Source organism: Bordetella petrii (assembly GCF_000067205.1).
Taxonomy (GTDB): Bacteria; Pseudomonadota; Gammaproteobacteria; order Burkholderiales; family Burkholderiaceae_B; genus Bordetella_A; species Bordetella_A petrii.
Map to the genome: position 1 here is coordinate 3,715,356 of NC_010170.1, position 912,150 is coordinate 4,627,505.

The following is a 912,150-nucleotide window of genomic DNA, read 5'->3' on the forward strand; positions in this document are numbered from 1 at the left end:
ACGGCTGGAACGGCGACCGTGACACGCGCGGCGACAGCAACTGGGTGCCGGCCGAGGAGGTCGAGCGCATCGAAGTGATTCGCGGCCCCGCCGCGGCCCGTTACGGCTCGGGCGCCATGGGCGGGGTGGTGAACATCATTACCAAGCAGCCCGCCGACAAGACCAGCGCTTCAGCCACGTATTACCTGAGCCAGCCGGAAGACAGCAAGGAAGGCAACACCAACCGAGTCAACATGCGTTTGTCCACGCCCATTACCGACACCCTGGGCATGCGCATCTACGCCAATTACAACAAGACCAATCCCGATGCGCGCGACATCAACGCCGGCCACGCCGAGGCATCGGCCAACGGCAACCCGGACACCGCGGGCCGCGAGGGGGTGATCAACCAGGACGTGAACGCGCTGTTCGCATGGCGTCCCGACACGCGCAACACCGTTGAACTCGAAATGGGTTTCAGCCGCCAGGGCAACCTGTTCGCCGGCGACACCATGAACAACAACAACAACGACTTCACGGACAGCCTGTACGGCAAGGAAACCAACGCGATGTACCGGCAGAACGTCGGCCTGACGCATCGCGGCAGCTATGGCTGGGGCACGTCGCGCGCCACGCTTTCGTACGATTACACGCGCAATTCACGCCAGCAGGAAGGCCTGGCGGGCGGCCCCGAAGGCGCGCCGCAGGACCTTGGCCGCGACACGGCGCGGCTGCGCGGCCTGCGCGCGGCCGGCGAGATCAACGTGCCGTTCAAGCTGGGCTGGCAGCAGGTGGCCACCGCCGGCGTGGAGTACCTGCACGAGTCGCTGGACGACCCCTCGGCCATGCGCCAGGAATATTCGGGCACCGGCGGCACCATCGGCGGCACCGCGGGCAGCGAGCGCCCTACCCGTACCAGCCAGGACAGCTATGCGCTGTTCATCGAAGACAATATCGAGGCCGGCCTGCGCACCACGCTGACGCCGGGGTTGCGGTTCGACCACAACAGCGAGTTCGGCAACAACTGGAGCCCAAGCCTGAACGCCTCGTACGCGGCCACCGATTCCTTGCGCCTGAAAGGCGGCATCGCGCGGGCCTACAAGGCCCCCAACCTGTACCAGTCCAACCCCAACTACCTGCTGTACAGCCGCGGCAACGGCTGCCTGCAATCGCAGACCAACTCGGGCGGCTGCTACCTGGTGGGCAACGAAGACCTGTCGCCTGAAACCAGCGTGAACAAGGAAATCGGCTTCGAGTACGACCCCGGCACCTGGCGCGCCAGCGCGGCCTACTTCCGCAACGACTACAAGAACAAGATCGTCGCCAGCACCGATTACGCCTATCGCCTGCCCAACGGCGCGCGCGTACTGCAATGGACCAACAGCGGCAAGGCGGTGGTGGAAGGCCTGGAAGGCAATCTGTTCATTCCGCTGACCCCGGCGCTGGACTGGAACACCAACTTTACCTACATGATCCAGTCCAAGGACAAGAGCACCGGCGAACCGCTGAGCGTGATTCCCGAATACACCATCAACAGCACGCTGGACTGGTTCTACACGCCGCAGTGGTCGTTCCAGGCCAACCTCACCTACTACGGCAAGCAGAAAGGCCCGTCGACCAACCCGCGCACCGGCGAAGACCTGCAGGGCGAAGGGCTGCAGACGATCAGCCCCTACGCGCTAGTGGGCCTGAGCGTGGGCTACGAGCCCAACAAGAACCTGCGCTTCCGTGTGGGCGTGAGCAACCTGTTCGACAAGAAGCTGTACCGCGAGGGCAATTCCAGCGACGCCGGCGCGGCGACCTACAACGAGCCGGGCCGCGCGTACTACGCCACCATGACGGTAGCGTACTGATGCGACGCGCCAACCTTCCGGCCGCGGCGGCGCTATGCGGCGCCCTGCTGGCGGCCGCGCCGAACGCGGGCGGACAGCCGGTGCTGGACGACGGCATGACGCCGGCCCAGGCGCGCGCCCGGCTGGGCCTGCTGGGCCTGGCCCGGCAGATCGTGCTGCCGCGCGAAAAAGACCTGCGCGACGTGCGCGTGGACATCATCGTGCCGACGGGGCCCGCGCCCGCTGGCGGGTGGCCGGTGCTGTATCTGCTGGACGGCAACGCCACCCTGCAGGCGCTGGCCGAGGCCGGCACTCGCCAGCCGGCGGTGCTGGTGGGCATTGGTTATGACATCGATGCCCGCCTGGATGTAGAGGCTCGCGCCTGGGATTACACACCGCGCCCGCCGCACGGCAGCCCCGCAGGCGGCCGCGACCCGCGCCAGGCCAGCCGCCGCAACGGCGGCGCCGATGCCTGGCTGGACCTCATCGAGCAGCGCGTCAAGCCGCTGGCGCGCGCGGCGGCGCCTATCGATACCGGCCGCCAGACGCTGTACGGGCATTCGTATGGCGGCCTGTTCGTGCTGCATGCGCTGCGCACCCGACCCCAGGCGTTCCAGCGCTACGTAGCGGCCAGTCCGTCGCTATGGTGGCATGCGCCCTACATGGCCGAACGCCTGCGAGACCTGGACGCGGCCGGCTGCTGCGCGGCCACGCCGCGGCAACTGTACTTATGGGTGGGCGACGCGGAACGCCCGCGCCGCGAACATGCCGGGGCGCGCCCCCAGGTTTCCAGCGCAGACGCCAATGCGCGGGCGTTGGCGGCGGAACTGGCCGGCAAGGCAGGACTGGAAGTGCATTACCGCAGCTTTCCCGGCCTGGGTCACGGCGCCATGCTGCCGGTGTCGGCGCGCGAAGCGGCGCGTATTGCCGCGCAGCGTTGATGTGGAGTGGATGGTGCAGAGGTGTTTGGCGCCCGCAGCGTCAGGCTTTTGCGGGAGGGCCTGGGACTTCCGGTGTCTGACACCCTGCGGGAGTCAGACACCTGGCTGCGTTCCTGGTCAGACACCTTGCCGGAATCTGGGCGGCGGCGGGATCAGCCGAAGCGGCCGGTGATGTAGTCTTCGGTTTCTTTGCGGCTGGGCTTGACGAAGATCTGGTCGGTTTCGCCGAACTCCATCAGCTCGCCCAGGTACATGTAGGCGGTGTAGTCCGAGCAGCGCGCCGCCTGCTGCATGTTGTGCGTGACGATGACGACGGTGTAGTCGTGCTTCAGTTCGGCGATGAGCTCTTCGATCTTGGCAGTGGAAATCGGGTCGAGCGCCGAGCACGGCTCGTCCAGCAGCAGCACTTCGGGTTTGATGGCCACGCCGCGCGCGATGCACAGGCGCTGCTGCTGGCCGCCCGACAGGCTGTTGCCGCTCTGGTGCAGCTTGTCTTTCACTTCGTTCCACAGCGCGGCCTTGGACAGCGCCCATTCCACGCGTTCGTCCATCTCGCCCTTGGACAGGCGCTCGAACAGGCGCACGCCGAACGCGATGTTGTCGTAGATGCTCATGGGAAACGGCGTGGGCTTCTGGAACACCATGCCGATCTTGGCGCGAATGAGTGAGATGTCGGTCTTCGAGGTCAGCAGGTTTTCGCCGTCGAGCATGATTTCGCCCTCGGCGCGCTGACCCGGGTACAGTTCGAACATGCGGTTGAAGGTGCGCAACAGCGTGGATTTCCCGCAGCCCGACGGGCCAATGAAAGCCGTGACCTTGTGCTCGCGGATCGACATGTTCACGTCGCGAATGGCGTGGAACTTGCCGTAGTAGAAATTCAGGCCCTTGACTTCGATCTTGGCCTTGGCGGGGACGGCTGCGGTGGCGGTGTTTTCCATTTGTCTTCCCGGGGCCGGCGCGCGCCGGCCCGCAATCACGATTTGCGGAACAGGTTGCGGGCCATGATGTTGATGCCCAGCACCAACAGGGTGATCAAGGCGGCGCCGGCCCAGGCCAGGTTGTTCCAGTCCTGGAACGGGCTGGCCGCGTATTGGTAGATGACCACTGGCAGGTTGGCCATGGGCTGGTTCATGTTCAACGACATGAACTGGTTCGACAGCGCCGTGAACAGCAGCGGCGCGGTTTCGCCCGAGATGCGGGCAATGGCCAGCAGGATGCCGGTGATAATGCCCGACCTGGCCGCGCGATAGCACACCATGGTGATCATGCGCCACTTGGGGCAGCCCAGGGCGGCCGTGGCTTCGCGCAGGCTGTTCGGCACCAGCAGCAGCATGTTGTCGGTGGTGCGCACCACGACCGGAATCACCAGGATGGCCAGCGCCAGCGAGCCGGCCCAGCCCGAGTAATGGCCCACCTGCGCCACGTACACGGCGTAGATGAACAGGCCAATGATGATCGACGGCGCCGACAGCAGCACGTCGTTCAGGAAGCGCGTGGCGGGCGCCAGCCAGCCGCGCTGGCCGTACTCGGCCAGATACGTGCCTGCAAGGATGCCCACCGGCGTGCCCACCAGCGTGCCCACGCCGGCCATCAGCAAGCTGCCGATAATGGCGTTGATCAGGCCTCCCTGTTGGCCGGGCGGCGGGGTGATTTCGGTGAACAGGGTCAGCGACAGCGCCGGGGCGCCCTTGACCAGCAGCGTCAGAATGATCCAGAACAGCCAGAACAGCCCGAACGCCAGCGCCGCCAGCGATATCGTCAACATGACCTTGTTGACCAGGTGGCGTCGGCGATAGATGCCGTTCTTCATGTTGAGTGCGGATTCAGCCATGTATTTTCCCCGGTGCTTGCTCAGGTCTTCTTGCCTTCGGCAGCGGACAGGCGCAGCAGCAGCACCTTCGAGCATGCCAGCACGACCGTGGTGATCAGGAACAGGATCAGGCCGAGTTCCAGCAACGCGGACTTCTGGATGCCGCCTGCTTCGTTGAATTCATTGGCCAGCGCGGAGGCAATGGAGTTGCCCGGCGAAAACAGCGAATCGGGCCAGCGGAAGGCGTTGCCGATAACGAACGTGACCGCCATGGTTTCGCCCAGGGCACGGCCCAGCCCCAGCATGATGCCGCCTATCACGCCTGACTTGGTGAAGGGCAGCACCACGCGCCACATGACTTCCCAGGTGGTGCTGCCGAGCCCGTACGCCGATTCTTTCAGCATGGGCGGCACCAGCTCGAAGACGTCGCGCATCACGGCGGCGATGAACGGGATGATCATGATGGACAGGATCAGGCCAGCCGTGAAGATGCCGATGCCAAAGGGCGGGCCGGCGAAAATGCCGCCGATCAGGGGCAGCGTTCCCAACGTGGCGATGAGCCCGGGCTGCACGTATTGCTGGAAAATCGGCACGAAGACGAACAGGCCCCACATGCCGTAGATGATGGACGGAATGGCGGCCAGCATCTCGACGGCGGTGCCCAGCGGGCGGCGCAGCCACGCGGGCGACAGTTCGGTCAGGAAAATGGCGATGCCGAACGACACAGGCACCGCGATGATCAGTGCAATAGCCGAGGTGAGCAGCGTGCCCACGATGGGCACCACGGCGCCGAAGCGCTGCTGGACCGGGTCCCAGTCGTTGGTCCAGAGGAACGACAGGCCATATGCGCTCAGGGTTTCGCGGCTACCGTAGATGAGCGACACCATGATGGCCGCCAGCAGGATGAACACCAGGAAGGCGAACAGCCGGGTCAAGTTCTTGAACAGCGCATCCATTAGCGCGTTTCTGCTTTGCTTCATAGGCGAGGGCGTGCCGGTGGTGACGGAATCCGTCTCGCGGGACGGTAGCAACACCGTATTATCCATTACCGCGCTCATGGATGGGCTTTCCTTGGAAGACGCTTCGAGGGGGCCGCGCCCGGGCGGCGCGGCCTGGCGCGCAAGGCCTGCCGGCCCCGCGCCCAGTTGACCGCAGGCTCTCGTTTACTTCCAGACCGGCTTGCCGTCGGCGCTCTTGATTTCGCCCCAGGCTGCGCGAATTTCGGCCGTGACCGAGTCGGGCAGCGGCACGTAGTCCAGCGCGGCGGCCGACTCGTTGCCGTTCTTGAAGGCCCAGTCGAAGAACTCCAGGACGGCGCGGCCTTGCTCGGGCTTGTCCTGCACCTTGTGCACCAGGATGAAGGTGGCGGCGGTGACGGGCCACGATTCGGCGCCCGGCTCGTTGGTCAGCACCACGCCCATGCCGGGCGCGCTCTTCCAGTCGGCGTTGGCGGCCGCCGCTGCAAAGGCCGACTGCTCGGGCTGAACGAACTTGCCGTCTTTGTTCTGCAATTGGGCCCAGGCCAGCTTGTTCTGCTTGGCGTAGGCGTATTCGACGTAGCCGATTGAGTTCTTCAGCTGGCCGACGTAGGCGGCCACGCCTTCGTTACCCTTGCCGCCCTGCCCGGTGGGCCACTTCACGGCCTTGCCCTCGCCGACCTTTTCCTTCCATTCGGGCGAGACTTTCGACAGGTAGTTGGTCCAGCCGAAGGTCGTGCCCGAGCCGTCGGAACGGTGCACCACGATGATGTCCGCCGAAGGCAGCTTGGCCTCGGGGTTCAGCGCCTTAATGGCGGCATCGTCCCACTTCTTGACCTTGCCCAGGAAAATGTCGGCCAACAAGGGGCCCGACAGCTTCAGCTGGCCCGGCTCGATGCCTTCGATGTTGACCACCGGCACGGTGCCGCCAATGACGGCCGGGAACTGCAGCAGGCCGTTCTTTTCCAGGTCGTCGGCCTTGAGGGGGTCGTCCGAGGCGCCGAAGTCGACCGTCTTGGCCTTGATTTGCTGCTGGCCGCCGCCCGAGCCGATCGACTGGTAGTTCACGGCGTTGTCGGTGGCAGCCTTGTAGTCGGACGCCCACTTGGCGTAGACCGGGTACGGGAACGAAGCGCCGGCGCCAGTAATGTTGGCGGCCTGGACGGCGAAAACGGCGCCGGCCAATGCGGCGCCGATGGTAATTTGCTTGAAGACACGGTTGAACATTCAGGTTCCTTCTGTGCTCGTTGAGGAAGTCGTGGCGGGCTGACTACGCCCGTCTGATCGCCGACGCAACGAATCTTAGAAGCGCAACATGACAAGACCGTGACAGTCACATACTCGACATACCTGCGCGACATACCTGTGCAACACCCATTTGCCGCACGCGCGGCGAGCCCGCCCGGGTCCCTACCCCAGGCGCTCCATCAGGAAATCGTGCAGGTTGAAGGGCGCGCGGCGGCTGCGCACCCGGGTGTAGGTGCCGTCGGGCTGCTGCTGCCAGGCCAGCTGGTTGTCGCGCAAGGCATAGGTGAACGCTTCGTCGACGACCCGTTTCTTGAGCGCCTTGTCGGTCACCGGGAACGCCACTTCGACCCGGCGGAAGAAATTGCGGTCCATCCAGTCGGCCGACGACAGGTAGACGGTTTCCTGGCCATCGGCGTAGAAATAGAACACGCGCGAATGCTCGAGGAAGCGCCCCACGATGGAGCGCACCCGGATATTGTCGGACAACCCTGGCACGCCGGCCCGCAGCGCGCACACCCCGCGCACCACGAGGTCGATTTTCACGCCCGCCTGGCTGGCCTTGTACAGCTCGGCGATGATCTGCTCTTCGAGCAGCGAGTTCATCTTGGCCATGATGCGGGCCTTGCGCCCGGCCTTGGCGGCGCGCGTTTCGGCCCGGATGAGGGCCATCATGGAGTCATGCAGGGTGAACGGCGACTGCAACAGCGACTTCAGACCGCGCCGCGCGCCCAGGCCGGTAAGCTGGGTGAAGACCTTGTCCATGTCTTCGCACAGGCGCGGATCGGCCGTGAGCAGTCCGAAATCGGTATACAGCCGGGCGGTGCGCGGGTGGTAGTTGCCGGTGCCCAGGTGGGCGTAGCGGCGCAGGCGACCCCTCTCGCGGCGCAGCACCAGGGCCATCTTGGCATGTGTTTTGTGGGCCACCACGCCGTACACCACATGGGCGCCCACCTCTTCGAGCCGGGCCGCCCAGTTGATGTTGGTCTGCTCGTCGAAGCGGGCCATCAGTTCCACCACCACCGTCACTTCTTTACCGGCGCGCGCGGCCGCCAGCAGGATCTGCATCAGCTCGGAATCTTCGCCGGTGCGGTAGATGGTCTGCTTGATGGCCATGACGTCCGGGTCGAGCGCGGCCGCCGTCAGGAAGTCGATGACGGGCTGGAACGACTGGTACGGATGGTGCAGCAGCCGGTCGGCCTCGGCCACGGCCGCGAATAGCTCGGCCGGCTTGTCGGCCACGCGGTCGAACGGCGGCGGCACCGAGCCGTGGTGCGGCGGAAAGACCAGGTCGGGGCGCGTGCCGGCGTTGCACAGCTGCATCAGGCGCGACAGGTTCACCGGGCCATTGACGCGGTAGGTGTCTTTGGCGGTAAGCGAGAACTCGCGCTGCAGGTAGGCTTCGAGGTCGGGCGGGGTCAGGCGGTCGATTTCCAGCCGCACCGCCGCGCCGAAGTTGCGCTGCGACAGCTCGCCCTGCAGGGCGTGGCGCAGGTTGGTGACTTCTTCTTCGTCGACGAACAGGTCGCTGTTGCGGGTAACCCGCCATTGATAGCAGCCCAGCATTTCCAGCCCGGAGAACAGCTCGCCCACGAACGCGCGCAGCAGCGAGGTCAGCAGCACATAGCCGTCGGGCTTGCCCGAGATCTCGGGCGGCATTTTGATCAGCCGCGGCAGGGCCCGCGGAGCCTGCACCACGGCGATGGAGGCCTGGCGGCCGAAGGCATCGGCGCCCGACAGCGCCACGATGAAGTTCAGGCTTTTGTTGTAGACGCGCGGGAACGGGTGGGCCGGGTCGAGGCCGATGGGAGTCAGCAGCGGCATGACGTCGCGGTTGAACACGTTGCGCGCCCACTGCTGCTGCTCGGCGTTCCATTCCGAGGCGTGGTGCAACGCGATGCCTTCGGCGTCCAGGCGCGGCAGGATGTCGTCGTTCAGCAGGGCGTACTGGCGGTCGACCAGGGCATGCACTTTTTCCTGCACGCGCTCGAAGGCTTCGGCCGGCGTACGGCCGTCGGGCCCCACCAGCGCGGGGTTCTGCCGTTGCTGCTCTTTGAGGCTGGAAATGCGGATTTCGAAGAATTCGTCCAGGTTGGAACTGACGATGCACACGTAGCGCAGGCGTTCCAGCAGCGGCACCTTGGGATTTTCCGCCATCGCCAGGACCCGTTCGTTGAATTTCAGCAGCGACAGCTCGCGATTCAGGAACGGAGGCTCAGCGGACGGACGAGTCGACATACTGGATCCCATGGAGAAGGGCAAAGCCCTGGTTTTACTGCAGTTGAATGACGATTCCATGACATTGCAGCGCAACCTGCTAGAGTACGCCAAATCCGGCTCGCGCGGAGGGACGGAACAGGCTGTCATATCGGTTATCTATAATCGGCCCACTCACAGCCTTACCGACATGCCGCATGGACCATCTTCTGGCCGCCGTAGACCTCGGCTCCAACAGCTTTCGCCTCTCGATCGGGCGGGTCGTCCAGCGGGAAGACGGCGCGCGGTCCATCTACCAGATCGACCGCCTGAAAGAAACCGTGCGGCTGGCGGCCGGGCTGGACCACGAAAAGCGGCTGGACGAGCCGGCGGTCGAGCGCGCCGTGGCGGTGCTGGAACGTTTCGGCGAACGGCTGCGCAGTTTTCACCCCAGCCGGGTGCGGGCGGTGGCCACCAACACCTTCCGGGTGGCCCGCAACACGCCCGAGTTCCTGCCCCGCGCCCAGGCCGCGCTGGGCTTTCCCATTGAAGTCATTGCCGGGCGCGAAGAGGCCCGGCTTATTTTTTCGGGGGTAGTGCATACGCTGCCGTGCTCGCCCAACCGGCGCCTGGTGATCGACATTGGCGGCGGCTCTACCGAAGTCATTATCGGCAAGGGTTTCGAACCGGGGTTGATGTCGTCGCTGTACATGGGATGCGTCAGCTACAGCCGGCAGTTCTTCCCCGACGGCTCGGTCGACGCCCACCAGATGAAGCAGGCCGAGCTGACGGCGCGGCGCGAGATCGAAGTCATTGCCAAGCAGTACCGCAAAACCGGCTGGAAAGAAGTCTATGGCTCGTCGGGCACCGCCAAGGCCCTGTATGCCATCCTGACGGAGTGCGGCTTTTCCGATCGAGGCATCACGCGGGCTGGTCTGAACCGGCTGAAAGACCGCATCATCCGCTCGGGCCGGGTCATTCCGGCGGAACTGCCCGGCATCAAGCTCGAGCGCGCCGACGTGCTGCCCGGCGGGCTGGCTATCATGAGCGCCCTGTTCGACGAGCTGGGCATCGAAGTCATGCACACCGGCGACGGCGCCCTGCGGCTGGGGGTGCTGTACGACCTGCTGGGCCGCGATGCGGCGCACGACAAGCGCGACGAGTCGGTGCGGCAATTCATGAAGCGCTATCACATCGACGCCAACCAGGCCCAGCGGGTACGCCAGGCGGCGCTGGCGCTGTTCGATTCGATCTACCCGCCCGACGATGGCCGCACCGAGCTGCGCAACGCGCTGGGCTGGGCCGCCGACCTGCACGAAGTGGGCCTGTCGATCGCCCACAACGCCTATCACAAGCATACGGCCTACGTGCTGGGCAACGCCGACATGCCGGGTTTCTCGCGCGCCGACCAGCAATTGCTGGCCTTGCTGGCGCTGGGCCACCAGGGCAAACTGGGCAAGCTGGAGTCGCTGGTGCGCGAACGTAGCCAATGGGTGGCCATCTTGTGCCTGCGGCTGGCGGTGCTGTTGCTGCGCCGCCGCGCCGATATCGCGCAAATGCCGCTGACGGTGTCGGTGCGCGGCGATTCGATCGTGGTGCGAATCAACCGGGCCTGGCTGACCAAGCACCCGCTCAGCGACTTCACCCTGCGCGCCGAAGAATCAGAATGGCGAAAAGTCGGTTTCTCGTTCGAGCTGCTTGAGTTCTAGCCGCAGCGGGCGGGTGGCCCGGCGAATCAGCCGGATGCGCCACCGTCGCAGCAGCCGGCGCATGTTCAGACCGTCTCGGCAGCCGTGGCGTCCAGACCGAAGTGACGCCGATAGCGGCCATCCATGTGCACCATGTCCAGCAGCACGGGGAAGTCGGCCGCATTGAAGTCCGGGTCCCAGGCGGGTTCGCCGCAGATGCGCGCGCCCAGCTTCAGGTAGCCCTTGATCAGCGGCGGCACGCGCGCCGGCAGCACGCTGTCGAGCCGTTCGACCGGATAGCGGTGCAGCGGCTTGATGCGCGGCAGGTCGGGATCTTGCAAGTGGCTGGCAACGTTGCGCCAGACCTCGGCCGCGGTCACGCCGTCGTCGCGCAGGCTGACGCTGGCGCAGCCGAGCATATAGCGGTAGCCGCCGCGGCGCATGAACTCGGCCAGGCCCGACCACAACAGCATGATGACCGCGCCGCCACGGTGATCGGCATGCGTGCACGAACGGCCCACCTCGACCAGCTGGGTGCGCAGCGCCCCCAGGCCGGACAGGTCGAACTCGGACTCGGAATAATAGCCGCCGGCTTCGCGCGCCTTTTCGGGGGTCAGGATGCGATACGTGCCGACCACGCGGCCGGTATCCAGTTCGCGCACCATCAGGTGCTCGCACCAGGGATCGTAGCGGTCTTGTTCGATGCCGTCGTGCGCATCGGGGAACACCGCCCCCATGTCTTCGGTGAAAACATGGTAGCGCAGCCGCTGGATCTGCTCGACTTCGTCGGGCGTGCGCGCCAGCCCCACCACCAGTATCCGCCCCGCGGAGCCAGTCCAGGGCTCGGCGGCGTTGCGCCGAGAATCGATGCGTGCTAACTCAAGCATTACGCGGGGCTCCTAGAATATGGCGACAGTGTGGAGACCGGATGTGTCAGAGCTTTGACGGAAATGTGACATGACCATGAAGTTTACGCCCAACCCGAACGCTTCAATTTACTTCCAATAAAGGCGGAATGAATCACCCTGCCCGGTTTGCCCAATAAAAAGGGCCGGGTCCTTGGCAGGCCCCAGCCCCTTTGCGCGGCATGTGGGCTCAGGCCAGGCTGGCAGCCAGCTTCTCGGCGCACGATGCGGCCAGGGCCGGCTCTTCGGCCTCGACCATCAGGCGCAGCTTGGGCTCGGTGCCCGAGGCGCGGATCAGCACCCGCCCCCGCCCTGCCAGCTCGGCCTCGACGGCCCGCGTGGCGGCGGCCAGGCCCGCGTGGGATTTCCAGTCGGTGCCCGGCGCGAGCGGCACATTGATCATTTTCTGGGGGTACATGCGCAGGTCGCCCAGCCAATCGGCCAGCGGCACGTTGCCGCGCCGCAGCGCGGTCAGCACCTGCAAGGCGGCGATGATGCCGTCACCGGTGGTGTGGCAATCGAGGCAGATCAGGTGCCCGGAGCTTTCACCACCGTACAGCCAGCCGCGGGCCTGCATTTGTTCCATGACATAGCGGTCGCCCACCTTGGCGCGCTCGAAGCCCACGCCCAGGCGCTGCATTTCGAGCTCGAACCCGTAGTTGGTCATCAGGGTGCCGACCACGCCGGCCACCGTGCCGCGGCTCATGCGTTCGCGCACGATGGCATACAGCAGTTCGTCGCCGTTGTAGATGCGGCCGTCGCCATCCACCATTTGCAGGCGGTCGGCGTCGCCATCCAGGGCAATGCCCAAATGAGCGCCGCGCTCGCGCACCGCCCGCGCCAGCGATTCGGGGTGCAGCGCGCCCACGCCCTCGTTGATGTTGAAGCCGTCGGGCGACACGCCGATGGCATGGACATCGGCGCCGAGCTCGCGGAACACGTGGGGCGCCACGTTGTAGGCCGCGCCATGGGCGGCGTCGACCACGATCTTGACACCGTTCAGGTCGAGGTCGTTGGGAAAGGTGCTTTTGCAGAACTCGATGTAGCGGCCCTGGGAGTCTTGCATGCGGCGCGCGCGCCCCAGCGCTTCGGAGCCCACGCAGCCCAGGGGCTCGTGCAGGGCGGCCTCGATTTCGGCCTCGACCTCGTCGGGCAGTTTCATGCCCTGGGCCGAGAAGAATTTGATGCCATTGTCCTGGTAAGGGTTGTGCGAAGCGCTGATGACAATGCCCGCCACCAGCCGCAGCGCGCGCGTCAGGTAGGCGACCGCCGGGGTGGGCACCGGCCCGGCCAGCAGCACGTCGATGCCCGCGGCCGACAAGCCGGCTTCCAGCGCGGATTCGAGCATATAGCCCGAAATGCGGGTGTCTTTGCCAATGACGACCTGCGGGCGGCTGCCGCCCCGCCCGCCATGCTGGCGGGCCAGTACGCGGCCGGCGGCGTAACCCAGGCGCAATGCGAAAGCGGCGTTGATGACCTCGCCGCCGACTTCGCCTCGGACTCCGTCGGTTCCGAAATACTTGCGTTGCGTCATGCTCGAATGGCTCCTTGTTCGGCTGCCTGCCAGACTTTCAAGGCGTCGATCGTGGCGGCCACGTCGTGCACGCGCACGATGGAAGCGCCACGCGCCACGCAAGCCAGCGCGCCAGCAATACTGCCGGCCAGGCGCTCGGTCACCGGCTTGCCGGTGGCGTCGCCGATCATGGTCTTGCGGGAAAGCCCGGTCAGCAAGGGATAGCTGGATACGCGCAAGCTGGACAGCCTGCGCAGCAGTTGGTAATTGTGGTCGGCCGTCTTGCCGAACCCGAAACCCGGGTCCAGCACGATGCGGCGCGGATCGACCCAGGCGGCGCGCAGGCGCTGCGCGCGCGCCCCCAGGAACACGCCGATCTCGCCCAGCAGGTCGGCGTACTCGGGGGCCTGCTGCATGGTGCCCGGCTCGCCTTTCATGTGCATGATGCACAGCCCGCAGCGCGACGACGCCACGGCCTCGATGGCGCCCGGCTGGCGAAACCCGTAGATGTCGTTGATCATGTCGGCGCCGGCGTCGAGCACGGCCTTCATGACGTCGGGCTTGAAGGTGTCGATGGACAGCGGCACGCCGCAATCGCGCAGTGCCTCGATGACGGGCAGCAGGCGCGCCAGCTCTTCGCCCGCAGGCACCGGCTGGGCGCCCGGCCGGGTAGATTCGGCGCCCAGGTCGAGAATATGCGCGCCTTCGTCGATGAGCTGCCGCGCATGGCGCACAGCCGAATCGGTATCGGCGTGCTGCCCGCCATCGGAAAACGAATCGGGCGTGATGTTGACGATACCCATCACGAGCGGGCGCTCAAGGTCGAACTCGAAGCGCCCGCACAGGAAGGTGTTGGCCATGAAGCAGGTCTGGCTAGACCGCCGCCGGGGTGCTGCCGCCCGTGGCCAGTCCGGTGGGCGGGGTATCGGCGCTGTCGGACGGGCCCTCCGGAGTCTTGGGCGGGCGCGGCGGCCGGCCCGAGACGATGTCGTTGATCTGGTCGGCGTCGATGGTTTCCCATTCGAGCAGGGCCTTGGTCATGGCCTCGACCATGTCGCGGTTGTCTTCCAGGATCTTGCGCGCCACGCCGTACTGCTCGTCGATGATCCGGCGGATTTCCCCGTCGACCTTCTGCATGGTGGCTTCGGACATGTGCGTGGTCTTGGTGACGCTGCGGCCCAGGAAGACCTCGCCTTCGTTCTCGGCATACACCATGGGGCCCAGCTCGCTGGTCATGCCATACCGGGTAACGATGTCGCGCGCGATGGCCGTGGCGCGCTCGAAGTCGTTCGAGGCCCCGGTGGTCATCTGGTTCATGAAGACTTCTTCGGCGATACGGCCGCCGAACAGCACCGCGATGGTGTTCAGCAGGCGCTCTTTGTCCATGCTGTAGCGGTCGTTTTCGGGCAGCTGCATGGTCACGCCCAGCGCACGGCCGCGCGGGATGATGGTGACCTTGTGCACCGGGTCGGTCTTGGGCAGCATCTTGGCGACGATGGCGTGGCCCGACTCGTGGTACGCGGTGTTCTTGCGCTCTTCTTCGGGCATGACGATCGAGCGGCGTTCTGCGCCCATGATGATCTTGTCTTTGGCCTTTTCGAAGTCGGACATGTCGACGGTGCGGCCATTGCGGCGCGCCGCGAACAGCGCGGCCTCGTTGACCAGGTTGGCCAGGTCGGCGCCCGAGAAGCCGGGGCAGCCGCGCGCCAGGATGGTGGCGTCGACGTTGGGCGACAGCGGCACCTTGCGCATATGCACGCGCAGAATCTGCTCGCGGCCGCGAATGTCGGGCAACGGCACCACGACCTGACGGTCGAAGCGGCCAGGGCGCAGCAGGGCCGGATCGAGCACGTCGGGGCGGTTGGTGGCGGCGATGACGATGACGCCCTGGCCGGACTCGAAGCCGTCCATTTCGACCAGCATCTGGTTCAGGGTTTGTTCGCGTTCGTCGTTGCCGCCGCCCAGGCCGGCGCCGCGCTGGCGGCCGACCGCGTCGATTTCATCGATGAAGATGATGCACGGAGCGTGTTTCTTGGCGTTCTCGAACATGTCGCGCACGCGCGCCGCACCCACGCCGACGAACATTTCGACGAAGTCGGAGCCCGAGATGCTGAAGAACGGCACCTTGGCCTCGCCGGCGATGGCCTTGGCCAGCAGCGTCTTGCCGGTACCGGGCGAGCCCACCATCAGCACGCCGCGCGGAATGCGGCCGCCCAGCTTCTGGAACTTGCTGGGGTCGCGCAGAAAATCGACCAGTTCCTGGACGTCTTCTTTGGCTTCGTCGCAGCCGGCCACGTCGGCGAAAGTGATCTGGTTGGTGTTTTCGTCGAGCATGCGCGCGCGCGACTTGCCGAAGCTGAATGCGCCGCCGCGCCCGCCCCCTTGCATCTGGCGCATGAAGAACACCCATACGCCGATCAGCAGCAGCATGGGGAACCACGAAACAAAGATGCTCATGAGCAGCGACGGCTCTTCGCGGGCCTTGCCCGAGACGTCGACACCGTACTTGAGCAGGTCGGACACCATCCAGAGGTCGCCCGGCGAGGTCAGCGTGTACGCGCGGCCGGTGTCGGGCGTGACGTACAGGACGTCGCCCTGCACGTCGACCTTGCGGATGCGCCCCGCCTTGGCGTCTTCCATGAACTGGGTGTAGCTGACGCCGTCCTGCGTCTGTGCGCGCCCGTCAAACTGCTTGAATACCGTGAACAGGACCAGCGCGATCACCATCCAGACCGCGACTTTAGAAAATGAATTGTTCAAGGTCGATCTCCTGCTTTCGATTCCGACCGGCGACCGCCCCGCGTATATGGCACAGTCACAAGTATGTCAATAGCTCATTCTACCCTGTCGGGGCAGATTCCGTCTGGGCGCCTGGCCGGCGCCTGATACACATTCGGACTGGTTGGGTAGGCAGGCCTCGACAGCGTGGGGTTGATCAGGCCGCGGCGGCGTGCCGCGGCGGGTCAGGACTTCAGGTCGCGCGCCACCAGGAAGGTTTCGGAGGACTTGTCCCGCGAGGCTTTCGGCTTGCGCTCGACCACCCGCTTGAAGCGCTGCTTGAAGGACTGCACGATCTGCGAAAATCCGCTGCCGTGGAAGGCCTTGACGATCAGCGCCCCATCGGGCTTGAGGTGATTGCAGGCGAAGTCCAGGGCCAGCTCGCAAACATGCTGGATGCGAGCCGAATCGGCGACACCGACCCCGGACAAGTTGGGGGCCATGTCGGAAATTACAAGACTTACCGGCTGGCCACCCACCATTTCTTGCAACTGTTGCAAAACCGCCTCGTCGCGGAAGTCGCCCTGGATGAATTCCACCCCGGCGACGGGCTCCATGGGCAGCAGATCCAGGGCAATGATGCGGCCATCGACCACCCCGCCGGGGCCGGCCAGGCGTTCGCGCGCCACCTGCGACCAGCTGCCGGGGGCCGACCCCAGGTCGACCACGATGTCGCCCCGGCGCATCAGTTTTTCGGTGTCGAGGATCTCGATCAGCTTGAAGGCGGCCCGGGCGCGGTAGCCCTTCTGTTGCGCCATCTTCACATAGGGATCGTTGATGTGCTGGTGAATCCAGTCTTTAGAGAATTTCTTCTTGGCCATTACCGTACAATTCCACGCATGCCTATATTAGAACTCACCTCACGCGAGCGCAGCGATTTGCGCTCGGCCGCCCACCCGCTGCGCCCGGTCGTCCTGATCGGCGACAACGGGCTGACCGACGCGGTCCTGAAAGAAATCGACCGCGCCCTGGCTTCCCATGGGCTGATCAAGGTGCGCGCCGGCGGCAGCGACCGCGACGAGCGTGAGGCCATGCTGGCCTCCATCTGCGATGCCCTGTCGTGCGCGCCGGTGCACCACCTGGGCAAAATGCTTATTTTGTTCCGTCCGCTGCCCGGCAATGTGGCCGAACCCGCCGAAGGCGCTACGGCCCGCCGCAAGCCGTCGGAACCGCACACGCCCAAGAAACTGGCCGCCGAAGGCAAGACTTTGGCCAAACCGCGCCGGGCGCCTGCCCGCAAGGCGGCCGCCGAGCCCGCCAAGCCGGCCCGCGGCAGCCTGAACCAGGCCGGCCGCCCCCTGCGCCCCACTACCAAGAAAACCGCGTCGGCGGCGCCGCATGGCATTCCGCGCCGCGCCGGCAGCGCGCTGAGCCTGCGCGCGGGCGCGCGCAGCGGCATTCAGCGTACCGCGGCCACCAGCCGCAGGGCCGCCAAGGCCACCAAGAAGTAAATTCCGCCGGACACATCGTGCAGCAGGCCCGGGTCTGCCCAGGCCGGCACTGCCTGCCCGGCGGCGGCCAGCTCCCGGGCATGGTTCATGAGGGCCATGAGGCCGAAATACCCCAGGCCGGTGCCCACCGCCATCAGCAGGACGGTGCGGCGCCCGGGGCCTTGCAACGCCTGGCCGTGCGCCAGGCGGTCGAGAATCAGCATAAATACCGCGCCCCCCAGCCCGCCCATGGCGAGCACCCGGAACAATGGGGCGACGACCTTGGCCGCGTCGGCGGCATCCAGCAAGGAAAACAAGGTGGGCGCGACGAGCGCGCCGATGCTCCATAGCGCACCGCACCACAGCGCCGCGATCAGGCGGACGAGGATACGGGCCAGGTTGGGCATCGTCGGTGTTCCCGGGGGGCGGCGGCGTCGGTTCAGATGTAACGGACGCCGAGCACTTCGTACTCGCGCACGCCCGACGGCGCCTTGACTTCAACGACGTCGCCTTCGGACTTGCCGATCAGGGCGCGCGCCACGGGGCTGGACACCGAGATCAGGTTGGACTTGATGTCGGCTTCGACGTCGCCCACGATCTGGTACGACAGGCGGTCGCCCGAATCGAGGTCTTCGATGTCGACCGTGGCGCCGAACACGGCGCGGCCGTCGGCGTCGAGCGCGGCGGGGTCGATGATGTGCGCATTGGAAAGCGTGCCCTCGAGCTCGGCAATGCGTCCTTCGATGAAGCCCTGGCGTTCGCGGGCGGCATCGTATTCGGCATTTTCCGACAGATCACCCTGGGCGCGAGCCTCGGCGATGGCGTTGATCACTGCAGGGCGCTCGACGGTTTTCAGCCGATGGAGCTCGGCTTGCAAGCGCTCGGCCCCGCGCGCGGTCAAAGGAATGGCAGACATGTCGTTTCCCAAACAAAAAGTAGAAAACGCCCCGAATGGAGCGTTTCGGTGAAAGATCGCAGCCAGGCTTGTGGCCTGCGCCGCCAGGGCGGAGCAAGCCGGTGCAACGTGCGGAGGGTCGAACAGGCGGGAACGAGGCAGGACCCGATGTTTCAGTGGTTCCCGACCATCCGCTCTGATCGGCCCTTGCCCGTGACAACGGCAAGGCTGCGACCAAAACAAAACCCCGGCTCGGGTCGGAACCGGGGCAAGCAAGACCCCATTGTGGTCAAAATCCGCGGGAATTGCAAGCCATTCAGGAACCTGTCATTTGATCGCAGTTGAGTGCAGTAAAACGCATGTTGGCGGCATGAGGGAAATGGGGACGCCTTTGGTCGCGGGTGCTTGAGCCGCCCCAGGGCCCCTTTGGGACGGGGGGCGGCGCACGTGCGTCGGGCTCGGGCGCATGCAGGCGCCCGAGGCCTGCTGCGCAGGCTGCCCCGCCGCCCAACGCGCCGCCCCCCGTCCCAAAGGGGCCCTGGGGCTGCGGCCGATGTAAGGCGGCAAGCCCAGATGGCGACGGCCGGCGTGCGGGGGCTTACACGACGCGGCGGCCGCTGTGTTGCAGGAGCGCGTACAGGATGATGGCGCCGAAGGTCGCGGTGCCGATGCCGCCCAGGGTGAAGTCGCCCAGCTTGATGGTGAAGTCGCCCGCGCCCAGCACCAGGGTGACGGCAGCCACGATGAGGTTGCGGTTGTTGCTGAAATCGACCTGGTTGACCACCCAGATGCGCGCGCCGGCCACGGCGATCAGCCCGAACACGACCACCGACATGCCGCCCAGCACCGGGGCGGGAATGGTCTGGATGAGGGCGCCGAACTTCGGCGAAAAGCCCAGCACGATGGCGATCAGGGCGGCCAGCACGAAGACCAGCGTGGAATAGATGCGCGTCACGGCCATGACGCCGATGTTCTCGGCATAAGTGGTGACGCCGGTGCCGCCCACGGCCCCCGACACCATGGTGGCCACGCCGTCGCCCACAAACGCCCGGCCCAGGTAGCGGTCGAGGTTCTGGCCGGTCATGGCGCTGACCGCCTTGATGTGGCCCAGGTTCTCGGCCACCAGGATGATGGCCACCGGCACGATCAGGCCCATGGCCTGGGTCTGGAATACCGGCGCGGTGAAGTGCGGCAGGCCGACCCACGCTGCCGCCGCGACGCCTGAGAAGTCGATGGGCTTGCCCAGCCCCAGCACGTTGGCGCAGAGCGCATAGATGACGCAGGCCAGCAGCAGGCCCACCAGAATCAGCAGGCGCTGCACAGTGCCGCGCGTGTATACGGCGATGCCGCCCACGCACAGGATGGTGACGATGGCCATGGCCGCGTCGAAGCCCGAGGCGCCCATGGCGCCCTTGGCGGCGATCGGGGCAAGGTTCAGGCCAATGACCGCCACCACCGCGCCCGTGACCACCGGCGGCATCAGCGCCTCGATCCAGTTGGCGCCGCCGCCGGCGCGCGCATTGGCGAACCACACCACCACGCCGATGAGCGCATAGGCCAGGCCGCAGGCGATGATAGCCCCCAGCGCCACGCCGATATTGGCGTTGGGGCCGGCGCCCGCATAACCCGTGACGGCGACCACGCCGCCGATGAAGGCAAAGCTGGAGCCCAGGTAGCTGGGCACGCGCCCGCCCACGAACAGGAAGAAGATCAGCGTGCCGATGCCCGACATCAGGATGGCGACGTTGGGGTCGAAGCCCATGATCAGGGGCGCCAGTACCGTCGACCCGAACATGGCGACCACGTGCTGGGCCCCCATGGCGACGTTCTTCGGCCAGGACAGGCGTTCGTCGGGCGCGATGACGGCGCCGGGCACGGTTTCGTCGGCCAGCTTCCAGCGCGGGAAATAAGAATCGGACATGGGGTTCCCCGGGGTATAGGACAGGAATTATGAGTAGCGCGGGCGCAAGTGTAGGGGCGGCAGGCCTGCCCGGCAATACGGTGTTGCCCCCCGCGCGCTCGATGGCGCCTGGATGATGGCGCGCATCAAAATTTCTGATTGGACGCGCGCGGCCCCCCCCGCTACCTTGTGCGGACAATTTCAAAACACTACGGAGACTCGTCATGCCCACGATGCGCACCGCCCTTGCCGCGGCGCTGCTGGCCGCCTGCGCGCCCGCCCTGGCCGGCACTGTCACAGTGATCACCTCCTTCCCCAAGGATCTGACCCAGGCCTATAAATCGGCCTTCGAGAAAGCCAACCCCGGAATCACGCTGGAGATCCTGAACAAGAACACCGTGTCCGGCATCGCGTATGTGCGCGAAACGCCCGAGGGCCGGCGGCCCGAGGTATTCTGGGCCAGCGCGCCCGACGCCTTCGAGGTGCTGGGCCGCGAAAAACTGCTGACTCCCGCGCCGGATGCCCTCAACCCGGAAGTTCCGGCCAAGATCGGCAACTACCCCATCAACGACCCGGGCGGTCTGTATATGGGCCAGGCGCTGGCGGGCTACGGCATCATGTACAACACGCGCTACCTGAAGGCCCACAAGCTGACGCCGCCAGTGGAATGGAAAGACCTGCTGGCCCCGCAATGGTTCGGCCACGTGGGCATGACGGCGCCGTCGCGCTCGGGCACCATGCACCTGACCGTCGAGACCATTCTGCAGGGTGAAGGCTGGGCCGACGGCTGGCACACGCTGCTGCGCATGGCGGGTAATTCCAGCCAGATGACCGAACGCTCGTTTGGCGTGCCCGACGGCGTGAACAACGGCCAGTTCGGCGCCGGGCCGGTCATCGACTTCTTTGGCCTGTCGAGCAAGTACTCGAAATTCCCGGTCGAATTCGTCTATCCGTCCGAAACCTCGGTGGTACCCGCCAATATTGCCCTGATCGCCGGCGCCAAGAACTCGGAAGAAGGCAAGAAGTTCATCGCCTTCACGCTCAGCGCGGCGGGCCAGGAACTGCTGCTGGAGCCCAAGATCTCGCGCCTGCCGGTGCTGCCGTACAAGGACCTGGCCGGGAAGATTCCCGAAGGCTATCCCGACCCGGCCGAGATCGCCAAGCGCAGCAAAGTGCATTTCGATCCCGAGCTGTCCCAGACGCGCTATTACGTCGTGCAGGCGCTGTTCGACCAGACCATTACGTTCCGCCTGGGCGAACTGCAGGCCGCCACCAAGGCGATCTACGAGGCCGAGCAAAAGCTGGGCGCCAAGGCGTCGTCAGGCCAGGCGGCCGAGCTGCTGGCGCAGGCCCGCAAGCTGGCCTGGACGCCGCTGGTCGATACTCAGGCCGCGGCCGACCCGGAGTTCCTCAAGGTCTTCACGCGCGACAAGAAAGACGCGTCTTCCAACAAGCAGATCACGCAACTGGAAGGCGAATGGAGCGGCAAAGCCAAGGCCAACTACGAGCAGGCGGCCAAGCTGGCCCGCCAAGCCGCGGCACTGTAGCCGCCGCGGCGTTCATTTCCACCACCACTGCCTCACATCCGCCCGCCGCCGGCGGGCGGGCTGCAAGCCCGCCGTGAGCGCAGACCTATGATGGAGTCTCGATGACGTTCGCGAGCCACTCGCGCCTGCCGGCCGGACCGCTGCTGGCGGCCCTGCTGGTGTTGGCCTTCCTGGCCCTGTTCCTGGCCGTGCCGGTGGGCACGGTGTTCTACAGCGCCTTCATCAATGCCGACGGCAGCTTCACGCTGGGGCATTTCGGCGCGTTCTTCGCCCAGCCCCTGATGCAGGAGGCATTCTTCAACAGCCTGTACGTGGCGGGCTGGTCGGCGCTGCTGGCGTCGCTGATCGCGGTGCCGCTGGCGTACTTCACGGTGCGCTTCGAGTTTCGCGGCGCGTTGCTGATCCAGACGCTGGGCGTGCTGCCGCTGATCATGCCGCCGTTCGTCGGCGCAGTGGCCATGCAGCTGATCTTCGGCCGGTCGGGCACGGTGAACCTGCTGCTGGACGACTGGTTCGGTTTCACCCTGCCGTTCATGGAAGGCCTGAACGGCGTCATTTTCGTCGAGTCGCTGCACTACTTTCCGTTCATCCTGATGAACCTGGTGGTGGCGCTGCGCAATATCGACGGCTCGATGGAAGAAGCCGCCTTCAACCTGGGTTCGCGCGGGTTCCGGCTGTTCCGCCGGGTGATCTTCCCGCTTGCCCTGCCCGGTTATGTGGCCGGCGCCTCGCTGGTGTTCGTGAAGGTTTTCGACGACCTGGGCACTCCGCTGGTGCTGGGCACCACCAACATGCTGGCCCCGCAGGCCTACCTGCGCATCACCCAGGTGGGCCTGGAAGACCCGCTGGGCTATGTAATTAGCGTGATCATGATCGGGTTCTCGATCCTGGCGCTATGGCTGTCGGCCCGCGTGCTCAAGGGCAAGGACTATTCCACCCTGCAGAAGGGCGGCAACTCGATCCACAAGCGCCGGCTCGGCCCGGGCGAAAGCGTGCTGGCTTACGGCTGGATCGCCCTGGTGCTGCTGCTGGTGCTGTCGCCGCACATCGGCGTGCTGCTGCTATCGCTGGCGACGGTCTGGAGCTACGCGCCACTGCCTGACGGCTACACCCTGGCGCACTATGCGGCGGTATTCACCGAATCGCACAGCATGATCACCAATACCTTGCTGTACTGCGGGCTGGCCGCCGGCGTGGACGTCATACTGGGCACGGCCATCGCCTACCTGATGCTGCGCACCCGCCTGCCTGGCCGCCAGTGGCTGGACTTCCTGGCATCCGCCGCCCTGGCCATACCCGGCATCGTGCTGGCCATCGGCCTGCTGCGCACGTTTCGCGGGGTCGAGTTCCCGCTGACGGACACGCTGATCACGTCGTCGTGGCTGCTGATCATGATTGCATATTCGGTGCGGCGCCTGCCTTATGCCCTGCGCTCTTGCGTGGCCGCGCTGCAGCAGATCAATGTGTCGTTGGAAGAAGCGGCGCAGTCGCTGGGCGCCAGCCGGCTGAGCACCATCCGGCGCGTGGTGGTGCCGCTGATGGCGGGCGGCATGCTGGCCGGTTTCGTCACCAGCTTCATCACGGCCGCCGTCGAGCTGTCGGCCACCATCATGCTGGTGACGCGCGACAGCCAGGCGCCCATGAGCTACGGCATTTACCTGTACATGCAGAGCGCCGCCGGGCGCGGCCCCGGCGCGGCGCTGGGCGTGCTGGCCGTGGCCGCGGTGGGTATTGGCACATATGTATCGCACCTGCTGGTCGAGCGCGCCTCGGCGCGCCAGCGGCCGGCGCGCAACGAGGAATCCGCATGAAGAAAGTCAGCGTCGAATGCCGCAATATCCGGCTGTCTTATGGCAGCACGGAAGTCCTGAAAGACGTCAACATCCAGATCGAGCCCGGCGAGTTCTTCGCCCTGCTGGGACCATCCGGCTCGGGGAAGTCCACCTTGCTGAGGCTGATCGCAGGCTTCAACCGGCACAGCCACGGGCAGTTGCTGGTCGACGGCAAGGACATCAGCGCCACGCCGCCCTGGGGACGCAATATCGGCATGGTGTTCCAGAACTACGCGCTGTGGCCGCACATGACGGTGTGGGACAACGTCGCCTTCGGGCTGGTCGAGCGCCGCATGGGCCGTGCCGAGATCCGCGCCAAGGTCGGGGCCGCGCTGGAGCTGGTCGGCCTGTCGCAGTATGCCAGGCGGCGTCCCAACCAGCTGTCGGGCGGCCAGCAGCAGCGCGTGGCGCTGGCTCGCACCATCGTCATCGAGCCGCAGGTGCTGCTGCTGGACGAGCCGCTGTCCAACCTGGACAAGAAGCTGCGGGTGCAAATGCGCCAGGATCTGCTCAGCCTGCAGCGGCGCCTGGGCATCACCACGATTTTCGTCACGCACGACCAGGAAGAAGCCATGACCACGGCGGACCGCATGGCGGTGCTGGACCACGGTGTGGTGCAGCAGATCGGCGCGCCCACCACCCTGTTCGACTTTCCGGTCAACCGCTTCGTGGCGAATTTCGTGGGCACCATGAATGTGCTGGAAGGCGCGGTGCGCGAGCGCAGCAGCAGCAGCCTGGTGCTGGCCGTGCCGGGCGTGGGCGACCTGCACCTGCCGCTGAGCAGCGACGCCCCGGAGGCCGACCGGCTGGCCGCCAGCTTCCGGCCGCACACGGTGCTGATCGACATGGCGGACGGGGTGGGCGATGCGCGCTATGTGTGGCTGCCGGGGGTGGTGGAAGCCAGCGAGTTCCTGGGCGAGTTCACCCGCTACCAGGTGCAGGTGGGCGACCAGCGCGTCACGGCCGACCAGTCGCATCTGGCGGGTTTGTCGCCATTTCCGGTGGGGGCGCCGGTTTCCATTGGGCTGGAACCCTCTCAGATACGTCTGCTGGCGGCATAATCTGCCGTCATGGAAATCTATCAGATCCGCGCCTTCGTCACGGTTGCCCGGCTGGGCAACCTGACCAAGGCCGCGGGCGCGCTGTCGCTGACGCAGCCGGCCGTCACCGCCCAGATCAAGGCGCTGGAACAAAGCCTGGGCGTGGCGCTGTTTGAACGCGCCGGCGGACGCCTGACGCTGGCCAAGGCCGGCGAAGCGCTGCTGCCCACTGCCGAGGCGCTGCTGACGCTGGGCGCGCAGTTCAAGGCCGAAGCCCAGCAATTGCAGGGCAGCCTGCATGGGGCGGTAGACCTGGGTGTGCCCAGCGAGCAGCCGGATTTCCTGCGCCTGGGCGAACTGGCCTCGGCGGTGCTGGAACATTTGCCGCTGGTCGAACTGAAGACCATTACTTTGCCGACCACGGCGCTGCATGACCAGGTAAGCAGCGGGCGGCTGCACGGCGCCCTGACCATCGCGGCCAACCCGCCGCGCGCGACGCACTGGATGCCGCTGCGCAGCGTGCGCTACCGGATTGCGCTGCCCTCGGCGCTGGCCAACGAGCTCAAGCGCGGCGGCTGGCGCGAAGTGTCGCAACTGCCATGGCTGGACGGCCCGGCCGGCTGCCACACGCATTTGCTGCTGCGCGACATGTTCGAGCGGCACGGCATGACGCCGCGCGTGGTGATGCAGCACGATGACCAGGCCAACCTGGATGCGCTGGTGCGCGCGGGCGCGGGTTGCGCGCTGCTGCGCGAAGAAACCGCCCTGGCCGGCGCGGCCAGCGGCGACTTCATCGTCTGGGGCCAGGCGCACGCGGACGCCACGCTGGGTTTCATGACGCCGCACGAACGCGCCAGCGAACCTGTGCTGGTCGCGTTAATCTCTCTCATGCAGAAAATCTGGAAATTCCGACGCCCGGCCGCCGATTCCCCGCCCCTTGATTGAATACACATGACTGAAATCTGGTTTATCCGCCACGGCGAAACTTCGTGGAACCGCGAGGGCCGCCTGCAGGGCTGGCAAGATATAGACCTCAATGCCGCCGGGCGTGAGCAGGCCGCGCAACTGGCGGCGCGCATCGGCGCCGCGGGGCAAGCGTTCGGCGCGCTGTACAGCAGCGACCTGCGGCGCGCCTATGCGACAGCCGAGCCGCTGTCGGCCGGGCTCGGCCTGCGGCTGCGCAGCGAACCCGGGTTGCGCGAGCGCAGTTACGGCGTCCTGGAAGGCCTGGATCTGGGCCGCATCGACGAGCTGGCGCCCGAAGCCGCGGCCGCCCGCAAGAGCCGCGATCCGCACCGCCCGCTAGAAGGCGGGGAGTCGCTGGGGCAGTTCCAGGCGCGCATCATCGCCACTGTCGACGACCTGGCGGCACGCCATTCGGGGGAATGCATTCTGGCCGTGACGCACGGCGGCGTGCTGGACATCATCTGGCGGCACGCATGCGGAGTCACGTTGGACGGCGAGCGCGCGGTGCCGCTGCTTAATGCCAGCATCAACCGCATCGGGGTCGAGGGACGGCGCTGGCAGGTGCTGGAATGGGGCGACGTGGGGCATCTGGATGCGGAGTCGGCCAGCGATGTGGTGCCTTGAAGTCTTGGGGGGCGGGTCCTAGGGGTCGTTTGGGTTGTATGGGGTTTTGGGTTGTATGGAGTGGTTTGGGTTCTTGAGACGCCTCTGTGTGCGGTGCGGGGCCGGGGCGGCCGAGTCGCTCGGCTCGGGCGCATCCAGGCGCCCTCGGCCTGCTGCGCAGCTACCTTCGCTCCAACCGGCCGCCCCGGCCCCGCACCGCACACAGAGGCTCGCAATGTCTACCCGCGTCGGTCCGGTCTGTGATGCGTGGATGGAATGTCGCTTAGGGACGCGGGTGGCCAACGATAGGCAACACCCTGTGGGCATGACGCTGCGGCGAGTTCCTGGCGTGTGCCGGGGGCCGCGGCGGCCAATTGGAGCGAGGGCAGCCTGCGCAGCAGGCCGAGGCGCCTGGATGCGCCCAGCCGAGCGACTTGGCCGCCGCGGCCCCCGGCACACGCCAGGAACGTCTGAACAGAGACGCCCGAGACACGCAAAAAACCTCGGCCCCGGAAAATACCGACCGTCTTCAACGACGCGGCTTGCGCGGCGCATTGCGGGCCGCCCGGTCGTAGATCGTGTTGGGCAGCAAGCGCATCAGGCGCGCCACGATGCCCATTTGCCACGGAATCACGGTATACGACACGCCCCGTTCGATCGCCACTTGCGCCCTGGCCGCGAAAGCATCGGCTTCCATCAGGAACGGCATCGAGTACGGATTATGTGCCGTCATCGCCGTCTTGATATAGCCCGGAGCGATGGTAACCACCCGGATGCCGGCGTGAGCCAATTCCAGCCGCAGGCTTTCGCAATAGCTGATGACCGCCGCCTTCGATGCGCTGTAGGCGCCGGCGCCCGGCAGCCCGCGGATGCCCGCCACGCTGGCGATGCCCACCAGCCGGCCGGCGCGCGCCTGTCGCATGGGCTCGATGAACGGCTCGAACGTTGCCACCGTGGCGAGCAGGTTCGTATCGACAATGGCCTTGAACACCTCGAAATCCTCGGTATGCTCGGTCAAGGTGCCGACACTGATGCCGGCGCTGGCCACTACCACGTCTACCCTGCCCCCGCTGCGCGCCAGAAAATCGCCCGCCGCGGCATGCAAGGCGGCGCGGTCGCATACGTCCACGGCATAGCAATGATGGTCGCCGGGCAGTTCGTCGGCCAGGGCGCGCAGCGCTTCGCCGCGGCGCGCCACCAACCCCAGCCGCGCGCCCGAGCGGGCGTAGCGCCAGGCCAGGGCGCGGCCCAGGCCGCTGGAAGCGCCAGTAATGAAAACAGAGGTCATGGCAATGTCATGAAACCGGCCGCCGGAACGGGCCGCAATGGCTTGCATGATAGAGCCTGGCGCCCGGCATGCAATAACAAAAAAATACGGACCCCGTGGGGTCCGTATTCGGGCGCCTAACCGGCACTGCGTTATTGCGCGGCCAGGCTGGCGTGCAGCTCCTGCAGCGGATACACCTGCAGGCCCAGGCCCTGCCGCAGGTACTGCATGCCCTCCACCGCGGCGCGCGCGCCGGCGATGGTGGTGAAGAACGTGACCCGGGCCGCCAGGGCCTGCGTGCGGATCGTGCGCGAGTCGGCGATGGCGTTGCGGCGCTCTTCGACCGTGTTGATGACCAGCGAGATCTCGCCGTTCTTGACCATGTCGACGATGTGCGGACGGCCTTCGGTGACTTTGTTCACCACCTGCACCGGAATGCCCGACGCTTCGATCTGGGTGGCGGTGCCGCGCGTGGCCACCAGCTTGAAGCCCAGGTTGTGCAGGCCGCGCGCCACCTCGACGGCACGGGTCTTGTCCTGGTCTTTCACGCTGATGAAGGCGGTGCCGTTCTCGGGCAGGCGCACGCCGGCCGCCAGCTGCGACTTGACGAAAGCTTCGCCGAAACTGGTGCCCACGCCCATGACTTCGCCGGTGGACTTCATTTCGGGCCCCAGGATGGTGTCCACGCCCGGGAACTTCACGAACGGGAACACGGCCTCTTTCACCGAGAAATACGGCGGCACCACTTCGCGGGTGACGCCCTGCTCGGCCAGGGTGCGGCCGGCCATGGCGCGCGCGGCGATCTTGGCCAATTGCAGGCCGGTGGCCTTGGACACGTAGGGCACCGTGCGCGAGGCGCGCGGATTGACTTCAAGCACGTAGACGTCGCCGCCCTGAATGGCGAACTGCACGTTCATCAGGCCATTGACGTTCAGCGCGCGCGCCATCATGGTGGTCTGGCGCTTGATTTCGGCGATGACCTCGGCCGACAGCGAGTACGGCGGCAGGCTGCAGGCCGAATCGCCCGAGTGCACGCCGGCCTGTTCGATGTGCTCCATGACGCCGCCGATGAATACGGTTTCGCCGTCGGCCAGGCAGTCGACGTCGACTTCGGTGGCGTTGTTCAGGAAGCGGTCGAGCAGCACGGGAGAATCGTTGCTGACCTTCACGGCTTCGCGCATGTAGCGTTCGAGATCTTGCTGCTCGTGCACGATTTCCATGGCGCGGCCGCCCAGCACGTAGCTGGGGCGCACCACCAGCGGGTAGCCGATGTCGGCGGCGTGGGCCAGGGCCTCGCCTTCGGTGCGCGCGGTGCGGTTGGGCGGCTGGCGCAGGCCGAGCTTGTTGAGCAGCTTCTGGAAGCGCTCGCGGTCTTCGGCCACGTCGATGGATTCGGGGCTGGTGCCGATGATGGGCACGCCGTTGGCTTCGAGCGCGCGGGCCAGTTTCAGCGGGGTCTGGCCGCCGTACTGGACGATCATGCCCACCGGGTTTTCCTTGTGCACGATTTCGAGCACGTCTTCGAGCGTGAGCGGCTCGAAGTACAGGCGGTCGGAGGTGTCGTAGTCGGTGGAGACGGTTTCCGGGTTGCAGTTGACCATGATGGTCTCGTAGCCGTCTTCGCGCAGCGCGAGCGCCGCGTGCACGCAGCAGTAGTCGAACTCGATGCCCTGGCCGATGCGGTTGGGCCCGCCGCCCAGCACGATGATTTTCTTGCGGTCGGTGGGTTGGGCTTCGCACTCGTCTTCGTACGTGGAGTACATGTAGGCGGTGCGGGTGGCGAATTCGGCGGCGCAAGTGTCAACACGCTTGTACACCGGGCGCACGTTGAGCTGGTGGCGCAGCTTGCGGATCTCGGACTCGGACGAATCGAGCAGGAAGGCCAGGCGGCGGTCGGAAAAACCCATGCGCTTTAACTGCCACAGCGTGGGGTAGTCGAGGTCGGCCAGGGTTTTCTGTTCGAGCGCCAGCTCGATGTCGACGATTTCCTTGATTTGCGACAGGAACCAGGGGTCGATGCGGGTGATGTTGTGGACTTCGTCCAGGGTGAAGCCCTGCGCGAAGGCATCGCCCACGTACCAGATGCGCTCGGGACCGGGCTCGCCCAGCTCGACCTGCAGCTTTTCGCGGTCGGTGGTTTTCTGGTTCAGGCCGTCGACGCCCACTTCGAGGCCGCGCAGGGCCTTCTGGAACGATTCTTTGAAGGTACGGCCGATGGCCATGACTTCGCCCACCGATTTCATCTGCGTGGTGAGGCGGGCATCGGCCTGCGGGAATTTCTCGAAGGCGAAGCGCGGCACCTTGGTGACCACGTAGTCGATGGACGGCTCGAACGAGGCCGGCGTGGCGCCGCCGGTGATTTCGTTGCGCAGTTCGTCGAGCGTGTAGCCCACCGCCAGGCGCGCCGCGACCTTGGCAATGGGAAAGCCCGTGGCCTTGGATGCGAGCGCCGACGAGCGCGACACGCGCGGGTTCATCTCGATGACGATCATGCGGCCGTTGTCGGGATTGACCGCGAACTGCACATTGGAGCCGCCGGTATCAACGCCGATTTCGCGCAGCACCGCGATGGAGGCGTTGCGCATGATCTGGTATTCCTTGTCAGTCAGCGTCTGGGCTGGCGCGACAGTGATGGAATCGCCGGTGTGCACCCCCATGGGGTCGAGGTTTTCGATGGAGCACACGATGATGCAGTTGTCGGCCTTGTCGCGCACGACTTCCATCTCGAATTCTTTCCAGCCCAGCAGCGATTCTTCGATGAGCAGTTCGCTGGTGGGCGAGGCTTCCAGGCCGCGCCGGCAGATGGTTTCGAATTCTTCGGCGTTGTAGGCGATGCCGCCGCCCGAACCGCCCATGGTGAAGCTGGGGCGGATAACGGCGGGAAAGCCCGAGGTGCCCGTTTCGGCGGCGATGCGGCGCTGCACTTCCCAGGCCTCGTCCATGCTGTGGGCGACGCCCGACTTGGCCGATTCGAGGCCGATGTCGGTCATGGCCTGCTTGAACTTCTGGCGGTCTTCAGCCTTTTCGATGGCCTGCTCGTTGGCGCCAATGAGCTCGACGTTGTGCTTGGCCAGCACGCCCTGGTGGGCGAGGTCGAGCGCGCAGTTCAATGCGGTTTGCCCGCCCATGGTGGGCAGCAGCGCGTCGGGCTTTTCGCGTTCGATGATTTTTTCGACCGCCTGCCAGGTAATGGGCTCGATGTAGGTGACATCGGCCGTTTCCGGGTCGGTCATGATGGTGGCCGGATTGCTGTTGACCAGGATGGTGCGGTAGCCCTCGGCCTTGAGCGCCTTGCACGCCTGCGCGCCGGAATAGTCGAACTCGCAGGCCTGCCCGATGATGATGGGGCCGGCGCCGATGATGAGGATGCTTTTTATGTCTGTACGCTTGGGCATGATGCGATGTTTATTTCTGGCCGGCCATCAGGCTGATGAATTTGTCGAACAGCACGATGATGTCGTGCGGCCCCGGGCTGGCTTCGGGATGGCCCTGGAAGCAGAATGCGGGGCGGTCGGTGAGTTCGAAGCCTTGCAGCGTGCCGTCGAACAGCGAAATGTGCGTGACCCGCGCGTTGGCCGGCAGCGAAGCCGCATCGACGCCGAAGCCGTGGTTCTGGCTGGTGATGAACACACGCTTGGAATCGACGTCTTGCACGGGGTGGTTGGCGCCGTGGTGGCCGGTTTTCATTTTGACGGTCTTGCCGCCAACCGCCAGGCCCATGATCTGGTGGCCCAGGCAGATGCCGAAGGTAGGCAGCTTGCGCTCGAGGAACACCTTCGTGGCCGCGATGGCGTAGTCGCAGGGCTCGGGGTCGCCCGGGCCGTTGGCCAGGAACACGCCGTCGGGGTTGAGCTTGAGCACGTCTTCGGCCGGGGTCTGGGCCGGCACCAGCGTGATGCGGCAACCGCGGTCGGCCATCAGGCGCAGGATGTTGTACTTGACGCCGAAGTCGTAGGCGACCACGTGAAAGCGGTCCTGGGCGGGCGCGCTGAAGCCCTTGCCCAGTTGCCAGGTGCCCTGCGACCAGTCTTGCGCGGCCTTGATGGACACGACCTTGGCGAGGTCGAGGCCGTTCATGCCGGCGTAGCCGCGCGCCAGTTCGACCGCGCGCTCGGCGTCGTCGCCCACCAGGATGCAGGCGCCCTGGGCGCCGCCATCGCGCAGGATGCGGGTGAGCTTGCGGGTGTCGACGTCGGCGATGGCGACCACGCCCTGCGCGGCCAGGTATTCGGGCAGCGATTGGGTGGCGCGGAAATTCGAGACGCGCGAGGGGCAGTCGCGCACCACCAGCCCCGAGGCCAGCACGCGCGCGGTTTCGACGTCTTCGGTGTTGACGCCGGTGTTGCCGATATGCGGATAGGTAAGCGTTACGATCTGGCCGTTATAGCTGGGATCGGTGAGGATTTCCTGGTAGCCGGTCATGGCGGTGTTGAACACCACCTCGGCGACCGTATGGCCTGGCGCGCCGATGGACACGCCCCGGAAAATGGTACCGTCCGCCAAAGCCAGAATTGCAGGAGGGAAGCGATTGGCGCCCTCGGGAAAAAGTTGCGGCAGCACAGTAAACCCCGGTTTCAGAATCGATGATCAAACCTTGGAATTATACCCTGGAAGGGCATTTTCCCTGGGGAACCGCGCCATATAAGGCTGGGCGCGGAGGTTTCCGTGTCAAAAACGGCTCCGGCGTAGTGATACCCTACCTTTTTCGCCAACTTTCGCCTTTGTTGATCTGTCCCCATGTCCAGCCAGCTTGAAGCCTTGCGCCGTCACACGACGGTCGTCGCCGACACCGGCGATTTTGAAGCCATGCGGGCGCTGCGCCCCACCGACGCCACCACCAACCCGTCGCTGATCCTGAAGGCGGTGCAGAAAGAGGCGTACCGGCCCCTGCTGCAGCAGGTGGTGCGCGACCATCGCGGCGCGCCCCTGGCCGAGCTTACCGACCGGCTGCTGGTGGCGTTCGGGCGCGAGATCCTGAATATCGTGCCGGGCCGGGTGTCTACCGAAGTGGACGCGCGCCTGTCGTTCGACACGCGCGCCACGGTCGAACGCGGCCGCGGCCTGATCGCCCTGTACGAAGCGGCCGGCATCCCGCGCGAGCGGGTGCTGATCAAGACCGCCTCGACCTGGGAAGGCATCCAGGCGGCCCGCCTGCTGCAGGCCGACGGCATCCGCTGCAACCTGACCCTGCTGTTCTCGCTGCCCCAGGCCGTGGCGTGCGCCGACGCCGGGGTGCAATTGATCTCGCCTTTCGTGGGGCGCATCTACGATTGGTACAAGAAGGCGGCTGGCGCCGACTGGGTGGAAGCCGAGCGCGCCGGCGCCAACGACCCCGGCGTGCAATCGGTGACCGAAATCTACCGCTACTACAAGCGGCACGGCATCACGACCGAAATCATGGGCGCCAGCTTCCGCAACAAGGGCCAGATTCTGGCGCTGGCGGGCTGCGACCTGCTGACCATCAGCCCGGAACTGTTGGCCGAACTGGATGGCGCGCAGGGCGACGTGCCCGTGCGCCTGACCCGCGACGACGAGGCGGGCGAAGTGCCGGCGCGCCGGCCGGCCGACGAGGTGTGGTTCCGCACCGAACTGAACGCCAACGCCATGGCCACCGAAAAGCTGGCCGAAGGCATCCGGCTGTTCTCGGCGGATGCGATCAAGCTCGATGCCTTGCTGGGCGGGGCGGCGGGTCGATAGCGGGGGGGTACGCAGGGCGCCTGGCACCGCAGGGTGCCGGACGGCGTGCTGTTGGGACGGCGTGCATGCACTTCGGTGTCTGGCACCTGCGGAGCCAGACACCTGTGCGACTCACACCGGCATGACTCACTCCCGCGCTATTTGCACCTGCGCTATTTGCACCTGCGCTATTTGCACCTGCGCTATTTGCACCTGCGCTATTTGCACCTGCGCCGTTTGCGCCTGCGCTAGCGCTCGTCGTGCCTCAGCGCTCGTCGTGCCTCAGCGCTCGTCGTGCGAATGCACCTGCAGCGCTTCCAGGAAGCGCGACACCATGTTGTAGGCGGCCACGGTGGCGGTGAGTTCGACCATAAGCTTGTCGCTGCCCACGGCCTGGCGGGCCGCGTCGAATACCGGCTGGGGCACCTGGACGTGGCGCGTCATGGCGTCGGTGTAGGCCAGCACGGCACGTTCGCCGGCGTTGAACTGGTCTGACGATTCCCATTGATCGAGCGCGTCGAGCTGCGCCTGGGTGATGCCCTCGCGCAAGGCGATGGGCGCGTGCTGGTCGGCCTCGTAGGGCGCGCCGTTGATCACGGCGACCCGCATGATGACCAGTTCGCGCAGGTCGCCGGGCAGCGTGCTGAGCTGGCGGATGGACGTCAGGTAGTTGAGCCAGCCGCCGGCCACGGCGGGGCTGTGCAGCAGCATCTGGTACAGGTGCAGCACGCTGCCGCGTTCGGCGACGATGCGCTCGACCAGCGGCTTGGCGTCAGGGTGGTTCAGATCGGCATAAGACAGGCGCGCCATGCGACAAACTCCGGGAAAGCGGCGGCCCGGGCGGGCCGCGGGGGTTCAGATTTTTTCGGTTTCGCCCGATTTGGGCTGCCATTTCATCAGGCGCTGCTCGCCCAGGCCCACGATGTAGTCGAGCAGCAGCGCGAAGGCGGTCAGCACTACGATGCCGGCGAACACCGTGTTGACGTCGAACGTGCCCTCGGCCTGCAGGATGAGGTAGCCGACGCCGCTGGCCGAGCCCAGGTACTCGCCCACCACCGCGCCCACAAAGGCCAGACCCACTGAGGTATGCAGGCTGGAAAACACCCAGCTGGTGGCCGACGGCAGGTACACGTGGCGCAGCAGCTGGCGCCGCCCCGCGCCCAGCATGCGGGCGTTGTCGAGCAGGGTCGGGCTGACTTCGCGCACGCCCTGGTACACGTTGAAGAACACAATGAAGAACACCAGCGTCACGGCCAGCGCGACCTTGGACCAGATGCCCAGGCCGAACCACATGCCGAAGATGGGCGCCAGAATGACGCGCGGCATGGAATTGGCCGCCTTGATGTAGGGGTCGAGAATGGCGCTGGCGGTATTCGACAGGCCCAGCCACAGGCCGAAGCCCAGGCCCGAAACGGTGCCGATGAAGAAGGCCAGTACGGTCTCGGCCAGGGTAACCCACAGGTGGCGGTAGATGTCGCCGTTGGTGATGAACCAGGCCCAGATGCGGCCCCATACTTCGAGCGGCTGGCCGAAGAAGAACGCGACCTGGGGATCGAGCGAGGCCACATACCAGATGACCAGGATGACCACCAGCAACAGCAGCTGCCAGAACCGCAGGCTGGCCGAACCGGGTTTGATGAGTTTCGACATATCAGATCCGAACCGTCTCAGGAGGCTGTTTTTTGCTGGGCATAGCCCTTGAGCACTTCTTCGCGCAGCACGCCCCAGATGGCCGCGTGCAATTCGACGAAGCGCGGATGGGTGCGCACTTCGGCGACGTCGCGCGGGCGCGGCAGGTCGATGGCGAATTCACCGATGGGATGAGTGCCCGGGCCGGCCGACAGCACCACTACCCGGTCGCTCATGGCAATGGCTTCGTCCAGGTCGTGCGTGATGAACAGCACGGCCTTGCGCTTGGCCATCCAGAGTTCGAGCACTTCGTTTTCCATCAGCTGGCGCGTCTGGATGTCGAGCGCCGAGAACGGCTCGTCCATGAGGATGATGTCGGGGTCGCGGATGAGCGTCTGCGCCAGCATGGCGCGCTTGCGCATGCCGCCCGACATCTGGTGCGGATACCGTTCTTCGAAGCCGCCCAGCCCCACGCGGCGCAGCCACTCGCGGCCGCGTTCCAGCGCCTCGGGACGCGCCACGCCGGCGAACTCCAGGCCGGCGATGACGTTCTCGAGCGCGCTGCGCCACGGCAGCAGCGCTTCGCCCTGGAACATGTAGCCGGCGCGGGTGTTGATGCCCGCCAGCGGCTGGCCGAACACTTTTACCTGCCCCGACGACGGCTGCAGCAGGCCGGCGCCCACGTTCAGCAGCGTGGACTTGCCGCAACCCGTGGGGCCGACCACCGAGACGAACTCGCCCGGCGCGATGGCCAGGCTGGTGTCCTGGACGGCGGTGTAGCGCTTGCCGCCGCCGTCGCGGGACACGAAGGTGCAGGTAATGCTATCGAGCGAAAGTGCTGCCTCAGCCATTGGGATACTTCTGGTTGGCACGGCGGGTGAACTCGTTGGTCCAGACCTTGGAGGTGTCGATCTTGGATGCGTCGAAACCCTTGACGTAGGCTGCCAGCGCCTTGGTGGCGGTGGCCGCGCCGTCTTCGGGGATGACGCCGTCGGGCGACAGGCCTTCCTTGCTCTTGGAGATGGCGGCCTTGTAGACGGCCGGATCACCCAGCAGGTATTGCGTGGGCACCGCGCTGGCGATTTCTTCGACGCTGGCTTTCTGGATCCATTTGTCGGCGCGCACGATGGCGTTGGTAAGCGCCTGGGCCGTGTTGGGGTTGGCGTCGAGGAAGTCCTGGGGCGCGTACAGGCTGCCGGCCGGCATGTTGCCGCCGAAGATTTCCTGGGTGTCTTTCAGGGTGCGGGTATCGACGATGATGTCGATGTCGCCCGGCATGGCCAGCATCGAGACCACCGGGTCGGTGTTGGAAATGGCGTCGATCTGGCCGCTGCGCAGCGCGGTGACCGCGCCGGCGCCGGCGCCCACGCCGATGAAGGACACGTCGCTGTCTTTCAGGCCATGCTTGGCCAGGAAGAAGCTGACAACCATGTTGGTGGACGAACCCGGCGCGGTGACGCCGATTTTCTTGCCTTTCAGGTCGGCCGGGCTCTTGTAGTCGGGCATGTTCTTCTTGGAAACGCCTACGCCGATCATGGGCGCGCGGCCCTGCAGCACGAAGGCGCGGTAAAACTGGCCCTTGGACTGCATGTGCAGGGTGTGTTCGAAGGCGCCCGAGACGACATCGGCGCTGCCGCCCACCACGGCCTGCAGCGCCTTGGAGCCGCCGGCGAAGTCGGCGATGCTGACATCCAGCCCTTCGTCTTTGAAAAAGCCCTTGACCTCGGCGATGGTCAGCGGCAGGTAATAGATGAGCGCCTTGCCGCCCACGGCGATCTGGACGTTTTTCTTTTCCAGTTTCTGGGCCCGCACGACGGCGGGCGCCATGCCCATCGCGCCGGCCGCGCCGGCCAGCTTGAGCAAATCACGACGAGTGACTGACATTTGGGGGTCTCCTTTGCCGCGCATGCGGCCTGTGTCTGGATTGCGGCCGGACAGGCCGTCATCTTGGCATTATTGAAGCATTGGCCGGCGGGTCAGGCGGGCGGCGGAATGCCGATTGCGCCGGCCTCGGCCAGTTCGGCGATCGCCGCAGCATCATACCCCAGCGTTTTCAGGACATCTTCAGTATGTTCCCCTAGGCGCGGGCCCAGCCAGCGGGTGCCGCCCGGGGTTTCGGACAGGCGCGGCACCACCGCCGGCAGCTTGACCGGGGTGCCGTCGGGAAACCGGTGCTGCTCGATCATGCCGCGCGCGATGAACTGCGGGTCGGCGAACATATCGGCCACGCTGTATATCTTGCCCACCGGCACGTCGGCCCGGCGCAGGGCTTCGAGCGCCTGGTCGATGCTGCGGGTGTCGCACCAGCGCTGGATGGCGCCATCGATTTCATCGGCCCGCCGGGCGCGCCCGTCATTGCGGGCCAGTTGCGGGTCATCGGCCAGGTCGTCGCGGCCGATGGCGCGCATCAGGCGGTTGAAGATAGCGTCGCCGTTGCCGGCGATGACCACGTTCTGGCCGTCGCGGGTGGTGTATGTGTTGGACGGCACGATGCCCGGCAGCGCGCCGCCCGTGCGCTCGCGCACCACGCCGGCCACGTCGTATTCGGGCACCAGGCTTTCCATCAGGTTGAACACCGATTCGTACAGGGCGACGTCGACCATCTGGCCCTGCCCGGCCACGCAATCGGCGCCCTGCTTGCCGTTCCAGCGCCCGCCCGTGGTGTCGCGATGCCGCAATGCCATCAGCGCGCCGATCACGGCGTGCAGCGCGGCGATCGAATCGCCGATGGAAATGCCCACGCGCACAGGGGGCCGGTCGGGGTGTCCGGACACGTAGCGCAGCCCGCCCATGGACTCGGCAATAGCACCGAAGCCCGGCGAGTCGCGCAGCGGTCCGGTCTGCCCGTAGCCGGACAGGCGCACCATGATGAGCGCAGGGTTGACCTCGCGCAGCTGTTCGTAGCCCAGGCCCCATTTCTCGAGGACGCCGGGGCGATAGTTCTCGACCACCACGTCGGCGTCCAGCGCCAGGCGGCGCGCGATGTCGCGCCCGCGCGGGTCTTTCAGGTTGAGCGCAATGGATTGCTTGTTGCGCGCCTGCACCGTCCACCACAGCGAATTGCCTTCGTGCAGGTGGCGCCAGCTGCGTATGGGGTCGCCGCCGCCCGTGCCGTCGGGGCCGTGCGGGGTTTCGACCTTGATGACGCTGGCGCCGAATTCGCCCAGCATGCGCGAGGCGAACGGGCCGGCGATCAGGGTGCCCAGTTCCAGGACTTTCACGCCCTTCAGCGCGGACATGGGGATCTCCTTGTGGCCGAAAGCTAGGCGGACTTGCGTTCCATCAGGGCCCAGGCGATGGTGCCGGCATCGACGTATTCGAGCTCGCTGCCGGCGGGAACGCCGCGCGCCAGGCGCGTGACCTTCAGCCCTTTGCCGGCCAGGACCTCGCCCAGGAAATGGGCCGTGGTTTCGCCTTCGGCGGTGAAATTGGTGGCCAGGATGACTTCCCGCACGACGCCGTCGGAAGCCCGTTCGAGCAGACGCTGGAAATCGAGCTCGCGCGGGCCGATGCCTTCGAGCGGGGCGACCCGGCCCATCAGCACATAGTACAGGCCGCGATAGCCGTGGCTGGCCTCGATCATGTTCTGGTCGGCCGGCGTCTCAACGACGCACAGCACCGACGGGTCGCGCTTGGGATTGGCGCAGGTGGCGCAGATGTCGTCTTCGGTAAAGCTGTTGCAGCGCGCGCAATGGCGCAGGTTCTGCACCGCGCCGGCCAGCGCCCGGCCCAGCATGTCGGCCCCTTGCAGGTCATGCTGCATCAGGTGGTACGCCATGCGGCGTGCCGAACGCACGCCCACGCCGGGCAGGCGGCGCAGCGCCTCGATCAGCGAGACGAGCGGTTCGGGTTCGGGCAGTTGGGGGTCCATCGCAGCGGCAGCCGGCGAATCAGAACGGCAGCTTCATGCCCGCGGGCAACGGCATGCCGGCCGTAACGCTGGCCATTTTTTCCTGGGATGTGCTTTCAACCTTGCGCAGCGCGTCGTTGAAGGCGGCCGCCACCAGGTCTTCGAGCATGTCTTTGTCGTCGGCCAGCAGGCTGGGGTCGATGGCAACGCGCTTGACGTCGTGGCGGCAGCTCATGGATACCTTGACCAGACCGCCGCCGGATTCGCCTTCGACGATGATCTCGGCCAGCGCGTCTTGCGCTTTTTTCATGTTTTCCTGCATCTGCTGCGCCTGGCGCATCAGACCGGCGAGTTGTCCTTTCATCATGATGGAAGCTTCCTTGAATGAAGTAGAAAATCGCGGAACCGTATTGGTGGCCCAGGGCCGTTCACGCAGAAGGGTCTACGGCGCGCACCGAGCCCGGGATAACCCGGCCGCCGAAATCGGTTGTCAGCGCCTGCACGAAGGGGTCGGCGGCCACGGCGTGTTCGGCGGCCTGCTGGCGCGCGGCCCGCTCGATCTGGGCCACGGCGTGGGCCGTGCCGTCGCCGGTGGCGCCCACTTCGATTTCCAGGCGCAGGCCCTGCCCGAAATGCTCGCACAGCACCGTTTGCAGGCGCACGCGGCTTTCGCTTTCGGCCAGGGTCTTGACAGCCACGCGCAGCACGACCGCGTCGCCATGCACGCCGGCCCATTCGCTCTGGCGCGCGAGTTCGGCGGCCAGGCCGGTGACGGGCAGGCGCGCGGCCAGCCCGGGCCAGTCGGCCGCCGACATGCTATCGAGCCGCGGCGCGGCCTGCCGGGCGCGGCGCGGCGCCGGCTGGGGCCTGGCCACGGGCGCCAATTCGGCAGCGGAAGCGCCGGTAGCCAGGGTTTCGAATTCGTCGTCGGGATCGGCGGTGAATTCCGCCGCGGGCACGTAGCCGCCCTGCGCCTCGTCGGGGATGTCTTCATCGACCCAGGCCGGCGGTTCGCCATCGGCATCCGGCGGCGGCGCCTTGGCTTGCGCGGCGGGCGGGGTAACGGCCAGCGCGGCGGCCGGCGGCGCCTTGGCGGCGGCTGCCGGTTCGGCCGCGGCCGGCGTGGCGGGCAGGTCTTCCCAGGGAGGCGTATCGGCAGCGGCGGGCTGGGCGGCTGGCGCGGATGAAACGGGTGCGGCGGGCGCCGCGCCCTGGGCCTGGGGCGCGGGGTTGGCTGTCTGGGCCACCGGCACGGCGGGAGCGGCCGGGGCAGCGCCGGAGGCGGCACCTGCGCGCGGCTGGACGGCAGCGGGCGGCGGCGGGGCAGCCGCGGCGGCTTGGGCAACGGGCGCAGCAGTGGCGGAGGCAACCGGCGCCGCAGCGGCAGGGGCAGCAGGTGACGCAGCGGTTGCGGCGACAGCCTCGGGCCGCGGCGTGGCGGCCGCCGGCGCCTGCAGCGCGGTGGCCGGGCCGGCCTGTCCGTTGAGCGCGAGCATGCGCAGGCAGGCCATGACAAAGCCGGCGTATTCGTCGGGCGCCAGGGAAAGCTCGCCACGGCTGTGCACGGCCACGGAATAGAACAATTGCACCGCGTCGGGGTGCAGCACGCCGGCCAGGCGCGAGATGTCGGCGGCCAGCGGATCGTCGGCCGGCGTGGCGCCCGGCACGCGCTGCTCGATGGCCACGCGCGACAGCAGCACCGCCAGGTCGGCCAACGCGCCGGCATACGACAGCCCGCGCGTGGAGAGTTCGTCGGCCACCGCCAGCACGCCGGTGGCGTCGCCGGCCGGCAGGGCTTCGAGCAGGCGCACCAGATGGCGCTGGTCGATGGTGCCCAGCATGCCGCGCACGGCGTCTTCGGTAAGGTTGCCGGCGCTGTAGGCAATGGCCTGGTCGGTCAGCGACAGCGCGTCGCGCATCGATCCGCCGGCCGCCTGGGCGATCAGGCGCAGGGCCGGCAGTTCGCAGGCCACGGCTTCGTCGCCCAGCACCGCCTGCAGGTGGCCGACGATGGCGTCGGGCGGCATCTGTTTCAGGTTGAACTGCAGGCAGCGCGACAGCACCGTAACCGGAATTTTCTGCGGATCGGTGGTGGCCAGGATGAATTTCACATGCGGCGGCGGCTCTTCGAGCGTCTTGAGCATGGCGTTGAACGCGTGCCCGGTCAGCATGTGGACTTCGTCGATCATGTAGACCTTGTAGCGGCCCGCCCCGGGCGCGTACACCGCCTGTTCGAGCAGTTGGGTCATTTCTTCGACGCCGCGGTTCGAGGCGGCGTCGAGCTCGAGGTAATCGACGAAGCGGCCGGCATCGATCTCGGTGCAGGCGCGGCACTGGCCGCAAGGCTTGGACGTGATGCCGGTTTCGCAGTTCAGCGACTTGGCCAGGATGCGCGACAAGGTGGTCTTGCCCACGCCGCGCGTGCCGGTGAACAACCAGGCATGGTGCAGGCGCTGGGAATCGAGCGCGTGCGTCAGCGCGCGCACCACGTGGTCCTGGCCTACCAGGGTATCGAACGAGCGCGGCCGCCACTTGCGGGCCAGTACCAGATAAGTCATGGACGGATTGTAGAGCCAGTTGCGCGCGGCCGGCGCGCCGGAAATGCAAAGGGGCGCCGCAACCAGGGCGCGAATTGCCATGAAACCACGGCAATTCGTTCCGATTACGGCGCCCCCTTGGGGAAACCGGTAGGCGAGCCTTACTCCGGCACTGATCCTAAACGACTATGGCTGCTTCGTTCCCGACCTGACCAGGTTCACCGCCGAACCATGCGAAGGGGCCCGCCAATCGAGATTCTAGCAGAGCGGGCGCGGGGCCGCCTGGCGGGGTCTCGATTGGCGGGCGGCGGCGCTATGCCGCGGGGGGCACGGACGGGATCGAATTCCTGCCCGGAACGAATCCGCATGATGGCCAGAGAGGCCCGCTAGATATCGATCCAGAGTTCGGCGCGCGGGAAGTACAGCGCGGCGCGCGCCGGCCGGCTGTCCAGCGCGGTGACCTGGGCGCAATAGCGGGCAAGCTGGTCGGCGTGGCGCTCGCGCATGCGGGCGGCGAAATGCGCCGGGGATTCGTCGGGATGCGGGCGCGCGGTCTTGTAGTCGACGATCAGCCAGCCGTCTTCGGTGCTGAGCGCCAGGTCGATGACCGACACGCGGCCGGCCGCGTCGATCAGCGGCCATTCGCGCCGGGCGGCCGACTGCGACAGCAGCCAGCGCCCGCGCTCGTGCGCCAGCGTGGCCAGCAGCGTGTCGAGCACGGCTTGCGCGGCTTCTGGAGCCTGCGCGGCCGGCAGGCCCGCGCGGGTCAACTGCTTTTGCATGACGGGCAGGTAGCCGCGCAGCGTGTCGGCCGGCCAGGCGGACAGGCCATCCTGGCCGATGCGGGCCAGCCAGGCATGCGCCAGCGTGCCGATAGCGGCATCGTGCGCGGTGTCGAGCTGCCAGGCGGGATGCTCGGCGCCCTGCCCCACGGCCGCTCCCACGGCGAAGCCGGGGCTGCCGATGGCGGCGCGCCGGGCGCGCAGCGTTTCGATGGCCTGGTCGGACAGGCGGCGCAGGGGCTCGCCGCGCAACTGCCCGTCGGTTTCGTCGGTGTCGGAGGCGTCGTCCTGCCAGTCGGGCGGCGGCATTTTCTGTTCGGCCGGCAGCCACTCCCACAAGCGTCCCAGCAGGCTGGCCGCGGGCGGCGCCTTGGGTTGCCCGGTGGCGCGATCGACGGCGACATTGCCCACCAGATGCAGGCGATGGCGCGCGCGCGTGGCCGCCACGTACAGCAAGCGGTCGGTTTCATAGGCGGCGCGCCGTTTTTCACGCAGGCCCAGATAGCGCGATATGGGGTCGGCCTCTTTGTCGGCGCGCGGCTTTACCGGGCCGAACAGCACGCGCTTGCCGCTCTGCTCGAAACTGACCAGCGGGGCGCGCTCGGCACGCGGCGATTTGTGCAGGCCGTACAGAATGACCGTGTCGAACTGCAGGCCCTTGGACTTATGCATGGTCATGATCTCGACCACGCTGCCGTCGCCGGCGCCGCCTTCGGGCGCGGCATACAGGCGCGCCAGCGCGGCGTCGAGCCGCGCGGGGTCGAGGCCGCCGTGCGGCGCCAGGCGTTCGACGAGCAGGAACAGGCTCTCGGCGTCTTCCGCGGCGCTGGGGCTGGCATACAGGCCCGCCCCGCCCAATCTGCGCCACAGCGATTCCAGCCACGCCGCCAGCGGCATGGCGCCGCTGGCATTGGCGGCATCCAGCAAAATGGGGGCGACGTGCGCCAGGCGCGCGTATTCGGCCTGCGGCAACATGCGCTGCGCGCGGCAGGGCTGCGCGGCGGGCGCATCCCACAGCGACAGGCTCTGCCCGGGCGCGGCGGCGTCCGGCGCGGAGGCCGGCCTGGCCTCCTGCGCGCGCAGCGCTTCGGCCAACAGCACCGGCACCGGGGTGGACAAGTCGTGGCCGAACAATGCGTGCAGGGAATGCAGCGTCAGCCCGCACCAGGGCGCCCGCAGCACAGACAGCCAAGCCATGCGATCGGCCGGATGCGACAGCGCGCGCAACAACTGCACCAGGTCGGACACCACATGGCGCTGCGCCAGCGGCACCAGGTCGACCGCGCGACAGCGTATGCCCGCCTGGGTCAAGCGGCGCACCAGCTGGCCCAGGTGACCGCGCGCGCGCACCAGGATGGCCACCGGATGGCGGCTGGCAGGGTCGCGTTCGTCCAATGCCTGGCGCACCAACTGCACCGTCAGGGCCTCGGCCGCGGCGTCGGCGGCGCCGGCGCCATCGGCGCTGAAGGCGGCGTGAAAACACACGGCCTGGCCGGGCAGCGCGGGGTTGAAAGCCGCCGAATCGGTGTAGGCGATGGCGCCGGCGGCCGCGTCGTTGCGCGGCGGCAGCAACCCGCGGAACGTGGCATTCACCCAGTCCACCACGCCGGCCTGGGAACGGAAGTTGTCGGTCAGTTGCAGGAATGTGGGCGAGATTTCCCCCACACCCTGTTCGGCGGCCTGCAGGAACAGCCCGACCTCGGCCTTGCGGAACCGGTAGATGGACTGCATGGGATCGCCCACCAGGAACAGCGTGCGGCCGTCGCCCGGCTGCCAGCCCGCGGTGAGTGTGGCCAGCAGGTGGATCTGCGCAAGGCTGGTGTCCTGGAATTCGTCGATCAGCAAATGGCGGATCGAGGCGTCCAGCTTGAGCAGCAGCTCGCCGGGGTCGTCGGCGCTGCCCAGGGCGTGGGCGGCGCGCTGCGCGATCTCGATGAAGTCCACTTCGCGCGTCTCGGCAAAGCGCAGGTGCAACTGGGCGACCGCCAGCTTGAGCGTCATGAGCTGCGCGCCAAGCACGCGCCACTGGGCGTCGCTGAATTCGGCAGGCGGCACTTTGTCGACCGCATCCAGCATCCAGATCCAGGCGGCCTTCGGGTCGGCCGCATCCAGCCACTGGGTGAAGGCCTCTTTATGCTCGCACTTGGGCGGGAATCCGAGTTTCTTGTTCACGCCGCGCGCACTGCGCAGCGCGCCAGCGGCCGTGAGCAGCAGATGGCGCACGGCTTTCCATTGATCGAGCCAGGCGGCGTCGGGCTCGAGCGGCGCGTGCCAGTCGCGCAGCGCGGCCAGCGCATGCGCCGTGCCGTCTTCATCGAGCGCGGCGGCCGCCATGCGTGCCGGCCACCGCAGGGTTTCGTCCCAACCCATCGGCATGGCGCGCGCCAGCGCCTGCAGGTCTTCGCCTATGGCTTCGGCCAGGGCGTCCTGCAAGGCTTCGCGGTCGCTGCCGCGCGCCAGCAGCGGCAGCCACTGGTCGCGCTGCCCGAGCATGGCGGCAAGGGCTTCGGCGGCCGCCTGAGTATCGACATCCAGGTGCGCCAACAGGATGCGCACGGCTTCGAAATCGTCGGCCAGGGCCAGCGTGGCGCGCGCCGCCGCATCGTAATGCGCCTGCGCGTCGTCGGCGATGTCGGGCATGCCGCCCAGCTCCGACAGCCATGGCATGCCACGCACCAGGCCGGCGCAGAACGAATCGATGGTGCGGATCGACAGGCGCGCCGGGTGCTGCAGCAGTTTCCAGCCCAGCGCGTCGTTGCGTTCCAGGGCGGCGCGCGCCAGTTGCCAGCTGCGTTGGCCGTGCTCGGTGGCGGGCATGGGGCCGCTACCGTCGCGCAGCTTGCCCAGCACGCGCGCGTGCATTTCCGATGCGGCCTTGCGGGTGAAAGTGATGGCCACGATTTCCTCGGGCCGGTTCACCGTGGCCAGCAGCGCCAGTATGCGGTCGGTAAGCAGTTCGGTCTTGCCGGAACCGGCCGGCGCCTGCACCAGGAACGAGGAGGCCGGGTCCAGCGCGCGGGCGCGCGCGGCGTGGTCGGAAGGCTGGCGGGCGGGTCCGGTCATGCCGCGTCGTCCTCGTCTTCAAGGTGCAGCCGCAGGAACGGCATGGCATCGCAATATTTCAGGTCGTCGCGCCGGTACGCCAGGTTGGCGGCGTAACCCGCCGCGTACTCGTCGGCCAGGTTCTCGACTGCCGTGCGCCAACGCAGCAGGATGTCGCGCCAGGCCAGCCCCTCGAAGCCCTTGGCGGCATCGGCGGCGGCGACCCCTTCCAGGCCCAGCTCGGTATCGGTGAGCCCGGCCGCGGCAACCTGGCGCGCATGAATCTGCGCCAGCACCAGCGCGGCCACGTCGGCGTCGGGCGTGTCGCCCGACAGCACGGCCGCGTAGAACGGCAGTTGCAGGTTTACGGGCCGCGCGCGCGCCCAATCGGACTCGGGGTTGCCCGGCGCCATGCCGGTCTTGTAGTCGAGGATCACGGCCCGGCCATCGGCCAGGCGGTCGAGGCGGTCGAGCCGCACGGTCAGGGCCAGCGGCCCGCGCGACCACTGATGGGTTTCTTCGACTTGCGCCACCTGGAAAGGCAGGCGCCGCGCTTCGAGATCTAGCCAGGCGGCCAGCACGGCGCGCGCGCGCTCGCATTCCAGCTCGCGCAGCGCGCGCGGATAGGCCCGCAGTTCTTCGTCGGCCGCTTCTTGCACCGCCTGCTCGACCAACCCGGGCAGGCGGCCTTGCGCCATGGCGTCATGCAGATGTTCCTGGTCGGGCAGCATGCGCCACACCAGTTCGAGCGCGCGATGCAGGAACTGCCCGCGCACGTTCTGGTTGGCGGCATCCGCGTAATCGGCCAGCGCCCTGGCGCCCAGCCGGTGGCGCACGAAGGCCCACAAGGGGTTGCGCGCCTGGGTATCCAGCACGTCGAGGCCGCCGGTGGCGCCGGCCCGGGGGCTGTCGGGCGCGGGCGCGGCCAGCGGCGGGCCGCGTTCGTCGTCGAGCACCTGCTGGGGCAGTACCTCGGCGGCGGCCGCCGCGGGCGCCTGCCATGCCATGGGCGGCACGTCGGCGATCAGGGGCGACGGCCGCAGTTCACGTTCGCCATCGAGATGGGCATGGCTGACCACCACTTCGGGCGCGCAGCGGCACAGCGCGGCATAGAGCGCTTCGGCCCATTGCCGTTCGCGCTCGGGCGTGGCGCGCGGCGCGCCGGCCTGGCGCAACACCGTCAGCGGCAAAAGCGGATTGGGTTGCGGGGTGGCGGGCAGCACGTCGTCAGTCAGGCCCAGTATCCATATGCCGTCCCAGTGTCCGCCTTCGGCCTCGAGCAAGCCCAGCACGTCGAGCCGCGCCAGCGGGTCGCGCTGCGGCTGGAACGACGACGCGGCGGCCGCGCTGGCCAGGAGGCGCACGGCAGCGCGCCCGTCCAGCAAGCCGGCGGCGGGCGCCAGGGCCGCGTAGCGGCCCAGCAGTTCGCCGAACGCGCCCATTACCTGGTAGCCCACGCTGTCCAGCGGACGTTCGCCAGGAAACCCCAGCGCCACCAGCGCCGCGCGGATCACCGGCATCCAGCGGTCGGTGGTGAGCCGGTCGCCGGCCTGTTGCCAGCGTTCGAGCGCGGCCGGCCAGGCGGCCGACAGGGCGGCGCCCTCGGCGAGGTCGCGTTGCCAGCGCGCCGCGTCGATGCGCGCGCGCGCCTGGCGGCGCCAGCGCGCATCGATAGCCGCCAGGCGCGCCAGGTCGCGGCGGTCGCCCGCGCAGTGGCCGGCCAGCAGGGCCGCGCCCAGCACCGGCGCATCGGCCGCGCCCGCCTGCGCCATGTCGGCTAGCGCGTGCAGCCATGCCAGCGCCGCGCGCACCGCCGGCCATTCGGTCAGCGGCCGGCCCACTGCCACGTTGAATGCGTGGCCCCCCGCGGCCAGGGCCTGGCCCACCACGCGCCGCGCGAAAGGCGATTCGGCCTGCAGTTGCGCCGACACGATGGCAAAGCGCCCGTCAGGCTGCTCGGCCAGCCGCTGCGCCGCCCAGGCGGCCGCGGCGCGCCATTCGGCGCCGCGATCATCGGCGCCATGCCGCAGCGGCGCGGCGGCTTCGCCCAGCGTGTCACCCAGCCACGCGAGGGTCGCGCCGCCTTGCTGGAAGGCGTCGAGCAGCGCGGCAAAGCGGGGCGAGATATCTGTGAAGCCGGCCAGCACCAGATGACGCGGCGCGGCCACTCCGCCTCGCTGCAAGGCGCGCAGCACGCGCGCGTAGCCCTGGTTGGCGTCTTCGGCGTCGATGGCGGCCAGGCGTTCGCGATAGCGGCGGCGCCAGCGCGAAAAGCCCCGGTATTCGTCGGTGTCGGCGCCATCGGGCACGCGCAGGCGCCATTCGTCCATCAGGGTGTCGGCGTCCATGGCCAGCGCAGCGGCCTGGGCGGTGTCGAGCAGCACGCGGCCAGCCTCTTCGGCGCCTATGGCGTCGGCCCAGACCATTTGCGTGGCAAAGGCATCGAGCCGGTGCGCGGGCAGCTCGGCCCCCGGCTCGAACGCCAGCTCGCCGCCCGCCTCGGCCAGCCAGGCCGCCAACGGCAGGACGCGCGGCAACTCGCTGACCTGCCGCTCGCGCCGTAATTGCGCCGCCAGGTCGAGCGTGAGGCGGCGCGCCAGCCGGTTGTTCACCGTGAGCACCAGCGTCTGGGCAGCCGGCAGCCGGCCGACCTGTTCCAGCGTGATGAGCGCGTTCGGGTCCACGGCCACGGGCATGCCCTCGCCTTTCAGAAGCCGCACAAGGCGGCCACGGTTTCCCAGTTGATGCGCAGTTCGGGCTGGGTATAGCCCAGGAACCCGAGCGCCAGCACGGCGGCCAGGGCGACGCCGCCCGCGATGCGCCAGAAAGTGCGGCGCGCCACGAGTCAGGCTCCCTGGGGCACGGGCTGTTCGAGCGGCTGCTCGCGCACCGGCAGGCACAGCAGCGCGGCGGCCACGGCCAGAGCCACGCCGATCCACCACATCAGGTCGTAATTGCCCGTGCTGGCGTACACATAGCCGCCCAGCCACACTCCGATGAAGCTGCCCACCTGGTGGCCCAGGAAGGCAATGCCCGACAGCGTGGCGGCATAGCGCAGCCCGTAGATCTGTCCGATGAGGCCCTGCGTGAGCGGCACGGTGCCCAGCCAGAACAGGCCCATCCAGGCGGCGAAGGCGTACAGCACCCAGGGCGACAGCGGTAGCGCCAGCAGCAACAGCATGCCGAAGGCGCGCAGGCCGTACACGCCCGCCAGCAGCAGCTTCTTGCTGTGGCGCCCACCCAGCTTGCCGGCGTAGAACGAGCCCAGCACATTGAACAGGCCGATCAGGGCAATGGCCGTGGCGCCGTGGCTGGCATTGAGTCCGCCGTCGACCACGAAGGCCGGCAGGTGCAGCGTAATGAACGCGGTATGGAAGCCGCAGACGAAATAGCTGCCGTACAGGAAATGGAATGAGGGATGCCGCATCGCCTGCCGCACCGCCGACGACAATGACTGGCCGCCGGCATGCGCACTGGGCTTGCCGCGCAGAAAATACGCCAGCGGCATGCCCGCCGCCACCAGCAGCGACAGCGCCCAGAGCGCGCCGGTCCAGTCAAGGCCCGTGATCAGCAGTTGCCCGGCCGGCACCACCAGGAATTGCCCCATCGACCCGCCGGCGCTGGCAATGCCCATTGCGGTGCTGCGGTAGGCCGCCGGCACCGAGCGCGCCACCACGGGCAGGATCACCGGGAAAGTGGTGCCTGCCTGGCCCAGCCCCACCAGCAGGCCGGCGGTCAGGTACAAGCTGAATTCGCCGGTGGCGAAGCGCGTGCCGATCATGCCGGCCATGTACAGCAGCGCGCCCAGCGCCACGGTGCGGCCCGAGCCGTAGCGGTCGGCGAGCATGCCCATCAGGATGCTGGCCGCGCCCCACACCAGGTTCTGCAAGGCGAACGCCATGGAAAACACGTCGCGCCCCCAGCCCTGGGCCAGACCCATGGGCTGCATGAACAGGCCGAAGGTGGCCCGCACGCCCATGGCGAGCAGCACGACCAGGGTGCCAAGCAGCACGGTACGCAAAGAAATGGATGGCGAGTCGGACATCTGGCCTGCCTGCGAGGGAATGGACGCCCCGGGCGCATAGCGGCGCGCCGGGGGGACGGAACAGCACATGATATACAAGTCTGCGGGGCGCCGATGCCCCTTGCGAGCCGATGCTAGAATTTCGCACTTGCAAAGCCCCGCCGCCGTGGCTGTCACGGCGCACAATGCACTTTGTCATCAGTGTGTTACAGCACTGGGGACTCGCCAGCCTGCACGCGTAGCGCTTCGAGGGCGTGCTTGCACCTCGCCGTAGTTAAATGGATATAACCGGCCCCTCCTAAGGGTCAATTGGTGGTTCGATTCCACCCGGCGAGGCCATTGCGCCCATTCCCCCGTCTGTTGCAATCGCGTGCTTGCCCAACAGTTGAAAAAGCTGTTTAAATTCTGCACGTAAGTCTATAATTCATCTCGTTTTTCCCGGCTCCGCTCAAGCCATCCCTGGCCGTTTTCCGGTCGCGCGTCTCTTTTGCCCTGCTCGTTCTATGGTTTTTCTCTGGAAACGCGCCCTCGCGGCTGCCCTGGTGCCCCTGGCGCTGACGCTGGGCACCCTGCTGCCGGGCGCGGCGCATGCAGCCAAGTCCACCGATCCCTGCAAGGCCAGCGCCAAATCGGCGGCGTGCAAGGCAGCCAAGGCCCAGGCGGCAAAAAAATCCACGGCCAAGGCCACCAGCAAAACCACCCGCAAGAAGTCCACGGCCAAGGCATCTGGCAAGGCCACGGCCAAGAAATCCGCTTCAACCAAAACCGCTTTAAAGAAAACCGCCTCGAAAAAGACGGCATCCAAGAAAAAAGCGGCATCCCGGACGCCCCGTACGGCACACAAGAGCAAGGCGCGACGCGCCAGCGCCGCAGCCCTGCCGCCGCCGGCCGCCTCGGTGCGCGCCGAGATCGAGGCGCTGCGCTCCAGCACTGCCTACGTGCAAGACCTGGAAACCTCGACGGTGCTGTTCGCCAAGAACGACAACGTGGTCCGGCCCATCGCCTCGATTTCCAAGCTGATGACGGCGCTGGTGGTGGTGGATGCCAACCAGCCCATGGACCAGATGCTGGAAATCACCGACGACGACGTCGACACCCTGAAGCACACCTCGTCGCGCCTGGTGGTGGGCACGCGCCTGAGCCGTGGCGACATGCTGCACCTGGCCCTGATGTCATCGGAAAACCGCGCGGCGCATGCGCTGGGCCGAAATTACCCGGGCGGGCTGCCTGCGTTTGTCGAGGCCATGAACCACAAGGCCCGCGCGCTGGGCATGACCAGCACGCACTTCATCGAACCCACCGGCCTGTCCAGCCAGAATGTGTCGTCGCCGCGCGACCTGGCGCGCCTGCTGCGCGCGGCCTCGCAACGCCCGCTGATCCACCGCTATTCCACCGACGACCAGTACGAAGTGGACGTTGCCAACCGCACGCAGGTGTTCCGCAACACCAACCTGCTGGTGCGCAAGCCCGATTGGGACATCAAGGTGTCCAAGACGGGTTACATCAATGAGGCGGGCGAGTGCCTGGTGATGCTGGCGCGCATCAATGGCCGCGACGTGGCCATGGTGCTGCTGGACTCGCAAGGCAAGCTGTCGCGCATCGGCGATGCGGTGCGCCTGCGGCGCATCCTGCAAAGCGACGTGGCGATGGCAATGCTGTAGGCGCGGGCCGCCCGCTCAGGCGGCCGCGCGGCGCGGCAGCGCGCCCCCATCGTGCAATTCGTTCGACAACCCCGCCAAGACCGCGCGGGAATCCAGTGATCGTATCGGCACCGTGGCATCGGTGGGAATGCGGCCATCGGCCTGCAGCAGTTCATAGCGCAGGCAGCACACCCGCAGGAACGACGTGAAATTCGCGGCCTCGCCGCGGTATTCGACCAGTTCGTCGTACAGGCGCTCGATCAGCTGATTGACGCGCATGCCGTCGCGGGCGGCGATTTCTTCCAGCACGGACCAGAACAGGCGCTCGAGCCGCACGCTGGTGGCTACCCCATGCAGGCGCAGCGAGCGGGTATCGGAAGTATAAGAATCGGGATGGGCGCGGATGAAGATTTCGCACATGGCGGCGGCTCCGGTTTAGCGAGCTTCACTGTACGGCCAACGCGGTGCCCGCGGCAAGGCGCCTTGGCAGGAGCCCGACATCCAGCGGGTGTATGGCTCCTGTGAAGCGAGCGCTCCGGCCCGTCAATGCGTGATGGTGGTACCCAGCACCTTGAGGAATTGCGCGAGCCAGGCCGGGTGGGCGGGCCAGGCGGGCGCGGTGACCAGGTTGCCGTCGGTGTGGGCCTGGTCCATGGCGACTTCGGCGTAGGTGCCGCCCGCCAGCCGGACTTCGGGCGCGCAGGCCGGGTAGGCCGAGCAGGTGCGGCCTTGCAGGATGCCCGCGGCCGCCAACAGTTGCGCGCCATGGCAGACCGCGGCAATAGGCTTGCCGGCGCGGTCGAACTGGCGCACGATTTCCAGCACCCGTTCGTTCAGGCGCAGGTATTCGGGCGCGCGCCCGCCCGGAATGACCAGGCCGTCGTAGGCGTCGGCCTCGACCTGTTCAAAGTCGTGGTTCAGCGCGAAATTGTGGCCGCGCTTTTCGCTGTAGGTCTGCGCGCCTTCGAAATCGTGGATGGCGGTGGCCACGCTGTCGCCGGCCTTCTTGCCGGGGCACACCGCGTGCACCGTATGCCCCACCGCCAGCAACGTCTGGAACGGCACCATGGTTTCGTAGTCTTCGGCGTAATCGCCCACCAGCATCAGCAGTTTCTTGGCCATGTCGGTCTCCTGGTTGTGATCGTTGAGCAAGCGCCGCGCGCCGGCGGCGGCAGGCTTGCAGCAAGCCGCAAGCCTGGGGCGCGGGGCGCGACACGCCGGCCCGCGCGCCTGCCTGACCATTGTGCGGCAGGCAGGCGCGCGGCGGGTAACAACGGAATACCTCGCCGGCGCGGCTGGCCGGATCAACGGCCGGCCTCCGCCACCGCGGGCACGCGGGGCTGCGCCGGCGCGCGAGGCCGGTCCAGCAGGCCCAGCACCACCTGCAGCGCCATGGACACCGCGCCGACAATGAACACCACATCGCCGAACGTGCGCACCCAGCGCAGGGTCTGCAGGATGTCCTGCTGCATGAAGGCCTCGCTGCGGGCGTACCACAGCCCTTGGCTGACGCTGGCGTGGAACTGGATGAACCCCACTGGCAACAGGCTCGTGAAGATCATCAGCACCAAGCCCAGGTTCAGCCCCCAGAACGCCGTTTTCATGAGGCCCGGCCGAAGCGCGTACTGCGGCCGCACGTAGCGCAGCACCAGCAGCGTGAAGCCCAGGGCCAGGAAGCCATAGACCCCGAAGAGCGCGGCATGGGCATGCACGGGCGTGGTGTTCAAGCCCTGGATGTAGTACAGCGAAATCGGCGGATTGATCATGAAGCCGAAGACCCCCGCGCCCAGCATGTTCCAGAAAGCCACCGCCACGAAGCACATGAGCGGCCACTTCAGGTTCGCCATCCAGGGCGCGCGCGCGCCAAGACGCCAGTTTTCCCAGGCCTCGTGGCCCAGCACGATGAGCGGCACCACCTCCAGCGCCGAGAAGCTCGCGCCCACCGCCATGACCGGCGTAGTGGTGCCCGCGAAATACAGGTGGTGGAACGTGCCCGGAATGCCGCCCAGCATGAAGAGCGACGCCGACGCGAGACTGGCGGTGGTGGCCATGCGGCGCGACACCAGGCCCAGCGTCGAGAAGATGAATGCCAGTCCGGTGGTGGCGAACACCTCGAAGAACCCTTCGACCCACAGGTGCACCACCCACCAGCGCCAGTACTCCATCACCGACAGGTTGGTGCGCTCGCCGTAGAACAGGCCAGCCCCGTAAAAGAGCCCGATGGCCACTACCGACGCGGTGAGCAGCGCCAGCAGGTTCTTGTCGGTGCCCGGCGTCTTGAGCGCGGGCGCGATGCCGCGCACCATCAGCACCAGCCAGAACGCGATGCCGGCGAACTTGCCGATCTGCCACAGGCGCCCGAGATCCACGTATTCGTAGCCCTGGTGCCCGAGCCAGAAGTTCCAATGCGCCGGCATGAGCTGTGCGATAGCCAGGTAGTTGCCGACAAACGAGCCGACCACGACCACGACCAGGGCCCAGAACAGAATGTCCACGCCCAGCTTCTGGTATTTGGGATCTTTGCCGCCGTTGATCAGCGGCGCCAGGAACAGTCCGGCGGCCAGGAAGCCCGTGGCTATCCAGAACAAGGCCGCCTGGATGTGCCAGGTGCGCATCAGCGCATACGGGAACCACTGGGAAACATCCACGCCGTAGAACTTCTGGCCTTCGACCGTGTAGTGCGCCGTGAAGCCGCCGATGAAGACCTGAAACACGAACAGCGCCACCACCAGGAAAAGATACTTGCCCAGCGACCGCTGCGATGGCGTCAGGGCGAAGGTGGTGAGCGGGTCGCGCGCGGCTGGCGCCGGCAGCGGCTCCTCGTGCTTGTGCAGGAACGCCCAGGCCCACACCAGGAAACCCACGCCCGCCAGCAGCACGATGACGCTGACGATCGACCAGATGATGTTTTCACTGCTGGGATGGTTGCCGATCAGTGGTTCGTGCGGCCAGTTGTTGGTGTAGGTCACCTCGTGGCCCGGCCGTTCGGTCGCGGCCGCCCAGGCCGTCCAGAAAAAGAACTGCGTCAGCGCGGTGCGGCGCTCGGCGCTGGGCAAGGTGTTCTCCTTCATGGCGAAGTGCTCGCGGCTTTTCTGAAGCTCGGGCGCGTCGGAGAACAGGCGCTGGTAGTACGCCGCCGTCTCGGCCATGGCTTGGGCGCGGCGCGGCGACACCGTCAGTACGCCGGTGTCGGGGTCGGCGCGGTTGGCGCGGTATTCCGCGCGCAGTTCTTCGCGCAGCCCGGCCTGGCGCGGCGTGTCCAGCGTGGCGTACGGCGCGCCATAGCGCGCCTGCGCGGCCAGATCCAGCCAGGCGGTCAATTCGCGGTGCAGCCAGTCGGCGGTCCAGTCGGGCGCCTGGTAGGCGCCGTGCCCCCAGATGGAACCGAGCTGCATGCCGCCGACTGACTGCCAGGCAGTCTGGCCGTCGAGTATGTCTTCCTGCGTGAACAGCGTGGCGCCGTCGGCGACGCGGACCTGCTGGGGTATGGGCGGCGCCTGCCGATAGACGTCGGCGCCGTAATAGCCCAGCAATGAGAAAGTCACCGCCAGCACGGCGATCAGGGTGAACCAGAGTTTGCGGTATGGGCCCATGAGAATGCTCGTTTGAATGTGGCGCGGAGTCAGGCGTCCTGCGGCACGGCGGCCTGGAACGCGTCTTCGAAGAGAATGTTGTTTTCGAGATGGATGTGCTCCATCAGGTCTGCACGGAAGGCGGCCAGCCCCAGGTACAAGGCCCGCCAGGTGTTGCACGCCGCGCGCGGCAAGGTGATGTCGTGCGTCAGCGCCGCCAGCGCCTGCAGGGCCTGCCCGTGGTCGTCGTGCTCCATGCGCATGACGGTGATGGGGCCTTCCGCCATCGCGGCGTGGCCGCGCGCCAGCAGCGGGAACAGCACCTGCTCTTCTTTGCGCATGTGGCTTTCGAGCTCCTGCTGCATGCCGCGCAACAAGTCGGCCAGCCCCACGGGGCAGTCCGCGCGGTCGCCATGCACCTGCTCGACCTTGCTGGACAGGCGGATCAGTTCGGGAAGTTGCTCGCGGTGCCGGTCGTGGTAGCGGACCAGAATGTGGTCGATAAGCTCCGCCGGACTCGACCGGGTCCAGTCGCGGCTGTCGCCGTCACCAGAGCCGAGGGCCAGCAGGCGGCCTTCGATCGCGGCCGGATCAAGCGCTTTCTGCTCGGCGGCCTGACGCAGACTCTGCTTGCCGCCGCAACAGAAGTCCAGGTTGTATTCGTGGAAAACTCGGGTGGCGCCCGGGATGGTGCGCGCCAACTGGCCAAGCGGCCGGTCTATCAGATCCATGAAGCACTCCTCTCGCGTATGGATACCGCTATTGATGCGAGAATCGTGCCAGGGAAATTTACCGTTATTTCAATAACTTATTTTTCAAAGGGTATTAAATACCTTGCCGAATCAAGGTTTTTAATACCCTTATAGGGTAAAAATAACCTTAATTCCGGATTGCAACTGTATTGCCCGGCAGCGCCATGCGGCAGGCAGGCAGGCCATCGGCAGGCCAGGATTGAAGGACGATTATTCCAGCGCCACCGACACGGGCCGCGCGTCCAGCAGGCTGACCAGCACCTTGGGGTCGATGCCGATCAGGTAGCCACGCCGCCCGCCATTGATGTACACGACGGGGTATTCCAGCACCTGGGCCTCGACCCACACCGGCATGCGCTTGCGCGTGCCGAACGGCGATGTGCCGCCGACCTGGTAGCCGGAATGCCGCTGCGCGACTTCAGGATGGCAGGGCGCGACCTTTTTCAGGCCGGCCTGGCGCGCCAGGTTCTTGGTGGAAACTTCGCGGTCGCCATGCATGACCACCACCAGCGGCCGCGCGGCCTCGTCTTCCATGATGAGCGTCTTGACCACCGCGTGCGGGTCCAGCCCCAGCTGGCGCGCGGCCTCGCCGGCGCCGCCGTGCTCGACGTAGTCGTACGTGTGTTCGGTATACGCCACCTTGTGCCGCTTCAGCATCTGGGTGGCGGGCGTTTCGGAAACGTGGCGGGCTTTGCTCATGGTTTTGCCGGGCGGGCCGCGTGGCGGCGATCGGAAAAGCCGGTAGTGTAGGCAGCGGCCGCCGGGCGCGCAACGCGGGTCAGGCGCGCGGATGGTGCGCGGCGTGCAGCGCCTTCAGGCGCTCGCGCGCCACGTGCGTGTAGATTTGCGTGGTGGAAATATCGGCGTGGCCCAACAGCATCTGCACCACGCGCAGGTCGGCGCCATGATTGAGCAGGTGCGTGGCGAAGGCGTGGCGCAGCACGTGCGGCGACAGCGGCGCGCGCACGCCGGACACCACGGCGTATTTCTTGATGAGCTGCCAGAACGCCTGGCGCGTCATGGGCTGCGCGCGGGCGGTAAGAAACAGCGCGTCGCTGACGCGCGCGCCGGCCAGGTCGGGCCGCGCCTCTTTCAGATAGCGGTCGATCCAGTGCGCGGCTTCGGCGCCCAGCGGCACCAGCCGGTCTTTGCCGCCCTTGCCCATCACGACGCGCACCACGCCCTCGTTCAGGCTGACCTCGAGCACCTTGATGTTCACCAGCTCGGACACGCGCAGGCCGGTGGCGTACAGAGTTTCGAGCATGGCCCGGTCGCGCAGGCCGCGCGCCGTGTTCAGGTCGGGCGCACGCAGCAGCGCGTCGACTTGCGCTTCGGACAGCGTCTTGGGCATGCGGGGCGGCTGTTTGGCCGCGCTGAGGGTCAGGCAGGGATCGTGCCCGGTGCGATGCTCGCGCAGCGCCCAGGCATAGAACCGTCGCAGCGCCGCCAGGCGGCGGTTGGCCGTGGTGGCCCGGCTGTCGGCGTGGCGCGCCGCGAACCAGGCTTCGATGTCCCCGGTGCCCGCGTCGCGCAGCAGGCTCGCCGTGGCGGCGCCGCCATGCTCGGCGGGAGTTTCCAGCCAGCGGGCAAAGGCGGAGAGGTCGCGCCGGTACGCCGCCAGCGTGTTGGCGGCCAGGCCGTCTTCGAGCCAGACGGCGTCGATGAAGGCATCGATGTCGGCTTGCGAGGCCAGGGGGTCGGCGCTAGGCATGCTTGGCGATGAGGAACAGGAGCGGCACGAGCGCTGATTCTACGGGCTATACAGACGACTTCAACCAGGCTTCGAACGTGCGCAGCGCTTCGGAACGCTCGTCGCGCTGCGGATAGCCGAAGTAATAGCCCTGCCCCACGGCCAGCACCTGGGGCACCGGCTGCACCAGCTCGCCCGCCTGCAGCGCGGGCTGGGCCAGGAAGTGCGGCACCAGCCCCACGCCCAGCCCGGCCTGCACAGCCGCCAGCATCATGGTGAACAGCTCGTAGCGCGGCCCGCCCGCCGCCTGCGGGCCGTAGGCCTGCCGGTTGGCGCCGTACCACTGGCGCCAGGCGTCGGGGCGCGAACTCAGGTGCAGGTGGGTCAGGCCCGCCAGCCCGTCTTCGGCGCGGCGCGGCAGGTGTGGCGCGCAGACCGGCACCAGTTCTTTTTCGGGAAACAGCAACACGCCCTGCGTGCCGGGCCAGATGCCGCTGGCGTGATACAGCGCCCCATCGAAAGGCTGGTCTTTGAACTGGAACGGCAGCGTGCGCACCGACAGGCTGACGGTAATGTCCGGATGCTGCCGCTGAAAGCCCGCCAGGCGCGGGATAAGCCAGGTGGTGGCCAGCGTGGGCAGCACCGCGATATGAATGCTGCGGCCCATGCCGGTGCGGCTGACCAGGCCAAAGGTGTCTTTTTCGATCTGGTCCAGGTGGTGGCGAATGCGGCCGGCATATTCGGCGCCATGCTCGGTCAGCACGATGCGGCGGCGCACCCGCGTGAACAGCTGCACGCCCAGGCGGGCCTCGAGGCTGGCCACCTGCCGGTATACGGCGCTGTGGGTCAGGGACAGCTCTTCGGCAGCGCGCGAGAAGCTGCCCAGGCGGGCCGACGCCTCGAAGGCCTGCAGGGCGCTGAGATTGGGGATGCCGTTTCTCATGGGAAGATAACGTTTATCTGCGGGGCGACGTGCCGGCAGGTCACTACATTGTGCAATTTTATCAATTGCATTGTGCAACACAGGAACATTATCCTCGACGGCTTGAATCCGGGCTGATTATGACGACTTCCACTTCCTCCACTCCCCGCCTGGGCGGGCACATCCTGGTCGACCAGCTGGCCGCCCACGGCGTCAAGCATGTGTTCTGCGTGCCGGGCGAAAGCTACCTGGCCGTGCTGGACGGCCTGCACGACGCGCAGATCGACGTGACCGTGTGCCGCCAGGAAGGCGGCGCCGCCATGATGGCCGACGCCCATGGCAAGCTGACCGGCGAGCCGGGCATCTGCATGGTCACGCGCGGCCCTGGCGCGGCCAACGCCCTGGCCGGCATCCACATCGCCAAGCAGGACTCGACCCCGCTGATCCTGTTCGTGGGCCAGATCGAGCGCGGCATGCGCGAGCGCGAAGCATTCCAGGAAATGGATTACCGCGCCGTATTCGGCACGCAGGCCAAGTGGGTCACCGAAATCGACCAGGTCGAGCGCATTCCCGAACTGGTGTCGCGCGCCTTCCACGTCGCAACCTCGGGCCGCCCCGGCCCCGTGGTGATCGCGCTGCCCGAAGACATGCTGACCGAGACCGCCACCGTGGCCGACGCGCCGCGCTACGAAGTCATCGACACGGCGCCCGCGGCCGGCCAGCTCGACGAACTGCAGCAGTTGCTGTCGCAGGCCAAGGCGCCCATGGCGATTCTGGGCGGCTCGCGCTGGAGCGCCGAAGCCGTGGCCCAGTTCGCCGATTTCGCGCAGCGTCTGGCGCTGCCCACGGCAGTGTCGTTCCGCCGCCAGATGCTGTTCCCGGCCGACCACCCGTGTTTCATCGGCGACGTGGGCCTGGGCATCAACCCGGCGCTGGCCAAGCGCGTGGCCGACGCCGACCTGATCCTGCTGGTGGGCGGCCGCATGTCGGAAAGCCCCAGCCAGGCCTACACGCTGCTGGACATCCCGGTGCCGCGCCAGAAGCTGGTGCACGTGCACCCCGACAGCGCTGAACTGGGCCGCGTGTACCGCGCCACGCTGGCCATCAACACGTCGCCGGCCGCCTTCGCGCGCGCGCTGGCCGAGGTGCAGGGCCCGGCCCAGCCCGCCTGGGCCGACAGCACGGCCGCGCTGCGCCAGTCGTACCTGGACTGGAGCGACCCGTCGCGCGTGCGCACGCCCGGGGCGCTGCAAATGGGCGAAGTCATGGCCTACCTGGAACGCACCCTGCCGGCCGACGCCATCATGACCAACGGCGCTGGCAACTACGCCACCTGGCTGCACCGCTTTCATCGCTTCACGCGCTACGGCACGCAGCTGGCGCCTACCTCGGGCTCGATGGGCTACGGCCTGCCTGCCGCCGTGGGCGCCAAGCGGGTGCAGCCCCAGAAAACCGTGGTGTGCTTCGCCGGCGACGGCTGCTTCATGATGCACGGCCAGGAGTTCGCCACCGCCGTGCAGTACGGCCTGCCCATCATCGTGGTGCTGATCGACAACGGCATGTACGGCACCATCCGCATGCACCAGGAAAAGCACTATCCGGGCCGCGTATCGGCCACGGCGCTGCAGAACCCCGATTTCGCCGCCTACGCGCAAGCCTTCGGCGGCCATGGCGAGCGGGTCGAAAGCACCGACCAGTTCGGGCCCGCTTTCGAGCGCGCGCTGGCCAGCGGCAAGCCGGCCATCCTGCACTGCCTGCTCGACCCTGAAACCATCACGCCGTCGACCACGCTGGAAAAAATCCGCGACGCGGCGCTGCAGGCCCGCCCGTAAGCGGGCGACGCGACGCTTACCTTATTTCTATTCTGCCCATATACCGGAGACCCGCCCATGTCCTCGAATCCTTCTTTCCACTGGCAAGACCCGCTGTTGCTCGACCAGCAGCTCACCGACGAAGAGCGCATGGTGCGCGACGCCGCCGCGGCCTACGCGCAAGACAAGCTGGCGCCGCGCGTGCTGAACGCCTTCCGCAACGAGCAGACCGACCCGAAGATCTTCGCCGAAATGGGCGAACTGGGCCTGCTGGGCGCCACCATTCCCACCGAATACGGCGGCGCCGGGCTGAACTACGTCAGCTACGGCCTGATCGCCCGCGAAGTCGAACGCATCGACTCGGGCTATCGCTCCATGATGAGCGTGCAGTCGTCGCTGGTGATGGTGCCCATTAATGAATTCGGCAGCGAAGCGCAAAAGCAGAAGTACCTGCCCAAGCTGGCCAGCGGCGAGTGGATCGGCTGCTTCGGCCTGACCGAGCCCAACCACGGCTCCGACCCCAACGGCATGGAAACCCGCGCAGTGCTGACCGGCAGCGGCTACAAGCTGTCGGGCAACAAGATGTGGATCACCAACTCGCCCATCGCCGACGTGTTCGTGGTGTGGGCCAAGTGCGTGGGCGGCGACTACGACGGCAAGATCCGCGGCTTCATCCTGGAAAAGGGCATGAAGGGCCTGTCGGCTCCGGCCATCCACGGCAAGGTCGGCCTGCGCGCTTCGATTACCGGCGAAATCGTCATGGACGAAGTCGAAGTCTCGGCCGAGCAGATGTTGCCTGACGTGTCCGGCCTGCGCGGCCCGTTCACCTGCCTGAACTCGGCGCGCTACGGCATTGCCTGGGGTGCGCTGGGCGCGGCCGAAGCCTGCTGGCACACCGCGCGCCAGTACACGCTGGACCGCAAGCAATTCGGCCGCCCGTTGGCCGCCAACCAGCTCATCCAGAAAAAGCTGGCCGACATGCAGACCGAGATCACCCTGGGCCTGCAGGGCTGCCTGCGCCTGGGCCGCATGAAAGACGAAGGCACGGCCGCCGTGGAAATCACGTCGATCATGAAGCGTAATTCGTGCGGCAAGGCGCTGGACATCGCGCGCCTGGCGCGCGACATGCTGGGCGGCAACGGCATTTCCGACGAGTTCGGCGTGGCCCGCCACCTGGTGAACCTGGAAGTGGTCAACACCTACGAAGGCACGCACGACGTGCACGCCCTGATCCTGGGCCGCGCCCAGACGGGCATTCAGGCGTTCAGCTAAGCAGGCGCACAGCGGTCTGTCCCAGGTGTCTGGCTCCCGTCAGGGTGCCTGACACCGTGCATTTGAGACCGCCGCCAAAGACAGCCGCTAAACATGGCGGTGTCAGGCACCTGCGGAGCCCGACACCAGGGTGCGCCGGCACGCCCTGATCCTGCCGCGCCCAGACGGGCATTCAGGCGTTCAGCTAAGCAGGCGCATAGGCGGTCTATCCCAGGTGTCTGGCTCCCGTCAGGGTGCCTGACACCGTGCATTTGAGACCGCCGCCGAAGACAGCCGCCAAAGACAGCCGCTAAACATGGCGGTGTCGGGCACCTGCGGAGCCCGACACCAGGGTGCGCCGGCACGCTGATCCCGCCGCGCCCAGACGGGCATTCAGGCGTTCAGCTAAGCAGGCGCACAGCGGTCTGTCCCAGGTGTCTGGCTCCCGTCAGGGTGCCTGACACCGTGCATTTGAGACCGCCGCCAAAGACAGCCGCCAAAGACAGCCGCCAAACATGGCGGTGTCGGGCACCTGCGGAGCCTGACACCAGGGTGCGCCGGCACGCCCTGATCCTGCCGCGCCCAGACGGGCATTCAGGCGTTCAGCTAAGCAGGCGCATGGGCGGTCTGGCCCAGGTGTCTGGCTCCCGTCAGGGTGCCTGACACCGTGCATTTGAGACCGCCGCCAAAGACAGCCGCCGAAGACAGCCGCCAAACATGGCGGTGTCAGGCACCTGCGGAGCCCGACACTAGAATGCACGCCGGGCGCGGCGTGGCTAGCTGCCCTCGCCCAGGTCGAACAGGCTGGTGGCGTCGAGTTCCAGCACAGCTTCATCGTGCTGGTTCAGCACGATCCAGTTCCACGAAATGATGCCCAGGTCGGCACGCGAGGTCGAGCGGCGCACCGCCTGCACGCGCGCCTCCAGCCGCAGCGAGTCGCCCGGGCGCACCGGCACGCGCCAGCGCACCTCGCCCAGGCCGGGCGAACCGAACGATTCCGAATCGTGCAGGGCGGCGTCGACCGCCATGCGCATGGCCAGGGCACAGGTGTGCCAGCCGCTGGCGATCAACCCGCCCCAGCGCCCCTGCGCGGCGCGCTCGACGTCGGTGTGGAACCATTGCGGATCGTACTGGCGGGCAAAATGCAGCATCTCGGCTTCGGTCACGGTGACCGGGCCTGCGTGGATCAGCATGCCTTCCTTGAATTCTGCGAACTTCATGTCGGCTTCTCGAATGGAAACCGGCGTGCCAGGGCACGCCGGAGCATCTTGCCGCTGCGGGCCGCATGGCGGCGCCGGCGCCGGCTAGTAGGTTTCGAAATGCAGCCGCCCCTCGCGGCGCAACGCAGCATGCAGGATAGTCCAATCCTGGCCCGCTTGCACGACCACGTCGCGCAAGGCGTCCAGCACGCCTGACTCCATACCCTTCAGGCCGCACACATAAATACAGGTGTTGGGGTCGGCCAGCAGGTCCAGCACGTCGGCGGCGCGCTCGCGGATCAGGTCTTGCACGTAGCGGCGCGGCTGCGAGGCGTCACGCGACAGCGCCAGGTTGATGTCGATGAAGTCGCGCGGCAACTTCATCAGCGGGCCGAAGTACGGCAGCTCGCGCTGCGTGCGCGCGCCGAAGAACAGCATCAGCCGTCCGTTGGTGCCGCGCTCGATGCGGCGGCGGCAGCGCTCGGTCATGGCGCGCATGGGGGCCGAGCCGGTGCCGGTGCAGATCATCATCAGGTTGGCGCGCGCGTGATTGGGCATCAGGAACGTGTTGCCGAACGGCCCGATGACCTGCACGGTGTCGTTCTTCGCGAGGTCGCACAGATAGTTCGAGCAGACGCCGCGCGCCGGCTGGCCCTGGTGGTCTTCGGTGACGCGCTTCACGGTCAGCGACAGGTTGTTGTAGCCGGCCCGCTCGCCGTCGCGCGGACTGGCCAGCGAATATTGGCGGGCGTGGTGCGGGCGGCCCTGGGCATCGGTGCCCGGGGGCAGAATGCCGATGGACTGCCCTTCCAGCACCGGAAACGGTACGCTGCCGAATTCCAGCACGATATGGTGGATGTCGCTATCGGTATCCGCGTCGGTAACCCGGTAGTTGCCCACCACCGTGGCAAGAGCCGGCGTCTTGTGCGTGTACAGGTTCACATACGGATGCGCGGCCGACCACGGCGGGATGCTGGCGCCCGGCAGCTGCACCGCCGGCGCATCGGGGGCGCCGGCCGCGGGCATGGCCGCTTCGGTAGCGACGCCATCCGCCGCGCCGGCGCCATCGCTCTGCTGCAAGGGCTTTTCGCCGGGCAGCTCGTCCCAGCCAAATTGCTCTTGCACGCTATACGCTTCGGCGCGCAGCACCAGCCGCCAATTGTCGATCGAGCCGGTGGGGCACGGCGGCACACAGGCCATGCAGCCATTGCAGATGTCCGGGTCCACCACATAGTTGTTGCCGTCGTGCGTGATGGCGTCAATGGGGCAGGTTTCTTCGCACGTATTGCAACGGATGCAGATCTCGGGGTCGATCAGGTGCTGCTTGAGCACTTCGGGCGGCAAGGGGGCGTTCATTGCCGGGCTCCTGTTCCTTAGTTGAAGCGCACGTACTCGAAGTTCACCGGCTGGCGGTTCACGCCCATCACGGGCGGAGCGATCCAGTTGGCGAACTTGCCGGGTTCGGTCACGCGGCCCATCAGCGACGCCACGAAGGCGCGGTCTTGCGCTGTGGGTAGCCACTTGTCGCGGTGGGCCTGCCACTGCGATTCGCTGAGCACTTCGCCTTCGGGCGCAACGCGAATGCCGGCCAGCGTGCCGATCTGGCGGTTGAACGCCTTGTGCGGCACCGACAGGCGAAACGGCAGCCCGCTTTTCTCGATAACCTTGTTCCAGCGCCCCACTCCCGCCATGGAGTCGCGGATGAAATCGTCGCGCAGCACTTCGTTCAGCGCGTTGAGCATGGGCACTTCGATTTCGCGCAGCTTGCCGCCATCCACGCTCAACACGCGATAGGTGTCGTTCTTGAGCTGGTGGTCATCGGCGCGCTTGCCTTCTTCGTAGCGGCCCTTCAGGCCCGAGCTGTAGAAAATGGCCGCGTTGGACGATTGGTCGGCGCCGAACAGGTCGATGGTGACGCTGTAGTGGAAATTCAGGTAGCGCTGGATGGTGGGCAGGTCGATCACGCCGGCGGCCCGCACCGTGGCGGGGTCGTCGGTCTTGAGCTGCTTCATGACTTCGCAGGTGCGCTGGATGATGCGCGACACGCCCGACTCGCCCACGAACATGTGGTGGGCCTCTTCGGTCAGCATGAACTTGGTGGTGCGGGCCAGCGGGTCGAAGCCCGACTCGGCCAGCGCGCACAACTGGAACTTGCCGTCGCGGTCGGTGAAGTAGGTGAACATGTAGAACGCCAGCCAGTCCGGCGTTTTTTCATTGAAGGCGCCCAGGATGCGCGGGTTGTCGGCATCGCCCGAGCTGCGTTCAAGCAGCGCGTCCGCCTCTTCGCGGCCGTCGCGGCCGAAGTAGCGGTGCAGCAGGTACACCATGGCCCACAGATGGCGGCCTTCTTCGACGTTGATCTGGAACAGGTTGCGCAGGTCGTACTGCGACGGCGCGGTCATGCCCAGGTGACGCTGCTGCTCGATCGACGCGGGTTCGGTATCGCCCTGGGTGACGATGATGCGGCGCAGGTTGGCGCGGTGTTCGCCCGGCACGTCCTGCCACACGTCGCGGCCCAGGTTTTCACCGAAATGGATCTTGCGCTGGCCGTCCTGCGGGGCCAGGAAAATACCCCAGCGGTAGTCCGGCATTTTCACGTGGTCGAAATGCGCCCAGCCGTCAGGCTCGACGCTGACGGCGGTGCGCAGGTACACGTCGAAACCGTGCGAGCCGTCGGGCCCCATGTCCTGCCACCATTGCAGGTAGTTGGGCTGCCAGTGTTCCAGCGCGCGCTGCAGGGCGCGGTCGCCGGACAGGTTGACGTTGTTGGGGATCTTTTCGCTGTAGTTGATGCCTGACATGTCTGCTCTCTCGCTCTCTAAGTGGTGGACGGTGAGGTCTACACCCGGTTCCAGTCGAACGTGGCCTGCTCGCCCTTGCCGTACAGCTTCAGGGCGCCCTTTTCGCCCGCGGCGTTGGGGCGGTTGAATATCCAGTTCTGCCAGGCGGTCAGGCGGCCGAAGATGCGCGTTTCCATGGTTTCGCGGCCGCCGAAGCGCAAGTTGGCCTCCAGTCCGGTCAGCGCATCGGGCGACAGGGCGCGCCGCTCTTCCAGCGCCAGGCGCACTTCGTCGTCCCAGTCGATGCTGTCCGGCGCGAAAGTGACCAGGCCCAATTCCAGCGCGCGCGTGGCGGGCAGCAACTGGCCGGCCGCGGCGCGCACGGCTTCGAGCGGCAACGTTTCTTCGTAGAAGCGGCGTTGCAGCCGGCTTTGCCCGTTCACCAGCGGGTAGGCGCCGAAGTTGCGCTCGCCCACCACGATCTGCGCCGGCGCGTCGGCGTCTTCATCGTCCAGCATGTAGATGCGGTCGGCGGCCAGGGCCAGTTCGAACAGCGTGCCGGCAAAGCACGAACCCGGCTCGATCAGGGCGTAGATCGAGCGCGAGGTCACATCCAGGCGCGCCAGCGTGCGGCGCAGCATGCCGGCCGTCTCGCGCACGAACCAGTGGCCGGCGTGCTGCTGCAGGGCCGCGTCGGCGGCCAGCACGGCGGCGATGTCGCCTTCGGTCTTGAATACCCAGGTGCCCAGATCGGGCTCGTTGGTGCGCAGGCTGAGAATGGCGTCGTCGAGCTCGCGCGCCATCTGCAGCGGCCACCAGGCGGCGCCGGCCGCCACGATGGCGTCGATATCCTGCTCTACCGGGGCCTGCGGGCCGCGGATGGTCCAGGTGGCCAGGCGCGCGGCGCGGTCGTACGCCACGTCGACATAGCGGTACGACAGGCGGCTGTCGTTCTCGGCGCGCTCCAGCGGAGTCAGCGCCACCCCTTGCGCCTGGGCAGGACGGTCGCTGGCGGCGGCCAGCTCGGCCGCGCGCGCCAGCACGGCAGCTTCGAACCGGGCCGGCTTGGCCACCTCGTCGACCAGCCGCCAATCTTTGGCGCGCTGGCCGCGCACGCCTTCGACCAGGGTGCAGAAAATATCGGCATGGTCGTGGCGCACCTTGCGCTTGTCGGTGACGCGGGTCAGCCCGCCCGTGCCCGGCAGCACGCCCAGCAGCGGCACTTCGGGCAGCGCCACCGCGGAAGACCGGTCATCCACCAGGAAAATCTCGTCGCAGGCCAGCGCCAGCTCGTAGCCGCCCCCGGCGCAGGCGCCGTTGAGCGCGGCGATGAATTTCAGCCCGCTGTGGCGGCTGGAATCTTCAATGCCGTTGCGGGTTTCGTTCGTGAACTTGCAGAAGTTCACCTTCCAGGCATGCGAGGACAGGCCCAGCATGAAGATATTGGCGCCCGAACAGAAGATGCGGTCTTTCATGCTGGTGACCACCACCGTGCGCACCTCGGGGTGTTCAAAGCGGATGCGCTGCAGGGCATCGTGCAGCTCGATGTCCACGCCCAGGTCGTACGAGTTCAACTTGAGCTTGTAGCCGGGACGCAAGCCGCCGTCTTCGGCCACATCCATGGCCAGCGTGGCGATAGCGCCGTCGAATTTCAGCTTCCAATGCCGGTAGCGGGACGGTTCAGTCTGGAAATCCACGCGGGAGGGGCTGCTCATGATACGGTCTCCTGGCCTTGCGATATGAATAATACTGCATGTGATGAATTAAAGTGCAGATTAATGCACAAAAAAAAGCCCGTCAAGCGGAATATGCAGAAAAGTGCAGGCGGGCGGGCCGGCCCGCCCGCCTAACATTACAGCGGCAGCCCGCAGGCTTTGCGCACCCGCGTGCGCAGGCCGCCGAAACTTTCGGGCAGGCTGAGGCCGCTGGTTTCCCAGGTGAGGTCCGCCTTGGCGTAGAACGCTTCGCGCCCGGCCAGGATGCGCTTCAGGTCGGCCATGGCTTCGCTGTTTCCGGACATGGGCCGGAAATCGCCCTGCGCCATGACGCGCGCCATATGCTCATCGGGCGTGGCGCGCAGCCACACGGTGTAGCAGTGAGTCAGCAGCAGGTTCAACGTGGCCGGCTCGGACACCAGGCCGCCCGGGGTGGCCAGCACCATTTCGGGATAGATCTGCACGGCCTCTTCGAGGGCCCGGCGCTCGTAGCGCCGGTATGCGTTGGGGCCGTACAGGTTGTGGATTTCGAGGATGCTGCAGCCGGCCACCCGTTCGATTTCGCGATTGAGCTCGATGAACGGGTAGCCGAGATCGTCGGCCAGCATCTGCCCCAGCGTGGACTTGCCCGCGCCGCGCAGGCCGATCAGGGCCACCCGCTGGAAGCGGTTGGGGCGCTGCGCCCCGCCGCCCACGCCAAAGAGCTGGACCAGGGCTTCGCGCGCGCGCTGCAGGTCGGATTCGGTGCGGCCGCTGAGCAATTCGCGTATCAACAGCCAGTCGGGCGATTCGGTAGTGACGTCGCCCACCAGTTCGGCCAGGGCGCAGTTGAATGCCTTGGCAATCTGCAGCAGCACCAGGATCGAGGCATTGCCCACGCCGTGCTCCAGGTTGGCCAGGTGCCGCTCGGACACGCCGGTGGCCTGCGACAGGCTTTTACGGGTCATGCCGCGGATGGCGCGCAGGCGCCGCACGCGCTCACCCAGGGCGACCAGGAACGGCTCCCGGCGCGATTCCGGCGATTCCTTGTCTAGCGCTTGGTTCATTGCTGTTCGGACTCCGAGTAAACCCTGATTTTCGCGATTTTATGCACTATAGTGCTTGACCTTGAAAGTGTGAAGCACTATTTTTCTGTTCATAAGACCTGAAGTGCGTACACGCGACAGAAAAAAGCAATGTATTGCATGTACGCCCTCAGTGCGCCGACAGTGTAAAGGACGAGACCCGCATGACTACGCCTGCATCCTTCCACCATTTGATGCGCCGCATTACCGCCCCCATCGCCGGGCTGCCGCTCGATGCCGCCTTGCAAGAACGCCTTAATCGCCAGGCGGGGCCCGGCAGCGCGCTCTACCACGACGTGTTCGCCGCCTGCCGGCAGGGAGTAGCCGAGGGCTGGATGTGCGCCCGGGAAGGCGGCGGCATCCGCTACGGCCGGGTGATCAAGGCCGACGAGGGTCTGGACGGGTTTTCGGTGGACGTGGTGGATATGAACAGCCTGGCCGGCCCGCACCATGCGCACCCTCGGGGCGAAATCGACCTGATCATGCCGCTGGACGACGCCGCGCGCTTCGATGGCCACGGCGCGGGCTGGCTGGTGTACGGCCCGGACACCGCGCACTCGCCCACCGTAACGGGCGGCCAGGCGCTGGTGTTGTACTTGCTGCCGGAGGGCGCCATTGAGTTCACGCGCACTGAATCCATGCGCACTGAATCCATGCGCACTGAATCCACTCGTACTGATTCCATCCGTACATGACGCGCCAGGACGCCGACATGCTCGAACTCGTCAATTTCGTGGCCGGCCGCCGCGTGTCCGGCACCGGCCCCGGCACGGTGCTGCGCGACCCGCTTTCGGGCGAGCCGCTGGCCCGCGCGGACAGCACGGGGCTGGACCTGCCCGGCGCCTACGCATGGGCCCGCCAGCACGGCGGCGCGGCGCTGCGCGCCCTGTCGTACGCCGAACGGGCGGCACTGCTGGCGCGCGTGGCCGAGGTGCTGCAGGCCAACCGCGACAAGTACTACGAGATCGCGCTGCGCAATGCCGGCACTGTGCGCCAGGACTCGGCAATCGACATCGAGGGCGGCATCTATACCTTGTCTTATTACGCGAAGCTGGGCGCGAAGCTTGAGGGACAGGCGTTCCGCCCTGATGGCGAGCAGGTCTCGCTGGCGCGCGACGACGCCTATGCCGTGCGGCATATTGCCGTGCCGGCGCGCGGGCTGGCGCTGCTGATCAATGCGTTTAACTTTCCGTCGTGGGGGCTGTGGGAAAAAGCCGCGCCCGCGCTGCTCTCGGGCGTGCCTGTAGTGGCCAAGCCCGCCACGGCCACGGCCTGGCTGGCCCATGAAATGGTGGCCGACTTGCTGGCGGCCCAGGTATTGCCCGAAGGCGCGCTGAGCCTGGTGTGCGGCGCGTCCGCCGGCCTGCTGGATGCGCTGGCGCCGGGCGACGTGCTGTCGTTCACCGGGTCGGCGGATACCGCCGCCCTGCTGCGCGCCCATCCACGGGTGGCGCGCGATGCCCTGCGCATGAATGCCGAGACCGACAGCCTGAACTGCGCCCTGCTTGGGCCCGATGCGGCCGCGGGCGGCGCCGCGTTCGATGCGCTCGTGCACGAGGCGGTGCGCGAGATAACCGTTAAGTCGGGCCAGAAATGCACCGCCATTCGCCGCATCCTGGTGCCGCAAGCGGCCTATCAACGCATGGCCGACGCCATCGCCAGCCGATTGGCTGCCGTGACGGTGGGCAACCCGCGCAACGCCGACGTGCGCATGGGCTCGCTGGTTGGCCGCGCCCAGCACGACGACGTGCAGGCCGGCATCCAGGCGCTGCGCGCCGGCAGCCAGGTGCTGTTCGACGGCGGCCAGGTGCGCCTGCTGGACGCCGACCCCGCCGTGGCGGCCTGCGTGGCGCCCTGGCTGCTGGGCTCGCCCGACCCGGACAACCACCCCCTGGCGCACGACCGCGAAGTGTTCGGCCCCCTCGCCACCCTGATGCCCTACCGCGACGCCGCCCATGCCTATGCCCTGGCGCGGCGCGGACAGGGTTCGCTGGTGGCCTCGGTGTACAGCGACGACTCGGCGTTCCTCGCGCGCAGCGCGCTGGAGCTGGCCGACAGCCATGGCCGGGTACACCTGGTCAGCCCGGAGGCCGCCAGAACACATACCGGCCATGGCAACGTAATGCCCCAGTCGCTGCACGGCGGCCCCGGGCGCGCGGGCGGCGGCGAAGAACTGGGCGGCCTGCGCGCCCTGGCGCTGTACCACCGCCGCGCGGCCATCCAGGGCGCTCCCGCGCGACTGCGGGGGTTGGCCGACGCCGCCGGCGCCACCTGAGCCGGGCCTGCCCCGCACATACATAGAACAACGGAGAGAGACCATGTCCCCCTGCCCCACCGAGCTGAATTTCGCCAGCCATCTGGCCGCGCTGAATGCGCCGCGGGCCGCCAAGCTGGCCTACATCGACGACACGCGCCGCCTGACCTACGGCGAGCTGGCCGAACGGGTGGCCCGCTGCGCCGGCGCGCTGCGCCAGATGGGCCTGCGCCGCGAAGAACGCGTGTTGCTGCTGATGCATGACAGCGTCGACTGGCCGGTCACCTTCCTGGGCGCGTTGCATGCCGGCGTGGTGCCGGTGGCGATCAACACGCTGCTGACGCCGGACGATTACGCGTACATTGCCAGCCACAGCCGCGCGCGCGCCGCCATCGTATCCGGGACGCTGGTCGATACGCTGCAGGCGGCGCTGGCCAAGGGGCCGCACGAAATCGAGCACATCGTGGTGGCGCAGCCCGCGGGCCCCCTGCCCGCCCAGGCGCGGGAGTTCGATAGCCTGCTGGCCGGCGCGCCGCTGATGCCGGCGGTTCGCACCCTGGCCGACGAGATCGCCTTCTGGCTGTATTCGTCGGGCTCCACCGGCAAGCCCAAAGGCGTGGTGCACACCCATGGCAACCTGTGGCACACGGTAGAGCTGTATGCCAAGCCGGTGCTGGGCATACGCGAAGACGACGTGGTGTTCTCGGCCGCCAAGCTGTTCTTCGCCTACGGCCTGGGCAACGGCCTGAGCTTTCCGTTGTCGGTGGGCGCCACGGTGGTGGTAATGGGCGAGCGCCCCACGCCGCAGGCGGTGTTCAAGCGCCTGACCGAGCACCGGCCTTCGGTGTTCTACGGCGTGCCAACCCTGTACGCCAGCATGCTGGCCAGCCCCGACCTTCCGGCGCGCGAGCAGGTGGCGCTGCGGGTCTGTACCTCGGCCGGCGAAGCGCTGCCGCGCGACATCGGCGAACGCTTTACGCGCCATTTCGGCTGCGAGATCCTGGATGGCATCGGCTCGACCGAGATGCTGCACATTTTCCTGTCCAACCAGCCCGGCCAGCTGCGCTACGGCACCACCGGCAAGCCGGTGCCCGGCTACGAAGTGCAACTGCGCGACGACGAAGGCCGGCCGGTGCCGCCCAATGCAATCGGCGACCTCTACATCAAGGGGCCGAGCGCCGCGCTGATGTACTGGAACAACCGCGATAAAACGCGCCAGTGCTTCCAGGGCGAATGGCTGAAAAGCGGCGACAAATACCAGTGCGACGCCGACGGCTACTACACCTATGCCGGCCGCAGCGACGACATGATCAAGGTCAGCGGCCAGTACGTTTCGCCGGTGGAAGTGGAGAACGTGCTGATCCAGCACGAAGCGGTGCTGGAAGCCGCGGTGATAGGCGTGCCCGACCACGATGGCCTGGTCAAGACCAAGGCCTATGTGGTGTTGCGGCCGGGCTTCCAGCCCGATGCCGGCACCGGCGCGGCGCTGCAAAGCTACGTGAAGCAGCACCTGGCGCCGTTCAAGTACCCGCGCCAGATCAATTTCACCGACGAGCTGCCCAAGACCGCCACCGGCAAGATCCAGCGGTTCCGTCTGCGGCAGATGGAAGAAGCCTCGCTATGACGACCGCCATTTCCGCCGCCGTGCCCGCCTGGGCCGACCTGCGCGCGCTGGGCCGCGAGATGCGGCTGGAGTGCCAGTGGATCGCGCCCGACCGGCACAACGCGCCGCTGCTGGTGTTCCTGCACGAGGGCCTGGGTTCGGTCGCCATGTGGAAAGACTGGCCGCGGCGCGTCTGCGACGCGGCCGGCTGCCGCGGGCTGGTGTATTCGCGTTACGGCTATGGCCAGTCCACCGCGCGGCCGGCCGGCGAGAAATGGCCGGTGACCTTCATGCACGACCAGGCGCGCGAGGTGCTGCCCGCGCTCTTCGCCACGCTGGGCGTCGACGCCACGCGCGACCGCCCGGTGCTGTTCGGCCACAGCGACGGCGGCTCGATCGCCCTGCTGTACGCCGCCATGTATCCGCAGGCGGTGGCCGGCGTGGTGGCCGCGGCGCCGCACATACTCGTGGAAGACATTTCGGTCGCGAGCATCGGGCAGGCGCGCCGCGCCTACCTGGACACCGACCTGCCGGCGCGGCTGGGCCGTTATCACGCCGACGCCGACTCCGCGTTCTGGGGCTGGAACGATATCTGGCTGGACCCGGCATTCCGCGCCTGGGATATTCGCGACTATCTGCCGGACGTGCGGTGCCCGGTGCTGGCGTTGCAAGGGCTGGACGACGAATACGGCACGCTGGAACAGATACGCGGCATCCGCCGGGCCGCGCCGCAGACGCGCCTGCTCGAGATTCCCGACTGTGGCCATTCGCCGCACAAAGACCAGCCCGATGTCGTGATCGCGGCCGTCGCCGATTTCGTCGGCGGCCTGCACAAGCCAGGCTGAGCCACGCGCCAGCCGACAATAACCAGGAGACAGACCATGCACCACGTCCTGAACCGCGCCCTGCTCGCCGGCGCCCTGGCGCTCGCCGCGGGCACCGCCACAGCGGCCGACAAAATCAAAGTGGGTTTCATGCTGCCCTACAGCGGCACCTATGCCGCGCTGGGCGCCGCCATCGAGAACGGCTTCAAGCTGTATGTGGCGGAACAAGGCGGCAAGCTGGGCGGGCGCGAGCTGGAATACTTCAAGGTCGATGACGAATCCAACCCGGCCAAGGCCTCGGAAAACGCCAACCGCCTGATCAAGCGCGACCAGGTCGACGTGCTGGTGGGCACCGTGCATTCGGGCGTGGCCATGGCGCTGGCCAAGGCAGCCAAAGGCAGCGACACCACGCTGTTCGTCACCAACGCGGGGGCCGACGCCATCACCGGCCCGATGTGCGGGACAGGCATCTTCCGCACATCGTTCTCGAACTGGCAGCCGGGCTACGCCATGGGGCCGGTGGCAGCCGCCAAGGGCCATAAGACCGCCGTCACCATCACCTGGAAGTACGCGGCGGGCGAGGAACAGATGAAGGGATTCCACGAAGGCTTCGAGAAGGCGGGCGGCAAGATCGTGAAAGACCTGACCCTGCCCTTCCCGAACGTGGAGTTCCAGTCGCTGCTGACCGAGATCGCATCGCTCAAGCCCGACATGGTGTTCGCGTTTTTCGCGGGCGGCGGCGCTGTGAAATTCGTCCAGGACTACCATGCCTCGGGGCTGGGCAAGACCATTCCGCTGTACGGCACCGGCTTCCTGACCGACGGCACGTTGAAGGCGCAAGGCGACGCCGCGCAGGGTCTGCTGACCACGCTGCACTATGCCGACGGCCTGGGCACGCCGCGCGACCAGGCGTTCCGCGCCGCCTACAGCAAGGCCTACGACAACATGCAGCCCGACGTGTACGCCGTGCAAGGCTACGATGCGGCGCAACTGATGCAGGCGGGGCTGCAGGCCGTGCAGGGCAATATCGACGACAAGGCCAAGTTCCGCGCGGCCATGCGCGGCGCCACGATCGACAGCCCGCGCGGCAAGTTCACCCTGTCGGCCGCCGGCAACCCGGTGCAGGACATCTACCTGCGTCAGGTCGCGGGCCTGGAAAACAAGATGATCGAGGTGGCGGTGCCGAAGCTGGCCGACCCGGCGCGCGGCTGCAAGCTCTGACCCGCGCCGCCAGGACGCCGACATGGACGCGAGTATCTTCCTCATCCAGTGCCTGAACGCGCTGCAGCACGGTCTGCTGCTGTTCCTGGTAGCCAGCGGCCTGACGCTGATCTTCGGCATCATGGGCATCATCAACCTGGCCCATGGCAGCTTCTACATGATCGGCGCCTATATGGCCTTCGCGCTGGGGCCGCTGGTCGACAGGTGGGCGGCTGGCGGCTTCGCCGCCACGCTGCTGCTGTGCGTGCTGCTGGCGGCCCTGCTGGGCTATCTGCTGGAGGCCGCATTCTTCAGCTACCTGTACCGCCGCAACCACCTGCAGCAGGTGCTGATGACCTACGGGCTGATCCTCGTGTTCGAAGAAGTGCGCAGCCTGCTGGTGGGCAACGACGTGCACGGCGTGCCGATGCCCGCCTGGCTGTCGGGCACGATACCGCTGGGTGGCGTGATGACATATCCGGTCTACCGGCTGTTCATCTCGGCGGTGGGCATCGGCGTCGCGCTGCTGCTGTACTGGGTCATTACGCGCACCCGACTGGGCATGATGGTGCGCGCCGGCGCCAGCAACCGCGAGATGATCGGCTCGCTGGGCATCGACATCAACCGCCTGTACCGCATCGTGTTCGCGGCCGGCGTGGCGCTGGCCGCGCTGGCCGGCACGATTGCCGCGCCGGTGTCGTCGGTGTATCCCGGCATGGGGCATGGCGTGCTGATCGTGTGCTTCGTGGTGGTGGTGATAGGCGGCATCGGATCGATACGGGGCGCGTTCCTGGCGGCCATGCTGGTGGGCGCGGTCGAGACCTTCGGCCAGGTGCTGTTTCCGGCCGCGGCCGGCGTGCTGGTGTACCTGCTGATGGCCGCCATTCTGCTGTGCAAGCCCGAAGGGCTGTTCAAACAAGGCTAGCAAGGGAATGAAGCAAACAAGCAAACTGATTCCCCTGGCCGTGCTGCTGGCGCTGGCGGCGTTTCCGCTGCTGGGCGCCGACTACTACACCGGGCTGGCCGTCAAGCTCATGATCTATGCGATTTTCGCGCTGAGCCTGCAGTTGCTGGTGGGCGGCGCGGGGCTGGTCAGCCTGGGACACGCGGCCTACTTCGGCATCGGCGCCTATGCCGCGGCCCTGCTGTCGCCCGAGTCGGAAGCCGCCGGCCTGGCCTGGCTGCTGGGCGCGGCGGTGCTGGGCGCGGCCGCGTATGCGCTGGTGACCGGCGCCCTGGCGCTGCGCACGCGCGGCGTGTATTTCATCATGGTCACGCTGGCGTTCTCGCAGATGGCGTACTACGTGTTCCACGACACCGACCTGGGCGGCGGCAGCGACGGCATCTACCTGTACTTTCGCCCGCAGCTCTCGCTGGGCGGCTGGCAGCCGTTCGACCTGGACCAGCCCGGCGTCTACTACCTGTTCGTGCTGGCCTGCCTGGCCTTGACGTGGGGTTTCCTGGCCATGCTGGCGCGCTCGCCGTTCGGCGCGGCGCTGGCGGGCATACGCATCAACGAGCAGCGCATGCGCGCGGCCGGCTATTCCACCTTTCCGTACAAACTGGCCGCCTACGTGGTGGGCGCCGCGCTGGCCGGGCTGGCCGGCTTCCTGTACGCGCTGAAAGACGGCTTCGTGACGCCGGAACTGCTGGCCTGGGAGCAATCCGGCCTGGTGCTGCTGATGGTGATCCTGGGCGGCATGGGCCGGCTGGGCGGCGCCGTGCTGGGCGCGGCCGCGCTGATCCTGCTGCAGGAGCTGTTCCAGTCGCAGGCGATTTTCGGCGACTACGCCCAGCACTGGCACCTGCCGCTGGGCCTGTCCATCATCGCGCTGGTTGCGCTGCTGCCCGACGGGCTGGCCGGCCTGCCGGCCCAATGGCGCGCCCGCCGGCGCGCCGTGGCGCCACCCGCCGAAGCGCCGGAGGCCGCTCCCGCGCCCGCGCCGGCGCCCGCCATGCCCCTGCACGGAGAACCCCATGCCTGAAACCTTGTTGGCCGCGCGCGGCATCGTGCGCCGCTTCGGCGGCCTGGTCGCCGTCAATGATGTGTCGCTGGACCTGTACCGCGGCACCGTGCACGCGGTGATCGGCACCAACGGCGCCGGCAAGTCGACGCTCATCAACATACTGTCGGGCGAGCTGCAGGCCAGCGCCGGCCAGGTATTGCTGGAAGGCCGCGACATCACGGCCTGGCCGCAGCCGCAGCGCGCCCGCGGCGGGCTGGGCCGCAGCTACCAGCGCTCGACCATCTTCCCCACGCTGAGCGTGTACGAGAATTGCCGGCTGGCCGCCCAGGCGGGCCGCCAGCGCTTCTGGCACTGGTGGCGCGACGCCGCCGATTGCGCGCACAGCGCGGGCCAGGCGCGCGATGCGCTGGAGCGCACCGGCCTGGCCGCCAGCGCGGCCACGCTGGCTGGCCTGCTGCCGCACGGCCACAAGCGCCAGCTGGAAATCGCCATGTGCCTGGCCGGCCAGCCGCGCGTGCTGCTGCTGGACGAACCCCTGGCCGGCATGGGCCCGGAAGAAACCGAGCGCATCCTGGCCCTGCTGCAGGCCCTGAAGGCCGAGCATGCCATCCTGCTGGTAGAGCACGACATGGACGCGGTGTTCGGCAACGCCGACACGATCACCGTGATGGTCAACGGCAGCGCCATCGCCTGCGGCACGCCGGCGCAGATCCGCGCCAACCCGCAAGTTCAGGACGCCTACCTGGGAGAGGGCCCATGCACGCACTGATCGACGCCAGCGGCCTGCACAGCTATTACGGGGCCAGCCACGTGCTGCGCGGCGTGGACCTGCGCATCGCGCCCGGCGAGTCGGTGGGACTGGTGGGCCGCAATGGCATGGGCAAGACCACGCTGATCCGCACCTTGATGGGCCATGTGCGCAGCCGTCATGGCAGCCTGACCGTGGCCGGACGCGACTGCGCGCGCGCCCAGCCGCACGCCATCGCGCGCCTGGGCGTGGCCTACGTGCCCGAAGGGCGCGGCGTCTTTCCCAACCTGAGCGTGCGCGAGAACCTGCTGGTGGCCGCACGCCCCGGCACGCGCGGCCAGTCCGGCTGGACCTGCGAGCGCGTGCTGGCGACCTTCCCGCGCCTGGCGGAACGGCTGGACCACGGCGGGCAGCAGTTATCGGGCGGCGAACAGCAGATGCTGGCCATTGGCCGCGCCCTGACCACCAACCCCGACCTGCTGATCCTGGACGAGGCCACCGAGGGGCTGGCCCCGCTGATCGTGGCGGAAATCTGGAAAATCGTCGCCGCGATCCGCGCCACGGGCATATCGACCCTGATCGTCGACCGCAACTATCGCGCGGTGCTGGCGCACACCGACCGCTGCCTGGTCATGGAAAAAGGCCGCATCGTGCACCAGGGCGCCAGCCCGGCGCTGGCGGCCCGGCCCGAGCAACTGGCGCGTTACCTGGGGGTGTAGCCCGGGCTGCGGTATCCCGATATTCAATGCTTGCCGAAAGCGGCGAAGAAGGTGCGTACGGCCAGCTCGGCCCAGCGCTTTTTCTGGGCCTCGGACGGCCGTCGGTCGGGCAGCAGCACCCCTTCGAGCTGCGCCTGCCCGCGCACCAGGCTGAAGAACAGGCGGGCAGCTTCCTGCGGGCTGACATCGCCCAGGTGCAGTTCTTGATTCCGCACGCCCCGCTCCACGTGTTCGGCCACGATGCCGCAATACGCCTCGGGGCCATTTTCAAAAAAGGCGCGCGCCAATTCCGGAAAGCGCGGCGCCTCGGCCGCCGATACGCGGAACAACGCCAGGCCCTCGGGCGCAACGCCGAATTCCAGGTAGGCGTTGGCGAGTTCGGACAATACCGCATGGATGGCGCCGGGCACCGAGCGCAGGCTGCGCAACGTTGCCATGTGCTCAGCGCACTTGCCTTCTATTACCGCCTCGAACAGCGCCTGCTTGGTGGGGTAATAGGCATAGACGGTGGCCTTCGACACCCCGGCGGCCCGCTGGATCATATCGGTGGTGGCGGCCGAGAAACCATGGGTCAGGAACACTTCGCGGGCCGCGGTCAGCACGGCCAGCTGCTTGCCGGTGGGCTGTGCGGACGAATCCTGGCGTGCGCCGTAAGCTGGAGAATCGGAAATCGTGTTCATCTATACCGATCGGTTCAAAAAATGTTGACCATCGAGGTGAGGCGACGATATCATACTGTACCGATAAGTACAGTACAGTTTATTTGCCATGTCCTCCGTCAAGCTCCTGGCCGGCCGGGCCGTATTGCTAGGCATGCTCGCCGCGGCGGGCGGCTGCGCGGTCGGGCCGGACTTTGTCACGCCGGAGGCGGATTTGGCGCAGATGACGCTGCGGCCCAGAGAAGGACAGCCGCGCCAGGCCCTGTCGGCCGACCCGGTGCCGCGCGAGTGGTGGCACCTGCTGAACGATCCGGTACTCGATGCGCTGGTGGCGCGTGCATGGGACGGCAACCTGGATCTGCAAGCGGCGGCCGCCCGGGTCGAGCAAAGCCGCGCGCGAGCCGGCGTGGCGCTGGCCCAGCTGTTTCCGCGCGTGGACCTGGATGCCAGCCTGACCCGCGGGGCCATCAGCGAGAACGGGCCGATGGCGGCGCTCGGTGCTCCCACGTCGACTACCGATCTGTGGCGGGCCGGGTTCCAGGCCGATTGGGAAATCGACCTGTGGGGCCGCTTGCGGCGCCAGCGCGAGGGGGCGGTTGCCACGCTGCAAGCCACCCTGTACGAACAGCGCAGCGCGCAGGTGGCGCTATCGGCCGAAATCGCGCGGCAATATGTGGCGCTGCGCGGGGTGCAGACCCGGCTGGACATCGCGCGCCGCAACCAGGAGATCGCGGCGCACCTGCTGCGGCTGACCGAGACGCGCTTGCGCAACGGGGTGGCAACGCGCTTCGACCTGTCTTCCGCGCGTGCGCAGAAGGCCAGCATCGATGCTCTTATCCCGCCCCTGCGCGAGCAGCAGAACGTCTTGCTCAACGCACTGGCGCTGCTGGTGGGCCAGCCGCCGCGCAGCCTGGATGCGCAGTTATCGACGCCGCGTCCCCTGCCAGATGCGGCACTGGAACTGCCCGTGGGGCTGCCATCGGAACTGGCGCTGCGCCGGCCCGACATCCAGAGCGCCTCGGCGCGCCTGCACGCGGCCACGGCGGCCATCGGCGCGGCTCAGGCGGATTTCTATCCCCGCATTTCGCTGGCGGGCGGATTCGGAACCCGCGCGCTGCAGGCCAGCGACCTGGGGCTGTGGAGTTCGACCGAGTTTTCGATCGGCCCACGTATCTATCTGCCGATATTCCAGGGCGGGCGCCTGGTGCGCATGCTGGAGCTGAGCGAAGCGAAGCAGCGCGAGGCCGCGATTGCCTATCGCCAGACCGTGCTGCGGGCGTGGCACGAAGTCGACGACGCGCTCAACGCCATGGTGACCCAGCAGCAACGCCAGCAAGCCCTGCGGCAAGCCATGATGCAAAGCCGCGACGCACTGCGGGCAGCGCAATCGTCGTACAAACAGGGCGCTGCGGATTACGTGACGGTACTGGCGGCGCAGCGCGCCGTGCTGGAAAGCGAACTGCACCTCAGCAACGCGGCCACCGGCAGCGTGCTTGCGGTGGTCTACTTGTACAAAGCCCTGGGCGGCGGCTGGGCTCCGCCGCCACATGACGCCCCCAACCAGCAGGCGCTGCACGCGCCCGGGACGGCATCGTGAACGCGTCCACGGCGGCGCCGGCTGCCGGCCACGCCCAGCCAGCCCTGGACGCGCGGCTGGCCGCGGGCCTGCTCGGCATCTTCATCGCGGCCATGGCCGCGGGCATCAATAATCGCGTAGGCGCCCTGGCCCTGGCCGATATCCGCGGCGCGGGCGGTTTCGGCCTGGATGACGCATCGTGGATCACCACGGCCTACACCGCCGGCGAGCTGATCGCCATGCCGCTGGCGCCCTGGTTTGCCGTCACGCTGAGCCTGCGGCGCTTTCATCTGCAGATGCTGGCCGCGGGCGCGGCGATCGCCGGCGTGCTGCCCTTTGTGCATGACCTGCGCCTGCTGTTGCTGCTGCGCGGCCTGCAAGGCGTGGCCAGCGGCGCATTGATTCCGCTGCTGATGATGGCGGCGCTGCGCTTTTTCCCGCCGTCGATCCGGCTGTTTGCGCTGGCCCTGTACTCGATGACCGCCACCTTCGCGCCCAATGTCTCGACCTGGCTGACCGGGTTGTGGACCGACCAGTTGGTGGACCTGCGCATGGTGTACTGGCAAATCGTGCCCATCAATCTGTTGGCGGGCCTGCTGGTGGCTTGGGGCATTCCGCAAGACCGCCCCCTGCCGGAACGCTTTCGCCACGCCAACTGGCTGGGCATGGCTTTCGGCGGGGCGGGCTTGCTGCTGCTGGCCATTGGCATCGAACAGGGCAACCGGCTGGAATGGTTTACCTCGCCGCTGGTCTGCACCAGCCTGTCGGCCGGCAGCCTGCTGCTGGCATTCTATTTGTTCACCGAATGGCATCACCCGACGCCCTTCATCAAGCTGCAGCTGCTGAAACGCCGCAACTTGTGGCTGGGTTTCTCGTTGTTCCTGTGCCTGCTGGTGATCTTTCTGTCGGGTTCGCTGCTGCCCGCGACGCTGCTCGGCCATGCCTGGCATTACCGCGCGCTGCAAAGCGCCCCCATCGGCCTGATGATCGGCCTGCCGCAACTGGTGGTGGCGCCTGCCGTGGCGATGCTGCTGTACCAGAAGTGGGTCGATGCGCGCGCGGTAATGGCGGCAGGCATGGCCATCACCGCGGCGGCCTGCCTGCTGGGCGCGCAGGTCACCAACCAATGGATGTGGCCGGAGTTCGCGCTGGCCCAGGGACTGCAGGCCGTCGGGCAGCCGATGGCCATTGTCGCCATGCTGTTCCTGGCCACCAGCATGGTCGCTCCGCAAGAAGGCCCCTATGTGTCGGGCATCGTCAATCTGCTGCGGGCCTTGGGCGCGCCGCTGGGGTCGGCGCTGATCTCGCGCGTCATCGAGCTGCGCACGCGATTCCACGGCGAAATGCTGCTCGACCATGCCGCCCTGGCGCACGCGGCGCCCCCGGCCGACCTGGCCGCACGCATCGCGGGCGAGTCGGCCATTCTGTCGATCGCCGATGCCTATCTGCTGCTGGCGCTGCTGGCCCTGGCGCTCATCCCGCTGACGTATTTCTTCCAATTCATGCCCTCGCCGCGCGCGGCGGCGAGCCCTGCGCGATAAAGGCCTCATCATGGCACTGAGCAAGAAAACAAAACTGGCGGGCAGCGCGACCGTGATGGTTGCCGCGGTGGCGCTCGCCCTGATCTTCAACCGTCCGGAAAGCGCGGCGGCGACGCAGTCGACCGACGATGCGTACATCCGCGCCGAGATCACGTCCGTGGCGCCGGAAATCACCGGCCTGGTCGAGGCGGTGCTGGTCGAAGAAAACCAGCCGGTGCGCGCGGGCCAGTTGCTGGTGCAGATCGACGACCGCGAATACGTGCTGGCCGAACGCAATGCCGCCGCCGCGCTGGCGCATGCGCGCGCGGCGGCCGATGGCATTCATGCACAAATCGAGGTGCAACAGTCGGTGATCCGGCAGGCGCAGTCAACCATTGAAGCCGACCAGGCCACCCGGGAGCTGGCGCGGCTGGACTACAGCCGCTATAAAAGCCTGGCCGCCGACGGTTCCGGCACCGTGCAGGCGCGCCAGCAGGCAAAGGCCCGCCTGCAGGTGGAAAAGGCCCAGCAAACCAAAGACCAGGCCATCCTGCAGGCGCAGAAAGGGCGGCAGGCCGCCCTGCAGGCCGACCTGCTGCGCGCGCAGGCCGAGATCCGGCAGGCCGAGGCGGCGCTTGCGCAGGCGCGGCTGGATCTTTCCCGCACCCGGATCACGGCGCCGATCGCCGGCACAATCGGCCACAAGCGAGTGCGCGTGGGCAACTACGCGCGCACCGGCGACCCGCTGCTGACGCTGGTGCCGCTGACCGACATTTACATCGAAGCCAATTTCCGCGAAACGCAGCTGGCGCGCATGCGCCAGGGCCAGCCGGTGCGGGTGACCGTCGACGCCCTGCCGGGCCGCACGTTCACGGGCACGGTGCAAAGCCTGGGACCGGCCAGCGGCGTCAGCTACTCGGTAATCGCCCCGCACAACGCCACCGGCAATTTCACCAAGATCGTGCAGCGCCTGCCGGTGCGCATTGCGCTGGACCCCCAACAGGATGGCGCCGACCAGCTGCGCGTAGGCATGTCGGTTCAGCCCGAAGTCGACGTCAATGCGCGATAACGCCAGGCCCGTGATGAACCGCCCGCACATCTCGTTGCATGACATTTTTATATTCGTGGAAGTCGCCAAGCGGCGCGGCTTCACCGCCGCGGCCGAAGCGGTGGGCCTGCCGGTAGCCACGATCTCGCGCCGCGTGTCCACGCTGGAAGAACAGCTGGGGCTGAAGCTCTTCAACCGCTCGACGCGGCGCATTGAACTGACTGCGGCCGGTGCGCAGTACTTCAATGAATGCGCGGCCCACGTAGAAGGCGCGCTGCTTGCGCACGAAAAGGTCTACGACTATCTCGAACGCCCCGCCGGCGAGTTGCGCATTTCTGCGCCGCCAGGGCTGTCGGCGCTGCTGCCGGCCATGCTGCGCGAATTGCACCAGCAGTATCCGGATGTCTCGTATGACATCGAGCTCGGGTCCGCGCAGGCGGGCCTGCAACGTCCGGGCCTGGACCTGATGCTGAGGTTCGGCGCGTTGGAGGACTCTCCGCTGGTGCAGCGCGCCGTCACCCGGATCCGCTGGATACTGGTCGCCTCGCGCGGCTATCTGAAGCGCGCGGGCCGGCCCGTCGATCCCGGCTGCCTGGCGCGCCACCAGCGCATCGTGATCGGCTATGACGCGGTCTGGCAACTGCGCCGCGACGGCCGGACCTATCGCATCGAAAACGGCGCATACATCAAGACTAACGATGCCTGGCTGGGCGTGGACCTGGCCGCCAGCGGCCTGGGCATCGCATGCATGCCGTCGCATCGGCTCATGGCGCAGACCATGCGGGAGCAAGACCTGGAGCAGGTCTTGCCGGAATGGGAACTGCCCCCGATCACACTTTATGCGCTGTCCGATACGCGCACGATGTCGGCGCGCGCGCGCATTTTTCTGGATGCGCTGACCAGGCACCTGGACGCGCGGAGCATTCTCCCGGCTGAAACGGGCCGAACCAGGCACCTGGCGCCCGCAGGGTGCCAGGTGCCGTCTTGTTGAGACGCCCATTGCGCACTTCGGTGTCTGGCACCTTCGGAGCCAGACACCTGGCGATGACGAGCTGAACCAGGTATCTGGCAAAGGTCTCCGGACGCGCGGCGCGATGCGCCACCCGACATGGGATAGCCGCGGGCCAGCCTTAGATCAGGGCCTCGATCAGGTACGGCCCCTTGCGCGCCAGTCCCGCCTGCATAGCCTTGGTAAAGGCCTCGACCGAATCGACGCGCACGGCCTCGACGCCCATGCCGGCGGCCAGGCTGACCCAGTCCAGGCTGGGCTCTTGCAGATCGAGCATGCGCTTGGCATTGCGGCCGGGTTCCTGCACGCCCACGTTTTTCATTTCGCCGTGCAGCGTGGCGTACGAACGATTGGCCAGGATGATGGTCAGGCAGTCGAGCTGCTCGCGCGCCTGGGTCCAGAGCGCCTGCACCGTGTACATGCCGCTGCCGTCTGCCTGCAGCGTGATGACCTTGCGGTCGGGACAGGCAACGGCCGCGCCGGCGGCCAGCGGCAAGCCGATGCCGATGGCCCCGCCGGTCAGTTGCAGCCAGTCGTGCGGCGCCGAGGTGGCGCTGATGAGCGGAAATTCGCGCCCTTGCGTCACCGACTCGTCGCAGACGATGGCGTTTTCCGGCAGCAGGCGGGCGGTGATGATGTTGACCGCCGCGCCCGTCAGCGCGCCCGAACGCGGCATGTCGGCCGGCGCCGCAACGGGTAGCAGGCCCGGCGCGCCCGCGGCGATGCCCAGTTCGTCGGCCAGCCATTGCAGGGCCTGCAGCAGGTCTTGTTCGGCAGTGGCCAATACGATGGGCGCCTGCTCTTGCGGCGCCAGCAGGCTGGGCTTGCCCGGATACGCAAAGAACGCCACCGGCGCGCTGGCGCCCACCAAAATCAGCTGCCGCACGTCTTTCAGCAACGCCACGGCCTGGTCCACGGGATAAGGCACGCGCGTCACCGGCGTGCGGTTGATGCCGCGCTCGGTGCGGCGGTTGGACGTCGGCGACAACAGGCGCACACCGGTGGCCCGCGCGATGCGCCCGGCTACGGCCAGCGCCGGTTCGCGCAGCGCCATGCCGCCCAGCATCAAGGCCACGCCCTGCCCGGCGCGTATGGCCTGTGCCGCGGCGCGCACCGCGTCCTGGGTGGTTTGCGGCGGCGCGTCCAGCCGCGCCACGGGCGGGGCCGGAGTGTCGGCGGGCAACTCGCCCCAGGCCGCGTCGGCGGGCAGGATCAGCGTGGCGATGTTGCCCGGCGCCTGGCGCGCCACGCGCACCGCCTCGGCGGCGTCGGCCGCGAGATCGCTGGCGGCCTGGGTGCGGCGCACCCAATGCGACATGGGGCGCGCCACGCCTTCGACGTCGCTGGTCAGCGGGGCGTCGTATTGCACATGGTAGGTAGCGTGGTCGCCCACCACATTGACCATGGGCGTGCGCGCGCGCTTGGCGTTGTGCAGATTGGCCAGGCCGTTGCCCAGCCCCGGACCCAGGTGCAGCAGCGTGGCGGCCGGTTTGTCGGCCATGCGCGCGTAGCCGTCGGCCGCGCCGGTGACCACGCCTTCGAACAGCCCCAGCACGCAGCGCATGCGCGGTTTGCGATCCAGCGCCGCCACGAAGTGCATCTCGGACGTGCCCGGGTTGGCAAAGCAAACGTCCACATCGTTGGCAAGCAGGGTGTCGCAGAGGCTATCAGCGCCGTTCATAGGTGTTTCCGTCCAGCAGAGTTGCAAAAAGCGCGACCTGCGGCCGCGCGTCGGTAAGGCATCATAGAAATGGAACCCGTCAGCGGACAGGTCCACTCGGGGCCCCAAGGATAGAACCATTCGCGGCCGCGCGCCAATGCGGCGGCCGCGCTCACCGATCGGCGGCAGACCGCGGCGCGGCCAGGTACACCGCCAACATCGCCATCCCCACCACCACGCCCGCGGCGCTCACCAGCGCCCAGCCGCCGTGCGACCACGCAAACCCCGCCAGCGACGATCCGGCCGCGCTGCCCACGAAGAACACGCCCACGAACAGCCCGTTCATGCGGCCGCGCGCCTCGGGCCGCACCAGGTTCACGGCGCGCCGGCCCAGGGTCTGGTCGCCGGTGACGCCCGCGTCGAGCAGAATCGCGGCCATTGTCAGCGCCGCCAGCGCCGCGCCAACCGGCAACACCGCGCCGGTGCCCGGCCACGCGCCGCCGGCCCAGCCAGCCAGCAGCCACGACACCACCACCACGGCCTGCGCCGCGATGCTGGCGCGGCGGGTATGCCCGCGGTCGCCCGCGCGCCCGGCCAGCGGCGCGGTCACGACACCCACCGCCCCGCACAGGGCCAACGCCGCCACGGCCCGCGCTCCCAGGTGAAATGGCGCCTGCGCCAGCCGCAGCGAAATCGCGGTCCAGAACAGGCTGTAGGCCGCCATGCCCAATGCCGCGGTGGCCGCGCGCCAGCGCAGCACCGGCTCGTGGCGCAGCAACGCGGCCAGCGACGCGATCAGCGCCGGATAGGCGGGCCCGTCATGGGGACGGCGTTGCGGCAGCAGGCACAGCAGCGCCACACCAGTGGCCGCCATGCCGCCCGCGAACACCAGATACAGCGCACGCCAGCCCCAGGCATCGACCACCAGGTTCGACAACGGGCGCGACAACAGCACGCCCACCATCAGGCCACTCATCACGTTGCCCACCGTGGCGCCGCGCCGCTCGGGCGCCGCCATAAACGCAGCCATGGGCACCAGCATCTGGATCGCGCAGGTAGACGCCCCGCCGGCAAACACCGCGGCCATGAATACGGCGCCGCCCGGCGCGAAAGCGGCCGCCAGCATGCATAGCGCGCACACTGCCAGCGTGGCGCCGATCAGCCGGCGGTTCTCCAGGCGGTCAGCCAGCGGCACGAGCAGCACCAGGCCCAGCGCGTAGCCCAGCTGCGGCAGCATGGCCAGCACGCCCACGCTGTCCAGCCCCAGGCCGAGCGACGCCGCGATAACGGGCGCCACGGTCTGTACGGCAAACAGGTTCATCACCATCACCGCCACCGAGGTGGCGAACAGCAGGGTGCGGCCCGCGCCCAACCCGGCGGGCGCGGCACGAGGCGCGGCATGGCTGGGCAAACGGGATTCGACGACGGGCATGACAGCTCTCCACAGGCAGGAACACATTGGCCAGCCAGTCTAGGAAGCCTGTCTTATTGCGTCTATTGAAATATAATTTTCTTTATTATGCGTATTTGTTTAAATTGCCCATGAACACGCGCGACATCGAGGCCTTCGTGGCCGTGGTGGAAACCGGCAGCCTCAGCGCTGCATCGGGCCGCCTGCATTTGACGCAGCCGGGCGTGAGCCGGCGCCTGCGCAACCTGGAAGATCTGCTGGGGGTAGCGCTGGTCGATCGGCAATCCAAGCCGCTCAAGCCCAGCGCCGCCGGGCTGCGCGTCTACGAACTGGGCCGCGGGGTGCTGGCCGCGGTGGCGGCCCTGCGCCAGGGCGCGGCGCCCGACGCCGAGCCGCGCGGCGAATTCCGCGTGGGCGTGCCCCCTTTCCTGGCCGAGCCAGCGCTGGCCGAGCCGCTCGATGTACTGCGCGGGCGCTATCCCGGGTTGTCCGTGAACGTCACCGCGGCCTGGTCGCCCAGCCTGGTGCCCATGGTGGAAAACGGCGCGCTCGATGCCGCGGCCATCATGATGCCCGACACCGAAACGCTGCCTGCCCACCTGTGCGCCCTGCCGCTGGCGCGCTCGGCCGTGGTGATCGTGGCCTCGCCGTCCCTGGCGATCACGCGCGACGCCGCCGGCGTCGTGCCGCTCGAAGCCCTGGCCAGCCACCCCTGGGTACTCAACCAGGACGGCTGCGGTTTGCGCACCGCCATCCGCAAGACCTTCGAGGCCGCGGGGCTGCCGTTTCGCATTGCCGTCGAAGCCTATGGCGCCGAGCTGCAACTGTCGCTGGCCGCGCGCGGCGTGGGCATCGGCCTGGTTACGCCCGGCGCGCTGGCGCGCAGCCGCCATCGCGAAGCGTTGACCATTCTGAACGTGCCCGCTTTCACTACCGGGCTGCGCGCGGAGTTGATCCACCTGCCGACGCTGGGCCCGCTGGCCGCGCCAGTGACCCTGCTGCGCGACGAACTGATCCACGCACTGGGCGGCGCTCCAGGGCGCATATAGCCGGGCGAAGTTCAATCACCGAACAGAAAAACGGCGCCGGTTCTCGAAGGCCGCGACTAACTCGCGCATACTTTTCAGGCGATATCGTTCGCTCAACAAAACCAACCGGCAGATCCGGGAAACAGGCGCGATCCGCCGCCTGGCGTTCCGGCTCATGCCCAACAGGCGGAGACAAACCCATGCCCATTTCCTTTTCCCGATCCCTTGCCCGGCCGAGCCGCCGCACCGCCCTGGCCGCCCTGCTGGCAGCCGCCGTGGCCGGCATCGCCCTGCCCGGCGCGCGTGCCCAGGCCGCCGACGCCTGGCCCGACCGGCCCATCAAGGTCATCGTGCCCTACACCCCCGGCGGCGCCACCGACACCGTGACCCGCATCGTCATGGACAAGCTGTCGGCGCGGCTGGGCCAGAACATCATCATCGAAAACAAGCCCGGCGCCAACAGCACGCTGGGTTCGTCCCTCGCCGCCAAGGCCGACCCCGACGGCTACACCTTCCTGAGCATGTTGCCGGCGTACGTCATCAACACGCACCTGTACAAGCTGTCGTATTCGCCGTCACAGCTCGAACCGGTGGTGCATATGGCCGACCTGCCGCTGTTCCTGTTCGTGAGCAACGACCTGCCCGTGAAAACGCTGGGCGAGCTGGTCGAATACGGCCGCAAGCATCCCGACACGCTCACCTATGCCTCCAGCGGCACGGGCTCCAGCGCCCACCTGACCGGCGCCGACTTCGCGCTGCAAGCCAAGCTGAAAATGACGCACGTGGCCTATAAGGGCAGCGCCCCCATCCTGACCGACCTGCTGGCCGGCCGCGTGTCGATGGTGTTCGACCCGGTGCTGGTGCCCATGCAGTACGTCAAGCAAGGCAAGCTGAAGGTGCTGGCCTTCACCGGCAAGAAGCGCTGGCCCAACGAGCCCGACGTGCCCACCATGGAAGAAGCCGGCTTCCCGGGCTTCGTGACCGGCTCGTGGGCCGGGCTGCTGGCGCCCACCGGCACGCCCAAGCCCATCATCGAGCGTATGGCCAAGGAAATCAGCGAGATCGTGCACGAGCCCGACGTCACCAAGAAGTTCCTCGACGCCGGGTTCCTGCCCACCGGCAGCACGCCGGCTGAATTCGCCGAGCTGATGCGCAACGATTCCGATCGCTACGCGAACATCATCAAGGAAGCCCACATCACCGTGAATTGAGGCCACCCCGAAGCGCAGCGCGCGCGGCCCGGCAAGGGCGTGCGCGCTGCCAAACATCCATACCAGCGGGACGCGCACCATGATCGATAAATTCGTGGCCTCGACCGCCGAGGCCGTGGCGGGCATTCATGACGGCGCCACGTTGCTGGTCGGCGGGTTCGGCGGGGCTGGCATGCCCACCGACCTGATCGACGCGCTCATCGAGCAGGGCGCGCGCGAGCTCACGGTCGTCAACAACAATGCCGGCAACCACGAGACCGGCCTGGCGGCCCTGATCAAAGCCGGGCGCGTGCGCAAGATGATCTGTTCGTTTCCCAAGGCTTCGCATTCGTGGGTGTTCGACGACCTGTACCGGCGCGGCCGCATCGAACTCGAATGCGTGCCGCAGGGCACGATCGCCGAGCGGCTGCGCGCCGCCGGCGCCGGCCTGGGCGGCTTCTACACGCCCACGGCCTACGGCACGGAACTGGCCGCCGGCAAGGAAACCCGCGAGATCGACGGACGCCACTATGTGTTCGAAAAGCCCCTGCACGGCGACTTCGCACTGGTGCAGGCCGACCGCGCCGACCGCTGGGGCAACCTGACCTACCGCATGAGCGCGCGCAATTTCGGTCCGGTGATGTGCATGGCCGCGGCCACCACCATCGTGCAGGTGCGCCAGCGCGTCGAGCTCGGCGAACTGTCGCCCGAAGCCATCGTGACGCCGGGCATCTTCGTGCACCGGGTGGCGGTCGTGGCCGAACCCGCCTTTTCGAGCTGAACAGGCCATGAACACGACGCAGACTCTCCAGCCCCTGACCCGCGAACAACTGGCGCGGCGCGTGGCGCGCGACATTCCCGACGGCAGCTACGTGAACCTGGGCATCGGCATGCCGGTGCTGATCGCGGCCCACTTGCCGGCCGGCCGCGAGATCGTACTGCACAGCGAGAACGGCATTCTGGGCATGGGGCCGCCGCCGGCGCCCGAGGCCGCCGACCGCGACCTGATCAACGCCGGCAAGCAACCCGTCACGCTGCTGGCGGGCGGCGCATTTTTTCACCACGCCGATTCGTTCGCCATGATGCGCGGCGGTCATCTCGACATCTGCGTCATGGGCGGCATGCAGGTATCGGCGGCCGGCGACCTGGCCAACTGGTCGCTGGGCCGCGCCGGCGAGCCGCCCGCGGTGGGCGGCGCCATGGATCTGGCGGTGGGCGCGCGGCGCGTCTACATCATGATGGATCACAACGCCAAGGACGGCACGCCGAAAATCGTGCAGCGCTGCACCCTGCCCCTGACCGGCGCCGGCGTGGTCAGCCGCATCTACACCGACCTGGCCGTCATCGACGTCACGCCCGACGGGCTGGTGGTTCGCGATATGATCGACGGCCTCACTTTGCCAATGCTGCAGTCGCGCACCGGAGCGCCGCTGCGCGCCGCCTGATGCGCAACCCGCCTCCTCCGCCCGATTACGCCGCACCGCTGCCCGCCGACGAACATCCCGACCGGTTCCGCGGCGACCCCGACTTCATGCTGACGCTGTCGCGCGGGCTGCGCGTGATCCGCGCCTTCGGCGAGCGCCGCTACCCGCAGACCGCCGCCGATCTCAGCCGGCGCGCCGGCCTGCCGCGCGCCGTCACGCAGCGCTGCCTGCATACGCTGATCCGGCTGGGTTTCGCCGAGCAGCAGGGCCGGCATTATGTGCTGACGCCGCTGATACTCAGCCTGGGCCATGCGTATTTTTCGTCCACGCCGTTCGTGTCGCTGGCCCAGCCGGTGCTGGAAGAGCTGAGCGCGACGGTAAACGAGACCTGCGCGCTGGCCATCATGGAAGGCAACGAGGTGCTGTACCTGGCGCGTTCGGAAGTGCACCGCATCCTGGCCACCACGCTGGGCCTCGGTAGCCGCCTACCGGCCTACTGCACCACCATCGGACGCGTAATGCTGGCGCAACTGTCGCCGGCCGCGCTCGACCGTTATTTCGACACCGTAGAACTCGCGCCGTACACCGAATTCACCGAAACCTCGCCCGCGCGCCTGCGCGAAATCATCGCCAAAGTGCGCGAGCAGGGTTACGCGGTGGTAGACCAGGAACTGGACCTGAACGTGCGCGCCATCGGCGTGCCGGTGCGCGCGGCCAGCGGGCGGGCCTGCGGCGGCCTGAACGTCAGCGTCAAGTCGCCGCGCATACCGCTGGCGCGGTTTACCAGTGAATTCCTGGCGCCCATGCAGGCGGCCGCCGACAAGCTGGGGCAGTTTCTGGTGCTGTAGCGGCGCGCGCCGTCAGGTGCCCGGCAGGCCGCTGGTGTCCAGGGTAAAGGCCGCGGCGGCGCGCCCGATGCGGTCGTTCACCGCCCGCCAGGCATCGTCGGCCGGCGGCGCCTGCACCAGAATGCGCGCATAGCCGCCGCCGTCGAGATCGCGCAGCATGGTGTACAGCGCCTGGGCATAGCGGCCGGCGTCGTCGGGCACCTGGCGCCAGGCCACGCGCGCGTCCAGCTCCGCGGGCGCCGCGCCGAACGCCACGATGGCCACGCGCCCGGCGGGCAGGCCCCGCCCGCGCGCCGCGTCCATCAGGTGTTGCGTCGTCATCAATTCCAGCGGCGTGTGCGGCGCGTAATGCGCCTTCAGGGTGCCCGAGGCGCGCGGCGCGGCGGCATCTGGCATGGCCACCGGCATGTCCAGCACGGCCTCGATCTGCGCGGGCGTGACGTGGCCGGGGCGCAGCAGCACCGGCCCCACGCCCTGTTCGAGCCGCGACAGGTCGACGATGGTGGACTCGATGCCCACCTGCGCCGGCCCGCCATCCAGCACGGGCATGCCCTGCGCCACCTCTTGCGGAAACTCGCCGCGCACGTGCTCGGCCCGGGTGGGCGATACATGCCCGAACTTGTTGGCCGACGGCGCGGCCACGCCGCCATGGCCGCCCGGCTTGCCTGCCGCGAAGGCGCGCAGCAGCGCCTGCGCCACGGGGTGCGAAGGGCAGCGCAAGCCGATGCTGTCTTGCCCGCCGCTGACCGCCGCGCCGGCATGCGGCGCGCGCGGCAAAATGAGCGTCAGCGGGCCGGGCCAGAAGGCGTCGATCAGTTGGCGGGCCGCGGGAGAAATGTTGCGGACCCAGTAACCCAGGTCGGCGCCCGGCGCCACGTGCACGATCACCGGGTGGTTCGACGGCCGGCCCTTGGCGGCATAGATGCGCGCCACCGCTTCGGGGTTCTGCGCGTCGGCCCCCAGGCCGTATACGGTTTCGGTGGGAAACGCGACCAGCTCGCCGGCCAGCAGGCGCTCGGCTGCGCGGGCGATGGCCGCCGCGTCGGGCAAGGCGTGATCAGGCTGGGACATGGCAGCTTACTCGGGCGCGGCCATGCCCAGCGCCGCCGCGACGCGCGCGGCGTCGGCGCGGGCCTGTTGCAGCGTGTCGCCCACCACGGTGACGTGGCCCATCTTGCGGCCGCGCCGCGGCTCGTGCTTGCCGTACAGATGCAGCTTGGCCGAAGGCACGGCCAGCGCGGCCGCCCAGTCGGGCTCGCGCGCCGCCGTGGCGCCCGGTTCGAACCAGACGTCGCCCAGAATGTTCAGCATCACGGCCGGCGCCAGCAGCGCCGTGCTGCCCAGCGGCAGGCCGGCCATCGCGCGCGCCTGTTGCTCGAACTGGCTGGTGACACAGGCGTCGATGGTGTAGTGGCCGCTGTTATGCGGCCGGGGGGCGATCTCGTTGACCACCAGGCTGCCGTCGGTCAGCACGAAGAACTCCACGCACAGCACGCCGTGATAGCCCAGGCCGCTTGCGATGGCGCGCGCCGCCTCGGTGGCCTGCGCCTGCCGCCGCGCATGGGCGGCGTCGCCATCGCCGGCCGCCACCGTGGACACCGCGAGAATGCCGTCCCGGTGCAGGTTGCGCGCCACCGGGAACACCACGTCGGCGCCGTCGAAGCCGCGCGCCAGCACGACCGAGATTTCGTAGTCGAGCGGCATCAGGGCTTCAAGCACGCACGGCACGCCGCCGAAACCGTCGAAGGCGGCCAGCGCTTCGGCGCGCGTGCCCACGCGCGCCTGGCCCTTGCCGTCGTAACCCAGCCGGGCCACTTTCAGGATGCCGGGAAACAGCGCGTCGGGCGCGGCCTGCAGGTCTTGCGTCGTGCGAATGGCGGCATGCGGCGCCACTGGAATGCCCTGCGCGGCGATGAAGGTTTTTTCGGCAATGCGGTCTTGCACGATGGCCACCGCGTCGGCCGCCGGGCTGACCCGGCACTGCGCCGCAAGGGTTCGCAGGCTGTCGGCCGGCACGTTTTCGAATTCGGTGGTCACGGCGCGGCAAAGCTGCGCCAGCTGGGCCAGGCCGTCCGCGTCATCGTAGGCGGCCTGGATGTGGCGGTCGGCCACCATGGCGGCCGGGCCGTCGGCGGCGGGGTCGAGCACGGCGACCCGATAGCCCAGGCTTTGCGCGGCGTGGCAAAACATGCGGCCCAGTTGGCCGCCGCCCAGCAAGCCCAGCCAGCCGCCGGGCGCGATCGTGAAAGAATCAGTGGATGAAGTCATACGGATGGCGCGCCCGGTGCGGGCGCGTGGCTAGGTCAGGGCTGCGGGGGCACCACCATGTTGCGGGCCGTTTCGGTCTGGCGCGCGCGAAACGCCAGCAACTGGCGATGCAGGGCATCGTCGGTGGCGGCAAGCGTGGCGATGACGTGCAGCGCCGCGTTGGCCGCGCCTGCCTCGCCAATGGCGAAGGTGGCCACCGGCACGCCCTTGGGCATCTGCACGATGGACAGCAGCGAGTCTTCGCCGCGCAGGTAGCGCGAGGGCACGGGCACCCCGAACACCGGCACTTCGGTCAGGGCGGCCATCATGCCAGGCAGGTGGGCCGCGCCGCCCGCGCCGGCAATAATGCCGCGCAGGCCGCGCGCGCGCGCCGTGGCGCCGTAGTCGGCCATGTCTTGCGGCATGCGGTGGGCCGAGATGACGCGGGTTTCGTGCGGCACGCCGAATTCTTCCAGCATGGTCACGGCGTGTTTCATGATGTCCCAGTCGCTGGAGGAACCCATGATCACGCCCACCACGGGAGTGGCCGGCGCTAAGGCGGAGGAAGTCGTCGTCATGGCAAGATCGGCAAGGCAGAAGGCGGGCGGGCACCGGGCCGTGGCGCGGCGGGCGGGAAACCCGGTATTTTACCCGGCCTGGCCGCGCGGCGCGCCCGGCGCGCCCTGCAACCGCCCTGCAACCGCCCTGCAACCGCCTAAGAACCGCTGCCGGCCGGCGCCGCGGCGGGCGCCAGCAAGGCGCCCTCGCACTCGCCCAGCCCGCATTCCAGCGAGGTAGCGGCGACGTTGACCAGGATGGCCAGCAGGAACAGCCCCATGACGATCAGGGCGGGCAGCGCGACGGGTTTCTTCAGGGCGTTGTCGCCCCATTTGCGATCGGCCGCGAGCATCAGCACGCAAAACGCCAGCAGCGCGCAAAAGGCCAGGAAAGCCCAGGAATGGATGGACAGGCCGAACAGCGGCGGCCCGCTGGGCGGCTCGCCCGCGCTTGCCTGTGCCAGCAATTGGTTGCCGGCCGCCACCAGGCCGCCCAGCGAGGCGGCGATCACCATCGCATAGTGCAATGGCGAAGGGCCCAGGCGAATATTCAACAGCAGCCCCACCCCGGCCATGACGAAGGCCGCGCGCTGCAGCAGGCACAGCGGGCAAGGAGCGGCGTCGAACAGCAACTGCCAGGCGAATGCCACATACAGCAGAATGCTGATGCCCAGCAACGCCACGGTATTGATAATGCGCGAACCGCGCGCGGGGTTCAGCGAAAAGATCACGCTCATTCAGAGCGGCTACAGGGCCAGCAAGAGCGGCTCGGCCAGGTGCACGCGGGCGCCGGCCACAAAGATCAGCAGCGTGGCCAGCCACAGGGTGAAGCAGGGGCGGCGCTTGCCGAGCATGCCGAACCACACCGCCAGGGCGCTGGTCAGAAAGGGCATCATCATGATCATGGCGATCGATCCTCCGGAGGTCGATCGTTACGATACGAAATATTGCGTTGCGCTGGCGGGCAAACAAGCCGGGCAAAGCGCCCTACTTCGCGCGATTGGCGAAGCGACACCCGGCGTTTGGCAGGTGTCAGGCTCCCGTGGGCCGCCTGACACCCGAGGGTCAGGCCACCAGGCGGTCGAGCGCCTCGCGGTACTTCGCGGCGGTCTTTTGCAGGACTTCCTGCGGCAGGCGGGGAGCCGGCGGGGTCTTGTCCCAGTCTTGGGTTTCCAGCCAGTCGCGCACGAACTGCTTGTCGAACGACGGGGGGCTGATGCCCACGCGATAGCCGTCGGCCGGCCAGAAACGCGACGAGTCGGGGGTAAGCACTTCGTCCATCAGGTACAGGGTGCCGTCGTCATCCAGGCCGAACTCGAACTTGGTGTCGGCAATGATGATGCCCTTGGTGGCGGCGAACTGAGCCGCCTCGGTGTACAGGCGCAGGGTCACGTCGCGGATGCGCTCGGCCATCTCCTGGCCGACTTCCCTGACCACATGGGCGAAGTCGACATTTTCGTCGTGCATGCCGAATTCGGCCTTGGCCGCCGGCGTGAAAATCGGCTGGGGCAGCTTGCTGGCCTGCTGCAGGCCGGCCGGCAGCGCAATGCCGCAAACGGCGCCAGTGGCCTGGTAGTCTTTCCAGCCTGAGCCGATCAGGTAGCCGCGCGCCACGGCCTCGACCAGGATCGGCTTCAGGCGCTTGACCACCACGGCGCGGCCGCGCACCTGGTCGAGCTCGTCGGGCGCCACCACGTCTTCGGGCCGCACGCCGGTGGAATGGTTGGGCAAAATATGCGCCAGCTTGTTCAGCCAGAACTCGGTCAGCTCGGTCAGCACCTGGCCCTTGCCGGGGATCGGGTCGTCAAGAATCACGTCGAACGCGGAAATGCGGTCGGAAGCGACGATCAAGAGCTTGTCGTCGCCCACCGCGTACATGTCGCGCACTTTGCCGCGACCCAGTAGCGGCAGGGACTTGATGCTGGATTGGTGCAGGGCGGAAGTCACGAATCGGCCTATGGGAAAAATGAGCATAGATTACTGCAAATGTTCTTGCCCCGTCCCGCGGCTTCCCCTTGGGCGGGGGGCGGCGCCCGTGCGCCGGACTCGGGCGCAACCAGGCGCCCTCGGCCTGCTGCGCAGGCTGCCCCGCCGCCCAACGCGCCGCCCCCCGCCCAAGGGAAAGCCGCGGGACTACGGTGGCGTGACATTGGGCCGTTATCCCGCGCAATGCCTTCATTCAATGCAAGACGCTGCGAGCCAGGGCGTGCACCGGGGGGCCCAAAAACGCAATGAGCACTCAACGAACTTGAACAGCCCCCAAAAAACCCGCATCGTTTAGCCTACCCACATTTTCATCCAGGACCCCTCATGCCCCAAGAACCCGAGTTCACGCCACTGGCCGGCGGCTGCCAATGCGGCGCCATCCGTTATGCGATCACGGCCCAACCCATGGTGGCGGCAACCTGCCACTGCCGCGATTGCCAGTACGCAAGCGGCGGCGGGCCGGCGCATGCGCTGGTGGTGGCCTCTTCCGCGCTGCAAGTGCTGCAGGGCCGGGCGCATGAACACCGCTATCGGAACGATTCCGGAAACACCATCATGCGCAGCTTCTGCCGCGATTGCGGCACGCCACTGTTCGGAGGACCGGCAGATGCCAGCTATGCCATCGTGAAGGCCGGGTCGCTGGACGAGCCGGAGCGGTTCCGGGCCCGCATGGCGCTTTGGACAGATTCCGCGCCCTCGTGGCACCACATCGACACCACGATACCGTGCTTTGCACGCAACTCGCCGGGCTGAGGGGCCGGCCGCCCGGCGCCGCCCCGCGGGGCGGCGCTTGCCTGATCAGGCGGGGTTTACTGCACGACCTGGGTCAGCTTGCCGGCCGCGTATTGCTGGGCCATTTCGGTCAGCGGCAGCGGCTTGATCTTGCTGGCGTTGCCCGCAGTGCCGAACTGCGTGTAGCGCTGCACGCAAATGGCCTTGGCGGCGGCGCGCGCCGGCTTCAGGTATTCGCGCGGGTCGAACTTGCTGGGGTTTTCGGCGAAGAAGCGGCGAATGGCGCCGGTCATGGCCAGGCGGATGTCGGTATCGATGTTGACCTTGCGCACGCCGAACTTGATGGCTTCCTGGATTTCTTCCACGGGCACGCCGTAGGTTTCTTTCATGTCGCCGCCGAATTCGCGAATTTCGGCCAGCAGCTCTTGCGGCACGCTGGAGCTGCCGTGCATGACCAGGTGGGTATTGGGCAGGCGGGCGTGGATTTCCTTGATGCGCGAAATCGACAGGATGTCGCCGGTGGGCTTGCGAGTGAACTTGTAGGCGCCATGGCTGGTGCCGATGGCGATGGCCAGCGCGTCGAGCTGGGTCTTGCGCACGAAATCGGCGGCCTGCTCGGGGTCGGTGAGCAGTTGCTCGCGGGTCATGGTGCCTTCGGCGCCGTGGCCGTCTTCCTTGTCGCCCTTCATGGTTTCCAGCGAGCCCAGGCAGCCCAGTTCGCCTTCGACGGTGACGCCCAGCTTGTGGGCAATGTCGACCACCTTCTTGGTGACGTCGACGTTGTAGTCGTAGTCGGCGATGGTTTTGCCGTCTTCTTCCAGCGAACCGTCCATCATGACGCTGGAGAAGCCCAGATCGATGGCGCCCTGGCAGACCTTGGGCGACTGGCCGTGGTCTTGGTGCATGACCACGGGAATGTGCGGATAGGATTCCACCGCGGCCTGGATCAGGTACTTCAGGAACCCTTCGCCCGCGTATTTGCGCGCGCCGGCCGAGGCCTGCATGATCACCGGGCTGTCGGTCTCGGCGGCGGCTTCCATGATGGCCTGAACCTGTTCCAGGTTGTTGACGTTGAACGCGGGAATGCCGTAGCCGTGCTCGGCGGCGTGGTCGAGCAACTGGCGCATGGAAACTAGGGCCATGGGGTGGTCCTCCTGAATGGCAATGGAACGATTGGTTGAAGCCTTGCTGAATCAAGGGATTTTAGCTGGGATTGCGCCAACGCTCCCCGCCCGGGTGTCACGGGAGGTGTCAGGATGTCCCAGCCACGGCCGCCGTGGCCGCGCGCCGCGCCGTGGCGGCCGCTTTTTTCAGCCCTGGCCGACTGTAAACAACTCAACCAAGGGCCGGGAAATAGCCCCTGCCATCCTGCTTCAGTCGTTCACCTCGCAGCCCACCGGCTCGCCGTCATCGAATTCGACGTCGTAGGTGTGTTCGGCGTCCCAGGGCACGGTGAACCACATTTCGTAGCCGTCGCCGCTTTCGTCGAACAGCCACACGGCCCGCAGCACCGCGCAGCCGGCCATGGCCTCGGCGGTCTGCTCGGGCAGCCAGCGGGCCGGATCGATGCCCTGTTTCAGCCAGAGTTCGGGCGAATAGTGATCCAGCAGGAAATCGGCCGCCGCCAGGACCTGATCGTCGAGCCGCGCCAGCAGATCGCGCACCACGCGCGACGCCGACGGGTCGGGCGCCTGGCCGTCGGTCTGGATCATGACGTGGATAGGCGGGCGCCCCGGGCCGGCCGGGACGTTCTCGGCCGCCCACAGATCGGGGGCTTCGGGATCTTGCACGAAATTCAGCGCTGCCATGATGCGGGCCTCCGGCCATGACGCGCCGGCCCGTGGAACGGGCCGGCCAATATGGCCCATTTAAACAGAAGGCCGGCTGCCGGCGCCAGCCCGCGGCCGCAGCGCGGGGCCGCCGTACACCACGCGGCCGTGGTGCGAGGCGACCGCGCGCGGGCAATAGCGCGCTGCCACGTCGACCTGTTCAGCGAGGCAACCGCCTCATCGGCCAGGACCATGCGGACGGACGCCGTGCAACCGGACCGCCACAAACCGCGCCGCCCGCGCCGGTATATATTGAGGTTTCCTCTGTCCCCCGGAGCACGACATGCTGAGAGGATCCTGCCTGTGCAGCCGCGTGGCCTATGAGATTTCCGGCCCGTTGACCCAGGCGCTGAACTGCCATTGCGAAATGTGCCGCAAGGCCCATGGCGCGGCGTTCCGCACGCGCGCCACCGTCCAGGCGAAAGACTTCGCCTGGACGCGCGGTGAAAACGAGGTCACGTGGTACAGCTCGTCGCCCGGCAACTACCGCGGCTTCTGCAGCGCCTGCGGCACGCCACTGCTGTCGCGCTTTGACCAGAACCCCGCAGCCTACGGCCTGCCGCTGGGCGCCCTGGACGACAATCCCGGCATCAAGGCCACCTGCCACGTACACGTGGCCAGCAAGGCGCCCTGGCACGACATCACCGACGATCTGCCGCAGTACCCCGATGCGGGGCCCGGCCAGGAGTGAGCCTGTTGCGGCCGCTACGATAAGAAAGCCGCCGGACGCCGGAAAACAGGATGCGGGAAAACCCTGGTCAAATGGGCGTGATTGGAGTATTATCTTGAGTTGTTCCGTGCATAAGTTTTGATCTATAAGCACGGCTGCCCTACCCCGCTTCTTCCGGCGCCACCTGCGCCGCGACCAAGCCGCGCCTCGCGCGCTTATTGCCCCCAGCGGCGTGAGTACCCGCCTCGGGTTCCGCAAGGTTCCCTGGCCCGTGCCCCCGTACCAGCCGGGACGTTTACGTTCCACCGCTGGCCCAAGTCCGCTTGGGTTCCGCGCAAGCCGCCCCCAGGCGGTGCGTGCGCCATGCCATGGCGCGCGTGCGCATCGACCAAGGAGAGTCACATATGGCAAAAGAAGAACTGATCGAACTCGATGGCATCGTGGATGAAGTGCTGCCCGATAGCCGCTACCGCGTCACCCTGGACAACGGCATCGAAGTGGGCGCCTACGCCTCGGGCCGCATCCGCAAGCACCGCATCCGCATCCTGGCCGGCGACCGCGTCACCCTGGAAATGTCGCCCTACGACCTGACCAAAGGTCGCATCAACTTCCGCCACAAAGACGAGCGCGCGCCCCATACCTCGCGTCCGCCGCAACGCCGCCGCTAAGCGGCTAAGCGCCTCCTCGGGCCCGGCACGCCCCGCATGTCCCTTGCCATGGATACGTCCGAATCGCTCCAGGCCGCCGCCCAGCATGTGGCCCAGGCCCGGCGCGTGGTCGTACAAGGCGAACAGGGTCTGCAGCTGCTGCGGCAATCGCGCGCCGCCTTCATTCATAGCCTGCGCGCCACCGGCCTGACCTACGCCCAGGCCCGCATCAAATACGACAATTGCGTTGAAGAGCAACGCCGCCTGCACGAGGCGGCTGTGCACGACCTGCAATATGCCGAAAGGCGCTACCAGCGCCTGTCGTCTTCCACCCCGGTTTCCAGCGCCGACGCCTGACGGGCCCGCGGCCCGCCCCGCCGCTACGGCCGCGGCGGCGTGTCCAGGTCGGACAGGTGGTCTACATAGACCAGGCCCGCCCGCTCCAGCGCCGGGCGCATGCCATAAATATCCAGTCCCAGTTCGCCCGCCGCCAGGCGCGCGCGGTTGACGGCTTCTTTGCGCAGCCGCGTGTCGCAGGCATCGGCCACCGCCGCCGCCTGTACGCGCGGCACCACGCATACGCCGTCGTCGTCGGCGACGATCACGTCGCCTGCATGCACCAGCGCGCCGGCGCACACTACCGGCAGGTTCACCGAACCCGGCGTGGCCTTGATGGTGCCCTTGGCCGAGACGGCGCGCGACCATACCGGGAACGCCATGGCCGTCAGCGCCTGCACATCGCGGCAGCCCGCGTCGATGACCAGCCCGGCCACGCCGCGCGCGCGCAGCGAAGTCGCGAGCAATTCACCGAACATGCCGTCGCGGTTCTCGGCGCTGCAGGCCACCACCAGCACGTCGCCGGGCTGGCACAGCTCGGCCGCCACGTGCAGCATCCAATTGTCGCCGGGGTGCGCCAGCACCGTCACCGCGCTGCCGGCAATGGCCGCGCCCGCGTAAATGGGCCGCATGCCGGGTTGCAGCAGCCCCGCGCGGCCTTGCGCCTCGTGCGCGGTGGCCACGCCGGCCCGGCCCAGGCGCGCCACCACGCCGGCCTCGGCGCGCTCGATATGGCGCACCGCTATCTGGCGCGAAGGCACGACGCTCATGCCAGCTCCCCCGTCACTTGCGGGAACACCCGCTGGTAGGCCTCGGCGTAGCGGATCTTCGCATCCGAATTGCGCGAGGCCTGCACGCCGCGCTGCAGGGCCACGCGCGTGTAGTATTCCCACAGGTGCTCCTGCGCCGCCATCAGCTCGAAGGCCTGGCGCTTCTTGTCCCACACCTCGGTAATGTCCAGCAGCACCTGCGGCTTCCATTCGCATTGCTCGGGCTGGTGCGGTTCGAACAGGAACACGGGCGGCGCGCCCAGCACCGGCTCACCCGGCGCAGGGCCATGAGCCTGGGCGATGATGCGCGCCTCCTGCGCCACGTGCGTGGCCAAGGGGTGATCGAAGTTGTACGGGTCGCGCTGCGAATGCGTCAGCACGAAAGCCGGCCGCAACTCGCGGTAGATGTCCGCCAATTGGAACAGGGCCTCGTCCGATACGCGCAGCGGGTAGTCGCCCAGGTCCAGAAAGCGGATTTGCGCCCCCAGCACCTCGGCCGCGCGTTCGGCCTCGGCGCGGCGGTCCTGCTTGACGCGCTCCAGCGTCATGCCGGGCTGGCGCCACAGCTTGGCCGATTCGCCGCGTTCGCCGAACGACAGGCACACCACGGTCATCGTCCAGCCACGCTGCGCATACAGGGCAATGGCCCCGCCGGCACGCCAGACGAAATCGGCCGAATGGGCGCTGACCACCAGGCCGTGCTTCGATGTTTGCATTGCAGAGTCTCTCGCTAATCTGATGAAGGCGGCATCGCGCCGCCTTCCGGTTGTGCGCTCAATCGGCCTTGATGCCGGCCTGCTTGATCACCTTGCTCCATTTCGCGGTCTCGCCGGCCACGAACGTGCCGAACTGCGCGGCCGCGCCCGGCGTGGGCACCGCCCCCAGCTCGGACAGGCGCTTCTGCACCGCGGGGTCATTCAACGCCTTTTGCAAGGCGCCATTCAGGCGCCGCACCACCGGCTCGGGCAGGCCGCGCGGGCCGACCAGGCCCCACCACACCGTGGCCACCGCATGCGGCAGACCCAGCGAGGCCGTAGTGGGCACGCCGGGCAGCAGCGCCGCCGGCTGGGCATTCAGCACAGCCAGCGCGCGCAGCTTGCCGGCCTGGATGTGCGAAATCACCTCCAGCGGGTTGATCGACATGAAATCGATGCGCTGGCCCAGCAAGTCGGTAATGGCCGGCGCTCCGCCCTTGTACGGCACGTGCAGCGCGTCGAAGCCGCCTTCGGCCTTCAGCAGCTCGCTGGCCAGGTGACCGGAACTGCCGTTGCCGGCCGACGCATAGGTCAGCGTACCGGGATGCGCCTTGCCGTAGGCAATGAGGTCCTTCAAGCTCTTGGCGGGCGACGGCTGCGGCACCACCACAACCAGCGGCGCGTAGCCGATGCTGCCCACCGGAGTGAAGTCGTGGGCAGGATCGAAACTCAGCTTGGAAAACAGCGATGCATTGCTGGCCAGCGTATTGGATGCCGTCAGCAGCGTGTAGCCGTCGGGGTCGGCCTGCGCCACCGCGCCCATGCCGATGTTGGTGGCGGCGCCCGGACGGTTGTCGACAAGGATGGGCTGGCCCAGCGCCTCGCCCATTTTCTCGCCCACCAGCCGGGTCACGATGTCCACGCCGCCGCCGGCGGCATACGGCACCACGATGCGGATCGGGTGGGATGGAAAGTCGGCGGCGTGGGCGGCCGTGCCGGCCAGGGCGCCGGCCAGCCCCAGGGCGGCGGCCAGGCCGCGCCAGGCGCCGGTATAGGTTTTTTTCTGGCGGTCTCGTGCCATGCGGGTCTCCTGTGGGGGTCTCCTGTTGTGGTTTGAAGATGATGGCCCGCGCGATTAATATCGTCCAATACCGTTTTTGGCTTGTATTTATTTGAAAACCAAATAGCTATGGATTTCCGCCAACTCCGCTATTTTGTCGCGGTGGCCGAAGAGCTCAGCTTCAGCGGCGCCGCGCGCCGCCTGCATGTCAGCCAGCCGCCGCTCAGCCTGCAGATCAAGGCGCTGGAAGAAGAACTGGGCTCGGTGCTGCTGAACCGCAACAACCGCAAGGTAGAACTCACCGAGGCGGGCACGCTGTTCCTGGAACAGGCACGTCGTGCCCTGGCCTACCTGGAACGCGCCGGCGACGTGGTGCGCCAGGCCGCGCGCGGCGAAGCCGGCGAACTGCGCGTCTCGTTCACCGCATCGGTGCCCATGTTCGAGGCCTTTCCGCAGATCGTGCAGGCTTTCCGCGCGCGCCACCCGGGCGCGCGGGCCGACCTGATCCACCTGTCTACCGGACAGCAGTTGCGCGCGCTGGCCGACAAGAGCGTGGACATCGGCTTCCTGCGCCCGTCGCCCCTGTTCGAGCCGCCGGCCAACATTGCCGTGGCTCAGCTGTGGACCGACCGCCTGGTGGCGGTGCTGCCCGCCGGCCACGCCCTGGCGCGCCGGCCCGGGCCGCTGCCCATGGCCGCGCTGGCCGACGAGTCGTTCATTCTGTTTCCGCGCGGGCTGGGCTGCGGCCTGTTCGAGCATGTGACGGTGCTGGCCAGCCGCGCCGGTTTCGCCCCCCATGTGCGGCAAGAGGCCCGAGAAGGCGCCACCATCATCGGCCTGGTGGCGGCGGGCATGGGCATTTCGGTGCTGCCTGACACCTATATGAAAACCGGCATCCCGGGCGTGACGTACTGTGCGCTGGATACGCGCGACGCCGCCAGCCGCGTGCTGCTGGCCTACCGCGCCGACGATGCCGCGCCGCTGCTGCGGCGCTTTCGCGAGACCGCGCTTACGGGCGTTTGACCGCGCCGATGAAAATGGCCGGATCGACCCGCGTGGCGTTCAGGCTGACGTTCCAGTGCAGGTGCGGCCCGGTGGCGCGGCCGGTGCTGCCCACCTTGCCAACCACGGCGCCGCGCGCCACCTCGTCACCCACCTTCACGTCGATGGACGACAAGTGGCAGAACATGCTGATGAAGCCCTGCCCGTGGTCGACGAACACCGTGTTGCCATTGAAGAAATAGTTGCCCACCAGCACCACGCGACCCGCCGCCGGCGCCCTGACCGGCGTGCCCGCCGGCACGGCGAAGTCCAGCCCCGAATGCGGGTTGCGCTCTTGCCCGTTGAAAAAACGCCGCAGCCCGAACGGGCTGGACAGCCGTCCGCTGACGGGCGGATCGAGCATGACGTTGCTGGGAATGACGCCGTCGCGAAAGGCGGCGTAGGCGGCCAGTTGCAGATCGAGCTCGCGCTCGATGCGCTTGAGGTCGTCGGGGTCGGGCGTGACCTGCCGGCGGTTCTTCAGCTTGATGTGCTGTGCGGCGTATTCTTTGGAGCCTACCTGGAACGCCACCGGCGCGCCGCCTTGCACTTGCAGGGTGTGCCGGCCCGGCTTGGCATCCAGCGCGATGCCCACCACGGCGATCCATTGCCCGTCGCTGTCGCGCAGCACCATGACCCGGTGGCCGCCGTAGCTGGCCTGGGGCGCGCGCTCGGCCGTGCCCAGCGCCACGACCGCGACCCCGCCGGGCACCGGCACGTCGAGCTTGCGGCTGATATAGCCCTGCGCATGCGCGGCCGCGGCAACGGCACAGGCCGCGGCCAGCAAGACCAGCCGGCCGGCCACGCGACCCAGGCGCGGGCGCAGCGAAAGACGCGCTACATGCACAGGTTGGCCGCCTCGACCAGCGCGGTGCTGTAGCGCGGAATGCGCGTGGACAAGCGCACGTCGGTCTTGCCCTTCCAGGTGGTGGCGGTCAGCACGGCCTCGACGCCCATCGTGCCGGGCACCACCAGCTCGTAGCCGTTGCGCACGGTCTGGCGCTCGGCTGTCGTGCCGCTGCCCTGCCAGGCCGATTCGACGCAGGTGACGTACTGGTCGGCGCCGCGCGCCGTCGAGCCGAAGAACACGGGATCGCGCTCGCGTACGTCTTTGACGTTCGCACAACCAGCCAACGCGCCAGCCAGGGCCAGCGCCACGATGCATCGCAAATTCATGGAAGGGTTTCCCGGAAACAAACGAAGAGACCCGGCCAACTATAACGCACGGCGGCCTCAGGCCGCGGGCTTGCGCAGCGCCGACTTGGGACGGAAGGCCTTGACCACGGCTTCGTGTGTTTCGGCGTAGGGGCCGCCGATGAGGTCGATGCAGTAAGGCACGGCGGCGAACACGCCCTGCACCGTCACGGCGCCGTCGGCGTCGCGCAGCCCTTCGAGGGTTTCGCGGATGGCCTTGGGCTGGCCGGGCAGGTTGATGATCAGCGCCGCGTGGCTGGCGGTTTCGCGAATGACGGCCACCTGGCGCGACAGGATTGCGGTGGGTACGAACTTCAGGCTGACCTGCCGCATCTGTTCGCCGAAGCCGGGCATTTCCTTGGTGGCCACGGCCAGCGTGGCCTCGGGCGTTACGTCGCGGCGCGCCGGCCCGGTGCCGCCGGTGGTCAGCACCAGGTCGCAGCCGCAGGTGTCTACCAGCTCGACCAGCGCCGCGGAAATGGCCGCGGCTTCGTCAGGCACCAGCCGCTCGACGGCCTGCCACGACGACGACATGGCCGTGCCCAGCCAGTCGCGCAGCGCCGGCAGGCCCTGGTCTTGGTAGACGCCCGACGATGCGCGGTCGGAAATGGACACCAGGCCCACGATGAGGTCGTCGGGGTGGCGGCGGACAACGGGCTGCGATGAGGGGGACATGGCGGTAACTGGGGTGGAAAAAATTTGATGCTATCGCATTATGGGGGGGTGGGGATTGTCTTGGAGCGGTCACCCGCCGTTCTGCGAGCCGGGGGCGGCGCCCGTGCGCCGGGCTCCGGCGCATGCAGGCGCCCGAGGCCTGCTGCGCAGGCTGCCCCGCCGCCCAACGCGCCGCCCCCGGCACGCAGAACGGCACGTGACAGAGCTGGAATCAACGCCAGAAACCCGGTCGCAGCGTCCGGAAATGCCCCCCGGAATGGCATGGGCTCAAAAGGGGCAGGTCACAAATCTGCAATAATCCACCCTACCTCACACCGCCCACCCCCCGTCCTGCCCCCCTCATGTTCCATCTCTTCTCCGGCCTGGATTTCTGGATCGGCGCCAGCCTGGTCCTGGCCCTGGCTTTCGTCCTGGCCTTCGAATTCATCAACGGTTTTCATGACACCGCCAACGCGGTGGCCACTGTCATTTACACCAAGGCCATGCCGCCGCACCTGGCGGTGATGCTGTCGGGGGTGTTCAATTTCCTGGGCGTGCTGCTGGGCGGCGTGGGCGTCGCGTACGCCATCGTGCACCTGCTGCCGGTCGAGCTGCTGATCAACGTCGATACCGGGCAGGGGCTGGCCATGGTGTTCGCCATGCTGACGGCGGCCATTGCCTGGAACCTGGGCACCTGGTATTTCGGCATCCCGGCCTCCAGCTCGCACACCCTGATCGGCTCTATCCTGGGCGTGGGCCTGGCCAATGCGCTGCTGACCGACCTGCCGCTGGGCGAGGGCGTCAACTGGAACAAGGCCATCGACATCGGCCTGTCGCTGGTGGTCTCGCCCGTGGCGGGCTGTGTCGTGGCGGGTTGCCTGCTGCTGCTGTTCAAGCGCTGGTGGCCGGCCTCCAAGATGCACAAGACGCCGGAACAACGCCGCGAGATCGACTCGAAAAAACATCCGCCGTTCTGGAACCGCCTGGTGCTGGTGCTGTCGGCCATGGGCGTGAGCTTCGTGCACGGTTCGAACGACGGCCAGAAAGGCATCGGCCTGATCATGCTGGTGCTGATCGGCATCGTGCCCGCGCAATTCGTGCTGAACGAAAGCAGCACCACCTACCAGATCGACCGCACCCGCGATGCCGCCACGCACCTGTCGGCGTTCTACCATCGCAACCAGGCCACGCTGGACGACTACCTGGCGCTGTCCAAAAGCCGCGACAACGGCGCTGAACTGCCGAAGCACTTCCGCTGCCATCCCCAACTGACGCTGGCCACCATCGATGCCCTGCAGGCAGACCTGCGCGGCGTCACGCGCTACAGCGACCTGTCGCCCGCCAAGCGCGTCGACATCCGCCGCTATCTGCTGTGCCTGGACGACACGGCCAAGAAAGTGGCCACCCTGGATGGCCTGCAAGACCGCGACCGCGCCGACCTGAACCAGTTGCGCGCCGACCTGACCGCCACCACCGAATACGCGCCGCTGTGGGTGATCGTGGCCGTGGCCCTGGCGCTGGGCGCCGGCACCATGGTGGGCTGGCGCCGCGTGGTGCTGACCGTGGGCGAGAAAATCGGCAAGCAGGGCATGACCTACGCGCAGGGCATGTCGGCGCAGCTTACGGCCGTGGCCGCCATCGGCATGGCCAACGTGTTCAGCCTGCCCGTGTCCACCACGCACGTGCTGTCTTCAGGCGTGGCCGGCACCATGATCGCCAACAAAAGTGGCCTGCATCACGGCACCATCCGCACCATATTGCTGGCCTGGGTGCTGACGCTGCCGGCGTCGATGCTGCTGGCGGCCGGGTTGTTCTGGCTGGGCGTCAGCATTATCGGCTGACGCGGGCGGCCAGAGCCAGGCCAGGGGCGCGGCTGAGGCCGGCAGGGGTGTCAGCCGCCGGCGCCGCACAGCGCCAGCAGCGTCCCGTACACCGCCACCCCCACGATCACCGCCACACCCGCGTTTGCCATGCGGCGCGCGGCCAGCGCGGTGGCCAGCAAGCCGCCTGCATAGGGCAGCCACTGCGGCATGCCCTGCAATGCCATGACATCGGGCACGATTACCGCGACGGCAATGCTCGCCAGCAGCGCGGGCCCCAGGGCCGCCAGCGACGAGCCCTCGGCCAGGCGCCGCAGCAGCCGGCTGCGCGCCGACAGCACGAACGGCAGGGCGCGCGTCAGGTAGGTAATGGCCGCCATGGCAAAGACTGCTCCCCAGAACCCCAGGCCGCCGTCCATCATGCCGCCTCCGTGCGCGGCCGCGGGCAGGCGCAACCCGCGGCGGCCCCCGCCAGAATCGCCAGGGTGGTGTGGCCGGCCGCGGCGAACGCCGCCCCCACCGCCAGCGCGGCGATGACCGGCCCGCGCAGCGCGCGGGTGGTGCTTTGGCACACCAGCGCCAGGAACAGGGCCGGCAAAGCAAAGCGCATCGCCTGCGACAGCATCGGATAGTGGCGCTCCAGGCCGTCGCCCGCGTACACGCCCACGGCAGTGCCGGCGATCCAGGTCAGCCAGGCGCCCAGGCCCAGCAGCGTCATCCAGCGATTGCGATGCTCCGGCGCCACCTGCTCGATGCCGTTGAACGCGGTGGCGAATACTTCGTCGGTAAGCAGGAAGGCGATTTGCAGGCGTGCCCGCAACCGCTGCGGCAGCATGCGCGACAGCAGCGGCCCGTACAGCAGGTGCCGGGCATTCAGCAGGGAGCACAACGCCACCACCCACAGCCAGGGCGTGCCGGCCTTGATGGAGGCCAGCAGCAGGAACTGGCTGGCGCCGGCGTAGACCAGCGCCGAAATCAGCACCACCTGCAGTGGCGACAGGCCGGTGGCCAGGCCGGCGATGCCAAAGGTGACCGCTACGGGAAAATACCCGAGCATGACGGGCAGGCAGGCCCGCATGCCAGCCAGGCCAGCCCCGCCCGGCAAGGCCGGATGCGGCGCTGGGGGTGGATTGTTCATGAATGCTCCGTGCGTCGATACTATGGCCAGTTTACCCACGGCGCGCACGGCGCGGCATAATAACCAACGCTCTCTTGACTCTCACCGGGCCGCACCGGCGGCCGCAACCACGGAACCCCATTGTGCTGGACATCATCGACGCCGACTTCAACAACCCCGCCCACGGCGAGATGGTCGTGGCGCTGCTGGACGAATACGCGCGCGGCCCCATGGGCGGCGGCGAGGCCCTGTCCGACTACTCGCGCGCCAATCTGGCCGCCGAACTGGCGCGCCGCCCCACCGCGGGCGCGCTGGTGGCCCTGTACGACGGCATGCCGGCCGGCCTGGCCATCTACTTCGAAGGCTTCTCTTCCTTCGCCTGCAAGCCCTTGCTGAACCTGCACGATTTCATGGTTTCGGAACGCTACCGGCGCCTGGGCATCGCCCAGCGCCTGCTCGAAGCGCTGGAAGGCGTGGCCGCGCGCCGCGGCTGCTGCAAAATCACGCTCGAAGTACTGCAAGGCAACGAGCCGGCCAAGGCGCTGTATCGCAAAATCGGCTACCAGGGTTACGAGCTGGCGGGCGACACCGGGCAGGCCATGTTCTGGCAAAAGAAGCTGGCGGCCTGACGCTTTACCCGCCACCCGCCACCCCCACCCGCCCCACTCGCTACTCGCTAATCGCGCCATGCCCACCGTTGCCGACATCCGCCTGCTGGCCGACTACAACGCCTGGATGAACCAGCGCGTCTACCAGGCCGCCGCCCTGCCCGCTGCCAACGCCGCCGCGCCGCGCGGCGCGTTTTTCGGCTCGCTGCTGGGCACGCTGAACCACATCGCGGTGGGCGACATCCTGTGGCTCAAGCGCTTTGCCACGCATCCGGCCGGCTACACGGCGCTGGCCCCCGTCACCGCGCTACCCATGCCCGAAGGGCTGGACCGCCTGCTGCGCCCCGACCTGGCCGGCCTGCAGGCGCTGCGCCGCGAACTCGACCAGGCCATCGTCGCCTGGGCGGGGCAGCTGGCCGAACCCGACCTGGCCCATGTGCTGGCCTACACCAACTCCCGCGGCATTGCATCGCGGCGCGATTTCGGCGGCGTGATCCTGCATTTCTTCAATCACCAGACCCATCACCGCGGGCAGGCCACTACACTGCTCAGCCAGGCCGGCATCGACATCGGCGCCACCGACCTGCTACTGCGCGTGCCCGAACTGCCGGCCGCCGCCCCCAACAGCGAGTCTCCAGCATGAATCTGCGCGACATCCCCTTCGGCACCACCGATTGGCAAACGATCGAACCCACCGAACACCCGGGCGACACCGGCACGGCGTATTGGCGCACCTGCCAATTCGGCGACATCCGCGTGCGCATGGTCGAATACTCGGCCGGCTACCTGGCCGACCACTGGTGCAGCAAGGGCCATATTCTGCTATGCCTGGAAGGCGAGCTGCACACCGAACTCGAGGACGGCCGCCGTTTCGTGCTGACCCCGGGCATGAGCTACCAGGTGGCCGACCAGGCCGAACCGCACCGCTCGTCCACCGCCACCGGCGCGCGCCTGTTCATCGTCGACTGAGCATGACGCCGCGCGATTGCGGTACGCTGTAAGCTTGCACGCGGCGGCTGGCGCAGCCCGGCCGCCGGCCCAACACTGCCTGGAGCCCTGCCTTGCCCGCGCCCCTTGCTTCGCCGCTGACGCTTTATGTCGATGCGCTGCTGCTCAGCCCCTATGCCATGGCGGCCTATGTCGCGCTGGCCGAAAAAAGCCTGCCCGTCGAATTGCGGCTGGTCGACCTGCAGGCCGGCGAACAGCGCATGCAGCCCTACACCAGCCGAGCGCCCACGTGCCGCGTTCCGGCCCTTACCCACGACGCCTTTCACCTGACCGAATCCAGCGCCATCATCGAATACCTGGAAGATGTCTTCCCGGCCCCCGACTACCCCGCGCTGTATCCGCCGTCGCCGCAGCAGCGGGCGCGCGCGCGCCAGGTGCAGGCCTGGCTGCGCAGCGACCTCGCCGCGCTGCGCGCGGAGCGCCCGACCGAAGTCGTCTTCCATGGCGCGGCAGGCGCACCGCTCGGCGACGCCGCCCAGGCGGCCGCCGCCAAGCTGCTGCGCGTGGCGCAGACGCTGCTGCCCGACGGCCGCCCGCAGCTGTTCGATGCCTGGTGCATTGCCGACACCGAACTGGCCCTGATGCTGCGCCGGCTGGCTGGGCCGGGCGACGAGCTGCCCGATGCGCTGCGCGCCTACGCCGACGCGCAATGGCGGCGGCCCAGTGTGCAGACCTGGCTGCAGTTCAACCAAGACGCGCGCGCCTGATGCAACTGCTCGACCACGTATCCATCGCCGTGCCCGATCTCGATGTGGCGCGCCCGTTCTACGATGCCGTGCTGGCCGCCCTGGGCGCGGCCAAGGTGTACGACCGGCCTGACGGGCTGGGCTATGGCGAACGCTGCCGGCCCGCGGCCCCCGACCACACCTACCTGTCGGTGCTGCTGTCGGCGGCGCCCAATGCCGAGGCGCGGCGCCACTGGTGTTTCAAGGCCCAAAGCCGCGCCGCCGTCGATGCTTTCCACCGCGCCGCACTGCAGCACGGCGGCCGCGACGAAGGCGCGCCCGGCCTGCGCCCGGCCTACCATCCGCACTACTACGCCGCCTTCGTCGCCGACCCAGCCGGCAACCGGCTGGAAGCCGTGTGCCACCTGCCCCAGCCGGCCGCGGGCCCGCCCCGCGACGCCGACTGACACGGCGCCCCCTTGCTGGGGGCTTCGGGCGGAGCAGGTTCCGGTTGGATGTTGCAATGCAGCATTCAATGCGTTGTAATGGGCCATATCGCCTCTTCCAAACGCCCTCGTGCCCGCCCTCATGCGCGGCGGACACCCACCGGAGTCTGCCGTGGCCGTATCCGCCTCCCGCAGCGCCCAACCCGCCCTGCCTTCCAACCCCTGGGCCGCCGCCTGTGAATACGCCATCGATGCGATGCAGCGCGGCGTGCTGTATGCCGACGTCATGCGCCAGCGCGGCAACCAGTACCACAGCCACATGGCCAAGCGCGCGCCCAATGTGCTCAGCATGCAATCCGAGCTGGTGCTGGATGGCCGCGAATTCGCCCGCCCGGTCAACTACGGCCTGCTGCGCATCGTGCCACCCCCTGGCGTCGAAACAGACCCGCAGAAGCGCCCCTTTCTGGTCGTGGACCCGCGTGCCGGGCACGGGCCGGGCATCGGCGGCTTCAAGCCCGAAAGCGAGATCGGCGTGGCGGTGAACGCGGGCCACCCGTGCTATTTCGCGTCGTTCCTGCCCCAGCCCACCGTTACGCAAACCGTCGAAGACGTGATGCGCGCCGAGGCGCGTTTCCTGGAAGAAATCATCGCCCGCCATCCCGAATCCGAAGGCAAGCCGGTGGTGGTGGGCAATTGCCAGGCGGGCTGGCAGATCATGATGACGGCCGCCATGCGGCCCGAGCTGTTCGGCCCCATTATCGTGGCGGGCGCGCCGCTGTCGTACTGGGCCGGCTGGCGCGGCATGAACCCCATGCGCTATAGCGGCGGCCTGACGGGCGGCAGCTGGCTCACCGAGCTGGCCAGCGACCTCGGCCACGGCCGCTTCGATGGCGCCTGGCTGGTGCAGAACTTCGAAAACCTCAACCCCGCCAACACGCTCTGGAGCAAACAGTACCACCTGTACTCGAAGGTGGACACCGAGGCCGAGCGCTACCTGAGCTTCGAGAAGTGGTGGGGCGGCCATGTGTTCCTGAACGCGCCGGAAATCCAGTACATCGTCGACAACCTGTTCATCGGCAACCGCCTGGCCACCGCCGGGCTGGTCACCTCGGACGGCATCCGCATCGACCTGCGCAACATCCGCTCGCCCATCATCGTGTTCTGTTCCAAGGGCGACAACATTACGCCGCCGCCGCAAGCGCTGGGCTGGATACCCGACCTGTACCAGGACGACGCCGAAGTGGTGGCGCACAACCAGACCATCGTGTACGCGGTGCACGAAAGCATCGGCCACCTGGGCATTTTCGTGTCGGGCAGCGTGGCCCGCAAAGAGCACCATGAATTCACCGCCAACATCGATCTGATCGACGTGCTGCCCGCCGGCATCTACCAGGCCGAAATCGCCGACAAGACGCCCGACACGCCCAACGCCGACCTGACCGAGGGCGACTACGTGCTGTCGTTCGCGCGCCGCAAAGTCGATGACGTGCGGGCCATCGTGGCGCGCCGCGAAGACGATGACCGCCGCTTTGCCGCCGTGGCGCGCATTTCCGACATCAACCTGGGCCTGTACCGCAGCTTCGTGCAGCCCTGGGTGCGCGCCGCCGTCACGCCGCAATCGGCCGAATGGCTGCAGCGCATGCATCCGCTGCGCCTGCCCTACGAACTGATCTCGGACCGCAACCCCTGGGTAGCGCCCGTGACGCAGGTGGCCGAGCAGGCCCGCCAGCACCGCCAGCCGGCCGCGCCGGACAACCCCTATACGGTGCTGGAACGCATGGCCTCGAACGCCATCGAAGCCAGCCTGAACATCTGGCAGGAACTGCGCGACGCGGCTGGCGAGCAGCTGTTCATGAACATCTACGGCTCGCCGCTGGTGCAGAACTGGGCAGGCCTGGGCGCCAAGGTCGGGCCGCCCCGCAAGCACCCCGGCGTGTCGCCCGAGCACCGCCAGTTCATGGCCGGACGGGCCGACGAGCTGCGCGCGCAGATGGACCAGGGCGGCGTGCGCGAAGCCGCCATGCGCATGCTGGTGTACGTGGCCAACGCCGAGGGCGGCATCGATGCGCGCAGCTTCGCCATGCTGCGCAAGATGCGCGCCGATGCCGACTCGGGACTGGCGCTGCAAGAATTCAAGAATGTGGCGCGCGACCAGGCCCTGATGATGCGCCTGGACGGCCAGGCCGCGCTGCGGGCCATGCCGACGCTGCTGGCGCGCGCATCGGCCGCCGAGATCCGCGACGCGTTCGGCACGATGCGCCACGTCCTCGAAGCCACCGGCCCGCTGAACGAGCGGGCTCGCGGCCATCTGGAAGAAATGGAGCAGATATTCCGCAACGCGGCGCGAAAAGCGCTGGCGCGCGCGAAGAAGCCCGCTGCCGGTAAGGCAGCCCGTCGTCCCAAGGAGATTCCCGCATCATGATGACCCGCGCAGAAGTCACCGAACTTGTCGTGACCCAGAAGCTGAAGAAAGGCTTGAAGTGGACCGACATTGCCAAGACCCTGGGCCGCAGCAAAGAATGGACGGCAGCCGCGCTGCTGGGCCAGATGACGCTGACCGCCGAGCAGGCCCAGGCCGCCGGCCAGCTGCTCGACTTGCCTGAAGACGCCGTTCTGCAACTGCAGGTCACGCCGCTGAAAGGCTCGTTGCCGACCGCCGTGCCCACCGACCCGCTGATCTATCGCTTCTATGAATTGGTGAACGTATATGGCACGACCTTCAAGTCGTTGATCCACGAAGAGTTCGGCGACGGCATCATGAGCGCCATCGACTTCAAGATGGACCTGGCGCGCGAAAGCGACCCGGCCGGCGACCGGGTGCGCATTGTGATGAGCGGCAAGTTCCTGCCCTACAAGCAGTACTGAGCGCCGCGCGGGAACCCGCGCGGGCAGGCAGGCCGGGCAAGGCGCCGGCCTGCCGCGCCAGGCTTCAGCCGGCGCGCTCTTGCAGGATGGCGACCGCCGGCAGCGACTTGCCTTCCAGGAATTCCAGGAACGCCCCGCCGCCCGTCGAGATATAGCCCACCTTGTCGGCGATGCCGTACTTGGCGATGGCCGCCAGGGTGTCGCCGCCGCCCGCGATGGAAAACGCGGGAGAATCGGCGATGGCCTTGGCCAGCACCTCGGTGCCGTGCGAGAACGCCTCGAACTCGAACACGCCCACCGGGCCGTTCCAGACGATGGTGCCCGCCTTTGCCAGAATGCCGGCCAGCTGCTGCGCGGTTTGCGGACCGATGTCCAGGATGAGGTCATCGTCGGCCACCGCGTCGGCCGCCTTGACGGTGGCCTGGGCGTCGACGGAAAACGACTTGGCGCACACCACGTCGGTGGGAATGGGCACGTCGGCGCCGCGCGCCTTCATCATGTCGATCACGGCGCGGGCCTGGTCAACCTGGTCGGGCTCGGCCAGCGACTTGCCGATGGACAGCCCGGCCGCCAGCATGAAGGTGTTGGCAATGCCGCCGCCCACGACAAGTTGGTCGACCTTGTCAGCCAGCGACTGCAGGATGGACAGCTTGGTCGACACTTTCGAGCCGCCCACGATGGCCACCAGCGGGCGCTTGGGTTCGTGCAGAGCACGGCCCAGGGCCTGCAGCTCGGCCTCGAGCAGCGGGCCGGCGCAGGCAATGGGCGCGAATCGGGCCATGCCATGCGTGGTGGCCTCGGCGCGGTGCGCGGTGCCGAACGCGTCGTTGACGTAGATGTCGCACAACGCCGCCATCTTGCGCGACAGCGTTTCGTCGTTCTTTTTTTCGCCGGGGTTGACGCGGCAGTTTTCCAGCAGCACCACCTGGCCCGGGTCGACGTTGACGCCGTCGACCCAGTTTTTCACCAGCTGCACGGGCATGCCAAGCAATTGCGACAGGCGCTGGCCGACGCGGTCAAGCGAATCGGCGTCGGTCAGCGTGCCTTCGGTGGGCCGGCCCAGGTGCGAGGTAACCATGACGGCAGCCCCGCCGTCGAGCGCCAGGCGGATGCCCGGCACCGAGGCGCGGATGCGCGTGTCTTCGCTGATCTGGCCGGCGTCGTCGAACGGCACGTTCAGGTCGGCGCGAATGAACACGCGCTTGCCGTGCAGCGCGCCGGCCTTGGCCAGCGCGGACAGGGTGTTGACCTTGGCCATGCTGCTTACTTGGCCGACATCAGCGCGACGGTGGTGTCGAGCATGCGGTTCGAGAAGCCCCACTCGTTGTCGTACCAGGACGACACCTTGACCAGCTTGCCCGACACCTTGGTCAGCGTGGAATCGTAGGTGCTGGAGGCCGGGTTGTGGTTGAAGTCGACCGACACCAGGGGTTCGGTGTTGTAGTTCAGGATGCCCTTGAGCTCGCCTTCGGAAGCCGCCTTCAGGATGCTGTTGACCTCGTCGACCGAGGTTTCGCGCTTGGCCACGAACGACAGGTCGACGATGGACACGTTGATGGTGGGCACGCGGATGGCGAAGCCGTCGAGCTTGCCGTTCAGTTCAGGCAGCACCAGGCCCACCGCGGCGGCGGCGCCGGTCTTGGTGGGGATCATGCTCATGGTGGCCGAGCGGGCGCGGCGCAGGTCTTCGTGGTAGACGTCGGTGAGGACCTGGTCGTTGGTGTAGGCGTGCACCGTGGTCATCAGGCCGCTTTCGAGGCCCAGCTTGTCGTGCAGGGGCTTGACCAGGGGGGCCAGGCAGTTGGTGGTGCACGATGCGTTCGAGATGACCGTGTCGGATGCCTTCAGCACGCCGTGGTTGACGCCGTACACAACGGTGGCGTCGACATCTTTGCCGCCGGGAGCCGAAATAATGACTTTCTTGGCGCCGCCCTTCAGGTGCGCGCTGGCTTTTTCTTTCGAGGTGAAGAAGCCCGTGCATTCGAGCACCACGTCGACCTTCAGCTCGCCCCAGGGCAGCTCGGCCGGATTGCGGTTGGCCAGCACGCGGATCTTGTCGCCATTGACCACCATGTAGTCGCCATCGACTTCGACCGTGCCCGGGAACTTGCCGTGGGCGGTGTCGTAGCGCGTGAGGTGCGCGTTGGTCTTGGGATCGCCCAGATCGTTGATGGCCACGATTTCGATATCGTGCTTCTTGCCAGCTTCGTAGTGGGCGCGCAGGATGTTGCGGCCGATGCGACCGTACCCGTTGATGGCGACGCGAATAGTCATGACTAGAGCTCCTTTTACAAAACTTGCTTGACGGCCTCGGCCACCTTGTCGGCGGTCAGACCGAAGAACTTGAACAAAGCCCCCGCGGGCGCGGATTCGCCATAGCGGTCGATGCCGACCACGGCGCCTTCCAGGCCCACGTACTTATGCCACAGCGCGGTGGTGCCGGCCTCGACGGCCACGCGCGGCAGGCCCGGCGGCAGCACGGCGCGCTTCCAGTCGGCGTCCTGGCGGTCGAACACGTCGGTGCTGGGCATGGACACCACGCGCACCGCGATGCCCTGCCCGGCCAGTTGCTCTTGCGCGGCCAGCGCGATGGCGACTTCGGAGCCCGTGGCGATGATAACGGCGCGGGCATCGTCCGCGTCTCGCAGAACGTAACCACCGCGGACAATGGCCTTCAGGGTGTCGGCGTCGCGCGGCACGAACGGCAGGTTCTGGCGCGACAGCAGCAGCGCGGTGGGGCCGCCATCGTGCACGTCCATGCCGATGCTGGCCGGGCGCGACACGGCCGCGCCCCAGGCCACCGCGGTTTCGACGGTGTCGCACGGACGCCAGACCGACAGGTTGGGAATCAGGCGCAGGCTGGCGGCGTGCTCGATGGACTGGTGGGTGGGGCCGTCTTCGCCCAGGCCGATGGAATCGTGCGTGAACACGTGCACCACGCGCTGCTTCATGAGCGCCGCCATGCGCAGGGCGTTGCGGGAGTAGTCGGAGAACGTCAGGAAGGTGCCGCCGAACGGCAGGTAGCCGCCATGCAGGGCGACGCCGTTCATGATGGCGGCCATGCCGAATTCGCGCACGCCGTAGTTGATATGGCGGCCGAACTGGATGCCCTGCTCGCCGGCGCGCACGGGCGCCACGCCCTTCCAGTCGGTGTAGTTCGAGCCGGTGAGGTCGGCCGAGCCGCCCAGCAGCTCGGGCAGCAGCCCGGCCAGCGCGGTAATGGCGAACTGCGAGGCCTTGCGGGTGGCCACGGTTTCGGCCTTCTGGTCGGTGCCCTGAATGAACGCCTGCAGCTTCGCGGCGAAATCGGCCGGCAGCTCGCCCTTCATGCGGCGCGTGAACTCGGCCGCCTCGGCGGGATATTTTGCGGCGTAGGCGTCGAACGCGGCCTGCCAGGCCGCCTGGGCCTCGGCGCCGGTCTTGCGGGCATCCCAGCCTTCGCGCACGGCTTGCGGAATTTCGAACGGCGCGGCCATCCAGCCCAGCGCCGCGCGCGTGGCGGCGACTTCTTCGGCGCCCAGCGGGGCGCCGTGCACGTTATGGGTGCCGGCCATGGCGGGCGAGCCCTTGCCGATGATGGTGCGGCAGACGATGAGCGTGGGCTTTTCAGACTGCGCGCGGGCCTGCGCGATGGCGGCATCGACCGCCGCCACGTCATGGCCGTCGACCTCGCGGATGACGTTCCAGCCGTAGCCCTCGAAGCGCGTGGCGGTGTCTTCGCCGAACCAGTGCTCGACGTGGCCGTCGATGGAAATGCCGTTGTCGTCGTACAGCACCACCAGCTTGGACAGCTTGAGCGTGCCGGCCAGCGAGCAGGCTTCGTGCGAGATACCTTCCATCAGGCAGCCGTCGCCGGTGAAGGCGTAGGTGTAGTGATCGACGATGGGCAGGCCGGGCTTGTTGAACTCGGCGGCCAGCAGCGCTTCAGCCAGCGCCATGCCGACCGCGTTGGCCAGGCCTTGGCCCAGCGGGCCGGTGGTGGTCTCGACGCCCGGGGTGATGCCGACTTCGGGGTGGCCCGGGGTGCGCGAGTGCAACTGGCGGAATTGCTTGAGCTCGTCGATGGGCAGGTCGTAGCCGCTGAGATGCAGCAGCGCGTAGATGAGCATCGAGCCGTGGCCGTTCGACAGCACGAAACGGTCGCGGTTGGCCCAGGCCGGATCGGCCGGGTTGTGGCGCAGGTGGCCCAGCCACAGGGCCTGGGCGATTTCCGCCATGCCCATCGGCGCGCCGGGATGCCCCGAGTTGGCTTGTTGGACGGCGTCCATTGCAAGGACGCGGATGGCATCCGCCAGGGCTAGGGGTTGGGCGGTGGATTGGCTCATGCGGAAATGGCTCGTAGGCGCTGGCGGCCCAAAAAACGGGGCCAGTTAAGAGAGATTGGGAAGCTCATGATTTTAGCATCCGGGCCATGCCCGGGTCCTGCCATGGGCGGCGGGCGCCCCGGCCCGCCGGGCGGATGGTAGGCTACGCGCTTGACCGGTTCTCCGCGCCTTGCCGCGCCCTGCCCGCCCGCCATGTCCCTGCCGCGTTTTTTCTGCGACACACCGCTGTCTCCCGGCGTACGCCTGCCCCTGCCAACCGCCCTGGCGCACCACGCGGTGCGCGTGCTGCGCCTGCGCGCGGGCGCCGCCATCGTGCTGTTCAATGGCGGCGGCGGCGAATACCCGGCCACACTCGAAATCGAGGGCAAAGACGCCTGGGCCCGGCTGGGCGACTTCGATCCGCGCGACGCCGAGCTGGCCGGGCGCATCGTCCTGGTGCAGGGCCTGCCGTCCGGCGACAAGATGGACTGGGTCGTGGAAAAAGCCGTCGAGCTGGGCGCCAGCCGGGTCAGCCCGATCGCGGCGCAGCGCAGCGTGCTGCAGTTGTCGGGCGCGCGCCTGGAAAAACGCGTGGCGCACTGGGCCCGCATCGCCCAGGCCGCATCGGAACAATGCGGCCGCAACCGCCTGATGGCCGTGGATGCCCCGGCCACCCTGCGCGACTGGCTGGACCAGCCGGCCGACGGGCTGCGCCTGCTGTGCCACCCGGAAGCCGGGCAAGGCCTGGCCGACGCCCTGGCGGCGCAGCCGGGGCTGCGGCAGCTCAGCCTGCTGGTGGGGCCCGAAGGAGGCTGGTCGGACGCCGAACTGGCGCTGGCCGCCGAACGCGGCGTGCAGGCCGTGCGCTACGGGCCGCGCGTGCTGCGCACCGAAACCGCCGGGCTGGCGTTGATGGCGGCGGCAACGGCGCTGCTGGGGTGGTAAGAAGAGTGGCGCCAGATACCTGGCACCTGAAGAACTACCCTTCGCCGTAGGGCGCGGCGGCAACGCCGGGCTCGGGATCGGGGTGCTTGCCGGCGTGCTCGATCACAAACGAAAACACGCGGCCGTTCTCGCGCGCGAATTCGGCGGCGTCGGCGCACACGGTTTCGATCTGGGCGGCGTCTTCTTCCAGGGCCGGATCGCCCGAATGCAGCTTGTACAGCCACAGCACCACGCCGATTTTCTGGTCGAGCACGGTGTCGCACAGGCAATCGTAAAGGGCGTCGAGATTGCCGCCGAAATACTCGGGGAAATCTACCGCCTTGGCAATGGCGCGCAACACCGCCGAGCGGCTGCGCGCCCTGTCGCAATCGGCCACCAGCAACGCCAGGCCGAGCTCGTGCGCAGCCGCGACTACGGCTTCTTTTTGCAAGCCGTCGTGTTCGATCGCGCCGCCCCGGTTCAGCTGGCGCTGCAGCGTAGACTGGCCATTTCGCGTCATGCCTGGCCCTCCTTGAAAAAGCCAACCACTTCTTCGCTACGCCGCATCGTATCGGCATAACCTAGTTCGATCAATCGTCGGGTGTAGGCGCTTTCAAAAAGCAGGTACGACATCAGCGCGCCGCCCCCCGAGCGGTCTGGGTCGGACGATACACCGAGTACGCGAAAAAGGGTACGGGCTTCGACAGGCATTTCTTGCAGATAGTCGAGCGCAAGCAAATCCAGGGACTGACTGGGCGTCAGCGTCAGAACGTTCACCCGCCGGACGCCGGTGCCGTCGGCCGGGTCGTAGGTGGCGTGGCTGAGCAGGTCGTTGATGCGTTCCAGGCGCTCGATGTCCATCGACAAGCCGTCCAGGAAGATGCTGGACAGCACATGGCCGCCCACCTGCGCCAGCGAGGGATACGGTGGCTGCGACTCGCGCTTTTCGGGGTGAGTGTCGTCGCGATAGCCGGTGCCGATGACCAGCACCCGGTCGGCCCCCAGATGGATGGCCGGGCTGATGGGCGCCAGCTGCCGCATCGAGCCGTCGCCGCACCATTCGGTCTGCCCATGCACGTCCACCGCCTGTGCGGGAAACACGAACGGGATCGACGACGACGCCATCAGGTGCTCGACGCCGATGCGCGCCGGCACGGCCCGCCGCAGCGAGCGGCGCCATGGCTCGATGCTGTGGTTGGACTGGTAGAACGTCAGGTGCTCGCCGCTGGTGAACCCCGAGGCCGTGATGGCCAGCGACGACAACTGGCCGCGCTGCAGATTGCCCTGCAGGTGCCTGAAGTCGAGCACGCGGGTAAGCAGGTCGGCCAGCGGGCGGTTGTCCAGCAGCGACTGGGGCCGCTTGCGCGTGAGACCCGAGAACATCCAGCCCAGCGCCAGCAGGCCCAGCCAGCGCACGCCGGTCTTGAACAGCCCGGGCGCGTCGGCGCGGTACACCATGTCGGTGCCCAGCGACTCCCATAGCCGGCGGATGCGCCGCGCGGCCAGGTGCGGGCGGTCGGCGCGGCAGGCCAGGGCGGCGGCGTTGATGGCCCCGGCCGAGGTGCCGCAGATTATGGGAAAAGGATTATGGAAACCCGGCCGCTCGGCCGGGTCCAGGATGCGGAAAATGGCGCCCAGCACGCCCACCTGGTAGGCGGCGCGCGCGCCGCCGCCGGTCAGGACCAGCCCGGTGGCCGGGCCGCCCTGCCCCGCGGCAGGCGGGGCGCTACTTTGGGACGTTGGCATCGACGACGACCAGGGCGGTCATGTTGACGATGCGGCGGACGGTGGAGCTGGACGTCAGGATGTGTACCGGCGCATTGGCGCCCAGCAGGAACGGACCTACCGCCACATTGCCGCCGGCGGCGGTCTTGAGCAGGTTGTAGGCTATGTTGCCTGAGTCGACATTGGGGCAGACCAGCAGATTGGCCTCGCCCTTCAGGGTGGACGACGGCAGGATGCGCAGGCGCAGCGCCTCGTCGAGCGCGCAATCGCCGTGCATTTCGCCGTCGATTTCCAGCTCGGGCGCGGCCTGGCGAACCAGTTCCAGCGCTTCGCGCATCTTGGCGCCCGACGACGAGCTGCCGGTGCCGAAATTCGAGCGCGACAGCAGCGCGACCTTGGGCACCAGATTCAGGCGCGTCATTTCTTCGGCCGCGGCGATGGTGAACTCGGCGATCTGCTCGGCGGTGGGGTCGTCGTTGACGTGGGTGTCCACCAGCGCCACCATGCGCTCGTCGAGCAGCAACACGTTCATCGCGGCATACACCTTCGAGCCGGGCCGCCGGCCAATGACCTGATCAATAAAGCGCAGGTGTTCGGCGTACGAACTGACCGTGCCGCAGATCATGCCGTCGGCGTCGCCCAGGTGCACCATCATCGCGCCGATCAGGGTCAGACGGCGGCGCATTTCAACGCGCGCCATTTCCTTGGTGACGCCACTGCGGCACATCATTTCCCAGTACGTGGTCCAGTAGCGGTGGAAGCGCTCGTCGTACTCGGGGTTGGTGACTTCGACGTCTTCGCCCAGGCGCAGGCGCAGGCCGTATTTTTCGATACGGGCCGCCAGCACGGCCGGACGGCCCACCAGGATGGGCTTGGCCAGGCCTTCGTCGACCACCACCTGCACGGCGCGCAGCACGCGCTCGTCTTCGCCCTCGGTGAACACCACGCGCGCCTTGCCGCCGTCGCGCACGAAAGTCTTGGCGGCGGTGAACAGGGGCTTCATGAACGCGCCCGAGTGGTACACGAACTGCTGCAGTTGCTCAGTGTAGGCCTGCAGATCGGGCAGCGGCCGCGTGGCCACGCCGCCGTCCATGGCGGCCTTGGCCACCGCGGGCGCGATGCGGGTGATCAGGCGCGGGTCGAAGGGCTTGGGAATCAGGTATTCGGGCCCGAAGCTGATGTCATACGTGCCGTACGCCGCGGCCACGACTTCGCTCTGTTCTTCCTGGGCCAGCTTGGCAATGGCGTGGACCGCCGCCATTTCCATTTCGCGGGTGATGGTGGTGGCGCCCACATCGAGCGCCCCGCGGAAAATGTACGGGAAGCACAGGACGTTGTTGACCTGGTTCGGGTAGTCGGAACGGCCGGTGGCCATGACCACGTCGTCACGCACGGCATGCGCGTCTTCGGGCAGGATTTCGGGATTGGGGTTGGCCAGCGCCAGGATGACCGGGCGGGCGGCCATGGATGCCACCATTTCGGGCTTGAGCACGCCGCCGGCCGACAGGCCCAGGAACACGTCGGCGCCTTCAATCACCTCGGCCAGCGTGCGCTTGTCGGTTTTCTGGGCAAAACGCGCCTTGTCGGGGTCCATGAGCACGGTGCGGCCCTCGTACACCACGCCCTCGATGTCGGTGACCCAGATGTTTTCTACCGGCACGCCGAGGTCGACGATCAGGTCCAGGCAGGCCAGCGCCGCGGCGCCCGCGCCCGAGGTCACGACCTTGATTTTCTCGAGCGACTTGCCCACCACTTTCAGGCCGTTGATGAAGGCAGCCGACACACAGATGGCGGTGCCGTGCTGGTCGTCGTGGAACACCGGAATCTTCATGCGTTCGCGCAGCTTGCGTTCGACGATGAAGCACTCGGGCGCCTTGATGTCTTCGAGGTTGATGCCGCCAAACGTGGCTTCGAGGCCGGCGATGATTTCGACCAGCTTGTCGGGATCGGTTTCGTTGATCTCGATATCGAACACGTCCAGGCCGGCGAACTTCTTGAACAGCACGGCCTTGCCTTCCATGACCGGCTTGGAGGCCAGCGCGCCGATGTTGCCCAGGCCCAGCACGGCGGTGCCGTTGGTGATTACCCCCACCAGGTTGCCGCGCGCGGTGTAGCGCACCGCGTTGCCGGGATCCTTGACGATCTCTTCGCACGCCGCGGCCACGCCTGGCGAGTAGGCCAGCGCCAGGTCGCGCTGGTTGGACAGCTGCTTGGTCGGCGTGACAGAGATTTTGCCGGGACGGCCGGACTCGTGATATTCAAGCGCGGCTTTACGAAGATTGGCATCCATATGGCTGGGCTACTCGGGTAGGTACACGAAAGTGCAGGATTCTAGCTTAGCGAGGCGACTATCTTACTCCCGCCTTACTTACAATTCGCGGCGGCGCGCAGGCGGGCCGGTTGATTGAGCGGTCAAGGTATCCGTCGGGCAAACGCTTGGCTCCTTGCAGGGCTGGTGTCGGGTTCCGCGGGTCAGCTGCCGGCTCCGCGTGGATCAGGTGACTGGCTCCGCAGGTCAGCTGTCCGGCACCGCATAGACCAGGTGTCTGGCTCCGCAGGTCAGCTGTCCGGCACCGCATAGACCAGGTGTCTGGCTCCGCAGGTCAGCTGCCCGGCTCCGCGTGGATCAGGTGTCTGGCTCCGCAGGTGCCAGACACCGAAGCATGAAGCAGGGGCGTCAATCGCGCGGTGAAGTGAGGTGCTTCATAGCGCCCAGCGCAGAGTGCATTCTTGCCCCGTCCCGCGTTGTCCGGGCATGGGGAGGCAGCGCACGTGCGTCGGGCTCGGGCGCATGCAGGCGCCCGAGGCCTGCTGCGCAGGCTGCCCCGCCGCCCAACGCGCCGCCTCCCCATGCCCGGACAACGCGGGACTGCGTGCGTGTCAACGCGGGAGTCAACGCGGGAAACAAGACGGCGCTTGATCAGGGCTCCAGCGGCTGGGGACGGCCTTTCACGGCGCGTAGAGGTCCAGGGGGTCGAACGCATCTTTTACGCGCGCTGCCAGCCGGCGCGCGGCGGCAGCCAGTTCGGCAGGCATCGCGGCGAGGCGTGGTTCGGCGTCCGGCGTGGCGGCCACCTGTGCGCGCGGCTCCAGCAGGGCCCCTTCCACCCAGGCCAGCGCCCCGCCCTGCCCCAGCAGCAATTGCGCCAGATTCACATCGGCGGGCGGCTCGGGCAGCAAGGCGTCCAGCCGGAAGCGACACGGCCAAGCAAAATGCTGGCGGCAGGCGGCGGCGTCGGGCGAAGTCGACACCTGGAAGAGCGCCGGCACCAGCCGTTGCACCGTGGCCGAGCGCAGCGGGCGCAGGTCGGCCTGACCAAACGGCCCCAGGGTTTCGGCCGTGCCGTCGGACAGTAACACGTCGATCTCCAGCAGTCCGCTGGCGGCCGTGGCGCCCGGCAGCCAGGCCTGGGGGCCGGCCAGCCACGCGGCCAGGGTGGTGCCGGCTGGCGCATCGCGGAACTGTTCCAGCCCTGCATCCGCCAGCGTCTGCATCGTGCAGCCGGGCCCGGCAAGCCACTGGCCTGCCCGCGGGCCGGGCGCCAGGCTGTCCAGGCCGCAGGGGTCGACTTGCAGCACCGGACGGCCCGCCAGGCCTGCGGCATCGGCCCCGCCATCGAGCAGCAAGGCGACGCCATACTCTACGCACAGCGCGCGTGCGTGGCGTACGTCTTCAATGCGCGCCGGCACCAGGCGGGCCCGGCCCGCCGGGCCGGCTTCGAGTTCGTGCACCGGCCCCTGCGCCGCGCGTTCCAGGCGCTGCCGGAAAGTCTCCCACGGCGTGCGGGGCACGCGCCGGCCGAACAAAAATGCGCGCCGCGATGGCTGCATCTACAATTCCTTTTTCGTTTCGAGAACCATCATGCCGCGCCTTGCCTCACGCGCCCAGGACTTCCTGACCTTCCACGTCGTCGAACTCTTCAAAGAAGCGCAGGCGCTGCAGGCGGCGGGCCGGGACATCATCAGCCTGGGCATCGGCGAACCGGACTTTACCGCGCCCCCGCAGGTGGTGGAAGCGCTGGAGCGCGCGGCGCAGGCCGGGCTCAGCGGCTACAGCGCCCCGGCCGGGCTGACCGCGCTGCGCGAGGCCATCGCCCGATTCTACGCAACAGAATTCGGCGCCGCCGTCGATCCGTCGCGCGTCATCGTCACCGCCGGGGCCTCGGGCGCGTTGTCGCTGGCCTGCGCGGCGCTGGTCGATTCCGGCGCCGAGGTACTGATGCCCGACCCGTCCTACCCGGCCAACAGCAACTTCATCCTGGCCGCCGGCGGCCGTCCGCGTCTGATTCCCAGCAGCGCCGCGCAGCGCTTCCAGTTGTCGGCGCAAAACGTGCGCGACCACTGGACCGACGCCACCCGCGGCGTGCTGGTGGCATCGCCCAGCAACCCTACCGGCACCTGCATCGCGCGCGATGAGCTGGCCGCGCTGCTGCACGCGGTGCGCGAACGCCGGGGCTTCGCCATCGTCGACGAAATCTACCTGGGACTCAGCTACGAGGGCCAGCCGCGCTCGGCCCTGACGCTGGACGACGATGTCATCGTCATCAACAGCTTTTCCAAGTACTTTCACATGACCGGCTGGCGGCTGGGCTGGATGATCGTGCCGCAGCGGCTGGCCGGCCCCATCGAGAAAATGGCGGCCAGCCTGGCCATCTGCGCCCCCACCCTGGCGCAGCACGCCGCGCTGGCCTGCTTCGCGCCCGACACGCTGAAAATCTACGAGCACCGCCGTGACGCCTTCAAGCAGCGCCGCGACTACCTGCTGCCCGAATTCGAGCAGCTGGGCCTGCATGTGCCGGTCAAGCCGGACGGCGCGTTCTATATCTACGCCGACATCGCGGCGCTTGGCATGGACAGCGCCGCGCTGTCGCACCGGCTGCTGCACGAAGCCGGCGTGGCGGCCGTTCCCGGCCTGGACTTCGGCCCCGCGCATGGCCACCACACGCTGCGGGTGTCGTATGCGACCGGGCTGGATCGGCTGGAAGAAGCCGTTCGGAGAATGAAGGCGGTGTTGTAAGCCGCGGCCGGCGGCATGTGGTTCGTGCGCGGTTGCGCGGGGTTGCTGGGTTGCGCGCGCGGTGGGGGGGTTCTATTGACGTCGGTGGGGGGGCGTGAGCGCCTTGGCTTCACGGTGCCGTCCGGGCGCCCCGCGCGCCCGGGCCCGGCCCCGAGGCGCCGCGGCACTCACGCCCCCCCACGCCGACTCGTACCAAAGATCCGCTGTCGCGCCTGCGGGACCGACTGAGTTCTTGCATGCTTGGCCGCGGTTTTGCTGGTGGAGGAAAACATTGCGGGGCCGTCCATCGGCGCCGCCCTGCGCGGCGCCGATGGCCATTCAGGCAGCGTCATGCCGATGGCGATGACTTATGTCGCCCAGGGGTCACTTCACGCAGGTGCCTGACGCCGCTGTGTGCAACGGCTGTCTCCACAGCACGGTGTCAGGCACCCTCACGGGAGCCTGACACCTGGAATACCTGCAATACTCGGCATAAGCACCCATACATGGAATGCTCGGCATAAGTACCCATGCCTGGAATATTCGTACGCACTCTGGATTCCAAAGACGATGACTTACGTCGCCCAGGGGTCAGGCTCCGCAGGTGCCTGACCCCGCTGTGTGCAACGGCTGTCCCCACAGTACGGTGTCAGGCACCCTGACGGGAGCCTGACACCTGGAATACCTGCAATACTCGGCATACGCGCCCATACATGGAATGCTCGGCATACGCAGCCATGCCTGGACTACCCGGTATACGCACGCTAGCGAACCGAATGGCTATCCACGCCGCGCGGGGCGGCGTGGATAGCCGGCCCCGTACGGTTTTTTTCCTGTCAAACCACCGCGGCCAAGCACGCAAGAACTCCGCTGCCCCCGGCAGCATGGCGGTTGACTACGGGTTCGAGTCGGCGGGGTGTGCGGTGAGTGCCGCGGCGCCTCGGGGCCGGGCCCGGGCGCGCGAGGCGCCCGGAACGGCACCGTGAAGCCAAGGCGGTCACCGCACACCCCGCCGACGCCAGAAGAAAACCTACTCCCGCGCCAACGCAATCCCGGCAGCCAGCGCCAGCCGCCGGCGCTCAGCCTGCACTTTGGCCCCGTAGCCGCCGTCGCTGGGGCCGGTGGCGCCCACATAGCAGGCCAGGCCGCCCTCGACGGAGCCGCGGCGGTCGATGCAGTCGCGCAGGATGGTGGTGCCCACGCGGATATTGGCAATCGGGTCCAGCGGGTTGTTCATGCCATCGCCCAGCTTGTCGAATTTATCCTGGTGCACGCGCGTCATGACCTGCATCAGGCCTTGCGCGCCCACCGAACTTTCGGCAAACGGGTTGTAGCGGGATTCGATGGCAATCACCGCCAGCAATAGCAGCGGATCCAGCTCTTTTTCGCGCGCGACCTTGTACACCGTATTCACGAGCACGGCGGTCGCGTCGTAAGCCACGCGGTACTTACGCGAGATATAGTTGCGCAACGCTTCGATCTGCGGCCCCGACACGGTGCTGCGCGCCTTCCTCTTGGGTGGGGCGGGCGGCAGGTCGCTGCGCAGCGGGCCCAGAAAGCCGGTGGCATTGCTGGCCGGCGCAGCCGGAATCGCCATGGCTACCGCGGAAGGGGTGTCATAGGCGGGGTCGTAGCCCGAATCCGCAAACGGACCGGACGACACAGAGGTGGGCGCTAAGGCGGTCAACAAGGCTTTGTGCACCTGCAGTGCCTGGTCGCGCAAACCGGGCAGGGCGAAGCCCATGCTTACCGTGACGATCACCGCGATACCCAGGTAGGTACAGCAAATGCGCAGCCATTCGGCAAGATGGTGGTGCACTCCTTGGGCAGCCTGGCGAAACAGGCCTGCCACTGACGCATCGGGCATGGAGACCTCCTGCGTGGAAAAGAAGGTCTGGATGTTAACCTTTGTTCAACCCCAAAAATGTAACGAATTGACCGGGATCTGTAGTGAAATACCGCGACCTTAGAGACTTTTTGCAGCAATTGGAACTGCGTGGCGAGCTCAAACGCATTGCTACGCCTGTGTCGACACATCTTGAAATGACCGAGATTGCCGACCGCGTGCTGCGCGCGCAAGGCCCCGCCCTGCTGTTCGAGCATGCCGTCCACAATGGCGCGCGGGCCGCCATGCCGGTGCTGGCCAACCTGTTCGGCACACCGCGCCGCGTGGCCTGGGGCATGGGGGCCGACGAGGTCAGCGCGCTGCGCGACACCGGCGAACTGCTGGCCTCGCTGCGCGAGCCGGAGGCGCCGCGCGGCCTGCGCGACGCGCTGGGCAAGGTCGCCATGCTGAAGTCGGCGCTGTGGGACATGGCGCCGAAACGCGTGCGCGGCCCGGCCTGCCAGGAAATCGTCTGGGAAGGCGCCGACGTCGACCTGGCGCGACTGCCCATCCAGACCTGCTGGCCGGGCGACGTGGCGCCGCTGTTGACCTGGGGCCTGGTCATCACGCGCGGCCCCAACGCGCGCCGGCAGAACCTGGGCATCTACCGCCAGCAGCCCATCGCGCCGAACAAGCTGATCATGCGCTGGCTGTCGCACCGGGGCGGCGCGCTGGACTTCCGCGAACACGCGCGCGCGCATCCGGGCACGCCTTTCCCGGTGGCGGTGGCGCTGGGCGCCGACCCCGCCACCATTCTGGGGGCCGTGACCCCGGTGCCCGACAGCCTGTCCGAATACCAGTTCGCCGGCCTGTTGCGCGGCTCGCGCACCGAAGTCGGCCAGGCGTTGGGCAGCGACCTGTCGGTGCCCGCCTGGGCCGAGATCGTGCTGGAAGGCCACCTGCTGCCGGCGAACGACCCGCGCGCCGTGGCGCCGGTCGTGCCCGAGGGCGCGCCGCCGCCGCCGGACACCGGCTACGAAATGGCGCTGGAAGGGCCGTACGGCGATCACACTGGCTACTACAACGAGCAGGACTGGTTCCCCGTGTTCACGGTAGACCGCATCACCATGCGGCGCGATCCGGTGTACCACTCCACCTACACCGGCAAGCCGCCCGATGAGCCCGCCGTGCTCGGCGTGGCGCTGAACGAAGTGTTCGTGCCCCTGCTGCGCCGGCAACTGCCGGAAATTGTCGACTTCTACCTGCCGCCCGAAGGCTGCAGCTACCGGCTGGCGGTAGTGTCGATCCGCAAGCAGTATGCCGGCCATGCCAAGCGGGTGATGTTCGGCCTGTGGAGCGTGCTGCGCCAATTCATGTACACGAAGTTCATCGTGGTGGTCGACGACGACATCGACCCGCGCAACTGGAACGAGGTGGTGTGGGCCATTACCACCCGCATGGACCCGGTGCGCGACACGGTGCTGGTGGAACGCACGCCCATCGATTATCTGGATTTCGCCTCGCCGGTGTCGGGCCTGGGCGGCAAAATGGGCATGGACGCCACCAACAAGTGGCCGGGCGAAACCGACCGCGAATGGGGCCGCCCCATTGCCATGGACGACGCCGTCAAGCAGCGCGTGGATGCAATGTGGGGCGAACTGGGGTTGTGATCAGCGGGCGGGCGGCTCGGCGCGGGAATCGGCATCGGACGTGCCGCGCCAGGCCTTGTACACCTGCCAGCCCAGCAACGCGCCGCCGGCCAGGCGCAGCAGCCGCGACCGCTTGCCGCGCCCCATGATCAGGGCAGACACGGTGGAGCTGATGAACGGATAGCGGCGCGCCAGCGATACGCCCTGCCACAGCAGTTGCGATACATTGCCGCGCGCGAGCCCCGGCAGCCATCGCTTGAGCAGGTTGCGCGGCTCGAGCGAGCGGCTGGCCGAGGCGATGTCGTGCGCCAGCGACTCGCGTTCGATGGCCGCGCGGGCGCGCAGCAATTCGATGCGCACTGCCCGGTCGACGGCCTGCGAGCGTTTGTTGGACATGGGGTCAGCCCTCGTCGCGCTGGCGTTCGGCCAGGGCGTCTTGTTCGGCGCGGGCGGCATGCACGCTGTCGAGCAGGTCGGCATCGCGGCCCAGTTCTTCGAAGGTGGCCGCAAACGGCACAGGGCCGGACACCAGCTCGTGCCGCAGCAGCAGCAGCAAGCCGACGCCGATCACGGCGTACAGGGCCGCCAGCAGGCCCAGGGCCAGGTAGCGGTCTTCGGTGGGCCAGAACGCCACCGCGATGGTAACGGTGAACACCAGCACCGCCAGGGTCAGGAACAGCAAGGCGGCGAACGCCATGCCCAGCAACTTGATCAGCCGCGCCTTTTCTTCGGCGGCCTCCAAGGCGAACAATTCCAGGCGCGTACGCAGCAGCCCGACCAGGCTGCCTGCCACGCCGAATACGGATCTGCGCAAGCCCATGAGCAAAGAGCGGGCCGGCCGACGAGCGTCCGGCCCCGCGCCCTTAGCGGCGAGCGATCAGCAGGCCCAGCAGCAGGCCGGTCACGCCCGCGATGCCAATGGCTTGCCAGGGATTGTCGTGCACGTAGTCGTCGGTGGCGCGCGCCGCCTTGCGGCCGCGCTCCAGCACGGCATCTTGCGCGTCGTACAGCGCTTCGCGGGTGCGCTTGAGCGAGGCCATGGCGCGGTCGCGCAATTCGGTGGCCTTGTCGCCAGAACTGGAGGCCGCCTCGCGCAGCAGGTTTTCCGCATCATTCAGGCTGCTTTTGACGCTGTCGATGAGTTTTTCTTTGGCGACTTCCTCGGATCGTCGGGTGGTCATAAAGGCTCCTGTTGATGTGTCGGTGACGTATCCATCATACCAGTGGCGCAAGGCAAAATCGTAGCCGCGCTGCTACCGACTGCTACTTGATTTGCGTAATCTCCACCGCCGATTTCACGCCGGCCTGGTCGATGTCCTGGCGCATGACCAGGTTCACCGCCGGACAATACCAATCGGTGACGGTGGTGTTCATGCCGGGAATGGGAAGGGTGATGCCCTGGAAGGTCGCCAGCGTCGGATCGGTATTGCGCGTGTAATGAATGGGCCAGCATGACTGGCGGCCCAGCGCGGTATCCATCGACTGCTGCGCGCCCACGGTTTTTTCGCCGATGCGCACCACAGTGGCGGGTTGCCCGCCTACCGGGGCGTCTTTGCCGATGTTCAGCCGGTACGCCGCGCCCGGCATGCGCTGGCCCTGGGAAATCTTGCCGTCGTAGGCGAACAGCCCCAGCATGCGCAGGTCGAACTGGCCGTGGTTGTCGGGTTTTTCGCCCGCCTTGGCATAGCGCACAAACTCGGCCTTACCGTTCTTGATGGTCATCAGGTAGTCGAGCTTCGACTTGCCGGCCGGCAAGCCGGCATAGCTGAAGCTGGCGGTGCCCTGCACGCGCGCGCGGCAATTGGCCGAGTTGGTTTTCACGACCTCGGCAAAGCTCAGGTCGGCGCCCAGGCTGAGGTTGCCCGAGCCGGTCAATTGCACTGCCCCGCCGTCGTGCATGAAGCGTGCGTCGCACACGCCGGCCAGCGCCTGGGCCGACCAGCCGGCCGCGCCCGCCAGGAATAAACAAGATAAAAAGCGTGCCGCCACCCGGAACTCCTGAAACTCAAAAAAGCCATGCTTGGGGGCATGGCTTTTCGATACTACACCGGGCGGCCGACGGCCGGGCCACCTCGGACAACAGCCCGAACCAATGGATACATTGAAACATATTAACAATTGTTTAGTTTCATTTTGTATAACACTGCACCTGGCAGCCCAGATCCGCCCAAGTCCGTGACAGCGGCTACGCGCCCGCCGGGCTGGACGCGTGCAGCGCGACCAGGCGGCGCACTTCCGGCATGCAGGAGCCACAACCGGAACCGCAGCCCAGGCGGGCTTTCAGCTCCTCGGCATCGAGGCCCGCCTCGGCGCCGGCCCGGATGGCCTGATCACTGACGCCGACGCAGGCGCACACGGTGCGGCCACGCGGCGCGGCCTGCGAGCGCCCCATCAGCAGCATGGCCAGGCTGGCCGGCGCCTGCCCGCCCTCGGCCCACGCCAGCAACCCATCATGCGCGCGCACGTCGCCAGCCAGCAGGAAGGCGGCCGGTTCGCCGTCGGCCAGTCGCAGGCGCCGCAGCACCCCGCGCGAGGCGTCGTCGAAAGCCGCATCGGGGTGCTCCAGCCCCAGCGCCCGCGCCAGCGCATCCACCACATGCGGCGGCGGCGCCGAGTCGGCTGCCAGGCGCAGCCGCACGCCCGGCCCCGCCGCACAAGGCAGCAGCGCCGCGTATTCAAAGCGCCGCAGCCACGGCGCCAAGCTGGGGCGCAGCAGGGCCGCGTCGCCAGCCAGCCACCCCATGGCCTGCCATGGCAGGCGCGCCGGCGCCACAGCCACGGCGGCATGCTTGAGCTCGGGCTGGCGCGACACCGGATCGCGCGAGGGATTGGTCAGCGCATTCACCCCCAACCCCGCCATGTAGGCGCTGCCCCAATGCATGGGCAGAAAGGCATGGCCGGGCTTGAGCGTGTCGTCGGGCCGCACCGGCAGCACGATGGCCCCGCGCCGCGAGCGCACTCGCGCCAGGGTGCCCGGCGCGAGCTTCAGGCGTTCCAGGTCGAACGGGTGCAGCGACAGCCAGGGCTCTTCGACGTGGCGGGTCAGGGCCGGGGCCAGGCCGGTGCGCGCCAGGGTGTGCCAGTGGTCGCGCAGGCGGCCGGTGGTCAGGCGCAGCGGGTACGGCGCCGACACCGGTTCGGCCACAGGCGTATAGCCGGTGTCGTAAAAGCGCGCGCGGCCGTCGGCGGTGGCGAACCGCCCGTCGGCATACAAGCGAGGCGTGGCCGTGCCGGGCCGGTACGGCCATTGCACCGGCCCCTCGCGCTCCAGCAGGGCGTAGTCCACGGCGCTGTAATCCAGGTCGCGCCCGGCGGTCATGCGCGCGTGTTCGGCGAACACGGCGCTTTCGTCGGGATAATCGAACAGGGCCGCTTTTTCCGGCGCCACCAGCCGCGCCAGCCGGCGCGCCGCCTCGGCGGCCAGTTGCCAATCGGGCCGGGCATCGCCGGGCGGCTCGATGGCCGCGCGCACGCGGCTGATGCGGCGCTCGGAGTTCGTAGCCGTGCCCGACTTCTCGGGCCAGGTAGCGGCCGGCAGCACCAGGTCGGCATAAGCCAGCGTCTCGGTGCCGGCATAGGCCTCTTGCACGATGACGAATTCGGCCTTCTGCAAGGCGGCGCGCACCTTCGCCTGTTCGGGCAGCGACTGGGCCGGGTTGGTGGCGGCGATCCACAGAACCTTGATGCGGCCATCCAGCACGGCATCGAACATTTCCAGCGCCGGCTTGCCGGGCGCGGCGGGCAGGCTGTCCACGCCCCACAGTGCAGCCACTTCCTGGCGGTGCGCCGGCGTGCCCGGATCGCGGTGGCCGGGCAGCAATGTGGCCATGCCACCCGCTTCGCGCCCGCCCATGGCATTGGGCTGGCCGGTCAGCGAAAAAGGCCCCGCGCCCGGCCGGCCGATCTGCCCGGTAGCCAGGTGCAGGTTGATCAGCGCCCCGTTCTTGGCCGTGCCGCTGCTCGACTGATTCAGCCCCATGGTGTACAGCGACAGGGCGGCGCCCGCCTGGCCAAACCAGCGCGCCGCCTGCACGATGTCGGCCGCCGGCACGCCGCAGACATCCTGCGCCGCGCGCGGCGTGAACTCATGCACCCGCGCCTTCAAATCGGCAAAGCCCGCCGTGTGCGCCGCGATGTACGCGGGGTCGACCAGGTCTTCCCACACCATGACGTTCAGCATGGCGTGAAACAGCGCGACGTCGGTGCCGGGCACGATAGGCAGGTGCAGGTCGGCCAGCGCGGCGGTGTCCGTGCGGCGCGGGTCTACCACCACGATCTTCATCGCGGGGCGCGCCGCCTTGGCGGCTTCCAGCCGGCGGAACAGCACGGGATGCGCATAGGCCATGTTGGAACCGGCAATCAGCACGGTGTCGGCCAGTTCCAGGTCTTCGTAGCAGGCCGGCGGCGCATCGGCGCCCAGCGTCAGCTTATAGCCCGACACCGCGCTGGACATGCATAGCCGCGAATTGGTGTCGATATTGTTGGTGCCCACCAGCGCGCGCGCCAGCTTGTTGAAAACCGCGTAGTCCTCGGTGAGCAACTGGCCCGACAGATAAAACCCCACCGAGTCGGGACCATGCATGCCGATGGCGGCGGCCAGCCGGCCGGCGGCCAGGTCCAGCGCGTCGTTCAGGGCCACCGGCGCGCGTTCGCGGCCGCGCTCGGGGCGCCACTCGGCCCGCAGCACGCGCGCCGCGTCGTTGCGCACGGTGTCGGCCAGCGCCAGCCCCTTGCTGCACAGCTTGCCCCCATTGGACGGGTGGCCGGGGTCGCCCGCCACGGCCACCACGCGGCCGGCCCGCGCCGTCACGCGCACGCCGCAACCGGTGCCGCAATAACAACAGACCGACGCTACGGTTCGCTCGCGTTCCTCGCCCGGGATGACAACGGGTGCGGCCGCATCTCCGGCGGCGCTTCGAGGGTGGGTCTTCAACTTTCGTCCAGGCCCAGGTACACCGCGTCGCCGTCGACCTTTATCGGCAAGGTCTGCACGCAACCCTCGTCGGGCGCCTGGGCCTGGCCGCTGGCCAGATCCATCACCCAGCCATGCAGCGGGCAGGCCACCGAATGGCCGTGCACCAGGCCGGCCGACAGCGGGCCGCCCTTGTGCGGGCAGCGGTCGACCACGGCAAAGACCTTGTTATCGCTGGTGCGGAACACGGCGACGTTGTCCTGGCCCGGGCGCTGCACCACGCGCGCGCCCAGCGGCGGAATTTCGTCGATATGGCAGATGCTGTGCCATTGGCAGGTAGCGGCTTGCGACATCAGGGTCTCACACTGTCAGGGATTGGAATTCACGGGCGGCGGGCGCGGCTTCGCGGCGCTCCTGCCAGGGGTCGGCCTCGAACGACAGCGCGAATTTCAGGCGCGCATAGAGTTCGGCCCGGTTGGCCGCGTCGTCGACAACGCGAGCCTTGGCGTGCTCGAGTCCGACGCGCGCCAGGTAGTGCACCGTGCGCTCCAGGTAGAAGGCTTCTTCGCGGTACAGCTGCAGGAACGCGCCGCTGTACTCCAGCACTTCTTCCGCGGTTTTCACCTTGGCGAAGAACTGCGCCACTTCGGTCTTGATGCCGCCGTTGCCGCCCACATACAGCTCCCAGCCCGAGTCCACGGCGATGATGCCGATGTCCTTGATGCCGGATTCGGCGCAGTTGCGCGGGCAGCCCGAGACCGCCAGCTTGACCTTGTGCGGGCTCCACATGCCAAACAGGTCTTTTTCCAGCGCGATGCCCATGGCGGTGGAATCCTGTGTGCCGAAGCGGCAGTATTCGCTGCCCACGCAGGTCTTCACCGTGCGCAGGCTCTTGCCGTAGGCATGCCCCGAGGGCATGTCCAGGTCGGCCCACACCTTGGGAAGATCGTCTTTCTTCACGCCCAGCAGGTCGATGCGCTGGCCGCCAGTAACCTTCACCAGCGGAATAGCGTATTTGTCGGCCACGTCGGCGATGCGGCGCAGTTCCGACGGATTCGTCACGCCGCCCCACATGCGGGGCACCACCGAGTAGGTGCCGTCTTTCTGGATATTGGCGTGCATGCGTTCGTTGGCCAGGCGCGACTGGCCGTCGTCGCGCGCCTCGCCGGGCCAGGTGGACAGCAGGTAGTAGTTCAGCGCCGGACGGCAGGTGGCGCAGCCATCGGGCGTGCGCCACTCCATGAAATGCATGGCGTCGGGAATGGTGGTCAGGTGATGCTGGCGGATGGCCTTGCGCACTTCGCCATGCGTCAGGTCGGTGCAGCCGCACACGGCCTTCTCCGACTTGGGCTTGACGTCGGCCGCGCCCCCCACACAGTTGATCAGGATCTGCTCGACCAGCCCGGTGCACGAACCGCACGAGCTGGCAGCCTTGGTATGTTTCTTGATCTCGTCGACGGTGAACAGGCCTTTTTCGCGGATGGCCTTGACGATAGTGCCCTTGCACACGCCGTTGCAGCCGCAGACTTCGGCGCTGTCGGCCATGCCAATGGCACGGTTCTCGCCGGCGTGGCCGGTGTCGCCGCCGATGGCGCTTTCGCCGAACATCAACTGGTCGCGCAACTCGTCGATGCGCTTGCCTTCGCGAATCAGCCGGAAGTACCAGGCGCCGTCGGCCGTGTCGCCATACAGGCAGGCGCCGACCAGCTTGTCGTCTTTCAGCACCAGCTTCTTGTACACGCCGCCCACCGGATCGGCCAGGGTGATTTCTTCGGTGCCCTGCCCGCCCAGGAACTCGCCGGCCGAGAACACGTCGATGCCGGTCACCTTCAGCTTGGTCGAGGTGACGCTGCCTTCGTAGCGGCCGATGCCGTGCATGGCCAGGTGATTGGCCGCCACCTTGGCCTGTTCGAACAGCGGCGCCACCAGGCCGTAGGCCGTGCCGCGGTGGCTGACGCATTCGCCCACCGCATAGATCAGCGGATCATAGGTCTGCAGCGTGTCGCTGACCACCACGCCGCGATTGACGTACAGCCCGCAGCTTTCGGCCAGTTCGGTGTTGGGGCGGATACCCACCGCCATCACCACCAGGTCGGCCTCGACCTCTTCGCCGCCGGCAAAGCGCAGCGCGCGCACGCGGCCCTGCTCGTTGCCCAGCAGCGCCTCGGTCTGGCGCGGCATCAAGAACTTCAGGCCGCGCGCCTCCAGGCTACGCTGCAACAGCAACGCGGCCTGGGGGTCGAGCTGGCGGTCGAGCAGGCTCGAGCCCAGGTGCACCACCGACACGTCCATGCCACGCGCGGCCAGGCCGCTGGCGGCTTCCAGCCCCAGCAGGCCGCCGCCGATCACGACCGCGCGCTTGTGCGTGCGGGCGGCCTCGATCATCAGGTTCACGTCGCGGATATCGCGGAACGTGACCACGCCGTCCAGGTCATTGCCGGGCACCGGCAGAATGAACGGATTCGACCCGGTGGCCAGCAGCAGGCGGTCATACGGCACTTCGCTGCCGTCCTCGCCAATCACGATGCGGCGCGCGCGGTTGATGCGCTCTACCCGGCAATTCATGCGCAGGTCGATACCGTTCGAACGGTACCAGTCCACGTCGTTGAGCACGATGTCCTGCAGGGTCTGTTCCCCGGTCAGCACCGGCGACAGCAGAATGCGGTTGTAGTTGGGATAGGGCTCCGAGCCGAACACGGTGATGTCGTACATGTCCGGCGCCAGCTTGAGCAGTTCTTCCAGCGTGCGCACGCCGGCCATGCCATTGCCCACCATCACCAGCTTCAGTTTCTTTTCCATGATGCCTCTCGTCTTGCTTATCGTCCGCGCGCCAGCCGGCGGGGGCGGACGAAGCGGCCGGCAGCCGCCGTTGGCTACCGTTGTTCATCAAGCAAACATCATGCCAATTGCCGCCCCCGAGCATTCGCCATGCCGGCGCACCGGCGGCGATCCAACTTGGTGCGCGCCGCATTGCGCGGCGCACCATTTACGTGCCTTGCGCCCCGCCGATGGGCAGCCGCGCCCCGCGCGCCGGCCCGCGCGCCGGCGCCGCCGATGGCATGGATATTGCATATCCAGGGTTGAACAGGAGCCATCATGCTGAAGGTCATGCTACTGAGCGACAGGAACGACAACGCGGCGTGCTTGCGCCGCGCGCTGGCCGCGGCCGGCGTGCGGGTGGCCGCCGAGCGCACCGCGCAGGCAGGCCCGGACCTGGCCGGCGCCATCTCCCTGGCGGGCCCCGATGCGGTGCTGACCGACGCCAGCGCCGCCGCGCGCGGCACCCTGGAAGACATCTGCGCGGCCAGCGAGAGCAGCGCGCGCCCGGTCGTGGTGTTCGCCGAAGACGGCAGCCGCGCCGCCATGCGGGCCGCCCTGCAGGCCGGGGTCGCTGCTTATGTGGTGGGCCTTGTGCCGCCCGAGCGTATCCCGTCGCTGCTGGAGGTGGCCATCGAGCGCGGCGCCATCGAGCGGACCCGCCGCGTCGAACTGGCCGACGCGCGCCGGCGCCTGGCCGACCGGCAGATGGTCGAACAGGCCAAGGAGCTGCTCATGCAACGGGGCGGCCTGTCCGAAGAGCAGGCGCACCGCCTGTTGCGCCAGCGCGCCATGCAGAGCCAGCGCCGGCTGGGCGAAGTGGCGCGCGCCCTGATCCACGGCGCGCACGGAGCGCCCGGCGGGCGCGTCGCGCTGGTCGCGGAGAGCTCCTAATCACTTATCGCTATATCAATCCAATAAATCAAAAGTTGTAGGGATGTATTGGTGTCCCTATGATCGACTGACTACCGCGGGTTCGCCCGCCAGGCTGATTTTCATGAAGCTTTTTCCCCTATTTGCCGATCTGCAGGGCCGCCGCGTACTGGTCGTGGGCGGCGGCGAGATCGCCGCGCGCAAAGTGCAGTTGCTGCTCGAGGCTTCGGCCGACGTGCGCGTGGGCGCGCCCGCGCTGACGCCCGAACTGGCCCTGCTGGCCGCACAGGGACGCATCCATGCGCTGCAGGGCGAGTTCCGCCCCGACTGGCTCGACGACGCGTGGCTGGTCGTGGCCGCCACCGACGACCGCGCCGTCAACGCGGCGGTCTCGCAGGCCGCGCAGGCGCGCCGCATTTTCAGCAACGTGGTCGACGACGCCGAGCTGTCGTCGTTCCAGGTGCCGTCCATCGTCGACCGTTCACCGCTGGTGGTCGCCATCTCGTCTTCGGGGGTGGCGCCGGTGCTGGCGCGTCGGCTGCGCGAAAAAGTGGAGTCGCTGTTCGATCATTCGCTGGGCGCGCTGGCCGCCCTGGCCGCGCGCCACCGGCCGCGCATCCGCGAACGCCGACCCGACCTGAAACAACGCCGCAAGTTCTACGACTGGCTGCTCGACGGCCCCGTGGCCGCCCTGCTGCGCCAGCAACGGCCCGAAGAAGCCGAACGCCTGCTGGAAACCGCCTTGCAGGCGCCGCAAGACGATGGCGCCGGCAGCGTGGTGCTGGTGGGCGCGGGCCCCGGCGACCCGGGCCTGCTGACACTGAAGGCACTGCGGGCGCTGAACGAGGCCGATGTCATTTTGTACGACCGGCTGGTCAGCCCGGCGGTGCTGGCGCTGGCGCGGCGCGACGCCGACCGCGTGGCGGTAGGCAAGCGCCCCGGCGAAGACCACGACGCCACCCAGGCGCGCATCCATGCGCTGCTGGTCGAGCATGCGCGCGCCGGCCGCCGCGTGGTGCGCCTGAAAGGCGGCGACGCCTTCATCTTCGGGCGCGGCGGCGAAGAACTGGAATACCTGCGCGCCCATGGCGTGCGCTATGAAGTGGTGCCCGGCATCACGGCGGCACTGGCCTGCGCGGCCTACGCCGGCATTCCGCTGACGCACCGCGACCACGCGCAGTCGGTCCGCCTGGTCACCGCGCACTGCCGCGAAGACGAAGACACGCTCGACTGGGCCGGCCTGGCCCGCGAGCACCAGACGCTGGCCTTCTATATGGGCGTAGGGCAGTTGGAAACCCTGTCGGCGCGGTTGATCGCCCATGGCCGTTCGGGCGCCACGCCGTTTGCCCTGATCGAGAACGGCAGCCGGCCCGAACAGCGGGTGGTCAGCGGGCGCCTGGCCGACCTGGCCGCCGTGGCGCGCAGCCATGGCGTGCGCGCCCCGGCGCTGCTGATCGTGGGCGAGGTGGCCGGGCTGGCGCGCGAACTGCACTGGTTCGGCGCGCACCTGGAAGGCCAGCGCCCCGCCCCCGCCGCCCTGGCCGCCTGACCCACGAGCGGCCGGCCCGGCCGTTATTCGGCCTTTTGCTTGGTGCCGAAGATGCGGTCGCCGGCGTCGCCCAGGCCCGGCATGATGTAGCCGTTCTCGTTCAGGCCGTCGTCAATGGACGCCGTGTAGATATGCACGTCGGGATGCCGGTCGAGCACGGCCTTGATGCCCACCGGCGCGGCCACCAGCACCAGCGCGCGGATCTCGCGGCAGCCGGCGCGCTTGAGCATGTCGATGGTGGCCAGCATCGAGCCGCCCGTGGCCAGCATGGGGTCGACGATCAGCGCCAGCCGCTGGTCGAGTTCGCCCACCAGGCGCTCAAGGTAGGTATGCGCCTGCAGGGTTTCTTCGTTGCGGGCCACGCCCACCACGCTGACCTTGGCGCCCGGGATCAGGCTGAGCACGCCGTCGAGCATGCCGATGCCCGCGCGCAGGATGGGCACCACCGTGACTTTCTTGCCGGCGATTTTCTCGACCGTGACCGTGCCGCACCAGCCTTCGACCGTGGACTCGGCCAGCGGCAGGTCTTTGGACGCCTCGTAGGTCAGCAGCGCGCCGACTTCCTGGGAAAGTTCGCGAAAACTCTTGGTGCTGAGGTCGGCGCGGCGCATGATGCCGAGCTTGTGGCGGATCAGCGGATGGCGGATTTCGTGCACGGGCATGTGCGGGGGTCTCCAGACAAACAGGCGGCGCGCGTCGGCGCGCCAGACAGCGCAATCGTAAACCGTTTGCGGACGGCGCGGCTTACTGGCGGGCCAGCCAGGCGATCAGGGCGTCGTCGAAGGCCCGCACCGCCGCGGCGTTGGGGTCGTTGACCAGGCTGACCACCACGTAGCGCTTGCCACTAGCGCCCAGCACATACCCCGCCACCGCGCGCACGTCGCGCAGCGAGCCGGTTTTCAGGTGGGCCATGCCGGCGGTGTCGTCCCCTTTCAGGCGCCGCCGCATGGTGCCGTCGACACCGGCAATGGACAGCGACGACAGGAACTCGGGCATCAGGGGCGTGTGCCAGATCAGGGTCAGCATCGAGGCCAGGCTCTCGGCCGAGACGCGCGCGTCGCGCGACAGGCCGGCGCCATTATCCATAACCAGTTCGGGCATGTGCAGCCCCTGCCCGGCCAGCACGGCCTTGGCCACGGCTTCGCTGCTTTGGGTATTGGCCGGGCGGCGGCCGCGTTCGGCCCCCAGCGTCAGCAGCAGCGTGCGCGCCATGACATTGTTGCTGCGCTTGTTGATCTGGCGGATCGCCTCGCCCAGGGGCAGCGACTCATGCGTGGCGAGCACCACCGCGTCGGGAGGCACCATGCCGGAACGGATCTTGCCGGTGAAGGTGCCGCCCAGCTCGCGCCACAGCTGGCGGAACAGGGACTCGGCAAATTCGGGCTGCGACAGCGCCAGCCGGTACAGGCTGAATTCGCCGCACGAACCGGCCACCGTGCCGCCCAGGCGGATCGACACGCCCTGCTGGGTCAGCACGGGCTCGGTGGTCACCACGGGCGGCCCGGGACAGCGAATTTCGCTCCAGTCGACCTGGCCTTCGATGCGCAGCCCCGGCAGGGGCGGGTCGATGATGGGCACCCACTTGTGCGCGACGGGATCGGGCGAAAACAACAGCCGCAACGCGCCGAAGCCCACCATCAGGGCATCGGGGCTGGCGTTGTAGGCGCGGTCCGGGGCCCCGTCGAAGGCGCCCGGGTCGGTGGCCACCTGGCCGAATATGCTGCGGTCGATGACCAGGTCGCTGATTTTTTTCACGCCGCGCAGGCGCAGCTCGCGCAGCAGCTTCCACAGGTCTTGCACCAGCAGGTACGGATCGCCGCCGGCGCGCAGGTACAGCGGCCCCGGCAGCGCGCCATGCGCATCCGGCCGCGCGCCCGGCTCGGTAAGGAATTCGGTGCGCCACACATAATTGGGCCCCAGCTCGGACAGCGCCGACCAGGTGGTGACCAGCTTCATGACGGACGCGGGGTTGCGCGGCTCGTTGGCATTGATGGCCACCATGCGCCGCCCGCCCAGCTCTTGCACCACCAGCGACAGCGACGAGCCGGGCAGGCCCGAGGCCTTCCAGGCGCGCTCGAGCTCGTCGGGCAGGCCCTGCGCCTGGGCCGCCAGGGCCGCGCCCAGCAGCATGCCCGCCGCCAGCCATTGCTTGAATCGTCCGCCCCGCCTGTCCGCCCGTACCGCCATACCGCGCCCGCCACGCTGCTGTTGCCATCGAAGACGCAAGCATACCTAACCTGGCCGCCGCGCGGCGGCCGCTTACAATACCGCCCTGGCCGCGCCCTTCCGGCGCATTTCCCCCGCCCACTTGAACCACACCGCGTGTCCTCCCCGTCTTTTACGCTTTCCGACTTCGACTACGCCCTGCCCCCCGAGCTCATTGCCCAGACTCCCGCGGCACAGCGCGGCGGCAGCCGCCTGCTGCACCTGGACGGCGCCGGCGCCCCGCACGACCGCCGGTTTCCCGACCTGGCCGGGCTGCTGCGGGCGGGCGACCTGCTGGTGTTCAACGACACCCGCGTCATCAAGGCCCGCCTGACCGGCCACAAGGCCTCGGGCGGCAAGGTCGAGGTGCTGGTCGAACGCATCACCGAACCCGACCGCGCGCTGGCCCACGTGCGCGCCAGCAAGTCGCCCGGCCCCGGCACCACGCTGCGCCTGGCCGATGCCTTCGACGCCACCGTGCTGGGCCGCGCCGGCGAACTCTTCGACCTGCGCTTTCCGGCGCCCGTCCTCGACCTGCTCGACGCCCACGGCGCCACGCCCCTGCCGCCCTACATCACGCACGCGGCCGACGCCACCGACGAGGCCCGCTACCAGACGGTATATGCGCGCGAGCCCGGCGCCGTGGCCGCGCCCACGGCCGGGCTGCACTTCGACGAAGCCATGCTCGAACGGCTTGCCGCGCTGGGCGTAGAACGCGCCTTCGTCACCCTGCACGTGGGCGCCGGCACCTTCCAGCCGGTGCGGGTCGACAACCTGGCCGACCACGTCATGCATGCCGAGTGGTACACCGTGGGCCAGCCCGTGATCGACGCCATTGCCCGCGCGCGGACCCGCGGCGGGCGCGTGATCGCCGTCGGCACCACCAGCGTGCGCGCCCTGGAATCGGCCGCGGCCCAGAACCCGCACGGCCCGCAGGCGCCGCTGGCGCCGCTGCAGGGCGACACGCGGCTGTTCATTACCCCCGGCTACCGCTACCGGGTGGTGGACGCGCTGGTCACCAACTTCCACTTGCCGCAATCCACCCTGCTGATGCTGGTGTCGGCCCTGGCCGGCATGGAACCCATCCGCCGGGCCTACGCGCACGCCGTCGCCCAACGCTACCGTTTCTTCAGCTATGGCGACGCCATGTTCATCGAATCGCCCGCTTCCCACTCATGACCGGACTGAACTTCGAACTGCTGGCCACCGACGGCGCCGCGCGCCGCGGCCGAATCACGCTCAACCACGGCGTGGTCGAGACCCCCATATTCATGCCCGTCGGCACGTATGGCAGCGTCAAGGCCATGCTGCCGCACGAGCTGAAAGACATCGGCGCCCAGATCGTGCTGGGCAATACCTTCCACCTGTGGCTGCGCCCGGGCACCGACATTCTCGACCGACACGGCGGCCTGCACGGTTTCATGCAATGGGACAAGCCCATCCTGACCGACTCGGGCGGCTTCCAGGTGTTCAGCCTGCAGGGCATGCGCAAGATCACCGAAGAAGGCGTCAAGTTCGCCTCGCCCATCGACGGCGCCCGGCTGTTCCTGACGCCCGAAGAATCCATGCGCATCCAGCGCTCGCTGAATTCCGACATTGTCATGGTGTTCGACGAGTGCACCCCCTACCAGATCGACGGTCGCCCGGCCACGGCTGAAGAGGCTGCCCGCTCGATGCGCATGTCGCTGCGCTGGGCGCGCCGCTCGCGCGAAGAATTCGACCGCCTGGGCAACCCCAATGCGCTGTTCGGCATTGTGCAGGGCGGCATGTTCGAAGCGCTGCGCGACGAATCGCTGGCCGGCCTGGCCGACATTGGCTTCCACGGCTACGCCATCGGCGGCTTGTCGGTGGGCGAGCCCAAAGAAGACATGATGCGCATTCTGGCCCACGTGGCCCCGCGCCTGCCCACCCACGCGCCGCGCTACCTGATGGGCGTGGGCACCCCCGAAGACCTGGTCGAGGGGGTGGCGCGCGGGGTCGACATGTTCGACTGCGTCATGCCCACCCGCAACGCCCGCAACGGCTGGCTGTTCACGCGCTACGGCGACCTGAAGATCCGCAACGCCAAGTACCGCGACGACACCCGGCCGCTGGACCCGACCTGCTCGTGCCACACCTGCGCCCACTTCTCGCGCGCCTACCTGCACCACCTGCAGCGCGCCAACGAGATCACCGGGGCGCGGCTCAACACCCTGCACAACCTGCACTTCTACCTGGCCATCATGGGCGAGATGCGCGAGGCCATCGCGGCGGGCACTTTCGACGCCTGGCGGGCCCGGTTCGCGGCCGACCGTCAGCGCGGCATCGATTAGCGGCCGGTTTTTCGCCCGGGCTTCCTCCCTGGCATAACCTAGCTACAATAGTCGGCTTGCCCTGTCCAAGGCTCGCGCGGGGACGGGCGCAGAGAACATAACTTTCCAAACCTGTCCCGAACAAATTATTCAGGAGATTTTCATGTCCGTTACCGACACCGCCGGCCTCGTCCTGGCCCAGGCCGCCCCTGAAGGCGGCGCGCTGATGGGAATGCTGCCCATCGTGCTGATGTTCGTGATCCTCTATTTCCTGATGATCCGCCCGCAAATGAAGCGCCAGAAAGAACACCGCAACCTGGTGGCGAACCTCGCCAAGGGCGACGAAGTCATGACCGCCGGCGGCATGCTGGGCAAGGTCTCCAAGGTTACCGACACCTACATCACCGTGGAAGTCGCCCAACTGGCCGACAAGCCGGTCGAGGTGCTGATGCAGAAGACCTCGGTGTCGTCGGTCCTGCCCAAGGGAACCATCAAGGATCTGTAAGCGTCTTATCGGGCCCCCGCCTCGGGGGCCTTTTTCCGCTCCACCACGCATGAAAACTAGCCGCCAATGAACCGCTATCCCCTCTGGAAGTACATTACGGTGCTGGTCGCGGTCGTTATCGGCCTGCTTTACACCCTGCCCAATTTCTACGGCGAATCCCCCGCCGTCCAGGTTTCCAGCGCCAAGGCCACCATCAAGGTCGACAACGCCACGCTCGACCGGGTCCAGCAGATCCTGGCGGCCGGCAACATCCAGGCCACCAACGTCTACTACGAGCAGAACGGCACGCTGGGCACCATCCGCGCCCGCTTCCCGTCCACCGACGTGCAGCTGCAGGCGCGCGACCTGCTCGACAAATCGCTCAACACCGTCGCCGACGACCCGCAATACACTGTCGCCCTGAACCTGCTGCCCGCCTCGCCGCCCTGGATGCGCGCGCTGGGCTGGTTCGAACCCAAGCCCATGTATCTGGGCCTGGACCTGCGCGGCGGCGTGCACTTCCTGCTGCAGGTCGACATGCAGGGCGCCCTGACCGCCCGCTACGACTCGCTGGCGGCCGACGTGCGCACCACTCTGCGCGACGAAAAAGTCCCCAGCCGTGGGGTCGAGCGCGCCGGCACTTCGGTGCTGGCCACCTTCGCCAACACCGATGACCGCGACCGCGCCTACACCACGCTGCGCACCCGGCTGCCCGACCTGCAATTCACCGAAAGCGAAGATTCCGGCCACCCCGCGCTGGTCGGCATGCTGAGCCCGGCCGCCGTCACGCGCGTGCAAGACTCGGCCCTGAAGCAGAACATCAACACCCTGCACAACCGCATCAACGAGCTGGGCGTGGCCGAACCGGTCATCCAGCAGCAAGGCGCCGACCGCATCGTGGTCCAGTTGCCGGGCGTGCAGGACGTGGCCAAGGCCAAAGAGCTGCTGGGCCGCACCGCCACGCTTGAAATCCGCATGGTCGACGACTCTCCGGCCGCCCAGACGGCCCTGGCCGGCGGTACCGTGCCGTTCGGCCTGGAGCGCTACACCGACCGCGACGGCCGCCCCCTGCTGGTGCGCCGCCAGGTCATTCTGACCGGCGAAAACCTGCAAGACGCGCAGCCCGGCCGCGATTCGCAAACCCAGCAGGCGGCCGTGCACCTTACGCTCGACAGCAAGGGCGCGCGCATCTTCCGCGACGTCACCCGCGACAACGTCGGCAAGCGCATGGCCATCCTGCTGTTCGAGAACGGCAAGGGCGAAGTCGTCACCGCGCCGGTCATCCGCAGCGAAATCGCCGGCGGACAGGTGCAGATTTCGGGCAGCATGACCGCCGAAGAAGCCGCCGACACCGCGCTGCTGCTGCGCGCCGGCGCGCTGGCTGCGCCCATGTCCATCATCGAAGAGCGCACCATCGGCCCCAGCCTGGGCGCCGACAACATCGCCAAGGGATTCCATTCCACGCTGTACGGCTTCCTGGCCATCGCGGTGTTCATCATCCTGTACTACCACCTGTTCGGGGTGTTCTCCACCATCGGCCTGTCCATGAACGTGCTGCTGCTGCTGGCGCTGTTGTCCATGCTGCAGGCCACGCTGACACTGCCGGGCATTGCCGCCATCGCGCTGACGCTGGGCATGGCCATCGACTCGAACGTGCTCATCAACGAGCGCATCCGCGAAGAACTGCGCAATGGCGCCTCGCCGCAACAGGCCATCCACCATGGCTTCGAGCGCGCCTGGGGCACCATTCTCGACTCCAACCTCACCACGCTCATCGTCGGCCTGGCACTGCTGGCCTTCGGGTCGGGCCCCATCCGCGGCTTCGCCGTGGTGCACTGCCTGGGCATCGTCACCTCGATGTTCAGCTCGGTAGTGGGCGTGCGGGCGCTGGCCAACCTGTGGTACGGCCGCAAGAAGAAGCTTGCCCGGATTTCCATCGGCACCGTCTGGAAACCCAAGGAAAACTGACCCTGCCGGGCAGCCCGCCTGCCCGGCACCGATAAGAAGCAAGGCGAAACATGGAATTCTTCCGTATCCATCGCACCATACCGTTCATGCGCCACGCGCTGGTGCTGAACATCATCAGCCTGGTCACGTTCCTGGCGGCGGTGTTCTTCATCATCACGCGCGGCTTCCACCTGTCGATCGAATTCACGGGTGGCACGGTCATGGAAGTCAACTACGCGCAGACGGCGCAGCTCGACAGCGTGCGCAGCGCGGTGTCCAAGCTGGGCTACACCGACTTCCAGGTGCAGAACTTCGGCACCTCGCATGACGTCATGATCCGCCTGCCCCTCACCGAGGGCCAGACCTCGGCCGCGCAAAGCGATGCCGTCATGGGCGCGCTGAAGGCGGCCGACTCCACCGCGGAACTGCGCCGCGTCGAATTCGTGGGTCCGCAGGTCGGCCAGGAACTGCTGCACAACGGCCTGATGGCGCTGCTGTTCGTGGTGATCGGCATCATGGTCTACCTGGGCATGCGGTTCGAATGGAAGTTCGCCGTGGCGGGCGTCATCGCCAACCTGCACGACGTGGTCATCATCCTGGGCTTCTTCGCCTTCTTCCAGTGGGAATTCTCGCTGTCGGTACTGGCCGGGGTGCTGGCGGTGCTGGGCTACTCCGTGAACGAATCCGTGGTCATCATGGACCGGATCCGCGAGAACTTCCGCAAGCAGCGCAAGGCCAGCGTGCAGGAAATCATCAACAGCGCCATCACCCAGACCATCTCGCGCACCATCATCACCCACGGCTCGACCCAGATGATGGTGCTGGCCATGCTGTTCTTCGGTGGCCCGTCGCTGCACTACTTCGCCCTGGCGCTCACCATCGGGATCTGGTTCGGGATCTACTCATCCGTCTTCGTGGCCGCCGCCCTCGCCATGTGGATGGGCGTGAAGCGGGAAGACCTCGTCAAGCCGGTGAAGAAAGAAGGGGATGCGGAGGTTGTCTGAGGGGTAGCGCGCTTTTGTCGTCGAGGCGATAGCGCGCGTAGCCGCCCAGCCTGCTCCTTCCCAGGTTTCAGGCTCCCGCAGGGTGCCTGAAACCATTGCGCCGAGGCTGTTTCAGTCGTACGGTGTCAGGCACCCTGCGGGAGCCTGACACCTGAGCCACCCCCGTCATCTACTGGATAGCAAGGCTTGCGCATCATTCACGCCTGACGCCAACCGCCTGACCGCCCCCCATGACCTCTACTACCGTTCTCTCCGAAGCCGAGCTGCTGGATCTGGGCACGCGTGCCTTCATCGGCCTGGGCCTGCCCGCGGAAGACGCCGCCGACGTGGCGCGCGTGCTGGTGCAGGCTGACTTGTTCGGGCTCAGCACCCATGGCCTGAGCCGCATCGAATCGTATGGCGAACGCTTGCAGGTGGGCGGCATCCAGGCCCGCGCCCGCATTACGGTGCAAAGTCCCGCGCCGGCGCTGCGCCTGGTCGACGGCGACAACGGCGTGGGCCCCCTGGTTGGCATGCATGCGCTGCGCGCCGCCATGGAAGCGGCCAAGGATTGCGGCGTGGGCGTGGCCTTTGCCCGGCAAAGCAACCATTTCGGCCCCATCTCGCCATACGGGCTCATCGCCGCCCAGGCCGGTTTCGCCAGCATCATCGGCAGCAATGCCACCACCACCATCGCGCCCTGGGGCGGCAGCGATGCCCGGCTGGGCAACAGCCCGCTGGGCTTCGGCGTGCCCAATCCCGACGGCCCGCCGTTCCTGCTCGACATGGCCATGAGCGTGGTGGCGCGCGCCAAGATCCGCAACGCGCTCAAGCAAGGGGCCGCCATTCCCGACACCTGGGCCACCGACCGCCACGGCCGCCCCACCACCGACGCGGCCGCCGCGCTCGACGGCTTCCTCTTGCCAATCGGCGGACACAAGGGCTATGGCCTGGCGCTGCTGGTTGACCTGTTCGCCGGCCTGATGTCGAACGCCGCCTACCTGACACACGTGAAATCTTGGGTGGATGCGCCCGACCAGCCGCAGGACCTGGGGCATTTCTTCATCCTGATCGACACCACACGATTGGGATCGGCGGCCTGGCTGGCCCAGCGCATGGCCGATTTCGCCGCCATCCTGCACGCCAGCCCGCCCGCCGAGGCGGGCAAGCCCGTCATCGTGCCCGGCGAAATCGAGCTGGCCAACATGGCGCGCCAGCAGCGCGACGGTATCGCGCTAGACCCGGGCGTGCTGGCGTTGCTGCGGCGCCATGCCGCAATGGCATGATGCGCGCCTGTTCGGCGATACTCTGAAACGCACGTTCATCGACCTGCGCCGCGCCGGGCCCGCGCCCTCCCTGGCGCCTGAACCCTACCTGGACCCAGCATGACGACTCCCGCCCCCGACATCATCGCCGCCTTCACCCCCACCGGCCGGCTACGCGCCTCCATTAACCTGGGCAACCCCATCCTGGCCGGCCGCGACCCGGCCACGGGCGAGCCGGCCGGCGTGTCCATCGATCTGGCCCGCGCGTTCGCCCAGCGGCTTGGCGTCGAGCTGGAACTGGTGGTCTGGGACAGCGCCGGCAAGTCTGTCGACGCCGTAACGGCCGAGCAGGCCGACATCGGTTTCTTCGCCATCGACCCGTTGCGCGGCGCCGGCATCACGTTCACCGACGCCTATGTGCTGATCGAAGGCGCCTATCTGGTGCGCGATGGCTCGCCGCTGCGCGAACGCGAGGAAGTCGACCGCGCGGGCGTCAGCGTCATGGTGGGCAAAGGCAGCGCCTACGACCTGTACCTGACGCGCGAACTCAAGCATGCGCAGATCCTGCGCGCGCCTACCTCGCCTGCCGTGGTCGATACGTTCCTGGCCGAGAACGCCGACGTGGCGGCCGGCGTCAAACAGCAACTGGAAGCAGACATGGGCCGCATTCCCGGCCTGCGCATGCTGCCCGGCAGCTTCATGCAGATCCGCCAGGCCATGGGCGCCCCCAAAGGCCGCGGCCCGGCCGCCGCGGCAGCGCTCGCCGCCTTCGTCGAAGACATGAAGGCCAGCGGCTTTGTCGCCCAGGCCCTGCAGCGCCATCACATCCAGGGCGCCGCCGTCGCTCCCGCCGCCCGGTGACTGCGCGGCCGACAATGCGCTTGCTCGCCTCATCAGGCTCCCAGCGCTCCAGGTCGGCCTCCAGCGACTTCACGGCGCAATAAGCGTCGACGTACCGGCTTGCTCGCACAAGCGAAACGCCCCCGGTTTTCAAGGCCAGGGGCGTTTGTTATTTCACGGCGGCACCGGCACCGTCGCGACGCCGCCACCGCCACGGCGCGCGCAGCATCCACCGATAGCCCTCGCCCAGGATGTACGGCGCCAGGTAATGCGCCACCATGATGCCGATGAAGGCCGCCGCGGTGACGTCGGTCAGGAAGTGATCGCGGTTGATCACGCGGCTGATCGCCACGACGCCCGCCACCAGCAGCAGGGGCAAACGCCAGCGCGGCGCGATTTCGCCAATGACGGCCGCCACCGCGAACGCCGTCAGCGTGTGGCTGGACGGGAACGAATCGTACGGGTCGCCGGTGAACGGCACGCCCAGGCCATGCCAGCCTTGCTCCAGCAAGACTTCGGGCCGCGCGCGCGACACCACCTTCTTCAACACCAGCGTGATCAGGCCGCCCACGCTCATGGTGGCCAAAAGCAGCATGCTGTAGCGCGCCAGCCGCTCGAAGCCGGCCCGCACCGGGCAGGCCCAGCCGTACCGAATGCCAAACAACGAGGCCACGTACAGCAGCAGACCGGCCAGAATGTAGCCTTCGCTGTCGCCCAGGTCGCCGATCTGGTCGAAGACCTCGTTGACCTGCTCGGGCACGTGGCGCTCGATCGACTGCGTGAGGGGCACGTCTACCCAGCGGCTCATCATCAGCAGCGCCACGGCGAAGCACGCTGTCAGCGCCACGCTGCGGTACGGCCGGGGAGCAATGGGGGGCATCATGGACGGAACGGCTGGCAGGGAATCGGGGGACAAGCCGCGAGGGTGTGTCATGGGCGGAAGCGTGAATTAAGGGGACGAAGCGCCCCGCTCCCCGGGTGCAGGGCGCGATCGCGGCTGACATCGTATACGCCAAATGCGCCGCCACCAAGACTATGTTTGCATCCACGCGTTAAAATCCGCGTTTTCCCCTTATTCCTCTTCGCCCCCGGGATCTACACCCGTCACGGCGCACGCCATGCAAGAAACCTCTATCAAGCGCGCCGGCGCCTCCGCCGCCGCGTCCGCAGCGCCCGCTGCCACTGTGCCGGCCACCGCTTCGGCCTCCGCCCGCAAACTGTACATCCGCACGTTCGGCTGCCAGATGAACGAGTACGACTCGGACAAAATGGCCGACGTACTGCGCGGCGACCAGGGCCTCGAACTGACCGACAACCCCGAAGACGCCGACGTCATCCTGTTCAACACCTGTTCGGTGCGCGAGAAGGCCCAGGAAAAGGTCTTTTCCGACCTGGGCCGCGTGCAGCACCTGAAAAAACTCAACCCCGACCTCGTCATCGGGGTGGGCGGCTGCGTGGCCAGCCAGGAAGGCGAGGCCATCGTCAAGCGTGCGCCCTATGTCGACGTGGTGTTCGGCCCGCAAACGTTGCACCGCCTGCCCGAGCTCATCCGCCGCCGCCGCGCCTCGGGCGCCTCGCAGGTCGACATCAGCTTTCCCGAGATCGAGAAATTCGACGCCCTGCCCCCGCCGCGCATTGAAGGCGCCACGGCGTTCGTGTCCATCATGGAAGGCTGCAGCAAGTACTGCAGCTTCTGCGTGGTGCCGTACACGCGTGGCGAGGAAGTCTCGCGCCCGTTCGACGACGTGCTGGTCGAGGTCGCCGATCTGGCCGACCAGGGCGTGAAAGAAGTCACGCTGCTGGGGCAGAACGTCAATGCCTACCGCGGCCCCATGGGCGACACCGGCGAAATCGCCGATTTCGCCACCCTGCTCGAATACGTGCACGAAATCCCCGGCATTGAGCGCATCCGGTACACCACGTCGCACCCCAAGGAAATGACCCAGCGCATGGTCGACGCCTACGCCAACCTGCCCAAGCTGGTGTCGTTCCTGCACCTGCCGGTGCAGGCCGGCAGCGACCGCGTGCTGGCGGCCATGAAGCGCGGCTACACCACCCTGGAATTCAAGTCCGTGGTGCGGCGCCTGCGCGCCGCGCGTCCCGGGCTGACGCTGTCGTCCGATTTCATCGTGGGCTTTCCCGGCGAAACCGAAGAAGATTTCGACAAGACCATGAAGCTGATCGAAGACGTGGGTTTCGATACCTCGTTCTCGTTCATCTATTCGCGCCGCCCCGGCACGCCAGCGGCCGACCTGGTCGACGACACGCCGCAAGAAGTCAAGCTGCGCCGCCTGCAGCAGTTGCAGGCCCTCATCAACGCCCAGGCCGCCGCCATCGCCCAGGCCATGGTCGGCACCCGCCAGCGCCTGCTGGTCGAAGGCCCCTCGCGGCGCGATCCCAACGAACTCATGGGCCGCACCGAAAACAACCGCATCGTCAACTTCCCCGCCCCGGCGCGGCTGATCGGGCAGATGGTCGACGTGATCATCACCGACGCCTATCCCAATTCGCTGCGCGCCCGGGTGGCCGACGTCGACGGTCTCGCACAAGGCAACGCATGACCGCACCCCGCAGCCGTTCCCGCCGCAGCATGCCCACCATCGTCACCCTCGAGGGCGACAACACCCACTTGGCCAACCTGTGCGGCCCGCTGGACGAAAACCTGCGCCAGCTGGCCGACGGCATGGGCGTGACCCTGGCGCGGCGCGGCAGCCGCGTCACGCTGGAAGGCGAGCGCTCCGAACTGGCCGGCCGGGCCTTGCGGCGCTTTCACGAGCAGGCCGTGCACCGCGCCCTGTCGGTCGACGACATCCAGCTCGGGCTGGTCGAAATGGGCGTGGGTCGCAGCGAGGCCGCCCCGGCCGACGCGCGCGGCATCGACCCGGCCAGCCTGCCGGCGGCCGACGGCGAAGACGGCATCGTGCTGCGCACCCGGCGCAGCGACCTGCGCCCCCGCACGCCGCGCCAGCGCGACTACCTGAACAACATCCTCAAGCACGACATCACCTTCGGCATCGGTCCGGCCGGCACCGGCAAGACCTGGCTGGCGGTGGCCTGCGCCATCGACGCCATGGAACGCGACTCGGTGCAGCGCCTGGTGCTCACGCGGCCCGCCGTCGAGGCCGGCGAGCGCCTGGGCTTTCTGCCGGGCGACCTGGCGCAGAAGGTCGACCCCTACCTGCGGCCGCTCTACGACGCCCTGTACGACCTGATGGGCTTCGACAAAGTGCAGCGCCTGTTCGAAAAGCAGACCATCGAGATCGCGCCGCTGGCCTACATGCGCGGGCGCACCCTGAACCATGCCTTCGTGATCCTGGACGAAGCCCAGAACACCACGCCGGAACAGATGAAAATGTTCCTGACCCGCATCGGCTTCGGCAGCAAGGCCGTCATCACCGGCGACCCGTCGCAGGTCGACCTGCCGCGCGGCCAGCAAAGCGGGCTGGCGCACGCGGTGCGCGTGCTCGAAGACGTGCAGGGCATTGCCACCACGCGCTTCACCAGCCGCGACGTGGTGCGCCATCCGCTGGTGGCGCGCATCGTCGACGCCTACGACCGGGCCGCCGAAGATGAATCCTGAACTGTCGCTGTCGGTACAGTACGGCGTGGCCGAGCCGCGCCTGCCGCGCTGGCGGCTGCGGCGCTGGGCGCAGCGGGCGCTTGACGGCGCCGCGCGCGACGGCCTGGCCGAATGCGCGCGCGCCGAGCTCAGCCTGCGCCTGGTGGGGCAGGCCGAAGGCCGCCGCCTGAACCACGCCTATCGCGAACGCGACTACGCCACCAATGTGCTCACGTTCGAATACGGCACCGACCCGCTGGGCACCGCCCGCGGCGACATCGTCATCTGCGTGCCGGTGCTGGCGCGCGAGGCCCGCGAACAGGGCAAGACCCTGCTCGACCACGCCGCGCACCTGACCGTGCACGGCGTGCTGCATGCGCTGGGCTACGATCACATTAAGGCGCGCGACGCGCGCCGCATGGAAGCCCTGGAAACCGCCATTCTGACCGGCATGCGCATTGCCGATCCGTACGCCTGACCCGGCCCGCGCGGCGCCGTGGTAACAATTCGCAGCCGATATTCGGTTATGCTGGCCTCTTCACAACTTGTCCGTCCGGACGATGTCTGACCCCTACCCTGCCAACGACGCGAACACCAATCGCGCCCGGAAACCCACCAAATCCCTGCTAGACCGCATGCTGGCCCTCGTACGGCGCGAGCCCGAGGACCGCGAAGGCATCAAGGCCGTACTCGACGCCGCCCACGACCGCGCCCTGCTCGACGTCGAATCCTACGGCATGATCAAAGGCGCGCTCGCCATGTCCGAGCGCAGCGTCGCCGACATCATGGTGCCGCGCTCGCGCATGGACCTGCTCGACGTGTCGCAGCCGCTGCCGCAGCAGCTGGCGTTCATCATCGAGACCGCGCACTCGCGCTTTCCGGTCTACGAAGACGACCGCGACAACATCATCGGCATCCTGCTGGCCAAAGACCTGCTGCGCGGCATGCTTGAGCCCGGCATCGAACTGCGGTCGCTGATCCGCCCGGCCGTGTTCATTCCCGAAGCCAAGCGCCTGAACGTGCTGCTGCGCGACTTCCGCGCCAGCCACAACCACCTGGCCATCGTCATCGATGAGCACGGCGGCATTTCCGGGCTGGTCACCATGGAAGACGTGCTCGAACAGATCGTCGGCGACATCGAAGACGAATTCGACGACGACGACGAGCAAAGCATCTTCCCCGAAGGCGACAACCAATGGCGCCTGATGGCCAGCACCGAGATCAGCCACTTCAACGAGGCCTTTTCCACCGATCTGCCCGACGATGAATACGACAGCGTGGGCGGTTGGCTGGGCGGCCAGCTGGGCCGCATTCCGCGGCGCGGCGACAGCGCCGCGCACGGCGACCTGCTGATCGAAGTCATCCGCGCCGATGCGCGCCGCGCGCTGTGGCTGCGCGCCAAGCGCACGTCCGACGCGGCCAAGCCCGGATCCGACCCGGCCGCCTCCGGCTCATGAGCCGCGGCCGCATCCCGCGCTGGGCAGCCCTGGGCCTGCTGGCCGCGGGCGCGGCGCACGCCCTTGCTTTCGCTCCCGGCCCCCTGCCGTCCTGGGCCCTGGCGCCGGTGCAGATCATCGCGCTGGCCTGCGCCGCCCACGCCACCCTGCAGGCCCCCCGCCTGGGCCAGGCCCTGCTGCGCGGCTGGCTGTTCAATTTCGCCAGCTATTCGCTGGGGTTGTACTGGATCTTCATCAGCCTGCACCGCTATGGCGGCCTGGCCGCGCCGCTGGCGGTGGCCGGCGTGCTGGCGCTGTCGGGCTTCCTGGCGCTGTTTCCCGCCGCCGCGTGCATGCTGGCGCGCTGGCTGTGCCCGCCGCCCGCCCAGGGCGAACCCGACCCTTCCCCAACGCGCCGCCTGCTGGTGGCGGCCATGGCCTGGGCCGCCGCCTGGGCCCTGCTGGAATGGCTGCGCGCCACCGTGCTCACCGGCTTTCCGTGGCTGAACATCGGCTATGCCCACGTCGACAGCCCGCTGGCCGGCTGGGCCCCCGTGCTGGGCGTGCACGGCATGGCGCTGCTGGCGGCTTTCGCGGCCGCCGCGCTGGCGGGCCTGTGGCAAGCCGTGCGCGCCGGCGGCCCCGCCCGGCAGGTCGACGCGCGCCGCGCGCTGGCTTGCGCGCTGGCCCTGCTGCTCGTCGCGGCAGGCTGGCCGCTGCATGGCATTGCCTGGTCGCGGCCCACCGGCGCGCCACTGCAGGCGCGGCTGGTGCAAGGCAATGTCGAACAATCGCAGAAATTCGACCCTGCCCTGATGGAACTGGGCCTGCGCCGGCACCTGGAACTGGCCAGCCTGCCGGCCCCGCCGGCCGACCTGATCATCCTGCCCGAGACCGTGCTGCCGGTCTTCCAAGACCTGCTCGATCCGCGCGTATGGGAAGCCTGGCGCGCCGTCGCCGCGCGCAACCAGGCCACCGTCGCCATGGGCGTGCCGCTGCGCAGCCCCGGCGCCGACGGGCAAACCCGCTACACCAACAGCGTCATCGGCTTCGACGCCACCACGCCGCTGGCGCAATTGCGCAGCGGCGTCACCGCGCTGCGCTACGACAAGCGCCACCTGGTGCCCTGGGGCGAATATGTGCCGCCGGGCTTTCGCTGGTTCGTCGACATGCTCAGCATTCCCCTGGGCGATTTCGACCGCGGCGAGCGCCGCCAGGCGCCGTTCCACATCGGCGACCAGTACGTGGCCTTCAACATCTGCTACGAAGACCTGTTCGGCATCGAACTACTGCCCGCCCTGCAACCCGGCCCTAATGGCGAGCCGGGCGCCACCATCCTGGCCAACGTCAGCAACCTGGGATGGTTCGGCGACACCTGGGCGCTGCGCCAGCACCTGCAGATCGGGCGGCTGCGCACGCTGGAAACCGCCCGGCCGATGCTGGCCGCCACCAACACCGGCATCACCGCCGCCATCGACGCACGCGGCCGCGTCGCCGCGCAACTGCCCGCCCATCAGCCCGGCATTCTGCCGGTGTCGGTACAGGGCATGACGGGCCTCACGCCCTATGCGCGCTTCGGCGATACGCCCGTGCTGGCGCTGATCGCGCTGGCGCTGGTGGCCGCCGCGGCGCTGGGGCGGCGCAAACGTTAAGCGCATGCCGAGTGGTTTTTTTGCCTCGACTTGCACACCAAAAAAAACTCGTGCATAATCTCGTTTCTTCGCCAACGGCACTAAACAAAACCGGCAAGAACGGTGTCAAAAACACCGCTAACTGCAGGCATTGTTCAGGAAAACGGGGGTATAGCTCAGCTGGGAGAGCGCTTGCATGGCATGCAAGAGGTCAGCGGTTCGATCCCGCTTACCTCCACCAGTCCAAGGCGAAGCAGCAGTAAAGTAGTACGGCAAGTCCAAGTCCCCTTCGTCTAGAGGCCTAGGACATCACCCTTTCACGGTGAGTACAGGGGTTCGAATCCCCTAGGGGACGCCAGCTTTTCTGGCAAGCAGTACAAGTAGTACACCGCTGCGGAGCGGTAGTTCAGTTGGTTAGAATACCGGCCTGTCACGCCGGGGGTCGCGGGTTCGAGTCCCGTCCGCTCCGCCAAAGAATTCAAGAAAAAAAGCACTTACACCACGTAGGTGCTTTTTTTTTTCGTCCCAGCTTTGTTTATTTCTGCCGTTGCCTCGTCAGGCAGGATTGCCGAACTCTTGCGCGTATAGCTCGCGCACCCAGTCCACGAACACGCGCACCCTGGGCGACAGCTGGCGATGAAACGGATATAGCGCGCTGATGGGCAAGGTGGGGCACTGCCATTCGGGCAAGACCTGCACCAGCCGGCCGGCCTGCAAGGCCGGCTCGAGCCGGAAACGCGGCACCTGGATCAGCCCGCAGCCGGCCAGCGCCGCGCTGGTATAGCATTCCGCGTCGCTGACGGAGATCCAGCCGCTGGCCTTGAACTGCTGTACCGTTCCATCGACGATCACCGAAAACGGGTAGCGATGGCTGCTGCCGCGAGAGAAGAAACCCACCGCCTGGTGCTGCTCGAGGTCGCCCGGGTGCTGCGGTGTTCCGTGCCGCTTCAGGTATTCCGGGCTGGCGCAGATGATTTCCGGCAGATCCGCCAGTTTCCTGGCAACCAGGGACGAGTCGCGCGGCTGGCCTGCCCGCACCACGCAATCGATGCCTTCCTTGACCAGGTCGACCAGCCGGTCGCCGCTGCTGAGAATGACATCGATATTCGGATAGCGCTCTCGGAACTCGTTGATGTGCGGCAGCAGAATCATCGAGGCATGCACGCCGTGCACGTCGAGCCGCAGCGTGCCGTGCGGGTTGGCCACATGGGTGCTGAGCGATGCTTCGGCATCTTCGAGGTCGGCCAGGACGCGCCTGCTGCGCTCATAAAAGGCCTGGCCGTCCAGCGTGGGCTTTACCTGTCGCGTGGTGCGATCGAGCAGGCGCGTGCCCAGCCGGCTTTCCATCTGCTTAATTGCATGTGTGGCCGTCGCGCGAGGCAGGTTGAGCAGTTCGGCGGCTTCGGTAAAGCTGCCGAGCTCAACGATGCGATTGAACAGTTGCAATGCCAGAAAGCGGTCCATGGCGATTCGATAGGGTTAGCGCGGCGGCGGATGCCGCGCTGCAAGCATCATACTGATATACCGAGCCTCCGATCCACGGCCCAGGCTCCGCCGCCACGCGCCGCCATGTAAAGCGCCAGGCACAACATCAGCACCGGAAACTCGATGCCGCGGTCGATCCACGGCCAGGTGGGGCCCAGCACATAGCAGATGCCCGCCATCTGGACAGCGATGGCCAGGGCGACCGGGCGTGTCCAGAAGCCGACGGCCAGCATGATGCCGCCAAGCGTTTCGAGCAGCATGACGAGAAACGCCAGCTGGGGCGCGAAGGGCAGCCCCATGACATTCTGGATCAGGTTGATGGACCCGCCCATGGGGTCGGCCATGGAGCCGTGCGATGTGCCCAGGGCCTTGGGCAGGCCGTGGGTGACCATGATGATGCCAAACATCAGACGCAGCAGCCCGTACAAGACAGGCTCGGCCCGCGCGTATAGCGGCCCCAGCGCGGGGACCAGCAGGCGCTCGGAACCTGTGGCAGAGTTGCCGGCAGACTTTCCCGGGGGCTGGCAGATGTTCATATCGGTCGTCCTGAAGAAAGAGTGAAGGAAAGGGGGAAGTGAGCGCCTTGCGCAGCCGCCCGCGAAGCGGCGCGCTCAGGCGGCCGCCTTGGCGCGAATGCGCGCTTGCAGCGCGTGGGCAAGAAATGCGGCCGTTGCCCCCAGGGTTGCCGCCACGGCCAGCAAGGCGAATTTCGACACCGAGGGCGGCTGGTGGTACGCGAAGTACGCCACCAGGCCCAGGAAGAAGCCAAGCAAGTTGTTGAACACCGGCGCCTTCGCCAACGACAGGACCGCGCCGGTAATGACGAAGACCACCGCGCTTACGGCATACTCGCCCAGCAGGGGCGTCAGCACGGCCAAGGCGTGCGCGGCGCCCATGCCCAGCACGAGCCCGATCAATACGCAGGCCAGGTTGATCGCGCCCTGCTTCAAGTTGACCAGCCCTCGGGTAAAGAACGATATCCAGCCCACGAACATGGCCCAGACCGGCGCCTCGAGCAAGACTGCGCTGAACGTTGCCGCCGATGATGCGATCACGGCTTCGCCGACCACCACCTTCATATGAGTCAATGCGGGATTACGGACCATGGGTTTCTCCGTGGGAACAGGTTTTTCTTTCGCTCAGGCGAATCCGCCATTGGCGCGCAGCACCTGGGCGTTCACCCAATCGCCATCGGCGCCCAGCAAAAACGACACGACTCGGGCAATGTCTTCGGGTTGCCCCAGGCGTTCCAGCGGCACCATTTTTGCCAGTTGCTCGACCTGTTCCTCTGTCTTGCCCGCCAGGAACAGTTCGGTGGCCACCGGCCCCGGCGCCACGGCGTTGACCGTGATGTTCCGGCCGCGCACTTCGTTGGCGAGCACGCGCACCAGCCCTTCCACGCCGGCCTTGGACGCGATGTACGCGCCGTACTGGGGAAAAGACTTGGCGATCACGCTGCTCGACACCGCCACGATGCGCCCGCCGGCCTGCAGGTGCCGGGCGGCATGGCCCAGCACCAGGAAGGCGCCCCGCAGGTTGGTGGCGATGGTGCGGTCGAAGGCGTCGATGCTTTCGGGTGCAATCGGCGCCATCGGCATGATGCCGGCGCTGTGGACCACCGCCGTGATGGCTCCGCAAGCATCCAGGGCCGTGGCAAACAGACGCTGCACGTCTTCGACCTTGGCAACATCCGCCTGGATGGCCAAGGCCTGACCGCCCGCGGCATGGATGGCGGCAACGACTTCGTCGGCCTTGGCCGCGTTGCCCGAATAATTGACGACGACCTTGAAGCCGTCGGTGGCCAGCCGCAAGGCGATGGCGCGACCGATGCCCCGGGATGCCCCGGTGACGATCGCGGTGCGGGCGGAGGACGATGCGGCAGAAGTATTGCTGGTATTCATGATGGTTCCGGCGAGTAGTTCGAGTACATGGATGGCATGATTGCATCTGCCATCCGATCAATAAATGTCCGAAATTTGGCTTGTTAATTCAAAAATTCTCAACAATCAGGGCAGATCAAGCGCGAGCTGATTTACAAATTGATTCAAAAAACAGCGCGCTCGCGCTGCGCGAAGATATGGCCCGGTTAACGGCACTGTCGCCCCAAAAAGCATAAAAAACCGCACATCTTCGCAAAACAATCAGGCAATTACCCCTCTTTTTTCGTGGTTGCCTTTTTCCTGCCGGGGTTTCTACGATCCGCCGCTGCGGGCAGCCATGCCACATCGACTCAGCGGAGGATCGCCATGCACATCTCGACCATTCCCGTTTCCGACATCGCCAAACCCAACGCGCCTGCTGCCGGGGCCTGGCAGGCGGATGACGTCCTGGCGCTTTACGAGCTGCCGTTCATGGATCTGCTGTACCGCGCCCAGCAAGTCCACAGGCAGCATTTCGACGCCAGCGCGATCCAGCTCTCCAGCCTGCTGTCCATCAAGACCGGCGGCTGCCCGGAAGACTGCGCGTATTGCCCGCAGTCGGCGCACTACGACACGGGTCTGGCGGCCGACAAGCTGATGCCGCTGGAAGACGTGTTGCAAGCCGCCCGCGCCGCCCAGGCCGGCGGCGCGCAGCGTTTCTGCATGGGCGCGGCCTGGCGCAGCCCCAAGCCGCACCACCTGGACGAAGTCGCCGAGATGATCCGCGCGGTGAAGGCGCTGGGCCTGGAAACCTGCGTAACGCTGGGCATGCTGCGCGACGGGCAGGCCGAGCAGTTGAAAGAAGCCGGACTCGACTACTACAACCACAATCTCGACACCTCGCCCGAGTTCTACGGCAGCATCATCTCCACCCGCACCTACCAGGACCGCCTGGATACGCTGGCGCGCGTGCGCGATGCCGGACTTAACGTGTGCTGCGGGGGCATCGTCGGCATGGGCGAATCGCGCCGCGAGCGCGCGGGCCTGATCGCGCAGCTGGCCAGCCTGGACCCTTACCCCGAATCCGTGCCGATCAACAACCTGGTGCAGGTGGAAGGCACGCCGTTGGCCGGCACCGAAGCGCTGGACCCCTTCGAATTCGTGCGCACCATCGCGGTGGCCCGCATCGTCATGCCGCTGGCGCGGGTGCGCCTGTCGGCGGGCCGTGAAACCATGAGCGACACGCTGCAGGCGCTGTGTTTCCTGGCGGGCGCCAATTCGCTGTTCTGCGGCGACGTGCTGCTGACCACCGGCAACCCGCAAGTCGAGGCAGATCAACGCCTGCTGGAGCGCCTGGGCATGCACGCGGAAGGCGCCCTGCCCGCTCTGCCGCAGGCGACGCCGGCATGATCCCGCTGACTCCCGGCCTGCTGTACCTGCTGGCCAGCGTGGCATGCAGCGTCACCGTGGCGGTGCTGCTGAAACTGGCGCGCCGGCACGACATCGACGTGGCGCAGGCCATTGCCGCCAACTACGCGGTGACCGCGGCGCTCAGCTGGCTGATGCTGCAGCCGTCCGCCGTCCAGCTGCAGTCGGCCGGGCAGGCCTGGGGCCTGCTGCTGGCGCTGGGCGTGCTGCTGCCCAGCGGCTTCATGGCGATGGCGCAATCGGTGCGCCACGCCGGCATCGTGCGTAGCGACGCGGCGCAGCGGCTGTCGCTGTTCCTGCCTTTGCTGGCGGCCTTCCTGTTGTTCGGCGAGTCGATCACCGCGCGCAAGGCGGGCGCCATCGCGCTGGCCTTCACGGCATTGTTCTGCGTGCTGCGCCGGCGCGCGCCGGCCGGTAGCCAAGCCGGAGGCCGGAACGCCTGGCTGTGGCCGCTGGGGGTCTGGGCCGCCTATGGCGTGGTGGATATCCTGTTCAAGCAGGTAGCCAAGGCCGGCGCCGCGTTCTCGGGCGCGCTGCTGATCGCCTTCGCCCTGGCCGGCGTGTTCACGGCGGCCTGCCTGTTCTTGCGGCGCACCGCCTGGCAGCCGCGCCATTTGCTGGCCGGCGTGGCGCTGGGCGTGGCGAACTTCGGCAACATCGTCACCTACATCCGCGCGCACCAGGCTCTGCCAGACAACCCGGCGCTGGTGTTTTCGGCGATGAACATGGGGGTTATCGCGCTGGGCACGGTCGTGGGCGCGCTGGCCTTTCGCGAACCGCTCAGCCGCGTGAACCTGCTGGGGCTGGTGCTGGCGGTCGCGGCGATTCTGCTGATGATGCCCTGAAAACCGGCATCAAGTGCCGGTGCGCGCCGGCGATGCGGCGCCGCCGCCACTCGATGCGGCATCGCCGCCTTCGGGCGACGCTTCGCCGGACGCCTCGCCCGCCGTTGCACCGGACGCTGGTTCGGTACCTGGCTCGATCCGTTGTTCGGCCGTTTCGCCGCCCGCCTCGGCCGGGGGCTCGGGCGCCTGCACCACGCCCGGCTCGGGCGAGGCCATTTCCATGGTGACGTCCACCTCCGGGTCGACGCGCGGGTCCAGCGCGGCGGCGGCCGGGGAACTTTGCAGGTTGTCGGGCAGCGGCACGAAATGCACGGGCGCCTCGTCGACCTGGTGCGCCCCCGTCACGCGAGCCGGCCGCACCTGCCACACCAGGATCAGCGCGCATACCGACACGAACACGTAGTACATGCTGGGGCCGGCAACGGACATCAGCACGCCCGCCACCATGGGCCCCAGGCAGGCGCCCACGCCGTAGGTCATGAGCAGAATGGCGCTAAGCCCCACGCGCCGCTCGGGCTCGACGTGGTCGTTGGCGAACGCGGCGCCCAGCGGATACAGGGTGAACTGCAGTACGCCGAACACGCACGACATCAGCACCAGCAGCCAGAACGGCAGATCGAGCCAGCCCCACATCACCACCGGCAGCAGCGTCAGCAGGAAGGCGTTGAAGCGGATCAGGCCGGCGCGGTTGATGCGGTCGGACAGCCAGCCCATCGGCCACTGTGACAACAGCCCCGCCGTGACGCCGGCCGCCACGAACACCGCGGCCTGCGAGGTCGTCATGCCGAACTTGGCGGCGTAGACCGGCGCCAGGCCATAGAACGCGCCCGACAGGTTGCCCGCCACGAACAACACGGTCATGGACAACGGCACGCGCTGGAAGAAAAAACGCAGATCGAGCGGCGCGGGCAGCGGTGTGGGCGGGTGGGAACGCGCGGTAACGGCAATGGGCACCAGGCACAGCACCAGGCAGCCGGCCACCAGGATCAGGGGCTGCTGGTCCAGCGCGGCATAGGCGGTCAGCGCCAACTGGCCCAGCACCGTGCCCAGGCCGGACACCACCATATATACAGAGAACACGCGGCCGCGCTGGTGGTTTTCGGTTTGCTCGTTCAGCCAGCTTTCGATGACCATCAGTTCGGTCACCATGACCACACCGGCCACCAGGCGGAACAGCAGCCACACCGGCATGTAGTCGACCAGGATCTGGGCCAGGATCATGCTGGTGGAAATGGCGGCGCAGGCCACGAAGGCGCGAATGTGGCCCACGCGGATGATCAGCTTGTGGCCCATGCGGGCGCCGCAGACCAGCCCTAGGTAATAGCCGGCGATCAGCGCGCCGACCCAGATCTCGCTGACCGATTCGGCGGTCAGCCGCAGCCCCATGTACGTATTGAACAGGCCGGTGCCAATCAGCATCAGCAGTGTCGCCAGGTACAGCGACGAAAAGGAGGAAATCGTGGTTAGCATGGGAATGCACAGGGTGCCGCCGGGGCGGCGGCGCCGCGGGGCGCACGGTGCGCCTCGCGGTACATGACAACAATACGCTATATCTGCGACAACAGGGTGGCGGCGTCGCTGACTTCGAACTTGCCGGGCGCTTCGATGTTCAATTGCTTGACCACGCCGTCTTGCAGCAGGGCCGAATAGCGCTGCGAACGCACGCCCATGCCGCGCGCGTCCAGGTCCAGCTCCAGGCCCAGGGCGCGGGTCCAGTGGGCCGAGCCGTCGGCCAGCATGCGCACCTTGCCGGCGGTTTGCTGCTCGCGGCCCCAGGCGCCCATCACGAAGGCGTCGTTGACGGACACGCACCAGATTTCGTCCACGCCCTTGTCTTTCAGGGCCTGGGCCTGCTGGACATAGCCCGGCAGGTGCTTGGCGGAGCAGGTGGGCGTGAAGGCGCCGGGCACGGCGAACACGGCGATGGTCTTGCCCTTGACCAGGTCGGCCACCTGGAAATTGTTGGGGCCCAGCGAGCAGCCGCCGCTTTCGGTTTCAAAGAATTCGGTCAGGGTACCGTCGGGCACGCGATCGCCGACTTTGATGGTCATGGGTTCTCTCCAGGTACAGGCAAGTTCCGGACGGGAATCGCCCGGCAAACCGCCATCATAGTGCCACTCCGGCGCTTCGGGTAAGCAGCCCGACGCCGCCGCGTCGGCGGGAAAGAATCGTGCACAGACTGATACGACTCCACACCGGGCGGGCGCCCTGCGCGCGCGCCGGGCTTGCCATAATGGAAGCCATGCGCAATTTCCTGACCACCGCCATCGCACTGGCCGTGGGCGTGGCCGGCGCCGCCCCGGCCTGGGCCCAGGACCAGGCGGAATTCGACCAGTTAGTCGTCACCTCCGGCGCCACCAACGGCGCCGCGCAAGCCTGCGGCGCCTCGCCGCCCGACCTGGCGCGGCACCAGGCCACGGCGCGCTCCAACCTGCGGCGCTACGCCGACGAGTTCGGCTACCGCGTCGACCGCTACGACGCCCTGTTCGGGCAGGGCCGCCGCGAAGGCGAAAAAATGATGGTGGACATGCGCGAGTCGGGGGTGGACGGCTGCCCCGGCATGCTGGGCAGCTTCCAGCACGAGCGCGACATTGGCTACGACGAAATGAAGCAGGGCATCGCCGAAGTCACCGACGGCCTGCCCGAGCCGCGGGAAAAATAGCCGCCGGGCCGCACGCGCGGCCCGCGCTTACTTCAAGGCAAAATCCACGCGCGAAGGCGTTGCGTCGCCCTCGCCCGCGGCGCCGTCCAGGCTGGAAGCCACGATGAAAATACGGTCGGCCGGGCCGGTTTCCTGCAGCTTTTCGTAAACGGCCTGGGCTCGCGCATCGGCCAGCTTGCGCAGGTCGTCGTCGTTGATCGGCGCGGCCTCGCGCAGCAGGGCTTCCATCTGGTTGGCCGGCACCGACTTGGCGAAACCTATGAAATTGCGCGGCTTGTTCTCGATGTCGGTGTCGTCGTAAACCTCTTCGAGGTATTCGGCGCGCTCGGCCGCCGATACTTCGACGGTGGCCGGATCGGGATGCTTGCCGCGGCTGCCGGTATCGGCGGCCTTGGCCTTGCGGATCTGCAAATCGACCCACGCCTGGCGCAGGCCCTCGGCATCGGTGGCCGGATCGGCGCGCCCGATGATGTCCAGCTTCAGGCCTGGACGGTCGTTCAGCGCCTTGGCCAGCGTGGCGATGCGCTGGGCGGCGTCGGCGGCCAGAATGGCGCTGCCGGGCTCGAAGTTGATGTACGACAGTTCTTCGCCGCCGCCGAAGGCCGAAGCCAGCAGCGAAAACGGCGAGGTCACGGCCTTGACCACCAGGTTGACCAGCACCCGCACGATGATGCCGCCCACCGAGAACTGCGGGTCGTCCAGCGAGCCCGAGATAGGCAGGTTGATGTCGATATTGCCGCTGCTGTCTTTCAGCAGGGCCACCGCCAGCATCACGGGCAGCTTGGTGGCATCGGGGCTGTCGGTCTTTTCGCCGAAGGTGAGCTGGTTGAGCACCACGTGGTTGCTGGCCTGCAGGGCGCGGTCTTTCAGCTTGTATTCGAGGTCGAGCGAGAGCTTGCCGCGCTTGATGGGATAACCGACGTATTTGGACGAATAGGTGGTAAAGCGAGGCAGGTCGACACCCTTGGCCGAGGCCTTCAGGTCCAGCGACAGGAATTCGGCGAACGGCTGCACGCTGCCGCTGATCGACAGCGGCGCGGTGCCGTACACGCGGCCGGTGACCTTGACCTTGGCGGGCTTGGGGTTGCGCGACGACACGGCCGACAGGCCGCCCTCGATGCGCGACAGCTCGGCCGTGTAGTTCGGCTTGACGAAGCGGTCGGTGAAGGTCATGCGCCCGTTCTTCAGCGTGACGCTGGCCACGGAGATGTCGGGCAACTGGCCCGCGGTATCGGGCTGGCGCGCGGGGCGGCCGCGGGTCTGGGTGTCTTGCGTGATCGAGCCGCCGGCCTGGCCGGGTTCGGCGACCAGATCCATGACATTGAGCCGGCCTTCGGCGCTGAGCAGGATGCGGCCGTAAAAATCGTCCAGCGTGATGTCGCCCAGGTTGGCGGCGTACTTGTCGCCATCGACCGAGACCTGCATGCCGGCCAGGCCCAGGCGCTTCCATTTGAGGAAGTCGTCGCGATTGACGCGGTCGGCCAGGTCGAGGCCCGTGACGTCGACCGCGCCCTGCCAACGCGCCTTCATGGGAGCGCTGCCCGCCGCGGCCGAGAATGCCGCCTGCCCGCGCGCGCCCACCGCGACGGCGCGCACCGTGGCGTTCAGGCTGGACGCGACATACGGCGCCAACGATGCCAGATCCAGGTTCTGCAGGTCGACGCTGGTTTGCAGCGCCAGGGGCTGCGCCGTCAGCTGGCCTTGCAAGCCCAGCTGGCCGTCGCCCTGGATGCCGGACGCCTGCAGCGTGAACGGCGAAGGCTGGCTGTCGAGCGCCAGGCGGTCGGCCGCCACCGTCAGTTGCCCCAGCGCCAGGTTCACGGCCGGCTTGACCGATTCGTCGCGCGCGGCGAACCCGGAGAGATCCAGCTTGACCCCGGTGGCCGACACCTGGGTCGCGCCGCCTTGTTCGGCCAGTTTCACCTGGCCTTCCAGCCCCAGCCGGCCGTCCTGCAACTGAATGGGCGCCTGGCTGCGCACCGCGGCGGCGAACGGCGCCAGCCCCAGGTGGCCGACACGCAGGTCCAGGTCCAGGGCCAGGGGGCTGAGCTGCAGCGGGCCCTTGGCGCGAATCCAGCCGCCATCGGCCGGGTTGTCCATGTTGAGCCAGAGCAGGATGGGCTGGTCGGGCGGCTGCGGGAACTGCACGTTTTCCGCGGTGGCGGCCAGGCCGGCCAGGGTGTAGTCGAGCCCGGTGGGCGCATCGCGCAAGCGCAGCCCGGCGTCATTGATGTTGATGGCATCGACCGAAACCCGCCACCCGTCGGGCTCGGCCGGCGCGGGCGGCGTGGTCGCATTGGCCTGCGCCGCGCCATCGTCGGCGGGGCCGGGTTCGGCCGGATTCGCTTTAGAAGCCGGTGTCGCTTCGGCAGTTTTCGCTTCGGCAGTTTTCGCTTCGGCCGGCTTCACTTCAGCCGGCTTCACTTCAGCCGGTTTTGCATCCGCCGTCTCCGCCGCGGCTGGCGCCTTGTCCGCGCTGGCCGTGCCGGCGGGCTCGCCCGCGCCCAGCGCCTTGAGCTGGTCGATGACGTGCAGCCAATTGACGCGCTGGCTGGCGTCGCGCCGGGTTTGCGCCATGGGCGACCACAGCTCGACCTGGCCTATGGACAATTGGCGGGCGATGAGGTCGAGCGCGATGCGGCGCACGTTCAGCGTGCTCCATTGCAGCAGCGATTCGCCCGAGGTTTCGCGCAGGTCGAGCTGGCGCAGGCCCAGATCGCCCACGACCCGGATCGTGGGCGCGGCGTCGCGCGGCTGCTCGAACACCACGCGCAAGTCGGAATCGAGCAGGGCGCGCTCGACCTTGATGGGCAGCGGCATCGGCCAGGCGTCGGCCCAGTTTTCGAGCGCCAGCCCGGTGAATTTCACGTTCAGCGTCGAGGCCGGCACCTCGTCGAACGGACGCGCCACGCCATCGAGATCGAATGGGCTGCCGTTGATGCGCATGTGCACGCTGGGCTGCACGTCGATGTCGGTGGCGTAGCCGAAGGTGGAAATGAACGGCACGCCCAGCGCGATCTCGTCGACCTGCTGCTTGCGGCCCGTAACGCGATCGTCGAGGGTGATGGCGCCGTCTTCCAGCACCAGGTTGTTCAGCGAGAAGCGCGGCAGACCGCCGTCGTCGGGCTGTGCGGGCTCGGGCTGCGCGGCGGCCATGTCGGCCAGCTTCTGCTGGATGTCGGAAAAATTGAAGCGCGTGACGTCTTCGCGCACCAGCGCGATGCGCGGGCGCTCGACCCGCACCGAGTCGACCACCGGGGCGAACCAGAACAGCGACATCCAGGATGCGCTGACATCCAGTTGACCGATATCAACCAATGGGGAGTCTGCGCCCGGCTGCTCGATGGCGAGATCGTGGGCCCGGACGGTGAGCGTGAAGGGGTTGAAGCTGATGTCGCCGACCCGCACCGGCCTGCCCAGCAGGCCGGCCACGTCGTCGGTGAGCGCGCTGCGCAGCACCTTGGGCACTTGCCACGCGGCCACGCCGAACAAAATAAGAATGACAGCCACCGTGGCCAGAAGGATCTTTCCGAAACGCCGAGTGAATCTCAACCTGGGCATCCTGAAGGCCATGCGTGATCTCCTGGTACGGGCATGGGGATTATCGCGCCTGCGGCACAGCTCGTCTATCATAGGGTGCGGGCGCCGCCACAAAGGCCCAAACCGGCCCGTTCTTTCAATACTTAACATTTACCTGACCATGTCTTCGCCTTCTCCCGCCCTTAGTCACCTGGACGAATCCGGCCAGATCCGCATGGTCGACGTCGGCGCAAAATCCGCCAGCGACCGCATCGCCATCGCGCGCGGCGCGGTGCGCATGAACGCCCTCGCCTACGGCCTGCTGACCCAGCCCGGCCAAGGCAAGGGCGAAGTCCTTAACACGGCGCGCGTGGCCGCCGTGCTGGCCGCCAAGCGCTGCGCCGAGCTCATCCCGCTGTGCCACAGCCTGCCGCTGGCCTTCGTCGGGGTTGATTTCTCGCTCGACGACGCCACCCATACCGTCGAAGTGCGCGCTACCTGCCGCACCCACTACAAAACCGGCGTCGAAATGGAAGCCATGACCGCCGCCAGCGTGGCCGCGCTGACCATCTACGACATGTGCAAGGCGGCCGACAAAGGCATCGTCATTGAACAGATACGCCTTGAATACAAGGCAGGAGGCAAAAGCGGTGAGTGGCGCAACGATTAATCTGCTGTACTTCGCGCGCGTGGCCGAACTGGTGGGCACGCGCGGCGAAGCCTGGCCGCTGGCCGAGCCGACCACCGGCGCGCAACTGCTCGAAGCGCTGCAGGCCCGCTACCCGCAGCTCGCGCCGGCGGCGCGCCTGAAACTGGCCATCAACCAGACGCATGCCAAGCCGTCGGCGCCGATCCGGCCGGGCGACGAAGTGGCCATTTTCGAGCCGGTCACCGGAGGCTGAACGCCATGATCATCGTCCAGGAAGCCGACTTCGACAGCGCGGCCCTGCTGGCGCGCCTGCGCGAACAGGTCGGCGCCGAGGCCGGCGCCATCGTCACCTTCACCGGCTACGTCCGCGACTTCGCGCCCGGACAAGCCACTGAAACCCTTTACCTGGAACACTATCCGGGCATGTGCGAGCGCGAGCTGCACGACATCGCCGCCACGGCGCAGCAGCGCTGGAACCTTGCCGGCACCACCATTGCCCACCGCGTGGGCGCGCTGCAGCGCAATGCCCAGATCGTCTTCGTGGCGGCCGCCAGCGCGCACCGCGGCGACGCCTTTCGCGGCTGCGAATACATGATCGACGCCCTGAAAACCCGCGCGCCCTTCTGGAAACGCGAAACCCTGCAGGGCGGCCGCAGTTTCTGGGTCGAGCAGCGCGCGGCCGATCACGAGCGCACCCAGGCATGGGACGCGGGCGACGCCCCCAAGGAGCCGACATGAAGGCGCTCGACACCCCCATCCCGCTGGCCTGCGCCGTGCTCACCATCAGCGACACGCGCACCGCCGGCGACGACACATCCGGCAATTTGCTGGCCGAAAGCCTGGCCCAGGCCGGCCACAGCTGCGTGCGCCGCGACATCGTCAAAAGCAACCTGTACCAGATCCGCCGCGTGCTCAGCGACTGGATCGCCGACCCCGAGGTCCAGGTCATCCTCACTTCGGGCGGCACCGGCTACGGCCACAGCCACGGCGTGCCCGAAGCCGTGCTGCCGCTGTTCGACCGCGAAATCGCCGGCTTCGAAGCCCTGTTCCGGCAAGTGTCGTACGACGAAATCGGCAGCTCGTCGATCCAGTCGCGCGCCCTGGCGGGCATGGCCAACGGCACCCTGGTCTTCTGCCTGCCGGGCTCGAACGACGCCTGCCGCACGGCCTGGACGCGCATCCTGCGCGAACAGCTCGACAGCACGCACCGCCCCTGCAATTTCGCGACCCTGTTCCGCAAGGCTGCCACCGAATGAAAGACGAACTGCTCGACTTCGACCGCGCCCAGACGCTGCTGGCGCAGGCCGCCAAGCCGCTTGACCGCCTTCAACTGGTAACCCTGGCCGACGCGGTCGGGCGCGTGCTGGCTGTCGATATGTCGGCCACGCTCGATTTGCCGCCCGCCGACAACAGCGCCATGGACGGCTACGCGATCCGCTATGCCGATTACCAGCCCGACGTGGTGCTGCCCATCCAGCAGCGCAGCTACGCGGGCGACATGCCGCAACCTCAGTTGCCGGGCCAGGCCACGCGCCTGTTCACGGGCAGCCTGATCCCGGCGGGCGCCGACACCGTCGTCATCCAGGAAAACACGCGCGAGGCCGACGGCCAGGTACAAATACTGCAGGCGCCGGCCGCCGGGCAGTTCGTGCGCAAGCGCGGCATGGACACCACGGCCGGTCAGCCGCTGCTGGCTGCCGGCACCCTGCTAGAAGCCGCCCACATCGCGCTGCTGGCCTCGCAAGGGCTGACGCACGTGCAGGTGGTCGATCGCCTGCGCGTCGGCATTTTGACGACTGGCGACGAGCTCGTGCCCCCTGGCGCCGAGCGCGCGGCGCAGCAAATCTATAACTGCAACGGCCCCATGCTGGCGGCCCTGGTGCAAAAAACCGGCGCGCACGCCGTGCACGTGCTGCATGCGCGCGACAACGAGCCCGACCTGCGCGCCGCGGTGCGCACCATCCTGGCCGATTGCGACCTGCTGCTGAGCATCGGCGGCGTGTCGGTGGGCGAAAAAGACCTGGTCAAGCCGGTGCTGGAATCGCTGGGCGGCAAGCTGGCATTGTGGAAAGTGCGCATGAAGCCGGGCAAGCCGGTCGCGCTGGCGCACATCGATGGCAAGCCCGTGGTCTGCCTGCCGGGCAACCCGGTCTCGGTGTACGCGGTGTACGCCATGCTGGTGTCGCCCCTGGTGCGGCGCATGCAGGGGCGGGCCGTGCTGTTTCCGCCAGTGGGCGCGGCGCCGCTGCGCACCGAGCGCCCCCGCCAGGACAGCCGCGAAGAATTCCTGCGGGTGCAATGGCGCCAAGAGCCAGGCCAGGCGCCGGAACTGGTGCCCTATCCCAACCAGGATTCCTCCGTGATCAGCTCCATGCCCTGGGCCACCGGGCTGGCCCGCCTGCCAGCCGGCGTGCCCGTACAAGATGGCGACACCGTGCCTTACTACGACGTGGCGCACTGGCTGAGTTGACCCACCCCCGAAGCGCTGCGCGCTTCCGCATCGAGGGGGCGACGCTGGCGGACCGGCAAAACCGGCTCCGCGGCGTTCCCGGCCGGGCCGCGCCTGTCCACAGCGGTATCACATATCAGTGAATCAGGCCTGTGCGGTGGCAGGTTTCGAGCTGTAGCCGAGCTGGCGCGATATTGCCGCGGCGGCGTCCAGGACCAGCGGCACGTACTGCGTCATTTTTTCCGTGGTCAGGCGGTCCAGCGGACCGGAAATGCCCAGCGCCGCCACCGGCCGGTCGAGTCCGCTGAATATCGGGCTGGCGACACCGCCTATGCCGTCGCGCCATTCGCCGCGGTTGATGGCATAGCCTTGCCGGACGACTTCGGCCAGTTCTTGCCGCAGCGCGGCGTCGGTGGTGCGCGTCATGCGGGTATGCGAGCGCAGCAGGCTCTTGTAGTGCGCCAGGTAGTCGGCCTGCTGAAAGGCCAGCAGCGCCTTGCCGGTGGCCACCGCGTAGGCGGGCGCCCGCCCGCCTATCACCGAATAGGCCTGGATGGGCTGGGCGCTGTCGATTTTGTCGATATACACCACGTCCAGCCCGTCGAGCACCGAAAGATGCACGGTTTCGCCGGTTTGCAGCGCCAGCGCGCGCATGTGGGGCAGCGCCAGCGGACGCACGTCCATGTTCGACAGTTGCCGGGCGCCCAGTTCGAACATCTTGAGGGTGCAGCGGTAACCGCCCGTGTCCTGGTCGCGCGCGATATAGCCGGCGTGGGCCAGCGTCTGCAGCGTGCGGTGCGCGTTGCTGCGCGACAGCCCGCACAGCGCGGCGACCTCGTCCAGACCAGGCGCGCGGCCGTCATGCTTGCTGACGGTTTCCAGCACCATCAAGCCCTTGAGTAACGTTTTATCCATGAAGAAGCGCCGCCCGGTTTCACTACCCGCGCCATTGTATGCGGGCCACGGGCGGGGCGCGCCGCTACTTCAGGTTGGCGTTGTTGACCACATCTGCCCAGATGGCGATTTCGTCGCGCAGCGCCTGGTCGGTCTGCGACGGCGTGGTGGGCACGGCGGCCGCGCCCTGCCCGGCCATGGCCTTCTGCAACGACGGCGCGGCCGCGGCCTGCTTCATTGCCTCGGACAGGCGCTGCACGATGTCGCCGGGGGTGCCCTTGGGCACCAGCATCGCATAGCGCGTGCTGATGTCGTAGCCGTCGATGCCCTGCTCTTGCAGCGTGGGCACGTCCGGCAGCGAAGGCGCCCGCGTCTTGGTGGTAACGCCGATGAAGCGCAGTTTTTTGTTCCCCACCTGAGACATCAGCGTGGGCATGGTGTCGAACACCATGTCCACCTGCCCGCCCATGAGGTCGGCCAGCGCGGGGCCGCTGCCCTTGTAGGGCACGTGCAGCAGGTGCGTGCCGGTGGCGATCTGGAATTTTTCGCCGGTCATGTGCTGCGATGATCCGTAGCCGGCCGAGCCGTACGACAGCTTGCCGGGCTTGCTCTTGGCCAGCGCGATGAGCTCCTGGATGTTGTGGACCGGCAGGTCGGCGCGCACCACCACCGCCAGCGGCGTCGAGGTTGCCATCGACACGCCGTGAAACGCCTGCGGAAACTGGTACTGCTGCTTTTTCGAGGGCAGCAGCGAGTTGATGGCCAGGCTGCCCACCGCGCCCAGCAGCACCGTGTAGCCATCGGGCTTGGCGTTCACGACGAATTGCGCGCCGATCTCGCCAGCGGCGCCGGCTTTGTTTTCCACCACCACCGGCTGGCCCAGTATTCTGGACAACTGTTCAGCGTACACGCGCGCCGAAAAATCGGTGGCGCCGCCAGGCGGGTACGGCACGATCATATTGATAGGCGCGGCGGGCCAGGGGGCCGCCGATGCCACGGCGCAACCCACGACCAGCAGGGCGCCCACGATGCGGGATAGGAATGTTGCCATGGTTCTCTCCGGGTGAATGATCCCAAATAATGGGATGAAAATTCTATTATTTGATTTTTTATAGCCTCCCATATAACATTCCAGGCGTCAATCGAAATTCGAAAACGGGCCGCCCCGCGGCCTGCGGGAGTATTCATCCATGAAGCAGCAATCCACCCTGCAAGGGGTGCGGGTCATCGAAATCTGCAACGTCGCCGCCGGGCCCTTCTGCGGCATGCTGCTGGCGGACATGGGCGCCGATGTCGTCAAGATCGAACCTCCCGGCACGGGCGACACCCTGCGCAGCTGGGCCCCCATCACCGATGGCTATAGCGAAAACTTCGCCTCGCTCAACCGCAACAAGCGGTCGGTGACGCTGAACCTGAAAAACGAGGCCGACCAGCGCCTGGCCGCGCAGCTCATCGCCCAGGCCGACGTTCTTATCGAAAACAACCGCCCCGGCGTCATGGACCGGCTGGGCCTGGGCTACCAGGCCATGTCCCAGGCCAACCCCAAGCTGGTGTATTGCTCGATTTCCGCCTACGGACAAAGCGGGCCGCGCAGCCAGGAAGGCGGCTTCGACCTCACCCTGCAGGCCATGAGCGGCCTGATGAGCGTCACCGGCGAAACCGGCGGCGCGCCGGTCAAGTGCGGCGTGCCTGTCTGCGATTTCACAGCGGGGCTGTACGGCGCCTTTTCCGTCGTGGCCGCGCTGCGCAGCGCGCAGGCCAGCGGGCAAGGCACCCATGTCGATATCTCCATGCTGGGCGCCACGCTGGGCATCGCCGCGCTACAGACTTCGCAGTTCTTCGGCACGGGGGTCGATCCCGTCAAGCTGGGCTCGGCCCATCCGCGCAACGCGCCGTACCAGGTGTTCCGTTGCCAGGGCGGCTATTTCGGCATGGCGGCCGGCAACGATTCGCTGTGGAAGTCCGTCTGCGACGTTATCGGCCGTCCCGACCTGCACGCCGATGCGCGCTTTGCCAACACCGGGCTGCGCGCCGCCAACCAGGAGGCCTTGCGCGACATCCTGGAAGACATCTTCGCCGGCGCCGATGCGGCCACCTGGCTGCACAAGTTCCGCCAGGCCGGCGTGCCCTGCGCGCCCATCAACAACTATTCCGACGTGCTGGCCGATCCGCAGGTCGATCACATGCAATGGGTGCAAGACCTGACGCTGCCCAACGGCGCGCAAACCCGCACGTTCGCCTCGCCCATCCGCTTCGACGGCCATACGGCGCCGGTGTCGCGCCGCCCGCCCGCGCTGGGCGAACACAATGCCGAAATCCTGGCCGAGCTCTCGGTCCGCGCCCCGGAGTAACGCGCCATGTCCGAAGACGTGCTGGCCATCGACAAGCAGGCCCAGGCCTGGACCTTCACGCTGAACCGGCCCGACAAGCGCAACGCGCTGTCGGCCGGCCTGGTCGAGGCGCTGATCGAATCGCTCGACGCGGCCCATGCCCAGCACATTCCATTGCTGGTGTTCCAGGGCGCGGGCAAGAATTTCAGCGCCGGCTTCGATTTCACCGGCTATGAAGAGCAGAGCGAGGGCGACCTGTTGCTGCGCATGGTGCGCATCGAAACCCTGCTGCAGCGCGTGGCGGGTTCGCCCGCCCTGACCGTCGCGCTGGCGCATGGCCGCAACTTCGGCGCCGGGGTAGACCTGTTCGCGGCCTGCAAGCTGCGCTATTGCAGTCCCGACGCCGCTTTCCGCATGCCGGGCCTGAAGTTCGGCCTGGTGCTGGGCACCCGGCGCTTTCGCGACATCGTCGGCGCCGCGCAGGCGCTGTCGATATTGGGCGAAGCCCGCGCGTTCGACGCGAGGCAAGCCGAACATATGGGCTTCGTGACGCAGATCGCCGCGCAAACCGAATGGCCCGGCCTGCTGCGGCAGGCGGCCGATACCGCCACGGCGCTCGACCCCGCCACGCGCGCCGCGCTCTATGGCGTGCTGGACACCGGCAACAATGACGCCGACATGGCTGCGCTGGTGCGTTCGGCGGCGCGGCCCGGCTTGAAGGCGCGCATCCGGAAATACCTGGAAGACTAGCGCCTGCTCAAGGAGAAAGACATGACATCCGGCTTCAACCAGCAAGACAAGCAGTTATCGGTGCAGGAACTGGCTGCGCTGATCCCCGACGGCGCGTCGGTGGCGCTGGGCGGCAGCTTTCTGCATCGCGGCCCTTTCGCCTTCGTGCGCGAGCTGGTGCGGCAGAAAAAAACCGGCCTGGAAATCATCAAGCAGTCGCCTGGCTACGACATCGACCTGCTGTGCCGCGCGGGCGTGGCCACGCGCGCGCGCACCGGCATCGTGGCCATGGAAGGCAATTTCGGCCTGGCGCCCAATTACCGCAAGGCCATCGAGTCCGGCAAGCTGCAACTCGAAGAACACGCCTGCGCCACCCTGACAGCGGGCCTGCGGGCGGCGGCCTACGGCGTGCCGTTCCAGCCCTGCGCGGGCATAGAGGGCAGCCATCTTATCGACATCAACGGCTGGCATCGCCTGGACGACCCCTACGGCTCGGGCAAGCCGGTGTGGGTGATTCCGGCGGTGCAGCCCGATTTCGCGGTCATTCACGCCAACGAAATCGACAGCCGCGGCAACGTGCGCGTGCTCGGCACTTCGCACTGGGACCGCATCATGAGCCGCGCGGCGCGCAGCGTGCTGGTGGTGGCCGAACGCCAGGTGTCCGCCGAAGTGTTCGAAAAACAGCCGGAAGTCACGCTGATTCCATATTTCATGGTGCAGGCCTACGCCATCGCGCCGCATGGCGCCTGGCCGGGCTCGTGCTGGCCCCACTACGAAATCGACTACCCCGCCGTCCAAGCGTATCTCGAACCCGGCGCCGACGCCTTGCAGGCCCACCTCGATGCCGCCCCCGAAGTTTCGCAGGAGCATGCCGCATGAACACCAGCTGGTCGCCCTTTTCGTACATCGTCACCAACCTGGCACGCTTCATCCGCCCCAACGAAATCACCTTCAGCGGCGTGAACTCGACCCTGCCCATGCTGGCCTGCCTGATGGCCAAGCAGGCTTACGATTGGGACTACATCTACATCAACGTGGCGGGCGGCGTGGACCCGCGCCCGTCCAAGGTGCCCCTGTCCAGCTCCGACCCGGTGCTGGCCGAACACACGGCGTCGATCTTCGACAACGAAGACTTCTACGACCTGTGCTGCCGTGGCCGCATGGATCTCACCTTCCTGGGGGCCGCCCAGATCGACGGCGAGGGCAACGCCAACAACTCGTGCATCGGCGACTGGCATCATCCCAAGGTGCGGCTGCCGGGCGGCGGCGGCGGCGCGGTCATGCTGCCCACCGCGCGGCGCGCCTGCACCTGGCGCACCGAGCATTCCACCCGCACGTTCGTCGACAAGCTGCATTTCCGCACCTCGTGGGGCGGCTTCCACGGCGTGGTGACGCCCATCGCGGTGTTCGTGAAAAAAGACGACAGGCTGGCGCTGCAATCGTGGCACCCTGAAGCCAGCCTGCAAGAAGTGCAGGAACGCACGGGCTTCTCCTTCGAACACGAAGGCGCGACGCCCACCGCGCTGCCCACTGAACGCGAAATCCAGGCGCTGGCCGCGCTGGACCCGCAAGGCGTATTCGAACGCGATGCCGCCATTGCCCTGCGCTAGCGCCCCCACCCTGTTCGCCGCCTACGACGCGTTGTGGCGCTCGCCCGAATGGGCCGGGCGCTGCGCGCTGATCGACGCGCAAGGCAACACGCGCATCGGCTATCCGCAACTGCATGAAGCCGTGGCCAACATGGCCGGCCGTCTGCGCCAGGCCGGGGTCGCGCGCGGCGAGCGGGTCGCCATTGCCATGGAACGCTCGTTGCCCGCGGTCGTGGCATTACTGGGCGCAATGGCGGCGGGCGCGTGCCCGTGCCCGCTCGAACCCCGACTGACCCGGCAAGAAATCCTGGACCGGCTGGAGTCGGCCGGCATAGGCACGGTGCTCGCCGACGAGGCCAACCTGGACAATGTCTCGTCCATTGCCGGCGCCCGCGTCCTGCGGGCTGGCGCCCTGCCCGAAGCCCCGCCCTGCTGGGACGCAGGCATCGAGCCTGCCGACCCGGGGCTGTTGCTGTTCACCTCGGGCAGCACCGGCCGGCCCAAAGGCGTGCTGCTAAGCCACCGCGGCCTGTTGAACAACGCGCGCGGCGTGGTCGCGGCAACCGAACTGACGTCCGCCGACAAGCTGCTCCACGTCATGCCGCTGTACCACACCAATGGCCTGAACAACCAGATCTTCAGTCCGCTGCTGGCGGGGTCGACGGTGGCGCTGGGCCCGCGCTTTCGCGCGCAGGACATGCCGGCGCTGATGAGCCTGCACCGCCCCACCATCATCACCGGCGTGCCCACCATGTATTCGCGCATGCTCGACCACGCCTTCCCGCCCGACAGCCTGGCGGCCCTGCGCTTCGCGCGCTGCGGCTCGGCGCCCATCACGCAGGAACTGCACGCCAGAATCGAAGCGTTCCTGGGGCGCCCGCTGATCGTCTCGTATGGTCTGTCAGAAGCCACCTGCACATCCACGATGAACCCGCCCGGCAGGCGCAAAATCGGCTCCATCGGCCAGGCCCTGCCCGGCCAGCGCGTGCTGCTGCGTGACGCCCAGGGGCAAGAAATCACCCAACCCGGCGTCGACGGCGAAATCTGCATCGCGGGCGACAGCCTGATGCTGGGTTACCTGGGCACCCAGGGAAACGGAGTACTCGAAAAAGCGCCCGCCGAACTGCCTACGGGCGATCTCGGCCGCCGTGATGAAGACGGCTATTTCACCATCACCGGCCGGAAGAAAGACGTGATCATCCGCGGCGGCGAGAACATCTCGCCTACGCTGATCGAGCAGGCGATCAGCGCCAGCGCGCTGGTGCGCAGTTGCTGCGTGGTCGGCAGGCCCGATGCCGACCTGGGCGAAGTGCCGGTGGCTTTCGTGGTGACGGCCGCTGGCGTGAGCGCCAGCGAGGCCGACATCAAGGCCCTGGTGGCTGGCCGGCTGTCGCGCATCTACCAGCCGGCGGAGGTGATTTTCGTGGATGCTCTGCCCGAGAATTCGGTGGGCAAGGTGGACCGCAAGGCGCTGGCGCGTTCGTTCGCGGCCGATGCCACCGACGCCGCCTGACGCAGCCTGACGCGGCCTGGCATGGGCGGCCTCAGCCGCCGATGTAGCTCATTTCGACCTTGCGCTCGCCGGACGACGGCAGCGCCACGCCCTGGCCGCGCAATTCGGAATAGCGGTCGTCGCGCTGCGCCCAGATGCCGGCCACCGTGCCCAGGATGTGCTCGTCGTCGGCTCCGCCGCGCAGCAGCTCGCGCAGGTCGTGCCCGTGCGAAGCGAACAGGCACAGGAAGATTTTGCCTTCCGGCGACAGGCGCACGCGCGTACAGCCGCCGCAGAATGCATGGGTGACGCTGGAAATCACGCCGATCTCGCCGCCACCGTCGGCATAAGCCCAGCGCTCGGCCACCCTGCCCATGATTTCGGTATCGAGCGCTCGCAGCGGATGCGCCGCGCCGATCAGGTCGAGCACTTCGCGGCTGGGCACCACTTCTTGCAGGTTCCAGCCGTTGGTGGTGCCGACGTCCATGTATTCGATGAAGCGCAGCACGTGGCCGCTATGGCGAAACCGCCGGGCCATGGGCAGGATCTGGCAATCGTTCAGGCCGCGGCGCACCACCATGTTGATCTTGACTGGCGCCAGGCCGGCGTCGGCGGCGGCGTCGATGCCCCGCAGCACGTCGTCGGGCGTGAAGGTGCTGTCGCTCAGGCGCGCGAACATGGCGGCGTCGAGCGCGTCCAGGCTGACCGTGACGCGGGTCAGGCCGGCCGCTTTCAGCGCGGCCGCCTTGCGATGCAGTAGCGTGCCGTTGGTGGTGAGCGTAAGTTCGAGCGGCTGGCCAGCCGGCGTGCGCAGCTCGGCCAGCATGGCGATCAGGCTTTCGATGTTCTTGCGCAGCAGCGGCTCGCCGCCGGTCAGGCGGATTTTTTCGACTCCCAGCTGCGCGAACAGGCGCGCCAGGCGAGTGATTTCTTCGAACGAGAGCAGCGCCGACTGCGGCATGAACGCGTAGTTGCCATCGAACACTTCGCGCGGCATGCAGTAGGTGCAGCGAAAGTTGCAGCGATCGGTGACCGAGATGCGCAGGTCGCGCATCGGCCGCAGGCGCGTGTCGAGCGCGGCCTGTCCGGCGGGCGGCACGGGCCCTCGCGGCAGTTGCGCCGCGCGTTGCGCGCTACGGTCGGCCAGGAAAATCACTTTGCTCATCGGTACATCATATCGCGCAATAGCCGGGTTGGGGCGGGGTCAGCCGAAGGCTTCCTGCAGCGTCTGCAACCGGCCCGTGTCGGTCGCGTCGTAGCCTACCAGCTGGCGCACGTACGAAAGATATTCGTGGCCCCGCATGATGTCCAGCAGCTCTTGCATGGCGGGCGCGTCGAGCGAGGTGCGGCGGATGGCGAAAAAGTAGCGTTCGCGCACCAGCGGAATGAAGTCCAGTCCGAACCGCCAGGCCGCGGTCTCGACCCCGACGCCGGTGTCGGCCATGCCGCTCGCGATGTGCGCGGCGATCGCCATGTGCGTGAACTCGTTGGTCTCGTAACCCTGCACGTCGCCGATCGACACCCCGGCCTGTTCCAGCATCAGGCCCACCAGATAGCGGGTGCTGGACCCGATCTGCCGGTTCACGAAGCGCACGTCGGGCCGCGCCAGGTCGGCCATGCCGCGGATGCCCTTGGGGTTGCCGGGCACCACGAACAGGCCCGTATTACGCACCGCCAGGTGGATGAGCAGGTAGTCGTCGGGCGACAGCCATTGGGCGTAGCGCGCCATGATCGGCGCCTCGAACGCGCCGGTGGGCACCTGGAACCCGGCCAGGTCGCATTCGTGGCGCTCGAGCGAGGCCAGCGCCTCGATGGCCGTGCGATAGCGCAGCTCCAGCCCGGGCGGATGACTGCTCATGTGCTGCATCAGGGCCTCCACCGCGAAACCGTGGCTGGCATGCAGCCGCAGGTGCGGGATGGTTTCGGGCAGGAGCTTTTCCAGTTCTTCCTGCAATTCGGACGCCATGCTTTCCAGCGTGGGCATCAGGCGCGCCTCGATGCGGCGGTTGGCCCACAGCAGGCGCTGCGCGAAGGGCGACAACACCGTGCCCTGCCGGCGCCGGGTAATCAGCAGCTGCGTGCCGAACAGCGTCTCGAAACGCCGGAGCACGCCCCAGGCGTGCCGGTACGACAGCCCGCAGGCGCGGCAGGCGCCCGCGATATTGCCCGTGGCGTCGATGGCCGACAGCAGCGACAGCATGTCGTGCAGCGGCTGCTCGGGCTGCTCGGCGTTGCCCTCCAGCAGCCATTGCGGGCGCAGGCCTATGCGGAACTTATATGTCATTAATTTCTTATTGAACGGGGCAAAATTGGCGATTAGAGTACGGCCATCGAGCGAAGCCGGCCGCTTTTATATGTTTTTAACAGCATATTAGAGTTCACGCCAGCCCGCCATAACAACATCATGCCGGCCCCGCCATGCCCGGGGCCGCCACCAGGAGACTGCCATGCCTACTTCGCAGGCAAAGCAAAATCCAGCCGGCAGCGCCGGGGCCCGCGGCGGCGCCCTGGCCCTGTCGGCCGCGCGCCAGTCAGAATCCGCGGCGGTTGCCGCGGCCGCCCGCGCCGCCGAGCGCCTGCAAGGCCAGCCGGGCGCCCTGCTGCCGATTCTTCATGCGGTGCAGGACGAACTGGGCTGTATCCCGGCCGACGCGGTGCCAGCCATCGCCGAGGCCCTGAACCTGTCGCGCGCCGAAGTGCATGGCGTACTGACCTTCTACCCGCATTTTCGCACCGAGCCGGCCGGCCGGCACGTGCTGGAAGTGTGCCGCGCCGAATCGTGCCAGGCCATGGGCGGCGAACGCCTTGCCGAGCATGCGCGCGAGACGTTGGGTTGCGATTTCCACGGTACGTCCGCCGATGGGGCGGTCACGCTGGAGCCGGTCTATTGCCTGGGCCTGTGCGCGCAGTCGCCCGCCGTGATGCTCGACGGCCAGCCCCATGCGCGCGTCACGCCCGATAAGCTCGGCCGCCTGCTGAGCCGCGCCACGCAAAGCGACGAGGCCCAGCCATGAACGCCCCCGTCACGATCTACCTGCCGCGCGACGCCGCGGCCCTGGCCATGGATGCCGACGCCGTCGCCCGGGCCATCGAGCAAGAAGCCTCCCGTCGCGGCGCGGCGGTGCGCCTGGTGCGCAACGGTTCGCGCGGCCTGTTGTGGCTTGAACCGCTGGCCGAAGTGGCCACGCCGTCCGGCCGCGTCGCCTACGGCCCCGTGCAGCCCGACGACGTGCCCGGCCTGTTCGATGCCGGCTGGCTGCAGGGTTCACCGCATGCGCTGTGCCACGGCCCCACCGAAGACATCCCCTATCTGAAGAAGCAGCAACGCCTGACCTTCGCGCGGGTGGGCATCACCGACCCGCTGTCCATCGACGATTACGTGGCGCACGATGGCTTGCAAGGCCTGCGGCGCGCGCTCTGCCTGACGCCGCAGCAGATCGTCGACGAAGTGTCGGCCTCCGGCCTGCGCGGCCGGGGCGGCGCCGCGTTCCCCACCGGCATCAAGTGGAAAACCGTGCTGACCACGCCGGCCGAACAGAAGTACATCGTCTGCAACGCCGACGAAGGCGATTCGGGCACGTATTCCGACCGCCTGCTGATGGAAGGCGACCCGTATGTGCTGATCGAAGGCATGGCCATTGCCGGCCTGGCGGTCGGCGCCACCTACGGCTACATCTATGTGCGCTCGGAATACCCGCAGGCCATCGCCACCCTGAACGAAGCCATCGCCCGTGCGCGGCAAGCCGGATGGCTGGGCGACGACATCCAGGGCAGCGGCCGCCGCTTCGACCTCGAAGTGCGCAAGGGCGCCGGCGCCTATATCTGCGGCGAAGAAACCTCACTGCTGGAGAGCCTGGAAGGCAAGCGCGGCGTGGTGCGCGCCAAGCCGCCTCTACCTGCCATCGCGGGCCTGTTCGGCAAGCCCACGGTCATCAACAACGTCATTTCGCTGGCCTCGGTGCCCATCATCCTGGCGCGTGGGGCGGCCTACTACCGCGACTACGGCGTGGGACGCTCGCAGGGCACGCTGCCCTTCCAGCTGGCCGGCAACCTGAAGCATGGCGGCCTGGTCGAGGCCGCCTTCGGCCTGACGCTGCGCGAGCTGCTGTACGACTTCGGCGGCGGCAGCGCCTCGGGCCGGCCGCTGCGCGCGGTGCAGGTGGGCGGCCCGCTGGGCGCCTACCTGCCCGAGTCGCAATGGGATGTGCCGCTCGACTACGAAGCCTATGCCGCCATCTCGGCCATGGTGGGCCACGGCGGCATCGTGGCCTTCGACGACACCGTGGACATGGCCCGCATGGCGCGCTACGCCATGGAATTCTGCGCCGTCGAATCCTGTGGCAAGTGCACGCCCTGCCGCATCGGCGCGGTGCGCGGCGTCGAGACGCTGGACAAGATCGCCACGCGCGGCGCCCAGCACGAGCAGCAGGTGCACCTGCTGCGCGACCTGTGCGACACCATGCTGGGCGGATCGCTGTGTGCGCTGGGCGGCATGACGCCGTACCCGGTGCTGTCCGCGTTGAACCATTTCCCTGAAGACTTCGGGGTGGCCGCGCCAGCGGCCGCGCACCCGGCCTGACCAGAGCGAGACCCGCCATGCTCGAAACCGTCATCAAGCGCGACCGCGACCTGGGCACGCCCGCCCGCGTTTCCGAAAAGCTCGTCACCCTCACCATCGACGGCCAGGAGATCTCGGTGCCCGAAGGCACTTCGGTCATGCGCGCCGCGGCCGAGGCTGGCATCAATATTCCCAAACTGTGCGCCACCGACAGCCTGGAGGCCTTCGGCTCGTGCCGCCTGTGCCTGGTGCAGATCGACGGCCGGCGCGGCTATCCCGCGTCGTGCACCACGCCGGCCGAGAATGGCATGGTCGTGTACACCGAAACGCCCAAGCTGCACGAACTGCGGCGCGGCGTCATGGAACTGTATATTTCCGACCACCCGCTGGACTGCCTCACCTGCCCCGCCAATGGCGACTGCGAACTGCAAGACATGGCCGGCGTCGTGGGCTTGCGCGCCGTGCGCTACGGCTACGACGGCGCCAACCACCTGAACGACCAGACCGACGCGTCCAACCCGTATTTCTCGTACGACCCGTCCAAGTGCATCGTCTGCAACCGCTGCGTGCGGGCCTGCGAAGAAACCCAAGGCACGTTCGCGCTGACCATCTCGGGCAAGGGCTTCGATTCTCGGGTGGCGGCCGGGCAGAGCCAGCCTTTCCTCGACAGTGAATGCGTGTCGTGCGGAGCCTGCGTGCAGGCCTGTCCCACCTCGACCCTGCAGGAAAAGACGGTCATCATGATGGGTCAGGCCGAACACTCGGTGATCACCACCTGCGCCTATTGCGGCGTGGGCTGCGGCTTCAAGGCCGAAATGAAAGGCCAGGAAGTGGTGCGCATGACGCCCTGGAAAGACGGGCAGGCAAACCGCGGCCATGCGTGCGTGAAAGGCCGCTTCGCCTGGGGCTACGCCACGCACAAAGAGCGCGTGCTCAAGCCCATGATTCGCAAGCGCATCACCGACCCGTGGCGCGAAGTCTCGTGGCAAGAGGCCATCGACTACGCCGCGTCGGAGTTCCGCCGCATCCAGGCCGAACACGGGCGCGACTCCATCGGCGGCATTACGTCGTCGCGCTGCACCAACGAAGAAACCTGGCTGGTGCAAAAGCTGGTGCGCGCCGCGTTCGGCACCAACAACGTCGATACCTGCGCGCGGGTGTGCCACTCGCCCACCGGCTACGGCTTGAAGCAGACGCTGGGCGAATCGGCCGGCACGCAGACTTTCGATTCGGTCATGCACACCGACGTCATCATCCTGATGGGCGCCAACCCCAGCAGCGCCCACCCGGTGTTCGCCTCGCGCATGAAGCGCCGGCTGCGCCAGGGCGCGCGGCTGATCGTCATCGACCCGCGCCGCATCGAACTGGTCGACTCGCCGCACATCAAGGCCGACTATCACCTGCCGGTGCGCCCCGGCACCAACGTGGCGCTGCTGACCGCGCTGGCGCACGTCATCGTCACTGAAAACCTGGTTGACGAAGACTTCGTGGCCCGCCGCTGCGAGGACAAGGCTTTCGGCCAATGGCGCGATTTCGTGGCCCGCCCGGAAAACTCGCCCGAAGCCACCGCCGAAATCACCGGCGTGGCGGCCGAGCTGGTGCGCGGCGCGGCGCGCCTGTACGCCACCGGCGGCAATGGCTCCATCTACTACGGCCTGGGCGTCACCGAACACAGCCAGGGCTCCACGGCGGTGATGGCCATCGCCAACCTGGCCATGGCCACCGGCAACGTCGGACGCGAAGGCGTGGGCGTGAACCCCATGCGCGGCCAGAACAACGTGCAGGGTTCGTGCGACATGGGCTCGTTCCCCCACGAACTGCCGGGCTACCGGCACGTTTCCGATTCCACCGTGCGCGCGCAGTTCGAGGCCGACTGGGGCGTAACCCTGCAGCCCGAACCAGGCCTGCGCATTGCCAACATGTTCGACGCGGCCATGGCCGGCAGCTTCCGCGGCCTGTACTGCCAGGGCGAAGACATCGTCCAGTCCGATCCCGATACCCAGCACGTGGCCGCCGCGCTGGCCGCCATGGAATGCATCGTGGTGCAGGATCTCTTCCTGAGCGAAACCGCCAAGTACGCGCATGTGTTCCTGCCCGGCTCGTCGTTCCTGGAAAAAGACGGCACCTTCACCAACGCCGAGCGCCGCATTTCGCGCGTGCGCAAGGTAATGGAACCGCGCAACGGACTGTCCGACTGGGAAGTCACCGCCGCGCTGTCGAACGCGCTGGGCTATCCCATGAACTACCGCCATCCCAGCGAGATCATGGACGAGATCGCGCGCCTGACCCCGACGTTCTCCGGCGTGTCGTATGCCAAGCTCGACCGCATGGGCAGCCTGCAGTGGCCCTGCAACGACGCCGCGCCCGACGGCACGCCCATCATGCACATCGACGAATTCGTACGCGGCAAGGGGAAATTCATGATCACCAAGTATGTGCCCTCGGATGAACGCAGCACCCGCAAGTTCCCGCTCTTGCTGACCACGGGGCGGATCCTGTCGCAGTACAACGTCGGCGCCCAGACGCGCCGCACCCACAACGTGGCGTGGCACAGCGAAGACGTGCTCGAAATTCACCCGCAAGACGCCGAAGACCGCGGCGTCTCTGAAGGCGACTGGGTGGGCGTGCAAAGCCGCGCCGGCGAGACCGTGCTGCGCGCCACCATTACCGACCGCGTGCAACCGGGCGTGGTGTACACCACCTTCCACTTCCCCGAGTCCGGCGCCAATGTGGTCACCACCGACAGCTCCGACTGGGCCACCAACTGCCCCGAATACAAGGTGACGGCCGTGCAGGTGATGCGCGTGTCGCAGCCCTCCGAGTGGCAGCGGCAGTGGTCGCGTTTTTCAGAGGTGCAACAGAAACTGCTGCGCGAGCGTGCCCGCGAAACCGAGGCCACGCTCAGCGGCAAATAGGCTGGGAGCCAACTGCATGGACCGCCTGTACCATCCCGCGCCCAGCCGGACCGATTGCGCCGATGCCGCCGTACTGCGCGTGCGCGGCGGCATCGTCGGCGCGGCCACCCAGAGCGACCGGGTGGCCGAAGAAACGCCGGTGGCGCTGGAATACAACGGCATCAGCCACGCCACCATGCTGGCGTCGCCGGCCGACCTGGAAGACTACGCGCTGGGCTTTTCACTGACCGAGGGCATAGTCGAGCGGCCCGCCGACGTGCGCGGCATCGAGATCGTGCCGCAGTTCAACGGCATCGTGGTGCAGGTGGAAATATCCAGCGCCTGCGCGGCGCGCCTGAAGACGCGCCGCCGCGCCATGGCCGGGCGCACCGGCTGCGGCCTGTGCGGCGTGGAAACCTTGCCCGAGGTGCTGCGCCAGGTGCCCACCGTGGCCGACGCAGCGCCCGTGCCGCTGACCGCCGTGCTGCACGGCATGCGCGCCATGCGAGGCAGCCAGGCGCTGCACGACATTACCGGCGCCACGCACGCGGCGGCCTGGGCCGATGCCGAGGGCCGCGTGCAACTGGTGCGCGAAGACGTCGGACGCCACAACGCGCTGGACAAGCTGGTGGGCGCGCTGGCCCGCCAGGCGATCGATCCGCGCAGCGGCATGGTGCTGGTATCCAGCCGCGCCAGCTTCGAAATGGTGCAGAAGTGCGCCGCCGCCGGCATCGGCATCCTGGCGGCGGTTTCGGCGCCCACGGCGTTGGCGATCCGCGTGGCCCAGAACACCAACGTGGCGCTGCTGGGTTTTGTGCGCAACGCCGATGCCGCCATTTACTCCCATCCCGAACGCCTTCGCCTCCGACCCTGACACCATGGACATTGCCAACCTGATCCGCATGGCCAACCGCATCGGCGACTTCTTCGAAGCCCTGCCCGACCGCGAAGAAGCGCTGGAGGGCATCGCCAACCACATCCAGAAATCCTGGGAACCCCGCATGCGCACGGCGCTGCTGGATTTCCTGAGCCAGCATGCCGACGGGCGGGACGGCGACGTCCGGCTCCACGACATCGTGCTCGAAGCGGTGACGCTCAATCGCGCGCGCCTGACCCCCGCCCAAGCGGCCTGAAAACAACCACGACACCCCGACAACCATAGAGGCAGCCGCGGACGACCCGCAAGCGCCCATTTCCGGCCCTGCGCCGCCCTGAGAGGAGACACTATGAGCAACACCGCCACACTGGATTTGCCCGGCGCCAAGCCGGGATTCCTGGATAAAGAACGCACCATCGCGGGCCCCGGCTTCAACCGCTGGCTGGTGCCCCCCGCGGCCCTCGCCATCCACCTGTGCATTGGCATGGCCTACGGCTTCTCGGTTTTCTGGCTGCCCCTGTCCAAGTCCCTGGGCGCCGGCACGGCCACCTGCTCGGCCGACATGAGCATCCTGGCGGAGCTGTTCACCACCCAGTGCAACTGGCGCATTTCGACCATGGGCTGGATGTACACGCTGTTCTTCGTGCTGCTGGGTTGCTCGGCCGCGCTGTGGGGCGGCTGGCTGGAACGCGCCGGGCCGCGCAAGGCCGGCATCGTGGCCGCGCTATGCTGGTGCGGCGGCCTGGTGATCTCGGCAATGGGCATCCACGTGCACCAGATGTGGATGATGTGGCTGGGCTCGGGCGTCATCGGCGGCATCGGGCTGGGGCTGGGGTACATCTCGCCCGTCAGCACGCTGATCAAGTGGTTCCCCGACCGGCGCGGCATGGCCACCGGCATGGCCATCATGGGCTTCGGCGGCGGCGCCATGATCGGCGCGCCGCTGGCCGACATGCTGATGCGCCACTTCGCCACGCCTGAAGGCCTGGGCGTGTCGCAGGCCTTCCTGGCGCTGGCTATTATCTACATCGTCTTCATGGTGTCGGGCGCTCTTGGCTACCGCATCCCGCCCACCGGCTGGAAGCCCGAAGGCTGGACCGAACCGGTCAAGCACGCCAACAACACAATGATCACCAAGGGCCATGTGCACGTGAAGCGCGTATGGGGCATTCCGCAGTTCTGGCTGGTGTGGTGGGTGCTGTGCCTGAACGTGACCGCCGGCATCGGCATCATCGGCATGGCTTCGCCGCTGCTGCAGGAAGTGTTCGGCGGCACGCTGCTCGGACATCCCGAACTCGTCTACGGCCAGCTCGACAAGACCCAGCTGGCCGCCATCGCCGCCACCGCGGCGGGCTTCACCGGCCTGCTCAGCCTGTTCAACATCGGCGGGCGCTTCTTCTGGGCCAGCCTGTCCGACAAGCTGGGCCGCAAGATGACCTACTTCGTCTTCCTGGTGCTGGGCTTCGTGCTGTATTCGTCGGTGCCCTGGTCCGCGCACCTGGGCGCGCTGGCGCTGTTCGTGGGCGCGTTCTGCGTCATCATCTCGATGTACGGCGGCGGTTTTTCCACCGTGCCCGCCTACCTGGCCGACCTGTTCGGCACCCAGATGGTGGGCGCCATCCACGGCCGCATCCTGACGGCCTGGTCGGCCGCGGGGATCTTCGGGCCGGTGCTGGTGAACTACATCCGCGAATACCAGCTGTCCATCGGCGTGCCGCGCGCGCAGGTCTATGACATCACCATGTACATCCTGGCCGGGATGCTGGTGCTGGGCTTCCTGTGCAACCTGGCGATCCGCCCGGTGAACCCCAAGTACTTCATGAGCCCCGAAGAACTCGAGCGCGAAAAGGCCCTGGCCCACGAACGCGCCGTGGCCGCCGAAGTGCACGGCGAATCGACCTCCACCTTCAAGACCCCGCCGGCCCTGGTGATCGTCGCGTGGGCATGCGTGGGGATCCCGCTGGCCTGGGGCATCTGGACCACCATCGTCAAGACCGCGGTGTTGTTCTAGTGTTGTCCTAGCTTCTCTTGCAGGCTTGTCCTGCATCGCAGGCACCCGGGGGGCATCACGCCCCCCGCCGCATTTGCAAGGCGGCACCACCTCCCGCCCGAATCACACAGACCGGCCAGGTTCGAATTCACTCGTGGTAGTCCCGCGGAGCCCGGCCGACTGGCGGCGGCGCGTTGGGCGGCGGGGCAGCCTGCGCAGCAGGCCGAGGACGCGTGGTTGCGCCCGAGCCCGACGCACGGGCGCCGCCGCCAGTCGGCCGGGCTTCGCGGGACGGCGCAAGAACTCAACCCCGCCTCCCCCCAGCCCCCCAAACTGCTACATTGCACGCCATGCCCCCCCTCCCCACCGTCCACTGGACCGAATCCGGCCAGGCCCACCACGCCTTGTGGCGTTCAGAATCCGCCGCGCCACCGCCCGCCCGCATCCAGGCCGCCGATGACCGGATGCCGGCCGATGTGGCGTATCGGCTGATCTGCGAAGGCACGCACCTGCTGTGGCGTGGCGACTTCCAGAACGCCCGGCAGCTGCTGCAGGCGCTGGCGCGCCGCATCGACAAAAAATCCCGCAAGCCCGCGGCAAGCCCGCTAGACGCCTTCAACCGGCACCGGCAGGCCCAGTCGCAGCGCGCGCGCCTGCTGGGCAGCGTGCTGCTGCCCTTCGACGCCGACCATGCTATCCCCCTGCGCCGCGCTCCCGATGCCCGGCAGGCCTGCCTGCAAGCCTACGGCCCGGCGCCCGGCCCGTACCTGGCGTCGCTGCGCGAACTGCAGGGCGTCATCGGGGCGCACGAATGGCGCAAGAAAGGCGTGCCCATCGCTGCCCTGAACGACCGCATCCACCCGCACTATGGCGTGTTCTCGCCGGTGCGCGGCGAATACATCGACCTGGTGGCCCGCGCGCCTCTGCCCGGCGGGCAGCCCGCGCTGGCATACGACATCGGCACCGGCACCGGCGTGCTGGCGGCCGTACTGGCGCGGCGCGGCGTGCGGCGCATCGTCGCCACCGACCAGGACCCGCGCGCCCTTGCCTGCGCGCGCGAAAACCTGGCCCGCCTGGGCCTGCATGAATCCGTCGAACTGATGCAGGCCGACCTTTTCCCCGATGGCCGCGCCGATCTGGTCGTGTGCAACCCGCCCTGGCTGCCGGCGCGGCCCAGCGCCCCGGTCGAATACGCCATCTACGACCCCGACAGCCGCATGCTGCGCGGCTTCCTGCAAGGCCTGGCGGCGCACCTGGCGCCGGGCGGAGAAGGCTGGCTGATCATGTCCGACCTGGCCGAGCACCTGGGCCTGCGCGCCCCCGGCGAGCTGGCCGGGTGGATTACCGCCGCGGGCCTGCGCGTGGCGGGCCGCCTGGACGCGCGCCCCCTGCACCCGCGCGCGTCCGACCCCACCGATCCGCTGCACGCCGCGCGCGCCGCCGAAATCACCTCGTTGTGGCGGCTGGCCGCCGCCAGCTGAACTGCCGCATCCTCCAGCGGCGCGCCGCGGCGCGCGTCCTCAGGGCTGCCCGATGCCGGTCAGCCCCAGCAGCGCGCCGACCGCCAACATCCAGAGCGGATGGACGCGGGTGAACACGGTAACTGCGGCCGTCAGCGCCGTAATGACCCCCAGCATCCAGGTATGCACAGAGGCCTCGGTGATCAGCGCGGCGCTGGCCGCCATCAGGCCGGCCGTCATGGGAAAGATGCCCGCCTGCACCACGCGGCGCCACGGCTTGTCTTTGAAGCGCTCCCACAGGCCCAGGGCCACGGCGGTCAGGATCGACGACGGGCCGAACTTGGCGATCGAGGTGACCAGCGCGCCCTGCCAGCCGGCCACGTGCCAGCCCACCAGCGTCACCACCATCAGGTTCGGGCCGGGCGCGGCCTGGCTCAATGCGAACAGCGCGCTGAAATCCGCGTTGGACATCCATTGGTGCGCCTCCACCACCTGGCGCTGCATTTCGGGCAGGATGGTGTTGCCGCCGCCGAACGCCAGCAGCGACAACTGCGCGAAAATCACGAACAGCGAAACCAGCACGGCGCTCATCGGGCCAGCCTCCAGGTAACGAAGATGCTGATCGGCGTCAGCACCAGCATGGTCAGCAACAAGGGCAGGCGCAGCAGCGCGATACACACGAAACACGCCAGCGCCACGGCAATGGCAGCCCACTTGCCGCGCAGCGGCCGCGCGATTTTCACGGCCATCGAAATCAGCAAGCCGGCGGCCGCGGCGGCCAGCCCGGCAAACAAGTGCTGGATGCGCGGGTCATCGGCATAGCGCTGGTACACCACCCCCAGCGCGATCACGATCAGCGACGGCGCGGCAATCAGCCCCATGATGGCCGCGCAGGCTCCCGTGGGGCCGCGGAACTTCATGCCCAGCGCCACCGACATATTGATGATGTTGCCGCCGGGCAGGAACTGGCACAGGCCCAGCAGCTCGGTGAAATCGTCGGACGACAGCCAGCGGTTCTTCTCGACCACCATGTGCCGGGCCAGCGGCAGGGCGCCGCCGAAGGCGCTCAGGCCCAGCCAGAAAAAACCGGTGAATAAGGCCCATGAGGTGGGCGGCGGACGATCGGGCGTAGCGCGGGATTCGGACGGAAGCGAGGAATTCATGGCGGCCTGCCGTTAACAGGGTCGAAAGCCTACTCCTGCCCGCGCCGGACCGCAATTGGCCGGTGCGGACCAGCGGCCCACGCCAGGCGGTGCCGTAGAATGGCAGCTCTGCCGGCCACACGCGGCCGGCTCGCGCAGCATGTCCACACCCGCCTCCCGCCCGCCCGCTACATCCCTCTACCCCGTCCTGCTGCTGATGGTTGCCATGGTGTCCATGCAGGGCGGCGCCTCGCTGGCCAAGAGCCTGTTCCCGGCGGTGGGCGCACAAGGCACCGCCGCACTGCGGCTGTTGTTTTCGGCGCTGATGCTGCTGGCCTATTTCCGGCCCTGGCGCGTTCGCCTGCCCGCCTCGGGCTGGCGCGTGGTGCTGGCCTACGGCCTGTCGCTGGGCGCCATGAACCTGCTGTTCTACATGGCGCTGCGCACCATTCCGCTGGGCATGGCCGTGGCGCTGGAATTCACCGGGCCGCTCGCGGTGGCCCTGCTGTCGTCGCGCCGCCTGACCGATTTCGCCTGGATCGCGCTGGCCGCTGCCGGCCTGCTGCTGCTGGTGCCGCATGGCGCCGACATGCACACGCTCGACCCGGCCGGCATGGCATACGCCCTGGCTGCCGGCCTGTGCTGGGCGCTGTATATCGTGTCCGGACGCCGCGCCGGCACGCGCCACGGCACGCAAACTGTCGCCCTGGCCGCATCGGTGGCCGCGCTGGCCGTGTTGCCGTTCGGCCTGGCGCAAGCAGGGCCGGCCCTGTTCTCGCCCGCCTTGCTGCCGCTGGCGGTCGGCGTGGCCATCCTGTCCAGCTCACTGCCCTACGCCCTGGAAATCACCGTGCTGGCGCGCATGCCGGTGCGCGTGTTCGGCACCCTGCTCAGCCTGGAGCCGGTGTTCGCGGCCGTGTCGGGCCTGCTGTTCCTGGGCGAGATCCTGACACTGACGCAATGGGCCGCGGTGGCGGCCATCGTGGCCGCGTCGGCCGGCATCACCGCGGGCAGCGGCAAATCCGCCCCGCCGCGCGCGCGCAAGGCCCCGCGGCCTGGCCGGGCCTCGTGACGGCGGGGTTTATCATGATGCGGCGCGCGCGCCTCAGGGCGCGCTGTCTCATTGCAAAGGAAATCGCACATGACCACTGAAAAAGTCGCACTGATCACCGCCGGCGGCAGCGGCATGGGCGCCGCCGCGGCGCGCAAGCTGGCCGCCGACGGCTACCGCGTCGCCATCCTGTCGTCGTCGGGCAAGGGCGAGGCGCTGGCCAGCGAACTGCAGGGGCTGGGCGTCACGGGCTCGAACCTGGAGCCCGACGACATCGCCCGGCTGGTCGACGCCGCCATGCAGCGCTGGGGCCGTGTCGACGCCGTGGTCAACAGCGCCGGCCACGGCCCCAAGGGCAAGCTGCTGGACATCCCCGACGCCGACTGGCACCTGGGGATGGAGTACTACCTGCTGAACGTCGTGCGCATCACGCGGCTGGTCGCGCCCATCATGCGGCAGCAGCGCGGCGGCTCTATCGTCAACATTTCCACCTACGCCACCTTCGAGCCGGAAGCGCTGTTTCCCACTTCCGGCGTGTTCCGCGCCGGCCTGGCCGCGTTCACGAAGGTGTTCGCCGACGAGTACGCGGCCGACAACGTCCGCATGAACAACGTGCTGCCCGGTTTCATCGACAGCCTGCCCGAGAAAGACGACCGCCGCCAGCGCATTCCGATGGGCCGCTACGGCCGCGCCGACGAGGTGGCCGAGCTGATCGCCTTCCTGGCTTCCGACAAGTCGGGCTATATCACCGGGCAGAACATCCGCATCGACGGCGGCATCACCCGATCGGTCTAGTTTTTTTCAACGCCATCCATACTGCATGACCACGCTCTATACCCTTACCCGCGGCGACGCGCCGCTGGTCATCAACATCCCGCACGTGGGCACCTGGGTGCCCACCGAGCTGCGCCCTCTCATGACGGCCCAGGCGCTGGGCGTGCCCGATACCGACTGGCACGTCGACCGGCTGTACGATTTCGCGCGCGAGCGCGGCGTCACCGTGATGGCCGCCACGCACTCGCGCTATGTCATCGACCTGAACCGCGACCCCGAAGGCGCCGCCCTGTACCCCGGCGCGTCGAATACTGAACTGTGCCCCACCGGCCGCTTCGACGGCGGCCCGATCTGGAACGAAGGCACGGCCGGGAATGCGCTGCTCGACGTAGCGGCGCGGCGGCGCCAGTATTTCGACCCCTACCACGCGCAACTGGCGGCCGAGCTCAAGCGCGTGCATGACCGATACGGTTATGTGGTGCTGCTGGACGGCCATTCGATCATCTCGCGCTGCGCGCGGTTCTTCGAAGGCCGGCTGCCCGACCTGAACCTGGGCACGGCCGACGGCGCCAGCTGCGCGCCAGCGCTGCAAGACGCTGCCGCCGCCGCGCTAGCCAGCGCGCCCGGCTTCACTCATGTGGTCAACGGCCGTTTCAAGGGCGGCTGGATCACCCGTCACTACGGCCAACCGCAGCGCGGCTACCATGCGGTGCAGCTCGAAATGGCGCTGGAAGCCTACATGACCGAAGACGAACCCTTCAATTGGGACCCGCAGCGCGCCGAACCGCTGGGCGGCGTGCTACGCACCCTGGTGGATGCCCTGCTGGCCTGGAAGCCCTGATTTCCACGCCTGGCCCCCTGTCCGGCCAAGTGTCAGACGGCCTATCCGGTCAGGTGTCAGGCTCCCTATCCAGCCAGGTGTCAGGCTCCCTACCCAGCCAGGTGTCAGGCTCCCTACCCAGCCAGGTGTCAGGCTCCCGAAGGGTGCCTGACACCGTTCGATTGAGGCAACCTCTGCACGCCTCGGTGTCTGACACCTCCGGAGTCAGACACCTGAACAAAAGGCTCCGCAGCAGACGGCAGGCTTCCTTTTCGTCAGGCGTCAGTCTTCCTTTTTGCCAGGCGTCGGGCGGCCCTTTCCGGTCAGGTGTCAGGCTCCCGAAGGGTGCCTGACACCGTTCGATTGAGGCAGCCTCTGCGCGCCTCGGTGTCTGACACCTCCGGAGTCAGACACCTGAACAAAAGGCTCCGCAGCAGACGGCAGGCTTCCTTTTCGTAAGGCGTCAGTCTTCCTTTTCGCCAGGCGTCGGGCGGCCCTTTCCGGTCAGGTGTCAGGCTCCCGAAGGGTGCCTGACACCGTTCGATTGAGGCAGCCTCTGCACGCCTCGGTGTCTGACACCTCCGGAGTCAGACACCTGAACAAAAAGCTCCGCAGCAGACGGCAGGCTTCCTTTTCGCCAGGCGTCAGGCTTCCTTTTCGCCAGGCGTCAGGCTTCCTTTTTGTCAGGCGTCGGGCGGCCCTATCCGGTCAGGTGTCAGGCTCCCGAAGGGTGCCTGACACCGTTCGATTGAGGCAACCTCTGCACGTCTCGGTGTCTGACACCTCCGGAGTCAGACACCTGAACAAAAGGCTCCGCAGCAGACGGCAGGCTTCCCTTTCGCCAGGCGTCAGGCTTCCTTTTTGTCAGGCGTCGGGCGGCCCTTTCCGGTCAGGTGTCAGGCTCCCGAAGGGTGCCTGACACCGTTCGATTGAGGCAGCCTCTGCGCGCCTCGGTGTCTGACACCTCCGGAGTCAGACACCTGAACAAAAGGCTCCGCAGCAGACGGCAGGCTTCCTTTTCGTAAGGCGTCAGTCTTCCTTTTCGCCAGGCGTCGGGCGGCCCTTTCCGGTCAGGTGTCAGGCTCCCGAAGGGTGCCTGACACCGTTCGATTGAGGCAGCCTCTGCACGCCTCGGTGTCTGACACCTCCGGAGTCAGACACCTGAACAAAAAGCTCCGCAGCAGACGGCAGGCTTCCTTTTCGCCAGGCGTCAGTCTTCCTTTTCGCCAGGCGTCGGGCGGCCCTTTCCGGTCAGGTGTCAGGCTCCCGAAGGGTGCCTGACACCGTTCGATTGAGGCAGCCTCTGCACGCCTCGGTGTCTGACACCTCCGGAGTCAGACACCTGAACAAAAAGCTCCGCAGCAGACGGCAGGCTTCCTTTTCGCCAGGCGTCAGTCTTCCTTTTCGCCAGGCGTCGGGCGGCCCTTTCCGGTCAGGTGTCAGGCTCCCGAAGGGTGCCTGACACCGTTCGATTGAGGCAGCCTCTGCACGCCTCGGTGTCTGACACCTCCGGAGTCAGACACCTGAACAAAAAGCTCCGCAGCAGACGGCAGGCTTCCTTTTCGCCAGGCGTCAGTCTTCCTTTTCGCCAGGCGTCAGTCTTCCTTTTTGTCAGGCGTCGGGCGGCCCTTTCCGGTCAGGTGTCAGGCTCCCGAAGGGTGCCTGACACCGTTCGATTGAGGCAGCCTCTGCGCGCCTCGGCGTCAGACACCTGCGCACACCTGCTCAGAGCTCGGCAAACCGCGCCCACGTCAGCCGGCTGGCGCGGCGCCGAGTTGCCGATAGACTTCGGTCGAGATCCGCATCAGTTCGCCGCGCTCTACCTCACCCGACAGGGCGTACCCGAAGCTACCGTCCACCCAGTAAAACACCCGTACCGGCCCTTCCTGGGCAAACTGGAACGCCGTCTTGCCGCCTGCCGCCTCGCGCGTCACATACAGCGTCAGGCGCCGGCCTTCGGGCGAGGCATACATGAACTGAGCCACCGGCCCCTGCCCGCCCGGCAGCAGGCGCCCGCCCACCAGCGCGTAACCGGCCTGCGCCAGCGCCGGGGCCCGCACCGGCGCGCCCAGGCGCTTGGTCAGCCAGGTGACCAGCGCCTGCTCCTGGTCGGCGCCGATCTCGACCGGACGCCGCGCATCGGCGGCATACACGGCGTGGGCAATGGCGGCGCGGTGCGCAAATGCGGCCTCGCCGGCCGTCGCTGCCGCCACCCGCGCGGCGCTGGCCTGCCGGCGGTCAAGTTCGCCGCGCACCAGCCACGCGGCCGTGGCGCTGCACGCCGCCAGGGCCAGCGCCGCGGCCAGCGCGGGCCAGCGGCGCTGCGCGACAGGCGGCGCCAGCGGCAGGCGCAGCGGCAGGGGCTCGCTGGCCACCGGCGCCAACCACTCGCGCAGCAACCTGTTCTGCTCGCGCCAGGCCTGCACGCGTTCACGCGCCTCGGGATGCTGCTGCAGAAAGGCGGCGATCTCGGCGGCCCGCTCGTCGGACAGCTGGCGATCGACATAGGCGTGCAGGTCTGCCTCGGCAATCGGGGCGCCGCAGCCGGGGGCAAGGTGCGGGGTCTGGTCGTTCATGTCATTTGACCCGGTGCAGGTTGGGCGCGGTCGCCGGTCGCGCCTGCAACAGCGCGCCCAGGCGGTCGCGGGCGCGCGACAGGCGCGACATCACGGTGCCCACCGGCACGCCCAGAGCCAGCGCCGCCTCACGGTAGCTGAACTCTTCAACGCCCACCAGCAGAATCACCGCGCGCAGCTCGGGCGGCAACCGCAGCAGGCACCGATCCAGGTCGCGCACCTCCAGCGCGTCGGCTTGGGTGGCGCGCACGGGGATCTCGGGCAACTCGCCATCGGGCCGCGTTTCGGCCTGGCGGCGCTGCGCGCGCACGCCGTCGATGAACTGGTTATGCATGATGCCGAACATCCAGGCCCGCAGCTCGCCGCGCCGCTGCCAGCGCGAGTAGCGGCTCCAGGCCCGTTCCAGCGTGTCTTGCACCAGGTCGTCGGCGCGCTCGCGATCGCCCGTCAGCCCGCGGGCGTAGCGCCGCAGGCTGGGGATGCAGGCGACGATCTGCGCCTCGTCTTCGGCGCGCATGCGGCCGCCGGTTGAAGTCAGGGCTTGACCACGTGCCAGACGTTCTTGACGTTGTCGCCCACTTTATCGCCGGGCTTGGTGTCTTTCACGAACAGGTACAGCGGCTTGCCCTTGTAGGCCCATTGCCGGGCCCCGTCATCGCGGGTGATGATGCTGTAGTCGCCCTGCGGCTTGGCGTCGGCGGCGGCGGACAGGGGCGGCCAGGCCTTGGCGCACTGGTCGTTGCAGACGCTCTTGCCGGCGCTGTCGTTGTCGAAGGTGTACAGGGTCATGCCGGCCTGGTCGGCCAGCACGCCATCCTGCGTCTTGACGGGCGCCTGGGCGTGCGCGGCGGCGGCGAACAGGGCGCAGGCGGCCAGCATGGCGGCGCGGCGGGCGGTGACAATGCGGGTAGTCATGGTGGGCTCCTAAAGGGACACAGCGGGGACACAGCACAGATACAGCACTGCTACAGACGCCGCCGCCAGCCCGTTTATTCCATGGCCATGAAAAAAACCCCGCACCGCGCCACCTGGCAGCGGCCCGGCCACGGAAAAATCAGTCGCGGAAGTTCTGGTACTGCAGGGGCAGGTCGACGTCAGTCTTGCGCAACAGCGCGATGACTTCCTGGAGATCGTCGCGCTTCTTGCCGCTGATGCGCAGCTTGTCGCCGTTGATCTGGCTTTCGACCTTGAGCTTGGCCCCCTTGATGGCGGCGATCAGCTTCTTGGCGACAGGCTGCTCGATGCCCTGGCGCACGGTAACCTTCTGGCGCGCCCCGCCCAGGTTTTCGAGCGGGTCGGCCACCTCGAGACAGCGCACGTCTATGCCACGCGCCGACAACCGGCCGCGCAGGATGTCGAGCATCTGCTTGAGCTGGAAGGCGCTGGGCGCGACCTGGGTAACCACGAAGCCCTCGAGTTCGAACTTGGCATCGGTGCCCTTGAAGTCGAAACGGGTGGCGAGTTCGCGATTGGCCTGATCGACCGCGTTGCTGAGTTCGTGCTTGTCCACTTCGGAAACCACGTCGAAACTGGGCATGGCTGCAACCTATGAAAGAAATTGGATCAACAGCGGCCTCCCGCCGCCGGCGAAGAAATATTCCGGCAGTTTATGTCGTTTTGCGGCCGCCGGGCCAGGCGGCGATATGATGCGGGGCAAGGCGGCCTCTTGGCGCCGCGTTCACCGGGAAGGCCCATGTTCTACAGCATATTGAAGTTCGCGCACATCCTGGCCATTATCTTGTGGGTAGGCGGGATGATCTTCGCTTATTGTTTCCTGCGGCCGGCCGCCGCGGCGCTCGAGCCGCCCCAGGCCACCACCCCGCTGTTCCAGCACGCTTCAAAACATCCCAAAACGCAGAAAAATCAATGTCTTAGGCACAAAATGCTGCCCAAGACGTCTCACTGCGCATCGCTACATCCCGCATTTGTCTGTACCCCTGTCTGTACCCCACAATGGTTTCTCGAAAAACAACCTTTGGGGGTACAAGTCGTGGGTTTACTAAGCGAAACTCAGATCAAAGCGGCCAAGCCAGGCCAGAAAGAATACATGCTGAACGACGGGGACAATCTGTACCTGCGTGTACGAATCACCGGTAAAGCTTGGATTTACCGCTATATGAAGGACAGCAAACCCATAAAGCTCGGAATGGGGCCATACCCGGAAGTTACGCTCGCACAAGCTCGAACCAAGGCATATGAAGCTAATAGTCAGCGAGCCAATGGCTTAGACCCGAAGGAAGTCCGCGAACAACTGGCGGAACAGACACGTATCGCTCGTCTGCATACCTTCGAGCTATTGGCGCGCGCCTGGCACGCCAGTGCTAAGAAAGACAGGGAATGGTCGGAGGGTTATGCTCAGAAGGTCATACGACATCTGGAGATCCACATTTTCCCGTGGGTCGGACACAAACCGATCGAGATGATTCTTCCAACGGAAATAGTCCGATGCCTGCACCGTCCAAAAGATCGCGGTAACTTGGAAACTGCCCAGCGTGTGCGTGAGGCCGTTCAGCATGTCTACCAGTACGCTGTTGATGTCGGCGCTCTGGAGCCGAGCAAGAATTTCGTCAACAAGAACACCGGCGGCCTCCCCCCGCCACGCAGCCGGCATTTCGCAGCGATTACCGAACCTGCCCAGCTTGGGCAACTGCTCCGCGATATTCGCAGCTACCACGGCCAGTTCATCACGCGATGTGCACTGCGGCTTGCGCCCATGATGTTTCAGCGGCCAGGCCAGATCCGGCTCGCTGACTGGGAGGACATCAGTCTTGAAGTTGAACTATGGCGCTGCCCGCCCGAGAAAATGAAGATGCGCGAGTGGCAAAAAAGGGATAGCCGCACGCCGGCACACATCGTCCCGCTACCACGCCAAGCCTTGGAAATTCTGCGCGAGCTACACCCGTTGACTGGCCCCACGGGCCCCGTATTCCGTAGCATGTCACGACGCTCGGAGAAAAGCCGCTACATCAGCGACAACACGATTAACGCGGCGCTGCGCACCATGGGCTATGACACAAAGGAAGAAATCACCGGTCACGGCTTTCGCGCCACAGCACGCACGATGATCCGCGAACATCTGGGCTGGGAGCCCGACGTCATCGAACGCCATCTGGCGCACACTTCAGACGAAGAGCTCGGCAGCAGTTACGATCGCGCGGCCTTTATTGCCCAGCGCAAAGCGATGGTGCAGCAATGGGCCGACTTTCTGGATGAACTGGAAGTTGGGCAGATGCCTATGCCCGAGGACAACATACTGCAATTCATCCGTCATCGGCCACGCCCTGCGCTACGGGTTAGGGCATGACAGGACTCGGGCCATTGCTATCTATATTGACACCTCGGCCACACCTACAAGATCGCTAGTTGTATCCCCCCAAGGAGACTGTCTATGAATGAAGCTCTCTCCGAGGTCATCCGCATCCGGGTGACCCCGTCTCATGCTGCACGTCTGGGCGAGGCTGCCGCTCTGTCCGGGTTATCCCTCTCCAACTATATAAGGCGGCGACTGTCTGCCGACGACACGCTACAAGAAGAATTGACGCTGCTGCGCCAGATTGTGGCTGATCTGGGCCATCTGCACGAAACCCGCGTGGCTGCCGTCGAAACCGCTTATCTCGTGCGAGCCATGGCCAAGCCTGAACAGATCGCCATCGCTCAACAGAATCTGCAACGTCAACGCCGACCCTCCTAGGTCTTTTCCAAGGCCACCTGCCGCACCCCTTCCCCGGAGACCTCTTCATGCAAACCCTTTCCGCCCTGCGGGCTGGGGCGCTGGCGCTCGCCTGCGTCCTGGCTCCTGTCACTCATGCTGCCGGCACTGCTGACCTACTCACGGGCATCCCACGTCTGGCATGCGAAGCGACGCTCTGCCTGTCTTCCAGCTTGCGACCGGGCGAGTGCAGTCCATCCCTGGACCACTACTTCGACATCAGGAAGTACAACAAGCACGGCCTGGACTGGTCTGCTACCGTCTCAGCGAGACGTTCCTTTCTATCCCAGTGTCCCGCGTCCGGCGGCACAGGCATGTCTGAGCGTATTAACGCCATTTCACGCGGCGCTGGCAAATGTGATGCCGAATTCTTGAACCAAACCTATGCCGGTACGGCGTACAAATGGCGCAAGCGTGAATACGGCGGCGACAGCGGGCGAACCGTCTATGAGGTCCATCCGCTACCTACAGTCACACTCGACCAGCTACCCACCTATTGTGTCGTTTACAACAATCACGCCTGGACGTATGAGCTGTCTGTACGTTACGTTGGCAGACCAACCATGGGCGGGCACTGGGTCAAAGCTGAAAAGTACGAGGCCGCGCAAGCCAAATGGGATGCCGACCATAGCGGGTTATGGGCGAAAGGCTGGAACTTTTCCCTGACCGATCCCAGGCACCGGCACGGACACTGAAGGAGCCAGCCATGATCGCAGAACTTGCAGCGTTGGCCCTCACCTGCGCACCCAACATCCACCCAGTCACCCTGCATGCACTGATTCGTCATGAATCCCGAGTCCGGCAGTACGCCATCGGCGTCAACCGCAAGGGCCAGCACCTTCGACGGCAACCTCAAACCTTGATCGAAGCGAGCGCAGCTGCTGACCGCCTCATTGACCAGGGTATCGACTTCGATGCCGGGCTGGGGCAGATCAATGTTCGCAACTGGGCATGGTTGAACCTCGATAGCAAGACCGTCTTTGATCCGTGCCGCAACTTGGCCGCCGCCCAGACGGTACTGGCAGAGTGCTACGCCAGAGCATTACCCCAACAGACGGATCCGCAGCATGCCTTACGCGCCGCGCTGTCCTGCTACAACACCGGCAATTTCAAGCGTGGTTTCACCAATGGCTATGTCGGCAAAGTGCTGGCCCAAGCCAAGATCAAGGTTCCGGCCCTGGCACCGTTGAAAAACGAAATGACAGGGCCTGCGACAAAGGCCACGCCGGCAGAGCCAGCGCAGAAACCCGATCAAGGACCACCGGCTCAACCAGAAGGCGCACCGGACGGTTTCAGCGCCAACCCGGCAACCGACGGCTTTTCACAAACGCGTGATGGCGAACCAGAAAGCAGCGCTAACTCCGACGCCTGACGCACCCTTGGCCGACCTAGCCGCGCTTATTCCTTTTCTTACCAACCACCACCCCTGCGCCACTTGGTCCCTAGGGGCAGGAGTCTTTACATGTCTCTACTGAAACACTTCAAGAACGCTATGTCCTACCTGCGCATCATCAACAAACCGACTACAGCCGCACTGCTGCTTGGCATCCATCAAGTTGCATTTGCACAATCCATTGGCGGCCTTTCCCGAGCACAAACGACATTACAGACTCTCAGAGACAATCTGGATGTCATCCTGCCCATTGCAGCCATCATCATCGGCGTCATCATTTTTGTACTGTATTCCGCAGAGGTCATGCGTAAAGACGATGCCATCCGGTGGGGCATTGGCGTGCTGCTGGCTGGATCAGTGGCCGAGCTGGTTGTGTTGCTTTGGAAGTAAGCCATGGCAGCCAACACCTATCCGGTCTTTAGAGGACTGGGCCGCAAGGCCACCTTCATGGGCGTTCCCACCAAGCTATTACTGGGCGCCTTTACCTGCGTAGCCATAGTCGCCATGACGGCAGGCCTGGCCTGGTGGGGCTTGCTCTTCATCGTTATACCCACGCTTGCCATTCTCACCCGCGATGACGATAAAGCGTTGGATGTGCTGTGGCTCGAATTGAAAACGCGACGGCGCAATCGCAACCAACGCTTCTGGCAGGGCTCCAGTTACGCCCTGCAAGGCTACCACCGGCGTCGGCCCTGGCGCGCGCTCATCAAGTAAAGGATGTTTCCATGAATGCTGCTACCACCCTGGCCGTGGATGAACGGCGCGTCTCGCGTTATCTGCCCTATTCCCACCATGTCACCGACCAGATCATTGCCTGCGACAACCATGAATACCTGGCGGTCATCAAAGTAACAGGCCGCGCGCCGGATGCCTATGCACAAGATGAGCTGAAAGATTGGATCGAAGCGCTGCATAACGTACTACGCGGCCTACCCATGGGATCGCTGGGCCTGTACTCCCACATCGTGCGCCGCCGCGTCACGGAATATCCCGACAGCACCTTTAACCAGCCCTTTGCCTCCCGATTCGATGCCGCCTACCGTGCTACGTTCGATGCCTCGGGCCTCATGATCAACGACCTTTATCTGACGGTGCTCATCCACCCGGTACAGGATCCGATACTGGGCACGTTCGCCAGTCTGGAAAAAGCCGACGCGCAACACATTGCGCACTGGCAGGCCGAATCCATCGAACGCCTGAACGGCATCATACGTGCCTTGAGCGCGGGCCTGTACCGCTACGATCCGCAAACCCTGGGCATCGTAGATCGCAAGGGCTTCGCCTTCAGCGAAGCTGCCGAGTTCCTGGGATTTCTGCTTTCCGGCACACACCGGCCCGTACCAATCAGTCGGGAACGCTTGCGTGACACCCTGCCCTACGCCAGACCGATCTTTGGCCGTCATGGAGAGTTGGGGGAACTGCGTACCGTCGCCAGCTCTCGCATCTTCGGCATGATGGAGCTGCGCGACTACCCGGAAGCGACAAAACCGGGACACCTGGATCGGCTGCTGGGACTGCCCCACGAATTCGTGCTCACTCAATCGTGGGGCAGCCATACCGGAGCGGCAGCCAAAAAGCTGGTCAAGAAGCATCACAAGTTGCTGGTCGATTCCGGCGACGATTCGATCAGCCAGGTCACCCAACTGACTGAGGCCATGGACGATCTGACGTCAGCTCGCCTGGGCCTGGGCGATCATCACGCCACGATGCTGATTTATGGTGACACGGCTGAAGGGGTGCGTCAGGCCTTGGCCCAGACCGCCACGGCGCTGGCCGAAGAGGCAGTCGGCTTCCGGCCACTGGATCGAGCGCTGGAAGCCGGGTTCTGGGCGCAACTGCCCGGTAACTGGCACTGGCGGCCACGTCCGGTGCCCATCACCTCGCTCAACTTCCTGTGCTTTTCCAGCCTGCATAACCAGCTGACCGGCAAACCGGTCGGCAACCCCTGGGGGCCAGCGGTCACGCTGCTCAAAACCCAGACAGGTAGTCCGTTCTTCTTCAACTTTCATGCCTCTACTGAGGACTTGGACGAAACCGGAAAACGTCGTCCGGGCAACACCATGATCATTGGGATGACCGGCACGGGTAAAACCGTGCTGCAGGGAATGCTGCTTACCCAGGCGCAGAAGTTTGGCGCAACGTGTGTTGTCTGGGACAAGGATCAGGGCATGCAGGTGCTCATCATGGCGCTGGGGGGCCGCTACTTCAACATCCGACTTGGTGAAGCAACAGGCTGGAATCCGTTCCAGATGGAGCCCACCAAAGGCAACGTCGCCTTTATGGTCCGCCTGGTCGTATTTCTGGCCGAGCGCCGGGGCGAAGCAGTCACCACACGACAGCAGGCCGATATCACCCAGGCCGTGCAACAACTGACCACACTGATCGACCGGGAGGCCCGCACGCTATCGACCTTGAATACCTTGCTGCCCAACCCGTACAGCGACGATGAAACCACGAGCACCATCCATGCTCGCTTGGCCCCGTGGTGCCAGAGCGGTGAATACGGCTGGGTGTTCGATAACCCGGCCGATGAACTGAGTCTAGCCACCGACACGGGCAAACCCGCCATCTTCGGATTTGATCTGACCGAGCTGCTCGATGATGGCGCGGTACGGGGCGCAGCCACGATGTATCTGAAGCACCGCATTGATGCCCTGCACGACGGCCGGCGCATCATCAACCTATACGACGAATGCCAGCACCCATTAAAGGACAGACATTTTCAAGAAGATATGCAAGATGCCAGCCGCACCATCCGCAAGAAAAACGGCGTGCTGGCCTTCGCTACCCAGGAGCCAGGCGCCATCACGGAAAACCCGGTCGGCCCCTCTTTGGTCCAGCAGACAGCCACCTTGATTCTGCTGCCGAACCCCAGAGCCAAGGCCCGCGACTACATCGAGGGCTTCGGCCTGTCGCCTACTGAATTCGAACTGTTGAAGTCTTTGGGCGAGGCCAGCCGCAAGTTCCTTGTCAAGCAAGGTTCAAGCGTCACGGTCGCGCAACTGGACTTGTCCGGCTGCGAAGACGAACTGCTGGTGTTTTCCGGCAGTTCCGACATGGCTGCGATAGCCGAACAGGCAGTGGCCCAGGCCGGGCATGATCCAGTCGCTTGGTTGCCTGTGTACCTGGACCTCGTTAAACAAAGCCGCCAGACAACCGCGATCTCATAAGAAGGTAGCCTATGAAACAAGACACTCATGATCGGGAAAAGCAGCTAGCAGCGCATGAACATAACCAGCGCCAAGCACAGGCTCGCGACGATCTGCAGACAACGAAAGATCAGGACTTCTATGCCCGTTTGGGGCTTTCCGGCCCGGAAGCCGAAGCGAACACCCCAAGTGACGCTTTTGTCGTTTCCATCCACTGCGAACGCTGGACACTTTCAGATCTGGAAACAGGTGGAGTCAGTATCCACGACATCGAACTCGACCGCGTCACCTTCAATGCCGATGACTTGGTGCGCCATAGCCGGGATTACGGAATTTCCGAACCATCGAGCACCGATCCCAGCATGACCCCGAACATCTGGTTCCGTTCCACGTATCCGCGCGAAGATCGTGCTTACTTTGAGCAAGGTGTAGAAAAATATTACAGCCTACACATCCACGAAGTGAACGGCCACCCACCTGGCTCCGCCGAGTATCAACGGGTGGCTGACTTGGTCGGCGTCCGCTTTGATCAAGCCGTACTAAGGCAGGAGCACGAGCTCGAACAAGACGGGCCAGACCTATGCTCATGAATCCATTCAGCCTCCAACATATCCCTGCTCCGAATGACGACATGGGCGTACTTTGTCGGTACATCCTGAAACATAAACAAGCGCCCGACTGGCTTACAAAGGCTGGGCACGTCTGCAGCGTGACCGATGCCTGGGCGGCAGTCAAACGCAGCCCGGCCCACCTCAACAACCGTTCACCATAGGACACCCAATGAATCGACGACATTTCATCACTACTGTTAGCGCCGCTGCGCTGCTGACCATCGTAGCCGGATGCAAGACTGAACCAGATGGTGAAAAGTTTCTTGGGTATTGGAAGTCTGATAGCAAGTATGACCCTGATGCCATCCACATTACCCGAAATGGCGATAGCTTCCTCTTCACGCTCGTCACCAAGGACCCTTTTGGTGGCGGCTACCAAACCCACAAGCTACCCGGCAAGCTGGATGATTCAGACAACATTCTGGCTGTAGGTGATAAACGCGTTGCCTACGATGAAAGCGCTGACCTCATTGTGTCGGGCCAGATGAAAGCGCATCGCACGACCGAAGCCGATTACCAAGCCATTGCGAAGCAGGCCAGTACCAAACCCTGACCTTCGCGCCTGAAGGCGCATTCTCCGGAGTATTTTCCATGACACGCTGCAAGTCGTTTGCGGCGGGCATTGTCCTGTCCGCCGTTTTCTTAAACCCTGTCCAAGCTAGCGGCATCCCTACGGTCGATGCTGCCACCATTGCGCAGTTACAGGAGCAATTGCTCACTGCCAGAGACCAACTGAAGAATCTGACCGAACAGCTGGCCACCGCCAAAAGCCAACTCGCCGCATTCACACAATCCAGTGGTTTCGGAAATGTAGTCGGCAGTCCTGACATGCGTGACCAGTTGCGTTCAGCTCTGCCTTCGAATGCCCAAGGGCTACTTGATCGCTCAAACGGCTCAAGCCTGGATGGCGACGTTGGCCGCGTTACCGACTCGGTCATGGCCCCGGTAAATTTTGAAGCGGATCGTGCAGAACTTTCAAAGAAGGCGTTGAACATCGAAGCGACCGCCAAGGCCATGAGTCAACGAGCCTACGACTCCATGACCCAACGTCTGGCCAATGTGGATGCACTGCAAGACAAGATCAATCAGACGACTAACCCCAAAGAGATATCCGAGCTACAGGCTCGAATCCAGATTGAGCAGGCCAATATCTTGACCGAGCAAACTCGCATTCAGCTAGCCTCCCAACAACTGGAGGCAGAGCGTCACCTGCTACAAGCCAGAGCAGAACGGGTATATGGTGGCTGGTTTGGGGATAACGATACTGCTGGCGTAAAGGCCGGCTCCAATGAGTAAGGCCGTACCATGTCTGGCTCCACTCCTTCCGTAACCCCGCCTTCAGCCCCTAGCGACATTGCCCAATGGGTGATGACCCAAACCGAAAATACATTGAGCGATGCGGTTAACGGCCCAATGCAAGCGCTATTTGAAGCCCTAATGCCGGTCATCACGGTAGGGCTTACGATTCAATTTGTGGTCTACGCGTTTGCACTGATGCAGGGCCAGAGCAGCATGACCGTCACAGAGTTCTTTCGCAAGGCCATTCTTGTAGCCATTGTCGCAATGATTTTTGGTACGGGAGGCTTGTACCAAAACGAAATCGCCGAAACCATGATTGCGCTGCCCGACGATATTACGCAGATCGCCCTGAGTACCGGCAGCGTGGCCCAAGAGGTGGACAAGCTGCAGAACGAAACCGGCAAGGCATCAAACGCCATGATGGGCAAGGGCCAAGACGCCTGGTTCAACTTTCTACCATCTACCAAGGAAGTCTTGGTCAGTCTTCTTGCCACGATGGTACGTGTCAATGCTGCCGTGGTAGGCAGCATCATCATGGTGATAGTTGTGGTCTGCAAGGTCGGCATGGCGCTCGTCGTCGCCACGGGTCCCATTTTCATTGCAGCCACTCTGTTTGAACCCACCAAACCACTCTTCAACAGTTGGGTCTCTCAAGCATTGAATTTTATATTTCTGGCGCTATTGGCCGGCCTGATTTTCGGACTATTGCTGCAGATGAATATCCAGCTCATCCGAATGATTGCCGATCAAATCAATGGCGGAGCCAAGGATATTATCGGACTCTTCGGTGCCCAACTGCTTGTCGGCATCGCCAGCCTTGTCGTCATGGTCATGATCCCAGGCCTCGCCGCCGGCCTCTCCAACGGCTTCGGCGCTCAGCTCGGTGTGGGTACCGCGGCCAAAGGGGCGTTCTCAATGCTACGACTGCGCAGCATGCTGCGCCCGCGCGCCAAATAGGCAATCTGCTTGTCGGCCCACGCCGGGCCAATCAACCGACTTTCAATCCCGATCCTTCTGCCAGTCCGGCAGGACAGGAACCATTCCATGAAAAACCTCTTTGCCGCCCTCGCGCTGGCCGGGCTGCTGGCTGGCTGCGCCTTTCATGCGCCCCAGCCGCCGCAACCGGCCGATACGCCACGCGTGCCGGTCAATGCCACGCCGCCTCTTTTCAAAGGAGTTTGAATCGTGTCCGCATCACTTAAATCCGAAGACGTTGCCGCCTACCTGGAGCAGTCGCGCGGCCTGGAGCGCGATCACCTCGGCGAGCTCGTCAGCAGCCGTAAGCGTGCCTGGCAGGTAGCTATCGGTGCCGGCCTGATCGCTCTGGCCTCCGTCGCTGCCGTTGCGGGCCTCACCCCTTTGAAGCAGCCACCCGAAATGTATGTGGTCCGCGTCGATAGCGCCACCGGCTCCATCGAACATGTCAGCAGTCTGGGCCAGCCGCTCGAAGATTACGGCCAGCGCATCGCCAAGTATTTTCTGAACACTTACGTGCTGAACTGCGAGGGCTACAGTTGGCAGACGATACAGGAGCAATTCGACACGTGCGCGCTGCTGTCCTCTGCCCCCATCCAGACACAGTACGGCAAACGATTCGAAGGGCAGGACGCCGTTACGACACGCCTCGGTACCCAGGGCACAGTCGATGTGCAGGTTCATTCGATCACATTGGGTGCCAACCAGGCCGCCATCGTACGCTTTACCAAGACAGAGCGGGAAGTCTCCACGGGCAACATCACCAAGGCTCAGCACCTGATTGCCACCATGGCGTATCAGTACACCGACGTGCCGCTCACCGAAGAGGTCGCCCGCCTGAACCCGCTGGGCTTTCAGGTCATGCGCTATGACCTGGCTGCCGATCTGTCGCGCTGACACCGACAAGGATCTGAAGGAATTTTTATGTTTAAACATTTCCCCAGTCGGCAGGCGCTGGCGTTGTTTCTTTGCCTGGCCATCCCTGCCAGCGCCCTGGCGCTGGAGACCCCTCGTTCCTCGCGGCTCGACCACCGCGTACGCTATGTCAATTACAACGACGCCAATGTCATCCAGCTCAATGCCGTGATCGGCGTGGCCACCCATATCGTGCTGGAGCCCGGCGAAAAATACGTCTACCACGTCTTTGGTGATAGCCAAGCCTACGCGTTTACCTACAAGAACAATCATCTGTTCTTCAAACCCACGGCAGAAGACGCCAACACCAACCTTATCGTCGTCACTGACAGGCGCGATTACAGCTTCAGGCTCTCGTACAGCGACAACCGCAATTCTGCCGCCCTGTACAAACTCGTGGTCCGTTATCCAGAGGTTCAAGCCAGGCAACGAGCCCAGGCCGCACAAAAAGCTGCGATTGAGCGATCCTTACAAGCCGTCAGCGCGAACATGAACTGGCAGGCCTACACCCGCAGCGGCGACGCGGCCATCGCACCGGTACACGCCTGGGATGATGGCCGTCAGACTTGGCTGCAGTTTGCACCGCAAGCCGACATCCCGACCGTGTACCGCGTCACGCCAGACGGCCAGGAAGTCATCACCAATCACCACATGGCAGATGAACGCACCATGGTGCTGCATCGCACGTCTGCCTTATGGCACCTTCGCCTGGGCGACCAAGTGCTGGCGATTCACAACGACGCCTACGGCACCACACCCGTACCAGCACATACCGGGACGGCATCACCGGCAGTCAGACGCAGCATCAAGGGTAGTGCGAGCCCGCAATCGCCCGCTGCGGCACCTGTGCCCACCATCCGCATACGCGAAGCCACGCAAGAAAGGAATTCCCCATGACGGAAAAGGAACAAGACCAGGCACAAGCACAAGCCTCACAAGAGGGGAATCCTAAAGACGCTAATCTGGAGCGGGAAACACTGAATCTGGAAGCAACCGGGCGCAGCGCCCCACGCGGTGCCCGCGCATTTCTGTGGCTCACCATTCTGATCGCTGTGGCAGTGGCTGCCGGCGTGCTCATGAAGGTCTGGAGCCGCGAACCAGCGGCAAAAGCCGATAGCGGTCTGGAAGCCGATCAAAGCGGCATTACCAATCGCCTCAAAGCCCCCGAGGTAGAGCGTCCCGCGCCACCTCCAGCACTGCCGCCTCCGACGCCCGAACCAACGGTGGCGCCCAACTACAACGTCCCGTCACCCATGCCCGCAGCTCCGCCTCCCGTCGATGAGCTTACCCAGCGCCGGCTGGCCAGCCCGCTACAGGCGGGTGGCGCAGACGCAAGCGGCGCGACCCCAAGCCAGTCAAATGGCCCCCAAGGCCCTTATAGCGATGCTGGTCCCCTGGCCGACAAGCTGCGACCGCTGGAGCTGGCCCCATCGGTGGCCGGGCAACTGGGTGACCGCAACTTCCTGCTCACGCAAGGCACCATGATCGACTGCACCCTGCAGACCAAACTGGTCAGCACCCAGTCCGGGCTCCTGACGTGTCTGGCCACGCACGATGTCATGAGCGCCAACGGCAAGGTCAAGCTCATTGATGCCGGCACCAAGTTCACGGGCTATCAGTCTGGGGGCATACAGCAGGGCCAGGCGCGCGCCTTTGTGACATGGAACCGGCTGGAAACGCCTACCGGGGTCATCGTGAACCTAAGTTCCCCCGGCACCGGCCCGCTGGGCGAAGCGGGATTGGGCGGACATATCGACAACCACTTCTGGGAACGCTTTGGCAACGCCATCCTTCTTTCTCTGGTGGGCGACTTCGGTAACTGGGCATCCAATCAAGGGCAATCGGGCAGCAACAACATCCGCTTTGACAACACCGCCGAGGGTGGTCAGGAAGCGGTTGCAAAGATTCTGGAAAAGTCCCTGGACATTCCTCCCACCCTTTACAAGAACCAGGGCGAGCGTATCGGCATCATGGTCGCCCGTGATCTGGATTTCAGTCACGTCTATGAGCTTGAACCCATCCACTGAAGCGATCCCCTTTGATCGATCCATTGCGGTTCGCACCTTTCTGCGGCCTTTGTCCAAACATCAGGAGGATCCCAATGTCACTGAAATCGCCATCGTGCGAGCCGGTGAGCTTTACACCCGCACACGCGGTGCCTGGCAGCTTCACGAGTGCCCCCAGCTTTCCTACCCCCACCTGGAGGCCCTGGCCACGGCGCTGGCCGCGTACAACCACATGGCACGTAGCCCCATCCAATCTGTCGTCCTGCCCGATGGCGAGCGCGGCCAGATCGTATTGCCACCAGCCTGCATTGACGGCACGTTGGCTATCAACATCCGAAAGCACGCCCAAGTGGCCCTTTCATTGGAAGAGCTGCAGGCACAAGGCGCTTTTGAGGCCACTCACGACGCCACCGCCCAATACACGCCGGACGGGCTTTCGAAAACCGACCTGGAACTGATGGCCCTGAAGGACGGTGGTGACATTCCCGGATTCCTGCTCGCTGCCATTCAGGCTCGCAAGAACCTGGTCATCTCCGGCGCGACAGGTTCGGGCAAAACCACCTTTGCAAGATCGCTGATCGACCGGGTGCCCGTCGATGAACGCCTGGTCACCATCGAGGACGTGCATGAACTCATTCTGCCCCGACACAGAAACCGCATTCATCTGATGTATGGCGGCACACGCGGTCGAGTTTCAGCCACCGAAAGCCTGGCCGCCTGCATGCGCTTATCGCCAGACCGGATATTCCTTGCCGAGCTGCGCGGCCCTGAAACCTGGGATTACCTGGCGGCCTTGAATACCGGACATCCAGGATCCGTCACCACCACCCACGCCAACGGGGCAGCCGATGCCTTTGACCGCCTGGCGATGCTCATCAAGCAATCGCCCACGGGCGGCAACCTCGACCTGCCAACCATTCAGACATTTCTGCGCCAGACCGTAGATATCGTGCTGCATTTCGAGCGGTTTCGCCTGAAAGAACTCTGGTTTGAGCCCAGGCGACAAGCCATCGGCTGAACCGCAGCCAACAACGCCCTGAAGGGCATCCATTTCCATCACTGCGGCCGGGCATCGCTTTACTCGCTCGCATCTACCCCTGAACCCGTGTGAGGCGCTGCACACGATCCAGGCAGGCCTTGTATGGGCTCGCCTGGAGCTTTACCCATGACCTCATCCACCCGTGTGCCTTTTCACAAGGACAACAATCTGCTGCGCCTGTCAGCAGCCATGCAACGCGCTCAGCAAAAGGCCACGCAGGCCCTGGCCGCCGCAGCAGAAAGACAGGCCTCAACCCCAACGCCATTCATGTTGCCGGGCATCAATGAAACGGCGCGCGCCATCCCTAACTACATCGCCCGAAGCGCCATCTTTGCGCCGGTTCGCCGGGGCTGGCGCACCCTGCACGATGACACCGTGTTTCTGGAAGGCAGCAACATCCTGCTCAAAGGATCCGGCAAACAGTTAAGCGAAGACCACGCCGACATCTGGATGCACGCGATGTATCTGCAGACCACGGCTCTATTGGGCGAAGCGCCAACGATCAACCGGGCCGATTTCCTACGCGGCATGGGCAGGCCCACAGGGGGCAGCGCCTACGAATGGCTGCATGAAGGCATGAAAGACCTGGCTCGCTTCACATTGTGCATTGAGGCCCGCAGAAAGGATGGCTCAGTCAAATACAGCTATGGCAAACACCCGTCAACACGAGTTCTTGCCATGCTAGGCGGCTTCGATTACCACGAGCCTACCGGCAGCTATACCTTGTACGCCGATCCTCGTTGGGCGCAAATCTTCGGCAACCGAGAGTATGCCCTGGTGGACTGGACCAAGCGCCTGCAAATGCGCCATGACCTGTCCAAAAGCCTGCAGCGCCTGATCGGCACATCCGCCGACATCCAGCAAAAATATAGCCTGGACATTCTCAAGCAACGCGCCCAATACACCGGTCGCATGCGTGATTTTCGAACGAGCCTGGAGCGCAGCCTGACAGAACTGGAAGCGCTGCAAGTAATCGCAGAACCCCACATAGAAACCGCCACCCGGGGCCATGAACAAGCGGTCTGGACACGACTGGATCGCTAGATTCTCCATCGTCATAACATCGCGCCCGACTTCCAAAAACAGCCGATTCAAGGGTCTTTTCCGGGCTGTGGATAAGTGGTTTCTACCGTCGTCATAGCATCGCGCCTGCATCGTCATAAGATCGCGGCTTCTCGTCACAGCATCGCGCTTTATCGTCATAGCATCGCGCATCATTTCTGGAAAACCGCATAAACAGGCGCTTTCCAGCCGCCAAAACGCCTTCTACCTTATTTCTACCTTACTTCTACCAACGAGGCCTGTGAATAAGTCGGGCTATCCGCTTACCGAGCACGCGCCATCCTGTCTGCACAACTCCGACCGTCTTGAATCGTCACGCTGGGCATCCGCACAGCGGCTGCATCGGTCAGCAACGGAGCACATTCGCCCTTTCGGGCATCTCCTCTCTCATCCCTCATCACTGCCCTTCAAGGCACAGGGCAAAGGAAATTTCATGAGCACGACCATCGACACCCGCATGCTCAACATTGTTCAACGAGCCACTCACTACGGCATCGGCACCATGAGCCTGGGCGAAGCCCTGATCGCCGCTCTAGTGCTCGATCGCAGCGACTGGCTCCATGAACGAGGCTATAGCATCGCCGAAGCTCTGGATCGAATCGGCCCGGGCTGGGCGGCCCGCCTCCCCGAGGTGGCCAGGCAATTTCACACCAACGTGACCCAAGCCCGATCTCGATTTTCCTTCGAGATCGTTCCCCACCACTCCGAGACCGGCGGCTACACCCTGCGCCTGCTTGATGACGGCCAGGAAGTCGGCGGCGGACAGTTCTCTGCACAGGGTAAGTCGGTTCGATTCGCTGACGAGCAGTCCGCCTACGACGAAGCGTTGGCCGCAGGCTGTTCGTGGCTGGCAGGCCAAGGTCTTTCCCGAACGGTCGCACTGAGCGACCCCGTGTTCACCTCAACCCCTGGAAACCTATGAATGAATCTCCATCCATAACGCGCTACCGGGACACACTCGCATCCCTGGATCCTCGTATCAGCCTCGCTGCACAGTTGCGCGCGCTGTTTCCCTTGATCGAGGCTGAGCTGGCTGTCGGTGTTCCCCATGCTGCCGTGCTGGACGATCTGGCCGCCGCAGGCCTGAAGGTACAACGCAGCACCTACGCCATCACGTTGTACCGCTGGCGCAAGGCCCAGCGACCAGCAGCCAGCCAACCAGCCTCGACAATGAAACCGTCCTCATCTCCTCCGGCACTTGATGCTATCCAAGGCCGACCGCGCAACATCCAGACACCCGGCGATTTGCGCAAGATTCGCGACATGCAGATAGACCTGGAGGCTTTGCGCCGTGAAGGCCTGGCCAATCGTACACAGACTGCTGACAGCAACCCCACCAAAAGGAATAAACCATGAAAGTCGCCGTCCTGAACTACACCGGCTCCGTTGGCAAGACAGTTGCCGCCTCTCACCTTCTGGCGCCACGCATGAACAGCGCACAGATCTTTGCAGTGGAATCCACCAACGAAACGGGCGCCGACCTGGGCCTGAATGTCGATCAGCTACGCGGTGAACACTTTGGACGATTATTCCGCGATTTGCTCACCCGCGAAGATGCGATTGTCGATGTAGGCGCCAGCAACATCGAAGATTTTCTGACGCACATGATGCGCTATGAAGATGCTCACCAAGAAATGAACTACTTCGTACTGCCTGTCATCAATACCGGCAAGGCCCAGCGCGAAACCATCAAGACCGTGGCTGCACTAGCGGAACTGGGCGTTGATCCAGAGCGAGTACGAATCCTTTTCAATCGGGTCGATACCAGCGTGCAGGATGAGTTTCCCTCGATCCTGGCCTATGCCGCCAAAACAGGTGAAGTGCAGGCCAACCCTCAGGCCGCCATTTACGAAAACGAAGTCTTCGAGCTGCTCGCCGACCAACGCACCACGATTGCCGATGTATTGGCTGACCAGACTGACTACCGCGCATTGCTTCGGTCTGCCGATCCTGAAGACCATGTCCGCATTTCACAGTTGAGCAACCGGCACGCGCTGCGTGCCCTGGCCAAACCGGTTGACCGGCAAATGAATGCCGCCTTCAACGCCCTGTTTTCCTGAGCCCGGCCAGCATGGAATCACACTCGAACTCCAGTGGCGCTCGTACCAAGCTGGATTTGCTGTACCACGAGGTGCTGGGTGAAGTAGCCCGCCTCGTCGATAGACTGGAAAGCGCCACCCAAAACCTGGATGCGGTGCAAAAGCAGATGCAGACCATGGGCGAAGTTCAGCAAGTCCTGCCTCAGCAACTTGGCCGCCATCTCACCGCCACGATGGAAGCGGCAGCCAAACCCATCAATCAGCAGGCCCAGCACGCCATCCAGACCATGCTGAATGACACCGACAGCCGGCTGGATCAGTTGTCCCGGGATGCCGCCCAGTACGCCAGCATCGCCCACCGATCCGCACGACGTATGGCAATCATCGCCTTGGTCGTAGGCGGTACAGCAGGCATTCTGGGTGGCTTGCTGGCGGGCCTGGCCCTGGGCCAGATCCTGATCTCTTGAGGACCGGCACTTATGTCCACCTTGATCTCACCCATTACCCGGCGGCGCATTGCCGCCTTTTCTTTAGCCATCTTGCCCACCGCCGCCTGGATGGCCGCTGCCACGTGGGGCAGCCACATGCACTGGCGAGACTGGAACGCCCAAACGTTCTGGCACTTTATGATACTGACGCCGCAGTATCCAGTGCTCTACGGCGCACTGGGCATCGGTCTGGTCCTCGCCCTAGCGCTCATTCTGCTTATCGGGCGTACCACCAGAACTGAAGGATTTGAGGGCGCTGCCTACAAACGCTTTGTACGTGGCACGCGCACCACCTCTGCAAAAAGTCTAGCTCTCCAGTGCGAAGAAAGCGGCAAACAGCAAATCGACGTGGGGGGCATCCCCATGCCGACCGCCAATGAAAACCTGCACCTGCTCATCACCGGCGCGACGGGTTCCGGCAAATCGGTGCTGTTGCGCAACATGGCCGCTTCAGTGCTCAGGCGCTCAAGGCACACTATGAACAACCGTTTACTCGGCCAAATGCCAGAGCGCAACGATCGAATGATCGTGATCGATCCCAATGGCGACCTACTCAGCAAATTCTGGCAACCCAACGATGTGATCCTGAATCCATACGATGCGCGCAGCCAGGGCTGGTCGTTCTTCAATGAGGTTCGCGCCGATTACGACTGGAAGCGGCTGGCCCACTCTATGGTTCCCATGAGCCAGGACAAAAACGCAGAAGAATGGAATGATTTCGGTCGCTTGCTGCTACGCGAGACGGCCAAAAAGCTCCATCAATTGCAGGGCAACGAAGCCAGCATCATGGACTTGTTTCGCCTGTGCACCATTGAAGATCCCAAGGTCTTGAAGCAGTTTCTGGAAGGCACCCTGGCTGAATCCTTGTTTGTTGGTTCCAGCGAAGCCAGCAAAGCCCTTTCCTCCGCCCGCTTTGTGCTGTCAAACAAACTATCGGAACACACTGGGATGAAGCCGGGGAGATTCTCCATCCGGGATTGGTTGAGCAAGCCAAATGGCGGCAATCTGTACATCAACTGGCGCGAAGACATGATGAGTTCGATGAAGCCGCTAGTGTCCTCATGGGCTGACGTGTTCATCACTTCGATTCTGTCCATGCCGGAAAGCACACACCTCCGCTGGTGGCTGTTTATTGACGAACTGGCCAGCCTCGAGGCCTTGCCCTCACTGGAAGCAGGTTTAACCAAAGGCCGAAAAAGCGGTCTGCGCGTCGTGGCCGGCTTGCAAAGCACGTCCCAGCTGGAACACATCTACGGACGCACCATGGCCACCACTATCCGCGCCAGCTTCCGCAACTTGGCAGTCCTGGGTGGCTCCCGCACCGACCCGCAGACGGCAAAGGACATGAGCGAAAGTCTGGGAAAACACGAAGTCGAACGGCCCAAATACAGCATCAGTCGGAGTGTGGATCATCGGAACACATCGGACAACATGGATCGGACGACGGAAGACGTAGTGACCGCTGCGCAGATACAGGCACTGCCGCCGTTGGGGGGTTATGTCGCATTGGCAGGGGATTTTCCGATTGCGAGGGTGAGCTTGCCGTTCAGACAGTTTGGATCGTCAGCGATAGCGTTTCAAGAGTCGGGAAGAGTGCTGAATGCTGCTACTTCCACAACGACACCATCTAATGGCTAGACTAATCGATCACGATTAGTTGCCCGCCACTCATCCACATAATCTGTGGATAAGCTTGTGTAAACCCTTCCTCCTTACCTTCAAGAGCTAGCACTGGTACGAGTTAGTGCCCTGCTGGCCAATTTCTCGCCAACACCCTTGCCTGGAGCTCACATGATCTCGCACAGCCAGATCTATCGCGCCCGCGCGTCCCTTGCAACCCACTACTACGCCGATCAAGCCGATGATTACTTGAGCTTGCCCGCAAAAAATGGATCCCTTGCTGAGTGTGTAAAACTCACGCAAGGAGGGAGGAAAGATGGGTAATCCGAGAGCTCGATATACGCAGGAATTCATGCTGGAAGCCGTGCGCATGGTCCGCGGCGGCCAGAGCATGGCGGCGGTGGCGAAGATACTGGGCATCAGCCCGAAGACGCTGCACAACTGGGTGAAGGCCGATGCCGCTGGGAAGCTGAACGGCGCAGGCAAACAGGTTTCTCCAGAACAGATGGAGATTGCCCGGCTGCGCGCGGAGTTGGCACGCGTGAAGATGGAGCGCGACATATTGGGAAAAGCCACGGCGTACTTTGCGAAGGTGTCGGCATGAAGTACGCCTGGATCGAGCTTCACAGCCGACAATGGCCGGTGTCCCTGAGCTGCCAGGTGCTGGGTGTCAGCCCCAGCGGTTACCACGCGCGCAAGGTGCGGGATGTCGATACTGACCGACCGCGCCGACGCATCAGCAACGACGCTCTGCTGGTGCACATCAAGGCCGTGCACGCTGAATCCAAAGGCGAGTACGGCTGGCCGCGCGTGTGGAAGCAACTGCTGGTCCAGGGCATTCGCGTCAGCAAGGATCGTGTCCAGCGGCTCATGAAGCTGCACGGCATCAAGGCGAAGACCAAACGCCGGTTCAAGGTCACGACCGACAGCAAACACAGCCTGCCGGTCGCACCGGACCTGCTGCAACGAGACTTCTCTCCCGCGCGTCCCGACCAGGTCTGGACTACGGACATCACGTACATCTGGACGGACGAGGGTTGGCTGTTTCTGACCGTCATTCTCGACCTGTTCAGCCGTCAGGTGGTGGGCTGGTCGATGCAGCCGCACATGCGCACGGAGCTGGTGTCTGATGCGCTGCGTATGGCGTGGTTTCGCCGCCGTCCGCAAGCGGGCCTGATCCTCCACAGTGACCGTGGCAGCCAGTATTGCAGTCATGACTTCCAGGACCTGCTCAAGGGCTACGGCATGCGCAGTTCGATGAGCCGTCGAGGCAATTGCTGGGACAACGCACCGACCGAGAGCCTGTGGGGATCGCTCAAGCGTGCACGCATCCTCGGCCAGCGCTTTGCAACGCGTCGCGAAGCGATGGACGAGGTAATCGACTGGTTGAGCTTCTACAATCATTCGCGCTTGCACTCGACGTTGGGCTACGTCAGCCCGATGCAATTCGAGCGGGACTGGTACGCCGCCCAGAACCAACGGGTGGCATAATCTCGCTCAGTTAAGGGATCCGAAATTCGCGGGCAACGTCACACGCCTGGCTGGAGGTCGTGGCCGACACGGCGGCCGAGACCAAACACGCGGTGGCCGACATCATCAACGTGATGCTGGAGGAGCTGGTCCACCATCGCTACGAGCTGCCCGCCTTCTCGACGCTGGACCGGATGGCGTATCGAGCCCGGGAAAAGAGCAACAACCGGTATTTCTCCGCAATCACCAACCAGCTGACAGCCCATACCCGGACCTTGATCGACAGTTTGCTTAAAACCGCCACGGGCGAGTCGGTTTCTGCCTGGCAAATGCTCAAACGCGAACCCAAGCGGCCGACCAACAAGGAAACGCGCACCTACATCCAGCACATCCGGCGCTTGCAGTACCTGGTGGAGCAGCTTCCCAAGCCCGACGTGCCGGTGCCCAAGCTCAAACAGTTTCGCCACCTGGCGCGCGCCCTCAATGCGGCCGAGATGGCCGAACTCAAGCCGCAAAAGCGCTACGCCCTGGCGGTGATCTTCATCCGGGCGCAGCATGCCCAGTCCCTGGACGATGCCGCGGACCTGTTTATTCGCCTGATGCAGAACCTGGAAAACAATGCCAGGCAGAAATTGCTCTCGTTCCAGCAGGAGCGGGTCCAAAAAACCGACATGCTGGTTGGCCAGCTCAAAGACATCCTGGGCGCCTACCAGATGGAGGGCACCGACACGCAGCGTGTGGACGCCATCGGCACCACCCTGGTGGCCGACGTGGACGAGCTGCTCAACGAATGCGAACAGCACCTGGCCTATGCGGGCCGCAACCATCTGCCTTTCCTGCTGCAGCCCTACAAGATGGTCCGGGCCCAGTTGCTCAACTGCATCGGCATCGCCTCGCCCAAGGCCAGCAGCGAGGACCAGGTAGCGGAGCGGCTGATCGAGGCCCTTTACAAGCTGCGCGACAACCGTGCGGACATCGTGCCGCTGGACATGCTGGGCCTGACTGAAGACAAGGATTTCCGCTGGATGTCAGGCCAGTGGAAGCGGTTGGTGTTGGTCCGTCCATCCGGCAAGGGCCGGGCGGAGGCTGTCCACCGCCGGTATTTTGAACTGGCGGTCATGCATGCTGTCAAAGACGACCTGAAGTCGGGCGATCTCTTCATCAAGTACGGCGAGCGCTATGACGATTACCGCGAGCAGTTGGTCGATGACGAAACCTTTGAAAGAGAAGTGGGCGACTATGGCCAGGTCACCGGCATCGAGACAGATCCCGGCACCTTTGTGGCGATGCTCAAATCGGCGATGTCCCAGCGGGCCCACGACATCGACGCCACTTTCCCGGAAAACGCCCATGCCGAGATCGTCGACGGCCGCCTGATCCTGCGGAAACCGCCGCGCTCAGAAATCGTCGAGGCGGCCGCGCGGATCGACGCCCTGATCACCGAGCGAATGGAGGCGGCCAGCATCGTGGACGTCATGATCGACACCGAGCGCTGGTTGGACCTGCACAAGCTGTTCCGGCCACTCGCCGGGACCGACAGCCGCCTGGAGGATCTGCGCATGCGCGTCATCACGACGCTGTTTTGCTACGGCTGCAACCTGGGGCCCGTGCAGACCGCCAAATCGATCAAAGGTCTGAGCCGCCGGCAGATTTCCTGGCTGAACTTGAAATACGTCAGCGAGGACCTCCTGGACAAGGCCATTGTCAAGGTGATCAACGCCTACAACAAGTTTGAGCTGCCAGGCTACTGGGGCACGGGCAAACACGCGTCGGCGGACGGCACCAAGTGGAATCTTTACGAGCAAAACCTACTGTCCGAGCACCATATCCGCTATGGTGGGTACGGCGGTATCGGCTACTACCATGTATCGGACAAGTTCATCGCGCTGTTCAGCCATTTCATTTCCTGCGGCACCTATGAGGGCATCCACATCCTTGACGGGCTGATGACCAACGAATCGGACATTCGACCGGACACGATTCACGGGGACACCCAGGCCCAGAGTTACCCGGTCTTCGCGCTGGCGCACCTCCTGGGCATCCAGCTCATGCCGCGCATCCGGGGCATCCAAGACCTCAAATTCCATCGCCCGGAGCCGGGCAATGTTTACCGCAACATCAATGCGCTGTTCAGCGATGTGATCGACTGGCGGCTGATTGAGCTGCATTTGCCGGCGATGCTGCGGGTGGCGGTTTCCATCAAGACCGGCAAGATCACGCCGTCGGCGATCCTGCGCCGGCTCGGCACCTACAGTCGCAAGAACAAGCTGTATTTCGCGTTTGTAGAGCTTGGCAAGGTCATCCGGACCATGTTCCTGCTGAGCTACATCGGCGATGTCGGGCTGCGCAAGGTAATCCATGCCGAAACCAATAAGAGCGAGCAGTTCAACGGCTTTGCTCAGTGGTCATTTTTTGGGGGAGAAGGGATCATTGCGGAGAACATCCGGCACGAGCAGCGCAAGGTGATCAAGTACAACCACCTGGTGGCCAACATGATCATTCTGCACAACGTGGTGGGCATGACGAAGGTGCTGCAGGAGCTTCGCGACGAGGGGACCGAGATCACGCTGGAGATCCTGGGCGGCCTGGCGCCGTTCCGCACGGCGCACATCAACCGGTTTGGTGACTACACGCTGGATTTTCGGCGGAAGATTGGCCCCTTGAACTTCGATGCCACCATAATCCCAATGGAATCATAGACTTAGGGTCGTTTCTGCTGGGTTTTACATGAATCCCTGCCGACCCTCCACTACACACCGAGGACACAACTCAAGGAAGAGCCGCTGGCTCAGGAATTCGGACTGAGCCGCACGCCAGTGCGGGCCGCACTGAAACGTCTGGTGGCCGATGGCCTAGCCACCGCAGATGCGGGACAGGGCATTCAGGTCGCCCAATGGAGCGAGTGGGACATTGAGGAGACCTTTCAGCTGCGCATGCTGCTGGAGCCTTACGCGGCCAGCCTGGCTGCCACGCGGGGCGGCAATGCGCTGGTCACCAAGCTGCAAGCCAGCAACGAGATGATGGCTGCAGCCATCGCGGATAGAGGCGATACCTCGGTGGCGCGAATCCAGGAGTCCAACCGCGCCTTTCACCGAGCTTTGCTCGATGCCTCTGGCTCACCTCGACTGCGCGCGGTGCTGGAGACCATGATCGACATGCCCATCATCGTGCGATCCTTCTACCTAGCGACGCACAGCGAACTCGAACAAAGCCTGCACCACCACCAGGACCTTACCGTGGCCGCTCAAGCTCAAGACGGCGAACTGGCCCGACAGGTCATGCAACTGCATTTGCGTATGGCCTACCACCGGTTCATGCGACATCGCAACCTGATGCGCAAGAGCACCTAATCGAGGTGGCAACATTTGATCCCAAACCGAATCTGTGTTGCAGCACTCCTGGACACACACTGTGCACCCGCTGTCGAACAGCACGCGAAACAGGGCTTCACACGACCCTCACCACATGGCCACTCAGATAGGCAAGGTATGCGACTCTCGTAACAATTGAAACCTTCAAATGACCGAGAGCGCGGCTGCCAATGAAGCCCAAGGAATCGCTCGTGATGATCGCCGCAGCAGCGCCTGTGTGAGGGCAAGTCGTTGATTCCCGCCTGCTTACGATCTGTCGATGAAAGTTAGTGGGCATGCTTACTCACGGAGTTGTCACCGCTTCGCGCATAGTCACGAACTCTTCGGCCAGTGTCGGGTGGACACCAACGGTGCTGTCGAACACGGACTTGGTTGCCCCAGCCTTCATGGCGACTGCAAACCCTTGGACGATCTCACCCGCATCCGGCCCGACCATGTGCAATCCCACCACCCGGTCGCTTGCGTCGACCACCAGTTTGACCATTGCGCGCTCGGGCCTGCCAGATAGTGTGTGCTTCAGCGGCCTAAATTCGCTGCGATAAACGGTTACTTCTCCGAACATCTCGCGGGCCTGTGCTTCGCCATAGCCGACGGTCCCGATGTTGGGATGCGTGAAAACCACAGTAGGGATATGGTCATAGTTCATCTTGCGCCTGCCTTGCCCGAAAAGCTGGTCAGCGAACGCCATAGCTTCACCTAAGGCCACGGGCGTTAGCTGGACTCTCCCGGTCACATCGCCCAGTGCATAGACCGACGGCACTGAAGTGCGATAGTCGGCATCGACCACAATTGCTCCGTTATCGCGTAGCACGATGCCAACCGCCTCTAGTCCGAGTCCAGAAACATTGGGGACCCGGCCAGTCGCATAAAGAACCGTATCGGCCGACAAGTCGCTTCCATCTGCCAATTCCACTTCAAAGTCGCCGGCGGATTTAGCGATCGAGGCAACATGAACCCCCAGCCTGACGTCTACGCCCGATTTTCCCATTTCATCAGCGATGAACTCCCTGATGTCGTCGTCGAAGCCGCGTAGCAGTTGGGTGCCGCGGCACAACTGAGTGACTTGCGCGCCCATGCCATTAAATATTGACGCGAACTCGCACGCAATATAGCCGCCGCCAACTACTACTAGCCGCTGTGGAAACCGGTCTAGGTCGAACATGGCATCGGAAGTAACAGCATGCTCGCTCCCTGGCAAAGTGGGCACGCTCGGGGTACCGCCCGTCGCGATCAATATGTGGCGCGCCGTAAACATCCTGCCGCCTTGCTCGGTCTCGACCTGCACCGTGTGGTCATCGTACAGCGATGCCCTGCCACGGACGATCCGCACTCCTGCCCCCTCAAGCAAACCTTGATAGATCCCGTTAAGCCGCAGTATTTCCGCTGCTCGCCGCGATTTCAGGCGCTGCCAGTCAAGCAGTGGTGGTGCAGCGTCCCAGCCGAAACCGTGCGACTCCTTGAATGCATCCCCATAGTGGGCAGCGTAGCTGTAAAGCTTCTTAGGGATGCAGCCCACGTTCACACAGGTGCCGCCCAAGGCGCCAACCTCCGCCAGCCCGACTCTCGCATTCCGCTGCGCCGCCATCCTGGCAGCCCGGACGCCGCCAGAGCCCGCTCCGATGACAAACAGGTCGAATTCGTAATCTTGCTGCATCACGGCTCGATCCCTTCGACGGCCAGAACAGCTTTTACCGTCGGGCGAGACAGCACTTGCCTAGCCACTGCCGCGCACCGTGGAATGGGGGGCAATTTTTCTTTCAAGGGAACACGTAGGCTCCACAGAAAGAACACTGTGAGATAGCTATCACATAAAGTGAATGCATCGCTTACTAGGAATCTAGAAGGGCTGGCGCGATGCTCTGCCTCCTCGAGTGCCTCGGCCAAGGCGGTTATGCCATGCTCTCGTACGTTTTTGATGGCCTGCTCCGAATCACCTGCCACACGCTCGGCACGGAACATCGTGCGAAACGCAGGATGCACGGCGCTGGCAAGGAAAGCCATCCACTCCATGGCTTTGGCGCGATCGAGGGTTCCAGGCGCCGGCAGCAATACCCGATCAGGCACCGAATCGGCAACATGCGTCATGATGGCGGTCCCTTCGGTGATCACCTCGCCTGCTTCAAGAGCAAGAGCCGGCACCTTGCCCCACCGGTTGATACGCAGGTAGCCCGGCGTGCAGTTGTCACCGTTCTTCGTGTTGATTCGAACGGCCTGATATGGAAGTCCGGATTCGGCCAGCGCGATATGAGATGCCAGCGAACATGCGCCGGGGCTGTAAAAGAGGGTAAGCATACCCTCTTCAGTCTGTTTCATGTGAATGGGCTCCTTAGGCTTATGAATGGGGTGCAGCCGTCTACGACAGGCCGACCATGACTTGCTCTCGGAACGCCGGTCGACGCGCGACCGCGTCGTACCAACGCTTTAGGCCGGTGAATTCCTCGCGCACGATTGGCAGCGCGAACCAGCGGTACACGGACGGGCCGATGCAAATGTCCGCCAGCGTGAACGCGTCGCCCGCAAGGTAGTGTGTGTGGGCCAGCCTGGCATCGACAATCTGCATGGCAGCCGCGGATACGTCCCGGTGTCGCGCTATTTGCTCAGGTTGCTGCTGCTCTTTGGGCGTGCGCACGAGCGATTGGAATAGCGGTACCATGCCGCTGACTAGCGTGGTGAGCTGCCAGTCCATCCAGCGCTCGACTTCCGACCGCTCTGGCGCCGCAGCTGGATAGAGCGTCCCGGAGGTGGTATTGCACAGGTACCTCAGGATAGTGTTCGATTCCCACACCACGGTGTCGCGATCGATCAGCGTCGGCACCACCCCATTGGGATTTAGCTTCAGGTACGCACTCTCCTTGTTACCCCCGAACTTGCCACCGACATCGATGCGCTCCACAGGCACGCCCAGTTCGGCAGCACACCACATGACCTTTTGCACATTGTGCGAGCTCAGTCTGCCAAGAACCTTCATGCGGATCCCCTTGCCTGGGGAATGCTCATGCCGCGCACCACGGCCGGCCGAGCGTGTAGCTCTTCGAACCAGCGCTTCACGTTCGGAAAACTTTCCAAGGAGATGTCATGCAGTTCGAATCTGTCCACCCATGGGTAGACGGCGATATCGGCAATGCCGTAATTGCTACCGGCGACATAGTGGTGCGCCTCGAGTTGCCTGTCCAGCACACGGTAAAGACGATGGGTCTCTTTCGTGAATCGGTTGAGCGAGTAGGTCTCGCCTGACGCGAACCTTCGGAAGTGATGGGTCTGACCGAACATGGGCCCGATGCCGCCCATCTGGAACATGAGCCATTGAAACGCCAGGAAGCGCTGCGCCGCATCCATCGGCAGGAGCCTACCGGTCTTTTCCGCTAGGTAAATCAGAATAGCGCCCGATTCGAAAAGTACGAAGGGCCGCCCACCCGGCCCTTCACTGTCCTCGATCACGGGAATCTTGTTGTTCGGGTTTAGCTGGAGAAAGTCTGGCGCTAACTGCTCGTCCTTCGACAGGTCAACCGGAACGACTTCGTAGGCAAGTCCCAGCTCTTCCAACGCGATCGAGATCTTGCGGCCATTGGGCGTGGCCCATGTATATAGTTTGATCATAATGTAGACAGAATATATGACGATAATAGACAGGTAATCAGTCGTTGTCAATTGCAATAAACTTGGTGATTACCCTAAATATGGACTTGACACGCGCTTTTTTAGAAAGATAATATGTCTAAATTGAAGAAAGGTGAAGATGAAAAAGCCAGCCGAAATTGCCGAGGTCTGGAAGCCCGCCAAGCCAGACGCCACCATGGGCTCTCTGGCGGGGACTTTGGGCACTCTGCTGCGCACACCATTCGAGTCTCTGGCGGCGCGCGTCTATGCCGAGTTAGCCGTCAACTATCCCGATGTGCGCGAAGCACACGGCGCTGTGTTCCGCCCCTGCCACTGGCCGGCGCATCGGTGTCCGACCTAGCCCGGCGCGCGGGCATGGCCAAGCAAAGCATGGGCTATCTTGTGGATTCGCTTCTGGAGGTCGGCTACTTGGATGCCGCGCAGAGCGTGACTGATCGGCGGGCGAAGCTCGTGCGACTGTCCAACAAGGGCATGCAGATGCAGTCGCGGGCCATCGAGATCGGCTTGGCTATCGAAGCCGAGTGGGCCAGATGCATGGGCGAAGTTGAGATGGGTGCCTTACGGGCCTTACTCAAGGTGCTTGCCGAGTCAATTCCGGAAACCAATGGCGCGGGCGACTTGCCCGCGCAATCCCCCCTCACAAATACCAGTACGAAGAAGGAGATCGCGTAATGTACGTCGCCATTTTTTTTCAGGATCTGCCCGGCACGGCTGCCAAACGGCAGGCCGTCGTGTCCGAACACCGCAAATACATGGAGGCACATGCTTCACAGGTGCTGGCGGCGGGCGCCACGTTCACAGACGACGGCAAAGCTGTCAGAGGGGGCAGCTACGTTGTCTCCGTGGCCAGCCTTCAGGAGGCGCGTGACTTTGTCGACAACGATCCGTTCACCAAGGCAGGGCTGCGCGCGTTCGTCACGATCCAGCCTTGGATCAAGGCAGTGTTCGATGGTCAATTCAACATTCCGACTGACGACAGTCCCCTCTTCGCGAACTCGGTCGCGTGATCCCGGTGCCTCAGATGCTGAACTTCACCTATCAATCCCTCCCGGCCCGCGTCAGGTTCGGCCGTGGCACCATTGCCGAACTGGGGGGCGAACTGGAAAAACTCGGCTGCGACAAAGTCATTTTGGTCACCAGTGCGCCACAGTCCGAAGATGCGGACAGGCTACGTGAGCAGATTGGCGGTGCTTGCGCCGGCGTGTTCAAACGCGCTGCAATGCACACTCCGACGGATGTAACCCAGGAGGCGCTAGCCGAAGTGGTCCGGCTGGGCGCCGACGGTGTCGTCGCTATCGGCGGCGGTTCAGCAATTGGGCTGTCCAAAGCGATCGCGTTACATACGGATCTGCCCCAACTGGTGATTCCCACCACTTATGCGGGATCGGAAATGACGCCAATCATCGGCCAGACCGAAAATGGCGTGAAGACGACGCAGCGCACGCTTAAGGTTCTGCCCGAGGCCGTCATCTACGACGTGGACTTGACCTTTTCCCTACCTGTAGGCATGTCGGTCTCCAGCGGCATCAATGCGATGGCGCATGCAGTAGAGGCGCTCTATGCCACGGACACAAATCCAGTGGTAGCACAGATGGCCGAAGCCGGCATAGCCGCCCTATACCGTAGCCTGCCGGCGCTTCGCAGCGGCGCCAGCGATCCGGCGATACGTGGTGAAGCGCTCTACGGTTCATGGCTGAGCGCTATCTGCCTCGCGTCCACTTCAATGGGGCTACACCACAAGCTCTGTCACACGCTCGGCGGCGCGCTCAACCTTCCTCATGCGGAAACGCACACTATCGTCCTGCCGCACGCAATAGCCTATAACGCACCGAACGTGCGTGACGCCGTGGAGGCGATCAAGCGCGCCATGGGCGGCGGCGGCATTGCCGGTCGCATTTACGACATCGCCCTGGACAGCGGGGTTCCAGTCTCCTTGCGCGAGGTAGGGATGCGGGAATGCGATATCGAAAAGGTCACCGACCTGGTGATGTCCAGGCCGTACGCCAACCCGCGCCCGCTCGACGCCACGCTGATCCGCAGGTTGCTCGCCAATGCCTGGTCGGGGTTGCGGCCTGACCATTCGACTTACCTTTAATGAATTCCACAATCCCGCTGAATGAAATCATCGAGAGCATCGAGACACGCATCGTCGACGTTCCGCTCAAAAAGGTCCACAACCACTCGAGTGCATCCCACGCACACCAGTCCCTGGTCTTCCTGACGCTTCGTACGGCAAGCGGCGTTGTTGCTTATGGTGAGGGTGGAACACCGGCAGGCACCGCCTTTTGGGGCGGCGAGTCCAGCGAGACGATCAAGTGCGTGATCGACCGGTATTTAGCTCCGGCGCTTCGAGGAGTGAACCTGTTTGCGCATGAGCGCGTGCTCCAGGCCATGGACAAAGCCGCGGCAGGGAACCGCTTCGCCAAGGCGGCAGTAGATGTCGCGGTACACGATGCGGCCGGACGCCTGCTGGGCGTGCCAGTAAGCGCGCTGTATGGTGGGCAGGTGCGCGCTTCCATGCCGGTGTTGTGGGCACTGGTTTCCGGCAACGCAGACACTGATGCCGAAGAGGCCCCCCGCGTCAGAATACTTGTCGCCCCGATAGAATCGATGAACCGGGGGCGATGATGAGAAAACGAATTGGCAAAATACGGACAAGCATTCAAGGACAGAGCGGTTGCGCGGTTGCTGCCGCCGGAGAGCGCGGCGTTGGAAGACGTTGCACGTGAGGTTGGCGTGGGAGTGGGGACGCTGGAGCGCTGGCGCAGTGATGCGCTGTCCAGGCCCGCTCGCGAGCGGGCCTGGACAGCGGCGGCCCGATTCGACGCCGTGCTGACGACCGCTGCGATGGACGAGGCTGGCAAGAGCGCGTGGTGCCGCGAGAACGGCGTGTATCCACAGGAGCTGGCCACCTGGCGGCAAAGTGCCACGCAAGCATTGGCTAAGCCCGAAGAGGCGCGTGCCAGCCCACAGCAAACCCAGCAGGACCGGCGGCGCATCAAGGAACTCGAGCGCGAGCTGCTGCGCAAGGACCGTGCGTTGGCTGAGACGGCGGCCCTGCTGGTGCTATCAAAAAAAGTCGCGGCGATCTTCCGCACGGGCGAGGACGAATGATCGGCCTCGAAGATCGCCGGTCCCTGGCCCATGACATCGATACCGCGCACAAGGCCGGCGCACGGCTGCGTCTGGCCTGCGAGACGGCCGGCATCGATGTGCGCACCCTGCAGCGCTGGAATGCCTGCGAGGGCCTCGTCACGGGCGATGGCAGGCCCAATTCGGTACGCCCGCAACCCGCCCATGCGCTGAGCGCCGTCGAGCGTGCTGAAGTGCTTCGCGTGGCCAACGAGGCGCGCTTCGCCGATATGCCTCCTGCGCGCATCGTGCCAATGCTGGCCGACGAGGGCGTCTACATCGCCAGCGAATCCACCTTCGCCCGCGTGCTGCGCGAGCACGGGCAGAGCGCACACCGCGGCCGGGCCAAAGCGCCAAAGGCTGGCCGGCCGCCGACCACGCACATCGCTTGCGCACCACGGGAAGTCTGGTGCTGGGATATGACGTACTTGCCCGCCGAGGTCGTCGGTCAATGGTTTTACCTGTACCTGATCCTGGACCTTTACAGCCGCAAGATCGTCGGATGGGAGGTGCACGAGCGCGACGATGCCAGTCACGCTGCCCATCTGGTGCGGCGCACGGCGCTGGCCGAGGGCATCGCTACTCTGGCGGACAAGCCGGTGCTGCATGGAGACAACGGCTCCACGCTCAAGGCCACGACCGTGCTGGCCATGCTCCACTGGCTTGGCGTGAAGCCATCGTACTCACGCCCACGCGTCAGTGACGACAACGCCTATGCCGAGGCGCTGTTCCGCACGGCCAAGTACCGCCCGGAGTTCCCCGCCACGGGCTTCGCCGAGCTCAATGCTGCACGCGACTGGGCGAGCGACTTCGTGCATTGGTACAACTTTGACCACCGTCACAGCAGCATCCGCTACGTCAGCCCGGCGCAGCGCCATGACGGAGACGATCACGCGATCCTCGCCGCTCGTCACGAGGTGTATGTCCAGGCGCGGGAACGTAACCCGGCCCGCTGGTCAGGCTGCACGCGAGACTGGACGCCCATCGGTGCCGTCACGCTCAATCCGGAGCGCGAGTCAGTCGTCACGAAGGCCTCACACGCCACACTTAAACAGCCTTTGGCTGCATGACTGAGGCGACAAGTACCTTGACACGCGCCGGAGGCGGCACGTATGCTAGAAGCGCGACGCCACAAGACCTTCAAGATCAAGATGGGATTCGGAGGCGCCGAGACCGAAACGCGACGCGTCGTCCGGACGGCGCGAGCGATTCATCAGCTTGCTCCGGAAGCAATAGTGACTGTGGACCTGAACCAGGCTTGGGACATGACCACGTGCATGCGATTGCTGCCGCAAATGGACGATGCTGGCATCGCAATGGTCGAACAGCCTTTGCCCTTCTGGAACAAGGATGGGATGGCCGCGCTTTGCTCTCGTCTTCGGATGGCCGTGGTCGCGGACGAAGGCCTGTGGGACTTGCACGATGCCTACGCCGCCTTCAAGTCCGGGGCCACTGCACTGTACGGTGTGAAAATCGGCAAGGGTGGTGGCATTCGCCGCGCCTATAAGGCGGCTTCGGTCGCCGAAGCGGCCGGCATTCCCATCTACGGCGGCATGGCGCTGGAAAGCTCCATCGGGACTGCGGCGGCGCTGCAGCTGTTCAGCGCACTCCCGTTACTTTCCTGGGATTGCGAACTCATCGGTCCCCTGCTTTTGGCCGACGATCTCGCTGTGCAGCCAACGCAGTACCACAACTTCGAAGTCGTAGTTCCCCACGGCACGGGCCTGGGCGTCGAACCCGATCATGACAAAGTCAACTTTTACACACGCAAGACATGACGCATTTCAATTTCTCCGTCCCGACCACTCATGGCCTCATGGATGCCTACATTTCCTCTCAGCCGGGGCCCTCACGACCAGGGATCTTGCTTCTTCCGGAAATCTTTGGCATCAACGGCGCGATGCGCTTGGCGGCGGACCAGTTCGCGCGAGCAAACTTCACGGTGCTGGCACCTGACTTGTTCAGCCAGATCGAACCGCGGCTTGAACTCGGCTACACGGACCAGGATCGGAATCGAGCAATCGCGATTTGGCAAAAAATGGACGACGCCGTTGCGCTAACCGACAGCCGCGCTGCAATCAAGGCACTGGCCTCTGATCCGCGCTGCAATGGACAAGTTAGCGTTGTAGGCTTCTGCCTGGGCGGCAAGTACGCGCTGCAGCTGGCAGCCGAAGGCGGCGTGCGTTCCAGCGTCTCGTTCTATCCTGTACGCGTAACCGACTACCAGGACAGGCTTGCCGGGCTTTCCTGTCCGACGCAGGTACATGTCGGCGACGACGACGCCCATATCCCGCCCCCCGTGCAGAAATTGCTAGCCGAAAGGCTTTCGGGGAGCAAGATCCACGAATTTCACCTTTATCCGGGTGCCGGGCACGGCTTTTTCAACTCGGTACGCACCTTCGGCTATTCGCCGGGCGCCGCGGGGTCGGCATTCGAGCGTGCCGTAGACTTCCTGAATCGAAACAGTGGTGCCTGAATGACGGACAAGATTGCGGCTTTCGTCGCCAAAGCGGTGGGTCAGGTGGCCGCCGGATCGGTCATCACGAAGGGGGGTATCGGCATGGCCGAAATTCCCAATGAATTGCTGCAAGGCCATATGGACACCAATGCAAGGGAGCTGGCGGTACAACAACAACGCCGGCAACGACAACAGCGGCTTGGCTAGCTCTACTGGGGGCAATGTGCATGCGAAAGATGATCTGCAGCGTCGAGCGTCAGGCCGAAAGCCATACATTCGACGCGCCCTATTGGCATCGCGCCTTGGTCAAGTCATGCACTTACGCGCTCACTGGCCTAGTGTTTAATTGCAGTACAAAACGATATTATAATGATGCCAACATCATTTGACGCAAGGTGGCAGCATGGCGCGGGTGGCGGTGGCGTTGTCGTGTACGGCGCAAGTCATGGCGGAGCTTGAGAGGTTGTCTCGAAGCCGCAGCGGCGAGGTCCGCATGGCTGAGCGCGCCCGCATCGTGCTGGCTTGCCTGCGCGGCAAACGCAACGACGAGATCGCCGACGAAATGGGTTTGCGACCGAATACGGTTGGACAGTGGCGCCGCCGCTTTGCCCAGCGTGGTATCGCAGGGCTTCATGATGCGCCCAGGTCCGGCAAGCCACCCAAGTACGGCGTGGAGTTGCGCGACCGAATCCTGGCGCAGCTCGAGTTGCCGCCGCCCGAGGGCATGGCGAGTTGGGATGGTGGCTCGTTGGCGATGGCGCTGAGCGTGTCCGACGACGCGGTGTGGCGCGCGCTGCGCAAAGAAGGCATCCAGTTGCAGCGCCACCGATCATGGTGCGTGAGTACGGACCCAGAGTTCGCGGCCAAGGCCGCCGACGTGATCGGCCTGTACTTGAACCCGCCACAGAACGCCTTGGTGCTCAGCGTTGACGAGAAGCCGTCGATCCAGGCGCTGGAGCGCGCGCGAGGCTACGTGCAGACCAGCAGCGGCAAGATCGTCCAGGGCATGAAGAGCACCTACAAGCGCCACGGCACGGTCAACCTGTTCGCCGCGCTGGAGGTTGCCACGGGCATCATCCGCGGCAAGACCACCCAGACCAAGAAGCGGGCCGACTTTCAGGCCTTCATGGACGAGGTCGTTGCCGACCAACCCGCTGACCGGCAAATCCACGTCATCCTGGACAACTTGAGCACCCACAAGAAAAACGAGGACTGGCTCGCCGCGCATCCGAACGTCACCTTTCACTTCACGCCCACCAGCGCCAGCTGGCTCAACCAGGTTGAGATCTGGTTTGGCATCTTCCAGCGAAAAACGCTCAACAACGCGAGCTTCCAAAGCACCGAGCACCTCGTCGCCGCCATCCACGCGTTCACTGCCGCGTACAACGAGAACGCCGCACCTTTTGTCTGGCGCAAACGAGAAGTACGGGGCACTCAGCTTCGAAATACTATTGTCAATTTACGGAATTAAACACTAGGCGTGAAGTGGAGGGTCGTCATAGGGTTATCCCTGTAGCTGAAAATTCGAGCATGCATGCAAAATCGTCTCATTGAAAGAATAACGTTATTTATTGAAAGTGACGACATGCTGATTGAAAAAAGACGCTTACGTATGGAGGCAATAGTGCCCTGCGGCGCTCATTCATGCAACCACATTGCGGCGATCGGAGGCAGCGCGCTGCCTCCGGCCGACTGCTGGGTCGCACCGCACCTGGAGTCCCGCAGATGACGAATGCAAACGCAGAAGTCGGTCGCATGGTGCGAGCCGGCAGCATCGACACCAATCTTCATGACGTCGGCGCCGGCAAGCCGGTCCTGCTCGTTCATGGTTCAGGCCCTGGCGTGACCGCCTGGGCGAACTGGAGAACGGTCATGCCCGAGTTGTCCCGGCGCCGGCGCGTCATCGCACCGGACATGGTGGGCTTCGGCTTCACGGAGCGGCCGCAAGGGATTCGCTATGGCCTCGATACGTGGGTCGAGCATCTGGTCGGGATTCTTGACGCCATGGAACTCGACCGTGTCGATTTCGTGGGGAATTCGTTCGGAGGCGGCTTGTCTCTGGCCTTTGCCATCCGGTTTCCGCACCGGGTCCGCCGGCTGGTGCTGATGGGATCAGCGGGCGTGAGCTTCAAGCTCACCGATGGGCTGGACGCCGTGTGGGGCTATGAGCCGTCCGTGCCCAACATGCGCAAGGTCATGGACTACTTTGCCTACGACCGAAGCCTCGTTTCCGATGAGCTGGCGGAACTGCGCTACGGCGCGAGCATCAGGCCCGGCTTCCAGGAGGCCTTCGCGTCCATGTTCCCCGCCCCGCGGCAGCGATGGGTGGATGCGCTGGCCAGCACCGATCAGGACATCCGGGCGATCCGGCATGAAACGCTGATCTTGCATGGCCGTGACGACCGCGTGGTTCCCCTTGAAACGTCGTTGCGCCTGAACCAGCTGATCGAGCCCTCGCAGTTGCATGTCTTTGGAAGATGTGGCCATTGGGTGCAGATCGAGCAAAACCAAGGCTTCATCCGTTTGGTCAACGACTTCCTCGACACGGAGGACTGATCTCAAGACCGAAGCGCTCATTGATTTCGAAACCGCGCAATCACCCACCACCCACCCATCCACCACCATGAAACGTGAGGAGACAATGAATCACACCGACACCTCCCCTATCAAGCTGCGCAAGAACTGGAACGCCCGCGAGATGCAGGCGCTCTTTGACGAGCGCGCCGGACGTATCGACCCGCGTATCTATACCGATGAAGACCTGTACCAGATCGAACTGGAGCGCGTCTTCGGCAGGTCGTGGCTTCTGTTGGGGCATGAAACCCAGATCAAGAAACCGGGCGACTACACCACGAACTATATGGGCGAAGACCCCGTCTTGGTCGTGAGGCAGAAGGACGGCAGCATCGCTGTATTCCTGAACCAATGCCGCCACCGCGGCATGCGCATCTGCCGCTCGGATGCCGGCAACGCGAAGGCTTTCACGTGCAGCTACCACGGCTGGGCCTACGACACGGCGGGCAACCTGGTCAACGTCCCCTTCGAGGCTGAATCCTTCCCTTGCCTGGACAAGAAGGAATGGAGCCCCTTGAAGGCCCGGGTCGCGACCTACAAGGGCCTGATCTTCGCCAACTGGGACCACGACGCCCCGGATCTGGACACCTATCTGGGCGAGGCGAAGTTCTACATGGACCACATGCTCGACCGTACCGAGGCCGGCACCGAAGCCATCCCGGGTGTGCAGAAGTGGGTCATCCCCTGCAACTGGAAATTCGCCGCCGAACAGTTCTGCAGCGACGCGTACCACGCCTGCACGACCTCGCATCTGTCCGGCATCCTGGCCGGTCTGCCGGACGGCGTTGAGCTGGCCGATCACGCTCCGCCGACGGTCGGCAAGCAATACCGTGCGCCGTGGGGCGGACACGGAACCGGTTTCTTTATTGGAGCACCCAATCTCCTGCTCGCCATGATGGGGCCGAAGATCACCAGCTACTGGACCGAAGGCCCCGCCTCTGAAAAGGCGGCCCAGCGCCTGGGCAGCGTCGAACGCGGCTCCAAACTCATGGTCGAGCACATGACTGTGTTTCCCACGTGCTCCTTCCTTCTAGGCCCCAACACGGTTCGGACATGGCATCCACGCGGGCCGAACGAGGTGGAGGTGTGGGCGTTCACGGTGGTCGACGCCGATGCTCCCGACGACATCAAGGAAGAGTTCCGCCGCCAGACGCTGCGCACCTTCTCCGCTGGCGGGGTGTTCGAGCAGGACGACGGGGAGAACTGGGTCGAGATCCAGCACATCCTGCGCGGCCACAAGGCACGCAGCCGACCGTTCAACGCGGAGATGAGCATGGGCCAGACCATTGACGACGATCCGGTCTACCCCGGGCGCATCAGCAACAACGTCTTCAGCGATGAAGCGGCCCGCGGGATGTATGCCCAGTGGCTGCGGATGATGACCTCGTCTGACTGGGCCGCGCTGAACGCCACACGCTGAATCACGACACCTCACGCCGCAAAGTCGCGCTGGCCAGGAGCCGCGTCCGATTTCGGGCCGAGGCCGATTTAGCGACCCTTCTTCGATTTGAAATTATCAAGGAATGACCATGCTTGATTCCGTCAAGAGAGCCGACGTCTTTCTCCGTAAACCCGCGCCGGTGGCGCCCGAGCTGCAACACGAAATCGAGCAGTTCTACTACTGGGAAGCCAAGCTGCTCAACGATCGCCGCTTTGAGGAGTGGTTCGCCCTGCTGGCGGCTGACATCCACTACTTCATGCCGATCCGCACCACGCGGATCATGCGGGACGCACGCCTGGAGTACTCGGGCACCGGCGAGTACGCGCACTTCGACGACGATGCCGCGATGATGAAAGGCCGGCTGCGCAAGGTCACATCCGACGTGAGCTGGTCGGAGAACCCCGCTTCGCGCACCCGGCACCTCGTGAGCAACGTGATGATCGCCGACGGACCGGTAGAAGGCGAGTACGAGATTTCCAGCGCTTTCATCGTGTATCGCAATCGCCTGGAACGGCAACTCGACATCTTTGCCGGCGAACGTCGCGACACGTTGCGCCGCAACAAGACCGAGACCGGGTTCGAGATTGTCAATCGGACCATCCTGATCGACCAGAGCACCATCCTGGCGAACAACCTCAGCTTCTTCTTCTAGGGCGGGTCATGGCTTGGACGTACATCATGCGGCAGTCCGACCTGCCGCCAGGCGAGATGCAGCGCCATGAAGGCGGCCCCGAGCCGGTGATGGTCTGCAACGTCGACGGGGAGTTCTTCGCCGTGCAGGACACGTGCACGCATGGAAACTGGGCGCTATCGGATGGCTATCTGGACGGTGGCGTCGTCGAATGCACGCTGCATTTCGGCAAGTTCTGCGTTCGAACCGGAAAGGTGAAGGCGCTGCCAGCCTGCAAGCCGATCAAGGTGTTTCCCATCAAAGTGGAAGGCGGCGACGTGCATGTCGATCTTGACGCCGGCGAGGTGAAGTGATGGCGACGCATGTGGCGATCATCGGCAATGGTGTGGCGGGCTTTACGACCGCGCAAGCCCTGCGTGCTGAAGGCTTTGAGGGGCGGATCTCGCTGATCGGGAACGAACCGCATCTGCCCTATGACCGACCGTCTCTGTCCAAGGCCGTGCTCGGCGGCAGTCTTGAGCATCCGCCCGTATTGGCGGAAGCCGACTGGTACGGCGAGGCGCGCATCGACATGCTGTCCGGCCGAAGTGTCACCAACCTGAACGTGGACGCTCGAACGATCAGCCTAGACGATGGAAGCACGTTCGCTGCAGACGCCATAGTCATCGCCACGGGCAGCCGGGCACGAACGCTTGCGTTGCCTGGCAGCCAACTGACCGGCGTTGTCACGCTTCGCACCTACGACGACGTGCGGCCGCTGTGCCGTGGCTGGACGCCTGCAACGCGACTGGTGATCGCAGGCGGCGGATTGATCGGCTGCGAAGTCGCGACGACGGCGCGCAAGCTCGGCCTGGCGGTGACGATTCTGGAATCCGCCGACGAACTGCTGGTGCGTGTGCTGGGCCGGCGCATCGGCGCCTGGCTGCGCGGCCTGTTGACGGAACTCGGCGTACGGGTCGAGCTGGGAACAGGCGTGGCCGGCTTCTCTGGCGACGACCGGCTCGAAGAGGTACTGGCCAGCGATGGACGCCGCTTCGCCGCCGACAACGCGCTTGTCTGCATCGGCGCCGAGCCCGAGGATCAACTCGCGCGTCAGGCGGGCCTGTCCTGCGACCGGGGCGTCATTGTCGATGACCACGGCGCGACGCATGCCGAAGGGGTATTCGCAGTCGGCGATGCGGCCAGTTGGCCGCTGCGCGATGGCGGCAGGCGTTCGCTCGAAACCTACATGAACGCGCAGCGCCAGGCCGCCGCGGTGGCAGCGGCCATTCTGGGAAAGCATGGATCGGCGCCGCAGGTGCCCGTGTCCTGGACGGAGATCGCCGGGCATCGGATGCAGATGGCGGGCGATATCGAAGGGCCGGGCGAATTCGTCTTGCGCGGCACGCTGGGGGATGGCGCGGCGCTGCTGTTCCGGCTGCGGGACGGAAGGATTCAGGCCGTCGTCGCGGTCGACGCGCCGCGTGACTTCGCGATGGCGGCCCGATTGGTGGAAGCGCGTGCAGCCATCGAGCCGGCGCGGCTGGCAGATTTTTCAAACAGCATGCGCGATCTCGTGCGTGCACAACAAGGAGACTCAGCATGAAACTCAAAGGTGAAGTGGCATTGGTGACGGGCGGAGGCGCCGGACTGGGGCGAGCGATCGTCGATCGCTATGTCGCAGAGGGCGCCCGCGTCGCGGTGCTGGACAAGTCGGCAGCAGGCCTGGAGGAAATCAGGAAGCGCCACGGCGATGCCGTGGTCGGCATCGAGGGCGATGTTCGGTCGCTCGACAGCCATCGTGAAGCCGTGGCGCGCTGCGTCGAGACCTTCGGAAAGCTCGATTGCCTGATCGGCAACGCCGGCGTTTGGGACTACCTGACCCAACTGGCGGACATTCCCGACAACGGCATCTCGGAAGCCTTCGACGAAATGTTCGCGATCAACGTCAAAGGCTACATCCTGGCCGCCAAGGCCGCGTTGCCCGCGCTGTACAAGAGCAAAGGCAGCGCGATCTTCACCGTGTCGAACGCTGGCTTCTACCCTGGTGGCGGAGGCGTTCTCTACACCGCGGGCAAGCATGCCGTGATCGGCTTGGTCAAGCAGCTCGCGCATGAATGGGGGCCTCGCATCCGTGTCAACGGCATCGCCCCTGGAGGGATCCTCGGCAGCGACCTGCGCGGGCTCAAGACGCTGGGTCTGCAAGACCAAACCATTGCGACGATGCCACTGGCCGACATGCTGGGTCCTGTCCTTCCGACCGGGCGGGTGGCCACCGCCGAGGAATACGCCGGAGCCTACGTGTTCTTCGCCACGCGCGCGGATACCGTCCCGCTCACCGGCAGCGTGCTGAACTTCGACGGCGGCATGGGCGTGCGCGGCTTGTTCGAAGCCAGTCTCGGTGCACAGCTCGACAAGCATTTCGCTTGAATCTACGCGCAAGAGCAAGAAAAGATCTTCCGCGGCCCGACATGGAGCTTCCTTGGCCTAGAGGCCGAGATCCCGAACGTTGGTGATTTCAAGAGCACCTTCGTGGGCGACACGCCCGTGGTCATGACTCGTACAGAAGGCGGGCAGGTGGTCACCTGGGTGAACAAGTGCGCTCATCGCGGGGCGACGATATGCAGGTTGCAAAAAGGAAATGCGCTGAACCACACCTGCGTTTATCACCAATGGAACTACAACGCCGCAGGCGACCTGCAGGGAGTGCCTTTTCGTCGAGGCCATGGCGAGATGAAAGGCATGCCGAGCACATTCAAGACGGCAGACCATGGGCTGCGCCGGTTGCGCACTGAGGTCTATCGTGGACTTGTGTTTGCGACCTTCAGCGACACTGTCGAAAACCTGATTTCATACATCGGACCGGAGATGGTCGGGTATCTTGACCGCATTTTCCATAAGCCGATCGTCTTTCTAGGTACGTCTAGGTGCACGTCGCGTTCGAATTGGAAAATCTACCTCGAGAACGTAAAAGATCCATACCACGCAAGCTTGCTGCATACCTTCCTCACGACATTCAACATCTTTCGAATCGGAAACGACACCCGGTCGCTAGCCGAACAGCGCGGACTTCACAGCATGATGCTGGCTTTCAAGTCTACGGTAGGGGCTGAACAGTACACGGGTCAGAACATCAAGACGATGAATGACAAACTGCGACTCGAGGATCCCTCCATCTTGCGTCTGATACCTGAATACTCCGATGGTCCGTCAACGAACCACATTCAGACCATATTCCCGCAATTGGTCGTTCAACAAATCATGAATTCACTGGTGGCGAGGCAAATCATCCCCAAGAGTCCAAACGAATTCGAGTTGGTTTTCTTGTATTTCGGATATGAGGATGACACCCCCGAAATGCGTGAGTTGCGACTGATGCAGGCGAACCTGGCCGGCCCGGCAGGATACATATCGATGGAGGATACCGAGGCCGGTGAACTGGTGCAAGAGGGCGTGCAGGCTGAGCCTTGGGACTCTCATTCTTTCGTCGAGATGGCGATGGAAGCCCCGAATCAAGAGAACACGGCTATTTCCGAGGAAATGGTGCGCAGGTTCTGGCTGGCCTACGAAGCCCTAATGTCTGGCTTGCCGTTGGAGCGAAACAATGAGAATGAATGAACAACTCACACTGCGGCTCGTGGTCAGCGATTTTCTCGATCGATATGTCTCAGCTCTCGACCAAAACAGGTTGGAGAGTTGGGCCGACCTCTTCGCGGAAGACGCTCTGTACGAGATAGTTTCAAAGGAAAACTGCGATGCCGGCCTTCCTATTCCGTTGGTCAGATGCAAGGGCGCGCGTATGGTTCGGGATCGCGTCTTGTCACTGCGACACGCAAATATCTACGAGATGCCCGTATACCGGCATCTGCTTTCGGGGCTGCAGTGCGAAGTTGTTGATGGGACCGGCCCCATCGACTTTTCCGCCAGCTTCGTGGTCGTCAACACTACCCCTGTGGGTGAAACGTCAATATATCTGGCCGGTTGTTATAAGGCGCGGCTTTCACGCGTTGACGATGATCTCAGGATTGAGCGCATGACGGCAATCTACGACACCGCAAAGGTGCCGACCTTGCTCGCATTCCCGGTCTAGCCAGCCTCAGTGCGTGAAACAGAAGGCCAGTCCAGCCGTATGTTCGGTGATGCACCAACGTCGGCTCCCACAAATGAAGCCAACCTATTAATCGGATATCGCGTGGAAACATACTCAATGCCAGGTGCCGGGGTTTCGGTGCAAAAGGTAGCTAGAAGCGACGAAGTCAAGGTGGTCGTTGGCGCCTCCGCAGGGGCACTGCTGGAGTGGTATGACTTCTTCCTGTACGGCGCGCTTGCAGTAGTGTTCAGCCCCCACTTTTTTCCCGCGGAAAGTACGATGTCGGCGTATCTTGCCGCCCTGGGGACCTTTGGCGTTGGGTTTGTAGCTCGTCCTCTAGGTGCAATCATCTTTGGTCGCTTCGGAGACAAGATAGGGCGGAAGACGACCTTTCTGATCACGATCGTCATGATCGGATCTGCAACCGTGGGTATGGGCCTTCTCCCCACTTTCGCTTCAATCGGTTGGTGGGCGCCGATCTTGCTGACCCTTCTGCGCGTGATGCAGGGCTTGGCACTCGGGGGTGAGTACGGCGGTGCTGCAGCTTACGTTGCCGAATACTCGGAACCAAAGCGGCGCGGCCTCACCACGGGCTTTCTGCAAGCAACGGCTGCGTTAGCCTTTTTGCTTTCTCTCGCAGTGGTGATGCTTTCAAAGGTGTTTATCACACCATCCGATTTCGCTGATTGGGGCTGGCGGGTGCCATTTCTCAGCTCCATCGTGCTCTTGGCAGTCTCCGGCTACATACGCAACCGGCTCGCCGAATCTCCAGTTTTCCAACACATGAAGGCGGAGCGAAGGTTATCCAAATCCCCTTTGCGCGAAGCACTTCTCAACTGGGAAAATGTGCGGGTCATGCTGATCGTGCTCTTCGGAGCTCAGGCAGCCGCAGCGGCGATTTGGTACACGTGCAATTTTTACGTTCTATATTTTCTCACCACGACGCTCAAGATACCTGCTGGCGAAGCCTACAAGATCATCGCAACCATGTTGCTATTCAGCTTGCCGTTGTATGTGATCGCAGGCTGGCTTTCAGACAAGATTGGAAGAAAGTGGGTCATCCTTACGGGGTGCGGATTGGCGGTCTTGACAATCATGCCGTTGTTCGCTGCACTGGCTCAAGCAGTAAATCCCGCGCTTGTTTCGTTCCAGGAAAGTACGAAGATTCGATTGGTGGCAAAAAATTGTCGATCTGCCGTTTTTACGCCAACTAATTCTGACTGTGACCGCGCACGGGATTTCTTATTGAAGAACGGTCTGTCCTATACGTTGGAGCAAGGAGATCAAGGCGAGGGGCTCAAGGTGCACGTCGGCACACGCGAATTAACGGGATTCGACCCTAAGGTGCTATTGGCCGCGCTCATCGATTCAGGGTACCCCAGACAGACAGAACTGGGTCAGATCAATCGGCCTCGCATGTATGCACTACTTGCAATTCTGATGTTGTGGGGTGCCCTCGCCTACGGCCCGATGTCTGCACTGTATGTTGAGCTTTTCCCGGCCAGAATTCGATATACATCAATAAACATACCCTACAACATCGGCGCCGCGATCTTCGGCGGGCTTGCGCCGTTCATTGCCACCGCGATCTCCATAAAAACAGGCAATGTCTATGCAGGGCTTTGGTATCCCATCATCGTCGGCGGTATAGCCGTGGTCGTCGCGATGTTCTTCATGCGCGAGACAAAGGACGTCGATGTGAGCCTCTGACTGGCCAGGACGACAGCGCGTCGGCTATCCGCAGTGGGTAGCCCCCCCTATTCTGCTCCTTGTTCGCGTGCTAGTCTTGATGCAGGCACTAGATTCGGATGGCTGACAAAGGTCGCGCTATGGTTCTGAGTCCAATGGATATCTTTCGGGAAGGTAGCTTGGCGCTTCGTGCACATGGGGCGCGAGAAATACGCGACCACCTCACTGTTGCGCTAGCGCCCGCCGCTTCGCTAGAACCTCAAATAGCGGGCTCCTCCTTCGACTTTGAACATCGATGCGCCATACTTCCGCACTTTTCCGTGCACCGCATCCGATATGGCGCACCCGTTCTGATGGACATCCCGGGACTGCGAGATAAGTACATCCTGCAGGTGCTCCTATCCGGCCGATCAGACACCATCTACAAGAACAGTAATGTCGTCATGGAGTCGGGGATGGTGACCGCGCTAAACGTCGGCGAGCCCTTCACGAAGGTTCTGAGCCAAGACGCCGAGCAGTTGCTGTTTTGCTTTAACGCTTGCCAGGTGAACGCAATCGCAGCAAGCACTCTGTCCGATTTTGCGGGCAATCTACGTTTCTTTCCGTCTCCTCTCAGGATCGACAAGGCTCCCATGCTTTTCGATTTGATAAATGCCGTCTGCACGGCGATTGAGTCTCACGATCCGGTACTTGCGAGCTCGCGCACGTCCGAGCGGATGGCCGATCTGATGGTTGACCTGATGATTCGTTATCTTCCGGCCGAATCAGGTCGACGTTGCTTGGGCGCCGTGCCGTTCCATGTGCAAAAAGCGGAAGCCTTCATGCGCGAGAACTTTCGGGAAGCGATTACGCTGGCCGAGGTTGCGTCAGCCGCCGGAGTAACTAAGCGCTGCCTTTGTATAAATTTCAGGCGATTTCGAAATACGAGTCCTATGGCGTACCTGCGCCTCCACCGATTGACGCAGGCTAGAAAGATGCTCGAATCGACGCAAGCTCGCGCTTCCGTCACGGAGGTGGCTGGAGAATGCGCACTGCATCACCTGGGGCGTTTCTCTCAAGAGTACCGACTCGAGTTTGGGGAACTACCCTCGCAGACCATCGAGCGAGTCAATCGAGCCCACCTCAAGTGATCCGATAAGCTTGCTTGACGGTAGCTACGAATGCTTGCCATCAGAACTGCAACCTTTCTGACTCTTTTGCATCTGTGACGGCGGGCTGGGCGATGAAGGCTGGGCTACGAACTCGTAGCTTGCGACCGCAACGCGATCCCTGTCCAGCGTGACGATCGGACCTTGCGAACTCAAACGTGGTTGAGCGAATAACCATTTGCCTCAGTCCTTCGCGGATCGCCGCACGTGTTCCACGAACCTTGCCAGGATGGGCGGCTGTTTCTCCTTGCGGAAGGTGCAGCTGATGGGCACCTTGACCCGTGTCCCGACGATCCGCGCGAACGCGATATCCGGCCAACGGATCGCTGCGACAGACGCAGGGACGATGCTCGACGCCGCACCGGCCATGGTCAGGGCGAGCGCGGCCGTGGCGTCCTCCACGACTCGGGCGATGCGGGGCTCGATACCCGCGTGCTTGAACAGGCCGATCACCTCATCGGCGAAGCTCGGCCGGCCGCCGCGCGGAAACAGTGTGAGTTCCACCGCGCGCAGGTCCGCGAGCTTGCAGGTCTTGCCGAACTTCCCCGACTGGGAGCGGTGCACCGCGAGGTAGAGATCCTCTTGCGCGATGTTGACGATCTCGATCCCGGGATGCCGGGGAAAGAAGCGGCTGAAGCCCACGTGGATGGTCCCCGCGAGCAGGCCCTCCACCTGCTCGTCCTTGGTCATGTGCGTGAGGGATACCGTCGCCGTAGGCGTGGACGTAAGGAAAGCGCGCAGCAAAAGGGGCAGGCTGCGGTAGATGGGCGTTCCGAAATACGCCACGCTCAACTCGCCCACGTCGCCCCGCGCGGCGGCGCGGGAGCGATCACCCGAACGGCCTGCCAACTCCAGGATGCGGCGCGCATCCTCCAGGAAAGCGTGACCTGCGGCGGTGAGTTCGATCCCGCGGTGGCTTCGCTCCAGAAGCACGACGCCCAAGTCCGCTTCCAGGGCTTGCATCTGCCGCGTGATGGGGGGCTGTGAGACGTGCAGGCGCTTGGCTGCTGCAGCCATGTTCCCTGCTTCCGCGACGGCGATGAAATACTTGAGCTGCCGGAATTCCATGGCGCGCTTTCCGAGTTGGTGATGTGCCTATATTACGCAAACCGTAACGATGGCTGACTAATTTGGTATTGGACGGCATGGCCGGCGCTGCCTAGCATTCACTCGTCCCGCGTCAATCCGGACCGGGCAAACCGACAAAGGAGACCGGGATGAACGAACGAGTGAAGCAGGTTGCGTCCGCATTGGTGGATGCGATCCAGAAGACCCTCACGGAGCAACGCGTGACGGAAGAAGAGTGGCGCGCGGGCGTCGGCTACATGATGAAACTGGCCGAGGCCAAGGAAATGGCTCTCCTGCTGGACGCGTTCTTCAACCACACGATCGTCGACCTCAAAGCCCAGGCCACGCGCGGATCCACGCCCGCGATCCAGGGCCCGTATTTCCTGGAAGGCGCCCCGGTGGTCGCCGGCGCCCTGAAGACCTACGAGGATGACTCGCATCACCCGCTCGTGATCCGCGGCGCCGTGCGCACGGACGATGGCGCGCCAGCCGCGGGAGCCGTGATCGACGTGTGGCACTCCACGCCCGACGGCAAGTACAGCGGCTTTCATGACCAGATCCCGACCGACATGTACCGCGGCAAGGTCGTGGCCGATGCGCAGGGCAAGTACGCCGTGCGCACCACCATGCCCGCCCCGTACCAGATCCCGAACAAGGGACCGACCGGCGTGCTGCTTGAAATGATGGGAAGCCATACGTGGCGTCCCGCGCACGTGCACTTCAAGGTGCGCAAGGACGGGTTCGTGCCGCTGACCACGCAGTACTACTTCGAAGGCGGCGACTGGGTCGACAGCGACTGCTGCAAGGGTGTCGCACCGGACCTGGTCATGCCGGCAAAGACCGAGGGCGGCGCGCAGGTGATGGCCATCGACTTCGTCATCGAACGACCCCGGGAGCACGCATGAAGATCGAGGCCATCAGCACAACGATCGTCGACGTCCCGACACGTCGCCCGTTGCAGATGTCGTTCACCACGGTGCACAAGCAGAGCTATGTGATCGTCCAAGTGACGGCGGGAGGGCTCGTTGGCATCGGCGAAGGCGGAAGTGTCGGTGGGCCGACATGGGGTTCCGAATCGGCGGAGACCATCAAGGTCATCATCGACAATTACTTGGCGCCACTCCTGATCGGGAAAGATGCGTCCAACCTGAGCGAAGCAAGGGCTCTCATGGACCGCGCTGTCACGGGCAACCTGTCCGCGAAGGCCGCCATCGACATCGCGCTGCACGACCTGAAGGCGCGAGCGCTGAACCTGTCTATAGCGGACCTCATCGGCGGGACGATGAGGAAAAGCATCCCGATCGCATGGACGCTCGCGAGCGGCGATACCGCGCGGGACATCGACTCGGCCCTCGAAATGATCGAAGCACGGCGACACAACCGCTTCAAGGTGAAGCTGGGCGCGCGCACGCCGGCTCAGGATCTGGAGCACATCCGCAGCATCGTGAAGGCCGTGGGCGACAAAGCGTCCGTGCGCGTCGACGTCAACCAGGGATGGGATGAGCAGACCGCATCGATCTGGATTCCGCGACTCGAAGAAGCGGGTGTGGAACTGGTCGAGCAACCCGTGCCGAGAGCGAATTTCGGTGCGCTCAGGCGCCTCACGGAGCAAAACGGCGTGGCGATCCTCGCCGACGAGAGCCTCAGCTCGCTGTCGTCCGCGTTCGAACTGGCACGCGACCGCGCGGTGGATGCATTCTCCCTGAAGCTTTGCAACATGGGCGGCATCGCGAACACGCTGAAGGTGGCGGCAATTGCCGAAGCTGCGGGCATCTCCTCGTATGGTGGAACCATGCTCGACTCCACGGTCGGCACGGCCGCGGCGCTGCACGTCTACGCAACATTGCCCTCCCTGCCCTACGGGTGCGAGTTGATCGGCCCGTGGGTGCTCAGCGACCGTCTGACCCAGCAGGACCTTGAGATCAAGGACTTCGAAGTGCACCTGCCTGTTGGAAGCGGCCTCGGCGTGGACCTCGACCACGACAAGGTCCGGCACTACACGCGGGCGGCCTGAGATACCCGTCTCGCAACCCCCTCACCTGGCGAACATCGGCCGCCGGCGCGTCCTTGCGGGCATCGCGCTCGCGATGACGACGGGTTCAACCAGGGCACAACGGCCCGAAGCCTTTCCATCGCGTCCCATCACGTGGGTGGTTCCCTTCCCGCCGGGCGGAGCCGTCGATGCGATCGCGCGCATCATTTCGCGAAAGATGTCAGAGAGCATCGGGCAGCAGGTTGTGGTGGATAACCGCGCGGGTTCGGGCGGCATCATCGGCAGCGACCTCGTCGCGAAGGCCCCGTCTGACGGACACACCATTCTGATCAACTCCACGGGACTGGTGGTGGACCGGTTCTTCTATCCTCGCGTACCGTACCAGTCCGATCGCGACTTCGTTCCGGTGGTTCTCGCGGCGACGCTCCCCAGCGTTCTGGTCGTGCCGGCGGATTCGCGGTTTCGTGACATCACGCAGCTCCTGAAAGCGGCGCGCGAAAACCCCGGCAAGTTGTCCTTTGCTTCCGCGGGATTGGGCACGTCTATCCACCTTGCCTCCGCGCTCCTCGCGGCCAGGGCGAACGTGGAGCTGCTCCATGTCCCCTACCGGGGCAGCAGTCCAGCCGTTTCGGACCTGGTCGCGGGCCGCGTCGACATGATGATCGACTCAGTGACATCGCAGCGCCAGAACATCCTCGCCAAGCGCGTTCGCGCACTCGGGGTGACGAGCCTGGATCGCCATCCGCAACTGCCCGAAGTGCCGACCATCGCCGAGGCGGCGGGCCTTCCCGGGTTTGAAGTGCTCACATGGTGCGGGGTGTTCGCACCCAAAGGCACGCCTCGCTCCGTCGTGGAGCGGCTTAACGCCGAAATCAACAAGGCGATTGCTGCGCCGGACGTCGTCGAAGCACTTAAGCAGCTTGGGATCAAGACTGCCGGCGGCGCACCGGAAGTCCTTGCGGACCTATTCAAGTCCGAGACGGAGCGGTGGCAAAAGCTCATCGTCGAACACCGCCTCAATGCAAACCAGTGAAGTTGAAAGAGAGACAAGCACATGCTGACTGAAGGCTTATCTATCGATGCGAAAGGAGGCGGCCGCTTCGGCGCGCACCTGCAATTGCCGGCACGCGGGCGCGGCCCGGTGGTGATCGTTGCGCAGGAGATTTTTGGGGTCAACCCATTCATGACCGAAGTCTTGGCGTGGTTGGCATCAGAAGGTTTTGTGGGCCTCTGTCCTGATCTGTATTGGCGCCACGGACCAGGCATCGAGTTCGATCCGAACGACGAAGTACAACGTGCGCGCGCGCTCGGGATGTTCCGCGACTACAAGCTGGAAGATGGGGTGGCGGATTTGCGGGCCACAGTCGCCTACGCGGCTTCTCAGCCGTTTTGCGACGGCGGGGTCGCGGTGATCGGCTATTGCCTGGGCGGAGCGCTGGCCTACGAAGTTGCCGCAGAGGGATTCGCGCAATGCTGTGTCGGCTACTACGGCGTCGGCTTCGAGAAGCGTCTCGAACGCGCCCGACTTGTGAAGACACCATCAATGTTCCACATGGGCACGAACGACCATTTCGTGACCGCGGAGGCCAGACAACTCATCACGAATGCCTTTGAAGCGAATCCCGCGATTGCGCTGCATTGGTACGACGCCGGGCACTCGTTCGCGCGGGCTTCCAGCCCGAACTTCTCACCGGAGGCCACGAGGACGGCGAATGCACGCACGCTGGAAATGCTGAAGCGCATGAAGCCCATCGGGACAATTGGCCAATGAACTTCATCCACGACCCACTCACGCCTCGCGTCTTGTTCGGCGCGGGGCGCCTGCAGTCTCTGGGCGAAGAACTGAAGCTGCTCGGGATACGGCGCGTGCTGGTTATCTCCACCCCGGAGCAGCGTGAACTCGCCAACCAGGTCGCGGCCCTCATTCCCGGCAGCGTCGCCGGATTCTTCGACCGCGCGACGATGCACGTGCCGTCGCAAATCGTCGATCAGGCGGCTTCTGTCGCGCGAGAACTCGGCGTTGACAGCTATGTGGCCCCTGGCGGAGGTTCAACCATCGGCCTCGCGAAGATGCTCGCGCTCCACTCGTCATTGCCAATCGTGGCCATCCCCACGACGTATGCCGGAAGCGAGATGACATCCATCTATGGCGTCACCGAAAACGAATTGAAGAAGACCGGTCGGGATAGGCGCGTCCTCGCGCGCACGGTCATCTACGACCCGGAGCTGACATTCGGCCTGCCCACGGGCATCAGCGTGACAAGCGGTTTGAACGCGATCGCGCACGCGGTTGAGGGCCTTTACGCGCCGGAGGTGAACCCGATCCTCGCGATCATGGCCCAGCAAGGAATCGCGGCGTTGGCCAAATCAATTCCCACGATCCGTTCGGCTCCGACCGACCTTGAGGCCCGTTCGCAAGCGCAATACGGTGCATGGCTGTGCGGAAGTGTGCTCGGCAATGTCAGCATGGCCCTGCACCACAAGCTGTGCCATACGTTGGGGGGAACATTCAATCTGCCGCACGCTGAAACGCACACTGTCGTGCTGCCGCACGCGCTCGCCTACAACACGCCGGCCATCCCGCGTGCGAATGCATGGCTGCAGGAGGCACTCGCCACTCGCGAACCGGCGCAGGCACTGTTTGATCTCGCGAAGTCGAACGGCGCGCCGGTTTCACTGCAATCGATCGGGATGAAGGAAGCGGACTTGGACCGCGCCTGCGAGCTGGTGATGTCCGCGCAATACCCCAATCCGCGACCGCTCGAAAAGCATGCGATCGCGAATCTGCTGCGCAGGGCCTATCTAGGGGAGCCACCGCAACCCTGACCTTGCCGCAGGCCACCGTTCGGTGGCATATTGATTGCTTGGGAAAACAATGCGCCCCCGCCTATGTAGCTCGCGGCGCAAATGGAGACTGCCATGCACCAACAAGGTTCATCTTTCGACCTGTCGAATCTGCAGCGCAACTGCATTTTCCGATGCGAATCGCCGATGGAGTCGCACGAGAAGATCGCGCACGAATTGGCCGACCACGATTTGCGCTGGCGGCGGGGCGCCGTTGACACCGGCATGTACAAGGTCGGGGTTCACGCCTTGGAAATGTTCATGCTGCACTATGGCGCCGAAGTGGAGGTGCGGCCCCGCGTTCCCGAAGGGTTCGCGCTGGTCCATCTCTCGTTGAAAGGCGCGATCGACATCATCTCCGACGAGCAGCGCATCACGGTTTCGCCCGGCGAAGTCGCGTATCTCGCGCCGCGCAAGAATTTTCGGATGTTGTGGCAGCGCGGTGCACAGCAGCTGATTCTGAAGGTGCCCGACACCTTGCTGCGTTCCATTGTGGCCGAGGCGGGCGCGTGCCTGGACTTGCCGTCAACCATGAGATTGACGCCGGCAGCCGCCAGGCAATGGCACTTGTTCATGCAATCGCTGCTCAACATCGGTACCGCGCCAAATGAGTTGCGGCTCGATGAAGGATGGGTTGACCATTTCGAGAAGAACATCGCGTTCTTCCTGCTGAGCCAGAGGCCGTCGCAACAACGGCCGCGTGACGGAGTCGCCACTGCCTCGCCGCCAGTCCTTATTCGCTCTTCGTCCTGCACCGGTGGAACCTCGAGCGCCCTGGAGCGCCTGGAGGCGATGGAGCGTTACATCCGCAGGCACCTCTGTGCTCCGGTGGGCGTCATCGATCTCGCGCGGGCAGCGGGCGTGAGTGTTCGCACCCTCAACATCATTTGCCGGGAATATCGACGCGAGACGCCGATGCCGGGAATATCGACGCGAGACGCCGATGCAGGTTCTTCGCAACATTCGCCTCGACGCGGCTCGCAGCGCGCTGCTCCTCAACCAGAGCGTCAGCGTCACTCAGGCTGCTTTCGACTACGGGTTCGGCCACCTGGGCCGCTTTTCCGCCTACTACAAGGAGCGGTTTGGCGAGTTGCCCAGCTTGACCAGTTCGCAGATGCACTAAACGCCCAGGTAGCGGGTCCACAGCGCCCGATCGCGGTCCAGGGCCGACGAGCTTCCTTCCCAGACCACCTTGCCGCGCTCCACGATGAGGTGGCGGTCGGCAAGCTTCAGGAGCCGCTCGACGTACTTGTCCACGATGAGGATCGTCTGGCCCGCCTTCCTGAGCAGTTCCAGGCAGTGCCAGATCTCCTGGCGCAGGATCGGCGCGAGACCTTCGGTGGCCTCGTCGAGGATCAGCAAGCGAGGATTCGTCGACAGCGCACGGGCGATGGCCAGCATCTGCTGCTCTCCCCCCGACAGCTGGTTGCCGAAGTTGCGCGCCCGTGCTTTCAGGCGCGGAAACAATTCATAGAGCCTTGGAACGGTCCACGGTTCGGCCTGTTCATTGCGCACGCTGGCAAACGCAATGAGGTGTTCCTCCACCGTGAGATTCGGAAAGCAATGGCGCCCCTCGGGCACGATCGCCACGCCGAGTCGCGCGACCGCGTCCGCGCGCAAGGCTTGCGTCTCCCGCCCGTTGAATCGTATGGTGCCGCCTTTCAACGGCAACGCGCCGACAAGGCTCCTGATCGTCGTGGTCTTACCCATTCCATTGCGCCCGAGCAAGGTCACGACCTGGCCTCGCTGGATCTTGAGATCGATGCCGAAGAGGACATGGCTCGACCCATACGCCGCTTGCAGTCCACTTGCTTCCAGCAGATGAGAGTTCGACGCGGTCATGCTGCCACCTCCGAGCTTTCCTCGTTGCCGAGATAAACGGACTGAACGCGCGGGTCCCCTCTCACTTCATCGACCGACCCGCTCACCAACACCTTGCCGTACACGAGCACCGACATGCGGTCCGCGAGCGCGAACACCGCCTTCATGTCGTGCTCGATCAGAAGAATGGCCATGTCGCGCTTCAAGTCCCGGATAAGGTGTGTCATGCGTTCGCTATCCTCCGGCCCCATGCCCGCCATGGGTTCGTCGAGAAGCAGCAATTTTGGCCGTGACGCAAGCGCGAGCGCAACGTCCAGTTGCCTTTGCGCCGCGTGCGCAAGCGTGCCGGCAATTTTCGAAAGCGCCGCCTCCAACCCGACGCGCGCGGCCAGCTCGCACGCATTGTCTTCCAGCGCCTTGTCCTTCGCACGCGCGCGGATGAAGTCGAGGTGCCGGCCTTCGTGGCCTTGCACCGCCAGTAGCAAGTTGTCCAGCACCGTCATCTCGCGAAAGATGCTGGTGATCTGGAAGCATCGCGACAGTCCGGCTTGAATGCGCCTGTGCGTCGGCATCTGCGTGATGTCCTGGCCATCCAGCAGCACGCGCCCGGCATCCGGCGCCTTCAGCCCCGTGATGAGATCGATGAGCGTGCTCTTTCCGGCGCCATTCGGGCCGATCAGTGCATGAATCTCACCGTGGCGGACTTCCAGGGTGGCGTTGTCGGTCGCCACCAGCTCACCGTAACGCTTGACGAGTTTCTCGAGCCGGAAGAAGCTCATGGATTCTCTCCCCGCACTTCGACAGTAACGCCCGCATTTGGGCCGGTGGGACGAACGGGTGCACTGCGCCTGAGGCCAGCGGGCCACAAGCCAACGAGTCCCCTGGGGGCCAGAAAAACTATCGCCAGCAACAGCAAGCCAAGGGGAAGATGCCAGTAGCCGGTAAGTTGCTTGCAGACCTCTTCCAGCACGATCCAGGCGATGGCGCCGAGAGCGCCGCCCCAGCGCAGTCCCGCGCCGCCGATCACCACCATCACCAGGAGCACCGCGGACTGTGTCCAGTGCATCATGGACGGGCTGACGAAGTTGTTGTGGGCCGCGAGCAATGCGCCCGACAAACCCATGCATGCCCCGCTGATTACGAAGGCCGCCAGAAGCAGTCGCGAGACGGGATAGCCCAAAGCTCGCATGCGAGTCTCGTTGTCCCTGATTCCCATCAGCGCATGGCCGAATCGGGAGACGCTGCTCCGGTTGAGAAAGGCCATGACCAGCCCGAAGAGCAACAGCACGACCCAGTAAAAAGTGGCTTCATTGCCAAGCGGAATCGCATCGAAAATAACCGGCCGTGCCTGGAGCGTGTAGCCGTCGTCGCCCCCATAGGCGCGCAGCGAGACTGCGACGTAATACAGCATCTGCGCAAATGCCAGCGTGCTCATGATCAGGTAGACGCCTCTTGTTCGCAGCACCACGAGCCCGATAAGAAATGCGCAAAAGCCCGCTGCCACCATTGCCAGCGGCCAAAGGATCCAGGCCGAGCCCAGTCCCGCATCCGCCAGTGCCACGACGGTGTAAGCGCCGACACCGAGGAACCCGGCGTGGCCGAGTGCCGGCAGCCCACCGAAACCCAGAATGAAATTCAAGCTTGCGGCCGCGATGGCGAAGATCATCGCGCGCCGCACGAAACTCACGTAGAAGTCCAAGCCGAGTTCAGGCGCGACGAGGGGAAACACGGCCAAGAGAGCAAAGCCGATGGCGGCGCAGGCCGCGTTGCGAGTATTGAGGGTCGGCAGGGATTCATGTAAAACCCAGCAGAAACAGGCTTAAGTGCCTGTCCCCGTTGACTTTTTCGACTCTCTCTTCCCTGGACGACCGGCCTCTTCAACCGGGTTCGCAACCAAATTAGGGCCAGTCGCCGGCGTACTGAAGCGCTCAAGCATGCTGGCCACGACCTGCTCCTGGGTGAGCGTGAGCACGTAAATCGATGGGAATTCGGGGCGTTTTGAGCAGCTTGCGTGATGTAGCGGTGGGGGTCTCCCTCAGGCATCTTGCACAAACGACGCCCAAGGGAGAGTCTCGTGTCTGCCAAGAACCGAGACTTCCAGAGTGTGCCACGTGAGTGCCCGCGATCCCAACTTCTATCACCTGCTGTTACGTATCGATCAGGACTTCGCCGAACAGACCCGCGCGCAGCGTTGTCGCTGCGGTGGCGTACTCCATAGCGCCCGCTACCCGCGCAAGCCGCGCGGAATTTCATACGAAGCCCGCTGCCACTGCGAGTTCCGCTACAGCTTCTGCTGCGCCGACTGTCGCCGTCGTACCACGCCATTCTCGGTGCGCTTTCTCGGCCGGCGCGTCTACACCGCCGCAATCATGATTGTCGTCAGCGCCACGCGTGCGAGCGCCGGTACGGCCGCGGCAATGCGCCAGCTCGATGCGCTGGGCGTGCCACCCTCGACGATCGCGCGATGGCGGCACTGGTGGATGACCGGGTTTGTCGGCACACCGTTCTGGGCGCTCGGACGGGCGGCGTTCGTGCCGCCCGTCGAGACCGCACAGGTGCCGGCAAGCCTGCTCGAGCGCTTCGCTACCACGCAGCCTGCCGAGCCATTGCCATGCCTGCTGCGCTGGCTCTCACCGCTCACCAGCGGCAGCGCCGTGAGCACCCTGCGTGAGGGACGGTAACCGCCCGCAGAACTTGTCGCTCGCCCCCCTCGGACTGCGCCGGTAGTCTCGCCTCTCCCCCGAATCGCGGCGCGGTGCGCCGCATCCCTGGAGAGAGCATGACTGAACTTCACGATTTACCCCTGCGGGATCGTTGGGCGCGCCTGCGCTTTGCGGTTGTGGGCCCCTTGCTGGCAGCACCGCCTGAACCCGGGCAGGTGCGCGAACTCATCACCGCGCTGGCCGCCAAACGCTGGCGTCATCCCGTCACTGGCGACGATGTCCAGTTCGGCCGCTCCACCGTTGAGCGGTGGTTCTACCGGGCCCGCAAGGCGGCCCACGATCCGGTGGCGAGCCTGCGCGACCGCAAGCGCCCCAGCGGCGCCGGCGCAAGCCTGTCGCCTCAGGCGGTACAGGCGATTCGCGCGCAGTACCGGGAACATCCCGGCTGGACCTGCCAGTTGCACGTCGACAATCTCAAGGTCACGCTCGGCCCGGCGAACCTGCCGTCGTACACGACGGTGCGTCGTTATCTGCGTGCGCAGGGCCTGTCCCGTGAACGCAAGCCGCGTCATACCAGCGCCGGCGCGATGCTCGCACGCGATCGCCTCGAGAAGCTCGAGGTCCGCAGCTTCGAGGTCGAGCACGTCAACGCGCTCTGGCATCTCGATTTCCATCACGGCTCGCGCAAGCTGCTCACGCATGATGGCCAGTGGATCACGCCGATGCTGCTGTGCGTGCTCGATGACCGTTCGCGCGTCGTCTGTCACGCGCAATGGTTTCTCGATGAGACCGCACGTAGTCTGATCCATGGGCTCACCCAGGCGCTCCAGCGTCGTGGCCGGCCTCGCGCACTGATGACCGACAACGGCGCAGCAATGCTTGCCGAGGAGACGACCGCCGGCTTGCTCGCGCTCGGCGTGCTGCACCAGACGACCTTGCCATATTCGCCGTACCAGAACGCGAAGCAGGAAACGTTCTGGGCCCGCATCGAAGGGCGCGTGATGGCCATGCTCGAAGGCGAGCCCAATCTCACGCTCGAACTGCTCAATCAGGCCACCCACGCGTGGATCGAGCGCGAGTACCACCACGCGCATCATTCTGAGATCGGTGGCACGCCGCTCAAACGCTATCTGGCCGGCCCCGATGTGGGCCGCGAATGCCCGTCGAGTGACGCGCTGCGCGCCGCATTCCGTATCGACGTGACGCGCGCCCAGCGGCGCTCGGATGGCACCGTGAGTCTGGCCGGCACGCGCTTCGAGATTCCCTCGGCCTACCGGCACCTGCAGCGCGTGCACCTGCGCTATGCGCGCTGGGACCTGAGCGGCGTCGATCTCGTCGACGCCGGCAGCGGCGCCGTGCTGTGCCCGCTGCGGCCGCTGGACAAGGCCGCCAATGCTGATGGCCAGCGCAGGCGACTCGATGCCGTCAATGTCGAGCCGCCACCGGCCAGTGCGCCCGGCATCGCGCCGCTGCTACGCCAGATGCTGGCCGACCACGCCGCAACCGGGTTGCCGCCAGCCTGGATTCCCGCCAACTGGCAGGAGGAGGCATGAGCCAGCGTCTGCAAGCCCTCTACGGCCTGAAGTGGAACCCGTTCTCGCCGGAGCTTCCCCTCGAAGCGCTGTACGTGCCGCCGCGCGTCGAGAACTTCTGCTGGCGCATCGAGAACGCGCTCGTGCGCGAAGGCGGCTTCGCGATGATCCACGGCGAGCCGGGGACCGGCAAGAGCGTGGTCATGCGCGTGCTGGCCGAGAAGCTCGAGCGACTGACCGATCTGACAGTCGTCTCGATCAATCATCCGCAGAGCAACCTTGCCGACTTCTATCGCGAGATGGGCGACATCTTCGGTCTGGAACTCCGGCCGCACAACCGCTGGGGCGGCTTCAGGTCGCTGCGCGACCGGTGGATGTCGCACCTGCAAAGCACGCGCCGGCGCCCAATCCTGCTGATCGACGAAGCGCAGGAAATGGTAAGCGGTCCGTTGTCGGCGTCCTTCCCGCGCGATGAGTGATAGGCGATGCTGGTGTCCACTTCAACTTTCAAGTGGACACTACCCATGGCAGAGGACAGGAATCTGAAGGAGCGGCTGGTAAGGGGCTTTGAGCGTGATGGCAAGCGCCGTTGCTTTGATGAACAGGCCAAGCGTGAGTTGGTGCTGGCCTGTCTGCGATCAGGGGTGTCCGTCGCCGGGATGGCGCTGGAATACGGCCTGAACGCCAACCTGTTGCGTAAATGGATTCGTCAGTATCAAAGCGATGCTACCAGTGATGGGGCGCCGAACGGCGTGGCCAAGGCAATGCCGACGTTCATCCCGGTCGTTCAGCCGGGACATGCCGATGTTACGGCATGCGAGGCTCATGCGGCACCGGTTGCGCTCGCACGGCAGGCGCAACGCGTCGCGCTGCCGTCGCAACTGATTGCCGAACTGCCTAACGGTGTGAAGCTCATCCTTGAATGTGCCGGCGATGATTCAAGCCTGGTGATGACGATGATCGAGACGCTGGGAAGGTGCCATGTTCCGGTTCGACGCTGATCTGAAGGTTTACGTTCACCGCGATGCCGTCGATTTCCGCAAGGGCATTACGGGCCTTTCGACGATCGTGGAGCAGGCACTGGGACTCGATCCGTTCGCACGGGCGGTCTACGTGTTCCGCAACCGGCGTGCCGATCGCCTGAAGCTTCTGTTATGGGAGCGTAACGGGTTCTGGCTGATGCTGCGCCGCCTGGAGGCTGACCGCTTTGCCTGGCCGCGCAGCGAACCAGTACTGGAACTGAGCGTCGAGCAACTGCATTGGCTGCTGGAGGGCATTGATCTGACAGCGATGCGCAAGCACCCGGCGCGATACTATGCACGCGTGAGCTGAGGAGGATGTATCGCTGTCGCGCGAGCGCGGCGCGGGCACAACAATTTGCGCGGTGACGTAAACCTATTTCGCAGCGCAAGCCGGTATGGTTGTGGCATGAACCGCATTTTGATCACCGCCGAAGAACTCGCTGCCCTCATCGCCGAACGCGATGCGATGCTCGCCGAGCGCGACGCGCTGCGTGGCGAACTGCGGGTCACGAAGGTCGAGCGTGATTTGCTCAAGGAACAGCTGAAGGCATTCGAGCGACGGCTGTTCGGGGCGAAGAGCGAAGCACGCAGCGATGCCCAGCGGGACCTTTTCCTCAATGAAGCGGAAGCGCTGGCTCCGACGACCGCCACGTTACCCGCCCAGGAAGACGACACAGACAGTACGTCGGTGGCAGGCCACAAGCGCGGCAAGCCCGGGCGCAAGCCGCTGGACCCGGCATTGCCGCGCAAGGTGATCCGTTACGAGCTCGCTGAAGAAGAACGGGTGTGCCAGAACGACGGCAGTGTGCTCGTGGAGATCGGCGTCGAGGTCAGCGAGCAGCTCGACATCATTCCGCAGCAGGTGCAGGTGATCCGTCACGAGCGCGTGAAGTACGCGTGCCAGCAGTGCGACCAGGGCATGAAGGTGACGCCGGCGCGGGCGCGCATCATTCCCAAGGGTCTGTTCACCGAAGGGGCGCTGGCGTGGTTCGTCGTCTCGAAGTATATCGACGGCTTGCCGCTGTACCGGATTGCCGCGCTGCTGCGCCGCTTTGGCGGCGACATCTCGCGCAACACGCTGGCAGCAAGCGTAGTGCGCCTGGGACACTCGGTACAGCCCGTCATCAACCTGATGCGTGATGTGATGCTCGACAGCGAGATCGGGTTCGGCGACGAAACCACCGTGCAGGTTCTCAAGGAGCTAGGGCGCGCACCGCAGACAAAGAGTTACGTCTGGGTCCAGATGAACGGCAGTGGTCCACCTGTGCGCCTGTTTGCCTATGCGCCGGGGCGCTCCCAACAGCTTGGTGCGGACGTGTGGGCCGGCATGCGCCATGGCGCCGTGCTGATGACCGACGGGTACAAACCGTATGACACGATCGCGAAGGCTAATGCACTCGTGCATCTTGGTTGCTGGGCGCACTGCAGGAGGTATTTTGTGGAAGCCGAGGCGGCATTGCCCAAAGAGGCCCGTGGCAGCCATCAGCCGTCCACCCAGTTTATCTACCTGATCGGCAAGCTCTATGCGGCCGAATCGCATGCCGACAAGAAACCGCACTGGCGAGCGCGCCTGCGCCGCCGCTATAGCCGTGCGGTGCTCACGAAGATCAGGGCCCTGCTCGACGGGTACCTGGAAACAACCGCGCCCACAGGGCTGCTGGGCAAGGCCTTGAACTACACGACGGGACAATGGCCCAAGCTAATCCGCTACGTCGAGAATCCGGCATGGCCCGTTGACAATAATTTATGTGAGAACATGATCCGCCCGTTTGTCCTGGGAAGAAAGGCATGGCTTTTTTCGGACACCGTAGGAGGCGCAAAGGCCTCGGCAAACCTGTATTCACTCGTCCAGACCTGCGTCGCGAACCGCATCGATATCTATGCGTATCTTGTCGACCTGTTCAAGGCTCTGCCGCTCGCGAAGACCGCAGAGGATTACGAAGCTCTACTTCCATGGAAACTAGGCAAGCTCGTCTCAGAAAAAAATCGATAGGTCAAGTTGGCGGGCAGGACGTGCTTCACTGACCGCTTACAGGAAATGAGTCCCGGCGTGCTCAACGAACTGCGGCTCATGGCCAGCGCCCGCTTCGATTCGCAGCCCCTGCTGTGCGTGGTGCTCGCCGGCGACACGCGCCTGACCGACAAGCTGCGGCGCGACGAACTGCTGCCACTGGGCAGCCGTATCCGTTCCCGCCTGGGGACCGAGAAGGCTTCGGCCGACGACCTGCTGGCCTGCCTCGAACATCTGCTCGCCAGCGCCGGCGCCCCGCAGCTGATGACACCGCCGCTGCGCCACACGCTGTGCGAACACGCGCTGGGCAACTACCGCGTGCTCACCACGCTCGCCAACGAACTGCTCACCACCGCCGCGCAGCGGGAACTGTCCGAACTCGACGAGAAGCTGTACTTCGAGGTCTTTGCACCATCAACACAGTCCTCGCGCCGCACGCCAGCGCGTCAACCCAACGGAGCCCGATGACATGTCCCGTAAAGCATCACCTCACAAACCCAACGCCTCCCGGAGCTTGCCATTGCCCGAGCTCTCCGACGAGGCAGCCTACATGATGCAGTTCTTCATCGAAGACCTCTATCTGTGGTTCAGCCGCGCCTACGCCACCCAGATCCGCCGCTATCGCGAGCCCTGGTACCGCGGTCCGACACAGCCGCCACACCAGAGCATTGACGAGCCATTCTGAAACGACAACGGGAGCTTCATCGCTCCCGTTTTACTTCGTCCCTCGAACATCATTTATGTTGCTCATTGCCCCATCGATTTACGTGCTCACGCTCACCTGGGCCGTGACGGATGACCTGGCCGTCGCCAGCGCCAGTTCCAGCTGTTGTTTGGCGGAAAGCAGCTCGTCGACCTTGGCCTGCAACTGCTCTTTGGAAGTGCTGAGCTGCTGGACGGCCGCGTCCTGCTCAACCAGGCGCCGGCCCAATTCCTCGGAGCGCCTTTGCGCAAACCCCAGTTCATCCTTGAGCGGCCGCAGGCCTCGCACCTCTTCCTGAGCCTGGTGCAGATCGCCCTGGGCGCGCGACAAATCGCCCAGGAGGCGTGCGTTTTCCTGAAGGGTATGGACGGCTTCCTGCTGCTTGGTGGCCAAGGTCTCGTTCACGGTGCGCAACTCGGCCTGCAGGTACTGCACCTGCTGTTCGTGCTTGCGCTGGTCCTGGTCGCGCTGCTCCTTTGTGGATTCCCGGAAATGCTCCAGCGCCTGGCGCGCGTGCTTGTGCTTTTCTTCCAGGGATTGGCGATGGCGCTCTTCGGCCGCGAGGCGCTCCTGCAGGTCGGCCACCTGCTGGACGAGCTGAGTGTTTTCCAGGGTCTTGCGGCTCAGAGCTTCGCTGGTTTTGCCGTGAGCGTTTTTTTCGTCGGCCAGGGCCCGCTGGGTTTGCTCCAGCTGCTGGCGCGTGGCCAGCGCCTCGGATTTCAGGGCCGCGACGGCTTGCTGCTGTTGGCTCAGCTGCTCGGCGTGCTTGGCCTGCGCCGTGGTGACCCGCTCTTCCGCTTCTTCATTGACGCGGGCGGCTAGGCGACCCACCAGGTCGGGGTCTCCTCGTTTTCAGTGCAATAAGTGACGGTACGAAAAGCTAGCACTGGCGCGGAGGTGGTGTTGGTAGATCGTTGATTTCATTGACTTTCCTGTTCACTTTCAAATCTGCGATTCGTGGCGTCAAACCGTGGTCGGTTTCATCCATTGGTGCCAGTTATCGATGCATTTGGCCGCGAAGGCAGGATTTGGTCAGCATAGCGGTCAACCGGGAAGCGAAACACACCCCGCAAGTTGATGCTCTCCAGCCTGGTGGGCGCAATCTTCCCGATCAGTTCCGGTGGAATGACCTGGCGGCGGTTCGACCAGCGATCCAGGACCGCCTGCATCTGTGAGGTATTCCACGCCATCACGATGTTGGCCATCAGGCTCAACGCATCGGCCACAGCCTGCATTTCATCGACACGTTTGGCCTGCGCCGGGCTGATCCGGCCGGTATAAATGGCGCGCTTGAGGGCGTTAACAGCCTCGCCCCGATTGAGCACCCGGCGCAACTCGTTCCTGAAAGCGTCCTTGACAAAGTAGTCAGCCAAAAACGCCGTACGCAGCAACCGCCCCAATTGCACGCCAGCCTCATAGATTGGATCGCCCTGGGCGGCAGAACCGAACCGCGCAAGAGCTGCCACCGCACTGGCATGTCCGCTCATGACCGAGGCTGCCAGGTGCACCAGACTATCCCAATGCTTTTCGATCAAAGCGACGTCGACATTGGCTTCGCACACCGCAGCGATTTCTGCGGGCACTTTGGTGCCGCGTGGCACAAAGAGGTGGCGCTGTTTGAGTTCCTTCAACCGCGGGCAAAGATCAAAACCAAGCAAACGGGCATGTGACATGGCAAAGTCGGTGTAGCCATGGGTATCCACAGCAAGCTGGCTGGTCTCCAGCTTTTCTTGGCGGATGACACCTTCAATGGCCACGCCCGCCTGGCGCTCATTGAGCACAAAGGGCTGCGCATGGAAGATGCCCCACCGGTCTTTTACATGGGAGTAGATTCCAATGGAAGGTGTGTTGCGCCGAGGATCAAGCCGGGCTTGCCACACCCGTTTGGTGGTCTCCATGGTCATCATGTCAGAAGATGCCAAATCGGACCGCCCCCAGGTGGCGGCAATCGGGTGTCGCTGCATGAATTCCAGCACAGCCTGGCAGGCCTGGCTCAGACGCCGTTCGTCCCGCGCCCAGCGCATGGCCTGGCGAATGCTGGTGGCAGACAATTGCGGAATCATGCGCGCGCATTCGACCGCAGTCAGACTGGTGCCGTGGGCCATGATGCCGGCATAGACCATCAGCAGCTCGTCGGTAGAGCGCGGCTCACGTCCGAGCATGATCCAGCTAAAGCGCACCTGGGCGTCAACGGCCAGAATCACTTCCGGCAATTGAACCTCACCGATGCGGTGATCCAAAGCCGCGCGCAGCTTGGTCACTTCTGGGTCTTCGTCTGAGCTTGCCCGCAAAAAATGGATCCCTTGCTGAGTGTGTAAAACTCACGCAAGGAGGGAGGAAAGATGGGTAATCCGAGAGCTCGATATACGCAGGAATTCATGCTGGAAGCCGTGCGCATGGTCCGCGGCGGCCAGAGCATGGCGGCGGTGGCGAAGATACTGGGCATCAGCCCGAAGACGCTGCACAACTGGGTGAAGGCCGATGCCGCTGGGAAGCTGAACGGCGCAGGCAAACAGGTTTCTCCAGAACAGATGGAGATTGCCCGGCTGCGCGCGGAGTTGGCACGCGTGAAGATGGAGCGCGACATATTGGGAAAAGCCACGGCGTACTTTGCGAAGGTGTCGGCATGAAGTACGCCTGGATCGAGCTTCACAGCCGACAATGGCCGGTGTCCCTGAGCTGCCAGGTGCTGGGTGTCAGCCCCAGCGGTTACCACGCGCGCAAGGTGCGGGATGTCGATACTGACCGACCGCGCCGACGCATCAGCAACGACGCTCTGCTGGTGCACATCAAGGCCGTGCACGCTGAATCCAAAGGCGAGTACGGCTGGCCGCGCGTGTGGAAGCAACTGCTGGTCCAGGGCATTCGCGTCAGCAAGGATCGTGTCCAGCGGCTCATGAAGCTGCACGGCATCAAGGCGAAGACCAAACGCCGGTTCAAGGTCACGACCGACAGCAAACACAGCCTGCCGGTCGCACCGGACCTGCTGCAACGAGACTTCTCTCCCGCGCGTCCCGACCAGGTCTGGACTACGGACATCACGTACATCTGGACGGACGAGGGTTGGCTGTTTCTGACCGTCATTCTCGACCTGTTCAGCCGTCAGGTGGTGGGCTGGTCGATGCAGCCGCACATGCGCACGGAGCTGGTGTCTGATGCGCTGCGTATGGCGTGGTTTCGCCGCCGTCCGCAAGCGGGCCTGATCCTCCACAGTGACCGTGGCAGCCAGTATTGCAGTCATGACTTCCAGGACCTGCTCAAGGGCTACGGCATGCGCAGTTCGATGAGCCGTCGAGGCAATTGCTGGGACAACGCACCGACCGAGAGCCTGTGGGGATCGCTCAAGCGTGCACGCATCCTCGGCCAGCGCTTTGCAACGCGTCGCGAAGCGATGGACGAGGTAATCGACTGGTTGAGCTTCTACAATCATTCGCGCTTGCACTCGACGTTGGGCTACGTCAGCCCGATGCAATTCGAGCGGGACTGGTACGCCGCCCAGAACCAACGGGTGGCATAATCTCGCTCAGTTAAGGGATCCGAAATTCGCGGGCAACGTCAACTACAGCCGTGACGGCAACGCCGCCACGTGGCAAGGCGAAGGCGCTCGACGTCTGGGGGCCATCGGTGAAATCGATCCTCAACGCGTCAAAGCCATGCTGCAGGGCGATTTTGGCCGTGGCGTCGCAGCCGGCCGGTCAATCCGCAAAGATGCCAAAGCTCGCGCCGCCCTCGATTTGACCTTCGGCGCACCTAAAAGCATCACCCTGCAGGCCTTGATCGGTGGCGACGAACGCCTGATTCACGCCAATGATAAAGCGGTCGCCTCGGCTCTCGTCTATGTCGAACAGCACCTAACCATGGGCCGTCGCAAGGTAAACGGCAAGTCAAGGGTAGAACACACAGGCAATCTCATTATTGCCAAGTTCCGCCACGAAACCGCACGCCCCACCGAAGGCGCTGCCCCCGATCCTCATCTACACATCCACGCCCTACTGATGAATTTGACTCAGCGGGTCGACGGCAGTTGGGTGGCGTTGTCCAATGAAGAAATCTTCAAACTGCTGCGCGTGACAGACTCTATCTATCAGGCGGAACTGGAACGCAATGTCCGTGCGCTAGGGTACGCAGTTCGCCATGAAAAGAGCCATATTGAACTGGCCCATATCAGCCGTGAGCAGATCGAGTTTTTCAGTAAACGTAGCACCGGCATCGCCGCTGAACTATCTGCACGCGGCACCAGTCGTGAAGAAGCCCCTCACGCCCTGCGACAAGGCATCACCCTGGCCAACCGCCAGCAGAAGACTCAGGAACTCAGTCGAACGGACCTGCATCGACAATGGCGTGATGCCGCTGCAGGAATCAGGATGCAGTTTGACCACGCATGGCAACAAGCGGATATCCAGCCGACAAAGGAATTGGAGCATCGATCCGACCTAGTGGCGCAGGCCTCGCTGAACTGGGCGATCCAGCATCTGGCCGAAAGGGAATCTGTCATGCCTCTGGCGGATTTACTGCAAAACGCCGTTCGCCATGCCGGTGGCCATACGGATATCACAGCCATTCAGACGGCGATCCAGAGCCAAGTAGATTCCGGCACCCTGATCCGGGAAGCTCCGCACTACCGCAGCACCCAGGACATGCAGTCCCGTCCCATGGCACGCGAAGGCTGGGCCACAGAAGTCATACGCCTGCGCGGCTTGCCCCAGGACACCGCTCTGCAGCTGGTTGACCAAGCCATTGCCGAAGGACGTCTGTTGATGGAAAGTCCACGCTATGCAACCCGGAAGTCCTTCGAGGCCGAATCCAGAATACTCGCCGCCGAACAAGCCGGCCGCGGTGCCTGGCACGCCACCATTTCCGACGCCAGCGCCGAAAGCAATTTGGATACGCACTTGACACCGGGGCAGCGCGAGGCCGTTATGTTGATCGCAACCGACTCCGATCAGATCACCGGTATCCAAGGTCTGGCTGGTACTGGCAAATCCTTCGCGCTGCAAAACACTCAAATGATCCTACAGCGCCAGGGACACACCATGGCAGCCCTGGCTCCTTACGGGAACATGGTTCGCAATCTGCGCGAAGATGGCATACCGGCCAACACGATCGCATCGGTACTTTCTGCGTCTGACAAACGCCCCTTCATCGACACCCTAGGGCCAAAAACCATCGTAGTGATCGATGAGGCCGGGGTCGTGCCCGTGCGGCAGATGGACAAGCTGCTGGCTCTCATTCAACCAACAGGCGCTAAAGTAGTCTTGCTGGGCGACACCGCCCAAACCAAGGCAATTGAGGCAGGCCGCGCGTTTGCCATGCTGCAGGAAAGCGGCATGAAAACCGTATTGATGGCAGACATCCAGCGACAACGCTCAGAACGGCTGCGCCAAGCAGTGCAGCTGGCCGCCGAAGGCCAAGCCAGCCAATCCCTACCGCTCCTAGATCAGGTGCTTACCATTCCGGATCAGTTCAGTACTGACGAGCATGGCCACAAAAACCGGGACAGTTCCGCCCGATATGAAGCTATTGCCCAAGCCTATACGCGGCTTTCAGCGGCAGACCAAGCGGGCACCATCGTAGTGACTGGAACCAACGCGTCTCGCCTAGCCATCAATGAACGGACCCACGCCCTGCTCGGTCTGGAAGGAAAGGGGCACCGATGCCAGCTCCTGACTCGCCATGACACCACTCGTGCAGAACGCAGCGTAGCGCGGTATTACACCGTGGGAGACATCGTGGTTCCAGAAAGGGACTATCAGTGCGGGCTGAAACGCGGCGAAATGTATCGCGTAACCGGCAGTACACGCCATGACCGCCTTACCGTCGAATCGATCCAGTCCGACCAGTCGCCTACTCAAGCCATGGAAATCATCCCCAAAACCATGTCCAAGTTATCGGTCTACCACCTGAGCCGAGCAGAGCTGTCTGTGGGCGACCGTGTCCGCATTACTCGCAACGATGCCCATAATGACTTGGTCAACGGCCAACTGGCGAAGGTCGCGGCGATTGATGCAAGCAGCGTCACCATCGAAACCAATGGTCGGCACGTGCAGCTGCCTACAGATCGACCGCTAAACATGGACTATGCCTACGCTACCACCGTGCATAGCGCCCAAGGTCTGACCTGCGACCGAGTGATTTACAACGCCGAAAGCTTCAGCCGCACGACCTCCCAAGACACCTATTATGTGAGTATCTCGCGCGAACGACACGAGGCCATTGTATTTACCGACGATGCCAAGAAGCTGCCTGAAAGGGTGGATCGACTGACGTACAAAGGGCTGGCGCGTGACCTGCAGCCGATGGTATCTAAGCATCTGGGACATGGTCAGAACGAACTGGGGCCGCTTCCGCAACGTGTGGAATCCGAGCTGGAACTAGGATGACTCCCGTATTGGTAGTCGTATGGCAGCAACCCTGTATGTCCCTTGCTGCCTGTTTGCAGTCAGCACGCAGTTTCCACGCTGTCTGCACGCAGTCAAAGCACAGATGGAAAGCAGCTCGCATGCAGTCATCGTGTTGAGGGCGCAGAGCGGCCGCGCCGTCTACACATCACAAGGCCACGGTTGTGGCCAGATGTCTTTCCAATTAATCAATCTCTTGCGCATCTTTGTTGCCCTGTATGTCCTACACCAAGGCATACGTCCGTTTGGTCGCAAGCACTTGAAAAGCAAGCAGTTTCCTTACCCCGCACGGGGTGCGTCTTGTGTGGCACTTTTAAGGCCACAAATGAGCGACAGCGAATTTGGGGATTTATAAGTGCCTGCCAGATCGAAGAGCTGGCAACGTCCCACCTCAGGGACCCATCGAAGATGGGACTCCAACCATGCTCAGTTGATAGTCAAGAAGGGGTTCTGTCACAATAAAGCATGTGCAATCGCTATGTGACACCGAGCCAGGCCGAGATTGAAAGGTTTTGGCATATCGGAAACCGGAACCAGCCTCGATGGTGGGAAGCCGCCATTCATCCTCGTACCGTCGGCCCGTTTATCCGGGCACACGAAATCGGGCATGAGCTGGTAGTCGGCCAGTGGGCGCTTATCCCACACTTTGCCAAGTCGGCGAAGCTGTCATATCAGACGAATAATGCTCGTTCAGAAGAGCTGGCCAGCAAGGCAAGCTACCGCCAACCCTGGCAGCGTGGTCAGCGCTGCATTATTCCGGCGATGTCTTTTGACGAGCCTTGCTGGGAAACTGGCCGCAACGTGTGGTGGCAATTCCGACGGTCAGACGGTGCCCCTTGGGGCTTGGCTGGTCTTTGGAACATCTGGACCGATCCAGCAACGGGCGAAGTATTGGAAAGCTACACAATGCTTACGATCAACGCTGATGCACACCCCTTGATGAGTCGAATGCACAAACCAGATCCGAAGATACCAGCCAATGCCCAGGACAAACGCTCAGTCATTCCAATCGAAGTGAATGATGTCGATTGCTGGCTGGCAGGCTCGGTCGAAGAAGCCAGCAGTCTATTGCGCTTGGCACCGGAACATATTTTCGATGCCAAGCCTGTCGAGGTGCCTTCGTTGGGCGGTGCAAACGCCATCACCCAACAGGCGCTGTGGTAGCTACTCTGACATTTTTAACAATAGCTTTACGGTCTGAGACAATGTCAACCCGTCGTTCCAGGCTGACGCCAACACGTCATTACCCTGTACTTCCTGTGCTTCTATCATCGCCTGAGCATCTGACCATGTCATGTCGCCCTGCTCACTCAGCAAGTCATATACAGCGCTCTCCCAATCGGTTCGTGGTTCGGATGGCATTCCGCTCTCCCGTCTTCATTGTTGCCCCGGCTACAGCCGGGGCAGACCTTCTTACATACACAGCCAGCTGCGACCCGCCCCTGCTAGATTGAACGGTATATCATCCGCCACGACAGCGCCACCAGCCGTAGATGCAGGGGCTGCTGCCGCCTTACGGGCTGCAGGCTTAGCTGACGGGGCCTGGCCGTCTGCACCACGGCCCCCGAGCATCTGCATTTGCTCGGCTACGATCTCGGTACTGTAGCGGTCAGCGCCGGTTTCCTTATCCTGCCATTTCCTGGTTTTCAAGCGCCCTTCTATATAGACCGCACTACCTTGGCGCAAGTATTCTCCGGCGATTTCTGCCAAGCGGTTATAGAACACAATCCGATGCCATTCGGTTTCTTCTCGTTTCTCGCCTGTCGCCTTGTCTTTCCAGTTTGTCGATGTCGCAACGGAAATGGTGCAGATCCCGACTCCATCCGCGCTATAGCGGATCTCTGGATCACGGCCCAAGTTGCCGATAATGATGACTTTGTTGACTGATGCCATGTTATTGCTCCTGGTAGTGGTTCGGCGTGCTCGCCGACAAATGCCCCAGGCCGATAAAGCGGCCTGGGCTTCGGTTTAGTTATCTGTTGAGCCGTTCAAAATCTGCATGACGGCTTTTGCCTGCCAAATGGCGGCGTTGTTCAATTGACGCACCCACGCGCCACGGGTTGGGCTCCACCGAAAACCATGGCGTTTTAGAATTTCGCGAGTGCTTTTATCCGGCTTGCCTTCGAACATAAACATCACACGGTTCTCTTCCACGTCCTCGGCGTATGCATACCCCGTCCCCTGTATGCTGACCGGCGCACGCTCCTGGTCGGCCTGTAATTGTTTGATCCGCTGCCCAATGCGGCGAATGTTCGCGTTATTGTTGGTCAAGGTAAAAGACGGGAAGCCCGCACGCCCGGCATAGTCCGGCGCGATCAGCTTCTGTGCGCTTTCTTCCGAGTATCCAAGCTCAAGCAAAGCACGCCGTTGGCCCTCTGCATCGCCCTTATACTTACGGATCACCTGATTACTCTTTTTCATGCGTTCCTGATTTTCTGTCAGTTGCTCCACCTGGCGCATGAGTTTGCTTATTGCATCCGGGTCATCGCTGGAAACTCCCCCATCGCCTACTGCAGCCGCCTTCTGCACATAATGGTCAGCCTTCTTTTGCAGATCAAAGGCTTTGCCGTACGTGCTATGGATCCGCTGCCGGTAATTGCGGTCTCGGCCTTCGCTATGGTGGCCAACTAGGATCGGCTGTCCGAATGGAATCGCTTCACCCATTTGCTTTGCGCGGTCATAGGTGGTTGCCGCCTGTGCCTCGGCCTGCACTGCCCTGGCCTCTAGCCTGGCCTTACGATCTGCCTGCTTTGCTTCGTAGTGGTTCATGTCGCTTTCCTTCAAAAAGTGCGCAGTGGCGCGGTTGTGATGTCATTGCTGACCGGGCCTGAAGATTCTTGAGCCCGTTTGTAGGTTTTTGCTGCCGGGTTGTGTGTTGGTCCCATCGCGTTTTGCCGCCAGTCCTGTGAGTTCCATCGCCCTTGCCGTGCTGAATCAGGCAGTGACTAGCGGAAAGGGGGAAGATTTGTAAAAGTCGCGTAGCGGGTTTTATGAACACCCCCTTGAAGCGCCGGAACGTAGTGATACAGTCGGCGTTTTAGGGCGATGGAACTCTTAGGACCAGGCATGCTGTGTCACGACGCACAACCCGGCAGCAGCTCGCGCGGCGAGCCCCACCATCACCGAGCCGGTGATCTAAATTGAAGGTAGTTACTCAAGATGTATCCAGCTTGCGCCAGCAAGCCGCTATGCCCGTCCTGGTACACCGGGACGGGCTGCTTTTGTTGAGAAGGAAGAAAACGGAAACTACTTGTGCGGCAGCACAAGTCCAACCTGCGCCGCAGCGCGCGGCGTTTCGCTGTGCAGGCGGGCTCTCACCCGCCTTGCTCCAGGTTTACACCTGGCCTCGTTCCGCTAGCGAAGTGGTGTTCTGCCCGGTCACGATAATGTGATCCACCAAACGAACATCAACCAACGCCAAAGCATGTTTTAAGTGCCGCGTCAGTGCCAAATCGGCTTCGCTGGGTTCAGGTATACCGCTGGGATGGTTATGAGACATGATGATGGCAGCAGCATCTAGGCGAAGCGCCGTTTTTACGATTTCGCGCGGATATACGCTGGCCTGCGTCAGCGTGCCATGGCTCATTTCCATGTAACGGATCACCTTAAACTGGCTGTTCAAGTACAGTACAGCGGCGACCTCGTGTCCCATGCCCGATAGTTTGGCCTGAAAATAGTGTTTGACGGCGTTCGGGTTTCCCATGTCTGCCCGGTCACCGATCAAACTTTCAGCGGCGACCCTGGCGGCGGCCAATACGTGCGAATCGGTCGCGGCCTGATACCGACCCGAGGGGCTACGCACATAAAGCGTCTGCCCTGCGTTCATGTTGTCATAGCCCAAAGCTGCATTGTGGTTAACGTGTTCCATAGTCCTATCCCTTCAAAAACCGGTTTGTTTTCCTGCTGACCGGGGCCGAAGATTCCGAGCCTGATCGTAGGTTTTCGGCGTTCGCAGTAATACGGTTCCTGCGGGGTTGCCGCCGTTGCCGTGAGTTCGTCGCCTTGCCGTGCTGAACTGCTGGCCGGGGCTGATGAACAGGACCGTGGAATATATGGAGGGGACCCGCCTAGCGGGGAGGACGCCGTTTATGCCGCGAAAGCCAGGGCAGCGGGCACGGTTGGCGGTACAGTCGGTGTTTTGGGCGGCGCACTCATGGCAACGGGAACTGACGGCCCGATATGCACTGATTGCGAATGCTGGCCCGCGCGGCGAGCGCCACCATCGGCCAACGGCGATCTAATTGAGCCCGCGGGGTATCGCGCTGGGAAGCTGGTGGGCCTATTACGAGCTGGGCTGGGGTGGTTGGTGGTTCTGGGATCCTGTGGAGAACTCGTCATTTATTCCATGGCTGGTGGGCACGGCATTGATTCACTCCCTGGCTGTAACCGAAAAGCGCAACAGCTTCAAAAGCTGGACAGTGCTTCTTGCTATCAGCACCTTTTCACTTTCATTGTTTGGCGCCTTTCTGGTGCGTTCCGGCGTGCTCACGTCCGTACACGCTTTTGCCACCGATCCACGCCGGGGCGTATTCATCCTGATGCTTTTCACTGTGGTGACGGGTTCGTCATTGCTTTTGTTTGCACTACGTGCGCCCAAGGTCGGTATGGGAGGCCGGTTCGCGTTGATATCGCGCGAATCTTTCTTGTTGGTGAATAACATTCTGCTGACGGTAGCCGCCGGTGCCGTCGTTCTTGGGACCGTGTATCCCCTTGTTCTTGATGCGCTCGGACTAGGTAAGCTGTCTGTTGGACCACCCTACTTTAATTCGGTCTTCGTGCCTTTAATGATGCCGGCATTGCTGCTTATGGCTGTGGGTCCTATAGCCAACTGGAAGACAGCAAAAACAAGCGCTTTGATAAAGCAGCTGTATTCGCCCGCTTCGGTCGCACTGTTAGCCGGCGTGGGCGTGCCATTTCTGTTCGAGCACTGGACGGTGTCAGCAGCGTTGGGGGTGGCCTTGGCCTCCTGGATCGCTGCCGCAGTCATTATCGGCGTTGTTCAACGTATGCGAGCAACGCGCAGTGGTCTGCTGGCCCAGCCGCGTAGTTGGCTCGGCATGCATTTGGCACACTTGGGAATCGCCGTATTCGTCGCGGGAGTAACGCTGGTTACAAGCTATGAAACCGAACAGGACCTGCGCATGATGCCTGACAATACCGTGTCGGCAGGCGGCTACGAGCTGACGTTCAAGGGTGTCAGCAAGGTCCTGGGACCGAATTACGAGGCAGAGGTAGGTGAAGTTTTTCTTTCACGAAATGGGCAGTTTCTACGTTCCCTCCACCCCGAGAAGCGTGATTACTTCTCATCGGATATGCCGTTGACGGAAGCGGCGATTGACGCCAATGGCCTGCGGCATCTGTACGTTTCGTTAGGCGAGCCACTTGGCGACGGGGCCTGGAGCGTGCGTGTTTACTATAAGCCATTCGTTGACTGGATCTGGATCGGCAGCATTTTGATGGCTTTAGGCGGGCTATTAGCCATTAGTGATCGTCGTTATCGCCTTAAGCGTCGCCAACGAAGCGCTGCCTTGGCCGCTAAAGGAAGGGCATGAGGAGTCGCTTTGTATGGCCGTTGATCGGTTTCATTGTGCTGGTCGGCTTCCTGGCTTTTGGCTTGACCCTGAAGCCCAGTGAAGTACCTTCACCCTTAATCGACAAGCTCGCACCCGATTTCACGCTGCCAAGACTGGCAGCTCCCGAACACGCCTTCTCGCCCCGGTCCATGCAAGGCAAAGTATGGTTGTTGAATGTTTGGGCATCTTGGTGCTACCCCTGTCTTGAAGAACATCCCGTCATTACAGATCTGGCCACCACGCATGCTTTGCCTATCGTTGGCCTCAACTACAAAGACATCCCCGCAGACGCAATTTCGTGGTTAGAGCGCAATGGCAATGCCTTTGAGTCCGTCGTATCCGACCAGCAAGGAGCCGTGGGTATCGACTATGGCGTCTATGGCGTACCCGAAACGTACGTTATCGATAAAGAGGGTTTCATCCGCTACAAACATATCGGCGCACTCAGCTACAGCGAGGCACGCGACACCATCTTGCCCTTGGTACGGGAGCTTCAGAAATGATGCGGCTGTGGCTGTTACTGCTTTGTTCTGTTATTTCCCTTTCCGCCTGGAGTAATAGCGGCGCTACTGAAGAGCGCATGCTGGAAATAACCACGGAACTACGCTGCCTGGTGTGCCAAAACGAATCGATTGCTGCTTCACGCTCCGACTTCGCTGGGGACATACGAAAACTAATTCGCGGGCAGATCAAAGCGGGAAAAAGCGATGCGGAAATCGAGACCTACTTGGTCACAAGGTACGGCGATTTCATACTCTATCGGCCACCATTGAGAGCTACCACACTGTTACTGTGGTTTGGACCCATGCTGCTACTAGTTTTCGGATTCCTCATATTCGGCGTAACACTACGCCGACGAAAACGAAGTGCCGTCGACATATCGTTAAGTGACGAAGAACAAAAAATAGCAGAAGCCCTGTTGGGGCAGACCACCCATCATGGAAACCTCTCATGACTCTGATTTTTGTCGCTATTGCCGTAATGCTCGCAGCAGCAGTCACGCTGTGGCTGGGACGAACTCTTTGGCGCGGCCACACGTCTGAGTCCCAGATCGAACATCACGCAGTCAATGCAGCAGTACTTCGTGACCAGTTGGCTGAACTGGAGCAGGACGTCGTCAACCAAACGTTGTCTGTCCACGATTTCTCGGCCGCTAAGCAAGAAATACAGCAGCGTGTCCTGCATGAAGCAGTGCCCGGTTCGGTTCCGGTCCTGCGAGGTCGGGGCGACAAGCGCGCAGCAGTAGCGCTAATTGTCGTTCTGCCTTTGGCCACAATACTGTTGTACTTGTCTTTGGGTAATCCGGCCGCAACGCTTCCGCTACCGTCTCAAAGCGTTCCCATGATGACTCAGGCCGATATGAAGAACATGGTGGAATCGCTTGAGGCCCGCCTTGCCCAAAACGCAGATGAGCCTGCTGGCTGGCTTATGCTGGCCCGCTCTTATCGTTACTTTGGACAATACAAAGACGCAGTCGCCGCCTTCTCCAAGGCAGCGCCCATCATCCAGACAGATCCACTTGCTTTGACGGAGTACGCCGAGACGCTCGCTCGGAGTAGTGGAACGGGGTTCACCCGCGAGGCAATGCAACTATTGGAGCGTGCCCTTATCCTTGATCCCCGCGAACCATTTGCGCTTACGCTCGCAGGTACCGCTGCGCTCGAACGCGGCGACCGTCAAGTAGCCATTGAGTACTGGCGACAAGTGCTTGACCAGATCCCAGTTGGCTCGAAGGCTGCACAGATTGTCGCTGATGGCATTGAGCGGACACTGCAGGAAAACGGTAATGCTCGCATTCCATAAACACCAATGAGCCCTTATGGCTCCTATCGCCACGTGCCGAGAGCAAGTCTATCCCCGCTCCAGAACGGCAGTCGAAATTAGAAAGCTGATACTCACTCCTAATATTTCCCATCCGCGTTCAGCTGATCTGCCCAAGCCCGGCACGGCGCGCTGCATGCTGACGACTGGTAGGACGGTATCCCGTAACGAAAGGCCGTTGTCTTTACAACCTTTGCCTCTCGTGCTGTGCCGTTAGCTGTCACAGTGACCGAAGGTGTGTCAGTCATATGATTAATCGCGTCAGCAGGCCCGCATGGTACGAGAATGCCTGGAGCGCTTTGGCGAGGATACCCTCACGATGAAAGACACGGCCGGTAAAGCTACCGCCACTGCTCAGGGTTAAGCGGCATCTTCGTCTCGGACGAGGTCGTAAAGGCCGCGATGGCCAGCTATACCTTCGAGCATATGGAAATCGCCTCCTACAAGAGTCTCATTGCCGCGGCTGAACTCGCAGGCGATGCTGAGACAAAGCGGGTATGTGAGGCCATTCTCCCTCAGGAAGAAGCCATAGCTGAGTGGCTAAGCGAGCGAATCGCGACGATTACTCAGCAATTCGTGCGGCGTGACGCCGCGCCGGACACGACCGCCAAACATTGAACAGCTGCGAGTCCACTCAATTGTTGATTTGGTCCGTTCATTGAACCAACTCGCAGACAAACGTAGCGCAAGATCCAAAGCGACTCACGCCGTCCCGAAAATTGCGGACGGCGTCTTAATTAATCAGCTTTCTTTACTCAAGATGGCGATCACCCCGTTTGGCCTCAAGAATGGCACAGGCCATGTCCCCGAGCTTGCAGTCCGACTCTCGCAACGCACTTACCAGCTCGCTGCTGCCAATGCGCTGCGCTTTAAGTACGTGCTCAAACCATTTACCATTTCGCCCGAGAATGACGGGGGAGCCTTCAATGATCTGCTCAGCCTTCTTGCTGCGCGAGGGAATAAGTCACCACCACGTTCAGAAGAAGTAGCGTGGCGGCCAAAATTAAGCCCCCTGGAATGGATTCATCCCCGCCCGATAAAGAATTAGAGACGGACCCGCTAAGGAGTACAACAACAAGCAAGTCAAAGGGCGTGTATTGAGAAATGGTCCGTTTTCCACCCTCATCGCGCCGGCCTGCGCGGATGAAGTCTCCCGACAGTTGGGGTATCGGTGCGAGCGTTAGGACTGGAAAAGCGGCGCCATATGGCGATTCACGACAAGGCCGTAACGCACAGCACGCGCACGCTGCATGGCACGCGGAAGAATATGGCTTGCATAGAACACGCAGCTTGCGAATTTGTCGGCATGAAAATGGTCGTCCTTTCCTTCTGCGAGCGCTTCGGAACAAGCCAAAGCGGCGCGAGCCATATGCCAGCCGCATAGCAGTTCACCAGTCAACATCAGATAAGGAACGCTGCCGAGCAGCACCACATCATCTTCCTTGCCAGCTGTCTGTCGCAGGAAGTCCGTCGCCTCCTCCCACGCCTGCGCGCCCGCACGCAACTCGGTTGCCATGATGCGCAAGCCGTCCCGATATGCGGGATGCTCGGCTGCGGCAGCGTCCAGAGCCCCTCCGGCAGCATTCATTTGCCGCAACAGCTCATGTGACGTTGCCCGCGAATTTCGGATCCCTTAACTGAGCGAGATTATGCCACCCGTTGGTTCTGGGCGGCGTACCAGTCCCGCTCGAATTGCATCGGGCTGACGTAGCCCAACGTCGAGTGCAAGCGCGAATGATTGTAGAAGCTCAACCAGTCGATTACCTCGTCCATCGCTTCGCGACGCGTTGCAAAGCGCTGGCCGAGGATGCGTGCACGCTTGAGCGATCCCCACAGGCTCTCGGTCGGTGCGTTGTCCCAGCAATTGCCTCGACGGCTCATCGAACTGCGCATGCCGTAGCCCTTGAGCAGGTCCTGGAAGTCATGACTGCAATACTGGCTGCCACGGTCACTGTGGAGGATCAGGCCCGCTTGCGGACGGCGGCGAAACCACGCCATACGCAGCGCATCAGACACCAGCTCCGTGCGCATGTGCGGCTGCATCGACCAGCCCACCACCTGACGGCTGAACAGGTCGAGAATGACGGTCAGAAACAGCCAACCCTCGTCCGTCCAGATGTACGTGATGTCCGTAGTCCAGACCTGGTCGGGACGCGCGGGAGAGAAGTCTCGTTGCAGCAGGTCCGGTGCGACCGGCAGGCTGTGTTTGCTGTCGGTCGTGACCTTGAACCGGCGTTTGGTCTTCGCCTTGATGCCGTGCAGCTTCATGAGCCGCTGGACACGATCCTTGCTGACGCGAATGCCCTGGACCAGCAGTTGCTTCCACACGCGCGGCCAGCCGTACTCGCCTTTGGATTCAGCGTGCACGGCCTTGATGTGCACCAGCAGAGCGTCGTTGCTGATGCGTCGGCGCGGTCGGTCAGTATCGACATCCCGCACCTTGCGCGCGTGGTAACCGCTGGGGCTGACACCCAGCACCTGGCAGCTCAGGGACACCGGCCATTGTCGGCTGTGAAGCTCGATCCAGGCGTACTTCATGCCGACACCTTCGCAAAGTACGCCGTGGCTTTTCCCAATATGTCGCGCTCCATCTTCACGCGTGCCAACTCCGCGCGCAGCCGGGCAATCTCCATCTGTTCTGGAGAAACCTGTTTGCCTGCGCCGTTCAGCTTCCCAGCGGCATCGGCCTTCACCCAGTTGTGCAGCGTCTTCGGGCTGATGCCCAGTATCTTCGCCACCGCCGCCATGCTCTGGCCGCCGCGGACCATGCGCACGGCTTCCAGCATGAATTCCTGCGTATATCGAGCTCTCGGATTACCCATCTTTCCTCCCTCCTTGCGTGAGTTTTACACACTCAGCAAGGGATCCATTTTTTGCGGGCAAGCTCATGTGAGGCCATTCTCCCTCAGGAAGAAGCCATAGCTGAGTGGCTAAGCGAGCGAATCGCGACGATTACTCAGCAATTCGTGCGGCGTGACGCCGCGCCGGACACGACCGCCAAACATTGAACAGCTGCGAGTCCACTCAATTGTTGATTTGGTCCGTTCATTGAACCAACTCGCAGACAAACGTAGCGCAAGATCCAAAGCGACTCACGCCGTCCCGAAAATTGCGGACGGCGTCTTAATTAATCAGCTTTCTTTACTCAAGATGGCGATCACCCCGTTTGGCCTCAAGAATGGCACAGGCCATGTCCCCGAGCTTGCAGTCCGACTCTCGCAACGCACTTACCAGCTCGCTGCTGCCAATGCGCTGCGCTTTAAGTACGTGCTCAAACCATTTACCATTTCGCCCGAGAATGACGGGGGAGCCTTCAATGATCTGCTCAGCCTTCTTGCTGCGCGAGGGAATAAGTCACCACCACGTTCAGAAGAAGTAGCGTGGCGGCCAAAATTAAGCCCCCTGGAATGGATTCATCCCCGCCCGATAAAGAATTAGAGACGGACCCGCTAAGGAGTACAACAACAAGCAAGTCAAAGGGCGTGTATTGAGAAATGGTCCGTTTTCCACCCTCATCGCGCCGGCCTGCGCGGATGAAGTCTCCCGACAGTTGGGGTATCGGTGCGAGCGTTAGGACTGGAAAAGCGGCGCCATATGGCGATTCACGACAAGGCCGTAACGCACAGCACGCGCACGCTGCATGGCACGCGGAAGAATATGGCTTGCATAGAACACGCAGCTTGCGAATTTGTCGGCATGAAAATGGTCGTCCTTTCCTTCTGCGAGCGCTTCGGAACAAGCCAAAGCGGCGCGAGCCATATGCCAGCCGCATAGCAGTTCACCAGTCAACATCAGATAAGGAACGCTGCCGAGCAGCACCACATCATCTTCCTTGCCAGCTGTCTGTCGCAGGAAGTCCGTCGCCTCCTCCCACGCCTGCGCGCCCGCACGCAACTCGGTTGCCATGATGCGCAAGCCGTCCCGATATGCGGGATGCTCGGCTGCGGCAGCGTCCAGAGCCCCTCCGGCAGCATTCATTTGCCGCAACAGCTCATGCACAACGAATGCCGCATGCCGAAGGACTTTTCGTCCCACAAGGTCATTCGCCTGAATGGCGGTCGTGCCTTCATAGATGGGAAGGATACGGGCATCGCGATAATACTGGGCAGCGCCAGATTCTTCTATGAAACCCATCCCGCCATGGACCTGTATACCAAGGGAGGTTACTTCCAGCGAGGTCTCGGTGCAATATCCCTTGAGAACCGGAATCAGAAACTCGAAAAACGCCTCGTGCCGTGCACGCATGTCCGCATCGGGATGATGCACGGAAAGATCCTGGTGGGCTGCAGTCGCGTAAGCCAGCGCGCGCATGCTTTCCGTCAAGGATTTCATGGTCATCAACATACGCTGCACATCGGGATGATGGGCAATGGGCTGCGAGCCCCCGCTGCGCCCCTTGCCCTGCAAGCGCTCTTTCGCATATCCCAAGGCAAGCTGAAACGCCCGATCGGAAATCGCCACCCCTTGCAGACCGACGCTGAACCTGGCGGAATTCATCACGATGAACATGTTGGCCAAGCCATGGCCAGCCTCTCCGATCAGATGCCCGACCGCTCCTTGTCCCACTTCGCCTTTGCCGTCTCCGAAAAGTAGCATCGCCGTAGGGCTACCATGAATGCCAAGTTTATGCTCCAGCGACGCGCACCACACATCGTTGCGCGGCCCCAGCGTACCGTCTTGAGCGACCAAATACTTGGGGACGACGAACAGGCTCAGGCCGGAAATGCCGGCTGCCGCACCTTGAACGCGCGCCAGGACGAGATGAACGATGTTTTCAGCGAAGTCGTGCTCGCCGTAGGTGATGAATATCTTCTGGCCGAAAAGACGGTAACTTCCATCGTCCTGCGGAACCGCGCGCGTTGCGATTTGCGAAAGATCGGAACCGGCTTGCGACTCTGTCAGATTCATTGCTCCGGTCCATCGACCTTCGAGAAGATGCGGCAGATAGAGCGCCCTCTGCTCTGCGCCTGCCACTCGGCTCAATGCGTCGATCACCCCGTCCGTCAGCATCGGACACAACGCAAAGGACATGTTGGACGCATGCAGGCTTTCGTTTACGGCCGCGCTCAGCAATCTCGGAAGGCCCTGGCCGCCGTCATCGGGCGCATGCGGCAGGCTTTGCCAACTGCCTTCGACGAACTTCGCGTAGGCAGCGCGAAAGCCGGGCGAGGTGCGTACGCTGCCGTCGTTCCATTTCGCAGGAGTGCGGTCTCCGATAGCATTCAGCGGCGCGAGTACCTCTTCGACAAAGCGCGCGTTTTCATCAAGTACGGCATCAATCAGTTCTTCGTCGGCCTCGTTGAAATCTGGTGAGGAGAGAACCTCGCCCAGGCCCGCCAGAGATTTCATTGCAAAGCGGATTTCTTGAAGTGGAACACGATAAGTCATTGATTCTGCATCCATGAAAGATTGTCAAATCTGATAGCGGCAAGCAGTGGAAAACGGAGGCAAGCCCGTGAACGAATCGAGACGTTCTCGAAAACATAGCGTGCGGACACGTCCCGACCGCAGGTCGGAAGCCTGCGGCGCATGCGATGCTTTGCTCGTTTCCCTTGAAAGAAAGCTGTCGTCAGCCGGTAATCAAGGAATTCGACAAACCAATATCTAAACACCGCGCACCGAAAACGTTCTCGCTTACAGTAAGTAAAAGGCGGACATAGGCCTCTTCATTTTCCTGGAAGCGATCACTCGGACCGGATATGGAAATGGCGATGGGAACGATCCCCAGCATGCCCGAAACGGCAAACGCGTCCGCGCCAGGCTCGCCCTCACCGCGTGTTTCGTACCAGCCTCGCCGCCTACCGCATTCGACGCTGGCAAGTAACTGTTCAATATCAACCACTGTCGTATCGGTTAGTTTGCGCAAGGGGCGCGCGCCCAGCATATCAGCCGCCTGGTCGACCGGCAGCATGCCCAGCAGAGCCTTGCCCATTGCTGAGGCATGCAAGGCTACCCGCTGGCCCACTGCCAATACATAGCGCAGCATATGCCGACCGTCCTTTACAGCAACCACCTTGACCGCCGCCCCGTCTACACATCCAACGTATGCCGTCTCCCCCGTCCTTTCAGCCAGAAAATCCAGCGCATCCTGAGTGCCGACGATGATGGGATCTTCAGCACCGATATGCTCGGCGACGGTCATCAGCCTGCCGGAAGGGTAATAACGGCGCGTCTGCTTGCAGCGGACCAAATAGCCCAGATGATGCAAGGTATACACGAGATCAAGACAGCTACTGTCCGGTAGGTTGAGAAGCTTGGCCAGTTCCGAATTCGAAAGTTCGCGCTTTTCACGCGCGAACGTTTCAAAGACGGCCAATGCACGAGCTGCGGCACTGACAAGAGTCGGCATTGACTATTACCTCGGAAATGGTGATGACAAGGCCGCTATTGTACTGAGCGTTAACGCTGGGGAGCAATATTGCGCTCGTCCTGCGCCAGCACCACGTCCCAGATCTTCTGCCCGACGGGATTATTTTTTTCTTCGTACAGATGGGCGACCAACCCCCCGGCACGCCCGACCAGCATCAGGCCGCGCGCAATCATCGGATCCAACTTCATGTCGCAAATGATGGAGCCAACCGCCCCCACGGCGTTCATGGGCAGTTTTTTCTGGCGGTCGAGCAAAAGCGCCTTCTGCACGGCTTCCATCAGTTTCCAGTGCTTACTGAAATAGCCTAGTTCCTGGGAAAGGCGGCGCAACGTCGGCACGCGGGGATCGCCGTCGATATGGATGGGATGGCCCAGCCCATAGACGAACTGCTTCTTCTCGCGGCTGCTCTGTATCACGCGACGGGCGCACGCCAGGAAGGCATCATCGTCTGCATCCTCGTCCAGATCGGCGGCTGCGCCACCCAGCATCTCCGCGCAATTCTGCGTGGTTCCCAGGAAAACACTGCCCGCGCCCAGCAGGCCTGCGGCCACAGCCGCCTGCGGCGCCTCGGGGGCACCGAGATAAGTCAGGCGCGCACTCATTGCACTGGGCGTCAGACCGTGGTCGCAGGCCGTCACGAGAATGTGATTGATCATCGTTTTTTCATTCTGGCTTGGGCGCTTGCCGAAGATCGTGAACATCATCATGTCGACGAAGTCCATTTTCCCCAGGAGATCCTGCGCCAGGTTCTCACCCCGCACAGTAATGGCTTCAGGAGTGGTGTATCCAATTTCAGTCTTGAGTTCGATCTTTTTCATGATGCCTTGTCCTTCAATAATTTTGCGAATCAGCGGGCTGGCGCGCCACCAGCATCTTGACCATGCAGATGCATACGGTTTCGCCGTGCTGGTTGATGCCTTGCCTTTCGAATTCGATGATGCCGCGATCGGCGCTCGACGTTTCCTTGCGGTCCGCCACGACGATTCTGACGCTGATCGTATCGCCGATGAAAGCCGGCTTGGGAAAGCGGAAATTAACCTCCAGCAGCCCCAGTATCGAGGGTTCAAGAAACTGATTCATCACGGTCCGCGTCGTCAGCCCGGACATGATCGAACCCACCAGTAGACCATGGGCAATGCGCTGCTTGAACGGCGTGTTTTCGGCATAGACATCGTCGGTATGCAGGCGGTTATAGTCGCCGCTCAGACCCGCAAAAGCACCTACGTCAGCCGCCGTGATGGTGCGGCCTGCCGTCTCGAATACCATGCCCGGCTCAAGGTCTTCCCAGAAATACCGGAAGGATGCGAGATCCGTCGGTGAGATTTCGCTTGCGATCATTGTTTTTTCTCCATGGCGTTGATGGCCGACAAGCCCAGCAGTTCGCGCCCGACGATCAGGGTCTGGACTTCCGCCGTCCCCTCGGGGATGACGCCGCCGCTGGTATCTCGGAAGATTCTTTCCAGCCCATATTCCGTTGAATAGCCCAGGCCGCCATGGACGGCAATGGCAGTGCGCGCCACGTTGTGCGCCGCTTCCGCCGCATGCAGTTTCGCGATCGAACATTCAACGCGCGCAGGCTTGCCTGCCTTGACGGCAGCCGCAGCCTTGTAGGCCAGGCCGCGCGCCGACTCGACCTGGATGAGCATGTCCACGATATGCTTCTGTATCAACTGGAATTCACCGATCGGTCGCCCAAACTGCTTGCGCGTCTTTGCATATTCAACCGACATGTCCAGCGCAGCCTGGGCCGCGCCGACCGCACCCATGGCAATATTCAAGCGTCCGTGATTCAAACCCTTGAGCATTTCTTTCAAGGCGGTGCCTTCAGTACCCAACAGGGCGCTCTTGGGCACTTTCACATCCGCAAAAGTCAGTTCAGACGTGCCGGAGGCCCGCAACACCATCTTGTCCACCAACCGGGAATCGAAGGGGGTTTCAGCACGATCGATGACAAAAATCGACGACTTGCCATCACAACTCGGGCTGAAAGTCCTGGCAAGCACGATTGCATAATCGGCATAGTGGCCGTTGGTGATCCACAGCTTGCTGCCGTTCAACAAATAATGGTCGCCCTTGTCCTCTGCCTTGAACTCGATACCGCCTACGTCAGAGCCATGGTTGGGCTCGCTGATCGCAATGCATGAGGCCTTGCGCGATTCCAGTACGTCAGCCATGTATTTGGCTTTCTGCTGCTCGGTGCCATGCTCGCTAAGCAAGCGCAGGAAGATACTGGTGATGTTGATGATGGTACGCAGCGAACCCCAATGGTAGCCGGCTTCCTCCATCATCATGCCCCAATTGATGGAATCCAGATCGTAGCCGCCATCTGCCTCCGGCAACTGGCCGCCAATATAGCCGAATTGCGCCAGACCCTGAAGCACATCCAGCGGGATACGCTTCTCTTGCTCGCACAGCGCAATGCGGGGAACAATCTCAGCGACCATATATCGACGAATACTGTCACGCAGGGCGATCTGATCGGAATCGAATTCAAAATTCATGCTTGTCTCGATGATTATTTACGAAAGAGTCAGTTAACGCGGTTCAGGAGGAGAAACGTCCGCCTGTTACATACAGCGTGATCCCAGTGATATAACGTGCATGCTCCGAGGATAGGAAGGCCACCGAAGACGCGATGTCTTCGGGCGCTCCGAGGAAGCCGACGGGATTGCGCGCCAACGCCATTTCACGCAGCTCGGGATAGGTCGGCAAAGAACGCATCAGTTCCGTCTCGATGAATCCGGGCGCTATCGCATTGACTGTAATGCCAAAGCGAGCCTGCTCCAGCGCAAGCGCCCGAGTGAAACCAACCAAGCCTAACTTCGCCGTCGTGTAATTGGTTTGACCAGGGTTGCCGAAGACAGAACGAGACGCAATATTGACGATGCGTCCCCATTTGCGTTCCATCATTCCCGGCAAAACGGCACGGCTGAAATGAAAGGCCCCCTTGAGAATGGTGTCGACCACCGAATCCCAGTCTTCTTCCGACATCTTGGTCAGATACTTGTCGCGGGTGAAACCGGCATTGTTCACCAGAATATCAACGCCGCCCCATTCCTTCACTACGGCATCGATGCCGGCCTGTACCTGATCCTTGTCACAGACATCGCATTGAATAGCCATGGCCTCGAACCCTTCATCCCGCAGGTTCTGCGCAGTGGCATCGGCTGTTTCCACATCGATGTCGCAAATCACTACGCGAGCCCCTTCTTGCGCCAGTTGCCGACTTGCCTCGGCGCCAATCCCCCGGCCTGACCCTGTCACCAGGGCAACTTTGCCTCGAATTTTCAGATCCATACTTCCGCACCATATCGAAATTTATCAAATAGTCTCTTGAACGTTGGACGCAGCGTTGCCATCCGTAAGTTGGTCTATAATACGACATCTCGAATTATAAGTCGAGTAGTGATTGATAAATTTAATATTTCGTACTACCATCCACAACATCGAATCAAGAAATGCCTGAGGCTCTAATGGAAAGCAACATGTTTCTAAACCTATCAGCCCTCTTCGACCCTCGGTCTGTCGCCGTGGTCGGAGCCTCGGATCGCCCCAACAGCATCGGCCAACGAACCGTCACCAACCTAGTCGAACACTCTGACTTCGTCGGCGAACTATTCCTTGTGAATGCCACGAAAGACGAAGTCATGGGGCGCCGCGCCTATCGCTCAGTAACAGAATTGCCCTGCGCGCCCGACTTGGCGGTCATCGTGGTGCCTGCAGCCGCTGCCGTCGGCGTGATCCGCGAATGCGGCCAGAAAGGGATCAAGTTCGCTGTGGTGCTGACCTCGGGTTTCAGCGAAGCCGGAGATGAAGGGAAACGGCTGGAGCAAGAAATCACAGACATCACCAGGCAAACCGGGATACGGGTATACGGCCCCAACTGCCCAGGTCTGGTCAACAACAACCGGGGAATCGGGTTCACGTTTTCCCCCGCCTACAAGCTGGATCGCAAGGCCGGTCCGATCGGGCTGGTCACCCAGGGAGGCGGGCTGGGCCGTACATTCCTGCAGGCTAGCGGCCGCGGTATGGGCATCGGCTTATGGTGTTCGAGCGGCAATGAGGCCGACCTGACCGTCAGCGACTACATCAACCACATGGTCAGCATGCCGGAAGTCAAAGTGATCGTGACTTTGCTGGAAGGGATCAACGACCCCGAGCGCTTCGTGCAAGCCGCCCTCAATGCCGCACGCTCGGGTAAGCCCATCGTCGCGCTCAAGGTCGGCAAGTCAGAATACGGAATCAAGGCTGCGCAGTCTCACACGGCGGCGCTTTCCGGCAGCGCCGAAGTGAACAGCACCGCTTTCAGGCAGCTGGGCATCATAGAAGTGAACGACATCGATGAAATGATCGACACCGCAGCCTTGTTGGCGCGTGCCGTTCCACCCACCGACCTGAGCGTCGCCATTTATTCTTTTTCCGGCGGAACCGTCGCACTCGCCGCCGACATGCTCGGCGAAGCCCAACTGAAGCTGGCGGAATTCACGCCGAACACCCTGGACGAACTGAGCCGCCTGCTGCCTTCCTTCGCCGCCATCCATAATCCAGTGGATACGACTGCTGAAGTGCTGGTGAATAAAGACATCAGCCACGCCTCGCTGCTGCAAGTAGCACGAGACCCCAACGTCAACGCCGTGCTCTATCCCATCCCCATGGAATATGGCGATACCACATTGGCGGCGTGTACCGATATGGTGCGCGTGCAAGCGGAAGTTGATAAGCCCATCATTCCAGTATGGATGAGCGACAAGACCGGAAGCGGCTATGACGCACTCGTCCAGCAAGAGCTCGTCCCCTTCCGTAGCCTGTCGCGCGCCATCAAGGCCATTTCGCGTTGGAACCAGTATGGGCGCTGGCGTGCGGGTTTCGATTCGTCATGGAAACCGGCCTTGCAAGCGTCTGCAGAAACCGGAGAGTCGGCCCAGGATTATCAAACCTACACGGAGCGCGAAGCGAAATCGATTCTGGCTCGTGCCGGTGTGCGCGTGCCTACCGGCGGCGTCGCCGCCACCCTGGAAGAAGCTCTGCATCTGTCTGCTGGTATCGACGGACCAGTCGTGGCAAAAATCGTCAGCCAGGACATTCTGCACAAATCGGATATTGGCGGGGTGCGTACAGGGCTGCGCACCGATGCCGAAATCACGGATGCCTGGCACGGCATACTCGAAAATGTCCGCAAGGCTGATCCGCACGCCCGCATCGACGGAATTCTGATCGAGGAAATGATCGCTCAGCGCGGCGTCGAAACACTTGTCGGCGTACACGAAGACCCTCTTTTCGGCCCCGTCATCACCTTCGGTCTCGGCGGGATATTTGTCGAAGTATTCCGTGACGTCAGCCGCCGCCTGCTTCCGCTGACACCCGCGCAAGCTCGGGAAATGATCGCAGAAACGCGGTGCTACACGTTGTTGAAGGGCGTGCGCGGCCAGGCAGCGGCAGACATCGAAGCACTTGTCCAGCTGCTACTCGCCGTCTCGGATTTCGTCATCCAAGGTCCCTTATCCGTACACGAACTGGATCTGAATCCAGTCATCGTCGGCCCCGAAGGTGCCATTGCGGTCGACGCCGTTCTCATTGCAAGCAAGCGCAATAGCTAGTTCCACAAACTCATATTACTTACACCAACCAGGAGGAAACAAAAGATGATCAAAAAGTTCACAATGCCGGCTCTGATTGCCGCAACATTGATGGCCGGCAATGCTGTCGCAGCTTATCCGGAACGACCTATCGTATTCGTGGTGCCGTACACGGCGGGCGGCATCACGGATAACGTAGCTCGTACCGCCGCAGCCAAGCTGGAAAAAGAGCTAGGCCAGACCGTCATCGTGGAAAACCGCTCGGGTGCCGGGGGCAGCATTGGAGCGGACTACGTTCTGCGTCAGCCAGCGGACGGCTATACGATCTTCCTGGGCACACAAGGCACCCAGATCACCAACCCGCTCATATACGACAGCACGAAATACGACGCCCAGAAGGACTTCGTGGCCATTCACGGGCTGACCGCCATACCCAATGTAGTGGTCGTCAACAGCCAGAAACCCTACCAGACTCTGGACGCCCTGGTGCAATATGCCAAAACGAATCCAGGCGCACTGACCAACTCTTCGGCCGGCACGGGTAGCGGTACTCATCTAGCCGCCGAGCTGTTCCAGGATGTGGCCGGTGTGTCTTTCACGCACGTTCCCTACAAAGGCAGTGCCCCCTCCATCACTGATCTCATGGGCGGACAAGTGGATCTGTCCTTCGATTATCTGGTATCCACGCGCGGCGGCATCACGGAAGGCCGTCTGAAACCCGTGGCCGTCACGGGTGAAGCACGTCTGCCCGACCTGCCCGATATTCCCACGATGACCGAGCTGGGTTATCCCAAAGCGACCTCCGTTTCATGGATGGGCGCGTTTGTCCGCGCAGGCACTCCCCAAGACGCAATCGACACGCTCACAACTGCCTTTGAAAAGATCATAGCGGATCCCGATGTAGCAAAGGCTTACGCCAACTTCGGTGGCGCGACGCTGAACAAGCCAGGCAGCGAGTTCGCCCACTTCATCAGCGAAGAAACCGAAAAGTGGAGCGCCGTCGTGAAGGCTGTCGGCCTAGAGAAAGGACGCTAAGACGATTTGAGCCATGACTATGACATCCACGCCCCAACCTCCTCTGGCAGGCCTGCAGGTTCTTGATTTTTCCGAACTGCTGCCTGGGCCGTTCTTCACCCAGAACCTTCAGGAACTTGGTGCCACGGTCACCAAAGTAGAACGACCGCCGAACGGCGACAGTGCCCGTCTGTTGTATCCCGGCATTTTCGAGTCGGTCAATCGAGGCAAGCAATCGATCATGCTGAACCTCAAGGATCAAGCTGGCCTGGAACAGGCACGATCCTTGGTGAGAACGGCGGATGTTCTGGTAGAGGGCTACCGCCCCGGCGTAATGGCCCGCCTGGGGCTGGGTTACGATGAAGTACGCACTCTGAATCCGCGTATCGTTTATGTGTCGCTAAGTGGTTATGGCCAAACGGGACCCAACTCGAAACTGCCGGGGCATGACCTGAACTATCTGGCGATGGCTGGTGCCCTGGCGCTCGGCGGAAGTGACCGCGAGTTTCCCGCCTCCGGTGCAGGTCTTTCGGTGGCGGATCTTGCCGGCGCCATGTACGCACTGTCCAGCACGCTGGCCGCACTACTTGCCCGCGCGCTCACGAACCAGGGCCGCTATCTCGATGTGTCTCTGACCGACTGCGTCGCCCACTGGATGAACCCACGCCTGGGACAGTTCGGATGGGCGGGCCAGGCTACCTTGGCCGAGCAGCGCAGCGAGGTATTGAGCAAGCCAGGATACGGCGTCTTCAGCACGAACGACGGCGGCCATGTCGCCATCGGTGCGCTTGAGGACCACTTCTGGACCAGGCTCAAGAACGCCCTGTCACTTGACCAGTTCGAGGGCTATGCAACGTACGCACAGCGCGCTCTCATGGCCGACCGCATCAACGATGCCATCGCCGCCCGAATTCATCAGCTTTCCGAACAGCAGGCCATTGAGTTGCTGCAGAACGCCGACGTGCCGATCTCCCCTTTGGTACTCCCGTCGCAGCTCCTGGAATCCGAACACGTCCGCAGCCGTGGACTGGTCGGGAAAGATGCCAAATTTCTCCGTTATCCGGTGGACATGACTCATGTACACCAGCCTTGACCCTGCAGAACTCAGTCCACGCGAAATCTATCGCTTTATGACCTCATGCATAGTGCCGCGCCCCATCGCCTGGGTGTCGACAGAAGACGCGCAGGGCTCCGCCAACCTGGCTCCTTTCAGTTTCTACACGCTGGTATCGACAGTACCGCCTCTGGTCGCCCTGAGCATCAGCGCAGCACAGGAACAGGACAAGGATACTGCCGCAAACATTCTTAGCACCAAGGAGTTCGTGATCAACTTCGTCACGGTCGCGCTCATGGACAAGATGCATGCATCTTCAGCGCGCTTTGCCGCCGGCATCGACGAAGCCGCAGCGCTGGGCATAGAAATGATGCCCAGCCAGGTAGTGCGCCCACGCAGCGTCGCCGCCAGCCCCGTCCATCTTGAATGCGTATTGGCCGATTGCTTGGAATTCGGACGCTTCAAGACGCGCCTCATCGTCGGCGAGGTCGTCAACTTCCATCTTTCCGATCAATGCATGCAGGATGGAAAAATCGACGGTAGGCTGCTTGACCCACTATGCCGACTGGGAGGGCAGTGGTACGCGGGACTACAACCCCGCATGCAGCCCTTTACATAGCCTTCCATCCCTAGGGCTTAAATACAAGGAGACTGGGCGCGGCAAATGGACAAATACGGCGCTGTGACTGATCACATGAGCGGCGCGCAGTTCGGTGATTTCATCAATCCGAATACGACAAGTGGGGCGAGGCGGTCAGGATCGCCGACGTCCAGGTTCAATAACGCAATTCAACACATATTGGAAATAGCATGAAAATCCTTGTTCCTGTCAAACGCGTGATCGACAAAGACGTCAAGGTGCACGTGAAATCCGATGGAAGCGGTGTGGACACCGCCAACATCAAGCACAGCATGAACCCTTTCGATGAAATTGCGGTGGAAGAAGCCGTACGCCTGCGGGAAAATGATGCTGTCACCGAGGTGATCGCCGTTTCCGTGGGGGTGGTTCAGGCTCAGGAGACTCTCCGAACGGCGCTCGCGATCGGCGCCGATCGCGCAATCCTAGTCGAAACCGCAGAAGAACTGGAGCCGCTTGCCGTGGCCAAGGTGCTGAAGGCACTCGTCGACAAAGAGCAACCGCGACTGGTGCTAATTGGCAAACAAGCAATCGACAACGATGCCAACCAGACCGGCCAGATGCTTGCTGCCTTGGCGGATTTTTCGCAGGCCACCTTTGCATCCAAGGTGCAACTCGACGGCGACACGGCCACGGTCACCCGGGAGGTCGACAGCGGGCGGGAAACCCTTACGGTATCGCTACCCGCGGTCGTCACCACAGACCTGCGCCTGAACGAACCGCGCTACGTCACATTGCCCAACATCATGAAGGCCAAAAAGAAACCACTGGAATCGGTCACCCCCTTCGACCTGGGTGTCGATATCAGCCCTCGAGTGAAGGTCCTCAAGGTTACCGAGCCGCCCCAGCGCAGCGCGGGCATTACGGTGCCGGATGTCGCCGCATTGCTCGACAAGCTCAAGAACGAAGCCAAGATCATCTGATAGGAAGAGGTCCACCATGATAACTCTCGTTATTGCCGAACACGACAACAGTGTGCTGAAGCCCGCCACGCTCTGCACCGTCGCAGCCGCCGCCGCTCTGGGTGGTGAAATCCATGTGCTGGTTGCCGGTCATCAAGCCGCAAGCGTCGCTCAAACTGCCGCACAAATCCAGGGCGTATCCAAAGTGCTGCACGCCGACGGTGAATCCCTGGCTCATGCTCTGGCAGAGAATCTCACTGCACAGGTGCTCGCCATAGCCGACGGCTACAGCCACTTCCTGTTCCCCGCTACCTCGACCGGCAAGAACGTGGCGCCACGCGTAGCCGCCAAGCTGGATGTGTCGCAGATCAGCGAAATCACTAAAGTGCTGAGCGACGACACCTTCGAGCGCCCCATTTATGCCGGCAATGCAATCGCTACCGTGCAGAGCCTGGACTCTCGGAAAGTCATCACCGTGCGGGCCACCAGCTTTGATGAAGCGGCAGCAACCGGCGGGTCAGCCGCCGTCGAAGCAGTGACGGCAACGGCAGATTCGGGTAAGAGCCGCCTTGTTGGTCGCGAGGAAAGCAAGAGCGACCGCCCCGAGCTGACATCCGCCCGTATCATAGTTTCGGGTGGTCGCGCCCTGGGTAGCCAAGAAAAATTTCAAGATGTCATCACGCCGCTGGCCGACAAGCTGAAGGCGGCTATCGGTGCGAGCCGTGCCGCCGTCGACGCTGGGTACGTTCCCAACGATTTGCAGGTAGGGCAGACCGGCAAGGTCGTGGCACCAGACCTGTATATCGCTGTAGGTATCAGCGGCGCCATCCAGCACCTAGCCGGCATAAAGGACTCGAAGGTCATCGTGGCCATCAACAAGGACGCAGAAGCCCCAATCTTTTCGGTGGCGGACTACGGCCTGGTAGCCGACTTGTTCATCGCTGTCCCGGAATTGATCGAAAAAATCTAACTGCCCGCCGTACTTTCCGGGAAACACCTATCAACTACAAAGCCCCCGTCAAGGACCTTCTGTTCAACATCGAGCATTTGGCGGAAATCGACACGTTGGCCCAGATGCCGCGCTTTGAAGACGCGGATCTGGATACGGCTCAAGCCGTGCTCAAAGAATGCGCGGTTCGGTGAAGAAGCCATCGCGCAGCTGAACGTCGTGGGCGACACCAAGCCCGCCACGTGGAATGCCGGCGAGGTGACCACCAGCCCCGGCTTCAAGCAGACTTTCCGGCAGTACGCCGAAGGCGGGTGGCAGGGCTTGCAACACGCACCGGAATTTGGTGGCCAAGGCTTGCCGAAAACCATGGGTGCGGCGTGCCTGGGAATCTTCAACAGCTCCAATCTCAGTTTTGGCTGTGCCCGCTGCTGACCGACGGCGCGATTGAAGCATTGATCACTTTTTTGAACAACGTCAAAATTCCCAGCTCGTTGGGCGGAGCTTGCGCCACTGCCTCGGGGGCAGTCCTTACAGCACACAGGGGCCGATTCGGATTCGCACCAAGCGTAAGCCGGGCAGGGCTACCGCAGAAGTCATTCGCCGCATCTGACGGTTGCGGCCTTCTCGTATAGGCAGTTCGAGCCAGGCGGTGGGAATGCGTTTGCGGAACCGAACCAGCGGCGTCCTAGGCCAAATCTAGGGGGCATCGATGAACCGCGCCAGCGCCAGCAAAGTCGGCTCGTCTTTCAACTGCACGCCGTTCCACAAACGCTGCAGCTGCTCTGCGCTTGGTTCGCCTTCCACTTGAGCCCAGTAGGTCTCGGGAATATTGTGCCGAGGATCTGCAATTCGCGATTGCAACGTCCGTCATTGGTCAGTAGAAGCAAGCCTTCGCTATCTCGATCCAGCCGCCCGGCTGGGTAGAAGTCCGAGACGTCTACAAAGTCTTTAAGCGTAGCCCGGCCTTGGTCGTCGCTGAGCTGAGCCAGAGCGTCGAAAGGCTTGTTGAGCATCAACAAGCTCGGCGTGTCGACCGTTGCTTGCCGAGCACGCCGAACGAAGGGTTTCCGCGCACGATTTAATTCGATGCCCAGTGAATGCCTTCGAAGCAGGTCTGGCAAAGGCGGCGCGGAGCACAGCAATAAAGCGAGCACCCCGCCCGCGATGGCCCAGGCGACGACTCCAGCCATGACGCCTGCCATCACGGGGCCGCGCAAGATCTGAACGGATCGGGTCCGCCGCCAGATCTCGGCACAACCACCCGCACGCCGACACCCAATAAATCTACCATCGCCGATGGCGATCCTGGATCTCGGTGTGGCCGAGTATTCCACCCGCCATTGTGCGATGTATGCCAAGCGTGCGGTCAACAACCTCCAAAACACGGCATCAAGAATCATTGACCCTGCGGCTTTGTAAGGCAATCTGTCGATCGAACATTCGGGCGGTCAACCAGGCCAGCTGCATGGTAGCGATGACAGTGACGACTTGTATAGGGAAGGCTCGGGGCTCGGCTTAGCTATCGTGAAAATTATTGTGGAGACCCATAGAAGCCGAGTCAGCGCCAGCTCGACGGCCGACGCAACCCGGTTCGAAGTAGTGTTCCAGCGACGCAATATTCAGTACGCTAGCAGCACTCCTGATTCCTATGGCTCGTATCGCCTCGTGCCGAAAGCAAGCCTATCCTGCTCCAGAGCGGCGGTCGAATCAGAAAGCTGATACTCACACGCGACATTTCCCATCTGCGTTCAGCTGATCCGCCACAAGCTGGTCACGGCGCGCTGCATGCTGACGGCTGGTAGTGCGGTCTCCCGTAAAGAAAGGTCGTTGTCTTTACAATCTTTGCCTCTCATGCTGTGCCGTTAGCTGTCACAATGACCCAAATTGGATTCAGCCATATGATTAATCATGTAATTTTATTAGTTAAGTATTTTATTGACAGTCATATATTGATTCACCGTCATGTCATAATGTATCAAACTACTGGAAAAAACCCCTGACCCTCGACATCATGAGCATCGGCGAGCGCCTACGTATCGCACGTACGAAACGAGGCCTAACCCAAGAAGCGTTGGCCGGTCTGGTTCAGGCTCCCCTGACCCAGGGTGCCATCGCACATATAGAAAGCGGCCGAAGCGAGTCCTCACGCCACATAGTATGGATCGCTGCAGCCCTTCGAGTCCGCGCCGAGTGGCTCGTTACCGGAGAAGGGGAAATGTTCGAGGATGAGTGGCCATGGCCTGGAATATCTCGGGAATCCGTATCAAAGTTGCCAACGCTGGTCTTGGAAGACATTGGCGATTACATCGAGATGAAGCTCTCTAAGCATGGCAGGAACAGCGGCGACGGCAAAACAGAATAAGGCAACTAGACAGCTGCAGAAACGAGTCGCCGCAGCCAGCCGTCGCTTCTAGATAGTCGCTGAAAAGCTACAGAAATCCCGCAGGCTGGCCTTCGGCCTACAACGGGTCAGAGCGATCCGATTTGATTCATTCCGAATCAGATTAAGCGTACCTTCTACAAATTTACATGACCCATATGACTCGTTCATATTAGTTTTGTATTGACTCTTCTAAATAGATACGTAATGATTGCACCAAGCCTGCTCTTTAACAACGCAACACCGATGAATACCGCGCCCTGCCCCACGACGGGCGGTGCGAGTGCGCGGCTACCCGAGTCGTCAGCATACTGCGGGGCGACAGGCACCTGGGTAGGAGCAAAACAGGTGAAAAATCATCACTCCCCCGGGCCGGTAGAGACTGGCGCAAACTGGGGGAACTGGTGACGATCCGTACCCACGGACGCCGGCACTGCCACCAAAGGCAGGCCACCCTCGACGGATGGCGCGTAATCCGTTGATGACAGCGGCAAAGACCGCAGTTCTCGGCATCCCGCCGAACCGCAGCAGCGGGCCAGCGGCGGGCTCCGCCGAGAATGATCGAAGCATCCGGCCCCCATCGCGGCATCTTGGAGGGCCGTCCACGAAGGCGCGGGTCGCGCCTGCTTTGGAAAGCATCCTGAGCCCCGTTCTCCCAGGGTGCTTCCCAAGGTCCAATGGAGGAAGAAATGAAGGAACAGCAGGTCCAGCCACAAATTTTTGGCCACCCGTCAACCAGATACCATACCCAGCAACCACCCGACCAAGCACTTCTCTACCGGATTCACACGGCCGAAGCCAAGCTTGGGGTATCCCGATCAACTATCTATCGGCTGGTCAATGAAGGCGAGTTAGTACTGATCAAGATAGGCAAACGGTCCAGCGGAATCACAGCAGCCAGCCTACACGCGCTCATCGAGCGCAACAAGGCACTTGTCAGTTAGGCCATTGCGGCATTGATCTTTTGGAGTCCGTCTGAAAATCGTACACAAATTTCGGACGGACTTGCCCTTTGTCCGAAAAAGAGCTACAAATATCGGACAGAGGTGCCGCCATGAACGATCTCAAGACGCAGATCATGACTCACATTGATGCAGCCGGGCCCGACCAGGTATGGGTGCCAGCCGACTTTTCCCAACTTGGCGGCAGAGACGCCGTGGACAAGGCGCTCCAACGCCTGCTCACGGCGGGCCAATTGCGCCGTATCGACCGTGGACTGTACGACAGACCCAAAGTAAACAGCCTGACCAAACAGGCAACACCCCCAGATTACCGCGCCGTCGTGGACGCCATCGCGCGGCGCGATCAACTGCGTCTGCTTGTCGATGGAATGACCGCAGCCAACGACCTTGGCCTGACGGATGCCGTGCCAGCGAACGTCATCATCCACACCGATGCACGCCGACGCACCATTCAACTTGATAATCTGACCATCACGTTCAAGCTCACGGCGCCAAGCCGCCTGTATTGGGCCGGGCGACCCGCCATGCGGGTCGTACAGGCGCTGTACTGGCTCAAGGACACCCTACCCGCTGACAAACCCCGAATCATCAAACGGCTGTCAAAGCTGCTGGAAAGTTCCGAGCGAGGCGAAGCCATACGCCAGGACTTACTAGCAGGTTTCCATACATTGCCCGCGTGGATGCAGGCCATCGTGCGCGAACTGCCGGGCTGTGCTGCAACCGGCGTCGAAGGCTCTACAGCGCCACTCAGCGCCACCAACGGCCGGACGCACACCGACACTTTTGCATGAACCCGAACTTTCATACCATCATCCAGGCCGCCGACGATGAACGGCGCGGCCTGTTCCTGACAACGGCCGCTCGTCTGGGCACGGCTGTGCAAAATGTCGAAAAAGACTTCTGGGTGTGCTGGACGCTGGACGTACTATTCAACGGCCTGCCGCCAGACGGCCCTCGCCTGCTGTTCAAAGGCGGTACATCGTTGTCCAAGGCATACAGCTTGATTTTCAGGTTCTCCGAGGACATCGACATCACCGTATTCCGCGAAGACATTGGTGAACCCGCTGAAACTGCAGAACTGGACGCGCTGAGCGGCAAGCAACGCCGTATCCGGCTGGACCGCATCCGCACCGCCTGCCAGCGCTATATTGCTGACGATATGACAACGCGGCTCCATGCTATCGCAGCTCAGGTCATACCTGCCGACCGCTTCCATTTGGAACTGGACCCGGACGATCCCGACCAGCAGACGCTGCTGTTCTGGTACCCCGCCGTGACGGCCACCCCCGGCGACTATAACTATATCCGTTCCGCCGTAAAAATTGAGGCGGGGGCAAAATCTGCCTTAGATCCGCATGAAGCTGCCGTTGTGTCTCCCTACGTTGCCAACGATCTGCCCGATTTGGATATGGCAGTGCGCAACGTGACAACAGTCAAGCCAGAACGCACCTTCTGGGACAAGATCATCATCCTGCATGGCCTGCGCCAATGGCATGATCGCAGAGGGCTACTGCGCCACGGCGGTCAACGTGTCTCCCGGCACTATTACGACGTGCACCGGCTCTTGCAGCACCCCGACGCCGACGCATGGATGGCTGATCGCACCCTGGCACAAGACTGTGCGCAACATGCCCGGCTGTTCTTCGGCGGTGCGGACCTCCGGCTGGACACGGCAGCACATGGCTCCTTTACCCTCGCCCCGTCGCACTCGATGCACGAGACACTGGCCCGAGACTACGAAGCGATGAGCGGTATGATCTTCGGGCCGCTTCCTGCTATCGGAGATGTGCTTCAAGTCGTCGCTGACCTGGAGGAACGCTTGAATACGCATCTGAAGTGAGCGGATTGTAAGCACATGGCATACTCTGCAATTCACAGAGATACTGCTGGCCGAAGCAACTTGGAATCGAACCACGGGCCGCTTTCGTTGTTTTTTAGCACCTGTACCCCAGCTTGTACCCCACCGTTCCCATTCGATGGAGAAAGCCCACAGATACTGGCTTTCCCGGATCTATTCGATTCCGCCCCAGCGGCTGCAACTGATGCGCGACGTGCTGGGCCGCTTTCTGAAGGCCGTGCTGTGGTCGGTGGCGGCGGCCCTGGCCAGCGGGGCCTGGATGATCGACCGCTCGGCCCGCCAGGCGGCCGAATCGGGCGGCAGCTTTCACATGCCGCCGGCCTGGGCGGCCATGGCAGTGCTGGGCGTCGTCATGGCCGCCATATTCGGGCATATTCGCTACGCGCTGTATCCGCGCCTGGCCAATGCCGTGCAGGCCGGCCAGTGGCCCGCCGCCGGCGCCGCCATGGGATCGATCAAGACCTGGGTGGCGGTCAACCTGGCATTGGGCCTGCTGGCGGTCGCCGTGGTCGTGTTGGGCTGATGAACCGCAGCGTTCTCGCGCAAACCCCATCCAATTGAGCAATGCATTGCCAGGTGTCTGACACCCGCAGGGTGTCAGACACCAATACGCTAGAAATAGCTGGCCTGCATTTCGGTGTCTGACTCCCTGCGGGTGTCAGACACCTGTGGGCGTGCCCTCTTAGTCCACCTTCGCGCCCGACAATTTCACCACGTCGGCCCAGCGCTTGATGTCGGCCTTGTGCACCTGTTCGAAGGCGGCCGGGCTGGGGTCAGCCGGCGGCGTGATGCCCTGCACGTCGATCAGCCAGCGCTGGAATTCGGGCTTGGACATTTCCTGGATGACGGCGTCGCTGAAACGCTTCTGGATGTCGGCCGGCAGCTTGGCGGGGCCGAACAGGCCATACCAGGTGCTGCTTTCATAGCCAGGCAGTCCGCAGCCCTCGGCCACCGTGGGCACGCCGGGCAGCGCCTCGAGTGGCTTGGAGGTGGTTACGCCCAGCGCGCGCACCTGGCCGGCCTTCACCGCCGCAATGCTGGGCGCGCTCTGGTTAAAGAAGAAATCCACTTCGCCCGACAGCAGCGCCGTCATGGCCGGACCCTGGCCGCGATACGGCACGTGCACGATGTCGACCTTGGCCTGGTGCGTGAATTGCGCGCCGGCCAGGTGACCCGACGTACCGTTGCCGGTAGACGAGTAGTTCATCTTGCCGGGATTCTTGCGCGCCAGCGCCAGCAAGTCTTTGCAGGTCTTGACGTCGGGATGCTTCTTGGGATTGACCAGCAGCACGTTGGGCACGTCGCCCAGCAGCGCAATGTGAGTGAAATCGTTCCACACATCGAAGCTCAGGCTCTTGTACAGCGCGGCGTTGATGGCGTGCGTGCCCGCGGTGCCGAACAAAAAGGTATAGCCGTCGGGCTCGGCGCGCGACACCACATCGGACGCCACATTGCCGCCGGCCCCCGTTCGAGCTTCCACCACGATGGGCACGCCCAGGGTCTCGGTCATGCCCTGGCCCAGCTTGCGCGCGTACAGGTCTACGCCCGAACCGTTCGGAAAGCCGCCGACGATGACGATGGGCCGCGACGGCCATTTGTCCTGGGCGGCCGCCGGCGCGGCGGCGGCCAGGGTCGCGGCGGCCAAGGTGGCAATGCTCAAGATACGCAACATGGTTATTCCCCTTTTGAAGTTGTGCTGCGATGAACTGCCTGTTTTCGGACAGGCAATGGTTTCTGGTGTCAACGGGGCCGCCCACGGGCAAACCCCGGCGTGCATCAAGACAACAGCGCCACGGCCCGCGCAATGCGGTCCAGCGCCGTTTGCAGTTGCGCCTGCGAGGTGGCATAGCTGATGCGGAAATACGGCGCCAGCCCGAACACCGTGCCCGGCACCATGGCCACGTCGTGATCCTGCAGCAGGTACTGGCAGAAGTCGGCGTCGGTCTCCAGACGCTGGCCGCCCGGCGTGCGGCGGCCCAGCACGCCCGCGCAGCTGGCATAGGTATAAAAGGCGCCCTCGGGGCGCCGGCAGGCCAGGCCATCGATGGCGTTGAGTCCGTCCACCACCAGGTCGCGGCGCGCCTGGAACGACGCACGCCGTTCGGCCAGCACATCCTGCGGGCCGTCCAGCGCCTCGATAGCGGCGGCCTGGCTGATGGAGCACGGGTTCGACGTACTCTGGCTCTGCACCACCGCCATCGCGCCGATCAGTTCTTTCGGGCCGCCGCCGTAGCCGATGCGCCAGCCCGTCATGGCGTAGGCCTTGGACAGGCCATTGATCGTCAGCGTGCGCGCCTTCAGGCGCGGCTCGACCTGCGCCATGGTGCGGAAAGCGAAGTCGCCGTAGATCAGGTGTTCGTAGATGTCGTCGCAGATCAGCCACACATGCGGATGACGCAGCAGCACGTCGGCCAGCCCGCGCAGGTCGGCCTCGGCGTAGGCCGCGCCCGTGGGGTTGGACGGAGAGTTCAGCATGACCCAGCGCGTGCGCGGCGTGATGGCGCGTTCCAGGTCGGCCGGCGCCATGCGAAAGCCGTTGTCTTCGCGGCAGGCCACCTCGACGGTTTTGCCGCCCGCGATGGCGATCATGTCGGCGTACGACGTCCAGTAGGGCACGCCGACCACGACTTCGTCGCCCTCGTCCAGGGTGGCCATCAGCGCGTTGTGGATCACCTGCTTGGCGCCTGCTCCCACGGTGATTTCGTCCAGGCCGTACGACAGGCCGTTGTCGCGCTCGAACTTGCGCGCGATGGCCGCTTTCAGCGCCAGCGTGCCGTCCAGCAGCGTGTACTTGGTGTCGCCGGCGCGCATCGCGCGGATGGCCGCTTCCTTGACGTTGTCCGGCGTGTCGAAGTCGGGCTCGCCCGCGCCCAGCACGATGACGTCGCGCCCTTCGCGCTTGAGCTGCGCGGCGCGCGCGCCGATGCGCAGAATCTCGGACACCGCGATGCTGGCGATGCGGCGAGCCCGCCGGAAGGCCGGCGCCTGTGTAAGATCGGTAGACATGCTTTGCTCGAATCCGTATGAAAAGACCGCCGCGCCTACAGCGCGGCCGTGACCATGATCTCGACCAGGATGTCGGGCGCCGCCAGCTCGACGGCGCCGCAACAGCGCGCGGGCGCGTGGCCCGGCGCGATCCAGGCATCATAGACTTCGTTCATGGCGTGGAAGTCGGCCATGCGCTGCAGCCAGATGGTGACGTTCAGCGCCTTGGACTTGTCGGTGCCGGCGGCGGCCAGCATTTCGTCGATCTTGGCCAGCACCTGGCGCGTCTGGCCCGCCACGTCGGCGTCGCGATCGTCGGCCGTGTGGCCGGCCAGGTAAACCGTGCCGTTGTGGATGACCGCGCGCGAACGGCGGGCGTTCTGGTCGAGGCGGGTAATGTCGGTCATTGTTGCTGCCCCTGGCCCGAAATGCGACGGCAGTGGTTCAACGCCGCCTGGATCAGGTTGTCGCTGGCCTCGGGCGTGCGGAACGCCGAGTGCGCCGACAACGTAACGTTGTCCAGCCGCGTCAGCGGGTGGCCGGCGGGCATGGGTTCGGTCACGAACACGTCCAGGGCGGCATGGCCCAGCTTGCCCGACTCCAGCGCCTGGATCATGGCGTCTTCATCGACCAGCGCGCCGCGCGCGGTATTGACCAGGATGGCGCCGTCGCGCATGCGCGCGATGCGCTCGCGCGAGATGATGCCGCGCGTCTCGTCGGTAAGCAGCAGGTGCATCGATACCACGTCGCTGGCCGCCAGCAGTTCATCGAGTTCGACGAAACGCACACCCGGATGCGTCTTGGGGCTGCGGTTCCAGGCGATGACCTGCATGCCCGCGCCGGCCGCCAGCCGCGCCATTTCGGCCGCGATGCCGCCAAAGCCCACCAGACCCAGCGTCTTGCCAGTCAGCTGCACCGCGTCGGAACGCAGCCAGTTGCCGACGCGCATGGCGCGGTCCATGCGGGCGAACCCCTTGGCCGCCGCCCACATCAGCGCGAATGCGCATTCGGCCACCGCCGTATCGCCGTAGCCCTTGATGATGTGCACCTCGATGCCGGCCTCGGCCAGCTCTTCGGGGTTCATATAAGAACGCGCGCCGGTGCCCAGGAACACCACGTGCTTCAAGCCGGCGCACTGGCGCGCGATGTCGGTGGGCAGGTGGGTATGGTCGATGATGGCGATTTCGGCATTGCCCAGCACTGCCGGCAGCTGCTCGGATGTGATGTCGGGCTGGCGGTTGATGACCAGTTGCGGGTCGTCGGCGCGGTGCAGGCGCTCGGCCACGGCCGACAAAGTGGGGTTGGCATCGACAAAAACAGCTTTCATGACGGGGAATCCTGTGTGAGGGTTCGACGGAAAAGGTTCAGGGCGCGGCAGCGGCGGACGCGTTGCTGGCCTCGATGAAACGCGATTCGGCATAGTCGGCCAGCGCGTTGCCCATGTAGATCTCGGCAAAGCCGGCGCGCGCCAGTTCTACGACCTGGTCCAGGTGCTTGTCGATGTGCTGACTCATCAGCGCCTGCACCGCCGCCACGTCGCGCGCCCGCAGGGCGCGCACGATGTCGGGGTGGTCGTTGCGGGTCTGGCCGCGGCGGGCTTTCAGGTCGATCCAGCGCGGAAAGCGGATGCGCTCGTTCAGCGATCGCACCGAGCGCAGGAATTCCGGGTTGCCCGCCAGGCTTGCCAGGTGTTCGTGAAAGGCCTCGTCGCGCGACAGCAGGCGCAGTGCCTGCGCATCGGTCTCGACTTCGTCGCGGCTGCCCTCGACAGAACGGGCCAGCTCGGCCAGCGCCTGGTCAGAAGCCCGCGCGCAGACCAGCCGCACCACGCCGAGTTCTACCGTGGCGCGGTATTCGTACAACGCCATCAGTTGCTGGGCGTCCAGCGCCCGCACCGTATAGCCGCGATGAGGCGTGGCCATCAGAAAGCCTTCGGCGGCGATGCGATTGAGCGCCTCGCGCACCGGCGTGCGGCTGACGCCCAGCTGGCGCGCCAGCTCGAGTTCGTTCACCCGTTCGCCCGGCCGCAGGCGGAAGGTGGTGGCCATGGCCTTGATGCGATCGTAGACATGACTGGGTGCAACGGCGGGGGTATGGGGCAGCACGGCGTTCATGAATGGGTCTGGCGAATATGGCGCGGCGGTGGGCCTGACTCATTTGTACACCAAATTGTCCACAAATGGTGAATATTGTTTTGTATACAATCGAGTGTTATGCTGCCGCCCATCCCCTTCCCCATGGCCGGCCGCGGCTGCGCCGGTTTCCGTACGCACTTCTGAAAGCGAGACCTTGCACATGACTCACGGCCTACCCGTCCGCACCGGCGGGCAAATCCTGATCGATCAATTGCGACGCCAGGGCGTCGAACGGGTCACCTGCGTGCCCGGCGAAAGCTACCTGGCTGCGCTCGACGCGCTGTACGACAGTGGCGTCGACGTGGTCATCTGCCGCAACGAAGGCGGCGCGGCCATGATGGCCGAGGCCTACGGCAAGCTGACCGGCAGGCCCGGCGTGTGCTTTGTCACGCGCGGCCCCGGCGCCACCAACGCCAGCCATGGCGTGCACATCGCCATGCAAGACTCCACGCCCATGCTGCTCTTCATCGGCCAGGTAGACCGGTCGATGCGCGAGCGCGAGGCCTTCCAGGAAATCGACTACCGCGCCATGTTCGGATCCATGGCCAAGTGGGTGGTCGAGATCGACCGCGCCGAGCGCATTCCCGAACTGGTGGCCCGCGCGTACCGGGTAGCCATGCAGGGTCGTCCGGGTCCGGTGGTGATCGCGCTGCCCGAAGACATGCTGGTCGACACCTGCGCGGTGGCGGACGCTCCTCGCGTCGAGCCGGCCCAGGCCTGGCCCGCGCCGGCCGACCTGCAGACGCTGGAAAGCCTGCTGGCGCAGGCCCGCCAGCCCATTGCCATACTGGGCGGCTCGGGCTGGGACGACGCGGCCTGCCAGCAGTTCGCCGATTTCGCGCAGCGCGCCGGCCTGCCGGTAGCCACGTCGTTCCGGCGCGCCTCGCTGTTTCCGGCCGACCATCCCTGCTACGCGGGCGACCTGGGCATCGGCCCCGACGCCCGCCTGAAGGCGCGCGTGGCCGAGGCAGACCTGGTGTTGCTGGTGGGCGGCAGGCTGTCGGAAATGCCGTCTTCGTCATACACCTTGCTCGACATCCCGGTGCCCCGCCAGAAACTGGTGCACGTGCACCCCGGCGCCGAAGAACTGGGCCGCGTGTACCAGCCCGCGCTGGCCATCCATGCCGGCCCGCGCGCCTTCAGCGCGGCGCTGGCGCAACTGGCCGCGCCCGCGCAACCAGCCTGGCAAGGCAGCGCCGAACAGGCGCACGCCGACTACCTGGACTGGACCGACACCCCGCGCACCCTGCCGGGCGATTTCCAGTACGGCCAGGTGCTGGCCTGGCTGCGCGAGCGCCTGCCGCGCGACGCCATGGTGTGCAACGGCGCCGGCAACTACGCGGGCTGGCTGCATCGCCACCACCGCTTCTACACCTACGGCACCCAGCTCGCACCCACCAGCGGCTCGATGGGCTACGGCGTGCCGGCCGCCGTGCTGGCCAAGCTGCAATTCCCGCAGCGCCCGGTGCTGGCGTTCGCCGGCGATGGCTGCTTCCTGATGAACGGGCAGGAGTTCGCCACGGCGGTGCAATACCAGGCCGCCATCATCGTCATCGTGCTGGACAACAGCCAGTACGGCACCATTCGCATGCACCAAGAGCGCGACTACCCTGGCCGCGTAGTGGGCACGCAACTGCGCAACCCCGATTTCGCCGCCATGGCGGTCGCATTCGGCGGACACGGCGAGCGGGTCGAGCGCACCGAAGACTTCGCGCCCGCCTTCGAACGGGCGCTGGCCTCGGGCAAGCCCGCCATTCTGCATTGCCGGCTGGACCCGCGCGCCCAGTCGCACGCGCGCGACTTCACGCCGCCGGCAGCAGCCTGAACCGCGCGGCAGCCGTCGGGCCGGCGCGGCCACCGCCGTGCAGGCCTGAACCGTGCCGCCAGACCTCCTGAGGCGGGATGCGCGCTTGCCGCGCATCGCGGCATCGTGCTCGAATGTACTAATATGCCTCGGCAAAACATCAATAAGCGCCGGCCGGCCTACCAGGCGGCATGGCGCGGCCGCGAGCCGCCGTACCCAAGGCGGCCCTTCTTTTCGGAGACCCCGTGAGCGCCGCATCAGACAGCACCGTCGACCGTGTCTACAACCAGCTGCGATCCATGGCCATCGGCTATGAATTCAAGCCGGGCGAAAAACTGAATGAAGTCGCGCTGGCCAAGCGCATGGAAGTCAGCCGCACGCCGCTGCGCGAAGCCCTCAACCGGCTCGGCATCGAAGGCCTGCTGCGCTTCCAGCCCGGCAAGGGCTTCTTCTGCCGCGATCTCGACGTGCACGAGATCTTTAATTTGTACGAGTTGCGCAAGACCGTTGAAATTGCCGGCGCACGGCTGTCCATGACGCGCGCCCGCGACGAAGACCTGCGCAAGCTGCTCGAGTTTCTCGACGCCACCGGCCCCGAGCCCGGCGACCGCAGCGTGGCCGAGCTGGTGGATCTGGACGAGAGTTTCCACGAAACCCTGCTGGCCCTGTCCGGCAACACCGAGATGCTGCGTGTGCTGCGCAACATCAACGCGCGCATCCGGTTCGTGCGTTGGATCGACATGCGCCTGGGCGACCGGCGCAACTCCCAGCTCGAACACCGGCGCATCGTCGAGGCGCTGCTGGCTCGCGATGAAACCGCCTGCGTGGGGCTGCTGGAAAAGCATATCGAACGGCGCCTGGACCAGGTCACCTCGGCCATTCGCGAGGGCTACGCGCAGATCTACATGGGCGCCCAGGCGCAGGCGGCAGCCGCTTAACGCCCGCCAGCGCGGTCGGCGGCCGCCCGGCTGTGCGGTTCGCGTATGCCGTCCATCAGCAAGTCGACAACGAACGCCGCCAGGTCGCGGCTGTCGGCGGCGTTCTGCTCCAGCAGCGCATAGCGCTCGATAATTCCCATGAAAGCCTGCGAGAACCAGAACGGCGATACGTCGCGCCGCAGCAGGCCGGCCTGCTGCTCGCACTTGACGTTGGCGGCGATAAGATCCACCAGTTCGCTCTTGAGCGCCCCGGCGCGCGCCGACTGCAGGAAGCCGATCTGGGTCAGGTTGCGGTTTTCCTGCAAGACAGCGATCAGGGCCTGTACGCTGCCTCGTATCCGGTCATCCAGCCGGCTCGTCGGCGTGCCGTCGGGAATGCGCGCCTGCTCGACCACCATGCGCAGGCGCGTGGCGAACAACTCAACCAGCTCGTCGTAAATGGCTTTTTTGCTACTGAAGTATTGGTAGAACGCCGGGTGTGTCACGGCCGCCTTGGCGGCTACCTCGGAAACGCGGGTGCGCTCGTAGCCATGCCGGGCAAATTCTGCGCTGGCGACTTCAAGCAGCCGTTGCCGGGTGCGGGCGCCTTTGCGCAGAGGACGTCGATGAACTATCGCAGGCTCGGAGGACACTTGACTGTCGGGCATGAAAAGCAAAAGTACTAATGAATGGTACACGCTGAAAATACGACTTTTGCGGTGCCTGCGGTGTTCCCAATGGTTATCTGGCCCCTGAGATACAAATTAATACAAAAAGAACTTGACTCATCTATCTAGTAGTAGATAAGATACGTCCCATGGTTGAGGAACACGCAGTCAGCCCCCAGCCACCCGCGCTACGGCGCGTTTTTATGAACCCTGTTATCTACCTATACATAGATAGTTAATTCCGACCTTCCCTTACCCGATCAGGAACCCATCATGAAAACCCTCGCTTCCCTGCTGCTGATTTCCACCTCCTTCGCCGCCAACGCCGCCTATGCCCAGGAACCCTCGGGCGAACTCGACTACCCGCCCGCGGTCACCCAGACCAGCTCGTTGACCCGCGCCCAAGTCGTGGCCGAACTGCAAGCCGCCAAGGCCGCCGGCCAAGTCACCTTCGGTGAACTGGAACAGCCCGCCGCCCCCGTGGCCAGCTCCACCCTCACCCGCGCCCAAGTCCGCGCCGAAGCCGCCGCCGCCCGCCAAAACGGCGCCTACGCCTTCGGTGGCCAGGGCTACCCCAACACCGGCGCCTGAGCCGTTGCCTGAACCGCTGCCTGAGTCGTTGAACCGCTTTTTATTTTATTCGTTCACCTATCTATAAATAGATAGTTAGACCTCACCCCCTATCCCTGGAGCATGACCATGAAGACCCTCGTTTCCGCCCTGATGCTGTCGATGACCGTGATCGGCTCGGCCGCCTACGCCGCCGAACCCTCCGGTGAACTGGACTACCCGCCCGTGCAACACACCGCCAGCACCGTCACCCGCGCCCAAGTGCAAGCCGAACTGCAAGCGGCCAAGGCCGCCGGCCAGGTCACCTTCGGCGAACTGGAGCAGCCCGCCGCCTACGCCGCAGGCTCGGCCCCGACCCGCGCCGAAGTGCGCGCCCAGGCCCAGGCCGCCCGCGACAACGGCGCCGACGCCTTCGGCGAGCTCGACTACCAAGCCAGCTACAACCCCCTGAACGCCTCGCACGGCTAAGGACGGCGCATGGCCCGCCCCGCGGCGCCGCCCTGCCCCCCCGGCACGGCGGCCCGCCTTGTTTCCCTCTTTTGCCTGACAGGAGCCCTTCAGCCCCTTTGACCACCCGGTAGCGTCCCCGCCATGAACACTGAAACCACCCGCACGCAGATCATGCAACACGCCCAGCGCCTGATCCAGGAGCGCGGCTGCAATGGCTTCAGCTACCGCGACCTGGCCGCGCTGATCGGCATCAAGACCTCCAGCATCCACTACTACTTCCCGCAGAAAGAAGACCTGCTGCTGGCCGTCGTGCAGCACTACCACGCCCGCTGGCAGGCCACCATCGCGACCATCGACCCGGGGCTGCGCGCCGACGCCAAGCTGCGCGCCTATGTCCAGGTCCACCAGCAAGCCTTCTGTGGCACCGCCCGCATCTGCCTGGCCGCCACCCTGGCCGCCGAGCTGGCCTCATTGCCCCAGCCCGTGCGCCAGGCCGTGCAGGACTTCTACCGCGCCAACGAAGACTGGCTGGCCCGCGTGCTCGAACAGGGCGCCCGCGAAGGCAGCCTGCGCGTGCCCGGCGACCTGCGCAGCGCCGCGCAGGCCACCTTCGCCGCCCTGCAGGGCAGCCTGGTCAGCGCCCGCCTGTTCAACAACAGCGAACGCGTGCAAGACCTGTTGCCCGCCACCCTCAGCCTTCACGAATCAGCGTGAAAGAAAACTGGTAGCGGCCGGCCGGGTGGTAAGAGGTAGACACTTCGACCACCTTGCCGGCCTGGTCCCGGTACTGGCGCAAGATGAACAGACCCGGCGACTCGGGCTCCACATCCAGCTCGCGCGCGACGGTGGCCGGAATCGCCCGCGCGTCGATGGTCTGCTCGACCGACGCGATGCGCCGTCCGTAGTGGGCTTCGATCAGTTCCGACACCAGGCGGTCGGGATATTGCTGCGCCAGTTTGCGTATGCCGCGATAGTGCGCGTCCACATACAGATCGGTCCAGACGATGGGCGGCTTGCCGGCCTCGCCGCGCTTGGAACTGATGCGCAGCCAGCGCGTGCCGGCGCCCACCCGCAACTGCGCGGCCAGGTCGATGTCGGCGACGATTTCCTGCATTTTCTGGATGTGGCGCGGCGTGCGGGCAGCCAGTTGCACCAGGTCTTCAAGCGAGGCCAGCGATTGGCTGAACCCCGACTTGGGGCTGACCGCCTCTACCGTGGTGCCACTGCCGCGCCGGCGCGCGATCAGGCCCAGATCCTGCAACTGCCGCAGGGCGGCCCGCACAGTGTGCCTGCTGGCGCCGAACTCTTCGGCCAGCGCATTCTCGGGCGGGATGAGGCTGCCCAGCGGATACTCGTGATTCGCGATGCGGCGCGCGAGTTCTTCGGATATCCGGGTATAGAGCGAAATCGACATGAGGCGGCAAGATCGGGAGGACACGTCATTCTATCTGCTGCCGGCCAGCCCGCACGCCCGGCATGGGCATATTGACGCCAGCCGCACCGCCTTTTAATATGTACGTACTTTTTATATAGATCGTACATTTATAATCCGGAGACAACAGTGAAAAAATGGCTTGCGGCCGTGTCGGCCGCCTTCGTCCTTGCCCCGTCCGCCGCCTTCGCGGCGGATGCCGCCTATCCCGACCGCGCCATCACCTGGATCGTGCCGTTCTCGGCCGGCGGCCCCACCGACGCCATGGCGCGCAATATCGCCAACGAAGTGTCGAAGCACCTGAAGCAGACCATCCTGATCGAGAACGTGCCGGGCGCGGGCGGCACCATCGGCGCCACCCGCGTGGCACGCGCCACCCCCGACGGCTACACCTTCCTGGTGGGACACATTGGCTACATGGCGGCCGCGCCCACGCTGTACCCCAACCTGCCGTACGCCCCCACCAAGGATTTCGACGCCGTATTCCGCTTTCCGGACACTCCGCTGGTGCTGCTGGTGGGGGCCCAGTCTCCGTACCGCAGCGTGCAAGAGCTGATCGCGCACGGCAAGGCGAACCCCGGCAAGCTGAACTTCAGCAATGCCGGCGTGGGCTCGACCTCGCACCTGGTGGCATCGCTGTTCGCCAGCCAGGCCGGCATCCAGATCACGCCCATTGCCTATAAGGGCGCGGGGCCGGCCCTGAACGACCTGATGGGCGGGCAGGTAGACGCCATGTTCGACCAGACCAATACTTCTTTGCCGCAAACGCGTGGCGGCAAGGTCCGCGCGCTGGGGCTGACCTCGGCCCAGCCGATGCCGCAGTTTCCGGGCGCGCCCGCCATCGGCGCGCAGGCCATCCCGGGCTTTCAGGTGTCGACCTGGTACGGCCTTTACGCGCCCCACGGCACGCCGCCACAGGTCATCGACACCCTGTACGCCGCGTATCGCAAAGCCATGCAGAACCAGGATTTCACTCGCCAGATGAGCGACCAGGGCATCCTGCTGCTGACCGACCAAGATTACGCCCCGCAGGCCCTGCAACAGCACACCCGAGACGAAGGCGCGCGCTGGGCACGGGTCATCAAGCAGGCCGGCATCAGCCTGCAATAGTCGCGGCGCTTACACACGGACCCATCCATGCGTTTCATCGAGGCCGCGCACATCGTCGACAGCATCGCCAACGCGCTGCAGTTCGTCAGCCATCATCACCCGCCGGATTTCGTGCAGGCGCTCAAGCGGGCATACCAGGCCGAGACGCAGGCCCCGGCCGCCAACGCCTTATTGCAGCTGCTGGTCAACAGCAGGCTGGCGGCGCGGGCGCGGCGGCCCGTGTGCCAGGACACGGGCCTGGCGCACGTGTATTTCAGGATGGGCATGGACGTGCGTGTGCGCGCCGAAGGCCAGGCGCGCACGCCGAGCCTGCAGGCGCTGGCCAACCAGGCAGCCGCGCGCGCCTACACCTGCCCTGCCAATCCGCTGCGCGCCTCGATGATCCGCGACCCCCTGGGCCGGCGCACCAATACCCGCGACAACACCCCGGCCATCGTGCACGTCGAACTGGTGGAGGGCGACCGCCTGGACATCACCGTGGCCGCCAAGGGCGGCGGCGGCGACGCCAAGGCGGGCTACGCCATGCTGAATCCCAGCGATTCCGTGGCCGACTGGGTGGTGGCCCAACTGCCCGGCATGGGCGCGGGCTGGTGCCCGCCGGCGGTGCTGGGCGTGGGCGTGGGCGGCACGCCGGAACAAGCCATGCATGCGGCCAAGCAGGCGCTGTTCCAGCCCATCGACATCGACGCGCTGCAGGCGCGCGGCGCCGCCGATGCCCAACAGCGGCTGCGGCTGGAACTGTACGAACGCATTAATGCGCTGGGCATCGGCGCGCAAGGCCTGGGCGGCGATACCACGGTGCTGGACGTCAAGGTGGCGGCCCTGCCGTCGCATGCCGCGCTGCTGCCGGTGGCCATCGTGCCGGGCTGCGCGGCCACGCGCCATGTGTCGTTCGAGCAGGGCGAGGATGGCCCGGTGACATTCGCGCCCGCCGATGCGGCCCTGTGGGACGGCATTCCTGACGCCATGCCGCTGGCCGGCACGCGCGTCGACCTGGACGCCCTGACGCCGGACCAGGTAGCGCAGTGGCGCGCCGGCCAGCAACTGCTGTTGTCCGGGCGCCTGCTGACCGCGCGCGACGCCGCGCACAAACGGCTGGCCGACCTGCTTCGCCAGGGCGCGCCCTTGCCGGTGGCGTTGCATGGCCGCGCCTTGTATTACGTCGGCCCGGTCGATGCTGTGGGCGATGAAGCGGTCGGCCCCGCGGGCCCCACGACCGCGACGCGCATGGACAAGTTCATGCCCGATCTATTGGCGCAGACCGGCTTGCTGGTCACCATCGGCAAAGCCGAACGCGGCCGGCAAGCCATCGACGCGATCCGCCAGGCGCGCGCCGCCTACCTGAGCGCCGTGGGCGGGGCCGCCTATCTGGTGGCGCGTTCGATCCGGGCGGCGCGCGTGGTGGCCTTCGCCGACCTGGGCATGGAAGCCATCTACGAATTCGACGTGCGAGATATGCCGGTAACGGTGGCCGTGGACGCGCACGGCCGCTGCGCGCATCGGCGCATCGACATCAACCCGGTCTAGGGGCGGCTTGCCCGAAAGTTCACCCCGCAGGCAACCGCGCGGCGCCGGTCATTGAGCCGCGGGCTTGCCCTGCACCGATGCCACCACGTCGTGCAGCCGGGCGGGGTTCTGGAACAGGCGCGATCCCATCAAGGCGCCCTGGAAGGCCGCGAACAGGCAACGCCCGGCGGCGTCGGGGCAACCCGCCCACTGCAGCGTGCCGTCGCGCTGGCCATCGGCAATGACCTTGGCCAGCCAGGTTTCGTGCAGGCAGAAAAACCCCTGCAGCGACTTGCGGGCGCGGTCTGACAACGAGGCAAAATCGGCGGCCAGCATGCCGCACAGGCACACCTGGTCGGTGGGCCCGCCTTCGAACAGCGCCGCATAGCGGTCCAGGCGCTCTTTGGCGGGCAGCGTGGCGTCGATGCCATGCACCAGGCCGGCAACGTGCTGGGCGTAGCTATCGATGGCCTCGATGAGCAGGTCGTCTTTACAAGGAAAGTAATAGTGGATGCTGGCCGTCTTGACGCCCACCCGCTCGGCCAGGTCACGGTAGCTGAAGCCGTTGTAGCCTCGCTGGCGGATAAGGGCCTGCGCGTGGCACACGAGTTGTTCGCGGGTGGTAGCGGTAGTCATATGCTGATTGTTACCTACTAGTAGATTGGGGGTCAAGATGGGGGCATCCCGCAGGCGGCCGGCATCGGCCTGAGGGCGGCGTATGCTTGCGCTTGGCCCGCGACCGCGCGGGTTCCGTCCCCCACAACAGGAATCCCTTATGCCCGATCTTCATGCCGCCTGGACGCCCCGCCTGATCGCCATTGCCACGGCGGACAGCCAGGACGACGGCGCGCACGACTTGAACCACCTGCACCGCGTCTGGCAGGTGGCCCGCACCCTGCTGGCCAGCCATCCCGAGGCCGATGCGCTGGTCGTGCAGGCAGCCTGCTATCTGCACGACATCGTCAACCTGCCCAAGAACCACCCGGAACGCGCCCAGGCGTCGCGCATGGCCGCCGCCCAGGCGCGCCAACTACTGGCACAGGCGGGTTTTCCCGCCGACAAGCTCGGCGCGGTGGCGCACGCCATCGAGGCCCACAGCTTTTCGGCCGGCATCGCCCCCACCACCATCGAGGCCAAAATCGTGCAAGACGCCGACCGGCTCGACGCGCTCGGCGCAGTGGGACTGGCGCGGCTGTTCTACACGGCCGGACGCATGGGTTCGGCTTTCGCGCATCCGGCCGATCCGCTGGCGCAGGCGCGGCCGCTGGACGACCGCGTCTATGCGCTGGACCACATCGAAGTAAAACTGGCTACCCTGCCCGCCGCCATGCACACCGAGGCCGCGCGCAGCCTGGCCGAATCGCGCCTGGCCTGGCTGCGCGCGTTCCGCGATACCTTCGTGCAAGAATGGGGCGCGATGCAGCCGTGATCACGGCAGCTCCGGCCGGCGCGCAGCGGCTCAGAACCCGTACAACTGCGCCGGATTGCCTTCCAGTATCTGGTCGCGCACCGATGCCGACGGGCACCAGGCGTCCAGCAGCGCCAGCAGGCCGCGGTCATCGGGGCGCTCGAACTGGCCGGGGTGCGGCCAGTTGCTGGCCCATAGGCAACGTTCGGGGTTATGGCGCACCAGGGCTTCGGCCAGCCGGCCGACATCTTGGTAGGCGGGCGCGCCGGCGTGCGAGGTTTCATACATTGCAGACAGCTTGACCCACACCTTGCCCGTATCGAGCAGGCGCAGCAGCGACGCGAAGGCGCGGTGCCGGGTCGGGACCGGCTCCAAAAACTTGCCCACGTGGTCGATGACGACGCGGCAAGGCAGGCGCGCCAGCAGCGCCTCGCGATCGGGCAGCGTGCGGCCGTCGAGCTGCAGATTGATGTGCCAGTCCAGCGCGGCAATGCGGCGGGCAACGCCAGGCAAGTCGGCCCAGCTCAGCAGGCTGCCGCTGCCGGGCACCATCTGGAAGCGCACGCCCACCACGCCGGCCCGCGCCCAACGCGCCAGCTCGGCGTCGGACGCGTGCGCGGGCATGGACACGATGGCGCGCGCCGAGCCCCGCGCGGCCCGCAGCGCGCTCAAGGTGCAGGCATTGTTGAAGCCATAGCCCATGGGCTGCACGATCACGCAGCGTGACAGGCCCAGGCGGGCGCGCAGCGCCAGGTAGTCGCTCCAGGTGGCGCGCGGCGGGGACACGGGCGAGGCCTGCGGCAGCGGGTGACGGTCCAGGTCGTAGATATGTATGTGGCAGTCGCAACCCCCGGCCGGCAGGGGCCAGCGGCGCGGCAGCGCGGCGTTGGGCGGCGTGGTCATTGCGCGGGCAGCCGCAGGCCGAACCGGTCGCGCGCGCGGGTGGCGTGCGCGGCATTCACGCTGCATTCCGGCATGCGGCCTTCGAGCAAGGCGCGCACCTGCCGCACCGAATCCATCGCCTGGTGCTCGGAGGCCTGCGGCGTCAGCCCGCCGATGTGCGGCGTGGCGACCACCCTGGGGTGAGCGGCCAGCCGGGCTGGCGGCATCTGGTCTTGCGCCGAGCCGACGTCGAGGGCGCAGCCGGCGATCAGGCCTGCATCCAGCGCCTGCAGCAGATCGTCTTCGTCGACCAGCTCGGCACGCGACGCATTGATGAAATAGGCTGATGGCTTCATCTTGCGAAATGCCGGCAGGTTTATCAACCGGGCCGTTTCAGCGATGGCAGGGGCCAGGCAGACCACGAAATCGGACTGCGCCAGAAGCTCGTCCAGCGTGGCCTGCGTGACACCGGGTTCGGTGTCGACCCGCACGTGCGGGTCGTTGATGACCAGCCGCATGCCGAACGCGCGCGCCAGGCCGGCCAGGTAGCGCCCGATGGTGCCATAGCCGATGATGCCCAGCGTGGCCGCGCGCAGTTCGGTGCCCATGAGCGGCACCGGCCGCTGGCCGTTCTGATAGGCGCAGGTGGCCGGGCCCATATGCCGCGCCAGCATCACCATCGCCCCCACCACCCATTCCGCCACGGAAGCGCCAAAGCCCGGCGTCGCCCGCATGACCAGGATGCCGTGCCGGCTGGCATAGTCGACATCGATGTTACGGATGTCCACGGCCACGCGGCAGACTGCCGCCAGGCGCGGCAACGCCGCCAGGAGCCGCGCGTCGATGGGCGGAATGCGAAAACTCACCAGAATGTCGCAGTCGCGCGCCTGGCGGACGATGTCGTCCTGGGTAGGCTCGCTGTCGCTGTCGTGAAACGCCACCTGCGCCATTCCGGCCAGCATGCGGTAGGCGGGCTCGCCGTAGTAGTGCCTCAGCGCCGCGCGGTTGTGCGTCAGGAAGATGCGGGTCATGGCTTTCCGCCCGAGGCCTGCGCCGTAGAAACCGTGACGGCGGGGGCAGCGACGGACTGCCGTTCGACCAGCCGCGGCGGGAAACTGAACTCGCGTGGCGCCAGCGACGGCTGGCGGATGCGGGCAATGGCCTGCTCCACCATGGTTTCAGCCACATCGGCGACCGGCGTGGCGACGGTGGTGAGCGGCGGCCAGGCGAACTCCGACATCGAGATGTTGTCCATGCCGATGACCGAAACGTCCTCAGGCACCGACAGGCCGCAATGACGCAGTCCCGCCATCAGGCCGATGGCCGTCATGTCGTTCACTGCGGCGATTCCGGTGGGGCGCTGGGCCAGCCTGGAAATCTGTTGCGCCGCCTGGAAGCCCAGCTGGCCCAGCTCGCCGTCGCCGAAGCGCGTGCCGTCGTCGATGTCGATGATCTGCGCCGAGCATTGCTCGCCAGACTGCCGCACGGCTTGCATGAAACCCTCGATTTTCTCGCGGCGGCTGATGGTGGCGCCCTTGGGCTTGACGAACGCCAGGTGCCGGTGGCCGTGCGCAATGAGATGGCTGGCCGCCAACTGCCCGGCCAGCCGGTTGTCGGGCAAGACGTGATCGTGCTTGGCCGGCCGGGCCGGGTCTATGCCCAGGTCGTAGCTGACGACGGCCAGCCCGCGGTCGATCGCGGCTTCGATGTGCCGTTCGTCGTTGAGCGAGGAAATCACGATCACCGCCCGGATGCCAAGGCCGATGAGCTCGTCGAGCACCTTGGCTTCCAACTGCTTGTCGCGATAGGTGTTGCACACCAGCACACGGTAGTCGTGCTTGCGCTGGGCCACCTCTTCGACCGCGACGGCCAGTTGGCCGAACGAGGGATTGGACGTGGTGGGCACCAGCATGCCCAGGATGGGGATGTGGCCGGTTTTCAGGTGCCGCGCGATCTGGCTTGGCCGGTATCCCAGCTTGTCGATGGCCTGCTGGATGCGCGCGTAGGTTTCTTCGCGCATCCGTTCGCTACGGCCATTCAATACGTTGGACACCGAGCTGACCGAAACATTGGCCAGGCGGGCGACATCCTGGATGGTTGCCATTCGACTTCCTTGCACCGGAATTAACTAAATCGTTTTAGTAGAACGATATTTTTACCATAGCACAGCCCGTATCAAGCGTACATGATATGGCGGAATGCACGCTTTCATCGGCAATTTGTAGGCTAAGGGTAAAACCTAATGCATCGAGCCTGTTCCTGAAAAACCGTGCATGCTACGGTATTAGTAAATCGATTTATTAAAACGATATAGTTGACTTGACCGAGACCGGTCCAATCCAGGAGGAGGCTACATCATGAAACCGTCTACGCGCCGTTTCCCCGGCATGCTGGCCACGCTGGCGTGCGCGGCCGCCTTGGGCATCGCCCCCTTGGCCCATGCGCAAGCCAAGAAAGAGCTCAAGATCTCGCATTCCGCGCAAGGCAACCTGAGTTCCGAGCACCACATGGTGGCCTGGGTATTCGCCAAGTACCTGGCCGACCATTCCGACACGCTGTCGGCGCGCATATACCCGACCAGCGCGCTGGGCGACGAGCGCGCCGTCTTTGAAGCCATGCAACTGGGCGCCGGCGCGTCCTGCGCGGTGGCGGGCACCGCCATCCTGAACAATTTCTCCAAGCGTGTCGGGGTGATCGATCTGCCTTTTCTGTGGACCGGCTACGATCACATGAACCGCGCACTGGACGGCAACGTCGGCGACCAGATCGCCGCCGACCTGGAAAAAGCGGGTTTCAAGGTGCTGGCCTGGACCACCAACTGGGGCGCGCGCAACGTGGTAACCGCCAAGAAGGCCATCAACAAGCCTGAAGATCTGCAGGGCCTGAAGATCCGCACCATTCAAAGCCCGGTCTACGTGGAAACCATCAACGCGATGGGCGCCAATGCCACGCCCATGTCGTTCGGCGAGGTCTACACGGCCATGCAGACCGGCGTGCTGGACGGCTTTGAGCACGGCTCGGCCGTGGTGATGTCGAACAAGTTCTACGAGGTCGCCAAGAATATCGCCCTGACCAAGCACTTCCTGGGACCTGCCGTTTTTGCCTGCTCGATGAGCGAATGGAACCAGCTTACTGACGAGCAGAAGAAGGTAGTGCTGGACGGCGCCCGGATGGCCAGCGACATCAACCGCGCGCTGGCTCCCGTGCGCGACCAGCAGGCCCTGGAGTTCCTGCGACAGAAAGGCATGAACATCACCGAGGTCGACACGACGGGCTTCCGCCAGAAGGCCATTCCCCTGCAGGACAAGATCGCCGCCGACATCGGCGCGACGGATCTGCTGGCCGAGATCCGCGCTGCCCAGTAAACCCGCCCGGAAGCCGCGATGCGCTACATCAACAAGATCGCCGAGGCCCTGATCGTGCTGCTGTTCACGGCCATAGTCATAGCCGGGACATTGCAGGTGTTCAACCGGTTCGTGCTGAACATATCGCTGAGCTGGAGCGAGGAATTCCAGAAGTTCGCCTTCATCTGGCTGGTGTTCATCTCGATACCGGTTGCCTATAACCGCGCCGCGCACCTGCGCGTCGACACGTTTCTCGGCCTGTTCCCCGCGGCTGTCCAGCGCGCGCTGCGCTGGATCATCGACCTGATGTGGGTCGGGCTGGGCCTGTCGCTGATCGTCTACACCTCGCGGCTGATGCAGGTAACGCAGCACCAGCTCAGCCCGGGCCTGGGCATCAGCATGGCGGCGGTTTACGCGGGCATGGTGGTGGGCGGCCTGTACCTGGTGCTGTGCGTGGGCGCGGCCATGCTCGCGCGCATCAAGGCGGGGCACGCATCATGACCCTGATCCTGATCTTCGCGGCGATGCTGCTGCTTGTGTTCATCGGCGTGCCCATCTTGCTGGCGATCGCCTCGGTCAGCCTGACCGGCGCCATGCTGATCCCCGGCCTGGTGCCGGCGCTGGTGCCGCAGAAGGCCTTTGCCATGCTGGATTCATTCAGCCTGCTGGCCCTGCCCTACTTCATCCTGGCCGGCAGCATCATGACGCGCGGCGGGTTGAGCGCCGGCCTGATCGAGTTCTCGCAGGCGCTGGTGGGGCACATTCGCGGCAGCCTGGGCCACACGGCTGTGCTTTCCTGCACGGCGCTGGCGAATATCTCGGGCTCGTCCACGGCCGAGGCCGCGGCGGTGGGCTCGGTGACCATCCCCGCCATGAAAGAGCAGGGGTACAAGGCGGGCCTGCCCGCCGCCATCGTGGCAACGGCGGCCACCATCGGGCCGATCATCCCGCCCAGCATGACAATGATCATCTACGGGTCGATTACCGGCGTGTCGATCGGCGGGCTGTTCATGGCCGGCATTGTGCCGGGCATTATCATCGCCACGCTGTTGATGGCCCTGATCTACGGCATGTCGTACCTGCCCGGATACCCCGAGCTGCGCGCCACGCTGCCGCGCTCCAGCTTGAAACAGATCTGCCGCGCAACCGTCAAAGTGTGGCCCGCGCTGATGGCGCCGGTGGTGATCATGGGCGGCATCCTAAGCGGCATCTTCACGGCCACCGAAGCCGGGGTGGTGGCGTGCGTGTACAGCCTGCTGGTCAGCATGCTCTGGTACCGCATCCTGAAATGGAAAGATGTTCCCGCCACCATTATCGACGCCGCGGTAACGACGGCCATGGTGGCCGGCGTGCTGGGCATGGCGGGGGTGCTGGGCTGGCTGCTCAGTTTCCTGAACTTCAACGACACCGTGCTGGCTTCGCTAAAGGGTGTCACCGGCAGCCCGCTACTGATGCTGATGCTGCTGGCCGGCATCATGCTGGTGCTGACGATGTTGCTCGACGGCCTGGCCGTGGTGGTGGTAATGGTGCCCACCATTGTCTACGTCGGCAACGCGTTCCACATCGACCCGCTGCAACTGGGCATCATCATGGTCATGGTCACCCAGATCGGCGGCCTGACTCCACCCGTGGCCATCCTGCTGTTCATCACCTCCAGCATCGAGAAAGTGCCGTTCTCGGCGGGCGGGCGCTCGATCTGGCCATTTCTTGCCGTCATGCTGTCGGTGATGTTCCTGATCATGGTGTTTCCCGGCATCGCCACCCTGGTGCCCTCCAAGGTGCTGGGCGGCCCTTAGGTGCTGGGCGGCCCTTGATGGCGCAGGCGGGCCCCGGCAGCCGGCAACCGCCGGGGTTCACTTGGCGGCCACTTCTCCCGAAATTTCCACCCGCCTGACTTCGGACAGGTACATCACGATCAGCGACACCCACACCACGCCGTACAGCAGCATGAAGCAACTGGACCGGATCTGCAGCAGATCGGCCATGGCGCCGAACATCAGCGGCAGCAGGAACCCGCCCAGCCCGCCCGCCAGACCCACGATGCCGGTAACCACGCCCATGTTCTCGGGAAAATCGTCGGCCACATACTTGAACGTGGACGCCATGCCGAAGGCGAACATCGCCCCCAACACGAACAGCAGCAGCGTGAACAGCCAGATGGGCAGGTAAATGTGAAAAGCCGCCGAGCCGTTCAGGGTCTGCACCGTGAGGGTGGTGTTCGGGTACGACAGGATGAACAGGCAGATCCAGGCCAGCCACAGGCACCACCAGGTCATTTTGTGCGCGCCATAGCGGTCGGCCAGGCTGCCGCCCACGGCGCGCAACACCGCGCCCGGCAGCGAGAAACCCGCCGCCAGCGCCGACGCCGCCACCAGGCTCAGACCGTATTCGGCCTGGAAGTATTGCGGAATCCATAGCGACAGCGCGGTGAATCCGCCGAAGGTAATCGAGTAATACTGGCAGTAGCGCCACACGCGCGGATTCTTCAGTATCTTGAACTGGTCCAGCAGCTTGCCGCCCGCCTTGCCAGCACCCGGGTCGGGCGCCGCCACGAACCAGAACAGCGCCGCCGTCACCAGCAACGCCACCGCGTAGATCTTCGGCACCGCGCGCCAGCCGTAGGTTTCGAGCAGGATGGGCGTAACGAACAGGTTGACCGCCGCGCCCACCGTGCCGGCGCCGAAGAATCCCATGGCGAAACCCTTGCGCTCGGCCGAGAAAAACCGCGCCACATACGGCGTGCCCACCGCGAACGAGGCTCCCACCAGCCCCAGGAACAGGCCGATCAGCAGAAACTGCCATAGCGCCTGCGCGTAGCTGACCAGATACACGGGAATGGCGCACCCCACCAGCAGCACCGTCATCACCGCGCGTCCGCCGTAGCGGTCGGTCCACATTCCCAACGGCAGGCGGAACACCGCGCCGGTCAACACCGGGGTGGACGTCAGCAGGCCAAACTGGAAAGCGTTAAGACCCAGTTCCTGGCGGATGCGTATGCCCAGCACGCCAAACATCATCCACACCACAAAGCACACCGTGAATGCAAACGTGCTGCTGTACAACACCGCGTAGGCCCTGGGGTGGTTGCTCATCGCGCTCTCTCCAGTCGAAACGAAAGGGGCCAGCCTATTGCAACAGCGGCGAGTCCGCGCCCGGCATGTCCAGGCCTTCGATGCGCGCCTGGCCCACCAGCCATTGCAGGTACTGATGGGTGGCGCGGCGCTCGGAAGCCTGCGCCAGCCAGGCCGCGATGCGCGCGTGCACGGCGTCGAACGCCATCGGCGTGCCTTCCACCTTGCGGCCCGTGCGTACGATGTGAAAACCATGGCGCGTCTGCACCAGGCGATCCAGCAGCGTGTGCGCGGGCATGGCGAACACTGCCTGCTCGAATTCGGGCAGCGTATCGCCACGGCCGATGTCGCCCAGCCGCCCGCCTTCCTGGGCTGACATGCAATTGGAATACTGGCGCGCGTAATCGGCGAAAGCGTCGGGCGCGGCACGGTGCACTTCCTGCAGCACCTCGCCGGCCCGTGCCCGCAGGCGCCGCGGATCGACGCGCGGCGTCAGCTGGAACAGTATGTGCCATACCTCGACCAGCGCCCCGCTGAGAAACTGCCCGGGGTGTTGTTCGTAATAGCGGCGGCAGGCGGCCTCGTCGGCCTGGGGCGTGCGAACTTCGGCGGCCAGCACGGCCCGCACGTCGGCGTCGTTGTCGCCCTGGGCCAGCCCCAGCTCGCGGGCCCGTTGCAGCAGCAGCTCGCGCAGCACCAGCTCGCGGCTGGCGCTTTGCGCCGGGTCGGGTTCGTGCTGGTGGCGTGGCAGTTCGGCCTGCAGGCGGGCTTCGTCAATGGCAACTCCGTTCACTGAAATCATGCTTGCCCTCCTGCGTTCAGCGTGACCGCACCAGTTGCCAGGCCCTGGTCAGGTAGCTTACCGAGGCGAAGCCGCTCCATACATGCACCAGTCTTGTGAACGGAAAGATCAGGAACAGCGTCATGCCCAGCACCATGTGCCACTGGTATACCCAGGGCACGCCCTGCATGATCTCGGCCGCGCCGGAGCGGAAGGTAACGATGCGCTGGGCCCACTCGCCCAGCAACACCATCAGCGCGCCGTCTTCATGCTCGGCCGAGGTGAAAATCGACAACAATCCCAGCGACAGCACGATCAGTATCCAGACCAGCGTCACCCAGTCGGACATGCGCGAGGTCGCATACAGGCGCGGCTCGGAGATGCGCCGGTAGATCAGTATCAACAGGCCTATCAGGCACACCACGCCCAGGATCGCCCCCACGAATACCGCCATGGCCTGCTTGGCGTGCGTAGACAGGCCCAGCGCGTGATACACCGCCGGCGGCGTCAACAGGCCGACCAGGTGCGTGAAGAACAGCGAAATGATTCCCAGATGGAACAGGTTGCTGCCCCAGCGCAGCGCGCCGCGCTTGAGCAGCTGGCTGGAATCGCTTTTCCAGGTGTACTGCTCGCGCTCGAAGCGCGCCAGGCTGCCAAACAGGAACACCGCCAGGGCAATATACGGATACACGCCGAAGAAGAAATAATGCACATGATCAGCCATGTCGCTCTCCTTGCACGGCTTGGGGCGCTGCCTGCGTCCGCCGGGGATCAGTTTCGTAAAAGCGCACGGGCTGGGCCGCCTGGCCACGAGCGCGCAGCGCCGGCTCGGTGCCGTCGGCGCCCGGGCCGAACGTCACCATGGTTTCTTCCATCTCGCCTTCCGGCGGCTCGGGCAGCGGCTGCGGCACTGTGTCGGTGAGGGTGCGCAGCACATCGAACACCGCCGCATAAGGGCTGCCGCTTTCGGCCAGTTTGTCGCCGATGCGCGCCAGCACATGAATGGCGTCGCCCAGCAGGGCCGCCGCGTCGGCCGGCGCAATCTGCCCCAGGAACTCCAGGAACAGCGGCACATAGTCGGGCAGCTCGGTCGTGTCCGGCACCAGCCCGTGGCGCAGGTACTCTTCGCGCAGGTCGACCATGGCCTGGCCGCGATCGCGCGATTCGCCGTGGATGTGCTCGAACAGGTGCAGCGAATGCGCCGGGCGCCGGTCGAAGGTGGCCACGTACTGTTCCTGCAGGGCGATGAGGTCGTCGGCGCCATCCAGCAAACTGAGCAGCGGCGCCAGCTGGCCGCGGCGCGGCGCGTCCAGGGCGGCGCGCAGCTCGGGCAGCGCCGCGAGCAACCCGGCATCCGGGTATGACAACAGCGCGGACAGCACGCTGTAGACGGATACGCCGGACGAGCCGGCAGAAGTCGGGGGCGTCATGTGCGTCATGGTTCTTCAGCTCGTGATTTTGTCGCGCTGCACTTCCATGAACACAACCTGTTGGGCATTGCCGCGCGGCTTGCTGCCGAACAGGCTGCCCTCCGAGGTTCCCCCCGAGCACCCGTTGCCAAACGAGAATCCGCAGCCGCCGCGCATGTCGAAGGCATCTTCAGCATATTCGCGATGCGAAGTGGGAATGACGAAGCGGTCTTCGTAGTTGGCAATGGCCAGGTAACGGTACATGTCCTCGACCTGCTCGGTGCTCAGGCCCACCTGGCTAAGAATGTCGCCGCGCTCCTGGCCATCGACCGTGCGGGCCCGCATGAACGCGCGCATGGCCAGCAAGCGCTCCAGCGCCAGCGCCACCGGCGCTTCGTCGCCGGCGGTCAGCATGTTGGCCAGGTAGCGCAGCGGAATGCGCAGCGACCGCACATCGGGAATTTCGCCGAACGCGCCGATATGGCCGCTGTTGGCCGCCGCCTGGATGGGCGACAGCGGCGGCACGTACCACACCATGGGCAGCGTGCGGTATTCGGGATGCAGCGGGAAGGCGATGCGCCACTGCACCGCCATCTTGTAGGTAGGCGACTGGCGGGCTGCGTCGAGCCAGCCTTGCGGCACGCCGTCGGCCAATGCCTGCGCGATGACCGCCGGGTCGTCCGGGTCCAGGAACACGTCCAGCTGCGCCTCGTACAGGGCCTTCTCGTCCTGCACCGCGGCCGCCTGCTCGATTCGGTCGGCGTCGTAGAGCAGCACGCCCAGGTAGCGGATACGGCCCACACAGGTTTCCGAACACACCGTGGGTTGTCCGGCCTCGATGCGTGGATAACAGAAGATGCACTTTTCGGCCTTGCCGCTCTGCCAGTTGTAGTAGATCTTCTTGTACGGGCAGCCCGACACGCACATGCGCCAGCCGCGGCACTTGTCCTGGTCGATCAGCACAATGCCGTCTTCCTCGCGCTTGTAGATCGACCCCGACGGGCAACTGGCCACGCAGCTGGGGTTCAGGCAGTGTTCGCACAAGCGCGGCAGGTACATCATGAAGGTGTTCTCGAACTGTCCGTATATGTCCTTCTGCACCTCTTCGAAGTTGTAGTCCTGCGACCGCTTCGAGAACTCGCCGCCCAGGATCTCTTCCCAGTTCGGACCCCACTCGATCTTTTCCATGCGCTGCCCGGTGATCAGCGAGCGCGGCCGGGCCGTGGGCGCCGCCTGCAATTCCGGCGCGTTGTGCAAGTGTTCGTAGTCGAAGGTGAACGGCTCGTAGTAGTCGTCGATCTCGGGCAGGTTCGGATTGGCGAAAATATTGGCCAGCAGCCGCAGCTTGCCGCCCTGGCGCGGCTCGATCTTGCCCGCCGCCGTGCGTTTCCAGCCGCCGTTCCAGCGCTTCTGGTTTTCCCAGTCTTTGGGGTAGCCGATGCCGGGCTTGGTTTCGACGTTGTTGAACCAGGCATATTCCATGCCGCCGCGCGAGGTCCAGACGTTCTTGCAGGTGACCGAACAGGTATGGCAGCCGATGCACTTGTCCAGGTTCAGCACCATTGCGATTTGCGCACGCACTTTCATGGTTGTCTCCGATGCCCGGGGGCCTAGACGTGGGGATTCTCGGCCTGGGCCGCGCGTGGTTGTTCCAGCCAGTCGATCTGGTTCATTTTGCGCACTATCACGAATTCGTCGCGGTTCGAGCCTACGGTGCCGTAGTAGTTCAACCCGTACGACAACTGCGCGTAGCCGCCGATCATGTGGGTGGGCTTGAGCACCGCGCGCGTCACCGAGTTATGAATGCCGCCGCGCGCGCCGGTGATTTCCGAACCTGGCACGTTCACGATCTTCTCTTGCGCGTGGTACATCAGCGTCATGCCTTCCGGCACGCGCTGGCTGACCACCACCCGCGCCACCAGGGCGCCGTTCACGTTGTAGGCCTCGATCCAGTCGTTATCCACCAGGCCGGCGCGGGCAGCGTCTTTTTCCGACATCCACAGTATCGGTCCGCCGCGCGACAGGGTCAGCATGATCAGGTTGTCGGTGTAGGTGGAATGAATGCCCCACTTCTGGTGCGGCGTAATGAAGTTCAGCACCACCTGCGGATTGCCGTTGCCATAGCGCTCTTCGAGCATGGGCGTGATCGACTTGGTGTCCACCGGCGGCCGGTATACGCACAGCGCTTCGCCAAAGGCCCGCATCCAGGCATGGTCCTGGTACAGCTGCTGGCGCCCGGTCAGCGTGCGCCACGGAATCAGCTCGTGCACGTTGGTGTAGCCGGCGTTGTAGCTGACGTGGTCGGACTCCAGCCCCGACCACGTCGGCGAGGAGATGATCTTGCGTGGCTGTGCCTGCAGGTCGCGGTAGCGGATTTTCTCGTGCTCGCGCGGCAGCGCCAGGTGCTGGTGATCACGCCCCGTGAATGCCGACAACGCCTGCCAGGCCTTGACCGCCACGTGGCCGTTGGTCTCGGGCGCCAGGGCCAGAATGGTTTCGGCCGCGTCGATGTCGGTATCCAGGCGCGGCAGGCCCTGACTGATGCCCTGCTCCTCTACCTGATAGTTAAGCTGCGCCAGCAGGTCGCATTCGTCGCCGGCGGCCCAGTTGATGCCTTTGCCGCCCACGCCCAGCTTGCGCGTCAGCGGCCCCAGCGAAGTGAACTGCTTGTACAGGCCAGGGTAGTTGCGTTCGACCACCGCCATCGACGGCATGGTCTTGCCGGGAATCAGTTCGGCCTGCCCTTTTTTCCAGTCGCGCACCTCGTACGGGTCGCCCAGCTCGGCCGGGCTGTCGTGCTGCAGCGGCGTCAGCACCAGGTCTTGCGCGGCGGGCAGCTCGGCCTCGGCAATGGCGGAAAAGGCCCGCGCGATGCCCTTGTAGATTTCCCAGTCGCTGCGCGACTCCCATACCGGGTCTACCGCGGCCGACAGCGGATGGATGAACGGATGCATGTCCGACGTGTTGAGGTCGTTTTTCTCGTACCAGGTAGCGGTGGGCAGCACCACGTCGGAATAGACACAGGTGGTGGACATGCGGAAGTCCAGCGTCACCAGCAGGTCGAGCTTGCCGCGCGGCGCCTCGTCGTGCCAGGCGACTTCCTGCGGCTTGTCTTCGCCGGACTGGCCGAGGTCTTTGCCCTGCACCCCGTGTTCGGTGCCCAGCAGGTGCTTCAGGAAGTATTCGTGCCCCTTGCCCGACGAGCCCAGCAAGTTGGAGCGCCACACGAACATATTGCGCGGATAGTTGTCGGGATGGTCGGGGTCTTCACAAGACAGTTTCAGGCGGCCATCGCGCAGCGCCTGCACGGCATACGCCGCGGGCTCCTGCCCTGCCTGGCGCGCGTCGCGCACCACCTGCAGCGGGTTGGTCTGCAACTGCGGCGCCGAGGGCAGCCAGCCCATGCGTTCGGCGCGCACATTGAAATCGATCAGCGACCCTTGGAAGGCGCCAGGGTCGGCCAGCGGCGACAGAATCTCCGACACCTTCAGCCGTTCGTAGCGCCACTGGTCGGTATGCGCATAGAAGAACGAGGTGCCGTTCATGTGGCGCGGCGGGCGGCACCAGTCCAGGCCGAACGCCAGCGTAGTCCAGCCGGTCTGGGGCCGCAGCTTTTCCTGGCCCACGTAGTGGCACCAGCCGCCGCCCGACTGCCCAACGCACCCGCACATGACCACCAGGTTGATGATGCCGCGGTAGGCCATGTCCATGTGGTACCAGTGGTTCAGGCCCGCGCCCAGGATCACCATGGACTTGCCCCGGGTCTTGTCGGCGTTCAGCGCGAACTGCCGCGCCACGTTGACGACGTCATCGCGCCTTACCCCCGTAATGCGCTCTTGCCAGGCCGGGGTGTAGGGCACGTCGTCATCGTACGAGGCCGCCACGTTGGCGCCGCCCAGCCCGCGATCGAGCCCGTAGTTGGCCATCAGCAAGTCGTACACGGTAACGGCCAGCACCTCGCCTTCGGTGGTCTGCACGCGGCGCGCCGCCATGTTGCGCTCGAGCACTTCAGGGTGGTTGGTGCCCTGAAAGTAGTCGTGCTGGCGGCCTCCGAAGTACGGAAACGCCACCGGCACGACCTCGTCGTGGCTGCCCACCAGCGACAGGCGCAGCTTCACCGCGTTGCCCTGGGCGTCCTTCGATTCCAGGTTCCATTTGCCCTGGTCGCCGCCTTCCTGCTGGCCCCAGCGAAAACCGATCGAGCCGGCCGGCACCACCACCTGCCCGCTGGCGTCGTCACAGGCCACGGTCTTCCAGGCAGGGTTGTTGGATTGCCCCAGCCCATCGGGGAAGTCGGCCGCGCGCAGCATGCGTTCGGGCACGTAATGGTCGCCCTGGCGCACCAGCCGCACCAGGAAGGGCATATCGGAATACTGGCGGCAGTACTCGCGGAAGTACTCGCTCTTGCCCTCCAGGTGGAACTCCTTGAGGATGACGTGGCCCATGGCCAGCGCCAGCGCGGCGTCGGTGCCCTGCTTGGGGTGCAGCCATACATCGCCGAACTTCGACCCTTCGGCATAGTCGGGGAAAATCGACACGACCTTGGCGCCGCGGTAGCGCGCCTCGACCATGAAATGGGCATCGGGCGTGCGCGTCTGCGGCACGTTCGACCCCCACAGCATGATGAAGCTGGAGTTGTACCAGTCGGCCGATTCGGCCACGTCGGTCTGTTCGCCCCAGGTCTGCGGGCTGGACGGCGGCAGGTCACAATACCAGTCATAGAAGCTGAGAATGGTGCCGCCCAGCAGCGACAGATAGCGGCTGCCCGCCGCGAACGACACCATCGACATGGCCGGGATCGGCGAGAACCCCACCACGCGGTCCGGTCCGTAGCGCTTGATGGTATAGACGTTGGCGGCGGCCACCAGTTCGTTGACTTCGTCCCAGGTGGCGCGCACGAATCCACCCATGCCGCGCACCCGCTTGTAGTCGTCGGCCAGGCCGGGCGCGGTGCAGATGTGTTCCCATGCCGCCAGCGGCGCCATGGTCTTGCGGGCCTCGCGCCACAAGCGCGCCAGGCGGCCGCGCAACATGGGATATTTGATGCGGTTGGCGCTGTACAGGTACCACGAATATGACGCGCCGCGCGAACAACCGCGCGGCTCGTGGTTGGGCATGCCGGCGCGCGTGCGGGGATAGTCGGTCTGCTGGGTTTCCCACGTGACGATCCCGCCCTTCACGTAGATTTTCCAGGAACACGAGCCGGTGCAGTTCACGCCGTGGGTCGATCGCACGATCTTGTCGTGCTGCCATCGGTCCCGATAGGCTTTTTCCCAGCTGCGGTCTTCCTGGACCACACTGCCGTGGCCCTCCGCGAATGACTCCTTGGCACGGGCGAAGTACTTGAGGCGGTCGACGAAATGGCTCACGGTCAGGCTCCTGTAGCGTGGGTTGGGGCTACTACGCGCTGGGCCGCCTGGGCGGCGGCCGGGGGAGCTTGCACTGAAGAGATGCCATCGAAGTCTTCCTTATCGATCATCCGTCGGCACGCAATGTCTGGTTAACGTACAGCGGAAGCAAGATGACGTCAATATTGGTAATAGTTTCTCGCCGAAAGAGCCAAAACCCCCGTCTGCCGGGATCGCCACCCGGCTGCGGTATCGTACGCAGACAGCTTCCCCAGGAGCCTTCATGCAAGTCAAGCGCATTGTCGCCAACATCCACGCCACCAACATCGCGGCGGCCCGACGCTTCTACCAGGATGCGCTGGGCCTGGACGTTCTCATGGACCATGGCTGGCTGGCCACCTACGGCACCTCCCAAGACATGACCGTGCAGATAGCCGTAGCCACCCAGGGCGGGTCGGACACCCCCACTCCCGATCTTTCCATCGAAGTCGACGACCTGGACGAGGCCCTGCGCCGCCTGCGCGCGGGCGGCTTCGCCATCGAGTACGGCCCCGCCGAAGAGCCCTGGGGCGTGCGCCGCTTCTATGTGCGCGACCCGTTCGGCAAGCTGGTGAATATCCTCGCGCATCGCTGACGCAGGCCCGCGCCGCGCGCCCTGACATCCCGAAGAAAAAAGCTGCGGCGGCGCGTGCCGCGTGCTTGCCAGCCGTCCGCCCCCAACGCGTAAATCGCGCGGTTGTTTCGATACCTACCGCGCGACGGCGGACGCGCTTTGCAGCCGGCTCACATTCAAGTACCGTTGCTTGCAAATTCCACCACCCGGGACTCGCCATGCCAATTTCCAAACCTGCCTCTACCTTGATGTCCCGCCTGGGCCTGACGACGCCGATCATCCAGGCCCCCATGGCCGGGACCAGCACGCCGGCCCTGGCGGCCGCCGTATCCAATGCCGGCGGCCTGGGTTCGCTGGGCCTGGGCGCCACCAATGCCGACGGCGCCCGCCAGGCCATCGCACAGACGCGCGCGCTGACTGCGAGGCCTTTTGGCGTAAACCTGTTCTGCCATGCGCCCGATACCGCCGACGCGGCGCGCCAGGCCCGCTGGATCGAATACCTGGCGCCCGCTTTCGCGGAATTCGGCGCGCAGCCGCCTGCCACGCTGCGCGAGATCTACACCAGCTTCGTGGCCGACGACGCCATGCTGGATGTATTGCTGGCCGAGCGCCCGCCCGTGGTCAGCTTCCATTTCGGGCTACCCGACGCGGCCCGCATCGCCGCGCTGCGCCAGGCCGGCATCTATCTGATGGCCAGCGCCACCAGCCCCGACGAGGCCGAGCGCATCGCCGAGGCGGGCCTGGACGCCATCGTCGCCCAAGGCGTCGAAGCGGGCGGCCACCGCGGCATCTTTCATCCCGACGGACATGACGAGCAATTGGGCACGCTGGCGTTGACGCGCCTGCTGGCCACGCAGTTTCCGCTGCCGGTCATCGCCGCGGGCGGCATCATGGACGGCGCGGGCGTGGCCGCGGTGCTGGCGCTGGGCGCCCAAGCCGCGCAACTGGGCACGGCGTTCGTATCGTGCCCCGAATCGGCGGCCGATTCCGCCTATCGGCAAGCCTTGCTGGCCGGCTCCGTCTCCACCGTCTCGACCCGCGCCATTTCAGGGCGGCCGGCGCGCGGCATCGCCAACCGCCTGACCGCGCTCGGCGCCGCGGCCGATTGCCCGCCCACGCCGGGCTACCCCTATACCTACGATGCCGGCAAGGCCTTGAATGCTGCCGCCAAAGCGCAAGGCAGCGCCGACTTTGCCGCCCAATGGGCCGGCCAGGCGGCCGCGTTGTCGCGCGGCGTGCCAGCCGGCGAGCTGATGCGGCAGTTGCAGGAAGAACTGGCGGCCACCGTGGGCGGGCTGGCCGCCTATGGCCGCGCGCAAGGCTAAGTCGCACATGGCGCGCGGCGACTTCCGGCGCGTACTGTGCGGCATCGCCGGCGCCGAGGCCATCGAGGCCGACTCGCGGCGCGCGTTCGGCCGCCACACGCACGACCAGTTCGGCATCGGCCTGATCACCCGCGGCGCGCAACGATCCCGCAGCGGGCGCGGCATGGTGCAGGCCGCCGCGGGCGACCTCATTACGGTCAATCCAGGCGAAGTTCATGACGGCAGCCCCCTCGGCGACGGCGGCCGGCAATGGATGATCCTGTACATCGAGCCCGAGCGGATCGCGCGCGCGGTTGCCGACATCAGCGCGGGCTGGCACGGCTGGCGCGAGTTCGCACAGCCCGTGATTCGAGACGCGGCGCTCGCCAGCGGCTTTCGCCGCCTGTACGCGGCCGCCACGGCGCCGCCCGTTGGCGCGGCCACGCCCATGCAGGAATCCCTGCTGCTGGCGCTGCTGGCGGGCTCTCTCGACCTGCCGCCGCAAAACCGCCCCGCCCCCGTGCCCGCCGCCATCGCGCAGGCCCGCGCCCTGATCGACGACGACCCGGCCGCCCCGCTGTCGCTGGCCGACCTGGCGCGCGCCAGTGGCCTGAGCCGCTTCCAGACATTGCGCGCCTTCAGCCGGGCCACCGGGCTGCCCCCGCACGCCTACCAGATGCAGCGCCGCGCCGGTCTGGCGCGCCGCCTGATCCGCCATGGCGCCGCCCTGACCGATGCGGCCGCGGCCAGCGGCTTCGCCGACCAGAGCCACATGACGCGCGTGTTCGTGCGTCTGTACGGATTGACACCGGGCGCCTACGCCAGGCCCTGATACAGGCAGCGCGCCGCCGCCTGCAATAACGTACAAGACGCCGCGCCGGCGCGCTTCTATGCTGCGGCCACGATGCATGTGAACCCGCACCCATGATGACACGACGCACGCAGGGATATCTGTACCTGGCCCTGGCCATGGCCACCGTGGGCAGCACGGTGGTGGCCAGCAAGCTTATCGCGGCGGGCCTGCCGCCGTTCACCGCCACCGCGTTGCGCTTTGCCGTCGCGCTGCCGCTGTTCGCGCTGCTGATGGCCTGGACGCGCACGCCCTGGCCGCGCCCGAGCCGGCACGACGGTCTGGTGCTGCTGTTGCAGGCGGGCGCGGGCAGCGTGGGCTACACCGCCCTGCTGATTCTCGGATTGCGCCATACGTCGGCGGCCGACGCCGGCATCATCATCGGCACCATGCCCGTGGTCGCCACGGCCACGGCCATTGTGGCGCTGGGCGAACGGCCCCGGCCCGCCACGCTGGGCGCCATCGCGCTGGCGGCGGCCGGCGTGCTGTTCATCGCCGTGCAGGCGCATGGCGGACAACCGCAATCCGGGTTGGGCAGCCTGCTTATCTTCGGCGCGATCGTGTGCGAAAGCCTGTTCATCTTGCTGAACAAACGGCTGCGCCAGCCGCTGCGGCCGCTGGCGCAGTCGGCTTGCATGAGCGCCCTGGGCCTGGCGATGGCGGCGCCCGCCGCGCTGCTCGAAGCGCCTTGGCCGGGCGGCCTTCCGCCCGGCGCGCTGTCCGCGGTGGCGTACTACGCCGTGGTGCCCACGGTGGCGGGCTTCCTGTTGTGGTATGCGGGCGCGGAACGCGTCAGCGGCGCCGAAGCCGCCTTGTTTACCGCCGTGGCGCCCGTGGCCGCCTTGCTACTGTCGGCTGGCGTGCTGGGCGAACAGATATCGTCGCGCCAGTTGCTGGGCGTGGCCTGCGTGCTGGCCTCGGTTTTCATGCTCGGCCGGCGGCCGGACGGGCGCGCGGCCAGCCGGAGCGGGCACCCCGCGGCCGCGCCGCCGCCCACCGACGGCGGGGCGGACCGCGCCTGAGCCCCTCTATCCGTGGCGGGCATCGTCCACATGGCACGCGGCTTGCTGCCGGGTCGGCTGTATCACTCCTGAACGGCCGCAGGGCCACGGAGGCCCATGGACGCGCTGCTGCTGGCCCGGATCCAGTTCGGTTTCACGATATCGTTTCATATCCTGTTCCCGGCCCTTACCATCGGGCTGGCCAGCTATCTGGTCGTGCTCGAAGCATTGTGGTTGCGCACCGGCCGCGCCGGATACCTGACGCTGTATCAGTTCTGGCTGAAGCCGTTCGCGGTGGCCTTCGCCATGGGCGTAGTCTCGGGCATTGTGATGGCCTACCAGTTCGGCACCAACTGGGCAGGCTTCGCGCGCTTCGCCGGCGCCATCACCGGCCCCCTGCTCACCTATGAAGTCCTGACGGCCTTTTTCCTGGAAGCAGGCTTTCTCGGCGTGATGCTGTTCGGCCTGAAGCGCGTCGGACCAGGGCTGCACTTCCTGTCGACATGCGTGGTCGCGCTGGGAACCCTGATCTCCGCCACGTGGATACTTGCATCGAACAGCTGGATGCAGACCCCGCAGGGGCACGACATCGTCAACGGACGCGCCGTGCCTGTGGATTGGCTGGCCGTGATCTTCAACCCTTCATTTCCTTACCGGCTCAGCCACATGGTCGTCGCGGCTTACCTGGCCACGGCGCTCGTGGTCGGCGGCACCGCGGCCTGGCACCTGCTGCGCGAGCGCGACCATCCGCTGGTGCGGACGATGCTGTCGATGGCCATGTGGATGCTGCTGGCCTGCGCGCCGCTGCAAGCCGTGCTGGGCGACCTGCACGGGCTAAATACGCTGCAGCACCAGCCCGCCAAGCTGGCGGCGATGGAGGGCCATTGGAGGCCCACGCCGCCCGGCTCGGGCGTGCCGCTGATCTTGTTTGGCTGGCCCGACATGCAGGCCGAGACGACCCGCTACAAGGTAGAAATTCCGCGCCTGGGCAGCCTGATCCTGACGCACAGCTGGGACGGCCAGATTCCGGCGCTTTCATCCTTTCCGCCCGACGAAAGGCCCAACTCCACGATCATTTTCTGGACCTTCCGCGTCATGGTCGGGTTGGGACTGTTGATGATCGCCCTGGCGCTGTGGGGCAACTGGCTGCGGCGTGCGGGGCGCCTGTACGTGTCGCGGCCATTTCTGCGCTGCGCCCTCGCCATGTCGCCAGCCGGCCTGGCCGCCTTGCTGGCCGGCTGGTACACCACCGAGATCGGACGCCAACCCTGGATCGTGTATGGCCTGCAGCGCACCGCCGACGCCGTATCCCCGCATACGACCGGCGAAGTAGGCTTCACGCTGGCCTTGTTCGTGGCGGTATATCTGGCCGTGTTCGGCGCGGGCACCGCTTACGGGCTGCGGCTACTGGCCGCGGGCCCCCAAGAAGCCGGCGACGACCCCGGGCCCGGCGGCGCGGGCGAGGCCCGCCAGCCGATGCGACCGATCTCGGCCGCGCAGGAGACGCACCATGGGGATTGACCTACCGCTGATCTGGGCCGTGATCATTCTGTTCGGCGTCATGATGTACGTGGTCATGGACGGCTTCGACCTGGGCATCGGCCTGCTCTTTCCTTTCTTTCCCGAGAAGGCCGACCGCGACGTCATGATGAATACCGTGGCGCCGGTATGGGACGGCAACGAGACCTGGCTGGTGCTGGGCGGCGCGGGGCTGCTGGCCGCCTTTCCGCTGGCCTACTCGGTCGTGCTCAGCGCCCTGTACCTGCCGCTGGTGCTGATGCTTATCGGCCTGGTCTTTCGCGGCGTCGCCTTCGAGTTCCGCTTCAAGGCGCGCCCGGGCCGACTGCGGCTATGGGACAAAGCCTTCGCGGGCGGCTCGCTGGCGGCCACTTTTTTCCAGGGCGTCACGCTCGGCGCCTTCCTGAACGGCCTACCCGTCATGAACGACCTCTACGTCGGCACATCCACGGCCTGGCTGGCTTCCTTCCCGCTATTCACCGGCCTGGGGCTCGCCGTGGCCTATGCACTGCTGGGGGCCACCTGGCTGGTCATGAAAACCGAAGGCCCGCTGCAGCGGCGGTTGCGGGCCCTTGCGCGGCGCCTGACCTGGGCGCTGCTGGCCGTGATCGCCGTCATCAGCATCTGGACGCCAATGCAACATCCCGCCATTGCCGAGCGCTGGTTCAGCCTGCCCAATCTGTTCTGGTTCGCGCCCGTGCCGCTGCTCGTGGTGGCCACGACCTGGCGCCTGCTGGCAGCGCTGCGTGGCAACGGCCACGCCGCTCCTTTCCTGCTGACGCTGGCGTTGGTTTTCCTTGGCTACAGCGGATTGGGCATCAGCCTGTGGCCGTATGTGATCCCGCCTTCGATCACCATCTGGCAGGCCGCCGGCCCCCCGCAAAGCCTGGGATTCACTCTGGTGGGTGCGTTGCTCATCGTGCCGCTGATCCTGGTTTACACGGGGTGGTCGTACTGGGTATTCCGCGGCAAGGTGCGCCACGGCGAGGGGTATCACTGATGAAGCGTCCCGCGCGCCTTTGGATCCGGCGCCTGGCCTGGCTGGCGTTCCTGTGGGGTAGCGGCGTGGCCGTGGTATTCGCGCTCGCGCAGCTCATCAAGACTGTCATGCGCAACAGCGGGCTCGGCTGAGCGTCGTCGCCTGCGCGGCCGCTTTTGGCGTGGCGGGTCGCTACTCGCGCAGATCAGGTGTGCCGCCCGACCCTGCCGACGCGCCCGCCCCCTGCATGCCTCCATGGCCGGTGGAGCCGGTGGTGCTGCCGGGCTGCGTCCTGGAATCGCGAGCGTCCGTACCGGCGGCTCCGCCCTCCTTGCCTTGCTCTGTCTTGGCTGGCTGGCGCCGCGAAGGGACCTGCTTGTGGCCGGATTCGTGCATTCTTTGCTGCTCCGGCCGCAATGGAGGCTGATCCTGGCCCGCGGGCGGCGCCTGCCGCGGCACGGCCTGGTCGTGAGCTTGCCCCCACGCGGCGCCCCCCGCCAGCGCGCTGCATACCACGCCGCAGCGCAGCAATGAACTAAGTACTTGGTCCATGTTCCGCTCCCAAAGCAGATCGAGTCACGCTTCAGGGGCAAGCGGCGTGCCAGGCAGACAAATTGCTGATAGACGGCGCCTTTGTATGCGGACATTCAAGCGTATCCCTTCACCGGAGACATCACATGGAAGAAAAGCCCATCCAGAGCCGGCGCAATGTGCTCAAGGCGCTGGCCGTGGGAATGCCGGGCGCAGCCTGGGCTGCCCACGCGCGCGACGCGCCGCCCGACGTCCGCCGCGAGGCCGCGGCGAGCACCGACCGCACCTTGCGCTTCTTCAATCCGCAGGAAGCCCGGGCCATGGATGCCATCGCCGCGCGGCTGATCCCGACAGACGATCTAGGCCCGGGAGCCAAGGAAGCAGGGGTCACGTATTTCCTGGATGGCCAGCTCGCCGGCGCATGGGGCGCGGGCCACCAGTTCTACCGGCAGGGTCCTTTCCAGCAAGGCACTCCGGAACAAGGCTACCAATTGTCGTTCACACCGTCCGAGATGTTCCGGCGTGGCCTGGCGGCGCTGGACCAGGCCACTCTCAGGGAAAACGGCAAGCCGTTCGCCGAGCTGGACGCGCAACACCAGGACGCCTGGCTGCGCGCCATGCAGGAAGGCGAGCCCGACTTCTCGCCGCTGCCTTCGGCCGTCTTCTTCCAGGCGCTGCTCGAGGCCACTATCGAGGGGTATTTTTCGGACCCGATGTACGGCGGCAATCGCGATATGGTGGGCTGGAAGCTGGTCGGCTTTCCTGGCGCCTACGCCAGTTTCTCGAACGACATCGAGCGGCATGGCGTGGCGTGGGCGGGCGAACCCGTCTCCATCGCCATGGCCCAGCCTCATCACACGCGGCAGGAGGATCGCCATGGCTGAGAAACTCGCGCCCGTGGATGTCGCGATCATCGGCGGCGGCTGGACCGGCTCGATTATCGGCAAAGAACTGGCAGCGGCCGGCCAGCGGGTGGTCGTACTGGAGCGCGGCGAGCCGCGCTGGCCGTCGCCCGATTTCCAGGGGCCAAACGTGCACGACGAACTGAAGTACACCCGGCGCCATGCCTTGCACCAGGATGCGGCCACCGAGACCTACACTTTTCGCAACAACAGCAGGCAGACCGCGCTGCCGATGCGGCGCTGGCAGTTCGCCTATCCCGGCACCCACCTGGGAGGCGCGGGCAATCATTGGTCCGGCGCCTACTACCGGTTCGACCCGACCGACTTCAACATGCGCAGCCACTACGCCGAACGGTACGGCGCGGGCATCTTCGACGACGAGCTGACTTGCCAGGACTGGCCCGTCACCTACGACGAACTCGAACCCTGCTACGACCGTTTCGATTACCTGATCGGGGCGTCAGGCCAGGCTGGCAACCTGAAGGGCCAGAAACAGGAAGGCGGCAATCCGTTCGAGCCTTGGCGGTCGCGCCCCTATCCCAATCCTCCCATGAAAGTGCCTTATGCGGCGGCACTGTTCGGCGAGGCCGCGCGCGGCCTGGGCTATCACCCCTATGTGCAGCCATCGGCGCTGGCCACGCGGCCGTACGTCAATACCGAAGGCCTGCACATGAGCGCCTGTGTCTATTGCGGCTTTTGTTCGAACTTCGGCTGCGAGCACTTCGCCAAGGCATCGCCACAGGTGTGCATCTTGCCGGTGGCGCTGAAAATGGAGAATTTCGAAATCCGCACGGGCGCACACGTGCTGCGCGTGGAGCTCAGCCCCGACAAGCAACGTGCCACTGGCGTCACCTATGTGGACGCCGCCGGCAATGAACAGTTCCAGCCGGCCAGCACTGTGGTGCTGTGCGCCTTCAGCATCAACAATGTACGCCTGCTGCTGCTGTCGGGCATCGGCAAGCCCTACGACCCCGACACCAACACTGGCGTGGTGGGCCGCAATTACACGCACCAGACCACCTCCGGAGTCAACCTGTTCTTCGACGAATCGGTGAACATCAACCCGTTCATGGGCGCGGGCGCGGTGGCGGTTACCATGGATGACTTCAGCGCCGACAATTTCGATCACGGCCCGCACGGGTTCGTCGGTGGCGGCTATATCCAGATCCAGGTAGTGAGCGGCGCCCCCATCGGCTACCATCCCACGCCCAAGGGAACGCCGTCGTGGGGGCCGGAATGGAAGCGCGCAGTCAAGCGCTATTACAACCATTCGGCCTCGATCACCATTACGGGGGCCGCCCAGCCGACGCGCGGCGGCTACCTGAGCCTGGATCCCACCTACAGAGACGCATGGGGGCAGCCGCTGCTCCGCATTACTTACGACTTGCCCGACAACGACATCCGCATGTCGGCCTTTTTGACCGCCAGGGGCGACGAAATCGGCAAGGCCATGAAAGGCGTGCAGTCCACCGAGCCCGGACCCCGCAAGCGGCCGTTCACCGCCACAGCCTACCAATCCACGCACCTGACCGGCGGCGCAGCCATGGGCGACGATCCGGCCACCAGCGTGGTCAACCGCTATGGACAGGTGTGGGACGTGCCCAACGTGTTCGTGACGGGCGCGGCGCTGTTTCCACAGAACTCCTGTTTCAATCCCACAGCGACAGTGGGCGCCACCGCCTACTGGATTGTCGACAAGATCAAGGCAAACTACCTGCGTTCGCCGGGGCCGCTGGTGTCGACATGAGCACATCGAATCATGGAGTCGGCGTGGTCATGGGACTGATGGTCGCCGCGCCGCTGGTCACGCTACTGGCAACGGCCTACCAGATGTGGGGCACCGGCGGCGGCTTGATCCGCCCCACCGCCGTGGCCGTGCCTGCCGAGCACGCTCCGGTACCCGCCCCGGCTGGGGCGGCCAACGCCGGCGCCGGCACGGCCGCTGCGCCGGCGGCTCCCTCGCCGCGGCGAGTACCCGGGCGCAGCGCCCAGGATTTCACGGCCTATCGCCCGGGCTGGGAAGCGGCGCTGAAGACTGCCGACGCGCAACAAGGCCGGCAACTGGCCCAGGCCGGCAAACCCGAATCGGGCGTGCAGGCATGCACGGCTTGTCACGGCGCCCGGGGCGTGGCGCAGCCGGACGGCATGTTCCCCACGCTGGCGGGGCAACCGGCCGAATATCTCGCCAAGCAGCTAATGGACTACCGTGACGGCGCCCGCACGCAGGCCCTGATGAATACTATCGCCCAGGGCCTCGACTCAAGGGAGATCGGGCACCTGGCGAGGTACTACGCCAGCTTGCCGCCACCGGCGTTGGCCACATTGCCCGACGAGCCACGAGCAGCGCGGCAGTTGGACGTGAGGGGCGATAACGCGCGAGCCCTTCCTGCGTGCGCCAATTGTCACGGCCTGGGCGGGCGCGGTGAAGGCGTCCTGCTGCCGCGCCTGGCTGGGCAGGCTCCCCAGTACTTCATCGCGCAAATGGATGCATTCCGAAGCGGCCAGCGCCGCAACGACGATGCCGGCGTCATGCAGGCCTTTGCCCAGCGCCTGACTCAGCAAGAGATCGAAGCGCTGGCTCGCTACTATGCGGGCAGCCTGGACGCGCGCTAACCAGTGTACGCGGCGCGGCGCGGGCGGCGCCGCGGCACCGTGCCGCTACAGCAGCTTGTACATGATGGTGGTCGAATCGACGCGCTGCCCGGCGACGTCCAGGCAGAATTCCGGGATGACGCCCGCGCGCTGGTAGCCCAAGGCGGCGTACAGCGGCTCGGCCTGGTCGCCGGTGCGCGTGTCCAGCGTCAACAGGCGGCGGCGCAAGGCCCGGGCGCGCTGCTCCAGCTCCAGCATCAAGGCGCGCCCGATGCCGCCGCGCCGGTGCAACGGATGCACCAGCAGCTTGCGCACCTCGGCGCGATGAGGCTGATTGGGCGGCGTGTCGCAATCGAGCTGCACCGTGCCAACGATGCGGCCGTCCCGCCGCGCCACCAGCACCGTGCGTGTGCCCTCGCGCATGGCGGGCAGCACCTTGGCCGACCAGAATGCCTCGGCCTGTGCCGGCGGATGCGGCAGGATGAAGCCCAGGCTGGCGCCATCATGCACGCAGGCATGCAGCAGCGCGCCCAGTTCGGGCAGGCAAGCGTCGGCCTCGGCGGGCGGCAGCGCATCGAGCGAAAAGGAAGCTGGCACAGTGTTCTCTCAGACAATGAACAACAGGTAGCGCGCGCCATGGCGGGCCGGCGTAACGAACGCGTTGGGGCCGGTAAGCTGGTAGCGCAGGCAATCGCCGGGCCGCAATTCCAGCGGCTGTCCGTCCAGGATGACCTGCAGCTGGCCTTCCAGCAGCAGCAGGTGGTGCTCCAGCCCGGGCCGGGGCGGTTTGTCGTAGTCGATGCGCGCGCCGGGCGCCAGGCGGCATTCCAGCACCTCGCCCGCCAGCCGCTGCGCCGGCGGCGACACCGAGCGGCGCTCGAAGCCCACGCTGGCGTCCACCCACACGGGCTGGTCGGCGCGGGCCACCAGCGGCGTTAAAGCGCGTATTGGCGGAAAACCCGAAACCGGCGTCGCCCGCCAGGTTCAGGTGCTCGCTGTATGCCTTGTCGAACAGGTTGTCCACCCCCACCGCCAGCTTGACCTGCTGGTTGACGGCATAGCCCGCGTTCAGCGAAAAAACGCCGAACCCCGCGCTGGGGCCGAAGTCCTTGCCCACCACGTTGCCGCTGCCGGCGGCATAGCGATGCTGGGCCGCCACCAGCCGCCATAGCGCGCCCGCAGACCAGGTGCCATCGTCGTAGGTGGCGCTAAGCCTGGCTTCCAGCGGCGGCATCTGCGGCAACGGACGGCCGTCGCTGCGGTTCTGGCCCCATGCATAGGCCAGCGTCGCGCCTACCTTCCAGGCCGGCGTGGCGCGGTATGACACGCCCAGCTCGCCGCCCGCGATGCGGGCATCGATGTTGCGCGCCTGCGTACGCTCGCCCATCATGCCGCCGGGCAAGTAGTCGAACAGAATGTAGTCCTGCACATAGCCGGCATAGCCCGAGATCCAGGCGTCGACCTTGTCGGTGCGGTACTGCGCGCCGATATCCAGCTGCGTGGTCTTTTCCGGCTCGATGCCTGCAAAGGCGTTGACCGAGCCGTCCGGCCCGCTGCCGGGCGAAAACAGCTCCCAGTAGTCGGGAAAGCGTTGCACGTGCCCGATGCCCGCGTACCAGGTGGCGGGCAGGCTCTGCAGATCGTGTTCGTAGCGCAGAAACCCGCTGGGCAGCGTGTCGGTGCGGCGCTTGCCGGCCGTGGGGTTGGGCATGGGCGTCATGCCGCGCGCCGACTGGCGGAAGTCCTTGGCCGAGGCCCGGTCAAGCCGTGCGCCGCCAATCACGCGGGTGGCTTCGGCCACGCGCCAGGTCAGTTCGCCGAACACGCCCGTGTTGGCGAATTCGGCGTCCTTGGTCCAGGGCTGGTCGCGATACGGGCTCATTTGCGTGCCGCTGCGCGCGCGATGCCGGCTGCGCTGGAAGTCCACACCGCCTTGCAGGCTCAGCGATTCAGCCAACTCGAAGGTGCCGGCCACGCGGCCTCCCCAGGTGGCGCGGTCGACGTCGGAAGCCATGCCCATGGGCATGGCGCTCGTCGGGTCAGGGTCGCGCAGCGTGAAGTTGTCCATCACATGATCGGCATAGTTGTAGTACAGCTGCGCCTCGACCTGGCGCAACACGGGCCCGAGGTTGTCGCGTTCGAAGCGCAGCCCGAAGCTCTCGCGCTTGAACTGCACGCCATCCATGCCCCGGCCGGCATAGCGCGACTCGCCATCGCCGGTGCCGGCGCTCAGCTCGAACAAGGTGTCGGCGTCGGGCGTGAAACCCACGGCCACATCCGCATTCCACTTGTCCCAGCGTGAGGGCACGGTATCGCCATTGCCATCTTGGTAGTCCTGCGAGTGCGAATGGTTGGCGGTGATCCGCGCGTAGCTGCGCGCGTTGCCGGCGGTCAGGTCGGCGGCCTGGTCGTTGCGTCCCCAGGAACCGCCAAGCAGGCTGCCGTCGAAACGCACGCCGGGCTCGTCAAAGCGTGGCGTGTCGCGGTCGAATTTCACCGTGCCGGCCGACGCGCCGGGGCCCCACAACACGGTTTGCGGCCCCTTGATGACCGTAAGCTCGTCGAAATTCTCGGGCGAGATGTACGACGTGGGCGCGTCCATGCGGGCCGGGCAGGCGCCGGGCATGGAAGAGCCGTTGGCCAGGATGTTCAAGCGCGAGCCGAACATGCCGCGCAGCACCGGGTCGCCATTGCTGCCGCCATTGCGTATGGCCGAAAAGCCGGGGATCGTTTTCAGATAGTCGGTGCCGTCGCTGGCGGGCACCGGCTGGCGCGGGATCTTCGGATCGGTCGTGAAAATCAGCGGCGCCTCGGGCGCCACGCCCGTAATGACGATGGGCGTCATTTCCTGGGTAGCTGCCTGAATGGATTCGGCCCAAACGGGCGCAACAGCCGCCACGGCGGCGCACAGGCCCAGGGCCTGCGGCAAGAGATCGGTTCTTTCCATGGATAAATGTCTGCAAGGCACGCGCGGCCATGCCGCCGGCCGGACGAGGCAGCGGCGCGGGCCCACGCGCGCGGGTCTGATGCGGGCCACGGTCGCGCGGCAGCCCCGGCGGCATGCGCGGCGCGGGGTTGGGCGAACCGTGAACGAAGAAGATCAGGCAGACAAGAACGGCGGCGCGCGCGGCCCCAACGGAGGGCCTGCGGGCGGCAACGGCGGCAGCGCGCGCTGCAACACCGCCATGGGGCGGGACACGGCCGGCGTGGCCGGCAACACCGCCGCCCCGGCCACGGGAGGAAGATCGAACGCCTGGTGCGCCACCATCCAGAAGGGGCATTCCTGGGCGGCATCGGGCGCGTGTTCATCGCGCGGCGTCTCGACCAGGGCCTGCAGGACAGAGGACGAACCGCCAGCGGCAGAGCAGAAACTGATTTCGAGCCGGCCCTGGCGCAAGGCCGCGGCATCGGGCATGTACCCTGCCGGCACCAGCGCGCGGAACAGCGTGACCAGTGCCAGCACGCACAACAAGGTGCGTGCGCGCATACCGTAGGCCAGGCCGCGACTGGAAGACATGGTCGAATTCTAGTGCACGGACAACGGCCGTCAGCCCGGGGGCCGCATCGAAGCAGCGCCCGGGCTGACGCGCGTCAAGTCTTGCGCCTGACCACTTACGCCAGCTTGGCGCCGCGCTCTCGCAGCAGCTCGCGTAGCACGCTGCGGTGGCAGCGGCGTTCGTCTTCGCAGTAGCAGCCTACAGAAAAATCGGCGGTGGCCGACAAGGCCGCCAGCAAGTCCAGCACCTTGCCCGCTTCACCGCCATGCAGTTCGGAACGGATCTTGCGAGCTACCTTGTTCCATTCGGCGTCGGTCTCGGCCGCCAGCGCCTGAGTCACCAGCTCGGGGCTGGGCGACAGGATGGGCAGCCAGACATCGTAGAAGTCGCGGCGGGCGAAATCGGCCTTGGGCACGCCGCGCGGCGGACGCCGCACCGTGCCGATGCGCAGGCCTTCGCCGGCCACGCGCGGCGATCCCAATCGTACGATCCTGATGCTCATGGTTTGCCTCGTGGAAAATAATGCCGAATAACGGCCACGCCGGCCCTTGCCCGCCAGATCAGCCCTGCCGTTGCAGACGGTACACCAGCGTGTCCAGCTGCGTCAGGCCGCGCTCGGCGAACTTGGGTTCCTTGGACAGGATATCGCGGCGGTCGATCAGCACAGCCTCGGAATGGCCCGCATAAATGGCCTGCACTTCGTCGTCGCGCACCGAAAAAGGCGGCCCGTCCATCTGGCTTTGATCGTAGTCCAGCGTGATCAGCAAGCCCCGGTACGCGGCGGACAACTGGCCATACACGTGCCGGGCATAGCGCGGGCGCATGGCCGCCGGCAGCGCGACCAGCGCGGCGCGGTCGAATGCGCCCACGCAATCGCCCAGGACATCGGCGCCCAGGTCGAAGATGTCGCCGCAATAAATGCTGATGTCGCCGGCAGAGTAGTACGTGCCCGGCCCGGCTTCGCGCACCGTGGCCTGCAGGCCGTTCTCGGCGAAGAATTGCTCGACGGCGAGTGACGACAGTTCTACCCCCAGCACCTGGTGTCCCTGCTGCGCCAGCCACACCATGTCGAGCGTCTTGCCGCACAGCGGCACCAGCACCCGGCAACCGGGCGGCAATTGCAGCGTGGGCCAGTACTTGGCCAGCAGCGGCGTGACGCGCTGCTGGTGAAAATGGGTACGCCCGTCGCGCCAGCGCTCGAGCCAGAACTCCGCATCCATGCCATTGCCTCTACAGTTGGGTCTACCGGATCGATCCGTATTGTAGAGGCGCTGGGGCTAGGGCCGGCGGGCGGGCGCGGACAAGCCCTGGACGCCATCGGCGGCCCGCAGGGCGCGCAGACGCTGCACGTGTTCGTCGAGCTGATGACGCAATGCCTCGATTTCTTGCGCGTCGGCCGAGCGCGCGGCCGCCGCGCGCAGATCGGCCACCTGTTGCGCCAGGCTGGCGATTTCGGCGTCGGGCAGCGGGGCGCTGACGCGCCGCACCTTGCGCCGCTGCAGCATCGAGGCCAGGCGGTCGCGCACGGCCACCACCGCCATGGCCCGCATCGGCTGTTTCAGGAAGCGCGGCCAGCCCAGCGCGGCGCCGGCTGCCAGCGCGGTGGCCGAACCCCACCCCTTGGACCGTGACGATCCGGGGGGCGCGGCCAGGCGGCCGAACGCGTCGGCCAGCTCGCGCCGGTCGCGCTCCATCTTGGCCAGCAGGGCCAGCTTGTCAGCCTGGGTGGTGGTCTTGGACATAGTGGCTCCGGGCGGCGGCAGTATCCAGGCGCACCTGGCGGCTCAATTCGGCAAACGGGGAAGCCCTGGGCGCATTCCGGTTGGCGACGGCCAGCGCAATTAACGAGATCAGCAGCCAGGCGCCCGCCACCAGCCAGGCCACCAGCTTGCGGTACTCGGTGTCCCAGAAGTTCACCACGATGGCCACGGATATGAAAGCCAGAGTGCCCAGCGCGCAAAACAGCAGGGCCACGCAGCCCAGCACCGTGGTCACCAGGGCCGACCGGTACAAGGACAGCTCGATACCGGCGAGTTCGAGGTAGTCGCCGCCCCGCTCGGCCGCGAATTCCGCAATGTGCCGCAGCCGCCGCAGTCGTTCCGAAATCATGGCGCCTCCTTGGTCTGAGTGCGCGACGCAGCAAGCCCCATGCCCGCGTGTGGGCAGGCGGCATCAGGGCCGGCGCAGCGCCTCGACCTGGATTTCGAGCTCGACCTCTGGCTTGAAGCCCATGTCCAGCGCGAAATCGAGCCCGTAGTCGCCGCGATTGAACGAGGCGGAAACGTCAGCGCCGCACGCTTCGCGCTTTTCCATCGGATGCTGGATGCACTTGAAGTCGTCGATATCCAGCTTGAGAGCGCGCGTGACGCCGCGCAGGGTGAAATCGCCCGCGGCTTCGGTGGGACGGTCGCCGTCGAACGCCGTGAAGCGGCCCTTGAAGGTGGCGGTGGGATAACGCGCCGCGTCGAAGATGTCGGGCGCCACGGCGTGGCGGTTCATTTCGTCGTGCCCGAAGTCGATGGAAGCGATCTGCACGGTGATGTCGATGGTGCCGCTGCGCGCGGCGCGATCCAGCACGATCACGCCCGAGGTCTGGTTGAACTTGCCGCGCCAGGTCGACAGGCCGCCCATGTGGTCGGCCTCGAAGCTGGGATAGGTGTGGGACGGGTCGATGTCGTAAGTGACGGGGGCGGCGGCGGCGGGCACCGACAGGACCGCGGCGGCGGCAAACAGCAACGGGGAAATCAGTTTCATGAGACCTCCAGTAAACGGACGCGCATGCCAAAATGCCTGCACGCCAAATGCATGGACCGGCGAACCGAATTCAGTTTTTCGTAAGAATACGCCCGCGAGCCAGTTGAGGTTGCCGATGGATATCAAGCGCACTTACTTCCGGGGCCGCGTCATGGAACTTGCTAGACTCTCGCCACCCGTACCTAGCCTGATTTCCCATGAACAAACTTTTTCAGTCCCCCGCCGTGGCCGCCTTGCGCGGCGACCTGTCGCTGGCCCTGCGCGCGGCCGCCCATCATGGCCTGGGCGAAGGCGTGTGCAACCATTTCAGCGTAGCCTTGCCCGGCCAGGACGGCCTGTTCCTGCTGAATCCGCGCGGCCTGATCTGGGATGAAGTGCAGGCCGACGATATCGTGCTGGTCGATGCCCAGGGGCGCAAGCTGGCCGGCCGCCATGAGGTCGAACCCACGGCGATGTTCATCCATGCCGCCATCCACCGTATCGCCGGCAAGCACTGCGTACTGCACACTCACATGCCTTATGCCACGGCGCTGACGCTGACCGACGCGCGCGCGCCGGACACCACGCTGTCGCAGAACGCCATGCGGTTCCATGGCCGGCTGGCCATCGACGCGCAATACAACGGCCTGGCGCTGGACAGCGCCGAAGGCGAACGCATCGCCCGCGCCATGGGCACGGCCGACATCGCGTTCCTGGGCAACCATGGCGTGGTGGTCTGCGGCGAACGCATCGACTACGCCTACGACGACCTGTTCTTCCTGGAACGCGCCTGCCAGGCGCAGGTGCTGGCGCAGGCCAGCGGCCGGCCGCTGATGCCCACCGGCGCGGCCATGGCCGCGAAAGTAGCCGCCCAGATGCAGTCCGAACGGCTGCAGGCCACGTTGTTCTTCGAGGCGCTGCGCCGCAGGCTGGGCTAGGGCTGCCCGCCCGGCTGCAGCAACGGGCTGGCCCGTTTGCCGTAGCCGCTGGCGCGGTCGTAGGCCAGGCCGATCTGCAGCACGTCGAGATCGCCCTGCGCCGGCCCGATGATCTGGATGCCCGCCGGCAGGCCGCCGGCGCCGAATCCGGCCGGCGCCGCCAACGCCGGCAAGCCGGCCATGGTGGCCGGCACCACGGCTTCCATCCAGCGGTGATACGTATCCATGTCGCGGCCGCCCACGCGGGCAGGCCAATGCTGCTCGACCTCGAACGGAAACACCTGCGCCGCCGGCAGCACCAGGAAATCGAACTGCTCGAACAACTGCCGCAAGGCGGCATACCAAGCCGAACGCGCAACCGCGGCCTGATAGATGTCTTGCCCCGACAGGCGCAGCCCGCGCTCTATTTCCCAGACAGCCTCGGGCTTGAGCAGGCCGCGCGTGCGCGGGTCATGATACAGCCCGGCATTGGTGCCGGCGAACGTAAAGCTGCGCAGGTCCAGCCACGCCTGCCACAGCCGCGGCAGGTCGAATGCGGGGGTGGCGGCCTCGACCCGGCAGCCGATGGCCTCGAAGTGCTTCAGCGCGGCGGCGCACACGTCCAGCACACCCGGTTCGGTGGCCAGATGCCCGCCCAGGTCGCCCAGCCAGCCAATGCGCAGGCCGGCGCAGTCGCGCTCCAACGCGGTGACGAACGCGCTCGGGTCGTCGTGCCGGCGCGTCAGAGGCACGCGCGCGTCGAACCCCGCCTGCACCGCCAGCAGCAGCGCCAGGTCGGGCACGTTGCGGGCCATCGGGCCGCTGACGCTGAACTGCTGGAAGAACACCTCGTCGGTGGGGCCGTGCGGCACGCAACCCGGCGTGGTGCGCAGCCCATATACGTTGTTGAAGGCCGCCGGCGTGCGCAGCGAGCCCATCATGTCGGACCCGTCGGCCACCGGCAGCATGCGCAACGCCACTGCGGCGCCCGCGCCGCCGCTGCTGCCGCCCGCCGAGCGGGCCGGGTCGAAGGCGTTGCGCGTAATGCCGTAGACCGGGTTGTAGGTGTGGCCGCCCAGCCCGAATTCGGGGCTGTTGGTGCGCCCGATGAACAGCGCTCCGCTTGCCCGCATGCGTTCATACACGATAGCGTCGGTTTGGGTCACCTGCCCCGCGTAAATGGGCGAACCCTTGGTGGTAACCATGCCGCGCACCGGCGCGATGTCTTTAGGGGCCTGCGGGAACCCATGCAGCGGCCCCAGCCAGGCGCCGCGCGCCAACTGCGCGTCCAGCTCGCCGGCCTGCGCGCGCAGGAGGTCGCGATCCTGCTCTGCCACGATCGCGTTGACCACGGGATTGAGCCGGTCGATCTGCGCCAGATAGGCTTGCAAGACTTCTACGCACGACACTTGGCGCGCCCGGATTGCGGCCGACAGCGCGACGGCATCCAGGCCGGTGATGTCCGACGGCTGGCTGAAGGCAACGGAAACAGTCATGGCAGGCCTACGCGTAGTTCGGAAGGCCTCCAGTATATAGAGCCGGCCCTGGGCGAACCGCGGCGTGCCGGCGGCTTCAGGCGCGCCGCTGGCCGGCGCTAGCCGGCGGGTTTGCTAGCGAGTGTGCCGGTGGGTTTGCCCGCGTCGGCCTCGGCGGTTTCTTCCAGCCCCCAGTCGCCCACGGTGTACCAGTCGTCGCCCAGCAGTTCGGCGGGGTGCAGCGTGCGGCTGGACCCATTGCCGCACATCAGCGATTCGGACGGGCAGTATTTGTCACAACCCCAACAGACACGTTCAGGATGCTTGGGGTGCAGGGGAAACTTCTTAGCCATGACGCGGCCCGCCAATTGTGACAACAGATATCAACTTACTGCTGCGGGACGGGCTGCCCTTTGATCAAACGCAATAGTTTTTGGACGCAAGCGGGTGTCCGCCCGACGCCGCCGTCGGCCTCCCCAAGTTGCAAAGCATTGCCGTTGCGGTATGCTGCTATCCATGGATTACGCCATTGCCGCCCTCCCCCGCGCGATTTCGCGACGAACCTCTCGACGTCGACGTTGAGTGGCTTTGCGCTATCCAGACACCCCACGGGGTGTGTATCCCGAAGGCCACGATACCTCGTGGCCTTTTTGTTGCGTATTCCCGCCTTGCCCGAGGTATCTGCACCGGCCTTCGTTTCCCTGACTTTTATAAGGAACGAAGCATGACTCCACCCGCGCTTTCCATCCGGTCCTATCAACCCTCAGATGCCCAGGGCGTCGTGCAGCTGTGGCACGACTGCGGCCTGACGCGCCCCTGGAATGATCCCTACAAGGACATTGCACGCAAGCTCACCGTGCAGCCTGACCTTTTCCTGGTGGGCACGGCGGACGACACGCTGGTAGGCGCGGTCATGGCGGGCTACGACGGCCATCGCGGCTGGGTGAACTACCTGGCCGTGGCGCCCGGCTGCCAGCGGCGCGGCTATGCCACGCTGCTGATGCAAGAGGTGGAACGCCGGCTGGTGGCCATAGGCTGCCCCAAGATCAATCTGCTGGTGCGCCGGGGCAACGAAGCCGTGGTCGCGTTCTACGAGAAACTGGCCTTCCGGCCGGACGAAGTGGTCAGCCTGGGCAAGCGGCTGATTCCGGACAGCTGATCCTGCTGCCAGGGCGGCGCCCCGCCGGCGCGCCGCCGTAGATAATTGACAAGACAAACGAACTGCCCCACTGTTCAAGCTCGCCTTCAACCCCGAGGAGAGACAGCAATGTTGCAAGAGTTCCGGCGTGTTGCAGTTGTGTTGGCGGTATCGGCGGCATGCGCGGCGCCCCCGGCGCTGGCCAAGGAAGCAGTGCAATCCAGCGCGGCGCACGATCAGGCCGTGCAGAAAATACTGGCGTCCGACGCGTACAAGAAAGCCCTGGCCGTGCTGGACGCGCAGCATGAACGCATCGTCGAGGACGGCATCACCCTCACCGAGATTCCCGCCCCGCCGTTCAAGGAAGCCAAGCGCGCCCAGGCATTTGCCGAACTGCTGCGCGCCAGCGGGCTGAAGGACGTCACGCTGGATGAAGAAGGCAACGTGCTGGGCCTGCGGCCGGGCACCGCGGGCGGCGACGAGGTCGTCGTCGTGTCGGCCCACATGGATACCGTGTTTCCGGAAGGCACCGACGTCAAGGTCAAGCGCGAGGGTACGCGCCTGGCCGCGCCGGGCATTGGCGACGACACCATGAGCCTGGCCGTGCTGGCGGGTTATGTGCGCGCCATGGACGCGGCCGGCATCCGCACCCGCGACAACATCCTGTTCGTGGGCACGGTGGGCGAAGAAGGCCCGGGCGACCTGCGCGGCGTGCGCTACCTGTTCACCAAGGGCAAGTACCAGGGCAAGATCAAGGCCTTTTATTCAGTCGAATCCGGCTCGGTGGCGCGCGTTACCCACGGCGGCGTGGGCTCGAAGCGGTACCGCGCCACCTTCCAGGGGCCTGGCGGACACAGCTTCGGCGCGTTCGGGCTGGTTAATCCGATGTACGCGCTGGGGCAAGCCGCCACCGCGTTCTCGACCATGTCGGTGCCCGCCCATCCCAAGACCACGTACAGCATCGGCCGGCTGGGCGGCGGCACGTCGGTCAACTCGATTCCGGTGGACGCCTGGATGGAAGTGGACATGCGCTCGGAAGACATGGATGCGCTCAAGCGCGTGGAAGACCGCTTTCTGACCATCGTGAAAGAAGCCGTGGCCACCGAGAACTTCGCGCGCTCGACCAAGGAGGGCGAGATCAAGCTCAAGCTCGACCCCATCGGCGACCGCCCCGCCGGCACCACGGCGGTGGACAGCGACATCGTGCAGTACGCGATATCGGCCATCAAGGCGGGCGGCTATGAGCCGAACCTGAACCGCAGCTCCACCGATTCAAACCTGCCCATGAGCCTGGGCGTGCCCGCCATCACGGTAGGCCGCATGGCGCCCGGCACCTATGGCCGCGCCCATGCCCTGGACGAATGGCTGGACGCCGAGAAAGGCCCGATGGTGAAAGCCATGGGCACCACCCTGAGCACGATTCTGGTCACCACCGGCATGCAGTAGGGGTAGCGCCGCCTGCCCGCGCGCCGCAGCGTCGTGGGCAGGCACAGAACTTGCCGCCCTGTTCCTCCACTCAACCAGGAGCCCCGCATGATCGACCACATCGGCATCACCGTTGCGAACTTTGAAGCCAGCAGGAAGTTCTACCTGGCCGCCCTGGCCCCGCTGGGCTACGCCATTCGCAAAGAACACCCCGGCGTCGCCGGTTTTGGCGCGGGCGACCCGAACGACGGCGGCGACCCGGGCGGCGATTTCTGGCTGGCCCAGGGCGAACCCGCCACGCCGCGCATACACGTGGCTTTCCGCGCGCAAAGCGTGGAGCAGGTACAGGCTTTCTACCAGGCGGCCCTGGCCGCTGGAGCGCGCGACAACGGCGCCCCCGGGCTGCGCCCCGAGTACCACGCCGACTATTACGGCGCCTTCGTATTCGACCCCGACGGCTATAACATCGAGGCAGTCTTTCACGGCGGCGTCGCGCGCTAGCCGGAGGGTCTCCAGCCGCGCTTTTTGTGTCTCTTTTCGTGTCTGGCTTCGTATCTGCCTTTTCGTCACTCGCCTTTCACGCCGCTACACCCGCTTTAACTCAGGAGGCAACCATGCAGCATTGTCTGAAGCTCGTCTTGCTGGCCGGCGCATTGGGTCTGGCCGCCGCCGCCCGCGCAGACGTCACCGTGCCGATGCATCTGGCCGGCGACAAGGGGCCCGGCTCCGAAATCGGCTCGGTCAGCCTGGCCGACAGCAAATATGGCCTGGTGCTCACACCCGCTCTGAAGGGGCTGCCGCCGGGCGTGCACGGCTTCCATGTGCATGAAAACGCCAGCTGCGACGCCAAGCAGCAAGACGGCAAGGCCGTGCCGGCCGGCGCGGCGGGCGGCCACTACGATCCCGACGGCGCCAAGAAACACGGCGCCCCCTGGAGCGACGACAGCCACCGCGGCGACCTGCCTGCCCTGTATGTGGGCGCCGACGGCTCGGCCGCCACGCCGGTGCTGGCGCCGCGCCTGAAACTGGCCGACGTGCGGGGCCGCGCCCTGATGGTGCATGCCGGCGGCGACAACCACAGCGACCATCCCAAGCCGCTGGGCGGCGGCGGCGGGCGCATCGCCTGCGGGGTGATCCCCAAGTGACGCGCGGGCAGCCCCGGCAAGAGCCGGGGCGCCTGCCTAGCCCGCCTGGGCTACCGGTTCGGCCACCGGGGCTTCCTGCCCGTCGATGGCGTACCGGATGGCATCCTCGATGCGGTCCAGCAGCAGGAACTTCAGCTTCGCGCGCGCCTCGGCCGGCACGTCGTCCAGGTCTTTCTCGTTGCGGCGCGGAATCATCACCGTGGTGATTCCCGCCCGCAGCGCCGCCAGGGTTTTTTCCTTGACGCCGCCAATGGGCAGCACCAGGCCGCGCAGGCTGATCTCGCCGGTCATGGCCACGTCCGAGCGCACCGGCCGCCCCGACAGCAGCGATGCCAGCGCCAGGAACATGGCCACGCCGGCGCTCGGCCCGTCCTTGGGCGTGGCGCCCGCCGGCACGTGGATGTGCACGTCGGTCTTTTCCAGCGAATCGCCGCTCCAGATCTTGGCCAGCGTCAGCGCCGCCTGGGCCGATTCTTTCATCACGTCGCCCAGCTGGCCGGTCAGGATCAACCGGCCGCTGCCGGGTGTCTTGCTGGCCTCGATGAAAAGAATGTCGCCGCCCACCGGCGTCCAGGCCAGGCCCGTGGCCACGCCCGGCACACCGGTGCGCAGCGCCACCTCGTTTTCAAAGCGGTGCGCGCCCAGGATGGCAGGCAGGTCGGGCGCATCGATGGCCACATGGGTGGCCTTGCCTTCGGCGATCTGCATGGCGGCATGGCGCAACACGGCGCCGATCTCGCGCTCCAGCTGGCGCACGCCGGCCTCGCGGGTGTAGTCGCCCACGATGGACGACAGCGCGGCATCGGACAGCTCGGCCTGCCCGGCCGTCAGGCCGTTGGCTTCGAGCTGGCGCCGCACCAGATAGCGGCGCGCAATCTGCACTTTCTCTTCTTCGGTGTATCCCGGCAGCTGGATGATCTCCATGCGATCGCGCAGGGGCCCCGGTATGGTTTCCAGCATGTTCGCCGTGCAGATGAACATCACGTGCGACAAGTCGAAATCCACGCCCAGATAGTTGTCGCGGAATTTGTGGTTCTGCTCGGGGTCCAGCACTTCGAGCAGCGCGCTGCCCGGGTCGCCATGGAAGCCCCCGGCGCCCAGCTTGTCGATTTCGTCGAGCATCACCACCGCATTATTGGTGCCGGCGCGCCGCATCGCCTGGATGATGTTGCCGGGCAGCGCGCCCAGGTAGGTGCGCCGGTGGCCGCGGATCTCGGCCTCGTCGTGCACGCCGCCCAGCGCCACGCGCTGGAACACACGCCCGGTGGCGCGCGCAATGGACTGCCCCAGCGACGTCTTGCCCACCCCGGGCGGGCCGGCGAAGCACAGAATGGGGCTACGCCCCTGCGGGTTGAGCTTGCGCACCGCCAGGTATTCCAGAATGCGGCGCTTGATCTTGTCCAGGCCGAAGTGGTCTTCGTCCAGCACCTTGCGCGCTTCGGCCAGGTCGATGGGCGGCTGCGGCTGCTGCTTCCAGGGCAGTTCGGTCAACCACTCCAGGTAGGTGCGCAGCATGGCCGATTCGCCGCTGGTCTCGCCCATGCGCTGCAGCCGGCCCAGCTCTTTGCGGGCATGGCTGAGCACCTCGTCGGGCATGCCGGCCGCTTCGATGGCGTCTTTCAGGCGGGCCACCTCGGCCGCGCTGTCGTCGACATCGCCCAGTTCTTTCTGGATCTGCCGCAGTTGCTCGCGCAGCACGGTCTCGCGCTGACGCTCGTCGAACTGCGCGCGCGTGCGGTCGCCGATTTCTTTCGACAGGCGCAGCACCTCGACGCGCCCGGCCAGCAGCTCGATGACCTGGTCCAGCCGGCGCGACAAGTCGAACGTTTCGAGAATGTCTTGCTTCTGCTCGGGCTTGATGTCGATCATGTGCGTGACCATGTCGGCCAGCAAGCCCGCAGATTCGATGCCGCGCACCACCCCGATGAGTTCGTCGGGCACATTCGGCAGCAGGGTAATGGCGTCGATGGCCTGCTCTTTAAGCTGCAAAAAGCGCGCTTCGGTCTGGCTGTCGTGGTCTTCGGCCGCGGGAATCTCGGCCACGCGCGCCACCATGAACGGCCAGCCGTCCAGGAATTCGAGCACGCGGAAGCGTGACTGCCCCTGCACCAGCAGGTGATGCGCGCCGTCCTGGCCGGTGATGTAGCGGGCGATCGGCCCTTCCGTGCCTACCCAGCGCAGGTCATCCGGGCCGATCTCGTCTTTGGACGGGTCGCGCTGCAGCAGGAAACCCACCGGATGCTCGTTCTTCACGGCTTCCTGGGCGGCCGCCACCGAAGAGGCTCGCCGCACCGTGACGGGAGAAAGCACGCCGGGAAACAGCACCGCGTCGCGCAGCGGGATGATGATGCGCGCGTCGTCGGGCAGAGTGCGGGTATCGCTCATGGAGCCTCCCTCATTTTGTTCAGGGTCAAGACCAGGCAGCCGTCCACCAGCTCGGACGACTCGGGTTCGAGCGCATGCAGGGGCAAGGGAATGCGGCGGCGAAAGCGGCCGTAGGGAATTTCAAAGCGGTGGATGCGGGCGTTGGCCGCGCAAGGCATGGGCCGCAGGCCCGACACGGTGATGCCGCCGGGATCGAAAGCCACCACCAGGGTATCGGCGGGCACGCCGGGCAAGGCCACATAGACCATGACGGCAGCCGGGGTTTCGATGACGTCCACCGGCGGCTCCCAGTGAGGGGCATCGGCGGGGCCGGCGCGCAGCAACTGGCGATGCAGGCGTTCGGCGTGTTCCAGCAGCGACAGCGCGTCGCCCCAGATCCAGGATGAAAAATCGCGCGATCTCATGAACTTGCCCTCGTGGCCATAGTTCGTATCTGGCGGCGAGTCGGCGTATTTCAAGCCATGCGCAAGGGGCGGGCGAGCCGCCGGCGGCGCCGCCGCGCCGGCCCGCGCAGCAAGCGCCGGACCGGCCCGTACGGTCATGATGCGCGCGCCGGGCGGCGCGCGCAACCTGCCAGGGTGGCAGGCGCGGGGTACAGAGGCGAACGCCGGCAAAGTGGCAGGCGCCGGCAGAGCGGCGAACGCCGGCAAAGCAGCAGGCGCGGACAGAGCCGCGAACGCCAGCCACGCAGCAGGCGCGGGCGGAGCCGCCAGGTGTCTGGCTCCGCAGGTGCCAGACACCGTCGTGCCGAGGCAGCCGTTGCATGCATCGTACGCCTGGTTCCCCGCGCAGCCAGACGCCCGAACCGCTCCGGTTCAGCCTACGCCTGCGCCGCCTCGACCGGGCGGCCGTAGAACGGATAGCTGGGGTCGTTGTAGCCCGGCGTGGACGCATGGCCGGGCGTCACCCACGCGTTCACCATGGCTTCTTCCTGCGGGGTGATCTGCAGGTCTAGCGCGGCGTAGTAGTCCTGCATCTGCGTCAGCGTGCGCGGCCCGGCGATCACGGCGGTGATCAGCGGATTGGCCAACACCCACGCGGTGGCGAAATGTCCGGGCCGCACGCCGCGCCCTTCGCAATAAGCCGTGAGTTCGGCCGCGATCTGCAGCGATTCCTCGCGGAACTCGGTGTCCAGGATGCGCTTGTCGCCGCGCCCGGCGCGGGTATCGGCCGCCGGGGGCTGCCCCGGCGCGTACTTGCCGGTAAGCACGCCCCGCGCAATGGGGCTGTATGGCACCACGCCCAGCCCGTAATGGCCACAGGCCGGCAGAATCTCGACCTCGGGGCCGCGGTTGAGCATGTTGTAGTACGGCTGGCACACCACTGGCTGGGGCACGCCCAGCTCACGGCACAGCCGGATGACCTCGGCAATGCGCCAGCCACGAAAATTCGACAACCCGAAACTGCGCAGCTTGCCGGCCCGCACCAGGTCGCCCATGGCGCGCACCGCCTCTTCGAGGTTTTCTTCGTGAAAATCGCGGTGCAGGTACAGGATGTCGATGTAGTCGGTGCCCAGCCGCGTCAGGCTGGCATCAACGCCCTGCATGATCCACTGGCGCGAATAATGCGAGCGGTTGGGCGCGCGGGCGACGGCATTGCCGATTTTGGTGGCCAGCACCCAGTCGTGGCGCTGCCCGGCCAGCAGCTTGCCCACCACTTCCTCCGAGCGGCCCTGGTTATAAACGTCGGCCGTATCGATGAAATTCAGCCCGGCCTCGCGCGCCGAGGCGACGATGCTCGCGGCCTCGTCGTCAGGCGTCTGCTGGCCGAACATCATGGTGCCCAGGCACAACGGAGAAACGCGCAGATTGCTGGCGCCGAGACGACGGTATTTCATGGCATGAAGTCCTGATCGGGTGGAAGGGAAAAACCACCTGCAAGCGTACTGCGAATGGCGCGCGGGCGCAGCGTGCGCCGGTGCTTCACGATCCGTGAAGGACTCTTTACGATTACGCACTACCGCCCGCGCGCCCTTCGCTCTTAAATTGAATGGTTCCCGATGGCGCCCTTACCGGCCCATATCTTCCATTCATACAAGGGAAAGCCATGACCAAGAGCGGCGTATTGCAGATTCCGTCAATGCGGGGCCGGTGTACGGAAGCTGAATGGAAAGCCCGCGTCGACCTCGCCGCCTGTTACCGGCTGGTAGAGTTGTACGGCATGGCCGACATGATGGCCAACCACATCTCGGTGCGCGTGCCCGACGAAGAAAACGCCTTCCTCATCAATGCCTACGGCATGATGTACGAAGAAATCACCGCGTCCAGCCTGATCAAGGTCGACCTGGCCGGCAACATCCTGGCCAAGCCCGATTTCGGCGAACTCGACTACGGCATCAACAAGGCCGGCTATGTCATCCACAGCGCCGTGCACGGCGCCCGCCACGACGTCGACTGTGTCATCCATACCCATAGCTGGGCCTCGATGGCCGTGTCGTCGCTGGCGTGCGGACTGCTGCCCAGCACCCAGACGGCAATGCGCTTCCTGAAGATCGGCTACCACGACTACCAGGGCGTGGTGCTGGACACCAAGGAACAGGCCTCGCTGATCGAAGACCTGGGCAACGGCGAAGCGCTCATCCTGCGCAATCATGGGGCCCTGACGGTGGGCCGCACGGTGGGCGAGGCCTTCAACTGGATGCACCGCCTGGAACTGGCCAGCCGCGCGCAACTGGCCGCGCAGGCCACGCAGCAGCCGCTGCAGCAAGTACCGCAACACATTCTGGAAGAAACCTGGAACAACTACCAGCCCGGAACGCGACGCCCCTACGGCGTCATGGAATGGCCGGCATTGCTGCGCAAGCTGGACCGGCTGGACAGCAGCTACCGGGAATGATCCACCCCATGAAAAGGAGAGAGACATGCGGGCAAGCTGCATTTCCATCGTGGCGGCGGGCGTGCTCGGCCTGGCCGCGGCCCAGCCCGCCCGGGCGGCCTACCCCGAGCGGCCGGTCAAGGTCGTGGTGGCATTTACCGCCGGCGGAACCACCGACAAACTGACCCGCGCCGTCAGCGAACAGCTGTCGCACCAGCTGTCGCAATCGTTCGTGGTCGAAAACCGGCCGGGCGCGGGCGGCAATATCGGCACGGAATACGTGGTGCGCTCGGATCCCGACGGCTATACGCTGATCGTCGATTCGGTAGGTCCGATAGCGGTCAACCCGTCGCTGACCAAACTGGGTTACGACCCGCTGACCGACCTGGTGCCGGTCGTGCAGATCGCCACCGTGCCCAACGTACTGGTGGTGCCGCCCGCGCTGCCCGTCAAGACCTTCGCCGACTTCCTGAAATATGCCAAGTCCAAGAAAAGCCTGAATTACGGCTCTACCGGCGTGGGCACCTCGTCGCACCTGTCCAGCTTCCTGCTGATGCGGGAAATTGGCGCGCAAGACGCCACGCACGTGCCCTACAAGGGCGCCGACGCCATCAACGACCTGCTCGCCGGCCGGCTGGACTTCATGTTTGCCACCGCGCCGTCGGTCATGGGGCAGATTCGCGCGGGCAAGCTGCGCGCGCTGGCTGTCAGCACCGACCAGCGCTCGCCCTCGCTGCCCGACCTGCCCACCGTAGCCGAATCGGGCTTCAAGGATTTCGACGCCGGGTCCTGGTTCGGCTTCTTTGCTCCCAAGGGCACCGCGCCCGAAGTCATCGCCATCATCAACAAGGGCGTCAATGCCGCGCTGCCGGCCTTGCACGACCAGTTGCTGAACGAGGGCGCCAACCCCGTGGGCGGCACGCCCGAGGCTTTCGGCAGATTCACCCGCATCGAACACGACAAGTGGAAAGCGATCGTGCAGCAAGCCAACGTCCGCGCCCAATGAGCGCCGGCGCGCCGCTGTGGCTGCTGTGTTCCGAGCAAGAAGCCGCCAGGCTGGCCCCGGACCTGGCGGCCATGGAGCGTGACATCGTGCCGTGTCACCCCGGCGACCCGCGGGCAGTGCTGGCCGACGTCGCGTTCGTTTCGCGTGACATCACCGGGCGCTCGACCAAATTCGAAATCCAGCCCGACACCGAACGCTTTTATGCCGCGCTGCGGGCCGCGCGCGGCCTGCGGTGGCTGCATGTGCACTCAATCGGCCTGGACCGCGAGGTCTACCAGGAAATCCGCCAGCGCGGGGCACGGGTAACGGCGTCGCATGGCGCGTCGGACGCCGTGGTGGCGCAAACAGCCATTGCCGGCGTGCTGGCGCTGGCCCGGCAGTTGCCGCGGCTGATACGCGCCCAGCAACGCCATGCCTGGGAACCGCTGCTCGACGAACACATGCCGCTCGACCTGGAAGGCCAGCAGGCCGTCGTGGTGGGCTGGGGCGGTATCGGACAGCGCATCGGGCAACTGCTGCAGGCGCTCGGCCTGCAGGTTTCGGTGGCGCGCCACAGCGGCGTAGCCGCCGGCCCCAACGTGCGTACCGTGCCCTACAGCGAACTGGGCGGACTCTTGCCCGGCGCGTCGTGGCTGGTGCTGGCCTGCCCGCTGACAGACAACACCCACGGCCTCATCGACGCCGGCATCCTGGCAGCCCTGCCGCCGCACGCCCGCGTGGTCAACGTGGCGCGCGGCCACGTCATCGACGAACCCGCGCTGATCGAGGCCCTGCAAGACCGCCGCCTGGGCGGCGCATTCCTGGACGTCTTCCACCACGAGCCCCTGCCCGCCGCATCGCCCCTGTGGGACATGGACAATGTCATCGTGTCGCCCCACAGCGCCGGTTTCTCGGCCGGCAATGCCGCGCGCGTACGCCAGATCTTCCTGGCCAACCTGCGCCACTGGCTGCAAGGCACCCTCTGACCCCGCTGGCTCGCCTGCCGCGACGCCAGCCAATTACCCAGCTCGTCCCCCAGATCCTTGACAGAGTCCCGGGGCGCCCGGCAGGGCCGGGGGCGGCGCGTTGGGCGGCGGGGCAGCCTGCGCAGCAGGCCTCGGGCGCCTGGATGCGCCCGAGCCCGACGCACGTGCGCCGCTCCCGGCCCTGCCGGGCGCCCCGGGACGGTGCAAGAAAAGAACCCCCAAAGCACAAAAACCCTTGCCCCCCAAACTAATTAAGGATAATATTTATCCTTAAGGACACCAAATATCCTCAATCAAAGGAGCGAGTAAATGACCCAACGCCTGAACTATGCCGAGCAGTCCCCCGAGTTGTTCAAGAAATTCGTGCAATTCAGCACCGCTCTGCACAGCGACACGATCGGGCAGACCATTGGCGACCTGATCCAGATCCGCGTTTCACAAATCAACGGCTGCGGTTTCTGCCTGGACATGCACATCAAACAAGCCAAGATCCACGGCGAAGGCGAACTGCGCCTGCACCATGTCGCCATCTGGCGCGAATCGACGCTGTTCACCCCGCGCGAACGCGCCGCGCTGGCCTGGGCCGAAGTACTGACCCGGCTGCCCGAAGGCGGCGTGCCCGACGACATCTACGAACACGCGCGCAGCGAATTCTCCGAAAAAGAACTCACCAACCTTACCTATCAGGTCATGACGATCAACGCCTGGAATCGCATCAACATCGCGTTCCGCAACGAGCCCGGTTCGGCCGACAAGGCGTTTGGCCTGGACAAGGCCGGTTTGAGCTGAGCCGCCAACGCCAAAAGGACATCGACATGATCAAGACCAAACTCGCCGCCGCCGCGTTCGCCTGCCTGGCCGTCGCCAGCGCGAGCGCCCATGATGCGCCCCTGGGCGGCCAGGCATCGAAAGTAACGCTGGTCTACCAGCACGAATTGCCCAACGTGCCTGGCAAGAGCATCAAGGGCGTACTGGTGGAATACGGCCCTGGCGGCTATTCCGAAGCCCACACCCACGCCAACAGCGCGTTTATATACGCCACCGTGCTCGAAGGCGCGATCCGCAGCCAGGTCAACGACGGCCCGGCCAAGGTGTACCAGGCGGGCGAGAGCTTTTCAGAGATGCCGGGTGACCGCCACGGCGTCAGCGCCAACGCCAGCAAGACCCAGCCGGCCCGCCTGCTGGCCGTGTTCGTCGTAGACACCGACGAAACCGAACTGACCACGCCGCTTAAATAAGAAATAAGAAGCAAGAGGCGCGTATTTGCACCGCGGGGCCCGCCGGCAATCGGCCGGGCCCCGCTGCAATCAGCCGGCCCGGTTCAGCACCCATTCGAACGTGCTTTGCCACAGGGCGGGCGGCACCTCGTCCGACAGGGTGTCGATCACATCCGCCAACGTTACCTCGCGCAGCGCGTTGCGCCATGCCTCGTCGGCGCGCCACATCACGCGCGCGATGGCGCACGGCTTGCTGTCGCAATGTCCCGACGGCCGGCACGGATTATTGACGCGGATGTTGTTGCAGGCGAATGTGCTGGCCCGCCCTTCCACCGCCTCGACAATATCCAGGAAAGTGATTTCCGAGCCTGGCCGGGCAAGCCGGTAGCCGCCGCTGGGCCCCAGCGTGGTTTCGACCAGGCCCGCCTGCGACAGCGCCTGCAGCGCTTTCGACAAATATTCCTTCGGGACGCCATGCAGTTCGGCCAGCGCCTTGGTAGACAGATACCGCCCCGGCGGCAGGCCGGCCAGGATGGCGCAACTGTGCAGCGCCCATTCGACCTGACTTTTGAGAATCATTCGCAACCCGCAAAATTAATGGCTGGCTTACCAGCATTGTTAATTAAGGATACTAGATATCCTCGAAACAGGGTAAACCGCGTGTCGTGGGCGCGCACACCCTGTAAACTGCCGGATTTTTGACTCTGGCGGCATGGTTCAAGCACCCCGGCGCACCGGCGTCAGCGGCCCCACACTCATACGCTTGCTGGCCCGTCTGACGGACGCCGATATTTCCGAATCCAGGCAGTCGCTTGCCGACCGGCTCAGCCTTTGGCTGGGCTGGACCGACGCCATCGCACTGTCGGCGGTGCTCGACGGCGGCCCACCGGCCGTGGCGCCGGGCGCCCAGGCCGACGGCGGCGCCGAGGCGCGCGAAGTCGAGCGCATGCGCAGCGCGCTGGCGCACGCCATCGCCGACGACCGGCCGTTTGCGGCGCCGCGTCCGCGCGGGCCGGCCGCCACGCAGGCAGCCCCCGCCGAGACTGAACCCGTCTACGCGACCTACCGCCAACGTTACCTGGCCTTACAGCAAAACATGGAAACCAGCATCGCCAAGACGCGCGCGCGCCTGCGCGCCCTACTGGCTGCCCAGGCCCCGGCCAAGGCTCGCCTGGCCATGGTGGACGCCATCATGGAACGCTCTCTGAGCCTGCACGAGCGCCGCCTGATGGGTACCATACCCGGCATGCTCGAAAAACACTTCGAACGCCTGCGTCGGGCCGCGCAAGATACCCAGGAGTCCGACATGCTTGACAGCGAGGCCTCCGCTCCCGCCCCCGCTCCCGCCCCCGCCGCGCCCGCGCCCTGGCTTGCCGCCTTCCGCGCCGACATGCGCAGCGTCCTGCGGGCCGAGCTGGACATCCGCCTGCAACCGATCGAGGGCCTGCTCGCCGCCCTGCGCGCCAACTGACCCGCATACCCATGATCCGATACATCGTTCCTTTCGTCGTTTTTCTTGCAGGCCTGGCCGTCGTGGGCTGGATCGGCGCCGGCTACGTGGGCTCGAACCCGCTGGCGCTGACCGTGGCCGCGCTGATCGGCGCCTTCTATCTGGCCGGCGCCGTCGAGTTGCAGCGCTATCAGCAGCGCACCGCCGCCCTGGCGCGCGCCGTGGCCGGCCTTGCCGACACCCCGCCCAGTCTGGCTGCCTGGCTCGACCAACTGCCTCCCGGCCTGCGCAACACCGCGCGCCTGCGCATCGAGGGCGAACGCGCCGCCTTTCCCGGCCCGTCGCTGACACCCTACCTGGTCGGGCTGCTGGTGCTGCTGGGCATGCTGGGTACCTTCCTGGGCATGGTCGCCACCTTGCGCGGCACCGGCATGGCCCTGGAGAGCGCGATCGACCTGCATGCCATCCGCGAATCGCTTGCCGCCCCGGTCAAGGGGCTGGGCTTCGCCTTCGGCACCTCGGTCGCGGGCGTGGCCACGTCGGCCGCGCTGGGCCTGCTGGCGGCGCTCGCCCGCCGCGAGCGCATCCATGCCGTGCAGCAGCTCGACACCAAAGTCGCCACCACCCTGCGCGTTTACTCGCCTGCCTACCAGCGCGAACAGGCCTTTGAGCTGCTGCAGCGGCAAGCCGACGCCATGCCGGTGCTGGCGGAACGCCTGCAGGCCATGATGGCCACCATCGAACAGCAAAGCCAGGCGCTGAACGAGCGGCTGGCGGCCGGCCAGGATACCTTCCACGACAAGGCTGACGCCGCCTACACGCGCCTGGCCGCCGCCATGGAGCAGGCGCTCAAGCAAGGCGTGGCCGACAGCGCCGCGGCCGCCGGCGCGGCCATCCGACCCGCCGTCGAGGCCACGCTGGCTGGCCTGGCGCGCGAGACTTCCGCCTGGCAGGACACGCTGGCGCAAACCGTGCGCCAGCAGCTCGACGGCCTGTCCGGCCGCTTCGAAGCCACCACCACCACCGTGGCCGACACCTGGACGTCGGCGTTGGCCGAGCATCAGCGTGCCAGCGAGGCGCTGGCACAAGGCCTGGGCGCGTCGCTGCAACAGTTCACGCGCACGTTTGAAGAACGGTCGGCCGGGCTGCTGGACAGCGTATCGGCCCGTTTGGAAGCCACCACGGCCGGCATGGCGGCAGCCTGGAGCGGCGCGCTGGCCCAGCAAGAAGAAACCGGCGCCAGGCTGGCGGGCGAGCACCAGCGCGCCCTGGCTGCCGCCACGGCTACCCTGGAACAGCATTCCGCCGCGCTGCTAAGCAACATCAGCCGGTCGCACGCCGACCTGCAGACCGAACTCGCGGCCCGCGACGAGCAGCGCCTGGCCGCCTGGCATGCGTCGCTGACGCAAACCGCGCAAGACCTCTCCGCGCAGACCCAGGCCCATGCGCGCGACACAATCGCCGAAGTGGCGCAACTGGTGCAGACTGCCGCCGAAGCCCCCAAGGCCGCCGCCGAAGTCATTGCCGAACTGCGCCAGAAGCTGTCCGACAGCATGGCGCGCGACAACGCCATGCTGGACGAGCGCAGCCGCCTGATGGAAACGCTGGGCACGCTGCTCGATGCGGTGAACCACGCATCGTCGCAACAGCGCACCGCCGTCGACGAACTCATCGCCACTTCGGCCGGCCTGCTCGAACGGGTCGGCAGCCAGTTTACCGAGCAGGTCGAACGCGCCGGCAGTCAGTTCACCGACAAGATCGACCGCGCGAGCACTCAATTCACCGAGCAGGCCGCGCACGCCAGCACGCAACTCACCGAGCAGGCCGAACGTGCCAGCGCCCAATTCACCGAGCAAGCCGCGCACGCCAGCACCCAGTTCACCGAACAGGTCGACCGCCTGGGCGCGCAGTTCACCAGCAAGGTCGAGGCTGAAACGGGCAAGCTGGACGGCATGGCCGCGCAAGTCGCCGTTGGGGCCGCCGAAGTCGCCAGCCTGGGCGAAGCCTTTGGCGCCGCCGTACAGACGTTCGGACAGTCCAGCGACAAGCTGGTGGACCACCTGCAGCGCATCGAGGCCGCGCTCGACAAATCCATGGCGCGCAGTGACGAGCAGCTTGCCTACTATGTCGCCCAGGCGCGCGAAGTCATCGACCTGAGCGTCATGTCGCAGAAGCAGATCCTCGAAGACCTGCAGCAACTGGCCGGACAGCAGGCCGCCGCGGGCAGCGAAACGGCATGAGAAACGAGATCGACGCCGGCGTAGAACCTACCGCCCCGGCCTGGGCGGTGTTCGGCGACCTGATGTCAGTATTGCTGGGCGCGTTCGTGCTGATCCTGGTCAGCGTGATCGGCGTGCAGCTCGAACTGTCGGCCCGGCTGGAATCGGAAGTCAAGCAGCGGCAGGAAGAAACCCAGCGGCGCATCGAACTGGAACAGGCCCTGGCGGGGCCGTTGGCCGCCGGCCGCGTCACGCTGGTAGATGGCCGTATCGGCATCAGCGGCAGCGTGCTGTTCGCGCTGAATTCCGACGAGCTGCAGCCCGAGGGCGAGGAAGTGCTCAAGAGCCTGGTCGGGCCGCTGTCGGCCTACCTGCAGGCGCGCGACGAAGTGTTGATGGTGAGCGGCTTTACCGATAACCAGCCGGTGCACGGCAACAACCGCCGCTTTGCCGACAACTGGGATCTGTCTGCCCAGCGGGCGCTGACGGTGACCCGCGCCTTGATCGAGCAAGGCATCGCGCCCGCCTCGGTATTCGCCGCCGCGTTCGGCGCCGAACAACCTGTGGCTTCGAACGACAGCGCCGAGGGGCGCGCCAGCAACCGGCGGGTAGAAATCGTGCCGGTCGCGCGTCCGTCTAAAGACAAGGCGCCGGCCCGTGGCTGACAGCGGCACCGCCGACATCCAGGCCATGCTCGACGCATGGCGCGAGCGCGGCGCCGACCGCGTCGACCCGCCGCGTTTCCAGCTGATCGCCGCGCTAGCCGGGCGCGCCGCCCGCCAACAGGGCGAAGCGCGCCGCATGCTGGATGCGCGGCTGGCCGAACTGGCTCGGCAGTATGAAGCGCAAGCCGCCAGTACCCCAGACGACGAACCCGCGCCGCAAGCCGCCGCGCCGGCCGCATCCGCCGGGCTGGGCAGCTTGCTGCACTACATCGAGAGCGGCGTGGCGGCAGACGCGCCAGCCCATGCCGATACCCGCGCGCGACGGCGCGGGGCGTATCCCGAACTGGATCTGCTGGACTACTTTCAGGCCACCTGGGCCCGCCTCAGCACCGACCGGCAGTTGCGCCAGTCGCAAGAGCAAGTGCACGAGAACGCCGGCCCGCTCAATTCCAACCACCTGGTGCACCGGGCGTTGTCGCTGATGCGCGAGGAGTCTCCGGGATACCTGCACCAGTTCCTGTCGTATCTCGACGCGCTGTCTTGGGTAGACCAGCTCAATAACAACGGCGCGCTGGCCGCCAAGCCCGCCCCTCGCGCCAAAAAAGGCGGGCGCGGCGCGCGCTGACGCGCCGGGAAAGCGCTAAGGCAGCGACCGGTCCAGCGCCGTGATGATCTCGTACGCGGCCCGCACCCGGGCCTCGACCGGAAAATTCCTGTTGGCCAGCAACACCACGCCCAACCGCCGCTGGGGCACGAACGCAATATAGGCGCCGAACCCGTTGGTCGAGCCTGTCTTGTTGATCCACGCATCGGCACGGGCCGGCTGCGGCGGCGCAATGCCCAGCACCGGCACGGCATCGTAGGTCAGGGTGGCCGAATTGCCGTCCAGCAGCGCCTGCAAGGCGACCGGATAAGGATATTGTTCCCAGATCAGGTCCTGGGTCATGGGCCCGGCCTGGAAGTAGCCGGCGTGAGTATCCATGATGGCGCGCCGCAAGACCGGGTCCAGCGCCCGCATGCCCATATTGGCCTGCATGAAGCGCACCATGTCGGCCGCCGTCGTCTTCACGCCGTACGCTTGCTGCCACAGTACGCCAGGCGCCAGCCGGATGGGCCGGCCGGCTTGTGTGTAGCCTTGCGCGTACGACGCCATGCGGGCGGCGGACACATTCAGGCAGGTGTCGGCCATGCCCAGCGCGGGGAACAACTGGCCTTCGGCCAGCGCGGCAAAATCCTGCCCCAGGCTGCGCGCCGCGGCCAGGCCCAGCGTGCCGATCCCCGGATTGGTGTAAGTGCGATACGTGCCCGGCGGGTACGTGGCGCGCCAGGCCCGGAAATAATCCATCAGTTGCGCCTCGTCGCGCACGCCATCCGGCACTTGCAGCGGCAGGCCGCCCGCGGTGTGCGTGCCCAGGTGCAACAGGCTGACCTGGCCGTACTCGGTGCCGCGCAGCTCGGGCAAGTGCTTGCCGATCGGGTCGGCCAGCGACAGCTGGTTGCGCGCCTGCGCCCAGGTAGCCAATAGGGCCGTGAACGTCTTGCTCAGCGAACCAACCTCGAACAGCGTTCCGGCTGCCACCGGCTGGCCGGTTTGCCGCGATTGCACGCCATAGTTCAGCACCAGGGACGTGTCCTGAGCCACGACGCCCACCGCCATGCCAGGTATGTCGTACTGCTGCATCACCGGCTTGACCACGCCATCCACGGCGGCGCGAACCCGCGCCTGCCGGTCATCGGTCTGGCCGCCCGCCACGGCAGAGGCAGCCGCCGCCAGCAAGGCCGCCGCGGCACAAAAACGATGGAACCTCATTGCCACGACTCTCTCCATGCGCCACGCGAAAGCCGCAAGATTAACGCGCCCGGCATCAAGGCGCCGGCGTCACTGCGCGCGGCCGGCGCACCACTCGCAGCTTGCCGCTGTCGCCGCCGCCGCAAAACAAGCGATCCGCACCGTCGGATTCCAGCCCCGACACGCCCTTGCCGGCCGGCATGGCCAGGCTGGCCAGCACTTGCCCGGTACGCGCGTCGATCTGCCGCAGCTCGCTGGCATCGTCTTCCCAGGTGCCATGCCACAGCTCGCCATCGACCCAGGTCACCCCGGTGACATAGCGATTGGACTCCAGCACGTTCAGCACCTTGCCGGTTTCCGGATCGACCTGATAGATCTTGCGGTTCTCGAAATGCGCCACCCACAACATGCCGTCGGCCCACGCCAGCCCGGAATGGCCTTCGCCTTCGGGAGTGGGCACGCTCGCCAGCACCTTGCCGCTGTGCGGGTCGATTTTCTGGATGCGGTCGCCCGCGATCTGGAAAAACACTTTGCCGTCGAAAGCCGTGCCGGCCGGCGTCGCGGCTTCGATACTGCGCGCGGCCTGGCCGCTGTCCGGGTCCACGGCGAGCAGAGCGGCGCCGGTGGCCAGCCAGACATGGCGGCCGTCGTAGGTCACGCCATTGACCTGATCGGCGCCCGCGCCCGCTCCAGGTCACCCAGTTGCGCCATGGCAATGCCGCGCAGCGCCAACCCGGACGCATCGTCGCGCAGCGCAACGTGCTTGAGCGCTTCGAGGGGCCTACCGGCAGCCAGCGCGCGGGCGGCGGCGGCAATCAGCTGATCCATGGAAATCCCGCCACATTTGTCACTCCCCCCGGATGATGCGGCGATCCTAACCTATCACCAAGGGTTCAGCCAGGCGCCGCCCGGCAGCCCCGCCGACACACGACTTTACGGAGCAAGCCACTATGACAGCACATACCACCGGAACCCGCGAGGCCTGGCTGGCCGAACGCCTGGCCCTGCTGCAGGCCGAAAAAGAACTGACCCGCCGCGGCGACGAGCTGGCCCGGCGCCGCCAGGCGCTGCCCTGGGTGCGTATCGACAAGCCATACCGCTTCGATACCGAGGCGGGTCCCGCAACCCTGGCCGACCTGTTCCAGGGCCGTTCGCAGTTGCTGGTGTACCACTTCATGTTCGGCCCCGACTACCAGGCCGGCTGCCCGTCGTGCTCGTCCATCGCCGACGGGTTCAACGGCATCGTCACCCACCTGGCCAACCACGACGTCATGCTGACCGCCGTGTCGCGCGCCCCGCTGGACAAATTGACAGCCTACAAGCAGCGCATGGGCTGGACGTTTCCATGGGCCTCGTCGGCCGGCAGCGATTTCAATGCCGACTTCAACATCTGGTTCACCGAAACCCAGCAGCGCGACGGCGACATCAATTACAACTACCGGCGCGAATCGGAGTTCGCGTGGCGGGACGGGCAGCAAGGCGGCGGGCAAACCGCCGAAGACCGCATCGCCGCCATGTGCGGCACCGATGCCGCCACCTTCCAGCGCGACCGCCCCGGCATGAGCGCTTTTGTGCGGGAGGGCGACGCCGTCTGTCACACCTATTCCGCCTACGCGCGCGGCCTGGACGGACTTTGGGGCATGTACCAATGGCTGGACCGCGCACCGAAGGGCCGCAACGAAACCGGCGTATGGTGGCGCCGCCACGACGAATACGCGCAGCGCTGAGAGCCGCCATGCGCGCCAGCCTCCCGGGCGCGTCGATTACCGCGCGCCGCGATCCGCCCCATGATGCCGCGGGCCGGTTGGCATTCGTGGGTCTGCTGGCGCGATTGATTTCGGCACACCCGGCCGATACAACGCTTACCACGCCTTGCAATTTTCATGGTCCCGCGCCGTCGTCGCGGCGGGGGATGCAACGCCTTTACACAGTCGGTCACGAATAAGCGCTTTGGTCACGATTAAGTGATTTCGAAGCCATTACAGAAACGTCCGAACTGCCTTGCTCTGTGCATAAATGGGCGCGAGTGCGCTGAATCACCCGCGCACTATTGAAGGAGCAACCGCCATGAAAACGATCGCAGCACTGCTGGTCATGGCCACCACGCTTGCCGGATGCATTGTGGTGCCCAGCCACCACCACCACGGGCATTACCGCTCGGGCTCCGCGTATGCGTACCCCGGACCGCCGGCGCATTACCACGGCGGCCCGCGCCATTACCGATATTGACCTTCCTGTCGGGAGCACGACATGAACACATTCCAACGATTGTCCGCCACGCTGCTGGCCGCGGGCGCGCTGCTGGCCATCGCGGCCGCGCCCCGTCCCGCGCTGGCCGACGTATCCATCAGCATCGGCGTGAACGCCTGGAACGAGCCTCCGCCGCCATTTCCCGCCTACAGCCAACCCATGATTCCGGGCCCGGGCTACATCTGGACCCCCGGATACTGGGCGGTGAATCACCAAGGCTATTACTGGGTGCCGGGCGCGTGGGTACTGCCGCCCTTCGTCGGCGCGCTCTGGACACCGGGCTACTGGGCTTACGCCGGCAATGCCTACCGGTGGCATCCAGGCTACTGGGGCCGCCAGGTGGGTTATTACGGCGGCATCAACTACGGCTTCGGCTACATCGGCACCGGCTACCACGGCGGCTATTGGAAGCGCGACCGCTTCTACTACAACCGCGAGGTGAACAACATCAATGTCACGCGCATCACCAATGTGTACAGCCGCAAGGTCGTGGTCAAACACGACGACCATCGCCGAGTCAGCTACCACGGCGGGAAAGGCGGCATCCAGCGTGGCCCCACCAAACACGAAATCGCGGTGCAACGCGAACACGACCGCCGCCAGGCGGCACGCGAGGCCGAGCGCCGGCGCGATGCCGCGCACGAACGGCAAGGGCGCCAGCAACACGAGCAGCGCCAGCGTCAGGAAGCGCAGCACCGGCAGCAAGAGCAACGCCAGCGTCAGGAAGCACAACGCCAGCAGCAAGAGCAGCGCCAGCGTCAGGAAGCACAACGCCAGCAGCAAGAGCAGCGCCAGCGCCAGGAAACGCAGCACCGGCAGCAGGAGCAACGCCAGCGCCAGGAAGCGCAGCACCGGCAGCAGGAACAACGCCAGCGCCAGGAAGCGCAACGCCAGCAGCAACAGCAGTCAAGGCAGCGCCAGCAAGCCGAGCAACGGCAGCAGCAGGTACGGCAGCAGCAGGCGCGCCAGCAACAAGACACGCGCCGCCAGCAGGCGCAACGCGAAACCGCCCGCGCGGATCGTGGCTCGGGCGGCGGGCGGTCCGGTGGAGGCGATCACGGCGGCCGGGGCGGCCGCGATCGTTGATGCCGCGCGTCGCGGCCGTTGACGCTAGGCCGGCTTGTTGACCCGGTTCGCCAGCTCGCGCCCTGCCACGCACGCGTCCACGTTGGCCGCCATCGCTTTTGCGCGCCGCGCGATGGTGCCGGTGGTCCAGGCCGACATATGCGGCGTCATGATGACGTTGTCGAGCCGGGCAAACGGCAGCCGCGAAGGCTCGGCCACCTCGCCTGCGCGCGACGGATACTGGTACCAGGTATCGATGGCCGCCGCGCCGATGCGTCCGCGCAGCAAGGCCTCGTACAAAGCCTGCTCGTCCACCACCGGCCCGCGTCCCACATTGATCAGCATGGCGTGGGCGCGCATCCGCGCAAAGGCCGCCGCACCGACCAGCCCCTCGGTTGCCGGCATCAGTGGCAACGACACCACGATGTAATCGGACTGCTGGTAGAAGCCGTCCAGCGCGTCCAGGCCAAACCACGCGTCCACGTCGCCTGAAACCGGCACCGGGCTGCGGTTGGCGGCCAGCACGCGCATGCCGAATGCCTTGGCGCGCCGGGCGATGGCCTGGCCGATGTGGCCATAGCCCAGCAGCCCCAGCGTCGCCGCGCCGATCTCGTCGTGCAAGGCGCCCGGCGAGCCCGCCCTATAGTGCCAATCGCCGCGCGCCAGGCGCACATGAGCGTCCTCTAGCGGCACGCACCGGCTCAGGATGGCGGCCATCACGTACTCGGCGATGGCCGGGCCGTGCCCGTGGCAATTGCAAACAGCGGCGCCGTCCGGCAGCACCGCCATATCGATGCGGTCGTAGCCTGCCGCGCACACCTGGTACAGCCTGGCGCGCTCGGGCCGGGGCATGGTGGCATCCAGGCGGTTGCCGACAATTACATCGGCCTGCCGGTACGCCTGGATGTCGGCCGCCGCCGACAGCTTGTCCGGCACAACCTGGATGCGGGCGGCCGATACCAGCGCGGCACGGAAATCCGCCAGATACGTCGCGGCATTCTGGCCGTGGAACACAATATCGATCATGACACTTCCAATGAAATCGCGGCGGCCGCGCGGCCGCCTTTTCCAGCGCCTAAGCCTCCTGGAGAAACCTCAGCCGTGCAGCGCCGTGGGAAACGGCACGCCCAGCCGCTGGCTCCAGGGTTCGAGCGCGGCGGAAATGTCGGCGCCCAGCCTCACCCCGTGACGGCGCTGCCGTTCGGCGCGAGCCAGGGCCGCGTCCCCCGGCACGCGCACCGGCCGGGCCGGGTCGATGGGGCGGGCGGCGCGCGTGGCGTCTGCCAGAGCCTGCATCTCGTCCAGGAAAATATCGCGCCCCGCAAAGGCATCAGGATCGATCACCTGCAACAGAAAGCCCTGGGCCTTCTCGCCCGACAGGCGTCCCAGCCCCGACAGGCCCAGCGACATCGCGCCCACCAGCATCGCCATGGCATAGCCTTTGTAGCCATGATCCATGCCGCCCAGCGGCAAGATGGTGCCTGGCGGGTCGGTGGCCAGGGCGCCGGGATCGTCGGTCACCCGCCCGTCCGCGCTCAGCAGCGCGGGCCAGGGCAGCCGCTCGCCGCGCGCCTGCACCTGCTTGACGAAACTGTTGCTGGTCAGCGAGGTCGTGGTGTCGATCAGGATCGGCGTGCCGCGCGTCGGAATGCCGGCGGCTATGGGTTCGCTGGTCAGCACCGGGTCCAGCCCGCCAAATGGCGCCACCGAACGCACCTTGGTGTCGGTGGCCCACAGCAGGCACAAGTAGCCGGCGTCGGTCAGGTCGGGCAGGTAGACCTGCAACGCGCCGATATGCTGGCTGTGCCGCACGGCGATGCTGACCATGCCTTGCGCAGGCACGCGCTGCAGGGCCGCCTGGATGGCCTGGTGCAACACCCAATGGCCCGGCAGCATCGCGGCATCCCATAGCAGGCAGGCGCCCTTCTCCGATATGCGGCGGATCTCGCCGCGGCGCTGGGTGGCGCCTTCCGAAATCTCTTTCAGATAGCGTGGCAGCAGCGCCAGTCCGTGCGTGGCATGGCCGTACAGATCGGCGTCCACGACGCGGCGCGCCACCACGGCGGCGATGGGCGCGTCGACATCGACCGCCAGCAGGCAGTGTTGCGCGAACTGGACCAGCGCCTCTTCGGCGTAGCAGAAATCAGCCATGACAGTATTGGGTTCCGGGCATCATGCCGGCACGGCGCCGGCGGCTTGCTCGCGGCCGGCGCGCAGCCACTTGGGCTGTGGCGTGGCCGCCAGCAGGCTGCGGGTGTACGCGTGCGCGGGTTGATTGAAGATGGCCGAGGTGGCCCCCTGCTCGACGATCTTGCCCTGCCGCATCACGATGATGCGGTCGGCGAAGTGCCGCACAATGGGCAGGTCGTGCGTGATGAACACATACGACAGGCCCAGACGGGTGCGCAGGTCGGCCAGCAGGTCTATGACTTGCGTTTGGATCGACACATCCAGCGCCGACACCGCCTCGTCGCACACCACCAGTTCCGGTTCGCTGGCCAGCGCGCGGGCAATGGCGATGCGCTGCCGCTGCCCCCCTGAAAACTGGTGCGGGTAGCGCGGCGCATGGTCGGGCCGCATGCCCACCAGTTCCAGCAGCTCGGCCACGCGGTCGCGCCACCGCGACTTGGCCAGAATGTCGCCATGAATCGCCCAGGGTTCCGAGATGATTTCCTGCACGGTCATGCGCGGATTCATCGACCCGAAAGGGTCCTGGAACACCATCTGTACCTTGCGCCGGAACTTGCGCATCTGGCGCTCGTCCATGTCAAAGATGTTCACGCCGTTGTAATAGGCCGCGCCCGAGGTCGCCTCGAACAGGCGCAGCAGCATGCGGGCCACGCTCGATTTACCCGAGCCCGACTCACCCACTATGCCCACGGTTTCGCCGCGGCAAACCTCGAAGCTGACGTCGTCCACCGCGCGCAGCACCCGCTTGCCGGCGAACGCGCCCGACCTCAGGCGGTATTCCTTGACCAGGTGCTCCACGCGCAGCACCGCCTCCTGGGCCACCACGCCGGAGCGGCGATTCGACGCGTCGGCCAGGTCGCCGTGCGGCAGGGCCGAGGTCAGCGTGCGCGTGTAGTCATGCCGGGGATTGGTGAACACCTCGCGCGCGTCGCCCGCTTCGACGATCTTCCCGGATTTCATGACGATGACGCGGTCGGCCATCGAAGCGGCCACCTCCAGGTCGTGCGTGATCATGATCAGCGCCATGCGGCGCTCGCGCTGCAGGTCACGCAGCAGGTCCAGGATCTGCGCCTGCACGCTGACATCGAGGGCCGTGGTCGGCTCATCGGCGATCAGCACGTCGGGCTCCAGCGCAATGGCCATGGCAATCATCACGCGCTGGCGCTGACCGCCCGAGAACTGATGCGGATAAAAGTCGACGCGCAGCTCGGGCTCGCGTATGCCCACGCGGGCCAGCAGCTCGATGGCGCGTGCGCGCGCCTGCCGGGCATCCGCTGCCCCATGGTGCTGAAAGACCTCGGCGATTTGCCGGCCCACCGTGTACACGGGGTTCAGGTAGGCCAGCGGGTCCTGGAAAATCATGGCGATCTTGCAGCCGTTGATGCGGCGCCGCGCCTCGTCGTCCAGGCGGGTCAGGTCCTGGCCCTGGAACAAGATGCGGCCCTGTACGATATCGCCGGGCGGGCAATCCACCAGCCCCATCACCGTGCTGGTGCTGACGCTCTTGCCCGATCCGCTTTCTCCCAGAATGACCAGCGTCTCGCCCGCGTGCACGTGGAACGACACATCGTCCACGGCGCGCGCCGGCTCGCCGTCAGACAGGAAGTCCACGGTCAGCCCGTCGATGCGCAGAATGGGCTGTTTTTCTGCTTCGGTATTCATCGTGCCGCCTTCTTCAATTTCTGCAACCGCCAGCGCTGCTGGGGGTCAGCCACAGTGCGGGCCCAGCTTGACAGGATGTTGAGCGAGAGCGTGGTAAGCATGATGGCCAGCCCCGGCCAGAACGCGATCCACCAGGCCGTGGACAAGTAGCCGCGTCCGTTGGCCACCATCGCGCCCCAGGTGAACTCGGGCGGCTGGATGCCCAGTCCCAGGAAGCTCAGCGCCGACTCGGCCAGGATGACAGTGGCGAAGTCGATGGCCGATATGGTCATCAGCGTGGGCACGACCAGCGGGGCGATGTGGCGCAGCACGATGCGCGCCGAGCTGGCCCCCATCGAGCGCGCCGCGCTGACGAACATGCGCTCGCGCAACTCCAGCACCTCGGCGCGCGCCGTGCGCAAATAGACCGGCATGCGGGTGATGGCCAGCACAATCACCAGGTTGGTGACGCTGGGCCCCAACGTATACAGCACGATCAACGCCAGCAGCAGCGACGGAAAGCTCATGATGATGTCGGCGCCGCGCTGGATGACGTGGCTGTACCAGCTTTCGGTGTAGCCCGCCACCAGTCCGAGCAGCCCGCCCGTCAGCATCGAGGCGCAGACCGCCGCGGCGGCAATGCCCAGGGTATTGCTGGCGCCCACCACCAGGCGCGGCAGAATCGGGCGGCCCAATGTGTCGGCGCCCAGCACATACAGCCAGCCCGCATCCAGGCCGAAGGGCGCCATGTTGCGGTGGCGCAGGCCCAGCTTGGTGGCGGCGTCGCCCATCAGCCATGGGCCCAGCAGCGCGGCCAGCACCAGCAGAACCAGGAACATGGCGGCGGCCAGCGCCAGCCTGTCGCGCTTCAGGTAGCAGAACAGCAGCCGGGCGCGGCCTGGCCGCGCCGGCGACATCGCTTGAACAGTGGATGGAATCGCAGACATGATCAGTACCGCACACGTGGATCGAGCACCGCGTACAGCAGGTCGATCAAGATGTTCAGGATGAAGATCGCGGTCGCGGTGACCAGGATCGTCGATTGCACCACCGCGAAGTCGCGCTGAATGATCGAGTCGATCATCAGCTTGCCGATGCCCGGCCAGCCGAACACCGACTCGACGATGACCGCGCCGTTGACCAGCCCCGTGGCCAGGTCGCCCGCCACGGTAATGACGGGCAGCAGTGAATTGCGCAGGGCATGGCCAAACACCACCACGCGGCGGGGCAGGCCCTTGGCGCGCGCGGTCTTGATATAGGGCGAGGCCAGCGAAGTCAGCATGGTGCCGCGCACCACCTGCACGAGCAGGCCGAAGGGGCGCAGCATCAGCACGAAAATCGGCATGACCCAGAATTCCCAGCCTCCCGTGCCCGATGTAGGCAGCACGCCCATGCCCACGGCGAACACCAGGATAGCCACGATCGCCACCCAGAAGTCCGGCGCGCTGGCGCCAGCCAGCGACACCACGGTGGCGATGCGGTCGAACAGCCCGCGCGGCCGGGCCGCGGCCAGCGCCCCCACCACGATAGCCAGCGACAGCGACAGCAGCATGGCCACGAAGGCCAGCTTCAACGTCTGGGGGAACGCTTCCAGCGCCACTTCAATGGCCGAGCGGTGCTGCCGCATCGACTCGCCGAAATCCAGCCGCAGCAGGTCGGCCAGGTAATTCCAGAACTGGATATAGATGGGCTGGTCGAGCCCGTGCAGATGGGCGAAGGCCGCGCGCGCCTGCGGCGTGGAATCCAGCGGCAGGTACAGTGCGGAAGGATCGCCGGTCAGGCGGGTCAGGAAGAAAACCAGGGTCAGCAGACCCAGTATCGAGATGACGCTATAGGACGCCCGTCGTCCAAGATAATGCAGCATGATCGGGTCCTTGGCTTGCTGGGAAGGCAGCCGCCGGAACCGCCGCCGCGCCTGCGCGGGCGGTGGCTCCGGCGAAGCGCATCAGTCTTTGAACTGAATGTTCGCGAGGGGGATCTCGCTGTTGGTGGTGATGTCCGGCTTCCAGTCCAGGCGCTTGCCCACGCGGGTGTAGCCGATCATGTGGAACATGGGAATGTCCGGCACGACCTCGGTGCGCATCTGGCGGAAAATCTTCTTGAAGCCGTCTTCGCGCGCCTGGCCGGTGGCCGCCATCGCGGCGTCGATTTCCTTGTCCACGGCCGGATCATTCAGCGTGGAGTACTGGCCGCTGGAACGGTAGAAGATAGGAATCGTGAACGCCGCGTCGCCCTTGTTGTTGTCGTGCATCATCTGCACCAGGTTGGCGCCCCGCTCGGCGGGGAACGGCTTTTGCAGATAGCGCGTCCAGTCGGCCACGTCCAGCATCACCAGCTTGACGTTCAGGCCCACCCCCTGCCACATCGTCATCATGGCCTCCATGGCTTCCGCGCCGTTGGGGTAAATGCCGTTGCGGCCGATCAGCTTGATCTCGGTATCGACTTTCACGCCATCGGCCTTGGCGGCCGCCACCAGTTTCCGGGCCTGGTCGGCGTCGTACTTCCAGGCCTCGAGCTTGTCGTCGTGGCCAATGATGCCTGGCACCACCATCTGCGAGGCGCGCTGGATGTCGTCGCCAAACAGCTGGCTCAGGCCGTCCCAGTCAATGGCGAGGTTCAGCGCCTTGCGGATGCGCACGTCGTCCAGCGGCGGCTGTTCGAGGTCGATGCGGATAGCGGTGGTTTCCGAATTCAGGTAGGCGAAATCGGTCTTGGGGTTAGAGGCGTCCTGGATGGCGATGGACGGCGTCAGGTCGGCTTCGCCGGTTTCCACCATGGCGGCGCGAATCGACGATTCCTGGCGCCACACGTAGGTCGCCTTGGTCACCACCGGCTTCTTGCCCCAGTAGCCGGCAAACGGGTCCAGCACCACCGTCTGCGGGCTGAAGGTCGTGAGCTTGAAGGGGCCGGTGCCGATCGGGTCGTTCACGGCCTTGTCCACCGGCGTATTGGGCGACACGACCATCACCACGCTCAGCAGCGTGGGCAGGATGGGCTGAGGCCGGTCGGACTTGATCTCGACCGTGTAGTCGTCCAGCGGCTTGACCGTCAGCTTGGCGTTGCCGAACTTGGCCATGTTGTTGCAGGTCAGCTTGCCGCCCGTCATGCGTTCGATGGAAAAGGCCACCGCCTTGGCGTTTAGGTCGGCGCCGTCATGGAACTTCACCCCTTGCCGCACCTTGAAATGCCAGGTGTTCGGATCGACCTGCTCCCAGCTGGTGGCGAGCTTGGGCATGGCCTTGCCGGTCTTGGCGTCGATGACAGTCAACGACTCGGTGACGTTCTGGTTGAGCACCTGGCCGACGTTGGTCATGATGCTGCCGCAGGGTTCCAGGTTGGCCGGCTGCTCGGGCAGCACGATCCGCACGTCATGATTGCCGCCCTGCGCCAGGGCGGGACCCGCCGCGCCGGCCAGGATGGCCGCCGAGACAAGTGAAACGATGCCTGCTGGGTTCATGTCTTCCTCCGTTGGGGGTTGTGCAACAGTCTTGCGCTGTTCTTGTCGGCGATTGCCGGTGGCGGACCGCGCCGCGGCGCGGTCCAGTGCAGGCTGCCGCGCCGTTCAGCTGCCGGCGTTCGCGATGAGCGCCTTCAGCATGTCTTTCTCTTGCGGCGTCAGGTTGGTAAGCGGCGCGCGCACCGGCCCCGGCGTGTGGCCGATGAGCTCAACGCCCGCCTTGATGATGGACACCGCATAGCCCTTTTCACGGTCGCGGATGTCGGCGAACGGAAAAAAGAAGCTGTCCAGGATCTGCGCCATGGTGGCTTCGTCGCCGGCCTTGAGCGCCTTGTAAAAGCGCAGCGCCAGTTCGGGCACAAAGTTGAAGACCGCCGACGAATAAGTGCTCAGGCCCAGGCCATTGAAACCCTGCGCGAACAGTTCATGCGTGGGCATGCCGCCGATGTAGCTCAGGCGGTTTCCCAGCTTGGCGGTAATGCGGCGCACCAGCCCGGTCTGCCCGGTGCCGTCCTTGAAGCCGACCAGATTGGGGCAGGCGTCGGCCAGGCGCGCCACCGTGTCGGCATTGGCCACCGAATTCGAGCGGTTGTACACAATGACGCCCAGGCCGGTGGAATCGCACACTGCTTTGACGTGCTGGTAGATGCCTTCCTGCGGCACTTCCATCAGGTAATGGGGCAGCAGCAGCAAGCCATCGGCGCCCGCCTGCTCGGCGCGGCGCGCAATGTCTTTGGCCAGCTCGGTGCCATAGCCGCAGCCCGAAATAATGGGCACGCTGCCCGCCGCTTCTTTCGCGGCGCGGGTCACCTCGCCGATTTCCTGCGGCGTCAGGGAAAAAAGCTCGCCCGTGCCGCCCGCGGCAAACAGCGCCGCGGCGTCGTAGCCCGACAGCCATGCAACGTGCTTCTGGTAGCTGGGCAGGTTCAGACTGAAGTCAGCATTGAAGTGCGTGACAGGAAACGACAACAGCCCGGACGCGATACGAGCCTTGAGTTCTTGGGGGGACATGCGTGCCTCTCAGTGTCATAGTATGTATTTCCAAGAAATCATATTATGACTTTTGAAGGCACGTCAATCGGTTTGTGCGGGCACCGGGCTGCGGCGCGTCAGCGAGCGGTAACGCTGGATACCAATCAGCAGATGACGGCGCATGGCGTCGCGCGCGCGGTCCACATCGCTGGCGAAAATCGCCTCGGCGATCTCGGCGTGTTCAGCCAGAATGGTGTGGTCGCGGTTGGGCAGCGGATCTACCCCGCCCATCACCGTGCGGAACTTCACGCGCGGAATCATGCGCCGGCCGATATGCTCCAGGAAGGTCTTGAACCGGCTGTTGTTGGTGGCTGCCGCAATGGCCATGTGAAAGCGGAAATCGGATTCGTCGGTGGAGCGGCCTTCGGACATGAGTTGCGCGAAGTTATCGAGCTCGGCCTGGATTTCCGCTTCCTGCGCGGGCGAACTGCGCGCCGCCGCCAGCCCGGCCGCCTCGACTTCGATGCCGATGCGCAATTCAAGCTCTTCAATAATGTCCGAGATCTTGTCGGTGGCGTGCGAGAACAGCGTCAGGGTTTCGTCCGACTGCTGCGGCCCCAGCACGAAAACGCCAGCCCCCTGGCGGGATTCCAGCAAGCCGTCGGCGCGCAAAGTGGCCACGGCTTCGCGAATGACCGTGCGGCTGAAGCCGAATTTTTCTACCAGCACCTGTTCGGTGGGCAGTTTGTCGCCCGGGGCGTACATGCCGCCCTCGATACGCGACCGAAGCTCGTCCGCCACCTGCGACGAAAGGGTTTTCTTTCTTGCCTGGGCGGGGGGAGGGGCTTTCATGGGGTTCTCCTGCGGCACAGCGCGTTGAAGGCCATCATATCACTTGACCATAGCCATCATATGAACAATAAGCAGATGCCTGCGCATCCGCGCCGGGCCAGATAGTAGCGCTGTGCGGCGAGCCCAGGGAATTGTTCCAGGACGGAAAAGAAGTTCTGCATGGCGCCCCGTTTTTCGCGCCCCGGGCCGGGAACAGAATGCAGGCTTCCAAGATGCCGGCGTCCAACATACAGGCCGCCACCGCCGGAGCACACGCAATAACGTCCCGTCCGCCTTATTCCGTATCGAGCAACCCATGAATCGACCTTTCCTGCTGTCGCGGTTTGGCCGCCGGCCAGCCGCGGCGCTTGCCGGCGTGATGCTGATCGCCATGTCGCTGCGCGCGCCGTTGACCGGCATCGCGCCGTTGATTGACCTGATCCGCATCCAGCTGCACCTGAGCGCGGCTGCCGCCGGCATGCTGACCACCCTTCCGCTGCTTGCGTTCGCCATGGTGTCGCTGGCCGCGCCGCCACTGGCCGGCCGCTACGGGCACGAACGCAGCCTGTTTGCCGCGATGGCCTTGCTGGGCTTGGGGGTGCTGCTGCGGTCGGCCGGGTCGGTCTTCTACCTGTTCGCCGGCACCGCTCTGGCCGGCTGCGCCATCGCCATCGGTAACGTCCTGCTGCCCAGCCTGCTCAAACGCGACTTCCCGGAACAGGCTGCCGCCCTCACCGCCGCTTATGTGCTGGCCATGAGCATCGCCGCCGGCCTGGCTTCGGCCATCGCCATTCCCCTGGCCGGCGTGTCGGGCGGAAGCTGGCGCTGGCCGGCGCTGGCCATGGCGGCGCCGCCGCTGCTGGCGGCGCTGGCATGGGCGCCCCAGCTGGCGCGCCCCCGGCAGCGGCCCGCGACTGGCCTCGCAGCCCCGGCCTGCGGCGTATGGAGTTCACCCCTGGCCTGGCACGTCACGTGCTACCTGGGCCTGAATTCGTTTGTCTTCTATGTGTGCATCGGCTGGCTGCCCGCCATTCTGCACGATGTCGGCTATACCAGCGCCCAGGCGGGCGCCCTGCATGGGCTGCTGCAGTTGATGTCCGCCGTGCCCGCGCTGTTCGTCGCGCCACTGCTGCGGCGCATGCGAGATCAGCGATTGCTGGGCGGCAGCGCCGCTCTATTGTCGCTTGCCGGCCTGGCCGGATTGCTCGCGTTGCCTGGCTGGAGCCAGGCCTGGGTGGTGTTGCTGGGGTTGGGCACCGGCGCCGGTGTCATTCTGGGGCTGGCGTTCGTCACCCTACGCACCAGCGGGCCGCAATCCGCCGCCACCCTGTCGGGCATGGCGCAATGCATGGGCTACTTACTTGCGTCGGCGGGGCCAGTGCTGGCCGGCGCCCTGCACGAAGCCACCGGCGGCTGGCATGCCGCGCTGTTACTGTGCGCCCTGCTCAGCTTGCTGATGGCGCTGGCCGCGCTGGGGGCCGGCCGCGCGGCGGTGGTGGACTGCCCGCTCGCCGGCATTGCACGCATTGCCGCGGCCGCCGCCGACCCGGCTCAGTGAGCTGCCGGCTCGGCCTCGGCGCTGACGCCCGGCAACGAGCCCGCCATGACGAACAGCTCGTCGAGCAGCATCTGGACCCGGCTGGCGCGCTGGCGGCTGGGCGGATACAGCACCCAGATCGCCGGGCCCGCCGGACGATAATCGCCCAGCACTTCGACCAGGGCGCCCTTTTGCAGCTGGGGCAGCACGACGTAATCGGGCGCCTGAATAATGCCCACGCCCTGCGCGGCGGCATCCATCAGGGCCTCGCCATTGTCGACGAGCAGGTTGCCGTGCACCGCCACACTGTGATGCGCCTGGCTGGCGTCGACGAAATCCCATAGCCATTTCAGGCGCTTGCCGGGCCTGACATACAACAGACAATTGTGCTGGGCCAGGTCTTGCGGCACGGACGGCGTGCCCCATTCGGCCAGGTAGCCCGGCGCCGCGGCGGTCACGATGCGCGATTGCCGCAACTTGCGCGCCACCAGGCGGGCCTCGGTGGTCTCGCCGATCGACAATGCGACATCGAAGTTGTCTTCGGTCAGGTCGTCGAGCCGGTCGGAAAGTGTGACACTGATGGTCAGCTCCGCAAACCGCTTGGCGAAGCTGTTGAGCAGCGGCATGATCCACAGCTTGCCGTAGCTTACGGGCAGCACCACGCGCAACGTGCCGCGCGGCGTATCCCGCAGCGCCGTCACCTCGTTCTTGGCCTCTTCGAGCTGGTCGAGAATCAGCTTGCAACGCTGGTAGAACGCCAGGCCGTCGGGGGTGGGGCTGACACGCCGGGTGGTGCGCTCGAGCAACTTGACTCCCAGATCTGCCTCGAGCTTCGAGATGATCCGGCTGACCGTTGCATTGGACGTCTCCAGCGCATCGGCGGTTTTCGTAAAGCTGCGCAGCTCCACCGTCTTGACGAACACGCCAATTTCGTTGAACTGGTCCAATTAAGGCTCCGTGCGGCTAGCTGCCCTGTCCGCTGGCGACCAGCTGATCGAACTGCTTGTCCAGTTCGGCCAGGGAATCGTCGATATGCTTGCGCCGGGCCTGGACCCAGGCATCCTGGGCGGCCAGGCGCTCGCGCGCCTCGTTCAGCATGCGCTGCATTTCCGCAGGCTGCGGGCCGCCCGACGTGGCGCGGTGCTTCACGATCGCCACCGGGTCGAGCGTGGCGCGGAATTCGGCCTCGGCCATCGGCAGCTCGGCGGGATACTTCGAGCCATGCACCGCCTCTTCGTAAATGCGCCGCGCCTGATCGTACGGAAAATCCAGCGGCTTGATGTTGTTGGCCTTCGCGTAGCTCACCACCTCGGACGCGAAATGGTGCCCCACGCGGAACGGCAGCTTGTATTTGCGCATCAGCACGTCGGCCAGCTCTTGCGATGCAGTCCAGTCGCTGTTCAATTCTTCCAGCGCGCGATCCGGGCTGATGACCATGGCCTTCAACACGCGGTTCCAGCGTTGCAACACAGTGATGGCGCTGTCGACCATGGCGGAATTCTGCTTCACGCTCTTGGGATCGCTCATGCCCGGCGTGATGTTGTGAGTCTGCAGCACGGGGCCCATGGCCAGCGTCACGGCGGTGGACGCGGCGCTGCGGGTGCCATTCAGCAGGCCCGGGTTGCGCTTCTGCGGCATGGCGCTTGACACATAGGTATTACCGCCACCCTCTTCCAGCAGGATCCACGGGCGCGACTGCGCGTACTGCGTCATCACGTCCTCGACGAAGTTGCCGGTGTGCAGCGCGATACTGGTCACGATAGACGCGACCTCCACCGGCTGGTCCATGGAAGAGATTTGCGACGCATCGTAGGCATTGTCCACCAGCGCCGCAAAGCCCAGGTATTGCGCCATGCGCTTGCGGTTCAGCGGCCAGCTGGTGCCGTTGAGCACCGTGGTGCCCATGGGCGACCGGTCGATGCGGGCATAGGCCTCGCGTATGCGCTGCGCGTCGCGGTCCAGCCCCGCCGCGTGCCCCAGCAGGTAGTGGCCATAGCTGTTGGGCTGCGCGGCCACGCCGTTGGTGTAGTTCGGCACGATGGTGTCGGCATGCTTGGCGGCCAGACTTACCAGCGTGGTAGAGGTGGCGTTGAGCTGGTCGGCAAGATCGAGCAGCTTGTCGCGCAGAATGGCGCTGCGGTAGGTGGCGTGCATGTCCTGGCTGGAGCGGCCCGCATGCAGCAGCGTGACGTCCTGGCCCGCGGCCTTGATCAGCAGCGGCTCGAAGGTGATCACGGTGGCCGGCCGCTTGGCGCCCGGCTGGTTGCCGTCTTCGATTACCTTGGCCACGCCTGCCGCCAGGCGCGGCGCCATGGATTTGTCGAGCAGCCCTTCGTCGGCATTGATGACGGCGGTGGCCTTGTTGATCTCGCCCAGCCAGAAAAACGGATCGCGAGGGGCTTTCTGGGCGGTGGAGGCCGCGGGCTGGGCCGGCTGCGCCACGGCGCCCATCGCGGGAAATGACAGGGCCAGCGCCAGGCCCAGCGAGGAAAGCGAATGTCTCATGAAATTCTCGTTATATGGCAAAGCGAATAGTGTAAGTGGCCCGGGGCGTATCGGGGCAGCATGGCGCTGGGCGCCTTACTGAGCAGCCCGCAAGGGGAATATGCATAGCAAATATTATTCGTTTATGGCGGTAAATGCGCTACCTAGAATGGCTTGCGTGGTCCCCATTGAAGACGACATCAAGGGCACCAAGCCCGTGGCCTTCGTGGTGCTGCGCGCCGGCGCCGCCGCCGACGAGGCCGCCATCAAGCCATTCGCGCTGGCGCGCGCCACGGCCTGTCAGCATCCGCGCCATGTCTGGTTCGTGCCGGCGCTTCCCCTGGCCAGCACCAACAAAATCGACCGCGCGCGCCTGCTGCGCACAGCGGCCGAACACACCGGCCGCGTCGCGGCTTTGCGTTAGCTGCCCGCGGCGATGCGCGCGTCATCGAAGAAATAGTCTTTCCATGAAGCGGGCAGGTTCTTGATCGCGCCGACCTGGTGCATGAACTTCGCCAGCGGATAAGTATTCTCGGGCGTGGTCTGGTACTGGATGTCCGGGTCTTTGATGATGGAAACCAGAAAATCGCGGTCAATGCGGGCGCCGCTGGTGCGGATATAAATGTCGGCCGCCTGGTCGGGGTGCGCCTTCACGAACTGTTCGGCATCCTGCAGTGCATCCAGAAACGCATCGAAGACCTTGCGCCGCGTCTGCTGAAAGCGCGTGGTGGCAAACAGCAGCGTCGAAGAACCGGGGCCGCCCAGCACGTCGTACGACGACAGGATCTTGTGAGCCTGCGGGTTGCCCGCCAGTTCCTGATTCCAGAACGGCGGCGTTGCAAAATGGGCTGTCACTTCCGTGCCGCCGTTGATGATGGCAGCGGTCGCATCCGGATGGGGCAGCCCTACCGTCAGCTTGTCCAGCCGGTCGTACTGGGCGTCGCCCCATTGCCTGGCGGCCGCCATCTGCAGGTACCTGGCCTGCACCGACACCCGCACGGCCGGCAACGCGATCCGGTCATCGGGGCCCAGGTCGGCAATCGTCTTCACCTTGGGATTGGTGCTGACCAGGTAGGTGGGCAAATTTCCCAGCGAAGCAATGCCCTTGACGCCCTGCCTGCCATGGGTGCGATCCCATATCGTCAACAGGGGGCCGACGCCGGCCGCCGCGATGTCGATGGACCCGGACAGCAAGGCCTCGTTGACGGCGCTTCCGCCCGACAACTTCACCCATTCGACCTCGATATCCACGCCAGCCTGTTTGCCGCGCTGCTCGATATAGCCCTGGTCGCGCGCTACGTTCAGCAGCAGGTACACAATGCCGAACTGTTCGGCGATGCGCAGTTTTTCCGACGCGGCATGCGCGGCGGGCATTGCCGCGGTCAGCAGCGCCATGGCCGCCGCGATGGCGCGCAGCGGGCGGGCCGCGAACTGCTTGAACTGGAATGCTTGCATGCTCGTATCCTCATGAGTCTTGGAACACCACGCGCCGCAAAGCGGCACGCCAGGACGAGCGCCCGGCGCGCCATGCTTGCCGTTCCGTGGGTGCTGAATAAACCTATTTGGCCTGGAAGATCTGGTCGAAGGTGCCGCCATCGCTGAAGTGCGTCTTCTGGGCCTCGCGCCAGGTGCCGAACACCTCGCCCAGCTTGACCAGCTTCAGGTCCGGAAATTTGTCGCGGTACTTGGCCGCCACGTCCCGGTTGATGGGGCGATAGTAGTTCTGCGCAATGATGTCCTGCGCCTCGGGCGTGTACAGGAACTTCAAGTAAGCCTCGGCGAGCTCACGAGTGCCTTTCTTGTCGACATTGCGATCCACGATGGTGACCGGCGGCTCGGCCAGGATGGACAGCGACGGCACGACAATGTCGAACTTGTCGGGCCCCAGCTCATTCAGCGCCAGGAAGGCCTCGTTTTCCCACGCCAGCAGCACATCGCCCTGCCCGCGCTCGACAAAGGTCGTGGTCGAACCGCGCGCGCCGGTATCCAGCACCGGCACGTGCTGGTACAGCTGGCGCACGAACTCTTTCGCCCGCGCGGCATCGCCGCCGCTGCGATCAAGTTCGTAGGCCCAGGCAGCCAGGTAGTTCCAGCGCGCGCCGCCCGAAGTCTTGGGATTCGGCGTAATGACTTCGACCCCGTCTTTCACCAGGTCGTCCCAGTCTTTGATCTGCTTGGGGTTGCCCTTGCGCACCAGGAACACGATGGTCGACGTATAGGGCGAGCTGTTGTCCGGCAGGCGGGCCTGCCAATCCTGGGCGAGCAGGCCGCGGTCGGCGATAGCATCGATGTCATAGGCCAGGGCCAGGGTCACCACGTCGGCGTCCAGCCCGTCGATCACCGAGCGGGCCTGTTTTCCCGAGCCGCCATGCGACTGGCGGACTGTCAGGGCCGCGCCCTTCTCCTTCTTGTAAGCCGCCACGAACTTTTCGTTCACGGCGCGATAAAGCTCGCGCGTCGGGTCATAAGACACATTCAGCAATTCCCGGCCCGATTGCGCCTGCGCGCCGGAAATCGGCAAGGCAGCAGCCACCGTGGCCGCCAGCAAGGCAGCCAGCCAGCTTCTTTTGTTCATCTTTATTTCTCCTGTTTCGGCATCAGCCTGTGTGTATGGCCTTGATTCATGGTGCCGCAGGCGCGGCCAGAAACGGAAGGAATTGTTTTCTTGTTGCTTATGCGGACAACGCATAAACAACGCGCCGCGCAGCTTCTTAATTAATTTTTTATTTGTCTTTTGCGGCGGAGAACAAAGGTCTGAGAATGATTCGCCTGACACGACACGCAGCCATTACCCCACACCATGACCCGCTCATTCCTGTTGAACCCCGCGCGCCGCGCGGCACTGAGCGCGCTGGCCGGCGCCGCGCTGGCCACCTGCCTGCCATTGCCCTCGCCGGCCCGCGCGGCCAAGACCTTACGCATCGGCTACCAGAAATCATCCACCCTGATCACCGTGCTCAAGGTGCAGGGCACACTGGAAAAGCGCCTGGCCGAACAGGGCGTCGCGGTCTCGTGGCACGAGTTCACCAACGGGCAGCCATTGCTGGAAGCCCTGAACGTGGGCGCCATCGATCTCAGCGCAGACGTGGCCGACACCGTGCCGCTGTTCGCCCAGGCGGCCGGCGCGGCATTGACCTACTACGCCCGTGAAACCCCCGCCCCATCGGCGCAAGCCATCATCGTGCGCGCCGACTCCCCCATCCGCTCCATCGCCGACCTGAAGGGCAGGAAGGTCGGCTTCGCCCGCGCCGCGGGCGCGCATTATCTGGTGATCGCGGCGCTCGAACGGCACGGCCTGAACGTGCAGGACATCCAGCAGGCCTACCTGAGCCCGGCCGACGGCAGGGCCGCCTTCGACAACGGTTCGATCGATGCATGGGCCATCTGGGACCCCTTCTATGCCGCAGTGGAACAGCACGAGCGCGTGCGGCTGCTAGCAGACGGGCGCGAGGGGCTGGCGGACTACGCGCGCTACTACCTGGCGTCCACGCCCTATGTAGACGCCCATGCCCATATCGTGGCCCAGGTGTTCGATGCGCTGCGCGAGGCCGGCGCCTGGGTCAAGCAGCAGCCCGGCGAAGCGGCAGCCCTGCTGGCGCCGGCCTGGGGATTGGATCCGGCAATCGTCGCGGCCGCCAACCAGCGGCGCACCTACGATGTGCGCCCGGTTTCGGCGGCCAATCTCGACCGCCAGCAGCAGATCGGCGACGTTTTCCTGGCCAACAAATTACTGCCCCGGCGCATCGACCTGCGCGAAGCGCGGGTATGGGCGCCCGCGGGTTGAAGCGGCGCGGCGCGCGACAGGCGCGCCCGATGCACGTCCCGCGAAGCGCAACCCGTCATGCCCGCGCGCTGGCCAGCATCAGGCGGTCGAGCGCGTTGGCAAAGGCGCGCCGGTCGGCCTGGCTGAAGGCGGCCGGGCCGCCGGTATCGATGCCGGCGCTGCGCAGCTCTTCCATCATGTCGCGCATCGACAGGCGTTCGCGGATGGTGTCGGCGGTATAGCGTTCGCCGCGCGGGCTCAGCACCAGGGCCTGCTTTTCCAGCACCTGGGCCGCCAGGGGAATGTCGCCCGTGATGACCAGGTCGCCGGAGCCGGCGTGTTCAACGATATAGCCGTCGGCCACGTCGAACCCGCGCGGCACCTGAATGGCGCGGATCAGGGGCGATGGCGGTGTGCGCAGCATCTGGTTGGCCACCAGGGTCAGCGGCCGCTGCCAGCGCTGCGCCGCACGGAACAGAATGTCCTTGATCACGGCGGGGCAAGCGTCGGCATCCACCCAGATGTGCATGGCTGTCAGTCCCCTTCCCGCAACGCGGCTTCCAGCAGAACATTCACCAGTACGTTGACCGGGACGCCATCGGCGCCGGCCCTGGCGCGTAGCGCATCGATCAGCGGCTGGCGCAGCTTGACCGGGAAAGCCACCAGGCCCGCAGCCTGATCCAGCCGGCGCTGCTCGCGACGATCCGGCACGGCCGCGGCGGCCGCGCCGTAGCGGCTGGGGGCCTGGGCGGCGTTCAGCTTGCCCATCAGTTTCAGGGCCTTGTTTTTCTCAAGATCAGTTTTCTTCATTTTTGCCGCCCTGCAGGGTTTAGAGGATGCGCAAGGTTACTCCACAACGGGCCACTGCTTTAAAATCGTCGCCATTACGTCACATACTACGGAATGCCTCATGGACACCCCGGTCCGCCTTACCCAATACAGCCACGGAGCCGGGTGCGGCTGCAAAATTTCCCCTAAAGTGCTGGATGTCATCCTGGCCGGCAGCGGGGCGCAGAACCTCGACCCCAGGCTCTGGGTAGGCAACGCCTCGCGCGACGACGCCGCCGTCTACGGCCTGGACGACTCGCGCGGCGTGGTTTCCACCACCGATTTCTTCATGCCGATCGTCGACGATCCCTTCGACTTCGGCCGCATCGCCGCCACCAATGCCATCAGCGATATTTACGCCATGGGCGGCGATCCGCTGCTGGCCATCGCCATCCTGGGCTGGCCCGTCAACGTGCTGCCGCCCGAGGTGGCGCGCGAAGTGGTGCGCGGCGGCCGGGCGGCCTGCGACGCCGCCGGCATCGCGCTGGCCGGCGGGCACTCCATCGACGCGCCCGAGCCCATCTTCGGGCTGGCCGTCACCGGCGTGGTGGACAAGGCCCGCCTCAAGCGCAACGACACCGCCACGGCCGGCTGCAAGCTGTACCTGACCAAGCCGCTGGGCATCGGCATCCTGACCACCGCCGAGAAAAAATCCAAGTTGCGCGCCCAAGACGTCCACCTGGCCCGCGACTGGATGTGCACCCTGAACAAACCCGGTAGCCGCTTCGGCAAACTGGAAGGCGTCAAGGCCATGACCGACGTCACCGGCTTCGGCCTGCTGGGCCACCTGGTGGAAATGGCCGACGGCAGCGGCGTCAGCGCCCGCATCGCGTTCGACCAGGTGCCGCGCCTGCCGGGCATCGATCACTACCTGGCCGAAGGCTGCGTGCCGGGCGGCACCGGCCGCAACTTCGATAGCTACGGCGAACGCATCGCGCCGCTGGGCCAGCAGCAGATCAACCTGCTGTGCGATCCGCAAACCAGCGGCGGCCTGCTGGTCGCCGTGGCGCCGGAAGGCGAGGCCGAGTTCCTGGCTGCCGCCGCCGAATCCGGCCTGAAGCTCTCGCCTATCGGCGAACTGATCCAGGCGCGGCGCTACGCCGTCGAAGTCGTCTGATGCGCGCCGACACCAACAATTACCGCGAGCTTTTCCTGCGCGACGTTCCCATGCTGGACACGCGCGCGCCCACCGAGTTCAGCAAAGGGGCCTTCCCCGGCGCGGTCAACCTGCCGCTCATGGACGACGCCGAACGGCAGCAGGTGGGGCTGTGCTACAAGCAGCGCGGCCAGGACGCGGCCATTGCCCTGGGCCACCAGTTGGTCAGCGGGCCGATCAAGGCGCGGCGCGTGGCGGCATGGGCCGACTTCGCGCGCGCTCATCCCGATGGTTACCTGTACTGTTTTCGCGGCGGCCTGCGCTCGCAAATCAGCCAGGCCTGGTTGAAAAACGAGGCTGGCATCGAATACCCGCGCGTCATCGGCGGCTACAAGGCGATGCGCGGCTTTCTGCTGCAAACCATTGACGACGCTGTCGCCCAATGCGGCTTCGTCGTGCTGGGCGGCATGACGGGCACCGGCAAAACCGACCTGCTGCGCCAGCTCGACAACAGCCTCGACCTGGAGCATCACGCCCACCATCGCGGCTCCAGCTTCGGCAAGCACGCGGTTGGCCAGCCGACCCAGATCGACTTCGACAATCGCCTGGCCATCGACATCCTGAAAAAACGCGCGGCCGGCCACGACCGCTTCGTGCTGGAAGACGAAAGCCAGGCCATCGGCGCCTGCAGCCTGCCCTTCGAGCTGTACCGGGGTATGCAAGAGTACCCGGTCGTCTGGCTGGAAGACACCACCGAAAACCGTGTGAATCGCATTCTGCGCGACTACGTCATCGACCTGTGCGCCGAGTTCGTCGACGTCCATGGTCCGGAACAGGGGTTCGACCGGTTCGCCGAACGCCTGCGCCAGAGCCTGGACAACATTTCCAGGCGCCTGGGCGGCGAACGCCACAGGCAGCTGGCGGGCGTCATGGACGCGGCCCTGGCCGAGCAGCAGCGCAGCGGCCGCGTCGATGCCCATCGGGCCTGGATAGCAGCCCTGCTGGCGCAGTATTACGATCCCATGTACGCGTACCAGCGCCAGCGCAAATCACAACGCATCGTGTTCGCCGGCGATCATCAGTCTGTGCTGCAGTATCTGCGCGATCCCCCCGCGGTGGGCCGGGCACTTAAGGGTTTTCCCTAGCGTCCATCCTGTCGATACGGGTGCCCGTGGATCGTCGCGGCCATACATCCACTCTTTTGACAGGCAAACGCACCATGACCACCGGAACCGTCAAGCTTCATCGCGTCCTGCGCGCCGCTCCCGAGCGCATCTACCGCGCCTTCCTAGAACCCGACGCCGTGGCCAAGTGGCTGCCGCCGTACGGCTTCACCTGCCAGGTGCACCACATGGACGTCAAGGTCGGCGGCACCTTCAGGATGTCGTTCCGCAACTTCGGCACCGGCAACGGCCATGCCTTCGGCGGCGAATATCTCGACCTGGTGCCGCACGAGAAAATCCGCTACACAGACGAGTTCGACGACCCCAATCTGCCCGGCCAGATGCAGACCACGGTCTCGCTGCGGCAAGTGGCGTGCGGCACCGAAGTCAGCATCGTGCAAGAAGGCGTGCCGTCGGTCATTCCCGTAGAAATGTGCTACCTGGGCTGGCAGGAATCGCTGATGCAGCTGGCCAGGCTGGTCGAGCCGACCATTCCGGACTGAGCGCGCGACCGAAAGCCCATCAGCCCGCGCCCAGCACGTCGATAATGCGCTGGCCGATGTACTGGCCATGGGTCTCCAGCGCGAAGTGGCCCGTGTCCAGCAATTCGACCACGGCATCGGGATTGTCGCGCTGATAGGCCTGGGCGCCCGGCGGAATGAAAAAGGGATCGTTGCGCCCCCAGATGGCCAACGTGGGCACCCTGGCCTGTCTGAAGAATTCCTGGAAATCCGGGTAGCGCTTCAGGTTGTTGGCGTAGTCCAGGAACAGGTCTAGCTGGATCTCCTTGTTGCCGGGCCGTTCGAGCAGGGCCGCATCCAGCGCATAGCTTTCGGGCGCGATGCTGTCCGGATCGGCCACGCCATGCACGTACTGCCATTTCGTGCCCTCGAAATTCAGGATGGCGTCGTGGATGGCCTGCCGGTTGGCCGCCGACGGGCGGTCCCAATACGCGCGTATCGGCGCCCAGGCGTCGCCCAGACCTTCCAGATAGGCATTGCCGTTCTGCGATACCAGCCCGGTAACCCGCTCAGGATGCGCCACGGCCAGACGCAGGCCGGTGGGCGCCCCATAGTCGAAAAAGTACAGCGCGTAGCGGGCCAGCCCGAACTCATCGACCAGGGCTTCCAACGACTTGGCCAGGTTGTCGAACGTATAGCGGTAGCCGCGTTCGGCGGGCACTTCGGTAAAGCCGAAGCCCGGCAGATCGGGCGCGATCACGCGGAACTTGCGGGCCAGCCGCGGGATCACGTTGCGGAACTGATGCGACGAACTGGGAAAGCCGTGCAGCAGCAACAGCACCGGCGCCTGCGGATCGCCCGCTTCTCGATAAAAGAAGCGCAGCCCGTCGGCATGGACGTGGCGGTAATGGACAACGGTATCGGCGTAAGCGGTCATGGCAGGTTCCGAATGAGTAAATGACGGCGGGGAAATGCCCGAATCAACGAAGCATGGGGCCCAGTCTACGCATTTTTAGTAACCTGTCAACTTAATTTTTACTGGTTACATCGGGTCCGAAAAAAGCCCGGCATTGCCAGGCAGGATCCGAAGGCATGCGCTATGCCGCCGCGACGGCCTCAAGCGGGTTCGGCAAGGGCCTCGCCCAGCGGCAAGCAGGCGACGGATCCATCGTCGGTAACAACCAGCAGCGCAAGCTGATTGCCGGACTGCACCAGTCGCGCGCGCGGCGCCGCGGCGGCGTCTTCGCGGGCCATGCGCGGGGCCGGCGCGCACGCCAGCATCGCCTGGGGCCTGGCGGCGCGCAGCACGGCGACCAGCACCGCGGGGTCCCGCTGCGCCAGCGCCTGCTGGCACAAGGCAAGCAGGCACGCCTGGTCTTCGTCATCGGCCGTCACCGGGCCGGCGCGGCGCAGGCGTTGCAGCGCGCGGCGCAGCACCTGGCGCGACGCCGCCTCGCTGCGTCCGGCCAGCGCGCCAAGTTCTGCATGACTGAACCCGAAGACCTCGTACAACAACAGGACCGCCACATCGCCCGGCGGCAGCGCGCCCACCAGCTGCCGCAGCGCCTGCCCGATCTGTCGGGCCTGCCCGGCCCGCCGCTCGGGTGAATCCTCATCGACGGCGGACGCGCCGTCGTGCGCAACCTGCTGCAGCACGGACTCATAGCGGCCCTGGCGCCGCCAGGCATCGATGCACAGGTGGCGCAGCACCGTGACCAGCCAGGCCTCGCGGCTGGCGGCCCCTGAAGGCGGCATGCCGCCCGCCGTGCGCAGGTAAGCGTCCTGCACGGCGTCTTCGGCCTCGCCTGCATGGGCCAGCCAGTGCCGGGCCAGCGCCACCAGGCGCCTGCGCAGCGCGGCATCGTGGGCCAGGGGATGGAAATCGCGGGAGGCTGTCACGTCAATGGCGGTTCGTTCGTCTATGTGTCGTGAACTTAACACAAGGAGTCTTGCCGATATGCTGGTACGTAACGCCGATACGCCCACCGCGCCCGTTGCGGGGCAAAACAGCGCTTTTCTTGAAGAGAAAACCTTCCGCACCCGCACGGTGCTGGTGTTCGGAACCATTACCGATGCCGTGGCTTCTGAAACGGTGCGCCGCCTGCTGACGCTGGACGCTGAATCCGACGCCCCCATCGACATGATCGTTTCATCTCCGGGCGGCCACCTGGAATCGGGCGACGCCATCCATGACGTGGCGCGCTTCATTTCGGCGCCCGTCAACATGATCGGCACCGGCTGGGTAGGCAGCGCGGCCACCCACCTGTACCTGGGCGCGCCGCGCGAGCGGCGCTTCTGCCTGCCCCAGACGCGCTTTCTGATCCACCAGCCCAGCGGCGGCGCCGGCGGCCCGGCCAGCGACATGGCGATCCATGCAAAAGAGATCATCAGGGCGCGTGAACGCATCGCCCAGGTCATTGCGCGTGAAACCGGCCAACCCATAGAACGGGTGCGCCAGGACATCGAGCGGGACTTGTGGATGTCCGCCGAAGAAGCCATTGCCTACGGCCTGGCCAGCCGCATCATCGAACGGCGCGGGGACCTGGCGGGCCGCTGAACCCGGCAGCACAACGCCATGCTTACCATTCTTGGAAAACGAACCTCTATCAACGTGCGCAAGGTGCTGTGGGCCTGCGCCGAACTCGGGCTGCCCTGCCGCCAGGAAGACTGGGGCAGCGGATTCCGCGACGTGGATACCGACGAATTCCGGGCGCTCAATCCCAATGCCATGGTGCCGGTGTTGCTCGACGGCGATTTCGTGCTCTGGGAATCCAACAGCATCATCCGCTATCTGGCCAACCGCTATGGCGGCGGCGCGCTCTACCCATCCGACGCCATGGCCCGCGCCCATGTCGACCAGTGGCTGGACTGGCAGGCATCCGACCTCAACCCGGCCTGGAGCTACGCCTTCATGGGGCTCGCGCGCCAATCGCCCGAACACGCCGATGCCGCCCGCATACAGGCATCCCTGCAGGCATGGACGCGCTTCATGACGGTGCTGGAGGGCCGACTCGCGCGGACACGAGCCCACGTTGCGGGTACGGCGTTCAGCCTGGCCGACATTGCCATCGGACTATCGGTGAACCGCTGGTTCGAGACCCCGTTCGCGCGCCCCGCCCTGCCCGAAGTCCAAGCCTACTACCAGCGCTTGAGCGAGCGCGCCGGGTTCATGGCGCATGGCCGCAACGGCGTACCTTGACGGCGTTCAGGCCGGTTGGCCGGCGGATCCGCGCTGGCGGAACGCCGCCACCTTGTGCCGGTTGCCGCACAAGGCCATGCTGCACCAGCGCCGCCGGTGGGAACGGGTGCGGTCATAGAACCACAGCGAGCAGCTGTCGCTTTCGCATTTGCGCACCAGGCTGAAATCGCCGTGAGCCAGCAGCTCGGCGGCCGACTCGGCCGCCGGCAACAGCCATTGCGCGGCGGTTGCAGCCGCATAACGGCGCTCTACCGCCACCTGGCCCGCGCCGGTTTCGGCCAGTTCCAGGTGGCTGCCGCCCGCGGCCAGCGCGCGATTCAACGCGGCGAGCTTCAAGGGTTGGCCCGCCTTGCGTTGCGCCACCAGCGCCCGCACGGCTTCGCGCAGCTCTCGCGCGCTGTCCAGCAGCCCTTTGGGCACGCCGCGCCGCGCCGGCGCCAGCCCGGACAGTTCCAGCCAGGCCTGCACATCGGCATCGGTTTGCCAGCGATCCACCGGCCCGGACTCGCTTTGCTCGATGGTATTGATCATGTCCAGCGCGGCATGGTCGCCCACTTGCCGGAACTCGGAAGAATGGTTGGCGTGCATGGATACCCCGTGCGCATTGATATGTAACCTTCAAATATATTATATAAAAGTTACAAAACAGGCACGTACTGGTTATGATCGGCATAGTTTCCGCGATGCCGCGCCACTGCCCTTGCGAGAAGGACGAATGCCAACCGTAACGACTCAGGACACTTTCATCGACGCCGCCGACGGCAGGCTGTACGCCCGGCAATGGATGCCGGACACGCCCGGCAAGCAGGCGCCCGTGGTGCTGTTTCACGACTCGCTGGGCTGCGTCGAGCTGTGGCGCGATTTTCCGCGACAGCTTGCCCTGGCCACCGGCCGCGTCGTCGTTGCCTACGACCGGCTGGGTTTCGGGCGTTCGGACCCGCACCCGGGCACGCTGGGTCCGGATTTTGTCGAACAGGAAGCCCGCCAGGGTTTCCAGCCCGTGCGCGAGGCCCTGGGGCTGGAGCGCTACGTGGCATTCGGCCACAGCGTCGGCGGCGGCATGGCGCTGGTGTGTGCCGCCATCTATGGCGAATCTTGCGATGCGCTGATCACCGAGTCGGCCCAGATGTATGCCGAAGAACATACGCTGGCCGGCATCCGGCAAGCCAGGGAAGATTTCGCGCAGCCGGGCCAGCTCGACCGCCTGAAAAAATACCATGGCGAGAAAGCCGCCTGGGTGCTGAGCGCATGGATCGACACCTGGCTGTCGCCCGACTTTGCCAGCTGGAATCTGGACGACTACCTGCGCCAGGCGCGCTGCCCCATCCTGGCGCTGCACGGCGACCAGGACGAATACGGATCGCTGGACCATCCCCGGCGCATTGCCGAGCTCGCCGGCGGCCGGCCGCTTATTCTGCGGGCCTGCGGCCATGTGCCCCACCGCGAACAACCCGAACAGGTCGTGGGCGAAATCGCCGCCTGGCTGCAGCGGCCCGAAAGCGCGGCCTGACATCCGCGCCGGCTCGCCGCTTGGCACAAACCACATAACAGCTTTGCCGGCGCGGGCGGTGCCTTCCGCGGCCCTGTATTCCTAGACTGGCGACACGTCTAAGGAATCAAGGAGTGGGCCTTGCAGCCGCTGTTATCGAATATCAAGGTGCTCGACCTGAGCCGCGTGCTCGCCGGGCCCTGGGCCAGCCAGATCCTCGCGGACCTAGGCGCCGATGTCATCAAGGTCGAACGCCCCGGACGCGGCGATGACACCCGCTCGTGGGGTCCTCCCTTCCTGAAAGACCAGGCGGGCGCGGATACGGCCGACGGCGCCTATTTCATCGCCACCAATCGCGGCAAGCGCTCCATTACGGTGGATCTCCAGACACCCGAAGGCCAGGATCTGATCAAGACCCTGTGCCGCGACGCCGACGTGGTGCTGGAAAACTACAAGGTGGGCACGCTGGCGCGCCTGGGGCTGGACTACGCGGCGCTGTCCCGCATCAATCCGCGCCTGGTGTATTGCTCGGTAACGGGCTTTGGCCAGACCGGCCCGCGCGCGGCCGAGCCGGCCTACGACTTCCTCATCCAGGCCATGGGCGGCCTGATGAGCGTAACCGGCGAGCGCGACGACAAGCCGGGCGGCGGCCCGCAGAAGGTGGGCATACCCATTGTCGACCTCAGCACTGGCGTCTATGCGGCACTGGGCATTGTGGCGGCGCTCTTGCGCCGCACGCAGACCGGCCAGGGTGAATACGTCGACGTCGCCATGCTGGATGTGCAAGTGGGCCTGCTGGCCAACCAGGCCATGAATTTCCTGCTGGGCAACCGCGTGCCGCGCCGCACCGGCACCGCGCACCCCAACATCCAGCCGCAGCGCACTTTCGGCTGCGCCGACGGCGACATCGTGATCGTAGTAGGCAATGACGCACAGTTCGTCACGCTGTGCGAGGTGATCGGCCAGCCGGCGCTGGCCCGCGACGCGCGCTACGCCACCAACGGCAAGCGCGTGCAGAACCAGGCCAGCCTGGACCCGGTGCTGGATGCGGCCTTCGCCAGCCAGCCGCGCGCGCACTGGCTCGGCAAACTCAAGGAGGCGGGCGTGCCCGCCGGCCCCATCAACACCGTGCCCGAAGTATTCGACGACCCGCAGGTCGTGCATCGCGGCATGTTGCGCCGGCTGCCGCATCCGGCGGCAGGTTCGGTGCCCCAGGTCATGAACCCCTTGCGTTTCGGCGGCGCCAGCCTGCGCGTGGATCGCGCCCCGCCGCTGCTGGGCGAGCACACGCTCGAAGTGCTGGGCGAACTGGGCCTGAGCGACGAACAGATCCAGGGCCTGCGCGACCGCAACATTATCTGACACCCGACCGGAGACAACCTTGAACATGCCCGAAGCCCTGACCGGCCCCTACACCGCGCTGGACGTCACCCTGGATGGCGGCGTGGCCGTCATCCTGCTGGCCAATCCGCCGGTGAATGCGCTTTCCACCGAGATGATGAACGAGCTGTCGTGGGTGCTGGACCGCATTTCCGAAACCCCCGAGGTGCGCGCGGTGGTGCTGTCCGGCCAGGGCAAGACCTTTTGCGCCGGCGCCGACCTGAAGAATCGCGCCACCACGATCAAGGGGCCGGGCGACCTGCCGCAGCATTCGCGCCGCACCCGCGAGTGCTTTCACGCCATCCGCGAATGCGCCAAGCCGGTGGTGGGCGCCATCAACGGCGCGGCGCTGGGCGCCGGCCTGGCGATAGTGGCGTCGTGCGACATTCTGCTGGCGGCGTCGACCGCCACGGTGGGCCTGCCCGAGATCAACGTCGGCCTGTTGGGCGGCGGGCGGCACGGCATGCGGCTGTTCAGCCATTCGCGCCTGCGGCGCATGATGCTGACCGGCCTGCGCATCGACGGCGACGAGCTCTACCGGCTGGGCGTGGTCGAGGCCTCGGTGCCGTCCGAGGCGCTCATGGATGAAGCGATGGCTCTGGCGCGGGAACTGGCATCCAAGAGCCCGCTGGCCACGGTGCTGGCCAAGCAGACGCTCAATGCCATCGAGGACATGAGCCTGCGCGACGGCTATCGCTACGAACAGGACATGACCGCCGCCATCGCCAAGACTGAAGACGCGCAGGAAGCGCGGCGCGCCTTCCTCGAAAAGCGCGCCCCCGTCTTCCAGGGCCGCTAGCCGGCGCGCCGCCCCCTTAACCAATACCAAGGAGACATCATGGCAGGAGCGCTCGAGGGCGTGAAAGTGCTGGACCTGAGCCGCGTATTCTCAGGCCCCTGGGCCGCGCAGATGCTGGCCGACTTCGGCGCCGAGGTCATCAAGGTAGAGCGGCCCGGCCGCGGCGACGACGTGCGCCACCAGGGATACCCGATGCCCGGCCCGGACGGCGCCCCCACCAGCGAAACCTCGTCATTCGTGGCAATGAACCGGGGCAAGCGGTCGCTGACCATCGACATTTCGCACCCGCAAGGCCAGGCCCTGGTCCGCCGCCTGGCGCAGAAAGCGGACATCGTCATCGAAAACTTCAAGGCCGGCGACCTGCGCCGCTACGGGCTGGACTACTCCTCGCTGTCCGGGCTGAATCCGCGCCTGGTGTACTGCTCGATCACCGGCTTCGGCCAGGACGGCCCATACAGTCACCTGCCGGGCTACGACCCCATCTTCCAGTCCATGAGCGGCCTGATGAGCGTGACCGGCGTGCCCGACGGCGAACCGGGCGCCGGGCCGGTGAAAGCCGGCTACTCGGTATCCGACCTGACGGCCGGGTTCTATGCCGTGTGCGCCATCCTGGCGGCCTTGCGCCATCGCGACCAGATTTCCGGCCGCGGGCAGCACATCGACCTGGCCCTGCTCGACGCGCAGATTGCCGCCATGTCGCATATCGGCATGAACTATCTGGCCAGCGGCAAGCTGCCTGCGCGCATGGGCTCGTCTTCGCAAATTACCGCGCCGTTTCGCGCCTTTGCCTGCCAGGACGGGCACTTGATGGTGGCCGTGGGCAACGATACGCAATTCCAGAGCTTCTGCCGCGTAATCGGCCTGCCCGCTTTGGCGCAAGACCCGCGCTTTGACACCAACCCCAAGCGCGCGGCGGCCCAGGCCGAGCTGTCGGCGCTGATCGAGCCGGCCCTGCTCGCCCGCAAGGTCGCCGACTGGAACGCGGCCCTGGAAGAGGCCAAGGTTCCCTGCGGCCCCATCTACACAATGGATCAGGTGTTCGAAGACCCGCAGGTCAAGCACCGCCAGGTGCTGGGCCGCATGCCCCACCCGCGCCTGGGCGACATGCCATACGTGCGCAACCCGATTCATTTCTCGGGCACCCCCATCCAGGCCGGGCTGCCCCCGCCGATGCTGGGCGAGCACAGTGCGGCCGTGCTCAAGGCCGAGCTGGGACTGGACGAGGCCGAGATCGCGCGGCTGCAGGCAGAGGGCATCATATGAGCCAGCCCGACACCGCAATGATCGACGCCATTCGCGACAGCGCGCGCGACTTCCTGCAGCGCCGCGACCAGAAACAGCGCAAGCGCCAGGATGCGCCGCCCGACCGCGACTACTGGCGCGAAATCGCCGAAGTCGGCTGGCTGGGCATGGCCGTGCCCGAATCGCTGGGTGGACTGGACCTGGGCTGGCACGCCATGGCGGCCGTCATGGAAGAGGCCGGGCGGGCGCAATTGCCCGAACCCCTGGTGGCGTGCGCCGTATTGCCGAGCGCCGTGCTGGCGCGCCTGGATGACGACGCCGGCGCGCAGGCGCGCCGCCAACTGCTGCAGGACATCTGCGCCGGCCAGCGCATCGTCGGACTGGCCTGGCAGGAAACCGACGGCCAACTCGAAGCCGGCGAGGCCACGGGCGCATTCGGCGCCAGCGTCACGCTGCGCGAAGGCGCCTACGTGCTCAATGGCGAAAAGCGCCATGTCATCCCGGGCGATGGCGTGGACGGCTGGCTGGTATCGGCCGACGGCGAGCAAGGGCCGGCGCTGTTCTACGTGGCGGCCGGCACGCCGGGCGTTACCGCCGCCGTCTACCGGCGCGCCGATGGCGCGCGCGCCTGCCACCTGTCGCTGGAGTCCGCCACCCTGCCGCCGCAAGCCCTGCTGGCGCGCCAGGGCGTGCTGGACGCGATCGATGCCGCGCTGGATCTCGGACGGCTGATGCAGGCCGCCGAACTGACTGGCGCCGCGCGCCAGGTCCTGGCCGACTCGGTAGCCTATCTGAACACCCGGCAGCAGTTCGGCAAGCCGCTGGCCTCGTTCCAGGCCTTGCAGCACCGGCTGGTGGATGCGGTCATGCAAGTGGAACTGGCGGCCAACAGCCTGCTGAACGCGCTCAACGGGCTTGCGCATGCCGACAACGTCGCCACCCGGGCCGCCGCCAGCCGCGTGAAAGCGCGCGCCGCGCGCGCCGGCCTGGAGGCCGCCCGCCTGGCGGTGCAATTGCATGGCGCCATCGGCTACACCGACGAGTGCGACGTCAGCCTGTACTTTCGCAGCGCGCTGCACCTGGCGGCCTGGCTGGGCAACGCCACCGCGCACCGCCAGCGCTTCGGCGCCCTGGCGCCCGCCCCCGCCGCGCCAGACGAAGACGCCGCGCAGGACTCGACCGCCGCGGAGGACTTTCCCCGGCAGGCCGACTGGAACGCCATGCCCGAGGCCGAGTTCCGCGCCATGCTGCGGCGCTTCTTCCGCGCGCATTATCCGGCCCACCTGCGCCACGTGCCGTGGCGCCTGCACTGGGACGAAATCAAAGACTGGTACTACACCTTGTCGCGCCAGGGCTGGATCGCCCCTTCCTGGCCGCGCGAACACGGAGGCATGGCGTTGTCTCCCGCCCGCCTGATCGCCTACATCGAAGAAGCCGAGCGCTACGGCGTGGCGCGCGCGCCCGACCAGGGGCTGGTGATGCTCGGCCCCATCTTGTTGCGCTATGGCACCCAGGCGCAGCGCGACCGCTTCCTGCCCGGCATCTTGTCCGGCCAGGACGTGTGGGCGCAAGGCTACTCCGAGCCCAACGCCGGCTCGGACCTGGCCGCGCTGCGCTGCGAGGCGGTGGTCGACGGAGACGACCTGATCGTGACGGGGCAAAAGACCTGGTCCACGCTGGCGCAGGACGCCACCCACATGTTCATGCTGGTGCGTACCGACAAGACAGTGAAGAAACAGGCCGGCATCAGCTTCCTGCTGGTCGACCTGCGCAGCCCGGGTGTCAGCCGCCGTCCGATCCGCACGTTGTCCGGCCACGAAGAATTCTGCGAAGTGTTCTTCGACCAGGTGCGCGTGCCGCGCGACAACCTGGTGGGCGAATTGAACGCCGGCTGGGGCATCGCCAAGGCGCTGCTCGGCTTCGAGCGGCTGTTCAGCGGCAGCCCGAAACACGCCAACCATGCGCTGCAGCAGATTTTCGGCGTTGCCCGCCAGCGCGGGCTGCTGGCCGATGCCGCTTTCGCCGACCGGCTGGCCGAACTGCGGCTGGACGCGGCCGACCTCACCGCCATGTACGAGGTGTTCGCGGACATGGCGCGCGCCGGCCGCCCCCTGCCGCCCGAACTGTCGCTGCTGAAGATATGGGCCACCGAAACGCACGAGCGCCTGGGCGCGCTGCTCATCCAGGCCACCGACGAATACGGCGGCGCGGCGATGGAAGAAAGCCACGGCAGGGTGCATGCGCTGGCGCCGTACATCAACGCCCTGGCCGCCACGATTTTCAGCGGAACCAACGAGATACAACGCAACATCTACGCCAAACAGGTGCTGGGCCTGCAAGGCGCATGACCCACACGCGGCCACCCGCGCCACAAGGAGACATACTCATGAAGAAAAACCACGCCTTCCTGGCAGCCGCCGCCCTGGCGCTGTGCGCCGCGCTGATGCCCGGCGCACAGGCCGCCCAGGCCTGGCCCAACCAGCCCATCCGCCTGATCGTGCCCTATCCGCCCGGTGGCTCGGTCGACAACCTGGCGCGGCTGCTGGCGCCCACGCTGGGGCAGAAACTGGGGCAGACCGTCGTGGTGGAAAACCGCGCCGGCGCGTCCGGCACCATCGGCGTGGACGCCACCGTGCGCGCCACGCCGGACGGCAGCACTTTCGGCTTTGGCGTGCCCGGCGCGATTTCGGGCCTGCCGCACGTCATGAAGGTTCCGTACGACGTGTCCAAGATCCAGTACGTCTCGCTGGTGGCGCGCATTCCCATGGTGTTCGTGGTGAACCCGTCCACGCCCGAAACCACCCTGCCCGCCTTCATCGCCGCGGCAAAACAGCATCCCGGCAAATACAACTACGGCTCGGCCGGCAACGTCACTACTCCCCACCTGGGCGCCGAACTGCTCAAGCAGGAAACCGGCATAGACATCATGCACGTGCCGTACAAAGGCGCCGCGCCCGCGGTGACCGCGCTGCTGGCCAACGAGGTGCAGTTGTTCCTGGGCGATGCGTCGGCGGTGCTCAGTTTCATCAAGGCCGGCAAGCTGCGCGCCCTGGCCGTGGGCAGCCCCGACCGCTTCGAGGGCCTGCCCGACGTGCCCACCACTAAAGAGCTGGGCCTGCCCACTGTGTCGGTCGAATCGAATTACGGCGTGATCGCGCCCACCGGCACGCCGCCCGAGATCGTCAACGGCATGGCCGAAGCCATTGCGCAGTCGCTGCAAGACCCGGACCTGCGCCGCAAAATGATCGACCAGGGCGCGGTGCCGCAGGCCACCACGCCGGACGAATACCGCAAGGTGATGGAAGCGGAATCGCGCAAGTGGGGCGAGGTGATTCGCCGCGGCAAGCTGGGACTGCAGTAGGCGCGCGGCCGCCGCGCACCAGCAAAGGGCCGGCGGCTTTGCCGTATAGTGTGCCCGCGTACTTCAATCCCGACAGCCATCATGCCATCAGCCAAAGCCACGGGCCCCAGCCTGGACCTGACCGCCGACCTGCATAAGTGGCGCGCCTTCGTCGCCATCGCCGAACTGGGCAGCATCACCCGCGCCGCCCTGCACCTGGACCAGGACCAATCGGTGCTGAGCCGGCGCATCAACGCGCTCGAACGCGAATGCAACGCGCGGTTGTTCAACCGCACCGGCCGCGGGGTGCATTTGTCGGAAGTAGGCGAACGGGTGTTCCCGCTGGTGCGCACCCTGCTCGAAGACGCCGAGCGGCTGGAACTCGAAGTCAACGGCCAGGCGCGCGAGCCGGCCGGCGAGGTCACGCTGGGGCTGCTGCCCTCGACCGCGCATCCACTCATCCGCATGCTGTTCTCGCGGCTGCGCAAGCAGTTTCCCAAGGTGCACCTGAAGATCTTCGAAGGGTCGAGCGGCCAGATCGAAGAATGGCTGACCGACAGCCGCGTCGACATCGCCATCCTGTACCGCTATGCCGAAAAATGTCCGCCCGGCGAAACGGCCCTGGGCTACGTCGATTCATACCTGATCGGCGCGCCGGGCGATGCGCGCACGCGCGCCGGCGAGATCCGCTTCGATGAGCTGGACGGCCTGCCGTTCATCCTGCCCGGCGCGCCCAATGGCCTGCGCAACACGCTGGACGGCCTGGCCCGCGCGCGCAAGATCACCATCGCGCCCCTGATCGAGGCCGATTCGCTGCCGCTGATGAAATCGATCGTCGAGCACGAGCAGATGTACACCGTGCTGCCTCTGCACGCGGTATGGCAGGAAGTGCAGGAAGGCCGCCTGAGCGTGGCCGCGCTGCGCGACCCCAGCATGCGCCGCATCATTTCCATGGCGTACGCCCGCAGCAAGGGGCCGGGGCGCACCGTCATGGAGGTTGCCGGGCAGATTGAAGCCCTGGCACGCGAAATCGGCGGCGAAGGCGTCTGGCGCGTCACCCCCTGAGCCGCCGCCGCCCGGCGCCTAAAACCCGTACAGGCGGGCCGGATTGTCCACCCACACTTGCTGGCGCAGCGCGTCGCTGCCCAGCCATTCCCAGGCCACATCCGCCAGAGCGTCGGCCGCGGGCGCCCGCTCGCCCATGCGCACGTAGGGCCAGTCCGAGCCCCACAACACCTGGTCGGGGTTGGCTTGGACGAAGGCGTCGTGCAGGTAGCGGGCATCGGCATAATCGGGCGCCGTGCCCACCCGGCACAGCGTCAGCTTCATCCAGATAGCGCCATCGGCCAGCAGGCCGCGCAGCAGCTGGAAGACCGCATCTTGCGGCCCGCGCGCGGGCACCAGGCTGCCCAGGTGGTCGATGACCAGCGGCAGCCCCAACCGCGCCAGCGCCGGCAGATGCTGCATATACACATCGCACGGCGCCCAGAGCTGCGCGTGCAGGCCGTGCTGCTTCATGCGCGGCGCCAGCGCCGCCACCTCGCCGAAGCCGACACTGCCCGGGAAAAGCCTGCCGGACGGGTCGCGCGCCTCGACGAAACGCAGCGCCCGCACGCCGCCGTCGTACAGCGTCTGCAGCTCGGCGTCGCTGACCTGCGAATCGGCCACCGCCACGCCGCGCAACCGGCCCTGGCCCTGCGCCAGCGCGTCGAGCAACGCCGACGGATCGACGCCATAGGGCGCCGGCTGCACCAGCACGCCGCGCCGCGCGCCCAGGGCGTCGAGCATGGCCAGGTAGCGCTGCGCCGGCGCATCGGGCGCGGCATAGGTAGACGTATGCTGCAGCGGAAAGCGATCGTACGGCCCGAACACATGGCAATGCGCATCGCAGGCATCGGCCGGCAATGCGTGGCGCGGCCGCCCCGGCATGCGAGGGGTCTCGGTCGTGTCGGGAACATAGGGCATGGCTTGCCGGTCGGCGCTCATGATTGGTCCTTGTGTGGCAACGGCGCCAGGCGGCTCAGGGCCGGCTGGCCGGCTTCGGCCGGCACCTCCAGCGGCGCCGGCGCGCCGTCCGGCATGGGGATCTCGTGGGCGTTCAGGGTCATGGACACCATGGTGTAGTACCCGATCACCGCGGTCAGCTCGACCACGCCCGCCACGCCCCATTGTGCGACGACGCGCGCGTGCAGGTCCGGCGGCACCTGCCCGGTTTCCTGGATCTGGCGGGCATACTCGTAGACCAGCGCATCGGCAGGCGTCTCGAATTCAGGCGCGCGGCACGCGCGGATGGCGTCCAGCACCGCCGGCGCAATACCGGCGTCGGCCGCGGCCTGCGCGTGGATGTGCCATTCGATCTGGCTGTTCCAGCGGCGCGCCGTCACCACGATGGCCAGCTCGCTGACCCGGGGCGGCAGGCTGGTGCCAAAGCGCAGCAAGGCGCCCAGCGCCTGCCAGCGGTCGGCCAGTTCGGGGTTGTGCAGCGCGGCGCGCAGCGGACCCACCAGGCGCCCGCGCGGCCCCGAGACGATGCGCTCATAGACGCGCTTTTGTTCCTCGCTCATGGTGTCGGGAGCAGGAAACGGAATACGGCTCATGATGCAATCCTAGGGTTATGCGGCTCAGGCCGCGGCGTCGTCGGGCTGGCTGCGCGCCACCGAGGGGCGGCTGCTGAAGCGGCGATGCCAGGCCGCCAGCGCCGCATGGCCCTCGCGCCAGGGCAGGTCGGCGAACCGGTAGTCCAGGTACGACAACGCGCAACCGATGGCGATAAGGCCCAGGTCGAACGGCGTGGCCTCGAGCTCGGGCGCTTCTTTTTCCAGGGCGGACAGTACCGCCCTGACTTTCAGGTCGAACGCATCCAGCCAGGCGGGCGTCTGCCGCGCCTGCGGCTTGGCGCGCTCCTGGCGATACAGCAGCAACACGTCCAGCAAACCGTCGCCCAGCGCCTGGCGCCGCTCGGCCGTCAGGCGCGCGCGCGGCTCGGCGGGCAGCAGGCCGGTGTTCGCCAGGCCGTCCAGGTAGGCGCAGATAACGCGCGAGTCGTACACCGCCGTGCCGTCGTCCAGCACCAGCGTGGGCAGCTTGATGAGCGGGTTGTCGGGCACTAGGTCGGGGTTGGGTTTGTCCATGGCCACCGGCGTGCGCACCAGGGTGACGCGGTCTTCTATGCCCGCTTCGTATAACACGATCATCACCTTGCGCACGAACGGCGAGCGGGGCGACCAATGCAGCTTCATCTGTTGAGTCTCCGAAAATTCTTGCGCGGGCTCAGTGGCCCTGGGCGGGCCGCACCGCCGGATCGTTGGCGGCATCCGGCGCCGGCATCTGGAACAAATGGCTGGTGTGGGCATACCAGCCCGCGCCGTGCATGCGGCCCAGCAATTGCAGCGCCGGCGTGTCTACATAGAATTTTTCGCGATTCAGGATGGCGTCGTCGCGCAGGTACATGGCCACGACCCGCGCCAGCACGATCACCCGGTGCGGGGCCGCCTCGATGACCTGCCAGACGCGGCATTCCAACGCCGCCGGGCTCTGCGCGATGCGTGGCGGCGCCACCCGCAGCGACGGCGCGGTGTCCAGCCCCACGCGCGCCAGTTCGTCGACGTCGGCCACGTAATCCAGGCTGGTGCGGTTCATCTGCTCGGCCAGCCCGGCCGAGGCAACGTTGACCACGAACTCGCCTGTGGCCTGGATATTGCGCGACGTGTCCTTCAGCTGCCCGCCACGCGGCCCGATACCCAACGCCACAATGGGCGGGTCGCTGCTCACGACATTGAAAAAAGAAAACGGCGCGGCGTTCAGCCACCCTTCGGGCGACAGGCTGACCACCCACGCGATAGGCCGCGGCACTACCACGCTGGACAGCAGCTTGAATGCATCGGCCGAAGCCAGTTCGCTGAAATCGAAATTCATGAGTGTGGCGTCGCTCTTTCGTAGCCAAGCGGCACGCGGCCGGTGAATGTCATTTTGCCAGCAGCCCCAGCCGGTCCAGCAGGGGCCGCATATCGGCGCGATCTTTCTCGACGAAGGCCTGCGCCTGTTGCGGCGTCAGCGCCATCAACTCTATCGCCTGGTCTTGCATGACGCGACGGTAATCGGGATCGTTGTTCACGTCGCGGACAGTATCGCTCAGGCGTTGCACGATCGCCGGCGGCGTGCCCGCGGGCGCGGCCAGGCTGTACCAGGTGGCGGCCTGCGCGCCATGCACGCCGGCCTCATCCAACGTCGGCACCTGCGGCAGCAGCGGCGAGCGCTGGGCGGCCGCGTATGCCAGCGGCACCAGGCGGCCCTGGCGAATGAACGGCAGGCTGGCCGACAGGTTCAGCATCACCATGTCGATCTGCCCGCCCACGGCGTCGTTGATGGCGGGCGACGCGCCGGCATAGGGAATGTGGTTCAACTGGATATGCGCGGCTTGCTGGAACAGCTCGGCCCCCAGGTGGGTGGCGCCGCCCACGCCGGCCGAGCCGTAACTGAGCGTGCCGGGTTCAGCCTTGGCGCGCGCGATCAGTTCCGCCACCGTCTTGATGCCGCGCTCGGGATTCACCGCCAGCATGATGGGCTGCACGGCCAGCACCGAACTGAAGGCGAATCCGTCCACGCCGTCGTAGGGAGTTTTCTGCATCAGCGGCGTGACCACGTGCCCGGCCGACGTACCCACCAGCAGCGTATAGCCATCCGGTTTGGCGCGCGCCACGAAGCCGGTGCCGATCGAGGCGCCGCCGCCCGGCTTGTTTTCCACCACGACGGGCTGGCCCAGGCGCTTTTCCATGGCCCGCGCCAGGCTGCGCGCCACCGTGTCGGCCGGTCCGCCGGCCGCATAGGGATTGATCAGCGTGATGGGATGGTCGGGATAGGCATTCGCCGGGTCCGCGGCGCCGGCCGACGCGGGCGCCAGCGCAGCAGCCGCCAGCGCGGCCATCAACGTGCGGGTCTTCAAGAACATGGTCGCTCCACTGGCGGGTATGGGGGCTGGCATGGGGCTGGCATGAGGGCCGGTTGGCGCCTCAGTCTGCGTCCGCGCCGGATCGGCGGATCACCTGCGCCCATTTCTTCGTGTCTTCGCGGATGCGTTCGGCAAAGGCTTCCGGTGTGCTGTGCGTGGTGCGGATGCCATAGCTCGCCATGCGCTGCGTCATTGCCGGCGTGGTCATGACTGACTCGATGTCGCGATTCAGGCGTTCGATGATGGGCCGCGGCGTGCCCGCCGGCGCCAGCACGCCCGACCACAGGCTGACCTCGTAGGCCGAAAACCCTGGCGCCTCGGATATGGACGGCACATCCGGCAGCACCGGCAGCCGCTGGCGGCTGGTCACCCCCAGCGCCTTGATCTTGCCCTGCTTGACCGGCTCGATGAAATTCGACGAAGTGTCGATCATCATCGAGATGCGTCCGGCCAGGAAATCGTTGATGGCGCCCGACGTGCCCTTGTACGGAATGTGGCGGATATCCACGCCGGCAATCGACTTGAACATCTCGCCGGCCAGGTGGCTGGTGGTGCCCCGCCCGGAAGAACTGAAAGTCAGCTCGCCGGGCCGCTGCCGCGCCAGCTCGGCCAGCTCGGCCACCGAATTCACCGGCATGCCGTTGCTGACCACCAGCAGGTTCGAAGTCAGGTTGGTAAGCGATATGGGCGCGAAGCTCTTCTGCGGGTCGTAGCGCAGCGCATCGTAAAGCGTCGGGTTGATCGTCAGCACGCCCATGGTTGAGTACAGCAGCGTGTAGCCATCGGGCGCGGCATTGGCCACGGCCTCGGCGCCGATCGCGCCGCCCGCGCCGCCGCGGTTTTCCACAACCACCGACTGCCCCAGGCGCTCGCCCAGGTCTTGCGCCAGGGCCCGGGCCATCAGGTCGGTGGCCCCGCCGGCGGGAAACGGCACGACCAGCCGCACGGGATGATCGGGGTAGTCGCCTGCCTGGGCGACGCCCGCCAGGCACATCCCCAGGTACAAGCCAGCCGCTGCCAGCGCGCGCGCCATTTTCATGCCGTCTCCATGCTTTCTGGTTGTTTTGGTGAAAAGCATGGTATTTGGCCTGCCGGGCGCAGGCTATGCCGGGGATGGCAAACCAGCTATGCAAGCGGCCTCGCCCGCCGTTGCCGGCCCGACCCTACCCCAATGCGGAGCCGGAGCCTGCCACGCCTATGCTCCACAGCCGCAAGGCAACGTGGATCTCCAGCGCGCGCCTGGCGTCGCCCCAGTCGCCTATGAGCGACTCCACGCTCGCCAGCCTCTGGCGCACGGTGTTCACATGAATGCCCAGGCGAGAAGCGGTGACCGAGGCATTCTGGTGATTGTCGAAATACGCCAGCAGCGTGGCCGCCAGGTCTGAGCCGCGCTTGCGGTCGTGCGCCACGACGGCGCCGATGGCGGAATCCAGGAACAGGTTCAGGCTGGCGCGGTCCTGCGTTTCGAACAAGGCCGAATAAAGCGCCATTTCGTTCTGGGCGACGATGCGCCCATGCATGCCCAGCCGCCCCACCACGGGCAGCGCGCGGCGCAACGAGGCGTACAGGCCTGGCATTTCCGCCGCGCTGTGCACGGGGCGCGACAGCACTCCGCGGTAGGCGCCGCCCAGCTCGCGCCGGGCGAAATCGCCGAAGCCGTCCAGCAACTGCCCGGCGCGCGCCGCGCCGCACACGAAGGCCAGCACGCCGTCCACCTCGTCCAGCACCAGTCCGGGCCAGTCGAACAGCGCGCGCAGGCGCCGCGCCAGAAAAGCCGGCCCGGGCTGGTCCGGCTCGACCAGCATCAGCGACATGGGCTGGGAAATATCCAGGCCGAAGCGCTCGGCGCGGCCGCGCGCCAGCGCAGGCTCGCCTTGCCGCGGCGAGATCAGCGACTGCAGGAATTCGGAAATATCGCGGCTGCGGCTTGCTTCCATGCGCTCTTGCGAGAGCAGCACCACGCCGATCACGCTGGAGCTTCTTTCGAACGTGCGGATCGAAATGTCACGCATGTCTTCATGCCGGAACAGCAGCACCGAACCCAGCACGCCCCCGCCGCCGATCACCGCCGTGGCGCGGCACAGTTCCCCGCCGCTCTTGTAGGCGATGGTCGAGCGGCCCGCCCGCCGGCTGTCGTTCAACGCCTGCGTCAATGCCGCGCTGTGCGGGCCGTGCGGCTGGTAGGCGTCGGCCGCGCCGCCGTCGTAACCGGAGGCCACGCCGCGCCCGACCACATGGTGCATTTCGTCCAGCACCAGCACGCTGCCCTGCAGCAGCTCTGCAATAGACTGGCACAGCTCGCCCAGCGAGGCGCCGCGGGCCAGCAACATGGTCAACCGCTCGTGCGCCTCGACCGCGCTTTGCACATCGCGCGCATGCTGCTCCAGTTCGGCGCGCGCCTGGTCGGCTTTTTCCAGCGCGGCCTGCGCGTCGGCGAAGGCCTGGGCATTGTTGATCGCCACGGCCGCGTGGGTGGCCAGCGTGCACAGAATGGATATGTTCAGCGCCGTGTGGGTGCGGTGGTAGCGGTCGGCCACGAACAGCAGGCCGATCACGCTGTCGTCCCAGATCAACGGCGCGCCCACCAGCGCCGCCACGCCCTCGTCGCGGAAAATATCGTCCAGCTCGGGATCGTGGATGAAACGGTTGTCGTGCAGGTAGTCGGGCGTAGAGAACGGCAGGCGGGTCGACATGACAACACCCGCGACGCCGCGCTTGCGCTGCGCAGTCATCCGGCCAGTGCGCTCGACGATCGCCCCTTCGGTGACCACGACCCTGAACTCGCTGCCGTCGGGGTCGTAGATGGTCAGCCAGCACAGGTGCGCGCGCAGCAAATCGCGGGCGCGGGTAACAATGGCCTTGAGCAACTCGGACAGATCGAGCCGGCCGGCGAGATCTTGCGCCGATTCGATCACCGCCAACATGCCGCGCTCGCGCTGCTCGTGCTGCTCCAGCCGGTTGCGCAAGGCCATGGCCATGCGCGCCAGTTCGATCAGGCCGTTCTTTTGCGCCAGGCTGTCGGGCAGCGCTTCCAGGTCGGCCAGCCGCGCCGCGAAATCGTCTATGGCCGCATTACCATGCAGCAGGCCGAGCAGGTCGGCGGCAACCGCCCCGGCTTGCGTCCCGGCCGGCAGGCGGGCCGCGGGGCGTTTCCGGGGGACAGGGGCAGGCGAAGGCATGGGGTTTCCGCGATAACCAGACGGAGTTGCGCACAGGCGCGCCGCCCGCACAGTGCGAACATCATATCAACTTAGTCCAATCTATGTGCAAATTGCACATAGATTTGCGCGGGCGCGTCCGTGACACTGGCGATATGCCCACCACAGGATACAAACAGGTGCACAACAGCCTCATCGACACGCTGCGGCCCACGCCCGGGCTGCGCGTCCTGGTCACCGCCGGCGCATCCGGCATCGGCGCCGCCGTGGCCCGCGCCCTGCGCGAGACCGGAGCCCGCGTGCATGTCTGTGACATCGACCGCGCCGCGCTCGACCGCCTGGCCGCCGAGACACCCGAGATCACCACCACCATGGCCGACGCGTCGGTTCCGCGCGACGTGGACACAGTCTTCGCCGACGTGCAGAACAGCCTTGGCGGGCTGGACGTGCTGGTGAACAACGTGGGCATCGCCGGGCCGACGGGCCCCGTCGAAAGCCTGCAGGCCGGCGACTGGCAGCGCACGATCGACGTGAACCTGAACAGCCATTTCTACTTCGCCAGCCGCGCCGTGCCGCTGCTGAAGGCGTCGCGCAACAATCCGTGCCTGATCGCCATGAGTTCGGTGGCGGGCCGGCTGGGCTACGCGCTGCGCACGCCCTACGCCTCTACCAAATGGGCCATCGTCGGGTTCATGAAATCGCTGGCTATCGAACTGGGCCCGCACGGCGTGCGGGTCAACGCCATTCTTCCCGGCACAGTCGAAGGCGAACGCATGGATGGCGTCATCGGCGCGCGCGCCGCGGCCGCCGGCGTGCCGGTGGAAACCATGCGCAACGAATACCTGGGCAAGATCTCGCTGCGCCGCATGGTCACCGCCGACGACATCGCCGCCACGGCGCTATTCCTGTGTTCGCCCGCCGCGCGCAACATCACTGGCCAGGCCATCAGCGTGGACGGCAATATCGAATATCTCTGAACACCCGGCGCCGGCCCCGCCGGCCCGTTCCATGGCAATCTAAAAAAACAGGAGACAGGCATGAACAAACTCGACTTTTCCGCCATTATCGTGGCGTCCACGCTGGGGGCCTGCTGCGCCATGCCCGCCTCGGCGGCGCCGGTCAAGATCGGCCTGGTGGAAACGCTTTCCGGCCCCCAGGCGTCATCGGGCCAAGCCTACCGCACCGCCGTGCGCTATGTCGTCGACCAGATCAATGCCGCTGGTGGCTGGAACGGCGAACCGGTGCAACTGCTCGAATACGACAACCAGGGCGGCCCCGCGGGCGCGGCCGACAAGCTCAAGGCGGCTGCCGCCGACGGCGTGCAGATCGTCGTGCAGGGCGCTTCGTCGGCCATCGGCGGACAAATCACCGAAGACATCCGCAAGCACAACCTGCGCAACCCCGGCAAAGAGATGGTCTACATCAACATGGGCGCCGAGGCGCTGGAGCTTACCGGCGAAAAGTGCAACTTCTACCACTTCCGCTTTGCCGGCAATGCGCAGGTGCGCACCAAGGCGCTGGTCGAAGGCATGAAGAAAGCCGGCGCCCTGGGCACCAAGGTGTACGCCATCAACCAGAACTACTCGTGGGGCCAGGACATGCAGCAGGCGATTCTGGACAACCAGAAGCCCGGCGGCTACACGGTGGTCGAAAAGACCCTGCACGACGTCAACAAGATCCAGGACTTTTCCCCCTACGTCGCCAAAATCGCTTCCTCTGGCGCCGAAACAGTCATTACGGGCAACTGGTCCAACGACCTGCTGCTGCTCATGAAGGCATCGAAGGCGGCCGGCCTGAAGGCGCGCTATGGCACGGTGTACCTGGACCAGCCGGGCAACCTCGCTAACGCGGGCGACCTGGCCGAAGGCAACTTCGTCGTGCACACGTTCAACGCCGAAGCGGGCGACGCGCAAGCCGAGCAATTCGTGCAGGACTACCAGGCCAAGACCGGCCACATGCCGGTGTTCATCGAGCCGCAAACGGTCTACGGCATGAAGATGGTGGCCGATGCGCTCAAGCGCACCCAGCCCCGGAACGGCGCCCTGAGCGTGAACGACCTGGCGCTGGCGCTCGAAACCGCGCGCATTCCCACGCCCATGGGTGAAATGAGCATGCGCGCCGCCGATCACCAGGCGCAGTTGCCCATGGTGGTGTCCACCGTCACGCGCGATGCGCGGCACAAGGTCGACAACACCGACATGGGCTTCAAGCCGGTGCTGCTGCTGACCGCCCAGCAGGCGTCGACGCCCGCGCAGGCCAGTTGCAAGATGAAGCGACCCGGTTGAGCGCCGCCCCATGGAACAGCTTTTCTTTTCTTTGATGAACGGCGTCATCTACGGACTGCTGCTCTTCATGGTGTCGGCCGGCCTGACCCTGATCTTCGGCATGATGGGCGTACTGAACTTCGCGCACGCGTCGTTCTACATGCTGGGCGCCTATTTCGCCTATACGCTGCAGGGCGTGGCGGGATTCTGGCCCGCCGTGGTCGCCGCGCCGTTGTTGGTGGGGCTGATCGGCGTGGTGGTAGAACGCTGCTTCCTGCGCCGGGTGCACCGCCACGGGCACGCGCACGAGCTGCTGCTGACCTTCGGCCTGTCGTTCATCATCGCAGAGATCATCAAGCTGTTCTACGGCAACTACCCTGTCGACTATCGCGTCCCGGCTTCGCTGGATTTTGCCGCGTTCGCCATCGGCAGCACCCAGTATCCGTTCTACCGGCTATTGATGGGCGGCATCGCCATCGCGATGTTCATCGCCATCTACCTGATGCTGACCCGCACGCGCGTGGGCATCGTGGTGCGTTCTGCCATCCACCGCCCCAGCATGGCCGAGGCGCTGGGCCACAACGTGCCGCTGGTGTTCATGGGCGTATTCGGCGTGGGCGCGGCGCTGGCCGGGCTGGCTGGCGCCGTGGCGGGCGCCTTCTACACCACCAACCCCAACATGGCCCTGGAACTGGGCGTCATGGTGTTCGTGGTGGTGGTGGTGGGCGGCCTGGGGTCGCTGGTCGGCGCAATGCTGGCATCGCTGCTGATCGGCATCATCACCTCGCTGGCCGTCACGGTAGACGCCAGCCTGGCCGACCTGTTCGACCTGTTCGGCGCCGGGGAATGGGCGCGCGGCGTGGGCGGACTGATGACGCTGAACCTGTCCAGCTTGGCCGCGACGCTGCCTTTCGCGCTGATGCTGCTGATCCTGCTGGTTCGGCCCGGCGGCCTGATGGGCGAGAAAAACTGAAGCCATGAGAAAAACCCTGATCGCCTGCCTGGCGGGCGCCCTCGTGCTGGCGGCGCTGCCGTTCCTGCTATCGCAAGGCCTGCTCAATGCGGCCATCCAGATGCTGATCGCCGCCCTGTTCGCCAGCGCCTACAACTTGCTGTGCGGACAGGCTGGCATGCTGTCTTTCGGGCACGCGGCCTACTTCGGCGTGGGCGCCTTCGCCACCGTGCACGCCATGAACGCCGTGGGCGGCGCGGGCCTGCTGCCCACGCCCCTGATGCCGCTGGCTGGCGCGGTGGGCGGCCTGGTCTTTGGCGGCATCGCCGGCTGGTTCGCCACCCAGCGCAGCGGCACCTATTTCGCCATGATCACCCTGGCCATCGCCGAACTGGTGCACTCGCTGGCGCCGCACCTGAAAGGCATCTTCGGCGGCGAGGCGGGCATATCGACCATGCGCATGCCCGCGTGGGGCTTCGATTTCGGCTCGACCACGCAGGTGTACTACCTGACACTGGCCTGGGTGCTGGCCGCCATGACGCTGCTGTTTTTGTATACGCGCACGCCCTTGGGCAGGTTGACGCTGGGGCTGCGCGAAAACAGCCACCGGCTGAAGTTCCTGGGCTACAACGTGCACGGCCTGAGCACGCTGGTATTCGCCATATCGGCCATGTTCTCCGGCATGGCGGGCGGGCTGCAGGTGCTGTCCAACGAGTCTGCCAACTATGTCGTGTTCGATGCCTCGCTGTCGGCCGCCGCTGTGCTCAACGCCTATATCGGCGGCGTGCAAGTGTTCCTGGGGCCTGCGTTCGGCGCGGCGCTGATGACCTTCTTCGGCTATGCCATTTCCGACCTGACGCGCTCATGGCTGCTTTACCAGGGCATCCTGTTCGTGCTGGTCATGATGTTCCTGCCCACCGGCCTGACCGGGCTGATCGCCATAGTCGGGCGCCTGCGCGAACGCCACCGGCTGGGCCGCCTGGCGCCGCTGTTCCTGCTGGCTATCGGCTGCGCCGTGCTGGGCAGCGCCGCGACCGTATTCACCATAGAGCTGCTGCAGCGGCTGTTCTCGCAGGAATATCGCGCGCTGCTGCAAGCCTCCGCCGGCGGCGCCTGGCCCCCCGTGGCGCTGTTCGACCACGCATGGCAGCCCGCGTCCGCCGCCACCTGGGGCGTGCCGCTGCTGCTGTTCGGCGCGGCCGGGCTGATGTTCTGGCGCTGCCGCCGGCTGCTGGACACCCTGGCCGGCGACGAGGCGTCCGCCCACGCCCCGCTACCGGTGCGGCATAGCGAGGAATCGGCATGAGCACTTCCCTACTCACCCTGCACGACCTGCGCAAGTCATTCGGCCCCACTGACATCATTCGCGGTGTGGACCTGGAGGTGCGCGAGGGCGAGCGGCACGCGCTGATCGGGCCTAACGGCGCGGGCAAGTCCACGCTGTTCCATCTGGTGTCCGGCCAGCTGGCGCCCACTTCCGGCGCCATCCGCTTCGAAGGCCGCGACATCGGCGGCCGTCCGCCCCAGGCGATCAACCGCCTGGGCCTGGCGCGCTCGTTCCAGATCACCAATATTTTTCCCAGGCTGAGCACCTACGAAAACGTGCGCCTGGCGGTCATGCGCGCGCACGGCCTGCAGTACGCATTCTGGAAGTTCATTGACCGCGACCGCCGCATACGCGACGAAACCGGACGCCTGCTCGAACTGGTGCGCCTGGCGCCCAAGGCCGGCGCCATCGCCGGCGAAATGGCGTATTCCGAGCAGCGTTCGCTGGAAATCGCCATGACGCTCGCGTCCAACCCCCGGTTGATTCTGCTGGACGAACCCATGGCCGGCATGTCGCACGACGAAACCCAGTACACCGCCCAGCTGATCCGCGAGATTTCGGTCGGACGCACGCTGATGATCGTCGAACACGACATGGACGTGGTGTTCTCTTTGAGCGACCGCGTCAGCGTCCTGGTCTACGGCCAGGTCATCGCAACCGGAACGCCCACCGAAATCCGCGGCCACGCGGGCGTGCGCGAAGCCTACCTGGGCGACGAGGCCACTGTATGAGCACTGCCGATACCCCCTTGCTGGGCGTGGAAAACCTGCACGCCCACTACGGAAAAAGCCACGTCCTGCACGGCGTCGACCTGCGGGTCGGGCAGGGCGAGGTCGTCAGCCTGGTGGGCCGCAACGGCGTGGGGCGCTCTACCACCATGAAAGCCATCATGGGCCTGGTGCCGCCCAGCTCCGGCCGCGTGCGGCTGCGCGGGCGCGACCTGGCGGGCGCCCGCCCCTATGCCATCTGCCGCGCCGGCATTGCCTATGTGCCGGAAGAACGCGAGGTCTTTGCCAACCTCACCGTGGACGAAAATCTGCGCATGGGCCAGCAGCCTGCCGTGCCCGGCGCGCATCGCTGGACCGTCGAGCAGATGTTCGACTACTTCCCGCGCCTGAAAGAACGGCGTGGCACCAAGGCGGGCAGCCTGTCGGGCGGCGAGCAGCAGATGCTGACCATCTGCCGCTCGCTGCTGGGCAATCCGCTGGTGATGTTGATCGACGAACCCACCGAAGGCCTGGCCCCGCGCATCGTGGCCCAGGTGGGCGAGTGCATCCAGGACATGCATCGCAAGGGCGTCTCGGTGCTGCTGGTCGAGCAGAAGCTGACCATCGCGCTGAAAGTCTCGACGCGCGTGTGCGTCATGGGTCACGGCCGCATCGTTTTCGAGGGCGCGCCGCATGAACTGAGCTCGAACGAGGCCCTGGTCGCGCAATGGCTGGCCGTTTAAGCACCGGGGCGCCCACCCCCAATCCGCTACCGATGAGATCCAATATGACAAACCGCCAAGAGAAGGTCATTATTACCTGCGCCGTCACGGGGTCGGTGCATACGCCGACCATGTCCGAGCACCTGCCGCTGACGCCCGCCCAAATCGCCGAGCAGGCCATCGAAGCCGCCGAAGCCGGCGCGGCCATCCTGCACCTGCACGCGCGCGATCCGCGCGACGGCCGTCCCACGGCCGACCCCGCTGTGTTCGACGAATTCATCCCGCGCATCCGCGACGCGACCGACGCCGTGATCAACATCACCACCGGCGGCAGCACCCGCATGACGCTCGAGGAACGCCTGGCCTACCCTCTGCGCGCCAAGCCCGAGATGTGCTCGCTGAACATGGGTTCGATGAATTTCTCCATTCATCCGGCTGCGCGGCGCATTTCCGAATGGAAGCACGGCTGGGAAAAGCCGTACATAGAAGGCATGGAAGACCTCATCTTCCGCAACACCTTCCGCGACATCCGGCACATCCTCAAGGTACTCGGCGAAGAGTGCGGCACGCGCTTCGAGTTCGAATGCTATGACATGGGGCATTTGTACAACCTGGCGCATTTCGTCGACGAAGGCCTCATCAAAGGCCCGCTCTTCATACAGAGCATCTTCGGCATCCTGGGCGGCATGGGCCCCGACCCCGAAAACCTGGTGGCCATGAAAACCACCGCCGACCGCCTGTTCGGCCGCGACGGGTACCGCTTCTCGGTGCTGGGCGCGGGCCGCCATCAGATGCCGCTGGTCACCATGGGCGCCATCCTGGGCGGCAACGTGCGCGTGGGCCTGGAAGACAGCCTGTACCTGGCCCGGGGACAACTGGCAAAATCATGCGCGGAACAGGTCGGCAAAATCCGCCGCATCCTGAGCGAGCTTTCACTGGACATAGCCACGCCCGCCGAAGCGCGGGCCATGCTGGGCCTGAAGGGAGCAGACGCGGTGGCGTTCTGAACCCGGTCGATTTCTAGGAGAATTCATGAAAAAGTATCTGCAGGATCGTGTAGCCATCGTCACGGGCGCCGGTAGCGGCCTGGGCCGGGCGCATGCCCTGGAACTCGCCCGCCAGGGCGCGCGCGTCGTGGTCAACGACGTGGCCGGCGCGCATGCCGGTTCGCCCGCCAGCGCCGTAGTCGATGAAATCGTGCGCAATGGCGGCACGGCGCTGGCCGCCGGCGGCGACGTCACCGACTACGACGCCATGCAAAGCCTGGTGGGCCGCGTCATGGATGAATGGCAGCGCGTCGACATCCTGGTCAACAACGCCGGCATCCTGCGGGACAAGAGCTTTTCCAAGATGAGCCTGGAAGATTTCCGGCAAGTGCTCGACGTGCACCTGATGGGCAGCGTGCACTGTATCAAGGCGGTGTGGGAGATCATGCGCGAACAGCGCTACGGCCGCATCGTGATGACGACCTCGTCATCGGGCCTGTATGGCAATTTCGGGCAATCCAACTACAGCGCCGCCAAGATGGCCCTGGTGGGCCTGATGCAGACCCTGGCGCTGGAAGGCGCCAAGCACGACATCCGCGTGAACTGCCTGGCTCCCACCGCCGCCACCGCCATGACGGAAGGCATACTGCTGCCCGAAGCCCTGGAACGCCTGTCGCCGGCCGCCGTCAGCCCCGCCGTGGTCGCCCTGGTGGGCGAAGACGCCCCCACCCGCTGCATTCTGCTGGCGGGCGCGGGCGGCGTCGAAAGCGCCAACATCACCATGACGCGCGGCATTGTTGTCGATTCCGACGCAGACGCCGCGCAGCAGATCCGCGCGCGCATGGATGAAATTCGCGACCGCTCTGGCGAACTCGTGCCGGGCACGGGTTTCGAACAATGCCAGTTCGAGCTGGCCAAGGCCGGCTTCGATATGCAGCTTCCGTAGCGCCTTTCATCCGCGCCCACGCGCGCGGCGGCGCTCAGCCTGCGTACTCGCGCGCCAGGCGCACCACCGTCACGCCGGGCTTCAATTGCCGCAGCGACGGCATGATCAAGGTGCAGTTGTCATAGGGCGTGACCACCGGCGCGCCGTCCGCCCAGCCGATCAGCGACCCGGCCTCGGCCAGGGTTTCCAGTCCCTGCCAGGGCTGCGCGAAGCGCAGGTCCATCGAAGGGGCCACCACGGCATCGGTCACTTGCAACACGCGCTGCGGGCCGGCGCCGTGGAGGGCGCCGCACGCCTGGTCTGGTGGCGTATCAGGCAGCAGCCAGCCGTCCGGCATGTCGGTGGCATCGATCACGGCCGACTCGACCAGCATGCGGGCTACCAGATCGCGGGCTGCCAGTCGCGCCGCGGGGTCGCCATGGAAACCGCACTCGATCAACAGCGCGCAGGCATCGGCTTGGCCGGGGTCGCCGAAGCGACCGTAATCGCGCATGCGCACGCCGTCCTGGTGGCCGGCGTCCACAATGACATGCCGCGGCGCGCCCAGCCGGCGCGCCAACGCAATATTGCGTGGCAGCACGCCGGTAAGCAACAGCGGCGCGCCGGGCTCATGCATCGAATGCAGGTCCAGCAGCCAGTCGGCCCGCTCCACCCACGGCCTCAACGCCGCGCCGCGCCGTCGCTCGCACGAAACGGGGTCATCCAGGCGCTGCGCGCTCCAGACCCGGTTCAGGTCTTCGTCGACAAACCGCGACGCGTCATGGCGGGCCGAGTCGAAGCGGTCGAACGCCTCAAGGTTGCAGAACGCCAGCGTCAGGCTGCCGCGGCGCGGCCGCAGGCCCGACGCCAGCAATTCCTTCAATGCCCACGCGCCGCACAGCTCATTGCCGTGCACCAGGGCGGTCACCATCAACGCCCTGCCCGGCGTGCCCGAATCGAAATGCCACACGCCAGGCGTGCCGGTGTTGCCCGCGCGCTCGGCCGACAGGTCCGGGGCGGAAAGCTGGAATTGCATGATGCGTCGTTTCTCGTGCTGCGGTTACTGTGCGTCGATCTGCGCGGCCTTGACCAGCGCGCCGTATTTTTTGGTTTCGTTGGCCTGGTACGCAACCGGGTCGATGCCGGGTTGCGCCAGCACGCCGCCGGCCTGCTGCAGCTTCGCGCGGAAGTGTTCCGACTGCAGCGTTTGCGCCAGCGCCGCGCGCAGCTTGGCGGCCACCGGCTCGGGCAGGCCCGCGGGGCCGTACAGGGCGAACCAGACATTGATGTCCACCCCTTCGAAACCCGGGGTTTCGGCCAGGGCGGGAATATCCGGCGCGGCGGGAGAACGCTGCTTCTCGGTCACGCCCAGCGCCACCACTTTACCGCCCCGCACCTGCGGCAAGCCCGACGACAACACCAGCACGCCGTAGTCGAGCTGGCCGCTCATCAGGTCCGTCACCATGGGGGCGACGCCACGATAAGGCACGTGCGCGGCGCGGGTGCCGGTGGACTGGTTGACCATCTCGCCCGCCAGGTGCAGCGCCGTACCCACGCCCGACGAGCCGAAGTTGTACGTGCCGGGCTGCGCCGCCCGCAACTTCTGCAGATACTGCTCGGCGGTGGTGACGCCCGATTCTTTGCTGGCGGCCAGCAGCATGGGCTGCGAGGCGATCACGCCCAAGGCCGTGAAGTCCTTGGCGCCGTCGTACTTGACGGCCGGATTGACCATGCGGGCAATCACCATTTCGTTGGTCGACCCCAGCAACAGGGTGTAGCCGTCAGGCTCGGTGCGCGCCACGCGCTGGGCGCCGATGGTGCCGCCGGCCCCGCCCACGTTCTCGATCACCACGCTTTGCCCCAGGCGCTTGGCAAGCTCTTCGCCGAACAGGCGGGCAGTAAGGTCTACGCTGCCGCCAGCCGGGTATCCCACCACCAGCGATATCGAGCGCTCGGGGTAATCGGCCATTGCGGGCGCCGCAGCAGCGCAGGCAACAATGGAACAGAGCACGACCCTGGTGGCGTGCCGCGACTTGAACAATTTCATGATGTCTCCCTTGGGGGTGCTGAAATGGACGGCGTATCCGTCTCGTTGGAATATCGGTGGATATTCTCGGGCACCCTTTCAGACATCATGTGCCGAATCAGCACATTCGCGTGCTGATTCGATTAAAATTGAGCGAACCCGGCCGACTCAGGCCGCGCGGCTCGCAGTCACGTCCCAGGCTGCCTCGGCCAGGTCGGCCAGCCTGGCGCGCGACCGGTACAGGCGCACCTCGAAAGAGATTTCCTCGCTGCGCCCGCCCAACGCCGCCAGCACACCGCGGCGGCAGTCTCCCGCCACCATGGACCACGGCAGCCACGCCACGCCCAGCCCCTTGAGCACCAGGCCATGCGCGGCATCCAGGGAGTCGATGCGCATGAAAGGCGCCAGCGCGTACGGCATGGCCTCCAGCCGGTCGCCGAGAATGCGCTCCATCGACAGCCCGCCGGCATACGTAAGCAGCGGTACGCCCGGACCGGTTTCGCGCAACGCATAACGCGGCCGGCCGCGCGTATCCGCCTGACTGACGGGCACCAGCTTGTCGATGCCCAGCGTCATGTAGCGGTAGCGTTCGGGACTGAGCTGCACCGACAGCGCCGGATGCTCGTAACAGCACAGCAGGTCGATGCGGCCCTGCTCCATCCGCGCGACCAGCTCTTTCATCATGCCGGTGCTGAGCTCGACCTGCGCGCCGTCGGTCAGCACCTTCGGGCTGCGATGCCGCAAGCGGGCGATCCAGTCGGCTACCAGCGTGCGGGCCAGGCTGCGCCCCGTTGCGATGCGCAGCACGGGTTCGCCGGCCGCCCCCGCGCCCCGTATGCGGTGACGCACCTGCTCCATTCGCTCGACGACCTGGGTCGCCGCCTTGAGCAGGGCTTCGCCTTGCGGCGTCAGGATGACGGGCGCCCGCTGGCGCTGCACCAGCGGCGTGCCAGCCCAGGCTTCCAGCGCGCGGATACGCCGGCCGAACGCCGGATGGGTAACGTGGCGCAGTTCAGCCGCGCGCACGAAGCTGCCGGTCTGGGCCAGCGCGATCAGATCTTCCAGGAGTTTCAGGTCGGCCATGGGTTTGGTCGCAAGCGAGTCGGGCAATGATAGGCGCAGATCGCGCCGCTGCCCAATGCTTTCTGCCGGGGGCGCCAATGCCCCGCTTACAAGGCCTGCCTTCCCGCCCGCCGGCTGGCCAGTCGCGCCCCGCCCATCAGCAGGCCCAGCGCCAGCCACGCGGCGCCGCCGGCCAGCCCTGCCGCGCCGCTGGAAACCAGCAGCACCAGCGCCATGACGAACGCCAGGGGCAGCAGGACCTTGGGCCACGGCATCTGGAACGCGGGCCGTGGGCTGCCCCCGCGGCGCAGCTTCAGCAGCACCAGCAACGGTGGAATGAAATGCAGCACATACAGGAAGCCGCCTATCGCGGTGGAAATATGCAGCGTGCCCACCAGCGCCACCAACGCCAGCATGGCTGCGCTGACCAGCACCGCGACCCAGGGCGCGCCGCTGGCGGGGCCGACCCTCGCCAGGGCCGCCGGCAGCAAGCCATCGCGCGCCATGGCGAAACTGATGCGCGAGGTCGCCACCAGCACGGCGTTCGCCGTGGCCGCCGTTGTCAGAACAGCCACCATCGCCACCACGCGGGCCCCCACGGGCCCCAGGAAAGCCTGCGCGGCATCGGCCAGCGGCGCGGCGGAAGCGCCGAGTTCGCGCCAGTCGAGCGTGCCCAGCGCGGCGCAGGCAACCAGCAAATACACCACCAGCACGATGCCAAGCGTCAGCAGAATGGCCAGTGGCAGGTTGCGTTCGGGCTTTTCGATTTCTTCTCCGGCCGCGGCAACCATGTCGAACCCGCCGAAGGCCAGGAAGGCGATCAGCGCGGCCGAGAGTATTCCGGCGAACCCGTTGGGCATCAGGGGGGTGAAGCGGTCCGCGTCCACCGACGGCATGCCCAGCACGGCGAAACCCAGCAGGCCCGCCAGCGCCAGCCCGATGACCAGCACCTGCAACTGCCCCGACAGCTTGACGCCCGCCAGGTTGACCGCCGCGCAAACCAGCACCAGCCCGACGGCGCTCCAGGTGGCGGGCAGGCCGGTCAGCGACGCCAGATACCCGCCGAATCCCAGCGTGACATAGCCACTGACAAAAATATAGGCGCCCCAGAACACCCAGCCCATCAGAAAGCCCCATCCGCGCCCCAGCACTTCGCGCACGAACACATAGCCGCCGCCTGCCTCCGGGTATCGGCAGGCCAGCTCCGCATAAGGCAGCGCGATCAGCAGCGACGCGATGAATGCCAGGCCGAACGCCAGCAGCGCGGCTGGCCCGGCCAACGCCGCCGTGTGTCCGACCAATACGAAGATGCCTCCGCCTATCGTTCCGCCGACGCCCAGCGCGACGGCGCCGCGCAAACCCAAAGCCCGGCGCAACTGCGCCCGGGGCGGCCCGGCTTGCTTGCACGTTGCGGGTGTTGCCATGCCGACTTCCTGAACAGTTATAAGAGTCCGGGAAGTATCGGCAAAAGCTGGAACGGCGTATTGGCAAAAATTGCGGAGCGTGCTGCCGGGCGCCGCCGCCAGGCCGTTATCTGGCTGTGAACCGGCTGGGATCCGGCCGTGACCCGACCGCTGGCAGATCGCTAATGAACCGCCCCGCCGGCGGCCGCCCTGGCAAACTGCAGCGGCGTGATTCCGTAGCACCGCTTGAAGTGCCTGGTCAGCGCGCTTTGGTCGTAGAAGCCCGTGGCCGCGGCGACCTGCGCAATGGGCATCCCCCGCCGCAGGAAATGGCAGGCGCGCCCCAGGCGAACCTGGGTCAGGTACGAGTGCGGAGTCAGGCCCAGGCAGCGCTTGAACAGGCCAATGAGCTGGAACGGCGTCAGCCCCGCGGCCCGGCTGAGGTCTTCCAGGCGCAGATCCAGGGCGTACTGGGCCTGGATCATGTCGGTCGCCAGGCGCAGCAGCGCCTGGTCGCGCGGCGGCGGATCGATGCGCCCGCCACCGCTGCCATGCCGCTGGTACAGCCGTCCAAATGTCGAAAACAGCAGCTCGCGCTCGCGAAACAGGTCGCGGCCATCTTCAAGCGCGCGGTGCAGCGACAGGAAACTGGCGATGAGGTCGCCGTCGCTGAACATGTTGCGAGTGAAATAAGGAACGTCTTCGATTCCCAACCCAGCCGCCACGGCATCGATGGCCGACTGCGTCAGATAAAACGACCGGTACAACCAGCGTTCACTCGACCCCATCCAGCCCGCATGCGCCTCTACCGGGTTGAAGACGAACAGCGTCGACGCGCGCGCCTCTTCGACCACGCCGCGGCTCTTGATGACCGACCCGCCGGTTTCCGTCACGGCGATCACGAACCCGTCATGCGTATGCGGCGGATATTCCTGGGTGGAAAAATCCGCGTGCATCAGGCTGAGCCCGGGCGTGTGGCGATCCCACCAATAGCGCGACAGGTTCTTGGGGTCGCGAGGCACGGTGAACGCTCAGAACGAACGGACGCCGCAGGGGCGTCTGGGTGACGATAGCAACCATTTTAGCGAACCGCCCGACCGCTTGCGCGAGTTCGCGAGCCGGCTTCCACCCTGCGCCAAGCGCGTAATATTGCAGGCAGTTCCAATCCCGCCCGCCGGCGCTCCTGCGCCGGGCGTCGAGGCGGCACGCCTGCCTGCCGATGTCCAGAATCTCATTTGTCCTGCGTCTGGTCGCGATTGTCGCCGCCGCCCATGTCTATGTCGGCCTGCGCCTGATTCCCGATCTATCTCTCTCCGACGGTCAGCAATGGGCGGCCGTGGCGGCACTGACGCTGTCGTGCATTCTGATGCCGGTGTCCCTGGTGATCCGCCCTTTCGCGGCGCGCCCTTGGGCCGACCGGGTGGCCGCCATCGGGCTGGTGCTGATGGGCCTGTTCTCGTTCTTGTTCGTGCTCACCCTGCTGCGCGACGTGATGCTCGCGGCGGTGCTCACGGCCGGCACCCTGGCCTCGGCCGCGCTGCCGGCGGCCGCGCTCAAGACCGGCAGCGCCCTGGCGGTGCTGGCGCTGGCCCTGGCCGCCACGCTGGCCGGCGCCGTCAATGCCCGGCGTCTGGCGCGGGTGAAGCGCGTCGACGTGCCCATTGCCGGCCTGCCCAATGCGCTGCAGGGGTTCACCATTGCCCAGATCAGTGATATTCACGTCGGCCCCACCATCAAGCAGGGCTATGTGGAGCATATCGTGCAGGCGGTCAACGCCCTGCAGCCGGATATGGTGGCCATTACCGGCGACCTGGTCGACGGCCCGGTGGAGCAGCTCGCGCCGCACACCCGGCCGCTAGGCAGCCTGGCAGCGCGCCACGGCGCGTACCTGGTGACGGGCAACCACGAATACTATTCCGGCGCGGACCACTGGGTAGCAGAGTTTCGCCGCCTCGGCCTGCGAGTCTTGATGAACGAACACGTTGTGCTCGATCACGGCGATGCGCAACTGGTCGTGGCCGGAGTCACCGACTACAGCGCAGGCGCGTTCAACCCGGCACAGGCCAGCAACCCGGCGGCTGCCGTGGCCGGGGCCCCCGCCAGCGCCATCAGCCTGCTGCTGGCGCACCAGCCCCGCAGCGCCGCCGCGGCCGCGCCAGCCGGCTATCGGTTGCAGTTGTCGGGCCACACGCATGGCGGCCAGTTCCTGCCCTGGAACTTGTTCGTGCGCTTCCAGCAACCGTTTACCGCCGGCCTGCACCGTTACCAGGATATGTGGGTGTACACCAGCCGCGGCACCGGCTATTGGGGTCCGCCGTTGCGGCTGGGCGCACCCTCGGAAATTACCTTGCTGCGGCTGGTGGCGGGCTGACGCCCGCGCTTATTCAAAGGCCTTCTTTTTCCACAGCTCCCAGGGCCGGTTCATCACGCCTGCCATCATCTCGTCGGCCAGCGCGGCCTCCTCCTGGCTGAGATACGTGACTTCGCCGTTCAGGCCGATGGCCTTCTGCTGCAATGCCGCGTTCATCTCGGTATAGATGGCGCGGTACACCGCCACGGGGATACCGCCGCCCACCGCCACGAAACCATGCCCGCGCATCAGCGAAACCTGCCGGTCGCCCAGCGCCTGCGCCAGCGCCTTGCCGTGGTCGCGGTTGCGCACCAGCATATCGGTATGGCCGAAACAGCAGCGAATGTCGAACACCGGCGCGCCGCCGCCCAGGAAGCCGGCCATGTGGTAAATGGGCTGCAGCCGCACCGACGAACCGGCAAAGGGAATCACCGATGGCGAATGGCTGTGCACCACGGCGTGCACGTCGGGCCGCGCGCGATAGATCTCGCCATGGATATAGCGCTCCAGGTAGGGCTTGCGGTCATCCTGGCTGGCTACCTCGGAGTCCATGCCGAATTCCATGATGTCGTCGGCGGTGACCAGCTCGGGCGCGAGCGAACGCGACAGCAGGAAGCGCTGCGCGTCATGCGGATGCCGCACACTGACGTGGCCGAAACCGTCCAGCACGCCGAAGCGCGCCAGCACGCGGTTGGCGACCACCAGGTCATCGATGCAGGCTTTAAGGTCCGGGGCAATGCTCATGAAGTTTCCTTGGAACGAAGTCTGAAGACAGGGCGGCGTTATTGCAGCGTGATGCCCGCCTGCTTGGCCAGCTTGCCGTACATGTCCAGGTCTTTGTCGATCTGGCTGGCCATGGCCGCGGCGCCGGTTTTCTCGATTTCGTAGTAGCGGTCGCGGAAGGCTTTCTGCACGGCGGGGTCCGCCATGGTGGCCGTGACAGCCGCCTCGAACTTGGCCTTCACATCGGCGGGCAGCCCCTGCGGCCCGAACACGCCGAACCAAACTGAAATGTCCAGCGAGCCGAACGGCTTGGTCTCGGCAATGGCCGGCAAGTCGGGCATGAACGACACCCGCTTGGCCGAGGCCACGCCCAGCATGCGCAGCTTGCCGGTCTCGGCATGCGGCGCCAGGTTGGGAATGGTGCTGAACAGGATGGGCACCTGATTGCCCAGCCCGTCATTGACGGCCGGCGCGCAGCCCTTGTAAGGCACGTGGACCATGTCGAGTCCGGCCGCCTGCTTGACGAACTCGCCCGTGAAATGCTGCGGCGTGCCATTGCCGCAAGAAGAATAGCTGAGCTTGCCGTTGTTCTGCTTAACGTAGTCGATCAGCTGGGGCACGGTCTTGGCCGGCAGTGACGCATTGACACCCAGCGCCACCGGGGCGATGACCAGCAGCGACACGGGCGCCAATTCCTTGCGCACATCGGGCGTGCCCTGCATGGCCAGGCTGGCGTTGATGGTGAGCGTGCTGTTGGTCAGCAGGAAGGTATATCCGTCGGCCGGCGCGCGGGCGACCTGGCCGGCGCCGATATTGCCCGAAGCGCCCGGCTTGTTGTCCACAATGACCGACTGGCCGCCCAGCTGCGACGGCAGCTTGGTGGCCAGCAGCCGGGCAATGACGTCGGCGCCGCCGCCCGCGGCAAACGGCACCACCAGGGTAATCGGACGGTCGGGATAAGTGTCGGCCGCCTGGGCGGCGGCCGACCCCAACACAAGGCTCAGCAACAGGGCGTGCGTCGTCCGCCGCACTCGCGAGGCAGAAGGCATGGCGATTGTCTCCGGTTAATAATTAGTTATTTGAGTGCTGGCCATTATCTGGTCGCAGCCATACCGACTCAAATGAAATAATCTTATTAACCATATGGTCCGGTGTATGGATCGCCGGACCCGCCCGCCACTAGCGCATCAGCCCTGTCCGGGCCGGAACATCTCGAAGCGCTTCCCTTCGCTCATGTAATCCGCCCGATAGCCGGCACGCAGCGCCGGGTTCGCCAGGAACGTATCGAACAGGCCATCTCGCAGGTACTTGCGGCGGATGTGCACCCCCACTACCTGCCCGAACACGACCCAATGGCCGGCGCTGTCCCCGTTCAGGTCTTTCAGGGGAACGATGTCGAGCAACTTGCATTCCAGCACGGCGGGCGACGCCGCCACATGGGGCACGCTGATCGCGCGCCCGGCGGCGGACTCGATTCCCGCCAGTTGGAACTCGTTGATATCGGGGCCGACGGCCTCGGAAGTGGCATTCATGGCCTCGGCCAGTTCGCGGCTGACGAAGTTCCAGGCAAACTCGCGGGTCGCCTCGATATTGCGCACGCTGTCTTTGTAGCCCGCGCTGGAAAACGAAATGATGTCCGGCCGCGAGCACACGGCAGAGCAGAAGCTGTAGGGCGCCAGATTGGGCAGCCCCGCCGCATTGACGGTGGAAATCCAGCCGACGATGCGCGGCGCCACAATGGCCTTGAAAGGATCGTGGGCCAGGCCGTGGCCGGCATCGGGGCGATAAAAATGAACGTCGTCTTCCATAAGGGGCCTGGTCTGGTGCTTTGGGTCCGCCCCAAGGGCGGCGGTTGGGGAATGGCCGTGCGCGAGCATCCTTTGCTGGGCCAGTTACCTGCCGGCCAATTATATATAGGGGCGCCCGGCCCCCGCGGCATCTGCACCGGCGCCCGATGCGTCACACTCAGCATTCACCAACGCCGGGCCTCTGCACGGCGTTCAAGTCCAGCGCCCGGATCTGCGCCGTCATGTAATCGACAAAAACCCGGACACGTGCCGGCAGATGTTCCCGGCTCAGGTAACAAATATAGTGACCCCGATCTTTCGCCGCATACTGGGTCAACGCCGTTACCAATTCGCCGCGCCGCAAGCAATCCCGCACTTGATGCGCCGACACCTGCGCAATGCCCCGGCCGTCCAGAACCGCCTGCCTGACCAGATAAGCATCGTTGAACGTAAGTTTGGAAGACGGCAGAAACGTACGCACCTGCCCTTGCACCATGAATTCCCACTCAAGAACGCGCCCGGACGAGCATGTCATGTTGATGCAATCGTGCTGCCCGAGTTCGTCCAGCGTCGCGGGCAGTCCGCGCGCATCGGCATAGGCCGGCGACGCGCAAACCACCATCTGCATCGGCACCAGTTGCTTGGCCACTACGCATGAATCTTTCAAGCGCCCGTCCTGAAACGCCACATCGATCCGGTCACCCGCAAAATCGACCGGCCTGTCGTTCAGAAGCAGCTCTACCGAAATATCAGGATAGGCTTCCGAGAATTGCAGTAATAGCGGCGCCACGACGTTGCGCCCGAATCCGATGCCGGATGACACCCGCAACAGGCCGCGAGGCGGCCCGCTGCGAAGCTCCAGCATGTCGTTGACAGCGCCTGCGATATGGCTGACGCCAATGTGGCAATGCTTGAAAAACCGCTCACCCTCGCGCGTGAGGCTGGTGGCGCGCGTGGTTCGCAAAAACAGGCGTGTCTTCAGGTGTTGCTCGAGCCGCTGCACACTGCGCGAAACGCTTGATCGCCCGATGCCAAGTCGCTCGCCTGCCTTGGAGAAGCTTCCTTCTGTCGCAACGGCCATGAACGCGATGATGCCCGCATAACTGGTTGCCAGGCAGTTCGACAGCGAAGCGGCGCGATCTGGCAGGCCGGCACTGAATGCGGGTTGCGATAGATCCGATTGACTCATTGATGGCTCCGAGGCTGCTGTGCGTAGAACCGTGGAGATCTCTGCGGCTGCCGCCTGCGATCTCTCTGCTGCCGTGTATCAATGGTACGCGAGTGGGGCCAGACAACCATTGTCTGCCGGTCTGGTGAGCCGTCATACAAACGGGCGGCCGGCTAATACAAAGGTATGAGCCGCGCATCCGCGCCATACGGCCAGACCGGAATAAGCGCGAACACCGGCGCGCGTTTACGGCGCTCCCATGGCAATGTCCAGCCAGTATGCGATGGCGTCGGCCTCGACAGGTTTTTCGAGCACCGCCAACGCGCCGCTCGCCATGGCCTGGGCGGTCAGGTCCGCGGCCGGATACGCGGTAATGAATATGGTGGGCGGGGCGTAGCCAAGCATCCGCATGCGTTTGTGCATTTCCAGCCCCGACATGCCCGGCATCATGATGTCGGATATCAGGCACGACGTCTCGGCAAGCTTGCCGGACTGCAAGAAGTCTTCGGCCGAGGCGAACACCAGAGTGCGCCTGCGAAATGAGCGCACGAGGCTATCCGTGGCGTGGCGAATGGATTCGTCGTCGTCGACGATCGCAACTATCTGTTCTGGGTACAAAAGGCCACCATCGGACGCCAGGAAATGGAACGAGCGGAAAACACGCCAACCAGCGCGCGGGCGCAGGCCCGCGAATGAATAGCGTAATGCCCATTCCTGGGGTCCGGAATCATACCAACGTATTAGAGAAATCGGGCCCGAAAGCGTGGACCGGCAAGCGCGGCAGGGGCCGGCAGTCGCCTGTGGCGGCCGGCCAGCTCTCTTGTCGATTGTTGTCGTTCGGCCAACATACTGAACGCCTGCGCGGTACTACTGGCGTTGGCGGCGCATCTCTAGAATTTGTCGCGACGGTGGCTGCGCAAAGCGTTGCCACGCGGCCACCCCATTCAATTGACAGGAGTCTCGAACATGAGCCAGACAACCCGCAATGTGCAGCCTGTTACCGCCACGCTCGGCAAGGAAAACGCCGGCGAACTCGTGCCCTCGCGCTACGCCGTGCGCGTGGGCGATATCGATGTGGTGCTGATCAGCGACGGCATTCTTCCGTTGCCGACTTCCACCATGTCCACCAACGTGAAGGAGTCGGACCGCAATGAATGGTTCGACGGCCGGTTCCTGCAGCGCGATATGTTCGACTGGGCGCTGAATATCGCGCTGGTGCGCAGCGGCGACCACCTGATCCTGGTCGACTCTGGCGTGGGTGACGGCTTCGAATATTTCTCGCGCGCCGGCCGCTCGGTCATGCGCCTGGAATCGGCCGGCATCGACCTGGCTGCCATTACCGACATCGTGATTACGCACATGCATATGGACCATGTCGGCGGCTTGAACGTCGATGGGGTCAAGGCCAAGCTGCGCCCTGATGTGCGCATTCACGTGGCGGCCTCGGAAGTCGAGTTCTGGCAGAACCCCGACTTCAGCAAGACCGTCATGCCAGAGGCCGTTCCGCCCGCCCTGCGCAAGGCAGCCGCGAAGTTCGTGGAGCTGTACCGCGACAACATCGTGCCGTTCGGCCAGACCGTGGAAGTCGCGGCGGGCGTGTCCGCGCGCGTAACCGGCGGGCACACGCCGGGGCACTGTGTGGTGGATGTGGCGTCGCAAGGCGAGAAGCTGACGTTCGTGGGCGACGCGATCTTCGAAGTCGGGTTCGACAACCCCGAATGGCAGAATGGCTTCGAACACGAACCCGAAAAAGCCGTCGACGTGCGTATTTCGCTGCTCAACGAGGCTGCGGAGACCGGCGCGCTTCTGGCGGCGGCGCACGTTGCGTTTCCTTCTATCGGCCATATCGCGAAGAATGGCAAGAGTTTCCGTTTCGTGCCGGTGCAGTGGGACTACTGACCAGCGCGTGGCGGTTCAGCCCAGTCGTTTAGATTGCTGTGTCCGCCCGGCGGAACGCCGCAAGCCCACAAGGCTTGCGGCGTTTTCCATGCCTGTGACACCCTGGCCGATTCAACGGCCATCGGTTATGCTCGCTGCCGGATGAGAGAAAGGAAGCGAGATGACCGCGCGGCCCCCTTCAGCTTCGGCCCCAGCCCCGCAAGAGCGCAAAGAACCGCTCGTTTATATCGTCGACGACGATGAATCGATGCGCCTCTCGCTGCAAAGCCTGCTCCGATCGAGCGGGCTGCGCGTAGAAACGTTCCAGTCGGCCCAGGAGTTCCTGGCCTTCCCGAAGTCACAAGGACCCAGCTGCCTGGTTCTCGACGTCAGGTTGCGCGGCGAAAGCGGCCTGGCCTTCCAGGAACAGATTGCGAAAAGCGGCTTGCGCATGCCCATCGTGTTCATGACCGGGCATGGCGACATCGCGATGACCGTCAAGGCCATGAAAGCGGGCGCCGTCGACTTCCTGGCCAAGCCTTTTCGCGACCAGGACATGCTCGACGCCGTGGCCAACGCCCTGGCCCGCGACAGTGAACGCCTGGCGGCCGAGCAATCAATCGCTCAGCTTCGGGCCGCCCACGCATCGCTGACGCCGCGTGAGCGCGAAGTCATGGCGCTTGTGGTAAGCGGCCTGCTGAACAAGCAGATCGCCTTCGAGCTCAACGTCAGCGAGGTCACGGTCAAAATTCACCGTGGCCAGGTCATGAAGAAAATGGGCGCGCGCTCGGTAGCGGACCTGGTCAGGAAAGCGGAATCGCTCGCGCTTCATTCCTGACCGCCAGCCCGGCAATGCGGACCACGCCTGCCTTGCAGGCGGCGCGGCCCATGCCAGGCAGAATCAAAGATCGGTCACCCGCTGCGGGTCGGCCGATGCCAGCGCGGCGGCGCGCTCGGCCTTGGGCGGGTAGATCCAGACCGTGTTGATCTCTTGCTTGGTCTTCTTGGCGACATCGCCCACCATTTCCACCTTGCGTTCCCAGCCGCGCGTGAACAGCGCGCCGGCTTCGCCGAGGTCCAGGCAGGTAACGTAAGCCTTCTGGTGGTAAGGCTGGGCGGGTACGCCCAGCAATTCGGCCGCCGCGTTGTTGCCGGCAAAAGCCCCCATTCTGGTGGCGTGCTGGCAGGACATCAGCGCGTTGTTGCCGTCATTGTCGCAGGCAGCTCGCGCGGCGTCACCCGTGGCGAATACACCTTGCACGCCCGGCACGCGCAAATCGCGGTCGACCACCAGGCGGCCGAAATTGTCGCGTTCGGCGGAAATCTGGGCGGTCAGAGGCGCGGCGCGCATGCCGGCGGCCCAGACCACCGTTGCGGCCTCGATGCGCTCGCCGCTGGACAGTGTGATGCCGGAAGCGTCCAGTGAATCCACCCCGACGCCAAGACGGGTTTCCACGCCCAGCTTGCGCAGGGCGTCTTCGATAATGGGGCGCGGGCCTGCTCCCATGTCGGGCGCAATTGCGCTATTGCGGTCAACGATGACCACGCGGATTTTTGCGTCTTTGCCGAGAATCTCGCGCAGCCGGCCCGGCATTTCGGTGCCCGCCTCGATGCCGGTGAAACCGCCGCCCACCACCACCACCGTGTCGCGCCCGTTTCCGGCCGGGCGCTGGGCCAGGCCGTGCAGGTGCTTGTCCAGGGCCACCGCGTCGTCCAGAGAATCAACGCTGAAGCCATGTTCGGCAAGGCCGGGAATATCGGGACGGAACAATCGGCTACCGGTCGCCACAACCAGGCGGTCGTACGACAGTGGCTCGCGCGAACCTTTTTGGTTCACAATCTGTACCGTGCGGGCCTCGGTATCGACCGCATCCACGCTGCCCTGCACGTAAACCACGTCAATCGCCTTCAGCACATCCGCAAGCGGCGCGGCAAGCGTTTCGGGATTCCGTTCATAAAGCCGCGGGCGAACCACCAGCCTCGGCTCAGGAGACACCAGCGCGATTTCTAGCTCTTCGGGAGTGGTTCCCTGAATATCGCGCAGACGAGCCGCGGAAAGCGCGGCATACATGCCGGCGAAGCCGGCGCCTATGATGACGAGTCGCATGTGATTACTCCCTGTGGATACGTTGGACCGACGGCACGCTACAGACACCATCGTACGCATCTGACGCCACAGAACCATTCTTCGGCGGTGTGGCAAATTCCTATACACAGGTGGGGCGAAGTAATACGAAGGTATGACCCGGCACATGCCACGCAGGCGACGCATTGCCGCCCCTGTGGCCGCCGCGGGAACTGATATATCCTTACGGCACGCCTGCGTCCGCAGAAGCGACCTATATCGTTGCAGCGTCGATGGACAAGAACATGAAGCTTTCGTGGGACGATGGCGAGCGCATTTTCTGGAGAGGGCAATTCGATGCGCCATCTCGCCAGAATGTGCTGTTTGCGCGGCCGGCCATCGAGCAGCCCTTGCCCGAAACGCTTGACCGCCTTGCCCACGAATTCGACCTGAGAAATGAGCTCGACAGTGCGTGGGCCGCGCGCCCGCTGCTGCTGACCCGCGAAAACAACCAGACCACGCTGGTGCTCGAAGATCCGGGCGGCGGGCCGCTCGCGCATCTGCTTGACGGGCCGCTGGAAATCAGCCTGTTTCTGGAGCTCGCGCTCGGCATTGCCACTGCATTGGACAAGCTTCACCAGCACGGGCTGATCCACAAAGACATCAAGCCCGCGCACATTCTCGTGCACTGCACCGACGGACGCGCGCGTTTCACGGGCTTCGGCCTGGCGTCGCGCCTGCCGCGCGAGCGGCAAGCGCCCACGCCGCCAGAAACCATTGCCGGCACGCTCGCCTACATGGCCCCCGAACAAACCGGCCGGATGAACCGGTCGGTGGATTCGCGCAGCGATCTTTATGCGCTGGGCGTGACTTTCTACCAGATGCTGACCGGCGTGCTGCCGTTTTCCGCCATGGACGCCATGGAATGGGTGCACTGCCATATCGCCAGGACCCCGATGCCGGCCGCCGAGCGCGTGGCGACCGTGCCCGCGGCGATTTCGCGCATCGTCATGAAGCTGCTCGCCAAGACGGCCGAAGACCGCTACCAGACGGCGGCCGGCCTTGAGCACGACCTGCGGCGCTGCCTCGCCGACTGGAACCGGCTGGGTCGCATCGATGAATTTTCCCTCGATGAACTCGGCGCTCCCGACCGGCTGATCATTCCCGAGAAGCTCTATGGCCGGGAACGGGAAGTCGATGCCCTGGCCGCCGCGTTTGCCCGCATCGTCGGTAGCGGCGTGCCCGAACTGGTGCTCGTGGCGGGATATTCAGGCATTGGAAAATCTTCAATCGTCGACGAACTGCACAAGATCCTGGTGCCGCGGCGCGGCCTGTTCGCCTCGGGAAAGTTCGACCAGCATAAGCGCAACGTTCCGTATGCCACGCTGATCCAGGCCTTCCAGAGCCTGGTGCGCGCGCTGCTTGGCAAGCCCGACGCCGAACTGGAAAGCTGGCGCGAGGCGTTGCAAGAAGCGCTAAGCCCCAACGCGGCGCTCATGACCGATCTCATCCCCGACCTGAAGCTCATTATCGGCGAGCCGCCTCCCGTCGCCGAACTCGAGCCGCACCAGGCCCAACTGCGTTTCCAACTGGTGTTCCGGCGCTTCATCGGCGCTTTTGCCCGGCCAGAGCATCCGCTTGCGCTTTTTCTCGACGACCTGCAATGGTTGGATTCGGCAACGCTGGACTTGCTGGGCGACCTGCTCACCCACCCGGACCTGCGCCACCTGATGCTAATAGGCGCCTATCGCGACAACGAAGTCGATGCCGCCCACCCACTGGCAGCCAGCCTTCAGGCGATGCGCGGCGCCGGCGTGCGCGTCGATGAAATCCGCCTCGCGCCGCTGTCCGATGCGCACATCCAGCACCTGATTGCCGACGCGCTGCGCCACACGCCGGGATCGGTGCAACCCCTGGCGCGCCTGGTGCGTGACAAGACGGGCGGCAATCCGTTCTTCGTCATCCAGTTCCTGCTTTCGCTAAGCGAAGCGGGCCTGCTGGTTTTCGATCATGCGGCGCGGCAATGGCAGTGGGACACCGAGCGCATTCGTGCGACGGCCTACACCGACAACATCGTGGACCTGATGGCCGGCAAGCTGGAACGCCTGCCGACCGCGACGCAGCAGGCGCTGCAGCAACTGGCCTGCCTCGGCAGCGCCGCCGGCGCCGCCACCCTGTCGGCCGTGCTCGGCATGCCGCAGGGAGAGTTGCATGCGCTGCTGTGGGAGGCGGTTCGCCAGGAACTGATCGTGCGGCGGGAAAACGCCTACGCCTTCATTCACGACCGGGTCCATGAAGCGGCGTATTCATTGATTCCGCCGCAGTCGCGCGCCGAAGCCCATCTACGGATCGGCCGGCTGCTGGTCGCCCGGACGCCCCCCGCGCAGCGCGAGGAAACGATCTTCGAAATTGTCGGCCAGATGAACCGCGGCGCCGCGCTGATTGCCGAGCCGCAAGAACGGGAACAGCTGGCCGAACTTAACCTGCTCGCCGGCCAGCGCGCCAAGGCGTCCACCGCCTACGCCTCGGCGCTCGCCTATTTCGTTGCTGGCGGCGAGCTGCTGGACGACGAATGCTGGCAGCGGCGCCACGCGCTGAGCTTTGCGCTGGAGCTGAACAGGGCAGAATGCGAGCTGCTGACGGGGCAGCTGCCGCTGGCCAAAGAGCGGCTGGCGGCGCTGTCGGAACGTGCCGCCAGCACCGTCGAGCATGCCCGCGTAGCATGCCTGCAGACAGATATCTACCTGATGCTGGGCCAAAGCGAGAACGCGGTTACCGTAAGTCTCGCGTTCCTGCGCCGGACGGGCGTAGCGTGGCAGCCCCGCCCCGATGAAGCGACGGTAAGACGCGAATACGAGCGCATCTGGTCGTTGGTGGGAGACCGGCGCATCGAGGCGCTCATCGATATGCCGCCCATGGAAGACCCCGTGGCCCTTGCCACCGTCGAGGTGCTGACCCGGTTTCTGCCCTCGGCGGTGCTCACGGACACGAACCTTGGCTGCCTGACCATCTGCAAGGCAATCAATCTCAGCCTGGAGCACGGCAACGGCGATGCGTCGTGCGTGGCCTACACCAACTTCCCGAAGTTCGCCGGGCGGTTCTTCGGCAACTACCAGGCCGGGTTCCAGTTTGGCAAGCTGGGCTGCGAGCTCGTCGAGCGGCGCGGCCTCGAACGCTACAAAGCCAGCACCTACCACGCCTACACCATTTTCGTCGCGCATTGGGCGCAACCCGTGCGGGCTTGCAGCAGCCAGGTGCGCCGCGTTTTCGACATGGCCAGCCGGACCGGCGACATTCCGTTCAGCGCCTTCGCGTGCAACTGCCTGGTCTCGAACCTGCTTTTCACCGGCGAGCCGCTACCCGGACTGCAACGCGAGGCCGAAGCCCGCCTGGCGTACGCCAGAAAAGTCGGGTTCAGCGTCGTCGCGCACTTCATCGAGAACCAGCTCGCGCTGATCCGCATGCTGCGCGGCCTGACGCCGGTGCTGGGCCAGCTTGAAGACGGTCACTATCACGAAGCCCGGACCGAGCATCAGCTGTCGAACCCTTCGCTGGCCATTGCCGCGTGCTGGTACTGGGTTAGAAAACTGCAGGCCCGCTATCTTGCCGGCGATCACGAGGCAGCCATGCATGCCGCGTCCCGGGCGCATGAACTACGCTGGACCTTGCATGCGTTTATTGAAGAGGCCGAATACTACTTTTATGCCGCGCTGGCCAGGGCCGGCTGGTGCGGCTCCATTCCCGCCGGAGACCGGCCGCCGCATCTGGCGATGCTTGCCGCCCACCACCGGGAACTGCGCACCTGGGCCGAGCTCTGCCCAGAGAACTTCGCCAGCCACGTCGCCCTGGTGGGCGCCGAGATCGCCCGCCTGGAAGACCGCCTGATCGATGCCGAAATGCTCTACGAGCAGGCTATTCATTCGGCGCAAGACAGCGGCTTTCCCCACATCGAAGCGCTTGCCAACGAACTGGCATCGCACTTCTACGACGCGCGCGGCCTGGGGAAGATTGCGCGCGCATATATGCACGATGCCCGCTACGGCTATCTGCGCTGGGGCGCCAACGGCAAGGTGCGGCAACTGGAAGCGACCCACGCGTACCTGAAGACGGAAGAAACAGCGCCCAGGCCAACCAATACCATCGCGGCGCCTATCGAACACCTGGACCTGGCCACCGTGATCAAGGTCACGCAGGCAGCGTCGGGAGAAATCCATCTCGAAAAGCTGATAGACATGGTCATGCGCACGGCAATCGAACAGGCCGGCGCCGAGCGCGGCCTGCTCATCCTGTCGCAGGGCGGGGCGGGGTACCGCGTTGCCGCCCAGGCCACCACCCGGGGCGACGCGGTTCTTCTGCAGTTGTCCGACACCCCGCTTAGCGCGGCAATGCTGCCCGAGTCCGTGCTTCTGCACGTCTTGCGCACACACGAAACGATATCGGTGGACGACGCCTCGGCCGACCCCGCGTGGGCCGCCGACCCCTACGTGCGCCAGCATCGCGCCCGCTCTGTGCTATGCCTGCCCCTGGTGAACGGGGCCCTGCTCATGGGCGCGCTCTACCTCGAGAACAACCTTACCGCGCGGGTATTCAGCGCGGGGCGGGTGGCCATGCTGAGGCTGGTTGCCTCGCAAGCCGCAATTTCGATCGAGAACGCCCGCTTGTATCGCGAAGTGGCGGACAGCGAGGCGCGATTCCGCAGCCTGGTCGAAGCCAACATTATCGGCATCGTCACCTGGCATGCCGATGGAACCATCGTAGAAGCCAATGATGTTTTCCTGCGCATGGTGGGATACAGCCGGGAAGACCTGGAATCCAGACTGATACGCTGGGACGAGCTGACGCCGGAAGAATTCCGCCTTGCCACCGAGCAGGCGCAGCAGCAATGCAGGCAGACGGGCCGCGCCCACCCGTTCGAGAAAGCCTATATCCGGAAGGATGGCAGCCGCGTGTCCGTTATCGTCGGCCTGGCGCTGTCCGGAACCGGCCAGGGAATCGGCTTCGTGCTCGACCTGAGCGAACAAAAGCAGGCGGAAATGAAGTTCCGCGAAAGCGAGCAGCGCTACCGCGAGGTGCAGACCGAGCTGGCCCACGCCACGCGGGTGGCCACCATGGGACAGTTGACGGCCTCGATTGCCCATGAAGTCAATCAGCCCATTGCCGCTACGGTAACCAATGCCGAGGCCGCGCTGCGCTGGCTGGATCTACAACCGGCCGATACGCGCGAAGCCCGCCTTGCGCTTGGCCGTATCGTCAAAGACGCCAACCGCGCCGGCGAAGTGCTCAACCGCATCCGGCAATTGATCAGGAAGGCGCCGCCACGGAAAGAGCCCGTGGATATCAACGAGGCAATCCGCGAGATCATCGAGCTTACGCGCGGAGAAGCCAAGAAGGGCCACGCCGCCATACAGACGCAGCTGGCGGACGGACTGCCGCTTGTTGAAGGCGACCGCGTGGAACTGCAGCAGGTGCTGCTTAACCTCATCATCAACGCGCTCGAGGCGATGACGGGCGTGCACGATGGCTTGCGGCAAGTGCATGTCAGCACCCGCAAGGCCGACCGCGGACTGGTGCTGGTGGCCGTGCGCGATTCGGGCCCTGGCTTCGGCCTGGACGACAACGAACGCCCTTTCACCGCGTTCTATACGACAAAGTCTACGGGCCTGGGCATGGGGCTTTCGATCTGCCGCTCGATCATCGACGCGCACGGCGGCCGGCTGTGGGCAAGCGAAAACTCGCCGCGCGGGGCCGTGGTTCAGTTCACGGTGCCGGCTCATCCGGCGGTTGCGGCGTGAGGCGGAAGCACAGTTCCGGCTGAGGTGCGGGTCATGGTGGCGCCGGATAAAGAGGGACAAAACATTGCCACAGGCACCGGCCAGGCAGGTGCAGTTCGCCCCAAATATGTAACAGCGCCCCCCTCCCCCCTTGAACCACGCCGCATGATCCCTATAATTAGCACTCGCTGCCGGTGAGTGCTAACACCGCCTCCCGGCCTGAATCCGATCATTTCACCCTTCTCTCTATAGAAACAGGAGTTCCCTCATGGCCCTGCGTCCCCTGCACGATCGCGTGATCGTCAAACGCCTGGACAACGAGCGCAAGACTGCCTCGGGCATCGTTATCCCCGACAGCGCCGCTGAAAAGCCGGATCAAGGCGAAGTGGTTGCCGTTGGCCCGGGCAAGAAGACCGAAGACGGCAAAGTGCTGCCGGTTGACCTGAAGGCTGGCGACAAGGTTCTGTTCGGCAAGTATGCCGGCCAGTCGGTGAAAGTCGATGGCGAAGAGCTGCTCGTCATCCGCGAGGAAGAAATCCTCGCCGTGATCCAGTAATTACCTGAACCGAATTTTCGAAGGAAGCTCATAATGGCTGCCAAGCAAGTCCTGTTCGGCGACGACGCCCGTGTCCGCATCGTCCGCGGCGTGAATGTCCTCGCCAACGCTGTCAAAACCACCCTCGGCCCCAAAGGCCGCAACGTTGTGCTCGAGCGTTCGTTCGGCGCCCCCACCGTCACCAAGGACGGCGTGTCGGTTGCCAAGGAAATCGAACTGAAAGACAAGTTCGAGAACATCGGCGCCCAGCTGGTCAAAGACGTTGCCTCGAAGACCTCGGACAACGCCGGCGACGGCACCACCACCGCCACCGTGCTGGCCCAGGCCATCGTGCAGGAAGGCCTGAAGTACGTTGCCGCCGGCTTCAACCCCATCGACCTGAAGCGCGGCATCGACAAAGCCGTGTCCGCCGCCGTGGCTGAACTGGCCAAGCAATCCAAGCCGGTCACCACCAGCAAGGAAATCGCCCAGGTTGGCTCGATCTCGGCCAACAGCGACGAATCCATCGGCAAGATCATCGCCGACGCGATGGACAAGGTCGGCAAGGAAGGCGTCATCACCGTCGAAGACGGCAAGTCGCTGGACAACGAACTGGACGTGGTCGAAGGCATGCAGTTCGACCGCGGCTACCTGTCGCCCTACTTCATCAACAACCCCGACAAGCAAGTCGCCGCGCTGGACGATCCGTACGTCCTGATCTTCGACAAGAAGATCAGCAACATCCGCGACCTGCTGCCCGTGCTGGAACAAGTCGCCAAGTCGAGCCGTCCGCTGCTGATCATCGCTGAAGACGTCGAAGGCGAAGCGCTGGCCACCCTGGTGGTGAACAACATCCGTGGCATCCTGAAGACCACCGCCGTCAAGGCGCCTGGCTTCGGCGACCGCCGCAAGGCCATGCTGGAAGACATCGCCATCCTGACGGGCGGCGTGGTCATCTCGGAAGAAACCGGCATGTCGCTGGAAAAGGCCACCCTGCAGGAACTGGGCCAGGCCAAGCGCATCGAAGTGGGCAAGGAAAACACCACCATCATCGACGGCGCTGGCGACAGCAAGTCGATCGAAGCGCGCGTCAAGCAGATCCGCGTCCAGATCGAAGAAGCCACTTCGGACTACGACCGTGAAAAGCTGCAAGAGCGCGTGGCCAAGCTGGCCGGCGGCGTTGCCGTGATCCGCGTCGGTGCTGCCACCGAAGTCGAAATGAAGGAAAAGAAGGCCCGCGTCGAAGACGCCCTGCACGCGACCCGTGCCGCGGTGGAAGAAGGCGTGGTTGCCGGCGGCGGCGTGGCGCTGCTGCGCGCCAAGCAAGCCATTGCCGACCTGAAGGGCGACACGGCTGACCAGAACGCCGGCATCAAGCTGATCCTGCGTGCTGTCGAAGAACCGCTGCGCACCATTGTTACCAACGCCGGCGAAGAAGCCAGCGTGGTGGTCAACAACGTGCTGAACGGCAAGGGCAACTACGGCTACAACGCCGCCACCGGCGAGTACACCGACCTGGTCGAACAAGGCGTGCTGGACCCCACCAAGGTGACCCGCACCGCCCTGCAGAACGCCGCCTCGGTGGCCAGCCTGCTGCTGACGGCCGAAGCCGCCGTGGTCGAACTGTCCGAAGACAAGCCCGCTGCTCCTCCCATGCCCGGCGGCATGGGCGGCATGGGCGGCATGGACTTCTAAGTCCGCGCCGCTGCCGCGAGCATCCCCGGCCCGTCCGGGGATACGCCAGACCAACGCCCCCAAGGGTTCGCCCCTTGGGGGTGTTTTTTTGGGCGCCCCGCCCGCGCGCACGGCGGGCACAGGGTTTGCGGATTGTGGGCGGACGAGCCGCCCCCCTACAATGCGGGAATTCCGACTGCGAAATGAGCGCCATGACTATCCCGCCCCGCTTGCTGCAAATGCTGCGCCCCTCGGAAATCTACGGACTGCTGGTCGACTCGGCCAAGCAGTGGTCGGGCCACCGGGCCTCCAGCAAGGGCGCGGCGCTATCGTTGTACATGGTGTTTTCGCTGGCGCCGATGCTGATCCTGGTGATTGCCGTGGCGGGCATTTTCTTCGGCGAAGAGGCCGTGCGCTCGGAGCTGTTCGCCCAAGTTCGCGACCTGACCGGCGCGCGCGGCGCCGAGGTCATCCAGACCGTGCTGGCCAGCGCGCACGAGTCGGGCGGCGGCTGGATCGCGGCGCTGCTGTCGATTGCCGTGCTGCTGTTCAGCGCCACCACGGCGTTCGCCGAGCTGCAGGCCAGCCTGGACGAACTGTGGGACGCCACCAGCCAACGCAAATCGGGCCTGCAAGGCATGGTGCGCAGCCGCATGGTGTCGTTCGGCCTGGTGCTGGTGCTGGCCCTGTTCCTGCTGTTGTCGCTGATCATGAATGCGGCGCTGGGCGCGGCCAAGGGCTACTATGGCGATCTGTGGACCCATTCGGCCTTTGCGGTGCTGGCCGGCTGGCTGTCCAACCTGTTCTCGTTCGCGGTGGTGACGGCGCTGTTCGCGGTGGTGTACAAGCTGCTGCCCAGCATTGCCATTCCGTGGCGCGACGTGATTCCGGGCGCCATCGTGACGGCGGCGCTGTTCCTGGTGGGCAAGTGGGGCATCGGGCTGTACCTGGGCCGGGGCGGCACGGTGTCGGCCTACGGCGCGGCGGGCTCGCTGATCGCCCTGCTGTTGTGGATTTACTATTCCGCGCAGATTTTCTTTTTTGGCGCCGTGTTCACGCGGCAGTTCGCCGAGCGTTTCGGCAGCCGCAAGCCGCCGCAGCCCGCCGAACCGCCCGCGCCGCAGGCCTGACGGCCTGCTATTCGCGATATAGCGGGGCCCGCCTACAGCAGGTCTTCGATACGGACCGGCAGGTCGCGCACGCGCACCCCGGTGGCGTGATAGACCGCGTTGGTGATGGCCGCGGCAATGCCGGCCAGGCCGATTTCGCCGATGCCGCGCGCGCCCGCCTCGTTCCAGATGTAGTCGGGGTAGTCCAGGAAGCTGACGTCCAGCCGCGGCGCGTCGGCGTGCGTGGCAACAATGTAGTCGGCCAGGTTGCTGTTCACGGGCGCGCCCGAGCGGCTGTCGTAATGCGTGTGTTCCAGCATGGCCATGCCCACGCCCATGACGATGGCGCCTTCTATCTGGTTGCGCCCGGTGCGCGGATTGATGATGCGCCCGCCGTCGATCACCGTGACCACGCGCGAGACCCGCAACCGCGCCGTGGCAGGATGCCAGGTAACTTCGACAAAATGCGCGCCATACGAGTTGATCGAATATTGCTGCTTCAGCGCGCCGCCGCTGTCGCCATGGCCCTCGCCCGACACGCTCGCCACGCCGGCCGCGGCCAGCACCCGGCCCAGCGGCACGCCGGCATCGGCGCGATCGGCGGACAGGCGGACGCGGCCAGCGTGCATGGACAGCTCCTGATCGGGCTTGCCGGCGTAAGGTCCGCCCGGCTGCGCTGCCAGCCGGCGGGCGGCGCGCGCCGCCTCGCGCGTGGCTTGCAGGGCGGCCGGCACGACAGACGCGGTGGCGGCCGATCCGCCCGACACGGGGCCCGGCGGCAGTTGCGTGTCGCCCAGGCCAACCTGGATGCGGTCCAGCGCAATGCCGGTTTCGGCGCTGACTAATTGCGCCAGTACCGTGTAGGTGCCGGTGCCGATGTCCTGCGTGGCGCAGTCCAGGCGCGCCGAGCCATCGGCGTACAGGGTCACGCGGGCATCAGTGGGCATGCGCAAGGCCAGCCATGAACACGAGGCCACGCCCCAGCCCAGCACGGTATCGCCCTGGCGCATCGCGCCCAGGCCGGGCTGGCGGCGCTGCCAGCCGAACCGCTCGGCGCCCTGCCGCAGGCATTCGCGCAGGTGGCGCGACGAGAACGGCAGGCCATTGCCTTCATCGTGTTCCGGTTCGTTGCGCAGGCGCAGTTCCACCGGATCCATTTGCAAGGCAACGGCCAGTTCATCCATGGCCGATTCCAGCGCGTACATGCCGGGCACCGCGCCGGGGCCGCGCATGGAAGTGGGCGCGCCGACATGGCGCCGCGCCAGGCCCCAGCCAACCTGCAGGTTGGGCGTGCTGTACATGCGCGGCGTGGCTTCGCCGCAGCGTTCGCGGTACTTGTCCAGCTGCGAGGCCTGGCTTAAATAGTGATGCCGCAGCGACACCAGCTTGCCATCGCGCGTGGCGCCCAGGCGCATACGCTGCCGCGTATGCGGGCGATGGCCGGCGCTGTGAAAGGTCATGGCGCGGCTGATCACCAGCTTCACCGGACGGCCCAGCTGGCGTGCCGCCACGGCGGCCAGCAGTGAATGCGGCCAGGGCCACAGCTTGCCGCCGAAACCCGAGCCCAGGTAATGCGAGATGACGCGCACGCTCTCTTTGCCGACGCCCAGCATCTGCGCCATGACATCGCGGTGATTCACCACGCCCTGGCTGGTCTCGTACAGCGTGTAGGACTGGCCGTCGTACTCGGCCACGCACGCGTGCAGCTCCATGGAATTGTGCGTCTCGACCGGCGTGGTGTAGACCTCATCCACTTGCACCGGCGCTTGGGCATAGGCGGTGGCCGCGTCGCCGCGCTGGCTCTCGATATTGGGGGTGTCTTCATCGGCCGGCGGCGAGACGTCGGGAGCTTGCGCCTCGTAGCTGACGCGTACCGCGCGGGCCGCGGCCTGGGCCTGCTCCAGCGTGTCGGCCGCCACCACGGCCACGTACTGGCCGTAGTAGCGGATGGTGTCGTCGTCGAGCGGCGGCCGCGCCTCGTCGATCGACCCGCTGGCGGCACGGTACAGCGACGGACGGTTGCCTCGGTGCAAGACGGCATGCACGCCGGGCATGGCGCGCGCGGCCTCGGCATCCAGGCCCGTGATGCGGCCATGCGCGATGGTGGCGCATACCGGCACGGCGTACAGCATGCCGGGCAACATGAAATCGGCGGTGTAGCGCGCCGCGCCGCTGACCTTGGCGGGCCCGTCGATGCGCGTGCTGGGCTGGCCGATGGCGTCGGGATGAACAAAGCGGGGATGATCCATGATGCGCTTCCTTACTGCGGCGGCAGGGCCGTGGACAGGGCATGGACCAGGCAGCGGCGGGCCAGCTCGATCTTGAAGCCGTTCTCGCTTTGCGCGACGGCGTCCTCCAGTGCCGCCCGGGCGGCCTGCCGGTAGGGCTCGATGCCGGGTTGCTGGCCGGCCAGCAGTTGCTCGGCCCGCGGACAACGCCAGGGGCGGGTGCCCACGCCGCCCAGGGCGATGCCGGCCGCCGCGATGCGGCCATCGCGTGTCTGCAGCACCACGGCGGCGGAGGCCAGGGCGAACTCGTACGAGGCGCGGTCGCGCAGCTTCACGTAGGTAGAATGCGCGCCCGGGGCCGGCGGCGGCAGGCTGACATGGGTGATCAGCTCGCCGGGCCGCAGCACGGTTTCGCGCTGGGGCGTATCGCCGGGCAGCAGGTAGAAGTCGCGCAGGGCAATGTCGCGCGCGCCATCGGGGCCGCGCACGTGCACGGTGGCGTCCAGCGCCATCAGCGCCACGTTCATGTCCGACGGGTTGCTGGCAATGCAATGGGGGCTGGCGCCCAGCACGGCCAGATTGCGATTGTGGCCGCCGATGGCGTCGCAGCCGCTGCCCGGGCTGCGCTTGTTACAACGGGCGGCGCGATCGCGAAAATACACGCAGCGCGTGCGCTGCAGCAGGTTGCCGCTGGTGGTGGCCATATTGCGCAGCTGAGCCGATGCGCCGGCCAGCAGCGCCTGCGACAGCACCGGATAATGGGCGGCGATGTGCGGGTGATGCGCCAGATCGGCATTGCGCACCAGCGCGCCGATGCGGGTGCATCCGTCGGGCAGCGGCTCCACCTGGTCCAGGCCGCCCAGGCCGTTGATGTCGACGACGTGGGTGGGCGTCTCGACATCGAGCTTCATCAGGTCGACCAGGGTGGTGCCGCCCGCCAGGAAGCGCACCTGCGCGCCGGGCCCGCTTTGCGCGGCCAGGCGCACGGCTTCGTCGACGTCCGAGGCGCGGGTGTAGTGGAAGGCTTGCATGCTGCTCACCTTTTCCCGCGCACGTCTTGAATGGCCGCGACGATGTTGGCGTAGGCGCCGCAGCGGCAGATATTGCCGCTCATGAGTTCGCGCACGTCGTCATCGCTGTCGCCACAGGGTTCGTGCAGCAAGGCGGCCGCGGACATGATCTGCCCGGCGGTGCAGTAGCCGCACTGGTAGCCGTCGTGCGCGACAAAAGCCGCCTGCAGCGGATGCAGGGACGGCAGTCCGCCCAGCCCTTCAATGGTGGTGATGTCACGCCCGCTCGCCGCCGCCGCCAGCACCAGGCAGGCGTTGACTCGCCGGCCATCCATGTGCACCGTACAGGCGCCGCACTGGCCGTGGTCGCAGCCCTTTTTGGTGCCGGTCAGGTGCAGCGTTTCGCGTAGCGTGTCCAGCAAGGTGGCGCGCGGGTCCAGCGTCAGCGCATGGCTGGCACCGTTGACGCGCAATGTGACCGGCACGCCTGCCGGCCCGCCGGCCGCACAGGGCGCGCAGGACGTACCGCCAGGGAAATCGGACATGACGAGGCTCCTGCCTGCAGAATGAATGGCGCACGGGGCAGCAAGCCCCATGCCCGCGAGACCGCGCTAGGCCAACCCGGGCGGCGGCGTGCGCAGCCGCGTGCTCCAGAGCAGGAATTCCTGCCACAGGCCCGGCTCGACCGGGATGCCGCCGCGCAGCCGCGAGACCTGCGCGGCCTGCTCCGGATCGCCCGGCATGCGGGGCTGCCCGGGTTGGGCCGCCAGCTCGGCGGCCATTTGCGCGACCACGGCCGCGAGCAGCGGGCCGCCCGCGAAGCGCGCGGGATCGATCACGATAAAGAATGCGCCCAGGCGGCGGGCCTTGTCCAGCTGTTCGTACATGGGCGAGATATGCGGACCGAAAGGATTGCCGTTCAAGGGGCCGCACAGCAGCTCGATCATCAGCGCCAGGCCGTAACCCTTGTAGCCTTGCTGCGGGCCGCCCAATGGCCGCAGGGCGCGCGCGACCAGCGGGTCGGTGGCATCGCGCCCGGTGTCGTCCAGCGCCACGCCCTCGGGCAGCGCATGGCCCTCGCGCCGGGCGTTCATGACCCGGTTCCAGGGAATGGCCGTCGAGGCCATGTCCAGGCACGCGGGAGGCCCGTCCTGGCGCGGCACCGCCACCGAAATGGGGTTGGTGCCCAGGAACGGCGCGTGGCCGCCGAATGGCGCGGCAATGGCGTCGGAATGCGTGAAGGCCAGGCCGACCAGCCCTGCTTCGGCCGCCGCTCGGCTGTACAGGCCGACGGCTCCGCAATGCGAGGAATCGCTGACACCGACCGCGGCCACGCCGGCTTCGCGGGCGATTTCCATGGCGAGCCGATTGGCGCGATGCGCCACCACGATGCCCAGGCCCTGCCCGCCGTGCACTTGCGCGGTGGCGGGGCCGCTGCGCACCACGCGCACCTGGGGCCGGGCCAGGACGGAGCCATGGGCCAGACGGTTCAGGTAATGCGGCAACCTCGCGATGCCGTGCGAATCGACGCCCCAAAGACTGGTCTGCACCAGGCTGTCTGACGTTGCCCGCGAATTTCGGATCCCTTAACTGAGCGAGATTATGCCACCCGTTGGTTCTGGGCGGCGTACCAGTCCCGCTCGAATTGCATCGGGCTGACGTAGCCCAACGTCGAGTGCAAGCGCGAATGATTGTAGAAGCTCAACCAGTCGATTACCTCGTCCATCGCTTCGCGACGCGTTGCAAAGCGCTGGCCGAGGATGCGTGCACGCTTGAGCGATCCCCACAGGCTCTCGGTCGGTGCGTTGTCCCAGCAATTGCCTCGACGGCTCATCGAACTGCGCATGCCGTAGCCCTTGAGCAGGTCCTGGAAGTCATGACTGCAATACTGGCTGCCACGGTCACTGTGGAGGATCAGGCCCGCTTGCGGACGGCGGCGAAACCACGCCATACGCAGCGCATCAGACACCAGCTCCGTGCGCATGTGCGGCTGCATCGACCAGCCCACCACCTGACGGCTGAACAGGTCGAGAATGACGGTCAGAAACAGCCAACCCTCGTCCGTCCAGATGTACGTGATGTCCGTAGTCCAGACCTGGTCGGGACGCGCGGGAGAGAAGTCTCGTTGCAGCAGGTCCGGTGCGACCGGCAGGCTGTGTTTGCTGTCGGTCGTGACCTTGAACCGGCGTTTGGTCTTCGCCTTGATGCCGTGCAGCTTCATGAGCCGCTGGACACGATCCTTGCTGACGCGAATGCCCTGGACCAGCAGTTGCTTCCACACGCGCGGCCAGCCGTACTCGCCTTTGGATTCAGCGTGCACGGCCTTGATGTGCACCAGCAGAGCGTCGTTGCTGATGCGTCGGCGCGGTCGGTCAGTATCGACATCCCGCACCTTGCGCGCGTGGTAACCGCTGGGGCTGACACCCAGCACCTGGCAGCTCAGGGACACCGGCCATTGTCGGCTGTGAAGCTCGATCCAGGCGTACTTCATGCCGACACCTTCGCAAAGTACGCCGTGGCTTTTCCCAATATGTCGCGCTCCATCTTCACGCGTGCCAACTCCGCGCGCAGCCGGGCAATCTCCATCTGTTCTGGAGAAACCTGTTTGCCTGCGCCGTTCAGCTTCCCAGCGGCATCGGCCTTCACCCAGTTGTGCAGCGTCTTCGGGCTGATGCCCAGTATCTTCGCCACCGCCGCCATGCTCTGGCCGCCGCGGACCATGCGCACGGCTTCCAGCATGAATTCCTGCGTATATCGAGCTCTCGGATTACCCATCTTTCCTCCCTCCTTGCGTGAGTTTTACACACTCAGCAAGGGATCCATTTTTTGCGGGCAAGCTCAGTCTGCCAGGCAGGCGGCATCGTCGTCGGGCACGTCCATGGCGGCCAGGCAGCGCCGGGCCCAATCGCGCAGGGCCGGCGCGGAACAATGGCGCAATGCGGCGGAATCGCTCACGTGGCCTCCCGCGCGGCGGCGCGCACGCCGTGCCGCCGCAACCGGGCGGCATGGCGCGCCACGGCATCAATGAATGCTTCATGCCCGGCCAGGTCGCCGAACACCGGCCGATAGCCGACCAGCGCGCGGGCGCGCCGCGCATCGGCGTCCTCGCCCTGTCCCGCGCCCGCCAGCAGCGCCTGCAGTTCGCCGGCCAGCGGGTCCTGGATGGAATAGGCCATGCCCCGTTCATCCTGGCCGCGCAGATAGTGCAGCCAGGCGGCTACCGCCAGGGCCAGCCGGCTGTAGCCGGCGCCGGCGCGCAGGCGGTCGCGCACAGTGCCCAGCAGGCGTTGCGGCAGTTTCTGCGAACCGTCCATGGCGATCTGCTGCGTGCGATGAGGCAGCGCCGGGTTGGCGAAGCGCGCCAGCAGGCGCGCGCGCAGGGCGGCCAGGTCCACACCCGGCACGGCCGGCAGCGTGGGCGCGATTTCCGCGCCGATCAGCGCATCCAGGTAACCGCGCAAGTCCGGGTCGGCCATGGCCTGGCTGACCGTGTCCAGCCCCGCGCAGGCGCCCAGGTAGGCCAGCGCCGAATGCGGGCCGTTCACCATGCGCAGCTTCAGGCGTTCGAACGGCGCGGCGTCGGCCACGAAGCGGGCGCCGCCGGGCTGGTCCCAGGCGGGCCGGCCGGCGGCGAAGCGGTCTTCCATCACCCATTCCAGGAAAGGCTCGCCCACCACGGGCCAGGCATCGTCCATGCCCATCCGCGCGGCGATGCGCCGGCGATCGGCGTCGTCGGTGCGCGGCACGATGCGGTCGACCATGGAGTTGGGGAAAGTGCAATGCGCGGCGATCCAGCCGCCCAGAACAGGGTCGCAGGCCTGGGCGAACTCCAGCACCAGGCCGCGCAGCGTATCGCCGTTGGATGGCAGGTTGTCGCACGACAGCAGCGTGACGGGCCCCAGCCCCGCGGCCAGGCGTCGGGCCAGGCCATGCACCAGCATGCCGATGGCGCTGCGCGGCGCGTCGGCATGCGCCAGGTCGTGCGCGATGTCCGGGTCGTCGCGGCGCAGGCGTCCGCTGGCGGGCTCGTGACAATAGCCTTTTTCGGTAATGGTCAGGCTGACGATGCGCGTATCGGGATGGGCGATCTGCGCCAGCACGGCGCCGGGATCTTCGGCCGCCACCAGCACGCCCAGCACGGCCCCCACCACCGCGAGCGACTCGCGGGGCGCGCCCGTTGCATCGGCATCACGCAGCGACAGCGTGTACAGGCCGTCTTGCGGAGCCAGCGCGTCGCGCGTGGCGGGGCTGCGCAGCGACACGCCGACGATGCCCCAGCGCAGATCGCCGCTGGCCGCCAGCGCCAGGTCGGTGACCGGCGCCTGGTGGGCACGGTGAAAGGCGCCGATGCCCAAGTGCACGATGCCAGCGCGCAGGCGCGAACGGTCGTATCCGGGGCGCGCGATGCCGGACGGAAGCGACGCCAGCGCGGCGGCATTCAGGCGCGCGGCCATCGCATTACCAGTTCCACAGGGTGCCGTCGTGCGCCTGCCGATTCACCGGCAGGTAGGCACGCTGGTACGGATAGCGGGCAGCCAGCGTCTCGTCGATATCCACGCCGTGGCCAGGCGCGTCGCCCGGATGCAGCATGCCGTCGGCGAAGGTATAGGCGTGCGGGAACACGGCATCGGTTTCTTCGGTGTGGCGCATGTATTCCTGGATGCCGAAGTTGGGCACCCACAGGTCGAAATGCAGCGCCGCCCCCATGCAGACGGGCGACAGATCGGTAGCGCCATGGCTGCCGGTACGCACCTGGTACAGCGCGGCCAGGTCGGCGATGCGGCGCAGATGCGTGATGCCGCCGGCATGGACGACCGTGGTACGGATGTAGTCGATAAGCTGGTTCTGGATGAGATCCTTGCAGTCCCATACAGTATTGAAAATCTCGCCCACCGCCAGCGGCGTAACCGTGTGCTGGCGGATCAGGCGGAAGGCGTCCTGGTTTTCGGCGGGCGTGGCGTCCTCCATCCAGAACAGGCGGTAGGGCTCCAGCGACTTGCCCAGGCGCGCGGCCTCGATGGGGGTCAGGCGATGGTGCACATCGTGCAGCAGATGCGTCTCCCAGCCCACCGCATCGCGCACGCGCTGGAACAGCCGGGGAGCGTGGTCCAGGTATTTCTCGGTGGACCAGTCGTGCTCGGACGGCAGGTCGGCATCGGCCGGTTCGTAAAACATGCGGCCGCGGCCCACGCCATATACCGCGTTCAGGCCCGGCACGCCACTTTGCGCGCGAATGGCGCGGTAGCCCATGTCGCGGTAGCGCAGCACTTCGTCGACGGTTTCGTCGATATCGCGCCCGTTGGCGTGCCCGTACACCATGACGCCGGTGCGGCTGCGTCCGCCCAGCAACTGGTACAGCGGCATGCCCGCCGCCTTGGCCTTGATGTCCCACAGCGCGGTGTCCACCGCGGCGATGGCGGACATGGTGACCGGCCCGCGCCGCCAATAGGCGCCCCGGTACAGGAATTGCCAGATGTCTTCGATCTGGTGGGCATCGCGTCCGATCAGGCATGGCACCACATGGTCGGCCAGATAGCTGGCCACGGCCAGCTCGCGGCCGTTGAGTGTGGCGTCGCCAATGCCCGTCAGCCCTTCGTCGGTCTCGATTTTCAGGGTGACGAAGTTGCGGCCCGGGCTGCAGACAATGACGCGTGCGTTGCTTATCTTCATGAAGAACCTGTATGAGTGAAGGCCGCGGCCCCGCGCCGCGCGCCGGTGGTGCGCGGCATGCGCTACATCACGGCCCCCAGCTGCCAGGGCACGAACTCGTTCTGCCCATAGCCGTGGATTTCGCTCTTGCTGCGGCGGCCCGAGGCGGTATCGAGCATCAGGCGGAAAATGCGTTCGCCCATGGTCTGCACGTCGCTGCGGCCATCGACGACTTCGCCGCAATTGATGTCGATGTCGTCGGCCTGGCGCAGCCACAGTTCGGTATTGGTGGCCAGCTTCAGCGACGGCGACGGCGCGCAGCCGTAGGCCGAGCCGCGCCCGGTAGTGAAGCAGATCAGGTTGGCGCCGCCGGCCACCTGCCCGGTGGCCGACACCGGGTCGTAGCCCGGCGTATCCATGAACACCAGGCCGCGCGCGCGCACCGGCTCGGCGTATTCGAGCACGTCGACCAGATTGGTAGTGCCGCTCTTGGCGATGGCGCCCAGCGACTTTTCCAGAATGGTGGTCAGGCCGCCGGCCTTGTTGCCGGCCGAAGGGTTGTTGTCCATTTCGGCATCGTTGCGCGCGCAGTAGTCTTCCCACCACCGCAGCCGTGCCAGCAGCTTGTCGGCGACGGCGGGCGAGACGGCGCGGCGCGTCAGCAGATGCTCGCCGCCGTAAATTTCCGGGGTTTCGGACAAGATCGCCGCGCCACCGTGCCGCACCAGCAGGTCTACCGCGGCGCCCAGCGCGGGATTGGCGCTGATGCCCGAATAGCCGTCCGATCCGCCGCACTGCAGGCCCACCGTCAGGTGGCTGGCCGGCACCGGTTGGCGCTGTACGCGGTTGGCGTCGGCCAGCATCTGCTCAACCAGTTCGATGCCGCGCGCCACGGCGTGGCGCGTGCCGCCGGTGCCCTGGATGCTGAACGTTTGCAGCTGCCCACTTTCCTGCAGGCCTTCCTGTTCCATCAGGCCGCTGATCTGGTTGGTTTCACAACCCAGCCCCACCACCATCAGGGCGCCGAAATTCACATGGCGCGCGTATCCGCCCAGCGTGCGGCGCAGCACCCGCAGGGGTTCGCCGTCGCTGCCCGTGGCGCAGCCCAGGCCGTGCGTCAGGGCCACCACGCCGTCGACATGGGGATACGCCGCCAGCGCCTCGGGCCGGATATCGCGGCGGAAGTGGTCGGCGATGGCGCGCGCCACCGTCGCCGAACAGTTCACCGAAGTCAACACGCCGATGTAGTTGCGCGTGGCCACGCGGCCGTCGGGCCGCACGATGCCGTCGAAGGTGGCCGGCCGGTCGACATAGTCGGTGGCGTGCGCGTCGTGCCCCACGGCGTAGTCGCGCTCGAAATCGGAAAACGCCAGGTTGTGGGTATGCACGTGCTGGCCCGGGACGATGTCTTGCCGCGCCACGCCGATTACCTGGTTGTAGCGGCGCACCGGCTGGCCCGCGGCGATGGCGCGCACCGCCACTTTATGGCCGGGCGGCACCAACCCCGCCACGGTGACGCCTTCGCCCGGCAGCGGCGTGCCGCCCACCAGCTGGCGGCGGGCGATCACGACATTGTCGGCGGGATGAATGCGGATGACGGGGGTGTCGTTGGCGGAATCCATGGCCGGGCTCCGGAATCTAGCCGTCGATCAGCGCCGGGTCCCAGGCGTGCACGCGCTGCTGCTGCTCGCCCAGGCCGGCAATGCCCAGGCGCATGGTGTCGCCCGGCTTCAGGTAAATGGCGGCCGGCTTCTGGCCCATGCCCACGCCGGGCGGCGTGCCGGTGCTGATCAGGTCGCCAGGGTTCAGCGTCATGAAGCGGCTGACGTAGCTGACCAGTTCGGCCACGCCGAACACCATGGTGCGGGTGTTGCCGTGCTGCATGCGCTTGCCATTGACTTCCAGCCACAGGTCGAGCGCCTGGGGGTCGGCGACCTCGTCGGCGGTGACCAGCCACGGCCCCACCGGGCCGAAGGTGTCGCAGCCCTTGCCCTTGTCCCAGGTGCCGCCGCGTTCGAGCTGGTATTCGCGCTCGGACAGGTCGTTGACGACGCAGTAGCCGGCCACGTGCGCCAGCGCGTCGGCTTCGGATACATAGCGGGCACGCTTGCCGATGACCACGCCCAGCTCCACTTCCCAGTCGCTCTTGACCGAATCGCGCGGCAGCACCACCGGATCGTTGCAGCCGATGAGCGCGCTGATGGCCTTGGTGAAGATGACGGGCTCTTGCGGCACGGGCAGGCCGGATTCGGCCGCGTGGTCGGCATAGTTCAGCCCGATGCAGATGAACTTGCCCATGCCGGCCCAGGGCGGCGCCAGGCGGCCGGGCTGGTCGACCACGGGCAGGCTGGCCGGGTCCACCGCGCGCAGGCGCGCCAGAGCGGGCTCGGCCAGCGTGTCGGCGGTAATGTCGGCGAGAACGCCGGACAGATCGCGCACGCGCCCTTCGGCATCGAGCAGGGCGGGTTTTTCGGCGCCTTTGGCGCCATGGCGCAGCAGTTTCATGGGATACGGTGTCCTTGTCAGGTGAATGAAATTCGGTGGCGGCTCAGTTGGACCAGCCGCCGTCGATGATCTGGGCCGTGCCGGTGGTGAAGGCCGATTCGTCGCTGGCCAGGTACAGCGCCAGCGCGGCGATTTCCTCAGCGCGGCCGATGCGCCCCATGGGTTGGCGCGCGACGAAGGCCGCCTCGACCGCCTGTTCGGTCTGGCCGCTGGCGCGCGCCTGCTCGGCGATGCGCTGGCGCAGCGACGGAGATTCGACCGTGCCCGGGCAGATCGCGTTGCAGCGGATGCCCCGCCCCACGAAATCGGCCGCCACTGATTTGGTCAGCCCGATGACCGCGGCCTTGGTGGTGCCGTACACGAAGCGGTTGGGCACGCCCTTCACGCTGGACGCCGCCGAGGCCATGTTGATGATGGAACCACCGCCGCGCGCGAGCATGCCGGGCAGGAAGGCGCGGATCAGCCGGTACATGGCGCGCACGTTCAGGTCGAAAGAGAAATCCCAGGCCGCGTCGTCACAATCGAGGATGGTGCCCGCGTGCACGAAGCCGGCGCCATTGAATAAGATGTCTACCGGCCCGGCGACCTCGACGGCGCGCGCCACGGCCGCGGCGTCGGTGACATCGAGCGTGACCGGTTTGCACTCCCCCAGCCCGCCCAGGGCCTGGGGGTTCAGGTCGGCGGCCAGCACGGTAGCCCCCTCGCGGGCGAAGGCCAGCGCGGTGGCGCGTCCTATGCCCTGGCCAGCGGCGGTGACGAACGCGGTTTTTCCTTCCAATCTGCCCGGCATGCTTGGTTCTCCTGGGTCTGCCGCGCCGGCAGCGAAGCCGGCGCCTGCCGTGATGTTCAGTTCCCGCCGATCATGTCCGGCAGCCACATGCTCACGCTGGGGAAGTACGTGATGATGATCAGCGCCAGGAACAGCGGCACCAGCCAAGGCAGGATCGCCATCGTGGTCCGCTCGACCGACAGCTTCGACACCCGCGCCAGCACGAACAGCACCATGCCCAGTGGCGGATGCAGCAGGCCTATCATCAGGTTCAGGGTCATGACCAGGCCGAAGTGGATCGGGTCGATGCCCAGCTTCAGCACCAGCGGCAACAGGATGGGCACCAGGATGGTGATGGCGGCGATGGTGTCGATGAAGCAACCCACCACCAGGATCAGCAGGTTCGCCAGCAGCAGGAACACCCACTTATTGTGCGTAACGGCCAGGATGGCGTCGGTAAGCGTCTGCGCCGCCTGGGTGGTGGTAAGCAACCACGCGAACACCGAAGCCGCCGTCACGATGAACAGCACCGACGCGGTGGTCTCGATGGTGTCGAAGGTGGCCTTGGCCAGCGTGCGCAGCGTCATCGAGCGGTACCGCACCAGGCCCAGGAACAGCGCCCAGATCACCGCCGCCACGGCGGCCTCGGTGGGCGTGAACCAGCCCATGGTCATGCCACCAATGAGAATCACCGGCGCCATCAAGGCCATGACCGCCGAAAAATCGAAGTACCAGTCGGCGGCCAGCAACGCGGAAAACGCTATCAGCGTAGCAATGTTGGCCGATACGCCGAAGGTGGTCATGAGCCAGATGCTGAACGGAAACGCCAGCACCACCAGCACCTCGACCGTGGCGCCGCCCAGCCGCTTCCAGTCGAACGGCACGTCGCCGCCCCAGTTGTTCTTGCGGGCGAAGTAAGCCACGGTGAACATCATCAGCAGCGTCAGCACGATGCCCGGCACCACGCCCGCCAGGAACAGCGAGCCGATGGACACGTTGGCCATCATGCCGTAGATGACGAACGGCAGCGAAGGCGGCAGGATGGGCCCCAGCGTGGCCGACGCCGCGGTAACACCCACCGCGAACTCGGTCTGGTAGCCGTGGTCTTTCATGGCCTTGATCTCGATGGTGCCCAGGCCCGCCGCGTCGGCGATGGCCGTGCCCGACATGCCTGCGAACACCACCGACCCGATGATGTTCACCTGCCCCAGGCCGCCGCGCATCCAGCCCACCAGGGCCACCGCGAAGTTGTAGATGCGGCCGGTAATGCCGGCGATGTTCATCAGGTTGCCGGCCAGGATGAAAAACGGCACGGCCAGCAGCGGAAACGACTCGACGCCGGCGATCATGCGCTGCGCCACGACCACGTCGGGCACGCTGCCCGACCACAGCAAGAAAAAGAGCGAGGCGCCAGCCATGGACACTGCCACCGGCACGCCGACGATCATCAACAACAGGAAGGTTCCGATCAGAATTCCCATGTGGGCTCCTTGCGCCGTCAGTCCAGGCTTTGGTAGGCGGCGGGGTTTTCCAGCGACGAGTAGCCCTGGCGCCAGTTCTGCACGCTGACCTGCACGGAGCGCACGAACATCATCACGAAGCCGGCCAGCGCCAGCCAGTACACATAGGCCTTGTTCCACATGATGGTGGTCATGGGTTCGACGCCCACCAGTTCGATATAGCGGTACACCAGCCACACGACATAGCCGAAGAAAACCGTGCGCAGCAGGTCGATCAGCGTGGCCAGCACGCGGGCGATGCCCTTGGGCAGGTAGCGGTACAGAAAGTCGACCTGGATATGGCGGCAAATGCGCACGCACATGGCCGCTCCCATGAACACCACGCCGATCAGCGCGTAGACGGCCAGTTCTTCGGTCCACGCGAAGGAGTTGTTCAGCACATAGCGCGTGAAGAACTGCAGGAACACCAATGCCCCCATGACCCAGAACAGGGCCAGGCAGAACCAGTCTTCGAACGCGTATCCGGACAGGTCCGTGTCCTGGTGCTGGTCGGCTTCCTCGAAGCTGTGGACGATCGACTCGACCGTTGTTTCATGCGATTCGACGCCGGCGCTGCCGCCCTCGCCGCGATATTGGGCCATGGCCGGCGAGCCGGCCCCGGTATTGACGTGCATGCTTTCCCCCTGTCGGTTGTGGACAGCCGGGACCGCGCGCGGCGGCCTCGCCGGCGGGTTTACTTGATCGCCTGGATCGCGTCCCAATCGGCCTTTTGATAGCCGTATTGCTCGAACGGCACTTTCTTCAGCACGGTTTCGCGGAACGCGTTGGTGTCGACCTCGGCCACGTTCAGGCCTTTTTTGCGGAACACTTCGACCAGCTCCTGTTCGCGCTTGGCGACCTCGATGGACGCGGTGGCCGCGGCCTGCTGGGCCACCTCAGAGAAGATCTTGCGGTCTTCTTCGGACAGGCTCTTCCAGAGCTTGCCCGAGATGACGGTGTTCAGGTGGTCGACAATGTGACCGGTCAGCACGATGTTCTTCTGCACCTCGAAGAACTTCTTGGCCTCGATGGTGGTAAGCGGGTTTTCCTGAGCCTCGACCGTGCCGTTCTGCAGCGCCAGGTACACCTCGGCGAATGCAATGGGCGACGTGTTGGCGCCGCAGGCGCGCGGCATGGCCAGGTAGGCCGGCACGTCGGGCACGCGCATCTTCAGGCCCTGCATTTCCGGGCAGGTGGTAAAGGGGCGGTTCGACGTCGTGTGGCGCGTGCCGTAGTAGGTGGTGGCGACAATGTGGTTGCCGGTTTTTTCCAGGTAGCCCTGGGTCAGCGTCTTGTAGATGTCGCTCTTGGTGTAGGCCAGCAGGTGTTCGGGGCTGCGGAAGGTATATGGGTAGTAAGTGACGCCGATGCGCGGGAAGCTCTTGGCGGCGAAGCTGGAGCCGGAAATGATCATGTCCACGGTGCCCAGCGTCAGGCCCTGGTTGATGTCGTTTTCCTTGCCCAGCTGCGAGGCCGGGTATACATCGATGTGATAGCGGCCGTTGGTGCGTTTCTCGATTTCCTGGGCCGCCCACACCGAACTGGTATGGAATGGCTCGGAGGTTTCATACACATGCGCCCACTTCAGCTTGGTCTGGGCCAGCGCGCTGCCGGACGTGGCCAGGACGGCGGCGGCCAGTAGCGCCTTGATGGCATTGCCTTGCTTCATCGTTGTCTCCTCTCTTGAGGTTGAGCAGGTGGCGGGTTGTTATGGTTGCCGCTGCCCTTGGTGGTGGTCAGGATTCACATACGAGCTGCACCTTGGTACTACGCGTGCGGTCGGCCGCCAGTTCAAAGGCTTCGGCCGCGCGCTCGAGCGGCAATTGCGCGCTCATCAACGGCCGCACGTCGACCCGGCGCGTGCGCAGGAACGAGACGGCCCAGTCGAATTCGATGCCGGCGCGGAACGCGCCGACGTAATCCAGTTCACGCGCCATGATGTTGTTGGCGGGAAAAACCATGCCCTCGGCGGGCAATGTGCCCACCTGCACGATGCGCCCGCCGCGGCGCGCCGCCGCCAGGCAGGTGCCCAGCGCGGCGGGGCTGCCCGCGGCCTCGATGGCGACATCGGCACTATCGGCGATATCGGCGGGCGCGGCCTGGTCGGAACGCAACGTGTCGTCGGCGCCGACCTGGCGGGCCATTTGCAGCGGGCGGTCGGCGATGTCGGCCACCACCACGCGCGCGGCGCCGGCCAGCCGGGCGGCAATGACCGTCATGCAACCAATGGTGCCGCCGCCGGTGACGAGCACGGTCTTGCCCAGCAGCGGGCCCGCCCGGTTCACGCCATGCAGGCCGATCGACAGCGGCTCGGCGCAGGCCAGTTCGCCCAGCGAGATGTCTTCATGCACGGCCGTGAGCTGGCGCTCGCCCATGACGAAGCGTTCGCGGAACATGCCCTGCACGTGCGGATAGACGCTGGCGCTGCCCAGGAAGCGCATGTTGCGGCACAGGTTGTCGCGCCCGGCGCGGCAGTAGTCGCACTGGCCACAGGGGTGCGAGGGGTTGATGGCGACTTTCATGCCGGGCTGCACGCGCGTGACCGCGCTGCCCACGCGCAGCACCACGCCCGAGGCCTCGTGGCCGGGTATCAGCGGCTCGCGAATGACAAAGGCGCCGACGCGGCCATGCAGGTAATAGTGCAGGTCAGAGCCGCAGATGCCCGCCGCGCCCAGGCGCAGCTCGACCTCGTGCGGCGCCAGCGGCGCGTCGTCGTCGGTTTCCAGGCGCAGGTCGCGCGCGCCGTGTATCTTGCAGGCCAGGGTCATGCTTTTACCTTGTCTGAAGCGGGCGCCCAATTGGCGGTAAGACGGTCGTGCGAGCAGGACAGGTGATGCCGCATGGCTTCGCGCGCGCGTGCGGCGTCGCCGGCGGCGATGGCCTCGATGACCTTGCCGTGCTCGGCAATGGCGGCCTTCCAGCTGGCGGGGTTCTCGAAGTAGTCGCCCAGCTTGACCGACAGCGGGTTGTGGCGCTCGTCGAACAATTCGCCCACGACCCGCAGCAGCACGGAATTGTTGGCGATTTCAGCGATGCGCAGGTGGAACATGCGGTCGCCCTGGATGGGCACCTGCCCTGCCTCGGCTTCTTCCCGCATGGCCTGCAGGGCTTCGCGCAGGCCCGTCACCTGGGCCGGCTGGGCCAGCTCGGCCGCCTGGGCGGCCAGTTCGCCTTCCACCAGTTGCCGGGCGCGGATGGTCTCCAGCGGGCTCTCGGCCACCACGCTGTCGGCCGCGTCGCGGCTGCGCACATAGATGCCCGAACCCATGCGGACTTCGACCAGCCCTTCGACTTCCAGGGCGATGAGCGCCTCGCGCACGGACGGGCGCGACACGCCCAGCTTCAGCGCCAGGTCGCGCTCGGGCGGCAGGCGCGCGCCCACCGGGAATTCGCCAGCCTGGATCAGCACCCGCAGCTGGTCGGCGATTTGACGGTAAAGACGGCGGGGCTCGATGGGTTGGAAAGGCATGGTAGAAAGCGGCTAAAAGGTAAAGTGGCCTTACCACTTTGCCGCATAGTGCACCGGGCCCGGAAAGCCTCACAATTAGGGTTTCCGCTAGGGACCGGGGACCCGCGCTCTGTCCGCCCCGCTGCAACGCGAATCTGTTAAAAACGACGCGCCACATCCAGGTTCCTTGTCCATGCCCCATACCCCACACCCTTCTCCGTACAAGAGCACAGGCGGTCTGCGCCGCATCCTGAACGCCTTGCGCTATTCGCTGCAGGGCCTGCGCGCCGCCATCCGGTACGAAGCCGCTTTCCGCCAGGAACTGGTGCTGGCGATCCTGCTGATACCGGCCGCGTTCTTTTTGGGGCGCACCACCGACGAGGTGTTCATCCTGATCGCGTCGGTGATCCTGGTGCTGGTGGTGGAACTGCTGAATTCGGCGGTCGAGGCGCTGGCCGACGCGCTGTCGGTGGAAACGCACCCCCTGCTGGGCCGCGCCAAGGACCTGGGCAGCGCGGCGGTGATGCTGATGCTGCTGTTCACCATCGCCGTATGGGTGGGGGTGGCGGTTAGCCGCTTTGTGTTGTGAGGGTCGTTGGTGGGGCGGTATTGCGTTTTTCTGGCGTCGTGGCGGGCTGAAGGGATCGCCTTGGCTTCACGGTGCCGTCCGGGCGCCCCGCGCGCCCGGGTTCGGCCCCGAGGCGCCGCGGCAATCCCTTCAGCCCGCCACAACTTGCGGCGAATAAAGTTCGCGGCGCCGCGGGGACGGGCGGGGTTCTTGCATGCTTGGGACGCGGGTTTTTAGAGAAGAAAAATTTGCAGGGCCGGCTTTCGCCGCCGCCCTGCGCGGCGGCGAAAGCCATTCGCGTGGCGGCATGCAGAGGCGGTTTTTGCGGTTTTTACCGCCGAGGCGGGCCACCATCGAAGGCCTCTTCCAGAGTGTCGAACGCCATTCGCGTAATGGCAGGCACAGCGCGTTCTAACGGTTTGCACAGCCGTGGACAGGCACCATCGGATGCCTATCCAGGCCGCGCTGGGCGGCCTGGAAAGGCGGCCCCACACATTTTTCTTCCTCGCCACGGCTGCTTCCCAAGAATGCAAAAACCTAACCCCCCCCGCCGGCATCGGAATTGCTCATCTGCAAGTCGCAGTGGGCGGGCGCGAGCGTCTTGGCGCCTCGGGGCCGAACCCGGGCGCGCGGGGCGCCCGGACGGCGCCGTGAAGCCAAGGCGCTCGCGCCCGCCCGCTGCGACGCCAAAAGAACCCGATACCCCATCCCCCCACCAAGCCCTATACTCAACAACATGGCAACCCCCCACCTCCGGCCGTCCCCCATTCATCGCGTTGTCATCGTCGGCGGCGGCGCGGGCGGACTCGAGCTGGCCGCCAAGCTGGGGCGCCGGCACGGGCCGCAATGTGTCACGCTGGTCGACAGCCGCCCCATCCACATCTGGAAGCCGTCGCTGCATGAAGCGGCAGCGGGCACGCTGGACATCCACCAGGAAGGCCTGTCGTACCTGATGCTGGCGAACCTGTGCGGGTTCACGTTCGCGCTGGGCGAACTGCGGGCGGTCGACCGCGAACAGCGCGCCATCACCCTCGGGGCCGTGCTCGACTCGCACGGCGACGAAGTGCTGCCGCAGCGCGAGCTGGCCTACGACACGCTGGTGCTGGCGGTGGGCAGTATTTCCAACTTCTTCAATACGCCGGGCGCCGCTCAGCATGCGGTCACGCTGGACAACACCGAGAATGCCGAGGAATTCCGCCTGACCATGCTCAAGGCCATGGTGCAGGTCGACCAGGCCAAGGTGCGCGACCCCTCGGCCAGGCTGGACCTGGTGATCGTGGGCGGCGGCGCCACGGGGGTGGAACTGGCGGTGGAATTGCACGAAGCCGGCAACACCGTGGCCGCCTACGGCCTGCCGAATTTCCGCGCCGACCGCGACCTGGCGATCACGCTGGTGGAAGGCGCGCCGCGCATCCTGGCGGCATTGCCCGAGAAAATATCGAGCGCGGCCCTGGCGCGCCTGACCGAGCTTGGCATCCGGGTCGAGACCGACTGCCGCGTGGCCGAAGTGACGCCGCGCAGCGTCAAGACGGCCGACGGCCGCGAATTCGCGGCCAGCCTGTGCATGTGGGCCGCCGGCATCCAGGGGCCGCCCTTGCTGGCCACGCTGGACATGCCGCTGAACCGGGCTGGGCAGTTGATGGTCGACGACCACCTGCAATCGCCCGATCCGAATATCCTGGCGCTGGGCGACTGCTGTGCCGTGCCGCGCGGCAATGGCGGCACCGTGCCGGCCCGCGCGCAGGCGGCCCACCAGGAAGCCGGCTACCTGGCGCGCAAGATCACCGCTCGCATCCGCGGCGCCGCCGAACCGCAAGCGCCATACCAATACCTGGACCGCGGCTCGCTGGTATCGCTGGGGCAGGACGCCGGCGTGGGCAGCCTGATGGGCAAGCTCGCCGGACGCGGCCTGTTCGTCAGCGGTACACTGGCGCGCCTGATGTACATGAGCCTGCACCTGATGCACCATCACGCGGTGCTGGGCCTCGGCCGCACCGCATCCATGGCGCTGGCTCGCCTGCTGATGCGCCGCACGCATCCGCGCGTCAAACTGCACTGAACCCATGTCCATGACCTTCATCCAACAACTCGAACACGCCTGGGCCGCCGGCAACACCCTGCTGCAAGTTGGCCTGGACCCCGACCCGCAACGCTTTCCGCGCGAGCTCGAAGGCAAGCCCGACGCCATCTTCCAGTTCTGCCGCGAGATCGTCGACGCCACCGCGCCATACGCTTGCAGCTTCAAGCCGCAGATCGCGTATTTCGCGGCGCATCGCGCCGAAGACCAGCTGGAAGCGCTTTGCGCGCACATCCGCGCCGCGCATCCGCACCTGCCGATCGTGCTGGACGCCAAGCGCGGCGACATCGGCACCACCGCCGAACACTACGCGCGCGAAGCGTACGAGCGCTATGGCGCGCACGCCATGACGGTGAACCCGTACATGGGGCTGGATTCGGTCGAACCCTACCTGGGCTGGAAAGACCGCGGCGTGATCGTGCTGTGCCGCACATCCAACCCGGGCGGGTCCGACCTGCAGTTCCTGAAACTGGACAACGGCGAGCCGCTGTACCTGCACGTGGCCGGCATGGTGGCCGATAAATGGAATGCCGACGGCCAGTGCGGCCTGGTGGTGGGAGCGACCTTTCCGAACGAGCTCGCCGCGGTCCGCCAGCGCATCGGCGATGCCATGCCGCTGCTGGTGCCCGGCATCGGCGCCCAGGGCGGCGACGTCACCGCTACCGTAAACGCTGGCCGCAACGCCGCCGGCACCGGCATGATGATCAACTCGTCGCGCGCGATTCTGTACGCCAGCGGCGGCGACGACTGGCGCCAGGCAGCCGCCGACGCCGCCCGCGACCTGCGCGACGCGATCAACGGCGTGCGCTGAGGGCGGCTGGCTTCAAGGGCCGGAGGTCACCGGCTACGGTTGACGGGCTCGCCGATCAGTTCGAGCAGCCCGCGCAGCGCATACACCACCGACCCCTGCCTGACCTGGGCGCGATCGCCCGCGAACACCTGGGTGGCGGCGCGCGAGGTGATGCCGTCGGCCCCGCGCATGGCGAAGCCGAAGCACACCATGCCCACCGGCTTGCCGGGGGTGGCTCCGCCCGGCCCGGCGATGCCGGTCGTGGACGCGGCAATGTGCACGTCGGGGCTGGCCAGCAATACGCCGTTGGCCATTTCAAGCGCGGTTTCTTCGCTGACCGCGCCAAAGCGGTCGAGCGTGTCGACTGAAACGGCCAGCTCGGTCATTTTGGCGGCGTTGCTGTAGGTAACGAAGCCGCGCTCGAACCATTCGCTGGAACCCGCGACCGCGGTGATGGCGCCTGCCAGCAGGCCGCCGGTGCAGGACTCGGCCGTGCCCATGAGCAGGCCACGGCGCTGCAGGGCCGCCCCCAGGCGTTCGGCCAGGCCCAGGGCCTGGGCCTGCGATAGCGAGGCCGGCGCCAGCCCCGGAACCGGCTTGTGCTGCGTGTTCATGCGAAGACCCCCAGACGCACGACGATGGCCATGGCCAGCAAGGCATAGGCCGCGGCGACGATGTCGTCCCACATCACGCCGAAACCGCCCTTGACCCTGGCGTCGAAATACTTGATGGGCGGCGGCTTGGCGATGTCGAACAGGCGGAACAGGCCGAAGGCCAGCAACTGCGCGGCGAAGGTATCGGGCGTGAGCCACAGCACCAGCCAGAACGCGACCATCTCGTCCCACACGATACCGACATGATCGTCGACCTGCAATTCGCGCGTGACCCGATGGCAGGCCCAGCAACCGTAGGCGAAGGCCACGGCCAGGAAGACAGCCAGCGCCAGGTCGGATGCGGCCGGGGCGGCGGCCGCCCAGATCAGCCACGCCAGCAGGGTGCCCCACGTGCCCGAGGCCGGGCGCAGCAGCCCGCTGCCGAAACCGAAGGCGATCAGCCGCCCCGGGTCGCGCGCCACCCAGCGCGGCGGCGGGTAGGCCACGCGCATGCGGTCGCGCATCGAGGCGGACGAAGAGTCGGAGGAAGCGGTCATGGTGTGTCAGGAAGCGGGAAAATGGTCAAAGCCGCGCGGCAGGCCGTCCATGGGCCGTCCATCGGCGCCCAGGACCACGATGCCGGGGCACGGGTCGATATGGCCGACAGCGGTGACGGGCACGCCGGCGCCTGCCGCGGCGGCCAGCACACGGTCGCGGTCGCCGGGCGCAGCGGTAAAGCAGAGCTCGTAGGCATCGCCGCCGCCCAGCACGGCTTGCGCCGCCGCGGCAGGGGGCAGGCCGCGCACGGCCGCCGCCACGGGCATGGCGCCGTAGCGCAGCTTCGCGCCCACGCCGCTGGCGGCCAGCACATGGCCCAGGTCTTGCAGCAGGCCGTCGGAAATGTCGATGGCGGCGTGGGCCACGCCGCCCAGGGCCAGCCCCAACGCCACGCGGGGCTCGGGCCATTCGAGCGCGCGGCGCGCATCGGCCAGCCGGGCGGCGTCGGCCGGTAGCTGGCCGTCGAGCAGGCGGTAGGCCACGTCGGCCGCTCCCAGCGCGCCCGACACCCAGATCTCGTCGCCCGCGCAGGCGGCGTCGCGGCGCAACGCGCGGGCGGGCGCCACCGCGCCGAACACGGTGACGCTGATGGCCAGGTCGTGCGGGCTGCGGGTGGTATCGCCGCCCATGAGCGGGCAGCCGTGGGCATCGGCCAGTTCGTGGAAGCCGCGCGCGAACGCGGCCAGCCAGGCGTCATCGGCCTGCGGCAGGGCCAGGCCCAGCACGCAGCCGACGGGCTGCGCGCCCATGGCGGCGAGGTCGGACAGGTTGACGGCCAGGGCCTTGTGGCCCAGGGCCTGGGGATCGACGTCGGGAAAGAAGTGCCGCCCCTGGATGAGCAGGTCGGTGCTGGTGGCGATGTGCATGCCCGGCGGCACCGGGAATAGGGCACAGTCGTCGCCCACACCCAGCATGCCGGCCGGCGCGGGCCGGGTGAAATAACGCGCGATGAGGTCGAATTCAGACGCCAAGATGGTCTCCAGGCCCGCGCCCGCCGCGGCGCCGGCCGGCCTTAGCGGCGCTGCGACGCGGCGGCCTGCACCTCGGCCGCCCGCACGTCGGCGGCCAGCTTGTCGAGCACGCCGTTGACGAACTTGAAGCCGTCGGTGCCGCCGAACGACTTGGCCAGTTCGACGGCTTCGTTGATGGCAACCTTGTACGGCACTTCGAGGTGATGCACGAGTTCGTAGCTGCCGATAAGCAGAATGCCATGCTCGACCGGCGACAGTTCGCCCAGCGGGCGGTCGATGTAGGGGGTGAAGCGTTCGCGCAGGCCACCGGCTTCTTGCAGCACGCCGTGCAGCAGCGTCTTGAACCACTGCGCGTCGGCTTCGGAGAAGTCGTCGGCGTCGCGCAGGTGCGCGTCGATCTCGCCGGCGTCCTGCGTGCCTTCGCCGCCGCGCAGCAGCCATGCGTAGACGCCCTGCAGGGCGAATTCGCGGGCGCGGCGGCGGGCGCTGGCGCGGGCCTGCGCCGCGCTATCAGCGGCGGTCGGTTTCTTCGTCGTCAAAATCTTCGTCCTCTTCGTCTTCGTCTTCGTCGTCTTCTTCGGGTTCCAGCGCCGCCACCAGGTTGGCCATTTCGACCGCCACCAGGGCGCAGTCGCCGCCCTTGCCTGCCGCGCGCGCCTGGGCTTGCTCGTCGGTGTCGACGGTGAGGACGCCGTTGGCGACCGGAATGCCGGTTTCTAGCGAAATGCGGGAAATGGCGCGGGCCATTTCGTTGCTGACCACTTCGAAGTGGTAGGTTTCGCCGCGGATGACCGCGCCCAGGGCGATGAGGGCGTCGAATTCGAAGGTTTCGGCCATGTGCGACAGCGCCACGCCCAGTTCGAGCGCGCCGGGCACGGTGACCACCATGATGTCGCGCTCGTCCACGCCCAGCTCACCCAGCTTCTGCAAGCAGGCATCGAGCTCGGCCTGGCCGATTTCTTCGTTGAAACGGGCGCGCACGATGCCGATGTGCAGCCCTTCGCCGTTCAGGTCGGGGGTGAGGATGTAAGGATTCATGTGTCGGCCTTAAGGGAAGTGGCAGAGGAGGAAGGGTCGCAATCGTAACCCGTAATGGTGAGCGAGAAACCCGCCATGCTGGGCATTTTGCGCGGGCGGGCCAGCAGGCGCATCTGGCCGACGTTCAGGTCGCGCAGGATCTGCGCGCCGATACCGTAGGTGCGCAGGCCGTAGCGGTCGCCGTCGCGGGCGGGCTGGCGCGCGTCGGTGTCGGACCAGCCGGCGATTTGCTGGAACAGATGCTCGGCGGACGACTGGCAGTTCATCAGCACCACCACGCCAGCCGGCGCCTTGGCGATGGCCTGCAGGGCGCGGCCCACGCCCCAGCTGTGGGCGGTGGCGCCGGCGTCCAGGGCGTCGAGAATGGAGGCGGGCTCGTGCACGCGCACCAGGGTTTCGCGCTGCGGGTCGATGTCGCCGTGCACCAGCGCCAGATGGGCCGAGCCGCTGGCCGTGTCCTGGTATGCCACGGCGCGGAACTCGCCCCACGCGGTCTGCATGCTGCGGTCGCCCACGCGCTTGACCACGGATTCGTGTTCGCTGCGGTACTGGATGAGATCGGCGATGGTGCCGATTTTCAGGTTGTGCTGGCGCGCGAACTCGACCAGGTCGGGCAGCCGCGCCATGGTGCCGTCGGGGTTGAGGATTTCGCAGATGACGGCGGCCGGCGTCAGGCCGGCCATGGCGGTGAGGTCGCAACCGGCTTCGGTGTGGCCGGCGCGCACCAGCACGCCGCCGGGCACCGCGCGCACAGGGAAGATATGGCCGGGCTGGACCAGGTCGCTGGGCTTGGCGTCGCGCGCCACCGCCACCTGGATGGTGCGGGCGCGGTCGGCCGCCGAAATGCCGGTTTCGACGCCCACGGCGGCTTCGATGGACTGGGTGAAGTTGGTGCCGTAGCGGGTGCCGTTACGGCTGGCCATGAGCGGCAGCTCGAGCTGGCGGCAACGCTCTTCGGTAAGGGTCAGGCACACCAGGCCGCGGCCGTGGGTGACCATGAAATTGATGGCCTCGGGCGTGACGAACTCGGCGGCCATGACCAGGTCGCCCTCGTTTTCGCGGTCTTCTTCGTCGACCAGGATGACGATGCGGCCGGCGCGCAGCTCGGCGATGATCTCGGCGACCGAGGCGATGCCGAAGGATTCGGGCGCGGCGCCGGGCGCAATGGAGGCAAGCGGGGCAGACATGAAATGGAGGGGGACGGGCAGGAAAACCCTGATTTTACCGCCCATTCGATGGGGCGGGTTGGCCCCGCCGGCCCCGCGCAAACGCTGGGGCCGGATCGCCGCGCCAGTGGCCGCGGGTCGCCGGCCCTAGGCCTTGAACGTGTTCTCGATGTGCCCGATGCCCTGGATCTCGACCCGCACGACGTCGCCGTCTTTCAGGAAGCGCGGCGGGTCCATGCCCATGCCCACGCCCGCCGGCGTGCCCGTCGCGATGAGGTCGCCCGGATACAGGGTGATGCCGCGCGAGCAGTTTTCGATGATGGTGCCAATATCGAAAATCAGGTCGCGCGTGTTGGCCGACTGCCGGACTTCTCCGTTGACCAGGCAGCGGATGTCGATGCCGCCGGCGTCCAGCTCGTCGGCGGTGACGACCCAGGGGCCCATGGGGCAGAACGTGTCGAACGACTTGCCCAGGTGCCATTGGCGATGCCGCTGCTGCACGTCGCGCGCGGTCACGTCATTGACGATGGTGTAGCCGTACACGTAGTCCAGCGCCTCGGCGCGGGCGATGTTCTTGCCCTGCTTGCCGATCACCAGGCACAGCTCGGCCTCGTAGTCGATGTCGGCCGATATTCCTTGCGGCAGGCGCACGTCGTCCGCGGGTCCCACGACCGACTCGGGCACCTTCGAAAAGATGATGGGCCAGGCCTCGCCGTCTTTGCTGTCTTTGAAAATAGAGCCCGACAACTCGTTGGCGTGCTCATGGTAATTGCGCCCGACGCAGAAGATGTTGCGCGCCGGCCGGGGCACGGGCGCGCGCAGGCGCAGTCCGCCCAGCGGCCGGGCCGGGCCGGCCTGGCGGGCCAGTTCGGCCAGCGGAACCTGCGCCGTAATCAGCGGCAGAATGCCGGCCCGGGTGTCCACGCCGTCCAGTTGCAGGGGCTGGACCGACTGGCCGTCGGCCGAGACGATGCCGATGCGGGCGGCGCCCTGCTCTTCGTATGCTGCTAGCCTCACTTTGATTCCTTTGTCGTTGAAGATGATTGTCGTATCGGCGTGGCGCCCGGGGCTCAGACCCGGAATCCGTGCGTGTTCTTGTAGGCGTCCAGGCCGCTGTCGGTCAACATGGCGATCAGCTTGCGGGCCTGTTCGGCCTGGCGTGCGCCGGTGGTGACGGCAGCCGTGTACACCGTGTCCAGCTCGCAGCCCGCGGGCAGCAGGCCAACAGCCTGCACGCCGGGGCTGTACAGGATTTCGGTGATCTGGGTGCAGCCCACGGGCCTGCCGGGCGCGGCCGCCATGGCTTTCATGGCCGTGGCGCCGTTGGGAAATTCCTTGATCCTGGCCGCGATGTCGTCCAGCACGCCCAGTTGCTGGAACACTTTTTTCATGTGCATGCCGGCGGTAGAGCGCTGCATGTCGGGCACGTAGACCGCATCGGCGTCCCGCAAGGCCCGCTCGAACGCGTCCGGGGTATCCACGGGCACCGTGGGGTTGCCGGCCTTGACGCTGACGCCGGTGCTGACGATGCCCAGGTCGCGCATGCTGCCCGGCTGCACGTGGCCCGTGCCCGCCAGGTCATCGACCAGCTTGCGCGACAGGATGACGATGTCGCAATCGGCGCCGGCCAGCAGTTTTTCTTTCATGGCGCCCACGGCGCCGAATTCGCCCGCGATAGCGCAGCCGGCCTCGGACTCGAACCGGGCGCGCACCGCGTCGACCAGGCCCAGGGCGGCCCCCCCGCTCAGGATGAACAATTTCATTGGTGCTCCTTCATTGGTGCTCCTTCATTGTGCGTTCTCATGCCGCGGTCTCGATGGCGCGCGCGATGTTGTCGAAATCCAGCGGCAGCGCCGGCACTCGCACGCCCAGGGCGTCGCGCACCGCGTTGCCGATGGCCCCCGCCACCGGCCCCAGCGAGGGCTCGCCTGCGCCCACCGGCGGCTGGTCTGGCCGGGGCAGCACGCGCACCTGTACCTGGGGCACTTCGGTAAAACGGATGACCGGGTATTTTTCCCATTCGTCATCAGTCAGCATGCGGTCGCTGAAGCGCGCCTGTTCCATGATGGCCCAGGAACAGGCCTGGATGGCGCCGCCCTCGATCTGCTGCATCACGCCGTCGGGGTTGATGACCTCGCCCACGTCCACGGCGATGAACAGCTCGCGCACCGATACTTTGCGCGCCACCGACACGCGGGCGACCACCGCGCAATAGGCGCCCTTGTTCTTGTAGCGCGCGTAGCCCATGCCCCACCCCGCTTGCGCGCTGCCGGCCGGCCTGCCGTTCCAGCCGCTCATGGCGCGCACGGCCTCGATAACGGCGACGGCGCGCGGGTCGGACAGCATGCCCAGGCGGTAATCGGCGGGATCGATGTCATGGGCCAGCGCGATGTCGTCGACCAAGGCCTCGATGGCGAAGACATTGGCGAAAGCCCCCAGACAGCGCAGCGACGACGTGCGCACGGGCATGTTGAGGACGCGATGCGAGGCCAGCGCGCTGCAGGGAATGTCGTAGCACGGAATGATGTTGCGCTCGGCGCCGCCGCCGGCGGCAATGGGCGCATTGACGGCCGACAGCGGCGGGCAGGGAGGATCCTGGTGCCAGCTGCCCAGCAGCGTGGGAGTCTCTGCACGGCCGGGCCGCAGGCTGTGGCCCGGCCCCCATACGTCGGCGCGCCAGTCGAGTATGCGGCCTTGCGCGTCGACATCGGCTTGCAGCCGCACCGACATCGGCGGCCCCTGGGGCGCCCAGCACAGCTCATCGGCGCGCGACCACTGCACCCGCACATGACGCCCGGGCGCCTGCCGCGCCAGCCAGGCCGCGTCGAACGCGGCGTCGTCGGCGCCATTGTGCCCATAGCACCCTGCGCCCGGCACGTGCTCCACGATGATCTGTTCCGCCGGCATGCCGAACGCCACGGCCAGGTCGGCCCGGAAGTTATAGATGCCCTGCCCGTGCATCCATACTTTCAGCGTGCCTTCGTCGCGCAGGCAGGCATAGGCGCACGACGGGCCGATGGAGGCGTGCTTGATGAAAGGCTTGAAGTAGTCGCCGGTAAAAGTCCTGGCCCGCGCCCCGCCGCCGGCATCGGCCGGCCCCTGCTGGCGGTAGGTCAGGGTCTCGCACGGCTGGCGGCGCAGCCAGCCCGGCAGCTCGTCCTGCGTGGGCAGGCAGGCCTGCTCATGCCATCGCGCCGAGGCGGCCAGGCGCGCCACGGCCTGGCTGGCAACGTGCTCGTAACGGGCCAGCACCCCTACCAGCGAACCGCTGCGCGCCACTTGCACCGGGCATTCCAGGCCCTGCACGGCGTCCGTGTCCAGGTGCGCCAGCCGCGCGCCTATCGACGGCGGGCGCAGCATGCGGCCATGCAGCATGTCCGGCAGCGACAGATCGTGGATGAAGCCGTAGCGGCCATGCACCTTATCGGCCAGGCCCAGCGCCGGCTCGCTCCAGCCGTCCTGGCCCGGTGTGGCCTCGTCGCCAGGCGGCGGCTCCACCGGCACGGCCAGGTCGACGTAGCGCGCCAGGCTCCAGTAGGTGCCCAGTTCGCGCCCCCCGGCCACGAACGCCCCGTCGTGCAGGCCGACGTCGGCCGGCGCCACGCCGGCCAGGGCGGCCGCGCACTGGGTGTACAGGCGCCGCGCATGACGGCATGCCATGCGCAGCGACATGCCCGAATGCTGGATCGACAGGCTGCCCGAGGTAATGGACTCGTCGGGGCTGACGCCCGTGCGGGCCGGCATCATCGTGATGCGCGCCATGGGCACGCCGAGCGCCTGCGCCGCGATCTGCGCAAGCGCTGTCAGGATGTTCTGCCCCAGCTCGACCTTGCCCGAATAGATGCACACGCGCCCTTCGCCGTCGGCGCGGAACGCCACCCAGCTGGACAGCAGCGGATTGCCCTGCAGGCTGACCGGCATGCCGTCGTCGGCCGCCAGCGGCGCGAAGGCGGGTTTCATGGCTCGCCCCCGCCGGCCCCGGCGGCCTCGCTGATGGCGCGGATCACCCGCAGATGGCTGCCGCAGCGGCACAGGTTGCGGTCCATGTGCTCGCGGATCGTCGCGGCATCGGGATGCGGGCAGCGCATCAACAGCCCCGTGGCCGCCGCCAGCATGCCCGAGGTGCAATAACCGCACTGCGCCGCGCCGTGCCTGATGAAGGCCTGCTGCAGCCGTGCGCCGGCTTCATGCCGCGCCAACCCCTCCACCGTTACCACCTGCTTGCCTTCCACCGACCACAGCGGCGTGTCGCAGGCCTGCACGGGCACGCCGTCGACCAGCACGGTGCACGCCCCGCAACTGCCCGCGCCGCAGCCAAAATGCGCGCCTTTCAGGCCGAGTTCGTTGCGCAGGATATCGAGCAGGGCACGCTGGTCCTGCGCCTCGATTTCCTGGCGCGCGCCGTTGACGTAGATGACAGCGGGCATGGGCTTGCTTCGCCAGGCGCCCGGTTCAGGGCTGCACCATGTTGGCGTCCAGGGCGATCTTGCGCAGCCGCGCGATGTCCTGCTGCAAGTATTCCTTGAAGGCCTGGGGGCTCATTACCATGGGGGCGACGCCGTCCTTGGCCCACTGCTGCTTGACCGCCGGGTTGCCGGCAATGGCGCCGATGGCCTGGTTGAGCTTGGCCACGATGGCGGGCGGCGTGCCCCTGGGGGCCAGCAGGCCCAGCCAGATATTGGCTTCGTAGCCCGGCAGGCCGGCTTCGTCGACGGTGGGCAAGTCCGGGAACACGGGCGAGCGCTGCTTGCCGGTCGTGGCCAGCGCTTTGACGCGGCCGTCCGCCACGAACGGCTGCATGGTGGCGATGGCGTCGAACATATAGTCGACCTCGCCCGCCGCCACGCCGGTGCGCGCCTGGCCGCTGCTCTTGTAGGGCACATGCTGCGCGTTAGTGCCCGCCATCGAGCGGAACAGCTCGCCGGCGATGTGATACGGGGTGCCGATGCCCGAACTGGCGTAGTTGAGCGCGCCGGGTTTTTTCTTTTCGAGCGCGATCAGGTTCTGGACGCTGGAGACATCGAGGCCCTTCTTGACCACCAGCACCAGGCTGGCCTCGTTGATGGGCGCGACAGGCTCGAAGTCTTTCATCAGGTCGTAGGGCTTGTCCTTGAGCAGAGTCTCGTTGACGGTCTGCGTGTTGGACATGACCAGCAAGGTGTAGCCGTCGGGCTGGGCGCGCGCCACCGCCGCCGTGCCGATGACCGCGCCGGCGCCGGGCTTGTTCTCGACCACGACCGACTGCCCGAACTGCTTTTGCAGTTGCTCGCCCAGGTAGCGGGCGTACACATCGGCGGAACCTCCGGCACCAAATGGTACAACTATAGTGATCGGCCGCTGGGGGTAGGCGCCGGCCGCGTCCGCAGCGCTGGCCGGTGCGGCGCAAAGCGTCATGCTGGCCGCAAGAATCAGCGGCATTATTGGTTTTTTGCCCACCTTGCTCCTCCTTGTCTCTGGTTTGCTCGAATGCGGCGCCCGATCATCGCAGCGGCACCAAAGAGTACCAGTGGCGAACCAGAATGCAAACCTGTTTTTGATATTGGTTCTACAATGGTTCAGCTATGCGCTTACCGGCCGGGAGCCCGGCCAGACCGCCGGCGGGCCGCCGCCCGACGTTAAACTGCGCCCAGGAAAAACCGCCAGAACACTACAAGGATCCCCATGCAAGCACTTGCAGCCATGCCTGCTTCCGTTGCTGCGGCGGTGCGCATCGTGCTCACCGATATCGACGACACCCTGACCACCGACGGCCGCCTGCCCGCCGATGCCTACGCGGCGCTGGAACGGCTGGACGCGGCCGGCATCCAGGTGGTGCCCATCACCGGCCGCCCGGCCGGCTGGTGCGACCACATCGCCCGCATGTGGCCGGTGCGCGCTGTGGTGGGCGAGAACGGCGCGTTTTATTACGCCTACGACCGGGCCGCGCGCCGCATGAAGGCGCACTACTGGGCCGACGCGCAGGCGCGCGCGGCCAGCCGCGCCCGACTGGATGCCATCCGCGACCGCGTGCTGCGCGAAGTGCCGGGCGCCGCCGTGGCGAGCGACCAGGACTACCGGGTGGCCGACCTGGCCATCGACTTCTGCGAAGACGTGCCGGCGCTGCCCGACGCGGCGGTCAGCCGCATCGTGGACATCTTTCAGGAGGCCGGCGCCCAGGCCAAGGTCAGCTCCATCCACGTCAACGGCTGGTTCGGCGACTACGACAAGCTCACCATGACCCGCACCCTGTTCGAACGCGAGCTGGGTCTGGACATCGACCAGGCGCTGCCCCATTGCCTGTTCATTGGCGACTCGCCCAACGATGAGCCCATGTTCGCGTTTTTTCCGGTGTCGGTCGGCGTGGCCAATATCCAGGCCCTGCTGCACCGGCTGGCCCACCGCCCCGCCTACGTGGCCGAACGCCACGGCGGCGGCGGTTTCGTCGAAATGGCCGAACGCCTGCTGAAGGCCCGCGCCGACACACCGCAATCATGACCGCATCCAGCCCGCCCCCCGCCAAACCCAACGACGGCCGCCGCAGCATCCAGTCGGTGGAAGTCGGCTTTCCGCTGCTGGCCGCCCTGGTCGATGCAGGCAAGCCGCTGACCCTGCGCGACCTGGCCGGCGCGGCCGGCATGACCTCGGCCAAGGCGCACCCATACCTGGTCAGCTTCATCCGGGTGGGCCTGGTACAGCAGGACGCCGCCACGGGCCAGTACGAGCTGGGGCCGTTCGCCCTGCAGATGGGCCTGGTCAGCCTGCAGCGGCTGGACCCGGTGCGCGTGGCCATGCCCGAAATCGCCACGCTGCAATCGAGCATCGGCCACACCCTGGGCATCGCCGTGCTGGGCTCGCACGGCCCCACCATGATCCACATGACCGAAGCCAGCTATCCGGTGCACGTGAACATGCGCAAGGGCACGGTCATGTCCATGCTGCACACCGCCACCGGGCTGGTGTTCGCCGCGTGGCTGCCGCCCAAGGTGGCCGAGCACTACATCGACCGCGAAGAAGGCGACACGGCTGTCATCGCCGGCCAGCAGCCGCCGCGCAAGGTGGCCTATGCCGACATCGAGGCGCGCCTGGCCGACATCCGCGTGCACGGCATGGCGCGCGCCATCGGCAATCCGCTGCCAGGCGTGGACGCCCTATCGGTGCCGGTGTTCGACAGCACGGGCAACATCGTGCTGGCGCTGACCAGCCTGGGCCCGTCGGGCCTGTTCGACGTCGCCTGGGACGGCACTATTGCCAAGCCGTTGCTGGCCTGCGCGCGGGAAATTTCGCGCAAACTGGGATACCGCAAATAAACGCGGGGATTTCGGTCAAAACGAAAACAAATCGAAAAAAACGAAAGCGACACGAAAACAACACGAAAACAAAGGCAGGTGATTTCCCGGCTGGGCGGTTTCGTTTTTTTGTGTTTGAATATTTATGTTCTGTCATATTCGAACATGGAAAGAGGAGACGCCATCATGCAAGCTCAACGCCTGCTGCAAGCGGCCGCCGCCATTAGCCTGGCGTTCGGCCTTCAAGCCGCCCACGCCGCCGACACCTGCTCCAACCGCGGCGACCTGGATCAAATGTATTGCGACGCCAACAATGACATGGTCGCCGATACGCCCACTGATCCCGACAAACTCAAAACCCCGTCCACGCTGGTGTTCACCTACACCCCGGTCGAAGACCCCGCCGTGTACGCCAACATCTTCAAGCCGTTCACCGACTACCTGAGCGAATGCACCGGCAAGCGCGTGGTGTTCTACCAGGTGCAAAGCAACGCGGCCGAAATCGAAGCCATGCGCTCGGGCCGCCTGCATGTGGGCGGCTTTTCCACCGGCCCCACGGCTTACGCGGTGAACATCGCCGGCGCCGTGCCGTTCGCGGTCAAGGGCTATGCCGACGGCTTCCAGGGCTACAACCTGATCGTCATCGTCAAGAAAGACAGCCCGTACCAGAAGCTCTCCGACCTGAAGGGCAAGAAGCTGGCCCACACGTCGCCGTCGTCGAACTCGGGCCACATGGCGCCCGTGGCGCTGTTCCCCAAAGAAGGCCTGGTGCCCGACAAAGACTACAAGGTCATCTTCTCGGGCAAGCACGACCAGTCCGTCATGGGCGTGAACTCGGGCGACTACGACGCCGCGGCCGTGGCTTCGGACGTGTTTCACCGCATGGCCGAACGCGGCCAGGTCAAGGAAGAAGATTTCCGCATCATCTACACCAGCGAGAAATTCCCGACCTCGTCGTTCTCGTACGCGCACGACCTGGAACCCAAGTTCCGCGACAAAATGCTGAAGTGCTTCTATGACTTCCGCTTCCCCGACGAAATGAAAGAAGCCTTCGACGGGGCTGACCGCTTCTACCCGGTTACGTACCAGAAAGACTGGGCAATCGTGCGGCAAGTGGCCGAATCTGGCGGCGAACGCTTCAACCGCGACGCCTACGACCGCGAAACCGCCAAAAGCAAGAGCAAAGGCAAGCAGTAAGCAATGACCACATCTTTACGCATTGCCGGCCTGGTGAAGGAATACCGGGCCGGCCGGCCGGTGCTCAAGGGCATCGACCTGCACGTCGAGGGGCAAGGCCTGACGGCCATCATCGGCCCCTCGGGCACCGGCAAAAGCACCCTGCTGCGCTGTATCAACCGTCTGATCGACCCCACCCGCGGCGAGATCCTGCTGAACACGGCTGATGGCGCGGTCGACCTGGCCGCCATTCGCGGCACGGCGCTGCGCCAGGCGCGGCGGCGCATCGGCATGGTGTTCCAGGAATACAACCTGGTCGAACGCCTGACCGTCATGGAAAACCTGCTGACCGGCCGCCTGGGCTACAGCAGCGCCTTCAAGGCCTGGATGCGGCGCTTTGAACCCGACGACATCGAGCGCGCCTACCAGCTGCTCGACATCGTCGGCCTGGGCGGCTTCGGCGACCAGCGCGCCGACGCCCTGTCGGGCGGCCAGCGCCAGCGCGTGGGCATCGCGCGCGCCCTCATGCAGCGTCCGCAGCTGCTGCTGGCCGACGAGCCCACATCGTCGCTCGACCCGAAAACCTCGGTCGAAATCATGGAACTGCTGGCAGCGCAAGGCAGCGCCAGCGGCATTCCGGTGCTGGTCAACATTCACGACGTCGAACTGGCGCGCCGCTATGCCAGCCGCATCGTCGGCATGTCGGGCGGGCACGTCGTATACGACGGCGACGGCCAGGGTCTGGATACCGCCACCCTGAAGGCCATCTACGGGGGCGAATCGTGGCTGCAGTAAAGCGCCGCCCGTTCGCCCTGTCGTGGCAGGCGCGGGCCATCACTGTGCTGGTGTTCGTCTATGCGCTGTACGCTGCCGGGCAGCTCGATTTCAGCCTGGAACGCTTCCATAGCGGCCTGGGCCATGCCGCCACCCTGCTCGGCCGCATGTTCCCGCCGCACATCCAGCAACCCGCCACGCTCTGGCAAGGCCTGACCGAAAGCCTGGAAATCGCCGTGCTGGCCTCGGTGCTGGGCATTGCGCTGGCCTTGCCGGTGGGCCTGCTGGGCGCGCGCAACCTGATGCCGGCCTGGGCCTCGTGGCCTGCCCGCGCCATCGTGGCGCTGTGCCGCTCGCTGCACCCGGTCATTGTGGCCATTCTGTTCGTCAAGGCCGTCGGCTTCGGCGCGCTGGCCGGCATCCTGGCGCTGGCGGTGGCGTCGGTGGGCTTCATCGGCAAGCTGTTCACGGAATCCATCGAAGAAATCTCGCTCAAACAAGTCGAGGCCGTGCGGGCCAGCGGCGCATCGTTCGCCAACGTGATCCTGTTCGGCGTGCTGCCACAGGTGTTCGCGCGCTTCATCGGCTTTGCCACCTACCAGTTCGATTCGAACCTGCGCAACTCGACCATGGTGGGCATCGTGGGCGCGGGCGGCATCGGGGGCACGCTGTTCTCGGCCTTCCAGCGCTTCGACTACGACTTCGTGGCCGCCATCCTGATCACTCTCATTGCCATCATCATGCTGGGCGAGCTGCTGGCGCGCTTCGTGCGGGCGGTGTTCCTGGACAACCTGGGTTTCGACAACATCCTGCAGCGCCGCTTCGACGCGGCGCGCGGGCTGGGCGGCAAGCCGCTGGCCAAGCTGGAGGCCGACGAATGAACGCCTCCACCATTTCCGTCGCCGACGCGGGCTATCCGCGCACGTGGCAGCGCTACACCATGGGGCAGCGCCTGCTGCGCTTCACACTGTACCTGCTGGTGGTGGCCGCCATTGTGCAGGCGCTGCGCAGCGTCGAGATCATTCCCGAGTTCCTGTACGACGCCCCCGAGCAGATGGGCGACCTGCTCGGCCGCATGTGGCCCATCGACTGGTCATACTATGCCGAAGGCGTGCATGGCGCGCTGATGGAAACCCTGCACATCGCCACGCTGGGCACCATCCTGTCGGTGGCGCTGGCCGTGCCGGTGGGCCTGCTGGCGGCCACCAACCTTACCCCCAACCGGTTGGTGAACCAGCTGGCGCGGCTGATACTGGTGTCCAGCCGTTCGGTGAATTCGCTGGTGTGGGCGCTGCTGTTCATCGCCATCTTCGGGCCGGGCCCGCTGGCGGGCACGCTGGCCATTGCGTTCCGCTCGATCGGCTTCGTCGGCAAGCTGGTGGGCGAAGCCATCGAAGAAGCGCAACGCGGTCCGGTCGAGGCCCTGACGGCCACCGGCGCCAGCAAGGGGTCGGTGCTGTGGTACGGCTACTGGCCGCAAATCCGGCCGGCGTTCTGGTCCATCGTGCTGCTGCGCTGGGACATCAACGTGCGCGAATCCGCCGTGCTGGGCCTGGTGGGCGCGGGCGGCATCGGCATGACGCTCGACAGCGCCATGAACCTGTTCCAATGGGATCGCGTCGCCCTGGTGCTGGTCGCCATCTTCGCGGTCGTGGTGGTGGCGGAAGTCATCATCACCCAGGCCCGCAAGCGCATCCTGTAAAGCCTGCCCGGGTGTCTGACTCCGCAGGGGGTCAGACACCGCATGGCTGAAACGCCGATGGCACACGCCGGTGTCAGGCACCTACGGGAGCCTGACACCTGACAGAAACGCCGGTTATGCGCGGCATGCCTGTGGCGCACGCTGTTGTCAGGCACCAGCGGAACCCTGACACCTGACAGAGCCACGGCTGCCCAGGCCTGCCCAGGTGTCTGACTCCGCAGGTGTCAGACACCGCAGTGCGCTCTTTTTATGACTGGTCATCAAACCCTGCTGCCGTGTTGGGTACTATCAGCGGTTTAAGCTGCGGTCGCGACCATGTCAGAACAAGAATTGAAATTGCACGTCCCGGCGGCGGCGCGCCGGGCAGTACAGAACGAAGTGCGGCAAGGCAATGCCAGCCGCATCAGGCTGCACGCCCTCTATTTCGATACGCCTGATCGCGAGCTGGCGCGCGCACGCATCGCGCTGCGCCTGCGCCAGGAAGGCCGCGACTGGGTGCAAACCCTGAAAATGCCCGGCCCCGACGCCATCACGCGCGTTGAAATCAACCATGCCCGCAGCGGCCCCGTGCTGGATCTGTCCGTCTACGCGGGCACCGAGGTCGAAGCGCCGCTGTCCGCCATCAAGGGCGAGCTGGGCCTGCGCTACGAAACCGACGTGCAGCGCCTGCTGCGCCAGGTGCGCACCCGCCATGGCAATGTCGAACTGGCCTACGACACCGGCGTGCTGCGCGCCGGCGCGCTGGAACTGCCGCTGTGCGAACTGGAATTCGAACTGCTGTCGGGCAGCCCCGCCGCCATTTTTACCGTGGCGCGCCGCTGGCAACAGCGCCACGGGCTGGTGCTGGATGCGCGCAGCAAGTCCGAACGTGGCGACGCGCTGGCCAGCCTGGCCCACGAACTGGCCGCGCTGGAAGCCGACGACCCCGACACCCAGGCGCGCCGCGGCGCCGCCATCGCGGGCTTCTGGGCGCCGCGCAGCGCCGCCTCCGTGAAACTCGACAACAGCCTGACGCCAGCCCAGGCCATGGGCCGCGTGGCCGCCGAATGCCTCGACCAGATCGCGCGCAACGCCGCCGTGCTGGCCGAAGTCGACACGCTGGGGGTGTACCCGGCGGGCCAGCCCGAACACGTGCACCAGTTGCGGGTGGGCATGCGCCGCCTGCGCTCGGCGTGGCGGCTGTTCGACGGCTGGATCGCTCCACCGCCATCCGCCCTGCGGGAAGGCGTGCGCACGCATTTCGCCGCGCTCGGACTCAGCCGCGACCAGGATGTGCTGAACGAAACCGTCACGCCGGCGTTGCTGCAAGCGGGCATGCCGGTCATCACCTTCGACGCGCCAGCGCCCGACATCGACGTGCAGCCCGTGGTTGCCGGCACGGCCTTCCAGGGTTGGCTGTTTGACGCGCTGGAATGGAGCCTGGACGTGCAAGCGCCCCCGCCCGCCACCGCGCCGCAGCCTCAGGCAAGCACCAATACAGCGTCCGAGCCCGCGTCGCAGCCTGCCGCCACGCCCGCCGTTACGCCCACCATCATTCCGCTGGCCGTCGAAACCGAAGCCGAAGCCAAGGTCGAACCCCTGCGCAAACAGCTGGCCAACCGCCTGCACGGCTGGCACGCCAAAGTGGCGGCGCGGGGCAAGCGTTTCGCGACGCTCGACATTCCGGCGCGGCACGACCTGCGCAAGCGCGGCAAGCGCCTGCGCTACGGGTTGTCGTTCGCTGAATCGCTGCTGCCGCAGGCGCGGCTGCGCGGCTATCGCAAGCAATTGGCCCAGGTGCAAGACCTGCTGGGCGAGATCAACGACCTGGCAATGGCCAAAGACTATTACCACGCGTGCGTGGACACGCACCCGCAAGCCTGGTTCGCGCTGGGCTGGATCAGCGCCCGGCTCGACAAGCTGTCGGCCGAAGCGCAGCAGGCCTTCGACCGCCTGGCAGAAGCCAGGCCATTCTGGAAGTAGCGCTGCGCAAGCAGCGCCCCGCAAGCCGCGCGGCCAACCCTAATCGGCCAGCAAAGCGCCCGCGAATTCGTCGGCCACGAAGGGCTGCAGGTCTTCCATGCCTTCGCCCACGCCGATCCAATACACCGGCACCGGACGCACGCCCTGGCTGCCGGCGGCCACCGCGGCCAGCGTGCCGCCCTTGGCCGTGCCGTCCAGCTTGGTGACCACCAGGCCCGTCAGGCCGATGGCGGCATCGAAAGCACGAATCTGCGCCAGCGCGTTCTGGCCGGTATTGCCGTCGACGACCAGCAGCACTTCGTGCGGCGCGGCGCCGTCGGCCTTGCCGATGACGCGGCGGATTTTCTTCAGCTCTTCCATCAGGTGCAGCTGCGTGGGCAGGCGGCCGGCCGTATCCACCATGACCACGCCCGCGCCGCGCGCGCGGCCCGCATTGACCGCGTCGAACGCCACGGCGGCCGGATCGCCGCCTTCCTGGGCAATGACGCTGACGTTGTTGCGGCTGCCCCATTCAATCAGTTGTTCACGCGCGGCCGCGCGGAAGATGTCGCCGGCGGCCAGCAGCACGCTGGCGCCCTGGCGCTGGAACGTATGCGCCAGCTTGCCGATGGAGGTGGTCTTGCCGGCGCCGTTCACGCCCGCAATCATCACCACCAGCGGGCTGGCGCGGCGCAGGTCGAACTGGCGTTCGAGCGGGCGCAGATGATCGGCCAGCACCTGGCGCAGGGCCTGCTTCACCTGGGCCGGATTTTCAATGCGTTCTTTGCGCACGCGCGCGCGCAATGCGGTCAGCAGTTGTTCGGTGGCTTCGAGCCCGGCGTCGGCCATGATGAGCGCCGATTCGAGTTCTTCGAACAGATTCTCGTCGACCTTGACGCCCACGAACAGGCCGCCCAGGCTCTGCCCGGTGCGCGACAAGCCCTGCTTGAGCCGGCCCAGCCACGAGGTTTTTTTGGCGGGCTCGGCAGCAGCGCCGGCTGGCGGCGCGACGGACGTTTCCGCCACGACAGGCGTTTCCGCCACGGCGGGCGCGGCCGGCGCGGCGGCGGGCTCGGCAGCCGTTGCCAACGCTGGCGGTGGCTCGGCTACAGGCTCGTCCGCCGCAGCGGCAGGCGCAGCTTCTGGCCCGGATTCGACGGGGACGGCGGCCGGCATTGCGGCGGGCATGCCCTCGGCGGCCGGCGCCCGGGCTGCCGCATCGCGCTCGGCGACGTCCTGGGTCGAAGCATCGGGCGGCGGCGCGGCTGGCGCGGGCGCGGAAGCCGGCGCATCGGCGGCGGGCGCGTCTGCCTGAGGCGCGGCGTCGGGCTGCGCGGGCGTGGCGGGCGGGGATTTTTTCTTGAAGAAGCGGAACATGGGCGAAAGTATATTCCGTTCGCCGTGCCGCCCGCCCCGCCCCTCGGGCCGGCTACTATTCGAGCAGGAGGTCGTACGCTTGAAGAAACCCACCCCGGGCGGCAAGCCCATCCGCATCGTTGCCGGACAGTACCGGCGCACCCCCATTTCCGTGCCCGACGTGCCCGGCCTGCGCCCCACGCCAGACCGGGTGCGCGAAACCCTGTACAACTGGCTTACCCACCTGTGGGACGGCGAGTTCGCCGGCAAACGGGTGCTGGACCTGTTCGCCGGCAGCGGGGCGCTGGGGTTCGAGGCGGCCTCGCGCGGGGCGACGCAAGTGCTGCTGGTCGAGCATGACCGCACCGCGGTGGCGGCCTTGCGTGCGCTGCGCGACAAACTCAATGCGGCCGCCGTGCGCGTGCACGCCGGCGAAGCCATGCAGGTTGTCCAGCGCATGGACGCCTCGCGCTTCGACCTGATCCTGCTCGACCCGCCCTTTGGCCAGGACTGGCTGCCCCGCCTGTGGCCGCTGCTGCCGGGCATCCTGGCCGAACAGGGCCTGGTGTACGTCGAATCCGAGGCGGCGCTGGCCCCGCCGGACGATTTCGAGGTGCTGCGCCAGGACCGCGCGGGCGCCGTCCACTATGGATTGCTCCAATTTGCTGCAATGCGGAAATAGGTCAATAATCCGGGATTCGGAGGAAGGTGTACGCCAGTTACAAGGATACGGAGCCCGCATGATTACCGCCGTCTACCCAGGCACGTTCGACCCGCTGACCCGCGGCCATGAAGATCTGGTGCGCCGCGCCGCCGCCTTGTTCGACAAGGTAGTCGTGGGCATCGCGCACAGCCGCAACAAGAAGCCGTTCTTCAGCATCGACGAGCGCGTCGAGATCGCCCGCGAAGTGCTGGGCCATTACCCCAACGTCGAAGTGCGAAGCTTCGCCGGCCTGCTGAAAGACTTCGTGCGCGAGCAGAACGGCCGCGTCATTGTGCGGGGCCTGCGCGCCGTGTCCGATTTCGAGTACGAATTCCAGATGGCGGGCATGAACCGCCACCTGCTGCCCGAGGTCGAGACCATGTTCATGACCCCGTCGGACCAATACCAGTTCATTTCGGGCACCATCGTGCGCGAAATCGCCCAGCTGGGCGGCGACGTCAGCAAGTTCGTGTTTCCGTCGGTCGAACGCTGGCTGCAGGCCAAAGCCAAGGAATACCGCGAGCAATCCTGGCCGGCTGGCAAGGGCTGAAAAACCCCGCGCGCGGCGGCGCTACAATGGCTGTGAATCCGCCGCCTTTTTCCTGCCATGGCTCTGACAATCACCGAAGAATGCATCAATTGCGACGTGTGTGAGCCGCAGTGCCCCAACGAGGCCATCTCGATGGGGCCCGAATACTACGTCATCGACCCCGACCGCTGCACCGAATGCGTGGGCCACCACGACGAGCCCCAGTGCAAAGTAGTCTGCCCGGTCGAATGCATCGAATTGCACCCCCAATGGCATGAAGGGCAGGAAGCCCTGATGGCCAAGTATCGCCGCCTGACGGGTCATTCGTGACTCCCCCCGACACCAGCCTCGCCGCGCCGCTGCCCCAGTCCCCGGCGCGCGACCTGTCCGTGTCGGCCGTGGTGGCCGGGCTGGTGGCGGTGCTGGTCAGCTTTGGCGGCACCGCCGTGCTGATGGTGCAGGCCGGCCACGCCGCTGGCCTGGACGCCGCACGCATCGGCTCGTGGCTGGGCTCGATCTGCCTGGTGCTGGGCCTGGGCGGGCTGGTCATCAGCCTGCGCAGCCGCATGCCCGTCGTGCTGGCCTGGTCCACGCCAGGCGCCGCGCTGCTGGTCACGGCGCTGGTGGGCGTGCCGTTCGACGAAGCAGTGGGGGCCTTCGTGCTGGCATCGCTGCTGACCCTCGCATGCGGCCTGTTCGGCTGGATCGACCCCATCATGCGGCGCGTGCCCACCGAAATCGCCAGCGCCATGCTGGCCGGTGTACTGCTGGACTTCGGCCTGGGCATTTTCACGCGCATCGCAGACCGACCGGCGCTGGTGCTGGCCATGTGCGCGGCGTATCTGCTTGGCAGGCGCTGGGCCCCGCGCTATGCCGTGCTGGCCGTCATGGCGGTTGGGCTGGGCGTGGCCGCGGCGGCCGGCCAGATACAACTGAGCGGCATCGACTGGCAACTGACGCAATTCGTCTGGACCACGCCGGCGTTTTCATGGTCGGCCGCGATCAGCGTGGGCATCCCGATTTTCGTGGTGGCGCTGGCCTCGCAGAACCTGCCCGGCCTGGCGATCCTGCAGGCCGCCGGCTATCGCCCCGCGGCGTCGCGGCTGGTAGCGGCCACGGGCCTGCTGGGCCTGGTGGCGGCGCCCTTCGGCGCGCACAGCGTTACCCTGGGCGCCATCACGGCCGCCATCTGCACCGGCCCCGAAGCCCACCCCGACGCCACGCGCCGCTACATTGCCGCCGCCACCTACGGGCTGGCCTATGTGCTGCTCAGCGTGGTGGCAGGGGCGGTGGCGGTGTTTTTCCAGGCCCTGCCGCCGGCGCTGATCGCCGCCCTGGCCGGCCTGGCCCTGCTGGGCGCCATACTGGGCGGACTGGCCGGCGCCATGGCCAACGCCCAACGGCGCGAGGCGGCGCTGATCACGCTATTGGCCACCGCGTCGGGCTTCAGCGCCTGGGGCATCGGATCGGCATTCTGGGGGCTGGCCGCCGGCCTGCTGGCCCACGCGGTGCTGGAATACAAGCGGCGCTGAACAGGGATGCCGCTGGTTGGAGGTGCCGTTGGTTGGAGGCACTGCTGGTTAAGTACGCCGCCGGTCCGGCGGTCAGGTGTCAGGCTCCCGCAGGGTGCCTGACACCGCGCGTGAGCAGAGGCCATCTCGATCATGCGGTGTCAGGCACCTGCCGGAGCCTGACACCTGTCCCGAGCGGAGGACGCCTGCCGGAGCCTGACACCTATCCCGAGCGGAGGACGCCTGCGGCGCTTGACACCTGCCCAGAGCGTGAGAGCGCCGGGCGAAGGCGGGATTTCACTTCACGCCGGCCACTGCACTTCGGCCATGTCCGGATGCACCTTGAGCAGCCGGCAAGGAATCTGCAGGAAGTTCGACAGCCAAGCCGCGGCCAGGTCGCCTTCGTCGACCACGTCCACGGTTTGTTCGCCCAGGCGTATCTGATAGCGCACGCTGTCGTCGTCTTCGATGACGTCCAGCGGAATGTCCATGCGCAACATGCCCGGCGCCCGCAAGACCAGATAGCCCAGCCGCAGTTCGATGGCGATCTCGGCCAGCCGCGGGCACAGCGCGCGGTTCAGCCAGGTGCCGGCATCGTTGGCCACCAGCCAGCGCTTGTGATACGGCTGGGCTTGCGGCTGGGAGGTGTCGCCGCATTCGGCGACAGGCTGGAAGGCGGATGCGCTCATTTGCCCAGGAGTCCTTTCAGTGCTTTATCGAGTTGTGGAGACAGACTGCCGTCGCCGGCCTTTTTTTCTACGGCTTCTTTCAGCTTTTTCTCGAGACTGCGCTTGAGCGCCGTGCCAGCCACGTCGCGCCATTGCACGGTATAGGCCAGCTTGTCGAACGGGCCGCTGATCAGCACCGGAATGGTGATGCCCTTGAGTTCTTCGAGGTCTTTGCCGTCTTGCCCGGTGCTGGTGTTGACCACCCGAACCTTGGCCACGAAATTCAAGCTGTTCTGGACGAAATCGATGGTGGCGGGATTGCCTTCGGACACGCGCAGCAGCGGCGATGCCATGTCGAGCCGCTTGGCCGTGGCCACTCCCTTCACGAAAGCCAGGTCGGCTTCGAGCGATGTGAAATCGGTCTGGCGGGTGCGATCGGCGGCGAGGGTGGGGTCGCCGGCTTCGCCAGTGAAGGCGGCCTTCAGTTCGCGCAACGTCTGGGCAATGTTGATGCCGCGCACCGCGCCATCGCGCAGGCGCAGTTGCATGCTGCCGTTCAGGCCGGTAGTCAGGGCGTACGAATTGGAACCCGCCGTCTTGAGGTCGAGCGCCAGGCTGCCCGTGCCGGTCAGGGCGCTTTGCTGCACCAGATCGGACAGTAGCGGGCCAATGTCGATGCCGGCCAGCGTCATCTTGGCCGCCACCTGGTTGCCGTTGGCCGCGTCGACCGACATGGTGCCGCCCAGCTTGCCGCCATACAGCGCAGCGGCCAGCGTGGAGATATCGAGCTTGCCCTTGTCGAGCTTGAGCTTGGCGGTGAGCTCGCTGGCCTTCAGGCCGCGCACCACCAACTGGCCGATCTTGATGGTGCCGTTGGCGGTGGGGCCCACCAGGGCCGACAGGTCGATGGCGCTGTCGGCCACCGGCGCCGCGGCCGGCGCGGAAGCGGGCTTGGCCGCCGGCTTGGACGCATCGGCCGGCTTGCCGTCCCCGGCCGGCGCCTTGGGCGCGGCCACCGGAACCGGCGGGGCCAGCTTGTCGAGGTCGAGCGTATCCACCGCCAGGGCGAAGGTAATGTCGGGCACCTCGGACAACTTCTTGATGTCGGCCATGAGGTCGAACTTGCCGCCTTCGAGCACGGCGTTGATCTTGGCGCCGGCTTCGTCCTTCTGCAAATTGGCGTTCATGCTGCCGATTACCGGAATCTGCAGGCTGCCTTTGGGCAGGCCGGGGTCGGTAATGTTGACGTCGCCCTTCATGGCCGACAGGCCGATGGCGCGCTGCCACAGGTTGAAGGTGGCCGGCGAACTGAACACCGCCTTGACCACGCGCTCGCCCTGGGTAAGCGTGCTGTCGAGCTTGATTTCCTTGATGTCGAGCTCGCTGGCGTTGCCGCTGATGCCGTTCAGGCCGAAGCTGGCGTCCAGCCCCTGCAGGCGCACCCGGCCGGTCAGGGCCTGCCCGGTGGCCGAAGACGGCGAAATATTCAGCGCCGGGGCGTCAGCCGCCAGCTCGAAGGGACCGCCGGTCAGCGAACCCTTGGCGCGCACTGCCAGCTTTTCGATCTGCAGCTGCAGCTTGTGCGGATCGATGGCCAGTTTCGGAATGGCCACGCTGGCTTCGACGCCCTTCATGGGCGTGGCGGGATCGGGCACATCGCCCTGGAAGACGATTTCAAGCCCGGCCACATCCAGCGACGACGTGCGGCCGTTGAAGGCCAGGTTGCCGCGCGCGGCCAGGCTCTTGGCTTCGGCGCCCAGCACGTTGCCGTCCATGCGCACATCGAGCTTCTGCGCGGCAAAGCGCTTGGCCAGCGGATCGAGCGTCAGCAGACCCTGGCCGGTAAGATTCGCGTCGATGCGCGGGTTGCCGCCTTCGACCCGCGCCGACAGGCTGACGTCGAACGGCTGGTTGTAGGTAACGCGGCCGGTATTGGCGTTAAGGTTGGTGACCGCTACCGCCATGCCCGAGATTTCGTCCTGCAATTGCAGTTCGCCGGCCTGCAGGTCGAGCCCCGCGATGTCGATCTGCATGGTCGCCGGCGCCGCCGCGCCGCCCGTGGCGATGGCCTGGGCGGCGCCCGCCATGGCGCCCACGGCGGCCGTGGCCGGACCGGCAGGCTCCAGCGTGTTGGCGGCGCCCCCGCCCACCAGGTTTTCGAAATTCAGGTGCCCGTTCTTGTCGCGCACCACGCGCGCCTTGAACCCATTGATGGCCACGTGGTCGACCACCAGGTTGCTGGACAGCAGCGGCCACACGGCCACCGCCAGGCGCATGCTTTCAATGGAAGCAAAGGTGTCGGGGCTGTCGACCTCGGACAGCGACACGCCCTGCACCGACAGGCCGATGCGCGGAAACAGCGACAGCTCGAGTTCGCCGTCGATGGCGAGGGTCCGGTGGTAACGTTCCTGGACCAGCTCTTCGAGCTTGTACTTATAGGCGTTGGGGTCGAACGTGAGCAAAAAGATGGCCAGGCCGACGACGGCCACGACAACCAGCACCACCAGGCCTATCAATATGCGCTTGAACCACGTTTTCATTGCCGCCCCGCGGGCACCTCGACTGGAAAAAGGGAAATAACCGCTCGCCATCCGGTAAGGTATGGGACGATTTGCGCCGTTTGCGAGTCGACGGCGTGGCAATATGGTAACAAACCGGGGGCCTGCGTCCGCCTCCGACATCGATAATTACAGTCTCCGCCATGAATAACCTAGCCGAATTTCCTCGCCAGAAACTGCCCCAGCTGCTGCGGGCCATGCCCAAAGCCGAGTTGCACGTGCACATCGAGGGCACCCTGGAGCCCGAGCTCATCTTCGCCCTGGCGCAGCGCAATGGCATCGCCCTGCCCTACACCAGCGTCGAGGCGCTGCGCGCGGCCTACGCCTTCACCGACCTGCAGAGCTTCCTGGATATCTATTACGCCGGGGCCGGCGTGCTGCAGCACGAACAAGACTTCTTCGACCTGGCCATGGCGTATTTCCGGCGCGCGGCGGCCGACCGCATCGTCCACGCCGAACTGTTTTTCGACCCGCAAACCCACACCGCCCGCGGCGTGCCCATACAGACGGTGATAGCCGGCCTGGCGCGGGCCTGTAACACGGCCGAAGCGGAGCTGGGCATCAGCAGCGCGCTGATCCTGTGCTTCCTGCGGCACCTGAGCGAAGCCGATGCCTTCCAGACGCTGGAGCAGGCGTTGCCCTATCGCCAGCATTTCATTGGCGTGGGGCTCGACAGCGGCGAACGCGGCAACCCGCCGGAGAAGTTCGCCCGCGTGTTCGCGCGCTGCCGCGAACTGGGCCTGCACATCGTCGCGCACGCCGGCGAAGAAGGCCCCGCGCAGTACATCCGCGACGCGCTCGACCTGCTGGGCGCGCAGCGCATCGACCATGGCGTGCGCTGCGTCGAAGACACGCAACTGGTCGAGCGCCTGGCCCGCCAGCGCATTCCGCTGACCGTGTGCCCCCTGTCGAACGTGAAACTGCGCGTGTTCGACACCCTGGCCGCGCACAACATGGCCACGCTGCTCGGCGCGGGCCTGTGCGTCACGGTGAACTCCGACGACCCGGCCTATTTCGGCGGCTACCTGAACCAGAACTTCCTGGAAACCTTCAACGCGCTGCCCGACCTGGACGCCGGCCACGCCATACAACTGGCCCTGAACAGCTTCGAAGCCAGCTTCGTGCCCGAAGACCGCAAGGCGCGCTGGCGCGCCGAGCTGTCGCGCACGGTGCAACAGGTGGCCCAATAGGCCAGGCATCGCGGTAGAACAGGTGCCGGGCTCCGCAGGCGCCTGACACCGCGGCCGGACACCACTACGCGCCACGGCGGCCAGGAACCTGCCCCCCAGGCCGTCCGCGGATGCCCGCGCGCCATTCCTGGCACAATGAGCCCCAGCGGCGGCGCCTGGCGCCGCTTTGACCAACCGCCCCGGAGACCCAGTCTTGCCTCAAGAACAACAAGGCCTGCAGATTATCCAGCACCTGGGCCAGACCTACCGCGCCATGCAGGCGGCCTTCAGCAGCCGCGTAGGCCATGCCCTGCCCCGCTGGCGCATTTTGCTGACGCTGCATGAATGCGGACAGTGTTCGCAGAAAATGCTGGCCGAGCGCTGCCGCCTCGACCCCGCTTCGCTCACCCGCCTGCTGCAAGCCATGCAACAGCAGGGCTGGGTCACGCGCAGCGCCGATCCGAACGACAACCGCGTCACCAACGCCAGCCTGACGGCGGCCGGCCAGGCCGTGGTGAACGCGGCCATGCCGCGCCGCGCGGCCTTCTTCGAAGAATCGCTGCAGGGCTTGTCCAACGAGGAAATCCAGGCCCTGACGCACGCGCTGGACACGCTGGAACGCAATTTCGCGCAGGCAGCCCTGCCGCGCACCCAGGGCGGCTGACCGCCCCCCGGCGCGCAAGATCAGAAAGGCACCATCAGCTTCAGCGACGCCCGGTGGCTCTGGATGTGCGACGAAAACTCTCCGTCGTACTGCAGCCGGAAATCGACGCCGCCGGCATTCGACACCTGCAGGCCCGCCCCCAGCCGGCCGATCACGTCGTCCACGGGCAGTGAAGTCTCGAACGAACCCGTGCCGTCCGGCGCACCCTGCAGGCGCGCCCGCGCGGTGTATTCGTCTTTCGACAAGAAAGACACCCCGCCGTAGGCGAACGGCCGCATGACGGCGCCGTTGTCCAGCGAGACCTTGCCGCCCACCTCCAGCATGGGCGACAGGCCCAGCACGAACTCATTGCTGCTTTCCACATCCAGATGCAGGGCGTTGCCCGATTCGCTGTAGCGGGGCATGTGGGTGTACAGCGCGTCCAGGTCGACATAGGGCTTCAGGTAGAACTGGTCGCTGGCGAAGGTGCGCGCAATGCGCAGGCGCAGCGCGGCGCCGTAGATGTCCGGGCTGGACCTGGCGGTACTCTGCAGGCCGGGGATGCGGATCCGGCGGTCGACGTCGTACTGCCCGTAGCCGCCACCCAGGCCCGCGGAGAAGGTCCAGGGTCCGGCCTCGCGCTTGAGCACCACGCCGGCGTAGCCGCTGTCGCCTTTGCCGCTGACGCGGCCGTCGTCGCCACGCAAGTGGGTGTTCTCGTAGGCGACCGAACCGCCGAGAAACCAGCCCGGGCTGACCTGGCGCTGCCCACCGAACTGGTACGTCACGCCATCCAGCGAAAATCCCGACACGCCGCCGTCACCATCCTGGTTGGTGCTCAGGCCCGACACCTGGCCCCAAAGGCAGTCCTGCTCGCCGGTCAGGGCGTCACCGGCAAGGAACGCGGGACACGACATCATGGCGCCAGCGAAGCGCGCCATGCTGGCCTGCATCTGCGCGGCCGGCGCAACCGCCACGCCGGGCGACAGATCTGACAGCTGATCGGAATAGGCGTCCGCGCCGCCCCGCGAGGCCGTATCCAGCGCGGCGAACAGCGGCGCCATGGCGGCATTGCCGCCCAGATCCCAGGCGCGCTGCAGGTGGCGCGCCACCGCGCGAGGATTGTCGCCCAGCCCCATCGACGGCGCCGCGAAATCGGCGCTCGCGGCGCGCACGCGCACGCTATTGCCCTGCAGCCTGGCGTCGTAGTCGATCACCGCGCTGTCCAGCACCTGGGGTACCCCCTGGATGCCGCCTTCCAGCGTGGCCACCGTGACCTCGCGTCCGGGAAGCAAGGTAATGGGTTGCACATCCAGCTGGCCATCCAGGCGGGTGTCGCCCTGCACGACCATGTGCGGCGCTTTCAGGCGCTCGAAATCCACATCGGCCTGCAGGATGCCGCCAGACTGCAGCGTGAAGTCGCCGGTAACCGTCAGCGTGTCGAACGCGCCGGCCTTGCCGATGACCACCCGGCCGGCGTTGTCGATATTGGCCTGGTACAGGGTGGCATCACCCAGGAAACCGCCGCGCGCGTTGTCGACATCGCAGGCGACGCCACCGCCGTTCTGGCATTCGATATTGCCGCGGATGCTGCCCGCATTGTTGATAGCGAGCGTGGCGGCGCCGGCCGGGGCCAGCGCCGCGCCCGCGCCGCTCAGGGCGGCGCCATCGTGCCGCACCGCCGCGCCCCCCTGCCCCGCAATGATCTGGCCATCGGCGCCCACGTTCAGCACATTCTGCGCTGGACTCGCCACCCACACGCCGTAGCCGCTGGAGCCACTGCCACCAGTCACCGAACCATTGACGTTGACAGTGACGGCGCCCGCGCCGTCACCGCCGGCGCTTTGCGCAAAAATACCCGTGGAGCCCGCGCCCGCAACGACAATGCTGCCTGCCTGCGTCACCGTGACCTCCGCCCCCGAGCCCGAGCCGCCAGTGCTGCCGGCGAAACCCTGTGAGATCGTGCCGCCGTCGCCCGCGCCGTCCGGAACGAGCCCGCCGCCCAGCCCGCCCCCGCCGCCGATGGATTGGGCGAGAATGCCGAACGCGCCAGCGCCGCTGGTGACAATGCTGCCGTTCACGTCGACGGTCACCGCGCTCCCGTTGCCGCTGCCTCCAGTGACGGCCGAGCCGCCGGAGTTCGTGCCCGAGGGCTGCCAGTGGCTCGCGTCCAGTTGCACCGCCTGCGCCGTATCGCCGGCAATACCGCCCCCGCCGCCGATCGACTGCGCGACCAGCGCATGCGCGCCCGCGCCCGTGGTGCTGATCACGCTGCCGGCGTTCAGCGCCAGGCTCACCGCGCCCCCATCGCCGGTTGCGCCGTTGCGTCCGCCCAGCGTCACCGAAGTCAGGTTGTTGGCCGAGCCCGCGCCCGCCAGGCCGCCGCCACCGCCTATCGATTGCGCCAACAGGCCGTAGGCCCGGTCGCCCTGTGTGCTGGCATTAATGCCGAAAGTCATGTCCACGGTTCCGCCCGCGCCGGCCAGGCCGCCGTTGCCGCCCACCGACAGTTGCATGGCGTGGCTGTCCTGTTCCAGGTACCTGGAGCTGCTGTTGCCCGCGCCGCCAATGCCCCCGCCGCCGCCGATCGACTGCATCGCCAGGCCGACGGCGTCGTCGCCTTGCGTGGCCACGGCCAGCCAGCCGGCATCCTGGCCCTCGGGCGACTGGATCGTGCCGCCATCGCCAGCGATGCCCCCCGAGCCGCCGAATGACGCGCCGACCGTGATCGTGCCGTGCGCCTGGTCCGAGCCGTCGGCGCCCTGGCCACCGCCGCCGCCAATGGATTGCAGCAGCACCCCGTAGGCGCTGTAGCCCGCCGTGGCAATCTTGTTGTTGTGCGAGCCGTCGAAATAGGCGGTGATGGTGCCGCCGTCGCCCGCGACGCCGCCGTTTCCGCCCACGCCGATCGTCGCGTTGGCGCTGACCTTGCTGCCCGTGGCCGTCGACGATCCCCCGGTGCCGCCGCCGCCCCCGATAGACTGCGCCACCAGGCCGTCGGCCCAGTCGCCGCTGGTGGCAATCTGGCCGGCGAAGGTCAGGTCGACCTCGCCCCCATGGCCACCCGTTCCGCCCGTGCCGCCCACGTCGACGCCAAAGACGTACGTCGCGCCGGTATCGTCCAGCCGCGCCGAGTTGTCGCTATGAATGCCGATGCGGTCCAGGATGGGGTTCGACGACGCGTCCGCGCCGATCGACCCGCCCAGCCCGCCCCCGCCGCCGATGGACTGCAGCAGCACGCCGTCGGCATCGCCGCCCTCGGTGCGGATGGCGCCCAGCAGGGTCGCGGCGACCTTGCCCGCCACATTGCCCGAGCCACCGTTGGCTCCCAACCCCAGTTGCAGGCGGCCGCTGGGCGAATCTTCGTCCAGGCCCGCCGCCACGCTCATGGTGCCGCCCTGGGACGCGCCGCCTCCGCCGCCGATCGACTGCGCGACAATGCCTCGCGAGCCGGAACCGAGCGTGCGGATGGTGAAGTTGGGGTTCAACGTAATGTTCACGTCGCCGCCCACGCCGCCACTGCCGCCCGTGCCGCCCAGCGCCAGGTTCACCTTCAGCGTGGCGGGTCCGCCATGGGCGTAGGAATTGCTGCTGCCCACGCCCCCGTTGCCGCCGCCGCCGCCGATGCTTTGGGCCAGCACGCCATTGGCATAGTTGCCATAGGTAATGATGCTGGATGCCGGCACGCCGCTGGCGGAAGGCGGCAACCGCAGCGACGGCGGCGCGGCCGCGTAGGCGGCGCCGCTGTCGCCCAAGCTGACATTCACCGTCGCGCCGTCGCCGCCCGCCGAGCCCTGCCCGCCCAACGACATGCCGGCCTGCAGCGAAAGCGTGTTTTCGTCGCCCAGCAGCGCCGACAGCGTGGACGCATCGCCCCCATTGCCGCCGCCCCCGCCGATGCTCTGCGCCACTACGCCATGCGATCCATCGCCCAGCGTGGCCACGGTAGTGCCCTGGACCAACGTCACGCTCGTCGCGCACGTGGCATCCCCTGCCGGGCAGGCGTCTCCGCCGCTGCCGCCATTGCCGCCCACGGCCGCCGAGAACGTGAAGGCCACCGATGCGCCTTCACCGGTGGGCACCGCCGCGACCAGCTCGTTGGCCACCGAACTGCCGCCGCTGCCGCCGCCGCCGCCGATGCTCTGGGCCAGGATGCCGAACGCGTCATTGGGCGCATAGGTTTCCGGGTCGATGTCCGGGCTGGCAAAGTCCATGCCCGTGCCGACAAAAGACTTGGTCAGCTTGACCGTCGATGCGCCACCATCGCCGCCAGCGCCCCCACCCCCGCCCACCACCACTGCCGCGGTGAAACCGAGGTCTTCGGTCGTATAGTTGGCCGCGCCCCCCGTGCCGCCGCCCCCGCCGATCGATTGCGACAACACGCCAATTGAATGCGCGCCCCCGGTGGCGGCAACCAGGCTTTCGAGGCTGACGACGGAACTGCCGCCCACGCCGCCGCCGCCCGCCTTGCCGCCCAGTTGCAGGGCCAGGAACGATTCCACAGCGTCCGTCTTGGTGCTGCCGCCGTTGCCGCCGCCGCCGCCCACGCTTTGCGCGATGACACCCGGCGCGTAATTGCCGTGAGTGGCGACGGTGGTAAGAAAACCGTACGGCGGAATATCGCAGGCGCTGTCATTGGCGATGCACACCGAGCCTCCATTGCCGCCGCTGCTGCCCGTGCCGCCGATGGCAAGCGCGGCGCCCGCCGACAGCGACAGCGTGTCGCCGCCGTTGCCGCCGCCGCCGCCCACCGACTGGGCCAGCACGCCCGCGCTGTAGTTGCCGAATGTCTGGATGTTGCCAAACCCCTGCGCGATAGACACCGTGCCGCCATCGCCGGCGCTGGCGCCCGAGCCGCCCACGGTGACCACGCCGTTGGCATCGCCCCCGCTGCCGCCCCCGCCGCCGATCGATTGCGCCAGCATCCCCACCGCGGCATCGCCCGTGGTGGTGATCGCCGCCTGGTTGTTGATCCATACACTGCCGCCCGAAGAGGGCGTTTCACCGGCGGCGTTGCCGCCCACACTGAGCGCGCCGTTGGCGCTGCCCGCCGCGCCGCCGCCGCCGCCGATGGACTGGGCGACGATGCCATGCGCGCTGTACCCGCCCGTGGTGATCGTTCCGTAGTTCGTAATGTTGACCTGGTTGGCGGCGCCGCCTCCGGCGCCATCGCCCCCCAGCGCCACGGCCGCGGAAGTATCCACGCCGCCCGCGCCGCCGCTGCCGGCAATGGATTGCGCCAGCATGCCGTAGGCATGATCGCCGGTGGTAGACAGGGTGGCCAGGCTGGAAATGGCGGCCTGGCCAGCATCACCGCCGTTGCCGCCGTTACCGCCCTGCCCTCCGAGCACGGCCACGAAATCGCCGCCCGTGCCGCCGCCGCCGCCGATGGAATGCGCCAACATGCCGGTCGCGAAATCGCCCGTCGTGGAAATGGCGGCGCCAGATTGCGCCGAGATATAGACATCGCTGGCGTTTCCGCCGAATCCGCCGCCACCGCCCTGGCCGGCCAGCGCCGTGCCATCGCCTCCGTCGCCGCCCTGGCCGCCCAGGCTTTGCGCCACGACACCCAGGATGTTGTCGCCGTGGGTCGTTACGCTGGCCTCGGAATACATGTTCACGATGGCCGAACCGCCCGTGCCGCCGTTGCCGCCCGAGTGGTCTTTGGGAGGCCCCATGCCGCCTTTGCCCCCGATGGCCCGGGCGGCGATACCCGCGCCTTCCACCGTCACGTCCGAGGACGAATTCGCCACATCGAGGACGATGGAGCCGTACGCATCCACGGTGACCTGCTGAGTCCAGCTGCTTGAGTCGCCACCGCCGTTGCCGCCGTTGTCGCTGTTGTCCGACGATGCGGTTCCGTCGCCGCCGATGCTCAGGGCATTGATGCCGAAGACCTGGGCATCGGCATACGCCTGCCAGTAGCTCGAAGTGCTGCCTTTGTGCACCACCTGCACCGTTCCGCCGGTTCCCGCGTTGCCGTTATTGTCGCCACCTTGCCCGCCGGCCGACTGCGCGAAAATCGCCGCGCCCGCGGTATTGGTGAGCAGACGCGCGGCACTGTTGCCCAGGTTGATGACGCCTGTATCGGTAACCGTCACCGTGCTGGCGTTGCCGCCATTGCCGCCCCACTGATCTCCATAGTCCAAGGTGGGATCATTCTGATTGCCGCCGTTTCCGCCAGCCGCCAATGCATAAATGCCGAACAGGCCTTCCTCGGAGGTAAGCGCCGAGCTGTTCATGGTGAGCGTGCCGGAGTTGGTGACGGACACGGCTTGCCCGAGTCCGCCGTCGCCGCCGTTGGAGTCGTTGTTGTGATTGTCGGTCGCGCCCGAGCCTCCCAGCGACCGCGCCTGGACCAGGCTGTTGAACGTATTAGCGGCCGTGCCGTCGTAGGTGATGTTGCCGTAGTTGGTCACGGTCACGTAGCCAGACTGCCCGCCCGAGCCCTCGTCATAGCCTTGACCGCCCCGGGAGTACGCCGTGACCACGCCAGGTGATCCCGTGAATCCGTCATAGCCGGCGCCTTCGCTGTAGATCGTCGAATCGGCGCTGAAATCCCCGTACACCGTCATGGGCACGTCCGGCCCGGTCTCGCCCGTTTTATTGTCGTCGTCCGCGTCGTCGCCGCTGCACTGAGTAAAGGCATAGCTGTAATTGCCGGCAGGCACTTCGTTGTTGTCGGTCGTCGACCAGCACTGGGCCGCCTGCGCCGCCGTCGCTGCCGCCCAGCCGCATGCCCCCAATGCCGACACGATCGCCATGCGCAGCGCGGTCTGGCGCATTGAAGGAACGTTCACGGAAAGGCCACGTCGGACGGACTGAGCTCGCTGCATGTTCTTGAATTTCCAGAGAAGCCGCGCCGCACGCATGTTTGCGTGCCCTGGCGGGCAAGAGATGCGCAGGCGCCTGCCTGGCTCCCCGATTCTCCGTTTCGAGATTTGATCGGACAAGTATTTTTCGACGAAATGCCCGGATCGCTCGACGAAAAGTGTGCCTGCCCCCCCGGGCGCCGGCACGGGCCCGGCCGCGCCCCGCTGTCCATGTAAAGCTTGACACTAGCGGGGCGGATATATATCGTACGATATATCTTACGATACAGAGGGACGCATCATGCACACCTTTTTTCACGAAATTTTCGGCCAGCGTGCCTTCGGCATGGGCCGGTTTCCCCATCACCTGCACCCGAGCGGCCGACGCGGGCACCACGGCGGCCACGGCCGCATGGGCGACGGCCACGGCATGGGCGGCGACGGCAACGGCATGATGATGCGCGGCCGCAAGTTCGGCTCCGACGAACTGCAATTGATGCTGCTGGCGCTGCTGGAAGAACAGCCCCGCCACGGCTATGAGTTGATCAAGGAACTGGAAACCCGCTCGAACGGTTTCTATACCCCCAGCCCCGGCGTCATCTACCCGGCCCTCACCTATCTGGAAGAGCTGGACTACACCACCGTGCAAGCCCACGGCAACCGCAAGCGCTACCACCTGGCCGCGTCCGGCCTGGCCCACCTGGATGCCAACCGCGAGCGGGCCGCGCTGTTGTTCGCGGGCCTGCAGCACGCCGCCCGCAAGATGGCCTGGATGAAGCAGGCCTGGCAAGGCGAGGCCGGTGTGCAGGAAGCCGAGCAGGCCAGCGGCTGGCTGCGGGAATTCGTCGAAGCGCGGCGCGCCCTGAAAGAAGCGCTGCTGCACAGCACCGATGCCGACGCCGCCGAGCAGCGCCGCGTGGCCGCCATCCTGCGGCGCGCCGCGGCCGAGATCCTGGGCAAGGAGTCCTGTGATCCGGCTTAGCGCCGACTGTGCAAAGGATACTCATGACCCCATCACTTTCTTCCGACCGTCTTGCCGTGCAGAAAGTACGGCACGCGCTCAAGGCGCGCCTGCTGCGGGTGCGCCGCGTACAGCGCGTCGGGCCCTACCTGCTGCGCGTCACCCTGGCGGGCGACGAACTCGCCGGCTTTGTGTCGGCCTCGTTCGATGACCACGTCAAGCTGTTCCTGCCGGCGGGCGACGGCCCGCCCGCCTTGCCCGCCATCGGTCCGCAAGGGCCGGTATATGCCGACGATGCCCCGCGCCCGGTCACGCGCGACTACACGCCGCGCCGCTACGACGCCGCGGCGGGCGAACTGGATATTGATTTCGTGCTGCATGGGCATGGTCCCGCGGCCAGTTGGGCGGCCCAGGCCGCGCCCGGACAGTACCTGGGCGTGGCGGGCCCGCGCGGCTCGTTCGTGATTCCGCCCGACTTCGACTGGCACCTGCTCATCGGCGACGAAACCGCCCTGCCCGCCATTGCTCGCCGCCTGGAAGAACTTCCGGCCGGCACGCGCGTGCTGGCCGTCATTGAAACCCGCCATCCCAACGCGCGCATTGCCTTGCCCACCCGCGCCGACCTCAGCCTGCAATGGGTGCATGACAGCGCCGACGCGGGCGGCGGCCCGCCCGTACTGGAACGCGTGGTGCGCCGCCTGCAGTTGCCCGAGGGCGAAGGCTACATATGGGCCGCTGGCGAATCCGCCGCCATCCGCGGCATACGCCAGCACCTGGTGCAAGAGCGCGGCATCGACAAGTCGCGCATCCGCGCCGCCAGCTACTGGCGCCGCGGCGCCGCCGGCGCGCACGAAGTATTCAGCGATTGAGATGGCGTTCGCGTCACGGTGACAGGTTCAGGGCGCCAGCATCACACTGCCAGTCGTCTTGCCGGACTCCAGGTCGCCATGCGCCTGGGCCGCGCGTGCCAGCGGATACTCGTGCGCGGCGCCCCGCACAATGCCCTGCCGTATTGCCGCGATTACCGCCTGCGCGGCCACGGCGTACGCTTCCTGGTCCGCCGCATAGGCCATGATGCTGGGGCGCACCAGCATCGGCCGCAGCTCGCTCACCGCAACAGGCGGAATCGGGCCGCCCGCCTGCCCCACCGACGCCACCACGCCCAGGGGCCGGGTGCTGGCCAGCGTCTTGCGCAGCATATCGCCGCCTATGCCATCGACCGCGAAATCGACGCCCCTGCTGTCCGTCAGCCGGGCCACTTCCGCCGCTACGTCCGCCGCGCGGCCCACGATCACATGGTCCGCGCCGTGTTCGCGCGCCAGGCTGGCTTTCTCGGGCGAGCTGGCCGTGCCGATGACCGTGCAGCCCAGGTCATGCGCCCAGCGGGTCAGCGTGGCGCCCAGGCCGCCCGCGGCGGCATGAACCAGCACGATCGTGCCGCGCGCGGCCGGGTAAACGCGCGTCAACAGCATGTGCGCGGTCATGCCGCGCAGAAAAGACACGGCGGCCACCTTGGTGTCGATGCCGTCCGGCAGGCTGATCGCACGCCACGCCGGCAACAGCCGCGTGGCCGCATAAGCGCCGGGAATGCCGGCATAGGCCACCCGCTCGCCCACGCGCACATTGCTCACGCCCTCGCCCACCGCCTCCACCGTTCCCGCCCCCTCCACGCCCAGAACCGCGGGCAGCGGCAAGGGATACAGGCCCATGCGATGGTAGATGTCGATAAAATTCACGCCGATGCCGTCGTGGCGCAGGCGGATCTCGCCAGGTCCCGGCGCCTGCGGGGCGCAGTCCACAACAATGAAATTGCCCACATCGCCCGTGGCGACGAGTTGCACTTGCTGATCCATGGCTGACCTCCAATGTACGAGCCAGCATAGTCCCACCAGGCCAAATGCGAGTAAATTCCCTAAACACTCACATCAATTGTGAAGAAATTAACCGATGAACTGGGACGACCTGCGTCACTTCCACACCCTGGCCACGGCCGGCTCGCTGTCCGCCGCGGCACGGATGCTGGCGGTCGAACACGCCACCGTGGCGCGCCGCATCGCGGCGCTGGAAGCGTCCTTGGGCATGTTGCTGGTCGACCGGCGCGGCCGCCGCTGGACCCTGACAGCCGACGGCGAACGCATCGCGGCCATCGCCGCGAAAATGGATCACGAAGCGCGCGCCGTCCAGCGACGCGCCGACAGCGCACGCTCCGAGTTGTCCGGCACCGTCAGCGTCAGCGCCCCGCCCGCCCTGGCGGCGCAGGCCCTGACCGCGCCGCTGGTGGAACTGCAGCAGCGCCATCCCGGCCTGACCATCCGCATCATCGGCGAAGCCCGTGCCGCCTCGCTCGACCGCGCCGAAGCCGACCTCGCCATCCGGCTGTCCCGCCCAGAAAAAGGCGATCTCACAATTGCCAAGCTGGGCAAGGTGGACTTCCGCCTGTACGCCAGCCCCGCCTACCTGGCGCACACCAGCGAAGCAGACTGGCGCTTCATCGGCTCAGACGGCCCGCTGGCAAAGGCCCCGCAACAGGCAGCGCTAGAACGCTACGCGGCCGGGCGGGTGTTCGCGTTCTACTCCGGCAGCCTGGACATCCAGCAAGCCGCCGCGCGCAGCGGCGCGGGCATCGCCGCGCTGCCCGATTTCATGGGAATGACGGATGCCGCGCTGGTTCCGGTGACGCCGGAAACGCGGCTGGTGTCGCGAGATATTTGGCTGGTTGTGCACACCGACCTCAAGCGCGCAGCGGCGGTGAAGGCGGTGATGGGACAGTTGCGAGCGGTGTTCGCGCGCAGGCGCGGGGAAGGTGAACCGGATGGGTAATCCCCCCGCAAAAGCGCTGCAGCCAGAAGTAGAATTTTCTCATTGAGGAGTTCTACAGCATGAAGAAGTCGCGATTCACGGATAGCCAGATCATCGAAGCGATTAAACGCGTCGAGGCGGGTCTGGCGGTGCCGGAGCTATGCCGGGATCTGGGCATCAGCTCGGCCACGTTCTACAAGTGGCGGTCGAAGTACGGCGGCATGGATGTATCGCTGATGGCGCGCATGAAGGAGCTCGAGGCTGAGAACGCGCGGTTGCGCAAGATGTATGTCGAGGAGAAGCTCAAAGCCGAGATCGTGACGGAGGCGCTCGAAAAAAGTGGTGAGGCCATCTCGCCGCCGCGAGATGGCCCAACGTGCCGTGCAAGATCGCGGCGTATCGATCCGGATAGCTTGCGAAGCGTTCAGCATCAGCCAGGCCTGCTATCGGTACGTCGCCAAGACTGACGCCGAGAACAAGGAAATCGCCGATTGGCTGCTACGTCTGACGGACAACCATCGCAATTGGGGCTTCGGGCTGTGCTTTCTGTACCTACGCAATGTCCGAGGTTTTGCCTGGAACCATAAGCGCGTGTACCGGATCTACCGCGAACTCGAGTTGAACCTACGGATCAAGCCGCGCAAACGGCTGGTTCGGCACACGCCTGAGCCACTGACCGTTCCGACACACGTGAACCAGGTATGGTCGATGGACTTCATGCACGACCAACTTGGCGATGGGCGCAGCATCCGCGTGTTGAACGTTATCGACGACTTCAATCGGGAGGCCCTGGGCATTGAGGTCGACTTTTCGCTACCGTCCGAGCGCGTGATCCGCACGCTCAAGCAGATTATCGGATGGCGGGGAAAGCCTTCGGCTATTCGCTGCGACAACGGCCCAGAATACCTGAGTGCAGCGATCGTCGAGTGGGCTGGCGCCTGGGATATTAAGCTTGAATACATCCAGCCAGGCAAGCCGCAGCAAAATGCCTATGTGGAGCGGTTCAACAGAACCGTACGCTACGAGTGGCTGTCCCAGTATCACTGGGACGACCTGGACCACGTTCAGCGCGCCGCTACTCAGTGGATGTGGTCCTACAATCACGAGCGCCCAAACATGGCTCTGGGCGGATTTACCCCGAAACAGCGGTTGGCCATGACCGTATAGCATTCCTACTTCTGGCAATCGCTATAAATGGGGGGGATTACCGATGCATCAGGTGTCTGACTCCCGGAGGGTGTCAGACACCGATGTGTGCTGAAGCTTTATGCCCCGGTGTCCGACACCCTTACGGGAGTCAGACACCTGACGAGCATGGCGCGGAGCGCTACCAAGCGCTCCTAATTTCCGAAAAAAAACGTCAGACGTTGATCACACGTTTAAACGTTGATCGGTCGGCAAAGGCCTGTGAACGCTAGGTTTCGCGCGGAAATCGGGCCACGGCCTTTGCGGGAATCGCTGGAAGTGCCCCCAGTTGTACCCCCATAGGGCTATCGGGATGATAGATCAGTCTGGATGCCGGTGCCAGCGCTGCGCCTGCCGGATAAAACGGGTATGGCGCAGACCGCATTGTTGGCTGACGCCTGGAGCGGTACGCGATGAGATGCAGGGGAACGGGCCGCTGTGGCCCAGACCTTGGAGAACTCTCATGGCAGACCATCACACCCGCCACAACCCGCTGGGGCAAGATGCCCTGTTCACCACGCCCGCCTCGCTCATGCTCGATGCTCGCCTCACGCCGCTGGAGTGCAATGGCTGGCAGTGACCTGCCCCCAGACTTAGTACGGCACCGACATAGAGTCCAGGGTTAAAAACCGTTGTTGTCGATGCGCCTGAGCAAACTGCTCCGGCGTTAAGTATCTCAGCGCGCTATGCGGGCGTTCGGTGTTGTACTCGACGCGCCAGTCTTCGATCAAGGATTTGGCTTGGCGCAACGACATGAACCAATGCTCATTGAGGCATTCATCGCGGAATTTACCGTTGAAGCTCTCGATGTATGCATTCTCCACGGGTTTGCCTGGTCTGATGAACGACAGCTTCACGCCGACCTGATAGGCCCAAGCGTCCAGGGCCCTGCCGGCAAACTCTGGGCCGTTGTCTACGGTGATGGATTTGGGCAGCCCATGCAGTTCCGCAAGCCGTTGCAGCACCTGCGCCACCCGCAATCCCGGCAGTGATGTATCGACCTCGATGGCAAGACACTCGCGCGTGTAGTCATCGACGATGTTCAAGCACCGGAACCTGCGGCCATAGGCCAGACCGTCGGACACGAAGTCCATCGACCAGCTCTGATTCGGCGCCGTCGCAACGGGACGAACTACCCGCTCTGCGGGAGCGATGCGCTTGCCGCGACGCTTACGAACGCTCAAGCCGGCTTGGCTGTAAAGCCGCCAGACCCGCTTGTGATTCGTCTGCCAGCCTTCACGGCGCAGCAGAATATGGATGCGCCGATAGCCGTAGCGTCGCTTGAGCGCTGCCATCTCCTTCATGCGCTCGGTCAATGCTACATCGCCCGTACGCTTACTTTCATAAGCGAATAGCGACCGGGAAATGCCTACCAGCCCGCAGGCCCGGGTGATACCCATGCCGCGCTCGGTCATCAACGTTCTGACCGCTTCGCGTTTGGCCTGCGGGCTTGCTACTTTCGGCTCAAAAGGTCCTGAAGCGCAGCCTTGTCCAGCATCGATTCAGCCAACAGCTTCTTGAGCTTGTTGTTCTCTTGCTCCAGTTCCTTCAGGCGCTGGACGTCCGAGACGGTCATACCGCCGAACTTCGCCTTCCAGTTGTAGTAGGTGGCCTCCGAGATCCCGTGCTTGCGGCACAGTTCGGCCACCTTGGCCCCTGCCTCGGCCTCCTTCAGCACCCCGATGATCTGTTCTTCCGTAAATCGTTTCTTCATTGCCGTTCCTTTGTGAACGGACTCTACATCGATTTCGTACTAACCACGGGGAGCAGGTCAAAATCACTGCAGGCTTTGGATGCTGGATCTTTTGATGTGCCCAACTCCCAGTAGCTGATCCCAGCAGGAATCCATGGATTTCCTTGCTCCACAGAGATCACCCCATCCCAGCCGGGAGCGCTAACCGACTCACCTCCCGGCATGGCGATCGCCGTAATCCGAGCCGTTGCCGAAATCAGCCGCCTTACCAGGACAGGAAGCATTCCTTGTGCTTCACGTCTGTCTGACCACCGTACAAGATGGGTTGCCGTGATGCGCATGAAAGCCCCTTCTAGAATCAAAGGCCTAGCCGCTGTTGCTGCGTGGTTCTTGGCGACAACCCGCGTGGGACGAAGTTTTCTTTGCGTAACCAGGAAAGCCAAGGTTTGAGATCAGACGGTGAAAAACGACCTTTGCGCTCGTGCCAATTTTCGCGCATATCGGTAATGATCTGTTCGTCGGTCGGCTGGGTGCCATCGATCAAGAAATCGTTCCAGACGGCAAAAAGTGTGGCGATGATCTCGACTTCTTTGGTCGTCTTGCCTGCCAGGGCGTAGATCAGGCGGTCAAATTCAGTCTTCTGGCCTGATGACATCAGCGATTCAGCTTTGGCGGCAGGCTCGGACAACGCAGACAAGCAGCGGTATTCCGTCTTCTTCCTACCGTTGGGTAGCAGCTTTTCATTGACCTCGAACCAATGCTTGCCTTGGCCTTGCCGCTCGAAATCATAAATCCATTTATCCAACGGGCCAGCGGCTTCACGCTCTGGCTGCAAATTCAACTTCAGCCCCACATGTGCCTGAGCCAGATACAACACTTTGGCAGCGGCAGTGCGCCCAAAATATTGAGCATTGGCGAGCTTGCCAAGCGTGTAGCAACCGATGGCGGCACGATAGTCCGCCAGGTTGTTGACGGTTGCGGATGGCCGAACAACTGGTGGCGGTTCTTCCTTGGCCTGTGAGTGCGCGTGTATCAGTGCGTTTAGAAGTTCAGTCCGTTTGCTGCTGGTCGCTTCTATCTGCTGATCCAGTGCATCACACATCACCATCAGTTCGTCGATTTTAGTGACAATACGAGTTTGCTCAGGGTGAGGAGGAAGCGATACTGGCATCTTGTTAAGAATGCCGTGATTAAGATTCGTCATGGTTGTTCCAACGGAGTTTCCTCCCAAAAACTCCCGGGTAATTTCTGTTTTGAAAATGGTCAATATATATTGCCGATAAATGCGATCGACAAAACGCAAGACAAAGCTACCAGTCCCGCATAAAAAGCCATCGGACTCGGCAGTAACAATGGCACATCGCCCCATTTCACCTCGTCTAGCCATAACTATGTCATTCGTATTTAATCTGTGCGAGTCAAGTTTTTTGGCCATAATCTCAGAAACGGTAACTGATGGATCATGAAATATTTTTCCATCAACCATGTGTGATGGATTGACCAAAGGAACCCCATCAACGATGTAATCACTTTTGTGAATCATGGAGCCGAAAGGCCCTGTGGAAATTTCTGTTGTTAAATCTCCGAATCTCACCCACTCCCACCCCTGCGGCAACGCATAAGGCTTTTCTTCTTCCGTCACCGGCGGCAATGGCTTGGTTTTTTTTATTTTGCCTTCCTGCACCAGCCGCTGTTTCTCGGCTTCGATCTCTTTCAGCAGCTCACTGGCGGGCTGGTCATTCGGGTCTTGGGGGACAAGCTTGCCCATGACGGCCAGTTGCAGGATGGCCTTGCGTAGTTCGGCGACGTTTCCCTTGATGGTGTAGAGCTCGCCGAAGTGTTCGGCGAGGAAGGTCTGGGCGCGCTGGTGCTGCCCAGGTTCAGCGACGTTCAGCAGTTGCTTGATGGCTGCGGCATGAACGGTCAGGCGCGCTCCCTGTTGTGCAGTACGCAGTTTTTCCAGTTCATCGCAACGCGCCATCAGTTCGTCGATTTTGGCGACGATACGGTGCTGCTCAGAGATTGGAGGTACAGGAACCAAGAAGGGATTCAGCTTTCCCAGGGAAATGTTAGCAATATTTGTCGTCTGACTTGCTGCGTCAATAAGTGACGAACGCGCATAGGATGTATTGAGTAAATGAAGAACATAAAGAGGAGCCACCTTGTGCGTGCGAAGTACACCAAGAAATCCACCAAATGTCGCCTCGTTCACCGGCATTTCTGAAACAACTGCAACTTTCCCAACTAATTCACGGCTATTTGCCATTGACATTACGATATCGTCTTGTCGTACAAGCTGGGAGTTCTTGGACATGAATGTGCGGTCAATATAAAGAAGATCGCTCCATTCAATTTTCTTTTGCACGTTCGCCGTTCTCAGGCAAGCAATGCGGCCACTTGCTGGCTCTTTGGTTTTTTCGCTTGCAGGAAAAGTGATGCCGCGAATTATGTCCGTAATTTCGCCAAGCCTTGCCCACTCCCACCCCTGCGGCAGGGCGTACGGCTTTTCTTCTTCAGCCACTGGTGGCAGCGGCTTGGGTTTCTTGATCTGACCTTCCTTCACCAGTTGCTGTTTCTCAGCTTCGATTTCTTGCAGCAGATCGCTTGCAGGCTGCTCGCTCGGATCTTGTGACACCAGCTTGCCCTGCATAGCCAACGTCAGGATCAGCTCACGCAGTTTCTTGATGCCATCGGGTGCAGCAAAGGCAGTGTCGAAGTGCTTTTCCAGCAGTTCGGCGGTATGCTTATTCATGCTCGCCCCCCAGTTCGCGCTCGATCTGTTCGATGCTGGGCAAAGCGCTTTTCAGGGTCTTCGGCAGGGCGCGGGTAATCTCGAAACTGGACACGCCGATGGGCTTGTCCACGCCACGCAGCGCGTACTCGGCCAGTACGCGATTGGGCTGTTGGCAAAGGATCAGGCCGATGGTGGGTTTGTCGCTCTCGTGGCGCAATTGGTCGTCAACAACGTTGCAGTAGAAATTCATCTTGCCGGCGTATTCGGGCTTGAAATCACCGCGCTTGAGGTCGATGACCACATAGCAGCGCAGTTTTAGGTGGTAAAACAGTAGGTCGATGTAGAAGTCATCGCCGCCAAGGTCGAGGTGATACTGGCGCCCGACGAAGGCGAACCCCTGGCCAAGCTCCAGCAGGAATTTCTCCAGGTGAGCAATCAGCCCGGTTTCCAGCTCGCGCTCATGGAAGCCCGCTTCCAGGGTCAGAAAGTCGAACAGGTAGGGGTCTTTTAGGGTTTGTTGCACGAGATCGGAATCCGGCGAGGGCAGGCGCAGCGCGAAGTTGCTGGCGGCGTTGCCCTGGCGACGGTGTGCGGTGGTTTCGATCTGCATCACCAGAATGTTGCGGCTCCAACCATTTTCAAGGGTGGCGCGCATATACCACTGGCGCGTGCTCGCATCCTTGACCTTGGCGATCAGCTCGGCGTGGTGGCCCCAGGGCACAGAAAGCAGAAGCTCGGGCGGAAATATCGAGGCCATGTCCGCGGTTTGTGCCACGGTCTGTGGCCTTTTCTTCCCGCCGGCCATTTGTGCCACGGGCTGTGGCACTTCTGTGCCCGCTGTGCGGGCACCCAGATGGGGGTACTCCCGGTAGAAGGCCAACATGCGCTTGATGTTGCGCTCTGAAAACCCCTTTTCTTCCGGCAACTCATTGTGCAGGTCTTTCGCCAGTCGGGGGATGACAGCGGCCCCCCAGCCTTCCTGTTTCTGGCGCTGGTCGATTAGCGCGCCGATATCCCAATACAGGCGGAGCAGTTCGGCGTTGACTGCCAGCACGGCTCGCGTCTGGGCATGGCGAATGCGCCGCTTGATATCAGCGAATAACGCTGGATAGTCAGTTGGCAAATGCGTGCTCATGCTACTCCCCCATCGGTAGCCTTGAGCGCAGCCAGCAGCTCGGTTTTCAGTGCTTGCTGGGCAACTTGCAACTGACGGGTGATGTCCAGGTATTCGGCCATCAACTCATCGGGGTCACCATGCTCGACAGCGACCTCATGCGGGTTCTTGCAGTCCAAGTTGTAGTTACGAGCAGCAAGATCCTTGGCCGAGACCTTCCAGGCGTTCTCGGTCGTCTTCCGCCCTTTGCGTGCGTGACCGCCCCACCAATCTTTCTCGAGGTCGAATTCCTCGATGGTGAGCGGCTTGGAGCGGGAATAGCTCTTATAGCCTTCCGGGTAGGGGTGCTCGAAGAACCATACGTCCTGGGTCGGGCCGCCCTTTTCGAAGAACAGGATATTGGTGGCGATGCTGGTATAAGGGGCGAACACGCCTTTGGGCAGGCGCACGATGGTATGCAGGTTGAACTCTTCCAGCAGCTCGCGCTTGAGCGTGGTTTTCACCCCTTCGCCGAACAGGAAGCCGTCCGGGAGCACCACGGCGGCGCGCCCGGTGTCGTGCTTGAGCAGGTGCGTGATCAATGCCATGAACAGGTCAGCAGTCTCGCGGGTCTGGTGCTTGGCGAGGAAGTTTTTCTCAATACCATCTTCTTCCATGCCGCCGAACGGCGGGTTGGTGATGATGATGTCCACCCGGTCGCGTGGGCCGTAGTCCTTGAAGGGGCGAGAGAGCGTGTTGTCGTGGCGGATCCGGGTAGGCACGTCGATGCCGTGCAGCATCATGTTGGTCATGGCGAGCATGTGCGGCAGGGGCTTCTTCTCGACGCCATGGATGTTCTCTTGCAGCAGCCGGTTGTCATCTGGCGTCTTGACCTGCTTCTTGAGGTGTTCGATGGCGCAGGTCAGGAATCCACCCGTGCCGCAGGCCGGGTCGAGGATGCTCTCGCCGAGTTTCGGGTCGAGGATATCGACTATGAACTGCGTGACCGCGCGTGGCGTGTAGTACTCGCCCGCGTTGCCGGCCGACTGCAGGTCGGAGAGGATTTTCTCGTAGACGTCGTTGAACAGGTGCCGGTCGCTGGACGAGTTGAAATCCACGTCCTCTTCAATGGTGTTGATCACCTGGCGCAGCAGCGTGCCGGACTTCATGTAGTTGTAGGCATCCTCGAACACCGAGCCGATCACCCGGCCTTGCGCGGACACGCCCGCCTTGGTGGCGAGCTGTTTCAAGGCAGGAAAAAGGTCGTTGTTGACGAAGTCGATCAGCTCTTCGCCGGTCATACCTTCCGGATCCTTGGCCCAGTTGCTCCAGCGAAAGCGGCTCTGCAGTGGCGAACGGTAGCTGGACTGGGTCAGTTCCCACTCCTGTTCCTTGTCGTCGAAGATCTTCAGGAACAACAGCCAGCAGATCTGGCTGATGCGCTGGGCATCGCCATCGACGCCGACATCCTTGCGCATGATGTCCTGGATGGCTTTGATAAGAGTTGCAAGTGACATGAATACTTCCTGGGTCTAGTTCTGGTCAGGCACGGTAGAGCTCACGCTCGAGCTCGCCCACGGCCTGTTGGTATTGGGTCTTGCCGCCAAAGGCACGCACCAGTTCGATCGGTGTGCCCAGGCGGTTGAAGGGAGCGATGGTGAGGATTTGCGTTTCCTCGATGGCGGCCACGCCTTCGTCGGCATACTTGTCGAGCAAGGCTTCGAGCACCTTTTGCGCTTGCTCGCCGTACTTGGCGAAGTAATGGCGCTTCTTGACCTGTTCGGCCCGCTCCTTGCGTGTGAGCGGAGGTTGATCCCAGGCCACGTGGCATAGCAGATCGAAGGGGTCGAAATCCTTGCCGGATTGCTTGTCCACCTCGTCGGCCAAAGCCTCGAAGAAGTGAGCTTGCCCGCAAAAAATGGATCCCTTGCTGAGTGTGTAAAACTCACGCAAGGAGGGAGGAAAGATGGGTAATCCGAGAGCTCGATATACGCAGGAATTCATGCTGGAAGCCGTGCGCATGGTCCGCGGCGGCCAGAGCATGGCGGCGGTGGCGAAGATACTGGGCATCAGCCCGAAGACGCTGCACAACTGGGTGAAGGCCGATGCCGCTGGGAAGCTGAACGGCGCAGGCAAACAGGTTTCTCCAGAACAGATGGAGATTGCCCGGCTGCGCGCGGAGTTGGCACGCGTGAAGATGGAGCGCGACATATTGGGAAAAGCCACGGCGTACTTTGCGAAGGTGTCGGCATGAAGTACGCCTGGATCGAGCTTCACAGCCGACAATGGCCGGTGTCCCTGAGCTGCCAGGTGCTGGGTGTCAGCCCCAGCGGTTACCACGCGCGCAAGGTGCGGGATGTCGATACTGACCGACCGCGCCGACGCATCAGCAACGACGCTCTGCTGGTGCACATCAAGGCCGTGCACGCTGAATCCAAAGGCGAGTACGGCTGGCCGCGCGTGTGGAAGCAACTGCTGGTCCAGGGCATTCGCGTCAGCAAGGATCGTGTCCAGCGGCTCATGAAGCTGCACGGCATCAAGGCGAAGACCAAACGCCGGTTCAAGGTCACGACCGACAGCAAACACAGCCTGCCGGTCGCACCGGACCTGCTGCAACGAGACTTCTCTCCCGCGCGTCCCGACCAGGTCTGGACTACGGACATCACGTACATCTGGACGGACGAGGGTTGGCTGTTTCTGACCGTCATTCTCGACCTGTTCAGCCGTCAGGTGGTGGGCTGGTCGATGCAGCCGCACATGCGCACGGAGCTGGTGTCTGATGCGCTGCGTATGGCGTGGTTTCGCCGCCGTCCGCAAGCGGGCCTGATCCTCCACAGTGACCGTGGCAGCCAGTATTGCAGTCATGACTTCCAGGACCTGCTCAAGGGCTACGGCATGCGCAGTTCGATGAGCCGTCGAGGCAATTGCTGGGACAACGCACCGACCGAGAGCCTGTGGGGATCGCTCAAGCGTGCACGCATCCTCGGCCAGCGCTTTGCAACGCGTCGCGAAGCGATGGACGAGGTAATCGACTGGTTGAGCTTCTACAATCATTCGCGCTTGCACTCGACGTTGGGCTACGTCAGCCCGATGCAATTCGAGCGGGACTGGTACGCCGCCCAGAACCAACGGGTGGCATAATCTCGCTCAGTTAAGGGATCCGAAATTCGCGGGCAACGTCAGAAGATGCCTTGATGAGCCAACTCGTCGATGACGGCCTGCTTCTTCTCGGCCTTGCTCCAATGGCGCAGGAAATCGTCGAGCGACGCGAACTCCTTGGCCAGGGTGTTGCGGGTGTAGTCCTTCAGGGACTCGGTGATCAGTTTACCGTTGGCGTCGAAGTACTGCACCCGCTCGGCCACCACCTTGACCTCGACGTTGGAGACAACGTAACGGCGCACGTTGCTGCCTTCCTCACCTGGCAAGGGTTCGGCTACGCCGCCGGGGGACGTGGGGTTGTCGTCCGGCGTGGGATAGGTGAATTCATCGTCAGGCGACGCCTCCCCATCTTCTTCATCTGGAGGAAGCGGTGGCTCGCCTGGGCCTGGCTCATAGATCTGCACCGGATCGCCGTCGAAAGCCGGATCGGCGAACAGTTCGGTCGCTTTCTTGAAATCAAGGATAGTGAACCAATATTTGTCGAAGTCTTCGTTGATACGCGTTCCTCGACCGATGATCTGCTTGAATTCGGTCATCGACTGGATGCGCTGATCCAGCACGATGAGCTTGCAGGTCTGGGCATCAACGCCCGTGGTCATCAGCTTGGAAGTGGTCGCGATAACGGGGTATTTGCTTTCCGGGAAGATGAAGTTATCCAACTCCATCTTGCCTTCTTCATTGTCGCCGGTGATGCGCACGACATAGCGGTGGTTCTGCGCGACCAGGTCGGCATTTTCGTTGACCAGCGCCTGGCGCATGCGTTCGGCATGGTCGATGTTGTCGCAGAAGACGATGGTCTTGTCGAAGCGGTTGCTGGCCTTCAGGTATTCACTGATCTTGCGCGCCACCACGTGCGTGCGCTGTTCCAGTACCAGCGTCTTGTCAAAATCACGCTGGTTATAGATACGGTCTTCGATCTCGTTGCCGTGCTTGTCAAGCATGCCCTTGTCGGGACGCCAGCCGGTCAGGTCTTTGTCCAGATCGATGCGCACTACCTTGTAGGGTGCGAGAAAGCCATCGTCGATGCCCTGGCGTAGCGAGTAGGTATAAATGGGCTCGCCGAAATAGTCGATATTGGATACGTCCTTGGTTTCCTTGGGCGTAGCGGTCAGGCCGATCTGTGTGGCGGAATGGAAATACGTCAGGATCTCGCGCCAGGCCGAATCTTCGGCGGCGCTGCCTCGGTGGCATTCGTCGATCACGATCAGATCGAAGAATTCCGGACTGAACTGCTTGTAGATGTTCCGTTCTTCTTCGTTACCGGTGACGGCCTGGTAAAGCGATAGGTAGATTTCATAGGACTTGTTGGCCTGCCGCTTCTGGATCTTGGTCATCGCAGCGCCGAACGGCTTGAAGTCGTTGGTCATGGTCTGATCGACCAGGATGTTGCGGTCAGCCAGGAACAGGATGCGTTTCTTGGCGCGCGACTTCCACAACCGCCAGATGATCTGGAAGGCGGTATAGGTCTTGCCTGTGCCCGTGGCCATCACCAGCAGAATGCGTTTCTGCTCTTTGGCTATCGCCTCGATGGTCTTGTTGATGGCGAGCAATTGATAGTAACGGGGCGTCTTGTTGCTGCCGTCGCTGTAGTAATCCTGGGCAACCAGGGCCTGTTGCTGTGTGCTCAGCCCTTGATGCTGTGCCCACCATTGCCACAGCGTATCGGCATTGGGGAACTCGTCCAGGCTCAGTTCGCGCTCGATCACGCCGTCCTTGGCGATCTTGTTGTGGAACAGGAAGCCATCTCCATTGCTGCTGAATACGAAAGGCACTTGCAGCATTTCGGCATAGCCAAGGGCCTGTTGCATGCCCGAGCCGATGGCATGCTTGTTGTCCTTGGCTTCGATGACGGCGATGGGCAGGTTGGGCTTGTGGAAAAGCACATAGTCGGCGCGCTTGTGCTGACCACGTGTGTGCAGTTTGCCGCGCACGATAATGCGTCCCTTGGTCAGCAGGAACTCTTCTCGCACCTGGGTCAGGACGTCCCATCCGGCCTTTTCTAACGCTGGCGTGATGAACTTGGTGCAGATGTCACGTTCGCTGAGCGTCTGCTTATTCATAGGATGTAGTTCCTTCCATGCTGCCTTTCCCCATTGTTCCTGCCTGTCGTTCGGTGCTCGACGCGCGACCTTGGAGCTGTGTAGCGACGTCATCCTCTTCGTCCATGACACTCAATCCAACACAACCAGAAATTCGGTTGCTAACGCAGTCGGCTGAACATCGCGAACATTGCGTTGCAGTGAAACCAGTCCGTAATCGGCCATCGTCTTCAGAGTGCGCGACAGGTTTGGCACCTTGCGGCCGCTGAGCTCAGCCAGCTCCGTCAAAGACTTAGGCTGCTTGTTGTGGATCAGGTGCAGCAGGTGGCGGTTGTCATCCGATAGCACGGCAGCCAGCGACGCCAAGGAAGGGAACAAGATGCTGGGAATCTCGCCGCCCTGCGGTGGCGGGCAATCCAGTTGCTGAACACCGACAACGCAGCGTTTCATGCGCACAAGCCCAAAGACACATTGACTTACAATAATATCAGCCAGTTATAAGCATTGCCGAACAACCAGGGGAAACCTTGATGCGGCGACAACAAATGGGGTAATCCAATAAAAATTACCTCAATACACCAAAGTGGCTACCCCATTCCCTGCGCCCATCTCTGATCCAGCAGCAGCGCCTGTTTTACGTCGTCCGGACCTTGCTGCTTTCCACGTGGGCAAGCTGCCGCTCAATTGCATCAGGCCGGTATCCGTTCTCATTGACCCGAGTTGAAAAGGTCGTTCGCCAGCAATGCGGCGTCGCACCCCGGCCCAGGCTTATGTCGCGCATCGCGTAGGTCAGTCGATTGGCGTAGTGAAACCTTTGCCGCTCCGATGCGGGAACAGATAGCGTCCACCCGTGATGCGCTGCAAGTCTTTTAGTGCCGCAATGGCCTGCGTTGACAACGGGCTGACATGGTCACGCCGCGCTTTCATCTTCGCCCCAGGCCGACGCCACAGCGCATCCTCAAAGTCGAACTCGCCCCACTCGGCATCCGCCGCTTTCCCTAGACAGCAAGCGGCCAGCGCAATCAGCCGCGAGCACAATGAGGTTTCCGGATAGCCCCGGTAGCCAGCCGCTCGCCTCCGCGAGACGTACTTGAGGAAAACCGCCAATAGCAAAGAGGTTTTCCTTGCCTTGCAGGCGGTACTTCCACCGCCAGAGCTTGCCACCGGTGGCTTTGACCAGCAGGAACAGGCCCCCGCCGTCTGAAAGTTTCCACTTTCAATCAGTCGATTTGGCCGACCTGACCTTGAGGTCGGTGAGTAGATTCTCGGGCATCGTTGGACTCCACTGAGGGGAGATGTACCCCCCACGGTTGAACACGAGTACCCCAACAATGGGCCTGACACCGATGTGTGCAGACGCTCCATACCTCGGTGTCTGACACCCTGCGGGAGTCAGACACCTGGCGAGATCCAGCGAAAACCGTCAGACGTTAAACAAGAAGTTCATCACGTCCCCATCCTGCACCACATACTCTTTCCCTTCCGCACGCATCTTGCCCGCTTCTTTCGCGCCCTGTTCGCCTTTGCAGGCGATGAAGTCGTCGAAGGAAATCGTCTGCGCGCGGATGAAGCCGCGTTCGAAGTCGGTGTGGATGACGCCGGCGGCTTGCGGCGCGGTGGCGCCGATGGGGATGGTCCAGGCGCGCACTTCTTTCACGCCCGCGGTGAAGTAGGTTTGCAGGCCCAGCAGCTTGAAGGCGGCGCGGATCAGGCGGTTCAGGCCCGGCTCGTCCATGCCCATGTCGGCCAGGAAGGCCTGGCGGTCTTCGTCGGGCAGGTCGACGATTTCGGATTCGATGGCCGCGCAAATGGCCACCACCGGCGCGTTCCGCGCGGCGGCGAACTCGGTCAGGCGCTCCAGCAGCGGGTTGTTGGTGAAACCATCGTCGCTGACGTTGCCCACGTACATGGCGGGCTTGGCGGTAATGAAGCACAGCTGCTTGATCAGCGCGGCTTCTTCGTCGCTAAGGTCGACCGAGCGCACCGGCTTGGCCTGGTTGAGCGCGGCAATGCATTTTTCCAGCGCGGCCACCAGGCGCTGCGCTTCCTTGTCGCCCGAGCGCGCGGTCTTGGAATGGCGGTGCAGGGCCTTCTCGGCCGTCTGCAGGTCGGCCAGCGCCAGTTCGGTCTCGATGACTTCGATGTCGGCAATCGGATCGACCTTGCCCGCCACGTGGATGACGTTGGGGTCTTCGAAGCAGCGCACCACGTTGACGATGGCGTCGGTCTCGCGGATGTGCGACAGGAACTGGTTGCCCAGGCCTTCGCCCTGGCTGGCGCCAGCCACCAGGCCGGCGATGTCGACGAACTCTACCGTGGCCGGCAGGATGCGCTCGGGCCCGACAATCTCGGCCAGCTTCTGCAGGCGCGGATCGGGCACTTCCACCACGCCCACGTTGGGCTCGATGGTGCAGAAGGGGTAGTTTTCCGCCGCGATGCCCGCGCGGGTCAGGGCGTTGAAAAGCGTCGATTTGCCCACGTTGGGCAGGCCGACGATGCCGCATTGCAGAGCCATGTAAGTCCTTGATTTATCTAGGCACCATCGAACCCAACGTGGGCGTGGTGGAAGCGCCCGACCTGCGCCGGCGCTAACCGGCGGCTGTCTGTCAGGCCGTGGAACCGCCCGCCGGGCCTACCGGCGCCGCGGCGATTTTGTCCACGTTTTGTCCATGAAAGCGGGGATTTTACCCGAGGGATGCTCTGGCAAGCGGCGGGGATGCTGGTCAAGGATTTACCACTTCGCAACTTGTGGCGACGACAACGTCGTCGCCTCGTCTCCCGGCGGGCCGCTGCGCAGGGCCGCGCCCTGCCTGATGGCGGTAGCGACGCGCGCGGCGCTGAAGATCGCCAGCAACGGCGCGAGCGCCAATACGGAAAACAGCCACCATGCCGCGCCCGAGGTGCCTGCGACGCCGCCCGGTTCGCTCAAGCCGCCCAGGTTGGCCAGCATGCCGGCCAGCGCCGACCCCAGGGCCGTGGCAAATAACTGCACCGTGGTGATCGATGTCGCGGCGGCATCCTGGTCACCGGCGGGCGCGACTTGCAGAATACGGGTCAGCAGGTGCGGCCAGCCCAGTCCGATGCCGAAGCCCACCAGCGCGAGCCCCAGGCTGGCGCACGCCAGCACGAGGCCGTCGCCTTGCGCATGCAGGGGCATGGTGAATGCCAGGATGACCATGCCGGCCAGCACCAGCGCCGGGCCGCTGACGATGGCCCGGCGCAGGGCGGCTCCCGTCCACCCCGAACTCCAGATTTCAGACACCGTCCAGCCCGCCGCCATCAGCGCGGCCATGTAGCCCGACAGTAGCGGCGTGCGGGCATGCAGGGTTTGCAGGAAGTACGGCACGAAGGTCTCGCTGGTCATGCCCATTACCAGCAAGCCTATGGTGAGATACAGCGGCAGCAAGGGCGAAGTCAGGCGCAGGGCATTCTTGGGCAAAAGCCGCGTGTCGCTGGTGAAATCCTTGCGCACCAGCAGCCACACCAGGATGACGGCCAGCCCAAGGCCACCCAGGTTCCACCTGGGATCGGGTGAGATGCTGCCCGCGCTGACCGCCAGCACCGCCACCGTCAGCAACAGCAATTGCGTGACGGGCAGCCTGGTGGATTGGCCGGCCTGGCCGCGCGTGCGGGCAGGCAACACCAGCCACACGAGCAGTGCGTACAGCAGCGTCAGCGGCGCCAGCGAGCCGAACGCCGCCCGCCATGCATCCATTTGCGCAAACACTCCGCCCACTGCGGGGCCCAGCAGGGTCGCCACCCCCCACATGCCGGAGATCAGGGCCATTGCCCGGGGCCATAGCCGCTCATCGAATACGGCATAGATCATTGCGTAGCACAACGCGAACAGAAAGCCGCCGCCCAGCCCCTGCAGGGTGCGGCCCAGCAACATCACCGGCATGGCTGGCGCCAGCGCACACACCAGGCTGCCCGCGATAAAAAGCACACCGGCGGTGGCATACGCGCCGCGCGAGCCCGCCATTGCCAGCAGCCTGGCCGTCAGCGCCGACCCCAGGATGGAGGCCACCACGAACAGGGTGGTGTTCCAGGCGTAGAGATCGAGACCGCCGATGTCCTGGACCACGGACGGCAGCACCGTCGTGGCGACGTAGATGTTGATGGCATGCAGTGCCACCCCGCCCGACAACGCGATGGAACATCCCAGGTTCTTGCCGGAGAACAGATCCCGCCAGCTTCCTTCTTGTTGCGTAGACATGAGAATTTCCGAACAGAGGGGCGATACGCATCGTTGCCAGGATTGGCGGGATGCACTACATTAATAAAACAAGAATTTACTTTGAATATTAGTAAGCACGTCCCGTATTTGTCAACACAACACTTGGAAAATTCGATGAGCACAGGATCGTCGACCGCCGACCGGCTGCTGTACCTGCTGAAGACGCGCGGCCCCCTACAGGCGGCCGACGCGGGCGCAATGCTGGGCATGACAGCCGAAGCCGCGCGCCAGCAGTTCACCAAGCTGGCCGCGTCAGGCCTGGCCGAGGCCTACTCGGAAGCGCGTGGTGTGGGCCGTCCCAGCCAGTTCTGGAAACTGACGGCCGCCGGCCATGGACGCTTTCCCGACGCGCACGCGGACCTGACGGTCCAACTGATCGACACGGTGCGCCAGGCTTTTGGCGAGCAGGCCATCGAACGCCTGATCGACATGCGCGAACAGAAAAGCCGTGAGGGGTATTTGCGCGAGATGAGCGGCGCGCCAGACTTGAAAGAACGCGTGGCACGCCTGGCCCGGTTGCGCTCGCGGGAAGGCTATATGGCCGAGTACGAAGAACTGGAAGACGGCGCCTTTCTGTTCATAGAGAACCATTGCCCGATCTGCGCCGCTGCCACGGCGTGCCAGGGGTTCTGTCGGGCGGAACTGATGGTGTTTGAACAGGTGCTGCAGGCGAAGGTGGAGCGAACCGAGCACCTGCTGCGGCAAGCGCGCCGTTGCGCCTACAAGGTGAGCCCCTTGCCGGATTGAGGGCGTGTGTGTGGGAGAGGGCGTGATGCCACTACCCTATTCCCAGCACCACCACAATCAACAGCATCGGTCCGGCATTGAAGATGCTATGCAGCGCCACGGACGCGCCGATGCCGCGCCGCACGCGGATCCAGCCCAGCACCAGGCCGGTGGCCCATTGCGGCAGCACCAGCAGGGGCAGCATCCAGTAGGCTGTGTCGACCAGCACGAAATTGTTCAGGTGCACCACCGCGAACGCGACCGACGACAGGTGGTAGACCATGCCAAAGCGCATCAGGTAACGGCGGCGCCAGCCCATTTGCCAGCGCGCCCGCGCCACCTTGGCGCGCCGCAGCGGCAGGCAGGCCAGCAGCACGACCGCGGCCGCCCACGCCAGCGTCCAGCCGTGCACGCCCCACAGCAGCGGCGGCAGGATGGCCGGGCATACCCACAGCGCCTGCCTGGGGCGGCGCAGGCCGTAGCGAAACAGCATTTCCTCGATCAGCGGCGCCCACAGCACCGCGTTCAACCAGGGAATGGCGGATGGGTCGATGCGATGCACGGCGCCGCCCGCGCCCGCCGCCGTGACGGCGATGGGCCCCAGCGCGAAGAAATTCAGGCCCCACAGAACGGCTGCCCAGGCCAGTAACCGGCGCAGCGGCACGTCAGGCAGCCAGTCGTTACGCAGCCCGCTGGGCGTGCGCCGGCCAGGCAGGCGCCGCACATCCGGGGCGAACAGGAAGCGCAGGAAATCGGCCAGCTCGTCGCGGAACCGCAGCCTGGCGGGCAAGGTTGCTGGGGCCGCAGGCATGTGGCTCAGGCCCCGTTGCCGCTGTGCAGCTGGCGTGTGGCAAGCGCGAAGTCGCCGTCCAGCATGGCCGGCACCACGGCGCGGCAGCGGTGGATAACGTCGTCGATTGCGGTTTGTTCGTCGCGCCGGGGCGGATGCAGCACGAAATCGGCCACCTGCTGGGCCAGGCCCAGTGTGCGGGGGTGGCCGATGCCGATGCGCAGCCGCCAGAAATTGGGGCTGCCCAGGGCAGCCTGGATGTCTTTCAGGCCATTGTGGCCGGCATGCCCGCCGCCCTGCTTGAGCTTGACCTGGCCCGGCAGCAGGTCCAGTTCGTCATGCAGCACCAGCACCTGTTCGGGCGCCAGTTTGTAGAAGCGCGCCAGCGCCCCCACAGCCTGCCCCGAGCGGTTCATGTACGTGATCGGCTTGACCAGCAGCACGTTCTCGCCCGCGTGGCGCGCCTTGGCCACCATGCCGAAGAAGCTTTTTTCCAGCGCGAAGGTGGCGCGCAGGTCGTCGGCCAGATGGTCGGCCAGCCAGAAGCCGGCGTTGTGGCGGGTGGTTTCGTAATCGGGCCCGGGGTTGCCCAGGCCCGCGATCAGGCGGATGGCGGTAGACATGATGGGCATGTATAAAACACAAAAAACCCTGCGCATGCAAGCCGCACGCGCAGGGTTTCGGCCCGGCCCCTAGGGTTGCTGGGGGCCAGGGGGCTTAGGCAGCCGGGGTTTCCGCGGCCGCGGCGTCGCCGCCTTCGTCGGCAGCGGCAGCGCCGCCGCCCTTGACCAGCGCCGAGGCCAGCACCGGGTTGGCATCGCTGCCGTGGGCCACATAGGTGACACCCTTGGGCAGCTTGACGTCAGACAGGTGGACCGAGCCGCCGCCCAGCAGGTTGCCCAGGTCGACTTCGATGTACTGGGGCAGCGCGGCCGGCAGGCAGGTGATTTCCAGTTCGGTAACCACGTGGCTGATGATGGCGCTGCTGAGCTTGACCGCGGGCGAGTTTTCGCCGTTGATGAAGTGCAGGGGCACCTTGGTGTGCAGGGCCTGGTTGGCGTCGACGCGCTGGAAGTCGACGTGCAGAACTTGCGGCTTGTAGGCGTGCCATTGAACCGAACGCAGCAGCACGGCTTCTTCCTTGCCGTCGAGCTGCATTTGCAGGATCGAGGCGTGGAATTCTTCCTTGCGCAGGGCGTGGTAGATCTCGTTGTGGTCGAGTTCGATGTTCAGGGGGGCAGCCGACCCGCCATAAACGATGGCGGGAACGCGGCCCGCGCGGCGCAGGCGGCGGCTCGCACTCGAACCCTGGACGCTACGCGCAGTGGCATTGAATTTCATGGATGACTCCAGACAATCTGGCAGCGGCGAAGCTGCCGGTTAAGTGGCACGGCGCGCGACATGCGCGCCGTGTTGTTCGCCCGTCTGCCGCGACCAGCAGGCAGGCAAATTCGGGTTTCGGTGCTGGCGCCGGGTTAATCGACGAACAGCGAGCTGACCGATTCGGCGTTGGAAATACGCAGAATGGTCTCGCCCAGCAGTGCCGCGCACGACAGCTGGCGGATTTTACCGCTGGCCTGGCCTTGCTCGGACAGCGGAATGGTGTCGGTGACGACGAGCTCGTCGAGTTCCGACGCTTCGATGCGGTCGATGGCGCCGCCCGACAGCACGGGGTGCGTGCAATAGGCGTAGACGGCGCCGGCGCCGCGGTCTTTCAGGGCCTGCGCCGCCTTGCACAGCGTGCCGGCGGTGTCGACCATGTCGTCCATGATGATGCAGGTGCGGCCATCGACTTCGCCGATGATGTTCATGACTTCGGACACATTGGCGCGCGGGCGGCGCTTGTCGATGATGGCCAGGTCGGCCTCGAGCTGCTTGGCCAGCGCGCGGGCGCGAACCACGCCGCCGATGTCGGGCGACACGACCACCAGGTTCGAGAAATTGCGGCGCCAGATGTCGCCCAGCAAAATGGGGCCGGCGTAGATGTTGTCGACCGGAATATCGAAAAAGCCCTGGATCTGGTCGGCGTGCAGGTCCATGGTGAGCACGCGGTCGACTCCGGCCACTTGCAGCATGTTGGCCACGACCTTGGCCGAGATGGCCACGCGCGCCGAACGCGGGCGGCGGTCCTGGCGGGCATAACCGAAGTACGGAATGGCGGCGGTGATGCGGCCCGCCGACGCGCGGCGCAAGGCGTCGACCATGACCATGATTTCCATCAGGTTGTCGTTGGTGGGCGCACAGGTGGGCTGCAGTACGAAAACGTCTTTGCCGCGCACGTTCTCGTTGATCTCGACCATGACTTCGCCATCGGAGAAGCGGCCCACCGTCATTTTGCCCAGGGACATGTCGAGGTGGTTGACTACATCCACGGCCAGCCGCGTGTTGGCCGTACCCGTGAAGATCATGAAGCTGTCGTTTGCCATGATGGAAGCTGCGATGGTCGTTTATGACGCGAACGTGTGCTGCAGCCGGAAAACCGGCAAATAAAAAAAGCTGCTGAACCGTGGCCAGTGTCTGACAGGCGCGTTCAACAGCTTTTTTATTGATATTTGGTGGCTGGGGAGGAAGGATTCGAACCTTCGCATGCCGGAATCAAAATCCGGTGCCTTAACCAGCTTGGCGACTCCCCAACTATCTTGCGATCCAGTTCCGCAACGGATGCTCGGCCAACCCGGGACATGCCCGCACTAACCGGAACCCTGGCTGCGTGTGGCCGGCAGTTTCACCGGCGACGCGCATTGTAGCGGTAATTTCCTGCTGCGCCAAAACGGCTTGCTGCATGGTGGCGTACCGGGCGAACAAACACGCGCCAGACCCCGACATGCGGGCGTGTATGCCACGCCCCGACAGCCACTGCGCCGCCCCGAGAACTTCAGGGTAACGCCGGTAGACCACCGGTTCCAAGTCGTTTCTGCCAAAAAGATCCCGACCGCCGCCGGCACTGCCGGCCACATCGAAATCTTGCGAAGCAAGAAAGTCCGCTATTGTGACTGAAGGTGTGTCACGTGTCAAATCGGGGTCGGCAAAAATGCCAGCCGTGGGCACGCTGGCGTCGGGTTGCACGACCAGGTACACGGCCGGCGGCAGCGCCACCGGGGCCAGTTGCTCGCCCACGCCTTCGGCAAACGCCGGCTGGCCATACACGAACACCGGCACGTCGGCGCCCAGGGGCAGCGCCAGGGCCATCAGGTCGCTGCGCGACAGCCCCGTGCCCCACAGGCGGTTCAGGGCGATCAGGGTAGTGGCGGCATCGCTGGAGCCGCCGCCCAGCCCGCCCCCTTGCGGAATGCGTTTTTCCAGGCTGATGACGGCGCCCTGGCGGGTGCCGGTGGCCTGCTGCAGCGCGCGCGCGGCGCGCAGGGTCAGGTCGTGTTCGGGCGGCACGCCAGGCAGGTCGGCGGCGCGCTCGATGCGGCCATCGGCCCGCGCCTCGAAATGCAGGGTGTCGCACAAGTCGATGAAGCCGAACACGGTCTGCAGCAGATGGTAGCCGTCGGGCCGGCGCCCCACCACATGCAGGAACAGGTTCAGCTTGGCCGGCGCGGGAACGTCGTACAACATGGCCAGCGCTCAGGGCTGGCTGACGGCCAGCCGCACGACGATGCGGCGCCCCGGCTCGGTACGCTGCAGCACCAGCAGGCCGGGGCCCTGGTCGTCGTAGCGCGACAGGCGCGCCTGCCAGCCGTCTTGCTCGAACGACAGCGGACGACCTTGGGCATCGCTTTGCAGCTTGCCGGCCGGCGCGTCGTCGGCCACCCGGCCGCGCAGCCAGTCGCGCAAGCCGGACACCGGCACGGGGCTGCCCAACGCCTCTTCAACCAGCGCATCGGGGGTGTCGGCCTGCAGCACCGTGCCGTCGGCCTTGGTCAGGGTGGCGTGGCCGGGCCGCCCTTCCACGCGGGCTTCGGTGGAGCCCAGCGGATTGGTGAGGTCGAGCTGGTAGCGCCGGCCGTCGTCGCGCCATGTGAAGCCGCCCTGCACCGCCTGCTGCTCGCCCGAGGATTCCGTCATGGTGATGGCGAAGCGGCCGCCGCGCGAAAAAGCGCCTTCGGCGGTGCCGGACGGCGCGTCGGGCACGCTGGCGCAGCCGGCCAGCAAGGCGCACAGCCCCGCCGCCAGCCAGCCGCGCACGCGCCAGGCCGTCTGGCACAGGCTACCCGCCGCTGCCATCACAGCTTGACCCCCAGCCGCCTGGCGGTGTCGAGCAGCGTTTCGTTCTTGGGATCTTTCTTGTAGCCGGCATGCAGCATCTCTTCGGCTTGCTGGCGCTTGCCTTCGGCCCACAGCACCTCGGCCAGGTGGGCGGCAATGTCGGCCTCGGGACGCTGCGCATACGCGCGCGAGAGATAGTCGAGCGCGGCCGGCTTGTCGCCCATGCGAAATTTGACCCAACCCATGCTGTCCAGAATGAAGGGGTCGTCGGGCTGCAGTTCGAGCGCTTGCGTGATGAGGTCGAGCGCCTCGGGCAGGCGCTGGTTGCGGTCGGCCAGCGTATAGCCCAGCGCGTTGTAGGCATGGGCGTGGTCGGGGTCCAGCGCGATGACCTGGCGCAGCTGCGTTTCGAGCTCGTCGTAGCGGCCCTGGCGTTCGTACAGCATGGCCAGCTCGTACTTGATTTCGACCGTGTCGGGCTGGGCCTGGTTGGCGGCTTCCAGCGTGGCCACCGCGTCGTCGACGCGGCCGGCCTCGCGCAGGATCTGCGCCTTGGTCAGCACGCCCTGCACCTGGTCGTCTTCGTCGTGCGGCTGGGCGGCCTCGATCATGGACAGGGCCTCGTCGATGCGGCCCTGCTTGGCGCGCAGCCCGGCCTGGCGCATCTGGGCCGAATAGCGCAGAGACGGGTCGTCGACCTGGCCCAGCTGGGCGATGGCTTCGTCGTAGCGGCCCTGGTCTTCGGCAATGCGCGACAGCAGCACGCGCGCGTCGGCCTCGGCCGCGCCGGCATCGGAGGCGCCCGGCGTGATGGCCTCTTGGCGCTGGTTCTGCACGTCGAGATATTGTTCCAGCAACACGCGCGCCTGGTCTTTGCGGCCGGCCTTGTAGGCCAGCTGCGCCTGCATGAACAGCAGGTCGAAATCTTCGGGCGAGCGGCGCGACATGGCCTGTAGTTCAGCCAGCGCGCTGTCGTAGTCGCCCCGGTCGGCCATCTGGCCGGCCAGCGACAGGTGCAGCTTGCGCGCATCGGGATGCTTGGCCAGGAACACCCGCGCCTCGATTTCCGCGCGCTGCGGGTCGACCCGCGCGCCATATTCGAGCACGCGTTGGGCCGCGGGTTCGGAATCGGGGGCTGCCGCCAGCGCGGCGCGGGCTTCGTCGGCGGCGCGGCTGTAGTCGCCCGCGGCCTGGGCCACGTCGGCCAGCGCCAGGTGCGCCTCGGGCAGCTTGCGCACCGGGGGGCTGAGCGATTCATCGAGAATGCGCAGGGCCAGCCGGCGATCGTTCAGGCGGCCCAGCACGCCCAGCGCCTGGGCAATAGCGGCGGGCTTGTCGGCCGACGCATCGATGCGCGAGCGCAACGCGGTAGACAGCCCCGCGGTTTGCCCATTGGCCGCCGCCAGCGCCAGTTCGGTAGACGAGGCTTCGACGTCGGCGGGCGCCAGCCGCGACCATTCGCGCGCGGCATCCAGCGCGCCGGGCAGGTTGCCGCCAGCCAGCTGGAATTCCAGGGCGCGCCGCGCCAGCCGCGGATCGCCGGTCTCGCGCGCGAGGTTCACCAGCGTGGACGCGGCCGTGCCGTACATGCCGCGCTGAGCAGCGATTTCAGAGGCCAGCACCCGATAAAAAATATCGGCGGTCAGCGTGACCAGCGGCGTCTGGCCCGGGCGCAGGCGAATGACCTGTGTTTCGGGCGTGCGCGACTGGGGCACCAGGCGCGGCCCGGTGGCATCGCCCGGAAGCCGGTCGGCCGCCAGGGCCGGCAAGGGCTGCAAACCCGCCAGCGCCAACGCCAGCACGGTAACGACGGAATGAACTTGTTTAAGCGACGACTTCACGCGGCCTGTCCGGTTGATGGCACAATCATCTGTACACGTAATCGATCATCTTACACTGGCTCATGCCGGAACTCCCCGAAGTCGAAACCACGCGCCGAGGGATCGACGCCGTCATCACCGGCAAGACCCTGCGGCGCCTGCTGGTGCGCGAATCGCGCATGCGCTGGCCCATTCCCGCCGACCTTCCCGGCCTGCTGTCCGGCCGCGCCGTGCTCGAATGCGCGCGCCGCGGCAAGTACCTGCTGCTGCGCTTCGAACACGGCACGCAGATCGTGCACCTGGGCATGTCGGGATCGCTGCGCAGCGTGCCGGCCGGCGAAGCGCCGCGCAAGCACGACCACGTCGACTGGATCTTCGACCACGCCACCTTGCGGCTGCACGACCCGCGGCGCTTCGGCGCAGTGCTGTGGCACCCCGATACGGCCGGGCCCATTGCCGCCCACCCGCTGCTGGCCAGGCTGGGCATCGAACCCTTCGACCCGCGCTTCGACGGCGCATGGCTGCACAGCCAGTTCCGCAACCGCGCCATCGCCGTCAAGCAGGCCCTGCTGGCCGGCGACGCCGTAGTGGGCGTAGGCAACATCTATGCGTCAGAGAGCCTGTTCCGCGCCGGCATCGACCCCCGCACCCCGGCGCGGCGCATCTCGCGGGCGCGCTGCGCGCGGCTGGCCGACATGGTGCGCGCCACCCTGGCCGACGCACTGGCCTCGGGCGGCAGCACCCTGCGCGACTACGTAGGCGCCAGCGGCCAGCCCGGCAGCTACTTCGAAATCCACGCCGCCGTCTACGAACGTGCCGGCCTGCCCTGCCGCGTCTGCGGCACCCCCATCCGCCGCCTGGTCCAGGGCCAGCGCGCCACGTATTACTGCCCCTCCTGCCAGAAACGGTAGCCCCCCAAGTAACGGCAACCAGCGAATAAAGGCAGCCAGTTAAAAGGAAGCCAACTAAAAGGCAACCAGCCAAAGGCCCCCCAACACGCCACCGCACACAAGCGCCCCCGGCATGCCCCCGCCCCAGTTCCATGGCGTGTGGCCGGGCGGCGGCGGCGCGTTGGGCGGCGGGGCAGCCTGCGCAGCAGGCCGAGGGCGCGTGCTTGCGCCCGAGCCCGGCGCACGGGCGCCGCTGCCGCCCGGCCACACGCCGCGGAACGGCCCAAGCAAACAACCAGGGCAATCGCAACGCTTCCCCCCGCAAACGACCCAACAACGACCATCACAGCCCCGTCCAAGCCCCCACCTAGCCAAGCCACCTCCCATTCGTTCGTTTATAGCAAACGTATTGCATAACAACGAACCAAAGACTATATTCCCCTTCATCGCCGCCGCCCCGCCGCGGCCGGCCCCATGACACACCAGGAGACACCGTGAGCAAGCAATTCGCCTCGCACGCCGACCTTACCGACAAAGTCGTATCGTTCGACAAACTGTCCGACAACGCCTACGCCTACACCGCCGAAGGCGACCCCAACACCGGCGTCATCATCGGCGACGAAGCCGTCATGGTGGTAGACACCCAGGCCACGCCCGTCATGGCCCAGGACGTGATCCGCCGCATCCGCGAAGTCACCGACAAGCCCATCAAATACATCCTGCTGTCGCACTACCACGCCGTGCGCGTATTCGGCGCCTCGGCCTACAACGCCCAGGAAATCCTGGCCAGCCGCGACACCTACGACCTTATCGCCGAGCGCGGCGAACAAGACAAAGCCAGCGAAATCGGCCGTTTCCCGCGCCTGTTCCGCAACGCCGAATCGATCCCGCCCGGCCTGGTCTGGCCCACCATGACCTTCCAGGGCTCCATGACCGTCAACCTGGGCAACCTCGAAGTCCATCTGCTGCAAGTGGGACGCGGCCACACCAAGGGCGACACCATCGCCTGGCTGCCCGAACAGAAAATCCTGTTCGCCGGCGACCTGGTCGAATACCAGTCCACCCCGTATTGCGGCGACGCCTACTTCCGCGATTGGCCCGCCACGCTGGACGCGCTGGCCACGTTCAACGCCGAGAAAATGGTGCCCGGCCGCGGCCCCTCGCTGAAGAACGCCACCGAAGTGCGCCAGGGCCTGGCCGGCACCCGCGCCTTCCTGACCGACCTGTACAGCGCCGTGAACCGCGGCGTGGCCGACGGCAAAGACCTCAAGACCATCTATCGCGAGGTGTACGACTTCATGCGCCCGCGCTACAGCGACTGGGTCATTTTCGACCACTGCATGCCGTTCGACGTATCGCGCGCCTACGACGAAGCCACCGGGTACGACCACCCGCGCATCTGGACGGACAAGCGCGACCTGGAAATGTGGCAACAGCTGGAAGGCTGAGAAAAAATACGCCCGTCATAAGCTGCACAGGCCGCGCCAGCGCCCCTCAGAGGGCGCGGCGGCGCGCCGTGGCGAGCCCGCCTCGCCCTCAGGAGACACTGCGTGACCGACATCGATTACCAGGCGCTGGAGTTCGCCTATCAGAAACACGCCGACCAGTCGTGCCCGTCGCCCGCCTCGCACCGCGTGGTGGTCGTGGGCGCGGGCCCGGTGGGCCTGACCACGGCGCTCGACCTCGCGCAGCGCGGCGTGCGCGTGGTGGTGCTGGATGACGACTACCGCCTGTCCACCGGCTCGCGCGCCATCTGCTTCGCCAAGCGCACCCTCGAAATATGGGACCGCCTGGGCGTGGGCCAGCGCATGGCCGGCAAGGGCGTGTCGTGGCACGTGGGCAAAGTGTTTTTCCGCGACCAGGAAGTCTGGCGCTTCGACCTGCTGCCCGAGCCAGGCCACCGCCGCCCCGCGTTCGTGAACCTGCAGCAATACTATGTGGAAGGCTTCCTGCACGAGGCCGCCTGCGCGCACCCGCTGATCGACCTGCGCTGGAAAAGCAAAGTCGTGGGCGTGACGCAGCGCCCCGACGGCGTGGCGCTGTCGGTCGAAACGCCCGACGGCCCCTATGCGCTGCAGGCCGAATGGCTGATCGCCTGCGACGGCGCGCGCTCGCCGGTGCGCAAGCTGCTGGGCCAGGAAAGCCATGGCCGCGTCTTCAAAGACCGCTTCCTGATCGCCGACGTCAAGATGACGGCCGACTTTCCGGCCGAACGCTGGTTCTGGTTCGACCCGCCCTTCCACCCCAACCAGTCGGTGCTGCTGCACATGCAGCCCGACAACGTCTGGCGCATCGATTTCCAACTGGGCTGGAACGCCGACCCCGTCGAGGCGGTAAAACCGGCCAACGTGCTGCCGCGCATCCGCGCCCTGCTGGGAGCCGATACCCAGTTCGAGCTGGAATGGGTCAGCGTATATACCTTCGCGTGCGAGCGCATGGACGCCTTTCGCCACGGGCGCGTGGTGTTCGCGGGCGACGCCGCGCACCGCGTGTCGCCCTTCGGCGCGCGCGGCGCCAACAGCGGCGTGCAAGACGCCGACAACCTGGCCTGGAAACTGCAGGCCGTGCTGGACGGCGCGGCGCCCGAATCGCTGATCGACACCTATGCCCTTGAGCGCGAACAGGCGGCTGACGAAAACCTGCTGAACTCCACGCGCTCTACCGACTTCATCACGCCCAAGAGCGAGGTCAGCCGCAACTTCCGCAACGCGGTACTGAACCTCGCGCGCGAGCATCCCTTTGCCCGCGCGCTGGTCAACAGCGGGCGGCTGTCGCTACCCAGCACGTATGCTGATTCGCCGCTCAATACGCCGGACGACGACACCTACGCGGGGCGGCTCGCGCCCGGCGCGGTGGCGCTGGATGCGCCGGTGCGCGCGGCCGACGGCAGCGACGCCTGGTGGCTCGCGTTCCTGGACGGCCGCTTCGCGCTGGCGCTATTCTGCGGCGGCAGCCAACCCGACGGCGCCACGCTGCAGGCGCTGCAGAACCTGCGCCACGACAGCAGCGTGCCGCTGCGCATCGTGCTGGTGGGCGACGGCAGCGTGCCGCTGGAAGCCGCGCCGGGCATCGACACCGTATACGACCACGAGGGCTGCCTGACGCAGCGCTACGATGCCCGCCCGGACACCTGCTACCTGTTGCGGCCCGACCAGCACGTGGCGGCGCGCCGCCGCACGTTCGACGCGGCCGCCATCGCCGGCGCCCTGGCGCGGGCAATGGGCCATGCCTGAAGGAACCGACACCATGCCCCTGACGATCGACACCAACCTGCCGGCCCCGGATGCATTCTACGAGGCACTGATCGACACGCACCGCGACCTGAGCGACGCCCAGAGCGCCGAGCTGAACGCCGCCCTGATCTTGTTGCTGGCCAATCACATCGGCGACATGGACATCATTCGCGACGCGCTGGCGCGCGCGCGGCGTTCGGTGCTGCCGGGCGGCGAAGCCGGCTGAAACCCGAAGGGCTCGTGAAGCCCTGGTGACAGCCCGAGGAAGGCCCGAGGAAGGCCCGAGAAAGGCCCGAAGAAGGCCCGAGGAAGTCCTCAGGAAAGCCTCATGAAGGCTCGTCAAAACACTCCAGCAGCGCCTTCACCCGCGCGCTGCGCCCCTTGCGCCCCGGCACCAGCAGCGTGACCGGGGCCGGGTCCAGCTGCCAGGCCGGCAGCACGCGCACCAGGGCGCCGCGCGCCACCGCGGGCTCGGCATCCCACTGCGAGCGCACCACCATGCCCAGCCCCTGCTCGGCCCAGGCGCGCGCCACGTTGCCGTCGTTCGAGACGTAATCCGGCGTCACCCGCACCGTCTCGAAGGCCTTCTGTCCCGCCGCGCGCCGCCCGGGCCGCCGGAAGCGCCACAAGGTGACATCTTCGTTGTTTTCGCGGATGCAGATGCAGCGATGCCGCAGCAGGTCGCGCGGTTCGCGCGGCGCGCCATGGCGTTCCAGGTATTGCGGGCTGGCGCACAGCCAGCGCTCGTTCGGGGCCAGGCGGCGCGCCACCCACGAAGAGTCGCGCACCACGCCGATGTGCACGACGGCGTCGGCATCGTGGTGATCGGGCCAGGGCGTTTCGCGCAGATCCAGTTGCACGCGCAAGCCGGGATGGCGCAGCGCCAGCCGCGCCAGCACCGGCGCGATATGGCGCCGGCCGTAGCCGAAGGGCGCGGCGATGCGCAGCGTGCCGGCCAGCCGGCTGTCGTCGCGCTGCAGCGACTCGGGCAGGGCCTGCAACTGCGCCAGCAACGCCGCCGCCTCGCGGGCGAAGCGCTCGCCTTCGGGGGTCAGGCTCAGGCGGCGCGCGGTGCGCACCGCCAGCGCCAGGCCCAGCGCGGCCTCGAGCTTGCGCAGCCGCATCGACAACGCGGGCGGCGTGACGTTCAGCGCGCGCGCCGTGGCGCTGAGCGAGGGCGCCTGTGCCAATGCCGAGACCAGTTGCAGGTCTTCGATTTTCAACATTCAGCGTAGCTTAACGATTGATGAAGAATCATTAAATCACACCGGCGGTTATCAGGCCTATAGTGCAGCCGTCACTGCTCACCCGGACCGCCTCATGCCCGCCAATACTGCTGCTTATCCCCGCGCCGTGCTTTTCGACCTGCTGACGGCGCTGCTCGATTCCTGGACTGTCTGGAACGCCGCCGCGGGTTCGGAATCCGCGGGACGGGCCTGGCGCGCGGAGTATCTGCGCCTGACCTATGGCTGCGGCCGCTACGAGCCCTACGAACAGCTGGTGCGCCAGGCCGCGCAGGCCACCGGCCTGCCCGACAGCGCGCCCGCCGCGCTGCAGGCCGGCTGGCGCACACTGCCCTGCTGGAGCGGAGCGCGCGAACTGCTGCAAGCCCTGCGCCCGCACTGCAAGGTGGCGGTGGTCACCAACTGCTCGCAACGGCTGGGCCACCAGGCCGCCGCCCTGCTCGGCATCGACTGGGACGCCGTGGTCACCTCGGAAGAGGCCGGCTACTACAAGCCCGACCCGCGCCCGTATCAACTGGCGCTGGACATCCTGGACGTGCCGGCAGCCGACGCTGCCTTCATCGCGGGCTCGGGCTACGACATGTTTGGCACCTCGCGCGTCGGCCTGCGCACCTACTGGCACAACCGCGTGGGGCTGGCCCTGCCGCAAGACGCCCCCGCGCCGGAACTGCAATCGCCCACCCTGGACGCCGCATTGCCATGGCTGCGGACCTTCCGGGCCACGGCTCGCTGACCCACAGGAGACACCATCATGATCCGGCTTCGATACTGCGCGCCTGCTCTGGCCGCCCTGGCCGTGGCCGCCGCGCCCGCAACCGCCGCCGACGCGGGCACGGACGCCCGACAGAACGCCTATCCGCAGCGCGCCATCACCCTGGTCGTGCCGTTCCCGGCTGGCGGACCCAGCGATGCGCTGGCGCGCGGCGTCGCGCAGCACATGGGCGCGACGCTGGGCCAGTCGGTGGTGGTCGAGAACGTGGGCGGGGCAGGCGGCACCATCGGCCTGCAACGCGTGGCGCGCGCCACGCCCGACGGCTACACGCTGGGTTTCGGCACGCTGGGCACCCACGTCGCCAATGTGGCGGTGTACCCGAAACTGCCTTATGACCCGCTGGCGGACTTCCAGCCCGTGGGGCTGGCCGGCTCGGCGCCCATGCTGCTGCTGGCCCGCGCCGACTTCCCCGCCGGCGACCTGGCACAGTTTGCCGCGTGGCTGGCGTCCAAGGGCGACCAGGCCACCTACGGCAGCGCCGGCGTCGGGTCGATCTCGCATTACGGCTGCGTGCTGCTGCTGTCGGCGCTGAAACTGCCCGCCACGCACGTACCGTATCGCGGCGTGGCGCCCGCCATCAGCGACTTGATGGGCGGGCAGACCGACTTCATGTGCGACCAGACCACCACGTCGCTGCCGCAAATCGCCGGCGGCCGGCTCAAGGCTATCGCGGTGTTGTCGAACCAACGCCTGGCGCAACTGCCGGACGTGGGCACGGCGGCCGACGCCGGCTATCCGCTGGACGCGCGATCATGGAACGCGATCTTCGCGCCCCGCGGCACGCCGGATGGCGCCATGGCGCGGCTGCGGCTAGCCCTGCAGGCAGCCGTCGCCGACGCGGGCTTCGCCGCGCAGATGCAGGCGGTAGGCGTAGACTTGCCCCAAGGCGCGGCCGCCGGGCCACAGGCGGTGACAACGCTGATCGAGCGCGGCCTGCGCGACGACGTACCGGCCCTGAAAGCCCGGCAAGAATTCCTGAACTGAATCCGACCACACCACTGCCCTCATGACCCTGCCCTCCGATTCCCTGCAAGACCTGGACACGCCCGCCGCCATCATCGACGTGGCGCGCATGCAAGCCAACATCGACCGCATGCAGCAGCGCATGAACACGCTGGGCGTCGCGCTGCGCCCCCACGTCAAGACCAGCAAGTGCACGCCCGTGGCGCAGGCCCAGCTGGCCGCCGGCGCGCGCGGCATCACGGTGTCCACGCTGAAAGAAGCCGAACAGTTCTTCGAGGCCGGCATCGCCGACATCCTGTACGCCGTCGGCATGGTGCCGCAGCGCCTGCCCGCCGCGCTGGCCCTGCGCCGGCGCGGCTGCGACCTGAAAATCATCACCGACAACGCCGCCGCCGCGCGGGCAATAGCCGCCTTCGGACGCGAACATGGCGAGGTGTTCGAAGTGTGGATAGAAATCGACACAGACGGCCATCGCTCGGGCATCAAGCCGGGCGAAGCCGCGCTGCTGGAGGTGGGCGCGGCGCTGCACGAAGGCGGCATGACGCTGGGCGGGGTCATGACGCACGCCGGCTCCAGCTACGATCTGGACACCCCGGCAGCCCTGGCCGCCATGGCCGAGCAAGAACGCGCCGGCTGCGTGCAGGCCGCCGAGCGGCTGCGGGCCGCGGGGCTGCCCTGCCCGGTGGTCAGCGTGGGCTCCACGCCCACCGCGCTGTCGGCCGAGCAACTGGCTGGCGTTACCGAAGTGCGTGCCGGCGTATACGTATTTTTTGACCTGGTCATGCACAACATCGGCGTGTGCCGCTGCGATGAACTGGCGCTAAGCGTGCTGACCACGGTCATCGGCCACCAGGCCGACAAGGGCTGGGTCATTGTTGACGCCGGCTGGATGGCCATGAGCCGCGACCAGGGCACGCGCAAGCAAAAGCGCGATTTTGGCTACGGCCAGGTGTGCACGCTGGATGGCGAGCCGCTGCCCGGCTGCACACTCATCGGCGCCAATCAAGAACACGGCATCATGGCCGCCCAGGACGGCGGCGACCTGGCGGCCCGCTATCCGATAGGCACGCGCCTGCGCGTCCTGCCCAACCATGCCTGCGCCACTGGCGCGCAATTTCCGCAGTACCACGCGCTGGGCCCCGACGGCGCCTTGCAGGTGTGGGAACGCAGCTACGGCTGGTAGGCCGCCCCGCAACGCCCGACCTTTTTCCACATGCCACCGACCATGACCGCCACGCCCTCCCCCCGCTATCTGTCGCCCGCCGGACTGCCCGCGCCGGGCGGCCACTACAGCCATGCCTGTGTGGCCAATGGCATGGTCTATGTATCGGGCCAATTGCCCATCGGCCCCGACGGCGCCCCGATGAGCGGCGCTTCCTTCCCGGCGCAGGCGCGCCAGGCGCTGGACAACCTTGCCGCCGCGCTGGCCGAAGCGGGCAGCGGCATCGGCCAACTGGTGCAGGTGCGCGTGTATATCGACAGCGTCGACAACTGGCCGGCCTTTAACGCGGTATACGCCGAATGGGCCGGCGCGGCGCGCCCGGCCCGCGCCGTCGTGCCTACCGGGCCGCTGCACTACGGCCTGAAAGTCGAAGTGGAAGCCGTGGCGCTGGCCGCGCCGCCCCGCTAGCCGAACGGCTCAGGCGGCGTCGGCGAACGCCTCTACCACCAACGCACGCAGCCATTGGTTGCCGGTGTCGCGATGAAAGCGCCGGTGCCAGTACAGGTTGGTCTGTAGCGCCGGCACGCGCAACGGCGGCGTCAGCATGCCCAGCTTGAAATACGGCGCCGTACTGGCCGCCAGCTTGCGCGGCACGGTAGCCAGCAGGTCGGTGGTGGCAACGATGTATGGCACCGCCGAAAAATGCGGCACGCTGAAATTCGATTCGAGCGCCACGCCGGCTTTTTCCAGCGCCTGGTTCACCTGCCCGTACGGCGCCGCGCGCGACACGACCAGGTGGCTCTCGGCGCGAAAGGCCTTCAGCCCCATGCCCTCGTGGGCGGTGGGATGGCCAAGCCGGAACAACGTGGCGTAGCCCTGCCGAAACAGCATGCGCTGCATGATGCCGCTGCCCAGGTCTTCAAACGCGCCGATAGCCAGGTCGACCCGGCCGGCATCCATTTCGCGGCGCAGGTCGGCGCCCGCCAGGCGCAGCGAATCGATGCGGATCGCGGGCGCATGGCGTGCGCACTGTTCCATCAGGCGGGGCATGAAGTGGATTTCGCCCACGTCCGACATGGCGATGCGAAAGCGCCGCTGGCTGTCGGCGGGGTGGAAATCCTGGGTGGCCTCGAGCGTGTGCGACAGCAGCGCAAGCGCTTCGCCTACTGGTCCGCCCAGGCGTTCTGCCTGCGGCGTGGGCTGCATGCCTTGCGGCGTGCGCACGAACAGGTCGTCGCCCAGCGTGGCGCGCAGGCGCCGCAAGGCATTGCTGACGGCGGGCTGCGACAGATCCAGGCGCCGCGCCACGGCCGAGATATTGCGCTCTTCCAGCAAGTGCTGGAACACCACCAGCAGGTTCAGATCGATGTTGCGGAGTTCGGCCATGCAGAGTCCTCGCGGCGTGCGCCCATGGATATTCATGAAATTTATAGTCGATATTTTGGTATTCCCATAGCCAGACCCAGGCTTTTTTCCGAAAATAGGGCATGCCTGACGCGCGCCCCAAGACGCGCTCCCCAAGAGAGAGACATCATGCCCCTGCAATATCAATCCGGGTTCGGCAACGACTGGGCCACCGAGGCCCTGCCCGGCGCCCTGCCGGCCGGCCGTAATTCCCCACAGCGCTGCCCGTACGGCCTGTACGCGGAACAACTGTCGGGCACCGCCTTTACCGCCCCGCGCGCCGAAAACCGCCGTTCGTGGCTATACCGCATCCGGCCCGCCGCGCAGCACCGGCCGTTCGAGCCGTTCGACGGCGCGGCGCGCTGGCTCAGCGATTTCGGCGCGGCCCCAGTCACGCCCAACCAGTTGCGCTGGAGCCCCCTGCCCTTGCCCGACGCCCCCACCGATTTCATCGAAGGGGTGCAAACCTGGGGCGGCAACGGCGGGCCAGGCGAGCACGGCGGCGTCGGCATTCATCTGTACGCCGCCAACCGTTCCATGCAAGGCCGCTATTTCTACAACGCCGATGGCGAACTGCTGATCGTGCCGCAACAAGGGCGGCTGCGCCTGGCCACCGAGCTCGGCATTATCGAGGTCGAGCCCCTGGAAATTGCCGTGATTCCGCGCGGTGTGCGGCTGCGCGTCGACCTGCCCGACGGGCAGGCGCGCGGCTACATGCTGGAGAACTTCGGCGCCGCGCTGCACCTGCCCGAACTCGGCCCGATAGGCTCGAACTGCCTGGCCAACGCGCGCGACTTCCAGACCCCGGTGGCCTGCTACGAAGACATCGAAGGCGATTTCGAACTGATAGCCAAGTTCACCGGCGGCTTCTGGCGCGCCGCCATCGGCCATTCGCCGCTGGACGTGGTGGCCTGGCATGGCACGCACGCCCCCTACAAATACGACCTGCGCCATTTCAACACCATCGGGTCGATCAGTTTCGACCATCCCGATCCGTCCATTTTCACCGTGCTGACCTCGCCCTCGGACACCCCGGGCACGGCCAACATGGACTTCGCCATCTTCCCGCCGCGCGTGCTGGCCATGGAAAACACCTTCCGGCCGCCCTGGTTCCACCGCAATGTGGCCAGCGAATTCATGGGGCTGATCCATGGCGTGTACGACGCCAAGGCCGAGGGTTTCGCGCCCGGCGGCGCCAGCCTGCACAATTGCATGAGCGGACACGGGCCGGATGCGGACACCTTCGAGAAAGCCACCGCCGCCGACACGAGCCAGGCGCACTACATCCGCGATACGATGGCGTTCATGTTCGAGACCCGCCGCGTCATCCGCCCCACCGCGCAAGCGCTGGCCAGCGCCCAGCTGCAAAGCGACTACTACGAATGCTGGCAAGGGCTGAACAAGCACTTCGACCCGGCCCAACCCTGATCCGCCCATGACCACTCTGAACGAAACCCACGACGCCGCCCTGACCAGCTGGGTAGCCAGCGCCAACGACGCCGCCACCGGCTTTCCGGTGCAGAACCTGCCCTACGCAGTGTTCCGCCGCCGCGGCTCGCAAGAGGCCTTCCGGCCGGGCGTGGCCATCGGCGACCGCATTGTCGACCTGTCCGCCCTGGCGGGCCTGAACCTGTTCGAAGGCCAGGCCGCCGAAGCGCTGGCCGCCTGCACGGGCGACAGCCTGAATGCCCTGATGGCGCTGGGCCGCGCGCACTGGAGCGCGCTGCGGCTGGCCTTGTCGCGCGCCCTGCGCGCCGGCTCGCCGCTGCAGGCCCGCATCGAGCCGCTGCTGGCGGCGCAGGCCGACGCCGAATACACCACGCCGGCGCGCATCGGCGACTACACCGACTTCTATATTTCGCTGCACCACGCCACGGCCGTGGGCAAGCAGTTCCGCCCCGACAACCCGCTGCTGCCCAACTACAAATGGGTGCCCATCGGCTATCACGGCCGCGCCTCCAGCGTGGGCGTCGAGCAGCGCTTTCCGCGCCCGGTGGGCCAGACCCGCCCCGCCGCCGAAGGCGAAGCCCCGCAGTTCGGCCCGTGCAAGCGGCTCGACTACGAACTCGAACTGGGCGTGTTTGTCGGCCAGGGCAATGCGCAGGGCGACCGTATCGCGCTGGACCGCGCCGACGACCACGTCTTCGGCCTGTGCATCCTGAACGACTGGTCGGCGCGCGACATCCAGGCCTGGGAATACCAGCCGCTGGGCCCCTTCCTGGCCAAGAATTTCGCTTCGACCATCTCGCCCTGGATCGTCACCCTGGAAGCGCTGGAGCCCTTCCGCGCCGCCTGGACCCGTCCGGCCGGCGACCCGCAGCCCCTGCCTTACCTGTCGTCGGACACCAACCGCGCGCAAGGCGCCTACGATGTGCAGATGGAGGTCCTGCTGGCCACCGAAACGTCGCGCGCCGCAAGCCATCCGCCGGCGCACCTGTCCGCCAGCAATTTCCGCGACGCCTACTGGAACATCGCGCAACTGATCGCGCACCACACAGTCAACGGCTGCAACCTGCAGCCGGGCGACCTGCTCGGCACGGGCACGTTGTCGGGCCCCGAGCCCGACCAGGCCGGCTCGCTGCTAGAGCTGACGCAAGGCGGAAAGACGCCCATCAACCTGCCGTGGGGCGAGCAGCGCACCTTCCTGCAAGATGGCGACCAGGTGATCATCCGCGCGCACTGCCAGAAGCCCGGCTATCCGCGCATCGGGTTCGGGGAATCATCGGGCACGGTGCTACCGGCGCGCTGAGTTTCGGCGCAGGCGGCGTCCCAGACGCACGGGCCGGCTCGCGCCGGCCCGATCTGTTTGATCAGGCAAAGCGCAGCACGAAGCAGGTGCCCTGCCCCGCGCCTGCGCGTTCAGACTCGACGCGCAGGTCCCAGCCCTGCATGTCGCACACGCGCTTGGCAATGGCCAGCCCCAGGCCGCGCGGAAAACCGCTGTCGTCGGGCGTGGCCCCCGCCGTGTCGCCCAGCCGGCCGCTGTAATAGCGCTGGAACACGAACGGCAGCTCTTCGGGGGCAATGCCCTTGCCGTTGTCGCGCAGCTCCAGCGCGCCATCGTGCGTCAGGCCGGCGGTCAGGGTGGCCGGCGCCGCGTGTTCGATGGCGTTGCGCACCAGGTTGCGCAGCACCGTCAGCAGGGCATAGCGATCCAGCGTGTGCTCGATGCCACCCGGAATAAGGTTGTGGAACGCCAGCCCGGCGACGTCGGCCTCGACTTCCAGGCCGCGCCAGGCGTCGTCCATGCAGGCCGCCAGGTCGACGCGCTCGGCCGGGCGGGGTTGGTCGCGCGCCATGGAGCGCGCGCTTTCGAGCGAAGCAACGATATGGTCGACATTGGCCGTGATGCGCTCCAGGCGCTGGCGCGAGTCGGCCGGCAGCGCCGCGTCCAGCAGCATGATTTCGCTGTCGGAACGAATTGCCGCCAGCGGCGTGCGCACCTCGTGGCTGAGGTTCGCCGCAAATTCGCGCTCGCGCGCGATCGAGCGGTCGACCTGGTTCTGCACCCGGTTGAACGCCTCGATCAGCCGCCCGGCTTCGTCATCGCGGGTCACGGCCAGGTCCGGCGAGCCGGGCGCCCAGTTCGACAGCCGCCCGGTCAGGTCGAGCAACGGCCCCACCGCCACGCCCGCCACCCGGCGCGACAGCGCATACGCCGCCATGACGCACAACGCCCCCATGCCCAGCACGATCAGGCCGAAGTCGCGCACCCGCGCTTCGTGATCGGTGGCGTCGTACAGTACATACAGGCGGCCGCGCGCCGTGTCGGCCACCATTACGTGCCAGGTCTCGACACCGGGCTGCAGCAAATGCAGCCCCGGCGGCAGGCCGTCGAGTTCGGCAGGCATGTCGTCGCGCACGGCGCCCTGGTGCAGCCAGGCACGCATCGAGCCGCCCAGCTCGCGCGCGCCGTGGGGAGGCAGGAACTGCGGGTCGGCCGCCACGTGCTGCGCCACCCGGTCGGTTTCGGTGGTGAGGATCTGCTCGACCAGGCCGTCTTCCATCTGGTCGAACGTCAGGTAGGCCAACAGCGCCAGCGCGGCCACGAATACCGCCACCGCGCCGGTCAGCGCCCACACCACCCGCTGTGTCAGCGTGCCGCCTTTCATGGGCGCGCCTCGGGCAACACCAATCGCCAGCCTATGCCATGCACGGTTTCGATTCCGTCGAACCCGGCATCGGCCAGCGCCCGGCGCAGCAAATGCATCTGGCTGCGCAGCGCGTCGGGCGAAGGCGGTTCATCGCCCCACAACACCGATTCGAGTTCTTCGCGCGACACGATGCGGCCCGGATCGCGCAGCAGCGCCTCGACAATCTGGCCCGACTTGCGGGTCAGGCGCACCGGCTGGCCCGCCACCAGCACGGCGCGGGTGCGTCCGTCGAACTGCAGCGGGCCGAACTCGCGCACGGCGTCCACCACGGCGCCCTGGGCGCGGTGGATCAGGGCAAGCAGGCGCGCCTGCACCTCGGCCAGCGCAAAGGGCTTGGTCAGGTAGTCGTCGGCGCCGTGCGAAAAGCCTTCCAGTTTGTCGTCCAGCGCATCGCGCGCGGTGAGAATCAGCACCGGGATCGCCTGGCGCCGCTCGGCGCGCAGGGTCTGCAGCACTTGGTAGCCGTCCAGGCCGGGCAGGCCCACGTCCAGCACCATGGCATCGAAACGCTGGTCCTGGAGCATGCGCAGGGCGGTGCGGCCGTCGTAGGCTACGTCGGGCACGAAGCCGTTGACCTCAAGAAAGCGATACAAGTTGCCCGCGATGGTGAGGTCGTCTTCGACGACCAGCACCCGGTAACGCGCGTTGGCGGGAATCGCTGCCATGTGTCAGAGGCGCCGGTACGGGCGGGTTTTCATTTCAGCCCTGCAGCACCTTGCCGGGGTTCATCAGCCCGCGCGGATCGAGCGCCTGCTTCACCCGTTTCATTAACGCCAGTTCGAGCGGGCTCTTGTAATGCGGCAGTTCGTCGCGCTTGAGCTGGCCGATACCGTGCTCGGCGCTGATCGAACCCGCATGCTCTTGCACGCTGCGATGCACCACGTCGTAAATGTCTTGCTGCAGGGCCAGCAGGTCGGCCTCGGTCTGGCCCGGCGCGCGCGCCACGTTGTAGTGCAGGTTGCCGTCGCCCAGGTGCCCGAACACCACGTTGCGCACGTTGGGAAACCGCTGCTGCAGCAGCGCGTTGGTCTTGTGCACGAAGCCGGCGATGGATGAAATGGGAATGGACACATCGTGCTTGACGCCCTTGCCCAGCTCGGCTTCGGCCAGCGGAATGCTTTCGCGCAGGTGCCATAGGGCCTTGCTTTGGGCCACGCTGGCGGCAATGGCGGCATCGGTGACCAGGCCGTCCTCGATGGCCGCACCCAGCACCGCCTCGAACCGCTCGCGAGCATGCGCCTCGCTTTCGCTGTCGGACAGCTCCAGCAGGGCGAACCAGGACGACGCGGCCGATTCGCCCTCGAACGGCAGGCGCTGCTGCGGGAACAGCTTCACCACGCTTTGCAGGCAATCGCCCGCCATGAGCTCGAAACCGGTCAGCGAGGCGCCGAAGCCGGCCCGCGCGCGCGACAGCAGTTCGACGGCCGCATCGATCGAGTCCAGCGCCAGCAACGCCGTGCACGACGCTACGGGCCGCGGATACAGCTTGAGCGTGGCCGCCGTGATGATGCCCAGTGTGCCTTCGCTGCCGATGTACAGATCGCGCAGGTCGTAGCCGGTATTGTCTTTGCGCAGGCCGCGCAGGCCGTTCCAGATTTCGCCTTCGGCCGTGACCACTTCCAGGCCCAGCGCGAGTTCGCGCGCGTTGCCGTAGCGCAGCACCTGGGTGCCGCCGGCATTGGTGGCCAGGTTGCCGCCGATCGTGCAGCTGCCCTCGGCCGCCAGGCTCAAGGGAAACAGGCGGCCTGCGTCGGCCGCGGCCTGCTGCACCGCCTGCAGGATGCAGCCGGCCTCGACCGTGATGGTGTCGTTGTCGGTGTCGATGGCGCGCACGCGGTTCAACCGCGCGGTGGACAGCAGCACGGCCTGGCCCGAGTCGTCGGGCGTGGCGCCGCCGCACAGGCCGGTATTGCCGCCCTGCGGCACCACCGGGGCGCCGTGCCTGGCGCACAGGCGCACCGCCTGGGCCACCTCGTCGGTGGACCCGGGCCGGATGACCGCCTGCGCGCTGCCCCGATAGCGGCGGCGCCAGTCTTGCAGGTAAGGTTCGGCATCGGCGCCGGCCAGCACATGGGCCGGGCCCAGCAAAGACTGCAGTTCGTTCAGTAGGGTCATGGACACAAGCCGGTATCGAGGGCCCGGCCGTAACCGGGCGGCAGTGGAAGTGCCGTTTATTGTAGGACGAGCCGGGCACAAGGTTTGCTTGGCGGGCGAATCGAGGATAATTCCACTCCTGGGCGTCCGCCGCAGGCGGCGCCCGGGCATGCCACCATCAAGGAACACGCTTGGATCATATCGCCCGCTATCCCGAATCGGTCTTCAAGGCTTACGACATCCGCGGCACGGTGCCGTCCCCCCTGGACGCCGGGTTTGCCCGCGCGCTGGGGCGCGCACTGGCCGACCAGGCGCGCGAACAGGGCGTCGGCGCCCTGGTGGTGGGCCGCGACGGCCGCCTCAGCAGTCCCGAACTGTCGCAAGCGCTGCAAGACGGCATTCTGGAGGGCGGCATCGACACCCTCGACATCGGCCAGGTGCCCACGCCGCTGGTGTACTACGCGGCCTATACCCAGGGCACCGGCTCGGGCGTGGCCATTACGGGCAGCCACAACCCTCCCCAGTACAACGGCTTCAAAATGATGATGGCCGGCAAGGCCCTGTACGGCCCCGGGGTGCAGGCGTTGCGCGCCGCCATGAATGCCCCCGACGCCGCGCCCGCGGCCCGTCGCGGCAGCCGCCGCGAGCTCGACCTGATGGGCGAGTACATCGAGCGCATCGTGGGCGACGTCAAGCTGGCGCGCCCCCTCAAAATCGCCATCGACTGCGGCAACGGCGTGGCCGGGGCGGTGGCGCCGCAACTGTTCCGGGCCCTGGGCTGCCAGGTCGACGAGCTGTATTGCGAAGTCGACGGCACCTTTCCCAACCACCACCCCGACCCGGCCGACCCCCACAACCTGCAAGACCTCATCGACCACCTGGCGCGCACCGACTGCGAAATCGGCCTGGCCTTCGACGGCGACGGCGACCGGCTGGGCGTGGTCACCAAGTCCGGGCAGATCATCTGGCCCGACCGCCAGCTGATCCTGTTCGCGCGCGACGTGCTGCAGCGCTGTCCCGGCGCCACCATCATCTACGACGTCAAGTGCAGCCGCCACGTGGGCCTGGCCGTGCAGGAAGCCGGCGGGCAGCCCCTGATGTGGCAAACCGGGCATTCGCTCGTGAAAGCCAAGCTGGCCGAGACCGGCGCGCCGCTGGCTGGCGAGATGAGCGGCCACATTTTCTTCAAAGAACGCTGGTACGGCTTCGACGACGGCCTGTATACCGGCGCGCGCCTGCTTGAAATCGTGTCGCGCCAGGCCAACCCGTCGCAACTGCTCGAAGCCTTGCCACAGGCTCTGTCCACGCCCGAACTCAAGCTCGAAATGGCCGAAGGCGAGCCCTACGCGCTGGTGCGGGCATTGCAGAAACAAGGCAAGTTCGACGACGCCCTGCGCGTGGTCACCATCGACGGCGTGCGCGCCGAATATGCCGACGGCTTCGGCCTGGCGCGCGCCTCTAACACCACGCCGGTGGTGGTGCTGCGCTTCGAGGCCGACACGCCCGAGGCGCTGGCGCGCATCCAGGACGACTTCCGCGGGCAACTGCTGCGCCTCGCCCCTGGCGCGGCCCTGCCCTTCTGACCTTTTACGCGTTCGACCATGGCCAATTACCTGCCGTCCAGTCCCGCGTGGCTGGCGTTTTCCCAGGCGGCGAAAAGCGCCTCGCGCGGCGGCGAGCGCCTGCGCATCATCGAGGCGGCCGGCCTGCGCGTCGACCTCACCGCCCAGCCCCAATCCGATTCGCTGGACAATGCCGCGCAAGACCTGCTGGCGCAGCAGAACTTCGACGCCGCGCGCGCCCAGCTGTACGACGGCGGCGAAGCCAACTGGACCGAACGGCGACCCGCCTGGCACACCGCGCTGCGCGCCGACAACCCGCCGCCGGCGGTGGCCCAGGACATCCTGGCCGAACGCGAGCGCGTGCGGCGCTTCGTGCGCGAGCTCGACCAATCCCTGGCCTACGACTGCGTGCTGCACCTGGGCATCGGCGGCAGCGACTGGGGCCCGCGCATGGTGACGCGCGCATTGCGGCACGGCGGCCTGCGCCGCAATATCCAGTTCGCCTCGAACGTCGATTCGCACGCCGTCGCCGACGCCATCGGCCAACTCGACCCGCGCCGCACGCTGGTCATTGTTGCCTCGAAATCGTTCACCACCACCGAACCCCTGGCCAACGCCGAAGTCGCCATGAACTGGCTGCGCGATGCCGGCGTGGCCGATCCCATCAAGCACGTGGTGGCGGTTACCGCCAATGTCGACGCGGCGCTCGATTTCGGCATCTCGCCCGACCGCGTATTCCGCTTCTGGGACTGGGTGGGAGGCCGCTATTCGCTGTGGTCGGCCATCGGCCTGCCTATCGCGCTGGCGCTGGGCAACGAGGCGCTCGACCAGTTGCTGGCCGGCGCCGCCGCCATGGACCAGCATTTCCTGCAGGCGCCGCTGCGCAAGAATGCGCCACTGCAAATGGCCCTGGCTGGCCTGGCCAACCGCAGCGTGCTGGGTTATGCCACGCTGGCGATCACCCCGTACGATTCGCGCCTGATGCACCTGGTGCCATGGGCCCAGCAGCTCGAAATGGAATCGCTGGGCAAGGTGGCCTCGCGCGACGGCACGCCGGTGGGCGTGCCCACCGGCCCGGTCGTCTGGGGCATGCCGGGCACCGACTGCCAACACACGTTCTTCCAGTGGCTGCACCAGGACACCACCGGCGCGCCGGTCGACTTCATCGTGTGCGAACGGCCCGACCACGCCTATGCGCGGCACCACAACATGCTGATCGCCAATTGCCTGGCCCAGCGCTCGGCCCTGCTGCGCGGCAAATCGTACGAAGACATCCTGCAGGAAATCCGCGAGCACGAGCCCGACCTGCAACGCGCCGAAGTGCTGGCGCGCCATCGCGTCCATCCAGGCGGGCGGCCGTCGAACCTTATCGTGCTGCCGCGCCTGGACGCCTATTCGCTGGGCGCCCTGCTGGCACTATACGAGCACAAGGTGTTTGCACAGGGCGTGCTGTGGGGCATCAACCCTTTCGACCAATGGGGCGTGGAATTCGGCAAGCTGCTGGCCAAGCGCATCATCCGCGAGCTCGACGCGCCGTCGGCCGATACTTCCGGCGACCAGGACCCCTCCACCCGCTACTGGATCGATTCGCTGTCGCGGCGCTAAGCCACATCGCGCAGCGCCGGGCCTCATCGGCCCCCATGCCTCGTTCTACCCCGCTATACCCGCTATGCCCCTAGGGCTGGCGCATCGCCAGCAGCAGGCCGCGATAGATATCCAGATGCTGACGGCACACGTCGTCGACGTCGAACTCGCGTTCGGCCAGGCGCCGGCCCGCCTGGCCCATCTGCTGCCGCAGCGCCGCATCGGCCGCCAGGCGTTCGATGGCATCGGCCAGGGCCGCCGCGTCGCGCGGCGGCACCAGCAGGCCGGTCTCGCCGGGCTCGATGGCGTCGCGGCAACCCGGCACATCGGTGGTCACCACCGCGCGGCCGCAGGCCGCGGCCTCGATCAGCGAGCGGGGCAACCCTTCACGGTAGGAAGGCAGCACCGCAATATGCGACGCCGCGTATAGCGCGGCAATGTCGCTGCGTTCGCCCAGCGCCTCGATGCACCCTTCGCGCCGCCAGCCGTCGACATCGGCCTGCGACACCGACGCCGGATTGCCGGGGTCGACGCCGCCGGCCAGCAACATGCGCACGGCGGCCCCGCGGCTGCGCAGCAGACGCGCGGCCTCCACGAATTCCAGCACGCCCTTGTCGCGCAGCAGGCGCGCCACCATCAGCGCGGCCACCGGCGGCGGCGGCTCGGCCAGCGCCGGATAATCGGCCAGGTCGACGCCCGAACCGCGGATCATCACGGCCTGTTCCGGGCGCGCCGCCCCCAGGCCGCACAGCACCGCGCGATCGTTGGTGTTCTGGAACACGATGCGGCTGTTGCGATGGCCCAGCGCCAGGCGGTACAGCGCGGCCACCACTTGCCGCACCAGCGCCGCGCGGGCGCCGCGCGCCACGAATACGAAACCCAGGCCGGAAATGGCCGACACCATGGCCGGCACGCGCGCCAACCGCGCCGCGATGCCGCCATACAACACGGGCTTGATGGTGACCAGATGCACCAGCGCCGGACGCAACCGGCGAAACAGGCGGTAAAGCGCCCACACCGTGCGCAGCTCCTGCAGCGGGTGCTTGCCGCTGCGTGTCATGGGAATGGCATGGTGCGCCAGGCCGTGGGCGGTGATGCGAGGCACACTGTCGCCCGCCATGGTGGCCACATGCACGTCATAGCCGGCACGCTGCGCGGCCAGCGCCAGCGGCAGCCGATGCGACAGGAAGAACGCGGGATTGTTCACCACGAACAGCAGGCGCGGAGCGGCGGCGGAAGTCATGCGCGGGCTCCGGCAATGCGGCGCCACAGGGCCTCGTAGGCCGTCACCATGTGCGCCAGGTCGAATTCCGCCAGCACGCGCGCCCGGCCCGGTGCGCCAACCGCCTCGCGGCCGCGCGCGGCGATGTCGTCCAGTGCGGCGGCCACGCCTTGCGCCAGCGCCTCGGGCTGCTCGGGCGGCACCACCGGAGCCGTCGCCCCGACTATGTGCGCCGCGTCGCCCACGTTCGTCACCACGCAGGGGGTGCCGCAAGCCAAGGCCTCGGCCACGACATTGGGAAAGCCTTCGGCGCAGCTCGACAACACATGCAGGTCCAGCGCATTCATCACGGCCGGCACGTCGTCGCTGGGGCCGGCCAGCAGAATGCGGCCTCGCAGTCCCAGGTTGTCGATCAGCGCCATCAGGTCGGCATTGCCGGGCGACATGCCGCGGCCGATCAGCACGCACTGCAGGCCGCGATCGCGCCCGCCGCGCGTCAGGGACGCTACCGCGCCCAGCAGGTTGGCGTGATCTTTCAGGGGATCCCAGCGGGCCACGCAGCCGACCAGCGGCGTGCCCTCGGCAACCTGCCACAGCTCGCGCATGCGCCGGCCAGCCGCGGCATCGGGCTGGTAGCGCGACAAATCGTAGCCGTTGGCGATCACCACCAGGCGGTCGGCGCGGTAGCCATATTGCCGGTGCCGCACGGCGGAATCGCGCGCGGCGCACACAATAGCCGCGGGCAGGCGGCCCGACAGCAAGGCGCACAGCTTTAGCACCAGGCGCGCCGAACGGCTGCTGCGTTGCAGGTGGGCGCCGGAATTGCGTATGCCCCATGCCAGCGCCCGCACGCCCGCCAGGCGCGCCGCAAGCCCGCCAATCAGGTCGGCGTGGTACATCCAGGTCTGCACCGCGTCGGGCCGCTCGCGCGCCAGCAACCGGCGCAACGCCAGGAAGCCGTCGAGCGTCAGGCGCCCGCGCGGCATGCCCAGCGCATGCACGGCAACGCCGGCGTTGCGCAAGCGCGCGCCGTACACGCCCTCATCGGTCAACGACACGATGCTGTGGCGCACGCGCTGGTCCGGGTACGTGGCCAGGCGGAACAATACCGATTCGGCGCCGCCCTGCCCCAGGCCGGTGATAACGTGTGTCACGCGCAGAATGGCCGGCAGCGTCATGCCTTGCCCCGCACCGCGTCGAACAGCGTGTCCCATTCGGCCAGCACCGCCGGCAAGGCATAGCGGCGCCGCACCGACGCGGCCGCGCGCGCGCCGAGGTCGCGCCGCAGATCGGGATCGGCCAATACGCGCCGCAGGGCCTCGCGCAGTTGTGCCTGGTCGCCCGCCGGCACCAGCACGGCGTCCTGGCCGTCGCGGGTCATTTCACGGGGGCCGCTGGGGCAGTCGAACGCCACGCAGGGCAGCCCCAACGCCATGGCTTCCAGCAGCACATTGGGAAACCCCTCGACCGCCGAGCTGAGCACGAAGGCATGGCCCCTGGCGAGTTCGTCCCAGGGCTCGCCGGTGCGCCCCGGCAACTGCACCCGCGCCTGCAGGCCTGCGGCATCGATGCGCGCCTGCAGGTCTTCGCGCAAGGGACCTTCGCCCCATATCCACAGATCCCAGTCGGAAAAATCGGCCGCCAGCCCGGCGTACGCGTCCACCAGCAAATCGAACTGCTTGGCGGGCGCCAGGCGGCCCATAGCCAGCAGGCGCCTGCGCGGCGCGGGCGACTGGGCGTCGACCAGCGGCGCTTCCAGCAACTCGGGCGGCAGCGGATTGGGAATGACCTTCAACTGCTTGATGCCCGGCACCTGGCAGGCAAAGGGCTCGACGGTATCTTCGGCCTGCACCGTCACCATGTCGGCACGTGGATAAAACAGCCGGCGCAGCGCGCGCCACACTTTGCCGGTGCTGCGCTCGGCCACCGGGTTGGTGCGCTCGCACACGATCAACGGCACGCCAAGGCCGCGCGTGGCCAGGATGGCGGCCACGTTGACGTTGGTCAGGAACGACACCACCACGTCGGGATTCTTTTCGCGGATCAGCGCTCGCAGGGCGCGCAGGCGCTGCCAGGCAGCCAGCGGCCCCGAGGCCCGCGTGCCGGCCCGGTCGGCCAGCCAGACCAGGTCCACGGCGTCGGACAGCGGATAAAAACACGTTCCCTTGGAAGAATACGTCGGCACCAGGGTCACGGTGTCGCCGCGATCGGTCCAGGCATTGACCAGCGTGGCGGCGACCCGTTCGGCGCCGCCCGCGTGCATGGAACTGACCAGCAGCAGTATCTTCATGTACCAGTATCCTGTTCGCCGGCCATGCCGGCGTGATAGCGGTCCAGCCAGGCCTGCATCATCAGCACGCCCCACAGGCGGCTGTCCCAGTTGCGGTGGCCAGACACATGTTCGCGCCATTTGCGCACAATGGGTTCGGGTTCGAACCAGCCTTCCTGCCGCAGGCGGGCCGGGTCGAGCAAGGCTTCGGCCCAGTCGCGCAGCGGCCCGCGCAGCCAGCCAGCCAGCGGCACGGCGAAGCCGCGCTTGGGGCGGTCGACCAGCGCCTGGGGCACATGGCGGTACAGCACCTGGCGCAACAGCCATTTGCCGGTATCGCCACGCACCTTGTATTCGAAAGGCAATTGCCAGGCGAACTCGTACACGCGGTGGTCCAGCAGAGGCACCCGCGTCTCCAGGCTGACCGCCATGGCGGCGCGATCGACCTTCACCAGGATGTCGTCGGGCAGGTAGGTGACCGCGTCGAGCTTCATCATCACATCGAAGGCCGTGCCGTCCATCGGCTGCTCGAACAGCGACGGCGGCTCGACGCCGCCCTTGACCACGCGGCCCGGGTCGCCCCAGTACGACACGAACAGGCGGTAGAAGTCGCCGCGCGTGTCGGCGCGCAACATCTCGCCAAACTTGGCCACCTTGCCGCGCCATGCGCCGCGGCCCGGCAGCGCGCCCGATGCGCCCAGCAGCGCGCCCAGCGCATGGCGCGCCGGGCCCGGCATGCGCTCGCACTGGCGCCACCAGTCGCGCACGCGGAAATAACGCGAATAACCGCCGAACAATTCATCGCCGCCATCGCCCGACAGCGCCACGGTAACGTGCTGGCGCGCCATACGCGTGACCAGCGAGGTGGGAATCTGCGACGAGTCGGCAAACGGCTCGTCGTACATATCGGCCAGCGTGGGCACTACGGCCAGCGCGTCATCGGCCGTGACGTAGAGTTCGGTGTGCTCGGTGCCCAGGTGCCGCGCCACCGCTTTGGCATGCTCGGCCTCGTTGTAGCCTTTTTCGTGAAAGCCGATGGCGAAGGTGCGCACCGGTTGCCGGCTTTGCGCCTGCATCAGCGCCACGATGGTCGAAGAATCGATGCCGCCCGACAGGAACGCGCCCAGGCTGACGTCCGACAGCATCTGGCCGCCCACCGCCTGCGACAACAGCGCCTCCAGCGCGTCGGCGGCCTGCGCGTCCGAGCCGAAGCTGCGCGGCGCCTGCAGACCCTGGTCGGCGGCCTGCAGGGCCGACCAGTACACGCGCGGCTGCGCCAGGCGGCGGCCGCGCATGTCGGCCTCGGAGATCTCCAGCCAGGTGCCAGGCGGCAGCTTGGCGATGCCTTCATAAATGGACTGCGGCGCGGGAATGTAGTTGTGGCGCATCAGCGAGGCCAGTGCGGCCCGGCTGAGCTCGCGCCCGAAGCCCGGAATAGGCATCAGACCTTTCAGTTCCGAGGCAAACACGAAATTGGCGCCGCTGTAGCCGTAATACAGCGGCTTCTCGCCCATGCGGTCGCGCGCCAGCGTCAGCGTGCGGCGCTGACGGTCCCATAGCGCGATGGCATACATGCCCACGGCCGCCTGCAGCGTGGCCTCGACGCCCAGCGCCGCAAAGCCCGCCAGCACGGTCTCGGTATCGGAATGCCCGCGCCAGTCCGGCGCCTGCCCGGCCTGCTCCAGACGCTCGCGCAGCGCCATGTGGTTGTAGATTTCGCCGTTGAGCACCAGCACGTAGCGCCCGCAGGCCGACACCATGGGCTGGTGTCCGGCCTCGGTAAGGTCCAGGATGGCCAGGCGCACATGGGCCAGCGCCAGGTCGGCGCCGGAGTCTTCCCATAGCCCCTGGCTGTCGGGGCCGCGATGGCGTATGCGCCGGCAGCTATCGGCCAACACTTGCGCCTTGTCTTGCAAAGGCCCCCAGATTCCGACTATTCCGCACATGATCGTGTCTTCCGCGCTTGTGTGAGTTATGCCGGGCCAGGCTTGCCAGGCCCCGGCTTGCGCACGTCGTCAAAAATTTCCTGCCACAGGCCCAACACGCGCTGGGCCGAAAACCGCTCGCGCGCGTCGATGGCGCGCGCCGACAGGGCCTGGCGGGCGGCGGCGTCGTCCATCAGCGCCGACAGCGCCGCGGCCAGGGCCGGCACATCGCCATTGGGCCGCACCAGCACGCCGTCGATGCCGTCGCGCACCACTTCGCGCGGCCCCGTATCGCAATCGAAACATACCGCGGGCAGGCCGCTGGCCAGCGATTCCAGCAATGTATTGGACAAGCCTTCGAAACGCGAGCTCAGCACGTACAGGTCGGACTCGCGGTACCAGTCGCCCACGTTGCCGACCCGCCCGGGCATCGTCACCCGCTCCTGCAGGCCGGCGGCATCGATCTGCGCCTGCAGGCGCCGCCGCTCATCGCCTTCGCCCAGGATGACCAGGTCCCAGTCGGGATGCTGGCCGGCAATCCGGGCATAGGCCTGGATCAGCAGGTCGAAGCCCTTGTCGGGGTGCAGGCGGCCCACCGCCAGCAGGCGCCGCCGCTCGCCGGCGGGCGGCGGCGGCAACATCGGTTCGCCGCTTGCCAGCGGCCAATGCACGGGGTTGGGAATAACGGCCAGCCGCGAACCGGGCACGTGGCGCGCCAGCCAGTCGGCCGTGCCGCGCGTCAGCGCCACAACCCGCGCGGCGCGCGGATAAGTCAGGCGCCGCAGGCGCTGCCACAGGCCCGACAGCGCCTGCGACGGCGGATGAGTGTGCTCGGTGGCGATGACCCGGCACGGCAGCCCGCGCGCGGCCAGCACCGCCAGCACCGAAGCGGTGGTCATCATGCCCAGCACGATGTCGGGCCGGAAGCTGCGCAGCACGCGGCGCAGGGCGCGCACACGCCGCACGTTGGCCAATATGCCGCGCAGCCCGCCGCCCGCGCCTTCCGTGTGCAGAATCTCGCGCCGCACGGCCGGATGCAGCGCGTAAGCGTCGCCCGACGCATCGGCCTGCGTCACCAGCATGACCTGCCACCCCGCCGCGGCCCAATGCGCGGTCAGGTCGGCGGCCACGCGCTCGGCGCCGCCGCCATGCAGCGAATGAATGAAGACCAGAACGCGCGGCGGGTCATGGCGCGTGTCCATCAGGGGGTCTCCCGGGGCGGGGCCGGTTCGTGGGGCCGCCAGGCCACCATGACATAGCAGGCGAACGACAGCGCGTACATCAGGCTGGTGGCCAGCATGATGCCGGCGGTGCCCATGCGCGGCGCCAGCATGGCGTTCAGCACAACCTTCAACAGGAAGTTGGCCACGGCGATCAGGGCCATGACGCGATAGCGGTTCTGGCTGGCCAGCAGCTGCACCAGAATCAGCACGCCAAAATAGAACGGCAACTGCAACAGGCCCCAGCGCAACACCTGCGCCACGGCCTGCGTGTTCTCGGCGGTGAACGCGCCGCGCTCGAACAGCACTCCCACGCCCCACGGCGCCAGTACCCAGGCCACGGCCACGGCGGCGGCGCCGGCGCCCATCATCAGCACCGACCACTTCAACGCCATGGAGCGAGCGCGCGCCGCGTCGCCGCGGCTTTGCACGTCGGCCAGCACGGGCAGCGCGGCGCGCCCCACCGATACCGCGCCAATGCCCAGCAGCAGCGACAGCAGGCGGCTGGCATAGCCCAGTGTGGCGTTGGCGTTGTCGCCCAGGTTGGCGGCGGTGTATTGGTCGAGCGGCCCGACAAAGCTCATGGCCACCTGGCCCACCAGCATGATGCCGGCCGCGCTCATAAGCTCAGGCCAGTGCGGCGAGGTCAGCGACAAGCGCGGCGCCCCCCAGAAGCCGCCATCGGCGCGGGCGGCCAGCCAGGCCAGCCACGCGGCCTGGATGGCGTAGCCCACCAGGGTGCCCCACAGCAGCGGGCCGACGTCGTCGGCCGACACTGCCGCCAGCATCACCCACGCCAGGGTGGTGACGGCCGGCATACTGTCGAGCAGTGTATTGACATGGCGCTCGTGCGCGCGCAGCCGCGCGCCGCTGATGCCCGCGATCAACAGCAGCACAGTGACGGGCACGAAGGCATAGAGCAGTTGCGTGCTCATGGCCGCCACCGGGCCCGACAAGCCGCTGCCCAGCCACTGCAGCACCCAGGGCCACGCCAGCGCCGTCAGCGCGGCAAGCACCAGGCCGCCCGCCAGCACCGCCCCCTGCAGCTCGCGCACGAACAGGTCGCGCTCGTGTCCGCCCGTGCGCCGCAGGCGCACCAGCACCGGGATCAGCACCACCCCCAGCACGCCGACAATGGTGACCGGCAGCCAGTTGGCCATGGTCATGGTGAACTGGTAGGCATCGACGGCGTCGCTGATGCCGTACCGGTACGCCACGGCCATTTCTTTTATGGCGCCGGCGGCCTTGCCCAGCACCAGGAAGACCGCGACCCGGAATGCCCCCCTGAAAATGCGCTGGTGGTCGGGGTGGATCGCGTTGAGCCTGCGGATGAGCGCTTTCAATGTTGCCTTGGGCAGAGACGATTCAACGCAGGAACCGGATATACCAGGGCATGGCGGTTTGCAGCCCGCGCAGGATGTCGTAGGCCGGCTGGTAGCCCAGCAGCTTACCCCCCTTGGCTATGTCGGCCTGCGAATGGCGCACGTCGCCCGCGCGGAAATCGGCATATACCGGCGGTTTGTCGTAGCGCACGCCCTCGCCGCCCAGCGTCTGGGCCAGGAACTTGTACAGCTGGTTGAGCGTGGTGCGGCCGCCGTACGCCACGTTGTAGACCTGGTTCACGCCCTCTTCGGGGGCCAGCGCGCCCAGCAGGTTCGCCTGTACCGCGTTTTCAACAAAGCAGAAATCGCGGCTGGTTTCGCCGTCGCCATTGATGACCACGTCGTCGCCGCGGATCATGGCGGCCGTCCATTTGGGGATCACCGCCGCGTAGGCGCCTTCCGGGTCCTGGCGCTTGCCGAACACGTTGAAGTAGCGCAACCCCACGCTGGCCAGGCCGTACGAACGCGCGAACACGTCGGCGTAGAGCTCGTTGACGTACTTGGTCACGGCGTACGGCGACAGCGGCTTGCCGATGGTGTCTTCGACCTTGGGCAGCCCGGGATGGTCGCCGTAGGTGGAGCTGGACGCGGCATAGACGAAGGTCTTGACCTTGGCGTCGCGCGCGGCCACCAACATGTTCAGGAAGCCGCCGATATTGACATCGTTGGTGGTGATCGGGTCGTTCAGCGAGCGCGGCACCGAGCCCAGCGCGGCCTGGTGCAGCACGTGGTCGACGCCTTCGGCGGCCCGCTGGCACGCAGCCAGGTCGCGGATATCGCCTTCCACGAAGGTAAAGCGCGCCCACTGGGCAGGCTCGACCGAATTGCGGACTTCATCCAGGTTGTGCCGGTGCCCGGTGGCGAAGTTGTCCAGGCCCACCACGGTCTGGTCGAGCTTGAGCAGGGTTTCAAGCAGGTTCGACCCGATGAATCCGGCGCAGCCGGTCACCAGCCACTTGCGGGGCGCCTGGCGCAGTTCCTGCTGGATGCGTTGGTAGCGATCGGTCATGCAAACTCCTTACAGGCGCAGGTCGGATTCGTCGGACGACAGCACGTACTTCAGGTCGTACAGCACGTGTTGGGCCTTGCCCAGCTTGCGGATCGCGGCCGCGCCCATTTCTACGAACTGGTGATGCGAAACCGCCAGGATGATGGCGTCGTACTTGCCGGCCTCGGGCTGGGCCACCGGCGTAATGTCGTATTCGTGGCGGGCCTCTTCAGGGTCGACCCAGGGGTCGTAGACATCCACGTCGACGTTGTATTCGCCCAGCTCGTTCACGATGTCCACCACCCGCGTATTGCGCAGGTCGGGGCAGTTTTCCTTGAAGGTCAGGCCCATGACCAGCACGCGCGCGCCCTGCACGTGGATGCGCTGCTTGGTCATGCACTTCACCAGCTGCGACACCACATAGCTGCCCATGGAGTCGTTCAGGCGGCGGCCCGCCAGGATGATTTCGGGGTGATAGCCGATGGCCTGCGCCTTGTGGGTCAGGTAGTAGGGATCGACGCCAATGCAGTGCCCGCCCACCAGGCCGGGGCGGAACGGCAGGAAGTTCCACTTGGTTCCGGCCGCCTGCAGCACGGCTTCGGTATCGATACCCATCTTGTTGAAGATCAGGGCCAGCTCGTTGATGAGCGCGATGTTCACGTCGCGCTGCGTGTTCTCGATGACCTTGGCGGCCTCGGCCACGCGGATGCTCGACGCCTTGTGGGTGCCGGCCGTGATGATTTCGTTGTACAGCGTATCGACCAGGTCGGCGACTTCGGGCGTCGAGCCCGAGGTGACCTTCTTGATGGTATTGACGCGGTGCGCCTTGTCGCCCGGATTGATGCGCTCGGGGCTGTAGCCGGCGTAGAAATCTTCGTTGAACTTCAGGCCCGAAACGCGCTCGAGCACCGGCACGCAGTCTTCTTCAGTGGCGCCCGGATACACGGTGGACTCGTAGATGACGATGTCGCCGCGCTTGAGCACCGCGCCGATGGTCTCGCTGGCCTTGACCAGCGGCGTCAGGTCGGGTTGCTTGTAGTCGTCGATGGGCGTGGGCACGGTAACGATGTACACGTTGGCCTTGGCCAATTCGGCGCGGTCGGCGGTGTAGGTCAGGTGCTTGGCTTCGGCCAGCTCCGCGTCGTCGACCTCCAGCGTGTGGTCATGCCCCGCCTTCAGGGCGTCGATGCGCTTGACGTTGATGTCGAAACCGATCACCGGACGCTTCTTGCCGAACTCCACGGCCAGTGGCAGCCCGACATAACCGAGTCCGACCACGGCAAGTTTTACCTCATCGATACGCAAGATAGCTCTCCCTTTGCCGCGTTGAACTCACGGCACTTGAAATAAGGAACAGGGGAATTGTAACGACGGCCCCTCGACCCGTCGCGGGGCCTTCCGAACAGGATTGTCAGTGGGTGCGCGGCAACAGCAACCAACCCGGCCGGCGCCATGACACCAGCCGCACATACAGCCAGATGTACGCCGCGGCGAACACCAGCAGGCTCAGGGTGAGGATCCAGGGGTTGTCCCACCAGATCGTGGCCGGCACCAGGCCGATCAGCGCCAGCACCCACATATAGGGCGAGGCCAGCGCATTGCACAGCGCCGGCACCGCATGGCGGCGGCCGCGGCTGAAGGTGACGCGCACCAGCCGCCGGAACACCAGTTGGTGCAAGTGCAGGGCATCGGGCTGGTCGACCGGCACGCCGCGCTTGAAGCGGCGCCGCCAGATGGAAAATCCGGTTTCGAAAACGGGGTAGAACAGCACCGCGAGCGCGTAGAACGGCGACACCGACGGATTGCGCACCACCAGCAGCACCGCCAGTTCGGCCAGCATGAAGCCCAGGAAATACGCGCCGCCGTCGCCCAGGAACACGCGGCCGAACGGGAAATTCCAGACCAGGAAGCCCAGGGTGGCCGACGCCAGCGCGGCAGCGATCATGGAAATAGGCATGTCGCCCACCTGCAGCGCCACCAGCGCGATAGACACGGCCATCAGCGTGGCCACCATACCCGCCAGGCCGTTCATGCCATCGACGATGTTCAGGGCGTGCGTACAGCCGCCCACCGCGAACATGGTGAACAGCAGCGAAATGGGCCAGAACGCCAGCACCCAGTCGACCGGGCCGATGCCCACGCGGCTGACGCCGCCCAGCAGCCACCACGCAATGGCGGCCGACAGAAAGGCGGCGAGCAGGCGCTTGCTGGCGCCGATGTCTTTGGTAATGTCTTCGAGCAGGCCGGCCACGAACACCGGCAGCACGGCCACGAACAACGCCGGCCACAGCCAGGTAAGGGTCATGTTGCTGGGGCCCAGCACCAGCAGGCCCGCCAGCGAGCCGGCCAGCACGGCCAGCCCGCCCACACGAGGCGTGGCGCGCGTATGCGAGGCTTGGGGCTTGCTGAGGTCGCTGTCGCCGGTGAAGGCGCCATGCCAACGTTCGGACGCCACGATGAGTCCCCCCACCATGAACGCCACCACGCAGATGTACAGCCAGGTCACGGAAGCACCTTAGTTGGGTGATTTTTCATGAAGCACATCATTATCGAGAGCGCGTGTAACGGCCTTATATGCGAGACCTGTACAAGTGCAAGCCTGCCCCACAGAACGTAACCAGAGGCCTGGCCACCCGCCCGCACTGGCGTGCGCAGAAAATCATTGTAATTCTTTCCGCGCCGTCGCAAGGGGCATTTTTAAGGGTAAACACTAGGACAACCTGCCCCTTGGAATCGAGCCGACCGGCCTGCGCCTTAAATATCAGGGACGCATGGCGTTCATGCCAAAAAAAAGCCCGAGATCTTGCGATCTCGGGCTAAATCCACCAAAGGAGGAGGGTGGAGGAGACAACCGGGGCATGTTGGGGTGAACACTGCTTCAGGTTCTACCGCTACGCTTCGGGGTTTGCACCGCACCGACTGCGTTTTCAACATCCATGACTGAATCGTAGCGCATTGTTTTGTGCGATGCAAGAAATTTTTTTGGGCCAGTGAGTCAAATACGCGCGGGTTGTGGCTTTGCCGCAATACCGGCTCAAAAGCAGCGCCAGCATTGGCTTCACGTTGCAGAGGGTTTTTGCCAAAAGGGTAAACCCTTGCGGGCTTACCCCTATATTTTTCAATAACTTAGCTCGGTCGCTCTGAGGTATTCCGGCTTTGGGGCGGATCAAAATGGTGCAATGCACCAAGTTTTGCCCCAGCCAGAGGCAAGGTCAGATCCAGTACGCCGTGGAAGTCATGAGGCGCGACATGGCGCGCATGGCGCCACGCACCGGGGCGGGCAACGGCACGCCGCCCGCGCGCTCGGCGCTGGCGCGGTGCTGGGCTTCGTCGTCTTTCATCTGGCTGACGATTTGGCGCGAGCGCTGATCGGCCTCGGGCAGGCTGCGCAGGTGGCCATCGAGGTGGGCCTCGACCTGGCGTTCGGTTTCGGCCATGAAGCCCAGATTGCGCGCGGTGCCGGCGCAGCTGGCCAGCACCCCCAGCGTGAACGAACCCGCATACCACAGGGGGTTGAGCAGGCTGGGCCGGCTGCCCAGTTCTTCGAGCCGCCGGCCGCACCAGGCCAGGTGGTCGACTTCTTCGGCGGCGGCATGCAGCAGCAGCTCGCGCACGGGAGCCTCGCGGCATGCCGCGGCCTGCCCGCGGTAAAGCGCCTGGGCGCAGACTTCACCCACGTGGTTCACGCGCATCAGCCCGGCGGCATGGCGCTTTTGCTGGTCGGACAGCGGCGGCACGGGCTCGGCCGCGCTGGCAGGGTATGGCCGTGCGGATGAGGCCGCGCCCGACAGCACGCGCAGCGCGCGGTCGACTTCAGCAAACAGCGGATCGAGCGGGCCGCGCCGGCGCGAGAAAGGCGTGAAACCGGAAGACGTAGAGGCAACGGACATGGAGGGCTCCTGGGTGGGGTCCCCACCCTGCTGGACGGCGGGGTTCTCCATCGGGAATTGTACGCAACAGGTATCATCGGAACTTGTCTGCGCTCAACGCTCAAGGAACCCTCATGGACTGCACGATCAACTGGGGCGGCCCCGATGGCATGCTCTTCGTGGCCACCACCGGCAGCGGCCACGTCGCCACCATGGATGGCGCCGTCGACGGCGGCGGCCACAACCTGGCGCCCCGCCCCATGGAACTGCTGCTGGCCGGCACCGGCGGCTGCACCGCCTATGACGTGGTGCTGATCCTCAAGCGCGGCCGCCATGCGGTCGCGGGCTGCAGCGTCAAGCTGTCGGCCGACCGCGCCGACACCGACCCCAAGGTGTTCACGCGCATCCACTTCGCCTTCACCGTCACCGGCAAGAACCTGCCGCGCGCCGCCGTCGAACGCGCGGTGCAGTTGTCGCACGAAAAATACTGCTCGGCTTCGGCCATGCTTGAAAAAACCGCCGAACTGACGTTCTCGGTGGACATCGTCGATACCCAGGAAACCCAGGCCGCCTGATCCGGGCCCGGCCATGCCCGCCGCGGCGGGCGCGTCACCATGAAACAATACCTCTCGCTCATCCAATCGATTCTCGACCACGGCTCGTGGCAGGAAAACCGCACTGGCATCCGCACGTTGTCCCTGCCCGGCGCGGCGCTGCGCTTTGACCTGCAGCAGGGCTTTCCCGCGGTCACAACCAAAAAACTGGCTTTCAAATCGGCGGTGGGCGAACTGGTGGGGTTCATGCGCGGCGCGCGCAGCGCCGCCGATTTCCGTGCGCTGGGCTGCAAAGTGTGGGACCAGAACGCCAACGAAAACGCCAATTGGCTGGCCAACCCGTATCGCGAAGGGCCCGACGACCTGGGGCCCGTTTATGGCGTGCAATGGCGCCGCTGGCCAGCCTACAAGCTGCTGCCGCTGGCCAACGATGCGCAGATCCGCGACGCTCTCGGCCGCGGCTACGCGCAAGTGGCGCAACTCGACGAGAACGGCGCGCCGCACGTGCTGCTGTACAAGGCAGTAGACCAACTGCGCCAGTGCCTGGACACCATCCACAGCAACCCGCAAGACCGCCGCATCCTGTTCCATGGCTGGAACTGGGCGCAGATCGAAGAAATGGCGCTGCCGCCCTGCCATCTGCTGTATCAGTTCCTGCCCAACGCCACCACGCGCGAAATCTCGCTGTGCCTGTATATACGCTCGAACGACGTGGGGCTGGGCACGCCGTTCAACCTGACCGAAGGCGCGGCCCTGCTGCACCTGGTGGGCCGGCTGACCGGCTACACCCCGCGCTGGTTCTCGTACTTCATCGGCGATGCGCACATCTACGAAAACCACTTGCCGATGCTGCGCGAACAACTCACGCGCGAGCCCTACGAAGCGCCGCGCCTGGTGCTGTCCGACCGCATTCCCGACTACGCGGTCACCGGGCGCTACGAACCACAATGGCTGGAGCAGGTTGAACCCACAGACTTCGCGCTGGAAGGTTATCAGCACCATCCGGCCCTGACCGCGCCGATGGCGGTATGACATCCGCGTCCGGCATCGCAACTCTCCAGAATCCGCTCATGTCCGCCCCGCCCCGCCTGACCCTGGTCGTTGCCTATTCCGATAACCGCGTCATCGGGCGCGACAACACCCTGCCCTGGAAGTTGCCCGGCGACCTGGCGCACTTCAAGCGCACCACGCTGGGCAGCCCCATTATCATGGGCCGCAAGACCTGGGAATCGCTGGGGCGGCCGCTGCCCGGGCGCACCAACGTGGTCATCAGCCGCAACCTGCGCTACGCCGCGCCGGGCGCCACAGTGGTGCCCACACTGCAGGCCGCCGTCGAGGCCTGTGGCGACGCCCCCGACGCCTATGTCATTGGCGGTGCCCAGATCTACGCGCAGGCGCTGCCGCTGGCGGCCCGCGTCATCGCCACCGAAGTGCACGCGCACGTCGAGGGCGATGCCTTCTTTCCCTACCTGCCCTCGTTCGCATGGCGCGAGGCCTCGCGCCAGCCGCAACCCGCCGAGAACGGCTACGACTACGACTTCGTCGTCTACGAACGCCAGGCCTGAGCCGCGCGGCCGGCATCGCGCAAGAAGCTCCACAGCTGCGGCGCCTGCGAATACGCCACGTTAAAGCGTATCCAGGGCACGTCCTGCTCGGCCGGGTCGAAATACGAACCGGGCGCCAGCCAGATGCCGTCGCGCAACGCCAGCTCGGCCAGCGCGTTGGCGCCGCCGGCGTGCCGGGGCAGGCTGGCCCACACGAACAACCCGGCTTGCGGCCGCGTCCACACCCGCATGCCCAGTTCATCCATGCGTTGCCCGACGTGGGCATGGGCCTGCGCCAGGCGCTCGCGCGTGCGCACGATGTGGGCCCGGTAGCGCCCCTCCCGGATCACCTGGTGCACCACCCGCTCCATGATTTCGGGCGAGGTCAGCCCCACGGCCATCTTGGTGCGGGCGATGTCGCGCATCAGGTCGCGATGCGCCGCCACGTAGCCGACCCGCACCGACGGGCTGATCACCTTCGAATAGCCGCCCAGGTACACCACCCGCTGTCCGCCATCCAGCGCGGCCAGCAGCGGCGCGACGCCGGGCATCAGTTCGCGCGAAATATCGTCTTCGACGATCCAGAAATCGTGTTGCTGCGCCGCTTGCAGCACGCGGAACGCGTTGGCCATGCTCATGACCGCGCCCGACGGATTCTGCAGCACGGTATTGACGAACAAGGCGCGCGGCCGGTGGTCGGCCGCCAGGCGATGCAACGCGTCGCAATCCAGGCCGTCGGTCGTGCGCGGCACGCTGACCACGCGCAGGCCGGCCAGGCGCAATAACTGCAGCAGGTTGGCATAGCACGGCTGCTCCACGGCCACGGTATCGCCGGGCCGCAGCAGCGTGCGAATCACCAGGTCCAGCCCATGCGTGACGCCCTGCGTCAGCACGACCTGGTCGGCGGCCACGTCCAGCCCGTGGGCCGCCAGGCCGGCCGCCACGGCTTCGCGCAGCGGCGCATACCCCTGGGGATGCCCATAACCGGCGATGCGCAGGGCCGGCACCCGGCCCAGGTGCCGCAGCGCCTGGTGCAGGCCCTCTTCGTTCAGCCATTCGCCGGGCAACCATCCGCAGCCGGACTTGATGGGAATGGAGTGATCGGCGTAGATATCCGACAGCAGCCAGCCCGCGTTCAAGCGAGGCGGCTGCCAGGCCGCCGGGGCCGGCTCGGCGGCGCGCGCCCGTGCCGCCACCCGGTAGCCCGCCCCTGGCCGGGCCGCCAGCCAGCCTTGGGCCACCAGCCGGCCATAGGCGCCGGCCACGGTAAACGTGCTGACCTCGTAAGTGCGGGCAAACTCGCGCACCGAAGGCACGGCCATGCCTGGCCGCAACACCTGGGCCTGAATCGCGCGCACATAGGCATCGACGATCTGGTCGACCAGCGTGGGGGCATGGTTGCGCGCGCGAACGGGCTGGAAATCGAACATGGCGGATACGGCAGTCAGCAATCAATACAGTATGACGGCTGTTACCTGTACAGTTAGTGAGTTTTACGTAGATTGTATATTTCCAGGCGGGCCGCGCACCGTCAGAATGGCTGTAATCCTGCCGTCAGTGCCGCGCCCGTGCCGTACAGGCCGCGCCCGCCATGCAGGTTCTCCCTGGAGCCCGCACCATGAATGCCCCCACCGGCCTGCCCGACCTGTCCCACCTCTGGATGCCGTTCACCGCCAACCGGCAATTCAAGTCCCAACCCCGCATGCTCGCTGGCGCCAAGGGCATGTACTACACGTCGGTCGACGGCCGCCAGATCCTCGACGGCACCTCGGGCCTGTGGTGCGTCAACGCCGGCCACTGCCGCGAAGAAATCGTCCAGGCCATCGCGCGGCAGGCCGGCTCGCTCGACTACGCGCCGGGCTTCCAGCTGGGCCATCCCCTGGCCTTCGAAGCCGCCTCGGCGGTAGCGGGCCTGATGCCGCAGGGCATGGACCGCATCTTCTTCACCAACTCGGGGTCGGAGTCGGTCGATACGGCGCTGAAAATCGCCCTGGCCTACCACCGCGCCCGCGGCGACGCCCAGCGCACCCGCCTGATCGGCCGCGAACGCGGCTATCACGGCGTGGGTTTCGGCGGCATCTCCGTGGGCGGCATCTCGCCCAACCGCAAGACATTCTCGGGCGCCCTGCTGCCGGCCGTCGACCACCTGCCCCACACCCACAGCCTGGAACACAACGCGTTCTCGAAGGGCCAGCCGGCCTGGGGCGCCCACCTGGCTGACGATCTCGAACGCATCGTGGCGCTGCACGACCCGTCCACCATCGCGGCCGTCATCGTCGAACCCATGGCGGGCTCGACCGGCGTGCTGGTGCCTCCCCAAGGCTATCTCGAGCGCCTGCGCGAAATCACCGCCAAGTACGGCATCCTGCTGATCTTCGACGAAGTCATCACCGGCTACGGGCGGCTGGGCGCCGCCACCGCCAGCGAATTCTTCGGCGTCACGCCCGACCTGATCACCATGGCCAAGGGCATCAGCAACGCCGCGGTGCCGGCGGGCGCGGTGGCGGTCAGGCGCGAAGTGCACGATGCCATCGTCAACGGCGCGCAAGGCGGCATCGAGTTCTTCCACGGCTACACGTACTCGGCGCACCCGCTGGCAGCGGCCGCCATCCTGGCCACGCTCGACCTCTACCGGCGCGAGCAGCTCTTCACGCGCGCGCGCACGCTGGCCCCGGCATTCGAGGCCGCCGCCCACACCCTGAAAGGCGCGCCCAACGTCATCGACGTGCGCAACATCGGCCTGGTGGCCGGCATCGAGCTGGCCCCGCGCGACGGCGCGCCCGGCGCGCGCGCCGCCGAAGCCTTCCAGAAGTGCTTCGACAGCGGCCTGATGGTGCGCTACACGGGCGACACGCTGGCGGTCTCGCCGCCGCTCATTATTGAAGAATCACAAATCGCCGAGATGTTCCAGTCGATCGGCAAGGTACTGAAGGAAATCGCCTGAATCCCATGAAGAAGCTCACTCATTTCATCGCCGGCCAGGCCTGCGAGGGCCGCAGCGGCCGCTACGCCGAAGGCTTCAACCCCGCCACCGGCGAGGTCAGCAGTTCCATCCCGCTGGCCTCGCCCGCCGAGGTCGACGCGGCTGTGGCCGCGGCGCGCGCGGCGTTCCCCGCCTGGTCGGAAATGCCGGCGCTCAAGCGCGCCCGCATCCTGTTCAACTTCAAGACACTGCTCGACAAGCACCAGGACGAACTGGCCGCGCTGATCACCGCCGAACACGGCAAGGTGTTTTCCGACGCCAAGGGCGAAGTGGTGCGCGGCATCGAGGTGGTCGAATTCGCCTGCGCGGCGCCGCAACTGCTCAAAGGCCAGTACACCGACCAGATCGGCGGCGGCATCGACAACTGGAGCATGCGCCAGCCGCTGGGGGTGGTGGCCGGCATCACGCCGTTCAATTTCCCCATGATGGTGCCTTGCTGGATGTTCCCGGTGGCGCTGGCCTGCGGCAACACGTTCATCCTGAAGCCCTCCGAGCGCGACCCGTCGGTATCGTTGCGCCTGGCCGAGCTGCTCACCGAAGCGGGCCTGCCCGACGGCGTGTTCAACGTGGTGCAAGGCGACAAGCAGGCCGTCGACGCGCTGATCGCGCACCCCGACGTCGAAGCGCTGTCGTTCGTCGGCTCGACGCCCATCGCCGAATACATCTACGCCGAAGGCACGCGCCGCGGCAAGCGCGTGCAGGCGCTGGGCGGGGCCAAGAACCACATGGTGGTAATGCCCGACGCCAACCTCGACCAGGTCACCGACGCGCTCATCGGCGCGGCCTACGGGTCGGCCGGCGAACGCTGCATGGCCATTTCGGTCGCCGTGGCGGTGGGCGAAGTGGCCGACACGCTCATCGAACGGCTGACGCCGCGGGTGCGCGCGCTGGTCATCAAGAACGGCATGGAAGCCGATGCCGAGATGGGGCCGCTGGTCACGGCCCAGCACCGCGCCAAGGTGGTCGGCTACATTGAAGACGGCGTGGCCGCCGGCGCGAAGCTGGTGGTCGACGGCCGCGAGCAGGCGTTCGCCGGCAAGGGCTTCTTCCTGGGCGGCACGCTGTTCGACCAGGTCACGCCGCAAATGAACATCTACCGCGAAGAAATTTTCGGCCCGGTGCTGTGCGTGGTGCGCGTGCCCGATTTCGCGGCCGCCGTGGAACTCATCAACGCGCACGAATTCGCCAACGGCGTGGCCTGCTTCACCTCCGACGGCGGCATCGCCCGCGCCTTCGCGCGGCAGATCAAGGTGGGCATGGTGGGCATCAACGTGCCCATCCCGGTGCCCATGGCGTGGCACTCGTTCGGCGGCTGGAAGCGCTCGCTGTTCGGCGACCACCACGCCTACGGCGAAGAAGGAGTGCGGTTCTATACCCGCTACAAGAGCGTCATGCAGCGCTGGCCCGACAGCATCGACAAAGGAGCCGAGTTCACCATGCCGGTGGCCAAGTAGCGGGCCGCTTGCGGGCATCGCCTTATTGCCGTACGCGCATTTCTTCAGCAGAATTCTCCTATCCGGGATTCTTCCACGCGAACGCAAGCTCCTAAAGGGGATCACTCCGATGCGCATCGGGATAGGCGGGTTCCAGCACGAAACCAACACCTTCGCGCCATCGCGCGCCACTTGGGAAGAATTCGCCGACAAAGGCGGCGGATGGCCCAAGCTGGTGTCGGGGCCCGCCATGTTCGAGGCCGTGGCGGGCGCCAACATCCCCATCGCCGGCTTCATCGACGCCATGCGCGAACACACCCTGGTGCCCACCACCTGGGCGGCGGCCAGTCCTTCTGGCCACGTCACGCGCGACGCCTACGAGCGCATCAGCGGCATGATCCTCGACGGCTTGCGCCAGGCCCTGCCGCTGGACGCCGTCTATCTCGACCTGCACGGCGCCATGGTGGCCGAGCACCTCGACGACGGCGAAGGTGAACTATTGCGCCGCGTGCGCGCGCTGGTGGGCCCGTCGCTGCCCATCGTCGCCAGTCTCGACCTGCACGCCAACGTCACGCGCACCATGGTGGCGCATGCCGACAGCCTGGTCTGCTACCGTACCTACCCGCACATCGACATGGCCGACACCGGCATGCGCGCGGCGCAGTTGCTCGATCGCCGGCTGCACGGCATGCCACGCCCGTATGTAGCGCTGCGCAGCATCCCCTACCTGATCTCGCTGTGCTGGCAGTCCACCGACATCGAGCCCGCGCGCAGCCTGTATAAACTGCTCGAAGACCTCGAAACGCGCGAAACCGTCATCAGCCTGTCGTTCGCCACCGGCTTCCCGGCCGCCGACTTCCCCGAATGCGCGCCCACGGTCTGGGCCTACAGCGACACCCAGGCCGACGCCGATGCCACGGCCGACGCCATGGCGCGCGCCGTGCTCAACGCCGAAGCCGATTTCGGCGGCAAAATCCACACGCCCGACGAAGCCGTGCAAACCGCCATGGCGATGGCGCGCGACAGCACCAAGCCGGTCATCATCGCCGACGTGCAAGACAACCCCGGCGCCGGCGGCAGCTCCGACACCACCGGCATCCTGCGCGCGCTGCTGCGCCACCGCGCCACCGACGCGGCCCTTGGCCTGATCGTCGATCCGGCCGCCGCGCTGGCGGCCCGCCGGGCGGGCGCCGGCAATACCGTCCGCATCGCACTGGGTGGACACTCGGGTATTCCCGATGACGAGCCGCTCGAAGCCGACTTCCTGGTCGAAAAAATCTCCGATGGCCGCTTCGACACGCATGGCGCGTTCTACCGCGGCTTTCATATGGACCTCGGCCCCAGCGCCTGCCTGCGCCTGGATGGCGTGCGCATCGTGGTGGCCTCGAACAAGGTCCAGATGGCCGACCAGGAAATGTTCCGCTTCGCGGGCATCGAACCCACCCGGCAAGCCATACTGGTGCTCAAGAGCTCGGCGCACTTCCGCGCCGACTTCACTTCCATCGCCCATGCCATCCTGGTCTGCGCGGCGCCCGGCTCGATGTTGATGGATGCGGCTCAACAGCCATGGACACGGCTGCGCCACGGCATCAGAATGGCGCCTTGCGGCCCGGCTTTTTCGGCCCGCCCGGCCAATGCCTGACCCTGGCGCGCCGCGGCAGGCGGCGCGCCGGCTACCACGGCGGCACCACCGCCGTCCTAACGACTGAAAGGGGAATATCCATGCTGAAGCTCGTTCGTGCGGCCCTGTTGGCCGGTGCAGCGCTCGTGGCGGCAGGCGGCGCGCACGCAGAAACCGTCATCCGGGCGGTCATGCATTCGCCATTGCGCCTCACTGACCCCCATGCCACCACCGCGTACATCACCACGTGGCATGGCTACATGATCTACGACACACTGCTGGCCACCGACGCCGACAACAAGGTGCAGCCGCAGATGCTCGAAAAATGGGAAGTCTCGCCCGACGGCAAGACCTACACCATGACCCTGCGCGCCGGCCTCAAGTGGCATGACGGCCAGCCGGTCAAGGCCGAGGACTGCGTCGCCTCCATCAAGCGCTGGGCCGCCGGCGACGGCATGGGCCGCACGCTGCTGAAGTTCACCTCCAGCATCGACGTGGTCGACGACAACACCTTCCGCATCGTCATGACCGAGCCCACCGACCTGGCCCTGCGCGCCCTGTCCAAGCCCACCGGCACGGCGGCCTTCATGATGCCCAAGCGCATCGCCGAGATCCCGGTCGGCAAGCCCATCACCGACATGACTGGCTCGGGCCCCTTCAAGGTGGCCGAATTCAAGCCGGGCGTCACCACGGTGTACGTCAAGAACACCGACTACGTGCCGCGCAAGGAGCCCGCCAGCGGCCTGGCCGGCGGCAAGGTGGTCAACGTCGACAAGGTCGTCTGGAACGTCATGCCCGACGCTCTCACCACCGCCAACGCGCTGATGGGCGGCGAGATCGACTACGTCGAGCAGTTCCCGTACGACCTGCTGCCCATGCTGGACGGCAACGCCGACTTCAAGGTCGAATCGCTCAGCCCGGTCGGCTACTTCACGATGTACCGCTTCAACTTCAAGTATCCGCCCTTCAACAACAAAAAGATCCGCCAGGCCGCCATGTACGCCATCGGCCAGGAAGACGTCATGAAGGCGCTGGTGGGCAATCCCAAGTACTACCAGACCTGCGCCTCGCTGTGGGGCTGCGGCACGCCCTTCGAGAGCGACATCGGCAAGGATGTCGTGGTGCCGTCCAACATCGAGAAGGCCCGCGAGCTGCTGAAGGAAGCCGGCTACGACAACACGCCTATCCTGGTCATGCACGCCACCGATGTCGGCACGCTCAGCCCGCAGCCGGTCGTCATGGCGCAGGCCCTGCGCAAGGCCGGCTTCAACGTCAACCTGGCCGCCATGGACTGGCAGAGCGTGGTGGCGCGCCGCGCCTCCAAGGCCGCTCCCGACGCTGGCGGCTGGAACATCCACAACACCAACTGGTACGCCACCGACATCATGGACCCGGTCCGCTCCGCGCCCGCCTCGGCCAATGGCGACAAGGCCTGGTTCGGCTGGCCCGACTTCCCGCAGATCGAAGCGCTGCGCACCAAGCTGGCCCTGACCTCCGACCCGGCCGAGCAGAAGAAAATCGCCGACGAAGTGCAGCGCATCGGCATCGACGAGGGCCTGTACGTACCGCTCGGCCAGATGTCGGTGCCGACGGCCTACTCGATCAAACTCAGCGGCCTGGTGCACGCCCCCATCATGGCGTTCTGGAACGTCAAGAAAGCGCCCTGATCCTGGCGAGAGGTCCCGATGCTGGCATTCATCCTGCGGCGGCTGCTGGCCACCATCCCCGTGCTGGTGCTGGTGGCCGTGGTCGTCTTCGCGATCCTCCGGCTCAGCCCTGGCGATCCCGCCGTCATCATGGCGGGCGATGGCGCCACGCCCGAGCGCATCGAGCAGATCCGTCAGGTCATGGGGCTCGACCAGCCCCTGTTCAAGCAGTTTTTCCTGTGGGCCGGGCGGCTGGTGCAGGGTGACATCGGCACCTCGCTGATGTCGGGCGTACCGGTGCGCCAGCTCATCGGCCAGCGGCTCGAACCCTCGCTCAGCCTGGCGCTGCTGACCTTGGTGTTCACCCTGGCCGTCGCCATCCCGCTGGGCATCCTGGCCGCCTGGCGCCAGGGGCGGCTGCTCGACCGCATGGTCATGGGTTTTTCGGTGCTGGGCTTCTCGGTACCGGTGTTCGTCACCGCCTACCTGCTCATATGGGCCTTCGCCATCGAACTCGACTGGTTCAAGGTGCAGGGCTACACGCCCCTGTCAGCCGGCTTCTGGCCGTTCCTGCACCGCCTGATCCTGCCGGCCCTGGCGCTGTCCACCATCTACGTGGCGCTTATTGCCCGCATCACCCGCACCAGCGTCATCGAAGTCATGGGCGAAGACTTCATCCGCACCGCGCGCGCCAAGGGCCTGGGCGAAACCGGCGTGCTGCTCGGGCATGCGCTGCGCAACGCCGCCGTGCCCATCGCCACCGTGGTCGGGGTGGGCATCGCCCTGCTCATTAGCGGCGTGGTGGTCACCGAATCGGTCTTCAACATTCCCGGGCTGGGACGGCTGGTGGTCGAAGCCGTGCTGGCGCGCGACTATCCAGTCATCCAGGGGCTGACGCTGTTCTTCGCCTTCGTCTACGTCTTCATCAATCTGGTGGTCGACTGCGCCTACACGCTATTCGACCCGCGCATCAGGTACTGACCATGGCCACGCAATCCGAAGCCATCGCCCAGGCCGCCGACGCGCCTCACGGCGATCCGCGCGCCACCGCCTGGCGCCGCGTGCGCCATTCACTGAAAAGCTGGCCCGTGCTGCTGGCGCTGGTCGTGCTGCTGCTGATCGTGGCCGCGGCGCTGCTCGCGCCGTGGCTGGGCACGGTCAACCCCACGGCGATCGACCCGGGCAACCGCCTGAAGCCGCCCTTCGGCGGCTTTCTGCTGGGCACCGACGCCTTCGGGCGCGACGTCTGGTCGCGCGTGGTGTATGGCGCGCGCGTGTCGCTCACCGCCGGGCTGGGCGCGGCCGTCATCAGCGTGGTGGCGGGCCTGGCCATCGGCCTGGTGGCCGGCTGGTTCCGCTCGCTCGACGGCCCCATCATGCGCGTTATGGACGCCATCATGGCGATTCCCGGCATCCTGCTGGCCATCGCGCTGGTGTCCGTCACCGGGGCCGGCCTGGCCACCGTGCTGGTGGCCATCACCATCCCGGAAATCCCGCGGGTGGTGCGGCTGGTGCGCGGGCAGATCCTCAGCGTGCGCGGCGAACCCTATGTAGAGGCCGCCCTGGCGCTGGGCACGCCGCTGCCGCTGCTGCTATGGCGGCACATGGTGCCCAGTACCGTGGCGCCCCTGACCGTGCAGGGCACCTACGTGTTTGCGTCCGCCATGCTCACCGAAGCCATCCTCAGTTTCCTGGGCGCGGGCATTCCGCCCGAAATCCCTTCCTGGGGCAACATCATGTCCGAAGGCCGCATGTACTTCCGCATGCTGCCGGGCCTGATCCTGTTTCCCGGCCTGTTCCTGTCGCTGACGGTGCTCAGCGTCAATATCCTGGGCGACGCGCTGCGCGATGCGCTCGACCCCAAAATGGTGCGCAGGATCTGACGCCATGGCCTATTCTCCCCATCCTCCCGCCGGCGACACCACCGATGCCGTGCTGGCCATCCGCAACCTGTCGGTCGAAGTGGCGGGCGCCGGCAACCGGGTCGTGCGCAATCTCAGCCTGGACGTCCACGCTGGCGAAACCGTCTGCGTGGTAGGCGAATCGGGCTCGGGCAAGTCGGTCAGCTCGCTGGCCGTCATGGGCCTGCTGCCGCCCGGCGTGCTGCAGCCCAGCGGCGCGGTGCGCGTCGAAGGCGAAGACGTCATCAGCGCCTCGCCGCGGCGCCTGCGCGAACTGCGCGCCACCCGCATGGCCATGGTGTTCCAGGAACCCATGACGGCGCTCAATCCGGTGCATACCGTGGGCCGCCAGGTCGACGAAGTCTTGCGGCTGCACCGCCGCATGGCGCGCGCCGAAAGGCGCGCCAAGGTGCTCGACATGTTCCGCTCGGTGCACCTGCCCGACGTCGAGCGCATCTACGATTCCTATCCGCATCAGTTGTCCGGCGGGCAGCGCCAACGCATTGTCATTGCCATGGCGCTCATTCTGGAACCGCGTCTGCTGATCGCCGACGAGCCCACCACGGCGCTGGATGTCACCACGCAAAAGCAGATCCTCGCGCTCATCAAAGAGCTGCAGGTCAAGCATCGCACGGCCGTGCTGTTCATTACGCACGACTTCGGCGTGGTGGCCGAGATCGCCGACCGCATCGTCGTCATGAACCGTGGCGATCTCATCGAAACCGGCACGCGCGACGACATCCTGGCCCGCCCCCAGCAAAGCTATACGCGCCGCCTGGTGTCGTCGGTGCCCAGCCTGGTGCCGGTGCGTCGCGAAGCGCCGGCCGGCAGCCCCGTGTTGCGCGTGCAGGGTCTGGGCCGCATCTACACCGAAAAGCGGCGCTTATGGGGCGGTGCCGGGCGCACGGTGCAGGCCGCCAGCGACGTCAACCTGGTGTTGCGCAAAGGCGAAATCCTCGGCATCGTGGGCGAATCCGGCTCGGGCAAATCAACCGTGGCGCGCTGCATCCTGCGCCTGATCGAGCCCTCGGCCGGCAGCATGCTGATCGGCGGCGACGACATCTCCACCCTGTCGGGCGCCGAGCTGCGGCCGGTGCGCCGCCGCATCCAGATCGTCTTCCAGGACCCCTACCGCTCGCTCAACCCGCGCCGCAAGGTGGGCGACTCCATCATCGAAGGGCTGCTGAATTTCGGCGAGCCCCGCGAACGCGCGCTGGCGCGGGCCGCCGAAACACTGCGTGTGGTGGGACTGGGCGCCGATGCCATGGAGCGCTATCCGCACCAGTTCTCGGGCGGCCAGCGGCAGCGCATCTGCATCGCGCGCGCCCTGGTCATGGAACCCGAAGTGCTGGTAGCCGACGAAGCCGTGTCGGCGCTCGACGTCTCGGTGCAGGCGCAGGTGCTCGAACTGCTCGAGCAAATCCGCCAGCGCACGGGCGTAGGCGTGCTGTTCATCACGCACGACCTGCGTGTGGCCGCGCAGATCTGCGACACCATCATGGTGATGCAGCGCGGCGCCGTGGTGGAAACGGGCGCCGCCGAGGTGGTGCTGACCCAGCCCACGCACGACTACACCCGCGCCCTGATCGACGCCGCGCCCGGGCGCGGCTGGGACTTCCGCAACTTCAGGCCACTGGCTGACGCCCGCCTTCAAAGCGCGGCGCCTGCATAGTGAATTTTCCAGGTGTCGGGCGCCTTCGGTGCCCGACACCGCCGTATTGAATTGAACCCACTTGGAGCACGACATCATGCGTTGGCTGCTGGCGATGATCAAGCACGAGACCAATACGTTTTCCCCCGTGGCCACGCCGCTGGAACGGTTCTTCCGGGGCAGCCCCGAAATCCTCGCAGGCGAGCGCGCCATCCGCGCCTACGAAAACACCGACAGCGGCCTGGGCGGCTATATTGAAGTCGCGCGCCGCGAAGGCGCCGAGATCGTCGTCCCGGTGGCGGCCGAGTCCTGGCCCAGCGCGCCCACCGACGCCGACACCTACCAGCGCCTGTGCGAACTCGTGCTCGACGAAGTGCGGCGCGGCGGCTACGACGCCATCTTGCTCGACCTGCACGGCGCCATGGTGGCCGAAGGCGTCGAAGACGCCGAAGGCAACCTGCTGCGCCGTCTGCGCGAAATCGACCCCGACACCCCGGTGGGCGTCACGCTCGATATGCACGCCAACGTCTACGACGACATTGTGCGCCACGCCACCGTGGTTACGGGCTTTCACACCTACCCCCACGTCGACATCCGCGCCAGCGGCGTGCGCGCAGCCGACGTCATTGCCCGCACACTCAAGAAAGAGATCCGCCCCGTCATGGCCTGGGCCAACAAGCCCATGCTGCCGCACATCATGTGCCAGGGCACCCATGCCGACCCCAACAAATCGCTGCAAGACCGTTGCCGGGCGCTGGAGTCCCAGGGCGTGCTGGCGGCCTCGGTGTTCGTGGGCTTTCCGCACGCCGACATTCGCGAAGCCGGCCTGAGCGCGGTCGTCTGCACCAACGGCGACCTGCCCGCGGCCGAGCGCTACCGCGACGAACTGCTCGACGCCGCCTGGAACGGCCGCGAGCAGTGGGTATTCCATTGCGAACCGCTGGCCCCCGCCATTGCGCGCGCCAAGGCCATCGAGCAAGGGCTCGTGATTCTGCTCGATCACTTCGACAACACGGGCTCGGGCGGCACCATGGACACCACCGAAGTGCTGGCCGAAATCCTGCGGCAAGAGCTTGATAATGTGGCGTTCTATGCGCTGTGCGATCCGCAGGCCGCGCAGCAGGCCGCCGCCGCCGGCGTGGGCGCCGAACTCACTCTCTCGCTGGGCGCCAAGCTGCCCATGCCCGCGCTCAAGCAGCAAAGCCAGCCGCTGTCGGTCACCGGCCGGGTCAAGCTGGTGTTCGACGGCGTATACCTGAACCGCGGCCCCATGTACCGCGGTGTGCGCAACGACACCGGGCTGACCGTGGTGTTCGACACCGGCCGCGTGCAGATCGTCATTGTTTCGCGCCATCAAGAGCCGTTCGACGTCAACTGCCTGCTGTCGGCGGGCATCGACCCGCTCCAGAAACGCTACGTGGCGCTGAAAAGCCGCGTGCACTGGCGCGCGGGTTTCGCCGACATGGCCACTGAAATCATTGCGTGCACCGGGGTAGGCGTCACCACATCCGACTACAGCCAGGTCGAGTTCAAGCACGTGCGCCGGCCAATCTACCCATTGGACCCGCTCTGAGCGGCATTTTGTCGTGACCCGATACGTCTGGTAACCCAACCGAAGCGACCGCAACTTCCTGCATCGTTATACTCGCCGCGGGCGGGGCTCGCCCCGGTCCGCCGGCTTCGCGCCGCTGTCCGGACCGCATCCATAACTCGAGTTGGACAATACGATGAAAAAGGCAGTGGGGATCACAGCAGGCGTGGTCATTGTGCTGGCTGCGGGCTGGCTGGGCGCAACCTGGTACACGGGCAAGCGCATCGAGGCCGAAGCGCCAGCCCGCCTGGAAGAAGCGAACCAGAAGCTGGCCGATGCCCTGGCTGGCATGGGCTTTGGCATCACGATCAAGCAGATCGACTACGAACGCCATTTCTTCACCAGCCAGGCCCGCTACGGCATTTCGCTGGCCAAGGGTCCCGGCGGCCCGGATGACCTCCCGCAGGGCACGGCCGAATTCGTGTCGCAGATCCAGCACGGCCCCTTTCCCTTGGGCGCCGTCACGCGAGGCCGGGTGATGCCCGCGCTGGCCTTCGTGCATGCCGAACTGGCCGCCAATGAAGATCTCAAGCCGCTGTTCGAGTTGACCCAGGGCGCGACGCCCCTGTGGAGCGACACCATCATTTCGTACAACGGCGATTCCACCGGCACCGCCGGGCTGGCTCCCATCGAATTCAGCAAAGACGGCGACGTGCTGAAATTCAGCGGCGCGCATGCCGAAGGCAGCTACGTCCGTGCCACCCAGGGCACTCAGGGCCACATGGCCATCGATCGGATCACGCTCGACGCCACCAAGAACGAACAGCCGGTCAAGCTGGACATGGCAGGCCTGGCGTTCGACGTGGACACCCGCATGGGCCAGTTCGGCCTGGGCATCGGCACTTCCAGCGCCCTGGTCGAACGCATCGACATTCAGAATCCGGACACGAACACCCAGGTTGCGCTGCAAGGCCTGGGCTACACCGTCGCGCTCACCGAAAGCGGCAGCAACCTGAACCTGGACGCGGGCTACCGGGTGGGCCAGATCCAGGTCAACGGCAAAGACTTCGGCAAAGGCCAGGCCAGCCTGAAGTTCGAACGCCTGGATGGCAAAGCCGTTAATGAACTGTCCAAGCTTTACAACCAGATCATCCGCGAAGCCGGCGAAAGCGGCGGCGAAAGCGACGCCGCCAGTCCCGTGCTGACCGACGCGCGCCGCCAAGCCCTGATGCAACTGGGCCGCCAACTGCTCGCCGGCAATCCGTCGATGCGCCTGGACCCGGTTTCCTGGCAAACCGCCAAGGGCGAAAGCCGTCTCGCCCTGACCATCGACCTGACCAAGCTCCCGGACCCGGATGCCGCCGCGCCGGCAGGCGAAGGCATGCAAGCCATGCTGCGGCAAGCCATCAAGCGCATCGACGCGCAGGTCGCGCTGTCCAAGCCCATGATGCAGGAACTGATCGCCCAGTACATGCAGGGCCAGGGGCTGGACGCGCAGCAGGCGTCCGCCGAAGCCGACGACCAGGTCCGCTCGCTGTCCGGCATGGCGGAAATGCTGAACCTTGGCAAGAACGACGGCGACAAACTCGTGGCCTCGTTCCAGTATGCCGACGGCAAAGCCAGCCTGAACGGCAACGAAATGCCCGCCGACGAGCTGTTCAACAGCATGCTGGGCGGCCTGGGCGACGACGATGAAGAAGAAACGTCTGCCGCCGACGGCGCCCTGCTCAGCGCGCTGGACCCTGTCGTGGTGGGCGGCATCCTGGACGAAGCCGGCTTCACGTATGAAACCGGCGCCGGCGAACAAGGCTATCCGCTGATGACTATCGAGCCGGGCGACAGCGGCGCTTCAAGCCTGCGCATCGAGTTCAACGATTGCGACATCGAGAACGCCTGCGACGACCTGCTGCTGCGCGCCAGCTTTGCGTCGCAGCAGCCCGTGGCGCTGCAGGTGCTGAACGAGTGGAACCTGCGCAACCGCTGGGCTCGCGCCTACCTTGATACCGACAACCAGGCGGTACTCGAAATGGACGTGAACGCCTACGGCGGTATCGGCAATAGTGGCGCCGACTACCTCATCAGGACCTTCCTGGCCGCAGTTCCCCTGTTCGCCGAGGCACTGTCCAACACATCGCGCTGATACCAGTCCGATTTGCATTGATATGATTTTTCGCAAAGTTTCCGCCTACCGGGCGGGCACTTTGCGCAAGCGAAGGCCGTAGACTGTCTGGCGTTGCGCGCCTCGGCCGGCCACCCCGGCCCGGCATCCAGGGCGCGATGCCAAGCCGCCATGGAATTCCTTCCGCTTTTCCACTCCCTGCAAGGCCGCACCGTCCTGGTCGTCGGTGGGGGAAGCGTGGCATTGCGCAAGGCGCGGCTACTGCACGACGCCGGCGCGCGACTGCGCGTGGTGGCCCTGCGCGTGCATCCCGAACTTCCCGCCCTGGCCGCCGACCTGCGCCAGCGCGCCTACGCCCACACCGACCTCGACGGCGTCGCCCTGGCAGTTGCCGCCACCGACCAGGCCGGGCTCAACGCCGCCGTATCGGCGCAGGCCCAGGCGCGCGGCATCCCGGTCAACGTGGTCGACTCCCCCACCCTGTGCAGCGCCATCTTTCCCGCCATCGTCGATCGTTCACCACTGGTGGTGGCGGTGGGCAGTGGCGGCCATGCCCCGGTTCTGGCCCGGCTGGTGCGCGCCAAGATCGAAACCTCGTTGTCGGCCCGCTACGGCCAGCTGGCTGGCTTGGCCAGGCAATTCCGCAGCCAGGTCAAGGCACGGCTGCCCAATGTGCAGCAGCGCCGCATCTTCTGGGAAGACACCTTCCAGGGCCCGGTGGCCGAGGCCTTGCTCGGCGGCCAGCCCGACCTGGCGCGGCAACTGCTCGAAGCCCGGCTGGCCGGCGCCGCGCCGCAGGTATCTGGCGAGGTCTACTGGGTGGGCGCCGGTCCGGGCGACCCCGACCTGCTCACCTTCCGCGCGCTGCGCCTGATGCAGCAAGCCGACATCGTGCTGGGCGGGCCCGGCGTGCCGCCCGCCATCGTCGACCTGTGCCGCCGCGACGCCGACCGTATCGCACCACGCCCGCCGGCCACGGGCGCCGGCCCGTGCTGCAGCCAGCAACTGGCCGACTTGGCCAGCCCGGGCAAACGGGTGCTGCTGCTGCTTGCCGGCAACGCCGTCAGCCAAGAGCACGACACCGTGCGCGACACCCTGGCGGCACGCGGCATCGCGTTCCAGGTGGTGCCGGGCGTGGCCAGCGGCCCCGCTCCCCCCGCTCCTGAGTAACACCCAGGTTCTTCTCCTACCACCCCACTTCATCATGCAGCTTCATCGCGTCCATCATCAGATCCTGCGCAGCCACCACCTGTTCGAACCCCTGAGCGAAGCGCAGCTCGACACCCTGCTGGAAACGGCCCGGCTGCTCAACGTCGACAAGGGTGAAAAGCTGTTCCATCAGGGCGAACCTGCCCATGCTTTCTATTTCGTGATCGCCGGCACGGTGAAAATCTATCGCCTGACGCCGGACGGCCAGGAAAAAGTATTTGACGTCATCGGCGCCCGCCAGACCTTCGCCGAAGCCATGATGCTGATGGACACCCCCGATTACGTCGCGTCGGCGCAGGCCATCGCGCCTTCGCAGCTGTACCGGTTTTCCAACAATACTTATATGGAACTGCTGCAGAACAACAGCAAACTGACGTTCGCCCTGCTGGGCAAGCTGTGCATACGGCTGCACCAGCGCATCAATGAAATCGAGACCCTGTCGCTAAAGAACGCCACCCACCGCGTAGTGCGCTACTTGTTGACGCAGCTGGCGCGCCGCCCCGACAGCAACAGTTTCGAGTTGCCCATGGCCAAGCGGCTGGTGGCCGGCCACCTGTCGATCCAGCCCGAAACCTTCTCGCGCATCATCCGCCGCCTGATCGACGAAGGCATCATCACCCAGCAGGGCCATCACATCTGTGTGCTGAACAGCCAGCGCCTGGAACTTTTCGAGTAATCCCGCCTGCCATGCCTCATTGCCTGTACTGCCAGCACGCTGCGCCCCCCGGCGCGCACGATTGCCCGCATTGCGGCATGCCCCTGCCGGCGAATGCCGAACTCGCCCGCCGGCGCCGCCTGCGGCGCTTCCAGTGGTTCTGCGTCGGCCTTACCGTATTTTGCGGCGTGATGATCTACTGGCTGCCGCGCACCTTGAGCTGATAGCGCCCAGGCCGATACACCGGCACACGCAGCCCCGGGGCCGCTACGGTTGAGTCAGCTGGCGGTACAGCTGGGGCAGCCGATACGGCAGCTGCTGCGGCTGGCGAATCAGCGTGTACCCGTGCGCGCCGAACATATAAGGCAGATAGCTGCCCGCCTCGCGGTCAATGGTGATGCAAAACGGCAGCACCCCCTCACGGCGGGCCTCGATCACGGCCTGGCGGGTGTCTTCGACGCCGTAGCGGCCTTCGTAGCGGTCCAGGTCGTTGGGTTTGCCGTCGGTTACCAGCAATAGCAGCTTGCGACGGCGCGGATTGGCCGCCAGCAGCCGCGTGGCTTGCCGCAGCGCCGCACCCATGCGCGTGTAGTAGCCGGGCCGCAGCGCCTGGATACGGCCACGCGTTTCATCGCCATAGCGCTGGCGGAAGGTTTTAAGTTCCAGCATGCGCACCTGTTGCCGGCGCAGCGACGAAAACCCGTACAGGGCGAACGGGTCGCCCACCGCCGACAGCGCCTCGCCGAACAGCAGCAGGCTGTCGCCGATAACGTCGATGACACGGTGTTCGTCATCGAGATGGGCGTCCGTGGACATCGACAGGTCGGCCAGCAGCAGACAGGCCAGATCGCGCCGGGTTTGCCGGCGTTCCAGAAACCACCCTCGTTCGGCGCAATGCCCATGGCGGCGCTCCACCTGGAAATCGATCCAGGCTTGCATGTCCAGTTCGGCGCCCATTGGCTGCTGGCGCAGCCACTGGCGGTCGCTGCGCAAGTGCTCGAACTGTCGGCGCAGACGCCGCGCCAGCGGCGCCAGGCGGGCTGGCAGCGCGGCCGGCTCGGACAGGCGCGGCGACATCATCTGCACCCGCACGAAATTGTCTTGCAGGCGCTGGCGGCGGTAATCCCACTCGGGCAGCACCAATGGGCCGCCCAGCGGCAGGTCGTCGGCATCGGCGGGCGGCAGGTCTAGGTCGAGCTTAAGGCCACCGCTCTGGCGCGTGCGCCGGCGCGACATCGCCAATTCGTCCAGGTCTTCGGCCACGCGCGCGGCATCGGGGTTTTCGCTGTCGTCGCCGCGCCGGTCGAGGTCTACGTGCTCGGACCAGCTGAACAGGTTTTCCAGGCGTATCAGCAGCAGCCCGTCTTTGCCGGAATGGTCGTCGACGCGCTTGGCCCGCTTGCGCACCGAGGCGCGTGCATTAGCGGCGGGCTGCTGTGCGCCGGGTTCGTCGTCCAGTTCGGCGGCCTGTGGCTGGCCGGCATGCTGGGGCGGGTACAACCACATCGGCACCGGCCACGGAGCGCGCTCGGCGCGTGGAAACTCGGCGATGCTGCCCGGCTCGTGCAGGGCCTGCCGCACGGCGTGCTCGAGCGCGGCTTCGTCGCGCCTTAACGCCGACGGGTCGGGCCGCAGGCGCAGGTGCGCCTCGACCAGGCGCCGATAACGCGGGCGCAACGCCGGGTAACGCTGCAGCAAGGCCTGCGTCCAGCGCTGGTTGTCGTGCCCCCAATGCCGCATGCGATCCGCCTGCCCGGCCAGCAGCGCCAGCCACCGATACAGCTCGGCGTTGAGCGGGGCCTCTGGGTAAGCGGCCAGTTGGCCCGGCAAGCGCAGCGTGTCGGCATCGCGCCAAGCCAGCGCGCCATATCGGCCCGCGCCCGCAATGTGCTGCAGCAGATTGCGCCGCAGCGTCAGAGCGCGCGGATCGGCGGTTTCAAGCGCAATGCCGCCGGCGCCGCCCATGGCGCGAAACAGCACCGCCAGGCTGCGCTGCATGTCGGCCAACAGCACGCGCGCGTCGGGAAACTCATGGCTGGCCTGGCGCGTGATGAAGCGGTGCCACAGCCCGCCCACCCATTCTTCCAACTCGAAGCCCAAGCATGCCCCCTGTTCGTCAAATAAAAAACGGCCCCGCGCCGACGCGCCGGGCCGTTGACCTGAAGGTGCCTGGCGCCCGCGCGGGAAGCCAGGCACCCCAGGCACCTTGCGGCAGCCGCGTCAGGCGCCGGCCATGGCCTGCTGGCTGACCACACTGCCACGCTGGCGGAAGCTGAGCAGATAGCAGACCAGCCCCGCCAGGAACACCACCCCGGCCCCCAGGCGCAGCCAGAAGAACAGCGCCAGTTGCTCCATGGTGTTCATGAACGACATGGCGGCGGGATCGGCGGGCATGCGCTGCAGCCACACCTGCACCACGCCGGCCGCGGTGAGCAGCAGGGTAATGGCCAGCATCGAGATGGTCATTAACCAGAAACCCCACAGTTCCATTCGCTGCGCGCAGGCGGGCGGCGCCTCGCCGACGCCGCGCAGGCGCGGCATGGCGTACGAGATCATGGTAAGCACGATCATGACGTAGGCGCCGTAGAACGCCAGGTGGCCGTGGGCCGCGGTGATTTGCGTGCCGTGGGTGTAGTAGTTCACCGGCGCCAGGGTGTGCAGGAAGCCCCACACGCCCGCACCCAGGAACGCCGTGACCGTGGTGCCAATGGCCCAGTACGAGGCGGCGCGGTTGGGGTGCTGCCGGCGGCGACGGTTCATCATGTTCCAGGCGAACAGCACCATGGCGAAGAACGGCAGCGGTTCCAGGGCCGAGAAAATCGAACCCAGCCACAGCCACACGCCGGGCGCGCCGATCCAGAAGTAGTGGTGGCCGGTGCCGATGATGCCAGTGATCAGCGCCATGCCAATGATGACGTACAGCCACTTCTCGACGACCTCGCGGTCGACGCCGGTGATCTTGATGAGTACGAAGGCCAGCATGGAACCCATGATCAGTTCCCACACGCCTTCGACCCACAGGTGCACCACCCACCACCAGTAGTACTTGTCGCGCGCCAGGTTCTCGGGGTTGTAGAACGAGAACAGGAACAGCACCGCCAGGCCGATCAGGCCGGTCATCATGACCATGCTGATGGCGGTCTTGCGGCCCTTGAGCAGGGTCATGCCGATGTTGTACAGGAAGCCCAGGGCCACCACCACGATGCCCGCCTTGGTAATGGTGGGCTGTTCGAGGAACTCGCGCCCCATGGTGGGCAGCACGTCGTTGCCCGTGAGCGCAGCCAGCCCGGCATAGGGCAGCAACAGATAGCCGAGGATGGTCAGCACGCCGGCCACAGCGAATATCCAGAACAGCGCTAGCGCCAGTTTCGGGCTGTGCAGCTCGCGGTCGGCTTCTTCGGGAATGAGGTAGTAGGCTGCACCCATGAAGCCGAACAACAGCCACACGATGAGCAGGTTGGTGTGCACCATGCGCGCGACGTTGAACGGAATGACGGGAAACAGGAAATCGCCCACCACGTACTGCAGGCCCATTACCAGACCAAACAGGATCTGCCCTACGAACAGGATGAGGGCGAACACGAAATAGGGCTTCGCAACGGCTTGCGAGGCGAACTTGAGATGCGGATTAGCGGCGTTCATGGTTCAGCCCTCACGGTTGGGAGGCCAGTTGTAGTTGTTGATTTTCGAGGTCCATTTCAGGAACTCGGCCAAGTCGTCGACCTGCCGATCGGACAGATGGAATTGCGGCATGGCACGGCGCCCCGGCACGCCCAGTGGCTGGGCGCTCATCCAGGCGCGCAGGAATGAATGGAAGTCCTGATCGCCACCACGGCGTTCGTACACGTTGCCCAGCTCGGGGGCGAAGTAGGCGCCCTCACCCAGGATGGTGTGGCAGCCCACACAGTTGTTTTGTTCCCAGACCAGCTTGCCGCGCACCACGGCTTCGGTCATCTGGGCTTCGTTGGTGCGTTCGGGAAATTGTTTTTCGGTATGGAAAGTCAGGGCCAGGAATATCAAGATGAAGAACACGCTTCCACCGAAGTAGATATTCCTGGCCATGCCTTTGGTAAAAGTTTCCGGCATGATGATTCCGCGTGGTTACAGGTGGACTTCATTCTAGGAAGCGGGGCCTTCCGCCCCGCTTGACTGCAATCAAGAAAGAAAAGTAGTCGGCGCGCGGGCCTGTCGGCAGTCAATATCCGGCCTGCCGCAAGGCCAACAGCACGCCCGCCGCCATGGCGACCGGCCAGGCCAGCAGCAGCGCGCGCCACGCGCGCGGAGCATGGCGAAGCTCCATGAAGCCGTCGATAATCAGCCACGCCTTGGCTACGGCCAGGGCGGTCACACATAGCTGCGGCCAAGGCGGCGATATGCCGCCGGCAACGCTGACGGTGGCCGCCGTCAGCAGCACCAGGCCGATCCAGTAGCACAGCAAGCGCACGGTTTCGCTCATGCCGCCCCCAGCAGGTAGACCACGGGAAACAGCAACACCCACACCAGGTCGATCATGTGCCAATACAGCACGCCCGACTCCATGCCGGCGCTGCGCCCCGGCCCGTACGCGCCGGCCCGGCAGCGCCACGCCAGCCACGCCAGTATCAGCATGCCGAGCAGCACGTGCAGGAAATGAAAGCCGGTCAGTATCCAGTACAGCGTGAAGAAGGTGTCGTGCTCCAGTCCCAGGCCGAGATGGACCAGGTGGCGGTACTCGGTAAGCTTGAACGCCACATAGCACGACGCCGCGGCCAGCGCCGCGCACAGCAGCAAGGCCGCGCCGCCGCGGCCCTGCCGTGCTCTGGCGAGCGCCTGGGCCGCGCACCAGCCGGCGGTCAGCAGGCTCAGCGTCAGGGCCAGCCCGGTCGAGGAATCCAGCGCCTGGCGGCCGGTCTGAAAGGGCTCGGGCTGCAGTGCCTGGGCCACCACAAAGGCAAGGATCAGAATGCCGAACACCGCCAGCTCGGCCAGGATGAAAAACCACATCGCCAGGTCGCCGGGCAAGCGGCGCGCGGCTGGCAGGCCGGCATCAAGCGAAATGGACATCGACCACGTCCATCAAGGCGGCCACCGTCTGGGGGTCGTCGGACAACGGCTCGGCCAGGCAGGCCAGGCAGGCTTCGCGCGCCGGCATGCCGCTGCGGATCATGCGTGCGGCGAAGATCAGCAGACGGGTCGAGGCAACCTCTTCGAGGTCGTGGTTCTCAAGCCGGCGCAGCGCCTGGCCCAACTCTACCACCCGGGCCGCCAGGGCCTCGTCGACCTGCGCCTCGGCAGCGACGATAGCGCGCTCTTCGGCCGGCGGCGGATACCCGAAGCGCAAGGCCACGAAGCGCTGGCGCGTGCTGGGCTTCATGCCTTTGAGCAGGTTCTGGTAGCCGGGGTTGTACGACACCACCAGCATGAAGCCAGGCGGCGCCTGTAGTGTCTCGCCCGTACGCTCGATATACAGCTCGCGGCGATCGTCGGCCAGGGGGTGCAACACCACCGCGGTGTCCTGGCGCGCCTCGACAATTTCGTCCAGATAGCAGATGCCGCCTTCACGCACCGCCCGCGTCAGCGGGCCGTCTTGCCACCATGTGCCGTCGGTCCCGATCAGGTGGCGCCCAACCAGGTCGGTGGAACTGAGGTCATCATGGCACGCCACGGTATACAGCGGCAGGCCCAGGCGGTGCGCCATGTGCTGTACGAAGCGCGTCTTGCCGCAGCCCGTGGGGCCTTTTACCAGCACGGGCATGCCGTGCCGCCATGCCAGCTCGAACAATTGCTCCTCGTTGCCCAGGGACTGGTAATAGGGCGCATCGGGCGCCGGGCCTGCCAGGCCGGCCGCGAGTTGGGTCATGCTATTTCCTTCGTTCATGTCATAGATCAAAGGTGACCTTACCCGCCGCCGACAGGCCTTCTCAAGACATCTGGCGGCAGGTCTTGATTGCAGTCAACGCCGCGTCGCTTCAATTGACTGCAGTCAAGCATGAGGCCAGTAGGGTTTAAGTACGATCCGCCCCAAGAGTCCAGTGATTCGCCGATTACCCACAAACGCTGCGGTCCCGGGGGGCTGCGGCCAGCGACTCCTCAAGGAGAAGTACCCATGATCCGTCCGAAAAAAACCCTGCTGGCAGGCCTCATCGCCAGCGCATCGTTGCTGGGCGCGGCCAGCGTCCACGCCGAAGCGCCGGCCATGACAGACGCCGAGAAAGAAACTGCCAAGCAAATCTACTTTGAGCGCTGCGCCGGCTGTCACGGCGTGCTGCGCAAGGGCGCCACGGGCAAGAACCTCGAACCCCACTGGGCCAAGACCGACGCCAGCGGCGCCAAGACCGAAGGCGGCACGCTGCAGCTGGGTACCAAGCGGCTGGAAAACATCATCGCCTACGGCACCGAAGGCGGCATGGTCAACTATGACGATATCCTGACCGAACAGGAAATCAACCTGATGGCGCGCTACATCCAGCAGACTCCCGACGTACCGCCGGAGTTCTCGCTGCAAGACATGAAAGACAGCTGGAAGCTCATCGTTCCGGTGTCCGAGCGCCCCAAGAAGCAGCTCAACAAGGTCAACCTCAAGAACGTTTTCGCCATCACGCTGCGCGACGCGGGCAAGCTGGCGCTTGTCGACGGCGACAACCACAAGATCTGGAAGATCCTCGACACCGGCTACGCGGTGCACATCTCGCGCCTGTCGGCATCCGGCCGCTATGTGTACACCGTGGGCCGCGACGGCCTCACCACCATCATCGACATGTGGTTCGAAGAGCCCACCACCGTGGCCACGGTGCGCCTGGGTTCCGACGCGCGCTCGGTCGACGTGTCCAAGTTCAAGGGCTACGAAGACAAATACCTGATCGGCGGCACGTACTGGCCGCCTCAGTATTCCATCATGGACGGTGAAACGCTCGAGCCCATCAAGATCGTATCGACGCGCGGCCAGACGGTCGACGGCGAATACCATCCTGAACCGCGTGTCGCCTCCATCGTGGCCTCGCTGCAAAAACCCGAATGGGTGGTCAACGTAAAGGAAACCGGCCAGATCCTGCTGGTGGACTACACCGACCTGAAAAACCTGAAAACCACCACCATCGAGTCGGCGAAGTTCCTGCACGACGGCGGCTGGGACGCCTCGGGCCGTTATTTCATGGTGGCAGCCAACGCCTCGAACAAGGTGGCCGCGGTCGACACCAAGACTGGCAAGCTCGCGGCCCTGGTCGACACCGCCAAGATTCCCCACCCGGGCCGTGGCGCCAACTTCGTGCACAAGCAGTTCGGTCCGGTCTGGGCCACCGGCCACCTGGGCGACGAAGTGGTGTCGCTGATCTCCACCGCGTCTGACAAATCCGAGCACGCCAAATTCAAGCAGCACAACTGGAAGGTCGTGCAAGAGCTGAAGATGCCGGGCGCGGGCAACCTGTTCGTCAAGACGCACCCGAAGTCCAAGCACTTCTGGGCCGACGCGCCCATGAACCCCGAGCGCGAAGTCGCCGAATCGGTCTACGTGTTCAACCTCGACGACCTGTCCAAGCCGCCTACCCGGCTCAATGTGGCCAAGGATTCGGGCCTGCCCGAAAGCAAGGCCATCCGGCGCGCGGTGCAGCCCGAATACAACGAGGCAGGCGACGAAGTCTGGATCTCGCTGTGGGGCGGCAAGACCGACCAATCCGCCATCGTGATCTACGACGACAAGACCCTCAAACTCAAGCGCGTCATCACTGATCCGGCCGTGGTCACGCCCACTGGCAAGTTCAACGTCTACAACACCATGCACGACGTCTACTGATCCACGCCGTTTCCACTAGTTGGCGGTTCCCTGTTGTGGGGAACCGCCTAGCCCATCATGACACAAACCAACGGCAAGAAAGGTTTCCTAGCACGGTTGCGGCGTCCCAGCGCAACCCACTCAGTCGGCTTGCTGCTGCTGGCGGGCATAGTACTGGGCATCGTGTTCTGGGGCGGCTTCAACACTGCCCTGGAAGCCACCAACACCGAGGCGTTCTGCATTTCGTGCCACGAGATGCGCGATAACGTCTATCCCGAATACAAAGAAACCATCCATTACAGCAATCGCACGGGCGTGCGCGCCACCTGCCCCGATTGCCACGTCCCCAAAGACTGGACCTACAAAATGATCCGCAAGGTCCAGGCATCCAAAGAACTGTGGGGCAAGCTGGTCGGCACCATCGACACACGTGAAAAGTTCGAAGCCAAGCGGCTCGAACTGGCGCGCCACGAATGGCGGCGCATGAAGGCATCCGATTCCCGGGAGTGCCGCAACTGCCATAGCCTGGAAAGCATGAACAGCGACGTACAGAAGCAGCGCGCGCGCAAGCAGCATGCCATGGCCGCCGAAGACAACATGACCTGCATCGACTGCCACAAAGGTATCGCGCACCACAAGCCTCAGGGCATGACCGACGAAGACGAAGAATAGCCGCCCGCCTCACTGAAAAAAAGGAATCCCGGTATGAAAAAAACCCTGCTCGGCGGCGCCATGGGCGCCGCGCTCATCCTGGCCGCCAGCGCCGCCCAGGCTGCTGCCCCGGCCAACTGGAGCGCCGTGCCCGGCACCGAAATCACCCTGTTCTATCCGGGCATCTCGGCCGCGGAATGGATAACCAAAGGCACCGAACACGGCGGCGCGCGCGCCCTGAAAAAGGGCGAGACCTGCATCGAGTGTCACTCTGAAGAAGTCGCCAACATGGGCCAGCTGATCGCCAGCGGCCAGAAGCTGGAGCCCTCCCCCATAGCCGGCAAGGCGCCTTCGATCCGGGTCAAGGTGCAGGCTGCCCACGACGACCAGCACCTGTATTTGCGCTTCAGCTGGACCCAGCCGCAGGCTTCGGGCGCGGCCGCGATGGACGCCACCAACCCGATCAAGCTCGCCTACATGCTTGAAGCGGGCGGCAAGGTCGAGCTGGCCAATGCCGGCGGCTGCTGGGGCGCCTGCCATGGCGACGCGCGCACCATGCCCGGCGCGGCCGACAGCAAAACCAAGTACGTCAAGGGCGGATCGCTTGCCGACGGCGTGTTCTACGATCTGAACCAATGGCGCAGCGGTGAAAACAAGGGCTACGACGGCTATATCGCCGGCGAGCGCGTCATGGAAGGCGGCCAGGCCCTGGTGGCGGCGCAGGGCAAGCTCGACGGCGACATCTGGACGGTCGAGTTCACCCGCAAACTCACGGGCGGCGAGGGCGATGTCAATCTCGAGCCGGGCAAGACCTACAACTTCGGCGTGGCCATCCACGACGACCATAGCGCCGGCCGCTATCACCACGTATCTTTGGGCTACCACCTGGGCATTGGCGCCGCGGCCGACATCACCGCGGCGCGCCAGTAGGCGCCCGTAGCGGCTCATGGCGCGCCACCGCTATATCGCAACCCACCTGGCCGGCATGCTGGCGGCCTGTGCCGTGGCGGGCGCGGCCCACGCCGACCCAGACATGCTGCGGCAGCGCCAGCTCGAACACCTGCTGCGGCAAGACTGCGGCTCGTGCCACGGCCTGCGCCTGACCGGCGGCCTGGGGCCGCCGTTGACGCGCGAGGCGCTGGCCGGCAAGCCGCGCGAGCTGCTCATCGCCACCATTACCCTTGGCCGCCCGGGCACTCCCATGCCCAACTGGGATGCCCTGCTCGACACGCAAGACATCGCCTGGCTGGCCGACCGTCTCCTGCAAGGAAACCCTCCCCCATGATCCGCATCCTGCTGCTCTTGCTGGCCAGCTTGTTGCTGGGCGGTTGCGCGCAGCCCGCGCTGCGCGGTACCGGCGATCTCGGCGTCGTCATCGAGCGTGCCACCGGCAGCCTGCAAATCATTGAAAGCTCTGGCCGCACCAGCCTGGGCCGCGTGCAGGGCCTGGGCGACCTGTCGCACGCCTCGGTGGTATTTTCGCGGGACCAGCGCTACGCCTACGTGTTCGGCCGCGACGGCGGGCTGACCAAAGTCGACCTGCTTGCCCGGCGCGTCGACCGGCGCATCGTGCAGGGCGGCAACAGCATAGGCGGCGCGATCAGCCAGGACGGCACCCTGATCGCCGTGGGCAACTACGAACCCGGCGGCGTCAAGGTGTTCGACGCACGCACGCTGGCGCAAGTGGCCGATATCCCAGCCAGCGTAGTACCCGGCACCCAGCGCCGTTCGCGTGTCGTGGGCGTTGCCGACGCGCCTGGCCAGCGCTTCATCTACAGCTTGTTCGACACCGGCGAAATCTGGGTGGCCGACTTCAGCCGCGCCGGCGAGCCCCTGGTCACGCGCCATACCGGCATCGGCAACCAGCCGTACGACGCCCTGCTCACTCCCGACGGCCGCTATTACCTGGCCGGCCTGTTCGGCGAAAATGGCATGGCGCAACTCGACCTGTGGCATCCAGAACGGGGCGTGCGACGCGTGCTTGACCACTACGGACGCGGCGAACGCAAGCTTCCGGTGTACAAAATGCCGCACCTCGAAGGCTGGACGGTCGCGGGCGCCCGAACCTTCGTACCGGCGGTCGGCCACCACCAGGTGCTGGCCATGGACACCGGCTCCTGGCGCCAGGCCGCCGCCATCGACGTAGCGGGGCAACCCGTGTTCGTCATGGCCCGCCCCGACGGCCGCCAGGTATGGGTGAACTTCGCGCATCCCGACAACGACGTGGTGCAGGTCATCGACACCGATACCCTGCGTGTGGTCGCCACGCTGCGGCCCGGCCCCGCCGTGCTGCACATGGAATTCACCGCCCGCGGCGACCAGCTATGGATGTCCGTGCGCGACGGCGGCGAAATCCAGGTATGGGACCCCTATTCGCTGCAACGCACCGCCACGCTGCCGGCAGACAGCCCCAGCGGCATCTTCTTTACCAGCAGGGCTCATGCAACCGGCCTGTGACACCGTCTTCGACGACCTGGCACTGCGGGCCGCGAACGCGTACCAGCATGGCATGCCGCTATGCGCGCGGCCCTACCAGGCCATGGCGCAGGCACTGGGGTGCAGCGAGGCGCAGTTGCTCGACTGCCTGGCGCGCCTGCGGGAACACGGCATGCTGAACCGGGTCGGCCCGGTGTTCGACCACCGCCAGGCGGGCGCCAGCACCCTGGCCGCCCTGGCTGTACCGCCGCGCGACATCGACAACGTGGCGGCGCGCGTCAGCGAATATCCCGAAGTGAACCACAACTACTTGCGCACCCATCGCTACAACCTCTGGTTCGTCATCACCGCGCCCTGCCGCGCCCGTATCGACCAGATCCTCGCCGAGATCGCCACGACCACCGGACTGGTCCCGCTCGATCTTCCCATGGTGCAGGCCTACCGCGTCGACCTCGGTTTCCCGCTGGAGGCGCCGGCATGACGCGCGTCCCGTCGCTTGCCCCCTCCCAGGCGCTGCAGCTGCGGCGCCTGCTCGAAACCGGGCTGCCGCTGACGGCGCGGCCTTACCAGCAGCTGGCCGCAGAAATCAGCGCCACCGAAGACGCCGTGCTCGACCAGATGCGGCAATGGAACGATGACGGCCTGTTCCGCCGCATCGGCCTGGTGTTGAATCATCGCGCCCTGGGTTTTCGGGCCAACGCCATGTTGGTCATCGACGTACCCGACCATCTGGTCGACCAGGCCGGCCAGCAACTTGGCCACGCCCCCGGCGTCAATCTCTGCTACCAGCGCCCGCGCCGCCTGCCCCACTGGCCCTACAACCTGTTCTGCATGGTGCACGGCCAGCAGCGTACAGATGTCCGGCAGCAGGTCGGCCAGCTGCTTCGACAGGCGGGCCTGAATCATCTGCCGCACCGTCTGCTGTTCAGCGCGCGCGCCTTCAAGCAAGGCGGCGGCCGTTACGTCCTGGAAGGTTCGCATGGATGAACTCGACCGGCTCCTGCTGAACCGGCTGCAGCATGGCCTGCCGCTGGTGCCGCGGCCATGGGATGCCCTGAGCGCCGAACTCGGAGTGCCGGCGGCGCAGTTGCGCGCCAGGGTGCGCGCCTGGCTGGACGACGGCACGCTGACCCGCTTCGGCCCCATGTTCGACGTAGAACCTCTCGGCGGCGCCTTTACGCTGGCAGCATTGTGCGTGCCCTCGGCGCGCATCGACGAAGTCGCCGGCATGCTGGCCGCCATGCCCGAGGTCGCGCACAACTACCTGCGTGACCACACCTGGAATATGTGGTTCGTACTGGCCTGTCCGTCGCAGCGCGAGATCGCGCGCGTTATTGAACGCATCGAGCAGCGCACGGGCCTGGCCGTGCTCAACCTGCCCAAAGAGCAAACCTATCATGTCGGCCTGCATTTCCCCGTCTGACGCCCTTTTGGCCGAGCGACTGATCCAGCTTACCGAGGCCGGCCTGCCGCTGGTGGCCGACCCCTGGACCTGGCTGGGAGTACGGCTGGGCCTCAGTCCGTCCGCCACGCTGGCCCTGCTGCGCCGCCTGGTGGACGCGGGCGCCATACGCCGAATCGCAGCAGTGCCCAACCATTACCGCCTGGGCTATGTGCACAACGGCATGACGGTCTGGGATGTCGACGACGAAAAAATCGACCGGCTCGGCGCGCAAGTCGGCGCGCTGCCCTTCGTCAGCCACTGCTACCGGCGGCCGCGCCGGCGGGCCTGGCGCTACAACCTGTTCGCCATGGTGCATGGGCGCAGCGCCGCCGAAATCGAGCAGTATCGGGAACACATCCGCGCACTGCTCGGCCGCTCCACACTTGCCGACGACATGCTGGTCAGCACGCGCATCCTGAAGAAAACCGGCCTGCGCCTGGCGCCGGCCCGCTAGCGGCGCAGGCCGCGTCAGATCTTATTGTCTGCGGTCAAGGCGCATGCCGCACGGCTCGGCGATGCTGCACGCATGCCCCGGCGGGCCGATATGGCAACCCGCCGCCATCCAGAGAACTCCCATGTTGAGAATCAGCCACTACCTGCGCGCCCTTGCCCAACCGGAAGCCGCGCCGGCATCTGGCGGCCCCGCCACGCCCGTCCTGCGCCCTCCCGTGGTCATCTGGAACCTGCTCAGGCGCTGCAACCTCACCTGCAAACATTGCTATGCCACCTCGGCCGACAGCCCGTTCCGCAATGAGCTGAACACCGAAGAAGCGCTGCGCGTCATCGACGACCTGCACGACGCCGGCGTGCGCGTGCTGATCCTGTCCGGCGGCGAGCCCCTGCTGCGCCCCGACCTCTTCCAGCTTGCCGGCCACGCGCGCGTAAAAGGCTTTTTCGTGGCCTTGTCCAGCAACGGCACCCTGATCGACGCGCACAACATCGAACAAATCGCGGCGGCGCAGTTCGACTACGTCGGCATCAGCATCGATGGCCTGCAAGAGGTTCACGATGCCTGGCGCCAGATGCCCGGCAGCTTTGCCGCGGCCATGCGGGCCATCGACCTGTGCCGCCGACATGGCATTCGCGTCGGCCTGCGCACCACGCTTACGCAGCACAACAGCGAACAACTTCCCGCCATCCTCGGCCTGATGCGCGAGCATGGCGTGCAGAAATTCTATTTGTCGCACCTGAACTACAGCGGCCGCGGCAAACGCAGCAGCAAGTTCGACGCCCAGCGCCAGATAACGCGCGACGCGGTGCATTTGCTGTTTGAGCGCGCCTGGGCCGACATCGGCGCCGGCCTCGACACCGATTTCGTCACCGGCAACAACGATGCCGACGCCATCTTGCTGCTGCAATGGGTGCAACGGCGCATGCCGCAGCACGCCGCGCGGCTCGAGAGCATGCTGCGCGCCTGGGGCGGCAACGCCTCAGGCAGCGGCATCGCCAATATCGACAACACCGGCGACGTGCATCCCGACACTTACTGGTGGCAGCACCAGGTCGGCAACGTACGGCGGCAATCCTTCCGCGATATCTGGATCACCCATCCACATCCCTTGCTGCAGCAGTTGCGCCAACATCCCCGTCCCGTGGGCGGGCGCTGCGCAAGCTGCCGATGGCTGCCCGTCTGCAATGGCAACACCCGCACGCGCGCCTGGGCGGCGGGCGATCTGTGGGGCGCAGACCCCGGCTGCCATCTCAGCGACACGGAAATCGAACCGCCGGCCGCCCAGTCCTGCGCCCCGGCCAGGCAGCCGGCCTGAGACCTCATACAACAGCTTGCCACCATGACCCTTCCCGACTGCGTCCTGCCTCATCCCATTACCCTGCCCCCCGCGCTGCAGCGCACGTTCCGCCCGGGCGAAGTGGCCCTGGTGGGCGCAGGCCCCGGAGACCCCGGTCTGCTCACCGTGGCTGCCTGGAGCCTGCTGCTGCAGGCCGACGCGCTCGTCTACGACCGTCTGGTCAGCCAGGCCTTGCTCGACCTGCTGCCTACTTCCTGTCGCCACTATTACGTTGGCAAGGCCAGCGGCCGCCACAGCCTGCCCCAGGAAGAAATCAACGAACTGCTGCTGCGGCTGGCGCGTCACGGCATGCGGGTGGCGCGCCTGAAAGGCGGCGACCCCTTCATTTTCGGGCGCGGCGGCGAAGAAATCGACTTCCTGCTCACGCACGGCGTTGATTGCCAGCTGGTGCCTGGCGTCACCGCGGCTTCTGGCTGTACCGCCTACGCCGGCATTCCGCTCACGCACCGGGGCGTGGCGCATTCTTGTCAGTTCATCACCGGCCACGTCCAGGGCAATGGCACGCTGGCGCTGCCTTGGCACACCATGACCGACCCGGGCTGCACGCTGGTGTTCTACATGGGTCTGGGCAGCCTCGAAGAAATCTCGCGCGAACTCATTGCCGCTGGCCGGCCGGCCGACACGCCCGCCATGCTGGTGGCCAACGGCACGCGCCACGACCAGCGCATGCTGCGCGGCACCCTGCGCAACCTGGGCGACATGGCGCGCAGCCATCGCCTGGGCACGCCCACCCTCACCGTGGTGGGCCATGTTGTCGACCTCATGGCCGACCGCGACACCGAATACCCCGGCCGGCTGCGGGCCAACCTGCGGCCATTGCCCAATCTACAGGAGCAGCTATGCGGCTGAGCACCAGCCTGTTGCTGCTGGCAGCCTGGCTGCCGTCCGGAGCGGCCCTGGCGCAAAACGCCGCGCAGCTTTACCAGCAGCATTGCGAAACCTGCCATGGCGCCGACCGCCTGGGCGGCACGGGGCCGGCCCTGCTGCCAGAAAGCCTGGCGCGCATCAAGCGCACCGAGGCATTGCAAACCATCCGGCAAGGCCGTCCGGCCAGCCAGATGGCCGGCTTCGACCAGGTGCTCGACGCCGCGCAAACCGAAGCCCTGGCCGACTACCTGTACCAGCCGCCCGCCACCCCGCCCACCTGGAGCGATGCCGACATTGGCGCCAGCCACCGTCAACTGGCCAACCCAGGCACGCTGCCTGACACTCCGCAGCATGGCGCCGATCCGCTCAACCTGTTCGTCGTGGTCGAGGCCGGCAATCATCATGTCGTCATACTCGACGGCGACCAGTTCGAGCCGCTGGCCCGATTCCCGTCGCACTTCGCCCTGCACGGCGGCCCCAAGTTCTCGCCCGACGGCCGCTACGTCTACTTTGCGTCGCGCGACGGCTGGATCAGCAAGTACGACCTCCACAACCTGACTATGGTGGCCGAGATCCGCGCCGGGCTCAACACCCGCAACCTGGCCGTCAGCGGCGACGGCCGCTGGGTGCTGGTCGGCAATTACCTGCCGGGCGGGCTGGTGCTGCTCGATGCTCGCGACCTGTCTCTGGTGGGCAGCATCGCCACGCCACTGGCCGATGGCATGCCCTCGCGCGTAAGCGCGGTGTATACGGCGCCGCGGCGCCAGAGTTTCGTGGTCGCCCTGAAAGACGTTCAGGAAGTCTGGGAACTTTCCTATGCCGGTCAGCCCGATTTCATCCCGCGCCGGATTCCGGCCCGCGACTTCCTCGACGACTTCTCCTTCACGCCCGACCATCGCTACCTGCTCGCCACTTCGCGCAAGGCCCATGGCGGCCAGGTCATCGACCTGGACAGCGGCGCCACCATCCGCGACATCGCCCTGCCGGGCATGCCGCACCTGGGTTCGGGCATTTACTGGCAACGCGGCGACAGCTGGGTGTTCGCCACGCCCAACATCAGCAAGGGGCTGATCTCGGTGCTTGACCTGCATACCTGGAACGTCATCAAGGAAATCCCCACCGAAGGGCCCGGCTTCTTCATGCGCAGCCACCGCAACTCGCCCTATGCCTGGACCGACGTCTTCTTCGGCCCCGACAACGACGCCGTGCACCTGATCGACAAGCAGACGCTGGCCGTGGCCCACACGCTGCGGCCCATGCCCGGCAAGAACGCCGCCCATGTCGAGTTCACCCGCGACGGACGCTACCTGCTGCTCAGCGTCTGGGACACCGACGGCGCGCTGATCATCTACGACAGCCACAGCTTGCAAGAGATCAAGCGCATTCCCATGAACAAACCCTCCGGCAAGTACAACGTGGGCAACAAGATCGAGTACGCCGAGGGCACATCGCACTGAGCACCGCGTCATGCAAGCGCCCTTAGCCGCTCACCCAAACCCGCGCGCCGGCGTAGCGCCACTGCTCAGCGCCTCGGGCCTGGCCTGCGAACGCGGCGAACGGCGGCTGTTCAGACGGCTGCACCTGACGCTGGCGCCCGGCGACATGCTGCAGGTCAGCGGCCCCAACGGCAGCGGCAAAACCAGCCTGCTGCGCCTCTTGGCTGGCCTGCTGCGGCCGGCGGCCGGCAGCGTGCACTGGCACGGCCCCGCGGCCCGCCGCCTGCTGTGGATCGGCCATGCGGCCGGCATCAAGGGTCTGTTGACCGCACACGAAAACCTCTCATGGCTGGGCGCCCTGCACGCGCCGACGGCGCGCGACGCCATCTGGCAGGCGCTGGCCGCGGCCGGCCTGGCCGGCTTCGAAGATGTGCCTTGCCACGCCTTGTCGGCCGGACAGCAGCGGCGCGTGGCGCTGGCGCGCCTGTACCTGCCCGGCGGCCCGCCGCTGTGGATTCTCGACGAACCCTTTACCGCGCTCGACCGGCAGGGCGTGGCGCAACTTGAACAACACCTGGCCGCGCACTGTGCGGGCGGCGGCGTTGTGGTGCTGACCAGCCATCACCAGCTGGCTCACCGTCCGCCGGCCTACCGCGAGCTTGATCTCGGACAGTACGCCGCATGAACAAGATCTTTATCCTCTTATTCATCCGTGAGCTGAATCTGCTATGCCGCCGTCCTGCGGAACTTGCCAATCCCCTGGTTTTCTTTGCCTTGGTCACCGCCTTGTTTCCCCTGGCGGTGGGGCCGCAAAGCCAACTACTGCAGCGCATGGCCCCCGGCATCCTGTGGGTGGCGGCGCTGCTGGCGGTGCTGCTTTCGCTCGACAGCCTGTTCCGCTCCGACCTGGACGACGGTTCGCTCGAACAATGGCTGCTGTCGCCGCATCCCATGCCCATACTGGTGCTGGCCAAGGTGGCGGCGCATTGGCTGGGCAGCGGCCTGGCGCTGGTCATGCTGGCGCCCTTGCTCGCCCTGATGCTGGGCTTGCCGGCCGGCTGCCTGCCCGTGCTGATGGCGTCGCTGCTGCTCGGCACGCCGGTACTCAGCCTGCTGGGCGCCGTGGGCGCGGCGCTTACCGTTTCCTTGCGCCGCGGCGGGCTCTTGCTAGCACTGCTGATCCTGCCGCTGTACATACCCGTGCTTATCCTGGGCAGCGGCGCCCTGCAAGCCACGCTGCAAGGCCTGCCGGCCCTCGGCCATCTGCTGTGGCTAGGTTGCCTGGCCGCGCTGGCGCTGGCGCTGGCTCCGTTCGCCATTGCAGCCGGCTTGACCATCAGCGCCGGCGAATGACGCTGGCCATGTCCGCTCGCACCTGAAAGGCCATTGCCATGAACTGGACCTGGCTGCACCGATTGGGATCGCCCAAGTGGTTCTACCGCATCAGCGGACGCTGCCTGCCCTGGCTGGCCGGCGCCGGCGCCGTGCTGATTGCCGCCGGGCTGGTCTGGGGCCTGGTCTTCGCGCCGTCCGATTACCAGCAGGGTCACAGCTTCCGCATCATCTATGTGCATGTACCGGCCGCCCTGTTGGCGCAGTCCGTCTACATCATGCTGGCCGTCGCGGGCGCGGTGGGCCTGGTCTGGAAAATCAAGCTCGCCGACGTAGCCTTGCAGCAAGCCGCCCCCATCGGCGCCTGGATGGCCGTGATCGCCCTGGTCAGCGGCGCCTTATGGGGCAAGCCCACCTGGGGCGCCTACTGGGTCTGGGACGCGCGCCTGACCTCGATGCTGATCCTGCTGTTCCTCTACTTCGGCATCATCGCGCTGGGGCAGGCCATTGCGCATCGCCAAAGCGCGGCGCGCGCCTGTGCGCTGCTGGCCGTGGTGGGGGTGGTGAACATCCCCATCATCAAATACTCGGTCGTCTGGTGGAACACCCTGCATCAACCCGCCACGTTCTCGCTGGCCCAAAAGCCCGCCATGCCGCCGCAGATGTGGCTTCCGCTGCTGGTGGCGACGCTCGGCTTCTATTGCTTCTTCGCCGCCGTGCTGCTGTCGCGCATGCGGCTCGAAGTACTCAAGCGCGAAGCCGACGCGCGCTGGGTCGGCGACGAAATCGCGCGCCTGCTCGAAAAAGGCCCCGCATGACTCCCTTCGTCTCGCTGAACGACTTTCTCGCCATGGACGGCCATGGCATTTTTGTGTGGGCCTCGTACGCCCTGTGCCTGGCGCTATTGGCCTGGAACGCGCTGCTGCCGCTGCTGGCGCGGCGCCGCTATCTCAAATTACTGGCACGGCGACTGCGCCGCGAGGCGGCACGATGACCCCCCAGCGCAAGAGACGGCTGGTCATGCTGGCGGCCCTGGCAGGTGGGGTGGGCGTCGCCGTCGCGCTGGCTCTGGCCGCCCTGCAGCAGAATATCAACCTGTTTTATTCCCCCAGCCAGATCGCCGCCGGCGAAGCGCCGCTGCACACACGCATCCGCGCCGGCGGCCTGGTGCAAGACGGGTCGCTGCGCCGCGCGCCGGACAGCCTGGCGGTGCAGTTCGGCATTACCGACGGCGTTCAGCAGGTACTCGTGCGCTACGATGGCATCCTGCCCGACCTGTTCCGCGAAGGCCAGGGCATCGTCGCCCTGGGCAAGCTTGATGCGCAGGGCATGCTGCAAGCCGATGAAGTGCTGGCCAAGCACGACCAGAACTACATGCCTCCCGAAGCGGCGCACGCCCTGAAGCAAGGCGCGGCCACGTCGGGCGGCACACCCGCCGCGGAGCCGCAACCATGATCCCCGAACTCGGGTTGCTGTCGCTGGCCCTGGCGCTTTGTCTGGCCGCGGTGCAGGCCAGCCTGCCCCTGGCGGGAGCCTGGCGCGGCAACCCGCGCTGGATCGCGCTGGCCGCACCGACTGCGTGGGGCCAGTTCACTTTCCTGCTGCTGGCGTTCGCGGCGCTTGCGCACGCTTTCCTGGGCGACGACTTCTCGGTGGCGTACGTGGCCCGCAATGCCAACAGCGCCCTGCCCTGGTACTACAAATTCAGCGCCATCTGGGGCGCACATGAAGGCTCGCTGCTGCTGTGGGCGTTGCTGCTGGCGGGCTGGTCTTGTGCCGTATGCGTGGGCTCGCGCCAATTGCCCCGCACCATGCGGGCCCGCGTGCTGGCGGTCATGGGCATGATCAGCGTGGGGTTCCTGCTGTTTCTCATCGCCACCTCGAATCCTTTCGAACGTCTGCTGCCCGATGTTCCTGCCGACGGCAACGACCTCAACCCGTTGCTGCAGGACTTCGGCCTCATCGTGCACCCTCCCATGCTCTATATGGGCTATGTCGGCTTCTCCGTAGCCTTCGCGTTCGCCATTGCCGCGCTGCTCGACGGCCGGCTCGACGCCGCATGGGCGCGCTGGTCGCGGCCCTGGACACTGGTCGCCTGGGCCTTCCTGGGACTGGGCATCGCGCTGGGGTCGTGGTGGGCCTATTACGAGCTGGGCTGGGGCGGCTGGTGGTTCTGGGACCCGGTCGAGAACGCCTCGTTCATGCCATGGCTGGTGGGCACGGCCCTGATTCATTCCCTGGCCGCCACCGAGAAGCGCGGCGTCTTCAAGAGCTGGACGGTGCTGCTTGCCATTGCCGCGTTTTCGCTGAGCCTGCTGGGCACGTTCCTGGTGCGCTCGGGCGTGCTGACCTCGGTGCACGCCTTTGCCACCGACCCGGCGCGTGGCGTGTTCATTCTGTGCTTCCTGCTGGTGGTGGTGGGTGGCTCGCTGGCTTTGTTCGCCTTGCGCGCGCCGGCAGTGGCCAGCGCAGCCAGCTTCGGCACGTGGTCGCGCGAAACCCTGTTGCTGATCAACAACCTGCTGCTGTCCGTGGCCGCGGCCATGATCCTGCTAGGCACGCTGTATCCGCTGGTGCTCGACGCGCTGACCGGCGCCAAGCTGTCGGTCGGCCCCCCTTATTTCAACGCTTTGTTCGTGCCGCTGATGGCGCTGCTGATGGCGGCCACCGCGCTGGGCGTCGCCGCGCGCTGGAAAGACACCCCGCCGCGCTGGCTGGCGGGCATGCTGGGGCCCGTGCTGGCAGCCAGCCTCGCGTTCGCCGCCGGCGCGGCCGCGCTGGCGCGCGATTCGCGTTGGACAGTCGGGGCCGTATGCCTGCTGGCCGCCTGGATCGTGCTGGGCGCCTTGCGCGACATTGTCGACAAGACCCGCCACCTGGGCCTGCGGCGCGGTCTGCCGGCCCTGGGACGCAGCTACTGGGGTATGCAACTGGCGCACCTGGGGCTGGCCATGTGCGCGCTGGGCGTGGTGCTCAACAGCGCAGGCAACCTCGAACGCGACCTGCGCATGGCGCCCGGCGATGCCGTGGAACTCGGCGGCTACCGGTTCGTATTCGAGGGCACGACGGCACGCCCTGGCCCGAACTTCGTCGCCGAGCGCGGCACCATGCAGATCTTGCGCGACGGACGGCACGTTGCCACGCTGCACCCCGAAAAACGCGTGTACCACGCGCAACAGAACGCCATGACCGAAGCCGCCATTTTCGCGGGCTTCACGCGCGACCTCTTCACCGCCCTGGGCGAGCCGCTCGACAACGGCGCGTGGGCCGTGCGCGTGCACATCAAGCCCTTCGTGCGCTGGATCTGGCTGGGCGCGCTGTTGATGGCCGCGGGCGGCCTGCTGGCGGCCACCGACCGCCGTTATCGCCGCCGCGTACCCGGCACCGCGCCGGCCGCCTTGAACGCGGGAGAACACCCATGAAGAAACTGCTGCGACTACTGCCATTGGTGCTGTTCCTGGGGGTTGCGGCGCTGCTCTACCGCGGCCTGTTCCTCGATCCCGCGAGGCTGCCGTCAGCCCTGGTGGGCAAGCCGTTTCCCGAGTTCACCCTGCTTTCGCTCGATGACGCGCGCACCCTGACCCGCCAAGACATCCTGGGCACACCGGCGCTGGTCAACGTCTGGGCTACCTGGTGCCCCTCGTGTCGCCAGGAGCATCCCGTGCTGAACCGCCTGTCGCAGTCCGGCGTGGTGATTCACGGCGTGAACTACAAAGACGACCGAGTCTCTGCTCAGCGGTGGCTGAGCACGCTGCACAACCCCTACCGCCTGAACATCGAAGACGCCGCCGGCACACTAGGCCTGGACCTCGGCGTGTACGGCGCGCCCGAAACGTTTCTTGTCGACGCCCGGGGCGTCATCCGGGACAAGTTCGTCGGCGTCATCGACGACACCGTCTGGCGCGAAAGGCTCGAGCCCGTCTATCGTCAGTTACTTGACGAGGCTTCCCGATGAAACGCCTGATGGCTGTCGTTCTATGGGGATGCCTGCTGGCGGGCCCGGCCCGGGCCGCCATCGATGTGCATGAATTCAGCAGCGAGGCCGAACACGCCCGCTACAAGCACCTGACCGAGGTGCTGCGCTGCCCCAAGTGCCAGAACCAGAATATTGCCGACTCCAATTCTCCCATCGCCCAGGACCTGCGCCGCGAAGTCAGCCGCATGCTGGAGGAAGGCCGTAGCGAAGCCCAGATCATCGACTTCATGGTGGCACGCTATGGCGATTTCGTGCTGTACCGGCCTCCCTTCGACCTGCGTACGGTCATGCTCTGGCTTGGCCCCGCCGTATTGCTGCTGGCGGGTGCGGGACTGGTGGGCGTGCTGGTCGCACGCGGACGCCGCGTGCGCAACGTCGCGCTGACAGAAGACGAACACCGGCGGCTGGCCGATCTGCTGGGCGCCAGCCGCAACGACGAGACCGCGCCATGATCCAGTTCTGGCTACCCGCCGCGCTGCTGCTGACGCTGGCCACGGCATTCGTGCTTGTTCCGCTGCTGCGGGCGCGCGATCCGGCCAGGGATACCGACCGCGCGGCGCTCAATGTGGCGCTGTACGGCGAACGCCTGCAGGCGCTGCAGGCGCAGCGCCAAACCGGCCTGCTCACTCAGGCCCAGTTCGAGGCCGCCCGCGCCGAAGCGGCGCGCGCTCTGTTGGCCGACACCGCAGGCCAGCCCGCCCCCGCGGCGCGCGGCAAGGCGGGCATGGCCTTGGCGCTGGCAGCCGCCTTGCTGGTGCCGGCAGGCGCAACCGCGCTGTACTGGCGCTGGGGCGCGCTCGACCAGGTGCTGCAGGCGCAGCAGTACGCCGGCCACGCCAATGAAAGCATCGAACACATGACGGCGCGCCTCGAAGCCGCGCTGGCGGCGGCTCCCGAAACCCCCGAGGCCTGGTTCTTCCTGGGCCGCACCTACATGGCCCAGGACCGCTGGGCCGATGCGGCCGGCGCCTTCGAACAGGCCGTCACCCGGGCGGGCCGCCCGCCAGAGTGGCTGGGCCATTGGGCACAGGCTCTGTACTTCGCCGACGACCAGCAATGGACGCCTCGATTGCAGGCCCTGGTCGACGAAGCGCTGGCGGGCGATCCCGAAGAAGCGGTCAGCCTGACCCTGGCCGGCATCGCCGCTTTCGAAAGCGGGAGGTACGCCGACGCGGTGGACTACTGGGAGCGCCTGGCGGCGACTCTGCCCGCCGGCGATCCCACCCGCGACACCGTCATGACCGGCGTCGCGCGCGCCCGCTCGCTGGCGGGTCCCCCCGCCGCGCCGCCGCCCTGAGACCCCGCGCGCCCGAAGCTCAGGCGTAGGCCTCGACCGGCAGGCAAGCGCACACCAGGTTGCGATCGCCGTAGGCGTTGTCCACGCGCGCCACCGGAGGCCAGTACTTGGCATCGCGCAGCGAGGCCACCGGATATGCCGCCTGCTGACGCGGGTAGTCGTGCAGCCACTCTTCTGCCAGCAGCATCTGCGCCGTGTGCGGGGCGTTCTTCAGCACGTTGTCGTCGCGGTCGCGCTCGCCACGCTCGACCTGCGCGATTTCTTCGCGAATGGCGATCATCGCGTCGATGAAGCGCTCGAGCTCGGCCAGGCCCTCGGACTCGGTGGGCTCGACCATGAGCGTCCCGGCCACCGGGAAGCTCATGGTGGGGGCATGGAAGCCGTAGTCCATCAGGCGCTTGGCGATGTCTTCGGCGCTGATGCCGCTGCTGTCTTTCAGCGGGCGCACATCCAGAATGCACTCGTGCGCCACCCGGCCGTTGCGGCCGGCATACAGCACGGGATAGTAGTCGCGCAGGCGCGCGGCCACGTAGTTGGCATTGAGAATGGCCACCTCGGTGGCGCGGCGCAGGCCGTCGGCGCCCATCAGGGCAATGTAGGCATACGAAATCGGCAGGATACCGGCCGAGCCGTACGGCGCCGCCGCCACCGGCCCGATTCCCGTTTCGCCGCCCAGCTTGCCCTGCGCATTGAGCACTCCTGGCAGGAAGGGCGCCAGGTGCGAACGCACCGCCACCGGGCCCACGCCGGGGCCGCCGCCGCCGTGCGGTATGCAGAACGTCTTGTGCAGGTTCAGGTGCGACACGTCCGAGCCGAACTTGCCGGGACGCGCGACGCCCACCATGGCGTTCATGTTGGCGCCATCCAGGTACACCTGGCCGCCGGCCTGGTGCACCAGGTCGCAGATATGGGTGATCGATTCTTCGAATACGCCGTGCGTAGACGGATACGTGATCATCAGCGCGGCCAGGCGGTCGCCCACCTGGGTCAGCTTGGCGCGCAGGTCGTCGAGGTCGACGTTGCCATTGGCGTCGGATGCCACCACCACGACTTCCATGCCGGCCAATTGTGCCGAGGCCGGGTTGGTGCCGTGCGCCGAAGCGGGGATCAGGCACACGTTACGCTGCGCCTGGCCGTTGGCGCGGTGGTAGCCGCGGATGGCCAGCAAGCCGGCATACTCGCCCTGAGCGCCGGAATTCGGCTGCAGACTGATGTCGTCGTACCCGGTAATTTCGCACAGCGCCTTCGACAGGCGTTCGATGAGTTCGCGATAGCCTGCGCTCTGGTCGGCCGGCGCATAAGGATGGATGAGCGCGAACTCGGGCCAGGTGATGGGGATCATCTCGGCCGTGGCGTTCAGCTTCATGGTGCACGAGCCCAGCGGGATCATGCTGCGGTCCAGCGCCAGGTCTTTGTCGGCCAGCTTGCGCAGGTAGCGCAGCATGTCGGTTTCAGACTGGATGCTCGAGAACACCGGATGCGCCAGAATGCCGCCCTGGCGCTGCAGCGCAGCGGGAATACCGCCGGGCGCGGCGGCGTCGTGCGCGTCGATGTCGAGTGCGAGGTCGTCTTTCTGCAAGCCGGCCGCGAACACATTGACCAGGGCCTGCAGGTCGGCGGCCGTAACGGTTTCGTCCAGCGAGACCGCCAGCCGTGCGCCGTCGACGCGGCGCAGATTGATGTGTTCGCACACCGCGGCCTCGACAATGGCCGGCGTCGCCACGCCGGTTTCCAGCAACAGCGTGTCGAAGAAGGTGTCGTTGACCACCTTGATGCCCAGCTGCGTCAGCGCGGCGCGCAAGATCGCGGTATAGCGATGCACGCGGGTGGCAATGCGGCGAATGCCGTCCGGGCCATGCCACACGGCATACAGGCCGGCCATTACGGCCAGCAGCACCTGGGCGGTGCAGATGTTGGAGGTGGCCTTCTCGCGGCGGATGTGCTGTTCGCGAGTCTGCAAGGCCAGCCGCAGCGCGGGATTGCCCTGCGCGTCTTTGGACACGCCCACCAGGCGGCCCGGCATGTTGCGCTTATAGGCGTCCTTGCAGGCCATGAAGCCGGCATGCGGGCCGCCAAAACCGAACGGCACGCCGAACCGCTGCGACGAGCCGATGGCGATGTCGGCGCCCCATTCGCCGGGCGGCGTCATCAGGGCCAGGGCCAGCAGGTCGGTGGCGCAAGCCACCACCGCGCCCTGCGCGTGCGCGGCCTCTGCCAGCGCGCGATAGTCGGCCACGCCACCCAGGCTGTGCGGGTATTGCAGCAGTACGCCGAAGCACTCGGGCAAGCCCTGGGCCTCATCGCCCAGCGCGACCTCGATGCCCAGGCCTTCGGCGCGCGTGCGCACCACTTCGATGGTTTGCGGATGGCAGTGCGCCGACACGAAGAACACCTGGCTGGCCGATTTCGACCCCCGCCGCGCCAGCGTCATGGCTTCGGCCGCGGCCGTGCCTTCATCCAGCAACGATGCGTTGGAGATGTCCAGCCCGGTCAGGTCGGCCACCATGGTCTGGTAGTTGAGCAGGGCTTCGAGCCGGCCCTGTGAAATCTCGGGCTGGTACGGCGTATAAGCGGTGTACCAGGCCGGGTTTTCGAGCACGTTGCGCAGCACCACGTTGGGCGTGTGGGTGCCGTAGTAGCCCTGGCCGATGTAATTACGGTAGATGCGATTGCGCCCGGCGACCGCCTTCAGGTCGGCCAGCACGTCGGATTCGCTGCGCGAGGCGGGCAGCGCCAGCGGACCCTGGCTGCGGATGGCCGGCGGCACGACTTCCTGCAGCAAGGCATCGAGGCTGCCGCAGCCAATGGCCGCGAGCATTTTTTCCTGGTCGGCCGCGGTGGGGCCGATGTGGCGGGGAATGAAATCGGTGTGGGGGTCTAGGGCGCGCGACATGGGGGTATCTCGGGTGCGGAAAAATGGCCGCGCGGACGAAGCGCCCGCGCGGCGTCGGCCAGGGTCAGCCGTTGGCGACGGCTTCGTAGCCGGCAGCGTCCAGCAGTTTGTCGACGTCGGCCGCGTTGTCGGGCCGGATCTTGAAGATCCACGTGGAAAACGCCGATTCGTTGATCAGGTTGGGCGTGCTTTCGAGTTCGTCGTTAAAAGCCACGATCTCGCCCGACACGGGCGCGTAAATGTCGGAAGCGGCCTTGACCGATTCGACCACGCCAGCCGTGGCGCCGGCCTTCAGCTTGGCGCCGACGTTGACATCGCCAACGAAGACGAGGTCGCCCAATTGTTCCTGGGCGTTGTCTGTAATGCCAACGGCGAACACGTCGCCCTCGGCTTTGACCCATTCATGGGATTCGGTGTATTTGCGGTCGGTGGGCAGGCTCATGGAAGCTCCTAGGATGGGAATTGCGCGCATGCGCCGGCACCCCTGCCGGCGCATGGTGGCAGTTTACGAGTGTTCGACCGCCTTGCCATGGCGCACGAACGGCAATTTGCATACCAGGGCCGGCACCCGCTTGCCGCGGATATCGACCTCGACCGTCTGGCCAGGCTGCACGCCCTGGGGCACGCGGGCGAACGCCACCGACACGCCGAGCGTGGGCGACATCGTGCCGCTGGTGATTTCGCCCTCGCCCAGGGGCGTGTATACCGCCATGTGGGCGCGCATTACGCCGCGCTCTTGCAGCTTCAGGCCCACGAAGCCGCGGGGCGCGGCGAACTGTTCCAGGGCATCGCGCCCCACGAAACGGCGCTCGGGGTCTTTCAGCGACACCGTCCAGGTCAGGCCTGCCTGATCGGGCTGGGTGAGCTCGTCCATGTCCTGGCCATACAGGTTCATGCCGGCCTCGAGGCGCAGCGTGTCGCGCGCGCCCAGCCCGCAGGGGCGCACGCCCTGGGCCAGCAGATCGTTCCACAAGGCCACCACCTGGTCGGCCGGCAGCACGATCTCGAAACCGTCTTCGCCGGTGTAGCCGGTGCGCGCCACCAGGGTGTCGTCGGCCACCTGGGCCGCCACGAAAGGCGTCAGCGGCTCGGTGGCGGCCTGCCAGGCCGGCCGGGCGGCCCAGACGCGGGCACGGGCGTTGGGCCCCTGCACGGCCACCATGGCCAGGTCGCGGCGCGGCGCGATGGCGACGTCGTAGCTGCCCGCCGCGGCCACGCGCTGCATCCAGGCAACGTCTTTGTCGGCCGTGGCGGCGTTTACCACCACGCGCCATTGGTCGGCAGCGAAGAAATAGACGATCAGGTCGTCGATGATGCCGCCCTGCGGGTTGAGCATGCAGCTGTACAACGCCTTGCCGGGCACCGTAAGGCGAGCCACGTCGTTGGCCACCAGGCGCCGCAGAAATGCAGTGGCGTCCGGACCGGTGACGTCGACGTTCAGCATGTGGGACACGTCGAACATGCCGGCGTCGCGGCGCACGGCATGGTGTTCTTCGAGCTGCGAGCCATACGCCAGCGGCATGTCCCAGCCGCCGAAATCGACCATGCGGGCGCCGGCGGCGACGTGGGCGTCGGCCAGCGGGGTGCGTTTGAGGGAAGCGGACATGGGGCAGGCTCCGGTGCGGCGGCATCGCCAGGGTTACGGAATATGCCGGCCTGGGAGCGGAAAGCGCCAGAAGCCAGCTGGATTTTCCGCCCCTCTGTCCTTTTGCCTGAGAGTTGCCCCGCTGGGACGCGGGTTTGCACCTTCGGCGCCTGGGCTGCGCACGTTAACCACCATGGCGCCAGGTCTCTCCAGAGTGCTGTTTCAGCCGGCGCCGGCGGAGAGCCGGGCGGGCTGATGCAGCGCGGTATGGGTTACCTGAGCGATTCCGGGCGAATTGCGCCTTCGGCGGCGGCCCGTATAGACCCAGGCCGCTCTCTCCCGCACTTGCATGACAGCGGCGTGAAGCATACATCGAAAGCCCGGGCCGGCAAAATTGTCGCTTGCCCGGGGTCGGCGGCCGGCCGGACGCCCGTCTTCAGCGGCAAGATTGACAGCTATCAACGGCGGCCAAACCCGCTTGACTGCTGTCAAGCGGCAAATCCGGCTCAATACCCATACTTCCCTACAGGTTTTAGGGGATCTTAGTTATGGGGTTCACTCGACGCCAGTTGCTCACTGGCCTGAAGCCCGGGCCGATACTGCCCGGGTCAGCCGCCGCGCAGGGCCGGCCATGGCGCGCCCGGGTAACGGCCGCCTGCCTAGCCCGCCGCGGCATCGAATGCCGCCTGTGCGGCGAAACCTGCAGCGTCGGCGCCCTTCGCTTCCGCCCGCGCGCGGGCGGCCCCACCCAGCCCCATGTCGATACCGGCCGCTGCACCGGCTGCGGCGATTGCCTGCCGGCCTGCCCGGTGGCAGCCCTGATTCCGGAGGCCACATGAGAATCGTCAGCCTGGTCCTGCGCATCGCGCCGCACAGCCTGCCCGCCGCCGAAAGCGCGCTGGCCGCCATCCCGGGCGTGCAGGTGCATGCGCAAGACGCCGCCACCGGCAAGCTCATCATCACCATCGAAGACGGCCCGGGCTACAGCACCGCCGACTCCATCCTGGCCGCCCACAAAGTTCCTTGCGTGCTGTCGGCCACCCTGGCTTACGAATACGGCGAAGACGACGCGCCGCCTGCCAGCCAACTGCCCTCTCTCCACCGATCTCCGGCACAGGAAGCTCCATCATGTCACTGAACCGACGCGAATTCATCAAGACCAACGCCGTGGCCGCCGCGGCCGCCACGGCCGGCATGAGCCTGCCCGCCGCCGCCCTGGCCCAGGCCGGCAGCCCGCCCTTGCAGGTGCGATGGGACAAGGCGCCCTGCCGCTTCTGCGGCACCGGCTGTTCGGTGCTGGTAGGCGTGCAGAACGATCGCGTCGTGGCCACCCAGGGCGATCCCGAAGCGCCGGTCAATCGCGGTCTGAACTGCATCAAGGGCTACTTCCTGTCCAAAATCATGTACGGCGCCGACCGCCTCACCCGGCCCATGCTGCGCAAGAAAAACGGCGCATACGACAAGAACGGCGAATTCACCCCCATCAGCTGGGACGAAGCCTTCGACATCATGGCGCAGAAATGGAAACAGGCGCTGGCCGCGGGCGGCCCCGACGCCATCGCCATGTTCGGCTCGGGCCAATGGACCATCTGGGAAGGTTACGCCGCCTCGAAGCTGTACAAGGCGGGCTTTCGCAGCAACAACCTCGACCCCAACGCGCGCCATTGCATGGCCAGCGCGGTGGTGGGCTTCATGCGCACCTTCGGCATCGACGAACCCATGGGCTGCTACGACGACATCGAGCACGCCGATGCCTTCGTGCTGTGGGGATCGAACATGGCCGAGATGCACCCCATACTCTGGAGCCGCATCACCGACCGCCGCCTGACGCACGCGGGCAGCGAAGTGCATGTGCTGTCCACATTCGAGCATCGCAGTTTCGAACTGGCTGACAACGGCATGATCTTCGTGCCGCAAACCGACCTGGCCATCCTGAACTACCTGTGCAACTACCTGATCCAGAACGGACGGGTCAACCGCGAATTCGTCGAACAGCACGTCAACTTCAAGGTCGGCGCCACCGACATCGGCTACGGCCTGCGGCCGAACGATCCGCGCGAACAATCGGCCACCTCGAACGGCTATCCCGGCGCCGACGGCAAGCCCAAGGGCGACCCCGGCGCCGCCACACCCGCCACCTTCGAAGAATTCGCCGCATTCGTCTCCACTTACACGCTGGACTACACCGCCCGGTTGTCGGGCGTGCCCGCCGAGAAGCTGCAGCGGATGGCCGAGCTGTACGCCGATCCCGACAAAAAAATCGTCTCGTTCTGGACGATGGGCTTCAACCAGCATGCGCGCGGCACGTGGGTCAACAACATGATCTACAACGTGCACCTGCTGACCGGCAAGATTTCCCAGCCGGGTTGCGGCCCGTTCTCGCTGACGGGCCAGCCATCGGCCTGCGGCACCGCGCGCGAAGTGGGCACCTTTGCCCACCGCCTGCCGGCCGACATGGTGGTCGGCAACCCCGCGCACCGCAAAATCGCCGAAGAACTGTGGCAACTGCCCGAAGGCACCATTCCGGCCAAGGTGGGCCTGCACGCGGTGGCGCAGAGCCGCGCGCTGAAAGACGGCAAGCTCAAGTGCTACTGGACCTCCACCACCAACAACATGCAGGCCGGCCCGAACATCAACGATGAAATCTACCCCGGCTGGCGCAACCCGGAAGCGTTCGTGGTGGTGTCCGATCCCTACCCCACGGTGTCGGCCCTGTCGGCCGACCTGATCCTGCCCACGGCCATGTGGGTCGAAAAAGAAGGCGCCTATGGCAATGCCGAGCGCCGCACCCAGTTCTGGCGGCAGCAGGTCAGGGCGCCAGGCGAGTCGCGCTCCGACCTGTGGCAGTACCTGGAATTCGCCAAGCGCTTCAAGATTGAAGAAGTGTGGCCGGCCGAACTGCTCGACAAAAAACCCGAATACCGCGGCAAGACGCTCTACGACGTGCTCTATGCCAATGGCGTGGTCAACCGCTACCCGCTGGCGGACGTGGGCGTCGTAAACAAGCACGCCATCGACGGCTACATGAACGACGAGTCGCAGCACTTCGGCTTCTATGTGCAGAAGGGCCTGTTCGAAGAATACGCGCAGTTCGGCCGCGGGCACGCCCATGACCTGGCCGACTTCGATCTTTACCACCGGGCCCGCGGCCTGCGCTGGCCTGTGGTCGACGGCAAGGAAACACTGTGGCGCTTCCGCGAAGGCTACGACCCCTACGTGAAGCAGGGCGAAGGCGTACGCTTCTACGGCAACAAAGACGGTAAAGCCAATATCTTCGCCCTGCCCTACCAGCCGCCGGCCGAGGTGCCCGACCAGGATTACGACCTGTGGCTGTGCACCGGGCGCGTGCTGGAACACTGGCACACCGGCTCAATGACGCGGCGCGTGCCCGAACTGCACCGTGCGGTACCAGAAGCGGTGCTGTTCATGCACCCCGACGACGCCAAGGAGCGCGGACTGCAGCGCGGCATGCAATGCAAGATCGCGTCGCGCCGGGGCGAAGTGTTTGCCAGCCTGGAAACGCGCGGCCGCAACAAGCCGCCCCGCGGACTGGTGTACATGCCTTTCTTCGATGAGGGACGCCTGGTCAACAAGCTGACGCTGGACGCCACCTGCCCGCTGTCAAAAGAAACCGACTTCAAGAAATGCGCCGTCAAGGTGCAGAAGGCCTGAACCCGGCCCTTGGCATTGCATCCCACTGACCAGCCATGACGGATTCCACTTCCATCAAGCCTTCGGGCCGCCGACAGTTTCTGCAGCAGTCGGCGGCGGCCATGGGCGGCGCCTGCGCGGTAGCGCTGGGCCTGGGTTTGTACGCCAGGCAGGCCGGCTCGCTGCCGGCCACTGCCTTGCGCCCGCCCGGCGCGCTGTCTGAAGAAGAGTTCCTGGCGGCCTGCGTGCGCTGCGGGCTGTGCGTGCGCGCTTGCCCCTACGACACCCTGAAGCTGGCTACCCTGGGCACGCCGGTTCCTTCCGGCACACCTTATTTTGACGCACGCAGCGTGCCCTGTGAAATGTGCGATGACATCCCTTGCGTGCCAGCCTGCCCGACCGGCGCGCTGGACCACGGCCTGACCCGCATCGAAGACGCGCGCATGGGCCTGGCCGTGCTCATCGACCAGGAATCCTGCCTGAACTTCCAGGGCCTGCGCTGCGACGTGTGCTATCGCGTCTGCCCCCTGATCGACGAAGCCATCACGCTCGAATTGCGCCACAACCCGCGCTCCGACCGCCACGCCATGCTGCTGCCCACGGTGCACTCCGACCACTGCACCGGCTGCGGAAAATGCGAGCAAAGTTGCGTGCTGCCTGGCGCTTCGGCCATCAAGGTGCTGCCGCACCAGCTGGCCCAGGGCTCAACCGCCGGCCACTACCGCAAGGGCTGGGAAGAAGCCGAAAAGGCCGGCGGCTCGGTCATTGGCGAGCAAGTCCATCTGCCGGTGCGCGGCCTGGACGACGTGCCCGCAATACCAGACGGAGGCGGCAAGCCGTGAACACCGTTTCCCCCAAACCCAGGCGGCCCAACGTTGCGGGGCGCAACCCCACCGCCGCCGCCATCGCCGGCAAGGGCTGGCTGCGCGCCCATCGCTGGCTGCTGCTGCGCCGCACCGTGCAGGCGGGCCTGCTGGCGCTGTTCCTGATCGGGCCGGCCAGCGCATGGCTGTTGCGCCGCGGCGTGCTGCAACGCGACTGGTGGCCCGTGAAGGGCAACCTGTCGTCCAGCCTGACGCTCGACTGGCTGCCCCTGACCGACCCGTACCAGCTGCTGCAAAGCCTGTTCGCGGGCCACGCGCCGCTGGACACGGCGCTGCTCGGCGCCGGCATCGTATTGGGCTTTTACCTGTTGTTCGGCGGACGCGTGTATTGCTCGTGGGTGTGTCCCGTCAATGTGGTTACCGATACCGCGTCCTGGCTGCGCCGTAAATTGAAACTGCGTCCGCCCGGGCGCACGCCATCCAAGTCCCTGCGCCTGTGGGTAATGATCGGCACGCTGCTGGCTTCGGCCGTCACCGGCACCATCGCATGGGAATGGGTCAACCCGGTATCGATGCTGCACCGGGCGCTGGTATTCGGCTTCGGCGCCGTGTGGGCGCTGGTGTTGGGCATTTTTCTGTACGACCTGCTGGTGACGCCGCGCGGTTGGTGCGGACACATATGCCCGGTAGGGGCGTTCTATGGCCTGCTGGGCAGGCGCGCGCTGCTGCGCGTAAACGCCGCGGGCCGCGCCGCATGCGACGACTGCATGGACTGCTACAGCATCTGCCCCGAGCCGCAGGTCATCCGCCCCGCGCTCAAGGCCGCCGGCCAGGACCACCCCGTCATTCTCGACGCCGACTGCACCACTTGCGGCCGCTGCATCGACGTCTGCCCTCAACAGGTATTCCGCATGAGCCACCGGTTCCGCCATAGGAGTAAATCATGAAACGCGCCTTGTACAAGACCGCCCTCGGCCTGCTCGCGGGCCTGATGATCGGCATGCCGCCGGCCCTGGCCGACGACCCTTCCACGGTGCAAAGCCTGCGCCAGAACAGCGTCGCGGATGTCGAACACGAAGCCGGCCACTATCGTCAGGAGCTCGACGCGGGCGCCACGCTGCCGCGCGACTTCGTGCAGCAGCCGCCGCTGGTGCCGCACGCCAGCAGCAACTACCCCGTGACGCTGAAATTCAACAAATGCCTGGACTGCCACGCATGGGCGCGCGCGCAGGCTACCAACTCGCCCAAGATTTCCATCACCCACTTCCGCGACGCGCAAGGCCGCGAGCTGTCGTCGGTCAGCCCGTCGCGCTATTTCTGCCAGCAATGCCATGTCACCCAAAGCGACGCCAAGCCGCTGGTCGAGAACACCTTCCAGCGCGTCAAAGGCCTGAATTGAGCGAGCGTGCATCATGAACCTCAAGTGGATCAAGACCTTGCCGCGCCGCGCGTGGGCACGGGCAGTCAGCGGACTGGGACTGGCGTTCGCGCTGGGCATCATGTTCTGGGGCGGCTTCAACACGTTCATGGAATGGACCAATACCGCGGCGTTCTGCATTTCCTGCCATGAAATGAACCGGAACGTGTACCAGGAATACCGCAATACCGTGCACTATTCCAACCGCACCGGCGTGCGGGCCGTATGTTCGGACTGCCACGTGCCCAAGGAATGGGGACCGAAAATGCTGCGCAAGCTGTACGCCTCTAACGAGCTGCTGCACCATTTCCTGGGCACCATCGACACACCCGAGAAATTCGAGGCTAAGCGCGCCAAGCTCGCGCAGAACGAATGGCGGCGCATGAAGGCGAACAATTCCCAGGAATGCCGCAACTGCCACGACTACAGCTACTTCGACTACTCTGGCCAAAGCTCGCGCTCGGCCCGCATGCATCAGCAAGGCCTGCAGGAAGGCCAGACCTGCATCGACTGCCACAAGGGCATTGCGCACAGCCTGCCGGCAGTAGAACAGTCGGTAGGGCAGCCCAAGCCCGGGGCGGTTCCGGCGCAGGCGCTGCACCCCGACTGAACCGCGATGCCGCGCTAGCCCAGCGCGGTGTCCAGCAGCATCATCAGCACGAAACCGATCATCAGCCCGCAGGTGGCATACACCTCATGCCCCTTGCGGTGCGATTCGGGAATGATCTCGTGGCTGATCACGAACAGCATGGCGCCCGCGGCAAAGCCCAGGCCCCAGGGCAGCAGCACGGCCGACCAGCCCACCACCACAGCGCCCAATACTGCCCCCACCGGCTCGATCAGCCCGGACAGCATGCCCAGGGCCACCGCAAAGCTGCGGCGGTAGCCGGCCGCCAGCAGCGCCAGCGACACCACCAGCCCCTCGGGCACGTCCTGGATGGCGATGCCCGTGGCCAGCGCGCTGCCCCGCAGCGGATCATTGCCCACGTAACCTACGCCTATCGCCAGGCCTTCGGGCACGTTGTGCAGAGCAATGGCAAACACGAACAGCCAGGTGCGGCGCAGGCGATGGACTTCGATGCCTTCCTTGCCCTTGATGAAATGCTCATGCGGCAACAGGCGCTCCATCAGCAACAGCGTGGCCGCGCCCAGCAGCACCGCCGCGCCCACCACCAGGCCGGCGCCCCAGGGGCCATGACCCAGCTCGCCCGCCGCCGCGATGCCCGGCGCCACCAGTGAAAACGCGCAGGCCGCCAGCATGACGCCCGCCCCAAAGCCGAACATGGTGTCCTGTACTTTCTCGGGCAGCGTCTGTGAGAACATCACCGGCACCGTGCCCAGCGCAGTGGCGCCGGCGGCCAACAGCCCGCCGGCCAGTGCGTCGGCCACATGCGGGGCGCGCGGTATCAGATAGGCCCACAGGGCGTGCACCGCCAGGCAGGCCACCAGCAAGGCCAGCGTCCAGACGCTGATACTGGTGGCCTGCGGGCGCATGCGGTGGCGGCTGAAAGTGTTCATATCCGATGGGCCGTCCGGGCGACTCAGTTCTGGGGGAAGAAAACCGGGCGCCCCCGGGAGGGTGGCGACGCCGCTATGCCTTGGCGGAGTCGTAGCGGCGCGAGACTTCGACCCAATCGATCACGTTGAAGAACGCGGAGATGTATTCCGGGCGGCGGTTCTGGTATTTCAGGTAATACGCGTGTTCCCACACGTCCAGCCCCAGCACGGGCGTATTGCCCTGCATCAGCGGACTATCCTGGTTGGCGGTGCTCTCCACCACCAGCTTGCCTTGGGAAGTCACGCTCAGCCAGGCCCAACCGCTGCCGAAGCGCGTCAACGCCGCCTTGGTAAAGGCATCGCGAAACGCGTCCAGGCCGCCCAGGTCGGCATCGATGGCCGCGGCCAAGCGGCCCTGCGGCTTGCCGCCGCCCTGCGGCGACATCACGGTCCAGAACAGGCTGTGATTGGCGTGGCCGCCGCCGTTGTTGCGCACCGCCCCGCGCACCGGCTCGGGCAGGGTGTCGATACGCGCCACCAGTGCGTCGACCGGCTCGTCGGACGGCAAACCCGCGCCCTCCAGGGCGGCGTTCAGGTTGTTGATATACGTCTGGTGGTGCTTGGTGTAGTGGATTTCCATGGTCAGCGCATCGATGTGCGGTTCCAGCGCATCGTACGCGTACGGTAGTTCGGGCAAGACATAGGGCATGCAACTCTCCAGTTCGGGCTTGAGAACGGTGTCGACCGCCGGCTCATGCAGCAACTCGTATGCCCGGCTTACGCGCGCACCAGCCGGGTCGGCACGCCGCGGCCGCTGGCGCAGTCCGACCAGGTAGCGATGGGCCGCCACTCGCGTCGCCATCGCGATATGGGCGTTGCGGCTCTTTTCATAAGTCGTTAAATGAAATTGAAATGATAGTTATTTTTATTCAATATAACAATAACAAAGGCGCCACGGGCCCGCTTTGCTACAGCGCGCGTCCGCAGGCCACGCCCGAGGCCCAGGCCCACTGGAAGTTGTAGCCGCCCAGCCAGCCGGTGACATCGACCGCCTCGCCGATGAAATACAAGCCGGGCACCTGGCGCGCCTGCATCGATTTCTGGTCCAGGCCGCGCGTGTCGACACCGCCGCGCATGACCTCGGCTTTTTTGTACCCGGCCGTGCCGCTGGGCACCAGCCGCCATTGATGAATGCCCTGCCCTAGCGCGCGCAAGGTTTTATCGGGCGTATCAGCCAGGCGCCACTCGGCCAGGCCTGGCTGCCCCGCCTGCCCGGCTACCCGCAACCATTGGTCGGCCAGGCGGCGCGGCCACAGGTTGCCCAGCACAGTGTGCAATTGCTGCCGGTTGCCCGGCTTGGCGGCAATCAGCTCGTCCGCCAGGTCGCGCCCCGCCGCCAGGTCCAGCACGATGGCCTCGCCCGGCTGCCAGTAGCTGGAAATCTGCAAGATCGCCGGCCCGGACAGGCCGCGGTGTGTGAACAGCAGGTCTTCCACGAATTCACCGCGGCCACGGCCCGTGCCCGTGCTGAGCGCAACCTCCAACGCCACGCCAGACAGTTCGGCAAATGGACGCCACTGCTGCGGGTCGAACGTCAGGGGCACCAGCGCCGGCCGCGGCTCGATGACCTTCAGGCCGAACTGGCGCGCCAGCTTCAGGCCGAAATCGGTAGCTCCCAGCTGCGGAATGGCCATGCCGCCGGTGGCCACCACCAGCTTGGCCGCGCGAATCTCGCCCTGGCTGGTGCGCAACACGTAGCCGGCCTCGTCGCGGCCCACCTCGGCCACGCGGCACGGCATGCGCCATTGAACCCGTCCAGCCTGGCATTCGGCGCGCAGCATCTCGATGATGGATTCGCTGCTGTCGTCGCAGAACAGTTGGCCCCGATGCTTCTCGTGCCACGCGATGCGATGGCTGCGCACCAACGCCAGGAAGTCCTGCGGCGTGTAGCCCGCCAGCGCGGAACGGCAAAAATGCGGGTTGTCGGACAAAAAATTCGCCGGCCCTGCCCCCACATTGGTGAAGTTGCAGCGCCCCCCGCCAGATATGCGGATTTTCTCGGCCAGGCGCTCGGCGTGGTCGACCAGCACGACCCGCAGGCCGCGCTGGCCAGCCACGGCGGCGCACATCATGCCGGCCGCGCCGGCGCCGATCACGGCTACGTCGAACATCGGCGGGCGCGTATCGGACCGTGCACGGCTCAATCTTCGATCAGGCAGTCCACGTAGTACCGCTTGGAGCCGTCCGGCGCGGTATCTTCGGCCAGGCCGTGGATGTAAGTCTCGAAGCCGGGAAAGCGCTCGTTGAACTCGCGGGCGAACTGCAGGTATTGCACGATGGTGCGGTTAAAGCGTTCGCCCGGGATCAGCAGCGGGATGCCCGGGGGATAAGGCGTGAGCAGCACCCCGGTCACCCGGCCTTCGAGCTGGTCGATCTCGACCCGTTCGACCTCGCGGTGCGCCATGCGCGCAAAAGCGTCCGACGGCTTGAGGGCCGGCACCATGTCACTGAGATACATCTCGGTGGTCAGGCGGGCCACGTCTTTGGTGCGGTAGGCCTCGTGGATCTGCTGGCAGAGGTCGCGCAGGCCCATGCGCTCGTAGCGGCGATGATCGCGGCAGAATTCCGGCAGAATGCGCCACAGCGGCTGGTTGCGGTCGTAGTCATCCTTGAACTGCTGCAGGGCGGTCAGCAGCGTGTTCCAGCGGCCCTTGGTAATGCCGATGGTGAACAGGATGAAGAACGAGTACAGGCCGGTTTTTTCCACCACCACGCCGTGCTCGGTCAGGTATTTCGACACCAGCGCAGCCGGAATGCCGGTGTCGCCGAAGCTGCCCGACATGTCCAGCCCCGGGGTGATCACGGTGGCCTTGATCGGGTCCAGCATGTTGAAGCCGTCGGCCAGCTCGCCGAAGCCGTGCCAATGGTCGTTGGCCTCCAGCACCCAGTCGTCGCGATTGCCGATGCCTTCCGACACCAGGCGATTGGGGCCCCACACCTTGAACCACCAGTCGTTCTTGCCGAACTCGGATTCCACCTTGCGCATGGCGCGGCGGAAGTCCATGGCTTCGCGGATGCTTTCTTCGACCAGCGCGGTGCCGCCCGGCGGTTCCATCATGGCCGCCGCCACGTCGCACGACGCGATGATGGCGTACTGCGGCGAAGTGGAGGTGTGCATCAGGTACGCTTCGTTGAACACGTTGCGGTCGAGCTTGCGGGTCTCGGATTCCTGCACGATGATCTGCGAGGCCTGCGAAATACCGGCCAGCAGCTTGTGCGTCGAGTGCGTGGCGAACACCATCGGCTGCTGCGGGCGCGGGCGGCCCTGGCCAATGGCGTGCATATCCTGGTAGAACTCGTGGAACGAGGCGTGCGGCAGCCAGGCTTCGTCGAAATGCAGGGTGTCTACATAGTCGCCCAGCTGCTTTTTGATCATCTCCACGTTATAGATGACGCCGTCGTAGGTGCTTTGCGTCAGCGTCAGGATGCGCGGCTTCTTGTTGGCGGCCTCGCGCGCGAATGGGTTGGCTTCGATTTTCTTCTTGATGTTCTCGGGGTCGAATTCCTCGAGCGGAATCGGCCCGATGATGCCCAGGTGGTTGCGGGTGGGCCGCAGGAACACCGGGATCGCGCCCGTCATGGTAATGGCGTGCAGGATCGACTTGTGGCAATTGCGGTCGACCACCACCACGTCGCCGGCGGCGACGTTGGCATGCCAGACCACTTTGTTGGACGTGGAGGTGCCGTTGGTAACGAAGAAACAGTGGTCGGCATGGAAGATGCGCGCCGCGTTCAGTTCGGATTCGGCCACCGGGCCGGTGTGGTCCAGCAGTTGCCCGAGTTCGTCCACGGCGTTGCAGACGTCGGCGCGCAGCATGTTCTCGCCGAAGAACTGGTGGAACATTTGCCCCACCGGGCTCTTCAGGAACGCCACCCCGCCCGAATGGCCGGGGCAGTGCCACGAATAAGATCCATCTTGCGCGTAGTTGACCAGTTCGCGGAAGAACGGCGGCGGCAGACTGTCGACATAGCTGCGAGCTTCGCGGATGATGTGGCGCGCCACGAACTCAGGCGTGTCTTCAAACATATGAATGAAGCCGTGCAGTTCGCGCAGGATGTCGTTGGGTATGTGCTCGGACGTGCGCGTCTCGCCGTACAGGTAGATGGGGATGTCGGCGTTGCGAAAGCGCAGCTCGCCTATGAAGGCGCGCAGTTTCTTGATGGCGCCCGCCACGTCCTCGGGCGAATCGACGTCGAACTCTTCGTCGTCGATCGACAGGATGAACGCGCTGGCGCGGCTCTGTTGCTGGGCGAACGAGCTGAGGTCGCCGTAGCTCGTGACGCCGATCACCTCGACGCCCTCGGCCTCGATGGCCGTTGCAAGCGCGCGAATCCCCAGGCCCGAGGCATTCTCGGAACGATAGTCTTCGTCGATGATGAAAATGGGGAAGCGGAATTTCATGCGGGCGCTCCAGGGGGCGAGGCAAAACGGAGGCGAGTGTACTGCGAGTCGGGGACCGCAGGTGGGCAGGGCGCCGGCGCGGGTGCGCAGCGCCGCGTGGAAGGGAATTGTAGGCCGCTTTGCGTGGCGGCGCAGGACGGCCGAGGCGCCGGGCCGCACGCCCGGGCCTGGCGGTTCACCGGATGGTGTCGGAGGCGCGCGCGTTGACGGCGCGCACGTAGTGCTGGAAAAACGCCGGCAGCGTGTCGGCGGCGCCGTTGCGCACGCGCCGCTCGACCTTGGAAATAGCGCACAGGCAAACATCGAACTCGGGCTCGCCGGTCACCAGCACCACCGGGTCTTCGTCGTCGCAGACCTCGTACAGCCCGCCGAAATGGCGGCGGCCGACTTCGTACAGATAGGCGGCGGCGCCCACCGTCTGCATGGGCGTCAGGGTCAACCGACCCTGGTGAGCCTCTTCGAGCACGGCGTCCAGTGCCGCCACGCTCTCGATAGAGTAGTCCAGGGCCGAGGTGCCGGGCACGGCCGCCAGGAAGGCCTCGGCCGCGCTGTTGACGCGCTCGATGAACTCGTCTTGCACCTCTTCGTCTACTTGCTGCGTATTTTTCTGGAAACCGAACATCGTTGGCTCCTGCGCCGGCAACCCGCGCGATTAGGTAGTTCCATTATATTTACCGCCCCCGCCGGCCACAGCCCGACACCCGGGGTAGTTTGAGCCTCGTTACGAACGCGCACGCCATGTCACGCCCCCACAGATGCCTGGTTGCGGGGCGCTTTCCCCTGGGGACGGCCGTCTTGTAGGGCGGGCGCCGCAGCGCCATACTGGACACTTCGAGACACGCCTTTTTGTTGCACACGTGCAACGCCACAGCGAGTGCGGAGGCCGTAATGCAAGTACTGGTCAATATTGATGTCGACGACCTGGACCGGGCCATCCAGTTCTACCGCGATGCTTTCGGCCTGGAGGTGACGCGCCGCTTCGGCGGCGATGGCGCCGAGCTGGCGGGCGCGGGCGCGCCCATTTACTTGCTGCGCAAGGCGCAAGGGTCGCGGCCGGCCGGCACGGTGGCGGGCGGCCGCGACTACGCGCGCCACTGGACGCCGGTGCATCTGGACTTCGTCGTGGATGATGTCGATGCCGCCACCAGCACTGCGGTGGCGGCCGGCGCCATTCTGGAAGACCCTCCGCATACCCACGCCTGGGGCCGCATTGCCCACTTGTGCGACCCGTTCGGCCATGGCCTGTGCATCCTGCAGTTCACGGACCAGGGTTACGATGCGATTTCCACAGTAGAGAATAGTCCGCCATGACCGCCAGCCTGGCGTACCTGCCCGTGACCGAACAGGATTTCGACGCGCTGGCAGACCTGCGAGCCGCCGCCATGCGGCCCAGCCTGGAACGCCTGGGCCGTTACGATGCGCGCCGCTCGCGCGAGCGGCTGCGCGCCACGTTCGAGCCGGCCCACACCCGCGGCATACACCTGGACGGCCGGCGCATCGGGTTCTACGCCCTGCGCCCCCAGGACGACGCGCTGCGGCTGGATCACCTGTACCTGCTGCCGGTGGAAAGCGGCCGCGGCGTGGGCAGCCGCGTCTTGCGGGACATTATCGGGCAGGCCCAAGCGGCGGGGCGCGCATTGCGGGTGGGCGCGCTGCGCGGCAGCGACGCTAACCGCTTTTATCTACGCCACGGTTTCGTGCTGGCCGGCGAAACCGAATGGGACATCGAATACCGGCTCGACTGCCGGCCGCTGGCCGCCTGATCAGGTGCGCGGCAGCGTGACGCCGCGCTGGCCCTGGTATTTGCCGCCACGGTCGCGGTACGAGGTTTCGCAGACTTCGTCGCTTTCCAGGAACAGCATCTGCGCGCAGCCTTCGCCCGCGTAGATCTTGGCCGGCAGCGGCGTGGTGTTGGAGAACTCGAGCGTGACGTGGCCTTCCCATTCGGGTTCAAGCGGCGTGACATTGACGATGATGCCGCAACGCGCATAGGTGCTTTTGCCCAGGCAGATGGTCAGCACGCTGCGCGGAATGCGGAAGTACTCCACCGTGCGCGCCAGCGCGAACGAGTTGGGCGGAATGATGCAGACATCGCCCTTGAAATCGACGAACGATTTCTCGTCGAACTGCTTGGGATCGACGATGGTGGAATTGATGTTGGTGAAGATCTTGAATTCGTCTGCGCAGCGCACGTCATAGCCGTAGCTGCTGGTGCCATAGCTGACGATACGGCCGCCATTGGCGGTGCGGACCTGGCCGGCCTCGAAGGGTTCGATCATGCCGGCTTCGGCCGCGCGGCGGATCCAGCGGTCGCTTTTGATGCTCATGGTGAGAAGTGCCCAGGTTGGTTGCAGGCTATTTTATCGTCTTGCCGCCCGGTGGCGCCCAGGCCGGAATCAAAGGCGCCCGGTTCAGTCGGCGAAAAAGGTGCGGTAGACCAGCGCAATGCCGCTGATAGTGCCCGCCTTCAGGTCCAGCGACAGCCGGCGCGACAGCCGGTAGCTGGCCCGGCCCACCGTTTCCGAGCCGGCCATGGCCTGCTCGACGCTGAGCGTAATGCCATTGGCGAAGTGCTTGCTGGCCACGATGAACTGGGTGGCCAGCTCGCTGTTGCTGTCCAAGTTGATCTGGCTGGCCACGGTGCGGTCGGGCAACAGGCTGCCCGAGCTGCCGATGGTGCCCGAGCGGATACTGAGTTCGTCCAGCCCCAACTGCCGGTAGAACGGCTGTCCGCCGCCCAGCAGCGCGGTACCCACCGACAGCAGCAGGGCGGCGTCGCTGCCCCCTTCGTCGGGGCCGCGCCCCAAAATCAGCCACGACAGCTTTTCGACATCGCTGACCTCGGGGTACGACACCAGGTCGATGCGCGGGCGCTGCGCCGTGCCGCTGACCCGCACGCCGGCCTCGACCTGTTCTCCGGTGCGCAGCGCCTCGATGTCGAGCAGCGGATTGTCCAGCCGGCCCTGGAACGTCAGGGTGCCGCGCCGCAGCCGCAGCTTCTGCCCATAGGCTTCGATGCCCCCGCCGCGCGTGCGCAGCGCGCCGATGCCGGTCAGGCGGCCGTCCGCCATGCGGATCTGTATAGACCCCAGCAGCCCGGCGTCCAGCCCCATGCCCGTAATGTAGAAACGCGGCCCCATGTCGAACTTCAGGTCCATGGACATCTGCAGGGGCGAAGCGCGCGCCTGCTCGTCGTCGCCCGCGTGGATGACTCGCACGTCGTCGTCCAGGCTGGGCACGCCCTGCAGGATTTCCAGGCTGAACCAGCCCGCGTCGGCCGTCAGGTCGCCCGAAATGGAAATGCGCGGCAACTGGGCATCGATATCGACGACGCCCGACACCATGGCATAGCGGTCGGAACGCTGCAGCGCGGGGAAGCGGTGCAGCTTCAGGTGCACCGCCCCCTGCGCCTGCAGCAAGTCCCATTGGCCGCTGGCTTCGACATAGCCGCCTTTGGCGTCGGCATTGCTGGTCACCCATTCGCGCGTGCGCCATTCGTCGGGCATGACGCGCAGCGAGGCCGGGAAACGCAGCGAATCGAGAATCAGCCGGGTGTCCTGCAGATGCGCCGCCAGCGTCCCGTCGACCAACCGCACCCCGTCGTCGATACGCACTACGCGCAGCGACTGGCCGCGGATGGCGCCCGAGGCGCTCCATTTGCCGCCAGGCGTGCCTTGCGCCGCCACGTTGGCCTGCAACTTGCCGCGCACTTCCATGGTGTCGCCGACGAACAGGTCGACCCACGCCAGGTCGGCGATATCGGCATCCAGGCGCACCTGCATCGGACGCGCGGTGTCGAGCGCCAGCCCGCCGCCAGGCCGCGCCACCAGGATGGCCGTGGCCGAGCCGGACAGCACGCCCATCTTGCGGGTACGCACATCCAGCGTCGCGTTCACGCTGCTGGTGCTGGCGCCGGTGGGCCTGGCCGCCACGTCGAGCACCAGGTCGGTCAGGCCCAGCGGAATGGGCGGATCGCCCGGAATGCGCAGGTCGCCATCGCGGCGCGTGACGCGAGCGCGGCCCGACAGCGCACCGGCGAATTTAAGATCCCAGGAGGCATCGAGGGCAATGCGGCGCTGGCCATCGGGCACCTGCGCGTTGACGCGCTGCCGGCCTTGGTCTGCGCGGGCGGCCGCCTGCGGATCCGTGGCGCGAATGATCTGCCTGAGCATCGAGCGGGTAATGACCAGGTTGTCGGCGCGCCCCGCGGTTTCCCAACGGCCCGGTCCGCCACGCGACCCCTGGTGGTCGATCAGCACGCGCTGTTTGTCGGGCAGCGTTACGGCCAGTTGGGTGGCGCCCACCTGCCATTGCCAGCGCGGCGCGGCCGCATCGGGCACGAAAGACAATGCCAGGGGCTGCAGGGCGGCGCTGAAGTTCATTGAACTGGCCGTCAGCCGTTCGATGCGGCCGCGCCAGCCTGGCTGCCCGCCATCGGCCTGGCCATCCTGGCCCGTGCCCCAGCCGCCGGCGAAGACGATCTCGGCCTGCATGGGCGCGCGGCCCAGCGTGTCGGCGCGCGCATCGGCAGGCGTGTAGCGGGCGTTGAGTTGGCCGCGGTGCTGCTCCAGGCGCCCTTCGAGCTTGCCCCGTAAAGTGGCGCCGCCGGGCAGGCCGGGCCAGAAGGCATCCAGCCGCGGCGTATTTGCATCCAGGGTCAAGGCCCCGTCGCCCTGGCTCAGCTGGCCCTGCGCGCGCACGCGATTCGGGCCCAGGGCCAGGTCGAGCCGCAGGTCGCGCAACTGGTAGCCTGCCAGGGGATCCGCGGTTGGCATGGCGGCGGCATCGGGCGCCAGCGGCTGAGCGGGCGCCGGCATGGCATCCAGGCGACCGGCCAGTGTGCCGGACAGCGGCTGGCGGTTCCAGCGGCTGCCTTGAGCGATGTCGGCCTGCACGTACGCCTGCCGCAGCTCGTACGCGCCGGCGACCTGGGCGTCCACAGCCATGCGCGCGCTCAACAGCGCCGGCGGAATCGCGTCGCCCACCAGGCGACCCAGGTCCAGCCGTTCGGCATCGAGCGTGGCGACCACTCGGTCGACGCCAGGGCTGGCGGCTTGCGGCTGGCGGTCCAGCGTGACGACCAGGCCGGATTTGTCGGCCAGGCGCAGGTTCAGGTTGGCGGTGCGCACCGGAAAAGGCTGGCCGAATGCCAGGCCGGCCTGCGCCAGCAGTGTCAGCGCGCCATCGGCCGTGGCGCCGTCCAGGCGCAGATCGAGCTGGTCGAGCGAGCCTTCCGCATCGACCCGCAGCGTGGCCGCGCAAGCCGCGGCGCCGGCCGCCGCGTCATCGGGTGCTGCCTTGGCCGGTGCTGCCTTGGCCGGCAGGCCAGCCAGCATGTGACTGGCGCACAAGGGCGAATCGGCCCCTACGCCTTGCGCGTCGATATCCAGATGCGCCCACATCGGCCAGGGCGAGGCCATCTGCTGCAGGTTGAACTGCCCTTGCAGCGCGGCGGCCGCCTGGGCGTGTTGCAGGCGCAAGCTGGCCAGATTCAGGCGCGCGCCATCGGCGCCAGCCTGGCCGCTGACGACCAGATTACTAATTGACACTGGCACCGCGGAGCCGTCGATGATGAGGTCCAGCGTGCCCAAGGCCAGGCGGTCGAGCGCGAGCTCCACCGGCAGCGATGGAACGGCCAGCGGCTCATCCGGGGGCGGCTCGGCGGAAGACGACGCCACGGCCACCTGCACACTGTCGGCCGACAACTCGCGCACATGCAGCAGGCGGTGGCCCAGGTCGCGCCACTGCACGTCGAGCCGCAGCCCCGCGATATCGACGTCGGCGCCAGGCAAGGCCAGCTGCAGCCGGCCCACGCGCAGCCCGTCCAGCACGCTGCCGCGCACCTGTTCGGCGCGGCCGTCGAACTGTTGCGCCACCACGCCCAGCAACACGCGCGTGCCCGGTTCGGTGCCGGCCAGCCACAGGGCAAACGCGCACAGCAGCACCACCAGCATGACCGGCAGGGGCAGCCACCAGATCAGCAGGTGGCGCAGCAGGGCTCGCAGGCGGTTCAAAAGGCGATCCCCAGCGAAAAGTGCAGGCGCAGGTCACGCTCGCGCTGGCCGTAGGCCAGGTCCAGGAACAGCGGGCCGGCAGGGGTGCGCAGGCGCGCGCCCACGCCGTAGCCGACATGCATCTGCATTTCGCCGAACGATTCGGCCGCGTCGCCCGCATCCACGAATACCGCCATGCCCCAGCGCTCGTCGAAATAATGGTCGTACTCGATGCTGGCCACTGCGAGCGTCGGCGCGCCCACTACGGCGTCGTCCTTGTCAACGCCGATGCTCTGGTACCGATAGCCGCGGATGGAGCGCGCGCCGCCGGTGCGAAAACCGAAATCGTCCGGCACGCTGGTTTGCGAATCGGACCACACCCGGCCGACTTCGCCGCGCACCGTCAGCACGTCGCGCTGGCCCACCGGCCACCACCGCTGGCCTCGCAGGCGCGCCCGAAGAAACGGCCGCCCGGTGTCGAGCACCACCCCTACCCCGCCGCCCACCGCGATCAGGGTGCCTTCACGCGGATCGTATTTGTTGTCGACGTCGCGGCGCAGCCACTCGGAGGTAAGCGTCGCGCTGGGCAAGTCGTATTCGTCGCCCCCGTCGATCTTGACGTGGTCGTGCGCCAGCAGCACGCCCCAGCGGTTTTCGTATTCGACCCGGCTGTCGCCCGCGCCCCTGCGTTCGCGCAGCCGCGTGGCGCCCAGGGCAAAACGCCGCACATCCAGGCCTTGGATGTCGGTGTGGTCGGCCAGCAGCCCGATGGAGTCGCGCTGGCCTTTTTCATCGGGCGGCAGGTGGAAATCGAGATAGGCGCGCTGGCGCAGGCGGTCGACGCCTATGCCGCTTTCCAGCGTAACAGGCTGGCCAAACACCACATTCTGCCGGTACGTGATTTCGGCGCGCACGCCGGCATCGCTGTCCACGCCCAGGGAAGCCGCCAGCCGCCGCGCCGGCGCCTCGACTACGCGCACGTCGACCGGCAGGGTCACGACCCCATCGGAATCGAGCGCGGCGGCGGGCCGGGCCGCACCTGGGCCGCCCGCCACGAGCGGCTCGCCCTGGGGCGTGGCGGCGGCCAGGTCCTGCGAGCCGGGCGCGCGGGCACGCCCGGACTGCGCCACGCCCTGGGGCGCCGCGTGCTCAGGCGCAACCGGCGAATCATCGGACGGCGACGTGTCCAGGGTAACGAAGGCACCGCGGAAAAACGCCGTGGACTGCAGGTCTTGCTGCCAGCCATCGAGCTTGTCCTGGCGATACGCATCGCCCGGCGTATAGCGCACATATCGGCGCACCAGCGAATCGGGCACGCGTCGCAGGCCCTGTGTGTTCAGTTCTCCCATGCGCACCAGCGGGCCGCTGTCGATGGTGACGGTCAGGTTCACTTCGGCGCTCTCGGCATACACCGCCGCGTCAGAGGCGGTCAGCCGCGCGAGCATGAAGTCGCGCGAAGCCACGGCATCGAGCAGGCTTGCCTTGGCCCTGTTCCACTCGCTGTTGATGAACGGCTGGCCCACCGGCAACGACCACGCCTCGCGCAGTTCGGCTATCCGGTCGGCGTATTCGGGCCGCGTAACGCGCCCGGTGAACTTCAGGTCGACCGACGCCACGCGGGCGCGCTTGCCGGGCTGGATGGAGATGTCCCAGGTCTCGCCGCCCACGTCGGTGCCAGTCTCCAGCGTGACGACCGGCGAGAAGTAGCCCTGGGTGGCCAGCGCGGCCAGCGTGGCGTCGCGGGCGCGGCGGCGCAGGCGGTTGATTTCTCCGCCGTCCTGGTCTTCGGCCAGCCGGGTGATGGCGGCGACCGCCTCGGTAATGGACTGCAGCGCGGCCGCAGGCACGCCGCCCGGATCGATGACGACCTCGGGCGCCTTCGCGTAGGCGCTGGCAGCCGCGCCCCACAGGGCGGTCAGCAGCAGGGCGGCCCCTACCCGCATACTTCAGGTCGTCGGCGGCTGGACGACGACAGGCGGCAACCGGCCGGCCATGTCGCGCGGCAACGCCGCCACGCCGGCGGCCAGCTTGCGGGCGATGTCACGGTAGCGCCGCGCCGCCTCGCCATCGGGATCGGCCACCACGCTGGGCCGCCCGGCGTCGGCCTGCTCGCGGATGTCCAGCGCCAGCGGCAGGCTGCCCAGCCACGGCGCCTGGTACTGCGCTGCCATGCGCTGGCCGCCCCCCTCTCCGAAAATATGTTCGGCGTGCCCGCACTGGCTGCAAATATGCACGGCCATGTTTTCGACGATGCCCAGGATGGGCACGTCGACCTTCTGGAACATGCGCAGGCCCTTGCGAGCGTCCTGCAACGCCAGGTCTTGCGGGGTGGTGACGATGACGGCGCCCACCACCGGCACTTTCTGGGCCAGCGTCAACGCCAGGTCGCCCGTACCCGGCGGCATGTCGATGACCAGGTAATCGAGGTCGCGCCAGTTGGTCTGGCGCAGCATCTGCTCGAACGCCTGGGTCACCATGGGACCGCGCCAGATGGCCGGCGCGTCGGCATCGATGAGAAAGCCAATGGAATTGGCCTGCAGGCCATGTCCTTGCAGCGGCTCCATGGTCTTGTTGTCGTGGCTGGCAGGCCGGCCCGAGATGCCCAGCATGGTGGGCACGCTGGGGCCGTAGATATCGGCATCGAGAATGCCGACGTGCGCGCCATCGGCCGCCAGGGCCAACGCCAGATTGACTGCCGTGGTGCTCTTGCCCACGCCGCCCTTGCCCGAGGCGACCGCGATGATGTTGCGCACGGTGGGCAGCGGCTTCAACCCACGCTGTACGGCATGCGCGGCCACCGACCATTGCACGGTCACCTGCGCGCCGGGCAGGCCCGCCGCGGCCAGGGCCTGCCGCGCGGCGTCTTCGAGCTGCCCGGCCACGAAACCGGCCGGATAGCCGAGGATCGCGGTGACTGTTACTGCCGCGCCATCCAGCAGGATGTCACTATCTTTTACAAATGAAGCCAGCTCCCGGCCCGAAAAGGGGTCTGTTACGGCCCGCAACGCCGCACGGACCTGTGCTGTCGTTATACTCATTACTCTGATTCCATAGGCAGGACGGCTTTGCGCCGGCCGCTACCCACAAGGATAGCGGATACGCGGGAACCTTTTGTCCTGTTTTGCATCCGACCATCATGATCGATACTTTCTCCCGATTCCTCCGCGCCGTGGCGTTCGCCGTGCTGGCCCTGTTCGGCATGGCCATGGCCCTGGTGTTCATGATCTCGACCGCCATCGCGGTCGGCATCCTGTACGTCGTGGCCAAGGTCCGCGGCAAGCCGTTCGGCGTGCGCGCCTACTGGAGCCAGCGCCAGGGCGCGCGGCCGGGCGCGTTCCGCCCCGGCGCCGCCCCGGGCCCCGCGCCCTTCGCGCCCGCCCGCGGCGACGTCATCGACGTCGAAGTGCGCGAAGTCCGCTAAACAGCCCCGCCGCCCTTCATTCCGCCCCTGCCCCGGCCTGGCCCGGCGCAGGGGCGTGTGCTTTACGCGGCCGGCAGGCTGCCCCTTGCCTGCCGCGGGCCGCTAAAATAGCCGGCTACCCCTTTCCCGAACCGTCCATCTCGATATGTCCCGCACCCTGTTCGTCACGACCGCGCTGCCCTACGCCAACGGATCTTTCCACATCGGCCACATCATGGAATACATCCAGGCCGACATCTGGGTCCGCTCGATGCGCATGGCGGGCCACACGGTGCATTTCGTGGGGGCCGACGACGCGCACGGCGCGCCCATCATGCTCAAGGCCGAAAAAGAAGGCATTTCGCCCCAAGAGCTGGTGGCCCGCTATGCGGCCGAACGCCCGCGCTACCTGGACGGCTTCCATATCCGCTTCGACCACTGGCACTCCACCGATTCCGCCGAAAACGTCGCGCTGTCGCAAGACATCTATCGCGCCCTGCAGGCCGCCAACCTGATCGAAACACGCGCCATCGAACAGTTCTACGACCCGGTCAAGGGCATGTTCCTGGCCGACCGCTACATCAAGGGCGAATGCCCCAAGTGCCACGCCAAAGACCAGTACGGCGATTCCTGCGAAGTCTGTGGCGCGGTCTACGCGCCCACCGATCTCATCAATCCGTATTCGGCGCTCACGGGCGCCACGCCGGTGCTGAAGTCATCCGAACATTTCTTCTTCAAGCTGTCCGACCCGCGCTGCGTTGAATTCCTGCAGCACTGGACCACCGGCGTCAATGCGGCCGGCAACAAGCACCTGCAGCCCGAGGTGCAGGCCAAAACGCGCGAGTGGCTGGGCGGCGACGACGGCCAGGCCAAGCTCGGCGACTGGGACATCTCGCGCGACGCGCCGTACTTCGGCATTGAAATCCCCGACGCGCCGGGCAAGTACTTTTACGTATGGCTCGACGCGCCCGTCGGCTATCTGGCGTCGCTGAAATCGTATTGCGCCAAGCAGGGGCTCGACTTCGACGCCCTGCTCGACCCGCAGGGCAGCACCGAACAGGTGCACTTCATCGGCAAAGACATCATCTATTTCCACGCGCTGTTCTGGCCGGCCATGTTGAAGTTCGCCGGCCGCAAGACGCCCGATGCGCTCAACGTGCACGGGTTCATCACGGTCAGCGGCGAGAAAATGTCCAAGAGCCGCGGCACCGGCATCTCGCCGCTGCGCTACCTGGACATCGGCATGAACGCCGAATGGCTGCGCTATTACATCGCCGCCAAACTGAACGCCCGGGTCGAAGACATCGACTTCAACCCCGACGACTTCGTCGCGCGCGTCAACAGCGACCTGGTCGGCAAGTACGTCAACATCGCCAGCCGGGCCGCGAATTTCATCACCAAGCATTTCGATGGCGCGCTGGCCTACGAAGGCGATACCGCGGCCCTGTCGGCCGAATTCGCCGCCCGGGCCGAGTCCATCCGTGCGGCCTTCGAGGCGCGCGAATACAACCGCGCCATCCGCGAGATCATGGCCTACGCCGACGGCATCAACCAGGCCTTCGACACGGCCCAGCCGTGGGTGCTGGCTAAGGGCATCGGCGCCGCCGACGCCGCCCAGAAGGCCCGGCTGCAAGACATCTGCTCGCGCTCGCTGGCCGGCTTCAAGGCCCTTTCGGTCATGCTGGCGCCGGTGCTGCCGGCACTGGCCAACCGTGTGGCGCGCGAACTGTTCGGCGCGGCGCAACCGTTTACCTGGGCCGACGCGGCCGCGCTGCCGGAGCGCGTGGCGCCGTTCAAGCACTTGATGCAGCGGGTCGACCCCGCGCTGCTCGACCAATTGTTCGAGCCCCCGGCGCAGCCCGTGCCGGCGGCTGCGCTGCCCGGCGGCGAAGCCGTGGCCGACACCATCACCATCGACGACTTCGCCAAGATCGACCTGCGCATCGCCAAAATCGTCGATTGCCAGCACGTCGAAGGCTCGACCAAGCTGTTGCAACTCACGCTCGATGTCGGCGAGGGGCGGCACCGCAACGTGTTCTCGGGCATCAAATCCGCCTACCGCCCCGAAGACCTGGTGGGCAAACTCACCGTCATGGTGGCCAACCTGGCGCCGCGCAAGATGAAGTTCGGCGTGTCCGAAGGCATGGTGCTGGCGGCCAGCCACGCCGACGAGGGAGTCGATGCGGGCATTTACGTGCTCGAACCCTGGCCCGGCGCGCAGCCCGGCATGCGGGTACGCTAAGCAGGGGCACCGCCCCCAGGGCGGCTAGGCCGTGGCGAGCTGCGCCACGGCGCCCGCCGGCGCCAGCGCCGGGTCCAGCGCGACACGCTCGTCAAAAACGAAGCAATTGCCGTTGAAGCCCTTGCCGCCGGTTTCCTCGAAGTATTTCAGGATGCCGCCGTCGAGCTGGTACACGTGCTCGACACCCGATTCAGCCATGTACAGCGCGGCCTTCTCGCAGCGGATTCCTCCCGTACAAAAGCTGACCACGGTCTTGCCGCGCAGGCTGTCGCGATGCGCCTGCACGGCAGCAGGGAACTGGGTGAAGCGCTCGATGCGCCAATCGACCGCCCCTTCGAAGGTTCCGGCGTCCACCTCAAAAGCATTGCGCGTGTCCAGCATCACCACCGGCCGCCCCTGATCGTCGACGCCCTGCTCCAGCCAGCGCGCCAGCGTGGCGGGCGACACGGCCGGCGCCCGGCCGGACTGCGGCTGAATGGCGGGGTGATCCATCCGGATGATCTCGCGCTTGATTTTCACCCGCAGGCGGCGAAATGGCACGGTCTCCGACAGGCTAAACTTCGCCTCCAAGTCGGCCAACCGGGAATCCGCGCGCAACCATTGCAAGAATGTGTCAATCTTGTCACGCGAGCCGGCCAGGAATAAATTGATGCCTTCCTCGGCCAGCAGCACAGTGCCTTTGAGGTTGACGGCCCCGGCTTGCGCCAGCACATCGGCGCGCAGGGTTGGCAGGTTATCCAGGACAACGAATTTATAAGCGGCAATATTGACAACAGCGGGCATGGTTGGCGATTTTGGTGACCAGAACGCACTATTTGGTAAGCAAGTGCCTGCCACATTGGCAGGCGGACACGGTCATTGGGGCGTGGGCGGGTCTTGGCGGCGCGTGAACTCCAGGACCTCGCCGCTGCGGACATTGAAGGTCAGGTGGCGGGGAGCCCCGCCGCTATCCAGCGTGAAGGTCTGGATGCTGGCCAGCGCGCCGAGATAGTCGTGTTCGAGCCGGGCGCGTTCCGGCGCCGGGCACGCCATGCGGGTGCTGGCGGGAGCCGAAATTGACAGTTTCCCACCTTGCAGCTTGTAACTGCCCATATAGCGATTACAGCCCGAAAATCCGTTAACCCGATAATTGCCGTTCTGAGCCAGGAAAGTAAGTTGTATAGGCTCTCCGTTGTCTCCGTGCGGAATGGCCCGCAGGGAACCATCGGACGCTGTCCAGCGGGTGAGCTCCCAGTGGGTCTGGGCCAGCGAATCGGCGCTGGTCGCGGCATTTGCCGCGGCTGCTCCTCGGGCTTCGGCCTGGCCGGTAGTGTTGGCGCAGCCGGCCAGAGCAAGTGCCAGGGCGGCAAGCAGCACGCCGCGGACAGGCGTAGGAATCGGCATGTGGATGCTCCGTAGATCAACACGAGTCATCTACTGTACCGCGAGGCGGCCGCTGATAAACCGCCCGTTTGCGCAACAACAAACGGGCTGTAAGGCGAATTGTATCAATTTGGCGTTTCTATTCACATAGATACACATTTGAGGTTAAATGACAAACAGCGTCACACTACATCAGCAGCCAGACCTCGCTCCAGCCGATAACGCCGATTTTCTTGATCCTCGCGAATCGGGCGCCGGCCGTGCATTGCCACGGCCCATCCAGCGCCACCACCCCTACCCCCAACCTCACGCAAGCCTCGTGCCGCAGCATGTCAGATGCGGCGCGCTACCCGCACCTGGCTCCTCCCCATCCGGAAGGGAATCATGAATAACTCGCTGGATGTCCTCTTTCTTGTTGGAGACGACACCACCCACCCACAGCAGATCGCCGACCTGGAGCACCTGGGATTCCAAATCCACCGCTATACAGAACTGGCCGAGTTGTATACCCATGTGGCCCAGCACGGCTCCGTTTCGCTGATCGTCCTGACTGGCTCGCTACCCAAGATTCACATAGCCGCGGCGCAGTTGCGCGCCATGCGGCACACCCTCGGGATCATTGTCCTGGCCACCTTTGCTGACAGCGAAGCGCGCGTGCGCACGCTGCTGTGCGGCGCGGACGCCTGCCTGGACGTGGGCGCCAGCGGCATGGAGCTGGCCGCGGTGTTCCAGTCATTGCTGCGCCGCATTACCGAAGTCGCGCCGCCCGTCGCGGCCGAAACCGCGGCGCCGAAGCTGGCAGCAGTGGAAGCCGCCAGCCCCGCCGCCGAGCCCGCCGAACCGCCTGCCGCTGCTCCCAGCGTGCCCGGCTGGCGACTAGCCAGCAAGGGCTGGAGCCTGGTCGCGCCCAACGGCCAGGAATTGACGCTGACCACGGCGGAACGCAGCTTCTTGCTGCGCCTGGTGCGCGCCCCCGACAAGAAAGTCAGCCGCGAAACGCTGATTGCCGATGGCGTGCAATCGGGCGAAGCGGCCGACGGCGAGCGGCGCGGCCGCTTTGTCGATGTGATGATCAGCCGCATGCGCCGCAAGGCGGCCGTCAACCATATGCGCCTGCCAATCAAGGCCGTGCACGGCTGGGGCTATATGTTCACCGCCGATGTCGTGGAAGAGGCCGGCACGCCGGACGACGGCGGCGCGGCCTCCTGAGGCTTACTCGAACACGTGGGAAATCGATGCCGAGCCGCCGGCGCTGACATTGATGGAAGTTTCGTAGTCGGGCGCGGCAGGGTTGCGGATGGTGACGCGATGTCGTCCCGGCGTCAACGTCAGTTCGGTCAACGGCGGGCTGATGCCGCGCGAACGGCCATCCACCAGCACCTCGCCCCACGGTTGCACATGCACTCGCACCGCCACTGACGCGGGCGGCGCTTCTTCGGGCGCAGCGGCGGCATCGGCAGCTTCCGCCGAAGCAGCGCCCTCGGCATTGGCTGCGCCCTCGGCCGTGGCGCCGGTCGCCGCGGCGGCATCGGCCGGCGCGCTCTCAGCCGCCCCAGCCTGACCACCCGCCTCAGGCGTGGCGGCCGCCCCCACCGGCGCACCCGGCGGATTCTCGCCGGGTACCGGATTCGCGGCAGACGAAGACCCGGCTGACGGCGACGCGGCGTCCGCGGGCGCTGGAGTTGGCGCCGTAGCGCTTGGCGGCTGTGCCGGTGCGAACGGCGCGTCGGCCGGCTCCTGAGCGGGTGGCGCGGCGGGCGCGGCACCTTCCGCAGGCGGCGCGGCCGGGCTGGCCTCGCGCGGCGCGTTCAGGTCGGACAGCGCGGGCGGCGTCGGCACCGGCGCCTGTGACGGCGGCGCGGTGGGCGCTTCTGCAGGCGCAGGGTCCTGGCGAGCCGACTGCGGGGCAGTCGCTTCCGGGCGCAGCCACAGGTAAACAGCAAACGCCACCGTCGCCAATACCCCCAGCAATACCAGCAAGGGCACGCGCGGGCCCGGCGCCGGCTTGGCGGCGGCCGCCACCGGCGGCAGCGCGGGTTCGGGATCGGGGGTCAGGGCTGGCGGTTCGGCGGGTGGCTGAGGCACTGGCGCCGGCGCAAGCTCGAAGGCCTGCGCGAAGGCATCCATGTCCTGCGGGCGCGCGGCATGCTTCATCGACAGCCCGCGGTCCACCGCCTGCAAAAAGCCAGGATCGTAAGCGCCCAGGTCACGCCCGGCCAGCGGCTCGTATGTGTCCTTGACGCAGCGTGCCAGCGCGGCCGGCGGCGCAAAGCCCACCAGCAAGCTATGGGCCAGCGCGCTCAAGGCGTAAATGTCGGTCCAGGGGCCGCAGGGCTGTTCGGGGTCGTCGGTGTACTGCTCGAACGCGGCATAGCCTTCCATGCGCGCGCCGCCGTCGGCATCGGCCGTGGGTTCCAGCGGCGGCACCAGCAAGTGCGCCTTGCCGGTGGTGTCCAGGCCGACGGTGCTCATGGCGATGGCGCCGTGCACGCGGCCTTTGGCGTGCAATTCGGCCAGCGGCGCGGCCACGTCCGCCAGCACGCGGCGGATCCGCGCCTGTGGCACGCCGCCGCTGGCGGCTGCCGCAATCGCGCTCAGGGGCCGGTGGCCGTACGCGTCGCCCGCGGGCGTGTGGCGGTTCGGCAAAGTGGCGAAAGATGCGCTCATAATCGGGCTCCGGGCATGTCAGCTCGCTGCCCTAGCGCCAGGCCGGCAGCGATGCGAACAATCGGGTGAACAGCGCGGCGTTCAGCGAACCGCCGTGCACGTAGGTCTGCAGCGCCGCGCCGTCGACCTGGTTGGTCCACCAGTAACTGGTATGCGAACTGGGGTTGAAGCAGAACGGCAGGTCGGGCCAGGCCGCCAGGCTGTGCGAGGCCACCGGTTCGGCGCCGCCGTCCAGCCCGGCATTCAAGATATCCATGATGTCGCTGCCGCTGGACCGTTCCACGGGCCGCGCCGCGCCCGGCACGCGAATATCCAGCAGCTCGCGGTCGAACTGCTCGGCCGCGCAGCCGTGCCGCACCGCCGACAGCATGCTGGCGCCGATCTGCCGGTAATACTCGGTGGCGCCATCCAGCATGCTGCTGTGGTATGCGTCGGCGGGAATCGCCATGATTACGCACAGGGGGTAGCCACGCCCTACCCGGTCGCGACTGGGCGCGATGCAGCCCAACTGCGCCCCGTTGCCGCTGGGCCCCGACGGAATGGCGAAATTCCAGATCGGGGCGGCCGCGAAGCTGCGCGCCGCGCTGTCGTCGGGCGCCTGCTTCAGCGCAGCCAGCCCGTACTGCAGCCAGCGGTCCCACCACGCGATCAGTTCGCGCGGCAGGCGGCGGTGCACGAAATCGCCCGCGGCGGGAATCTTCCCGTACCAGCCCAGTTTCTCCGTTGCATCGTCCATCGTGAATTCCGTCCAGAACCTGTTCACACGGGATGAAGCCACTTACTTGCCAGGGCAGGCGAACCCCTGCATCTCGGCAAGATGGAAAGGACTTTTCACGCTGCTGGCCGTGATCTCCAGCACCACCTTGCGGCCATTGATGTCGAAAGTGGCAATCGTCACCTCGGGCGACGAACCGCGCCGCAGCTGCGCCTTGTCCAGCAGGCGGTTCAAGGCCCACGGCCCCGATGCCGACAGCCCGGCCGGGCCGGCCTGCGGCGTCAGCTCGATGCGCGCCTGGTTGGTGCCGCGCGGCCCCGGCCATTGCACATTAGTGGCCACCTGCGGCCCATGCGCGTAGCGCACCGTCTGGCCGTCCACATCCATCAGGAACTGCGTGATCTGGGCATCCATTTCGAGCGGCCGGATCGCAACGCGGTACGAAGGCAGCGGGTTGCCCGCGGTGAAATACACATCTCGGATGACGCTGGCGCGTTGGAACGAATCCAGGTAGGCCGCCTTGTCGCCCTGCTTGCCGTCGATGCCCGGCTTGAAACGCCAGCGCGACCCGGACACGTCGATCTGCGAGGCCAGGTGCTTCTGGAAGAAATCATCCATCATGCCGTTGGGCCCGAACAGCCGCGCCATGTCGTTGGGCGCCACATCGCGCGACGAGCCGCTGGCGAACGGATAGCGGCCCGCGATCGACTGCCGGCAAAACACGCCAATGGTCGCCGTCACGGTGTCGCCCATGCGCTCGCGCGTGGCCTCGGAGATTTCGCCCGACGCCTTCACCGACAGCGTATTGAGCAGGTCGCGCAGCGGCTCGGGCAGGCGGCCCGCTTCGGCGCGCAGCTTGGTGACCACGTCCGAGCCCGGCGCCGGGCTGGCGCTGCGCAGCGCCGCGTCGGCCGCCGTCAGGTAGGTGTACAGCTCATTGATCAGACCGGTGGTGGCGGTGATGGCGGGCGGCGCGCCCTGGCCGTCGCTTTGCGCCAGGCGGCGATACGGTTCGAAATGCAGGTCGACGATGCGCTCCAGCTTTTCGTCCGATGCATCGGCGCGCATCGCGGCGCTGGGACCGGTAGGACCGAACATCTGCTCCAGGGCCTCGCGCGTGCTGCTGACCCGGTTGCGCGCCTGATCCATCAGCGACTGCCCGTCGCCAGTGTCGCGCAGCAGCGAAGTCTCTCGCGCCACCCCCTGCACCAGCTTCACCAGCGGCGACTCTGGCGCGGACAGAGTGCGCGCCATCTGGATATTCTGCAGCAGCGAGGTAGTGGGCGCCAGCTGCAGGTCGTTCAGGTAGCCATCCCACTGTTCGACGTAGTCGTTCATGTACAGCCGCTTGATGTCCACGATCAACTGCTGCTGCGCGCGCTGGTCCAGAATGCCCGGCGCCTCGATGTTCAGCACCCACGCGTCATCCTGGCGCAGCAGGTCGGCCACCCGCGTCACGCGCTGGTTGAACACTTTCCAGTAGCCGTTGTAGCTGTACAGCGACGGGATTCCGTCGGTCAGCGGCTTGCCGCTCTTGCGCACGAACACCGCGCTGGCCTGCGGCCCGCCCAGCGTAATGGCGGTCTGCTGCGGCCCCTGGTCGGTGTTGGCCAGCATGCGGCGCAGGCGGCTGTAGGCGCGCTGGGCCAGCGTGTAGCGGGCCAGCCGCTCGCGCGCCTGCTTGACCAGCTCGTCGTCGCGCGGGAACGGCGACGACAGCACGCGGCCCTGCACCAGATTGCGCAGGTGCAGCGACATCAGGTCGTACTGGCGGCGCGTGTAGCCCTCGGGCAGGGTCTTCTGCATGTCGGACAGCAGCCAGGCATGCATGAACTCGGCATCGTAGTGGTCGGCCTCGTAGAGCATCAGGTAGGCGCGCAGCGCCTCATACGAGAACTCCAGATCGTCGGGGGCAGCCTTGCGCAACGCGGTCTCTACCCGCCGGGCGATCTGCGGCACCAGCACCTGTTCCAGCGTGCCGCGGTACACGCCCTGCGCGGCCGCCTGCACCTTCTGGCCCTGGTACAGGCCGAACTGGTAGTTCAGGGGCGGCGAATCCAGTTCGAAGTTGGCGTGGCGGGGCAAATACCAGAGGCTGTCCAGAAACGGCATCAGGCCCAGCACGTCGCCCGCCTGGGTGATCTTGATATCGCGGCCCAGCTTTTCCACCGTGGGCACGCGGCGCGATACCTCGGCCACATAAGCCTTGTTACTGCGGTAGCTGACCACCCAGCCCACCAGCAGCGCGACGAACAGCGCGGCGATCAGGCCATAGCCGGCCCAATGCAGGCGGCGGTAGCGGCGTTCCCAACGCAGGTTGCGCCCGGCCAGGCCCGCCTCGCGGAAAATCACGTCCTGCAACAGGCCCTTTAAGAAGTAGCTGCGGCCGTCGCCTTCGCCCGGCACGCTGGCCGCGGGCGCCGGCCCGCCGTCGATGCGCAGATAGCGCTTCAGATAGCCGGTAACCTGGTCGAACGTCTCGCCACCCTGCGTGCCGCTGGTGAAATACACGCCGCGCGGCACCAGGCGCGCCTCGTACTTCGAGGTGGCGAACACGTCGCTCAGGAAGTGCCCCAGTACCGCCTGCAGTCCGGCGAACTGCTGCGGCAGCATATAGGCAAGCGCGCGGCGCGATGCGTCGGTTTCGGCGGCCAGCACTTCGGGCAGCGCATCGTCCAGGCGCCGCTTCAGCAATTCGTACTCGGCGTGGAAGGCGTCATACAGATCGAAATCCGCTTCCTGCGTGCGGGTGTACGGCAGCGTGAAGCCCCACACCTGCGACAGGTCTTCGCGGTTGAACGATGCGAAGTACTCCTCGAAGCCCGACAGCAGGTCGGCCTTGGTCACCAGCACATATACCGGAAACTGGATACCCAGCTGCTCGCGCAGCTCTTGCAGCCGGCGCCGCAGCACCGCCGCGTGCTGCACGCGCTCGGCATCGGACGCGGCCAGCAGGTCTTCGACGCTGACAGTCAGCATCGCGCCATTGATGGGCTGGCGGCCGCGGAATTTCGACAGCAGCCGCAAAAAGCCCTTCCACTCTTCCTCGTCGCCGGTGGCGTCGCTTTCGTGGGTGGTGTAACGGCCGGCGGTATCCAGCAACACTGCATCGTCGGTGAACCACCAATCGCAGTTGCGCGTGCCGCCCACCCCGCGCAGCGCTACCTTGCCAAAGCGGTCGGCCAGCGGGAAATTCAGGCCGGAATTCACCAGGGCCGTGGTCTTGCCGGCCCCCGGCGCGCCAATGATCACGTACCAGGGCAGCTGGTACAGGTACTGCTTCGAAAAGCGGTCGAGCGACAGGCGCCGTTTGTTGCCCTCGAAGCGCGTCTTGCGCAGCAACTCCACCGCCTCATTGAAGCGCTCTTCCAGCTGGCGGATCTCGGGGTTGCCGGGCTCGGGCTCGGCCTTTTTCTTGGTTGCCGGCTTGCGCAACTGGCCCAGCAGTTGCGCGTTCAGGCGGCCTTCGCGCCATTTGCGCCACAAGATGCGCAGCAGCCACAGGCCGAACAGCACGGCGATGACGATGATGCGCGTCGTCTCGCTTTCCAGCGGCCGCGTCGCGCCGATGGCAAGCAACGGGCCGGCGATCCATATCAGCAGCGCCAGGGCCACCAGGCCGAAGAAATTCCACAAGCCCCGGCTGAACAAGAAACCGAATACGTTATGAATCATTGCCGCGCACCCTCGACCGTATCTTCCCGAGGCACCGGCGGCACCATCAGCGTGATTTCGACGCGGCGATTACGCGACCGCCCCGCCGCCGTATCGTTGGGCGCCACCGGATCGGCATCGCCGCGCCCCTCGGCGCGCACGCGTTGCGGATTGTCCAGGCGCGCTTCCAGCAGTTCCTTTACCGCATCCGCGCGCGCCTGCGACAAGTGCCAGTTCGACGGGTAGCGCGCGCCGCGCATGGGAATGTTGTCGGTATAGCCGCGCACCAGGATGTTGCCCTGGGTCTCGCGCAAGGCGTCAGCCACACGGGACAGCACCGGCAGGTACTGCTCGCGCACCTCGGCCGAGCCGGATTCGAACAGGCCGTCGCCGCGCAGCACCACCACACTGCGGTCGACCTCGTCACGTACCGTGACCAGGTCGTCGCGGATCTCGGGTGCCAAAAATACCGCCAGCCGTGGCGACGGCGCGGGCCGGCGCGTCGGGGCAATCTGCACGGTGGGCGGCTTCACATTGCTGATGGCCGTGAATACGGCATCCGACTGGTTGCTCAGGCTCCAGGCCAGCCCCCAGTAGATGGCCAGCGCCAATACGGCGGCCAGCGCGCCGAATACCCATAGCGGCACCGGCAGGCGCCGCAGCTGAGTCTGGGCCGGCACGTCCTGCCAGTGCGGCGACAGCGCTCGCGGGTACTCGCCGCGCGCGCTGCGCAGAATGCGCAGCAGGCGCTGGCGCAGCGTCTCGAGCTGCGAGCGGCCATTATCGGCTACCCGGTAACGGCCTTCGAAACCCAGCACCAGGCAGTAGTACAGCAATTCGAGCAGGTCCAGGTGCTGGCTGGGGTTCTGCGACAGTTTGGCCAGCAGCTGGAAGAACTTCTCGCCGCCCCAGGTTTCGTTGTGGAACGTCACCAGCAGGCTATGGGCCGACCAGACGCCGTTGCCTCCCCAGGGCGTCAGGGCCGCCGCCTCGTCCAGCGCCGTGCACAAACAGTAGCGCGCCCCCAGGATGGTTTCATTGGAAATGCCGGCCTGCTGGGCGCGCAATTCGAACTGCCGGATCTCGTCCAGCAGGTGTTCGCGCAGCATGGCCGGCGACGGGTGCGATGTGGTGGCGCGAATCTGCGGAATCAGGTCAAGCAGCGGGTTGGCCGCCGCCACTAGCGGATTCGAGCCGCTGATCACATATTCGTAAGGGCGCAGCCGGCTTGATGCCGACGCGGAGCCTTCGGGCATGCCTGAACCCAGCGGGCCGGGCATGGCGGTATCGGAAGCGTGCATGATGTCTCCGGCCGGGGTCCTAGTCGCGCAACGCCCAGAATTCCATGGACAAGCCGGGGAATTCGCCGGCCAGGTGCAGCGCCAGCGCGCCCGTGCGCTCCAGCTGCTTCCAGAAATCCCCACCCTTGTCCAATTCGAAATACACGTGGCCCGCGCTGTACGGAATCTGCCGCGGCGCCACCGGCAGCGCGCGCACCGTCACGCCGGGCAGCTGCAGGTGCACCAGGTCGCGAATGCGCTCGACGGGGCCTATCTTGACCTGCGCGGGGAAGCGCGAGCGCACCGTGTCCGACGGCATGTCGGCGTGCACCGCCAGCACGAAGCCCGCCGTGCGCAGCAGTTCCAGGTCGGGAATCTGCGCCACGCGCACGCCCTGGCCGCGGTCCTGCAGCGGGATCTGCAGGGCATGCTGCTCCAGCACCGCCGACAGCGAGCGGCGCAGCTCGTTCATCAACATCTCGAACGTGGTCTGCAGATCGTCGTGCCGGTATTCGGGCAGCACCTCGGGGCGGCGCGACGCAGCCGTGTACGTGGCAAGGTCGCAGGCCAGCATCAGCCAGTCGTGGAACAGGCGCTCGGGGTGCAGCCACTCGGCCTGGCGCGCGTGCCATAGCGCGCCGATGTAGCGGTTGACGGTTTCCAGCAGCATGAAGTCGGACACCTCGGACACGCCGCCGCGCCCGGGTTGCGACAAGCGCATGGCCAGGGCCTCGCTGCGCGCGTTCAGCAGGCCGTACAGCTCCTGCACGAAACCCAGCAGCAACGGATGCGCGCCAGCCGCCAGCCACGGCGGGATGTAGCGTTCGTCCAGCACCACGCGGTTGTCCGCGCGGCGTTCGATCACCCGGACCACGCCCAGGCCCAGCCATTCGTCGCCCAGGTCGGTTTCGAGCATCAGGCGCAGCCGCAGCCGGCCCAGCTGCAACAGCGCCGGCTCCAGCCCGACCGAGCCGGAATCTTCGACCTCGGCTTCCTGCACCAGGTAGCGCGCCAGCGAATCGGCCTCGTCTTCATACTGCACGTCGGTGGCGCCCGGCCGAATGCGCGGCAGCGCGAGCATGACGCGCACGTCCTGGGCGTGCTCGGGCACTTCCAGCGCCTGCGGCGCGTCATCGGGGTGTGAAAATTCAAACGGCGTGCCGTCGGGCAGCACGCCGCTGGCCTGCGTGAGCACCAGCTTGCCCACGGCCAGCGCGTCACGGTCCAGGGCGAGGTGGCTGAACCCCCAGAAAAACCCGTGCAGCGAAGCGGCGCGCTGCTGCAGCAACCCTTCCAGGTAGCGCTCGAACTGCTGGAAATGCTGAGGCCGCAGGAACATCCCCTCGGACCATACGACTTTGCTCTTCTCTGCCATGGCTATGCTTGCGTTGAAGTTGCGGGCAGGCGCTGGCGGCCGGCGCACCGGCCCGCGCCTAGAACGGCCACCAGGAACGCTCCCGGTCGACCACGGCCAGGCTGTTGTCCTTGACCGACACCTTGATCATTTCTTCGTTGGGCGAGAACTGCCATACCTTATATATATTGGTGTTCTGCGCTTCGGGCAGCGGCACGACCAGCCGCCAGTGGCTTTTCTCGAGGTCGCGGTAGGCGGCCACAATGCCCACGACGCGGGCTTGGGCGCTGCCGGAATACTTCAGGGTCTTGGTTTCGCCCGGCCGCAGGATGGCCTGGTCGGTGTTCAGCAGTTCTTTGCCTAGCGCGGCCTGCGGATCGGATTGCAGCGAAAAGAAATCGCGCGACTCGAAAGCGCTGGACGAGGTCAGTTCATAAACCGTGATCTGCACTGGCGACGGGCGCCCGTGCACGTCCGGATTCACCTGCGGATCAGCGGTCAGCTCGATGGCATAGGGAACAGGCACCTGCCTGGCGGTGGAAGAACACCCGGCCAGCAGCACCAGGGCAGCAAGGCTCGCGCAGAGCCCTCTCACAATAGAAATAGCGGTCTTGCGGAACACCATAATTCGCGGAATGCCCCCTGGGATTATGGAGAAAGCGTGTATGACAAGGGAAAAACAAGAAACTGTCGTGCAAATACAGAAATAGTTACTACTGTTACGGAACCCCCCTGGGTTTTTCGCGCTTGGATATATTCCGGAAATCATTTCTGCCAGCAACGGTGGCTATCATCGGGGCGTTCGCACCCGCATCCATGCGCGCGATGCACCGGAGATTTTCTGCATGAGACTCACCGTACAGCCACGTAGCGACGACCCGGGCTCCGCCCCGCTGTCGGCGGTATTCCAGGCTCCCGGCGGCACGCTGGGACGCTCGGCCGACAACCACCTGGTCCTGCCCGACAACGACCGCGGCATCTGCCGCATCCAGGCCGCGTTGCGCATCAGCGACGGCGCCTGCTATCTGGTCAACCTCAGCGGCATGAGCCGCGTCAGCATCAACGGCCGCGCCATCACGCGCGACCAGGAAGTGCCGCTGGCGCCGGGCGACGAACTCGCCATCGGCCCATACACGCTCAAGGCCGAAGACCCCGACGCGCCCATGGCCACTGCCCCGGCAGCCATGGCTGCGGCCGCCGCCACCGCCGCGGCATCCGCGCAGGCCGCGCCGCCCGAGCCCGATCCCCTGCTCGAAAGTCCGTTGCTCGAAGGCGCCGATCTCGCGCCCCCCGATACGCACACCGTCCATCCAGCCTCCCCGCCCTCCTATACGGCGCCGGAAATTTCCAAGACGCCTGACACCTATATAGAACCCACGCCCGCGACACCCGCCCAGGCGTCCGACACGCTGCCGGCCCCGCCTGCGCCAGACACCCGCGAGACCGCGGACACTGCGCCCGAACCGGCGCAACCGCTGCCCGAGCCCCCCGCGCCATTTCCCTCGGCCCCGGCGCGATTTGACGCGCCGTTCGCCGACCTGGATCCACCCCTGGCCGCCGAGCCCCAGGCACCGCAGTCCGACCCGGCCGATGTATTCAGCGACCTGTTCGGCCCCGGCACCCTGCCGGTAGGCAGCGTGCCCGACGTCTCGGCGCACCCGTTCGACCTGGAATCCGCCCAGGCGCGCAACCCGGAAGACCCGCTAAGCCAATTGCCGCGCGGCGACGCCAATGTGCGCGGCCCCCTGCGCGACCCGCTGGACATGCTGGGCAGTCCCGACGCCGATTCCGCCGACAGCGTCTTCTCGGACCAGACTCCCTCGACGCTGCCCTCGCACGACCCGCTGGACCCCCACCGCTCGGATCCGGTCACCGACACCCTCACCCCGCGCCCGCGCGATGACAGCGCCCACGCCGCGCGCGACCATCTGCGCGAATACGGCGGCTACATGCGGCCCGCGCGCGCACGCCAGCCAGAAGAGCCCGACGCCGCCGGCAAGCCGCCGCGCAAATAGCGGCGCGGCCCGCGCCACTATTCGTACCGGTAGCGGAAGTCGCCTTCGGCGGCTTCCAGCGCCACCGCGCGCACCTCGCGCCCTTCCATGGATGCGGTCAGCAGCTCGCGGCTGATCTGCGGCAGCACCGTATTGGTCAGAATCGCATCGACCATGCGGCCGCCGGACTCCACTTCCGTGCATCGCGCCACCACCAGCGCCGTGGCCTCGGGGCTGACAGTAAGCGCGATGCCGTGGTTGTCGAGCAGCCGCTGGCGCACGCGGTCGAACTGCAGATCCACAATGCGCGCCAGCATCTCGTCCGACAGCGGCATATAAGGCACTGCCACCAGCCGCCCCAGCAAGGCCGCCGGAAACGCCTTCAGCAGGGGCTCGCGCAGCGCCGCCGCCAGGCCATCGGCATCGGGCATCAGCGCCGGGTCGCGGCACAGGCTGGCGATCAGCTCGGTGCCCACGTTCGATGTCAGGATGATGATGGTGTTGCGAAAATCGATATAGCGGCCCTCGCCGTCTTCCATCCAGCCCTTGTCGAACACCTGGAAGAAGATCTCGTGCACGTCGGCATGGGCCTTCTCGACCTCGTCGAGCAACACCACGCTGTACGGCCGCCGCCGCACGGCCTCGGTCAGCACGCCGCCTTCGCCATAGCCGACGTATCCGGGCGGCGCGCCTTTCAGCGTCGACACCGTGTGCGATTCCTGGAATTCGCTCATGTTGATGGCGATCAGGTTCTGCTCGCCGCCGTATAGCGCCTCGGCCAGCGCCAGCGCGGTTTCGGTCTTGCCCACGCCGCTCGGACCGCACAGCAGAAACACGCCAACGGGCTTGTTCGGGTCCGTCAGCCGGGCGCGCGAGGTCTGGATGCGCCGCGCAATGGCCTCCAGGCCGTGGCGCTGCCCGATCACGCGCTGCTCCAGCGTATCGGCCAGTCGCAGCACCGACTGGGCCTCGTCGCGTACCATGCGGCCCACCGGGATGCCCGTCCAGTCAGCGACCACCGACGCCACAGCGGCCGCGTCCACCGCGGGATAGATCAGCGCGGCTTCGCCCTGGCGCTGGGCCAGTTCCTCCTGCGCCTGCGCCAATTCAGCGCGCAAACGGGCCGGATCCTGCGCGGGCGTCGCGGCGGTGGGGTGTTCTCGCGCCCCGACCTCGCCCTCTGCGGCGGCGGCGGCTTCCACGGTTTCGACAGCCGGCGCCGCGTCCTGGTCCAGCGCCCGGCGCAGCTCGAATACCCGCGCCGCCAGCGCACGCTTGGACTCCCAGCGCTGCGCCAGTTCGGTTTCGTGGGCGCGCGCCTGGGCCAGCTCGCCGGCCAGCTGGGTCACGCGCGCTTCGGCGCCGGCTCCCAGGCGGGCTTCGCGCGCCGCAATGCGCTGCTCGATCTCCAGCGCCTCGATACGCCGGCGCGCGTCTTCCAGCGCCGCCGGCACCGCATGCTGGCTGACCGCCACGCGCGCGCAGGCGGTGTCCAGCAGCGCCACGGCCTTGTCGGGCAACTGCCGCGCGGGAATATAGCGATGCGACAACGACACCGCTGCCTCGATGGCCTCATCCAGCAGCAACACCTGGTGATGCGCCTCAAGCGTGGCCGCCAGGCCGCGCAGCATGCCCAACGCGCGCGGTTCGGCCGGCTCGTGGATCTGCACGACCTGGAAGCGCCGCGTCAGCGCGGGATCTTTCTCGATGTATTTCTTATACTCCGACCATGTGGTGGCGCCGATGGTGCGCAACTGCCCGCGCGCCAGCGCGGGCTTGAGCAAGTTGGCGGCGTCGCCCGTGCCGGCCGCGCCGCCCGCCCCCACCAGGGTGTGGATTTCGTCGATGAACAGCACGATGGGGCTGGGGCTGGCCTGCACCTCATCGATCACGCCACGCAGGCGCTGCTCGAACTCGCCCTTCACACCAGCGCCTGCCTGCAGCAGGCCAATGTCCAGCAGATACAGCGACACCTCGCGCAAAGGGGGCGGCACGTCGCCGCTGGCCAGGCGCAAGGCCAGGCCTTCCACCACCGCGGTCTTGCCCACGCCGGCTTCGCCGGCCAGCAGCGGATTGTTCTGGCGGCGCCGCATCAGAATGTCGACGATCTGGCGGATTTCCTCGTCTCGTCCCGACACGGGGTCGATCTCGCCAGCCCGCGCCCGGGCGGTCAGGTCCACGGCATACTTGGCCAGCGCCGAGCCGCCCTCGGCGGGCGCGCCGCCGCCGGCCACCGCCTCGGCCGGCTGGGCCGTGGCATCTTCGGGCGACCCGCGCACAATATCGTCCAGCTGTTCCAGCAGCACATCGGGCACAATGCGCGAGAACTGGTCGGACATGCCCAGCAGCACATTGCGCAGGGCATACGTCTTGACCAGGCCGGCCATCAAGTGCCCGCCGCGGATGCGCCCGGCGCCATAGCGCAACGAGCCCAGCACCCAGGCGCGCTCGACCGCATGGTCGATGTGTTCCGACAAATCGGACACCGAACCCGCGCCGCGCGGCAGTTGGTCCAGCGCGGCGGTCAGGTCCGCCTGCAGCGCCCCCATGTCGAGGTCGAAGCGGCGAGCAATGCGGTGCAGGTCGCTGTCTTGCGTGTGCACGATCTGGTGTATCCAGTGCACCAGCTCGACATACGGATTGCCGCGCAGCTTGCAGAACGAAGTGGCGCCTTCCAGCGCCTGGTACAGCAGCGGATCGAGTTTGCCGAAAAGATCGAGGCGGCCGATGTCGGACATATCGTTATTGTGCTCAGCGTCAGGGTAAGGGAATCAATCGGGCGCGGCGCAGCCCAGCGAAAGCACCACATTGCGGTCGCCCACCAGTTTTTCATCGCTGGCCAGGGTCAGGGTGCGAGCGCCCGACTGCTTGACGCGCAACGCTCCGCGCTGCAAAAAGCTGCGGTGCCCATCGTCCAGCTCGACGTGCGACGCATACGTGGCGATGGCCGATTTGCAGCCGCAGCGGCCGATGGACTGCTTCACGTCCAGGGCAGCCTGCAGCAGCACCTGCCCATCGGTGGTGGCGCGCATGCCCGGCTGCACGTCCACGCAAGCCGCCAGCGCATTCTCGACCTTGATGGCGCCGGCCGCCTGGGCCGCCGCGGCGCATGCCATGGCCGCCAGCGCGGCCGCCAGGCGTGGAAAGTTATTCGACAAGCGTGCCTCCATTGGTAACGCGGCCGACCGCATACTCGACCTTGATGATCATCGTGGCCTGGCGATTGCCGCGCGCGTAGGTGCGCAGCAGCGGAAAAATGCGGCCCTCCACTTCGATGCAGCCATGGCTGTAGCCCTTGGTGGAATCGTGCAGGTAAAAGCCGCCGCGCGCCGGCGCGCATCGATTGCGGGTAGCCGCGTCGGCCGGCTCCAGGCGCGCGCGGTTGGTGCCCCAGTTGGACCACGGTTGCTCGCAGTCGCCGGCCGCCGCGCCCCGCGGAATCGACTGTATGCCCCAGGCGGGCTTCAGGTTGCAGGCGTCGCGGCCATCGTCCTTGGCTACGCCCTGGTCGGCCAGGTAGATCTTGTAGAAACCGGGCGGCACCGGCCCGCTTTCCGCAGTGCACGACTCGCCCGGCAACTGGAATCCCGGCAGTCCGCTGGTGGCGCGGAAAGTGCCATGGCCGGGCCAGCTCACGCGCTGGCCGTCGTAGATCATGTCGTGGGTCACGCGGTCACCTCCTGTGGTTGGGTTGGGGTTGCGGCCCGGCGCGCGGCGCGGTCGCGGCTTTCGTAGTCCAGCAGCAGGTCGCGCGCGTCGCCCTGCTCGGACCGGCGCTTGCCTAGCCAAGACGACAGGCCCAGCGGCTGGGCCGCGCCCAGCGCCACGCCCCGCACATCCTGCCGCTTGAGCACCGGCCGCACATCCCACGCCAGCTCTACGCCGATGTAATCGCGCACCCAGTGCAACAACTGGCGCGCGCGCCGCCCGCCCGGCAAAAAACTGGCGTACTCGGCGCGTCCCAGCGGGCCGAGCTCGATGCGAAACTTGTGCTGGGCATCGCGCACCGCCGTGCCCAGAATGGTGTCCCTGCCCAGGCCCAGGCTGCTTCCCAGGCCCAGCCGTTGCGACGGCTCCAGGCGTATCCATTGCGGCACGAACTCCGCGATGCGCACCGGCACCGAGAAAAAACTCTGCAGAATCTGCTTCAGCCCCTCCGGGTTGCGCGTCTGCCGGACCAGGTGGCCGGCCATATAGAACTTGGCGTGGTCCATTACCGTATCGCGGCGCAGCAGCGACGGCATGCCCATGTGCAGCAAGCTGGCCACGTAGCGGGTAAAGCGCTCTTCCTTGCGGTCCAGGCTGACTGTGCTCTGCGCGTCGGCCCAGGCCCGGTAGAACAGCAGGATCAGGCGGTGATGGAATATGTCGGCGAACGCCGACAGCGTCTGGTCGCCGTAATGGTGCATGCGCTCGCGCGCGTACTCGGTCAGATGCAGCGGCAACGGGCCGTTCGGCCCGAACAGTCCGAAACTGTAGATCGACAGCTCCGGTGGCCGTCCGGCCCGCGCCGGGCGCGCGGCCGCCAGGGTCGACGGCGCAAAGGCCATCGACGGCTCTTGCCGCAAGCGTACCGGTTCGTTGCGAGCCACGGTATCGCGGCCCAGCGGCAAGCGCGCGCCGGCGCGCGCGTCGATCCAGCGCAGCGTATTGAACAGGTCGTGAGCGTAGGGCTCCTTCTCCAGCGCGCGCCAGAATCCGGGCGGCAGCCCGGACGCCCCGGCGCCGGGCGGCGGCGGCACGGCGGGCTCCCGCCGCGCCTGCCCGAGGTCGGGCGCGGCCTGTTCCGGTTCGGTCGCCAGGCTGGCCACGTTTACCCCATGTGAATCTGCTTGGCGTCGACCTTCACCAGGTTCTCGCCGGTTACCATGGTGTACGAGGCATGCACCCGGGCGCTCTTCTCGGCCCGGTAGTCCAGCGAACCGGCGCGCACATGCTCCACTTCCTCGGTCGTGCGGAAACTCACGCGCGACAGGAATGACAGGCGGTCCATCACCGCCTCGTACACCTTGCCGATCAGGCGCGTGGTGCCTACCGTGGCTGTCATCTCGGCGCCCAGGTATTTCATCTTCGCGGCCACGCAATGCGCATCCTCGGCCTGCACTTTCAACGACGCAGTATCGATGTTGACGGCGCCCCGCCCCGCCAGCCGCACCGCCTGTGTACTTTCCAGCGCCACGCTGCCCGCGCGCGAGCGCAGCACCATGTCGCCTTCGGTTTCCAGCCGCGCGACGCCCGGGTCGGCCTGCTCGATCACGGCGATCAAGTACACGCGCGCGGCGTCCGGGCCGCTGATCAGCACCTGGTCGCCCATCTGCGGCGCCAGCAGGCAGCTGGCTGCCTGCCGGGCGCGCCAGGCACGGCCATCGCAGTCGACAGAGAAACTGCCATCTTCTTCGCGACGTGTAACAGTGCCGATCAGGTGCACCGGATCGTAGACGGGGTATTGACGGTTGGCCGCAGCGCTTTTCATGGCACGATTCCTTTCAATCTCTCGGCCCCAATGGGCCAGTTGGCCCTAAACCGCGGGGCGCGCGCCCATGCGGGGTTTCCAGCGGGCGATTTCGCCGCGCTGCAAGGTAGACAGCACCAGTTCCGACATCATGTTCAGTGACACATGGCGCGCAAAAAACTGTTCGAGCACCGCGCCGAACAGGTACGGACTGATGCCCGAAAACGCCGTTTCATCGACCTGCAGGCCAATGCGCACTCCGCGCCCGTACACAATAGGGCCGGGCACCGGCAGGCGGTGGTGCATGGGTTCGGCCTGCACATGCCGTACACCCCCGATATGCTTGCGCACCACCGGATCGGCCAGGTTGCCGTATACATGCAGCATCTCGCGCAGCGTCTGTGCGCCCTGCTCGGCATCCAGGTCGATCAGGCTCAGGTAGTTCAGGCCCAGGTGGCTGATCAGGTGCCAGGTGGCGGCATTCTCGGCCAGCGCCGTATGCGGCCGTGTCGGGCCGTGCAGCACCTTCACCGCGCCCACTGGCGCCGACACCCGCAACGTGAAGTCGGTCTCGGTGCCCAGCGGCAGCAGCATCGCCAGATCGCGGTTGGTGCACAGCGTCTCCAGCGTCAAGTGGCGCAGCTGGCCCGAGAACGGCGCTTCATGGCGATCCACCAGCGAGACGAAGACCTCGCTGCCCGTATAGCCGGTGCGGGTGCCGTTGCGCTGGGCGTGGTCCGACAATAGCCGCGGCTCGCGGCGCAGCGAATAATAGGCGCCGTAATCGTCGGGATCGCTGCCCAGCGTGCCGTAGAACGAGCGGAACTCCTGCTCGGGGCGTTCGGCCGAGGCATGGCCCACCACCCGCGTCACGCCGAACACCTCATAATCCAGCGGCCGTGTGCGGTCGACCACCAGATGATATTCATTGGTGCGCGGCGTCACCGCGATACGGTCGGCGCGCTTCGGAAACAAATTGATCACCGGCGCGCAGTGCAGCGCCAGGTGCTCGGCCGCAATCGCCCCTTCCAGTTCCGGCGCGGCGGTCGAGAACAGCATCGTCAAATCGAACGAGCGCGTCTCACGGCGCTCGCCGCCGGCCAGCGCCGGCGTGCGCAGCCCGCGCTTCAGGTCGTTCAGGCTGAAGAATAAATAGCGGCGCGGAAAAGCAAAATATTCCTGCAACAGGCGGTAGCCCTGGAAGACGCGCGAGTCGGCCGGCAACAGGGCCTGCTCGTCGTCGAACCCTTCATGGCGCACGCTGGTGGGCGCAAGCTTGTTGATCCAAGTCACCGGTCGCGCGCTGTCGTGGCCCAGCACCGCAACCGTATGCCCCATGATGATCTCCAGCAGGCGCTGCATCTGCAGGTCCTGCCCTGCCAGATGGAAGACCAGCTGGTCGAGATCCATGTCTTCCAGCCGCACGCCGCCGCACACCTCGATGCGCATGCGCAGCGCGCTCAGCACCCGGCCGTTACGGCCGCCCAGGCCCAGCCGGGTCAACGGCAGGTCGGGCGGAGGTCCGGTGAACTCGGCCTCGGCCACGCGCAAAGGCCACAGCCGCACCGCATGCCCGGTCATGAACTCGCAGGACGTCTGTTCGCCGCGCGGCACCCTGCCGCGCAACAGCGTGCCGCGCGGCAGGTCGAAACCGCGCGCCAGCGTGCCCTCATTCATGCTGGGCGAAAACTGCACCACCGCCATGGCCGGCGTGGGCGCAAGATAATTGGGGTACACCACTTCCAGCAGGCGTTGCGAGAAGCGGGGAAATTCCGCATCCATCTTCAGGTGGATGCGCGCAGTCAGGAAACTGAACCCTTCCAGCAGGCGCTCGACGTAGGGGTCGGCCACCTCGGTGCCGTGCATGCCCAACCGGCCCGCCACCTTGGGGTACATCTGGGCGAACTCCGCGCCCATCTCGCGCATGTACACCAGCTCGCGGTTGTAGTAGTCGAGCAGGCGCGCGTCCATCAGGAAACTCCCCCGAGATCGCGCAGGTCCATGTGGCCGCTTTCCAGATCGATGTCGGTGCGGAACAGGAATTCCATGGGGTGCGGCACGCACCACAGCATTCCCTTGATTTCCAGGCTCAGCACATTGTGATGCTCCAGCGTGCCGGTGTCGGTCACGCAGCGCACTTCCACCGACGAATCCAGGATGCGCGGTTCGAACGAAGCGATGGCATTGCGGATCGAGTCTTCCACATCGACCCAGTCGATCTCCGACATGCGCTTGCCCGCCATCGCCCGCACGCCGAAGTTCAGAGTGGAATCGGGCACGCATCGGTATGGCGACAAATCGTCGGTCGTCTGCAGATTCACCGTGTTGAGCAGCCACCGCAGGTCGCGCAGCACCGCCAAGCGCAGCTCGGCATGGGTGAGCATGGCCGATTCGCGGGTTTCCTGGCGCTTGGACGGATCGTTGTCCATCAGGCGATCCAGCAACGACGGCTGCAAGCGGTCGCGCGCCACGCGTTCGTTGCGCGGCAACTGATCCCACGGACGCAGGCTGGCCGTATCGGATTGCGCCATCAGCTCATCTCCAGCCCGCGCACATCGAGCAGGGCGTACTCGCCCTGGTCGGTTACCCACATTTTCTGGCCGACGCCCGCGTACATGTCGCCATACAGCGCCTGCCAGTCGGTCATGCGGCCCAGCTTGATTCCGTCGGCCAGATCGGCCAGTGCCTGGCCGGCCGGCGCGGGATAGCGGGCCGGCACCAGCCCATGCTGGGTCCGCCCATCGTCCAGCGTGATTTCCGCCTGCGCCCACACGACGTCGCACAAGCCTTCCGGCGCCAGCAGGCGCACGCTGCGCAAGGCGCTGAACGGCAGCCACCCGTAGCGGCCGCCGGAAATGAATTCGAACACCGGCCCCAGCCGGTTATCGCCGTCGCTGATCCATTCAAAATCCGCCGGCGCCGCGCCATCGGCCCCTTCCAGCCGCCCGGCCCGCGCCTGCGCGGCCTCATAGGCGCGGCTGCGCAACTCGGCAGCCTGCGCCGGATCGCCGGCATCGAAACTCAGCGCCCGCGCCAGATCGTCGAACCACTCTGGCGGCGCGCCGAAGCTCACGGGCTGCGCATGCCCGGCCAGCACGCTTTCGCGATGCCGCTCGGCCGCGATGGCCTGCTCGTACAGCATGGCCATGGGCTGGGCCTGGGCATTCAGCTGCGCGCATAGCTTCAATTGTTCGGACGCACGGTTCCAGTCGCCCTGCACGGCCATCAACTGGAACAACTGCGCACGCAGGTCAGCATCCGCCGGCTGGCGGCGTATCTGCCCCTGGATCGTTTCCAGGTGCTGGGACAAGCTGCTCTCGCGCAGCGCAACTGCGGGTTTGGTCATGACAAGGCACCGCGGAAAGAAACGAAAAGCCGGCGTGCGGCCCCTGGCGCCCGTAACAACAGCCCCTGGGAACCGCGCGCCGCCCTGAGAGAAGACCAGCGAACCGGCTTAGCCCACTTCCTTGTTCTGCTTGATATCCCAGGCGACCAGGCTTTCCGCGCCCTTGCCGCCCTGCTCCGTTTGCTCCCAGTATTGCTGTTTGACCTTGGCGGCCTGGAAGGCGTAGTTCACCACCACGGATTCCGAGTTCATCTCGCCCGACAGCTGCACCGACGACACGAGCACGTCTTCCAACGTGATCTTCGTGTATTCGACTTGCTGGCCGCCTGCCTTGCACACCGACAGTTCGACCCTGCCCAGGTGCTTGCCGCTGGCGCAATGCTTCATGACGGCAGGAGCCGCCTTGTCAATGCGGGCAACGACGTGCAGGTCATTGAAGCTGGCCTTGCCGGCGCCCAGGCCGCCGCCGCTGGCCATGTTGCCGGGTTGGGTGGCTCCCCACGAGAACGAAACGATATCGCTCCAGTTTTTGTGGTTGGAATCTTTCGACTCGCCATTGGCTCCGTCGATCTTCATGAACATGTCAACAGCCACTTCCTTCTCCCTAAGTTGCGGTCACGGCACGACGTGCCCTGAAAAAAATGTCCATCAACCGTCGTTCTTCTTGAGCGACGGAAGCTTGGACACAAGGCGCAGCGACACCGTCAGCCCTTCGAGCTGGTAGTGCGGCCGCAAGAAAAACTTGGCGGAGTAATAGCCGGGGTTGTCCTCGATTTCCTGCACCTGGACTTCGGCTGCGGCCAGCGGCTTGCGGGCCTTGGTTTCCTGCGACGAATTAACCGGATCGCCATCCACGTAATTCATGATCCAGTCGTTCAACCAGCGCTCCATGTCGTCGCGCTCGCGGAACGAGCCGATCTTGTCGCGCACAATGCACTTCAGGTAGTGCGCGAAACGGCAGCACGCGAACAGGTACGGCAGGCGCGCCGACAGCTTGGCATTGGCCGACGCATCGGCGTCGTAGTATTCATGCGGTTTCTGCAGCGACTGCGCGCCAATGAACGCCGCAAAGTCGGAATTCTTGCGGTGCACCAGCGGCATGAAGCCGTTCTTGGCCAGCTCGGCCTCGCGGCGGTCGCTGATGGCGATCTCGGTGGGGCACTTCATGTCCACGCCGCCGTCGTCGGTGGGGAACGTATGGCACGGCAGGTTTTCCACCGCCCCGCCCGATTCCACGCCGCGGATCGACGTGCACCAGCCGTACAGCTTGAACGAACGGTTGATGTTGGCTGCCATCGCATAGGCCGAGTTGGCCCAGGCGTAGCGGTCGTGGTTGGCGCCGTCGGTGTCTTCCTCGAAATCGAACTCGTCAACCGGATTGGTGCGCGCGCCGTAGGGCAGGCGCGCCAGGAAGCGCGGCATCGCCAGTCCGATGTAGCGCGAGTCTTCCGACTCACGCAGGCTGCGCCAGGCGGCGTATTCGGTGTTGGTGAAGATCTTGGTCAGGTCGCGCGGATTGGCCAGCTCTTGCCATGAGTCCATCTGCATCACGTTGGGCGAAGCGCCCGCGATGAACGGGCAGTGCGCGGCCGCGGAAATGCGCGCCATTTCGCTCAGCAGCTCCACGTCGGGCGGGCTGTGGTCGAAGTGGTAGTCGCCCACCAGGCAGCCGATAGGCTCGCCGCCGAACTGGCCGTACTCTTCTTCGTACACGCGCTTGAAAATGGGGCTCTGGTCCCAGCCCACGCCCTTGTGGCGCTTGAGCGTGCGGCCCAGCTCTTTCTTCGAGATGCACATCACACGAATCTTCAGCAGCTCGTCGGTCTCGGTATTGGTCACCAGATAGTGCAGCCCGCGCCAGGCGCCTTCCAGCTGCTGGAAGTCGGCGTGGTGCAGCACCAGGTTGATCTGGTCCGACAGCTTGCGGTCGATCTCGGCGATGATCGCCTGAATGGTCCGGTAGGCGTCGGCCGACACGGCCACGCCGCTGTTCTCCAGAGCCTGGTGCGCCAGCGTGCGCACGGCGTGTTCCACCGCCTCGCGCGCCTGTTCGGTCTTGGGCTTGAATTCTTTCTTCAGCAGGGCGGACAGGCCGTCCGCTTCCAGTGTTTCGGCGGTGCGGGCATCCGCGCGTTTAGCCACAGCAGTCATCGCGATCTCCGTTATGGTTTACTTCGCGGCCGGATCGGCTTCGGGCTCGTCCGCCTTGGGCGCGGCGGCGTCCGGGTTGGGCGCGGCCGCCAGCGCATTCATCAGCGCCGGGTTCTTCAGCACCTTGCCGATCAGTTCCTCGGCGCCGGTCTTGCCGTCCATGTAGGTCAGCAAGTTGGCCAGCTGCGTGCGGGCATCCAGCAGTTCGTTCAGCGCGCCGACCTTGCGCGCCACCGTGGCGGGCGAAAAGTCGTCGATGCTTTCGAAGGTGATGTCGACGTTCAGGTTGCCTTCGCCGGTCAGCGTGTTGGGCACCTGGAACGCGGCCCGCGGCTGGATCGATTTCATGCGCTCGTCGAAGTTGTCGATGTCGATGTCCAGGAACTTGCGCTCGGCCACATCAGGCTGCGGCTCGACCGATTTGCCCGCCAGGTCGGCCAGCACGCCCATGACGAACGGCAGCTGGATCTTGCGTTCCGCGCCGTAGATTTCCACGTCGTATTCGATTTGCACGCGCGGGGCACGGTTGCGCGCAATGAACTTTTGTCCGCTTCCCTTCAGTGTCGTTGCCATGTGTGCTTCTCCTGTCCTGAAATTGGTGCGAATGTCCAGGCGTCTCAAGCGCCAGGGCCGCCGTTGGGATCCCTGGGCAGCCAGGCCTCGAACTGCTCGAGGCCCTGCGGCGCCAGATTCTTCATGATGTCGTGAAAGCTCATTGCAATCAGTTGCTGCGCCCGGCGAATCAGATACGGCGCCGGATGGCTGGGCTCGTTCACCTCGAAATACGCGCACACCTTGGCCAGCATGGCCGCCGCCTCTTCGCGCGACTGGATCTGCGCGTCTTGCCAGCGCACCGCGGGGGCCGGCGCATTGGGCGCCGGCGCGGCCGCCGCGGAGACCGAAGGTGCTATGTCCCCGACTTTTTCTTCGCTCGATGCAACAGGGCCGCCATCAACCAGAACCTGCGCCACCACGTCCAGCGTACGCAAGATGCCCGCATAATCCGGCACCCATTCCTGGCCCAGCTTGTCAGCCACCTGGCCCTGAATGCGGCGCAAGGCCTGCATCGCAGTTAGCAAGCCCGCCAGATCGGCGTCCTGCTGCAGCGATGCCTGGCGCAAATGTTCAACCAAACGCGCGCGTCCGCCCGGATAGAAATCGGGATCGGAACGGCTGCCGTCCAGTACGGATTCAGCATCGCGTAATGACAGTTGCCCGTGCACGCCATTGACCAGGCGGCTCGATCGGGCGCTGCGCGCGCAGCCGGCCAGGTCACCCAAAGACGCCAGCGCGTTGATGCGCGGCATGGGATCGTTTTCGCCCACGCTGTCCAGGCGAGGATGCACCGCCTCCCAATAGCGTTCGAGGGTATCGGCCACCAGCGTCAGCCCATCGGCATAACCCGGCAAGCCGCGGACTTCGGTCCAGGCCTGGGTCAGATAACCCATGATGCGCACGTCGCGCGTGCGTTCCAGCAGACCGCGCGACAGCTTTTCGACTTCGCGCCAATCGGGAGGTTGAGCCGGGATGATGGTCGACCCGAACTGCTGTTCGCTGCGTTCCACTGCCGCCTGCTGCAATTGCAGGAACTCGGCGTCATATTCCAGGTCTTCTCCACAAGGCAGACGAGGATCCAGCGCGGTCAGGATATCGGCAAATTCCATGGTGATCGGTCATATCCGGGATAACCCGGAGCCTAAAACAGCCTATCTTCGCGTAACTGCCGCAGAAACCCGAATTCTAGGCAGAGCTTGTATTAATTCCGGTGACGCCTAACAGCTACTGTTTTTTCTTACGTTTCATTAACAAATACGAAAGAAAATGCACAATTAGTGCACTAGTAAAATGAAAATTTGAAACAATATCGACCTGCGGCGCCGCCCCTTGGCCCGGGTCGAAGGGCGCCTAGCCGTGCCGCCCCAAGCCCTTCGTCTCTTATATATAAAGTCTGTAGACCTGACGGTTACGCTATTGCTAGCATGCGCCTGACTATCTCTCGGGAGCGCACGTGGCAGGCCAAGCGAGCTTCATCCTCGTCGTCGTCGCGGTGGCCATCTGGGGCGCGTTGGCCCTGTGGGTACAGCGTCCAGTACGCGTCCCCTTTACTTGTGCTCTGATCATCATTTGGGTACTGGTTGCCTTGGCCGCATGCGTGCTGGTGGGCGCGGGAGTCTGGGCGGGCGCGGCGTTGTTCGCACTGCCGGCGGCCGCGCTGGCCGCGTGGTGGCTGTCGTTGAAGCCCTCGCAACAGCGCGACTGGGAACCCAGTGTGGCGCGCCTGTTGCACGGCGAAATATCGGGCGACACCGCCACGCTGTACAACGTACGCAACTTCCATTGGCGCGGCCCGCAAGACTTCGACGAATGCTGGGAAACACGACGCTACAGCCTCGCGGCGATCCGTTCCATCGACCTCGCGCTGTCGTACTGGTCGCATACCGCCATCGCCCATACGCTGGTTTCATTCGGCTTCGCCGACGGCGATTACCTGGTGTTCTCGGTGGAAATACGCCGCAAGAACAACGACCGCTTTTCAGAGCTCGGCGGCTTCTTCCGCCAATACGAACTAAGTATCGTGGCGGCGGACGAACGCGACATCCTGCAAGTGCGCACGAATGTCCGCCACGAAGACGGCTACCTGTACCGCGTGCAGATGTCGCCCGCCGACATGAGGGCCCTGTTTGTCGAATATCTCAACCAGGCCAACCGCCTGACCAGCCAGCCGCGCTTCTACAACACACTGACCGCCAACTGCACCACCCTGGTCTACCGCATGGTCAACCGCATCGTGACTGGCCTGCCGCTCGACTATCGCCTGCTGGCTTCGGGCTACCTGCCCGAGTACCTGTACAAGCTGGGCGCGCTGCGCGGAGCGGACAGCCTTCAGGAATACCGGCAGCGCGGCCGCTACACCGAACGCGCCCGCGACGCGGCTTCTTCCTTGCCCTACTCGCAGCGCATCCGCGTCGGTGTGCCCGGCATGGGCGACAACTAATCAAAGGCCGGCGAACACACGCGGCCCCTATCAGACTCGCCTCGCTTCCCGCTGTGCGACGGCATGCGTTTTGCTGAGTGCTCCTGCGCCCAATATCAATCGACAGGAGCCTGCCATGTCCCCTCGTTCTGCCCAGCTGCAGATCTGCATCGACGAATGCCTGAATTGCTACCAGTCCTGCCTGGGCATGGCCATGAGCCATTGCCTGGAACACGGCGGCCCGCACGTCGACCCGGCCCACTTCCGCCTGATGATGGCCTGCTCGGAAAGCTGCCGTACGGCCGCGCACTTCATGTTGATCGGCGTGCCGCATCACCAGCACATCTGCGCCGATTGCGCATCCCTATGCCGGCAGTGCGCCGACAGCTGCGACGCGCTGGACGGCATGGACGATTGTGCGGCTACCTGCCGGCGATGCGCCGACGCGTGCGAGCGCATAGCGGGATGAAATCCTCTGCCGCCGTCAGATGTTTTCGCGCGCCGCGTGCGCCCCTGCTGGCAATGAGACCCTGGAATCCGCTCCGGGAGTTCAGGCAGGCTTGACGGTCATCAGGTAGAAAATCGCCTGGCCCGGCGCCACTAGCCTTCCAAGCCGGCGCTTCACCGCACCGCCGGTCCCACGCGGATCTGGTTCTCGACCTGGCTGACGCCACGCGTGTCGCCGGCCGCGTCTTCCACGGCGTGCTTGATCCAGCGCGAGGGCACGTTGCCGCTCAACACGACCTTGCCCGCGGTTACCTCCACCGACACGTCGCTGACATCCAGGCCGCTTCGGCTCAGGCGTTCGCACAGGTCGTCGTGGATGTACTCATCCGAGCGCACGTAGCCTTTTGGATATACCGGCGTGCGCGGCTGGCTCTGATACGGAAAGGTCAGCCCCGAGCGCCCTGGGTAATCGCCCTGGCCCACGCCCTGGCCTTGCCATTGGGGGTCGTTCTTCCAGCTGTCAGGCCGCGAATAGGTTTCGCGCGTTTCACGGCGGGCCTGCTCGCCGGCCACCGGGTCGTCATAGCGACGCCCGTACGGGTCGCGTTCCTGGTTGTAGGTTTGGCCGCCGCCCGGGTAGCCCGAGTTGGAGCTGCGGTCATGGTTGCGCCGCTCGGGCGACGTGCCGGGTTGGTCATTCAGGCGATAGCGCATGATGGGACCTCATGGTCGTGGCAATGAATACCTGGCCTTCGCAAGCGACGTGCCCGCCGTCGTCGCGCGATGCCGCAGGCATGCTGCTTGCGTGTTCGGGCAGCCTACTCACTCGACGCACGGAGGCTACCCATGCCCGCGAAATCCCAAGCCCAGCAAAAGGCGGCCGGGGCCGCCCTGGCCGCAAAGCGCGGCGAACAGAAAAAAAGCAGCCTGAAGGGCGCTTCGAAATCCATGTACGAATCCATGGATAAAAAGGAACTCGAGAAAATGGCGTCCACCTCGCGGCACGGCAAGCCGCAGCACAAGCACAACTCGTAGTGCCAGCCGGCCGGGCCGGCTGGGCGCGGCCCGGCGTCCTGTGCTAGGGTTGGCGGCACCCTGACCCATTCTCGACGAGGTGCCGCCATGTCGCGCATTTCCCGCCTTTCCTCCACCACGCCCCTGCCCCTGTCGCGCGCGGTCATGGCCAACGGCTTCCTGTTCGCCTCGGGCCAGATCCCCGTCGATGCATCGGGACAGATTGTGCGCGGCGATATCGTCACGCAGACCGAAGCCGTACTCGACCGCATCGCCGAGACGCTGGCCAAGGCCGGGTGCCGCCTGTCAGACGTAGTGCGCGCCACGGTGTGGCTGTCCGACCTGGCGCTCTTCAATGACTTCAATAAAGTCTACGCCGCGCGTTTCGGCCACTCGCTGCCCGCGCGATCCACCGTGCAGGCGCGGCTGGTCCAGGACGTGGACGTCGAAATCGAAGTCCAGGCGCTGCTGCCCGAACGCCGCCCGCCCGGCCCGGTTTCCGAAGCCTGAGACGCCGCCGCCTTCCGGACGCCAGGCACCTGGATCGAGAAGGGGCCGCGCGGTAAAGTACCCGGCACCGTCCACTCCAGGCCTGCCATGCCCGCTGCCGCCCCACCCCGTCTGACCACCCAGGCCATGGTCGACCTGCACCTGCGCCGACTCGTGAAGCTCGACCCGCGCCTGCGCGCGGTGCGCGACGCCGCCGGCGCTGTCCCGCTGCGCGCGCGTCCGGGCGGCTTCGCGGGCCTGGCGCGCATTGTCTGCGGCCAGATGGTCTCGGTGGCCTCTGCCGACGCCATCTGGCGCCGGCTGGAAGCCCTGCCGCAGGCCACGACCCCCGGCGGCTTCCTGGCGCTGGGCGAACACGGTCTGCAGGGGGTGGGCCTTTCGCAGGGCAAGTTCCGCGCCCTGACCCAGCTCGCGCGCGCGCTGTCGGCCGGCGAGCTGGATCTGCCCGCCATCGAGGCGATGCCAGCCGACGCCGCCATCGCCGAACTCACCCGCCACAAAGGCATCGGCCCCTGGACCGCCGAGATCTATCTGATGTTCTGCGCGGGTCATCCCGACATCTTTCCCGCCGGCGACATCGCCTTGCAGAAGGCCGTTGGCGACGCCCTGACGCCGGGGCAATATCCCGACCGCAAACGCCTGATCGGCATCGCCGAAGCCTGGGCGCCCTATCGCGCCAGCGCCGCGTTGCTGTTCTGGCGCTTCTACCGCGCGACGCGCCAGCGCGACGGCGTGGGCTTGTAAGTCAGCGCGACGGCCTGCCCGCAACGGCCGCCAGCCGGCGGCCATTGCGCGCAACCGCATGCTCAGGTCTTGAGCTGGTCGCGTATGGGCAGGTTGCGGATACGCTTGCCAGTCGCGGCGAAGATGGCGTTGCACAGGGCCGGCGCAAACGGTGGAACCGCCGGTTCGCCCACGCCCCCCATCGGCGTGCCGTAGTCGTGCTCCACCAGATGCACCTTGATGTCGCGCGGCGCCTCCGGCATGCGCGCGACCTCGTACTGATGGAAATTCGTCTGGTTGGTGCGCCCCTTCGCAAACGAGATTTCGCTGCGCGTGGCCAGGCTCAGGCCCATGATGCACGCGCCCTCGGCCTGCGCGCGCACGCGGTCGGGCTGCACCTGCGGCCCACAATCCACCGCCACATGCACCTGCTCCACCGCCAGGCTGCCATCCGCGCCCACCGCCACCTCGACCACCGTGGCAATGTACGTCACGAAACTGTAGCTGACGGCCAGCCCCAGCCCGCGCCCCGGTTCGAGCTTGCGCCCCCAGCCGGCCTCGCGGGTCGCCACCTCGATCACGTGGCGCATGCGGCCGGTGTCCAGCGGATAGTCGACCGGCGACTCGCCGTAGTTCCAGCCATCGGACATATCGGCGGGCGATATCTTGCGCGGCGGGCCGATGAGTTCGAGCAGATAGTCGCGGTGGTCGCGCCCCAGCGCATGAGCCATCTCGGCCGCGAAGCTCTGCACCGCGAATACGTGCGGAATGTTGGATACGGAACGGAACCAGCCGATGCGCGTATGCGCGGGAACCGGCACCGACTCGACACGGAAGTTGGCGATGTCGAACGGAATGTTCACCGCCGACATGCCCAGTTCAAAGGGTTGCTGGCCTTGCGCATTGGCGACGAAGGTAGAGCCGATGGTCGGCGCCGCGGTGCGGTGCAGCCAGGCCACCGCCTTGCCCTGGGCATCGAAGCCCGCCTCCAGGCGCTCGACCGATACCGTATGGAAGTAGTCGTTGGTAATGTCGTCTTCACGCGCCCAGGTCACCTTCACTGGCCTGCCGTCCATCGCGCGCGACAGCAGCGCCGCCTCGACCACGAAGTCCGACTTCGACTTGCGCCCGAACGCCCCGCCCAGCAAAGTCTGGTGCACCGTCACCGCCGCGATGTCCATGCCCAAGTGCTTGGCCACATTCTCGCGCGTGCCGTAGGGGGACTGCACGCACGCCCAGACTTCGCACTTGCCTTCGGCAATGCGCGCCGTGGCCGCGGGCGGCTCCATTGACGCGTGGGCCAGGTGCGGCAGGTAGTATTCGGCTTCAATGCGCCGGGCCGCCCCCTGCAGCGCCTGCATGGCATCGCCATCGTTGCGCACCGCCTTGGCCGGCTTGCGCGCGCCTTCGCTCAAGGTCTTGCGAAAAGCCTCGGAATCGTAGCTGGCATTGGGACCGTCGTCCCATTCGATCTCGAGCGCCTGGCGGCCCTTCAATGCCGCCCAGGTATCTTTGGCGATGACGGCCACTCCGCCCAGTGGCGCGAATACCGGAGGGGTGGGCCCGGCCGGAAGCTCCACCACCTTCACCACGCCCGGCACCTTCATGGCGGCATCGGCGTTGTAGCGCTTGACCTTGCCGCCCAGCACCGCGGGCCGCGCAACAACAGCGTACAGCATGTCATCCAGCCGCGTATCGATACCGAAATGGGTCTTGCCCGAAACGATGGCCTGGATATCGGCGCTGCGCGTGCTTTGCTTGCCGATGTAACGGAACTGGCCAGGCTGCTTCAGGCGCAACGCCTCGGCGCCGGGCACCGGCAGCGCGGCCGCGGCCTCGGCCAGTTCGCCGTAGCCCAGCTTGCGCCCGGTTTTTTCGTGAACAACCTCATGATTGCGCGCGGCAACCTCCGCCACCGGCACGCCCCATTGCTTGGCGGCGGCGGCTTCCAGCATGGCGCGGGCAGCCGCGCCCACGCGGCGCATCGGCTGGAAAAAATGCCTCGTGCTGCGCGAGCCGTCGGTATCCTGGTTGCCGTAGCGTGGCTCGTCGCCCGGGGCCTGGATGACGCGAACCCGGTCCCAGTCGGCCTCGAGCTCATCGGCCACCACCATGGGCAGCCCCGTGCGCACCCCGGTGCCCATTTCGGCGCGATGCGCGATGATGGTCACGATGCCATCGGCGCCGATGGACACGAACACCTGTGGATCGTCAACGGTGCCATGCGGCATGCCGTCGGCGCCGTATTTTTTCTCGGCCTTGTCGCCTTCGGCGGCGCGCACGATGCCGCTGGCGCCTACGGTCAACACCAGGCCGGTCAATGCCCCGGCGGTCTTCAGCCAGTCGCGCCGGCCCGGCGAGGCAGGCAGTTCACCGGCGACGCCGGGCGCGCCATTGACACCACTCTGCGGGAACATCCGATAGAACCCGTTCATTTGGCGGCTCCCTTGGCCGCGGCGGCCTGCTTGATGGCGGCGCGGATGCGCGGGTAGGTGCCGCAGCGGCAGATATTGCCGCTCATGGCCGCATCGATGTCCGCGTCGGTAGGCGCGGGATTGCTCTTGATCAGCGCCGTGGCGGACATGATCTGGCCCGACTGGCAGTAGCCGCATTGCGGCACGCCGATCTCGGTCCAGGCCTGCTGCACCGCGCGCCCCACGTCGTCCTCGCCCACGGCTTCGATCGTCGTGATCTGCTTGCCGGCCGCCGCCGAAATGGGTGTCACGCAAGACCGAATGGGCGCACCGTCCAGGTGCACCGTACAGGCGCCGCACATGGCCATGCCGCAACCGAACTTGGTTCCGGTCATGCCCAGGCGATCGCGAATGACCCAGAGCAGGGGCATGTCGTCGGGTGCGTCTACGTCTTGGGAATTGCCATTGATTGTCAAGCTGGCCATGGGAAGGCTCCTTGGGCGAGGGAAGACAAGGCGGGAAAAAGTCCATACTAATGCCTGTTCGCCTCGGAAGAAACCACGCAGTCGCCGCGCGGGCGCAGCGGCGCCAATGGAGCCAGCCATGGACCTACGCCAGCTCGAATACTTCGTCCACGTTGCCGAACTGGGCAGCTTCACCAAGGCAGCCGCCATTCTCGACGTAGCGCAGCCCGCGCTCAGGCCGCTTTACGAAAGGCCAGCACGGCGTTGTTGCCCCCCATGCCGAAGGAATTGCTGATGGCGACGCGCAAGTCGGGCACCTGGCGCGCGCCTTCAGCCACGTAATCCAGGTCGCATTGCGGGTCGCCGCTTGCGTAGAACAGGGTGGGCGGCACCACGCCCTGCTGCACGGCCATGGCGGTCACAACGGCCTCGATGGCTCCCGCCGCGCCGATCGTGTGCCCGACCGCGCCCTTGATGCTGCTGACCGGCAGGTGGCCGGCCCGCGCGCCAAACACCTGCTTGATCGCGGCGGTCTCGATGCGATCGCCTGCCAGGGTGCCTGTGGCGTGAGCGTTGATGTATCCGACATCTGCGGCCGTCAGTCCGCCGTCTAGCAGGCAGCGCGACATGGCCAGGGCCTGGCCACGGGGATCTGGGCGCACCGGATGGGTGCCGTCGTTGCTGACGCCGTAGCCGCAGATTTCGGCGATGACCGTCGCGTTGCGCGCCTGCGCGTGCTCGGCGGATTCCAGCACCAGCATCGCCGCGCCCTCGGCCAGAGCGAACCCCGTGCGTTTATGGCTGAATGGCCGGCAATACCCGGCCTGGCCAGGCCCCGGCTCGGCGCATAGCACATGCAGCTGCATCCATGCCGCCATCAACATGGGGGAGAACATGGATTCCGACCCGCCGGCGATCGCCACGTCGAGATAGCCATCGCGAATGCGCCGGTACGCCTCGCCAATGGCCACCGCTCCGGCCGAGCAGGCCGTTGCGTAGGTTTGTGCCTCGGCGGTGGACTGCAGCCCCTGTGCGATCTGCGCGGCAACCGCCTGCGGCATCACGGCCGGAACCACCAGCACGGCCCGCTTGGGCACCACGCCGTGATAAGCCTCCACGGCCTCGCACAGCGTAGAAACGCCGCCGATGCCGGTGCCGATGAACACGCCGCACTCAGCCTGCTGGCCCGCATCCAGCGCGGCGGCCTCCAGAGCCTGGTTCGCCGCGTAGTTGGCGATCAGGGTCACGCGGTCCAGCATGCGGGCCTGGCCGGGATGCAGGCCCGCAGCCACGTCTTGCTCGACATAACCCACGCTGCGCTCGATGCGCGCATCGGGATGCCTGCGTATACCGCAGGCGCCGGCGTTGAGCGCATCGAATGTCGACTGCGCCGAGCCGCCCACTGGCGAGGCCACGCCCACCGCCGTCACGACGACTTTGCGCCGCGTCATTCTGCCTGCTCCGCGTCGTTGTCCCGCTGTGCGGCGCCACGGGCAACACCTGAGGCGCCCGGCGCGGTCGTTGGCTCGCCAGCCCTGGGGCTGGCTGAACGGCGCTCGACCACCTCATGCATGTACACAATCAGCGCACTCAGGTTCTTGGGAAACACGCTGGTGAATTCCTGCGCCCCCACGTCGTGATGGGTAGGCAGCATCTCGTCGGTGGTCAGTCCGAACTCGGTCTCGATCTCCAGCAGTATTTCCAGAATGGCCAGTGAATCGAACTGTGTGATGACCGCGCTGAACTCCTGGTCTTCCAGCAGCGGCTCGCGCTCGCAGCGGCAAGTCGTGGCAATGATGGTGGCCAGCTTTTCGCGCAGTATCGGCGTATCGGGCAAGGTTTGCATGTCGTCCCGCCAGGGTGGTCAAGGATAGGTGAACTTCAGGATGGCGCTCGCGCTGACTCTTCCGGCCGTCACGGTGGCGTCTACCGGTAAATAGCTGCCTCCTACGCGGAACTGCCAGCGGCTAGACGGCAAACTTTCCACTGCGGCCCCCATCCCGTGCGTGACTGCGCCGAAGGTCGGGTTGCGAAACGTGCCTGCGGCCGGGTCGTACAGCCATAACTGCACCCCAACGCCTTTCGCGGCATTTGTGCCCGTTTCCAGGTTTCCCAGGGTGGCCGGATAACCGCTGACAGTATTGCTTGCCGTCACCGTGACAGTAGGGGAAACCTCGCTGGGCGAGCTGCAAGCCACGTCCAGGGTCGTAGAGGTAATGCCGCGCCCTTCGTCGCGCGTCAGCAAATGCACCGGCACGCTGGGCAGCCTGACAGCCAGTGCGGTCGGATTCTTAATGTCGCAAGTGGGCGGCGTGACGGAAATGGCGCTCGCCAGGAACACCCGATACGGCTGCTGCACGGTGACACCATTAGTGTTGCTGACCGACGCCTGGCCATAGATCTTGGAAGGAGCCAATTGCCCCGGGGAGATCGGTCCTCCCGTCGCCACGAATTCAATACGCGCTTTCAGGTTGTTGCCCAATGGCGAACCGTTGAAGGGAAATACCAGCACGCCGCGCTTGTAGGTGTTCGTGTTCGTCACGGGAGCCGCCACGTTTTCCGAATCGCTGACGTAGTAATAATAGACGCGATATCCGATGCCCTGCACGCCCGAGTCGTACAAATTGGTGTGGCCGGGAAGCAGCGCTGATCCGCCCCTGAATTCCTCGATCGCGCCGGCCGCGCAATCGTATAGCGGCGCGGCCTGCCCTTGCGCCCGCCCTTCGCCCAGGGTCGGCAGCATGACTTCCGACGCAAACAGTATCTCGCCAGCCACGGGATAGGCGGGCAAGGCGTAGGTCGTCCGCCCCGCCGGCACCGCAATCTGGAAAAGCGCGCCGTTGTAGCCGTCGTATTGATTGCCGCTGGGGCCGGCGCCGCCGGTATTGCGGCCGCACGCGGCCTGTGCCGCGCCCGCTGCGCACGCCAGGGCAAGCGCCAAGCCCATGCCCGCCCACCAATGGGCCCGCGGGCCGCGGCGGCGCGCCGCCTCCAATGCACGCTTCAATGGGTGCATATCAACTCCTTTGCCTGTCCGGCGGCATCCTGGTCGGCGGACACGTCTATCTCGAAACTGCACTGCTGATCGCCCTGCTCACCCCATTTCGCGGTGAAGCGCTGCATACCCTGCAGCCCTGTCAGCCAGGCGCGGCCAACCGGCCCGACTATGCCGCGCTGCCGGCCGTCGTCACCGTGGACAGCGGCGCCGAACGGCACCACCCGGCCCGAGCCGTCTTTCAGCACGGCAAGCACCGTGCGCCCGATCTCGGTATCGAACTTCGCCACCACGATCGCGCCGCGCGTCGGCACCACGGTCTGCACGTTCTGCTTGAGATGCGCACCGTCCAGGCCCTCCCCGGCGTCGAGCGAAATGCGGTTCTCGCGGTAAGGACTGGCATACGGAACCAGCGCCCGCCCGGCCGAGTTGGTGCGCACCCCTGGCAGCGCATCGATCGCCACGCCGGCCGCGCCGGGCGCCTCGACGATGACCGCCGTCTCACCCAGCGACTGCCCAAACAGCACGCCCTTGCTGTCCGCCAGAATGGACCCGCTGATGTCCAGGTAGGTGTTTGATGAATTGCGCGAATAGGCATGGCTGACGGTAGCCAGGCCCACCGGCGAGGAATACCCCAACGAGCCGTAGCCGGTGTTGCCGTTGTCCTGGCCCTCGCCGCGGGTGACGCCTGCTTGCAGGGCGTAGGTCAGCGAATAATCGTCGAGCATCGCGCCGCTGAGGCTCACACTGTGGTTCGTGCCCTGGTTGTCGGTGCGGTTCATGGCGTAGCTGGCCGTATGGCTGCCGCCCAGGGGTATGCTAAGCGTCAGCATCAGTGTGGATTCGCGGGCGTTCCAGGGGCTGCGGCTCAGGGCGTAGTTCAGCGAATAGCCCAGCCGGCCCAGCGAACTCGAATACCCCACTTGCGCGTAGCGCGCATTGCGAGGCGCATTGCGGTACGCAATGCCGTAATAGTTGAACGACAGCGAACCCATCCGGCCCAGCCGCTGTTGCATCGACAACTGGTACTCGTGCTCGCGGTCATAGCCAATGTAGTCGTACTGCTCGGCCCGGTCTCGCACCACGTCGTTCAGGCTGCGGTAGCCCGAGGAGTTATAGCGGTAACTGGCCAGGGTGAAATCGGTGCCGCTGCCAGGAAACGACTTGGCGTACTGTACGCTCACCGCAGACCCGGACATGCTGTTGCCCCGCACATCGCGGGACCGCGAACTGGTAATGTCGGCCGACACCGCCCCCAGGTGGCGCAGGTTGGCCGCCAGGCCGAACGCCCCGGCGTGGTACCCGTGCTGGGCCAAGGTCCAGCCGCCATACGCCGTCAGCCCCCAGGGCAGCCCGTAGGCCAGCGTCAGCTGCCCCATCAGGGGACGGCTGGTATCGTAATTGTGGCGATGCTCGCCCACCATGAAGTTATAGTTCCAGATGCCTTCCCGCATCATCGTGGGTAGCGCCGAGAACGGCTGGAAGTACCGCGTGGTGCGGCCGCCCATTTCATCGATCTCAACCTCCAGGTCGCCGCCGCCCGGCGTGGAGTACAAGTCATCGATGACAAACGGGCCGGCCGGCACGAAGGTCGTGTAAAGCACATACCCATTCTGGCGCACGGTCACTTTGGCATTGCTGGGCGCAATGCCGCGTATCACGGGCGCATAGCCGCGCTGGCTGTCCGGCAGCATACCGTCGTCCGAGCGCAGCTGTATGCCCCGGAAGCGCACCGAATCAAAAATCCTTCCTTCGGTCGCGCTGTCGCCCAGGCGCAGCCGCCCGCGCCAGGAGACGATGTCGCGCTCGGCGTACAGGTCGCTCCAGTCCCAGTCGGTGCTGTAGCCGTTTTCGTAGTAGCTGCCGTTGCCGCGTATGCGCCAGGCCCCCAGGTTCAGGCCGTTGCGAAAGCCCAGGTAAAGCGTGTCGTTGCTGTAGCTGCCCGGCCCGCCCGTGGAGCGCATATGGTTGTACGACATGCGGTAAGACGACCACAGGGCCGTCGTGCCGGAATCCCATCGTTCTACCGGCACGACGCCGCGCGCCTGACGGCCCAGGGCGGCTTGGGGAATCGACAGGCGCAGGATATTCGCATCCTGGTCGTAACTGGCCTTGGCCGAAGGAATGATCTCGAGCGCACGACCGCACTCGTTCTCGTCCATTTTCTGCAGCTCGGGAAATGCCTCGACCTTCACGCCCAACTCACGCAAGGCCGCCACCGAGTAACAGGGCTGCGCATCCTCTTTGCCAGGAACCACAATGAATTCGACGACGCGATTGCCGATGGCCCGTTCATTCAGTTGCAGCAGCACCGATTTCGATCCGGGCAGCACACGGCTGGAATAGGCAAATACCGACAGGTCTACGCCGCCCGCCTGTCCAGGCGCGCGATACAAAAAGCTTTCGTCGAACATCGCGGCATCGCCGCCCTGTTCCTGGGCGATGCTGAGGGCGCTACAGGCAGCCATCGCCACCGCCACCCCCGCGGACAAACCGATCGGGCAACGCATGGCAATCAACGCCCGGTCGCTTCAGGGCTGGCCACTGCTGCCGGCCAGGGTTCGATCACGCCATAGTCATTGACCACGTGCGGGATCACTTGGGCGCCAGCCGCGGCCGGGCATTTGCTCAGGGGTATGCGGGTAGGGGCCAGCGGCGCGGCCACCACGCCGCGGCCGAACTCGTTGGCTTCCCCAGGAAACTCGATGCGCGCGAAGTTCACCAGAAATGCGGAACTGTTCTCGGCCACCAGCTGGCAGGTAGTGCCTTCGCGCGCCACCGACCACTTCAGCAATTCGCGGTCGCGCGGCAATTTCTGAATGCCGGCGGGGCGATAGAACAGCTTGATGCGCGTATGCATCGCCAGCGACAGAACATTTTCTTCACGGTCTTTTTTCTGCGGAATTTCTAGCACGTTGATCCAGTAATAGGATTCGCGGTCTTCCGGCAACCCCTCGCCCACACGCGTAATGGTCAGGCGGCGTTCCACGTCGCCATCGAAGCGGCTCAAGGGCGGGGTAACGAAAAAGGGCGTGTCCATCTCTTCGGCCGAACCGTCTATCCAGGTCTGGACCACATAGGGCTCACTGGACAGGTTCTTGGCAAAGACCGACACGTGTTGTTGCTCGGCGTTCATGATGACGCGCGTGCTGGAAAGCTGGACGGCAGCCTGTGCAACACCGCCGGCCAGCATGCCCACGACTGTCGCGGCCAGGAACAACCGTTGAATTAGGGTTTTCATGTAACGAACTTCAAACTCGCGCGCCGGCCTGCCGCCAAGCTTGGCGGCAGACCGCGCTGACAAAAAGAACAACTATGGAAGGCGCGCAGCGTGCAGGCCGCCCGCCCGCGAGGCATGACCATGCCGCGCAAGCATCGACGGTTGCGAACAACGGGAAGTGCTCGGAAAGAAGCCCATCACGCGGTTCCCACAGCTGGGGCGCGTGGCGAAGTTGCAGGCCGCCGTTGGCAGGTCGGCCCCGTGCGCTTGCTCGCCGGGGACGGCAGCGCCTAAGCGGCTGCCGTCTTTCTACGTCAACCGGTCCGTGATGCGAACCGGCATGCGCAACCCGCCTGCTTACGGATAAGCAACCGCGAACACCGCACGAGCATTGGCCGGACCGGCAACGATCGTGGCCGACGTGGCTTCGTAGAAGGCCTTGAAGTTCAGCACGTTGGAGCCATCGACCAGGTTGTAGCTGACCGCGGGGCCGCCGACAACGATGTCGTTGCCATTCTGTTCGGCCAGGCCCACGGCCACACCTTGGGCGCCCGCGGCGTTTTCCAGGCTCAGCAGGCCGGTGCCAACCACACTGCCGGCGGCCGGCGTGAAGCTGAGCGAGGCGGTGTTGGACACCGTGGTGTCGCAACCGATCAGCGTGATCGAGAAGTCGGTCATGGGGCCACGGTCGCCGATAGCCGCGAAGTAGGAGCTCGGGATGCTGCCCATGTAGACGGTCATGTCGGCGCCTTGCTGGCCGCCGCCAATTGCACATGCCGAGGTGGTGATGTCACCGATGAACTTGATATTACCGGTGTCGGCGGCCGTTGCGGCGCCCGCCATGGCTGCCAGGCACGTGGAAACCAGGGTACTGAGAATTGCTTTTTTCATGATGCGGATAGAGCCTAATTTATAGATCGATTGAGTCCAATGAACCTAAGGACAAGTGATCCCGCCGGACGCAGCGCTGGCGATGGCGGAAATCAAGCCCCTTCAAGGATGCACAACTTCCAAGCAGCCGGTTGGCTGGCCAGAAGATGCAGCGGCGCACCAGCCAGCCTCGTAAATGAAGGCGGGTGCTTATCCCTTCTTGATACTTGATGTCCGCTGCCATCCAGCGGACTGCGACGGCCAACACACGAGCCAGCAAAGAATGCCTGCGCATGAGGCTCAGGCAAGGCAGCGCCCAGAGGCGATATCCTTGATAGGTGATGGGCGAGAAGGTCGCCCTGCAATGACGTGCGTCTAAAACCCAGTCGTTGAAAGAAATGAGGTTTTGACGACGCAGTTCGTTGCAGACGATCTTCTGCTCATAATCCACCCAGATCCCTAGCTTGCTCATTCAGATGGCTCAGTGAGTAGGTTCATACACGGAACGGTTTTCTGCCGTTGCCGTCTCCCCCAGAAGACAGCACCGCCAGAATAGGGGGCGCCGCCCTATACGCATTTGATTAGCGACAAAACATCACTGATCAAATCTAAAACTGCCTCATCGAAATCACAAGCAACGAAATTTATGTGATATTTTTCGAAAGTTTGTCCGTTTGACCATAAAAATATCAATTCCTTCAGGTCTGCGACCCCATTTTCTTGCTCAGGCGATCGTGCCTCATCGCCTGGAAGCTGAAGACCAGCCACACCAGTTGCCCTGACATCGGCCCGCAGACAAGCCCCGGCGGCCAACGCGCCAGCCCCGCTCCCAGGAGAAACATGATGCCCAGTCGTACCGTCGCGCTTGCTATCCACGACGGCGTCCAGGCGTTGGATGTGGCCGGACCGGTGGATGTCTTTCATGAAGCGAACGGCTACCTGCCCCCACAAGACCGGTATGAAACTGTGCTGGTCGCTGCCGATCGGGGCCCTTTTCGCGCGTCGAACCGCATGCAAATACTGGCCGACCTGTCGTTTGAAGAAGCAGGCGCGGCTTTCGACATTTTGCTGGTGGCAGGCGGCCCCGCATTGCCCGACGCGAAGCCGGACGCCAGGTTCGTCGCGTGGCTGCGCGCGGCCACGCAGCGCGCCGGCATCTATGGCGCGATTTGCACCGGGGCATTTATCCTGGGCCACGCGGGCCTGCTGGACCACCGCCGCGTCACCACCCATTGGCAGAATGCGTCCACGCTGGCGGCGCGCTTTCCGCGCGCTCAGGTCGAACCCGATGCTATTTATGTGCGCGACGACAGGCTGGTTACCTCGGCTGGCGTGACGGCCGGCATCGACCTGGCCCTGGCGCTGGTCAGCCAACACCATGGCACGGAAATCGCGGTGGCCGTGGCCAAGCGGCTGGTCGTCGTCGCGCAACGCCAGGGCGGACAGTCGCAGTTCAGCCCCTACCTGACCGCCCCGGCCGACCCGGTATCGCCTGTAGCCCGCATCCAGGCGCATGTCATGACGCACATCGGCCAGCGGCACACGCTGGAGTCGCTGGCCGCCGAAGTCGGCATGAGCCCACGCAACCTGGCGCGCTATTTCGTGCAAGAAGCCGGCATGACCCCACACGAGTTCGTGCAGCGCGCCCGCATCGACGCCGCGCGCATGATGCTGGAAGCCAGCGAGCGCCCACTCAAGACCGTTGCCTACGAATGCGGATTCGGCACGGTCGATAGAATGCGCATCGTGTTCAGCGAACGGCTGGGCGTAACGCCGGCCCAGTACCGCGCCAGCTTCCGCCAGCGCAGCGTGCAGGGCCGCTAACACTGCCCAGGCCGGCCTTCCTCAGTTACAGGCCCAGGGCCCGTGCAATACCTGCCCCATACTCCGGGTCGGCCTTGGCACAGTTCTCGATGTGGCGCCGCTTCACTTCCAGGCGTGCATCGCCCATGGCGCGCGCCGTGTTCTCGCATAGCAATTGCCGTTGGGCCGGCGACATCAGGCGAAACAAATTGCCGGGCTGCTCGAAATGGTCATCGTCGATCCGATGATCCCAATGATCGGCAACGCCCTCTACGGCCAACGGCGGTTCTTGCAGCGACGGCACGTTGCCGATCCACGCGCCTTTGCTGTTAGGCCAATAGTTGGGCATCGCGCCCAGGTTGCCGTCGATGCGCATGGCGCCATCGCGGTGATAACTGTGGAACGGGCATTGCGGCGCATTGACCGGTATATGATTGAAGTTCGCTCCCAGGCGGTAGCGCTGCGCGTCGCCATACGAAAACAACCGGGCCTGCAGCATCCGGTCGGGCGAAAAGCCGATACCCGGCACCACATTGGCGGGAGAGAACGCCGCCTGCTCGACTTCCGCAAAATAATTATCCGGGTAGCGGTTAAGCTCCATTACACCCACTTCGATCAGAGGGTATTCGCCCTTTGGCCATACCTTGGTCAAGTCAAACGGATTGTGCCGGTGGCTGCGCGCCTGCTCTTGCGTCATGACCTGGATGAACAACTTCCAGCGCGGGAAATCGCCCCGCTCGATGGCTTCCAGCAGGTCGCGCCCGTGGCTTTCACGGTCGTTCGCCACCATGGCCGCCGCCTTCTCGTCGGTGATGCCTTCAACTTCCTGCTGACACCGAAAGTGGAACTTCACCCACACGCGCTCGTTCAGTGCATTTATCATTGAAAACGTGTGACTGCCAAAGCCGTGCATATGCCGCAACGATTTAGGTATGCCGCGGTCCGACATCACAATGGTCACCTGATGCAGCGCCTCGGGCAGCAGCGACCAGAAGTCCCAATTGTTGTCGGCCGAACGCAGGCCGGTTCGCGGGTCCCGTTTGATGGCATGATTGAGGTCCGGAAAACGTAGCGGATCACGGAAGAAAAACACCGGCGTATTGTTGCCCACGATGTCCCAATTGCCTTCCTCGGTGTAGAACTTAACCGCAAAACCGCGAATATCGCGCTCGGCGTCAGCCGCGCCGCGCTCACCAGCCACCGTGGAAAAGCGCGCAAACACCGGCGTTTGTTTTCCCACCTGCGAGAACACTCTTGCCTTGGTGTACCGGCTGATATCCTGCGTGACCGTAAACGTGCCATGCGCCCCCCATCCTTTCGCGTGCATGCGCCGCTCGGGGATCACTTCACGGTCGAAATGAGCCAGCTTTTCAATCAGCCAGATGTCCTGCAGCAACGCGGGGCCGCGCGGCCCCGCAGTCAGAATGTTGAGATTGTCGGCCACCGGTGCGCCGGCGGCATGAGTCATGGCGGGACATGCCCCGCCATTGGCCGATTTTTTATCGATCACTTTCGATGCTCCATAGTCTGAGTTCTGGTTGCCGAGGCTGTCTCAATTCGGCCAGGCCGAATCGAGAATGATGGAGCAAAAATTCATGCGCTTATAGCCAGGGTCTTTCAGGGCCAGCACATCGGCCTTGACATTGCCAAAGGTCGTCAAGGGCTTGCTTCGGATACCTTCCGCGAAGTGATCGATGATGTTCTCTTTGAAGTTCGCTTCGCGCGGATGGTGGCAGCAAACATGCTCGCGCTGCTCATGCGTGAAATCGTGAAAGGCGATGCCCAGCACGTCCATTTCAACACCCGCCGTTACCAGCGCTATGGTGGACCGCATGTGCTCGGGAATGCCGGGCGTGGTGTGCAGGGCGATGGCCGTCCATACATCTTCGATCTCGCGCTCGGCCACGCCATGGCTTTTCATGAAATCGCGCGCCGCGTTAGCGCCATCCACCTCGAATCGCAGGTCAGTGCTGGCATAGGGCTGGGTCAATCCCATGTCGTGGAACATGGCGCCCAAGTACAGCAGTTCCGGGTCGTACTCCAGGCCGCGGCGCTCGCCGGTCAACGCGCCCCACAAGAACACCCGGCGGCTGTGGTGATACAGCAGATCGTCTTCAGTATCGCGGACAAGTTCGGTCGCGGCGCGCGCGATGACGCTGTCCGGGATGCGGATGCCGGCAATGGTTTCGGCCATGGTATTTCTCCTGGTGGGACGGCCCGTGGTTCGGCGCGGGATGCCGGGCAAGGGCTGCGTTGGTCGGGGCGCGCCGCTGTAAGGTTCGGCGCGCAAATGAATTTCAGCATCTGCTCATCGGCCGGACAACGCAGACGCGGCCACGGATCAGGACAAGCACACGTCTTTTCACGCCATGGCGCGCGCGCACGCCTTGCTGCACACCTAGAATTTCCGCACACCGAATCGATCGCGGGCCGGCCCATCTTCGGTGTTCACTCTGCTGCCGCCGAGCCGCGCGGCGAAACCAAACTATCGAGGTTCCCATGAGCGTAAGAGCCACCCCGAAACCAGCCCGAAGCCTGCTGAGCTCACACGACCACGCCCTGATCCTGATCGATCATCAGTCAGAAATGGCGTTCAACACCAAATCCATCGACGTGACGAACCTGCGCACTAATACGGCCATCCTGGCGAACACCGCCAAGGGCTTCAAGGTACCGACGGTTATCACGACGATTTCCAAGGACACCTTTGCGGGCCCGGTGCTCGATGAAATCACGGACGCCTTTCCCGATGCGGACATCGTTGACCGAACCACCTCGAACGGCTGGGAAGACGAAAACCTGATCGCGCGCATCAACGCGACCGGCAAAACCCGCCTGGTGATGGCTGGCCTCTGGACGTCCGTGTGCTGCAATGGCCCTGTGCTGTCGGCTCTGGAGCAGGGCTACGAAGTCTACGTAGTGACCGACGCCTGCGGCGACTGCACCGCCGAGGCGCACGAACGAGCCGTGCAACGTATGATTCAGGCCGGCGCCCGCCCTATCACCTCGCTGACCTACTTGCTGGAATTGCAACGTGACTGGGCGCGCCTCGAAACGTATGACCTGACAACGGGCATCGCCCGCAAGTTTGGCGGCGCCTTTGGCGTGGGTATCCAATACGCCAAGTCCATGCTGGGCGATCATTGAGCGTAGCGGCTGGCCCAAACACCAGAAAGCCAGCCGCCGGGCCTTTCCCGCAAGCTCAGTGGATGATGTCCGCCAGGAACTTCCGGGCGCGCTCGTGCCGCGGGCGCGAGAAGAATTCCGCGGGCGGAGCGTCTTCCAGGATTTCGCCCCGATCCATAAACCAGACTCGGTCGGCGACTTCGCGGGCAAAGTTCATTTCGTGCGTGACGCACACCATCGTCATGCCCTCGGCAGCCAGGCTTTTCATCACGTTCAAGACTTCACCCACCATTTCCGGATCGAGCGCGCTGGTGGGCTCGTCGAACAACAACAACGTCGGCTTCTGCGCCAGCGCCCGCGCGATGGCCACGCGCTGCTGCTGGCCGCCCGACAGATTGGCCGGCATGGCATCGAGCTTGTCGCCCAGGCCCACCTTGTGCAGCAATTCCTCGGCCAGCGCGTGGGCCTCTTTACGGGCCATGCCGCCTACTTTTACCGGCGACAGTGCAATGTTGTCCTTCACCGACAAATGCGGAAAAAGGTTGAACTGCTGGAATACGAAGCCGATCTTGGCGCGCAGCCGGTTGATGTCGACCTTTTCGCCGCAGATGCTCTGGCCTTCCACCCGGATGGTGCCGCTCTGGATTTCTTCCAGTTTGTTTATGGTGCGGATCATGGTCGACTTGCCCGAGCCGGATGGCCCGCACACCACCAGCACCTCGCCGGCCCGCACTTCACCGCAGATATTGTTCAGGGCGTGGTATCGCTTGTACCACTTGTTGACGCCTTCGAACTGGATCATCGCTCTCTCCGTTACCGATGGGGCTATATCGCCAGCCCCATGCGCTTGTGTTGCAGGTGCAGTTCGAGCCGCCTGGCAAGCCGGGACAACAACGCACACAACAGGAAATAGAACAGGGCCAGCACCAGGTAGGTGCGCAGCGCGCCGGTCAACTCGATGCTATTGATCTGCTGCGCGGAAAACGCCGCCTCTTGCACGCCGATGATGTAAACAATAGACGTCGCCTTGATAGTCGATACGAACTGGTTGACCAACGACGGAATCATGTTGCTCAACGCCTGAGGCAGTTGTACCGACCACAATGTCTGGAAATACCCGAGTCCGACCGCCCGGGCCGCCTCGACCTGGCCCGCGGGCACCGACTGGATGCCGGCCCGCACGATCTCGGCCAGGAAGGCCGACTCGTAGACAATAATCGCGGCCAGCGCGGTCGAGAATGGCGGCACCTCGAAGCCGATCATCACGGGCAGCAGGAAGTACGCCCAGAACACAATCATGATCAGCGGAATAGCGCGGAAAGTATGCACCCATGCCGATGACAGCCACTTCAGGGGGGCACTGCCGCTGGTGCGCGCCACGCCGATGACCAGCGCGGCAGGAAATGCGCCCGCGAGGCCCAGGGCCGCAAGAATCAGGGTGCCGGCAAAGCCGCCAATGGGACCGTTAGGCCAGGACCCCACCAAGAACAGCATGCCGTAAGTATGCAGGAACTCGATCATGCTCAACTCTTGAAACTGGCCGGATACTTGCGCGCGAGATGCGCGCCCAGGGCGGAAATCAACAGGGCCATGCACAGGTAGATCAAGGTCGAGATCATGAATATCTGGAACGTCTGGAACGTGGCGTTCTCGATCCGCTTGGTCTGGTAGGTAAGGTCGGTAACTCCGATCACCATCGCCAGGCTGGTGTCCTTGAACAAGATGATCGACCGGTTGATGATGGGCGGCACGGCATAGCGCACTGCCTGCGGCAGCACCACATAAATCAGCGCCTGCACGGCACCCAGGCCGATCGAACGCGCCGCCTCGACCTGCGTCGCCGGAATCGCCCGGATACCCGAACGAATGTCCTCGTAGTAGTACGCACTGACATTCAACGACAACGCAATCAGCGCAAAAGAAAACTCCGTGTTGCCCTGGTTGATCCAGACGCGGATAGCCTCTGGCAAGATCTCGGGCATGCCGAAGTACCACACCAGAATCTGCACCACGGTCGGCACGTTGCGGTGGTATTCCACATACAGCGCCACCACCGCGCGCACCAGGCGCGACGGAATCAGGTTGATGCCCGTGAGCACCATCGCCAGCAGAAACCCGCCCGCCAGCGCGCCGGCGAAAAGCCGCAGGGTAACGGTGATCCCGGTCGTAAGCATGCCCACGACCTCGGGATCTGACAGCATGGAAAACGAAAAATCCATAAGAAAAATGGCGAGGGCGCCACACGCCCTCTTGCTCCGGTTGCCTGCTACTTCGACGCGTCAGCCTGGGCGGCCGCCGACACCGATTCCACCTTGAAGTCGCGCTGCATTTTGTAGATCGACTCCTGGCCCATCCACTTGTCATAGATCCGGGTCAGCTCGCCCGACTTGTCCAGCGCGGCGATAGCCTGGTTGATCTGCGCCAGCAACGCCGCCTCGCCCTGCTTGACGATGATGCCGATATGCTCGGTGTAGGTCGGCTCGTCCAGCAACGCAGTGGGTTTGCCTTCTTTCACGGAATCGTTCAGGAAACGGCGCAGCACCAGCTCGCCAGCCGTCATGGCTTCAACCTTGCCGCTCTGCAGGCCCACGTAGCACTGCGCGATATTCTGGAACGTCAGCACATTCGCGCCCTGCAAGACCTTCTCAGCAATAGCGGCGGAGCTGGAGCCCGACGAAGCGCACACCTTCTTGCCCTTCAGGTCGGCCAGCGTCTTGATGCCGGAATCCGCCTTCACCAGCACCTTGATATAGCCCTGCAGGTACTGGTCGCTGAAATCGACCTGCTCGGCGCGCTTGGGCAGCCATGCCACGGCGCCCGCCATCATGTCGACCCGGCCCATCTTCACTTCCGGGATGCGGGCTTCGGTCGATACCGGCTTGTGCTGCAGCTTCAAGCCCAGCTCCTTGGCAATCGCCTTGCACATGTCGACGTCGTATCCCACGTATTCGCGCTTGACCGGATCCTGGAAGCCATACGGCGAACTGGCATTCTGCGTGCCGCACACGATGGTGCCGCGCGCCTTGATCGTGTCCCACTGATTGGCCGAAGCCTGGCTGCCCCACACCGCGGACAGCAGAATCGTACCCAACACAACTGTCTTGATTGACCGGTAATGCATGCCTTTTCTCCTGTAATCGGGGCTAGCCGCCCACTGAGAACGTCTTGCGTTCCTGCTCATCGATCTGGGACACCAGGTTGGTTTCCCATTCCAGATACTTGCGCGCCGCCGCTTTATTGCCGTCGTGGCGGTCGTGCACAAAAAACAGATAGTCGATGCACGCCTCGTCCGGCAGTTCGGGGCGCGCGGACATGGGCAGTCCGGAAGCTCGCAAGCCGGCGTCATCGACAACGCACAGATGGATATCGGCGCGGCCGGCGCGCTCCAGGTCGCTGGCCAGCCAGGCCAGCTTTGCGCGGTTGTCGCCCAGCAGAAGCACCGGGCCGTTGGCATGGCCTTCCAGCTGCTGCATGATGATCGGACGTATCGTCCATGTGGCAGCTTGCAGACTGGCTTTGCGAAACTGCATGCTGGGCCGGGCATCCAGGATGGCCACACCGGGGTTGCCGGCAACGAATGCCGCCAACTGTGCCGCGGGGATATCTTGCGTATGCGACAGCGCCGGCGCCGCGGCCGGCACGGCGGGCACGCCGTCCAACTGCTGCGGCTCTTGCAGCAGGCTGACATTCCAACCAAGCTGCTTCAGCCAGCTTGCCACCACGGGCGCCCGTATGCCGTCGGTATCGCACAACACCACTCGGGCCTTGCGCACGCCGATGTACTGGTCGGTCGCCTGGATCAGCTGGCCGCCCGGGGTGTGCTGCGCCCGGCCGGGCACGCCGCCCTGCCGGTGTTCTTCTTCGGTGCGCACGTCGCACAGGAACACATTGCAGGCGTCGTCTTCGAGCCACGCGCGCACCTGGCCGGCATCCACCACGGTCACGCCGAATTTTTCCTGTAGCTGGCGCGATCTCTGCCGCAGGCTGCTCAAGCTTTGCGCCGGTATCCGCTCGGGATACACGCGGCTGGACTGGTGCTCCAGCGGCAGGTCAGCCAAATACCAGCCTTGCGTGCCGTTTTCCAGTGCGTAGACTTCGTTGGGTATGCCCAGGTTGATCAGCGTCTGCGCCCCGATAATGCTGCGCGTGCGGCCGGCGCAGTTGATCACGACCTTGGTGTCCGGATCGGGCGCCAGTTCGCCAATGCGCAACGCCAGCTCGCCGTTCGGGCAACAGATCGCCCCCGGGATGTTCATCTTGCGGTACTCGGCCACCGGGCGGCCATCCAGCACGATGACGTTCCGGTCCGGATCGTTGAGCATGTCGTGCAGCTGCGCCGCCGACACGCTAGGGGTATGGTAGATGTGTTCGGCGATTTCGCCGAAAGTCTTGCTGGGCAGGTTCACGCCCGCGAACGAGGCGTAGCCCGCCTCGCGCCACGCCTCGATCCCGCCGCGCAGCACGTGCACCTGGCTATACCCCAGGCGTTCGAGCGCCTGGGCCGCCGCCAGCACGGCGCCGGCCGTTCTGGCATCGCCGTAGATCACCGTGCGCGTGCCCTTGCGCGGCACCAGCCGGGCAATATGCAGTTCCAGTTCGCTGTACGGCAGCGGCACCGCAAAAAACAAATGGTTCTCGCCGAACTGGCCGTGCTCGCGCACGTCCAGCAGAGCCAGCTCGGCCTCATCGTGTATCCAGGCTTTCAGTTCACGCGCGTCGACGTACTGCGGGGTCGAATCTATCATCATGCAATCGCTTGTTGTTGTGACAAACCAGGCAAGACGGCCAGCATCCTGCCCAAGTCTTCTTTCAGGTCCGCCGGTTCTTCCAGGCCAATGTGCAGGCGCAGCAGGTAGCCGGGCGGCGTGGCCTGCCCGGCGAATCTCGTGCTGGCAGGGTCTACCGGCAGCACCAGGCTCTCGAACCCGCCCCAGGACGACCCGATGCCGAATAACTGCAGCTCCCCGATGGCGGCCTCTACCGTTGCCTGGGAAAATTCCGGGTTGAATTCAATCGTCAGCAAACCGTTGCTGCCCGACGCATCCCGGCGCCACAAGGCATGGTTGCGGTCGCCCGGCAAGGCGGGGTGAAACACGGCGCTGATGGCCGCCTGCCCCGCCAGCCAGCCGGCAACATCCAGCGCGCTCTGCGCGTGGCGCCGCAGCCTCAGGTCCAGCGTGCGCAACCCGCGCAGCACCAGAAAGGCGTCTTCCGCCGCCACTGTTTGCCCCAGGTTGATGCTGACATTCTCGATGGCATCGAAACACGCGCGGGTGGTGGTCACCGACCCCATCATCACGTCGGAATGGCCGCCCAGGTATTTGGTCGCCGCCACCACCGATATGTCGCACCCCAGCGCGAGCGGCCGATACGCCAGCCCCGAACCCCAGGTGTTGTCGGCGCACAGCAGAATGCCGCGCTCGTGGCAGATCTGCGCGATGGCTGGCAGATCCAGCATGTCGTACAGCAGCGAGCCGGGCGATTCGACGTACACCATGCGAGTCGATGGCCGCAGATGGCGCTGCCAATCGGCATCGTGCGGGCTGAAGAAGCTGTATTCGATACCGTAATGCACAAGCTGTGTCGCGCACAGGCGCCTGACCGGCTCGTACACGCCTTCCGAGATCAGCACATGATCGCCCGCCTTCAGGCACGCCAGCAGGGTCGAGGCGATGGCCGCCAGCCCCGTCGGAAACAGCTTGGTCCGGTAGCCGCCCTCCAGCTCGGTGATCGCGTCTTCCAGTGCGTACACGGTCTCGTTGCCGCGCGCGCCGTACGACAGCACCCGCTGCGTTTCGCGTTGCTTGCGCGCGCCGCGCCACTGTTCCAGGCTCTCGAAAAGATAGGTGCTGCCCTTCACGATAGGGGTATTTGCCCACCCCGAGGCCGGCCGGCCCATATGCGCCAGCCGCGTCGACCGGGCTTTCATTACGCGCTCCGGCGCGTCTTCACACCCACCGACATGACCTTGCAGGTGTTGTTTTCCAGGTCGTACGCCAGGCGCTGGTCGAGTTTTTCGAGCGCCAGCCCGTACATGTGCAGATGCCGGATGTTGGCGTCTTCAATGCGCACCGCATGGATGTCGTCGGCCAGCAAGGCAATGCCCTGTCCGGGCGACACCAGCTTCACGCCGGTTTCACGCAACGTCGCGTGGCCGGGCTGGCTGCCGTCGTCGGTGCGTTCGTACAGGTAGTTGCTTTCCGTGCCCTCCACGGCGGCGATACAGGCCCAGGTCGTGTGGTTGTGCGGCACGATTTTCTTGCCGGGCTTCATCACGTTCAAGTACAGCGCGTAGGTGCTGTCCGGCTCTTCGTGAATCAGGTAGCGGGCCTGCAGTTCGTCGCCTTCGGGCGCCGGGTAGTCCTGCGCCGACCACCATTCCTGCCGGGAGGCGATGCCCACCAGCGCGTCGAGTACGGCGTCGAGGTCTGCGCGGCTGACGTCGCCGCCAGTGTGCTGTTTTGCGGTGTCGATGAAGCGGGCAATGGCTGCCTGCTTTTCATGGGCTTGAGTCATGTTGGCCTCCTGTAGTGCCAACGACTATAGGTGGCGCCACCCCGGCCCACAAATTAATTGTTATAAGAAATACATAAGCAACTTTAATATGTTGTCTATGAAGAGCCGTCATCGGCGCCCGCACCGACAAGGGTAATCCCTATGAAGAATCTCGACCTGGATTTACTGCGCACCCTGGTGACTGTGGAAAAAGCTAATACATTCTCGGGCGCCGCGCAGGCCCTGTTCAAGACGCAGTCGGCCGTTACGCAGCAGATGCAACGGCTGGAAAACCAGATGGGCTGCCCGCTGTTCCAGAAAAAGGGGCGGCGGCGCGTCCTGACGGCGCAGGGCCAGCAATTGGCCGACTACGGACGCCGGCTGCTGGCCATCAACGACGAAGCCCTGCGCAGTATCGGACGCAACCAGATGGAAGGCCAGATCAAGCTGGGCGCGCCGCTGGACGTGGCCGACACCATTCTTCCGCCAGTGCTGACGCACATCGCGCGCCATGCGCCCCGGGTGCGCATGGAAATCCGGGTCGATCGCAGCCCCTTCCTGATGGACGCGCTGAACTCGGGCGACATCGACCTCACCATCTCTACGCGATCCAGCCCCGAGCTGACCGGCTTCGCGCTGCGCACCTCGCCCACCGCCTGGATATGCGCCGCCGACTACATCTACAACCGCCGCGCGCCCCTGCCGCTGATCCTGGCCGACGAGCCCAGTATTTTCCGCCGGCTGGCGCTCGATGCGCTGGGCCAGACACGACTGACCTGGCGCATCAACTACGTCGCGCCGACCCTGGTGGGCATCAAGGCGGCGGTGCGCGCCGGGCTCGGCGTCACGGCGCGCAGCGTGGAGTTTCTGGGCGCCGACATGCGCGTGCTGGGCGAGGCCGACGGCCTGCCGCCGCTGCCGCCCATGACCTACATGCTATGGACGCGCGGCGACACCATCAGCCCGTTGACCATCGCGATCTACGAAATGCTGAAAGCGCAGTTCGAGCAGCAGGCGGCCGGCTAGGTCCGCCCCATGCTAGCGGGCCGCGCCCGCTTTCAATTGCCAGAGCGCATCCAGCACATGCTGCGTGGCGCGCTCGTTTTGCCCGGCCCGGTAGGCGACGCCCAACTCGCGCCACATGGCCGGCCGCAAGGTTCGCATGGCGATGCGCGCATCGGTATGCGGCGCTCCTGCCTCATGCGGCAGAAGCGCTGCGCCATAGCCCGCGGCCACCAGGCTCTTGATGGCGTCGTTGAAGTTCAGTTCGATACGCGGCACCGGCCGGAACCCCGCGCGCGCGAACCATTCGGATGTCAGCCGCGACAAGCGCGTATTGGCGTCGTTGAGTATCAGCGGCCGCCCCGCCAGCCAGGCGGGCGTAACGCGTGCCGGCGCGCGCCAGTCGGCCGGCACGAAGGCCATGACCGGATCGCGGCGCCACGGGCGGATCGCCAGCCCCGCAACCGGCGCCTGCGGCAACGCCACCAACCCAATGTCCAATTTGCCCTGCGCCAGACGCGCCAGCGTTTCCTGGGAGGTCAGCACCGCGATCTGCACGTCGATGTCCGGATGCTGTTCGCGCAGCCGTGTGACGGCCTGAGGCAACAGGTGCGCGATGGCGCCGGTGGATGCCCCCAGGCGCACGCGCCCCGCCAGGCCCTGCACCTGCCGGCTGACGTCGTCCAGCGTCGCTTCCACTTCGGACAGCAGGCGGCGCGCCCGCTCTACCAGCACCTCGCCCACGGCCGACGGCCGGACATTGCCTCGTTTGCGCGACAACAGCGGCGCGCCGATGCGGCTTTCGAGCTCGGCGATATGCAGACTGACCGTGGGCGGCGCCAGGTGCAGCACCTGCGCCGCGGCGGCGAACGATCCGTGGTCGGCAATGACCACCAAGGTGCGTAGACGGTCGAGGCTGATTTCGCGCATGGAATTCCAGATTCCCAGATTCAGTAAAAATGAATCAGACGATCAATAAATTCAACTTTCCCGATTTTATGCCAAGGTGGAAGATAAAGCCGTTGTCCATTTCGTGAAAGATCTACAGGCGAGCACATCATGACTACCCCGACTGTTTTCATCGACGGCGACCAGGGCACCACCGGGCTGCAAATTCACGACCGCCTGCGCGGCCGGGCCGGCATCCGGGTGTTGACCCTGCCGGCCGCCGACCGTAAAGACGCCCGGCGCCGCGCCGAGGCCATCAACGCCAGCGACATCGCCATCCTGTGCCTGCCCGACGCCGCCGCGCGCGAGTCAGTCGGCTTCATCCAGAACCCCGCCGTGCGGGTGATCGACGCCAGTTCCGCGCACCGTACCCAGGCCGGCTGGGTTTACGGGTTTCCCGAGATGGCCTCGGACCAGCCGCAACGCATCGCCCAGGCCAAGCGCGTCACCAACCCGGGCTGCTATCCCACCGGGGCCATCGCATTGCTGCGGCCGCTGCTGCAGGCTGGCTTGTTGCCGCGCGACTACCCGGTAGCCATCCACGCCATCTCCGGCTATTCAGGCGGAGGCCGCGCCGCCATTGACGCGCATGAGTCGGGCGCCGCGTCCGGCGTAGCCCCCTCCCAGGTGTATGGCCTGGCGCTGGAACACAAGCACACCCCTGAAATCGAGCTGCACGCGGGCCTGGGTAACCGTCCCATCTTCGTGCCGGCTTATGGCGCCTACCGCCAGGGTATCGTGCTGACCGTACCCGTCGAACTGCGCCTGCTGCCAGCGGGCGTCGATGGCCAGCGCCTGCACGCCTGCCTGCAGAATCACTACGCTGGCTCGCGCCATGTCGAAGTCACGCCACTGGAGCAGGCGCAGGCCATGACGCACCTGGACCCGCAGGCGCTGAACGGCACCAACGACATCAGGCTGGGCGTGTTCGCCAATGCCAGCCATGGCCAGGTGCTGCTTTCGGCGGTGTTCGACAACCTGGGCAAAGGCGCATCGGGCGCCGCCGTGCAGAATCTCGATCTGATGCTGGCCGGTTGAATCCGGGGCGGGCCGGGGCGGGCTGGGTCTCGTCCGGCCCGCCATCAGGCAGCGGCAAACTCCGGAATGAACTTCCTGTCAGCCAGCACCCGCAGCCAGTGCTGCACGCAGGCCTCGGTGTCGTACACCTGCGTGAAACCCGCCTGCTTGATCTTCACCGAGCTCACGAACGCGGGCGGCGGTGCGGCCTGCAGCCCATAACCGAAGCGGGCATCGGCCGAATAATGCGACTGGCCCAGCAGTTGCGCCATGCTCATCGGCCGCAGCCCGTGTTTCTTGACGATTTCGTCCCACAACGCCGCGCGGCTGGGTAGGTACTCCGCCAGGCGCAAGGGCGTGTCCGGACCCGGCTGTACGCCCAGGAAGGCGGCCAGCCCGGGCCATAGATCACGCCAACTGAAGACTTCGCCGTTGGTCAGGTTGTAGTGCTCGCCCCAGGCCTGCGGATTGCCTGCCGCCCACACCGCCGCGTCGCCTATCAGCCGTGCATCTACTGCCTCGCGCGGATACGGCACATGGCCGGGGTAGCAGAACGGCCGCCCCTCTTCACGGCACAGCGAGGCGTAGATGCCGATGACGGGCACGGTGTTCATGGCCACGCCCACATTGGGGCCCAACACAATAACGGGGCGGAATATCGTCCAGCCAAAACCGCATTGCGCGGCCTTGTCACGAATGTAGTCTTCCTGAAACCAGTACGAGTTGGGATGATCGTCGCGAGACTCGCGCTCGCGCGCGGGGAGGCGTATGGGATGCAGATGCACCCCATACGCCTTGGTGCCCTGCAGCAGAGTCACATGTTCCAGATGGGCCGCCTGGGCAAGCGGCTCGATCGTGTTCCGGATCATCGCCAGGTTGGTGGACATCTGCTCAGGGTCGCGCCAGCCTGCTATCAGGGTGGGTTTTTCGTAAACCGCGGCATAGACCACGTGGCTTACTTGCCGCAGGCCGCCCAAGGCTGCCTGGCAGGCCGCGGCATCTTGCAGATCTACCGGCAGGTGCGTGAACGCCCGCTGGCTGAACACCTCGGGCCGACGCCGGGAAACCGCGATGACGTCCCACCCCGCGTGCAGAAAAGAATCGACGGCGGCGGTTCCCACCAGCCCGCTGGCGCCCGTTATCAACACAGTGCGCGGCATGGCCCTTCAATCCATCACAAGGTTGATCTGCTTGAACAACGCCTTGAAGCGGGCGTACTCATCGGTCATGCGCTTGCCGAACTCGGCCCGCGTGTCGGAAGCCGCCACGATGCCCAGGCTGGCGAACTTGGCCTGCACGTCGGGGCTGGCCACCGCCTTGGCGATTTCATCATGCAGGCGATCCAGGATTTCGGCTGGCGTGCCGGCCGGCGCCACGATGCCGTACCAGGCTACGCTTTCCGCGCCGGGCAGACCCGCCTCTCCCACCGTAGGCACGTCGGGCAGCAAGGGCGAACGCTTGGTGTCGGCAACCGCGACCGCCCGCAGCTGTCCCGATTTCACGAACGAGAGAATCGGCGGCACGCCGCTGATGACGATCTGAGTGCGGCCGCCTAATGTGTCGGTAATGGCCTCGCTGTTGCCCTTGTAGGGCACGTGCAGGATATTGGTTTTCGACAGATGCTGGAACAGCTCGCCCGCGATGTGGCCGCTGGTGCCCACGCCTGCCGATGCGAAACTCACCTTGTCGGGGTTGGCCTTGATGTAGGCGATCAGCTCTTGCAGGTTTTTTACGGGCAGCGACGGATTGACCAGAATGACGTTCGGCCCCGTGGCGATCAGCGCCACAGGCGCCAGGTCCTTCATCGAATCGTACGGCATCCTGGCGCGCGCGTTCGGATTCACCGTAATAGGCCCGGCAGACGCAAAGCCAATCGTGTAGCCGTCTTTCTCTGCCTTGGCGATGATGTCGGTGCCCAGGTCGCCGCCGGCGCCGGGCTTGTTCTCGACGATCACGGTCTGGCCCAGCTGTTCCGACAGCGGCTTGGCCACCAGGCGGGCGATGATGTCGATAGAACTGCCCGGCCCGTACGTGGCAATCAGGCGGATCGGGCGCGCCGGCCACGGCGCCGCCGCCTGGGCGGCCGTCGCGGCGGCCAGCCCCAGGACCAGACCGGCGATCAATCGGTGCAATTTCATGGCGTTGTCTCCTGATAATGTTGTTCTGCTCAGTTTGAGTGGGAATACATCGGCCTGCCCGGATGCGGCAGGCGCGCGCGCAGAATAACGCCCTGCTCTGCCTCGGTGATGTACAGGCTGCGGCGGTCGTCTCCCCCAAAGGCCACATTGGTGGTGCGCAGGCCCGCGCACGAGCGGATGCGGTACAACGGCTCGCCCAGTGGGCTGAACAGCCACACCGTGCCGGCCTGGGCGTGCACCACCGCCAGGTTGCCTGCCTCGTCCAGCGCCAGGCCGTCGGGGCCCGCGGTGCTGCCCGACAACTGGATGTAGCGACTGGCCTTCTTCATGCCCCCGCCAGGCTCCAGCCGCAGGGCATAAATGGCGTTGTCGTGCGTAATCGCCACGTACAGCACGTTTTCTGCCCTGTTCAGCACCAACCCGTTCGGTCCGGCCAGTCCGTCCATCAGCAGGTCTACGGTCTTGCCGTCCGCCCTCAGGCGGAACACGCGACCGGTCGGGTTCTCCAGCGCGCTCTCGCCCTGGTCGGTAAAGTACAGGTCGCTGTTGGACGCGAAGAACAAGTCGTTCAGGCCGCGCAGCCCTTCGCGCTGCACATGCTGCATATAAGGCTGTATGGTGCGGGCCTGCGGGTCCACCAGCATCAGGCCGTGCAGGTGATCGGCAACGAAAATACGCCCGTCCCGGTGAATTTTCAGGCCATTGGGTTCCCCCTCGTAGCTGACCACCACCTCGAAGGTGCCAGCGGGGTCTACCCGTAGAATGCGCCCGTGCGCCAGATCCACGCACCACAGGTTGCCGGCGCGATCGAAGGCCGGGCCTTCCAGAAACGAATGCATCTTCACATGGCGCGCGGCCAGCCATGAAGAAGGCTGGTCGGTCAAGTACAGCGACTCGGGCAGCCGGGCAAAGACCTCGGTCTGCAGGGGTTCCGCGGGGGGGTACATATATTGGCCTCTTGCGAATTACGCGGGGCCGCCGGGCAGCTCTATGCCCAGCATCAGCGCGCTCAATGATTTGCCGTGCGGGTCCAGCCGCAGCGAACGGGTCACGCCGCCAGCCAGCACGTCGGGAATGACGAAATTCAATGCCTTCAGGCTGGCGATCTCGTAGCGTCTGACCGGCCCGGCGCCCAGGTGCGCAAAGGCCTGTGCCACCCGTTCGGCGGTGAGTGCGCGGCGCAACACCTGCCAGCCGGCCTCGTCGTAGGCAATGACGGCAATACTGGACGTGTTGCCCTTGTCTCCGGCACGCGCGTGCGCCAGGTCATGAACCAGGATGCCCATCGCTATGCTCCCATGGTGATCACTTGCGGGTTGACCCAATCGCGAGGAATCAGCACGGCGTCTACCGCGATGATTTCCTTGGCGCCCAGATTCACCGGGCCGCCCGCGCCATAGGGACCCTGCATGTTCAACTGCCGCACATGGTCGCCCAGCAGATGAGCGCTTTTCTTGTCGGGGCAGCGCGCCGCCACGCGCAGACGCACTTCGTACGGATCACTGGACAGTGACGCCGCGTGGCTGCCATGCAGGCTGCTGACGCCGATCAGGTCGACCTGAATCTCGCTGGCGGCGCCGCCGTCCAGGCGGAACCGTTCTTTCACGACGTCCGCGGCCAGCTGCGCGCGGGCAATCGCATTGACCCCGGCATAGGCAACTTCGCCCGTGCCTATCCAGCCGTCGAAATAGCCGACCACAACCTTATAGGTGTCTGTACGCGCGCGTGCACCGATGCCCCGCACGGCCACGCGGTCTGGCGTCAGCTCCTCGAAGTGCAGGCCGTCCAGGCTCAGCACGCAGTCGGGCGTGACGTAGCCGCTGGGATCGTGGATCTCGTACAAGGCCTGCTCGGCGCAGGTCATGCGATCCAGCCGGCCGCCAGAGCCGTCTGGCTTGCCAATGAACAATTCGCCGTCGCTGTACAAGTCTGCGTAGGGATACGGCAGCTCGGCCAGCCGCGGCACGTCTTTCTTGCCCGGGTCGGCGAAATACCCGCCGGTAATCTGTGCCGAACACTCCAGCAAATGCCCCATGATCGTGCCCGCCGCCAGGCGCGGCAGATCATCGTAGGCCCAGTGGTGGTGATGCAGGGCCACGCCCAGGAACAGCGACGGGTCGGCCACGCGCCCCGTCATCACCACCTGCGCGCCAGTGGCCAGCGCGTCGCGCACGACGTCGGCGCCCAGGTACGCGTTGGCCGACGCCAGGCGCGGCAGAATATCTTCCAGCGGCAGTTTGCGGTCCATCAGCGCCAGCTCGGGGTGTGCCCGCACCCGGTCGATGACATCGTCGCCCACGACCGCCGCGCAGCGCAGCTCGCGCCATCCCAGTTCCCGGCCGATCTCCAGTGCCGCCTGGGCCGCGCCCGCCGGGTTTGCCGCGCCCATATTGGATACCAGCCGCACCCCTTTTTGCCGGCACAGCGGCAGGAAGGCGCGCATGCGCTCTTCCAACATCGGGTTGTAGCCTCGCGCGCCATCGTGCCGGCGCGACAGCGTTTCGCGCGCGATGGTGCGTTCGGCCAGGCACTCGCACACCAGGTAGTCGGGGTCGCATTCTTCCAGCAATTGCAGCGCCGGGCCGATACGGTCATCGGCCATGCCCGCCCCCACCCCGATGCGCAATCGCGTGCGCGGCTTGTCCATGCCTGTCTCCGTCTGGGTTTCCACGCCCGCGGGCCTGCCGAAAGGCATGCTGGCCATCCTGGCCGCGAAGCTGATGTCTGCAGTATGCGCAGATAGGCATAATGCGTAAAATGATTAATTCATATCTCGGTAATAATAAAAACACATCACCATGACCCGTCCGCGGTTTACCCTCACCATCCCTGAACTGGAAGCCGTGCTGCTGGTGGCCGAAACCCGCAACTTCCGCATGGCGGCCCAGCACGCGCACGTTTCGCAGCCTGCGCTCAGCAGGCGGGTGCAGGCTGCCGAGCAAAAACTCAACGCCAAGCTCTTCGACCGCGACAAGCACGGCGTGGCGCTGACCGACGCGGGCACGGAACTAGTGCCCATTGCCCAACGCATGCTGTCCGAATTTCGCGATTCGCTCAGCGACCTGTCCGAATTCATCGCTGGCCGACGCGGCAGCGTCAACATCTGGGCGCTGCCCTCGGTAGCGGCCGCGCTGCTGCCGGCGGCTGCCCAGGCGCTGCGGCAGTCACATCCCCAGGTGCGCCTGGTTATCCAGGCTGCCTCGGCGCGCCAGGTAACCCAGGCCGTAGCCGAGGGCAAGGCCGACCTGGGTATTTCCATCGAAATAACCGGCCAGCCGGCAGACGTAGCGTTCGCTGCGCTGCTAAAAGAGCAGTTCGTGCTGATCTGCCCGGTCGACGACCCCCTGGCGCGCCGCAAGCGGGCGGACTGGAGCGTATTCGCCGACCGGCCGTTCGTTGCCAGCGGTCCGGCCAGCAGCATCCGCGTCGTTACCGACCGGATACTGGCGGCGTCGGGGCGCGCGCCGGATGCGAATTATGTCGCCGACAATATCTCGGTCGTGGGCGCGATGGTGGCCGCGGGGGTGGGCATCGCGGCAGTGCCGCAGTTGGCGCTGCGCCTGATGGACACAACACGGCTGCAAAGCGTGGCGCTACATTCTCCAGTAGCCACGCGCGAGATCGGCATTCTGGTAAGAAAACGGCGGTCCCTGTCGGCGGCGGCGCAGCGCTTCATGGCGGCGCTGCAGCAGGTAAGCAGCGGCATCATCAACGAAAAATAATCCTTGCGATAAGGTCGTGCCTCATGCGTAACAAGCCCGGCTTCCTGGTTCTTGCCCTGATCGGCCTGTTGTGGTGCCTGGGCGCCCAGGCCCAGTACTCGGTCGAATCGGTTCCCAACCCGAAATCTCAGGGCAACGACCATTACGTCAGCGATCCCGACGGCAACCTCGACAGCGATACCCGCGCCCAGCTGGACGCCATCAGCGCCGGCATCGAGCGCGCCAACGGCAGTGAATTTGCCATTGTGGTCGTGAACGACTACCAGGGCGACAGCGATTTCGACTTCGCCCTGAATCTGTTCTCCCACTGGGGCATAGGCAAACAGGGCAGCAACAATGGCCTGCTGCTGTTTCTTGCCCTGGACAGGCACGAATACCGCTTCATTACGGGATACGGCGTAGAAGGCATCTTTCCCGACGCACTGCTCAAGCAGATCGGCGAAACCTACCTGGTGCCATACCTGAAAGACGGCAACACCAACATGGCCGTGCTGGCCGCCGCCAAGGCAGTCGAAGGGGTGTTCCTGTCGCCCTCGCACGAAATGGAGCTGGCGGGCTTGCAGGCATATCGGCCCGGTTTCTGGAACCGGCACGCCGCAATGCTGGAACACACTTTGTATGTGCTGGCCATTTTTGCGTTCGGGTTCGGCTGGATGAGCCTGGCGCGCAAGCGGGTGCAAAAGAAATTCGCCATCAAGACCGCGCCCTACAAGGCCCGCTCGTTCTGGTTCGCATTGTTTTTCTTCCTGTTTTCCCTGTTCCTCAGCCTGTTTGTATTTGTCTTTCTGGATGTGGTCGAGCGCGTCTACCAGTTCCGCAACCTGCCCTACTTCGCCGCCGCCTTCGGGTCGCTGCTGCTGCTGTTTCACTACTATGGATGCGTCGAATTCCTGAAAAAAAGCACCCGCGACACGAAAACCGGGCTGGACATGCAGGTTGCCTTCACCCGCCTCAGCCTGCTGCCGCTGTTGCTGGCCCCGCTGGCCTACAAGGCGTTCTATAACCTGCCCAGAAACAGCAGGAACTCCCGCCTGCGCGACCAGCCGCCTGGCGCAACAGGCAAATGGCTCCGCGTCAACCGCGATTCCCTCAAGCAAGCGGACGTGAAAAAGTACCTGACCGAACAGCAGATACGGGAAGAAAAGCTGGGCGCCCGATCCTACGAAATCTGGCAAGACCAGGAAACCGCCAATACACACATCACGGGCTTTGCCGGAGGCAAGGCCGGCCAGTATGAAATCTGCCCCAAGTGCCATGGCCAGACCTTGCAGCGGCCCGAAATAAAGGTGCGCCAACGGGCAACCTACACGCGCGCCGGCACCGGAGAGCGCATGCAGGAATGCGCCTTCTGCGATTACGCGGTGTCGCTGGGCATGGTCGCGCTGGCGAAGCTGCAAAAGAGCAGCAGTTCGTCTTCCGGCGGATCGGGCAGCAGTGGCGGCGGCAGTTCCGGGGGAAGCTTTGGCGGAGGCTCAAGCGGCGGAGGTGGCGCAGGAGGACGATGGTAGGCGAACTCCCGCACGGGCGGCGGGCGAAGCGCCGGGTCACTTCAAGGCAGTAATGTTCCAGTCGGACGACGAAGACGCCGAGATGCGAAAGTCGTGCACGCGGCCTGCCTGCACGTATACATCTACATAACGAATCGACCGGCTGGCATCGCCCGCCTGCACGCCCAGGTTATGCGCGCCTGCCGGCACATGCAACTCAAGTACCCGCCCGGCCTTGACGTTAGCCACGTGCCTGCTATCCAGATAGACAAGCACGGTCTGGTCCTGCCCCAGCACGCCTGCGTCCCGGGCGATTCGCACCGTGCCTCGATCAATCGCCGGCGACGCCAGGGCCTGATCCAGAAGCGCGGAGGCATCGGCGCGCGGCGCCTTATCGACGTCGACGGCCGAGGTCGAACAACCGGCAAGCAACGCGAGCGCGCACGCGGCAATAGTACGGAGCATGTTTATTGTCCGGTGATGCTGAAATCGATGACCTGTGTGGGGTTTAACCTGTCCGCCCCACCATCGTCAATCGGGGCCGATGCCCAGGGCCAGTCGCCCTAGAACCGGTGATTCAGCCGGATATATGCCGTTTGCGCCGAAGCATGCCCGGTATTGATGATGGCGTCCGCCCCCAGCGCTACTGTCGTGGACTTGGATGCCATCAGGCGAATACTGGCGCCCGTGGTCAGGAATGAGCGCGGCAGGTCGGTGCCCTTGGCCGTGAAAACCGTGCCGTCCTGGCTTTGCACTGCCGTGGCGCGGCCACTGCTCAGCACCTCATGCGCATAGCCCAGCCGGAACTGCAGGTTCATAGGCCGCTGCGCATCGCCGAACTGCTTGTCCAGCGTCATGCCCACGTATGGCTGCAGGCTATGCACGTCGTCCGAATCCACGTCCAGATCTTGCCCGTGCGCACCGCTTTCGCTGAACCCATTGGCGCGCACATAGGCATACCGAAGCCCGGCATGCGGCGTCAGCACGAATCCGCCCACTTGCATCGGCACACTAGCCTGCGTGGCGGCCGTGAATTCGTGGCCGGTATGGTCGCCTTCGGCCGTGCCAAATCCACCAAACGGACGCTTCTGCGACAGGAAATCCAGCCCATAACCCATCGTAGCCGACAGGTTGACGCGCCCTACCGGCTGGCTAGCGTATAGCGCGAGCCGCAGCGTGTCGATGTCGCCGGACGCGCCCGTATCATCTTCGTTGATGGACGTATGCGAATAGCCGCCAGCAACGCCTACCGTCGCGCTGCCGAACTGGCGGTCTACACCCGCAAGGAACCCATAGGTATGCGCCTGGAATCCCGGCTCGTCGCCGGTGCCGTCCACCTTGTTGCGGGCGCCAGTAAACCTGACCCAGGCGTTCCTGGAGGTTTCCACGCCGCGCTGCACGTTGGCCAGCCGCTCGAACAAGCTTGCATTGGCGCCCTGTGCCTGCAAGACAGCGGTCGTGGCCAACGCGGTGTAGATCGACGTGTTAACCGGCGCCACCACCAGCGAATCATCCGCGAGGGTCAGGCCGACGTTGTTGGCGCCATAGGTGATGGACGACTGCAGTTTTCCCAGATTGGCGCCGGCTGTTGTCATGTCCACGTTGGCGAAGCGGCCTGTTACGCCATTGGCGGCGCTCAGCAAGGTGTACTGCCGCGCCGAGTAGGTGCCGGGCGCGAACATGACTGCCAGCGTGCCATCCAGCGCCGCGCTGCCGCCGACGCGCAGCCGCGATGCGGTGGTCGGGCTGACCTCGATGGCCAGCGTGCCGTTGTTCGACTGCGAGTAGTTGCCGCCCACGGTCAATGTGCCAATAGAGCCGCCCGGGGCGACCACGCCGCCGTTGGTGAGGTCGCCCAGCACCGTACCGTGGCCGATCAACGTACCCAGGGGATCCACCAGGACACTCCCGCCCAGCACCGCGCCGGCATGAGCCTCGTCGCCAACCGCCAACGTACCGCCCGCGATGGTCGTGGTGCCGGTAAAGCTGCCGCTTGCACCATTAAGCGTAAGCACCCCGGAGCCCAGCTTGACCAGGCCGCCGCTGCCGGTCAGGCTGCCACTGAAGATCTGCGATGTATTGTCGGTCAAGGTTAGTGTGTTGGCGCCCAGCGCCACCTGGCTGCCCGCCACGCCCGACAGGTGCGCCAGAGACTGGTTGCCGCCGGCCGACATATCAAATACCGTTGCGGCCGACGTCAGCGCCACAGATGTGGCCGACGCCAGGGCGCCCGTGCCGGCCAGCGCCAATGTGCCCTGGTCGATCGTGGTGGCGCCCGTGTAGGTGCTGACGTCCGTCAGCGTCAGCGTGCCGGCGCCCGTCTTGGTCAGCCCTCCCAGGCCGCCGATGCCGGTGGCCAGCGTAACGTCATTGCCGTTGGTGTCCAGCTTGCCGCCGCTCGCGCCCAGCACGATCAACTTGCCGGAAATGTCGTCGGTATTGCCGGCGGCCCATTGCAAGCCGCCGCCGTCCAGGGTGATCTTGCCCAAGCCCAGGTTGCCGGCATTGGAGAAATTGATCGTGCCAGCATTGACGAACGTGCCGCCGGAATAGGTATTCGCGCCAGTAAGCACGGTGGTTCCGCTGCCGTTCTGGGTAACAGTGCCAGAGCCCGAGATCGCCGTGGAAAAAGTGTAAAGCGCATCCGACTGGTTGAAGTTGATAGCGCCGGCGTTGTCGATGCTGCCGGCCAGTCCGGTGATCGTGCCCGCGCTCGTTTCATTCGCGGTGGCGCTGCCGATGTTCAAGGTACCTGCGCCGTTGATGGTGAATGCCGCACCGGTCAGGTTGAGCGTGCTGCCGTCGCCCAGGTTGAATACACCGGCCCCGCCAGCCCCACCATTGCCCGAACAGCCACAGTTGCCCCCCGCGCCAGGCAGGCCGCCGATGTACAGCTGGGTGCCGACCGTAATGGTGGCGCCGCCCGTGGCCGTGAGGGTTCCGGCGCCCCCGGCGCCGCCGGTGCCGCCGCGCGTGCTGCCGGCCCCGCCGGACCCGCCGCCCCCACCGGCGCCGCCGACGAACAACGTGTTGTCGACGTTAAGCGCGGTTCCATCGAGGTTGATTGCCCCGGCGCCGCCAACCTCTCCATGAAGGCCGCCCAGGTCGCCGCCGTCGCCTCCGCCGCCCCCGCCGCCGATTCCAACATATTCATAACTGGGCAAGAGGCTGCTGCCATCGGCCGTACCCGGGATGGTTTGCGTGGGCAACGGCACGCCGGCCGCTCCCCCGGCCCCCGGAAGAAAGAAATCCGATCCGCCATTGCCGCCGCTTATGTAACCATCTGTTCCATCGCCGCCGCCCGCGCCGCCGCTGCCCACCAGCAACACGTCGGCCGCCTGTGCTGATGACGCAGCCACGCCAATTAACAGGGTTATCAACGCGCTTGCCGCGCCACGCTGTATGAGCCTGCGCGCGTTGATCTCGGTTAGCGACATCCGGTGAATGCAGTTCAAGGCGTTATCCATAACGTTCTTGTTGATTTAGCCGACACGACAAGGACGCTAATATAGAATTTGCAGTCGAGAGATTCCATTACCCTAAAGGGTAGTCATGACCGATTCCATTTTGCTGCGGGAAATCGTACGACTCTATGAATCCGAACCCGACCTGCTGACACTGCCCGGCATCCTTTTCGAAGGGGTAAGCCGGTTAACCAACGCCGACCTGGTCTCCTGGACCGAAATTCACTTCAACAGCGGAGAGCTGCGCTCGCTGTTATCCGTTGACGAGGCACCCGACCGGCGCAAGGCGGCCTTCCAGGCGTATGCGCGTCATGCGGGCAGCCACCCGTTCTGGCAGAAAGATCCTGCTTTCTATGGCAACCGCGCTATCCGCGAGTCGGACATCTTCAGCGATGAAGAATTCATGGCGCTTCCCATGGCCCGCGAAGTCTTCCTGCCATCGGGCGCCCGCCGCATCATGGGCGTGCTTATTCAACAGGGGGAATATCTGCTGGATCTCGGCGCGCATCGCGTCATCGGCAAGCCCGCATTCAGCGATGCCGAGCGCGACTGGTTGCAGACCTACCGCGGGCACGTGCACCGCGTCTACCGCCAGGCGCAGCAGCGCACTGTTGAGAAAATCACGCCAGAAGACCGGCTGCGTTATGCCTTTCCCGGATTGACTCAACGGCAGATCGAAACGGCCGTGTGGTTGGCGCAAGGGAAATCCAACGAGGCCATCGCCGCCGCGATGAATGTGAGCCTCGATACTGTCAAGGCGCACCTGAAAGCCATTTTCAACAAAATCGGCACCAACAGCCGGTTGGCCCTGGCCCGGCTGGTTCATACCGTGCCGCCGTTCTCGCAGATGCCCCCCCTGTGGACACTTCCGGTGCACACCTGGGAAACCCGGATTTAGTCCCGCCGCCGGGCGATCGCGTGCGCCCGATCAGGCCACCGCCGCGGGGGGCGTGCGCCTGCGCCGCCAGTGGCAGGCCAATGCAATCAACACCAGGCCGAATCCCACCACGTCGGCCACCCTGCCCGGATACACGAGGGCAAATCCGGCAATGCAGAACAGGGCGCGCTCGAGCATCGTGGCGCGCTTCACGAACCACCCCTGGAAGCCCACCGCCAGCGCAAAAATACCCGCAACAGCCGTTATCGTGACTTCAGCGACCGACCACCAGTTCGCCGTGGCCAGGGCCTTGGTCGAACCCATCAGCAGCAACCCCTGTCCGGTGGGATCCAGCACGAACATGAACGGCACCAGGAATGCGGGCATCGTGTACTTCCAGCATTGCATGGTGGTCTTGTACGGATCGCCGCCCGTGATCGCCGAAGCCGCGAACGGCGACAACGCCGTGGGCGGCGAAACCTCGGACAACACCGCGTAGTAGAAAATGAACATGTGCGCGGCGAAGTCCGGCACGCCCAGCTTGATCAACGCAGGCGCGGCAATGACGGCGCAAATAATGTACGACGCCGTCACCGGCACCGCCAGGCCAATCACCCATACCACCAGCGCGGTATAGATGGCGGTCAGCAGCAACGAGCCGCCCGCGTAGTCGATGACAATGCCGCTGAACTTCAGGCCCAGGCCGGTCAGTGTCACCACACCCACGATGATGCCGGCGCCGGCGCAGGTCGTGCCCACGCTCAGCATGCCAGTCGCCCCCGCTTTCAGGGCCTGGATCAGGGGCGACTGGAAAAACAACTTCGCTATTGGCCCCTTGCCGCGAAACAAGTCATAAGGAATCATGGCCGTGTCCGGGCGCAGGAAACTGGTCAGGAAAGACACGACCGTGGCCCAGAACACCGACAGGACGGGAGAAAACCCCCACATCATGAATGCCACAATAGAGATCAACGACAGGAAGTGGAACCAATAATGCCGGGTCAGGTTCCATACCGTGTCGACCTTCTCGAAGATGATCTCGCCCATACCGTACTTGCGCACATCTATCTCGACCATCAGGAATAGCGCAAAGTAAAACAGGCAGGTCGGAATAACCGCCATCAGCAGCACGTCCAGATACGAGATCTTCAGGAACTCTGCAATGATGAACGCCGCCGCTCCCATCACCGGCGGCGAAATAATCGCGCCCAGGCCGCCGGCGGCCAGCAGGCCGCCAGCGGCATTGCGCTCGTAGCCCACCTTGGAAAGCATCGGCCAGGCCACCGTGCCCAAGGTTACCGTGGTGGCCACGCCCGAGCCCGAAGGCCCGCCCAGCAGAAACGACGCCAGCACCACCGTGCGCCCCGCGCCCGCGGGTTTGCCGCCCATGGCCGAGAACGAAAAATCTATATAGAACTTGCCGGCCCCTGAAAACTGCAGGAACGCCCCGAATATCGTGAACAGGATGATCAGCGACGAGGACACATCCACGGCCACGCCGTATATGCCCTCCAGCGTCATGTACATGAAGCCGACAATACGGTCGACGCCGTAACCCTTGTGCGTCCAGGGATGCGGCAGGTAGTTGCCCAGCACGGCATACGCCAGGAAACAGCTCGAAATGACGGGCAATATCCATCCGATGGTGCGGCGCATGCTCTCCAGCACCATGAGAATCAGCGCCACGCCAAATATCACATCCCAGGTGTTCGGGCTGGTATTCCGATCGGTGAAATCGTCGCCGCCCACGATCAAGTACACCGCAATGGCGATCGCCAGCACGGCCACGGCCCAATCCCACCACATGATGCGATGCCGGAACCGCTTGCTGACCGGGAACATGAGAAACGTCAGGAACATCACGAATGCCACGTGTATGGGACGCAATATCTGCGTCGGCACAATGGCATAGGCGGCATACAGGTGGAACAGCGACATAATCACCGCCGCGGCGGCCAGAAATATGCCCAGCTTGCCGCCCATGTGGTTGGCGGCGCCCTCTTCTTCTTCGATGTATTGCTCGGCCTTGCGCAAGGCCTCGTCGCTGACGGCGGCCGTGGAAGTCGGTTCAGCGGGTACATTCATACTGGTATTCCCCGGGGTGGAATTCGGCATCTGCGTGCCTTGGCGTGGTCATCGGGCGAGCCATGAAACTGCCCCAACCTCGCGGCTGGGGCAGCATGAAGCTCTGCTCAATCGAGCTTGACGCCTTTCTCGGTGAAATACTTGACCGCCCCCGGATGGAACGGAACCGGCGAAGCCGCGGCCTTCTGGTTCTCCAGCTTGAACTCGGCCGTATCCTTGTGCACCGCGATCAGTTCGTCGCGGCTGTCGAAGATGGTCTTGACAATGTTGTACGCAACCTCGTCGCTCATCTTCTCGTTGGCAACCAGTATGTTCATGACGGTGGCCTGCTTGTTGTCATGATCCATGCCGCGGTAAGTTGCCTGCGGAATCGTATCTTCGACATACAGGTTCCCGTATTTCTTGTTCATGGCGGGAACCAGATACGCATTGTCGATCAGTTTTATCTTCGTGCCCGGCGTATTGGCCAGGTCGGTTACAGCCGCGGTGGGCAGCCCGCCTACCCAGAAAAAGGCATCGATCTTGTTGTCTTTCATGGCGTTCACCGATTCGGCAACGCCAAGCCGTTCACGATCGACGTCCTTGTCCTTGTCCAGGCCGGCTGCCTCGAGCATGCGGAATGCCATGACCTCGGTCGCGCTGCCGGGCGAACCGGTGGAAATACGCTTGCCCTTCAGGTCGGCCATTTTTTCGATGCCACGCCCGTCCACTGTCACCACATGCATGCGATTCGGATAAAGAATCATCAGCGTGCGCACCGGCACCTTGTGGCCCTTGAATTTTCCTTCGCCCTTGTAGGCGTCGGTGGCGGCATCGGACATGGTCAGCCCGATGTAGGAATCATCGCCGTCGATAAGCTTGAGATTGTCCACCGACCCGCCGGTAACCTCGGCGGTGGCCTCCATACCGGGCACTTTCTTCGACAGCATCGATGCAATGCCGCCGCCAATCGGGTAATAAACGCCCCCGGTGCCACCCGTGGCAATCGAGATATTCTCGGCCATGGCGGGTTGCAAGAACCCTAGACACAAACACAGCAGAAACGCGAAACGTCGTATTGAAGTAGTCATCTTGTCTCCTGGGGCATTCTTGATGTTGCGTTGCGACTGCGAAACAACTTCTGTAATGCGATCAGGCCGATGCTGCGTGTACCTCGCCACGGTGTAACCCGTGAAGACAGCTACGTCAATCAGAGTTCCTGCTAGTATCCATGGCGTTTTGGCCAGGGCGGCCGCCGCGGGAAGACGGCCGGTTTCCTGGCCCGAATACTTCAGGTTTCAGAGGGCCATACGGGTTTGCGCTTTTCGACAAAAGCAGCAATGCCTTCCCGGGCGCTGGGCCGCGCGGCCGCGACGCAAAAGCTGTCGGCGGCCGCCCGCACGGCGGCGCGATAGCCGTTGTCGTTAGCATGCATGAATGCCTGGCGGCCGTGGCGCACCACCTCGGGCGGCTTGGCGCACAGCGTGGCGGCAAGCTCCCGGGCTGCCGCCATGGCCTGCCCCGATGGCGCCAACCTCGACACCAGCCCCAGCCTGGCGGCCTCGTGTGCGTCGAATACCCGCCCCGTGAACAACAGTTCGAACGCACGATGGCGGCCGACAATGCTTGGCAGATGTGAAAAGTGAATCGATGGCGGCACGCCGGCGTCGATCTCGGGATAACCGAAGTCCGCGCTTTCCGATGCCACGATCATGTCGCACGATACCGCCAGCGTCATGCCGCCGCCCCGTGCCGTTCCGTCCACGGCGGCAATGGTGGGCTTGCCCATGTGGAATTGCGTATCCACATTGCGCACGTACAGGCGTTCAAGCAAGTTCCTGACCCGTGCATGGTCGCCCTTATGAATGGCCATCAGGTTCAACCCGGCGCAGAATCGCCCGGGCACCGCGCTGCCCACGATGACGGCGCGCACATCCGCCGCCTGCGCGGCCTGCTGCAGGGCGGCGAGATAATCATCCAGCATCTGCTCTGACAGAGCGTTCACCGGCGGATTGTCGAACAGAATCTCGGCGACCTGGTCCCGTACTTCATAGCGAATCATCATGCTTCTCCTGATGGCCTGGTTTCGGCGCCTTTCCATTGCCGGACTACCGACGCGTCGAGCAGCGCCGCGACGTCGGCAACGTCGTATCCCAATTCCTGCAATATCTCCTGGGTATGCTGCCCATGCATGGGCGGCGGGCACACGGCTTCGCGGGAACGCCCCTGAAATTTCACAGGCAGACCAATCTGCTTGAGCGGTCCCACCACCGGGTGCTCCGTTTTCTCGATCAGGCCGCGCGCCTGAACTTGCGGATGGCTCAACGCCTGCCCCAGCGTATGTATGGGCGAGCAAGAAACCTTGATGCGGCTCAGCAGCGCCACCCACTCCGACACCGTGCGCGTGGCGATTTTCTCCTGCACGATCTGCACCGTGCGCGCCAGGTTGGCGAGCCGCCGCGCGTTGGTCGAGAAGTCGGGATGATCGGCATACTCTGGCATGCCCGCCGCGTCGCAGAACCGGCGCCATTGCGCATCGTTGCCGGCGCCCAGCATCAGCGGGCCGTCCTTGGCCTGAAATGCCTGGTACGGGCACATGCTGGGATGCGCCGTTCCCATCCGCTGAGGGTCCCGGCCGGTATGCCAGTAGGTTTGCGCCATGTAGCTCATGAACCCCAGCGCCGTGTCCAGCAGCGCCAGCTCCACGTATACGCCCTTGCCCGTGCGTTGCCGCTCGATAACCGCTGCCAGCACGCCACTCAGGCCGAACATTGCCGTGCCGATGTCCACCGGCGAAAAACTGGCGCGCGCATAATCGCCACCCGGATGGCCCAGGGTACTGATCATGCCGCTGAAAGCTTGCAGCATTACGTCGTAGCCCGGCTCGTTGCCCATCGGGCCGTCCCGGCCATAGCCGCTGATCTCGCAATAGATAAGCCGGGGGTTGAGCGCCATCAGCGTATCGCGGTCGATGCCCAGCCGCTGCGCCGTGCCGCTGCCGAACCCTTGCAGCACAATATCGGCATCGCGCACCAGGCGGCGGGCGATCTCGCCGCCCTGGTCTGACTTGAGATCCAGCGCGATGCTGCGCTTATTGTGATTAACCGCCAGGAAAATCGTCGACTCTCCCTCGACAGTAGGGGTCCAGCCCCGGGTATCGTCGCCGAGTTCGACAGGCTCTACTTTGATGACTTCGGCGCCCAGTTCGCCAAGATACTGGCCGCACAATGGCCCTGCCAGCACCTTGGAAAAATCGACAACCTTCAATCCAGCTAAGGGTTGCATTGCTCAGTTCCTGCTTGAACGCGTATATCCGTCATTCCGCCTTGATGCCCATCTCAACCACGGCGTTGCGCCAAACCGCGGTGTCTTCGCGCACGAAACGCTCCACATCATCGGCCGGCACCGTAAAGGTATCCACGCCGCGCTCGGCCACACCCTTGCGATAGGCCGGGTTCTGGGCCGCCTTGGCTACCGCGGTGCGCAGGCGCTGCACCACCTCTGGCGGTGTCTTGGCTGACACCTGCAGCGTGAACCAGAAATTCAGATTCAACCGGCCGTACCCTTTTTCCTTCAGGGTCGGCACGTTCGGCAACAAGGCGGATCGTTCTTGCGACGTAATGGCCAGCCCGAGCAAATGACCGCTCTCCACCGTCGTTACCGCGGTGGTCATGCTGTCGAACATGAAGTCGATCCGGCCGGCCAGCATATCGGCCTTGGCGTTGCCGCTTCCCTTGTAGGCAATGGGTATGGCCTTGATGCCGGTCAGCCCGCGCAGCAGCTCGCCATAAATGTGCGGCGAAGTGCCCGGCCCGAAGGTCGCGTACGTCAGCTCGGTTTTCTTGCCCTTCTCGACCAGCTCTTCGATCGTCTTCACGCCCGAATCGGGATGCACGACCAGCACATTGGCCAACGACCCAGTAATCCCGACGGGAATCAGGTCTTTGGCCGGGTCGAACCGCAAATTGGGATACAGAATGGGGTTGACGGCCTGCATGGCCGCCGTCGTGTGAACCAGCATGGTTCCTTCCGCGGGCCCGTCCACCACGAACTGCGTGCCGATGTTCCCCGACGCGCCCGGCTTGTTCTCGACGATGACGGTGGTTTTCAGCTCTTCCGACAGCGCCTGAGCGAACAGGCGGGCAATAAAGTCGGTGGGGCCGGCGGCCGAGAACGGCACCACGATGCGTATCGTGGCGTGCTCTGCCGCCAGTTGGGCCATGACTGCCTTGCCCGGCAGCATGCCAGCAGCCAGGATGGCGGCGGAACTCAATACGAATCTGCGGCGGTCACGAACATGCATGATCTGTCTCCTGTGGGGTCTCGCATGGCCTTGTGGGTCGGCCATTGCTGTTCGATCGCTACTATCGGCGCACGATACATATACGTCAAATACTATGTTTTTATAGAGTCCATATAAAATTATGGATACCCGTCTTCGCCATTGCCGACTTTCGGAATCTGTAGCCATGTCCATCGATCTGCGCGACCTGCGGCACTTCTTGTCGGTCGCCGCCGCCGGCTCCATCTCGCGGGCCGCGCAAATGCAACACATGACCCAGCCCGCGCTCAGCGTGCTTATCAAACAACTAGAAGAGCAACTGGGCACCCCGCTTTTCGAGCGGCTGCCCAAAGGCGTCGCCCTGACCGACGCCGGAGAGCGCCTGCGGGCGCACGCTAAAGACATCCTGCTGCGCACCGAACTGGCCTACGAAGAAATCAGCCAGCAGGCGCGCGTGCCCAACGGGCAGGTAGCTGTCGGCCTGCCTCAGTCCCTGGCTCGCTTTCTTACCGTTCCGGTGGTTTCAGATGTGCTGTCGCGCTGGCCGCAGATACGCCTGCAGGTCATCGAACTGAGCTCGGGCTACATTCCCGAGCATCTGCAAAAGGGTGACATCGACGTCGGCATGACCTTCGCCCAGGACGAACGGCGAGACCTGAACTACACCCACCTCATCGACGAAGAACTGGTCTTCATCAGTTCCGCTTCGCAAATCCGGCGGCATCTGGGCGCCGCCGGCCTGCGGCGCAAGACGATACATCTGTCGGAAATGGGCGATTTCCCCATGATCCTGCCCTCGCGTACCCACAGCCTGCGCGTCCGGCTGGAAGACTACCTGCAACGCGCGGGCCAGCGTCTTACCATTGCCGCCGAGGTCAACACCACATCGCAACTGATCGGGCTGGCCGCGTCGGGCGTGGGAACCACGATTCTCTCTTATTCCTCTCTGGTCGGCGAGAACTCTGCCGCCGACGTGCGGGCGCTTCACATAGAAAAGCCCGCGCTCACCCGCTCGGTTTATCTTTGCACCAACCCAAGCACGCCCAAGACCATGGCGGTAATGAGCGTCATGCGCCTGCTTGTAGATACCGTGAAACGGCTCACCACGGAAGGTGTCTGGCCCACTTCCATGGAACACCAGCAATCCGGCGGGTAATGGCGCCTGCCTGCGTCACCGGTTGCTGGCCAGCCGGATTCCCAGCGCCACAAGCGCGGCGCCCATCAAGGCGTCGACGACGCGGCTCACCCGCGCATAGACAGACCGGACGCGACCCACCGAGAAAAATGTGGCGAGCGCTCCCAGCCATCCGGCCGTGATCAGGCCGGCAATTGCCACCACGCCGGCATATACCCAGGCCGGCGCGCCCACGGGCAGCACGGTCACGAACAAGGTGGCAAAGAAGGTTGCCGTCTTCGGATTGGTGATGCCAACCATGAACCCCTGGCGCCAGGCCTGGAAGGCTCCGGCCCGCGGCACGCCATTCAGTTGCGGCGCGCTGCTGCGGGCCTTGAAAGAAGCCATCAACATCCGCGCGCCAAGGTAGATCAGGTAAACCGCGCCAATCAGGCGAATGGCCTCATAGAGCCAGAACAACTCTTTGATCAGCAGCCCAAATCCAAGAATGGCCAAGGTCGCCCAGATGACGACCGCGCATGCGATGCCCAGGCCCACGAACACGCCGGAGCGCCGGTCGTTGAGCGCATTGGAGGTAACCGCGACGAAATCCGGCCCGGGGCTGATGCAGGCCAAAAACACAATGCCAGACAGCGTGAGCAGTTGAGGCAGGTATTCCATGAATCCAGTTCCAGAGGTTGGCGTCAGGCACGGCTTGACAGCGCCACGCCTGTCCGCATTCTAGAGTAAGGGATATTGTCGTGAAATTTATTTCGTTGTTTCGGCGCCGGGCCGCGCGAAGGGAAAAAATATTCACCCGCGGTATTGTTAGCATTGACAGAGATTCGGATGCCCACAAATCCGTCCAGCGGCGTTGGACTGCGCAAGCCCTGGACCAGAGAACCTTGTCAAAATCATGCCTGAACAGATCCGCCGCTTTCCCTCGCTCTCTCATTGGGGCGCCTTCACCGCGGTCACGCAAGGCGGCAGGCTGATAGACTGCGAGCCGTTTGCGCGCGACAGCGCGCCCTCGGACATTCTTCGGTCGATGCCGGCCATGGTCCACTCGCCGCTGCGAATCGACCGTCCAGCCATTCGAAAGGGGTGGCTGCGCCACCGACACCAGTCCGATGGCAGCGAACGCGGGCGCGACGAATACGTGGAAGTCAGCTGGGACGAGGCCCTTGCGGCGGTCGACTCGGAACTCCAGCGAGTCCGGGCAGAGCACGGCAACGAAGCGATTTTCGGCGGCTCGTATGGCTGGTCGTCGGCGGGCCGGCTGCACCATGCCCGCACTCAGACGCACCGGTTCCTGAATGCCGGCGGCGGCTGTACGAACCAGGCGGGCAACTACAGCTGGGGTGCCGCGCAGTTTCTGCTGCCGCACGTTATCGGCACCTATGCGCCGGTAACCGGCCGCGTGACGGACTGGAACAGCGTCACGAGTCACACGCGGCTGTTGATTGCATTCGGCGGCATGCCGCTGCGCAACACGCAGATCACATCGGGCGGCGCCGGAGACCATCCCGTACCCGGGCAACTCGAACGTGCGGCTGCGGCAGGCATTGAATTCGTCGTCGTCAGCCCGACCAAGGCGGATGTTCCGCCCGGCGTGCGGGCACGCTGGATTCCCATCCGCCCCAATACAGACGCCGCCTTGATGCTCGCGATGATCCACGCGTTGATCACCGATGGCATCCACGACCAGGAGTTCCTGCAGATCCATTGCGTTGGATTTCCGGCCTTGCGCGACTATCTCGAAGGCAAGACGGACGGCATTCCCAAGACGCCCGAGTGGGCTCAGGCGATCTGCGATGTTCCTGCCGAAACGATCCGCGCGCTGGCGCGCCAGGCACGCAACACCCGCACGCTGCTGACTTGTGCATGGTCATTGCAGCGCGCCCATCGGGGCGAACAGCCCTACTGGGCCAGCATCGCGCTCGCGGCCGCGCTGGGGCAGATCGGGCTGCCGGGCGGCGGCTTCGCATTTGGGCACGCCTCCATGAACGGTGCCGGAAACCCGCGCATGGAAATCGCGGGGCCCGCTGTGGAATCGGGGCGCAATCCGACCGGCTCGGTAATTCCTGTTGCACGAGTCACAGACATGCTTCTGCATCCCGGCCAGCAGTACGAATTCAACGGGCGGGAAGGCATTTACCCAGACATCAAGATGGTTTACTGGGCCGGTGGCAATCCCTTCCATCATCAACAAGACCTGAATCGGTTCAGCCGCGCCTGGAGCCGCCCCCAAACCATCGTCGCTCACGAAATCTGGTGGACGCCCATGGCGCGCCGCTCGGATATTGTGCTGCCAGCCACCACCACGCTGGAAAGAAACGATATAGGCGGGTCCACGCGCGACCGCTATGTATTCGCCATGCACCAGGCGCTGGCGCCGGTGGGCTCCAGCCGCAATGACTTCGACATATACAGGGAACTGGCCGCGCGCGGCGGCTACGAACACCGTTTCACGGCGGGCCGCACGGAAATGGAGTGGCTGCGGCACATCTTCGAATCTATGGCCAGTAACTGGCGCGACAATGGCTATGTGGCCCCAGAATTCGATGCCTTCTGGAGCCAGGGGTTCGTGGAAATTCCCGAGCCTGAAAAGCCATTTGTACTGTTCGAGGATTTCCGCCTCGATCCCGCAGGCAAGCCGCTGCGTACGCCCTCCGGCCGTATTGAACTGTATTCGGAGAAAATCGCCGGATTCGGGTATGCCGATTGCCCGCCCCACCCGGCCTGGCTGGCGCCCGACGAGTGGTTAGGATCACCCAAGGCTGCGCAGTGGCCCCTGCACCTGCTCACCCCCCAACCCGCCGGCAAACTCCATTCACAAATGGATGGCGGCGCTGCGTCCGTGGACCTCAAGATCAATGGCCGGGAAGCCCTGCGCATCTCGCCGTCGGATGCCAAAGCGCGGCGCATCGGCCAGCATGACCTCGTCAAGATATACAACGACCGGGGCGCTTGCCTTGCCACCGCGGTTATCGATACCGGCCTCAAGCCGGGCGTGGTAGTTCTGCCTACGGGCGCCTGGTTCGACGCTGCCGACGAGAAGCTTGAAATACACGGCAACCCCAACGTGTTGACTATCGACGTGGGCACTTCCCGGTTGGCTCAGGGAAGCAGCGCCCAATCAGCCCTGGTAGAGGTCGTGCTTTGGGAAGATGCCGCGCCGCCGGTCCAGGCCTTGAAGCCGCCGAAAATTGGCAAATGGAATCGCGCCGCATAGCCCTGCGGCGCAAAACGCAGATACCTTTGCCTGAACGCCCAGAGGCCCCTCTACGGGGCCTCTGGCTTACAAGCGCCTACCGCTATTCCGCGGTGATATTGGCCTGCTTGATAATGGCGCCGTACTTGGCCGTTTCGGATTGAATGTACTGCGCGAAGTCCGCACTGTTCCGGTACGAACTTTCAAATCCCAGGTTGCCAAGCTGCTCTTTCATGCTGGCGGACTGCATAACGTTCTGCGCGGCGGCATCCAACCGTTTTAGAACCGGCTCCGGCAGGCCGGCAGGCGCCCACAGCCCATACCAGGAATAGAACTCGAAATCTTTAAGTCCGGCCTCTTGCATCGTCGGAACATCCGGCAACAGCGGGCTGCGCCTGTCGCCGGTTACCGCCAGGGCGCGTATCTTGCCACCCTGAACCATGGGCAACGAAGAAAGCATGGGATCGGCCAGTGCGTGAACCTGGCCGCCAATCAGGTCGGTCAAGGCCGGGCCGCCGCCCTTGTACAGCACGATCGGAATCTGCAAATTGGAAAGGCCGGCCTCGTAGGCGAACTGCGCAATGGCCAGGTGGCCCGCCGAACCGAAACCCGTGGTCGCGAAGTTATATTTGTCGGGCGCCGCCTTCACGACGCTCACGAATTCCTTCACCGTCTTCGCGGGGACATCGTTGTTTACGCTAAGTATCAACGCGCCCTGGGCCAGACCGCTGATGGGGGTGAAATCCTTCACCGCATCGAAGGTCATTTTCTTCCCGTAGAGCAACGGGTTGATATTGTGGATCGAGGCGTTCAAGTAAAGGGTATAACCATCTGGCTGCGCACGCGCGACCACGCCAGCGCCCACCATTCCAGAGGCGCCCGCCCTGTTGTCGATGATGATCGATTGCTTGAGTTCCTCGCCAAGCTTGACGGCAAAAATGCGCGCCAGCCCATCGACCGAGCCGCCGGGAGGATGAGGCACCACGATGGTAATCGGGCGGCTGGGATACGACGCATCCGGCTGAGCGTGCGCCGGTAATGAAGCTGCCAAGGCCAGGCCACCGACGACAGCCGCAATGCCCTTCATGCAAAAGCGGCGAGAACGAAAAGAGGTATTGCGCATGACGAACTCTCACTGAAATGGTTAGGCATCGAATACCGCGTCGCATCCTCGGGCTCGCAATTCATGAGAGCGGAGGCATTGAAGCGGGATCGTAAGCGAATCAGTACGTGCCCGGATAGGCTGCGCCATCTATTAAGATATTCTGGCCGCATATATAGCCGGCTTGCGCGGCGCAGATATAGGCGCAAAGCGCGCCCAGCTCTTCGGGTTCTCCGTAGCGTCCGGCGGGATTATTGGCTCCCCGCTCCGTCCAGAGCTGTTCAAACGTCTTGCCGCCTGGCTCCAGCATGCCTTCTATGTGATGCCGCTGCGCATCGGTAGCGAAGACGCCCGGCAACAGGTTATTAATGGTGACGTTGTGCCGCACCGTCTGGCGGGCCAGGCCCGCCACGAACCCCACCAGGCAGGAGCGTGCGCCATTGGATAGGCCCAGCTCAAGCTGCGGGGCTTTAACGCTGCGTGAAACAATGTTCACAATGCGGCCAAAGCGGCGCTCCATCATGCCGTCCACGACCCGCCGAATCATGTCTATCGGCCCGAGGGCCATGGAATCAAGAGCCGAATGCCAGTCAGCCTGGGTCCACTGGCGAAAGTCGCCGGGCGGCGCCCCGTCCGCGTTGTTCACCAGGATATCGGGCGTGGCGCACGCCGAAAGCGCCGCGCCGCGCCCTTCATCCGTCGTAATGTCGGCAACCACATATCGGACGCGGGTGCCCGTGGCCGCCGTGATTTCGTCGGCCGCCTTGGCCAATGTGCTTTCCGTGCGCGCGGCGATGGTCACATTGACGCCTTCGCTCGCCAGTTGATGGGCGCAGGCGCGGCCCATTCCCTTGCTGCCGCCAAACACCAGTGCATGACGGCCTCGAATTCCCAAATCCATAGTGGTTCCTATCCTGCAAGCGCAGCCCAAGCCAGACGCTTTTGCTTCGAATCAAGCAGCCTTCAGCTGCAGGGAGTTCCAGCCGTACTTCTTGTCCAGGCCCAGCGCCTTAATGACGCGCAATCCCTTGAGCAAGGGTTCGCCTTCCAGGGCGCGCAGCGGCTTGCGCAGCTCGCCCGCCGGCAGGCCCACGGCCTTCATCAGCGACTTGATGGCCACGGGGTTGATGGCAGAGTACGAGTAGTGCAGCAATTGCAGATTGCGCAGATACGACTCCCGGAAGCTGGTGCTGACCTCGGGCGACGTCCACGGCCGGGAAATCTCTGCCAGCTCCGCCGGAGCAATGTTTCCGGTCATGTTGGCCGTGCCGTGGCCGCCCAGGCTCATGGTGGGAACCACCAGGCCCAGATTGGGCGAATCGCAGCACATCACGGATACATCTGGCGCGCCATATAGCACTTGCGCCACCTGGCCCACGCGCGTGGTGGACTCTTTGTGCACCACGTAATTGGGGTGCTTGAAGATACGCAGCAACTGGTCCCAGTGCAGGTCGCTCTTGACGCGCGGCGGGTTGTTGTAGATACCCAGCGGCAGATCGGTTGCGTCGGCCACTTCCAGAAAATAGCTTTCGATGTCCGATTCAGATGCGCAAATATAGGCGGGGGCGGCCAGAATGGCGCCGTCCGCGCCGTTGTCCCGCGCGAAGCGCAGGTAATCCATGGTGGTTTCGGTATTGTTGCCGGTGCAACCATAGAAGAGCTTCATCTTGCCGGTTTTCATCTTCGCGGTTTCCACGATGATGTCCTGGCGCTCTTTCTGAGACAGCATGGACACCTCGCCCGTGGAACCCATGATGAGCACGGCGGTGGTGCCATTGTCTTCCTGGAACTTCAGCAGATCCCGGAAAGCTTCGAAATCGGGGCTGCCGTCTTTATTAAAGGGAGTAACCAGAGCCACGAAGGACCCCGTGATCTTCATCTTGCTCATGCATCTCTCCAGTAAAAAAAAAAAATGGCCGAACCAGTAGAGCAGACAACATTTGCCCGATTATCTTGCTACGTCGCCTCGTTGCAGGCAACCATCGCGGCCAGGCCTTTCTTCAAGTCGGCGATCAGATCTTCCGGATCTTCAAGCCCCACATGCATGCGTACCGCCCGGCCCTTGTGCGGCCATCGATCGCCATGGTGCTTACCCGGGCTGAACGGTATGGCCAGGCTTTCATAGCCTCCCCACGACACGCCAAGTCCGAAATGGCTCAGCGTATCGACAAAGGCCGCCACAGATTTGTCGCCACTTGCACGTAGAACCACCGTAAACAAGCCGCTGGCGCCTTTGAAATCCCGTTTCCAGATGGCATGGCCGGGATGTGACGGCAATGCCGGGTGCACCACAGCCTCGACCTCGGGTTGCTCCTGCAGCCACCGGGCCACGCGCAGTCCCGATTCCATATGTTTCTGCAGGCGCACGCCCATGGTGCGCAGCCCGCGCAACGCCAGGAAAATATCGTCCGGGCTGGCTGTCTGGCCCATGTTTTCTGCCGTCTCCCGGATCTTCGGCCAGGTAGTTTCGTTGCAGGTCACGACGCCTAGCATGGCATCCGAATGCCCCACGATGTATTTGGTCGCGGCGTGGATGGAGACATCGACGCCATGCTCAAAGGCCTTGAAGAACAACGGAGTGGCCCAGGTGTTGTCCATGACGACCCAAGCACCGTGCGCGTGGGCGGCCGCGACTATGGCGGGAACATCCTGGATTTCCAGTGTCTCGGACCCCGGAGATTCAACAAACACGACGCGCGTATTGGGCCGCATGAGCGATTCGACGCCGTTGCCGCAGGCAGGTTCGTAAACCTGCACTTGCACCCCGTAGCGGCCAAGCACGCCTTCAAGAAACGAGCGGGTTGGGCAATAGGCGCTGTAGGGCACCAGGATGTGGTCGCCAACCTTGAGCAGAGCCGTGAGCGCCGTAGCAATGGCCGCCAGCCCCGACGGAAAGACCAGCGACCGGTAGCCGCCTTCGAGCTCGGCCATGGCCTCTTCGAACGCATGGGCGGTGGCGGTTCCGTAGCGGCCATAGGTAGTAGCGCCCGGCTCCTGCGCGGCGCGGGCGCGCTTCATGTCCTCCCATTGCGCCATGCTGCCGGCGAGTATCGTCGACGCCCTGCAGATCGGAGTATTCACCAGGCCTCCAAAACGTTCCGGATGCCGCCCGGCGCTGACGAGTTGAGTGCTTTCCCTCATGAATTTCGATCTCCGTGGGTATCTCGCCAGCGCTGCCATGGGAATTCGACGGGCACTGCTGACGTGACTGAAGTTTATGAGGATCGCCGGTGAAAACTCTTCGATTTTTCAGCGTTTCCGGAGCAGAAAAGAGAAAAAAAATCACCGTCGAATTCCGACAATTCTCTCAAGGAACTGAAAGCTAGAACATCTTTGCAGTCAACCCCCATACCGCACCGATTTTCAAACCTGACGAGAGCGACTCATGCCCTGTACTTCAATTTACCCGCCAGACAGCGGATCCCAACGCATAGGCGTGCCACGAGAAACACTGCCTTTGGAAAAACGCGTGGCCACGGTGCCCGACGTCGTAGAAAAGCTGGTCAAGCTCGGCTTTACCGTCGCCGTCGAGTCCGCCGCGGGCGAAGCCGCGGACTTCAGCGATGATGCATATCGCGCCGCGGGAGCCGAGATCATCAGCGATGCAGCGACTCTGTGGGCCACCTCGGACATCATCTTCAAGGTGCGTCCGCCCAGCCTCGAAGAGGCCTGCTTAATCCGCGAGGGCGGCATGCTGGCCGGCTTCATCTGGCCGGCTCAATCCCCCGAACTGATGCAGCAGTTGGCTTCCAGGCACGCGACGGTACTGGCTATCGACTGCCTGCCCCGCATGCTCTCCCGCGCGCAGAAGATGGACGCGCTGAGCTCTACCGCGAGCGTCAGCGGCTATCGCGCGGTCATCGAGGCGGCCAACGCCTTTGGCCGCTACTTCAACGGCCAGATCACCGCGGCGGGCAAAGTTTCCCCGGCCAAGGTCTTCGTCGCCGGCGCTGGCGTGGCCGGACTGGCAGCCATTGGCACGGCGGCCAACCTGGGCGCCATCGTGCGCGCAAATGACACCCGGGCCGAAGTGGCCGACCAGGTCAAGTCGCTGGGCGGCGAATTCGTCAAGGTCGACTACGAAGAAGACGGCTCGGGCGGCGGCGGATACGCCAGAGTCATGAGCGAGGGCTTCCAGGCTGCCCAGCGCCAGATGTATGCCCGGCAGGCCAGGGATGCGGACATCATCATCACCACCGCCCTCATTCCCGGCAAGCCAGCGCCCAAGCTTATCACCGCCGACATGGTGCAAACCATGAGGCCCGGCAGCGTCATCGTGGACATGGCTGCCGAACAGGGCGGCAACTGCGAACTTACCGTGCCCGGCAAGGCCGTGATGCGCCATGGCGTGACCATCATCGGCTATACCGACCTGGCCTCGCGCATGGCCAGGCAGTCCTCCACGCTGTACGCCACCAACCTGCTGCGCCTGACCGAAGAGTTGTGCAAAGCGAAAGACGGGCGGGCTGTCGTCAACATGGAAGATGACGCGATCCGAGGCCTGACGGTGATCAAGGAAGGCGTCGTCACCTGGCCGGCCCCACCCCTGAAACAGGCTCCCGCGCCTGCGGTCAAGGCGGCGGCCGCGCCCGTGGTCGAGAAGAAGAGCGGGCACCGCCATGGCGCCCGCTCGCCCTTGCCGGCCAGGACATTGGCCCTTGTGTTCGCCGTGGCGGCCGTGTTGTTTGCCTGCATAGGCGCCTACGCGCCCACGGCCTTCCTTGGCCACTTCACGGTATTCGTGCTGGCCTGCTTCATCGGCTACATGGTGGTGTGGAACGTCACGCCCGCACTACATACGCCGCTCATGAGCGTCACCAACGCGATCTCCAGCATTATTGCGATCGGCGCGCTGGTGCAGATCGCGCCGCCCGAAGCCGGCGCCGCGGGCCGGCCGGATGAACTGATCCTTGGGCTAGCCTTTGCCGCCCTGGTGCTCACGGCCACCAATATGTTCGGCGGCTTTGCCGTCACGCGCCGCATGCTCGCCATGTTCCGCAAGTAATAGCCACAGAGCACAAGGAAAACCCGTAATGTCCCAATCGCTCGCTACCGTCGCTTATCTGGGCGCGGCCATTCTTTTCGTTCTCAGCCTGGGGGGCCTGTCCAACCCGGAAACTTCTCGCCGGGGCAACCTGTTCGGCATGACCGGCATGGTGTTGGCCGTGCTGGCCACCGTATTCGGCCCGCGCGTCAGCCCCGCAGGCATTGCGTGGATTGTCGCCGCGCTGGTCATCGGCGGTGGCATCGGCCTTTACGCCGCGAAAACCGTCAAAATGACGCAAATGCCCGAACTGGTCGCACTAATGCACAGCCTGGTGGGCCTGGCCGCCTGCCTGGTCGGGTTCGCCAGCTACGTCGATACATCCCTGCATTTCCAGGGCGCAGAGCAGACCATCCACGAGGTGGAGATCTACGTCGGCATTCTGATCGGCGCCATAACGTTCAGCGGCTCGTTGATCGCTTTTGGAAAACTCAATGGCAAGATCGGCGGCAAGCCGGTGCTACTGCCGGGCCGCCACTGGCTCAACCTGGCGGCGCTGTTGCTGGCAATCTGGTTCGGCGGTCAGTTCCTGGACGCCGCCACACCCGGCGCGGGCATGACGGCCCTGGTCGTCATGACGCTGATTGCGCTGCTGTTTGGTGTGCACATGGTCATGGCCATCGGCGGGGCCGACATGCCGGTAGTAGTGTCCATGTTGAACAGCTACTCGGGGTGGGCGGCGGCCGCCACCGGTTTCATGTTGAACAATGACCTGCTTATTGTCACCGGCGCTTTGGTGGGCTCGTCGGGCGCCATTCTCTCGTACATCATGTGCCAGGCCATGAACCGCAACTTCGTCAGCGTGATCGCGGGCGGCTTCGGCGCGGGCACGCCGAACAAGGCGGCCCCCGGCGGCAAGACCGCGCAGCCGCAGGGCGAAGTGGTGGCGGTCAACGCCGGCGAAACCACCGACATGCTGCGCGAGGCCAGAAGCGTGATTATCGTGCCCGGTTACGGCATGGCCGTCGCCCAGGCCCAGCACACGGTATACGAGATTGCCAGGATTCTGCGCGAAAAAGGCGTGACGGTGCGCTTTGCCATACACCCGGTGGCCGGCCGCATGCCGGGCCACATGAACGTACTGCTGGCCGAGGCCAAGGTTCCCTACGACATCGTGATGGAGATGGACGAAATCAACGAGGAATTCCCGGACACCGACGTGGCCATGGTGATCGGCGCCAACGACATCGTCAACCCCGGCGCGGCGCAAGACCCGACCAGCCCGATCGCCGGCATGCCGGTGCTTGAAGTGTGGAAAGCCCGAAACTCCATCGTGATGAAGCGGTCGATGGCTTCAGGTTACGCGGGTGTGGACAATCCGCTGTTCTACAAAGAGAACAACCGCATGCTGTTCGGAGATGCGAAGCAGATGCTCAACGAAGTGCTAGTGGCGCTCAGGGCCTGACCCACCCCACGCCGGGCGCCATCATGGATGTCGCGCCCGGCACGGATGAAATGCGTCAGCCTCGCGCGCCGGGCCGGCCGCGCTTGCGGGTGCTGGTACGAACAGAGCCCCAGCGGCCCGCCCGCTCTTCGATGATCTTGGGAAATATCTCCAGACAGAGCTTATGCAGCGAGCGGACGAACGGGTTCGACTTCAGGAACATGGCTTCACCGAAGTAGATGGGAATTCGCTCTGCATTCGGCAGCGCAGTGCAGTTCAGGCGCTTGTCCGACTCGTCGATGCACCATGTGGGCAGCAACGCAAAACCCAGGCCCTCGTCGACGCAACGCTTGACGCTCATACTGGTCGAGGTAGACACCGCGACCTTTGGCAGTTCGTTGCCAACCGACAAATAGTCCAGCGCAATGTTCCGGAGCATCTGCCCGGGCTCATAGGTCACCAGCGGCCGTTCGAGCGCCCATTCTGGAACTGCCGCCTCGTTCGGCGGCGCCGGCCAGTCCGACGGAAACACCAGCGTCGGCTGATAGTGGCAGATAACGCGCTGCCGAATCACAGTGTCGCCAAAATGGCGTTCGCTCAAACAGACATCCAGCGAACCATTGCGAATAAGCTCCGGCAGCAGCACGTCCTTTTCGTAGCCGACAATCTCGACTTCGGGATACATCCGGCGAAACTCCGTCAGCACGGGCGGCAGCAGGTAGAAGAAAATCGCGTGCGGCATGCCGATGCGAATCACGGGCCGTTCTTTGTCGATCAGGCTGCCCAGACGCGTCAGCATGACGTCGAACTCTGGCGCCAGCAGCCGGTAAAGACTGGTGCCGCGCGGCGTAAGCTTGATCGACTTGGCGCCACGCCCGGCCACCACCAGCTTCTCGCCAACGCGCTGCTCCAGGCGCCGGATATGGTTGGCCACCGATTGGTAGGTAATGTTCAGCCTGCGCGCCGCGGCGGAATAAGTGCCCTCCTGCGCGACGAGGAAGAATGTCTGTGTAAGAGTAAGGTCTACCTCTTTCATCGCGGCTCCGACGTGTCGGTGTAAATATAAGATTTCTTGTAAGTGTGGCGCGATGAATTGTATCGTCCCAGCCCTGGAGCGGCCTATAACATCGATCTCAGGCATTACCTCCAGACCGCGCAACGGCAACGGCCCCTGGCAACATTTGACACGGCACGGCTCAAGCGCGGGGATCAAGGCTATGGACAAGAAAGATCGATGCATCCTCGCAATGCTTCAGGCAGATGCACGCCTGTCGAACAACGAAATCGCGGAACGGGTCCACCTTTCGCCCACCGCGTGCTGGAAGCGGATCCAGCACTTGCAGGCATCCGGCCTTATTCGCCGCCAGGTTTGCCTGCTGGACAATAACAAGGTGGGGCTGGGAGTCACGGTGTTCGTATCGGTAAAAACGAACCGCCATGACCTCAATTGGCTTGAAAAATTCTCGTTGGGCGTCAAAGACATGCCGGAAGTCATGGAGCTCTATCGCATGACCGGCGAAACCGACTACCTTCTGAAGGTGGTGGTGCCCGATATCGCCGGGTTCGACCTGGTTTATAAAAAGCTCATTCAGGTGGCCGAACTGTCTGATGTCAGTTCGAGTTTTGCGATGGAAGAGCTTAAATACACCACCGCGCTGCCGCTTGATTACCTGTGACCGGGTTGCGCGGCGAGCGCCGCCGTTATCCGGGCGGATAAATGTGACGGGGCCGATAGGCTGATGCTGAGCGTGATTGGAGCGGGTGATGGGAACAAATCCGCGCATCCAACCCATTGATTAAAAATGGATTTTTCCGGTTCGGCACACTGCAACCGGCCAGTCAGTGTACCAGTTCCAGCCATCTGGCAACAGACGTGTGTCCACTGCAGTCTACCTACAGCTACTGGAAGCCATGGCTGGTCCATCGGGAACGTTGGCCTCACTGATTTGCTGCGCTGCCGCCTTGCGAGCGCAGGCGGGCAATGAACCGCTCCAGGGACGGGGACAAGGCGTCATTGCTCGGGCGCAGCAGGTAGGTATTGATCACAGCCGAATCCAGGGCCAAGGGCCGAGCAACCACATCAGTGCGCTGACTGGTTGCCATCCTCGCCGCCGTGGTGAACCCAATGCCGTAGCCTGCTCCGACCAGCGTAAGCATCATGTCCAAAGACGACGCGTGCTCGACAATGTTTGGCTCCCGCTCCAAGGGACGCAGAAGACGTGTCAACTCGCGGCAGTAGCCCTCGCACACCTGCGGGTCACATAGGATCAGCGGGTGCTCCCCGAGCTTGTGAAGCGGTATCTCTTTATGGGCAAGCAATTCGTGGCGGATCGGCATGGCGATCACCAATGGGTCTTGCCAGATTGGTTCAGCACATATGCCATCGCCAACTTCGGCCGTGTGAGCGAACCCTATCGTGAAATCGCCCGACCGCAGCCCACGCAACTGATCAGCCAGCGGGACTTCGGACAGCCTCACCTCAATCTCGGGCTCATCCTCACGGCAATGGGCGAGGAACGCAGACAGCCGCTGATCGGCTGCGCCATCGGATATGGCGATGCGTAGGCTGCCTTTTTGACCGGCCGCGATGGCCCTGACGTTTTCTCTGGCCTGGTCCAGAACAGTGAAGAGTCTGCGGATATCCAGCAAAAAGGCAGCGCCTGCCGGAGTCAGCCGAGTTCCGCGTCGATCCCTGTCGAAAAGACTGACCCCCAGTTCGTCTTCCAGCTCCTTGATGGCTCGGGACAGAGGGGGCTGCTCGATATGCAGCCGCTCGGCGGCTCGGGTGAAATGCAGCTCTTCGGCCAGTGCCGTAAAGCAACGAAGGTGTCGCAACTCCATGCAGGGCATGCCTCCCGAATCGTGTGGTGAAGTCCTAAAAATGAAGTGACCATCTCGCCATCCTGCTTGGTCACCTTCATCAGAGCCCCCCAACAGCCATTGGTCGTCTGGGTTGCCGCTCAAAAATGCCGAGCGATGCACGCTTCGCTTCGATGGCAGGCGCACCGGCAGCTCACGTCAAGGCAGTGCAGCACAAAGAGACAAGCCTCCTCCACGAGCATGCTTGATCGGGCTCCTCGGCAACTTCAGCCATGCCGGATCATCCATTTCACATCAAAATGGTCATCATAATGCAGCATATCAACAAACCAACATAGATTGATAGACGACTTTCAACGCAGACCATATACTTTCTGCAACAATCTATACAAGCATTCGCTAACCCGAACGAGCCAACCAGGATGTCCCACGAAAAGCTTGCAGATCTCACCCAGCCACAGCGCGACCGGCTCGCGTTCGTGGAGCTGCGCGTGCGCTTCATTGGGGAGATGCGTCGCCAGGACTTGGTCACGCGGTTTGGCATTCAGTCCGCCGCGGCATCCAGGGACTTGGCGCTGTACAAAGAGCTGGCTCCCGGCAACATCGACTACGACGCCAAGGGCAAGTCCTACGTGCTGGGGCCTAGCTTTCAGCCCGTCTTCGACTTCCCGCCAGAGCGGGTGCTCTCATGGCTGACTCAGGGCTTCGGTGATGGCGAGCCAATGCGGCTCAAGGCATGGGTCGCCAGCGAAAGCCCGTCCCGGCTCACTCATCCTGACTTGGACATCCTGGCGCATGTGACCCGGGCAATCCACCAGGAAGGCCCGCTGAGCATCGAATACCACTCCATCTCAAGTGGTCGCACAGAGCGGGAGATTGTCCCGTTTGCGTTAATCGACAACGGTCTGCGCTGGCACGTTCGCGCCTTCGATCGCAAGTCCCAGGATTTCCGGGACTTCGTCATCACCCGGATCAAACGTCCCGTCATCCTCAAGGACCGGTCAGTGGCTCCCCATGAGATGAGCGACCAAGACATTCAGTGGACCCGGATCGTCGAGCTGGAACTGATGCCCCATCCAGATCAGCCCCGGCCCGAAATCACTGAAATGGACTACGGCATGCAGGACGGCGTGCTGCACATGAAGCTGCGAGCCGCCACGGCCGGCTACATCCTGCGCAAGTGGAGTGTGGACTGCTCCCCTGACCACAGCCTGCGCGGCCCTGAGTATCGGCTCTGGTTGAAAGACCATCTCGCCATTTATGGCGTGCGCAATGCAGTGCTTGCGCCGGGGTATGCACCGCCAAGCGCAGAAACGTCGATTGATGACTGAACGGAAGCGACCATGAAGCTGATCCAAAACACCGGAACACAGCGCGTCATCGACTTGATGAGGCCCCACCTAAAACACGGCAACCGACTCGACTGTGTAACGCCTTCGTTCTCGCTTTACGCCTTTGCGGAAATTCGGGAGGCGTTATCCGCTTTAGATCAAGTTCAATTGATTGTGCCTCCTGATAACGAGGCTCTTGAACTCTTGGGAACGGAGGGCGACCGTGCAGCGCGCAATCGTCTGCAGGCACGTTGGCTGGCCAATCAGTGCGCGAAATGGATCAGTGAAAAAGTGGCGCTCCGGCGAGCATCAAGGTCGGTGCCACAGGGGGCTGCTGTCATGCGCGGCCCGGACGGGGCTCCTGCACAAGTGGTCCTGGGCTCGTTTGCCTTCAACACATCTGGCCTTGGACTGACGCCAGGCAACCCATTGAACCTCATTCAGGCGTCAGAAACGACCGAGGAAGCAGCGCAGCTCGCCCAATGGTTCGATCAGCAGTGGGCAGGCTTGCAAACTGCTGGTTTAACTGACCCTGAGGGTCAGGACAAGGATCACGAATCCGTTCTTGAGGCGCTGCGAGGCCTGGGTGAGCACCGCGATCCCTTCACCATCTACACCTTGATGCTGCACCGCTTGTTTCAGGACAGCGGTGACGAGATGGACGAGGAGCGCATCGTCAAGTCTGCCACCGGCATTCGCAATACCGTGGTGTGGAAGAAGCTCTTCAAGTTTCAGCGCGATGGTGTAGTGGGGGCCATCGACAAGCTGAATCGCTTTGGTGGCTGCATCATTGCCGACAGCGTAGGGCTGGGCAAAACCTTCGAAGCCCTGGCCATCATCAAGTATCACGAGCTGCGCAACGACCGCGTGCTGGTGCTGGCGCCCAAACGCCTGCGCGACAACTGGACGCTCTACAAGGCCAACGACAAGCGCAACATCCTTGCGGCTGATCGGTTCAACTACGACGTGCTCAACCACACCGATTTGTCGCGCGATGGCGGCCTGTCGGGTGACATCGACCTGTCTCATGTGAACTGGGGCAACTACGACCTGGTGGTGATCGACGAGTCGCACAATTTCCGCAACAAGGCCACGCACAAGGGCAAGGAATCGCGCTACGACCGCCTAATGCGACGCATCATCCGTGAAGGCGTCAAGACCCGCGTGCTGATGCTCTCGGCCACGCCGGTGAACAATCGCCTGGCCGACCTGCGCAACCAGATTGCCTTTGCCACCGAAGGCGATGACGCTGCCCTGATGGAGCATGGCATCGTCAGTATCGAGGCCACGACCCGCAAGGCGCAGGCGCAATTCAATCGCTGGCTGGCGCTGGACGAAGCTGAAAAGACCCCCAGTCAGTTGGTAGAAATGCTGGGGTTCGACTACTTCACCCTGTTAGACCATCTCACCATTGCCCGCTCCAGGCGGCATGTTGAGAAGTATTACGGTACCAGCGAGACCGGCCGCTTCCCTGACAGACTGCCGCCCATCAACATCAAGGCCGACGTGGACCTTGCGGGCGAATTCCGTGCCATCCGCGACATCAACCAGGAAATCCGTCGGCTCACGCTCGCCAGTTACGCGCCGCTGCGCTATGTGCTGCCCCACAAGCAAGCGGCCTACGACGCCAAATACAGCACCCAGGTGCGTGGCGGCGAAGGTTTCTTCCGCCAGGCGGATCGCGAGGAAAGCCTGATCCACCTGCTGCGCGTGAACGTGCTCAAACGCATGGAAAGCTGTGTATCGGCCTTCACCCTGACCGTGCAGCGCCAACTCAAGGATGTAGAGAACACACTGGCACGCATCGAATCCCATGCCGAAGCACTGGAGGAAATCGACATTGCCGACGTCGATATCGACGACCCGGCGTTCGAGGCCTTGCTGGTCGGTCGCAAGGTCAAGGTGCTGCTGGGCGATGTGGATCTGATCCGCTGGAAGCAGGATCTGCTGGAAGACCGCAACCGCCTGGCGACCCTGCTGGCGGCAGCGCGCCAAGTGGATGCCGCACGTGATGCCAAGCTAGCGGCCTTGCGCGACATGATTGCCCGCAAATGTGCCGAACCCATCAACACCCACGATGGCAAAGCCAACCGCAAGATCATCGTGTTCACGGCCTTCTCGGACACGGCGCACTATCTCTACGCCCAACTTGCCTCCTGGGCCAGGGATACGCTGGGCATGCACGCGGCGGTCGTTACCGGCAGTGCCGGCATTCAGGCCACCTTGCCGGGTCTGCGAAAAAACATGGGGGATGTGCTTTCAGCCTTCGCGCCGCGCGCCAAGGAACGTCCGCAAGAGATGGCGGATGAAGGCGAAATCGACCTGCTGATCGCCACCGACTGCATCTCCGAGGGGCAGAACCTCCAAGATTGCGACTGGCTCATCAACTACGACATCCACTGGAACCCGGTGCGCATCATCCAGCGCTTCGGGCGTATCGACCGCATAGGCTCGCCCAACCAACGCATCCAGCTCGTGAACTTCTGGCCCAACATGGAACTGGAGGAATACATCAACCTGGAACAGCGCGTCAGCGGGCGCATGGTGCTGCTCGATATCTCGGCCACCGGCGAAGAAAACCTGATCGAACAGCAGTCCGGCAACGCCATGAACGATCTGGAGTACCGGCGCAAGCAACTGCTCAAGCTGCAGGACACGGTGATCGACATGGAAGATCTGTCCACCGGCGTGGCGATCACCGACCTCACCCTGACCGACTTCCGCATCGACCTCGCGCAGTTCCTTAAAAGCCACCCCGGCAAGCTGGACACCCAGCCGCTGGGTGCTTTTGCGGTCACCACCACGCTGGATGCCGACATTCCCCCTGCCGTGATCTTTTGCCTGCAAGCCTGCGGCCCGACGGCAAAATCCGCCGCGTCGTCCGACTACCTTCAGCGACACCGAGAACGGTGAAACTGAAATCCATGTGGCGATCATCACTTTCGGTTCTCAGGTAGCGCTGCATCAGCCGCTTGCCAGCGCCAGCGATATTCATTGGCAGGACCTTTCAGCTGGCGGCATGACTCCGCTTGGCACGGCATTGCAAATGGCCAAAGCGATGATCGAAGACAAAGATGTCGTTCCTTCGCGTGCGTATCGTCCAACGGTCGTATTGGTCTCTGATGGCGGGCCTAATGATGCGTGGGAAAAACCTCTGAACGCGTTCATTAGCGACGGGCGCTCTGCAAAATGTGACCGTTTGGCAATGGCGATAGGCGCTGATGCTGACGAGGCAGTGCTTGGGAAATTTATCGAAGGCACCTCTAATCGCCTCTTCTACGCAGAGAACGCCAAACAGCTACGTGACTTCTTCAAGTTTGTCACTATGTCGGTGACCATTCGGACGAAGTCACAGACGCCAAATAATGTGCCTGAAGCGAGCGTCATTGACATCCAGCCCGTCACAATCGAAGCACGCCAGGATAAACAGAACTCTGTGACACAAAGTTCTTCGACAGAAGATGGAGGGTATTGGTAATGGCACAAGCAATCGGCGATCCAGAAGAACTTGAGCGCTTCGCATGTTCATTACAACAATTTATTGATTCGCTCAGCGATGCTGTAGGCAATCTTAACGGTGCCTTTGCTTCACTCGGAGACACCTGGCAAGACGAAAAGCGGGCGCGATTTGAGGAGGATTACAACGCGCTCGTTCAGCAGTTGCAGCACTTCAACGACAACGCGTCCGAGCAGGTTCCATATCTGGCAGCGCTCGCGTCGCGCCTGCGAGATTATTTGCAAAGCTAGAGGCAGCGAGATCGCAATGGCACAAGTTTCAATTGGGCAAGTGGAGAATTTGGAAGACCTCGTGCGCGAGCTGCAGTCAGTGCGCGAGGCTCTAGGGATGGTCTGAAAAAGACTTCCCGAATCTGGTGAAATACGCCGATCCCGTTGCCCGAGTTTCCCGATGAAGCAAATGACCTTCGCCGACGCCGAGTACGCCGGCAAGCGCAAGCAGACCCGCAAAGAGTTGTTCCTGATCGAGATGGATCAGGTGGTGCCGTGGAAGGGTTTGATTGCCCTGATCGAGCCGCACTACCCCAAGGGTGAAGGTGGTCGTCCGGCGTATCAGCTGATGGCGATGCTGCGCGTACATTTGATGCAGAACTGGTTCGGCTACAGCGATCCGGCGATGGAGGAAGCGTTGTACGAGACCACGATCCTGCGCCAGTTTGCCGGGCTGAGCCTGGAACGCATTCCCGACGAAACCACCATCCTCAACTTCCGTCGCCTGCTGGAGAAGCACGAATTGGCGGCTGGGATTCTGGCGGTGATCAATGGTTATCTGGGCGACCGCGGTTTGTCGTTGCGCCAAGGCACTATCGTCGATGCCACGCTGATCCATGCGCCGAGTTCGACCAAGAACAAGGACGGTAAGCGTGACCCGGAAATGCACCAGACCAAGAAGGGCAATCAGTATTACTTCGGCATGAAGGCCCACATCGACGCGGATGCCGAGTCTGGCCTGGTGCACAGCGTGGTGGGGACGGCAGCCAACGTTGCTGACGTTACCCAGGTCGACAAACTGCTGCATGGAAAGGAAAACATGGTCAGCGCCGACGCGGGTTACACCGGCGTAGAGAAACGCCCGGAACATGAAGGCCGGGAGGTGATCTGGCAGATTGCGGCCCGCCGCAGTACGTACAAGAAGCTGAGTAAGCGCAGTGCGCTGTACAAAGCCAAGCGCAAGATCGAGAAATCTAAGGCCCAGGTGCGCGCCAAAGTCGAGCACCCGTTCCGGGTGATCAAGCGCCAATTCGGCTACGTGAAGACACGCTTCCGTGGCCTTGCGAAGAACACCGCGCAGTTGGTGACACTGTTCGCGCTGTCGAACCTGTGGATGGCGCGCCGACATTTGCTGACGAATGCAGGAGAGGTGCGTCTGTAATGCGGGAAATGGCCGGCGCGAGGTGCTCGCGCCGGCTATAAACCGGAAAGAGGGGATGATTTGAACGTTTTTTAGCCGAATCACCGTTTTGAAATCGGCAAAGGCTGGAGTCAGCCAGAAATACCTGACTACTTCAGACCATCCCTAATGGCATGGACCCGCGATGAAATGGCGGCACGCGCAGCGCGTGAACTCGCCGATGGCATGTATGTCAACCTCGGGATCGGCCTGCCTACGCTGGTGGCCAACCACATACCCCAACGCATAGACGTCTGGCTGCAGTCGGAAAACGGCCTGCTCGGCATCGGCCCGTTCCCTGTCGAGGATGAAGTCGATGCCGATCTGATCAATGCCGGCAAGCAGACCGTGACGGCCCACAGCGGCGCGAGCTACTTCGGCAGCCACGATTCCTTCGCCATGATCCGCGGCGGCCACGTTGATCTGGCGATCCTGGGGGCCATGCAAGTGACCGACAAGGGCGACTTGGCCAACTGGATGGTGCCGGGCAAGATGGTCAAGGGCATGGGCGGGGCGATGGACCTGGTGGCCGGCGTGCGGCGCGTAGTGGTGCTGATGGAGCACACCGCCAAAGGCGGCGAGCACAAGATCCTGACCGAATGCACGTTGCCGCTGACCGGCGTGGGCGTGGTCGACCGGGTGATCACCGAGCTTGGCGTGTTCGATATCACGCCCCAAGGCTTGGCGCTGATCGAGATGGCGCCCGACGTAGACCTTGAGATCATCTACGCTCGGACCGGGGCGGTCGTTCATCGCGACGGCGACTGATCGCCGCAAGCGGAGAATATTGCCGGACTAACCTGGAGAGCAGGATGGAAGTGATCATTAGCGCGGCGCGTCGAACGCCCGTTGGCAGTTTCATGGGGGCTTTGGCAACCGTACCAGCGCATCGCCTGGGGCAGATTGCGATCGAGGCGGCTTTGGCCGATGCAGGTGTTGATGCAGATGCCGTATCGGAAGTCATTATGGGTCAGGTACTGACCGCAGCGCAGGGCCAGAACCCGGCACGGCAGGCTTCAATCGCCGCAGGCATTCCCAAAGAGGTGCCCGCCTGGGGCGTCAATCAGGTATGCGGCTCAGGTCTTAGGGCGATCGCACTGGCCGCGCAAGCCATCGGCGGTGGTCACGCAGAGGTCATCGTCGCAGGAGGCCAAGAAAGCATGTCGCTCGCTCCACACGCACGCAGCCTTCGTGCGCCGCTGAAGATGGGCGATGTAGCCTTCTTGGACACGATGGCGCTGGATGGTTTGACGGATGCGTTCGGCGGCTATCCGATGGGAATCACCGCTGAAAACATTGCCCAGGCACAGGGAATCGACCGCGCGCGGCAAGATGCCTATGCAACCCTGAGCCAGCACCGCGCGAACCTGGCTCAGCGGGAAGGCCGCTTCGAGAGCGAGATCGTCCCTGTGGTGATCGAAGGCCGAAAGGGCAAGACGTACTTTGCGCATGACGAATACATCAAATCCGATGCCACGCCTGAGCGCCTATCCAGCCTGCAGCCAGCATTCCGCAAGAACGGAACGGTCACGGCAGGAAACGCCTCTGGAATCAATGATGGAGCCGCGGCGTTAGTCCTGATGTCCGGCAACCAAGCTCGCGCACGTCAGGCACCGGTACTAGCCCGAATTGTGAGCTGGGCCAGCGCCGGTGTCGATCCCGCGTTGATGGGGCTGGGCCCAATACCGGCCACGCATGCTGCCTTGAAGAAGGCGGGGTGGAGCGTCGCCGACCTGGACCTTGTGGAGGCGACCGAAGCCTTTGCGGTCCAAGCGCTCGCCGTGGCTGACGCGCTCGGCCTGGACCCAGAAAAGACCAACGTCAACGGTGGTGCGATCGCCATAGGCCATCCGATCGGAGCCAGCGGCGCTCGCATCTTGACGACGCTGCTACACGAAATGCAGCGGCGCGACGTTCGCCGCGGTCTTGCAACCTTGTGTATCGGCGGCGGAATGGGAATCTCTTTATGCGTCGAGCGATGAAGGAGCGAGATAGGACACGCAGTGCAAGTGGACGTGACCCAAGGGACACCATCGTGCCCGCCCGTAGCAGGCGGCCTGATGACCGGGCGATGCAAGTTGTGCGGGTCGCGGTGCCGCGTTGGCTATCCGCTAACTCGCGGCTCTCTTAGAAATTAGGGCCTGTTAACACAAACCGCGAAGACCATCAGCCACCAGCACAAAGCTGAGGAAGCCCAGGTACATTGCATCGAGCTTCTCGAACCGAGAGAAAATTCGACGGTAGCCCTTCAGTCGCCGAAACAGCCTCTCGACCTCGTTGCGGCGCTTGTACATCACCCGGTCGTATTCCCAAGGCTCGATCCGGGTCCTCACCGGTGGCACTACTGGGATGAACCCCAGATCAAGGGCCAGTTGGCGCGTCTCGTTGCCCTCGTACGCCCGATCCATGAGCAGGTGAATTGGGCGGCTTGCAGGCCCAAGGCTTTGCAGCAGGCGCCTTCCCTCGGGGGCATCGTGGGCCTGTCCAGGCGACAGGCAGAACGTCACGGCCGTTCGAGCATCCGCGGCAACCATATGAATCTTGGTGTTCCATCCGCCTCGGGACTTGCCGATGGCCTGTGGGCCGTTTTTTTTAGAGCGCCAGTTCCATCGGGATGCACCTTGATACTCGTGGAGTCCAACGAAACCACCTCGATCTTCACGCGCACCAGCTGCTCGCGCTGCAGCTCCTCGAACATCTTGTCCAGCACACCTGCTTTGGTCCAGCGGCGCATGCGCGTGTAGATCGTGTGCCAATTGCCGAACCGATTGGGCAGCCCGCGCCACTTGCAGCCGTGTTCGGCCACATACAGCATGGCATTGACCACTTGCAGATTGCTCAGCCTGACGTTGCCACGCTGCACTGGCAAGCAGTGTTCGATGCGTTTGAATTGCTCGGGGGTGATCTCCATGCCTGCACTTTCACATCTGATCTATCAGAACGCAATTAGTGTTAACACGCCCTAGTCCGAAAGCTCGGCAGATTCGCCGCACTTGGACATCAACAAACTCGGCGACCTCCGGCGATCTGTAGACGGGGTCGACCCGAGGCGCCATGGCAATGCTGGCGGCGGCTATGCTCGCGTGGTAGTCGGTGACCACTTCCGGGTCGCCTTCAGCAGTATCCGCCCCGGTCGGAAAGGTCAATACTGCTAGGTACTGCCGCACATTGCACTGGGAGATTGTTTCGATCGCGTGCCGACCCACTTGAATGCCCGCAACGGCTGAATACATACCGTTGGAGCGGCGCAATGTCCGAATTGCAGCGCCACTACAACAGGAACCGACTCCATATGGGGCTCGGAGGCCGGTCGACGAGTCCCATGATTGCACTGAACAACGTGGTGATTTACGAATCTAGCTCTCAAACAAGCAAGCATATAAAAGAACCAAAATCTGGCCCAACTATTGCCCCAAGGCCTTTCGCACTATTGTTTGTCGCGGCGAGGAATTAATGACAAAGATCTTTCAATTCTCATTCATGAGGGCGATGAGATATCCCGGCAATCAGTGCGAAAGCCATCTCCAGAACGTCGGCGCCGGTGCCCGCTAAAACGCAGCTGTTGCGCAACAAGCTCCGACGTAAGATGCCAAGCATGGTGCTGTTGATCATCTCGGCGCAGATCTCGGGATCAAGAGCGCTACTCATCTCGCCGTTGGATATCGCGCGCCTGAAAGCGAGAGCGAGCGGCGCAGTGACCTCAATGGATTCTTGGTAGCGGCTGTCCAGAAATGGCTCGCGCAAGCCAAGGAAATCATTTCGCAAGAGAAGGATGGTCAGCGCGTTACGCACGTGCTGATCGCCGTCAATCGCTGCGAAGCACTCCTGTAAGCATTCGCGTATCTTCTGAATCAAGGGGGAGGGGGCATATGAGAGCGCCTCCAAGCGCTTCGTATAGGGCGGCAGCCCTCTCTCCATGATGCCTTTGATGAGGTCGGCGTGACCGGAAAAATGCCAGTAGATTGCGCCACGGGTACAGCTGGCCTTTTCGGCGATCGCTTCCAGGCTAGCGTGGGACACTCCATAAGCACAGAAACACCATTCAGCGGCATCGAGTATCCGCTCACGGGTTTCCAGCGCATCTATTTTTCTTTGACCTGCCATCCTATGCCGATGAATCGCGCTTCAACAATGCCGCTTCCTCGCCCGATTGGAGCGGTCCCGCCATTAAAAACGCTGTTTCCATGGCGCGTGTTGCTGTGCGCCATGCCTCAGTGCGGGCGTCCTCGGTGTGCTCCATCAAGCAAAGGCGAACCGCGCCGCTGAGCAACTGGCCAAGAATCGACGCCCAGGATTCCGGGCAAATATTCTCTCTGAGCTCGCCCGCCCTCTTGGCGTCAACGGCGATCGACCGCAGCAGTGCCATGGCTTCAGCGGACTCCTTGATCTGCTGTTCGAGGACATCCTTGGGCAGATGGCGCAGGTCGCAATGGAAGAGCAGAATCTCCTGAGTCGCCCGCACGCGTTCGTTGTGCAGGATATCGTTGAGGCAGAGTTGAAGTGCGGAGCGCAGCGCAGGAATCAGCTGCGTCTGTGTCGCCTTCACTCGCCGCAGGTGGCCGATAAGCGGTAGCCGGCCACGATAAAGCACTTCCTGCAGGATGCTGCGTGGCGACGGGAAGTGTGCGCTCACCAAGCTGCGCGCGCATCGCGTACGAGCTGCGATCAAGGCCGTGCTGGTACCGGCGACCCCCAAGTGCAGGAAGCACCATTCTGCAGCATCCAGAATCTCCTCTGGCGTGCAGGGGCCTACTCTCGGGGGAACCTTGGTCACTGCCACTGCCAACGTCCTTGGAGTGTTCAGTGGGACACGAACAACGGCAACGGCACGTCAGCGAGCAGCGTGCGACTGACGCCTCCCAGTACTACTTCACTGATCCTGGGGCGGCTGTAGGCGCCAAAGACGATCAGATCGGCTCCCATGGCCAGGGCATGGTCGCGGATGACCTCTGCCACAGGTTTGCTTGCCGAATCGATGCGTTCGAGATTGACCACAACGTCATGGCGAGCCAGATAGTGAGCCATGTCCGATCCGGGCTCCTCACCATGCCATTCAGCTTTGCGCGCGGCGTCGACGATCAGCAGATCGACGGCTTCGGCGGCAATCAGCAATGGCAGAGCATCAGCGGCGGCACGGCGCGCCTGACGGCTTGCGTTCCAGGCCACGACAATCCGCCGGCCGATTTGCTGGCCATTCCAATCGTCGGGAACGAGCAGCAACGGCACACCCGTTTGTTGCAGCACGTCAATGGCCGACCAGGCAAACGGCGCTCCGGGTGCCTTGGGGTGGCTGACCACCAGCACATCGCAATACAAGGAATGCAGCGCCATGCCGACGCCCGATTCTACGTAGGGGATCACGCGAAATTCGGGCGACACGCCGTGGCGGTCTGCCACTTCCTTCAACGCCTGGGCGGCGTTGAGCAGGTGCACGGCAGATGCTGCTTGCAGGCGTTCGATCACCTCATGAATCGCTGCGCCTCGAGCGAAGCCGTCCGAAGGGCTTGACTCCGCATGGTTTGCCTCGGTACTGGTGATCCCGATCAAGCGTGCGTTTTGCGCTTCTGCCAGTCTCGCGGCCTTCTCCAACATCTGTTCTCCGCCATCGCTGACGTCGAAGAACACCGCAATATCCTTGAGCATTTGGGACATATCGACCTCACGGGTGACGAATGGCGACGGATTCGCCGGAAGTGGGAGAAGCGGCGCTGGCCGGCGCGAAATCGCCGCCCAGCGCCTTGTACAGGGTGATCACGTTGGACTGGCGCGCCAGTCTCGTGGTGATCCAGTTCTGCTGGGCGGCATACAACGTACGTTGCGCGTCAAGCACCTCCAGATAGCTGGAGACGCCGTTGTCGTAGCGGCGCTGCACCAGTGCATAGGCCTCGCTTGCAGCGTCGACCCGGCGCTTTTGCGCGTCCAGGCGTCCATCGAGCCGGCTGCCAATGGCCAGCGCGTCCGCCACCTCGCGGAAAGCGCCTTGGATGGCGTGCTCGTAGTCGGCGACCGCGAGATCGCGGTCCACCTTGGCGACTGCGAGGTTGGCCCGAAGGCGGCCGCCGCTGAAGATCGGTACGCTGATCTGTGGCAGGAAGTTCCATGCACGGGTCCCGCCATCGAACAGATTCGACAGGGAGTCGCTCGCCCGTCCAATCCCCCCTGTCAAGCTGATGCTGGGGAAGAAGGCGGCGCGCGCGGCGCCGATGTTGGCATTGGCACCTTGGAGCCGGTACTCGGCAGCCAGGATGTCCGGGCGGCGCTGTAGGAGGTCCGACGGCAATCCGGCCGGCAGGTCCTGCACGGCCAGCATCGATTCCAGAGGGCGGTCAGGCTGGCCATCGGCAGGCAGCGGCGCACCTACGAGCAGTTCCAGGGCGTTACGATCAGTGGCGACGCTTGCCTGCAACGCCAGGGCTTGATCGCGCGCAGCCTCCAGTTCGCTTTCGGCCTGGCGCAGTGCGAGATCGGAGGCATTACCGATGTCGCGCAGCTGGCGCTGCATGTCGTAGGCGTCCTGACGGCTGCGTAGCGTTTCCTCGGCCAATGCCAGTTGCTCACGGTCAGCGGCCAAGGTCAGATACGTGGTGGATACCTCGCTGATCAGGCCCAGGCGCGTGGCGTACTGCGCCGCCTCGGTGGCGAAATAGTCCTGCAAGGCTTGATCGCTGAGGCTGCGCACACGTCCGAAGAGATCCAGCTCCCAGCCGATGTTGAGGTCGGCGCGGTAACTATGGCTCGTCACCGCCGTTCCCGTGGACGACACCGAGGCGGGGGTGCGGCCGGAGTTCCCCGACACACCTGCACTGACCTCAGGCAACAGATCGGCGCGCTGTATGCGATAGAGCGCCCTGGCGCGTTCGATGTTCAGCACGGCCTTGCGCAGATCCCGATTGTTTTCCAGCGCCAGGTCCACGGTCTGGCGCAGCTTCGGGTCTGCGAACAGCGTCTGCCAGGACAGGTCCACAGGTGCCGCCACGTGCGTGGCATCGACGGCAGAGTCTGCCGGCCATTGTTGGGCAATGGGCGCGGCGGGCCGCTGGTACTCGGGCGCCAGGCTGACGCAACCGGCCAGCACGCTGCTGGTGAGCACCGCCAGCGCAGTGCGGGTAAGAGGCGAAATCATGCGCTTGGCTCCTCAGCCGTTGTAGCCGATGTGTTGCGGGCTTTCTTCGTGAACAAGGACGACACCACCACGTAGAACAGCGGAATGAAGAAGATCGCCAGGAAAGTAGCCGTGACCATGCCGCCGATCACGCCGGTGCCGATGGCGTGCTTGCTGCCGGAGCTGGCGCCACTGGAGATGGCCAGCGGAATCACGCCCATGGTGAAGGCCAGCGAGGTCATGATGATCGGGCGCAGTCGCAGCCGAGAGGCCTCGATCGCCGCTTGCACCAGGGTTCGACCGCCCTTCTCGTGCAGATCCTTGGCAAACTCGACGATCAGGATCGCGTTCTTGGCGCAGAGCCCGACAGTAGTCAGCAGACCGATCTGGAAGAACGCGTCGTTCTCCAACCCGCGCATCAACGTGGCCGCAACCGTGCCGATCACGCCTAGCGGAACCACCAGGAGCACCGAGAAGGGAATCGACCAGCTCTCGTAGAGGGCTGCCAGACACAGGAACACCGCGACGATCGACAGCGCGTAAAGGGCAGGAGCCTGTGAGCCGGACAGACGTTCCTCGTAGGACAGGCCGGTCCACGCCAGGCTCACACCACTGGGCAGCTTGGCCGCGATCTCCTCGACCGCGCGCATCGCGTCACCGGAACTGTAGCCGGGCGCCGGCTCGCCAAGGATCTCAATGGCCGGCACACCGTTATAGCGCTCCAGCTTGGGGGATCCATAGACCCATTTTCCGGTGGCAAACGACGCAAACGAGACCATCTGACCGTTCTTGTTGCGCACGTACCATTTGTTGAAGTCCTCCGGCGTGATGCGGGCCTGGGGGATGCCTTGGACATACACGCGTTTGACGCGGCCGCGGTCGATGAAGTCGTTCACGTAGGAGGAGCCCCAGGCGGTGGACATCGTGCGGTTGACTTCGGCCAAGGTCACGCCCAGGGCGCGCGCCTTCTCATCGTCGATGATGACCTGGTACTGCGGCTCGTCGGGCTTGCCATTGGGACGCACCAGCGTCAGTGCCGGGTGCTTGGATGCCTCGGCGAGGAACTGGCCGCGCACCTGCATCAGCTGTTCGTGGCCCTCGCCGCGGTAATCCTGCAGGAACAGGTTGAAGCCCGTGGCGTTGCCCAGTTCCTGAATGGCCGGCGGAGCAAAGGCCAGCGCGGTGCCTGCCTTGACCTCGCTGAAGCGCTGCATCGCACTGGCCTGAAGGTCAAAGACGCTTCGCTTGCGTTCTTCCCAAGGTTTGAGCTGAACGAAGGCCAGGCCCGAGTTCTGGCCCCGGCCCGCGAAGCTGAAACCATTGACCGCAAAGACGGAGTCCACGACATCGCCTTCTTCCTCAAGCAGATAGGTGCTGAGCTCATTGAGCAGTTGATCGGTCTGATCGGCCGTGCTGTTGGTCGGCAACTCGACCTGCACCACCATGGTGCCCTGATCTTCATCCGGAAGGAACGAGGTCGGCATCATTGGGAACAGCACCGCCAGCGCGCCAACGATCAACGCGAAGGCCAGCATGTAGCGGCCCCGTCCCGCGACCACTCGCGTGACCCCTGATTCATAGCGCTGGGCATTGCGCTCGAACATGCGGTTGAACCAGCCGAAGAAGCCCTTCTTCTCGTGGTGCCCGTGCACGGGCTTGAGCATCGTCGCGCACAGGGCAGGCGTGAAGATCAGGGCGACGAACACCGACAGTGTCATGGCTGTGACGATGGTCAGCGAGAATTGGCGGTAGATCACGCCGGTGGAGCCACCGAAGAAAGCCATCGGGATGAACACCGCAGAGAGCACCAGTCCAATGCCTACCAGTGCGCCAGAGATCTGCTCCATGGACTTGCGAGTCGCTTCGAGTGGCGACAGCCCTTCCTCGACCATCAGGCGCTCGACGTTCTCGACCACAACGATGGCATCGTCGACCAGCAGGCCGATGGCCAGCACCAGGCCGAACATGGTCAGCGTATTGATGGTGAAGCCGACGGCGGCCATGACGCCAAACGTGCCCAGCAAGACCACCGGCACGGCGAGCGTTGGGATCAGCGTGGCCCGCCAGTTCTGCAGGAACAGATACATGATCACGAACACCAGCACGATCGCTTCGAGCAGCGTATGCACCACGCCGTTGATCGATTCGCTTACCACCGGTGCGGTGTTGTATGGGTAGACGACCTTCACCCCAGGCGGAAGCGTCGGTTCCAGACGCGAAAGGGTTTCCTGCACGGCCTTGACGGCTTCCAGGGTATTGCCGCCACTGGCCAGGCGCAGCGCGATACCGGCGCTGGGCTTGCCGTTGTAGCGGGTCGTGATCGAGAAGTTGTCGGCTCCCAGGGCGACGTCGGCGACATCACGCAGGCGCACCTGGGAGCCGTCGGTGTTGACCTTGAGCAGCATGGCGCCAAACTGTTCGGGCGTCTGCAGCAGCGTCTTGCCGATCACCGTCGCATTGAGCTCCACCTTGCCCGCAGTGGGGCGTCCTCCCAACTGTCCCGAGGAGACCTGGACGTTCTGCTCCTCGATGGCTGCGATCACATCCCCCGGCGTGAGGGCGTAGTTGTTGAGCTTGAGCGGATCGAGCCATACGCGCATGGCGTTTTGCGAGCCCATCACGAAGAAGTCACCCACGCCCGCGGTGCGGGTCAACGGATCCTGCAACTGCGAGACGATCTGGTCGGCCAACGCGTAGTTGTCCAGCCGGCCATCCTCTGAGATCAGGGCCGCCACCAACATGAAGTTGACCTGGTACTTGACCACGCGCAGGCCCAGCTGCTGGACCGCTTGGGGCAACATCGGCGTTGCTAGGGACAGTTTGTTTTGCACCTGCACCTGCGCAATGTCAGGATTGACGCCCTGCTCGAAGGTCACAACGATGGTGACGCTGCCGTCGGCATTGCTTTCCGAGCGGATGTAGCGCAGGCCGTCCAAGCCATTGAGCTGCTGCTCAATGACCTGGGTGACCGTGTCTTGTACGGTCTGGGCGGATGCGCCGGGGTAGTTGGCGATGATGCCGATAGCTGGCGGGGCGATGTTGGGGTACTGGTTGACCGGCAACGACAGAATCGACAGTGCGCCGGCAAGCATGATGACGATGGCCACGACCCACGCGAAGATGGGGCGGTCGATGAAAAATCTGGACATGGGTATCCCTTACTTGCTCGCCTGAGGTGCGGGCGACGCGTCGGCGGCGGGGGCTCCCGTCGGGGTAGCCGACACGGGGACGGCTTTGACTTGCGCACCGGGACGTGCACGCTGGACGCCATCGACGATGACGCGATCGCCCGCGGACAGGCCGCCGCCGATCAGCCACTGGCCATCGAGGCTGCGCTCGGTGACGAGCGTGCGCTGTTGCACGATGTTCTTGTCATCGACTACCAGGGCAACTGGCTTGCCCTGACTGTCCCGGGTGACCCCTCGCTGCGGTACCAGGAGCGCATTTTCGCGACGGCCTTCCTGCAACTGGGCGCGCACGAACATGCCCGGCAACAGGATGCCGTCTGGATTGGGGAACACCGCCCGCAGCGTCACCGCTCCCGTGCCTGGATCGACGCTGACTTCCGAGAACTGCAGCTTGCCCGCGTGCGCGTAATCCTGGCCATTTTCCAGCTTGAGATGGACTTCGGCCTGGCCGTCACCAGCACTCTTGAGGCGGCCGCTCGCCAGGTCCTGGCGCAGTTGCAGCAAGGTGATCGACGGCTGCACCACGTCCACGTAAATTGGGTCCAACTGCTGGACCGTCGCCAAGGCGTCGGCCTGATTGGCCGTCACGAGCGCGCCCTGGGTCACCGACGAGCGGCCAATGCGCCCGGAAATCGGTGCGGTGATGCGGGTGAAGTCCAGATCGATACGCGCGCTCTCGACCGCTGCGCGCGCTTGCAGGTATTGCGATCGGGCGTCGTCGCGCTCTTGCTGACTGATCGCCCGGGTCTCGATCAGACGGTCATAACGGTCGGCGAGGAGCTTGGCGGAATCCAGGCTGGCTTGGGCACGCGAGAGCGTGGCGCGGAACGGGGCTGGATTGATCTGGTACAGCACCTGGCCGGCCTTGACCTCGCTGCCTTCCTGGAACTGGCGTTCGAGCAGGATTCCGGTCACTTGAGGACGCACTTCCGAAACCAGGTAGGCCGTGGTGCGGCCCGGTAGCTCGGTGGTAAGCACCAGTGGCTGAGGTGCCAGTTCGATGACACCCACTTCGGGAGCCGAAGCCTGCTGCTGGGAGGCGTCTTCCTTACCGCAAGCCGCCAAACCCGCTGACAGGGTGACAAGCACTGCGACACGCACGGCCGAAGAAGTTCTTCTGTTCTTGATCATAGGGACAATACGCATTATCTAGGTGGCATGGCCCACCTAACTTGTGCTTGCAGCGCACGCTCGGCCCAGGGGTCGAAAGTTAAGTGACACGGACTGGCGGGGCCTTTACCTGAAATTAGGTCGCTCGGCCCACCCAGCGGAAGTGTACACTAGATGGGATGGAAGCGCATGTGTGCCGGCGGCTTCAATTGCTCCGGTCTGAACGGCAGGTTCCGTACTTATGAGAAATTAGAATGAAGAGCACGAAGCAATCCAGCGAGACGCCCATCGCCAAGCGACGCAAGGAGCAGGTGATCACCGCTGCAGCCGAATGCGTCCGGCGCGAAGGCTTTCACCGCACCAGCATGTCGCAGATCTCGGCCGCTGCGGGGATGAGCGCGGGCCATATTCACCATTTCTTCGGCGGCAAGGATGGGATCATCGCCGGCATCGTGGCGCGCGAGCACACCGAACTGGCGCAGCTCATCGAAGACGTCAGAAGCTCGTCACAAGGATCGGATGCCGTCACGGCGATCGTCAAGGAATTGCCCCGCAGCGTTCCGCGTTACATGGATCCTGGGCGCGCGGCGTTGACAATGGAGATCCTTGCCGAAGCGAGCCGCAATTCGGAAGTCGCGCATCTCATTCAAGAGAACGATGTCGAAGTGCGCCATGCCTTTCGGGATCTGCTCGGCAACAGGGCATCCGATATCGAAGCACGATGCGAGATCGTTGGTGCGCTGCTGGAGGGTCTGTCCGCCCGCACGCTACGCAACCCTCAGCTCAGCACGATGGTGAATCAGCAATTGCTTGAGCGCGTGATTCGGTTTGTGCTGGAGGACTGAGCGCGCCATGGACTGCAGCTGACGCCCTGCTTCTGACCTGTCGTCCTGCCCGCAGTCGTGATGGCGATAGACAGTCACGAACGTGACGCTATGCATAGTTTAGGGGCACGAGCAATGAAAAAGAGAGGTCGCCAGCCGGATCCGGCAAAGGCCCAGGTCATTCTTGAAGCAGCCTGTAGCAGCTTTTCGCACCGCGGCTACTTTGGCACGAGCATGGAGACCATCGCTGCTTGTGCGCATACCACCAAAGCGACGATATACGCAAAGTTTGACAGCAAAGAGCGGCTTTTTGCGGCCGCACTGGAAGAGCTCGAAAGAAGAATGCCTCGCCCGCAAGACATCATGCGCTGCTCCGGCAAGGATGTCCTTGACGATTTGCTGGTGATCGCCTCACGACTGCTGAAACTGGCGTTGCACCGATCGACACTCGGTATCTATCGCATGCTCCTGCTGCCGATCGACCACGCACCGCGCCTTGGAGCGCAGTTTTGGCAGAAAATTGTCGAGCCTTATCGGAAGGCAATGGAAGAGGTCTTGCGCGATGCCCACCGGTGCCAATCCTTGCACATCATCGATCCCAGGCTGGCCTCCGACCACTTCTTCTCGCTTGTGATTGGGGATCCGACGTTGCGCTGTTTGCCGAACGCCCATCGCCCGATGTCCGTCGAAGCCCGCACGCGACACGTACGCGCTGCAGTGAAATGCTTCGTTGCTCACTATCGTGTTCCCCTGGCGCAGCAGGATGAATGGAATCGCTTGCCGCTTTCGCCCCTGCCCTGAAGGCGGGGGAATAGATCGGCAGCTTCGCTGCGGAATCTGGGATTGTCAGGGCCTCAACAATTCCGGAGCCACTTCGATGACTTCGATGTTGTAACCCGGTGCCATTTCGATACGCCCTTGCGCGCCACCAGGGGTCTTGGTGAATTCCTGAAGAATCTTCAGGCCCGCGCTGCGGGCGGCGTCCAACGCGCCGCGAATGTCGCCGTAGTACATGGCGCGCGTGTTCTTGGTGTAGTCGGGCAGGGCATCGTAATCGTCAGTAAACAGCACGGAAACGCTTCCGTGAGGAGATTTGATTGCGATGATGCGGGAATCGATTTTCTCGAACAAGAAATCGTACTGCACTTCGCCGCCCATCTGGCCGATGTAGTTCGCAATGAACTGCTCTGCATTGGCCTTGGGTATGAACGTCCGAATGAACGGCCCCTCGGTGAGGAAGTCTGGCAGCTTGCGTTTCTGGCGTGGATTGGAGGATGTCATGGTCGATCCATTGAATGGGTAAGAAGATTGGCGGATCCGCTCTCGATGCAATGTACCTGGGCTTCCTCAGCTTTGTGCTGGTGGCTGATGGTCTTCGCGGTTTGTGTTAACAGGCCCTAGCTCGAACATCGGCCGGCGCTTGCGCACGGCATCGGCCTCAGGCAATAGGACGATCGAAGACAGTGCCAGCAGTACGGTGTATCCGTCCGGGCGAGCCTTGGCGACCTGCGCCATGCCAATACCACCTCCGGCGCCTGGTCGATTTTCGATGATGACGGGCTGTTTCAGGTAGCGCGACATCGCTTCGGCGACAGGACGTGCCGCAATGTCGACAGCGCCACCGGGAGGAAACGGGACGATCATGGTGATCGCCTTGAGCGGATAGCCGTCTGCGGCTGACACTGGCAAGTGCCCTAGACCGGCTGCTGCAACAAGGCCCAAAAGCAGGGCTGGACGCATCCTTGTTTTCATATTGGGTCTCTCCTTGTGTTGACCGGAAAGCGCCCAGGCAGCGTCCACCGTTCCTGCCTGTAGGCAAGACCTGGAAGTCAAAGACATGGGGGCGTTGGGGCAGCTTTGCCCCGCGAAAACTGTCGAGGAGCTGGAGATCATTCCGTCCGCACGCATGCCGAACCGGGATGCCAGCTTTCCCTCGCTTACTTGGCGACCAGATCGGTCGTCCTGGAGTTCATCGGGTCGGCAGGGGCTTCCTTGCGCACGCCGGCCTCAACCAACGGGTTGCCGCCATAGACAGAACGGATCACGCCTCGCGGGGGCAGCAAGGTGCGCTGGTTCTTGTAGATTTCGCCGTCCTTCATGACCAGCAAAATCTTCTGCGGGTCTTGCAGCAGCGCCAGGTTCTCGATCGGATTGCCATCGACCAGCAGGATGTCGGCCAGGTAGCCTTCCTTGACCAAGCCCAGTTCGTCGGGCCGCTGCATCAACTCGCCGCCGTACCTGGTGGCCGCCACCAGCGCCTCCTTGGGGGTCATGCCGACGTACTTGACCAGGTACTCCAGGTCGCGCGCATTGGTGCCGTGCGGCATCCAGGCAAAGCCATAGTCGCCGCCGGGCAGCACGCGAATGCCGCGCTTGTGCATCTTGCTCAGGCTTTCAGTGGCGACCTCCAGTTCGCGCTTGTAGCCCATCTTGGAGGCAATGTCCTCGGTGACGCCGTACTCCGAAGCGTTGTAGAGCGTGTTGACCAGCCAGCCCAGACCCGGCACGACAAAATGCTTGTCCTTGTTGGCTTCCAACATGTCCAGCGCTTCCTCGTCGGCGAAGCTGGCGTGGAACACCAGCTCGAAGCCGTGCTTGACGCACGCCTTGACCGACTCGTTGGAGCGCGCATGGGCTGCCACGCGCTTGCCGGCGATCCGCGCCTCGGACGCCAGCATGGCGATCTCTTCTTCCGAAAAGGGGTTGGACTCGGCGGGGATGCCGGCGATGTATTCGCCCGAGAGATTGATCTTCAGGTGATCCACACCGAGCTTGACGAACATCCGCACGATGCGGCGCATGTCCTCCGGGCCGTTACAGACGGCGCCGAAGTTCATGCCCGGATCGGGCAGGTGCGGCAACGTGTTGTCGCCCAGGCCGCCCGGCGTGGTGATTTCCTGGCTGCCGGCGAGATAGCGCGGGCCGGGAAAGGCTCCCGCTTCGATCACGTTGCGCGTCACCACGTCCAGGCGCGGCTTGGCCGTGGCGGCGCCCAGCGCACTCGTCCAGCCCATCTCCAGATAGCGTTTGGCCACGCGCACGCACCAGAGGATGTGCTCCTCGGGCGGCATGAACTGGATGGCCGACAGGCTGGGCTGGTCGTTCCACGCGAAGTGGGTGTGGCCTTCGGTCATGCCCGGCATGAGGAAGGCACCGTGGCCGTCGATGATCTTGGCGTCGCCGGTTTCGAGGTATTCGCCCCGGCGCGCAATCGACTTGATGCGGTTGCCCTCGACCAGCACTTCTCCCGGATAGGGGTCGGCGCCGCTGCCGTCGAAGATGGACACATTGGTGATGGCGATCGTGGTCATGGTTCGTCTCCTGGAGGTTGTTGCAATGCCACGCTCTATGGCGTGTAGAAATCCGTGAGGATGCGGATGCTCTCGAACGGCTTTTCGTAGGTCGTCCAGTGGCCGCAGCCTTGTAGTACGTAGGAGCGCGCATCGGTCAGCCGACCGGCCAGCGCCGCCGTGCCTGCCGGCGTGCCAACGCCGTCCTCGTCGCCGGTCACGAGCAGCACGGGGATCTTCAGTGGCTCGATCGCGGCGGCCTGGGCCTCGGCCAGGGCCTCGCAGTTGCGGGCGTAGCCCTCGGGCGGCTGGCGCATCACCGACTCGCGCACCAGCGCCAGCGCCACCGGGCGCTCGGCCTTGGTCTCGGCGCTGGTGGCGGCCTTGACGATGGCGTCGGCAATCTCCTGCAGCGCGGCCGGGCCGCTGCGCGCCAGTTCGGCGCGCTTGCGGGTCGGCTCGCGCGCGGCATCGGCCGGCGCGGCCAGCGGGCCGAACAGTGCCAGCGAGCGCACGCGGCCGGGGTGGGCCACCGCCAGATGCTGGGCAATGATGGTTCCCATCGAATGGGCGACCACATGGGCCTGCTCGATGCCCAGGGCATCGAGCACCCCCACCAGCGATTCGACGTGGTGCGCAATGCTCAAGCCGTCAGGTGCCTCCGGGCTGCGTCCCGCGCCCGCGAGGTCAGGACGGATGACGCGCCGCTCGCCAAAGGCGGACAGAATGGGCGACCAGAAGTTGGACGTGCCGCCCAGGCCGTGGATGCACAGCACGGCCTCGCCGCTGCCGCCCGAGTCTTCGACCCACAAGCCGTTGATCCGTGCCGAACTCATGCCCGCACCTCGCCGATTTCGCCGATTTCGCCGATTTCATTCTCCAGCCGGCCGATGCCGGAGATTTCGATGGCGACCACATCCCCGCGCTTGAGAAAGCGCGGCGGGTTGAAACCGATGCCCACGCCCTCGGGCGTGCCGGTGGCGATGATGTCGCCGGGCACCAGGGTGATGCCCTTGGAGATCGTCTCGATCAGCGTGGGGATGTCGAAAATCAGGTCACGGGTATTGGCGTCCTGGCGCAGCTCGCCGTTGACCCAGGCCTTCAGGTCGAGGTTGCCGCCGTCGATCTCGTCGGCGGTGACCGCCACCGGCCCCAGCGGGCCGAAGGTGTCGAAGGACTTGCCCAGGTGCCATTGCTTGTGGCGTTTCTGCCAGTCGCGCGCGGTCACGTCGTTGATGATGGTGTAGCCCCAGACGTGGTTCAGCGCATCGGCCTTGGCGATGCCACGCCCGCCCTTGCCGATGATGACGGCCAGTTCGGCCTCGTAGTCGAGCGCGTCGCTCACGCCGGCCGCATCCCAGATGCGCTCGCCGTGGGCGATCACCGTCTCCGGCGTCTTGGAGAACACGATCGGGTCGGTCGGGATCGCGTCGGCGGCGGTCTGGCCGGCGTCGAAGCCGCTCTTGGTGAACTCCTGCGCGTGGTTGGTGTAGTTCTTGCCGACGCAGAAGATGTTGCGCGCAGGCCGGGGGATGGGGGCCAGCAGCTTGACGGACGCCAGCGCCTGAGCCGGGCCATCGGCCTTGAGCGAGGCGAGTGCGGCGCCACTAGCGATCAAAGCGGCCAGGTCGTCTACAGAGCGACCATCAGCGTAGGCCAGCGGCTGCACCGCGCCATCGGTGGTCAGTTGAGCCACGCGGGGTTGGCCGGAGGCATTGCGGAAAGTGAGTAGCTTCATATTATGATCCAATAATGAGCCAATGTCATTTGACGTGAACCATTATCTACGACTAGATGCACCAAGTCATCGTGCAATGCCGCAATATCAGGGAAAACCCCTATGAATCCGGCCGCATATTGGACTACAATTGGTTCAATTTATGGGGTTCTTGTTGAAATGGCAAACACACCTGCAGGCCAAGGCTTGCGCAGCAAGGCCCAGCACGGCAGCGCCGCGCTGATGCAGCATGTGCGCAAGCGCATCGCAGATGGCACATGGCCCGCCGGCTACCGCCTTCCCGCCGAACGCGATCTGGTGGAACAGTTCGGCATCGCGCGCAACACGCTGCGCAAGGTGATGGACGATTTGGAAGGCCAAGGCTTGATAACGCGCCACGTCGGGCGCGGCACTTTCGTAGCCGAAACCCCGTTGCCTACCGGCAACGGCGCGGAGTCGCTGCTGCAACGCATTCACGGCGCAAGTCCGGCCGAGGTCATGGAGCTGCGGCTGCTGATCGAGCCCCAGTTCGTCGAACTGGCCGCCACGCGCGCATCGGGGCGGGACTTGCAGCAGATCGTGCATTGCCTCGATGAGAGCGAGAAGGCAAGCACCGTGCTCGACTTCGAGCACTGGGACGGCATGCTGCACCAGGCCATTCTCGGCGCGGCCCACAACAATCTGTTGACCGATCTCTACGACGCCATCAACGGCGTGCGCAAGCAGCCCGAGTGGGAGTCGCTCAAGCAGCGTAGCCTCACGCCCGAGCGGCTGGCACGCTACCGCGCCCAGCACCGCGCCATCGTGGATGCGCTACGCCAGCGTGATGCCGAAGCGGCCAGTGCTTCCATACGCGAGCATCTACTGGAAGTGCGCAGCGGCATGATGGGCGAGGTTTGACCACGCACGCTGCGGTAAACCGCACCTCAGCCTTTACCACGACAAGGAGTTTTTTTGATGCAACAACGCAAGTTAGGTGCTTCAGGCCCCCTCGTTTCCGCCCTCGGCCTGGGCTGCATGGGCATGAGCGAGTTCTATGGCGAAAGCGACGACGCCAGTTCACTGCGCACCTTGGCGCGTGCGCTGGAGCTGGGCGTGACGCTGTTCGACACGGCCGACACCTACGGCCTGGGCCACAACGAGGAACTGCTGGGCCGCTTCATCGCCGAAGGCGGGGCCGCCCGGCGCAGGCAGGTGGTGCTGGCCACCAAGTTCGGCATCGTGCGCGCGGCCGGCCAGTACGAGCGCCGCATCGACAACTCCCCGGCCTACATCCGCGCTGCCTGCGAGGCATCGCTGCGCCGCCTGGGCGTGGAGCGCATCGACCTGTACTACTGCCATCGCCGCGACCCCGCCGTGCCCATCGAGGACGTGGCGGGTGCCCTGGGCGAGCTGGTGGCCGCGGGCAAGGTCGGGGCGATCGGGCTGTCCGAGGTGTCGGAGGACACGCTGCGGCGCGCCCACGCCGTGCACCCCGTCGCGGCGGTGCAGAGCGAATATTCCCTGTGGAGCCGCGAACCGGAGACGGGCATGCTGGCCGCCTGCGCCGAACTGGGCGCGGCCTTCGTCGCCTATAGTCCGCTGGGCCGCGCCTTCCTGACTGGCACTGTCCAGACCAGCGAACTGGCCGACAACGATTTCCGCAAGCACAACCCGCGTTTCGCCGGCGAGGCCGAGGCTCACAACCGCCGCCTGGTCGATGCACTGGCTGCGTTCGCGCAGGCGCGTGGCCTCAGCAGCGCGCAGGTCGCGCTGGCCTGGCTGCTGGGCAAGCACCCGCACGTGATCCCCATTCCGGGCACCCGGCGCATCCCTTATCTGGAAAGCAATGTGGAAGCCGGAGGCGTGGTGTTGGATGCCAGCGAAATCTCGGCACTGGATAACCTGTTCGAGCCGAGCGGCGTGGCCGGTGCACGCTACCCGGATGCCGGCTTCGTGGGCATCGAACCTGTGTGAAGTGGAACGTCCCGGGTCGAGTTCAGCGGATGGCTTCGACCAGCGTCGCACGCTGTTGCGCGGTGAGTGGCGGGCCGTTCGCGGCCGCAATATCTTCCGCGATCGAGATCGGGTTACCCGTACCAGGTATGGCACAGGTGATGGCCGGATGGGCGAGCACGAACTTGATTGCCAGTTGCGCCCAGGACTGCGCTCCCACCTCCTCAGCCCAGGCCGGCAGCGGCTTCGAGCGCAGGCGGCGCAGCAGGCCGCCCCCGCCGAAGGGCCGGTTGCACAGCACCGCCACACCTCTGGCTTCGGCCAACCCCAGCAGCCTGGATTCCGCCTCGCGTTCTTCCAGTGAGTAGTTGATTTGGAGGAAATCGACAGGCGTCGCATGCAGAATCCGCTCTACCTCGGCGTAGGCCGAATGGGTGTAGTGGGTGATGCCGATGTAGCGGATGCGCCCGGCCTCCTTGAGGGCGCGCAGCGTTGGCAGATGGGTCTGCCAGTCCTGCAGGTTGTGGATCTGCATCAGGTCGATGACATCGGCGCGCAAAAGCTTGAATGATCGTTCGGTCTGCCGGACACCCGCCTCCCGCCCCGTGATCCACACCTTGGTTGCGAGGAAGGGGGAAGCCGCAGGGAGGTATGAATCCAGCAGTTCCCCCACTGTCCGTTCCGCCCGGCCGTACATGGGCGAGCTGTCGATCAGCGTACCGCCAGCCGCGCACAGTGCCTCCAGCACCCGGGCAAGCCGGTCACCATCGGCGCCTGTCGGCGCGACATCGAAACCGCGATAGGTACCCACACCGATGACCGGCAGCGGTTCTTGCGTGGATGGAATCGGTCGCGTCTGCATCGCCACGTGCTCACCCCAATTGCTGGAGCAACGCCTGGGCCACGCCTTCGGAACTAGGGCCTGTTAACACAAACCGCGAAGACCATCAGCCACCAGCACAAAGCTGAGGAAGCCCAGGTACATTGCATCGAGCTTCTCGAACCGAGAGAAAATTCGACGGTAGCCCTTCAGTCGCCGAAACAGCCTCTCGACCTCGTTGCGGCGCTTGTACATCACCCGGTCGTATTCCCAAGGCTCGATCCGGGTCCTCACCGGTGGCACTACTGGGATGAACCCCAGATCAAGGGCCAGTTGGCGCGTCTCGTTGCCCTCGTACGCCCGATCCATGAGCAGGTGAATTGGGCGGCTTGCAGGCCCAAGGCTTTGCAGCAGGCGCCTTCCCTCGGGGGCATCGTGGGCCTGTCCAGGCGACAGGCAGAACGTCACGGCCGTTCGAGCATCCGCGGCAACCATATGAATCTCGGTGTTCCATCCGCCTCGGGACTTGCCGATGGCCTGTGGGCCGTTTTTTTTAGAGCGCCAGTTCCATCGGGATGCACCTTGATACTCGTGGAGTCCAACGAAACCACCTCGATCTTCACGCGCACCAGCTGCTCGCGCTGCAGCTCCTCGAACATCTTGTCCAGCACACCTGCTTTGGTCCAGCGGCGCATGCGCGTGTAGATCGTGTGCCAATTGCCGAACCGATTGGGCAGCCCGCGCCACTTGCAGCCGTGTTCGGCCACATACAGCATGGCATTGACCACTTGCAGATTGCTCAGCCTGACGTTGCCACGCTGCACTGGCAAGCAGTGTTCGATGCGTTTGAATTGCTCGGGGGTGATCTCCATGCCTGCACTTTCACATCTGATCTATCAGAACGCAATTAGTGTTAACACGCCCTAGATGATCTGAATGCACTGCTCGATGCAGCCGAGCTTGGCGTGGAAGCCAAAAAGAAAACCCGCACCGTGCTGAATCGGCTGTCCGAGGCATCGGTCGCGCCGGAGACGATGGTAGTGGTATAGACCTCGACCTTGGGCAATTGACGGGTCAGCAATTCCGCGGTGGCGGTTTCCCGAACCCGCAGCATGAACAGGTTGTTGAAGTTGCCGATCACCTGACCGGCTTTCGCGCGGTTGCCAATGCGGGCTTCAATGTCCGATAGCGTCTGCGTGTACGCAGTAACTTGCAGGCCGGCACCGCCACCCTTGTTGATGAGCGGCATGAACTCGTCGCCCATCAACTCGTTGAATTCGTCCGCGTGGACGTTGATCGGCACGCGCGTGCCCGCCGATGCGCCGGGCACGCCGTCGTCGATCCCATGCTTGTAGATGTGCCCCGCGACGGATACGAGATCCGAGAACATGGAATTGCCGACCGCTGCGGCGAATTCAGCGTCCGAGAGTGCATCCAGGCCCACATAGACCACGGCGCGCTTTCTGATGACTTGCATCCAATCAAAGATCGGGCGTGGATCGGCCAGGTCGGAGTAGTTCGGGGCGAGGAGCTGGGCGATCTTGCCGCTAGTGAGCTTCTCCAAGAGGGGCAACAGTGATGCGACGATCTTGTCGAAGTAGGTCTTGTCGTACCGGACCGCCGAGCGCAGGCCATCGAGCACGGGGTCGTAGTTGCGTGCCTGGCTCAGGTACTGCTCCAAGGCGACGACGCGCTTCTCCCGCCCGATCATGTTCCTGGGAATGTTTTTCTCGTTGAGCTTGGCCTCGATCTGGACGATCACCTCCCAGGCCTTGGGCTCGGTCTTGGCGAAGTAGTGCTGGGCGTACTCGATGAACAGCGCGTCGATGTTGATGACGTGCCGCTGGATCAGCATGTAGTCCGGGCGCTGCCCCTGTTCCACTAAGGCGCGGGCGATGATATTAACGAAGCGCCAAGCGAACTCGCGAAACGCCGCGCTGTTGCCTTCGCCGGAGAGCTGTCCCGCGATGCGCGTGGCGAATTCCGAGATGCGTCCGAAGCGACCCACCGCGTTGTAGCGGGCGCTGATTTCCGGCCAGCCCAAATGGAAGATGTAGAACTCACCGTCGCGGCCCGCGCGCTTGGCCTCGACGTACATGCGCTTCAGGAGGTCGGCATCGCCCTTGGGGTCGATGACGATGACCACCTCATGTTCGCCAGCGGCGTTCTTGCGGCGGATGTCCTGCGTCACGAACAGCTCGGCGAGCCGCGTCTTGCCCACGCGCGTCGTGCCCAGCACCAGTGAATGCCCGACGCGCTCCCCTAGCGGCAGGCTGACGTCCACTTCCTCCGGCTCGATACCGTGAAGCCGCGGCAGGCCCCCCCACGGGCGGCAGCGGCCGCACAGGGTTGAAAGGCACATCCCAGCCTGTGAGCCTAGGCAGACGTGAAAGCGGAAACGGCGCGAACTCCAGCCGTGCCTCCAGGCGACGCGCCAGCCGGTAGGCCGGCGTCGGCTCCACGTAGCGGCGGAACTCCGGTCGGTACGTCTGCATCAGCCTATGGGTGTGCTTCTGCTCCCAGAGAAAACCCCGACCAATGAAGAGCCGCTGCTGGCTGACCGGCACGTCGCGGCTGGTCATCACGTAGCGCGGCAGGCGGCGGATGTTGCACCGGTACCGCAGGATAACTCGGGCATCGCGGTAGCGGATGGCACCGTAGGCGCCAAACGCCAGCGCGCTGCCGACACCCATCGCCGGACTCAGCGCGAGCGACCACGGGGCCACCAGGGACAGAAACGCGGCGCCTGTACACGCTGCGACGGTGTATAGCTCCACCGCTGGGCGAAGCAGAACTTCAACCGGCTGTTTCCCCGACATGGCTTCATTGCTCGATGCCGGTGGCCGTGATCAGCGCCGGGTAGTGCCGCAGGCCCAGGCGCTCGGCCAGGTCGTCGCCGGACACAGGGGCTAGCGGGACGCCGGGCGCCAGAGCGCGCAGCCGCTCCAGGCCCTGAACGGTCTCGACGTTGACCACCAGATTGCGGTACGGGTCGAGCAGGTCGCACGCGGTGCTGTAGCGCTGCTGGTGGTAGCCGAGGTTGATCTGCCCAAGGCCCGCGTCGATGCGCGTATGTGGCGTGGCGCGCATAGCCCGCTGCAAACCCGCGCAGGCGTCGGCCCGGGTCGCATAGCGGTGCGACTGGCCGGCGACGTTGAGGGACCAAGGCCACGGGACGATGCGCCCGTTGCGTCGGATGCCGCTCTCTTGCAGGGCCACGGCGTAGAGCACCGTCGAGGGGATGCCCGCGCGCTGGGCGGCAAGCTGGTAGGCCGGTGGCGGAACCTCCTGGGCATAGACGGTGCTGACGTACAGGCCAGCAGCGAACACCAGTGCGCGCAGCGGCGCCGTTACGGCTGGCGCTGCCATTGGCCGTTCACCTCGCGCACGACCGCTGGCAAGTCGCCGGGCAGGCCCAGCGACAGCCAGCGGCCGCCGTCGTGGTTGAGGGTGATGCTGCCGCTGCGCACGCGGGCCGGGTCGATCTGCGCGCGCTTGGCCCAGTCGCGGATGCGCGTATCGTCCTGGCGGCTGCCGACCATGTAAAGGTCGAACTCGGCCCCCGAAGTCTGCAGGCGCTGCACCAGTTGGCCGCAGGCGACGCAGCCGTCCTTGATGAAAACCGCCGTGCGACCACTGCCGCGCAAGGGACTGGTGTTCGTGGCAGCGCCAGGCTTGTCGTCGGGCAGATTCACGCGCTGTATGCCGGGGTTCAACCGCCACGACTAAAAGACAGCTTGTGCCAGGCCACGCACATTGGCTGGCTCAGTTGTTCGGCCTGGCCCGGGTGCAGCCGCTCAAGCGAGCGGCGCGATTTTTCGTACTGACCCGCCAGCGGCAGGTCAGCGTAGCGCTGCGCCGGCGCGCCATGGGTGTAGGCGCCCACCAACAGCCCGCGTGGTTCGAACAGGCCGTGGCTGGGATACCAGACCAGGCTCGTGTCGTCGTCTAGGAAAGAAATACCGCCGTAAATGCCGTCGCGCTCCTCCCAGAAGCGCGGCGACTGCCAGCCAATCTTGTAGGCCGGCAGGTAATCGATACTGGCGGCGGCCCTTAGAAAATCGCTCGGCAGATTGTTGTGCAGGGTGGACAGCACCGGCAGCGGGCAGGTCACCACGGCATAGTCGGTCTGCAGCACGCTCTCGCCCGCTGCGCCGTCGCGTTGGTAGACGATACGCGCACCGTCCGAGATGTTGTCAATGCGAATGGCAGTCCCGCCCAGCAACAAGCGTGGACCCAGCGCACGCGCGAAGGCTTCGCTGATGGCGTCCATGCCGCCTATGGGCTGCATCATTGTCGGCTGGTATTCGAGATGCTCGTCATACCAGAGCGGATACCAAAGGCGGCGATCGAGCAGTGTACGCAGTTCCAGCGAGTCGCGCAGGGTACCCGCGACTTCACCCGCCGCGGGACTGACGGCATAGCCCGAGCGGCGCGACCCCGCGAAACTGCCGTCGACCCGCAGGTCGCCAAAGTCGCGCAGCAAGCCTAGCAGCTTGTGCCGGTCTTCGGCATCGAGCTGGGAATTGAGCGCGCCCTGGCTGGCGCACTTGGCCAGCAACTCGGAGAGTAACCCGCGCGCGTCGCCTTGGAGTTGCCCCACCGTGTAGCGCCGGTCGCCCCCGCCCTCTTGAACCACGCACAGCGCGCTGCGCGATATTAGCGAGATAACCTCGAGCGCCACACCCAGTTCGCGGCAGTAGCCCAGCAAAGCACGGTGGGTACTGGGGATGCGGGCTGCGCCCGCATTGAAGTACAGGTCAGAAGCAAAGCCGGCGTGCTGTACCGTGCCATCGTCGTAGCACAATGAGTCGCCGGCGCGTAGGGTCTTGATGCGTCCGCCGGCTTTGGAGCCAGCCTCCAGCACGCTGACGTCGAATCCTAGCCGTGCCAGCTCGTACGCTGTAACCAAGCCGGCGATACCGGCTCCCACCACTGCCACGCTACGCCCGCGCCCCAAGTCGGCGGGCTGCGCCCGTACGCGTTCGACGAGCACTGGGTCGCCTCGTGGTACGAGAGGCGCACCCAGCGCCTCGGCCGCCGCCAACGCCGCCGCAGGCCCAACCGCGGCGGCCAGTCCAACGATGAAAGCCCGTCTGCTCAGTTCCATCACGCCCCTTGAAAGCTCGGATGGGACCGGGAGCGCTAAGCAACCGGCCGTGAAGCACGGCACTGATAGTGATAATGAAACGTATTATTACTCAAGTCGATAAAATTGTCATCGCTTTGCGACGCGCCGCTGCAGACTGCGGTCTGCGAACGGCGTATGGACAGTTGTGAAGCCGCGACACGCATTTGGCCGTAGCCGTTGAACGTCCTATCGGCTCAGACATACCACCCTATCGCCCGTGCCCGGGTGCACCATCACGTCCATGTCCACCTCGTAGATGGCGTGCAGCGTCTGCGGTGTGAGGATACGAGCCGGCTCGCCGCGTGCCACGATGCGCCCCTGACGCAGCGCGATCAGCTCGTCGCAGTAGCGCCCAGCCATGTAGACATCGTGCAGTATCACGACCACCCCACGTTCTGACGCGCGCACAGGCTGCGCAGCAACGACAGCACCTCGACCTGGTGGCGGATGTCCAGCGCTGACGTGGGCTCGTCCAACACCAGGATGCGGGCCTGCTGCGCCACCAGCATGCCCAACCACACGCGTTGGCGTTCGCCGCCCGAAAGCGTATCCACCAGGCGGCCGGCTAGGCCGTTCACCAGCGTGGTGGCCATGCCTTCCTCCACCTTGTCGATGTCGTGCTGCGTGGGTGACTTGAACGCGCCCAACCAGGGATAGCGCCCCATTGCCACCAGTTCGCGCACCGTCATACCCACCGCGGGCGGAATCTGCTGCGGCAGATAGGCCACCAAGCGGGCGAACCCGCGCGCGCCGATGGCTTCGGCGCACTGGCCCAGCACCTGGAGCGAGCCGGCTGATGGCCGCACCTGCCGCGCCAGGATCTTACCCAGCGTGGACTTGCCCGAGCCGTTGTGCCCGATCACCCCCACCATGCGGCCCGCACCCACCGCCATCCTCAGCGGATGCAGGATGGTGCGGCCCTCAATTTCGAAGGCCACGTTCTCCACGGCCAGCAGCGCATCGGTCGGCATGCTCACGATCCCGTTGTCGCCAGCGCGACCGGATGCCTATGGGTCTCGGTGCTGACGATCTGGCCGTTAGACATGTGCACCACGCGGTCGGCTACGTGAAAGTAGCGGTCGTCGTGCGAAATCACGATCAGCGTGCGGCCTTCGCGCTTGAGATCTGGCAGTATCTCGGTATAGAACACACGCCGGAAGGCGGGATCCTGGTCTGCCGCCCATTCGTCGAACACCACCACAGGACGCTTTTCGAGATAAGCATGCACCAGGGCTAGGCGTTTGCGCTGTCCGGTGGACAGATCGGTAGTAGAGAACTTTCCCTCGGCCAGCGAGACCTTGTGACTGAGCTCGAGCCGCTCGAGGTAGCCGGCCGCTTCGGCTGCCGCCTGCTGCCCCACCACCATAGTGTCGAACAGATAGTAGTCGGCGAACACGGTGCTAAAGAGTTGGCGATAGTCGTCGCGGTTCTGAGCCACTACCGGCGCACCGTCGAGCAGAATCATGCCCTCCTGGGGCTCATAGAGTCCCAGGAGCAGCTTGATCAACGTGGTCTTGCCGCTACCGTTCTCGCCCACCAGAAACAGCATCTCGTTTTCCTCGATGCGCAGGTCAATAGGGCCCAGCGTGAACATGCTGGCGCCCTGGTCTGTGGGATAGGCATAGCGCACACCCTTGAGCTCGATAGCGCCGGGCACCCGTGCCGGTACCGGCGCAGCAGTAGCCGGAAACATATCGGCCTCGGGATTGGAGAAGCGCAGGGAGAGCTCGGCCACGCGGCGTATGGCCACCTGCGTCTGACCTAGCAGCGGCAGCGACGAGATCAGCTGGGTAAGCGGCCCCTTTACGTACAGCAGTACGATGACAAAGCCCGAGAGTACCGGCGTAGCCGTGGCCAGTTGCCCCTGCAGCGCGAGCACCATGCCGATGACGATGAAGAACAGCGCCGAGCCGAATGCGTTGGCCGACATGAACACCCGCATGGCGCGTATGCGCAGGTCGCGGATGCGCTCTATGGTGACCTTGAGCTGAGCATCGCGGATATGGCGGCGCCGACCGCGGTCGATGCGCAGCTCCTTGGCACCCTCGGTGATGGCTCGGTACTGGCGCTGCAGCTCGTCCTGCACGTCGCGCGCCGCCTCGAAACCCTTGCGCCCGCGCTGACGCGCCGCCGCGTGCACCCAGCTGCCGAAGGCGATAGCGCCCAGCGCGATCAGGCTCAGCAGCGGCGAGAGCACGGCCAGATAAGCAAAGCAGCCCACCGTGATGGCCACCGCGATCGCCAAACCCGAAAAACCGAAGGTGAAGGTGCTGATGGTGTCAATATCCTGGTTTAACGTGGTGGTGATGCGGTGCACGCGGAAGCGCTCGATCTCCGCAATGGGCGCTGAGAGGATCTTATCCGACAGATCCTTGCGCAGCTTAGCTACCACGTTCTGTCCGACCAGGCTGTTGCCAAGATCGGAGGCGATCTCTCCGGCGATAGTCACGGCGCACAGGCCGGCAAAAAGCAGTAGCAGCGTCAGGGTAGCGCCTTCAGGCGAATGCAACGCGCGATTGACCGTGGCCAGCAGCCACGCCGTGGACAGGCCACTCAGGGCCCCCATGGTGGTCGCCAGCAGGGCGACCTTCCAGAATGGCCTGAGCAGCCGCATGATCTCGCCCAGGAGCGAGGCGTCGTGCGCAGCGCGCGCCGCGGGCATGGGTGGATTCATTTGTTTCTCCACAAGAGCCATAGGAAGACCGGGCCGCCCGCCAGCATGGCGATGAGTCCGGCCGGAATCTGCCAGGGAAAAATCACGGTGCGGCCGAGCCAGTCGGCAGCCACCATGATAGTCGCGCCGCCGAGCACGGCGCCGGCCAGCAGCGGCAGTGGCCGCGTCAGGCCCAGCCCGCGCACGATGTGCGGTGCCAGTAGTCCGACGAAGGTCAGCGGGCCCACCAGGATGGTCGCACTTGCCGTCACGACCGCGATGATCGCCAGGAAGTACAGGCGCGCCAGTGTAACGTTCACGCCCAGCGCCACAGCGCCGGCGCGCCCCAGCGGCAGGATGTCGAGCCAGCGCTGGCCAGCCAGCGCGCTACCGTAGCCAAGTACTAGCAGCAGCAGGCCGGGCGCAATGCTGGCGCTGGTAACGCGGTAGGTCGAGCCCGACATCCAAGTCAACAGTGCCGCGGCACGGGGATCGCCGCTGGTAAGCAGAAAGGCCGCGCAGGCACTGAACAGCGTAGAGAGCGCCGCGCCCACCAGCAGAAGCCGCTCAGGCGCGAAGCCGAAGCGCCAGTTGAGCGCCACCACCGCCGCCAGCGTCGCCATGGCGCCGACGCAGGAAGCCGCCAGCATGCCCTGCGCACCCAGGTCGGCGGTAAGCAACAGCAGGGCAATAACGCCCAGCGAGGCGCCGGCCGAGACGCCCAGCACTTCGGGGCTCGCCAGCGGGTTGCCGGTGAGCCGCTGCAGCAGCGTGCCAGCTAACGCCAGCATGGCGCCGGCCACAGCGGCGGCAGCCACTCGCGGTGCGCGCCAGTCCCATATGCCAACCCAGGCGATCTCGTCGACACCGGCCCAGCCGCTAGCACCACGCCCCAGCAGCAGCCCCGCCAACACAGAGGTGACGCACGCCAGCGCGCACAGTGCTAGGATCGGTCCAGCCGCGAGGCGCCGCTGCAGCGCCACGCTGTCCGCCGCCGCCGGGCGCCCTCCCAGAGCGCCGCGCTGGCGCAGCAGCAGCCAAAGCAGCAGCGGCGCACCCACCAGCGCGCAGGCACTGCCGGTGGGCATGGAACCGGCCGAACGCTCCATTAACTGCACGCCCTGGTCGGTAAGCCAGAGCAGCAGCGCGCCAACCACCGGAGCTACCGCCATGCCCTGGCGCAGCGTGCGCGCTCCCAGCATGCGGGCGAGGTTGGGCGCCATCAGCCCGATGAAGCCGATCACGCCCACCGCAGCCACGCTCACCGCGCTGATGGCCACGCCGACGGCGATGGCGGCGGCGCGCACGCGCGAGACGTGCAGGCCGAGCGAAGCAGCGTGCGCATCCTCCAACGCCAGCAGGGCTAGCGGCCGGCGCAGCAGCCAGGCCACCACGGCCAGCAATGCGAGTTGAGGCAGCGCACGCCCCACCCGGTACCAGCCGTTCTGCGCCAACGAGCCGGTCTGCCAGATGAAAAGCCCGCTCAGATATTCGTGATTCATCAGCGTGAGCGCGGCGGCGGCGGCGCCGCAGAATAGCGAAACGATCAGCCCCGCTAGGATCACGCTGATGGTCGAGAACTGCGAACCACGCGCCACGGCCATCACCAGCAGGCAAGCCAACACGCCGCCGCCCAGCGCCACCGCCTCCGGGCTCCAGTCCAGCAGGGCCGGCGCATACAGCGCGGCGCCGGCCATGGCCAGGTAGGCGCCCGAGGACACCCCCAGCGTGGCCGGGTCAGCCAGCGGATTGCGCAGCGCCTGCTGCAACAGCAGCCCCGCCAGGCCCAGGGCTGCGCCCATCACGATGCTCATGGTCACGCGCGGCAGCGCCACGTGCGCCAGGATCAGCGCCTGCACCCCACCCTGGCGTCCCGCGGCGATGGCGCCCCATTCGCCCAGGGGCGCGAGTGCGGCCAGGCTGCGCAGCGTGAGGCCGACCGCCAGCGCCGCCAGCACGGCCAACACCAGCCAGCGCACGGGGGGCAAAGCGGCCGCAGGCCCGGACAAAAGGGCTCGCATGGTCAACCGTGCCCCCGCTCGGTCAGCGCCCCGACCACAAGCCGGGCGCAGCGCTGCGCCGAGGCCAGGCCGCCCAGCGCATAGAAGGATGCGATGGCGTGCGCACGCCCGCTCGCTACCGCCGGCAGACTACGCCAGAGCGTGCTGTCGCGCAGCAGCGCCTCGGCGCGGCGCGTGCGTGCCCCCTGATCCAGATACAAGATAACTGCTTCAGGCTCCGCTGCCAGCGCCGCAATGCCCACCAGACTGTTGCCATAGAAGGTGGTGCGTGCGCTCCAGGCATTGCGTAGTCCGAGCTGGCCCAGCACGCGGTTCACCCAACTGCCCTGGCCGTAGACGAAGGCCTGGGCGCCGTTCTCGTGCAACACGGCCATGTACACCGACCGAGCGGCATCGGCGCCGGCAGCGAGCTGCGCGCGCAGGCACTCAATTTCGGTGTCAAACTCACGAAGCCGCATCTGCGCCTGCGCCTCCAAGCCAGTTGCAGTGCCCATCTGCAGCAGCAGCTCGCGTATACGCAGGTAGGGATCGGCGCAGCCGTCGAAGATGTGAGCCACCTCGGTTGGCGCGATGCGGCCGAACTGTCCCAGCAGACCGGCCTGCCAGCTGGAGACCACGATGCGCTCAGGTGCAAGTGCGGCCAATAGCTCCAGATTGGGTTCGCTGCGCGAGCCCAGATCGGCCACGTTCGCCGGCAAGGGGGGCTCGGGCAGCCAGAGTCGATATACCGCCAGCTCCGGCACGGCGATGGGCATGCAGCCCAGTAGCGCCAGACTCTCGGCCGCGGCCCAGTCGGTGCAGGCGATGCGAGCACCTCGCGTGCCTAGCGTCTGTGCTGAATCCGTCCGCGCCAGGGCGCCCAGGGGCACCGTGCCGGCCCAGGCTAGATACGCCACGCCCCCGAGACAGAAGCGTCGGCGCTCAAGCGCCGGCACGCAGCCCAGCCCCGCCGCGCTGCCTCCCGAATCGGGCGCCGGACGACGGGGGCTGACAGTTGCGCACGTGTGCGCCATGTGTTGCGTCTGCTTCAGAAATCCACCGTAGCCGAGAGCAGGAAGGTGCGCGACACTCCGCGCGCCAGTCCGAAGTTGGAGGTCGCACCGGCCCAGTAGTCTTTATTGAACAGGTTCTCGACATTAGCGCGCAGTGTCACATTGCGATCCAGCAGCCGCGTCTTGTACCGCAGCCCGACGTCGACTCGGTTCCAACTGGGGATCTCCTGCGTATTAGCCGCATTGACGTACTGCGAGTCAGTGTAGAGATAACGCGCCGAGACCGTCAGGCCGCTGACGTAGGGCAAGTCCCACTCAACGCCCAGGTTGAGCATGGTATCGGGCACGCCTATCGCCTTGTTGCCGTCGTTGGTACCTCCTTGAGTTTTGGCGAGCTCACCGTCGATGAACGACACCCCGCCCAGCAGCCGTACACCGCGCGCCACTTCGCCAAAGGCGTTGATCTCCACGCCACGGTTGCGCTGCTCGCCATCCATGACGTAGGTGTTGGAGCCGTCCAGGAAACCGCTGGGCTGCTTGATCTGGAAGTAGGCGATGGTCGCGCCAAAGCCGTCGAACTCCGCCTTGGCGCCGATTTCGTACTGCTTCGTCTTGATCGGAGCGAACACCGTGCCGGCGTTGGTCGCCGCCGCGGGCGCGCTCGGCCCCTGACTGAGACCCTGGATGTAGTTGCCGTAAAAGGACACGTGCTGCCACGGCTTGACCAGCAGCGCCACCGAAGGCGAGTAGGCGTGCTCGTCGTAGGACGTGGTCTTGGCGCCTGTGACTGCGCTGTAGTTGTCCACCTTGACGCTCTGGCGCCGCACGCCGGCGGTGAGCTGCACCCGCTCGTCCAGCATCGTAATGGTGTCGGCCAGCGCCACGCTGCTCAGCTTGCTGTGAGCCGTCTTGGGCGCATGGCTACTGAAGGCGTCCAGGCTGGGTTTGGGTACTGAAATCGGGTCGTAGAGATTAGAGCCCGAATAGTCGGCGGGAACCTGAGCCAACACACCCGATTCGATGTCCAGCGTGGTGAAGGACAGATCCAGCGTGTGGTTCAGCGGCCCAGTCTTGAGCTTGCCGGTCAGTCCGCCCTGCGCGGTCCAGGTGTCAGCATAAGTGGGCTGGTAGTACTGTCTGCCGCGGAAATCGCCGTCCTCGTTCTGCAGGTAGATGAAGTCGTAGAGACCCAGAAAGCGGTTCTTGCGCCCGCCTGCCGCAGCGTAGGCCGTGAGATTAGGCGTCAGGTCGACCTCGCCGCGCACCATGCCGAAGGTGTCTTCGGACTTGGCGTTGTACCAGGATTGGCCCAGGTTACTGCTGCCCTTGGGCGCGCGCGGGACGTCGAAATTGCCACTGTCCAGGTAGATCGGGCGGCCGGGGTTGTCACTCTTGAGATTCTGGTAACCCAAGTCGGCCGAAAGCCGCACACGCTCGCCACGATAGTCCAGGCCCAGCCCGGCCAGCGCCAGACGCTGGCCCTGTTTGTCGACGGTAGTGTCGCCGTCGCGGTAGAGGCCGTTGAAGCGTATGCCAACTTGGTTGCGCTCGCCGAGGCGCCGAGCCAAGTCGATGTGACCACTGAACTGGCTGTCCGAAGCATAGCTGCCGGTGACCTGCGCAATGGGCGTGTCGGTAGCGCGCTTGGTCACCAAGTTGATCGTGCCGCCCACCGCGCCGGTGGGCGCCATGCCATTGAGCAGCGCGGTGGGGCCGCGCAGCACTTCCACCCGCTCGAAGAGCTCCACGCCCCCGCTGAACTGCGGAGGAATGATGCCGTAGAGCCCGTTGACCGCCATGTCCTGGCCTTGCACCGGGAAACCGCGGATCATAAATTGGCTACCGTAGCTGCTGTCAGACCAGATCGTACGCACCGAAGCGTCGTTCTTGACCACATCGTTGATACTGCGCGCCTGCTGGTCTTGCATAGCTTGCGCCGTGTAGCTGGTGAGCGAGAATGGTGTATCCATCACGTCGCGGTTGCCCAGCAGCCCGAGCGAACCGCCGCGCGCCACTTGCCCCCCGGCGTATACTGGCATCAGATCGCTGCGCAGCGATTCGGGCGCGCCGGTGACCGTCACTGCCGGCAGCGTACGCACCGGGCCGGAGACCTGGCTGGCACCGATGGCGTTGACGGATTCCGGCTCGGATGCAGTGTTGGCGGGCTGCTGCCCGGTGCTCTGAGCATGGGCGTAGCTACCCCAGCAAGCGACCAGGGCGACGGTCAGAGCCGACGGAAGCGTAAAGCTGTAATGACGCGGTGCGTGCATGCTCGGGCGAACTCCTGTGAGGGCGCTGCAGACTAAGGGATCGGGCGACTTGCTCCGACTGAAATGCGAATTATTATTATTTAACCTCGCAAACCATTCATTCAGGCGGCCAAATTTCTACGCGTTCCGGCCGCAATATGGCTGTCTAGCGTAGAAATTCCAATATCTACTCAAAATGGACAACATCTGGCGACAGCGTTTTGCAAAAGGCTACCGGCGACAGGAGCGACCGGTGATGGCCGGCGGCCACGACTACGAGCACGGCAGCCGCGAGATCTGGCACAGCCACGAACAAGGCCAACTGGTGCACGCCACCAGCGGCGTGGTGCGGGTTCTGACTTCGCAGGGCGGCTGGACGCTGGCGCCGCGCCAGGCGCTGTGGATCGCGCCCGGCGTAGACCACGAACTCCACATGATTGGCCAGGTGGCCATGCGCTGGCTGCGCATCGAGCCCGACGCCGCACCCTGGCTCTGGGCGGAGTGCCGACAGATTCGCGTCACGCCGCTGCTTCGCGAGCTCATCCTCAAGATGCTGCAGGACCCGCCCGTCTACCCGCCCGAGAGCAACGCGGCCATGATCGTGCCGCTGCTGCTGCGCCAGTTGCAGGAGGCCGAGGTGATCGTGCATGGCAAGCTTCCTCTGCCACGCGACAAGCGGCTGCTCAAAGTATGTGAAGTCCTGATCCGCTCCCCGGCCAACAACGACCCCATGGCGCTGCTCGGCGAGCGCGCCGGCACCAGTGTGCGCACCCTGAGCCGCCTATTCAAGGAGCAAACCGGACTGACATTCGTGCAGTGGCGCCAGCAGTTGCGCCTCTCAGAGGCGGTCTGCCAGCTATCGCTGGGACAGTCGGTCAGCAGCGTGGCCCAAGACATGGGCTACGCCACCGCTAACGCCTTCAGCACGATGTTCCGGCGTACGTTGGGCGCCACGCCGCAGCGCTACATGCGTGAGACGCGCAGTTAAACCGCCGCCGCCCTCGTTGGCTACCCGAGCGGCTTGACCTCCTCCAGCAAGGCCAGCATGTCGTCCATGCGCGCGTCGACGGGATCCGCAGCGCGTGCTTGCCTGATCCAGTCCGCCAGCAGGCGTATGGTGGGCTGGTCGAACACAATGGTCAGCGGCACCTCCACGTCTAGCTTCTGGCGGATCTGCGCCGCCACCTTGACCGCGCTCAGCGAATGGCCACCCGCGTCCAAGAAGTTGCGCGTCACCCCCACCCGCTCGACCTCCAGCACGCTGCACCAGATCGCCGCAAGCTTACGCTCGATCTCGTCGGCAGGCCCGACTTCGTCCGTGTCGTCCAGTGACACCAGGTCCACTGCCGGCAAGGCACGCCGATCAAGCTTGCCGTTTTCAGTGAGCGGTAGGCGCGCCAACGGCACCAGCTGCGCCGGCACCATGTAGCCCGGCACAACCTGGCGTAGCGCCTGACGCAGGTGATCCAGCGCGGTGGCGTCAAAAAGACCAGCTTGCAGCGCGGCCCCCTGCCTGACCGCGACCACGTAGGCCACCAGCCTCTGCGCTTCGTCCTCGCCCTGTACCACTGCCACTGCGTCGGCTACGCCGTCGAGCTGCTTCAGAGCGGCCTCGACCTCGCCGATCTCGATGCGGAAACCGCGCAGCTTGACTTGAGTGTCTATGCGTCCCAGGTATTCCAGCCCGCCGCCCGATACCTGTCGTACAAGGTCCCCGGTGCGGTAGAGGCGAGCGCCCTGCGCACCCTGCGGATCGGGTACGAAGCGCTCGGCGCTAAGCCCAGGCCGTCCCAGATAGCCTCGCGCCAGCCCCGGCCCGGCCACGTACAGTTCGCCCTCGAAACGGGGCGGCACCGGCTCCAGGTTGGCGTCGAGCACGTGTGCATGCAGATCGGGCAGCGGCACGCCGATACGGCGGGACGCGGCATGCACCTCGTCAGGCTACACAGGATGGTGGGTGACGTGCACCGTTGTTTCGGTAATGCCGTACATGTTGACCAACGCTGGTGCGTTCTCGCCCATCTCCTCGAACCAGCGCACCAGGCTGCGCGGATCGAGTGTCTCACCGCCGAAGATCACGTAGCGCAGCGGCACTGCACGCAGGCGCACATAGACGCCGGGCACGTCCAACAATTGACGAAAAGCCGAAGGCGTCTGGTTCAGCACCGTAACTTGCTCGCGCTCCAGCAGCGCCAGCAAGTCCTCCGGCGAGCGGCTGTTCTGAAACGGTACGATCACGAGGCGGCCGCCGTGGCCCAACGCGCCAAAGATCTCCCATACGGAGAAATCAAAGGCGTAGCTGTGGAACAGCGTCCATACGTCCTGCGCGCCGAAGTCGAAGCGCACCCGAGCAGCGTTGAATAGCCGCTGCACGTTTGCGTGGGTCAACAAAGCGCCCTTGGGCTGACCGGTGGAGCCAGAAGTATAAATGCAATAAGCAAGCTGACTTGGATGCACCGACAGGTCTAGATTGGCCGCGGTATCGATCTCGGTGTTAGTCAGGTCGCTCGCTCGGGCCCAACCGCTACTCTCGGCGTGCGTGTCATCCCCTGTCAGCACATCCAACTTCAGTAACGGCAGCTCAGGCGCCAAGCCGATCAGTGTGCCAGCGTAGTGGGCGTGAGCCAAGATCACCGTGGGTTGGGCATCCTGAAGCAGGTAGGCCAGACGCTGCGCCGGGTAATCCGGATCTAGCGGCAGATAGGCGCCACCGGCCTTGAGCGTGGCCAGAATGGCGACGATCAGGTCGTGCGAACGCCCCAACGCCAGTCCCACTAGACGGTCTGGTCCCACGCCGACCGCCACCAACCGGCGCGCCAGCCGATTTGCACGCGCGTTGAGCTCGCCATAGCTCAGTGCCTGACCCTCACATACCACAGCCACGGCGTGTGGCGTGCGCGTGGCCCAATGCTCCACCGCCCGATGCAGCCCCCCCAACTCTGCGTCCGAATTCACGATATCGACATGCGGCAGCGCAGGCGCATCCTTCGCCGGAAGCGCCACGGCCGATATCGCAGCCGGGACCACCATGGAGTCTCGAGCATCTGGCACATGCTGCGTGAACGCTATCTCGCCCAGCAACCGGCCACCGCCCTCCACCCATGTCTCCAGAACCCGCTGCATGCGCTCGAAGATGGCGCCTGCCTGAGCCGCATCCAGCGCGCTGCCTTCGTGCAGGATGAGAAAGCGCATGCTCTCCTCAGGCCACACGATCACGGTGAGAGGATAGCCGTTACGGTGCTGCGACTGTACCCGGCTCACTCCCAGGTGCTCCAAGTCGCGCTGCAATGATTCTCCCACCGGATGATTCTCGAACACGAAAATCACGTCGAACAGCGGCAGACCGCGCGGCACCGAACTGCACGCATGGATGTCCACCAATGGCAGGAAAGCATTGTCACGCAACTGCAGATTCTCCTGCTGCAACGCGCGCAGCCAATCACCCGTCTCGCTCATGGCGGGCAACGCCATTGCCAGCGGCACCGTGTTGATGAATAGCCCCTTCATATCGAGGATGCCAGGCAGCGGCGCGTGGCGCCCAGCCACGGTCACGCCGAGCACCGGTTGGCCGCGCCGCACCACGCTAGCGAGCGCAAGCAAGGTCGCGCCTTGCACCACGGTGTTGAGTGTCACGCGCTGTGTCTGAGCATAACGCGCGAGTTTCCCGGTCAGTTCCGACGTGAAGCTGCGTTCAAGTCGGCCCAGTCCCGGCGCAGTCCCGTCCAGCGGCCGCACCGCGCGTGCTAGCAGCAGCGGCTCATGCAGCGCCACCAATGCACGCCGCCAATAGGCCTGGGCGGCCGGGCGGTCCTGCCCAGCCTGCCACTGCACGTAGGCATGGAAGGGCGTGACGGTGGGCAGCTGAGCCGTTTCGCCTGCCAGGCGCCGATGGCAGCCTTCACCGCGCTGCGTGGCTCCTAGAATCCGGCCGATGTCTTTGCCCTGGGAGGGCTTCTCGCAAAGAAACAGCCGCATGTCCGTCCATCCGATTCCCGTAGTTCATGAGTTGCTGGGATCGAGGATGCCGAGCGCCGCCCCTGGCAGCAGCAAACAAGCCGCATGCGGCGGCAACCGCTTTCACGCCGATGAAATGGCATGTACGGAGGAAGGCGCGTGGCCAGACGTGTGCGGGCCGATAGCCACGATTTCCTGGATCGCCTGGAAGTCGGTGGACGTTGGTGGAGCTATCCCCTGGGGATAGTTCGCAGCGCATGGAGGGCGGCGAAGCACTGCAGCAGCCGCCCTCCATGTACGGTCACTTCCTGCGCTTCGTTTCCTTCGGTGCCGCTGGTTCCTGGGTGGCCTGGGGGCTTCGGCTCTGCCTCCTGTGGCTTCGGGCTGAGGGTGACGTACTCGATGCGGTACGGCAGGATGCCGACACTGCGCGCGTTGATCTGCCAAGTCTCACGCGGCTGATCTTCGTTGTCGGTCCAGGGGGCGCGCTCCATGCGGCCGACGACCAGCACCCGCATGCCCTTCTGGTAGAGTTGCTGCCAGCGGTCGGCGTCGTGGTGCCAGAGTTCCACCGGCGCCCAGAAGCCGCCGCGGTCCTCGAACTCGCCGCCTTTGGTGGGAACGGGGTTGTCGAAGTACACGTTCAGCCGGAGCAACCGGCGAGGATCGTCGTTGCCGTTGGGGAATTCGCGGTACTCGGGAGGCGAGCCGATGTTGCCCTCGCCGATGAATTGTGTGCTCATGTTGATATCTCCGTGGTGGTTGAAATACCCGTGCCTCGCTGAACACGGGTGCGTGCTCGGATGTCTGGCGCAATCGCCGATCGCGCATTGCGGGTGGGGTGGACTTGAGCCGGCGCAGGTAGGTGTCGTCCGCCTGCGCGGCCTTGCTGGCGCATTCCTGTGCTTGCCTGCCCAGGGTGTGCAGCAGGCTGATCTGCATGTTCAGCGTGATGCGCCGCAGCTCGATCGCGTGCAGATCGGCCAGCAGGTTGACCGGCGTGCTGGTGCTCGCTATCAGCGCCTGCCACAGGGCCACGCCCATGGCCGATCGATCGTGCTTGCGCCAGCGTAGAAAGGTCGTTCCTGCGCCAGTGGTCTGCTGGGCCAGCTCGACGGGAAGCAGGTGGAAGGGATGCCCGCACGCCTGTGGCAGCACCTGTCGCTGCGCCAGGGCGATCAACTCGTCGCGCATGGCGAAGCACTGGTTGGCCCAGGCCTCGAAGTCCCCTTTACCTTTAAAAGGCCTTAAAAGGCCTTTTAGAGAGGCCGCGTGTTCCAGCCGCATGAAGGCTGGCTGTTCCAGACCACGGAAGTAGCGCAGTTCGCGGTTCGGGGCGCTCATGCCTGTTCGTCCTCGCCGGTGCTGGCCTCGGCCAGATCTGCGGCAGCGCTTTCGTCGGTGGGAGGTGCGGCTGCGGCAGCGCTATCACTGCGCTGTTGCAGGCCGGGGCGCACGACGGGCGGCGCAAACTTCGAGCGGCGAGCGCCTTCGAGCACGTCCTGCGGCAGGTCCCCGAACTTCTCCAGCGCCGCCCGCGCTGCGGCGTTCTTGGCCGCGAACCCGATACCATCAGAACGATCCTCGACACACGCGTCCAGGTCGGCCTCGCCCGCGATCTCGCGCGCGAACTGCGCGATGTGGATGCGCAGGCGATCGGGTGTGTCGAGGCCAGGGTCGATATGCCAGATGTCCGAGATGGGATAGAGGCCACCGGCCTGCACGGGAATCGACTGCAGCACGTTGGCCGAGAAGTCGGGCGGAAGCGCATCGCCCAGATGATCGGCGACCATGCGTTGGATGGACTGGAGCCGCTCCGTCGTGGGTGCCGGAGAGATGATGTGCTCGTCAAGCAGATCGCCAGCCGCTGCCGCAGGACTGGCCGCGAATGCCTCGCGCGGGGCCCCGTCGTCCTGGGGCCTTGTCGGCGCGGCGGCAGAGAGGCCGGCAGCAGGTGCCGGTGTAGCGGTGGACGGTGCCGGTTCGATTGGCGGCCGTGCGATGGCCCCAGGGTCAGGCAATGCCGGCGGCGCCGATGGCGGGGTGGGGTCGCTGACCAGGGCGCGGTGGCGGCTCTCGGATTCGGTCAGGTCCAGGGCAAGCACGTCATAGTCGATGCCCAGCAGCTCGGACATCTGACCGATCAACTCGTCCTGCACACGCTGCGGCGAGAACTCGTCCTGCACACGCTGCGGCGAGAACTCGTCGGCCTGGGCGTCGAACTGCGACAGCACTTCCAGAAAGAAGCTGTCGAAGTCCAGCGGCAGGGAGCGGCCCTTGGCATAGTGCTCCCATGTGCGCTCGCTGGCTTTGCGCATGACCGATAGCCGCTCGACCTGGTGGCGACCGAGGCCACCATAGAGCACGGTCGGGATCGCGGGCAGCAGGTAGCGCACTGCATCGGCCATGCGGCTGATGTGCGACTGCTGCACGGGGAAACCGTCGGCGGCCAGGCTGCGGGCCAGCTCGGACTGGCTCAGGGTGGTGTTGCTTTCCGCTTCATAGAACTCGCGGGCTTTCTCGATGCCCAGGGCGCGCTCGATAAACGTGAGGCCGCCGCGTAGTTCGTTCTCGGCGAGGTGCCCGGTCAGCGCGACGATCTCTCCGCGCGCTGGCCACGGCCGGAACAGGCACGATATGCGGAAAAAGCGTTCGTCCTTGGTCTCCGCCCAGAGTTCACGCAGGATCGCCAGCCTGGTGTTGCCGCCGTTGCGGATGATGTAGTGCGCCTCGCCAGGACGGCGTGTGATGGCGGGCGCAGCATCCAGGCCACGCTCGCGGATGGAAGCCTTGATTTCATCGTAGGCCGAGTTGCGCTTTTTGCGCGGGTCGTGGTCGTAGGGCCGCAACTGATCCAGTGTCACGACCATCGGTGTGTCGGCGATCGGGTCGCTCAAGGTCGTGGCCGATGGCCCACTTCGCTCGAACCCGGCGGCAAGCAGCTTGCCGGCCATGTCGTGGGAGGTCATCTCAGCCATGGCCGCATCCCTCAGCGTTGGCAGGCCGGGCCATGCGCGCCTCGCGCTCGGCGCGGCGGATCTGCGCACGGGCGTTGAGGTCGGCCCGGTAGTCGCTCGCTGTCGAACTGGTATAGATGGCGGCGCAGCCGGCCTTGGTGAACTTGAGGTGTCCGCCCCGTGTGCGCTTCACGTGCCAGCCTTCGCTCACCGCGAACTCGATCAGGGCGCGCAGCCGCTTGTGGCCACGGGACAGCTCATGTGCGTTCGCCATGGGGCCTCCCGGTTTCAATAGAACGGGAAGGACGGCCGGACACGAGGGCAAATCTGTCTTGCCACTGTGGGAACAGTTCGCCGGCGAGCGCGCGCATGGTGTCCAGCGCGGCGGGCGCGACTCTGCCCGGTGGCTGGCGATGTTCAATGCGATGCACCGGCAGGCCGCGGGTTGCGGCGCGCGGATAGGACTCGATGGCCGGCACGTCGGTGCCCAGCACGCGGATGCCCGTGTGATCCTGAAACAAGTCGTGCAGCGCCTGCTGGATCAGCCGAGCGTTGGCAGACACGGGGTGAACACGATTGATGAGCAGCAGATGCAGCGGCGGGGGCGCGATGTCCTCCAGCAACTGCATGGTACCGCGCCGCAGCTCACGGGCCGCGAGGATTTCCGGGGTCACGGGCGACAGCGCCAGGCTGGAGGCGAGCACCGCCATCTCCAACAGCACCGAGCGTGCACCCTGGGTGTCGATCAGCACCAGGTCCAGGCCCGCGACGACGGTATGGGACACGAACTGGTCGAGGTCGCGCTCGTTGAAGGCGAGCTGCTCGTAGATACCGCCCGGCGCGCGGTGAGCCAGTTCGTAATAGGAAGACAGCGTGGCCCGCACGTCGAGATCGAGCATCAGCACACGCAATCCGGCGTCGGCGGCGAGGCCACCGAGATTGGCTGCCGAGGTGGTCTTGCCCACGCCGCCTTTGGTGGATATCACGGAGATTACCAGCATGACGTGCTCCTCATCGTTGCAACTAGAGAACAGTCAAGCACGTTCATTAAGGCGGTCGGCAATCCACTGGTCGATCTCGGCGGAGTCCCAGCCCACAGCCCGGATCCCAAGACGCAAAGCTTTGGGAAACTTGCCGTCCTTCATCAGGTTGTAGATGTGAACTGTACCGATCGGTATGGGATGCTAGCTCCAGCAACGGCGGAATGTTAACGGCTCGATCAGTAGGAGGTGTATCCAGATGACGCCATTTGCTCAGGGCATGCCAGGGCGATATTTTGGCCCAGAACCTGGTTCAAAATCGCACACGGTTCTCCAGGCAGCTCGAAAAGTCTTTCTCACGCATGGGTTCAGTGCTACCACTGACATGATTCAGCAGATGGCCGGTGTCTCGAAATCCACGGTCTATGCGCATTATGCCAATAAAGAGACGCTGTTTTCGGCCGTCATTGAGGCCGAATGCCAGAGCTTCTCGGACAAAGTGAGCGCGATCCGCTTCCAGTCCGGCAAGCTCAAAGATACGCTTGCAGCGCTGGGATCCGCCTACCTCGATATCGTGCTAACGCCAGAGAAACTGGCTCTGTACAGGATTGTGATCGCGGAGGCTCCGCGCTTCCCTCGATTGGCCCATAAGTTCTACGAGGCTGGACCGAATGCGGTCGTGTCCATTGTTGCTCGGTATCTCGATATCGCCGTAACGTCTAGAGAGCTGGAGCTTGGGGCACTTAAAACTGAGGAGTTGGCGCTGGTTTTCATCAGTTCTATCCGTAGCGAACCGCACCTTTTTAACCTGACCCATCCGGACAAGTCGCTATCACCTCAAAAAACGACCGCATGGGTCGAGATGGTGGTGAACAGCTTTATCCACTCATATTTGAGGAAGGACCGATAGCGTCGCGCCGAGGTGTCTCAGATTTTCAATCCCAGCACTCTTAATGTGGGCCCTGGCTAGAACCGATGTGCATTTATCGAGACAATTCTGAAAGTGGTCATGCAACGCACCGATGTCGCCTCCACAATCGTTGATCAGATTCTGATGCGTGCCGCCCGTCACATGGGAAGCGGTCGTGTCTCACTAATGCCGGAGATACCGGTCGAGGCAGCACGTAATACGGAGATAGCCGAACTGATACAGCGGGACGACAAAGAAACACGCGAGACCTTATACGGGGTATTTCGATGGCGCTACTCCACGAATCGAGGCCCGGGTAGAGTTGCTCGGCGCTCTACTGGAGGGGGGCTGTCCATCCGCGCGCTGCTCGACCCGAAGCGGGCCGCCACGCTCGACCAGGAAACTATTGCGCAGCCTAATTCGTTACGCGCTAACTGGCTGATCGCTTCAAGTACTCCGGCGTACCTAGATAGAGATACGCTGTACCGTCGTATTGTAAACCTCACCCTTTCCGGTCAGCGTCTACATGCCTGATAATTCAACGCCACATACCCGCACTTGATGATCAACGATCCCTACGCCTTCACTCGCATAAGAGCTCAACGCGGCAACAGTCCTACTAACGTTTGTGCCAGGCATCGTTTGAGATCCGCAGTCGAAAGTTCCGCGAGACGCCCAACGCCGGCAACGTGGCGACTAAACGTAAAGCCGATCATTACCGCCAGGATGACATCGCTTTGCAGGGCGACGTCCTTGCCCTTCAGATAAGGTTCGTAAAGCGCCGCCCCGCCGTCACGCATAACGCCGTACAACTTCTTGGCTGCACCGATATCGGACGCTGTGCTCCTGAGCAAGGCCACAAGTGCATCCAAGCCCGTTCCGGCCTCGCCGCGGTCAGTGAATGCCGCAGCGATCCTTTCCGCGAGGCTTCCCTTGCCCTCTTGGATGATGACACTTTCCCAGTCGCGCGTCCCAGGCACCGTCGCAAGGAACAGCGCCTCCTTGGAGCCAAAATGGCGCTGCACCAACCCATGCGTAACCCCAGCCCGGCGGGCGATCTCACGCATCGTCGCCCGGGTGTAGCCACACTCGGAAAAAACGTCTAACGCCGCCTGCTGGATAGCGGCACGACGCATGTCAGGATCCCGCGTACGCCGTGGCTTGGGCTTTCTATCGCTCGCAAGGATTGCCGTTTTAGGCGTTGAAGCCTTTGGTCTACTCGTCGAGGACGCGTTCCTGGCCTGCCTCATGTGAAGTGCGCATTCCGAGTTTCCACTTCTATCTCCAGGCATTCAAGTTAGTAACTTCGTTCCACAGCGTAGGCAGCTAAAGCCCGCAGGGCTGCTACCGAGTCGGTTGTCGCAACTCCCCCCAGCATTGAAACGGCGATCCGGGCGTGCTCGTGCGCTCGGCGCCGACTGTAGTCGACAGCACCGGTGGACTGTATGGCCTCCATCACCACGTCCATCGCGTCCATGCCACCGTTCTGCACGATCTCCCGCAGTCGATTGCGCTGCGCGCCTTGGCTGAAGTTCATAGCGTGGATCAGCGGTAGCGTCACCTTGCCCTCGGCCAAGTCGTCGCCGAGATTCTTGCCCAATTGCTCGGCATCTGCCGTATAGTCAAGTACATCGTCTGTAATCTGGAAAGCATAGCCCAGATGCTCCCCGAATACCTCCATCCGACGTTGTAGCTCCCTATCGGCCCCCGCCAGGATCGCACCTGCCGTAGTACTTGCGGCGAACAGTACAGCCGTCTTGTGTTTGATCACCTGCATGTAGGCTGCCTCATCCACATCTGGATTGTGAACGTGTAGCAGCTGGAGGATTTCGCCTTCGGCGAGTTGGTTCGTCGTCTTTCCAATGATCTGCATGATCTGCATGCTGCCCAGTTCCACCATCAACTGGAAACTGCGCGAATAGAGAAAGTCCCCGACCAGCACTGCAGGCAGGCTGCCCCAGATGGCATTGGCGGTGCTGCGGCCTCTGCGCATGGATGATTCGTCAACGACATCGTCATGCAGCAAGGTCGAGGTATGAATGAACTCGATGATAGTAGCGAGCTTATGCAGTCCCTGGCCATGGCCACCACATGCCCGCCCGGCCAATATTACGAGCATGGGACGTAATCGCTTCCCCCCCGCCGCGATGAGGTGCTCGACGACCTCCACGATCAAGTCCACGCGCGAATGCAGGCGTCCTCGAATCAAGGCGTCTACCTGCCCCATGTCGGACGCCACCAGGCGCTGGATGTCCGCTAGCTGTAGGGATACGGCGGCTAATTGGTGCGTCATTAAGTGTGCCCATCCATGTAAAGGGGTGGGCGGTCGAGACATTTAATTGCCATGGCGCCTCACCCAAATTAGTATCCAGCCGTATACTAACTTAAGTTGCGGAGTTTCCGGCACATGTACGTCTCCATCCTAAGCTTGCGTGCATGCAGCTGTCGAGCTGGTATGAGTGTCCACACACGGCCGTCAGGAGCGGAGCCTTTCCGTCAATGACAGGCCCGAGCCATAAGGAATTTTTGGAACGTCATATGTACACAGACGAACAAGTTTGGTCACATCCTGGCGTACTTCGCGGCGCAAACTTGAAGAGCTACGAGTCGTCAACATGACAACAGTCCGAAACACCGGTAAGGAAGAGCACGAGGACATCTTGTCCATGACTAGACAGGTGCATTTCTCGTTGCTCCGCACGCAGGACGAGGTACTGGCGCCGCTCGGACTGACCGCGGGTCAGTGGATGCCGCTGGTATTGGTGTCCGCCGGCATGGCGAGCACCCCCGCCGAGTTGGCCTCATTAAGCGACATTGACGCTGGTTCCATGACTCGCACACTGGACCGTCTGGAGTCCAAGTCTCTTGTGTGCAGAGTGAGGAGCATAGAAGACAGACGCGTGGTCAACATAACATTGACGGTAAAAGGCGTGGCAGTTGCACATAGAGTCCCGCATGCCGTCGGACGCGTGCTTAGCAAGCACCTGCAAGGGTTTAGCCAAGACGAATCCACCCTACTTTGCCGATACCTTACGCGCATGATTGTCAACGGCCGTGACGACCGACAACTAACCAATCGCTAGCCATCGGCGGGAATCGTACCAGGCCAATCGTCCCGCCGCGCCGCGGCTCGAACGACACGTCACCCACAGCATGGAGCGGCTGCGGTACCGCTTTCGATGTGCTGTGCGGACAGATGTCAGCCAATGATCGCAAGTTAATTTACCGGCATAGGCGCGTCGGCCTGCTACTGCACGCGCGCGACGCATGAATTGTTATTTGACGTAGCCCTGTAGCCGTCTCCGTCAAAGGGCAGGCTCGAGGACTCCATCGTGTGGGCACAAGCGTCGCACACCGGCGCACCGCCTTGATAGAACATGACGTGCACGCTGCCGGTTGTTCCTCTACAGCAATCCAGTGGTGCACCACCGTCCAGACCGGACAGACTTCAGAAATTTCGTCGTGTTACTCCTAAGAGTAACCAAGAGCCGCATTCAAGAACGCTTATGCTCAACATCAAATATCAACGCTACCCCATCTGCGACTCTCGAACCTAGACTGCTAGCACGTCATCTACAGCATAAGGAGAAGCACTCATGATTCAGCAACGCCCTCTTCGGCCTGAGGCCTGGACTGCCGCCCAAACCCGCCAGGAGCAATCGTGGCTACTGCGCGTAGCACCGCAGCATGTTGAATCGATCAATAAGGCGCTGCGGCACGCCAAATCGCATGGCAAGCCTTTACTTGAATGGTGCCAGGAAGATTTCCCGCTCGACGCCGCTACCCGGGACTTCCTGCAGCATGATCGCCGCGCCGAACGCGCCAAAGCCGCAAACCGCCATGACGAGTGTCATGGGCCAGGGCGTACCGTCGGCCAGCAGACCGAGCACCGCACTGGCGCTCGCTCCCCCGCCGAACTGCATGGCCCCACCCAAGGCGGAGGCGGAACCTGCGCGATGCGGAAATGCCGACATGGCCACCGCAATCGAGTTTCCTGTGACGAAGCCGACCATCGAGAAAAAGATGACGTTCGGCACTACCAGACCGAACAGTCCGCCATAGCCGGTCCACCCGGCTACGGCTTGTACAACGCCGGCGGCGGCAGCGATGCTGGTTCCCCACAACAACAGCCGTTCGGGGCCCAGGCGCACGACCAGCCTGCGGTTCACCGCGAACATTGCCATCATGCCCACGACGTTCAAACCATAAAGAAACCCGTACATCGAAGGGGGAACGCCATAATGCGTGACGTAGGAGAAAGGGCTGCCCGCTGCGAATGCGTAGATGCCGCCATAGAAGAAGGCACTGACGAGCGTGGCGCCGAGAACGCGCCGCGTGCGCAGCATCTGCGCATAACCAAGAACGACTTGCGACAGTTTCAGCGAGACGCGGCGGGCCTGGGGCAGTGTCTCGTCCATCAAGAGCATTCCAACCATCGCGACCGCGCCAAACGCGACTTGCCCCCAGAAGATGGCCCGCCATCCAAACCAGAGAAGCCCGCCTCCAGCGAGCGGCAGCAACAGCGGGGCAAAACTGGCGGCCAACAACAACAGGGACAGGATGTCTGCGGATCGATGGTGCCCATAGACATCGCGCACTACCGCGCGGGCCAGCACGGGACCAGCGCAGGCGCCGAATGCCTGAAGCAAACGCCAGGCAATCACTTCGTGGATGCTGCTGGATAGAATGCAGCCCAAACTCGCCACGATATAGACGGAGATTGCTACCAGCAGCGGGATGCGTCTTCCGAAACTGTCGCCTACCGGCCCCCAGAATAGCTGCCCAATGCCAAAGCCCACCAGGAACGACGATAGCGTCCACTGTGCCTCGGCGGGGGAGGCATGCAGCGCAGCCGCCATGGACGGCAGGCCTGGCAGGTAGAGTTCGACGGAAGCGTTACCGAACGCCAACAGCAGGCTGAGTGTAGCGAGCAGGCGCACCGCAGCGGCACCGCTCGGCAATCCGACCGATACGGCGTTGTTTGTCATCGGGCAGGCCCCTGTTCCCAGCATCGCCGACCAATGGCCCGGCATTGCGCTGGCTGTAAAAAGCCAGGGTGGAGCATCCACCGCTGGTCACGCTGGCCAGTCATGAAAGCGCTAACCATCGGGAGCAAAAGCGTGGCGGGAGGCAGGGAACAGACGCTTGCGAGCATCTCCACGCCAGCGAAACCGCCGCGCGGATCGAGCGCCATCGAGGCGCAAGACACCCCGACGTTGTTGCTGTAAGCCGTCGACTTGCGCATGGACGGCCAGCGCTTTGGCACAGCCCGCATATGCGAGCGCGCACGTTCAGCTTGGGACATGAAGGACTCCCCCACATTGATCCTGATAGGCGAGCCAGCATAAGCCCCAGAAAAACTGGCGTCGTGCAGGATTGGAGGAGTTATGTGTACGATCGGCCACTTTGTGGCCATGCCATTGCATCGAGATCGGGTGCAGCACGACATGACAAGGCTGCACGCTCCTGATTACTCGGTGGAAGTTAACCCTCAGGCTGCGCGATCCACCACTTCAAATACTTCCTTCTTCCGAAATCTTGCGCCGGAAAACCGCGGGCGTTATCCCGAAACGGCTCTTGAATTGTCGATGGAAGTGACTGATATTTGAAAACCCGCAGTCCAGGGCAATATCGATTACAGGGGCTTCCGTGGTTGCCAACGCGATCGCCGCTTTCTGGACACGACGGCCATTGCAATATCCCACAAGGCTTTTTCCGGTATGGCCGCGAAATTCGCGGGTCAACAAACTTCTTGAGATCGCGAACTGATCGGAAATTCTTTCTATCGTAATGTGTTCCGTGAGATTTCCTTCGATCCAGGACATGATTTCCTTGATCTTGGCTTTATGGCGAAGGAGGGTATGTCCCCATGCGGTGTTCTGCTTCTTGGCGTGCAGAGTCAGCAGTAATCCCAGAGCCCCCCATTGTAAGCGCTGCGCCCAAATATCGTCCATACCAAATCCGTCGGAGATTGAATCAGCCAAATGTCTCATCCAGGACTCTTGACCATCGTGGTCTGTGGCGGTCACGCCGGCCGCGGCGAGGCCGTCGAGCATGGAAATATGCAGCGGCGGAAGATATCGAGGCAAATCTTTCGGCGGGAAGCACACGACCTTCATATGAGCGATTTCGCCCGTTTCAACGGCAAAGCGATGAAGCGTGCCTGGTGGGATGAGGATCGTTCTCAACCCGGCGAATGGAACTTCGGCCCCCTGTGTCTGCACCCACCCGTACTCGCCGCCACATAGCACAAGCTGGAACATGACATGGTCATGCCAGACTGAAGGCTCGGCTATTGCAGCGCTAAAACTCCAAAGCATGCTTTACTCCACCGTATATCGTGAGCAGTTCGATTCCCCATCATACGATGGGAAATAAGTGCCCCCTCCTGCCTTCTCCAGGCTCTCTGGCGATCCGTGTGAAATCACCTGATCATGCCGCAGTCAGCGCCAGCCACGGATTGCGCGGCAAATGCTCGAGCCTGGCGCACGGCAGGTAGGCCATGGCGATCATGGCTCTCATGGGTGGCATAGCCTTTGGGTCTGGCCTTGGCCTCCTGGATCTGGACGTTCATGGCTTCGACAAAGCCGTTGCTCAGACCCGCTGCGGAAGTATTCGACAATCCCGGCCCTGTGCTCGCCAAGCCGCTCTTCCAATAAGTTTTGGCATCGATCAGAACGCAAGAGCCCGCTGGGCCAGACGATCGAGCGCCGCCAGACGCTGTGACTCAGGTTCGAGAAGGTATGTACTGAGGGCGGGCTCACTACCCGCCAAGGGGCGTACCAGGATGTTCGGCGTGTGCATCCACGCCATACGTGAGTGCACCCCGACGCCAATCCCGTACCCACTTGAAATCAGCATCGCCATCAGCTCGTAGGAACACACCGCGACCCCACCAGGGCGCGAGGTGAACAGTGCGTCGACGATGCTGCTGACCGGCTCGCACGCCGGCGATTGCCATCGAATGAGCGGATAGCGCGCGGCTTCCTCCGGCGGCACGGCATCGAAAAGCCGAAGAGGAGATTGCGCTGGCATGGCAACAGCCAGTTGTTCCTGCCAAAGAACGCGGGCGCGCAAGGGTGATCCCGCGAAGTTGGTGAGCGCAAAGCCGCCATCGTATCGGCCGTCCAGTAAGCCACGATACTGCTCTGCCAGCGCGACCTCGTGCAACCGAACGGGGGGCTGCGGTTCCTCCGCGCGCTGGTGTACCAGCAGCGACGCTAGTCGGGGCGATAGCGTACCGAAGGACACGGCGATTCTGAGCGGCGACGGATTGGTACACGCACGCATGGCGGCCTTTCCCCAATCTTCACGGTGTGCGAACGGCCCGTTGGAAGATCACTGATAAGTTAAATTTAACGTGGTTTAGTTTATGCTAATAGTCGACGCTTTTTCTGATGCAGAAGCGTGCGGTTAAAAAGGGGCGACCCCGAGGCAGTAAAACCTTCGAAGGCGGTCCGGCCCAAGCCTTCGGCGCCGCTGTTCGCGCAGCGCGAATGCAGCGGGGTTTGGCCCAGGAAACGTTGGCGTATCTCGCAGGCATTGAACGCTCCCATATGGGAAAAATCGAACGGGGCGGACACCTGCCCACCCTGGTGCTCATCCTGAGAATCGCCAAGGCCTTGGAATGTTCAGCCGCAGAACTGATCGCGGCCACCGAAGCCAACTTACCGAAAGATTAGCGGCCTGACGCTTTTCCATAAAGAGTTCATATGGACAGCTCGGCGCTCTCCATAACGCGGGCAATGAACCCACCCAGTTGCGGTGGCGGATCAATCTCGGGTGTCAACAGATACGTCGTCAGTGTAGCTCCGGTAATGTCCAGTGCACGTGCAACGACCTCGGGGTGCCGGCGAATCGCGACATGCCCGGTCGTGGAGAATCCCAGACCATAACCGGCGGCTACGAGTGTGAGCATCATGTCGACCGACGTGGCGTATTCAACGACAAGCGGTTCCCGGTCTGCGTTGCGCAGGATACGTTTGAGCTGATGGTTGCATCCTGCGCATATCTCGGGATGGCACATCACAATCGGATAACGCAATACTTCGTTCAGGGGTATCTCTTTGTATGTCAGTAATGGGTGGCGTGTCGACACCGTGACAACCAATGGGTCAAACCAGATCGGTTGCGCGATGATGGCATCGCCTACGTCGGCGGAACCGGAAAAACCGGCGTCGAAGGTCCCGTCGCGCAGCCCACGCAGTTGAACCGACAGCGGCACTTCGCTGAGCCGCACGTCGATATCTGGGTCTTCCTCGCGGCAGCGGGCTAGAATCCTAGCCAGACGGGGCTGGGCCACGCCGTCGGAGACGGCGATCCGTAAAGTGCTTCGGTAGCCCGACGCGGCCGCCTTCACACTTTGCTTGGCGTGGTTCAGTGCCATGAACACATGGCGTACTTCGTCAAGAAATACTCGTCCAGGGTGCGTCAGCTGTGTGCCGCGCCGGTCACGCCTGAACAAGACGATCCCTAACTCCTCTTCAAGTTCCTTGATCGTTCGGGATAATGGCGAGGGCTCGATGTGTAGTCGCTCTGCAGCGCGAGAGAAGTGCAATTCCTCGGCGACGGCCATAAAGCTCCGAAGGTGCCGCAGATCCATGAGGTCTCCCCATTTCAATTGCATATGACATTCAATGGACCTGGCAAGCGCCAGGCAAATATCACGATATTTTTATACCCGATGTATCTTCAAACCTTGTGAATGTAATGAAGTCTCCAACCGTTGATTGTCGTTAGTATAGGAAGAAATCACGCGAATGATGCTCCCCAAAGTCAATGCTCGCGCGGGTCTTCTGGTATGTATTACGAGTACGTGACTAATATTTGGGATAATTCGAGCCAATTGCTGTGGCAAATGCTCTATTTGGTGCTTTAAGGGCCAAATTATTCTGAATTAATACCATCGTAATGACACGAAAGTTTGAGAATATTTTCAGGTTCAAAATCATTCGACCTAGAGTTGAGCATAAGGCGTTGTATCCCCGGATCAACGCGGCGTGATACTTGAAGAGACCAGGGGCTTCTCGTTAATCAAGATCATGGTCGTCGTGGTGATCATGAGCATCCTCGTAGCGTTGATCGCACCCAATCTGACGGATCGTCCCGACCAAGCTCGCGCGACCGCTGGGCGCCACCATGCAAGCGCTCAAACTCTGCTGGCTCGACAACGGCCTGCCCGACGGCATCAGCGAACTGGGCCGACTAACACTAGGTTTTGCCAACGTCAACCTGCAAGCCAGTGAGCGGATCGATGCCAATAACGCCGGGACGCTGAAGGCATACCAATTCTAGGGCGACTATGTGACCGGAGAGGGCTGCCGCTACAGTGGCGGCAGTCTGCATGCCGTCATCCCGCTACGGACGGGCGAAGCCGGTTCGACAACCTTACCGATACGACTCAGGACCACTACGTCACATGTCCACTCCTGTTTTCAGAAGGCCAATCGTCCTTGCCAAGGAACAATGTTGGGCAAGCCATGTTTACAGCCAAACGCTCGGGCGAGCTCAACGCAGGCACGCAATCCGGGTACGCAAAGTCTATGACTACCAACTCCGCGTGCCGTGAAAGGGTTGCAAGATGCGTGACCGCTACGTCGAGATCGAACAACAGGATTTCGATCGTAATCTGGTATCGACGTTCGAGTTCCTTTAGCCGATAGCCCGCGGCCCCAATTGCGAGCGACCGAGTGAAACGCGAATGTGAGTCCGAAATCGGGATTGTTGGAAGAATGGCAATTAGAGTTACGTCGAGCGTGCGCGCATAATGTGCACCGAACACCTCCGCTGAGCTACTTCCAGATGGCGGAAGCACCGCGATAAGGGCGTCGCGGTGCCAATTGCGTTGCCGCTTTGTTCTTTCGCGCTTTGAAGCGCCACGTACATCTATGGGAGCCGTATTCGCATTCCGTCGCATGGCTATCTCGAACCGGTCAACGAGACACAAATAGGGGCAACGGCACCTCGGCCAGCAACGTGCGACTCACCCCTCCCAGGATGGCTTCACTGATTCGGAGGCGGCTATAAGCACCAAAAACAATCAGGTCCGAATTTACCTCGGCGGCGTGGCTGACGAGCACCTCGGCTGTCGGCTTACCGTCCGACCTGATGCGTTGGACATCTACGCGCACACCGTGACGGGCCAAATAGAGGGCCATATCGGCGCCGGGCTCCGGTTCATGCTCTTCGGCCTCGTGTTCTGGATCGATACTGAGTAAGTTGACCGATTCTGCGGCGATTAACAATGGGAGCGCATCGGCGACCGCCCGACGAGCCTGGCGGCTGGCATTCCACCCCACCGTAATACGACGGGCGACGGGACGTGTGCCCCAACTGCGGGGAACGATGAGAATGGGGTTGCCCGTCCGTTGCAACACACTGGCCGATGACCAGGGGAAGGGAACACCAGGGGCGTCTGGATGACTGACCACCAACAGGTCACAGTAGAGCGAGCGCAAACCTGTCTCCACATCCAGGTCGCCGTAAGGAATCACGCGAAGCTCGGCGGTAATGCCGTACCGATTGGCGACCGTGGCGAGGTATTGCCCGGCGCGAATCAGGTGCGTATGCATGAGGGCCTGTCGTTGTTGAATGACCTCGGCAATAGCCTCGCCTCGGGCAAATCCGTCCGCGACAAGGGCACCGGTGTATCTGGTAGTGGTGATGGCGATCAGGTGAGAATTCTGTGATCCCGCCAGTCGAGCGGCCGTATCCAGGATGCGTCGTCCCGCTTCACTCTCGTCGAAAAATACCGCGATATCCTTAAGCGTATGCATCATGTCTCCTCCTGACTCGCTGATTAATGAATTGGTCGCTAGCTTGAAGAAGGTCGCAAGAATGCATTGCCAATTTCCAGAGCGACGCCCGGCAATCTAATTCACTTCTGCCTTCGATCCGGTCACTACGGTGCTACCCATGCTTTCTGGGGTATCGCCGAGTTGTTGTGAATCCCAGCTACCGCCTACCGCCCTGAATAAGCGCACAAGCGAGATCTGGTACTGCGTAGATACATCACTCAAACTAATCCGATCGAAGAAATTGCTTCGTTGACTGTCCAAGAAGCGCATGTATCCATCCAGGCCTTGGATGTACCGCGCTTCAGCCAGACGCAGGCCGGTCGTACTCGCCTCGGCGAGCCGGGTACGGGCTTGCCATTCGCGGTCGAGGGTCCGGCGCGCATCCAGGGCGTCCGAGACCTCGCGGAATGCCTGCTGAATGGCCTTCTCGTAATCTGAGATAGCAGCATCCCGTCTCACCTTGGCCAAATCCAGATTGGCGACATTGACTCCCCCACGGAAAATGGGCAGGTTGATCTGCGGAAGGAACGACCAAGCCCGGCTGCCGGAATCAAAAAGTCCCGATAACTCGCTACTGGCGGTGCCGAATGCACCGGTCAACGTGATGGATGGAAAGAACGCGGCACGGGCAGCGCCAATATCGGCGTTTCGCGCCATCAGGCGGTATTCCGCAGCGCGAATATCAGGACGACGCGTCAGCAGATCCGATGTCAGGCCAGCCTCGACGACACTGGACACGATCTGGCCGGTGGCAACCGTGCGCACCAAGCTGTTGCGGTCGGCGCCATTGCCGACCAGCAGCGCCAGCGCGTTGCGCGCTTGCTGATACTCCCGTTCAGTGCGTTCAAGGTCCGCCCTTGCGGCCTCGGTGAGCGCTAAAGCATCCTGGTAGTCCAGGGTGGAGGCGACCCCGCTATCATGTCGACTACGGATGAGCTCCAGCGAAGCCAAACGCGTGGTGAGGGTTTCCTGTGTCAACTGAAGCCGCCTCAGAGCCCCATCGGCGGCTATGTACGCTTCCAGCACCTCGCCGATAAGGCTGATTTGGACCGTCCGAGCGGCCTCTTCCGTCGCGAGATACTCTCGCAACGCCGCTTCAGAGAGACTGCGGACCCGTCCGAACAGGTCTATCTCGTAGGCGTTCAAACCTACACCGACTTGATAGCTGCTTTGCACGCCCGATTGTCCGTCTGGGTTGAGATCTGCCGGGCCACGCTGGCGCTCTCCCTCAGCGTAAATGCCGACGTCCGGCAGTCGGGCTGCGCGGGTGATCCGGTACTGGGCGCGGGCGGCCTCAATGCTGAGCACAGCTTTGCGCAAATCCCGGTTATTTTCTAGTGCCGCCTGCACGAGACCGCGCGCTTCATCATTCACGACGAACGACCGCCACCCCAGCTCAGCAAAGTCAGAGGTGTTGGCTGTGGTCTGTGCGCCCGTCGGCCACACGGCGGGGATAGGAGCAACCGGGCGTTGGTGCTCCGGCGCTAGCGAACATGCGGAGAGCATTCCGAGCGCCAGCACGCCTAGGAGCAAATACTGCGCTTTCATCGTTTTTCTACCTCTGATCATTTCTCGGCAGCCCGTTCCTGTGGGACCGCATCGGCGTCGTGCGGACGTCGACTCAGGCGCGCGACCTGCTTCATCACCCAGACATAAAAGACCGGCACGAAGATCACGCCCAAAGTGGTCGCCGCCAACATCCCTCCGATGACGCCCGTGCCCAGCGCGCGCTGGCTGGCTGCGCCCGCACCCGCAGCGATGGCCAACGGCACGACACCGAGAATGAATGCCAGAGAGGTCATCAGGATCGGGCGAAAGCGCATTTTCGCCGCCGTCACTGCGGCCTCCATGGCGGTGTGTCCCTCGCTGCGCAGATCCTTTGCGAACTCGACGATCAGGATCGCGTTCTTAGCAGCCAGACCGATAACGGTGATCAGACCCACCTTGAAGTAGACGTCGTTGGGCATGCCGACGACGGTGACGGCGAGCACGGCACCGATAGCGCCGATTGGAACGATCAACATCACGGACAGCGGGATCGACCAGCTCTCATACAACGCCACCAGCAGGAGGAATACCACCAAGATGGCTAGTGCAAACAGGCCAAGCGCCTGGGAACCCGCGACCTTCTCCTGGAACGATAGGCCAGTCCATTCGTAGCCGATCCCAGTTGGTAACGTAGCGGCGATGGGAATCACCCAAGGCAGCCAACCCATTGATTAATAAAGATTTTTTCTGGTTATTAAAACCAGAAGTGGCCTCTGAATATACCACATCACCCCTCTTGGCGAAAGGCATAAATCCACCGCCTTCTGCTGGCAGCTACCGACAGCCACTGCGATCAGGAAGGGAGCGCTTTTGCGATCTGCAGTGCCCTGCGCTCGAACCGTTCGGAAACAGGGTTCGCTTGCCCCTGGGGCCTATGCAGGTGCGCCACGATTTCGTAGGGGCCGTCGTCCAGTGGTCGCATGCTGACTCCCCATCCAGGGGCGTGCTTGATACGCGATTGTGCGGATACCCCGACACCGTAGCCGGCAGAAACCCATAGCGCCATCATCTCGAAGGAAGTCACGTACTGAAGGTTCTGCGGGTCAGCAGGCAGACGCGCGAGCAGCCGACGATCCAGCGAAGAACAGGTCTCAGCCTCCCAGCGAAAGATCGGATAGTTCTGGAGGTCGGCGATGGTGAGCGATGCCTGCTCAAGCAAGGGAAGCCTCAGCGGTATCGCAACGGCCATGTGCTCAATCCACAAGGGCTGGGTTTGGATGGCCGGATCGCTCGACCCTTGAAGCGACAGCCCTACGTCATAGCGGCCTTCACGGAGTCCATCAAGCAACTCGTCACCAGCAACCTCAAAGAACGCGATGCTGACCTCGGGTTCTTCGGCACGTTGCAGCGCGAGTAGCACCGAAAGCTGCGATGACGATACGCCTGGCGCTATCGCAAGCCTGAGGTGGGCGGGTTGGCTGGTGAGGTTGTCCATGGAGAACCCACAGAAGCGACGAAGCGGGTCAAGGGAAAACCAGCATCATAGTAAAGAGAGAACTTTAACGTCTATATGTTTAACGTGGTTAATTTAAGAGGTTTGTTTGACGCTTCTGTCGATGCAGAAGCTTACTATTCAGCCAGGTCGTCCACCTGGCACACCCACCTATGAATCCGAACCAGCATTAGCTTTCGGGCGGGCCGTGCGTGCCGCTCGCGTCGCGCAAGGCGTCGCTCAAGACGACTTTGCATTTCAGGCTGGAATATCGCGTTCGCACATGGGCAAGATCGAGCGCGGGGAGCATGTGCCTACGCTTCCCCTGATACTGAAAATTGCTACCGCGCTCGGGATCAGCGCCAGCGAGTTGATGGCGGCGACTGAAAAAAACCTCAACTCTGGCAGTGAGCTGCAAGGCTCGCCATAAGCGGCCGCGAACTTCAGTTACGGCCCTTGCCGCCGCATCAATCGCCCGAGTGCTCGCGCAGGCGCGCGATGAATCGCTCCACCGACACCGGCGAGTCCTCGCCGGCGGGCCGTAGCAAGTAGGTCGTGATGACTGCGGAATCCATGGCCAGAGGGCGGATCACCACGTCGGGGCGCAGGCTCGCCGCGATCCTGGTTTCGGTGATGAAGCCTACCCCGTAGCCGGCACCGACCAGGGTGAGCATCATGTCCAATGACGACACGTGCTCGGCGACGTCGGGTGGACGCTCCAAAGGCCGCAGCAGCCGCGCCAGTTCACGATAGTAGCCTTCGCATACCTGCGGATCGCATAAGACCAGTGGGTAGATCGCAAGCTGATGCAGCGGAACAGCCTTGTGTGAAAGCAAAGGATGCCGGGCGGGCACGGCAACCACCAGCGGATCGTGCCAGAGTGGCTCGGTAACGATGCCGTCGCCGACCTCCGCCGTGTGCGCAAACCCGATCGAGAAGTCGCCTGAGCGCAAACCACGCAACTGATCGGCTAACGGCACTTCCGACAGGCGAATCTCGATCTCCGGCTCTTCCTCGCGGCAGCGGGCCAGGAGGGCCGACAGCCTGGGATCGATTGCACCGTCGGATACGGCAATGCGAAGGCTTCCGCTCAGGCCCGCAGCGACCGCCTGTACGTTCTCCTGAGCCTGTTTGAGGACGGCGAACACTCTGCGCACATCTTGCAGGAACGTTGCTCCCGCCTCGGTCAGTACCGTGCCTCGGCGGTTGCGCTCGAAGAGCACCACACCCAGATCATCCTCAAGCTCTTTGATGGCGCGGGACAAGGGTGGCTGTTCGATATGCAGGCGCTCTGCGGCCCGTGTGAAGTGCAGCTCTTCTGCGAGAGCCACAAAGCAGCGAAGGTGTCGCAGTTCCATGGGTCGTGCTCCTGTTCCGTATCAGCGATCTATTCGCACCAGCTCTCGTCCGCAGTGACCTGCTGGATGCACGTCCAGTCCACGTCACTCCTGGCGCGCTGCGCTGGACTGAAGCGCCTGCCAGTCCACGCCGGATCACTCATTTGCGCCTCAAAAATGGTTATCATAATGCAGCTAACTAGTGAATCAACTTAGATTTATAGACGTCTTTCCACACAGACCATATACTTTCTGCAGAAATTTACACGAGCATTCGCTAACCCGAACGAGCCAGTCAGGATGCCCCACCAACAGCTTGCCAATCTCACCCAGCCACAGCGTGACCGCCTCGCGTTCGTGGAATTGCGTCTGCGCTTCATTGGGGAGATGCGCCGCCAGGACTTGGTCGCGCGTTTTGGTATCCAGTCCGCTGCCGCGTCCAGGGATCTGGCGCTGTACAAGGACTTGGCTCCGGGCAATATCGACTACGACGGCAAAGGCAAGTTCTACGTCCTGGGTTCGAGCTTCCAGCCGATCTTCGATTTCCCACCCGAGCGGGTGTTGTCGTGGCTGACCCAGGGGTTTGGCGACGGTGAACCGATGCACATCAAGGCGTGGGTGGCCAGCGAGAGCCCGTCCCGGCTCACTCACCCTGACCTGGCAATCTTGGCGAGCGTCACTCGGGCCATTCATTACGAGTGCCCGCTCGGCATCGAGTACCACTCCATCTCCAGCGGTCGCACCGCGCGGGAGATCGTCCCGTTCGCGCTGATCGACAACGGCCTGCGCTGGCACGTGCGCGCCTTCGACCGCAAATCGCAGGAGTTCCGCGATTTCGTCCTCACCCGGATCAAGCGCCCTGTGGTGCGCAAGGGGCAGCCCGTAGAGTCCCACGAGATGAGCGATCAAGACATCCAGTGGACCCGGATTGTCGAGCTGGAGCTGGTCCCTCATCCCGACCAGCCTCGGCCAGAAATCACCGAAATGGACTACGGCATGCAGGGTGGTGCGCTGCACATGAAGCTGCGCGCCGCCACGGCGGGCTACATCCTGCGCAAATGGAGTGTGGACTGTTCCCCCGACCATCGCCTGCGCGGCCCGGAGTACCGGCTTTGGTTGAAAGACCATCTGGCGATCTACGGCGTGCGCAATGCGGTGCTGGCGCCGGGGTATGCGCCGCCAAGCGCAGAAACGTCGATTGATGACTGAACGGAAGCGACCATGAAGCTGATCCAAAACACCGGAACACAGCGCGTCATCGACTTGATGAGGCCCAACCTCAAACACGGCAACCGACTCGACTGTGTAACGCCTTCGTTTTCTCTCTACGCCTTCGCAGAAATCCGGGAGGCGTTGTCCGCTCTGGATCGAGTCCAATTGATCGTGCCTCCCGATAATGAGGCGCTCGAACTCCTGGGCACGGAGGGCGACCGCGCTGCGCGCAATCGTCTGCAGGCACGTTGGCTGGCCAATCAGTGCGCGAAATGGATCAGTGGAAAAGTAGCGCTCCGGCGGGCATCGAGGTCGGTGCCACAGGGGGCTGCTGTCTTGCGCAGCCCGGATGGGACACCTGCACAAGTGGTTCTGGGCTCCTTTGCCTTCAACACATCTGGCCTTGGCCTGACGCCAGGCAATCCATTGAACCTGATTCAGGCGTCAGAAACGGCCGAGGAAGCCGCGCAGCTCGCCCAATGGTTCGATCACCAGTGGGCAGCCTTGCAAACTGCTGCTTCAACCGACCCCGAGGGTCAGGAAGAAGAGCACGAATCCGTTCTTGAGGCGTTGCGAGCCCTTGGCGAACACCGTGACCCGTTCACTATCTACACCTTGATGCTGCACCGCCTGTTTCAGGACAGCGGTGACGAGATGGACGAGGAGCGCATCGTCAAGTCTGCCACTGGCATCCGTAATACCGTGGTGTGGAAAAAGCTCTTTAAGTTTCAACGCGATGGTGTGGTGGGTGCCATCGACAAGCTGAACCGCTTTGGCGGCTGCATCATCGCCGACAGTGTAGGGCTGGGTAAAACCTTTGAAGCTCTGGCCATCATCAAGTATCACGAGCTGCGCAACGACCGCGTTCTGGTGCTGGCGCCCAAACGCCTGCGCGACAACTGGACGCTCTACAAGGCCAACGACAAGCGCAACATCCTTGCGGCTGATCGGTTCAACTACGACGTGCTCAACCACACCGATTTGTCGCGCGATGGCGGCCTGTCGGGTGACATCGACCTGTCTCATGTGAACTGGGGCAACTACGACCTGGTGGTGATCGACGAGTCGCACAATTTCCGCAACAAGGCCACGCACAAGGGCAAGGAATCGCGCTACGACCGCCTGATGCGACGCATCATCCGTGAAGGCGTCAAGACCCGCGTGCTGATGCTCTCGGCCACGCCGGTGAACAATCGCCTGGCCGACCTGCGCAACCAGATTGCCTTTGCCACCGAAGGCGATGACGCCGCCCTGATGGAGCATGGCATCGCCAGCATCGAGGCCACGACCCGCAAGGCGCAGGCGCAATTCAATCGCTGGCTGGCGCTGGACGAAGCTGAAAAGACCCCCAGTCAGTTGGTAGAAATGCTGGGGTTCGACTACTTCACCCTGTTGGACCATCTCACCATTGCCCGCTCCAGGCGGCATGTTGAGAAGTATTACGGTACCAGCGAGACCGGCCGCTTCCCTGACAGACTGCCGCCCATCAACATCAAGGCCGACGTGGACCTTGCGGGCGAATTCCGTGCCATCCGCGACATCAACCAGGAAATCCGTCGGCTCACGCTCGCCAGCTACGCGCCGCTGCGCTATGTGCTGCCCCACAAGCAGGCGGCCTACGACGCCAAATACAGCACCCAGGTGCGTGGCGGCGAAGGTTTCTTCCGCCAGGCGGATCGTGAGGAAAGCCTGATCCACCTGCTGCGCGTGAACGTGCTCAAACGCATGGAAAGCTGTGTATCGGCCTTCACCCTGACCGTGCAGCGCCAACTCAAGGATGTAGAGAACACACTGGCACGCATCGAATCCCATGCCGAAGCACTGGAGGAAATCGACATTGCCGACGTCGATATCGACGACCCGGCGTTCGAAGCCTTGCTGGTCGGTCGCAAGGTCAAGGTGCTGCTGGGCGATGTGGATCTGATCCGCTGGAAGCAGGATCTGCTGGAAGACCGCAACCGCCTGGCGACCCTGCTGGCGGCAGCGCGCCAAGTGGATGCCGCACGTGATGCCAAGCTGGCGGCCCTGCGCGACATGATTGCCCGCAAATGTGCCCAGCCCATCAACACCCACGATGGCAAAGCCAACCGCAAGATCATCGTGTTCACGGCCTTCTCGGACACGGCGCACTATCTCTACGCCCAACTTGCCCCCTGGGCCAGGGATACGCTGGGCATACATGCGGCGGTCGTCACCGGCAGCGCCGGCATCCAGGCCACGTTGCCGGGCCTGCGCAAAGGCATGGGCGATGTGCTTTCGGCCTTCGCGCCGCGCGCCAAGGAACGCCCGCAAGACATGGCGGGTGACGGCGAGATCGACTTGCTGATCGCCACCGATTGCATCTCCGAAGGGCAGAACCTGCAAGACTGCGACTGGCTGATCAACTACGACATCCACTGGAACCCGGTGCGCATCATCCAGCGCTTCGGGCGCATCGACCGCATCGGCTCGCCCAACCAGCGCATCCAGCTCGTGAACTTCTGGCCCAACATGGAGCTGGAGGAATACATCAACCTGGAGCAGCGCGTCAGCGGTCGCATGGTACTGCTCGATGTCTCGGCCACGGGCGAAGAAAACCTGATCGAGCAGCAGTCCGGCAACGCCATGAACGACCTGGAGTACCGGCGCAAGCAGCTGCTCAAATTGCAGGACACGGTCATCGACATGGAAGACCTGTCCACTGGCGTGGCGATTACCGACCTCACCCTGACCGACTTCCGCATCGACCTCGCGCAGTTCCTTAAAAGCCACCCCGGCAAGCTGGACACCCAGCCGCTGGGGGCTTTTGCGGTCACCACCACGCTGGATGCCGACATTCCCCCTGGCGTGATCTTTTGCCTGCAAGCCTGCGGCCCGACGGCAAAATCCGCTGCGTCGTCCGACTACCCGCTCGCGCCGCACTACCTGGTGCATGTCGGCGATGACGGCCACGTATTGTTGCCCTACCCGCAGGCCAAGCGCATCCTGGATCGCCTCAAGCGCCTGGCGCTGGGGCGAGAACGGCCGGATGACAGTGCCTGCGCGCGCTTCGACAAGGCGACAAAAAGCGGTGAGGACATGCGCCACGCCCAGAAGCTGCTGGCCGCCGCGGTGGCCTCCGTCGCCGGCAAGCATGAGGAACGAGCCGTTGCCAGCCTCTTCACACCTGGCGGCACGCACGCCATGAAGGGCGAGTTCGCTGGTAGTGACGACTTCGAGGTGGTGGCATTTCTGGTGGTGCTGCCCGAGCATGAAGCGGCATGACAATGGCAACATCACGCGCGCTTCTTGATGCTTTACAACTGCCCGACAGCGCACGGGTAGACCAGCGGGTTCCCAAGAAGCTGTTGCTGGAGAACGGTGCGCCCACGGCATCCGACAAGCGCCTGATCACGGACGCCATTGAAGAAATCCAGTGGCTTGCCGCACTCAAGCCCAACACCATTGGCGTACCCAGCTACCGGGACGCGCAGCGTGAATACCTGGAAATCGCCGTGCTGGGCGTGACCCTGCGTGGTGCTGTCAAGCCCGCCAGTCTCGCTCGCCTTGCCGAACTGGTGCATCGGGCCGTGCCGTATCCCGTGTTACTGCTGATGGAAGGCCCGGCACTGACCCTCTCGCTGGCGCACAAGCGCTGGGCGCAGAACGAAGCGGGCAAGGTCGTGCTCGACGGCGACCCAGCATCTGCTTCGCTGTCCCACATCACCGAAGATGTCGTCCAAGATGCGGAGGCGGTGGATCGCTCAATAGCCCCCCAAATCGAGCGCGCCTTCGTGCAGTCCCTGTCGATAGCGCGCCAGCCCCAGACCACGCTGCATGCCCTTTATCAGGGTTGGATGGAGCGCGTGTGTGCCTTGCAGGCGGCACGGCTGACGGGTACCTACCAGGCTGACACAACCCCGGAACAAGCGGCTGCCCGCTGGCAGGCGCTGGCTGATTGTGCGCGGCTGGAGAACGAGATCGACCGCCTGCGAGCGCAAGCCGCCAAGGAAAAACAACTGGCGCGCCAGGTGGAACTGAACCTGACGCTCAAGCGCGTGCAGGCCGAACTGGCCGCCGCGCGCCGACAACTTTGAATCATTGAGCTTTAAAGCTTGAACGACTGATGGAGAACAATATGAACAAACTCACGGCAGCCAGCCCCGAGGCTCAGTCCGCCGATCTGGTGGCGGGCAACATCGACCAGCTCAAGGCCCTGTTCCCGGACCTCATTACTGAAGGCCCGAACGGCACTGCGGTGAATGTGGATGTGCTCAAGGCGCTGGTGGGTGACCAGACCGTCACCGATGCCGATGAGAAATACGGTCTCAACTGGCACGGCAAGCGCCGCGCGCGGCAATTGGCGCTGACACCGAGTACCGGCACTCTTCGGCCCTGTCCGGACGAGAGCGTGGATTGGGAAACCACCCAGAACCTGATGATCGAGGGTGACAACCTCGAAGTGCTCAAGCTGCTGCAGAAAAGCTATGCCGGCAAGGTCAAGCTGATCTATATCGACCCGCCCTACAACACCGGCAAGGACTTTGTGTACCCGGATAACTTCCAGGACAACATCAAGAACTATTTGGAACTGACCGGGCAGGTGGAAGGCGGGCAGAAGATCAGCAGCAATACCGAAGCCAGCGGGCGGTTTCATACCGACTGGTTGAACATGATTTATCCGCGTTTGAAGCTCGCGCGAAACCTCCTTCGCCGAGACGGCACAATATTCATTAGCATCGACGATGGAGAGTTGCCGCGCCTTCGAGTTGCGGCAGATGATATTTTTGGCGAAGAGAACTTCCTTGCGTGTTTCATTTGGAAGAGTCGACAGAACAAGGACAACCGAACCGTAACAGGAGCGTCGGTTGATCACGAGTACATAGTTTGCTACGGCAACTCAATTAGAGGGGCCGCTCGCGACCGGAGCCAATACTCAAATCCAGATGGCGATCCGAGGGGGGATTGGACCAGCGCAAACATGGTTGGGATCGCTACTGCAGATCGGCGACCGAATCTCCATTACGACTTAGTTAATCCTGAGACTGGAATTAATTATGGCTGCCCGGATATGGGGTGGCGGTATGAACCAAAGACCATGGAGCGCTTGATTTCGGAAGGCAGGATTTTGTGGCCCGCATCCACGGATGGGCGCCCACGACGAAAGGCTTTTCTCTCGGAATTGGATTCAGACTTTACAGGTTTTTCCACAATCGTCGGCGATGGAGTATTTACTCGCGACGGCACCGCTGATATCGATGCGTTGTTCGATGCGCGTATTTTCAACTTCCCAAAGCCAGTAGAGCTTGTGGCTGGTCTTATTGAGCAAGGTTCCGAAGGTGATGACATCATCTTGGATTTCTTTGCTGGTTCGGGGACATCCGCGCATGCCTCCATGTACCAGAATGCTGCCGACGGCGGCAACCGCCGTTACATCACTGTCCAACTGCCAGAGCCTCTTGATCCTGCAGATAGGGAGCAAAAAACCGCAGCAGACTTCTGCGACAAACTCGGCAAATCCCGCACCATTGCGGAACTCACCAAAGAGCGAATTCGCCGCGCTGCCGCCAAGGTAAAGGCAGAGAATCCGCTGTTTGCCGGCGATACCGGCTTCCGCGTCTTCAAGCTCGATACTTCCAATATCCGCGCCTGGAACCCGAAGCCGGATGATCTAGAAGCCACACTGTTCGACCATCAGGATCATCTGCTCGAAGGTCGCAGCGAGGCTGATGTGCTTTACGAACTGCTGCTCAAGCTCGGGCTCGACCTGTGCGTGCCCATCGAACAGCGCAATATTGAGGGCCTTCACGTCCATGCCATCGGCGGCGGTGTGCTGCTGACTTGCCTGGCCGAGACCATCACCCGCGAGCAGGTAGAGGCGCTCGCCCAGGGCATCATCGGCTGGCACAAGGAGCTGGCCCCCGCCGGCGATACCACTTGCGTGTTCCGCGACAGCGCCTTTGCCGACGACGTGGCCAAAACCAACCTCGCCGCCATTCTGGAGCAGCACGGCATCCAGAACGTGCGCAGCTTGTAAGGGGGCTCGCCATGAAACTCCACTTCGAGCCCAACCTCGACTATCAGATGCAGGCCATCGAGGCCGTGTGCGATCTTTTCCGTGGTCAGGAGGTCTGCCGCACCGAATTTACGGTGACCATGAAACTGCCCGATGAGGTGCAGATGTCACTGGGTGTGGCGCAGTCCGACCTTGGCGTTGGCAACCGCTTGACCCTGCTGGACGATGAACTGCTCAAGAACCTCGCGGACATCCAGTTGCGCGGTGGCCTGCCGCCTTCCGGCTCGCTGACTTCCGGCGACTTCACGGTGGAAATGGAGACCGGCACCGGTAAGACCTATGTATACCTGCGCTCGATCTTCGAGCTGAACAAGCGCTACGGTTTCAGCAAGTTCGTGATCGTGGTGCCCTCGGTGGCGATCAAGGAAGGCGTCTACAAGACCCTGCAAATCACCGAGGAACACTTCAAGGGGCTCTACGCGGGCGTGCCCTTCGATTACTTCCTGTACGACTCGGGCAAGCCCGGGCCGGTGCGCAATTTCGCCACTAGTTCCAACATCCAGATCATGGTGGTGACGGTGGGCGCCATCAACAAGAAGGATGTGAACAACCTCTACAAAGAGACCGAGAAGACGGGCGGCGAGAAGCCCATCGACCTGATCAAGGCCACCCGGCCGATCATCATCGTGGATGAACCGCAAAGTGTGGACGGCGGCCTTGAAGGACGCGGCAAGGAAGCGCTGGATGCCATGAACCCGCTCTGCACGCTGCGCTATTCAGCTACCCATGTGGACAAGCACCACATGGTGTTCCGCCTGGATGCCGTGGATGCTTATGAGCGCAAGCTGGTCAAGCAGATCGAGGTGGCGTCGGCCACGGTGGAGGATGCGCACAACAAGCCTTTCGTGCGCCTGGTGAAGGTGGAAAACAAGCGCGGCCGCATCAGCGCCAAGGTCGAGCTGGATAAACAGACCGCCACTGGCGTGCAAAGGACTGAGGTGACGGTCAGCGATGGCGACGACCTTCAGCAGAGCGCCGATGGCCGTGCGATCTACGCCGATTTTCGGGTGGGCGAGATCAATACGGCCAAGGGCGAAGCGTTCATGGAGCTGCGCTGCCCCGGCGGCGAAGTGTTTTTGCAGCCGGGTCAGGCCCACGGTGATGTGGATGCGCTGGCCGTGCAACGCGAGATGATCCGCCGCACGATCAAGGAGCATCTGGACAAGGAAAAGCACCTGCGTCCATTGGGGATCAAGGTGTTGAGCCTGTTCTTCATCGACGCGGTGGACAAGTACCGTCAGTACGATGCGGACGGCCAGCCGGTCAAGGGCGTGTATGCGCAGATGTTCGAGGAAGAATATCGCCGTGCCGCCAAGTTGCCGGCCTACCAGAGTTTGTTTGCCGAGATCGACCTGGAGTCCGCCGCCGAAGAAGTGCACAACGGCTATTTCTCCATCGACAAGAAGGGCGGCTGGCTTGATACCGCCGAGAACAATGCGGGTAACCGGGAGAATGCCGAACGCGCCTACAACCTGATCATGAAAGAGAAGGAGAAGCTGCTGTCCTTCAGCACGCCGCTGAAGTTCATCTTCTCCCACTCCGCCCTCAAGGAAGGCTGGGACAACCCCAACGTGTTCCAGATTTGCACCTTGCGCGACATCCAGACCGAGCGCGAGCGCCGCCAGACCATTGGTCGCGGCCTGCGCCTGTGCGTCAACCAGGATGGCGAGCGGGTACGGGGCTTCGAGGTCAACACCCTGACCGTGGTGGCCACGGAAAACTACGAACAGTTTGCCGAAAACCTGCAGAAGGAAATCGAGAAAGACACAGGCATCCGCTTTGGCATTGTGGAGCAGCATCAATTTGCCGCCATTGCCGTGACTGGCGCTGATGGGCACGCCGCACCGCTGGGCATCGAGCAATCGAAGGCACTGTGGGAGCACCTGAAAGCCGCCGGCCATATAGATGCCAAAGGCAAGGTGCAGGATTCACTGAAAACGGCGCTGAAAAACGGCACCTTGGAACTGCCGGCCGAGTTTGATGCGCAGAAAGCCCAGATTGCTGAAGTGCTGCGCAAGGTGTCGGGCCGGCTGGACATCAAGAATGCCGATGAGCGCAGGCAAGTGCCGCTGCGCAAGGGTAAGGATGGCAAGGTCGTTTATCTGAGCGACGAGTTCAAGGCACTGTGGGACCGCATCAAGCACCAGACAACGTACCGCGTGCAGTTCGATAACGCCAAGCTGGTGACGGATTGCATCGCAGCGTTGCAGAAGGCCCCGGTGATTGCCAAAGCACGGCTGCAATGGCGCAAGGCCGACATCTCTATCGGCAAGGCGGGTGTCGCCGCGACGGAGAAAGCGGGCGCGACGACCGTGGTGCTGGACGAGGCGGATATTGAGCTGCCGGATTTGCTGACCGACCTTCAGGATCGCACCCAGCTCACCCGGCGCACCATCGTCAGCATCCTGACGGGAAGCGGCCGCCTGGACGACTTCAAGCGCAATCCGCAGCAGTTCATCGAATTGACCGCCGAGACCATTAACCGCTGCAAGCGCTTGGCCCTGGTCGATGGTATCAAGTACCAGAAGCTCGGCGACCAGCATGTCTATGCGCAGGAGCTGTTCGAGAAGGAGGAGCTCACCGGCTATCTCAAGAACATGCTGCTGGATACCCAGAAGTCGATCTACGAGCACGTGGTGTACGACTCGACCACAGAGCGGGACTTCGCCGATGGGCTGGAGAAGAACGACGCCATCAAGCTCTATGCCAAGCTGCCAGGCTGGTTCAAAGTGCCCACGCCGCTGGGTACCTACAACCCCGACTGGGCCGTGTTGGTGGAAGAAGACGGCACCCAGCACCTGTACTTTGTGGTGGAAACCAAGAGCAGCCTGTTTACCGACGATTTGCGCGACAAGGAAAGCGCCAAGATCGAATGCGGCAAGGCGCATTTCACTGCGCTGGGGGTTGGTGAGAACCCTGCCCGGTATGTGGTTGCGCGCTCGGTTGGTGATCTTTTGACCGAGGCGGCAAAGGGGTAGGTTCTGCCGTCGCGACGGCACGATAAGTTTTCGTCATGCACACGAGCGGACACCGTAGCTTTGAATAAAGGAGTTTTTATATGAGCAATATCCCATTCGACCCGTCGAAATTCACGGCACCGAAAGCGAAGCCTCTACCAGTCGTGCTTCTTCTCGATGTCAGCGGCAGCATGAGCGGAGAGAAAATCCGCAATGTGAATGATGCCGTTCGCGATATGTTGGATACGTTCAGCGACACCGAGAACGGTGAAACTGAAATCCATGTTGCGATCATCACTTTCGGTTCTCAGGTAGCGCTGCATCAGCCGCTTGCCAGCGCCAGCGATATTCATTGGCAGGACCTTTCAGCTGGCGGCATGACTCCGCTTGGCACGGCATTGCAAATGGCCAAAGCGATGATCGAAGACAAAGATGTCGTTCCTTCGCGTGCGTATCGTCCAACGGTCGTATTGGTCTCTGATGGCGGGCCTAATGATGCGTGGGAAAAACCTCTGAACGCGTTCATTAGCGACGGGCGCTCTGCAAAATGTGACCGTTTGGCAATGGCGATAGGCGCTGATGCTGACGAGGCAGTGCTTGGGAAATTTATCGAAGGCACCTCTAATCGCCTCTTCTACGCAGAGAACGCCAAACAGCTACGTGACTTCTTCAAGTTTGTCACTATGTCGGTGACCATTCGGACGAAGTCACAGACGCCAAATAATGTGCCTGAAGCGAGCGCCATTGACATCCAGCCCGTCACAATCGAAGCACGCCAGGATAAACAGAACTCTGTGACACAAAGTTCTTCGACAGAAGATGGAGGGTATTGGTAATGGCACAAGCAATCGGCGATCCAGAAGAACTTGAGCGCTTCGCATGTTCATTACAACAATTTATTGATTCGCTCAGCGATGCTGTAGGCAATCTTAACGGTGCCTTTGCTTCACTCGGAGACACCTGGCAAGACGAAAAGCGGGCGCGATTTGAGGAGGATTACAACGCGCTCGTTCAGCAGTTGCAGCACTTCAACGACAACGCGTCCGAGCAGGTTCCATATCTGGCAGCGCTCGCGTCGCGCCTGCGAGATTATTTGCAAAGCTAGAGGCAGCGAGATCGCAATGGCACAAGTTTCAATTGGGCAAGTGGAGAATTTGGAAGACCTCGTGCGCGAGCTGCAGTCAGTGCGCGAGGCGCTAGAGGCCGCATGCCGCGAACAAATTGCTGTTGCGGAGCAGAAATGCGCAGAGGCTCGTGAAGAAGCGCAGAACAGCGCAAGCATGTTGGAAAGCTCCATCCAGCAGGAGCAAGCTGCAACGCAAAATGTTGACGGCGCTGAGCAAGCGCTCGATGGCAGTCAGAGCTCGCTTTCTTCCGCCGAGTCTGCGCTATCTGCTTGCCTTTCTCAGCCGCACGATGACGATGGACGTTGCCCGGACTGCTCCGGCGAGGACTCTGCCGTCGCCGAAGCAGAAGCCGCTGTTGAGCAGGCTCAGAGCATGCTGGAGCAAGCAAGAGCAGAGCTTGATGTGGCGACAGAAGATCGCATATCCATGGAGCAGCGCGTGGATCTTGCGAAGCAGGCGCAGGCGATGGCAGAGCATACCCTGGAGCAGACCCTACAAGCATGCAATGCGCACTTGGCAACTGTCGATCAGGCGATTGAAGCTGGCACTGCACGCTTGATATCCGCGCAAGGAGCACTGGATGCTTATCTCGCGACAAACCCGTCCGCTGCGCAATTCCATGCTTGGTTGAAATGGGATCCAGCCAAAGATGGCCGTCCCGTGACGCCAGATATATTGCGAGACCGCATGAACCTATCGTCAGAGCAGAGACGATTGCTTCAGGAATATCTTTACGACCGTGATCCAGCGTATCGCAAGCAGGTCGATAAATTTCGGAACCAATGGGTAGCCGCCAAGGGTGATGCAGAGCGAAACATCGTCGCACGTAAGGCACGGATACACCTGAGTGGTGAATTCGGGGAACAGATAGTTCGGCACGCACTTGCGCCACTTGGCGGCCGGCGTCTGTCAAGGCAGTTGGAACCTGATTCATGCGGCCTCTAATACTGGATCGGTGTCTTGCTCATGTTGATCCGGCTCGGGGTTGAGCCAGACGCTGCCGATGGGCTGCCAGTTGCGTAGTTTTCCCGACCATCGTGCTGGGTGGCGTTGCCTGGCTTGTTGGTACAGGCGCTGTCGGGCTTGCAGAATGGGGGCATCCAGGCCCGCATGACGCTGCGCCGGAGCCAAGTAGCGAATGGCGCTGTGGCGATGCTCATGGTTGTACCAGTGGATGAACTGATGCACCCACAGGCGTGCGGCCTGCACGCTTGCAAAGCCGTCGATCGGGTAACCGGGCCGGTACTTGCAGGTGCGGAACAGGGCCTCGGAATACGCGTTGTCGTTGGATACCTGGGGTCGGCTGTGCGAGGCGGTAATGCCCAGCTTCTCGAGCGTGACCTGCAAGGTCGAGCCTTTCATGGCGCTACCATTATCGGCATGCAATACCAGGGGTCGGTGCTGACACTGCTCGCGCAGCACGGCGCGCTGGATGATGGTGGCACTGTTGGCCATGTTCTCCGATTCAAACACCTCGGCCCCGACGATTTTCCGGCTGTAGATGTCCAGGATCAGATACAGGTAATAGAACCGGCCGCGGATACGCGTATGCAGGTACGTGACGTCCCAGCTCCAGAGCTGGTTGGGTGCGTCGGCACAGTGGCGCCGTGGTGCTCCAGCGTGACGTGGCGCGCGCGCCCGGCCACGGCGGTGCTGCTCATCGGCTTGGCGCAGCACGCGATAGAAGGTCGACTCCGACGCCAGGTACCGGCCCTCTTCATCGAGCAGCCGTACCACGATCTGCGCCGGCGGCAGGCTGGCGAACTCGGGACGGTGGCAGGCCTGCAGCACGGCCTGGCGCTCGGCGTCTGTCAGTGCATGCGATGGCGTGGCATGTATGGCGTGCGGGCGTCTGTCCTCATCGCCCGTCGCCCAGCGACGATAAGTGTTCAAGCCGATACCGAGTTCGATGCATGCGCTCTGCAAGCGTGCACCGGCCTGGCGAGCCTCATCGACCAACGCTACAGCTTGACGGCGATCCTGGGCATTGGTCATTCTTCCTCGTCCCCCCAGATCGCCCGGGCTTTTTTTCGCAAGGTCAGCAATGCTGCCGTCTCAGCCAGCGCGGCGTTCTTGCGGCGCAGCTCGCGCTCCAAATCGCGCGTGCGGCGACGTTCAGCCTTGAGCGCGTCGGCCTCCTGCCGGGCGGCGCTCTGGCTCTGCGCGTTGGCCTGCTCGCAACTCGTTCGCCAGCGGCGCAACTGCTCGGCATACAGTCCCCGGCGCCGGCAGTACTCGGCCAGCTCCACTTCGGACAGCGCAGCGCTTTCCAGCACGGCGTTGAACTTGTCCTGCGAGCTCCAGCCCTCGCTGTCCGACGCCTGGTCTGGCAACAAACGGCCCTGGCCGCGGGCCTGTTTGCGCCAGTTATAGATCGTGGCCTCGGAAATGCCTTCTTCGCGTGCCAGGTCGGAGACCGTGCGGTTGTGCGGGGCCAGTAACTTCTTCAGGATGGCTTCCCGGCGTTCTGCGGAATACTTCATCGGAACCTTCTCTTTGCCCCCAATGGTTTGGGACTCTAACAGCAACTGAGGTTCCAACTATTCTGACAGCGGGGGCGGCCGGATCGAGACGCAAGGGCGAACCTTTGTGGGCGACAACGGACGCTACACAAAAACAGATTTGATAGTCACCGACTTGCGGGTTCCGGTCATTCTGGGGCGTGGTGAGGGCATGGGGGCTCCGGTGGGCGGCTCGATGGCATTCGAAGTGAAATGCGGCAAGGCGGAATACCTCTATTCGCAGAAAGATCACATGATTTTTCAGGCTGAAGGGCACAAGCAAGCAGATGCGCAATGCACTCTTTGCTCGCGAGATATCCACGATTTGCCAGAAGAAAAACAGAAAGAACTGCGCGACGCCTTGCGCGAAGCTGGCTCACCAATGGTGGGAATGTTGCCAAGGAAAAATGAAATAGATCAGTCCTGTCTTGATTTCATCCGCCAAAACGAGGAGGAGCAACCATGAAAATACGTTTCGCAATTATTAGCCATGACCTTCTCGCACAAGTCCGGGCTGAAGTTGATGTCCTCCTGCATGCAGTAAATGTCGGAGATATGGATGGCGTGGATGCGTCCACCGCACGCCTCTTGGAGCTGACAGTTGATTGCAGATCGATTGAGTTGTCCGAGGAAGAGTGGCGCGCATTTCTAAGCGAAATCAGGGCCAAGAACCCTGAGTTCGAATCGAGCTACTTGTTGCCTGGGACTATTTGCGCGCCCCTGTTTCCAAACCTCTCGGTAGCTGACGACTATGTTCTCGAACTTCCAATCGATGGTGATATGGAAGAGGAGGAAGCTAATGTTTGATGAGGCCTTTGGAATGGCTGCGATGTGCGCTGGAAAATTTCGCGAGGGAGTGCGTGATACGTTCGGCGCGTCCATTGTTGCTGATGTACTTGATCCGATTCTCAAGGAAGTCGATTCACTCCGCATTTTCAATGCGGCTTACCAGCAGCAATCGCTCGCCATTGATCGAACTTTGAATGACGTTCGCGAGCTCCAGTTCAAAGACAGTGGGTGGAATCAATGAGTGAAAGCGCGAAGGATTTTCAGAGCGTAATTTTCAAGCTACACAAGGCAATTGCGGACTATCAAGAAGGTTGTGCGCGCATCGACCGCGAATTCAATGCCACTAAAAAAACATTGAACGAAGACCAGGAGCGCAATCGGAGCATAAGGAAGTCGAATTGGCAGGCAGGCTTTGTCAGAGAGTGGGAAAGTAATGCAACTGCTATAGCGAACGCAAGTGCACAGCTTAGACAACATCAGCCTGCCTTCGTGGATTTTTGTGTAGACAAGCCATTGATGGCATCGGAAATTCCAGCAGGTCTTGTGCTTGGCTCGGAGCAAGTCTCTTTTGAGAAGCTCTCTTGTCAATCCCCAAAAGTCATCTCTTTCCCCTTCTCCAGCGCTCTTGTTTTTCCGCAAGGCGATGCGGAGAAGAAAAGACTCGCGCATTGTCTCTTGTTGCGGTTGCTGTCGGCTTTGCCTGCAGGTCAAGTAGAGTTGACACTGATTGACCCCCTACAGCAGGGTCAATCGGTCGAGCCGTTCCTACCATTGCTGAAGGTTGAGCAATTGGTGCCGCAAGGTCATGTTCTTACTCGTGCGGACGAAATCGAAGCAGCGCTCGGACAACTGACGGACGAAATTGAGGAGCTGATCCAGCTGCGGTTCAATGAGAAGGCATCCAACTGGTTGAAATACAACGCAGTTCAACCCGATGCCCCGTTGCCTTACAAGGTAGTACTGCTCTTTGATGTGCCAGAGCAGATATCGGAAAAATCTCTTTGGCTCCTTGGACGCATCTGCGAAAACGGTCCACGCTGCGGCGTGCTGCCCATCATTGCAATTGATGAGCAGCGCATGGAAGACCGGCGATATGAAAAGCTCAACGCCACGCTGAAAAACTCAACCACGCAACTGAATGATCTCTTGCAACGCGCTGGGGCTGGTGGGCTGTCATTCACATATCAACCGGAGCAATGGCCGCGACAAGATGTGCTGGATGGCTTTATCGCAAGGCTCGCTGAAGATTGTGCTGCTAGGACGCGCTTCAAGAAAACGATGGCTGATCTCTGGACGAGCTTCGGCAAGGAAGAGACGACTCTTGGTGGCTTTGATATTCCCATCGGCTGGACGAGCGCCGGCGACCTCGCGACCCTGAGACTGGGCGCGACGGACTCCGAGCATCATGTACTGCTTGCGGGGAAGACAGGCTCGGGAAAATCCAATCTGCTCCATGTTTTGATTCACACGTTATGCGAGAAATATCCGACCGAGGAGCTTGATCTTTATCTACTGGATTACAAGGAATCGACTGAGTTCAATATTTACGCAACGCCCCCAGTCCCACAGGCCCGCCTTGTCGCTACGGAAAGTGACCCTGAATATGGCGTCACTGTATTAAGGCATCTTGTGGATGAACTGGAAACGCGTGCACGCATATTCAAGTCAAAAAATGTCAACGATTTCAGCGAATACCGTAAATCAAGCGGGGTACGGTTGCCCCGCGCTCTGCTAGTCATAGATGAGTTCCAAATTCTGTTCTCAGAAAGTCGCCAGGTGGCAGAAGCTGCTGAGCAGCTGCTGTCGAAGCTCTTGAAACAGGGGCGCTCGTTCGGTATTCACATCCTCCTGGCTACTCAGACTTTGAAAGGCATCAACGCGCAGTCAATCGGAAGCATCATCACCCAGTTGGGATGCCGTATCGCACTGGCTTGTGGGCAGGAAGACTCCGCAATGATCCTCGGGGGCGGGAACTGGGCAGCCGCAGAGCTGCGCAGCCCACCTGAAGGCATCATCAACAATGCTAACGGTGCCAAATCCGGCAATGTGAAGTTCATGATTCCATTCGCCGGAGAAAGCGAGCATCGACGTGATTTGTTGACGAAGTTGATAGCGCGTACATCTCTTTCTGGGGTGGCTGAAAAAACCAAAATCTTCAGCGGTGCATTCCTTCCGCAGATACCGTCTCCCTTTGAATATCAGACAGCTTGTGCGCACGAAGAAGCTCTTCTTTTGGGCGAAAACCTCGCATTCGATTCAAAACCGTTGACGGTACCACTTACTCGTCGATCCGCGTTCAATGTTCTATTCAGCGGCTACAACGACCACATTCACGATGGACTCCTGTCCGCTACGCTTTTTAGTCTGACTTTCGTCGATGGCTTTGATGAAATCGTGTACTTCAACGCGCGCGGGGTCCCCCCAGGAGGAGGATTCTCAGCCGCAGCGCAGATGCTCGGTGCACGCCTCAAGATGTTCGACGATATATCCGATCTACCACTTCAAGCGATATCAGACGATATTGGGAATCGCCGCGTAGCATTGATTATCGATGGCCTGGATTCCGAGAAAGCACTACAGCCAGCCCCAGCGTTTAGATCGCTCAAGCCTGGCGAACCACCTACCCCGGCTGACTTGTTAAAGCGTCTCGCCGAGGACGGCCCAAGAAAGGGGACGTTTGTATTTATTTTTGTTGACCGTTGGCAGCGCTGTGCCAGTGCCAGCAAAGACCTTTTCTCCTTTTTCGAATTGCGCGTGGCGTACTGCATGAACGAAGACGATGCCGGATCGCTTGTGAGTGGCGGTGTTGGTAAGTTCAAAGGTATTGAAAAACCGAGCCGAGCTGTATTCGTAAACAAAATGACGAATGACATCACATGGTTCCGGCCATATGTTCAGGAAAGCACTCGATGAAGAGATTTCTGCTCACCTGGTATGGAATCACCGATTTTCGCGCATCTCTGGGGTTTGAGAATACCGATGGCCCTATTGCGAGCGCCCTTGCGGGCGCGTCCTACTCGGACATCATTATCCTGGGTTACACCCGGACGGATAATGATGCCAGCGAATTGATCGAGGCACAGAAGACGTTCACGCTTGAATTGGCGTCAATACGAAGCATGGGGCAAGAGAAAGACTGGAAGCTTACTAATCAGTTTGTCTCCAGGTTCGCTAATACCTCTGTCGCACATGAACATTTTGAAGCCTGGCTGAAAAAGAAAGCCGCCGCCCTGGGCTGCAACGCAAGGATCCGTTTAAATAGCGAGAAACTTTACCAGCTCAACGACACCGAAGGTATTTACGCTAGCGCAATGCGGGCGCTGGATGGGGTTGAACAGGAGCCAGGTGAAAAGCTCGTCACGCTCTATCTCAGCCCAGGAACTCCGGTGATGGCCTTTGTCTGGGCGCTCGCGGCGCTGAGCTACCCTGAACTCAAAAAAAGACTCATAGCATCGTCCATCATTGGCAAAGCACCTGAAGTCATAGCGTTGCCTGCCGAGTGGCTTGAGCGACACAGCTCAAAACAGGCTGCGATCCGAGACATCTCCAACGGGTTCGATGTGACATTCCATCTTTTTGGTGAACAACGGATGCCTGCCTTGTTGAGCATCCGGCAATTTGAGTCGGCGCATCACATTTTTGTCAACTCAAAAGACTTCCCTGCTGCATGTATGCGAACCTTTATTGGCTCTCGGGACCTGCATGAACTTACCGTTGACCCCTGGGATGATCGTGCTGTTCACGAACAAATCACCAAGCTGGCAAAGCAATTTCCAGAAAAAACACGAATTGGAATCAATTTAACTGGCGGCACAAAACTGATGTTTGCTGGCGCGCTCTCTGCTGCGCGTGAACTGGGCGCTGTTCCGTTTTATTTTGATAGCAAGAATCGTCACGTCACATTCATTGACAGTGTTCGGCGCGAAAAAATCAGGCAGATTGATTCAATCGAAACATTTTTGCGCCTGAATAGCGACGGATTGGAGATTGCAGGCAGTTCCTTTATGAAGGATATATCGCCAAGTCGCCAACTTCTGACCAAGGCTCTTTGGTTGCATCGTGACAAGGTGCGTAGATTTTATAGAGAACTTACCGACTATAACAATGCATTCAGGCCATTCGAGATTTGTCGTGACGGCTTCAATTTCAAGCTGGATGACATGGAGGCAGTATCCGTCCAGGGCTACGGATTGGATCTGAGATTTGAGAAATGGCCTGATTTCGCCAAATACCTATCTGGCGGCTGGTTCGAGGAGTTTGTTTATTTGCAGTGCGAACCCTACGAGGATGCTGGCGTCATTCAAGACTTGCGCATCAATGTCAAGCTGAACTTGAATTTAGAAGAGTCAAAAGGCTATTCGAGCTTCGGTGTTGAATACAACGAGCTGGACATCACATTCACCGACGGTTATTCGCTTTATATCGTGGAATGCAAGGCGGGCAATGTAACGCAAGAGCAGATTATGAAGCTGCAGAACCTTGTGCGCTTCTACGGAGGAATTGAAGGTCGCGGTATCGTTGCCTGCTGTGTTCCGCCAAATACTGAGTCGGCCAAGAAAAAAATAAAAGATGCCAGACTGATGCTTTGGAGTGGTGCATCACTTTCTGAGCAGATAACGGCAATGATGAACAGCATCACTGAGCGGGCTGAAGCGAGTGAGGCAACGCCATGATGCTCCATTTGGTTTGCGACATCTCCGGCAGCATGAGTGAAGGAGGCAAGCCCTTCATCCTGCGAACCTTGGCCACGACCGTGGCGCAATGGGTGCGGCAAGGGTATGGAAAGGCGGAAATCCGCCTTTGTGCTTGGAGCAGCGAGGCACGCAGCATCCCGGACTGGAGCGTCACGGACGATCTCCCGGTCGAAATGCTGGTTTGCCATGGAAGCACCAATGGCCAGGCGCTGGTTCAACTGCTGGGTAACGAGCCGGATGGAAAGGTTCTGATCCTCACGGATGGATTCTGGACAAGAGACGACGTGAAGACCCTGAGCCGCTGGCAGGAAGGTCTACCGCCGGACACGCTGCGCGTCATCCAAATCGGCGCGGATGCCAACCCACATCTTTCCAAGGGGCTCAAAGGCGCAAAGGTGTTTGCCGCAGAAGAAGTGCTCGCCGTACTCGATAACTGGCTGCAGGCGGATGAGGAATGGGCATGACGCTTTGGAAAAGTTTTGGGGCAAGCGTTCGCGGCCCGAGCCATATCGCCGAAGGTTTGCCAAATCAGGATGCATGGGCGAAGTTTCACCATGTTTGGGGTGATGGCATCGTCGTGTCCGACGGAGTTGGCTCCAAGCCCTTCTCCAGCTTCGGCAGCCATGCTGCCTGTCTCGCCGTCGAGTTCGCAGCCCGGGCTTGTTGCACCGGTGGTGAAATCGAACACAACGCGCTGTTTAGCAACATCCAAGCTAACTGGCTGAGGCTTGTCGCTCCGCTGGAACCTCGCGATTGCGCGGCCACCTGTCTCTTCGCACTACACCTGGATGGCGTAATCCACCTAGGGATGCTTGGCGACGGACTTGCCGCTATTGCCAAGTCCGATGGATCAGTGGTTTCGCTGTCGGAAAACAAGACGCAAGGCTTCTCCAATATCACTACTGCGCTGTCCTCCAAGGTCTCCGCCAAAGACTGGCAGTATTTGTCGCTGCCGGGGGAGCAGTGCATCGCAGTATTGCTCTGCACCGATGGGGTGGCTGACGATTTGGATAACGCTGACGGGTTTGTGAGCAGTTTCGCCGAAACGCATCGAACCCTCGCACCGGTAAGTGCCAACCGGCGCATCCACGAGATGCTCGAAAACTGGCCCACGCCCAAGCACAGCGACGATAAAACCCTCGCCTGCCTGTGCAGTGAGGAGGTTGCAGATGAGTAACGCCGAACACCAGGCTCTGAAGCCACTTGTGGATGAATACAACAATGTTCATCAGATGGCCGATGAGCTTGCGCGCGGTGGGCAAGGCGTGGTCTATCGCACCAAGGATGCGGATTTGGCCGTCAAGCAGCCGCTGGACGCTGCCGGCCAGCCGGACAAAAACGCCAATCTGCGCGAGCGCTTCCAGCACGTCCGCCTGTTGCCCATACCACGGCGCATCCCCGTTTCCCTTCCACTCGCCATCCTGCGCGACGAGCCGGGCTATGTGATGCGTCTGTTGAACGGCATGAAGCCCTTCGCCAGTTTCGATTTGGACGGCAGAAGCAAAAAGAAGCTGGAAGATCAAAGCCAAGCCTTGCCCCAATGGCTGACGAAGATTCCTGACAAGGACCTGGCGCTGCGACTACTGCATTACGCACAAACTGGCTCCACCCGCCGCCGTTCGCTCGCGCTTGCCAAGTGCGCTGCCATCCTCGCCCGCCTGCACAGCGCTGGACTGGTCTATGGCGACATTTCCACCAACAACGCTTTCATTGGCGAAGACGACACCACCGATGTCTGGCTCATAGATGCCGACAATATGCGCCTGGAGTTACCCAGCGGCGGTGTGTCCGTCTATACGCCGGGCTACGGTGCACCGGAGGTAGTGCAGGGCCGTGACCAATCCCGCCCGCGAACCGACTGCTGGGCTTTCGCTGTGATGACATTCAAGCTACTGGCGCTTTGCCACCCTTTCATTGGCAAGAAAGTACTGGAGCCCGAAGATGAAGAAGACGGCTGGGATGCCGACCCTGCGCCCAATGGCACTGCCACCGATCTGAACGAACAGGCATTCGCTGGTTTCTTGCCTTTCGTGGATGACGAAGATGACGATTCCAACGAAGGAGTTGGAGGCCTGCCCCGTGTATTAGTCGCAACAGAAGGATTACGCCGCCTGTTTCAGGAAACTTTCGGTGCAGGACGTGAACTGCCGCACCGCCGCCCGACAATGGCGTTCTGGACATTGGAGCTTGCGAGGGCGGCGGATCAGTCGCTGGATTGCCTCGAATGTGGCATGAGCCATTTCGCCGATGAATACGCGCAATGCCCGTATTGTGGCGCGGCGCGCCCGGCTTTCATTCGCGTCAAAACGCCACGTTGGGAAATCCTGATTCCTGGTGGTGCCACGGAGTTCAGATTGCCGCAGCGGCTTTTTCACCCGTTTTCATTCGAGTATTTCGATAACACAGCATACGAAGCCATGCTGAACTGCGCGGCCAAAACCGCAGTCCCCGTGCGGGGCACGCTGCCTTTCCCGGACAACCTCACCTTTGAGTTCGTGGAGGGCTGCAAATGAAGTTTCAGGACATTCCTGTCAACATCATAACTGTCCGCATCAAGCGGTCTGACAATGTCGAAGCCCTGCAAGAGCAGCCAGTATTCTCGGTAGAGGCCAGCCTATCCCGCGCAGATGAATTTGAAATCCGCCTGAGAGACGCGGTTGTTTTCGTTCGCCCCGTCGCGGCTGTTGACATCCGCCGCCTCAACGCTGAACTTGCCAGTGGGCGTTCCCTGCTTGCACAACTTGAAAACCCTGCCGCCGATGGCAGCATCGAGCTGAAGATCGGTTTTTTCACCGGCGTCTGCCTGGAAATGGGCGATGTTGAAATCGGTGTGGATGAGTATGTGCAAGAAAAGATGCGGACGAAGGGTGAGGCACTTTACAAGAGGCTGGGCGAACTTTGCTGCTTCCAACAGGGAAACGACGCATTTTTCTTCCTGACTGCTGGCCCGGCGATTGATGAAGAACTGAAACCTGTCGGCGAGGACACGCCACGCGATGCAGCTGCGGAGCCGACCCGAATAAACGCTTTCTGTGTTACTGGCGAAGGTATCCGCTTCATTGCCACCGAAAAAGCAATGCCAGGCGGCCAAACTATCTACATCGCCACCCGTCTAACCAAGCCAAAGAAGGAACCTGACCGCACCTTACGCCTGGCCAAAGGTCGGCTGCGTTTTGTGGACTGGACACAGGCGGGACAAGTGCAAATTCTTGCCAAAGCGCAAATGACAGCACTCACTCAGGACGATGGAAGCTATCTGAAAAAGTGGGACGAGTTTGGTGAGGTTGAAGGTGAACTGCTGCTCAAGCAAGCACGCGAAGTGGGTGCTTTGCAATTCACGGAGATGGTGCCGAAACGGGATGGAACTGTCGGAGTTCGTATTGCGCAGGCATCAGATTCTGCGTGGGGCGCACTGAGACAAGGCGCAGTACCTGAAGTTGAACTGGTGGACGAGTTGCCGGACTACTTGCAGGATGAAAACCTGAGCTTCACGGATTTTGCGAGAGGGATCGAAAAAAAGGAGGGGGAACACAGCAAGCTCGGTGAAAAACGCGAGCTGCGCGAGAAAAATACCTATTTCAGTGTCGCAGAGTTTGACGAGGAAACTCGCGTACTCACGCTTAAAGCCGAGGCTCTACCCAAGGAATTCGGCACGCTCATCCTGTCGCTGGCGGGCGAATCTGCTCAGATCAAGCGCCGCATGGCCGCCCGTCAAGCCATTCTGGAAGGCCGTGCCGCCAACCCCCAGCTTGGGCTGTTGATTGAGGCGCAGGGGCGAATCACACAGATCCGGCCATCGCAAAAAGTTCAACCGCTCACGGCCTTCGTTCGCAACAAGGTCTTTCGCAATCCGCCCACCGTCATGCAGGAAAAGGCCATCGAGGCCGCCCTAAAAACGCCAGATATAGCGTTGATCCAAGGCCCGCCCGGTACCGGCAAGACCACCGTCATCGCTGCCATTCTGGAGCGCCTGAACGAGATGGCCGACAAGCGCGGCGCGAGCATCAAAGGCCAAATTCTGTTGACAGGCTTTCAGCACGATGCGGTGGAAAACATGATCGAGCGGCTCTCGCTCAATAGCCTGCCCGTGCCGAAATTCGGCAAACGGTCTGGCGCGACGGAAGACGATCTCAGCACCTTCGAGCGCAATCTTGAGGATTGGTGTTCAAAGTTGGCCGCCGAACTACGTGAACGAAACCCACAGATTGCCGAAGTTGAGCAGGAACGGGAAATAAAAAACCTGTGCCTGCAATATGTCCAAGCCCCGTCACGCGTGCTGGCCGCCAGCCTTGCTAGGAAAATCGCAGCGCTCGGCAGTGTAATTCTTGGCGAAGACGGCGCTCGACGGTCGACGAATTTGGCGAAAAAGCTCGCGCACGAGGAAAACCTCAACGATGGCTCCACCCAATGGCTTGATGCAGCGCGCCGTCTGCGCGTTCGCCATGAAAGCTTTTCTGACGACGGGCCAGAAAGGGCGATGGACGCACTGGATGACCTGCGTGATGTGCTTGAAGAAGACGAACGCAAACTGCTGGACAAAGCCAGTCTGTGGCGCAATGAAGATGGCCCAGCGCCATTTTTGGACAACCTGGTCGCGTTGAAAAAGAGGCTCCTCGCCCGGTTCACCGCTCCACCGATTCTTCGCGTGGAAAAGCAGAACGACGCAGTGCTTGCATTGGCAGAATTCGCCATACAACGCATCAAAAACGCCGAGTATTCGGCTAAGGATAAAAAATCTGCTGCGCTGGCCGAGTTTCTAGCCGAACTGGAAGGCAACCCCTATGGCATGGTAGATGCCCTGTCCGAATACAGTTTTGCCTTTGCCGCCACCAGCCAGCAGAGCGTCAATCGTGCAATGCAAAAACGCAAAGGGCTTGTCGGGCGCGATGTCAATCAAAACCAGAAAGGCATGGAATACGAATATGTCATCGTGGACGAAGCCGCCCGTGTCTCGCCTCGTGATTTGATGGTGGCTATGGCGCAAGGCAAGCGCATTATTCTGGTCGGCGACCATCGACAATTGCCGCACATCATTGACGAAGAGGTGGCTCGCCAGATGGAGGAAGGCGAAACGGGTGAGGACGAAAATGACTGGCTAAAAAAATCCATGTTTCAGTATTTGTTCTCCGAGCGTTTAAAAACACTGGACAAGAACTTCCCAATTATCGACAGCACCACTGGCCGCGTTACACCACGTTGCATCACGCTGGACAAGCAATACCGCATGCATCCGCTGCTGGGCAGCTTTATCAGTAGAAATTTCTATGAACGCTTCGACCCGGAGGAGCAATTTGGCTCCGGGCGACCAGCAAGCGATTTCGCCCATGATCTGCCAGGCACGAACGGCAAGTCTGCCGTTTGGATGGATGTACCAGCACAAAGAGGAAAACATCAAAAGGACGGAACCAGTTGGACGCGCCCCGCAGAAGTCACTGTCATCGCTCGCCAGTTACAGGCGTGGATGAGTTCGGATGCAGGGAAAGATCTCTCCTTCGGTGTTATTTCATTTTATAAGGCGCAGGCCGACAGCATCAGGGAACAACTCAAAAGGAAATTCGGCGGGATCGTGAACGATGACAAGCAACTGCGTGTTGGAACGGTGGACTCTTTCCAAGGCATGGAATTCGATGTCGTCTTCCTCTCAATGGTGCGAACCTTGCCGCAAAACTGGCAGCCAAAGGATGATGACCGCGACAAACAAGCTAGAGCGCTGTTTGGCCATCTCTGTCTTTACAACCGTCTGAATGTCGCCATGAGCCGTCAGAAGAAGCTGCTGGTGGTCGTTGGAGATACGGGGTTGCTACAAAGTGAACTCGCGAAGGAGTTCGTGCCTGGACTGGTGGATTTCCTTCAGATATGCCGCGAGCAAGGGGTGATGCTGCCATGTTGAGGCTCCTTGATTACGGCAAACCTGCCCCCTTCGGTGAGACCATCGGTAGGCCGCGCCACCTTGCGTGGCCGCTGAACGCATACCGCGTGACCTTGCCCAGAGTTCTTGACGATGGCAATGGCTTGAACGCATTTGAGCGTGTCATCCTGAAACTACTCGACGCTGCCGGTCGTATGGATGCCGATGCGCTGGCGGCTGAAACCCGCATCCCACTCGATTTGGTCAAGAGCGTTCTGCTTCGTTTGCAAGACAAGGACTTGATTGACGAACACAATGCCGTCATTGAGCGGGAGCGTGAAGATGAGCGCGCGCCGGTGTTTGTCACTGCGCTGGTCTTTCGCGAACTCGCCACCGGGAGAATTCTGCCTTTTCTGCATCGGCTGGACGACACAAACCCCATGCGGAAAAAGGAATGCGAGGACAAAGACTTCCGGGTAATCCGCTGGGATGGTGACCGCAGAAAAGCGATACCAGCGCCGCGTGATGTAATCAGAACTTTGCGCGCCATGAAAAAGCGTTCGTCTGCGTTCGGCCAGGACAGCAAGATGCCCGCAGTCCAACAGATCACGATAGTCGCCGAGCCCGAGCTGCTTCACCTTGACTGCCCTATCGCCATCCAGAAAAGCGATGGCGAGTTCCGTATAGCTGACCCGTTCGGCAACGGTTTCTCCTTGATTCTCGAAAATGCGTTCGAGAAACTTTTGGAGCAGGATGAAAGCCTCAGCAAGTGGCTGCATGGTTGGAAACAGTCATTAAGCACTCCTCGTCCAGAAAAGCAGGATGCCACGCCAAAAGAGCCGTTCGACAACGATGCCAACCGGCAACGCTACCCGAAGCTCGTCGCCAATTTGCGCCCCTTGCGGAATAGCCCGTTCCGCTCCATCGCCCAAATCCATGCCGCAATCGAATGGGCGCTGTTCTATACCTGCTGCCGCAGACCGGTTGATTCCGTTATTGCAAGGCTGAAATTCACTACGCAAGACCAACACGCAGCCCTGCTTGAGCAGGCCGCGAAAGCCCTCGGTCTTGAGCAGCCGCCGATTGGCTTCAGGCCGATTCGGGAAGGTAAGCTGCGGGAATTTGAGGACGGCGGCGCGTTCCAAGAGACGGTTCTTGCCATAGCTTTGCTTCAAGCGCAAGACGACGCTTTGCATCCCTTGCGCCGTGTTGCGGCCGCGTATTCAGACCTCATCACTCGCCTGTTCGCTATCAACGCCAAACGCAACGAGAAGGGCCACGGCAAGGGCGGCGCAGACGCACCGCAGCAGGCACTAACTGACGATTCGTTCATGCGCGAAGTCGTTCATGCGCTTGTGCCAGGCATCGTGTTTACCGACACGCCTCCTACCGCGCCAGACAAGGACGAGCAGGGTGATGCACTGCTGGATGCCCGCACTAGCATTCAGGAGGAGTTCGGCCACCAGTTGTTCAACCGCCTGGGCGCAAACTTGCAAGACCGGCTGGTTCACGCGGAACGTTTTTTCCAGTCTTGCCATGACGGGGATGACGCTTTGGCCTATGTCCGCGACCTTTATGCCGCAATCCAGTCATCATTTGAGAGAGCTTTGACAGGCAGGCTGCCGTCCGATACCAGTGACGCGCAGCTCAAAGACACGGCTGAACGCAAGGCTGTTGAGGCTGGTTTCTGCGAAGGCTTGTCGGAGAGCCTGCGAACCGTCAAAACATCCGCTGTGCGCCAGGCATTGCAAGGCGGCAGCCAAACGCTCGGGGCTTGCGTTCTTGCATGGCTGCTGGTGAGCGATGCTGATGAACTTGCCGCAATTCATGACACGCAGCCGTCCTTGATCGGCGATATGGCAAACCTTATCGCTCGGCGTGGGCATGGCAACGAGCCGCTGCCATTGCCCAAAGAGAACATCGCACAGCTTCGCAAAGCTGCTTTCACAACTATCAGAACACTTATGGAATCTTGAAAATGAACAGCCCCGTCCAACCCGACACCGAAGCCCAGCGGCTTGCCGATTTGAACGCGCGTGAGAGCTGGATAAACACCAAGGAAAGCGAAATCGCCAGCCGTGAAACCGCCGTGGCTACACGTGAAAGGGATGCGACTGCAGAGCGTCAAGTCATCGAGCAAGACAAGGCCAAGCTGGCGCAGCGCGAGCAGGCCGTCACGCAGGCTGAGCAAAAGTGTGATGCAGGTTTTGCCGATGAACGAGCCGCGCTGAATGATGAGCTGCGTGAAAAGCGCGCCCAGGGCGAAAGAGCAATTGCCGAGATGCGAGAGAAAAACCTTTCAGCGTTGGAGGTTGAAATTTCCGAGCTGAAAGCAAAGCGACTGGGTGCGGTTGCCCATGCCGAAAACGCCGAACGGGAGCGCATTCGGACAGAAATCGCCCAAGAGCGCGATGCATGGACAAAACAACAGGGTGACGCTCGAAAGCAGTTGAATGCAGAGCGCACGGAATTTGAGAAACAAAAAGGCGCACTCTCCGCCTTGCAAAGCGAAGTCGAAGGAAGACAGGCAGAGCTTGAGACTTCAGAGCGGACACTCGAACGCAAAGAACAACGGCTGGAACAGCAGAACCAGAGGCGCAGCGAGCAACTGGACGATGAGGTTGAGAGGCGTGTTGAGGATCGCCGAAAATCGCTAGAGGCTGCTCTGCAATCTGCCAAAGAGGAAAACATTCGACTGCGCGAGGCGTTTAAAACTCAAGACGAACTTCTCGGCGCGTTCGAACAGTTAAAGTTGCAACTTGGTGGCAAAGACCCTGCTGAAATTCTGCGTGCGCTGAACAGCCAGGCCGACGAACTCAAACGCCTACGAGAGGAGCTTGCTACCCGACCTACTGAGGAAATGCGCGAGCGGTATCAAGCCCTTGAATCAGAAGCCAAAAATCAGAAAACACGGGCAGACCAGTTAGAACGGCAACTTTCCACCAATGAGGCTGCGGTCGCTGAAATTGGCGAGCTGCGCCGTCAAGGCTCGGAGCTCAACGCCGAAAACAAATCTCTGGCGCAAAGGGCATCCATCTTCGAGGGAGCAGCCAACGAAGCGCAAGCCGAACTCAAGCGTTTGCGTGCAGCTTATGAGCGCCCTGCTGAAGTTACCGCTCGCTACAAAGAAATTGAGATGCCGCACATCAGTGTGGATAAGGTCAAGCAGCCGGTGCAGCACGAGATCGATGAGCTAACTTGGCTCACTGGGATTGGTAATGCTTGCGATACATACGGACTACATTTCAATCCACGTATTTTGAAAGCTTTTCATACAGCTCTCAAAACAGCGGAATGGTCGCCGCTCACTGTCCTGGCAGGGGTTTCCGGAACCGGAAAATCCGAACTGCCGCGCCTCTACTCGCACTTTGGCGGAATTTATTTCGAGCCGCTGTCTGTCCAGCCTAATTGGGATTCGCAGGAATCCATGCTGGGCTTTTTCAATTCCATAGACAATAAATTCGATGCACAGCCGGTGCTGCGTTTTCTCGCGCAAAGTCAGATATCAGGCCGCGAACAATATGAACAGCGCATTAGACGTTGGCAGAGTATGTCGCCAGATCAGCAAATAGCACTTGACCCTGAGAAGGACAAAGAGCTGATTGAAGCGTTGAAACAAGCAGATTATCCAGGATTGCAGGACGCAGTGTGTCTTGTTCTGCTTGATGAGATGAATCTGGCACACCCTGAGCTTTATTTTGCAGAGTTTTTGAGCAAGCTAGAACTGCGGCGTGGCAGAAAGGGTGATGATGTTCCGTTCATACCGGTGAAAATTGGCGCCGGCATGGAACCCTATAAGCTCCCCCTCGGTCGTAATGTACTCTGGACAGGGACGATGAACCAGGACGAAACCACCAAGTCCCTTTCGGACAAGGTGCTTGACCGTTCCATCATCATCAACTTTCCGCGCCCGACGGAACTCAAACGCCGCCTGAAGCTTGCTCCACTTGATGACAAAAATCGAGGCCCGGCGCTACACAAAACGTCGTGGCAGAGTTGGCTAGCACAGGGCAGCAACTTCTCCGACGATCAAGTCAGCCCGTTCAAAAAATTCATTGAAGCAATCAATGCTTCTTTAGCGGTTACAGGCCGTGCCCTCGGTCACCGCGTTTGGCAATCCATTGAATACTACATGGCCAATTACCCGGATGTCCGTGCTGCACGCGATAAAGATGCGCTTGCCAGAGCTATGCATGTCGCCTTCGAGGATCAACTCGTGCAGAAGGTCATGCCCAAATTGCGGGGTATTGATACACGCGGCAAGAGCAAGACAGAGTGCCTGGACAGGATTCGTGGACAACTCGTTACAGGAATCGGCAGTAACTCATTCAATCTGACAGAGGATTTCGACCTTGCCTGTGATCTTGGCTATGGTCAGTTTATTTGGCAGTCGGCAAATTACCTAAACGTCGGTGACACGGAAACCAATGATAGATCCACGGCCAGTCGAGACTCGGACAATGCTGAATTGCCACACTCCCTTTTTATGAAAGATGAACCAGATTCAGACAAGCGTCATAAAATGTGGAACTTAAAGACACCAGAGCAACGAGATGAGCTGCGCGTGAAACTTGAAGAAAATGCCAGAGCAGGAAGGATTCACGCCAAGCAATGAGTATTACTCTGGAAAAAATCTATACCGACTTCCGTGCCAAAGAAAAACTTGCCAAAAAACTGCTTGAGCAAATGAATTGGTTTGGTTCAATCACGGATTTCGATCCTAAGACCGGCGCGGCTCTGCCGAAATCCTTGTCAGGGTTCCTCGCCAAAGTCGCACAGCCAGAAGCGAGTGAGATAACCCGTGACCGCCTTTGGCGCATAACGGAACACTGCCGCGCTTCTGTCGAGCGATTATTTCATTCTCTCAACGAAAGTCCTCGCTGCGAACACGCTCTACTGCCTGTTCATGCTGTGCGTGAACTGGATGCCAACAGTTTTATTAAGCTGAGTAATCGTCCGGGTCGTACCATTCGGGAAAAACTGGCAGGTAACCCCTACATACAGGCTGTGCGTCGTTTTCAATCCGTCGACCTGCCGGAAAATCGCTTGCTGAAAGCCTTTGCCATTCGCCTTGCGGAAATGCTTGATTTACGCGGTGATTGTCTCGGTCAAGAGGATGAGCTTCTATCAAAAATCTACTTATGGTTGCGTTCTGATGAGGCGCAAGCCATCGGCAATTGGGAAAATCTGCCACCTAACAACACGCTACTAGCACACCGAGATTACCGTCACGTGTGGGATGCATGGCGCTGGCTGCAAACCCTCGATGAGGACATCACCAGCGACCTTTCTCAACTGGATGTCCGCGAGAAAACCATGCGCCTTTGGCAGCAATGCGCGCAAATGTGGCTTGATGGAAAGCATCTTTTTGCTGAGATACCGTTACTATTCGATTATGAAAAGTTTGAGATTCTTCCGTGGACTTCCAAGCCACCTTTGTTCAAGGAAGTGAAGTACAAGATGCCCCGGCATTTGCGACAAAGCGCGAGTGCCGAACCAATTTGTGTTGATATCACAGCCCTGCATCCCCGCTATGCCAGTGGTGACGGAAAAGGAGCGCAGTCGCTGGCGGCCCCCTTTCTTTGGCAGAGGTGGCAGCGCGAAAATGAAACCGTTGACATCGAACTCTTTGGTTCCGATGCCGTTTGGCTGAATCCCGATGCGACCACCATTTCTGCGCCAGATCTGTTTTTCGCCAAAGACAACGCCACTGAGCTTTTTGACCCCGCCGCCCGCGCGTTCACTACTCGGCTACGCGAAGAGTTCAAGAACGATACACTCATCTGGCTTGCGCCTGACTTTCTCAACGATTTCGAGCTTGAAGTCATCCGTCGCAACCTCAACGCGCGTTTCCCGAATGCCGAGCCGTTGCCGCGAAGTGTGGCGGCCGTGTTCGCTCAAGCTGACCCGGCCAAAATCACGGGCGAGGGTTACGCCATCATCGTCGTTGATTCCATTGGCGGCAAGACGACCGCCACCAAGCTCATCGCCAAGCGCGACAAAGACCTGGCGAAACGTCTTCCCATCACCAAAGGCTTTTATTGGGAGCGTTGCCCGCCGGTTGTTATCCCTGGCGAGGAAGCAGAAAGGCTAGGTGGCAGCGGCTACGACATCATCACGCTGGATGCCAACGGGCGGTGGCACGATGCGATCCGCCCGGCAAAGCCCCCATTCATTGAGGCAGCACACCTGAAGCGTATTCCAAACATCGGGAATTTCGCGTTCTGCATCAATTTGATGGAAAGCCCCGTTATGGGCGGAATCCATCTACATGCTTTACAACAACAGGTGGCTGATATTCCACTTTGGCGCGACCAGATTCCTGAGCTTTCAGTCAAAGTGATGAAGGATGGACATCAGCAACGATTCCACCTGGTTTTGCGCGGAACGACAGTCAAACCCATTCGGGGTAAACCCGTCACCATCCCGGTTGATGAATTCTTCACACTGCCCGCTGGCAGGCCGCATTACTCGTTTCCGCTCTATGTCGGCGATAAGGGTGACGACTTCGGTTTCTCTGCTCGTCTCGATTCACCCGCCTTCCCATTGGAAAACAAGGTTGACTGCGAGTTGAACCTGACCTTTGAATACGGCGCGGATGATCCCTATAAACTCGTCTTCACACCGCGCGACAAATCTTTCCCACCCATCCGCGCTACCTGGCGACGCACGGAAGAAATCACCGATGCCCCTGCGCCGGAATATCCGCAGCCAATGACTTGGGCGGAGTTGCAGCGGTTTCCGAAGCAAGACAGTAATAAAACCTCTGATCTGTTGGACTGGGTGGAAAGGGCAATTGAACAGCTTGACCGTGATTTTTACATCCGCCCCAAACAGAGGACGACTGGCACGGTAAACAGAAAGTGGCTGACCGACAAAATAGGCGGGCAGTTTACCTTTGCTACATGTAAATCCACCGATGAGTCTGTATTCATTCATCAGAACAGTTTTGTTCATGAACTGAGCTACGCCGACTTCACTGAGGGGGCAGAAATTTCATTCGAGCTTCAGGAGCGCGATGGGAAATTCTCTGGCTGGAAAGTGGCAGGGCCGAGATACAAAGATGAAGTGCGTCTGAAAAACTTTGACGAAGAATCAGCAAAAAATCTGGTTGCCAGTATACGCAAGAGACTTTACTTTCCTGTCATTCAGGTTTGGCGCGATGGGCGCTCGACTGGAGACCGTGAATGTCCGAAAGGGTTTGCCGACGCAATGGAGGCCAGAGGAGAACACCTCGTTGCCCTGCTGAACGAGAGTGGCATTCCTGAGCAAGTAAAGAATGAAATTCGATTTCTAATGGCCTGTATGCACAAGGATGCGCCTGAAAATTGCGTTCAGTGGATAACCGGGCAGGTTGAGGGTCAGAAAATTCGTGACCTGCGAGCCGTCGGCTTCGCGCTTGGTGATGTTTCGCAGCAATGGCAGAAAGATTTGCTATCCCAGCTCGTTGCGAATCCGTCAAATGACGCGCTCAGTATTTTGGCCTATGCCATCTGGCGAGAGCAGCAGTTTGTTGAGAAATTCAGCCTCGCCAACTTGCAGTCCATTCTGAATGCTCTGAACATCATGCTCAACATCAAGCAATATCCGCCCCGGAAAGACGAGTGGACTGCTCGCAACTGGATTCGCGCCACGACAGAACCGCTTGAACTTCTGCTCGGCCTGCTTCGCACCCGTGCATCATCCACCCCCGAAATCAAGATTCTCCTTCAGCCGCATCAAAAAATCACCAAGGAATTGGCCAAGAAAATCGAGCGAGTGACAGAAATTGTCACACTGTCCAACATCAAGCTCTTCTCCCGTGTGAAAATCAACATCCAGAAACCCTCAGGCGACCGCACCCCCGATCTGCTCTACGCGCTGCGCCTGTACCTCACTGGTGACGATGGTGCGAACGCTATTCACATATCTAGTGTTTCTGATGGAAATACTGATGAGACCATTTAATTTTGATAGATGATTTTCATATCTTGATCTTCATAGGCCGGGAAATTTCATTGAAAATAGATATGGGTTATTTGGAGGCGTAAATTCGAAAACCATTTCTGGTTTGATAAGTAAATAGCCATGTAGCTTCCTCGATTTTCTGGCGCCTGTGACTTCGCAAGTCCAGATGTTCAGGCCACTTGGTTGCTTGCGATGCAATTGCAGTCGCTCGAAGCGCTTCTGCACCCACTGCCAATCCTGCAGGTTCTCCTGTTTGGCCAGTTTGCCTACCTGCGGGTGTTCCTGCGCATAGCGCTGGAACACGCCAGGGCTGACCAGGTAGGCGGTGTCGCTCACGGTATGCACCAGCGCTTTCGCATCGTTGATGATGAGCCGCCGCGTGGCGATGCCATGTTTCAGCCACGCCATGAAGTGCTCGCCGGATGGCTGTGTCGTCGAGGACGTGAAGGCCGGTGACGAAGGCGCAGCGGCGGCCAAGGGCGGCTGGGTCGCATCGGGGAGAGCTGCGGGTACTTCGTCCGGGGCGGTTTCCACATCCTCGGTGGTTGACGAATCCCCCATTCCCACCATCGCCAGCATGTCCGCCATGACGTCGGGGCTGGCCTGGGCCTTGGGTGGAGAGGCCGAGACGATGCCACTACCTTCCGCTGGCGGAGCGTTTTGGTTCTCGGAGGCGGACGCTGCGCCGTCCGCAGAAAGCGTGGCCGCTGCCTCGGCAGCTTCGCCCGCCAGTGCCGCGTCGGTCGTCACCGTCCCGGCAAAGGGCGCTGGTCGCTCACCAGATTCCCAGATCAGCGCGGGTGCCAGCCGTAGCAACGTAAACAAGTGGGTCCAGCCGGTGGAACTGGTCACGGTAGCGCGCCAGATCGCTTTGCCGTCCGGCGTGGGCTGCAACATGCCGTGATCCTGCAGCACGTTGAACACGGCGGTGTTGTTTGCCGGGATACCGTCAACGCCCTGCGACAGCAGGTGCGCGCGCAGCTTGTCGGAAACTGTCTTGCTCACCAGCCAAAGCGCGCCATCGGTGAGCCAGCCATCGGAGGCTTCGGGCTGGTTCAGCTTCAGCTCCTCCTTGAGCAGGTAACGCAGCCCTTCCAGCAGCTTGCGTTGCAGCGCGTGCTTGGGCGCGGCCATGGCGCGTGTGGGGTCGCCGCCCAGTTCCTGGGCCACGGAAGCACGGTCGGCCTGCACCACCAATTCGCCCAGCACGCCAGCGTGCTCGTACTGCCCGGCCAGGACGTAGAGCAGCGGTGCCCACAGCGACGGATAGCAGCTGAGCCAATCCAGGACTTCACGGTCAAGCAGTTGCCGGTAGAGCAAGCCTGTCGCGGCGCTGTGGAGCCGGTACTCGCGATCGTCACGGTAGCGGAAGCGGTATGGTTGACGCAGCGGGCCGTGCCACGGATGCCAGGTATTGCCGTCGGCTAGCTCGACGTGCAGATCGACAGCGATCTTGCCGACGTCGTGCAGTAGCGCGGCATAGGCAACTGCAGCGGTCCAGGCTTCCTCCTGCGCCGCTTGGTCCTCAGGACTGGCGCCAATGGGCAGCAGATGGGACTGCCGCAGCTTCAGGCTGTAGGCGACGATTTCGAGACCGTGGTCGAGCATGCCTCCCGGGTAGGCATGGTGATGCGCCTCGGAGGCCGGGAAGGCCTGGACCAGCTCGGCGTAGCGTTCCAGGGGCGTGCGGTACAGGGTGGCGAATTGCCTGCGCGAGAGCGAGGTTCGCTGCCAGATGTGTTCCAGCAGCTTCTGCCGGCGCGGTGTCGCCAGCAGCGATGCGGCCGATTCCGGTTGCAGCAGCCCTTTCGGGAGATCGGTGACGGGTGCTGGCGACGGAGCGGCAGCGACCGGAGGCCGTTTCCGCTGGAACAGAGAGAGCATGTGGGTGTCCTGGTGGCGGGCAAGCGGGCGGCCTTTTCGCCTTTTCGGGTAGGGCCTTTCCCCTTGCACCCCATTCCCTTGCCATTTCGGCCCTTTACAGCCTTTGGGTATAGGGCGACGGGTGCCGGCCGTCCACCTCCAATACGAGTTGCGGCAGGCCGGATTGATGCAGGAAGGCTGGCTGTTTACGCCTTACGATGGACCGATTCTTGGACTCGGGAGAACGCCGTGAGACCTCAGATTGACAAAGTAAGGAAATTTCCTTACCGTGCGGGTATCGCAATCAGGAGAGCCACCATGCCTGCCATTCACGAAGTTGCCACGCTGACCTCCAAAGGTCAGATCACGCTGCCCAAGTCCATCCGGCAGGCGCTGGGGGTGGATACGGGCGGCAAAGTTGCGTTCGACCTGCGCGGCGGCGAAGTCGTCGTGACCCGCGCTGATGCCGAGCACGAGGACCCTGCCATTGCCGCGTTTCTGACCCTGCTGGCCCGCGACATTGAAGCGGGCCGAAATGTGCGTGGCCTGCCCGAGGATCTGGCTCGCACCATGCTGGAGCACGCTGGGCACAAGGTGGACCTGGGCGATGATTTCGATGAGGACGTGGAGATCTGATGCAACAGCATGGCTGGTCACTGCTGTTCCACGACAACCTGATCGAGCAGATGATGAAGCTGCGCGCGGCCGTGCTGCGCGCCCAAGAGAACGACCCGGAAGGGTTCGGATCGAACGCCAACGTCAAGTTCTTCCGGGCCTTGGTCCAGTTGATGCAAGACGTGGTGCCGAGTGATCCGGCGCGCGACGAATACCGCCAGGGCAACACCATGGGATCGGCCTATCGCCACTGGCGGCGGGCCAAGCTCGGAAGGCGATACCGACTGTTCTTCCGCTACGACTCGAAGGCCAAAGTCATCGTGTACGCCTGGGTCAACGATGAGCAGACTCTGCGGTCTTCGGGAAGCAAATCAGACCCGTATGCCGTGTTCGAGAAGATGCTCGGGCGCGGGAACCCGCCGGACGAATGGAGCGCATTGGTACAGGCAAGCAAGCAGGATTGGAGCAAACTGGAGTAGCGATTTCACATGTAGCAGGTGACGACCATGAGCACGACGACCCGCATCAGCACCGCAGAACGCCTCGGCCGCAGCTTTGGCCGTGGGTGGCGCGCCTATGCGCGTGGCGAACGGCGGGCGTCGAACTGGTTGGTATCCAAGGGCGTGCCGATGGCAGGTGCCACCGTGCTGCTGTGGACGGTCAAGCTGGTTGTGCTGGGATTGCTGTTCTATGCAGTCTTCTGGATGGCGCTGCTACTGGTGTTCGTCATGGTGGTTGCCTGGATGGCGCGCAATGCCGACTTGAACGATGAACTGCCCGAACCAGAATGGCGAAACGGGCCTGCCGGATTCGGCCTGTACACCTACGATGGTTTTCGCATTGACCCTCATGTCCAGGACGATTAGCTGTGCTCACTTCTTCGGCACCGCGCTGATTGCGGTACTTCCTCCCTTTCCGCCAGCGGCCTTGGCATCTCCGGTAGCTCCAGCCAGGCCTTGTAAGACGTTACCGGCGCGAACGCCCGCCCAAGCCAGGGCCATGATCCAGAACGTAGGCAGCACAATAAACATCGTTCCCGTGACGAACATCAGGAGCATGTCGCCAAAGGCGTTGTTCAGCCCCACCAGCGGGTCGAAGTTGCTGTGTGGCCGGTTCCAGCCGAAGCCCCAGCCGTAGAGCGCATCGAGGATGGTGCTGTCGATCCAGCGCGCGAGCTGGAACCAGAAATCGACGAAGAATAGCGCGAACTGCACGACGCTCACGGTAACGACGGTCTTCAGGTCGTAGGTGCCCACGACCAGCACCAGCGGGATGCAGATGACCAGCGCCATCTTGAGCAAGGCGAGCACCATAGGCAGCGCCTGGCGCACCACGTCCATGGCGGGAAACGCGGCAATCGCGCCGAAAGCCATGCCGACGTCGCCCGTGGCCCGCGTTACGATGTTCGGCAGGGTCTTGTCGATCTGACCGCCGTAGTCCGTATAGACGCTGCCCTGGTTCAGTTTCTGCTGCCTCGGCGAGGCGATGGTGCGGATCACCGAGTCGTCCACATCGGCACGGGTCAGGAATCCGGCCCAGCCCGCCAGGCGATTCAGCAGGCTTGGGTTTACCTGCCCCAGCAGGCGTGCACGCAGGCCATTGCTGCCATCGGCCCACCACTGCCTGCAGGACGGATAGCCGCCACCGCTGGCCACCTGCGCAAGCCCAGCATCACGGTTGCTGTCGTAAGGCCAGTCATCGCGTGGTGTGCTGGAGCGGTAGGTGTCGTAGTAGCCGCCCGTGTCAGTGAAGAAGCGCGAGCCGATCCAGGTCACGTCGTGCATCTGCGCCTCATCGAGGTTCGGGCGCTGCATGAAGAGTTTGGCGCGCGCCGGTCCGTAGCAGTCGCGCGAGAAATCCGCCACTTCCTGAGCCAGCACCGGGTTGTCGATGCGGGTCGCGTCGATCTCCATGCGCATCTGCCGCAAGTCGGTGCCGCAGGGAATCGCCGCCACAGAGGCACCGGTCACTGCTCGCGAGAGTGTGTGCATAAAGGCCCACCAGACGGGCACCTTCGCCGACTGGTTGTTGATAGTGCTGAAGGACTGCGACCAGCCGGTATCGGTGGGCTGCGGCACGCTGACCTGGCATTGGGCCGAGCGCGAGCTGTCGTAGCGGATGGTGTTGAGATCCACGTCGATGAATGGGATGCCGGCGAACATCACCACCACGATGGCGACGAAGACCCGGTTCTCGATGCGCGCAGCCGAGAGCACGCCCTTGTTGCCTTCGTCGGCGCCTTCCGCGCGGGCCTTCAGCCACTCCTGCACGATGATGGCAATGAAAGGCAACGCGAATACACCGCTCGCCACCAGCACGGCCCAGATGCCGTTATGGACGATCCACGACACCAGCGTCAGGTAGTACTCCAAGTAGTCGGTGGTGAAAAGCGTCATGACCCCGATCTCCCCTCAAGCGGCCTGCAGCAACAGGCTGGCTTCCAGCGCCACAATGGCGGCGACGCCAGCGATCTCGCTGCGCAGCAGTCGCCGCCGCGCCTGCCTATCCGCCCCGCGTTGGGCCTCACGCGCCAGCAGCCGGCGACGCATCCAGACCCAGCCGTAGGCGGTTGCGCCATACAGGCACAGCCGCCACACCAGGAAGTAGCCCGCCGTGGCCGTCAGCCAGCGCTCCCAGTTGTCAATGCTGCCGACGAGAAAAATGCCGACGATGTTGGCGCCCACGGCAGCGGCGACGAGCACCACCGTCCACAGCAATGCCTTCGCCGCGCGCCGATTCAGCAGCCAGCGCGGGCGCAGCCAACTGGCGCGCGTCGGGTTCATGGGTTGCCTCCCGGATTGCCCTTCTGGAGCCGGTCAAGGCGGTCGGGAATGGGATCGCCTTCGTAGATGCCACGCGAGCCAGCCGCGCGCGTGCCGTGGCGCTGGATGATGGCCATGGGGGAGTTGTTCGCCAGCTCGCGGCGCAGCTCCAGCTCGGTCTTGAGGTTGCGGATTTCCTGGTCGAGCGTGTCGCTCTCGTGGTTCACGGCCTCGACCGCCAACTGGTTCGCCGCGACGTTGGGCTCCTTCTTGCCGGTCAGCAGGGTGCGCTGGAGCAGCAATGCCTTCTCCAGCACCGACGCCAGCGCGACCTCCGAGGCCAGGCGCCGCGCCAGCAGGTCTTGATCCGGCTCGTCGCGCAGCGCCTCGATGACGCCGCGTGTGATGGGCAGCGAGGTGCTGCCAGCCGCACGCAGGTTCTCGAAGGTGGTGTTGCGCGTTCCCGAGACCAGTTCCTGCAAGGCTTCCAGCTTTGCCTCGTACTCCTCCTGGATCAGCGGCGTCAGCCCGACGCCGGGCACCGTTTCGGTCTTGGTGCAGGCATCGCAAGTGCGCTGCACCTGTTCGCCGAGAACCCGTGTGGCCCATTCGGTCGCCTGCTGTGGCGAGGTCCAGGTCTGGCAAGACAGACTCGCGCAACTGGCGGCAGCGATGGACGATGTGTCGGTCACGCTGCGGCCGTTGACCAGGTTGTAGCCTGCGCGGGTGACGTCGCCGACCACGCGGATGGCCGACTGGCCTGCGCCGCCCGCATTGCTACCACCCACCCAAGGCACGCCGTCGTTGCCGCGGCGCGTCTCCGCCTGTTCAATTGCCGACACGGCATCCGTGCTCGACACCGCATCGCGCAGTGCCATGCCTTCGGCCATCTGGCTCCAGCCGAGTTGTCCGCCCGCCGTGTCGGCCATCTTCTCGGCCATGGCACGGCAGGTCAGCTTGGATCGGTCGAAATCCAGGCGCGCCTGCAGCACGCCGTTGGTCAGCAGGTTGTACAGGCCGGGATCGGCGCGCTGGATGATCAGCGCAGGCAGCGATGCCACCGCGCTGGTGGCGCTCTGGATCACGTTGCTCATGATCTGCTGAAAGCCGTTGGTGACGCCGTTGAGCTGGTTGCGCAGCGTGGTCTGGATGCTCATGTCGCCGCAGATCAGGTTGCTGTTCCAGCCCACGCCAACGCCGATCGAGCGCATGCCGGCCACGCGGCCCATGGACACCGCGCTGCCGCCGCCAATCGAATACATCACTTCGTCGCCGATCACGGAGCCGCCGGTCTGAAATCCGGCCTGCGCCCACGCCAGGCCGCCGCCAAGAACGAGTGCGCCAGCCAGCAGCCCAGCCAATACCGTGGGACGCAGCAGGCGGCACGCCTTGGTGGAGAGGTTTGTCAGTTCAGGACGCTTCATCGCCGTACCCTCATTGGAAATCGACGCTGCCGAGGAATACCTGGCCGCGACGTTCGCAGCACGCATAGGGCCGCCACAGCGCCCAGGCGTAATCGCCCTGCTGCGCCTGGGTCAGGAAGCCGCTGCGCGGGAACACCGTGCAGGACGAGGACAGGACGGGCGTGAGTTCCTGCCACTTGCCCGTCGAGGCATCGCCTTCCATCAGCGCGCCGGCAGGCCAGTAACCGGGCCGCGAGTTGGCGAGCAGCGGCTGATAGACGTGAATCTGCCCACGGCGCGTGACGACATCGCCGGCGCGCTGGGCCACCACGGCGCCGGCCTTGTGGTCGTCGGCCTGGTGCAGGAAGCCGCCGCGCGGATAGACGTTGCCCCACAGGTTCATCGTGGTGCGCGCGCCGACCTCGCGCCTGCCCGGAATTAGTGCCTCCGGGTAGGCCATCTCCGGCACGTTGTAGCGCCAGGCCAGTGTGTCCAGGGTGCTGAGCAGATACGGCATGAACGCCGTGCCCGCGCCCTCGCAGAAGTAGCCCGACGATGAGACGAACTGGTTGAACACCTCGACGCCGGGATGGCCGATGACGTCCGCGTTCTTGAACTTGGCGAGATTGTTTTCGTGGTCTTCGTTGGTGGTGCCGTCCCCGCCGGCCTGCGCGGATGGGTTGGGCGCGCTCATCGCCCGGACTTCGACCCAAGGGTTCTCGCCGGTGTTGCTGTAGCTGGAGACGACCGCATCGGGGATGTAGTGGCGGACCTTGATGGATGTGCGCACCGTGCAGCCCGTCCAGGTGCAGTAGAGCCAGTAGCAGATGCCGACGACGCGGTATTCGAGGCAGTCCGGCGATGCCACTGAGCCAACGATGGTTGCGGTGTTGAGGGCGTAGCTGCCCGTGGCGCTGAGCAGCAGCACTGAGACCACGCCAGCACGCAGGCGGCGCATCCGCTCGAAGGGTCGGGTCATGGCTGCGGCCTCCGGTGTTGCTCGATGCGCGCGACGGCACGGGCCACGTCCGGCTCGCCATAGACCACGTAACGCTGATCCACCACGACCGCCGGGATGCTGGTGACGCCCAGGCTCCATGCGTCGGCGACGCCCTGGTATGCGGAAGCAATGCGGCGCTGGAGGTCGGCACCGCCGTTGTTCAGACGGCGCTTGACGATGGCCGTGGCCTGCTCAGGATCGGCGGGCAGCTGTGCGGAAAGCTCGGCTTCGATGCGCGGGCCTTCATCCAACTCGATCAACCGCTCGCCACCCATGGTCTTGACCGGGTGGCGGCTGTCGGTGACGACCACCACATCGGCGGCGAAGGTGGCTGGGCTGAAAACGGCCAAGGATGCCGGCAGTGCAACGGCCAGGCCAAGGGTTCGCCAGCCGGATGCGAAGCGGAATAAAGATGCTGGCATGTCGCGTGCCCTGGAAGTTGATCAGAGCCATAGTCGAACGCGAACCCGCTGCCGCCCCAACAAACAATGCGCATCGCGGGCACCCCGCATACCTGTTCGGTGCTGCCGCATGGAAAAAAGCGGAGGCCGAAGCCCCCGCTGTGATCAGTGAACCACGGGCCTTCCTACAAAAGACCAGACTCGGCGAACGAGTACGGTGTGCCCTGACCAATCACGAAATGGTCAAGTACCCGCACGTCGATAAGCGCCAAGGCCGTCTTCAACTGCTCGGTCAGCAAGCGATCCGCATTGGATGGCTCGGTGGTGCCCGAGGGGTGCTGATGGGCGAAGATGACCGCAGCGGCGTTCAGTTGCAAAGCGCGTTGCAGCACGACACGCGGATAAACCGAGGTCGCATTGATCGTTCCATGGAACATCGGCTCCACGGCCAGCACGTCGTGCATGCTGTTCATGAACACGACGACGAATATCTCATTGGGCTCGGCGACCAGCTTCAAGCGAAGGTAGTCCCTGACCGCAGCGGGCCGTTCAAGACGTGGCCCTGCTTTGAAAACCCGTCGCTCCAGCAAAACGATGGCTTGCTGGACGATCCAGTCCTCGTTCTGAACAGAAATATCGGAAAGCGACTCCAGGCAGGAGTCATTGATGACGACAGACATGGCGAACCTCCAGGCAGGGAAATCGGAGGGCGCACATGCCCCTGGAGGGCAGGCCCTCCAGGGAATGGAACAAGGTGCATCCATCACCGCAGCAGCGGTGATCGTTCGCGGCCAGGATGCGGGGCGAACGGGTAGCGGTCAGCGCAGCGTGCTGCGCCGTAGCCTCAATGACCGCGGGCTACCTGGGCATGTCGCCGACGACGTCGGCAGGCATTTCCGTAGTGGGTGAAACGACCGAATCCTCAGCTGCCAGCATGTCCATGGCCGACAGCAGTGCATCGCCTTCGATAGGCCCCTGCAGCAGGATCGCCTGGCTGGTCTGGCGATCGTGTAGTCGCAGGGATGGCGTCGCGGTCACGCCGCCCTTGGTGGCTTCCTCGGCCTGAGCGCGAATCAACGTTTCGGGCCGCTCGCTGGCCAAACACTGCTCGACGGCTGGGTTTAGGCCGGGATAGCGCAGGCCCTCGGGCAAGCCCAGGCCGTCACTGCGCGTGTGCGCATAGACCCATTCAATGGCCTGCCAAAAGGCCACATGCCCGCCACTTTCGGCGGCGCACTCGGCCAGGCGTGCCTCGGCAGAGGCGGCCGGTTCGTGCGCGGCCAGCGGCTGGTGCTGCCATTGCAGGGCTACGTCCGCGTTGGCGCCCACCCAGCGTTTGAGTTGCGGAAAGTACTCCCGGCAGAACGGACATTCGAGGTCGGCATAGAGCGTCAGCGTGAACCGGCCCTGCGCGTTGCCCATTTGCCAGGGCGGCCCGGCCACCTGCGCGGTACTGACCGGCGCGGGAGCCAACGACGCGGGTTCGCTGGGTGCGCGGGACACGAGCCAGATCAGCAGCAGCGCGATCAATCCAGCGGCCAAGAACCAGGGCCAGCGCTTGCGCGAGCGCCGATGGCGGAGCGCCTGGACTGGCATCGGAATGGAAGGATGTTTCGGTTTCACGGCAGTCTCCGGCGGCTATTGCGGCAGGCCCAAGGCCGGCGACTCGATGCCGCGCGCCTGGTCGATCTTCTCGGCCACCTTGAAGGCCGCGTCGAGTTCACTGATGCCGTGCTGTTGCATGAGTTGGTAACGCTCGGCTTTCTCCTCGGGTTCGGTCTGCGCAAGCGCGAGATAGAGGCTCGGTGGCACGGCCCGAAACAGCACTTCCAGGCTCTTGGAGAGGATGACGCCCTCGGTGAACTTCCCGGCTTCCTTGCGCGCCGAAAGCATCAGCGCCTTCTGCGCAGGCGAGAGTTCGCGGAAGCGGGCGATCTTCTCCACCTCATCGGGTGGCATCGACAGGCAGATCCACCACTCGATCATGTTGAGCATGGGCTCTGCGGCGCGCGGCAGATCGTCGATGTTTTGTGTGGCGAGCCAGAACCAGGCCCCCAGCTTGCGCCACATCTTGGTGATCTTCACCACGTAGGGGGCGAGCAGCGGGTTCTTGGTGATGATGTGCCCTTCGTCGGTGACGTTGATGATCGGGCGGCCCAGGTACTGATCGCGCTCGGCAATGTTGTTCACCGTGCTGATCAGGCTTATGTAGGCAATGGAGAGCTGCGCGTTGTAGCCCTCGCGGGCATAGGTCGCCAGATCGACCAGGGTGATGTCGGCCTCGGGCCACGGCGAACCGTCGCGGTCGAACATTTCACCGTCCGTGCCTTGGCAGAACATGTCCATGGCGTCGGCCATCTCCAGCAGTCGCACACGCCGCATTTCCGGCAGCGTCGGGTCCTGGCTGCGCGTGCGCAGCGCATTGCGCACATCGCGCGTGAGCACGGTGCGCTTCTCGCCATCCTTGCTGTGGCAGTGTTCTGCGGCATCGAGGATGCACTGACGGATCAGCGAGCGGTCGGCCCGCGTCATCCGGGCTTCTTCCTTGTCTTCGCCACCGGTGATCATCAGCCTCGCGGTGATCTCCAATTCGCCCAGTACGTCGCGCTGCTCATCTGCCTCCATGGCCACAGCATCGGGCGGCAGGTCTTCGTCCAGGGCATCGGCGTCGAGCGTCTGCACGTCGCTGGGCGTCTCGATCAGCCGGCGCGCATCCGCGAACGGCGCCAGGGTAACGCCCGAGCCCGGCGCGAGCTTGACCCGGTTCACGGTCAGGCCCAGGCGCCGGGCAAAGTCGCTGAACAAGCCAAAGCTGTTGCCGGCCTCGACAATGAACAGGCGGGGTCGGTAGATCGCCGTGACCTGATTCAAGAGGTTGTTGAGGGTCGCCGACTTGCCCGAACCCGTCGGGCCGAACAGGAACAGGTGGGCGTTCATCTGCCGGTCCAGGCGGTTGAGCGGGTCGAAGGTGATCGGCCCGCCGCCGCGGTTGAACATCGTGATGCCGGGGTGCCCCGTACCCTGGGCGCGGCCCCACACCGGCGAGAGGTTCGCCGCGTGCTGGGCGAACATCAGTTGGGTGTACCACTTGCGCCGATCCTGGCCGGGGTTGTAGCAGCACGGCAGCCAGCGCAGGTAGCTGTTGAGCGGTGCCACCTCGTCGTCCTCGCGCACCGGCTGCAGGCCAGCGTTGAGCATGACGTTCGCCAGATCCAGGCCGCGTCGGTCCAGTTCCGCCTCATCGCGCCCGCGCAGGTAGAACGCCAGCGTGCCGCGATAGAGCTTGTGCGCGCTGCCGATCAGGGAACGGGCTTCATGCACGTCCTTGAGCGTCTGCTCCGACGCCAGGGTTTCGCCGACCGCTTTCTTGGCCAGGTGGTTCAAGTCCGCCTCAAGGACATCCTGCGGCGTGGCGACCATCGTCAGGCAAAGGGTGGTGTCCTCGGGCATCTGGTCGAACAGCGTGTTGATGGCATCGCCTTTGCGTGTCTCGCCGGTCAGGTGCCCTGTGCCCGGCGGCATGCGCAGGCGGTCGGTGATCAGCACGCGGTGCGGCAGGCCGTCGAAATGCCAGGTGCCCTGCGCCACGTCGGAGCGCGGCTGGCCGAAGAACAGCCGCTGGCTGAAATCCCGCCCGCTCGCCAATTCGATCTCGCCGTCTTCGCCGGCCTCCGTACTGTCGGGGTAGCGCGCCAGCGCATAGAAGCGCTCCCTGTCTTCGGCCCCAGGCCCAAGCAACGTGGGACGCGGGTTGAACCAGCGCAGCAGCCAGTCGTGAACATCCGCAGCCACCATGCGCCGGGCCTGAATGCCGGCGTTCGCCAGTCCGCCGCACAGGCGGTCGCAAACGATATTGAGCATCTGCTCGGGCGTCTGCCCGCGGCGGCTGTTTTGCCCTTGGCCGGTCACGCGGCGATAGACCACCATGCGCACACGCCGGGTCTGGCCGCGCCAGCGCAGCCGTGTGACCACCGTGTCCTCGAACAGACCGCCCGGCTTGGCCACCGCGCGCAGGTGATGGCCGAAGAAGCGCAGGTAGAACTCGGTGAACGCCGTCTCACGGGCGCGCGGCTGCACATAGTCGCGCAGGGTCTGCATGTACTGGTCGAAACTGGGCTCGTCCTGAGCGTAGAGCTGCAGCACCCAGGGGTTCTCATCCAGTTCATCGAAACTGTCCTGCAGCGCGTTTTCCAAGGCATCGCGGGCCTGCGCGAGCCAGCCAGGTTCCCGGCCTTCGGTGCCCAGCGGCACCAGCTCGTAGAACGCCGCCACCGATTGCCCGTCCTCCAGCAACATGGCTTTCGACTGCGCCAGGAACTCCACCCAGGGCAGCAGTTCCACGAACGACGGCGCGACCTCGTACAGCGCCTGCTCGTCTGCCAGGGTCGCCGGCCTGCGGCCTTGCACCGCCGTGCCGGGTTCGGGGATGCCGGCCTGGCGCAGTGCCTCGACGTGGCGTTGCCAGCCGTCCGGCTGCTCGTCGTCGTCAGCATCGGATGCGGCCAGCTTCGGCGCGGTCGGCTTCGGTCTGGGGATTTTCCAGCGCATCAGTAATCCTCCACGCGCTCGCCTGGCATGGCGTACTGCACGCGCTGGTACAGCTGGAACACGGTCGTATAGCCCGGAATCGGCACTGGGTCGGTGCCCGCCAAATGCGGATACACGTACATCACGAGATCGGGGTTGGGCAGGCGCTGGAACTGGCGGTAGACCTCGTTGCGCGCCGTGCGCGTGTAGCGCATCTGCTCGGCAGGCGCGGCCTGCACGTCCATCTCGGCCAGCGGCCTGCGCAGGCTCTGGCGCGCATCGAGCAACTGCCTGCGCGCTACCTGGCCGGCACCACCGCCGCCGTCGCCGGCGTTCTGCTGCCAGATGTTCATCATCGTGCTGTCTCCGTGGGTCAGCAGCTTTTCCTTGCTGGTGGCGCAGCCACCGAGCAGCGCGACGGCCAAGGCCAGCGCCAGGCCCTGAGCCCAGCTATTCAAGTTCGAGGGCATGGCTTTCTCCTGCGCGGTGATCGACCTTGCGGCCTTCGGGATCGAAGTCGATGGCGAGCGGCTTTTCGAGGTGGACGGCGACCTTGGCACCGGGCTGCACATAAACGGCAGCGAAGGCCTGGCCGTAGAGCTTGTTGACCCAGCTCGACATGTCCTGGACGCCGCTGGCGAGAATCCGGCCCACGGCTTCCTGGCCGCTGATGCCCACGCTGCCGATGGAGCCGTCGGCGCCGACATAGGACGCCCTGCCACTGTCGGATTCGATCAGCGAGGCCACGCCAGCCCCAGCCGCCGTGATCAGCGCCTGGGTGCCGAGGTACTGCTGCGCATTGCTGCGCCGCTCGCCGCTGACACAGGGAATGCCGTGCGGGTCGCTGATCCAGCCCAGGCCGTCGCGTTGTTGGTTGTTCTGCTGGTTGCCCTCACGATCCTCGGGGATGGTGCGGATGGTCCCGTCATGGAACACGAAGGTGATGCTGCGCACCTGGCCGCGCACGCAGGAGAGCGTCCAGTCGCCCGATGCGGTGCCGGAGAACACGGCCCCGGCCACATCGGGAATGTCGATGCCGTTCGCGGTCAAATTGTCAGGCCCGACCAAGACCTTGAAGGGGTATGGATCGTTCACCGTGCCGTCGATCGGCACGCGGCCAATCAGCGCCGTCATCGCCACCGACCCCATCAGCGTCGAGTTGGTCGGCACGGTATAGACGGGCGTCGGGCTCTTGACGCCTGCCGCGCGTGCGCCCGCGTTCGCCACGGTTTGCGCTGTGGTTTCCAGCGTGCTCTGTGCGGAACCGAAGCTGGTGGGGAAGCTTATGCCGCCATTCGACCTGCCACGCCCGTCGCTTTGTTTCGCGTCATCCGGCTCCACCCAGCGCATACCGCCTTCCATGCCGGCCTCGTCGCCGTCACGCAGGCCCAGCCCCACCGGCAAATCGGCATGGCCGCCGCCACGCCCGCCGATGCTGTCCAGGCGCTGCTGCAGGTCAGCGAGCAGCCCCTCGGTCTGCTGGCGCGCGCTGGCCGCCTGCTGTTGGTCGCGGCGCAGGTTGGAGCGCTCGGATTCGAGGGCGGAACTGATGCGTTGGTCGATGGCGTTCTCGCGCTGGCGCAGTCGCTGGTTCTCCTCACGCTGCGACCTGTTGTCGGACAGCGCGGTCTGAAGCTCGGTGCGCAACTGCTTCACCTGGGCAACCAGCGTCGCCACGGTGTCGCGCGGGGTGTCACCCTCGATGCCCAGCGCCTTCATTTCTTCCGGCGTAAGCCTGCCGCCGCCATCCGCGACAGGCGGTGCCGACGCACCGCCACCGGAAAACAGCCGGATGGCGACAGACAGCACCAGCAGGGCCACGGGGATCAGCAGCCACTTCAGGAGTCCGTTACTGCGCATGGCGGGCCTCCCTGTCGTCGCTGGCTGCTGCTTTGGGCTGCGGGAGATGCACAGCGGGGTCGAAGCGATGGATCGCCGGCAGCAGCGATTGCGCGAGGCCGTGCCCGCGCGTCACCAGGTACAGGACGGTGGTGTCCTCGGGGGTTCCGCGCGGGCCAAGCGCCTCGTGCTGGAAGGTGGCGGTGAGGAAATCCCCTTGCAGCACGCGCGGGTCGAGGCTGATCCAGTCGTTGCTACTGTTGGTCAGGCGCACGGCAGTGACCCACTGGTCTTCCAGGCGCCACGAGGCGAGCGCGACCGCGCGTGCCGGCAAGGTCGGCATCAGCGTGCCGAGGTCGAGGTCGCGGCGCAGGTTGACCCGCATGACGCCTGGCAAGGCTTCCACGGTGCGCAGCGGTGCGTAGAGGTTCTGCGCAGCAAAACGTGTCAGCACGACGGGGATTGGCGTTTCGCGCCGCGCCGTCCGGGTGCCCGCCTGCTCCTGAGCGCGTGCATGGGGCGCATCGGCACCGTCAGGCTGATCGCCATAGCGCGCTGTTGAGTTGTTGCCCTCGACGATTCGCACCGGTTCCAGCTCGGCTTCGCCGTCCTTGGGCGGCTCCGCCGCAATGTCGAGCAGGATCAGCGCGCCGGTGTCGGCGTCCTGCAATTGCAGCCGAGTGGGCTCGATCGGCTCGCTGGCGCGCAGGTACACCGCGCCGCCCGCGCTCTGCACGCGCAAGCGCTCACCGACGCCTGCGGGAACGCCCACGCGGACGTTTCGGTCGATGAACACGATGCGCTCCTGGCCGACCTTCAACGGCACCGCCAGCGGCATGCGCTCCCAACGCAGGATCTCCACCGCCTGGACAGCGGGGGACACGACCACTGCGGCGGCCACGGCCAGCAGCCCCAGCAGCGCGAGTACAGGATGCTTCATGGGCTTCATGGGGAATTACCTCCTTGAGGCGCTTGCGGCGTCAGGCCACCAGGCACCGGGCGCGTCGGCTCCGGTGCGCTGATGCGCTGGGGCGTGCCCTCGTAGCAGTCGATCACCAGGCCGAACGGGTTGCGTGCGGGATCGACGTCCACCCGCGCGACCTTTACGGGGTAGCGCACCAGGGCGCGTTTGACCTGCTCGGCGCCGTAGTACTCGTCGGCGCTGATGTCCAACGTCACCACCCAGTCGCGGTCGGAGATCACACGCACGCGCGCCGTGGGGTTGTCGCCATAGCTGCGACCGGGGATTTCGTAGATGCCGCGCACCCGCTGGCGCAGTTCGCCGGTGCTGCGGCGGTAGTCGTAGTCCGCCTTGAGGAATGCCTGGCAGGACGGGGTGAGGTACGGCGAGAGCGTATGGAGGTTGCGCGGGTAATCTTCTTCGCCATTCGTCGGCCAGCGGTTGAGGGTCTGGAACACGTAGAACGTGAACGCATAGACCGACTCGGGCGGCACTTCCCACCACTTGCGGGTACTGCCGGAGCGTAGGTCAGGCGGGACGTGGATGGTCAGATCGCGCGGTGCGCTCCACCAGCCGCCGCCCATGACCAGGGCGACGATGACCAGCGCACCCGCGCCGAGGCGCAGCGTCTTGATGTGCGCCTGCAGGTGGGTGATCTCGTTCTTGAAACGGCTCATCGCGCGCCCCCGTGCATGCCCCTGCGGATGGTCCAGAAGCCGGAGCGCGAGATCAGCACATGGCCGCCCACCCAAGCGGCCATCAGCGGATGGCGCGTGGCAATGCGCCACTGCAACTGCCGGTACAGCCAGGTGTCGGGACGCCCACGCTTGAGACGGCGCAGGATGCCGCCGCCGATGAAAACGCCCAGCGCCACGCCCAGGACAACGAAGGTCGGCGCGATGGCAATGGTGCGTAACACCCAGGACAGCGGCGCGCCAACCACCAGGCCGGCAGCGCCGGACAGGCCGCAGCAAATCCACAACTCATCGGCAGTGAGGCCGCGCACGACCACCGGGTGCCTGTTGAGCCGGTGTGGAAGGAACGTGACTGTCCCATCGGCACGGACATGCTGTTGCTCGGACATAGCCCGTCCTCGCTTACAGGATGCCGGTGGCTTCGGTGAGCAGCCAGATGCCGATCACGAGCAGGACGGCGCCGATGGCGACCGTGAGACCGAACTGCCCCCAAGTCTTGCGACCGGTGTGGATTTCCGCGTAGGTGCCGTAGGCGTGGTAGCACACGCCAATGAACATCGACGCCACCACCAGGAGGGCCACGAGCATGATGATGTCGTAGCCGTAGTTCCTGATTGTTTCCATGATGCCGCTGCCGGCGCCGCGGGTCGGGTTTTCCAGCTGCGGCAGACCTTGCGCAAACGACAGCGCGGGCAGCGCGGCGGCACCCAGGGCGACGGCGGCGCGTTGGACAAAACGAGTAGTGAGGATGCGGTTTGGCATGGTCAATCCCTTCAGGTCAGGAGAGGAGGAAGAACGTCATGACGAGGTACATCGCGACGAAGCGGATGCAGACGCCGAGGAACTGGCGTTGGTTGAGGCGGTTCTCGGCCCACCCCACGTAGGCCGTTCGGATGGCCCAGACGCCCCAGACGAGCAGAACCGCAAACACGATGCCGACCAGAACGGTCGCCATCGCGGACGGCGCGATACCGCTGTTGGCTTGAAATGCCGAGACCTGGGCGCCGTTCATGGTCTGCCCTGCGCAGTCGTCGGCAGCGATGGCGGGGCGGTCCGCTCGGTGCGGTACTCACCAGCCAGTTCGGAGAGGTCGCGTGGCTGGGCGCGCGACGGTGTGAGATGGGCCTGGATGCCGGCGCGCACACGCGCCAGATCAGCCAGCAGTCGTGGGTAATCGAAGTGGTAGCGCTCGCCCGGCTGGATGGGTGCGTGTGCAGCGCCATCCGCGATGGTGCGCTCCAGCGCGTCGAGCTGGCGTAGCGCGGCAACCAGCTCCTGGCGCTGTGCCGGGGATTCGGCCAAGGCAACCGGGAACTGACCCATCAGCAGGGCCGTCACGAGAAAAGTTGGCACGCCGCGATGCGCGGCGCGCAGCCAGATCGGAGCCAACATCGCGCCATTCCTGTGTGATAAGCAATGGCTTGATCGTGGCGATCAAAGGCGTATCAGGCCGCAAACAATAAGAACCTGCGGATGACCGGATTGATGGCCTAGAGGTACTTCTTGAAGCTCCCTGCAGTCAGGCTCACGGCCAGCCCCAGCAAGCCGGCGCTGGGCAGCAGGATCAGCAGCGGATGCACCGAGATCGGCAGCGCCAGGTACGTGACCCAGGGCAGCACGGCCAGCGGCATCAGGCTCGCTTTCGCTCGGTGATAGATAAAGCCGGATTCCCGGCCTGCGCCGAACCGGCGCACATCCCGCCGTACCAAACCGTCGATCAGGCCGACGAAAGCGGCCGTGAAGATCAGCGGCAGCGTGAGCGCCAGGACCAGCAGGCGCACGAGGAAAGTAAGCGTCGTGAAGGCTGCGGCGATCAGGTAGCTCTCCGTCCAGACATAGACCTGGCTGATGAAGTAGCGGAAGTTGCGCCCTCCGTCCTGGTTTTTCCCCTGGCTGGGCGCGCGGGCGCGCTCGGCGGTCTGGCTCATGCGCTCCAGGAGCCCTGATCGCACGAACACCCATTCATAACCCGTGTCCACCAGCTCGTGCGCCGTTCGCCCCGGCTCCTGCACGACCACGCTGCGCGTGAAATGCTTGGACAGGTGCCCCAGCTCGTACTGCAACATTTGCTGGGAGTGCTGCCAGCCCTGGTCTTTCCAGAACAGGTGCATGCCGATGCACTCCATCAGGATCGAGAACAGCAGCGAGCCGACCAGCACCCCGAGCAGCCGGAGCGGCAAGGTGATGGTGCCGACGATCAAGCCCTGGCGGCGGTTCTGCTCGCGCTGCGCAGTCGAGGCGGCATCGCTCATGGCGCGGCCTCTTCGCTGGCCGTGTCGCCCGTGCCGGTGGTGGGTGTGGCGATGGCCGTCTCATCGAGCAGATCGTCCGGCAAGGCCGCGTCCTGCAAGACCGGGGAGCTGGTGAACTCCCACCACTGCGTGGCCTCGCTGTAGCTCTGGCGCATGTGCCCGGCCAGTTGCTGCAAGTCCGCCGGCATCACTTCATCCGGGTCTGGCGCCGGCAACGGCATACGCACCTTCCAAAGCTGACCGCCCTGCAGCAGCGCGAAGCACTGGCCTTTGGGCAGGCCGACGATGTGCGATGGCTCGATCATCGGCACGCTGGACATGCTGATGCGGTCTTGGGTGTTTGACGTAAAGTCTGTCGCTCCACGAATATCGGAGCTGTCGGTCGCGCCGCTGACGATGGTGGTCGTATAGACCTCGACCTTCGGCAATTGCCGGGTCAGCAATTCAGCGGTAGCCGTCTCGCGCACGCGCAGCATGAACAGGTTGTTGAAGTTGCCGATCACCTGACCGGCCTTCGCGCGGTTGCCAATGCGTGCTTCGATGTCCGAGAGCGTCTGTGTGTACGCGGTGACTTGCAGGCCAGCGCCGCCGCCCTTGTTGATCAGCGGGATGAACTCGTCGCCCATCAACTCGTTGAACTCATCGGCATGGACGTTGATCGGCACGCGCGAGCCAGCCGATGCGCCCGGCAGGCCGTCGTCGATCCCGTGCTTGTAGATGTGGCCGGCGACCGAAACCAGGTCGGAGAACATGGAATTGCCGACTGCGGCGGCGACCTCGGCGTCGGACAGCGCATCGAGGCCGACATAGACCACGGCGCGCTTTCGGATGACCTGCATCCAATCGAAGATCGGGCGTGGGTCGGCCAGGTCGGAGTAGTTCGGGGCCAGAAGCTGGGCGATCTTGCCGCTGGTGAGCTTCTCCAGCAGCGGCAGCAGCGATGCGACGATCTTGTCGAAGTAGGTCTTGTCGTAGCGCACTGCCGAGCGCAGGCCGTCGAGCACCGGGTCGTAGTTGCGCGCCTGCGAGAGGTACTGCTCCAGCGCCACCACGCGCTTTTCGCGCCCGATCATGTTGCGCGGGATGTTTTTCTCGTTGAGCTTGGCCTCGATCTGGACGATCACCTCCCAGGCCTTGGGCTCGGTCTTGGCGAAGTAGTGCTGGGCGTACTCGATGAACAGCGCGTCGATGTTGATGACGTGCCGCTGGATCAGCATGTAGTCCGGGCGCTGCCCCTGTTCCACTAAGGCGCGGGCGATGATATTAACGAAGCGCCAAGCGAACTCGCGAAACGCCGCGCTGTTGCCTTCGCCGGAGAGCTGTCCCGCGATGCGCGTGGCGAATTCCGAGATGCGTCCGAAGCGACCCACCGCGTTGTAGCGGGCGCTGATTTCCGGCCAGCCCAAATGGAAGATGTAGAACTCACCGTCGCGGCCCGCGCGCTTGGCCTCGACGTACATGCGCTTCAGGAGGTCGGCATCGCCCTTGGGGTCGATGACGATGACCACCTCATGTTCGCCAGCGGCGTTCTTGCGGCGGATGTCCTGCGTCACGAACAGCTCGGCGAGCCGCGTCTTGCCCACGCGCGTCGTGCCCAGCACCAGTGAATGCCCGACGCGCTCCCCTAGCGGCAGGCTGACGTCCACTTCCTCCGGCTCGATACCGTGAAGCCGCGGCAGGCCCCCCCACGGGCGGCAGCGGCCGCACAGGGTTGAAAGGCACATCCCAGCCTGTGAGCCTAGGCAGACGTGAAAGCGGAAACGGCGCGAACTCCAGCCGTGCCTCCAGGCGACGCGCCAGCCGGTAGGCCGGCGTCGGCTCCACGTAGCGGCGGAACTCCGGTCGGTACGTCTGCATCAGCCTATGGGTGTGCTTCTGCTCCCAGAGAAAACCCCGACCAATGAAGAGCCGCTGCTGGCTGACCGGCACGTCGCGGCTGGTCATCACGTAGCGCGGCAGGCGGCGGATGTTGCACCGGTACCGCAGGATAACTCGGGCATCGCGGTAGCGGATGGCACCGTAGGCGCCAAACGCCAGCGCGCTGCCGACACCCATCGCCGGACTCAGCGCGAGCGACCACGGGGCCACCAGGGACAGAAACGCGGCGCCTGCACACGCCGCGACGGTATAGAACTCCACCGCTGGGCGCAGCAGAACCTCGACCGGCTGTTTCCCCGACATGGCTTCATTGCTCGATGCCGGTGGCTGTGATCAGCACCGGGTAATGCCGCAGACCCAGGCGCTCGGCCAGGTCGTCACCGGCCACAGGCGCAAGGGGCACGCCGGGCACCAGGGCGCGCAGCCGTGCCAGGCCCTGCATGGTCTCGACGTTAACCACCAGGCCCACCGCGCCGCGCTCGCGCAGCGAGCCCGCCTGGCGAAGCAGCCAGGCGTGGGAAGCTTCGTCGTCGCCGACGACTACGAAAGGCCGCAGGCCCGGTGCCTCGATCACGCGCCGCGCGACGGTGCCAGGCGTGAGCTTGGCACTGCGCACCGGCAACATCGCGGCCTCATCCATGGGCGTGGCGGGCACCGGGAGCATCGGGATGGGCGGCCCGGCCGGAGCATTGGCGCGCGGCTGAAGGTTCAGAGCCTCGTAGTACGGCAGCGCCGACGTGCCGCCACGGTCTTCGACGACGATCAGGGGCTCTCCGGCGCGCGAGGCCAGTGGCAGAGCCGCCAGCAGCACGAGCAGGCCCTTCAGTGTGAGATGGGTCAAATGGCATGTTTTCATGGGGTGCTCTCCTGGTGCACGGCGATGGCCGCGGCGGTTGGGTGTGTGCCCTGCACACGGGCAAGGTGGCGCGACACGCTGCGCCGGTAACGAGCCGCAGGTTCTCCGCCCGCAGGACGGTGGTAGCGACCGATCGCCGGCAACCAGTCCTCGCCCGAGGTGTGCTGCTCTTTCAGGATTTCAGCGGCGATGGCGAGGTTGCTGTATGGGTCGAGCAGGTCGCACGGGCTGGCGTAGCGCTGCTGGTGGTAGCCGAGGTTGATCTGGCCCAGGCCCGCGTCGATGCGTGTGTGCGGCGTGGCGCGCATTGCCTGCTGCAAACCAGCGCAGGCGTCGGCACGGGTGGTGAAGCGGCGCGACTGACCGGCGACGTTGAGGGACCACGGCCACGGGACGATGCGCCCGTTGCGGCGGATGCCGCTTTCCTGCAAAGCCACGGCGTAGAGCACCGTCGAGGGGATGCCCGCGCGCTGTGCGGCAAGCTGGTAAGCCGGTGGCGGAAGCTCCTGGGCATGGGCGGCGCAGGCGCACAGGCCCGCCGCGATCACCAGTGCGCGCAAGCACTGCGAAACGGAGGTGGCCGCTATGGCTGGCGCTGCCATTGACCGTTCACCTCGCGCACGACCGCAGGAAGGTCTCCGGGCAAGCTCAGCGACAGCCACCGCCCGCCATCATGGTTGAGCGTGATGCCACCGCTGCGCACGCGCGCCGGATCGACGTTCGCACGCTTGGCCCAGTCGCGGATGCGCGTGTCGTCTTGGCGGCTGCCGACCATGTACAGGTCGAACTCGGTGCCGGAGGATTGCAGGCGCTGCACGAGTTGCCCGCAGGCCGCGCAGCCGTCCTTGACGAACACGGCCGTGCGGCCTGAACCGCGCAAGGGATTGGCGCTTGTGCCGGCGCCGGGTTTTTCGTCAGGCAGGTTCACCCGCTGCATGCCGGGACTCAGGCGCTGCCAGGCCTGGTCGTAGGCACGCTGGTAGGCGAGCAGCTTCTCGATACGGCGCGCCTCGACCTGCACCTGCAGCTCTGCGTAGCGGCGCCGTTCCTCGTCGGTGCGCGCCTCGATTCCCAGGGCGGACAGTGGGTCCAGGTTGGGCGAGTAGATGCCCAACGGCCCGTCCATCAGCTCGCGATAGCGAGCCCACTCCTGCGGTTGCAGGCCCCAGTCGCCTGCCACTCGGTCGTCCAGGGAGCGAGTAACCAGCGGGCGCTCCTGGCTGTGCGCACTGCCGGCGGGAGCCGTGGCCGGCTGCTGCGCCCAGGCGGGCAACTGGGCAGACGCGAGCAGGAGCGCGGAAAGGATGATCGACGGTTTCATGTCGTGCGCTCCGCTCAAGGAATCGCCATGCGACGGGTCTGGTCGCCGGCCTGAAACACCGCAGTGTTGCCCTCGACTGCCTGCAGGCGCCACGGGCCGACGGCATCGCCGGGAAGCAGCACTTGAAGCTGGTCGGGCGTGAAGTTCCCGTTATTCGGTGTGACGGACAGGCTGCGCTGGCCGGCGCGAAGTTCGGCGCCGACGATGCGGAACGGCAGTGGCGGCGGTTCTGGTTTGGCGGTGGGCCTGCTCGGTGAGCGCGGCTGGGCGGGCGCTGCGGCACGCAGGGCGCTTGGGCGTGCCTTGATCTGCTCGACTTCCGCACGAAGCGCCTGAAGGTCTTCGGCAGCGGCATAGCCGCTCAGCGTTGTCTCGACCTGGGCGGCGCGTGCTTCCAGGCGTTCGCGGGTATCTTTGAGGTCTGCCGCTGTTGCGACGACTGGACGCTGCTGGATGGCCTCAATGGTCTCGGCCAGGCCCACCGCCTGCGCTTCGAGACGTTGCAGGCGGGAATCAAGCAGCGTCTGGTCGGCCTGGTCGTTCATGGTCTGGTAGCTCAGGGCAGCGAAAACGCTGAGGCTGATCAGCCAGAGCCACATTAGGCTCTGCAACACCACGGCGGAGATCGGGCGCCGGGGAGCCTGCGCGGTATTCATGGCTGGCCTCCCGAAACCGAAGGCATCAGCGGAAACGTCTGCACCGCCTCGGCAACAGGCGGCTCGTGTGCGTGCTCGGCGGTCGCACTGCCTCCAGGCTGCTCAAAGCAAATCTGCCGTGCCCGTTCATCCGCATGCAGTTCCCAGGCCGGGCCGGCCAGGGTGAGCAGCGCATCGCGCAAGGTCATGGGGCCAAGATGCCGGTGCGCCGCCGGCAGCGGCAGCGCATACAACTCGGTCACGGCGCTGGGCGTCTCGCAAAGCTGGTAGCCACTGCGTTTGAGCACATGCCGCAGCCCATCGCCCACCGTGGCGCGGGCATCCTCGGGCATGGACACGTCGATGGTCTGCAACAGCAAGTCACGCTGCGCCGCCGTGGGTGCCAGCTCGACCAGCGTGTAGCGGCCATAGCGCACGACGGGAATGAACTCGGGTGCCTCGGGTTCGGGAGCGGAGGAGACGCCTTCTATGGCGTCTGGCACCAGCGGCGCGGTGGTGGTCGCGCAGCCGCTGGCCAGCGCTGCGGCCAGGAGACCAGCGCCGACCAGACGCCGGGATACAGGGATTGCGGGCATGGCATCGGCTCTTCTGTTGCGATGCCGATACCTTGGCGGAGCGCCGTTGAGCGGTCAGCTAGGAATGCGGACTGATGGACGACCGCTTTTTCAGAAACATGCGAAGACCGTGCTGATTTGGACAGTACTCGCTACCAGCTGATTACAAAAAAATGCTGCGGTCTCCCGATGGCGTCAGGATTGTTGCTCTCTTCATAGCTCTTGTGACTGCGACCCGCAGTGCCAAAAGGGCTTGGCTTTGACGAGAAGTATCTGCATTCGCAGGCACAATTCGTCCAGCATATCGCCCTTCGTAAATCAGTACCTCGTCAAACTCCTTACCCTTTGCTTTGTGAATGGTCATGAGATGAACTCCACGCCATTCCTTGGCGGCTGCTGTGAAATGCTCCTGCAGCAAAGCGCCCCGGACAGCTTCGATAGCGCCGACATACTGTCCTTGGGATCTCCAAAGCTCTGACAAAGACGCCCGCAGGTTTGAGCCCTTGTGAAGCAGGCGGAGATACTTGGCATCAGCGGCAACGCGCGACAGTTGGCCAACGGCAGACGTCGCGAGAAGCCCCCGCGCAGTCAACCAGTCTTCTTCAGGATGGCCGGTGAATACGACGTCCTGGCGAAGCGCTGCTAGGCGCGCGCACTCGCTGATCAACGCTTGGCGATTCTTGCCGCGGATCTTTCCGGAGACCAAGTATTGGTCGATGGCGTCGGCCATGTCGAGTTCCGCCTGCGCAGGGCGTTTGGTGCCACTGCGGCCCCGGATGTGGGTATGTAAGGCGGAGAGTAGCCGCGCAGCCAGAAGCTCCGAAGGGCCTCCTTCCATTAGCGTGGCGATGACGTTTGCCGCAAGCGCCGGGGATTCCGCGTCCATCGCCACCTCGTGGCGAAGGTTGGGCATGCCATCGGACTCCGCGGAGAGGTAGTCGGACACTTGAAGCATGAAGGCCTTGGATGGGACGAGCACTGCGATGGACCAGGCCGGCTCCTTGCGAAGTCGCTTGATTGCCTGGATGAGCTGGGCCTTCGCATGGAAATGCGGACCCCTTCCGTAGTACACGCCGTACTCGACCACCGACACATTGGCATAGACGGCGCCCTTGTTTTTCCCGGTGAGAAAGTCTGAACCGTACGTTGCGATGTCGGTTCCGGCACTGCGATGATTCTCCCCTTCAAACTCGACTGGCAAGGGGTCGAACTGGTCCACGAATTCCTTGAGCCGCTGAGGATCGGCGCCGCGGAATTCGTAAATACGCTGGTCGGGGTCGGCCAAGGCAATGATCCTGCAGCCGCGTCCAAGCTCGCGGACCATCGCCCATTCGTCGGCGTTCGTGTCCTGGAACTCGTCCACGACGAGTATCGGGTAGGTCGCTGTGTAGATACCTGCCAGCCGCCGGCTGCGGCGCAGCAGTTCAGCCGTCAACTGGGCGAAGAGGTCGAAGTGGAGCAGCCCCTCTTCATGGAAAAGGCGCAACTTCTCCTGGTGATGCTGCTCCTTGGCAAAGTGAGCCAAGCGCGCGGAGCCCTCGGGAGGTGGTAGGAGCTGGAGCGGCTTTCCGTTGCTGAGCAGATAGCCATGACTTCGCAGAACGCTCCATGCGAAGCCGTGATAGGTGTTGACATCTAGAAGTCTCAGATCATCCGCGGTGATGAGTTCCTTGGCTTTCTCAAGGACCCGTGCCACTGTGGGCCTCGCGAAGCTGAGAAACAGGATGCGCTGGCCTGATAGGAGCTTTGCTGATCGAATCTCGTCCCTGGCTTTGACCAGGGCGACATGCGTCTTTCCGGAGCCTGGACCACCCATGGCGAGCACGTGCCCCGTGCTTTGCAGAAAGTCCCTCTTCTGCGGTGTCCAGTCTTGTTCGACCGTCATAACTCTTCGTCATCGAACGGTGCTGCCGCCGCTGACGGCACGGGTGGCAGCGGCGGAGGTTCGACGGTGATGTGGATCACCCGCAGCGTGTCCCGGACATACTGCGGCATCTCCGCCTCGGTGCAGCACCCGAGCAAGTCGCCGGCATCGCCGCTTCCCTTGGCCCAGCCAAAGAATTGCCGCAATGCGTCGCGAATTTGCTCCACGGTCTGGGCGGCGTTAGGAGTTTTGGCGATCAGATGGTTCGGCCACGCGTTCTCCGCGACGAGGCTGAGCGCATATCGACGAAGGGCTGCCTCCGCGGTGTGGTGCAGCACTACGTTCTCGAAACCTTTCTCGGCAGATTCAAATGAGTGGTGCACGGCGGCCTTGATGGCAGCGGAAGCGGCTGGTTCCTGCTTGTCGAACACAGCAAAGACCGTCTTGCCCAAGTCTCTAAAGAACTTGCCGAGAGGCGCAACCTGCGCATCGGTTTGCGCATCGATGACGGCCACCCCCAGGGCCTCAAGCGTCTTGTATTCTGTGGGGTTCAAGTCGTTAAGCCGGCGCGCCGCTGCAGGTATCGCATCGAACTCCGTTCGACCTTCGACAACAAGTACATATCGGGCAAGCAGCGCTTCACAGAAGCGGGCCCTGAACTCTGCCTTGTATGCCTTGGGCTTGACCGCTGGTGGGTATGTCGCCAGCATCGCAGAAAGCTTTCCCCCGTCACGCCGCAGCACATGCATCTCGGACGGCGCGAATTCTTCGAGCACATAGGGCGAGTGCGACGTGAAAAGCGCCTGTGCCGACGTCTCGCGCACGCTGTTAACGATGCGCTTCTGGGTATGTGGCGGAAGGGCGATCTCGGGCTCCTCCATCGCGAAGATGACGTTCTGCTTCAGGCCCGCGATGATGGATAGCAGCGCCAGCACCAGTGTATTGATCGTGCCGGTGCCCTGATGGTGATATGGCGCGCAATAGGTGCTGCCGTCCGGACGCTTCGCGCCGGTGCCCATGAAAACGGTCAAATCCTTGCGCAGGGCCTCTCTAGTGAGATCCGACACGCGCATGTGAGGTTCCTCTGCCCAGTCAGAAGGAACGAATCGGCGAACAGCGTCCTGGACGTCCTTCAAGAGCGGGGCGATGCCGAGTTCCGGCTTATCGGCCACGGGGAGTTTGCGCAACTCGTTCAGCAGGTCTTCCCACATCGTCACGCGCTTGTCTTGAAGCCTGAGGATGACATCAAGCAACGACCCGCGCTCCAGGCTCAATGCCCGCGCCCCTGTCCTCAGCGTCCGGAGGTACAGGAAGCCGCACTTGCGCTTGTCGGTCGTTTTGAAAGTTGGGTGAGTACCTTCAGCTAGCACTGGGGTCGCGAAGAAAGTATTGCCCGTGAAGTCGTCTTCTTCCTTGTCGTAGCGACCCTCGAAAAACACCCGCAGCGCGGCCGACACGTCTGACGCATCCGTGCCTTCCGGGGGCGGGCCTACGAGTAGCGTCTTTTCCGTGGCGGACCACCACTCGATGTGGTCACGAAAGTGTCGCTGCTGCTCGGCGGACAGGTCACTGACGATAACTTCAATCCGAATGAGAACCGGATCTCCCTCTTCATCCAGGTAGCGCCCGGCGTGGAAGTCGTGCTCGTCGATGACGGGTCTTCGGGAGAGCCGTTCCGGGCCGAGGACGAGATCTATGGCCTCCAGCAGCGTTGACTTCCCGACGTTGTTGTCACCGAGAAATACGCTGTGGCCTGACAGCGTCACGATGCCGGATTCAATCCCACGAAACTTTTCGACCTTGACTTTTGCAATCTGCATTGGCTCCCCCGATTCTGCTCATGTGAGTTTAGCCAGTAACCAATCGTTTCTCCAAAGAGAGTCCACACTGAATCTGAAAGGACGCAGCCACGTCCTGCGGAGACTGCGGGACGTGGCTGCAAGGTGGGAAGAACAGAAAGCCGGCGGCGCTAGGCCGGCGATGGCGTGGAAATTAGGTAGCGACCAACTGCCGAGCCAGTGCGACCTCGACGGAATCACCGTCCTGGTTCAGAACATCCAGCCCCGATTCGGGCACATCGCCCGAGGTGGACTGCGAGACCATGATCTTCTTGGCCATCAGTTCCAGGCAGGTCATCTGCGAGGAACCGGCGTAGCCGAGGTAGATCACGCGCACGGGCTGTTTCTGCCCAATGCGCCAGGAGCGGCGTGCTGCCTGTTGGAGCGAGTACACGTTGTAGCCACTTTGCATGAACACAATCGTCGGGAACTCCAGCAGGTCCAGCCCCGTCTTGACCAGCTCGGGATTGGTGACGAGCACGTCGATGCCCCGGTCCAGTTGCTCGGCGATCCAGTCCTCGCGGCGGCTGGCATCCACGCTTGCGCGCAGTACCGCCACCTTGAATCCTTCCTGCTCCAGCAGCCCCTTCAGGCGTGACGTGGTGTCGCGCGTTCCGGTATAGACCGTGTAGGCCAGAACCTTGCGCCCCTGTTCCTTCTCCGCTTTGCAGATGTCGATCAGCTCGCGCTCCTTGGGGCTGATCTCGAACTCATTGAACTGAGCCGGGACAAACGCCAAGGTGTTGCGCGTGCGCGGATGCACCACGGTCTCCGACCGGAAGCAGCAATCCGGCCAGGCCAATAGCACGTTGAGCACCACCCCCAGCAAGGTCGTATCGCGTCGCGCCAGAGCCTGTTTCAGTTCTGCGGTCAGCCGACCCGCCAGATCGCGGTAGGCCGCAGCTTGCGCCACGTCCATCTGGACTTCACGAAACTCCTCGTCATACGGCGGCAGGACGTTGCCACCGATGTCCTTGAGCTTGAGGAAAATCGTAAACGGCAGGATGCAGCGCAAGACGCCTTTCGGGCCGAAGCCGGGAGCCTTGACCGTGCGCACCGATACCTTGGTGCCTTTGGCTGTCTTGTGCGCCGTGCCGGCGCTCTCGGAGTAGATGTCCTTGAGGACGCCGTGATCGCGCATGAATGCCATCGCAGCCGAGGTCATGCTGCCGCTCGTGGTCGGGCGGTAGCCGTCTTCGATCATCCGTCCGGGCAGTGCCCGGAACAGCAGGTAGAACAGATCATCGCCGTAGCCGCCCATCAGCGTGCCGGTCAGCAGCAAGGTCTTGCGAGCCTTCGCCGCCAGCACGCCCATGGCCTGGCCCTGGGCACTGCCACCGTTCTTGTACTCGTGCGCCTCGTCGGCGATGAGCAGGTCGAACGTGCCTTGCGGTAGGTAGCGTTTGATGAACTCGGACGGTTGGTAGCCGCCTTCGCCAAAGCCAAACTCCATGTTGGCCATCGCACGTTCCATGCGCGTGGCCTGACGGTCGGAAAACACCAGCTCGCCGTTGCCATCCATGAGGTTGATGAACTCATGGATGTTGTCGCCCAGCATCGAGGCCAGGAAGCCGTCACCGAACTTCTGCATCAGCTTCTGTGCAGTGACTTCCCCGATGGTCGGGATGCGCTTCAAGGCTTTGAGGACGACCGAGGACTGGTCGCTGCCGGACAGGCTACGCGGGCGGATCAGCGTCCACAGGGGCGCGGCGCAGTGGCTGCACTTCCTGCGGGACTCCTCGGCTTCGAGCGCGACCGGGTTGACCGGCTCGCCGTCGAGGTCGGTGATGAGTGTGCCGCAGTCCGGGCAGGCTGCCACGTCGCCGTGGCGGGTGCGCCGCTGGGTGAAGACAGGTTTCCAGTGGAACCCCATCCGCATCCTGACGCGCCCCAGGATGAAAAACTCCTGGCCCGTGGGCTGCACACCCAACTGCTCGCGCAGCTTGATGAGCTTGACCAGCGTGTCCGGGCCATTGAGCACCCAGACCTTGGCGCCGGCCACCGTCTCCTGGATCTCACGCCGCCACTTGTAAACCAGGTGGGGAGGCGAAAGCACCAGGGTGCGGCGGTAGCCTTCGGCGTTGAGCACGGCGGCCGTGGCGATGCCGACGGTCGTGTAGGGTAGGCTGCGGGCGTCCCGTAAAGGATCACCCGTCAGCCCCCCTCCGAACCGGACTTACACCTTTCAGCGTATCCGGCTCTCCACTTACTTGACTAGGAACAGTCCTTTCAAAGAACGCCTGCGTGTAGCTTCTGATGGCAAGGAACGCACAGCACCAAAGTCTTGCGACGGCGCCATGACATCACCTGTGGCCAGAGGTACTTCCCTTTGTCCACGTCCTTCAGCTTCCGAATGTGATGCACTTGGAAACTGCCTTCGGTGGTCCCGCAGTACTCGCACTTCCTCGCTTCGAGCCGCTGGATCAACTCCGAGCGGCTATGCGTGAAAACCCAAGTCTTGGGGGGTAGGTCAATACTCTGGAACGTGATGGGTTCTTTCCTTATGTCTTTCAGGCTGTAGATGGGAAAAGTGTGGGAGTCCGAGTTACCCCGAACAGCCAGTACGTATCCACCCTGGCGCTTCATGCTCCGCGCTACCTTCGTGACGGTCGAACGACGTTTTGCCGCCAATGTCTTCCACAAACTCGTCAACCAGAGGTGATGGAGCTTGTTCAGGACACGACTGACGCTGTTCGCCAAACCGTAGTAGTTGGCAAGGCCTCGCATTTCAGCGTTGTAGGTTTGAACGATTTCCGCTTCGCTCAGTGAGATCAGTTCGCTCCTGTGCGTGGGGGTGTGAGCGTCATAGACGCCGTAGCCCTTTCGCTGGCAGAAACTACGCAGCTTTTCAGCCGGTACGTGCAATTGCATCCGCTCGGATACGCTGCGTGCTGTGATGCTCCGTCCTGAACGGACGGTGCGCACGTTGCGATCACCGGAGTACGTGCGAACGTCGTACCCCAGAAAGCGAACTCCGTCCGATGCGTGAACCACACCGGACTTTTCCTCAGCGATCTCCAAGTGCAGTTTGTCGCTGATGAAACCTGCGACTCGCTGCATGACGGTTACCGCCTCGTCCCGACTGCCGATGATGCCGATCAGAAAATCATCGGCATACCGGACATACACCAGACGCCGGTAATTGGCGTCCATCGGGTCGGAGCTGCTCAGTGCCTTGCGGCGTAGATAAAGTTCGGCCAATTCACGCTTCGCTTCCTCGACCTTTGGCGAGTCGCCATCGGCTTTGTAGGCATCAATGCGTTTCATCAACCGTTCAATTGCACCACTGATCCGCTTGTACTCGCGGTTCGACGCCCGGCGGTTTCCTCGGTTGAATTCGGCCTTCAACCCTGCAACGTACTCGTCGAGTTCGTGCAAGTAGATGTTGGCCAAGACCGGGGAGACAACTCCGCCTTGCGGTGTCCCGCTGAAGGTGTCATGGAACTTCCAGTCCTCCATGTAGCCCGCCTTCAGCATCGAATGAATCAGCCCAAGAAAGCGCTTATCGTCAATGCGTTTGGCAAGCACATCCACCAGAACTTCATGGTCGATGTTGTCGAAGTAACCTTTGATATCCATGTTCACGATCCACTTCATGCCCGTCCATTTCTGCCGGACTTGCATGAGAGCGGTGTGGCACGAACGCCCGTTGCGAAAACCGTGCGAGTCGTCGGAAAAGACCGGCTCGTAGATCTTCACGAGAAGCATCCGTACAACCTCCTGTACCAGCTTGTCATCCCCAGTGGGGATGCCGAGCGGACGGGTTTTCCCATTGCTCTTTGGAATGAGGACTCGCCTCACGGGCTTGAAGCGATAATTACCGCTTTTGACGGCGGCCATCAGGCCGGCCAGCCGCTCGTAGGACATACCATCCAGTGACGAGCCATCTACGCCGGCCGTTGTTGCACCGGAATTCGCATAGATGTTGACATACGCCTGCTTCCACAGGATTGGGTTTTCCATGAGACGACTAAGGCCGTTGATGCGCTTGCCCTGTTGAGACAAGATTCCCAGCGCATCCAACCTTCGATTAGTAGTGTCGGTTAGCATCAGCACAACCTCCTTTTCGATGAGTTGGTTACAGATAAGCTGTCTTCCTTCCCCCCGGACAGTGGGCCTTTCACGCGCATTGCTGCTCGCTTATAGCCATGTCGGTGCCGCTTACTGCTGCGGCCAGCAACCTCCATTACAGAGGCCACATCGGGTAATACGAAGACTCCGTCGCCATGCAGGTCTTACGACCTGTTTAGGCGATCCCGCATTTACGCTTAGACAAAGATGCGACGTGGTTAGGTCGTCCGTTCGTTCCGTAATCCCCTGATCGGGGTTGCGCTCGCGATACTGGTTTGTGGGAGAGGCAAAACATTTCCCACAACTCGCGAGTCTGGCGTTTCAGCTACTTTCGCCAGCGTCGGGACTGGTAGACCGCTTGGAACTAGACTTCAGGCAATTCAGCTTTGACCATACACGTCTTACTCTGGCCCGCCCCCGCTAATAGCTGTTGGGTAAAAGGCCTTTTCCGAACATGCTGCACTCCCCCCTTCCTTTCGGAATTCAAGCCCTTGCAGGCAGGGATAAGTCCGGTGAGTACAGGGCATTCCAGTAGCCCTGGTAGCTTGCGCTACGCTTCTTCTAAGCGCCGATACGGCGCACCTTGCCGCAGCCCATTTCGCCATTGACGATCGCAGCGCGCTCGCCTTGATCGACCAGCAGCTCGGCGGCGGCATGGACAACTTCAGCCTGGGCCTGGAACAGCTTGCGCTTGAGGCTGGCAACGACGAGTTGCCGCTGCGCCTGTGCTTGACCGGCATAGACCGGCGGGTTGGCGCGGTTGAGAGAATCGAGCAGTTCGTCGCCGAACTCGCCGACGAAAACCTGAAGGCTCAGGGTCAGAGGGTTGGATTCCGCTTCGAGCAGTTCGCCCTGTACGGGCGCTGCATCGTTGGCGGTGGTGTTGAGATCAACGGACATGGTGATGCTCCAAAGAAAAATGGGACATGCACCACCCCAGCGGGGCGATGGCATGCCCCGTGGTGGGAAGAGAGACGGCGAACCGTCGGTGGTTGGACAGTGCAGGCGCTCGTGGCCTGCGGTGACAACTCGCGGTCAGTACTCGGACGGCAGCACGATGCGGGTCGCGCTGCGATCTGCTTCGGTGAAGATGCGGATGCTCAGGTCACGGGTGACGACGTAAAACGAATCGAGGCGTTCACCAGACTCCAACGCAGCGTTGTTCTGTTGCCATTGGTAGTCGGCGACGTCGCCCCAGTCGCCACGCATGTGGCGTTCGAAAAACGGCATGGGATCGAGCCGGCCTTCGTTCATCAGGCGTTCGACGCCTTCGCTGAACTCCAGTGCACCGATCTCGAACAGCCGTTTGCGGCGATGCTTGTCATGTTGGTTGGATGTCATGTGGCTTTCTTCTGAGTAGAGGGGCTACAGCACCATTGAGGGGTGTCGGTGGCCCCGCGTTGGAGAAGATCAGTACTCGCTGGGCAACAGCAGCGTGGTGACGCTGCGATCCCATTCGGTGATGATCCAGAGCTTCAGGCCGGGTGTGACCTGGTAGGAAGAGAACAGGCGATCCTCACCGGACTTCAGCGCGGCATCGTTCTGCCGCCTGTCGCTGTCGTCGAGGTCGCCCCAGTCGCCACCGAGGTGGCGGCGCAGATACGGAATCGGGTTGAATTGGCCCTGTTGGATCAGGTCATCGACGCCGCAGGTCATGACCACCTGGCCGGGCGAGAAGCGCAGGCTCGGGGTCTGGCTGATGGAAAGTGCTTGGGCTGCCATGGAAGGCTCCTGGAGATGGAGGGGCCACGGCACCCCATCGGGGCGACTGGACCCCGGTGGGTGGAAAAAATCGACGGCGAACCGCCGGCGGTGGAGAAACGATCAGCGAATGGTCAACACCTCGCCCCGCGTGGCGGAGCCAGGCGTCATGTCCCATGCACGGATGACAGGAACGAACTTGTCGGTGAGGATGCGGGTTTCGGCGATGGAGCCGTCGTCGCGTTCGGTGAATTCCCGCTGGAGCGTCTTGTCCTTGTGGGTGTCACCTTTGACGACGAGCACGCGCCCCGCCTTGGATTGCACGACTCCCGAGATCGCGCCTGCGGCCAAAGCCAGGGCGAGATGCCAGTGGGACAAGGCCCGCGCCGGTGGACGCAGCGTCTGCTGCGCGGCCCCCAACTGCGTATCCCGCGACGGCCAGAGGCCTTGCAGCCTGCCAACCTCATCGGCGAACTGCTCCGGCTCCATCGTCACGCGGAAGAAATGCCCCGGCTCTGCCGGGCTGGTGGGGACGATGTACGGCAGGAACGGCCATTCGCTCGGCAGCTCCTCGGCTTCGACTTCGCCAAGCCCAACCTGCAGCAGCAGATTGCGCACGGCCTTGACGCCATCGGGCGTCTGCTCGCGCTGGCGCACCCGGCGACCGAAGATCACCACCTGCTTGAACTGCGTTTCCACCGCTCGGTAGATCCGCAGATCGGTGTAGTGGCGTGTCAGCCAGCCGACCAGCTCGGCGTCGAGCACGTAGCCGGGAACGATGAAGACCAGCACGCCGCCGTACTGCAACAGGGGCAGCGTGCGCTGGTAGAACAGTTTTTCGAGGCGGGCACGGCCCTGACCCTGATAGCCAATGTTGCCGTTGACGTCCTTGGACAGGTCGCCATACGGCGGATTGAGCCAGAGCAGCCCAAAGGACTGTTTGGAGATCATCGTGTCCATCAGGTCCGCGTGCAGGCAGTGATCGACCAGGCCGCGGGCATGGCGCGCCCGCTCTGCGTCGAACTCGACGGCGAACGCCTTGGCATGCTCGCGCCCGAGGGCATGAGCCGCTTCGGCAATCGCCACGCCTTCGCCGGCGCAGGGATCGAGGATGCACATCGGCCCATTGGATTCAGACGCACTGGGCATCAGTGCATTGAGGGCTCTTTTGAGCGTTGGTTCGTCGGTCGGGAAGTAGTCGGGTAGGGACAGGCCATTGCTGGCCCATCCCCCCCTAAGAACCGTACGTGAGAGTTTCCCCTCATACGGCTCAAGCCTTTCAAAGCTCGCTTTCGCGAACCGGCTTCACTACCTTCAAACCTTGGACATGTAGCTGGTTATGGCAGTTTGGATGAAGCAGAACCAAGTTTTCCAAAGTGTTCTTTCCGCCATCAACCCGACGTTGGATATGGTGGGCATGCCAACCGGTCTCCTTCGTGATGGGCTGCTCGCAGATCAAGCACTTTCCATCCTGCGCAAGCCATAGTTTGACGAGCTTCCTGCGCTCGTGCAGGGACTGGACCATCTTCTGGCTCAAGCGAGCTTCAAAGTAGCTTTCCCATTCGGGATCGAACGGGTTGGCTAGGCCATTGACCTTGACGTGGCGTCGTATCTTGGTATCCGCCGCTATGCGCAGCATCTTCCATTTCACGTTGCCGTCAGGGAACCTCTGACCATCGTCCGCAGCAAACACCCAATTCCTGTTGCCTATCCGGTGGAAGTACCTTTCCTTAACCCAATAGGCCCCTTTCTTTGGATGCCGCCGCCTGCACCAGCGCCATAGGCTGCGCCATATGACTGCATCGACGCGAGTAAACGTCTGGGATGAAGCATCGGCACTGTGAAATTCCGCCCAACCCTTGATGCGTGGATTGAGCATGCCGATGAGGTCGTCTTGTTTCACTGCCTTGTTGGCACGGATCAAACCTCGGATCGAATCTAGAAAAGCCTTCGTGTTCTTCTTCGATGGCTGGGTCAGGCACACCCCGTTGAACTTGCGGATGTTCTTGCCCAGGAAGTCGAACCCTTCCGAGATATGAGTAACGCGAGTCTTCGCTTTCGAGATGTTGAGGCCCCTGGCGGCAAGAAACTTCTCCACCAGTGGCAGCACCTCTATTTCGAGTAGCTCACGCGAGTACCCCGTGACGATGAAGTCATCGGCGTAACGAACGAAGTTCACCTTCGGATCGTAGTGCTTGTTCTGGCGCCTCGTCCTGAAGAACGATTTGCCAAGAACCTCTTGCAATCCATCCAGCGCCATGTTCGCCAGCACCGGGGAGATGATCCCCCCTTGTGGAGTACCTGCCTCCGTCGGGAACAAACTACCGCTCTCGACGTATCCGGCCTTGAGCCAGCTTTTGAGGATCGCCTTGTCCATCGGAATGTTCTCGGCGAGCCAATCGTGGCTGATGTTGTCGAAACACCCTTCGATATCGGCTTCAAGGACCCACTCCGCAGAGCGTTTCCAAGCCAGCACCGTGTGGCATTGCCTGATGGCGTCTGCCACACTTCGGCCGGGGCGGAACCCGTAAGAGTCCTTATCCCCGGTCGTCTCCGCGATGGGTTCGAGAGCCAGCAGGTATAGTGCCTGCATAGCCCTATCCCTCATCGTGGGAATACCGAGAGGCCGCTTCTTGCCATTGGCTTTTGGAATATAGATCCGCCGTAACGGGCGGGGTCGATAGCCATGACGGCGAAGGGACAACACTGCTTCGGATTTGGTCTCCGGCGTTGACCACGTGACGCGATCCACACCAGGAGTCCTCTTTCCTTGGTTTTCAGTAACTCGTTTGACGGCCAATGCTTTGCCGCTGAACGAGTGGGTCAGAATCCACTGCAAGGATTTCGCCTTGCCGTATTTTCCTTCCCGAGTCGCCTTTACGATACGCGCTTGGAGCCTTCGCACTTCACGGTGACACTTGGCCCAGTCGATGCTGTGCCATGTGACCGATTCGTGTGAGGGCGCACCCGCGCAAGCAATTTCTTGCGTAGTCATCTGCAATTCCCTCTTATAGAAGGTTGGACAAGTTTTCTCGTAGAGAAAGACCAAGTGGAAGTCTGCTCGCTTTCGCGCAGGATGATGTTGCCTTGCGGCTCAATCCCTATCCGTCCCATTACAGGACGGCATTCGCCTTTTCCACATTCCTCTACCCGCACCACCAACAGCATTCCTTACGGTCTGCCTGCCCCGAGGGGCGGTGGTACGGGCTGAGCTTGCCCGCAAAAAATGGATCCCTTGCTGAGTGTGTAAAACTCACGCAAGGAGGGAGGAAAGATGGGTAATCCGAGAGCTCGATATACGCAGGAATTCATGCTGGAAGCCGTGCGCATGGTCCGCGGCGGCCAGAGCATGGCGGCGGTGGCGAAGATACTGGGCATCAGCCCGAAGACGCTGCACAACTGGGTGAAGGCCGATGCCGCTGGGAAGCTGAACGGCGCAGGCAAACAGGTTTCTCCAGAACAGATGGAGATTGCCCGGCTGCGCGCGGAGTTGGCACGCGTGAAGATGGAGCGCGACATATTGGGAAAAGCCACGGCGTACTTTGCGAAGGTGTCGGCATGAAGTACGCCTGGATCGAGCTTCACAGCCGACAATGGCCGGTGTCCCTGAGCTGCCAGGTGCTGGGTGTCAGCCCCAGCGGTTACCACGCGCGCAAGGTGCGGGATGTCGATACTGACCGACCGCGCCGACGCATCAGCAACGACGCTCTGCTGGTGCACATCAAGGCCGTGCACGCTGAATCCAAAGGCGAGTACGGCTGGCCGCGCGTGTGGAAGCAACTGCTGGTCCAGGGCATTCGCGTCAGCAAGGATCGTGTCCAGCGGCTCATGAAGCTGCACGGCATCAAGGCGAAGACCAAACGCCGGTTCAAGGTCACGACCGACAGCAAACACAGCCTGCCGGTCGCACCGGACCTGCTGCAACGAGACTTCTCTCCCGCGCGTCCCGACCAGGTCTGGACTACGGACATCACGTACATCTGGACGGACGAGGGTTGGCTGTTTCTGACCGTCATTCTCGACCTGTTCAGCCGTCAGGTGGTGGGCTGGTCGATGCAGCCGCACATGCGCACGGAGCTGGTGTCTGATGCGCTGCGTATGGCGTGGTTTCGCCGCCGTCCGCAAGCGGGCCTGATCCTCCACAGTGACCGTGGCAGCCAGTATTGCAGTCATGACTTCCAGGACCTGCTCAAGGGCTACGGCATGCGCAGTTCGATGAGCCGTCGAGGCAATTGCTGGGACAACGCACCGACCGAGAGCCTGTGGGGATCGCTCAAGCGTGCACGCATCCTCGGCCAGCGCTTTGCAACGCGTCGCGAAGCGATGGACGAGGTAATCGACTGGTTGAGCTTCTACAATCATTCGCGCTTGCACTCGACGTTGGGCTACGTCAGCCCGATGCAATTCGAGCGGGACTGGTACGCCGCCCAGAACCAACGGGTGGCATAATCTCGCTCAGTTAAGGGATCCGAAATTCGCGGGCAACGTCAGGCTTACCGTGTTCCACGTGAGTAACAAGAGCGAGTTAGGTTCTGCCTTTTCACCGGTAGTCGTGATGTCCGCGCAACCCCAAACGGACGAGGGTTGACCGACTACGTTGCCTTTTGGCCCAAGCCTGTCAGCATCTTTGGCTTGTTCGCTATTACAGTGTTTATCAGCAGTTCACTTGCGTTAACCATGTCGCTCAGCCTAGCGACCCATCCGCCTTGATGCTGGCAGATTTGGCCCTCCCTCGCGGAAGGACCTTTCCCTCATGGGAGGTCTACATTGTCCCGACAGCTTCACACCACCTCGTTGCCGAAGTCGCATGTGTCGGTAGGCTACTGATAGCGGAATATCAGGTCTCGCTAACCCCGAGGGGCTGAGACAATTACTCACGTGACTTCACGTCACACCCCGTTCTTCACGAAATTGCGGGCGAGCCGCGGGAACATGAGCGCCATGGAAGTCTCCTGGTTGGCGGGGATGATTGGCGAAGGCGCGCCTTGGCGTGCCTGCGCAGGTGGGTCAAGCCGCTACCGTTTCCGGCGTCCAAATCTTGGCCGGATAGGGATAGGCGGTGAGCACGTCACTGCGGATCAGCGAGCCGAGCGCCAGGGTCAGCGCCGGCACGTCGATGGCGAGCCGATGGCCCACCAAAGGCCCGAGGGCGAATGGCAGACGGGTCAGCATCTCGCGGCTTTGCAGCAGTTCCAGCACGGTTTCGCGCCAGTGGTCGAGCAACGGCAGTGGGCAGGTGTCCTGCACCAACGTCCACAGGCGGTCAAGCCGGTGGTCGCTATCGCGGGGCAGCAATGCCAGTGCGCTGGCGTTGGCCTTGTCGGGCTTGACGCAGCGCCGATCGAACAGCCACACGTTGGACAGCGAACCGAACAGCGTTCGCCGGTAGGCGCGGGTCATGCGCTTTTCCAGGCGATCGACGTTGCTGACGAACACCGGGACGCTGCTGCCCTGGTCGGTGATGAGGTGGAACTGCTCCAGGCCCTGCTCGTCGCGCCCGAGGGTCAGGCGAGCCAGGAACTGCTGGACGGCGGTGTCCCGTGCCCAGATCGACAGGAAGATCAGGTTGCCCTGGTCATCGCCGACGCAAGCGTCGGCCATCACGTCCGGGCATTCGTCGATGCGGTACAGCGTGGTGGAAGAAGTGTTTGCGGGCATGGTGGTGTCCTCGGATGAACGGGAACAGCATCGCCCGCAGGGGGCAAGCACTGCCCCTTGGGGTGGAAAAAAGGCGTCCCTGACTCAGACCGTCAGCGCCGTAGCTGGAGCTGTGGCTTCCTTGGATGTGCGCCGCCGCGCGTGGTAGGCGCGAACGCCTGCACGCCAGTCGGCGGATTGCTCCGGTGCGAGGTTCAGATAGGATCGGGTAGGGACAGGCCATTGCTGGCACCATCCCCCCCTAAGAACCGTACGTGAGAGTTTCCCCTCATACGGCTCAAGCCTTTCAAAGCCCGCTTTCGCGAACCGGCTTCACCACCTTGAGACCGTTGGCGTGGATTTGGTTATGGCAGGTCGGATGCACCATGATGAGATTGGTGCTCCCGTCCTTTCCGCCATCGACCCGCCGGATTAGGTGATGGACATGCCACCCCGACTCCTGCGTGATCAACTCGCGGCAGATTGGACAACGACGATCCTGATCCAACCAGAGGTTGATGAGCTTCCTCTTTCCCTTTAGTGAGTTCTGCATCTTGAGGCTTACACGCTCCTCGAAATACGTCTCCCACACGGGGTCGAATGGATTGGCTTCCAACTTGATCGGTCGGTGTCGCCGAATGGGCGTATCGACTGCATACCGCAAAGACTTCAGGATTGGACTCCCATCCGGGAATCGTTCCCCCGTTGCCTCAGCGAATACCCAGCTACGGTCACCCACGGCATGGAAGTAGCGGCGTTTAATCCACCTCGCTCCCTTCTGTGAGTGCCGCCTAACGGCCCATCGCCACAACGCTTTCCAAATCTCATGATCGACATAGGCAAACGTCGCAGAAGACACGACGTGCTGATGATAGTTTGCCCAGCCCCGAATCATTGGATTAAGAAGTCGAATCAACTCTTGTTGATTTACCGCTTTGTTTCCTTTGATCGCGGCGCGAACTTTCCCGAGGAAGGTTGCCACATTCGCTTTCGACGGTTTGATTAACAACTTCCCGTCGTACTTGCGGATGTTCTGGCCTAGGAAATCGAAGCCCTCGTCTATATGCGTGATCTTGGTCTTCTCGGGTGAGAGCGTGAGCCCTCGTTCCCGCATGAATTCCTCGACAAGCGGCATGACCTCCTGCTCCAGTAGCTCTTTCGAACGTGCCGTCACAATGAAGTCGTCCGCGTAGCGCACATAATTGACAGCCAGACGGGTCTGTTTGCCATTGATATACCGTGCTCTACCGAACACGGCTTCTAGTTTGGCTTCCAGTCCGTCCAAGACGAGATTCGCCAGGGTTGGCGAGATGATGCCCCCTTGCGGGGTACCGGCTTCGGTTGGGAAAAGTTGCCGATCTTCCATGTACCCAGCCTTGAGCCACTTACTCAGAATCTCTCGATCCGTCGGTATGTGACCCATGAGCCAGTCATGGCTGATGTTGTCGAAGCAGCCTTTGATGTCGCCTTCAAGAATCCACTTCGGGGAGCGTTTCAGAGCTAACTGCGTAAAACACAGCCCTATCGCATCCGCCGTGGATCGTTCTGGACGAAACCCAAACGAGCTTCGATCCGCTGTGGTCTCGGCCACGGGTTCCAGAGCAAGCAGGTATAGCGCCTGCATCGCCCTGTCTTTCATGGTCGGGATACCCAGCGGCCGCATCTTCCCATTGGCTTTGGGAATATAGACACGCTTCAGCGGTTGGGGACGATACCCGCGCCGCTTGATTGACAACATGGCTTGAGACTTGGCTTCCGGAGTGGACCATGTGATGCCATCCACACCCGGCGTCTTTTTGCCTTGGTTCTCGGTGACTCGTCTGACGGCCAATGCTTTGCCGCTGAACGAGTGGGTCAGAATCCACTGCAGGGCTTTCACCTTGCCGTGTTTTCCTTCCCGTGTCGCCTTTACGATACGCGCTTGGAGCCTTCGCACTTCACGGTGACACGTAGCCCAGTCGATGCTGTGCCATGTGACCGATTCGCGTGAGGGCGCACCCGCGCAAGCAATTTCTTGCGTAGTCATCTGCAATTCCCTCTTTAAGAAGGTTGGACAAGTTCTCTCGTAGAGAAAGACCATGTGGAAGTCTGCCCGCTTTCACGTGAGATGATGTTGCCTTGCAGCGCAATCTCTATCCACCCCATTACAGAGTGGCCTTCGCTTTTTCCACACTCTCATACCCGCACCGCCAACAACATTCCTTACGGTCTGCCTGCCCAATGGGCAGCGATACGGGCTTATCCTGTTTCACTACGTTGACAAGGAAGATTTAGATCCTGTCTCTTCGCCGGCGGCCTTGTGTCCGTGTGCTCCCACACTGTAAGGAAGCATCCAGCCGCATACCTTTTGGTTCGAGCCTGACAGCATCTTTGGCTCGTTACGTGTCACGACGTTTATCGACAGTTTGCATCTACTGATCATGTCTCCCAGCCTAGCCTCACCCCGCATTGATGCTTGCAGTGGACGCCTTGCCTCGCGGCTCTGCGCGGCCAAATGGCCTGAGTGCATTGTCCCGATAGCTTCACACAAGACCGTTGCCAGTCCTGCATGTATCGGTAGGCTACTGATGACGGAACACCAGGTTCCCTCGCTACTTGCGTAGCTGGAACAATCAACGAAGCGACTTTCAGGTCGCACACAGCGGGCACGAGTAGTAGTACGGGTGCATGGATTCGTCCAGTGGCTTATAGCCCCACTGGCCGCCGCTGCGTTCCAGCAGATCGCAGCGGATGGTGCACAGGGACTGGCCCGGTGCGAGATCACGGTGTACGCCTTCGGCCTTGGCCGTCACTTGCACAACAGACCAGAGGACGTTGCCACGCAGCGCGTGGGCGATGACCTTCACGCTGGCGCGTTCGGTCTCTTGCGGTGCGATCAACTCCGCGATCAGTTCAGACCGCGATTGGGGTGAGAAATACCAGCCCATGAGAGGCCTCCTGGAAAAATTGAGCCAGAAGCCTCCCCGGTGGGGAAGACCCCCGGCGGGTGGATGAAGCACACCGCAGATGCGGTGCCCAGTACTACGCAGGTTGCAGTTCGGCCTGGCGGCTCCACTCCTGCGTCTTGAAGTCCAGCGCGTAGCCCAGTTCGCCCAGGCGGACGATCTGCGCGCGCAGGGTGCGGCGGTCGATGGTCGAATCCAGTTTCACGGACTCGCCCAGCGGCCAGAGCAAGCTGAACAGCGCGGCGTCGCCATCTTCGGTACTGCAGGGAGCAGTTGCCGCAGCGGGCGTCGGCGCATCCACGCCGAAGGGCGTGGTATCGACCAGCGGGTCTGTGGATGCCTGTACGGGTGCGGGCTTGGCGGGCCTGGAGGTTTTGCTGGGCTTGGCCGGTGTTGCCGGTGTTGTTGCAGGCTGTGCGCCCAGCTCTTCATCAAGTGGATCGAGGTCCTGGGTGGCGAAGCTGCGTGCTTCGTCACGGCTCAGTTTGTCGATGTCGTAGAGCGTCATTCCGTCCAGGCTGGCGCGGATCTCGAAGCGCATGCCGCCACCGACCGGGTAGGACTTCGGGAAGATGTACCTGATGATGAACTCCCCGTCGTACTTGCCTTCGGGGTATTGCTCCAGCTCCGGGTCCTTGACCTCGAACGTACCAAGGTGCGTGGCGAGGCGTCCGACCGTGAAGGGGCCGTTCTTGCCGCGGATGGTACGCAGCGTGAGCTGGCCGGGGACGATGATGGGCGAAACCGATTGCTCGGGTGCCGATTTGGCTGTCATGGTGGTACTCCTGATGATGAATGACGGACGGCTGGTGGCAGCCGGTGGATGAGAGGAAATGAACCTCCCCCGAGGTGGGCAAGGTCCACTTGGCATCACGCCTTGAGCTGGCGCATGCCTTCGGCCAGGAGCCACAACGCCCGGTTCAGGCGCAGGTTCTGGTCGATGCCTTGCACCGGGCGGGTGCGCTGATTGCGGCCATTGGCCGAGCGTCCATTCAGGCCCCCCTTGACGAGGTTCTCTTGGACACGGTTGAAGACGGCCCACAGGTCATCCCTGCGGTCGTCCCAGCGCCTGGGCGCGAGCAGTTGACGCTCCGTGACAGGCGTCGGCTTGGCAGGATCGTCGTACTTGAGTGCCAGCGCTGAGTGCGCGAAGATTTCTGCTTCGCCCTCATCGAGGGTGATGGTGCGCATCGCATCGCGCGAGTCCTTCACGCGCTCGAAGCCTTCAAGGACTTCGTAGGCGCCTTCGATCACCTGGCTGGCCACATCCCCCTTGTGCGGGACACGGATGTCGGCGGTGGTATCGCCGCAGACCAGGCCGTTGTGGCAGACGAATCTGAACATGCCTGCCAGCATCTGGTAACTGCTCGTGCCGTCGTGGCTGTTGAGCAGGATGATCTCGTTCGCCTCGTCGCCGTTGATCTGGCTGGCATGGCGAAGTCGGATGAGATGCTTGGTGTGCTCGCGCCGATCCTCGTTGCGCACGCGCGTCTGGCACACCATGAAGGGCTCGAAACCCTCCTGGCGCAGCTTGGCGAGCACGGTCGAGGTCGGTATGTAGGCATACCGCTCGGATCGGCTCCCATGCGGAGCGTCGGCGAAGATTGATGGAGCAATGGCGCGAATGCGGTCGTCCGAGAGCGGGCGATCTGAGCGCAGGATCGGGGACTGCGGAGCAAAACGGGATGCCAGAGACATGGCTGTTCTCCTGTGAAAAATGCGACAACCGCGCGGCCGTCTGACCACGCGGAACTCGGGGGAAGAAATGCGCGAGCGCGCTATGCGGATGGAGGACGCTGCAGATGCAGCAAGGAGAAGCGGCAAGGCCCCATGAGGGGCCATGCCGGATCAGAACGAAGCAGCCAATGCCGGCTCCTGCTCCTCGACTTCACCTTCGGGCTCGCACTCGGCGGGCTCGGCAGGCTGATCTGCAGCGGGGGCGGCGTCCTCGGCTTCGGGCGCGGGAGCGTCCTGGGCCGGCGGCGAATCTGCTTGCGCGGGGCTCGTCGGATAGACCTTGGTGCCGTCGATCTTGATCAGGCCGATGTGGATCAGTGTCGAATCCAGGCTTGCGGCCGGTTCCCCAGCGCGCTCACCCTTGGTGCGGATGTACGGATCGATCTTCATGTCGTTGAGACGGAAAGCGATCAGCACCTTGCAGTCCCCTTCGATGGCCTGCACGCACCGGCGAACCAGATGCTCGGCTTCAGGGGTGGTGACGATGCTGTCGAAGTACCGATACTCCGGTTCATCGACAGGCCCGGCCAGAGCGGCGACGGTGCAAGAGAGGAACGGGTCGCCATCTTTGGGTGTGACGTCCTTCGGACGGCTGAGGTAGCCGATGCCGCGGGTGACCAGCTCGTGCTGCCTGATCGAAGCCAGTTCGGCCCGGTCAAGCGGCTCGGCCTTGAGCAGTCGCGCCTTGAGGGACGCGGCGGCTTGGCCTTTCTGCTCACCCTTGTCGCGGATATACGCATCGCCCCACAGGTCGCCGAGGCGAAAGCGCACCAGTGGGCGCTGCTTGGGATCGTCAACGCCGATGTAGCGCTCGACCAGCTTCTTGGCCTCGGCACCCGAGACCTTGACGTCGAAATAGCGATAGCTGGGATCCTTTGCGGAACCGACCAGCGCGGCGATGGTGCATGCCAGGAAAGGCTGCGCACGGCGGCCGCCCCGAACAGGCACTTCACGGGCACGCTGGATGTAACCGATGCCCGAGGTGTGGAGGTCGAAATACGATTTCTCGTTGGACGTGGTGCTCATGGTGAATCTCCATAGGGATGAAGCGGAGACACACCGGCCCCACGCAGCGGGGAAAGGTGCGTAACCCCGCGATGGGTTGATAAGGCGAAAGCATCCACCACCAGAGACTGGTGGCCGCTCGCGGATGGATGCGGTGCGAGCTGGCTCGGTCACGCAGTGGGAACTGCGCCGCAACCTCGAAGACCGATGGTTGCCTGGCATGTCGCTGACAACGTCAGCAGGCATGGGCTCAGCATGGCCAGGCCTCGCGCGCGAGGCAGCCATCAATCGGTATCCGATCGTTTCCCTTTGATGAAATCTCCCACGGCAGAAAAAAGGCCCTCCTTCCGAATGGAGGGAGAGCCTGTGGGGGCATGTCGCCTGGTACTTTTCGTGGTGTCACGCCGGTACAGCGCGGCGCCGTCGGGACGTCTCCGCGCCGATCACGCTCACGTCGATCAGGCGCCAGCGCCCGTCGTCTATGAGTCGCTCCAGCACTTCGCCGAGCATGTCGAAATACACCTCGTCGTGCCGATCGACCAACTCGCCGTCGCGGCGCAGCTCCACCGCATAGGTATCGCTGCCGGGCTGGTAGAGGATCGTCACCTGGCCGGCGAACTTCGCGGTCGAAACCGTGAAACTGATCGCCGGAGGCGTTTCGATGATCCTGGACGGCGTCGGATCGACCCAGGTGAAGTCGTGGGCGCCCGCATCGACCAGCATGTGGGTGATGCGCCGGAACCCGTCGGGCGCCGGCATTTCCTCCAACTGCTCGATGAGCTGACCCAGTTCCATGCACTGCGGCTCGGGAATGGGCAACTTGGCCGGCGCGGAGCCGAGGATGTGTGTCTTGACGGTGTAGGGCGTGCCGTCGGACATCATCTCGGTGCGCTCTTCTGGCGTGTCCGCACGCAGACCGTCGAAACGACGACGGGCATAGGGTTGGACATGCACCTTGGTGCCCTCGCTGGGAACGGTGGTCACCAGGTTGGGATCGAGTACCGCGAACTCGCTGGGCTTGAGCTTGACGACGATGGCGTCTTCGCTGGCTGCGACCACCTTGCCGTCGAAGGGCTGGGGATCAATGACAAAGCCCAGTGTCGAGGACTGTGGCTGATCATCGAACACGCGGTACTTGAACGACCGCACGTTGCGGGGCACATGGCCTGCGACCAGCGAAGGCATCAGGGTCTTGATAAGAGAGCGATCCATGTGAATCTCCTTGAGGAAGAACAAGGGATTCCCCGCCCGCAAGGGAGAGGTCCCTTGTGGGTGGATGGGCGCGATGCGTCCGTAGAAAGAAACAACCAGCACGGTTTCCCGCGCTTGCAGCCTTGAAGGTCTTGGCTGCCTGGGCATGTGTCGGCAACGCCGACGAACATGGGGTAAAGATGGCCCTTGAGTGAGCGGCCTGCGCTCAGGAAACCGCACCGCGCCGCACCCGCTTTCCTGCGCCGCGACAAGAAAAGGCCCCTCGAAAGCGGCTGGGTGGTCAGACTTGGTACACGAAGTAGTGTTCGCGCTGACGTGGAAAGAACACGTGCTTCCACGAGTCGCCGCCGGTATTGCCGCCGTCGAAGACGACCATTTCGTAGGCATCAATGTCGGTGTCTGCCAGATCGGCGCTGGCGATATGGCGCATGTGCAGCATGCCGCTCAAGCGCTCGAATACCAGGATCTGGCCGATGGCGTCGTCCTGGCCCATGGCGTTGACGCAGGCTCCAAGCTGATGCTCGAAGTCGCGTGCGGGCGAGATGAGGTCGGGGAACATAAAGTGCTCCTATGGAATTGGACCAGCCCGGCTCCCAGAAAGGAGACGGGCTGGCATGGAGGGCAAAGAGGAAGGTGGGCGCGTGGTGTGTTTGCTAGGGCTCGGCCAGCGGCAGGCCCAGCAACACGGGCGCGTCAGCGTCGAGGATGAGGATGCGCACATCGGCCTGGCCAGCCAGCTCCAGGATGTTCGCCAGGTCGGCGGGCATGCCCTTGCTGCGGTGCTCCTGCCGAAGCTGCTCGGCGGTGATGCCCTCGGCGTGCTCCAGGTTCTTGTCCGTCCAGGGCGTGGAGATCAGCTTGACGCCGATCGCCGGGCTGTACGGAACCCGAAAGGCGATGAACAAAAAGGCCTCCGGCGTGGCAAGGTCCGCCAGGTTGGCGAGGTACTGGCCGGTTTCCTGGCTGATGTGCGCGCTGCTGATCTCCCAGCATCGGCTGTAGTAGCCGGTCTCGAAACTCAGGCGCTGCACAACTTCCCGCGCGGCTTCGACCGAATAGCTGTCACCGACGTGGATCAGGCGGCCGTCGAAGTCCTCGCCATGAATGGCATAGACCACGGCACCGATCACGCCTTCGCCGTTAACGCCTTCATCGGCATCGCATTCGGCCAGTGCTTCGGCACTCACAGGTTCAGAGCCGTTCGTGACCACCGCAAAATCGCTGGTGACGATGCAGGACGATGAAATCAATTCCTCGTCGGAAAGATGTTGTTGGCTCGGGTGGATGTTTCGCCAGACATGCGGAATTCCGTCCTCGTAGCTGATGGACAGCGTGCGGACGATCTTCAAATTCCAGTAGCCACGGAGAAAGGGATTGGGATTCTGGGACATGGGAACTCTCCAGATTGAATAATGGAGCCAATTCCCGCCACCGGGAATTGGACCCGGTGGGTTGAAAGGGGAAAATGCGTCAGTCGGCGCTGATCGTTGGCTTTGATTCAGCCGCTTTACGCTGGGCAACGGAAAGGAAATCGAGGGACATGGCTGTGTGGGCGCATGTCCCTCGTGGGGAACGAAAAGACGGGGGTGTGCCGGAAACGGGCTCACCAGCCGCTGTAGTTCAGCATCAAGTCGGCAATGACCTTGCGGCGTTCCAAGTCGAGACCGTCGAAGTCCGACAGCCCGTGGAAATGGCAGCGTTTGAGCATGGCACCGCCCTCGTGCGCGTTGTAGAAGCTGACCATGGCGGACAGAAACATGCGTTGCCCGCTGCTCAGGACACCGAGGGCATCGTTGAGCCGCAGCATGTTGGGACGCAGATCCCACTTGCTTTTGGCCTGGTTCAGGCCGTCACGGGTGCCGTCGCCGAACCATTCGGGGCCAGCGATCTCGGCACCACGCTTCCATGCCTCGAAGAAGGCTTGGGGCGCGGCAGCGAAATGCTGCTCTTCCCGCATGATCTGATCGACGACTTCCTGCGGCAGCAGTTGATTCATGGCGTGATTCCTCCAGTTGGATCAGGGAATGGCGAGCTGGGACCAGCCGCCTCTTTCGAGGGCACGTTGAGCCGCCGCATGGCTGCGGAAGTACTCGTGCGATTCCCGCGAAACGGGACCTTCGGTATCGCGCGTGCCGATGTAGTGGCCGGCGGCGCTTTGCAGGACTTCGAGCGGCAGGAACTTGCCGCAATAGGTCAAGGCCAACTGGCCGAAAGAGGCTTTGTGGGACATGGGTAGGCTCCTTGGAAAAGCGGGGCCTTGTCCCTCACGGGATGGCAGCTCCCGCACGCGGTGGATAAAAAGCATCGGCGTCACGGGGACGCGTGTCCGCAGACTTGATGCGATACGGACTGGCGGGTTACGCGGGAAGAACCCACGGCAGCCTGGAACCCATGGCTGCTGGCATGTGCTGACGAATCAGCGAACATGCGGGCAGCTTCGTCCGGGGGCCGCGCTGCGTCAGTTGGAAAACGACATTCGGCCCAGCCCGGATTGATGGGCGCAGAGACAGAAAACCCGCATCGAGTGCGGGCTGTCAGGGGGGCGTGGGTGCGTTGGCTCACTCGGTCGTGTCGCCCAGGACATGCTGCTTCCACAGGGCGAATGCCTCGTCCTGTCCCAGTTCGGCCAGGACCACAATGGGTTGCGCCTGCCGCGCACGCAGCGAAGCGAAATACGCCTTACGGTCGGCGATGGCCTTGAGATTGATGCCATCGATGAACAGCAGTTTGCCGCCCTTGATGAACAGCACCTTGTTGCCAAGGTCGCGCTCGAACGCGGCTCGTACTTTCTCCGGTTGTTGCATGCGTCGGTTTCCTGTTGCTGTGGCCGGCCGTTGGCTCGGAACGTTGATCGGCGAGATGAAGATGCCGAAGGCTCGCTGACCTTCGGCTCGGGAGGAAATAACCACCCGTGGGCTGTTGCAGGCCCGGTCGTCGCTAGAACCGTCTGCTCATCAGCAATCACACCCGGCCCATGTCGTGGCTGGGGCCGGCATCGTCTGGCGCACATCCGCGCACAAAGGGAGCCCGTTTTTGCGCCGGTGGGCACCGGCACCGAATACCGCTGACCACAAAGGGTCTCCGGGTGGCTCGCGCTGCCTGGTAAGCCATCGGGGGACCCTTCGCAGTGGGCGGGAGAAACACAGACCAGCAGAACACGCGGGAGACGGTTCGCGGAAAAGCTACCTTCAGGTCCCGCAGCCGGGGACGGCTGGGCGGGACGCGCACACGGACAAGAAGGTGTTGCGCGCTGGGCGACCCGCAGGGGCGTGCGGGACACGGGCCACGCCTTTGAAACAGGGCGCGGCCCACGGGAAACGGAGTCAGTCAGGCGCCTTTGCGGCCGCTGCTACGCGAGCGCGAAGCGCCACGCTTGGGCGTACCGGATTCGACCGGCAGCGTGCCTTTGCAGTCGGGGTAGCGACTGCACGACCAGAATGGGCCGCTCTTGCCGGTGCGCTGGCGCGTCGCTGCGCCGCACTGCGGACATGCTGGCCCATGGGGAAGCTTGATGGACAGGGACATGCTGCCGTACTGCGCGATCAACTGCGAAATCCAGGCGGCCTGCTTGCTGAGGAATACGTCCAGGGTGAGCTGTCCCGCCTCGATCATGTCGAGCGCCTGCTCCCACACTGCCGTCGTGCCGGGGTCTGCAATCGCTGCGGGCACGGCGTCGATCAGCGTGAACGCCGCATCCGATGCGCGAATGGAGCGCCCCTTCTTCACGATGTAGCCACGGGCGATCAGCACGCTGATGATGTTGGCCCGCGTCGCCTCGGTGCCGATGCCCGTCGTGTCTTTGAGCTTCTGCTTCAGGCGCGGGTCGGTCACGAAGCGCGCAATGCCCTTCATCGACTTGACCAGTTCGCCCTGGGTGTAGGGCTTGGGCGGCATCGTCTTGAGCGCCTTGATCTCGACCTCAGCCACCTGGCACGCCAGGCCCCCACGCAGCGGGGGCAGCACCTGGCTGCGCGCCGCGTCGTCGCCGTCCTCATCCGCTTGCGGTTCGGCCAGCACCAGACGCCAGCCTTTGACGACCACCTGTTTACCGGTGGCCACCAGCATCTGCTGGCCGCAGGAAAACTCAGCCACGGTACGGTCGAACTCGTGGTGCGGGAGGAACTGCGCCAGGTAATGCGCCCGGATCAGCCGGTACACCGCCAGTTCCTTCTCGCTCAGAGGAGAGAGGTTCGCGGGTTCGAGCGTCGGAATGATGCCGTGGTGCGCCGTGACCTTGCCGTCGTTCCATGCACGCGAACGCTGGGAGCGGTCGAGCTGGCTCATGATCGGGCGCAGCGACGGATCGGTCTTGAGCAGGCTGTCCAGGACGGCGGGCACCTCGGCGAACATGCTTTCGGGCAGATAGCCGGAGTCCGAGCGCGGGTAGGTCGTGGCCTTGTGCGTCTCGTACAGGGCCTGGGCGATCTGCAATGTCTCCTGCACGTCCAGCCCGAGCTGCTTGGAACAGACCTCCTGCAAGGTGCTCAGGTCGAACAACAGTGGCGGGCCTTCGCGCACGCGCTCGGTCTCGACCGACACCACCTGGGTGTTGTCCGCGACGCGAATCTGCAGCGCCGCCTGCTGGGCGACCGGCTGTTGCAGGCAACGACCGGCGTCGTCGGTGCAGCCGTCGGGCGCAACCCACTGCGCGGAGAAAGCCTGACCCTCTGTGGACAGAGACACGTCGATGGCCCAGAACGGCGCCGACTTGAAAGCCGCGATTTCGCGGTCGCGATCAACGACCAGCTTCAGGGTCGGGGTCTGGACACGTCCGACCGACAGCACGCCGTCGTAGCCCGCCTGCCGCCCGAGCAGCGTGAAAAGACGGCTGAGGTTCATGCCCACGAGCCAGTCTGCCCGCGAACGCGCCAGCGCCGAGTAATACATCGGCAGCGTATCGGACGACGGTCGCAGCTTGCCGAGCGCGGTGCGGATCGACGCATCGTTGAGCGCCGACAGCCACAAGCGCTCGATGGGACCACGGTAGCCGCACAGGTCGATGATCTCGCGGGCGATCAGCTCGCCCTCGCGGTCGGCATCGGTGGCGATGACGAGATGGGTCGCCTTCGCCAGAAGCGCCTTGACGACCTTGAATTGCGTGGCGGTCTTGGGTTTGACCTCGACCCGCCACTGCTGGGGAATGATGGGCAACTGCTCCAGTGACCAGCGCTTGAGCGCCGCGTCATAGACTTCGGGTGCTGCCGCTTCTACGAGATGGCCGATGCACCAGGTAATCGTGACGCCGGAGCCGCTGAGGCAGCCTTCACCGCGCTGCGTCGCGCCGAGAATCCGGCCAATATCCTTGCCCTGGGAGGGCTTCTCGCACAAGAACAGCCGCATGTCCGTCCATCCGATTTCCGTGGTTCATTGAGTTGCTGGAATCGAGGATGCCGAGCACCGCCAAGGGCAGCAGCAAACAAGTCGCGAGCGGTGGCGACCTCTTTCACGGGATGGAATGGCTGGGGTGGAGATGGCGTGCAGCCGGGGGGTGCGGGCCGGGAGCCGCGATTTTCGGGAGCGCGTGGAAGCCGGTGGACGTTGATGGAGCTATCCCCTGGGGATAGCTCGCGGGTGCATGGAGCGGCGAACAGTGGCCGGCTCATACCGGGTCACTTCCTACGCCGCGGCTCTTTTGGCGCAGCCGGTTCCTGGGCGGCCTGGGACTTTGCCTCCGCATCCTGCGGCTTCGGGCTGAGGGTCACGGACTCGATGCGAAACGGCAGGATGCCGACGCTGCGCGCGTTGATCTGCCAGGTTTCGCGCGGCTGATCCTCATTGTCCGTCCAGGGTTCGCGCTCCATGCGTCCGACGACCAGCACGCGCATGCCTTTCTGGTACAGATCCTTCCAGTGTGCGACGTCACGGTGCCAGATTTCCACCGGTGCCCAGAAACCGCCGCGATCCTCGAAGTCGCCGCCTTTGGTGGGAACGGGGTTGTCGAAGTACACGTTCAGCCGCAGCAAGCGCCGCGGCTCGTCGTTGCCGTTGGGGAACTCCCGGTACTCGGGCGGTGAGCCAATGTTGCCTTCACCCCAAAAATGCGTGCTCATGTTGCAATCTCCATGGTGGTTGAAATACCCGTGCCGCGTCGGCGTCGGGCGCGTACTGGGGTGTCCGATGCCATCACCGATCACGCACTCCAGGTGGGATGGACTTGAGCCGTCGCAGGTAGGCGTCCTCCGCCTTGGCGGCCTTGCTGGCGCACTCCTGGGCCTGCCTGCCCAAGGTGTGCAACAGGCTGATCTGCATGTTCAGCGTGATGCGTTGAAGCTCGATCGCGTGCAGCTCGGCCAGCAGGTTGACCGGCGTGCCGGTGCTCGCCATCAATTCCTGCCACAGGGCTACGCCCATGGCTGAGCGGTCGTGCTTGCGCCAGCGCAAAAACGCCGTGCCTGCGCCCGTGGTCTGCTGGGCCAACTCCACGGGCAGTAGGTGGAAGGGATGCCCGACTGCCTGTTGCAGCACCTGCCGCTGCGCCATGTCAATCAACTCGTCGCGCATGGCGAAACACTGACTGGCCCAGGTCTCAAGATCCCCCTTACCCTTAAAAGGCTTTAAAAGGCCTTTTAGAGAGGCAGCGTGTTCCAGCTTCATGAAGGCTGCCTGTTGCAGGCCCTGGAAGTAGCGGGGTTCGCGGTTCGGATCGCTCATGCCTGCTCGTCCTCGACCTCGCCGGCGCTGACTTCGGGTGCTGCGTCAGTGGCGGGCTCGTCGGTGGTGGCCGCGTCGTTGGGGGCAGGCGCTGCAGCAGGACTCTGAGCACGCTGTTGCAGGCCACGGCGCACGATGGGCGGCGCGAACTTCGAGCGGCGCGTGCCTTCCAGCACGTCCTGGGGCAGTTCGCCGAATTTCTCCAACGCCGCCCGTGCTGCGGCGTTCTTTGACACGAAATCGTCGCGCGTGCAGCCCGAATAGCGGTATTGCTGGGCCAGCGAAAACAGGCTGCGCAGTGCATGGGCGCCCTCGTTAAGCCAGCGCTCCAAGGTGCTGCGGTCGATGAGCGCCGTGTGGTGGGCGAGGATCAGTTTGCGGGCGATGTCGTCGTAGTCGGCCAGCAGATAGACGGCGGCAAAGCCGAGCTGCGCATTGACGAACAGCGGCAACTTGACGGGCTGCACGTTAAGGTTCTCGCCCAGGCTGAGTGCCGGCGGCACGCTCGCCAGTGCCTGATCCACCTGCTCGCGCAGCGATTGCAGCGTGGTCTTGGTCTGGTCGAGCTTGGCCTCGATGCGCAGCATCCACCAATCCGAGTACGGGTCGTCCTGCTCCGAACCGCGCCGCATCTTGTTCATTTGGGCGATGTAGCCGTTCAGGCCGACGATGCCCGGTCGCCCCTCGGCGGCGGCACGGCCATGCCAGATGCGCGAGGCGTGGTGCGTGTGAAGCGTCAGCGACATCGCGCTGCGCAGGGAGCCGAGATTCAGTTGCAGAGGTTCATTGGTTGCCATGGTGTCCGCTCGTTGTGGGAAAAGGAGCGGTCAGCTTCGGCAGGAAGCGGAAGGCAGTCAGTCAACAAACCGAAACCAGCCAGACCCCGGTTCAGCGCGTGGTGGCCGCATGCGGCGCGAGCTATCCCCAGGGGATAGCTCCATGGAGCGCCAACGAACGCTGCACGTCGGGATCAGGACGGGCAACGCCGCTGCTGCGGCAGATGTTCGATGTCAGGTCTGCGACTGCACAGCATCCGCCCCAACGGTGGAACTATCCCCAGGGGATAGCTCTATTGGCATCCATGGGTGTCCACTTCACCGCCTTGCCAGCCTGCTCACTTTCTGGCGAGCAGATCTCGAAGCCGCTCGATGTGCTGCCTGGCGACTTCTGGTGGCACCGGCTTACCCTGCGTTTGGGCCGGCGGTGCGGGTGGTGGCCGTTCGTTTGGTTGAGTGGGTGCCGGTGGCGGGTCTTTCTTTGCCCAGGCATTGAACTCACCGTGGATGGCCCGCTGGATGATGCCGAACAGATACCCTGCGGGATTGCGGATGCCGTGGTTGCTACAACGCGCGGCCCATTCGTCCAGCACGTCCTGCCTCAGCGAGGCATCAACCTGCTGCAATGCCACCTTGGCACCCGCCTGCTGTTCCGCCTTCAGTTGCGCAAAGCGCTTGGGCCATTGCAGATCGCCCAGCGCGCGCGCCTGCGCAGTAGTACGTATTTCATTAATACAACTACTACGTACTGTACGGGCCTGCTTCGGATTCCGAAGAGAGACGTCTGGCGCGGGTTTCGACCCTGCTTCGGAATCCGTAGAGGGGCGTTCGCCATTCCGAAGAAGGCTCGGAGCCCCTTCTTCGGAGTCGTGAATGGCGTCTTCCTGTGGATAACTATCGCTGGCCGTGAGGTCCTGCTTGGCGAGACGTTCGGCCATCACCTGCAACCGTGACGGGAGGGTGCGTCCGGCCAGTAATGGGTCTTCACCGATTTCCTTGAGCGTGTGCAGGCCCACGATCTGCACGGCCTTGGCAGAATGGCCGAGCGCCTGGCTGACGAGTTGCAGGTAGTCCGGGTCGAGCTGCATGGCCTCGAACGGTGTCAAGGGTTCGTCGTGCAGCACGTACAGATTGCCGAGGATGCGGCCGGTTTTGGGGTCACGCCGTCGCCGAACCAGGCTCAGCCAGCGAGTCAGGCGCATCAGTGTCAGCGCCCGTGCCACGGTTTCATGCGAGGCCTGGCCTGCGCAGGGCATGGACGCCAGCCAGGGCCGCAACTGCTCGTAGGTGGGAAATGCGGTTACGCCATCGTCGTTGAGCATCAGCCGGAACACTTGCCAGGCGTTTCGTTCCAGCGGCGTCAAGCGACGGTCGAGGAACAACTTGCGTGGCACCGTCTCGTGCCGGTTGCCACTGAACAGGAAAGCATCGCCGGAGGTGGGCGTGGGCGACTGTGCCGGTGTAGACGCAGGTGCGCTGGGGGCGGGCTTGGGCACAAGGTCTTTTAGCGCAGCATCGAACAGCTCTGCGAGTGCGATGGGGCCTTGGCGTAGGGCTCGTGGTGCGGTGTCGTCCACGGCCATGACTCAAGCCAGTCCCTGATCGACCCAGCTCTTGATCGAGGCCCAGACCACCGACAGAGGCAGCGACATGCCTTCGGCCAAGTCCATGGCGGCATCGAGGATGGAAGTTTCGTCTTCGAGATCGACGGTCCTGCTGTTGGTCACGGCCTTCCATTGCCGCCACAGCTCCGTGTCCTGCTCCTCGTCCAGCACGGGGTGCCGACCCTTCCGTTTGGGCAGACCAAGGATTTCACGGCGAAGAGCCACTTCCTGATGCGTCAAGCCATAGAACTTGCTGACCATCTCCGTGCTCGCGCCCAGCCTGAGCATGCGATCGACTGTGGCGATTTCCTTCTCCACATCCTGCGCCTGCTGGAGCAGCCGCCGCAGCACTTCGCGGTTGACCGTCACTGAGCACCAGGAGACGTTGGCGTTGGCCAGCACGCTGATCAGCGCGGGATGCTTGAGGGCGTCCAGCTCTGCCTCGCCAAACCCCATCAGCTTGCAGCGGCGCAGTTGCCCATTGCGCAGGTCATAGAGGGCCTGGGCGATGACAGCCTGGTTGAGTGGGTGTGCTGTGGACATGCTGGCCTCCCTCGCTTAGGTTCCAGAGTCCGCAGCGCCGGCTTCGAGATCGAGCAGGCGGCGGGCCAGTCGCAGCAGGCGGAACAGCTTGACCAGCGCGGTGTCGCTCAATCTTCGGGTTACGTCGCCCTGGCCGTACAGCAGCGCCGGCAGGTCGATGACGACTTGCCCGTTGTCCAGACCGACGTCGGCGGGCTGCTGACCGGCCAGGCAAGCCAACAGCGTATGGACGGCACGGCCCTTTGGCGCCAGGCTTGAGGTATGGGCACGGCAGGCGAAGCCGATACCGTCTGGGCGGTCATCGATGCACTCGCCCAGGTCTGCCTCGACCGCAATCTCGCGGGCGAACTGCGCGACGTGGATGCGCAGGTGCTCGGGTGTGTCCAGGCCGGGGGCGATGTACCAGACATCCGAGATCGGATAGAGCCCGCCAGCCTGCACCGGGATGGACTGCAAGACGTTCGCCGAGAAGTCGCGCGGCAGTGCATCGCCCAACTGGTCGGCGACCATGCGCTGGATGGACTCAAGCCGTTCGGTTGTCGGCGCCGGGGAGACGATGTGCTCTTGAAGCAGGCTGCCATCCGTGTCGCTTTTGCCCGTTGATGGCGTTGCCGCAGGCTTCGCGGCGGGTGGCGCGGTATCGACAGGTGGGCGCGCGATGGCCTCTGGCTCTGGCAAGGCAGGCGGTGTCGAGGGCGGCGTCGGCTCGCTGACCAAGGCACGCTGGCGGCTCTCGGATTCGGTCATGTCCAGAGCGAGCACGTCGTAATCGACGTCCAGCAATTCGGCCATCTGGCCGATCAGCTCGTCCTGTACGCGCTGCGTAGAGAACTCGTCGGCCTGGACATCGAATTGCGACAGCACTTCCTGAAAGAACTCGTCGAAGTCCTGAACCAGTGAGCGGCCTTTGGCGTAATGCTCCCAGGTGCGCTCGCAGGCCTTGCGCATGACCGACAACCGCTCGACCTGGTGACGCCCCAGGCCGGCGTAGAGCACGGTCGGGATTGCGGGCAGCAGGTAGCGTACGGCGTCGGCCATCCGGCTGATGTGCGACTGCTGCACGGGGTATCCGTCGGCGGCCAGGCGGCGAGCCAGCTCGGACTGGCTCAGGGTGGAGCGGATTTCCAGTTCGTAGAACTCGCGCGCTTTCTCGACGCCCAAAGCGCGCTCGATGAAGGTGAGGCCACCGCGCAGTTCGTTTTCCGCAAGATGCCCGGTGAGCGCGACGATCTCACCACGCTCGGGCCACGGGCGGAACAGGCATGAGACCCGAAAAAAGCGTTCGTCCTTGGTCTCCGACCAGAGTTCGCGCAGGATTGCCAGTCGCGTGTTGCCGCCATTGCGGATGATGTAGTGATCGTCGCCGGGCCGCCGGGTGATGGCCGGAGCCGCGTCCAGGCCACGCTCGCGGATGGATGCCTTGATTTCCTCGTACACCGGATTGCGCTTCTTGCGCGGGTCGTGGTCGTAGGGGTGCAACTGGTCGAGCGTCACGACCATGGGCGTGTCGGCGATCGGGTCGCTCAAGGTCGTTGCTGACGGGCCGCTGCGCTCGAACCCGGACGCAAGCAGTTTGCCGGCCATCTGCTGGGAGGTGATCTCAGTCATGGCCGCCTCCCTGCGCTTGGGATCGGGTCTCGCGCTCGGCACGACGGATCTGCGCACGGGCGTTGAGGGCTGCCCGGTGATCGCTGGCCGTCGAACTGGTGTAGATCGCGGCGCAGCCTGCCTTGGTGAACTTGAGGTGACCGCCCGCCGTGCGCTTGACGTGCCAGCCTTCGCCGACGGCGAACTCGATCAGGGCGCGCAGCCGGCTGTGGCCTCGGGCCAGTTCATGTGCGTTGGCCATGGGGCCTCCTGGTATCAAGAGGCTGTGGCGGACGGCCGGACACTGCGGCAAATCGATCCTGCCACTGCGGGAGCAATTCGCCGGCAAGATCGCGCATGGTGGCGAGCGCGGCGGGAGCGACTCTGCCCACTGGCTGGCGGTACTCGACCCGATGCACCGGCAGACCGCGCGTCGCGGCACGCGGATAAGCCTCAATGGCCGGCACGTCGGTGGCCAGAACCCGAATGCCGGTGTGGCCCTGGAACAGATCGCGCAGCGCCTGCTGGATCAGACGGGCGTTGGCGGACACCGGATGGACGCGGTTGATGAGCAGGTGCAGCGGCGGCGGCTCGATACCCAGCTGCCGGTACGGCGCAATGTCCGCCAGCAACTGCATGGTGCCGCGCCGCAGTTCGCGGGCGGCGAGGATTTCCGGGGTCACTGGCGACAGCGCGAGGTCGGAGGCCAGCACCGCCATCTCCAGCAGCACCGAGCGCGCGCCCTGGGTGTCGATCAGCACCAGGTCGTAGAGGGGGTTCAGTATCGGCAGCAGGTGCCGCAGCCGCAGTCGCCCGTCTGGCGCGTGCAGCAGCAAAGTGTTCAGTTCGCCTCGGTGGTCGTTGGAGAGCACCAAGTCCAGGCCCGCGATGATCGTGCGGGACACAAGCTGGCCAAGGTCACGCTCGTTGAAGGCCAGCAATTCATAGATACCGCCCGGCGCACGATGGGCCAGCTCGTAGTAGGAGGACAAGGTGGGCTGCACATCAAGATCGAGCAACAGCACGCGCAGCCCGGCGTCCGCAGCGAGACCGCCCAGGTTTGCGACCGTGGTGGTCTTGCCGACCCCGCCTTTGGTTGAAATGATGGATACGACCTGCATGGCGTTCTCCGTGTCAGGATGGAAAGTCCGCGGGAGAACGGGTCAGGCCCTGTTGTTGACGCGCTCGTCGATCCACTGATCGATTTCGATGGAGTCCCAGCCCACGGCGCGCACGCCCAGACGCAGCGCCTGCGGGAACTGGCGTTTCTTCATCAGGTTGTAGATGTGGGCGCGCTTGAAACCGGATTTCGCTTCGACTTCTTCCAGGCGCAGGATGCGGCGCTCGTTTGGCGGCAGTACAGGTGTTTGCGACATGGCGGTCACTCCTGAACGCTCAGTGGCGTTTGTTGGCGTGACCTCTATTCAATAGACACGGCAGCGAAAAGACATTGCAAATGCAATCTCCGCGACTGCACATACAAGCTGGCAAATCTCAGCGGGAGGCGCTACGCAACCGGCGCCTGGCGGTGGCGAACTTGCCGTTCAATGTCCGCTCCGCGATACCCATGGCGCCGCTGTGATGGGCGACCAGCGCGCTGACCACGGCCTCCTGCGTCTTGAAGCTGGAGTACGGCGTGCCCGATGGCGACTGGCCGAGCATCAGCTCTAACAGGCCGCCAACGATGTTCAGGTAGGTGGCCTCGGCCCGATCACTGATCGGACACTGCGCGCATGCCGAAATCACCGTGGACTGCTTGAGCAGCGCGTCATGCTTGTCCTGCAACTCGCGAAGCTGACGTTTGGTCTGTTCCAGGGCGGATTTCAAACCCTGGCGTTCGACCAGCATGGCTTGCCCTGTTTCCAGAGAGATGAAGGGATGGATGATGCGCTCGCTGCGGGAGAAGAGAAAGCCGGGCCGCTGCTCGGGGTAGTGCTGGCGCATCCAGCACTTCAGATCGACATGACGTACCGTCAGATCAGGCGATTCGATCAACGCGGTGTCGCGTGTCGTGATGCCATGCTGCCCGAAGGGCAGTTCCCCGTTGAGGATGCCGTCATAGATGCGGTCGGTGTACAGCCGCAGTTCGCCCAAACGCGGGCAGTCCAGCGACTGCGGCAGATCCATAGGCGACGAGACCGAAGCCAGGATCACCTGCTCGTATCGCAGCAGTCCGGCCCAGCGGATGGACGCTTCGAGCGGGCGGTAGAACACCTTTGATGTTGGTGCATCATTTTTGTTCTCGTGCATGCTCCGTCTCCTTCCAGGAGAAGAACTACAGGGCCGACTGCTTTTGCAGCCGTCCTCATGGTCGGCCTGTTGTCCGCGCAAGACGCGAGTGATGACGCCCGCTTTTGATGACTTCTGATCAGTTCGCGCAATGAGTAGGCGTTGTGTGCTCGATGTGCAAAAATCCATCGGGCACAAGAAAACCGAGCGTCTGTCGCGGCTCGACAGTGACGCTTGCGCTATCAGGATCGTGAGAAGTGGCTGCTCTCGCAAAACCGTATCGGTATGGTCTGATGCGCCAGCGGTTTCAAAAAGCGGCGAACGCTCGGAATCTATTGATCGGGGCTTGAGATTGGCAACGAAAATCCGCTGGTGTCATATCCGATCGAGATACTGATATAGCGAGATAGCATTACCGAGAAGTCGCCTATGGTGACTGCCGAGCGCTGATCCGACGCTAAACGCTGCCTGCCAAAACGTGGAAATTGCGAGTTGGCCGCGCAGAAGACGGATGGGCGGCCATGCGAAGCGATCGACGTTCCCTCCTTTGACCTTGACCGGACGGTGCTGCCGCCCGGCCTCAGCTCAACGGGCGACGGGATCTTCGGGCATATCAACCAACATTGCCGTTTTTACCAGGCGCTCTACAGTCTGCCTGGCCAGCACCGGAGACGCCTCCGATTGCTCTGCAAGCTCATCGGTTTCTATGGTATGTGCGGCGACCAGTCGAGCTGCAAGATGCAGGTTGGTCGGATCGACGGCCTCGATGACTGGACACTTGCCCAGGGCATCGTATGGCCGCAGCAGTGCGTGATAGATGTGCCAGGTGTCGATACCGCGCGGCACCAGCTTCAGGACAGCCTGAATCAGCTTGCGCTTGATGGGGTCGAGTTGCCAGTCCGGGACGCGCTGCCCACGGTGACCCAGATGGATCGACAGGAGATTGCCGGCCTGAATCTCGTAAGTGATCCAGCGGCGGGACTTGCCAACCAGCTTGGCGTAATCGGCCACCGACAGGTTGTGGGATGCCTCGAATATCTCCAGCAATTGCAAGCGCTCGCGCTGCACCTCTGACAGCGTGGGTCGCGCGTACTCGGGCAGATGCACCGCCGAAAGTCGATAGACGGAAGCTGGAACCGCTGGTGCATCGGGTGCAGGCGCAACGATCAACTGAGGGGCGTTTGGATTCAGGGCGGGCGGCTGCGCTGCCGCCTGTCCGGCGATTGTGGGCAGGCCCTGCAACGTGATGGTCAAGTGCGTGCTGGCAACTTCGACCTGATTCTGCTCGAACAAGTCCAGCCGGTCGGCCCAGTCCTGCATCATGACGCGGCGTTGCTCGACGTACTCGGCGTGGTTGTAGGTCGCGCTGATCCGATCCGGATCGGCATGCGAAAGTTGGGCGTCTACCCACTTGGGCGGATACCCCAATTCATTGAGCGCAGTCGAGATGGTGGCGCGAACGCCATGCCCAGTGAGTTGGTCTTCATAGCCCATACGCTTGAGCGCGCCATTGAGCGTGTTCTCGCTCAGAGGGTTTTTCAGGCACCAATCACCGGGGATGAGATACACCTGTGCTGGCTTCAGATTTCCCAGCAAATGACGAACGACCTCTTGTGCCTGCAACGACAGTGGCACGATGTATGGCGGGATGTCGGCGAAACGCTGGCGCTTCTTCTTGGTGAGCTGCTTGCGTTGCTTGAGCCTGACAACCGGGATGATCCACAGACCGCGCTCCAGATCAAACTGATCGGGCGTGGCGTAGCGCAATTCACCGGTGCGCACGCCCGTGAGCAGCAGCAGACGTAGACCCAGTTGCGTATTCAGGCGACCGCTGTACTTGCGCAACGTCTGCAGCATTGCCGGCAGCTCGGGCATGCGCAAAAAGGGATTGTTCTCCACCGGGGGCAGCGGCATCGCCACCACGTCCAAATCCTTGGCCGGGTTGTCGCCCATGTTGGGCACCACCACCGAGGCGTAGGTGAATAGCTGGCTGAACCAGGTGCGCAGCTTCTCGGCCACCGACAGCGAGCCACGCTTTTCCACTCTGCCGATGATGTCCAGCAGGTGGGCGCGGGTGACGTCGTAGATGGTCAGGTGGCGCAATACGGGAAACACGTCCTTGGCGAAGACGCGCCCGATCTGCTTGGGCGTACTTTGGCGGCCCTCATTTTCCAGAGAGAGGCTGCGGTGGGCCAGCCATTTGTCGTAGATGGCCTGGAAGGTGTGCTCGCCCGCCAGGACGATGGCGTGGCGCTTGCGCTTGCGCTCCGAATGCGGGTTGATGCCCTTGGCCAGCATGGCCCGGGCCTCGTCGCGCAGATTGCGAGCGTCTTTCAGGGAAAGCGCGGGATAGCCACCGAAGGACATGCGCTCGCGCTTGCCGCCCCAAGTGAAGCGGAAGTGCCAGGCCTTGAAGCCGGTGGCGGAGATGTAGAAGTAGAGACCGTCGAAATCGACAAGCGAATACGCCTTGCCGGTCACCTTGGCCTGTCGAACCTGGAGGTCTGAAAGCATGAGCCCAACTCCTGCGAAGCGAGTTGGATGCCATGTTCCCGACGGAACCCCGGCTCCTCCAGCAACAATACGGTTTTGGGGACCTCCGTATTGCCAGTGTACCGCTCAACGTACCAGTTAGAACCGGCTGGGAGTGGATTTCGCTGGATGTCAGTGGATTGAGATCAGGTAAAAATCTCAATCCTGACAATGACTTACGACGTTCTCTGGCGTTCGGTGGAAGTCCCTGGAAAGTCGAAGTGGAGCGGGTGATGGGAATCGAACCCACGCTTGAGGCTTGGGAAGCCGCCGTTCTACCATTGAACTACACCCGCTTAGGTGTCGTACTGCGCCCATGCAGACGCAGCAGAGGAATCGAATTATAGCGAGGTTTCGGGCCGGCCGCGCGGCAATGAAAAAGGCGCCTGCTCCCTCAAAGAGCCAGGCGCCCGGCGTGTCCTAGCCAACCAGCCTTAGTTGGCCTTGATTCCAGCGGCTTTCACGACTTTGCCCCAGCGATCGTATTCTTGCTGGGTGTATTCGCCCAGTTTGGCCGGGTCCATGAATTCGGCTTCGGCGCCCTGCTCGGCGGCCTTCTTCCTGAACTCGGGGGTCTTCATGATGCCCTCGATCGTGCCGGCCAGCTTGTCCACCACCGCCTGCGGCGTGTTGGCCGGCGCGTACATCGCGAACCACGACGACACCAGCAGGTCGGGGTAACCGGCTTCCGCGGCCGTCGGCACATCGGGCAGCGAATCCAGGCGTTTCGGGCCGGTGACGGCCAGCGCGCGCAGCTTGCCCGTCTTGATGTGGGGAATCAGCGGCGGCGGGGTGGTGATGGTCAGGTCGACGGCGCCGCCCAGCAGGTCGGTCAGCGCGGGACCGGTGCCCTTGTAGGGGATGTGGGTCATGTTGATGCCGGCCATCTGCTTGAGCAGCTCGGTGGCTACGTGCTGCAGCGCGCCGTTACCCGACGAGGCGTAGTTCAGCTTGTCGGGATTGGCCTTGGCGTAGGCCACCAGTTCTTTTAGCGAATGCACCGGCAGGCTGGGACGCACCACGATCACCTGCGGGGCCGACAGGATGTTGGCGATGGGCGCGAAATCCTTGATGGGATCCCAGCCTTGCGGAGGCTGCACGTGCGGAGAAATGGCGTTATAGCCCGAGTACTGCAGCAGCAGCGTGTAGCCGTCGGGCGCGGCCTTGGCCACGGCCTGCGAAGCAATGGCGCCCGACGCGCCGGGCTTGTTTTCCACGACCACGCTCTGGCCCAGGGCCTCGCCCAGGGGTTGGGCGATCAGGCGGGCAGCCAGGTCGGTCGTGCCGCCAGGCGCGGCCGGCACCAGCAGCGTGATGGGGCGGTCGGGATAATCGGCCGCCAGCGCGCCGGCGGGGCTGGCGGCAACCGCCAGGGTGGCGGCGGCCAGGCAGGCGCGCAGCGGTTTCGACAGGAAGGGGATGCTCATGAGTGTAGGTCTCCTGGTGATTTGTTATCGGTAAGCAAACAATTGCGCCTGAAAAACGCCCGGGTCAGGCGGGCCCGAACCGCTCGGCCAGCCATGCGGGCGGCGCGTGAGTGGCCAGCCGATGGCCGGCAGCCAACATGGGGGTGGAAAACTCGCGCTGCACCAGCTGCGGCAGGCCGCGCACGATGGCCAGCAAAGCCGGCAGGTCTACACCGGTCTCGATGCCCATGCACTGGAACATATGCACCAGCTCTTCGGTGTTCACGTTGCCGCTGGCGCCGGGCGCGAAGGGGCAGCCGCCCAGGCCGCCCGCGGCGGCATCGAAGCGCGCCACGCCGGTCTGCCAGGCTGCGATGGCGTTGGCCAGGGCCATGCCGCGGGTATTGTGCAAATGCGCGGTCAGCGGAATACCAGGCACGGCGCGCGCCACCTGTTCGCACAGGTCGGCCACCTGGGTGGGATAGGCCATGCCGGTGGTGTCACACAGGGTGATACCGGCCGCGCCGGCTTCCGCCAGGCTGCCGGCCAAGCGCAGCACATCGCCAACCGGCACGTCCCCGTCGAAGGGACAACCGAACGCGGTGGACAGCGACACGTTGCAGGGCACGCCCGCACCCTGGGCAGCCTGCAGAATGTTGATAAGCTCGGCCAGCGACTGATCGCGCGTCATGCGCAGATTGGCGCGGTTGTGGGTTTCGCTGGACGACATCACCAGGTTCAGCTCATCGGTGCCGACTTCCAGCGCACGCTCCAGGCCGCGGATATTCGGCACCAGCGCGGTATATACGACGCCGGGGCGACGCTGGATACGCCGCATGACTTCCTGCGCGTCGGCCAGCGCGGGAATGGCCTTGGGCGAAGTGAAGCTGGTGACTTCGATGCGGGCGTAGCCGCAGGCCGACAGGCCGTCGACAAACGCCACCTTCTGGTCGGTGGGCACGAAGGCTTTTTCAATCTGCAAGCCGTCGCGCGGGCCGACCTCGTTGACTTCTATGCGAGAAGCGCCGGTGTTCATGCGATGACTCCACGGGCGCGCAGTTGCGCGCGCTGTTCGTCGGTAAGGCCGGCCGCGGCCAGCACGGCATCGGTGTGCTCGCCCAGGGTGGGCGCCCGGTCGTGGATGGAGCCAGGATTGGCGGACAGCATGGGAAACACCGCCGGCATCTCAACGCGCACGCCGCTGGCGCCCTGGATTTCGGCAATGGCGTTGCGGGCACGGTAGTGCGGGTCGCGCGCGATGTCGGCCACGTTGTAGATGCGTCCGCTGGGCACGCCGGCCTCGCGCATCGCTTCCAGCACGTCATCGATGCTGCGTTCGGCAGTCCAGGCGCTGATGGCGCCGTCGATTTCTTCCACGCGCGCGGCGCGGCCATCGTTGTGCGCCAGCGCCGGATCCTGTCCCAGGTCGTCGCGGCCGATGCGGGCCATCAGGCGCTGATAAATAGTGTCGCCATTGCCGGCGATCAGCACGTAGCCATCGCGGCAGCGATAGGCATTGGACGGCGCGATGCCGGGCAGCGACGCGCCGGCCGGCTCGCGCACCGCGCCGAAGGCGGTGTATTCCGGCAGCAGGCTTTCGGTCAGGTTGAACAGACTTTCGTACAGGGCGGCGTCGATCACCTGCCCTTCGCCGCCGCGCGCATCGCGCTGGTACAAGGCCAGCAGCACGCCCAGGGCGCCGTGCAAACCGGCAATGGTGTCGCCCAACGACAAGCCTGCGCGCACCGGCGCGCGGCCGGGCTCGCCGTTCAGGTAGCGCAGGCCCGCCATGGCTTCGCCAATGGCGGCAAAACCCGGTTCACGCGCCTTGGGCCCGGTCTGGCCGTAGCCCGAGATGCGCAGCATGATCAGGCGCGGATTCAGGGCATGCAGGGTTTCCCACGACAGCCCCCATTTTTCCAGGGTGCCGGGGCGGAAATTCTCGATCAGCACGTCGGCCTGCGTGGCCAGCATGCGGATGATTTCCTGGCCTTCTTGCTGGCGCAGATCTACGCACACCGATTGCTTGTTGCGCGACTGAGCTTCCCACCAAACCGAGGTGCCTTCATGCAGCAAGCGCCATTTGCGCAGCGGGTCGCCCAGGCCGGGCGGTTCGATCTTGATGACCTGGGCGCCGAAGTCCGCCAGGGTCTTGGCGGCGAACGGGCCGGCGATCAGTTGGCCGAGTTCCAGCACACGTATGCCGGCGAGTATCTGCCCTGCCATGCCTGCTCCAGACATCCAAATGATTGATGACGGCGGCAGTGTGCGCGAAACGGCCGGATGCCGGAATATTTATTGTGGGAAACGGGGGTTTCCCAAACGAGAAAGCCCCCTGTCGGATCAGGCGGCGTCGCCGCGCAAATGGGCCAGCAGCAGGCGCGCGGCCACGGTAAGCGTATCGGTATCGCGCACGCCCAGCAGCAGCCAGCGGTGCGCCCAATCGTCGGTCAAAGGGATCAACCGGATTGACATTGATCGCGCATGCGGTTCCGCGGCCAGACGCGGCAGCACGCCCACCCCGCCGGTGGCCACTACCATGCGGCACATGGCGTCGAAGCTGCGCACCTGAATGCGCAGCCGCATGGTCTTGCCCAGGCGCGCGCACTCTTCGTGCAGCCGGGTGGCCAGCGACGTGGCCTGGGGCAGGCTGACGTAGGCGTAGTCCAGCGTGTCCTGGAACGCCACCTGCGACAGATTGGCCAGGGGATGACGCTGCGGCGCGATCAGCACCAGGTCGTCGGGGCGATAAGGCACGGTCAACAGGCCGTCGGCCTGGGTGCGGTCGGCGAACACGCCGATATCGGCGCGGTTTTCCAGCACGGCGGTGACGATCTCGCTGCTGTTGAGCTCTTCCAGGTCGACGCGCACCGCCGGATGCTCGTCCATGAAACCCGCCAGGTCTTCGGGCAGGAACTGCGTCAGCGCCGAGGTATTGGCGGCAATGCGCACCTGGCCGCGCACGCCCTGGGCGAAGTCGGACAGCGTGCCCGCCATCTGCTCTACTTCTTGCAGCACGCGCTGGGCATGGGCCAGGCAGGCCTGGCCGGCGTCGGTAAGCTCGACCCCCGCCGTATTGCGGAATAGCAGGGGCGTGCCCAGCGCGGCTTCCAGGTCGGAAATCCGCTTGCTGGCCGCCCCCACCGCCAGATGCGACTGGCGCGCCCCGGCGGAAATACTGCCGGCGCGCGCCACCGCGACGAACAGCGCGAGCGTGGTCAGGTCGAAACGGGCGAAATTCATGCGGCAAATGCTACCCCACAACGGGAAAAGCCGGCTTCGCCCCGGGCCAACCCACGGGGCCCGGCAGCCCACTACAATCCGCCTTATGAACACGAATACCCCCGCATCTCCGGGCGGCGCCCAGGCGACCGCCCCCCTGTCGGACGCCACCCAGGCGGCGCTGCAGCCCGCCGGACAGGCGCCCAACAGCCCCGGCGCCACCCATATTCGCAGCTTTGTCCATCGGCGCGGCCACATCACCCAGGGCCAGCGCGACGCGCTGGAACACCTGCTGGACAAGTGGTCCATTCCGTATGCCGACCGCCGCCTGGATCTGGCCGCCGCCTTCGGCCGCGAAGCCCCCACCGTGCTGGAAATCGGCTTTGGCATGGGCGAAACCACCCAGCAAATCGCCCTGGCCCGGCCGGGCGACAACTTCCTGGGCGTGGAAGTCTTCAACGCCGGCGTGGGTTCGCTGCTGCGCCGCATTGAAGAATCGAACCTGCAGAACCTGCGCATCGTGCAGCACGATGCTGTCGAAGTGGTGCGCGACATGATCGCCCCCGACACCCTGGCCGGGGTGCATGTGTATTTTCCCGATCCGTGGCCCAAGAAGCGCCACCACAAACGCCGCCTGATCCAGCCGCCGTTCGTGGCACTGCTGGCCAGCCGTATCAAGCCGGGCGGCTATATCCACTGCGCCACCGACTGGCAGGAATACGCCGTGCAAATGCTGGAAGTCCTGAGCGCCGAACCCTTGCTGCGCAATACCGTGGAAGGCTATGCGCCGCGCCCCGACTACCGTCCGCAAACCAAGTTCGAAACCCGCGGCCTGCGCCTGGGCCACGGCGTATGGGACCTGATCTTCCAAAGGATCGCGTAAACATGCTGTACCCCGCCATTGAACCCTACCGCCACGGCATGCTGGACACCGGCGACGGGCACCAGATCTATTGGGAACTTTGCGGCAACCCCCAGGGCAAGCCCGCCGTCTTTTTGCACGGCGGCCCGGGCAGCGGTTGCTCGCCGGTTCATCGGCAGCTGTTCGATCCGCAGCGCTATAACGTGCTGCTGTTCGACCAGCGCGGCTGCGGACGTTCGGTTCCGCACGCCAGCCTGGACAACAACACCACCTGGCACCTGGTGGCCGACATCGAACGACTGCGCACCGAGATCATGGGCGCCGAGCGCTGGCTGGTGTTCGGCGGGTCGTGGGGGTCGACGCTGGCGCTGGCCTATGCGCAAACGCATCCGGATCACGTCAGCGAACTGGTGTTGCGCGGCATTTTCGGGCTGCGCCGCGCCGAGCTGCAATGGTTTTACCAAGATGGCGCGTCATGGCTGTTTCCCGACCGCTGGGAAGCCTATGTCGAGCCCATTCCCCCCGCCGAACGCGGCGACATGATCGCGGCGTACCACAAGCGCCTGACCAGCGCCGACCCGGCCGAACAACTGCGCGCCGCCAAGGCCTGGAGCAAGTGGGAAGACAGCACCATCACCCTGCTGCCCAGCCCGCGCCACCAGCAAAGCCATGCCGCCGACCGCGCGGCGCTTGCCTTCGCGCGCATCGAAAACCATTACTTCGTGAACAACGGCTTCATGGAAGAAGGCCAGTTGATCCGCGACGCCCACAAACTGCACGGCATTCCAGGCACGATCGTGCAGGGCCGCTACGACGTATGCACGCCGGCCCGCACGGCCTGGGACCTGCACCGCGCCTGGCCGCAGGCCCAGTTTCACCTGGTTCCCGACGCCGGCCACGCCTTCGACGAGCCCGGCACGCTGGCCCGGCTGATCGAAGCCACCGATGCATACGCCGCACAGTAAGGAGGCCATCATGCACATCACGCTGAACGGAGACGCGCGCGAGTTTCCCCTGGGCACGACCGTGACCGAATTACTCCAGACGCTGGGCTACGAAGGCAAACGCGTGGCCGTGGAGCGCAACGGCGAAATCGTGCCCAAAAGCCAGCATGGCTCCACCGTGCTGCGCGACGGCGACCAGGTCGAAATCGTGGTGGCAGTGGGCGGCGGCTAAGCGCCACGCAAGGCGCACAACACATTGTGAGATTTATCAACGGTGCGATACCCGAGCGCCGTATGAGGCTTACGCGGGCCGGTTCGCGTAGTACCCTGACGCCTGTGTTTGATGCCGGCACGCGGCCACCCTGCCTGCCGCGGCGCGCCGGCCCCGCCATGGGAGTCCCCGCATGCCGCCTAAAGTCCTGACCGGAGATCTTTCCGGCCTGCCCTTTGGATTACCCCTGTTCCGCCGCATGGCGGGCGCCGCCAGCCGCGCCACCGGCCACGCGGCCGGGCGCGTGGCGCGCCAATCCTGGATCGCGGAACGCATCCGCTTCCTGCGCGCCTGGCGCGCCAATCCCAAGAGCGTCGGCGCTATCTGGCCATCGGGTTCGCGTCTTGCCGCCGCCATCACGCGCGGCATCGGCCCGGCCTCGGGCCCGTGCCTGGAACTCGGCGCGGGCACCGGCGCATTCACGCGCGCCTTGGTGGCGCGCGGCCTCGACCCGCATCAGCTGGCCTTGGTCGAAATGGACGCCCAGTTCGCCCGCCAACTGCGGCACGATTTTCCCGGCGCCTATGTGCACCAGGGCGACGCTGCCAAGCTGGCCGGCCTGCCCTTGTTCCTCGACGGCCTGGCCGGCGCAGCGGTTTGTGGTCTGCCGCTGCTGAACATGCCCGTGAAACAGCAAATCGGCATCTTGCGCGGCACCTTCTCACAACTGCGCCCGGGCGGCGCCATGTACCTGTTCACCTACGGACCGCGCTGCCCCGTGCCGCAGCGCGTGCTCGACCGGCTGGGCCTGCGCGCGCGCCATACTGAATCCGTGCTGGCCAACGTACCACCCGCCCACGTATGGAAGCTGACCCGCCGCGCCGCGTCCGGCGCGCTGCACGCACCGTTGCCGTAAATAACCAGTTACATCTTGCCCCGGCGGCAAGGCAATCCGCGACACATAATCGGCCCATAATCAGTCTGCAGCAGCGGCAATTTCTGCCATCTTCTGCTTTTGAGCGCTTAACGTTTCTTAACAATCAAAAAGGACACAATCATGGGTCTGCTCAGCTTTATCAAAGATGTCGGCGAAAAGCTCTTCGGCGCCAGCGAAGCCCAGGCGGCGTCGGTCGACGAACTGAAAAAGGAACTGGACAAGCACGGCTTGAACGCCGACGGCCTGGACATCAAGGTTGATGGCGACAAGGTCACCGTGTCGGGCGAGGCGGCGTCCACCGAAGAAGCCGAGAAAATCACCCTGGCGCTGGGCAATACCGTGGGCGTGGCCCAGGTCGACAACCAGCTCACCGCCAAGCAGACGGCGCCCGAAGCGCAGATGTACACCGTGAAAAAAGGCGACAACCTGTGGAAGATTGCCGAGGCTCACTACGGCAAGGGCCAGGGCGCCAAGCACACTGTCATTTTCGAGGCCAACAAGCCCATGCTCACGCACCCCGACAAAATCTACCCCGGGCAGGTGCTGCGCATTCCGCCGCTGAACTGAACCGTACAAACCGGCAAGCCCCGCAGCGTTTGCCGGTTTGCTCCGGAGCGGGCCCTCCCCGTTCGCTCCGGTCAACTCGGCCAGGCGTCACGCCTGGCCGTTTTTTTGCCTGCGAGCGCGAGCCGCCTTAGCGCAAACCGCCAAAGCGGCCCAGGCCTTTCATACCGCCCATGGCGCGCATCATCTTCGACATGCCGCCCTTTTTCATCTGCTTCATCATGCCCTGCATCTGCTCGAACTGAGCCAGCAGGCGGTTGACTTCCTGCACCGGCACGCCCGAGCCCGCGGCGATGCGGCGCTTGCGCGATGCCTTGATGAGTTCGGGTTTGGCGCGTTCAGCCGCAGTCATGGAATTCAAGATGCCTTCGGTGCGCCGCAGCTGTTTTTCGGCCTGGCCACCCTGCAGCTGGCCTGCGGCCTGCTGGAATTGCGCCGGCAGCTTTTCAAGCAGCGAACCCATGTCGCCCAGCTTCTTTACCTGGCCCAGCTGCTCGCGAAAATCGTTAAGGTCGAACTTGCTGCCCGACTTCAGCTTGGTGGCCAGCTTCTGCGCTTCCGCGATATCGATGTTTTTCTGCGCCTGCTCGACCAGCGACACGATATCGCCCATGCCCAGCACCCGCTGGGCCATGCGGTCCGGATGGAACGGCTCAAGGCCGTCCAGCTTTTCGGACACGCCCACGAACTTCAGGGGCTTGCCCGTGACGTGCCGCACCGACAGCGCCGCGCCGCCGCGCGCATCGCCGTCCAGTTTGGTCAGCACCACCCCGGTCAGCGGCAGGGCGTCGGCAAAGGCGCGCGCGGTATTCACCGCGTCCTGGCCCTGCATGGCGTCGACCACGAACAGGGTTTCCACCGGCCGCACAAGATCGTGCAGGACGCGGATCTCGCGCATCATGGCTTCGTCGATGCCCAGGCGCCCGGCCGTGTCCAGGATGAGCACGTCGTAATGGTGCCGGCGCGCGTGGTCGACCGCATTGCGGGCGATATCTTCGGGCTTCTGGCTGGGGTCGGACGGCAGGAAATCGATGCCGGCCTGCTCGGCCACGGTTTTCAGCTGGTCGATAGCGGCGGGACGATAGACGTCGGCGCTGACCACCAGCACCTTTTTCTTGCCGGTATTGCGGCCATTCTGGGTGTGGCCGCCCTGCGCCAGCCAGCGGCCCAGTTTGCCGGTGGTGGTGGTTTTACCGGCGCCCTGCAGGCCGGCCATCAAGATGATCGCCGGCGGCTGCACAGCCAGCGAGAGCTCGCCGGCCTGGGCGCCCAGGTCGCCGCCCATCAGGGCGGTGAGTTCCTTGTTGACCACGCCGACCAGAGCCTGGCCGGGGCTGAGGCTGCCGACTACTTCTTCGCCCAGCGCCTTTTCCTTGACCCGGGCCACGAACTCTCGCACCACGGGCAGGGCCACGTCGGCCTCGAGCAGGGCCATGCGCACTTCGCGCAGCATTTCCTGCGTGTTGGCCTCGGTCAGGCGGGCTTCGCCGCGCAGCGTCTTCACGACGCGCGACAAACGTTGAGTCAGGTTATCGAGCATGAGAGGCGTTTCCGCTTACACTAGTTGATTGAACAGTGGCCCGGGCAGGCGGCTTTGACCCTGCCGGCGACGAGCGCCCGAAAGGGGCCCCATCCAGACAACGGTTTTTATGTCACTAGGCATTGTATTTCACGCTGCGGCCGCACTGGCCTACGCCGTGCTTGCCGCGGCGCTGTGGCGACGCCTGCAGGGCGCGGGCAGCGTCGAAAAAACGGGCCGCATTGCCCGGGCATGCCTGCTGGGCGCGCTGGTGCTGCACGGCGCCGGCCTGCAGCAGGCCATGCTGAGCGGCCCTCACCTGTTCATAGGCTGGGCCCTGGCGCTGTCGGCAGCCGTCTGGCTGGGCCTGGTCGTGTTCTGGCTGGAAAGCCTGCTGGTGCGCATCGACGGCCTGCAATTGCTGCTGGTGCCGGCCGCCACCCTGGTATGCGCCCTGGCGGCGCTGTTCCCGCAGGGCCAACTGGTGCCGCATGCCGACAACAGCTGGCTGCGCCTGCACCTGCTCATCGCACTGGCCGCCTACGCGCTTATTACCGTGGCCGCGCTGCACGCCCTGCTGATGGCCCTGCTCGATCGCCACCTGCACCGCCCGCTCGATACTCCCACCGAGCGCAGCATCGTGGGCCGCGTGCTCGATGCCCAGCCGCCGCTGCTGGTGCAGGAGCAACTGCTGTTCCGGGTGATCTGGATCGGCTTCGTGGTGCTGACCGCCGCGGTGGCCTCGGGTTCGGTCGCCTCCATGCAGCTCACCGGCAAGATCCTGCCCTTCGACCACAAAACGGTCTTCACGCTGCTGTCCTGGATCACCTTCGGCGTGCTGCTGCTGGGCCGCCACATCCGTGGCTGGCGCGGGCGCGTGGCGCTGCGCTGGACCCTCACCGGATTCGCCTTCCTGATCCTGGCCTACACCGGCAGCCGGTTCGTGCTGGAAGTGATTCTTCATCGGAGCTGAAGTGGGCAAGCTGTTAATCTGGGTCATCATCATCCTGGCGGTCATGATGATCGCCCGCGTCGCCTCGGCCCGCGCCGCCCACAAACGGCACAGCGCCAGCCAGCCGCCGCGCGCCCCCGCGCGCCGCCCTGGCGGCCAGCCCGTCGAATCCATGGTGCGTTGCGCCCACTGCGGCATACACCTGCCGCGCTCCGAGGCCGTGCTGCTCGACGGCAAGGTCTGGTGCAGCCGCGACCACGCACGCCTGGGCGATCGCCCGGAATAAGGCCCGCCAGGGCCGCCCCGGCAAGGCAGGCATAATGGGGGCTACGCTTCCCCATTCGATGAGCCGCATTTATGTATCTACAGCTTGATCGACACGGGTGGCTGGCGCCCGCGCCGGGCGTGCGCCTCCTGCCTTCCCCCAATTGCGATGCCCGCCCCGCCGGCCTGCCGGTTTCGCTGCTGGTCATCCACAACATCAGCCTGCCGCCAGGCCGCTTCGGCGGCCCCCACGTAGCCGGCCTGTTCCAGAACCGCCTGGACTACACCGCCCACCCCTGGTTCGAACGCCTGCGCGGGTTGCGCGTATCTGCGCATTTTTTTATCAACCGGCAGGGCGAAATCGTACAGTTCGTGGCCACCGAGGCCCGCGCCTGGCATGCCGGCGTGTCGCGCTTTGGCAAGCGCGAGCGATGCAACGATTTTTCGCTCGGCGTCGAGCTTGAAGGCACCGATACGCTGCCCTACACCGATGCCCAGTACACTGCCCTGGCCAAGCTGGCCCGGTTGCTGGGCAGCCGCTATCCGCTGCGCGCGGCCTGGGGGCACGAACATATTGCCCCCGGCCGCAAGACGGACCCGGGGCCCGCTTTCAACTGGACTCGCTTCGGCCGCATGGCAGGCATCCCACGACGCCTGCTCGCGCCATGCTAATCAAGGAACCATCATGCTGAAGATCTGGGGACGCCCAAGTTCCGTAAACGTGCAGAAAGTCTTGTGGACCGTACGGGAACTGGCCTTGCCGCACACCACGGAACACGTGGGCGGGCCGTTCGGCGGGCTGGACACCCCCGAATACGGCAAGATGAATCCCAACCGCAAGGTGCCTGTCATCGAGGACAACGGCCTGGTGCTGTGGGAATCCAACGCCATCGTGCGCTATCTGGCGGCCCGCTACAACGAGGGCGGACTGTGGCCTGGCGACGTAGCCGTGCGCGCCCAGGCCGACCGCTGGATGGACTGGACCGCCACCGAATGGCAATCCGCCATGGTTCCCGCCTTCCTGGGCCTGATCCGCACTCCCGAAGCGCAGCGCAACGCGGCGGCCATTGAAGCCTCGACGAAAAAAACCAACCAGTTGGGCCTGATACTGGAAGACGCCCTGCAGGGCCGCGAATACATCGCCGGCAGCCATTTCAGCATGGGCGACATCGTGCTGGGATGCGTGGCCCATCGCTGGCTGGCCATGCCCATCGAGCGGCCCGCTACGCCGGCCCTGTCGGCCTGGTACCGGCGCCTGATGATGCGTCCGGCCGCGCAAGGCGTGCTGACGCTGCCGCTGTCCTGATCCGCGCGGGGCGCGGCGGTTTTATCCCAGCCGCCCCAACAGCGCCATCAGTTGTTCCCGCTCGGCCTTGTCCAGACCAGCGCTGATGCGCTGATCATGGGCCCGCACGGCCTGGGTGATCTCGGCGTGCGCACGCCGTCCGGCTGGGGTCAGCGCCAGCGAATAGGCGCGCTTGTCGGCCACGGCCTCTTGCCGGGTGACATAACCCATGGCGGCCAACTGGTCCACCAATTGCACGGCCCCCGAGCGGGCAATGCCCAGTATGCGCGCCAGGTCGGTCAGCTTCAGCCCGGTGTTTGCGGCGATCAGGGTCAGGGCGGAAAAACGCTGCGGCGTGATGTCCCAGGGCTCCAGCGCGGCCAGGAAGTCTTCGTAAATCAGAATCTGCGCCCGCCGGATGGCGTAGCCCACCAGCGAATCTAGCGCGCCGTAGTCAATGCCGGCAACGTGCGGATCGAAATGCTCGCCCCGGGCCAGGGGCCGGCGCGGGCGGAACGGAGAAGCAGGTGGCATGGCGACGGCCGATACAAAGGGACTACACACTACCCCAGACGGCGCCGGGACGCCACCTGCCTGGGGTTAGCCCCAAGTGCGGCGCGGCCGGCGGTTTTGTTATGGTACATAACAAATAAAAAATAGCCTGGAGAGACTATGGAAATCATCATCGCCGGTGCGGGCATCGGCGGGCTGACGCTCGCCTTGATGCTGCACCACCGCGGCATCGGCTGCCGCGTCTATGAAAGCGCGCAGACACTGCGGCCGCTGGGTGTGGGCATCAACCTGCTGCCGCATGCCGTCAACGAACTGGAACAATTGGGCTTGCAGAGCGCGTTGGCCGACCGGGCCATCCCCACGTCCGCCCTGCACTACTACAACAAGCACGGCCAACCCATCTGGCGCGAGCCGCGCGGCCTGCACGCCGGCTATCCGCTACCGCAGTTCTCCGTACATCGGGGCGAGTTCCAGATGCTGTTGGCGGACACTGTCCGGGCCCGGCTGGGGCCCGACGCCATCGTCACGGGCATGGCGCTCGAGGCTGCCGACCACGACGGCGCCGGCGCGCACGCCCATTTCCGCAGCCGCGCCGACGGCGCGCGGCATACCGTTGCGGGCGACGTGGTGGTGGGCGCAGATGGCATCCATTCGGCCCTGCGCCGCCAGCTGTACCCAACGGGCGACGAACCCCGGTTTTCGGGGCGCATGCTGTGGCGCGCCGTCACCGAAGCGCCACCCTACCTGGATGGCTGCACCATGTTCATGGCCGGCCACCAAGACCAGAAATTCGTCTGCTATCCGATTTCCGAACCCCTGCGGCGCCAGGGCAGGTCACTGATCAACTGGATCGCCGAGCTGGCCATTCCCGACGCCACCTTGCCGGCCACCGATTGGAATCGCAGCGTCGATAAATCCGTATTCGCCGACCGCTTTGCCGGCTGGCGCTGGGACTGGATCGACATCCCGGCCATCATCGACGGCGCACAGGCAATCTACGAGTTCCCGCTGGTCGACCGCGACCCTCTGCCGCGCTGGACCCGCGGCCGGCTGACCCTGCTGGGCGACGCCGCCCACCCCATGTACCCCATAGGCTCCAACGGCTCGGCACAGGCCATCCTGGACGCGCGCTGCCTGGCCGATTGGCTGGCACAAGCGCAGCAAGGGCAGGTGCGTACCCTGGAAACGGCCCTGCTCGAATACGAGGCCGAGCGGCTGCCCCGCACCGCCGGCATCGTGTTGCGCAATCGGCTCAACGGGCCAGAGCAAGTCATGCAAATGGCCGAAGAGCGAGCCCCGCAAGGGTTCGTCGATATCTCCGAAGTGATTTCCCACGATGAACTGCAGGCCGTCTCGCTGCGCTACAAGCAGTTGGCCGGCTTCGACCCCGCCGCCCTGCGCCGCGCCCCCGGAGCAAAGCCATGACCGAAATCCACCATCCCGCCCCGCCCCACCTGGAACACGTCTCGACGCTGCATGTGCAGGTCGGAGCGCCCCAGGAAATCGGCGACACGCCGTACGGGCGCCGACGCGTCATTCCCATATTGGGCGGACAGGCGCACGGCCCGCTAAGCGGCGTCATCTTGCCGGGCGGCGCTGATTTCCAGGCGATCCGCACAGCCACGTACACCGATATTCATGCCCGCTATGTCATAGAAACCGCCGCGGGCCACCGGGTGTATGTCGAGAACACCGGCATACGCACCGGCAGCGCCGATGATATCGCCCGGCTGGCGCGTGGCGAACCAGTAGACCCCGCGCGCATTTACTTCCGCAGCTATCCGCGCTTTGAAACCGCCGCGCCCGAACTCGCCTGGCTGAATGAACATTTGTTCGTTGGCACCGGCGCGCGGTTTCCCGACCGCGTCGAGCTGTGCTTCTACCGCGTTTGCTGATCATCCCGCAGCCTCACACTACCAAGCACAACCGCCGGCCATGCACCGGCGGGCCACACCCAAGGAGACCAACCATGCAACCTATCCTGCGCCGCCTGCTGGCGACCGTCCTGTTGTGCCTGCCCATGGCCGGCTTCGCGCAATATCCGGATGCGCCCATCCGGCTGAATGTAGGCTTCCCGCCGGGCACCGGCCCCGACATCGTCGCGCGCACGCTGTCGCAACAACTGGGCGAGGTAATCCCCCCGCAAAAGCGCTGCAGCCAGAAGTAGAATTTTCTCATTGAGGAGTTCTACAGCATGAAGAAGTCGCGATTCACGGATAGCCAGATCATCGAAGCGATTAAACGCGTCGAGGCGGGTCTGGCGGTGCCGGAGCTATGCCGGGATCTGGGCATCAGCTCGGCCACGTTCTACAAGTGGCGGTCGAAGTACGGCGGCATGGATGTATCGCTGATGGCGCGCATGAAGGAGCTCGAGGCTGAGAACGCGCGGTTGCGCAAGATGTATGTCGAGGAGAAGCTCAAAGCCGAGATCGTGACGGAGGCGCTCGAAAAAAAGTGGTGAGGCCATCTCGCCGCCGCGAGATGGCCCAACGTGCCGTGCAAGATCGCGGCGTATCGATCCGGATAGCTTGCGAAGCGTTCAGCATCAGCCAGACCTGCTATCGGTACGTCGCCAAGACTGACGCCGAGAACAAGGAAATCGCCGATTGGCTGCTACGTCTGACGGACAACCATCGCAATTGGGGCTTCGGGCTGTGCTTTCTGTACCTACGCAATGTCCGAGGTTTTGCCTGGAACCATAAGCGCGTGTACCGGATCTACCGCGAACTGGAGTTGAACCTACGGATCAAGCCGCGCAAACGGCTGGTTCGGCACACGCCTGAGCCACTGACCGTTCCGACACACGTGAACCAGGTATGGTCGATGGACTTCATGCATGACCAACTTGGCGATGGGCGCAGCATCCGCGTGTTGAACGTTATCGACGACTTCAATCGGGAGGCCCTGGGCATTGAGGTCGACTTTTCGCTACCGTCCGAGCGCGTGATCCGCACGCTCAAGCAGATTATCGGATGGCGGGGAAAGCCTTCGGCTATTCGCTGCGACAACGGCCCAGAATACCTGAGTGCAGCGATCGTCGAGTGGGCTGGCGCCTGGGATATTAAGCTTGAATACATCCAGCCAGGCAAGCCGCAGCAAAATGCCTATGTGGAGCGGTTCAACAGAACCGTACGCTACGAGTGGCTGTCCCAGTATCACTGGGACGACCTGGACCACGTTCAGCGCGCCGCTACTCAGTGGATGTGGTCCTACAATCACGAGCGCCCAAACATGGCTCTGGGCGGATTTACCCCGAAACAGCGGTTGGCCATGACCGTATAGCATTCCTACTTCTGGCAATCGCTATAAATGGGGGGATTACCGCGAGCGCCTGAAGCAAAGCGTGGTGGTGGAAAACCGCGCCGGTGCCGGCGGCCAGATCGCCGCGCAAGCCGTGGCCCGCAGCCCCGCCGACGGCTACACCCTGCTGCTGGGCGAAGTCGGGTCCATCAGCATCTCGCCCGCCACCTACAGCAACCTGAACTACGACCCCGCCAAAGACTTCGCGCCCATCTCCGAAGTGGTGCGCGCCGATTTCGTGCTGGTCGTGCCCGCCAGCTCTCCCTATAAAGACCTGGCCGCTTTCGTGGCCGCGGGCAAAGCCGCCGGTGACCGCGTGAACTTCGGCACGTTCGGCGCCGGCACGCCTGGGCACTTTGGCGCGGAGCTGTTCGCGCGCGAAGTCGGCATGAAAATCGAACCGGTGCACTATCGCTCCACCGGAGACGCCGTGTCAGCCCTGATTTCGGGCAGCGTGCAGGCCGCCTTTGTCACCACCGCCATGGCCGGTCCGCAAGTCAAGGGCGGCAAGATGCGCGCCCTGGCAATTACCGGCGCCCAGCCTTCGGCGGCGCTGCCGGGCGTACCCACGTTCAAGCAGGCCGGCTATGACAAGATCGATTTCGGCGCATGGTTCGCGCTATTCGCGCCCGCCGGCACCCCGGCCGCCGTGCTCGACCGCCTGCAAACCGAAAGCGCAGCCGCCCTGCACGCGCCCGAAGCCGAGCGCACGCTGGGCGACGCGGGGTTCACCCTGGTCGGCTCCAGCCGCCAAGACCTGCAACGGTTGCTCGATTCCGAAGCCCAACGCTGGGCAGCCATCGTCAAGGCCACGGGATTCAAGGCCGACTGAGCCTCACAGCCGGGGCCCGGGCTAAGACCCGCCCCGGCTCTAGCTCGAAACGTCCGGCACTGCCCGTCAGGTGTCTGGCCCCGCAGGTGCCAGACACTGAAGCAAGCGGCAAGCACGTCAAAAGCACAAAACCAGACACCCCCTTGTCAGGTGTCTGGCTCCGCAGGTGCCGGACACCGAAGCAAGCGGCAAGCACCTCAAAAGCACAAAACCAGACACCCCCTTGTCAGGTGTCTGGCTCCGTAGGTGCCGGACACCGAAGCAAGCGGCGAATGCCTCAACAGCACAGTGCCTGACACCCTTCGGCAGCCAGCCACCTGCACCACCGCCTGGTTCGCAGCGCCCCCTTATGCCTTCAACAGCAACGCATTCAAGCGCTTGACGAACGCCGCCGGGTCGGCGATTTGCGCGCCTTCGGCGAGCAGGGCCTGGTCCAGCAACAGCCGCGCCCATTGCTCGAACTCGGCGTCGTCGGCATCGCGCACGCGCGCGATCAAGGCGTGTTCGGGGTTGATTTCCAGCACCGGCTTCACGTCAGGCGCCTCTTGGCCGGCTGCTTTCAGCATGCGCAGCAAGTGCGGGCTGAGCTCGTTCTGGCCCACCACCACGCAAGCGGGCGAATCCACCAGGCGCAGCGTCACGCGAACTTCCTTCACCTGGTCTTCCAGTGCCTTCTGCAGACGCTCGACCAGCGGCTTGAAGCTCTCGGCCACTTCCGACTGGCGCTTCTTCTCGTCTTCGTCAGCCAGTTCGGCCAGGTCCAGGCCACCCTTGGCCACCGACACGAGCGACTTGCCGTCGAACTCGCGCAGATACGACAACATCCATTCGTCGACGCGATCCGAAAGCAGCAGCACTTCGATGCCTTTCTTGCGGAAAATCTCCAGGTGCGGGCTGTTGCTGGCGGCGGCGAAACTGTCGGCCGTAACGTAGTAGATCTTGTCCTGCCCTTCTTTCATGCGCGACACGTAGTCGGCAAACGACACCGTCTGCGCCGCATCGCCCGAATGGGTAGACGCGAAGCGCAGCAGCTTGGCAATACGCTCCAGGTTGCCGGCGTCTTCGCCCGTGCCTTCCTTCAGCACCTGGCCGAACTCGTTCCAGAACGCGGCGTAGTCTTCGGCCTTGTTCTCGGCCAGGTCTTCCAGCAGCGACAGCACCCGCTTGGCCGACCCTTCGCGTATGGCGCGCACGTCGCGGCTTTCCTGCAGAATCTCGCGCGACACGTTCAGGGGCAGGTCGGCCGAATCGATCACCCCGCGCACAAAGCGCAGGTACGACGGCAGCAGTTGTTCAGCGTCGTCCATAATGAACACGCGCTTCACATACAGCTTCACGCCGCGGCGGCCCTCGCGGTCCCACAGGTCGAAGGGCGCGTGCTTGGGCACATACAGCAGCTGCGTGTACTCGCTGCGCCCTTCCACGCGGTTGTGCGTCCAGGCCAGCGGTTCGTCGTAGTCGTGCGACACCGTCTTGTAGAACTCTTTGTACTGCTCGTCGGTAATGTCGCCCTTGCTGCGCGTCCACAGCGCGTTGGCCTGGTTGACTGTCTCCAGCTCATCGCGCCTGACCTGCTCGCCCTTGTCGGCATCCCATTCTTCCTTGGCCATGCGGATCGGCAGCGAGATATGGTCGGAATAGCGGCGCAGAATCTCGCGCAGCTTCCAGCCGTTGAGCAGTTCGTCCTGGTCTTCGCGCAGGTGCAGCGTGACGTCGGTGCCGCGCGACGGCTTGTCGGCGGCCACGATGGTGAACTCGCCCTGGCCGTCGGATTCCCAGCGAACGGCCTCGCCCGCCTCGGCGCCGGCCCGCCGGCTGGTCACGGTGACCTTGTCGGCAACGATGAACGACGAATAAAAGCCCACGCCGAACTGGCCGATCAACTGCGCATCTTTCTGCTTGTCGCCGGTCAGCTGGGAGAAGAACTCGCGCGTGCCCGACCGGGCAATCGTGCCCAGGTTGGCAATGGCCTCGTCGCGCGACAGGCCGATGCCGTTGTCTGAAATAGTAATGGTGCGGGCCGCCTTGTCATAATCGACCCGGATGGCCAGGTCGCTGTCGCCCCCGAACAGGTCCGGATGGTCGATCGCCTCGAAGCGCAGCTTGTCGCAGGCGTCGGACGCGTTGGACACCAGTTCGCGCAGGAAAATTTCCTTGTTGCTGTACAGCGAATGGATCATCAGGTGCAGCAGCTGCTTCACCTCGGCCTGAAAGCCCAGAGTCTCGGGGGTGGAGGACGTAGCGGGTTGATTCATATGGCGAATAAGTAGAAAAAACGGGACGGAACCTTGGCCGCAGCCACGGCACCGCCACAAAGTTATGGGAGCCCGGCAGTTATAGGGGCAGAGGCCGGGATTTTCAAGATCGGGGGCCGGCCGGCATTATCATGGGCTTCCGGTTTGTGCCATTGTCCAAGATCAAGGCTATCGCCCTCCCCCCTGGATAAACTGTTCCCTTGCGCGACACGCCGCCGGCACCGGCCGACTCGGCGGTCGCCCTGTTACTGGAGATCCTCATGCTGGTCAAAGCCACTCTCGCCGTTCTGCTTTCCGCCGCCAGCCTGCCCGTGCTGGCAGCGCAGTGCGAGACCACCGTCGAAAGCAACGACGCCATGCAGTTCAACACCAAAGAAATCGTCGTTGACGCAAGCTGCAAGCAATTCACCGTGCACCTGAAACACGTAGGCAAAATGGCCAAGGCTGCCATGGGCCACAACTGGGTGCTCACCAAGCAGGCCGACATGCAGCCCGTGGCCACCGACGGCATGACGGCCGGCCTGCCCAACAACTACGTCAAGGCCGACGACGCCCGCGTCATCGCGCACACCAAGCTCATCGGCGGCGGCGAATCCGACTCCGTCACGTTCGACACCTCCAAGCTGGCCGCCGGCGAACAGTACGCATTCTTCTGCTCGTTCCCCGGCCACTGGGCCATCATGAAGGGCACGCTCAAGCTCGGCAGCTAAGCCCTTGCCGCTGTCGTTTTTCTGCCATCAGGCGCCCCGAAACGGGCGCTTTTTTATGTTCGGAAGCCTGTCTTGACGTAAGACAACGCGTATCCCGGCACGCCTGCTTAGCATGAGATGTAAACAAGTTAAAGAGTTTTCGCATGCCAGGGCTCGCTGTTCCCGTAGGTCTTCTCCGAATTTTTCGGGCTCTTTTCTATCTTTGTCTTACCTGTGCGGCCATCCTGGCGGCCCCAGCCCAGGCCCAGCGCCTGGAGCACTTCCTCTCCGCCTTCCCGCCAGCTGAACTCTTCCCCGGCGCCGACCGCCTGGGCCCGCCCGAAGGCAAGCCGCTGGCGGCCCGCGCCTACGCAGGCAACACGCCCCTGGGCTATGTCTACCTGACCACCGACGTCGTCAATACCCGCGGCTATTCCAGCAAGCCCATCGACGTCATCGTCGGCCTGGCCGACACCGGCCGCATCGCCAGCGCCCGGCTGGTCGAGCACCACGAACCCATCGTGCTTATCGGCATCCCGCAGTCCAAGGTCGATGCCTTCATCCAGGGCTACGTGGGCCTGAATTTCATCGAGTCGCCGCCCCGCCATGGCGCCCCGCCGCCCGTCGACATCATCAGCGGCGCCACCGTCACGCTAATGGTCATCGGCGACAGCATCACCCGGTCGGCCATCGCCGTCGCGCGCGGCCATGGCATCGGCGGGCCTGCCCCGGCCACTGGCGCCACGGCGGCCGCCACCTCGGCGCCGCCGGCCCGCCAGGTCGACCTCACCCTGGGTCCCGTGCAGTCGTGGCAAACCTTGCTCGACAACGGCGCCGTGCGGCGTCTGCACCTGTCGGTGGCCGACGTAAACCAGGCTTTCGCTCAAACAGGCCGCGCCGATGCCGCCGCCCGCCCCGAAACCTCCGACCCCACCGACACCTTCATCGACCTGTACGCCGCGCTGGTCAGCGTGCCCACCATCGGCCGCAGCCTGCTGGGCGACACCGTCTGGCAGCACCTGGCTGGCCGCCTGCAGCCCGGCCAGCAGGCCCTGCTGGTGGCCGGCAACGGCGCCTATTCGTTCAAGGGCTCGGGCTACGTGCGCGGCGGCATCTTCGACCGCGTCGAAATCATCCAGCAAGACGGCAGCTTCCGCTTCCGCGACCGCAACCACCAGCGCCTGGCCGACGTGGCCGCGCCTGGCGCGCCATCATTCGCCGAAGTGGCGCTGTTCGTGGTGCCCGACGACGCCGCGTTCGAACCCACCGCCCCCTGGCGGCTGCAACTCATGGTGCAGCGCGTGCTCAGCGTGCAAGACAAGGCCTTCGTCACCTTCGACCTGCCTTACGACTTGCCGCAGGCCTATACACAACCCGTACCGGGCGCAGCCGCCACGTCGTCCGCCCCTGCCGCCGCAGCGGCCGGCGACGAACTGCCCGCGGCTGACGACGCGCCATCCGCGCTCTGGAAGCAGATCTGGCACGCCAAGCAAGGCCAGGTAGCCATACTGGCCATCGGCCTGGCCGTGCTGGTAGGCATTTTCTTCTTCCAAGACCAACTGGCCCGCCGCCCCATCCTGTACGACCGCATGCGCCTGGCGTTCCTGGCCTTCGCGCTGTTCTGGATCGGCTGGTATGCCCAGGCGCAGCTGTCGGTGGTCAACGTGCTCACCTTCACCACGGCGCTGCGCACCGAATTCCGCTGGGACGCCTTCCTGATGGACCCGCTGGTGTTCATCATGTGGTGCGCCACGGCCATTTCCATGGTGTTCTGGAACCGCGGCGCATTCTGCGGCTGGCTGTGCCCCTTCGGCGCCCTGCAAGAACTGTCCAACCGCCTGGCCAAGCGCCTGGGGCTCAAGCAGGTAACGGTGCCGCACGGCGTCAACACGCGGCTGGCAACGCTCAAGTACGTCATTTTCCTGCTGCTGTTCGGCGTCTCGCTATACGACCTGGCGGTCGCCGAACGCCTGTCCGAAATCGAGCCCTTCAAGACCAGCATCATCCTGCGCTTCGTGCGCGACTGGCCCTTCGTCGTCTTCGCCGTGGCCTTGCTGGTGGCGGGCTTGTTCATCGAGCGCTTCTTCTGCCGCTACCTGTGCCCGCTGGGCGCCGCCCTGGCCATTCCCGCGCGGCTGCGCATATTCAACTGGCTGCGCCGCTACCACGAATGCGGCAACCCCTGCCAGCGCTGCAACGTCGAATGCCCGGTACAGGCCATCGAGCCCACCGGCGGCATCAACCCCAACGAGTGCATTCAGTGCCTGCACTGCCAGATGCTTTACCACCACGAAGGCAAATGCCCTCACCTGATCCAGAAAAAGGCCAAGCGCGAGCGCCGTCGCGCTCCGCCCCAGGAAGCCGTGCTGCAACGCATGCCCAACCCCCGGGCCGACGCAGCGCCCTCTTCCAACCCCTGATCCAACGGCACCCTATGCCATCCCAACCAAGGAGTTAGCCATGTCCGATCAAAAACCCGACCGAGCCGGACTCAGCCGCCGGGGCTTCCTGGGCACCGCCGCATTGTCCGGTGCCGCGGGTCTCGTAGGCGGTGCGCACCTGACCGGCGCGCATGCCAAAGACGCCAAAGCCGATGGCCAGTCCGGCCACATCGCCCCAGGCGAGCTCGACGAATACTACGCCTTCAACTCGGGAGGCCAGTCAGGCGAAGTTCGCGTGCTGGGCCTGCCGTCCATGCGCGAGCTGATGCGCATTCCGGTGTTCAACCACTGCAGCGCCACTGGCTGGGGCGTTACCAACGAAAGCCGCAAAATCCTTACCGAAGGGCTTACTCCCCAGACCCGCGAGTTCCTGAAAGACAAGGGCGGCGTGTACCTGAACGGCGACGCGCACCACCCCCACATGTCGTTCACCGACCGCACCTACGACGGCCGCTACATTTTCATCAACGACAAGGCCAACGACCGCGTCGCGCGCATCCGCTGCGACGTGATGAAAACCGACAAAATCATCGAAATCCCGAACGCATCGGGCATTCACGGCCTGCGCCCGCAGCGTTATCCTCGCACGGGCTATGTATTCGCCAACGGCGAACACATCGTTCCCCTGCCCAACGACGGCACGGTCACCGACGACCCCAAGAAAAACTTCTTCGCCATCTACTCCGCCATCGACGGCGACACCATGAAAGTCGCCTGGCAGGTCATGGTCGACGGCAACCTCGACAACGGCGACGCCGACTACCAGGGCAAGTACTCGTTCGCCACCTGCTACAACTCGGAAAAAGGCCTCTCGGTTGAAGAAGCCTCGGCCAACGAGCAAGACTGGGTGGTGGTGTTCAACATCAAGCGCATCGAAGAAGCCGTCAAGTCGGGCGACTTCAAGATGATGAACGGCGTGCCAGTGGTCGATGGCCGCCACGGCTCCAAGTACACGCGCTACATCCCGGTGCCCAATTCGCCGCACGGCTGCAACGCCGCGCCCGACGGCATTCACGTGGTGCTCAACGGCAAGCTGTCGCCCACCGTTACCGTACTCGACGTGCGCAAGCTCGACGACCTGTTCGACGGAAAAATCAAAGAGCGCGATTGCGTCGTGGCCGAGCCCCAGCTGGGCCTGGGCCCGCTGCATACCGCCTTCGACGGCCGCGGCAACGCCTACACCACGCTGTTCATCGACAGCCAGATGGTCAAGTGGAACATCGACAAGGCCCGTCGCGCCTACCTGGGCGAAAAAGTCGATCCCATCATCCAGAAGCTCGACGTGCACTACCAACCCGGCCACAACCACAGCACCATGGGCGAAACCCGTGAAGCCGATGGCAAGTGGCTGGTGTCGCTGAACAAGTTCTCGAAAGACCGCTTCCTGAACGTCGGCCCGCTCAAGCCTGAAAACGACCAGCTGATCGACATTTCCGGCGACGAAATGAAGCTGGTGCACGACGGCCCCAGCTTCGCCGAGCCGCACGACATGCTGCTGGTGCACCGTTCCAAGGTGAACCCGCTCAGCGTCTGGAAGCGCGACGACCCCATGTGGGAAGACGCCCGCCAAATGGCCAAGAAAGACGGCGTGGTGCTCGAAGACGCAGCCAAGGTGGTACGCGACGGCAACAAGGTGCGCGTATACATGATTGCGGTCGCGCCCATGTTCAGCGTCAAGCAGTTCGAGGTCAACCAGGGCGACGAAGTTACCGTGGTCGTCACCAACATGGAAGTCATCGAAGACCTTACCCACGGCTTCACGCTCGAAAGCCACGGCATCGCCATGGAAATCGGGCCGCAGGCCACGTCGTCGGTCACCTTCAAGGCGGATCGCCCGGGCGTTTACTGGTACTACTGCCAGTGGTTCTGCCATGCCTTGCACATGGAAATGTCCGGCCAGATGATCGTGCGGCCCAAGAAGGCCTAGGTTCGCATGCACGATGCGCCATCTGCGTCACATCGCGGCGCGGCCATTGCCGCGCTGCTGGCCGGGCTAGCCCTGGCCGGCAGCGCGGCGGCGGCCGTCGTCGCGGTACCGGCGGGGGCCAACCTGCAGCGGGCAGTGGCCGCGGCCGCCGCGGGCGACGTCCTGCAACTGGCGCCCGGCGAATACCGGGGTAACCTGGTCATCGACAAACCTCTTACCTTGCAGGGCCCGCCCGACCGCTCCGCCATCATCATGGGCGAACGGCAGGGCCGCACCATCTGGGTGCAGGCGGCCAACGTCTCGTTGCGCCAACTTAGCATCCGCCATTCCGGCCTTAGCCTGCCCGACATGGATGCGGGCGTTTTTCTCGACCGCGGCGCACACCATGCGCTGGTCGAGCAAAACGACATTCTCGACAACCTCATGGGTGTGTACGTATGGGGCCCCGAGGCCGCGACGGTGCGCGCCAACCGCATCGTCGGCAATACCGAACTGCGCGTGGCTGAACGCGGCAATGGCGTATCTGTGTGGAACAGCCCGGGAACCCAGGTGGTGGACAACGACATCTCGGCCGGCCGCGACGGCATTTTCTCGAACACCAGCAAGCACAACCTGTTCCGCGGCAACCGCTTCCGCCAACTGCGCTACGCCGTGCACTACATGTATACCAACGACAGCGAAGTCAGCGACAACATCTCTGAAGACAACGACATCGGCTACGCCATCATGTATTCGCACCGCCTGGTGGTGCGCAACAACGTGGCCGTACGCAGCCGCGACCAGGGGCTGATGTTCAACTACGCCAACGACACCGTCATCGCCGGCAACGCAGTGCAGGGCGGGTCAAAGTGCGTGTTCCTGTACAACGCCAACAACAACCGCTTCGAATTCAACCATTTCCAAGACTGCGAAATCGGCATCCATTTCACGGCCGGGTCCGACGGCAACGCTATATCTGGCAACGCCTTCATCCACAACCAGAACCAGGTCAAATACGTGGGCACGCGCGTCATCGAATGGTCGCGCGACGGCCGCGGCAACTACTGGAGCGACAACACCGCCTTCGACCTGGACGGCAACGGCATCGCCGATACCGCCTACCGACCCAACGGCATCGTCGACCAAATCCTCTGGCGCGCGCCCGCGGCGCGCATTCTGTTGAACAGTCCGGCGGTATCCATCGTGCGCTGGGCGCAATCGCAGTTTCCGGCCCTGCTGCCGGGCGGCGTCATCGACAGCGCGCCCCTGATGCGTCCGCCCAGCCTGCCCGCCGCGGCCGGCATGGAGTCCCGCCCATGACTACGCCCCAAGTCGTCCTGGCAGGCGCCAGCAAGCATTACGGCCAGCACCGGGCGTTAGACCGCGTCGACCTTGAACTGCGTGCGGGCGAATGCGTGGCCCTGGCCGGCCACAATGGCGCAGGCAAAAGCACCCTTATCAAACTGGTGCTGGGCCTGATCCGCCCCACCCACGGCCGTGTGCAGTTGCTGGGGCACGACGCCGCCAGCCGCCAGGCCGCCCGCCTGCGCCACGACATCGGTTACCTGCCCGAAACCGTGGCCCTGCATCCCGCCATGACGGGCGCCGAAACCCTGGATTTCTACGCGCGCCTGAAACGCCAGCCCCTGGCGCGCAACGCCGCGCTACTTGAGCGCGTCGGCATCGCCGACGCCGCGCACCGTCGCGTGGGCGGCTATTCCAAAGGCATGCGGCAGCGGCTGGCGCTGGCGCAGGCCCTGCTGGGCCGGCCGCGCATCCTGCTGCTCGACGAACCCACCACCGGCCTGGATCCGGCCTCGCGCCTGATGTTCTACGACCTGGTGCGCGAGCTGCGCGACGCCGGCGCCACCGTGCTGGTCAGCACGCATGCCCTGGCCGAGATCGCCGGACACGTCGACCGCGTCATCGTCATGACGCACGGCCACAAAATTGCCGACGGCACGCTCAACCAATTGCGCCAGGCCATAGGCGTGCCCTTGCGCATCGTGCTGACGCTGGCGCAGCCCGCGCCTGCCGATGCTCTGCCCCAGCCGTGGCAGCAGGTGGGCCCCGCCCGCTTCGAGCGGGCCTGCGTCGAAACCAGCAAGGTCGAGGCCATTCGCGGCCTTCGCGCCATCGACCTGCCCATCGCCGACATCGACATCCACACCCCCGGCCTGGACGAAATCTACGCCCACCTGCTCGAACGGAAAGCCCCATGAACGCCGTCCTGACCATCACCGGCAAAGAAATCCGCGATGGCCTGCGCAACCGCTGGGTACTGGCCACCGCCCTGCTGCTGGCCGGCCTGGCCCTGTCGCTGGGCTTGCTGGGCAGCTCGCCCACCGGCGCCGTCAAGGTCGATCCGCTGACCGTTACCGTGGTCAGCCTGTCCAGCCTGTCGATCTTCCTGGTGCCGCTAATTGCCATGTTGCTGGCCTACGATGCCATCGTCGGCGAAATCGACCGTGGCACGCTGGCTTTGCTGCTTAGCTACCCCGTATCGCGCTGGCAGGTCATCGTCGGCAAGTTCATCGGCCACCTGGCCATACTGGCGCTGGCCACCACGGCGGGCTACGGCTTCGCCGGCCTGGCGCTGCAATGGCTGCATGGCGGCGCCGACGCGGCCGCCTGGCGCCCCTTCGCCCTGCTTATCGCAGCCAGCGTGCTGCTGGGCGCCAGCTTCCTGGCCATGGGCTACCTGATCAGCACGCTGGTGCGCGAACGCGCCACCGCCGCCGGCATCGCCATCGCCGTGTGGCTGTTCTTTGTCGTCATCTACGACATGGCCCTGCTGGGCCTGCTGGCCGCCGACCAGGGCCGCACCGTCACGCCCGCCGTGCTCGACACCCTGTTGCTGCTGAACCCGTCCGACATCTATCGGCTGATGAACCTGACCGGCTTCGAGAACATCTCGATGTACGCCGGCATGGCCGGCGTCGGCAGCCAGGCCAGCCTGGGCTTTGCCACGCTGGCCGTGGCCCAGCTGCTGTGGATTGCCATTCCCTTCCTGCTGGCGGCGGCCTGCTTCCAACGGAAATCGCTATGAGCCCCCTGCGTCTTTACCACCGCGCCGCGCGGCTGGCCGCCGCGATGCTGCTCGTGGGCCTGGCGGCCTGCGGCGGCGACGAACGCCAGGCTGCCGCGCCTCCGAGTCCGCAAGCCATTACCACCGAAGCCGTCGGCCACTACTGCGGCATGGCCCTCGACGAACACACCGGCCCCAAGGGCCAGATCTTTCTTGAAGGCCAGGACACGCCTGTGTGGTTCTCGGCCATTAAGCAAGTATTCGCCTACACCGTGCTGCCCGAAGAACCCAAGTCCATCCGCGCCATCTACGTCAACGACATGGCGGGCGCCGAACGCGGGCAAGGGCCGGACCCGGCCGCCTGGATCGATGCGCGCCAGGCCTACTACGTCATCGAAAGCCGGTACATCGGCGGCATGGGCGCCGAAGACGCCATGCCATTCGGCCAGCGCGCCCAGGCCGAAGCCTTCGCCCAGACCCACGGCGGCCGCGTCGCGGCCTTCCAAGAAGTGCCCGAAAGCTACATCTTCTCGCAAGGCGCGCCCGCTGCTGCGCCTACTAACTGATCGTCCAGACACCACCATGCCTACGCCCCTGCGCACCCGCCGCCGCTTTCTTGGCATTACCGCCGCCGCATCCGCCCTGGCCCTGGCGCCGGGCGCGCTGCGCCTGGCCCACGCCACCGCCACCGCCCAGCCGGCGCACGGTATCGAGCCCCTGCATTGGCGCGGCGTGGCCCTGGGCGCCGACGCCGAACTGCGCCTGTACCACCCCAACCCCGCCGCGGCCCAACGCCTGCTGCAACAAGCCCTGGCCGAAATCCAGCGCCTGGAAAGCATCTTCAGCCTGTATCGCGACGACAGCGCCCTGGCCACCCTGAACCGCCAGGGCCATCTGAACGAACCGCCCGCCGATCTGCTGCGCCTGCTGGCCGAAAGCATCCACTACGGTCAGCTAACCGGCGGCGCCTTCGACTCCAGCGTGCAACCCCTGTGGAAGTTGTACGCCGAGCATTTCTCGCGTCCTGATGCCGACCCGGCCGGCCCTACCCGCGCATCGCTGCAAGCCGCGTTGGCGCGCGTCGACTACCGGGCCATCCAGGCCGAACCCGGCCGCATCGTGCTGCAGCGCCCTGGCATGGCGCTAACGCTGAATGGCATAGCCCAGGGCTACATCACCGACCGCATCACCGAACTGCTGCGTGCGGGCGGCCTGGACCGCGCCCTGGTAGACCTGGGCGAAATCCGGGGCCTGGATAGTCACCCGGCTACGAACACCCCGCCCTGGCGCGTCGGCCTGGCCCGCCCCCAGGCGCCCGATCAGGTCTACACCACCGTGGAAATCCGCAGCCAGGCCCTGGCCACGTCCGGCGGCTACGGCACGCCACTGGACCCGGCCGGCCGCCACACCCACCTGTTCGACCCCCGCACCGGCGCTGCCCAGCCGCGCTACCGCAGCGTATCGGTGCTGGCCCCCACCGCCACCATGGCCGACGCCCTGTCCACGGCCTTCTCGAACATGGCGCTGGGCGACACGGCGGGTGTGGTGAAGCAACTAGGGCTGCAAGCCTGGTTCGTGCTGGCCGATGGCAGTGTTACCGAACAGGGCGAGCCGGCATCTGCGCAAACCTGAAAGTCCGCTTATAATTGCCAGCTTTCCTCCAGCCAACCCTTTGGGGTTGCGCGCCCCCCGTGCCCGGGTGGTGAAATTGGTAGACGCAGGGGACTCAAAATCCCCCGCCGCAAGGCGTGCCGGTTCGATTCCGGCCCCGGGCACCACTCAACAATCCCTAGTATTTACAACCCTCCAGCGCGATTTTTAGTCTTTCCCTAGCACTAGGGAATTTTCCAAAGTTCTGAGCGCCGTGTGGCCGCTATACAGTGGGGAAGCGCGCGTGTGCGTTCGGCACTTGTGCATGGCTGTTGTTAAGGCCGATCCGGCAGTTGCCACCTATTGCATCACTCAAGAAACAGCTTGAAGCTGCTGTCGATAACGCACGACACGGGCGCTTATCATCTGGCAGAGGGTTGAAGCTCTCCGATACTTGCATGTCGGCGCACAATCCTACTTCCATTTCAAACAACCCCCATATCCACCCCGTATTCCAACCTTTGTCACATATCTGTAACAACTACGCTGTACCCAACCTCACGCGTAGAACGCAGAAAGACGACCATGTTGATTGTTGGAATCGCGCTCGGCTTGGCCTTGCTAGTCTTGGTGGTATGGTCGCTGGCCAGGGCATATGAACGCCAGGCTAGGGAAGAACACTACTAAAACCGCCCCTCAGGCAACCAGATTGCCCCACACCCGTTGCCACATCCCTGTGGCGCAACAAAGCGTCCCATGACCCTAACCCCGAATTAGTCCGGATCAGAAGTGGAGATTTCCGGCTCATTCGGGTTAGCGATTTGGCCATCAGCCAAGCACTGGCGCGCATATTCGGCAGGTGTCTGGGTAATCCCCCCATTTATAGCGATTGCCAGAAGTAGGAATGCTATACGGTCATGGCCAACCGCTGTTTCGGGGTAAATCCGCCCAGAGCCATGTTTGGGCGCTCGTGATTGTAGGACCACATCCACTGAGTAGCGGCGCGCTGAACGTGGTCCAGGTCGTCCCAGTGATACTGGGACAGCCACTCGTAGCGTACGGTTCTGTTGAACCGCTCCACATAGGCATTTTGCTGCGGCTTGCCTGGCTGGATGTATTCAAGCTTAATATCCCAGGCGCCAGCCCACTCGACGATCGCTGCACTCAGGTATTCTGGGCCGTTGTCGCAGCGAATAGCCGAAGGCTTTCCCCGCCATCCGATAATCTGCTTGAGCGTGCGGATCACGCGCTCGGACGGTAGCGAAAAGTCGACCTCAATGCCCAGGGCCTCCCGATTGAAGTCGTCGATAACGTTCAACACGCGGATGCTGCGCCCATCGCCAAGTTGGTCATGCATGAAGTCCATCGACCATACCTGGTTCACGTGTGTCGGAACGGTCAGTGGCTCAGGCGTGTGCCGAACCAGCCGTTTGCGCGGCTTGATCCGTAGGTTCAACTCCAGTTCGCGGTAGATCCGGTACACGCGCTTATGGTTCCAGGCAAAACCTCGGACATTGCGTAGGTACAGAAAGCACAGCCCGAAGCCCCAATTGCGATGGTTGTCCGTCAGACGTAGCAGCCAATCGGCGATTTCCTTGTTCTCGGCGTCAGTCTTGGCGACGTACCGATAGCAGGTCTGGCTGATGCTGAACGCTTCGCAAGCTATCCGGATCGATACGCCGCGATCTTGCACGGCACGTTGGGCCATCTCGCGGCGGCGAGATGGCCTCACCACTTTTTTTCGAGCGCCTCCGTCACGATCTCGGCTTTGAGCTTCTCCTCGACATACATCTTGCGCAACCGCGCGTTCTCAGCCTCGAGCTCCTTCATGCGCGCCATCAGCGATACATCCATGCCGCCGTACTTCGACCGCCACTTGTAGAACGTGGCCGAGCTGATGCCCAGATCCCGGCATAGCTCCGGCACCGCCAGACCCGCCTCGACGCGTTTAATCGCTTCGATGATCTGGCTATCCGTGAATCGCGACTTCTTCATGCTGTAGAACTCCTCAATGAGAAAATTCTACTTCTGGCTGCAGCGCTTTTGCGGGGGGATTACCATTCCACCCCGGGCACCATCCTTGAAATTCTTCACCCAAATCCAACGAATAGAAGAATGAACTCGACAACCCCGTGACGGGAAGATAGTCGAAGATCACCCTCAGGCGATCCATCTGCTGACTTCGCCAGCCAACGGGCTCGAAGCGACAGCCAGCGTTGAAAATGTCGATTCGTCGAGTAAATCGGCAATTTCGTCGAATAACGCATTCAGCGATCAGCCTCCCATGCTAGGCTCAGCGACATTCGTGCCGTCACGAAGCAGCCGATCGTACTCTTTTGCTGGACGCAAAACACGACCGGTGCCTACGGTCGGGGCGGATGTCGGTCGGATCGCTCAGTGTGTCGGTCGATCGCATTACACCGGTACCGGTGACAAACAGAACGACATGTCTTGAGCTGACTTCTCAATGAAGACAGAAGAGGAGATCGTAAAGTGTTGTCATACAACCAAGCCGTTGAACAGGACGGGCGCGCGCCACTGTTTTCCCCACCTCGCAATCGTCTGGTCCTGGCACTATGTGCGCTTGCCGTCGGCGTTCTGGTCGCCGGTTTCTGGAATTTTCATCTGGTCGATGGATTTGGCCGGGAGATCGTTGCGGGCCAGACCATCGGAGACACGGAAAGCCTGGCCGGTTCCTATGGTGAACGCGGCGCGGCTTTCGGTTTTGTCTTCGCAATTATTGCTGGCCTGGCCGCGACTTTCACGGCGTGCAATTGCGTTGTATTCGCCATGCTTCCAGGCCTGGCTTGCGCGACGGAGAAGGTCGGGTCGCCCCGGCGGCTCGCCATCAAGGCAATCGGCATTTTCTCGCTTTTCGTCTTGCTGGTTTGCTTCATTTACGGAATGTATGTGGGCTCGATGGGACCGGAGGGCGTGGACGCCTTCAACACCCGGGAAACCCGCCTGTTTCAGGCGCAGGTGACATTCACGCTGCTCGGCATTGTTCTGCTCTTGTGGGGTGCGATTTCGTTTGGATTTCTGGACGGGATGCTACGCCGCCTGCCGCCCAGGTTGCTGGGCCTGGCCGCCTCACCACTGGCCAAGGCCGGCTTCATGGGAGTTCTGGTGGGACTGTTCGCCATTGGGCGGCCGTTTCCAGTGTTCAGGAATTTTCTGACCTATGCGGCCGCCTCGGAGAGCCCGCTGTATGGAGGCGCGGTGATGGTCTTGCAGGGGGTCGGACAGATTCTGGTGATGGTTGTGCTGTTCCTGGTGCTGATCGTGCCGTTTTCCAAGCGGCTGACGGACTGGTCGGCGCGGCACCCTGGCAGGCTGGAACAATTCAGCTCGGCCATGTTGATTGCCGGCGGAGCCTACTTTGTCTTCTATTGGGGCATTGCCTTCGCCTTTAATGTCGGCAACTGGGGCTTCAAGCTGCACTGGTACAGCTAGTTTGACAGCGCCAAGGGTAGCCGCCCCCCCTACCCTTGGCTTAACGCCCTCTCCAACACACACGCCACATGCTCCGCCCGCAAGCCCCCTTCCGCGCGGGTCCCGTCGGCAATCTGGTGGCGACAACTAGTACCGTCCGCCACTAATAACGTATCCGCACCAGCCTTGCGTACCGCAGGCAGCAACGCCAACTCGGCCATCTTCACGGACGTGTCGTAATGCGCGGCTTCGTAGCCGAAGCTGCCGGCCATGCCGCAGCAGCTCGACTCGATCAGTTCCACTTTCAGGTCCGGTATCAACGCCAGTATCTGTTGAACAGGCTTCACGGCGTCAAAGGCTTTCTGGTGGCAGTGGCCATGCAGCAAGGCGTGCTTTTCGGGCAGCGGCTTCAGCTTAAGGTCGAGCCGGCCGGCCTTGAGTTCCTTTGCCAGGAACTCTTCGAACAAATACGCATGGCGGGACAGCAGTTCAGCGTCTTCGCCCATGCCCATGACCAGGAATTCGTCACGCATCGTAAACAGGCACGAGGGCTCCAGCCCGACAATGGGCACGCCCCGCGCGACGAATGGCCGCAGGGCTGCCACCACGCGGCGCGCTTCCGCCTTGGCCTGATCGACCATGCCGGCGGCCAGATAGGTGCGGCCGCAGCACAGCGGGCGGGCGGACTCGGCGTCGCCCTTCGCGGGCCGCGCGACGTGCACTTTGTACCCGGCCGCCTGCAGCACGTTCAGGGCGGCGCGAGCGTTGTCCGCCTCGAAGTAGTTGTTGAAGGTGTCGGCGAACAGTACGACGTTGGCGGTCTCGGCATCGGCAGTAGCAGCGTGGCGGGTGAAGACGTCGCTGCGCCATTTGGGCAGGGATCGCCGCGCGGAGAATCCCAGCAGGCGTTCGGATAGCCAGGCGCCGCCCGGCAGTGTGTCGCGCAGGTTGAACAGGAATGGCAGGCGGCCAGCCCAGGGCGCCCAGCGCGGCAAGGTGGCGATGATGCGGTCTTTCAGCGCCAGCCCACGCTTTTGCCGCCATTGGTTCAGGAACTCGATTTTCATGCGCGCCATGTCGATGCCGGTGGGGCAGTCGCGCTTGCAGCCTTTACAGCTGACGCACAAATCCATGGTGGCGCGCATTTCGTCTGATACAAGGGCGTCGGGACCCAGTTGGCCCGACAGGGCCAGGCGCAAGGTGTTGGCGCGACCGCGCGTCAGGTGCTGTTCGTCGCGCGTGACGCGATAGCTGGGGCACATGGTGCCGGCGTCGAACTTGCGGCAGTGGCCGTTGTTGTTGCACATTTCCGCCGCCTTGGCCAGGCCCTGGGCGGGGTCGCCGCCACTGCCGGGCGCGCTGACCGATTCGGTGGCGGGGTCGTTGTTCACATTCCAGGCGGACCAATCCAGCGCGGGCGTGAGGGGAATGGTGCGATAGCCCGGCTTGAAGCGAAACAGCGATCGATCGTCCATTTTGCTGCTGCGCACGATCTTGCCCGGGTTCATCAGCCGGTCGGGGTCGAACGCGTCTTTGATGGCTTCGAATGCGCGTACGAGCCTGGGGCCGAACTGCCAGGCTACCCATTCGCTGCGCACCAGGCCGTCGCCGTGCTCGCCGGAGAAGGCGCCTTTGTAGCGCCGCACCAGCGCGCCGGCTTCTTCGGCGATGGCGCGCATTTTCTCGGCGCCATCCCGACGCATGTCCAGTATGGGCCTGACATGCAGGGTTCCCACCGAGGCATGGGCGTACCAGGTGCCTTTGGTGCCATGCCGGGCGAATACTTCGGTCAGCTGGCTGGTGTATTCGGCCAGGTGCTCCAGCGGCACGGCGCAGTCTTCAATAAACGATACGGGCTTGCCATCGCCGCGCATGCTCATCATGATGTTCAGCCCCGACTTGCGCACGTCCCACAGGGCTTTCTGGGCGGCGGGGTCGGGCATTTCCACGACCGAGCCGGGCAGCCCGAGGTCGCCCATCAGTTCTACCAGCTTGGCCAGGCTGGCCAGTTGCTCGGCCTGGGATTCGCCGGCGAACTCAACCAGCAGTATGGCTTCGGGTTCGCCAATAAGGGCGTTGTCGATAATGGGGCGAAAGGCGGGGTTGCTGCGGGCCAGGTCGATCATGGTGCGGTCGACCAGCTCGACCGCGCAGGGGCCCAGTTCCACGATGTGGCGGGCCGAATCCATGGCCTGATAGAACGTGGGGAAGTTCACCACGCCCAGCGCCTTGGCGGCGGGCAAGGGCGACAGCTTGAGCGTGATGCCGCGGGTGTAGGCCAGCGTGCCTTCGCTGCCTACCAGCATATGCGCCAGGTTGACCTGGCCGTCGGCCGTATACGGGCGCGGGCTTTGCGGGTGGTAAATGTCGAGGTTATAACCGCCCACGCGGCGCATGACGGCGGGCACCATGCGTTCGATTTCGTCGCGCTCTTGGGCGGCGATTTCGGCAAGCGTGCTCATGATGGCGCGCACGCGGGGCGGCGCGTTACCCATGAGACGGGTTTCGGCGAAGGTGGCGGCGGTGCCGTCCAGCAGCAAGGCATCGATGCTGAGCACGTTGTGCACCATGTTGCCGTAGGCAATCGAGCGCGAGCCACAGGAGTTGTTGCCGGCCATGCCGCCCAGCGTGCATTGCGCCGCCGTGCTGACATCCACGGGAAACCATACCCCATGCGGCTTGAGCCAGGCGTTGAGGTGATCGAGCACGATGCCGGGCTCGACCGTGACGGTCATGGCGTCACGGTCGAAATCGAGCACGCGGTTCAGGTATTTGCTGTTGTCGATGACCAGGGCCGCGCCCACGGTCTGGCCGCATTGCGAGGTGCCGGCGCCGCGCGCCAGCACCGGCACAGACAGCTCGCGGCACAGGCTTAGCGCGGCCGCGACGTCATCGCTCGACCGGGGAACCAGCACGCCCACGGGCTCGACCTGGTAGATGGAAGCGTCGGTCGAGTAGCGCCCCCGCGCACCCCGGTCGAACAGCACTTCGCCTTGTGTGCTGGCTCGCAGACGGGTGGCCAGTTCGAGATTCAGCGGGTTCAGTTCGGCATGCGTGGACGAAGGCAGGGGCGCGTTCATGGGCAGGTCGGCTAAGAGTTGTCGGGATCTGCCGCGGGGTCGAAAGTGTCGGCGCCATCAGGGGCGCCCGCGACAAGCTTCAGGTGTTCCAGCACGGCTTCGCCTTTGCGGCGCAGGTGCTGCCGCAGTATTTGCGCCAGCCGGGGGCCATCGCGCGAGGCCAGCGCCTCGGCCATTTCCAGGTGCTCTTGCATGGCCTTGTCCCATTTCTCGGTGTTGAGGTTGGAACGGAAGCGCAGGTTCTGCAAACGCAGGTTGATGTTCTGGTAGACGTGCGACAGCAGGTGATTCTGGCCCGCGGCGTTGATGCGGTCGTGAATGGCGCGGTTGACGTGGTAGTAGGAAGAAAGGTTGCGCCGTGCGTGGCACGCCTGCATTTCGAATGTCAGGGCCTTGATTTCGGCGATTTCCTGGTCGGTGATGCGCTGGCAGGCCAGCTCGCCGGACAGGGCCTCCAGGGCGCCCATGACTTCGAAGCTTTCGCGGATGTCTTTTTCAGACAGAGCCACCACGTGCGCGCCGCGGTTGGGCTGCATGCGAACCAGGCCGTCGGCCGACAGCAGCCGGAAGGCTTCGCGCAATGGTGTGCGCGACACCTGCAACCGGTCGCACAGGGCGCGTTCGTTCAGGCGTGTGCCCGGCGCCAGCTCGCCCTCGATGATCATTTCGCGCAGGCGGTCGGCAATGGTGGCGGGCAACGTGCGCCGATCGACGGCCTCGGACGAAACGGGCGGGGGTTCCGGCAGCGCGGATGGGGTGTTAGGCAGGCTCACGGAGTTGTTTTTCATTTGTATACAAACAAGGCAATGACGTGGGTATGCGGCCGCGCTGTACGCCACGCCAGGCCGATCAGGGAAATCACGCCGATTTTACCGTTCCCGACCCTAAATAAATGCTGTGCCGCCGCATAGATTCCGCTTGCACGGCGACGCGCTTGATGCTTATTCTTCACCAGGATTGGTATTTTGTATACCAAATTATCAGGAGCCCTTTTATGCTGCCGCTGCATTCGCACCCGTCCGGCCGTCATTTCCTGCAGATTCCGGGCCCCACCAACGTGCCCGACCGTGTGCTGCGCGCCATTGACCACCCCACCATCGACCATCGCGGGCCGGAGTTCGGCGAGCTGGGCAAAGCCGTGTTGGCGGGCATGAAGAAGATCTTCCAGACCGAAGCCGATGTGATCATCTACCCGGCCTCGGGCACCGGCGCCTGGGAAGCGGCGCTGGTCAACACGATGTCGCCGGGCAATAAGGTGCTGATGGCGGAAACCGGCCACTTCGCCACGCTGTGGAAGCGCATGGCCGAAAGGCTGGGGCTGCAGGTGGAATTCCAGGCGGGCGACTGGCGCCATGGCGCGGACCCGGAACAGATCCGCAAGCGCCTGGCGGCGGACGACGGACGCGAGATCAAGGCGGTGTGCGTGGTGCATAACGAGACTGCCACCGGCGTTATCAGCGATGTGGCGGCGGTGCGCAAAGCCATCGACGCCGCCGGGCATCCGGCCCTGCTGATGGTGGATACGATCTCGTCGCTGGGTTCAATTGATTACCGGCACGACGAATGGGGCGCGGACGTCACCGTGGCGGGCTCGCAGAAAGGCATGATGCTGCCGCCCGGCCTGTCGTTCAACGCCGTCAGCGCCAAGGCGCTGGAGGCATCAAAGACCGCGGCGCTGCCGCGTTCGTACTGGGACTGGAAAGAGATGCTGGCGATCAATCCGCGCGGCTATTTTCCTTATACCCCGGCCACCAACCTGCTCTATGGCCTGTACGAGGCTCTCGAAATGCTGTTGGGCGAGGGCCTGGAAAATGTGTTCGCGCGGCACCGGCGGCATGGCGAAGCCACCCGCCGCGCCGTGCGCGCATGGGGGCTGGAGATTCTGTGCCAGAAGCCCGAAGAATACAGCCCGGCGCTGACCGCGGTGCTGATGCCTGAAGGCCACAGCGCGGACGCCTTCCGCAAGACGGTGCTGACGCACTACGACATGTCGCTGGGGCAAGGGCTGAGCAAACTGGCGGACAAGGTGTTCCGCATTGGCCACCTGGGCGATTTCAACGACCTGACGTTGTGCGGCACCTTGTCGGGCGTAGAAATGGGCTTGAAGCAGGCCGGCGTGCCGCACAACGCCGGCGGCGTACAGGCAGCGCTGGATTATCTGGCGCAAACCAGCCGGCCTCGGCCGGATCAGGCCCAGGCCCGTTGATACGGGCCCGGCAGGCGGCCGATGAAGCAGCAAGGTGGATGAAGTCCGTAGCAGGGGGAACAAGAACAGGACTCGCCGACAGGCAGGAAGGCTCGAAGATCAACGTACCGGCATCGGACGTTCCCGTGGCACCAACCCGGAGGAGACACACATGAAGCACCTGACGCAAAGACTGTCGAAAAAAACCTATCTGATCGCACCGCTGGCCGCGCTGGCCGGCATGGCCAGCCTGCCCGCGCAAGCGTGGGAACCTACCCGCCCGGTCGAGATCATCGTGCCCGCAGGCGCTGGCGGGGCATCTGACCAGATGGCGCGCACGCTGCAGAGCATTATCCTGAAGCACAAGCTGATGAAGCAGTCGACCCTGGTGCTGAACAAGGGCGGTGCCAGCGGGGCCGAAGGTATCATGGACACCAAGGGTTCGCCCGGCAACCCGCACAAGCTGATGGTGGCCTTCTCGGCCATTTACACCTTGCCCATTGCTGTCAGCCTACCCTTCAACTGGCGCGACCTGAACCCCGTTGCCATGATCGCGCAAGATGAGTTCCTGCTGTGGACCAACGCTGAAGCGCCGTACAAGACGGCGGCCGACTACCTGAAGGCGGTAAAGGCCGCGCCGGCCGGCCAGTTCAAGATGGGCGGCACGGGCGCCAAACGGGAAGACCAGATCATTACCGTGGCGCTTGAAAAAGCAGCCGGGGTGAAGTTCACGTATGTGCCCTACAAGAGCGGCGGCGAAGCGGCCACGCAACTGGTGGGCAAGCATACCGATTCCAACGTGAACAACCCCAGCGAGAACGTCGCGCAGTGGCGCGCCGGGCAGGTCAATGCCCTGTGCGTGTTCTCGGACGAGCGCATGACCTACACGGCCAAGGTCACCAAAGACCAGTCGTGGGCCGACATCCCTACCTGCAAGGAAGCGGGCTATGACGTGCAGTACCAGATGCTGCGCGCATTCTTCCTGCCGCCCGAAACCACGGCCGAACAGGCCGCCTATTACGCCGACTTGCTGAAGAAGATCAGCGATACGCAAGAATGGAAAGACTACCTGGCCAAGCAGGCGCTCAAGGGTGACTACCGCACCGGCCAGGATTTCGTGAAGTTCCTGGAGCAGGATGAAGCGAAGCACAAGACGCTGATGGAAGAAGCCGGCCTGGCCGCCAAGAAATAAGCTGGAGGACTCGGGATGGACCATCAGCAAACAGAGGGCGGCCCGCCGCAAGGCGGGCTGTCGCACAGCGCCGTCGATGCCATTACCGCCGTCGTGTTCTTTGCCGTGGGCGTGGTCATGATGGTGGACAACTACCGCATCGGCATCGCCTGGGCATCGGACGGCCCCGAATCGGGATACTTCCCGTTCCATGTCGGCATGATCATCAGCCTTGCCAGCATCGCCGTTTTCGTAAAGGCCATGTTCGGCAAGCACCGCAACCGGGAAATCTTCGTCAGCTGGGACCGCTTCCGGCTGGTGTTGCTGGTGCTGCTACCCACCGCGCTGTACGTGCTGCTGATTCAGCTATTGGGGATCTACGTTGCATCGACGCTGTTCATCGCCGCCTTCATGCGCCTGCTGGGCAAGATCGGCTGGCTGAAGACGGTGCTGGTCAGCGTGGGAGTGAATGCGCTGTTGTTCTGGATGTTCGAAATCCAGTTCCTGGTGCCGCTGCCGAAAGGGCCGCTGGAGGCGCTGTTCGGCTATTAGGGCCCGCCCCCCCTGAAAGTAGCCGGACAAATGCGCCGCACGCAGTGAATTAATCGGAGACCTCGAGTGGATGAACTGAGCGCGTTATTCCATGGCTTTGGCACGGTGCTGAGCTGGTACAACCTGGGCATGATGTTCATCGGCCTGGTGCTGGGCGTGATCATCGGCGTGCTGCCCGGGCTGGGCGGCCCCAATGGGGTCGCGATTCTGCTGCCGCTGACTTTCACCATGCCCCCCACGTCGGCCATCATCATGCTGTCGTGCATTTACTGGGGGTCGCTGTTCGCCGGCGCGATCACCTCGATTCTGTTCAATATTCCGGGCGAAACCTCGTCGGTGGCCACGACCTTCGACGGCTACCCCCTGGCCCAACAAGGCCGCGCCGGCAACGCGCTGACGGCCTCTTTCACCGGATCGTTCTTCGGCGCGCTGTCGGGCGTGCTGCTGATCACCTTCCTGGCGCCCATGGTGTCCAAGTTCGCCTTGCGCTTCGGCCCGCCCGAATTCTTCGCGGTTTTCCTGCTGACGTTCTGCAGCTTCGTGGGCACCGACAAGAAGACGCCGTTCAAGACCATTATTTCGATGATGCTGGGCTTCGGGCTGGCGGCCATTGGCATGGACACTGTCAGCGGCGGGCTGCGCATGACGTTCGGCTGGTCGGAACTATTGCGCGGCATCGATTTCCTGGTGGTGGTCATCGGGCTGTTCGGCATCGGGGAAATCCTCGTCAGCATGGAGGAAGGCCTGAAGTTCGAAGGCAAGAACGGCCGCATCAACCTGAAGGTGGTGCTGCAGACCTGGAAGGAAATGCCCAAGTACTGGGTCACGCTGATGCGCAGCACGCTGGTGGGTTGCTGGATGGGCGTGACGCCGGGCGGGGCCACGGCCGCGTCGTTCATGGGCTATGGGCTCGCGCAGCGGTTCTCGCGCAATGGCCGCAAGTTCGGCACGGGCGAGATCGAAGGCGTCATTGCGCCCGAAACCGCCGCCCACGCGTCGGGCACATCGGCCCTGCTGCCCATGCTGGCGCTGGGCATACCCGGCTCGGCCACCGCGGCGGTGCTGCTGGGCGGGCTGATGATATGGGGCCTGCAGCCCGGCCCCCTGCTGTTCGTGGAACAAAAAGAGTTCGTCTGGGGGCTCATTGCCAGCATGTACCTGGGCAACTTCGTGGGGCTGATCATCGTGCTGAGCACGGTGCCGCTGTTTGCGGCCATATTGCGCATTCCGTTCGCCATTGTGGCGCCCATCATCATCGTGGTTTGCGCGATCGGCGCGTATTCCGTCAACAACGCCATGCTCGACGTGTGGTTCATGCTGTTGTTCGGCGTGATCGGCTATGTGCTGAAAAAGCTGTCGTATCCATTGGCGCCCATGATCCTGGCGCTGGTGCTGGGCGACCGCATGGAAGACGCCTTCCGGCAGTCCATGCTGGGCCCGGGCACGGGCCTGCACGTGTTCTGGTCCAACAGCCTGGTCGGCACGATCAGCACGCTGGCGCTGCTGATGCTGTTCTGGCCGCTGGTGCCCGTGCTGTGGAACCTGGCGCGCAAGTCGTTCGGCGGCGGCAAGAACGGCGGCGCCGTCGGCAAGGCGAACGAGGGTTGAAATGAACGATCTCATATTGCGGGAACGAACCGGCGCAATCGCCACGGTGGTACTTAACCGGCCCGAGAAGCTCAATGCCCTGACCAAGCCCATGTGGCAGGCATTGGGCGACGCCATTCGGGACCTGTCGGCAGACGACTCGCTGCGCTGCATCGTGCTGCGCGGCGCCGGTGAAAAGGCATTCTCGCCGGGCAACGACATCGCCGAATTCCAGACCGAACGGGCAAACAAGCGCCAGGCCGTCGCGTACGGGCGCGTCATGCACGCTACCGCGCAAGCCCTGGCAGAGTGCCGGCATCCGCTGGTGGCGCAGATTCACGGCATATGCGTGGGCGGAGGGCTGGAAATAGCCGCCCTGTGCGACATCCGCATATGCGGCGAATCCAGCCGCTTCGGCGCACCCATCAAGAACCTGGGCCTGGTCATGGCCTATCCGGAAATGGAGCCTCTGGTCCGCCTGGCCGGCCCCGACGCGGCGCTGGAAATTCTGCTTGAAGGCCGCATCTTCGGCGCTGCCGAGGCCAGGGAAAAGCGGCTGGTGACGCGCGTGGTGCCCGACAGCGAGGTCCAGCGAGAAGCCCTGGCGGCGGCGCAGCGCATAGCCGAGGGGGCACCGCTGGTTGCCCGCTGGCACAAGCAGTTCATGCGGCGCCTGGCCCGGCAGGAACCTATTTCCGCCGCGGAGTACGACGAGTGCTTCGATTGCTTCGACACCGAAGACTTTCGCATCGGCTATGCAGCCTTCCTGGATAAGCGCGCACCCGCGTTCACCGGCAGGTAAGCGGCGTCCGATGCCGCGGCCGCTGGCCGCCATGGAGACTGTATGAATACCGAATCCCCCCATACTGGCCCGTTGGCAGGCATGCGCGTGCTCGAGCTGGCGCAGATCATGGCGGGCCCCACCTGCGGCATGATGCTGGCGGACATGGGCGCCGACGTGGTCAAGGTCGAGAAGCTGCCCGGCGGCGACGACTCCCGCGGCTACAGCGAACCGGTAGTCAACGGCGTGTCGGCGCCCTTCATGATCTTGAACCGCAACAAGCGCGGCATCGCCCTTAACCTGAAAATGGAGCAGGGGCGCGACATTCTGCTGCGCATGGTGCGGGACGCCGACGTGCTCACGGAAAACTACCGGCGCGGCACGTTGGAAAAACTCGGTCTGGGCTATGACGTGCTGGCCGCAATCAACCCCGGCCTGATCTATTGCGCGGTGTCCGGATACGGCCGCGACGGCCCATACGGCGACAAAGCCGGCTTCGACCTGATCGCGCAGGGTTTTTCGGGGCTGATGTCTATCACCGGCGAACCCGGTGGCGCGCCCGTCAAGACGGGCAACTCCATTGCGGACATCAACGCCGGCATTCTCGCCACGGTGGGCATCCTGGCGGCGTACGCGCACAAGCAGAAGACCGGACGCGGCCAGATTGTGGACACCTCACTGATGGAAGCGGCATTGCAGCAAACCTATTGGCATGCCGCGTCGTATTTCGCCACCGGCGTATCGCCTGGCCCCACGGGGTCGGCGCACTTGCTCACAGCCCCCTACCAGGCGTTCGAGACCCGCGACGGGTGGATCAACATCGGCGGCGCGAACCAGGCGAACTGGGAACGCATTGCGCAGGTGCTAGGCCATCCGGAGTGGTGCGAAGACTCCCGCTATAAAGACAACAAGGCGCGCATGCAGAACCTGGACAGCCTGACAGCCGCCATGAGCAGCGTGCTGCGCCAGCACGAACGCGCCCACTGGCTGGCGGCCTTCGACGCGGCGGGCGTGCCAGCCGGCCCCGTGCACGACATAGAGCAGGCCCTGACGCACCCGCAAGTGTTGGCGCGCAACATGGTGGTGGAACTGCGCCACCCGCGGGCCGGGCCCACGCGGGCGCTGGGATGCCCCATACATTTTTCGGAAACGCCCACGCAGATCCGGCGGCCCGCTCCAATGTTGGGCGAACATACGCGCGAACTGCTGGGCGAGTACGGCTACAGCCAAGCGCAGATCGACGCCTTCGCCTCGGCGGGCGTCGTACGCGATGCGCCTCAGGGATAACACGTCCCACCAAAGACAATACGCCAAATCTGGCATCAATATGCTGCATAAGTGACTCAAAATGACTTGCTTTTTATATACTTGTTCTAATTTCTTACATAACTAGCCGCAGTTCAAACCTCGCGGCCTAGATCGGGACATGCCGCAAGGTGCCTATGAACGTGCGTCAGCCAGCCATGTCCCCGCTACCCCGGCACATGACCGCGCGCTATCGCCAACCGCGCGCGCGGCGGCTGATGTTCACACTGCGGCAACGGAGATGGCTGGGCGCCGGCCTGGTGGCGCTGTTCGCCGCGCTGGCCTGGACCCTGGCCGGCAAAATGCAAGTCCGGGAACAAGCGCGCCCCGGGAGCGCCGACACGGCAAACTTGCGTGGCGTCTTGCGCCCCAACCGGTTGTGTCCAGCGGCAATGGTTCCCCATGCGGCTCAACGCCAGAGCATCGCGCGCCATGAACTGCGCGGCCGGGCTGCCTTTTCTATTGCATATCCGGATGCCAACCCGCGAGGCAGCACACGCCCAGGCCGGCGGCAGCGGCCAGCCCGACAATACGGCCGGGCGCATGTGCGCGCTCGCGCCGCTGGAACGCTCGCTGTGAACCGGCGCATGGCGGCCTACCTGGCCGGACTGGTCTTGCTGGCCAGTTGCGCGGTCGCGCTGAACCTGCCCACGCGCTGGCTCAGGGCCGTGGCGCCGGCCAAGTGGCCATTGACCGTCGTCGGCGTCCGTGGCGCCATCGGGTTCGGCGCCTCTGGCTTGCTTGAATGTTCGTGGCGCTTCAGGAAACGCATCTAGAAAGCGCTTCATGGAGCGCTTCACGAAGCGTCAGCGCGCCAGTACAACTCCCGCCGCGCCGGCTTCTTCCTGGTGTCCGGCGCCAAACCGCACCGCAATCGCGCACAGCACCGACAGAATCACGAAGCCAGCCAATACGGTCACGGTCTGCTGCACATTGCCTACGCTTTTCATCAGAAAGCCCGCCGCCACAGCGCCGACATTGCCGCCGGCGCCCACAATGCCGGCCACGCCGCCGAGCGCCTTGCGGTCGACGAACGGCACCAGGGCATAGGTGGCGCCGCAAGCCATGTGCGTGAACAGGCCGAACGCCACCATGGCCACGATCGCTTCGGCCACGCCCTGCGCATGCGCAAACCACAGCAGGCCCAGGCCTTCTCCCAGCATCATGGCGGCCAGTACCCTGGGGCGCCACGCCAGCCCGCCCCGCTGGGCAGCCCGGTCGGACAAGATGCCGCCCAGCGCGCGGGCGAACAAGGCCAGCAAGCCGAAGATGCCCGCGGCCAGGCCCGCTTGCCCCAGCGACAGTTGAAAACGATCCACGTAGTACATGGCCGCGATGTTGTGCACGAACAGTTCCACGCCGAAGCACGCGCCATACGTCAAGGCCAGCAGCCACACCCGATAGTTCGCGCAGGCCGCGGCGAAGCTGGCCCAACCGCCCTTCTTGCCGCCATCGACCGCCACGCCGCGCCGGCGCAGCTCCAGTGCATCGCCTTGCGGATAATCCTGCGTATAGCGCCAGTACACGACCGCCATGGCCAGCAGCGCCGCGCCCGGCACGACCAACGCCGCGCGCCAGGCCGATGACTCGTCCAGCCCCAGTGCGATGAGCGCGGCCAGCACCATGGGCACCAGGGCCTGCGCGCCCCCCGCGCCCGCATTGCCCCAGCCGGCGCTCGCGGCATTGGCGGCGCCCACTACGTTGGGCGCGAACATGACCGAGGTGTGATACTGCGTGATCACGAAGCTGGCGCCAATGGCGCCAATGCCCAGGCGGCACGCCAGCACCGAGGCATAGTCGGTGGCGAAGGCCAGCGCCACCACGGGAATGGCGCCTGATGCCATCAATCCGGCGTAGACGCGGCGGGGGCCGTACCGGTCGCACAAGGGTCCGACAATCAGGCGCACCAGTATCGTAGCCGCCACGGCGGCGATGTTGATGTCGGCCACCTGGCCCGGCGTCAGTGCGAACTCTCTCGCGATTACCGGCATCAGCGGCGCGCTGGCGAACCACGCGAAGAAGCAGACGAAAAACGCCATCCACGACAAGTGAAAGGCGCGCATGGGCACGGTGTTAAACGTGAACAGATCGATACGGGTGGCTTTGGCGGACACTGCGTTCCCTTGAAAGTGGCCTGTCTGGCCAATTTCAAGCAAACTCCATGCCAAACGGACCTGCCCGCGAAGGCAGGGGCAGCGGCGCCCGCCCTGGCGCGCCTGTTCAGTGCAAGCGCATCAACATGAGGCACGCCGCGCGGCGAAACCGCACCGCCAAAGTGCACCTCGTGGCGGGCGGCTACTCGCGGCCCGTCATTACCATGTGCGCAAGGCCGTCGGCATCCAGCCCCGCCACCTCGCGCTCGACCACCTTCACCCCGCTCTTCAGAATTGCCACCCGGTCGGCCAGCGCCACCACGTCGGCCATGTTGTGGCTGATAAGAATTACCGTGCGGCCTTCTTCGCGCAGCTTGCGCACCAGGTTCAGCACCAGCGCCGTTTCCTTGACGCCCAGCGCGGCGGTGGGCTCGTCCATGATGACCACCCGCGCGTCCCAGCGCAGGGCGCGGGCAATGGCCACCGCCTGTCGCTGTCCGCCAGACATGCGCTCTACCGGGCGGCTCATGTCGTCAATGGGCACCGACAGGCGCTGCAGGTACGCCCGCGCGTCGGCGGCCATGCGGCGCTTGTCCAGCACGCAAAATGGCCCCACCCGGCGCACGAGCTCGGCGCCCATGAAAATGTTTTCCCAGATAGACAGCCGCGGGGCCAGGGCCAGATCCTGATAGATGGTGGCAATGCCCTGCGCCAGGGCGTCGTGCGGCGACGCGAACATCACCTTCCTGCCCTGCAGCCACAGCTCTCCGCCCGTAGGCGCCTGCGCGCCCGAAACGATGCGGATCAGCGTGGATTTGCCCGCGCCGTTGTCGCCGCATATGGCCATGACCTTGCCTTGTGGCACGTCGAGGTCGACGCCCTTCAGGGCTTCAACGGCGCCGTACGATTTCGTGACCTGGCGTAGCGACAACGCGATGGACATAAGGCCGGCTCTTACTTGGATTGCAGGAACTTCTGGACGTTGCTGCCGTCGACCAGCACCGAATCCATGAACAGATAAGGGCCTTCGGTAATGTTCTGCCGAGGCTCTTTCTTGACCACGATGCGATCCAGGGCATCGATGGCGCTCACGCCCATCTGCTCGAACGGAATCACCATGGTGGCGGTAACCAGGCTGTTCGGGTCGGCGATGCGGCGATAGGTTTCGGCCGCGCCGTCCACCGATACGAGCGCGATCTCGCCCTTCTTCATGCCCTGCGCCTGCAGCAGGTCGTCAATAACATAGGCCTGGCCGTCGAACGACGCCCAGATGCCCTTGAACTGGCCTTGGTGGCGCAGCAGCAGGGCCTGCATGCCGTTGCGTACGTCATCGCGCCAGCTTTGGGTGCGGGCCATGCTGAACTTGCCCAGCTCTTTGACGGCGGTGTTCTCGGAAAGCACGGCGTCCAGCATTTTGCCGCGGATGCGCGTGCCCGAGTTGCCGTCGAAACGAGCCGACAGAATGCTGCCCTGGTAGCCCATCTTGCCCAGCAGGTACAGCACCGACTGCGCGCCGGTGGCGTACTCGTTGACCTCGATGTCGAACAGCATGTGCGGGCTGGCGCCAGACATCACCCCGATGACGGGAATGCCCTTTTCCTGGGCGGCCTGCAGTTGCGCATCGGTTTCGACGGGTTTGCCCATGGCGATGACGATGGCGTCGACCGGCTTGTTGATCAGGGTATCGAGCTGCTCGGCCAGCTTGGGCAAGGCGCCACCGGCATTCAGCTGCGTGACCGCCCAGCCCTTGGCGCGGGCGGCTTCGGCGGCCGCGTTGGCGACCCGCGCGTGGGTTTCGGATGACATCTGGAACGCGACGATGCCCACGTCGAAGGCATGGGCGGCGCCGGCGGCCAGGGCCTGGGCAGCCAGCGCGCCGGCCAGCAGCGCGCGCTTGACGAATTTGGTCATAGTGACTCTCTCCCCTTCCGGTCAGAATTTAAAGGCCGCTTTCTTCAGCACGGCCGACGACACCGCGACAGACGCGATGATGATGAACCCCAGGACAATATCCTGCACGTAGTACGGCGCGCCCATGAGGATCAGGCCGTTGCCCAGCACCTTGAGTATCAGCGCGGCGACCAGCGTGCCGGGAATATTGGCGTGGCCGGGGTTGAACATAGTCATGCCCAGCAGCACCGCGGCGATGGCATACAGAAAATAATCGCCCGCCATGTTGGGCGCGGCCGAAGACAGGCTGGACGTGAGCAACACCGCGGCCAGGCCCGCGCACAGGCCGGAAAGCGCCAGGCCGATGTTTTTCATGGCGCGTATGTCGATGCCCGCCAGCCTTGCCGATTCGCCGGCCTCGCCAGTGGCTGTCATGCGAGCGCCGGTGCGGGTCCATTTGACCAGGAAGAAGGCTAGCAACACCGTGCCCAGCATCCACAGCACCAGGGCCGGTATGCCCAGCGGCTTGCCGCGCGCCAGGTCGGTAAATGCAGTGGGCCAGCGGCCCACATACGACACGCCGTCGGTCAGCATGAAGGCGAACCCGCGCGCCATGGCGGCCATGCCCAGCGTGGCGATCAGCGACGGCACGCGCAAGCGCGTCACGGCGATGCCGTTGACCAGCCCGCACAGCAGCCCTATGCCCAGCCCCGCGCCGATGGCCAGCGGCACGGGCTGGCCGGTATGCACCAGGGCGCCCGTCACCACGGCCGCCAGGCTGGCGACGTCGGCCACCGACAGATCCAGCTCGGCGGTAACCAGGGCCAGCGTAAAGCCGATGGCAAGAATGGCCAGGAAGCTGGTTTCCTTGACGATATTCAGCAAGTTGCCGGGCGCCGCGAAATTCGGCGCGGCCAGCGCGAAGAAGCCCACCAGGACCAGCCCCGCGATTGCCGTGCCGTACTTTTCCAGGATGCCGCGCATCAACATCAACCCCTGCCTCGTTCGATTTATGTACGGACGCCGCTTGCCGGCCCCGCATGCCGGGCCTGTGCCCGGCGCCGATGGCGTCGTAGTTTATACCCCGGCGCTGCCGGACGCCGGCGTGCCGATGCCCGCCAGCGCGTGCGACACAGGCGCCAGCGCGGCCTCGGCGGCGCGAAACTGCGCGTACATCTGGCGGTAGGCCGGCAGCCTGTCTGGCCGTGGCTCGTAGCGCCGCGCCACCCGCAACAACGCGTCCTGCGCGGCCGCGAAGCTGTCATAGCGCCCCAGCGCCGTCCAGGCCGCCACCGCCGCACCCAGCACGCCCGGCTGATCGGCCCGGCCGACAACCACGGCGCGTTCACAGACGTCAGCCTTCACCTGGCACCACTGCGGGCTGGACGCCGCGCCGCCGCCAAAACGGATTTCCCGGACTGGGCCGCCCAGCGCGGCTTCGGCGCGTTCCAGCACAATGCGGTTCAGGAAAGCCACGCCTTCCAGCACTGCCCAGGCCAGGTCGCCCGGCCCGTGGCGGCGGTTGAGCCCCAGGAAAGCGCCGCGCAGATTTGGGTCCCAGTATGGCACGCGCTCGCCCTGCAGATAGGGCAGGAACAACGCCGGCTGTGCATCGCGCGGCGCGGCCAGTAGTGTATTCATGGCGTCCGCGACGCCGGCCATCCCTTGCGTACCCAGGCGGCCCAGCAAGGGTAGCAGCCAGGCAATGGTGTCCGCGCCGTTCTGCCCCGGCCCGCCGATTTGATAGCCGTTGCCCCAGTCTACCGTCATCAGGCCCTGCGCCTGGACCGGCTCGGCGCCCACCGCGCCAAAAACTTCCGTAGTGCCGGAAATGTTGTACGCATAGCCCGGCCGCAGGGCGCCCAGCCCCGCCACCGCGGCCCAGGTGTCGTTTGAGCAGGCCAGCACTGGGCGCCCGGTCAGGCGCGCCAACGCACCCGGCAACTGGCCCTGCACCGGCCCGACGATATCCAGGGGCGCCAGCAAAGGCGGCGTCCAGGCGGGGTCTGCGCCCAGCGCCGTCAACAGGTCTGGCCCGGCTGCATGGCTGGCGGCAGCCGCCGCCAGCCTGGCCATCGATACCGTGTCGCTAGCCGCGCGGCCCGTCAGGCGGAAATTCAGGTAGTCCTTGGGTTCAAGCACGACGCGCACCCGCGCGGCATGGCGGGGTTCGGCCTTCAACAGCCAGGCAACGCGCGCCCATGGGTGAAAGGCATTGATCTGCGAGCTTTCGGGGTGGGACGCGGGCATCGAGGCCAACCACCCCGCCACGTCGGCCGCCGCGCGCGTATCGCGCCATGTGATGGCCGGGCGGATGGCGGCGCCGTCCGCATCGACGAACACCTGCGTGCGCGTGACGCCGCAGATGGCAATGGCCTCAATGGCGTCGAAGGCGGCGCCGGCCTGGGCCGCCAAGATATCGGCAAGGGTTTGCAGGCCATGCCACCAAGCATCGGCATCTATTTCGTCCCAGCCGGGGTGGATGGCATTGCCGGCCGGACTATCGATGGCGCAGGCATGGGCGACATTGCCAGTGGCGTCTACCAGCGCGGCGCGAAAGCGCGTGCCGCCAAGGTCCACGGCCAGAACGTGGCTCATGCGGGCCTCTGCGCCGAACGGGCTGGGCCGGACGTACGCAGGGCTATTGCTTGAATAGTGATCGCAATGGGCATGACTCGATAGCGCGGCCTGGGTGTCAGCTGCGGATCATAAACTTCTTTTCCCCTAACGTGAAAACCCGGCGAAGGGGGTGAAGTATTCGGCATTGAAGCCATCCAGCTTGGCGCGGATTTCCGGCGTGACGTGGCCGTAAACAGTGAGCTTCTCGACCTTGACCAGTTTCAGGAACTGCTCGGCAAAGGCCGGGAAAGTTTGTTCAAGGTGTGGCAGCACGCCCTGCGTGCGATATTGCTCGATGATGTGAATTGTGGTGCGGTCGGCGTTCACGAGGTATTCGTAGGTAATCGCCCCGGGTTCGTCTCGGGTCGCCGCCACAAGGGGTTGGATCACTTGTTTGAACGCATCGAAATCTGACGGCGCGATAGACAACTGATATAGGGTATAAACCGAATCTTGCATGATGGATCTCCGCATTGCACAACGTGGCAGTGGCGCCCGCGCACGGGCTTGCAGCGGGCTGCGCCGGCAACGGCGCAGCAATACTGTATAGATGAACGCGTTCCAAACGAGGAACGCTCAGCGGAGTTTATTGCTCTGGATTCAAGACCAGGTGCATTTCCCAGGGCAATACACGTCTCTCAAGCGCACGCCAGGTGCACGCCGCCATCCACCGGCAAGCATACGCCAGTAATGTAGGCCGCCGCATCCGAGGCCAGGAATACGGCGGCGTTGGCAATGTCCCATGCCGTACCCATATGCCCCATGGGGCACCGGGCATTGCGCTCGTTCACCATTTCTTCGCGGCTGCCATACTGGCCCGAAATATCTTTGTAAATAAGCGGCGTATCTACGTAGCCGGGCATGATGGCGTTCACCCGTATGCCCTGCTTCGCGTATTCCAGCGCCAGCCCCACCGTCAACTGGTTCAGGCCGCCCTTCGACGCGTAATACACGGGGTACGGGTAGCCGGTGTAGCGTATGGCCGCCAGGCTCGAGATATTGACGATACTGCCCCGCTTCTGGGCCTGCATGACCGGCAACACATGTTTGCAGGCCAGGAACGCGCTTTTGAGATTCACGTTCATGGCCGTATCCCATTGCGCCTCGGAAAGCTCCGTAACGCTGCCCATGCGGGCCATGCCTACGTTGTTGTGCAGGATGTCGATACGGCCATGCCGCTCGACCACGCCCTGCACCAGCGCGGCGACCTGGTCGGCCTGAGTGACGTCGGCCGCCAGGGCTTCGCTGCGGCCGCCCTCTTGGTGGATGATGCCGTGCGTTTCACGCGCGGCGTCCAGGTTCAGGTCAACAGCGATGACCGTGGCGCCTTCGCGCGCATAGGCAACCGCCGCCGCCTTCCCGTTGCCCCAGCCTTCGCCCACCGAACCGGCGCCCAGCACCAGGGCCACGCGCCCGGAAAATTGCTTGTGTTCCATGGTCGCGCCGCCCATCACTTATCCAGGAAACCCGTCGA

The 912,150-nt window shown here is 64.9% G+C and carries 835 protein-coding genes, 7 tRNA genes, 1 other RNA gene, 23 pseudogenes and 2 riboswitches (2 of these 868 running past the window's edge); of the genes and pseudogenes, 413 read left to right on the forward strand and 453 right to left on the reverse strand.

Annotated elements, in window-relative coordinates:
* Together BPET_RS17880 and BPET_RS17885 are read left to right on the forward strand one after the other, a co-directional pair.
* Positions 1-1,832: the 3' portion of a TonB-dependent siderophore receptor gene (locus BPET_RS17880; protein ID WP_012250419.1), read on the forward strand. The gene continues 388 nt to the left of window position 1, outside the view; 1,832 of the gene's 2,220 nt are visible here — the last part of the coding sequence; its start codon lies beyond the left edge, outside the window; its stop codon occupies positions 1,830-1,832.
* Positions 1,832-2,752, forward strand: coding sequence for an alpha/beta hydrolase (locus tag BPET_RS17885; protein WP_012250420.1), 921 nt, complete (start codon positions 1,832-1,834; stop codon positions 2,750-2,752). The genes BPET_RS17880 and BPET_RS17885 overlap by 1 nt, the downstream gene beginning before the upstream one ends.
* 152 nt (positions 2,753-2,904) lie before the next feature.
* Here BPET_RS17885 and pstB read toward each other — a convergent pair whose 3' ends face one another.
* From pstB to ppk1, 5 genes are all read right to left on the reverse strand, one after another.
* Positions 2,905-3,690 carry a phosphate ABC transporter ATP-binding protein PstB gene (gene pstB / locus BPET_RS17890; protein ID WP_012250421.1) on the reverse strand — a complete coding sequence of 262 codons (786 nt, stop codon included), beginning with the start codon at positions 3,688-3,690 and terminating at the stop codon, positions 2,905-2,907.
* A 35-nt stretch (positions 3,691-3,725) separates the two neighbouring features.
* On the reverse strand, positions 3,726-4,583 hold the full coding sequence (gene pstA, locus BPET_RS17895) for a phosphate ABC transporter permease PstA (protein WP_081483017.1): 858 nt from the start codon (positions 4,581-4,583) through the stop codon (positions 3,726-3,728).
* 20 nt (positions 4,584-4,603) lie between these two features.
* Complete coding sequence (pstC, locus tag BPET_RS17900; RefSeq protein WP_012250423.1) at positions 4,604-5,620, reverse strand: phosphate ABC transporter permease subunit PstC; 1,017 nt, start codon at positions 5,618-5,620, stop codon at positions 4,604-4,606.
* A gap of 105 nt (positions 5,621-5,725) precedes the next feature.
* Complete coding sequence (pstS, locus tag BPET_RS17905; RefSeq protein WP_012250424.1) at positions 5,726-6,766, reverse strand: phosphate ABC transporter substrate-binding protein PstS; 1,041 nt, start codon at positions 6,764-6,766, stop codon at positions 5,726-5,728.
* 183 nt (positions 6,767-6,949) lie between these two features.
* Positions 6,950-9,022 (reverse strand): polyphosphate kinase 1, encoded by a 2,073-nt coding sequence (gene ppk1 / locus BPET_RS17910; protein WP_012250425.1) that lies wholly within the window; start codon positions 9,020-9,022, stop codon positions 6,950-6,952.
* 176 nt (positions 9,023-9,198) lie between these two features.
* Between ppk1 and ppx the strand changes: the two genes are divergently transcribed.
* Positions 9,199-10,689, forward strand: a complete 1,491-nt coding sequence (gene ppx / locus BPET_RS17915) for an exopolyphosphatase (RefSeq protein WP_012250426.1) — start codon at positions 9,199-9,201, stop codon at positions 10,687-10,689.
* 65 nt (positions 10,690-10,754) lie between these two features.
* On the opposite strand, the gene BPET_RS17920 is transcribed toward ppx, so the two are convergent.
* The 5 genes from BPET_RS17920 to BPET_RS17940 all read right to left on the reverse strand — a co-directional run bounded on the left by BPET_RS17920 (position 10,755) and on the right by BPET_RS17940 (position 16,685).
* Positions 10,755-11,555: a GNAT family N-acetyltransferase gene (locus BPET_RS17920; RefSeq protein WP_012250427.1), complete on the reverse strand. Its 801-nt coding sequence runs from the start codon at positions 11,553-11,555 to the stop codon at positions 10,755-10,757.
* Positions 11,556-11,763: 208 nt separating this feature from the next.
* Positions 11,764-13,107 (reverse strand): phosphoglucosamine mutase, encoded by a 1,344-nt coding sequence (gene glmM, locus BPET_RS17925; protein WP_012250428.1) that lies wholly within the window; start codon positions 13,105-13,107, stop codon positions 11,764-11,766.
* A complete protein-coding gene (folP, locus tag BPET_RS17930) occupies positions 13,104-13,946 on the reverse strand; it encodes a dihydropteroate synthase (RefSeq protein ID WP_012250429.1) in 843 nt (280 codons plus the stop codon). Before folP ends, glmM begins: the two co-directional genes overlap by 4 nt.
* A 13-nt stretch (positions 13,947-13,959) precedes the next feature.
* Positions 13,960-15,846 carry an ATP-dependent zinc metalloprotease FtsH gene (ftsH, locus tag BPET_RS17935; protein WP_012250430.1) on the reverse strand — a complete coding sequence of 629 codons (1,887 nt, stop codon included), beginning with the start codon at positions 15,844-15,846 and terminating at the stop codon, positions 13,960-13,962.
* Positions 15,847-16,049: 203 nt separating this feature from the next.
* Complete coding sequence (locus tag BPET_RS17940) at positions 16,050-16,685, reverse strand: RlmE family RNA methyltransferase (protein ID WP_012250431.1); 636 nt, start codon at positions 16,683-16,685, stop codon at positions 16,050-16,052.
* A gap of 18 nt (positions 16,686-16,703) precedes the next feature.
* On the opposite strand from BPET_RS17940, the gene BPET_RS17945 reads away from it, so the two are divergent.
* On the forward strand, positions 16,704-17,315 hold the full coding sequence (locus BPET_RS17945) for a YhbY family RNA-binding protein (protein ID WP_012250432.1): 612 nt from the start codon (positions 16,704-16,706) through the stop codon (positions 17,313-17,315).
* Here BPET_RS17945 and BPET_RS17950 read toward each other — a convergent pair.
* From BPET_RS17950 to BPET_RS17960, 3 genes are all read right to left on the reverse strand, one after another.
* On the reverse strand, positions 17,264-17,701 hold the full coding sequence (locus BPET_RS17950) for a DUF4149 domain-containing protein (protein ID WP_012250433.1): 438 nt from the start codon (positions 17,699-17,701) through the stop codon (positions 17,264-17,266). The two genes, BPET_RS17945 and BPET_RS17950, sit on opposite strands and share 52 nt — an antisense overlap.
* Before the next feature lie 32 nt (positions 17,702-17,733).
* Positions 17,734-18,210, reverse strand: a complete 477-nt coding sequence (greA, locus tag BPET_RS17955) for a transcription elongation factor GreA (protein ID WP_012250434.1) — start codon at positions 18,208-18,210, stop codon at positions 17,734-17,736.
* 577 nt (positions 18,211-18,787) lie between these two features.
* Positions 18,788-20,110, reverse strand: coding sequence for a solute carrier family 23 protein (locus tag BPET_RS17960; protein ID WP_012250435.1), 1,323 nt, complete (start codon positions 20,108-20,110; stop codon positions 18,788-18,790).
* A gap of 203 nt (positions 20,111-20,313) precedes the next feature.
* Here BPET_RS17960 and BPET_RS17965 point away from each other — a divergent pair, with 203 nt between their 5' ends.
* The 5 genes from BPET_RS17965 to BPET_RS17985 all read left to right on the forward strand — a co-directional run bounded on the left by BPET_RS17965 (position 20,314) and on the right by BPET_RS17985 (position 26,098).
* Positions 20,314-21,636: an ABC transporter substrate-binding protein gene (locus BPET_RS17965; RefSeq protein WP_012250436.1), complete on the forward strand. Its 1,323-nt coding sequence runs from the start codon at positions 20,314-20,316 to the stop codon at positions 21,634-21,636.
* Positions 21,637-21,737: 101 nt separating this feature from the next.
* Positions 21,738-23,447: an ABC transporter permease gene (locus BPET_RS17970; RefSeq protein ID WP_012250437.1), complete on the forward strand. Its 1,710-nt coding sequence runs from the start codon at positions 21,738-21,740 to the stop codon at positions 23,445-23,447.
* Positions 23,444-24,529, forward strand: coding sequence for an ABC transporter ATP-binding protein (locus BPET_RS17975; protein WP_012250438.1), 1,086 nt, complete (start codon positions 23,444-23,446; stop codon positions 24,527-24,529). Before BPET_RS17970 ends, BPET_RS17975 begins: the two co-directional genes overlap by 4 nt.
* Positions 24,530-24,538: 9 nt before the next feature.
* On the forward strand, positions 24,539-25,453 hold the full coding sequence (locus BPET_RS17980; RefSeq protein ID WP_012250439.1) for a LysR family transcriptional regulator: 915 nt from the start codon (positions 24,539-24,541) through the stop codon (positions 25,451-25,453).
* Between the two features lie 6 nt (positions 25,454-25,459).
* On the forward strand, positions 25,460-26,098 hold the full coding sequence (locus tag BPET_RS17985) for a histidine phosphatase family protein (protein WP_012250440.1): 639 nt from the start codon (positions 25,460-25,462) through the stop codon (positions 26,096-26,098).
* Positions 26,099-26,606: 508 nt separating this feature from the next.
* Here BPET_RS17985 and BPET_RS17990 read toward each other — a convergent pair.
* The 3 genes from BPET_RS17990 to carA form a co-directional block, all read right to left on the reverse strand.
* Positions 26,607-27,365: an SDR family oxidoreductase gene (locus BPET_RS17990; protein WP_041864134.1), complete on the reverse strand. Its 759-nt coding sequence runs from the start codon at positions 27,363-27,365 to the stop codon at positions 26,607-26,609.
* 131 nt (positions 27,366-27,496) lie between these two features.
* Positions 27,497-30,739: a carbamoyl-phosphate synthase large subunit gene (gene carB, locus BPET_RS17995; protein ID WP_012250442.1), complete on the reverse strand. Its 3,243-nt coding sequence runs from the start codon at positions 30,737-30,739 to the stop codon at positions 27,497-27,499.
* Positions 30,740-30,749: 10 nt separating this feature from the next.
* A complete protein-coding gene (carA, locus tag BPET_RS18000) occupies positions 30,750-31,904 on the reverse strand; it encodes a glutamine-hydrolyzing carbamoyl-phosphate synthase small subunit (RefSeq protein WP_012250443.1) in 1,155 nt (384 codons plus the stop codon).
* Positions 31,905-32,081: 177 nt separating this feature from the next.
* Between carA and tal the strand changes: the two genes are divergently transcribed.
* A complete protein-coding gene (gene tal / locus BPET_RS18005; protein ID WP_012250444.1) occupies positions 32,082-33,041 on the forward strand; it encodes a transaldolase in 960 nt (319 codons plus the stop codon).
* 261 nt (positions 33,042-33,302) lie between these two features.
* Here tal and BPET_RS18010 read toward each other — a convergent pair whose 3' ends face one another.
* The 13 genes from BPET_RS18010 to BPET_RS18060 all read right to left on the reverse strand — a co-directional run bounded on the left by BPET_RS18010 (position 33,303) and on the right by BPET_RS18060 (position 48,905).
* The gene (locus BPET_RS18010; RefSeq protein WP_012250445.1) at positions 33,303-33,830 is read right to left on the reverse strand and encodes a carboxymuconolactone decarboxylase family protein; all 528 of its coding nucleotides are present in this window, start codon (positions 33,828-33,830) and stop codon (positions 33,303-33,305) included.
* A gap of 45 nt (positions 33,831-33,875) precedes the next feature.
* The gene (locus tag BPET_RS18015) at positions 33,876-34,670 is read right to left on the reverse strand and encodes an ABC transporter permease (protein WP_012250446.1); all 795 of its coding nucleotides are present in this window, start codon (positions 34,668-34,670) and stop codon (positions 33,876-33,878) included.
* Positions 34,671-34,687: 17 nt separating this feature from the next.
* A complete protein-coding gene (locus tag BPET_RS18020; RefSeq protein WP_012250447.1) occupies positions 34,688-35,500 on the reverse strand; it encodes an ABC transporter ATP-binding protein in 813 nt (270 codons plus the stop codon).
* Positions 35,493-36,533, reverse strand: coding sequence for an ABC transporter substrate-binding protein (locus BPET_RS18025; RefSeq protein ID WP_012250448.1), 1,041 nt, complete (start codon positions 36,531-36,533; stop codon positions 35,493-35,495). The genes BPET_RS18020 and BPET_RS18025 overlap by 8 nt, the downstream gene beginning before the upstream one ends.
* 92 nt (positions 36,534-36,625) lie before the next feature.
* On the reverse strand, positions 36,626-37,888 hold the full coding sequence (locus tag BPET_RS18030) for a CaiB/BaiF CoA transferase family protein (protein ID WP_012250449.1): 1,263 nt from the start codon (positions 37,886-37,888) through the stop codon (positions 36,626-36,628).
* Positions 37,889-37,911: 23 nt separating this feature from the next.
* Positions 37,912-38,520, reverse strand: coding sequence for a recombination mediator RecR (gene recR / locus BPET_RS18035; protein ID WP_012250450.1), 609 nt, complete (start codon positions 38,518-38,520; stop codon positions 37,912-37,914).
* Between the two features lie 19 nt (positions 38,521-38,539).
* The gene (locus tag BPET_RS18040; RefSeq protein WP_012250451.1) at positions 38,540-38,866 is read right to left on the reverse strand and encodes a YbaB/EbfC family nucleoid-associated protein; all 327 of its coding nucleotides are present in this window, start codon (positions 38,864-38,866) and stop codon (positions 38,540-38,542) included.
* A 61-nt stretch (positions 38,867-38,927) separates the two neighbouring features.
* Entirely contained in the window at positions 38,928-41,057 is a 2,130-nt protein-coding gene (locus tag BPET_RS18045; RefSeq protein WP_041864136.1) for a DNA polymerase III subunit gamma/tau, read from the reverse strand.
* A 129-nt stretch (positions 41,058-41,186) separates the two neighbouring features.
* Positions 41,187-41,284: signal recognition particle sRNA small type (gene ffs, locus BPET_RS26060), an RNA gene on the reverse strand.
* A 138-nt stretch (positions 41,285-41,422) separates the two neighbouring features.
* Positions 41,423-44,881 carry a UvrD-helicase domain-containing protein gene (locus tag BPET_RS18050; protein ID WP_012250453.1) on the reverse strand — a complete coding sequence of 1,153 codons (3,459 nt, stop codon included), beginning with the start codon at positions 44,879-44,881 and terminating at the stop codon, positions 41,423-41,425.
* Positions 44,878-47,556, reverse strand: a complete 2,679-nt coding sequence (locus BPET_RS18055) for a PD-(D/E)XK nuclease family protein (protein ID WP_041863063.1) — start codon at positions 47,554-47,556, stop codon at positions 44,878-44,880. Before BPET_RS18055 ends, BPET_RS18050 begins: the two co-directional genes overlap by 4 nt.
* A gap of 11 nt (positions 47,557-47,567) precedes the next feature.
* Complete coding sequence (locus BPET_RS27465; RefSeq protein WP_269446927.1) at positions 47,568-47,702, reverse strand: hypothetical protein; 135 nt, start codon at positions 47,700-47,702, stop codon at positions 47,568-47,570.
* 3 nt (positions 47,703-47,705) lie between these two features.
* Entirely contained in the window at positions 47,706-48,905 is a 1,200-nt protein-coding gene (locus tag BPET_RS18060; protein WP_041863065.1) for an MFS transporter, read from the reverse strand.
* A 243-nt stretch (positions 48,906-49,148) separates the two neighbouring features.
* Here BPET_RS18060 and BPET_RS18065 point away from each other — a divergent pair.
* Positions 49,149-49,223: transfer RNA gene (locus BPET_RS18065), tRNA-Arg, on the forward strand.
* Positions 49,224-49,387: 164 nt separating this feature from the next.
* Entirely contained in the window at positions 49,388-50,545 is a 1,158-nt protein-coding gene (pbpG, locus tag BPET_RS18070; protein ID WP_012250456.1) for a D-alanyl-D-alanine endopeptidase, read from the forward strand.
* A gap of 15 nt (positions 50,546-50,560) precedes the next feature.
* Here the strand turns inward: pbpG and BPET_RS18075 are convergent, their stop codons facing one another.
* From BPET_RS18075 to BPET_RS18105, 7 genes are all read right to left on the reverse strand, one after another.
* Entirely contained in the window at positions 50,561-50,944 is a 384-nt protein-coding gene (locus tag BPET_RS18075; protein WP_012250457.1) for a ribbon-helix-helix domain-containing protein, read from the reverse strand.
* A gap of 123 nt (positions 50,945-51,067) precedes the next feature.
* On the reverse strand, positions 51,068-51,646 hold the full coding sequence (locus tag BPET_RS18080) for a DJ-1/PfpI family protein (RefSeq protein ID WP_041863066.1): 579 nt from the start codon (positions 51,644-51,646) through the stop codon (positions 51,068-51,070).
* A gap of 182 nt (positions 51,647-51,828) precedes the next feature.
* Entirely contained in the window at positions 51,829-54,117 is a 2,289-nt protein-coding gene (locus tag BPET_RS18085) for a nitric-oxide reductase large subunit (protein WP_012250459.1), read from the reverse strand.
* A gap of 29 nt (positions 54,118-54,146) precedes the next feature.
* A complete protein-coding gene (gene ytfE, locus BPET_RS18090; protein WP_012250460.1) occupies positions 54,147-54,827 on the reverse strand; it encodes an iron-sulfur cluster repair protein YtfE in 681 nt (226 codons plus the stop codon).
* Positions 54,828-55,058: 231 nt separating this feature from the next.
* The gene (gene ybaK / locus BPET_RS18095) at positions 55,059-55,547 is read right to left on the reverse strand and encodes a Cys-tRNA(Pro) deacylase (RefSeq protein WP_012250461.1); all 489 of its coding nucleotides are present in this window, start codon (positions 55,545-55,547) and stop codon (positions 55,059-55,061) included.
* Between the two features lie 79 nt (positions 55,548-55,626).
* The gene (xerD, locus tag BPET_RS18100; RefSeq protein WP_012250462.1) at positions 55,627-56,559 is read right to left on the reverse strand and encodes a site-specific tyrosine recombinase XerD; all 933 of its coding nucleotides are present in this window, start codon (positions 56,557-56,559) and stop codon (positions 55,627-55,629) included.
* Positions 56,560-56,605: 46 nt separating this feature from the next.
* Entirely contained in the window at positions 56,606-57,481 is an 876-nt protein-coding gene (locus BPET_RS18105) for a LysR substrate-binding domain-containing protein (RefSeq protein WP_041863068.1), read from the reverse strand.
* Between the two features lie 119 nt (positions 57,482-57,600).
* Here BPET_RS18105 and BPET_RS18110 point away from each other — a divergent pair, with 119 nt between their 5' ends.
* Positions 57,601-59,292: a thiamine pyrophosphate-binding protein gene (locus BPET_RS18110; protein ID WP_012250464.1), complete on the forward strand. Its 1,692-nt coding sequence runs from the start codon at positions 57,601-57,603 to the stop codon at positions 59,290-59,292.
* Between the two features lie 57 nt (positions 59,293-59,349).
* Positions 59,350-60,543, forward strand: a complete 1,194-nt coding sequence (locus BPET_RS18115) for an acyl-CoA dehydrogenase (protein ID WP_012250465.1) — start codon at positions 59,350-59,352, stop codon at positions 60,541-60,543.
* Between the two features lie 755 nt (positions 60,544-61,298).
* On the opposite strand, the gene BPET_RS18120 is transcribed toward BPET_RS18115, so the two are convergent.
* The 5 genes from BPET_RS18120 to BPET_RS18140 all read right to left on the reverse strand — a co-directional run bounded on the left by BPET_RS18120 (position 61,299) and on the right by BPET_RS18140 (position 67,262).
* The gene (locus BPET_RS18120) at positions 61,299-61,742 is read right to left on the reverse strand and encodes a MaoC family dehydratase (protein ID WP_012250466.1); all 444 of its coding nucleotides are present in this window, start codon (positions 61,740-61,742) and stop codon (positions 61,299-61,301) included.
* Between the two features lie 84 nt (positions 61,743-61,826).
* Positions 61,827-63,077: a benzoyl-CoA 2,3-epoxidase subunit BoxA gene (gene boxA, locus BPET_RS18125; protein WP_012250467.1), complete on the reverse strand. Its 1,251-nt coding sequence runs from the start codon at positions 63,075-63,077 to the stop codon at positions 61,827-61,829.
* 17 nt (positions 63,078-63,094) lie between these two features.
* Entirely contained in the window at positions 63,095-64,522 is a 1,428-nt protein-coding gene (boxB, locus tag BPET_RS18130) for a benzoyl-CoA 2,3-epoxidase subunit BoxB (RefSeq protein WP_012250468.1), read from the reverse strand.
* A gap of 38 nt (positions 64,523-64,560) precedes the next feature.
* Positions 64,561-66,216 (reverse strand): 2,3-epoxybenzoyl-CoA dihydrolase, encoded by a 1,656-nt coding sequence (gene boxC / locus BPET_RS18135; RefSeq protein WP_012250469.1) that lies wholly within the window; start codon positions 66,214-66,216, stop codon positions 64,561-64,563.
* A 137-nt stretch (positions 66,217-66,353) separates the two neighbouring features.
* The gene (locus BPET_RS18140; protein WP_012250470.1) at positions 66,354-67,262 is read right to left on the reverse strand and encodes a helix-turn-helix transcriptional regulator; all 909 of its coding nucleotides are present in this window, start codon (positions 67,260-67,262) and stop codon (positions 66,354-66,356) included.
* Between the two features lie 182 nt (positions 67,263-67,444).
* On the opposite strand from BPET_RS18140, the gene BPET_RS18145 reads away from it, so the two are divergent.
* Genes BPET_RS18145 through BPET_RS18185 form a run of 9 tightly spaced genes read left to right on the forward strand, consistent with a single transcriptional unit; the run spans position 67,445 to position 76,595 of the window.
* Positions 67,445-67,975 (forward strand): DUF4863 family protein, encoded by a 531-nt coding sequence (locus BPET_RS18145; protein ID WP_012250471.1) that lies wholly within the window; start codon positions 67,445-67,447, stop codon positions 67,973-67,975.
* The gene (locus BPET_RS18150) at positions 67,972-69,555 is read left to right on the forward strand and encodes a 3,4-dehydroadipyl-CoA semialdehyde dehydrogenase (RefSeq protein WP_012250472.1); all 1,584 of its coding nucleotides are present in this window, start codon (positions 67,972-67,974) and stop codon (positions 69,553-69,555) included. The genes BPET_RS18145 and BPET_RS18150 overlap by 4 nt, the downstream gene beginning before the upstream one ends.
* A 43-nt stretch (positions 69,556-69,598) precedes the next feature.
* On the forward strand, positions 69,599-71,158 hold the full coding sequence (locus tag BPET_RS18155; protein ID WP_012250473.1) for a benzoate-CoA ligase family protein: 1,560 nt from the start codon (positions 69,599-69,601) through the stop codon (positions 71,156-71,158).
* Positions 71,155-71,982, forward strand: coding sequence for an alpha/beta fold hydrolase (locus BPET_RS18160; protein ID WP_012250474.1), 828 nt, complete (start codon positions 71,155-71,157; stop codon positions 71,980-71,982). The genes BPET_RS18155 and BPET_RS18160 overlap by 4 nt, the downstream gene beginning before the upstream one ends.
* 36 nt (positions 71,983-72,018) lie before the next feature.
* Positions 72,019-73,182 carry an ABC transporter substrate-binding protein gene (locus BPET_RS18165; protein ID WP_012250475.1) on the forward strand — a complete coding sequence of 388 codons (1,164 nt, stop codon included), beginning with the start codon at positions 72,019-72,021 and terminating at the stop codon, positions 73,180-73,182.
* A gap of 22 nt (positions 73,183-73,204) precedes the next feature.
* The gene (locus tag BPET_RS18170) at positions 73,205-74,086 is read left to right on the forward strand and encodes a branched-chain amino acid ABC transporter permease (RefSeq protein WP_012250476.1); all 882 of its coding nucleotides are present in this window, start codon (positions 73,205-73,207) and stop codon (positions 74,084-74,086) included.
* Positions 74,087-74,093: 7 nt separating this feature from the next.
* Positions 74,094-75,146: a branched-chain amino acid ABC transporter permease gene (locus tag BPET_RS18175; protein ID WP_012250477.1), complete on the forward strand. Its 1,053-nt coding sequence runs from the start codon at positions 74,094-74,096 to the stop codon at positions 75,144-75,146.
* Complete coding sequence (locus tag BPET_RS18180; protein WP_012250478.1) at positions 75,139-75,897, forward strand: ABC transporter ATP-binding protein; 759 nt, start codon at positions 75,139-75,141, stop codon at positions 75,895-75,897. The genes BPET_RS18175 and BPET_RS18180 overlap by 8 nt, the downstream gene beginning before the upstream one ends.
* Positions 75,885-76,595: an ABC transporter ATP-binding protein gene (locus BPET_RS18185; protein WP_012250479.1), complete on the forward strand. Its 711-nt coding sequence runs from the start codon at positions 75,885-75,887 to the stop codon at positions 76,593-76,595. The genes BPET_RS18180 and BPET_RS18185 overlap by 13 nt, the downstream gene beginning before the upstream one ends.
* A 23-nt stretch (positions 76,596-76,618) precedes the next feature.
* Here BPET_RS18185 and BPET_RS18190 read toward each other — a convergent pair whose 3' ends face one another.
* Positions 76,619-77,275, reverse strand: coding sequence for a TetR/AcrR family transcriptional regulator (locus BPET_RS18190; protein ID WP_012250480.1), 657 nt, complete (start codon positions 77,273-77,275; stop codon positions 76,619-76,621).
* An 88-nt stretch (positions 77,276-77,363) separates the two neighbouring features.
* Between BPET_RS18190 and BPET_RS18195 the strand changes: the two genes are divergently transcribed.
* Genes BPET_RS18195 through BPET_RS18210 form a run of 4 tightly spaced genes read left to right on the forward strand, consistent with a single transcriptional unit; the run spans position 77,364 to position 82,389 of the window.
* Complete coding sequence (locus BPET_RS18195; RefSeq protein ID WP_012250481.1) at positions 77,364-78,851, forward strand: efflux transporter outer membrane subunit; 1,488 nt, start codon at positions 77,364-77,366, stop codon at positions 78,849-78,851.
* On the forward strand, positions 78,848-80,371 hold the full coding sequence (locus tag BPET_RS18200; protein WP_012250482.1) for an MFS transporter: 1,524 nt from the start codon (positions 78,848-78,850) through the stop codon (positions 80,369-80,371). The genes BPET_RS18195 and BPET_RS18200 overlap by 4 nt, the downstream gene beginning before the upstream one ends.
* Before the next feature lie 10 nt (positions 80,372-80,381).
* Positions 80,382-81,419, forward strand: coding sequence for an HlyD family secretion protein (locus BPET_RS18205; RefSeq protein ID WP_012250483.1), 1,038 nt, complete (start codon positions 80,382-80,384; stop codon positions 81,417-81,419).
* Positions 81,420-81,453: 34 nt separating this feature from the next.
* Positions 81,454-82,389, forward strand: coding sequence for a LysR family transcriptional regulator (locus BPET_RS18210; RefSeq protein WP_158310088.1), 936 nt, complete (start codon positions 81,454-81,456; stop codon positions 82,387-82,389).
* A gap of 139 nt (positions 82,390-82,528) precedes the next feature.
* Here BPET_RS18210 and BPET_RS18215 read toward each other — a convergent pair whose 3' ends face one another.
* Positions 82,529-84,088 carry an acetolactate synthase large subunit gene (locus BPET_RS18215; RefSeq protein WP_012250485.1) on the reverse strand — a complete coding sequence of 520 codons (1,560 nt, stop codon included), beginning with the start codon at positions 84,086-84,088 and terminating at the stop codon, positions 82,529-82,531.
* A 151-nt stretch (positions 84,089-84,239) separates the two neighbouring features.
* Positions 84,240-85,499, reverse strand: coding sequence for an MFS transporter (locus BPET_RS18220; RefSeq protein ID WP_012250486.1), 1,260 nt, complete (start codon positions 85,497-85,499; stop codon positions 84,240-84,242).
* Between the two features lie 110 nt (positions 85,500-85,609).
* Here BPET_RS18220 and BPET_RS18225 point away from each other — a divergent pair, with 110 nt between their 5' ends.
* The 5 genes from BPET_RS18225 to BPET_RS18245 all read left to right on the forward strand — a co-directional run bounded on the left by BPET_RS18225 (position 85,610) and on the right by BPET_RS18245 (position 89,968).
* Positions 85,610-86,527 carry a LysR family transcriptional regulator gene (locus tag BPET_RS18225; RefSeq protein ID WP_012250487.1) on the forward strand — a complete coding sequence of 306 codons (918 nt, stop codon included), beginning with the start codon at positions 85,610-85,612 and terminating at the stop codon, positions 86,525-86,527.
* A gap of 179 nt (positions 86,528-86,706) precedes the next feature.
* Positions 86,707-87,717: a Bug family tripartite tricarboxylate transporter substrate binding protein gene (locus BPET_RS18230; RefSeq protein ID WP_012250488.1), complete on the forward strand. Its 1,011-nt coding sequence runs from the start codon at positions 86,707-86,709 to the stop codon at positions 87,715-87,717.
* A 79-nt stretch (positions 87,718-87,796) separates the two neighbouring features.
* Positions 87,797-88,477 (forward strand): 3-oxoacid CoA-transferase subunit A, encoded by a 681-nt coding sequence (locus BPET_RS18235; protein WP_012250489.1) that lies wholly within the window; start codon positions 87,797-87,799, stop codon positions 88,475-88,477.
* Positions 88,478-88,484: 7 nt separating this feature from the next.
* Positions 88,485-89,141, forward strand: a complete 657-nt coding sequence (locus BPET_RS18240; RefSeq protein ID WP_012250490.1) for a 3-oxoacid CoA-transferase subunit B — start codon at positions 88,485-88,487, stop codon at positions 89,139-89,141.
* Positions 89,141-89,968, forward strand: a complete 828-nt coding sequence (locus tag BPET_RS18245) for an IclR family transcriptional regulator domain-containing protein (RefSeq protein ID WP_012250491.1) — start codon at positions 89,141-89,143, stop codon at positions 89,966-89,968. The genes BPET_RS18240 and BPET_RS18245 overlap by 1 nt, the downstream gene beginning before the upstream one ends.
* A 12-nt stretch (positions 89,969-89,980) precedes the next feature.
* On the opposite strand, the gene BPET_RS18250 is transcribed toward BPET_RS18245, so the two are convergent.
* The 6 genes from BPET_RS18250 to BPET_RS18275 form a co-directional block, all read right to left on the reverse strand.
* Positions 89,981-91,039: an L-threonylcarbamoyladenylate synthase gene (locus tag BPET_RS18250; protein WP_012250492.1), complete on the reverse strand. Its 1,059-nt coding sequence runs from the start codon at positions 91,037-91,039 to the stop codon at positions 89,981-89,983.
* 6 nt (positions 91,040-91,045) lie between these two features.
* Positions 91,046-92,236: a 5-(carboxyamino)imidazole ribonucleotide synthase gene (locus tag BPET_RS18255; protein WP_012250493.1), complete on the reverse strand. Its 1,191-nt coding sequence runs from the start codon at positions 92,234-92,236 to the stop codon at positions 91,046-91,048.
* A 35-nt stretch (positions 92,237-92,271) separates the two neighbouring features.
* Entirely contained in the window at positions 92,272-92,793 is a 522-nt protein-coding gene (purE, locus tag BPET_RS18260) for a 5-(carboxyamino)imidazole ribonucleotide mutase (protein WP_012250494.1), read from the reverse strand.
* Positions 92,794-92,930: 137 nt separating this feature from the next.
* Positions 92,931-93,503 (reverse strand): disulfide bond formation protein B, encoded by a 573-nt coding sequence (locus tag BPET_RS18265; RefSeq protein WP_041864151.1) that lies wholly within the window; start codon positions 93,501-93,503, stop codon positions 92,931-92,933.
* Between the two features lie 15 nt (positions 93,504-93,518).
* The gene (locus tag BPET_RS27105) at positions 93,519-93,677 is read right to left on the reverse strand and encodes a DUF5993 family protein (RefSeq protein ID WP_012250496.1); all 159 of its coding nucleotides are present in this window, start codon (positions 93,675-93,677) and stop codon (positions 93,519-93,521) included.
* 160 nt (positions 93,678-93,837) lie between these two features.
* On the reverse strand, positions 93,838-94,719 hold the full coding sequence (locus BPET_RS18275; RefSeq protein ID WP_012250497.1) for a phosphoribosylaminoimidazolesuccinocarboxamide synthase: 882 nt from the start codon (positions 94,717-94,719) through the stop codon (positions 93,838-93,840).
* A gap of 363 nt (positions 94,720-95,082) precedes the next feature.
* On the opposite strand from BPET_RS18275, the gene BPET_RS18280 reads away from it, so the two are divergent.
* Positions 95,083-95,511, forward strand: a complete 429-nt coding sequence (locus BPET_RS18280; RefSeq protein ID WP_012250498.1) for a GFA family protein — start codon at positions 95,083-95,085, stop codon at positions 95,509-95,511.
* 56 nt (positions 95,512-95,567) lie between these two features.
* Here the strand turns inward: BPET_RS18280 and fba are convergent, their stop codons facing one another.
* Together fba and BPET_RS18290 are read right to left on the reverse strand one after the other, a co-directional pair.
* Complete coding sequence (gene fba / locus BPET_RS18285) at positions 95,568-96,632, reverse strand: class II fructose-bisphosphate aldolase (protein WP_012250499.1); 1,065 nt, start codon at positions 96,630-96,632, stop codon at positions 95,568-95,570.
* Positions 96,633-96,863: 231 nt separating this feature from the next.
* A complete protein-coding gene (locus BPET_RS18290) occupies positions 96,864-97,298 on the reverse strand; it encodes a hypothetical protein (RefSeq protein WP_012250500.1) in 435 nt (144 codons plus the stop codon).
* 304 nt (positions 97,299-97,602) lie between these two features.
* Between BPET_RS18290 and BPET_RS18295 the strand changes: the two genes are divergently transcribed.
* The 3 genes from BPET_RS18295 (at position 97,603) to BPET_RS18305 (ending at position 98,993) form a co-directional block, all read left to right on the forward strand.
* Complete coding sequence (locus tag BPET_RS18295; RefSeq protein WP_012250501.1) at positions 97,603-98,010, forward strand: GFA family protein; 408 nt, start codon at positions 97,603-97,605, stop codon at positions 98,008-98,010.
* Between the two features lie 383 nt (positions 98,011-98,393).
* Positions 98,394-98,657, forward strand: a complete 264-nt coding sequence (gene infA / locus BPET_RS18300; RefSeq protein ID WP_012250502.1) for a translation initiation factor IF-1 — start codon at positions 98,394-98,396, stop codon at positions 98,655-98,657.
* A gap of 36 nt (positions 98,658-98,693) precedes the next feature.
* Complete coding sequence (locus BPET_RS18305) at positions 98,694-98,993, forward strand: hypothetical protein (protein ID WP_012250503.1); 300 nt, start codon at positions 98,694-98,696, stop codon at positions 98,991-98,993.
* 23 nt (positions 98,994-99,016) lie between these two features.
* On the opposite strand, the gene BPET_RS18310 is transcribed toward BPET_RS18305, so the two are convergent.
* From BPET_RS18310 to BPET_RS18320, 3 genes are read right to left on the reverse strand one after another with little or no spacing between them, the layout of a single operon-like run.
* Positions 99,017-99,742 carry a 4-carboxy-4-hydroxy-2-oxoadipate aldolase/oxaloacetate decarboxylase gene (locus BPET_RS18310; RefSeq protein WP_012250504.1) on the reverse strand — a complete coding sequence of 242 codons (726 nt, stop codon included), beginning with the start codon at positions 99,740-99,742 and terminating at the stop codon, positions 99,017-99,019.
* Entirely contained in the window at positions 99,739-100,458 is a 720-nt protein-coding gene (locus BPET_RS18315) for a PIG-L deacetylase family protein (protein ID WP_012250505.1), read from the reverse strand. Before BPET_RS18315 ends, BPET_RS18310 begins: the two co-directional genes overlap by 4 nt.
* A gap of 58 nt (positions 100,459-100,516) precedes the next feature.
* Positions 100,517-101,518 carry a Bug family tripartite tricarboxylate transporter substrate binding protein gene (locus BPET_RS18320; protein WP_012250506.1) on the reverse strand — a complete coding sequence of 334 codons (1,002 nt, stop codon included), beginning with the start codon at positions 101,516-101,518 and terminating at the stop codon, positions 100,517-100,519.
* Between the two features lie 108 nt (positions 101,519-101,626).
* Between BPET_RS18320 and BPET_RS18325 the strand changes: the two genes are divergently transcribed.
* Positions 101,627-102,520 (forward strand): LysR substrate-binding domain-containing protein, encoded by an 894-nt coding sequence (locus BPET_RS18325; protein WP_012250507.1) that lies wholly within the window; start codon positions 101,627-101,629, stop codon positions 102,518-102,520.
* Here the strand turns inward: BPET_RS18325 and BPET_RS18330 are convergent.
* Genes BPET_RS18330 through mog form a run of 3 tightly spaced genes read right to left on the reverse strand, consistent with a single transcriptional unit; the run spans position 102,507 to position 104,407 of the window.
* The gene (locus BPET_RS18330; protein WP_041864153.1) at positions 102,507-103,352 is read right to left on the reverse strand and encodes a M23 family metallopeptidase; all 846 of its coding nucleotides are present in this window, start codon (positions 103,350-103,352) and stop codon (positions 102,507-102,509) included. The two genes, BPET_RS18325 and BPET_RS18330, sit on opposite strands and share 14 nt — an antisense overlap.
* Before the next feature lie 23 nt (positions 103,353-103,375).
* Positions 103,376-103,714: a hypothetical protein gene (locus BPET_RS26700; RefSeq protein ID WP_012250509.1), complete on the reverse strand. Its 339-nt coding sequence runs from the start codon at positions 103,712-103,714 to the stop codon at positions 103,376-103,378.
* 57 nt (positions 103,715-103,771) lie between these two features.
* Positions 103,772-104,407 carry a molybdopterin adenylyltransferase gene (mog, locus tag BPET_RS18340; RefSeq protein WP_012250510.1) on the reverse strand — a complete coding sequence of 212 codons (636 nt, stop codon included), beginning with the start codon at positions 104,405-104,407 and terminating at the stop codon, positions 103,772-103,774.
* A gap of 341 nt (positions 104,408-104,748) precedes the next feature.
* On the opposite strand from mog, the gene BPET_RS18345 reads away from it, so the two are divergent.
* Positions 104,749-106,227: an inorganic phosphate transporter gene (locus tag BPET_RS18345; protein WP_012250511.1), complete on the forward strand. Its 1,479-nt coding sequence runs from the start codon at positions 104,749-104,751 to the stop codon at positions 106,225-106,227.
* A 50-nt stretch (positions 106,228-106,277) separates the two neighbouring features.
* Here BPET_RS18345 and BPET_RS18350 read toward each other — a convergent pair whose 3' ends face one another.
* Both BPET_RS18350 and BPET_RS18355 read right to left on the reverse strand, forming a co-directional pair.
* A complete protein-coding gene (locus BPET_RS18350) occupies positions 106,278-106,628 on the reverse strand; it encodes an AzlD domain-containing protein (protein ID WP_012250512.1) in 351 nt (116 codons plus the stop codon).
* A complete protein-coding gene (locus BPET_RS18355) occupies positions 106,625-107,344 on the reverse strand; it encodes an AzlC family ABC transporter permease (RefSeq protein WP_012250513.1) in 720 nt (239 codons plus the stop codon). Before BPET_RS18355 ends, BPET_RS18350 begins: the two co-directional genes overlap by 4 nt.
* Positions 107,345-107,466: 122 nt before the next feature.
* Between BPET_RS18355 and BPET_RS18360 the strand changes: the two genes are divergently transcribed.
* The 7 genes from BPET_RS18360 (at position 107,467) to cynS (ending at position 112,915) form a co-directional block, all read left to right on the forward strand.
* Positions 107,467-107,952 carry a GNAT family N-acetyltransferase gene (locus BPET_RS18360; protein WP_041863070.1) on the forward strand — a complete coding sequence of 162 codons (486 nt, stop codon included), beginning with the start codon at positions 107,467-107,469 and terminating at the stop codon, positions 107,950-107,952.
* Positions 107,953-108,010: 58 nt separating this feature from the next.
* Positions 108,011-108,574 (forward strand): DinB family protein, encoded by a 564-nt coding sequence (locus BPET_RS18365; RefSeq protein WP_012250515.1) that lies wholly within the window; start codon positions 108,011-108,013, stop codon positions 108,572-108,574.
* On the forward strand, positions 108,571-108,900 hold the full coding sequence (locus BPET_RS18370) for a DHCW motif cupin fold protein (RefSeq protein ID WP_012250516.1): 330 nt from the start codon (positions 108,571-108,573) through the stop codon (positions 108,898-108,900). The genes BPET_RS18365 and BPET_RS18370 overlap by 4 nt, the downstream gene beginning before the upstream one ends.
* Before the next feature lie 158 nt (positions 108,901-109,058).
* The gene (gene yfcF / locus BPET_RS18375; RefSeq protein ID WP_050978346.1) at positions 109,059-109,646 is read left to right on the forward strand and encodes a glutathione transferase; all 588 of its coding nucleotides are present in this window, start codon (positions 109,059-109,061) and stop codon (positions 109,644-109,646) included.
* On the forward strand, positions 109,646-110,071 hold the full coding sequence (locus BPET_RS18380; RefSeq protein ID WP_012250518.1) for a VOC family protein: 426 nt from the start codon (positions 109,646-109,648) through the stop codon (positions 110,069-110,071). Before yfcF ends, BPET_RS18380 begins: the two co-directional genes overlap by 1 nt.
* A gap of 121 nt (positions 110,072-110,192) precedes the next feature.
* Positions 110,193-112,472: a DUF3141 domain-containing protein gene (locus BPET_RS18385; protein WP_012250519.1), complete on the forward strand. Its 2,280-nt coding sequence runs from the start codon at positions 110,193-110,195 to the stop codon at positions 112,470-112,472.
* Positions 112,472-112,915: a cyanase gene (gene cynS / locus BPET_RS18390; RefSeq protein WP_041864159.1), complete on the forward strand. Its 444-nt coding sequence runs from the start codon at positions 112,472-112,474 to the stop codon at positions 112,913-112,915. The genes BPET_RS18385 and cynS overlap by 1 nt, the downstream gene beginning before the upstream one ends.
* Before the next feature lie 64 nt (positions 112,916-112,979).
* Here cynS and BPET_RS18395 read toward each other — a convergent pair whose 3' ends face one another.
* The 3 genes from BPET_RS18395 to tkt are packed head-to-tail and all read right to left on the reverse strand — an operon-like array spanning position 112,980 to position 117,240.
* Positions 112,980-114,173, reverse strand: coding sequence for a phosphoglycerate kinase (locus tag BPET_RS18395; protein ID WP_012250521.1), 1,194 nt, complete (start codon positions 114,171-114,173; stop codon positions 112,980-112,982).
* Positions 114,174-114,178: 5 nt separating this feature from the next.
* Entirely contained in the window at positions 114,179-115,189 is a 1,011-nt protein-coding gene (gene gap, locus BPET_RS18400; RefSeq protein ID WP_012250522.1) for a type I glyceraldehyde-3-phosphate dehydrogenase, read from the reverse strand.
* Between the two features lie 14 nt (positions 115,190-115,203).
* Complete coding sequence (tkt, locus tag BPET_RS18405; RefSeq protein ID WP_012250523.1) at positions 115,204-117,240, reverse strand: transketolase; 2,037 nt, start codon at positions 117,238-117,240, stop codon at positions 115,204-115,206.
* Between the two features lie 192 nt (positions 117,241-117,432).
* Between tkt and BPET_RS18410 the strand changes: the two genes are divergently transcribed.
* Positions 117,433-118,164: a 16S rRNA (uracil(1498)-N(3))-methyltransferase gene (locus BPET_RS18410; protein WP_012250524.1), complete on the forward strand. Its 732-nt coding sequence runs from the start codon at positions 117,433-117,435 to the stop codon at positions 118,162-118,164.
* A gap of 34 nt (positions 118,165-118,198) precedes the next feature.
* Here BPET_RS18410 and BPET_RS18415 read toward each other — a convergent pair whose 3' ends face one another.
* The 4 genes from BPET_RS18415 to BPET_RS18430 all read right to left on the reverse strand — a co-directional run bounded on the left by BPET_RS18415 (position 118,199) and on the right by BPET_RS18430 (position 123,699).
* Positions 118,199-118,663: a barstar family protein gene (locus BPET_RS18415; RefSeq protein ID WP_012250525.1), complete on the reverse strand. Its 465-nt coding sequence runs from the start codon at positions 118,661-118,663 to the stop codon at positions 118,199-118,201.
* On the reverse strand, positions 118,660-119,823 hold the full coding sequence (locus tag BPET_RS18420) for a patatin-like phospholipase family protein (protein ID WP_085970269.1): 1,164 nt from the start codon (positions 119,821-119,823) through the stop codon (positions 118,660-118,662). The genes BPET_RS18415 and BPET_RS18420 overlap by 4 nt, the downstream gene beginning before the upstream one ends.
* A gap of 46 nt (positions 119,824-119,869) precedes the next feature.
* On the reverse strand, positions 119,870-122,158 hold the full coding sequence (locus BPET_RS18425; RefSeq protein WP_012250527.1) for an NADP-dependent malic enzyme: 2,289 nt from the start codon (positions 122,156-122,158) through the stop codon (positions 119,870-119,872).
* Between the two features lie 659 nt (positions 122,159-122,817).
* Entirely contained in the window at positions 122,818-123,699 is an 882-nt protein-coding gene (locus tag BPET_RS18430) for a hypothetical protein (RefSeq protein WP_012250528.1), read from the reverse strand.
* Between the two features lie 31 nt (positions 123,700-123,730).
* On the opposite strand from BPET_RS18430, the gene BPET_RS18435 reads away from it, so the two are divergent.
* Positions 123,731-124,885 carry a pyridoxal phosphate-dependent aminotransferase gene (locus BPET_RS18435; protein WP_012250529.1) on the forward strand — a complete coding sequence of 385 codons (1,155 nt, stop codon included), beginning with the start codon at positions 123,731-123,733 and terminating at the stop codon, positions 124,883-124,885.
* A 1,009-nt stretch (positions 124,886-125,894) separates the two neighbouring features.
* On the opposite strand, the gene BPET_RS18440 is transcribed toward BPET_RS18435, so the two are convergent.
* Positions 125,895-126,731 (reverse strand): lytic transglycosylase domain-containing protein, encoded by an 837-nt coding sequence (locus BPET_RS18440; RefSeq protein WP_012250531.1) that lies wholly within the window; start codon positions 126,729-126,731, stop codon positions 125,895-125,897.
* An 83-nt stretch (positions 126,732-126,814) separates the two neighbouring features.
* On the opposite strand from BPET_RS18440, the gene ubiD reads away from it, so the two are divergent.
* Positions 126,815-128,359, forward strand: a complete 1,545-nt coding sequence (gene ubiD, locus BPET_RS18445; protein WP_012250532.1) for a 4-hydroxy-3-polyprenylbenzoate decarboxylase — start codon at positions 126,815-126,817, stop codon at positions 128,357-128,359.
* Here the strand turns inward: ubiD and BPET_RS18450 are convergent, their stop codons facing one another.
* From BPET_RS18450 to nirB, 7 genes are all read right to left on the reverse strand, one after another.
* Positions 128,360-128,734 carry a hypothetical protein gene (locus BPET_RS18450; protein ID WP_012250533.1) on the reverse strand — a complete coding sequence of 125 codons (375 nt, stop codon included), beginning with the start codon at positions 128,732-128,734 and terminating at the stop codon, positions 128,360-128,362.
* A 4-nt stretch (positions 128,735-128,738) separates the two neighbouring features.
* Positions 128,739-129,158 (reverse strand): phage holin family protein, encoded by a 420-nt coding sequence (locus tag BPET_RS18455; protein WP_012250534.1) that lies wholly within the window; start codon positions 129,156-129,158, stop codon positions 128,739-128,741.
* 43 nt (positions 129,159-129,201) lie between these two features.
* Positions 129,202-129,519, reverse strand: a complete 318-nt coding sequence (locus BPET_RS18460; RefSeq protein ID WP_012250535.1) for a DUF883 family protein — start codon at positions 129,517-129,519, stop codon at positions 129,202-129,204.
* Positions 129,520-129,601: 82 nt separating this feature from the next.
* A complete protein-coding gene (locus BPET_RS18465; RefSeq protein WP_012250536.1) occupies positions 129,602-130,327 on the reverse strand; it encodes a hypothetical protein in 726 nt (241 codons plus the stop codon).
* A gap of 196 nt (positions 130,328-130,523) precedes the next feature.
* Positions 130,524-133,271, reverse strand: a complete 2,748-nt coding sequence (locus BPET_RS18470) for a nitrate reductase (RefSeq protein WP_012250537.1) — start codon at positions 133,269-133,271, stop codon at positions 130,524-130,526.
* Entirely contained in the window at positions 133,268-133,603 is a 336-nt protein-coding gene (gene nirD / locus BPET_RS18475) for a nitrite reductase small subunit NirD (protein ID WP_012250538.1), read from the reverse strand. Before nirD ends, BPET_RS18470 begins: the two co-directional genes overlap by 4 nt.
* Before the next feature lie 7 nt (positions 133,604-133,610).
* On the reverse strand, positions 133,611-136,049 hold the full coding sequence (nirB, locus tag BPET_RS18480) for a nitrite reductase large subunit NirB (protein ID WP_012250539.1): 2,439 nt from the start codon (positions 136,047-136,049) through the stop codon (positions 133,611-133,613).
* Positions 136,050-136,346: 297 nt separating this feature from the next.
* Between nirB and BPET_RS18485 the strand changes: the two genes are divergently transcribed.
* Together BPET_RS18485 and cysG are read left to right on the forward strand one after the other, a co-directional pair.
* The gene (locus BPET_RS18485; RefSeq protein WP_050978258.1) at positions 136,347-136,961 is read left to right on the forward strand and encodes an ANTAR domain-containing response regulator; all 615 of its coding nucleotides are present in this window, start codon (positions 136,347-136,349) and stop codon (positions 136,959-136,961) included.
* Positions 136,962-137,064: 103 nt separating this feature from the next.
* A complete protein-coding gene (gene cysG / locus BPET_RS18490) occupies positions 137,065-138,489 on the forward strand; it encodes a siroheme synthase CysG (protein ID WP_012250542.1) in 1,425 nt (474 codons plus the stop codon).
* Positions 138,490-138,512: 23 nt separating this feature from the next.
* On the opposite strand, the gene upp is transcribed toward cysG, so the two are convergent.
* Both upp and dacB read right to left on the reverse strand, forming a co-directional pair.
* Entirely contained in the window at positions 138,513-139,151 is a 639-nt protein-coding gene (gene upp / locus BPET_RS18495) for a uracil phosphoribosyltransferase (RefSeq protein ID WP_012250543.1), read from the reverse strand.
* An 82-nt stretch (positions 139,152-139,233) separates the two neighbouring features.
* Positions 139,234-140,676, reverse strand: coding sequence for a D-alanyl-D-alanine carboxypeptidase/D-alanyl-D-alanine endopeptidase (gene dacB, locus BPET_RS18500; protein ID WP_012250544.1), 1,443 nt, complete (start codon positions 140,674-140,676; stop codon positions 139,234-139,236).
* A 135-nt stretch (positions 140,677-140,811) separates the two neighbouring features.
* Between dacB and queA the strand changes: the two genes are divergently transcribed.
* The 7 genes from queA to BPET_RS18535 all read left to right on the forward strand — a co-directional run bounded on the left by queA (position 140,812) and on the right by BPET_RS18535 (position 148,525).
* Positions 140,812-141,873: a tRNA preQ1(34) S-adenosylmethionine ribosyltransferase-isomerase QueA gene (queA, locus tag BPET_RS18505; protein WP_012250545.1), complete on the forward strand. Its 1,062-nt coding sequence runs from the start codon at positions 140,812-140,814 to the stop codon at positions 141,871-141,873.
* The gene (gene tgt / locus BPET_RS18510; protein WP_012250546.1) at positions 141,870-143,006 is read left to right on the forward strand and encodes a tRNA guanosine(34) transglycosylase Tgt; all 1,137 of its coding nucleotides are present in this window, start codon (positions 141,870-141,872) and stop codon (positions 143,004-143,006) included. Before queA ends, tgt begins: the two co-directional genes overlap by 4 nt.
* Before the next feature lie 142 nt (positions 143,007-143,148).
* Complete coding sequence (yajC, locus tag BPET_RS18515; RefSeq protein ID WP_012250547.1) at positions 143,149-143,490, forward strand: preprotein translocase subunit YajC; 342 nt, start codon at positions 143,149-143,151, stop codon at positions 143,488-143,490.
* A 66-nt stretch (positions 143,491-143,556) separates the two neighbouring features.
* Positions 143,557-145,437: a protein translocase subunit SecD gene (gene secD, locus BPET_RS18520; protein ID WP_012250548.1), complete on the forward strand. Its 1,881-nt coding sequence runs from the start codon at positions 143,557-143,559 to the stop codon at positions 145,435-145,437.
* A gap of 50 nt (positions 145,438-145,487) precedes the next feature.
* Positions 145,488-146,420 carry a protein translocase subunit SecF gene (gene secF / locus BPET_RS18525; protein WP_012250549.1) on the forward strand — a complete coding sequence of 311 codons (933 nt, stop codon included), beginning with the start codon at positions 145,488-145,490 and terminating at the stop codon, positions 146,418-146,420.
* Between the two features lie 230 nt (positions 146,421-146,650).
* On the forward strand, positions 146,651-147,685 hold the full coding sequence (locus BPET_RS18530) for an Ldh family oxidoreductase (RefSeq protein WP_012250550.1): 1,035 nt from the start codon (positions 146,651-146,653) through the stop codon (positions 147,683-147,685).
* A gap of 99 nt (positions 147,686-147,784) precedes the next feature.
* Positions 147,785-148,525, forward strand: a complete 741-nt coding sequence (locus BPET_RS18535; RefSeq protein ID WP_012250551.1) for an ABC transporter substrate-binding protein — start codon at positions 147,785-147,787, stop codon at positions 148,523-148,525.
* A gap of 148 nt (positions 148,526-148,673) precedes the next feature.
* Here BPET_RS18535 and BPET_RS18540 read toward each other — a convergent pair whose 3' ends face one another.
* Entirely contained in the window at positions 148,674-149,387 is a 714-nt protein-coding gene (locus BPET_RS18540; protein ID WP_231852612.1) for a phosphatase PAP2 family protein, read from the reverse strand.
* Positions 149,388-149,622: 235 nt separating this feature from the next.
* Between BPET_RS18540 and miaB the strand changes: the two genes are divergently transcribed.
* The 8 genes from miaB to BPET_RS18580 all read left to right on the forward strand — a co-directional run bounded on the left by miaB (position 149,623) and on the right by BPET_RS18580 (position 155,602).
* Positions 149,623-151,065 (forward strand): tRNA (N6-isopentenyl adenosine(37)-C2)-methylthiotransferase MiaB, encoded by a 1,443-nt coding sequence (gene miaB / locus BPET_RS18545; protein ID WP_041863071.1) that lies wholly within the window; start codon positions 149,623-149,625, stop codon positions 151,063-151,065.
* The gene (locus tag BPET_RS18550) at positions 151,062-152,084 is read left to right on the forward strand and encodes a PhoH family protein (RefSeq protein WP_012250554.1); all 1,023 of its coding nucleotides are present in this window, start codon (positions 151,062-151,064) and stop codon (positions 152,082-152,084) included. Before miaB ends, BPET_RS18550 begins: the two co-directional genes overlap by 4 nt.
* A complete protein-coding gene (gene ybeY, locus BPET_RS18555; RefSeq protein WP_012250555.1) occupies positions 152,074-152,541 on the forward strand; it encodes an rRNA maturation RNase YbeY in 468 nt (155 codons plus the stop codon). The genes BPET_RS18550 and ybeY overlap by 11 nt, the downstream gene beginning before the upstream one ends.
* An 82-nt stretch (positions 152,542-152,623) precedes the next feature.
* Positions 152,624-153,520, forward strand: coding sequence for an HlyC/CorC family transporter (locus BPET_RS18560; protein ID WP_012250556.1), 897 nt, complete (start codon positions 152,624-152,626; stop codon positions 153,518-153,520).
* Positions 153,517-155,151, forward strand: coding sequence for an apolipoprotein N-acyltransferase (lnt, locus tag BPET_RS18565; RefSeq protein ID WP_012250557.1), 1,635 nt, complete (start codon positions 153,517-153,519; stop codon positions 155,149-155,151). The genes BPET_RS18560 and lnt overlap by 4 nt, the downstream gene beginning before the upstream one ends.
* A gap of 144 nt (positions 155,152-155,295) precedes the next feature.
* A tRNA-Ala gene (locus tag BPET_RS18570) sits at positions 155,296-155,371 on the forward strand.
* Positions 155,372-155,412: 41 nt separating this feature from the next.
* A tRNA-Glu gene (locus BPET_RS18575) sits at positions 155,413-155,488 on the forward strand.
* A 37-nt stretch (positions 155,489-155,525) separates the two neighbouring features.
* Positions 155,526-155,602, forward strand: a tRNA-Asp gene (locus tag BPET_RS18580).
* 83 nt (positions 155,603-155,685) lie between these two features.
* Here BPET_RS18580 and BPET_RS18585 read toward each other — a convergent pair.
* The 4 genes from BPET_RS18585 to BPET_RS18600 all read right to left on the reverse strand — a co-directional run bounded on the left by BPET_RS18585 (position 155,686) and on the right by BPET_RS18600 (position 158,516).
* Complete coding sequence (locus BPET_RS18585) at positions 155,686-156,594, reverse strand: LysR family transcriptional regulator (RefSeq protein WP_012250558.1); 909 nt, start codon at positions 156,592-156,594, stop codon at positions 155,686-155,688.
* A 47-nt stretch (positions 156,595-156,641) separates the two neighbouring features.
* Complete coding sequence (locus BPET_RS18590) at positions 156,642-157,151, reverse strand: DoxX family protein (RefSeq protein ID WP_012250559.1); 510 nt, start codon at positions 157,149-157,151, stop codon at positions 156,642-156,644.
* A 75-nt stretch (positions 157,152-157,226) separates the two neighbouring features.
* Entirely contained in the window at positions 157,227-157,721 is a 495-nt protein-coding gene (locus BPET_RS18595; RefSeq protein ID WP_012250560.1) for a DUF1097 domain-containing protein, read from the reverse strand.
* A gap of 33 nt (positions 157,722-157,754) precedes the next feature.
* Positions 157,755-158,516: an SDR family oxidoreductase gene (locus tag BPET_RS18600; protein WP_012250561.1), complete on the reverse strand. Its 762-nt coding sequence runs from the start codon at positions 158,514-158,516 to the stop codon at positions 157,755-157,757.
* A 345-nt stretch (positions 158,517-158,861) separates the two neighbouring features.
* Between BPET_RS18600 and bioB the strand changes: the two genes are divergently transcribed.
* Both bioB and BPET_RS18610 read left to right on the forward strand, forming a co-directional pair.
* On the forward strand, positions 158,862-159,884 hold the full coding sequence (bioB, locus tag BPET_RS18605) for a biotin synthase BioB (RefSeq protein WP_012250562.1): 1,023 nt from the start codon (positions 158,862-158,864) through the stop codon (positions 159,882-159,884).
* 5 nt (positions 159,885-159,889) lie between these two features.
* Positions 159,890-160,747 carry an EamA family transporter gene (locus BPET_RS18610; protein ID WP_041864173.1) on the forward strand — a complete coding sequence of 286 codons (858 nt, stop codon included), beginning with the start codon at positions 159,890-159,892 and terminating at the stop codon, positions 160,745-160,747.
* A 9-nt stretch (positions 160,748-160,756) separates the two neighbouring features.
* On the opposite strand, the gene BPET_RS18615 is transcribed toward BPET_RS18610, so the two are convergent.
* Together BPET_RS18615 and BPET_RS18620 are read right to left on the reverse strand one after the other, a co-directional pair.
* Positions 160,757-162,217: an MFS transporter gene (locus BPET_RS18615; RefSeq protein WP_012250564.1), complete on the reverse strand. Its 1,461-nt coding sequence runs from the start codon at positions 162,215-162,217 to the stop codon at positions 160,757-160,759.
* Positions 162,218-162,294: 77 nt separating this feature from the next.
* Complete coding sequence (locus BPET_RS18620) at positions 162,295-162,798, reverse strand: peroxiredoxin (protein WP_012250565.1); 504 nt, start codon at positions 162,796-162,798, stop codon at positions 162,295-162,297.
* A gap of 182 nt (positions 162,799-162,980) precedes the next feature.
* Between BPET_RS18620 and BPET_RS18625 the strand changes: the two genes are divergently transcribed.
* A complete protein-coding gene (locus BPET_RS18625; RefSeq protein WP_012250566.1) occupies positions 162,981-163,409 on the forward strand; it encodes a hypothetical protein in 429 nt (142 codons plus the stop codon).
* Between the two features lie 27 nt (positions 163,410-163,436).
* Here the strand turns inward: BPET_RS18625 and BPET_RS18630 are convergent, their stop codons facing one another.
* Positions 163,437-166,982, reverse strand: a complete 3,546-nt coding sequence (locus BPET_RS18630; RefSeq protein ID WP_012250567.1) for a DUF748 domain-containing protein — start codon at positions 166,980-166,982, stop codon at positions 163,437-163,439.
* 127 nt (positions 166,983-167,109) lie between these two features.
* Here BPET_RS18630 and moaC point away from each other — a divergent pair, with 127 nt between their 5' ends.
* Genes moaC through BPET_RS18655 form a run of 5 tightly spaced genes read left to right on the forward strand, consistent with a single transcriptional unit; the run spans position 167,110 to position 170,047 of the window.
* Entirely contained in the window at positions 167,110-167,598 is a 489-nt protein-coding gene (gene moaC, locus BPET_RS18635; RefSeq protein ID WP_012250568.1) for a cyclic pyranopterin monophosphate synthase MoaC, read from the forward strand.
* Positions 167,579-167,830 (forward strand): MoaD/ThiS family protein, encoded by a 252-nt coding sequence (locus tag BPET_RS18640; RefSeq protein ID WP_012250569.1) that lies wholly within the window; start codon positions 167,579-167,581, stop codon positions 167,828-167,830. Before moaC ends, BPET_RS18640 begins: the two co-directional genes overlap by 20 nt.
* 5 nt (positions 167,831-167,835) lie before the next feature.
* On the forward strand, positions 167,836-168,315 hold the full coding sequence (locus tag BPET_RS18645) for a molybdenum cofactor biosynthesis protein MoaE (protein ID WP_012250570.1): 480 nt from the start codon (positions 167,836-167,838) through the stop codon (positions 168,313-168,315).
* Entirely contained in the window at positions 168,312-168,833 is a 522-nt protein-coding gene (gene moaB / locus BPET_RS18650) for a molybdenum cofactor biosynthesis protein B (protein WP_012250571.1), read from the forward strand. Before BPET_RS18645 ends, moaB begins: the two co-directional genes overlap by 4 nt.
* Positions 168,834-168,841: 8 nt before the next feature.
* Positions 168,842-170,047 carry a molybdopterin molybdotransferase MoeA gene (locus tag BPET_RS18655; protein WP_041864177.1) on the forward strand — a complete coding sequence of 402 codons (1,206 nt, stop codon included), beginning with the start codon at positions 168,842-168,844 and terminating at the stop codon, positions 170,045-170,047.
* Positions 170,048-170,170: 123 nt separating this feature from the next.
* Here BPET_RS18655 and BPET_RS18660 read toward each other — a convergent pair whose 3' ends face one another.
* On the reverse strand, positions 170,171-170,941 hold the full coding sequence (locus BPET_RS18660; RefSeq protein ID WP_041863073.1) for an IclR family transcriptional regulator: 771 nt from the start codon (positions 170,939-170,941) through the stop codon (positions 170,171-170,173).
* 64 nt (positions 170,942-171,005) lie between these two features.
* Positions 171,006-171,971 carry a Bug family tripartite tricarboxylate transporter substrate binding protein gene (locus BPET_RS18665; protein ID WP_012250574.1) on the reverse strand — a complete coding sequence of 322 codons (966 nt, stop codon included), beginning with the start codon at positions 171,969-171,971 and terminating at the stop codon, positions 171,006-171,008.
* A gap of 139 nt (positions 171,972-172,110) precedes the next feature.
* Here BPET_RS18665 and BPET_RS18670 point away from each other — a divergent pair, with 139 nt between their 5' ends.
* From BPET_RS18670 to BPET_RS18690, 5 genes are read left to right on the forward strand one after another with little or no spacing between them, the layout of a single operon-like run.
* Complete coding sequence (locus BPET_RS18670; RefSeq protein ID WP_012250575.1) at positions 172,111-173,271, forward strand: CaiB/BaiF CoA transferase family protein; 1,161 nt, start codon at positions 172,111-172,113, stop codon at positions 173,269-173,271.
* A 6-nt stretch (positions 173,272-173,277) separates the two neighbouring features.
* Positions 173,278-174,000: an enoyl-CoA hydratase/isomerase family protein gene (locus BPET_RS18675; RefSeq protein ID WP_012250576.1), complete on the forward strand. Its 723-nt coding sequence runs from the start codon at positions 173,278-173,280 to the stop codon at positions 173,998-174,000.
* A 21-nt stretch (positions 174,001-174,021) separates the two neighbouring features.
* Positions 174,022-174,858: a CoA transferase subunit A gene (locus BPET_RS18680; protein ID WP_012250577.1), complete on the forward strand. Its 837-nt coding sequence runs from the start codon at positions 174,022-174,024 to the stop codon at positions 174,856-174,858.
* Complete coding sequence (locus BPET_RS18685) at positions 174,855-175,589, forward strand: CoA-transferase subunit beta (RefSeq protein ID WP_012250578.1); 735 nt, start codon at positions 174,855-174,857, stop codon at positions 175,587-175,589. Before BPET_RS18680 ends, BPET_RS18685 begins: the two co-directional genes overlap by 4 nt.
* Positions 175,567-177,081: a class I adenylate-forming enzyme family protein gene (locus BPET_RS18690; protein ID WP_012250579.1), complete on the forward strand. Its 1,515-nt coding sequence runs from the start codon at positions 175,567-175,569 to the stop codon at positions 177,079-177,081. The genes BPET_RS18685 and BPET_RS18690 overlap by 23 nt, the downstream gene beginning before the upstream one ends.
* Positions 177,082-177,112: 31 nt before the next feature.
* On the opposite strand, the gene moaA is transcribed toward BPET_RS18690, so the two are convergent.
* Positions 177,113-178,225, reverse strand: a complete 1,113-nt coding sequence (gene moaA, locus BPET_RS18695; protein ID WP_012250580.1) for a GTP 3',8-cyclase MoaA — start codon at positions 178,223-178,225, stop codon at positions 177,113-177,115.
* Between the two features lie 39 nt (positions 178,226-178,264).
* Positions 178,265-179,344: a substrate-binding domain-containing protein gene (locus tag BPET_RS18700; protein WP_012250581.1), complete on the reverse strand. Its 1,080-nt coding sequence runs from the start codon at positions 179,342-179,344 to the stop codon at positions 178,265-178,267.
* Positions 179,345-179,507: 163 nt separating this feature from the next.
* On the opposite strand from BPET_RS18700, the gene BPET_RS18705 reads away from it, so the two are divergent.
* From BPET_RS18705 to BPET_RS18735, 7 genes are all read left to right on the forward strand, one after another.
* A complete protein-coding gene (locus BPET_RS18705) occupies positions 179,508-180,074 on the forward strand; it encodes a formate dehydrogenase subunit gamma (protein WP_012250582.1) in 567 nt (188 codons plus the stop codon).
* The gene (locus BPET_RS18710) at positions 180,071-181,639 is read left to right on the forward strand and encodes a formate dehydrogenase beta subunit (RefSeq protein WP_012250583.1); all 1,569 of its coding nucleotides are present in this window, start codon (positions 180,071-180,073) and stop codon (positions 181,637-181,639) included. Before BPET_RS18705 ends, BPET_RS18710 begins: the two co-directional genes overlap by 4 nt.
* 17 nt (positions 181,640-181,656) lie before the next feature.
* The gene (gene fdhF / locus BPET_RS18715; RefSeq protein ID WP_012250584.1) at positions 181,657-184,533 is read left to right on the forward strand and encodes a formate dehydrogenase subunit alpha; all 2,877 of its coding nucleotides are present in this window, start codon (positions 181,657-181,659) and stop codon (positions 184,531-184,533) included.
* 16 nt (positions 184,534-184,549) lie between these two features.
* On the forward strand, positions 184,550-185,386 hold the full coding sequence (gene fdhD / locus BPET_RS18720) for a formate dehydrogenase accessory sulfurtransferase FdhD (protein WP_012250585.1): 837 nt from the start codon (positions 184,550-184,552) through the stop codon (positions 185,384-185,386).
* Positions 185,387-185,390: 4 nt separating this feature from the next.
* Positions 185,391-185,645: a formate dehydrogenase subunit delta gene (locus tag BPET_RS18725; RefSeq protein ID WP_012250586.1), complete on the forward strand. Its 255-nt coding sequence runs from the start codon at positions 185,391-185,393 to the stop codon at positions 185,643-185,645.
* 93 nt (positions 185,646-185,738) lie between these two features.
* Positions 185,739-187,400 carry an OFA family MFS transporter gene (locus tag BPET_RS18730; RefSeq protein ID WP_012250587.1) on the forward strand — a complete coding sequence of 554 codons (1,662 nt, stop codon included), beginning with the start codon at positions 185,739-185,741 and terminating at the stop codon, positions 187,398-187,400.
* 329 nt (positions 187,401-187,729) lie between these two features.
* A complete protein-coding gene (locus BPET_RS18735; RefSeq protein ID WP_012250588.1) occupies positions 187,730-188,860 on the forward strand; it encodes a methyltransferase in 1,131 nt (376 codons plus the stop codon).
* Between the two features lie 39 nt (positions 188,861-188,899).
* Here the strand turns inward: BPET_RS18735 and BPET_RS18740 are convergent, their stop codons facing one another.
* Together BPET_RS18740 and BPET_RS18745 are read right to left on the reverse strand one after the other, a co-directional pair.
* Positions 188,900-189,430, reverse strand: a complete 531-nt coding sequence (locus tag BPET_RS18740; RefSeq protein ID WP_012250589.1) for a chromate transporter — start codon at positions 189,428-189,430, stop codon at positions 188,900-188,902.
* Positions 189,427-190,002 (reverse strand): chromate transporter, encoded by a 576-nt coding sequence (locus tag BPET_RS18745; RefSeq protein WP_012250590.1) that lies wholly within the window; start codon positions 190,000-190,002, stop codon positions 189,427-189,429. Before BPET_RS18745 ends, BPET_RS18740 begins: the two co-directional genes overlap by 4 nt.
* A gap of 205 nt (positions 190,003-190,207) precedes the next feature.
* On the opposite strand from BPET_RS18745, the gene BPET_RS18750 reads away from it, so the two are divergent.
* The 3 genes from BPET_RS18750 (at position 190,208) to hutG (ending at position 192,647) form a co-directional block, all read left to right on the forward strand.
* The gene (locus BPET_RS18750; protein WP_085970223.1) at positions 190,208-191,053 is read left to right on the forward strand and encodes an EamA family transporter; all 846 of its coding nucleotides are present in this window, start codon (positions 190,208-190,210) and stop codon (positions 191,051-191,053) included.
* 69 nt (positions 191,054-191,122) lie between these two features.
* Positions 191,123-191,827 carry an SDR family oxidoreductase gene (locus BPET_RS18755; RefSeq protein WP_012250592.1) on the forward strand — a complete coding sequence of 235 codons (705 nt, stop codon included), beginning with the start codon at positions 191,123-191,125 and terminating at the stop codon, positions 191,825-191,827.
* Positions 191,828-191,852: 25 nt separating this feature from the next.
* Positions 191,853-192,647: an N-formylglutamate deformylase gene (gene hutG / locus BPET_RS18760; protein WP_012250593.1), complete on the forward strand. Its 795-nt coding sequence runs from the start codon at positions 191,853-191,855 to the stop codon at positions 192,645-192,647.
* 1,730 nt (positions 192,648-194,377) lie between these two features.
* Here hutG and BPET_RS18765 read toward each other — a convergent pair.
* From BPET_RS18765 to BPET_RS18780, 4 genes are all read right to left on the reverse strand, one after another.
* Positions 194,378-195,202, reverse strand: coding sequence for an anti-sigma factor family protein (locus BPET_RS18765; protein WP_012250594.1), 825 nt, complete (start codon positions 195,200-195,202; stop codon positions 194,378-194,380).
* 1 nt (position 195,203) lies between these two features.
* Positions 195,204-195,719: an RNA polymerase sigma factor gene (locus BPET_RS18770; RefSeq protein ID WP_012250595.1), complete on the reverse strand. Its 516-nt coding sequence runs from the start codon at positions 195,717-195,719 to the stop codon at positions 195,204-195,206.
* 17 nt (positions 195,720-195,736) lie between these two features.
* Complete coding sequence (locus tag BPET_RS18775; RefSeq protein WP_012250596.1) at positions 195,737-196,117, reverse strand: COG4315 family predicted lipoprotein; 381 nt, start codon at positions 196,115-196,117, stop codon at positions 195,737-195,739.
* A 139-nt stretch (positions 196,118-196,256) separates the two neighbouring features.
* Entirely contained in the window at positions 196,257-196,739 is a 483-nt protein-coding gene (locus BPET_RS18780; RefSeq protein WP_012250597.1) for a YajQ family cyclic di-GMP-binding protein, read from the reverse strand.
* Positions 196,740-196,895: 156 nt separating this feature from the next.
* Between BPET_RS18780 and BPET_RS18785 the strand changes: the two genes are divergently transcribed.
* The 25 genes and pseudogenes from BPET_RS18785 to BPET_RS18890 all read left to right on the forward strand — a co-directional run bounded on the left by BPET_RS18785 (position 196,896) and on the right by BPET_RS18890 (position 220,327).
* The gene (locus BPET_RS18785) at positions 196,896-198,506 is read left to right on the forward strand and encodes a phage integrase central domain-containing protein (protein ID WP_012250598.1); all 1,611 of its coding nucleotides are present in this window, start codon (positions 196,896-196,898) and stop codon (positions 198,504-198,506) included.
* Positions 198,507-198,590: 84 nt separating this feature from the next.
* Positions 198,591-198,893 (forward strand): plasmid mobilization protein, encoded by a 303-nt coding sequence (locus tag BPET_RS26070; RefSeq protein ID WP_012250599.1) that lies wholly within the window; start codon positions 198,591-198,593, stop codon positions 198,891-198,893.
* 47 nt (positions 198,894-198,940) lie between these two features.
* Positions 198,941-199,606 carry a TrbM/KikA/MpfK family conjugal transfer protein gene (locus BPET_RS26075; protein WP_012250600.1) on the forward strand — a complete coding sequence of 222 codons (666 nt, stop codon included), beginning with the start codon at positions 198,941-198,943 and terminating at the stop codon, positions 199,604-199,606.
* Positions 199,607-199,617: 11 nt separating this feature from the next.
* Positions 199,618-200,283 (forward strand): lytic transglycosylase domain-containing protein, encoded by a 666-nt coding sequence (locus BPET_RS18790; protein ID WP_012250601.1) that lies wholly within the window; start codon positions 199,618-199,620, stop codon positions 200,281-200,283.
* A 90-nt stretch (positions 200,284-200,373) separates the two neighbouring features.
* Complete coding sequence (locus tag BPET_RS18795; protein WP_012250602.1) at positions 200,374-200,694, forward strand: TrbC/VirB2 family protein; 321 nt, start codon at positions 200,374-200,376, stop codon at positions 200,692-200,694.
* Between the two features lie 3 nt (positions 200,695-200,697).
* Complete coding sequence (locus BPET_RS18800; protein WP_012250603.1) at positions 200,698-201,018, forward strand: type IV secretion system protein VirB3; 321 nt, start codon at positions 200,698-200,700, stop codon at positions 201,016-201,018.
* Positions 201,019-201,029: 11 nt separating this feature from the next.
* Positions 201,030-203,474, forward strand: a complete 2,445-nt coding sequence (locus BPET_RS18805) for a VirB4 family type IV secretion/conjugal transfer ATPase (protein ID WP_012250604.1) — start codon at positions 201,030-201,032, stop codon at positions 203,472-203,474.
* Between the two features lie 11 nt (positions 203,475-203,485).
* Positions 203,486-204,043 (forward strand): hypothetical protein, encoded by a 558-nt coding sequence (locus tag BPET_RS26705; protein WP_012250605.1) that lies wholly within the window; start codon positions 203,486-203,488, stop codon positions 204,041-204,043.
* Between the two features lie 190 nt (positions 204,044-204,233).
* On the forward strand, positions 204,234-204,617 hold the full coding sequence (locus tag BPET_RS18810) for a hypothetical protein (protein ID WP_012250606.1): 384 nt from the start codon (positions 204,234-204,236) through the stop codon (positions 204,615-204,617).
* Between the two features lie 38 nt (positions 204,618-204,655).
* On the forward strand, positions 204,656-205,360 hold the full coding sequence (locus BPET_RS18815; protein WP_012250607.1) for a type IV secretion system protein: 705 nt from the start codon (positions 204,656-204,658) through the stop codon (positions 205,358-205,360).
* A gap of 72 nt (positions 205,361-205,432) precedes the next feature.
* Entirely contained in the window at positions 205,433-206,320 is an 888-nt protein-coding gene (locus BPET_RS18820; protein WP_231852613.1) for a type IV secretion system protein, read from the forward strand.
* 87 nt (positions 206,321-206,407) lie between these two features.
* Positions 206,408-206,545, forward strand: coding sequence for a hypothetical protein (locus BPET_RS18825; protein WP_012250609.1), 138 nt, complete (start codon positions 206,408-206,410; stop codon positions 206,543-206,545).
* Positions 206,546-206,548: 3 nt separating this feature from the next.
* Positions 206,549-207,235 (forward strand): virB8 family protein, encoded by a 687-nt coding sequence (locus BPET_RS18830; RefSeq protein ID WP_012250610.1) that lies wholly within the window; start codon positions 206,549-206,551, stop codon positions 207,233-207,235.
* Positions 207,236-207,262: 27 nt separating this feature from the next.
* Positions 207,263-208,150 (forward strand): TrbG/VirB9 family P-type conjugative transfer protein, encoded by an 888-nt coding sequence (locus BPET_RS18835; protein WP_012250611.1) that lies wholly within the window; start codon positions 207,263-207,265, stop codon positions 208,148-208,150.
* Positions 208,147-209,280, forward strand: coding sequence for a type IV secretion system protein VirB10 (gene virB10, locus BPET_RS18840; protein WP_012250612.1), 1,134 nt, complete (start codon positions 208,147-208,149; stop codon positions 209,278-209,280). The genes BPET_RS18835 and virB10 overlap by 4 nt, the downstream gene beginning before the upstream one ends.
* On the forward strand, positions 209,258-210,277 hold the full coding sequence (virB11, locus tag BPET_RS18845; protein WP_012250613.1) for a P-type DNA transfer ATPase VirB11: 1,020 nt from the start codon (positions 209,258-209,260) through the stop codon (positions 210,275-210,277). Before virB10 ends, virB11 begins: the two co-directional genes overlap by 23 nt.
* Positions 210,278-210,424: 147 nt before the next feature.
* A complete protein-coding gene (locus tag BPET_RS18850) occupies positions 210,425-211,342 on the forward strand; it encodes a hypothetical protein (protein ID WP_012250614.1) in 918 nt (305 codons plus the stop codon).
* Positions 211,343-211,793: 451 nt separating this feature from the next.
* Positions 211,794-212,282 carry a hypothetical protein gene (locus BPET_RS18855; protein ID WP_012250615.1) on the forward strand — a complete coding sequence of 163 codons (489 nt, stop codon included), beginning with the start codon at positions 211,794-211,796 and terminating at the stop codon, positions 212,280-212,282.
* Positions 212,279-212,716 (forward strand): hypothetical protein, encoded by a 438-nt coding sequence (locus BPET_RS26710; protein WP_151208976.1) that lies wholly within the window; start codon positions 212,279-212,281, stop codon positions 212,714-212,716. The genes BPET_RS18855 and BPET_RS26710 overlap by 4 nt, the downstream gene beginning before the upstream one ends.
* On the forward strand, positions 212,713-213,420 hold the full coding sequence (gene stbB / locus BPET_RS18860) for a StbB family protein (protein WP_012250616.1): 708 nt from the start codon (positions 212,713-212,715) through the stop codon (positions 213,418-213,420). The genes BPET_RS26710 and stbB overlap by 4 nt, the downstream gene beginning before the upstream one ends.
* An 11-nt stretch (positions 213,421-213,431) precedes the next feature.
* A complete protein-coding gene (locus tag BPET_RS18865) occupies positions 213,432-213,866 on the forward strand; it encodes a hypothetical protein (RefSeq protein WP_012250617.1) in 435 nt (144 codons plus the stop codon).
* A 12-nt stretch (positions 213,867-213,878) separates the two neighbouring features.
* Positions 213,879-215,525 (forward strand): type IV secretion system DNA-binding domain-containing protein, encoded by a 1,647-nt coding sequence (locus BPET_RS18870; protein WP_012250618.1) that lies wholly within the window; start codon positions 213,879-213,881, stop codon positions 215,523-215,525.
* A gap of 298 nt (positions 215,526-215,823) precedes the next feature.
* Positions 215,824-216,998, forward strand: a protein-coding gene (locus BPET_RS18880; protein WP_085970191.1) for an IS3 family transposase whose coding sequence is annotated in 2 segments (ribosomal slippage) — positions 215,824-216,073 and positions 216,073-216,998 — 1,176 coding nt in all. Because the reading frame shifts where the segments join, the coding sequence is not laid out codon by codon here.
* 32 nt (positions 216,999-217,030) lie between these two features.
* Positions 217,031-219,676: pseudogene (locus BPET_RS18885) on the forward strand (Tn3 family transposase); the annotation flags it as partial.
* Positions 219,677-219,712: 36 nt separating this feature from the next.
* On the forward strand, positions 219,713-220,327 hold the full coding sequence (locus tag BPET_RS18890) for a GntR family transcriptional regulator (protein ID WP_050978259.1): 615 nt from the start codon (positions 219,713-219,715) through the stop codon (positions 220,325-220,327).
* A 304-nt stretch (positions 220,328-220,631) separates the two neighbouring features.
* On the opposite strand, the gene gorA is transcribed toward BPET_RS18890, so the two are convergent.
* The 4 genes from gorA to BPET_RS18910 are packed head-to-tail and all read right to left on the reverse strand — an operon-like array spanning position 220,632 to position 223,945.
* The gene (gene gorA, locus BPET_RS18895; RefSeq protein WP_012250621.1) at positions 220,632-222,002 is read right to left on the reverse strand and encodes a glutathione-disulfide reductase; all 1,371 of its coding nucleotides are present in this window, start codon (positions 222,000-222,002) and stop codon (positions 220,632-220,634) included.
* Positions 222,002-222,661 (reverse strand): glutathione S-transferase N-terminal domain-containing protein, encoded by a 660-nt coding sequence (locus tag BPET_RS18900; RefSeq protein ID WP_012250622.1) that lies wholly within the window; start codon positions 222,659-222,661, stop codon positions 222,002-222,004. Before BPET_RS18900 ends, gorA begins: the two co-directional genes overlap by 1 nt.
* Before the next feature lie 40 nt (positions 222,662-222,701).
* Entirely contained in the window at positions 222,702-223,316 is a 615-nt protein-coding gene (locus BPET_RS18905; RefSeq protein WP_012250623.1) for a glutathione S-transferase family protein, read from the reverse strand.
* Positions 223,313-223,945 carry a glutathione S-transferase family protein gene (locus tag BPET_RS18910; protein ID WP_012250624.1) on the reverse strand — a complete coding sequence of 211 codons (633 nt, stop codon included), beginning with the start codon at positions 223,943-223,945 and terminating at the stop codon, positions 223,313-223,315. Before BPET_RS18910 ends, BPET_RS18905 begins: the two co-directional genes overlap by 4 nt.
* Before the next feature lie 139 nt (positions 223,946-224,084).
* Between BPET_RS18910 and BPET_RS26945 the strand changes: the two genes are divergently transcribed.
* The 20 genes and pseudogenes from BPET_RS26945 to BPET_RS25525 all read left to right on the forward strand — a co-directional run bounded on the left by BPET_RS26945 (position 224,085) and on the right by BPET_RS25525 (position 241,090).
* Complete coding sequence (locus tag BPET_RS26945; RefSeq protein ID WP_050978260.1) at positions 224,085-224,306, forward strand: hypothetical protein; 222 nt, start codon at positions 224,085-224,087, stop codon at positions 224,304-224,306.
* 14 nt (positions 224,307-224,320) lie between these two features.
* On the forward strand, positions 224,321-224,638 hold the full coding sequence (locus BPET_RS26950) for a MarR family winged helix-turn-helix transcriptional regulator (RefSeq protein ID WP_050978261.1): 318 nt from the start codon (positions 224,321-224,323) through the stop codon (positions 224,636-224,638).
* Positions 224,638-224,973 (forward strand): YciI family protein, encoded by a 336-nt coding sequence (locus BPET_RS18920; RefSeq protein ID WP_012250626.1) that lies wholly within the window; start codon positions 224,638-224,640, stop codon positions 224,971-224,973. The genes BPET_RS26950 and BPET_RS18920 overlap by 1 nt, the downstream gene beginning before the upstream one ends.
* Before the next feature lie 14 nt (positions 224,974-224,987).
* A complete protein-coding gene (locus BPET_RS18925; protein ID WP_012250627.1) occupies positions 224,988-226,061 on the forward strand; it encodes a maleylacetate reductase in 1,074 nt (357 codons plus the stop codon).
* Complete coding sequence (locus BPET_RS18930; protein WP_012250628.1) at positions 226,061-226,594, forward strand: enolase-like domain-containing protein; 534 nt, start codon at positions 226,061-226,063, stop codon at positions 226,592-226,594. Before BPET_RS18925 ends, BPET_RS18930 begins: the two co-directional genes overlap by 1 nt.
* A gap of 12 nt (positions 226,595-226,606) precedes the next feature.
* Positions 226,607-228,168 (forward strand): IS3 family transposase gene (locus BPET_RS18940; protein ID WP_085970224.1). Its coding sequence is split into 2 segments (ribosomal slippage): positions 226,607-227,045 and positions 227,045-228,168, totalling 1,563 coding nucleotides; the frame shifts between segments, so codons are not numbered across the junction.
* Between the two features lie 42 nt (positions 228,169-228,210).
* Positions 228,211-228,876 (forward strand): enolase C-terminal domain-like protein, encoded by a 666-nt coding sequence (locus tag BPET_RS18945; protein WP_012250631.1) that lies wholly within the window; start codon positions 228,211-228,213, stop codon positions 228,874-228,876.
* Positions 228,873-229,574, forward strand: coding sequence for a dienelactone hydrolase family protein (locus tag BPET_RS18950; RefSeq protein ID WP_012250632.1), 702 nt, complete (start codon positions 228,873-228,875; stop codon positions 229,572-229,574). The genes BPET_RS18945 and BPET_RS18950 overlap by 4 nt, the downstream gene beginning before the upstream one ends.
* Positions 229,575-229,763 carry a hypothetical protein gene (locus BPET_RS18955; RefSeq protein ID WP_050978262.1) on the forward strand — a complete coding sequence of 63 codons (189 nt, stop codon included), beginning with the start codon at positions 229,575-229,577 and terminating at the stop codon, positions 229,761-229,763. It begins immediately after the preceding gene.
* 196 nt (positions 229,764-229,959) lie between these two features.
* Positions 229,960-231,027: an IS630-like element IS1066 family transposase gene (locus BPET_RS18960; protein WP_012250633.1), complete on the forward strand. Its 1,068-nt coding sequence runs from the start codon at positions 229,960-229,962 to the stop codon at positions 231,025-231,027.
* 254 nt (positions 231,028-231,281) lie between these two features.
* Positions 231,282-232,112, forward strand: a complete 831-nt coding sequence (locus BPET_RS18965; RefSeq protein WP_012250634.1) for an alpha/beta fold hydrolase — start codon at positions 231,282-231,284, stop codon at positions 232,110-232,112.
* An 85-nt stretch (positions 232,113-232,197) separates the two neighbouring features.
* A complete protein-coding gene (locus tag BPET_RS18970) occupies positions 232,198-233,550 on the forward strand; it encodes an SRPBCC family protein (protein ID WP_041863076.1) in 1,353 nt (450 codons plus the stop codon).
* A gap of 109 nt (positions 233,551-233,659) precedes the next feature.
* The gene (locus BPET_RS18975) at positions 233,660-234,223 is read left to right on the forward strand and encodes an aromatic-ring-hydroxylating dioxygenase subunit beta (protein ID WP_012250636.1); all 564 of its coding nucleotides are present in this window, start codon (positions 233,660-233,662) and stop codon (positions 234,221-234,223) included.
* A gap of 26 nt (positions 234,224-234,249) precedes the next feature.
* The gene (locus tag BPET_RS18980) at positions 234,250-234,555 is read left to right on the forward strand and encodes a non-heme iron oxygenase ferredoxin subunit (protein WP_269446929.1); all 306 of its coding nucleotides are present in this window, start codon (positions 234,250-234,252) and stop codon (positions 234,553-234,555) included.
* Positions 234,555-235,787 carry an NAD(P)/FAD-dependent oxidoreductase gene (locus BPET_RS18985; protein WP_012250638.1) on the forward strand — a complete coding sequence of 411 codons (1,233 nt, stop codon included), beginning with the start codon at positions 234,555-234,557 and terminating at the stop codon, positions 235,785-235,787. Before BPET_RS18980 ends, BPET_RS18985 begins: the two co-directional genes overlap by 1 nt.
* Positions 235,784-236,611: a cis-2,3-dihydrobiphenyl-2,3-diol dehydrogenase gene (gene bphB, locus BPET_RS18990; RefSeq protein WP_012250639.1), complete on the forward strand. Its 828-nt coding sequence runs from the start codon at positions 235,784-235,786 to the stop codon at positions 236,609-236,611. The genes BPET_RS18985 and bphB overlap by 4 nt, the downstream gene beginning before the upstream one ends.
* A pseudogene (locus BPET_RS18995) lies at positions 236,612-237,799 on the forward strand (SRPBCC family protein); the annotation flags it as partial.
* Complete coding sequence (locus BPET_RS19000) at positions 237,792-238,271, forward strand: aromatic-ring-hydroxylating dioxygenase subunit beta (protein ID WP_231852614.1); 480 nt, start codon at positions 237,792-237,794, stop codon at positions 238,269-238,271. The pseudogene BPET_RS18995 and the gene BPET_RS19000, both read left to right, overlap by 8 nt.
* Positions 238,272-238,373: 102 nt before the next feature.
* Entirely contained in the window at positions 238,374-239,981 is a 1,608-nt protein-coding gene (locus BPET_RS19005) for an MFS transporter (RefSeq protein WP_231852615.1), read from the forward strand.
* Positions 239,982-240,115: 134 nt separating this feature from the next.
* Positions 240,116-241,090: an AraC family transcriptional regulator gene (locus BPET_RS25525; RefSeq protein ID WP_164705022.1), complete on the forward strand. Its 975-nt coding sequence runs from the start codon at positions 240,116-240,118 to the stop codon at positions 241,088-241,090.
* Positions 241,091-241,291: 201 nt separating this feature from the next.
* Here BPET_RS25525 and BPET_RS19015 read toward each other — a convergent pair whose 3' ends face one another.
* Complete coding sequence (locus BPET_RS19015) at positions 241,292-242,176, reverse strand: LysR substrate-binding domain-containing protein (protein ID WP_012250644.1); 885 nt, start codon at positions 242,174-242,176, stop codon at positions 241,292-241,294.
* A 149-nt stretch (positions 242,177-242,325) separates the two neighbouring features.
* Here BPET_RS19015 and BPET_RS19020 point away from each other — a divergent pair, with 149 nt between their 5' ends.
* From BPET_RS19020 to BPET_RS25535, 7 genes and pseudogenes are all read left to right on the forward strand, one after another.
* Positions 242,326-243,081, forward strand: coding sequence for a chlorocatechol 1,2-dioxygenase (locus tag BPET_RS19020; RefSeq protein ID WP_012250645.1), 756 nt, complete (start codon positions 242,326-242,328; stop codon positions 243,079-243,081).
* Positions 243,078-244,190, forward strand: a complete 1,113-nt coding sequence (locus BPET_RS19025) for a muconate cycloisomerase family protein (RefSeq protein WP_011255151.1) — start codon at positions 243,078-243,080, stop codon at positions 244,188-244,190. The genes BPET_RS19020 and BPET_RS19025 overlap by 4 nt, the downstream gene beginning before the upstream one ends.
* Before the next feature lie 136 nt (positions 244,191-244,326).
* Positions 244,327-245,202 carry a tripartite tricarboxylate transporter substrate binding protein gene (locus tag BPET_RS19030; RefSeq protein WP_158310090.1) on the forward strand — a complete coding sequence of 292 codons (876 nt, stop codon included), beginning with the start codon at positions 244,327-244,329 and terminating at the stop codon, positions 245,200-245,202.
* A 21-nt stretch (positions 245,203-245,223) separates the two neighbouring features.
* Positions 245,224-245,940, forward strand: coding sequence for a dienelactone hydrolase family protein (locus BPET_RS19035; protein ID WP_011255149.1), 717 nt, complete (start codon positions 245,224-245,226; stop codon positions 245,938-245,940).
* Entirely contained in the window at positions 245,937-246,995 is a 1,059-nt protein-coding gene (locus tag BPET_RS19040) for a maleylacetate reductase (RefSeq protein WP_011255148.1), read from the forward strand. The genes BPET_RS19035 and BPET_RS19040 overlap by 4 nt, the downstream gene beginning before the upstream one ends.
* Positions 246,996-247,160: 165 nt before the next feature.
* A pseudogene (locus BPET_RS27560) lies at positions 247,161-247,622 on the forward strand (cupin domain-containing protein); the annotation flags it as partial.
* A 334-nt stretch (positions 247,623-247,956) separates the two neighbouring features.
* A complete protein-coding gene (locus tag BPET_RS25535; protein WP_012250647.1) occupies positions 247,957-248,136 on the forward strand; it encodes a helix-turn-helix domain-containing protein in 180 nt (59 codons plus the stop codon).
* Here BPET_RS25535 and BPET_RS19050 read toward each other — a convergent pair.
* From BPET_RS19050 to BPET_RS19060, 3 genes are read right to left on the reverse strand one after another with little or no spacing between them, the layout of a single operon-like run.
* Positions 248,133-248,855, reverse strand: a complete 723-nt coding sequence (locus tag BPET_RS19050; RefSeq protein WP_012250648.1) for an ABC transporter ATP-binding protein — start codon at positions 248,853-248,855, stop codon at positions 248,133-248,135. The two genes, BPET_RS25535 and BPET_RS19050, sit on opposite strands and share 4 nt — an antisense overlap.
* Positions 248,852-249,613, reverse strand: coding sequence for an ABC transporter ATP-binding protein (locus BPET_RS19055; RefSeq protein ID WP_012250649.1), 762 nt, complete (start codon positions 249,611-249,613; stop codon positions 248,852-248,854). Before BPET_RS19055 ends, BPET_RS19050 begins: the two co-directional genes overlap by 4 nt.
* The gene (locus BPET_RS19060) at positions 249,610-250,569 is read right to left on the reverse strand and encodes a branched-chain amino acid ABC transporter permease (RefSeq protein ID WP_231852617.1); all 960 of its coding nucleotides are present in this window, start codon (positions 250,567-250,569) and stop codon (positions 249,610-249,612) included. Before BPET_RS19060 ends, BPET_RS19055 begins: the two co-directional genes overlap by 4 nt.
* 376 nt (positions 250,570-250,945) lie before the next feature.
* Here BPET_RS19060 and BPET_RS19065 point away from each other — a divergent pair, with 376 nt between their 5' ends.
* The 8 genes from BPET_RS19065 (at position 250,946) to BPET_RS19100 (ending at position 256,747) form a co-directional block, all read left to right on the forward strand.
* Positions 250,946-251,515 (forward strand): hypothetical protein, encoded by a 570-nt coding sequence (locus BPET_RS19065; RefSeq protein WP_007176046.1) that lies wholly within the window; start codon positions 250,946-250,948, stop codon positions 251,513-251,515.
* 98 nt (positions 251,516-251,613) lie between these two features.
* A complete protein-coding gene (locus tag BPET_RS19070) occupies positions 251,614-253,050 on the forward strand; it encodes a helix-turn-helix domain-containing protein (protein WP_012250652.1) in 1,437 nt (478 codons plus the stop codon).
* The gene (locus BPET_RS19075; RefSeq protein WP_012250653.1) at positions 253,047-253,508 is read left to right on the forward strand and encodes an ATP-binding protein; all 462 of its coding nucleotides are present in this window, start codon (positions 253,047-253,049) and stop codon (positions 253,506-253,508) included. The genes BPET_RS19070 and BPET_RS19075 overlap by 4 nt, the downstream gene beginning before the upstream one ends.
* A 45-nt stretch (positions 253,509-253,553) precedes the next feature.
* A complete protein-coding gene (gene tnpA, locus BPET_RS19080) occupies positions 253,554-254,030 on the forward strand; it encodes an IS66-like element accessory protein TnpA (RefSeq protein WP_041864210.1) in 477 nt (158 codons plus the stop codon).
* Complete coding sequence (gene tnpB, locus BPET_RS19085) at positions 254,011-254,361, forward strand: IS66 family insertion sequence element accessory protein TnpB (protein ID WP_012250655.1); 351 nt, start codon at positions 254,011-254,013, stop codon at positions 254,359-254,361. The genes tnpA and tnpB overlap by 20 nt, the downstream gene beginning before the upstream one ends.
* Positions 254,362-254,457: 96 nt before the next feature.
* On the forward strand, positions 254,458-256,044 hold the full coding sequence (tnpC, locus tag BPET_RS19090; RefSeq protein ID WP_012250656.1) for an IS66 family transposase: 1,587 nt from the start codon (positions 254,458-254,460) through the stop codon (positions 256,042-256,044).
* Between the two features lie 57 nt (positions 256,045-256,101).
* The gene (locus BPET_RS19095) at positions 256,102-256,530 is read left to right on the forward strand and encodes a hypothetical protein (RefSeq protein WP_231852618.1); all 429 of its coding nucleotides are present in this window, start codon (positions 256,102-256,104) and stop codon (positions 256,528-256,530) included.
* Between the two features lie 52 nt (positions 256,531-256,582).
* Positions 256,583-256,747, forward strand: coding sequence for a hypothetical protein (locus BPET_RS19100; RefSeq protein ID WP_231852619.1), 165 nt, complete (start codon positions 256,583-256,585; stop codon positions 256,745-256,747).
* Positions 256,748-256,825: 78 nt separating this feature from the next.
* On the opposite strand, the gene BPET_RS19105 is transcribed toward BPET_RS19100, so the two are convergent.
* Together BPET_RS19105 and BPET_RS19110 are read right to left on the reverse strand one after the other, a co-directional pair.
* Complete coding sequence (locus BPET_RS19105; RefSeq protein ID WP_012250659.1) at positions 256,826-257,596, reverse strand: coiled-coil domain-containing protein; 771 nt, start codon at positions 257,594-257,596, stop codon at positions 256,826-256,828.
* Between the two features lie 149 nt (positions 257,597-257,745).
* Positions 257,746-259,047, reverse strand: a pseudogene (locus BPET_RS19110) (Tn3-like element IS1071 family transposase); the annotation flags it as partial.
* A 60-nt stretch (positions 259,048-259,107) separates the two neighbouring features.
* Here BPET_RS19110 and BPET_RS19120 point away from each other — a divergent pair.
* The 3 genes from BPET_RS19120 to BPET_RS19130 all read left to right on the forward strand — a co-directional run bounded on the left by BPET_RS19120 (position 259,108) and on the right by BPET_RS19130 (position 264,327).
* Positions 259,108-260,282 (forward strand): IS3 family transposase gene (locus BPET_RS19120; protein ID WP_085970191.1). Its coding sequence is split into 2 segments (ribosomal slippage): positions 259,108-259,357 and positions 259,357-260,282, totalling 1,176 coding nucleotides; the frame shifts between segments, so codons are not numbered across the junction.
* 103 nt (positions 260,283-260,385) lie between these two features.
* A complete protein-coding gene (gene mobF / locus BPET_RS19125; RefSeq protein WP_231852715.1) occupies positions 260,386-263,145 on the forward strand; it encodes a MobF family relaxase in 2,760 nt (919 codons plus the stop codon).
* A gap of 483 nt (positions 263,146-263,628) precedes the next feature.
* Positions 263,629-264,327 (forward strand): SOS response-associated peptidase, encoded by a 699-nt coding sequence (locus BPET_RS19130; protein ID WP_012250662.1) that lies wholly within the window; start codon positions 263,629-263,631, stop codon positions 264,325-264,327.
* 249 nt (positions 264,328-264,576) lie between these two features.
* Here BPET_RS19130 and ssb read toward each other — a convergent pair whose 3' ends face one another.
* The 3 genes from ssb to BPET_RS19150 all read right to left on the reverse strand — a co-directional run bounded on the left by ssb (position 264,577) and on the right by BPET_RS19150 (position 267,031).
* Complete coding sequence (gene ssb / locus BPET_RS19140) at positions 264,577-265,056, reverse strand: single-stranded DNA-binding protein (RefSeq protein WP_012250663.1); 480 nt, start codon at positions 265,054-265,056, stop codon at positions 264,577-264,579.
* Positions 265,057-265,131: 75 nt separating this feature from the next.
* Complete coding sequence (locus BPET_RS19145) at positions 265,132-265,932, reverse strand: DUF3560 domain-containing protein (protein ID WP_012250664.1); 801 nt, start codon at positions 265,930-265,932, stop codon at positions 265,132-265,134.
* Between the two features lie 565 nt (positions 265,933-266,497).
* Positions 266,498-267,031 carry a JAB domain-containing protein gene (locus BPET_RS19150; protein ID WP_012250665.1) on the reverse strand — a complete coding sequence of 178 codons (534 nt, stop codon included), beginning with the start codon at positions 267,029-267,031 and terminating at the stop codon, positions 266,498-266,500.
* A gap of 385 nt (positions 267,032-267,416) precedes the next feature.
* On the opposite strand from BPET_RS19150, the pseudogene BPET_RS19155 reads away from it, so the two are divergent.
* From BPET_RS19155 to BPET_RS27620, 6 genes and pseudogenes are all read left to right on the forward strand, one after another.
* Positions 267,417-268,715 (forward strand): annotated as a pseudogene (locus BPET_RS19155) (heme lyase CcmF/NrfE family subunit); the annotation flags it as partial.
* Positions 268,712-269,239 (forward strand): DsbE family thiol:disulfide interchange protein, encoded by a 528-nt coding sequence (locus BPET_RS19160; RefSeq protein ID WP_012250667.1) that lies wholly within the window; start codon positions 268,712-268,714, stop codon positions 269,237-269,239. The pseudogene BPET_RS19155 and the gene BPET_RS19160, both read left to right, overlap by 4 nt.
* Positions 269,236-269,691 carry a cytochrome c-type biogenesis protein gene (locus tag BPET_RS26100; RefSeq protein WP_012250668.1) on the forward strand — a complete coding sequence of 152 codons (456 nt, stop codon included), beginning with the start codon at positions 269,236-269,238 and terminating at the stop codon, positions 269,689-269,691. The genes BPET_RS19160 and BPET_RS26100 overlap by 4 nt, the downstream gene beginning before the upstream one ends.
* Positions 269,688-270,539, forward strand: coding sequence for a c-type cytochrome biogenesis protein CcmI (gene ccmI, locus BPET_RS19165; protein WP_012250669.1), 852 nt, complete (start codon positions 269,688-269,690; stop codon positions 270,537-270,539). The genes BPET_RS26100 and ccmI (BPET_RS19165) overlap by 4 nt, the downstream gene beginning before the upstream one ends.
* A 420-nt stretch (positions 270,540-270,959) precedes the next feature.
* Entirely contained in the window at positions 270,960-271,175 is a 216-nt protein-coding gene (locus tag BPET_RS27185; RefSeq protein ID WP_012250670.1) for a DUF892 family protein, read from the forward strand.
* Positions 271,176-271,215: 40 nt separating this feature from the next.
* Positions 271,216-271,605 carry a hypothetical protein gene (locus tag BPET_RS27620; RefSeq protein WP_151208977.1) on the forward strand — a complete coding sequence of 130 codons (390 nt, stop codon included), beginning with the start codon at positions 271,216-271,218 and terminating at the stop codon, positions 271,603-271,605.
* 132 nt (positions 271,606-271,737) lie between these two features.
* Here the strand turns inward: BPET_RS27620 and BPET_RS19175 are convergent, their stop codons facing one another.
* Together BPET_RS19175 and BPET_RS19180 are read right to left on the reverse strand one after the other, a co-directional pair.
* Entirely contained in the window at positions 271,738-272,145 is a 408-nt protein-coding gene (locus BPET_RS19175) for an acyl-CoA dehydrogenase C-terminal domain-containing protein (RefSeq protein WP_012250671.1), read from the reverse strand.
* A 59-nt stretch (positions 272,146-272,204) separates the two neighbouring features.
* Positions 272,205-273,379 (reverse strand): IS3 family transposase gene (locus BPET_RS19180; protein WP_085970191.1). Its coding sequence is split into 2 segments (ribosomal slippage): positions 272,205-273,130 and positions 273,130-273,379, totalling 1,176 coding nucleotides; the frame shifts between segments, so codons are not numbered across the junction.
* 226 nt (positions 273,380-273,605) lie between these two features.
* Between BPET_RS19180 and BPET_RS27625 the strand changes: the two genes are divergently transcribed.
* On the forward strand, positions 273,606-273,995 hold the full coding sequence (locus BPET_RS27625) for a hypothetical protein (RefSeq protein WP_151208977.1): 390 nt from the start codon (positions 273,606-273,608) through the stop codon (positions 273,993-273,995).
* 132 nt (positions 273,996-274,127) lie between these two features.
* Here the strand turns inward: BPET_RS27625 and BPET_RS19190 are convergent, their stop codons facing one another.
* From BPET_RS19190 to BPET_RS19215, 6 genes are all read right to left on the reverse strand, one after another.
* Positions 274,128-275,945: an acyl-CoA dehydrogenase gene (locus tag BPET_RS19190; protein ID WP_012250672.1), complete on the reverse strand. Its 1,818-nt coding sequence runs from the start codon at positions 275,943-275,945 to the stop codon at positions 274,128-274,130.
* 181 nt (positions 275,946-276,126) lie between these two features.
* A complete protein-coding gene (locus BPET_RS19195; protein WP_012250673.1) occupies positions 276,127-276,906 on the reverse strand; it encodes an IclR family transcriptional regulator in 780 nt (259 codons plus the stop codon).
* Positions 276,907-276,956: 50 nt separating this feature from the next.
* Positions 276,957-277,745, reverse strand: coding sequence for a citryl-CoA lyase (locus BPET_RS19200; protein ID WP_012250674.1), 789 nt, complete (start codon positions 277,743-277,745; stop codon positions 276,957-276,959).
* A 13-nt stretch (positions 277,746-277,758) separates the two neighbouring features.
* The gene (locus tag BPET_RS19205) at positions 277,759-278,265 is read right to left on the reverse strand and encodes a MaoC family dehydratase (RefSeq protein ID WP_012250675.1); all 507 of its coding nucleotides are present in this window, start codon (positions 278,263-278,265) and stop codon (positions 277,759-277,761) included.
* A complete protein-coding gene (locus tag BPET_RS19210) occupies positions 278,262-279,428 on the reverse strand; it encodes an acyl-CoA dehydrogenase family protein (protein WP_012250676.1) in 1,167 nt (388 codons plus the stop codon). Before BPET_RS19210 ends, BPET_RS19205 begins: the two co-directional genes overlap by 4 nt.
* Positions 279,429-279,471: 43 nt before the next feature.
* Positions 279,472-280,224, reverse strand: coding sequence for an SDR family NAD(P)-dependent oxidoreductase (locus BPET_RS19215; protein ID WP_012250677.1), 753 nt, complete (start codon positions 280,222-280,224; stop codon positions 279,472-279,474).
* A gap of 176 nt (positions 280,225-280,400) precedes the next feature.
* Here BPET_RS19215 and BPET_RS19220 point away from each other — a divergent pair, with 176 nt between their 5' ends.
* From BPET_RS19220 to BPET_RS26115, 7 genes and pseudogenes are all read left to right on the forward strand, one after another.
* On the forward strand, positions 280,401-282,524 hold the full coding sequence (locus tag BPET_RS19220) for an acetate--CoA ligase family protein (RefSeq protein ID WP_012250678.1): 2,124 nt from the start codon (positions 280,401-280,403) through the stop codon (positions 282,522-282,524).
* A 45-nt stretch (positions 282,525-282,569) separates the two neighbouring features.
* Entirely contained in the window at positions 282,570-283,538 is a 969-nt protein-coding gene (locus tag BPET_RS19225) for a Bug family tripartite tricarboxylate transporter substrate binding protein (RefSeq protein ID WP_012250679.1), read from the forward strand.
* A gap of 13 nt (positions 283,539-283,551) precedes the next feature.
* Entirely contained in the window at positions 283,552-284,610 is a 1,059-nt protein-coding gene (locus BPET_RS19230) for a CaiB/BaiF CoA transferase family protein (protein ID WP_012250680.1), read from the forward strand.
* Positions 284,594-285,190, forward strand: a complete 597-nt coding sequence (locus BPET_RS19235) for a flavin reductase family protein (protein ID WP_012250681.1) — start codon at positions 284,594-284,596, stop codon at positions 285,188-285,190. Before BPET_RS19230 ends, BPET_RS19235 begins: the two co-directional genes overlap by 17 nt.
* A 191-nt stretch (positions 285,191-285,381) precedes the next feature.
* Complete coding sequence (locus BPET_RS19240; protein ID WP_012250682.1) at positions 285,382-286,131, forward strand: electron transfer flavoprotein subunit beta/FixA family protein; 750 nt, start codon at positions 285,382-285,384, stop codon at positions 286,129-286,131.
* Between the two features lie 16 nt (positions 286,132-286,147).
* Positions 286,148-287,080 carry an electron transfer flavoprotein subunit alpha/FixB family protein gene (locus tag BPET_RS19245; RefSeq protein ID WP_012250683.1) on the forward strand — a complete coding sequence of 311 codons (933 nt, stop codon included), beginning with the start codon at positions 286,148-286,150 and terminating at the stop codon, positions 287,078-287,080.
* A 29-nt stretch (positions 287,081-287,109) separates the two neighbouring features.
* Positions 287,110-287,520, forward strand: a pseudogene (locus BPET_RS26115) (acyl-CoA dehydrogenase); the annotation flags it as partial.
* A gap of 285 nt (positions 287,521-287,805) precedes the next feature.
* On the opposite strand, the gene BPET_RS27630 reads toward BPET_RS26115, so the two are convergent.
* Positions 287,806-288,459, reverse strand: a complete 654-nt coding sequence (locus tag BPET_RS27630; protein WP_012250686.1) for a pseudouridine synthase — start codon at positions 288,457-288,459, stop codon at positions 287,806-287,808.
* Positions 288,460-289,070: 611 nt separating this feature from the next.
* Between BPET_RS27630 and BPET_RS27580 the strand changes: the two genes are divergently transcribed.
* The 5 genes from BPET_RS27580 (at position 289,071) to BPET_RS19280 (ending at position 292,782) form a co-directional block, all read left to right on the forward strand.
* Positions 289,071-289,421, forward strand: coding sequence for a helix-turn-helix domain-containing protein (locus tag BPET_RS27580; protein ID WP_012250687.1), 351 nt, complete (start codon positions 289,071-289,073; stop codon positions 289,419-289,421).
* A 707-nt stretch (positions 289,422-290,128) separates the two neighbouring features.
* Positions 290,129-290,383, forward strand: coding sequence for a helix-turn-helix transcriptional regulator (locus tag BPET_RS19265; RefSeq protein WP_012250688.1), 255 nt, complete (start codon positions 290,129-290,131; stop codon positions 290,381-290,383).
* A 110-nt stretch (positions 290,384-290,493) separates the two neighbouring features.
* Positions 290,494-291,192, forward strand: coding sequence for a DUF6088 family protein (locus tag BPET_RS19270; RefSeq protein WP_012250689.1), 699 nt, complete (start codon positions 290,494-290,496; stop codon positions 291,190-291,192).
* Positions 291,189-292,241 (forward strand): nucleotidyl transferase AbiEii/AbiGii toxin family protein, encoded by a 1,053-nt coding sequence (locus BPET_RS19275; protein ID WP_012250690.1) that lies wholly within the window; start codon positions 291,189-291,191, stop codon positions 292,239-292,241. The genes BPET_RS19270 and BPET_RS19275 overlap by 4 nt, the downstream gene beginning before the upstream one ends.
* A gap of 136 nt (positions 292,242-292,377) precedes the next feature.
* The gene (locus BPET_RS19280) at positions 292,378-292,782 is read left to right on the forward strand and encodes a CopD family protein (RefSeq protein WP_012250691.1); all 405 of its coding nucleotides are present in this window, start codon (positions 292,378-292,380) and stop codon (positions 292,780-292,782) included.
* A gap of 159 nt (positions 292,783-292,941) precedes the next feature.
* Here BPET_RS19280 and BPET_RS19285 read toward each other — a convergent pair whose 3' ends face one another.
* The 5 genes from BPET_RS19285 to BPET_RS19305 all read right to left on the reverse strand — a co-directional run bounded on the left by BPET_RS19285 (position 292,942) and on the right by BPET_RS19305 (position 297,358).
* On the reverse strand, positions 292,942-293,931 hold the full coding sequence (locus tag BPET_RS19285; RefSeq protein WP_012250692.1) for a Bug family tripartite tricarboxylate transporter substrate binding protein: 990 nt from the start codon (positions 293,929-293,931) through the stop codon (positions 292,942-292,944).
* Between the two features lie 104 nt (positions 293,932-294,035).
* Positions 294,036-295,265, reverse strand: a complete 1,230-nt coding sequence (locus BPET_RS19290; RefSeq protein ID WP_012250693.1) for a pyridoxal phosphate-dependent aminotransferase — start codon at positions 295,263-295,265, stop codon at positions 294,036-294,038.
* A 35-nt stretch (positions 295,266-295,300) separates the two neighbouring features.
* Positions 295,301-295,651 carry a RidA family protein gene (locus BPET_RS19295; RefSeq protein WP_012250694.1) on the reverse strand — a complete coding sequence of 117 codons (351 nt, stop codon included), beginning with the start codon at positions 295,649-295,651 and terminating at the stop codon, positions 295,301-295,303.
* Positions 295,648-296,571 (reverse strand): NAD(P)-dependent oxidoreductase, encoded by a 924-nt coding sequence (locus BPET_RS19300; RefSeq protein ID WP_012250695.1) that lies wholly within the window; start codon positions 296,569-296,571, stop codon positions 295,648-295,650. The genes BPET_RS19295 and BPET_RS19300 overlap by 4 nt, the downstream gene beginning before the upstream one ends.
* Before the next feature lie 37 nt (positions 296,572-296,608).
* Positions 296,609-297,358: a GntR family transcriptional regulator gene (locus tag BPET_RS19305; RefSeq protein ID WP_012250696.1), complete on the reverse strand. Its 750-nt coding sequence runs from the start codon at positions 297,356-297,358 to the stop codon at positions 296,609-296,611.
* A 181-nt stretch (positions 297,359-297,539) separates the two neighbouring features.
* Between BPET_RS19305 and BPET_RS19310 the strand changes: the two genes are divergently transcribed.
* Both BPET_RS19310 and BPET_RS19315 read left to right on the forward strand, forming a co-directional pair.
* Entirely contained in the window at positions 297,540-299,204 is a 1,665-nt protein-coding gene (locus BPET_RS19310) for a thiamine pyrophosphate-binding protein (protein WP_012250697.1), read from the forward strand.
* A gap of 224 nt (positions 299,205-299,428) precedes the next feature.
* Positions 299,429-300,121, forward strand: coding sequence for a GntR family transcriptional regulator (locus BPET_RS19315; protein ID WP_041863083.1), 693 nt, complete (start codon positions 299,429-299,431; stop codon positions 300,119-300,121).
* Here BPET_RS19315 and BPET_RS19320 read toward each other — a convergent pair.
* Complete coding sequence (locus tag BPET_RS19320) at positions 300,118-300,753, reverse strand: TetR/AcrR family transcriptional regulator (protein WP_231852620.1); 636 nt, start codon at positions 300,751-300,753, stop codon at positions 300,118-300,120. The genes BPET_RS19315 and BPET_RS19320 overlap by 4 nt on opposite strands.
* 288 nt (positions 300,754-301,041) lie before the next feature.
* Between BPET_RS19320 and BPET_RS19325 the strand changes: the two genes are divergently transcribed.
* The 3 genes from BPET_RS19325 (at position 301,042) to BPET_RS19335 (ending at position 302,502) form a co-directional block, all read left to right on the forward strand.
* A complete protein-coding gene (locus BPET_RS19325) occupies positions 301,042-301,359 on the forward strand; it encodes a DUF4148 domain-containing protein (protein ID WP_012250700.1) in 318 nt (105 codons plus the stop codon).
* 108 nt (positions 301,360-301,467) lie between these two features.
* Positions 301,468-301,806 carry a DUF4148 domain-containing protein gene (locus BPET_RS19330; RefSeq protein ID WP_012249907.1) on the forward strand — a complete coding sequence of 113 codons (339 nt, stop codon included), beginning with the start codon at positions 301,468-301,470 and terminating at the stop codon, positions 301,804-301,806.
* A 123-nt stretch (positions 301,807-301,929) separates the two neighbouring features.
* The gene (locus BPET_RS19335; protein WP_012250701.1) at positions 301,930-302,502 is read left to right on the forward strand and encodes a TetR/AcrR family transcriptional regulator; all 573 of its coding nucleotides are present in this window, start codon (positions 301,930-301,932) and stop codon (positions 302,500-302,502) included.
* On the opposite strand, the gene BPET_RS19340 is transcribed toward BPET_RS19335, so the two are convergent.
* Positions 302,480-303,226 carry a GntR family transcriptional regulator gene (locus tag BPET_RS19340; protein ID WP_231852621.1) on the reverse strand — a complete coding sequence of 249 codons (747 nt, stop codon included), beginning with the start codon at positions 303,224-303,226 and terminating at the stop codon, positions 302,480-302,482. The genes BPET_RS19335 and BPET_RS19340 overlap by 23 nt on opposite strands.
* 123 nt (positions 303,227-303,349) lie before the next feature.
* Between BPET_RS19340 and BPET_RS19345 the strand changes: the two genes are divergently transcribed.
* Positions 303,350-304,330, forward strand: coding sequence for a Bug family tripartite tricarboxylate transporter substrate binding protein (locus BPET_RS19345; RefSeq protein ID WP_012250703.1), 981 nt, complete (start codon positions 303,350-303,352; stop codon positions 304,328-304,330).
* Positions 304,331-304,357: 27 nt separating this feature from the next.
* Positions 304,358-305,857 (forward strand): fumarate hydratase, encoded by a 1,500-nt coding sequence (locus tag BPET_RS19350; protein WP_012250704.1) that lies wholly within the window; start codon positions 304,358-304,360, stop codon positions 305,855-305,857.
* A gap of 48 nt (positions 305,858-305,905) precedes the next feature.
* Here the strand turns inward: BPET_RS19350 and BPET_RS19355 are convergent, their stop codons facing one another.
* Positions 305,906-306,472, reverse strand: a complete 567-nt coding sequence (locus BPET_RS19355) for a TetR/AcrR family transcriptional regulator (protein ID WP_012250705.1) — start codon at positions 306,470-306,472, stop codon at positions 305,906-305,908.
* A 139-nt stretch (positions 306,473-306,611) separates the two neighbouring features.
* Between BPET_RS19355 and BPET_RS19360 the strand changes: the two genes are divergently transcribed.
* Positions 306,612-307,265: an HD domain-containing protein gene (locus BPET_RS19360; RefSeq protein WP_012250706.1), complete on the forward strand. Its 654-nt coding sequence runs from the start codon at positions 306,612-306,614 to the stop codon at positions 307,263-307,265.
* Between the two features lie 30 nt (positions 307,266-307,295).
* Here BPET_RS19360 and BPET_RS19365 read toward each other — a convergent pair whose 3' ends face one another.
* The 3 genes from BPET_RS19365 to BPET_RS19375 are packed head-to-tail and all read right to left on the reverse strand — an operon-like array spanning position 307,296 to position 310,230.
* Positions 307,296-308,147 (reverse strand): amidohydrolase family protein, encoded by an 852-nt coding sequence (locus BPET_RS19365; protein WP_012250707.1) that lies wholly within the window; start codon positions 308,145-308,147, stop codon positions 307,296-307,298.
* Positions 308,144-309,157, reverse strand: coding sequence for a hydroxyacid dehydrogenase (locus BPET_RS19370; RefSeq protein WP_012250708.1), 1,014 nt, complete (start codon positions 309,155-309,157; stop codon positions 308,144-308,146). Before BPET_RS19370 ends, BPET_RS19365 begins: the two co-directional genes overlap by 4 nt.
* Entirely contained in the window at positions 309,154-310,230 is a 1,077-nt protein-coding gene (locus tag BPET_RS19375) for a LacI family DNA-binding transcriptional regulator (protein WP_012250709.1), read from the reverse strand. The genes BPET_RS19370 and BPET_RS19375 overlap by 4 nt, the downstream gene beginning before the upstream one ends.
* Positions 310,231-310,483: 253 nt before the next feature.
* Between BPET_RS19375 and BPET_RS19380 the strand changes: the two genes are divergently transcribed.
* Genes BPET_RS19380 through BPET_RS19390 form a run of 3 tightly spaced genes read left to right on the forward strand, consistent with a single transcriptional unit; the run spans position 310,484 to position 313,266 of the window.
* A complete protein-coding gene (locus tag BPET_RS19380; RefSeq protein ID WP_012250710.1) occupies positions 310,484-311,491 on the forward strand; it encodes a TRAP transporter substrate-binding protein in 1,008 nt (335 codons plus the stop codon).
* Positions 311,492-311,509: 18 nt separating this feature from the next.
* A complete protein-coding gene (locus BPET_RS25545) occupies positions 311,510-311,971 on the forward strand; it encodes a TRAP transporter small permease (protein WP_012250711.1) in 462 nt (153 codons plus the stop codon).
* The gene (locus BPET_RS19390) at positions 311,968-313,266 is read left to right on the forward strand and encodes a TRAP transporter large permease (RefSeq protein ID WP_012250712.1); all 1,299 of its coding nucleotides are present in this window, start codon (positions 311,968-311,970) and stop codon (positions 313,264-313,266) included. The genes BPET_RS25545 and BPET_RS19390 overlap by 4 nt, the downstream gene beginning before the upstream one ends.
* A gap of 57 nt (positions 313,267-313,323) precedes the next feature.
* On the opposite strand, the gene BPET_RS19395 is transcribed toward BPET_RS19390, so the two are convergent.
* The 6 genes from BPET_RS19395 to BPET_RS19420 are packed head-to-tail and all read right to left on the reverse strand — an operon-like array spanning position 313,324 to position 322,100.
* Entirely contained in the window at positions 313,324-314,562 is a 1,239-nt protein-coding gene (locus BPET_RS19395) for an MFS transporter (RefSeq protein WP_012250713.1), read from the reverse strand.
* Between the two features lie 34 nt (positions 314,563-314,596).
* Positions 314,597-315,343 (reverse strand): peptidylprolyl isomerase, encoded by a 747-nt coding sequence (locus tag BPET_RS19400; RefSeq protein ID WP_012250714.1) that lies wholly within the window; start codon positions 315,341-315,343, stop codon positions 314,597-314,599.
* A 16-nt stretch (positions 315,344-315,359) separates the two neighbouring features.
* Positions 315,360-316,046 (reverse strand): respiratory nitrate reductase subunit gamma, encoded by a 687-nt coding sequence (narI, locus tag BPET_RS19405; RefSeq protein ID WP_012250715.1) that lies wholly within the window; start codon positions 316,044-316,046, stop codon positions 315,360-315,362.
* Positions 316,039-316,761 carry a nitrate reductase molybdenum cofactor assembly chaperone gene (gene narJ, locus BPET_RS19410; RefSeq protein ID WP_012250716.1) on the reverse strand — a complete coding sequence of 241 codons (723 nt, stop codon included), beginning with the start codon at positions 316,759-316,761 and terminating at the stop codon, positions 316,039-316,041. The genes narI and narJ overlap by 8 nt, the downstream gene beginning before the upstream one ends.
* A 6-nt stretch (positions 316,762-316,767) precedes the next feature.
* The gene (narH, locus tag BPET_RS19415; RefSeq protein WP_012250717.1) at positions 316,768-318,318 is read right to left on the reverse strand and encodes a nitrate reductase subunit beta; all 1,551 of its coding nucleotides are present in this window, start codon (positions 318,316-318,318) and stop codon (positions 316,768-316,770) included.
* A gap of 23 nt (positions 318,319-318,341) precedes the next feature.
* Entirely contained in the window at positions 318,342-322,100 is a 3,759-nt protein-coding gene (locus BPET_RS19420; RefSeq protein WP_012250718.1) for a nitrate reductase subunit alpha, read from the reverse strand.
* Between the two features lie 262 nt (positions 322,101-322,362).
* On the opposite strand from BPET_RS19420, the gene BPET_RS19425 reads away from it, so the two are divergent.
* The 7 genes from BPET_RS19425 (at position 322,363) to BPET_RS26405 (ending at position 328,496) form a co-directional block, all read left to right on the forward strand.
* A complete protein-coding gene (locus BPET_RS19425) occupies positions 322,363-322,713 on the forward strand; it encodes a VOC family protein (RefSeq protein WP_012250719.1) in 351 nt (116 codons plus the stop codon).
* 197 nt (positions 322,714-322,910) lie between these two features.
* Positions 322,911-324,017, forward strand: coding sequence for an NAD(P)H-dependent flavin oxidoreductase (locus tag BPET_RS19430; RefSeq protein WP_012250720.1), 1,107 nt, complete (start codon positions 322,911-322,913; stop codon positions 324,015-324,017).
* A 7-nt stretch (positions 324,018-324,024) separates the two neighbouring features.
* Complete coding sequence (locus tag BPET_RS19435) at positions 324,025-324,828, forward strand: AraC family transcriptional regulator (RefSeq protein WP_041864235.1); 804 nt, start codon at positions 324,025-324,027, stop codon at positions 324,826-324,828.
* A gap of 95 nt (positions 324,829-324,923) precedes the next feature.
* A complete protein-coding gene (locus tag BPET_RS19440) occupies positions 324,924-325,868 on the forward strand; it encodes a DMT family transporter (RefSeq protein ID WP_041864237.1) in 945 nt (314 codons plus the stop codon).
* Positions 325,869-325,964: 96 nt separating this feature from the next.
* On the forward strand, positions 325,965-327,368 hold the full coding sequence (locus BPET_RS19445; RefSeq protein ID WP_012250723.1) for a cytochrome ubiquinol oxidase subunit I: 1,404 nt from the start codon (positions 325,965-325,967) through the stop codon (positions 327,366-327,368).
* Complete coding sequence (gene cydB / locus BPET_RS19450; RefSeq protein WP_012250724.1) at positions 327,358-328,365, forward strand: cytochrome d ubiquinol oxidase subunit II; 1,008 nt, start codon at positions 327,358-327,360, stop codon at positions 328,363-328,365. Before BPET_RS19445 ends, cydB begins: the two co-directional genes overlap by 11 nt.
* A complete protein-coding gene (locus BPET_RS26405; RefSeq protein ID WP_085970225.1) occupies positions 328,365-328,496 on the forward strand; it encodes a DUF2474 domain-containing protein in 132 nt (43 codons plus the stop codon). Before cydB ends, BPET_RS26405 begins: the two co-directional genes overlap by 1 nt.
* Before the next feature lie 40 nt (positions 328,497-328,536).
* Here BPET_RS26405 and BPET_RS19455 read toward each other — a convergent pair whose 3' ends face one another.
* Positions 328,537-328,896, reverse strand: coding sequence for a hypothetical protein (locus BPET_RS19455; protein ID WP_041863085.1), 360 nt, complete (start codon positions 328,894-328,896; stop codon positions 328,537-328,539).
* Between the two features lie 125 nt (positions 328,897-329,021).
* Between BPET_RS19455 and BPET_RS19460 the strand changes: the two genes are divergently transcribed.
* The 3 genes from BPET_RS19460 to BPET_RS19470 are packed head-to-tail and all read left to right on the forward strand — an operon-like array spanning position 329,022 to position 332,390.
* Complete coding sequence (locus BPET_RS19460; protein ID WP_012250725.1) at positions 329,022-329,759, forward strand: gluconate 2-dehydrogenase subunit 3 family protein; 738 nt, start codon at positions 329,022-329,024, stop codon at positions 329,757-329,759.
* A complete protein-coding gene (locus tag BPET_RS19465) occupies positions 329,752-331,524 on the forward strand; it encodes a GMC family oxidoreductase (protein WP_012250726.1) in 1,773 nt (590 codons plus the stop codon). Before BPET_RS19460 ends, BPET_RS19465 begins: the two co-directional genes overlap by 8 nt.
* Positions 331,521-332,390 (forward strand): c-type cytochrome, encoded by an 870-nt coding sequence (locus BPET_RS19470; RefSeq protein WP_012250727.1) that lies wholly within the window; start codon positions 331,521-331,523, stop codon positions 332,388-332,390. Before BPET_RS19465 ends, BPET_RS19470 begins: the two co-directional genes overlap by 4 nt.
* 45 nt (positions 332,391-332,435) lie before the next feature.
* Here the strand turns inward: BPET_RS19470 and BPET_RS19475 are convergent, their stop codons facing one another.
* The 9 genes and pseudogenes from BPET_RS19475 to BPET_RS19510 all read right to left on the reverse strand — a co-directional run bounded on the left by BPET_RS19475 (position 332,436) and on the right by BPET_RS19510 (position 338,620).
* Positions 332,436-332,966, reverse strand: a complete 531-nt coding sequence (locus BPET_RS19475) for a GNAT family N-acetyltransferase (RefSeq protein WP_012250728.1) — start codon at positions 332,964-332,966, stop codon at positions 332,436-332,438.
* A gap of 9 nt (positions 332,967-332,975) precedes the next feature.
* Positions 332,976-333,302: pseudogene (locus BPET_RS27375) on the reverse strand (XRE family transcriptional regulator); the annotation flags it as partial.
* Positions 333,295-335,316 (reverse strand): annotated as a pseudogene (locus BPET_RS19480) (TonB-dependent copper receptor); the annotation flags it as partial. The pseudogenes BPET_RS27375 and BPET_RS19480, both read right to left, overlap by 8 nt.
* A 153-nt stretch (positions 335,317-335,469) precedes the next feature.
* The gene (locus tag BPET_RS19485; protein ID WP_012250730.1) at positions 335,470-335,886 is read right to left on the reverse strand and encodes a DUF2946 family protein; all 417 of its coding nucleotides are present in this window, start codon (positions 335,884-335,886) and stop codon (positions 335,470-335,472) included.
* Positions 335,887-335,981: 95 nt separating this feature from the next.
* Positions 335,982-336,368 (reverse strand): DUF488 domain-containing protein, encoded by a 387-nt coding sequence (locus tag BPET_RS19490; protein WP_012250731.1) that lies wholly within the window; start codon positions 336,366-336,368, stop codon positions 335,982-335,984.
* Between the two features lie 58 nt (positions 336,369-336,426).
* The gene (locus tag BPET_RS19495) at positions 336,427-337,086 is read right to left on the reverse strand and encodes a thiopurine S-methyltransferase (RefSeq protein WP_012250732.1); all 660 of its coding nucleotides are present in this window, start codon (positions 337,084-337,086) and stop codon (positions 336,427-336,429) included.
* Between the two features lie 57 nt (positions 337,087-337,143).
* Entirely contained in the window at positions 337,144-337,608 is a 465-nt protein-coding gene (locus tag BPET_RS19500; RefSeq protein ID WP_012250733.1) for a hypothetical protein, read from the reverse strand.
* Positions 337,583-337,975, reverse strand: coding sequence for a phage holin family protein (locus tag BPET_RS19505; protein WP_012250734.1), 393 nt, complete (start codon positions 337,973-337,975; stop codon positions 337,583-337,585). Before BPET_RS19505 ends, BPET_RS19500 begins: the two co-directional genes overlap by 26 nt.
* 63 nt (positions 337,976-338,038) lie before the next feature.
* Complete coding sequence (locus BPET_RS19510) at positions 338,039-338,620, reverse strand: YceI family protein (protein WP_012250735.1); 582 nt, start codon at positions 338,618-338,620, stop codon at positions 338,039-338,041.
* 197 nt (positions 338,621-338,817) lie between these two features.
* On the opposite strand from BPET_RS19510, the gene BPET_RS19515 reads away from it, so the two are divergent.
* The gene (locus BPET_RS19515) at positions 338,818-339,537 is read left to right on the forward strand and encodes an aldolase (protein ID WP_012250736.1); all 720 of its coding nucleotides are present in this window, start codon (positions 338,818-338,820) and stop codon (positions 339,535-339,537) included.
* On the opposite strand, the gene BPET_RS19520 is transcribed toward BPET_RS19515, so the two are convergent.
* Both BPET_RS19520 and BPET_RS19525 read right to left on the reverse strand, forming a co-directional pair.
* Complete coding sequence (locus tag BPET_RS19520) at positions 339,534-341,012, reverse strand: amidase (protein ID WP_012250737.1); 1,479 nt, start codon at positions 341,010-341,012, stop codon at positions 339,534-339,536. The two genes, BPET_RS19515 and BPET_RS19520, sit on opposite strands and share 4 nt — an antisense overlap.
* A 98-nt stretch (positions 341,013-341,110) precedes the next feature.
* Positions 341,111-341,344 (reverse strand): DUF3079 domain-containing protein, encoded by a 234-nt coding sequence (locus BPET_RS19525; RefSeq protein ID WP_012250738.1) that lies wholly within the window; start codon positions 341,342-341,344, stop codon positions 341,111-341,113.
* A 371-nt stretch (positions 341,345-341,715) separates the two neighbouring features.
* Between BPET_RS19525 and BPET_RS19530 the strand changes: the two genes are divergently transcribed.
* From BPET_RS19530 to sodC, 4 genes are all read left to right on the forward strand, one after another.
* A complete protein-coding gene (locus tag BPET_RS19530) occupies positions 341,716-342,150 on the forward strand; it encodes a GNAT family acetyltransferase (RefSeq protein ID WP_012250739.1) in 435 nt (144 codons plus the stop codon).
* 108 nt (positions 342,151-342,258) lie between these two features.
* Positions 342,259-343,575, forward strand: coding sequence for a M20/M25/M40 family metallo-hydrolase (locus tag BPET_RS19535; protein WP_041863086.1), 1,317 nt, complete (start codon positions 342,259-342,261; stop codon positions 343,573-343,575).
* Positions 343,576-343,662: 87 nt separating this feature from the next.
* Complete coding sequence (locus BPET_RS19540; protein ID WP_012250741.1) at positions 343,663-344,055, forward strand: VOC family protein; 393 nt, start codon at positions 343,663-343,665, stop codon at positions 344,053-344,055.
* A gap of 113 nt (positions 344,056-344,168) precedes the next feature.
* Positions 344,169-344,699 carry a superoxide dismutase family protein gene (gene sodC / locus BPET_RS19545; RefSeq protein ID WP_012250742.1) on the forward strand — a complete coding sequence of 177 codons (531 nt, stop codon included), beginning with the start codon at positions 344,169-344,171 and terminating at the stop codon, positions 344,697-344,699.
* Between the two features lie 36 nt (positions 344,700-344,735).
* Here sodC and lon read toward each other — a convergent pair whose 3' ends face one another.
* The 3 genes from lon to BPET_RS19560 form a co-directional block, all read right to left on the reverse strand.
* A complete protein-coding gene (gene lon, locus BPET_RS19550; RefSeq protein WP_012250743.1) occupies positions 344,736-347,084 on the reverse strand; it encodes an endopeptidase La in 2,349 nt (782 codons plus the stop codon).
* Positions 347,081-347,626, reverse strand: a complete 546-nt coding sequence (locus BPET_RS19555) for an Hsp20/alpha crystallin family protein (protein WP_231852622.1) — start codon at positions 347,624-347,626, stop codon at positions 347,081-347,083. Before BPET_RS19555 ends, lon begins: the two co-directional genes overlap by 4 nt.
* Before the next feature lie 278 nt (positions 347,627-347,904).
* Complete coding sequence (locus BPET_RS19560) at positions 347,905-348,921, reverse strand: aldo/keto reductase (protein WP_012250745.1); 1,017 nt, start codon at positions 348,919-348,921, stop codon at positions 347,905-347,907.
* Positions 348,922-349,130: 209 nt separating this feature from the next.
* Between BPET_RS19560 and BPET_RS19565 the strand changes: the two genes are divergently transcribed.
* From BPET_RS19565 to BPET_RS19585, 5 genes are all read left to right on the forward strand, one after another.
* Complete coding sequence (locus BPET_RS19565) at positions 349,131-349,919, forward strand: class II aldolase/adducin family protein (RefSeq protein ID WP_012250746.1); 789 nt, start codon at positions 349,131-349,133, stop codon at positions 349,917-349,919.
* 25 nt (positions 349,920-349,944) lie between these two features.
* Entirely contained in the window at positions 349,945-350,904 is a 960-nt protein-coding gene (locus BPET_RS19570; RefSeq protein WP_012250747.1) for a Bug family tripartite tricarboxylate transporter substrate binding protein, read from the forward strand.
* Positions 350,901-351,869, forward strand: a complete 969-nt coding sequence (locus BPET_RS19575) for a D-2-hydroxyacid dehydrogenase (RefSeq protein ID WP_012250748.1) — start codon at positions 350,901-350,903, stop codon at positions 351,867-351,869. Before BPET_RS19570 ends, BPET_RS19575 begins: the two co-directional genes overlap by 4 nt.
* A 309-nt stretch (positions 351,870-352,178) precedes the next feature.
* Positions 352,179-352,658: a carboxymuconolactone decarboxylase family protein gene (locus BPET_RS19580; protein ID WP_012250749.1), complete on the forward strand. Its 480-nt coding sequence runs from the start codon at positions 352,179-352,181 to the stop codon at positions 352,656-352,658.
* 26 nt (positions 352,659-352,684) lie between these two features.
* Positions 352,685-353,107 (forward strand): cupin domain-containing protein, encoded by a 423-nt coding sequence (locus tag BPET_RS19585; protein ID WP_012250750.1) that lies wholly within the window; start codon positions 352,685-352,687, stop codon positions 353,105-353,107.
* A gap of 69 nt (positions 353,108-353,176) precedes the next feature.
* Here BPET_RS19585 and BPET_RS19590 read toward each other — a convergent pair whose 3' ends face one another.
* Positions 353,177-353,665 carry an Rrf2 family transcriptional regulator gene (locus tag BPET_RS19590; RefSeq protein WP_012250751.1) on the reverse strand — a complete coding sequence of 163 codons (489 nt, stop codon included), beginning with the start codon at positions 353,663-353,665 and terminating at the stop codon, positions 353,177-353,179.
* 133 nt (positions 353,666-353,798) lie between these two features.
* Between BPET_RS19590 and BPET_RS19595 the strand changes: the two genes are divergently transcribed.
* From BPET_RS19595 to BPET_RS19610, 4 genes are read left to right on the forward strand one after another with little or no spacing between them, the layout of a single operon-like run.
* A complete protein-coding gene (locus BPET_RS19595) occupies positions 353,799-354,557 on the forward strand; it encodes a DUF3348 domain-containing protein (RefSeq protein WP_012250752.1) in 759 nt (252 codons plus the stop codon).
* Between the two features lie 11 nt (positions 354,558-354,568).
* A complete protein-coding gene (locus BPET_RS19600) occupies positions 354,569-356,776 on the forward strand; it encodes a DUF802 domain-containing protein (protein WP_012250753.1) in 2,208 nt (735 codons plus the stop codon).
* Positions 356,773-357,420, forward strand: a complete 648-nt coding sequence (locus BPET_RS19605) for an OmpA family protein (protein ID WP_012250754.1) — start codon at positions 356,773-356,775, stop codon at positions 357,418-357,420. The genes BPET_RS19600 and BPET_RS19605 overlap by 4 nt, the downstream gene beginning before the upstream one ends.
* Positions 357,413-358,045, forward strand: coding sequence for a DUF2894 domain-containing protein (locus BPET_RS19610; RefSeq protein WP_012250755.1), 633 nt, complete (start codon positions 357,413-357,415; stop codon positions 358,043-358,045). Before BPET_RS19605 ends, BPET_RS19610 begins: the two co-directional genes overlap by 8 nt.
* A 15-nt stretch (positions 358,046-358,060) precedes the next feature.
* Here the strand turns inward: BPET_RS19610 and ampC are convergent, their stop codons facing one another.
* The 3 genes and pseudogenes from ampC to BPET_RS26745 all read right to left on the reverse strand — a co-directional run.
* On the reverse strand, positions 358,061-359,230 hold the full coding sequence (gene ampC / locus BPET_RS19615) for a class C beta-lactamase (RefSeq protein ID WP_012250756.1): 1,170 nt from the start codon (positions 359,228-359,230) through the stop codon (positions 358,061-358,063).
* Between the two features lie 55 nt (positions 359,231-359,285).
* Positions 359,286-359,867: a Vgb family protein gene (locus tag BPET_RS19620; protein ID WP_012250757.1), complete on the reverse strand. Its 582-nt coding sequence runs from the start codon at positions 359,865-359,867 to the stop codon at positions 359,286-359,288.
* Positions 359,867-360,037 (reverse strand): annotated as a pseudogene (locus tag BPET_RS26745) (helix-turn-helix domain-containing protein); the annotation flags it as partial. The gene BPET_RS19620 and the pseudogene BPET_RS26745, both read right to left, overlap by 1 nt.
* A gap of 122 nt (positions 360,038-360,159) precedes the next feature.
* Between BPET_RS26745 and BPET_RS19625 the strand changes: the two are divergent.
* The 3 genes from BPET_RS19625 to BPET_RS25550 all read left to right on the forward strand — a co-directional run bounded on the left by BPET_RS19625 (position 360,160) and on the right by BPET_RS25550 (position 362,545).
* Positions 360,160-360,936 (forward strand): DUF899 domain-containing protein, encoded by a 777-nt coding sequence (locus BPET_RS19625; RefSeq protein WP_012250759.1) that lies wholly within the window; start codon positions 360,160-360,162, stop codon positions 360,934-360,936.
* A gap of 340 nt (positions 360,937-361,276) precedes the next feature.
* Positions 361,277-361,438, forward strand: coding sequence for a hypothetical protein (locus tag BPET_RS27110; RefSeq protein WP_173376849.1), 162 nt, complete (start codon positions 361,277-361,279; stop codon positions 361,436-361,438).
* A gap of 21 nt (positions 361,439-361,459) precedes the next feature.
* Complete coding sequence (locus BPET_RS25550; RefSeq protein ID WP_012250760.1) at positions 361,460-362,545, forward strand: YXWGXW repeat-containing protein; 1,086 nt, start codon at positions 361,460-361,462, stop codon at positions 362,543-362,545.
* A 24-nt stretch (positions 362,546-362,569) separates the two neighbouring features.
* Here BPET_RS25550 and BPET_RS19640 read toward each other — a convergent pair whose 3' ends face one another.
* The 8 genes from BPET_RS19640 to BPET_RS19675 all read right to left on the reverse strand — a co-directional run bounded on the left by BPET_RS19640 (position 362,570) and on the right by BPET_RS19675 (position 371,636).
* Complete coding sequence (locus tag BPET_RS19640; RefSeq protein WP_012250761.1) at positions 362,570-363,550, reverse strand: 2-hydroxyacid dehydrogenase; 981 nt, start codon at positions 363,548-363,550, stop codon at positions 362,570-362,572.
* A 69-nt stretch (positions 363,551-363,619) separates the two neighbouring features.
* The gene (locus tag BPET_RS19645) at positions 363,620-364,675 is read right to left on the reverse strand and encodes an Ldh family oxidoreductase (protein WP_012250762.1); all 1,056 of its coding nucleotides are present in this window, start codon (positions 364,673-364,675) and stop codon (positions 363,620-363,622) included.
* Between the two features lie 21 nt (positions 364,676-364,696).
* The gene (locus tag BPET_RS19650) at positions 364,697-366,376 is read right to left on the reverse strand and encodes an ABC transporter ATP-binding protein (protein ID WP_012250763.1); all 1,680 of its coding nucleotides are present in this window, start codon (positions 366,374-366,376) and stop codon (positions 364,697-364,699) included.
* Positions 366,373-367,302 carry an ABC transporter permease gene (locus BPET_RS19655; protein ID WP_012250764.1) on the reverse strand — a complete coding sequence of 310 codons (930 nt, stop codon included), beginning with the start codon at positions 367,300-367,302 and terminating at the stop codon, positions 366,373-366,375. The genes BPET_RS19650 and BPET_RS19655 overlap by 4 nt, the downstream gene beginning before the upstream one ends.
* A 2-nt stretch (positions 367,303-367,304) precedes the next feature.
* Entirely contained in the window at positions 367,305-368,219 is a 915-nt protein-coding gene (locus tag BPET_RS19660; protein ID WP_012250765.1) for an ABC transporter permease, read from the reverse strand.
* An 81-nt stretch (positions 368,220-368,300) separates the two neighbouring features.
* Positions 368,301-369,812: an ABC transporter substrate-binding protein gene (locus tag BPET_RS19665; RefSeq protein WP_012250766.1), complete on the reverse strand. Its 1,512-nt coding sequence runs from the start codon at positions 369,810-369,812 to the stop codon at positions 368,301-368,303.
* Positions 369,813-369,917: 105 nt separating this feature from the next.
* Complete coding sequence (kdgD, locus tag BPET_RS19670; protein WP_012250767.1) at positions 369,918-370,823, reverse strand: 5-dehydro-4-deoxyglucarate dehydratase; 906 nt, start codon at positions 370,821-370,823, stop codon at positions 369,918-369,920.
* Between the two features lie 63 nt (positions 370,824-370,886).
* Positions 370,887-371,636 (reverse strand): FadR/GntR family transcriptional regulator, encoded by a 750-nt coding sequence (locus BPET_RS19675; RefSeq protein WP_012250768.1) that lies wholly within the window; start codon positions 371,634-371,636, stop codon positions 370,887-370,889.
* 295 nt (positions 371,637-371,931) lie between these two features.
* On the opposite strand from BPET_RS19675, the gene BPET_RS19680 reads away from it, so the two are divergent.
* Positions 371,932-373,173, forward strand: coding sequence for an MFS transporter (locus BPET_RS19680; RefSeq protein WP_012250769.1), 1,242 nt, complete (start codon positions 371,932-371,934; stop codon positions 373,171-373,173).
* On the opposite strand, the gene BPET_RS19685 is transcribed toward BPET_RS19680, so the two are convergent.
* Positions 373,167-374,099, reverse strand: a complete 933-nt coding sequence (locus BPET_RS19685) for a LysR family transcriptional regulator (RefSeq protein WP_050978267.1) — start codon at positions 374,097-374,099, stop codon at positions 373,167-373,169. The two genes, BPET_RS19680 and BPET_RS19685, sit on opposite strands and share 7 nt — an antisense overlap.
* Before the next feature lie 16 nt (positions 374,100-374,115).
* Complete coding sequence (locus BPET_RS19690; protein ID WP_012250771.1) at positions 374,116-375,657, reverse strand: argininosuccinate lyase; 1,542 nt, start codon at positions 375,655-375,657, stop codon at positions 374,116-374,118.
* A 157-nt stretch (positions 375,658-375,814) separates the two neighbouring features.
* Here BPET_RS19690 and BPET_RS19695 point away from each other — a divergent pair, with 157 nt between their 5' ends.
* Positions 375,815-376,060: an AMP-binding enzyme gene (locus tag BPET_RS19695; RefSeq protein ID WP_231852623.1), complete on the forward strand. Its 246-nt coding sequence runs from the start codon at positions 375,815-375,817 to the stop codon at positions 376,058-376,060.
* Here the strand turns inward: BPET_RS19695 and BPET_RS19700 are convergent.
* Positions 376,057-377,091 (reverse strand): ABC transporter substrate-binding protein, encoded by a 1,035-nt coding sequence (locus BPET_RS19700; protein ID WP_012250773.1) that lies wholly within the window; start codon positions 377,089-377,091, stop codon positions 376,057-376,059. The two genes, BPET_RS19695 and BPET_RS19700, sit on opposite strands and share 4 nt — an antisense overlap.
* Positions 377,092-377,194: 103 nt before the next feature.
* Complete coding sequence (locus tag BPET_RS19705; protein ID WP_012250774.1) at positions 377,195-378,211, reverse strand: sulfate ABC transporter substrate-binding protein; 1,017 nt, start codon at positions 378,209-378,211, stop codon at positions 377,195-377,197.
* A 225-nt stretch (positions 378,212-378,436) separates the two neighbouring features.
* On the opposite strand from BPET_RS19705, the gene BPET_RS19710 reads away from it, so the two are divergent.
* Positions 378,437-379,420: an aliphatic sulfonate ABC transporter substrate-binding protein gene (locus tag BPET_RS19710; protein ID WP_012250775.1), complete on the forward strand. Its 984-nt coding sequence runs from the start codon at positions 378,437-378,439 to the stop codon at positions 379,418-379,420.
* A 55-nt stretch (positions 379,421-379,475) separates the two neighbouring features.
* Here the strand turns inward: BPET_RS19710 and BPET_RS19715 are convergent, their stop codons facing one another.
* Both BPET_RS19715 and BPET_RS19720 read right to left on the reverse strand, forming a co-directional pair.
* Complete coding sequence (locus BPET_RS19715) at positions 379,476-379,928, reverse strand: YaiI/YqxD family protein (protein ID WP_012250776.1); 453 nt, start codon at positions 379,926-379,928, stop codon at positions 379,476-379,478.
* A gap of 5 nt (positions 379,929-379,933) precedes the next feature.
* On the reverse strand, positions 379,934-380,209 hold the full coding sequence (locus tag BPET_RS19720) for a hypothetical protein (RefSeq protein ID WP_012250777.1): 276 nt from the start codon (positions 380,207-380,209) through the stop codon (positions 379,934-379,936).
* A 100-nt stretch (positions 380,210-380,309) separates the two neighbouring features.
* On the opposite strand from BPET_RS19720, the gene selD reads away from it, so the two are divergent.
* The 3 genes from selD (at position 380,310) to BPET_RS19735 (ending at position 382,989) form a co-directional block, all read left to right on the forward strand.
* Positions 380,310-381,344 carry a selenide, water dikinase SelD gene (gene selD, locus BPET_RS19725; protein ID WP_012250778.1) on the forward strand — a complete coding sequence of 345 codons (1,035 nt, stop codon included), beginning with the start codon at positions 380,310-380,312 and terminating at the stop codon, positions 381,342-381,344.
* A complete protein-coding gene (gene mnmH / locus BPET_RS19730) occupies positions 381,344-382,468 on the forward strand; it encodes a tRNA 2-selenouridine(34) synthase MnmH (RefSeq protein WP_012250779.1) in 1,125 nt (374 codons plus the stop codon). The genes selD and mnmH overlap by 1 nt, the downstream gene beginning before the upstream one ends.
* A 74-nt stretch (positions 382,469-382,542) precedes the next feature.
* Entirely contained in the window at positions 382,543-382,989 is a 447-nt protein-coding gene (locus BPET_RS19735; protein ID WP_012250780.1) for an SRPBCC family protein, read from the forward strand.
* A 19-nt stretch (positions 382,990-383,008) separates the two neighbouring features.
* Here BPET_RS19735 and BPET_RS19740 read toward each other — a convergent pair whose 3' ends face one another.
* A complete protein-coding gene (locus BPET_RS19740; RefSeq protein WP_012250781.1) occupies positions 383,009-383,884 on the reverse strand; it encodes an alpha/beta fold hydrolase in 876 nt (291 codons plus the stop codon).
* A gap of 179 nt (positions 383,885-384,063) precedes the next feature.
* Positions 384,064-384,846 (reverse strand): RNA polymerase sigma factor, encoded by a 783-nt coding sequence (locus tag BPET_RS19745; protein ID WP_050978268.1) that lies wholly within the window; start codon positions 384,844-384,846, stop codon positions 384,064-384,066.
* 58 nt (positions 384,847-384,904) lie between these two features.
* Between BPET_RS19745 and BPET_RS19750 the strand changes: the two genes are divergently transcribed.
* Both BPET_RS19750 and BPET_RS19755 read left to right on the forward strand, forming a co-directional pair.
* Positions 384,905-385,504 (forward strand): ATP-dependent Clp protease proteolytic subunit, encoded by a 600-nt coding sequence (locus tag BPET_RS19750; protein ID WP_041863088.1) that lies wholly within the window; start codon positions 384,905-384,907, stop codon positions 385,502-385,504.
* Between the two features lie 18 nt (positions 385,505-385,522).
* Positions 385,523-386,146 carry a glutathione S-transferase family protein gene (locus tag BPET_RS19755; protein ID WP_012250784.1) on the forward strand — a complete coding sequence of 208 codons (624 nt, stop codon included), beginning with the start codon at positions 385,523-385,525 and terminating at the stop codon, positions 386,144-386,146.
* Positions 386,147-386,152: 6 nt separating this feature from the next.
* Here the strand turns inward: BPET_RS19755 and BPET_RS19760 are convergent, their stop codons facing one another.
* A complete protein-coding gene (locus tag BPET_RS19760; RefSeq protein WP_012250785.1) occupies positions 386,153-386,734 on the reverse strand; it encodes a CGNR zinc finger domain-containing protein in 582 nt (193 codons plus the stop codon).
* A gap of 127 nt (positions 386,735-386,861) precedes the next feature.
* On the opposite strand from BPET_RS19760, the gene BPET_RS19765 reads away from it, so the two are divergent.
* The 7 genes from BPET_RS19765 (at position 386,862) to BPET_RS19795 (ending at position 395,461) form a co-directional block, all read left to right on the forward strand.
* Positions 386,862-387,656, forward strand: a complete 795-nt coding sequence (locus tag BPET_RS19765) for an alpha/beta fold hydrolase (RefSeq protein ID WP_012250786.1) — start codon at positions 386,862-386,864, stop codon at positions 387,654-387,656.
* A gap of 120 nt (positions 387,657-387,776) precedes the next feature.
* Positions 387,777-388,997 carry a CaiB/BaiF CoA transferase family protein gene (locus BPET_RS19770; RefSeq protein WP_012250787.1) on the forward strand — a complete coding sequence of 407 codons (1,221 nt, stop codon included), beginning with the start codon at positions 387,777-387,779 and terminating at the stop codon, positions 388,995-388,997.
* A 25-nt stretch (positions 388,998-389,022) separates the two neighbouring features.
* Positions 389,023-389,814 carry an enoyl-CoA hydratase/isomerase family protein gene (locus tag BPET_RS19775; RefSeq protein ID WP_012250788.1) on the forward strand — a complete coding sequence of 264 codons (792 nt, stop codon included), beginning with the start codon at positions 389,023-389,025 and terminating at the stop codon, positions 389,812-389,814.
* Between the two features lie 39 nt (positions 389,815-389,853).
* Positions 389,854-391,077, forward strand: a complete 1,224-nt coding sequence (locus BPET_RS19780) for a CaiB/BaiF CoA transferase family protein (protein WP_012250789.1) — start codon at positions 389,854-389,856, stop codon at positions 391,075-391,077.
* Positions 391,074-393,404 (forward strand): acyl-CoA dehydrogenase, encoded by a 2,331-nt coding sequence (locus tag BPET_RS19785; protein ID WP_012250790.1) that lies wholly within the window; start codon positions 391,074-391,076, stop codon positions 393,402-393,404. The genes BPET_RS19780 and BPET_RS19785 overlap by 4 nt, the downstream gene beginning before the upstream one ends.
* A 38-nt stretch (positions 393,405-393,442) precedes the next feature.
* Complete coding sequence (locus BPET_RS19790) at positions 393,443-394,417, forward strand: Bug family tripartite tricarboxylate transporter substrate binding protein (RefSeq protein WP_012250791.1); 975 nt, start codon at positions 393,443-393,445, stop codon at positions 394,415-394,417.
* Positions 394,418-394,498: 81 nt separating this feature from the next.
* Positions 394,499-395,461, forward strand: a complete 963-nt coding sequence (locus BPET_RS19795) for a LysR family transcriptional regulator (RefSeq protein WP_012250792.1) — start codon at positions 394,499-394,501, stop codon at positions 395,459-395,461.
* Positions 395,462-395,479: 18 nt separating this feature from the next.
* Here BPET_RS19795 and BPET_RS19800 read toward each other — a convergent pair whose 3' ends face one another.
* The 7 genes from BPET_RS19800 to BPET_RS19830 all read right to left on the reverse strand — a co-directional run bounded on the left by BPET_RS19800 (position 395,480) and on the right by BPET_RS19830 (position 402,523).
* Positions 395,480-396,382 (reverse strand): amidohydrolase family protein, encoded by a 903-nt coding sequence (locus BPET_RS19800; protein ID WP_012250793.1) that lies wholly within the window; start codon positions 396,380-396,382, stop codon positions 395,480-395,482.
* Entirely contained in the window at positions 396,379-396,993 is a 615-nt protein-coding gene (locus tag BPET_RS19805) for a carboxymuconolactone decarboxylase family protein (protein ID WP_012250794.1), read from the reverse strand. Before BPET_RS19805 ends, BPET_RS19800 begins: the two co-directional genes overlap by 4 nt.
* A 24-nt stretch (positions 396,994-397,017) precedes the next feature.
* Positions 397,018-397,635, reverse strand: coding sequence for a glutathione S-transferase family protein (locus BPET_RS19810; protein ID WP_012250795.1), 618 nt, complete (start codon positions 397,633-397,635; stop codon positions 397,018-397,020).
* A gap of 31 nt (positions 397,636-397,666) precedes the next feature.
* Positions 397,667-398,311, reverse strand: coding sequence for a flavin reductase family protein (locus tag BPET_RS19815; RefSeq protein WP_012250796.1), 645 nt, complete (start codon positions 398,309-398,311; stop codon positions 397,667-397,669).
* Positions 398,312-398,360: 49 nt separating this feature from the next.
* On the reverse strand, positions 398,361-399,344 hold the full coding sequence (locus BPET_RS19820; RefSeq protein WP_012250797.1) for a Bug family tripartite tricarboxylate transporter substrate binding protein: 984 nt from the start codon (positions 399,342-399,344) through the stop codon (positions 398,361-398,363).
* 61 nt (positions 399,345-399,405) lie between these two features.
* Positions 399,406-400,383 carry a Bug family tripartite tricarboxylate transporter substrate binding protein gene (locus BPET_RS19825; protein WP_012250798.1) on the reverse strand — a complete coding sequence of 326 codons (978 nt, stop codon included), beginning with the start codon at positions 400,381-400,383 and terminating at the stop codon, positions 399,406-399,408.
* Positions 400,384-400,507: 124 nt separating this feature from the next.
* The gene (locus tag BPET_RS19830; RefSeq protein ID WP_012250799.1) at positions 400,508-402,523 is read right to left on the reverse strand and encodes a helix-turn-helix domain-containing protein; all 2,016 of its coding nucleotides are present in this window, start codon (positions 402,521-402,523) and stop codon (positions 400,508-400,510) included.
* A gap of 134 nt (positions 402,524-402,657) precedes the next feature.
* On the opposite strand from BPET_RS19830, the gene BPET_RS19835 reads away from it, so the two are divergent.
* The 8 genes from BPET_RS19835 to BPET_RS19870 are packed head-to-tail and all read left to right on the forward strand — an operon-like array spanning position 402,658 to position 410,406.
* The gene (locus tag BPET_RS19835; protein WP_012250800.1) at positions 402,658-403,479 is read left to right on the forward strand and encodes an SDR family oxidoreductase; all 822 of its coding nucleotides are present in this window, start codon (positions 402,658-402,660) and stop codon (positions 403,477-403,479) included.
* A 60-nt stretch (positions 403,480-403,539) separates the two neighbouring features.
* A complete protein-coding gene (locus tag BPET_RS19840; RefSeq protein ID WP_012250801.1) occupies positions 403,540-404,787 on the forward strand; it encodes a branched-chain amino acid ABC transporter substrate-binding protein in 1,248 nt (415 codons plus the stop codon).
* 10 nt (positions 404,788-404,797) lie between these two features.
* Positions 404,798-405,739 (forward strand): branched-chain amino acid ABC transporter permease, encoded by a 942-nt coding sequence (locus BPET_RS19845; protein ID WP_041863089.1) that lies wholly within the window; start codon positions 404,798-404,800, stop codon positions 405,737-405,739.
* A gap of 4 nt (positions 405,740-405,743) precedes the next feature.
* The gene (locus BPET_RS19850; RefSeq protein ID WP_012250803.1) at positions 405,744-407,024 is read left to right on the forward strand and encodes a branched-chain amino acid ABC transporter permease; all 1,281 of its coding nucleotides are present in this window, start codon (positions 405,744-405,746) and stop codon (positions 407,022-407,024) included.
* Positions 407,021-407,776, forward strand: a complete 756-nt coding sequence (locus BPET_RS19855; RefSeq protein WP_012250804.1) for an ABC transporter ATP-binding protein — start codon at positions 407,021-407,023, stop codon at positions 407,774-407,776. Before BPET_RS19850 ends, BPET_RS19855 begins: the two co-directional genes overlap by 4 nt.
* Positions 407,773-408,495 (forward strand): ABC transporter ATP-binding protein, encoded by a 723-nt coding sequence (locus BPET_RS19860; protein ID WP_012250805.1) that lies wholly within the window; start codon positions 407,773-407,775, stop codon positions 408,493-408,495. The genes BPET_RS19855 and BPET_RS19860 overlap by 4 nt, the downstream gene beginning before the upstream one ends.
* A gap of 44 nt (positions 408,496-408,539) precedes the next feature.
* Positions 408,540-409,481, forward strand: coding sequence for a BKACE family enzyme (locus BPET_RS19865; RefSeq protein ID WP_041863090.1), 942 nt, complete (start codon positions 408,540-408,542; stop codon positions 409,479-409,481).
* Between the two features lie 25 nt (positions 409,482-409,506).
* On the forward strand, positions 409,507-410,406 hold the full coding sequence (locus BPET_RS19870; protein ID WP_012250807.1) for an SDR family NAD(P)-dependent oxidoreductase: 900 nt from the start codon (positions 409,507-409,509) through the stop codon (positions 410,404-410,406).
* A 34-nt stretch (positions 410,407-410,440) separates the two neighbouring features.
* Here BPET_RS19870 and BPET_RS19875 read toward each other — a convergent pair whose 3' ends face one another.
* The 5 genes from BPET_RS19875 to BPET_RS19895 form a co-directional block, all read right to left on the reverse strand.
* Positions 410,441-411,421: a M14 family metallopeptidase gene (locus BPET_RS19875; RefSeq protein WP_012250808.1), complete on the reverse strand. Its 981-nt coding sequence runs from the start codon at positions 411,419-411,421 to the stop codon at positions 410,441-410,443.
* Positions 411,422-411,445: 24 nt separating this feature from the next.
* Positions 411,446-412,432: a Bug family tripartite tricarboxylate transporter substrate binding protein gene (locus BPET_RS19880; RefSeq protein WP_012250809.1), complete on the reverse strand. Its 987-nt coding sequence runs from the start codon at positions 412,430-412,432 to the stop codon at positions 411,446-411,448.
* A gap of 147 nt (positions 412,433-412,579) precedes the next feature.
* Complete coding sequence (locus BPET_RS19885; protein WP_012250810.1) at positions 412,580-413,494, reverse strand: LysR family transcriptional regulator; 915 nt, start codon at positions 413,492-413,494, stop codon at positions 412,580-412,582.
* An 86-nt stretch (positions 413,495-413,580) separates the two neighbouring features.
* Positions 413,581-414,897: an APC family permease gene (locus tag BPET_RS19890; protein WP_012250811.1), complete on the reverse strand. Its 1,317-nt coding sequence runs from the start codon at positions 414,895-414,897 to the stop codon at positions 413,581-413,583.
* A 161-nt stretch (positions 414,898-415,058) separates the two neighbouring features.
* Entirely contained in the window at positions 415,059-415,898 is an 840-nt protein-coding gene (locus BPET_RS19895) for an AraC family transcriptional regulator (protein ID WP_012250812.1), read from the reverse strand.
* A 197-nt stretch (positions 415,899-416,095) separates the two neighbouring features.
* On the opposite strand from BPET_RS19895, the gene BPET_RS19900 reads away from it, so the two are divergent.
* Positions 416,096-417,247 carry a metallophosphoesterase gene (locus BPET_RS19900; RefSeq protein ID WP_012250813.1) on the forward strand — a complete coding sequence of 384 codons (1,152 nt, stop codon included), beginning with the start codon at positions 416,096-416,098 and terminating at the stop codon, positions 417,245-417,247.
* Positions 417,248-417,256: 9 nt separating this feature from the next.
* On the opposite strand, the gene BPET_RS19905 is transcribed toward BPET_RS19900, so the two are convergent.
* The 5 genes from BPET_RS19905 to BPET_RS19925 form a co-directional block, all read right to left on the reverse strand.
* Complete coding sequence (locus tag BPET_RS19905) at positions 417,257-417,970, reverse strand: class II aldolase/adducin family protein (protein WP_012250814.1); 714 nt, start codon at positions 417,968-417,970, stop codon at positions 417,257-417,259.
* A gap of 38 nt (positions 417,971-418,008) precedes the next feature.
* Positions 418,009-418,998 carry a tripartite tricarboxylate transporter substrate binding protein gene (locus BPET_RS19910; RefSeq protein ID WP_012250815.1) on the reverse strand — a complete coding sequence of 330 codons (990 nt, stop codon included), beginning with the start codon at positions 418,996-418,998 and terminating at the stop codon, positions 418,009-418,011.
* Positions 418,999-419,136: 138 nt separating this feature from the next.
* A complete protein-coding gene (locus tag BPET_RS19915) occupies positions 419,137-419,757 on the reverse strand; it encodes a flavin reductase family protein (RefSeq protein WP_041863093.1) in 621 nt (206 codons plus the stop codon).
* A gap of 157 nt (positions 419,758-419,914) precedes the next feature.
* Positions 419,915-420,925, reverse strand: a complete 1,011-nt coding sequence (locus tag BPET_RS19920) for a LysR family transcriptional regulator (protein WP_012250817.1) — start codon at positions 420,923-420,925, stop codon at positions 419,915-419,917.
* Positions 420,926-421,150: 225 nt separating this feature from the next.
* Complete coding sequence (locus BPET_RS19925) at positions 421,151-421,453, reverse strand: response regulator transcription factor (RefSeq protein ID WP_331386510.1); 303 nt, start codon at positions 421,451-421,453, stop codon at positions 421,151-421,153.
* 15 nt (positions 421,454-421,468) lie between these two features.
* Between BPET_RS19925 and BPET_RS27470 the strand changes: the two genes are divergently transcribed.
* The 3 genes from BPET_RS27470 (at position 421,469) to BPET_RS19935 (ending at position 423,620) form a co-directional block, all read left to right on the forward strand.
* The gene (locus BPET_RS27470) at positions 421,469-421,600 is read left to right on the forward strand and encodes a hypothetical protein (RefSeq protein ID WP_269446948.1); all 132 of its coding nucleotides are present in this window, start codon (positions 421,469-421,471) and stop codon (positions 421,598-421,600) included.
* Between the two features lie 270 nt (positions 421,601-421,870).
* Complete coding sequence (locus tag BPET_RS19930) at positions 421,871-422,803, forward strand: MBL fold metallo-hydrolase (protein WP_012250819.1); 933 nt, start codon at positions 421,871-421,873, stop codon at positions 422,801-422,803.
* Positions 422,804-422,963: 160 nt separating this feature from the next.
* Positions 422,964-423,620 carry a response regulator transcription factor gene (locus tag BPET_RS19935; protein ID WP_012250820.1) on the forward strand — a complete coding sequence of 219 codons (657 nt, stop codon included), beginning with the start codon at positions 422,964-422,966 and terminating at the stop codon, positions 423,618-423,620.
* Between the two features lie 63 nt (positions 423,621-423,683).
* Here the strand turns inward: BPET_RS19935 and BPET_RS19940 are convergent, their stop codons facing one another.
* Positions 423,684-424,889: an NAD(P)/FAD-dependent oxidoreductase gene (locus BPET_RS19940; protein ID WP_012250821.1), complete on the reverse strand. Its 1,206-nt coding sequence runs from the start codon at positions 424,887-424,889 to the stop codon at positions 423,684-423,686.
* Positions 424,890-425,140: 251 nt separating this feature from the next.
* Here BPET_RS19940 and BPET_RS19945 point away from each other — a divergent pair, with 251 nt between their 5' ends.
* The 4 genes from BPET_RS19945 (at position 425,141) to BPET_RS19960 (ending at position 433,957) form a co-directional block, all read left to right on the forward strand.
* Positions 425,141-430,639, forward strand: a complete 5,499-nt coding sequence (locus BPET_RS19945) for a trifunctional serine/threonine-protein kinase/ATP-binding protein/sensor histidine kinase (protein WP_012250822.1) — start codon at positions 425,141-425,143, stop codon at positions 430,637-430,639.
* Between the two features lie 247 nt (positions 430,640-430,886).
* Positions 430,887-431,174 (forward strand): co-chaperone GroES, encoded by a 288-nt coding sequence (gene groES / locus BPET_RS19950; protein ID WP_012250823.1) that lies wholly within the window; start codon positions 430,887-430,889, stop codon positions 431,172-431,174.
* Between the two features lie 33 nt (positions 431,175-431,207).
* Positions 431,208-432,848, forward strand: a complete 1,641-nt coding sequence (gene groL, locus BPET_RS19955) for a chaperonin GroEL (RefSeq protein WP_012250824.1) — start codon at positions 431,208-431,210, stop codon at positions 432,846-432,848.
* A 191-nt stretch (positions 432,849-433,039) separates the two neighbouring features.
* Positions 433,040-433,957, forward strand: coding sequence for a YihY/virulence factor BrkB family protein (locus BPET_RS19960; RefSeq protein ID WP_041863095.1), 918 nt, complete (start codon positions 433,040-433,042; stop codon positions 433,955-433,957).
* A gap of 32 nt (positions 433,958-433,989) precedes the next feature.
* Here BPET_RS19960 and BPET_RS19965 read toward each other — a convergent pair whose 3' ends face one another.
* From BPET_RS19965 to BPET_RS20040, 15 genes are all read right to left on the reverse strand, one after another.
* Positions 433,990-436,185: a xanthine dehydrogenase family protein molybdopterin-binding subunit gene (locus BPET_RS19965; RefSeq protein WP_012250826.1), complete on the reverse strand. Its 2,196-nt coding sequence runs from the start codon at positions 436,183-436,185 to the stop codon at positions 433,990-433,992.
* An 11-nt stretch (positions 436,186-436,196) separates the two neighbouring features.
* On the reverse strand, positions 436,197-437,195 hold the full coding sequence (locus tag BPET_RS19970; protein ID WP_012250827.1) for an FAD binding domain-containing protein: 999 nt from the start codon (positions 437,193-437,195) through the stop codon (positions 436,197-436,199).
* A gap of 5 nt (positions 437,196-437,200) precedes the next feature.
* On the reverse strand, positions 437,201-437,719 hold the full coding sequence (locus BPET_RS19975; RefSeq protein WP_012250828.1) for a (2Fe-2S)-binding protein: 519 nt from the start codon (positions 437,717-437,719) through the stop codon (positions 437,201-437,203).
* A gap of 66 nt (positions 437,720-437,785) precedes the next feature.
* Positions 437,786-438,724: an Ldh family oxidoreductase gene (locus BPET_RS19980; RefSeq protein WP_012250829.1), complete on the reverse strand. Its 939-nt coding sequence runs from the start codon at positions 438,722-438,724 to the stop codon at positions 437,786-437,788.
* A gap of 50 nt (positions 438,725-438,774) precedes the next feature.
* Positions 438,775-439,949 (reverse strand): IS3 family transposase gene (locus tag BPET_RS19985; protein WP_085970191.1). Its coding sequence is split into 2 segments (ribosomal slippage): positions 438,775-439,700 and positions 439,700-439,949, totalling 1,176 coding nucleotides; the frame shifts between segments, so codons are not numbered across the junction.
* A gap of 176 nt (positions 439,950-440,125) precedes the next feature.
* On the reverse strand, positions 440,126-441,628 hold the full coding sequence (locus BPET_RS19995) for a mannitol dehydrogenase family protein (RefSeq protein WP_012250830.1): 1,503 nt from the start codon (positions 441,626-441,628) through the stop codon (positions 440,126-440,128).
* Positions 441,629-441,632: 4 nt separating this feature from the next.
* Positions 441,633-442,844, reverse strand: a complete 1,212-nt coding sequence (manD, locus tag BPET_RS20000; protein ID WP_012250831.1) for a D-mannonate dehydratase ManD — start codon at positions 442,842-442,844, stop codon at positions 441,633-441,635.
* 62 nt (positions 442,845-442,906) lie between these two features.
* Positions 442,907-444,445 carry a UxaA family hydrolase gene (locus BPET_RS20005; RefSeq protein WP_012250832.1) on the reverse strand — a complete coding sequence of 513 codons (1,539 nt, stop codon included), beginning with the start codon at positions 444,443-444,445 and terminating at the stop codon, positions 442,907-442,909.
* Between the two features lie 16 nt (positions 444,446-444,461).
* A complete protein-coding gene (locus tag BPET_RS20010) occupies positions 444,462-445,328 on the reverse strand; it encodes a fumarylacetoacetate hydrolase family protein (RefSeq protein WP_012250833.1) in 867 nt (288 codons plus the stop codon).
* 43 nt (positions 445,329-445,371) lie between these two features.
* On the reverse strand, positions 445,372-446,118 hold the full coding sequence (locus BPET_RS20015; protein ID WP_012250834.1) for an SDR family oxidoreductase: 747 nt from the start codon (positions 446,116-446,118) through the stop codon (positions 445,372-445,374).
* A gap of 56 nt (positions 446,119-446,174) precedes the next feature.
* On the reverse strand, positions 446,175-447,578 hold the full coding sequence (locus BPET_RS20020) for a TRAP transporter large permease (protein WP_012250835.1): 1,404 nt from the start codon (positions 447,576-447,578) through the stop codon (positions 446,175-446,177).
* A gap of 17 nt (positions 447,579-447,595) precedes the next feature.
* Entirely contained in the window at positions 447,596-448,231 is a 636-nt protein-coding gene (locus BPET_RS20025; RefSeq protein WP_012250836.1) for a TRAP transporter small permease, read from the reverse strand.
* Positions 448,232-448,290: 59 nt separating this feature from the next.
* Entirely contained in the window at positions 448,291-449,265 is a 975-nt protein-coding gene (locus BPET_RS20030) for a sialic acid TRAP transporter substrate-binding protein SiaP (protein WP_012250837.1), read from the reverse strand.
* A 67-nt stretch (positions 449,266-449,332) separates the two neighbouring features.
* On the reverse strand, positions 449,333-450,364 hold the full coding sequence (locus BPET_RS20035) for an L-idonate 5-dehydrogenase (protein ID WP_012250838.1): 1,032 nt from the start codon (positions 450,362-450,364) through the stop codon (positions 449,333-449,335).
* On the reverse strand, positions 450,361-451,065 hold the full coding sequence (locus BPET_RS20040; protein ID WP_012250839.1) for a FadR/GntR family transcriptional regulator: 705 nt from the start codon (positions 451,063-451,065) through the stop codon (positions 450,361-450,363). Before BPET_RS20040 ends, BPET_RS20035 begins: the two co-directional genes overlap by 4 nt.
* 172 nt (positions 451,066-451,237) lie before the next feature.
* Between BPET_RS20040 and BPET_RS20045 the strand changes: the two genes are divergently transcribed.
* The 3 genes from BPET_RS20045 to pyrF all read left to right on the forward strand — a co-directional run bounded on the left by BPET_RS20045 (position 451,238) and on the right by pyrF (position 454,500).
* Positions 451,238-451,633, forward strand: a complete 396-nt coding sequence (locus BPET_RS20045) for a diacylglycerol kinase (protein WP_012250840.1) — start codon at positions 451,238-451,240, stop codon at positions 451,631-451,633.
* A 715-nt stretch (positions 451,634-452,348) separates the two neighbouring features.
* Complete coding sequence (locus BPET_RS20050) at positions 452,349-453,671, forward strand: NAD(P)/FAD-dependent oxidoreductase (protein ID WP_012250841.1); 1,323 nt, start codon at positions 452,349-452,351, stop codon at positions 453,669-453,671.
* A 10-nt stretch (positions 453,672-453,681) separates the two neighbouring features.
* On the forward strand, positions 453,682-454,500 hold the full coding sequence (pyrF, locus tag BPET_RS20055) for an orotidine-5'-phosphate decarboxylase (RefSeq protein ID WP_012250842.1): 819 nt from the start codon (positions 453,682-453,684) through the stop codon (positions 454,498-454,500).
* Positions 454,501-454,526: 26 nt separating this feature from the next.
* Here pyrF and BPET_RS20060 read toward each other — a convergent pair whose 3' ends face one another.
* The 11 genes from BPET_RS20060 to BPET_RS20110 form a co-directional block, all read right to left on the reverse strand.
* Positions 454,527-455,093, reverse strand: coding sequence for a CinA family protein (locus tag BPET_RS20060; RefSeq protein WP_012250843.1), 567 nt, complete (start codon positions 455,091-455,093; stop codon positions 454,527-454,529).
* Positions 455,090-455,596, reverse strand: a complete 507-nt coding sequence (locus BPET_RS20065; protein WP_041863096.1) for a phosphatidylglycerophosphatase A family protein — start codon at positions 455,594-455,596, stop codon at positions 455,090-455,092. The genes BPET_RS20060 and BPET_RS20065 overlap by 4 nt, the downstream gene beginning before the upstream one ends.
* Positions 455,597-455,635: 39 nt before the next feature.
* Entirely contained in the window at positions 455,636-456,601 is a 966-nt protein-coding gene (gene thiL, locus BPET_RS20070) for a thiamine-phosphate kinase (protein ID WP_012250845.1), read from the reverse strand.
* Between the two features lie 41 nt (positions 456,602-456,642).
* Entirely contained in the window at positions 456,643-457,140 is a 498-nt protein-coding gene (gene nusB / locus BPET_RS20075) for a transcription antitermination factor NusB (RefSeq protein ID WP_041863097.1), read from the reverse strand.
* Positions 457,112-457,639 carry a 6,7-dimethyl-8-ribityllumazine synthase gene (gene ribH, locus BPET_RS20080; protein ID WP_012250847.1) on the reverse strand — a complete coding sequence of 176 codons (528 nt, stop codon included), beginning with the start codon at positions 457,637-457,639 and terminating at the stop codon, positions 457,112-457,114. Before ribH ends, nusB begins: the two co-directional genes overlap by 29 nt.
* Entirely contained in the window at positions 457,636-458,826 is a 1,191-nt protein-coding gene (gene ribBA / locus BPET_RS20085; RefSeq protein ID WP_012250848.1) for a bifunctional 3,4-dihydroxy-2-butanone-4-phosphate synthase/GTP cyclohydrolase II, read from the reverse strand. The genes ribH and ribBA overlap by 4 nt, the downstream gene beginning before the upstream one ends.
* A gap of 126 nt (positions 458,827-458,952) precedes the next feature.
* Entirely contained in the window at positions 458,953-459,822 is an 870-nt protein-coding gene (locus BPET_RS20090; protein WP_012250849.1) for a fumarylacetoacetate hydrolase family protein, read from the reverse strand.
* A gap of 53 nt (positions 459,823-459,875) precedes the next feature.
* Positions 459,876-460,568 (reverse strand): molybdate ABC transporter substrate-binding protein, encoded by a 693-nt coding sequence (locus BPET_RS20095; RefSeq protein WP_012250850.1) that lies wholly within the window; start codon positions 460,566-460,568, stop codon positions 459,876-459,878.
* Between the two features lie 37 nt (positions 460,569-460,605).
* A complete protein-coding gene (locus BPET_RS20100; RefSeq protein ID WP_012250851.1) occupies positions 460,606-462,765 on the reverse strand; it encodes a molybdopterin cofactor-binding domain-containing protein in 2,160 nt (719 codons plus the stop codon).
* Positions 462,762-463,232, reverse strand: coding sequence for a (2Fe-2S)-binding protein (locus BPET_RS20105; protein WP_012250852.1), 471 nt, complete (start codon positions 463,230-463,232; stop codon positions 462,762-462,764). Before BPET_RS20105 ends, BPET_RS20100 begins: the two co-directional genes overlap by 4 nt.
* A 25-nt stretch (positions 463,233-463,257) precedes the next feature.
* The gene (locus BPET_RS20110; RefSeq protein ID WP_231852625.1) at positions 463,258-464,094 is read right to left on the reverse strand and encodes a tripartite tricarboxylate transporter substrate binding protein; all 837 of its coding nucleotides are present in this window, start codon (positions 464,092-464,094) and stop codon (positions 463,258-463,260) included.
* Positions 464,095-464,466: 372 nt separating this feature from the next.
* Between BPET_RS20110 and BPET_RS20115 the strand changes: the two genes are divergently transcribed.
* The 7 genes from BPET_RS20115 (at position 464,467) to BPET_RS20145 (ending at position 471,684) form a co-directional block, all read left to right on the forward strand.
* Positions 464,467-465,279 (forward strand): HAD family hydrolase, encoded by an 813-nt coding sequence (locus BPET_RS20115; protein ID WP_012250854.1) that lies wholly within the window; start codon positions 464,467-464,469, stop codon positions 465,277-465,279.
* Complete coding sequence (locus BPET_RS20120) at positions 465,276-466,091, forward strand: IclR family transcriptional regulator (RefSeq protein ID WP_012250855.1); 816 nt, start codon at positions 465,276-465,278, stop codon at positions 466,089-466,091. The genes BPET_RS20115 and BPET_RS20120 overlap by 4 nt, the downstream gene beginning before the upstream one ends.
* A 165-nt stretch (positions 466,092-466,256) precedes the next feature.
* Positions 466,257-467,267: a phosphate/phosphite/phosphonate ABC transporter substrate-binding protein gene (gene phnD / locus BPET_RS20125; RefSeq protein ID WP_012250856.1), complete on the forward strand. Its 1,011-nt coding sequence runs from the start codon at positions 466,257-466,259 to the stop codon at positions 467,265-467,267.
* A 3-nt stretch (positions 467,268-467,270) separates the two neighbouring features.
* A complete protein-coding gene (phnC, locus tag BPET_RS20130) occupies positions 467,271-468,041 on the forward strand; it encodes a phosphonate ABC transporter ATP-binding protein (RefSeq protein ID WP_012250857.1) in 771 nt (256 codons plus the stop codon).
* Complete coding sequence (gene phnE, locus BPET_RS20135) at positions 468,029-468,901, forward strand: phosphonate ABC transporter, permease protein PhnE (RefSeq protein WP_012250858.1); 873 nt, start codon at positions 468,029-468,031, stop codon at positions 468,899-468,901. Before phnC ends, phnE (BPET_RS20135) begins: the two co-directional genes overlap by 13 nt.
* Positions 468,898-469,722 (forward strand): phosphonate ABC transporter, permease protein PhnE, encoded by an 825-nt coding sequence (gene phnE / locus BPET_RS20140; RefSeq protein ID WP_012250859.1) that lies wholly within the window; start codon positions 468,898-468,900, stop codon positions 469,720-469,722. Before phnE (BPET_RS20135) ends, phnE (BPET_RS20140) begins: the two co-directional genes overlap by 4 nt.
* A gap of 315 nt (positions 469,723-470,037) precedes the next feature.
* On the forward strand, positions 470,038-471,684 hold the full coding sequence (locus BPET_RS20145; protein WP_012250860.1) for a CYTH and CHAD domain-containing protein: 1,647 nt from the start codon (positions 470,038-470,040) through the stop codon (positions 471,682-471,684).
* A 39-nt stretch (positions 471,685-471,723) separates the two neighbouring features.
* Here the strand turns inward: BPET_RS20145 and ftsY are convergent, their stop codons facing one another.
* Positions 471,724-473,040, reverse strand: coding sequence for a signal recognition particle-docking protein FtsY (gene ftsY, locus BPET_RS20150; RefSeq protein WP_041863098.1), 1,317 nt, complete (start codon positions 473,038-473,040; stop codon positions 471,724-471,726).
* A gap of 79 nt (positions 473,041-473,119) precedes the next feature.
* Here ftsY and rsmD point away from each other — a divergent pair, with 79 nt between their 5' ends.
* From rsmD to BPET_RS20170, 4 genes are read left to right on the forward strand one after another with little or no spacing between them, the layout of a single operon-like run.
* Positions 473,120-473,701 (forward strand): 16S rRNA (guanine(966)-N(2))-methyltransferase RsmD, encoded by a 582-nt coding sequence (gene rsmD / locus BPET_RS20155; protein ID WP_041863099.1) that lies wholly within the window; start codon positions 473,120-473,122, stop codon positions 473,699-473,701.
* Between the two features lie 58 nt (positions 473,702-473,759).
* Positions 473,760-474,272, forward strand: a complete 513-nt coding sequence (gene coaD, locus BPET_RS20160; protein WP_012250863.1) for a pantetheine-phosphate adenylyltransferase — start codon at positions 473,760-473,762, stop codon at positions 474,270-474,272.
* Positions 474,273-474,329: 57 nt separating this feature from the next.
* Positions 474,330-474,581 (forward strand): YfhL family 4Fe-4S dicluster ferredoxin, encoded by a 252-nt coding sequence (locus BPET_RS20165; RefSeq protein ID WP_012250864.1) that lies wholly within the window; start codon positions 474,330-474,332, stop codon positions 474,579-474,581.
* Positions 474,578-475,783, forward strand: coding sequence for a benzoate/H(+) symporter BenE family transporter (locus BPET_RS20170; protein ID WP_012250865.1), 1,206 nt, complete (start codon positions 474,578-474,580; stop codon positions 475,781-475,783). Before BPET_RS20165 ends, BPET_RS20170 begins: the two co-directional genes overlap by 4 nt.
* A gap of 281 nt (positions 475,784-476,064) precedes the next feature.
* Here BPET_RS20170 and BPET_RS20175 read toward each other — a convergent pair whose 3' ends face one another.
* Together BPET_RS20175 and BPET_RS20180 are read right to left on the reverse strand one after the other, a co-directional pair.
* On the reverse strand, positions 476,065-476,451 hold the full coding sequence (locus BPET_RS20175; RefSeq protein WP_012250866.1) for an MOSC N-terminal beta barrel domain-containing protein: 387 nt from the start codon (positions 476,449-476,451) through the stop codon (positions 476,065-476,067).
* The gene (locus tag BPET_RS20180) at positions 476,448-478,970 is read right to left on the reverse strand and encodes an AsmA family protein (RefSeq protein ID WP_012250867.1); all 2,523 of its coding nucleotides are present in this window, start codon (positions 478,968-478,970) and stop codon (positions 476,448-476,450) included. Before BPET_RS20180 ends, BPET_RS20175 begins: the two co-directional genes overlap by 4 nt.
* 161 nt (positions 478,971-479,131) lie before the next feature.
* Here BPET_RS20180 and BPET_RS20185 point away from each other — a divergent pair, with 161 nt between their 5' ends.
* Positions 479,132-480,178, forward strand: a complete 1,047-nt coding sequence (locus tag BPET_RS20185; RefSeq protein ID WP_012250868.1) for an adenosine deaminase — start codon at positions 479,132-479,134, stop codon at positions 480,176-480,178.
* A gap of 193 nt (positions 480,179-480,371) precedes the next feature.
* Positions 480,372-480,821, forward strand: a complete 450-nt coding sequence (locus BPET_RS20190; protein ID WP_012250869.1) for a MarR family winged helix-turn-helix transcriptional regulator — start codon at positions 480,372-480,374, stop codon at positions 480,819-480,821.
* 20 nt (positions 480,822-480,841) lie between these two features.
* Here the strand turns inward: BPET_RS20190 and BPET_RS20195 are convergent, their stop codons facing one another.
* Positions 480,842-487,600 carry an autotransporter outer membrane beta-barrel domain-containing protein gene (locus BPET_RS20195; RefSeq protein WP_231852626.1) on the reverse strand — a complete coding sequence of 2,253 codons (6,759 nt, stop codon included), beginning with the start codon at positions 487,598-487,600 and terminating at the stop codon, positions 480,842-480,844.
* Positions 487,601-487,913: 313 nt separating this feature from the next.
* On the opposite strand from BPET_RS20195, the gene BPET_RS20200 reads away from it, so the two are divergent.
* A complete protein-coding gene (locus BPET_RS20200; RefSeq protein WP_012250871.1) occupies positions 487,914-488,594 on the forward strand; it encodes a PadR family transcriptional regulator in 681 nt (226 codons plus the stop codon).
* A gap of 23 nt (positions 488,595-488,617) precedes the next feature.
* Positions 488,618-489,442 (forward strand): siderophore-interacting protein, encoded by an 825-nt coding sequence (locus tag BPET_RS20205; protein WP_012250872.1) that lies wholly within the window; start codon positions 488,618-488,620, stop codon positions 489,440-489,442.
* A gap of 27 nt (positions 489,443-489,469) precedes the next feature.
* Here BPET_RS20205 and BPET_RS20210 read toward each other — a convergent pair whose 3' ends face one another.
* Positions 489,470-490,426 carry a quinone oxidoreductase family protein gene (locus tag BPET_RS20210; protein WP_012250873.1) on the reverse strand — a complete coding sequence of 319 codons (957 nt, stop codon included), beginning with the start codon at positions 490,424-490,426 and terminating at the stop codon, positions 489,470-489,472.
* Positions 490,427-490,520: 94 nt separating this feature from the next.
* On the opposite strand from BPET_RS20210, the gene BPET_RS20215 reads away from it, so the two are divergent.
* Positions 490,521-491,393 (forward strand): LysR family transcriptional regulator, encoded by an 873-nt coding sequence (locus BPET_RS20215; RefSeq protein WP_012250874.1) that lies wholly within the window; start codon positions 490,521-490,523, stop codon positions 491,391-491,393.
* A 59-nt stretch (positions 491,394-491,452) separates the two neighbouring features.
* Positions 491,453-492,539, forward strand: a protein-coding gene (locus BPET_RS20225; RefSeq protein ID WP_085970227.1) for an IS3 family transposase whose coding sequence is annotated in 2 segments (ribosomal slippage) — positions 491,453-491,706 and positions 491,705-492,539 — 1,089 coding nt in all. Because the reading frame shifts where the segments join, the coding sequence is not laid out codon by codon here.
* 611 nt (positions 492,540-493,150) lie between these two features.
* On the opposite strand, the gene BPET_RS26130 is transcribed toward BPET_RS20225, so the two are convergent.
* The 5 genes from BPET_RS26130 to BPET_RS26960 form a co-directional block, all read right to left on the reverse strand.
* Positions 493,151-494,271 (reverse strand): IS3 family transposase gene (locus tag BPET_RS26130; RefSeq protein ID WP_085970228.1). Its coding sequence is split into 2 segments (ribosomal slippage): positions 493,151-494,013 and positions 494,013-494,271, totalling 1,122 coding nucleotides; the frame shifts between segments, so codons are not numbered across the junction.
* 337 nt (positions 494,272-494,608) lie between these two features.
* The gene (locus tag BPET_RS20240) at positions 494,609-497,002 is read right to left on the reverse strand and encodes a restriction endonuclease subunit S (protein WP_012250879.1); all 2,394 of its coding nucleotides are present in this window, start codon (positions 497,000-497,002) and stop codon (positions 494,609-494,611) included.
* Positions 496,995-498,119, reverse strand: a complete 1,125-nt coding sequence (locus tag BPET_RS20245) for a PDDEXK nuclease domain-containing protein (RefSeq protein WP_012250880.1) — start codon at positions 498,117-498,119, stop codon at positions 496,995-496,997. Before BPET_RS20245 ends, BPET_RS20240 begins: the two co-directional genes overlap by 8 nt.
* Positions 498,116-499,594: a type I restriction-modification system subunit M gene (locus BPET_RS20250; RefSeq protein WP_012250881.1), complete on the reverse strand. Its 1,479-nt coding sequence runs from the start codon at positions 499,592-499,594 to the stop codon at positions 498,116-498,118. Before BPET_RS20250 ends, BPET_RS20245 begins: the two co-directional genes overlap by 4 nt.
* A 25-nt stretch (positions 499,595-499,619) precedes the next feature.
* Entirely contained in the window at positions 499,620-499,952 is a 333-nt protein-coding gene (locus BPET_RS26960; RefSeq protein WP_158310092.1) for a type I restriction-modification enzyme R subunit C-terminal domain-containing protein, read from the reverse strand.
* 91 nt (positions 499,953-500,043) lie between these two features.
* Between BPET_RS26960 and BPET_RS20265 the strand changes: the two genes are divergently transcribed.
* Positions 500,044-501,218 (forward strand): IS3 family transposase gene (locus tag BPET_RS20265; protein WP_085970191.1). Its coding sequence is split into 2 segments (ribosomal slippage): positions 500,044-500,293 and positions 500,293-501,218, totalling 1,176 coding nucleotides; the frame shifts between segments, so codons are not numbered across the junction.
* A gap of 41 nt (positions 501,219-501,259) precedes the next feature.
* Here BPET_RS20265 and hsdR read toward each other — a convergent pair.
* The 6 genes and pseudogenes from hsdR to BPET_RS20290 form a co-directional block, all read right to left on the reverse strand.
* A pseudogene (gene hsdR, locus BPET_RS20270) lies at positions 501,260-503,296 on the reverse strand (EcoAI/FtnUII family type I restriction enzme subunit R); the annotation flags it as partial.
* A gap of 111 nt (positions 503,297-503,407) precedes the next feature.
* On the reverse strand, positions 503,408-503,725 hold the full coding sequence (locus BPET_RS27190) for an HVO_A0114 family putative DNA-binding protein (protein ID WP_012250884.1): 318 nt from the start codon (positions 503,723-503,725) through the stop codon (positions 503,408-503,410).
* A gap of 339 nt (positions 503,726-504,064) precedes the next feature.
* Positions 504,065-504,388, reverse strand: coding sequence for a site-specific integrase (locus BPET_RS27380; RefSeq protein WP_231852627.1), 324 nt, complete (start codon positions 504,386-504,388; stop codon positions 504,065-504,067).
* Between the two features lie 19 nt (positions 504,389-504,407).
* Positions 504,408-504,464: pseudogene (locus BPET_RS27385) on the reverse strand (hypothetical protein); the annotation flags it as partial.
* A gap of 234 nt (positions 504,465-504,698) precedes the next feature.
* Complete coding sequence (gene ychF / locus BPET_RS20285) at positions 504,699-505,790, reverse strand: redox-regulated ATPase YchF (RefSeq protein WP_012250886.1); 1,092 nt, start codon at positions 505,788-505,790, stop codon at positions 504,699-504,701.
* A gap of 216 nt (positions 505,791-506,006) precedes the next feature.
* The gene (locus tag BPET_RS20290; protein WP_012250887.1) at positions 506,007-507,491 is read right to left on the reverse strand and encodes an MFS transporter; all 1,485 of its coding nucleotides are present in this window, start codon (positions 507,489-507,491) and stop codon (positions 506,007-506,009) included.
* A gap of 135 nt (positions 507,492-507,626) precedes the next feature.
* Here BPET_RS20290 and BPET_RS20295 point away from each other — a divergent pair, with 135 nt between their 5' ends.
* Positions 507,627-508,259: a helix-turn-helix transcriptional regulator gene (locus tag BPET_RS20295; RefSeq protein ID WP_012250888.1), complete on the forward strand. Its 633-nt coding sequence runs from the start codon at positions 507,627-507,629 to the stop codon at positions 508,257-508,259.
* A 31-nt stretch (positions 508,260-508,290) separates the two neighbouring features.
* Here BPET_RS20295 and BPET_RS20300 read toward each other — a convergent pair whose 3' ends face one another.
* The 8 genes and pseudogenes from BPET_RS20300 to BPET_RS20335 all read right to left on the reverse strand — a co-directional run bounded on the left by BPET_RS20300 (position 508,291) and on the right by BPET_RS20335 (position 515,088).
* On the reverse strand, positions 508,291-509,058 hold the full coding sequence (locus tag BPET_RS20300) for a CPBP family glutamic-type intramembrane protease (protein ID WP_407921191.1): 768 nt from the start codon (positions 509,056-509,058) through the stop codon (positions 508,291-508,293).
* A complete protein-coding gene (gene pth / locus BPET_RS20305) occupies positions 509,055-509,651 on the reverse strand; it encodes an aminoacyl-tRNA hydrolase (RefSeq protein WP_041864279.1) in 597 nt (198 codons plus the stop codon). The genes BPET_RS20300 and pth overlap by 4 nt, the downstream gene beginning before the upstream one ends.
* 94 nt (positions 509,652-509,745) lie before the next feature.
* Positions 509,746-510,369: a 50S ribosomal protein L25/general stress protein Ctc gene (locus tag BPET_RS20310; protein WP_012250891.1), complete on the reverse strand. Its 624-nt coding sequence runs from the start codon at positions 510,367-510,369 to the stop codon at positions 509,746-509,748.
* Positions 510,370-510,503: 134 nt separating this feature from the next.
* On the reverse strand, positions 510,504-511,454 hold the full coding sequence (locus BPET_RS20315) for a ribose-phosphate pyrophosphokinase (protein ID WP_006227587.1): 951 nt from the start codon (positions 511,452-511,454) through the stop codon (positions 510,504-510,506).
* Positions 511,455-511,584: 130 nt separating this feature from the next.
* Positions 511,585-511,661, reverse strand: a tRNA-Gln gene (locus tag BPET_RS20320).
* Between the two features lies 1 nt (position 511,662).
* On the reverse strand, positions 511,663-512,592 hold the full coding sequence (gene ispE, locus BPET_RS20325) for a 4-(cytidine 5'-diphospho)-2-C-methyl-D-erythritol kinase (RefSeq protein WP_012250892.1): 930 nt from the start codon (positions 512,590-512,592) through the stop codon (positions 511,663-511,665).
* Between the two features lie 9 nt (positions 512,593-512,601).
* Positions 512,602-513,201: a lipoprotein insertase outer membrane protein LolB gene (gene lolB, locus BPET_RS20330; protein WP_012250893.1), complete on the reverse strand. Its 600-nt coding sequence runs from the start codon at positions 513,199-513,201 to the stop codon at positions 512,602-512,604.
* Positions 513,201-515,088: pseudogene (locus BPET_RS20335) on the reverse strand (tetratricopeptide repeat protein). The gene lolB and the pseudogene BPET_RS20335 overlap by 1 nt, the downstream one beginning before the upstream one ends.
* Between BPET_RS20335 and mutM the strand changes: the two are divergent.
* From mutM to BPET_RS20355, 4 genes are all read left to right on the forward strand, one after another.
* The gene (mutM, locus tag BPET_RS20340; protein WP_012250895.1) at positions 515,087-515,914 is read left to right on the forward strand and encodes a bifunctional DNA-formamidopyrimidine glycosylase/DNA-(apurinic or apyrimidinic site) lyase; all 828 of its coding nucleotides are present in this window, start codon (positions 515,087-515,089) and stop codon (positions 515,912-515,914) included. The pseudogene BPET_RS20335 and the gene mutM overlap by 2 nt on opposite strands.
* A 473-nt stretch (positions 515,915-516,387) precedes the next feature.
* Complete coding sequence (locus BPET_RS20345; protein WP_012250896.1) at positions 516,388-517,341, forward strand: MBL fold metallo-hydrolase; 954 nt, start codon at positions 516,388-516,390, stop codon at positions 517,339-517,341.
* 102 nt (positions 517,342-517,443) lie between these two features.
* On the forward strand, positions 517,444-519,126 hold the full coding sequence (locus BPET_RS20350; RefSeq protein WP_012250897.1) for an FAD-dependent oxidoreductase: 1,683 nt from the start codon (positions 517,444-517,446) through the stop codon (positions 519,124-519,126).
* A gap of 13 nt (positions 519,127-519,139) precedes the next feature.
* Positions 519,140-519,352: a DUF2783 domain-containing protein gene (locus BPET_RS20355; RefSeq protein WP_012250898.1), complete on the forward strand. Its 213-nt coding sequence runs from the start codon at positions 519,140-519,142 to the stop codon at positions 519,350-519,352.
* A 100-nt stretch (positions 519,353-519,452) separates the two neighbouring features.
* On the opposite strand, the gene BPET_RS20360 is transcribed toward BPET_RS20355, so the two are convergent.
* On the reverse strand, positions 519,453-520,352 hold the full coding sequence (locus tag BPET_RS20360; RefSeq protein WP_012250899.1) for a LysR family transcriptional regulator: 900 nt from the start codon (positions 520,350-520,352) through the stop codon (positions 519,453-519,455).
* Between the two features lie 94 nt (positions 520,353-520,446).
* Between BPET_RS20360 and BPET_RS20365 the strand changes: the two genes are divergently transcribed.
* From BPET_RS20365 to BPET_RS20380, 4 genes are read left to right on the forward strand one after another with little or no spacing between them, the layout of a single operon-like run.
* The gene (locus tag BPET_RS20365; RefSeq protein WP_012250900.1) at positions 520,447-521,103 is read left to right on the forward strand and encodes an HAD family hydrolase; all 657 of its coding nucleotides are present in this window, start codon (positions 520,447-520,449) and stop codon (positions 521,101-521,103) included.
* An 18-nt stretch (positions 521,104-521,121) separates the two neighbouring features.
* A complete protein-coding gene (locus BPET_RS20370) occupies positions 521,122-522,126 on the forward strand; it encodes a tripartite tricarboxylate transporter substrate-binding protein (RefSeq protein ID WP_012250901.1) in 1,005 nt (334 codons plus the stop codon).
* Between the two features lie 22 nt (positions 522,127-522,148).
* Positions 522,149-523,288, forward strand: coding sequence for a DSD1 family PLP-dependent enzyme (locus BPET_RS20375; RefSeq protein ID WP_012250902.1), 1,140 nt, complete (start codon positions 522,149-522,151; stop codon positions 523,286-523,288).
* A gap of 42 nt (positions 523,289-523,330) precedes the next feature.
* Positions 523,331-523,735, forward strand: coding sequence for a RidA family protein (locus tag BPET_RS20380; RefSeq protein ID WP_041863104.1), 405 nt, complete (start codon positions 523,331-523,333; stop codon positions 523,733-523,735).
* 9 nt (positions 523,736-523,744) lie between these two features.
* On the opposite strand, the gene BPET_RS20385 is transcribed toward BPET_RS20380, so the two are convergent.
* Complete coding sequence (locus BPET_RS20385; RefSeq protein ID WP_012250904.1) at positions 523,745-524,653, reverse strand: LysR family transcriptional regulator; 909 nt, start codon at positions 524,651-524,653, stop codon at positions 523,745-523,747.
* A 147-nt stretch (positions 524,654-524,800) separates the two neighbouring features.
* Between BPET_RS20385 and hmgA the strand changes: the two genes are divergently transcribed.
* Together hmgA and fahA are read left to right on the forward strand one after the other, a co-directional pair.
* Positions 524,801-526,099, forward strand: coding sequence for a homogentisate 1,2-dioxygenase (gene hmgA, locus BPET_RS20390; protein ID WP_012250905.1), 1,299 nt, complete (start codon positions 524,801-524,803; stop codon positions 526,097-526,099).
* Between the two features lie 7 nt (positions 526,100-526,106).
* A complete protein-coding gene (gene fahA, locus BPET_RS20395) occupies positions 526,107-527,420 on the forward strand; it encodes a fumarylacetoacetase (protein WP_012250906.1) in 1,314 nt (437 codons plus the stop codon).
* A gap of 61 nt (positions 527,421-527,481) precedes the next feature.
* Here fahA and BPET_RS20400 read toward each other — a convergent pair whose 3' ends face one another.
* Genes BPET_RS20400 through BPET_RS20410 form a run of 3 tightly spaced genes read right to left on the reverse strand, consistent with a single transcriptional unit; the run spans position 527,482 to position 530,940 of the window.
* Entirely contained in the window at positions 527,482-528,783 is a 1,302-nt protein-coding gene (locus tag BPET_RS20400; RefSeq protein ID WP_012250907.1) for a sensor histidine kinase, read from the reverse strand.
* Positions 528,780-529,490: a response regulator transcription factor gene (locus tag BPET_RS20405; protein ID WP_012250908.1), complete on the reverse strand. Its 711-nt coding sequence runs from the start codon at positions 529,488-529,490 to the stop codon at positions 528,780-528,782. The genes BPET_RS20400 and BPET_RS20405 overlap by 4 nt, the downstream gene beginning before the upstream one ends.
* A 34-nt stretch (positions 529,491-529,524) precedes the next feature.
* The gene (locus BPET_RS20410; RefSeq protein ID WP_012250909.1) at positions 529,525-530,940 is read right to left on the reverse strand and encodes an FAD-binding oxidoreductase; all 1,416 of its coding nucleotides are present in this window, start codon (positions 530,938-530,940) and stop codon (positions 529,525-529,527) included.
* A gap of 170 nt (positions 530,941-531,110) precedes the next feature.
* Here BPET_RS20410 and BPET_RS20415 point away from each other — a divergent pair, with 170 nt between their 5' ends.
* Together BPET_RS20415 and pgi are read left to right on the forward strand one after the other, a co-directional pair.
* Positions 531,111-532,502 (forward strand): phosphomannomutase/phosphoglucomutase, encoded by a 1,392-nt coding sequence (locus BPET_RS20415; protein WP_012250910.1) that lies wholly within the window; start codon positions 531,111-531,113, stop codon positions 532,500-532,502.
* Between the two features lie 18 nt (positions 532,503-532,520).
* Positions 532,521-534,086 carry a glucose-6-phosphate isomerase gene (gene pgi, locus BPET_RS20420; protein ID WP_012250911.1) on the forward strand — a complete coding sequence of 522 codons (1,566 nt, stop codon included), beginning with the start codon at positions 532,521-532,523 and terminating at the stop codon, positions 534,084-534,086.
* A 70-nt stretch (positions 534,087-534,156) separates the two neighbouring features.
* Here the strand turns inward: pgi and BPET_RS20425 are convergent, their stop codons facing one another.
* From BPET_RS20425 to coq7, 10 genes are all read right to left on the reverse strand, one after another.
* Positions 534,157-535,308 carry a glycosyltransferase family 4 protein gene (locus BPET_RS20425; RefSeq protein WP_012250912.1) on the reverse strand — a complete coding sequence of 384 codons (1,152 nt, stop codon included), beginning with the start codon at positions 535,306-535,308 and terminating at the stop codon, positions 534,157-534,159.
* Positions 535,305-536,459 (reverse strand): glycosyltransferase family 4 protein, encoded by a 1,155-nt coding sequence (locus BPET_RS20430; RefSeq protein ID WP_151209073.1) that lies wholly within the window; start codon positions 536,457-536,459, stop codon positions 535,305-535,307. Before BPET_RS20430 ends, BPET_RS20425 begins: the two co-directional genes overlap by 4 nt.
* Positions 536,460-536,461: 2 nt before the next feature.
* A complete protein-coding gene (locus tag BPET_RS20435) occupies positions 536,462-537,577 on the reverse strand; it encodes a glycosyltransferase family 4 protein (RefSeq protein WP_012250914.1) in 1,116 nt (371 codons plus the stop codon).
* Positions 537,574-539,502, reverse strand: a complete 1,929-nt coding sequence (gene asnB / locus BPET_RS20440; RefSeq protein WP_012250915.1) for an asparagine synthase (glutamine-hydrolyzing) — start codon at positions 539,500-539,502, stop codon at positions 537,574-537,576. The genes BPET_RS20435 and asnB overlap by 4 nt, the downstream gene beginning before the upstream one ends.
* Before the next feature lie 26 nt (positions 539,503-539,528).
* Positions 539,529-540,683 (reverse strand): glycosyltransferase family 4 protein, encoded by a 1,155-nt coding sequence (locus tag BPET_RS20445; RefSeq protein ID WP_012250916.1) that lies wholly within the window; start codon positions 540,681-540,683, stop codon positions 539,529-539,531.
* Complete coding sequence (gene murJ / locus BPET_RS20450) at positions 540,683-542,044, reverse strand: murein biosynthesis integral membrane protein MurJ (protein WP_012250917.1); 1,362 nt, start codon at positions 542,042-542,044, stop codon at positions 540,683-540,685. Before murJ ends, BPET_RS20445 begins: the two co-directional genes overlap by 1 nt.
* Before the next feature lie 22 nt (positions 542,045-542,066).
* Positions 542,067-543,092, reverse strand: a complete 1,026-nt coding sequence (locus BPET_RS20455) for an SDR family oxidoreductase (protein ID WP_012250918.1) — start codon at positions 543,090-543,092, stop codon at positions 542,067-542,069.
* 9 nt (positions 543,093-543,101) lie between these two features.
* Positions 543,102-544,376 (reverse strand): Vi polysaccharide biosynthesis UDP-N-acetylglucosamine C-6 dehydrogenase TviB, encoded by a 1,275-nt coding sequence (tviB, locus tag BPET_RS20460; RefSeq protein WP_012250919.1) that lies wholly within the window; start codon positions 544,374-544,376, stop codon positions 543,102-543,104.
* Between the two features lie 106 nt (positions 544,377-544,482).
* The gene (locus BPET_RS20465; RefSeq protein WP_041863107.1) at positions 544,483-545,577 is read right to left on the reverse strand and encodes an MraY family glycosyltransferase; all 1,095 of its coding nucleotides are present in this window, start codon (positions 545,575-545,577) and stop codon (positions 544,483-544,485) included.
* Positions 545,578-546,283: 706 nt separating this feature from the next.
* Positions 546,284-546,961: a 2-polyprenyl-3-methyl-6-methoxy-1,4-benzoquinone monooxygenase gene (gene coq7 / locus BPET_RS20470; protein ID WP_012250921.1), complete on the reverse strand. Its 678-nt coding sequence runs from the start codon at positions 546,959-546,961 to the stop codon at positions 546,284-546,286.
* Positions 546,962-547,074: 113 nt separating this feature from the next.
* Here coq7 and BPET_RS20475 point away from each other — a divergent pair, with 113 nt between their 5' ends.
* Genes BPET_RS20475 through BPET_RS20485 form a run of 3 tightly spaced genes read left to right on the forward strand, consistent with a single transcriptional unit; the run spans position 547,075 to position 549,059 of the window.
* Positions 547,075-547,515 (forward strand): OsmC family protein, encoded by a 441-nt coding sequence (locus tag BPET_RS20475; RefSeq protein ID WP_012250922.1) that lies wholly within the window; start codon positions 547,075-547,077, stop codon positions 547,513-547,515.
* Positions 547,516-547,554: 39 nt separating this feature from the next.
* Complete coding sequence (locus tag BPET_RS20480) at positions 547,555-548,526, forward strand: thymidylate synthase (RefSeq protein WP_012250923.1); 972 nt, start codon at positions 547,555-547,557, stop codon at positions 548,524-548,526.
* Positions 548,527-548,564: 38 nt separating this feature from the next.
* Positions 548,565-549,059 (forward strand): dihydrofolate reductase, encoded by a 495-nt coding sequence (locus BPET_RS20485; RefSeq protein ID WP_041863109.1) that lies wholly within the window; start codon positions 548,565-548,567, stop codon positions 549,057-549,059.
* On the opposite strand, the gene BPET_RS20490 is transcribed toward BPET_RS20485, so the two are convergent.
* The gene (locus BPET_RS20490; protein ID WP_012250925.1) at positions 549,041-550,468 is read right to left on the reverse strand and encodes an aminotransferase-like domain-containing protein; all 1,428 of its coding nucleotides are present in this window, start codon (positions 550,466-550,468) and stop codon (positions 549,041-549,043) included. The genes BPET_RS20485 and BPET_RS20490 overlap by 19 nt on opposite strands.
* Before the next feature lie 188 nt (positions 550,469-550,656).
* Between BPET_RS20490 and BPET_RS20495 the strand changes: the two genes are divergently transcribed.
* From BPET_RS20495 to BPET_RS27475, 12 genes are all read left to right on the forward strand, one after another.
* The gene (locus tag BPET_RS20495) at positions 550,657-551,982 is read left to right on the forward strand and encodes an aspartate aminotransferase family protein (protein ID WP_012250926.1); all 1,326 of its coding nucleotides are present in this window, start codon (positions 550,657-550,659) and stop codon (positions 551,980-551,982) included.
* Between the two features lie 5 nt (positions 551,983-551,987).
* Positions 551,988-553,475, forward strand: coding sequence for a CoA-acylating methylmalonate-semialdehyde dehydrogenase (locus tag BPET_RS20500; protein WP_012250927.1), 1,488 nt, complete (start codon positions 551,988-551,990; stop codon positions 553,473-553,475).
* Positions 553,476-553,584: 109 nt separating this feature from the next.
* Entirely contained in the window at positions 553,585-555,096 is a 1,512-nt protein-coding gene (locus BPET_RS20505) for a M81 family metallopeptidase (protein WP_012250928.1), read from the forward strand.
* An 80-nt stretch (positions 555,097-555,176) separates the two neighbouring features.
* A complete protein-coding gene (locus tag BPET_RS20510; protein WP_012250929.1) occupies positions 555,177-556,742 on the forward strand; it encodes an ABC transporter substrate-binding protein in 1,566 nt (521 codons plus the stop codon).
* A gap of 18 nt (positions 556,743-556,760) precedes the next feature.
* Entirely contained in the window at positions 556,761-557,702 is a 942-nt protein-coding gene (locus BPET_RS20515) for an ABC transporter permease (protein WP_012250930.1), read from the forward strand.
* A gap of 2 nt (positions 557,703-557,704) precedes the next feature.
* Positions 557,705-558,604, forward strand: a complete 900-nt coding sequence (locus tag BPET_RS20520; protein ID WP_012250931.1) for an ABC transporter permease — start codon at positions 557,705-557,707, stop codon at positions 558,602-558,604.
* A 4-nt stretch (positions 558,605-558,608) separates the two neighbouring features.
* Complete coding sequence (locus BPET_RS20525) at positions 558,609-560,294, forward strand: ABC transporter ATP-binding protein (RefSeq protein WP_012250932.1); 1,686 nt, start codon at positions 558,609-558,611, stop codon at positions 560,292-560,294.
* A 76-nt stretch (positions 560,295-560,370) separates the two neighbouring features.
* Positions 560,371-561,846, forward strand: coding sequence for a M81 family metallopeptidase (locus BPET_RS20530; protein WP_012250933.1), 1,476 nt, complete (start codon positions 560,371-560,373; stop codon positions 561,844-561,846).
* Positions 561,847-562,000: 154 nt separating this feature from the next.
* Positions 562,001-563,944: a DUF945 family protein gene (locus tag BPET_RS20535; protein WP_012250934.1), complete on the forward strand. Its 1,944-nt coding sequence runs from the start codon at positions 562,001-562,003 to the stop codon at positions 563,942-563,944.
* A gap of 150 nt (positions 563,945-564,094) precedes the next feature.
* Complete coding sequence (locus BPET_RS20540; protein WP_012250935.1) at positions 564,095-565,093, forward strand: NAD(P)-dependent oxidoreductase; 999 nt, start codon at positions 564,095-564,097, stop codon at positions 565,091-565,093.
* Between the two features lie 34 nt (positions 565,094-565,127).
* Positions 565,128-565,808 carry a Crp/Fnr family transcriptional regulator gene (locus BPET_RS20545; protein ID WP_012250936.1) on the forward strand — a complete coding sequence of 227 codons (681 nt, stop codon included), beginning with the start codon at positions 565,128-565,130 and terminating at the stop codon, positions 565,806-565,808.
* Positions 565,809-565,885: 77 nt separating this feature from the next.
* On the forward strand, positions 565,886-566,011 hold the full coding sequence (locus BPET_RS27475; RefSeq protein WP_269446934.1) for a hypothetical protein: 126 nt from the start codon (positions 565,886-565,888) through the stop codon (positions 566,009-566,011).
* Positions 566,012-566,054: 43 nt separating this feature from the next.
* Here BPET_RS27475 and BPET_RS20555 read toward each other — a convergent pair whose 3' ends face one another.
* The 6 genes from BPET_RS20555 to BPET_RS20580 all read right to left on the reverse strand — a co-directional run bounded on the left by BPET_RS20555 (position 566,055) and on the right by BPET_RS20580 (position 571,626).
* On the reverse strand, positions 566,055-567,887 hold the full coding sequence (locus BPET_RS20555; RefSeq protein ID WP_012250937.1) for a VWA domain-containing protein: 1,833 nt from the start codon (positions 567,885-567,887) through the stop codon (positions 566,055-566,057).
* Positions 567,888-568,007: 120 nt separating this feature from the next.
* Complete coding sequence (locus tag BPET_RS20560) at positions 568,008-569,429, reverse strand: cbb3-type cytochrome c oxidase subunit I (RefSeq protein WP_012250938.1); 1,422 nt, start codon at positions 569,427-569,429, stop codon at positions 568,008-568,010.
* A gap of 3 nt (positions 569,430-569,432) precedes the next feature.
* Positions 569,433-569,873: a c-type cytochrome gene (locus BPET_RS20565; RefSeq protein WP_012250939.1), complete on the reverse strand. Its 441-nt coding sequence runs from the start codon at positions 569,871-569,873 to the stop codon at positions 569,433-569,435.
* A 109-nt stretch (positions 569,874-569,982) separates the two neighbouring features.
* Complete coding sequence (locus BPET_RS20570) at positions 569,983-570,243, reverse strand: cytochrome C oxidase subunit IV family protein (RefSeq protein ID WP_012250940.1); 261 nt, start codon at positions 570,241-570,243, stop codon at positions 569,983-569,985.
* Positions 570,240-570,830 carry a cytochrome c oxidase subunit 3 gene (locus BPET_RS20575; protein WP_041863112.1) on the reverse strand — a complete coding sequence of 197 codons (591 nt, stop codon included), beginning with the start codon at positions 570,828-570,830 and terminating at the stop codon, positions 570,240-570,242. The genes BPET_RS20570 and BPET_RS20575 overlap by 4 nt, the downstream gene beginning before the upstream one ends.
* The gene (locus BPET_RS20580) at positions 570,814-571,626 is read right to left on the reverse strand and encodes a CbbQ/NirQ/NorQ/GpvN family protein (RefSeq protein ID WP_012250942.1); all 813 of its coding nucleotides are present in this window, start codon (positions 571,624-571,626) and stop codon (positions 570,814-570,816) included. The genes BPET_RS20575 and BPET_RS20580 overlap by 17 nt, the downstream gene beginning before the upstream one ends.
* 246 nt (positions 571,627-571,872) lie before the next feature.
* Between BPET_RS20580 and BPET_RS20585 the strand changes: the two genes are divergently transcribed.
* The 21 genes from BPET_RS20585 (at position 571,873) to ccmI (BPET_RS20685) (ending at position 588,781) form a co-directional block, all read left to right on the forward strand.
* Positions 571,873-573,555, forward strand: a complete 1,683-nt coding sequence (locus tag BPET_RS20585) for a cytochrome D1 domain-containing protein (RefSeq protein WP_012250943.1) — start codon at positions 571,873-571,875, stop codon at positions 573,553-573,555.
* Positions 573,556-573,612: 57 nt separating this feature from the next.
* Complete coding sequence (locus BPET_RS20590; protein ID WP_012250944.1) at positions 573,613-574,206, forward strand: NapC/NirT family cytochrome c; 594 nt, start codon at positions 573,613-573,615, stop codon at positions 574,204-574,206.
* Positions 574,207-574,239: 33 nt separating this feature from the next.
* The gene (locus BPET_RS20595) at positions 574,240-575,115 is read left to right on the forward strand and encodes an ethylbenzene dehydrogenase-related protein (protein WP_012250945.1); all 876 of its coding nucleotides are present in this window, start codon (positions 574,240-574,242) and stop codon (positions 575,113-575,115) included.
* A gap of 16 nt (positions 575,116-575,131) precedes the next feature.
* The gene (locus BPET_RS20600; RefSeq protein ID WP_012250946.1) at positions 575,132-575,470 is read left to right on the forward strand and encodes a c-type cytochrome; all 339 of its coding nucleotides are present in this window, start codon (positions 575,132-575,134) and stop codon (positions 575,468-575,470) included.
* Complete coding sequence (locus tag BPET_RS20605; protein ID WP_012250947.1) at positions 575,467-576,642, forward strand: cytochrome D1 domain-containing protein; 1,176 nt, start codon at positions 575,467-575,469, stop codon at positions 576,640-576,642. Before BPET_RS20600 ends, BPET_RS20605 begins: the two co-directional genes overlap by 4 nt.
* The gene (locus BPET_RS20610; protein ID WP_012250948.1) at positions 576,626-577,102 is read left to right on the forward strand and encodes an Lrp/AsnC family transcriptional regulator; all 477 of its coding nucleotides are present in this window, start codon (positions 576,626-576,628) and stop codon (positions 577,100-577,102) included. Before BPET_RS20605 ends, BPET_RS20610 begins: the two co-directional genes overlap by 17 nt.
* Positions 577,099-577,608: a siroheme decarboxylase subunit beta gene (ahbB, locus tag BPET_RS20615; protein WP_012250949.1), complete on the forward strand. Its 510-nt coding sequence runs from the start codon at positions 577,099-577,101 to the stop codon at positions 577,606-577,608. The genes BPET_RS20610 and ahbB (BPET_RS20615) overlap by 4 nt, the downstream gene beginning before the upstream one ends.
* Entirely contained in the window at positions 577,601-578,044 is a 444-nt protein-coding gene (locus tag BPET_RS20620; RefSeq protein ID WP_012250950.1) for an Lrp/AsnC family transcriptional regulator, read from the forward strand. Before ahbB (BPET_RS20615) ends, BPET_RS20620 begins: the two co-directional genes overlap by 8 nt.
* Positions 578,019-578,519 (forward strand): siroheme decarboxylase subunit beta, encoded by a 501-nt coding sequence (ahbB, locus tag BPET_RS20625; protein ID WP_012250951.1) that lies wholly within the window; start codon positions 578,019-578,021, stop codon positions 578,517-578,519. Before BPET_RS20620 ends, ahbB (BPET_RS20625) begins: the two co-directional genes overlap by 26 nt.
* A 121-nt stretch (positions 578,520-578,640) precedes the next feature.
* Complete coding sequence (gene nirJ / locus BPET_RS20630; protein ID WP_012250952.1) at positions 578,641-579,831, forward strand: heme d1 biosynthesis radical SAM protein NirJ; 1,191 nt, start codon at positions 578,641-578,643, stop codon at positions 579,829-579,831.
* A gap of 24 nt (positions 579,832-579,855) precedes the next feature.
* Positions 579,856-580,722, forward strand: coding sequence for a uroporphyrinogen-III C-methyltransferase (gene cobA / locus BPET_RS20635; RefSeq protein ID WP_012250953.1), 867 nt, complete (start codon positions 579,856-579,858; stop codon positions 580,720-580,722).
* Positions 580,713-582,197 (forward strand): cytochrome D1 domain-containing protein, encoded by a 1,485-nt coding sequence (locus tag BPET_RS20640; protein WP_012250954.1) that lies wholly within the window; start codon positions 580,713-580,715, stop codon positions 582,195-582,197. The genes cobA and BPET_RS20640 overlap by 10 nt, the downstream gene beginning before the upstream one ends.
* Positions 582,198-582,207: 10 nt before the next feature.
* A complete protein-coding gene (gene ccmA / locus BPET_RS20645; protein ID WP_012250955.1) occupies positions 582,208-582,861 on the forward strand; it encodes a cytochrome c biogenesis heme-transporting ATPase CcmA in 654 nt (217 codons plus the stop codon).
* Entirely contained in the window at positions 582,858-583,529 is a 672-nt protein-coding gene (ccmB, locus tag BPET_RS20650; protein WP_012250956.1) for a heme exporter protein CcmB, read from the forward strand. Before ccmA ends, ccmB begins: the two co-directional genes overlap by 4 nt.
* A gap of 38 nt (positions 583,530-583,567) precedes the next feature.
* Positions 583,568-584,326, forward strand: coding sequence for a heme ABC transporter permease (locus BPET_RS20655; RefSeq protein WP_012250957.1), 759 nt, complete (start codon positions 583,568-583,570; stop codon positions 584,324-584,326).
* A complete protein-coding gene (gene ccmD / locus BPET_RS20660; protein ID WP_041863113.1) occupies positions 584,323-584,502 on the forward strand; it encodes a heme exporter protein CcmD in 180 nt (59 codons plus the stop codon). Before BPET_RS20655 ends, ccmD begins: the two co-directional genes overlap by 4 nt.
* Positions 584,499-584,963: a cytochrome c maturation protein CcmE gene (ccmE, locus tag BPET_RS20665; RefSeq protein WP_012250958.1), complete on the forward strand. Its 465-nt coding sequence runs from the start codon at positions 584,499-584,501 to the stop codon at positions 584,961-584,963. The genes ccmD and ccmE overlap by 4 nt, the downstream gene beginning before the upstream one ends.
* Complete coding sequence (locus tag BPET_RS20670) at positions 584,960-586,930, forward strand: heme lyase CcmF/NrfE family subunit (protein ID WP_012250959.1); 1,971 nt, start codon at positions 584,960-584,962, stop codon at positions 586,928-586,930. Before ccmE ends, BPET_RS20670 begins: the two co-directional genes overlap by 4 nt.
* Positions 586,927-587,463, forward strand: coding sequence for a DsbE family thiol:disulfide interchange protein (locus BPET_RS20675; protein WP_012250960.1), 537 nt, complete (start codon positions 586,927-586,929; stop codon positions 587,461-587,463). The genes BPET_RS20670 and BPET_RS20675 overlap by 4 nt, the downstream gene beginning before the upstream one ends.
* Before the next feature lie 8 nt (positions 587,464-587,471).
* Positions 587,472-587,936, forward strand: coding sequence for a cytochrome c-type biogenesis protein (locus BPET_RS20680; protein WP_231852628.1), 465 nt, complete (start codon positions 587,472-587,474; stop codon positions 587,934-587,936).
* The gene (gene ccmI, locus BPET_RS20685) at positions 587,933-588,781 is read left to right on the forward strand and encodes a c-type cytochrome biogenesis protein CcmI (RefSeq protein ID WP_012250962.1); all 849 of its coding nucleotides are present in this window, start codon (positions 587,933-587,935) and stop codon (positions 588,779-588,781) included. Before BPET_RS20680 ends, ccmI (BPET_RS20685) begins: the two co-directional genes overlap by 4 nt.
* Positions 588,782-588,800: 19 nt before the next feature.
* On the opposite strand, the gene gcvP is transcribed toward ccmI (BPET_RS20685), so the two are convergent.
* From gcvP to gcvT, 3 genes are all read right to left on the reverse strand, one after another.
* Complete coding sequence (gene gcvP, locus BPET_RS20690) at positions 588,801-591,674, reverse strand: aminomethyl-transferring glycine dehydrogenase (protein WP_012250963.1); 2,874 nt, start codon at positions 591,672-591,674, stop codon at positions 588,801-588,803.
* A 64-nt stretch (positions 591,675-591,738) separates the two neighbouring features.
* Positions 591,739-592,116 (reverse strand): glycine cleavage system protein GcvH, encoded by a 378-nt coding sequence (gcvH, locus tag BPET_RS20695; protein WP_041863116.1) that lies wholly within the window; start codon positions 592,114-592,116, stop codon positions 591,739-591,741.
* Between the two features lie 63 nt (positions 592,117-592,179).
* The gene (gene gcvT, locus BPET_RS20700) at positions 592,180-593,280 is read right to left on the reverse strand and encodes a glycine cleavage system aminomethyltransferase GcvT (protein WP_012250965.1); all 1,101 of its coding nucleotides are present in this window, start codon (positions 593,278-593,280) and stop codon (positions 592,180-592,182) included.
* 84 nt (positions 593,281-593,364) lie between these two features.
* A riboswitch (glycine riboswitch) is annotated at positions 593,365-593,482 on the reverse strand.
* A gap of 30 nt (positions 593,483-593,512) precedes the next feature.
* A riboswitch (glycine riboswitch) is annotated at positions 593,513-593,611 on the reverse strand.
* 196 nt (positions 593,612-593,807) lie between these two features.
* Between gcvT and BPET_RS20705 the strand changes: the two genes are divergently transcribed.
* Genes BPET_RS20705 through BPET_RS20735 form a run of 7 tightly spaced genes read left to right on the forward strand, consistent with a single transcriptional unit; the run spans position 593,808 to position 599,761 of the window.
* Positions 593,808-594,098: a 4Fe-4S dicluster domain-containing protein gene (locus tag BPET_RS20705; protein WP_012250966.1), complete on the forward strand. Its 291-nt coding sequence runs from the start codon at positions 593,808-593,810 to the stop codon at positions 594,096-594,098.
* The gene (locus BPET_RS20710; RefSeq protein ID WP_012250967.1) at positions 594,095-594,397 is read left to right on the forward strand and encodes a chaperone NapD; all 303 of its coding nucleotides are present in this window, start codon (positions 594,095-594,097) and stop codon (positions 594,395-594,397) included. The genes BPET_RS20705 and BPET_RS20710 overlap by 4 nt, the downstream gene beginning before the upstream one ends.
* Complete coding sequence (napA, locus tag BPET_RS20715) at positions 594,388-596,931, forward strand: nitrate reductase catalytic subunit NapA (RefSeq protein WP_012250968.1); 2,544 nt, start codon at positions 594,388-594,390, stop codon at positions 596,929-596,931. The genes BPET_RS20710 and napA overlap by 10 nt, the downstream gene beginning before the upstream one ends.
* 35 nt (positions 596,932-596,966) lie before the next feature.
* The gene (gene napG / locus BPET_RS20720; RefSeq protein WP_012250969.1) at positions 596,967-597,752 is read left to right on the forward strand and encodes a ferredoxin-type protein NapG; all 786 of its coding nucleotides are present in this window, start codon (positions 596,967-596,969) and stop codon (positions 597,750-597,752) included.
* Positions 597,749-598,681, forward strand: a complete 933-nt coding sequence (gene napH, locus BPET_RS20725) for a quinol dehydrogenase ferredoxin subunit NapH (RefSeq protein WP_012250970.1) — start codon at positions 597,749-597,751, stop codon at positions 598,679-598,681. Before napG ends, napH begins: the two co-directional genes overlap by 4 nt.
* Positions 598,678-599,133, forward strand: coding sequence for a nitrate reductase cytochrome c-type subunit (locus BPET_RS20730; RefSeq protein WP_012250971.1), 456 nt, complete (start codon positions 598,678-598,680; stop codon positions 599,131-599,133). Before napH ends, BPET_RS20730 begins: the two co-directional genes overlap by 4 nt.
* 13 nt (positions 599,134-599,146) lie before the next feature.
* Entirely contained in the window at positions 599,147-599,761 is a 615-nt protein-coding gene (locus BPET_RS20735; protein ID WP_012250972.1) for a NapC/NirT family cytochrome c, read from the forward strand.
* Positions 599,762-599,775: 14 nt separating this feature from the next.
* Here the strand turns inward: BPET_RS20735 and BPET_RS20740 are convergent, their stop codons facing one another.
* The 5 genes from BPET_RS20740 to BPET_RS20760 all read right to left on the reverse strand — a co-directional run bounded on the left by BPET_RS20740 (position 599,776) and on the right by BPET_RS20760 (position 605,732).
* Positions 599,776-600,669, reverse strand: coding sequence for a ZIP family metal transporter (locus BPET_RS20740; protein WP_041863117.1), 894 nt, complete (start codon positions 600,667-600,669; stop codon positions 599,776-599,778).
* 73 nt (positions 600,670-600,742) lie between these two features.
* Entirely contained in the window at positions 600,743-601,357 is a 615-nt protein-coding gene (locus BPET_RS20745; protein WP_041864301.1) for a superoxide dismutase, read from the reverse strand.
* Between the two features lie 259 nt (positions 601,358-601,616).
* Positions 601,617-602,819, reverse strand: coding sequence for a BaiN/RdsA family NAD(P)/FAD-dependent oxidoreductase (locus tag BPET_RS20750; protein WP_012250975.1), 1,203 nt, complete (start codon positions 602,817-602,819; stop codon positions 601,617-601,619).
* Between the two features lie 29 nt (positions 602,820-602,848).
* Positions 602,849-605,110, reverse strand: a complete 2,262-nt coding sequence (locus BPET_RS20755) for an arginine/lysine/ornithine decarboxylase (RefSeq protein ID WP_012250976.1) — start codon at positions 605,108-605,110, stop codon at positions 602,849-602,851.
* A 175-nt stretch (positions 605,111-605,285) separates the two neighbouring features.
* The gene (locus BPET_RS20760) at positions 605,286-605,732 is read right to left on the reverse strand and encodes a hypothetical protein (RefSeq protein WP_012250977.1); all 447 of its coding nucleotides are present in this window, start codon (positions 605,730-605,732) and stop codon (positions 605,286-605,288) included.
* Positions 605,733-605,998: 266 nt separating this feature from the next.
* On the opposite strand from BPET_RS20760, the gene BPET_RS20765 reads away from it, so the two are divergent.
* Both BPET_RS20765 and BPET_RS20770 read left to right on the forward strand, forming a co-directional pair.
* Positions 605,999-606,421: a VOC family protein gene (locus BPET_RS20765; protein WP_012250978.1), complete on the forward strand. Its 423-nt coding sequence runs from the start codon at positions 605,999-606,001 to the stop codon at positions 606,419-606,421.
* Positions 606,418-606,873, forward strand: coding sequence for a GNAT family N-acetyltransferase (locus BPET_RS20770; RefSeq protein ID WP_012250979.1), 456 nt, complete (start codon positions 606,418-606,420; stop codon positions 606,871-606,873). Before BPET_RS20765 ends, BPET_RS20770 begins: the two co-directional genes overlap by 4 nt.
* On the opposite strand, the gene dcd is transcribed toward BPET_RS20770, so the two are convergent.
* The 4 genes from dcd to apbC all read right to left on the reverse strand — a co-directional run bounded on the left by dcd (position 606,874) and on the right by apbC (position 614,141).
* Positions 606,874-607,437: a dCTP deaminase gene (gene dcd, locus BPET_RS20775; RefSeq protein WP_012250980.1), complete on the reverse strand. Its 564-nt coding sequence runs from the start codon at positions 607,435-607,437 to the stop codon at positions 606,874-606,876.
* An 84-nt stretch (positions 607,438-607,521) separates the two neighbouring features.
* Positions 607,522-611,124: a translocation/assembly module TamB domain-containing protein gene (locus BPET_RS20780; protein ID WP_012250981.1), complete on the reverse strand. Its 3,603-nt coding sequence runs from the start codon at positions 611,122-611,124 to the stop codon at positions 607,522-607,524.
* Complete coding sequence (locus tag BPET_RS20785; protein WP_012250982.1) at positions 611,121-613,046, reverse strand: autotransporter assembly complex protein TamA; 1,926 nt, start codon at positions 613,044-613,046, stop codon at positions 611,121-611,123. The genes BPET_RS20780 and BPET_RS20785 overlap by 4 nt, the downstream gene beginning before the upstream one ends.
* Positions 613,047-613,049: 3 nt before the next feature.
* Positions 613,050-614,141 carry an iron-sulfur cluster carrier protein ApbC gene (apbC, locus tag BPET_RS20790; protein ID WP_012250983.1) on the reverse strand — a complete coding sequence of 364 codons (1,092 nt, stop codon included), beginning with the start codon at positions 614,139-614,141 and terminating at the stop codon, positions 613,050-613,052.
* Positions 614,142-614,239: 98 nt separating this feature from the next.
* Between apbC and BPET_RS20795 the strand changes: the two genes are divergently transcribed.
* On the forward strand, positions 614,240-614,524 hold the full coding sequence (locus tag BPET_RS20795; protein ID WP_012250984.1) for a hypothetical protein: 285 nt from the start codon (positions 614,240-614,242) through the stop codon (positions 614,522-614,524).
* Between the two features lie 145 nt (positions 614,525-614,669).
* On the forward strand, positions 614,670-616,745 hold the full coding sequence (metG, locus tag BPET_RS20800; protein ID WP_012250985.1) for a methionine--tRNA ligase: 2,076 nt from the start codon (positions 614,670-614,672) through the stop codon (positions 616,743-616,745).
* Between the two features lie 24 nt (positions 616,746-616,769).
* Here metG and BPET_RS20805 read toward each other — a convergent pair whose 3' ends face one another.
* The 3 genes from BPET_RS20805 to BPET_RS26965 all read right to left on the reverse strand — a co-directional run bounded on the left by BPET_RS20805 (position 616,770) and on the right by BPET_RS26965 (position 618,438).
* Positions 616,770-617,528, reverse strand: coding sequence for a sulfurtransferase (locus BPET_RS20805; protein ID WP_012250986.1), 759 nt, complete (start codon positions 617,526-617,528; stop codon positions 616,770-616,772).
* A gap of 72 nt (positions 617,529-617,600) precedes the next feature.
* The gene (locus tag BPET_RS20810; RefSeq protein WP_012250987.1) at positions 617,601-618,128 is read right to left on the reverse strand and encodes an META domain-containing protein; all 528 of its coding nucleotides are present in this window, start codon (positions 618,126-618,128) and stop codon (positions 617,601-617,603) included.
* 166 nt (positions 618,129-618,294) lie between these two features.
* A complete protein-coding gene (locus BPET_RS26965) occupies positions 618,295-618,438 on the reverse strand; it encodes a hypothetical protein (protein WP_158310093.1) in 144 nt (47 codons plus the stop codon).
* A gap of 53 nt (positions 618,439-618,491) precedes the next feature.
* Here BPET_RS26965 and BPET_RS20815 point away from each other — a divergent pair, with 53 nt between their 5' ends.
* Complete coding sequence (locus BPET_RS20815; protein ID WP_041863119.1) at positions 618,492-619,316, forward strand: winged helix-turn-helix domain-containing protein; 825 nt, start codon at positions 618,492-618,494, stop codon at positions 619,314-619,316.
* 3 nt (positions 619,317-619,319) lie between these two features.
* On the opposite strand, the gene BPET_RS20820 is transcribed toward BPET_RS20815, so the two are convergent.
* The 6 genes from BPET_RS20820 to tssJ are packed head-to-tail and all read right to left on the reverse strand — an operon-like array spanning position 619,320 to position 628,402.
* A complete protein-coding gene (locus BPET_RS20820; RefSeq protein ID WP_012250989.1) occupies positions 619,320-620,774 on the reverse strand; it encodes a serine/threonine-protein kinase in 1,455 nt (484 codons plus the stop codon).
* Positions 620,775-620,805: 31 nt separating this feature from the next.
* Positions 620,806-621,510 carry a type VI secretion system-associated protein TagF gene (tagF, locus tag BPET_RS20825; RefSeq protein ID WP_012250990.1) on the reverse strand — a complete coding sequence of 235 codons (705 nt, stop codon included), beginning with the start codon at positions 621,508-621,510 and terminating at the stop codon, positions 620,806-620,808.
* Positions 621,511-621,552: 42 nt separating this feature from the next.
* Complete coding sequence (gene tssM, locus BPET_RS20830; RefSeq protein WP_012250991.1) at positions 621,553-625,164, reverse strand: type VI secretion system membrane subunit TssM; 3,612 nt, start codon at positions 625,162-625,164, stop codon at positions 621,553-621,555.
* On the reverse strand, positions 625,161-626,444 hold the full coding sequence (locus BPET_RS20835) for a DotU family type VI secretion system protein (RefSeq protein WP_012250992.1): 1,284 nt from the start codon (positions 626,442-626,444) through the stop codon (positions 625,161-625,163). Before BPET_RS20835 ends, tssM begins: the two co-directional genes overlap by 4 nt.
* A 19-nt stretch (positions 626,445-626,463) precedes the next feature.
* Complete coding sequence (tssK, locus tag BPET_RS20840) at positions 626,464-627,798, reverse strand: type VI secretion system baseplate subunit TssK (protein WP_012250993.1); 1,335 nt, start codon at positions 627,796-627,798, stop codon at positions 626,464-626,466.
* A 58-nt stretch (positions 627,799-627,856) separates the two neighbouring features.
* Positions 627,857-628,402 carry a type VI secretion system lipoprotein TssJ gene (gene tssJ / locus BPET_RS20845; RefSeq protein ID WP_041863121.1) on the reverse strand — a complete coding sequence of 182 codons (546 nt, stop codon included), beginning with the start codon at positions 628,400-628,402 and terminating at the stop codon, positions 627,857-627,859.
* A 220-nt stretch (positions 628,403-628,622) separates the two neighbouring features.
* Here tssJ and BPET_RS25555 point away from each other — a divergent pair, with 220 nt between their 5' ends.
* Complete coding sequence (locus tag BPET_RS25555; RefSeq protein ID WP_012250995.1) at positions 628,623-629,792, forward strand: FHA domain-containing protein; 1,170 nt, start codon at positions 628,623-628,625, stop codon at positions 629,790-629,792.
* 17 nt (positions 629,793-629,809) lie between these two features.
* On the opposite strand, the gene tssH is transcribed toward BPET_RS25555, so the two are convergent.
* The 12 genes from tssH to tssA all read right to left on the reverse strand — a co-directional run bounded on the left by tssH (position 629,810) and on the right by tssA (position 642,384).
* Positions 629,810-632,509: a type VI secretion system ATPase TssH gene (gene tssH / locus BPET_RS20860; RefSeq protein WP_012250996.1), complete on the reverse strand. Its 2,700-nt coding sequence runs from the start codon at positions 632,507-632,509 to the stop codon at positions 629,810-629,812.
* Between the two features lie 33 nt (positions 632,510-632,542).
* A complete protein-coding gene (locus BPET_RS20865) occupies positions 632,543-632,929 on the reverse strand; it encodes a DUF2195 family protein (RefSeq protein ID WP_050978269.1) in 387 nt (128 codons plus the stop codon).
* A complete protein-coding gene (locus tag BPET_RS20870; RefSeq protein WP_012250998.1) occupies positions 632,919-633,440 on the reverse strand; it encodes a tlde1 domain-containing protein in 522 nt (173 codons plus the stop codon). The genes BPET_RS20865 and BPET_RS20870 overlap by 11 nt, the downstream gene beginning before the upstream one ends.
* Positions 633,437-634,513 (reverse strand): type VI secretion system baseplate subunit TssG, encoded by a 1,077-nt coding sequence (gene tssG, locus BPET_RS20875; RefSeq protein WP_151209074.1) that lies wholly within the window; start codon positions 634,511-634,513, stop codon positions 633,437-633,439. Before tssG ends, BPET_RS20870 begins: the two co-directional genes overlap by 4 nt.
* Before the next feature lie 71 nt (positions 634,514-634,584).
* A complete protein-coding gene (locus BPET_RS20880; RefSeq protein WP_012251000.1) occupies positions 634,585-635,244 on the reverse strand; it encodes a DUF3540 domain-containing protein in 660 nt (219 codons plus the stop codon).
* A gap of 45 nt (positions 635,245-635,289) precedes the next feature.
* Positions 635,290-637,194: a type VI secretion system baseplate subunit TssF gene (gene tssF, locus BPET_RS20885; RefSeq protein ID WP_012251001.1), complete on the reverse strand. Its 1,905-nt coding sequence runs from the start codon at positions 637,192-637,194 to the stop codon at positions 635,290-635,292.
* Complete coding sequence (tssE, locus tag BPET_RS20890) at positions 637,194-637,754, reverse strand: type VI secretion system baseplate subunit TssE (RefSeq protein WP_012251002.1); 561 nt, start codon at positions 637,752-637,754, stop codon at positions 637,194-637,196. The genes tssF and tssE overlap by 1 nt, the downstream gene beginning before the upstream one ends.
* Positions 637,754-638,569 carry a type VI secretion system accessory protein TagJ gene (locus BPET_RS20895; protein ID WP_012251003.1) on the reverse strand — a complete coding sequence of 272 codons (816 nt, stop codon included), beginning with the start codon at positions 638,567-638,569 and terminating at the stop codon, positions 637,754-637,756. Before BPET_RS20895 ends, tssE begins: the two co-directional genes overlap by 1 nt.
* A 108-nt stretch (positions 638,570-638,677) precedes the next feature.
* Positions 638,678-639,163 carry an Hcp family type VI secretion system effector gene (locus tag BPET_RS20900; RefSeq protein ID WP_012251004.1) on the reverse strand — a complete coding sequence of 162 codons (486 nt, stop codon included), beginning with the start codon at positions 639,161-639,163 and terminating at the stop codon, positions 638,678-638,680.
* 54 nt (positions 639,164-639,217) lie between these two features.
* Positions 639,218-640,720 carry a type VI secretion system contractile sheath large subunit gene (gene tssC, locus BPET_RS20905; protein WP_012251005.1) on the reverse strand — a complete coding sequence of 501 codons (1,503 nt, stop codon included), beginning with the start codon at positions 640,718-640,720 and terminating at the stop codon, positions 639,218-639,220.
* Positions 640,721-640,738: 18 nt separating this feature from the next.
* A complete protein-coding gene (gene tssB, locus BPET_RS20910; protein WP_012251006.1) occupies positions 640,739-641,293 on the reverse strand; it encodes a type VI secretion system contractile sheath small subunit in 555 nt (184 codons plus the stop codon).
* 44 nt (positions 641,294-641,337) lie between these two features.
* On the reverse strand, positions 641,338-642,384 hold the full coding sequence (tssA, locus tag BPET_RS20915; protein WP_012251007.1) for a type VI secretion system protein TssA: 1,047 nt from the start codon (positions 642,382-642,384) through the stop codon (positions 641,338-641,340).
* Between the two features lie 344 nt (positions 642,385-642,728).
* On the opposite strand from tssA, the gene BPET_RS20920 reads away from it, so the two are divergent.
* Both BPET_RS20920 and BPET_RS20925 read left to right on the forward strand, forming a co-directional pair.
* On the forward strand, positions 642,729-643,715 hold the full coding sequence (locus BPET_RS20920) for an Lnb N-terminal periplasmic domain-containing protein (RefSeq protein ID WP_012251008.1): 987 nt from the start codon (positions 642,729-642,731) through the stop codon (positions 643,713-643,715).
* A gap of 115 nt (positions 643,716-643,830) precedes the next feature.
* Positions 643,831-644,163, forward strand: a complete 333-nt coding sequence (locus tag BPET_RS20925) for a four-helix bundle copper-binding protein (protein WP_041863124.1) — start codon at positions 643,831-643,833, stop codon at positions 644,161-644,163.
* Positions 644,164-644,315: 152 nt separating this feature from the next.
* Here BPET_RS20925 and BPET_RS25560 read toward each other — a convergent pair whose 3' ends face one another.
* Complete coding sequence (locus BPET_RS25560; protein WP_012251010.1) at positions 644,316-644,855, reverse strand: BON domain-containing protein; 540 nt, start codon at positions 644,853-644,855, stop codon at positions 644,316-644,318.
* Between the two features lie 132 nt (positions 644,856-644,987).
* Here BPET_RS25560 and BPET_RS20935 point away from each other — a divergent pair, with 132 nt between their 5' ends.
* The 3 genes from BPET_RS20935 (at position 644,988) to BPET_RS20945 (ending at position 646,409) form a co-directional block, all read left to right on the forward strand.
* Positions 644,988-645,176 (forward strand): DUF3008 family protein, encoded by a 189-nt coding sequence (locus BPET_RS20935; RefSeq protein WP_012251011.1) that lies wholly within the window; start codon positions 644,988-644,990, stop codon positions 645,174-645,176.
* Between the two features lie 87 nt (positions 645,177-645,263).
* Entirely contained in the window at positions 645,264-645,665 is a 402-nt protein-coding gene (locus BPET_RS20940) for a RidA family protein (protein ID WP_012251012.1), read from the forward strand.
* Between the two features lie 87 nt (positions 645,666-645,752).
* A complete protein-coding gene (locus BPET_RS20945) occupies positions 645,753-646,409 on the forward strand; it encodes a DNA-3-methyladenine glycosylase family protein (RefSeq protein ID WP_012251013.1) in 657 nt (218 codons plus the stop codon).
* Positions 646,410-646,471: 62 nt separating this feature from the next.
* Here the strand turns inward: BPET_RS20945 and BPET_RS20950 are convergent, their stop codons facing one another.
* Both BPET_RS20950 and BPET_RS20955 read right to left on the reverse strand, forming a co-directional pair.
* The gene (locus tag BPET_RS20950; RefSeq protein ID WP_012251014.1) at positions 646,472-648,823 is read right to left on the reverse strand and encodes a xanthine dehydrogenase family protein molybdopterin-binding subunit; all 2,352 of its coding nucleotides are present in this window, start codon (positions 648,821-648,823) and stop codon (positions 646,472-646,474) included.
* Positions 648,820-649,287, reverse strand: a complete 468-nt coding sequence (locus BPET_RS20955; RefSeq protein ID WP_012251015.1) for a (2Fe-2S)-binding protein — start codon at positions 649,285-649,287, stop codon at positions 648,820-648,822. Before BPET_RS20955 ends, BPET_RS20950 begins: the two co-directional genes overlap by 4 nt.
* 118 nt (positions 649,288-649,405) lie before the next feature.
* On the opposite strand from BPET_RS20955, the pseudogene BPET_RS26150 reads away from it, so the two are divergent.
* Positions 649,406-649,501: pseudogene (locus BPET_RS26150) on the forward strand (LysR family transcriptional regulator); the annotation flags it as partial.
* Here BPET_RS26150 and BPET_RS20960 read toward each other — a convergent pair.
* The 8 genes from BPET_RS20960 to BPET_RS27020 form a co-directional block, all read right to left on the reverse strand.
* A complete protein-coding gene (locus BPET_RS20960; RefSeq protein WP_012251016.1) occupies positions 649,500-650,717 on the reverse strand; it encodes a beta-ketoacyl-[acyl-carrier-protein] synthase family protein in 1,218 nt (405 codons plus the stop codon). The pseudogene BPET_RS26150 and the gene BPET_RS20960 sit on opposite strands and share 2 nt — an antisense overlap.
* Positions 650,714-651,112, reverse strand: coding sequence for an acyl carrier protein (locus BPET_RS20965; protein ID WP_012251017.1), 399 nt, complete (start codon positions 651,110-651,112; stop codon positions 650,714-650,716). The genes BPET_RS20960 and BPET_RS20965 overlap by 4 nt, the downstream gene beginning before the upstream one ends.
* Positions 651,113-651,130: 18 nt before the next feature.
* Entirely contained in the window at positions 651,131-652,207 is a 1,077-nt protein-coding gene (locus tag BPET_RS20970; protein ID WP_158310094.1) for a fimbrial protein, read from the reverse strand.
* Between the two features lie 62 nt (positions 652,208-652,269).
* On the reverse strand, positions 652,270-654,729 hold the full coding sequence (locus BPET_RS20975) for a fimbria/pilus outer membrane usher protein (protein ID WP_012251019.1): 2,460 nt from the start codon (positions 654,727-654,729) through the stop codon (positions 652,270-652,272).
* Positions 654,730-654,776: 47 nt separating this feature from the next.
* Positions 654,777-655,502 carry a fimbrial biogenesis chaperone gene (locus BPET_RS20980; protein ID WP_012251020.1) on the reverse strand — a complete coding sequence of 242 codons (726 nt, stop codon included), beginning with the start codon at positions 655,500-655,502 and terminating at the stop codon, positions 654,777-654,779.
* Positions 655,503-655,838: 336 nt separating this feature from the next.
* Entirely contained in the window at positions 655,839-656,372 is a 534-nt protein-coding gene (locus BPET_RS20985) for a fimbrial protein (protein ID WP_012251021.1), read from the reverse strand.
* A 19-nt stretch (positions 656,373-656,391) separates the two neighbouring features.
* Positions 656,392-656,823: a hypothetical protein gene (locus BPET_RS26155; protein ID WP_197535828.1), complete on the reverse strand. Its 432-nt coding sequence runs from the start codon at positions 656,821-656,823 to the stop codon at positions 656,392-656,394.
* Positions 656,824-656,918: 95 nt separating this feature from the next.
* Complete coding sequence (locus BPET_RS27020; protein ID WP_162098129.1) at positions 656,919-657,275, reverse strand: hypothetical protein; 357 nt, start codon at positions 657,273-657,275, stop codon at positions 656,919-656,921.
* On the opposite strand from BPET_RS27020, the gene BPET_RS20990 reads away from it, so the two are divergent.
* Positions 657,195-658,175, forward strand: coding sequence for a GlxA family transcriptional regulator (locus BPET_RS20990; RefSeq protein WP_041863129.1), 981 nt, complete (start codon positions 657,195-657,197; stop codon positions 658,173-658,175). The genes BPET_RS27020 and BPET_RS20990 overlap by 81 nt on opposite strands.
* A gap of 25 nt (positions 658,176-658,200) precedes the next feature.
* Here BPET_RS20990 and BPET_RS20995 read toward each other — a convergent pair whose 3' ends face one another.
* Together BPET_RS20995 and BPET_RS21000 are read right to left on the reverse strand one after the other, a co-directional pair.
* Entirely contained in the window at positions 658,201-659,622 is a 1,422-nt protein-coding gene (locus BPET_RS20995; protein WP_012251024.1) for a catalase, read from the reverse strand.
* Positions 659,623-659,706: 84 nt separating this feature from the next.
* The gene (locus tag BPET_RS21000; protein ID WP_012251025.1) at positions 659,707-660,348 is read right to left on the reverse strand and encodes an HD domain-containing protein; all 642 of its coding nucleotides are present in this window, start codon (positions 660,346-660,348) and stop codon (positions 659,707-659,709) included.
* A 305-nt stretch (positions 660,349-660,653) separates the two neighbouring features.
* On the opposite strand from BPET_RS21000, the gene BPET_RS21005 reads away from it, so the two are divergent.
* Entirely contained in the window at positions 660,654-661,301 is a 648-nt protein-coding gene (locus tag BPET_RS21005) for a hydrolase (protein ID WP_012251026.1), read from the forward strand.
* A gap of 55 nt (positions 661,302-661,356) precedes the next feature.
* Here BPET_RS21005 and BPET_RS21010 read toward each other — a convergent pair whose 3' ends face one another.
* From BPET_RS21010 to BPET_RS21040, 7 genes are all read right to left on the reverse strand, one after another.
* A complete protein-coding gene (locus BPET_RS21010; protein WP_012251027.1) occupies positions 661,357-662,082 on the reverse strand; it encodes an amino acid ABC transporter ATP-binding protein in 726 nt (241 codons plus the stop codon).
* 23 nt (positions 662,083-662,105) lie between these two features.
* Positions 662,106-662,801, reverse strand: coding sequence for an amino acid ABC transporter permease (locus BPET_RS21015; protein ID WP_012251028.1), 696 nt, complete (start codon positions 662,799-662,801; stop codon positions 662,106-662,108).
* A 2-nt stretch (positions 662,802-662,803) separates the two neighbouring features.
* Positions 662,804-663,481, reverse strand: a complete 678-nt coding sequence (locus BPET_RS21020; protein WP_041864322.1) for an amino acid ABC transporter permease — start codon at positions 663,479-663,481, stop codon at positions 662,804-662,806.
* A 65-nt stretch (positions 663,482-663,546) separates the two neighbouring features.
* On the reverse strand, positions 663,547-664,401 hold the full coding sequence (locus BPET_RS21025; protein ID WP_012251030.1) for an ABC transporter substrate-binding protein: 855 nt from the start codon (positions 664,399-664,401) through the stop codon (positions 663,547-663,549).
* A 22-nt stretch (positions 664,402-664,423) separates the two neighbouring features.
* Positions 664,424-666,028 (reverse strand): rhodanese-like domain-containing protein, encoded by a 1,605-nt coding sequence (locus BPET_RS21030; protein ID WP_012251031.1) that lies wholly within the window; start codon positions 666,026-666,028, stop codon positions 664,424-664,426.
* Positions 666,025-667,209 carry a cystathionine beta-lyase gene (gene metC / locus BPET_RS21035; protein ID WP_012251032.1) on the reverse strand — a complete coding sequence of 395 codons (1,185 nt, stop codon included), beginning with the start codon at positions 667,207-667,209 and terminating at the stop codon, positions 666,025-666,027. Before metC (BPET_RS21035) ends, BPET_RS21030 begins: the two co-directional genes overlap by 4 nt.
* Positions 667,209-667,796 carry a cysteine dioxygenase family protein gene (locus BPET_RS21040; RefSeq protein ID WP_012251033.1) on the reverse strand — a complete coding sequence of 196 codons (588 nt, stop codon included), beginning with the start codon at positions 667,794-667,796 and terminating at the stop codon, positions 667,209-667,211. Before BPET_RS21040 ends, metC (BPET_RS21035) begins: the two co-directional genes overlap by 1 nt.
* Positions 667,797-667,937: 141 nt before the next feature.
* On the opposite strand from BPET_RS21040, the gene BPET_RS21045 reads away from it, so the two are divergent.
* Complete coding sequence (locus BPET_RS21045) at positions 667,938-668,801, forward strand: LysR substrate-binding domain-containing protein (RefSeq protein ID WP_012251034.1); 864 nt, start codon at positions 667,938-667,940, stop codon at positions 668,799-668,801.
* Between the two features lie 12 nt (positions 668,802-668,813).
* On the opposite strand, the gene BPET_RS21050 is transcribed toward BPET_RS21045, so the two are convergent.
* Positions 668,814-669,707, reverse strand: coding sequence for a LysR family transcriptional regulator (locus BPET_RS21050; RefSeq protein ID WP_012251035.1), 894 nt, complete (start codon positions 669,705-669,707; stop codon positions 668,814-668,816).
* 129 nt (positions 669,708-669,836) lie between these two features.
* On the opposite strand from BPET_RS21050, the gene argC reads away from it, so the two are divergent.
* Entirely contained in the window at positions 669,837-670,763 is a 927-nt protein-coding gene (argC, locus tag BPET_RS21055) for an N-acetyl-gamma-glutamyl-phosphate reductase (protein WP_012251036.1), read from the forward strand.
* Between the two features lie 44 nt (positions 670,764-670,807).
* On the opposite strand, the gene BPET_RS21060 is transcribed toward argC, so the two are convergent.
* Genes BPET_RS21060 through BPET_RS21080 form a run of 5 tightly spaced genes read right to left on the reverse strand, consistent with a single transcriptional unit; the run spans position 670,808 to position 675,527 of the window.
* Positions 670,808-671,902 carry an SDR family oxidoreductase gene (locus BPET_RS21060; protein ID WP_012251037.1) on the reverse strand — a complete coding sequence of 365 codons (1,095 nt, stop codon included), beginning with the start codon at positions 671,900-671,902 and terminating at the stop codon, positions 670,808-670,810.
* Positions 671,903-671,908: 6 nt separating this feature from the next.
* Positions 671,909-672,880, reverse strand: a complete 972-nt coding sequence (locus tag BPET_RS21065) for a tripartite tricarboxylate transporter substrate binding protein (protein ID WP_012251038.1) — start codon at positions 672,878-672,880, stop codon at positions 671,909-671,911.
* A 29-nt stretch (positions 672,881-672,909) separates the two neighbouring features.
* A complete protein-coding gene (locus BPET_RS21070) occupies positions 672,910-673,827 on the reverse strand; it encodes an SMP-30/gluconolactonase/LRE family protein (protein ID WP_012251039.1) in 918 nt (305 codons plus the stop codon).
* Positions 673,828-673,845: 18 nt separating this feature from the next.
* Positions 673,846-674,166 carry an AtuA-related protein gene (locus BPET_RS21075; protein ID WP_012251040.1) on the reverse strand — a complete coding sequence of 107 codons (321 nt, stop codon included), beginning with the start codon at positions 674,164-674,166 and terminating at the stop codon, positions 673,846-673,848.
* Positions 674,167-674,168: 2 nt separating this feature from the next.
* Positions 674,169-675,527, reverse strand: coding sequence for an acyclic terpene utilization AtuA family protein (locus BPET_RS21080; RefSeq protein ID WP_041863132.1), 1,359 nt, complete (start codon positions 675,525-675,527; stop codon positions 674,169-674,171).
* A gap of 151 nt (positions 675,528-675,678) precedes the next feature.
* Here BPET_RS21080 and BPET_RS21085 point away from each other — a divergent pair, with 151 nt between their 5' ends.
* Both BPET_RS21085 and BPET_RS27195 read left to right on the forward strand, forming a co-directional pair.
* Positions 675,679-676,602: a LysR family transcriptional regulator gene (locus BPET_RS21085; RefSeq protein WP_012251042.1), complete on the forward strand. Its 924-nt coding sequence runs from the start codon at positions 675,679-675,681 to the stop codon at positions 676,600-676,602.
* Positions 676,603-676,625: 23 nt separating this feature from the next.
* Positions 676,626-678,110 (forward strand): TPM domain-containing protein, encoded by a 1,485-nt coding sequence (locus BPET_RS27195; RefSeq protein ID WP_012251043.1) that lies wholly within the window; start codon positions 676,626-676,628, stop codon positions 678,108-678,110.
* 36 nt (positions 678,111-678,146) lie between these two features.
* Here BPET_RS27195 and BPET_RS21095 read toward each other — a convergent pair whose 3' ends face one another.
* Both BPET_RS21095 and BPET_RS21100 read right to left on the reverse strand, forming a co-directional pair.
* Positions 678,147-678,554, reverse strand: a complete 408-nt coding sequence (locus BPET_RS21095) for a lipoprotein (protein ID WP_012251044.1) — start codon at positions 678,552-678,554, stop codon at positions 678,147-678,149.
* A 98-nt stretch (positions 678,555-678,652) separates the two neighbouring features.
* A complete protein-coding gene (locus tag BPET_RS21100) occupies positions 678,653-681,556 on the reverse strand; it encodes an autotransporter outer membrane beta-barrel domain-containing protein (protein WP_012251045.1) in 2,904 nt (967 codons plus the stop codon).
* An 85-nt stretch (positions 681,557-681,641) separates the two neighbouring features.
* Between BPET_RS21100 and BPET_RS21105 the strand changes: the two genes are divergently transcribed.
* Entirely contained in the window at positions 681,642-682,451 is an 810-nt protein-coding gene (locus BPET_RS21105) for a helix-turn-helix transcriptional regulator (RefSeq protein ID WP_012251046.1), read from the forward strand.
* Positions 682,452-682,481: 30 nt separating this feature from the next.
* On the opposite strand, the gene BPET_RS21110 is transcribed toward BPET_RS21105, so the two are convergent.
* The 5 genes from BPET_RS21110 to BPET_RS21130 all read right to left on the reverse strand — a co-directional run bounded on the left by BPET_RS21110 (position 682,482) and on the right by BPET_RS21130 (position 688,842).
* Complete coding sequence (locus BPET_RS21110; RefSeq protein WP_012251047.1) at positions 682,482-684,515, reverse strand: TRAP transporter permease; 2,034 nt, start codon at positions 684,513-684,515, stop codon at positions 682,482-682,484.
* Positions 684,516-684,622: 107 nt separating this feature from the next.
* Entirely contained in the window at positions 684,623-685,675 is a 1,053-nt protein-coding gene (locus BPET_RS21115; RefSeq protein WP_231852629.1) for a TAXI family TRAP transporter solute-binding subunit, read from the reverse strand.
* A 110-nt stretch (positions 685,676-685,785) separates the two neighbouring features.
* A complete protein-coding gene (locus tag BPET_RS21120; RefSeq protein ID WP_012251049.1) occupies positions 685,786-686,559 on the reverse strand; it encodes an enoyl-CoA hydratase/isomerase family protein in 774 nt (257 codons plus the stop codon).
* A complete protein-coding gene (locus tag BPET_RS21125; protein ID WP_012251050.1) occupies positions 686,556-687,779 on the reverse strand; it encodes a CaiB/BaiF CoA transferase family protein in 1,224 nt (407 codons plus the stop codon). The genes BPET_RS21120 and BPET_RS21125 overlap by 4 nt, the downstream gene beginning before the upstream one ends.
* 31 nt (positions 687,780-687,810) lie before the next feature.
* The gene (locus tag BPET_RS21130) at positions 687,811-688,842 is read right to left on the reverse strand and encodes a Bug family tripartite tricarboxylate transporter substrate binding protein (RefSeq protein WP_231852630.1); all 1,032 of its coding nucleotides are present in this window, start codon (positions 688,840-688,842) and stop codon (positions 687,811-687,813) included.
* 121 nt (positions 688,843-688,963) lie between these two features.
* Here BPET_RS21130 and BPET_RS21135 point away from each other — a divergent pair, with 121 nt between their 5' ends.
* Positions 688,964-689,932: a LysR family transcriptional regulator gene (locus BPET_RS21135; RefSeq protein ID WP_041863133.1), complete on the forward strand. Its 969-nt coding sequence runs from the start codon at positions 688,964-688,966 to the stop codon at positions 689,930-689,932.
* Between the two features lie 15 nt (positions 689,933-689,947).
* Here the strand turns inward: BPET_RS21135 and BPET_RS21140 are convergent, their stop codons facing one another.
* Positions 689,948-690,532 carry a LysE family transporter gene (locus tag BPET_RS21140; protein WP_231852719.1) on the reverse strand — a complete coding sequence of 195 codons (585 nt, stop codon included), beginning with the start codon at positions 690,530-690,532 and terminating at the stop codon, positions 689,948-689,950.
* A 274-nt stretch (positions 690,533-690,806) separates the two neighbouring features.
* Between BPET_RS21140 and BPET_RS21145 the strand changes: the two genes are divergently transcribed.
* Complete coding sequence (locus tag BPET_RS21145; protein WP_012251054.1) at positions 690,807-693,125, forward strand: molybdopterin-dependent oxidoreductase; 2,319 nt, start codon at positions 690,807-690,809, stop codon at positions 693,123-693,125.
* A gap of 82 nt (positions 693,126-693,207) precedes the next feature.
* On the opposite strand, the gene BPET_RS21150 is transcribed toward BPET_RS21145, so the two are convergent.
* The 4 genes from BPET_RS21150 to metC (BPET_RS21165) all read right to left on the reverse strand — a co-directional run bounded on the left by BPET_RS21150 (position 693,208) and on the right by metC (BPET_RS21165) (position 697,347).
* Positions 693,208-694,227, reverse strand: a complete 1,020-nt coding sequence (locus BPET_RS21150; RefSeq protein ID WP_012251055.1) for a Bug family tripartite tricarboxylate transporter substrate binding protein — start codon at positions 694,225-694,227, stop codon at positions 693,208-693,210.
* Positions 694,228-694,327: 100 nt separating this feature from the next.
* Complete coding sequence (locus tag BPET_RS21155; RefSeq protein WP_012251056.1) at positions 694,328-695,107, reverse strand: SDR family NAD(P)-dependent oxidoreductase; 780 nt, start codon at positions 695,105-695,107, stop codon at positions 694,328-694,330.
* Between the two features lie 51 nt (positions 695,108-695,158).
* Positions 695,159-696,094, reverse strand: a complete 936-nt coding sequence (locus BPET_RS21160; RefSeq protein ID WP_012251057.1) for a 4-hydroxy-tetrahydrodipicolinate synthase family protein — start codon at positions 696,092-696,094, stop codon at positions 695,159-695,161.
* Positions 696,095-696,162: 68 nt separating this feature from the next.
* On the reverse strand, positions 696,163-697,347 hold the full coding sequence (metC, locus tag BPET_RS21165; protein ID WP_012251058.1) for a cystathionine beta-lyase: 1,185 nt from the start codon (positions 697,345-697,347) through the stop codon (positions 696,163-696,165).
* 244 nt (positions 697,348-697,591) lie between these two features.
* Here metC (BPET_RS21165) and BPET_RS21170 point away from each other — a divergent pair, with 244 nt between their 5' ends.
* Entirely contained in the window at positions 697,592-699,211 is a 1,620-nt protein-coding gene (locus tag BPET_RS21170; RefSeq protein ID WP_012251059.1) for a Re/Si-specific NAD(P)(+) transhydrogenase subunit alpha, read from the forward strand.
* 28 nt (positions 699,212-699,239) lie between these two features.
* Positions 699,240-700,655, forward strand: a complete 1,416-nt coding sequence (pntB, locus tag BPET_RS21175) for a Re/Si-specific NAD(P)(+) transhydrogenase subunit beta (protein WP_012251060.1) — start codon at positions 699,240-699,242, stop codon at positions 700,653-700,655.
* 55 nt (positions 700,656-700,710) lie between these two features.
* On the opposite strand, the gene BPET_RS21180 is transcribed toward pntB, so the two are convergent.
* The gene (locus BPET_RS21180; protein WP_012251061.1) at positions 700,711-701,670 is read right to left on the reverse strand and encodes a LysR family transcriptional regulator; all 960 of its coding nucleotides are present in this window, start codon (positions 701,668-701,670) and stop codon (positions 700,711-700,713) included.
* A gap of 181 nt (positions 701,671-701,851) precedes the next feature.
* Between BPET_RS21180 and BPET_RS21185 the strand changes: the two genes are divergently transcribed.
* The gene (locus BPET_RS21185) at positions 701,852-702,310 is read left to right on the forward strand and encodes an Lrp/AsnC family transcriptional regulator (RefSeq protein ID WP_012251062.1); all 459 of its coding nucleotides are present in this window, start codon (positions 701,852-701,854) and stop codon (positions 702,308-702,310) included.
* A 262-nt stretch (positions 702,311-702,572) separates the two neighbouring features.
* Here the strand turns inward: BPET_RS21185 and BPET_RS21190 are convergent, their stop codons facing one another.
* Complete coding sequence (locus tag BPET_RS21190) at positions 702,573-703,475, reverse strand: LysR family transcriptional regulator (protein WP_012251063.1); 903 nt, start codon at positions 703,473-703,475, stop codon at positions 702,573-702,575.
* Between the two features lie 401 nt (positions 703,476-703,876).
* Between BPET_RS21190 and BPET_RS21195 the strand changes: the two genes are divergently transcribed.
* The 7 genes from BPET_RS21195 (at position 703,877) to BPET_RS21225 (ending at position 711,673) form a co-directional block, all read left to right on the forward strand.
* Positions 703,877-704,785 carry a helix-turn-helix transcriptional regulator gene (locus tag BPET_RS21195; RefSeq protein WP_012251064.1) on the forward strand — a complete coding sequence of 303 codons (909 nt, stop codon included), beginning with the start codon at positions 703,877-703,879 and terminating at the stop codon, positions 704,783-704,785.
* A 12-nt stretch (positions 704,786-704,797) separates the two neighbouring features.
* Complete coding sequence (locus tag BPET_RS21200) at positions 704,798-707,698, forward strand: DEAD/DEAH box helicase (RefSeq protein WP_012251065.1); 2,901 nt, start codon at positions 704,798-704,800, stop codon at positions 707,696-707,698.
* Between the two features lie 13 nt (positions 707,699-707,711).
* On the forward strand, positions 707,712-708,263 hold the full coding sequence (locus BPET_RS21205) for a vWA domain-containing protein (RefSeq protein WP_012251066.1): 552 nt from the start codon (positions 707,712-707,714) through the stop codon (positions 708,261-708,263).
* Complete coding sequence (locus BPET_RS21210; RefSeq protein WP_012251067.1) at positions 708,263-708,532, forward strand: WXG100 family type VII secretion target; 270 nt, start codon at positions 708,263-708,265, stop codon at positions 708,530-708,532. Before BPET_RS21205 ends, BPET_RS21210 begins: the two co-directional genes overlap by 1 nt.
* A gap of 160 nt (positions 708,533-708,692) precedes the next feature.
* A complete protein-coding gene (locus tag BPET_RS21215) occupies positions 708,693-709,673 on the forward strand; it encodes an IS5-like element ISPst5 family transposase (RefSeq protein ID WP_012251068.1) in 981 nt (326 codons plus the stop codon).
* A 147-nt stretch (positions 709,674-709,820) separates the two neighbouring features.
* A complete protein-coding gene (locus BPET_RS21220) occupies positions 709,821-710,459 on the forward strand; it encodes a 3-oxoacid CoA-transferase subunit B (RefSeq protein WP_012251069.1) in 639 nt (212 codons plus the stop codon).
* Between the two features lie 44 nt (positions 710,460-710,503).
* A complete protein-coding gene (locus BPET_RS21225) occupies positions 710,504-711,673 on the forward strand; it encodes an acetyl-CoA C-acetyltransferase (RefSeq protein ID WP_012251070.1) in 1,170 nt (389 codons plus the stop codon).
* Between the two features lie 162 nt (positions 711,674-711,835).
* On the opposite strand, the gene BPET_RS26160 is transcribed toward BPET_RS21225, so the two are convergent.
* From BPET_RS26160 to BPET_RS21270, 7 genes are all read right to left on the reverse strand, one after another.
* Positions 711,836-712,602, reverse strand: a protein-coding gene (locus tag BPET_RS26160) for an IS5 family transposase (RefSeq protein WP_151208980.1) whose coding sequence is annotated in 2 segments (ribosomal slippage) — positions 711,836-712,287 and positions 712,287-712,602 — 768 coding nt in all. Because the reading frame shifts where the segments join, the coding sequence is not laid out codon by codon here.
* Between the two features lie 563 nt (positions 712,603-713,165).
* On the reverse strand, positions 713,166-713,795 hold the full coding sequence (locus tag BPET_RS21245) for a TetR/AcrR family transcriptional regulator (protein WP_012251073.1): 630 nt from the start codon (positions 713,793-713,795) through the stop codon (positions 713,166-713,168).
* A gap of 1 nt (position 713,796) precedes the next feature.
* Positions 713,797-714,471: a TetR/AcrR family transcriptional regulator gene (locus tag BPET_RS21250; RefSeq protein WP_012251074.1), complete on the reverse strand. Its 675-nt coding sequence runs from the start codon at positions 714,469-714,471 to the stop codon at positions 713,797-713,799.
* 20 nt (positions 714,472-714,491) lie between these two features.
* A complete protein-coding gene (locus BPET_RS21255) occupies positions 714,492-715,343 on the reverse strand; it encodes a universal stress protein (protein WP_012251075.1) in 852 nt (283 codons plus the stop codon).
* A gap of 7 nt (positions 715,344-715,350) precedes the next feature.
* Entirely contained in the window at positions 715,351-716,814 is a 1,464-nt protein-coding gene (locus BPET_RS21260) for an efflux transporter outer membrane subunit (RefSeq protein ID WP_012251076.1), read from the reverse strand.
* Positions 716,811-719,942, reverse strand: a complete 3,132-nt coding sequence (locus BPET_RS21265; protein ID WP_012251077.1) for an efflux RND transporter permease subunit — start codon at positions 719,940-719,942, stop codon at positions 716,811-716,813. Before BPET_RS21265 ends, BPET_RS21260 begins: the two co-directional genes overlap by 4 nt.
* Before the next feature lie 9 nt (positions 719,943-719,951).
* Positions 719,952-721,112: an efflux RND transporter periplasmic adaptor subunit gene (locus BPET_RS21270; RefSeq protein WP_041863138.1), complete on the reverse strand. Its 1,161-nt coding sequence runs from the start codon at positions 721,110-721,112 to the stop codon at positions 719,952-719,954.
* A gap of 233 nt (positions 721,113-721,345) precedes the next feature.
* On the opposite strand from BPET_RS21270, the gene BPET_RS21275 reads away from it, so the two are divergent.
* A complete protein-coding gene (locus BPET_RS21275; protein ID WP_012251079.1) occupies positions 721,346-721,936 on the forward strand; it encodes a TetR/AcrR family transcriptional regulator in 591 nt (196 codons plus the stop codon).
* Between the two features lie 114 nt (positions 721,937-722,050).
* Positions 722,051-722,716, forward strand: a complete 666-nt coding sequence (locus BPET_RS25565; protein WP_050978270.1) for a TetR/AcrR family transcriptional regulator — start codon at positions 722,051-722,053, stop codon at positions 722,714-722,716.
* Between the two features lie 45 nt (positions 722,717-722,761).
* Here the strand turns inward: BPET_RS25565 and BPET_RS21285 are convergent, their stop codons facing one another.
* The 5 genes from BPET_RS21285 to BPET_RS21305 form a co-directional block, all read right to left on the reverse strand.
* Positions 722,762-723,196, reverse strand: a complete 435-nt coding sequence (locus BPET_RS21285; protein WP_012251081.1) for a hypothetical protein — start codon at positions 723,194-723,196, stop codon at positions 722,762-722,764.
* 66 nt (positions 723,197-723,262) lie between these two features.
* Entirely contained in the window at positions 723,263-723,667 is a 405-nt protein-coding gene (locus BPET_RS21290; RefSeq protein ID WP_012251082.1) for a Bug family tripartite tricarboxylate transporter substrate binding protein, read from the reverse strand.
* A gap of 185 nt (positions 723,668-723,852) precedes the next feature.
* Positions 723,853-725,226, reverse strand: coding sequence for a metal-dependent hydrolase family protein (locus BPET_RS21295; protein ID WP_012251083.1), 1,374 nt, complete (start codon positions 725,224-725,226; stop codon positions 723,853-723,855).
* Positions 725,227-725,261: 35 nt separating this feature from the next.
* Positions 725,262-726,041, reverse strand: a complete 780-nt coding sequence (locus BPET_RS21300) for an alpha/beta fold hydrolase (RefSeq protein ID WP_012251084.1) — start codon at positions 726,039-726,041, stop codon at positions 725,262-725,264.
* Complete coding sequence (locus BPET_RS21305; protein WP_012251085.1) at positions 726,038-726,943, reverse strand: fumarylacetoacetate hydrolase family protein; 906 nt, start codon at positions 726,941-726,943, stop codon at positions 726,038-726,040. Before BPET_RS21305 ends, BPET_RS21300 begins: the two co-directional genes overlap by 4 nt.
* Before the next feature lie 159 nt (positions 726,944-727,102).
* On the opposite strand from BPET_RS21305, the gene BPET_RS21310 reads away from it, so the two are divergent.
* Complete coding sequence (locus BPET_RS21310) at positions 727,103-727,822, forward strand: FadR/GntR family transcriptional regulator (RefSeq protein ID WP_041863139.1); 720 nt, start codon at positions 727,103-727,105, stop codon at positions 727,820-727,822.
* Between the two features lie 57 nt (positions 727,823-727,879).
* Positions 727,880-728,878, forward strand: coding sequence for an aldo/keto reductase (locus BPET_RS21315; protein ID WP_012251087.1), 999 nt, complete (start codon positions 727,880-727,882; stop codon positions 728,876-728,878).
* A 22-nt stretch (positions 728,879-728,900) separates the two neighbouring features.
* Here the strand turns inward: BPET_RS21315 and BPET_RS21320 are convergent, their stop codons facing one another.
* The 12 genes and pseudogenes from BPET_RS21320 to BPET_RS21375 all read right to left on the reverse strand — a co-directional run bounded on the left by BPET_RS21320 (position 728,901) and on the right by BPET_RS21375 (position 742,744).
* Entirely contained in the window at positions 728,901-729,719 is an 819-nt protein-coding gene (locus tag BPET_RS21320) for an aldo/keto reductase (RefSeq protein ID WP_012251088.1), read from the reverse strand.
* A 63-nt stretch (positions 729,720-729,782) separates the two neighbouring features.
* Positions 729,783-730,549, reverse strand: a protein-coding gene (locus BPET_RS26765) for an IS5 family transposase (RefSeq protein ID WP_151208981.1) whose coding sequence is annotated in 2 segments (ribosomal slippage) — positions 729,783-730,234 and positions 730,234-730,549 — 768 coding nt in all. Because the reading frame shifts where the segments join, the coding sequence is not laid out codon by codon here.
* Positions 730,550-730,682: 133 nt separating this feature from the next.
* A pseudogene (gene traD / locus BPET_RS21335) lies at positions 730,683-732,496 on the reverse strand (type IV conjugative transfer system coupling protein TraD); the annotation flags it as partial.
* 4 nt (positions 732,497-732,500) lie between these two features.
* Complete coding sequence (locus BPET_RS21340) at positions 732,501-733,046, reverse strand: PFL_4695 family integrating conjugative element protein (protein WP_012251092.1); 546 nt, start codon at positions 733,044-733,046, stop codon at positions 732,501-732,503.
* Positions 733,028-733,396, reverse strand: a pseudogene (locus tag BPET_RS21345) (TIGR03759 family integrating conjugative element protein); the annotation flags it as partial. The gene BPET_RS21340 and the pseudogene BPET_RS21345, both read right to left, overlap by 19 nt.
* A complete protein-coding gene (locus BPET_RS21350) occupies positions 733,390-734,673 on the reverse strand; it encodes a flavin monoamine oxidase family protein (RefSeq protein WP_041863140.1) in 1,284 nt (427 codons plus the stop codon). The pseudogene BPET_RS21345 and the gene BPET_RS21350, both read right to left, overlap by 7 nt.
* A gap of 321 nt (positions 734,674-734,994) precedes the next feature.
* Positions 734,995-735,168 (reverse strand): iron-hydroxamate ABC transporter ATP-binding protein, encoded by a 174-nt coding sequence (locus tag BPET_RS27480; protein ID WP_269446936.1) that lies wholly within the window; start codon positions 735,166-735,168, stop codon positions 734,995-734,997.
* A gap of 17 nt (positions 735,169-735,185) precedes the next feature.
* Complete coding sequence (locus BPET_RS21355) at positions 735,186-735,779, reverse strand: ABC transporter ATP-binding protein (protein ID WP_012251096.1); 594 nt, start codon at positions 735,777-735,779, stop codon at positions 735,186-735,188.
* Positions 735,780-735,781: 2 nt separating this feature from the next.
* Positions 735,782-737,482 carry a cyclic peptide export ABC transporter gene (locus BPET_RS21360; RefSeq protein ID WP_012251097.1) on the reverse strand — a complete coding sequence of 567 codons (1,701 nt, stop codon included), beginning with the start codon at positions 737,480-737,482 and terminating at the stop codon, positions 735,782-735,784.
* Positions 737,479-739,482 (reverse strand): Fe(3+)-hydroxamate ABC transporter permease FhuB, encoded by a 2,004-nt coding sequence (gene fhuB / locus BPET_RS21365; protein ID WP_012251098.1) that lies wholly within the window; start codon positions 739,480-739,482, stop codon positions 737,479-737,481. The genes BPET_RS21360 and fhuB overlap by 4 nt, the downstream gene beginning before the upstream one ends.
* Positions 739,483-739,484: 2 nt before the next feature.
* Positions 739,485-740,495, reverse strand: coding sequence for an ABC transporter substrate-binding protein (locus tag BPET_RS21370; protein ID WP_012251099.1), 1,011 nt, complete (start codon positions 740,493-740,495; stop codon positions 739,485-739,487).
* Between the two features lie 14 nt (positions 740,496-740,509).
* Entirely contained in the window at positions 740,510-742,744 is a 2,235-nt protein-coding gene (locus tag BPET_RS21375) for a TonB-dependent receptor (RefSeq protein WP_012251100.1), read from the reverse strand.
* 235 nt (positions 742,745-742,979) lie between these two features.
* On the opposite strand from BPET_RS21375, the gene BPET_RS21380 reads away from it, so the two are divergent.
* Positions 742,980-743,711 (forward strand): AraC family transcriptional regulator, encoded by a 732-nt coding sequence (locus tag BPET_RS21380; RefSeq protein WP_012251101.1) that lies wholly within the window; start codon positions 742,980-742,982, stop codon positions 743,709-743,711.
* A 20-nt stretch (positions 743,712-743,731) separates the two neighbouring features.
* Here the strand turns inward: BPET_RS21380 and BPET_RS27400 are convergent, their stop codons facing one another.
* The 8 genes and pseudogenes from BPET_RS27400 to BPET_RS26415 all read right to left on the reverse strand — a co-directional run bounded on the left by BPET_RS27400 (position 743,732) and on the right by BPET_RS26415 (position 750,812).
* On the reverse strand, positions 743,732-744,148 hold the full coding sequence (locus BPET_RS27400; protein ID WP_231852720.1) for a phosphopantetheine-binding protein: 417 nt from the start codon (positions 744,146-744,148) through the stop codon (positions 743,732-743,734).
* A 3-nt stretch (positions 744,149-744,151) separates the two neighbouring features.
* Positions 744,152-746,698 (reverse strand): annotated as a pseudogene (locus tag BPET_RS21385) (amino acid adenylation domain-containing protein); the annotation flags it as partial.
* 280 nt (positions 746,699-746,978) lie between these two features.
* Positions 746,979-747,420, reverse strand: a pseudogene (locus BPET_RS21390) (single-stranded DNA-binding protein).
* A 76-nt stretch (positions 747,421-747,496) separates the two neighbouring features.
* Positions 747,497-748,021, reverse strand: a pseudogene (locus BPET_RS26165) (DUF3158 family protein); the annotation flags it as partial.
* Positions 748,018-749,655 (reverse strand): ParB family protein, encoded by a 1,638-nt coding sequence (locus BPET_RS21395; RefSeq protein WP_012251103.1) that lies wholly within the window; start codon positions 749,653-749,655, stop codon positions 748,018-748,020. The gene BPET_RS21395 and the pseudogene BPET_RS26165, both read right to left, overlap by 4 nt.
* Positions 749,648-749,908 carry a hypothetical protein gene (locus tag BPET_RS21400; RefSeq protein ID WP_012251104.1) on the reverse strand — a complete coding sequence of 87 codons (261 nt, stop codon included), beginning with the start codon at positions 749,906-749,908 and terminating at the stop codon, positions 749,648-749,650. The genes BPET_RS21395 and BPET_RS21400 overlap by 8 nt, the downstream gene beginning before the upstream one ends.
* On the reverse strand, positions 749,892-750,635 hold the full coding sequence (locus tag BPET_RS21405; protein ID WP_012251105.1) for a ParA family protein: 744 nt from the start codon (positions 750,633-750,635) through the stop codon (positions 749,892-749,894). The genes BPET_RS21400 and BPET_RS21405 overlap by 17 nt, the downstream gene beginning before the upstream one ends.
* Before the next feature lie 33 nt (positions 750,636-750,668).
* On the reverse strand, positions 750,669-750,812 hold the full coding sequence (locus BPET_RS26415; RefSeq protein WP_231852721.1) for an AlpA family phage regulatory protein: 144 nt from the start codon (positions 750,810-750,812) through the stop codon (positions 750,669-750,671).
* A 61-nt stretch (positions 750,813-750,873) separates the two neighbouring features.
* On the opposite strand from BPET_RS26415, the gene BPET_RS21410 reads away from it, so the two are divergent.
* Both BPET_RS21410 and BPET_RS26770 read left to right on the forward strand, forming a co-directional pair.
* A complete protein-coding gene (locus BPET_RS21410; RefSeq protein WP_012251106.1) occupies positions 750,874-751,524 on the forward strand; it encodes a TetR/AcrR family transcriptional regulator in 651 nt (216 codons plus the stop codon).
* A gap of 99 nt (positions 751,525-751,623) precedes the next feature.
* A complete protein-coding gene (locus BPET_RS26770; protein WP_012251107.1) occupies positions 751,624-752,058 on the forward strand; it encodes a hypothetical protein in 435 nt (144 codons plus the stop codon).
* Between the two features lie 65 nt (positions 752,059-752,123).
* Here BPET_RS26770 and BPET_RS21415 read toward each other — a convergent pair whose 3' ends face one another.
* Complete coding sequence (locus BPET_RS21415) at positions 752,124-752,660, reverse strand: TetR/AcrR family transcriptional regulator (protein WP_012251108.1); 537 nt, start codon at positions 752,658-752,660, stop codon at positions 752,124-752,126.
* Between the two features lie 161 nt (positions 752,661-752,821).
* Complete coding sequence (locus BPET_RS21420; RefSeq protein WP_041863145.1) at positions 752,822-753,817, reverse strand: polyprenyl synthetase family protein; 996 nt, start codon at positions 753,815-753,817, stop codon at positions 752,822-752,824.
* A 481-nt stretch (positions 753,818-754,298) separates the two neighbouring features.
* On the opposite strand from BPET_RS21420, the gene BPET_RS21425 reads away from it, so the two are divergent.
* Positions 754,299-754,607: a MarR family winged helix-turn-helix transcriptional regulator gene (locus BPET_RS21425; RefSeq protein WP_231852722.1), complete on the forward strand. Its 309-nt coding sequence runs from the start codon at positions 754,299-754,301 to the stop codon at positions 754,605-754,607.
* A 657-nt stretch (positions 754,608-755,264) separates the two neighbouring features.
* On the opposite strand, the gene BPET_RS21430 is transcribed toward BPET_RS21425, so the two are convergent.
* The 3 genes from BPET_RS21430 to BPET_RS21440 all read right to left on the reverse strand — a co-directional run bounded on the left by BPET_RS21430 (position 755,265) and on the right by BPET_RS21440 (position 758,814).
* Entirely contained in the window at positions 755,265-756,512 is a 1,248-nt protein-coding gene (locus tag BPET_RS21430; protein ID WP_012251111.1) for a multidrug effflux MFS transporter, read from the reverse strand.
* Positions 756,513-757,037: 525 nt separating this feature from the next.
* Positions 757,038-757,787 (reverse strand): helix-turn-helix transcriptional regulator, encoded by a 750-nt coding sequence (locus BPET_RS25575; protein ID WP_158310095.1) that lies wholly within the window; start codon positions 757,785-757,787, stop codon positions 757,038-757,040.
* Between the two features lie 409 nt (positions 757,788-758,196).
* Positions 758,197-758,814 carry a LysR substrate-binding domain-containing protein gene (locus BPET_RS21440; RefSeq protein WP_012251113.1) on the reverse strand — a complete coding sequence of 206 codons (618 nt, stop codon included), beginning with the start codon at positions 758,812-758,814 and terminating at the stop codon, positions 758,197-758,199.
* A 107-nt stretch (positions 758,815-758,921) separates the two neighbouring features.
* Here BPET_RS21440 and BPET_RS21445 point away from each other — a divergent pair, with 107 nt between their 5' ends.
* On the forward strand, positions 758,922-759,206 hold the full coding sequence (locus BPET_RS21445; protein ID WP_012251114.1) for a helix-turn-helix domain-containing protein: 285 nt from the start codon (positions 758,922-758,924) through the stop codon (positions 759,204-759,206).
* Between the two features lie 26 nt (positions 759,207-759,232).
* Here the strand turns inward: BPET_RS21445 and BPET_RS21450 are convergent, their stop codons facing one another.
* Positions 759,233-760,126 carry a LysR family transcriptional regulator gene (locus BPET_RS21450; RefSeq protein WP_012251115.1) on the reverse strand — a complete coding sequence of 298 codons (894 nt, stop codon included), beginning with the start codon at positions 760,124-760,126 and terminating at the stop codon, positions 759,233-759,235.
* 536 nt (positions 760,127-760,662) lie between these two features.
* Between BPET_RS21450 and BPET_RS27585 the strand changes: the two genes are divergently transcribed.
* Positions 760,663-760,818: a hypothetical protein gene (locus tag BPET_RS27585; RefSeq protein WP_231852732.1), complete on the forward strand. Its 156-nt coding sequence runs from the start codon at positions 760,663-760,665 to the stop codon at positions 760,816-760,818.
* A 638-nt stretch (positions 760,819-761,456) separates the two neighbouring features.
* Here BPET_RS27585 and BPET_RS21455 read toward each other — a convergent pair.
* From BPET_RS21455 to BPET_RS21470, 4 genes and pseudogenes are all read right to left on the reverse strand, one after another.
* A complete protein-coding gene (locus tag BPET_RS21455) occupies positions 761,457-762,302 on the reverse strand; it encodes a universal stress protein (RefSeq protein WP_012251116.1) in 846 nt (281 codons plus the stop codon).
* Between the two features lie 93 nt (positions 762,303-762,395).
* Positions 762,396-763,868, reverse strand: a complete 1,473-nt coding sequence (locus tag BPET_RS21460; RefSeq protein ID WP_012251117.1) for an efflux transporter outer membrane subunit — start codon at positions 763,866-763,868, stop codon at positions 762,396-762,398.
* A 17-nt stretch (positions 763,869-763,885) separates the two neighbouring features.
* Positions 763,886-764,509, reverse strand: a pseudogene (locus BPET_RS21465) (efflux RND transporter permease subunit); the annotation flags it as partial.
* Positions 764,510-764,661: 152 nt separating this feature from the next.
* Positions 764,662-765,303, reverse strand: coding sequence for a substrate-binding domain-containing protein (locus tag BPET_RS21470; RefSeq protein ID WP_012206014.1), 642 nt, complete (start codon positions 765,301-765,303; stop codon positions 764,662-764,664).
* A 121-nt stretch (positions 765,304-765,424) separates the two neighbouring features.
* On the opposite strand from BPET_RS21470, the gene BPET_RS21475 reads away from it, so the two are divergent.
* Positions 765,425-765,730, forward strand: coding sequence for a helix-turn-helix domain-containing protein (locus BPET_RS21475; protein WP_012251119.1), 306 nt, complete (start codon positions 765,425-765,427; stop codon positions 765,728-765,730).
* A gap of 37 nt (positions 765,731-765,767) precedes the next feature.
* Here the strand turns inward: BPET_RS21475 and BPET_RS21480 are convergent, their stop codons facing one another.
* Positions 765,768-766,658 (reverse strand): LysR family transcriptional regulator, encoded by an 891-nt coding sequence (locus tag BPET_RS21480; protein ID WP_012206012.1) that lies wholly within the window; start codon positions 766,656-766,658, stop codon positions 765,768-765,770.
* A gap of 279 nt (positions 766,659-766,937) precedes the next feature.
* Here BPET_RS21480 and BPET_RS21485 point away from each other — a divergent pair, with 279 nt between their 5' ends.
* The 8 genes from BPET_RS21485 (at position 766,938) to BPET_RS21520 (ending at position 778,912) form a co-directional block, all read left to right on the forward strand.
* A complete protein-coding gene (locus BPET_RS21485) occupies positions 766,938-767,846 on the forward strand; it encodes a WYL domain-containing transcriptional regulator (RefSeq protein WP_012206011.1) in 909 nt (302 codons plus the stop codon).
* Positions 767,847-767,858: 12 nt separating this feature from the next.
* Complete coding sequence (locus BPET_RS21490) at positions 767,859-771,092, forward strand: DEAD/DEAH box helicase (RefSeq protein WP_012251120.1); 3,234 nt, start codon at positions 767,859-767,861, stop codon at positions 771,090-771,092.
* 2 nt (positions 771,093-771,094) lie between these two features.
* Positions 771,095-771,904, forward strand: coding sequence for a DUF4391 domain-containing protein (locus tag BPET_RS21495; protein ID WP_255849429.1), 810 nt, complete (start codon positions 771,095-771,097; stop codon positions 771,902-771,904).
* 41 nt (positions 771,905-771,945) lie between these two features.
* The gene (locus BPET_RS21500) at positions 771,946-773,844 is read left to right on the forward strand and encodes a site-specific DNA-methyltransferase (RefSeq protein WP_012251122.1); all 1,899 of its coding nucleotides are present in this window, start codon (positions 771,946-771,948) and stop codon (positions 773,842-773,844) included.
* An 11-nt stretch (positions 773,845-773,855) separates the two neighbouring features.
* Entirely contained in the window at positions 773,856-776,861 is a 3,006-nt protein-coding gene (locus BPET_RS21505; RefSeq protein ID WP_012251123.1) for a type III restriction-modification system endonuclease, read from the forward strand.
* An 80-nt stretch (positions 776,862-776,941) separates the two neighbouring features.
* Complete coding sequence (locus tag BPET_RS21510; RefSeq protein ID WP_012251124.1) at positions 776,942-777,676, forward strand: vWA domain-containing protein; 735 nt, start codon at positions 776,942-776,944, stop codon at positions 777,674-777,676.
* Complete coding sequence (locus BPET_RS21515; RefSeq protein WP_012251067.1) at positions 777,676-777,945, forward strand: WXG100 family type VII secretion target; 270 nt, start codon at positions 777,676-777,678, stop codon at positions 777,943-777,945. The genes BPET_RS21510 and BPET_RS21515 overlap by 1 nt, the downstream gene beginning before the upstream one ends.
* A gap of 16 nt (positions 777,946-777,961) precedes the next feature.
* Positions 777,962-778,912: a hypothetical protein gene (locus BPET_RS21520; protein ID WP_012251125.1), complete on the forward strand. Its 951-nt coding sequence runs from the start codon at positions 777,962-777,964 to the stop codon at positions 778,910-778,912.
* Here the strand turns inward: BPET_RS21520 and BPET_RS21525 are convergent.
* Positions 778,898-780,450: pseudogene (locus BPET_RS21525) on the reverse strand (IS3 family transposase). The gene BPET_RS21520 and the pseudogene BPET_RS21525 sit on opposite strands and share 15 nt — an antisense overlap.
* A 106-nt stretch (positions 780,451-780,556) precedes the next feature.
* On the opposite strand from BPET_RS21525, the gene BPET_RS21535 reads away from it, so the two are divergent.
* The 12 genes from BPET_RS21535 to BPET_RS21590 are packed head-to-tail and all read left to right on the forward strand — an operon-like array spanning position 780,557 to position 799,746.
* Complete coding sequence (locus BPET_RS21535) at positions 780,557-780,934, forward strand: hypothetical protein (protein WP_012251127.1); 378 nt, start codon at positions 780,557-780,559, stop codon at positions 780,932-780,934.
* Positions 780,931-781,275, forward strand: a complete 345-nt coding sequence (locus BPET_RS21540; RefSeq protein ID WP_012251128.1) for a hypothetical protein — start codon at positions 780,931-780,933, stop codon at positions 781,273-781,275. The genes BPET_RS21535 and BPET_RS21540 overlap by 4 nt, the downstream gene beginning before the upstream one ends.
* Positions 781,268-781,498 (forward strand): hypothetical protein, encoded by a 231-nt coding sequence (locus BPET_RS21545; RefSeq protein ID WP_041863147.1) that lies wholly within the window; start codon positions 781,268-781,270, stop codon positions 781,496-781,498. Before BPET_RS21540 ends, BPET_RS21545 begins: the two co-directional genes overlap by 8 nt.
* Positions 781,495-784,170, forward strand: a complete 2,676-nt coding sequence (locus tag BPET_RS21550) for an FtsK/SpoIIIE domain-containing protein (protein WP_012251129.1) — start codon at positions 781,495-781,497, stop codon at positions 784,168-784,170. Before BPET_RS21545 ends, BPET_RS21550 begins: the two co-directional genes overlap by 4 nt.
* Entirely contained in the window at positions 784,167-785,930 is a 1,764-nt protein-coding gene (locus BPET_RS21555; protein ID WP_012251130.1) for a Card1-like endonuclease domain-containing protein, read from the forward strand. The genes BPET_RS21550 and BPET_RS21555 overlap by 4 nt, the downstream gene beginning before the upstream one ends.
* Positions 785,927-786,415: a hypothetical protein gene (locus BPET_RS21560; protein WP_012206001.1), complete on the forward strand. Its 489-nt coding sequence runs from the start codon at positions 785,927-785,929 to the stop codon at positions 786,413-786,415. The genes BPET_RS21555 and BPET_RS21560 overlap by 4 nt, the downstream gene beginning before the upstream one ends.
* Entirely contained in the window at positions 786,412-787,128 is a 717-nt protein-coding gene (locus BPET_RS21565; protein ID WP_012206000.1) for a PP2C family serine/threonine-protein phosphatase, read from the forward strand. The genes BPET_RS21560 and BPET_RS21565 overlap by 4 nt, the downstream gene beginning before the upstream one ends.
* Positions 787,121-788,464 (forward strand): protein kinase domain-containing protein, encoded by a 1,344-nt coding sequence (locus BPET_RS21570; RefSeq protein WP_012205999.1) that lies wholly within the window; start codon positions 787,121-787,123, stop codon positions 788,462-788,464. Before BPET_RS21565 ends, BPET_RS21570 begins: the two co-directional genes overlap by 8 nt.
* Positions 788,461-791,841: a DEAD/DEAH box helicase gene (locus tag BPET_RS21575; protein ID WP_012251131.1), complete on the forward strand. Its 3,381-nt coding sequence runs from the start codon at positions 788,461-788,463 to the stop codon at positions 791,839-791,841. The genes BPET_RS21570 and BPET_RS21575 overlap by 4 nt, the downstream gene beginning before the upstream one ends.
* Positions 791,835-793,775, forward strand: a complete 1,941-nt coding sequence (locus BPET_RS21580; protein ID WP_012251132.1) for a hypothetical protein — start codon at positions 791,835-791,837, stop codon at positions 793,773-793,775. The genes BPET_RS21575 and BPET_RS21580 overlap by 7 nt, the downstream gene beginning before the upstream one ends.
* A gap of 2 nt (positions 793,776-793,777) precedes the next feature.
* Positions 793,778-796,414, forward strand: coding sequence for a chromosome segregation ATPase (locus BPET_RS21585; RefSeq protein ID WP_008265595.1), 2,637 nt, complete (start codon positions 793,778-793,780; stop codon positions 796,412-796,414).
* The gene (locus BPET_RS21590; protein WP_041863150.1) at positions 796,411-799,746 is read left to right on the forward strand and encodes a cold shock domain-containing protein; all 3,336 of its coding nucleotides are present in this window, start codon (positions 796,411-796,413) and stop codon (positions 799,744-799,746) included. The genes BPET_RS21585 and BPET_RS21590 overlap by 4 nt, the downstream gene beginning before the upstream one ends.
* A 30-nt stretch (positions 799,747-799,776) precedes the next feature.
* Here the strand turns inward: BPET_RS21590 and mobH are convergent, their stop codons facing one another.
* On the reverse strand, positions 799,777-801,630 hold the full coding sequence (mobH, locus tag BPET_RS21595; protein ID WP_012205994.1) for a MobH family relaxase: 1,854 nt from the start codon (positions 801,628-801,630) through the stop codon (positions 799,777-799,779).
* 297 nt (positions 801,631-801,927) lie between these two features.
* On the opposite strand from mobH, the gene BPET_RS21600 reads away from it, so the two are divergent.
* From BPET_RS21600 to BPET_RS21610, 3 genes are read left to right on the forward strand one after another with little or no spacing between them, the layout of a single operon-like run.
* Positions 801,928-802,245 (forward strand): type II toxin-antitoxin system PrlF family antitoxin, encoded by a 318-nt coding sequence (locus BPET_RS21600; protein WP_008265574.1) that lies wholly within the window; start codon positions 801,928-801,930, stop codon positions 802,243-802,245.
* Positions 802,245-802,703, forward strand: coding sequence for a type II toxin-antitoxin system YhaV family toxin (locus BPET_RS21605; RefSeq protein WP_012205993.1), 459 nt, complete (start codon positions 802,245-802,247; stop codon positions 802,701-802,703). Before BPET_RS21600 ends, BPET_RS21605 begins: the two co-directional genes overlap by 1 nt.
* Before the next feature lie 27 nt (positions 802,704-802,730).
* Entirely contained in the window at positions 802,731-803,090 is a 360-nt protein-coding gene (locus tag BPET_RS21610; RefSeq protein ID WP_008264713.1) for a DUF3742 family protein, read from the forward strand.
* A gap of 6 nt (positions 803,091-803,096) precedes the next feature.
* Here BPET_RS21610 and BPET_RS21615 read toward each other — a convergent pair whose 3' ends face one another.
* From BPET_RS21615 to ltrA (BPET_RS21770), 32 genes and pseudogenes are all read right to left on the reverse strand, one after another.
* Positions 803,097-804,620: a conjugal transfer protein TraG N-terminal domain-containing protein gene (locus BPET_RS21615; protein ID WP_008266205.1), complete on the reverse strand. Its 1,524-nt coding sequence runs from the start codon at positions 804,618-804,620 to the stop codon at positions 803,097-803,099.
* Between the two features lie 15 nt (positions 804,621-804,635).
* The gene (locus BPET_RS21620; RefSeq protein WP_008264618.1) at positions 804,636-805,007 is read right to left on the reverse strand and encodes a hypothetical protein; all 372 of its coding nucleotides are present in this window, start codon (positions 805,005-805,007) and stop codon (positions 804,636-804,638) included.
* Positions 805,004-806,410, reverse strand: a complete 1,407-nt coding sequence (locus tag BPET_RS21625) for an integrating conjugative element protein (protein WP_012205992.1) — start codon at positions 806,408-806,410, stop codon at positions 805,004-805,006. Before BPET_RS21625 ends, BPET_RS21620 begins: the two co-directional genes overlap by 4 nt.
* A 10-nt stretch (positions 806,411-806,420) precedes the next feature.
* Entirely contained in the window at positions 806,421-807,368 is a 948-nt protein-coding gene (locus tag BPET_RS21630) for a TIGR03756 family integrating conjugative element protein (protein ID WP_012205991.1), read from the reverse strand.
* Positions 807,365-807,811: a TIGR03757 family integrating conjugative element protein gene (locus tag BPET_RS21635; protein ID WP_008266034.1), complete on the reverse strand. Its 447-nt coding sequence runs from the start codon at positions 807,809-807,811 to the stop codon at positions 807,365-807,367. Before BPET_RS21635 ends, BPET_RS21630 begins: the two co-directional genes overlap by 4 nt.
* Before the next feature lie 164 nt (positions 807,812-807,975).
* Complete coding sequence (gene radC / locus BPET_RS21640) at positions 807,976-808,470, reverse strand: RadC family protein (RefSeq protein WP_012205990.1); 495 nt, start codon at positions 808,468-808,470, stop codon at positions 807,976-807,978.
* A gap of 178 nt (positions 808,471-808,648) precedes the next feature.
* Positions 808,649-809,413, reverse strand: a complete 765-nt coding sequence (locus tag BPET_RS21645) for a DsbA family protein (protein ID WP_014596091.1) — start codon at positions 809,411-809,413, stop codon at positions 808,649-808,651.
* Between the two features lie 15 nt (positions 809,414-809,428).
* A complete protein-coding gene (locus BPET_RS21650) occupies positions 809,429-812,338 on the reverse strand; it encodes a conjugative transfer ATPase (RefSeq protein ID WP_012205988.1) in 2,910 nt (969 codons plus the stop codon).
* The gene (locus tag BPET_RS21655; RefSeq protein WP_012251134.1) at positions 812,338-812,787 is read right to left on the reverse strand and encodes a TIGR03751 family conjugal transfer lipoprotein; all 450 of its coding nucleotides are present in this window, start codon (positions 812,785-812,787) and stop codon (positions 812,338-812,340) included. Before BPET_RS21655 ends, BPET_RS21650 begins: the two co-directional genes overlap by 1 nt.
* A complete protein-coding gene (locus tag BPET_RS21660) occupies positions 812,768-814,177 on the reverse strand; it encodes a TIGR03752 family integrating conjugative element protein (protein WP_012251135.1) in 1,410 nt (469 codons plus the stop codon). The genes BPET_RS21655 and BPET_RS21660 overlap by 20 nt, the downstream gene beginning before the upstream one ends.
* Positions 814,167-815,105, reverse strand: a complete 939-nt coding sequence (locus tag BPET_RS21665) for a TIGR03749 family integrating conjugative element protein (RefSeq protein WP_012205985.1) — start codon at positions 815,103-815,105, stop codon at positions 814,167-814,169. The genes BPET_RS21660 and BPET_RS21665 overlap by 11 nt, the downstream gene beginning before the upstream one ends.
* The gene (locus BPET_RS21670) at positions 815,102-815,794 is read right to left on the reverse strand and encodes a PFL_4703 family integrating conjugative element protein (protein ID WP_012205984.1); all 693 of its coding nucleotides are present in this window, start codon (positions 815,792-815,794) and stop codon (positions 815,102-815,104) included. The genes BPET_RS21665 and BPET_RS21670 overlap by 4 nt, the downstream gene beginning before the upstream one ends.
* Entirely contained in the window at positions 815,791-816,201 is a 411-nt protein-coding gene (locus BPET_RS21675; RefSeq protein WP_012205983.1) for a TIGR03750 family conjugal transfer protein, read from the reverse strand. Before BPET_RS21675 ends, BPET_RS21670 begins: the two co-directional genes overlap by 4 nt.
* A 13-nt stretch (positions 816,202-816,214) precedes the next feature.
* Positions 816,215-816,574, reverse strand: a complete 360-nt coding sequence (locus BPET_RS21680) for a TIGR03745 family integrating conjugative element membrane protein (protein WP_012205982.1) — start codon at positions 816,572-816,574, stop codon at positions 816,215-816,217.
* A 16-nt stretch (positions 816,575-816,590) separates the two neighbouring features.
* A complete protein-coding gene (locus tag BPET_RS21685) occupies positions 816,591-816,824 on the reverse strand; it encodes a TIGR03758 family integrating conjugative element protein (RefSeq protein WP_012205981.1) in 234 nt (77 codons plus the stop codon).
* A complete protein-coding gene (locus BPET_RS21690) occupies positions 816,821-817,204 on the reverse strand; it encodes an integrative conjugative element protein, RAQPRD family (RefSeq protein ID WP_012251136.1) in 384 nt (127 codons plus the stop codon). The genes BPET_RS21685 and BPET_RS21690 overlap by 4 nt, the downstream gene beginning before the upstream one ends.
* 98 nt (positions 817,205-817,302) lie before the next feature.
* Positions 817,303-818,064: a TIGR03747 family integrating conjugative element membrane protein gene (locus tag BPET_RS21695; protein ID WP_012205979.1), complete on the reverse strand. Its 762-nt coding sequence runs from the start codon at positions 818,062-818,064 to the stop codon at positions 817,303-817,305.
* Positions 818,061-820,245 (reverse strand): annotated as a pseudogene (gene traD / locus BPET_RS21700) (type IV conjugative transfer system coupling protein TraD). Before traD (BPET_RS21700) ends, BPET_RS21695 begins: the two are co-directional and overlap by 4 nt.
* Before the next feature lie 4 nt (positions 820,246-820,249).
* A complete protein-coding gene (locus tag BPET_RS21705; RefSeq protein ID WP_012205977.1) occupies positions 820,250-820,798 on the reverse strand; it encodes an integrating conjugative element protein in 549 nt (182 codons plus the stop codon).
* A complete protein-coding gene (locus BPET_RS21710; protein WP_012205976.1) occupies positions 820,795-821,400 on the reverse strand; it encodes a transglycosylase SLT domain-containing protein in 606 nt (201 codons plus the stop codon). Before BPET_RS21710 ends, BPET_RS21705 begins: the two co-directional genes overlap by 4 nt.
* Complete coding sequence (locus BPET_RS21715) at positions 821,382-822,119, reverse strand: TIGR03759 family integrating conjugative element protein (protein WP_012205975.1); 738 nt, start codon at positions 822,117-822,119, stop codon at positions 821,382-821,384. The genes BPET_RS21710 and BPET_RS21715 overlap by 19 nt, the downstream gene beginning before the upstream one ends.
* 14 nt (positions 822,120-822,133) lie before the next feature.
* On the reverse strand, positions 822,134-822,775 hold the full coding sequence (locus BPET_RS21720) for a hypothetical protein (protein ID WP_012205974.1): 642 nt from the start codon (positions 822,773-822,775) through the stop codon (positions 822,134-822,136).
* The gene (pilL2, locus tag BPET_RS21725; protein ID WP_012205973.1) at positions 822,772-823,350 is read right to left on the reverse strand and encodes a PFGI-1 class ICE element type IV pilus protein PilL2; all 579 of its coding nucleotides are present in this window, start codon (positions 823,348-823,350) and stop codon (positions 822,772-822,774) included. Before pilL2 ends, BPET_RS21720 begins: the two co-directional genes overlap by 4 nt.
* A gap of 142 nt (positions 823,351-823,492) precedes the next feature.
* Positions 823,493-825,214 (reverse strand): UvrD-helicase domain-containing protein, encoded by a 1,722-nt coding sequence (locus BPET_RS21730; RefSeq protein WP_081483032.1) that lies wholly within the window; start codon positions 825,212-825,214, stop codon positions 823,493-823,495.
* Complete coding sequence (locus tag BPET_RS21735) at positions 825,211-827,013, reverse strand: ATP-dependent nuclease (RefSeq protein ID WP_012205971.1); 1,803 nt, start codon at positions 827,011-827,013, stop codon at positions 825,211-825,213. Before BPET_RS21735 ends, BPET_RS21730 begins: the two co-directional genes overlap by 4 nt.
* Positions 827,014-827,185: 172 nt before the next feature.
* Positions 827,186-829,189, reverse strand: coding sequence for a helicase-related protein (locus BPET_RS21740; protein ID WP_456236342.1), 2,004 nt, complete (start codon positions 829,187-829,189; stop codon positions 827,186-827,188).
* A 71-nt stretch (positions 829,190-829,260) separates the two neighbouring features.
* Entirely contained in the window at positions 829,261-831,081 is a 1,821-nt protein-coding gene (locus BPET_RS21745; RefSeq protein ID WP_012248428.1) for a reverse transcriptase domain-containing protein, read from the reverse strand.
* A 603-nt stretch (positions 831,082-831,684) separates the two neighbouring features.
* Positions 831,685-832,002 (reverse strand): annotated as a pseudogene (locus BPET_RS21750) (DEAD/DEAH box helicase); the annotation flags it as partial.
* A gap of 135 nt (positions 832,003-832,137) precedes the next feature.
* Positions 832,138-832,443: a hypothetical protein gene (locus BPET_RS21755; protein ID WP_008266046.1), complete on the reverse strand. Its 306-nt coding sequence runs from the start codon at positions 832,441-832,443 to the stop codon at positions 832,138-832,140.
* 69 nt (positions 832,444-832,512) lie between these two features.
* Positions 832,513-832,824 carry a hypothetical protein gene (locus BPET_RS21760; protein WP_012251142.1) on the reverse strand — a complete coding sequence of 104 codons (312 nt, stop codon included), beginning with the start codon at positions 832,822-832,824 and terminating at the stop codon, positions 832,513-832,515.
* A 102-nt stretch (positions 832,825-832,926) separates the two neighbouring features.
* A complete protein-coding gene (locus tag BPET_RS21765) occupies positions 832,927-834,015 on the reverse strand; it encodes a DUF6094 domain-containing protein (protein WP_041863154.1) in 1,089 nt (362 codons plus the stop codon).
* A 67-nt stretch (positions 834,016-834,082) separates the two neighbouring features.
* Positions 834,083-835,798, reverse strand: coding sequence for a group II intron reverse transcriptase/maturase (gene ltrA / locus BPET_RS21770; protein ID WP_012248065.1), 1,716 nt, complete (start codon positions 835,796-835,798; stop codon positions 834,083-834,085).
* Positions 835,799-836,077: 279 nt separating this feature from the next.
* On the opposite strand from ltrA (BPET_RS21770), the gene BPET_RS21780 reads away from it, so the two are divergent.
* A protein-coding gene (locus BPET_RS21780; protein WP_085970191.1) for an IS3 family transposase occupies positions 836,078-837,252 on the forward strand; the annotation gives its coding sequence in 2 pieces (ribosomal slippage) (positions 836,078-836,327 and positions 836,327-837,252; 1,176 coding nt in all).
* A gap of 558 nt (positions 837,253-837,810) precedes the next feature.
* Here the strand turns inward: BPET_RS21780 and BPET_RS21785 are convergent.
* The 29 genes and pseudogenes from BPET_RS21785 to BPET_RS21925 all read right to left on the reverse strand — a co-directional run bounded on the left by BPET_RS21785 (position 837,811) and on the right by BPET_RS21925 (position 865,910).
* The gene (locus tag BPET_RS21785; RefSeq protein WP_012251144.1) at positions 837,811-838,461 is read right to left on the reverse strand and encodes a hypothetical protein; all 651 of its coding nucleotides are present in this window, start codon (positions 838,459-838,461) and stop codon (positions 837,811-837,813) included.
* A gap of 286 nt (positions 838,462-838,747) precedes the next feature.
* The gene (gene ltrA, locus BPET_RS21790; RefSeq protein WP_012248063.1) at positions 838,748-840,466 is read right to left on the reverse strand and encodes a group II intron reverse transcriptase/maturase; all 1,719 of its coding nucleotides are present in this window, start codon (positions 840,464-840,466) and stop codon (positions 838,748-838,750) included.
* Positions 840,467-841,067: 601 nt separating this feature from the next.
* Positions 841,068-841,367, reverse strand: a complete 300-nt coding sequence (locus BPET_RS21795; RefSeq protein WP_012251145.1) for a hypothetical protein — start codon at positions 841,365-841,367, stop codon at positions 841,068-841,070.
* 94 nt (positions 841,368-841,461) lie between these two features.
* Positions 841,462-842,160 carry a DUF3275 family protein gene (locus BPET_RS21800; RefSeq protein ID WP_012205968.1) on the reverse strand — a complete coding sequence of 233 codons (699 nt, stop codon included), beginning with the start codon at positions 842,158-842,160 and terminating at the stop codon, positions 841,462-841,464.
* 95 nt (positions 842,161-842,255) lie between these two features.
* The gene (locus tag BPET_RS21805) at positions 842,256-843,083 is read right to left on the reverse strand and encodes a DUF932 domain-containing protein (RefSeq protein WP_012205967.1); all 828 of its coding nucleotides are present in this window, start codon (positions 843,081-843,083) and stop codon (positions 842,256-842,258) included.
* A 150-nt stretch (positions 843,084-843,233) separates the two neighbouring features.
* The gene (locus BPET_RS21810; protein WP_012205966.1) at positions 843,234-844,148 is read right to left on the reverse strand and encodes a DUF3577 domain-containing protein; all 915 of its coding nucleotides are present in this window, start codon (positions 844,146-844,148) and stop codon (positions 843,234-843,236) included.
* 378 nt (positions 844,149-844,526) lie between these two features.
* On the reverse strand, positions 844,527-845,339 hold the full coding sequence (locus tag BPET_RS21815; protein WP_012205965.1) for a hypothetical protein: 813 nt from the start codon (positions 845,337-845,339) through the stop codon (positions 844,527-844,529).
* A 280-nt stretch (positions 845,340-845,619) separates the two neighbouring features.
* On the reverse strand, positions 845,620-845,898 hold the full coding sequence (locus BPET_RS21820) for a hypothetical protein (RefSeq protein WP_012205964.1): 279 nt from the start codon (positions 845,896-845,898) through the stop codon (positions 845,620-845,622).
* Positions 845,899-845,992: 94 nt separating this feature from the next.
* Complete coding sequence (locus BPET_RS21825) at positions 845,993-846,730, reverse strand: DUF5983 family protein (RefSeq protein ID WP_012205963.1); 738 nt, start codon at positions 846,728-846,730, stop codon at positions 845,993-845,995.
* Between the two features lie 212 nt (positions 846,731-846,942).
* Positions 846,943-847,335, reverse strand: a complete 393-nt coding sequence (locus tag BPET_RS21830) for a hypothetical protein (RefSeq protein WP_012205962.1) — start codon at positions 847,333-847,335, stop codon at positions 846,943-846,945.
* 21 nt (positions 847,336-847,356) lie between these two features.
* Positions 847,357-847,569, reverse strand: coding sequence for a hypothetical protein (locus BPET_RS21835; RefSeq protein ID WP_003158617.1), 213 nt, complete (start codon positions 847,567-847,569; stop codon positions 847,357-847,359).
* A 328-nt stretch (positions 847,570-847,897) separates the two neighbouring features.
* A pseudogene (locus tag BPET_RS21840) lies at positions 847,898-848,128 on the reverse strand (hypothetical protein); the annotation flags it as partial.
* Between the two features lie 538 nt (positions 848,129-848,666).
* Entirely contained in the window at positions 848,667-850,679 is a 2,013-nt protein-coding gene (locus tag BPET_RS21845) for a DNA topoisomerase III (RefSeq protein ID WP_012205960.1), read from the reverse strand.
* 269 nt (positions 850,680-850,948) lie between these two features.
* On the reverse strand, positions 850,949-851,389 hold the full coding sequence (locus BPET_RS21850; RefSeq protein WP_012205959.1) for a single-stranded DNA-binding protein: 441 nt from the start codon (positions 851,387-851,389) through the stop codon (positions 850,949-850,951).
* A gap of 73 nt (positions 851,390-851,462) precedes the next feature.
* On the reverse strand, positions 851,463-851,990 hold the full coding sequence (locus BPET_RS21855; RefSeq protein WP_012205958.1) for a DUF3158 family protein: 528 nt from the start codon (positions 851,988-851,990) through the stop codon (positions 851,463-851,465).
* Complete coding sequence (locus BPET_RS21860; RefSeq protein ID WP_012205957.1) at positions 851,987-852,787, reverse strand: PFL_4669 family integrating conjugative element protein; 801 nt, start codon at positions 852,785-852,787, stop codon at positions 851,987-851,989. The genes BPET_RS21855 and BPET_RS21860 overlap by 4 nt, the downstream gene beginning before the upstream one ends.
* 317 nt (positions 852,788-853,104) lie before the next feature.
* Complete coding sequence (locus BPET_RS21865; protein WP_012251146.1) at positions 853,105-854,349, reverse strand: STY4528 family pathogenicity island replication protein; 1,245 nt, start codon at positions 854,347-854,349, stop codon at positions 853,105-853,107.
* 3 nt (positions 854,350-854,352) lie between these two features.
* Positions 854,353-854,913 carry a DUF2857 domain-containing protein gene (locus BPET_RS21870; protein WP_008267477.1) on the reverse strand — a complete coding sequence of 187 codons (561 nt, stop codon included), beginning with the start codon at positions 854,911-854,913 and terminating at the stop codon, positions 854,353-854,355.
* Positions 854,914-854,928: 15 nt separating this feature from the next.
* A complete protein-coding gene (locus tag BPET_RS21875) occupies positions 854,929-856,521 on the reverse strand; it encodes a ParB family protein (RefSeq protein ID WP_012205955.1) in 1,593 nt (530 codons plus the stop codon).
* Positions 856,514-856,762, reverse strand: coding sequence for a hypothetical protein (locus BPET_RS21880; protein WP_012205954.1), 249 nt, complete (start codon positions 856,760-856,762; stop codon positions 856,514-856,516). Before BPET_RS21880 ends, BPET_RS21875 begins: the two co-directional genes overlap by 8 nt.
* On the reverse strand, positions 856,746-857,621 hold the full coding sequence (locus BPET_RS21885; protein WP_012251147.1) for a ParA family protein: 876 nt from the start codon (positions 857,619-857,621) through the stop codon (positions 856,746-856,748). The genes BPET_RS21880 and BPET_RS21885 overlap by 17 nt, the downstream gene beginning before the upstream one ends.
* 42 nt (positions 857,622-857,663) lie before the next feature.
* Complete coding sequence (locus BPET_RS21890; RefSeq protein WP_012205952.1) at positions 857,664-857,876, reverse strand: AlpA family transcriptional regulator; 213 nt, start codon at positions 857,874-857,876, stop codon at positions 857,664-857,666.
* Between the two features lie 118 nt (positions 857,877-857,994).
* On the reverse strand, positions 857,995-858,750 hold the full coding sequence (locus BPET_RS21895; RefSeq protein WP_012205951.1) for a hypothetical protein: 756 nt from the start codon (positions 858,748-858,750) through the stop codon (positions 857,995-857,997).
* A 564-nt stretch (positions 858,751-859,314) separates the two neighbouring features.
* Positions 859,315-861,243, reverse strand: a complete 1,929-nt coding sequence (locus BPET_RS21900; RefSeq protein ID WP_012205950.1) for a tyrosine-type recombinase/integrase — start codon at positions 861,241-861,243, stop codon at positions 859,315-859,317.
* Positions 861,244-861,483: 240 nt separating this feature from the next.
* Positions 861,484-861,557, reverse strand: a tRNA-Gly gene (locus BPET_RS21905).
* Between the two features lie 138 nt (positions 861,558-861,695).
* Entirely contained in the window at positions 861,696-862,688 is a 993-nt protein-coding gene (locus BPET_RS21910) for a Bug family tripartite tricarboxylate transporter substrate binding protein (RefSeq protein WP_012251148.1), read from the reverse strand.
* Between the two features lie 64 nt (positions 862,689-862,752).
* Positions 862,753-863,703: a hydroxymethylglutaryl-CoA lyase gene (locus BPET_RS21915; RefSeq protein WP_012251149.1), complete on the reverse strand. Its 951-nt coding sequence runs from the start codon at positions 863,701-863,703 to the stop codon at positions 862,753-862,755.
* Complete coding sequence (locus BPET_RS21920) at positions 863,700-864,893, reverse strand: CaiB/BaiF CoA transferase family protein (protein WP_012251150.1); 1,194 nt, start codon at positions 864,891-864,893, stop codon at positions 863,700-863,702. Before BPET_RS21920 ends, BPET_RS21915 begins: the two co-directional genes overlap by 4 nt.
* 117 nt (positions 864,894-865,010) lie before the next feature.
* Complete coding sequence (locus BPET_RS21925; RefSeq protein ID WP_012251151.1) at positions 865,011-865,910, reverse strand: LysR family transcriptional regulator; 900 nt, start codon at positions 865,908-865,910, stop codon at positions 865,011-865,013.
* 85 nt (positions 865,911-865,995) lie between these two features.
* Here BPET_RS21925 and trmB point away from each other — a divergent pair, with 85 nt between their 5' ends.
* From trmB to lysM, 5 genes are all read left to right on the forward strand, one after another.
* Positions 865,996-866,772 carry a tRNA (guanosine(46)-N7)-methyltransferase TrmB gene (gene trmB, locus BPET_RS21930; RefSeq protein WP_012251152.1) on the forward strand — a complete coding sequence of 259 codons (777 nt, stop codon included), beginning with the start codon at positions 865,996-865,998 and terminating at the stop codon, positions 866,770-866,772.
* A 2-nt stretch (positions 866,773-866,774) separates the two neighbouring features.
* A complete protein-coding gene (pip, locus tag BPET_RS21935) occupies positions 866,775-867,716 on the forward strand; it encodes a prolyl aminopeptidase (RefSeq protein ID WP_012251153.1) in 942 nt (313 codons plus the stop codon).
* Between the two features lie 10 nt (positions 867,717-867,726).
* On the forward strand, positions 867,727-867,927 hold the full coding sequence (gene thiS, locus BPET_RS21940; protein ID WP_041863157.1) for a sulfur carrier protein ThiS: 201 nt from the start codon (positions 867,727-867,729) through the stop codon (positions 867,925-867,927).
* Positions 867,928-868,099: 172 nt separating this feature from the next.
* A complete protein-coding gene (locus BPET_RS21945) occupies positions 868,100-868,822 on the forward strand; it encodes a class I SAM-dependent methyltransferase (protein ID WP_012251155.1) in 723 nt (240 codons plus the stop codon).
* Positions 868,823-868,963: 141 nt separating this feature from the next.
* Complete coding sequence (gene lysM, locus BPET_RS21950; RefSeq protein WP_012251156.1) at positions 868,964-869,410, forward strand: peptidoglycan-binding protein LysM; 447 nt, start codon at positions 868,964-868,966, stop codon at positions 869,408-869,410.
* Positions 869,411-869,537: 127 nt separating this feature from the next.
* Here lysM and ffh read toward each other — a convergent pair whose 3' ends face one another.
* Positions 869,538-870,947 carry a signal recognition particle protein gene (gene ffh, locus BPET_RS21955; RefSeq protein WP_012251157.1) on the reverse strand — a complete coding sequence of 470 codons (1,410 nt, stop codon included), beginning with the start codon at positions 870,945-870,947 and terminating at the stop codon, positions 869,538-869,540.
* 109 nt (positions 870,948-871,056) lie between these two features.
* On the opposite strand from ffh, the gene BPET_RS21960 reads away from it, so the two are divergent.
* From BPET_RS21960 to BPET_RS21975, 4 genes are all read left to right on the forward strand, one after another.
* The gene (locus tag BPET_RS21960) at positions 871,057-871,899 is read left to right on the forward strand and encodes a cytochrome C assembly family protein (protein ID WP_012251158.1); all 843 of its coding nucleotides are present in this window, start codon (positions 871,057-871,059) and stop codon (positions 871,897-871,899) included.
* Between the two features lies 1 nt (position 871,900).
* Positions 871,901-872,164, forward strand: coding sequence for a PP0621 family protein (locus tag BPET_RS21965; protein ID WP_012251159.1), 264 nt, complete (start codon positions 871,901-871,903; stop codon positions 872,162-872,164).
* Positions 872,165-872,235: 71 nt separating this feature from the next.
* Positions 872,236-872,814, forward strand: a complete 579-nt coding sequence (gene ampD / locus BPET_RS21970) for a 1,6-anhydro-N-acetylmuramyl-L-alanine amidase AmpD (protein ID WP_012251160.1) — start codon at positions 872,236-872,238, stop codon at positions 872,812-872,814.
* A gap of 13 nt (positions 872,815-872,827) precedes the next feature.
* Positions 872,828-873,448: a glutathione S-transferase family protein gene (locus BPET_RS21975; RefSeq protein ID WP_012251161.1), complete on the forward strand. Its 621-nt coding sequence runs from the start codon at positions 872,828-872,830 to the stop codon at positions 873,446-873,448.
* A 21-nt stretch (positions 873,449-873,469) separates the two neighbouring features.
* Here BPET_RS21975 and BPET_RS21980 read toward each other — a convergent pair whose 3' ends face one another.
* Entirely contained in the window at positions 873,470-873,961 is a 492-nt protein-coding gene (locus BPET_RS21980; protein ID WP_012251162.1) for a MarR family winged helix-turn-helix transcriptional regulator, read from the reverse strand.
* A gap of 138 nt (positions 873,962-874,099) precedes the next feature.
* On the opposite strand from BPET_RS21980, the gene BPET_RS21985 reads away from it, so the two are divergent.
* From BPET_RS21985 to BPET_RS22010, 5 genes are all read left to right on the forward strand, one after another.
* Positions 874,100-875,365 (forward strand): flavin-dependent oxidoreductase, encoded by a 1,266-nt coding sequence (locus BPET_RS21985; RefSeq protein WP_012251163.1) that lies wholly within the window; start codon positions 874,100-874,102, stop codon positions 875,363-875,365.
* A complete protein-coding gene (locus BPET_RS21990) occupies positions 875,362-875,835 on the forward strand; it encodes a DUF3237 domain-containing protein (protein ID WP_012251164.1) in 474 nt (157 codons plus the stop codon). The genes BPET_RS21985 and BPET_RS21990 overlap by 4 nt, the downstream gene beginning before the upstream one ends.
* Before the next feature lie 74 nt (positions 875,836-875,909).
* A complete protein-coding gene (locus tag BPET_RS21995) occupies positions 875,910-876,107 on the forward strand; it encodes a hypothetical protein (protein ID WP_012251165.1) in 198 nt (65 codons plus the stop codon).
* 27 nt (positions 876,108-876,134) lie between these two features.
* Positions 876,135-877,222 (forward strand): IS3 family transposase gene (locus BPET_RS22005; RefSeq protein ID WP_085970230.1). Its coding sequence is split into 2 segments (ribosomal slippage): positions 876,135-876,387 and positions 876,387-877,222, totalling 1,089 coding nucleotides; the frame shifts between segments, so codons are not numbered across the junction.
* A gap of 67 nt (positions 877,223-877,289) precedes the next feature.
* On the forward strand, positions 877,290-878,072 hold the full coding sequence (locus BPET_RS22010; protein ID WP_231852632.1) for a Bug family tripartite tricarboxylate transporter substrate binding protein: 783 nt from the start codon (positions 877,290-877,292) through the stop codon (positions 878,070-878,072).
* Between the two features lie 347 nt (positions 878,073-878,419).
* Here the strand turns inward: BPET_RS22010 and htpG are convergent, their stop codons facing one another.
* The gene (gene htpG / locus BPET_RS22015) at positions 878,420-880,327 is read right to left on the reverse strand and encodes a molecular chaperone HtpG (protein WP_012251169.1); all 1,908 of its coding nucleotides are present in this window, start codon (positions 880,325-880,327) and stop codon (positions 878,420-878,422) included.
* A 260-nt stretch (positions 880,328-880,587) separates the two neighbouring features.
* Here htpG and azu point away from each other — a divergent pair, with 260 nt between their 5' ends.
* The 9 genes from azu (at position 880,588) to BPET_RS22060 (ending at position 890,169) form a co-directional block, all read left to right on the forward strand.
* Entirely contained in the window at positions 880,588-881,037 is a 450-nt protein-coding gene (gene azu / locus BPET_RS22020) for an azurin (protein ID WP_012251170.1), read from the forward strand.
* Between the two features lie 143 nt (positions 881,038-881,180).
* Positions 881,181-883,436, forward strand: coding sequence for a NosR/NirI family protein (locus tag BPET_RS22025; RefSeq protein ID WP_012251171.1), 2,256 nt, complete (start codon positions 881,181-881,183; stop codon positions 883,434-883,436).
* A gap of 40 nt (positions 883,437-883,476) precedes the next feature.
* Complete coding sequence (gene nosZ, locus BPET_RS22030; RefSeq protein ID WP_012251172.1) at positions 883,477-885,384, forward strand: TAT-dependent nitrous-oxide reductase; 1,908 nt, start codon at positions 883,477-883,479, stop codon at positions 885,382-885,384.
* 6 nt (positions 885,385-885,390) lie between these two features.
* Entirely contained in the window at positions 885,391-886,683 is a 1,293-nt protein-coding gene (locus BPET_RS22035) for a nitrous oxide reductase family maturation protein NosD (RefSeq protein ID WP_012251173.1), read from the forward strand.
* Positions 886,680-887,585, forward strand: a complete 906-nt coding sequence (locus BPET_RS22040) for an ABC transporter ATP-binding protein (RefSeq protein WP_012251174.1) — start codon at positions 886,680-886,682, stop codon at positions 887,583-887,585. The genes BPET_RS22035 and BPET_RS22040 overlap by 4 nt, the downstream gene beginning before the upstream one ends.
* Positions 887,582-888,412: an ABC transporter permease gene (locus BPET_RS22045; protein WP_012251175.1), complete on the forward strand. Its 831-nt coding sequence runs from the start codon at positions 887,582-887,584 to the stop codon at positions 888,410-888,412. The genes BPET_RS22040 and BPET_RS22045 overlap by 4 nt, the downstream gene beginning before the upstream one ends.
* Positions 888,409-888,957 (forward strand): nitrous oxide reductase accessory protein NosL, encoded by a 549-nt coding sequence (locus tag BPET_RS22050; protein ID WP_012251176.1) that lies wholly within the window; start codon positions 888,409-888,411, stop codon positions 888,955-888,957. Before BPET_RS22045 ends, BPET_RS22050 begins: the two co-directional genes overlap by 4 nt.
* Positions 888,958-888,973: 16 nt before the next feature.
* Positions 888,974-890,023, forward strand: coding sequence for an FAD:protein FMN transferase (locus BPET_RS22055; RefSeq protein WP_012251177.1), 1,050 nt, complete (start codon positions 888,974-888,976; stop codon positions 890,021-890,023).
* A 61-nt stretch (positions 890,024-890,084) separates the two neighbouring features.
* Positions 890,085-890,169 (forward strand) — tRNA-Leu (locus tag BPET_RS22060).
* 719 nt (positions 890,170-890,888) lie between these two features.
* Here BPET_RS22060 and BPET_RS22065 read toward each other — a convergent pair.
* Positions 890,889-891,976, reverse strand: a protein-coding gene (locus BPET_RS22065; RefSeq protein ID WP_085970230.1) for an IS3 family transposase whose coding sequence is annotated in 2 segments (ribosomal slippage) — positions 890,889-891,724 and positions 891,724-891,976 — 1,089 coding nt in all. Because the reading frame shifts where the segments join, the coding sequence is not laid out codon by codon here.
* Positions 891,977-892,474: 498 nt separating this feature from the next.
* Here BPET_RS22065 and BPET_RS22075 point away from each other — a divergent pair.
* Complete coding sequence (locus BPET_RS22075) at positions 892,475-893,434, forward strand: hypothetical protein (protein WP_151208982.1); 960 nt, start codon at positions 892,475-892,477, stop codon at positions 893,432-893,434.
* A 29-nt stretch (positions 893,435-893,463) separates the two neighbouring features.
* On the opposite strand, the gene BPET_RS22080 is transcribed toward BPET_RS22075, so the two are convergent.
* On the reverse strand, positions 893,464-896,493 hold the full coding sequence (locus BPET_RS22080; RefSeq protein ID WP_012251179.1) for an FAD-binding and (Fe-S)-binding domain-containing protein: 3,030 nt from the start codon (positions 896,491-896,493) through the stop codon (positions 893,464-893,466).
* 11 nt (positions 896,494-896,504) lie between these two features.
* On the reverse strand, positions 896,505-897,281 hold the full coding sequence (locus tag BPET_RS22085; RefSeq protein WP_012251180.1) for a GntR family transcriptional regulator: 777 nt from the start codon (positions 897,279-897,281) through the stop codon (positions 896,505-896,507).
* A gap of 206 nt (positions 897,282-897,487) precedes the next feature.
* Between BPET_RS22085 and BPET_RS22090 the strand changes: the two genes are divergently transcribed.
* The 7 genes from BPET_RS22090 to BPET_RS26785 all read left to right on the forward strand — a co-directional run bounded on the left by BPET_RS22090 (position 897,488) and on the right by BPET_RS26785 (position 904,850).
* Entirely contained in the window at positions 897,488-898,699 is a 1,212-nt protein-coding gene (locus tag BPET_RS22090; protein WP_012251181.1) for a pyridoxal-phosphate-dependent aminotransferase family protein, read from the forward strand.
* Between the two features lie 151 nt (positions 898,700-898,850).
* Positions 898,851-899,870, forward strand: coding sequence for a Bug family tripartite tricarboxylate transporter substrate binding protein (locus BPET_RS22095; protein ID WP_012251182.1), 1,020 nt, complete (start codon positions 898,851-898,853; stop codon positions 899,868-899,870).
* Positions 899,871-899,885: 15 nt separating this feature from the next.
* Complete coding sequence (locus tag BPET_RS22100; RefSeq protein WP_012251183.1) at positions 899,886-900,401, forward strand: tripartite tricarboxylate transporter TctB family protein; 516 nt, start codon at positions 899,886-899,888, stop codon at positions 900,399-900,401.
* Between the two features lie 66 nt (positions 900,402-900,467).
* Positions 900,468-902,009, forward strand: a complete 1,542-nt coding sequence (locus BPET_RS22105) for a tripartite tricarboxylate transporter permease (RefSeq protein WP_012251184.1) — start codon at positions 900,468-900,470, stop codon at positions 902,007-902,009.
* A 1-nt stretch (position 902,010) separates the two neighbouring features.
* Positions 902,011-902,790, forward strand: a complete 780-nt coding sequence (locus BPET_RS22110) for an enoyl-CoA hydratase/isomerase family protein (RefSeq protein ID WP_012251185.1) — start codon at positions 902,011-902,013, stop codon at positions 902,788-902,790.
* Positions 902,791-902,832: 42 nt separating this feature from the next.
* On the forward strand, positions 902,833-904,056 hold the full coding sequence (locus tag BPET_RS22115; RefSeq protein ID WP_012251186.1) for a CaiB/BaiF CoA transferase family protein: 1,224 nt from the start codon (positions 902,833-902,835) through the stop codon (positions 904,054-904,056).
* Between the two features lie 176 nt (positions 904,057-904,232).
* Positions 904,233-904,850, forward strand: a complete 618-nt coding sequence (locus tag BPET_RS26785; RefSeq protein WP_151208983.1) for a hypothetical protein — start codon at positions 904,233-904,235, stop codon at positions 904,848-904,850.
* 30 nt (positions 904,851-904,880) lie between these two features.
* Here BPET_RS26785 and BPET_RS22125 read toward each other — a convergent pair whose 3' ends face one another.
* From BPET_RS22125 to BPET_RS22160, 8 genes are all read right to left on the reverse strand, one after another.
* A complete protein-coding gene (locus BPET_RS22125) occupies positions 904,881-906,188 on the reverse strand; it encodes an MFS transporter (protein ID WP_012251188.1) in 1,308 nt (435 codons plus the stop codon).
* Positions 906,189-906,369: 181 nt separating this feature from the next.
* A complete protein-coding gene (locus tag BPET_RS22130; protein ID WP_012251189.1) occupies positions 906,370-907,110 on the reverse strand; it encodes an ATP-binding cassette domain-containing protein in 741 nt (246 codons plus the stop codon).
* 11 nt (positions 907,111-907,121) lie between these two features.
* Positions 907,122-908,078 carry a sugar ABC transporter substrate-binding protein gene (locus BPET_RS22135; RefSeq protein ID WP_012251190.1) on the reverse strand — a complete coding sequence of 319 codons (957 nt, stop codon included), beginning with the start codon at positions 908,076-908,078 and terminating at the stop codon, positions 907,122-907,124.
* A gap of 21 nt (positions 908,079-908,099) precedes the next feature.
* Positions 908,100-909,041 (reverse strand): ABC transporter permease, encoded by a 942-nt coding sequence (locus BPET_RS22140; RefSeq protein WP_041864348.1) that lies wholly within the window; start codon positions 909,039-909,041, stop codon positions 908,100-908,102.
* 93 nt (positions 909,042-909,134) lie between these two features.
* Positions 909,135-910,655, reverse strand: coding sequence for a xylulokinase (locus BPET_RS22145; protein WP_012251192.1), 1,521 nt, complete (start codon positions 910,653-910,655; stop codon positions 909,135-909,137).
* Positions 910,656-910,781: 126 nt separating this feature from the next.
* Positions 910,782-911,135 (reverse strand): putative quinol monooxygenase, encoded by a 354-nt coding sequence (locus BPET_RS22150; RefSeq protein WP_012251193.1) that lies wholly within the window; start codon positions 911,133-911,135, stop codon positions 910,782-910,784.
* A 179-nt stretch (positions 911,136-911,314) separates the two neighbouring features.
* Complete coding sequence (locus BPET_RS22155; protein ID WP_041864349.1) at positions 911,315-912,112, reverse strand: SDR family NAD(P)-dependent oxidoreductase; 798 nt, start codon at positions 912,110-912,112, stop codon at positions 911,315-911,317.
* Between the two features lie 14 nt (positions 912,113-912,126).
* Positions 912,127-912,150, reverse strand: partial view of a TRAP transporter large permease gene (locus BPET_RS22160; protein ID WP_012251195.1) — the end only. It continues 1,872 nt past the right edge of the window; only the last 24 of its 1,896 coding nucleotides appear in the window; its start codon lies beyond the right edge, outside the window; it ends in the stop codon at positions 912,127-912,129.

What these genes read in the sequence shown, in the direction of transcription:
- BPET_RS20145 (WP_012250860.1), top strand. Translation starts at nt 470,038, where the DNA reads ATGTCAGAACAAGAATTGAAATTGCACGTCCCGGCGGCGGCGCGCCGG.
- BPET_RS18325 (WP_012250507.1), top strand. Translation starts at nt 101,627, where the DNA reads ATGGATTTCCGCCAACTCCGCTATTTTGTCGCGGTGGCCGAAGAGCTC.
- BPET_RS18455 (WP_012250534.1), bottom strand. Translation starts at nt 129,158, where the DNA reads ATGGGCTTGCGCAGATCCGTATTCGGCGTGGCAGGCAGCCTGGTCGGG.
- ccmD (WP_041863113.1), top strand. Translation starts at nt 584,323, where the DNA reads ATGACTCCCTTCGTCTCGCTGAACGACTTTCTCGCCATGGACGGCCAT.
- fdhF (WP_012250584.1), top strand. Translation starts at nt 181,657, where the DNA reads ATGCTCGAAACCGTCATCAAGCGCGACCGCGACCTGGGCACGCCCGCC.
- pstS (WP_012250424.1), bottom strand. Translation starts at nt 6,766, where the DNA reads ATGTTCAACCGTGTCTTCAAGCAAATTACCATCGGCGCCGCATTGGCC.
- BPET_RS21990 (WP_012251164.1), top strand. Translation starts at nt 875,362, where the DNA reads ATGACCGAAATCCACCATCCCGCCCCGCCCCACCTGGAACACGTCTCG.
- BPET_RS18160 (WP_012250474.1), top strand. Translation starts at nt 71,155, where the DNA reads ATGACGACCGCCATTTCCGCCGCCGTGCCCGCCTGGGCCGACCTGCGC.
- BPET_RS19485 (WP_012250730.1), bottom strand. Translation starts at nt 335,886, where the DNA reads ATGTCTTCCAGTCGCGGCCTGGCCTACGGTATGCGCGCACGCACCTTG.
- BPET_RS27400 (WP_231852720.1), bottom strand. Translation starts at nt 744,148, where the DNA reads ATGGTGCCGGCGCAGCTGGTGCCGTTGGCGCGCCTACCGCTCACTGAA.
- BPET_RS18485 (WP_050978258.1), top strand. Translation starts at nt 136,347, where the DNA reads ATGCTGAAGGTCATGCTACTGAGCGACAGGAACGACAACGCGGCGTGC.
- BPET_RS21150 (WP_012251055.1), bottom strand. Translation starts at nt 694,227, where the DNA reads ATGCGCAATACCTCTTTTCGTTCTCGCCGCTTTTGCATGAAGGGCATT.
- BPET_RS18225 (WP_012250487.1), top strand. Translation starts at nt 85,610, where the DNA reads ATGAACACGCGCGACATCGAGGCCTTCGTGGCCGTGGTGGAAACCGGC.
- BPET_RS20175 (WP_012250866.1), bottom strand. Translation starts at nt 476,451, where the DNA reads ATGAGCGCATCCGCCTTCCAGCCTGTCGCCGAATGCGGCGACACCTCC.
- BPET_RS21100 (WP_012251045.1), bottom strand. Translation starts at nt 681,556, where the DNA reads ATGGATAACGCCTTGAACTGCATTCACCGGATGTCGCTAACCGAGATC.
- BPET_RS19445 (WP_012250723.1), top strand. Translation starts at nt 325,965, where the DNA reads ATGGACGCGCTGCTGCTGGCCCGGATCCAGTTCGGTTTCACGATATCG.
- BPET_RS18865 (WP_012250617.1), top strand. Translation starts at nt 213,432, where the DNA reads ATGGAATCACACTCGAACTCCAGTGGCGCTCGTACCAAGCTGGATTTG.
- tssJ (WP_041863121.1), bottom strand. Translation starts at nt 628,402, where the DNA reads ATGGTGTTCCGCAAGACCGCTATTTCTATTGTGAGAGGGCTCTGCGCG.
- tssC (WP_012251005.1), bottom strand. Translation starts at nt 640,720, where the DNA reads ATGACTGCTGTGGCTAAACGCGCGGATGCCCGCACCGCCGAAACACTG.
- BPET_RS18310 (WP_012250504.1), bottom strand. Translation starts at nt 99,742, where the DNA reads ATGAGCGTCGTGCCTTCGCGCCAGATAGCGGTGCGCCATATCGAGCGC.
- BPET_RS21445 (WP_012251114.1), top strand. Translation starts at nt 758,922, where the DNA reads ATGCAGAAGCGTGCGGTTAAAAAGGGGCGACCCCGAGGCAGTAAAACC.
- BPET_RS21000 (WP_012251025.1), bottom strand. Translation starts at nt 660,348, where the DNA reads ATGGCCGAAACCATTGCCGGCATCCGCATCCCGGACAGCGTCATCGCG.
- BPET_RS18255 (WP_012250493.1), bottom strand. Translation starts at nt 92,236, where the DNA reads ATGACTTCATCCACTGATTCTTTCACGATCGCGCCCGGCGGCTGGCTG.
- BPET_RS21470 (WP_012206014.1), bottom strand. Translation starts at nt 765,303, where the DNA reads ATGGACAACCTCACCAGCCAACCCGCCCACCTCAGGCTTGCGATAGCG.
- BPET_RS20965 (WP_012251017.1), bottom strand. Translation starts at nt 651,112, where the DNA reads ATGCAAACCTTGCCCGATACGCCGATACTGCGCGAAAAGCTGGCCACC.
- BPET_RS18795 (WP_012250602.1), top strand. Translation starts at nt 200,374, where the DNA reads ATGTCTCTACTGAAACACTTCAAGAACGCTATGTCCTACCTGCGCATC.
- BPET_RS18550 (WP_012250554.1), top strand. Translation starts at nt 151,062, where the DNA reads ATGACCGCACCCCGCAGCCGTTCCCGCCGCAGCATGCCCACCATCGTC.
- ribH (WP_012250847.1), bottom strand. Translation starts at nt 457,639, where the DNA reads ATGAATCCTTACATCCTCACCCCCGACCTGAACGGCGAAGGGCTGCAC.
- tssB (WP_012251006.1), bottom strand. Translation starts at nt 641,293, where the DNA reads ATGGCAACGACACTGAAGGGAAGCGGACAAAAGTTCATTGCGCGCAAC.
- BPET_RS17990 (WP_041864134.1), bottom strand. Translation starts at nt 27,365, where the DNA reads ATGACCTCTGTTTTCATTACTGGCGCTTCCAGCGGCCTGGGCCGCGCC.
- BPET_RS20405 (WP_012250908.1), bottom strand. Translation starts at nt 529,490, where the DNA reads ATGGCAGCGATTCCCGCCAACGCGCGTTACCGGGTGCTGGTCGTCGAA.
- BPET_RS18540 (WP_231852612.1), bottom strand. Translation starts at nt 149,387, where the DNA reads ATGATGCCCCCCATTGCTCCCCGGCCGTACCGCAGCGTGGCGCTGACA.
- BPET_RS20730 (WP_012250971.1), top strand. Translation starts at nt 598,678, where the DNA reads ATGAAACGCGCCTTGTACAAGACCGCCCTCGGCCTGCTCGCGGGCCTG.
- ychF (WP_012250886.1), bottom strand. Translation starts at nt 505,790, where the DNA reads ATGGCTCTGCAATGCGGCATCGTCGGCCTGCCCAACGTGGGCAAATCG.
- pyrF (WP_012250842.1), top strand. Translation starts at nt 453,682, where the DNA reads ATGACCTTCATCCAACAACTCGAACACGCCTGGGCCGCCGGCAACACC.
- BPET_RS18590 (WP_012250559.1), bottom strand. Translation starts at nt 157,151, where the DNA reads ATGAACATCTGCCAGCCCCCGGGAAAGTCTGCCGGCAACTCTGCCACA.
- BPET_RS19825 (WP_012250798.1), bottom strand. Translation starts at nt 400,383, where the DNA reads ATGAAAATGGCGCGCGCGCTGGCAGCGGCTGGCTTGTACCTGGGGATG.
- BPET_RS19960 (WP_041863095.1), top strand. Translation starts at nt 433,040, where the DNA reads ATGACTATCCCGCCCCGCTTGCTGCAAATGCTGCGCCCCTCGGAAATC.
- BPET_RS19535 (WP_041863086.1), top strand. Translation starts at nt 342,259, where the DNA reads ATGTTGCAAGAGTTCCGGCGTGTTGCAGTTGTGTTGGCGGTATCGGCG.
- boxB (WP_012250468.1), bottom strand. Translation starts at nt 64,522, where the DNA reads ATGTCAGGCATCAACTACAGCGAAAAGATCCCCAACAACGTCAACCTG.
- BPET_RS20515 (WP_012250930.1), top strand. Translation starts at nt 556,761, where the DNA reads ATGCTGGCATTCATCCTGCGGCGGCTGCTGGCCACCATCCCCGTGCTG.
- BPET_RS27475 (WP_269446934.1), top strand. Translation starts at nt 565,886, where the DNA reads ATGCCCCTGCCGGCGAATGCCGAACTCGCCCGCCGGCGCCGCCTGCGG.
- BPET_RS20975 (WP_012251019.1), bottom strand. Translation starts at nt 654,729, where the DNA reads ATGGCTGCCTGTAGCGCCCTCAGCATCGCCCAGGAACAGGGCGGCGAT.
- BPET_RS19880 (WP_012250809.1), bottom strand. Translation starts at nt 412,432, where the DNA reads ATGAAATTGTTCAAGTCGCGGCACGCCACCAGGGTCGTGCTCTGTTCC.
- BPET_RS22135 (WP_012251190.1), bottom strand. Translation starts at nt 908,078, where the DNA reads ATGACCAAATTCGTCAAGCGCGCGCTGCTGGCCGGCGCGCTGGCTGCC.
- BPET_RS18810 (WP_012250606.1), top strand. Translation starts at nt 204,234, where the DNA reads ATGAATCGACGACATTTCATCACTACTGTTAGCGCCGCTGCGCTGCTG.
- BPET_RS21495 (WP_255849429.1), top strand. Translation starts at nt 771,095, where the DNA reads ATGGCAACATCACGCGCGCTTCTTGATGCTTTACAACTGCCCGACAGC.
- BPET_RS18240 (WP_012250490.1), top strand. Translation starts at nt 88,485, where the DNA reads ATGAACACGACGCAGACTCTCCAGCCCCTGACCCGCGAACAACTGGCG.
- BPET_RS19470 (WP_012250727.1), top strand. Translation starts at nt 331,521, where the DNA reads ATGAGCACATCGAATCATGGAGTCGGCGTGGTCATGGGACTGATGGTC.
- BPET_RS20360 (WP_012250899.1), bottom strand. Translation starts at nt 520,352, where the DNA reads ATGTTGAAAATCGAAGACCTGCAACTGGTCTCGGCATTGGCACAGGCG.
- BPET_RS25550 (WP_012250760.1), top strand. Translation starts at nt 361,460, where the DNA reads ATGAACACATTCCAACGATTGTCCGCCACGCTGCTGGCCGCGGGCGCG.
- ccmE (WP_012250958.1), top strand. Translation starts at nt 584,499, where the DNA reads ATGACCCCCCAGCGCAAGAGACGGCTGGTCATGCTGGCGGCCCTGGCA.
- BPET_RS22150 (WP_012251193.1), bottom strand. Translation starts at nt 911,135, where the DNA reads ATGCAAGATTCGGTTTATACCCTATATCAGTTGTCTATCGCGCCGTCA.
- BPET_RS19500 (WP_012250733.1), bottom strand. Translation starts at nt 337,608, where the DNA reads ATGTCCAAGACCACCACCCAGGCTGACAAGCTGGCCCTGCTGGCCAAG.
- BPET_RS21620 (WP_008264618.1), bottom strand. Translation starts at nt 805,007, where the DNA reads ATGAACCCGACGCGCGCCAGTTGGCTGCGCCCGCGCTGGCTGCTGAAT.
- BPET_RS21215 (WP_012251068.1), top strand. Translation starts at nt 708,693, where the DNA reads ATGAAGCAAATGACCTTCGCCGACGCCGAGTACGCCGGCAAGCGCAAG.
- nirB (WP_012250539.1), bottom strand. Translation starts at nt 136,049, where the DNA reads ATGGAAAAGAAACTGAAGCTGGTGATGGTGGGCAATGGCATGGCCGGC.
- BPET_RS21810 (WP_012205966.1), bottom strand. Translation starts at nt 844,148, where the DNA reads ATGAGCACCACGTCCAACGAGAAATCGTATTTCGACCTCCACACCTCG.
- BPET_RS19245 (WP_012250683.1), top strand. Translation starts at nt 286,148, where the DNA reads ATGATAACTCTCGTTATTGCCGAACACGACAACAGTGTGCTGAAGCCC.
- BPET_RS19840 (WP_012250801.1), top strand. Translation starts at nt 403,540, where the DNA reads ATGAACAAACTCGACTTTTCCGCCATTATCGTGGCGTCCACGCTGGGG.
- BPET_RS19330 (WP_012249907.1), top strand. Translation starts at nt 301,468, where the DNA reads ATGAAGACCCTCGTTTCCGCCCTGATGCTGTCGATGACCGTGATCGGC.
- BPET_RS21580 (WP_012251132.1), top strand. Translation starts at nt 791,835, where the DNA reads ATGTTGAGGCTCCTTGATTACGGCAAACCTGCCCCCTTCGGTGAGACC.
- BPET_RS18030 (WP_012250449.1), bottom strand. Translation starts at nt 37,888, where the DNA reads ATGTCCGCGCTGAAGGGCGTGAAAGTCCTGGAACTGGGCACCCTGATC.
- BPET_RS21300 (WP_012251084.1), bottom strand. Translation starts at nt 726,041, where the DNA reads ATGAGTTCGGCACGGATCAACGGCTTGTGGGTCGAAGACTCGGGCGGC.
- greA (WP_012250434.1), bottom strand. Translation starts at nt 18,210, where the DNA reads ATGTCTGCCATTCCTTTGACCGCGCGCGGGGCCGAGCGCTTGCAAGCC.
- BPET_RS18745 (WP_012250590.1), bottom strand. Translation starts at nt 190,002, where the DNA reads ATGAATTCCTCGCTTCCGTCCGAATCCCGCGCTACGCCCGATCGTCCG.
- BPET_RS22045 (WP_012251175.1), top strand. Translation starts at nt 887,582, where the DNA reads ATGAACGCCGTCCTGACCATCACCGGCAAAGAAATCCGCGATGGCCTG.
- ribBA (WP_012250848.1), bottom strand. Translation starts at nt 458,826, where the DNA reads ATGTCTGCCCCGCTTGCCTCCATTGCGCCCGGCGCCGCGCCCGAATCC.
- BPET_RS21305 (WP_012251085.1), bottom strand. Translation starts at nt 726,943, where the DNA reads ATGAAGCTACTCACTTTCCGCAATGCCTCCGGCCAACCCCGCGTGGCT.
- BPET_RS19175 (WP_012250671.1), bottom strand. Translation starts at nt 272,145, where the DNA reads ATGAATGCTGCCGGAGGGGCTCTGGACGCTGCCGCAGCCGAGCATCCC.
- BPET_RS18945 (WP_012250631.1), top strand. Translation starts at nt 228,211, where the DNA reads ATGCTAGAAGCGCGACGCCACAAGACCTTCAAGATCAAGATGGGATTC.
- BPET_RS18960 (WP_012250633.1), top strand. Translation starts at nt 229,960, where the DNA reads ATGGCGCGGGTGGCGGTGGCGTTGTCGTGTACGGCGCAAGTCATGGCG.
- BPET_RS20810 (WP_012250987.1), bottom strand. Translation starts at nt 618,128, where the DNA reads ATGCCGATTCCTACGCCTGTCCGCGGCGTGCTGCTTGCCGCCCTGGCA.
- BPET_RS21015 (WP_012251028.1), bottom strand. Translation starts at nt 662,801, where the DNA reads ATGATCGAGTTCCTGCATACTTACGGCATGCTGTTCTTGGTGGGGTCC.
- BPET_RS21290 (WP_012251082.1), bottom strand. Translation starts at nt 723,667, where the DNA reads ATGAAAACAAGGATGCGTCCAGCCCTGCTTTTGGGCCTTGTTGCAGCA.
- BPET_RS21715 (WP_012205975.1), bottom strand. Translation starts at nt 822,119, where the DNA reads ATGAAACCGTCGATCATCCTTTCCGCGCTCCTGCTCGCGTCTGCCCAG.
- BPET_RS21890 (WP_012205952.1), bottom strand. Translation starts at nt 857,876, where the DNA reads ATGTCGCAAACACCTGTACTGCCGCCAAACGAGCGCCGCATCCTGCGC.
- BPET_RS21560 (WP_012206001.1), top strand. Translation starts at nt 785,927, where the DNA reads ATGATGCTCCATTTGGTTTGCGACATCTCCGGCAGCATGAGTGAAGGA.
- BPET_RS21910 (WP_012251148.1), bottom strand. Translation starts at nt 862,688, where the DNA reads ATGAGCATCCCCTTCCTGTCGAAACCGCTGCGCGCCTGCCTGGCCGCC.
- sodC (WP_012250742.1), top strand. Translation starts at nt 344,169, where the DNA reads ATGCAGCATTGTCTGAAGCTCGTCTTGCTGGCCGGCGCATTGGGTCTG.
- BPET_RS18220 (WP_012250486.1), bottom strand. Translation starts at nt 85,499, where the DNA reads ATGCCCGTCGTCGAATCCCGTTTGCCCAGCCATGCCGCGCCTCGTGCC.
- bphB (WP_012250639.1), top strand. Translation starts at nt 235,784, where the DNA reads ATGAAACTCAAAGGTGAAGTGGCATTGGTGACGGGCGGAGGCGCCGGA.
- BPET_RS19755 (WP_012250784.1), top strand. Translation starts at nt 385,523, where the DNA reads ATGCTTACCATTCTTGGAAAACGAACCTCTATCAACGTGCGCAAGGTG.
- cydB (WP_012250724.1), top strand. Translation starts at nt 327,358, where the DNA reads ATGGGGATTGACCTACCGCTGATCTGGGCCGTGATCATTCTGTTCGGC.
- BPET_RS18600 (WP_012250561.1), bottom strand. Translation starts at nt 158,516, where the DNA reads ATGAATACCAGCAATACTTCTGCCGCATCGTCCTCCGCCCGCACCGCG.
- BPET_RS18980 (WP_269446929.1), top strand. Translation starts at nt 234,250, where the DNA reads ATGCGGCAGTCCGACCTGCCGCCAGGCGAGATGCAGCGCCATGAAGGC.
- BPET_RS20530 (WP_012250933.1), top strand. Translation starts at nt 560,371, where the DNA reads ATGCGTTGGCTGCTGGCGATGATCAAGCACGAGACCAATACGTTTTCC.
- BPET_RS26070 (WP_012250599.1), top strand. Translation starts at nt 198,591, where the DNA reads ATGAATGAAGCTCTCTCCGAGGTCATCCGCATCCGGGTGACCCCGTCT.
- BPET_RS19600 (WP_012250753.1), top strand. Translation starts at nt 354,569, where the DNA reads ATGATCCGATACATCGTTCCTTTCGTCGTTTTTCTTGCAGGCCTGGCC.
- BPET_RS19905 (WP_012250814.1), bottom strand. Translation starts at nt 417,970, where the DNA reads ATGAGCATTGCCCCGGACCTTAAAGCCTGCATCGATGACCTGGTGGTC.
- lolB (WP_012250893.1), bottom strand. Translation starts at nt 513,201, where the DNA reads ATGGCAGCGGCGGGTAGCCTGTGCCAGACGGCCTGGCGCGTGCGCGGC.
- BPET_RS19070 (WP_012250652.1), top strand. Translation starts at nt 251,614, where the DNA reads ATGACTGAACTTCACGATTTACCCCTGCGGGATCGTTGGGCGCGCCTG.
- BPET_RS21160 (WP_012251057.1), bottom strand. Translation starts at nt 696,094, where the DNA reads ATGAGCAAGATGAAGATCACGGGGTCCTTCGTGGCTCTGGTTACTCCC.
- BPET_RS22055 (WP_012251177.1), top strand. Translation starts at nt 888,974, where the DNA reads ATGCCTACGCCCCTGCGCACCCGCCGCCGCTTTCTTGGCATTACCGCC.
- BPET_RS20765 (WP_012250978.1), top strand. Translation starts at nt 605,999, where the DNA reads ATGCAAGTACTGGTCAATATTGATGTCGACGACCTGGACCGGGCCATC.
- BPET_RS18765 (WP_012250594.1), bottom strand. Translation starts at nt 195,202, where the DNA reads ATGAACGACCAGACCCCGCACCTTGCCCCCGGCTGCGGCGCCCCGATT.
- BPET_RS20545 (WP_012250936.1), top strand. Translation starts at nt 565,128, where the DNA reads ATGCAGCTTCATCGCGTCCATCATCAGATCCTGCGCAGCCACCACCTG.
- pstB (WP_012250421.1), bottom strand. Translation starts at nt 3,690, where the DNA reads ATGGAAAACACCGCCACCGCAGCCGTCCCCGCCAAGGCCAAGATCGAA.
- pstA (WP_081483017.1), bottom strand. Translation starts at nt 4,583, where the DNA reads ATGGCTGAATCCGCACTCAACATGAAGAACGGCATCTATCGCCGACGC.
- BPET_RS18930 (WP_012250628.1), top strand. Translation starts at nt 226,061, where the DNA reads ATGAATTCCACAATCCCGCTGAATGAAATCATCGAGAGCATCGAGACA.
- BPET_RS19800 (WP_012250793.1), bottom strand. Translation starts at nt 396,382, where the DNA reads ATGAGCGCCGACCGGCAAGCCATGCCCTATGTTCCCGACACGACCGAG.
- BPET_RS19305 (WP_012250696.1), bottom strand. Translation starts at nt 297,358, where the DNA reads ATGAACGCCGTGCTGCCCCATACCCCCGCCGTTGCACCCAGTCATGTC.
- BPET_RS26405 (WP_085970225.1), top strand. Translation starts at nt 328,365, where the DNA reads ATGAAGCGTCCCGCGCGCCTTTGGATCCGGCGCCTGGCCTGGCTGGCG.
- BPET_RS19975 (WP_012250828.1), bottom strand. Translation starts at nt 437,719, where the DNA reads ATGTCCGATTTCCCTGGCGGTACGTCCTGCGCGCCCTGTGCGGCCGGC.
- BPET_RS19765 (WP_012250786.1), top strand. Translation starts at nt 386,862, where the DNA reads ATGCCAACCGTAACGACTCAGGACACTTTCATCGACGCCGCCGACGGC.
- BPET_RS26785 (WP_151208983.1), top strand. Translation starts at nt 904,233, where the DNA reads ATGTCCCCGCTACCCCGGCACATGACCGCGCGCTATCGCCAACCGCGC.
- BPET_RS19795 (WP_012250792.1), top strand. Translation starts at nt 394,499, where the DNA reads ATGCCATCAGCCAAAGCCACGGGCCCCAGCCTGGACCTGACCGCCGAC.
- BPET_RS26965 (WP_158310093.1), bottom strand. Translation starts at nt 618,438, where the DNA reads ATGCTGCGGCACGAGGCTTGCGTGAGGTTGGGGGTAGGGGTGGTGGCG.
- BPET_RS21430 (WP_012251111.1), bottom strand. Translation starts at nt 756,512, where the DNA reads ATGACAAACAACGCCGTATCGGTCGGATTGCCGAGCGGTGCCGCTGCG.
- ppx (WP_012250426.1), top strand. Translation starts at nt 9,199, where the DNA reads ATGGACCATCTTCTGGCCGCCGTAGACCTCGGCTCCAACAGCTTTCGC.
- BPET_RS19720 (WP_012250777.1), bottom strand. Translation starts at nt 380,209, where the DNA reads ATGAAGAAAACTGATCTTGAGAAAAACAAGGCCCTGAAACTGATGGGC.
- BPET_RS21295 (WP_012251083.1), bottom strand. Translation starts at nt 725,226, where the DNA reads ATGACCACGATCGCCATCACCAATGTGTCCATCTTCGACGGCAGCGGC.
- BPET_RS18735 (WP_012250588.1), top strand. Translation starts at nt 187,730, where the DNA reads ATGCCCCCCCTCCCCACCGTCCACTGGACCGAATCCGGCCAGGCCCAC.
- BPET_RS20835 (WP_012250992.1), bottom strand. Translation starts at nt 626,444, where the DNA reads ATGCACGCTTCCGATACCGCCATGCCCGGCCCGCTGGGTTCAGGCATG.
- BPET_RS21850 (WP_012205959.1), bottom strand. Translation starts at nt 851,389, where the DNA reads ATGAGCACGCATTTTTGGGGTGAAGGCAACATTGGCTCACCGCCCGAG.
- BPET_RS18040 (WP_012250451.1), bottom strand. Translation starts at nt 38,866, where the DNA reads ATGATGAAAGGACAACTCGCCGGTCTGATGCGCCAGGCGCAGCAGATG.
- BPET_RS19055 (WP_012250649.1), bottom strand. Translation starts at nt 249,613, where the DNA reads ATGAGCTTCTTCCGGCTCGAGAAACTCGTCAAGCGTTACGGTGAGCTG.
- BPET_RS21245 (WP_012251073.1), bottom strand. Translation starts at nt 713,795, where the DNA reads ATGGCAGGTCAAAGAAAAATAGATGCGCTGGAAACCCGTGAGCGGATA.
- boxA (WP_012250467.1), bottom strand. Translation starts at nt 63,077, where the DNA reads ATGAACGCCCCCTTGCCGCCCGAAGTGCTCAAGCAGCACCTGATCGAC.
- ftsY (WP_041863098.1), bottom strand. Translation starts at nt 473,040, where the DNA reads ATGTTCCGCTTCTTCAAGAAAAAATCCCCGCCCGCCACGCCCGCGCAG.
- BPET_RS21730 (WP_081483032.1), bottom strand. Translation starts at nt 825,214, where the DNA reads ATGACGGTCGAACAAGACTGGACACCGCAGAAGAGGGACTTTCTGCAA.
- BPET_RS18140 (WP_012250470.1), bottom strand. Translation starts at nt 67,262, where the DNA reads ATGAACCAAGCGCTAGACAAGGAATCGCCGGAATCGCGCCGGGAGCCG.
- BPET_RS21040 (WP_012251033.1), bottom strand. Translation starts at nt 667,796, where the DNA reads ATGACTCAAGCCCATGAAAAGCAGGCAGCCATTGCCCGCTTCATCGAC.
- secD (WP_012250548.1), top strand. Translation starts at nt 143,557, where the DNA reads ATGAACCGCTATCCCCTCTGGAAGTACATTACGGTGCTGGTCGCGGTC.
- BPET_RS17970 (WP_012250437.1), top strand. Translation starts at nt 21,738, where the DNA reads ATGACGTTCGCGAGCCACTCGCGCCTGCCGGCCGGACCGCTGCTGGCG.
- BPET_RS21605 (WP_012205993.1), top strand. Translation starts at nt 802,245, where the DNA reads ATGCAACAGCATGGCTGGTCACTGCTGTTCCACGACAACCTGATCGAG.
- BPET_RS17940 (WP_012250431.1), bottom strand. Translation starts at nt 16,685, where the DNA reads ATGGCCAAGAAGAAATTCTCTAAAGACTGGATTCACCAGCACATCAAC.
- BPET_RS21825 (WP_012205963.1), bottom strand. Translation starts at nt 846,730, where the DNA reads ATGTCCCAGAATCCCAATCCCTTTCTCCGTGGCTACTGGAATTTGAAG.
- BPET_RS21080 (WP_041863132.1), bottom strand. Translation starts at nt 675,527, where the DNA reads ATGGACAAGCCGCGCACGCGATTGCGCATCGGGGTGGGGGCGGGCATG.
- BPET_RS21520 (WP_012251125.1), top strand. Translation starts at nt 777,962, where the DNA reads ATGGCACAAGTTTCAATTGGGCAAGTGGAGAATTTGGAAGACCTCGTG.
- BPET_RS21455 (WP_012251116.1), bottom strand. Translation starts at nt 762,302, where the DNA reads ATGATGCATACGCTTAAGGATATCGCGGTATTTTTCGACGAGAGTGAA.
- BPET_RS19965 (WP_012250826.1), bottom strand. Translation starts at nt 436,185, where the DNA reads ATGGATCATCCCCGCTTTGTTCATCCCGACGCCATCGGCCAGCCCAGC.
- BPET_RS19215 (WP_012250677.1), bottom strand. Translation starts at nt 280,224, where the DNA reads ATGGATCTGAAAATTCGAGGCAAAGTTGCCCTGGTGACAGGGTCAGGC.
- gcvH (WP_041863116.1), bottom strand. Translation starts at nt 592,116, where the DNA reads ATGAGCCTGCCCACCGACCGCAAATACACCGAATCCCATGAATGGGTC.
- BPET_RS20095 (WP_012250850.1), bottom strand. Translation starts at nt 460,568, where the DNA reads ATGAAATTGTTCATCCTGAGCGGGGGGGCCGCCCTGGGCCTGGTCGAC.
- BPET_RS21885 (WP_012251147.1), bottom strand. Translation starts at nt 857,621, where the DNA reads ATGCAGGTCGTATCCATCATTTCAACCAAAGGCGGGGTCGGCAAGACC.
- BPET_RS18115 (WP_012250465.1), top strand. Translation starts at nt 59,350, where the DNA reads ATGTCCTCGAATCCTTCTTTCCACTGGCAAGACCCGCTGTTGCTCGAC.
- tssM (WP_012250991.1), bottom strand. Translation starts at nt 625,164, where the DNA reads ATGATTCATAACGTATTCGGTTTCTTGTTCAGCCGGGGCTTGTGGAAT.
- BPET_RS21275 (WP_012251079.1), top strand. Translation starts at nt 721,346, where the DNA reads ATGAAGAGCACGAAGCAATCCAGCGAGACGCCCATCGCCAAGCGACGC.
- BPET_RS21575 (WP_012251131.1), top strand. Translation starts at nt 788,461, where the DNA reads ATGAAGTTTCAGGACATTCCTGTCAACATCATAACTGTCCGCATCAAG.
- BPET_RS19015 (WP_012250644.1), bottom strand. Translation starts at nt 242,176, where the DNA reads ATGGAATTCCGGCAGCTCAAGTATTTCATCGCCGTCGCGGAAGCAGGG.
- BPET_RS27020 (WP_162098129.1), bottom strand. Translation starts at nt 657,275, where the DNA reads ATGAAAGACATCCACCGGTCCGGCCACATCCAACGCCTGGACGCCGTC.
- BPET_RS20050 (WP_012250841.1), top strand. Translation starts at nt 452,349, where the DNA reads ATGGCAACCCCCCACCTCCGGCCGTCCCCCATTCATCGCGTTGTCATC.
- BPET_RS19995 (WP_012250830.1), bottom strand. Translation starts at nt 441,628, where the DNA reads ATGGCCGCGCGCCTGAATGCCGCCGCGCTGGCGTCGCTTCCGTCCGGC.
- BPET_RS18415 (WP_012250525.1), bottom strand. Translation starts at nt 118,663, where the DNA reads ATGACGCGAAATGGCCAGTCTACGCTGCAGCGCCAGCTGAACCGGGGC.
- BPET_RS19705 (WP_012250774.1), bottom strand. Translation starts at nt 378,211, where the DNA reads ATGAACAAAAGAAGCTGGCTGGCTGCCTTGCTGGCGGCCACGGTGGCT.
- BPET_RS21045 (WP_012251034.1), top strand. Translation starts at nt 667,938, where the DNA reads ATGAAGAATCTCGACCTGGATTTACTGCGCACCCTGGTGACTGTGGAA.
- BPET_RS21660 (WP_012251135.1), bottom strand. Translation starts at nt 814,177, where the DNA reads ATGCGCAGTAACGGACTCCTGAAGTGGCTGCTGATCCCCGTGGCCCTG.
- BPET_RS18690 (WP_012250579.1), top strand. Translation starts at nt 175,567, where the DNA reads ATGCCGCCATTGCCCTGCGCTAGCGCCCCCACCCTGTTCGCCGCCTAC.
- BPET_RS18170 (WP_012250476.1), top strand. Translation starts at nt 73,205, where the DNA reads ATGGACGCGAGTATCTTCCTCATCCAGTGCCTGAACGCGCTGCAGCAC.
- BPET_RS21925 (WP_012251151.1), bottom strand. Translation starts at nt 865,910, where the DNA reads ATGAATTTCGCCCGTTTCGACCTGACCACGCTCGCGCTGTTCGTCGCG.
- phnE (WP_012250859.1), top strand. Translation starts at nt 468,898, where the DNA reads ATGAACGCCTCCACCATTTCCGTCGCCGACGCGGGCTATCCGCGCACG.
- BPET_RS27580 (WP_012250687.1), top strand. Translation starts at nt 289,071, where the DNA reads ATGAGCATCGGCGAGCGCCTACGTATCGCACGTACGAAACGAGGCCTA.
- BPET_RS19000 (WP_231852614.1), top strand. Translation starts at nt 237,792, where the DNA reads ATGAATGAACAACTCACACTGCGGCTCGTGGTCAGCGATTTTCTCGAT.
- BPET_RS19815 (WP_012250796.1), bottom strand. Translation starts at nt 398,311, where the DNA reads ATGAATTTCGATTTCAGCGAACTGGCTTCGGCCGATGCATTCAAGCTG.
- BPET_RS18700 (WP_012250581.1), bottom strand. Translation starts at nt 179,344, where the DNA reads ATGACATATAAGTTCCGCATAGGCCTGCGCCCGCAATGGCTGCTGGAG.
- BPET_RS18290 (WP_012250500.1), bottom strand. Translation starts at nt 97,298, where the DNA reads ATGGCAGCGCTGAATTTCGTGCAAGATCCCGAAGCCCCCGATCTGTGG.
- BPET_RS18950 (WP_012250632.1), top strand. Translation starts at nt 228,873, where the DNA reads ATGACGCATTTCAATTTCTCCGTCCCGACCACTCATGGCCTCATGGAT.
- BPET_RS22155 (WP_041864349.1), bottom strand. Translation starts at nt 912,112, where the DNA reads ATGGAACACAAGCAATTTTCCGGGCGCGTGGCCCTGGTGCTGGGCGCC.
- BPET_RS21210 (WP_012251067.1), top strand. Translation starts at nt 708,263, where the DNA reads ATGGCACAAGCAATCGGCGATCCAGAAGAACTTGAGCGCTTCGCATGT.
- BPET_RS21105 (WP_012251046.1), top strand. Translation starts at nt 681,642, where the DNA reads ATGACCGATTCCATTTTGCTGCGGGAAATCGTACGACTCTATGAATCC.
- BPET_RS19675 (WP_012250768.1), bottom strand. Translation starts at nt 371,636, where the DNA reads ATGAAAGCCCCTCCCCCCGCCCAGGCAAGAAAGAAAACCCTTTCGTCG.
- tagF (WP_012250990.1), bottom strand. Translation starts at nt 621,510, where the DNA reads ATGGACGATGCAACGGAGAAACTGGGCTGGTACGGGAAGATTCCCGCC.
- BPET_RS18145 (WP_012250471.1), top strand. Translation starts at nt 67,445, where the DNA reads ATGACTACGCCTGCATCCTTCCACCATTTGATGCGCCGCATTACCGCC.
- BPET_RS26100 (WP_012250668.1), top strand. Translation starts at nt 269,236, where the DNA reads ATGATGCGGCTGTGGCTGTTACTGCTTTGTTCTGTTATTTCCCTTTCC.
- BPET_RS26700 (WP_012250509.1), bottom strand. Translation starts at nt 103,714, where the DNA reads ATGAATTTGCGATGCATCGTGGCGCTGGCCCTGGCTGGCGCGTTGGCT.
- BPET_RS22110 (WP_012251185.1), top strand. Translation starts at nt 902,011, where the DNA reads ATGAACGATCTCATATTGCGGGAACGAACCGGCGCAATCGCCACGGTG.
- BPET_RS26950 (WP_050978261.1), top strand. Translation starts at nt 224,321, where the DNA reads ATGGCCAAGCAAAGCATGGGCTATCTTGTGGATTCGCTTCTGGAGGTC.
- htpG (WP_012251169.1), bottom strand. Translation starts at nt 880,327, where the DNA reads ATGAATCAACCCGCTACGTCCTCCACCCCCGAGACTCTGGGCTTTCAG.
- mnmH (WP_012250779.1), top strand. Translation starts at nt 381,344, where the DNA reads ATGCGCGCCGACACCAACAATTACCGCGAGCTTTTCCTGCGCGACGTT.
- ybaK (WP_012250461.1), bottom strand. Translation starts at nt 55,547, where the DNA reads ATGAGCAAAGCCCGCCACGTTTCCGAAACGCCCGCCACCCAGATGCTG.
- BPET_RS20380 (WP_041863104.1), top strand. Translation starts at nt 523,331, where the DNA reads ATGACCGCCACGCCCTCCCCCCGCTATCTGTCGCCCGCCGGACTGCCC.
- BPET_RS21440 (WP_012251113.1), bottom strand. Translation starts at nt 758,814, where the DNA reads ATGCGTGCGTGTACCAATCCGTCGCCGCTCAGAATCGCCGTGTCCTTC.
- BPET_RS18685 (WP_012250578.1), top strand. Translation starts at nt 174,855, where the DNA reads ATGAACACCAGCTGGTCGCCCTTTTCGTACATCGTCACCAACCTGGCA.
- ybeY (WP_012250555.1), top strand. Translation starts at nt 152,074, where the DNA reads ATGAATCCTGAACTGTCGCTGTCGGTACAGTACGGCGTGGCCGAGCCG.
- BPET_RS19225 (WP_012250679.1), top strand. Translation starts at nt 282,570, where the DNA reads ATGATCAAAAAGTTCACAATGCCGGCTCTGATTGCCGCAACATTGATG.
- BPET_RS19160 (WP_012250667.1), top strand. Translation starts at nt 268,712, where the DNA reads ATGAGGAGTCGCTTTGTATGGCCGTTGATCGGTTTCATTGTGCTGGTC.
- BPET_RS21975 (WP_012251161.1), top strand. Translation starts at nt 872,828, where the DNA reads ATGCTGAAGATCTGGGGACGCCCAAGTTCCGTAAACGTGCAGAAAGTC.
- BPET_RS18900 (WP_012250622.1), bottom strand. Translation starts at nt 222,661, where the DNA reads ATGAAACAGACTGAAGAGGGTATGCTTACCCTCTTTTACAGCCCCGGC.
- BPET_RS21475 (WP_012251119.1), top strand. Translation starts at nt 765,425, where the DNA reads ATGCAGAAGCTTACTATTCAGCCAGGTCGTCCACCTGGCACACCCACC.
- BPET_RS20020 (WP_012250835.1), bottom strand. Translation starts at nt 447,578, where the DNA reads ATGGGAATTCTGATCGGAACCTTCCTGTTGTTGATGATCGTCGGCGTG.
- BPET_RS20750 (WP_012250975.1), bottom strand. Translation starts at nt 602,819, where the DNA reads ATGTTCGACGTAGCCGTGATCGGCGCCGGCGCGGCCGGCATGATGTGC.
- BPET_RS19220 (WP_012250678.1), top strand. Translation starts at nt 280,401, where the DNA reads ATGGAAAGCAACATGTTTCTAAACCTATCAGCCCTCTTCGACCCTCGG.
- BPET_RS19930 (WP_012250819.1), top strand. Translation starts at nt 421,871, where the DNA reads ATGAGCCAGACAACCCGCAATGTGCAGCCTGTTACCGCCACGCTCGGC.
- BPET_RS18815 (WP_012250607.1), top strand. Translation starts at nt 204,656, where the DNA reads ATGACACGCTGCAAGTCGTTTGCGGCGGGCATTGTCCTGTCCGCCGTT.
- BPET_RS26770 (WP_012251107.1), top strand. Translation starts at nt 751,624, where the DNA reads ATGCAACGCACCGATGTCGCCTCCACAATCGTTGATCAGATTCTGATG.
- BPET_RS21545 (WP_041863147.1), top strand. Translation starts at nt 781,268, where the DNA reads ATGTTTGATGAGGCCTTTGGAATGGCTGCGATGTGCGCTGGAAAATTT.
- fdhD (WP_012250585.1), top strand. Translation starts at nt 184,550, where the DNA reads ATGGACCGCCTGTACCATCCCGCGCCCAGCCGGACCGATTGCGCCGAT.
- BPET_RS20010 (WP_012250833.1), bottom strand. Translation starts at nt 445,328, where the DNA reads ATGAAACTGCTGCGCCATGGCGCCAAAGGCGCCGAAAAACCCGCCCTG.
- BPET_RS21375 (WP_012251100.1), bottom strand. Translation starts at nt 742,744, where the DNA reads ATGCACGCACCGCGTCATTACAGCTTTACGCTTCCGTCGGCTCTGACC.
- fahA (WP_012250906.1), top strand. Translation starts at nt 526,107, where the DNA reads ATGACCACTCTGAACGAAACCCACGACGCCGCCCTGACCAGCTGGGTA.
- BPET_RS19660 (WP_012250765.1), bottom strand. Translation starts at nt 368,219, where the DNA reads ATGCTGCATTATCTTGGACGACGGGCGTCCTATAGCGTCATCTCGATA.
- bioB (WP_012250562.1), top strand. Translation starts at nt 158,862, where the DNA reads ATGCACATCTCGACCATTCCCGTTTCCGACATCGCCAAACCCAACGCG.
- BPET_RS20595 (WP_012250945.1), top strand. Translation starts at nt 574,240, where the DNA reads ATGAAAAAAACCCTGCTCGGCGGCGCCATGGGCGCCGCGCTCATCCTG.
- BPET_RS21135 (WP_041863133.1), top strand. Translation starts at nt 688,964, where the DNA reads ATGTCCATCGATCTGCGCGACCTGCGGCACTTCTTGTCGGTCGCCGCC.
- BPET_RS19020 (WP_012250645.1), top strand. Translation starts at nt 242,326, where the DNA reads ATGAACGAACGAGTGAAGCAGGTTGCGTCCGCATTGGTGGATGCGATC.
- BPET_RS21200 (WP_012251065.1), top strand. Translation starts at nt 704,798, where the DNA reads ATGAAGCTGATCCAAAACACCGGAACACAGCGCGTCATCGACTTGATG.
- BPET_RS20990 (WP_041863129.1), top strand. Translation starts at nt 657,195, where the DNA reads ATGCCCAGTCGTACCGTCGCGCTTGCTATCCACGACGGCGTCCAGGCG.
- BPET_RS18305 (WP_012250503.1), top strand. Translation starts at nt 98,694, where the DNA reads ATGTCCCTTGCCATGGATACGTCCGAATCGCTCCAGGCCGCCGCCCAG.
- BPET_RS19035 (WP_011255149.1), top strand. Translation starts at nt 245,224, where the DNA reads ATGCTGACTGAAGGCTTATCTATCGATGCGAAAGGAGGCGGCCGCTTC.
- BPET_RS27480 (WP_269446936.1), bottom strand. Translation starts at nt 735,168, where the DNA reads ATGGCTGGGCGCTACTGCGACGAGCTGATCGCGCTGCGTCAGGGGCGC.
- BPET_RS20525 (WP_012250932.1), top strand. Translation starts at nt 558,609, where the DNA reads ATGGCCTATTCTCCCCATCCTCCCGCCGGCGACACCACCGATGCCGTG.
- napG (WP_012250969.1), top strand. Translation starts at nt 596,967, where the DNA reads ATGACGGATTCCACTTCCATCAAGCCTTCGGGCCGCCGACAGTTTCTG.
- BPET_RS18060 (WP_041863065.1), bottom strand. Translation starts at nt 48,905, where the DNA reads ATGTCCGACTCGCCATCCATTTCTTTGCGTACCGTGCTGCTTGGCACC.
- BPET_RS18015 (WP_012250446.1), bottom strand. Translation starts at nt 34,670, where the DNA reads ATGTCGAAACTCATCAAACCCGGTTCGGCCAGCCTGCGGTTCTGGCAG.
- BPET_RS19865 (WP_041863090.1), top strand. Translation starts at nt 408,540, where the DNA reads ATGACAAACCGCCAAGAGAAGGTCATTATTACCTGCGCCGTCACGGGG.
- nirD (WP_012250538.1), bottom strand. Translation starts at nt 133,603, where the DNA reads ATGTCGCAAGCCGCTACCTGCCAATGGCACAGCATCTGCCATATCGAC.
- BPET_RS20355 (WP_012250898.1), top strand. Translation starts at nt 519,140, where the DNA reads ATGCCCCTGACGATCGACACCAACCTGCCGGCCCCGGATGCATTCTAC.
- BPET_RS19240 (WP_012250682.1), top strand. Translation starts at nt 285,382, where the DNA reads ATGAAAATCCTTGTTCCTGTCAAACGCGTGATCGACAAAGACGTCAAG.
- BPET_RS18175 (WP_012250477.1), top strand. Translation starts at nt 74,094, where the DNA reads ATGAAGCAAACAAGCAAACTGATTCCCCTGGCCGTGCTGCTGGCGCTG.
- BPET_RS19845 (WP_041863089.1), top strand. Translation starts at nt 404,798, where the DNA reads ATGGAACAGCTTTTCTTTTCTTTGATGAACGGCGTCATCTACGGACTG.
- BPET_RS20815 (WP_041863119.1), top strand. Translation starts at nt 618,492, where the DNA reads ATGAATAACTCGCTGGATGTCCTCTTTCTTGTTGGAGACGACACCACC.
- BPET_RS18670 (WP_012250575.1), top strand. Translation starts at nt 172,111, where the DNA reads ATGAAGCAGCAATCCACCCTGCAAGGGGTGCGGGTCATCGAAATCTGC.
- BPET_RS20445 (WP_012250916.1), bottom strand. Translation starts at nt 540,683, where the DNA reads ATGGACACGCGCCATGACCCGCCGCGCGTTCTGGTCTTCATTCATTCG.
- pilL2 (WP_012205973.1), bottom strand. Translation starts at nt 823,350, where the DNA reads ATGCCCGCAATCCCTGTATCCCGGCGTCTGGTCGGCGCTGGTCTCCTG.
- BPET_RS21190 (WP_012251063.1), bottom strand. Translation starts at nt 703,475, where the DNA reads ATGGAGTTGCGACACCTTCGTTGCTTTACGGCACTGGCCGAAGAGCTG.
- BPET_RS22130 (WP_012251189.1), bottom strand. Translation starts at nt 907,110, where the DNA reads ATGTCCATCGCGTTGTCGCTACGCCAGGTCACGAAATCGTACGGCGCC.
- BPET_RS21615 (WP_008266205.1), bottom strand. Translation starts at nt 804,620, where the DNA reads ATGACGCTTTTCACCACCGACTACTTGGAGTACTACCTGACGCTGGTG.
- BPET_RS18385 (WP_012250519.1), top strand. Translation starts at nt 110,193, where the DNA reads ATGCGCGGCGGACACCCACCGGAGTCTGCCGTGGCCGTATCCGCCTCC.
- BPET_RS20980 (WP_012251020.1), bottom strand. Translation starts at nt 655,502, where the DNA reads ATGAAAACCCTAATTCAACGGTTGTTCCTGGCCGCGACAGTCGTGGGC.
- BPET_RS21010 (WP_012251027.1), bottom strand. Translation starts at nt 662,082, where the DNA reads ATGATCCAGTTCGAAGGCGTCAACAAGTGGTACAAGCGATACCACGCC.
- BPET_RS18965 (WP_012250634.1), top strand. Translation starts at nt 231,282, where the DNA reads ATGACGAATGCAAACGCAGAAGTCGGTCGCATGGTGCGAGCCGGCAGC.
- BPET_RS20680 (WP_231852628.1), top strand. Translation starts at nt 587,472, where the DNA reads ATGGCTGTCGTTCTATGGGGATGCCTGCTGGCGGGCCCGGCCCGGGCC.
- nirJ (WP_012250952.1), top strand. Translation starts at nt 578,641, where the DNA reads ATGTTGAGAATCAGCCACTACCTGCGCGCCCTTGCCCAACCGGAAGCC.
- BPET_RS18805 (WP_012250604.1), top strand. Translation starts at nt 201,030, where the DNA reads ATGAATGCTGCTACCACCCTGGCCGTGGATGAACGGCGCGTCTCGCGT.
- fba (WP_012250499.1), bottom strand. Translation starts at nt 96,632, where the DNA reads ATGGCCCTAGTTTCCATGCGCCAGTTGCTCGACCACGCCGCCGAGCAC.
- BPET_RS21490 (WP_012251120.1), top strand. Translation starts at nt 767,859, where the DNA reads ATGAAGCTGATCCAAAACACCGGAACACAGCGCGTCATCGACTTGATG.
- BPET_RS21735 (WP_012205971.1), bottom strand. Translation starts at nt 827,013, where the DNA reads ATGCAGATTGCAAAAGTCAAGGTCGAAAAGTTTCGTGGGATTGAATCC.
- ispE (WP_012250892.1), bottom strand. Translation starts at nt 512,592, where the DNA reads ATGTTGTACGACGTTCCCGCGCCGGCCAAGCTGAACCTGTTCCTGCAT.
- BPET_RS19235 (WP_012250681.1), top strand. Translation starts at nt 284,594, where the DNA reads ATGTACACCAGCCTTGACCCTGCAGAACTCAGTCCACGCGAAATCTAT.
- BPET_RS20620 (WP_012250950.1), top strand. Translation starts at nt 577,601, where the DNA reads ATGGATGAACTCGACCGGCTCCTGCTGAACCGGCTGCAGCATGGCCTG.
- BPET_RS21785 (WP_012251144.1), bottom strand. Translation starts at nt 838,461, where the DNA reads ATGCCCGCAAACACTTCTTCCACCACGCTGTACCGCATCGACGAATGC.
- BPET_RS18235 (WP_012250489.1), top strand. Translation starts at nt 87,797, where the DNA reads ATGATCGATAAATTCGTGGCCTCGACCGCCGAGGCCGTGGCGGGCATT.
- BPET_RS20310 (WP_012250891.1), bottom strand. Translation starts at nt 510,369, where the DNA reads ATGAAATTCAATGCCACTGCGCGTAGCGTCCAGGGTTCGAGTGCGAGC.
- BPET_RS25525 (WP_164705022.1), top strand. Translation starts at nt 240,116, where the DNA reads ATGGATATCTTTCGGGAAGGTAGCTTGGCGCTTCGTGCACATGGGGCG.
- BPET_RS21915 (WP_012251149.1), bottom strand. Translation starts at nt 863,703, where the DNA reads ATGAACACCGGCGCTTCTCGCATAGAAGTCAACGAGGTCGGCCCGCGC.
- BPET_RS21480 (WP_012206012.1), bottom strand. Translation starts at nt 766,658, where the DNA reads ATGGAACTGCGACACCTTCGCTGCTTTGTGGCTCTCGCAGAAGAGCTG.
- BPET_RS21920 (WP_012251150.1), bottom strand. Translation starts at nt 864,893, where the DNA reads ATGGCAGGGCAGATACTCGCCGGCATACGTGTGCTGGAACTCGGCCAA.
- BPET_RS18055 (WP_041863063.1), bottom strand. Translation starts at nt 47,556, where the DNA reads ATGCCCGTGGCCGTGGACCCGAACGCGCTCATCACGCTGGAACAGGTC.
- BPET_RS19830 (WP_012250799.1), bottom strand. Translation starts at nt 402,523, where the DNA reads ATGCCTTCGCCTGCCCCTGTCCCCCGGAAACGCCCCGCGGCCCGCCTG.
- BPET_RS20475 (WP_012250922.1), top strand. Translation starts at nt 547,075, where the DNA reads ATGGACTGCACGATCAACTGGGGCGGCCCCGATGGCATGCTCTTCGTG.
- BPET_RS20570 (WP_012250940.1), bottom strand. Translation starts at nt 570,243, where the DNA reads ATGAGCGAAACCGTGCGCTTGCTGTGCTACTGGATCGGCCTGGTGCTG.
- BPET_RS19805 (WP_012250794.1), bottom strand. Translation starts at nt 396,993, where the DNA reads ATGAGCCGTATTCCGTTTCCTGCTCCCGACACCATGAGCGAGGAACAA.
- pgi (WP_012250911.1), top strand. Translation starts at nt 532,521, where the DNA reads ATGGCCAATTACCTGCCGTCCAGTCCCGCGTGGCTGGCGTTTTCCCAG.
- narH (WP_012250717.1), bottom strand. Translation starts at nt 318,318, where the DNA reads ATGAAAGTGCGTGCGCAAATCGCAATGGTGCTGAACCTGGACAAGTGC.
- BPET_RS19290 (WP_012250693.1), bottom strand. Translation starts at nt 295,265, where the DNA reads ATGTCTACCGATCTTACACAGGCGCCGGCCTTCCGGCGGGCTCGCCGC.
- BPET_RS22115 (WP_012251186.1), top strand. Translation starts at nt 902,833, where the DNA reads ATGAATACCGAATCCCCCCATACTGGCCCGTTGGCAGGCATGCGCGTG.
- BPET_RS21565 (WP_012206000.1), top strand. Translation starts at nt 786,412, where the DNA reads ATGACGCTTTGGAAAAGTTTTGGGGCAAGCGTTCGCGGCCCGAGCCAT.
- BPET_RS21265 (WP_012251077.1), bottom strand. Translation starts at nt 719,942, where the DNA reads ATGTCCAGATTTTTCATCGACCGCCCCATCTTCGCGTGGGTCGTGGCC.
- BPET_RS22050 (WP_012251176.1), top strand. Translation starts at nt 888,409, where the DNA reads ATGAGCCCCCTGCGTCTTTACCACCGCGCCGCGCGGCTGGCCGCCGCG.
- BPET_RS21760 (WP_012251142.1), bottom strand. Translation starts at nt 832,824, where the DNA reads ATGGCAGCCCAAGCACTTTCCATCAGCCAGACCCCGAGCCTGCGCTTC.
- BPET_RS18905 (WP_012250623.1), bottom strand. Translation starts at nt 223,316, where the DNA reads ATGAAGGTTCTTGGCAGACTGAGCTCGCACAATGTGCAAAAGGTCATG.
- apbC (WP_012250983.1), bottom strand. Translation starts at nt 614,141, where the DNA reads ATGAGTATAACGACAGCACAGGTCCGTGCGGCGTTGCGGGCCGTAACA.
- BPET_RS21670 (WP_012205984.1), bottom strand. Translation starts at nt 815,794, where the DNA reads ATGAGCCGTTTCAAGAACGAGATCACCCACCTGCAGGCGCACATCAAG.
- BPET_RS20245 (WP_012250880.1), bottom strand. Translation starts at nt 498,119, where the DNA reads ATGAGCACGCATTTGCCAACTGACTATCCAGCGTTATTCGCTGATATC.
- BPET_RS19190 (WP_012250672.1), bottom strand. Translation starts at nt 275,945, where the DNA reads ATGACTTATCGTGTTCCACTTCAAGAAATCCGCTTTGCAATGAAATCT.
- BPET_RS19890 (WP_012250811.1), bottom strand. Translation starts at nt 414,897, where the DNA reads ATGGCAACACCCGCAACGTGCAAGCAAGCCGGGCCGCCCCGGGCGCAG.
- napA (WP_012250968.1), top strand. Translation starts at nt 594,388, where the DNA reads ATGTCACTGAACCGACGCGAATTCATCAAGACCAACGCCGTGGCCGCC.
- BPET_RS18705 (WP_012250582.1), top strand. Translation starts at nt 179,508, where the DNA reads ATGCCTACTTCGCAGGCAAAGCAAAATCCAGCCGGCAGCGCCGGGGCC.
- metG (WP_012250985.1), top strand. Translation starts at nt 614,670, where the DNA reads ATGTCCCGCACCCTGTTCGTCACGACCGCGCTGCCCTACGCCAACGGA.
- BPET_RS19780 (WP_012250789.1), top strand. Translation starts at nt 389,854, where the DNA reads ATGGCAGGAGCGCTCGAGGGCGTGAAAGTGCTGGACCTGAGCCGCGTA.
- BPET_RS21980 (WP_012251162.1), bottom strand. Translation starts at nt 873,961, where the DNA reads ATGCCACCTGCTTCTCCGTTCCGCCCGCGCCGGCCCCTGGCCCGGGGC.
- pip (WP_012251153.1), top strand. Translation starts at nt 866,775, where the DNA reads ATGCTGTACCCCGCCATTGAACCCTACCGCCACGGCATGCTGGACACC.
- BPET_RS19740 (WP_012250781.1), bottom strand. Translation starts at nt 383,884, where the DNA reads ATGACCGCTTACGCCGATACCGTTGTCCATTACCGCCACGTCCATGCC.
- BPET_RS18425 (WP_012250527.1), bottom strand. Translation starts at nt 122,158, where the DNA reads ATGGATGCCAATCTTCGTAAAGCCGCGCTTGAATATCACGAGTCCGGC.
- dacB (WP_012250544.1), bottom strand. Translation starts at nt 140,676, where the DNA reads ATGGCGGTACGGGCGGACAGGCGGGGCGGACGATTCAAGCAATGGCTG.
- BPET_RS20100 (WP_012250851.1), bottom strand. Translation starts at nt 462,765, where the DNA reads ATGAAACCCGCCTTCGCGCCGCTGGCGGCCGACGACGGCATGCCGGTC.
- BPET_RS20065 (WP_041863096.1), bottom strand. Translation starts at nt 455,596, where the DNA reads ATGCGCGACCGCATGCGCGTGGCCTACCCGCCGCCGCGCTGGGTGGCG.
- BPET_RS21255 (WP_012251075.1), bottom strand. Translation starts at nt 715,343, where the DNA reads ATGTCCCAAATGCTCAAGGATATTGCGGTGTTCTTCGACGTCAGCGAT.
- BPET_RS21060 (WP_012251037.1), bottom strand. Translation starts at nt 671,902, where the DNA reads ATGCCGCGCACTGTGTTGATAACGGGCGCCAGCGGGCTGGTGGGAACC.
- BPET_RS27190 (WP_012250884.1), bottom strand. Translation starts at nt 503,725, where the DNA reads ATGAAACGCTGCGTTGTCGGTGTTCAGCAACTGGATTGCCCGCCACCG.
- BPET_RS18665 (WP_012250574.1), bottom strand. Translation starts at nt 171,971, where the DNA reads ATGGCAACATTCCTATCCCGCATCGTGGGCGCCCTGCTGGTCGTGGGT.
- BPET_RS20115 (WP_012250854.1), top strand. Translation starts at nt 464,467, where the DNA reads ATGCAAGCACTTGCAGCCATGCCTGCTTCCGTTGCTGCGGCGGTGCGC.
- BPET_RS18755 (WP_012250592.1), top strand. Translation starts at nt 191,123, where the DNA reads ATGACCACTGAAAAAGTCGCACTGATCACCGCCGGCGGCAGCGGCATG.
- tssA (WP_012251007.1), bottom strand. Translation starts at nt 642,384, where the DNA reads ATGGAATTTGCCGATATCCTGACCGCGCTGGATCCTCGTCTGCCTTGT.
- BPET_RS20060 (WP_012250843.1), bottom strand. Translation starts at nt 455,093, where the DNA reads ATGAACACGCAGCACAAGCCGGTTCCGGGGCTGGCGCCGGCCTCGCTA.
- yajC (WP_012250547.1), top strand. Translation starts at nt 143,149, where the DNA reads ATGTCCGTTACCGACACCGCCGGCCTCGTCCTGGCCCAGGCCGCCCCT.
- BPET_RS18120 (WP_012250466.1), bottom strand. Translation starts at nt 61,742, where the DNA reads ATGAAGTTCGCAGAATTCAAGGAAGGCATGCTGATCCACGCAGGCCCG.
- BPET_RS19900 (WP_012250813.1), top strand. Translation starts at nt 416,096, where the DNA reads ATGTCCAGAATCTCATTTGTCCTGCGTCTGGTCGCGATTGTCGCCGCC.
- BPET_RS21355 (WP_012251096.1), bottom strand. Translation starts at nt 735,779, where the DNA reads ATGCCGACCGATGCGCTGCTGGCCGTGGAGAACGTGGCCTTCGAAATT.
- BPET_RS20535 (WP_012250934.1), top strand. Translation starts at nt 562,001, where the DNA reads ATGAAAAAGGCAGTGGGGATCACAGCAGGCGTGGTCATTGTGCTGGCT.
- BPET_RS20400 (WP_012250907.1), bottom strand. Translation starts at nt 528,783, where the DNA reads ATGAAAGGCGGCACGCTGACACAGCGGGTGGTGTGGGCGCTGACCGGC.
- BPET_RS21285 (WP_012251081.1), bottom strand. Translation starts at nt 723,196, where the DNA reads ATGACATCCTCCAATCCACGCCAGAAACGCAAGCTGCCAGACTTCCTC.
- BPET_RS20180 (WP_012250867.1), bottom strand. Translation starts at nt 478,970, where the DNA reads ATGAAAACGTGGTTCAAGCGCATATTGATAGGCCTGGTGGTGCTGGTT.
- stbB (WP_012250616.1), top strand. Translation starts at nt 212,713, where the DNA reads ATGAAAGTCGCCGTCCTGAACTACACCGGCTCCGTTGGCAAGACAGTT.
- narI (WP_012250715.1), bottom strand. Translation starts at nt 316,046, where the DNA reads ATGGCTGATCATGTGCATTATTTCTTCTTCGGCGTGTATCCGTATATT.
- BPET_RS20560 (WP_012250938.1), bottom strand. Translation starts at nt 569,429, where the DNA reads ATGAACGCCGCTAATCCGCATCTCAAGTTCGCCTCGCAAGCCGTTGCG.
- BPET_RS18085 (WP_012250459.1), bottom strand. Translation starts at nt 54,117, where the DNA reads ATGGGCCCATACCGCAAACTCTGGTTCACCCTGATCGCCGTGCTGGCG.
- BPET_RS21960 (WP_012251158.1), top strand. Translation starts at nt 871,057, where the DNA reads ATGTCACTAGGCATTGTATTTCACGCTGCGGCCGCACTGGCCTACGCC.
- BPET_RS19355 (WP_012250705.1), bottom strand. Translation starts at nt 306,472, where the DNA reads ATGACTACCGCTACCACCCGCGAACAACTCGTGTGCCACGCGCAGGCC.
- BPET_RS20605 (WP_012250947.1), top strand. Translation starts at nt 575,467, where the DNA reads ATGATCCGCATCCTGCTGCTCTTGCTGGCCAGCTTGTTGCTGGGCGGT.
- BPET_RS18430 (WP_012250528.1), bottom strand. Translation starts at nt 123,699, where the DNA reads ATGCAGCCATCGCGGCGCGCATTTTTGTTCGGCCGGCGCGTGCCCCGC.
- BPET_RS18450 (WP_012250533.1), bottom strand. Translation starts at nt 128,734, where the DNA reads ATGTCCAACAAACGCTCGCAGGCCGTCGACCGGGCAGTGCGCATCGAA.
- BPET_RS17885 (WP_012250420.1), top strand. Translation starts at nt 1,832, where the DNA reads ATGCGACGCGCCAACCTTCCGGCCGCGGCGGCGCTATGCGGCGCCCTG.
- BPET_RS18615 (WP_012250564.1), bottom strand. Translation starts at nt 162,217, where the DNA reads ATGCTAACCACGATTTCCTCCTTTTCGTCGCTGTACCTGGCGACACTG.
- BPET_RS19940 (WP_012250821.1), bottom strand. Translation starts at nt 424,889, where the DNA reads ATGCGACTCGTCATCATAGGCGCCGGCTTCGCCGGCATGTATGCCGCG.
- BPET_RS20785 (WP_012250982.1), bottom strand. Translation starts at nt 613,046, where the DNA reads ATGCGGGTAGGGGCCGCCCTGCTGCTGACCGCCCTGTGGGGCGCGGCT.
- BPET_RS19650 (WP_012250763.1), bottom strand. Translation starts at nt 366,376, where the DNA reads ATGAATACCGAAGCAGAAAAACAGCCCATTCTGCGCATCGACGGGCTG.
- BPET_RS20760 (WP_012250977.1), bottom strand. Translation starts at nt 605,732, where the DNA reads ATGTTCGGTTTCCAGAAAAATACGCAGCAAGTAGACGAAGAGGTGCAA.
- BPET_RS18190 (WP_012250480.1), bottom strand. Translation starts at nt 77,275, where the DNA reads ATGAACACGATTTCCGATTCTCCAGCTTACGGCGCACGCCAGGATTCG.
- BPET_RS17960 (WP_012250435.1), bottom strand. Translation starts at nt 20,110, where the DNA reads ATGTCCGATTCTTATTTCCCGCGCTGGAAGCTGGCCGACGAAACCGTG.
- BPET_RS20770 (WP_012250979.1), top strand. Translation starts at nt 606,418, where the DNA reads ATGACCGCCAGCCTGGCGTACCTGCCCGTGACCGAACAGGATTTCGAC.
- BPET_RS19640 (WP_012250761.1), bottom strand. Translation starts at nt 363,550, where the DNA reads ATGATCGATATTGTGTTCCACGGCCAGAATGCCGCGACGTATCTGGCG.
- BPET_RS18205 (WP_012250483.1), top strand. Translation starts at nt 80,382, where the DNA reads ATGGCACTGAGCAAGAAAACAAAACTGGCGGGCAGCGCGACCGTGATG.
- BPET_RS21795 (WP_012251145.1), bottom strand. Translation starts at nt 841,367, where the DNA reads ATGGGCTGGTATTTCTCACCCCAATCGCGGTCTGAACTGATCGCGGAG.
- BPET_RS21270 (WP_041863138.1), bottom strand. Translation starts at nt 721,112, where the DNA reads ATGATCAAGAACAGAAGAACTTCTTCGGCCGTGCGTGTCGCAGTGCTT.
- BPET_RS19510 (WP_012250735.1), bottom strand. Translation starts at nt 338,620, where the DNA reads ATGAAACTGATTTCCCCGTTGCTGTTTGCCGCCGCCGCGGTCCTGTCG.
- BPET_RS18660 (WP_041863073.1), bottom strand. Translation starts at nt 170,941, where the DNA reads ATGGATAAAACGTTACTCAAGGGCTTGATGGTGCTGGAAACCGTCAGC.
- azu (WP_012251170.1), top strand. Translation starts at nt 880,588, where the DNA reads ATGCTGGTCAAAGCCACTCTCGCCGTTCTGCTTTCCGCCGCCAGCCTG.
- BPET_RS21860 (WP_012205957.1), bottom strand. Translation starts at nt 852,787, where the DNA reads ATGGCAACCAATGAACCTCTGCAACTGAATCTCGGCTCCCTGCGCAGC.
- moaC (WP_012250568.1), top strand. Translation starts at nt 167,110, where the DNA reads ATGTCTTCGCCTTCTCCCGCCCTTAGTCACCTGGACGAATCCGGCCAG.
- BPET_RS20025 (WP_012250836.1), bottom strand. Translation starts at nt 448,231, where the DNA reads ATGCACGTCAATACCGGGGCCGGCTCGCCGGCCATGGCCCAATATCGC.
- ytfE (WP_012250460.1), bottom strand. Translation starts at nt 54,827, where the DNA reads ATGGATCTGATAGACCGGCCGCTTGGCCAGTTGGCGCGCACCATCCCG.
- BPET_RS20675 (WP_012250960.1), top strand. Translation starts at nt 586,927, where the DNA reads ATGAAGAAACTGCTGCGACTACTGCCATTGGTGCTGTTCCTGGGGGTT.
- argC (WP_012251036.1), top strand. Translation starts at nt 669,837, where the DNA reads ATGACTACCCCGACTGTTTTCATCGACGGCGACCAGGGCACCACCGGG.
- BPET_RS18365 (WP_012250515.1), top strand. Translation starts at nt 108,011, where the DNA reads ATGCCCACCGTTGCCGACATCCGCCTGCTGGCCGACTACAACGCCTGG.
- BPET_RS19455 (WP_041863085.1), bottom strand. Translation starts at nt 328,896, where the DNA reads ATGGACCAAGTACTTAGTTCATTGCTGCGCTGCGGCGTGGTATGCAGC.
- coq7 (WP_012250921.1), bottom strand. Translation starts at nt 546,961, where the DNA reads ATGTCCGTTGCCTCTACGTCTTCCGGTTTCACGCCTTTCTCGCGCCGG.
- BPET_RS18370 (WP_012250516.1), top strand. Translation starts at nt 108,571, where the DNA reads ATGAATCTGCGCGACATCCCCTTCGGCACCACCGATTGGCAAACGATC.
- BPET_RS19945 (WP_012250822.1), top strand. Translation starts at nt 425,141, where the DNA reads ATGGACAAGAACATGAAGCTTTCGTGGGACGATGGCGAGCGCATTTTC.
- BPET_RS19875 (WP_012250808.1), bottom strand. Translation starts at nt 411,421, where the DNA reads ATGCAATTCCAGCTTTCCGCCCCGGACCTGTCGGCCGAGCGCGCGGGC.
- BPET_RS21085 (WP_012251042.1), top strand. Translation starts at nt 675,679, where the DNA reads ATGACCCGTCCGCGGTTTACCCTCACCATCCCTGAACTGGAAGCCGTG.
- BPET_RS18320 (WP_012250506.1), bottom strand. Translation starts at nt 101,518, where the DNA reads ATGGCACGAGACCGCCAGAAAAAAACCTATACCGGCGCCTGGCGCGGC.
- BPET_RS20945 (WP_012251013.1), top strand. Translation starts at nt 645,753, where the DNA reads ATGCCCGCTGCCGCCCCACCCCGTCTGACCACCCAGGCCATGGTCGAC.
- BPET_RS19540 (WP_012250741.1), top strand. Translation starts at nt 343,663, where the DNA reads ATGATCGACCACATCGGCATCACCGTTGCGAACTTTGAAGCCAGCAGG.
- BPET_RS19370 (WP_012250708.1), bottom strand. Translation starts at nt 309,157, where the DNA reads ATGACCCGCATCTTCCTGACGCACAACCGCGCGGCGCTGAGGCACTAC.
- BPET_RS20610 (WP_012250948.1), top strand. Translation starts at nt 576,626, where the DNA reads ATGCAACCGGCCTGTGACACCGTCTTCGACGACCTGGCACTGCGGGCC.
- BPET_RS18680 (WP_012250577.1), top strand. Translation starts at nt 174,022, where the DNA reads ATGACATCCGGCTTCAACCAGCAAGACAAGCAGTTATCGGTGCAGGAA.
- BPET_RS21685 (WP_012205981.1), bottom strand. Translation starts at nt 816,824, where the DNA reads ATGAACGGCGCCCAGGTCTCGGCATTTCAAGCCAACAGCGGTATCGCG.
- BPET_RS19605 (WP_012250754.1), top strand. Translation starts at nt 356,773, where the DNA reads ATGAGAAACGAGATCGACGCCGGCGTAGAACCTACCGCCCCGGCCTGG.
- BPET_RS19870 (WP_012250807.1), top strand. Translation starts at nt 409,507, where the DNA reads ATGAAAAAGTATCTGCAGGATCGTGTAGCCATCGTCACGGGCGCCGGT.
- BPET_RS27195 (WP_012251043.1), top strand. Translation starts at nt 676,626, where the DNA reads ATGCGTAACAAGCCCGGCTTCCTGGTTCTTGCCCTGATCGGCCTGTTG.
- BPET_RS18195 (WP_012250481.1), top strand. Translation starts at nt 77,364, where the DNA reads ATGTCCTCCGTCAAGCTCCTGGCCGGCCGGGCCGTATTGCTAGGCATG.
- BPET_RS20935 (WP_012251011.1), top strand. Translation starts at nt 644,988, where the DNA reads ATGCCCGCGAAATCCCAAGCCCAGCAAAAGGCGGCCGGGGCCGCCCTG.
- ltrA (WP_012248065.1), bottom strand. Translation starts at nt 835,798, where the DNA reads ATGACTACGCAAGAAATTGCTTGCGCGGGTGCGCCCTCACACGAATCG.
- BPET_RS20505 (WP_012250928.1), top strand. Translation starts at nt 553,585, where the DNA reads ATGCGCATCGGGATAGGCGGGTTCCAGCACGAAACCAACACCTTCGCG.
- BPET_RS17975 (WP_012250438.1), top strand. Translation starts at nt 23,444, where the DNA reads ATGAAGAAAGTCAGCGTCGAATGCCGCAATATCCGGCTGTCTTATGGC.
- BPET_RS21540 (WP_012251128.1), top strand. Translation starts at nt 780,931, where the DNA reads ATGAAAATACGTTTCGCAATTATTAGCCATGACCTTCTCGCACAAGTC.
- BPET_RS20745 (WP_041864301.1), bottom strand. Translation starts at nt 601,357, where the DNA reads ATGCCCTATGTCTTGCCCGAACTACCGTACGCGTACGATGCGCTGGAA.
- BPET_RS21895 (WP_012205951.1), bottom strand. Translation starts at nt 858,750, where the DNA reads ATGCACGAGAACAAAAATGATGCACCAACATCAAAGGTGTTCTACCGC.
- tssK (WP_012250993.1), bottom strand. Translation starts at nt 627,798, where the DNA reads ATGGCAGAGAAGAGCAAAGTCGTATGGTCCGAGGGGATGTTCCTGCGG.
- BPET_RS20315 (WP_006227587.1), bottom strand. Translation starts at nt 511,454, where the DNA reads ATGGCAAACGACAGCTTCATGATCTTCACGGGTACGGCCAACACGCGG.
- BPET_RS18800 (WP_012250603.1), top strand. Translation starts at nt 200,698, where the DNA reads ATGGCAGCCAACACCTATCCGGTCTTTAGAGGACTGGGCCGCAAGGCC.
- BPET_RS19700 (WP_012250773.1), bottom strand. Translation starts at nt 377,091, where the DNA reads ATGCAAGCATTCCAGTTCAAGCAGTTCGCGGCCCGCCCGCTGCGCGCC.
- BPET_RS20585 (WP_012250943.1), top strand. Translation starts at nt 571,873, where the DNA reads ATGATCCGTCCGAAAAAAACCCTGCTGGCAGGCCTCATCGCCAGCGCA.
- BPET_RS20755 (WP_012250976.1), bottom strand. Translation starts at nt 605,110, where the DNA reads ATGAAATTCCGCTTCCCCATTTTCATCATCGACGAAGACTATCGTTCC.
- BPET_RS18970 (WP_041863076.1), top strand. Translation starts at nt 232,198, where the DNA reads ATGAATCACACCGACACCTCCCCTATCAAGCTGCGCAAGAACTGGAAC.
- BPET_RS18925 (WP_012250627.1), top strand. Translation starts at nt 224,988, where the DNA reads ATGCTGAACTTCACCTATCAATCCCTCCCGGCCCGCGTCAGGTTCGGC.
- BPET_RS20185 (WP_012250868.1), top strand. Translation starts at nt 479,132, where the DNA reads ATGAATAACCTAGCCGAATTTCCTCGCCAGAAACTGCCCCAGCTGCTG.
- BPET_RS18050 (WP_012250453.1), bottom strand. Translation starts at nt 44,881, where the DNA reads ATGACCGGACCCGCCCGCCAGCCTTCCGACCACGCCGCGCGCGCCCGC.
- moaB (WP_012250571.1), top strand. Translation starts at nt 168,312, where the DNA reads ATGAAGGCGCTCGACACCCCCATCCCGCTGGCCTGCGCCGTGCTCACC.
- BPET_RS21320 (WP_012251088.1), bottom strand. Translation starts at nt 729,719, where the DNA reads ATGCAGACGCGACCGATTCCATCCACGCAAGAACCGCTGCCGGTCATC.
- BPET_RS18835 (WP_012250611.1), top strand. Translation starts at nt 207,263, where the DNA reads ATGTTTAAACATTTCCCCAGTCGGCAGGCGCTGGCGTTGTTTCTTTGC.
- BPET_RS19835 (WP_012250800.1), top strand. Translation starts at nt 402,658, where the DNA reads ATGCCCACCACAGGATACAAACAGGTGCACAACAGCCTCATCGACACG.
- BPET_RS18785 (WP_012250598.1), top strand. Translation starts at nt 196,896, where the DNA reads ATGTTCTACAGCATATTGAAGTTCGCGCACATCCTGGCCATTATCTTG.
- lysM (WP_012251156.1), top strand. Translation starts at nt 868,964, where the DNA reads ATGGGTCTGCTCAGCTTTATCAAAGATGTCGGCGAAAAGCTCTTCGGC.
- gcvP (WP_012250963.1), bottom strand. Translation starts at nt 591,674, where the DNA reads ATGTCGCGCGCCCTAGACCCCCACACCGATTTCATTCCCCGCCACATC.
- BPET_RS19400 (WP_012250714.1), bottom strand. Translation starts at nt 315,343, where the DNA reads ATGATTTCAGTGAACGGAGTTGCCATTGACGAAGCCCGCCTGCAGGCC.
- BPET_RS20385 (WP_012250904.1), bottom strand. Translation starts at nt 524,653, where the DNA reads ATGGCCGAACTCCGCAACATCGATCTGAACCTGCTGGTGGTGTTCCAG.
- coaD (WP_012250863.1), top strand. Translation starts at nt 473,760, where the DNA reads ATGATTACCGCCGTCTACCCAGGCACGTTCGACCCGCTGACCCGCGGC.
- ccmI (WP_012250669.1), top strand. Translation starts at nt 269,688, where the DNA reads ATGACTCTGATTTTTGTCGCTATTGCCGTAATGCTCGCAGCAGCAGTC.
- BPET_RS21145 (WP_012251054.1), top strand. Translation starts at nt 690,807, where the DNA reads ATGCCTGAACAGATCCGCCGCTTTCCCTCGCTCTCTCATTGGGGCGCC.
- BPET_RS18820 (WP_231852613.1), top strand. Translation starts at nt 205,433, where the DNA reads ATGACCCAAACCGAAAATACATTGAGCGATGCGGTTAACGGCCCAATG.
- BPET_RS18025 (WP_012250448.1), bottom strand. Translation starts at nt 36,533, where the DNA reads ATGTCAGTCACTCGTCGTGATTTGCTCAAGCTGGCCGGCGCGGCCGGC.
- secF (WP_012250549.1), top strand. Translation starts at nt 145,488, where the DNA reads ATGGAATTCTTCCGTATCCATCGCACCATACCGTTCATGCGCCACGCG.
- BPET_RS20600 (WP_012250946.1), top strand. Translation starts at nt 575,132, where the DNA reads ATGGCGCGCCACCGCTATATCGCAACCCACCTGGCCGGCATGCTGGCG.
- BPET_RS19365 (WP_012250707.1), bottom strand. Translation starts at nt 308,147, where the DNA reads ATGACCACGCCGCCCAACGCCGCGCTGCCGCGCCGCTGGCCCCTGCCG.
- BPET_RS21420 (WP_041863145.1), bottom strand. Translation starts at nt 753,817, where the DNA reads ATGACGCACCAATTAGCCGCCGTATCCCTACAGCTAGCGGACATCCAG.
- BPET_RS18535 (WP_012250551.1), top strand. Translation starts at nt 147,785, where the DNA reads ATGACGACTCCCGCCCCCGACATCATCGCCGCCTTCACCCCCACCGGC.
- BPET_RS25565 (WP_050978270.1), top strand. Translation starts at nt 722,051, where the DNA reads ATGAAAAAGAGAGGTCGCCAGCCGGATCCGGCAAAGGCCCAGGTCATT.
- tssF (WP_012251001.1), bottom strand. Translation starts at nt 637,194, where the DNA reads ATGGACGCGCGCCTGCTCGACTACTACAACCGCGAGCTGGTGTACATG.
- BPET_RS17945 (WP_012250432.1), top strand. Translation starts at nt 16,704, where the DNA reads ATGCCTATATTAGAACTCACCTCACGCGAGCGCAGCGATTTGCGCTCG.
- BPET_RS18955 (WP_050978262.1), top strand. Translation starts at nt 229,575, where the DNA reads ATGACGGACAAGATTGCGGCTTTCGTCGCCAAAGCGGTGGGTCAGGTG.
- BPET_RS17980 (WP_012250439.1), top strand. Translation starts at nt 24,539, where the DNA reads ATGGAAATCTATCAGATCCGCGCCTTCGTCACGGTTGCCCGGCTGGGC.
- BPET_RS21880 (WP_012205954.1), bottom strand. Translation starts at nt 856,762, where the DNA reads ATGGCCAACGCACATGAACTGGCCCGAGGCCACAGCCGGCTGCGCGCC.
- BPET_RS20565 (WP_012250939.1), bottom strand. Translation starts at nt 569,873, where the DNA reads ATGCCGGAAACTTTTACCAAAGGCATGGCCAGGAATATCTACTTCGGT.
- BPET_RS21425 (WP_231852722.1), top strand. Translation starts at nt 754,299, where the DNA reads ATGGCGAGCACCCCCGCCGAGTTGGCCTCATTAAGCGACATTGACGCT.
- cynS (WP_041864159.1), top strand. Translation starts at nt 112,472, where the DNA reads ATGACCCGCGCAGAAGTCACCGAACTTGTCGTGACCCAGAAGCTGAAG.
- BPET_RS19715 (WP_012250776.1), bottom strand. Translation starts at nt 379,928, where the DNA reads ATGCACATCTGGGTGGATGCCGACGCTTGCCCCGCCGTGATCAAGGAC.
- BPET_RS18105 (WP_041863068.1), bottom strand. Translation starts at nt 57,481, where the DNA reads ATGAGAAACGGCATCCCCAATCTCAGCGCCCTGCAGGCCTTCGAGGCG.
- BPET_RS21650 (WP_012205988.1), bottom strand. Translation starts at nt 812,338, where the DNA reads ATGCGCTGGAAAATCCCCAGACCGAAGCCGACCGCGCCGAAGCTGGCC.
- BPET_RS19430 (WP_012250720.1), top strand. Translation starts at nt 322,911, where the DNA reads ATGCCAATTTCCAAACCTGCCTCTACCTTGATGTCCCGCCTGGGCCTG.
- BPET_RS20030 (WP_012250837.1), bottom strand. Translation starts at nt 449,265, where the DNA reads ATGAAGCAAGGCAATGCCATCAAGGCGCTACTGGCCGCCGCCGTCCTG.
- BPET_RS18250 (WP_012250492.1), bottom strand. Translation starts at nt 91,039, where the DNA reads ATGTCCCAGCCTGATCACGCCTTGCCCGACGCGGCGGCCATCGCCCGC.
- trmB (WP_012251152.1), top strand. Translation starts at nt 865,996, where the DNA reads ATGAACACGAATACCCCCGCATCTCCGGGCGGCGCCCAGGCGACCGCC.
- BPET_RS18380 (WP_012250518.1), top strand. Translation starts at nt 109,646, where the DNA reads ATGCAACTGCTCGACCACGTATCCATCGCCGTGCCCGATCTCGATGTG.
- BPET_RS20490 (WP_012250925.1), bottom strand. Translation starts at nt 550,468, where the DNA reads ATGTTCGATTTCCAGCCCGTTCGCGCGCGCAACCATGCCCCCACGCTG.
- BPET_RS19560 (WP_012250745.1), bottom strand. Translation starts at nt 348,921, where the DNA reads ATGAAATACCGTCGTCTCGGCGCCAGCAATCTGCGCGTTTCTCCGTTG.
- metC (WP_012251058.1), bottom strand. Translation starts at nt 697,347, where the DNA reads ATGAGGGAAAGCACTCAACTCGTCAGCGCCGGGCGGCATCCGGAACGT.
- folP (WP_012250429.1), bottom strand. Translation starts at nt 13,946, where the DNA reads ATGGCCAACACCTTCCTGTGCGGGCGCTTCGAGTTCGACCTTGAGCGC.
- BPET_RS20365 (WP_012250900.1), top strand. Translation starts at nt 520,447, where the DNA reads ATGCCCGCCAATACTGCTGCTTATCCCCGCGCCGTGCTTTTCGACCTG.
- BPET_RS21675 (WP_012205983.1), bottom strand. Translation starts at nt 816,201, where the DNA reads ATGTCCGAGCAACAGCATGTCCGTGCCGATGGGACAGTCACGTTCCTT.
- BPET_RS19680 (WP_012250769.1), top strand. Translation starts at nt 371,932, where the DNA reads ATGAATCGACCTTTCCTGCTGTCGCGGTTTGGCCGCCGGCCAGCCGCG.
- BPET_RS21415 (WP_012251108.1), bottom strand. Translation starts at nt 752,660, where the DNA reads ATGCGTCGTGCCGCTATCCAGCAGGCGGCGTTAGACGTTTTTTCCGAG.
- BPET_RS19380 (WP_012250710.1), top strand. Translation starts at nt 310,484, where the DNA reads ATGAAACCGTCTACGCGCCGTTTCCCCGGCATGCTGGCCACGCTGGCG.
- carB (WP_012250442.1), bottom strand. Translation starts at nt 30,739, where the DNA reads ATGCCCAAGCGTACAGACATAAAAAGCATCCTCATCATCGGCGCCGGC.
- BPET_RS18165 (WP_012250475.1), top strand. Translation starts at nt 72,019, where the DNA reads ATGCACCACGTCCTGAACCGCGCCCTGCTCGCCGGCGCCCTGGCGCTC.
- BPET_RS21745 (WP_012248428.1), bottom strand. Translation starts at nt 831,081, where the DNA reads ATGCTAACCGACACTACTAATCGAAGGTTGGATGCGCTGGGAATCTTG.
- BPET_RS22100 (WP_012251183.1), top strand. Translation starts at nt 899,886, where the DNA reads ATGGACCATCAGCAAACAGAGGGCGGCCCGCCGCAAGGCGGGCTGTCG.
- groL (WP_012250824.1), top strand. Translation starts at nt 431,208, where the DNA reads ATGGCTGCCAAGCAAGTCCTGTTCGGCGACGACGCCCGTGTCCGCATC.
- BPET_RS19280 (WP_012250691.1), top strand. Translation starts at nt 292,378, where the DNA reads ATGGAGAAAGCCCACAGATACTGGCTTTCCCGGATCTATTCGATTCCG.
- BPET_RS19040 (WP_011255148.1), top strand. Translation starts at nt 245,937, where the DNA reads ATGAACTTCATCCACGACCCACTCACGCCTCGCGTCTTGTTCGGCGCG.
- BPET_RS18740 (WP_012250589.1), bottom strand. Translation starts at nt 189,430, where the DNA reads ATGAGCGCCGTGCTGGTTTCGCTGTTCGTGATTTTCGCGCAGTTGTCG.
- BPET_RS21655 (WP_012251134.1), bottom strand. Translation starts at nt 812,787, where the DNA reads ATGCCCTCGAACTTGAATAGCTGGGCTCAGGGCCTGGCGCTGGCCTTG.
- BPET_RS19860 (WP_012250805.1), top strand. Translation starts at nt 407,773, where the DNA reads ATGAGCACTGCCGATACCCCCTTGCTGGGCGTGGAAAACCTGCACGCC.
- BPET_RS21095 (WP_012251044.1), bottom strand. Translation starts at nt 678,554, where the DNA reads ATGCTCCGTACTATTGCCGCGTGCGCGCTCGCGTTGCTTGCCGGTTGT.
- BPET_RS18280 (WP_012250498.1), top strand. Translation starts at nt 95,083, where the DNA reads ATGCCCCAAGAACCCGAGTTCACGCCACTGGCCGGCGGCTGCCAATGC.
- BPET_RS19440 (WP_041864237.1), top strand. Translation starts at nt 324,924, where the DNA reads ATGACACGACGCACGCAGGGATATCTGTACCTGGCCCTGGCCATGGCC.
- BPET_RS21380 (WP_012251101.1), top strand. Translation starts at nt 742,980, where the DNA reads ATGGCCGGCGGCCACGACTACGAGCACGGCAGCCGCGAGATCTGGCAC.
- metC (WP_012251032.1), bottom strand. Translation starts at nt 667,209, where the DNA reads ATGAAAGCCCGGTCGACGCGGCTGGCGCATATGGGCCGGCCGGCCTCG.
- upp (WP_012250543.1), bottom strand. Translation starts at nt 139,151, where the DNA reads ATGCCCGTGCACGAAATCCGCCATCCGCTGATCCGCCACAAGCTCGGC.
- BPET_RS21225 (WP_012251070.1), top strand. Translation starts at nt 710,504, where the DNA reads ATGGAAGTGATCATTAGCGCGGCGCGTCGAACGCCCGTTGGCAGTTTC.
- BPET_RS18910 (WP_012250624.1), bottom strand. Translation starts at nt 223,945, where the DNA reads ATGATCAAACTATATACATGGGCCACGCCCAATGGCCGCAAGATCTCG.
- BPET_RS20105 (WP_012250852.1), bottom strand. Translation starts at nt 463,232, where the DNA reads ATGCCCGCTGTCATCTACGTCAACGGCGCGCGCCAGGAAATCGAGGCG.
- BPET_RS18560 (WP_012250556.1), top strand. Translation starts at nt 152,624, where the DNA reads ATGTCTGACCCCTACCCTGCCAACGACGCGAACACCAATCGCGCCCGG.
- BPET_RS18155 (WP_012250473.1), top strand. Translation starts at nt 69,599, where the DNA reads ATGTCCCCCTGCCCCACCGAGCTGAATTTCGCCAGCCATCTGGCCGCG.
- BPET_RS18730 (WP_012250587.1), top strand. Translation starts at nt 185,739, where the DNA reads ATGAGCAACACCGCCACACTGGATTTGCCCGGCGCCAAGCCGGGATTC.
- BPET_RS20795 (WP_012250984.1), top strand. Translation starts at nt 614,240, where the DNA reads ATGATCGATACTTTCTCCCGATTCCTCCGCGCCGTGGCGTTCGCCGTG.
- hmgA (WP_012250905.1), top strand. Translation starts at nt 524,801, where the DNA reads ATGCCCCTGCAATATCAATCCGGGTTCGGCAACGACTGGGCCACCGAG.
- BPET_RS21025 (WP_012251030.1), bottom strand. Translation starts at nt 664,401, where the DNA reads ATGCATTACCGGTCAATCAAGACAGTTGTGTTGGGTACGATTCTGCTG.
- BPET_RS20205 (WP_012250872.1), top strand. Translation starts at nt 488,618, where the DNA reads ATGACCCCATCACTTTCTTCCGACCGTCTTGCCGTGCAGAAAGTACGG.
- tnpC (WP_012250656.1), top strand. Translation starts at nt 254,458, where the DNA reads ATGAACCGCATTTTGATCACCGCCGAAGAACTCGCTGCCCTCATCGCC.
- BPET_RS18585 (WP_012250558.1), bottom strand. Translation starts at nt 156,594, where the DNA reads ATGGACCGCTTTCTGGCATTGCAACTGTTCAATCGCATCGTTGAGCTC.
- BPET_RS19025 (WP_011255151.1), top strand. Translation starts at nt 243,078, where the DNA reads ATGAAGATCGAGGCCATCAGCACAACGATCGTCGACGTCCCGACACGT.
- BPET_RS21340 (WP_012251092.1), bottom strand. Translation starts at nt 733,046, where the DNA reads ATGGCAGCGCCAGCCGTAACGGCGCCGCTGCGCGCACTGGTGTTCGCT.
- ahbB (WP_012250951.1), top strand. Translation starts at nt 578,019, where the DNA reads ATGTCGGCCTGCATTTCCCCGTCTGACGCCCTTTTGGCCGAGCGACTG.
- BPET_RS21070 (WP_012251039.1), bottom strand. Translation starts at nt 673,827, where the DNA reads ATGTACCCCCCCGCGGAACCCCTGCAGACCGAGGTCTTTGCCCGGCTG.
- BPET_RS20425 (WP_012250912.1), bottom strand. Translation starts at nt 535,308, where the DNA reads ATGACTTCCGCCGCCGCTCCGCGCCTGCTGTTCGTGGTGAACAATCCC.
- BPET_RS21680 (WP_012205982.1), bottom strand. Translation starts at nt 816,574, where the DNA reads ATGCCAAACCGCATCCTCACTACTCGTTTTGTCCAACGCGCCGCCGTC.
- pntB (WP_012251060.1), top strand. Translation starts at nt 699,240, where the DNA reads ATGTCCCAATCGCTCGCTACCGTCGCTTATCTGGGCGCGGCCATTCTT.
- BPET_RS22035 (WP_012251173.1), top strand. Translation starts at nt 885,391, where the DNA reads ATGCACGATGCGCCATCTGCGTCACATCGCGGCGCGGCCATTGCCGCG.
- pth (WP_041864279.1), bottom strand. Translation starts at nt 509,651, where the DNA reads ATGTCTACCGCCATCCGCCTGATCGCGGGCCTGGGCAACCCCGGGCCC.
- BPET_RS20820 (WP_012250989.1), bottom strand. Translation starts at nt 620,774, where the DNA reads ATGAGCGCATCTTTCGCCACTTTGCCGAACCGCCACACGCCCGCGGGC.
- BPET_RS18770 (WP_012250595.1), bottom strand. Translation starts at nt 195,719, where the DNA reads ATGCGCGCCGAAGACGAGGCGCAGATCGTCGCCTGCATCCCCAGCCTG.
- BPET_RS22025 (WP_012251171.1), top strand. Translation starts at nt 881,181, where the DNA reads ATGCCAGGGCTCGCTGTTCCCGTAGGTCTTCTCCGAATTTTTCGGGCT.
- BPET_RS21400 (WP_012251104.1), bottom strand. Translation starts at nt 749,908, where the DNA reads ATGGCGAACGCACATGAGCTGTCCCGTGGCCACAAGCGGCTGCGCGCC.
- BPET_RS18460 (WP_012250535.1), bottom strand. Translation starts at nt 129,519, where the DNA reads ATGACCACCCGACGATCCGAGGAAGTCGCCAAAGAAAAACTCATCGAC.
- BPET_RS18855 (WP_012250615.1), top strand. Translation starts at nt 211,794, where the DNA reads ATGAGCACGACCATCGACACCCGCATGCTCAACATTGTTCAACGAGCC.
- BPET_RS25560 (WP_012251010.1), bottom strand. Translation starts at nt 644,855, where the DNA reads ATGCGCTATCGCCTGAATGACCAACCCGGCACGTCGCCCGAGCGGCGC.
- BPET_RS18045 (WP_041864136.1), bottom strand. Translation starts at nt 41,057, where the DNA reads ATGACTTATCTGGTACTGGCCCGCAAGTGGCGGCCGCGCTCGTTCGAT.
- mutM (WP_012250895.1), top strand. Translation starts at nt 515,087, where the DNA reads ATGCCGGAACTCCCCGAAGTCGAAACCACGCGCCGAGGGATCGACGCC.
- BPET_RS18790 (WP_012250601.1), top strand. Translation starts at nt 199,618, where the DNA reads ATGATCGCAGAACTTGCAGCGTTGGCCCTCACCTGCGCACCCAACATC.
- BPET_RS20655 (WP_012250957.1), top strand. Translation starts at nt 583,568, where the DNA reads ATGAACTGGACCTGGCTGCACCGATTGGGATCGCCCAAGTGGTTCTAC.
- thiS (WP_041863157.1), top strand. Translation starts at nt 867,727, where the DNA reads ATGCACATCACGCTGAACGGAGACGCGCGCGAGTTTCCCCTGGGCACG.
- BPET_RS18410 (WP_012250524.1), top strand. Translation starts at nt 117,433, where the DNA reads ATGTCCCTGCCGCGTTTTTTCTGCGACACACCGCTGTCTCCCGGCGTA.
- BPET_RS20510 (WP_012250929.1), top strand. Translation starts at nt 555,177, where the DNA reads ATGCTGAAGCTCGTTCGTGCGGCCCTGTTGGCCGGTGCAGCGCTCGTG.
- BPET_RS20035 (WP_012250838.1), bottom strand. Translation starts at nt 450,364, where the DNA reads ATGACCCTGGCCTGCAAGATACACGGCGCGCGCGACCTGCGCCTGGAA.
- BPET_RS19850 (WP_012250803.1), top strand. Translation starts at nt 405,744, where the DNA reads ATGAGAAAAACCCTGATCGCCTGCCTGGCGGGCGCCCTCGTGCTGGCG.
- BPET_RS18750 (WP_085970223.1), top strand. Translation starts at nt 190,208, where the DNA reads ATGGTGTCCATGCAGGGCGGCGCCTCGCTGGCCAAGAGCCTGTTCCCG.
- ccmB (WP_012250956.1), top strand. Translation starts at nt 582,858, where the DNA reads ATGAACAAGATCTTTATCCTCTTATTCATCCGTGAGCTGAATCTGCTA.
- ahbB (WP_012250949.1), top strand. Translation starts at nt 577,099, where the DNA reads ATGACGCGCGTCCCGTCGCTTGCCCCCTCCCAGGCGCTGCAGCTGCGG.
- BPET_RS20045 (WP_012250840.1), top strand. Translation starts at nt 451,238, where the DNA reads ATGCCCCATACCCCACACCCTTCTCCGTACAAGAGCACAGGCGGTCTG.
- BPET_RS19520 (WP_012250737.1), bottom strand. Translation starts at nt 341,012, where the DNA reads ATGACTGTTTCCGTTGCCTTCAGCCAGCCGTCGGACATCACCGGCCTG.
- ltrA (WP_012248063.1), bottom strand. Translation starts at nt 840,466, where the DNA reads ATGACTACGCAAGAAATTGCTTGCGCGGGTGCGCCCTCACGCGAATCG.
- BPET_RS18440 (WP_012250531.1), bottom strand. Translation starts at nt 126,731, where the DNA reads ATGCCCGATGCGTCAGTGGCAGGCCTGTTTCGCCAGGCTGCCCAAGGA.
- BPET_RS21710 (WP_012205976.1), bottom strand. Translation starts at nt 821,400, where the DNA reads ATGGCAGCGCCAGCCATAGCGGCCACCTCCGTTTCGCAGTGCTTGCGC.
- BPET_RS21755 (WP_008266046.1), bottom strand. Translation starts at nt 832,443, where the DNA reads ATGACATCCAACCAACATGACAAGCATCGCCGCAAACGGCTGTTCGAG.
- BPET_RS20495 (WP_012250926.1), top strand. Translation starts at nt 550,657, where the DNA reads ATGAATGCCCCCACCGGCCTGCCCGACCTGTCCCACCTCTGGATGCCG.
- BPET_RS19595 (WP_012250752.1), top strand. Translation starts at nt 353,799, where the DNA reads ATGGTTCAAGCACCCCGGCGCACCGGCGTCAGCGGCCCCACACTCATA.
- BPET_RS21665 (WP_012205985.1), bottom strand. Translation starts at nt 815,105, where the DNA reads ATGAAGCCCATGAAGCATCCTGTACTCGCGCTGCTGGGGCTGCTGGCC.
- BPET_RS21220 (WP_012251069.1), top strand. Translation starts at nt 709,821, where the DNA reads ATGGCATGGACCCGCGATGAAATGGCGGCACGCGCAGCGCGTGAACTC.
- BPET_RS19735 (WP_012250780.1), top strand. Translation starts at nt 382,543, where the DNA reads ATGACCACCGGAACCGTCAAGCTTCATCGCGTCCTGCGCGCCGCTCCC.
- BPET_RS22085 (WP_012251180.1), bottom strand. Translation starts at nt 897,281, where the DNA reads ATGAAAAACAACTCCGTGAGCCTGCCTAACACCCCATCCGCGCTGCCG.
- BPET_RS21870 (WP_008267477.1), bottom strand. Translation starts at nt 854,913, where the DNA reads ATGTCCACAGCACACCCACTCAACCAGGCTGTCATCGCCCAGGCCCTC.
- selD (WP_012250778.1), top strand. Translation starts at nt 380,310, where the DNA reads ATGGACACCCCGGTCCGCCTTACCCAATACAGCCACGGAGCCGGGTGC.
- BPET_RS21585 (WP_008265595.1), top strand. Translation starts at nt 793,778, where the DNA reads ATGAACAGCCCCGTCCAACCCGACACCGAAGCCCAGCGGCTTGCCGAT.
- BPET_RS19750 (WP_041863088.1), top strand. Translation starts at nt 384,905, where the DNA reads ATGCTGGTACGTAACGCCGATACGCCCACCGCGCCCGTTGCGGGGCAA.
- BPET_RS19425 (WP_012250719.1), top strand. Translation starts at nt 322,363, where the DNA reads ATGCAAGTCAAGCGCATTGTCGCCAACATCCACGCCACCAACATCGCG.
- BPET_RS18975 (WP_012250636.1), top strand. Translation starts at nt 233,660, where the DNA reads ATGCTTGATTCCGTCAAGAGAGCCGACGTCTTTCTCCGTAAACCCGCG.
- BPET_RS18315 (WP_012250505.1), bottom strand. Translation starts at nt 100,458, where the DNA reads ATGCAAACATCGAAGCACGGCCTGGTGGTCAGCGCCCATTCGGCCGAT.
- BPET_RS20740 (WP_041863117.1), bottom strand. Translation starts at nt 600,669, where the DNA reads ATGAACACTTTCAGCCGCCACCGCATGCGCCCGCAGGCCACCAGTATC.
- BPET_RS19270 (WP_012250689.1), top strand. Translation starts at nt 290,494, where the DNA reads ATGAACGATCTCAAGACGCAGATCATGACTCACATTGATGCAGCCGGG.
- BPET_RS17965 (WP_012250436.1), top strand. Translation starts at nt 20,314, where the DNA reads ATGCCCACGATGCGCACCGCCCTTGCCGCGGCGCTGCTGGCCGCCTGC.
- BPET_RS19785 (WP_012250790.1), top strand. Translation starts at nt 391,074, where the DNA reads ATGAGCCAGCCCGACACCGCAATGATCGACGCCATTCGCGACAGCGCG.
- BPET_RS20925 (WP_041863124.1), top strand. Translation starts at nt 643,831, where the DNA reads ATGTCCCCTCGTTCTGCCCAGCTGCAGATCTGCATCGACGAATGCCTG.
- BPET_RS21260 (WP_012251076.1), bottom strand. Translation starts at nt 716,814, where the DNA reads ATGATTTCGCCTCTTACCCGCACTGCGCTGGCGGTGCTCACCAGCAGC.
- BPET_RS20200 (WP_012250871.1), top strand. Translation starts at nt 487,914, where the DNA reads ATGCACACCTTTTTTCACGAAATTTTCGGCCAGCGTGCCTTCGGCATG.
- BPET_RS18850 (WP_012250614.1), top strand. Translation starts at nt 210,425, where the DNA reads ATGACCTCATCCACCCGTGTGCCTTTTCACAAGGACAACAATCTGCTG.
- BPET_RS20375 (WP_012250902.1), top strand. Translation starts at nt 522,149, where the DNA reads ATGACCCTGCCCTCCGATTCCCTGCAAGACCTGGACACGCCCGCCGCC.
- BPET_RS19655 (WP_012250764.1), bottom strand. Translation starts at nt 367,302, where the DNA reads ATGTCTGCGATTCCATCCACTGTTCAAGCGATGTCGCCGGCGCGGCCA.
- BPET_RS19810 (WP_012250795.1), bottom strand. Translation starts at nt 397,635, where the DNA reads ATGAAGCTGCATTGGTCGCCCCGCTCGCCGTTCGTGCGCAAGGTGATG.
- BPET_RS21050 (WP_012251035.1), bottom strand. Translation starts at nt 669,707, where the DNA reads ATGCGCGAAATCAGCCTCGACCGTCTACGCACCTTGGTGGTCATTGCC.
- pstC (WP_012250423.1), bottom strand. Translation starts at nt 5,620, where the DNA reads ATGAGCGCGGTAATGGATAATACGGTGTTGCTACCGTCCCGCGAGACG.
- BPET_RS19585 (WP_012250750.1), top strand. Translation starts at nt 352,685, where the DNA reads ATGATCAAGACCAAACTCGCCGCCGCCGCGTTCGCCTGCCTGGCCGTC.
- BPET_RS21720 (WP_012205974.1), bottom strand. Translation starts at nt 822,775, where the DNA reads ATGAATACCGCGCAGGCTCCCCGGCGCCCGATCTCCGCCGTGGTGTTG.
- dcd (WP_012250980.1), bottom strand. Translation starts at nt 607,437, where the DNA reads ATGAGCATCAAAAGCGACCGCTGGATCCGCCGCGCGGCCGAAGCCGGC.
- BPET_RS19525 (WP_012250738.1), bottom strand. Translation starts at nt 341,344, where the DNA reads ATGGCTAAGAAGTTTCCCCTGCACCCCAAGCATCCTGAACGTGTCTGT.
- BPET_RS19820 (WP_012250797.1), bottom strand. Translation starts at nt 399,344, where the DNA reads ATGTTCTTGAAGACCCGCACGTTGATGGCCGCGCTGGCGGCTGCTGCG.
- BPET_RS26155 (WP_197535828.1), bottom strand. Translation starts at nt 656,823, where the DNA reads ATGAGCAAGCTAGGGATCTGGGTGGATTATGAGCAGAAGATCGTCTGC.
- BPET_RS21020 (WP_041864322.1), bottom strand. Translation starts at nt 663,481, where the DNA reads ATGCTGTCAGATCCCGAGGTCGTGGGCATGCTTACGACCGGGATCACC.
- BPET_RS20240 (WP_012250879.1), bottom strand. Translation starts at nt 497,002, where the DNA reads ATGAATAAGCATACCGCCGAACTGCTGGAAAAGCACTTCGACACTGCC.
- cysG (WP_012250542.1), top strand. Translation starts at nt 137,065, where the DNA reads ATGAAGCTTTTTCCCCTATTTGCCGATCTGCAGGGCCGCCGCGTACTG.
- BPET_RS27630 (WP_012250686.1), bottom strand. Translation starts at nt 288,459, where the DNA reads ATGATTCTTGATGCCGTGTTTTGGAGGTTGTTGACCGCACGCTTGGCA.
- BPET_RS18355 (WP_012250513.1), bottom strand. Translation starts at nt 107,344, where the DNA reads ATGAACAATCCACCCCCAGCGCCGCATCCGGCCTTGCCGGGCGGGGCT.
- xerD (WP_012250462.1), bottom strand. Translation starts at nt 56,559, where the DNA reads ATGCCTAGCGCCGACCCCCTGGCCTCGCAAGCCGACATCGATGCCTTC.
- BPET_RS20480 (WP_012250923.1), top strand. Translation starts at nt 547,555, where the DNA reads ATGAAACAATACCTCTCGCTCATCCAATCGATTCTCGACCACGGCTCG.
- manD (WP_012250831.1), bottom strand. Translation starts at nt 442,844, where the DNA reads ATGAAGATAAGCAACGCACGCGTCATTGTCTGCAGCCCGGGCCGCAAC.
- fhuB (WP_012251098.1), bottom strand. Translation starts at nt 739,482, where the DNA reads ATGCGAGCCCTTTTGTCCGGGCCTGCGGCCGCTTTGCCCCCCGTGCGC.
- BPET_RS18780 (WP_012250597.1), bottom strand. Translation starts at nt 196,739, where the DNA reads ATGCCCAGTTTCGACGTGGTTTCCGAAGTGGACAAGCACGAACTCAGC.
- BPET_RS21820 (WP_012205964.1), bottom strand. Translation starts at nt 845,898, where the DNA reads ATGTTCCCCGACCTCATCTCGCCCGCACGCGACTTCGAGCATCAGCTT.
- BPET_RS18825 (WP_012250609.1), top strand. Translation starts at nt 206,408, where the DNA reads ATGAAAAACCTCTTTGCCGCCCTCGCGCTGGCCGGGCTGCTGGCTGGC.
- BPET_RS21315 (WP_012251087.1), top strand. Translation starts at nt 727,880, where the DNA reads ATGCAACAACGCAAGTTAGGTGCTTCAGGCCCCCTCGTTTCCGCCCTC.
- BPET_RS17920 (WP_012250427.1), bottom strand. Translation starts at nt 11,555, where the DNA reads ATGCTTGAGTTAGCACGCATCGATTCTCGGCGCAACGCCGCCGAGCCC.
- BPET_RS18530 (WP_012250550.1), top strand. Translation starts at nt 146,651, where the DNA reads ATGACCTCTACTACCGTTCTCTCCGAAGCCGAGCTGCTGGATCTGGGC.
- BPET_RS21395 (WP_012251103.1), bottom strand. Translation starts at nt 749,655, where the DNA reads ATGGCTGAGATGACCTCCCACGACATGGCCGGCAAGCTGCTTGCCGCC.
- BPET_RS20640 (WP_012250954.1), top strand. Translation starts at nt 580,713, where the DNA reads ATGCGGCTGAGCACCAGCCTGTTGCTGCTGGCAGCCTGGCTGCCGTCC.
- BPET_RS21555 (WP_012251130.1), top strand. Translation starts at nt 784,167, where the DNA reads ATGAAGAGATTTCTGCTCACCTGGTATGGAATCACCGATTTTCGCGCA.
- BPET_RS21705 (WP_012205977.1), bottom strand. Translation starts at nt 820,798, where the DNA reads ATGAAAACATGCCATTTGACCCATCTCACACTGAAGGGCCTGCTCGTG.
- moaA (WP_012250580.1), bottom strand. Translation starts at nt 178,225, where the DNA reads ATGAGCAAAGTGATTTTCCTGGCCGACCGTAGCGCGCAACGCGCGGCG.
- BPET_RS18215 (WP_012250485.1), bottom strand. Translation starts at nt 84,088, where the DNA reads ATGAACGGCGCTGATAGCCTCTGCGACACCCTGCTTGCCAACGATGTG.
- BPET_RS19295 (WP_012250694.1), bottom strand. Translation starts at nt 295,651, where the DNA reads ATGACCGACATTACCCGCCTCGACCAGAACGCCCGCCGTTCGCGCGCG.
- BPET_RS21865 (WP_012251146.1), bottom strand. Translation starts at nt 854,349, where the DNA reads ATGGCCGTGGACGACACCGCACCACGAGCCCTACGCCAAGGCCCCATC.
- glmM (WP_012250428.1), bottom strand. Translation starts at nt 13,107, where the DNA reads ATGACGCAACGCAAGTATTTCGGAACCGACGGAGTCCGAGGCGAAGTC.
- BPET_RS21855 (WP_012205958.1), bottom strand. Translation starts at nt 851,990, where the DNA reads ATGAGCGATCCGAACCGCGAACCCCGCTACTTCCAGGGCCTGCAACAG.
- BPET_RS21630 (WP_012205991.1), bottom strand. Translation starts at nt 807,368, where the DNA reads ATGACCCGACCCTTCGAGCGGATGCGCCGCCTGCGTGCTGGCGTGGTC.
- BPET_RS21500 (WP_012251122.1), top strand. Translation starts at nt 771,946, where the DNA reads ATGAACAAACTCACGGCAGCCAGCCCCGAGGCTCAGTCCGCCGATCTG.
- BPET_RS25555 (WP_012250995.1), top strand. Translation starts at nt 628,623, where the DNA reads ATGAGACTCACCGTACAGCCACGTAGCGACGACCCGGGCTCCGCCCCG.
- lnt (WP_012250557.1), top strand. Translation starts at nt 153,517, where the DNA reads ATGAGCCGCGGCCGCATCCCGCGCTGGGCAGCCCTGGGCCTGCTGGCC.
- asnB (WP_012250915.1), bottom strand. Translation starts at nt 539,502, where the DNA reads ATGTGCGGAATAGTCGGAATCTGGGGGCCTTTGCAAGACAAGGCGCAA.
- BPET_RS19150 (WP_012250665.1), bottom strand. Translation starts at nt 267,031, where the DNA reads ATGGAACACGTTAACCACAATGCAGCTTTGGGCTATGACAACATGAAC.
- BPET_RS25575 (WP_158310095.1), bottom strand. Translation starts at nt 757,787, where the DNA reads ATGTTCCAGCTTGTGCTATGTGGCGGCGAGTACGGGTGGGTGCAGACA.
- BPET_RS21485 (WP_012206011.1), top strand. Translation starts at nt 766,938, where the DNA reads ATGCCCCACCAACAGCTTGCCAATCTCACCCAGCCACAGCGTGACCGC.
- BPET_RS22090 (WP_012251181.1), top strand. Translation starts at nt 897,488, where the DNA reads ATGCTGCCGCTGCATTCGCACCCGTCCGGCCGTCATTTCCTGCAGATT.
- virB11 (WP_012250613.1), top strand. Translation starts at nt 209,258, where the DNA reads ATGAGCTTGAACCCATCCACTGAAGCGATCCCCTTTGATCGATCCATT.
- tssH (WP_012250996.1), bottom strand. Translation starts at nt 632,509, where the DNA reads ATGTCCGACATCGGCCGCCTCGATCTTTTCGGCAAACTCGATCCGCTG.
- BPET_RS21505 (WP_012251123.1), top strand. Translation starts at nt 773,856, where the DNA reads ATGAAACTCCACTTCGAGCCCAACCTCGACTATCAGATGCAGGCCATC.
- BPET_RS19300 (WP_012250695.1), bottom strand. Translation starts at nt 296,571, where the DNA reads ATGAAAGCTGTTTTTGTCGATGCCAACCCCACTTTGTCGGCCGTGGCC.
- nosZ (WP_012251172.1), top strand. Translation starts at nt 883,477, where the DNA reads ATGTCCGATCAAAAACCCGACCGAGCCGGACTCAGCCGCCGGGGCTTC.
- BPET_RS20215 (WP_012250874.1), top strand. Translation starts at nt 490,521, where the DNA reads ATGAACTGGGACGACCTGCGTCACTTCCACACCCTGGCCACGGCCGGC.
- tssE (WP_012251002.1), bottom strand. Translation starts at nt 637,754, where the DNA reads ATGGCGCAATCCGATACGGCCAGCCTGCGTCCGTGGGATCAGTTGCCG.
- BPET_RS21195 (WP_012251064.1), top strand. Translation starts at nt 703,877, where the DNA reads ATGTCCCACGAAAAGCTTGCAGATCTCACCCAGCCACAGCGCGACCGG.
- pbpG (WP_012250456.1), top strand. Translation starts at nt 49,388, where the DNA reads ATGGTTTTTCTCTGGAAACGCGCCCTCGCGGCTGCCCTGGTGCCCCTG.
- BPET_RS18725 (WP_012250586.1), top strand. Translation starts at nt 185,391, where the DNA reads ATGGACATTGCCAACCTGATCCGCATGGCCAACCGCATCGGCGACTTC.
- BPET_RS21130 (WP_231852630.1), bottom strand. Translation starts at nt 688,842, where the DNA reads ATGGCCGACCCACAAGGCCATGCGAGACCCCACAGGAGACAGATCATG.
- mog (WP_012250510.1), bottom strand. Translation starts at nt 104,407, where the DNA reads ATGTCCCCCTCATCGCAGCCCGTTGTCCGCCGCCACCCCGACGACCTC.
- BPET_RS19570 (WP_012250747.1), top strand. Translation starts at nt 349,945, where the DNA reads ATGCGGGCAAGCTGCATTTCCATCGTGGCGGCGGGCGTGCTCGGCCTG.
- BPET_RS21310 (WP_041863139.1), top strand. Translation starts at nt 727,103, where the DNA reads ATGGCAAACACACCTGCAGGCCAAGGCTTGCGCAGCAAGGCCCAGCAC.
- BPET_RS21075 (WP_012251040.1), bottom strand. Translation starts at nt 674,166, where the DNA reads ATGGGCATCCTGGTTCATGACCTGGCGCACGCGCGTGCCGGAGACAAG.
- BPET_RS21590 (WP_041863150.1), top strand. Translation starts at nt 796,411, where the DNA reads ATGAGTATTACTCTGGAAAAAATCTATACCGACTTCCGTGCCAAAGAA.
- BPET_RS18395 (WP_012250521.1), bottom strand. Translation starts at nt 114,173, where the DNA reads ATGGCCAAGGTCAACACCCTGTCCGCGCTGGCCAAGGCCGGCGCGCTG.
- BPET_RS19590 (WP_012250751.1), bottom strand. Translation starts at nt 353,665, where the DNA reads ATGATTCTCAAAAGTCAGGTCGAATGGGCGCTGCACAGTTGCGCCATC.
- BPET_RS18435 (WP_012250529.1), top strand. Translation starts at nt 123,731, where the DNA reads ATGCCGCGCCTTGCCTCACGCGCCCAGGACTTCCTGACCTTCCACGTC.
- tgt (WP_012250546.1), top strand. Translation starts at nt 141,870, where the DNA reads ATGACCGGACTGAACTTCGAACTGCTGGCCACCGACGGCGCCGCGCGC.
- groES (WP_012250823.1), top strand. Translation starts at nt 430,887, where the DNA reads ATGGCCCTGCGTCCCCTGCACGATCGCGTGATCGTCAAACGCCTGGAC.
- BPET_RS19490 (WP_012250731.1), bottom strand. Translation starts at nt 336,368, where the DNA reads ATGAGCATCAGGATCGTACGATTGGGATCGCCGCGCGTGGCCGGCGAA.
- mobH (WP_012205994.1), bottom strand. Translation starts at nt 801,630, where the DNA reads ATGCTCTCTCTGTTCCAGCGGAAACGGCCTCCGGTCGCTGCCGCTCCG.
- BPET_RS19690 (WP_012250771.1), bottom strand. Translation starts at nt 375,657, where the DNA reads ATGAGACATTCGCTTTCCTCGCTGGGCCTGGCGCTGGCCCTGTCATTT.
- BPET_RS19230 (WP_012250680.1), top strand. Translation starts at nt 283,552, where the DNA reads ATGACTATGACATCCACGCCCCAACCTCCTCTGGCAGGCCTGCAGGTT.
- BPET_RS21370 (WP_012251099.1), bottom strand. Translation starts at nt 740,495, where the DNA reads ATGGCGCACACGTGCGCAACTGTCAGCCCCCGTCGTCCGGCGCCCGAT.
- BPET_RS18710 (WP_012250583.1), top strand. Translation starts at nt 180,071, where the DNA reads ATGAACGCCCCCGTCACGATCTACCTGCCGCGCGACGCCGCGGCCCTG.
- BPET_RS27110 (WP_173376849.1), top strand. Translation starts at nt 361,277, where the DNA reads ATGAAAACGATCGCAGCACTGCTGGTCATGGCCACCACGCTTGCCGGA.
- BPET_RS19970 (WP_012250827.1), bottom strand. Translation starts at nt 437,195, where the DNA reads ATGCAAGCCTTCCACTACACCCGCGCCTCGGACGTCGACGAAGCCGTG.
- BPET_RS20295 (WP_012250888.1), top strand. Translation starts at nt 507,627, where the DNA reads ATGAGCACAGGATCGTCGACCGCCGACCGGCTGCTGTACCTGCTGAAG.
- phnD (WP_012250856.1), top strand. Translation starts at nt 466,257, where the DNA reads ATGCAAGCTCAACGCCTGCTGCAAGCGGCCGCCGCCATTAGCCTGGCG.
- BPET_RS19645 (WP_012250762.1), bottom strand. Translation starts at nt 364,675, where the DNA reads ATGGCTGATTTCTGCTACGCCGAAGAGGCGCTGGTCCAGTTCGCGCAA.
- lon (WP_012250743.1), bottom strand. Translation starts at nt 347,084, where the DNA reads ATGAGCGATACCCGCACTCTGCCCGACGACGCGCGCATCATCATCCCG.
- BPET_RS26710 (WP_151208976.1), top strand. Translation starts at nt 212,279, where the DNA reads ATGAATGAATCTCCATCCATAACGCGCTACCGGGACACACTCGCATCC.
- BPET_RS19665 (WP_012250766.1), bottom strand. Translation starts at nt 369,812, where the DNA reads ATGAACCCAGCAGGCATCGTTTCACTTGTCTCGGCGGCCATCCTGGCC.
- BPET_RS19275 (WP_012250690.1), top strand. Translation starts at nt 291,189, where the DNA reads ATGAACCCGAACTTTCATACCATCATCCAGGCCGCCGACGATGAACGG.
- kdgD (WP_012250767.1), bottom strand. Translation starts at nt 370,823, where the DNA reads ATGTCCCCCCAAGAACTCAAGGCTCGTATCGCGTCCGGGCTGTTGTCG.
- ssb (WP_012250663.1), bottom strand. Translation starts at nt 265,056, where the DNA reads ATGGCATCAGTCAACAAAGTCATCATTATCGGCAACTTGGGCCGTGAT.
- BPET_RS20955 (WP_012251015.1), bottom strand. Translation starts at nt 649,287, where the DNA reads ATGGCCAGCTTGACAATCAATGGCAATTCCCAAGACGTAGACGCACCC.
- BPET_RS19435 (WP_041864235.1), top strand. Translation starts at nt 324,025, where the DNA reads ATGGCGCGCGGCGACTTCCGGCGCGTACTGTGCGGCATCGCCGGCGCC.
- BPET_RS19200 (WP_012250674.1), bottom strand. Translation starts at nt 277,745, where the DNA reads ATGAAAAAGATCGAACTCAAGACTGAAATTGGATACACCACTCCTGAA.
- BPET_RS21900 (WP_012205950.1), bottom strand. Translation starts at nt 861,243, where the DNA reads ATGCTTTCAGACCTCCAGGTTCGACAGGCCAAGGTGACCGGCAAGGCG.
- BPET_RS19775 (WP_012250788.1), top strand. Translation starts at nt 389,023, where the DNA reads ATGCCCGAAGCCCTGACCGGCCCCTACACCGCGCTGGACGTCACCCTG.
- ampD (WP_012251160.1), top strand. Translation starts at nt 872,236, where the DNA reads ATGTATCTACAGCTTGATCGACACGGGTGGCTGGCGCCCGCGCCGGGC.
- BPET_RS21185 (WP_012251062.1), top strand. Translation starts at nt 701,852, where the DNA reads ATGGACAAGAAAGATCGATGCATCCTCGCAATGCTTCAGGCAGATGCA.
- BPET_RS19920 (WP_012250817.1), bottom strand. Translation starts at nt 420,925, where the DNA reads ATGAGTCAATCGGATCTATCGCAACCCGCATTCAGTGCCGGCCTGCCA.
- BPET_RS17985 (WP_012250440.1), top strand. Translation starts at nt 25,460, where the DNA reads ATGACTGAAATCTGGTTTATCCGCCACGGCGAAACTTCGTGGAACCGC.
- BPET_RS18920 (WP_012250626.1), top strand. Translation starts at nt 224,638, where the DNA reads ATGTACGTCGCCATTTTTTTTCAGGATCTGCCCGGCACGGCTGCCAAA.
- BPET_RS20880 (WP_012251000.1), bottom strand. Translation starts at nt 635,244, where the DNA reads ATGAAAAGCGCTGCGGCCAACCGTCAATACCCCGTCTACGATCCGGTG.
- BPET_RS21600 (WP_008265574.1), top strand. Translation starts at nt 801,928, where the DNA reads ATGCCTGCCATTCACGAAGTTGCCACGCTGACCTCCAAAGGTCAGATC.
- BPET_RS19390 (WP_012250712.1), top strand. Translation starts at nt 311,968, where the DNA reads ATGACCCTGATCCTGATCTTCGCGGCGATGCTGCTGCTTGTGTTCATC.
- BPET_RS19205 (WP_012250675.1), bottom strand. Translation starts at nt 278,265, where the DNA reads ATGATCGCAAGCGAAATCTCACCGACGGATCTCGCATCCTTCCGGTAT.
- BPET_RS19375 (WP_012250709.1), bottom strand. Translation starts at nt 310,230, where the DNA reads ATGGCAACCATCCAGGATGTCGCCCGCCTGGCCAATGTTTCGGTCAGC.
- BPET_RS20005 (WP_012250832.1), bottom strand. Translation starts at nt 444,445, where the DNA reads ATGGATTCCGCCAACGACACCCCCGTCATCCGCATTCATCCCGCCGAC.
- tal (WP_012250444.1), top strand. Translation starts at nt 32,082, where the DNA reads ATGTCCAGCCAGCTTGAAGCCTTGCGCCGTCACACGACGGTCGTCGCC.
- BPET_RS21625 (WP_012205992.1), bottom strand. Translation starts at nt 806,410, where the DNA reads ATGAAGCGTCCTGAACTGACAAACCTCTCCACCAAGGCGTGCCGCCTG.
- infA (WP_012250502.1), top strand. Translation starts at nt 98,394, where the DNA reads ATGGCAAAAGAAGAACTGATCGAACTCGATGGCATCGTGGATGAAGTG.
- ampC (WP_012250756.1), bottom strand. Translation starts at nt 359,230, where the DNA reads ATGAGGTTCCATCGTTTTTGTGCCGCGGCGGCCTTGCTGGCGGCGGCT.
- BPET_RS22145 (WP_012251192.1), bottom strand. Translation starts at nt 910,655, where the DNA reads ATGAGCCACGTTCTGGCCGTGGACCTTGGCGGCACGCGCTTTCGCGCC.
- BPET_RS19915 (WP_041863093.1), bottom strand. Translation starts at nt 419,757, where the DNA reads ATGGAAGACGACGTTCATTTTTATCGCCCCGATGCCGGCCACGGCCTG.
- BPET_RS20485 (WP_041863109.1), top strand. Translation starts at nt 548,565, where the DNA reads ATGTCCGCCCCGCCCCGCCTGACCCTGGTCGTTGCCTATTCCGATAAC.
- BPET_RS21815 (WP_012205965.1), bottom strand. Translation starts at nt 845,339, where the DNA reads ATGGATCGCTCTCTTATCAAGACCCTGATGCCTTCGCTGGTCGCAGGC.
- BPET_RS20520 (WP_012250931.1), top strand. Translation starts at nt 557,705, where the DNA reads ATGGCCACGCAATCCGAAGCCATCGCCCAGGCCGCCGACGCGCCTCAC.
- BPET_RS19350 (WP_012250704.1), top strand. Translation starts at nt 304,358, where the DNA reads ATGCGTTTCATCGAGGCCGCGCACATCGTCGACAGCATCGCCAACGCG.
- virB10 (WP_012250612.1), top strand. Translation starts at nt 208,147, where the DNA reads ATGACGGAAAAGGAACAAGACCAGGCACAAGCACAAGCCTCACAAGAG.
- BPET_RS20575 (WP_041863112.1), bottom strand. Translation starts at nt 570,830, where the DNA reads ATGTCCATTTCGCTTGATGCCGGCCTGCCAGCCGCGCGCCGCTTGCCC.
- hutG (WP_012250593.1), top strand. Translation starts at nt 191,853, where the DNA reads ATGACCACGCTCTATACCCTTACCCGCGGCGACGCGCCGCTGGTCATC.
- BPET_RS21510 (WP_012251124.1), top strand. Translation starts at nt 776,942, where the DNA reads ATGAGCAATATCCCATTCGACCCGTCGAAATTCACGGCACCGAAAGCG.
- BPET_RS19360 (WP_012250706.1), top strand. Translation starts at nt 306,612, where the DNA reads ATGCCCGATCTTCATGCCGCCTGGACGCCCCGCCTGATCGCCATTGCC.
- BPET_RS18230 (WP_012250488.1), top strand. Translation starts at nt 86,707, where the DNA reads ATGCCCATTTCCTTTTCCCGATCCCTTGCCCGGCCGAGCCGCCGCACC.
- tnpA (WP_041864210.1), top strand. Translation starts at nt 253,554, where the DNA reads ATGGCAGAGGACAGGAATCTGAAGGAGCGGCTGGTAAGGGGCTTTGAG.
- ccmA (WP_012250955.1), top strand. Translation starts at nt 582,208, where the DNA reads ATGCAAGCGCCCTTAGCCGCTCACCCAAACCCGCGCGCCGGCGTAGCG.
- BPET_RS19565 (WP_012250746.1), top strand. Translation starts at nt 349,131, where the DNA reads ATGACCAAGAGCGGCGTATTGCAGATTCCGTCAATGCGGGGCCGGTGT.
- BPET_RS21125 (WP_012251050.1), bottom strand. Translation starts at nt 687,779, where the DNA reads ATGCAACCCTTAGCTGGATTGAAGGTTGTCGATTTTTCCAAGGTGCTG.
- BPET_RS21830 (WP_012205962.1), bottom strand. Translation starts at nt 847,335, where the DNA reads ATGAATCAACTGCTGCCGCAGGAAGTCGTCGATCAGATCATGCGGGAA.
- BPET_RS21030 (WP_012251031.1), bottom strand. Translation starts at nt 666,028, where the DNA reads ATGATGATAGATTCGACCCCGCAGTACGTCGACGCGCGTGAACTGAAA.
- narJ (WP_012250716.1), bottom strand. Translation starts at nt 316,761, where the DNA reads ATGACGCACATGACGCCCCCGACTTCTGCCGGCTCGTCCGGCGTATCC.
- BPET_RS21120 (WP_012251049.1), bottom strand. Translation starts at nt 686,559, where the DNA reads ATGATGATTCGCTATGAAGTACGGGACCAGGTCGCCGAGATTCTGTTC.
- BPET_RS20580 (WP_012250942.1), bottom strand. Translation starts at nt 571,626, where the DNA reads ATGACCCAACTCGCGGCCGGCCTGGCAGGCCCGGCGCCCGATGCGCCC.
- BPET_RS20540 (WP_012250935.1), top strand. Translation starts at nt 564,095, where the DNA reads ATGGAATTCCTTCCGCTTTTCCACTCCCTGCAAGGCCGCACCGTCCTG.
- BPET_RS18870 (WP_012250618.1), top strand. Translation starts at nt 213,879, where the DNA reads ATGTCCACCTTGATCTCACCCATTACCCGGCGGCGCATTGCCGCCTTT.
- BPET_RS19885 (WP_012250810.1), bottom strand. Translation starts at nt 413,494, where the DNA reads ATGGCCGACCTGAAACTCCTGGAAGATCTGATCGCGCTGGCCCAGACC.
- BPET_RS20250 (WP_012250881.1), bottom strand. Translation starts at nt 499,594, where the DNA reads ATGTCACTTGCAACTCTTATCAAAGCCATCCAGGACATCATGCGCAAG.
- BPET_RS21690 (WP_012251136.1), bottom strand. Translation starts at nt 817,204, where the DNA reads ATGTTGGCTCCGATCTGGCTGCGCGCCGCGCATCGCGGCGTGCCAACT.
- ffh (WP_012251157.1), bottom strand. Translation starts at nt 870,947, where the DNA reads ATGCTCGATAACCTGACTCAACGTTTGTCGCGCGTCGTGAAGACGCTG.
- BPET_RS20290 (WP_012250887.1), bottom strand. Translation starts at nt 507,491, where the DNA reads ATGTCTACGCAACAAGAAGGAAGCTGGCGGGATCTGTTCTCCGGCAAG.
- BPET_RS26705 (WP_012250605.1), top strand. Translation starts at nt 203,486, where the DNA reads ATGAAACAAGACACTCATGATCGGGAAAAGCAGCTAGCAGCGCATGAA.
- recR (WP_012250450.1), bottom strand. Translation starts at nt 38,520, where the DNA reads ATGGACCCCCAACTGCCCGAACCCGAACCGCTCGTCTCGCTGATCGAG.
- BPET_RS27105 (WP_012250496.1), bottom strand. Translation starts at nt 93,677, where the DNA reads ATGATCATGATGATGCCCTTTCTGACCAGCGCCCTGGCGGTGTGGTTC.
- BPET_RS19580 (WP_012250749.1), top strand. Translation starts at nt 352,179, where the DNA reads ATGACCCAACGCCTGAACTATGCCGAGCAGTCCCCCGAGTTGTTCAAG.
- BPET_RS21805 (WP_012205967.1), bottom strand. Translation starts at nt 843,083, where the DNA reads ATGTCTCTGGCATCCCGTTTTGCTCCGCAGTCCCCGATCCTGCGCTCA.
- BPET_RS25535 (WP_012250647.1), top strand. Translation starts at nt 247,957, where the DNA reads ATGCAGGTTCTTCGCAACATTCGCCTCGACGCGGCTCGCAGCGCGCTG.
- BPET_RS18010 (WP_012250445.1), bottom strand. Translation starts at nt 33,830, where the DNA reads ATGGCGCGCCTGTCTTATGCCGATCTGAACCACCCTGACGCCAAGCCG.
- BPET_RS20950 (WP_012251014.1), bottom strand. Translation starts at nt 648,823, where the DNA reads ATGAACGGGTTCTATCGGATGTTCCCGCAGAGTGGTGTCAATGGCGCG.
- radC (WP_012205990.1), bottom strand. Translation starts at nt 808,470, where the DNA reads ATGTCTGTCGTCATCAATGACTCCTGCCTGGAGTCGCTTTCCGATATT.
- BPET_RS27185 (WP_012250670.1), top strand. Translation starts at nt 270,960, where the DNA reads ATGGCCAGCTATACCTTCGAGCATATGGAAATCGCCTCCTACAAGAGT.
- BPET_RS21985 (WP_012251163.1), top strand. Translation starts at nt 874,100, where the DNA reads ATGGAAATCATCATCGCCGGTGCGGGCATCGGCGGGCTGACGCTCGCC.
- BPET_RS19760 (WP_012250785.1), bottom strand. Translation starts at nt 386,734, where the DNA reads ATGCACGCCAACCATTCTTCCGAGTTCCGGCAAGTGGGCGACCATGCC.
- BPET_RS20120 (WP_012250855.1), top strand. Translation starts at nt 465,276, where the DNA reads ATGACCGCATCCAGCCCGCCCCCCGCCAAACCCAACGACGGCCGCCGC.
- BPET_RS18675 (WP_012250576.1), top strand. Translation starts at nt 173,278, where the DNA reads ATGTCCGAAGACGTGCTGGCCATCGACAAGCAGGCCCAGGCCTGGACC.
- BPET_RS21515 (WP_012251067.1), top strand. Translation starts at nt 777,676, where the DNA reads ATGGCACAAGCAATCGGCGATCCAGAAGAACTTGAGCGCTTCGCATGT.
- BPET_RS18295 (WP_012250501.1), top strand. Translation starts at nt 97,603, where the DNA reads ATGCTGAGAGGATCCTGCCTGTGCAGCCGCGTGGCCTATGAGATTTCC.
- BPET_RS18350 (WP_012250512.1), bottom strand. Translation starts at nt 106,628, where the DNA reads ATGATGGACGGCGGCCTGGGGTTCTGGGGAGCAGTCTTTGCCATGGCG.
- BPET_RS18620 (WP_012250565.1), bottom strand. Translation starts at nt 162,798, where the DNA reads ATGACCATCAAAGTCGGCGATCGCGTGCCCGACGGTACCCTGACCGAA.
- BPET_RS18110 (WP_012250464.1), top strand. Translation starts at nt 57,601, where the DNA reads ATGACGACTTCCACTTCCTCCACTCCCCGCCTGGGCGGGCACATCCTG.
- boxC (WP_012250469.1), bottom strand. Translation starts at nt 66,216, where the DNA reads ATGAGCAGCCCCTCCCGCGTGGATTTCCAGACTGAACCGTCCCGCTAC.
- BPET_RS21875 (WP_012205955.1), bottom strand. Translation starts at nt 856,521, where the DNA reads ATGACTGAGATCACCTCCCAGCAGATGGCCGGCAAACTGCTTGCGTCC.
- BPET_RS21550 (WP_012251129.1), top strand. Translation starts at nt 781,495, where the DNA reads ATGAGTGAAAGCGCGAAGGATTTTCAGAGCGTAATTTTCAAGCTACAC.
- BPET_RS21410 (WP_012251106.1), top strand. Translation starts at nt 750,874, where the DNA reads ATGACGCCATTTGCTCAGGGCATGCCAGGGCGATATTTTGGCCCAGAA.
- BPET_RS19285 (WP_012250692.1), bottom strand. Translation starts at nt 293,931, where the DNA reads ATGTTGCGTATCTTGAGCATTGCCACCTTGGCCGCCGCGACCCTGGCC.
- BPET_RS18080 (WP_041863066.1), bottom strand. Translation starts at nt 51,646, where the DNA reads ATGGCCAAGAAACTGCTGATGCTGGTGGGCGATTACGCCGAAGACTAC.
- BPET_RS20210 (WP_012250873.1), bottom strand. Translation starts at nt 490,426, where the DNA reads ATGGATCAGCAAGTGCAACTCGTCGCCACGGGCGATGTGGGCAATTTC.
- BPET_RS19530 (WP_012250739.1), top strand. Translation starts at nt 341,716, where the DNA reads ATGACTCCACCCGCGCTTTCCATCCGGTCCTATCAACCCTCAGATGCC.
- BPET_RS19910 (WP_012250815.1), bottom strand. Translation starts at nt 418,998, where the DNA reads ATGCCTTCTGCCTCGCGAGTGCGGCGGACGACGCACGCCCTGTTGCTG.
- BPET_RS20985 (WP_012251021.1), bottom strand. Translation starts at nt 656,372, where the DNA reads ATGAAAAAAGCAATTCTCAGTACCCTGGTTTCCACGTGCCTGGCAGCC.
- BPET_RS19050 (WP_012250648.1), bottom strand. Translation starts at nt 248,855, where the DNA reads ATGACCGCGTCGAACTCTCATCTGCTGGAAGCAAGTGGACTGCAAGCG.
- BPET_RS21570 (WP_012205999.1), top strand. Translation starts at nt 787,121, where the DNA reads ATGAGTAACGCCGAACACCAGGCTCTGAAGCCACTTGTGGATGAATAC.
- BPET_RS18150 (WP_012250472.1), top strand. Translation starts at nt 67,972, where the DNA reads ATGACGCGCCAGGACGCCGACATGCTCGAACTCGTCAATTTCGTGGCC.
- BPET_RS25545 (WP_012250711.1), top strand. Translation starts at nt 311,510, where the DNA reads ATGCGCTACATCAACAAGATCGCCGAGGCCCTGATCGTGCTGCTGTTC.
- BPET_RS21835 (WP_003158617.1), bottom strand. Translation starts at nt 847,569, where the DNA reads ATGTCCCACAAAGCCTCTTTCGGCCAGTTGGCCTTGACCTATTGCGGC.
- BPET_RS19210 (WP_012250676.1), bottom strand. Translation starts at nt 279,428, where the DNA reads ATGAATTTTGAATTCGATTCCGATCAGATCGCCCTGCGTGACAGTATT.
- BPET_RS19710 (WP_012250775.1), top strand. Translation starts at nt 378,437, where the DNA reads ATGACCCGCTCATTCCTGTTGAACCCCGCGCGCCGCGCGGCACTGAGC.
- BPET_RS19075 (WP_012250653.1), top strand. Translation starts at nt 253,047, where the DNA reads ATGAGCCAGCGTCTGCAAGCCCTCTACGGCCTGAAGTGGAACCCGTTC.
- BPET_RS21945 (WP_012251155.1), top strand. Translation starts at nt 868,100, where the DNA reads ATGCCGCCTAAAGTCCTGACCGGAGATCTTTCCGGCCTGCCCTTTGGA.
- BPET_RS19855 (WP_012250804.1), top strand. Translation starts at nt 407,021, where the DNA reads ATGAGCACTTCCCTACTCACCCTGCACGACCTGCGCAAGTCATTCGGC.
- BPET_RS19495 (WP_012250732.1), bottom strand. Translation starts at nt 337,086, where the DNA reads ATGGATGCGGAGTTCTGGCTCGAGCGCTGGCGCGACGGGCGTACCCAT.
- BPET_RS20705 (WP_012250966.1), top strand. Translation starts at nt 593,808, where the DNA reads ATGGGGTTCACTCGACGCCAGTTGCTCACTGGCCTGAAGCCCGGGCCG.
- BPET_RS20040 (WP_012250839.1), bottom strand. Translation starts at nt 451,065, where the DNA reads ATGCCTTTCCAACCCATCGAGCCCCGCCGTCTTTACCGTCAAATCGCC.
- BPET_RS19555 (WP_231852622.1), bottom strand. Translation starts at nt 347,626, where the DNA reads ATGACCGTACGGGCCGGTCCGGCGCTTGCTGCGCGGGCCGGCGCGGCG.
- tnpB (WP_012250655.1), top strand. Translation starts at nt 254,011, where the DNA reads ATGTTCCGGTTCGACGCTGATCTGAAGGTTTACGTTCACCGCGATGCC.
- BPET_RS18775 (WP_012250596.1), bottom strand. Translation starts at nt 196,117, where the DNA reads ATGACTACCCGCATTGTCACCGCCCGCCGCGCCGCCATGCTGGCCGCC.
- BPET_RS26945 (WP_050978260.1), top strand. Translation starts at nt 224,085, where the DNA reads ATGAAAAAGCCAGCCGAAATTGCCGAGGTCTGGAAGCCCGCCAAGCCA.
- BPET_RS17950 (WP_012250433.1), bottom strand. Translation starts at nt 17,701, where the DNA reads ATGCCCAACCTGGCCCGTATCCTCGTCCGCCTGATCGCGGCGCTGTGG.
- BPET_RS18625 (WP_012250566.1), top strand. Translation starts at nt 162,981, where the DNA reads ATGGAAGCCATGCGCAATTTCCTGACCACCGCCATCGCACTGGCCGTG.
- BPET_RS18985 (WP_012250638.1), top strand. Translation starts at nt 234,555, where the DNA reads ATGGCGACGCATGTGGCGATCATCGGCAATGGTGTGGCGGGCTTTACG.
- BPET_RS19310 (WP_012250697.1), top strand. Translation starts at nt 297,540, where the DNA reads ATGACTCACGGCCTACCCGTCCGCACCGGCGGGCAAATCCTGATCGAT.
- BPET_RS18595 (WP_012250560.1), bottom strand. Translation starts at nt 157,721, where the DNA reads ATGGTCCGTAATCCCGCATTGACTCATATGAAGGTGGTGGTCGGCGAA.
- BPET_RS20015 (WP_012250834.1), bottom strand. Translation starts at nt 446,118, where the DNA reads ATGCCGGGCAGATTGGAAGGAAAAACCGCGTTCGTCACCGCCGCTGGC.
- BPET_RS18630 (WP_012250567.1), bottom strand. Translation starts at nt 166,982, where the DNA reads ATGGCCTTCAGGATGCCCAGGTTGAGATTCACTCGGCGTTTCGGAAAG.
- BPET_RS22040 (WP_012251174.1), top strand. Translation starts at nt 886,680, where the DNA reads ATGACTACGCCCCAAGTCGTCCTGGCAGGCGCCAGCAAGCATTACGGC.
- BPET_RS21845 (WP_012205960.1), bottom strand. Translation starts at nt 850,679, where the DNA reads ATGCGGCTGTTCTTGTGCGAGAAGCCCTCCCAGGGCAAGGATATTGGC.
- yfcF (WP_050978346.1), top strand. Translation starts at nt 109,059, where the DNA reads ATGGCGGCCTATGTCGCGCTGGCCGAAAAAAGCCTGCCCGTCGAATTG.
- BPET_RS26075 (WP_012250600.1), top strand. Translation starts at nt 198,941, where the DNA reads ATGCAAACCCTTTCCGCCCTGCGGGCTGGGGCGCTGGCGCTCGCCTGC.
- BPET_RS21405 (WP_012251105.1), bottom strand. Translation starts at nt 750,635, where the DNA reads ATGCTGGTAATCTCCGTGATATCCACCAAAGGCGGCGTGGGCAAGACC.
- gap (WP_012250522.1), bottom strand. Translation starts at nt 115,189, where the DNA reads ATGACTATTCGCGTCGCCATCAACGGGTACGGTCGCATCGGCCGCAAC.
- BPET_RS19335 (WP_012250701.1), top strand. Translation starts at nt 301,930, where the DNA reads ATGAACACTGAAACCACCCGCACGCAGATCATGCAACACGCCCAGCGC.
- BPET_RS21005 (WP_012251026.1), top strand. Translation starts at nt 660,654, where the DNA reads ATGAGCGTAAGAGCCACCCCGAAACCAGCCCGAAGCCTGCTGAGCTCA.
- gorA (WP_012250621.1), bottom strand. Translation starts at nt 222,002, where the DNA reads ATGCAGCAAGATTACGAATTCGACCTGTTTGTCATCGGAGCGGGCTCT.
- BPET_RS19265 (WP_012250688.1), top strand. Translation starts at nt 290,129, where the DNA reads ATGAAGGAACAGCAGGTCCAGCCACAAATTTTTGGCCACCCGTCAACC.
- BPET_RS21180 (WP_012251061.1), bottom strand. Translation starts at nt 701,670, where the DNA reads ATGAAAGAGGTAGACCTTACTCTTACACAGACATTCTTCCTCGTCGCG.
- BPET_RS21360 (WP_012251097.1), bottom strand. Translation starts at nt 737,482, where the DNA reads ATGAATCCACCCATGCCCGCGGCGCGCGCTGCGCACGACGCCTCGCTC.
- BPET_RS19935 (WP_012250820.1), top strand. Translation starts at nt 422,964, where the DNA reads ATGACCGCGCGGCCCCCTTCAGCTTCGGCCCCAGCCCCGCAAGAGCGC.
- BPET_RS18245 (WP_012250491.1), top strand. Translation starts at nt 89,141, where the DNA reads ATGCGCAACCCGCCTCCTCCGCCCGATTACGCCGCACCGCTGCCCGCC.
- phnC (WP_012250857.1), top strand. Translation starts at nt 467,271, where the DNA reads ATGACCACATCTTTACGCATTGCCGGCCTGGTGAAGGAATACCGGGCC.
- BPET_RS20370 (WP_012250901.1), top strand. Translation starts at nt 521,122, where the DNA reads ATGATCCGGCTTCGATACTGCGCGCCTGCTCTGGCCGCCCTGGCCGTG.
- BPET_RS19195 (WP_012250673.1), bottom strand. Translation starts at nt 276,906, where the DNA reads ATGCCGACTCTTGTCAGTGCCGCAGCTCGTGCATTGGCCGTCTTTGAA.
- BPET_RS21695 (WP_012205979.1), bottom strand. Translation starts at nt 818,064, where the DNA reads ATGAGCGATGCCGCCTCGACTGCGCAGCGCGAGCAGAACCGCCGCCAG.
- purE (WP_012250494.1), bottom strand. Translation starts at nt 92,793, where the DNA reads ATGACGACGACTTCCTCCGCCTTAGCGCCGGCCACTCCCGTGGTGGGC.
- BPET_RS20670 (WP_012250959.1), top strand. Translation starts at nt 584,960, where the DNA reads ATGATCCCCGAACTCGGGTTGCTGTCGCTGGCCCTGGCGCTTTGTCTG.
- BPET_RS21110 (WP_012251047.1), bottom strand. Translation starts at nt 684,515, where the DNA reads ATGAATGTACCCGCTGAACCGACTTCCACGGCCGCCGTCAGCGACGAG.
- BPET_RS20735 (WP_012250972.1), top strand. Translation starts at nt 599,147, where the DNA reads ATGAACCTCAAGTGGATCAAGACCTTGCCGCGCCGCGCGTGGGCACGG.
- BPET_RS22095 (WP_012251182.1), top strand. Translation starts at nt 898,851, where the DNA reads ATGAAGCACCTGACGCAAAGACTGTCGAAAAAAACCTATCTGATCGCA.
- BPET_RS19130 (WP_012250662.1), top strand. Translation starts at nt 263,629, where the DNA reads ATGTGCAATCGCTATGTGACACCGAGCCAGGCCGAGATTGAAAGGTTT.
- miaB (WP_041863071.1), top strand. Translation starts at nt 149,623, where the DNA reads ATGCAAGAAACCTCTATCAAGCGCGCCGGCGCCTCCGCCGCCGCGTCC.
- BPET_RS20165 (WP_012250864.1), top strand. Translation starts at nt 474,330, where the DNA reads ATGGCTCTGACAATCACCGAAGAATGCATCAATTGCGACGTGTGTGAG.
- BPET_RS21460 (WP_012251117.1), bottom strand. Translation starts at nt 763,868, where the DNA reads ATGAAAGCGCAGTATTTGCTCCTAGGCGTGCTGGCGCTCGGAATGCTC.
- BPET_RS19465 (WP_012250726.1), top strand. Translation starts at nt 329,752, where the DNA reads ATGGCTGAGAAACTCGCGCCCGTGGATGTCGCGATCATCGGCGGCGGC.
- BPET_RS20995 (WP_012251024.1), bottom strand. Translation starts at nt 659,622, where the DNA reads ATGACTCATGCCGCCGGCGCACCGGTGGCCGACAATCTCAACATTCTG.
- ppk1 (WP_012250425.1), bottom strand. Translation starts at nt 9,022, where the DNA reads ATGTCGACTCGTCCGTCCGCTGAGCCTCCGTTCCTGAATCGCGAGCTG.
- BPET_RS21610 (WP_008264713.1), top strand. Translation starts at nt 802,731, where the DNA reads ATGAGCACGACGACCCGCATCAGCACCGCAGAACGCCTCGGCCGCAGC.
- BPET_RS19625 (WP_012250759.1), top strand. Translation starts at nt 360,160, where the DNA reads ATGACAGCACATACCACCGGAACCCGCGAGGCCTGGCTGGCCGAACGC.
- tkt (WP_012250523.1), bottom strand. Translation starts at nt 117,240, where the DNA reads ATGAGCCAATCCACCGCCCAACCCCTAGCCCTGGCGGATGCCATCCGC.
- BPET_RS20590 (WP_012250944.1), top strand. Translation starts at nt 573,613, where the DNA reads ATGACACAAACCAACGGCAAGAAAGGTTTCCTAGCACGGTTGCGGCGT.
- BPET_RS20455 (WP_012250918.1), bottom strand. Translation starts at nt 543,092, where the DNA reads ATGACCGATCGCTACCAACGCATCCAGCAGGAACTGCGCCAGGCGCCC.
- ccmI (WP_012250962.1), top strand. Translation starts at nt 587,933, where the DNA reads ATGATCCAGTTCTGGCTACCCGCCGCGCTGCTGCTGACGCTGGCCACG.
- BPET_RS19460 (WP_012250725.1), top strand. Translation starts at nt 329,022, where the DNA reads ATGGAAGAAAAGCCCATCCAGAGCCGGCGCAATGTGCTCAAGGCGCTG.
- BPET_RS18180 (WP_012250478.1), top strand. Translation starts at nt 75,139, where the DNA reads ATGCCTGAAACCTTGTTGGCCGCGCGCGGCATCGTGCGCCGCTTCGGC.
- BPET_RS21995 (WP_012251165.1), top strand. Translation starts at nt 875,910, where the DNA reads ATGCAACCTATCCTGCGCCGCCTGCTGGCGACCGTCCTGTTGTGCCTG.
- BPET_RS22140 (WP_041864348.1), bottom strand. Translation starts at nt 909,041, where the DNA reads ATGCGCGGCATCCTGGAAAAGTACGGCACGGCAATCGCGGGGCTGGTC.
- BPET_RS27585 (WP_231852732.1), top strand. Translation starts at nt 760,663, where the DNA reads ATGCAAGCGCTCAAACTCTGCTGGCTCGACAACGGCCTGCCCGACGGC.
- BPET_RS22080 (WP_012251179.1), bottom strand. Translation starts at nt 896,493, where the DNA reads ATGAACGCGCCCCTGCCTTCGTCCACGCATGCCGAACTGAACCCGCTG.
- BPET_RS20500 (WP_012250927.1), top strand. Translation starts at nt 551,988, where the DNA reads ATGAAGAAGCTCACTCATTTCATCGCCGGCCAGGCCTGCGAGGGCCGC.
- BPET_RS19515 (WP_012250736.1), top strand. Translation starts at nt 338,818, where the DNA reads ATGAACAAACTTTTTCAGTCCCCCGCCGTGGCCGCCTTGCGCGGCGAC.
- BPET_RS19145 (WP_012250664.1), bottom strand. Translation starts at nt 265,932, where the DNA reads ATGAACCACTACGAAGCAAAGCAGGCAGATCGTAAGGCCAGGCTAGAG.
- BPET_RS21155 (WP_012251056.1), bottom strand. Translation starts at nt 695,107, where the DNA reads ATGGATTTGGGAATTCGAGGCCGTCATGCACTGGTGTTTGGCGGCAGC.
- BPET_RS21800 (WP_012205968.1), bottom strand. Translation starts at nt 842,160, where the DNA reads ATGACAGCCAAATCGGCACCCGAGCAATCGGTTTCGCCCATCATCGTC.
- BPET_RS20940 (WP_012251012.1), top strand. Translation starts at nt 645,264, where the DNA reads ATGTCGCGCATTTCCCGCCTTTCCTCCACCACGCCCCTGCCCCTGTCG.
- BPET_RS19575 (WP_012250748.1), top strand. Translation starts at nt 350,901, where the DNA reads ATGAGCGCCGGCGCGCCGCTGTGGCTGCTGTGTTCCGAGCAAGAAGCC.
- cobA (WP_012250953.1), top strand. Translation starts at nt 579,856, where the DNA reads ATGACCCTTCCCGACTGCGTCCTGCCTCATCCCATTACCCTGCCCCCC.
- BPET_RS21450 (WP_012251115.1), bottom strand. Translation starts at nt 760,126, where the DNA reads ATGGATCTGCGGCACCTTCGGAGCTTTATGGCCGTCGCCGAGGAATTG.
- BPET_RS21170 (WP_012251059.1), top strand. Translation starts at nt 697,592, where the DNA reads ATGCCCTGTACTTCAATTTACCCGCCAGACAGCGGATCCCAACGCATA.
- BPET_RS18345 (WP_012250511.1), top strand. Translation starts at nt 104,749, where the DNA reads ATGTTCCATCTCTTCTCCGGCCTGGATTTCTGGATCGGCGCCAGCCTG.
- BPET_RS18075 (WP_012250457.1), bottom strand. Translation starts at nt 50,944, where the DNA reads ATGTGCGAAATCTTCATCCGCGCCCATCCCGATTCTTATACTTCCGAT.
- BPET_RS20960 (WP_012251016.1), bottom strand. Translation starts at nt 650,717, where the DNA reads ATGACGCGGCGCAAAGTCGTCGTGACGGCGGTGGGCGTGGCCTCGCCA.
- BPET_RS20410 (WP_012250909.1), bottom strand. Translation starts at nt 530,940, where the DNA reads ATGACCCTACTGAACGAACTGCAGTCTTTGCTGGGCCCGGCCCATGTG.
- BPET_RS19505 (WP_012250734.1), bottom strand. Translation starts at nt 337,975, where the DNA reads ATGATTTCGGAACGACTGCGGCGGCTGCGGCACATTGCGGAATTCGCG.
- BPET_RS20895 (WP_012251003.1), bottom strand. Translation starts at nt 638,569, where the DNA reads ATGACCAAACCCGCAGTTGCGCTGCGCGAGAGCAGCTTGTCCCAGCAC.
- BPET_RS18645 (WP_012250570.1), top strand. Translation starts at nt 167,836, where the DNA reads ATGATCATCGTCCAGGAAGCCGACTTCGACAGCGCGGCCCTGCTGGCG.
- BPET_RS18020 (WP_012250447.1), bottom strand. Translation starts at nt 35,500, where the DNA reads ATGGCTGAGGCAGCACTTTCGCTCGATAGCATTACCTGCACCTTCGTG.
- BPET_RS21065 (WP_012251038.1), bottom strand. Translation starts at nt 672,880, where the DNA reads ATGAAATTGCACCGATTGATCGCCGGTCTGGTCCTGGGGCTGGCCGCC.
- gcvT (WP_012250965.1), bottom strand. Translation starts at nt 593,280, where the DNA reads ATGTCCGCTTCCCTCAAACGCACCCCGCTGGCCGACGCCCACGTCGCC.
- BPET_RS19790 (WP_012250791.1), top strand. Translation starts at nt 393,443, where the DNA reads ATGAAGAAAAACCACGCCTTCCTGGCAGCCGCCGCCCTGGCGCTGTGC.
- BPET_RS19395 (WP_012250713.1), bottom strand. Translation starts at nt 314,562, where the DNA reads ATGAGCAACCACCCCAGGGCCTACGCGGTGTTGTACAGCAGCACGTTT.
- BPET_RS19325 (WP_012250700.1), top strand. Translation starts at nt 301,042, where the DNA reads ATGAAAACCCTCGCTTCCCTGCTGCTGATTTCCACCTCCTTCGCCGCC.
- BPET_RS21635 (WP_008266034.1), bottom strand. Translation starts at nt 807,811, where the DNA reads ATGCCAGCATCTTTATTCCGCTTCGCATCCGGCTGGCGAACCCTTGGC.
- BPET_RS20435 (WP_012250914.1), bottom strand. Translation starts at nt 537,577, where the DNA reads ATGAAGATACTGCTGCTGGTCAGTTCCATGCACGCGGGCGGCGCCGAA.
- BPET_RS18185 (WP_012250479.1), top strand. Translation starts at nt 75,885, where the DNA reads ATGCACGCACTGATCGACGCCAGCGGCCTGCACAGCTATTACGGGGCC.
- BPET_RS20710 (WP_012250967.1), top strand. Translation starts at nt 594,095, where the DNA reads ATGAGAATCGTCAGCCTGGTCCTGCGCATCGCGCCGCACAGCCTGCCC.
- BPET_RS20805 (WP_012250986.1), bottom strand. Translation starts at nt 617,528, where the DNA reads ATGCCCGCTGTTGTCAATATTGCCGCTTATAAATTCGTTGTCCTGGAT.